Source organism: Aurantibacter crassamenti, from assembly GCF_016811105.1.
Lineage (GTDB): Bacteria > Bacteroidota > Bacteroidia > Flavobacteriales > Flavobacteriaceae > Aurantibacter_A > Aurantibacter_A crassamenti.
This window is the reverse complement of record NZ_JAFBGM010000002.1, coordinates 519,043-1,441,788: the sequence shown is the minus strand read 5'-3', so window position 1 is coordinate 1,441,788 and position 922,746 is coordinate 519,043. Positions and strand designations below refer to the sequence as shown.

The 922,746-nt window shown below is 34.3% G+C and carries 777 protein-coding genes, 9 tRNA genes, 2 other RNA genes and 3 riboswitches (1 of these 791 only partly in view); of the genes, 400 read left to right on the top strand and 388 right to left on the bottom strand.

Going from position 1 to position 922,746, the window contains the following annotated elements; translation table 11 throughout:
* Positions 1-221: 221 nt before the first annotated feature.
* The 11 genes from JQC67_RS18775 to JQC67_RS18725 form a co-directional block, all read right to left on the bottom strand.
* Entirely contained in the window at positions 222-644 is a 423-nt protein-coding gene (locus tag JQC67_RS18775) for a lipocalin family protein (protein ID WP_203254436.1), read from the bottom strand.
* A gap of 635 nt (positions 645-1,279) precedes the next feature.
* On the bottom strand, positions 1,280-1,519 hold the full coding sequence (locus tag JQC67_RS18770; RefSeq protein ID WP_203254435.1) for a ribbon-helix-helix domain-containing protein: 240 nt from the start codon (positions 1,517-1,519) through the stop codon (positions 1,280-1,282).
* Between the two features lie 278 nt (positions 1,520-1,797).
* A complete protein-coding gene (locus JQC67_RS18765) occupies positions 1,798-2,481 on the bottom strand; it encodes a helix-turn-helix domain-containing protein (protein WP_203254434.1) in 684 nt (227 codons plus the stop codon).
* A gap of 349 nt (positions 2,482-2,830) precedes the next feature.
* On the bottom strand, positions 2,831-4,168 hold the full coding sequence (locus tag JQC67_RS18760; RefSeq protein ID WP_203254433.1) for an SIR2 family protein: 1,338 nt from the start codon (positions 4,166-4,168) through the stop codon (positions 2,831-2,833).
* The gene (locus JQC67_RS18755; protein ID WP_203254432.1) at positions 4,169-5,152 is read right to left on the bottom strand and encodes a putative phage abortive infection protein; all 984 of its coding nucleotides are present in this window, start codon (positions 5,150-5,152) and stop codon (positions 4,169-4,171) included.
* Positions 5,142-6,173: a hypothetical protein gene (locus JQC67_RS18750; RefSeq protein ID WP_203254431.1), complete on the bottom strand. Its 1,032-nt coding sequence runs from the start codon at positions 6,171-6,173 to the stop codon at positions 5,142-5,144. Before JQC67_RS18750 ends, JQC67_RS18755 begins: the two co-directional genes overlap by 11 nt.
* A 671-nt stretch (positions 6,174-6,844) precedes the next feature.
* Entirely contained in the window at positions 6,845-7,387 is a 543-nt protein-coding gene (locus tag JQC67_RS18745; protein WP_203254430.1) for a GrpB family protein, read from the bottom strand.
* A gap of 222 nt (positions 7,388-7,609) precedes the next feature.
* On the bottom strand, positions 7,610-8,608 hold the full coding sequence (locus JQC67_RS18740; protein WP_203254429.1) for a hypothetical protein: 999 nt from the start codon (positions 8,606-8,608) through the stop codon (positions 7,610-7,612).
* Positions 8,609-8,861: 253 nt separating this feature from the next.
* On the bottom strand, positions 8,862-9,149 hold the full coding sequence (locus JQC67_RS18735) for a type II toxin-antitoxin system RelE/ParE family toxin (RefSeq protein WP_203254428.1): 288 nt from the start codon (positions 9,147-9,149) through the stop codon (positions 8,862-8,864).
* Positions 9,142-9,381 carry a ribbon-helix-helix domain-containing protein gene (locus JQC67_RS18730; RefSeq protein WP_203254427.1) on the bottom strand — a complete coding sequence of 80 codons (240 nt, stop codon included), beginning with the start codon at positions 9,379-9,381 and terminating at the stop codon, positions 9,142-9,144. Before JQC67_RS18730 ends, JQC67_RS18735 begins: the two co-directional genes overlap by 8 nt.
* A gap of 215 nt (positions 9,382-9,596) precedes the next feature.
* The gene (locus JQC67_RS18725) at positions 9,597-9,995 is read right to left on the bottom strand and encodes a hypothetical protein (protein WP_203254426.1); all 399 of its coding nucleotides are present in this window, start codon (positions 9,993-9,995) and stop codon (positions 9,597-9,599) included.
* A gap of 342 nt (positions 9,996-10,337) precedes the next feature.
* On the opposite strand from JQC67_RS18725, the gene JQC67_RS18720 reads away from it, so the two are divergent.
* Both JQC67_RS18720 and JQC67_RS18715 read left to right on the top strand, forming a co-directional pair.
* A complete protein-coding gene (locus tag JQC67_RS18720; protein WP_203254425.1) occupies positions 10,338-10,694 on the top strand; it encodes a type II toxin-antitoxin system MqsR family toxin in 357 nt (118 codons plus the stop codon).
* A 15-nt stretch (positions 10,695-10,709) separates the two neighbouring features.
* Positions 10,710-11,720 carry a type II TA system antitoxin MqsA family protein gene (locus tag JQC67_RS18715; protein WP_203254424.1) on the top strand — a complete coding sequence of 337 codons (1,011 nt, stop codon included), beginning with the start codon at positions 10,710-10,712 and terminating at the stop codon, positions 11,718-11,720.
* Between the two features lie 268 nt (positions 11,721-11,988).
* Here the strand turns inward: JQC67_RS18715 and JQC67_RS18710 are convergent, their stop codons facing one another.
* The 8 genes from JQC67_RS18710 to JQC67_RS18675 form a co-directional block, all read right to left on the bottom strand.
* Complete coding sequence (locus JQC67_RS18710) at positions 11,989-13,080, bottom strand: amidohydrolase family protein (RefSeq protein WP_203254423.1); 1,092 nt, start codon at positions 13,078-13,080, stop codon at positions 11,989-11,991.
* Between the two features lie 146 nt (positions 13,081-13,226).
* Positions 13,227-15,275, bottom strand: a complete 2,049-nt coding sequence (locus JQC67_RS18705; RefSeq protein ID WP_203254422.1) for a DUF349 domain-containing protein — start codon at positions 15,273-15,275, stop codon at positions 13,227-13,229.
* 149 nt (positions 15,276-15,424) lie between these two features.
* The gene (locus JQC67_RS18700) at positions 15,425-16,162 is read right to left on the bottom strand and encodes a shikimate dehydrogenase family protein (RefSeq protein WP_203254421.1); all 738 of its coding nucleotides are present in this window, start codon (positions 16,160-16,162) and stop codon (positions 15,425-15,427) included.
* 71 nt (positions 16,163-16,233) lie between these two features.
* A complete protein-coding gene (locus tag JQC67_RS18695; RefSeq protein WP_203254420.1) occupies positions 16,234-17,253 on the bottom strand; it encodes a DUF368 domain-containing protein in 1,020 nt (339 codons plus the stop codon).
* Between the two features lie 5 nt (positions 17,254-17,258).
* Positions 17,259-18,179, bottom strand: coding sequence for a DUF368 domain-containing protein (locus JQC67_RS18690; RefSeq protein ID WP_203254419.1), 921 nt, complete (start codon positions 18,177-18,179; stop codon positions 17,259-17,261).
* Positions 18,180-18,221: 42 nt separating this feature from the next.
* Complete coding sequence (locus JQC67_RS18685; RefSeq protein ID WP_203254530.1) at positions 18,222-19,622, bottom strand: tetratricopeptide repeat protein; 1,401 nt, start codon at positions 19,620-19,622, stop codon at positions 18,222-18,224.
* Positions 19,623-19,720: 98 nt separating this feature from the next.
* Positions 19,721-20,899 (bottom strand): aspartate aminotransferase family protein, encoded by a 1,179-nt coding sequence (locus JQC67_RS18680; protein WP_203254418.1) that lies wholly within the window; start codon positions 20,897-20,899, stop codon positions 19,721-19,723.
* Positions 20,896-22,641, bottom strand: coding sequence for an OstA-like protein (locus tag JQC67_RS18675; protein WP_203254417.1), 1,746 nt, complete (start codon positions 22,639-22,641; stop codon positions 20,896-20,898). The genes JQC67_RS18680 and JQC67_RS18675 overlap by 4 nt, the downstream gene beginning before the upstream one ends.
* 118 nt (positions 22,642-22,759) lie before the next feature.
* Here JQC67_RS18675 and JQC67_RS18670 point away from each other — a divergent pair, with 118 nt between their 5' ends.
* Genes JQC67_RS18670 through JQC67_RS18660 form a run of 3 tightly spaced genes read left to right on the top strand, consistent with a single transcriptional unit; the run spans position 22,760 to position 26,006 of the window.
* Positions 22,760-23,362, top strand: a complete 603-nt coding sequence (locus JQC67_RS18670; protein WP_203254416.1) for a SprT-like domain-containing protein — start codon at positions 22,760-22,762, stop codon at positions 23,360-23,362.
* 44 nt (positions 23,363-23,406) lie between these two features.
* Positions 23,407-24,486, top strand: a complete 1,080-nt coding sequence (locus tag JQC67_RS18665) for a mannose-1-phosphate guanylyltransferase (RefSeq protein WP_203254415.1) — start codon at positions 23,407-23,409, stop codon at positions 24,484-24,486.
* A 14-nt stretch (positions 24,487-24,500) separates the two neighbouring features.
* Positions 24,501-26,006 carry a DUF389 domain-containing protein gene (locus tag JQC67_RS18660; RefSeq protein ID WP_203254414.1) on the top strand — a complete coding sequence of 502 codons (1,506 nt, stop codon included), beginning with the start codon at positions 24,501-24,503 and terminating at the stop codon, positions 26,004-26,006.
* Between the two features lie 39 nt (positions 26,007-26,045).
* Here JQC67_RS18660 and JQC67_RS18655 read toward each other — a convergent pair whose 3' ends face one another.
* Positions 26,046-26,813, bottom strand: a complete 768-nt coding sequence (locus tag JQC67_RS18655) for an ABC transporter ATP-binding protein (RefSeq protein ID WP_203254413.1) — start codon at positions 26,811-26,813, stop codon at positions 26,046-26,048.
* A complete protein-coding gene (locus JQC67_RS18650) occupies positions 26,813-27,550 on the bottom strand; it encodes an MlaE family ABC transporter permease (RefSeq protein ID WP_203254412.1) in 738 nt (245 codons plus the stop codon). The genes JQC67_RS18655 and JQC67_RS18650 overlap by 1 nt, the downstream gene beginning before the upstream one ends.
* A gap of 351 nt (positions 27,551-27,901) precedes the next feature.
* On the opposite strand from JQC67_RS18650, the gene pafA reads away from it, so the two are divergent.
* Entirely contained in the window at positions 27,902-29,584 is a 1,683-nt protein-coding gene (gene pafA / locus JQC67_RS18645) for an alkaline phosphatase PafA (protein ID WP_203254411.1), read from the top strand.
* 9 nt (positions 29,585-29,593) lie between these two features.
* On the top strand, positions 29,594-30,376 hold the full coding sequence (murI, locus tag JQC67_RS18640; RefSeq protein ID WP_203254410.1) for a glutamate racemase: 783 nt from the start codon (positions 29,594-29,596) through the stop codon (positions 30,374-30,376).
* A gap of 1 nt (position 30,377) precedes the next feature.
* Here the strand turns inward: murI and JQC67_RS18635 are convergent, their stop codons facing one another.
* Both JQC67_RS18635 and JQC67_RS18630 read right to left on the bottom strand, forming a co-directional pair.
* Entirely contained in the window at positions 30,378-30,881 is a 504-nt protein-coding gene (locus JQC67_RS18635; protein ID WP_238934915.1) for a dihydrofolate reductase, read from the bottom strand.
* Positions 30,878-31,267 carry a 2TM domain-containing protein gene (locus JQC67_RS18630; protein WP_203254409.1) on the bottom strand — a complete coding sequence of 130 codons (390 nt, stop codon included), beginning with the start codon at positions 31,265-31,267 and terminating at the stop codon, positions 30,878-30,880. The genes JQC67_RS18635 and JQC67_RS18630 overlap by 4 nt, the downstream gene beginning before the upstream one ends.
* A gap of 75 nt (positions 31,268-31,342) precedes the next feature.
* On the opposite strand from JQC67_RS18630, the gene JQC67_RS18625 reads away from it, so the two are divergent.
* Together JQC67_RS18625 and JQC67_RS18620 are read left to right on the top strand one after the other, a co-directional pair.
* Complete coding sequence (locus JQC67_RS18625) at positions 31,343-32,428, top strand: aminotransferase class V-fold PLP-dependent enzyme (protein WP_203254408.1); 1,086 nt, start codon at positions 31,343-31,345, stop codon at positions 32,426-32,428.
* A 149-nt stretch (positions 32,429-32,577) separates the two neighbouring features.
* Entirely contained in the window at positions 32,578-32,877 is a 300-nt protein-coding gene (locus JQC67_RS18620; RefSeq protein WP_203254407.1) for an isoamylase early set domain-containing protein, read from the top strand.
* A 71-nt stretch (positions 32,878-32,948) separates the two neighbouring features.
* On the opposite strand, the gene JQC67_RS18615 is transcribed toward JQC67_RS18620, so the two are convergent.
* The 5 genes from JQC67_RS18615 to JQC67_RS18595 all read right to left on the bottom strand — a co-directional run bounded on the left by JQC67_RS18615 (position 32,949) and on the right by JQC67_RS18595 (position 37,820).
* Positions 32,949-33,773 (bottom strand): thymidylate synthase, encoded by an 825-nt coding sequence (locus tag JQC67_RS18615; RefSeq protein WP_203254406.1) that lies wholly within the window; start codon positions 33,771-33,773, stop codon positions 32,949-32,951.
* A gap of 68 nt (positions 33,774-33,841) precedes the next feature.
* Positions 33,842-35,293, bottom strand: coding sequence for a NupC/NupG family nucleoside CNT transporter (locus tag JQC67_RS18610; protein WP_203254405.1), 1,452 nt, complete (start codon positions 35,291-35,293; stop codon positions 33,842-33,844).
* A 21-nt stretch (positions 35,294-35,314) separates the two neighbouring features.
* Entirely contained in the window at positions 35,315-35,944 is a 630-nt protein-coding gene (locus JQC67_RS18605; RefSeq protein WP_203254404.1) for a bifunctional nuclease family protein, read from the bottom strand.
* Positions 35,945-36,032: 88 nt separating this feature from the next.
* Positions 36,033-37,001, bottom strand: coding sequence for an electron transfer flavoprotein subunit alpha/FixB family protein (locus JQC67_RS18600; RefSeq protein WP_203254403.1), 969 nt, complete (start codon positions 36,999-37,001; stop codon positions 36,033-36,035).
* A gap of 78 nt (positions 37,002-37,079) precedes the next feature.
* Positions 37,080-37,820 carry an electron transfer flavoprotein subunit beta/FixA family protein gene (locus JQC67_RS18595; protein ID WP_203254402.1) on the bottom strand — a complete coding sequence of 247 codons (741 nt, stop codon included), beginning with the start codon at positions 37,818-37,820 and terminating at the stop codon, positions 37,080-37,082.
* 177 nt (positions 37,821-37,997) lie between these two features.
* Here JQC67_RS18595 and JQC67_RS18590 point away from each other — a divergent pair, with 177 nt between their 5' ends.
* The 4 genes from JQC67_RS18590 (at position 37,998) to JQC67_RS18575 (ending at position 44,949) form a co-directional block, all read left to right on the top strand.
* On the top strand, positions 37,998-38,984 hold the full coding sequence (locus JQC67_RS18590; protein ID WP_317198385.1) for a pyruvate dehydrogenase complex E1 component subunit beta: 987 nt from the start codon (positions 37,998-38,000) through the stop codon (positions 38,982-38,984).
* Between the two features lie 258 nt (positions 38,985-39,242).
* The gene (locus JQC67_RS18585; protein WP_203254400.1) at positions 39,243-41,744 is read left to right on the top strand and encodes a DUF5686 family protein; all 2,502 of its coding nucleotides are present in this window, start codon (positions 39,243-39,245) and stop codon (positions 41,742-41,744) included.
* 180 nt (positions 41,745-41,924) lie between these two features.
* Positions 41,925-42,452 (top strand): inorganic diphosphatase, encoded by a 528-nt coding sequence (locus tag JQC67_RS18580; protein WP_203254399.1) that lies wholly within the window; start codon positions 41,925-41,927, stop codon positions 42,450-42,452.
* A gap of 121 nt (positions 42,453-42,573) precedes the next feature.
* The gene (locus JQC67_RS18575) at positions 42,574-44,949 is read left to right on the top strand and encodes a sodium-translocating pyrophosphatase (protein ID WP_203254398.1); all 2,376 of its coding nucleotides are present in this window, start codon (positions 42,574-42,576) and stop codon (positions 44,947-44,949) included.
* Positions 44,950-45,009: 60 nt separating this feature from the next.
* Here JQC67_RS18575 and JQC67_RS18570 read toward each other — a convergent pair whose 3' ends face one another.
* Positions 45,010-45,714 (bottom strand): energy transducer TonB, encoded by a 705-nt coding sequence (locus tag JQC67_RS18570; RefSeq protein WP_203254397.1) that lies wholly within the window; start codon positions 45,712-45,714, stop codon positions 45,010-45,012.
* A gap of 192 nt (positions 45,715-45,906) precedes the next feature.
* On the opposite strand from JQC67_RS18570, the gene JQC67_RS18565 reads away from it, so the two are divergent.
* A complete protein-coding gene (locus JQC67_RS18565; RefSeq protein ID WP_203254396.1) occupies positions 45,907-46,902 on the top strand; it encodes an App1 family protein in 996 nt (331 codons plus the stop codon).
* Positions 46,903-46,912: 10 nt separating this feature from the next.
* Here JQC67_RS18565 and JQC67_RS18560 read toward each other — a convergent pair whose 3' ends face one another.
* Positions 46,913-47,527: a deoxynucleoside kinase gene (locus JQC67_RS18560; RefSeq protein ID WP_203254395.1), complete on the bottom strand. Its 615-nt coding sequence runs from the start codon at positions 47,525-47,527 to the stop codon at positions 46,913-46,915.
* A 428-nt stretch (positions 47,528-47,955) separates the two neighbouring features.
* Between JQC67_RS18560 and JQC67_RS18555 the strand changes: the two genes are divergently transcribed.
* The 5 genes from JQC67_RS18555 (at position 47,956) to JQC67_RS18535 (ending at position 57,763) form a co-directional block, all read left to right on the top strand.
* Positions 47,956-50,007, top strand: a complete 2,052-nt coding sequence (locus tag JQC67_RS18555) for an HAD family hydrolase (protein WP_203254394.1) — start codon at positions 47,956-47,958, stop codon at positions 50,005-50,007.
* Between the two features lie 212 nt (positions 50,008-50,219).
* On the top strand, positions 50,220-51,476 hold the full coding sequence (metK, locus tag JQC67_RS18550) for a methionine adenosyltransferase (RefSeq protein ID WP_203254393.1): 1,257 nt from the start codon (positions 50,220-50,222) through the stop codon (positions 51,474-51,476).
* Between the two features lie 75 nt (positions 51,477-51,551).
* Positions 51,552-51,675, top strand: a riboswitch (SAM riboswitch).
* Between the two features lie 124 nt (positions 51,676-51,799).
* The gene (locus tag JQC67_RS18545; RefSeq protein WP_203254392.1) at positions 51,800-53,074 is read left to right on the top strand and encodes an O-acetylhomoserine aminocarboxypropyltransferase/cysteine synthase family protein; all 1,275 of its coding nucleotides are present in this window, start codon (positions 51,800-51,802) and stop codon (positions 53,072-53,074) included.
* A gap of 110 nt (positions 53,075-53,184) precedes the next feature.
* Positions 53,185-56,571 carry a bifunctional aspartate kinase/homoserine dehydrogenase I gene (gene thrA, locus JQC67_RS18540; protein ID WP_203254391.1) on the top strand — a complete coding sequence of 1,129 codons (3,387 nt, stop codon included), beginning with the start codon at positions 53,185-53,187 and terminating at the stop codon, positions 56,569-56,571.
* 28 nt (positions 56,572-56,599) lie between these two features.
* Positions 56,600-57,763, top strand: coding sequence for a trans-sulfuration enzyme family protein (locus JQC67_RS18535; protein ID WP_203254390.1), 1,164 nt, complete (start codon positions 56,600-56,602; stop codon positions 57,761-57,763).
* 78 nt (positions 57,764-57,841) lie between these two features.
* Here the strand turns inward: JQC67_RS18535 and JQC67_RS18530 are convergent, their stop codons facing one another.
* Positions 57,842-58,996 carry a serine hydrolase domain-containing protein gene (locus JQC67_RS18530; protein ID WP_203254389.1) on the bottom strand — a complete coding sequence of 385 codons (1,155 nt, stop codon included), beginning with the start codon at positions 58,994-58,996 and terminating at the stop codon, positions 57,842-57,844.
* A 6-nt stretch (positions 58,997-59,002) separates the two neighbouring features.
* On the bottom strand, positions 59,003-59,449 hold the full coding sequence (locus JQC67_RS18525; protein ID WP_203254388.1) for a hypothetical protein: 447 nt from the start codon (positions 59,447-59,449) through the stop codon (positions 59,003-59,005).
* A gap of 522 nt (positions 59,450-59,971) precedes the next feature.
* Between JQC67_RS18525 and JQC67_RS18520 the strand changes: the two genes are divergently transcribed.
* From JQC67_RS18520 to JQC67_RS18425, 20 genes are all read left to right on the top strand, one after another.
* A complete protein-coding gene (locus tag JQC67_RS18520; protein WP_203254387.1) occupies positions 59,972-60,385 on the top strand; it encodes an RrF2 family transcriptional regulator in 414 nt (137 codons plus the stop codon).
* A gap of 190 nt (positions 60,386-60,575) precedes the next feature.
* Positions 60,576-60,839: a DUF2061 domain-containing protein gene (locus JQC67_RS18515; protein ID WP_153756682.1), complete on the top strand. Its 264-nt coding sequence runs from the start codon at positions 60,576-60,578 to the stop codon at positions 60,837-60,839.
* An 11-nt stretch (positions 60,840-60,850) separates the two neighbouring features.
* Positions 60,851-61,474, top strand: a complete 624-nt coding sequence (locus JQC67_RS18510) for a phosphoadenosine phosphosulfate reductase domain-containing protein (RefSeq protein WP_203254386.1) — start codon at positions 60,851-60,853, stop codon at positions 61,472-61,474.
* A 37-nt stretch (positions 61,475-61,511) separates the two neighbouring features.
* Positions 61,512-62,411, top strand: coding sequence for a sulfate adenylyltransferase subunit CysD (cysD, locus tag JQC67_RS18505; protein WP_203254385.1), 900 nt, complete (start codon positions 61,512-61,514; stop codon positions 62,409-62,411).
* Between the two features lie 101 nt (positions 62,412-62,512).
* Complete coding sequence (locus JQC67_RS18500; RefSeq protein WP_203254384.1) at positions 62,513-63,760, top strand: sulfate adenylyltransferase subunit 1; 1,248 nt, start codon at positions 62,513-62,515, stop codon at positions 63,758-63,760.
* Between the two features lie 87 nt (positions 63,761-63,847).
* Positions 63,848-65,938, top strand: a complete 2,091-nt coding sequence (locus JQC67_RS18495; RefSeq protein WP_203254383.1) for a HEPN domain-containing protein — start codon at positions 63,848-63,850, stop codon at positions 65,936-65,938.
* A gap of 4 nt (positions 65,939-65,942) precedes the next feature.
* The gene (gene cobA / locus JQC67_RS18490) at positions 65,943-66,746 is read left to right on the top strand and encodes a uroporphyrinogen-III C-methyltransferase (protein ID WP_203254382.1); all 804 of its coding nucleotides are present in this window, start codon (positions 65,943-65,945) and stop codon (positions 66,744-66,746) included.
* A gap of 15 nt (positions 66,747-66,761) precedes the next feature.
* Positions 66,762-67,823 (top strand): NAD(P)/FAD-dependent oxidoreductase, encoded by a 1,062-nt coding sequence (locus tag JQC67_RS18485; protein ID WP_203254381.1) that lies wholly within the window; start codon positions 66,762-66,764, stop codon positions 67,821-67,823.
* Positions 67,824-67,965: 142 nt separating this feature from the next.
* Positions 67,966-68,101, top strand: a riboswitch (SAM riboswitch).
* 96 nt (positions 68,102-68,197) lie between these two features.
* Positions 68,198-69,205 (top strand): homocysteine S-methyltransferase family protein, encoded by a 1,008-nt coding sequence (locus tag JQC67_RS18480; RefSeq protein ID WP_203254380.1) that lies wholly within the window; start codon positions 68,198-68,200, stop codon positions 69,203-69,205.
* Entirely contained in the window at positions 69,202-71,916 is a 2,715-nt protein-coding gene (gene metH / locus JQC67_RS18475) for a methionine synthase (protein WP_203254379.1), read from the top strand. The genes JQC67_RS18480 and metH overlap by 4 nt, the downstream gene beginning before the upstream one ends.
* Positions 71,916-72,158, top strand: a complete 243-nt coding sequence (locus JQC67_RS18470) for a hypothetical protein (protein WP_203254378.1) — start codon at positions 71,916-71,918, stop codon at positions 72,156-72,158. The genes metH and JQC67_RS18470 overlap by 1 nt, the downstream gene beginning before the upstream one ends.
* Complete coding sequence (gene metF, locus JQC67_RS18465; RefSeq protein ID WP_203254377.1) at positions 72,158-73,111, top strand: methylenetetrahydrofolate reductase [NAD(P)H]; 954 nt, start codon at positions 72,158-72,160, stop codon at positions 73,109-73,111. Before JQC67_RS18470 ends, metF begins: the two co-directional genes overlap by 1 nt.
* Positions 73,112-73,178: 67 nt before the next feature.
* Positions 73,179-74,279 (top strand): acyloxyacyl hydrolase, encoded by a 1,101-nt coding sequence (locus tag JQC67_RS18460; protein WP_203254376.1) that lies wholly within the window; start codon positions 73,179-73,181, stop codon positions 74,277-74,279.
* 11 nt (positions 74,280-74,290) lie between these two features.
* Positions 74,291-75,112, top strand: coding sequence for a head GIN domain-containing protein (locus JQC67_RS18455; protein ID WP_238934913.1), 822 nt, complete (start codon positions 74,291-74,293; stop codon positions 75,110-75,112).
* 17 nt (positions 75,113-75,129) lie between these two features.
* The gene (locus JQC67_RS18450; protein ID WP_203254375.1) at positions 75,130-76,230 is read left to right on the top strand and encodes a serine hydrolase domain-containing protein; all 1,101 of its coding nucleotides are present in this window, start codon (positions 75,130-75,132) and stop codon (positions 76,228-76,230) included.
* A 110-nt stretch (positions 76,231-76,340) separates the two neighbouring features.
* Positions 76,341-77,459 carry a hypothetical protein gene (locus tag JQC67_RS18445; RefSeq protein WP_203254374.1) on the top strand — a complete coding sequence of 373 codons (1,119 nt, stop codon included), beginning with the start codon at positions 76,341-76,343 and terminating at the stop codon, positions 77,457-77,459.
* A 339-nt stretch (positions 77,460-77,798) separates the two neighbouring features.
* Complete coding sequence (locus tag JQC67_RS18440; protein WP_203254373.1) at positions 77,799-78,626, top strand: prephenate dehydratase; 828 nt, start codon at positions 77,799-77,801, stop codon at positions 78,624-78,626.
* Entirely contained in the window at positions 78,623-79,768 is a 1,146-nt protein-coding gene (locus tag JQC67_RS18435; RefSeq protein WP_203254372.1) for a pyridoxal phosphate-dependent aminotransferase, read from the top strand. The genes JQC67_RS18440 and JQC67_RS18435 overlap by 4 nt, the downstream gene beginning before the upstream one ends.
* 43 nt (positions 79,769-79,811) lie before the next feature.
* Positions 79,812-80,672, top strand: coding sequence for a prephenate dehydrogenase (locus JQC67_RS18430; RefSeq protein WP_203254371.1), 861 nt, complete (start codon positions 79,812-79,814; stop codon positions 80,670-80,672).
* A gap of 1 nt (position 80,673) precedes the next feature.
* Positions 80,674-81,756, top strand: coding sequence for a bifunctional 3-deoxy-7-phosphoheptulonate synthase/chorismate mutase type II (locus JQC67_RS18425; protein WP_203254370.1), 1,083 nt, complete (start codon positions 80,674-80,676; stop codon positions 81,754-81,756).
* A gap of 102 nt (positions 81,757-81,858) precedes the next feature.
* On the opposite strand, the gene JQC67_RS18420 is transcribed toward JQC67_RS18425, so the two are convergent.
* Positions 81,859-82,305, bottom strand: a complete 447-nt coding sequence (locus JQC67_RS18420) for a hypothetical protein (RefSeq protein WP_203254369.1) — start codon at positions 82,303-82,305, stop codon at positions 81,859-81,861.
* 152 nt (positions 82,306-82,457) lie between these two features.
* Between JQC67_RS18420 and rsgA the strand changes: the two genes are divergently transcribed.
* The 9 genes from rsgA to JQC67_RS18375 all read left to right on the top strand — a co-directional run bounded on the left by rsgA (position 82,458) and on the right by JQC67_RS18375 (position 92,822).
* The gene (gene rsgA, locus JQC67_RS18415; RefSeq protein ID WP_203254368.1) at positions 82,458-83,408 is read left to right on the top strand and encodes a ribosome small subunit-dependent GTPase A; all 951 of its coding nucleotides are present in this window, start codon (positions 82,458-82,460) and stop codon (positions 83,406-83,408) included.
* Complete coding sequence (dtd, locus tag JQC67_RS18410; protein WP_203254367.1) at positions 83,409-83,861, top strand: D-aminoacyl-tRNA deacylase; 453 nt, start codon at positions 83,409-83,411, stop codon at positions 83,859-83,861.
* Between the two features lie 100 nt (positions 83,862-83,961).
* Positions 83,962-85,869 (top strand): DUF3857 domain-containing protein, encoded by a 1,908-nt coding sequence (locus JQC67_RS18405; RefSeq protein ID WP_203254366.1) that lies wholly within the window; start codon positions 83,962-83,964, stop codon positions 85,867-85,869.
* A gap of 4 nt (positions 85,870-85,873) precedes the next feature.
* Positions 85,874-87,859, top strand: coding sequence for a DUF3857 domain-containing protein (locus tag JQC67_RS18400; RefSeq protein WP_203254365.1), 1,986 nt, complete (start codon positions 85,874-85,876; stop codon positions 87,857-87,859).
* Positions 87,825-88,151, top strand: coding sequence for a nucleotide pyrophosphohydrolase (locus JQC67_RS18395; protein WP_203254364.1), 327 nt, complete (start codon positions 87,825-87,827; stop codon positions 88,149-88,151). The genes JQC67_RS18400 and JQC67_RS18395 overlap by 35 nt, the downstream gene beginning before the upstream one ends.
* A gap of 119 nt (positions 88,152-88,270) precedes the next feature.
* Positions 88,271-89,500: a 3-phosphoshikimate 1-carboxyvinyltransferase gene (locus tag JQC67_RS18390; RefSeq protein ID WP_203254363.1), complete on the top strand. Its 1,230-nt coding sequence runs from the start codon at positions 88,271-88,273 to the stop codon at positions 89,498-89,500.
* An 87-nt stretch (positions 89,501-89,587) separates the two neighbouring features.
* Entirely contained in the window at positions 89,588-90,637 is a 1,050-nt protein-coding gene (gene queA / locus JQC67_RS18385) for a tRNA preQ1(34) S-adenosylmethionine ribosyltransferase-isomerase QueA (protein ID WP_203254362.1), read from the top strand.
* A 74-nt stretch (positions 90,638-90,711) separates the two neighbouring features.
* A complete protein-coding gene (rlmN, locus tag JQC67_RS18380) occupies positions 90,712-91,752 on the top strand; it encodes a 23S rRNA (adenine(2503)-C(2))-methyltransferase RlmN (RefSeq protein WP_203254361.1) in 1,041 nt (346 codons plus the stop codon).
* A gap of 92 nt (positions 91,753-91,844) precedes the next feature.
* Positions 91,845-92,822, top strand: a complete 978-nt coding sequence (locus tag JQC67_RS18375; protein ID WP_203254360.1) for a polyprenyl synthetase family protein — start codon at positions 91,845-91,847, stop codon at positions 92,820-92,822.
* 3 nt (positions 92,823-92,825) lie between these two features.
* Here the strand turns inward: JQC67_RS18375 and JQC67_RS18370 are convergent, their stop codons facing one another.
* A complete protein-coding gene (locus JQC67_RS18370; RefSeq protein ID WP_203254359.1) occupies positions 92,826-93,062 on the bottom strand; it encodes a zinc-ribbon domain-containing protein in 237 nt (78 codons plus the stop codon).
* Between the two features lie 132 nt (positions 93,063-93,194).
* Here JQC67_RS18370 and dnaG point away from each other — a divergent pair, with 132 nt between their 5' ends.
* Positions 93,195-95,174: a DNA primase gene (gene dnaG, locus JQC67_RS18365; RefSeq protein ID WP_203254358.1), complete on the top strand. Its 1,980-nt coding sequence runs from the start codon at positions 93,195-93,197 to the stop codon at positions 95,172-95,174.
* Between the two features lie 57 nt (positions 95,175-95,231).
* Here dnaG and JQC67_RS18360 read toward each other — a convergent pair whose 3' ends face one another.
* Both JQC67_RS18360 and nadE read right to left on the bottom strand, forming a co-directional pair.
* Positions 95,232-95,861 (bottom strand): response regulator, encoded by a 630-nt coding sequence (locus JQC67_RS18360; protein WP_203254357.1) that lies wholly within the window; start codon positions 95,859-95,861, stop codon positions 95,232-95,234.
* Between the two features lie 169 nt (positions 95,862-96,030).
* Positions 96,031-96,816 carry an NAD(+) synthase gene (gene nadE / locus JQC67_RS18355; RefSeq protein ID WP_203254356.1) on the bottom strand — a complete coding sequence of 262 codons (786 nt, stop codon included), beginning with the start codon at positions 96,814-96,816 and terminating at the stop codon, positions 96,031-96,033.
* 77 nt (positions 96,817-96,893) lie between these two features.
* On the opposite strand from nadE, the gene gldB reads away from it, so the two are divergent.
* Both gldB and gldC read left to right on the top strand, forming a co-directional pair.
* The gene (gene gldB / locus JQC67_RS18350; protein WP_203254527.1) at positions 96,894-97,856 is read left to right on the top strand and encodes a gliding motility lipoprotein GldB; all 963 of its coding nucleotides are present in this window, start codon (positions 96,894-96,896) and stop codon (positions 97,854-97,856) included.
* On the top strand, positions 97,856-98,188 hold the full coding sequence (gene gldC, locus JQC67_RS18345; RefSeq protein ID WP_203254355.1) for a gliding motility protein GldC: 333 nt from the start codon (positions 97,856-97,858) through the stop codon (positions 98,186-98,188). Before gldB ends, gldC begins: the two co-directional genes overlap by 1 nt.
* A gap of 45 nt (positions 98,189-98,233) precedes the next feature.
* Here gldC and JQC67_RS18340 read toward each other — a convergent pair whose 3' ends face one another.
* The 3 genes from JQC67_RS18340 to bla form a co-directional block, all read right to left on the bottom strand.
* Positions 98,234-99,706 carry a nucleoside hydrolase-like domain-containing protein gene (locus JQC67_RS18340; RefSeq protein WP_203254354.1) on the bottom strand — a complete coding sequence of 491 codons (1,473 nt, stop codon included), beginning with the start codon at positions 99,704-99,706 and terminating at the stop codon, positions 98,234-98,236.
* Between the two features lie 112 nt (positions 99,707-99,818).
* The gene (locus tag JQC67_RS18335; protein WP_238934910.1) at positions 99,819-101,444 is read right to left on the bottom strand and encodes an alkaline phosphatase D family protein; all 1,626 of its coding nucleotides are present in this window, start codon (positions 101,442-101,444) and stop codon (positions 99,819-99,821) included.
* A gap of 1 nt (position 101,445) precedes the next feature.
* Entirely contained in the window at positions 101,446-102,189 is a 744-nt protein-coding gene (bla, locus tag JQC67_RS18330; protein ID WP_203254353.1) for a subclass B1 metallo-beta-lactamase, read from the bottom strand.
* 47 nt (positions 102,190-102,236) lie between these two features.
* On the opposite strand from bla, the gene JQC67_RS18325 reads away from it, so the two are divergent.
* Complete coding sequence (locus tag JQC67_RS18325) at positions 102,237-102,611, top strand: GTPase (protein WP_203254352.1); 375 nt, start codon at positions 102,237-102,239, stop codon at positions 102,609-102,611.
* Here JQC67_RS18325 and yihA read toward each other — a convergent pair.
* Positions 102,608-103,231, bottom strand: coding sequence for a ribosome biogenesis GTP-binding protein YihA/YsxC (yihA, locus tag JQC67_RS18320; protein WP_203254351.1), 624 nt, complete (start codon positions 103,229-103,231; stop codon positions 102,608-102,610). The genes JQC67_RS18325 and yihA overlap by 4 nt on opposite strands.
* A gap of 11 nt (positions 103,232-103,242) precedes the next feature.
* Positions 103,243-104,007: an alpha/beta fold hydrolase gene (locus JQC67_RS18315; protein ID WP_203254350.1), complete on the bottom strand. Its 765-nt coding sequence runs from the start codon at positions 104,005-104,007 to the stop codon at positions 103,243-103,245.
* A gap of 411 nt (positions 104,008-104,418) precedes the next feature.
* Between JQC67_RS18315 and JQC67_RS18310 the strand changes: the two genes are divergently transcribed.
* The 15 genes from JQC67_RS18310 (at position 104,419) to JQC67_RS18240 (ending at position 120,534) form a co-directional block, all read left to right on the top strand.
* Complete coding sequence (locus JQC67_RS18310) at positions 104,419-104,895, top strand: division/cell wall cluster transcriptional repressor MraZ (protein WP_203254349.1); 477 nt, start codon at positions 104,419-104,421, stop codon at positions 104,893-104,895.
* The gene (gene rsmH / locus JQC67_RS18305) at positions 104,882-105,778 is read left to right on the top strand and encodes a 16S rRNA (cytosine(1402)-N(4))-methyltransferase RsmH (protein ID WP_203254525.1); all 897 of its coding nucleotides are present in this window, start codon (positions 104,882-104,884) and stop codon (positions 105,776-105,778) included. The genes JQC67_RS18310 and rsmH overlap by 14 nt, the downstream gene beginning before the upstream one ends.
* A 17-nt stretch (positions 105,779-105,795) precedes the next feature.
* Positions 105,796-106,137 carry an FtsL-like putative cell division protein gene (locus JQC67_RS18300; protein WP_203254348.1) on the top strand — a complete coding sequence of 114 codons (342 nt, stop codon included), beginning with the start codon at positions 105,796-105,798 and terminating at the stop codon, positions 106,135-106,137.
* Positions 106,124-108,130 (top strand): penicillin-binding protein, encoded by a 2,007-nt coding sequence (locus JQC67_RS18295; protein ID WP_203254347.1) that lies wholly within the window; start codon positions 106,124-106,126, stop codon positions 108,128-108,130. Before JQC67_RS18300 ends, JQC67_RS18295 begins: the two co-directional genes overlap by 14 nt.
* Positions 108,127-109,590, top strand: a complete 1,464-nt coding sequence (locus JQC67_RS18290; protein ID WP_203254346.1) for a UDP-N-acetylmuramoyl-L-alanyl-D-glutamate--2,6-diaminopimelate ligase — start codon at positions 108,127-108,129, stop codon at positions 109,588-109,590. Before JQC67_RS18295 ends, JQC67_RS18290 begins: the two co-directional genes overlap by 4 nt.
* Before the next feature lie 14 nt (positions 109,591-109,604).
* Positions 109,605-110,825 (top strand): phospho-N-acetylmuramoyl-pentapeptide-transferase, encoded by a 1,221-nt coding sequence (mraY, locus tag JQC67_RS18285; protein ID WP_203254345.1) that lies wholly within the window; start codon positions 109,605-109,607, stop codon positions 110,823-110,825.
* Entirely contained in the window at positions 110,826-112,160 is a 1,335-nt protein-coding gene (murD, locus tag JQC67_RS18280) for a UDP-N-acetylmuramoyl-L-alanine--D-glutamate ligase (RefSeq protein WP_203254344.1), read from the top strand.
* A gap of 10 nt (positions 112,161-112,170) precedes the next feature.
* Positions 112,171-113,382: an FtsW/RodA/SpoVE family cell cycle protein gene (locus JQC67_RS18275; RefSeq protein ID WP_203254343.1), complete on the top strand. Its 1,212-nt coding sequence runs from the start codon at positions 112,171-112,173 to the stop codon at positions 113,380-113,382.
* Entirely contained in the window at positions 113,369-114,460 is a 1,092-nt protein-coding gene (gene murG / locus JQC67_RS18270; protein WP_203254342.1) for an undecaprenyldiphospho-muramoylpentapeptide beta-N-acetylglucosaminyltransferase, read from the top strand. The genes JQC67_RS18275 and murG overlap by 14 nt, the downstream gene beginning before the upstream one ends.
* A 29-nt stretch (positions 114,461-114,489) precedes the next feature.
* The gene (gene murC / locus JQC67_RS18265; RefSeq protein ID WP_203254341.1) at positions 114,490-115,842 is read left to right on the top strand and encodes a UDP-N-acetylmuramate--L-alanine ligase; all 1,353 of its coding nucleotides are present in this window, start codon (positions 114,490-114,492) and stop codon (positions 115,840-115,842) included.
* Positions 115,832-116,551 carry a cell division protein FtsQ/DivIB gene (locus JQC67_RS18260; protein WP_203254340.1) on the top strand — a complete coding sequence of 240 codons (720 nt, stop codon included), beginning with the start codon at positions 115,832-115,834 and terminating at the stop codon, positions 116,549-116,551. Before murC ends, JQC67_RS18260 begins: the two co-directional genes overlap by 11 nt.
* A 4-nt stretch (positions 116,552-116,555) precedes the next feature.
* Positions 116,556-117,914: a cell division protein FtsA gene (ftsA, locus tag JQC67_RS18255; RefSeq protein ID WP_203254339.1), complete on the top strand. Its 1,359-nt coding sequence runs from the start codon at positions 116,556-116,558 to the stop codon at positions 117,912-117,914.
* Between the two features lie 44 nt (positions 117,915-117,958).
* Positions 117,959-119,905, top strand: coding sequence for a cell division protein FtsZ (ftsZ, locus tag JQC67_RS18250; RefSeq protein ID WP_203254338.1), 1,947 nt, complete (start codon positions 117,959-117,961; stop codon positions 119,903-119,905).
* 90 nt (positions 119,906-119,995) lie between these two features.
* On the top strand, positions 119,996-120,442 hold the full coding sequence (locus JQC67_RS18245) for a GatB/YqeY domain-containing protein (RefSeq protein WP_203254337.1): 447 nt from the start codon (positions 119,996-119,998) through the stop codon (positions 120,440-120,442).
* An 18-nt stretch (positions 120,443-120,460) separates the two neighbouring features.
* Positions 120,461-120,534, top strand: a tRNA-Arg gene (locus JQC67_RS18240).
* Between the two features lie 105 nt (positions 120,535-120,639).
* Here JQC67_RS18240 and JQC67_RS18235 read toward each other — a convergent pair.
* The 11 genes from JQC67_RS18235 to tamL form a co-directional block, all read right to left on the bottom strand.
* Positions 120,640-121,602 carry a YpdA family putative bacillithiol disulfide reductase gene (locus JQC67_RS18235; protein WP_203254336.1) on the bottom strand — a complete coding sequence of 321 codons (963 nt, stop codon included), beginning with the start codon at positions 121,600-121,602 and terminating at the stop codon, positions 120,640-120,642.
* Positions 121,602-122,261 carry a ribulose-phosphate 3-epimerase gene (gene rpe / locus JQC67_RS18230; RefSeq protein ID WP_203254335.1) on the bottom strand — a complete coding sequence of 220 codons (660 nt, stop codon included), beginning with the start codon at positions 122,259-122,261 and terminating at the stop codon, positions 121,602-121,604. Before rpe ends, JQC67_RS18235 begins: the two co-directional genes overlap by 1 nt.
* A gap of 284 nt (positions 122,262-122,545) precedes the next feature.
* Complete coding sequence (locus JQC67_RS18225) at positions 122,546-125,191, bottom strand: c-type cytochrome (RefSeq protein WP_203254334.1); 2,646 nt, start codon at positions 125,189-125,191, stop codon at positions 122,546-122,548.
* 192 nt (positions 125,192-125,383) lie between these two features.
* On the bottom strand, positions 125,384-125,839 hold the full coding sequence (locus JQC67_RS18220) for a tRNA (cytidine(34)-2'-O)-methyltransferase (protein WP_203254333.1): 456 nt from the start codon (positions 125,837-125,839) through the stop codon (positions 125,384-125,386).
* A complete protein-coding gene (locus tag JQC67_RS18215; protein ID WP_203254332.1) occupies positions 125,839-126,066 on the bottom strand; it encodes a VF530 family protein in 228 nt (75 codons plus the stop codon). Before JQC67_RS18215 ends, JQC67_RS18220 begins: the two co-directional genes overlap by 1 nt.
* 215 nt (positions 126,067-126,281) lie before the next feature.
* Positions 126,282-127,145: a sigma-70 family RNA polymerase sigma factor gene (locus JQC67_RS18210; protein WP_027067982.1), complete on the bottom strand. Its 864-nt coding sequence runs from the start codon at positions 127,143-127,145 to the stop codon at positions 126,282-126,284.
* Positions 127,146-127,310: 165 nt separating this feature from the next.
* Positions 127,311-129,533 carry a polyribonucleotide nucleotidyltransferase gene (locus JQC67_RS18205; RefSeq protein WP_203254331.1) on the bottom strand — a complete coding sequence of 741 codons (2,223 nt, stop codon included), beginning with the start codon at positions 129,531-129,533 and terminating at the stop codon, positions 127,311-127,313.
* 200 nt (positions 129,534-129,733) lie between these two features.
* Complete coding sequence (rpsO, locus tag JQC67_RS18200) at positions 129,734-130,003, bottom strand: 30S ribosomal protein S15 (RefSeq protein ID WP_203254330.1); 270 nt, start codon at positions 130,001-130,003, stop codon at positions 129,734-129,736.
* Between the two features lie 163 nt (positions 130,004-130,166).
* Complete coding sequence (gene accD, locus JQC67_RS18195; RefSeq protein ID WP_203254329.1) at positions 130,167-131,027, bottom strand: acetyl-CoA carboxylase, carboxyltransferase subunit beta; 861 nt, start codon at positions 131,025-131,027, stop codon at positions 130,167-130,169.
* 44 nt (positions 131,028-131,071) lie between these two features.
* The gene (gene fbaA, locus JQC67_RS18190; protein ID WP_203254328.1) at positions 131,072-132,139 is read right to left on the bottom strand and encodes a class II fructose-bisphosphate aldolase; all 1,068 of its coding nucleotides are present in this window, start codon (positions 132,137-132,139) and stop codon (positions 131,072-131,074) included.
* A gap of 64 nt (positions 132,140-132,203) precedes the next feature.
* Complete coding sequence (gene tamL / locus JQC67_RS18185) at positions 132,204-134,807, bottom strand: translocation and assembly module lipoprotein TamL (RefSeq protein WP_203254327.1); 2,604 nt, start codon at positions 134,805-134,807, stop codon at positions 132,204-132,206.
* A 27-nt stretch (positions 134,808-134,834) separates the two neighbouring features.
* Between tamL and JQC67_RS18180 the strand changes: the two genes are divergently transcribed.
* On the top strand, positions 134,835-135,557 hold the full coding sequence (locus tag JQC67_RS18180; RefSeq protein WP_203254326.1) for a TrmH family RNA methyltransferase: 723 nt from the start codon (positions 134,835-134,837) through the stop codon (positions 135,555-135,557).
* A 1-nt stretch (position 135,558) separates the two neighbouring features.
* Here JQC67_RS18180 and porT read toward each other — a convergent pair whose 3' ends face one another.
* Complete coding sequence (gene porT / locus JQC67_RS18175) at positions 135,559-136,278, bottom strand: type IX secretion/gliding motility protein PorT/SprT (protein ID WP_203254325.1); 720 nt, start codon at positions 136,276-136,278, stop codon at positions 135,559-135,561.
* Positions 136,279-136,282: 4 nt separating this feature from the next.
* Positions 136,283-137,011, bottom strand: a complete 729-nt coding sequence (ubiE, locus tag JQC67_RS18170) for a bifunctional demethylmenaquinone methyltransferase/2-methoxy-6-polyprenyl-1,4-benzoquinol methylase UbiE (RefSeq protein ID WP_203254324.1) — start codon at positions 137,009-137,011, stop codon at positions 136,283-136,285.
* 227 nt (positions 137,012-137,238) lie between these two features.
* On the opposite strand from ubiE, the gene trkA reads away from it, so the two are divergent.
* On the top strand, positions 137,239-138,588 hold the full coding sequence (gene trkA, locus JQC67_RS18165; RefSeq protein WP_203254323.1) for a Trk system potassium transporter TrkA: 1,350 nt from the start codon (positions 137,239-137,241) through the stop codon (positions 138,586-138,588).
* Between the two features lie 2 nt (positions 138,589-138,590).
* Positions 138,591-140,084, top strand: a complete 1,494-nt coding sequence (locus JQC67_RS18160) for a TrkH family potassium uptake protein (RefSeq protein ID WP_203254322.1) — start codon at positions 138,591-138,593, stop codon at positions 140,082-140,084.
* Positions 140,085-140,086: 2 nt separating this feature from the next.
* On the opposite strand, the gene JQC67_RS18155 is transcribed toward JQC67_RS18160, so the two are convergent.
* Positions 140,087-141,277 carry a pyridoxal phosphate-dependent aminotransferase gene (locus JQC67_RS18155; RefSeq protein ID WP_203254321.1) on the bottom strand — a complete coding sequence of 397 codons (1,191 nt, stop codon included), beginning with the start codon at positions 141,275-141,277 and terminating at the stop codon, positions 140,087-140,089.
* A gap of 163 nt (positions 141,278-141,440) precedes the next feature.
* A complete protein-coding gene (locus tag JQC67_RS18150; RefSeq protein WP_203254320.1) occupies positions 141,441-142,541 on the bottom strand; it encodes a fatty acid desaturase family protein in 1,101 nt (366 codons plus the stop codon).
* A gap of 125 nt (positions 142,542-142,666) precedes the next feature.
* Between JQC67_RS18150 and rsmG the strand changes: the two genes are divergently transcribed.
* Positions 142,667-143,302: a 16S rRNA (guanine(527)-N(7))-methyltransferase RsmG gene (gene rsmG, locus JQC67_RS18145; RefSeq protein ID WP_203254319.1), complete on the top strand. Its 636-nt coding sequence runs from the start codon at positions 142,667-142,669 to the stop codon at positions 143,300-143,302.
* 383 nt (positions 143,303-143,685) lie between these two features.
* Here the strand turns inward: rsmG and JQC67_RS18140 are convergent, their stop codons facing one another.
* The 5 genes from JQC67_RS18140 to JQC67_RS18120 form a co-directional block, all read right to left on the bottom strand.
* Positions 143,686-144,201, bottom strand: coding sequence for a DinB family protein (locus JQC67_RS18140; RefSeq protein ID WP_203254318.1), 516 nt, complete (start codon positions 144,199-144,201; stop codon positions 143,686-143,688).
* 114 nt (positions 144,202-144,315) lie between these two features.
* Entirely contained in the window at positions 144,316-145,944 is a 1,629-nt protein-coding gene (gene pruA, locus JQC67_RS18135; protein ID WP_203254317.1) for an L-glutamate gamma-semialdehyde dehydrogenase, read from the bottom strand.
* A 266-nt stretch (positions 145,945-146,210) separates the two neighbouring features.
* Entirely contained in the window at positions 146,211-146,597 is a 387-nt protein-coding gene (gene apaG, locus JQC67_RS18130) for a Co2+/Mg2+ efflux protein ApaG (protein ID WP_203254316.1), read from the bottom strand.
* 12 nt (positions 146,598-146,609) lie between these two features.
* Positions 146,610-147,737 (bottom strand): DUF3667 domain-containing protein, encoded by a 1,128-nt coding sequence (locus JQC67_RS18125; RefSeq protein ID WP_203254315.1) that lies wholly within the window; start codon positions 147,735-147,737, stop codon positions 146,610-146,612.
* Positions 147,738-147,811: 74 nt separating this feature from the next.
* On the bottom strand, positions 147,812-149,059 hold the full coding sequence (locus tag JQC67_RS18120; protein ID WP_203254314.1) for a type IX secretion system plug protein: 1,248 nt from the start codon (positions 149,057-149,059) through the stop codon (positions 147,812-147,814).
* Between the two features lie 147 nt (positions 149,060-149,206).
* On the opposite strand from JQC67_RS18120, the gene JQC67_RS18115 reads away from it, so the two are divergent.
* The 8 genes from JQC67_RS18115 to JQC67_RS18080 all read left to right on the top strand — a co-directional run bounded on the left by JQC67_RS18115 (position 149,207) and on the right by JQC67_RS18080 (position 156,930).
* Positions 149,207-150,559 (top strand): Na(+)-translocating NADH-quinone reductase subunit A, encoded by a 1,353-nt coding sequence (locus tag JQC67_RS18115; protein ID WP_203254313.1) that lies wholly within the window; start codon positions 149,207-149,209, stop codon positions 150,557-150,559.
* Positions 150,560-150,563: 4 nt separating this feature from the next.
* On the top strand, positions 150,564-151,865 hold the full coding sequence (locus JQC67_RS18110; protein ID WP_203254312.1) for an NADH:ubiquinone reductase (Na(+)-transporting) subunit B: 1,302 nt from the start codon (positions 150,564-150,566) through the stop codon (positions 151,863-151,865).
* Positions 151,866-151,867: 2 nt separating this feature from the next.
* Positions 151,868-152,614, top strand: coding sequence for a Na(+)-translocating NADH-quinone reductase subunit C (locus JQC67_RS18105; protein ID WP_203254311.1), 747 nt, complete (start codon positions 151,868-151,870; stop codon positions 152,612-152,614).
* 1 nt (position 152,615) lies between these two features.
* On the top strand, positions 152,616-153,263 hold the full coding sequence (locus JQC67_RS18100) for an NADH:ubiquinone reductase (Na(+)-transporting) subunit D (RefSeq protein ID WP_203254310.1): 648 nt from the start codon (positions 152,616-152,618) through the stop codon (positions 153,261-153,263).
* A 12-nt stretch (positions 153,264-153,275) separates the two neighbouring features.
* Positions 153,276-154,037, top strand: coding sequence for an NADH:ubiquinone reductase (Na(+)-transporting) subunit E (gene nqrE / locus JQC67_RS18095; protein WP_203254309.1), 762 nt, complete (start codon positions 153,276-153,278; stop codon positions 154,035-154,037).
* Between the two features lie 5 nt (positions 154,038-154,042).
* Complete coding sequence (nqrF, locus tag JQC67_RS18090; RefSeq protein WP_203254308.1) at positions 154,043-155,350, top strand: NADH:ubiquinone reductase (Na(+)-transporting) subunit F; 1,308 nt, start codon at positions 154,043-154,045, stop codon at positions 155,348-155,350.
* 118 nt (positions 155,351-155,468) lie between these two features.
* Positions 155,469-155,828, top strand: a complete 360-nt coding sequence (locus JQC67_RS18085) for a Na(+)-translocating NADH-quinone reductase subunit F (RefSeq protein ID WP_203254307.1) — start codon at positions 155,469-155,471, stop codon at positions 155,826-155,828.
* Positions 155,829-155,850: 22 nt separating this feature from the next.
* The gene (locus JQC67_RS18080; RefSeq protein WP_238934909.1) at positions 155,851-156,930 is read left to right on the top strand and encodes an FAD:protein FMN transferase; all 1,080 of its coding nucleotides are present in this window, start codon (positions 155,851-155,853) and stop codon (positions 156,928-156,930) included.
* On the opposite strand, the gene JQC67_RS18075 is transcribed toward JQC67_RS18080, so the two are convergent.
* The 11 genes from JQC67_RS18075 to JQC67_RS18030 form a co-directional block, all read right to left on the bottom strand.
* The gene (locus JQC67_RS18075; protein ID WP_203254306.1) at positions 156,931-157,695 is read right to left on the bottom strand and encodes a class I SAM-dependent methyltransferase; all 765 of its coding nucleotides are present in this window, start codon (positions 157,693-157,695) and stop codon (positions 156,931-156,933) included.
* 12 nt (positions 157,696-157,707) lie between these two features.
* Complete coding sequence (gene map / locus JQC67_RS18070; protein WP_203254305.1) at positions 157,708-158,526, bottom strand: type I methionyl aminopeptidase; 819 nt, start codon at positions 158,524-158,526, stop codon at positions 157,708-157,710.
* Between the two features lie 25 nt (positions 158,527-158,551).
* A complete protein-coding gene (gene gpmI, locus JQC67_RS18065; protein ID WP_203254304.1) occupies positions 158,552-160,054 on the bottom strand; it encodes a 2,3-bisphosphoglycerate-independent phosphoglycerate mutase in 1,503 nt (500 codons plus the stop codon).
* Between the two features lie 318 nt (positions 160,055-160,372).
* The gene (locus tag JQC67_RS19210; protein WP_317198384.1) at positions 160,373-160,540 is read right to left on the bottom strand and encodes a DUF6747 family protein; all 168 of its coding nucleotides are present in this window, start codon (positions 160,538-160,540) and stop codon (positions 160,373-160,375) included.
* Positions 160,541-160,700: 160 nt separating this feature from the next.
* A complete protein-coding gene (locus tag JQC67_RS18060) occupies positions 160,701-161,468 on the bottom strand; it encodes a M48 family metalloprotease (RefSeq protein ID WP_203254303.1) in 768 nt (255 codons plus the stop codon).
* 42 nt (positions 161,469-161,510) lie between these two features.
* The gene (locus tag JQC67_RS18055) at positions 161,511-162,251 is read right to left on the bottom strand and encodes a M15 family metallopeptidase (RefSeq protein ID WP_203254302.1); all 741 of its coding nucleotides are present in this window, start codon (positions 162,249-162,251) and stop codon (positions 161,511-161,513) included.
* A 114-nt stretch (positions 162,252-162,365) separates the two neighbouring features.
* A complete protein-coding gene (locus JQC67_RS18050; RefSeq protein ID WP_203254301.1) occupies positions 162,366-163,532 on the bottom strand; it encodes a gliding motility-associated C-terminal domain-containing protein in 1,167 nt (388 codons plus the stop codon).
* A 9-nt stretch (positions 163,533-163,541) separates the two neighbouring features.
* The gene (locus JQC67_RS18045; RefSeq protein WP_203254300.1) at positions 163,542-164,993 is read right to left on the bottom strand and encodes a hypothetical protein; all 1,452 of its coding nucleotides are present in this window, start codon (positions 164,991-164,993) and stop codon (positions 163,542-163,544) included.
* A 15-nt stretch (positions 164,994-165,008) separates the two neighbouring features.
* Positions 165,009-174,782, bottom strand: coding sequence for a midas domain-containing protein (locus JQC67_RS18040; RefSeq protein WP_203254299.1), 9,774 nt, complete (start codon positions 174,780-174,782; stop codon positions 165,009-165,011).
* Positions 174,783-175,223: 441 nt separating this feature from the next.
* Positions 175,224-176,384 (bottom strand): gliding motility-associated C-terminal domain-containing protein, encoded by a 1,161-nt coding sequence (locus JQC67_RS18035; protein WP_203254298.1) that lies wholly within the window; start codon positions 176,382-176,384, stop codon positions 175,224-175,226.
* A 1-nt stretch (position 176,385) separates the two neighbouring features.
* Complete coding sequence (locus tag JQC67_RS18030; protein WP_203254297.1) at positions 176,386-179,166, bottom strand: hypothetical protein; 2,781 nt, start codon at positions 179,164-179,166, stop codon at positions 176,386-176,388.
* A gap of 223 nt (positions 179,167-179,389) precedes the next feature.
* Here JQC67_RS18030 and JQC67_RS18025 point away from each other — a divergent pair, with 223 nt between their 5' ends.
* The 6 genes from JQC67_RS18025 (at position 179,390) to JQC67_RS18000 (ending at position 184,874) form a co-directional block, all read left to right on the top strand.
* On the top strand, positions 179,390-180,136 hold the full coding sequence (locus JQC67_RS18025) for a peptidase associated/transthyretin-like domain-containing protein (RefSeq protein ID WP_203254296.1): 747 nt from the start codon (positions 179,390-179,392) through the stop codon (positions 180,134-180,136).
* Entirely contained in the window at positions 180,123-180,902 is a 780-nt protein-coding gene (locus JQC67_RS18020; protein ID WP_238934905.1) for a hypothetical protein, read from the top strand. The genes JQC67_RS18025 and JQC67_RS18020 overlap by 14 nt, the downstream gene beginning before the upstream one ends.
* Positions 180,903-180,976: 74 nt before the next feature.
* A complete protein-coding gene (locus JQC67_RS18015) occupies positions 180,977-181,483 on the top strand; it encodes a DUF6702 family protein (protein ID WP_203254295.1) in 507 nt (168 codons plus the stop codon).
* Positions 181,484-181,545: 62 nt separating this feature from the next.
* Positions 181,546-183,852, top strand: coding sequence for a M1 family metallopeptidase (locus JQC67_RS18010; protein ID WP_203254294.1), 2,307 nt, complete (start codon positions 181,546-181,548; stop codon positions 183,850-183,852).
* A gap of 123 nt (positions 183,853-183,975) precedes the next feature.
* Entirely contained in the window at positions 183,976-184,305 is a 330-nt protein-coding gene (locus tag JQC67_RS18005; RefSeq protein ID WP_394369468.1) for a Sec-independent protein translocase subunit TatA/TatB, read from the top strand.
* Positions 184,306-184,313: 8 nt separating this feature from the next.
* Entirely contained in the window at positions 184,314-184,874 is a 561-nt protein-coding gene (locus JQC67_RS18000) for a phosphatase PAP2 family protein (protein ID WP_203254292.1), read from the top strand.
* Here the strand turns inward: JQC67_RS18000 and JQC67_RS17995 are convergent.
* Positions 184,852-185,493, bottom strand: a complete 642-nt coding sequence (locus JQC67_RS17995; protein WP_203254291.1) for an O-methyltransferase — start codon at positions 185,491-185,493, stop codon at positions 184,852-184,854. The two genes, JQC67_RS18000 and JQC67_RS17995, sit on opposite strands and share 23 nt — an antisense overlap.
* Before the next feature lie 45 nt (positions 185,494-185,538).
* On the opposite strand from JQC67_RS17995, the gene JQC67_RS17990 reads away from it, so the two are divergent.
* The 4 genes from JQC67_RS17990 to JQC67_RS17975 are packed head-to-tail and all read left to right on the top strand — an operon-like array spanning position 185,539 to position 189,678.
* On the top strand, positions 185,539-186,021 hold the full coding sequence (locus JQC67_RS17990) for a GNAT family N-acetyltransferase (RefSeq protein ID WP_317198383.1): 483 nt from the start codon (positions 185,539-185,541) through the stop codon (positions 186,019-186,021).
* A 53-nt stretch (positions 186,022-186,074) separates the two neighbouring features.
* Positions 186,075-187,346, top strand: a complete 1,272-nt coding sequence (kynU, locus tag JQC67_RS17985) for a kynureninase (RefSeq protein WP_203254290.1) — start codon at positions 186,075-186,077, stop codon at positions 187,344-187,346.
* 15 nt (positions 187,347-187,361) lie between these two features.
* Positions 187,362-188,480 carry an MBL fold metallo-hydrolase gene (locus tag JQC67_RS17980; protein WP_238934903.1) on the top strand — a complete coding sequence of 373 codons (1,119 nt, stop codon included), beginning with the start codon at positions 187,362-187,364 and terminating at the stop codon, positions 188,478-188,480.
* Between the two features lie 46 nt (positions 188,481-188,526).
* Positions 188,527-189,678, top strand: a complete 1,152-nt coding sequence (locus tag JQC67_RS17975) for an MFS transporter (protein WP_203254289.1) — start codon at positions 188,527-188,529, stop codon at positions 189,676-189,678.
* Here JQC67_RS17975 and JQC67_RS17970 read toward each other — a convergent pair.
* On the bottom strand, positions 189,675-190,325 hold the full coding sequence (locus JQC67_RS17970) for a hypothetical protein (RefSeq protein WP_203254288.1): 651 nt from the start codon (positions 190,323-190,325) through the stop codon (positions 189,675-189,677). The genes JQC67_RS17975 and JQC67_RS17970 overlap by 4 nt on opposite strands.
* A 319-nt stretch (positions 190,326-190,644) precedes the next feature.
* Here JQC67_RS17970 and JQC67_RS17965 point away from each other — a divergent pair, with 319 nt between their 5' ends.
* A complete protein-coding gene (locus JQC67_RS17965; RefSeq protein WP_203254287.1) occupies positions 190,645-191,193 on the top strand; it encodes a ClpP family protease in 549 nt (182 codons plus the stop codon).
* A 198-nt stretch (positions 191,194-191,391) separates the two neighbouring features.
* Complete coding sequence (locus tag JQC67_RS17960) at positions 191,392-192,735, top strand: FAD-dependent oxidoreductase (RefSeq protein WP_203254286.1); 1,344 nt, start codon at positions 191,392-191,394, stop codon at positions 192,733-192,735.
* Between the two features lie 87 nt (positions 192,736-192,822).
* On the opposite strand, the gene JQC67_RS17955 is transcribed toward JQC67_RS17960, so the two are convergent.
* Complete coding sequence (locus tag JQC67_RS17955) at positions 192,823-193,605, bottom strand: zinc ribbon domain-containing protein (RefSeq protein WP_203254285.1); 783 nt, start codon at positions 193,603-193,605, stop codon at positions 192,823-192,825.
* Positions 193,606-193,607: 2 nt separating this feature from the next.
* Positions 193,608-194,702 (bottom strand): Nif3-like dinuclear metal center hexameric protein, encoded by a 1,095-nt coding sequence (locus JQC67_RS17950; protein WP_203254284.1) that lies wholly within the window; start codon positions 194,700-194,702, stop codon positions 193,608-193,610.
* 46 nt (positions 194,703-194,748) lie between these two features.
* Here JQC67_RS17950 and lpxK point away from each other — a divergent pair, with 46 nt between their 5' ends.
* A complete protein-coding gene (gene lpxK, locus JQC67_RS17945) occupies positions 194,749-195,756 on the top strand; it encodes a tetraacyldisaccharide 4'-kinase (RefSeq protein WP_203254283.1) in 1,008 nt (335 codons plus the stop codon).
* Here lpxK and JQC67_RS17940 read toward each other — a convergent pair.
* The 9 genes from JQC67_RS17940 to JQC67_RS17900 form a co-directional block, all read right to left on the bottom strand.
* The gene (locus JQC67_RS17940; protein WP_317198382.1) at positions 195,737-197,953 is read right to left on the bottom strand and encodes an ATP-binding protein; all 2,217 of its coding nucleotides are present in this window, start codon (positions 197,951-197,953) and stop codon (positions 195,737-195,739) included. The genes lpxK and JQC67_RS17940 overlap by 20 nt on opposite strands.
* Positions 197,950-198,960, bottom strand: a complete 1,011-nt coding sequence (gap, locus tag JQC67_RS17935; RefSeq protein ID WP_203254282.1) for a type I glyceraldehyde-3-phosphate dehydrogenase — start codon at positions 198,958-198,960, stop codon at positions 197,950-197,952. The genes JQC67_RS17940 and gap overlap by 4 nt, the downstream gene beginning before the upstream one ends.
* A 47-nt stretch (positions 198,961-199,007) precedes the next feature.
* Positions 199,008-199,883 carry a lipoyl synthase gene (gene lipA, locus JQC67_RS17930; RefSeq protein ID WP_203254281.1) on the bottom strand — a complete coding sequence of 292 codons (876 nt, stop codon included), beginning with the start codon at positions 199,881-199,883 and terminating at the stop codon, positions 199,008-199,010.
* Positions 199,884-200,065: 182 nt separating this feature from the next.
* Complete coding sequence (locus JQC67_RS17925) at positions 200,066-200,611, bottom strand: RNA polymerase sigma factor (RefSeq protein ID WP_394369473.1); 546 nt, start codon at positions 200,609-200,611, stop codon at positions 200,066-200,068.
* Between the two features lie 67 nt (positions 200,612-200,678).
* The gene (locus tag JQC67_RS17920; RefSeq protein ID WP_203254279.1) at positions 200,679-200,879 is read right to left on the bottom strand and encodes a membrane or secreted protein; all 201 of its coding nucleotides are present in this window, start codon (positions 200,877-200,879) and stop codon (positions 200,679-200,681) included.
* A gap of 77 nt (positions 200,880-200,956) precedes the next feature.
* Complete coding sequence (locus JQC67_RS17915) at positions 200,957-201,715, bottom strand: anti-sigma factor (protein WP_203254278.1); 759 nt, start codon at positions 201,713-201,715, stop codon at positions 200,957-200,959.
* Between the two features lie 100 nt (positions 201,716-201,815).
* Entirely contained in the window at positions 201,816-202,388 is a 573-nt protein-coding gene (locus tag JQC67_RS17910) for an RNA polymerase sigma factor (protein WP_203254277.1), read from the bottom strand.
* Between the two features lie 206 nt (positions 202,389-202,594).
* Entirely contained in the window at positions 202,595-203,611 is a 1,017-nt protein-coding gene (gene murB / locus JQC67_RS17905) for a UDP-N-acetylmuramate dehydrogenase (protein WP_203254276.1), read from the bottom strand.
* Positions 203,611-204,801 carry a pyridoxal phosphate-dependent aminotransferase gene (locus JQC67_RS17900; RefSeq protein ID WP_203254275.1) on the bottom strand — a complete coding sequence of 397 codons (1,191 nt, stop codon included), beginning with the start codon at positions 204,799-204,801 and terminating at the stop codon, positions 203,611-203,613. The genes murB and JQC67_RS17900 overlap by 1 nt, the downstream gene beginning before the upstream one ends.
* A 143-nt stretch (positions 204,802-204,944) precedes the next feature.
* Between JQC67_RS17900 and JQC67_RS17895 the strand changes: the two genes are divergently transcribed.
* The gene (locus JQC67_RS17895) at positions 204,945-206,282 is read left to right on the top strand and encodes an aspartyl protease family protein (protein ID WP_203254274.1); all 1,338 of its coding nucleotides are present in this window, start codon (positions 204,945-204,947) and stop codon (positions 206,280-206,282) included.
* Between the two features lie 72 nt (positions 206,283-206,354).
* Here the strand turns inward: JQC67_RS17895 and JQC67_RS17890 are convergent, their stop codons facing one another.
* The gene (locus JQC67_RS17890; protein WP_394369467.1) at positions 206,355-206,744 is read right to left on the bottom strand and encodes a DUF1573 domain-containing protein; all 390 of its coding nucleotides are present in this window, start codon (positions 206,742-206,744) and stop codon (positions 206,355-206,357) included.
* Positions 206,745-206,943: 199 nt separating this feature from the next.
* Between JQC67_RS17890 and JQC67_RS17885 the strand changes: the two genes are divergently transcribed.
* From JQC67_RS17885 to JQC67_RS17865, 5 genes are all read left to right on the top strand, one after another.
* Positions 206,944-209,574 carry a valine--tRNA ligase gene (locus JQC67_RS17885; RefSeq protein WP_203254273.1) on the top strand — a complete coding sequence of 877 codons (2,631 nt, stop codon included), beginning with the start codon at positions 206,944-206,946 and terminating at the stop codon, positions 209,572-209,574.
* A gap of 513 nt (positions 209,575-210,087) precedes the next feature.
* Positions 210,088-210,681, top strand: coding sequence for a hypothetical protein (locus tag JQC67_RS17880; RefSeq protein ID WP_203254272.1), 594 nt, complete (start codon positions 210,088-210,090; stop codon positions 210,679-210,681).
* A gap of 16 nt (positions 210,682-210,697) precedes the next feature.
* Positions 210,698-211,963, top strand: a complete 1,266-nt coding sequence (locus JQC67_RS17875; RefSeq protein ID WP_203254271.1) for a sterol desaturase family protein — start codon at positions 210,698-210,700, stop codon at positions 211,961-211,963.
* Positions 211,964-212,060: 97 nt separating this feature from the next.
* Positions 212,061-212,672 (top strand): RDD family protein, encoded by a 612-nt coding sequence (locus JQC67_RS17870; RefSeq protein WP_203254270.1) that lies wholly within the window; start codon positions 212,061-212,063, stop codon positions 212,670-212,672.
* Between the two features lie 190 nt (positions 212,673-212,862).
* Positions 212,863-213,624 carry a creatininase family protein gene (locus JQC67_RS17865; RefSeq protein WP_203254269.1) on the top strand — a complete coding sequence of 254 codons (762 nt, stop codon included), beginning with the start codon at positions 212,863-212,865 and terminating at the stop codon, positions 213,622-213,624.
* Positions 213,625-213,655: 31 nt separating this feature from the next.
* Here JQC67_RS17865 and JQC67_RS17860 read toward each other — a convergent pair whose 3' ends face one another.
* From JQC67_RS17860 to rsfS, 6 genes are read right to left on the bottom strand one after another with little or no spacing between them, the layout of a single operon-like run.
* Complete coding sequence (locus tag JQC67_RS17860; RefSeq protein ID WP_203254268.1) at positions 213,656-213,916, bottom strand: acyl-CoA-binding protein; 261 nt, start codon at positions 213,914-213,916, stop codon at positions 213,656-213,658.
* The gene (locus tag JQC67_RS17855; protein WP_203254267.1) at positions 213,891-214,574 is read right to left on the bottom strand and encodes a phosphatidylserine decarboxylase family protein; all 684 of its coding nucleotides are present in this window, start codon (positions 214,572-214,574) and stop codon (positions 213,891-213,893) included. Before JQC67_RS17855 ends, JQC67_RS17860 begins: the two co-directional genes overlap by 26 nt.
* Positions 214,564-215,373, bottom strand: coding sequence for a phosphatidate cytidylyltransferase (locus tag JQC67_RS17850; protein WP_203254266.1), 810 nt, complete (start codon positions 215,371-215,373; stop codon positions 214,564-214,566). Before JQC67_RS17850 ends, JQC67_RS17855 begins: the two co-directional genes overlap by 11 nt.
* 1 nt (position 215,374) lies before the next feature.
* A complete protein-coding gene (locus tag JQC67_RS17845; protein WP_203254265.1) occupies positions 215,375-215,983 on the bottom strand; it encodes an LUD domain-containing protein in 609 nt (202 codons plus the stop codon).
* Between the two features lie 60 nt (positions 215,984-216,043).
* Positions 216,044-218,059 carry an ATP-dependent zinc metalloprotease FtsH gene (gene ftsH / locus JQC67_RS17840; protein WP_203254264.1) on the bottom strand — a complete coding sequence of 672 codons (2,016 nt, stop codon included), beginning with the start codon at positions 218,057-218,059 and terminating at the stop codon, positions 216,044-216,046.
* A gap of 17 nt (positions 218,060-218,076) precedes the next feature.
* Positions 218,077-218,448 carry a ribosome silencing factor gene (rsfS, locus tag JQC67_RS17835; RefSeq protein WP_203254263.1) on the bottom strand — a complete coding sequence of 124 codons (372 nt, stop codon included), beginning with the start codon at positions 218,446-218,448 and terminating at the stop codon, positions 218,077-218,079.
* Between the two features lie 95 nt (positions 218,449-218,543).
* Between rsfS and JQC67_RS17830 the strand changes: the two genes are divergently transcribed.
* Positions 218,544-219,275 (top strand): biotin--[acetyl-CoA-carboxylase] ligase, encoded by a 732-nt coding sequence (locus JQC67_RS17830; RefSeq protein ID WP_203254262.1) that lies wholly within the window; start codon positions 218,544-218,546, stop codon positions 219,273-219,275.
* A 7-nt stretch (positions 219,276-219,282) separates the two neighbouring features.
* Here the strand turns inward: JQC67_RS17830 and JQC67_RS17825 are convergent, their stop codons facing one another.
* Positions 219,283-219,675 (bottom strand): SRPBCC family protein, encoded by a 393-nt coding sequence (locus JQC67_RS17825; protein ID WP_203254261.1) that lies wholly within the window; start codon positions 219,673-219,675, stop codon positions 219,283-219,285.
* A gap of 1 nt (position 219,676) precedes the next feature.
* Positions 219,677-220,321 carry an orotate phosphoribosyltransferase gene (gene pyrE / locus JQC67_RS17820; RefSeq protein WP_203254260.1) on the bottom strand — a complete coding sequence of 215 codons (645 nt, stop codon included), beginning with the start codon at positions 220,319-220,321 and terminating at the stop codon, positions 219,677-219,679.
* Positions 220,322-220,328: 7 nt separating this feature from the next.
* Between pyrE and JQC67_RS17815 the strand changes: the two genes are divergently transcribed.
* On the top strand, positions 220,329-220,916 hold the full coding sequence (locus tag JQC67_RS17815) for an NUDIX hydrolase (protein WP_203254259.1): 588 nt from the start codon (positions 220,329-220,331) through the stop codon (positions 220,914-220,916).
* Here the strand turns inward: JQC67_RS17815 and JQC67_RS17810 are convergent.
* The 5 genes from JQC67_RS17810 to JQC67_RS17790 form a co-directional block, all read right to left on the bottom strand.
* A complete protein-coding gene (locus JQC67_RS17810) occupies positions 220,913-222,679 on the bottom strand; it encodes a M14 family metallopeptidase (RefSeq protein WP_203254258.1) in 1,767 nt (588 codons plus the stop codon). The two genes, JQC67_RS17815 and JQC67_RS17810, sit on opposite strands and share 4 nt — an antisense overlap.
* Before the next feature lie 47 nt (positions 222,680-222,726).
* Positions 222,727-223,131, bottom strand: a complete 405-nt coding sequence (locus tag JQC67_RS17805) for a response regulator transcription factor (protein WP_203254257.1) — start codon at positions 223,129-223,131, stop codon at positions 222,727-222,729.
* Positions 223,118-225,007 carry a PAS domain-containing sensor histidine kinase gene (locus tag JQC67_RS17800; RefSeq protein ID WP_238934901.1) on the bottom strand — a complete coding sequence of 630 codons (1,890 nt, stop codon included), beginning with the start codon at positions 225,005-225,007 and terminating at the stop codon, positions 223,118-223,120. Before JQC67_RS17800 ends, JQC67_RS17805 begins: the two co-directional genes overlap by 14 nt.
* 158 nt (positions 225,008-225,165) lie before the next feature.
* Positions 225,166-225,621 (bottom strand): pantetheine-phosphate adenylyltransferase, encoded by a 456-nt coding sequence (coaD, locus tag JQC67_RS17795; protein ID WP_203254256.1) that lies wholly within the window; start codon positions 225,619-225,621, stop codon positions 225,166-225,168.
* A 23-nt stretch (positions 225,622-225,644) separates the two neighbouring features.
* Positions 225,645-226,628 carry a D-alanine--D-alanine ligase gene (locus tag JQC67_RS17790; RefSeq protein ID WP_203254255.1) on the bottom strand — a complete coding sequence of 328 codons (984 nt, stop codon included), beginning with the start codon at positions 226,626-226,628 and terminating at the stop codon, positions 225,645-225,647.
* Positions 226,629-226,868: 240 nt separating this feature from the next.
* Between JQC67_RS17790 and JQC67_RS17785 the strand changes: the two genes are divergently transcribed.
* The 6 genes from JQC67_RS17785 (at position 226,869) to JQC67_RS17760 (ending at position 233,784) form a co-directional block, all read left to right on the top strand.
* Positions 226,869-227,456 (top strand): PASTA domain-containing protein, encoded by a 588-nt coding sequence (locus JQC67_RS17785; RefSeq protein ID WP_203254254.1) that lies wholly within the window; start codon positions 226,869-226,871, stop codon positions 227,454-227,456.
* Positions 227,456-228,481, top strand: coding sequence for an RluA family pseudouridine synthase (locus tag JQC67_RS17780; RefSeq protein WP_203254253.1), 1,026 nt, complete (start codon positions 227,456-227,458; stop codon positions 228,479-228,481). Before JQC67_RS17785 ends, JQC67_RS17780 begins: the two co-directional genes overlap by 1 nt.
* Before the next feature lie 93 nt (positions 228,482-228,574).
* Positions 228,575-229,336: a peroxide stress protein YaaA gene (gene yaaA / locus JQC67_RS17775; RefSeq protein ID WP_203254252.1), complete on the top strand. Its 762-nt coding sequence runs from the start codon at positions 228,575-228,577 to the stop codon at positions 229,334-229,336.
* Between the two features lie 57 nt (positions 229,337-229,393).
* Positions 229,394-229,759, top strand: coding sequence for a hypothetical protein (locus JQC67_RS17770; protein ID WP_203254251.1), 366 nt, complete (start codon positions 229,394-229,396; stop codon positions 229,757-229,759).
* A 618-nt stretch (positions 229,760-230,377) separates the two neighbouring features.
* Entirely contained in the window at positions 230,378-231,052 is a 675-nt protein-coding gene (locus JQC67_RS17765) for a uracil-DNA glycosylase family protein (protein WP_203254250.1), read from the top strand.
* Positions 231,053-231,237: 185 nt separating this feature from the next.
* A complete protein-coding gene (locus tag JQC67_RS17760) occupies positions 231,238-233,784 on the top strand; it encodes a phosphoenolpyruvate carboxylase (protein WP_203254249.1) in 2,547 nt (848 codons plus the stop codon).
* Here the strand turns inward: JQC67_RS17760 and JQC67_RS17755 are convergent, their stop codons facing one another.
* The 14 genes from JQC67_RS17755 to JQC67_RS17690 all read right to left on the bottom strand — a co-directional run bounded on the left by JQC67_RS17755 (position 233,785) and on the right by JQC67_RS17690 (position 250,378).
* Positions 233,785-234,213: a hypothetical protein gene (locus JQC67_RS17755; RefSeq protein WP_203254248.1), complete on the bottom strand. Its 429-nt coding sequence runs from the start codon at positions 234,211-234,213 to the stop codon at positions 233,785-233,787.
* An 81-nt stretch (positions 234,214-234,294) separates the two neighbouring features.
* Complete coding sequence (locus JQC67_RS17750; RefSeq protein ID WP_203254247.1) at positions 234,295-235,251, bottom strand: carboxypeptidase-like regulatory domain-containing protein; 957 nt, start codon at positions 235,249-235,251, stop codon at positions 234,295-234,297.
* A gap of 45 nt (positions 235,252-235,296) precedes the next feature.
* A complete protein-coding gene (locus tag JQC67_RS17745; RefSeq protein WP_203254246.1) occupies positions 235,297-241,251 on the bottom strand; it encodes an Ig-like domain-containing protein in 5,955 nt (1,984 codons plus the stop codon).
* Between the two features lie 359 nt (positions 241,252-241,610).
* The gene (locus JQC67_RS17740; protein ID WP_238934892.1) at positions 241,611-241,835 is read right to left on the bottom strand and encodes a hypothetical protein; all 225 of its coding nucleotides are present in this window, start codon (positions 241,833-241,835) and stop codon (positions 241,611-241,613) included.
* 1 nt (position 241,836) lies between these two features.
* The gene (gene trpA, locus JQC67_RS17735; RefSeq protein ID WP_203254244.1) at positions 241,837-242,601 is read right to left on the bottom strand and encodes a tryptophan synthase subunit alpha; all 765 of its coding nucleotides are present in this window, start codon (positions 242,599-242,601) and stop codon (positions 241,837-241,839) included.
* Positions 242,602-242,605: 4 nt separating this feature from the next.
* Positions 242,606-243,790 carry a tryptophan synthase subunit beta gene (gene trpB, locus JQC67_RS17730; RefSeq protein ID WP_203254243.1) on the bottom strand — a complete coding sequence of 395 codons (1,185 nt, stop codon included), beginning with the start codon at positions 243,788-243,790 and terminating at the stop codon, positions 242,606-242,608.
* The gene (locus tag JQC67_RS17725; protein WP_203254242.1) at positions 243,791-244,393 is read right to left on the bottom strand and encodes a phosphoribosylanthranilate isomerase; all 603 of its coding nucleotides are present in this window, start codon (positions 244,391-244,393) and stop codon (positions 243,791-243,793) included. It abuts the gene before it with no gap.
* 81 nt (positions 244,394-244,474) lie between these two features.
* Entirely contained in the window at positions 244,475-245,257 is a 783-nt protein-coding gene (trpC, locus tag JQC67_RS17720) for an indole-3-glycerol phosphate synthase TrpC (RefSeq protein ID WP_203254241.1), read from the bottom strand.
* Positions 245,258-245,309: 52 nt separating this feature from the next.
* A complete protein-coding gene (trpD, locus tag JQC67_RS17715) occupies positions 245,310-246,302 on the bottom strand; it encodes an anthranilate phosphoribosyltransferase (RefSeq protein ID WP_203254240.1) in 993 nt (330 codons plus the stop codon).
* Positions 246,303-246,378: 76 nt separating this feature from the next.
* Positions 246,379-246,996 (bottom strand): anthranilate synthase component II, encoded by a 618-nt coding sequence (locus JQC67_RS17710; protein WP_203254239.1) that lies wholly within the window; start codon positions 246,994-246,996, stop codon positions 246,379-246,381.
* A 46-nt stretch (positions 246,997-247,042) separates the two neighbouring features.
* Positions 247,043-248,440, bottom strand: a complete 1,398-nt coding sequence (locus JQC67_RS17705; RefSeq protein WP_203254238.1) for an anthranilate synthase component I family protein — start codon at positions 248,438-248,440, stop codon at positions 247,043-247,045.
* A gap of 229 nt (positions 248,441-248,669) precedes the next feature.
* Positions 248,670-249,248: a YceI family protein gene (locus tag JQC67_RS17700; RefSeq protein WP_203254237.1), complete on the bottom strand. Its 579-nt coding sequence runs from the start codon at positions 249,246-249,248 to the stop codon at positions 248,670-248,672.
* 35 nt (positions 249,249-249,283) lie between these two features.
* The gene (locus tag JQC67_RS17695; protein ID WP_203254236.1) at positions 249,284-249,913 is read right to left on the bottom strand and encodes an NAD(P)H-dependent oxidoreductase; all 630 of its coding nucleotides are present in this window, start codon (positions 249,911-249,913) and stop codon (positions 249,284-249,286) included.
* An 18-nt stretch (positions 249,914-249,931) separates the two neighbouring features.
* Positions 249,932-250,378, bottom strand: a complete 447-nt coding sequence (locus JQC67_RS17690; protein WP_203254235.1) for a MarR family winged helix-turn-helix transcriptional regulator — start codon at positions 250,376-250,378, stop codon at positions 249,932-249,934.
* Between the two features lie 146 nt (positions 250,379-250,524).
* Here JQC67_RS17690 and JQC67_RS17685 point away from each other — a divergent pair, with 146 nt between their 5' ends.
* The 25 genes from JQC67_RS17685 (at position 250,525) to JQC67_RS17570 (ending at position 272,801) form a co-directional block, all read left to right on the top strand.
* Positions 250,525-250,836 (top strand): rhodanese-like domain-containing protein, encoded by a 312-nt coding sequence (locus JQC67_RS17685; RefSeq protein ID WP_203254234.1) that lies wholly within the window; start codon positions 250,525-250,527, stop codon positions 250,834-250,836.
* Between the two features lie 102 nt (positions 250,837-250,938).
* Positions 250,939-252,222 (top strand): DUF2851 family protein, encoded by a 1,284-nt coding sequence (locus tag JQC67_RS17680; protein WP_203254233.1) that lies wholly within the window; start codon positions 250,939-250,941, stop codon positions 252,220-252,222.
* Positions 252,223-252,231: 9 nt separating this feature from the next.
* Positions 252,232-252,459 carry a PspC domain-containing protein gene (locus tag JQC67_RS19100; RefSeq protein WP_238934890.1) on the top strand — a complete coding sequence of 76 codons (228 nt, stop codon included), beginning with the start codon at positions 252,232-252,234 and terminating at the stop codon, positions 252,457-252,459.
* 1 nt (position 252,460) lies between these two features.
* Positions 252,461-253,468, top strand: a complete 1,008-nt coding sequence (locus JQC67_RS17675) for a potassium channel family protein (RefSeq protein ID WP_203254232.1) — start codon at positions 252,461-252,463, stop codon at positions 253,466-253,468.
* Positions 253,469-253,570: 102 nt separating this feature from the next.
* A complete protein-coding gene (locus tag JQC67_RS17670) occupies positions 253,571-255,271 on the top strand; it encodes an alanine/glycine:cation symporter family protein (RefSeq protein ID WP_203254231.1) in 1,701 nt (566 codons plus the stop codon).
* Positions 255,272-255,286: 15 nt separating this feature from the next.
* Positions 255,287-256,189 (top strand): ComEA family DNA-binding protein, encoded by a 903-nt coding sequence (locus JQC67_RS17665; protein ID WP_203254230.1) that lies wholly within the window; start codon positions 255,287-255,289, stop codon positions 256,187-256,189.
* A gap of 36 nt (positions 256,190-256,225) precedes the next feature.
* Positions 256,226-257,365 (top strand): acyl-CoA dehydrogenase family protein, encoded by a 1,140-nt coding sequence (locus tag JQC67_RS17660; protein ID WP_203254517.1) that lies wholly within the window; start codon positions 256,226-256,228, stop codon positions 257,363-257,365.
* Between the two features lie 85 nt (positions 257,366-257,450).
* Positions 257,451-257,645, top strand: coding sequence for a 30S ribosomal protein S21 (gene rpsU / locus JQC67_RS17655; RefSeq protein ID WP_203254229.1), 195 nt, complete (start codon positions 257,451-257,453; stop codon positions 257,643-257,645).
* 110 nt (positions 257,646-257,755) lie between these two features.
* Complete coding sequence (locus JQC67_RS17650; protein ID WP_203254228.1) at positions 257,756-258,646, top strand: tyrosine-type recombinase/integrase; 891 nt, start codon at positions 257,756-257,758, stop codon at positions 258,644-258,646.
* A 127-nt stretch (positions 258,647-258,773) separates the two neighbouring features.
* A complete protein-coding gene (gene hpf, locus JQC67_RS17645; protein ID WP_203254227.1) occupies positions 258,774-259,076 on the top strand; it encodes a ribosome hibernation-promoting factor, HPF/YfiA family in 303 nt (100 codons plus the stop codon).
* Positions 259,077-259,177: 101 nt separating this feature from the next.
* Positions 259,178-259,251, top strand: a tRNA-Thr gene (locus JQC67_RS17640).
* Positions 259,252-259,277: 26 nt separating this feature from the next.
* Positions 259,278-259,359 (top strand) — tRNA-Tyr (locus JQC67_RS17635).
* Between the two features lie 104 nt (positions 259,360-259,463).
* A tRNA-Gly gene (locus JQC67_RS17630) sits at positions 259,464-259,536 on the top strand.
* Between the two features lie 79 nt (positions 259,537-259,615).
* Positions 259,616-259,687: transfer RNA gene (locus tag JQC67_RS17625), tRNA-Thr, on the top strand.
* Between the two features lie 61 nt (positions 259,688-259,748).
* The gene (gene tuf / locus JQC67_RS17620) at positions 259,749-260,936 is read left to right on the top strand and encodes an elongation factor Tu (protein WP_203254226.1); all 1,188 of its coding nucleotides are present in this window, start codon (positions 259,749-259,751) and stop codon (positions 260,934-260,936) included.
* Between the two features lie 67 nt (positions 260,937-261,003).
* Positions 261,004-261,079 (top strand) — tRNA-Trp (locus tag JQC67_RS17615).
* 89 nt (positions 261,080-261,168) lie between these two features.
* Positions 261,169-261,357, top strand: a complete 189-nt coding sequence (secE, locus tag JQC67_RS17610; RefSeq protein ID WP_203254225.1) for a preprotein translocase subunit SecE — start codon at positions 261,169-261,171, stop codon at positions 261,355-261,357.
* Between the two features lie 9 nt (positions 261,358-261,366).
* Positions 261,367-261,918 carry a transcription termination/antitermination protein NusG gene (gene nusG / locus JQC67_RS17605; RefSeq protein ID WP_153755498.1) on the top strand — a complete coding sequence of 184 codons (552 nt, stop codon included), beginning with the start codon at positions 261,367-261,369 and terminating at the stop codon, positions 261,916-261,918.
* Between the two features lie 92 nt (positions 261,919-262,010).
* On the top strand, positions 262,011-262,448 hold the full coding sequence (gene rplK / locus JQC67_RS17600; protein WP_203254224.1) for a 50S ribosomal protein L11: 438 nt from the start codon (positions 262,011-262,013) through the stop codon (positions 262,446-262,448).
* Between the two features lie 18 nt (positions 262,449-262,466).
* Positions 262,467-263,159, top strand: coding sequence for a 50S ribosomal protein L1 (gene rplA / locus JQC67_RS17595; RefSeq protein WP_203254223.1), 693 nt, complete (start codon positions 262,467-262,469; stop codon positions 263,157-263,159).
* 23 nt (positions 263,160-263,182) lie between these two features.
* Entirely contained in the window at positions 263,183-263,698 is a 516-nt protein-coding gene (gene rplJ / locus JQC67_RS17590) for a 50S ribosomal protein L10 (protein ID WP_203254222.1), read from the top strand.
* A 52-nt stretch (positions 263,699-263,750) separates the two neighbouring features.
* On the top strand, positions 263,751-264,128 hold the full coding sequence (gene rplL, locus JQC67_RS17585) for a 50S ribosomal protein L7/L12 (protein ID WP_203254221.1): 378 nt from the start codon (positions 263,751-263,753) through the stop codon (positions 264,126-264,128).
* Positions 264,129-264,261: 133 nt separating this feature from the next.
* Positions 264,262-268,071 carry a DNA-directed RNA polymerase subunit beta gene (rpoB, locus tag JQC67_RS17580; RefSeq protein ID WP_203254220.1) on the top strand — a complete coding sequence of 1,270 codons (3,810 nt, stop codon included), beginning with the start codon at positions 264,262-264,264 and terminating at the stop codon, positions 268,069-268,071.
* A gap of 39 nt (positions 268,072-268,110) precedes the next feature.
* Complete coding sequence (gene rpoC, locus JQC67_RS17575; RefSeq protein WP_203254219.1) at positions 268,111-272,409, top strand: DNA-directed RNA polymerase subunit beta'; 4,299 nt, start codon at positions 268,111-268,113, stop codon at positions 272,407-272,409.
* Positions 272,410-272,486: 77 nt separating this feature from the next.
* Positions 272,487-272,801 (top strand): DUF3467 domain-containing protein, encoded by a 315-nt coding sequence (locus tag JQC67_RS17570; protein ID WP_203254218.1) that lies wholly within the window; start codon positions 272,487-272,489, stop codon positions 272,799-272,801.
* Between the two features lie 32 nt (positions 272,802-272,833).
* Here JQC67_RS17570 and JQC67_RS17565 read toward each other — a convergent pair whose 3' ends face one another.
* Entirely contained in the window at positions 272,834-274,423 is a 1,590-nt protein-coding gene (locus tag JQC67_RS17565; RefSeq protein WP_203254217.1) for a peptide chain release factor 3, read from the bottom strand.
* A 409-nt stretch (positions 274,424-274,832) separates the two neighbouring features.
* Between JQC67_RS17565 and JQC67_RS17560 the strand changes: the two genes are divergently transcribed.
* The 14 genes from JQC67_RS17560 to JQC67_RS17495 all read left to right on the top strand — a co-directional run bounded on the left by JQC67_RS17560 (position 274,833) and on the right by JQC67_RS17495 (position 321,334).
* Positions 274,833-277,850 (top strand): gliding motility-associated C-terminal domain-containing protein, encoded by a 3,018-nt coding sequence (locus JQC67_RS17560; protein WP_203254216.1) that lies wholly within the window; start codon positions 274,833-274,835, stop codon positions 277,848-277,850.
* A gap of 17 nt (positions 277,851-277,867) precedes the next feature.
* Positions 277,868-278,830, top strand: coding sequence for a PorP/SprF family type IX secretion system membrane protein (locus JQC67_RS17555; RefSeq protein WP_449500878.1), 963 nt, complete (start codon positions 277,868-277,870; stop codon positions 278,828-278,830).
* Positions 278,831-278,841: 11 nt separating this feature from the next.
* Positions 278,842-280,782 carry an OmpA family protein gene (locus tag JQC67_RS19205; protein WP_203254214.1) on the top strand — a complete coding sequence of 647 codons (1,941 nt, stop codon included), beginning with the start codon at positions 278,842-278,844 and terminating at the stop codon, positions 280,780-280,782.
* Between the two features lie 214 nt (positions 280,783-280,996).
* Positions 280,997-286,207 carry a beta strand repeat-containing protein gene (locus JQC67_RS17545; protein ID WP_203254213.1) on the top strand — a complete coding sequence of 1,737 codons (5,211 nt, stop codon included), beginning with the start codon at positions 280,997-280,999 and terminating at the stop codon, positions 286,205-286,207.
* 399 nt (positions 286,208-286,606) lie between these two features.
* Positions 286,607-292,105 (top strand): FG-GAP-like repeat-containing protein, encoded by a 5,499-nt coding sequence (locus tag JQC67_RS17540; protein ID WP_203254212.1) that lies wholly within the window; start codon positions 286,607-286,609, stop codon positions 292,103-292,105.
* A gap of 437 nt (positions 292,106-292,542) precedes the next feature.
* Positions 292,543-299,145 carry a hypothetical protein gene (locus JQC67_RS17535; RefSeq protein ID WP_238934888.1) on the top strand — a complete coding sequence of 2,201 codons (6,603 nt, stop codon included), beginning with the start codon at positions 292,543-292,545 and terminating at the stop codon, positions 299,143-299,145.
* A gap of 26 nt (positions 299,146-299,171) precedes the next feature.
* Positions 299,172-301,193 carry a T9SS type B sorting domain-containing protein gene (locus tag JQC67_RS17530; protein WP_203254211.1) on the top strand — a complete coding sequence of 674 codons (2,022 nt, stop codon included), beginning with the start codon at positions 299,172-299,174 and terminating at the stop codon, positions 301,191-301,193.
* Positions 301,194-301,200: 7 nt separating this feature from the next.
* A complete protein-coding gene (locus JQC67_RS17525; RefSeq protein WP_203254210.1) occupies positions 301,201-302,154 on the top strand; it encodes a PorP/SprF family type IX secretion system membrane protein in 954 nt (317 codons plus the stop codon).
* 53 nt (positions 302,155-302,207) lie between these two features.
* A complete protein-coding gene (locus tag JQC67_RS17520) occupies positions 302,208-315,695 on the top strand; it encodes a Calx-beta domain-containing protein (protein ID WP_203254209.1) in 13,488 nt (4,495 codons plus the stop codon).
* A gap of 421 nt (positions 315,696-316,116) precedes the next feature.
* Positions 316,117-318,969, top strand: coding sequence for a T9SS type B sorting domain-containing protein (locus JQC67_RS17515; protein WP_203254208.1), 2,853 nt, complete (start codon positions 316,117-316,119; stop codon positions 318,967-318,969).
* Positions 318,970-319,058: 89 nt separating this feature from the next.
* Positions 319,059-319,574, top strand: coding sequence for an isopentenyl-diphosphate Delta-isomerase (idi, locus tag JQC67_RS17510; RefSeq protein ID WP_203254207.1), 516 nt, complete (start codon positions 319,059-319,061; stop codon positions 319,572-319,574).
* Between the two features lie 11 nt (positions 319,575-319,585).
* Positions 319,586-319,996, top strand: a complete 411-nt coding sequence (locus tag JQC67_RS17505) for a 6-pyruvoyl trahydropterin synthase family protein (RefSeq protein ID WP_203254206.1) — start codon at positions 319,586-319,588, stop codon at positions 319,994-319,996.
* A gap of 56 nt (positions 319,997-320,052) precedes the next feature.
* Positions 320,053-321,021, top strand: a complete 969-nt coding sequence (locus JQC67_RS17500; RefSeq protein ID WP_203254205.1) for a type I phosphomannose isomerase catalytic subunit — start codon at positions 320,053-320,055, stop codon at positions 321,019-321,021.
* A gap of 43 nt (positions 321,022-321,064) precedes the next feature.
* Positions 321,065-321,334 carry a hypothetical protein gene (locus JQC67_RS17495; RefSeq protein ID WP_203254204.1) on the top strand — a complete coding sequence of 90 codons (270 nt, stop codon included), beginning with the start codon at positions 321,065-321,067 and terminating at the stop codon, positions 321,332-321,334.
* A gap of 42 nt (positions 321,335-321,376) precedes the next feature.
* On the opposite strand, the gene JQC67_RS17490 is transcribed toward JQC67_RS17495, so the two are convergent.
* The 8 genes from JQC67_RS17490 to JQC67_RS17455 form a co-directional block, all read right to left on the bottom strand.
* A complete protein-coding gene (locus tag JQC67_RS17490; protein WP_203254203.1) occupies positions 321,377-322,084 on the bottom strand; it encodes a DUF4369 domain-containing protein in 708 nt (235 codons plus the stop codon).
* 66 nt (positions 322,085-322,150) lie between these two features.
* Complete coding sequence (locus JQC67_RS17485) at positions 322,151-323,428, bottom strand: DUF819 family protein (protein ID WP_203254202.1); 1,278 nt, start codon at positions 323,426-323,428, stop codon at positions 322,151-322,153.
* A gap of 31 nt (positions 323,429-323,459) precedes the next feature.
* A complete protein-coding gene (locus tag JQC67_RS17480) occupies positions 323,460-324,260 on the bottom strand; it encodes a Cof-type HAD-IIB family hydrolase (protein ID WP_203254201.1) in 801 nt (266 codons plus the stop codon).
* 11 nt (positions 324,261-324,271) lie between these two features.
* Positions 324,272-326,473 carry a DUF5916 domain-containing protein gene (locus tag JQC67_RS17475; protein ID WP_203254200.1) on the bottom strand — a complete coding sequence of 734 codons (2,202 nt, stop codon included), beginning with the start codon at positions 326,471-326,473 and terminating at the stop codon, positions 324,272-324,274.
* A 237-nt stretch (positions 326,474-326,710) separates the two neighbouring features.
* A complete protein-coding gene (locus JQC67_RS17470) occupies positions 326,711-326,881 on the bottom strand; it encodes an Arc family DNA-binding protein (protein WP_203254199.1) in 171 nt (56 codons plus the stop codon).
* Positions 326,874-327,356, bottom strand: a complete 483-nt coding sequence (locus JQC67_RS17465) for a hypothetical protein (RefSeq protein WP_203254198.1) — start codon at positions 327,354-327,356, stop codon at positions 326,874-326,876. Before JQC67_RS17465 ends, JQC67_RS17470 begins: the two co-directional genes overlap by 8 nt.
* A 3-nt stretch (positions 327,357-327,359) precedes the next feature.
* Positions 327,360-328,220, bottom strand: a complete 861-nt coding sequence (locus JQC67_RS17460; RefSeq protein WP_203254197.1) for an SPFH domain-containing protein — start codon at positions 328,218-328,220, stop codon at positions 327,360-327,362.
* Positions 328,221-328,313: 93 nt separating this feature from the next.
* Entirely contained in the window at positions 328,314-330,569 is a 2,256-nt protein-coding gene (locus tag JQC67_RS17455; protein ID WP_203254196.1) for a penicillin-binding protein 1A, read from the bottom strand.
* A gap of 218 nt (positions 330,570-330,787) precedes the next feature.
* On the opposite strand from JQC67_RS17455, the gene JQC67_RS17450 reads away from it, so the two are divergent.
* Positions 330,788-331,561: a S1/P1 nuclease gene (locus JQC67_RS17450; RefSeq protein WP_203254195.1), complete on the top strand. Its 774-nt coding sequence runs from the start codon at positions 330,788-330,790 to the stop codon at positions 331,559-331,561.
* 160 nt (positions 331,562-331,721) lie between these two features.
* Here the strand turns inward: JQC67_RS17450 and JQC67_RS17445 are convergent, their stop codons facing one another.
* Positions 331,722-332,318 carry an alpha-ketoglutarate-dependent dioxygenase AlkB family protein gene (locus tag JQC67_RS17445; RefSeq protein WP_238934886.1) on the bottom strand — a complete coding sequence of 199 codons (597 nt, stop codon included), beginning with the start codon at positions 332,316-332,318 and terminating at the stop codon, positions 331,722-331,724.
* A gap of 5 nt (positions 332,319-332,323) precedes the next feature.
* Entirely contained in the window at positions 332,324-333,196 is an 873-nt protein-coding gene (locus tag JQC67_RS17440; RefSeq protein ID WP_203254194.1) for an AraC family transcriptional regulator, read from the bottom strand.
* Between the two features lie 233 nt (positions 333,197-333,429).
* Here JQC67_RS17440 and JQC67_RS17435 point away from each other — a divergent pair, with 233 nt between their 5' ends.
* Positions 333,430-334,011 carry a hypothetical protein gene (locus tag JQC67_RS17435; protein WP_203254193.1) on the top strand — a complete coding sequence of 194 codons (582 nt, stop codon included), beginning with the start codon at positions 333,430-333,432 and terminating at the stop codon, positions 334,009-334,011.
* A 71-nt stretch (positions 334,012-334,082) separates the two neighbouring features.
* Here JQC67_RS17435 and JQC67_RS17430 read toward each other — a convergent pair whose 3' ends face one another.
* The 4 genes from JQC67_RS17430 to JQC67_RS17415 all read right to left on the bottom strand — a co-directional run bounded on the left by JQC67_RS17430 (position 334,083) and on the right by JQC67_RS17415 (position 337,383).
* Positions 334,083-334,442, bottom strand: a complete 360-nt coding sequence (locus tag JQC67_RS17430; RefSeq protein WP_203254192.1) for a DoxX family protein — start codon at positions 334,440-334,442, stop codon at positions 334,083-334,085.
* A 27-nt stretch (positions 334,443-334,469) separates the two neighbouring features.
* A complete protein-coding gene (locus tag JQC67_RS17425; protein WP_203254191.1) occupies positions 334,470-335,102 on the bottom strand; it encodes an MOSC domain-containing protein in 633 nt (210 codons plus the stop codon).
* Positions 335,103-335,755: 653 nt separating this feature from the next.
* Positions 335,756-336,868: a helix-turn-helix domain-containing protein gene (locus JQC67_RS17420; protein ID WP_203254190.1), complete on the bottom strand. Its 1,113-nt coding sequence runs from the start codon at positions 336,866-336,868 to the stop codon at positions 335,756-335,758.
* 164 nt (positions 336,869-337,032) lie between these two features.
* Complete coding sequence (locus JQC67_RS17415; RefSeq protein WP_203254189.1) at positions 337,033-337,383, bottom strand: DUF6249 domain-containing protein; 351 nt, start codon at positions 337,381-337,383, stop codon at positions 337,033-337,035.
* Between the two features lie 137 nt (positions 337,384-337,520).
* Between JQC67_RS17415 and JQC67_RS17410 the strand changes: the two genes are divergently transcribed.
* Positions 337,521-338,111, top strand: a complete 591-nt coding sequence (locus tag JQC67_RS17410) for an RNA polymerase sigma factor (protein WP_203254515.1) — start codon at positions 337,521-337,523, stop codon at positions 338,109-338,111.
* On the top strand, positions 338,092-338,499 hold the full coding sequence (locus tag JQC67_RS17405; RefSeq protein ID WP_203254188.1) for a hypothetical protein: 408 nt from the start codon (positions 338,092-338,094) through the stop codon (positions 338,497-338,499). The genes JQC67_RS17410 and JQC67_RS17405 overlap by 20 nt, the downstream gene beginning before the upstream one ends.
* A 2-nt stretch (positions 338,500-338,501) precedes the next feature.
* On the opposite strand, the gene JQC67_RS17400 is transcribed toward JQC67_RS17405, so the two are convergent.
* Both JQC67_RS17400 and JQC67_RS17395 read right to left on the bottom strand, forming a co-directional pair.
* Complete coding sequence (locus JQC67_RS17400; RefSeq protein WP_203254187.1) at positions 338,502-339,320, bottom strand: hypothetical protein; 819 nt, start codon at positions 339,318-339,320, stop codon at positions 338,502-338,504.
* A 97-nt stretch (positions 339,321-339,417) separates the two neighbouring features.
* Positions 339,418-340,152, bottom strand: coding sequence for a hypothetical protein (locus JQC67_RS17395; RefSeq protein ID WP_203254186.1), 735 nt, complete (start codon positions 340,150-340,152; stop codon positions 339,418-339,420).
* A 152-nt stretch (positions 340,153-340,304) separates the two neighbouring features.
* Between JQC67_RS17395 and JQC67_RS17390 the strand changes: the two genes are divergently transcribed.
* On the top strand, positions 340,305-341,903 hold the full coding sequence (locus JQC67_RS17390; RefSeq protein ID WP_203254185.1) for a solute:sodium symporter family transporter: 1,599 nt from the start codon (positions 340,305-340,307) through the stop codon (positions 341,901-341,903).
* Positions 341,904-342,002: 99 nt separating this feature from the next.
* Positions 342,003-342,815: an inositol oxygenase family protein gene (locus tag JQC67_RS17385; protein WP_203254184.1), complete on the top strand. Its 813-nt coding sequence runs from the start codon at positions 342,003-342,005 to the stop codon at positions 342,813-342,815.
* A 406-nt stretch (positions 342,816-343,221) separates the two neighbouring features.
* Here the strand turns inward: JQC67_RS17385 and htpG are convergent, their stop codons facing one another.
* The gene (gene htpG, locus JQC67_RS17380; RefSeq protein ID WP_203254183.1) at positions 343,222-345,111 is read right to left on the bottom strand and encodes a molecular chaperone HtpG; all 1,890 of its coding nucleotides are present in this window, start codon (positions 345,109-345,111) and stop codon (positions 343,222-343,224) included.
* Positions 345,112-345,396: 285 nt separating this feature from the next.
* On the opposite strand from htpG, the gene JQC67_RS17375 reads away from it, so the two are divergent.
* Together JQC67_RS17375 and JQC67_RS17370 are read left to right on the top strand one after the other, a co-directional pair.
* A complete protein-coding gene (locus JQC67_RS17375) occupies positions 345,397-346,404 on the top strand; it encodes a 3-oxoacyl-ACP synthase III family protein (RefSeq protein WP_203254182.1) in 1,008 nt (335 codons plus the stop codon).
* Between the two features lie 70 nt (positions 346,405-346,474).
* Complete coding sequence (locus JQC67_RS17370) at positions 346,475-347,524, top strand: sugar phosphate isomerase/epimerase family protein (protein WP_203254181.1); 1,050 nt, start codon at positions 346,475-346,477, stop codon at positions 347,522-347,524.
* A gap of 15 nt (positions 347,525-347,539) precedes the next feature.
* Here the strand turns inward: JQC67_RS17370 and JQC67_RS17365 are convergent, their stop codons facing one another.
* Positions 347,540-349,996 carry a M14 family metallopeptidase gene (locus JQC67_RS17365; protein WP_203254180.1) on the bottom strand — a complete coding sequence of 819 codons (2,457 nt, stop codon included), beginning with the start codon at positions 349,994-349,996 and terminating at the stop codon, positions 347,540-347,542.
* Between the two features lie 181 nt (positions 349,997-350,177).
* Here JQC67_RS17365 and bshC point away from each other — a divergent pair, with 181 nt between their 5' ends.
* From bshC to JQC67_RS17340, 5 genes are all read left to right on the top strand, one after another.
* On the top strand, positions 350,178-351,782 hold the full coding sequence (gene bshC / locus JQC67_RS17360) for a bacillithiol biosynthesis cysteine-adding enzyme BshC (RefSeq protein WP_203254514.1): 1,605 nt from the start codon (positions 350,178-350,180) through the stop codon (positions 351,780-351,782).
* A 532-nt stretch (positions 351,783-352,314) separates the two neighbouring features.
* Positions 352,315-353,847 (top strand): glutamine-hydrolyzing GMP synthase, encoded by a 1,533-nt coding sequence (gene guaA / locus JQC67_RS17355; RefSeq protein ID WP_203254179.1) that lies wholly within the window; start codon positions 352,315-352,317, stop codon positions 353,845-353,847.
* Between the two features lie 12 nt (positions 353,848-353,859).
* Positions 353,860-356,052, top strand: a complete 2,193-nt coding sequence (locus tag JQC67_RS17350; protein WP_203254178.1) for a LysM peptidoglycan-binding domain-containing protein — start codon at positions 353,860-353,862, stop codon at positions 356,050-356,052.
* Positions 356,049-356,453 (top strand): OsmC family protein, encoded by a 405-nt coding sequence (locus tag JQC67_RS17345; protein ID WP_203254177.1) that lies wholly within the window; start codon positions 356,049-356,051, stop codon positions 356,451-356,453. Before JQC67_RS17350 ends, JQC67_RS17345 begins: the two co-directional genes overlap by 4 nt.
* Before the next feature lie 14 nt (positions 356,454-356,467).
* Complete coding sequence (locus JQC67_RS17340; protein WP_203254176.1) at positions 356,468-356,971, top strand: DUF922 domain-containing protein; 504 nt, start codon at positions 356,468-356,470, stop codon at positions 356,969-356,971.
* A gap of 54 nt (positions 356,972-357,025) precedes the next feature.
* On the opposite strand, the gene JQC67_RS17335 is transcribed toward JQC67_RS17340, so the two are convergent.
* Genes JQC67_RS17335 through JQC67_RS17320 form a run of 4 tightly spaced genes read right to left on the bottom strand, consistent with a single transcriptional unit; the run spans position 357,026 to position 360,471 of the window.
* Positions 357,026-357,550 carry a hypothetical protein gene (locus JQC67_RS17335; RefSeq protein WP_203254175.1) on the bottom strand — a complete coding sequence of 175 codons (525 nt, stop codon included), beginning with the start codon at positions 357,548-357,550 and terminating at the stop codon, positions 357,026-357,028.
* Between the two features lie 48 nt (positions 357,551-357,598).
* Positions 357,599-359,527, bottom strand: a complete 1,929-nt coding sequence (locus tag JQC67_RS17330; protein ID WP_203254174.1) for a kelch repeat-containing protein — start codon at positions 359,525-359,527, stop codon at positions 357,599-357,601.
* Between the two features lie 8 nt (positions 359,528-359,535).
* Complete coding sequence (locus JQC67_RS17325; protein WP_203254173.1) at positions 359,536-359,790, bottom strand: hypothetical protein; 255 nt, start codon at positions 359,788-359,790, stop codon at positions 359,536-359,538.
* A gap of 39 nt (positions 359,791-359,829) precedes the next feature.
* A complete protein-coding gene (locus JQC67_RS17320) occupies positions 359,830-360,471 on the bottom strand; it encodes a DUF6252 family protein (protein ID WP_203254172.1) in 642 nt (213 codons plus the stop codon).
* A gap of 282 nt (positions 360,472-360,753) precedes the next feature.
* On the opposite strand from JQC67_RS17320, the gene JQC67_RS17315 reads away from it, so the two are divergent.
* Positions 360,754-362,835: a tetratricopeptide repeat-containing sensor histidine kinase gene (locus JQC67_RS17315; RefSeq protein WP_203254171.1), complete on the top strand. Its 2,082-nt coding sequence runs from the start codon at positions 360,754-360,756 to the stop codon at positions 362,833-362,835.
* Between the two features lie 10 nt (positions 362,836-362,845).
* A complete protein-coding gene (locus JQC67_RS17310; RefSeq protein WP_203254170.1) occupies positions 362,846-363,592 on the top strand; it encodes a LytR/AlgR family response regulator transcription factor in 747 nt (248 codons plus the stop codon).
* Between the two features lie 68 nt (positions 363,593-363,660).
* Here the strand turns inward: JQC67_RS17310 and JQC67_RS17305 are convergent, their stop codons facing one another.
* Positions 363,661-363,921 (bottom strand): hypothetical protein, encoded by a 261-nt coding sequence (locus JQC67_RS17305; protein WP_203254169.1) that lies wholly within the window; start codon positions 363,919-363,921, stop codon positions 363,661-363,663.
* A 137-nt stretch (positions 363,922-364,058) separates the two neighbouring features.
* Positions 364,059-364,928 carry a hydroxypyruvate isomerase family protein gene (locus JQC67_RS17300; RefSeq protein WP_203254168.1) on the bottom strand — a complete coding sequence of 290 codons (870 nt, stop codon included), beginning with the start codon at positions 364,926-364,928 and terminating at the stop codon, positions 364,059-364,061.
* A gap of 126 nt (positions 364,929-365,054) precedes the next feature.
* Between JQC67_RS17300 and JQC67_RS17295 the strand changes: the two genes are divergently transcribed.
* The 3 genes from JQC67_RS17295 (at position 365,055) to yidC (ending at position 368,929) form a co-directional block, all read left to right on the top strand.
* Complete coding sequence (locus JQC67_RS17295; protein WP_203254167.1) at positions 365,055-365,291, top strand: DUF3820 family protein; 237 nt, start codon at positions 365,055-365,057, stop codon at positions 365,289-365,291.
* 54 nt (positions 365,292-365,345) lie between these two features.
* The gene (locus tag JQC67_RS17290) at positions 365,346-366,983 is read left to right on the top strand and encodes a CTP synthase (RefSeq protein WP_203254166.1); all 1,638 of its coding nucleotides are present in this window, start codon (positions 365,346-365,348) and stop codon (positions 366,981-366,983) included.
* Between the two features lie 77 nt (positions 366,984-367,060).
* A complete protein-coding gene (gene yidC / locus JQC67_RS17285; protein ID WP_203254165.1) occupies positions 367,061-368,929 on the top strand; it encodes a membrane protein insertase YidC in 1,869 nt (622 codons plus the stop codon).
* A gap of 286 nt (positions 368,930-369,215) precedes the next feature.
* On the opposite strand, the gene JQC67_RS17280 is transcribed toward yidC, so the two are convergent.
* On the bottom strand, positions 369,216-370,751 hold the full coding sequence (locus JQC67_RS17280) for a fasciclin domain-containing protein (RefSeq protein WP_203254164.1): 1,536 nt from the start codon (positions 370,749-370,751) through the stop codon (positions 369,216-369,218).
* A 516-nt stretch (positions 370,752-371,267) separates the two neighbouring features.
* Here JQC67_RS17280 and mnmA point away from each other — a divergent pair.
* Both mnmA and JQC67_RS17270 read left to right on the top strand, forming a co-directional pair.
* Positions 371,268-372,461, top strand: a complete 1,194-nt coding sequence (gene mnmA / locus JQC67_RS17275; RefSeq protein ID WP_203254163.1) for a tRNA 2-thiouridine(34) synthase MnmA — start codon at positions 371,268-371,270, stop codon at positions 372,459-372,461.
* Between the two features lie 79 nt (positions 372,462-372,540).
* On the top strand, positions 372,541-373,482 hold the full coding sequence (locus tag JQC67_RS17270) for an NAD(P)H-dependent flavin oxidoreductase (RefSeq protein WP_203254162.1): 942 nt from the start codon (positions 372,541-372,543) through the stop codon (positions 373,480-373,482).
* Between the two features lie 331 nt (positions 373,483-373,813).
* On the opposite strand, the gene JQC67_RS17265 is transcribed toward JQC67_RS17270, so the two are convergent.
* From JQC67_RS17265 to JQC67_RS17185, 17 genes are all read right to left on the bottom strand, one after another.
* Positions 373,814-374,461 (bottom strand): hypothetical protein, encoded by a 648-nt coding sequence (locus JQC67_RS17265; RefSeq protein ID WP_203254161.1) that lies wholly within the window; start codon positions 374,459-374,461, stop codon positions 373,814-373,816.
* 331 nt (positions 374,462-374,792) lie between these two features.
* Entirely contained in the window at positions 374,793-375,314 is a 522-nt protein-coding gene (locus tag JQC67_RS17260; RefSeq protein WP_203254160.1) for a hypothetical protein, read from the bottom strand.
* Between the two features lie 456 nt (positions 375,315-375,770).
* Entirely contained in the window at positions 375,771-377,720 is a 1,950-nt protein-coding gene (locus JQC67_RS17255) for a helix-turn-helix domain-containing protein (RefSeq protein WP_203254159.1), read from the bottom strand.
* A gap of 112 nt (positions 377,721-377,832) precedes the next feature.
* A complete protein-coding gene (locus JQC67_RS17250; RefSeq protein WP_203254158.1) occupies positions 377,833-379,563 on the bottom strand; it encodes a tetratricopeptide repeat protein in 1,731 nt (576 codons plus the stop codon).
* Between the two features lie 126 nt (positions 379,564-379,689).
* The gene (locus JQC67_RS17245) at positions 379,690-379,908 is read right to left on the bottom strand and encodes a putative signal transducing protein (protein WP_203254157.1); all 219 of its coding nucleotides are present in this window, start codon (positions 379,906-379,908) and stop codon (positions 379,690-379,692) included.
* 172 nt (positions 379,909-380,080) lie between these two features.
* Complete coding sequence (locus tag JQC67_RS17240; RefSeq protein WP_203254156.1) at positions 380,081-380,731, bottom strand: hypothetical protein; 651 nt, start codon at positions 380,729-380,731, stop codon at positions 380,081-380,083.
* Between the two features lie 75 nt (positions 380,732-380,806).
* Complete coding sequence (locus tag JQC67_RS17235) at positions 380,807-381,520, bottom strand: helix-turn-helix transcriptional regulator (RefSeq protein ID WP_203254155.1); 714 nt, start codon at positions 381,518-381,520, stop codon at positions 380,807-380,809.
* A gap of 53 nt (positions 381,521-381,573) precedes the next feature.
* Positions 381,574-381,945 carry a VOC family protein gene (locus JQC67_RS17230; protein ID WP_203254154.1) on the bottom strand — a complete coding sequence of 124 codons (372 nt, stop codon included), beginning with the start codon at positions 381,943-381,945 and terminating at the stop codon, positions 381,574-381,576.
* An 80-nt stretch (positions 381,946-382,025) separates the two neighbouring features.
* Positions 382,026-382,319: a putative quinol monooxygenase gene (locus tag JQC67_RS17225; protein WP_203254153.1), complete on the bottom strand. Its 294-nt coding sequence runs from the start codon at positions 382,317-382,319 to the stop codon at positions 382,026-382,028.
* Between the two features lie 3 nt (positions 382,320-382,322).
* A complete protein-coding gene (locus JQC67_RS17220) occupies positions 382,323-383,333 on the bottom strand; it encodes a 3-keto-disaccharide hydrolase (RefSeq protein ID WP_203254152.1) in 1,011 nt (336 codons plus the stop codon).
* A 365-nt stretch (positions 383,334-383,698) separates the two neighbouring features.
* Positions 383,699-384,130 (bottom strand): response regulator, encoded by a 432-nt coding sequence (locus JQC67_RS17215; protein ID WP_203254151.1) that lies wholly within the window; start codon positions 384,128-384,130, stop codon positions 383,699-383,701.
* A 229-nt stretch (positions 384,131-384,359) separates the two neighbouring features.
* Positions 384,360-385,694 (bottom strand): DUF58 domain-containing protein, encoded by a 1,335-nt coding sequence (locus tag JQC67_RS17210; protein ID WP_203254150.1) that lies wholly within the window; start codon positions 385,692-385,694, stop codon positions 384,360-384,362.
* Between the two features lie 44 nt (positions 385,695-385,738).
* On the bottom strand, positions 385,739-386,776 hold the full coding sequence (locus JQC67_RS17205) for an AAA family ATPase (RefSeq protein WP_203254149.1): 1,038 nt from the start codon (positions 386,774-386,776) through the stop codon (positions 385,739-385,741).
* A 2-nt stretch (positions 386,777-386,778) separates the two neighbouring features.
* Positions 386,779-387,990 carry a DUF4350 domain-containing protein gene (locus JQC67_RS17200; RefSeq protein ID WP_203254148.1) on the bottom strand — a complete coding sequence of 404 codons (1,212 nt, stop codon included), beginning with the start codon at positions 387,988-387,990 and terminating at the stop codon, positions 386,779-386,781.
* Positions 387,990-388,736 carry a DUF4129 domain-containing protein gene (locus tag JQC67_RS17195; RefSeq protein ID WP_203254147.1) on the bottom strand — a complete coding sequence of 249 codons (747 nt, stop codon included), beginning with the start codon at positions 388,734-388,736 and terminating at the stop codon, positions 387,990-387,992. The genes JQC67_RS17200 and JQC67_RS17195 overlap by 1 nt, the downstream gene beginning before the upstream one ends.
* Complete coding sequence (locus JQC67_RS17190) at positions 388,733-389,689, bottom strand: hypothetical protein (RefSeq protein WP_203254146.1); 957 nt, start codon at positions 389,687-389,689, stop codon at positions 388,733-388,735. The genes JQC67_RS17195 and JQC67_RS17190 overlap by 4 nt, the downstream gene beginning before the upstream one ends.
* On the bottom strand, positions 389,676-390,638 hold the full coding sequence (locus JQC67_RS17185) for a stage II sporulation protein M (RefSeq protein ID WP_203254145.1): 963 nt from the start codon (positions 390,636-390,638) through the stop codon (positions 389,676-389,678). Before JQC67_RS17185 ends, JQC67_RS17190 begins: the two co-directional genes overlap by 14 nt.
* Positions 390,639-390,717: 79 nt before the next feature.
* Here JQC67_RS17185 and JQC67_RS17180 point away from each other — a divergent pair, with 79 nt between their 5' ends.
* Together JQC67_RS17180 and JQC67_RS17175 are read left to right on the top strand one after the other, a co-directional pair.
* The gene (locus JQC67_RS17180) at positions 390,718-391,443 is read left to right on the top strand and encodes an RDD family protein (RefSeq protein ID WP_203254144.1); all 726 of its coding nucleotides are present in this window, start codon (positions 390,718-390,720) and stop codon (positions 391,441-391,443) included.
* Positions 391,444-391,539: 96 nt separating this feature from the next.
* Positions 391,540-392,151, top strand: coding sequence for a trimeric intracellular cation channel family protein (locus JQC67_RS17175; RefSeq protein ID WP_203254143.1), 612 nt, complete (start codon positions 391,540-391,542; stop codon positions 392,149-392,151).
* A 34-nt stretch (positions 392,152-392,185) separates the two neighbouring features.
* Here the strand turns inward: JQC67_RS17175 and JQC67_RS17170 are convergent, their stop codons facing one another.
* A complete protein-coding gene (locus JQC67_RS17170; protein WP_203254142.1) occupies positions 392,186-392,896 on the bottom strand; it encodes a peptidylprolyl isomerase in 711 nt (236 codons plus the stop codon).
* Between JQC67_RS17170 and JQC67_RS17165 the strand changes: the two genes are divergently transcribed.
* Positions 392,895-393,536 (top strand): NUDIX hydrolase, encoded by a 642-nt coding sequence (locus tag JQC67_RS17165; protein WP_203254141.1) that lies wholly within the window; start codon positions 392,895-392,897, stop codon positions 393,534-393,536. The two genes, JQC67_RS17170 and JQC67_RS17165, sit on opposite strands and share 2 nt — an antisense overlap.
* Before the next feature lie 43 nt (positions 393,537-393,579).
* Positions 393,580-394,386, top strand: a complete 807-nt coding sequence (locus tag JQC67_RS17160) for a lysophospholipid acyltransferase family protein (RefSeq protein WP_203254140.1) — start codon at positions 393,580-393,582, stop codon at positions 394,384-394,386.
* On the opposite strand, the gene JQC67_RS17155 is transcribed toward JQC67_RS17160, so the two are convergent.
* Together JQC67_RS17155 and JQC67_RS17150 are read right to left on the bottom strand one after the other, a co-directional pair.
* Positions 394,383-395,036 (bottom strand): hypothetical protein, encoded by a 654-nt coding sequence (locus JQC67_RS17155; protein ID WP_203254139.1) that lies wholly within the window; start codon positions 395,034-395,036, stop codon positions 394,383-394,385. The genes JQC67_RS17160 and JQC67_RS17155 overlap by 4 nt on opposite strands.
* 4 nt (positions 395,037-395,040) lie before the next feature.
* On the bottom strand, positions 395,041-395,535 hold the full coding sequence (locus JQC67_RS17150; RefSeq protein WP_203254138.1) for an RNA polymerase sigma factor: 495 nt from the start codon (positions 395,533-395,535) through the stop codon (positions 395,041-395,043).
* Positions 395,536-395,773: 238 nt separating this feature from the next.
* On the opposite strand from JQC67_RS17150, the gene JQC67_RS17145 reads away from it, so the two are divergent.
* Positions 395,774-397,060, top strand: coding sequence for an NAD(P)/FAD-dependent oxidoreductase (locus JQC67_RS17145; protein ID WP_203254137.1), 1,287 nt, complete (start codon positions 395,774-395,776; stop codon positions 397,058-397,060).
* Here JQC67_RS17145 and JQC67_RS17140 read toward each other — a convergent pair.
* The 3 genes from JQC67_RS17140 to xerD form a co-directional block, all read right to left on the bottom strand.
* Positions 397,053-397,736, bottom strand: coding sequence for a lysoplasmalogenase (locus tag JQC67_RS17140; protein ID WP_203254136.1), 684 nt, complete (start codon positions 397,734-397,736; stop codon positions 397,053-397,055). The genes JQC67_RS17145 and JQC67_RS17140 overlap by 8 nt on opposite strands.
* A 157-nt stretch (positions 397,737-397,893) precedes the next feature.
* On the bottom strand, positions 397,894-398,583 hold the full coding sequence (locus tag JQC67_RS17135) for a lysoplasmalogenase (RefSeq protein WP_203254135.1): 690 nt from the start codon (positions 398,581-398,583) through the stop codon (positions 397,894-397,896).
* Positions 398,584-398,620: 37 nt separating this feature from the next.
* Entirely contained in the window at positions 398,621-399,523 is a 903-nt protein-coding gene (gene xerD, locus JQC67_RS17130; protein WP_203254134.1) for a site-specific tyrosine recombinase XerD, read from the bottom strand.
* A 222-nt stretch (positions 399,524-399,745) separates the two neighbouring features.
* Between xerD and JQC67_RS17125 the strand changes: the two genes are divergently transcribed.
* The 3 genes from JQC67_RS17125 (at position 399,746) to aroQ (ending at position 401,519) form a co-directional block, all read left to right on the top strand.
* The gene (locus tag JQC67_RS17125) at positions 399,746-400,345 is read left to right on the top strand and encodes a porin family protein (protein ID WP_203254133.1); all 600 of its coding nucleotides are present in this window, start codon (positions 399,746-399,748) and stop codon (positions 400,343-400,345) included.
* A gap of 170 nt (positions 400,346-400,515) precedes the next feature.
* A complete protein-coding gene (locus tag JQC67_RS17120; protein WP_203254132.1) occupies positions 400,516-401,028 on the top strand; it encodes a hypothetical protein in 513 nt (170 codons plus the stop codon).
* A gap of 74 nt (positions 401,029-401,102) precedes the next feature.
* Entirely contained in the window at positions 401,103-401,519 is a 417-nt protein-coding gene (gene aroQ, locus JQC67_RS17115) for a type II 3-dehydroquinate dehydratase (RefSeq protein WP_203254131.1), read from the top strand.
* On the opposite strand, the gene JQC67_RS17110 is transcribed toward aroQ, so the two are convergent.
* The 4 genes from JQC67_RS17110 to JQC67_RS17095 all read right to left on the bottom strand — a co-directional run bounded on the left by JQC67_RS17110 (position 401,511) and on the right by JQC67_RS17095 (position 404,751).
* Positions 401,511-401,792 (bottom strand): DUF3817 domain-containing protein, encoded by a 282-nt coding sequence (locus tag JQC67_RS17110; protein ID WP_203254130.1) that lies wholly within the window; start codon positions 401,790-401,792, stop codon positions 401,511-401,513. The two genes, aroQ and JQC67_RS17110, sit on opposite strands and share 9 nt — an antisense overlap.
* Positions 401,793-401,865: 73 nt before the next feature.
* Positions 401,866-403,257, bottom strand: a complete 1,392-nt coding sequence (gene lpdA, locus JQC67_RS17105) for a dihydrolipoyl dehydrogenase (RefSeq protein WP_203254129.1) — start codon at positions 403,255-403,257, stop codon at positions 401,866-401,868.
* Positions 403,258-403,543: 286 nt separating this feature from the next.
* Complete coding sequence (gene msrB, locus JQC67_RS17100) at positions 403,544-404,047, bottom strand: peptide-methionine (R)-S-oxide reductase MsrB (RefSeq protein WP_203254128.1); 504 nt, start codon at positions 404,045-404,047, stop codon at positions 403,544-403,546.
* A 125-nt stretch (positions 404,048-404,172) separates the two neighbouring features.
* Entirely contained in the window at positions 404,173-404,751 is a 579-nt protein-coding gene (locus tag JQC67_RS17095) for a collagen-like triple helix repeat-containing protein (protein WP_203254127.1), read from the bottom strand.
* Between the two features lie 254 nt (positions 404,752-405,005).
* Here JQC67_RS17095 and JQC67_RS17090 point away from each other — a divergent pair, with 254 nt between their 5' ends.
* Positions 405,006-405,815, top strand: a complete 810-nt coding sequence (locus tag JQC67_RS17090; RefSeq protein ID WP_203254126.1) for a M48 family metallopeptidase — start codon at positions 405,006-405,008, stop codon at positions 405,813-405,815.
* Between the two features lie 71 nt (positions 405,816-405,886).
* Positions 405,887-407,230, top strand: coding sequence for an MFS transporter (locus JQC67_RS17085; protein WP_203254125.1), 1,344 nt, complete (start codon positions 405,887-405,889; stop codon positions 407,228-407,230).
* A 28-nt stretch (positions 407,231-407,258) separates the two neighbouring features.
* Here JQC67_RS17085 and JQC67_RS17080 read toward each other — a convergent pair whose 3' ends face one another.
* From JQC67_RS17080 to JQC67_RS17065, 4 genes are read right to left on the bottom strand one after another with little or no spacing between them, the layout of a single operon-like run.
* Positions 407,259-407,984 (bottom strand): head GIN domain-containing protein, encoded by a 726-nt coding sequence (locus JQC67_RS17080; protein ID WP_203254124.1) that lies wholly within the window; start codon positions 407,982-407,984, stop codon positions 407,259-407,261.
* Positions 407,985-408,017: 33 nt separating this feature from the next.
* A complete protein-coding gene (locus JQC67_RS17075) occupies positions 408,018-409,106 on the bottom strand; it encodes a hypothetical protein (protein WP_203254123.1) in 1,089 nt (362 codons plus the stop codon).
* 55 nt (positions 409,107-409,161) lie between these two features.
* Positions 409,162-409,728, bottom strand: coding sequence for a hypothetical protein (locus JQC67_RS17070; RefSeq protein WP_203254122.1), 567 nt, complete (start codon positions 409,726-409,728; stop codon positions 409,162-409,164).
* A 2-nt stretch (positions 409,729-409,730) separates the two neighbouring features.
* The gene (locus tag JQC67_RS17065) at positions 409,731-410,282 is read right to left on the bottom strand and encodes an RNA polymerase sigma factor (protein WP_203254121.1); all 552 of its coding nucleotides are present in this window, start codon (positions 410,280-410,282) and stop codon (positions 409,731-409,733) included.
* Positions 410,283-410,579: 297 nt separating this feature from the next.
* On the opposite strand from JQC67_RS17065, the gene lon reads away from it, so the two are divergent.
* A complete protein-coding gene (gene lon, locus JQC67_RS17060) occupies positions 410,580-413,030 on the top strand; it encodes an endopeptidase La (RefSeq protein ID WP_203254120.1) in 2,451 nt (816 codons plus the stop codon).
* A gap of 63 nt (positions 413,031-413,093) precedes the next feature.
* Complete coding sequence (cmk, locus tag JQC67_RS17055; protein WP_203254119.1) at positions 413,094-413,786, top strand: (d)CMP kinase; 693 nt, start codon at positions 413,094-413,096, stop codon at positions 413,784-413,786.
* A gap of 59 nt (positions 413,787-413,845) precedes the next feature.
* On the opposite strand, the gene JQC67_RS17050 is transcribed toward cmk, so the two are convergent.
* Positions 413,846-414,226 (bottom strand): LysM peptidoglycan-binding domain-containing protein, encoded by a 381-nt coding sequence (locus JQC67_RS17050; RefSeq protein ID WP_203254118.1) that lies wholly within the window; start codon positions 414,224-414,226, stop codon positions 413,846-413,848.
* 264 nt (positions 414,227-414,490) lie between these two features.
* On the opposite strand from JQC67_RS17050, the gene rpsA reads away from it, so the two are divergent.
* From rpsA to ppk1, 8 genes are all read left to right on the top strand, one after another.
* A complete protein-coding gene (gene rpsA, locus JQC67_RS17045; protein WP_203254117.1) occupies positions 414,491-416,323 on the top strand; it encodes a 30S ribosomal protein S1 in 1,833 nt (610 codons plus the stop codon).
* 128 nt (positions 416,324-416,451) lie between these two features.
* Entirely contained in the window at positions 416,452-416,991 is a 540-nt protein-coding gene (pyrR, locus tag JQC67_RS17040; RefSeq protein ID WP_203254116.1) for a bifunctional pyr operon transcriptional regulator/uracil phosphoribosyltransferase PyrR, read from the top strand.
* 2 nt (positions 416,992-416,993) lie between these two features.
* Positions 416,994-417,920, top strand: coding sequence for an aspartate carbamoyltransferase catalytic subunit (locus tag JQC67_RS17035; protein ID WP_203254115.1), 927 nt, complete (start codon positions 416,994-416,996; stop codon positions 417,918-417,920).
* A gap of 6 nt (positions 417,921-417,926) precedes the next feature.
* Positions 417,927-418,259: a ribonuclease Z gene (locus tag JQC67_RS17030; RefSeq protein ID WP_203254114.1), complete on the top strand. Its 333-nt coding sequence runs from the start codon at positions 417,927-417,929 to the stop codon at positions 418,257-418,259.
* Positions 418,256-419,161, top strand: coding sequence for a ribonuclease Z (locus JQC67_RS17025; RefSeq protein WP_203254113.1), 906 nt, complete (start codon positions 418,256-418,258; stop codon positions 419,159-419,161). The genes JQC67_RS17030 and JQC67_RS17025 overlap by 4 nt, the downstream gene beginning before the upstream one ends.
* Before the next feature lie 86 nt (positions 419,162-419,247).
* Complete coding sequence (gene pdxH / locus JQC67_RS17020; protein WP_203254112.1) at positions 419,248-419,898, top strand: pyridoxamine 5'-phosphate oxidase; 651 nt, start codon at positions 419,248-419,250, stop codon at positions 419,896-419,898.
* 57 nt (positions 419,899-419,955) lie between these two features.
* Positions 419,956-420,444 (top strand): SixA phosphatase family protein, encoded by a 489-nt coding sequence (locus tag JQC67_RS17015; protein WP_203254111.1) that lies wholly within the window; start codon positions 419,956-419,958, stop codon positions 420,442-420,444.
* The gene (ppk1, locus tag JQC67_RS17010; protein ID WP_203254110.1) at positions 420,441-422,516 is read left to right on the top strand and encodes a polyphosphate kinase 1; all 2,076 of its coding nucleotides are present in this window, start codon (positions 420,441-420,443) and stop codon (positions 422,514-422,516) included. Before JQC67_RS17015 ends, ppk1 begins: the two co-directional genes overlap by 4 nt.
* Before the next feature lie 9 nt (positions 422,517-422,525).
* On the opposite strand, the gene miaE is transcribed toward ppk1, so the two are convergent.
* The gene (miaE, locus tag JQC67_RS17005) at positions 422,526-423,107 is read right to left on the bottom strand and encodes a tRNA-(ms[2]io[6]A)-hydroxylase (protein ID WP_203254109.1); all 582 of its coding nucleotides are present in this window, start codon (positions 423,105-423,107) and stop codon (positions 422,526-422,528) included.
* Positions 423,108-423,312: 205 nt separating this feature from the next.
* Between miaE and JQC67_RS17000 the strand changes: the two genes are divergently transcribed.
* The 7 genes from JQC67_RS17000 to JQC67_RS16970 are packed head-to-tail and all read left to right on the top strand — an operon-like array spanning position 423,313 to position 430,127.
* On the top strand, positions 423,313-424,173 hold the full coding sequence (locus JQC67_RS17000) for an EboA domain-containing protein (protein ID WP_203254108.1): 861 nt from the start codon (positions 423,313-423,315) through the stop codon (positions 424,171-424,173).
* Positions 424,173-425,084, top strand: coding sequence for a TatD family hydrolase (locus JQC67_RS16995; protein ID WP_203254107.1), 912 nt, complete (start codon positions 424,173-424,175; stop codon positions 425,082-425,084). The genes JQC67_RS17000 and JQC67_RS16995 overlap by 1 nt, the downstream gene beginning before the upstream one ends.
* Positions 425,084-425,974, top strand: coding sequence for a UbiA-like protein EboC (eboC, locus tag JQC67_RS16990; RefSeq protein WP_203254106.1), 891 nt, complete (start codon positions 425,084-425,086; stop codon positions 425,972-425,974). The genes JQC67_RS16995 and eboC overlap by 1 nt, the downstream gene beginning before the upstream one ends.
* Positions 425,975-425,996: 22 nt before the next feature.
* The gene (locus JQC67_RS16985; protein ID WP_238934883.1) at positions 425,997-427,169 is read left to right on the top strand and encodes a 3-dehydroquinate synthase; all 1,173 of its coding nucleotides are present in this window, start codon (positions 425,997-425,999) and stop codon (positions 427,167-427,169) included.
* Positions 427,170-428,363 carry a metabolite traffic protein EboE gene (gene eboE, locus JQC67_RS16980; protein ID WP_203254105.1) on the top strand — a complete coding sequence of 398 codons (1,194 nt, stop codon included), beginning with the start codon at positions 427,170-427,172 and terminating at the stop codon, positions 428,361-428,363.
* A 6-nt stretch (positions 428,364-428,369) separates the two neighbouring features.
* On the top strand, positions 428,370-429,746 hold the full coding sequence (locus tag JQC67_RS16975) for an alkaline phosphatase family protein (RefSeq protein WP_203254104.1): 1,377 nt from the start codon (positions 428,370-428,372) through the stop codon (positions 429,744-429,746).
* A gap of 21 nt (positions 429,747-429,767) precedes the next feature.
* Positions 429,768-430,127 carry a transmembrane 220 family protein gene (locus JQC67_RS16970; protein WP_203254103.1) on the top strand — a complete coding sequence of 120 codons (360 nt, stop codon included), beginning with the start codon at positions 429,768-429,770 and terminating at the stop codon, positions 430,125-430,127.
* Here the strand turns inward: JQC67_RS16970 and JQC67_RS16965 are convergent.
* On the bottom strand, positions 430,116-431,912 hold the full coding sequence (locus tag JQC67_RS16965) for a DNA polymerase III subunit gamma/tau (RefSeq protein ID WP_203254102.1): 1,797 nt from the start codon (positions 431,910-431,912) through the stop codon (positions 430,116-430,118). The two genes, JQC67_RS16970 and JQC67_RS16965, sit on opposite strands and share 12 nt — an antisense overlap.
* Positions 431,913-432,021: 109 nt before the next feature.
* Here JQC67_RS16965 and rnpB point away from each other — a divergent pair.
* Positions 432,022-432,337, top strand: an RNA gene (gene rnpB, locus JQC67_RS16960) — RNase P RNA component class A.
* 8 nt (positions 432,338-432,345) lie between these two features.
* Here the strand turns inward: rnpB and JQC67_RS16955 are convergent.
* From JQC67_RS16955 to JQC67_RS16945, 3 genes are read right to left on the bottom strand one after another with little or no spacing between them, the layout of a single operon-like run.
* Positions 432,346-432,882 carry an RsmD family RNA methyltransferase gene (locus JQC67_RS16955; RefSeq protein ID WP_203254101.1) on the bottom strand — a complete coding sequence of 179 codons (537 nt, stop codon included), beginning with the start codon at positions 432,880-432,882 and terminating at the stop codon, positions 432,346-432,348.
* Positions 432,882-433,709, bottom strand: a complete 828-nt coding sequence (locus tag JQC67_RS16950; RefSeq protein WP_203254100.1) for a DUF3822 family protein — start codon at positions 433,707-433,709, stop codon at positions 432,882-432,884. Before JQC67_RS16950 ends, JQC67_RS16955 begins: the two co-directional genes overlap by 1 nt.
* Positions 433,687-434,337, bottom strand: coding sequence for a hypothetical protein (locus tag JQC67_RS16945; RefSeq protein ID WP_203254099.1), 651 nt, complete (start codon positions 434,335-434,337; stop codon positions 433,687-433,689). The genes JQC67_RS16950 and JQC67_RS16945 overlap by 23 nt, the downstream gene beginning before the upstream one ends.
* Before the next feature lie 192 nt (positions 434,338-434,529).
* On the opposite strand from JQC67_RS16945, the gene JQC67_RS16940 reads away from it, so the two are divergent.
* The 7 genes from JQC67_RS16940 (at position 434,530) to JQC67_RS16910 (ending at position 448,019) form a co-directional block, all read left to right on the top strand.
* Complete coding sequence (locus JQC67_RS16940) at positions 434,530-435,969, top strand: ATP-dependent DNA helicase (RefSeq protein ID WP_203254512.1); 1,440 nt, start codon at positions 434,530-434,532, stop codon at positions 435,967-435,969.
* An 84-nt stretch (positions 435,970-436,053) separates the two neighbouring features.
* The gene (locus tag JQC67_RS16935) at positions 436,054-436,620 is read left to right on the top strand and encodes a DUF4126 domain-containing protein (protein ID WP_203254098.1); all 567 of its coding nucleotides are present in this window, start codon (positions 436,054-436,056) and stop codon (positions 436,618-436,620) included.
* Between the two features lie 40 nt (positions 436,621-436,660).
* Positions 436,661-437,374: a 3-deoxy-manno-octulosonate cytidylyltransferase gene (kdsB, locus tag JQC67_RS16930; protein WP_203254511.1), complete on the top strand. Its 714-nt coding sequence runs from the start codon at positions 436,661-436,663 to the stop codon at positions 437,372-437,374.
* Complete coding sequence (locus JQC67_RS16925; RefSeq protein ID WP_203254097.1) at positions 437,365-438,066, top strand: HAD family hydrolase; 702 nt, start codon at positions 437,365-437,367, stop codon at positions 438,064-438,066. Before kdsB ends, JQC67_RS16925 begins: the two co-directional genes overlap by 10 nt.
* Before the next feature lie 4 nt (positions 438,067-438,070).
* A complete protein-coding gene (locus JQC67_RS16920; protein ID WP_203254096.1) occupies positions 438,071-439,198 on the top strand; it encodes an iron-containing alcohol dehydrogenase family protein in 1,128 nt (375 codons plus the stop codon).
* Positions 439,128-439,808: a 1-acyl-sn-glycerol-3-phosphate acyltransferase gene (locus JQC67_RS16915; RefSeq protein ID WP_317198381.1), complete on the top strand. Its 681-nt coding sequence runs from the start codon at positions 439,128-439,130 to the stop codon at positions 439,806-439,808. The genes JQC67_RS16920 and JQC67_RS16915 overlap by 71 nt, the downstream gene beginning before the upstream one ends.
* A gap of 351 nt (positions 439,809-440,159) precedes the next feature.
* The gene (locus tag JQC67_RS16910) at positions 440,160-448,019 is read left to right on the top strand and encodes a BspA family leucine-rich repeat surface protein (protein ID WP_203254094.1); all 7,860 of its coding nucleotides are present in this window, start codon (positions 440,160-440,162) and stop codon (positions 448,017-448,019) included.
* 70 nt (positions 448,020-448,089) lie between these two features.
* Here the strand turns inward: JQC67_RS16910 and JQC67_RS16905 are convergent, their stop codons facing one another.
* The 5 genes from JQC67_RS16905 to gcvT form a co-directional block, all read right to left on the bottom strand.
* Entirely contained in the window at positions 448,090-448,800 is a 711-nt protein-coding gene (locus tag JQC67_RS16905; protein ID WP_203254093.1) for a YebC/PmpR family DNA-binding transcriptional regulator, read from the bottom strand.
* A gap of 140 nt (positions 448,801-448,940) precedes the next feature.
* Positions 448,941-449,231, bottom strand: a complete 291-nt coding sequence (locus JQC67_RS16900; protein WP_203254092.1) for a 4a-hydroxytetrahydrobiopterin dehydratase — start codon at positions 449,229-449,231, stop codon at positions 448,941-448,943.
* A gap of 15 nt (positions 449,232-449,246) precedes the next feature.
* Positions 449,247-450,071 carry a sugar nucleotide-binding protein gene (locus JQC67_RS16895; protein WP_203254091.1) on the bottom strand — a complete coding sequence of 275 codons (825 nt, stop codon included), beginning with the start codon at positions 450,069-450,071 and terminating at the stop codon, positions 449,247-449,249.
* Positions 450,072-450,986 carry a glutaminase gene (locus JQC67_RS16890; RefSeq protein ID WP_203254090.1) on the bottom strand — a complete coding sequence of 305 codons (915 nt, stop codon included), beginning with the start codon at positions 450,984-450,986 and terminating at the stop codon, positions 450,072-450,074. It lies immediately after the preceding gene.
* Positions 450,986-452,071, bottom strand: coding sequence for a glycine cleavage system aminomethyltransferase GcvT (gene gcvT / locus JQC67_RS16885; protein ID WP_203254089.1), 1,086 nt, complete (start codon positions 452,069-452,071; stop codon positions 450,986-450,988). Before gcvT ends, JQC67_RS16890 begins: the two co-directional genes overlap by 1 nt.
* A 113-nt stretch (positions 452,072-452,184) precedes the next feature.
* On the opposite strand from gcvT, the gene JQC67_RS16880 reads away from it, so the two are divergent.
* On the top strand, positions 452,185-453,795 hold the full coding sequence (locus JQC67_RS16880) for an aminopeptidase P N-terminal domain-containing protein (protein ID WP_203254088.1): 1,611 nt from the start codon (positions 452,185-452,187) through the stop codon (positions 453,793-453,795).
* Positions 453,796-453,895: 100 nt separating this feature from the next.
* Here JQC67_RS16880 and thrC read toward each other — a convergent pair whose 3' ends face one another.
* From thrC to thrA (JQC67_RS16865), 3 genes are all read right to left on the bottom strand, one after another.
* A complete protein-coding gene (thrC, locus tag JQC67_RS16875; RefSeq protein WP_203254087.1) occupies positions 453,896-455,197 on the bottom strand; it encodes a threonine synthase in 1,302 nt (433 codons plus the stop codon).
* A 100-nt stretch (positions 455,198-455,297) separates the two neighbouring features.
* Positions 455,298-456,218: a homoserine kinase gene (locus JQC67_RS16870; RefSeq protein ID WP_203254086.1), complete on the bottom strand. Its 921-nt coding sequence runs from the start codon at positions 456,216-456,218 to the stop codon at positions 455,298-455,300.
* Position 456,219: 1 nt separating this feature from the next.
* Positions 456,220-458,664 (bottom strand): bifunctional aspartate kinase/homoserine dehydrogenase I, encoded by a 2,445-nt coding sequence (thrA, locus tag JQC67_RS16865; RefSeq protein WP_203254085.1) that lies wholly within the window; start codon positions 458,662-458,664, stop codon positions 456,220-456,222.
* A 254-nt stretch (positions 458,665-458,918) separates the two neighbouring features.
* Here thrA (JQC67_RS16865) and JQC67_RS16860 point away from each other — a divergent pair, with 254 nt between their 5' ends.
* From JQC67_RS16860 to JQC67_RS16775, 18 genes are all read left to right on the top strand, one after another.
* Complete coding sequence (locus JQC67_RS16860) at positions 458,919-460,478, top strand: NAD(P)H-hydrate dehydratase (RefSeq protein ID WP_203254084.1); 1,560 nt, start codon at positions 458,919-458,921, stop codon at positions 460,476-460,478.
* Between the two features lie 61 nt (positions 460,479-460,539).
* Positions 460,540-461,403 carry a helix-turn-helix transcriptional regulator gene (locus tag JQC67_RS16855; protein ID WP_203254083.1) on the top strand — a complete coding sequence of 288 codons (864 nt, stop codon included), beginning with the start codon at positions 460,540-460,542 and terminating at the stop codon, positions 461,401-461,403.
* A 102-nt stretch (positions 461,404-461,505) separates the two neighbouring features.
* A complete protein-coding gene (locus JQC67_RS16850; RefSeq protein ID WP_203254082.1) occupies positions 461,506-461,898 on the top strand; it encodes an ester cyclase in 393 nt (130 codons plus the stop codon).
* A 10-nt stretch (positions 461,899-461,908) separates the two neighbouring features.
* Positions 461,909-462,301: an ester cyclase gene (locus JQC67_RS16845; protein ID WP_203254081.1), complete on the top strand. Its 393-nt coding sequence runs from the start codon at positions 461,909-461,911 to the stop codon at positions 462,299-462,301.
* Between the two features lie 15 nt (positions 462,302-462,316).
* Entirely contained in the window at positions 462,317-462,850 is a 534-nt protein-coding gene (locus tag JQC67_RS16840) for a hypothetical protein (RefSeq protein ID WP_203254080.1), read from the top strand.
* 111 nt (positions 462,851-462,961) lie between these two features.
* Positions 462,962-463,804 carry an AraC family transcriptional regulator gene (locus JQC67_RS16835; protein WP_203254079.1) on the top strand — a complete coding sequence of 281 codons (843 nt, stop codon included), beginning with the start codon at positions 462,962-462,964 and terminating at the stop codon, positions 463,802-463,804.
* Positions 463,805-463,900: 96 nt separating this feature from the next.
* On the top strand, positions 463,901-464,761 hold the full coding sequence (locus JQC67_RS16830; protein WP_203254078.1) for a nuclear transport factor 2-like protein: 861 nt from the start codon (positions 463,901-463,903) through the stop codon (positions 464,759-464,761).
* Between the two features lie 162 nt (positions 464,762-464,923).
* Positions 464,924-466,981 (top strand): helix-turn-helix domain-containing protein, encoded by a 2,058-nt coding sequence (locus JQC67_RS16825; RefSeq protein WP_203254077.1) that lies wholly within the window; start codon positions 464,924-464,926, stop codon positions 466,979-466,981.
* Between the two features lie 72 nt (positions 466,982-467,053).
* Positions 467,054-468,988, top strand: a complete 1,935-nt coding sequence (locus tag JQC67_RS16820; RefSeq protein WP_203254076.1) for a helix-turn-helix domain-containing protein — start codon at positions 467,054-467,056, stop codon at positions 468,986-468,988.
* A gap of 509 nt (positions 468,989-469,497) precedes the next feature.
* Positions 469,498-470,688, top strand: coding sequence for a hypothetical protein (locus JQC67_RS16815; RefSeq protein ID WP_203254075.1), 1,191 nt, complete (start codon positions 469,498-469,500; stop codon positions 470,686-470,688).
* A 6-nt stretch (positions 470,689-470,694) separates the two neighbouring features.
* Positions 470,695-472,347: a hypothetical protein gene (locus tag JQC67_RS16810; protein ID WP_203254074.1), complete on the top strand. Its 1,653-nt coding sequence runs from the start codon at positions 470,695-470,697 to the stop codon at positions 472,345-472,347.
* A 5-nt stretch (positions 472,348-472,352) separates the two neighbouring features.
* Entirely contained in the window at positions 472,353-474,077 is a 1,725-nt protein-coding gene (locus tag JQC67_RS16805; RefSeq protein WP_203254073.1) for a hypothetical protein, read from the top strand.
* Between the two features lie 16 nt (positions 474,078-474,093).
* Positions 474,094-476,085 (top strand): hypothetical protein, encoded by a 1,992-nt coding sequence (locus JQC67_RS16800; RefSeq protein WP_203254072.1) that lies wholly within the window; start codon positions 474,094-474,096, stop codon positions 476,083-476,085.
* Positions 476,086-476,098: 13 nt separating this feature from the next.
* On the top strand, positions 476,099-479,542 hold the full coding sequence (locus tag JQC67_RS16795; protein ID WP_203254071.1) for a hypothetical protein: 3,444 nt from the start codon (positions 476,099-476,101) through the stop codon (positions 479,540-479,542).
* 5 nt (positions 479,543-479,547) lie between these two features.
* Positions 479,548-480,888 carry a hypothetical protein gene (locus JQC67_RS16790; RefSeq protein WP_203254070.1) on the top strand — a complete coding sequence of 447 codons (1,341 nt, stop codon included), beginning with the start codon at positions 479,548-479,550 and terminating at the stop codon, positions 480,886-480,888.
* A 2-nt stretch (positions 480,889-480,890) separates the two neighbouring features.
* Complete coding sequence (locus JQC67_RS16785; RefSeq protein ID WP_203254069.1) at positions 480,891-482,804, top strand: hypothetical protein; 1,914 nt, start codon at positions 480,891-480,893, stop codon at positions 482,802-482,804.
* A 39-nt stretch (positions 482,805-482,843) separates the two neighbouring features.
* Entirely contained in the window at positions 482,844-483,644 is an 801-nt protein-coding gene (locus tag JQC67_RS16780; RefSeq protein ID WP_203254068.1) for an SDR family NAD(P)-dependent oxidoreductase, read from the top strand.
* A gap of 140 nt (positions 483,645-483,784) precedes the next feature.
* On the top strand, positions 483,785-484,111 hold the full coding sequence (locus tag JQC67_RS16775; RefSeq protein ID WP_203254067.1) for a hypothetical protein: 327 nt from the start codon (positions 483,785-483,787) through the stop codon (positions 484,109-484,111).
* Positions 484,112-484,188: 77 nt separating this feature from the next.
* On the opposite strand, the gene JQC67_RS16770 is transcribed toward JQC67_RS16775, so the two are convergent.
* Together JQC67_RS16770 and JQC67_RS16765 are read right to left on the bottom strand one after the other, a co-directional pair.
* On the bottom strand, positions 484,189-484,590 hold the full coding sequence (locus JQC67_RS16770) for an STAS/SEC14 domain-containing protein (protein ID WP_203254066.1): 402 nt from the start codon (positions 484,588-484,590) through the stop codon (positions 484,189-484,191).
* Between the two features lie 206 nt (positions 484,591-484,796).
* Positions 484,797-487,352 (bottom strand): ATP-dependent Clp protease ATP-binding subunit, encoded by a 2,556-nt coding sequence (locus JQC67_RS16765; RefSeq protein ID WP_203254065.1) that lies wholly within the window; start codon positions 487,350-487,352, stop codon positions 484,797-484,799.
* A gap of 261 nt (positions 487,353-487,613) precedes the next feature.
* Between JQC67_RS16765 and gyrA the strand changes: the two genes are divergently transcribed.
* Together gyrA and JQC67_RS16755 are read left to right on the top strand one after the other, a co-directional pair.
* Complete coding sequence (gene gyrA, locus JQC67_RS16760) at positions 487,614-490,151, top strand: DNA gyrase subunit A (RefSeq protein ID WP_203254064.1); 2,538 nt, start codon at positions 487,614-487,616, stop codon at positions 490,149-490,151.
* A 33-nt stretch (positions 490,152-490,184) separates the two neighbouring features.
* Entirely contained in the window at positions 490,185-491,438 is a 1,254-nt protein-coding gene (locus JQC67_RS16755; protein ID WP_203254063.1) for a tetratricopeptide repeat protein, read from the top strand.
* Positions 491,439-491,515: 77 nt separating this feature from the next.
* On the opposite strand, the gene JQC67_RS16750 is transcribed toward JQC67_RS16755, so the two are convergent.
* Together JQC67_RS16750 and JQC67_RS16745 are read right to left on the bottom strand one after the other, a co-directional pair.
* Complete coding sequence (locus JQC67_RS16750) at positions 491,516-492,277, bottom strand: C40 family peptidase (protein WP_203254062.1); 762 nt, start codon at positions 492,275-492,277, stop codon at positions 491,516-491,518.
* Between the two features lie 17 nt (positions 492,278-492,294).
* Positions 492,295-493,470 carry an acetyl-CoA C-acyltransferase gene (locus JQC67_RS16745; protein WP_203254061.1) on the bottom strand — a complete coding sequence of 392 codons (1,176 nt, stop codon included), beginning with the start codon at positions 493,468-493,470 and terminating at the stop codon, positions 492,295-492,297.
* A 142-nt stretch (positions 493,471-493,612) separates the two neighbouring features.
* Between JQC67_RS16745 and JQC67_RS16740 the strand changes: the two genes are divergently transcribed.
* The 3 genes from JQC67_RS16740 to JQC67_RS16730 all read left to right on the top strand — a co-directional run bounded on the left by JQC67_RS16740 (position 493,613) and on the right by JQC67_RS16730 (position 496,019).
* Positions 493,613-495,661: an HD family phosphohydrolase gene (locus JQC67_RS16740; protein ID WP_203254060.1), complete on the top strand. Its 2,049-nt coding sequence runs from the start codon at positions 493,613-493,615 to the stop codon at positions 495,659-495,661.
* Positions 495,662-495,757: 96 nt separating this feature from the next.
* A tRNA-Ser gene (locus JQC67_RS16735) sits at positions 495,758-495,845 on the top strand.
* 99 nt (positions 495,846-495,944) lie between these two features.
* Positions 495,945-496,019: transfer RNA gene (locus tag JQC67_RS16730), tRNA-Pro, on the top strand.
* A 545-nt stretch (positions 496,020-496,564) separates the two neighbouring features.
* Here JQC67_RS16730 and JQC67_RS16725 read toward each other — a convergent pair.
* The 5 genes from JQC67_RS16725 to JQC67_RS16705 form a co-directional block, all read right to left on the bottom strand.
* Complete coding sequence (locus JQC67_RS16725) at positions 496,565-497,671, bottom strand: adenylate/guanylate cyclase domain-containing protein (RefSeq protein WP_203254059.1); 1,107 nt, start codon at positions 497,669-497,671, stop codon at positions 496,565-496,567.
* A gap of 21 nt (positions 497,672-497,692) precedes the next feature.
* A complete protein-coding gene (locus tag JQC67_RS16720; RefSeq protein ID WP_203254058.1) occupies positions 497,693-497,851 on the bottom strand; it encodes a hypothetical protein in 159 nt (52 codons plus the stop codon).
* Positions 497,852-497,936: 85 nt separating this feature from the next.
* The gene (locus tag JQC67_RS16715; protein ID WP_203254057.1) at positions 497,937-498,968 is read right to left on the bottom strand and encodes a S1C family serine protease; all 1,032 of its coding nucleotides are present in this window, start codon (positions 498,966-498,968) and stop codon (positions 497,937-497,939) included.
* 21 nt (positions 498,969-498,989) lie between these two features.
* Positions 498,990-499,688 carry a hypothetical protein gene (locus JQC67_RS16710; protein WP_203254056.1) on the bottom strand — a complete coding sequence of 233 codons (699 nt, stop codon included), beginning with the start codon at positions 499,686-499,688 and terminating at the stop codon, positions 498,990-498,992.
* A gap of 56 nt (positions 499,689-499,744) precedes the next feature.
* Positions 499,745-500,113 (bottom strand): hypothetical protein, encoded by a 369-nt coding sequence (locus JQC67_RS16705; protein WP_089891035.1) that lies wholly within the window; start codon positions 500,111-500,113, stop codon positions 499,745-499,747.
* Positions 500,114-500,256: 143 nt separating this feature from the next.
* Here JQC67_RS16705 and JQC67_RS16700 point away from each other — a divergent pair, with 143 nt between their 5' ends.
* The 8 genes from JQC67_RS16700 to JQC67_RS16665 all read left to right on the top strand — a co-directional run bounded on the left by JQC67_RS16700 (position 500,257) and on the right by JQC67_RS16665 (position 506,317).
* Positions 500,257-501,363, top strand: a complete 1,107-nt coding sequence (locus JQC67_RS16700; RefSeq protein WP_203254055.1) for a sensor histidine kinase — start codon at positions 500,257-500,259, stop codon at positions 501,361-501,363.
* A complete protein-coding gene (locus JQC67_RS16695; RefSeq protein WP_089259853.1) occupies positions 501,360-502,091 on the top strand; it encodes a LytR/AlgR family response regulator transcription factor in 732 nt (243 codons plus the stop codon). The genes JQC67_RS16700 and JQC67_RS16695 overlap by 4 nt, the downstream gene beginning before the upstream one ends.
* A gap of 509 nt (positions 502,092-502,600) precedes the next feature.
* On the top strand, positions 502,601-503,239 hold the full coding sequence (locus JQC67_RS16690; protein ID WP_203254054.1) for a Crp/Fnr family transcriptional regulator: 639 nt from the start codon (positions 502,601-502,603) through the stop codon (positions 503,237-503,239).
* Between the two features lie 80 nt (positions 503,240-503,319).
* Positions 503,320-503,937, top strand: a complete 618-nt coding sequence (locus tag JQC67_RS16685; protein ID WP_203254053.1) for an NADPH-dependent FMN reductase — start codon at positions 503,320-503,322, stop codon at positions 503,935-503,937.
* A 77-nt stretch (positions 503,938-504,014) separates the two neighbouring features.
* The gene (locus JQC67_RS16680; RefSeq protein WP_203254052.1) at positions 504,015-504,743 is read left to right on the top strand and encodes a GNAT family N-acetyltransferase; all 729 of its coding nucleotides are present in this window, start codon (positions 504,015-504,017) and stop codon (positions 504,741-504,743) included.
* A gap of 189 nt (positions 504,744-504,932) precedes the next feature.
* On the top strand, positions 504,933-505,553 hold the full coding sequence (locus JQC67_RS16675; protein WP_203254051.1) for a hypothetical protein: 621 nt from the start codon (positions 504,933-504,935) through the stop codon (positions 505,551-505,553).
* An 18-nt stretch (positions 505,554-505,571) separates the two neighbouring features.
* Positions 505,572-505,973, top strand: a complete 402-nt coding sequence (locus JQC67_RS16670; protein ID WP_203254050.1) for a DoxX family protein — start codon at positions 505,572-505,574, stop codon at positions 505,971-505,973.
* 41 nt (positions 505,974-506,014) lie between these two features.
* Complete coding sequence (locus tag JQC67_RS16665) at positions 506,015-506,317, top strand: antibiotic biosynthesis monooxygenase family protein (RefSeq protein ID WP_203254049.1); 303 nt, start codon at positions 506,015-506,017, stop codon at positions 506,315-506,317.
* 298 nt (positions 506,318-506,615) lie between these two features.
* Here the strand turns inward: JQC67_RS16665 and JQC67_RS16660 are convergent, their stop codons facing one another.
* The 3 genes from JQC67_RS16660 to JQC67_RS16650 all read right to left on the bottom strand — a co-directional run bounded on the left by JQC67_RS16660 (position 506,616) and on the right by JQC67_RS16650 (position 511,450).
* Positions 506,616-509,786, bottom strand: coding sequence for a M1 family aminopeptidase (locus JQC67_RS16660; RefSeq protein ID WP_203254048.1), 3,171 nt, complete (start codon positions 509,784-509,786; stop codon positions 506,616-506,618).
* Positions 509,786-510,661 carry an ABC transporter ATP-binding protein gene (locus JQC67_RS16655; protein ID WP_203254047.1) on the bottom strand — a complete coding sequence of 292 codons (876 nt, stop codon included), beginning with the start codon at positions 510,659-510,661 and terminating at the stop codon, positions 509,786-509,788. The genes JQC67_RS16660 and JQC67_RS16655 overlap by 1 nt, the downstream gene beginning before the upstream one ends.
* Positions 510,662-510,730: 69 nt before the next feature.
* Complete coding sequence (locus JQC67_RS16650) at positions 510,731-511,450, bottom strand: DUF4386 domain-containing protein (protein WP_203254046.1); 720 nt, start codon at positions 511,448-511,450, stop codon at positions 510,731-510,733.
* Positions 511,451-511,633: 183 nt separating this feature from the next.
* On the opposite strand from JQC67_RS16650, the gene JQC67_RS16645 reads away from it, so the two are divergent.
* The 30 genes from JQC67_RS16645 (at position 511,634) to JQC67_RS16500 (ending at position 544,494) form a co-directional block, all read left to right on the top strand.
* Positions 511,634-512,083, top strand: coding sequence for a DMT family transporter (locus tag JQC67_RS16645; RefSeq protein ID WP_203254045.1), 450 nt, complete (start codon positions 511,634-511,636; stop codon positions 512,081-512,083).
* A 43-nt stretch (positions 512,084-512,126) separates the two neighbouring features.
* Complete coding sequence (locus tag JQC67_RS16640) at positions 512,127-512,756, top strand: NAD(P)H-dependent oxidoreductase (protein WP_203254044.1); 630 nt, start codon at positions 512,127-512,129, stop codon at positions 512,754-512,756.
* A gap of 163 nt (positions 512,757-512,919) precedes the next feature.
* Positions 512,920-513,393: a VOC family protein gene (locus JQC67_RS16635; protein ID WP_317198380.1), complete on the top strand. Its 474-nt coding sequence runs from the start codon at positions 512,920-512,922 to the stop codon at positions 513,391-513,393.
* 1,216 nt (positions 513,394-514,609) lie between these two features.
* On the top strand, positions 514,610-515,623 hold the full coding sequence (locus JQC67_RS16630) for a nucleoside hydrolase (protein ID WP_238934881.1): 1,014 nt from the start codon (positions 514,610-514,612) through the stop codon (positions 515,621-515,623).
* A 7-nt stretch (positions 515,624-515,630) separates the two neighbouring features.
* Complete coding sequence (rbsK, locus tag JQC67_RS16625) at positions 515,631-516,530, top strand: ribokinase (protein ID WP_203254042.1); 900 nt, start codon at positions 515,631-515,633, stop codon at positions 516,528-516,530.
* Positions 516,531-516,540: 10 nt separating this feature from the next.
* Complete coding sequence (locus tag JQC67_RS16620) at positions 516,541-517,536, top strand: GRP family sugar transporter (protein WP_238934879.1); 996 nt, start codon at positions 516,541-516,543, stop codon at positions 517,534-517,536.
* Positions 517,537-517,581: 45 nt separating this feature from the next.
* Positions 517,582-518,721 (top strand): M20 family metallopeptidase, encoded by a 1,140-nt coding sequence (locus tag JQC67_RS16615; RefSeq protein WP_203254041.1) that lies wholly within the window; start codon positions 517,582-517,584, stop codon positions 518,719-518,721.
* Positions 518,722-518,723: 2 nt separating this feature from the next.
* Positions 518,724-519,761: an NAD-dependent epimerase/dehydratase family protein gene (locus JQC67_RS16610; protein ID WP_203254040.1), complete on the top strand. Its 1,038-nt coding sequence runs from the start codon at positions 518,724-518,726 to the stop codon at positions 519,759-519,761.
* Between the two features lie 19 nt (positions 519,762-519,780).
* Positions 519,781-520,836, top strand: a complete 1,056-nt coding sequence (locus JQC67_RS16605) for a dihydrodipicolinate synthase family protein (RefSeq protein WP_203254039.1) — start codon at positions 519,781-519,783, stop codon at positions 520,834-520,836.
* A gap of 38 nt (positions 520,837-520,874) precedes the next feature.
* Positions 520,875-522,113, top strand: a complete 1,239-nt coding sequence (locus JQC67_RS16600) for an Nramp family divalent metal transporter (protein ID WP_203254038.1) — start codon at positions 520,875-520,877, stop codon at positions 522,111-522,113.
* A 42-nt stretch (positions 522,114-522,155) separates the two neighbouring features.
* A complete protein-coding gene (locus JQC67_RS16595) occupies positions 522,156-523,181 on the top strand; it encodes a Gfo/Idh/MocA family protein (protein WP_203254037.1) in 1,026 nt (341 codons plus the stop codon).
* Between the two features lie 8 nt (positions 523,182-523,189).
* On the top strand, positions 523,190-526,294 hold the full coding sequence (locus tag JQC67_RS16590; RefSeq protein WP_203254036.1) for a PVC-type heme-binding CxxCH protein: 3,105 nt from the start codon (positions 523,190-523,192) through the stop codon (positions 526,292-526,294).
* Positions 526,295-526,304: 10 nt separating this feature from the next.
* A complete protein-coding gene (locus tag JQC67_RS16585) occupies positions 526,305-527,819 on the top strand; it encodes a DUF1593 domain-containing protein (RefSeq protein WP_203254035.1) in 1,515 nt (504 codons plus the stop codon).
* A gap of 12 nt (positions 527,820-527,831) precedes the next feature.
* A complete protein-coding gene (locus JQC67_RS16580; protein ID WP_203254034.1) occupies positions 527,832-528,206 on the top strand; it encodes a c-type cytochrome in 375 nt (124 codons plus the stop codon).
* A gap of 166 nt (positions 528,207-528,372) precedes the next feature.
* Positions 528,373-528,738 (top strand): hypothetical protein, encoded by a 366-nt coding sequence (locus tag JQC67_RS16575; protein ID WP_203254033.1) that lies wholly within the window; start codon positions 528,373-528,375, stop codon positions 528,736-528,738.
* Positions 528,731-528,970 (top strand): PQQ-dependent sugar dehydrogenase, encoded by a 240-nt coding sequence (locus JQC67_RS16570; protein WP_203254032.1) that lies wholly within the window; start codon positions 528,731-528,733, stop codon positions 528,968-528,970. Before JQC67_RS16575 ends, JQC67_RS16570 begins: the two co-directional genes overlap by 8 nt.
* 14 nt (positions 528,971-528,984) lie before the next feature.
* A complete protein-coding gene (locus tag JQC67_RS16565) occupies positions 528,985-529,344 on the top strand; it encodes a hypothetical protein (protein WP_203254031.1) in 360 nt (119 codons plus the stop codon).
* Between the two features lie 186 nt (positions 529,345-529,530).
* On the top strand, positions 529,531-533,715 hold the full coding sequence (locus tag JQC67_RS16560) for a hybrid sensor histidine kinase/response regulator transcription factor (RefSeq protein ID WP_203254030.1): 4,185 nt from the start codon (positions 529,531-529,533) through the stop codon (positions 533,713-533,715).
* Between the two features lie 230 nt (positions 533,716-533,945).
* On the top strand, positions 533,946-535,073 hold the full coding sequence (locus JQC67_RS16555) for an endo-1,4-beta-xylanase (protein ID WP_238934878.1): 1,128 nt from the start codon (positions 533,946-533,948) through the stop codon (positions 535,071-535,073).
* Positions 535,074-535,108: 35 nt separating this feature from the next.
* Complete coding sequence (locus tag JQC67_RS16550; RefSeq protein WP_203254029.1) at positions 535,109-536,569, top strand: MFS transporter; 1,461 nt, start codon at positions 535,109-535,111, stop codon at positions 536,567-536,569.
* A 10-nt stretch (positions 536,570-536,579) separates the two neighbouring features.
* Positions 536,580-537,617, top strand: a complete 1,038-nt coding sequence (locus JQC67_RS16545; protein WP_203254028.1) for a glycoside hydrolase family 43 protein — start codon at positions 536,580-536,582, stop codon at positions 537,615-537,617.
* Between the two features lie 288 nt (positions 537,618-537,905).
* The gene (locus JQC67_RS16540; RefSeq protein WP_203254027.1) at positions 537,906-538,487 is read left to right on the top strand and encodes an RNA polymerase sigma factor; all 582 of its coding nucleotides are present in this window, start codon (positions 537,906-537,908) and stop codon (positions 538,485-538,487) included.
* 67 nt (positions 538,488-538,554) lie between these two features.
* Positions 538,555-538,863, top strand: a complete 309-nt coding sequence (locus JQC67_RS16535) for a hypothetical protein (RefSeq protein WP_203254026.1) — start codon at positions 538,555-538,557, stop codon at positions 538,861-538,863.
* A 9-nt stretch (positions 538,864-538,872) separates the two neighbouring features.
* Positions 538,873-539,379, top strand: coding sequence for a hypothetical protein (locus tag JQC67_RS16530; protein WP_203254025.1), 507 nt, complete (start codon positions 538,873-538,875; stop codon positions 539,377-539,379).
* Positions 539,380-539,555: 176 nt separating this feature from the next.
* On the top strand, positions 539,556-539,834 hold the full coding sequence (locus JQC67_RS16525) for an EF-hand domain-containing protein (RefSeq protein WP_203254024.1): 279 nt from the start codon (positions 539,556-539,558) through the stop codon (positions 539,832-539,834).
* 40 nt (positions 539,835-539,874) lie between these two features.
* Positions 539,875-541,362 (top strand): CotH kinase family protein, encoded by a 1,488-nt coding sequence (locus JQC67_RS16520; protein WP_203254023.1) that lies wholly within the window; start codon positions 539,875-539,877, stop codon positions 541,360-541,362.
* 102 nt (positions 541,363-541,464) lie between these two features.
* Entirely contained in the window at positions 541,465-542,217 is a 753-nt protein-coding gene (locus JQC67_RS16515; RefSeq protein WP_203254022.1) for a hypothetical protein, read from the top strand.
* Between the two features lie 224 nt (positions 542,218-542,441).
* Positions 542,442-543,215, top strand: a complete 774-nt coding sequence (locus JQC67_RS16510; RefSeq protein ID WP_238934875.1) for a YHYH protein — start codon at positions 542,442-542,444, stop codon at positions 543,213-543,215.
* Entirely contained in the window at positions 543,216-543,824 is a 609-nt protein-coding gene (locus tag JQC67_RS16505; protein ID WP_203254021.1) for a toxin-antitoxin system YwqK family antitoxin, read from the top strand.
* Positions 543,799-544,494, top strand: coding sequence for an SCO family protein (locus tag JQC67_RS16500; RefSeq protein ID WP_203254020.1), 696 nt, complete (start codon positions 543,799-543,801; stop codon positions 544,492-544,494). Before JQC67_RS16505 ends, JQC67_RS16500 begins: the two co-directional genes overlap by 26 nt.
* Before the next feature lie 101 nt (positions 544,495-544,595).
* Here the strand turns inward: JQC67_RS16500 and JQC67_RS16495 are convergent, their stop codons facing one another.
* Positions 544,596-546,035, bottom strand: a complete 1,440-nt coding sequence (locus JQC67_RS16495) for a rubredoxin (protein WP_203254019.1) — start codon at positions 546,033-546,035, stop codon at positions 544,596-544,598.
* 45 nt (positions 546,036-546,080) lie between these two features.
* The gene (locus tag JQC67_RS16490; RefSeq protein ID WP_203254018.1) at positions 546,081-549,608 is read right to left on the bottom strand and encodes a nitrate reductase; all 3,528 of its coding nucleotides are present in this window, start codon (positions 549,606-549,608) and stop codon (positions 546,081-546,083) included.
* 309 nt (positions 549,609-549,917) lie between these two features.
* On the opposite strand from JQC67_RS16490, the gene JQC67_RS16485 reads away from it, so the two are divergent.
* Entirely contained in the window at positions 549,918-551,936 is a 2,019-nt protein-coding gene (locus JQC67_RS16485; RefSeq protein WP_203254017.1) for an NHL repeat-containing protein, read from the top strand.
* Positions 551,937-552,027: 91 nt separating this feature from the next.
* On the opposite strand, the gene JQC67_RS16480 is transcribed toward JQC67_RS16485, so the two are convergent.
* The 10 genes from JQC67_RS16480 to cobA (JQC67_RS16435) form a co-directional block, all read right to left on the bottom strand.
* The gene (locus JQC67_RS16480) at positions 552,028-552,696 is read right to left on the bottom strand and encodes a response regulator transcription factor (protein WP_203254016.1); all 669 of its coding nucleotides are present in this window, start codon (positions 552,694-552,696) and stop codon (positions 552,028-552,030) included.
* A gap of 185 nt (positions 552,697-552,881) precedes the next feature.
* Positions 552,882-554,183: an alginate export family protein gene (locus JQC67_RS16475; RefSeq protein WP_203254015.1), complete on the bottom strand. Its 1,302-nt coding sequence runs from the start codon at positions 554,181-554,183 to the stop codon at positions 552,882-552,884.
* Positions 554,184-554,221: 38 nt separating this feature from the next.
* On the bottom strand, positions 554,222-555,046 hold the full coding sequence (locus JQC67_RS16470; protein WP_203254014.1) for an ABC transporter ATP-binding protein: 825 nt from the start codon (positions 555,044-555,046) through the stop codon (positions 554,222-554,224).
* Between the two features lie 16 nt (positions 555,047-555,062).
* The gene (locus JQC67_RS16465; protein WP_203254013.1) at positions 555,063-555,902 is read right to left on the bottom strand and encodes an ABC transporter ATP-binding protein; all 840 of its coding nucleotides are present in this window, start codon (positions 555,900-555,902) and stop codon (positions 555,063-555,065) included.
* Positions 555,903-555,947: 45 nt separating this feature from the next.
* Positions 555,948-557,048 (bottom strand): ABC transporter permease, encoded by a 1,101-nt coding sequence (locus tag JQC67_RS16460; protein WP_203254012.1) that lies wholly within the window; start codon positions 557,046-557,048, stop codon positions 555,948-555,950.
* A gap of 37 nt (positions 557,049-557,085) precedes the next feature.
* Complete coding sequence (locus tag JQC67_RS16455) at positions 557,086-558,468, bottom strand: CmpA/NrtA family ABC transporter substrate-binding protein (protein ID WP_203254011.1); 1,383 nt, start codon at positions 558,466-558,468, stop codon at positions 557,086-557,088.
* 284 nt (positions 558,469-558,752) lie between these two features.
* Entirely contained in the window at positions 558,753-559,508 is a 756-nt protein-coding gene (locus tag JQC67_RS16450; RefSeq protein WP_238934873.1) for a Crp/Fnr family transcriptional regulator, read from the bottom strand.
* A gap of 14 nt (positions 559,509-559,522) precedes the next feature.
* Positions 559,523-560,941, bottom strand: coding sequence for an MFS transporter (locus JQC67_RS16445; protein WP_203254010.1), 1,419 nt, complete (start codon positions 560,939-560,941; stop codon positions 559,523-559,525).
* A gap of 273 nt (positions 560,942-561,214) precedes the next feature.
* On the bottom strand, positions 561,215-561,583 hold the full coding sequence (locus tag JQC67_RS16440; protein ID WP_203254009.1) for a group I truncated hemoglobin: 369 nt from the start codon (positions 561,581-561,583) through the stop codon (positions 561,215-561,217).
* 250 nt (positions 561,584-561,833) lie between these two features.
* Positions 561,834-562,607, bottom strand: coding sequence for a uroporphyrinogen-III C-methyltransferase (cobA, locus tag JQC67_RS16435; RefSeq protein WP_203254008.1), 774 nt, complete (start codon positions 562,605-562,607; stop codon positions 561,834-561,836).
* Between the two features lie 123 nt (positions 562,608-562,730).
* Here cobA (JQC67_RS16435) and nirB point away from each other — a divergent pair, with 123 nt between their 5' ends.
* From nirB to JQC67_RS16405, 6 genes are all read left to right on the top strand, one after another.
* Positions 562,731-565,235 (top strand): nitrite reductase large subunit NirB, encoded by a 2,505-nt coding sequence (nirB, locus tag JQC67_RS16430; RefSeq protein ID WP_203254007.1) that lies wholly within the window; start codon positions 562,731-562,733, stop codon positions 565,233-565,235.
* A 72-nt stretch (positions 565,236-565,307) separates the two neighbouring features.
* On the top strand, positions 565,308-565,685 hold the full coding sequence (gene nirD / locus JQC67_RS16425; protein WP_203254006.1) for a nitrite reductase small subunit NirD: 378 nt from the start codon (positions 565,308-565,310) through the stop codon (positions 565,683-565,685).
* A gap of 21 nt (positions 565,686-565,706) precedes the next feature.
* Complete coding sequence (locus JQC67_RS16420; protein ID WP_203254005.1) at positions 565,707-566,297, top strand: DUF4202 domain-containing protein; 591 nt, start codon at positions 565,707-565,709, stop codon at positions 566,295-566,297.
* 28 nt (positions 566,298-566,325) lie between these two features.
* Positions 566,326-568,152: a PAS domain-containing sensor histidine kinase gene (locus tag JQC67_RS16415; RefSeq protein ID WP_203254004.1), complete on the top strand. Its 1,827-nt coding sequence runs from the start codon at positions 566,326-566,328 to the stop codon at positions 568,150-568,152.
* A 4-nt stretch (positions 568,153-568,156) separates the two neighbouring features.
* Entirely contained in the window at positions 568,157-568,750 is a 594-nt protein-coding gene (locus tag JQC67_RS16410; RefSeq protein WP_203254003.1) for a precorrin-2 dehydrogenase/sirohydrochlorin ferrochelatase family protein, read from the top strand.
* Positions 568,740-569,105 carry a DUF7009 family protein gene (locus tag JQC67_RS16405; protein WP_203254002.1) on the top strand — a complete coding sequence of 122 codons (366 nt, stop codon included), beginning with the start codon at positions 568,740-568,742 and terminating at the stop codon, positions 569,103-569,105. Before JQC67_RS16410 ends, JQC67_RS16405 begins: the two co-directional genes overlap by 11 nt.
* A gap of 14 nt (positions 569,106-569,119) precedes the next feature.
* Here JQC67_RS16405 and JQC67_RS16400 read toward each other — a convergent pair whose 3' ends face one another.
* From JQC67_RS16400 to JQC67_RS16370, 7 genes are all read right to left on the bottom strand, one after another.
* The gene (locus JQC67_RS16400) at positions 569,120-570,760 is read right to left on the bottom strand and encodes a carboxypeptidase regulatory-like domain-containing protein (protein ID WP_203254001.1); all 1,641 of its coding nucleotides are present in this window, start codon (positions 570,758-570,760) and stop codon (positions 569,120-569,122) included.
* A gap of 442 nt (positions 570,761-571,202) precedes the next feature.
* The gene (locus JQC67_RS16395) at positions 571,203-573,158 is read right to left on the bottom strand and encodes an OmpA family protein (RefSeq protein ID WP_203254000.1); all 1,956 of its coding nucleotides are present in this window, start codon (positions 573,156-573,158) and stop codon (positions 571,203-571,205) included.
* A 10-nt stretch (positions 573,159-573,168) separates the two neighbouring features.
* Positions 573,169-574,095: a PorP/SprF family type IX secretion system membrane protein gene (locus tag JQC67_RS16390; RefSeq protein WP_203253999.1), complete on the bottom strand. Its 927-nt coding sequence runs from the start codon at positions 574,093-574,095 to the stop codon at positions 573,169-573,171.
* Positions 574,096-574,145: 50 nt separating this feature from the next.
* Entirely contained in the window at positions 574,146-577,166 is a 3,021-nt protein-coding gene (locus JQC67_RS16385) for a gliding motility-associated C-terminal domain-containing protein (RefSeq protein ID WP_203253998.1), read from the bottom strand.
* 324 nt (positions 577,167-577,490) lie between these two features.
* On the bottom strand, positions 577,491-577,985 hold the full coding sequence (locus tag JQC67_RS16380; RefSeq protein WP_203253997.1) for a CAP domain-containing protein: 495 nt from the start codon (positions 577,983-577,985) through the stop codon (positions 577,491-577,493).
* A 520-nt stretch (positions 577,986-578,505) separates the two neighbouring features.
* Positions 578,506-579,000, bottom strand: a complete 495-nt coding sequence (locus JQC67_RS16375; RefSeq protein ID WP_203253996.1) for a CAP domain-containing protein — start codon at positions 578,998-579,000, stop codon at positions 578,506-578,508.
* Between the two features lie 468 nt (positions 579,001-579,468).
* Positions 579,469-580,350 carry a phytanoyl-CoA dioxygenase family protein gene (locus tag JQC67_RS16370; RefSeq protein ID WP_203253995.1) on the bottom strand — a complete coding sequence of 294 codons (882 nt, stop codon included), beginning with the start codon at positions 580,348-580,350 and terminating at the stop codon, positions 579,469-579,471.
* 148 nt (positions 580,351-580,498) lie between these two features.
* Here JQC67_RS16370 and JQC67_RS16365 point away from each other — a divergent pair, with 148 nt between their 5' ends.
* The 3 genes from JQC67_RS16365 to JQC67_RS16355 all read left to right on the top strand — a co-directional run bounded on the left by JQC67_RS16365 (position 580,499) and on the right by JQC67_RS16355 (position 584,525).
* Positions 580,499-582,151 carry a UxaA family hydrolase gene (locus JQC67_RS16365; RefSeq protein ID WP_203253994.1) on the top strand — a complete coding sequence of 551 codons (1,653 nt, stop codon included), beginning with the start codon at positions 580,499-580,501 and terminating at the stop codon, positions 582,149-582,151.
* 79 nt (positions 582,152-582,230) lie between these two features.
* A complete protein-coding gene (locus JQC67_RS16360) occupies positions 582,231-583,679 on the top strand; it encodes a tagaturonate reductase (protein WP_203253993.1) in 1,449 nt (482 codons plus the stop codon).
* Between the two features lie 18 nt (positions 583,680-583,697).
* Positions 583,698-584,525 carry an amidohydrolase family protein gene (locus JQC67_RS16355; protein WP_203253992.1) on the top strand — a complete coding sequence of 276 codons (828 nt, stop codon included), beginning with the start codon at positions 583,698-583,700 and terminating at the stop codon, positions 584,523-584,525.
* Positions 584,526-584,530: 5 nt separating this feature from the next.
* Here the strand turns inward: JQC67_RS16355 and JQC67_RS16350 are convergent, their stop codons facing one another.
* Genes JQC67_RS16350 through JQC67_RS16335 form a run of 4 tightly spaced genes read right to left on the bottom strand, consistent with a single transcriptional unit; the run spans position 584,531 to position 592,213 of the window.
* Positions 584,531-586,054: a DUF1501 domain-containing protein gene (locus JQC67_RS16350; RefSeq protein WP_203253991.1), complete on the bottom strand. Its 1,524-nt coding sequence runs from the start codon at positions 586,052-586,054 to the stop codon at positions 584,531-584,533.
* 16 nt (positions 586,055-586,070) lie between these two features.
* Positions 586,071-589,313 (bottom strand): DUF1553 domain-containing protein, encoded by a 3,243-nt coding sequence (locus tag JQC67_RS16345; RefSeq protein ID WP_203253990.1) that lies wholly within the window; start codon positions 589,311-589,313, stop codon positions 586,071-586,073.
* A 29-nt stretch (positions 589,314-589,342) separates the two neighbouring features.
* Entirely contained in the window at positions 589,343-590,647 is a 1,305-nt protein-coding gene (locus JQC67_RS16340) for a Gfo/Idh/MocA family protein (protein WP_203253989.1), read from the bottom strand.
* Positions 590,648-590,686: 39 nt separating this feature from the next.
* Positions 590,687-592,213 carry a sulfatase-like hydrolase/transferase gene (locus JQC67_RS16335; protein ID WP_203253988.1) on the bottom strand — a complete coding sequence of 509 codons (1,527 nt, stop codon included), beginning with the start codon at positions 592,211-592,213 and terminating at the stop codon, positions 590,687-590,689.
* A gap of 192 nt (positions 592,214-592,405) precedes the next feature.
* On the opposite strand from JQC67_RS16335, the gene JQC67_RS19200 reads away from it, so the two are divergent.
* Complete coding sequence (locus tag JQC67_RS19200) at positions 592,406-593,929, top strand: S41 family peptidase (RefSeq protein WP_203253987.1); 1,524 nt, start codon at positions 592,406-592,408, stop codon at positions 593,927-593,929.
* 55 nt (positions 593,930-593,984) lie between these two features.
* On the opposite strand, the gene JQC67_RS16325 is transcribed toward JQC67_RS19200, so the two are convergent.
* On the bottom strand, positions 593,985-594,923 hold the full coding sequence (locus JQC67_RS16325) for a pyridoxal-phosphate dependent enzyme (RefSeq protein WP_203253986.1): 939 nt from the start codon (positions 594,921-594,923) through the stop codon (positions 593,985-593,987).
* Positions 594,924-594,925: 2 nt separating this feature from the next.
* Positions 594,926-596,290, bottom strand: coding sequence for a Gfo/Idh/MocA family protein (locus JQC67_RS16320; protein ID WP_203253985.1), 1,365 nt, complete (start codon positions 596,288-596,290; stop codon positions 594,926-594,928).
* A gap of 136 nt (positions 596,291-596,426) precedes the next feature.
* Here JQC67_RS16320 and JQC67_RS16315 point away from each other — a divergent pair, with 136 nt between their 5' ends.
* The 5 genes from JQC67_RS16315 to JQC67_RS16295 all read left to right on the top strand — a co-directional run bounded on the left by JQC67_RS16315 (position 596,427) and on the right by JQC67_RS16295 (position 604,602).
* A complete protein-coding gene (locus JQC67_RS16315) occupies positions 596,427-598,547 on the top strand; it encodes a thioredoxin domain-containing protein (protein WP_203253984.1) in 2,121 nt (706 codons plus the stop codon).
* Between the two features lie 135 nt (positions 598,548-598,682).
* Positions 598,683-600,404: a GMC family oxidoreductase gene (locus tag JQC67_RS16310; RefSeq protein ID WP_203253983.1), complete on the top strand. Its 1,722-nt coding sequence runs from the start codon at positions 598,683-598,685 to the stop codon at positions 600,402-600,404.
* Between the two features lie 3 nt (positions 600,405-600,407).
* The gene (locus JQC67_RS16305; RefSeq protein ID WP_203253982.1) at positions 600,408-601,130 is read left to right on the top strand and encodes a gluconate 2-dehydrogenase subunit 3 family protein; all 723 of its coding nucleotides are present in this window, start codon (positions 600,408-600,410) and stop codon (positions 601,128-601,130) included.
* A 127-nt stretch (positions 601,131-601,257) separates the two neighbouring features.
* A complete protein-coding gene (locus tag JQC67_RS19080) occupies positions 601,258-602,844 on the top strand; it encodes a sugar phosphate isomerase/epimerase family protein (RefSeq protein WP_238934871.1) in 1,587 nt (528 codons plus the stop codon).
* 132 nt (positions 602,845-602,976) lie between these two features.
* Positions 602,977-604,602 (top strand): sulfatase family protein, encoded by a 1,626-nt coding sequence (locus tag JQC67_RS16295; RefSeq protein WP_203253981.1) that lies wholly within the window; start codon positions 602,977-602,979, stop codon positions 604,600-604,602.
* 1 nt (position 604,603) lies between these two features.
* Here JQC67_RS16295 and JQC67_RS16290 read toward each other — a convergent pair whose 3' ends face one another.
* Positions 604,604-606,385, bottom strand: coding sequence for an arylsulfatase (locus tag JQC67_RS16290; RefSeq protein WP_203253980.1), 1,782 nt, complete (start codon positions 606,383-606,385; stop codon positions 604,604-604,606).
* A 135-nt stretch (positions 606,386-606,520) separates the two neighbouring features.
* On the opposite strand from JQC67_RS16290, the gene JQC67_RS16285 reads away from it, so the two are divergent.
* Both JQC67_RS16285 and JQC67_RS16280 read left to right on the top strand, forming a co-directional pair.
* Complete coding sequence (locus JQC67_RS16285; protein WP_203253979.1) at positions 606,521-607,267, top strand: M15 family metallopeptidase; 747 nt, start codon at positions 606,521-606,523, stop codon at positions 607,265-607,267.
* A 16-nt stretch (positions 607,268-607,283) separates the two neighbouring features.
* Entirely contained in the window at positions 607,284-608,204 is a 921-nt protein-coding gene (locus tag JQC67_RS16280; protein WP_203253978.1) for an alpha/beta hydrolase, read from the top strand.
* Positions 608,205-608,304: 100 nt separating this feature from the next.
* Here JQC67_RS16280 and JQC67_RS16275 read toward each other — a convergent pair whose 3' ends face one another.
* The 6 genes from JQC67_RS16275 to JQC67_RS16250 all read right to left on the bottom strand — a co-directional run bounded on the left by JQC67_RS16275 (position 608,305) and on the right by JQC67_RS16250 (position 611,029).
* Complete coding sequence (locus tag JQC67_RS16275; protein WP_203253977.1) at positions 608,305-608,487, bottom strand: hypothetical protein; 183 nt, start codon at positions 608,485-608,487, stop codon at positions 608,305-608,307.
* 30 nt (positions 608,488-608,517) lie between these two features.
* On the bottom strand, positions 608,518-608,682 hold the full coding sequence (locus JQC67_RS16270) for a DUF1328 family protein (protein WP_203253976.1): 165 nt from the start codon (positions 608,680-608,682) through the stop codon (positions 608,518-608,520).
* 461 nt (positions 608,683-609,143) lie between these two features.
* The gene (locus JQC67_RS16265) at positions 609,144-609,350 is read right to left on the bottom strand and encodes a hypothetical protein (RefSeq protein WP_203253975.1); all 207 of its coding nucleotides are present in this window, start codon (positions 609,348-609,350) and stop codon (positions 609,144-609,146) included.
* Between the two features lie 2 nt (positions 609,351-609,352).
* The gene (locus JQC67_RS16260) at positions 609,353-609,703 is read right to left on the bottom strand and encodes a hypothetical protein (RefSeq protein ID WP_203253974.1); all 351 of its coding nucleotides are present in this window, start codon (positions 609,701-609,703) and stop codon (positions 609,353-609,355) included.
* Positions 609,703-610,032, bottom strand: a complete 330-nt coding sequence (locus JQC67_RS16255) for a YtxH domain-containing protein (RefSeq protein ID WP_203253973.1) — start codon at positions 610,030-610,032, stop codon at positions 609,703-609,705. The genes JQC67_RS16260 and JQC67_RS16255 overlap by 1 nt, the downstream gene beginning before the upstream one ends.
* A gap of 211 nt (positions 610,033-610,243) precedes the next feature.
* The gene (locus tag JQC67_RS16250; RefSeq protein ID WP_203253972.1) at positions 610,244-611,029 is read right to left on the bottom strand and encodes an SDR family NAD(P)-dependent oxidoreductase; all 786 of its coding nucleotides are present in this window, start codon (positions 611,027-611,029) and stop codon (positions 610,244-610,246) included.
* 197 nt (positions 611,030-611,226) lie between these two features.
* On the opposite strand from JQC67_RS16250, the gene JQC67_RS16245 reads away from it, so the two are divergent.
* From JQC67_RS16245 to JQC67_RS16210, 8 genes are all read left to right on the top strand, one after another.
* Entirely contained in the window at positions 611,227-612,564 is a 1,338-nt protein-coding gene (locus JQC67_RS16245; RefSeq protein WP_203253971.1) for a GntP family permease, read from the top strand.
* Between the two features lie 117 nt (positions 612,565-612,681).
* The gene (locus tag JQC67_RS16240) at positions 612,682-614,337 is read left to right on the top strand and encodes a sulfatase family protein (RefSeq protein ID WP_203253970.1); all 1,656 of its coding nucleotides are present in this window, start codon (positions 612,682-612,684) and stop codon (positions 614,335-614,337) included.
* Complete coding sequence (locus JQC67_RS16235) at positions 614,324-615,151, top strand: SGNH/GDSL hydrolase family protein (RefSeq protein ID WP_203253969.1); 828 nt, start codon at positions 614,324-614,326, stop codon at positions 615,149-615,151. The genes JQC67_RS16240 and JQC67_RS16235 overlap by 14 nt, the downstream gene beginning before the upstream one ends.
* A 26-nt stretch (positions 615,152-615,177) precedes the next feature.
* Positions 615,178-616,356 (top strand): DUF6786 family protein, encoded by a 1,179-nt coding sequence (locus tag JQC67_RS16230; RefSeq protein ID WP_203253968.1) that lies wholly within the window; start codon positions 615,178-615,180, stop codon positions 616,354-616,356.
* 46 nt (positions 616,357-616,402) lie between these two features.
* On the top strand, positions 616,403-617,074 hold the full coding sequence (locus tag JQC67_RS16225; protein ID WP_203253967.1) for a bifunctional 4-hydroxy-2-oxoglutarate aldolase/2-dehydro-3-deoxy-phosphogluconate aldolase: 672 nt from the start codon (positions 616,403-616,405) through the stop codon (positions 617,072-617,074).
* A gap of 41 nt (positions 617,075-617,115) precedes the next feature.
* The gene (locus JQC67_RS16220; protein WP_203253966.1) at positions 617,116-618,675 is read left to right on the top strand and encodes a sulfatase family protein; all 1,560 of its coding nucleotides are present in this window, start codon (positions 617,116-617,118) and stop codon (positions 618,673-618,675) included.
* Positions 618,676-618,776: 101 nt separating this feature from the next.
* On the top strand, positions 618,777-619,793 hold the full coding sequence (locus tag JQC67_RS16215; protein ID WP_203253965.1) for a zinc-dependent alcohol dehydrogenase: 1,017 nt from the start codon (positions 618,777-618,779) through the stop codon (positions 619,791-619,793).
* 136 nt (positions 619,794-619,929) lie between these two features.
* Positions 619,930-620,694, top strand: coding sequence for an SDR family oxidoreductase (locus JQC67_RS16210; RefSeq protein ID WP_203254505.1), 765 nt, complete (start codon positions 619,930-619,932; stop codon positions 620,692-620,694).
* A gap of 27 nt (positions 620,695-620,721) precedes the next feature.
* Here JQC67_RS16210 and JQC67_RS16205 read toward each other — a convergent pair whose 3' ends face one another.
* The 5 genes from JQC67_RS16205 to JQC67_RS16185 form a co-directional block, all read right to left on the bottom strand.
* Positions 620,722-621,651: a PorP/SprF family type IX secretion system membrane protein gene (locus tag JQC67_RS16205; RefSeq protein WP_203253964.1), complete on the bottom strand. Its 930-nt coding sequence runs from the start codon at positions 621,649-621,651 to the stop codon at positions 620,722-620,724.
* Between the two features lie 6 nt (positions 621,652-621,657).
* Positions 621,658-627,462 carry a T9SS type B sorting domain-containing protein gene (locus JQC67_RS16200; RefSeq protein WP_203253963.1) on the bottom strand — a complete coding sequence of 1,935 codons (5,805 nt, stop codon included), beginning with the start codon at positions 627,460-627,462 and terminating at the stop codon, positions 621,658-621,660.
* 232 nt (positions 627,463-627,694) lie between these two features.
* Positions 627,695-629,131 (bottom strand): sulfatase family protein, encoded by a 1,437-nt coding sequence (locus JQC67_RS16195; protein WP_203253962.1) that lies wholly within the window; start codon positions 629,129-629,131, stop codon positions 627,695-627,697.
* A 366-nt stretch (positions 629,132-629,497) separates the two neighbouring features.
* Positions 629,498-629,571, bottom strand: a tRNA-Pro gene (locus JQC67_RS16190).
* A gap of 71 nt (positions 629,572-629,642) precedes the next feature.
* Positions 629,643-631,268, bottom strand: coding sequence for a sodium:solute symporter (locus tag JQC67_RS16185; protein WP_203253961.1), 1,626 nt, complete (start codon positions 631,266-631,268; stop codon positions 629,643-629,645).
* 219 nt (positions 631,269-631,487) lie between these two features.
* On the opposite strand from JQC67_RS16185, the gene JQC67_RS16180 reads away from it, so the two are divergent.
* From JQC67_RS16180 to galK, 4 genes are all read left to right on the top strand, one after another.
* Positions 631,488-632,825, top strand: coding sequence for a Gfo/Idh/MocA family protein (locus JQC67_RS16180; RefSeq protein ID WP_203253960.1), 1,338 nt, complete (start codon positions 631,488-631,490; stop codon positions 632,823-632,825).
* Positions 632,826-632,843: 18 nt separating this feature from the next.
* Entirely contained in the window at positions 632,844-634,424 is a 1,581-nt protein-coding gene (locus JQC67_RS16175; protein ID WP_203253959.1) for an arylsulfatase, read from the top strand.
* 70 nt (positions 634,425-634,494) lie between these two features.
* Positions 634,495-635,634: a formylglycine-generating enzyme family protein gene (locus JQC67_RS16170; RefSeq protein WP_203253958.1), complete on the top strand. Its 1,140-nt coding sequence runs from the start codon at positions 634,495-634,497 to the stop codon at positions 635,632-635,634.
* 9 nt (positions 635,635-635,643) lie between these two features.
* On the top strand, positions 635,644-636,777 hold the full coding sequence (galK, locus tag JQC67_RS16165; protein ID WP_203253957.1) for a galactokinase: 1,134 nt from the start codon (positions 635,644-635,646) through the stop codon (positions 636,775-636,777).
* Positions 636,778-636,781: 4 nt separating this feature from the next.
* Here the strand turns inward: galK and JQC67_RS16160 are convergent, their stop codons facing one another.
* Positions 636,782-637,486, bottom strand: a complete 705-nt coding sequence (locus JQC67_RS16160) for a LytR/AlgR family response regulator transcription factor (RefSeq protein WP_203253956.1) — start codon at positions 637,484-637,486, stop codon at positions 636,782-636,784.
* A 309-nt stretch (positions 637,487-637,795) separates the two neighbouring features.
* Between JQC67_RS16160 and trxB the strand changes: the two genes are divergently transcribed.
* Positions 637,796-638,767, top strand: a complete 972-nt coding sequence (gene trxB, locus JQC67_RS16155; RefSeq protein ID WP_203253955.1) for a thioredoxin-disulfide reductase — start codon at positions 637,796-637,798, stop codon at positions 638,765-638,767.
* A gap of 59 nt (positions 638,768-638,826) precedes the next feature.
* Here the strand turns inward: trxB and JQC67_RS16150 are convergent, their stop codons facing one another.
* The 3 genes from JQC67_RS16150 to JQC67_RS16140 form a co-directional block, all read right to left on the bottom strand.
* A complete protein-coding gene (locus tag JQC67_RS16150; protein WP_203253954.1) occupies positions 638,827-639,276 on the bottom strand; it encodes a hypothetical protein in 450 nt (149 codons plus the stop codon).
* A gap of 119 nt (positions 639,277-639,395) precedes the next feature.
* A complete protein-coding gene (locus tag JQC67_RS16145) occupies positions 639,396-640,439 on the bottom strand; it encodes an aminotransferase class I/II-fold pyridoxal phosphate-dependent enzyme (RefSeq protein ID WP_203253953.1) in 1,044 nt (347 codons plus the stop codon).
* Positions 640,439-641,449: a dipeptide epimerase gene (locus JQC67_RS16140; RefSeq protein WP_203253952.1), complete on the bottom strand. Its 1,011-nt coding sequence runs from the start codon at positions 641,447-641,449 to the stop codon at positions 640,439-640,441. The genes JQC67_RS16145 and JQC67_RS16140 overlap by 1 nt, the downstream gene beginning before the upstream one ends.
* A gap of 373 nt (positions 641,450-641,822) precedes the next feature.
* Here JQC67_RS16140 and JQC67_RS16135 point away from each other — a divergent pair, with 373 nt between their 5' ends.
* Positions 641,823-643,142 carry a hypothetical protein gene (locus JQC67_RS16135; protein WP_203253951.1) on the top strand — a complete coding sequence of 440 codons (1,320 nt, stop codon included), beginning with the start codon at positions 641,823-641,825 and terminating at the stop codon, positions 643,140-643,142.
* 49 nt (positions 643,143-643,191) lie between these two features.
* Here JQC67_RS16135 and JQC67_RS16130 read toward each other — a convergent pair whose 3' ends face one another.
* From JQC67_RS16130 to JQC67_RS16115, 4 genes are all read right to left on the bottom strand, one after another.
* On the bottom strand, positions 643,192-643,923 hold the full coding sequence (locus JQC67_RS16130; protein WP_203253950.1) for a head GIN domain-containing protein: 732 nt from the start codon (positions 643,921-643,923) through the stop codon (positions 643,192-643,194).
* Between the two features lie 103 nt (positions 643,924-644,026).
* A complete protein-coding gene (locus JQC67_RS16125) occupies positions 644,027-645,793 on the bottom strand; it encodes a PspC domain-containing protein (protein ID WP_203253949.1) in 1,767 nt (588 codons plus the stop codon).
* Between the two features lie 2 nt (positions 645,794-645,795).
* Positions 645,796-646,131, bottom strand: coding sequence for a PadR family transcriptional regulator (locus tag JQC67_RS16120; protein ID WP_153755618.1), 336 nt, complete (start codon positions 646,129-646,131; stop codon positions 645,796-645,798).
* Between the two features lie 173 nt (positions 646,132-646,304).
* Complete coding sequence (locus JQC67_RS16115; RefSeq protein WP_203253948.1) at positions 646,305-646,787, bottom strand: DUF4870 domain-containing protein; 483 nt, start codon at positions 646,785-646,787, stop codon at positions 646,305-646,307.
* Positions 646,788-646,958: 171 nt separating this feature from the next.
* On the opposite strand from JQC67_RS16115, the gene JQC67_RS16110 reads away from it, so the two are divergent.
* Positions 646,959-647,414: a DUF4442 domain-containing protein gene (locus tag JQC67_RS16110; protein WP_203253947.1), complete on the top strand. Its 456-nt coding sequence runs from the start codon at positions 646,959-646,961 to the stop codon at positions 647,412-647,414.
* A 99-nt stretch (positions 647,415-647,513) separates the two neighbouring features.
* Here JQC67_RS16110 and JQC67_RS16105 read toward each other — a convergent pair whose 3' ends face one another.
* Positions 647,514-649,370, bottom strand: coding sequence for an erythromycin esterase family protein (locus JQC67_RS16105; RefSeq protein WP_203253946.1), 1,857 nt, complete (start codon positions 649,368-649,370; stop codon positions 647,514-647,516).
* A gap of 204 nt (positions 649,371-649,574) precedes the next feature.
* Here JQC67_RS16105 and JQC67_RS16100 point away from each other — a divergent pair, with 204 nt between their 5' ends.
* Together JQC67_RS16100 and JQC67_RS16095 are read left to right on the top strand one after the other, a co-directional pair.
* Entirely contained in the window at positions 649,575-650,372 is a 798-nt protein-coding gene (locus JQC67_RS16100) for a TIGR00266 family protein (RefSeq protein WP_203253945.1), read from the top strand.
* A gap of 50 nt (positions 650,373-650,422) precedes the next feature.
* A complete protein-coding gene (locus JQC67_RS16095) occupies positions 650,423-651,076 on the top strand; it encodes a DUF2461 domain-containing protein (RefSeq protein ID WP_203253944.1) in 654 nt (217 codons plus the stop codon).
* Between the two features lie 109 nt (positions 651,077-651,185).
* Here JQC67_RS16095 and JQC67_RS16090 read toward each other — a convergent pair whose 3' ends face one another.
* The gene (locus JQC67_RS16090; protein WP_203253943.1) at positions 651,186-652,172 is read right to left on the bottom strand and encodes a sugar phosphate isomerase/epimerase family protein; all 987 of its coding nucleotides are present in this window, start codon (positions 652,170-652,172) and stop codon (positions 651,186-651,188) included.
* Between the two features lie 114 nt (positions 652,173-652,286).
* Here JQC67_RS16090 and JQC67_RS16085 point away from each other — a divergent pair, with 114 nt between their 5' ends.
* Positions 652,287-653,987, top strand: coding sequence for a GMC oxidoreductase (locus JQC67_RS16085; protein WP_203253942.1), 1,701 nt, complete (start codon positions 652,287-652,289; stop codon positions 653,985-653,987).
* Between the two features lie 3 nt (positions 653,988-653,990).
* Positions 653,991-654,587 carry a gluconate 2-dehydrogenase subunit 3 family protein gene (locus tag JQC67_RS16080; protein ID WP_203253941.1) on the top strand — a complete coding sequence of 199 codons (597 nt, stop codon included), beginning with the start codon at positions 653,991-653,993 and terminating at the stop codon, positions 654,585-654,587.
* A 9-nt stretch (positions 654,588-654,596) separates the two neighbouring features.
* Here JQC67_RS16080 and JQC67_RS16075 read toward each other — a convergent pair whose 3' ends face one another.
* Positions 654,597-656,330 (bottom strand): amidohydrolase, encoded by a 1,734-nt coding sequence (locus JQC67_RS16075; protein WP_203253940.1) that lies wholly within the window; start codon positions 656,328-656,330, stop codon positions 654,597-654,599.
* 136 nt (positions 656,331-656,466) lie between these two features.
* Between JQC67_RS16075 and nudK the strand changes: the two genes are divergently transcribed.
* On the top strand, positions 656,467-657,054 hold the full coding sequence (gene nudK, locus JQC67_RS16070; protein WP_203253939.1) for a GDP-mannose pyrophosphatase NudK: 588 nt from the start codon (positions 656,467-656,469) through the stop codon (positions 657,052-657,054).
* On the opposite strand, the gene JQC67_RS16065 is transcribed toward nudK, so the two are convergent.
* A complete protein-coding gene (locus JQC67_RS16065) occupies positions 657,051-658,376 on the bottom strand; it encodes a D-alanyl-D-alanine carboxypeptidase/D-alanyl-D-alanine-endopeptidase (protein ID WP_203253938.1) in 1,326 nt (441 codons plus the stop codon). The two genes, nudK and JQC67_RS16065, sit on opposite strands and share 4 nt — an antisense overlap.
* Positions 658,377-658,466: 90 nt before the next feature.
* Between JQC67_RS16065 and JQC67_RS16060 the strand changes: the two genes are divergently transcribed.
* Entirely contained in the window at positions 658,467-658,664 is a 198-nt protein-coding gene (locus JQC67_RS16060; RefSeq protein WP_203253937.1) for a hypothetical protein, read from the top strand.
* A 33-nt stretch (positions 658,665-658,697) separates the two neighbouring features.
* Here the strand turns inward: JQC67_RS16060 and JQC67_RS16055 are convergent, their stop codons facing one another.
* Positions 658,698-659,639 (bottom strand): hydrogen peroxide-inducible genes activator, encoded by a 942-nt coding sequence (locus tag JQC67_RS16055; RefSeq protein WP_203253936.1) that lies wholly within the window; start codon positions 659,637-659,639, stop codon positions 658,698-658,700.
* Positions 659,640-659,743: 104 nt separating this feature from the next.
* Here JQC67_RS16055 and JQC67_RS16050 point away from each other — a divergent pair, with 104 nt between their 5' ends.
* Positions 659,744-660,223, top strand: a complete 480-nt coding sequence (locus tag JQC67_RS16050; RefSeq protein ID WP_203253935.1) for a Dps family protein — start codon at positions 659,744-659,746, stop codon at positions 660,221-660,223.
* A gap of 113 nt (positions 660,224-660,336) precedes the next feature.
* On the opposite strand, the gene JQC67_RS16045 is transcribed toward JQC67_RS16050, so the two are convergent.
* From JQC67_RS16045 to JQC67_RS16025, 5 genes are all read right to left on the bottom strand, one after another.
* Entirely contained in the window at positions 660,337-660,711 is a 375-nt protein-coding gene (locus tag JQC67_RS16045) for a TfoX/Sxy family protein (protein WP_203253934.1), read from the bottom strand.
* Positions 660,712-660,813: 102 nt separating this feature from the next.
* The gene (locus JQC67_RS16040; RefSeq protein ID WP_203253933.1) at positions 660,814-661,734 is read right to left on the bottom strand and encodes a metallophosphoesterase; all 921 of its coding nucleotides are present in this window, start codon (positions 661,732-661,734) and stop codon (positions 660,814-660,816) included.
* A 280-nt stretch (positions 661,735-662,014) separates the two neighbouring features.
* On the bottom strand, positions 662,015-662,584 hold the full coding sequence (locus JQC67_RS16035; protein WP_203253932.1) for a hypothetical protein: 570 nt from the start codon (positions 662,582-662,584) through the stop codon (positions 662,015-662,017).
* A 79-nt stretch (positions 662,585-662,663) separates the two neighbouring features.
* Positions 662,664-663,230: a Crp/Fnr family transcriptional regulator gene (locus tag JQC67_RS16030; RefSeq protein WP_203253931.1), complete on the bottom strand. Its 567-nt coding sequence runs from the start codon at positions 663,228-663,230 to the stop codon at positions 662,664-662,666.
* Positions 663,231-663,630: 400 nt separating this feature from the next.
* Positions 663,631-664,455 (bottom strand): endonuclease/exonuclease/phosphatase family protein, encoded by an 825-nt coding sequence (locus tag JQC67_RS16025; protein WP_238934866.1) that lies wholly within the window; start codon positions 664,453-664,455, stop codon positions 663,631-663,633.
* Between the two features lie 260 nt (positions 664,456-664,715).
* Between JQC67_RS16025 and JQC67_RS16020 the strand changes: the two genes are divergently transcribed.
* Entirely contained in the window at positions 664,716-665,819 is a 1,104-nt protein-coding gene (locus JQC67_RS16020) for a glycoside hydrolase family 10 protein (RefSeq protein ID WP_203253930.1), read from the top strand.
* 225 nt (positions 665,820-666,044) lie between these two features.
* Here the strand turns inward: JQC67_RS16020 and JQC67_RS16015 are convergent, their stop codons facing one another.
* The 5 genes from JQC67_RS16015 to JQC67_RS15995 all read right to left on the bottom strand — a co-directional run bounded on the left by JQC67_RS16015 (position 666,045) and on the right by JQC67_RS15995 (position 673,033).
* Positions 666,045-667,763, bottom strand: a complete 1,719-nt coding sequence (locus JQC67_RS16015; protein ID WP_203253929.1) for a hypothetical protein — start codon at positions 667,761-667,763, stop codon at positions 666,045-666,047.
* 140 nt (positions 667,764-667,903) lie between these two features.
* Positions 667,904-668,848, bottom strand: a complete 945-nt coding sequence (locus JQC67_RS16010; RefSeq protein WP_203253928.1) for a nuclear transport factor 2 family protein — start codon at positions 668,846-668,848, stop codon at positions 667,904-667,906.
* A gap of 515 nt (positions 668,849-669,363) precedes the next feature.
* Entirely contained in the window at positions 669,364-670,056 is a 693-nt protein-coding gene (locus tag JQC67_RS16005; RefSeq protein WP_203253927.1) for a Type 1 glutamine amidotransferase-like domain-containing protein, read from the bottom strand.
* A 40-nt stretch (positions 670,057-670,096) separates the two neighbouring features.
* Positions 670,097-671,401, bottom strand: coding sequence for a DEAD/DEAH box helicase (locus JQC67_RS16000; protein ID WP_203253926.1), 1,305 nt, complete (start codon positions 671,399-671,401; stop codon positions 670,097-670,099).
* An 81-nt stretch (positions 671,402-671,482) separates the two neighbouring features.
* A complete protein-coding gene (locus JQC67_RS15995; protein WP_203253925.1) occupies positions 671,483-673,033 on the bottom strand; it encodes an NAD(P)/FAD-dependent oxidoreductase in 1,551 nt (516 codons plus the stop codon).
* Between the two features lie 210 nt (positions 673,034-673,243).
* Between JQC67_RS15995 and JQC67_RS15990 the strand changes: the two genes are divergently transcribed.
* From JQC67_RS15990 to JQC67_RS15970, 5 genes are all read left to right on the top strand, one after another.
* Positions 673,244-674,581, top strand: a complete 1,338-nt coding sequence (locus JQC67_RS15990; RefSeq protein ID WP_203253924.1) for a 2TM domain-containing protein — start codon at positions 673,244-673,246, stop codon at positions 674,579-674,581.
* A 135-nt stretch (positions 674,582-674,716) separates the two neighbouring features.
* Complete coding sequence (locus tag JQC67_RS15985) at positions 674,717-675,019, top strand: 2TM domain-containing protein (RefSeq protein WP_203253923.1); 303 nt, start codon at positions 674,717-674,719, stop codon at positions 675,017-675,019.
* Positions 675,010-675,348: a 2TM domain-containing protein gene (locus tag JQC67_RS15980; RefSeq protein WP_203253922.1), complete on the top strand. Its 339-nt coding sequence runs from the start codon at positions 675,010-675,012 to the stop codon at positions 675,346-675,348. The genes JQC67_RS15985 and JQC67_RS15980 overlap by 10 nt, the downstream gene beginning before the upstream one ends.
* An 11-nt stretch (positions 675,349-675,359) precedes the next feature.
* On the top strand, positions 675,360-675,719 hold the full coding sequence (locus JQC67_RS15975) for a 2TM domain-containing protein (RefSeq protein ID WP_203253921.1): 360 nt from the start codon (positions 675,360-675,362) through the stop codon (positions 675,717-675,719).
* 19 nt (positions 675,720-675,738) lie between these two features.
* Positions 675,739-676,494 (top strand): LytR/AlgR family response regulator transcription factor, encoded by a 756-nt coding sequence (locus JQC67_RS15970; RefSeq protein ID WP_203253920.1) that lies wholly within the window; start codon positions 675,739-675,741, stop codon positions 676,492-676,494.
* 70 nt (positions 676,495-676,564) lie between these two features.
* Here JQC67_RS15970 and JQC67_RS15965 read toward each other — a convergent pair whose 3' ends face one another.
* On the bottom strand, positions 676,565-677,764 hold the full coding sequence (locus tag JQC67_RS15965) for an LETM1-related biofilm-associated protein (protein ID WP_203253919.1): 1,200 nt from the start codon (positions 677,762-677,764) through the stop codon (positions 676,565-676,567).
* Between the two features lie 169 nt (positions 677,765-677,933).
* Here JQC67_RS15965 and JQC67_RS15960 point away from each other — a divergent pair, with 169 nt between their 5' ends.
* The 3 genes from JQC67_RS15960 to JQC67_RS15950 all read left to right on the top strand — a co-directional run bounded on the left by JQC67_RS15960 (position 677,934) and on the right by JQC67_RS15950 (position 680,767).
* The gene (locus tag JQC67_RS15960) at positions 677,934-678,614 is read left to right on the top strand and encodes a DUF4331 family protein (RefSeq protein ID WP_203253918.1); all 681 of its coding nucleotides are present in this window, start codon (positions 677,934-677,936) and stop codon (positions 678,612-678,614) included.
* 24 nt (positions 678,615-678,638) lie between these two features.
* Complete coding sequence (locus JQC67_RS15955) at positions 678,639-679,406, top strand: DUF4331 family protein (RefSeq protein WP_203253917.1); 768 nt, start codon at positions 678,639-678,641, stop codon at positions 679,404-679,406.
* Positions 679,407-679,489: 83 nt separating this feature from the next.
* Positions 679,490-680,767 carry a tetratricopeptide repeat protein gene (locus JQC67_RS15950; RefSeq protein ID WP_203253916.1) on the top strand — a complete coding sequence of 426 codons (1,278 nt, stop codon included), beginning with the start codon at positions 679,490-679,492 and terminating at the stop codon, positions 680,765-680,767.
* Between the two features lie 100 nt (positions 680,768-680,867).
* On the opposite strand, the gene JQC67_RS15945 is transcribed toward JQC67_RS15950, so the two are convergent.
* Positions 680,868-683,108 (bottom strand): efflux RND transporter permease subunit, encoded by a 2,241-nt coding sequence (locus JQC67_RS15945; RefSeq protein ID WP_203253915.1) that lies wholly within the window; start codon positions 683,106-683,108, stop codon positions 680,868-680,870.
* A 117-nt stretch (positions 683,109-683,225) separates the two neighbouring features.
* Positions 683,226-683,999, bottom strand: coding sequence for a DUF547 domain-containing protein (locus JQC67_RS15940; protein WP_203253914.1), 774 nt, complete (start codon positions 683,997-683,999; stop codon positions 683,226-683,228).
* A gap of 163 nt (positions 684,000-684,162) precedes the next feature.
* Here JQC67_RS15940 and JQC67_RS15935 point away from each other — a divergent pair, with 163 nt between their 5' ends.
* Complete coding sequence (locus tag JQC67_RS15935; protein ID WP_203253913.1) at positions 684,163-684,876, top strand: TIGR04283 family arsenosugar biosynthesis glycosyltransferase; 714 nt, start codon at positions 684,163-684,165, stop codon at positions 684,874-684,876.
* 82 nt (positions 684,877-684,958) lie between these two features.
* On the opposite strand, the gene JQC67_RS15930 is transcribed toward JQC67_RS15935, so the two are convergent.
* The 14 genes from JQC67_RS15930 to JQC67_RS15865 form a co-directional block, all read right to left on the bottom strand.
* Positions 684,959-686,206 (bottom strand): mechanosensitive ion channel family protein, encoded by a 1,248-nt coding sequence (locus JQC67_RS15930; protein WP_203253912.1) that lies wholly within the window; start codon positions 686,204-686,206, stop codon positions 684,959-684,961.
* 113 nt (positions 686,207-686,319) lie between these two features.
* Positions 686,320-687,162 carry a universal stress protein gene (locus tag JQC67_RS15925; RefSeq protein ID WP_203253911.1) on the bottom strand — a complete coding sequence of 281 codons (843 nt, stop codon included), beginning with the start codon at positions 687,160-687,162 and terminating at the stop codon, positions 686,320-686,322.
* Positions 687,163-687,230: 68 nt separating this feature from the next.
* Positions 687,231-687,623 (bottom strand): hypothetical protein, encoded by a 393-nt coding sequence (locus tag JQC67_RS15920; RefSeq protein ID WP_203253910.1) that lies wholly within the window; start codon positions 687,621-687,623, stop codon positions 687,231-687,233.
* Entirely contained in the window at positions 687,620-688,039 is a 420-nt protein-coding gene (locus JQC67_RS15915; RefSeq protein WP_203253909.1) for a GreA/GreB family elongation factor, read from the bottom strand. The genes JQC67_RS15920 and JQC67_RS15915 overlap by 4 nt, the downstream gene beginning before the upstream one ends.
* Before the next feature lie 292 nt (positions 688,040-688,331).
* Entirely contained in the window at positions 688,332-688,697 is a 366-nt protein-coding gene (locus tag JQC67_RS15910) for a hypothetical protein (RefSeq protein WP_203253908.1), read from the bottom strand.
* Between the two features lie 2 nt (positions 688,698-688,699).
* Positions 688,700-689,176 (bottom strand): GreA/GreB family elongation factor, encoded by a 477-nt coding sequence (locus JQC67_RS15905; protein ID WP_203253907.1) that lies wholly within the window; start codon positions 689,174-689,176, stop codon positions 688,700-688,702.
* Positions 689,177-689,406: 230 nt separating this feature from the next.
* The gene (locus tag JQC67_RS15900; RefSeq protein WP_203253906.1) at positions 689,407-690,732 is read right to left on the bottom strand and encodes a sigma-54-dependent transcriptional regulator; all 1,326 of its coding nucleotides are present in this window, start codon (positions 690,730-690,732) and stop codon (positions 689,407-689,409) included.
* A gap of 2 nt (positions 690,733-690,734) precedes the next feature.
* Complete coding sequence (locus JQC67_RS15895) at positions 690,735-691,823, bottom strand: sensor histidine kinase (RefSeq protein ID WP_203253905.1); 1,089 nt, start codon at positions 691,821-691,823, stop codon at positions 690,735-690,737.
* A 210-nt stretch (positions 691,824-692,033) separates the two neighbouring features.
* On the bottom strand, positions 692,034-692,837 hold the full coding sequence (locus JQC67_RS15890) for an anti-sigma factor (protein ID WP_203253904.1): 804 nt from the start codon (positions 692,835-692,837) through the stop codon (positions 692,034-692,036).
* Position 692,838: 1 nt separating this feature from the next.
* Positions 692,839-693,369, bottom strand: coding sequence for an RNA polymerase sigma factor (locus JQC67_RS15885; protein ID WP_203253903.1), 531 nt, complete (start codon positions 693,367-693,369; stop codon positions 692,839-692,841).
* A gap of 282 nt (positions 693,370-693,651) precedes the next feature.
* The gene (locus JQC67_RS15880) at positions 693,652-694,278 is read right to left on the bottom strand and encodes a hypothetical protein (protein ID WP_203253902.1); all 627 of its coding nucleotides are present in this window, start codon (positions 694,276-694,278) and stop codon (positions 693,652-693,654) included.
* Positions 694,279-694,374: 96 nt separating this feature from the next.
* Entirely contained in the window at positions 694,375-694,860 is a 486-nt protein-coding gene (locus tag JQC67_RS15875; RefSeq protein WP_203253901.1) for a YdeI/OmpD-associated family protein, read from the bottom strand.
* Positions 694,857-696,074 carry a bifunctional alpha/beta hydrolase/OsmC family protein gene (locus JQC67_RS15870; RefSeq protein ID WP_203253900.1) on the bottom strand — a complete coding sequence of 406 codons (1,218 nt, stop codon included), beginning with the start codon at positions 696,072-696,074 and terminating at the stop codon, positions 694,857-694,859. Before JQC67_RS15870 ends, JQC67_RS15875 begins: the two co-directional genes overlap by 4 nt.
* Entirely contained in the window at positions 696,055-696,759 is a 705-nt protein-coding gene (locus tag JQC67_RS15865) for a DUF2490 domain-containing protein (protein WP_203253899.1), read from the bottom strand. The genes JQC67_RS15870 and JQC67_RS15865 overlap by 20 nt, the downstream gene beginning before the upstream one ends.
* A 143-nt stretch (positions 696,760-696,902) precedes the next feature.
* Between JQC67_RS15865 and JQC67_RS15860 the strand changes: the two genes are divergently transcribed.
* Positions 696,903-698,204 (top strand): MFS transporter, encoded by a 1,302-nt coding sequence (locus tag JQC67_RS15860; RefSeq protein ID WP_203253898.1) that lies wholly within the window; start codon positions 696,903-696,905, stop codon positions 698,202-698,204.
* On the opposite strand, the gene JQC67_RS15855 is transcribed toward JQC67_RS15860, so the two are convergent.
* A complete protein-coding gene (locus JQC67_RS15855; protein WP_203253897.1) occupies positions 698,157-698,924 on the bottom strand; it encodes a CDP-alcohol phosphatidyltransferase family protein in 768 nt (255 codons plus the stop codon). The two genes, JQC67_RS15860 and JQC67_RS15855, sit on opposite strands and share 48 nt — an antisense overlap.
* Positions 698,925-699,036: 112 nt before the next feature.
* A complete protein-coding gene (locus JQC67_RS15850) occupies positions 699,037-699,612 on the bottom strand; it encodes a YdeI/OmpD-associated family protein (protein ID WP_203253896.1) in 576 nt (191 codons plus the stop codon).
* A 119-nt stretch (positions 699,613-699,731) separates the two neighbouring features.
* Here JQC67_RS15850 and JQC67_RS15845 point away from each other — a divergent pair, with 119 nt between their 5' ends.
* Positions 699,732-702,740, top strand: a complete 3,009-nt coding sequence (locus JQC67_RS15845) for a ThuA domain-containing protein (RefSeq protein ID WP_203253895.1) — start codon at positions 699,732-699,734, stop codon at positions 702,738-702,740.
* Between the two features lie 83 nt (positions 702,741-702,823).
* Here JQC67_RS15845 and JQC67_RS15840 read toward each other — a convergent pair whose 3' ends face one another.
* The 5 genes from JQC67_RS15840 to JQC67_RS15820 all read right to left on the bottom strand — a co-directional run bounded on the left by JQC67_RS15840 (position 702,824) and on the right by JQC67_RS15820 (position 709,650).
* Positions 702,824-703,423 carry an aminotransferase class IV gene (locus JQC67_RS15840; protein WP_203253894.1) on the bottom strand — a complete coding sequence of 200 codons (600 nt, stop codon included), beginning with the start codon at positions 703,421-703,423 and terminating at the stop codon, positions 702,824-702,826.
* Positions 703,407-704,339, bottom strand: coding sequence for an aminodeoxychorismate synthase component I (locus tag JQC67_RS15835; RefSeq protein ID WP_203253893.1), 933 nt, complete (start codon positions 704,337-704,339; stop codon positions 703,407-703,409). The genes JQC67_RS15840 and JQC67_RS15835 overlap by 17 nt, the downstream gene beginning before the upstream one ends.
* Before the next feature lie 66 nt (positions 704,340-704,405).
* Entirely contained in the window at positions 704,406-706,040 is a 1,635-nt protein-coding gene (locus tag JQC67_RS15830; RefSeq protein ID WP_203253892.1) for a M1 family metallopeptidase, read from the bottom strand.
* A 151-nt stretch (positions 706,041-706,191) separates the two neighbouring features.
* On the bottom strand, positions 706,192-707,382 hold the full coding sequence (gene fabV, locus JQC67_RS15825) for an enoyl-ACP reductase FabV (protein ID WP_203253891.1): 1,191 nt from the start codon (positions 707,380-707,382) through the stop codon (positions 706,192-706,194).
* A 57-nt stretch (positions 707,383-707,439) separates the two neighbouring features.
* Positions 707,440-709,650 (bottom strand): bifunctional alpha,alpha-trehalose-phosphate synthase (UDP-forming)/trehalose-phosphatase, encoded by a 2,211-nt coding sequence (locus JQC67_RS15820; RefSeq protein ID WP_203253890.1) that lies wholly within the window; start codon positions 709,648-709,650, stop codon positions 707,440-707,442.
* Positions 709,651-709,753: 103 nt separating this feature from the next.
* On the opposite strand from JQC67_RS15820, the gene JQC67_RS15815 reads away from it, so the two are divergent.
* Positions 709,754-711,556: a glycoside hydrolase family 15 protein gene (locus JQC67_RS15815; protein WP_203253889.1), complete on the top strand. Its 1,803-nt coding sequence runs from the start codon at positions 709,754-709,756 to the stop codon at positions 711,554-711,556.
* Positions 711,557-711,716: 160 nt separating this feature from the next.
* Here JQC67_RS15815 and JQC67_RS15810 read toward each other — a convergent pair whose 3' ends face one another.
* The 5 genes from JQC67_RS15810 to JQC67_RS15790 all read right to left on the bottom strand — a co-directional run bounded on the left by JQC67_RS15810 (position 711,717) and on the right by JQC67_RS15790 (position 719,671).
* On the bottom strand, positions 711,717-713,525 hold the full coding sequence (locus JQC67_RS15810) for an acyl-CoA dehydrogenase family protein (protein ID WP_203253888.1): 1,809 nt from the start codon (positions 713,523-713,525) through the stop codon (positions 711,717-711,719).
* A gap of 98 nt (positions 713,526-713,623) precedes the next feature.
* A complete protein-coding gene (locus JQC67_RS15805) occupies positions 713,624-714,814 on the bottom strand; it encodes an acetyl-CoA C-acyltransferase (RefSeq protein WP_203253887.1) in 1,191 nt (396 codons plus the stop codon).
* A 97-nt stretch (positions 714,815-714,911) separates the two neighbouring features.
* A complete protein-coding gene (locus JQC67_RS15800; RefSeq protein WP_203253886.1) occupies positions 714,912-717,317 on the bottom strand; it encodes a 3-hydroxyacyl-CoA dehydrogenase/enoyl-CoA hydratase family protein in 2,406 nt (801 codons plus the stop codon).
* A gap of 11 nt (positions 717,318-717,328) precedes the next feature.
* Positions 717,329-717,781 (bottom strand): MarR family winged helix-turn-helix transcriptional regulator, encoded by a 453-nt coding sequence (locus tag JQC67_RS15795; protein WP_203253885.1) that lies wholly within the window; start codon positions 717,779-717,781, stop codon positions 717,329-717,331.
* Positions 717,782-717,895: 114 nt separating this feature from the next.
* Positions 717,896-719,671 carry an AMP-dependent synthetase/ligase gene (locus JQC67_RS15790; RefSeq protein WP_203253884.1) on the bottom strand — a complete coding sequence of 592 codons (1,776 nt, stop codon included), beginning with the start codon at positions 719,669-719,671 and terminating at the stop codon, positions 717,896-717,898.
* Between the two features lie 238 nt (positions 719,672-719,909).
* Here JQC67_RS15790 and JQC67_RS15785 point away from each other — a divergent pair, with 238 nt between their 5' ends.
* Positions 719,910-722,510, top strand: a complete 2,601-nt coding sequence (locus JQC67_RS15785) for a DUF6923 family protein (RefSeq protein ID WP_203253883.1) — start codon at positions 719,910-719,912, stop codon at positions 722,508-722,510.
* 112 nt (positions 722,511-722,622) lie between these two features.
* Here JQC67_RS15785 and purL read toward each other — a convergent pair whose 3' ends face one another.
* A complete protein-coding gene (gene purL, locus JQC67_RS15780) occupies positions 722,623-726,306 on the bottom strand; it encodes a phosphoribosylformylglycinamidine synthase (RefSeq protein WP_203253882.1) in 3,684 nt (1,227 codons plus the stop codon).
* A 256-nt stretch (positions 726,307-726,562) separates the two neighbouring features.
* Here purL and JQC67_RS15775 point away from each other — a divergent pair, with 256 nt between their 5' ends.
* Positions 726,563-727,030: a winged helix-turn-helix transcriptional regulator gene (locus JQC67_RS15775; protein WP_203253881.1), complete on the top strand. Its 468-nt coding sequence runs from the start codon at positions 726,563-726,565 to the stop codon at positions 727,028-727,030.
* 44 nt (positions 727,031-727,074) lie between these two features.
* Here JQC67_RS15775 and JQC67_RS15770 read toward each other — a convergent pair whose 3' ends face one another.
* Positions 727,075-728,292: an RsmB/NOP family class I SAM-dependent RNA methyltransferase gene (locus tag JQC67_RS15770; protein WP_203253880.1), complete on the bottom strand. Its 1,218-nt coding sequence runs from the start codon at positions 728,290-728,292 to the stop codon at positions 727,075-727,077.
* A gap of 70 nt (positions 728,293-728,362) precedes the next feature.
* On the opposite strand from JQC67_RS15770, the gene JQC67_RS15765 reads away from it, so the two are divergent.
* Entirely contained in the window at positions 728,363-729,391 is a 1,029-nt protein-coding gene (locus JQC67_RS15765; RefSeq protein ID WP_203253879.1) for a WD40/YVTN/BNR-like repeat-containing protein, read from the top strand.
* Positions 729,392-729,405: 14 nt separating this feature from the next.
* Here the strand turns inward: JQC67_RS15765 and JQC67_RS15760 are convergent, their stop codons facing one another.
* The 7 genes from JQC67_RS15760 to JQC67_RS15730 form a co-directional block, all read right to left on the bottom strand.
* Complete coding sequence (locus JQC67_RS15760; RefSeq protein ID WP_203253878.1) at positions 729,406-729,864, bottom strand: hypothetical protein; 459 nt, start codon at positions 729,862-729,864, stop codon at positions 729,406-729,408.
* The gene (locus JQC67_RS15755; protein ID WP_203253877.1) at positions 729,857-730,369 is read right to left on the bottom strand and encodes a hypothetical protein; all 513 of its coding nucleotides are present in this window, start codon (positions 730,367-730,369) and stop codon (positions 729,857-729,859) included. Before JQC67_RS15755 ends, JQC67_RS15760 begins: the two co-directional genes overlap by 8 nt.
* A gap of 32 nt (positions 730,370-730,401) precedes the next feature.
* Complete coding sequence (locus JQC67_RS15750; RefSeq protein WP_203253876.1) at positions 730,402-730,944, bottom strand: RNA polymerase sigma factor; 543 nt, start codon at positions 730,942-730,944, stop codon at positions 730,402-730,404.
* A 105-nt stretch (positions 730,945-731,049) separates the two neighbouring features.
* Positions 731,050-732,873 (bottom strand): ABC transporter ATP-binding protein, encoded by a 1,824-nt coding sequence (locus JQC67_RS15745; protein WP_203253875.1) that lies wholly within the window; start codon positions 732,871-732,873, stop codon positions 731,050-731,052.
* Positions 732,873-734,582 carry a phospho-sugar mutase gene (locus tag JQC67_RS15740; RefSeq protein ID WP_203253874.1) on the bottom strand — a complete coding sequence of 570 codons (1,710 nt, stop codon included), beginning with the start codon at positions 734,580-734,582 and terminating at the stop codon, positions 732,873-732,875. Before JQC67_RS15740 ends, JQC67_RS15745 begins: the two co-directional genes overlap by 1 nt.
* Before the next feature lie 37 nt (positions 734,583-734,619).
* Positions 734,620-735,585 carry a glycosyltransferase family 2 protein gene (locus tag JQC67_RS15735; RefSeq protein WP_203253873.1) on the bottom strand — a complete coding sequence of 322 codons (966 nt, stop codon included), beginning with the start codon at positions 735,583-735,585 and terminating at the stop codon, positions 734,620-734,622.
* A 36-nt stretch (positions 735,586-735,621) separates the two neighbouring features.
* Positions 735,622-736,143, bottom strand: a complete 522-nt coding sequence (locus JQC67_RS15730; RefSeq protein ID WP_203253872.1) for a DUF4199 domain-containing protein — start codon at positions 736,141-736,143, stop codon at positions 735,622-735,624.
* 194 nt (positions 736,144-736,337) lie between these two features.
* Between JQC67_RS15730 and JQC67_RS15725 the strand changes: the two genes are divergently transcribed.
* The 3 genes from JQC67_RS15725 to mtaB all read left to right on the top strand — a co-directional run bounded on the left by JQC67_RS15725 (position 736,338) and on the right by mtaB (position 739,287).
* Positions 736,338-736,667 (top strand): type B 50S ribosomal protein L31, encoded by a 330-nt coding sequence (locus tag JQC67_RS15725; RefSeq protein ID WP_203253871.1) that lies wholly within the window; start codon positions 736,338-736,340, stop codon positions 736,665-736,667.
* A gap of 87 nt (positions 736,668-736,754) precedes the next feature.
* The gene (locus JQC67_RS15720; protein WP_203253870.1) at positions 736,755-737,930 is read left to right on the top strand and encodes a GlmU family protein; all 1,176 of its coding nucleotides are present in this window, start codon (positions 736,755-736,757) and stop codon (positions 737,928-737,930) included.
* 22 nt (positions 737,931-737,952) lie between these two features.
* Entirely contained in the window at positions 737,953-739,287 is a 1,335-nt protein-coding gene (gene mtaB / locus JQC67_RS15715; RefSeq protein WP_203253869.1) for a tRNA (N(6)-L-threonylcarbamoyladenosine(37)-C(2))-methylthiotransferase MtaB, read from the top strand.
* Between the two features lie 115 nt (positions 739,288-739,402).
* Here mtaB and JQC67_RS15710 read toward each other — a convergent pair whose 3' ends face one another.
* Positions 739,403-739,696, bottom strand: a complete 294-nt coding sequence (locus tag JQC67_RS15710) for a GNAT family N-acetyltransferase (RefSeq protein WP_203253868.1) — start codon at positions 739,694-739,696, stop codon at positions 739,403-739,405.
* A gap of 159 nt (positions 739,697-739,855) precedes the next feature.
* Between JQC67_RS15710 and JQC67_RS15705 the strand changes: the two genes are divergently transcribed.
* Together JQC67_RS15705 and JQC67_RS15700 are read left to right on the top strand one after the other, a co-directional pair.
* A complete protein-coding gene (locus JQC67_RS15705) occupies positions 739,856-740,524 on the top strand; it encodes an alpha/beta fold hydrolase (protein ID WP_203253867.1) in 669 nt (222 codons plus the stop codon).
* A gap of 45 nt (positions 740,525-740,569) precedes the next feature.
* Positions 740,570-741,517 (top strand): lytic transglycosylase domain-containing protein, encoded by a 948-nt coding sequence (locus JQC67_RS15700; protein WP_203253866.1) that lies wholly within the window; start codon positions 740,570-740,572, stop codon positions 741,515-741,517.
* A gap of 114 nt (positions 741,518-741,631) precedes the next feature.
* Here the strand turns inward: JQC67_RS15700 and JQC67_RS15695 are convergent, their stop codons facing one another.
* Positions 741,632-742,147: a DUF2892 domain-containing protein gene (locus tag JQC67_RS15695; protein ID WP_203253865.1), complete on the bottom strand. Its 516-nt coding sequence runs from the start codon at positions 742,145-742,147 to the stop codon at positions 741,632-741,634.
* A 1-nt stretch (position 742,148) separates the two neighbouring features.
* Entirely contained in the window at positions 742,149-743,033 is an 885-nt protein-coding gene (locus JQC67_RS15690; protein ID WP_203253864.1) for a DUF6263 family protein, read from the bottom strand.
* A gap of 181 nt (positions 743,034-743,214) precedes the next feature.
* On the opposite strand from JQC67_RS15690, the gene rpmH reads away from it, so the two are divergent.
* Together rpmH and carB are read left to right on the top strand one after the other, a co-directional pair.
* Positions 743,215-743,382, top strand: a complete 168-nt coding sequence (gene rpmH / locus JQC67_RS15685) for a 50S ribosomal protein L34 (protein ID WP_203253863.1) — start codon at positions 743,215-743,217, stop codon at positions 743,380-743,382.
* Between the two features lie 119 nt (positions 743,383-743,501).
* Entirely contained in the window at positions 743,502-746,354 is a 2,853-nt protein-coding gene (gene carB, locus JQC67_RS15680) for a carbamoyl-phosphate synthase large subunit (protein WP_203253862.1), read from the top strand.
* Between the two features lie 123 nt (positions 746,355-746,477).
* On the opposite strand, the gene JQC67_RS15675 is transcribed toward carB, so the two are convergent.
* The 6 genes from JQC67_RS15675 to JQC67_RS15650 form a co-directional block, all read right to left on the bottom strand.
* Positions 746,478-747,926 (bottom strand): pyridoxal phosphate-dependent decarboxylase family protein, encoded by a 1,449-nt coding sequence (locus JQC67_RS15675; RefSeq protein ID WP_203253861.1) that lies wholly within the window; start codon positions 747,924-747,926, stop codon positions 746,478-746,480.
* A 109-nt stretch (positions 747,927-748,035) separates the two neighbouring features.
* Complete coding sequence (locus JQC67_RS15670) at positions 748,036-748,386, bottom strand: ribose-5-phosphate isomerase (RefSeq protein ID WP_203253860.1); 351 nt, start codon at positions 748,384-748,386, stop codon at positions 748,036-748,038.
* 3 nt (positions 748,387-748,389) lie between these two features.
* Positions 748,390-749,445: a bestrophin family protein gene (locus JQC67_RS15665; RefSeq protein WP_203253859.1), complete on the bottom strand. Its 1,056-nt coding sequence runs from the start codon at positions 749,443-749,445 to the stop codon at positions 748,390-748,392.
* A 29-nt stretch (positions 749,446-749,474) separates the two neighbouring features.
* Positions 749,475-750,266 (bottom strand): alpha/beta hydrolase family protein, encoded by a 792-nt coding sequence (locus JQC67_RS15660; RefSeq protein ID WP_238934864.1) that lies wholly within the window; start codon positions 750,264-750,266, stop codon positions 749,475-749,477.
* 7 nt (positions 750,267-750,273) lie between these two features.
* Positions 750,274-752,235 carry a type I pullulanase gene (pulA, locus tag JQC67_RS15655; protein WP_203253857.1) on the bottom strand — a complete coding sequence of 654 codons (1,962 nt, stop codon included), beginning with the start codon at positions 752,233-752,235 and terminating at the stop codon, positions 750,274-750,276.
* Between the two features lie 33 nt (positions 752,236-752,268).
* The gene (locus tag JQC67_RS15650; protein ID WP_203253856.1) at positions 752,269-753,126 is read right to left on the bottom strand and encodes a Nif3-like dinuclear metal center hexameric protein; all 858 of its coding nucleotides are present in this window, start codon (positions 753,124-753,126) and stop codon (positions 752,269-752,271) included.
* A 112-nt stretch (positions 753,127-753,238) separates the two neighbouring features.
* On the opposite strand from JQC67_RS15650, the gene JQC67_RS15645 reads away from it, so the two are divergent.
* Positions 753,239-754,546 carry a serine hydrolase domain-containing protein gene (locus tag JQC67_RS15645; protein ID WP_203253855.1) on the top strand — a complete coding sequence of 436 codons (1,308 nt, stop codon included), beginning with the start codon at positions 753,239-753,241 and terminating at the stop codon, positions 754,544-754,546.
* A 10-nt stretch (positions 754,547-754,556) separates the two neighbouring features.
* Here the strand turns inward: JQC67_RS15645 and gndA are convergent, their stop codons facing one another.
* Positions 754,557-755,960, bottom strand: coding sequence for an NADP-dependent phosphogluconate dehydrogenase (gndA, locus tag JQC67_RS15640; RefSeq protein WP_203253854.1), 1,404 nt, complete (start codon positions 755,958-755,960; stop codon positions 754,557-754,559).
* A 139-nt stretch (positions 755,961-756,099) separates the two neighbouring features.
* On the opposite strand from gndA, the gene zwf reads away from it, so the two are divergent.
* Both zwf and pgl read left to right on the top strand, forming a co-directional pair.
* The gene (zwf, locus tag JQC67_RS15635) at positions 756,100-757,629 is read left to right on the top strand and encodes a glucose-6-phosphate dehydrogenase (RefSeq protein ID WP_203253853.1); all 1,530 of its coding nucleotides are present in this window, start codon (positions 756,100-756,102) and stop codon (positions 757,627-757,629) included.
* 37 nt (positions 757,630-757,666) lie between these two features.
* Entirely contained in the window at positions 757,667-758,392 is a 726-nt protein-coding gene (gene pgl / locus JQC67_RS15630; RefSeq protein ID WP_203253852.1) for a 6-phosphogluconolactonase, read from the top strand.
* Here the strand turns inward: pgl and JQC67_RS15625 are convergent.
* From JQC67_RS15625 to JQC67_RS15600, 6 genes are all read right to left on the bottom strand, one after another.
* Positions 758,373-758,918, bottom strand: coding sequence for an acyl-CoA thioesterase (locus JQC67_RS15625; protein ID WP_203253851.1), 546 nt, complete (start codon positions 758,916-758,918; stop codon positions 758,373-758,375). The genes pgl and JQC67_RS15625 overlap by 20 nt on opposite strands.
* 2 nt (positions 758,919-758,920) lie before the next feature.
* The gene (locus tag JQC67_RS15620; RefSeq protein WP_203253850.1) at positions 758,921-759,286 is read right to left on the bottom strand and encodes a 6-phosphogluconate dehydrogenase; all 366 of its coding nucleotides are present in this window, start codon (positions 759,284-759,286) and stop codon (positions 758,921-758,923) included.
* A 96-nt stretch (positions 759,287-759,382) separates the two neighbouring features.
* Entirely contained in the window at positions 759,383-760,723 is a 1,341-nt protein-coding gene (locus JQC67_RS15615) for a DNA recombination protein RmuC (protein ID WP_203253849.1), read from the bottom strand.
* A gap of 121 nt (positions 760,724-760,844) precedes the next feature.
* Positions 760,845-761,639 (bottom strand): ABC transporter ATP-binding protein, encoded by a 795-nt coding sequence (locus JQC67_RS15610; RefSeq protein WP_203253848.1) that lies wholly within the window; start codon positions 761,637-761,639, stop codon positions 760,845-760,847.
* The gene (locus tag JQC67_RS15605; protein WP_203253847.1) at positions 761,639-762,670 is read right to left on the bottom strand and encodes a FecCD family ABC transporter permease; all 1,032 of its coding nucleotides are present in this window, start codon (positions 762,668-762,670) and stop codon (positions 761,639-761,641) included. Before JQC67_RS15605 ends, JQC67_RS15610 begins: the two co-directional genes overlap by 1 nt.
* A 3-nt stretch (positions 762,671-762,673) precedes the next feature.
* Positions 762,674-763,819: an ABC transporter substrate-binding protein gene (locus JQC67_RS15600; protein ID WP_238934857.1), complete on the bottom strand. Its 1,146-nt coding sequence runs from the start codon at positions 763,817-763,819 to the stop codon at positions 762,674-762,676.
* Between the two features lie 142 nt (positions 763,820-763,961).
* A riboswitch (cobalamin riboswitch) is annotated at positions 763,962-764,171 on the top strand.
* Between the two features lie 46 nt (positions 764,172-764,217).
* Here JQC67_RS15600 and JQC67_RS15595 point away from each other — a divergent pair.
* Positions 764,218-766,047, top strand: coding sequence for a TonB-dependent receptor plug domain-containing protein (locus JQC67_RS15595; protein ID WP_203253846.1), 1,830 nt, complete (start codon positions 764,218-764,220; stop codon positions 766,045-766,047).
* 4 nt (positions 766,048-766,051) lie between these two features.
* Positions 766,052-767,473 carry a DUF5074 domain-containing protein gene (locus JQC67_RS15590; RefSeq protein WP_203253845.1) on the top strand — a complete coding sequence of 474 codons (1,422 nt, stop codon included), beginning with the start codon at positions 766,052-766,054 and terminating at the stop codon, positions 767,471-767,473.
* Between the two features lie 113 nt (positions 767,474-767,586).
* On the opposite strand, the gene JQC67_RS15585 is transcribed toward JQC67_RS15590, so the two are convergent.
* Both JQC67_RS15585 and JQC67_RS15580 read right to left on the bottom strand, forming a co-directional pair.
* Positions 767,587-769,065 carry a S41 family peptidase gene (locus JQC67_RS15585; protein ID WP_238934855.1) on the bottom strand — a complete coding sequence of 493 codons (1,479 nt, stop codon included), beginning with the start codon at positions 769,063-769,065 and terminating at the stop codon, positions 767,587-767,589.
* A 253-nt stretch (positions 769,066-769,318) separates the two neighbouring features.
* Positions 769,319-770,848 carry a S41 family peptidase gene (locus JQC67_RS15580; protein ID WP_203253844.1) on the bottom strand — a complete coding sequence of 510 codons (1,530 nt, stop codon included), beginning with the start codon at positions 770,846-770,848 and terminating at the stop codon, positions 769,319-769,321.
* A 229-nt stretch (positions 770,849-771,077) separates the two neighbouring features.
* On the opposite strand from JQC67_RS15580, the gene JQC67_RS15575 reads away from it, so the two are divergent.
* From JQC67_RS15575 to JQC67_RS15555, 5 genes are all read left to right on the top strand, one after another.
* Complete coding sequence (locus tag JQC67_RS15575) at positions 771,078-771,587, top strand: RNA polymerase sigma factor (RefSeq protein WP_203253843.1); 510 nt, start codon at positions 771,078-771,080, stop codon at positions 771,585-771,587.
* Entirely contained in the window at positions 771,574-772,011 is a 438-nt protein-coding gene (locus tag JQC67_RS15570) for a hypothetical protein (RefSeq protein ID WP_203253842.1), read from the top strand. The genes JQC67_RS15575 and JQC67_RS15570 overlap by 14 nt, the downstream gene beginning before the upstream one ends.
* A 43-nt stretch (positions 772,012-772,054) precedes the next feature.
* Positions 772,055-772,612 (top strand): DUF4252 domain-containing protein, encoded by a 558-nt coding sequence (locus JQC67_RS15565; RefSeq protein WP_203253841.1) that lies wholly within the window; start codon positions 772,055-772,057, stop codon positions 772,610-772,612.
* Between the two features lie 71 nt (positions 772,613-772,683).
* The gene (locus JQC67_RS15560; RefSeq protein ID WP_203253840.1) at positions 772,684-773,220 is read left to right on the top strand and encodes a DUF4252 domain-containing protein; all 537 of its coding nucleotides are present in this window, start codon (positions 772,684-772,686) and stop codon (positions 773,218-773,220) included.
* A gap of 161 nt (positions 773,221-773,381) precedes the next feature.
* Positions 773,382-774,191 carry a mechanosensitive ion channel family protein gene (locus JQC67_RS15555; protein ID WP_203253839.1) on the top strand — a complete coding sequence of 270 codons (810 nt, stop codon included), beginning with the start codon at positions 773,382-773,384 and terminating at the stop codon, positions 774,189-774,191.
* A 67-nt stretch (positions 774,192-774,258) separates the two neighbouring features.
* Here JQC67_RS15555 and purB read toward each other — a convergent pair whose 3' ends face one another.
* Both purB and JQC67_RS15545 read right to left on the bottom strand, forming a co-directional pair.
* Positions 774,259-775,602 (bottom strand): adenylosuccinate lyase, encoded by a 1,344-nt coding sequence (gene purB / locus JQC67_RS15550; protein WP_203253838.1) that lies wholly within the window; start codon positions 775,600-775,602, stop codon positions 774,259-774,261.
* A gap of 126 nt (positions 775,603-775,728) precedes the next feature.
* Positions 775,729-776,292, bottom strand: coding sequence for an adenylosuccinate lyase (locus tag JQC67_RS15545; RefSeq protein WP_203253837.1), 564 nt, complete (start codon positions 776,290-776,292; stop codon positions 775,729-775,731).
* A gap of 49 nt (positions 776,293-776,341) precedes the next feature.
* Here JQC67_RS15545 and JQC67_RS15540 point away from each other — a divergent pair, with 49 nt between their 5' ends.
* Complete coding sequence (locus tag JQC67_RS15540) at positions 776,342-776,815, top strand: heme-binding domain-containing protein (protein WP_203253836.1); 474 nt, start codon at positions 776,342-776,344, stop codon at positions 776,813-776,815.
* On the opposite strand, the gene JQC67_RS15535 is transcribed toward JQC67_RS15540, so the two are convergent.
* Entirely contained in the window at positions 776,778-777,473 is a 696-nt protein-coding gene (locus tag JQC67_RS15535) for an SIR2 family NAD-dependent protein deacylase (RefSeq protein WP_203253835.1), read from the bottom strand. The two genes, JQC67_RS15540 and JQC67_RS15535, sit on opposite strands and share 38 nt — an antisense overlap.
* 54 nt (positions 777,474-777,527) lie before the next feature.
* On the opposite strand from JQC67_RS15535, the gene JQC67_RS15530 reads away from it, so the two are divergent.
* Positions 777,528-778,184 carry a TrmH family RNA methyltransferase gene (locus JQC67_RS15530; protein WP_203253834.1) on the top strand — a complete coding sequence of 219 codons (657 nt, stop codon included), beginning with the start codon at positions 777,528-777,530 and terminating at the stop codon, positions 778,182-778,184.
* A gap of 44 nt (positions 778,185-778,228) precedes the next feature.
* Positions 778,229-778,756 carry an SRPBCC family protein gene (locus JQC67_RS15525; protein ID WP_203253833.1) on the top strand — a complete coding sequence of 176 codons (528 nt, stop codon included), beginning with the start codon at positions 778,229-778,231 and terminating at the stop codon, positions 778,754-778,756.
* Positions 778,757-778,824: 68 nt separating this feature from the next.
* On the opposite strand, the gene JQC67_RS15520 is transcribed toward JQC67_RS15525, so the two are convergent.
* From JQC67_RS15520 to JQC67_RS15500, 5 genes are all read right to left on the bottom strand, one after another.
* Positions 778,825-780,516 carry an alpha-amylase family glycosyl hydrolase gene (locus JQC67_RS15520; protein WP_203253832.1) on the bottom strand — a complete coding sequence of 564 codons (1,692 nt, stop codon included), beginning with the start codon at positions 780,514-780,516 and terminating at the stop codon, positions 778,825-778,827.
* 49 nt (positions 780,517-780,565) lie between these two features.
* The gene (locus JQC67_RS15515; protein WP_203254501.1) at positions 780,566-781,342 is read right to left on the bottom strand and encodes a carboxypeptidase-like regulatory domain-containing protein; all 777 of its coding nucleotides are present in this window, start codon (positions 781,340-781,342) and stop codon (positions 780,566-780,568) included.
* A gap of 128 nt (positions 781,343-781,470) precedes the next feature.
* Entirely contained in the window at positions 781,471-783,315 is a 1,845-nt protein-coding gene (locus JQC67_RS15510) for a DEAD/DEAH box helicase (RefSeq protein ID WP_203253831.1), read from the bottom strand.
* Positions 783,316-783,454: 139 nt separating this feature from the next.
* On the bottom strand, positions 783,455-784,099 hold the full coding sequence (locus JQC67_RS15505; protein ID WP_203253830.1) for a DUF4337 domain-containing protein: 645 nt from the start codon (positions 784,097-784,099) through the stop codon (positions 783,455-783,457).
* The gene (locus JQC67_RS15500) at positions 784,099-784,677 is read right to left on the bottom strand and encodes a non-canonical purine NTP diphosphatase (RefSeq protein WP_203253829.1); all 579 of its coding nucleotides are present in this window, start codon (positions 784,675-784,677) and stop codon (positions 784,099-784,101) included. Before JQC67_RS15500 ends, JQC67_RS15505 begins: the two co-directional genes overlap by 1 nt.
* 41 nt (positions 784,678-784,718) lie before the next feature.
* Between JQC67_RS15500 and JQC67_RS15495 the strand changes: the two genes are divergently transcribed.
* The 4 genes from JQC67_RS15495 to serA all read left to right on the top strand — a co-directional run bounded on the left by JQC67_RS15495 (position 784,719) and on the right by serA (position 788,679).
* Positions 784,719-785,171, top strand: coding sequence for a methyltransferase family protein (locus tag JQC67_RS15495; RefSeq protein WP_203253828.1), 453 nt, complete (start codon positions 784,719-784,721; stop codon positions 785,169-785,171).
* 99 nt (positions 785,172-785,270) lie between these two features.
* A complete protein-coding gene (locus tag JQC67_RS15490) occupies positions 785,271-785,882 on the top strand; it encodes a SatD family protein (protein WP_203253827.1) in 612 nt (203 codons plus the stop codon).
* Positions 785,879-786,577 (top strand): DUF3307 domain-containing protein, encoded by a 699-nt coding sequence (locus JQC67_RS15485; RefSeq protein WP_203253826.1) that lies wholly within the window; start codon positions 785,879-785,881, stop codon positions 786,575-786,577. Before JQC67_RS15490 ends, JQC67_RS15485 begins: the two co-directional genes overlap by 4 nt.
* A 209-nt stretch (positions 786,578-786,786) precedes the next feature.
* Positions 786,787-788,679 carry a phosphoglycerate dehydrogenase gene (serA, locus tag JQC67_RS15480; RefSeq protein WP_203253825.1) on the top strand — a complete coding sequence of 631 codons (1,893 nt, stop codon included), beginning with the start codon at positions 786,787-786,789 and terminating at the stop codon, positions 788,677-788,679.
* 59 nt (positions 788,680-788,738) lie between these two features.
* Here the strand turns inward: serA and rlmH are convergent, their stop codons facing one another.
* The gene (rlmH, locus tag JQC67_RS15475; RefSeq protein ID WP_203253824.1) at positions 788,739-789,212 is read right to left on the bottom strand and encodes a 23S rRNA (pseudouridine(1915)-N(3))-methyltransferase RlmH; all 474 of its coding nucleotides are present in this window, start codon (positions 789,210-789,212) and stop codon (positions 788,739-788,741) included.
* A gap of 68 nt (positions 789,213-789,280) precedes the next feature.
* On the opposite strand from rlmH, the gene nadC reads away from it, so the two are divergent.
* The 4 genes from nadC to priA are packed head-to-tail and all read left to right on the top strand — an operon-like array spanning position 789,281 to position 794,018.
* Positions 789,281-790,138, top strand: coding sequence for a carboxylating nicotinate-nucleotide diphosphorylase (gene nadC / locus JQC67_RS15470; protein ID WP_203253823.1), 858 nt, complete (start codon positions 789,281-789,283; stop codon positions 790,136-790,138).
* Positions 790,138-791,103: a YihY/virulence factor BrkB family protein gene (locus JQC67_RS15465; RefSeq protein ID WP_203253822.1), complete on the top strand. Its 966-nt coding sequence runs from the start codon at positions 790,138-790,140 to the stop codon at positions 791,101-791,103. The genes nadC and JQC67_RS15465 overlap by 1 nt, the downstream gene beginning before the upstream one ends.
* Positions 791,100-791,540, top strand: a complete 441-nt coding sequence (locus tag JQC67_RS15460) for a DUF2147 domain-containing protein (protein WP_203253821.1) — start codon at positions 791,100-791,102, stop codon at positions 791,538-791,540. The genes JQC67_RS15465 and JQC67_RS15460 overlap by 4 nt, the downstream gene beginning before the upstream one ends.
* A 21-nt stretch (positions 791,541-791,561) precedes the next feature.
* On the top strand, positions 791,562-794,018 hold the full coding sequence (gene priA / locus JQC67_RS15455; RefSeq protein WP_203253820.1) for a replication restart helicase PriA: 2,457 nt from the start codon (positions 791,562-791,564) through the stop codon (positions 794,016-794,018).
* Between the two features lie 63 nt (positions 794,019-794,081).
* Here priA and JQC67_RS15450 read toward each other — a convergent pair whose 3' ends face one another.
* Entirely contained in the window at positions 794,082-794,774 is a 693-nt protein-coding gene (locus JQC67_RS15450; protein WP_203253819.1) for a LytR/AlgR family response regulator transcription factor, read from the bottom strand.
* A 231-nt stretch (positions 794,775-795,005) separates the two neighbouring features.
* Here JQC67_RS15450 and rpsF point away from each other — a divergent pair, with 231 nt between their 5' ends.
* The 5 genes from rpsF to hisS all read left to right on the top strand — a co-directional run bounded on the left by rpsF (position 795,006) and on the right by hisS (position 798,224).
* Positions 795,006-795,347: a 30S ribosomal protein S6 gene (gene rpsF / locus JQC67_RS15445; protein ID WP_203253818.1), complete on the top strand. Its 342-nt coding sequence runs from the start codon at positions 795,006-795,008 to the stop codon at positions 795,345-795,347.
* A 5-nt stretch (positions 795,348-795,352) separates the two neighbouring features.
* Positions 795,353-795,649 carry a 30S ribosomal protein S18 gene (gene rpsR / locus JQC67_RS15440; RefSeq protein WP_153755009.1) on the top strand — a complete coding sequence of 99 codons (297 nt, stop codon included), beginning with the start codon at positions 795,353-795,355 and terminating at the stop codon, positions 795,647-795,649.
* Positions 795,650-795,661: 12 nt separating this feature from the next.
* Entirely contained in the window at positions 795,662-796,120 is a 459-nt protein-coding gene (gene rplI, locus JQC67_RS15435; protein ID WP_203253817.1) for a 50S ribosomal protein L9, read from the top strand.
* Positions 796,121-796,218: 98 nt separating this feature from the next.
* Entirely contained in the window at positions 796,219-796,695 is a 477-nt protein-coding gene (locus JQC67_RS15430; RefSeq protein ID WP_203253816.1) for a DUF6495 family protein, read from the top strand.
* 152 nt (positions 796,696-796,847) lie between these two features.
* A complete protein-coding gene (hisS, locus tag JQC67_RS15425; RefSeq protein WP_203253815.1) occupies positions 796,848-798,224 on the top strand; it encodes a histidine--tRNA ligase in 1,377 nt (458 codons plus the stop codon).
* Here hisS and JQC67_RS15420 read toward each other — a convergent pair.
* Both JQC67_RS15420 and JQC67_RS15415 read right to left on the bottom strand, forming a co-directional pair.
* The gene (locus JQC67_RS15420) at positions 798,216-798,767 is read right to left on the bottom strand and encodes an NUDIX hydrolase (protein ID WP_203253814.1); all 552 of its coding nucleotides are present in this window, start codon (positions 798,765-798,767) and stop codon (positions 798,216-798,218) included. The genes hisS and JQC67_RS15420 overlap by 9 nt on opposite strands.
* Positions 798,768-798,875: 108 nt before the next feature.
* A complete protein-coding gene (locus JQC67_RS15415) occupies positions 798,876-799,964 on the bottom strand; it encodes a M42 family metallopeptidase (protein WP_203253813.1) in 1,089 nt (362 codons plus the stop codon).
* A gap of 103 nt (positions 799,965-800,067) precedes the next feature.
* On the opposite strand from JQC67_RS15415, the gene JQC67_RS15410 reads away from it, so the two are divergent.
* On the top strand, positions 800,068-800,754 hold the full coding sequence (locus JQC67_RS15410) for a DUF4294 domain-containing protein (RefSeq protein WP_203253812.1): 687 nt from the start codon (positions 800,068-800,070) through the stop codon (positions 800,752-800,754).
* Positions 800,755-800,757: 3 nt separating this feature from the next.
* On the opposite strand, the gene JQC67_RS15405 is transcribed toward JQC67_RS15410, so the two are convergent.
* From JQC67_RS15405 to JQC67_RS15330, 16 genes are all read right to left on the bottom strand, one after another.
* Entirely contained in the window at positions 800,758-802,524 is a 1,767-nt protein-coding gene (locus tag JQC67_RS15405) for an SGNH/GDSL hydrolase family protein (RefSeq protein WP_203253811.1), read from the bottom strand.
* 78 nt (positions 802,525-802,602) lie between these two features.
* Entirely contained in the window at positions 802,603-803,442 is an 840-nt protein-coding gene (locus JQC67_RS15400; RefSeq protein ID WP_203253810.1) for a sugar phosphate isomerase/epimerase family protein, read from the bottom strand.
* Positions 803,443-803,465: 23 nt separating this feature from the next.
* The gene (locus JQC67_RS15395; protein ID WP_203253809.1) at positions 803,466-804,929 is read right to left on the bottom strand and encodes a Gfo/Idh/MocA family protein; all 1,464 of its coding nucleotides are present in this window, start codon (positions 804,927-804,929) and stop codon (positions 803,466-803,468) included.
* Positions 804,930-804,944: 15 nt separating this feature from the next.
* Positions 804,945-805,625 (bottom strand): 3-keto-disaccharide hydrolase, encoded by a 681-nt coding sequence (locus tag JQC67_RS15390; RefSeq protein WP_203253808.1) that lies wholly within the window; start codon positions 805,623-805,625, stop codon positions 804,945-804,947.
* 8 nt (positions 805,626-805,633) lie between these two features.
* Positions 805,634-806,446, bottom strand: coding sequence for a 3-keto-disaccharide hydrolase (locus tag JQC67_RS15385; protein WP_203253807.1), 813 nt, complete (start codon positions 806,444-806,446; stop codon positions 805,634-805,636).
* A 19-nt stretch (positions 806,447-806,465) separates the two neighbouring features.
* Positions 806,466-807,863, bottom strand: a complete 1,398-nt coding sequence (locus tag JQC67_RS15380; RefSeq protein WP_203253806.1) for a Gfo/Idh/MocA family protein — start codon at positions 807,861-807,863, stop codon at positions 806,466-806,468.
* Positions 807,864-808,174: 311 nt separating this feature from the next.
* The gene (locus JQC67_RS15375) at positions 808,175-808,402 is read right to left on the bottom strand and encodes a DUF6095 family protein (RefSeq protein WP_203253805.1); all 228 of its coding nucleotides are present in this window, start codon (positions 808,400-808,402) and stop codon (positions 808,175-808,177) included.
* Positions 808,403-808,495: 93 nt separating this feature from the next.
* Positions 808,496-809,332 (bottom strand): DUF4249 family protein, encoded by an 837-nt coding sequence (locus JQC67_RS15370; protein ID WP_203253804.1) that lies wholly within the window; start codon positions 809,330-809,332, stop codon positions 808,496-808,498.
* 3 nt (positions 809,333-809,335) lie between these two features.
* Entirely contained in the window at positions 809,336-811,735 is a 2,400-nt protein-coding gene (locus JQC67_RS15365; protein WP_203253803.1) for a TonB-dependent receptor, read from the bottom strand.
* A gap of 119 nt (positions 811,736-811,854) precedes the next feature.
* Entirely contained in the window at positions 811,855-814,074 is a 2,220-nt protein-coding gene (locus JQC67_RS15360) for an NADP-dependent isocitrate dehydrogenase (RefSeq protein WP_203253802.1), read from the bottom strand.
* 709 nt (positions 814,075-814,783) lie between these two features.
* A complete protein-coding gene (gene rplS / locus JQC67_RS15355) occupies positions 814,784-815,134 on the bottom strand; it encodes a 50S ribosomal protein L19 (RefSeq protein ID WP_203253801.1) in 351 nt (116 codons plus the stop codon).
* 144 nt (positions 815,135-815,278) lie between these two features.
* On the bottom strand, positions 815,279-815,953 hold the full coding sequence (gene trmD / locus JQC67_RS15350; protein ID WP_203253800.1) for a tRNA (guanosine(37)-N1)-methyltransferase TrmD: 675 nt from the start codon (positions 815,951-815,953) through the stop codon (positions 815,279-815,281).
* Between the two features lie 12 nt (positions 815,954-815,965).
* Positions 815,966-816,559: a GNAT family N-acetyltransferase gene (locus tag JQC67_RS15345; RefSeq protein ID WP_203253799.1), complete on the bottom strand. Its 594-nt coding sequence runs from the start codon at positions 816,557-816,559 to the stop codon at positions 815,966-815,968.
* A gap of 26 nt (positions 816,560-816,585) precedes the next feature.
* Positions 816,586-817,029: a GNAT family N-acetyltransferase gene (locus JQC67_RS15340; protein WP_203253798.1), complete on the bottom strand. Its 444-nt coding sequence runs from the start codon at positions 817,027-817,029 to the stop codon at positions 816,586-816,588.
* 35 nt (positions 817,030-817,064) lie between these two features.
* Positions 817,065-817,685: a tRNA (guanine-N1)-methyltransferase gene (locus JQC67_RS15335; RefSeq protein ID WP_203253797.1), complete on the bottom strand. Its 621-nt coding sequence runs from the start codon at positions 817,683-817,685 to the stop codon at positions 817,065-817,067.
* Positions 817,686-817,984: 299 nt separating this feature from the next.
* The gene (locus tag JQC67_RS15330; RefSeq protein ID WP_203253796.1) at positions 817,985-819,385 is read right to left on the bottom strand and encodes a S1C family serine protease; all 1,401 of its coding nucleotides are present in this window, start codon (positions 819,383-819,385) and stop codon (positions 817,985-817,987) included.
* 249 nt (positions 819,386-819,634) lie between these two features.
* On the opposite strand from JQC67_RS15330, the gene dapF reads away from it, so the two are divergent.
* From dapF to JQC67_RS15310, 4 genes are all read left to right on the top strand, one after another.
* Entirely contained in the window at positions 819,635-820,411 is a 777-nt protein-coding gene (gene dapF, locus JQC67_RS15325) for a diaminopimelate epimerase (protein ID WP_203253795.1), read from the top strand.
* Entirely contained in the window at positions 820,408-820,929 is a 522-nt protein-coding gene (locus JQC67_RS15320; protein ID WP_203253794.1) for a GNAT family N-acetyltransferase, read from the top strand. The genes dapF and JQC67_RS15320 overlap by 4 nt, the downstream gene beginning before the upstream one ends.
* Entirely contained in the window at positions 820,929-821,972 is a 1,044-nt protein-coding gene (mltG, locus tag JQC67_RS15315; RefSeq protein ID WP_203253793.1) for an endolytic transglycosylase MltG, read from the top strand. Before JQC67_RS15320 ends, mltG begins: the two co-directional genes overlap by 1 nt.
* Before the next feature lie 143 nt (positions 821,973-822,115).
* A complete protein-coding gene (locus JQC67_RS15310) occupies positions 822,116-822,757 on the top strand; it encodes a hypothetical protein (protein WP_203253792.1) in 642 nt (213 codons plus the stop codon).
* Between the two features lie 58 nt (positions 822,758-822,815).
* On the opposite strand, the gene JQC67_RS15305 is transcribed toward JQC67_RS15310, so the two are convergent.
* From JQC67_RS15305 to dnaA, 3 genes are read right to left on the bottom strand one after another with little or no spacing between them, the layout of a single operon-like run.
* A complete protein-coding gene (locus JQC67_RS15305) occupies positions 822,816-823,538 on the bottom strand; it encodes an SAM-dependent methyltransferase (RefSeq protein ID WP_203253791.1) in 723 nt (240 codons plus the stop codon).
* Between the two features lie 4 nt (positions 823,539-823,542).
* Positions 823,543-823,986, bottom strand: coding sequence for a low molecular weight protein-tyrosine-phosphatase (locus JQC67_RS15300; protein WP_203254500.1), 444 nt, complete (start codon positions 823,984-823,986; stop codon positions 823,543-823,545).
* Between the two features lie 27 nt (positions 823,987-824,013).
* On the bottom strand, positions 824,014-825,438 hold the full coding sequence (dnaA, locus tag JQC67_RS15295; RefSeq protein ID WP_203253790.1) for a chromosomal replication initiator protein DnaA: 1,425 nt from the start codon (positions 825,436-825,438) through the stop codon (positions 824,014-824,016).
* 205 nt (positions 825,439-825,643) lie between these two features.
* Between dnaA and JQC67_RS15290 the strand changes: the two genes are divergently transcribed.
* Entirely contained in the window at positions 825,644-826,057 is a 414-nt protein-coding gene (locus JQC67_RS15290; RefSeq protein ID WP_203253789.1) for an acyl-CoA thioesterase, read from the top strand.
* Here the strand turns inward: JQC67_RS15290 and JQC67_RS15285 are convergent.
* From JQC67_RS15285 to ribD, 4 genes are read right to left on the bottom strand one after another with little or no spacing between them, the layout of a single operon-like run.
* A complete protein-coding gene (locus tag JQC67_RS15285) occupies positions 826,043-826,657 on the bottom strand; it encodes an IMPACT family protein (protein WP_203253788.1) in 615 nt (204 codons plus the stop codon). The genes JQC67_RS15290 and JQC67_RS15285 overlap by 15 nt on opposite strands.
* A complete protein-coding gene (locus JQC67_RS15280; RefSeq protein WP_203253787.1) occupies positions 826,657-827,520 on the bottom strand; it encodes a GRP family sugar transporter in 864 nt (287 codons plus the stop codon). The genes JQC67_RS15285 and JQC67_RS15280 overlap by 1 nt, the downstream gene beginning before the upstream one ends.
* Position 827,521: 1 nt before the next feature.
* Positions 827,522-828,127, bottom strand: coding sequence for an HAD family hydrolase (locus JQC67_RS15275; protein ID WP_203253786.1), 606 nt, complete (start codon positions 828,125-828,127; stop codon positions 827,522-827,524).
* Entirely contained in the window at positions 828,120-829,151 is a 1,032-nt protein-coding gene (gene ribD, locus JQC67_RS15270) for a bifunctional diaminohydroxyphosphoribosylaminopyrimidine deaminase/5-amino-6-(5-phosphoribosylamino)uracil reductase RibD (protein ID WP_238934844.1), read from the bottom strand. The genes JQC67_RS15275 and ribD overlap by 8 nt, the downstream gene beginning before the upstream one ends.
* 124 nt (positions 829,152-829,275) lie before the next feature.
* Between ribD and prmC the strand changes: the two genes are divergently transcribed.
* Complete coding sequence (gene prmC, locus JQC67_RS15265) at positions 829,276-830,124, top strand: peptide chain release factor N(5)-glutamine methyltransferase (RefSeq protein ID WP_203253784.1); 849 nt, start codon at positions 829,276-829,278, stop codon at positions 830,122-830,124.
* 86 nt (positions 830,125-830,210) lie between these two features.
* A complete protein-coding gene (gene ligA, locus JQC67_RS15260; protein WP_203253783.1) occupies positions 830,211-832,205 on the top strand; it encodes an NAD-dependent DNA ligase LigA in 1,995 nt (664 codons plus the stop codon).
* A 10-nt stretch (positions 832,206-832,215) separates the two neighbouring features.
* On the opposite strand, the gene JQC67_RS15255 is transcribed toward ligA, so the two are convergent.
* The gene (locus JQC67_RS15255) at positions 832,216-833,949 is read right to left on the bottom strand and encodes an ATP-dependent nuclease (RefSeq protein ID WP_203253782.1); all 1,734 of its coding nucleotides are present in this window, start codon (positions 833,947-833,949) and stop codon (positions 832,216-832,218) included.
* 187 nt (positions 833,950-834,136) lie between these two features.
* On the opposite strand from JQC67_RS15255, the gene JQC67_RS15250 reads away from it, so the two are divergent.
* Both JQC67_RS15250 and JQC67_RS15245 read left to right on the top strand, forming a co-directional pair.
* Complete coding sequence (locus JQC67_RS15250) at positions 834,137-834,721, top strand: M23 family metallopeptidase (protein WP_203253781.1); 585 nt, start codon at positions 834,137-834,139, stop codon at positions 834,719-834,721.
* Positions 834,722-834,829: 108 nt separating this feature from the next.
* Complete coding sequence (locus tag JQC67_RS15245) at positions 834,830-835,327, top strand: shikimate kinase (protein ID WP_203253780.1); 498 nt, start codon at positions 834,830-834,832, stop codon at positions 835,325-835,327.
* A 25-nt stretch (positions 835,328-835,352) separates the two neighbouring features.
* Here the strand turns inward: JQC67_RS15245 and JQC67_RS15240 are convergent, their stop codons facing one another.
* From JQC67_RS15240 to JQC67_RS15230, 3 genes are all read right to left on the bottom strand, one after another.
* Positions 835,353-836,486 (bottom strand): glycerate kinase, encoded by a 1,134-nt coding sequence (locus JQC67_RS15240; protein WP_203253779.1) that lies wholly within the window; start codon positions 836,484-836,486, stop codon positions 835,353-835,355.
* Positions 836,487-836,671: 185 nt separating this feature from the next.
* Positions 836,672-837,382: a hypothetical protein gene (locus JQC67_RS15235; protein WP_203253778.1), complete on the bottom strand. Its 711-nt coding sequence runs from the start codon at positions 837,380-837,382 to the stop codon at positions 836,672-836,674.
* Complete coding sequence (locus JQC67_RS15230) at positions 837,382-841,773, bottom strand: DUF7619 domain-containing protein (protein ID WP_203253777.1); 4,392 nt, start codon at positions 841,771-841,773, stop codon at positions 837,382-837,384. Before JQC67_RS15230 ends, JQC67_RS15235 begins: the two co-directional genes overlap by 1 nt.
* A 126-nt stretch (positions 841,774-841,899) precedes the next feature.
* On the opposite strand from JQC67_RS15230, the gene JQC67_RS15225 reads away from it, so the two are divergent.
* Complete coding sequence (locus tag JQC67_RS15225; protein WP_203253776.1) at positions 841,900-842,202, top strand: hypothetical protein; 303 nt, start codon at positions 841,900-841,902, stop codon at positions 842,200-842,202.
* On the opposite strand, the gene JQC67_RS15220 is transcribed toward JQC67_RS15225, so the two are convergent.
* Both JQC67_RS15220 and JQC67_RS15215 read right to left on the bottom strand, forming a co-directional pair.
* Positions 842,199-843,110 (bottom strand): bifunctional metallophosphatase/5'-nucleotidase, encoded by a 912-nt coding sequence (locus tag JQC67_RS15220; protein WP_203253775.1) that lies wholly within the window; start codon positions 843,108-843,110, stop codon positions 842,199-842,201. The two genes, JQC67_RS15225 and JQC67_RS15220, sit on opposite strands and share 4 nt — an antisense overlap.
* Positions 843,111-843,115: 5 nt before the next feature.
* Positions 843,116-843,907 carry a 5'-nucleotidase C-terminal domain-containing protein gene (locus tag JQC67_RS15215; protein ID WP_238934842.1) on the bottom strand — a complete coding sequence of 264 codons (792 nt, stop codon included), beginning with the start codon at positions 843,905-843,907 and terminating at the stop codon, positions 843,116-843,118.
* A 47-nt stretch (positions 843,908-843,954) separates the two neighbouring features.
* Between JQC67_RS15215 and JQC67_RS15210 the strand changes: the two genes are divergently transcribed.
* The 13 genes from JQC67_RS15210 to JQC67_RS15150 all read left to right on the top strand — a co-directional run bounded on the left by JQC67_RS15210 (position 843,955) and on the right by JQC67_RS15150 (position 856,466).
* Entirely contained in the window at positions 843,955-844,485 is a 531-nt protein-coding gene (locus JQC67_RS15210; RefSeq protein WP_203253774.1) for a DUF6913 domain-containing protein, read from the top strand.
* A complete protein-coding gene (gene dapA / locus JQC67_RS15205; protein WP_203253773.1) occupies positions 844,485-845,375 on the top strand; it encodes a 4-hydroxy-tetrahydrodipicolinate synthase in 891 nt (296 codons plus the stop codon). Before JQC67_RS15210 ends, dapA begins: the two co-directional genes overlap by 1 nt.
* Positions 845,376-845,496: 121 nt before the next feature.
* Entirely contained in the window at positions 845,497-846,339 is an 843-nt protein-coding gene (locus tag JQC67_RS15200; RefSeq protein WP_203253772.1) for an outer membrane protein assembly factor BamD, read from the top strand.
* A gap of 12 nt (positions 846,340-846,351) precedes the next feature.
* Positions 846,352-846,684, top strand: a complete 333-nt coding sequence (locus JQC67_RS15195; RefSeq protein ID WP_203253771.1) for a DNA-directed RNA polymerase subunit omega — start codon at positions 846,352-846,354, stop codon at positions 846,682-846,684.
* A 22-nt stretch (positions 846,685-846,706) separates the two neighbouring features.
* The gene (gene coaBC, locus JQC67_RS15190; protein ID WP_203253770.1) at positions 846,707-847,912 is read left to right on the top strand and encodes a bifunctional phosphopantothenoylcysteine decarboxylase/phosphopantothenate--cysteine ligase CoaBC; all 1,206 of its coding nucleotides are present in this window, start codon (positions 846,707-846,709) and stop codon (positions 847,910-847,912) included.
* Complete coding sequence (gene porD, locus JQC67_RS15185; RefSeq protein ID WP_203253769.1) at positions 847,905-848,792, top strand: type IX secretion system protein PorD; 888 nt, start codon at positions 847,905-847,907, stop codon at positions 848,790-848,792. Before coaBC ends, porD begins: the two co-directional genes overlap by 8 nt.
* 64 nt (positions 848,793-848,856) lie before the next feature.
* Complete coding sequence (gene recN / locus JQC67_RS15180; protein WP_203253768.1) at positions 848,857-850,509, top strand: DNA repair protein RecN; 1,653 nt, start codon at positions 848,857-848,859, stop codon at positions 850,507-850,509.
* Positions 850,510-850,624: 115 nt separating this feature from the next.
* Positions 850,625-851,434, top strand: a complete 810-nt coding sequence (locus tag JQC67_RS15175) for an enoyl-ACP reductase FabI (RefSeq protein WP_203253767.1) — start codon at positions 850,625-850,627, stop codon at positions 851,432-851,434.
* A gap of 101 nt (positions 851,435-851,535) precedes the next feature.
* Positions 851,536-852,537: a glycosyltransferase gene (locus JQC67_RS15170; protein WP_203253766.1), complete on the top strand. Its 1,002-nt coding sequence runs from the start codon at positions 851,536-851,538 to the stop codon at positions 852,535-852,537.
* Positions 852,538-852,564: 27 nt separating this feature from the next.
* Entirely contained in the window at positions 852,565-853,500 is a 936-nt protein-coding gene (locus tag JQC67_RS15165; RefSeq protein ID WP_203253765.1) for a CdaR family protein, read from the top strand.
* Positions 853,500-854,084, top strand: a complete 585-nt coding sequence (coaE, locus tag JQC67_RS15160) for a dephospho-CoA kinase (RefSeq protein WP_238934831.1) — start codon at positions 853,500-853,502, stop codon at positions 854,082-854,084. Before JQC67_RS15165 ends, coaE begins: the two co-directional genes overlap by 1 nt.
* An 81-nt stretch (positions 854,085-854,165) precedes the next feature.
* Positions 854,166-855,746 carry a sensor histidine kinase gene (locus tag JQC67_RS15155; RefSeq protein ID WP_203253764.1) on the top strand — a complete coding sequence of 527 codons (1,581 nt, stop codon included), beginning with the start codon at positions 854,166-854,168 and terminating at the stop codon, positions 855,744-855,746.
* Positions 855,747-855,752: 6 nt separating this feature from the next.
* On the top strand, positions 855,753-856,466 hold the full coding sequence (locus tag JQC67_RS15150; RefSeq protein ID WP_203253763.1) for a response regulator transcription factor: 714 nt from the start codon (positions 855,753-855,755) through the stop codon (positions 856,464-856,466).
* 52 nt (positions 856,467-856,518) lie between these two features.
* On the opposite strand, the gene JQC67_RS15145 is transcribed toward JQC67_RS15150, so the two are convergent.
* Genes JQC67_RS15145 through JQC67_RS15115 form a run of 7 tightly spaced genes read right to left on the bottom strand, consistent with a single transcriptional unit; the run spans position 856,519 to position 862,598 of the window.
* Positions 856,519-857,010: a gluconokinase gene (locus JQC67_RS15145; protein WP_238934823.1), complete on the bottom strand. Its 492-nt coding sequence runs from the start codon at positions 857,008-857,010 to the stop codon at positions 856,519-856,521.
* A complete protein-coding gene (miaA, locus tag JQC67_RS15140; protein ID WP_203253762.1) occupies positions 857,003-857,917 on the bottom strand; it encodes a tRNA (adenosine(37)-N6)-dimethylallyltransferase MiaA in 915 nt (304 codons plus the stop codon). Before miaA ends, JQC67_RS15145 begins: the two co-directional genes overlap by 8 nt.
* Positions 857,917-858,750, bottom strand: a complete 834-nt coding sequence (locus tag JQC67_RS15135; RefSeq protein ID WP_203253761.1) for an ion transporter — start codon at positions 858,748-858,750, stop codon at positions 857,917-857,919. The genes miaA and JQC67_RS15135 overlap by 1 nt, the downstream gene beginning before the upstream one ends.
* Before the next feature lie 2 nt (positions 858,751-858,752).
* On the bottom strand, positions 858,753-860,036 hold the full coding sequence (locus tag JQC67_RS15130) for an exonuclease domain-containing protein (protein ID WP_203253760.1): 1,284 nt from the start codon (positions 860,034-860,036) through the stop codon (positions 858,753-858,755).
* A gap of 41 nt (positions 860,037-860,077) precedes the next feature.
* Positions 860,078-860,737, bottom strand: a complete 660-nt coding sequence (locus JQC67_RS15125) for a YggS family pyridoxal phosphate-dependent enzyme (protein WP_203253759.1) — start codon at positions 860,735-860,737, stop codon at positions 860,078-860,080.
* 7 nt (positions 860,738-860,744) lie between these two features.
* Positions 860,745-861,629: a 3-hydroxyacyl-CoA dehydrogenase family protein gene (locus JQC67_RS15120; protein ID WP_203253758.1), complete on the bottom strand. Its 885-nt coding sequence runs from the start codon at positions 861,627-861,629 to the stop codon at positions 860,745-860,747.
* Positions 861,630-861,632: 3 nt separating this feature from the next.
* Positions 861,633-862,598, bottom strand: coding sequence for a Gfo/Idh/MocA family protein (locus JQC67_RS15115; RefSeq protein WP_203253757.1), 966 nt, complete (start codon positions 862,596-862,598; stop codon positions 861,633-861,635).
* A gap of 203 nt (positions 862,599-862,801) precedes the next feature.
* Here JQC67_RS15115 and JQC67_RS15110 point away from each other — a divergent pair, with 203 nt between their 5' ends.
* On the top strand, positions 862,802-863,443 hold the full coding sequence (locus JQC67_RS15110; RefSeq protein ID WP_203253756.1) for a protein-L-isoaspartate(D-aspartate) O-methyltransferase: 642 nt from the start codon (positions 862,802-862,804) through the stop codon (positions 863,441-863,443).
* 29 nt (positions 863,444-863,472) lie between these two features.
* On the opposite strand, the gene JQC67_RS15105 is transcribed toward JQC67_RS15110, so the two are convergent.
* A complete protein-coding gene (locus JQC67_RS15105) occupies positions 863,473-863,991 on the bottom strand; it encodes a hypothetical protein (RefSeq protein ID WP_203253755.1) in 519 nt (172 codons plus the stop codon).
* A 298-nt stretch (positions 863,992-864,289) separates the two neighbouring features.
* On the opposite strand from JQC67_RS15105, the gene JQC67_RS15100 reads away from it, so the two are divergent.
* The 7 genes from JQC67_RS15100 (at position 864,290) to JQC67_RS15070 (ending at position 870,125) form a co-directional block, all read left to right on the top strand.
* A complete protein-coding gene (locus tag JQC67_RS15100) occupies positions 864,290-864,691 on the top strand; it encodes a response regulator (RefSeq protein ID WP_203253754.1) in 402 nt (133 codons plus the stop codon).
* A 77-nt stretch (positions 864,692-864,768) separates the two neighbouring features.
* Entirely contained in the window at positions 864,769-865,311 is a 543-nt protein-coding gene (locus tag JQC67_RS15095) for a heme NO-binding domain-containing protein (protein WP_203253753.1), read from the top strand.
* Positions 865,304-866,902, top strand: coding sequence for a PAS domain-containing sensor histidine kinase (locus tag JQC67_RS15090; RefSeq protein WP_203253752.1), 1,599 nt, complete (start codon positions 865,304-865,306; stop codon positions 866,900-866,902). Before JQC67_RS15095 ends, JQC67_RS15090 begins: the two co-directional genes overlap by 8 nt.
* On the top strand, positions 866,899-868,032 hold the full coding sequence (locus JQC67_RS15085) for an FIST signal transduction protein (RefSeq protein ID WP_203253751.1): 1,134 nt from the start codon (positions 866,899-866,901) through the stop codon (positions 868,030-868,032). Before JQC67_RS15090 ends, JQC67_RS15085 begins: the two co-directional genes overlap by 4 nt.
* A complete protein-coding gene (locus JQC67_RS15080) occupies positions 868,032-869,090 on the top strand; it encodes a sensor histidine kinase (RefSeq protein WP_203253750.1) in 1,059 nt (352 codons plus the stop codon). Before JQC67_RS15085 ends, JQC67_RS15080 begins: the two co-directional genes overlap by 1 nt.
* Before the next feature lies 1 nt (position 869,091).
* Positions 869,092-869,412, top strand: a complete 321-nt coding sequence (locus tag JQC67_RS15075; protein WP_203253749.1) for an Hpt domain-containing protein — start codon at positions 869,092-869,094, stop codon at positions 869,410-869,412.
* Between the two features lie 2 nt (positions 869,413-869,414).
* Positions 869,415-870,125, top strand: coding sequence for a LytR/AlgR family response regulator transcription factor (locus JQC67_RS15070; RefSeq protein WP_203253748.1), 711 nt, complete (start codon positions 869,415-869,417; stop codon positions 870,123-870,125).
* 418 nt (positions 870,126-870,543) lie between these two features.
* Here JQC67_RS15070 and JQC67_RS15065 read toward each other — a convergent pair whose 3' ends face one another.
* Entirely contained in the window at positions 870,544-872,571 is a 2,028-nt protein-coding gene (locus tag JQC67_RS15065; protein ID WP_238934821.1) for a tetratricopeptide repeat protein, read from the bottom strand.
* A gap of 594 nt (positions 872,572-873,165) precedes the next feature.
* Here JQC67_RS15065 and JQC67_RS15060 point away from each other — a divergent pair.
* The 4 genes from JQC67_RS15060 to JQC67_RS15045 all read left to right on the top strand — a co-directional run bounded on the left by JQC67_RS15060 (position 873,166) and on the right by JQC67_RS15045 (position 877,314).
* Positions 873,166-874,305, top strand: a complete 1,140-nt coding sequence (locus JQC67_RS15060; protein ID WP_203253747.1) for a response regulator — start codon at positions 873,166-873,168, stop codon at positions 874,303-874,305.
* A gap of 201 nt (positions 874,306-874,506) precedes the next feature.
* Complete coding sequence (locus JQC67_RS15055; protein ID WP_203253746.1) at positions 874,507-874,809, top strand: hypothetical protein; 303 nt, start codon at positions 874,507-874,509, stop codon at positions 874,807-874,809.
* Positions 874,796-876,055 carry an MATE family efflux transporter gene (locus JQC67_RS15050; RefSeq protein WP_203253745.1) on the top strand — a complete coding sequence of 420 codons (1,260 nt, stop codon included), beginning with the start codon at positions 874,796-874,798 and terminating at the stop codon, positions 876,053-876,055. Before JQC67_RS15055 ends, JQC67_RS15050 begins: the two co-directional genes overlap by 14 nt.
* 20 nt (positions 876,056-876,075) lie before the next feature.
* Positions 876,076-877,314, top strand: a complete 1,239-nt coding sequence (locus tag JQC67_RS15045) for a glycosyltransferase (RefSeq protein ID WP_203253744.1) — start codon at positions 876,076-876,078, stop codon at positions 877,312-877,314.
* 54 nt (positions 877,315-877,368) lie between these two features.
* Here the strand turns inward: JQC67_RS15045 and JQC67_RS15040 are convergent, their stop codons facing one another.
* The 5 genes from JQC67_RS15040 to smpB all read right to left on the bottom strand — a co-directional run bounded on the left by JQC67_RS15040 (position 877,369) and on the right by smpB (position 885,571).
* A complete protein-coding gene (locus tag JQC67_RS15040) occupies positions 877,369-878,901 on the bottom strand; it encodes a glycoside hydrolase family 2 TIM barrel-domain containing protein (RefSeq protein ID WP_203253743.1) in 1,533 nt (510 codons plus the stop codon).
* Positions 878,894-880,120, bottom strand: coding sequence for a hypothetical protein (locus JQC67_RS15035; RefSeq protein ID WP_203253742.1), 1,227 nt, complete (start codon positions 880,118-880,120; stop codon positions 878,894-878,896). Before JQC67_RS15035 ends, JQC67_RS15040 begins: the two co-directional genes overlap by 8 nt.
* 1 nt (position 880,121) lies before the next feature.
* A complete protein-coding gene (locus tag JQC67_RS15030) occupies positions 880,122-883,217 on the bottom strand; it encodes a hypothetical protein (protein WP_203253741.1) in 3,096 nt (1,031 codons plus the stop codon).
* Between the two features lie 265 nt (positions 883,218-883,482).
* On the bottom strand, positions 883,483-884,949 hold the full coding sequence (locus tag JQC67_RS15025; protein WP_203253740.1) for a Gfo/Idh/MocA family protein: 1,467 nt from the start codon (positions 884,947-884,949) through the stop codon (positions 883,483-883,485).
* Positions 884,950-885,106: 157 nt separating this feature from the next.
* On the bottom strand, positions 885,107-885,571 hold the full coding sequence (smpB, locus tag JQC67_RS15020) for an SsrA-binding protein SmpB (RefSeq protein WP_203253739.1): 465 nt from the start codon (positions 885,569-885,571) through the stop codon (positions 885,107-885,109).
* Positions 885,572-885,657: 86 nt separating this feature from the next.
* On the opposite strand from smpB, the gene JQC67_RS15015 reads away from it, so the two are divergent.
* Positions 885,658-886,410 carry a DUF6503 family protein gene (locus tag JQC67_RS15015; RefSeq protein ID WP_203253738.1) on the top strand — a complete coding sequence of 251 codons (753 nt, stop codon included), beginning with the start codon at positions 885,658-885,660 and terminating at the stop codon, positions 886,408-886,410.
* On the opposite strand, the gene JQC67_RS15010 is transcribed toward JQC67_RS15015, so the two are convergent.
* Positions 886,388-886,939, bottom strand: a complete 552-nt coding sequence (locus tag JQC67_RS15010; protein ID WP_203253737.1) for a phosphoglycerate mutase family protein — start codon at positions 886,937-886,939, stop codon at positions 886,388-886,390. The genes JQC67_RS15015 and JQC67_RS15010 overlap by 23 nt on opposite strands.
* Positions 886,940-887,131: 192 nt before the next feature.
* On the opposite strand from JQC67_RS15010, the gene JQC67_RS15005 reads away from it, so the two are divergent.
* The gene (locus JQC67_RS15005; protein ID WP_203253736.1) at positions 887,132-889,027 is read left to right on the top strand and encodes a PorP/SprF family type IX secretion system membrane protein; all 1,896 of its coding nucleotides are present in this window, start codon (positions 887,132-887,134) and stop codon (positions 889,025-889,027) included.
* A 198-nt stretch (positions 889,028-889,225) separates the two neighbouring features.
* Here JQC67_RS15005 and JQC67_RS15000 read toward each other — a convergent pair whose 3' ends face one another.
* Together JQC67_RS15000 and clpB are read right to left on the bottom strand one after the other, a co-directional pair.
* A complete protein-coding gene (locus JQC67_RS15000; protein ID WP_203253735.1) occupies positions 889,226-889,822 on the bottom strand; it encodes a TetR/AcrR family transcriptional regulator in 597 nt (198 codons plus the stop codon).
* Between the two features lie 117 nt (positions 889,823-889,939).
* On the bottom strand, positions 889,940-892,540 hold the full coding sequence (gene clpB, locus JQC67_RS14995; protein WP_203253734.1) for an ATP-dependent chaperone ClpB: 2,601 nt from the start codon (positions 892,538-892,540) through the stop codon (positions 889,940-889,942).
* Between the two features lie 163 nt (positions 892,541-892,703).
* On the opposite strand from clpB, the gene ytxJ reads away from it, so the two are divergent.
* Complete coding sequence (ytxJ, locus tag JQC67_RS14990; protein ID WP_203253733.1) at positions 892,704-893,096, top strand: bacillithiol system redox-active protein YtxJ; 393 nt, start codon at positions 892,704-892,706, stop codon at positions 893,094-893,096.
* 58 nt (positions 893,097-893,154) lie between these two features.
* Here the strand turns inward: ytxJ and JQC67_RS14985 are convergent, their stop codons facing one another.
* A complete protein-coding gene (locus JQC67_RS14985; RefSeq protein ID WP_203253732.1) occupies positions 893,155-894,366 on the bottom strand; it encodes a hypothetical protein in 1,212 nt (403 codons plus the stop codon).
* Positions 894,367-894,715: 349 nt separating this feature from the next.
* Between JQC67_RS14985 and glyA the strand changes: the two genes are divergently transcribed.
* Positions 894,716-895,990 carry a serine hydroxymethyltransferase gene (glyA, locus tag JQC67_RS14980; protein WP_203253731.1) on the top strand — a complete coding sequence of 425 codons (1,275 nt, stop codon included), beginning with the start codon at positions 894,716-894,718 and terminating at the stop codon, positions 895,988-895,990.
* On the opposite strand, the gene JQC67_RS14975 is transcribed toward glyA, so the two are convergent.
* The 8 genes from JQC67_RS14975 to JQC67_RS14940 form a co-directional block, all read right to left on the bottom strand.
* Entirely contained in the window at positions 895,987-896,643 is a 657-nt protein-coding gene (locus JQC67_RS14975; protein WP_203253730.1) for a hypothetical protein, read from the bottom strand. The two genes, glyA and JQC67_RS14975, sit on opposite strands and share 4 nt — an antisense overlap.
* A gap of 128 nt (positions 896,644-896,771) precedes the next feature.
* On the bottom strand, positions 896,772-897,440 hold the full coding sequence (locus JQC67_RS14970) for a response regulator transcription factor (protein WP_203253729.1): 669 nt from the start codon (positions 897,438-897,440) through the stop codon (positions 896,772-896,774).
* Positions 897,441-897,462: 22 nt separating this feature from the next.
* Entirely contained in the window at positions 897,463-899,508 is a 2,046-nt protein-coding gene (locus JQC67_RS14965) for a sensor histidine kinase (RefSeq protein ID WP_203253728.1), read from the bottom strand.
* 124 nt (positions 899,509-899,632) lie between these two features.
* On the bottom strand, positions 899,633-899,791 hold the full coding sequence (locus tag JQC67_RS14960; RefSeq protein WP_203253727.1) for a hypothetical protein: 159 nt from the start codon (positions 899,789-899,791) through the stop codon (positions 899,633-899,635).
* A 141-nt stretch (positions 899,792-899,932) separates the two neighbouring features.
* Positions 899,933-900,664: a LytR/AlgR family response regulator transcription factor gene (locus tag JQC67_RS14955; protein ID WP_203253726.1), complete on the bottom strand. Its 732-nt coding sequence runs from the start codon at positions 900,662-900,664 to the stop codon at positions 899,933-899,935.
* A gap of 145 nt (positions 900,665-900,809) precedes the next feature.
* The gene (locus JQC67_RS14950; protein ID WP_203253725.1) at positions 900,810-902,336 is read right to left on the bottom strand and encodes a hypothetical protein; all 1,527 of its coding nucleotides are present in this window, start codon (positions 902,334-902,336) and stop codon (positions 900,810-900,812) included.
* 26 nt (positions 902,337-902,362) lie between these two features.
* Positions 902,363-902,764 carry an acyl-CoA thioesterase gene (locus JQC67_RS14945; protein WP_203253724.1) on the bottom strand — a complete coding sequence of 134 codons (402 nt, stop codon included), beginning with the start codon at positions 902,762-902,764 and terminating at the stop codon, positions 902,363-902,365.
* A gap of 25 nt (positions 902,765-902,789) precedes the next feature.
* A complete protein-coding gene (locus JQC67_RS14940; protein WP_203253723.1) occupies positions 902,790-903,836 on the bottom strand; it encodes a glutaminyl-peptide cyclotransferase in 1,047 nt (348 codons plus the stop codon).
* Positions 903,837-903,989: 153 nt separating this feature from the next.
* Between JQC67_RS14940 and ffs the strand changes: the two genes are divergently transcribed.
* The 3 genes from ffs to fsa all read left to right on the top strand — a co-directional run bounded on the left by ffs (position 903,990) and on the right by fsa (position 905,687).
* An RNA gene (gene ffs, locus JQC67_RS14935) (signal recognition particle sRNA small type) lies at positions 903,990-904,088 on the top strand.
* A 77-nt stretch (positions 904,089-904,165) separates the two neighbouring features.
* Positions 904,166-904,972 (top strand): SDR family oxidoreductase, encoded by an 807-nt coding sequence (locus JQC67_RS14930; RefSeq protein WP_203253722.1) that lies wholly within the window; start codon positions 904,166-904,168, stop codon positions 904,970-904,972.
* Between the two features lie 61 nt (positions 904,973-905,033).
* A complete protein-coding gene (gene fsa, locus JQC67_RS14925; RefSeq protein ID WP_203253721.1) occupies positions 905,034-905,687 on the top strand; it encodes a fructose-6-phosphate aldolase in 654 nt (217 codons plus the stop codon).
* Between the two features lie 53 nt (positions 905,688-905,740).
* Here the strand turns inward: fsa and JQC67_RS14920 are convergent, their stop codons facing one another.
* The gene (locus JQC67_RS14920; protein ID WP_203253720.1) at positions 905,741-907,171 is read right to left on the bottom strand and encodes a redoxin domain-containing protein; all 1,431 of its coding nucleotides are present in this window, start codon (positions 907,169-907,171) and stop codon (positions 905,741-905,743) included.
* 198 nt (positions 907,172-907,369) lie between these two features.
* Between JQC67_RS14920 and JQC67_RS14915 the strand changes: the two genes are divergently transcribed.
* The 3 genes from JQC67_RS14915 (at position 907,370) to JQC67_RS14905 (ending at position 911,058) form a co-directional block, all read left to right on the top strand.
* Positions 907,370-908,998, top strand: coding sequence for an ABC-F family ATP-binding cassette domain-containing protein (locus JQC67_RS14915; RefSeq protein WP_203253719.1), 1,629 nt, complete (start codon positions 907,370-907,372; stop codon positions 908,996-908,998).
* A 28-nt stretch (positions 908,999-909,026) separates the two neighbouring features.
* Positions 909,027-910,181 (top strand): hypothetical protein, encoded by a 1,155-nt coding sequence (locus JQC67_RS14910; RefSeq protein ID WP_203253718.1) that lies wholly within the window; start codon positions 909,027-909,029, stop codon positions 910,179-910,181.
* Positions 910,182-910,596: 415 nt separating this feature from the next.
* A complete protein-coding gene (locus tag JQC67_RS14905) occupies positions 910,597-911,058 on the top strand; it encodes a fasciclin domain-containing protein (RefSeq protein WP_238934813.1) in 462 nt (153 codons plus the stop codon).
* A 7-nt stretch (positions 911,059-911,065) separates the two neighbouring features.
* Here the strand turns inward: JQC67_RS14905 and pheT are convergent, their stop codons facing one another.
* From pheT to JQC67_RS14890, 3 genes are all read right to left on the bottom strand, one after another.
* Positions 911,066-913,492, bottom strand: coding sequence for a phenylalanine--tRNA ligase subunit beta (gene pheT, locus JQC67_RS14900; protein ID WP_203253716.1), 2,427 nt, complete (start codon positions 913,490-913,492; stop codon positions 911,066-911,068).
* Positions 913,493-913,620: 128 nt separating this feature from the next.
* Positions 913,621-914,739 (bottom strand): 3-isopropylmalate dehydrogenase, encoded by a 1,119-nt coding sequence (gene leuB / locus JQC67_RS14895; RefSeq protein ID WP_203253715.1) that lies wholly within the window; start codon positions 914,737-914,739, stop codon positions 913,621-913,623.
* Positions 914,739-915,911, bottom strand: a complete 1,173-nt coding sequence (locus JQC67_RS14890; RefSeq protein WP_203253714.1) for a 2-isopropylmalate synthase — start codon at positions 915,909-915,911, stop codon at positions 914,739-914,741. Before JQC67_RS14890 ends, leuB begins: the two co-directional genes overlap by 1 nt.
* Positions 915,912-916,057: 146 nt before the next feature.
* Between JQC67_RS14890 and JQC67_RS14885 the strand changes: the two genes are divergently transcribed.
* On the top strand, positions 916,058-917,602 hold the full coding sequence (locus JQC67_RS14885) for a hypothetical protein (RefSeq protein ID WP_203253713.1): 1,545 nt from the start codon (positions 916,058-916,060) through the stop codon (positions 917,600-917,602).
* A 6-nt stretch (positions 917,603-917,608) separates the two neighbouring features.
* Positions 917,609-918,469, top strand: coding sequence for a DMT family transporter (locus JQC67_RS14880; RefSeq protein WP_317198379.1), 861 nt, complete (start codon positions 917,609-917,611; stop codon positions 918,467-918,469).
* A gap of 7 nt (positions 918,470-918,476) precedes the next feature.
* Here the strand turns inward: JQC67_RS14880 and JQC67_RS14875 are convergent, their stop codons facing one another.
* From JQC67_RS14875 to panB, 4 genes are all read right to left on the bottom strand, one after another.
* Positions 918,477-919,016 (bottom strand): DUF4252 domain-containing protein, encoded by a 540-nt coding sequence (locus tag JQC67_RS14875; RefSeq protein WP_203253712.1) that lies wholly within the window; start codon positions 919,014-919,016, stop codon positions 918,477-918,479.
* A 50-nt stretch (positions 919,017-919,066) separates the two neighbouring features.
* On the bottom strand, positions 919,067-919,765 hold the full coding sequence (locus JQC67_RS14870; RefSeq protein WP_203253711.1) for an RluA family pseudouridine synthase: 699 nt from the start codon (positions 919,763-919,765) through the stop codon (positions 919,067-919,069).
* A complete protein-coding gene (gene lspA / locus JQC67_RS14865; protein WP_203253710.1) occupies positions 919,765-920,262 on the bottom strand; it encodes a signal peptidase II in 498 nt (165 codons plus the stop codon). Before lspA ends, JQC67_RS14870 begins: the two co-directional genes overlap by 1 nt.
* Before the next feature lie 80 nt (positions 920,263-920,342).
* The gene (panB, locus tag JQC67_RS14860) at positions 920,343-921,161 is read right to left on the bottom strand and encodes a 3-methyl-2-oxobutanoate hydroxymethyltransferase (protein WP_203253709.1); all 819 of its coding nucleotides are present in this window, start codon (positions 921,159-921,161) and stop codon (positions 920,343-920,345) included.
* 97 nt (positions 921,162-921,258) lie between these two features.
* Between panB and JQC67_RS14855 the strand changes: the two genes are divergently transcribed.
* On the top strand, positions 921,259-921,714 hold the full coding sequence (locus JQC67_RS14855) for a nuclear transport factor 2 family protein (RefSeq protein WP_203253708.1): 456 nt from the start codon (positions 921,259-921,261) through the stop codon (positions 921,712-921,714).
* A gap of 42 nt (positions 921,715-921,756) precedes the next feature.
* Here the strand turns inward: JQC67_RS14855 and JQC67_RS14850 are convergent, their stop codons facing one another.
* Positions 921,757-922,746 carry the 3' portion of a sensor histidine kinase gene (locus tag JQC67_RS14850; RefSeq protein WP_203253707.1) on the bottom strand. The gene runs 213 nt beyond the window's last position, so the window shows 990 of its 1,203 coding nt (coding positions 214-1,203); its start codon lies beyond the right edge, outside the window — the gene reads right to left on this strand; the stop codon is at positions 921,757-921,759.

The following is a 922,746-nucleotide window of genomic DNA, read 5'->3' as shown; positions in this document are numbered from 1 at the left end:
TAAAACTCCAGATTGCGTTTAGGTTTTGTTAGCAAAAGTATTTTCCACCAATATTGCGTTCGAGGCGATTCAATTCCGTCTGCGAACAGTTTTTCAAATCCGACTGCATTAACTTTCGCAGTTTCATTTGCATTCTACTCCGTTCAGTTTTTATTGTTTACAATATTTAGGTATAAGTAGGGGTATTTACAACTAGGAAGAGCAATTTTATATTTTAATTATTAATTTTTCTTGAGTGTTATATAATTGTTGGAAGAGGATAGTATCAATGTCCCATCCTTAAAAGCTCTTATTTGATAAACTATTTTACCGGAGTTAGTTGTAATGTTAAGTATATTATTTGCCGAAAGACTCCAAGTGCCAGAAGTTATTTTCTTATTCTTCACAAATGAAATAGAAAAGTCTTTTTTAAAAGAATACCTGTCTTTAAATCTAGGGTAGGGATTTGATCTATATTTTGAATGAGTTACTGCCGTTGTGAACCAAACTCCTATTAAATCCTCTTCATTGATTCTATTTTGGAAAGTTGAATCTAATTCTTGAATACTTTTAAAATTTTCTCGATTTGATTTAGAAATTTTATTTTCCTGACCAAAACTTAATAAACCAAAAAAGATGATAAACAAAGCTATTAATTCTCTCATAAAATGATTGAAACAAGAATCATTCCAATTTAAGAACCGCAATTAACATTGTAACAGGTTTATATATTTATTACGGATTAATAGTAAATATTATATTTAGGGTCATTTAATATTTTTGCTAACGGTTGAGCTATGAACAATACGGGAGCAAACTAGTGTTTGCTTTCCGCCATGCACATAGCAAAATCTTTTTGTTTTGTTTTTTCTTGTTTAAAGCAACCCCGACACTTCGGGGCATAAGATTTTGTGGACTTTATATAAATACACAAACCTTTCAATTAAGCCCGAAGCCCTTATTGTTTATAGGTTTCTTTGGCAACAGTATTTTCCCGCAAAAGTTTAAAGTATATTTTTAAAATCCTGTCTTCCTACAATTGCCATTATTTCTACTATGTTTCCATTAATTTTATAATAAATACTATCGGAACCACATACGCACCTCTTATATCCTTTTTTTATAAAATCAACTTTTTATAAAATCAACTGATTCGAATGAATAGGGACTTTTAGCAATGATGTCGAAGTACTCAAAAAAAGAATCAAAGTATTTGTCAGCTTGAGCCATTCCAAACTTTTTCACTCCGTATCGATGAATCCTTATCAAGTCATCTTTTACGGCATTACTTAGCTTATAATCAGTCATTAATTTTAGACTTGGCTTGCGCTAAAATTTGTTTCTTGCTATCATTGGAGAATCCGCTATTCTCAGCTTTATCTAATTTAGCTTTAATCCAGTCAATTTCGATTTGCTGGTTTCTTGCTTGTCTGATTAAGTCATTTACGAGTTCGCTTTTACTCGAGTATTCTTGATTATCAACTTGTGCCTTTAACCATTCATCATTTGGTCGCGTAAAGGATATGCTTTGTCTAGCCATAAAAAACGTATTTTGATGCTAATTTACACCAAAACCGAACCAAATCCAAATTTTTGTAATATTGCTGCTAATGGTTGAGCTATGATTAGTGCGGCGCAGAAATCCGACGGATTTCCAGCTAAGCGCTAAGCAAAATCTTTTTGTTTTGATTTATTTTTTCCTATCAAGAGCAAAATCCATAAGATTTAGCGACATTATAAATATAAATAGACTTTTCGGTTTAGCCCTGAAGTCAGCATTACGTTTAGGTTTTGTTGTACGCTGGCTTTTCTATTCAGTTAGTCAACCACTTTTAAAAATGGAATTGAAGGGAAATATTTCAGTTTTTTCCCATCGTGAATTCGAAATGTGTTGAGCAAAATATAAGTAATATTTACTATGCCCATAACAGCCATGGTAAATCGGACGTTTGTAAAACCGTCTCCTATCAGATTAATGTTGGTGTTTAAAATTTCAAAGAGAATTTCTAATAACCTCAATAGAATTGGAGGAAGGAAGAATGATATGATAAAGGAGAGAATTAACCATGTTATTTGGAAATTAATTAGTTTTTTAGCTACTCTATCAATGTCTTTAATCTTGTCTTTTTTTGAAATCCACATTAAGGCTGGTACTAATATACCAAACAGTGGAAAAAAAACGAATGACAAATTGGAATGCCACATTGAGACTGGTAATAATATTGCTAGTAGTGGTAAAAAAACAAATGGTAATGCGGATAAATTTAATTTCTTCAGAAAATCGATGTCCTCAATTAAAGTCCAATCCATCAATTCATTTGGGCTAACCTTTAATGCGTCAGACAGTTTTCGACATGTATCGCCATTTGGTGTTGTTTCACCTTTTTCTATTCTTTGAATTGTCCGTATACTCAAACCTGATTCGTCAGCTAGAAATTCCTGAGATATTCCCTGAGTATTTCTTAGTTTTTTTACCCTCTTACCTAAATTTTGCTCCTGCATAATAATTAAGTTAATAATTTTAAAACAAAATTATGCAGTCCTAGTCTTTTTGGTAATGTCATAATACCGACATCTTTACGACATTTTTGTCAATGTCCATTTTGCTTTGGTTGTAATAGGTTTTATTCAATTTCAAGGATTTTCAAGCTTGCGTACAACGGTTAGTATATGAAAAGTAGGGCAGTTGACAAGCACTTACTTTCGGATTTACACTTAGCCATATTTTTCATTTTATTTTTATCTTTTCACTAAAATACATATTAAAAATATGGCGGACTTTGCAAAAAAGCACAAGCCTTTATTTAAGCAATTATCGCCCTATTTTTTATATACATTGTTGGCAACAGTATTATATGAAAGGTCTATGATGTAGAACTAATTCCGAATCATCCTTAAGGTATTCTTTAAAGAATTTTCTTCCGTATTTTTCAGAAGCTTTATGCCTTATGGTGTCTTTTTGAAAAGTATCATATGCAAGTTCAATATCATTTGTTGGACCAATTCCATATATATAGAATAGTGGAAACTCTTCTATGTCTTCGTAAAATAACGGAATTGCCAATCCTTCTATATAACCATCTATATACGCCAAGTCCATATAATTCCTAGCTTTTGACATTTTTTTTCTTATGTCCTCAGTATAAAGGATTAATTGGTTCATTAAATCATTATGATTGTAAGATTCTCCGCTTTTTGATTTAAAATCTAAATAATCCGTAGCGTGAGAGACTCCATCTTGATATAACATTGTATAAATTAAAGAACAAGACTTCTTTTTATCTAAGAAGAAGTCTGATAAATCGGAATGTACAGAGCTTAATAAATATTTTATTTCATAAATTCTATTTAACTTTTTCTCGGGTACAATAATTTTTTTATTTTCTAAATGTTCCCTAATTTTTTTAAAGAAAAATGTTCCAGAAGTATTAATCATTGTGACTTTTGAACTATCTAAAGAATCAGGAATTTTATCATCTAAGGTTACTATATAAAAGTGAGGAAATACTTGCCCCATTTCTAATTTAAGTAACTCAATAACTTTGTTGAAATCGAAATCTCTAAAAGAGTATCCAACAAAAAGTATTGTTTTGGTAGCCAAGAGAGTTTTAAGATTCGCTCCTATGAGTCCAGTACTTAGTTCCTTGTAACATAAATCATAGTCTTCTTTAGTAGCTATCACGCTACCATAATTACTGATAGAACCGTGAATTTTAAAAACCTTTCTTTGGTCAATATTGTAAAAAGCAAAATCTTTTGGTGTAACTATTGGAATTGCCGAACATTCTCTTTCAAAATAATCATCCCAATTAGTAGTAATAATATCTTTGAGCATCCAAAATTTTGATATTTCAATATGAAATTCAGAAGCCATTCGATATAATTCTTTGAATTGGTGAACATAATCGAATCGTTTTTTAATTTTCTCCAATAATTTTTGCCTTCCATTAGGCGATGAATTACAAAATTTGGACATTAAATCTGGAAACGAAATATCAGTGTTTTTTTCATCTAAATCGTAAAGGACATCATCATATAACGTTTCTTTAAATATGCGTTTAGTTTCTGTACTGATGCCTGCACCTGCAAATAAGACTAGATTGTTATTTAGAAGCGAATCAATTATATCGTTAGGGATTTCAAACGGTAAATCATTTTCACATATTTGACATTTGCATTTATCTTCCATTTATTTTGTTATAATTTTAGCTACAGTACTTTCTTCATATTCAAATATCATTTCTGGATATAATTCTTTGATGTCAATTTCTTTTTTAGGGTCAAAAAAATCTTCTGGGATATTTTTAATCAGACGATATGTTTTAATCAAATTCTCGTCTTTCCAAGGTTTTCCGAGTTTAGAAATTGAATTTAAAAATAAAAGAGCCTGTTCGTGATTTGAAAGTTGAGCTCGAATTAATTTAATATACTCGTATTTATCAATATCAATTTTCTTATTGTGACAATAAGCAATTGATTGAAACAAATGTCGATAATAATGACCCAATCTTGATTGATGTCCTTCAAAAGGTACATAATTAAAATTTCGTTCTTTTTTTACTTCCTGTTTTTGTGATTGTAGTTCTTCAGTCAATTTTTTCACTTTGGTTTTATTATAATCGGAAAGTGAATTTTTTAATATTCTTGTAGAATTTGGTCCAATACCGTAAAAAAATGCCAAATATGAAATTTCAATAATTTGCTTTTTTTCTAGCTTATCATTTTTAAAAACGTCTTTGACAATTTTCATTATTTCTCTAAACTCTCGAATAAATAGCACAAAAATCTTTTTTCCATTTTGTGTTTTTAAAGTTATTTCTTGAACATTATCCCTATGAAGTCTAATCAATTCAAAAAAGCGTGTTTCAAACTTCTCAATTTCGGAAGTTCTCCTTTGGTCTCTCAAAGTTGTATATAGAAAAATAACACTTACTAGAGCAAATAAAGTTCCCATATATCCACCGATGAAGCTTCCAAATTCGCTTGCATTCGTTGAATTTAACTCATTACCATTAAAAGCTTTAAAAAGTAAAAAAATATGAATGATAATTACACCGACTGCTATTGTAAGCAACTCAATCCAATTACGTTGCCACCAATTTTTAGGTTTATAATCTGGCCTTAAATAAGGCTTTTTAGGTTGTTTTATTTCCGTTGACTCTTTATTCACCATAGAATCTTTTTTCAGCTTCAATTAGAGGTTTGTGCCATTCCCACAATTCTTCAAGGGTTTTAAAATCCTTTGGTATTTGATTTCCATCTTGGAAGGCTTCATTAGGTGTCATTGGCATTGCCCAATGATGATAACTTTCTACCGTTCTTCTTGGATGTAAAGCCAATGAAGAATCGAAATAGTCATTGCAGTAGTTATAATGATGAGTATGAATAAATGTATCCCACGATTTCAATAATTTTTTCTCCTCTTGAATATCTATCAATTCAAATTCTTCCATTGCCCTATCTTCTACATTTCCCCAAGATTTTTGAAGTAAATCGATTGCTTCAACATCACTAACTGGTGCAGAATATCCAAATACAGTTACTCTCTCTGCTATTTTAAGTTTATTACCAAGCACGTCCCATTGTCCATTTATAAAAGGGTCAGAATTGTAATCTTTTTTATCAACAGGATATAATAATTTAGTTGGTTTAAACTCTTGTTTTGTTTCTTTTGAGAACCAACCAGCAGGTCCAGAAGAACCATTTGATTTGTCATAGCCTAAAGAAACACAACCGTGTAAAAATAAAATCCCAGGACTATCTGTGAATTCTCCATTTCTCACATATGCTTTATAAAGAAACGGATCCCAATTAAAAGTTGCAATTATATCTTTTCGGTGTCTCAAAGAAAGAACGAGATAGTCATAAATTGTTGGTTCATCAGGTAACTCTAATTCATTAAAGTATTGGTAAACCACCTTTTCAATATGTTCTCTTTCTGCTTTAAATTTATCATCTTTTGCTAATAAACTATAAAGCTTTTCAAAGTCCTCTTTAAGTGTTTGGTATTCTCTTGGCAATCCTTTTACAACATCACTTAATCCAACAATATCAATAACATTCCACATCAAAGGAAGTGTTTTTCCATTCTTTTCAGGATTTTTGAGGGTAGAAGCATAAGTTGCACCAGCTCCAAGAATAACAACGTGTGTTCCTTTTCCGTGTACTCTTTCTATTTCTTCTTCTTTGGTCATATTGTTGCCAACGGCTGGGCTATGATTAGTGCGGCGCAGAAATCCGTAGGATTTCCAGCTACGCACAAAGCAAAAGCTTATGGTTTTGTGTTTTCTTTTTTGTCTTAAATGCAAAATCCATAAGATTTTGCGACATACTAAAAATACACAGACTTTGGCAGATAAACCCCAAGTCCGGATTAATTATAGGCTTTGTTAGCATTAGTAGCGAACCATATGAGTAAGCACAGGCTCTTTACGCAGATTACATAACGATTGGTTAGCGATTAGAATTTGCTTGCGTTACGATTGCACAGATTGGCACATTCTTTAGCGAGTAGGAGTGAGGTCCATTTGCGTAAACAAGCTAAGAAGTCCATCGTCGCAACAGTTGCGTTTGAGTAAGGTCCATTTGCGCAAAAAAAATCGAGGACTTACGTCCCTAAGTTGACAAAATATTTACCGCTGAATTCCGCGAGAAGATTTAATTTTCGAGCTATTAATGCTAACGGCGCGGCTAAGCGTAGTGCGGAGGCAAGGAAACTTTTCGTTTCCGTCTGCCGACGTAGCTAAAGCTTTTGGTTTTGCTTTTACTTTTTTTGTCCAAAGCTAACCCGAAACGTCGGGGCATAATATTTAGCGACTTCATAAAAATACACAAACCTTTCGATTATGCCTGAAGCCCGTATTGTTTATAGGTTTTGTTGTGCGTTCGTTTTTTCTATTTCTATTATTTCGTCAATAAATGCATTGACGTTCAATTCTTTTAATTCTGCATACAGTTTTTTATTCTGACTTGCTTTTTCTGCTAATCGGTATTTCATTTCCTGATATTTTATTCTAGCTGAATCATTTTTTCTTAAGTAATTCCGCATAAGAATATGTCTTTCCAACGATTTACTGTTAGATGGACAAACATAAAGATGATGAGGAATTGAGTCTAAAATGTTATTGATTAGGCTCCCATCTCGCTTAAACACTTCTCGATTTTCAATTCCTTGATTTCCGTTATGATAATAGCCGATTTTGATTAGATGAGATTTTATTTTTTCAAATTCCTTTATTGTTTTATAAACAATGTCGACATCGATAATCGGTTTTGAGTCCAATTTTGGGATTGACGTACTTCCAACGTGCTCAATTTGGTATTCAATTCCATTTAAACCCTTGTCAATTTCACGCTTTAATTCCGCAAATTGTTGAACCCAATCTGATGTATATTTTTTGATTAACATTCGTGTCTTAAATGACGCACAACGGTTGAGCTATGAACAATACGGGAGCAAACTAGTGTTTGCTTTCCGCCACGCACATAGCAAAATCTTTTTGTTTTGTTTTTTCTTGTTTAAAGCAACCCCGACGCTTCGGGGCATAATATTTTGCGGACTTCATAAAAATACGCAAACCCAGCGATTAAACCCGAAGCCAGTATTGTTTATCGGTTTTGTTGTGCCACGTTATATTTCGATGTCCCAACTCCAAGTTTTAATTCCTTTATCTGTTAACTTTTTTGTCGTCTCTTCATCGGTCCAATGCATAATATTCGTGTACTCAATTGATTTCGATTTCATCAAGATGTCTATGGATTGGTCAATTAGATTTTTTCGTTCAGCAGTTTTCGAATTTTCTGCAAATGATAATTGAAGAAGTTTTAAATTTGGAATTTTACCAACCGATTTTATGTCTTGAAGTCTTAAGTTATTGTGAATTTGAATTCTTTTTAGTTTACCCAATTTCGATAAGTTTGGTATTTGTTCCATTTTAGACATTCCTTCAAATTCTATTTTCTCTAAATTTTCCAATGAATTTAAAAAGTCAAAATTTGGAATTTGTCTTACTCTACTAAATTCAATAGATTTTAATTTCTTTAAATTAGAAACAGATTCAAGGTTTTTATAACTGCCAAAAAGTAAATTGAGTTCTTCGAGATTATTTAAGTCTGATAAGAAATTCAAATCATCCATTTTCACACCTCTAAAAGTCAGAATTTTTAACTTTTTCAAGTATTGAACATTCTCTAATCCTTTCTTCATTCCATCGACGTAAAGCGATTCTAATTCATTAAATTCTTTAATGAAGGAAAGGTTAACGGCGTTTGATTTAGTTTCTTCAATTCCGAAATGTTTGAGTTTGGTATTAGACAGAAGTTTTGAATAGTCCTTTGTATTGTAGGATGCAATTTGGAATTTCCTAACGTATGGTATTTCTTTATAAAAGGATAAATCTTGAGCGTTATACCAAACCACTCGAAGTCCAATGTTTGGATATTGTTTGTAAAACTCATTTAGTGTTTCCCAAGTTTGTTTTTTTGGGTTTTCAAATGTGTATAATTGAAGTGAATGAATGTTTTCTTCGGATATTATTTTGGAGATATCAGATTTTTTCAGGTCAGAATGAATATTAATATTTCCACTATGATTTGTCCATTTTTCTTTATTACTTCCAAATATTCCCATTCAATTCTATGGTTTTTTAATGTGGCACAACGTTTCAGCTATGAGTAGTGCGGAGGCAAGGAAACTTTTCGTTTCCGCCTGCCGACGTAGCTAAAGCTTATTGTTTTGCTTTTTCTTTTTTTGTTTAATGCAACCCCGACGCTTCGGGGCATAAGATTTTGTGGACTTTATATAAATACACAAACCTTTCAATTAAGCCCGAAGCCCTTATTGTTTATAGGTTTCTTTGGCAACAGTATTTTCCCGCAAAAGTTTAAAGTATATTTTTAAAATCCTGTCTTCCTACAATTGCCATTATTTCTACTATGTTTCCATTAATTTTATAATAAATACTATCGGAACCACATACGCACCTCTTATATCCTTTTTTTATAAAATCAACTGATTCGAATGAATAGGGACTTTTAGCTATGATGTCGAAGTACTCAAAAAAAGAATCAAAGTATTTGTCAGCTTGAGCCATTCCAAACTTTTTCACTCCGAATCGATGAATCCTTATCAAGTCATCTTTTGCGGCATTACTTAGCTTATAATCAGTCATTAATTTTAGACTTGGCTTGCGCTAAAATTTGTTTCTTGCTATCATTGTTGAATCCGCTATTCTCAGCTTTATCTAATTTAGCTTTAATCCAGTCAATTTCGATTTGCTGGTTTCTTGCTTGTCTGATTAAGTCATTTACGAGTTCGCTTTTACTCGAGTATTCTTGATTATCAACTTGTGCCTTTAACCATTCATCATTTGGTCGCGTAAAGGATATGCTCTGTCTAGCCATAAAAAACGTATTTTGATGCTAATTTACACCAAAAACGAACCAAATCCAAATTTTTGTAATATTGTTGCTAACGGCGCGGCTAAGATTAGTTGCGTTGTGAAATCCGCCAGGATTTCCCAATGCGAACTAAAGTTAGCAAAATTGCGCTAGATTTTCCAACGGAAAATCCAAAGCAATTAATTTTAGGCATTGTTGTAAGTAGTTCTTTTTATCCGTTACTGGTTTTTAATTTCCGCTATTGCTTCTTCCATTTTTTTCCGTACATACTCCAACTGATAAGCAGTAATATTTTCCGTATATCCGTTCCTCCAATAGAAACTGACATCCTTATTTTCCTTATGTACTAAAACTTCTATTGGTATTCCTTTGTCCATGTCCATGAAGGAAAAATCTTCTGAGCCTTCTAAAATCAAGGAATCATTTATAAAGTATTTATATTTAATTTCTTTCATGAAAGGGTCGTCCAAAATCGAACTGGTCAACTTCGCAGAAACTATAACTCCTTGAACTTTGTAAAACTCGTTCTCACTATATTCTGAAAATGATTTTTCCTTACATGACATCACTAAGAAGATATAGCTAAGAAATCCTAAATAAAATGTTTTTCTAATCATTCGGAGTTTAGGTGATTGGAATTACTTACAACGGCGCGGCTAAGCGTAGTGCGGAAGTAAGGAAACTTTTTGTTTCCGTCTTAGCACGAAGCTAAAGCTTATTGTTTAGTTTTCTTTTTTTCTTTGTCCCTCTAAAAAGCAAAATCCAAAAGATTTTGCGGACATCATAAAAATACACAAACCCTGCGACTAAGCCCGAAGCCCGTATTGTTTATAGGTTTTGTTGGCAAACGTTTTATTCACTTTAAAGTGGCTTAATTGTTGATATAATGTTAATAATTATACTTTATAGTGTATATATTCGTTATGTTTTTATATTTGCAAAGAATTTAACACGTTAATATGGCGGATAAATCAATTATAAAATCTTTTTTGCAAGAACTTAAGGCGGTTATAAAGTCTTTGGGCATAATCTTCTCCAATCGTCCTAAAAATAGTATTCAGAATCTTGCAGATTTAAGTATTACCGCTAAAATGCGTGAAGAAATAATATTAAATCTAGAAGTAGAGGATTACAGCGAAGGTCCTTTAGAAGAAACTCAACAAGGAGGAACTGAAATGTGGGTTTTCGGAAAGGTAATTAAAGGTCAGCAAGTCTATATTAAATTGACTATTTCAAAAATGACTGGAGGAGCAGTTTGCATCTCTTTTCATAAAGCGGAATATCTAATGGAATTTCCTCTTAAGAAATTAAACTAAAAAAAACAAACAATTATGAAAAGTCCAATCACAGGTAAGGAAATGACCTTACAAAATGAGAAGAGTATTTTGGTTTTTCGAAAAGAAGAATTTGAGTATAATCACAAAAGTTATTTTTGTGAAGATAGTGGTGAGTCATTTACAACCACAGAGTTAGATGAATTTAATTTAAATCAAGTTTATAATAAATATAGAGATAAACATAATGTTCCATTTACAGAAGAAATAAGAGAATTTAGAGAAAAATACTCTTTTAGCTATACAGATATATCCAAAATATTAGGTTTAGGCGTTAATAGTTACAGTAATTATGAAAAAGGAGAAGTGCCTAGTTTGGCAAATGCTGCGTTATTAAAAGCAATAATTAATAGTTTAGGAACATTAAAAGGGTTAATAAAAAGTAATAATGAAATTTCAGAATCTCAAAGAGAGAAGTTTTTGAAAAATATAGCCAAAGTAAAAAAGGAAGAAGAACTTAATAAAAGAAAACAAGAATTGATTGACTATGTTTTTGATTATAATTTTTTGCCTGATAATTTTTCAGGATATAAAAAACCTAATTTTAACAAACTAGTTGAAATGGTAGTATATTTTACTGAAAATGTAAGTGTAACACCTACTAAAATGAATAAGCTACTGTTTTATTCAGATTTTTTGCATTATAAATTAACTGGTGTTTCAATAAGTGGGACACGTTATTTTGCGCATACACACGGTCCTGTGCCGAAGAAATTTAGAACGTTATTCGATTATCTTTCAGACCAGCAAATTGTAGATTTAATTTCGGTTCAATATCCAAGTGGTTTAGTTGGAGAAGAGTTTATTAAAATCCCATCTAGAGCATTTAATAGTGTATTATTTGATAAAGTTGAGATTGGTATTTTAGATGAAATTATTTTAAAATTCAAAAAGTACAATGCGAAGGAAATAAGAGAATTAAGTCACGAAGAAAAAGCGTGGATTGACAATGAGAAAAGTAAAGGATTAATAGATTATAATTATTCGTTTGAACTAATTCACGTTTAATTTTCAAATGTTTGCCAACAATTGGCTAAACGTACCTAGGTACGTTTATTCCTTTTTTAGTAACACTAAACTAATGAATTTTTTGTAGGAAATTTAGGCGAACATACCAATGGTAGTTCAGAAGAACGAATGGTTATGAATTATTTTCAGCCAGTTAATTTTATGGCGATACGCAAACATGCAACCAACCGGCAACATCGTATTAAAAGAAACCAAAATGTAATCTACAATTCTGCATCTAATTTTTAATAACCAAATTGTTTCAGTTTTATTCTACATTTAAAAAATCTGCAAAGTTCTGGTAGTATACCTTTTGTAGTATTTCTTCAGAAAGACCCAAGCCTACTGATTTTTGACTTCTAATTTCTACAGTATCTGTACTGCTTAGATATTGCCAGCGTAACGCATATTCGCGTTCTAGTTCAGCTAATTCTTTTTCAAGTTCAGTTGTACTTAATGAGTCTTGTTGAATGTGATTTCCGAAATCGGTGCCGAACATTATTCTGTCTTCATATTTCGTAAAAAAGGCTCGTATCTTTTCTTCATCTTGCCCTACTAGATCTCCAAACCGAGCTGCTGGTTCAACATAAATATTATCATATTTATCAAGATGTTTAGCAATCATGTCAACATCATGTGACATGCTACCCATATGTGCACATAATATTTTTAATTCGGGGTTCTGTGAAATCCAATTATCTCTAGCGGCAATTATAGTTTCATACGTAGGTATTTCAGAATGCTTGAAGGCATGGTACTCTGGGTGTTCTGTATAATACCCATAATGTGGATTTTTTTTATCATCTAAAGGGCGCCATGCTTGAATGGGCTCACCTATATGGGCCATTACGGCTATATCTCGTTCTTGTAGAAAATTCCAAATGGGTTGCAAACGCTCATCATCTATCTGAATAAATTTTCCACTTTTATCTTTAGTAATCATGCCAAAATTCTTCCAAACTTTAACCATTTTTGCACCTTGTTCTATTTCTTTCGTTAAGCGTGCTATTTCTTTTTCTGCATAATTGGGTTCATCAATTCCTGCGCCAATTAGTGAAGAGCACAACCAAAATAAATTGGGGCGTAATTTTTCTAATGCCACATATTCATCCCAACTTCTGCCCACCCCAATTGAATCATGGTAGGCAACATCTACCAGAACAGCTTGCATATTCCATTCCTCAAAAAAATCAGAGAAATAATCACGGTCAAATTCGTAGTGCGCATGTACATCTACTTTTTTAATCGCTTTTTTATCCAAAGAAATAACCGTCTCTTTATTAGTTGTTTCTTTATCAGATTTGGGTTTACAGCCCATAATAGTTAGAAAGGCCAATACTAAATAGGTGAGGTTCTTCATAATAGTGTGTGATAAAAATTTTTGTTTCGAAAATTTTCAGAACAGAAATTAAACAGCAGTAATCAATTATTCAAATGTGATTATTGATTGCTATTTATAAAAATTGCCCTTTGTATTAAACTATAAACGTACTAATTAGAGTGCTACTACTCTTCTTCTTCTGCCGCCCTAATTAATTGGTTTTCCATAATATTCAACTTTTTTAACTTGGCTTTCCAAGTTTCAATAGCCTCTTTATGGGTTTCAATATTCTTAATTACATTTTTAACTAACGGACTATCTTCTGAAGCATTTGAGAAGAATTGCATGTTATTTTCTAATTGACGCAGTTCCGTTTTACTTTCAGATATTTTGCGTCTGATAAATGTGCGTTCATTTGAAATGGCAGCATCGTTATCAGCATTGGCTAATTCTTTAATTTTATTGCCATACTTTAAAAGTTCTGACTCTTGACGGCTAACGTCTAATTTTTTAAAGAGTGCATCTAATATAATATTGAACTTTTGATTGATGTTCTTCTTTTTGAACGGAACACGGCCGTACGATTTCCACTCTTCAATAAAAGCTTTTATTTGCGCCAGGTCTTTATCTCTTGCACCGGTTAATTGAAAGGCTTTAAGCTTATCTAAACAAGCTATTTTTTTATCAAAATTACCTGTTTCTTCTTTGCGTTCGCTATTTTTTGATGCGTGCAATCGATCAAAATAGTGGTTACATGCCGATTTAAATTCATTCCATAATTTATCAGAATACCTACGGGGTACATGACCAATTTTTTTCCATTGGCCTTGAATTCGTTTCATTTCTTGCGTGGCAACATCCCAATCTTCACTTTCTTTTAATGAAACAGCAATATTTAATAGCTCTCTTTTCTTATTTAAATTGTCTTGTTGTTCCTTTTTTAAATTTTTGTAGAAAGAATTCTTGTTTTTATTAAAAGAACGAACCGCATCTTTAAACGCTGCCCATGTTTGTTCATTTACTTTTTGCGGAACTTTACCGGCCTTAAAAAATGCATCACGTAAGGCTTCTATTTGTTTTATTTGCTGCTGTAATGTTTTATGGCTGTCAGCAACATTTGTGCTCACTTTAGTTATGTCAGCAATTATCGCCTTCTTCTTTTCTAGATTTTGTTCGTAAACAAGATCTAACTCTTTGTAATGGTCTTGACGTCTTTGGTGCATTGCTTTGGTAGCATTGCTAAAGCGTTCCCAAATTTCTTCTCGTTGGTCTTTGGCAACAGGTCCAATTTCTTCTTTCCAGAGCTTGTGAAGCATTTGAAGTTCACGAAACGCTTGCCCCAAATCTTTCACATTAACTAAATCTTCGGCCTGCGCAACAAGTTTTTGCTTCTCCTCTAAATTGTGTTTAAAATCTAAATCTCGTAGCTCTCTGTTAAGGTGCAGAAAATCATAAAAAATTTCAATGTGATGATGATAGGTGCGCCAAACATCATTGTAATTATTACGCGGTATAGGGCCGGCATTACTCCAGTTTTGCTGTAATTGTCTAAAATTCTTATAGGTGGTATTTATGTCTTCTTCAACATTAATTAAACCCTTTAACTCTTCAATAATTGCGAGGCGAGTTGCAAGGTTTTCTTTGAGGTTTTTTTCTAGACCCTTGTGGTAGGCATTGCGCTTCTCTCTATAATCTTGATAGACTTCATTGAATTGTCTTTTTGTTACAGAGTTGTATTTAAAATCTACTTCATTGCCACCCGTTTCAATGAATTCTTCTTTTTTTTGCTCTAAAAATTCTTGAAACTTTAGATCAAACTCATATTTTATTCCTTCAATATGTTTTTTAATGGCTTGCACCTTTTCATTACGTACCAAACGTTGTAATTCACCTACCAAATTTTCCATAGACATGGAATGGTAGTCTAAAATCGGAATTTCATGACGCTGGTGATTGTCAGTGTCTTCAGCATCTTCAGCAACAGATTCGTCTATTTCTTCAAGTACATTTTCTGAAGTTTCTGTAGTGGGTTCTTCAGCTACATCGGTGGCCTCATTTTTTTCTGTTGATTCAGTAACTGTTTCATCTACTGACTCTTCAGTGGTTTCAGCTACTTTTTCTTCTTCTGAAATAGGCGTGTTGTTTACTTCAACAGCATCTTGTTTCACTTGAGATTCTGAACCTGTAGATTCAGTAATCTTCTCTTCTTTATTCTCTTCGTTTGCTTCAAGCATTGCCCCTATATGTATATTACGCTTAGATCCTTAATGTAATATACTAACTCAAGGTTGAACCACAAAAATTATACCTGCTCTTTTTATTAAGCAGATTAATTTCAACAAATAAATATGTAGGGTTTTTCTTCGGATGGAAAATATGCTGGCTATGAATTCCAGATTTCCCAAGATGCTTCGGCTTGTAATTCTAACATTTTCAATCCGTTTACTATGGTTGCACCTTTTGCTTCTCCGGCTTCTAAAAAGGATGTTTTAGGGGGATTGTAAATTAAATCGAAAAGTAGATGTTTGTCACTTAAAAAATCATACAAAATGTCAGGTCTCTTGTCAATTTCAGGATGCGTGCCAAGCGGAGTGCAATTAATTATGACCGTATGGTCTTCCATAATTTTTGGATTTAAATCAGCATAACTTATCTGATTTTTACCTGGTTTTCTAGACACAAAAAGAAAGTCAATTTCAAGTGATTCAAAAACATAAGCCACTGCTTTTGATGCACCACCTGTACCTAATATTAAAGCACGTTTGTGATGTGGTTTTAAATAGGTTTCTATTGATTTTTGAAAACCGATTACGTCTGTGTTATATCCTATTAAGTTGTTTTTTGTAATCTTAATAGTATTAACAGCTCCAATTTGTAATGCAGTTTCATCAATTTTGTTTAAATATGGTATTATTTCTTGTTTGTAGGGTATGGTTACATTAAAACCTTTTATAGCCGAATTAGCATCTAATAATCCGTTGAATTCTTCAATTGATTGTAAGTCAAAATTCTCATAAGAATGATTTTCTAGATTTAGTTTTTCAAACTTTTCAGCAAAATATCCGCGTGAAAATGAATACGATATATTTTTTCCTATTAGTCCGAATCTACTTTTTTCCATTCTCTTTTTTTATACTGTTTACTTTTTTCAAGCAACAAAACTAATAATTATACCTTGTTGCAATTCAATTATTATACCGCAGTTTTATTTTGTTTCGCATACCAATCCAATCCGAAAAAAATGGAAATGCCTATGACAACAAAAAATAGAGCCCACCATGTTTCTGAATTTGAAAAATCAGGAAAGTACCGCTGGTAATTTGCAATAATTTCTTTTCCGTTAGAATCTACTAATGCATTGCCATTTTCATCTATTTGTAACAGTGTTTTTTTCCATGGCCAAACAACACCAAGTGAGCCGGTAATGAACCCTATAATTACTGCATTGGTGATATGTCTGTAATGCTTAAGTACAAAACCCAATACATGTGATAAGGTAACAAGCCCAGTGGCAGATCCTAAAGTGAAAACGGCCAATATTTTTAAGGTTGCCATGCGAGCCGTATTTTTAATGAAACTAAAATCACCGCGTAGCATTTCTGACATGGTATCATACAGTGCATTTACTGAGTCAACTAAGAGTAACACATAATTGCCTAGCAGAATTAATATGAACGACCCTGAAAGGCCAGGTAAGGTCATGCCAGAGACGCTAATCATTCCGCAGAAAAAAATAAAAATAAGATTGTCATTTTCTTTAGCTGGATTTAAAAAACTGATTGATATGCCAACTATTAAGCCAATGATTCCGGCGGGTATGGTACGCTTGTTCCAATGTTCAAAATCTTTTGAGATGTAATAAATTGACCCCAATATCATACCAAAAAAGGTAGCCCAAACGTATAATTCTTTTTGTTCTAAAAAATAATCGAGAAGTCTAGAAACGCTAAAATAACTTACGAGCATTCCGAAGATTAATAGCGATAAAAAGCCACCATTAATGTAGCGGTAAAAGCTCTTTATTCTTCCGCTAAAAAGTAGTTTAAAGGCTTTTAGATTTACTTTTTGAAGTGAATAGATAAACTCTTCATAAAAACCGCCCACATAAGCGACTATACCACCAGAAACTCCAGGTACTTTATTTGCGGCACCCATACACAGACCTTTGATGATCAAAAAGAATCGATCGAGTAAAGTGCGAGGTTCTTGCATGTATGTTAATTGCTTTTTGAGGCGGTTCTTTCTAAAATAAAAATAAGAGAAAAACCGATGATAGCAGCAATTATTGCAGACATTAATTGTGAATCACCTTCAAAAGCAAAAGGAGAAATACTTTGTTCGGCTATGATTTTTTCTTTGTCGCCGTACATACGCGTTTCTAATACTAGTTTCCAAGGCCATATTTTGTTTAATGAGCCTAAAATAAATCCGGTTAGTACGGCCAAAGTAATGTCTTTATAATTATTGAACATCCACTTTAAAACCTTAGCAAAACTTAATAGTCCGAAAATCACACCAAGGCCTACTGTTAAAATTATTTTGAAATCTCGCTCGTGAACAGCATCTAAAACTGTTTTATAGGATCCCAAAAGCACCAAGATAAAAGACCCAGAAATGCCTGGTAAAATCATAGCACAGATTGCAAGTGCCCCTGAGAAAAATAGATAGATTAGGCTGTCACTGTTTTCTGATGGCGGTAGTTTTGTAATGTAAAAAGCAACTACAGCACCTATGACTAATAATGCTGCAGAGAAAATGGTCCATTTTTTTATCGCCTTACCTACAAAAAATACACTTGCTAAAACCAGTCCGAAAAAGAATGCCCATAACGGAATAGGGTGTGCATCAAGCAGCCAACTTATCAATTTAGAAAACGAAAAAATGCTTATTAGCATTCCTGCAAATAAAGTAACCAGAAATTTACCGTTGAGGGTTTTCCAGAAACTTTGAAAACCTTCTGTACGCCATAAACTCAATGTTTTGAGATTGAGATTATTTAATGAGGTTATAAACTCTTCATAAATACCAGCAACAAATGCAATGGTGCCACCAGAAACACCTGGCACTAGTTCAGCAATGCCCATTGCCATTCCTTTCAGTATAATAACTATTGTTTGGAAAAGATTTCTTTGCTCCATGTAGTAAAGGTCTGTGAAATATGAAACGACAAAAGTAGCCTTTTATTTGGATGCTTTAATTGCGCTTTCAATTAGTGCATGTACCCATTCAGCATCACTATATTGCGGAAATTCTTTTAGAAAAATTGACTTTTGACCAAAGTTCGTTTTTAAGGCATCAAAAAGACTAATTCGAGCATTTATTTTATCGCTATTTAGCATAAAAAATCCTGCTTTTCTGTATGCAATTTTAGGACTCTCTGGGTAGTATTCTTGCCCTTGGTTTAGTACATGTATTGCACTTTCAAAGTCCTTATTTTTTGATAATACATTGGCCCATTTTAACCAAGTATCTAAATCAGTATTGCCTAATTCAATGGTTTGTTTAAAGGCAAAATCAGCCTCATGGTAATTTTTGAGTGCGTTATTTATTTGCGCACACTTTTTCCAATAATCAGCATTTTCACCATCAATATTTATAGCTTTATTGATATAGTGTAATGCCTTTTTATAATTTCTTTTCTTGAAATAAAAATCAGTAATGGCCAACCAACCTTTGTCTAGCAATGGGTCTTCATGTACGGTATGATAGAAATAGTATTTTGCCATTTCATCATTGCGTAATCGCTCATAGCATTTACCAATTCTAAGATAAGCATGTGAAGTAGGATCCTCCATTTTTATGGTGGCTTCATAGTTTTCAATAGCATCTTTGAATTTGCCTAATTTTTCAAGCATCTTGCCTTTTTCAAAATATGCACCCATAAAGGTGTCATCTGAAATAATGGCAAATTCAAAAGCAGTTAATGCTTCAGCATATAATTTTTTAGCGGCATATTGCTTACCTAATTGATGCCATGCAACTTCACAATATGGATTTTTATCTAAATAATCATTCAGATAAAAAATAGCACCATCAAAATCTTCTAAAAATTCAAAACAATAGATAACATTATATAAGGCAGTGTAGTCTTGTTTGTCAAATTCTAAACATTTAATAAAACAATCTTTGGCCTTTTTAAAATCATCCATAAATAGATATTCCATACCCATCATCGACTGAATTTCAAAACCATTTGTTGCGAGCGATAGTGCTTTTTGTAATAATTCTATGGCGCCCTCATGGTTGTCTTGCTTTGAATAAATATTGGCACGTTGAATATAAATTTCTTCGTTTTGCGAATCTAACAATTGCAATTCGTCTAATATTTTTTCAGCAAGATCCAGATTGTTTTCAAAGACTAAAACTTCTACATCTAGTAGCTTAAGCTCAATGCAACCGGGGTGCTGCTGTAAACCAATTTTAATAGCTTTTTTAGCTAAAGAGATTTTACCATTGTTCATATAATGCTGCACAATATCTTCAAAATCTTCGGCATCGAAGAAATAGATATCATCGGTTTTCAGCATAGATTCGAACTTGATAACAGGCTCGTCAGGTCGCTCATTTGACTCTGGGGTCATCATACTTTTCTTGGTTGAACTTTCGATTTAAAAGTAATTGTTTGAGGGTGTTTATCTCGTGAACTCGGACGATATTATCAACAAATTAGTTAACACCGTTATTTTATTCCATCTAAAATGCGAAGAATTATGGCGCATCCTTTTTCTATTTCGTCAATAGATATGGTCAATGGGGGCGATATGCGTACAGCCTTTGGTTCAAATAAAAGCCAGAATAAAAGTAGACCTTCATCCATACTTTTTAAGATGATTTGGTTGGCAATTTCAGATTCTTCTACTATTAAAGCCAACATTAAGCCTTTACCTCGTATTTCTTTAATTGCCGCGTGCTGCAATAATTTTCTAAATAGTTTTTCTTTTTCAAGGGTTTCAGCCATTAATTGACTTTCTGTTACTTCACGAAGTGTTGCTAAACTTGCGGCTGCAATTACCGGATTACCACCAAATGTAGTTATATGACCCAATTTAGGATTGTCTTGCAAACTAGCCATCATGTTTTTTGATGCTGTAAAAGCGCCAACAGGTAAACCAGAGGCCATACCTTTGCCCATAACCAATATATCAGGCACACAATTGTAATGTTGAAAAGCAAATAACTTTCCGGTTCTACCAAAACCAGGTTGAATCTCATCAAGAATTAGAAGGCTTCCTGTTTCTGTGCAACGTTTTCTTACTTTTTCTAAATAACCATCTTTAGGAAGAATAAATCCCGCTCCGCCTTGAATGGTTTCTAAAATAACTGCTGCAGTTTTAGTAGTAATTTTTTTTAAATCGGCTTCAGCATTAAAATCAATGAATTTCACATCGGGTATTAATGGTCGAAATGGACTTTTTCGTTCTTCACGCCCTAAAAGGCTTAAGCTGCCCATTGTGTTACCGTGATAGGCATTCTTTGCTGAAATAAGTTCACTTCTACCCGTATATCTTCTGGCTAGTTTAATGGCGCCTTCAATGGCTTCTGTGCCAGAATTTACCATATAAGTTGTATCTAATGATTTAGGTAATTGTGCTGCCAATAGCTTACAAAATGTAGTGGCTGGTGCTAGAGCAAATTCACCATAAACCATCACATGCATATATTTTTCTGCTTGATTTTTAACGGCATCAACAATTTTAGGGTGGCAATGCCCTAAGGTGCAGGCTGAAACACCTGCAACAAAGTCTAAATAAACTTTGTCTTTGTGATCGTAAATATAGCTACCAGATGCTCGTGAAATTTCTAAACCCAACGGGTGCGGACTGGTTTGCGCTTGGTATGTTAAAAAATCTTCTTTCACGGCGTGCTACCAGACTTCAGGTTTTGAACCTTTGCCGGTTCTTTAGGTTTTTGAGCAGAATCGTTTTTAGGGTCTATTTTGTTTATGGGATCTGTAGAGTTTTTTGAACGTTCCGTTTCCTCGGCATCAATGTCAATTGGATTTTCTATTCCTTGAATAATTGCCAACTCAACGTTGTTGTCGTCCTCATCAAAAATATCCTCTTTTGTTAAAAGTCGCTCATCGCCTCGCCAAATAAATCCTTTTAAAATCCTGCTATTGGGCGGTAATTCTACCTCAGGGAAAATATCACCATCAGGATCCGTAACGAAAGTTAAATCCTCAACATCATTATTGGCCAATGTGATATGAATTTTGCTGCAAATTGTTTTATCAATTCCAATAAGTTCATTATCGTCATTGTACATGTAATAGATGACTTCTGTATTCTTTACCAAGTCAATTATTTTCATCTCATTGTCTATGAACTTACCAAATAGATTTACCCCTTTAGCCTGATTAAAACCTACTTTACTAATACTATCTTGCGACACAAGAAATGCATTTTCGATTACCTTTAACGAATCTAATTTTTCGGTTTTTAAATCAGAAATGATGTGAATACTATCACCCGTCATTTGGTTTGCGCCATTCCACACCACCGGATTTTTAATTAACTGGGTTAAGCCTGTATGTTGTTCTGAATGAATAGAATCGCATTTGCCGCTCATGTCAGTTTTAAAAATTTTAGCATTTCTAAAGGCTCGTAATACTCTTTTGTCAGGTTTGCCGGTTGCCATAAGGGTGTCACCATGAATGAAAATAGAATCGTTTTCCATAAGGCCAATAGAAACAGCGCGTTTAGTAGCAAAAACTGAATCTTTGGCTTTAAATACTTCAGCGTAATGTGCTTTGATGATGCCCTTGTTTATAGTATCTAAAACCGTAATGTTATTGGTGGCAGAAGCAAATTCTGAAGCTCTATCAAAATAGACGCTATCGCCCATCATAATTCTATTGTTGTAATGTATAGTGGTGTTTTTTATACCATATCCATTTTCAATTTTAGTGTCGTAAAACCCTCTTTCACAATACATTTTATAATCAGCACCGGTAATAGTAGACGGGCCATACATGTATGCATTTTTAGAGGTGGTATAGTAATCTAACTGTTCAGAATCTAATTTGTATTTAGCGTTATCAATGTGTACACTATCTAGAAACTGATATTTTTTTGTTTCTAAAAAGTATTTACCAATTTCACTGGTAAGGGTATTGGCAGAATCGATTACCGTACCAAAACTATCATAATACGATTCTTGTTTTTCACGATCAAAATATAGCGTGTCAGTTTTCAAGGTCATATTTCCATTAGCATTGGTTTCACTTTTTAAAAGTACATTGCCCCATGCTTTTGCCATTTTAAGGTTTCCATCATAATCTACCGTGCTACTAGTCATTAATACGGAGTCACCTTGCTGAACTCGAACATTACCTATGGCTTTTATCTTGTTTTCTTTGATGTAGTAAATTGCGATGTCACACCACATATCAGCACCTTCATGTTCGAATTGTACTTGTAGATCGTCTTTCTGAAAAATAGCCGCGTCAGGAAACTTAGCTTCATCTTTTGTGAAGTTTGCACCGTGAACAATATTAATTTGTGCAGGCTCTTTCTCAGCATCTTGGGCAAAGAGCTGTAATGTTGTACAAAGAAAAATAAGTAATGAAATAGCTTTGTTCAAGGCTAAAATTTTGCCCAAAAATAGGTTTTTTTTAAAGGAGGATAGTGCAGATTAGCATAGTTTTAGGAATCGCTATTTTTATAAAGTAATTTGAGTATTGAAATTCTGCAATTTCAAAAATCTTATTTTTGTTATAATGGATGACATCCTTAAAAAATATTTGCCTGAAAGTGCTATTGCACCTTGCCTTGATTTGATTCAATATTCCGGTGTGCACCTGAAAATAGTCAATGATCGCGTCACTCGTCATGGTGATTATCAAAAATTGCCCAATGGAAAGCATAAAATTACCGTCAATGCATCATTGAACAAATACCGATTTTTAATAACGCTTATACATGAAATTGCACATTTAATTGCTTTTGAAAAATTTGGGCGCAATATTAAACCACACGGAGTAGAATGGAAGCGTACTTTTCAACATTTGATGCTGCCTTTTATTAGGCCAGAAGTGTTTCCACCCCAATTATTACCGTTATTAGCACGACATTTTAGAAATCCGAAAGCGAGTAGTAGTACGGATGCACGATTATCAATAGCATTAAAACATTTTGATACACAACAATCAGAAAATTCCTACGTTTTTGAAATACCTACAGGTAGCATTTTTCGTTTATATAATGGTAAAATATTCAAAAAGGGCAATAAACGTGTAAAACGATACGAGTGTATTGAAATGTCAACTGGAAATATGTATTTGTTTCAACCAAATGCAGAGGTTGAATTAATAAAAACTTAAAAGTGCTACAAACAAATTGTTAGGGCCTTTTTAAAATAAATAAAATGAATAAAAATTATTATGCCGTATTAATGGCTGGGGGAGTAGGTTCGCGTTTTTGGCCAATGAGTACAACAGATAATCCGAAACAGTTTCATGATATGTTGGGTACAGGTGATTCGTTGATACAAAAAACCTTCAAACGCCTTAATAAATTTGTGCCTACAGAGAATATTTTAATATTGACCAATGAACGATATAATGATTTGGTGCTTCAACAATTGCCACTAGTTACGCAAGAGCAAGTTGTTTTAGAGCCTGCAATGCGTAATACGGCTCCATGTATTTTATATGCTGCCTTAAAAATTAAAAAAATGAATCCGAATGGTGTGATGATTGTTGCTCCAAGTGATCATTGGATCGAAGATGAAGATGCTTTTGCAAAAGATGTAACTACTTGTTTTGAAAAATGTGAAAATGAAGAAGTGCTGTGCACCTTAGGTATTAAACCTTCATTTCCGAATACCGGATTTGGATATATAGAGTTTGATAAGGAAAGTAAAACGCCAATAAAACAAGTAAGTCAGTTTAGAGAAAAACCTGATTACGAAACTGCTAAAGAATTTTTAGCACAGGGTAATTTTCTGTGGAACGCAGGTATATTTATGTGGAGTGTGAAAACCATAGTAAATGCTTTTAAAATTTTTCAGCCAACCCAGTATGCACTCTTCGAATCGGGAATGTCTGTTTATAATACTGCGGATGAAAGTAGTTTTATTAAAGAAAATTATCCGAAAGCAGAAAATATTTCGATTGATTATGCCATCTTAGAGAATTCGAAGTCCATTTATGTGTTGCCAGCAACTTTTGATTGGAATGATTTGGGTACTTGGGGTTCTCTTTATGATAAATTAGATAAAGACGAAAATAAAAATGCGATCGTTAATAGTAAAGTAATCGCAGAAGATGCTCATGGGAATATGATTCGCTCGCCAAAAGGTAAAATTGTTGTTGTTGACGGACTCGAAGATTATATTATAATTGATAAGGAAGATGTATTAATGATTTATCCGAAGTCAAAAGAACAAGATATCAAACAAGTTGTGGCGAAAGTCAAAGAGAAATTTGGAGATAAGTATGCTTAACTAAATTAATCAGTATGAGTGAAGACCTTAACCAAGAAGACAAGATAGCTGTTGAAGAAGAGCCGATTCAAAGTAAAGAAGATGTCAAAAAAGATTTTGAAGGTCTTTTAGGAAGTATTAAAAAGTTTCTGTCAGAGCTTTTAGATATCAGAACGAATACAGATCAAGAAGCTACAAAGGCAGCAATTATTGCTGACATTCCTTTTAAAGGACATACCTCATGGATTCTTGTCTGCTCTATTTTTATTGCCTCAATTGGTTTGAATGCAAATTCTACGGCTGTAGTTATTGGTGCCATGTTAATTTCACCGTTAATGGGGCCAATTTTAGGTATGGGCATGTCTTTAGCTATTAATGATATTGATACGCTTAGAAGGTCGTTAAAGAACTTAGCGGTGATGGTTGTTTTGAGTGTGTTAACTGCCTATTTATTTTTCCTGTTTTTCCCTCTTCAAGCCGAATCTTCAGAGCTTTTAGCACGAACAAAACCAGATATTCGTGATGTTTTAATTGCCTTTTTTGGTGGATTAGCTTTGGTAATTGCTAGGGCAAAAAAAGGAACAATTGCCAGTGTTATTTTTGGTGTTGCTATTGCCACTGCTTTAATGCCACCCTTATGTACCGTAGGTTTTGGTTTGGCTATTGGTAATTTTAGTTACGCCAGTGGAGCACTCTTGCTTTTTGGTATCAATACTATTTTTATAGCATTAGCCACATTTTTGGTATTAAAGCTATTGCGTTTTCCAATGGTGCGTTATGCAAACTCTAAAAGACGTCGCTTAATTGCGCGTTTGGTTTCGCTTACGGCTCTAGCAGTAATGATTCCTGCGGGACTTATTTTTTGGGGCGTTTATAAAGAATTTGAATTTAAAAGTGAAGCAAATCAGTTTATTATTGAAAATGTATTACCGTATCAGTTCACAAAAGATGGGCGATTTTTAAAAGATTTATCGGTTTTACATTATAACAGTAATGATGAGTCAGGTACAGATTTACTTTTTAAAAGAAATATTAATTCAACTATTGAATTAATATTTATGGGTAATGAAGGAGTTCCGGAGGGAGTTCTCGCTACATGGGAATCTAAATTAAAAACATATAGTCATTTAGAGAATGTAGAATTAAAAGTAATTCAAGGTTCACAAGGTAATGATGCCAATCAGTTGAAGTATGTTAGTGAATTATATGAATCGCAAAAAGATCAATTGTCTAGTAAAGATGATAAAATTAAGTTATTAGAATCAGAGGTATATCGATTAGAAAAGTCTGCAGGTATTCAAATACCGTTTACTGAAATAAGCGCAGAAGCTAGAACAAATTACGAGAATTTAGTATCCATGAGTTATGCTCCAACAATAGTTACTGATTTTACTAAAACGGATACTATTCCCGTTTTTGAAGTAAAATGGAATGCAAATACAAAAAAGGATATTACTGAAAAAGATGCTAAAAAACTTACGGAATGGCTGAAATTGAGACTGAAAAACAATAAAATACAATTGAAGGAAGTGTTAGAGTAGCTTTGTAGATAAGGTAGAATTACTTTTTTAAACTACTGTTTAGTTTCTTTCTTCAATATACATTTGTCTTACTTTTTTGAAAAGCTCAGAAGAATAAACGAAGTCTGTTACCGCTTCATTATCAGTTTTAAAAATTTCTTTATTGGTGCCTTCCCATTCTTTGAGGCCATTTTTTAAGAAAAGAATCTTCTCACCGATTTCCATAACTGAATTCATATCATGAGTATTGATAACTGTTGTAATATCATACTCTTCCGTAATTTCTTTGATGAGGTTATCAATGAGAATTGCAGTTTTTGGATCTAATCCTGAATTGGGCTCATCACAAAAAAGATATTTTGGATTCATTACTATTGCTCTAGCAATGGCAACTCGCTTCTGCATACCACCAGAAATTTCTGAAGGAAATTTGTGATGTGCATCAATCAAGTTTACACGTTTTAAAACGAAATCAACACGATCTTGCATTTCAGAAGGTGATTGTTTTGTAAACATCTCTAAAGGAAATTTTACATTGCCTTCAACCGTCATAGAATCAAAGAGCGCACTTCCCTGAAAAACCATACCCATTTCTTGACGTAAATTTCGTTTATCGTCTGCTGATAAATCATCATAGACTTTGCCGTCATAGCTAATAGAACCTTCTTCTGGGGTAAATAATCCTAAAAGACATTTTAAGAAAACAGTTTTACCTGACCCACTTTGACCAATTACTAAATTGGTTTTTCCGGTTTCAAAAGTAGCTGTAACCCCTTTTAATACTTCGGTTTCACCGAAAGATTTGCGAATGTCTTCTACGTGTATCATTATCCGAGAAACAATTGGGTTAATATTAGGTTTAAAAAGATGATGGCAACACTTGTCCAAACAAAAGAAGTTGTACTCGCCTTACCTACTTCTAATGCTCCGCCTTTCATGTAAAAACCATGATATGATGGAATAGTCGCTAATATAAATGCGAAAACTAATGTTTTGATAAATGCATAGGTAACGTGAAATGGTATAAAATCTAATTGTATGCCTTCTATAAAATCAGCACTTGTACCGTGACCACCAGAAACAGTAGCAAGCCATCCGCCAAATACCCCAATATACATGCCTATTGCAATTATAAAAGGATATAACATTAATGCTACAATCTTTGGAAATACAAGATAATTCAAAGCATTGATACCCATCACTTCAAGCGCATCTATCTGCTCTGTTACTCGCATGGTACCTATACTTGAGGTAATATATGAACCTACTTTACCTGCCATAATTATGGAACAGAAAGTTGGGGCAAATTCAAGAATAATAGATTGTCTTGTTGCAAACCCAATAAGATACCCAGGTAATAATGGGTTGGTAAGGTTTAGGGCAGTTTGAATTGCCACAACACCCCCAATAAAGAAAGAAATGAAAATTATGATACCTAATGAACCAAACATGAGTTCGTCAATTTCTTTTAAAATTAACGTCTTCATTATTTTCCATTTGGTTGGTTTTTTAAAAACCTCCCGTATCATAATGGCATAGCTGCCAATTGATTCAAAATAATTCATGTATTGCTTATAGACTTAAGATGTAAAAATAAGAATATAAAGTATCAGAAGGCTTTGAATAGCTGTAAAATTTCCTACAATTAAATGCTATGGTTAACACAATGCTTTTAAATAAAATAATAAAACACTTATTCGTAAAAGGTAGTGCTTAAGATTTATCACCGGTAACGGTAATATTAAATGTTGTTGAATTTTAGATATTATGAAACCAATTTTAGACAATTCTAATCGATTTTACTTCAGCTAAAAAAAGAAGGTAATATTTGAGATAATTCCACAATTTTATGACAAAATCTTACATAGTTTTGAGATTAGAATTCTTTACTTTTACTGAAACAAATAACTTAAAATATGTATCAAAGAATATTTAAGGCGTTCATTTTAATTTTTGCCTTGGTAATTACTTCAGGCAATGCTACGGCACAAAGAAAATCTAAAAAAAATAACGCTGTAGAAACTAAAGATCCTATTAATACAACACCAAAATTAGTAGTTGGTATTGTTGTAGATCAAATGCGTTATGATTATTTGACACGTTTCTGGAATCATTATGAGAATGGTGGTTTTAAGCGAATGGTGAACGAAGGTTTTAACTGTAAAAACAACCACTACAATTACGCTCCAACAAATACAGGCCCAGGGCACACTTCAGTGTACACTGGTACTACACCAGCTACCCATGGTGTAATAAGTAATAATTGGTATGATAAAGCTACTGGCACCTCTGTTTATTGCGCTAGTGATGATAGCTACAATTCGGTGGGTACTACTTCTGATGCTGGCAAAATGTCTCCACATAGAATGCAAACAACTACAATTACTGATGAATTAAGATTGCATACACAAATGCGTGGCAAAACTATTGCAATTGCTATAAAGGATAGGGGAGCTGTGTTGCCTGGTGGTCATACTGCAAACGCTGCATATTGGTTTGATGGTAATACTGCAGGTAATTGGATCACAAGTACTTACTATATGAATGAGTTGCCAAAATGGGTAGCTGATTTTAACAGTGAGAAATCGGTAGCAAAATATAAAAAACCTTGGACTACCTTAAAACCAATAAATACATATGTTGAAAGTGTTATGGATAATAATGCGTATGAAGGGTTGTTTAAAGGTGAAACAGCACCAACCTTTCCGCATGACTTTCCAAAATTGTGGGAAGAAAATGGGTCATACGATATTTTAAAAAGTTCGCCATACGGTAACAGCTTAACTACTGATTTTGCTTTAGCGGCTGTTGATGGTGAAGGTTTGGGTGCTGATGCTATTCCTGATTTCTTAGCGGTTAGTTATTCAAGTACCGATTATGCTGGCCATAAATTTGGTGTTGACTCTAAAGAAATACAAGATACCTACATACAACTAGATAGAGATTTAGCGCGTTTATTTAGTGCTTTGGATAAGAAAGTTGGCGTTGGTGAATACACAGTGTTTTTATCTGCTGATCATGCTGCTAATCCTGTTCCTGCATATTTGAAAGATAAAAAAGTTCTTACTACTATCTTTGATAGAAAAGTAATGCTCGAAGAATTAAATGAATATGTGAAATTTACGTATGGCACTACAGATTTGATTAAAAATATATCTAATAATCAGATTTTTTTAGATCATGATGTTGTTAAGAATTTAGATATGAATCTTAAAGATGTTCAAGAGAATTTGGCTGCTGAAATACTTGGTTATAAAGCTATTGATCACGTTTATACTGCGTATCAAATGTGGCAAAATGATTATACTCGTGGGATACCTCATTTAATTCAAAATGGATATAATGAAAAACGTTCTGGAGATGTGATATATGTTCAAAAACCCAATACTATGAGTTATTCTAGTACAGGTTCGTCACACGGTTCGCCGTATATTTACGATACGCATACGCCTTTATTGTTCTTTGGAAAAGGAATTAAAAATGGTAGTACTGTCGCTAGAACAGAGATTCCGGATATTGCAGCAACAATGGCAGCCTTATTAGGAATATCTTTCCCAAGCGGAACTACAGGTAAACCAATTGTTGAAGTATTAGATTAATTAGTTTTTATGAGTAAACAACCCATTGGTGTATTTGATTCTGGAGTAGGGGGAACCTCTATCTGGAAGGAAATTCATGGGCTTTTACCAAATGAAAATACGGTTTATTTAGCGGATAGTAAGAATGCACCTTATGGCGAAAAGTCAGCGCAAGAAATTCTAGAGCTTAGCATAAAGAATACTGAATATCTGTTAAGCGTAAATTGTAAAATGATTGTTGTTGCCTGTAATACGGCAACAACAAACGCCATTGATTATTTGCGCGAAAATTACAATGTTCCGTTTATTGGGATTGAACCGGCTATAAAACCAGCAGCTTTAGGCTCTAAATCTAAAACTGTTGGTATTTTAGCTACTAAAGGTACCTTGTCAAGCAGTCTTTTTCATAGTACCGCTGAGAACCATGCTAGGGGAATTAAAATTATAGAACGTGAAGGAAAAGGTTTAGTTCATTTGGTTGAAACGGGGCATGCGAAAAGTACAGCTGCAAAAAAACTACTTGAAGATTATTTAAAACCAATGTTAGCTTCCGGAATAGATTATTTGGTTTTAGGTTGTACACATTACCCGTATTTAATTCCTGTTTTAAAAGAATTACTTCCTGATGGTGTAAAAATAATTGACTCGGGTGAGGCTGTTGCTCGGCAGACTAAAGTGGTATTAGAGAAAAATAATTTACTTAATCCATCTAAAGAAAAAGCAACTATGCAATTTCATACCAATGCTGATGTTATGGTGCTTCGAGATTTAATTGCAAATGAACAAGCCAATGTATCTTACTTAGATTTCTAAACTATACATCAATTCTAGAATAGGTTAAATAAGTGAAAGCATATTTATGCCGTGCGTCAGCCGGGTGGTGGTGTTCAAAAATTAAATTCCATTTCTTATAATCTATATCCGGAAAATAGGTGTCCGCATCTTCAAAGGTGCTATGAACTCGTGTTAGTTCAATTTTATTTGAAAATTTTTCAGCCTGAGAATATATTTCACCGCCACCAATAATATAGCTTAGTGATTCTAATTTACATAATTCTAATGCCTCTAAAAGTGAATTAACTACTACGCACTCGTCAAAATCAACTTTGTAATTTTCATCACGAGTAATAATTATATGTCGCCTGTTGGGTAAAGGTTTTGGAAAACTTTCATAGGTTTTACGCCCCATAATAATGGAGTGACCCGTAGTCAATTTTTTAAAACGTTTAAAATCATCTGGCAAATGCCAAAGCAGGTCGTTGTCTTTGCCTAAAGCATTGTTTTCTGCTGCAGCTGCTATCATACAAAAGGTACTCATAGCTCTTTTTTTTTATTGATTTGTGTAAGCGGAAAATCAGTTTCAATTTCTTTTTGTAATGCAGCTATTCGCTCTTTTTGTTTAGCTACTAACTTTTCACGTTGGCTTCTTTCCCAATCTTTGCCCATAAATTGTTGGGTGATAAAAACATTAAAAGCATGAATTACAAAAAGAAAAGCCCAAAAGGTTATTGCCCAAATAAACCAATCATATTCGGCACCGTATTTTAAAATTTTATTTAGTAGAATTAAAAAAACGCTACCTATCAGAAAAATCACAAAATGAGAAAATAGCCTTTTCTTTTGTTTTATTCTTGACTGTGCATTTTCTAACAATTCATGCTGTTCAAGATCTACTTCTGATTTTTTCTTGTTCTTTGAAAACATGGCAATGATTATCTTTATAACAAATATAAGCCATAGTGATGGCTATGTAGAATTTAGGTTTTTAATTTTATAAATATGGATGATATACGAAGCAAGTTTCCTGTTTTAGAAAAGTACATTTATGCGAATACGGCTTCTTCTGGTCTGCCATATACTGCTTTAATGGAATGGCGGAAAAAACATGACCAAGATTTTTTAAATGGAGGAAGTATTATGCGTGATAAAGCACGTGATATTTTAGATGAAACTCGCGAAACAGTCGGCAGGTTTTTTAATTGTGATTATGAAAATGTAGCGCTGGTACAAAATTTTTCTATCGGACTTAATATGTTTTTAGAAGGATTAGATACAAAAGAAAAAGTGCTTTTAATTGAAAATGATTATCCTTCTGTTGCATGGCCTTTTGAACGGCGAGGATTTCATGTTTCTTTTGCGAAGTTAGATGAGAATCTTGAAGAAAATATTAGAAATAAAATTTTAGAAGATAAAATTACAATACTAGCCATTAGTATTGTTCAATGGCTAAATGGAATAAAAATAGATCTTGATTTTCTTAAAAAATTAAAAGCAGAATACCCACAATTATTAATAATTGCTGATGGTACACAGTTTTGTGGAACTTCTGAATTTGATTTTAATAATTCAGGTGTTGATGTACTTGGTGCTAGTAGTTATAAATGGTTGCTGAGTGGTTATGGAAATGGATTTATGCTTTTCAAAGACAATATTAAAGAACGTTCAAAATTAAAGACCACAGGCTTTAATGCAGCAAACGCTGATGCTTTACGTAAAGATTCAATTCCTTTTGCAAAATTTTTTGAACCGGGACATTTAGACACATTAAATTTTGGCAGCTTAAAATTCTCTTTAGAGTTTTTTGAAAAAATTGGTAAGAATAATATTGAGTTAAAAATTCAAGAATTATCTGATTATGCTAAAATGAAATTATCCGATTTAAACCTTTTGCAAAAAGCTGTAATTCAAAGAAAAGTACACAGTTCTATTTTTAATATAAAAGGTGATGCTAGCCTGTTTGAAAAATTGAAAGAAGAAAATATTATTTGTTCGCTAAGAGGTGACGGAATTCGTTTGAGTTTTCATTTGTATAATACAAAAAATGATATAGATGCAATTGTAAAAATCTTAAAAACAGTTATTTAACATTTGCTTAATGCGATGATTAGGCCCTTAAAATTGAATAAACTATTTAATTGTATTCGTTATATTAAGAAAATGATAAAAATGATTATAGTATTGTGTATGAAGCTTTTACTGTAGTAGATTTGCGGCGAATTTTAAAATCAGTTATTATGTCTATCGCTAAACAATATTTGAAAACAAAGCCGGTGTGTAAAGTTACTTTTACAGTACCTGCTGAAGAGGCTAAAAAAGTTGCGGTTGTAGGTGACTTCAACAATTGGAAAGCAAACAAAGCAAGCTCTTTGAAAAAATTAAAAAATGGCACATTCAAAGGAACTATTGAATTGCCAAAAGAGAATTCTTTTGAATTCAAGTACATTATTGACGGAAACTACGTAAACGAAAGTGAAGCTGATCGTTACCAATGGAACGATTACGCAGGTGGTGAAAATGCTGTTATAGAAATATAATACGTATTTAGATAAAAAATTGAAAGCCGAAATGTTCTAAACATTTCGGCTTTTTTATGTCTTCTATTTTTTTATATAGCTACAGCTCCTTTTATGTGGGGATGCGGATTGTAATCTGTTAACGTAAAATCTTCAAATTTAAAATCGAAAATATCTTTTACTTCTGGGTTTAAAATCATTTTTGGTAAAGGTCTGGTTTCGCGACTTAATTGAAGTTCAACCTGATCCATATGATTATTGTAAATATGCGCATCACCAAAGGTGTGAATGAAATCACCAGCTTCATAACCGCAAACTTGCGCCATCATCATTGTGAATAAAGCATATGATGCTATATTGAAAGGCACTCCTAAAAATATATCTGCGCTTCTTTGATACAGTTGGCATGATAATTTTCCGTCAGCTACATAAAATTGGAAAAAAGCATGGCAAGGTGGTAAAGCTGCTTTACCGTTTGCTACATTTTCTGAAAATGATTTTGAAGTGTCAGGCAATACGCTTGGGTTCCATGCAGAAACTAACATTCTTCTACTATTCGGATTGTTTTTTAACGACGCAACTACTTCTTTAATCTGGTCAATTTCATCGTTATTCCAGTTGCGCCATTGATGACCATATACAGGGCCCAAATCACCATTCTCATCAGCCCATTCATTCCAGATTCGAACTCCATTTTCTTGAAGATATTTGATATTAGTATCTCCGTTTAAAAACCATAAAAGTTCGTAAACGATGGATTTTAAATGTAGTTTTTTTGTGGTCACCATGGGGAAACCTTCACTTAGGTTAAACCGCATTTGATAACCGAAAACACTTTTAGTACCTGTGCCAGTGCGATCCCCTTTTTGGTTGCCACTTTCAAGTACATGTTTTAATAAATCGTGGTATTGTTTCATATTGCGATAAAGGTAATAGGTAAAATGTAAAAGCTCAAAAAGTTAATGGGCTTGTTTATTAGATTTTATTAACCGAGTATCATACCAGCAATTGTTGCTGAAAGTAAAGATGCAATTGATCCACCTAATACAGCACGCATGCCAAATTCAGAAAGTACTTTGCGCTGGCCTGGGGCTAGCGAACCTATGCCACCAATTTGTATGCCTATAGATGCAAAGTTTGCAAAGCCACATAGCATATAGGTAGCCATAATTACTGATTTGTTATAGGTGAAATGGGCAGAACTGGCCATATTTTTTAATTCGGATAATTGAATATATCCAATAAATTCGCTGGCTGCTAATTTGATGCCTAAGAGTTGGCCCATAAGTGTGATGTCTTCATTTGCTACCCCTATTACCCACATTAACGGAGCGAAAACAGTTCCTAAAATAGCTTCTAATGAAAGTTTGTCATACATGCTGTTTTCAGCAATCCATGAGTTTAGGGTGGTCCATTCACCAATCCACCCAAAAATACCGTTGAACATGGCAATGAAAGCAACAAAAACTAAGAGCATTGCACCTACGTTTACTGCTAGTTTTAACCCTTCTGTAGTTCCGTTTGCAATAGCATCTAGAAAGTTTGTGCCAATTTTTTCTGAAGATACTTGAACATCAGTGTTTACAGCTTCAGTTTGTGGATATAATATTTTAGAAACTACAATTGCACCGGGTGCTGCCATTACTGATGCCGCTAATAAATGTTTAGCAAATTGCAGGCGAAGTACAGGGTCGTCACCACCTAAAAATCCTATATATGCAGCTAAAACAGCACCTGCAACGGTAGCCATTCCGCCTACCATAACAAGTAGCATTTCAGACCTATTCATTTTTTCTAAATAGGGTTTAATTAATAGGGGTGCTTCCGTTTGCCCTAGAAATATATTTCCTGCAATACTCAAACTTTCAGCTCCTGAAATACCTAAGGCTTTTGATAATAACCAAGCGAGACCTTTTACCACTTTTTGAATTATCCCCAGATAAAATAAAACTGAAGTTAATGCGGAGAAAAATATAATTGTTGGTAGTACTTGAAATGCAAAAATATATCCGAAGGTATTCATGTCAGCCACTAACCCTTCAAAGAGAAATTGGCTGCCAGCTCTTGTAAAATCTAATATACTTACAAAGACTTGACCTATTTTCTCAAAAATTATTTTGATAAAAGGCACTTTCAAAACACCAATTGCTATTAGTAATTGAATAGCTAAGCCTATACCAACCGTTTTCCAATTTATTGCTTTGCGATTAGCACTAAAGAGAAAGGAAATTAGAATTAAAACAGCCATGCCTAGTATGCCGCGCCAAAGACTGTTAAATGTAAAACCTTCATTCGGAATAAGTTCAGTGGTAGCTACATCTGCAAGGGTGCTAGACTGAATTGTAGTTTGTAAATTATCAGCAATTTGTGTTTCTTGAGCTGTAACCGGAAGTGCAACAAAAAAAGCAATCAGGAAAAACCAGGAGATAGGTTTCATAAAATGCTTTTTAGTGGTGGGTTAGTTTCTTTTGGAAATTTCATCTCGCAATTTGGCAGCTTTTTCATAATCTTCATTTGCTACCGCTTTGTCTAATTCTTTATTAAGATCATCAACCGTTAGTTCTGAATACCCACTTGTGGCATTAGAATCAATTTCAATTGTTTCACTTTCTTGTAATATTTCATCAACTACAATACTATCATCATCTTCTTCATTCTCTTTATCTTTTGAAGAAAATTTGAGATAGATGCCTGCTTTGTCTAAGATGGTCTTGTAAGTGAAAATAGGAGCATCAAAACGTAATGCTAAAGCAATAGCGTCACTAGTACGGGCATCAATAATTTCTTCAATTTTTTCTCTCTCACAAATGATGCTAGAGTAAAATACACCATCAACTAATTTGTGAATGATTACTTGCTTTACAACGATGTCAAAACGATCTGAGAAATTCTTGAAGAGGTCATGAGTTAAAGGTCTTGGTGGCTTAATTTCTTTCTCAAGAGCTATGGCAATTGATTGAGCTTCAAAAGCACCAATTACTATGGGTAATTTACGGTCGCCATCAACCTCGTTTAAAATAAGGGCATATGCGCCATTCTGCGTTTGACTGTATGATATTCCTTTAATTTTTAACCGAACTAAACTCATATTATATTTAAAAATAAAAAAAGCTGTTTAAATATAGGGCTTACCATGTATTTAAACAGCCTATATATTGGCCGCAAATTAATAAAAATTAGGCGTTCTGAGCTTTAAATTCTTTTAATTTTTGAACTAGCTGAGGTACCACCTCAAAAGCGTCGCCAACAATACCGTAATCTGCAGCCTTGAAAAATGGTGCTTCTTCATCTGTATTAATGACCACTTTTACTTTAGATGCGCTTACACCTGCTAAGTGTTGAATGGCACCTGAGATACCAATTGCAATGTATAAATTACTGGCCACAGGCTTTCCTGTTTGGCCAACATGTTCACCATGTGGTCGCCAGCCCATATCTGAAACTGGTTTAGAACAAGCAGTTGCTGCACCTAAAACTTCAGCTAATTCTTCAATCATTCCCCAATTTTCAGGGCCTTTTAGTCCTCTTCCGCCAGAAACAACAATATCTGCATCGGCAATAGTTACCTTACCAACAGCTTTGTCAATCTCTATCGATTTTACGTTGTAATCTGCTTCGCTTAAAGTTGGACTAAAATTTTCAATAGTTGCAGTAGTATTATTTTCATGTGCACCAAACGAATTGTTTGAAACGCCAATAATTTTTACATCTGTATTAATTTGTGTTTGACCAAAACCCTTATTACTAAAGGCTGTGCGTTTTACAACAAAAGGACTTGTACTTTCTGGAGCTGCTACAACATTGGGCACATAACCAGCCTTTAATTTAGCGGTTAATATCGGAGCCAAGAATTTTGAATCTGTACTTGAACTCACAATAATAACCGTTGCATCTTCTGATTTAGCTGCTTCAACAAGTGCATGTGCGTAAGCCTTTGCACTAAAGGTCTTTAATTTTTCATCAGCAATATTTAAGACTTTGGTAATTCCATAAGCGCCTAAACTTTCAGCTTCTGAACAGTTAAAACTAACTGCCGTAGCTGCTGTTCCCATTTGTGAGGCAACAGCGTTTGCATAAGATGCCACTTCAAAAGCATTCTTTTTAAATGCTCCGTTTTCTGATTCTGTATATACTAGTACTGACATAAATTTTAATATTTCAAATTTGTAAATCCAAATACCACAAGAATAAGTAGATATTTGATACTAAGTATTTGTTGTTTTTTAAATTACTTTGGCTTCATTGTGTAATAAGTTGACTAAATCATCAACATTATCAACCAATTTAACAGCTCCTTTTGGTGCTGGCTTTTCAAATTTAATGTCTTCAGTAGCCATATTCGCTTCAACTGGGTCTACTACTGATAACGTTTTTTTACGTGCCAACATAATACCTCGCATGTTAGGTATGCGCAAATCACTTTCAGCTACCAAGCCTTTTTGACCACCAACAACAAGAGGTAGTGTAGTACTTAATTTTTCTTTACCACCATCAATTTCACGAATGGCAGTTACATTATTTCCTTCTATTTCTAGGTTGATGCAAGCATTTACAAAGTTCATATCAAGAAGACTTGACATAATACCTGGTACCATACCACCATTATAATCAATAGACTCTCTTCCACCTATGACCAAATCATAACCGCCATTCTTTGCTACTTCAGCTAATTGTCTTGCAACATAATAGCCGTCCGTAGGTATAGCATTTATACGAATTGCTTCGTCAGCACCAATTGCTAATGCTTTTCGCATAGTTGGCTCTACTGATGCATCGCCAACTGTTGCTACGTGAACGATAGCTTGTTGTTTTTCTTTAAACCACATTGCGCGTGTAAGACCAAATTCATCATTCGGATTTATAACAAATTGTACTCCGTTCGTATCAAATTTTGTATCGTTTTCTGTAAAATTGATTTTTGAAGTGGTATCAGGCACATTGCTTATGCAGACTAATATTTTCATAGGTATTTATTATGTATGAGACACTAAATTGGAAGGCTAAGATAAGTATTAAAATCCGAAATTACTATGCGTGCATAATAAAATTCAATAATAATTTTGATTTAAATCCGTCATTTTCTGAAACATATTTTGCTATTTTTGTTTCCGCTTTGCAGTAATTGCAATTCTGATAGCAAAATTAATATGAAGACACTACAATTTAGACAGGCCATAGCTGAAGCAATGAGCGAAGAGATGCGCCAAGATGAGACTATATATTTAATGGGTGAAGAAGTAGCCGAATACAACGGTGCTTACAAAGCCTCTAAAGGTATGTTAGATGAGTTCGGACCTGAACGTGTACTTGATACACCAATTTCTGAATTAGGTTTTGCAGGAATCGGTGTTGGTTCAACAATGACAGGTAACCGACCTATTATTGAATTCATGACTTTTAATTTTGCTTTGGTTGGTATTGATCAAATTATCAATAATGCAGCAAAAATTCGCCAAATGTCTGGTGGACAATTTCCTTGCCCTATTGTGTTTCGTGGGCCAACAGGTTCTGCAGGTCAATTAGGAGCTACGCATTCACAAGCTTTTGAAAGTTGGTATGCTAACTGCCCTGGATTAAAGGTGGTTGTGCCTTCAAACCCTGCCGATGCAAAAGGATTATTAAAAGCTTCAATACGTGATGACGATCCAGTTATTTTTATGGAGTCTGAACAAATGTATGGTGATAAAGGAGAAGTGCCTGAAGGTGATGATTTTATCATTCCACTTGGTGTTGCTGACATTAAAAGAGCAGGTACAGATGTAACTATTGTTTCTTTCGGAAAAATTATTAAAGAAGCTTATAAGGCTGCTGATGAATTAGAAAAAGAAGGAATTAGCTGTGAAATCATAGATTTACGAACTGTCAAACCTTTGGATTACGAAGCTATTTTGACATCAGTGAAAAAAACGAATCGTTTGGTTATTCTTGAAGAAGCTTGGCCTTTTGGTAATGTTGCTACTGAAATTACTTTTCATGTACAAGCACATGCTTTTGATTATTTAGATGCGCCCATACAGAAAATTAATACTGCTGATACGCCAGCACCTTATTCACCAGTTCTTTTAAAAGAATGGATGCCTAATAGTGATGATGTTGTAAATGCGGTAAAAAAAGTACTATATAAATAAAGTAAACAAATTTGTAAGGTTACATTTGCTTCGCTGACAGAAAAGTCTGCGAAGCAATTTTTTTTTATACTGTATTTTTCAATTGTTTGGTCACCATTGAATTAGATAAAGCAACATTAAAGTGGTTCTGTTTTTGTTTTGAAAATTTTCAATTTAATTAGGTTTGAAAAAAAATGTAATGCATATGCAACATTCAAAAATTAAAATTGTCTTTTTTGGTATGTTATTTGTTTACACCAGTTAGAGAATACTTCTACTATGAAAAAAATACTTTTTCCACTATTATTACTTTTTTCTCTGTTTGCATTTTCGCAAAGCAAAGTTGGTGGTATTGTTGTAGATGATTTTGGAGAACCTGTTGCTTTTGCTAATGTGCTCTTCAAAAATTCTACGGAAGGTACTATTAGTAATGATAATGGTCGTTTTTATATGGAGTCAGATAATACTTATGAAACATTAATTGTTTCATTTATAGGTTTTGAAACTCAAGAAATTTCGCTTACTCAGAAGGTGACTTATGAGATGGAGATTAAAATGAAAGAATCTACAGAACAACTTAATGAAGTTATCTTAATCTCAGGTAAACAATCGAAAAAGAATAACCCTGCGGTTGAAATATTAAAGAAAATTTGGGCTAAAAAACGTGAGAATGGAGTGCGAAAGTTCAAGCAATACGCATTTAGTAAGTACGAGAAAATAGAATTTGATTTGAATACTATTGATAGTGCTTTGATGAATAAAAAAATCTTCAAAGGGCTTGAATTTGTATTTGATGATTTAGATACCTCACGTATTACAGGTAAAACATACTTGCCGATCTTCTTGAATGAAACTTTTTCTAAAGTCAATGGAGACAATATATTAAATGAAGAAAAAGAGAAAATTCTTGGTAATAAAAATTCCGGATTTGATAATAACCAAGCTATAATTGCTTTTGTATCAGATCTTTATCAAGATTATGATATTTATGATAATTACTTAAAATTCTTTGATAAGAGTTTTACAAGTCCTCTATCACGAACTGGGGTTGATACCTATAATTATGCCTTACGTGATAGTGCTTTTGTAGATAATAAGTGGTGCTATAATATTGTTTATTACCCAAGAAGAAAGAATGAATTGACCTTTAAAGGTGATTTTTGGGTAAATGATTCAACATTTGCTATCAAGAATATTAACCTAGAAGTAACTAAAAGTGCCAATATTAACTGGGTTAAAGAAATATATATTGAGCAAGAGTTTGATGTAGTAAATGATTCAGTATTTCTATTGAAAAGAGATTATATGCTGAGTGATTTCAGTTTTCAAAAGAAGGAGAAATCACGGGGAGTTTATGGTAAGCGTACTACTGTTTTTGATAATTATGAGTTTGATAAAGAGTTGCCCAAGGATTACTATAAGGCAGATAAAAATCCATTTGATCCAGCGACAATAGTACAAGATGACTCATTTTGGCAGAAAAATAGACTTGAAAGTTTAAATAAAGATGAGACGGGTATTTATAAGTTACTTGATACCTTAAAGACTGTTCCTAAATTCAAATCTTACTATAATATTGTCAGTATTTTAGGTTCAGGCTATGTTGAAATTGATAAATGGAATTTAGATATAGGTTCAGTTTATGATGTTTTTGGCTATAATGATGCTGAAGGTGCTAGAGTTAGAGCAGGTTTACGTACCTATTTTGGGGAAAATGATCCATGGCGTGTAGAAGGGTATATGGCTTATGGTTTTGCAGACCAAAAATTTAAACATGGTCTTGCCGGAAAGTTCTTATTAGATAAAAAAAGCAGGCTTATAGTCTCTGGAGGCAATAGACGTGATATTGAACAATTAGGCGTCAGCCTTACTGCTACCAATGATGTTTTAGGAAGAAGTATTGCATCCTCCTCATTATTAACAGTTGGTGCCAATAATAGACTCACAAACATTAATTTGAGCGCATTTAATATTGAAATGGAACCCATGACTAATTTTAGAATTGGTGTGGGGGGAACCTTTAGAACATTGAGCTCGGCATTACCTCAAGATTTTAGTTTAGATTATGTTAATCCGAATACGTCTGGTGGAATTGCTTCTGAAATTGAGCAGTTTGATTTTCAGACTGTAATGATATTTACACCGGGTAAACGAACTATTGGTTACGGTGTTGAAAGAAGAGATATCAATGAGAATTACAGTACACTTTTACTAAAATATACAAAAGGTATAGATGGGTTATGGGGTAGTGATTTTGATTATGATAAGTTGCAATTTTCGTATAGCCAACCCTGGCAGGTAGGTGGTTTTGGTAGATTGTTGAGTACTGTTGAAATTGGTAAAACATTTGGTGAAGTACCATTAGGTCTTCTTAGCGTAGTGCCTGGTAATCAGACTTTTTTCTCTAATTATGGTACTTTTCCGAACCTTGATTTTTATGAATTTGTTACCGATACGTATGCAGCTGTTCATTTAGAACACAATTTTAACGGCCGTCTCTTTTCAAGAATTCCGTTTCTAAGAAAATTGAACTTAAGAGAAATTGTTGGTTTACGTGGGGTTTGGGGCGAATTGTCAGATGCTAATTTAGTGTTGAATGCGCCGGCTGTGGGAACAACACCGTTACAAGCACCTTCAGATAAAATCTATTATGAATATTCATTTGGAATAGGTAATATCTTTAAGATTTTTAGAATAGATTTCAACTTTAGAGGTAATTATTTAGATCGGCCAGATGCCAGACCTTTTGGAGTTACAGGTACTTTCGGATTTAACTTCTAGTAGTCACTTTTATTTATTAATTCTGAAATATTATAAGTTTATAGAATTATTATATTCTTCATCAAAAATCTTGAGACTCAAATAAATCATTTTTTGCCGACTTTAGGGTTCTTTTTATCGTTTCAACAGACCCAAACCTCTATTTTTTAGTAACTTCGCCACTTTAAAAAAATTAAAGAAATGGCTAAAAATAAAACTATAGTTTTTGATGTTTTGATTGAAATTCCTAAAGGAAGTCGAAATAAATATGAGTACGATTTTACATTAAATAAAATTCGATTTGATCGAATGCTTTTTTCATCAATGATGTACCCAGGTGATTATGGTTTTATTCCTGAAACATTAGCATTAGATCAAGATCCATTAGATGTTTTGGTTATGGGTACAGAGCCTACCTATCCTATGGTGGTTATGGAAGTTAAGCCCATTGGTGTTTTTCATATGACAGACGAAAAAGGTCCGGATGAAAAAATTATTTGTGTGCCGGTTTCTGATCCAATATGGAGTAATAACAATGATATTAGTGATTTAAACCCACATCGTCTTAAAGAAATTGAACACTTTTTTCAGGTATATAAAGATTTAGAAAAAAAGAAAGTAGATACTGGTGGATGGGGTAATGCAGAAGAAGCGGTTAAAATTTACCACGAATGTGTAAAAAGGTATAATGATAGTGAGCACAAAGACAAGCGCACTTTTATGATATAGGTAGTAATACTCTTAAAAAAAAGCCATCCTTTTAATTAGGGATGGCTTTTTTTTTATTCTCGTCAATTTTACTACTTTAGGCCATCGTTATATAAATATAAATCCAAACCACTTAAAACTAATGGAATTAATCGTTGACTTTTTACCAGTATTCGGGGTTGTTGCCCTGTTGTTCGTTTTTATTAAAAATATGTGGGTGACCAAACAAGAAGTTGGTGACGCAAAAATGGCGAGAATTGCCAAAAATATTGCTGACGGAGCAATGTCTTTCTTAAAAGCGGAATATAAAATTCTAGCAATCTTTGTTTTGGCTGTTGCTATTCTACTGTTCTTTAAAGGTAGCAATGAAGAAGGCTCTAACGGAATGGTAGCTTTATCATTTGTTGTTGGTGCCATTTGTTCTGCTTTAGCAGGATTTATAGGTATGAAGGTTGCAACAAAAGCCAATGTTAGAACAACGCAAGCTGCTAAAACTTCATTAGGAAAAGCATTAGAAGTTGCTTTTGCTGGTGGTGCAGTAATGGGATTAGGTGTTGTTGGATTGGGTGTTTTAGGTCTTAGCGGACTTTTTATGATTTACCAATCAATGTGGCCAGGTGCTGAGAATTTAGGCTTGGTATTGAATGTATTATCAGGTTTTTCTCTTGGGGCATCGTCTATCGCACTTTTTGCAAGAGTAGGTGGTGGTATTTATACGAAAGCCGCCGATGTTGGTGCTGATTTAGTAGGAAAGGTTGAAGCGGGTATTCCTGAAGATCACCCATTGAACCCTGCTACAATTGCAGATAATGTTGGTGATAACGTAGGTGATGTTGCTGGTATGGGTGCTGATTTATTTGAATCATATGTTGGTTCTATTATTGGTACAATGGTATTAGGGGCGTTTATTATTACTCCTGATTTTGCAGGCTTAGGTGCTGTGTATCTGCCATTAGTATTAGCTGCTGTAGGTATTTTGATGTCTATCATCGGAACGTTTTTTGTAAAAGTAAAAGATGGCGGAAATCCACAGACTGCTTTGAATATTGGTGAATTTGGTTCTGCTGCTTTAATGGTTGTAGCATCTTATTTTATTATTACGGCATTAATTCCAGAATCTGTTGAAGGTTTGCCAATGGGTGCTATGGGTATATTCTACGCAACTTTAGCTGGTTTAATTGCCGGTTTAGGTGTCGGTAAGATTACTGAATACTATACAGGTACAGGTATGAAACCAGTTAATGATATAGTTAAACAATCTGAAACAGGTGCTGCAACAAATATTATTGCAGGTTTAGGTGTGGGTATGATGTCTACCATGATTCCTATTTTACTTATTGCAGCTGCAATTTTAGTATCACACTATTGCGCAGGTTTGTATGGAATTGCAATCGCTGCTGTAGGTATGTTAGCAAACACAGGTATTCAATTGGCAGTTGATGCATACGGTCCTATTTCTGATAATGCTGGTGGTATTGCAGAAATGGCAGAATTAGATCCAGAAGTACGTGAGCGTACTGATAAATTAGATGCTGTAGGTAATACAACGGCTGCAATCGGCAAAGGTTTTGCAATTGCTTCTGCTGCTTTAACAGCTTTGGCTTTATTCTCAGCTTTTATGAAAGTTGCAAACGTTACATCAATAGACGTTTCACAACCAAAAATTATGGCAGGTCTTTTAGTAGGTGGTATGCTTCCTTTTGTATTCTCAGCCTTGTCAATGAATGCTGTAGGTCGTGCTGCAATGGCAATGATTGAAGAAGTTCGCCGTCAGTTTAGAGATATTCCACAATTGAAAGCAGCGCTTGAAGTGATGCGGGCTGTAGACTCAGATATGTCAAAAGCGACTCCAGAACAACGTGCTATTTTTGACGCTGCTGACGGATATGCTGAATATGACAAATGTGTTGATATTTCTACTAAAGCCTCTATTAAGGAAATGGTATTACCAGGTTTGTTAGCAATTGCTGTGCCTGTTGCTGTTGGCTTTATAGGAGGAGCAGAAATGTTAGGTGGTTTACTTGCGGGTGTTACAACTTGTGGTGTATTAATGGCGATTTTTCAGTCAAATGCAGGTGGAGCTTGGGATAACGCTAAGAAAATGATTGAATCTGACGGACGTAAAGGTTCTGACGCACATAAAGCTGCTGTTGTTGGTGATACTGTGGGTGATCCATTTAAAGATACATCAGGTCCTTCATTGAATATTTTATTGAAATTGATGTCAGTTGTAGCCTTGGTTATTGCGCCAAGTATTGCAATGGATGTTACTGGAATGGCTTCAGATGAGTCAAACAACGAGATTCAAATAGAAATGAATGTCGAAAATGCTGATTTAGCACATGCTACTATTGCTTATTCTACTGTTATCAACGGAGTTAAAGTGATGGATGAAAAAGTTTTTGAAGGTACTCATGCCGAAGTGAAAACACAATTAGAAGAATTTGAAAACACTTCAATTGAATCTAAGGGCAATGAAACTGAGATAACAATTGAGAAAGTTGATATTCGAAAATAGATTTAAATTTTTTAAAAATATGAAGAGGCAAGCTGATAAGGCTTGCCTCTTTTTTGTGTTCTATTGTAGTTGAAAATTTATAGGTATTGTAAAAGCTACTTTCACATTTTTTTCCCGTTGTTTACCGGGTTTCATTTTGGGCAGTTTTTCTATAATACGGTTTGCTTCTTTTTCTAAAATTTTGTCTGGACCTCGAAGTAAAATATTTCCAATAGTTCCATCTGCTTCTATAGTGAATTGAGTGTATACCTTTCCTTCAATGCCTATTTCTTGTGCTGGCTCAGGATATCTAAAAACTTTAGAGATATGTTTGTTAATCATTTTTTGAAAACAAGCTCGTTTGTCTTTTTCTTTCTCGCAACCTGGAAAAACAGGAACTTCTTCTATTGATACCCAATCAACCTTAATTTCCGGCTCCACTTCTTCATAAATAACATGGGTTACTTCTAAAATCTCTTTATCAGTATCACTTTCTGTTGATTCCAATATTGTTTCAATAATTTCTTTTTCATCTTCTACAATCTTTATTTCTATTGGCGCAACTGGTGGCGGAGGCGGAGGGGGTGGTGTAAGTTGAATTATAAGAGGAACTTCTTCAATTAGTTCGTCCACAGGATTCATGTTTGCAGAAACATAATCTATTTTGTCATAAAATTTCCACTCCAAAGCAACATAGGTTAATAGCATAATTAAGGCTAAACCAGATACAAAATAGAGTCCTCTATTTTTATTCAAGTCTTTTTGCGGATTTTTTTTTGGTTTCATAATCTGAAGTTTTGAATTCAAAGCATGTATTGATCTGCTTTTGAATTTGGTTAAACAATACTTCAAACCTAGCTTATAATACCACCTAATAAAATGAGTAATGAGTGAACTGGTCTTTTCAATTAGTTAACGTTCCAATTTTTATTAATGAATATCTAAAATTGACAGTTTACCTTTTATATATTTGATGCTATGGCATTATTCGGAAAAAAGGACAAGCTTCAAATTATCTCATTTCAAACTTATGGAACAAAATCACATCTGTATTTAAGAGGAAGAGCTTTAGAGGACGAAGAAATTGACCTTCAAGAAAAGGGTTTTTTAAAGTTGTTGCAAAATACATGGAAACGTTTTGAAACCGATGAAATAAAGAATACGCCCATTAAAATCACCTTAAGTGATACTGTAAAAGTTTCAGGTAAAACTGATAACGATGGTTATTATTTGATTGACGAGACAAATGATGAATTAGCCAACCTTACTAATTCAGAAGGGTGGTTGCCTTTTGAAATATCTTATACTGATACTTCATTGAAGCGTGAAATTTTGCATCAAAATCGGTTTCCAGGTGAAATGTTGATTCCATCAGATAGAGCTGATTACGGTGTTATTAGTGATATTGATGATACCATTTTACATACAGGTGTAGTTTCATCATTGAAATGGCGGGTGTTTATTAATACTGTTTTTAAGCGAGCTAGTGCTAGAAAACCGCTTGAAGGCTCGGCTGAATTGTATCATTTGTTACACCGTGGTGCTTCAGGTGAAAATGCGAATCCTATTTTCTACGTAAGTCATAGTCCATGGAATTTATATCGTTATCTAGAGCTTTTTCTGCAAACGAACAATTTCCCCAAAGGCCCTATTTTATTACGAGATATGGCCAGTTTTGCTTCAAAATCTGAAAAACCACACAAACAGCATGAAATAGAAAATATCCTTAAGACTTATCCGAATTTGTCATTTATTTTATTTGGAGATAGTGGTGAAAAAGATGCAGATATTTATATTGATATAGCGAATCAGTATCCGAAGCAAGTAAAAGCAATTTATTTACGCAGCGTTGCTGATAAAAAACGTATGGATAGAATTCATGACTTAGTGCTGAATTTTAAACTAACACCTATTTTAGTTGTTAATAGCAGTGATGAAGTTATTACACATGCAAAAACACATGGTTATATTTAATGCTTAAGCCTTAAAAAAGTCCGTTAATTTCAGCATCAATCTTGTTAATTATAACACCTAAATCTTCAGGGTTTTCAACAATATCAAGATTGTCAACATCAATTACAAGTAGATTGCCTTTTTCGTAACTGTGAACCCAAGCTTCATATCTTTCATTTAACCTACTTAGGTAGTCTATAGAAATAGAATTTTCGTAATCACGGCCACGTTTGTGAATTTGACTTACCAAATTTGGAATAGAACTTCTTAGATAAATCATTAAATCTGGTGGCTGAACTAAACTCTCCATTAATTCAAATAAACTCGAATAATTTTGAAAATCTCTATTTGTCATTAAACCCATAGCGTGCAAGTTTGGCGCAAAAATATAGGCGTCTTCGTAAATTGTTCGATCTTGAATTACATCTTTACCGCTTTCTCTTATTTCTAAAATTTGACGGTACCGATGATTTAGAAAATAAATCTGTAAGTTAAAACTCCAACGTTCCATTTGATTATAGAAATCATCTAGATACGGATTGTCAACCACATCTTCAAAGTGTGCTTCCCATTTATAATGTTTTGCGAGTAACTTGGTAAGTGTAGTCTTACCTGCTCCAATGTTTCCGGCAACAGCAATGTGCATGTGTTATTCTAGTTTATGGTTAGATTTAGAATAAAAAATTTAAAGGTACAATATACAAGTTATCATGACGAAGTGAAAATGTTTAGCAGTTAATTAAGTTCTCATTAAATGCGAATCTTTAATTTCTAAGAACAGAGAAAATGACAAAATAGAAATAAAGAAAGTATTATGTCTTAGTTAGCTGTAATTGAGGTTCTTAATTTTGATTATTTTTTTTATCGCGTTTTGTGGCTACTCAATTATTCAAAATATATGAGAACTAAGTAACTTTGTGTGAAAAATTACGTTATCTGTGATCGAAAAGTCGATAAAATGCGTATATAATATAAATATCTTGTTCAATTGTTTTTTTATGAAATAATACAAAGGTCTGATTAACAGTCAAAAGTGTTGTAAAATTATTGAGTAAGTACTGAATACTGCCCCAAATGAACAAAATACTTAACGCTGTGGATAGCTCTGCAGATTGTACTACAGTTTTTTGCGATCTGTATGATACATTGCTTCACCGAACGGTGCATCCACATTATGTAATAAAATTGTGGTCAAAAGCAATGGTCAGAGAACTTGGCCTTGAAATAGAGATTGATAATTTATTCTTTATAAGAAGAGCGTCCATAGAACATTTATGTGAAAAGCTTGAGAAAAAAGCTTCTGAAATACCCTACCGCATACAAATTAAAGAGATTTATCAAAGATTAATGAACCAAGACCTTATAAAACATTGGTCTTTTGATGAATTTTTGGCTTATTCATCTGCGGCTGATATTCGCTCTGAATTTGATGTGCAATTTGTTAATACGAAAGTAAAAACTCAATTATATAAGCTAAAAGAAAAAGGGTATAAACTTTATTGTGTTTCTGATTTTTATTTATCAAAAGCACACATTGTTGAATTACTTAAGCTTCATGGTATAGGTGATTTATTTAATGACGTTTTTGTGTCTTCTACTCGAGAGGCTAGTAAAGAGAATAAAGGGTCTTTGTATTTAAACGTTTTAAGTGAATTAAATTTAGAGGCCAAACAAGTTATAATGTTTGGTGATAATAAGCGGAGTGATTGTATTAATGCTTCAAAGCATGGCATACAAGCTGTTCGAATTGCTAATAGACAACGGAAACTTTCTAGTAAATTTAAATTATTTGGCAGCGATCAAAATAATTATGAAAGTGTTAATCGTGAACTAGAAGAGCGCAGCAGCAGCAGTAGTTTTGCATACAGCGAATATATTATTCTTTTTCATACGTTTATGGAACGACTCTATAAAGAGTCTAAGAAGAAACAGATTAAGAATTTGTTTTTTATTTCACGTGAAGGTTATTTTTTAAAACGACTTTTTGATTATTATCAGTCAACAGTTCAGTTAAATACTGAAGACCATATTAATGCACATTACTTTAAGGCTTCCAGAGCGTCTACAATGCAAGTCGCTCACAAAGAATTAGATTTAGAATATTTTGAACATCTACAAAGAAAGGATGCTGATATTTCAGTTGAGAATTTTTTAAAATCTCTATTGTTTGAAGATAAATTGATTTCTGAAATAGCAAATGAGGTGGATTATGATCAAAGTATAATGATTCAAGATTTTTATAATTCTGAAGTTTTTAGAAAAATAAAAATCAATGAAAAATTCAAAAATTATTACGAGGAAAGTAGAATAAGTCAAAAAGAAGCATTTAGAAGTTATATTGATACATATAATATTGACTTTGAAAAAGAAGGAATGGCAGTTGTAGACGTCGGTTGGCGAGGTACAATGCAAGAATGTATTCATACCTTCTTTGAAGAAAAAGTAGATGTTCAAGGATATTATTTAGGATTAAAGGAAGGATATAAAATTACTGAGTCAACAAAAAGATACGGTTTAAATTTTTCGGTTTACCCAACATCTAGTCCTTCTGATAATGTTTTAATGGCGAATAGGCAATTGTACGAACAATTGCTGGCAGCACCACATGGCAGTACTATAGGTTATAGAGACAAGCCTGGTGATTATTCTATTGAACGATATGAGAAAAGAGAGCGAGAGGTTTACTTTGAGCATATTGCACCTTTGCAAGAATTTATGTTTAGCGAATTCTGCCAACTCATTGATGATTTAAAACCTATTTGTTACGAGCAAGATGTAGTTCAGAAATATATGACAGACCTTGCACTACGGCTGGGATTATTTGCAGATCGAAAGAAAATAAAATTCATGCATGAAATTTCAAAAGGATTTTATCAAAATGTTGGCAATAATGAAGTAGGCGTAAGTTATGAACACTCACAATTAAGAGAAAGTAAATTGGGACTAATAAAACGGTTTTTATTTTTTCCGGAAAAAACGTTTCGATTTTTAGTAAAAATTAAGCCAATGCTGTATTCTAAAGGGCTTTACCGTATGTCATACCCCGTGAACTTAATTTATTATTATATTAAGTTTGTCAATAGGGTTAAAGGTTTGGTGTTTAAGAAAAAACTACTTGAATATTAGTCGATAGCTGAATTCTTTGTATTAGTTAACAAACTACAATTTTTATTTTCAAAAGGAAGTCGTAATTTTGACCTCAATAATAATTGAGGAAGGATTTGACTGATTGCAACCTCTATAAAAATGCTAAAGCAGTTGATATTGATTTATTTCAAATCAAACTTCTTTTGTGGTTATAGTTTTTTAAATCCTTTACTTTATAAAAATAGAAGTTTATGTCGTATTTATTTACTTCAGAATCAGTTAGTGAAGGACACCCAGATAAAGTTGCTGACCAAATAAGTGATGCACTTTTAGATCATTTTTTGGCTTTTGATCCTGAAAGTAAAGTAGCATGTGAAACATTGGTTACTACAGGTCAAGTTGTTCTTGCTGGTGAAGTGAAAAGTAATACTTATTTAGACGTTCAAAATATTGCTAGAGATGTAATTAATAAAATTGGCTACACCAAAGGTGAATATCAATTTAGTGGTGATTCTTGTGGAGTTATCTCATTAATACATGAACAATCGCAAGATATTAATCAAGGTGTTGATCGTGGTGATAAAGAGCAACAAGGAGCAGGAGATCAAGGTATGATGTTTGGGTATGCTACTAAAGAAACCTCAAATTATATGCCTTTGGCATTAGATATTTCGCATAAAATTTTACAGGTTCTTGCTGAATTAAGAAGAGAAAACAAGCAAATTAGTTACTTGAGACCAGATGCAAAATCACAGGTTACAATTGAGTATTCTGATGACAATGTACCGCAAAGAATAGATACTATAGTTGTGTCTACACAGCATGATGCTTTTGATGCTAGTGATGATATAATGTTGACTAAAATCAAAAAAGATATAATTGAAATCTTAATTCCAAAAGTAAAAGAGAGACTTCCTGAGAATATTCAGAATCTTTTTGATAATCAAATCGAATATCATATCAACCCTACCGGTAAATTTGTTATTGGTGGACCCCATGGTGACACGGGTTTAACGGGTAGAAAGATTATTGTTGATACATATGGTGGTAAGGGGGCCCATGGTGGTGGTGCTTTTAGTGGAAAAGATCCTAGCAAAGTAGATAGAAGTGCGGCCTATGCTGCGAGACATATTGCCAAAAATTTAGTTGCTGCGGGAGTGGCAGATGAAATTTTGGTACAGGTTAGCTATGCAATTGGTGTTGTAAAGCCAACTTCAATCTATATTGATTCTTACGGTACTTCAAATGTTGATTTTACTGATGGACAAGTAGCCAAGATTGTAGAGAAATTATTCGATATGCGTCCTTTTGCTATAGAAGAAAGGTTAAAATTGCGTAATCCTATTTATTTAGAATCTGCGGCATATGGTCATATGGGTAAGGAGCCTAAAGTTGTGAAAAAAGTCTTTGAATCCCCTTATAATGGACGTGTTGAGAAAGAGGTTGAACTTTTTACCTGGGAGAAATTAGATATGGTTGACAAGGTTAAAGAAGCCTTCAAATTATAAATTTTTCAAAAAAAGTAGGGGATTTCAAATTCCTGAACATATATTTGTTTTTTCAAAGTTCAAACACTTATTGAAATGTTATCAAGAAAGGCGGAGGGAATAGACCCTTTGAAGCCTTAGCAACCCTTTGTTCCTCCGATAACTTATCGGATTCAAAGAAGGTGCTACATTCTATCCGCCTTTGGCGGACAGATAACGAAAACGAATTACCTTAGTAATTCTTACTTTCTTAATAACTTTTTGATTTTATACGACTGCCATAATTTGTGGTTCGTGGTTTGGATTTTTTAATCGAAGTAATAACATTTAAAAAATCAAAAGTCATGAGTGATCTTAAATTTTCTACAAACGCCTTGCATGCTGGGCATGACACAACGCAAACTTCAGGTACAAGAGCTGTGCCTATTTATCAAACGTCATCATATGTTTTTAATGATACTGATCACGCAGCAAACTTGTTTTCACTTGGTGAATTAGGTTTTATTTACACGCGTTTAAATAATCCAACGAACCAAATTTTACAAGAAAGATTGGCTGCGTTAGAAGGTGGAATTGGAGCAGTGGTATTCGCTTCAGGTGCAGCAGCTATATCAGGTGGACTAATGACACTTTTAAAAGCTGGTGATCACATTGTTGCGTCAAGTAGTTTGTACGGTGGTACTTTTAATTTGTTAAATGTTACTTTGCCAAGATTGGGTATTACAACCACATTTGTTGATGCTTCTGATGCAGATAATTTTACAGGCGCTATTCAAGAAAATACGCGAGCAATATTTGTTGAATCTTTAGGTAATCCTAAATTAGATGTACTTGATTTAAAAGCAATAGCAAAAGTTGCCAAAGAGGCTCAGGTGCCATTTATAGTTGATAATACAGTAGCTACACCAAGTTTGTTAAACCCAATTGAGTACGGAGCGAACATAGTTATACATTCATTAACAAAATATATTGGTGGACAAGGAACTTCTTTAGGGGGTGCTATAATTGATGCTGGAACTTTTGATTGGACAAACGGAAAGTTTCCTGAATTCACTGAACCTTCCGCTGGTTACCACGGTTTAGTTTATAGTGAGGCATTGGGTGCTGCAGCGTTTACCTTCAAATTGATTTTAGAAGGATTGAGAGATTTTGGAGGTGCATTAAGTCCATTTAACGCTTTTCAAATTATTCAAGGTTTAGAGACACTTTCAGTTAGAATAAAGCAGCATAGTACTAATGCTTTAGAATTAGCTACATGGCTTGAAGCTAGAGATGAAGTTACTTGGGTAAATTATCCAGGTTTAAAAAGTAGTAAGTATAATGAATTAGCAAAAGAATATTTACCAAAAGGACAAAGTGGTTTGGTAACATTTGGAATAAAAGGTGGTTTTGAAGCTGCCAAAAAATTCACCGATGCAACCAAAATATTCTCTTTATTGGCAAATATTGGTGATACTAAATCATTAATTATTCACCCAGCTAGTACTACGCATCAGCAACTGAATGAAGACCAACAAGCGGCTGCTGGTGTAACGCAAGATTTAATTCGTCTTTCTGTAGGTTTAGAGGATATATCAGATTTGAAAAATGACTTAGAAAATGCTTTTAAAGCAATCTAAATATTCAGTATTATTTTATAATTAACTTTTCTATTTATCGGAATCAAGATTTAATTATTTTTTTCTTGGTTCCGTTTGAACAGATTATAACCTTTTAGGTAGGCTAAAACATGCTACACGAAATAGATCTTAACAAGTTTACCACGCTGAGCGGTGTTTCGCAAAACATTAAGCTTTCGTATCAATTATTTGGTAAAGAATTGCATACTGCTCCAATAATTTTGGTCAATCATGCTTTAACTGGTAACTCAAATGTTACGGGTGATGAAGGCTGGTGGTCTGCTTTAATTGGTGATGGTAAATGTATAGATACGCAGAAGTATACAGTGTTGTCATTCAATATTCCGGGTAATGGGTATGATGGTTTTATAATTGATAATTATAAGGATTTTGTTGCCGCTGATGTTGCAAGAATATTTTTGTTAGGTCTTGAGTATTTAAAAATAAATAAAGTATTTGCAATTATTGGTGGATCATTAGGCGGTGGTATTGCCTGGGAAATGGTGGCTTTGAATGCAACAATTACTGAGAATTTAATTCCGGTAGCCTCTGATTGGAAATCAACTGATTGGTTAATTGCAAATTGTCAGATTCAAGAGCAGTTTTTAATTAATTCAAAACAGCCCGTACATGATGCGCGTATGCATGCTATGCTTTGTTATCGTACTCCAGAATCTTTTAAAGAAAGATTTAAAAGAAGTACGAACGAAGAACTCAAAGTATTTAATGTAGAAAGCTGGTTGATGCATCATGGCGAAAAATTGCAAGAGCGTTTTCAGCTTTCTGCATATAAGTTGATGAATCAATTACTTAGAACTATAGACATTACTAGAGATGGTGATGTGCTTTTTAATAGCATACAGAATAGTGAAATCAACATACATATTATTGGGGTTGATTCAGATTTGTTTTTTACTGCAAAAGAGAATAAAGATACTTTTCGGCAGTTAGCACAAGCCAATAGTAATGTTACCTATGGTGAGGTACATTCTTTGCATGGTCATGACGCGTTTCTAATTGAGTTTGAGCAGATGCAGAATTTACTTACTGGAGTTTTCAATCAAAATGGAAAATCTGGTAATGTTAAGGTGCTTAAGTTTGGAGGTAAATCACTAAGCAATGGTGAAGGTATTGGCAATGTGTTAGAAATTGTAAAATCTAAAGTTGACAATGGTGAGAATATTGCACTTGTTGTTTCTGCAAGAGAGAAAGCTACAGACCAATTGGAAAGTATGCTTGATAAAGCCGCAAACGGACTTGACTTTGCCAAAGATTTTTCAAGCTTTGAAAAATATCAAAGTCAAGCATATAAAAATGTAAATCTATCAAAAGAATTTGCAAGCTTATTTAAACTTCTAGAAGGGGTTTCTTTCTTGGGTGATTATAGCTTGAAAATTAAGGATCAGGTGATGGCTTATGGTGAATTAATTTCAGCAAAGCTTTTAACAAAGTTACTTATCGGTAAGGGCATAAAAGCAAAATTTATTGATTCAAGAAAACTGATAAAAACTGATGCTACATTTGGCGATGCTCAAGTTATTGAGGCGGTTACTAAAGAAAATATGTTGCGAGAGTTTGCTAATTTTGGGGATGATATAGTACCCGTAATAACAGGTTTTATTGCGTCAACTTTAGAAGATGAAACAACTACTTTAGGTAGAAATGGAAGTAATTATTCTGCAGCATTAATTGCTAATTTTTTAGATGCTTCAGAGTTACAGAATTATACCCATGTTGACGGAATTTATACGGCGAATCCTGATTATGTGAGTGATGCTAAGCGCATTTCACAATTGTCATATGCTGAAGCTAATGAGTTGGCTAGTTTTGGAGCAAATATTCTTCATGCAAAAACGATTATCCCATTAATTGAAAAAAATATTCCGTTACGTATTCTCAATACCTTTAACAAAGACAATGAGGGTACTCTTATAAGTGCAAAGACCAATAAAGAGGGAATTAAATCGCTATCGGTAATAGAGAATGTGGCTTTAGTAAATCTTGAGGGTAGAGGTCTTCTTGGTAAAGTTGGTGTTGATGCTAGAATTTTTAGAGCGCTTAGTGAAAACAATATTAGTGTTAGTATTGTTTCGCAAGGTTCTTCTGAAAGGGGAATCGGTTTGGTGGTGAATGCAGTAAATGCACAGCGTGCTAAAATTGTATTGAAAAGAGAGTTTGAAAATGATTTTCAAGCAAAGGATATCAATTTGATTAAGGTGGTAACTGATGTGTCAGTTATTTCAATAGTCGGTCAAGATTTGAGTTCTTTTCATAGACCATATAATGCGTTGATTAAAAATCAAATCATTCCACTTTTATTTAACAATACTGTAACTGGAAAAAATGTGAGTCTTGTTGTTCGTAAATCTGATTTACATAAGGCATTAAATGTAATGCATGGTCAAATTTTCGGAATTAGTAAAAAGATAAATATTGTTGTTTTTGGTCATGGTAATGTAGGTGGAACTTTAATTGATCAAATTTTAAAGTCGGCTAAAACAATTGAAAAAAGAAAAGGAATTGACTTGAATGTATTTGCAATAGCAAATTCTAAGAAGTTATTATTAGCAGCAAAAGGTATAACAAGAACATGGAAATCCGCATTAAAAGAAAAGGGTGTATCATATACTGTTAAAGACATATTTGACTTTGCAAAAAAGCATCATTTAGAAAATTTAATAGTTGTTGATAATACAGCAAGTGAAGATTTTGTAGCCAACTATTTTGAGTTTGTTGAAAACGGATTTGATGTAGTATCATCTAACAAAATAGCGAATACATTGGGTTACGATTATTATCAATTACTTCGCGAAGAATTGGTGAAAAATCAAAAGCAATATTTGTATGAAACTAATGTAGGAGCAGGACTTCCATTGATTGATACCATAAAATTATTACACCTTTCTGGTGAAAATATTACTCAAATAAAAGGTGTTTTTTCAGGAAGTTTGAGCTACATTTTTAATACGTTTTCTGAAGTTGATGCTCCATTTTCTTCCATATTAAAAGATGCGATGCGAAGTGGTTTTACAGAGCCCGATGCAAGAGAAGATTTGTCGGGTAATGATGTTGGTAGAAAATTATTAATTCTTGCACGTGAGTTAGAATTGAGCAATGAATTTTCAGATATCGAAATTCAAAATTTAATACCATCTGCGTTACGCAAGGGTGAAGTTGATTTCTTTTTGAAAAACCTTGATCTATTAGATGATAAGTTTAATGAAATAAAAAAGAACCAAAAACCAGGACATGTTCTGCGTTATGTAGGTGATTTGCACGGTGATCTTCAAAAAGAAAAAGGAATTCTTGAAGTAAAACTAATTTCTGTACCCAAAGAAAGTGCTTTAGGTCAGGTAAAAGGTTCGGACTCAATAATAGAGATTTATACAGAATCATATGGTAAGAATCCTTTGGTAATACAAGGTGCTGGAGCCGGAGCTGCGGTAACTGCTAGAGGTGTTTTTGGTGATATTTTACGTATTGCGGAAAAAGGATAGTTTTGATTAAAGAGATTTAATAAGTAAGATGGAAAAGAAATTTGAAACAAATGCGATACGAACGCAACTAGAACGTTCGCAATTTTTAGAGCATTCAACCCCAATGTATTTGACCTCAAGTTTTGTTTTTGAGGATGCGGAAGATATGCGGGCTTCATTTGCTGAAGAGAAAGATCGAAATGTCTATTCACGTTATTCGAATCCGAATTCTTCAGAATTTATTGAAAAGGTTTGCCAAATGGAAGGCGCAGCAGCAGGCTTTGCTTTTTCTTCAGGTATGGCGGCGGTATTCTCAACGCTTGCTGCACTATTAAATAGTGGTGATCATATTTTATCAGCACGCAGTATTTTTGGTTCTACGCATTCGCTTTTCACAAATTTTTTTCCAAAATGGAATATAGACCATTCTTATTTTAAAATTGATGAACTTGAATTAATTGAAAGTCTGATTACACCAAAGACTAAATTAATTTATGCGGAGTCACCCACCAATCCTGGGGTAGATATTTTAGATTTAGAGGCACTAGGAAAGATTGCAAAGAAGCATAATTTGATTCTAGTAATTGATAATTGTTTTGCATCACCATATTTACAACAGCCTATAAAATTTGGAGCCGATTTGGTCATACACTCTGGCACCAAATTAATGGACGGTCAAGGTCGTGTACTTGCGGGAATAACCGTTGGTAGTAAAGAATTAATTGAAAAGGTATATCGTTTTTCAAGAATTACAGGTCCGGCGCTTTCGCCTTTTAATGCCTGGGTTTTATCAAAAAGTTTAGAAACCTTAGCCGTTCGTGTTGACCGCCATTGTGATAATGCTTTAAAATTGGCGACGTTTTTAGAAAGTCATGAGAAAGTAAATTGGGTAAAATATCCATTTTTAAAATCACACCCGAAGTATGAAATTGCTAAAAAACAAATGAAAGCTGGTGGTTGTGTAGTTGCTTTTGAAGTTAAAGGAGGTTTAGAAGCTGGGCAGAAATTTTTCGATTCAATCAAACTATTATCGCTTTCAGCAAACCTTGGCGACTCAAGAAGTATCGTTACGCACCCAGCATCAACAACACATAGTAAATTATCGGTTGAAGAACGCGCGCAAACAGGTATCACAGACGGTATGGTTCGTGTATCAGTTGGTTTAGAACATGTTGATGATATTATTGCTGATGTGAAGCAGGCATTGGCGTAGAAACGGTTTAGTTTAAAAGTGTAGGTGAACTAAGCATTATTGAAACTCTTATATTAGATTTAACCAGTTGCGATAAAGCTATTCTGAAAGAAGGTGCAATAATTCTGTGATTAAAGCTTGTCTTCCGTCAACTCCTGCTACATTTTTATTAAAAAGTAATATTAAGGCTGTTTGATTCTCTAGATTGATAAAGAAATCTGAGTTGAAACCGCCAGTTGCACCATTATGGTGTCTAAAGGTTTCATTGGGTACATTGTCATTTATATATTCAAACCAACCCAAACAGTTTCGTGTTTTTGTATGGTCATTTGTTTCATATTCTTTGAAATAAACCTTGTGAGTTAATCGAATAGCTTCGCCGAGCATTGTTTCTGGCGGATTTATGTTTGCTTCGGCATATTTTATTAAATCTCCAGCGGTTGATTTAATAACACCAGCACCATCTAGAGCATTTAATGTTTTCCAGTAATCTGATTCTTTACCTTTCAAATTATAACCCATTGCCCAATTTTCAATAGCTGTTTCTGCAAAATTTGCAGTGGTATTGTTTAGTCCTAACGGATTGGTGAGTTTTTGTTGAAGTACTTTACTATAGCCTATATCGTAGTTTCGTTTTAAAATGGTGCCAACTAATCCCATACCAAGATTTGAATAAGCATATTGCGTGAAAGGGTCTGCATGAATTCTTGCGTTTTCTAAAAATGCGTACAAATGTCGTTCATCATAATCTGCAAATTCTTTTCCAGCATCTCTTGACAAATTAAAGTTATTAGGCATTCTAGACAGACCTGATGTGTGAGTCAACAAATGTTTAAAATTCAATTCTATACCATTCCTATTTAGTTTAGGAAGATTATTAGGTAAGTAAGGTTTTATGGTTTGTTCAATATCTAAGCCTTGTTCTAATAGCATGTTGGTTGCCAGAATTGAAGTAAACGTTTTTGTTATAGAGCCAATCTCAAAAAAGGTGTCTTTGGTAGGTGTTAGCCCACTTCCTTTTTTAGTTTCACCGTAGCCATAAAAATGAGTTTCTCCATTCTTTAGCATTCCAATAGAAATACCCACAGTGTTCAGATTGTCTTTATGAGTAATATAGATTTCATCAACTGCAATGTCCATTTCAGAAGACAAAGTATTGTTTGTAAGTTCAACAGGTATATCCTCCTTTAAAGAACAAGCGCTCACAGTGATATAGGCGAAAGTTAGGAATATGACTTTTTTGATTCTATTCATACTTGCTTAAAATTTACATATGATGCCCAATGAGATGCTTGATGAAAAGCCTTCTGTAAGTCTTGTGTAATTTCCATCTTCTAATTTTATCCTTTTATATCCTAGAGAAAGTGCAAAAGAGGTCTGTTTTATACGGAAAATATCATAGCTGTAATGTAGACCAAAGGAAGGGCCAAAATTACTTTTTGTGTTTTTTTGCTTTACTAATTCGCTTTGAGCGTTGTATTCATGGCGGTCATATAAATAGTGGGTTAGAATGTAGTTTCCAGAAATATTTACTCTGATATTACTACGTCTAGTGGGTTCAAAACGATATTGTACCCCTAAGCCTAGTATATATCTATTTTCAGTTCCTTCTGAATTTAAAAACCCCAAAGAGGGCATATATGCAAAAGAATGCTTTCGCTTTTTATAAAAATCTTTGGCGTAAAAAATAGAGCTTCCAACATCCAATCCATCGTAAAGATCAATAATATAAGTGTCTAAAAAGACGCCTATTGAAGTTGTCTTTTCGTTTTGAACAATATCATTTGTTTGTCCGCTTACTTCTGTTGTTATCCAAAGTAAAAGTAAGGTGCTTAAAATTTTATAGTAGTTATTGATTATGTTCTGATTTTAAATTAAAAGTGAGAAAATACTTAAACTGGTATTTATTGTTTTTATCTATGAATTAAGTCAATACTTATGCTCTAACATTCTTAAAATGAGATTTTTAATATTTTTTTATATCACGGTTCAGTGCTAAAATTTAAAATGAAAGTACTTTGAAATCACTAGATTAAACTTGGAATTAGGAAAAGTATAACAAAATAGTTGCCATCGAATTATTGTAAATATAAATTGAATATAGAGTTAGCGTAGGTATCAAATAGGTGAAGGTTTTATTTTTGTAGGTCTAGTATATTTAGATGATGTGAAGAAGTTACCAGTATAGATACTTCATAGCAGAATGCTAATTTTCGCTATATTCGCTTCATGCTCTCAAAAAAGACAAAATACGGTTTAAAAGCATTGACGTACTTAGCTGCGCAAAAGGATAAACAACCGGTGCAGATTGCTGAAATTTCTAAAAAAGAGAATATTTCACAAAAATTTCTGGAGAGTATATTGTTGTCTCTTAGAAAGACAGGCATTCTAGGCTCTAAAAAAGGAAAGGGTGGGGGCTACTACCTCATTAAAGAACCCAAAGAGATTTTAATGACTGACGTTATGCGCATATTAGAAGGCCCAATTGCTTTGGTACCTTGTGTTAGCCTTAATTTTTACGAAAAATGTGAAGATTGCCCGGACGAAAAAACATGTTCTGTAAATAAGTTAATGCTAAAGGTTAGAGATGCAAATCTGGCAGTTTACCGTAACAATACCTTGGCTGATTTGGTATCTACTTAATCTTCTTCTTTAGAATTTTCTAAAAATTGATGAATTATCTTCAGTTTTCGCCACCATTTGTTAATAATCTATTAAATCTATAGAGTAATGGAATATTTTTTTCAATTTATGGGTTTGTAACAATAATTTTGTTTTATTTTTGTTTACTCTATTAAATAGATAGGGTAATTAGATTAATAATATTTTTTCGATGATAGTAGATCAGATAGTTTTAAATAAAAAAGAATCTAAGGGTAAATATTCTGAAGATTCAAAATCAGAAAAACCTATTAGAAGCGTAGCTAAGGCTATTAGTTGGCGTATAATTGGTACGTTAGATACGTTGTTAGTTTCATATTTGTTAACTGGCGAAATTGCTATTGCAGCTTCTATTGCATCAATTGATTTTGTTACTAAAATGTTTCTCTACTTTTTTCATGAACGTATTTGGAATAAAATTAAATGGGGAAAATAAAATAATTTATCATGGCCTTTACACAAGAACAAATAGAAAAATTAAATATTCAATTCAAGGATGTTTCTCCTAAAGAAATAATTTCATGGGCTATTGATAATGCTCAAAACCCTGTCATAACCACTAATTTCAGACCCTATGAGGTTGCAATATTGAATGCTGTTGTAGATGTGAAAAGTGATATTAAAGTTGTTTGGTGTGATACAGGTTATAATACCCCAAATACATATAAACATGCTGTAGATTTGATCGAACGATTACATCTTAATATTGATTTATATGTACCCAAACAAACATCTTCTCATAGAGATGTAGTTATGGGGATTCCTAATATAGATGACCCAAGGCATGCTGTTTTTACTGAACAAGTAAAGTTAGAGCCGTTTAAAAGAGCAATGGCTGAACATAAACCAGATTTGTGGTTTACAAATTTACGTAAGGGTCAGACAGCACTAAGAGATAGTTTGGATATTCTAAGTCTTAGTAAAGACGGAGTTTTAAAAGTAAGTCCGTTTTATCATTGGGACGATGTTCAATTAGATGCTTATTTGACAGAAAGAAATTTACCTAACGAACATAAATATTTTGACCCTACCAAGGTGTTAGAAAATAGAGAATGTGGTTTGCATACGTAATTAGCTAAACCGTTTAATAGAACTTGAAGTTATTTTTATGAAAGATACATCACATATAAATCCATTAGAAAACGAAGCTATCTATATTTTTAGAGAGGTAGCTGCTCAGTTTGAAAAGCCTGTACTGTTATTTTCAGGTGGAAAAGATTCCATTACCTTGGTTCGATTGGCTCAAAAAGCATTTTGGCCAGCGAAAATTCCGTTTCCTTTAATGCATATTGATACAGGGCATAATTTTCCTGAGACAATAGAATTTAGAGATCGTTTGGTTAAAGAACTTGGTTTAGAGTTAATCGTAAGAAACGTCCAAGATTCTATTGATGCTGGAAAGGTGAAAGAAGAATCTGGAAAATATTCAAGCAGAAACTCACTTCAAACCACGACACTTTTAGATGCGATAGAAGAGTTCAAATTTGATGCATGTATTGGTGGTGCTCGTAGAGATGAAGAAAAAGCTAGAGCAAAAGAACGTATTTTTTCAGTGCGTGATGATTTTGGTCAATGGGATGAAAGAAACCAACGACCTGAGCTTTTTGATATGCTAAACGGTCAAATAGAATTGGGACAAAACGTACGTGTTTTTCCAATTTCTAACTGGACAGAATTAGATGTTTGGTCTTATATAGAAAAGGAAGAGATTGAAATACCTTCTATCTATTTTGCACACAAAAGAAAAGTCTTTTTAAGAGATGGATTGATATGGTCGCATTCTGATTATGTTTTTCAAGAAGATGATGAAGAAGTACTAGAGAAAATGGTGCGATTTAGAACTGTCGGAGATATGAGTTGTACTGCAGCTGTATTTTCAGAAGCGGCTGATATAGCATCTGTAGTTCAAGAAATTAGAGATTCTACAATTTCAGAACGTGGTGCGCGTATTGATGATAAAAGATCAGAAGCAGCCATGGAAAAAAGAAAACAACAGGGGTATTTTTAAAATACTTCGACTTTTCTAAAGGGGAAATGCTAAAAAATTTACAATAATTAAAATATAACCCAATAAACTATCTCTTAAATGAGTGAGTTAGGGCAACTAAAATGGAAGTACTAAAAATAGCAACAGCGGGTAGTGTAGATGATGGTAAAAGCACCTTAATAGGTAGGCTTTTATATGATACAAAATCATTGACTACAGATAAGTTAGAGGCCATTGAAAAGACCAGTAAACAGAAGGGATATGATTATTTAGATTTCTCTCTAGCAACAGATGGTTTGGTAGCTGAGCGTGAGCAAGGAATTACAATTGATGTTGCTCATATTTATTTTTCTACCGCTAAGAAGAGTTATATCATTGCCGATACACCAGGTCATGTAGAATATACTAGAAACATGGTTACGGGTGCTTCTACTTCTCAAACTGCAATAATTTTAATTGATGCACGTAAGGGAGTGATTGAGCAAACCAATCGTCATTTTTTCATCAATAATCTACTTCGAATTAAAGAAGTGATTGTTGCGGTTAATAAAATGGATTTGGTTGATTTTTCAGAAGAAAAATACAATGCTATTAAGGAAGACTTTGAAACCTTAATGGGAAAAAGAGATTATCAAGATCAACGAATTACTTTTATTCCTGTAAGTGCTTTGAAGGGTGATAATGTTGTAAATAAATCTGAAAACACACCTTGGTATAAAGGTGAAACCTTATTAGAGCATTTAGAAGCTTTAGACATGGCTGCTGTTTCAAATGTGGGTACACCACGTTTTCCCGTACAATATGTAGTTCGTCCAAAAACGGAAGAGTTTCATGATTTTAGAGGTTTTGCAGGTAAAGTATATGGTGGTGAATTGAGTGTAGGTGATGAGGTAGTTGCTTTACCATCACAAACTAAATCTCGAATTAAGGATATTTACTTTTATGACAAAAAGTATCAGACAGCTTCAAGACGTTCTTCAGTAACCATTACATTAGAAGATGAGATTAATGTAAGTCGTGGCGATATGCTAGTAAAAGTTGGTGATTTACCAACTATAGAAAAAGAGTTTACAGCAACAATTTCTTGGATGGACTCTCAACAATTAACCGCAGGTAGTAAATATGTAGTGCAGCATGGTGTCAATAAGGTGCTTGCTAAAGTTGAAAAAATTCATCATAAAATTCACCCTGATTATTCAGGTATTGATGAAAGTGCATCTGCTTTAGGAATGAATGATATTGCGCAGGTAACTTTTAAACTTAATAAACCTATTTTTTACGATAAATTCAAAAACCATCGTACTAATGGGTCTTTCATACTGCTTGATACACAATCAAATAATACAGTAGGAGCTGGTTTTATTAGTTAATAAGGAATTAGTAAAAGCAACTATAATTATGGTTGCACAATTAATTCTTAATGAGTAACCAGTTTTAATGCCAAATCAGAATAAGAAATGCAAAGTTTTAGAACAGAAATAGAGAATCCGATTGTACAGAAAGATATTATCGATTTAGCGGATAAAATCGAAATGTTTCACAATGGAAAAATAGATGAAGAAAAATTTCGAAGTCTACGTTTAGCTCGTGGAGTTTACGGTCAGCGCCAAGAAGGTGTGCAAATGATTCGTATAAAATTGCCCTATGGTAAAGTTTCTTCTAAGCAATTAAGAAGAATTTCTGATGTTTCTGAAGAATATTCTATTGGACGTTTGCATATTACTACGCGTCAAGATATTCAAATTCATTATGTCGATTTAAATAGAACTCCTGAGTTATGGGCAGAGCTAGAGAAATCTGATGTAACCATTCGTGAAGCTTGTGGTAACACAGTTCGGAATGTAACGGCAAGTGAAACGGCTGGTATTGATGTTGATGAACCTTTTGATGTTTCACCTTATGCACAGGCATTATTTGAGTATTTTTTAAGAAACCCGATAAGTCAAGAATTAGGAAGAAAATTCAAAGTTTCTTTCTCTTCTAGTGATGCAGATACGGGACTTTCTTACATGCATGATTTAGGTTTTATCGCTAAAGTTGAAAATGGCGAAAGAGGTTTTAAAGTAATGCTTGGTGGTGGTTTAGGTTCGCAGCCACGTCATGCTGATGAGTTGTACTCATTTTTAGCTACAGATAAAATTATTCCTTTAATGGAAGGTGTTGTTCGTGTTTTTGACAGATACGGAGAACGAAAAAGTAGAGCAAAAGCACGATTGAAATTCTTGTTGAAAGACGTAGGTTTAGATGGATTTAAAACGCTACTGGAGGAAGAGCAATTGGCTATTCCTGTTAAAACGTTTCCTATAGATGCAGATGCTTATCCTGAAGTAAAAATTGCAGAAGTTGAAGTGCCTAATGTTGTTGTTGAAGATCAACAAGAATTTGAAGCTTGGAAATCAACAAATATCATCCCTCAGAAACAAGAAGGATACGTTGCCATAGGTATAAAAGTGTTGTTGGGTGATTTCTACTTGAAAGAAGCGCGAGCCTTAGCAGATTTAGTTGAAAAATATGCTGCTGATGAAATTCGATTAAGCTTGCGTCAGAATATAGTTGTGCCGTATGTAAAAGAAGAATTAATTCCTTTTTTCTACACAGAACTTAAGAAACTAGGTTTTACGGAGGCGGGTTATGATAAGGCAGTTGACATTACAGCTTGCCCTGGTACAGATACTTGTAATTTAGGAATTGCAAGTAGTACAGGTATTGCTGAGGAGTTAGAAAGAGTAATGAAAATAGAATACCCTGACTACATTAATAATCCAGATGTAGTTATTAAAATTAGTGGATGTATGAACGCTTGTGGTCAACACAATATGGCGAACATCGGTTTTCAAGGAATGTCTGTTCGAACTAAAGATAAATTAGTTGCACCAGCACTTCAAGTATTGTTAGGCGGTGGAAATATTGGTAATGGAGAAGGTAGATTTGCAGATAAAGTTGTGAAAATACCAAGTAAGAGAGGTCCAGAAGCTTTACGTTTAATCTTGAACGATTTTGATGCTAACGGCGGTGAATTATCATTCCCAGATTACTATGCAGAAAAAGGTGAGCATTACTTCTATGATTTCTTAAAAGATTTAACCAGTGTAGATAATTTAACTGCTGATGATTTTATCGATTGGGGAAATTCAGAAGAATATGTAAAAGCTATTGGTATAGGCGAGTGTGCAGGTGTAGTAATTGACTTGATTGCGACGCTATTATATGAAAGTGAAGAGAAAATACAAACAGCAGAAACAACCTTTAATGATGGTAAATTTGCAGCTAGTATTTATCATTCGTATTCATCAATGGTGAATACGGCGAAAGCTATACTTACTTCAGAGAATCAGAAAACAAATACACATGCAGGTATCATCAAAGATTTTGATGAAAAATTCGTTGCCAATAAAAGAATCGTTTTAGATAGAGGTTTTGAAGAATTTATCCTTCAGATTAACAAAAACGAACCTACTGCTGAATTTGCAAAAAGCTATTTAACTGATGCTAAAAGCTTTTTAGAAGCTGTAGCTCAATTTAGAAAACAAGAATTAGCTGAAGCATAAGTTCATGAAAGCAGCAAACAACAAACAAAACTTGAATACAGAGCAAACTTTCGGTCTTTTGACTGTGGTAGGCGCTGGTCCGGGAGATGTTGAATTGATAACGCTAAAGGCGATAAAAGCACTACAAAATGCAGATGTGGTTTTGTATGATGCTCTTGTTGATGTTGCGTTATTGAAGTATGCCGAAAAAGCAGAACTTATTTTTGTTGGAAAGCGCAAAGGGTGTTATTCGTATCAACAAGAACAAATCAATGAACTTATTGTAGAGCGTGCAAAAAGTGGAGGTCATGTGGTTCGGTTAAAAGGGGGAGACCCTTTTGTGTTTGGGCGCGGAGCTGAAGAAATGGAATATGCCGCTAAACATGGTCTAGCAGTTGCAATGGTGCCAGGTGTTTCATCAGCGTTATCTGTTCCTGCTGCTCAAAATATTCCAGTTACAAAAAGAGGTGCTACAGAGAGTTTTTGGGTGATTACAGGTACTACCAAAGAACATAAACTATCAAGTGATGTGCAATTGGCTGCCAAATCGAACGCCACAATTGTCATTCTAATGGGTATGTCTAAACTTTCGCAGATAGTTGATCTTTTTAGAAGTGAAGGAAAATCAGAAATGCCTATTGCTATTATTCAAAACGGCACTAGAGAATCTGAAAAAATAGGAATTGCTACAATTGATTCAATCGAAAAGGAAGTTGAAAAACTAGCACTAACTAATCCGGCAATAATTATTATTGGTGAAGTAGTAAAGCATAGAGAAAATATTTTAAAGATTCAAGAAAAGCATAAGACTCAAGAGTTTATTTATTAAGTATAGATTTATAAGATGATTAAGACAGATTTAATTATAATTGGCGCTGGGCCAACAGGTTTATTTACGGTTTTTGAAGCAGGTTTACTGAAGCTAAAATGCCATTTAATTGATGCTTTACCACAACAAGGGGGGCAGTGTTCTGAAATTTATCCGAAGAAACCTATATATGATATACCAGCTTTTCCTGAAATATTAGCAGGTGAATTGGTAGATAATCTAATGGAGCAAATTAAACCTTTTGAACCTGGATTTACACTTGGTGAACGTGCTGAGACTTTAGATAAACAAGAAGACGGTTCTTATATTGTTACAACTAATAAAGGCACAAAACATCATGCGCCTGTAGTTGTAATAGCAGGTGGATTGGGTTCTTTTGAACCACGAAAACCACCTATTGAAAATATTGTTGATTTTGAAGATAAAGGTGTTGCATATATAATTAAAGACCCTGAAGTATATAGAGATAAGAAAGTGGTTATTGCTGGTGGTGGAGATTCTGCCTTAGACTGGGCAATTTTCTTAGCAGATGTTGCTTCTGAAGTTTCTTTAGTACATAGAAGAAATGAGTTTCGAGGTGCACTAGATTCAGTTGAAAAAGCTGCCGAATTAGCTAAAATTCGAAAGATAAAACTCTTTACAGAGGCCGAAGTGAAAAAACTTTTTGGAGATGAGAAGTTAGAAGCAGTTGGCATTAAACATAAAGATGAGTCAAAGGGTGAAACCTATTTAGAGGTTGATAATTTTATTCCTTTATTTGGGTTGTCTCCAAAACTTGGTCCTATTGGTGATTGGGGCTTAGAGATTGAAAAAAATGCCATTAAAGTTAATAATGCAAAAGATTATCAGACGAATTTACCCGGTGTATTTGCCATAGGTGATGTAAATACCTATGAAGGTAAATTAAAACTGATTTTATCTGGTTTTCATGAGGCTGCCGTTATGTGTCAATATGCCTACCAAATGATTAATCCTGGTAAACGTTATGTCATGAAATATACTACAGTAGGTGGTGTAGAAGGATTTGACGGTAGTAAAAAAGAAGCAAAAAAAGAGGTGGTTCAAAGTATATCGTAAATACGATTATCCTCAAAATTATAAATTTAGGTTTGCAAAATCCCTCCCTTTTTAGTGGAGGGATATTAAAAACCAAACACTTTACTTGTTTTTAAAAAAGTAGAGGTGTTACTTTGTATTCAGTTCTTTACAAAATTGTATTAAGTTATCAAGAAAGGCGGAGGGATTAGACCCTATGAAACCTTGGCAACCCTTTGGTTTATTCCTGTTATAGAGCGACCTAAGAAGGTGCTACATTCTACTGAAAGGCGCTATTTTAGTTATTCAGCAGATAACAATTAAGTCTCTGGTTTGTACCAAATCCTTTTTTGATAAATAGTAATAGTTGTTGGCACTTATTTGGTGTTTGCAATCTAAAAAACGAAAATCTTCAAATGAGGAATATTAAAGAAATACTTGCTGAACGAATTTTAGTGCTTGATGGCGCTATGGGTACTATGCTGCAGCGTTATAAATTTCAAGAAGAAGATTTTAGAGGCGAGCGATTTAAAGATTGGGAGCATCCACTACAAGGTAATAATGATTTATTGTCGTTAACACAGCCAGAAGCTATTGCTGAAGTACATAGAAAGTATTTTGCAGCTGGTGCTGATATTGTTGAGACCAATACGTTTTCAGGAACTACGATCGCGATGGCCGATTATTACATGGAAGATTTGGTTTATGAATTGAATTATGAGTCAGCTAGAATTGCCAAAATGGTGGCTGACGAGTTTACTAAAAATGAACCTGATAAACCCAGGTTTGTGGCAGGTAGTATGGGCCCTACGAATAAGACCGCCAGTATGTCGCCTGATGTAAATGATCCCGGATTTAGGGCTGTTTCATTTGAAGAACTACGTGTTGCCTACAAGCAACAAGCCGAGGCACTATTAGATGGTGGCTCTGATATATTATTGGTTGAAACAATTTTTGATACACTAAATGCAAAAGCCGCACTTTTTGCAATTGAAGAAGTAAAAGAGGAAAGAAATATTGATGTGCCTATTATGGTGAGCGGTACAATAACCGATGCATCCGGAAGAACCTTATCTGGACAAACTGCTGAGGCTTTTTTAATTTCAATATCTCATATTCCAATTTTGTCAGTTGGATTTAACTGTGCTCTTGGAGCAAATCAATTGGTGCCGCATCTTGAGGTTCTATCGACTAAAACAGATTACGCAGTTTCTGCACATCCAAATGCAGGCCTACCAAATGCATTTGGCGAGTACGATGAAACTCCCGAACAAATGGCGGGTCAAATAAAGGAATATGTTGAAAAGGGTTTGGTGAATATTGTTGGCGGATGCTGTGGTACAACACCTGAACACATTATGGCTATAGCTGATTTAGTAAAGCAATATGATCCTCGAGGTTTACCGATAGAAGAAAATAAATGAAAGAGATGACACCTAAATACTTAAAATTAAGTGGACTTGAACCACTTATCGTCACTCCTGAAAGTAATTTCGTTAATGTTGGAGAGCGGACAAATGTTGCTGGTTCAAAAAAGTTTCTGAGGTTAATCAAAGAAGAAAAATATGAAGAGGCTTTAGATGTTGCGCGTGATCAAGTTGAAGGCGGAGCTCAAGTCATTGATATTAATATGGATGATGGACTTCTTGATGGTAAATACGCCATGGTTAAGTTCTTAAATCTTGTCATTGCAGAACCCGATATTGCTCGTGTGCCTATCATGATTGATAGCTCAAAATGGGAAATTATAGAGGCAGGTTTACAAGTTGTACAAGGTAAATGTGTGGTGAATTCTATTAGCCTAAAAGAAGGAGAAGAAGAATTTATACAGCGTGCCAAGTTAATCAAGAGATACGGTGCAGCTGTGATTGTAATGGCCTTTGATGAGGTTGGCCAGGCAGATGATTATCAGAAGCGTATTGATATTTCAAAACGCTCGTATGATATTTTGGTTAATGAAGTAAATTTTCCTCCAGAAGACATCATATTCGATTTAAATATTTTCCCAGTCGCAACAGGAATGGATGAGCATAAACTCAATGCTTTAGATTTTATACGTGCTACAAAATGGGTGAAAGAAAATCTTCCACATTGTAGTGTGAGTGGGGGTGTTAGTAATGTGTCTTTTTCGTTTCGAGGAAATAATCCCGTGCGGGAAGCTATGCACTCTGTCTTTTTATATCATGCTATAAAAGCAGGTATGAATATGGGTATTGTTAACCCAACAATGTTGGAGATTTATGATGATATTCCTAAAGATTTATTAGAGCGAGTTGAAGATGTGATGCTCAACCGTAGAGATGATGCAACTGAAAGATTACTAGATTTTGCTGAATCAGTTGTAGGTAAGGCCAAAGAAAGTAAAGTTGATTTGTCATGGCGTGAAGAGCCGTTGCAGAATAGAATAACTAGAGCATTAGTTAAAGGTATTGACCAATATATTGTTGAAGATGTTGAAGAAGCTCGATTAGCAGCATCAAAACCAATTCAGGTTATTGAAGGTAATTTGATGGCAGGTATGAATGTTGTTGGTGACCTTTTTGGGAGCGGAAAAATGTTTTTGCCACAGGTGGTGAAATCTGCTAGGGTTATGAAAAAAGCTGTGGCGTATCTACTTCCATATATAGAAGAAGAAAAGTTATTGAACCCGCAAGAGGGTGATTCTGAGGGTGCAGGTAAAATATTAATGGCCACTGTAAAAGGTGATGTGCATGATATTGGTAAAAATATTGTCAGCGTTGTATTAGCTTGTAATAATTATGAAATTGTTGATTTAGGTGTGATGGTACCACCTGAAAAAATTATTGCAGCTGCTATTGAGCATAATGTTGATATTATTGGACTAAGCGGACTTATTACTCCATCGCTTGATGAAATGGTTCATTTGGCAAAAGAGATGGAGCGTAAAAATTTTAAAGTGCCATTACTAATTGGAGGTGCAACAACTAGTAAAGCACATACGGCTGTAAAAATAGATCCAAAATATAGTCAGGCTGTTGTGCATGTAAATGACGCATCAAGAGCTGTAACTGTTGTTGGTGACTTATTACAGAAAGAAACTTCTGATAGTTATAAAAGGGCTATCAAAGATGACTATGAGGTGTTTCGAGAAAAATTTATGAATCGTTCACAACACAAAGAGTATAAATCTATTGAGGCGGCACGAAAGAATAAGTTTCAAATTGATTGGAATACATCAGAAATAGTTAAGCCCAATGAATTGGGTGTTCAGATTATTGAAGATATGGACCTAAATAAATTGGTTCCTTTTATCGATTGGACACCATTTTTTAGAAGTTGGGAGCTTCATGGTAAATATCCTGCGATCTTAACTGATAACGTGGTGGGTGAACAGGCAACTGAATTGTTTGCCGATGCTCAAGATATGCTGAAAAAAGTTTTGGAAGAAAAACAATTGACGGCGAAAGCTATATTTTCACTATTTCCTGCAAATACAATTAATGATGATGATATTGAAGTTGATATTCTTGCAGAAGAAGGTCAAGACGCTTCTGAAAATAAAAAATTCATCTTCAGAACATTGCGTCAACAACTACAACGTAGAGAAGGTGTTGCTGATAATGCCTTAGCTGATTTTATCGCTCCAAAGGAAAGTGGTAGAAAAGATTATATGGGTTGTTTTTGTGTGAGTACTGGGTTTGGTACTGATGAAATTTCTGATCAATATCGAAAAGATTTAGATGACTATAATTCTATAATGATTAAAGCTTTGTCTGATCGTTTAGCAGAGGCGTTTGCTGAATATTTACATAAAGAAGTCAGAATAAAGCACTGGGGTTATGCTGCAAATGAAGAATTAAGTAATGACGACTTAATCAATGAATCATATAAGGGTATTAGACCTGCACCCGGTTATCCGGCGTGCCCTGATCATTTAGAGAAAAAAACCATTTGGAAAATTCTTCAAGTTGAAGAAAAAATAGGAGTGAAATTAACTGAAAGTTTAGCTATGTGGCCGGCAGCATCGGTATCAGGTTATTATTTTGGAAATCCGGAAGCAAAGTATTTCGGACTAGGAAAAATAAAAGAAGATCAAGTAGAAGATTTTGCTAAACGTAAAGGTATTCCGTTAGAAGAAGCAAGTAGATGGCTAGCGCCTAATATGGTAGATTGATGAGTGAAAAATTTATAGAGTTAAGGTTAGGTAGCCACATGATTTCTCATGGTTATGATGCTAAGAATAAAGAAATTTTAGAGGAAGTTGCATCGCCATTTTCTCGTAAATTAGTAGCCGTATCACGAATAAAATCTGTTAGTGAAAAGTATATATTAACGGATTATTTGGATGGAAGATGGGTATATTGGGAGTATGAAGGGGATTTTAAAATTTTAAAGAAAAAATTAACCAAGATATAATGAAGGTTACTGAGCATATAGAAAAGGCAAAAGGAAAAACGCTTTTTTCATTTGAAATTGTTCCCCCTGTAAAAGGGAGAAATATACAAGAGTTGTACAATAACATTAATCCATTGATGGAATTTAACCCTCCTTTTATTGATGTTACAACCTCTCGTGAAGAAACTATATATGTGCAGAAAGAAGGTCTTTTAGATAAAAAAACAACTCGTATGCGACCTGGTACGGTTGGTATTTGTGCTTCCATTCAACATAAATATAATGTAGACACAGTACCGCATGTGATTTGTGGTGGTTTCACAAAAGAAGAAACGGAGTACATGTTGGTTGATTGTCATTATTTAGGCATTCAAAACGTAATGGCTTTACGTGGTGATGCCATGCGTGAACAATCGTATTTTGAGCCAGCAGTAGGGGGGCATGCTTATGCAAAAGGACTTGTAGAGCAAATACAAAACTTAAACTGTGGAAAATATTTGCACGAGGTAATTGAGTCGGATGATTGTGCTGACTTCTGTATTGGTGTTGCTGGATATCCTGAAAAACATTTAGAGGCTCCTTCTTTAAAATCCGATTTAAAACGACTTAAAGAGAAAGTAGATGCTGGTGCTGATTATGTAGTGACGCAAATGTTTTTTGACAATCAAAAGTATTTTGAGTTTGTAGCAGCGGCCAAAGAAATGGGAATAAACATACCTATTATTCCAGGGATAAAACCGTTAGCAGTAAAACGACATTTACAGTTGTTACCACAGGTGTTTCGTATTGATCTTCCTCAAGATTTAATTGATGCTGTTGATACTTGTGAAAATAATAAAGCAGTTCGTCAAGTGGGTATTGAATGGGCAATTCAACAGTCAAAGGAATTAAAGGAAGCTGGGGTTCCTGTATTGCATTACTATTCTATGGGAAAATCAGATAATATTCAAGCGATAGCAGAGGCATTGTTTTAATTTTTTATTCTTTGAAAAGAAGCCTTTAGCTTTAATAATTATCCCTATAGTTTTACCTTTACTTTTTATGAGGTTAAAGTTCTTACTTATTGCATTGCTTTTTGGTTGCCTGTCGTTTGCTCAAGAAAGTGCAGTTGCAAAACGTTATGTGATTGATGCTAATCTATTCTACGGCTCAATACTATTACACAACCCTGATATTACCCATTTAATTGAAGAACATCCTTCAGGATTAATTCTCGCACTCAATAGAAAAACATATGGGTCTGAAGAGTGGCAAGAATTATACAATTACCCTGATGTAGGTTATTCATTTATCTATCAAGATATGCATACTGAAACATTGGGTAAGCACTATGGCCTTTATGCGCACTATAATTTTTATTTCTTAAAACGCAATTTGCAATTGAGGTTTGGCCAGGGTGTTTCATATGCTACTAATGCTTACGATAAGTATACCAATTTTCGTAATAATGCCTACGGTTCAGATTTCTTAAGTTCAACATATTTAATGTTGAATTTTCATAAAGAAAATTTATTTAAAGGTTTGGGCTTTAAAGCGGGTGTTAATATTATTCACTATTCTAATGCCAATGTTAAATCGCCAAATACTTCAACAAATACTATTGCGTTCAATGCCGGCTTAACGTATGATTTAGATGGGGGTAAAGAAGTTAGTTATGCTGTAAATCCTGAAAAAGTTAAAGTTGCTGAACCGATAAAATTTAATCTTGCTTTGAGAACTGGTGTAAATTCAAGTGATGTTATTGGTTTGGGGCAACATGCCTTCTATATTATTTCAGGATATGCTGATAAACGTCTCGGCAGAAAAAGCGCAATTCAAGTGGGGGGTGATATCTTCTTTTCACATTTTTTAAAGGAATTAATTCGCTTTCAAGCTATTTCGTTTCCGGAGTACGGAGTTCAAGAGAATGATGATTTTAAACGAGTAGGATTATTTATTGGCCATGAATTATTTGTCAATAAAATAAGCTTTATTACCCAACTGGGATACTATGTGTATTATCCTTTTGATTTTGAAGGCAGGGTATACAACAGAATTGGTTTTAAGCGTTATTTCGGCAAAAATATGTATGGTGCTGTAACCTTAAAGGCGCATGGTGCAGCTGCAGAAGCAATAGAATTTGGAATTGGAATTCGATTTTGAAATTAATGTTTATGAATGATATAGAAACATTTGGTAATACTAACAACCCTATTAAAAAAGTAGGAGTGCTTGTGTTACCTATATTTAGAATGTTTTTTTTAGCATTTCTAATTATATCAATAAGTTCATGTAATTCAGAATCTAGTTCAGATTGTTTTCAGAATTCAGGTGATATGATACGTCAAGAAATTTCGGTACCCGAATTCTCTAAAATTACAGTCTATGAAAAAGTAGCATTGGTTTTAAAGCAGGGAGTTGCACAAAAAGTAGAAATTGAAACAGGTGAATTTCTGTTAAATGAAATATCTGCTGAAGTAGAAGATGACCGATTGCTTCTAAGAAATGAAAATGGCTGTAATCTTTTTCGCGATTATGGTATAACCACGGTGTATATTACTTCGCCAAATATTACTCAAATTAGAAGCAGTAGTGGACTGCCAATTCAAAGTGATGGTGTTTTAAATTATCCAACTTTAGAATTGTTAACTGAAAGTTTTTTAGAACCTGATGCGCTTACAACTGATAGTGAATTTGATTTAGAACTTAATTCAAATTCGGTTAGCATTGTGGTTAATGGTATTGCTTATTTTAAATTGAAAGGGGTTGCCGAAAATCTTAGTTTGTATGTCGCTTCAGGTGATTCTAGAATAGAAGCGGCTACTCTATTGGCGCAACACGTTACATTAAATCATAGGGGAAGTAATGATTTATTTATAAACCCTCAAGAATCAATAAATGGAACTATTCGTGGTAATGGTGATGTTATAAGTAGTAATAAACCTTCGTTGGTTGAGGTTGATGAAATTTACAAAGGGAAGCTGATTTTTAAATAGCAAAAACCTTTCAATAGATGAATCCTATTTTAAAATATATTCGAAATTTGTCTGCTTTTCAACGAGTTATAGGTGATTCTACAGAATTAACAGAAATAGCAAAAGCAGATGTATTGCTTTCTGATTTAGTTGATAAAAAAAAGGTTCCGGGTATTGCAATTTCGGTATTTAAGGAGGGTAAAACAATTCTACAAAAAGGTTATGGTTATGCTGATTTGGAATCTAAAACACCAATCAATCCAGAGAAAACTATATTCAGAATAGCCAGTGTTTCTAAAAATATTGCTGCAACTGCGCTAGCCTATTTGGTAGAAGAAGGTAAAATTAATTTAGATGCTTCTTTTTATGATTATGTGCCATATTTCCCAAAGAAAGAATATGATTTCACCATTCGTCAATTGGCAAGTCATACAGCAGGGATTCGAAGTTATCGCGGAATAGAATACGGATTAAATATACCATATTCAATAAAGGAAGGTATTGATCTTTTTAAAAATGATCCGTTAGTTTTTAAACCAGGTACTCAATATTTATATACTAGTTTCGATTGGGTTTTATTATCATTAGCAATGCAAGAGTTAACTGGTAAGCCGTTTGAAAATCTTGTGCAAGAATTGGTATTAAATCCGCTGGGTCTAACAAGTACGTTTGCTGCAACTAATAATTCTAAGAAAGATTTGAATCAAATAGTAGCAGAAAATTTAAATCAAGATGAATTCGCAACTTTTTATTCAAAAAATAAATTAGGTTTTAGAAAAGCTATTACTGTAGACAATTATTACAAGTTAGCTGGTGGTGGGTATCTTTCAACAGTAACAGATATTTCAAAATTTGGACAGTCTATTCTAAATGGTGAGGTTTTTAACGAAACCACAAAAGCTACATTTTTGACATCCGAAGAAATAAATGGAGTTAAAACGTATTACGGTCTTGGTTGGCAGGTAAGTGAAGATGCCAGTGGTCGTACTTTTTATGGTCATGTTGGTAATGGTGTAGGCGGCTATTCTAATTTTTTCGTCTACCCCAATGAACAATTGGTATTTGCACTTCTTACGAATTGTACCGATCCTAAAATTCAAGAATATTTAGATCAGGTTGTTTCATTGCTGTTAGATTAAGCACCTGTATTAAATAGCTACACATTAATTTCTCTTCAATTTAACAATAAAGTAAGTTGGTTTTTCGTTTTCGCTGGGGATTAAACCTAAATAACTAAAACCAATAAATTATGAGAAAAGTAAACGTATTCTTAACGAGCTGTTTAGCAATTGCTGCTTTATCCTGTTCTAAAGATGATGCAAAAGAACTTGCAAGTGATCCTGATCCTGACGGAGTAAATGCGCAAGAAGAAGTTTTATTAGATGTTAATGCTGTTAGTAATGGCGTTACTATTGATGGAGCTACAAAAAAACAAGGAAGCCCTGTTCCAAATGGTGATATAGAATTCAGCTTAGATTATAAGAAACAAACTGCTTTTCAAAAAAATGGTTTTAACATTGAATTTAAGGCTCCTGAAGGATTCGCTGGAGCATATGTTCAGTTGAAAGACGAAAACGGAATGGCAGATACTTATTTTGATATTCCGGCCAGTGCTACTACTGGAGTTAGTAATAAAGCACCAAAAACAATAGAAAGAGGATTTTTTGCCAATAAAAATGCTGCTAAAGGAAGTTTAGCAAGTAAAGGGGAAGATACTTCTATTGATGTGAACTTTGAAGCAGCAGTCTCTGCAGGAACTTTCTGTTATATAATTTGTGTATATGATGGGCAGGGCTTTGTAAGCCAGCCTTCAGAAGTCTGTGTAACAGTAGAATCTTGGGGAGGAAATGTTAATCTTGTTGCTGATTGGGAATTTACTAAAGAAGTTGATAATGGTGAAACAATAAATGTAGGTGAAGAATATTGTGATGATTATGATTATACACGTAATTTAGATTGCAATAGTGGGGTAACTAAAGAGGTTACCGTAGATTATTGTTATACTACCGATGGATTAGAAATTACTTTTAAAAGTGATGGTTCATACTCATATGTTTCTGATGACACGGATAAAGATGTTGATTGGGACGCTTCGGAAGCATCTTGTGAATTAGTTTATGTTGAAGAAAATTCAAGTTATTCTTCTAAAGGTAATTGGGCTTATGACGAAGAACAAAGCAGACTTACGTTAGTAGAATTTGAGTATACGGATACCTACGATGGACAAACTGAGAACGGTGTCGAAGAAGATGGATATTTAATTTTTGATGGAAAAATAACACTTACTGCTGATAATTTAGTAATTACTGAAACTGATACCTATGAAGGTGAAGAAGAAGTGTACCAATATCATTTCAATAAAAAATAAGATAAAATTATATCTTTAATATAAAGGCTTTCAAATTTGGAAGCCTTTTTTTGTTTTTAATTATTCTTAGCAATTACATTTAAATGTAAAATTATTGTTATTTTTTTAGTTCAAATGTCTGTAAATAAGTAAAAATTTGGAGTAAAGCTTTTATTTTAAATTAAATTCATACATTAGCGGCAAGTTTAAGTTTTATGAATACGCAATTCTTTTTTAACGGTTTCTTTTTTTACTTCTTTTTTAAGAGAAGAACGGGGCTGTTGTGAAGTATTGAATATATAAGCAAATTGAAGTCCCGTTAAATACGGGACTTTTTTGTTTATTAGAATTATTAAAATAATGTCAATTAAAATAGCCATACAAGGTATCAAAGGTTCAAATCACCATCAGGTGGTTCGTGAACGCTGTAGCGATGTTACCGAACTTATTGAATGCATGTCTTTTGATTATTTGGTCGATAGATTATTAGACGGTACGGCTGATAAGGGTATAATGGCTATTGAAAATTCAATTGCCGGTTCTATTATTCCAAATTATGCATTGGTGAACGACCACAACTTGCATATTATTGGTGAACATTATTTGAATATACATCATAATTTAATGGTGCTTAACGGGCAATCAATAGAAGACATTGTTGAAGTACGCTCTCACCCTATGGCATTACTACAGTGCAAAGATTTTTTTAGACAATATCCTAAAATTAGATTGATTGAAGATGTTGATACAGCCGAGACTGCAAAGCAGATTCAAGAAAATCAATTAATGGGTGTAGCGGCCATTGCTCCTAAAGTGGCGGCTGAGTTATATGGTTTGAACATCATAGCATCTGATATTCAAACGATCAAAAATAACTCTACTCGTTTTATTATTGTAAAAACAAAAAATAGAGAGTTACCTAAGGAAGAAATCAACAAGGCCTCTATTCGTTTTATAACCGACCATAAACGCGGTAGTTTAGCGACAGTATTGAATGTAATGAGTGATTGTAATTTGAGTCTTACTAAGATTCAGTCTTTACCCGTGATTGAAAAACCTTGGAAGTATGCATTCTTTGTAGATGTCACATTTGATGATTATGCACATTTTGATAAAGCAAAATCATTGTTGAACATCATGTTAGATGATATTAAAGTACTTGGTGAATATAAAAATGCAATGCTATGATTCGCACCGCTGATCGATTACATACGGTTGAAGAATACTACTTCTCTAAGAAATTGAGAGAGGTTAGGGGGCTTATGGCTGAAGGCCGACCAATAATCAATATGGGTATTGGTAGTCCTGATTTACAACCTTCAGCTGACATAGTAGCAAGTATTCAAAATGCTGTTTTAGAAGAGGGAGCACATCAGTATCAAAGTTATCAAGGATTACCTGAATTGCGTGAGGCATTTGCTGCTTTTTATAATTCAAAATTCGGAGTGACTGCTGATCCAGTAACTGAAATTCTTCCATTAATGGGTTCTAAAGAAGGCATTATGCATATTAGCATGGCTTTTTTAAATCCGGGAGATGAGGTTTTAATTCCAAATCCGGGATACCCAACGTATAGCTCCGTAACCAAACTGGTGGGGGCTGTTCCAAAATATTATGGTTTAAAGCAAGAAAATGGGTGGTTACCTGATTTAGATGCTTTGGAAGATGAGAATCTTGACAAAGTGAAAATTATGTGGGTGAATTATCCGCATATGCCAACTGGTGCACGTATAGCAAAAATTGAGCTTGAGAAATTGGTTTCTTTTGCGAAGCGGAATGATATTCTGTTAGTTAATGATAACCCGTATAGTTTTGTTTTAAATGATGAGCCTACGAGTATTTTAGCAGTAAATGGCGCTAAAGATGTAGCCTTAGAATTAAATTCTTTGAGTAAAACTTTTAACATGGCCGGATGGCGTGTTGGCATGGTACTCGGAAATTCTGATCATATAAACGCTGTATTGAAAGTAAAAAGTAATATGGACTCTGGCATGTTCTACGGCATACAAAAAGGGGCTATAGAAGCGCTAAAGAGTAGTCAAAGTTGGTATGATGATTTGAATGAAGTATACCGAAAGAGAAGAGCTTTGATATTCAAGTTAGCTGATTTGCTAAATTGTACGTATGACACAGATGCCGTTGGTATGTTTGTGTGGGCAAAATTGCCTTTGGGCAGTAAAAGTTCAGAAGCTTTTATAGATGAGATTCTGTATGATAAAAACATATTTTTGGTGCCAGGTACCATTTTTGGTAGTAATGGTGAAGGCTATATTCGGTTTTCATTATGTGTAACAGAAGATAAAATAGAAGAAGCGATAAGCAGATTTTAAGAAATATAAGGGTGCTCTAAGTTGGGTGCTAATAAGTAATATAATGAATGTATTTATAATCGGTATTGGTTTAATTGGTGGTTCTTTCGCAAAAGACATCAAAAGAATTCATCCAGAAACTAAGGTTTTTGGTGTCGATAATAATCCGTCACATCTTGATGAGGCAATTGATTTAAAAATTATTGATGCAAAGGCAAGTTATGCCGATTTGACTATAGCTGATATGGTAGTTGTTAGTATTCCGGTGGATGTTTTGGTAGCAGAACTTCCTAAAATCTTGGATGCTGTAAATGACGATTGTGTGGTAATAGACGGTGGTTCAACCAAAAATTTAATTTGCGAAACGCTGAAAGATCATCCAAAGAGAAGAAACTACTTAGCATGTCACCCAATTGCTGGTACAGAATTTTCTGGCCCATCGGCGGCAATTGAGAATTTGTATAATGGCAAAGCAAATATTATTTGTGAAGTTGAAAAAACTGCTTTTAAATTACAAGAAAGAGCATTGGCAATTTTTCAACAAATGGGTATGCGAATTCGATATATGAATCCTGAGGCACACGACAAGCATATTGCATATGTGTCTCATCTGTCACATATCAGCTCTTTTATGTTGGGAAAGACCGTTATTGAGAAGGAGAAAAATGAACGTGATATTTTTGACATGGCGGGCAGTGGATTTGAAAGCACTGTGCGTTTGGCAAAAAGTTCACCTGCAATGTGGACACCAATTTTTGAGCAGAATAAAGAGAATGTAGTTGAGACATTAAATGAGTACATACAAAACCTTCAAGACTTTAAAGAACTTCTTGAAAAAGATGATTTTGAAGGAATTTACAATGAAATGAACGACACAAATAAAATAAAGGAAATACTAAAAGGAATACCGCTTAACAAACAATAAAATGGAAAATAAAAAAGAGATGAGAGGTTGGTTAGATAACATGAAGTTAGACCATCCATTAGTGATTGCAGGGCCTTGTAGCGCTGAAACAGAAGAGCAAGTTTTGGGCATTGCCCATAGCTTGAAAGATACTGATGTGAACTATTACCGTGCAGGTATCTGGAAACCACGTACTCGTCCTGGAAACTTTGAAGGCGTAGGTGCTTTAGGCTTAAAATGGTTGCAAAAGGTTAAGGAAGAAACCGGAATGAAAACTACTACTGAAGTAGCAAATGCAGCACACGTGAAATTAGCATTAGAATATGATGTTGATATGTTATGGATTGGTGCACGTTCAACGGTGAGTCCGTTTATCATGCAAGAGATTGCTGATGCACTTGCCGGTACTGATAAAACAGTTTTGGTAAAAAACCCAGTTAATCCTGATTTATCATTATGGTTAGGTGGTATTGAGCGTTTATATACAGCGGGTATTAAAAACTTAGGTGCTATACACCGTGGTTTTTCTACATACGAAAAAACAAAGTATAGAAATATTCCTGAATGGCAATTGGCTATTGAGTTCCAAAATAAGTTTCCTGATTTACCATTAATATGTGATCCTTCGCATATTACAGGTAAGCGTGATATGATTTTTGATGTTTCTCAAACAGCTCTTGATCTTAATTTTGATGGTTTGATGATTGAGACACATCACGATCCTGATAATGCATGGAGTGATGCTGCACAACAAGTTACACCTGCCGCATTAGTGCAGATAATGAAAGATCTTAAAATTAGAAAAGAAACTGATTCGGAAGCTGAATACAATTCTAAATTGAGTAATCTAAGAGCACAGATTGATATTTTTGATCATCAATTAATCGATACAATGGGGAAACGTATGAAAGTTTCTGACAGTATTGGAGCTCTTAAAAAGCAGAAAAATGTTGCTGTTTTACAATCTAATAGATGGAACCAAATTCTTGGTGCTATGATCTTAGAAGGTGAAGCAAATGGTTTGAGTGAAGAATTTGTTTTGAAAATGTTCAAAGCAATTCACCAAGAATCAATTAATCATCAAGAGAAAATTGTTAATGCATAATAATTGCTATTAGCTTTAAAATTGGCTTGATATAAAAACAGCGTATTGATGTACATCAAAACGCTGTTTTTTGTTTATGCATTTTTTTAATCAAAATGAAATTTACTCATCTCTTTTAAATATGTAACGTGTAATAAAAATTCCTTGGCCATCTTTATCACCGGCATCAGCTTCTACTGCACTTGTAACAAATGCAAGTTCCCAACCGTCGGCTGTCATGGCACTTAACTTAGAAGAAATTACAGCGTCGTTTGCCGCAATATTCTGAAAACGAATTCCCGTAATATTGTAAAAATTTAAAAGTTTTGTTTCTTCAAAATTCTTAACTCTAATATCTCCACGCTTAGATTTGTTTCTAGTATTATCTTCATCCGTCTGTTCAGTGGTATAGCTTTCAAAATCTTTTTCTTCTTGTGCGTCTATTATTCTAGACCGTCCAATGCCACTTGGTACTATAGATTCTACACTAGTAATTACTTTAAACTGTTGGGCATTAGCATCCAAATAAGTTAAAAAGACTAAGCAAGCTAGGAATGTAATTTTCTTCATGATCAATTTATTATGGTTTATAAATAAAGACAAACAATTTATTGGATGGTTGCATATTAATAGACAGATAATTTTATTTCGATAACTCCAAGAATATTTAATATCAGTGTATTATAAAAGTATTGCTTTTCTTTGTATCCTAAATAGAATGAATGCGAGGTGTTGTCTATAAATCTACAGGAAGTTGGTATACCGTTAAAACGGATGATGGTGATTTTTACGAATGCCGTATCAAAGGAAAATTCCGAATTAAAGGAATTAAAAGTACCAATCCAGTAGCTGTAGGTGATCATGTGAAGTTTGAGATTGATAATAATGGAGATGTTACTGTTGGTGTAATTTTTGAAATTGAAGACCGTAAAAATTATATTGTTCGTAAATCTGTCAACCTCTCAAAGCAGACACATATAATTGCAGCGAATTTAGATCAGGTCTTTTTAATGATTACTTTAAATAACCCAAAGACCTACACCATATTCATTGATCGTTTTTTAGCAACAGCAGAGGCGTATGATGTGCCTGCTGTATTGCTTTTTAATAAAGTTGATTCGTATAGTTCTGAAGAATTGGGTGAAGTAAAGTACTTGGCTGAACTGTATAGAAATATTGGATACACTTGTATTGGAATTTCAGCTACTACCGGTAAAAATATAGATAAAGTCAAAGAGCTAATGCTTGATAAAATCAGCATGTTTGCAGGCCATTCTGGTGTTGGTAAATCTACTCTTGTGAATATTCTTGAGCCGCGACTAAATATAAAAACTACCGAAATATCAATACAACATTTACAAGGGCAACATACTACTACTTTTGCTGAAATGTTTGATCTTGATTTTGGTGCGCGAATAATTGATACACCCGGCATCAAAGGTTTCGGTATTGTAAATATGGAGAAAGAAGAGATTGGTGACTATTTTCGAGATATCTTCAAGCTAAAGGGTAATTGTAAATTCAATAATTGTCTGCATTTAGATGAACCAAATTGTGCGATAAAAGAAGCACTAGAAAATGATGAATTGGCATGGAGTCGCTATCGAAGCTATGTGCAAATGGTTGCGGGTGATGATGATAATTATAGAATTGATGATTACGCAGAAAAGTAAATGAGAGCAATTATACAAAGGGTTTCTAGAGCGAGTGTCACAGTAGACGCAAAATTAATTTCAGAAATAAATACTGGTCTTTTGGTTTTATTAGGTGTTGAAACAGCTGATGCCAATGAAGATGTTGAATGGCTTTCTCGTAAAATTGTAAATCTTAGAATTTTTGGTGACGATAGTCAGGTAATGAACAAATCACTAATAGACGTTGATGGAGAGGTAATTGTGGTGAGCCAATTTACTTTACATGCCTCCACAAAAAAAGGAAACCGCCCTAGTTACTTGAAAGTAGCACGACCAGAAATTGCCATTCCACTATATGAGAATTTTGTCAGTCAAATCGAAAAAGATTTAGGGAAAAAGGTTGGTACTGGTGTGTTCGGTGCTGATATGAAAGTAGAATTATTGAATGATGGGCCTGTTACTATATCGATTGATACAAAGAATAGAGAATAATTAAATTCATCAAGTAAATTACCATTTTGGTCGTTTTTATTGGTAAAAAGTAAGAAAAGTATCTAGTTTTCGTTTTTGTAAAAACCTTGAATCTAGATTAATGCGCTTATTTGTACCACTTATTAGTTGCCTAATGCTGTGTTTTATTGGCACTGGCCAAGAGAATGAATACCAATCACTTACATTAGATAAAAGTCTTACTAATAATGCCAACGCAGTTGTTCGGTTAGATGAAACAATTGTTGAGATTTCATCTAAGAAAAGAATGACTGTTTCTAAAAGACGTGTCATAACAATTCTTAAAAAAACTGGGCAATCTGCAATTAACCCCTATGCTTTTTATGACCCAGTTACCAGAATTAATAATTTGAGTGTCATAGTATATGATAAAAAAGGTAAAGAAATTGAAGAACTAAAAAAGAAAGATTTTAAAGATGTAAGTGCTGTTGATGGAGGTACATTATACGGTGATTCACGTGTTAAATATTTTGAATATACACCAATCGAATATCCATATACAATTGATTTCACTTATAGCTATGATACATCTAATACAGTCTTTTTGCCAAAGTGGTCACCGGTAGATGAATATTTAGTAAGCACTGAGAAGAGTACCTATAAATTAACGTTGCCTACTGATTTTGAAATTCGTAAAAAAGAAAAAAATTTTGAGAATTACCCGATAGAGAATAGGTCTACCAATTCAATGCTCTCATACAGTCTTAAAAACATACCTGCTTCAAAAAGGGAAATGTTGAGCCCTGCATTTTATGAAATTGAACCACAATTATTGGTGAGTTTATCTGATTTTCATTTAGAAGGTGTTGACGGTCAAGGTAACGACTGGGCTTCAATGGGTAAATGGCAATTTGAGAATTTATTAATAGAAAAAGATATAATACCAGAAAGTACTAAAAATACAGTGGGTAAACTGGTTTCAGGTATTGATAATACTCTTGAGAAAACCAAGAAAATTTATCAATATGTACAAGATAATACGCGTTACATAAGTGTGCAATTAGGTATTGGTGGTTGGATGCCGATTGAAGCTGCTGAAGTAGACCGTGTTAAATATGGTGATTGTAAGGGCTTAACTAATTATACAAAAGCACTTTTAAAGTCTCAGGGTATTGAATCTTACTACAGTGTTGTTTGGGCAGGGAATTACAAACGAAGTATTGAACCTGACTTTGCTTCTATGGAAGGTAACCACGTTATTTTAAATGTGCCTAATGAAGAAAACGATATTTGGTTAGAGTGTACAAGTCAAAGTATGCCATTCGGTTTCTTAAGTTCTTTTACAGATGATCGTGATGTACTGGTAATAACGCCAAATGGAGGTGTCGTCAAACGAACTGATGCATATTTGAATGAACATAATTCTAAAATTACTACAGCGAACTTTGCCTTAATGGCAGATGGTAGTATTAAAGGATCAGTTAAAATAAAGACTAGTGGAATTCAGTATGACAGGCATTCTCGTGTTTATAGTCTTGAAGAGAAAAAGAAAGATGAATATTATAAAGAGTATTGGGATAACATAAACGGTCTAAAAGTCGATGATATCTCTTTAGAAAATAATAAAAGTGACGTTCAATTTGTTGAGAAAATAAAGTTAGAGGCAAGTGGATTTGCAAGTTTGGTAGGTAATGAGCTCCTATTCAACCCTAACCCTTTTGATCAAGATGATTTTGTGCCAGATAGGTATAGAAATAGAAAGTTTCCATTTCAAATATCACGAGGCTATTTGAATGAAAGTGAGTTCACTATCTCCCTTCCAGAAGGTTTTGATTTGTCTGAAATTCCAACACCAATTGAAATAGAAGGTAAGTTCGGATCATATAAAGTAACTATTGGATCAATAGATGCTACTACCTTGATCTACAAAAGAAAACTTTTGATATTAAGTGGTAAATATTCCAAAGAAGATTATACCAGTTTTAGAGATTTTAAAAGGGCTATTGCTAAAGGTGATAATCTTAAAATGATTTTAAAAAGTAAAATATAATACCATGATTAAGTCTAAATTTTTATTGCTATTAGTTTTTGTTTTTTGTCTTGAATTACAAGCTCAAGAAATAAAATTTGGAAAGGTTTCTAAAGCTGAATTGCTTGAAAAATCATATGCTAAAGACTCTTCAGCAAATGCTGCATATTTATATCGCTATCGTAGTTCTTATTATAATTATAATAAGGGTTTAGGATTGGAATTGGTTACTGAAGTTCATGAGCGAATTAAGATTTATAATAATGATGGATTTGACTATGCAACCAAAATAATTAACCTCTACCAAAGCGGAAGTACCGATGAAGAAATTGGTGGCCTGAAAGGATACTCTTATGCTTTGGTTGATGATAAAATTGTTGAGACTAAACTTGAAAAAGAGAATATTTTTAAATCAGAATATTCCAAAAATATTAAGCAAGTTAAATTAACAATGCCAAATTTAAAGGAAGGTTCTGTTGTTGAATATAAATATAGAATTACTTCACCTTTTATTCAGAGTATTGATGAATTTAGATTTCAAGAAGAAATACCCATTAAAAAGATAGAAGCTTCAATGAGAATCTTTGATTACTTTAAATTCAATCAAAGGCAGAAAGGTTTTCTACCGTTAAAACCAATAACTACAAGTGTTTTAAATAATTCTTTAGATGTTCAAGCTATAAAAACAGAATATAATTTAACAGATGTACCTGCACTAAAAGAAGAACATTTTGTAACCAATATTGATAACTACCGTTCAGCAGTGAAATTTGAAATTGTATCACTTGAAATACCAGGTGTACGACAAGAAAATTTTTCTAAATCTTGGGATGATGTGGTTGAGACAATATATAACAGTAGCTCATTTGGTAAAGAATTGAAAAAGAAAAAATACTTTGAAGACGAATTAGATGCTGAATTAGCTAAAATAAGTGATCAGAAAAAAAGGCTTGAGATAGTTGTGAATTTCGTTAAGAACAAAGTAAAATGGAATGAACATAAAGGCGTTGGTTGTGATGAAGGTGTAAAAAATGCCTATGATGAAAAGGTAGGTAATAGTGGTGATATTAATTTAATGATTGTTGCAATGTTGAAACATGCGGGGATCAAAGCGTATCCGGTATTATTGAGTACAAGAGATAATGGTATTCCACTTTTTCCAACAATACAAGGTTTTAATTATGTAATTGCATCTGCAAAAATTGAAGGTAAAGTTTACTTAGTTGATGGTACTGATCCTTATAGTTCAATTGATATTTTGCCATTACGAGCAATAAATTGGTGGGGAAGAATGATTTCAGATGGCGGTACTTCTACTATGGTTGAATTAACACCGAAAAAGAAATCAGTTGACATATCTGTTCTTGAAGTAAGTCTTAATGAAGACGGGTCTATCGAAGGTAATTGTAAGCAACGTTATACAGAGCATAATGCTATGCTTTTTAGAACTTTATATAACAAGGGCACGCAAGATAGTTTTCTTGAAAATTTAGAAAAAGAAAATGATGATATTGAAATATCTAATTATGAAATTAAAAATAATGAAGATATATCAAAACCAGTTGTTCAGTCATATGATGTTTACAAAGAAGATGTGGTTGATGAAGCAGGAGGGAAGCTTTATTTTTCACCCCTGTTCTATAAGGGTCTAAATGAGAATCCATTTAAATCTGAAATTCGAGAGTTCCCTGTAGAATATGGTTTTCCATGGGAAGATACGTTTGTTGTTAAAATTAAAATTCCAGAAGGTTATCAAGTAGAGTCTATCCCAGAAGCTGCAATACTTTCATTACCTGAAAGAATGGGAGTTTTTAAATATGAAATTGTTGAGCGTGACGGCTTTTTAGTTTTAAATTCTAATGTTGCGATGAACACAAGTATTGTTCCATCTCAAGATTATTTGTTATTAAAAGAATTTTACAACCAATTAGTCGAAAAACAATCAGAAAAGGTAGTTTTGTCTAAAATTACTGGAAATGGGTTTGAAGACAGCGCAGCAGGAAGTAGATAAGTGGATAAATGACCATGGGGTTCGTTATTTTAATGAATTGACCAATATGGCCCAACTTACAGAAGAAGTTGGCGAGGTTGCTCGTATAATTGCCAGACGGTATGGTGAGCAAAGTGAGAAAGAATCTGATAAGAATAAAGATTTAGGTGAAGAATTGGCAGATGTGCTCTTTGTAGTTTTATGTCTGGCAAATCAAACAGGTGTTGATATTGAAGAAGCTTTTTATAAAAAACTTGATATAAAAACAAAACGAGATCATAACCGGCATCAAAACAATGAAAAACTGAAATAGCTTATCTTTGTTGCATATACTGTCTCTCATAAAAAGACAGTAGCAGTAACCTAAAAAGAATTGTTTTTAGGTTATTCAAAAAATGATTCTACCATTCAATTGAAAAAGAGAAAACAGCATTGAAATTACAACTCGGCCCACCACCTCAAGACCTTCTTAAAAATAATATTAGAATTACAGGTTCAAAAAGTGAATCAAATAGATTGCTTTTATTAAAAGCCTTGTATCCCAATATTTCAATAGAAAATATTTCAAATTCTGATGATGCTCAAGTAATGGCTAAAGGCCTAGCCGTAGAAAACGGTACGGTAGATATTCATCATGCCGGTACTGCTATGCGCTTTTTAACAAGTTATTTCGCGTCGCAGTCGGGTAAAAGTGTCTTACTTACGGGTTCACAACGAATGACTGAAAGACCAATTGGGGTTCTGGTAGATGCTTTACGTTCACTTGGTGCTAAAATTGAATATGCCAAAAATGAAGGCTATCCACCCTTAAATATTCAGGGCTCGTCTTTAATAAAAAATAAAGTGAGTATTCCTGCCAACATAAGCAGTCAATATATTTCATCATTGTTGATGGTGGGTGCAAGTCTTCCGAATGGTTTAGAACTTGAATTAGTTGGTAAAATTACGTCAGTGCCGTATATTAAAATGACCTTGGCTTTGTTGGACCAAATTGGCGTTGCTAATTCTTTTGAGGGTAATTTAATTAAAGTTAGTTATAAAGCTGAAGTGAATGATGGTGTTTTAGTTGTAGAGTCCGATTGGAGCTCGGCATCGTATTTTTACAGCATTATTGCCTTAAGTGCTATTGGTAGCGAAATAAAACTATCGGCATATAAAAAAGATAGTCTTCAGGGTGACAGTGTACTTTCTGAGATTTATAAAGAATTTGGGGTAACTACTACTTTTGAAGCGAATGAAATCACTTTAAAAAAGGTTTTAGAAATTGAACAAGCTACAATTTCTTGTGATTTGTCAAATGCCCCCGATATAGCGCAAACCATTGCTGTAACATGCTTCGGTTTAGGTGTTGGTTGTCATTTAACAGGTTTGCATACCTTGAAGATTAAAGAAACGGATCGGCTTGAAGCATTACATACAGAACTTTCTAAATTAGGTTGTGCTATTTCTGTAACTGATAAAAGTTTAACTATAAATGCTACTTCAGAAATAAAAAGTGGAATTGCAATTGACACATACAAAGATCATAGAATGGCTATGGCATTTGCTCCTTTGGCAATGAAAACAGTGCTTTTTATCAATGAGGCTGAGGTGGTTTCTAAATCATATCCTGATTATTGGAGTGACTTAAAAGGTCTAGATTTTGACATCAATGAGATATAGATGTAATTAAACATCAATTTACTTGACAACCCCTATCTCCACATTGTATATTTGCAGCCGCAAAAATTGCTAATCTAAATACGATAAATGAAATTATCAAACTTCAGTTTCGAACTGCCTGACAACCTTTTGGCAGAATATCCCGCAGAAAACAGGGACGAATCAAAATTAATGGTCATCCATAGAGAAACAGGTAAAATTGAACACAAGATGTTCAAAGACATGATTGACTATTTTGATGAAGACGATGTGATGGTCTTGAACAATACAAAGGTTTTTCCTGCAAGATTATATGGTAATAAAGAGAAAACGGGTGCTAGAATTGAAGTGTTTTTGTTGAGAGAACTTAATGAAGAGCAACGTCTTTGGGATGTTTTAGTTGATCCTGCTAGAAAAATAAGAATTGGTAACAAATTGTATTTTGGTGATGATGATACGCTTGTTGCTGAAGTTATAGATAATACGACCTCTAGAGGTAGAACACTTCGTTTTCTTTATGATGGGTCTTATATTGATTTCAGAAGAAAACTTAGAGATTTAGGTCAAACACCTTTACCAAAATACATTAAACGTGATGTTGAGGCTGATGATGAAGATCGCTATCAGACAATTTACGCCAAACATGAGGGCGCTGTTGCAGCTCCGACAGCTGGACTTCACTTTTCTAAACATTTATTGAAACGTTTAGAAATTAAAGGAATAAAATTTGCTGAGCTAACACTTCACGTAGGTTTAGGTACTTTTAACCCAGTTGAAGTTGAAGATTTGTCTAAGCATAAAATGGATAGTGAAGAGCTAATCATTGATGAGAAAGCTACTGAAATAGTTAATGGTGCTAAAGAAAGAAAACGAAGAATTTGTGCCGTTGGTACAACTGCAATGCGCGGACTAGAGAGTGCCGTTTCTTCACAGCATACTTTAAATACTTTTGATGGATGGACAAATAAATTTGTTTTTCCACCGTATGAGTTTAGTATTGCTAATGCGATGGTAACCAATTTTCACCTTCCAAAGTCTACATTATTAATGATGGTTTCAGCGTTTATGGGACACGATTTAATGAAAAAGTCGTACAAAGAGGCGATACTAGAACAATATAAATTCTACTCGTACGGTGATGCGATGTTGATTATATAAATTAAAATTCAATATAAGAATCCCGCTTTGCTAGTTGCATTAGCGGGATTTTTTATTGCACTATCTTTAGCACAATGAAATCGGTTAAGAAAGATATTAGGGCTTTAACAAAAGAGCAACTACGTGATTTTTTTGTTTCTCAAGGCGATAAGTCGTTTAGAGGTAATCAAGTCTATGAATGGTTGTGGCAAAAATCTGCTCATTCTTTTGAAGCAATGACTAGTCTTTCGAAAGAAACCCGAAAAATGCTTGAAGACAATTTTGTTATCAATCATATAAAAGTTGACTTAATGCAACGCAGTAGCGATGGCACAATTAAAAATGCTGTTCGTTTGCATGATGACTTGGTAGTTGAATCGGTATTAATTCCTACTAAAAGCAGAACCACAGCATGCGTTTCTAGTCAAGTTGGTTGTAGTTTGGACTGTAAATTCTGTGCAACATCGCGTTTGAAAAGAATGCGAAATTTGAATCCTGATGAAATTTATGATCAAGTTGTAGCTATTGATAATGAAAGTAGACTCTATTTTGGCCGCAGGTTGAGTAATATTGTTTTTATGGGTATGGGAGAGCCTTTAATGAACTATAATAATGTTTTAAAGGCAATTGATAAGATTACTTCTGAAGAAGGTTTGGGCATGTCACCAAAGCGAATAACCGTTTCTACGTCGGGGGTGCCTAAAATGATACGTAAAATGGCCGATGATGAGGTGAAATTTAAGTTAGCTGTATCGTTACATTCGGCTATTGAAGATGTGCGAACGTCCATTATGCCATTTAATGCAAAATTTACACTTACTGACTTACGTGCGTCGTTAGTATATTGGTATGAAAAGACCAAAAGCAGAATTACATATGAGTATATAGTTTGGAAAGGTATTAATGATACCCAAGAGGCTGCTAATGCCCTAGTTGAATTTTGTCGCTTTGCGCCTTCAAAAGTCAATTTAATAGAATATAATCCTATTGATGATGGTGAATTTAAACAAGCGCAAGACACTGCCATTCAAACATATGTAAACACCTTAGAGCGAAATGGTATTACAGTAACTGTGCGTCGTTCAAGAGGTAAAGATATTGATGCTGCTTGTGGACAATTGGCTAATAAGCAATAATTTAGATTTCATCAGCGTAAATAGTACATATCAGCCTATTTTAAGTACTTTTATGGAAACACTTTAGCCTTTCTTTAAAACTGCAATAGTTGTTGAAAATAGTATCCCAAATAAAAGAACCGATTGAAAAAGAAATGGAGCTTTTTGAAGCTAAATTTCTTGAATCAATGACGTCTAAGGTTGCGCTCTTAAATCGTATTACATATTACATTGTAAATCGTAAGGGTAAACAAATGCGGCCAATGTTTGTATTTCTCACGGCTAAATTATTGAACAATGGCTCTGTTAATGACCGTACCTATCGGGGTGCTTCAGTAATTGAATTGATTCATACTGCTTCACTGGTACATGATGACGTTGTTGATGACAGTAATAAACGCCGAGGCTTCTTCTCTATTAATGCACTTTGGAAAAATAAAATTGCCGTTTTAGTGGGTGATTTTTTATTAGCTAGGGGAATGTTGCTATCGGTTGATAATGATGATTTTGACCTTTTGAAAATCATTTCAGTTGCTATGCGTGAAATTAGCGAAGGCGAACTTTTGCAATTAGAAAAGGCACGTAGATTAGATATCACTGAAGATGTTTATTATGAGATTATTCGGCAAAAAACGGCAACACTAATAGCCGCTTGCTGTGCTTTAGGGGCTTGTTCTGTAAAACCAGAAAGTCCTGAAGTTGAAATTTTCAGAAAGTTCGGTGAACTCTGTGGAATGGCATTTCAGATTAAAGATGACCTTTTTGACTACGGAGAAGACAAAATAGGAAAGCCCATTGGTATTGATATCAAAGAACAGAAAATGACGCTTCCGCTGATTTTTGTGCTTAATAATTGCTCAAAAAAGGAGAAAAGCTGGTTGATTAACTCAATTAAGAATCATAATCGAGATAAAAAACGAGTAAAAGAAGTTATTGCTTTTGTACAGGCTAATGGCGGATTAGATTATGCCGTTAAAAAAATGCTAGAGTTTAAAGATGAGGCACTTAAAATATTGAGAAATTACCCAGAATCATCATATAGAAATTCACTAGAGCTTATGGTGAATTATGTTGTGGATCGTAAAAAGTAATTTTTATAATTCGTTTCGCATTTCGTTAGTAAATTCTTCTTCAAAATATAATCGTTTGCAATGTGAACATTCTATGATATTATTGCTTGATATTTTAAAGATTTTAAGCCAGAAAATATGAAACCAATTATTTGTTTTTGATAAGGTGAGCGTTTGCATTTGTTCGCAATAACTGCAAATAACGTTTTTAAGCGGTTTAATTTCTGTTTTTCCTGGACGCGTTCCGAAAAAGAATATCATTTTAATGAAATTTGAATAAAAATAATCAATTTATTACCACTAACTAAAGAGCAGAGAACTCTTAAATTGCTTTTTAGATAGGTTGATTTTAGCTTATATTTACCTTCACAATTATTTTTAGAAAATTAAGTTTTGATTTCAAAATCTACCATAGATCAAGTTTATGAAACCGCCCGTGTTGAGGAGGTTATTGGCGATTTTGTACAGTTAAAAAAATCTGGAACCAACTTTAAAGGTTTGAGTCCGTTTACTGATGAACGTTCACCAAGTTTTATGGTGTCGCCGGTTAAGCAAATATGGAAAGATTTTAGTAGCGGTAAAGGTGGTAATATTGTTGCCTTTTTAATGGAACATGAGCACTTCACGTATCCTGAAGCAATAAAATATCTTGCAAAGAAGTATAATATTGAAGTTGAAGAGACTGAACGTACTGATGAAGAAAAGGCGGTAGCCGATGAGCGTGAGAGCATGTATTTAGTTTCTGAATATGCTAGTAAATACTTTCAAGAAACACTTTATGATACAGAACCAGGTAAGGCCATAGCTTTAACTTATTTTAAAGAAAGAGGCTTCACCGATGAAACTATTAAGAAGTTTAGTCTTGGGTATTGTTTAGATCAATGGGATAGTTTTACAAATACTGCCCTCGATAAAGGTTATCAACTAAATTATCTTCAGAAAACTGGATTGACGATTGTCAAAGAAGATTCTTTTGAGCCAAGTAAAACTAGAAAATTTGACCGTTTTAAAGGTCGCGTAATGTTTCCTATTCATTCAATGAGTGGCCGGGTTTTGGGTTTCGGAGGTCGAATACTAACCAATGATAAAAAGGCTGCTAAGTACCTTAATTCGCCTGAAAGCGATATCTATCATAAGAGTAAAGTATTGTATGGTATTTATTATGCTAAACAAGCAATTGCCAAAGAAGATAATTGTTATCTGGTTGAAGGGTATACTGATGTTATACAGTTCAATCAGCGTGGTATTGAGAATGTAGTGGCTTCAAGTGGTACTGCATTAACACCTGAGCAAATTCGATTAATTAATCGTTTAACAAAAAATATTACCGTGCTTTTTGATGGTGATGCGGCTGGTTTACGTGCTTCATTACGTGGTATAGATTTGATTCTTGAACAGGGTATGAATGTCAAGGTTTGTACTTTTCCGGAAGGTGAAGACCCTGATAGTTTTTCTAAGAATAATACGTATGATGACGTTGTTCTTTATTTACAAGAAAACGCAAAAGATTTTATTCAATTTAAGGCTTCACTTCTTATGCAAGAAGCCTCTGATGATCCTATAAAAAGAGCTGATACGGTTCGTGATATTGTGAATAGCATTGCTAAGATTCCTGATCGAATTCAAAAGGAAATCTACATTCAAGAATGTGCGCGAATCATGAATGTTTCAGAATCCGTACTATTCAACACCTTAGCGCAAATTGGCAAAAAGGATCAGTCTGATCAGAATAAAAAGGATCGTCAAGAGCAAAAGGCTTTTGAGGTAGTTAAAACTGAACCTGTTGCTGAAAAAGTTGATGTTCAATATGAATTAGAACGTAAAATTATTGAGATGCTCTTGCTTTATGGTAATGAAGAGCAGAAGTTTGAAGATTTAATTCTTAAAGAAAATGAAGATGGTAATCTAGAATTAGAACCTGAATCATCAGAAGTAAAGGTATATGAGAAAATTTTTCTTGATTTACAAGAAGATGAAATTGAATTGACCAATGAGCGGTTTAGAGATATCTACTACAAATTAATTGCGGAGTTGAATGAAAAAGAAGATTTTTCAATTAACACGTTTATGGCTGAAATGGATCAAAGTCTAGTTGCTGAAATCTCTTCTATTTTAATGGAGGAAGAAAAGTATAGTTTGCACAATTGGGAAAGCAAACAAATTTACCCGAAAGATAAGAAGATAGGGGTATCTCAATTAGTTAGTGAGACTATTTTAACTTTGCGCTGTTTTCTGATTAAAAAGCGAATGGAAGCATTACAAAAAAATACAGAAAACAAGAATGATGACAATAGTGAGACCTTAGAAGAAATAGTAAATTATTTACAGTTGAATATGTTACTCAATAAAAAGCTTAATCGGGTTTTGTCATAAAAAAAAGCCCCGCCTACCAAAGGTAGACAGGGACTTTTAACCTTTTTGGTAAGGTATTTAGTATAACTCTAAAGCTTTTGCTTGTTGTAAAAGGTCAACCATATTGTCAACATTTAACTTTTTCATCAAACGTGCTTTATATGTGCTTACAGTCTTTTCATTTAAGTTAAGACCTAAGGCTACATCTTTATTTCGTTTTCCACTAGCCAATAATTTCAATACTTCTACCTCTCTAGTTGAAAGTTTTCTGAAAAATCTTCTTGGCTTTTGTGTGCCTTCATCAAAGGCTAAACGTTGTGCAAGTTCATTGGTGATAAACATATTACCTTCAGCTACTTTTCTCACTGCTGAAATTATGTAATCAACTTCTGAAGTCTTTGCTAAGTATCCGAAGGCACCAGCTCTAATTGAACTCAAGGCGTACACATCTTCAGATTGTCCGCTGTACATAAGTACTTTTACATCAGGAAACGATTTTTTAATTTTGCGTAGTGCCGCAATTCCATTAATTTCTGGAATGTCCATTTCTAACATCACTACGTCAGGTGTTACCTCTTCTAATTTCTCAAAAAGTTCACCAGTCGTTGATACATCTCCTACTACTTGAAATCCATTAGCGGTTTCTAAAACACTTCTTACTCCCATTCTTACAATAGGGTGATTGTCCGCAATTAAAATTTTAATCATTATTGATATTTTTTGGATAAGTATAAACCTCGGAGCATGTCTATAATTACTGACATGCTAATGTAAGACTTAATTATCTGATTTGGTAAACAAAACTCCAATATTTTTGCGAATTCGCATTATTTACGAGGTTTTTTTCGTTTTATGTGCCTGAAATTCAGTTGAATGGTCATTTTATGCTAATGGGTATGCTACAAATTGGTATGGGAAGCATCTTGTGACGGTTGGCTGAATTTAATTTTATAAATATAAGAAAAACCTCTTTTTCTCGTCCAGAAAAATCATTTTTTGTTTTTCCTGCTTCCTGCATTTTCATTGCCCATTCTAATTCTGGATAGGATGCACCCATCTGATCCTCATCTGATCTATTATCAGCCCAAAGCCCATCTGTAGGGGCTGCATTTATTATTTCGGCATTAATTCCTAAGAATTCAGCTATTTCGTACACTTCGCTTTTAACAAGATCTGCAATTGGGCTTAAATCAACACCTCCATCACCGTATTTTGTGAAAAATCCTACACCAAAATCTTCAACTTTGTTTCCAGTGCCTGCAACTAGATAACGTTCTAAACCAGCAAAATAATATAAAGTTGTCATTCGAAGTCGAGCTCTTGCGTTCGCTAAAGTTAAAAAACGACTTTCTTCATCAACTTTAGGTAAAGCAGAAACAAAACTGTCAAAAACTGGAGTTAAGTCTATTTCTTGCCTAGAAACCTTATCAAAATTGTTTTGTAACCATTCAATATGGTTTGCAGCTCTACCCACCTGATGTGCATGTTGGTGTATTGGCATTTCAAGACATAGTAGGTCAAGGCCAGTTCTAGCGCATAATGTTGAGGTTACAGCAGAATCTATTCCACCAGAAATACCAATAGTAAAACCTTTCATTCCCGCTTTATTGGCATAATCTTGTAGCCAATTTACAATATGGTCAACAACTTTTTCGGTCTTCATGAAGAATTCATTTAACTTTGTTCGATAAAAATAACGTGTAGCAACCAAAAAATATAATGAACTTACAATTACTTTACATGCTTAGACGAATTTTTGCTTTATTCTCAATATCAATAGTACTTTTTTCATGTGGTGATGAAAAAAAGGTTAGTGATGAGATTCAAAATATTCCGATGGATATAGAAATACTGCGTTTTGATCGTGAATTGGCTGAAACAACTGAAGAAACTTTACAGGAAACGAAAAATGAATTTCCTTATTTGTTTCCAGCACAGTATTCAGATAGCGTGTGGATTCAAAAGTTACATGATACTATAGAAATTGAGCTTTTAGAAGAAGTAGATAAGGCTTTTCCTGATTTTAATAGTGAAAAACAAGAATTAGAATTACTCTATAAACATATTAAGCACTTTTTTCCTCGGATAAATAAACCGAAGGTTTTAACAATTACAACTAATGTAGATTATCCGAATAGAATTATTTTAACTGATAGTTTACTATTAATAGGGTTGGACAACTACCTAGGCCCTGATCATAAATTTTATCAAGGCATGCAAAAATATATTGCTGCTATTTTAGATAAACAATTTCTTACTAGTGATGTTGCTTCAGCTTTTGCGACCAAAGTTCTGAATTACCCAACTGAACGCACATTTTTGTCTAAAATGATTTATTATGGTAAAATACTCTACTTAAAAGATAAATTATTGCCCTTAGAAACGGATGCTCAAAAAATAGGTTACTCACAAGAACAGTATGATTGGGCTTTAGTAAATGAAGAACCAATTTGGCGCTATTTTATTGAACGAGAACTACTTTATAGTACTGACATTAAGCTTGAACCAAGATTTTTAGATCTTGCACCTTTCTCTAAATTTGGACTTGAACTTGATAATGAATCACCTTCTAGATTAGGTAGATATTTAGGCTGGCAAATAGTTAGGTCTTATATGGATAAAAATGATTTAACCCCGCAACAACTTTTGCCTTTGTCAGCAGAAGAAATATTTAGGGAAGCAAACTATAAACCAAGAAAATAATGGCTGATTTACACGAATCTAAAATAACACTAACTGTAGGACTTGATGAAAATCGAGTTCCAGAAAAATTAAATTGGTCGGCTCAAGATGGTGGTGTTGACAATGAAGAAGCTAAAGCAATGCTACTATCAGTTTGGGATAGTAAAAATAGGGAGTCATTAAAAATTGATCTTTGGACAAAAGATATGCCTGTTGATGATATGAAAATATTTTTTCATCAAACTCTAGTTTCGCTTTCTGATACTTTCATGAAGGCTACCCAAGACGAAAAAATGACGGCCACAATGAAAGATTTTTGTGAATATTTCGCAGAGAAGCTTGAGTTGAAATAATAGATTTTGAAGTAATATAATAATAATTGGATATTTTTTAGGACTTTAATTATGTCTTAAAACAACTCTACGATATCTGGTGAGATTTGGAACACCGTCGTCTTTAACCGTAAGGATTATGTGAATAGTTTCACCTAAGCCTAGGTCGTTTGGTGTTTTAAACTTTATTCTGTTGTTTTTAGAATTTTTTAAAACTACTTCGCCTTTATAAGTGCCAGCTTCAGGATACACCCACCATTGATAATTTAAAGCATTGCCATCTGGGTCAAAAGATTTTCTCGCAGAAAATGATAAAACGCTTCCAGGCTTTACATCAATGTAAGTAACTTTATTGGTGAAGTCATTATTAATTACAACAATAGGAGGATGGTTAACTGAATTATAAGGTTGAACACACCAGTCCATTCTTGCAGCAAAATCATTTTGAAAATCGGTACGCCACCGAAAAATTGGTGCCCATACATTTTTGTAGTTTTGATTTTCAAATGTCCATGAATCTTCAGCATCTGCATATAGCCAATAGTCTTTATATTGGTTTTCGTTAATAAAACAGCCTTTTGAGCAATCTGCGCCAGCATATTCTTGTGCAATTATATTTACATTTTTTTGCTTTTCTTTAGTAAATCGACCTCCCCAACTGCCTTGCCATTGCTGTTCTGGATCATTTAGTCCATTAGGCATTTGATAAAAATAAGTTGGTGTATCGCCTTCCCATAAATGCAAAGCAGTCGGATATAACTTTCCTAATGGACCATGATTTTCTTGAATATTATTTTTGACCCATTCTTTTGTCACCACAGATTCATCGCCACCACGAGTATGTGACCAATCATTCCCACTAAAACGAAACGACATCCCTTTATACGCCACAACATTTCGTATTAAGAAAATTTGCGGGTAATTTTTAGCTATCCAAGCACCTGCATCATCTTGACCAGCAAGGTCGTAAATTCGTAGTTTACTCAAGAATTTATTTAATTCAATCTCTGATCTTGTTTGGCTAACTGTCCATATTGCTTGTGCAATGGTATTTGCGCCTCCCCAGGCTAATAACCAAATAGGTCTAGAGTCTTCCTTGTCAACTGCTTTAATTATTAGTCTAGCTCCGTCTGAACCTCTTCCGCTTACATGGCTCATTCCATAACCAATATTACCTGTAGTGGTAATTTTATGTAAATATTGAGCACTTGGATATTCCTTGTCGTGTAATTTAAGATTATCAACTACTTTGCTATAAGCATCTATACACTCATGTATCACATTTGTTGCAGGGTTTGAAAGTTTCCAAACCCCAGTAGAGCCTATCAAACCTTCAATATCAATATCATTTGAATATAATAGAAGTCTAATAAGTGATTCTTGGTCATCGGGTTCGTTAGTAATATCGGTGGTGACAATAATTCTAGGCTTTACCAAATCATTTTTTATCCGTTGCGAGTAGGATATTTGAATCATTAATGTATTAATAAGGACTATTATAAATCCTTTAAACATATTGTGTTTTGCAATATTCATCATCTTAACAATTGAATTAATTCATTGTAAATTAACGATTTGGATGAAATCTTATTAATTAATATAATTGTGATAGTCTATTAAGAATAGTCTCTTGTTAAAAAGATAGATTTATCTACTTTATGGAGACGGTCATGGGCCAACCCTCAAATTGCTGTGCGCTTTCTTTGGTTACGTCCGCGTATCTTGGCCAGCATTCAAAAGTTGCTGTTTGTTCATTTTTATTGAATCGAATAAGTCCATAACCACCGCCTTTTGAATTGCTTTCAGGGTTAACATAAGCCATCATGCTAATTTTGTTATTAAAACCATCTAGGTAATCTCCGGTCCATGGTAATGTTGTGTTTTTATTAGGATTTTCGCCTGCTTTTTCATCCTCTGGCCACCACCAACGACTGTAATAATCATTTACTATAGCCGGAACTATAAAAGACCATGGGCCATCGCCATATTCATTAATACCTTGTTTTATAATTGTAGCTAAATGTTGGTCGCCGGCAATATGTACAGCGTTTGCTTTTTTAATTTTTTCTAAAGCTTTATTGCGCCCAGTTTGTGGCCATCCATTAGAATCTAAATCCGCATGTAAACGATTTTCTTTTTGGCCATGAATATGAGCTCCGCCACAGAAACCGGTTTGCGATAAAACTACCTTAATGGCATTTGAATTTGTTCCACCCCAATCATCTAAAAATTTAAGTTGTCGATCACCCAATAATTTAAGACCGGGAATATCTATAGAATTTGGATCATAATCAGGATTACGAATATGGTCAGGTCTTGGACCTTGCTGTGGAATTTTGCCATTAGGTCCAGATTTGAATTTTCGATCTTCAAGTATTGCAAAATCAACATCTCCCCAATATAAACTGGTATAATACACTCCAATTCCTTGTTCAATGAGTGTAGAGTCATAAGGGTCTGGTAAATGTGAAGTTTGGCAGCGTTCAACCATTTTCACATATTCTGGATGGTAAGTATAACCACCGTCATTCGATCCTTTTTCTATAGATTTTTTGCCGTTTTCGCCCCAAAGATTTCCTTGCCCTATGTCATGATCATCAGGTATGCTTATTGCCGGTCTATTACGAAATGTTTCGCGAAACTGAAGTCCGAATTTTAACCAAGCTGCAGTATGTTCTGTATGGTCATACGATTGATCACCAGCAAAAAAGATTAAGTCAGGATTCTGGTGATTTATATTTCGCACATAGTTTTCACGCGATCCACGGTCTTGGTTTGAATTACAGGAAAGTGCAGCTAAAGAAATTTGATCTTTACCTTTTGGATTTTTTCTTATTAAACCCTCGTATAATGAGTTTTCACCATGTCGAATTCGATATTTCCAATCTTTGGTGTCATTCCAATTTTTAATTTTGAAAGTAGCTGACCATCCTAAGTCGTTTACATTTTGTGTTTGAATTTCTTTCCATACAAACCCTTCCTGTATTTCTAATCGAACTTCTCTTGTTTCTTCAGGATATAGCGGATATAATTGGGCACTAAGTTTTAAAGTTTTGTTTGACACAGTGTAAATACCAAATGCAACAACACTATCACGACTTACTTTTAAATTGATAATCGGGTTTTCTTCACGATTCCACCAATCATTTATTGCTAAAGTGTCAACATTTGAAAAAGGCGCAATAACGGGTGGTATTCTTTCTGCTGGAGTTTCATTCTTCGATTTGCATCCGAAAATAATTACCATTAAAAGGCAAGTGAGTGACAGGTTTTTCATTTTATTTTGCATTAAAAAGTGCGATGGTGTAATCAAGTAATTCGGAATCTCCAATAGCACCATGGCCTGGTACAATGGTTTTTAGGTTAGGGTAGTGGTCTTTTATTTTTTGAACCGTGATGCTCCATTCATTTGTATTGGCATCTTCAAGATTCCCTTTTGAAGCGTTTAACGATTTTATCATGCATCCGCCATAAATCAATTCTTCACTAGCAATGTAGTGAATGATATTATCTTTTGTGTGGGCTTCTCCGAAATAACTATTCACTATTTTCTCACCACCTATTTCTAATTCATTTTTTACTTCAAAACCTATTTGAGGTAAAGTATATTTATTTGCTCTCGCTAAATCAATTGTTAAGTTATTAGCGTACGATGGAATTTTAGCCTTATGAAATGCGTCTAGACCACCCAAACAATCATAATGAAAGTGATTTACTACTATAGCTTTTACATCAGCATTTTTAACTTCAGTTATCCATTTTAATAATTCATCTGATACCTCATTACTGGTGGGTGTGTCAAATACAATAGCTTCATTATTTTTAATGTATAGTAATCCGTTGCATGCTACTTTACCAAAATCATTTGTATTTAAGTATGAGATATGCACAAAGCTATTCTCAGAAATTGGCATTATTTTCAGAGTTTCAGAAGTGTAAGCTTCAGCTGCTTTTTGAGACTTACATTGAATATGAAGAAGTAGCGCAAATAAAAAAAGTAGTTTAATTTTTTTGATGAACATTGATTGAATTAATTAGACGTATAAATATATAGTTTTCGGTATCAATTATGAAATTCAATAAAATACAAAGGCTGATTTTTGTCTATAATGCTGATACAGGTCTGCGAAATCAATTGATTGATGGTGCGCACAAAATATTAAGTCCAAGTACTTATGAATGTAAATTATGCGCAATAACTTTTGGAGCTTTTACTGAAAATACAACTTGGAAAAATTTCAGAAAAGCTTCTGCGACCGAAATGGAATTTTTACACAAAAATGAATTTGGCAAACAATATGCCTCTAAATTTAAACATAATTTCACCTTCCCAATTGTACTTGCTGAAACTGATAACGGACTAGAAGTTATTATTCAATCGGAAGAGTTGAATACTTTAGTAGATGCTAATTCTTTGATTAATCTTTTAAGTAAGCGTATCTAAAAAGGTTTTTTTTGACGTTCATAAAAATCCGCATTTATTGATCCAATAAATGGTAGAATATCATCGCGACCAATATTTTTAGATGATGAAGTAATAAAATATTGAGGTGCTTCTTCCCAAACACCGGTTAACAATTCTTTAATATAAGCATCAACATTTCTTTCAATAACTTTTGGTTTTAATTTGTCTGCTTTAGTGAAAATGATGCAAAACGGAATCTGATTTTCACCCAACCATTGCATAAATTCCATATCTATTTTCTGTGGCTCATGCCTAATATCTACTAATACAAATGAACAAACCAATTGCTCGCGTTGTAAAAAATAATTGGTGATATATTTTTGAAAAGTTCTTTTATCCTTTTTAGAAACCTTAGCGTAACCGTAGCCGGGTAAATCTACCAAAAACCAATTGTCATTAATTTTAAAGTGATTAATAAGTTGAGTTTTTCCGGGTCTGCCTGAAGTTTTGGCTAAACTCTTTCTTTGAGTGAGCATATTAATTAAAGAAGACTTACCGACATTAGAACGACCAATAAATGCGTATTCTGGTATTGATTCATTGGGGCATTTTGCCACCTCAGAATTACTGATGATAAATTTTGCCGATTTAATTAACATGAATGTGGGTCTTAAAAGCCTCTACTTGTGAGCCAATTTTCTAAAATTGTATTGAATTCTGTGGGATGTTCCATCATTGGTGCGTGGCCACATTTCTCAATCCAATAGAGGTCAGAATCTGGTAGTAATTCATTAAATAAATTAGCTACATCTGGTGGTGTTACCGTATCATTTTCACCCCAAATGATACATGTTGGTGTTTTCATGTCGGGTAAATCGTCTGACATATTATGGCGTATAGCACTTTTTGCAATTGCTAGTGTCTTCAATATTTTATTACGATCATTAACGGTTGCGAAAACTTCGTCAACAATTTCTTTGGTGGCTATTTTTGGGTCGTAAAAAACTATTTCAGCTTTCGCTTTTATAAATTCGTAATCACCACGACGCGGATATCCATCACCCATAGCACTTTCATAAAGACCTGAACTTCCTGTTATTACAAGTGCTTTAACTGTTTCAGGAAATAATCTTGTGTGTAAAAGGCCAATGTGACCACCCAGGGAATTTCCCAAAAGAATAACGTCAGATAATCCCTTAAATTTAATAAAACTTTCAAGAAATTTTGCGAATTGCTTGACGTTGGTCTTCAACATCGGCATATCGTAAATTGGTAATTCCGGAATAAGTACTCTATATCCTTTTTTCGGAAAATGTTCTAATACACCTTCAAAATTACTCAACCCGCCCATAAGGCCATGTAAAATAATAAGCGGGGTACCTTCCCCAATTTCAATGTATTTAAATTTTCCTTCTGAAATTAAGTTTTCATTCATTCAAGATCGAATCAAGTCTGCTGACAAATATAGGCAATTACCCATTACAAGTATTGAGCTGAAATATAACACTTTTCTGAAAATTGCAACAGCCAATTGAATGAATCTATTAATTAACAATTTTGAATTGTTGAAATGGGTTAAAAATCAGAGGCTATTTTCTAATCGATAATCGTGATTCTAAATGTAGCTAGTTATTTTGGTGCAAACCCTAATTAGAATGGGTTATACACTGTTGTAAATCATCTATTGTTGAATCAGAAATTCTTCAAGTTGAATCGAATTGGTGGTGTTTGCACATAAATAAATACAAAGATTCACTTCGTTTTATCAACAAAGTGGTAGAAAGTGGTAAAAAGTGGTAATAATATTTATATATTTGACATAGTAAATAAAAAATCAACCACTTAGGTGATACATTTTAATAACTCTTACGATTGTAAAGTTGATGCCAAAGGTAGGCTAATGCTACCTTCTGGCCTAAAGAATCAGCTGTTGCCATTGTTGAAAGACGGGTTTATTATAAAAAGATCAGTTAATGGTAAATGTTTAGAGTTGTGGCCTAGAATTGAGTGGGACGTTGAAATGGTTAAGATTAAGAAGCTTAACCGATATGTGAAAAAGAACAATGATTTCATTAGAATTTTCATGGCAGGTGTCAAAGAAATTGAAATTGATAATGCAGGAAGGTTGTTGATACCTAAAAAATTATTGCCATTTGCTGCTATTAAGAAAGAAATAGCATTGAGCTCAGCGGTGAACTATATTGAGATATGGGATAAGGATCGCTATGAAGATGAAATTAAAATTGATGCTTTAGATTTTGAAGCTATGGCTGAAGAAGTGATGGGTGGTGATCATATCGATAACAATGCTGATGTATCATAATCCGGTATTGTTAGCAGAGTCTGTTGCAGGACTCAATATTAAAGAGAGTGGAATATATGTGGATGTAACCTTCGGTGGTGGAGGACATTCAAATGAAATATTGAAATACTTGGGTGCTGAAGGTAAATTGATTGCTTTTGATCAAGATACTGAAGCACTTGAAAATTCTATTGATGATGAACGTTTCACATTGATAAATGAAAATTTTCGATATCTCAAACAGTTTTTAAAGTTCTATGGCATTCGGAAAGTAGATGGAATCTTGGCAGATTTTGGGGTGTCATCGCATCAATTTGATAAAGCAGAACGTGGTTTTTCAACTCGTTTTGAGGCTGATCTTGATATGCGAATGAATAAAAAGAGTGAGTTGTCTGCCTTTGAAGTGGTTAATACATATGAGCAAGACAATTTGCGAAAAGTGCTTTTTCAATATGGTGAGTTAAGAAATGCCGATGCAATGGCAAAAACGATAGTTGAAGAAAGAGCAATTGAACCAATAAAAACCACTTTAAGATTAAAAGAAGTTTTAAGACGGTTTTTGCCGCAGCGTAAAGAGCATAAAATAATTGCACAGGTTTACCAGGCTATTAGAATAGAGGTGAATCAAGAATTAATTGCAATTGAAGAGTTGTTGCAGCAGAGTGTTGATTTATTAGAAGTTGGCGGCAGATTAAGTTTAATAAGCTACCACTCATTAGAAGATCGACTAGCAAAGAACTTTATAAGAGCAGGAAAGTTTGAAGGTGAAGCTGAAAAAGATTTTTACGGAAACGTAGATGTCCCTTTTAAAAAAGTAGGCAAACTAATAGTTCCATCAAAAGAAGAAATAGCAAAGAACAACAGAGCACGTAGTGCTAAACTCAGAATAGCTGAGCGCATTTAAAAGAATAAATAATAGTGATGAAAAACGGAATACTCGACATATTGAGAGGTAAATTTTTAGTGAGCGGAGATGCTCCTAAAAATTGGTTGTTTATCATCTTCACTTCTTTTTTAGCAACTATTATGATAGGTAGCTCGCACAGTGCAGATACGCAAGTACACAGGCTTGCTGCATTGAATGAAGAAGTAAAAGAATTACGAAGCGAATTTGTTGATATACGTTCTGACGTACAGCGATTGAAATTAGAATCTAATTTATCTCAAATACTCTTAGAAACAGGTTTATATCCTTCTGAGATACCACCAAGAAAAATACAAGTCAAATCTCAAAACACCGAAAGAGCCAATGCCGGTTTCTGAAAAGAAAATACTGAAACGCCTATACGTGGTATCGGCAGGACTTTTCCTGTTTGCGATGGCTGTTATCGTGAAATTGGTAAGCATTCAAATGGTTGATGGTGATAAGTACCGTGATCTTGCTGAAAAGCGTACTGAAAAAATGTTCACTATAGAGCCTAACCGAGGCAACTTGTACTCTGATGATGGCAGTCTTTTGGCAACATCGGTGTCGAGGTACACAGTGCGTTTTGATGCGGTTACTGTTGATAACGATGATTTTCAAGAAAATGTAAAACCCTTAGCGAATGAGTTGTCGAAACTTTTGGGTAAAACTTCTTCGCATTACCAACAGATACTTCGTAAAGCAAAAGCTCATAAAAATAGGTACGCACTTATTGCTAGAAATTTAGACTATTCTGATTACACGGCATTGAAGCAATTTCCACTTTTTAAGAAAGGCCCATATAAAGGTGGTTTGATTATCGAGCAGAAAACGGTTCGTGAACATCCTTTAGGAAAAATTGCAGAACGTAGTGTTGGTTATGAGCGTTTTGATGAAAATGGCTATTCAACAAGAGTAGGACTTGAAGGTGCTTTTGGTCAGTACTTAAGAGGTATAGAAGGAAAACGCCTAAAACAAAAAATTGCCAAAGGTCAATGGAAACCAATTGGGCTAGATAATATAGTTGAACCTAAAGATGGTTATGATGTTGTTTCAACTATTGATATTAATATTCAAGATATAGCACATCATGGGTTATTGGGTCAATTAGAAAAATATAATGCAGATCATGGTTGTGTTATTGTAATGGAAACTGCCACTGGCGAAATAAAAGCAATTTCAAATTTAGGCATCACTAAAGAAGGTAAGTACTATGAGCGTTTGAATTATGCGATTGGTGAATCTAGTGAACCTGGGTCTACATTCAAATTAATGAATATGGTTGCTGCACTAGAAGATAAAGTGATTGATACTAGCACTATTATTGATACAGAAAATGGGCGATGGAAAATTTACAGGCATTGGGTAGAAGATTCTAATCATCGGGGTTATGGTGAAATTTCTATGGCGAAAGCATTTGAAGTGTCATCTAATACAGCTTTTGCTAAAATGGTGCATACCAAATATAAAGACAACCCTGAGATGTATGTTGATCGTTTACGTAAAATGAAATTGCATCAACAGCTAGGCTTGCCTATAAAAGGAGAAGGTAAACCAGTGTTACGATATCCCGGTGAAAAAGGATGGTCAGGTCTTTCGTTAGCACAAATGGCTTATGGTTATGAAGTTTCAATGACACCTTTGCAAATTCTTACATTTTATAATGCCATTGCAAATGATGGTGAAATGGTTAAGCCTCGCTTAATTAAAGAAGTGAAGGAATGGAATACCACAATTCAAAAATTTGAAAAGGAAATTATTGACCCTTCAATTTGCTCTAAGGAAACAGCAAAAAAAGTTCAGCAATTAATGGCTAACGTAGTATCTGAAAAATTTGGAACGGCACATAAATTGTATTCGCCTAATTTTTCAATGGCAGGCAAAACAGGTACGGCACAAAAAGACTACGCTTCTAAAGATGCTTCTAAACTGGGTTATATCTCAAGTTTCTCAGGTTACTTTCCTGCTGATAATCCGAAGTATTCGTGTATTGTAGTTATTCATAATCCGGATAAAAAAGTTGGTATATATGGTGCTGATGTTGCGGGTCCTGTATTTAAATCAATAGCTCAAAAAATATATGCCAACAACCCATTGATAAATGAAGTGGAATTGATGACTGCTGAAAATAAGAAGCTCGATGATGCGTATCAGGAGTACTATACCGAGGTTCAAAAAAATCAAAGTAATGTGCCTAATGTAAAGGGTATGAGTGGTATGGATGCTGTAGCAATTCTTGAAAATTTAGGAATTCAAGTCGAAGTAAGAGGCAATGGTAAAGTGAAAAAACAATCTATTTCACACGGAACCGCAATTAGTAAGGTTGAAAAAATAATACTCGAACTTTCATGATGGTATTGAAAGACATATTATATGGAGTAAGCCTAACTGCTGTTAATGGCAGTACTGCGGTTGAAATAAATTCCATTTGTTTTGATTCAAGACGAGTTGGTCTTGATGATGTTTTTGTTGCGGTACGCGGAACAATTACTGATGGTCACGAGTATATTGAAAAGGCTATCGCTTTAGGTGCTAAGGCTATTGTGTGTGAAGAGCTTCCAGAGAATATGACTAGTGAAGTCACTTTTGTAGAAGTTAAAAGTGGAAATGAAGCTTTGGCTATTATGGCTTCAAATTTTTATGGAAATCCTTCTAAGAATTTAAAATTGGTAGGCGTTACAGGTACAAATGGTAAGACTACCGTTAGCAGTCTTTTGTATCAACTATTTAAGAAGGCAGGATTTAAAGTAGGATTGATATCAACAATAAAAATTATGGTTGATGATACAGTATATCCTACAAAACATACTACCCCAGATGCTTTAACAATCAATCAGCATCTTGATTTAATGACAAAAGCTGGTGTTGAATTTTGTTTTATGGAAGTGAGTTCTCACGGCATACATCAAAAAAGAACGAAAGGACTTGTATTTGAAGGTGCCATTTTCACCAACTTATCACACGATCATTTAGACTACCATAAAACATTTGCAGAATATAGAGATACCAAAAAAGTATTGTTTGATGAACTAGATAAACATGCTTTTGCATTGATCAATATTGATGATAAAAATGGTGCGGTAATGTTGCAGAATACAAAAGCTAAAAAGTATACCTATGCTTTGAAAACTTTTGCTGACTACAGAGCACAAATTCTCGAGAATCAATTTGATGGTCAATTGTTGAAAATCAATGATAATGAATTATGGTCTCAACTTATTGGTGATTTCAATGCATACAATATGTTGGCTATTTATGCTACTGCTGAATTATTAGGATTAGAAAAACTCGAAACACTTCGACTACAAAGCGAATTAGAAAATGTAGATGGAAGGTTTCAATACTTTATATCAAAAGAAAAAATTACGGCTATTGTTGATTATGCCCATACTCCGGATGCTCTAAAAAACGTGCTTGAAACTATCAACACGTTGAGAACTGGAAATGAAAACGTCATCACCGTTGTGGGGTGTGGTGGCGATAGAGACAGATCTAAGCGTCCGGTTATGGGTTATATCGCATCAGAAATGAGTAACAAAGCCATTTTTACATCTGACAATCCACGATCAGAATCTCCTTCTTCAATTATTGAAGAAATGGAAGCTGGTGTTGAGATGCAAAACAAACAGAAAGTCTTGTCTATTGAAAATCGTGATCAGGCAATAAAAGCAGCATGTCAATTTGCTTCGGCTAAAGACATCATTTTAGTTGCGGGTAAAGGGCATGAGACGTATCAAGAAACAAACGGAAAACGAATTGATTTTGATGATTTTAAAATTATCAAAAGTCATTTAGCTAGTCTTAATAAATAGTACAATAAAAAAGTATGCTGTATTATCTATTTGAATATTTAGAAAAACATTACCAAGTGCCTGGCGCTAGTCTGTTCCAATTTCAGACTTTTAGAGCTGCATTGGCGGTTTTGCTTTCTTTAATATTAGCTACAACATACGGTAAGAGAATCATACTTTTTCTACAACGTAAACAAATAGGTGAAACGGTTCGTGATTTAGGGTTAGACGGACAAAAACAAAAATCAGGTACGCCTACAATGGGTGGTTTAATTATCATCATGTCAACCTTAATACCGGTTTTACTTTTTGCAGACATTTTGAATATTTACATCATTCTTTTGATTATTACAATTATTTGGATGGGTGTAATTGGCTTTATAGATGATTACATAAAGATATTTAAGAAGGATAAAAAGGGCCTAAAAGGTAGATTTAAAGTTATGGGCCAAGTTGGTTTAGGACTTTTTGTGGGTACGGTTTTGTACTTCCATCCAGAGGTCACCATGCGCGAGAATAATCAAACGATTATTACAGAGCAATTTACAGTTGAAGAGGTAAAAGGTAAAGATGTAAAGTCTACCATGACTACCGTGCCTTTTCTTAAACATAATGAGTTAGAGTATAGCAGTCTTATATCTTGGGCTGGTGAAGGTGCTAAAGATTATGGGTGGTTATTGTTTATCCCCATAGTAATATTAATTGTTACCGCAGTTTCTAATGGTGCAAATCTAACGGATGGTATTGATGGCTTGGCTGCAGGGTCTTCGGCTATAATAGTTTTTACGCTAGGTATTTTCGCATGGGTTTCAGGTAACATTATATTTTCTGAATATCTAGATATAATGTACATCGTTGGTGCAGGTGAACTACTTGTATTTATTACAGCATTTGCAGGAGCTCTTATTGGATTCTTATGGTATAATGCATATCCAGCACAAGTATTTATGGGTGATACGGGTAGTCTAACTATTGGTGGTGTTATAGCTGTAATTGCAATCATCGTAAGAAAAGAATTATTGCTTGTTATTCTATGCGGATTGTTTCTTGCCGAATCTGTTTCGGTTATGATGCAAGTAGGATATTTCAAATACACTAAGAAAAGATTTGGTGAAGGAAAACGCATTTTTTTAATGGCGCCTATACATCACCACTACCAAAAGAAGGGATATCACGAAAGTAAAATTGTAACCCGATTTTGGATTATCAGTATTGTACTGGCAATTTTGTCAGTCGTGACCTTAAAAGTCAGATAAATGGTAAGGTTAGTTGCTTTAGGTGCAGGAGAAAGTGGGGTGGGTACGGCAATTTTAGGATTAAAAAAAGGCTTTGAAGTCTTTGTTTCTGACAAAGGTTTAATCAAAGAAAAATATAAAAAAGTTCTTATACATTTTGGGATTGATTGGGAAGAAGGTAAACATACCGAAGCCAAAATTTTGAATGCTGATATAGTAATGAAGAGTCCTGGTATACCTGAAAAGGTGGCCCTAGTGCAGACTCTAATTGCGAAAGAAATACCGGTTATTTCAGAAATAGAATTTGCGACTAGATATACTGATGCAACAGTTGTTGGAATAACAGGTAGCAATGGTAAGACTACGACCACTATGCTAACAAATTACATTTTTAAATCAGCAGATTTGAATGTAGCAATGGCAGGCAATATTGGTGATAGTTATGCAAAAATGGTGGCCGAGAACAATTTTGATTTTTATGTATTAGAAATCAGCAGTTTTCAGCTAGACGGTATTAAAACTTTTAAACCACATATAGCCATTATTACAAACATTACACCGGATCATTTAGATCGGTATAATTATAAGTTTGAAAACTATATCGCTTCTAAATTTCTTATCACTAAGAATCAGACAAAAGATGATTATCTGATTTATGATGCTGATGATGAAGTGTTAGTGAGCTGGTTAAAAGAACATCCTGTTAAGTCCCAATTATTGCCGTTTTCAATCCAAAGAAAAATGGAAGAAGGCGCATATCTCGAGAACAATAAAATAGTAATAACAATTAATAATAATACCATACACATGACCAGCGACTCTTTAGCACTTGAAGGCAAACACAACCTTAAAAATACCATGGCAGCATCATTAGCTGCTAGATTGGTCAAAATTAGAAAAGAGACCATTAGAGAAAGCATAACAAGCTTTCAAGGTGCGCCTCATCGCCTAGAAAAAGTGTTAAAGATTCATCATGTACAATACATTAATGATTCAAAAGCAACGAATGTTAATGCCACCTTTTTTGCCCTAGATAGTATGAGCACCCCGACCGTCTGGATTGTCGGCGGGGTTGACAAGGGCAATGACTATAGAGAATTGATGCCGTTGGTGCGTGAAAAGGTAAAAGCTATTGTTTGTTTAGGTGAAGATAATACCAAGATTAAAGAATTCTTTGGCAATGTAGTTGACCTTGTGGTTGAAACTTATGCAATGTCAGAAGCGGTTAAAGTGGCATATAAAATTGCAGAAAGAGGCGATACTGTTTTGCTTTCACCAGCATGTGCGAGTTTTGATCTTTTTGAAAACTATGAAGATCGCGGTAATCAATTTAAAGAGGCGATTAAAAATTTATAACTCGATATAAGTGAAAACATTATTCCAAAATATTAAAGGAGATAAAACCATTTGGGCCGTTGTGGCACTCTTGGCTTTGTTTTCATTTTTACCGGTGTATAGTGCCAGTAGTAATTTGGTTTATGTTGTAGGTAGTGGTACTACTATGGGGTATTTGGTAAAGCATGCAATGTTATTAATTCTTGGATTCGGAATTATTTTTGGCATTCACCGCATACCTAGTCACTATTTTAAAGGTTTGTCACTTATTGCAATGCCCATTGTTTTAGTGCTTTTAATTTTTACAATAGCACAAGGAACTACTATTGATGGTGCTAATGCTAGCCGATGGATTCAATTACCACTTGTAGGTATTACGTTTCAAACATCAAATTTAGCGTCGGTTGTATTAATGATATACGTAGCGCGATACTTGTCTAAAATTAAAGATCAAGAAATCACTTTTAAAGAAAGTATACTTCCGTTATGGGTGCCTGTTTTTCTGGTGATTATTTTAATATTGCCGGCGAATTTTTCTACAGCAGGTATCATCTTTTCAATGGTTTTATTGCTTTGTTTTTTAGGAGGATATCCTGCTAAATACTTGCTAAGTATCGTAGGTACTGGTTTGTTGTGTCTTACACTTTTTATACTTACAGCTAAAGCTTTTCCTGATGCATTTAGTAATAGAGTAAGTACTTGGGAACATCGAATTACAAATTTCAACAATGATGAAGTTGATAGTGATGCAAGTTACCAAATTGAAAGAGCAAAAATTGCAATTGCAACCGGAGGTATTGTTGGTAAAGGTGCCGGTAAAAGTGTACAAAAGAATTTCTTGCCACAGAGTTCATCAGATTTTATCTATGCAATTATTGTTGAAGAATACGGACTTGTCGGTGGTATTGTAGTAATGTTTTTTTATCTGTTGTTGCTGTTTAGAATTGCTGTTGTTGCAAATGCAAATTCATCAATTTTTACAAAATTATTGGTTTTAGGGGTTGGCTTGCCAATTGTATTTCAAGCTTTAATTAATATGGCGGTAGCTGTTGAATTATTTCCGGTAACGGGGCAAACATTACCCTTAATTAGTAGTGGTGGTACCTCAAGTTGGATGACCTGTTTAGCAATAGGCATCATTTTAAGTGCTAGCGTAAAAGATAAAGACAGAAAGAAAAGTGATAGTGAGAGTTCAGATATACAAATAACAAACCCTTTAGAAGTACTAAGTGGGCAGTTATAAATTTATTTTATCTGGAGGAGGTACAGGCGGACATATTTATCCGGCCATAGCCATAGCTAATGAGTTGAAAAGAAGATATTCTGATGCTGAGTTTTTGTTTGTTGGAGCAAAAGATCGCATGGAAATGGAAAAAGTACCAAATGCCGGATATAAAATAGAAGGTCTTTGGATAACAGGATTGCAACGGAAATTGACATTTAAAAATTTGATGTTTCCATTTAAATTGATAAGTAGTTTGTTGAAAGCACGTAAAATAGTATCACAATTTAAACCTGACGTTGTCATTGGCACCGGTGGTTTTGCTAGTGGGCCACTTTTAAAAGTAGCTTCTGGTCGTGGTATTCCTTGTGTTTTACAAGAACAAAATTCATATGCAGGTATGACCAATAAGTTGCTAAAAGATAAAGTTGCTAAAATTTGTGTGGCTTATGACGGCATGGAAAAGTTTTTTCCTGCTGATAAAATTATTAAAACAGGTAATCCTGTTCGTGGTGACTTAGTTGCATTGAATGTCAATAAAAATGAAGCAATTAATTCTTTTAAATTGAATGTCGAAAAGAAAACCATTTTTATACTAGGTGGTAGTCTTGGTGCAAGAAGAGTTAATCAACTTATTGAAAAGGAGCTTGATTTTTTTAAGTCTAAAAATCTACAAGTGATATGGCAATGTGGTAAGCTTTACATAGATGAGTATAAAAAGTATGATTCAGATACAGTAAAGGTTCTTGATTTTATAAATAATATGGATTATGCATATGCAGCTGCTGATTTTATTATTTCTAGAGCAGGGGCGGGGTCAGTTTCTGAACTGTGTATTGTTGGTAAGCCTACACTTTTTATTCCTTCACCAAATGTAGCGGAAGATCATCAGACAAAAAATGCGCAGGCATTGGTTTCTGAGAATGCGGCATTAATGTTACGTGAAAAAGATTTAGATGAAAACTTTGAAGCAACGTTTTCAGAATTGTTTCAATCCGTAGAAAAACAAATAGAGCTAAGCGCGAATATTAAAAAATTAGCGCTACCAAATGCCACCAAAAATATAGTGAACGAAATAGAGAAACTGTTGCAGAATTAATAGTTGTAAATAAAATATATAGTCTGATTTTGAACTTAAATAATATACATAGCGTCTACTTTATAGGTATTGGTGGCATTGGTATGTCAGCACTTGCGCGTTATTTTAAGTTCATTAATAAAAATGTTGCTGGTTATGATAAAACTGCAACACCGCTTACTGAAGAATTAGAAAATTTGGGTATTGCAATTCATTATGATGATTCAATTGAACTGATATCACAAAATTTTAAAAATCCTGAAAATACACTTGTGGTTTATACCCCTGCTGTTGCAACAGTTCATTCAGAGTATCAATTCTTTTTAAACAATAATTTTCAGATTAAAAAACGATCTGAGGTATTGGGTTTAATTACAAAAGATACTTTTTGTCTTGCTGTTGCAGGTACTCACGGTAAAACTACTACAAGTAGTATTCTTGCACATTTGCTAAAAGAAACCGGTACACCGTTTACAGCTTTTTTAGGTGGTATTTCTGAAGATTTCAATAGTAACTTTTATTTTCAAGGAAATGAAGTTTCTGTAGTTGAGGCTGATGAATTTGATCGTTCTTTTTTACGGCTTTTTCCTGATGTAGCATGCATTACTTCAATGGATGCGGATCATCTTGATATTTATGGTGATGCAGAAACTTTACATCAATCATTTAAAGATTTTGTGGGTTGCATGAAGCCTAACGGAAAATTATTTGTTAGAAACGGACTTCCTATAGACGGAGTCACATATGGAATAGAAGACAATTCGGATTTTTGTATCCGAAATTTAAAAATAGTACATGGCACCTACGTTTTTGATTTGGGCACTCCTGAAATTAATTTAACAGGGGTTAAGTTCAACAAACCAGGAAGGCATAATTTGCTTAATGGTTTGGTTGCTTTTGCGATGGCGGTACAAGCTGGTTCCCCACCAGACCGCCTTGCTAAAGCGCTTGAAACATTTAAAGGTGTGCAACGTAGATTTTCATATAAAATCAAAGAAAAAGATTTTGTTTTTATTGATGATTACGCACATCATCCAACAGAGATTAATGCTATTTATGATGCTATCTGTGAAATGCATCCGAATAAAAAAGTGTTAGTTGTTTTTCAGCCACATCTATTTTCAAGAACAAAAGATTTTGCTGATGATTTTGCAGAAAGCCTGTCAAAATTTGATAGTATTCTATTGTTAGATATTTATCCTGCAAGAGAAAAGCCAATAGAAGGTGTTAGTTCTGAGTGGCTTATGGAAAAAATAAAAAATCCGAATAAAAAAGTAATTAAAAAAGACGAGATAATTGGTGAAATAAGAAGTCAAAATCCTGAAGTTCTGGTAACTATGGGAGCTGGTGATATCGGATTAGAAGTGGTAAAAATTACAAAAGAATTTGAATATGCGAATTAATATGAACTTTATTAAACTATCTGGCTTATTGCTATTAGTTACAGGGCTTTACGCATTTTCTAATCATAGAAATATGCAAAAAAAGGTTAACGGAATCAATATTGAATTCGTTGGTGATCAAAATTTGTATATCACTCAAGGAGCGGTTAATAAATTGTTAATACAAAATTACGGACCGCTTACTAATGTGCCTAAAGAAAAATTAGTTTTGAATACTATTGAAGATGTCATCGAGGCCAATGAAATGGTTAAAAGTGCCGAAGTTTATCTAACGGTAAGTGGTGAGCTCACGTCGAAAATTATTCAACGACAACCAATTGGGCGTGTAGAAGGTGAAACCAAATTTTATTTGGATGATGAGGGAAAACACATGCCTTTTTCGAGCAGTCATTCGGCAAGAGTGCCAATTATTACTGGTGACATTACAGGTAAAGGTCTTGAAGATGCATATGAAATATTGAAATTTATAAATACTGATGAATTTTTACGTAAAAATGTAATAGGTATTCACATTGAAAGTGTAGAAAATTATCAACTAAAATTCCGAATGGAGCAGTTTGTGGTGAATTTGGGAAATATAGAGGACCTTGAAGTGAAGTTTAAAAAATTCAAGGCATTTTACAGCAAAGCTGATAAAGATGAAACTTTGAACGAATACGCAATGGTCAATTTAGAATTCAATAACCAAGTAGTGTGCACCAAAATTTAAAAGAATGGAAACAACAAAATATTCAGTAGGTCTCGATATCGGTACAACCAAGATTGTTGCAATCATAGGTAAAGAAAATGAATACGGCAAAATAGAAGTGCTAGGTATCGGCAAGTCTAAAAGTCTTGGTGTGCACAGAGGGGTGGTAAATAATATTACCCAAACTATCAAGTCAATTCAACAAGCTGTTGAAGAAGCTGAAGCTAATTCAGGACTTAAAATTGGTTCTGTTGTTGTTGGCATTGCTGGGCAACACATTCGAAGTTTACAGCATAGTGATTATATCACAAGATCGGATTCTGAAGAGGTTATCAATGATGATGATTTAGATAGGTTGGTGAATCAAGTTTATACTTTGGTAATGCTACCTGGTGAAGAGATTATTCATGTGCTACCACAAGAGTATAAAATTGATGGGCAGGCCGAAATCAAAGAACCAATAGGCATGTATGGTGGTCGTTTAGAGGCTAATTTTCATGTTGTAGTTGGTCAAATTTCTTCAATTAGAAATGTAGGACGATGTATTAAAAGCGCTGGTCTAGATTTAGGTAACATAACTTTAGAGCCTTTAGCTTCTTCTGATGCGGTTTTAAGTAAAGAAGAAAAAGAAGCTGGTGTAGCATTAATTGATATAGGTGGTGGTACAACTGATTTGGCAGTTTTTAAAGACGGTATCATTCGTCATACAGCGGTAATACCATTTGGTGGTGGTGTTATTACTGAAGACATAAAAGAAGGGTGTTCAATTATTGAAAAGCAGGCTGAGTTATTGAAATTGAAGTTTGGTTCTGCATGGCCTGGTGAAAATAAAGACAATGAGATAGTTTCAATACCTGGATTAAGAGGTCGTGAACCAAAAGAAATTACACTTAAAAATCTTTCTAAAATTATTCATGCAAGGGTAGTTGAGATTATTGAACAAGTATATGTTGAAATCAAGAATTACGGCCATGAAGAGCAAAAGAAAAAATTAATAGCAGGTATAGTTCTTACAGGTGGTGGAAGCCAGTTGAAGCACCTTAAGCAATTGGTGGAATATATTACTGGTATGGATACCAGAATTGGTTATCCGAATGAACATTTAGCCGGTAACTCTGATGAAGAAATTGCTAGTCCTTTATATGCTACAGCTGTTGGTCTACTTATGAATGCTATTAAGAATGACCATAAAGGATTTGATGATGGTTTAGAACCTGAAATGGTAGAGCCTGAGCCGGTTAAGGCCGGAAAAGAAGACGATAACACAGAAGAAGATAAAGAAGAGGATATTAACGCTGCTTCAGATAAAACTATGAAACATCGAAAATCTGTTTTTGATAAATGGTCTGAAAAGTTGAAAGAATTTTTAGATAACGCAGAGTAAGCCCCCTAATAAAAAATAGAACATAAACCAGTAATATAAGTACTATGAGCAATAATAACGATTTTGATAATATCTCATTTGACCTCCCAAAGAACCAGAGTAATGTAATTAAAGTGATTGGAGTCGGTGGTGGCGGAAGCAACGCTATCAACCATATGTTCCAATCAGGAATTAATGGAGTCGATTTCATTATCTGTAATACCGATTCTCAAGCACTAAATAGTAGTTCCGTTCCAAATAAAATTCAATTGGGCGTTTCATTAACTGAAGGTTTGGGTGCTGGTGCCAATCCTGAAGTAGGTGAACAGGCTGCTCTTGAAAGTATGGAGGAAATTAAACAAATGTTATCTCCAACAACTAAAATGATTTTCATTACTGCAGGCATGGGCGGGGGCACAGGTACTGGTGCTGCTCCGGTTATTGCTAGACAGGCAAAAGATTTAGATGTTCTTACTGTTGGTATAGTTACAATGCCTTTTGAATTTGAAGGTAAAACACGTTGCGAACAAGCTCAAATAGGTATTGAAAAATTACGTGCTAACGTAGATTCATTAATTGTTATAAACAATAATAAACTTCGTGAAGTTTACGGAAATTTAGGATTCAAAGCAGGTTTCTCAAAAGCCGATGAAGTATTATCTACTGCAGCAAGAGGTATTGCTGAAGTAATTACGCATCATTACACTCAAAATATTGACCTTAGAGATGCTAAAACGGTATTATCTAATAGTGGAACTGCCATTATGGGTTCTGCGATTGCATCAGGTTCATCAAGAGCTAATGAAGCAATCATGAAAGCCTTAGATTCTCCATTATTGAATGATAATAAAATCGCAGGTGCTAAAAACGTTTTACTATTAATTGTTTCTGGATCACAAGAAATCACCATTGATGAAATAGGTGAAATTAATGACCATATTCAAGTGCAGGCTGGCCATGGTGCTAATATCATTATGGGTGTTGGCGAAGATGAAGATTTAGGAGAAGCTATTGCGGTTACTGTAATTGCTACAGGATTTAACATCGATCAGCAAAATGAAATAGTCAATACTGAGGCTAAGAAAATCATTCACACATTAGAAGAAGAACAACGTGCAGAACGTGATTTAACAGCTCAAAATGTAGTGCATCGTTTAGAGGAAGAAGTTGCTCCTGAGCCTGAACCTATTGTAAAACATACTTTGATTGATGATTCTGAAACCGAATTAGGTATGGATTTAATACCTACTACCAATTACATCAAAAATTTCAATGTTTTTTACGATGAAGTAATTGAAGAAGTTGCAAAAGGTGAAGTAAGCGAAGATGATTTTGTTATTATAGATACATCAGAAGCTGCTAAGAATATTGAAGTAGTAGACCCACAAGAACTTACTTCTGATGAAGAAGAAGATCAATTTGCTATGAGTTTTGATTTGCCTTTGGTTACTGAAAATGAAAATTTTCAAGAAGAGAAAGACGACATGGTTAGTTTTAACTTAGATGAGGAAGTAAATGAACTTGATGTGAAAGATCACATAGAGGTTATTCCTGTTCTTGAGTACAATAAACAAGGAGAAACACGCTATAGTCTTGATGATTATATGGAGCTTGAAAACAAGTTAACTGGTGCTAAATCAAAAGCTGAGGAGTTTGAGCCAAAGATTGTTGAAGACGAGTTGATATTTGAAAAAAAAATTCTAAAGGAAACTAAACAAGTTGAAACTGAAGAAGAGGTTGATCCTATTGATAGTCCATTTGAAGTTCTTTTAAAACAAAGAGCTGATGAACGAAGAAAAAAGTTGAAAGATTTCAATTACAAGTTTCAAAGAAATGTGAATAGCATTGAGATTGATGATATAGAAAAGGAACCTGCTTTTAGAAGACAAGGCATCAATTTGACAGAAAGATCGTCTGAAAGTAAAATTTCAAGAACCTCTTTAGGTGAAGATAGTAATGGTGAAATACAACTACGTACTAATAATTCATTCTTAGAAGATAATGTAGATTAAATTTTAAGATATACTTTATATACAACCCGAAAGTGAACAACGCTTTCGGGTTTATTTTTTATCTTCGCAATCCTTTAGAAATTGAAAGTTATGGGTTTACAACAAGAGGTGATGGAACAAATGAAGGCAGCTATGAAGGCTAAAGATAGCGTCGCCTTACAATCATTGCGAGCAATAAAATCAGCTTTGTTAATGGCAAGTACTGAAAGTGGGGCTGGGGAGTTGTCAGAAGATGATGAGATAAAAATGATTCAGAAGTTGGTCAAACAACGAAAAGATAGCGCTGCTATCTTTACTGAACAAGGTCGTGCTGATTTAGCTGAACCTGAGCTAGCTGAAGTAGCTATAATTGAAAAGTTTTTGCCAGCGCAATTGACAGAAGAAGAAGTTGAAAAGGTTGTTATAAGTGTCATAGAATCAACTGGTGCTGCTGGTATGAAAGATATGGGAAAAGTAATGGGCTTAGTTTCAAAAGAGTTGGCTGGTCAGGCTGATGGAAAAACTATTTCTACCATTGTAAAGAATAAATTATCTTAGCAGTCGCATAAAATTAAAGGCCGCGTGGCGCAACTGAATAGCGCATCAGATTTCGGCTCTGAGGGTTGGGGGTTTGAATCCCTTCGCGGTCACTTTTATTACAAAACCGTACAACATTTCAAGCTTGCTTGAAATTGTAAGTACGGTTTTTTTGATTTTATAAAATGGTAGGAATTTGTAATAAATCGCGGTGCTATTTAGCTTTGCACTATATCTTTCATTATAAGCTTAGCATGTATTCTTGAGTTCTCAATAAACCATTTGTGTGTTTCCATTCCACCACATACAACTCCTGCTAAATACAATCCTTCAATATTGGTCTCCATCGTTTCAGGATTATACTGCGGTAACCGTTTTTCATCCTCAGAAAGTGTAATGCCCATATTGATTAAGAAATCAAAATTTGGTTTATAACCGGTTAGTGCTAAAACAAAATCATTTTCAAGTGTTGTTTTACCTTTTGATGTATTTATTATAATACTGGTTTCATTAATCTCTTGTACAGTTGAATTATAATATGCTGTAATACTTCCTTCTTCTATTCTATTTATAATATCTGGTCGTACCCAGTATTTGACCCGGTGACCTATTTCAGGTCCACGAATTATAAGAGATACTTCAGCCCCTTTTCGCCAACATTCTAAAGCTGCATCTATTGCTGAATTACTAGCGCCTAAAATGGCCACCTTTTGATTTGCATAGTAATGAGGGTCATTATAATAATGTGATACTTTTGGCAAATCTTCACCAGTGACATTTAGCGTATTCGGCAGGTCATAAAAACCTGTAGCAACAACCACATGATTGGCCGTATAACTATTTATATCAGTAGTGATGTCAAAATTAGTATTAACTTTTACTACGGATTTTACTTTTTCAAAAAGGTGGATTGCGATTTCATTTGAACTGACTATTCTTCTATAGTATTCTAAGGCTTCACTTTTTTTTGGCTTTGCCTCTATACTAATGAATGGAATGTTATCTAATTCTAATCGTTCAGATGTTGAAAAGAATTGCATGTTCTTTGGGTAGTTGTAAAGTGAATTTACAATTGGACCTTTCTCAATAATAAGATAAGTTAATCCCTTTTTTTTAGCTTCTAATCCGCAGGCAATACCAATGGGACCTCCTCCAATAATAACAACATCATAATGACTCATTATGCCGTAATTTCTTTTAATTCCTTTATCGTTTCTGTCGGATTTTCACTTTTGAAAACAAAGCTTCCGGCCACAAGAATATCTGCACCAGCGTCTGCTAAAGTTTTCGCATTTTTTGAAGTAACACCGCCATCTATTTCAATTAGTGTATTTGAACCTTTTCTTGTAATAAGTTCTTTTAAAGTCTTGATCTTAGTATAGGTGTTTTCAATAAATGATTGTCCGCCAAAACCTGGGTTGACACTCATTAAGCAAACCAAGTCAATGTCATTTATAACATCTTCTAATAACGAAACATTGGTGTGCGGATTCATAGCAACACCTGCTTTCATACCCGCTGACTTAATAGCTTGTAGCGTTCTATGTAAATGGGTGCAAGCTTCATAATGTACTGTAAGATTAGTTGCTCCCAATTTTGCGAAAGTTTCAATATACCGATCAGGGTCAACAATCATCAAATGCACATCTAACGGCTTTGTAGCGTGTTGAGCAATCGATTTAACAACAGGCATACCATATGAGATATTGGGTACGAATACACCGTCCATCACATCAATATGATGCCAGTCAGCTGTGCTATTGTTAACCATTTCAACATCACGTTGTAAGTTGCCAAAATCTGCGGCTAGTAATGAAGGTGCTATTTTAGTTTTGCTCATTATGTAAATAAAAACGGTTTAAAGCAAAGGTAAGCAAATGTGTTTTCCTAGCATTGTCGTTTAGGTGAGTTAGGCATGAATTTATTTTTGTGGTTTTTTAATGTGAAGTAGCATATGGTTCGTTAATTATTACTGTAGAAATAATTCCAATTTATATTCATGTCATTAGTTGTTTTAGACCTTAAAATTGAATAGAAATTTTGACTGTATATAAAAAAAACTAGCGTCAGTTTTATTAAAACCGACGCTAGTTTGATAATATAATTTTCTATAAAAATCAACTGCTAATTTTCACCAGTATAAATTTTATGATTTTTGTCTCCACCAGAAAGTAAATAGGCGAAAAGGTCTGTAATTTCCTTTTCATTTAATCGGTTAAGTAGTCCTGGAGGCATTGGAGAAACAGATGATAATTCTTGTTTCTCTACATCAGTTTTGGCTAATTTTAAAGTATAAGCAGGATTGTATGCATTTGGCATAATGCTTAATGAATCACCTTCTTCAGATATTAAACGACCAATCACTTGCTTACCATCTTTTGTATGGAAAATTGAATTCGAATATTGATCCGATATCTCTTCACTAGGACTAACCAAAGCAAAGGTCAAATCATAACTACTAAATTTAGTATGCATCTGTGTTAAATCAGGCCCTGTAGCACCACCTTCACCTTTCATTCTGTGACAAGTAATACATAATGCTGCTTTATAAGCGCGTTCACCATCAGCTACCGTGCCTTTGTAATTCTTAATGTTATCATTATAAATTCCTCTTGCTTCAGGCATTGTATATGCCTTGCCAGGACCTATTGGCTCGGGCAAATCTGCTAAATCATCTGCAGGTGAATAAATACCAGAAATTTCTTCAAAATATTCTTTTTCAGAAATAGGTACTTTTGCCATTGCTTCTTGACGCACATTTTCAATATATGCCTTAAAACTCATTCCACCTTTAGAGCTCATTACATCAAAGAACCATTTGAAATATTTCTCACGTAACTCTTTTGTCCATCCTTTATCTGCGTGACTTAAAAGCATACCGTAGTAAATAGATTCGCTTGGAGGCATTTTAGCAATAACATCTCTAATTAACTGACCATATTGCTCACTACGTAAAGACGCTTCTTCTGAAAGCATTTCAACACCCTCCGTTACAGTTTTTTCTTTGGCATGTTTTTCAAGAAGATTAACTAATCCTTCTGTTGCTCCATCAGCTTTTAGATACAATAATAGTTGTCCGAGTTCTCTATTTATTGCATTATTAGCATGCGGAAAATAACTATTCAGTTTTTTACCCGTAGCAGCTCCAATTGCTGATGCAGGCTCACCCATTCTAATAAAAATAACTTGATACGTACGTAATAAGTCAAGTTGTGCGCCTTGCGTTAATGTCTCTAAGTTTATTTTATTTAATTTTTCTAGAATTTTTGATTCTAAATTTTTATTGCCCTGATGTGCCAAAGCAAGACCAGCCTCTATTGTTTTTACTGGGTCTTTTTCATCAAAGAATTTCTGTTGCCAGCTAGATGTTGGTTGATGCTCTAAGGCTACTCTTGATGCGTAACGTATGAATCTATCTTCACTATTTAGATTATCCCACGCAAGTGTAACACCTTCTTCTGATTGAACTGAATGAAATTTCTCAATACTTCTTCTTAGTTGTCGAGCATCCTTACCTTCTGTATTTTCAGTTAACGCTGCTTTCTCAGCATCTGCACCTGTATAGGTAAGTCTGTAAAAATGTGAATCTATTCTTCTACCACCAGTTGCAAAATATAAGTTTCCGTCTGCGCCAGCAATCATATCTGTTAAAGGTAGGGGAGTACCTGATAAAAATTCTTCACGTTCCCCTTTATAAGAACTTCCTTCTGGAGTTAAATCGATAAAATAAATTGTACCAAAACTCCAGTCCATTATTAAAATTCCGTCATCATATTTAGCTGGAAAGTTTAAACGATTTCCTGCCAAAACAGCGGTAGGTGAGCCTTGTTCTAAATTATGAACTGCAGGTAGTCCGTCAGGGTAATAAGCTGGCCATTTACCTGAGCCAGTACGCCACCCGAATTCACTACCACTAGTAACGTGACAGATTCTAGTTGGTCTGTACCAAGGCATTCCTATGTCCCATTCCATATCAGCATCATAGGCGAAAAGTTCACCATCTTTATTAAATGCCATATCAAACGGATTTCTAAATCCGGCTGAAATTAATTCCCAATCAGTACCGTCAGGACTAAATTTTGCAATCCACCCACCTGGTGCTTTAATGTCATTAGCATGACCACGTGCATCAAGATAAGGAGTAAAAAGATTGTCTTCTCCCCAATTGGTTGGTAGTCGACTGTTTGTTTTTAAAGCATCAGGAACCAATACATGGTTACCTGCGATAAAATATAATTCTTTTCCATCAGGTGAGGTTACAAAACTATGTGGGCCATGTTCACCTGCTCCATCTAACTTTAATAGTGAATCAATTTTATCTAACTCACCATCATTATTACTGTCAGTTAGTCGGTAAATACCGCTACCATATTCTTCACCTTCTTGCCATCTTTTGTTAACAGCTACATATAGGCTGTTAAATGCCCAATGCAAACCATGGGCTTCACCAATTGGTAAATCAAGTGCTTTAATATCTGCGGCATTTATGGTGCCACCTTTTGCAGGAGCATTAAATTGATATATTTTACCATATTGATCACAAGCGAACATCTTTTGATCTGGTCCTTGAGCTAAGGCTACCCATGAACCTTGTTCATGGTCACTAGGACTATATAATTCTTCGAGTTCAAAACCTGTTGGTAGGTTAATAGATATACTGTCTAAGACAACAGTATTTAGTGCTGCCGAATCATCGGCTGTTTTTGTATTATCTTCTTTACAAGAGAATACAATAATTAGTAATAAAAAGAGGAGTTTGGTCTGTTTCATTTTGTAGTTTGTTTTCTAAAAATGAAGATACCAAAAATATTTTGACCTAATGCTTAGAAACAAGAGTAAAACTCAGGGATTGTCAAACTTATAACCAATTCTAAAATGAAAGTTATAAATATGGTAGTTGGTCTTTTATTTAGAAGTTTACAGATTATAATTATGAACTTATCTTTTGACGAAAAAATAGAATTAAATTTCTATTTGTCTTAGACCTTCGTAAACTGCAATGCCAACAGAGTTTGCTAAATTTAAACTGCGAATGTGTTTACTGTACAATGGAATTTTATAGAGCTTGTCAGCATTGTTTTCTGTAATTTTTTCAGATAATCCGACTGATTCTTTTCCGAAAACTAAAAACAAGTCATCTTCATACGGTATTGTCCAATGATTTTGAGTACCATGACTTGAAAAATAGACCATTTTTTTATTGGTATTGATAGTATAAAATTCATCAATATTTTCGTAGATGAAAAGTGAAATATGTTTCCAGTAGTCTAAACCTGCCCGTTTTAATCGTGCGTCATTTATTTCAAATCCGAAGGGTTTTATCAAGTGTAAAGTTGATCCCGTTGCCAAAGCTAAACGCCCGATATTGCCCGTATTATTTGGTATTTCTGGTTCAATTAAAACAATATTAAAACCCATTATTTACGAATTGATTTTAAATATAATTGTTCGACTTTTTCTCTAGCCCAAGGTGTTCTTCGTAAAAATTTCAATGAAGATTTTATTGTTGGATTACTTTTAAAGCAGTTTATATTAATTTTTTCTGCTAATTCTTCCCAAGTGTATATTTTGGTTAACTTTTCTAAGATATCAGATAATTTGATACCGTGAAGGGGGTTGTTTGGTTGCTCCGATTTTATATCCATGGAAATGAAAATACTAAAATTGTATTACTATTTAAACAAATTATCTTTTAACAAAATGCTAAAATATTTAAATGAAAAAACTCCGGTAATCAGCCGGAGTTTATTCATCAATCAAAAAACGAACAGTCATGATAAACTGTTGTTACGTTGTACAAAATACAATTAATATGCCAAAAATACAATCTTCATACTTTTAACATTTTGTATCTTGTTTTCTATCCAAGATAGGTCTTCAAGATTTTACTTCTTGATGTATGTTTTAATCTACGAATTGCTTTTTCTTTAATTTGACGAACTCTTTCTCTTGTAAGATCAAAAGTTTCACCAATTTCTTCTAAAGTCATAGAATGTTGACCAGCCAAACCAAAGTATAAACGAATTACGTCTGCTTCTCTTGGTGTCAATGTTTCTAATGCGCGCTCAATTTCAGTACGCAATGATTCGTGTAACAATTCTCTGTCTGGGTTTGGAGATTCACCACTACGAAGTACATCGTAAAGATTAGAATCTTCACCATCAATTAAAGGTGCATCCATAGATACATGACGACCTGAATTTTTCAAAGATTGTTTTACATCTTCAACAGTCATGTCCAATTCTTTTGCAATTTCTTCTGGAGAAGGCATACGTTCATGCGCTTGCTCTAAGAAAGCAAAAGTTTTGTTGATTTTGTTGATAGATCCAATTTTGTTTAACGGTAAACGAACAATACGTGATTGTTCTGCTAACGCTTGTAAGATAGATTGACGAATCCACCATACGGCGTAAGAGATAAATTTAAAACCCCTTGTTTCATCAAATCGTTGTGCAGCTTTGATCAGACCAAGGTTGCCCTCGTTAATCAAATCCGGTAAAGTAAGTCCCTGGTTTTGGTACTGCTTGGCTACTGATACAACGAATCGAAGATTGGCCTTTGTTAGTTTTTCAAGAGCGATCTGGTCGCCTGCCTTGATACGTTGTGCCAATTCTACTTCTTCATCTGCTGTAATCAAGTCAACTTTGCCTATTTCTTGCAAGTACTTGTCCAAAGATGCGGTCTCCCTATTGGTGACCTGTTTTGTAATCTTAAGCTGTCTCATGTAAGTTTATTAAGTTCAATTTGCATAGACTGCATATACTTATACGTAGAAAAGTTAGAAATGTTACAAAATGGGTGAAAAAACTTTATATAATGGTTAAACGGTACAAAAAACCCCATTTACCAACTGGTAAATGGGGTTTTTAATATTTGAAAAGAGATAAACTTAATCTCTTCTTGGCTTACGATCTCTATTGTCTCTGCTTCCGCCGCGACGATCATCTCTACGATCACTAGGTTTACGTGGTGCTCTTTCAACATAGCCTTCTGGCTTTTCTAATAAAGCTTTACGAGAAACCTTTTCTTTACGTGTTCTTGGATCTGTACCTAAATACTTCACTTCAAACTCATCACCCATGTTTACAACATCAGTTACATTTTCAGTACGTTCCCATGCTAATTCAGATACGTGTAATAAAGTCTCATTGCCAGGAGCATCAAGATATTCTACTACAGCACCGAAATCAAGCATCTTGATTACTTTAACTTTATACGACTCATTCATTTGAGGTTTAAACATCAATGAATCAATCTTAGTTAATACAGCATCAATACCGTTTTGATCCGTACCTAATATTTCAACAATACCTTCTTCAGTTACTGGATCTTCGTTAATTACGATAGTAGTACCCGTTTCTTTTTGAAGTTCTTGAATTACTTTTCCACCAGGACCAATAAGAGCACCAATGAATTCATTAGGAATTGTACGTGTTACCATTTTCGGAGAATGTGGTTTCACATCTGCAGCTGGTGCAGCAATGGTATCTGTCAATTTCGTAAGAATATGTAAACGACCAGCTCTAGCTTGCTGTAAGGCATTTACTAAAATCTCGTATGACAATCCTTTTACTTTGATGTCCATTTGGCAAGCAGTAATACCATCAGCGGTACCAGTTACTTTAAAGTCCATATCACCTAAGTGATCTTCATCACCTAAAATATCAGAAAGAACAGCATATTTTCCAGATTCAGCATCAGAAATTAATCCCATTGCGATACCAGAAACTGGTTTTGTTAATTGAACACCAGCATCCATCATTGCCATTGTACCAGCACAAACTGTAGCCATAGAAGAAGAACCGTTAGATTCTAATACTTCAGATACTACACGTACTGTATAAGGACAATCAGCAGGAACCATTCCTTTTAATGCACGTTGCGCTAAGTTACCATGACCAACTTCTCTACGAGATGTTCCACGGATAGGTCTTGCTTCACCAGTACAAAAAGGAGGGAAGTTATAGTGTAAATAGAAATTCTCTTCACCTTCAAAAGATGGCATGTCAATTTTATTTGCATCTCTAGAGGTACCTAAAGTTACCGTAGCTAATGCCTGAGTTTCTCCACGCGTAAAGATTGCAGAACCATGTGTAGAAGGTAAATAATCTACCTCACACCAGATTGGACGAATCTCATCAGTCTTACGACCATCTAAACGTAAACCTTCATTTAAGGTTAAGTCACGTATTGCAGCTTTTTCAGCCTGACGGTAATATTTAGAAACTAAACCTCCAAAGTCTTCTAATTCTTCTTCAGAAAAAGTTGCTTTTATTTCATCTTTAATTGCTGAGAATGCAGCACTTCTTTCATGCTTTGCAGAACCAGCTTTAGCAATTGCATATACTTTGTCATATGCCATATCGTGAACCTTCTTAGCAAGATCTTCATCTGATCTCTCTTCAGGATACTCACGAGCTTCTTTTTTACCGAAAGCTTCTGCTAAACGTAATTGAGCGGCACATTGTACTTTAATTGCTTCGTGTGCGAATTTGATAGCGTCTGCCATTTCTTCTTCGGAAATTTCATCCATCTCACCTTCAACCATCATCACAGAATCAGCTGATGCACCAATCATCATATCGATGTCAGATTCAGCCAATTGCGCTCTTGTTGGGTTGATAATGAATTCACCATTTACACGACCAACTCTTGCTTCTGAAATTGCACATTCAAATGGAAAATCAGATAATTGAATAGCTGCAGATGCTGCCAAACCGGCCATAGCCTCTGGCATAACATCATCATCATGAGACATTAATTGAATCATCACCTGAGTTTCAGAATGATAATCTTTTGGGAATAACGGACGTAAAACACGATCCACTAAACGCATAGTCAATACTTCACCGTCACTTGGTCTTGCTTCTCTTTTGAAGAAACCACCAGGGTAACGACCTGCTGCTGCGAATTTCTCGCGATAATCTACCGTAAGAGGAAGAAAATCTAAATCTTTTTGTTCGTAGTTAGAAACTACTGTACATAATAACATACATTTTCCGGATTGGACAACAACAGAGCCATGGGCTTGTTTTGCCAATTTTCCGGTTTCGATGGAAATTTCTCTTCCATCACCGAGGTCAATAACCTCTCTAAATACTTTTGGAATCATAAAATTGATTTGTATCCGCCAATTGGCGGACTGTTAAACAATGGTCATTCGGATGTTGAGGCCGAAAAGTTGTGTTGTTGTACGTGCCCGTGGCACTTGACCAATGAAAAACTGTGTGCAGCTTTTAGTTTTGCCTTGAAACTAATTCAAGGTCTTTTAAATATAAAAATAGGGGTTGAAAATTTCAACCCCTACGAATATTACTTTCTAATACCTAATTCTTTGATTAACTCACGATATTTTACAATATCGTTCTTTATCATATAATCAAGTAAACTTCTTCTTTTACCTACCAACTTTACCAAAGATCGCTCTGTGTTATAGTCTTTATGGTTTTTCTTCAAATGCCCAGTCAAATGATTGATACGATGTGTAAATAAAGCAATCTGCCCTTCGGTAGATCCAGTATTCTGTGCTTTTCCGCCGTGTTTCTTAAAGATTTCGGCTTTTACTTCTTTTGTTAAGTACATGCAAATATTATTGTAAATGATTATTATGTATCTGACTGATTTTCAATCAGCGTGCAAATATAGTATTATTATACGTTTTTTTTACTGGGATGGCTCTTTTTTTATATATCAAGATTATATATGCTAAAAAGCCTCCAATACATCTAACTTAAAAATAATAGGATTATTTACGAATAGGATTGTTTTGAATTAAATCAATATATTGATTAACCTTCGTTTTAAGGTCTTTACGATGAACGATAAAATCAAGAAAACCGTGTTCCTTTACGAATTCTGCCGATTGAAACCCTGGAGGTAAATCTTTACCAGTTGTATCTTTCACAACTCTTGGCCCAGCAAAACCTATCAAAGCACCAGGTTCGGCAATATTAATATCACCTAGCATGGCATATGACGCGGTTGTACCACCCGTTGTTGGGTCTGTACATAGTGAAATGTATGGAATACCAGCTTCAGATAACTGTGCTAATTTAGCTGATGTTTTAGCTAATTGCATTAGTGATAATGCAGCCTCCATCATTCTTGCACCGCCTGATTTTGAAATTAGCAGAAAAGGAATCTTCTTTTTAATTGAATAATCAATGGCTCGTGCAATTTTTTCTCCAACCACACTTCCCATAGATCCACCAATAAAAGCAAAGTCCATACAAGAGATAACTATATCTTTACCTAATGACTTGCCAACACCAGTTCTAATGGCATCTTTTAAGCCAGTTTTTTTCTCGGCAGCTTTTAAACGCTCAGAATATTTCTTAGTATCCACAAATTTTAATGGATCTTTAGATGTTAACTTAGCGTCTAGCTCTTTGAATTTATTATCATCAAAAAGTATTTCAAAGTATTCTTTACTACCGATTCTGACATGGTAATCATCTTCAGGACTAACATAAAAATTTTGAGCTAATACTTCAGATTCAACAATTTTTCCGGTAGGTGATTTGTACCACAAACCTTTGGGAGTGTCTTTCTTTTCTTCAGTAGCAGTCTGTATTCCTTTTTCCTTCCTTTTAAACCACGACGACATATTATCCATATTTAGGGTTATATTGTTTGGGAAATCCTATGTGATTATAATGTATCGATATTGTTAAGATCTTCAAAGGCCTTTTTTAAGCGCGCAACAAAAGTTTTTTCTCCTTCGCGTAACCAAACACGTGGATCATAATATTTTTTGTTAGGCTCATCTGCACCATTAGGGTTCCCTATTTGACCTTGAAGATAATCTTTTTTGTCTTGAACATAATCTCTTACACCTGCAAGAAATGCATATTGTAAGTCTGTGTCAATATTCATTTTAATTACGCCGTAGCTGATACCTTCTCTAATTTCTTCAACTGTTGATCCTGATCCACCGTGAAAAACAAAATCAATATGATTGTGCTCAACGCCATATTTTTCTGAAATAAATTCTTGAGAATTTTTCAATATTTTCGGAGTCAATTTCACGTTACCTGGCTTGTACACCCCATGAACATTTCCGAAAGCTGCTGCAATTGTGAACTTAGGACTTACTTTAGAAAGTTCTTCATAAGCGTAAGCAACTTCTTCTGGTTGAGTATATAATTTAGAATCATCTACATCTGAGTTGTCAACACCATCTTCTTCACCACCTGTAATACCAAGTTCAATTTCAAGAGTCATTCCCATTTTGCTCATGCGCTCAAGGTAGGTCTTGCAGATTTCAATATTCTCTTCAATTGGCTCTTCAGAAAGGTCAATCATATGAGAACTGAATAAAGACTTGCCAGTTGCAGCAAAATGTTTTTCACTAGCATCTAAAAGTCCATCTATCCAAGGTAATAATTTTTTAGCGCAATGGTCTGTATGTAAAATCACAGTAGCACCATAGGCTTCTGCCAATTCATGTACATGTTTTGCACCTGCAACAGCACCTGCAACAGCTGCTTTTTGGCCTTCGTTTGAAAGTCCTTTACCAGCATTAAATTGAGCTCCACCATTTGAGAACTGAATAATTACTGGCGCATTTAAACTAGCAGCCGTTTCTAAAACACCATTAATAGTGTCTGATCCGATTACATTTACTGCAGGAAGGGCAAATCCCTTTTCTTTAGCATAATTGAAAATTGCTTGTACTTCATCTCCTGTGGCTACACCCGCCTTAATATTGTGGGACATATGTTTTTTATCTTTTTTGTTAAGCGACAAATGTAATAAAATATTTAGCTTTAGACACGAATAGCTAAAAAGGATAATTGATACCGATCTGAAGTACGGAATTCGCAAAATTGTAGTCTCTAAACCAACGTTTTGATACCTCTTCGGCTGGATTATAAGTTTTGAAACCAAGGTCTAATCGAAATAAGAAGTAGGTGAAATCATACCGAACTCCAAAACCTGTGCCTAGTGCTATGTCAGCTAAAGAGCTAATTCCATTAAATGTCGCATCAGGATCTTCTACATTATCAAAAACATTCCAAATATTACCTGCATCAGCAAAAAGGGCTCCATTAATATCTCCAACTATAGGAAATCGATATTCTAGACTTGCTGCTATTTTTAAATTAGCTTCATTAAAGTCATTTATAGCATCGACGCGTCCTGGCCCAAGAGAATAAGGGGTCCAAGCTCTAATATCATTTGAGCCACCTGCAAAATAACTACGTACAAAAGGTATGTTGTCTGCATTGCCATAGGGTACAGCGATACCAAAGAAAGTTCTAAGAGCTATTACTTGCGATTTTGTAAGATCCCAATACTTTACATAATCAAATTCTGTTTTTATGTATTGCGAATAGGGTACATTGAAAACCAATAAATTACCATTGTCATCTTCATTAAATGGAAATAAATAGGATAGGCCAGACAGTAAATTTCCGGCACTTTCAACCTTAAAACGAAACGAATAAAACTGATTGTCAGTAACATCAGATCTGTTGGTTAAATTAAATGTGTAATTGCTTGCAAAAATCAGGTTGTTTTGTGTAAGTCGGTCTCGTCTTTCTTTGATTCTATTAACATCAATAAAATCTTCTGTAGTGCTATTTAAGGTTCCATTTTCGATTTGAGAAATAAATTCATTTGCGCCATCTGGAATTAATAAATTCGGATCATTTGTTCCGTCAGGAGATTCAAAAAGTTCTGGTGCTACAGCCCTATAATCAAATGAGCTATCATCTGTAGCTATATCATTTAATGTGGAAAATGAATTGGTGTACACATTAAAGAATCGTTCTTGGTTGACATTGCGTACAAATTGAACATTCAATAGTTCAAGGTTGTGTTTTTTTAAGTCAGAAGGGGTCCAGTTATACCCCAAAACGGTGTTGAAAGTTTGTTTGTCTAAACCAATATTTTGTTGAGCGGTAGCACCAATTGACATCCTAGTTCGTGGTAGTGTATAGCTTGGTATTATTTTATCCGTATTAATAAATGGTAGCCATATTCTAGGAAAATTTAAATTGAGATCGGCACCAAATTCTAAAATATTAAAAAATTGCTTGTCACTGATAGACTCATCACGTGAATTACCAATACTTAAACGGCCCGTTAAACTCAGGTTTTCAGCGCCTTTAAAAATATTTCTTGCTTGTAAAGACGGACTATACGCTAAACCTACTCTTTGAATGTTTGAGTGATTGATGTCAAAATCAGAACCTAAAGAATATTTTGGTCTAGCCTGTAAATAAATATTTGCAGTTAGGTCGGTTGGTTTATTCGGATCTTGGGCATAAGAAATTGTTGGGTATCGAAATACATTGAGATTCGCAATTTGTCTGTAGGTACGAACACGGTCAATATCTCTATAGATGCTATCTGTTTTAAAAAATATTGCGTTAGCTAAGGTTTTTGGTTTGAATCGTAATTTGCCTCTATAATATATGGTGTAATCTTCATAGCGTATAAATTTTTCGGTAGCTGTGCTATTAAAATCATAATCAGTATGAATGTTGATGTCTTTAAAACGGTGTACCTCATATTTTGAGGTGGTAGTTGCGCCTTCTCCTCTTCTTCGTAAATCATCAATGTTTAATTGAATCTCCATTCCTTGATCGTCTTTTGCAACCGCTGTATCACGTTCAATGGTATATGAAATAGAGCTTTCTTGAAAATTATAAATACCCGTATTTCTGAATAAGGTAGTTAATCGTTCTCGTTCATTGTTGAAATTGTCTATGTCGAATTTTTCACCCGGTACTACATAAGAATTAGATGTATGTAAACGATAAATTGAATCTAATGCTGGTGAACTAATCTTTTGAGATAAGGTATCAATCATATAGGGTTTACCTAAATTGATATTATAGTTTACCCCAATTCGTTTCTTTTTTGGTAAGCTATCAATGGTGAAGTTACCTGTATTATTGAAATAGCCTTTACTGTGATAATAAGCGTTTAGTCTAGTTAATGATCTTTGGGATTGCGTAGTGTCTAGAATTGCCGGTGGCTCTCCTATTTTTTTCAGCCAATCATTTACGCCTTTTACTAAAAAAGATTCGCCTAGTCTACGAACTTGCTTTTTAGAGAGTAGTTTATTTAAACGCTGTTCTCTTTTATCATTTTTATGCAACCATGTCTGAAATGAAGAATCAGGATTTTTTTTTGCAAGATTGTATAAGTTAAGTCGTAGAGGATAACCTAGTAAAGCACTATTTGGTTTTTGAACTAGTAAGCTATTAATGTCTTCATTACCAATTTTAAGGCTGTCAACGTAGATTGTGTTTTTGGTAATTAAAAGTTCATTATCATCAACACGTTTTAAGGTATTACATGAAGCCAAGACTATAGCTAAAAATAATAGACTTATTTTAGCAATGTTATCTCTAGAACATAAGGGGTGCCACATATTAGAAATCAAAAATACATTATTTGCATGGTTGTTAAAAGCCAAATAAAACTTATAAAAAGTCTACTACAAAAAAAGTACCGAAATCAACATTCACTTTTTGTAGTTGAAGGTGTAAAGACTGTAAAAGAATTATTGAAATCTGATATACAATGTTATCAAGTTTATTCAACTGATCCATCTCTTTTTTCTGCGGATGAATCAACGGTTCAACAAATTACTGAAAAAGAGTTAAACCAAATGAGTAATTTGAAAACGCCTAATAAAGTTTTAGGTATTTTTAGAATTCCTGAAACTAAAACAATTGATTTTTCAAATTGGGTTATTGCGCTTGACGGTGTTTCTGACCCTGGTAATTTAGGCACTATAATAAGACTTTGTGATTGGTTTGGGATACGTAATTTACTTTGTTCACCAAATACTGTTGATTGTTACAACCCAAAAGTTTTACAAGCAACTATGGGTTCTATTTCAAGAATCAATATTGTTTATGATAATTTACCTAAAATTTTAAAAGATGCGAAAGTGCTTATATGTGGAACTTTTATGGATGGCGAAAGCTGCTATCAGCAAAAATTCAACAACACAGGTATTCTTGTAATGGGCAATGAAGCAAATGGTGTTTCAAAAGAAATAGAAGCATTATGCAGCCAAAGAATTAGCATTCCACATTTCGGAAATTCAACTACAGAAAGTTTAAATGTAGCTACTGCAGCTGCAATATTTTTAAGTGAAATTAGAAGAGGGTAGACTATTCAAAAGTAAAGTTGATAAATAAACCACGAGAACGCATTGCGTCAACGTTGCCTGTCCATGGACTATTAGCGTCTTTATCACGAACCAATTCATCATTTATTGCAAACACACCACGTATTGATGGGGTAAATTTGAAGTATTCTAAATAGAAATCTATGCCGAAGCCCATTTCATAATTATTCACCCATTTTTTCATTCTAAAAGTACCAGCAAGATTATCATCTAAACTAGTTTCGTTACTTCCTAAATTTAAGGTTCTTGAAAAACCACCGATTAAAAATGGTTTCCAGTTGCCAAAACGTCTGGTGCTTAATTTAAGTAAAATAGGAAAATTAATATAGGTAGACTTAACTTCTCTAAATGCATTTCTTCTTCCTTCGTCTGTATTGTCAAATCCTGGGAAACCTAAAGTTCTAGATGTATAATGTAATCCTGGTTCAAAACGTATATCAACAAACTCATTGATGTTCATTTCACCAATCAAACCTACATTAAAACCCATTGACTTGTCTACTAAAATATCGGTTAAATTAGTACCTCTATCGTTGGTGTAATCGAATTTAAAATCATATTGATTAAATCCTAAGAAATACCCGTAGTTTAAGAACTTTTTGTCTTTGTTCTCTAAATTAATAATTGGGTTTTCTTTAAACTGGGCTGTTAAAGGTTGGCACATTAACAAAGCGCCAAATAATATAAAAACAAAGTATTTCATTGATCTATTTTGTGGCAACATAAATTGACGCAACCCCAAATGTTTGAGGCTTATTCTCTACACCTATAAACCCTGTTTTTCTTAAAATATTGTTGAAATCTTCACCATGTGGAAAAATTGAAGCAGATTCACATAGGTACGCATAGGCTGATGTATCTTTTGAAAAGATTCTACCTATGGTTGGTAGTATGTATTTTGTATAGAATTTATACCCTTGTTTAAACGGAAACTTAGTGGGTACAGAGGTTTCAAGAACTATAAATGTTCCGTTAGGTTTTAGAACGCGTAATATTTCTTGCAATCCTTTTTCTAAATTCTCAAAATTTCTAACTCCAAAAGCAACTGTGATTGCATCAAATGTATTTTCTTCAAAAGGTAGGTTTTCACTATCTCCTAAAATCATTTCAACTTTTTTGTCAAGATTTTTTGCTGATATTTTTTCTTTTCCAACTTCAAGCATACCTGGCGAAATATCAAGACCAATTATTTTTTCAGCACCTGTCTGAACTAAATTAATGGCCAAATCTCCTGTACCTGTTGCAATGTCTAATATGGTAGACGGATTTTTCATTTTTAAAATAGCAACTACGCGTTTACGCCATTTTATATCAATGCCAAAAGATATTACTCGGTTTAACCCATCATAATTTTTTGAGATGGTATCGAACATTTGTGTTACTTGTTCTTTTTTACCTAAATCTGAATCTTTATAAGGAATTACTTTATCCGCCATTTAGAAATTTTGGTTCAAAGATACGATATAAGCTCAATTTCACGTTTGTTATACATTGAATATAGGAGAATTAACACAAGTTATTATAGTTAGGTTTTTACAATGACAACCGAATAAATGCGTAATTTTGGCCTTCGAAATTTATTATATGAAATGCTTTATACTGTATTCTATAATAAACACACGTAGTAATTACATTCTATGATATTAATAAACAATCTTAAAAGATGAAAATCTTAATAGCAGGTGCTGGTGAAGTAGGTTTTCATTTGGCGAAGTTACTATCATATGAGTCACAGAATATTACCTTAATTGATACTGATAAGGAGAGTCTTGCATATGCAGACACACATTTAGATATTAGGGTTTTAAGAGGCGATGCTACTTCTATTTCTCTGTTATTAGATGCTGAGGTTTCAAAATCTGATTTGGTTATTGGGGTAACGGCGTCTGAAACTACAAACATTACGCTTTGTATGTTGGCCAAACAATTGGGTTGTAAAAGAACAATTGCTAGAATTTCAAATACCGAATTTGTTGATAAGAAAGAGCTAATTAAGTTCGAAGAATTGGGCATTGATGAATTAATTTCACCAGAAGAATTAGCAGCAACTGAAATTCAAATGCTTTTGAATAAATCAGGCTTTAATGATACCTATGAGTTTGAAGAAGGCAAATTGATTATGGTAGGCGTGTCTTTACCCAAATCAGCGCCATTTGTAGGTAAAAGTGTAAAAGAAGCTGCGCAGATTTTTCCGGAGCTAAATTTTATGCCAATAGCTCTTAAGAGAACCGGTACACAACGTACATTAATACCACGTGGTGATACTAATTTCAAACCAGGAGATCAAGTTTATTTTATTACTACTAAAGAAGGGGTAGATGAACTTTATAAGCTTACTGGTAAAAGAAATGAAGAAATTAAGAATGTCATGATTCTTGGTGGAAGTAAAGTGGGTTTTAAAACTGCTAGAGACCTTTGTGCCAATAAGTTTAATGTTAAATTGGTTGAAAAGAGCAAAGAAAAGTCAATTGATCTTGCCGACTTATTGCCAAATGCTTTAATTATTAATGGTGATGGTAGAAATGTTGAATTATTAGATGAAGAAAGTTTAGAATCAATGGATGCCTTTATTGCGGTTACCGGAAATTCTGAAACTAATATAATGTCATGCTTGGTCGCAAAGTCTAAAAACATTAAGAAGACAATCGCTTTAGTTGAAAATATGGATTATTTTCAACTGTCACACTCTATAGGTATTGATACTTTAATCAATAAAAAATTACTTGCTGCCAATAATATCTTTAGACATATTCGTAAGGGTGAAGTTGTCGCTTTAATGCGTTTAAACAATTTGAATGCTGAGATTTTAGAATTTGTTGTAAAACCGAAATCTAAAGTGACAGGACGAATTATTCGGGAACTTAATTTTCCGAGAACTGCAACTATTGGTGGCGTGGTACGTGGAGATACAGGAAAAATTGCTTTAGGTGATTTTCTTATTCAAGCTGGTGATAGGGTAGTGGTTTGTTGCTTGCCTGAAGCCATACCAAAAATTGAAAAACTCTTTCTGTAAACATGGGATTGAACGTAAAAATTATTGTTCACCTTATGGGGCTATTGCTACTTTGCAATGGTTTTTTTATGCTTTTGGCCACGCTAGTTAGTGGCATTTATAAAGACGGAGTAACGTTAAGTATTTTTATTGCTGCAGTAACAACCTTGTTTATCGGATTTCTAGCAATGATTTATACTAGAGATCACAGAAAAGAAGTCAAGAAAAAAGAGGGTTATATTATTGTAACCTGTGGTTGGCTTGTTATGGCGCTTTCCGGAGTTACACCTTATTTGTTTTCTGGTGCAATACCTGATGTAACAAATGCTTTTTTTGAGACTATGTCTGGCTATACAACTACCGGTGCATCTATTTTAGATGATATTGAATCGATGCCAGAAGGAATATTGTTTTGGAGAAGTCTTACACACTGGATTGGTGGAATGGGTATCATTGTACTGGCTATTGCAATTTTACCGCTTCTAGGTATTGGCGGCATGCAACTTTTTGCAGCTGAAGCTCCCGGGCCTAGTGCAGATAAATTGCATCCAAGAATTACTGACACCGCAAAACGCCTTTGGTTAATTTATGTGGGCTATACCTTAGCTGAAACATTATTACTCAAAATGGCAGGTATGAGCTTTTTTGATGCTATTAATCACTCGCTAGCAACTTTGTCAACAGGTGGATTTTCTACAAAAAATGCCAGTGTTGCATATTGGAATGATCAGCCGGTTATTCAATACATTATTATTGTTTTTATGTTTTTAGCAGGAAGCAATTTTGTATTGAGTTATTTTGCTTTTAAAGGAAAAGTGCAACGTGTTTTAAATGATGAAGAATTTCGTTACTACGGCGGACTTATTTTAGTTTTTACTATTGTTACGGCAATGGTTATCTACTTTAACGCGCATATTACTACTGATATTCCAGGTTATTATATGGTTTGGGGTAAAACTGAAAGCTCATTTAGACATGCTTTATTTCAGATTATAGCTGTAGTAACTACCACAGGTTTTGTCACCGCTGATTTTACTAGTTGGTCACCATTTTTGACAATATTTTTCTTTGGTTTGATGTTTGCTGGTGGATCCGCAGGGTCAACTGCAGGTGGAATTAAAGTGATGAGACACCTGTTAATTATTAAAAACGGAATTCTTGAATTCAAACGAACACTACATGCTAATGCAATAATTCCGGTGCGGTATAATAATAAATCAGTAGGTCAGGATATCGTTTACAATATCATTGCATTTTTTGTATTGTATATGCTGCTTTTTATAATAGGAGCAATGGTGCTGGGAATGATGGGTGTTGATTTTGTAACCGCAATTGGTGGTGCCGCTACCTCTTTAGGTAATGTTGGCCCTGGTTTGGGTGATTTAAATCCCGTAAGTAATTTTAATGGATTACCCGCACCAGCCAAATGGTGGTGCGGATTTTTAATGTTATTAGGGCGATTAGAACTTTTTACGGTTCTAATTATATTGACCCCATATTTCTGGAAGAAAACTTAGCACTATTTAAGAGCTGCTTCAATTCTTTTTATTGCTTCTCTAATATTCTCTACTGAAGCTGCATACGAAATACGAATGCAATTGCCATTACCAAATGCATCACCTGTTACTGTAGCTACATTGGCATACTCTAATAAATACAACGCAAAATCTGAAGCATTGTTAATTGTTACACCGTTTAAAGTTTTTCCAAAATAAGCTGTTACATCTGGATATACATAAAAAGCGCCTTCTGGTTCATTGCAGTTGAAACCATCAATATTATTTAAAAGACCCAAAATTATCTTTCTACGTTCTTTGAATTGGTCAACCATATATTGTATGCGATCTGGTGATTCAACCAATGCTGTTATTACAGCGCGCTGAGCAATACAATTTGCGCCACTTGTAACTTGACCTTGTAATTTGTTACAGGCTCTAGCAATGTAACTTGGTGCACCAATATAACCTATACGCCATCCGGTCATAGCAAATGCTTTTGCAACACCATTTACCGTAACGGTTCGGTCATACATGTCATCGAAAGCTGCCATAGATGCGTGCGCCGTAACACCGTAATTAATATGCTCGTAAATTTCATCGCTTACCACAATAATCTGAGGGTGTTTTTGCAGTACATCAGCTAAAGCTCTTAATTCTGCTTCGCTATATATTGAACCACTTGGGTTGCAAGGTGAGCTATACCATAACATTTTTGTTTTAGGTGTAATTGCAGCTTCCAATTGTTCGGCAGTCATTTTGAAATCACTTTCAATAGAAGTTGGTACTTCTACAGGAACACCGTCAGCCAATTCTACAATATCACTATAACTAACCCAATATGGGCAAGGAAGAATAACTTCATCACCTTTGTTAAGCGCTACTTGAGCGATATTATAAAGTGCCTGTTTTGCGCCTGTCGATACTACAATTTGAGAAGGCTCATAAGCGATGTTATTATCTCTTTTGAACTTTGTAATTATTGCCTCTTTAAGTTCTACATAACCGTCTACAGGGGTGTATGAATTATAATCATCATTTACGGCCTGTATTGCAGCTTCTTTGATGTAATCTGGGGTGTTGAAATCAGGTTCCCCTAAACTCAATCCAATTATATCTTTGCCAGCGGCTCTTAATTCACGGGCTTTAGCAGCCATTTCAAGAGTTGCTGATGGTTTTAGACTGTTAATTCTGTCTGATAGCTTGTTGCTCATTTGTTCTTAGTTAGTTGATACATTAAACCAAACACAAAATTAGGATTTTTGTAAGTCTTTAATGCAAAAAAAATAAGGATTGTACAATATTGATCATTCCTGTGCAAAAAATCAATTTACAACCAAGAAAAACTCTAGTAGAAATAAAATTATTAATAGCTGATTAATATTGCAATGTTGGCTGTTTACCCAATTCTTTTAAATGTTGAAAATGAGATAAAATCGCCTTTCTTGTAGTCTTGTATTCATTATAAGGCAAATTAAACTCTTTGGCCGTCTGCTTTACAATTTTCGATATTTTAGTATAATGAACATGGCTAATATGCGGAAATATATGATGTTCTACTTGATGATTTAAACCACCTGTAAACCAGTTTACAATTTTATTTTTTGTACCAAAATTCACTGTGGTAAATAGTTGATGAATTGCCCACGTGTTTTTCATGTTTCCGCTGTCATCAGGTAATGGAGTCTGCGCTTCATTAACAATATGCGCCAACTGAAATACAACACTTAGTATAACGCCTGCAACATAATGCATTATGAAAAACCCGAGCAAAATTTTCCACCAAGCCATTTCTACGAAAATTAACGGTAGTACTATCCAAATGGTAATATAAAGTATTTTAGTAATGACTAAAGTACTCCAGTTCACCGCAGGGCTTGGTAATTTACCATATGAAAGTTTGCGTTTCATATATCGATACATTTGCTGAAAATCAGTGGTAATCGCCCAGTTGAACGTCAATAATCCGTAAAGAAGAATTGAATAGAAGTGCTGAAACTTATGATGCTTACGCCATTCTGTATGCTTTGAGAATCTAAGAATTCTGCCTGCTTCCATATCTTCGTCATGATCCTGAATATTGGTATAAGTATGGTGCAAAACATTATGCTGTACTTGCCAATTATAAACATTACCAGCAAGTATATAAATGCTACTGCCCATTAGCTTATTAACCCATTTCTTATTTGAATATGAACCGTGATTGCCATCATGCATAACATTCATGCCAACACCAGCCATGCCAACGCCCATTACTATGGTCAAAAGTAAATTAGCCCAATTTGGTAGTCCTAATGTGAGTATTAGAAAATAGGGAGTTAAGAACATTGCAAACATGATTACCGTTTTAACGTGTAAACGCCAGTTGCCTGTTTTCTTTATCTTATTCTCTTTAAAATAATCGTTCACCCTAGTATTTAGGATTTTGAAAAAATTGGTTGCGTCTTTTCGGGGGAATTTAATAGTAGTCTTGTCCATTTTTTACAAATCTGTGGTAAAGATAACGCAATTGTTAAGCACCATTGCGTGAGTTAACTAAAATTGGGAAAACAATTTATTGCCGAAGTGAATATACTATTTTTGTAGAAATAATTAAAACTTGAATGAAGACAGATCTTATTTGTAAATATTTTTCAGATTTATCAGAAGAGCAGAAGCATCAATTTGAGCTTCTTGAGACCTTGTATAAAGATTGGAATCAGAAAATAAATGTTGTTAGTAGAAAAGATATTGATGAGTTATATCTTCGTCATGTACTGCATTCATTAGGTATTGCTAAATTTCAAAGATTTAATGAGAACGCTTCAATTTTAGATGTTGGTACCGGCGGCGGATTTCCTGGTGTACCATTAGCAATTCTATTTCCTCAGGTAAAATTTACTTTAGTAGATTCTATTGGGAAGAAAATTAAAGTTGTTGATGAAGTTGTTGAAGGACTTCAGTTAACCAACGTTACGACTGTAAATTCAAGGGTTGAAGAAATAAAAGGCCGATTTGATTTTATTGTTAGTAGGGCAGTTGCGGCCATGCCTACTTTTACACATTGGGTAAAAGGTAAAATTAAAAAAGAGTCATCTCATGAAAGGCGAAATGGTATTCTTTATTTGAAGGGTGGCGATTTAGCCGATGAATTAAAAGACTTTAAAACAGCTCAGGTTATTGATTTAACCGATTTTTTTGAGGAAGAATTTTATGAGACTAAAAAACTAGTTTATTTACCACAGAAATTTAAGGGTTGATAAACTATACTTAATTATGTTCAGCTTTTTTTTGCTTATGTGTTTAGCATTCTATTGAACGAGTAGCGGCAATTTTTTGCATAGTTTTTAACAAATGTAAATATATTAAGTATGCTGAAACTGTCGTTTTTAGGCTTGCTAATAATGGTCTCTTGCTTTTTCATAACGTTTATTTAAAACTAAAATAAAAGTAAAATTAAATTCATTTACAATTACTTAACGTTAAATTTACATTGAAATTGTTTAAAAATCAACTTTTTTGAACATAAATGGTTGATTTACAGTTTTTGAGCCTTAATTATAGCTGAGAATGAACTGGTTAAGGTGTAAGAATAAAAAAAAGGGTGCCTAGAGCACCCTTTTTTTTATTGAATTGTCAATGACTACTTGCTCCATGGCGGAACTACATCATTTGATCTGGCATATGCAATGAGTTGTCCTTTGTGCTCGCCATTGTGTTCCATAATAACAAGTAAACCTGCTAACTTGTTCATTTTAGCAAAGCCAAAGTCAACTTCTTCATTGAGTGTGGCGTTCTCTACTAATGTTATTTTATCAAGTACAAATGCATTAGACTTTTTTAAAGTTGCAATAACATTGTCTTTACCTGTAATTTCACCCAGTTTCATCATGTCAACATCTGCTGGTGGCGCGAATCCTAATTTAGACGCTAAATAATAATTTGCTCCAGCAACATGTAAAAGTGCTTCCCGAACTGAATTCACTCCCTCCATTGGTCGCCAATCATATTGTTCTTCTGAAAAGGCTTCAGCAAGTTGAACAACTTGACTTTGATTTCCTGTTAAAACACCTTGAATTGTGTTTTGTGTAAGTTTGTCTTGCGCATAACTAAAGACTGTTGCCATTAGTGCTAATGCTACTACTATTCGATTTTTCATTTTATAATTATTTAGGTTCCTAAATTTCAAATCCTTATTTTTTTTAGAAATAAGGATTTGAAAGATAATAAATATATGATATAAAACTCTTAAATACAGAGTTTTATGGTTTTTTTATCCCAAGAATGGATAGCGATAGTCTTCTGGGGTTACTAATGTTTCTTTGATTAGCCTAGGTGAAACCCAACGTAATAAGTTCTGTGCTGATCCTGCTTTGTCATTTGTGCCTGATGATCTTGCCCCACCAAATGGTTGTTGACCAACAACAGCACCTGTAGGTTTGTCATTGATATAGAAATTTCCGGCACAATTTTGCAATGCTTTTGTTGCTTCATCAATTGCGTATCGATCTGTAGAAAGAACTGCTCCTGTTAGTGCATACTCTGAAGTAGAATCAACTATTTGAAGGGTTTTCGACCAGTCTTTATCTTCATAAATATATACGGTTACAACGGGCCCGAAAAGCTCAGTCTCCATGGTTGTATATTTAGGGTCGGTAGTTAGAATAACCGTTGGTTCAATAAAATAACCTTTCGATTTATCATAATTTCCACCAATAATAACTTCTGCCTTTTTATCTTTTTTAGCTTGATCAATATATTTAGCCAATTTATCAAAAGAGCCTTCATGAATTACAGCTGTAATAAAGTTTGACATATCTTCTGGCGAACCTGGAACATTGAATGATGCTACATCTTTTTTAACCAGTTCTAAAATTTTATTTGCTTTTGATTTTGGAAGATACACACGTGAGGCAGCGCTACACTTTTGACCTTGAAACTCAAAAGCACCACGAACTATTGCAGTTGCAACTTGTGCTGGTTTGGCTGAAGGATGAGCTATTATAAAGTCTTTTCCGCCAGTCTCGCCAACAATTTTAGGGTATGTTTTATACGTATGAATATTGTTTCCGATTTGTTTCCATAGTTCTTTGAAAACATAAGTTGAACCTGTAAAATGGATTCCTGCAAAATCAGGGCTATCTAGAACTGTTTTAGTGATCATTACTGGATCACCATAAATGACATTAATTACGCCGTCAGGTAGGCCTGCTTCTTTAAAAATGTCAACGATAACTTTTGCTGAAAATATTTGACTGTCACTTGGTTTCCAAACTACAACATTACCCATCATTGCTGCACTAGCCGGAAGATTTCCTGCAATTGCAGTGAAGTTAAATGGTGTGATTGCGTAAACGAAACCTTCAAGAGGTCTATATTCTACACGATTCCAGATACCTTCGGCAGAATCAGGTTGCTCTGCATAAATCTGTGACATGTATTCTACATTGAAACGCAAGAAATCAATAAACTCACAAGCAGCATCAATTTCAGCCTGATGTATGTTTTTAGATTGCGCTATCATTGTAGCAGCATTTATTTTTGCTCGGTATGGACCTGCTATTAACTCAGCAGCTTTTAAGAAAATTGCGGCACGTTGTTCCCAAGTTAGATTTGCCCATGCATCACGTGCTTTTAAGGCAGAATCTATCGCTTCAGAAACATGTGATTTTTCAGCTATATGATAACTACCTACTTTATGTTTGTGATCATGAGGTGGTGACATTGGTTTTGTCTTACCAGATTTCACTTTTTTCTTTCCAATATACATCGGTACTTCAACGGTACCATTATAATATGCTTTGTATTGTTTGAGAACTTCTTCGCGCTCAGATGAACCTGGAGCATAGCTCAGAATTGGTTCGTTTATAGCGGTTGGTACTTGAAAAAAACCTTTACCCATAACATTGTTTTTTAAGAATTAAAAACTTCTGTAAAGGTACTGGATGTGTGTGAGAATAAAAAAATGACCATAGTATAATACTAGGCCAATTTATAAGAAAATATACTTGATTTTGATAGCGTAATGTTAGCTTTTATGTTAAAATAATATGATTTAAAATTATGAATAAATCATAGCTTCAGAATATATTAAAATAAACTACTCTTTGATAAACATTGTTTTATTTTAAAAGAAATGTAAAAGTTATATAAACTTGTACTTTAATTCTAATTCAAAGCGAAAGGTGCGTGAAATTTAAAGGTAGGTATGTAGACTCTGAACTTTTCAGACGAACTTAAGTTTACCATATTATAATGTCCTTTCATGGCGCCTATAGGAGATGCTAAAAGACAACCTGAATTATAGGTGTGTGACTCTCCAGGTTCAATTACGGGTTTCTTACCAATTACACCCTCACCATCTAAAACCTCCATATCGTTTAAAGAATCATAGATTTGCCAGTGACGACCTGTAAGTTGTACAGAATCTTTGCTTTGATTTTCTATGGTAATAGTATAGCCAAATGCAAAATGCATTTTGTAGTTCTTGAAGAAAGTGCCTTCAAAAGTGGTGCGTACTGAAATTTTTATGCCTTTGGTTACTAATGTTGTCATAGTCTTCTTAATCTAGAATGTAAAAACGTTTCCTGTTAATAGTATCAGCATTGAAAACATTGCCAATATAAAAAAAATCGTATTTAAAAACACGTATTTAACACTTGTTTTGAAAAAGCCCTGCTGATAGAACCGTTTCATAGCTATAAATAGATAGATGCAAAAAAGAATTAGAAAAACCCAATTCACACTTTTGTTTATAAGCCATTCAAACAAATAGCTAATAATCAGCAAGATAAAAAACAATGATGTACTATGAAAGCTAAAGATTAAATGATCGGTATAACTGTATTTTTTTCTGATATACGCCAGCCAAATGAAGATTGTAAACACTGGTAAAAAGAAAAATATGGCAAAAGGGAGTTTTGAAATTAATGAACTTATAAATGTGCCAGGTTGTTTATTGAATTTAAGAAGGCCACTTGCGGCATTAAAAGCAATGCTATTTGCACTAGTATTGGGAATGTCATATTTTCTTTGAGCATCTTCAAAATCAAAGACTGAATCTTTTCTGATTACAGTGTTAAAAAAGCTATTCTTTTTAGAATGTCTATTTAAAAATGAGGCGTCTGTTATAGAGTTGAAGTATTTTTTAGGATTTGAAAGTATTATAGAATCTTTCTGTAGCTCTGCACTTAAGTATTCTTTAAAATCAGTGTCTTGTGCAACCGATGCTATTTCTTCCTTAACCTGCTTTTGTTTCAATCCATCAAAAGAATTAACCCAATTACTGAGTCTAATTAAAAAAGGTTCATTGCTATTGGATCCATATTTATCCCAATTCGAATAATTTCCACCAAAATTTATCATTAAAAAATAAATGATAGTAAGGCTTAATAGAAATCGAAATGGGTTAGTATATGAAGCGCGCTTGCCGGCAATGAAATCTGCCGTGATTTTACCCGGTTTAGTAAGTAATGCTGAGAGGGTTCTAAGTAGCTTAGAATCATAGGAAATCATACTAGCAAAAAACTCGTCAAAAAAATCATTTAGTGAAAGTTTTTTGGTATTGTTGGCTTGTGAGCAATTTGGGCAGAATTTATCAGTAAGCCGTAAAGAATGTCCACAATTAAGGCATTCTGAACCACGGTGTTCAATCTTGAAATTGCCCTTTTTGGGTAGTGTTGGTTTGTTGCTCATATGAAATGAGCAAGATATAAAAACTTTTTACAAGTAGTTTGTAACCTTAATTTCTCAATCGAGATGAATGAAGATTAATTTGTTATGTTTCTAGAATTAGCAGAGCCAACACCTATAATGCTGTCATAGAGGTCGCCAAAATTGCGATAATAGACTAAGATTAAATAGTTGTTTTCTGAAAAGTGAAAATTTCCTGATACCGTATTTAGGTCAATAAGGCCGTCTTCTTTTTGTACAATATATTTATAATTGTAAAAACCTTGCTTAAGCTCAATAGAGCCTTCCATCATGCCATTATCTTCATTGTATGTTAGCTTGTTTTCTTCGGTAAGGGCGTAATTGTTAAATTTCCCAAAAACGTAAACATTATCTAGTCTTAACACTTCATTATAAGGTAGACTAAAATGGATATTTGTGTATTCTGCTTCTCTTGAATCGTCATCACCCTGTAAAGTTCTGATTATATAGTCGCCGTTAATGTCAGGAAAATACGTGTAGGGAATATCATAACGCAAGCGATCTGAGAATAAATAATGTTGGTAAAGATCCTCAATTTCAATGCGCGCAATTTCAGAACTTGGTGCGCGTAAATCTTTTGTATCAAAGTATAAGAATTCATTACCTCCAAAAAAACTAGTCTCATAATCGTACTTGTATACCAGTTCACTACCAATGGTGAATTGAGGGGGTACATCATAAAGTGCTGTAGGCCAATGATAATTTTGAACAATGGCTATTTTTACTTCCTTCTTTGGATTTATTAATTGCGTATTGCCTGCATTGATTGTGAATTGGACTACTTGTTTTTCATTTAAAAAGTCAAAATCTCTTGATCTTTTAACTGTTCCGCCAACATTTACCATGTCTTTGTACACTACAAATCTTCTTGAAAATTGAAGTTCGTCGCTAGAATTATAAATTTCTAGTATATAATTGCCGCTTACTTTTAGGCTAACCGCGTTATTAGGAATCGTAAGTTTATAATTAGAATAGGGCTGCAATGTATTGTAACTGTTACCGTAGTTAATAATTCGTTGATTGTCTACACCTCGTAAATATTGTGATTTCAGAAGACTTGAGCTTTGCCAATCATAATTGCAATGCACTATTTTATAATAAAAATCTTGTTCACTTGCTGTTAAGTCATCAAATTCAAGATTTATTGATTCTCCAATTTGTACTACAGGAAATTGATCCTCTGTAGGTCCTTTAAAAACAATTGACTTGATATAGTCAGGAGGAGATACTTCTTCATGCACCTGACTACAAACAGGGTAGCTGATGAAAAATAGAAATATAATTTTAAGGGCATTAATTCTCATTCGCCGGTAAATTTCGCGTAAAGTTAAGCAAAAAGCATACCTAAAAAATTAACCTCGTTATAATGTCTAAATTAATAGGCAATAATTATGAAAAGAATCGTTTTAGTACTAAATTTGCTCGAATTTTAATATAAGGTCTACAATAATATGTCTAAAGACATCCGAATTAAAAAGGGTTTAAATATTAACCTTGTCGGCGCCGCTGAACAGACTACTTCAAAAGCCGTATTAAGCAAGGTTTATGCGCTTAATCTTGGCGATTTTCATGGTGTGACACCAAAAATGTTGGTGAAACAAGGTGCTGAAATAAAAGCTGGTGAGGCAATTTTCTTCAATAAAGACAACGAAAGCATGCTTTTTGTGTCGCCTGTAAGTGGTGAATTGATAGAAATTGAACGAGGCGCAAGAAGAAGAATACTTTCGCTTAGAATTTTACCAGACAAAGAGCAAGAGGTTTTAGAGCATCCTATTTTTGATGTACAATCAGCTTCTAAAGATAGTATAAAGGCGTTTTTGTTGAAATCTGGTTGTTGGCCATTTATTAAGCAACGACCTTATGATATTATTGCTAATCCTGATGTAAATCCGAAAGCAATTTTTATTTCGGCATTTACAACTGCCCCTTTAGCGGCTGATGCTGATTATGTTTTACAAGGCAAAGAAAAGGAGTTGCAAGCAGCAATTACTGCTTTAGCTAAACTGACGCCTGGTAAAGTTCATCTTTCTGTTGGTGCATCTTCAAGTTCAACTCTATCTGGTTTAACAGGTGTTGAATTGCATAAGGTATCTGGCCCACATCCTGCTGGATTAGTAGGTACTCAGATTAATAAAATTGACCCAATAAATAAAGGTGAAGTTGTATGGACAGTTACACCGCAAGATCTTGTTATAATAGGTGAAACTTTGTTGACTGGTAAATTCAATGCAGAGCGAGTTGTCGCTTTAGTTGGTTCATCAGTTAAAAATCCCAAGTATTATACAACAAAAATAGGAGCTGAGGTTTCTACTTTTCTATATGGTAGTGGGGTTAATGAAGATAATATAAGAGTTATTAATGGTGATGTGCTTACAGGTTCTAAGAGTAGGCCTGACGGACATTTAGGTTTTTATAATAACACAGTTACGGTTATACCAGAGGGAGATGATTATGAGTTCTTTGGATGGAATAAACCGATTTTCAATAAAATTTCTGCAACAAGAGCTTTGACTTTTTCTTGGATGCAGCCTAATAAGAAATACAAGTTAGATACCAATACCAACGGTGAGCATAGAGCGTTTGTTGTTACGGGTCAATATGAAAAAGTATTTCCTTTAGATATCTTTCCGATGCAGCTTTTAAAGGCTTGTTTGGTGAAAGATCTTGATGAAATGGAACAATTGGGACTCTATGAAGTTGCACCTGAAGATTTCTCTTTAACTGAATTTATCTGCATATCAAAACAACCACACCAACAAATTATTCGTGAGGGACTTGATTTGCTTTATAAAGAAATAGGATAAGAAGATGAGTGATAAAAGACTGACCTTTAAGAAAAGACTACACATCTTAAAGCACCATTACAGAGGTAAAAAGATGGCACCTGCATTTAATGCAATCCATACTTTTTTATTCGCGCCAGATGAAACTACCCATTCTGGGTCGCATGTTAGATCAGCTGATGATTTAAAGCGTACCATGAATACAGTTATCATGGCATTGGTTCCTGTTTTGATATTTTCAATGTTTAACGCAGGCTACCAACATTTTTCAGCTCTAAATGGTTTTCCAGAGAACTTCTCTGTTATGGACCATTTTTTGACTTGGGATAATTTTTGGATTGGTATTATTAAAGTACTTCCATTGGTTGTAGTATCATATGGTGTTGGACTTCTAATCGAATTTATTTTTGCTGTGATAAAAGGGCATGAAGTAGAAGAAGGTTATTTGGTTACCGGTATGTTAGTGCCTTTAATTGTGCCAATTGATACCCCACTTTGGATGCTGGCTGTAGCTGTTGTTTTTGGTGTTGTAATAGGTAAAGAGGTTTTCGGTGGTACCGGAATGAATATATTAAACCCAGCATTAACAATACGTGCTTTTCTATTTTTTGCATATCCTACATGGATGAGCGGTGATAAAGTTTGGGTGTATGAAGCACGTGAAAGAGCTGAACAAATTGCAGATGGTGCAACCAATGTGGATGCTATTTCAGGTGAAACTGTACTTGGGTTTTTGGCACAAGGTAAAGGTGCTGAAATGGATGCTATCTACAGTACTTGGGATATGTTCTGGGGCTTTATTCCCGGTTCAGTTGGTGAAACACCAACTTTCTTAATCCTTTTAGGTGGCCTGTTCTTAGTCTTTTCAAAAATAGCCAGTTGGCGAATTATGTTGAGTGCTATTCTTGGTTCTTTGGTTATGGGCTTAATTTTTAACGGAGTAGTAGATCAAGGTTGGATTTCTCAATCAAGTCCGTTTTACGGCTTAATGAGTTTTGATTTTTGGAAACATTTAATCGTTGGTGGTCTTGCATTTGGTATTGTTTACATGGCAACAGATCCAGTAACCGGTTCACAAACTAATAGAGGTAAATGGATATACGGTTTTCTAATAGGCTTTATGTCTGTTATGATTCGCGTTTTCAACCCAGCTTACCCAGAAGGTGTATTCTTAGCGATTTTATTGATGAATGTTTTTGCTCCTACAATTGATCATTATGTAGTTCAAGGCAACATTAAAAAACGTTTGAAACGATTAAATAATGCAACGATTTTTCCTAAAGATTCAGAAGGTGAAGCAAAGGAACTAAAAGCAGAAACCGTATAAAAATGGCAATCAATACTGATAAAAATAGTTATACCATAATTTTTGCGACCATTATGGTAGTGGTAGTAGGATCAATTTTGGCTTTTTTAGCCTCAGCCTTGCGTCCTAATATCCAAGAAAACGAAAGGTTCGAAAAGCAACAGAACATTCTTTACGCTATGGGTGTAAATGAAAATGACGAATCTAGTGTGAATTTCATACCTACTGATAAGGTTGAAGGTGAATTTCATACCTATATTAAAGAGCAATTGGTCATTGAAGGTGATAAGATTACCGAGAATGACGAGGCGTATTTGATTGATTTGAAAAAGCAATTAAGCGCTAAGAAAAAAGGTGAGCCATTTAAGTTGCCACTATTCATCGGCGAAAAAGATAGTAAGAAGTTTTATATTATTCCGATGTATGGTAAAGGTTTATGGGATGCCATCTCGGGTTTTATTGCCTTAGACGATACCATGACGGTTCAGGGGGTATATTTTGACCATAAAGGTGAAACCCCAGGCTTAGGTGCGAATATAAAGCAACGTTATTTCATGGATGATTTTACTGGTGAAACTATCTTGAAAGGCCAAAATTATGCTGGTGTAGCAGTGGTTAAAGGAAATAACGATCCTTTGAATAATACTAAGGATGACAACGAAGTTGATGCCTTGGCAGGGGCAACAATTACCGGTAACGGTGTTTCTGCAATGATAAAAGAGAGTGTTAATTTATATAAAGGTTATTTAGAAACCATTAGAGTTAAATAATATGGGATTACTTTCAAAAAAAGACACGAATTTAATATTGGATCCTCTTGCGGATAATAACCCAATAACCATTCAGGTGCTAGGTATATGTTCTGCATTGGCTATTACTGCCGAGCTTAAGGCTTCTATTGTGATGGCTATTGCGGTGCTGTTTGTTTTAGGCCTTGGTAACGTGGTTATTTCATTGATGCGTAACATCATACCTTCTAAAATACGTATTATCGTTCAACTGATAGTAGTTGCTACCTTGGTGATTATTGTTGATCAGGTGCTTAAAGCGTTTGCTTATGAATTGAGTAAAACCTTATCTGTGTTTGTTGGGTTGATTATAACCAACTGTATTATCATGGGGCGTTTTGAAGCTTTTGCTCTAGCAAACGGACCTTGGAAATCTTTCCTTGATGGAATTGGTAACTCATTAGGGTATGGAGTTATCTTAATAATTGTAGGATTTTTTAGAGAGTTGTTCGGATCGGGTACTTTATTAGGATATCCTGTATTAGGAGATCCAATAACGAAAACAGGAGTGTACGCCACAGGCTATGAGAATAATGGATTTATGATTATTCCGCCAGCTGCGCTTATTGTTGTGGGTATTATTATTTGGGTTCAACGTTCGCGTAACCCTGCATTAGTTGAAGACAATTAATAGAAGAGTATTATGTTAGAGCATGTAGAATTATTTTTTAAGTCCATTTTCATTGATAACATGGTATTTGCCGTGTTTTTAGGAATGTGTTCTTATTTGGCTGTTTCAAAGAAAGTAGCCACAGCAGTAGGTTTAGGTGCCGCCGTGATTTTTGTATTGGCGGTTACCGTTCCATTGAACTGGTTATTAGATAAATATCTTTTGCAAGATGGTGCTTTAGCTTGGTTAGGCCCTGAATATGCAGATTATAATTTGAGCTTTTTATCGTTCATCTTATTTATTGCAACTATTGCAACTATGGTTCAATTGGTAGAAATAGTGGTGGAGAAATTTTCGCCATCATTATATAACTCACTTGGTATATTCTTGCCTTTAATTGCTGTAAACTGTGCCATTTTAGGTGGTTCATTATTCATGCAAGCAAGAGAAATTGAAACTTTAGGCTTGGCATTTAATTATGGTGTTAGTTCAGGTATCGGCTGGTTTCTAGCGATTTTAGCAATTGCAGCTATACGTGAAAAAATTAGATACTCAAATGTACCAGCGCCGTTACGTGGCCTAGGTATTACTTTTATCATTACTGGTTTAATGGGAATTGGTTTTCAGAGTTTCGGTGGAATGTTAACAGGTGGAGGCGATGCTGAAGAACCCGTTAAAACTGAAACAGCCGTTGATAAAATTGAAACGGAAGATTTAGGCATTTTAGATACAGATAAAAAGAAAAAAGAAGAAATTGACGAAAATGATATTTCTTATAACGAAGCTATAAAATAGTAGAAATGATTTTAGCTACAAGTACCGGAGGAACCATATTAATTACAGTTGTTGCGTTCCTTATTCTTTTATTATTATTGGTTACATTATTGTTGTTTACCAAAGAAAAGCTTTCTCCATCTGGTCCGGTGACCATTACAATAAACGGAGAAAAGAAAATTGAAGTGGGCTCAGGTAGCTCATTGCTGACTACATTAGGTAATCAAAAAGTGTTTTTGCCTTCTGCTTGTGGTGGAGGTGGAACCTGTATTCAGTGTGAATGCCATGTACTTTCTGGTGGTGGCGAAGCATTACCAACTGAAACTCCGCATTTCTCAAAGAAAGAATTAAACCACGGTGCTCGTTTGGCCTGTCAGGTTAAAGTAAAACAGGATATGGAGATTACCATTCCTGAAGAAGTATTTGGTATCAAAAAATGGGCAGGTAAAGTAGTGCGTAACTATAATGTTGCTTCATTTATTAAGGAATTTGTTGTAGAAATTCCTGAAGATATGGGCTATAAAGCTGGTGGATATATTCAAATTGAAATTCCAGAATGTGAAGTAAAATTTGCAGATATGGATATTACAGCGCACCCTGAAGAACATGAAACTCCAGATAAGTTTCAAGCCGAATGGGATAAGTTTAATCTTTGGCCTTTGGTAATGAAAAATCCTGAAACAGTAGAAAGAGCATATTCAATGGCTTCTTTTCCTGCAGAAGGGCGTGAAATTATGTTGAATGTTCGTATAGCTACCCCGCCATGGGATCGTGCTAAAAACGGGTGGATGGATGTAAATCCTGGAGTAGCTTCTTCATATATATTCGGATTAAAACCTGGTGATGATGTAGTTATTTCTGGCCCTTATGGTGAATTCTTCATCAATGAGTCAGATTCTGAAATGTTATATGTAGGTGGTGGTGCAGGTATGGCACCAATGCGCTCACATTTATATCACTTATTCAAAACATTAAAAACAGGTCGTAAGGTTACTTACTGGTATGGTGGGCGTTCTAAAAGAGAATTATTCTACTTAGAGCATTTCTATGCCTTAGAAAAAGAATTTCCAAACTTCAAGTTTTATTTGGCACTATCTGAGCCAGCTGAAGAAGATAACTGGAAAGTAAAAGAAAATATTGAAGCCCCAGGAGATGGTTTTGTAGGTTTTATTCATAATTGTGTTATAGATAATTACTTAAGCTTACATGATTCACCAGAAGATATTGAATTGTATTTCTGTGGACCACCTTTGATGAACAAAGCCGTTCAAAAGATGGGTGAAGATTTTGGAATTCCTGATGAGCATATTCGTTTTGATGATTTTGGAGGGTAAAACTTCAATTTGTATTCAAATTTATTTGCCTATAATCAAGAGTCTAAATAAAAAATCAAACCTGACAGGTTTTAAATCTGTCAGGTTTTTTACTTAAAATTTAATTCTAACTCACATTATGAGTAAGCCGTTAACAGAACAAGAACTTCATAATCTAGCAATGAACATTGTGGGTAGAAAGCTAGAAGAAGATGGTTTTGAATTTATGGGTGTAAACAGTAAGCTCAAAAAGAATCCGCAATTTGTTTGTTTAAAGGATAAGAAATTACATTTTATCATAGTTAGAAATGTACCTTTTCCTGAAGATCCTACGAATTATGATCAAGATTTGATGGCTAAAATGAAAGATCATGCCAATAAGCAGAAAGCACAATCATACTACGCAGGTGTAGGTTTGTCAAATGCCCAAGACAGAAATCTTCCTGTTTATCTGAATGAAGAATATATTGTTGATTATTATGGACTAATCGAAGTTTAGTTTTTCTTTTATTTCTAAAAATATGAAATCTTGTAAATCTATTAGCTGTATGTCTCTAAAACGCTTTATTTCTCGTACTGTAATGGCCAGTCAAAGTTTTTCATTGCTTTCCATTATGCTTTTAGCATTTGTAATTACTTCATGTTCAAGTCAACCTACTTTAGTTAAAAATCAAAATGTTGGTGGTGCTCTGGGCACAAGTTATAGTATCATTTATATTTCAAAAGGAGAATTAGATTTTCAGACACAAATTGACTCGGTATTTGCTGCTGTAAATCAATCAATGTCAACTTATATACCAACTTCTGATATTTCAAAAATCAATGTTGGAGATTCAACTGTGGTGGTTGATGAAATGTTTAAAGAAGTATTTGAACTTTCTAAGGAGGTGTATCAGGCTACAAATGGCTTTTTTGACCCCACAGTGGGCACTTTGGTTAATGCTTGGGGATTTGGACCTGGAAAACAAATAGAGCTTGATAGCGCTAAAGTGGATAGTCTTTTAGATTATGTAGGTTTTGAGAAAGTGCAATTGCTTGCAAATAATACTATTAAGAAGCAATCATCACGAATTAAATTTGATTTTAATGCTATAGCAAAAGGATACTCAATTGACCGATTAGCATTGATGCTTGATAAAAAAGGAATTGAAAATTATTTGGTTGAAGTTGGGGGAGAGGTTGTAGCGAAAGGAATCAATAGTATTAAACAAAAAGAGTGGGTAATTGGTATTGATGACCCTGAGGCTGAATCTAGAAATCCGAAGAAATTAATCTATTTGAAAGATAGAGCTATGGCTTCTTCAGGTAACTATATTAAGTTTCGAATAAATGAAGAAACAGGTGAAAAGTATGTACATACTGTTAACCCTAAAACGGGTTTCACACAAAATTCTTCAACATTAGGGGCTACTGTGTTCGCAAATAATTGTGCTACTGCAGATGGCTATGCTACCTCTTTTATGGCTATGAATTTAAGTGATGTGAAAATTGTTTTATCAAAACATCAAGAACTTGACGCATATCTGGTGTATTCTGATGAAAACGGTGGTATTAAAGAATTTATGACAGAAGGTTTTAGAAATCGTATTATTTCTGAATAACTATTTTCTAACTAAAGGTATTAATTCACCTTTTGCTAGTCGGTATCTTTCAATTTCTTCTGCGGAAAAATTAGCTGTGTAATCAACTTCTTCCACTGAAAAACCAATACTGCGAAGTTTTTTAAAATAGTCTCGCCCATAAACACGTACATGATCGTATTGACCAAAGATTTTAGCGCGCTCTTTTTTATCGGTTATACTATTGTCTTCAAAAGTTTCCATGCGGTTTAAATCTTGAGGAATTTGAAAAATACCCCAACCACCTGGCTTTAGTACTCGATACAATTCTTCCATAGCTTTGGTGTCATCGGGTATGTGTTCTAGAACATGATTACATAGAATTACATCAAAAGATTTATCATTAAAGGGTAAGGCACAGATATCTGCTTCAATATCAGCTAGGGGTGAATTTAAATCTGTAGTGGTATAGTCAATATTTTTTAGTGTTTTGAATCGCTTGTAAAAGGCTTGTTCAGGCGCAAAATGTAAGAGGCGTATATTATCGGTAAAGAAATTAGTTTCATTTTTAAGATACAGCCAGAGCAAACGATGTCTTTCTAATGATAATGTAGCTGGTGCTAGTACATTTTCTCTAGGATTTTCGTATCCGTAGGGAAGAAAACTTTTAAAGCTTTTGCCATCAATAGGATCAACAAAATTATCACCTCGCATAAAAAAAGCAAGAATGGGTCGAACCCAATAACTCATTTTAATGAGAATGGGCCGCGGTATAATATTCAGAATTAGCTTGAATATTTTTTTCATGAAATGCCTGTTCTAAGCTTGAAATTTCTCTTTTCTGAAAGCTACTTCTTCATCGCTTTTTATTCCGAGGGCTTCATAAATATATTGGAATGTTGAGAGCAATTCTGGTTTGCCATCCACAAGAGCCACATCATGTTCAAAATGTGCACTAGGTTTACCATCCGCAGTAAGAATTGTCCAACCGTCTTTTAGTTGCTTAATACGATGTGTGCCTAGATTGGTCATTGGTTCAATGGCTACTACCATGCCGTTGATGAATTTTTTTCCTCGACCTCGTTTGCCATAATTAGGCATTTCTGGATCTTCGTGCATTTTTCTACCTAAGCCATGGCCTACCAATTCGCGTACTACGCCGTAACCATGGTCTTCAGTGTATTTTTGTATGGCATAGCCAACATCACCAACGCGGTTGCCTAATTTAAATTCTTTAATACCAATATAGAGTGATTCTTTAGTAACCTGTAGCAATTTTTTAGTTTCAGAACTTACTTCGCCAACTTCAAAAGTATAGGCGTGATCACCATAAAAATCATTTTTTAATGCACCACAATCAATTGAAATTATATCACCGTCTACTAATGGCGTGTCATTAGGTATACCATGAACGACCTGCGCATTTGGACTCATACATAACGAGTTAGGAAAATTATAAAGGCCTAGAAAACCTGGTATTGCACCGTGATCCCTAATGAAGGCTTCAGCTAACTTGTCTAATTGTAATGAAGTAACCCCTGGTTTTATTTCAGCGGCTAACATTCCTAATGTTTTTGAAACAATCAATGCGCTCTCGCGCATTAATTCAATTTCTTCTGAGGTTTTAATCTTAATCATAAGCAACAAAGGTAAGTAAGACTTTTTAAACTAATGATTTGCATGTCATGGCTGCTGGTTGCGGAACACCAATCATTTTTAAAATTGTAGGTGCAATATCTCCCAAGACTCCATTATGAATTGTTTTAATGTCTTTGTCTATTAAAATAATTGGCACAGGATTGGTAGTATGCGCGGTGTGAGGTGAACCATCTGGGTTTATCATGGTCTCGCAATTGCCATGATCTGCGATTAAAATGGTAGAATAACCATTCTCTAGTCCGGTTTCAATTACTTTTTTAACACAAATATCTACTGCTTCACAAGCTTTTATTGCGGCTTCCATAATACCTGTGTGCCCTACCATATCTCCGTTGGCAAAATTTAGACAAACAAAATCAGCTTCTTGTTTCTTTAAATCTTCAACCAAAGCATCGGTTAATTCGAAGGCACTCATTTCCGGTTTTAAATCATAGGTGGCTACTTTTGGAGAATTTCTAAGGATTCTACTTTCGCCTTTAAATGGTGCTTCTTGACCTCCTGAGAAAAAGAATGTTACATGAGGGTATTTTTCTGTTTCGGCAATTCTTATTTGATTTTTACCTGCATTTGCTAATACTTCACCAAGAGTTTCGGTGATATTATCTTTGTTAAAAACTACGTTTATTCCTTTAAAACTATCGTCATAGTTTGTCATTGTAACATAGTACAGCGGTATTTTTTTTGTACCGTATTCAGGAAAATCATTTTGAGAAAGCATATTGGTTAATTCTCTGCCACGATCTGTTCTAAAATTGAAAAATATCACGACATCATCTGGATCAATTTGACCAGTACTATCAGCAACCAAAGGCTTAATGAATTCATCAGTAACATCATTTTGGTAGTTTGCTTGTAGTGTTTCAATAATATTGTCAGTAGGTTCTCCAACATTATTTATCATTACATCATAAGCTAGTTTTACACGTTCCCATCGATTATCACGATCCATCGCATAATACCTACCTGTTACGGTTGCAATTGAACCTACAGTTTTGCTCATGTGATCCTGCAAACTTTTTACGTAACTGGCTCCTGCCTTTGGATCTACATCTCTACCATCAGTAAATGCGTGTACGTATACTTTTTCTAAGCCATTATCATTTGCAGCGGTTAATAATCCTTTTAAATGATTAATGTGAGAATGAACGCCACCATCACTTAGCAGACCCAAAAAGTGAACTTTTTTATCATTTGCTTTTGCATAATTAAAAGCATCTAAAAGAACTTTTTCATCTTTTAGTGTATTATTCTGAACAGCTAAATTAATTCTTGTAAGTTCTTGATATACTATTCTGCCAGCACCTAAGTTCATATGGCCAACTTCACTATTACCCATTTGGCCCTCTGGTAGGCCAACATTTAAGCCGTCTGTACGCAGCGCAGCATTTGGATATTTCTTGTATAATGAATCTATATATGGTGTTTGGGCATTATCAATTGCTGACACTTTTGGGTCTGGAGAAGTTCCCCAACCGTCTAAAATCATCAAAATAACTTTCTTGTTCATGTGTGAGTTTTATTGCTTTTTCAAAAGTAGAACGATCAAAGTAGTAATGCCAATTTTTTGAATCTTGTTTTCTAATTTTTACAAATAATTAGGGAAAGAGCTAAGTATTTAGTGAATTAATTAATTGAATTGCTTAAAGTGGATCTCGAAACTAAACTATCTGAAGATCTGAGTCTTAAATCAATAGCTTAATTTAATTTTGTGAAGTATGGAATAAGATTCTACAAAGGTGTCTAAAAAATAAAAACCCTAACATATTGTGTTAGGGTTTTTTAACTCTTAATAGTGTTCATGTAAAAGAGTTTCTAAACAATACTTTTAAAAATCAAATCCGGTAAAGGCTTTATAAAAAAACACATAAAATGCCAAGAGAATCATGGCAGCACAAAATACCGAATAAACTTTTAATAGTAATACTAAGGCAAGTGGCTTGCAGTTTGTAAATGCATTTAAATACAGACTTTTGAAATGTAGAATTGTTCCCATATAGTTTCATTTATTGCTGAAACACACAATGTTTTGTGCCTAGCATGATTAATAAAATCAAAGCTATAAGGAGTTAAATCTGAGGCGAAAATAGATTTATGGGAATATCAAATATAAATAAAAGTCTTTAGAAATCAGATGTTTAGCAATATTTAACATATTACTTGTTGCTATATCTTTGAATAGCTTCTTTAATTTTTTCTATACGATTTTCGGGATCTGGGTGTGTGCTTTGCATTTCAGGAACTCTGTTTGGGCCTGCAGCAGCCTTTAAAATTTTCATTACTTCAATCATTTCATGCGGATTATAACCTGCTTGAATCATAAAAAGAACACCAAGATCATCACTTTCTAATTCGTCGTCACGGCCATTGGTTAAAAGTGTGTTTTGGCCAATTCCGCCAACAAGACCACCCATATCACCAACTCCAACGGTTGCACCCATAGTAGCTGTTTTCCAGAAATTACTATCTGCAATTCTTTCTGCAGAATGTCTACCAACAACATGACCAATTTCATGGCCTAAAACACCAGCCAATTGAGCTTCATTTAATTGAGAGAATAGGGCATAGGTGATAAAACATTGTCCGCCGGGTAGCGCAAAAGCATTAATTGTTTGATCATCAGCTAATAAATGAAAATCATATTTATAGGGAGTTTCTCGTGCAATACTATTTTGAACAAGTTTGTTGCCCACAGCATCTACAAAAGCTTGTAAACGTTCATCAGGATAAAGTCCGCCATGTTGTTGTGCCATTTCTGGTGCACTTTGAAGACCAATAGCTATTTCTTGATCCGTTGACATGGCAATATGTTGTGATCTGCCAGTATACGGATTCTCTTCTGTATTACTACATTTTTGAATAAAAGCAAAAGCTACGATGGCTAAACCTATGAAGATACGTATCTTCCAACTACTTCTTCTCATTTTTATAATTTCGTTCTGTACCGTTTCAAGGTACAAAAAGTGTTATAAAAGGGAAGGATTTATATCTAAAATATTGTTTTTTATGTAATTTCTAAGAAAACCAGTAGTGAATTCAGAACTACCTTCAAATTCTTCATTTTTTAAAATTTGCATCAAATTTTTACTTCTGAATTCTGTTAACATTGGTACTGATAATGGAGCATAACTAAAATGCCATGGCTCATATTTAAAACCATTTCTTTTTTCAATATCGGTGTAAACTAAATGAAAATCATACTTCTCTGAATTTTCATCCATCCATTTTTTGAAGTTTTCGAACGGACCACCTCCATAAAATTTATTTGGTATTAAAACATCTCCATCAACTTTAGGATATCCATCGATAACATCAATTTCGGTACCCCAATGGTGTCTGCTAGTACCAGGAATAGTTGAATATTCAATTATTTTGTCAATTGCCTCTAATGGTAACATTCCATCTACATCAGTGTAGCGTATATACTTTCGCTCAAATATCGCAGTTTGCCTATCAAAATTTCTATAGCTAGAAACAATTTTAATATCAATACCGTCACTATAAGCAGCTTTCTTCATCTCAAGAAATGCATCATGTGCCTCTTTTCTCAGATTGATTCCTTCACCGTAAAGCTCAATGTCAACTTTTCCCATAAGTTCAAGAATGCCATACTCAAAATCTTTTGTTTTCGCCGATACAATGCTTGGTAACATTGTTAGGGCCAAACCAGATAAACTACTGTTTTTTATGAATTTTCTTCGTTGCATAGGTTTTATGTTGATTTCTATAGTAAATGTTGTTTAGAACATTACAAGAATGTTGCCAATTATATTTTTTTAGTGGTTTAAATATTAAATTTAATATTTAAATTCTATTAATTATTATTCAGTTACCGATAAATACAGGTAACCTTGGTGTCTTTGTCTAATATCTAGCATGGTAATTATATAAAAGTATACCCCAGATGCAAGGCCAGACCCACGGCTAACAACTGTATTTCTATTTGAAATTCCATTAAAATTATTTTGATAATTCAATTCAGAATATACCAATACACCATAACGATTAAATATTTTAAGCTCATTATTTGGTGATTTTTCAAGTCCATCTAAAACTAAATAATCATTTCTTCCATCACCATTTGGTGTAATAAAATAATTATCTAACTCAATGGTTATAAACTCATTCAACCTTTTGTCGCTCCCGCCAATAGTTAAAAGTTCATAGTCATTTGGAATGAATACATCCGAAGTAATAGATCCACTATTCATTGAACCTTGAGCAGTGGTATTACCAAGATTTACCCACTCGTTATCTTCTTTATGCCAACCTACCACTTTTAAATCTTCAATAGTTTGCCCTAATGTTCTAACATCACTTCTTTCATTCCAAGTTAAGGTAACAGATGAAAGTACATTTCCTTGCAAATGCCAAAATTCTTTATCACTTACTGAAAGATACTCAGATTCTTTTTTGTCTGTTTGATAACTTTTACCAAAGGTTGACGGAGCATTTGGACTTTCAAAGAAGTATGCACATTTTGCATTTAGATTAACAATTGTTGATGCTATTGATAATGGTCGAAGGTATTTTTGATCACCTACTGGAAATGTAAAGTTGTCTTTATTAGTTAAACTTGCATAACCATCTACTGATGATGCATCTTTTTCACCTACATAAAAAGCATTGTCAATAAAGTTAGTATAGACATCTAAATTATTTCTTGGTGTGACTATATTGCCTGTTATTAAATTGCCATTATTTATTATTTCGATTGGAGTTTCTAAGTATAAATTATAGTCCACCATTACCTCTGAATCATAGAAAACGGGTGCATTTGTCCCAGAAACAGTGAGTTCTTTATCATAGCCGTAAAAACCTACTAAACCAAGGTTATTATCAAATACCCCATCATTTATTAAGTCAATATGAAAGCCTACAGTCGTGCCATCATGCACTTGTAGACTGCCAAAATTATGCACAGCATCTTGTGCTACAACAATATTTTGAAGTAGTAACAAAGCCATTAAAATTTTGAGCAGTTTCATGTTTTTAAATTAGTATGTAAATTCAAAGGTTAATGAGGTGTAATTTACTCTACTCCCTGAAGTGGTTTTTGTGGCCCATAACAATAAATCGCCCTCTAATAACATAAATCCAACATCGTTAGTTTGAATATTTACTGAAGTGGATGGACTGGTTAAAATATATGTTCCAATATTAATTATTGAACCATTTCTAAGTACTGATAAGTTAATAGATGGTAGAACAAGACCATTAGTGGAGTTGAAATCATTTTTCATCGAAAATTTAGCCAATGTCGCGTTTGAAGTAATCGGAACTCCAAATTGATTGGCAGTAGAGTAAGAAGGTGTAACACCTGTACCTTTAGCCGCGTTCCAATTTTGATAGCCCATGCCATATTGGTCATGAGGCGAATACCAAGTTGTATAAAAATAAGCCCGACCACTAAAATTCATAAAAAATTTATTATTCGTTTTTCCTGGTGTAATGGAATGCCAAACTGTGCCATTACTCTGTATTTGTAAAATGCTGCTTGCACCAATTGAAGTGCTACTATTTCCTTCGTTATCTAAATATCCTGTTATGGTAATAGCACTATTGTTTTGATTTTTTATAATATAGGTTCGACCATTGCAAGTAGTTGCAGCTGGTAAAACAATGTTACTGTTGTTAGTTATAATTACAGTGTGGTGCGTTTCATTTAGTGATATATTTGAAGTTGCCGTATTAATTGCGGTAGCTATAGATCCTTCTACCTGCAAGGTTGAGTTCGCTAATTGACCTGTATTTATACCTATTCTTGGAAGTGCAGCTTGGCTATCAGAAGCACCTTGTATTCTAAATAATTCTTTTTTTAATGCATCTCGATAATCATATCGTTTAAAAATGAAGGGTTCGGCGCCGTCATCACCAATAACAAATTCTAATTCTCCTGCATTAGAAACGCCATTGGATCCAATTTCAAAAAAATCGGTATTTGCGGCGCTGCCTTTTAATCTAAAATTGCCATCTGATGTGGTATAAAACATAGGTTTATAAAAACTCGCTGCATCTGCTTGAAATTGAAGTGCAGCAACTCCATTGCTTCCTTTCAAATAAGTAAGGTATTGGTCGTTGTTATCGTAATTAGTATATCCTTGGGTAAGACCTAATGTTTGTCTCCTACCAAATTGTAAAATACTAGTTGAATTTGATCTTAAATCCAGAATTGCGTCATTGTTTGTTCCTAGATAGGATCCATTTGTTACTGTGTTTCCGGTAGCTAACCAGTTACTATTAGAAGTGTTTGTCCATAGAGTCCCATTAAAAATCATGACCTGTTTCGTTTCTTCATTGTACAGCATTTGACCTTCACTAGCGCCGGTTAAAGCGTTAATCTCTGAGGTAGTCGCATTCGTTAGGCCAAGTAAAAGCTGACTATCAATTTGGCCGTATATGCTGCCCGTGGTCACGAACAATAGAATTATTAGTAGTTTCTTAATCACGTTTTTGTTGTTTGGTTATAGGTCTAATATTGTAAACATAAATTCAGAATCAAATCTGGCTCTATCTGTTGCGCCATTGTCATTATCGCCAATTATGACTTGAAATCCAGTTGTTGTTTGATTTGAATAGGATATACCTGGGTCGTCATTTCCTGAACCATTTCTACCAGGTTGGGTTAATTGAATGATGTAATTTGCATCTGATACCATACCGGATGGTAAGGTAACTTGGTATCTACCCGTGCTAATTCTTGAAGTAGTAACACCTGTTGTTGCCTTGATAATACTTCCACCACCAGCTATTTTTCCAATTGCTTTTACTGGACTCATAGAATTTACCCATGCGGTTCCTGTTCCGGTAGAGCTAAGAACTTGTCCCGCAGTACCAGGTGAGTTACTTGTGTCTAAAACATCACCTTCTAACTCTAAAGTTTCATTTACAATAACTGTCGTATTATTTGATGTTTCATCAATTCTTAAAGCTTGAATTCCACCAACAGTAAAGCCGATTTCGTCAGCTGCTGGTCTATACATACCTGTATTGGTATCTGCCTGAAATCTATAGGATGGCTCATTAACCGTTCCATTAGAATTTAGCAATCCCTGAGAACGAATAGCCCCGGTAACATGTAGTTTGTTTGTTGGGCTAGCTGTACCAATACCAAAACTATTACTACTATTATCCCAGAATAATTGAGAATTGTTTTCTGATGGATTGCCCAATGCATCTGCAAAAAAGACAGAGCCTGTTGTACCTGAATGTGCTAAATCAGAAAGCGGAACATCTAAATCTCCATTAGAATCTGATATTCTTAAGTAATCTGTGCCGGAGACAGTTACAGTAGTAAAACCTGTGTTTGTTTCGTTTGTGATACTTCCGTCAACTTCGGTAAAATTATTATATATTCCATAAGGTAAGGTTGAGGAACCATCGCCTGTTACAATTATATTGGAATCTCCTGCAACAATTTTTGTTTCAGTACCATCAGCATGTAATGATGATAAATTTGCTGTCCTAGTGGTTGCATCATTTTCAATGCCTAACATTAATTCAAAAGTGGAGCCATTAAAAGCGAATAATTCAATTTTTTGATTATCCGAAGAAACAAATCCTGATAAATCAACGCCAGTCGCACCAGCTTCAGCATTAGTTAAAGTAAGAATATTGGAGGCATCTAAGTTTAAATCAGAAAGTTCATTTGTTTCGTCTGTATCAGTATCCGCAGCAATGTGCGAATCTAAATTTGTTTGCACTGCAGCGATTGCGTTATCGGCATCTAATTCGTTTTGATCGACATCGATTTGAACCGCAGCGATATCACTAGATTCTTCCAAAGTAGAAAGATCTACGGTAACATCATTACCCCCTTCAATATTAATACCTAATTCGCTAGTCGCAGAAAGTGTAGCAGACTCTAAGTTTTGATCATCGGTAGACACAAAACCAGAAAGATCTACTCCAGTTGCACCAGCTTGAGCATTCGTAAGCGTAAGAATATTGGAGGCATCTAAATTTAAATCCGAAAGTTCGTTTGTTTCATCGGTATCGGTATCAGCAGCAACATGCGTATCTAAATTTGTTTGTACTGCAGCTATATCATTAGATTCTTCTAAAGCAGAAAGGTCAACAGTCACATCATTACCACCTTCAATATTAATTCCTAGTTCACTAGTCGCAGAAAGCGTAGCGGATTCCAAGTTTTGATCATCGGTAGAAACGAATCCAGAAAGATCAACGCCAGTTGCACCTGCTTCCGCATTGGTAAGCGTAAGTATATTTGAAGCATCTAAGTTTAAATCAGAAAGTTCGTTTGTTTCATCAGTATCGGTATCAGCAGCAATATGCGTATCTAAGTTTGTTTGCACAGCAGCGATTGCGTTATCGGCATCTAATTCGTTTTGGTCGACATCGGTTTGAACCGCTGCGATATCACTAGACTCTTCCAAAGCAGATAAATCAACAGTAACATCATTACCACCTTCAATATTAATTCCTAATTCGCTAGTCGCAGAAAGCGTAGCCGATTCTAAGTTTTGATCATCAGAAGAAACGAATCCAGAAAGATCAACTCCAGTTGCACCAGCTTCCGCATTCGTAAGCGTAAGTATATTTGAAGCGTCTAAGTTTAAATCAGAAAGTTCGTTTGTTTCGTCTGTATCCGTATCCGCAGCTACATGTGCATCTAAATTTGATTGAACCGCAGCGATATCACTAGACTCTTCTAAAGCAGAAAGGTCAACAGTCACATCATTACCCCCTTCAATATTAATACCCAATTCGCTAGTGGCAGAAAGTGTAGCGGACTCTAAGTTTTGATCATCCGAAGAAACAAATCCTGATAAATCAACACCAGTTGCACCTGCTTCTGCATTCGTAAGCGTAAGAATATTGGAAGCGTCTAAGTTTAAATCAGAAAGTTCGTTTGTTTCATCCGTATCCGTATCAGCCGCAACATGTGCATCTAAATTTGTTTGTACAGTAGCAATATCACTAGATTCTTCTAAGGCGGAAAGGTCAACAGTCACATCATTACCGCCTTCAATATTAATACCTAATTCGCTAGTGGCAGAAAGTGTAGCCGATTCTAAGTTTTGATCATCCGAAGAAACAAATCCTGATAAATCAACGCCAGTTGCACCAGCTTCGGCATTCGTAAGCGTAAGAATATTGGAAGCGTCTAAGTTTAAATCAGAAAGTTCGTTTGTTTCATCTGTATCGGTATCAGCAGCAACATGAGTATCTAAGTTTGTTTGCACAGCAGCGATGGCGTTATCCGCATCCGATTCATTTTGATTAACATCATTTTGTATAGCTGTTTCAGCAGCAGTTGCTCGCGCTACTTCAGCAGCAATCGCATTTGTGTTCGCAGTAATGTCAGCAGATTCTTCTAAAGCAGAAAGGTCAACAGTCACATCATTACCGCCTTCAATATTAATTCCTAATTCACTAGTTGCAGATAGCGTAGCCGATTCTAAGTTTTGATCATCTGAAGAAACGAATCCAGAAAGATCTACTCCAGTTGCACCAGCTTCCGCATTCGTAAGCGTAAGTATATTTGAAGCGTCTAAGTTTAAATCAGAAAGTTCGTTTGTTTCATCAGTATCAGTATCTGCAGCAACATGCGTATCTAAATTTGTTTGTACTGCTGCAATTGCGTTATCTGCATCGGTTTCATTTTGGTCTACATCAGCCTGTACCGCTACAATAGAAGAATCGGCATCAGCCTCATTTTGATCAACATCAGCTTGTACAGCAGCGATATCACTAGACTCTTCTAAAGCAGATAGGTCAACCGTTACATCATTACCACCTTCAATATTTACAGCTAATTCGCTAGTAGCAGAAAGTGTAGCTGATTCTAAGTTTTGGTCATCGGTAGAAACAAAACCAGAAAGATCAACACCTGTTGCACCTGCTTCCGCATTTGTTAGGGTAAGAATATTTGAAGCATCTAAGTTTAAATCAGAAAGTTCGTTTGTTTCGTCTGTATCGGTATCTGCAGCTAAATGTGCATCTAAATTTGTTTGCACAGCAGCGATTGCGTTATCCGCATCGGTTTCATTTAGATCAACATCAGCTTGTACAGCAGCTATATCACTAGATTCCTCTAAAGCAGAGAGGTCAACAGTTACATCATTACCGCCTTCAATATTAATTCCTAGTTCACTAGTTGCAGAAAGCGTAGCGGATTCTAAGTTTTGATCGTCCGAAGAAACGAATCCTGATAAATCAACACCAGTTGCACCTGCTTCCGCATTTGTTAGGGTAAGAATATTTGAAGCATCTAAGTTTAAATCAGAAAGTTCGTTTGTTTCGTCTGTATCGGTATCTGCAGCAATATGCGTATCTAAGTTTGTTTGCACAGCAGCGATTGCGTTATCCGCATCGGTTTCATTTTGATTAACATCATTTTGTATAGCTGTTTCAGCAGCAGTTGCTCGCGCTACTTCAGCAGCAATCGCATTTGTGTTCGTTGTAATGTCAGCAGATTCTTCTAAAGCAGATAAATCAACAGTCACATCATTACCCCCTTCAATATTAATACCTAATTCGCTAGTAGCAGAAAGTGTAGCCGATTCTAAGTTTTGATCATCGGTAGACACAAAACCAGAAAGATCAACACCAGTAGCACCAGCCTCAGCATTCGTAAGTGTAAGTATATTTGAAGCGTCCAAGTTTAAATCAGAAAGTTCGTTTGTTTCATCTGTATCAGTATCGGCAGCAATGTGCGAATCTAAATTTGTTTGCACAGCAGCGATATCACTAGACTCTTCCAAAGCAGATAAATCAACAGTAACATCATTACCCCCTTCAATATTAATTCCTAATTCGCTAGTCGCAGAAAGCGTAGCCGATTCTAAATTTTGATCATCTGAAGAAACAAATCCTGATAAATCAACACCAGTTGCACCTGCTTCCGCATTGGTAAGCGTAAGAATATTGGAAGCATCTAAGTTTAAATCAGAAAGTTCATTTGTTTCATCTGTATCAGTATCGGCAGCAATGTGCGAATCTAAATTTGTTTGCACAGCAGCGATATCATTAGACTCTTCCAAAGCAGAAAGATCAACAGTAACATCGTTACCACCTTCAATATTAATACCTAATTCGCTAGTCGCAGAAAGTGTAGCAGACTCTAAGTTTTGATCATCAGAAGAAACGAATCCTGATAAATCAACACCAGTTGCACCTGCTTCCGCATTTGTTAGGGTAAGAATATTGGAGGCATCTAAATTTAAATCAGAAAGTTCATTTGTTTCATCTGTATCGGTATCAGCAGCAACATGCGTATCTAAATTTGTTTGTACCGCAGCGATTGCGTTATCCGCATCGGTTTCATTTTGGTCTACATCAGCTTGTACAGCTGCGATATCACTAGATTCTTCCAAAGTAGAAAGGTCAACAGTCACATCATTACCGCCTTCAATATTAATACCTAATTCGCTAGTGGCAGAAAGTGTAGCGGACTCTAAGTTTTGATCATCGGTAGAAACGAATCCTGATAAATCAACACCAGTTGCACCTGCTTCCGCATTCGTAAGCGTAAGTATATTGGAAGCGTCTAAGTTTAAATCAGAAAGTTCATTTGTTTCATCTGTATCGGTATCAGCAGCAACATGCGTATCTAAATTTGTTTGTACAGCAGCGATTGCGTTATCCGCATCCGATTCATTTTGATTAACATCATTTTGTATAGCTGTTTCAGCAGCAGTTGCTCGCGCTACTTCAGCAGCAATCGCATTTGTGTTCGCAGTAATGTCAGCAGATTCTTCCAAAGCAGAAAGGTCAACAGTCACATCATTACCGCCTTCAATATTAATACCCAATTCGCTAGTGGCAGACAGTGTAGCCGATTCTAAGTTTTGATCATCAGTAGAAACAAATCCAGAAAGATCAACACCAGTTGCACCTGCTTCCGCATTCGTAAGCGTAAGAATATTGGAAGCATCTAAGTTTAAATCAGAAAGTTCGTTTGTTTCATCGGTATCTGTATCTGCAGCAACATGCGTATCTAAATTTGTTTGTACTGCAGCGATTGCGTTATCTGCATCAGTCTCATTTTGATCAACATCAGCTTGCACAGCTGCGATATCACTAGATTCTTCCAAAGTAGAAAGATCAACAGTAACATCATTACCACCTTCAATATTAATACCCAATTCGCTAGTCGCAGAAAGCGTAGCCGATTCTAAGTTTTGATCGTCCGAAGAAACGAATCCTGATAAATCAACACCAGTTGCACCAGCTTCAGCATTAGTTAAAGTAAGAACATTCGAAGCGTCTAAGTTTAAATCAGAAAGTTCGTTTGTTTCATCCGTATCGGTATCCGCAGCAACATGTGTATCTAAATTTGTTTGCACTGCAGCGATATCACTAGATTCCTCTAAAGCAGATAAATCAACAGTCACATCATTACCGCCTTCAATATTAATTCCTAATTCGCTAGTCGCAGAAAGTGTAGCCGATTCTAAGTTTTGATCATCCGAAGAAACAAATCCTGATAAATCAACGCCAGTTGCACCAGCTTCGGCATTCGTAAGCGTAAGAATATTAGAGGCATCTAAGTTTAAATCAGAAAGCTCGTTGGTTGCATCTTTATCCAAATCCAAAGCTTCAGAAGCAATTATAGCATTAGATAGTTCTGTGTCTGTAGCGAAGGTTGTATTTAAATCAACACCAGTTGCTCCTGCAGCTGCATTAGTTAATTGTACTGTTGTACCTGAAATAGATAAATCAGAAAGTTCGTTAGTTGGGTCGCCATCTAAATCAGGACTGGCGTTTCCACCAACTGCTTCCCAGGTAGTACCATTATATACATATAATTGCCCAGCGGTTTCATCTACATATGTAGTACCAGGATTGCTTGGGGTAACTGTGGGAGCACCGTTTCCTAATAATGAAAGTTCGTTTGTTTCGTCTGTATCAGAATCCGCAGCAACATGCGTATCTAAATTTGTTTGTACTGCAGCAATTGCGTTATCCGCATCGGTTTCATTTTGATTGACATCATCTTGAATTGCTGTTTCAGCAGCAGTTGCTCGCGCTACTTCCGCCGTAATCGCATTTGTGTTTGTAGTAATGTCTGCAGATTCTTCCAAAGCAGATAAATCAACAGTAACATCGTTACCACCTTCAATATTTACAGCTAATTCACTAGTGGCAGAAAGTGTAGCCGATTCTAAGTTTTGATCATCTGAAGAAACAAATCCTGATAAATCAACACCAGTTGCACCAGCTTCGGCATTTGTAAGCGTAAGAATATTGGAAGCGTCTAAGTTTAAATCAGAAAGTTCGTTTGTTTCATCTGTATCAGAATCAGCCGCTACATGTGCATCTAAATTTGTTTGTACAGCAGCTATATCACTAGACTCCTCTAAAGCAGATAGGTCAACCGTTACATCATTACCACCTTCAATATTTACAGCTAATTCACTAGTTGCAGAAAGCGTAGCGGATTCCAAGTTTTGATCATCCGAAGAAACAAAACCAGATAAATCAACGCCAGTCGCACCTGCTTCCGCATTCGTAAGCGTAAGTATATTTGAAGCATCTAAGTTTAAATCCGAAAGTTCATTTGTTTCATCCGTATCGGTATCGGCAGCAACATGAGTATCTAAGTTTGTTTGCACAGCAGCGATTGCGTTATCCGCATCGGTTTCATTTTGGTCTACATCAGCCTGTACCGTTGCAATAGCAGAATCAGCATCAGTCTCATTTTGGTCAACATCGGTTTGAACCGCAGCGATATCGCTAGATTCTTCCAGCGCAGAAAGATCAACGGTAACATCATTACCACCTTCAATATTAATACCTAATTCGCTAGTCGCAGAAAGCGTAGCGGATTCCAAGTTTTGATCATCGGTAGACACAAAACCGGATAAATCAACGCCAGTCGCACCAGCTTCGGCATTCGTAAGCGTAAGTATATTTGAAGCATCTAAGTTTAAATCAGAAAGTTCGTTTGTTTCATCAGTATCAGTATCAGCAGCAACATGCATATCTAAGTTTGTTTGCACAGCTGCAATTGCGTTATCCGCATCCAATTCATTTTGATTAACATCATTTTGTATAGCTGTTTCAGCAGCAGTTGCTCGCGCTACTTCAGCAGCAATCGCATTTGTGTTCGCAGTAATGTCAGCAGATTCTTCCAAAGCAGAAAGGTCAACAGTCACATCATTACCGCCTTCAATATTAATTCCTAGTTCACTAGTCGCAGAAAGCGTAGCCGATTCTAAGTTTTGATCGTCCGAAGAAACGAATCCTGATAAATCAACACCAGTTGCACCTGCTTCCGCATTCGTAAGCGTAAGTATATTTGAAGCGTCTAAGTTTAAATCAGAAAGTTCGTTGGTTTCATCGGTATCAGTATCCGCAGTAACATGTGTATCTAAATTTGTTTGCACAGCAGCGATTGCGTTATCTGCATCGGTTTCATTTTGGTCTACATCAGCCTGTACCGTTGCAATAGCAGAATCGGCATCAGTCTCATTTTGGTCTACATCAGCTTGCACTGCAGCGATATCACTAGACTCCTCTAAAGCAGAAAGATCAACAGTAACATCGTTACCACCTTCAATATTAATTCCTAATTCGCTAGTCGCAGAAAGTGTAGCAGACTCTAAGTTTTGATCATCAGAAGAAACGAATCCTGATAAATCAACACCAGTTGCACCTGCTTCCGCATTTGTTAGGGTAAGAATATTGGAGGCATCTAAATTTAAATCAGAAAGTTCATTTGTTTCATCTGTATCGGTATCAGCAGCTACATGTGTATCTAAATTTGTTTGCACAGCAGCGATTGCGTTATCCGCATCGGTTTCATTTTGGTCTACATCAGCCTGTACCGTTGCAATAGCAGAATCAGCATCAGTCTCATTTTGATCAACATCGGCTTGCACAGCAGCGATATCGCTAGATTCTTCCAAAGCGGATAAATCAACAGTAACATCATTACCCCCTTCAATATTAATACCCAATTCGCTAGTGGCAGAAAGTGTAGCCGATTCTAAGTTTTGATCATCGGTAGAAACGAATCCAGAAAGATCTACTCCAGACGCACCTGCTTCTGCATTCGTAAGCGTAAGTATATTTGAAGCATCTAAGTTTAAATCAGAAAGTTCGTTTGTTTCATCAGTATCAGTATCTGCAGCAACATGCGTATCTAAATTTGTTTGTACTGCTGCAATTGCGTTATCTGCATCGGTTTCATTTTGGTCTACATCAGCCTGTACCGCTGCAATAGAAGAATCGGCATCAGCCTCATTTTGATCAACATCAGCTTGTACAGCAGCGATATCACTAGACTCTTCTAAAGCAGATAGGTCAACCGTCACATCATTTCCCCCTTCAATATTAATTCCTAATTCGCTAGTGGCAGAAAGCGTAGCCGATTCTAAGTTTTGATCATCCGAAGAAATAAATCCAGAAAGATCAACTCCAGTCGCACCAGCTTCAGCATTCGTAAGCGTAAGTATATTCGAAGCATCTAAGTTTAAATCCGAAAGTTCATTTGTTTCATCTGTATCGGTATCAGTAGCTACATGTGAATCTAAATTTGTTTGCACAGCAGCGATTGCGTTATCAGCATCTGATTCGTTTTGGTCAACATCGGTTTGAACCGCAGCGATATCACTAGATTCTTCTAAAGCAGATAAATCCGCTCCAAAAGATGTAGTTCCTTCTTCGACTGTTAAATTGGTACCATCAAAAACTACAGCGGTAATATCATCGTCAGTATTAAGATTTGCTAAGCCAGCAATTGCGGTTTGTACATTGTTTTCATTTGTACCGTCTCCATCTACATCAATAGGCGTAGAGAGCAGAACCTCATTAGCATCTTGATTATCAGTACCCGAAAAAGTTATTGGGTTGCCATCATTGTTGTTAAAAGTAAAATTACCGTTACCGTCGTTTGTTAAAGTTGATTTACTAATTAATATCTCTTGATTGTTTTCATTGGTGTACGATAGTGTACCATCTTTATTGTCTAGTAAGACAGTTGTTGTTTCATTGAAGGTCGTAGAATTACATAGCGATGACCATGTAGTACCGTTGTATTGAAATACGCATCCTTGTTCGGTATTATAAACCATAGCACCAGCTAGTGGTCTAATGCGACTCATTTGAGTATCATCAACTCTGGTTAATATAAATACTTTGGAATCACTTTCCAATTCAAGTATGGAAGATTGATGTATCGTATTCGGATTTTCACCTACTTTGACCTGTGAGTAGCTAAAAGTGAATACAAATAATGTGAAAATAAAAAGAAGTCTCTTAATGTGCATAACAATGGGACTGTGTGTTAACTTACTAGTTACCACCAAATTTAGTCGTGATGCCCACCATTTTTAAATATATGTTGTGTACCGTGTCAATTATGTTGTAAAAAGGCATAGAAATAATTTGTCTATTTTATTCTTGCTAACAAAATTGAAATTGTAATAGGTTAAAAAGCAGATAAAATCGATGAATATTTCTGTTTTAAAATGCTGTTTAGTAAGTCTTTATGTGAATTTAAAACCCTTTTGATGATTTCAAGAAATTTAGAAGCGTGCTAACGTGTTTTTTACCATTTAATTGACAAATAAAATGGAAAACAACATTGTACTAAAAAGTAACTGAGCACTAAGTGAAATTATAAATAAAGCAAGAATTTATTGGTTGCTTGAATTAGAAAATTAAATTTTCAAGATAATTTGGAATCCGTATAATGGATTGAATACTACCTAATTTGCATTTTGAGATGCTAAATATAAAAACCCTTGAAAGTCGAGTCCCAAATCATCCATAGAAATGATATAAAAATAGACACCTGCCGGAAGGCCTTCATCTTTATTTAAAACCAGGCTATTGCCATTTGCAAATCCACCAAACTCATTGACATAATTGCGCTGATCAAATACTTTTAAACCATAACGGTCGAATATTCGCATGTGATTGTTTGGTGAGAGGGCCAATTCAGGGAATTCAAGCACATCATTGATGCCATCACCATTGGGCGTCACTAAATAGTTGTCTAAGTTTATTATATCAGAAGGCTCACCCGCACCACTAAACGTAATTATCTCATAATCATCAGGAACAAAACTTGCAGATACCGCAAATCCTTGTGTAAGGTCACCTGTTGATGTACCGCCTAAACTTACCCATTGGTTAATTGCTTTGCTCCAACCAACGGCTACCACATTATTAGGGTCATCAGTTAAGGCACCAATATTACTGCGCGCGTTCCAACTAATGCTAATTGTAGAAGGTACGCTACCCTCTAAATGCCAAAACTCTACGGTGCTTACTTCACCAATAGTTTCAGATTTTATATTGGTATTAAAACCTGTTGCAAATGTAGCTGCAGTATTAGGGTCTTCAAAAAAATAAGCGCATTTTGCAACTGCATTGGTCGCATTAGAATTTAAAATTAAAGGTCTTAATTGTACCACATCACCAATAGGGAATGTAAAATTCTGCAGATTATTAATACTCGCGTAACCATCTACTTTTGAAATGTCAGCTTCGCCTGTAGAAAAACTGGTGGCTAAGAAGTTTAGCGTATTTGACGGTTGATTGCGAAAAGTAAGTACATCACCTGTAATAAAATTGGCATTGTTTTCCACATTCATGGTTGTATTTAATAATACGCCATTTTGTGTCATGAACTCTGTATCATAAAAGGTGGCCGGAAAAGCACCACTCACTTCTATGATATTCGCTGCACTATAAAAACCTGCTAAACCTTCAGCATCATCAATTACCCCGTCATTAATTAAATGGGTATGAAAACCAATTTTACCTTCTTGATGAATACCTAAGTTACCTTGATTGTACAACCCAGTTTGAGCATTACCCAGGGCAAACATCATAAGTATGAATATGTAGGATAGGTGCTTCATATTAATTTATTTGTTGCCAATCAGCACCATCACTTTGTATTTGTAACACAGCACTAGCTGGAATTACATTTGTACTTACGGTACTGGTTGATGGGACATAATCAAAGCCTGAAAAATTGGCAGGACTTGCTGATGGGTTTTTAATTATATATATTCTACCTTTCGAAGTAGCAGGGTCTGGAAGAGCTATGTCTGTTGGACCTGCACCTGAATTTAAAATTAATGTATAATCGTCATCAGTTAGACTTGTATCACCGGGTGGGTTTCGTATTGCAGTAGCAAAAGTACCATTTACGTGTAAGGTTGATGTGGGGTTTTGAATGCTAACACCAACTTGTTGGTCAGGGTCTATTCGAATAGCCTCTGTGCCAACAGTAGAAAAACCTAGTTCGTCTTCTACGGGTAAAAACATTCCAGAGTTAACATCATCAGTAAATCGATAGGAAGGTAGTGCAGCAGATCCTTGTGAGTTTTTAATACCTTGCGTGCGTGCAGTACCACCTATGTTCAATTTCACATTATTATCTGCATCTATAAACTGTGGGCCTACATATAATTTATTATCTGTGTTATCCCAAAAAAGTTGTGCATTATTCTCTGTAGGCGCAAAAGGAGTTGTTGCTGCAGCAAAGAAAATTGAGCCGGCAGCTGTGCCGTTGTGCCCACCACTTGCAAGTGCTGTATTGATTCCAACTAAATGGGCTTCGACATCTGCGGTAGCGGCAGTATAGTTGGTAGCTGTTGCGGCAACAGATACATCAGCCGCGGTTTGGTCGTCAAGAAAGGGAGTAAGGTTAATTGCAGTGCCACCGTCTTCCAAAGTTAAAAGGTTTCCTGTTTCAAGAGTTAACTGTTGATTGTCAGTTCCACTTCCGCCGGCACCCCAAAGAATTCCACCAGCCCCATCGGAAGTTAATACTTGGTTTGTACCTCCTGTGCCAATACCATCGATATCAATTCCACCATACAGAACAATATCACCATTGTTTTTAATGGTGAAGGCTTTATCGTTTAAATCAGTGCTTACAGTACTTGTAGTTGAATTTTGAAGAAAATGAAAATCTCCTCGAGCAAAACCGCCAGTTCTTTCATATACTAAACCACCCTTACCATATGTTGTGGAGCCTTCAGTTGAGAATAGAATTCCTGTTGTAGTACCTGTTCCATTATTTCGATTTTGTAACTCTAAGGCATAAGCAAATCCTGGTTTACTTTCTGCAATGTGAACCTTTACTTCATCTGATTGCGGATTACCATCTAAACCAACATAAAGTGCTCCGTAACCTGTTGTACCAACTTTCCTTCCTTCAGGATCCCAATAAAAACCACCATCATCATTTGCGTAACTATTATCATCGGTAGTTGTTGGTTTGCCAAGATTGGCAGGGTCTTTATCTGCAAAAAATATGGCATTCGCCGTGCCAGAATGCTCACCAGCTTGGGTATCAATTTTCCATTCAAGGTTATCATTATCCCATACCATTATATCGCCATTGGCTGGTGGAATAGTAGCTGCAGGATCCGGGTGTGCCAGCATATTTAGTTCTACAGCATCATCTTCAATTGTTAAAGCACCATCATTTGCTAAAGTCGCATCACCACTCACCGCTAATTGTTGCGCTACATCACCTGCACCTCCAATTAAAATACTTCCATCCGTTATTGCTCCACCACTGGCAACAGCAGCTAAAACATAAGCTCTGGTAGCAGCATCTTGTGGGTCTACTGGATCTAAAATATTCTTTATTAAAGCTGCTCCGCCATCCGTTCCTTGTGTTAATACTTGAGCTAAATTCTGATTTCCACCTACGTTTGCATCAACATACGCTTTAGTAGCTGCATCATTTGGGTTTGTAGGTGCCCCTAATCCAATTATTTTGTTTGTACCAGCATCATTACCTTGAGTCAAAACATTTGTTAAATTTTGACCACCACCACCAGCTAAACTACTTAAGTCTATAGTAGTATTTAAGCCTCCTTCTGTAATAACCAATTCATTAGAAGCATTTAATATTGCTGCTGTAATTAACTCATCTGTTGTATTTCCTGCACCACCAGCTAAACTTGATAAATTTGCAGTGGTATTACCACTTGGGTGTTCAAGCGTAAGAATATTAGTTCCATTGTCAAATGTTATGGTTTGTATTTCATTATTTGGGTTGATATCCTGATCTGCAGTAATATGTCCATTGATAAACGTTGTATTCGCATCAATTAAATCTAAAACGGGTTGATTATCATAAAAAGCACCATTTCCCGTAGGGTTTGTAATATCATTTGCCGCATCTGGATCTATAGTCAGCAGATTTAAATCATTATCAAAATAACTAAGTGGTAAGCTATCCCTATTTATAGCATACGGCCCTACCGCATTTTGACTTAATTTATCTACGGTAACCGATCCATTTTGTAGTTTTCCAAGACCTATTGCCCCATCTTGTATATCATTACCTTGTATACTAAAATCATCAATATGATTACTTTTAATACTATTATCAGCTACTTCAAAACCTGCTGAATCACAAAGGTTTACCCATTGTGTGCCATCATAATAATGAATACATTGCGTATCGGTATTATAAATCATTGCACCTTGGTTGGGCACAATGGCATCCATTTGAGCCGTGGTGATTCTAGTGATGACTAAAACTCTGTCATTACTTTCTAGCTCTAAAACCGAAGTCGGTGAAATTGCTTGTGGGTTATCGCCAATTTTTATTTGCCCAAAAATTGCAGGCATAGCAAATAATGCGATAAGTAGGATTAATCGTGATTTTCTCATAGGGAAGGAGATTTATTTTCCTTTTTTATAATAGCACTACCAAAAATACAATTATGCACTAACATAATGAATAATTAACGACAAAATGGATAATCAAAGGGCTTAAACGTCATATGACCGCGCATCATGCAAAAGTGTACTTTTGTATGTACGTCAACAAATTAACAAAAGTTTAGTTGCTTACTTTTTTTTAAGAACCAAACTTGTTTTTTCTTTAATGCATATGAAAAAGATTTACATTTTTTTAATTCTTATTGGTTTTACTAGTATTTCTGCACAAGATGATACTAGAACATTATTACGTGGGCAGGTACTGTACAGAAATGTAAATGTACCCAATGAAAACGTAATTAATGTTACTTCAGAAATGGCAACAATCACTAATGATAACGGGCAATTTGCTATAAATGTGAAGGTGGGTGATGAGCTTGCTTTTACAGCGGTAAATTATGAGTTAGAGGTTATTACTATTACTGCTGATATGATAGCAAATAACAGATTGGTTGTTGAAGTCAATGAAAAAGTAACTGAGTTAGATGAGGTTGTTATTTCGCCTGAAGACAAAGAGAAGTTCTTAGAAGCACAAAGTGAAAAATTTAAAGAAGTTGAATATGAAATTGACCGTGCTACCGAGGTAGAGAATATATCGCTATCTCAGGCTGAAAGAGGTATGAAAGACGGAATTAATTTTGTAAATATATTTAAAGCTTTAATGGCTATTGGTAAAGATAAGGATCAAGAAAATGTACCAAAATTAAAGCCTAGTGAAATTTTACGACAAGTTTATAATGATGAGTTTTTTGTGCTCGATTTAAAATTACCACAAGAAAAAATTGAAGATTTTTTATATTATGTGGATGCCACTATGGATGAAAAAACATTGTTGAAAAAAGACAATGAATTTCAATTGTTAGATTTTCTTGTAAATCAAAGTAGGGAATACCGAACCCAAATGGATGAGGATAAATAACCTTCTTTTTGCCATCTTTTTAGCAATGACCACTATTGTAAGTGCTCAAAATCAATTTCATACTGATTTGCAAGGTCGTGTTTATAGTGACGATGGTGATGTGGCTGCTACGCATGTTTTAAACATTTCAAGCAATAGATTTACCATTACTGATATTGATGGTTTTTTTGAGATTCCTGTTAAACTGTTTGATACACTAGTTATTTCTGCCGTTCAATTTAAGCAAAAGCAAATACTAGTAACGCTAGATATTCTTGAACAAGAATTATTTCAAATTCATATGGATGACGCGCTCACGCAATTATCAGAAGTAGTTGTGCGCCCCTATAATCTTTCAGGTGATTTATCTCGTGATGCGGGTAATCTAAATACTGGTAAAATTATTACGGCTTCTACCTTAAATTTACCCAATGCTTATGTGAAATTACCAAGCAAGGCAGAACGTGTACTTTTTGCTGCTACAGCCAACCCACTTATGAGTATCGATCCCTTGATAAATGCCATAACCGGACGGACTAAAATGTTGAAAAAAAGGGTGAAGCGAAATTCGGTATATAGCCGTACACAAAGGGTTAGGGCGTTTTACGTTGATTCACTTTTTGTTTCAGATTTAAAAATTCCTGAGGATCAAATCAGTGCATTTATGTACTATTGTGAGGTAGATGCGTATTTTCAGGCCGTGGTTGATACGCATGACCATTTAAAAATTTGGGAATATTTGCGTAAAAAAAGTGTGGTCTATCGTAAAAACAACGAATTAGATTAAAGTTTAAATCCGCAAAGTACATTAATTATTGGCATAAAATTTGTCATTTATAGTCAGGTTAAATTGAAAAATATATGAAAGTCTTTAAGCGTGGTTTAATTATTTTATTACTGCCACTTTTTTCTTTTACAGTTATTCATAAGTTTTACGTGAGTGTCACAAATGTTACTTATTCTGAAAAATATAGTTCCATACAAATCACTTCAAGAATATTTATTGATGACCTTGAGGCTTTACTCAAAGAGCGTTATGGTCTTGATGCTAAATTAGCAACTGAAAATGAATCAGATGCGGCTGCCGCTTATATTCAAAAGTATTTCAGAGAAAAGTTTATAGTAGAAATTAATGGGGATCTCAATGAATATCAATTTCTTGGTAAAAAATACGACAACGATGTTGCTATCCTTTATATAGAAGTAACTAATATCGAATTGACAAAATTACAGTCAATTTCAATACAAAATAAACTGCTTACAGACCTCTTTGATGAGCAACAGAATATTCTTCATTTCAAGATAAATGATAAAAAAAAGAGCTTTGTACTGATGAAGGATAATGATAAAGGAATGTTAAAATTGTAACGCAATATTAACAAATCCTTAGAAATCCATTAATTTTCCAAGATTAATAATTAAAGACAGAAATGAATAAGATAAAATACTGTTTAACCACACTATTGTTTCTTATCAGTGCAGTGAATTTTGCACAGGATCAAGAAGCACCAAAAGTAAAAGAACCTGGTCATGTAAACCAGAGTAGATTCAAACAACTTTATGAAGAGTTCGCAACGCCCAATAGCTATCGTTCGGCTTCAGGTGCTCCAGGACATGAGTATTATCAACAACAAGCAAATTATGTTATAAATGTTGAGCTTGATGATAAGAATCATAGAATTAGTGGTAATGAAACCATTACCTATATTAATAATTCTCCTGACGATTTAGAATTTCTTTGGGTACAATTGGATCAAAACATAAGAACCAAAGATTCTAAAGCAAAACTGAAAAATGGTGGGGGAGTGCCAATTGCAGAAAAAGCAAGCACCTTTGCCAGCAATTATTTAACTGAACCGTTTGATGGTGGTTTTGTAATTCAAGAAGTGAAAGATGCCTCAGGTAAACCTTTATCGCATACAATCAACTTTACAATGATGCGTATAAACTTACCAGAACCATTAAAAAGTAAAGAAAAAATATCCTTCTCAATAAAGTGGAATTATAATATACCTGATCATACCGTAAATCGCGCTAGATCTGGCTACGAAGAATTTGCTGATGGTAATCGTGCGTATGTAATTGCTCAGTTTTTTCCTAGAATGGCGGTTTACAATGATGTAGAAGGATGGCAAAATCATCAGTTTTGGGGTAATGGCGAGTTTGCATTAAATTTTGGTGATTATGAAGTCAATATAACGGTGCCAGCGGATCATATTCTTGATGCTACCGGTACGCTTCAAAACCGAAAAGAGGTGTTTTCTAAGGAAATGATGAAACGTTACGAGCAAGCTAAAAAGTCATATGACAAGCCTGTGCTTATAGTGACACAAGAGGAAGCAATTGAAGCTTCGAAAGGTTTTTCAGAGAAGAAAAAGACTTGGAGATTTAAAGCAGAAAACGTTCGTGATTATGGTTTTGCAACCTCAAGAAGATTTATTTGGGATATGCAGAACGTTAAATTGGGTAGCCGTGATGTAATGGCAGTTTCATTATATCCGAAAGAAGGAAATCCGTTATGGGAAGAATATTCTACTAAAGCTGTAGCACTTACTTTAAAGTCATATTCGTCACATACATTTGATTATCCATATCCAAAAGCAATTTCAGTACATGCTAAAAATCAAGGTATGGAATACCCAATGATTTGCTGGAATTACGGTAGACCAAATGAAGATGGTTCATATTCTGATCGTGTTAAATACGGAATGATTAGTGTTATTATTCATGAAGTAGGTCACAATTTCTTTCCAATGATTGTGAACTCTGATGAACGCCAATGGGGTTGGATGGATGAAGGTTTAGATACTTTTATGCAATATATGGCTGAACAAGAGTTTGGTGAATTGTATCCTGAAGCTATAGCGCCAAATACGGCTTATCCTTCAAGAAGAGGTGCGCCAGAGAAAATAGTGCCTTATATGGCTGGGGACCAAAGCAACCTTGCGCCTATTATGTCAAACCCTGAGAATGTATATCAATTAGGTCCGAATGCATACGGTAAGCCCGCAACTGCACTTAATATACTTCGAGAAACTGTTATGGGGCGCGAGCTTTTTGATCATGCTTTCAAAACCTATGCGCAACGTTGGAAATTTAAACATCCAACACCAGAAGATTTCTTTAGAACTATGGAAGACGCTTCAGCTGTTGATTTAGATTATTATTGGAGAGGTTGGTTCTATACTACAGATTATGTAGATATAGGTGTCAAAGGAATCAAAAAGTATTTTGTAAGTGATAGGCCAAATAAAAAAATGCAGGAATATATGGCTGCTAATAACTTAAAGGAATCTGATTTATTACCACTCGTATACTTGGTTGATGAGGAGGCTGATAATTTTGATCCAGCTCTTAAAGGTAAAGCACCATCAGAATCATCACAAAATTTGAAAGAATTTATGATGGATAATATGACCGAAGCTGAAAGAAATGCGGTTAAAGAACCAAAGTATTTTTATGAAATAACCTTTGATAAACCAGGTGGTATTCCAATGCCAATTATTGTGGAGTACACCTATGCTGATGGTACTAAGAAAAATATAACGTATCCGGCTGAGATTTGGAGAAAAAATGACAAAGAAGTGAATTTGGTAATTTCATCACAATCAGAACTTACTAATATTGTTATTGATCCAAAATTGGAAACTGCTGATATTGATACCACCAATAATTCGTGGCCAAAAAAGGAGCAAGAGACTGATTTTGACCAGTTCAAAGAAAAAGTGAAAGGATAATTTTAAATTCCCTTTTCGTTCGAGAAACCTGTTAGATTTATTTCACTACAATTTTTTTGTTAAGGTGAGAGTTTGACAGGTTTTTTCTATTTAAACTTCATTATATTTGTCTCTATGTTTTTAATGCATTTTTTATTCATAAGTGGCGGCGAGATATTCTTTATCATGTTTATTGTGGTAATGGTTTTTGGTGCTGATAAAATTCCTGGTATTGCCAAGGGATTAGGCAAGGGTATGCGTCAACTTAAAGATGCTACAGAAGATATTAAGCAAGAGATTCAAAAGAGTGCCGATAAGCAAGGTATTGATACCAGTTTTATTGGTGATATCAAGAAAGATATCACTGATGTGAAAGACAATTTAACTTCGGGAATTTCTGACGACCTTAAAAAGGGCTTTGATGGCGTTAAGAAAAGCGTTGATGATGTTACGGGTACAATAAAACGCAAGTAAACTTCACTATGCTAGAGAAACTACTCGATTGGGATCGAGAGATTTTCATATTTCTCAATAATCTTGGTACAGATTCGCATGATGTTTTCTGGCAAACCATAACAAAATTCCCGCCGTGGATTCCATTATATTTAATTCTCATAGCATTACTTTTTTGGAAGAGCTCATTTAAAGAAGGGGTATGGATGCTTCTCTCTTATGTATCAATGCTGGTAATTTTACAGCCTACAATTTATACGACTAAGCATTTTGTTGGGCGCCTAAGACCTAATAATAATGAAAGTATCAACCAATTGATTCGCATTGTGCATGAACCTTCTAATTTTAGTTTCTTTTCTGGGCATGCAGCTTTTTCTTTTAGTATAGCAACTTTGGCCGTTTTGTTTTTGCGAAAAAAAACAAGATTCATACATTTTGTATGGCTTTACCCAATACTCTTTTCGTCAAGTCGTATTTATCTCGGTGTGCATTACCCAAGTGATATTTTAGTTGGTGCTCTAGTTGGTGTCTTATTTGCATTTGTATTTTACAGAATGCATCAAAAATTTAAAGCACCCTACATACCGTAAGGCCATCTCTAATTGGCAGTAATACTGTTTCAAAACGAGGGTCTTCCTTTAGGTTTTTATTGTAATCTAGAAGTATTTTTGTCGCTTTGTCTTTGGGGTTTAATGGCTCAACTACCTTGCCTGACCACAACACATTGTCAGATAAAATTATGCTTCCTTTTTTTACTTTCTTTAAAACAACTTCTAAGTAATTTGGATAATCTTTTTTTTCAGCATCAATAAAAACAAGATCAAAAACCAAATCCAATTTTGGTATTATCTCTAATGCATTGCCTGTATGTTGAATTATTTGACTTCCATAATTGCTTTTGTCAAAATACCGACGTTGCATTTCATTCAATTCTTCGTTTACATCAATAGTATGCAATGTACCGTCCTCTTGTAATCCTTCAGCTAAACAAAGTGCTGAATAGCCTGTGTAGGTACCTATTTCTAATATGTTTTTTGCATTGATAATCTTTGAAAGCATACTCAAAACTCTGCCTTGAAAATGCCCAGTTATCATTCTGGGCTGAATGACTTTTAAATGTGTTTCGCGCGTGAGTTCTTGCAAAAGTTTAGGTTCATTCTCAGAATGATTTTGTATGTAATTTTCAAGTAAAGGTGATAAGAAATGCATCTGCAAATTTTTGTAAAAATATAGATTTATAAACTACCTTGAAATTTGAAAAATGAACTAGTGGTTATGGAAGAAGTTTTAATAAGAAAAGCAACAGTAGCAGACTTACCTGCACTTTTAAATTTTGAGCAAGGAGTTATAGCCTTTGAAAGACCTTTTGATCCAACTTTAGCTGAAGATCCTATTAGTTATTATGATTTACGTGAAATGATTATTTCTGAGGATGCTGAAGTTTTGGTTGGTGAATATTTAGGAGAGTTGATTGCTTCGGGCTATGCGCAAATTAAAACAGCAAAGGCTTATCTGAATTTTGAAAAGTATGCTTATTTGGGTTTTATGTTTACTGCGCCAGAAAGTAGAGGTAAAGGGGTGAATAAAAAAATAATTGATGGTTTAAAAGCTTGGTCTATTGCAAAGAATTTAAAAGAAATCAGGCTTACAGTTTATGAAGAAAATGAAAATGCGATAAAGGCTTATGAAAAAGTTGGATTTAAAAAACACATAATTGAAATGCGTTTGGAGGACTAATAAACGGTGATATTTTCTATGCCATTATGCGTATTTTTACACAAATTTAGTACATGACTTTTCAAAATTCTATAGAATTTGCTCGTGGCCTTGATGCCCAAGATTCACTTTCAAAATACCGTGATGAATTTCATTTTCCGCAAGTTGCTGGTAAAGATGTGATTTATTTTACAGGTAACTCTCTTGGTTTGCAACCAAAGCGAACTCGGAAATATATTGATGAAGTTATGACCGACTGGCAACAATTGGGTGTTGAAGGTCATTTTCATGCAGAAAAACCTTGGTGGGATTATCATGAAAGACTTGCTGAGCCTCTAGCTAATATAGTTGGGGCAAGTCCTGAAGAGATTTGTGTCATGAATACTTTGACGGTCAATTTACATTTTTTAATGGTCTCGTTTTATCGTCCTACAAAAAAGCGATTCAAAATTATATGTGAAGAAAAAGCCTTTCCATCTGATCAATATATGTTGCACAGTCAGGTGAAATTTCATGGTCTTGACCCTGATGAGGTTCTAGTAGAAGTGAAAAAGCGAGAGGGTGAAAACATTTGGCATACAGAAGATGTACTTGAGAAGATTAATGAAGTAGGTGATGAATTAGCATTGGTTTTAATAGGTGGAGTTAATTATTACAATGGTCAAGTTTTTGACATGAAAAGTATAACCAATGCTGGTAAAGCTGTTGGTGCAAATGTTGGTTGGGATTTAGCACATGCAGCTGGTAATATTGAATTGAAACTAAATGAGTGGAATGTTGATTTTGCCTCTTGGTGTAGTTATAAATATATGAATAGTGGGCCTGGTAATGCATCAGGAATTTTCGTGAATAAAAAGCACTTAAGCGATAAAAATATTCCGCGATTTGAAGGTTGGTGGGGTACCAATAAGAAAACACGTTTTTTAATGAAACCTGAATTTGAACCAACAGAAAGTGCTGATTCGTGGCAAGTGAGTAATCCGCCAATTTTGTCACTTGCGCCCTATTTAGCTTCGCTAGAAATGTTTTCAGAAATAGGAATGCCTGCTTTAATAGAAAAGCGGAATAAAATTACTGGATATTTAGAATTTATTCTACAAGAAATTGCCAAAGAGGTAAACGGTTCTTTTGAAATTATTACGCCTAATGACAGAGGTTGTCAACTATCTGTTTTTCTTCATGGGCATGATAAAACCTTATTTAATTATTTAATGGAAAATGGTGTAATACCTGATTGGCGAGAGCCTAATGTTATCCGTTTGGCACCCGTGCCACTTTATTGTTCGTATGAAGATATGTATCGTTTCGGGCAAATTCTAAAAGCCGGAATACTTGCAGAAAAATAGGTTTATAAAATTTCAATGAAAAAATTTCTAAAAATGATACTATCTGTTATTGCTACAATTATTGGTATTGTGGTGCTTGTTGCAATTATATTTATTTATACTTCACCTGAATTTGGTGCTAAAAGTAAAGGGACCGTTAAAGAAATAATTGAAAAGTCAGAAAATTTTAAGGGTGGTAAATTTCAAAATGTATATGAAACTGCCGTAGCTACAAAAACAGATTGGGGTGCTATGCTTGGTTTTTTTACTAATGGTAATAAAGTGCCAGATTGGTCAATACCTGTTGAGAAATTACCAAAAGATTATTTTAAAAATGTACCAGATTCACTCACTAGGTTGACTTGGTTTGGGCATTCAGCATTACTTTTAGAAATAGATGGTAAAAAAATATTTTTGGATCCTATGTTGGGATCTGTGCCTTCTCCGCACCCAATGCTGGGGTCAAAGCGATTTAATGATACTTTACCAATGGCAATAGATGATTTGCCAAATATTGATGCTGTTTTAATTTCTCATGATCATTACGATCATCTTGATTATGGTTCTATTAAAAATTTAGATTCTAAAGTTGCTCATTTTTATGTGCCGTTAGGTCTTGGTGCGCATTTGACGTCATGGGGTGTTGCAGCTGAAAAAATCACTGAAATGGATTGGTGGCAGCAAGTTGACTTCTTTGGAATTACTTTAGTGTCTACTCCAGCACGGCATTTTTCAGGTAGGGGACTAACGGATCGATTTAGTACTTTGTGGTGTTCTTGGGTGATAAAAGGAAGTACTAATAATATTTTCTTTGGAGGCGATTCTGGTTATGATGCCAGTTTTTCTGAAATAGGGAATAAATATGGTCCTTTTGATTTTGCTATGCTCGAATGTGGTCAATATGATGAACAATGGGCAGAAATTCATATGATGCCTGAAGAAACAGTACAAGCAAGTATAGATCTTAAAAGTGAAATATTAATGCCTATTCATTGGGGAGCCTTTAAATTAGGACTCCACCCATGGCAAGAGCCCGCTGAGCGTGTGTCAAAAAAAGCTGCTGAGTTAAATGTACAATTGGCAACGCCAAAAATTGGTGAACCTATTGTTTTAGGAGAAACTATACCAGCCTCAAGTTGGTGGATTAAAAAGTGATTTATACTTAAATCAATTGTTTTAAGCGTACCGTAATCAATTTCAAATGAAGTCCCTTCTTCTTATACTTTCAAATCCTCGGTATTTTGCACCTGCATGGGTTTTTACTAGCTTAAATATACTATTCGGCACGTGGGCTATTTATATTCCAATGGTGAAAGAAAAACTAGCTATTGACAAATCTGAACTTGGTATCGCTATTTTCTTTTTGTCTTTAGGTGTATTTGCTATTTTTCCCGTGGCAGCAAAAATCATTAATAAAATAGGAGTAGGTAAGGCTACCTGGTATGGAGTTCTTTTAATTTGCTTTTCAGGTGTTTTGCCGCTGCTTGCACCAAATTACTATACCTTAATGGCTGCCTTATTTGTTTTTGGTGCTACTCATGGTTTTGTTGATATTGCTATGAATACATTGGTGACAGAAATAGAAAAAGAAGACAAACAAAATTTTATGTCCGCAGCCCACGGTTTTTTTAGTTTGGGGGGAGTTCTGGCTGGACTAGGAATTTTCTTGATTGCTTTGATAGGGAATCCAGTTTTACACATGATTATTGCCATATCATTAGTGTTCATCGTCAATTTTGTGTTTTATAAAAAGTATGTTCATATAATAGCTGCACCTGTAGAAAAAGAGGCTTTTAGCTTAAAATTGTTCAAACCACTTTTGGTAATTGGGCTTGTTTCATTCATGGTAATGGGTGGTGAAGGTGCAATTGTAGATTGGAGTGGTTTGTATTTAAAAGAAGTTAGCATTGCCCCAGAAAAATTATGGGGAGCAGGATTCTTAGTTTTTTCAATTACAATGACTACCGGTCGATTTTTGGGTGATAGTATCAGTCAAAAAATAGGTTCTATTAAAATAGTAGCTTTTGGATCTTGTATTGCTATTGTTGGTTATTTCGCAGTGTTAAGCACACAAACGTATTTAGCTATTTTAGGCTTCGGATTAATTGGTTTAGGCTTCTCGGTAATTATTCCAGAGTTGTTTAGAATCGGAGGTAATGTAAAAGGTATTGATTCTTCACAAGGTGTTGCCTTTATTGCTGGTTCTGGATATTTAGGTTTTTTAACTGCTCCGCCGATATTAGGTTTTTTAGCCGATAGCGCTTCGCTTACACTTAGTTTTGTGGTGCTCTTGGGGTGTTCAGTTTTAGTACTGTTGTCAACTTTTATTCTCGGGAAAAAGAAAGCACACTAGTTTACAGAAAGTCCAGTGAAATTTAAATTGAAATCAGCATCTGCTTTTTTGTGAGATTTTGCAATTTTCAATCCATTGATATTCTCATAGTCTTCAAATGTTGTTATCATAGAAGGTTCAGGTTGATTAGCTCTTCTAAATACCCATTCTTTAATAACATAGTCATCCTCAAAATAGAAATCATAGGCATCACCTGGTGTATAACCTCCTTCATTACCGTAAACAATAGTTAATTTTTGCATCGGTTTTTTTGCAATAGGGGCAGTAGATTTTACGGTATGTTTATGTGTAATGTTATTGCGGTCCCATACCAGTTGAAAAGGGGCTAATAACCAAAATTTGTCATTTATAAAACGTCCATTAACTTTATAAGCTGTGCTATCCATGCTAGCTCTATTGTAGTCTAATGTCTCACCATCAATAGTTGCCGTTACGTCATTGGTTTTAGTTAACCAGACCCATGTGCGTTCAGAATGCGTGCCATCACTGTCGACATTAAAAGTAAATTTGATTTCTTTTACCTTGCTCCAATTTTCAAATCCATGTGCATTAGCAACTTTTTCAAGAATGTTTTGATCTTGAGCTACTATGTTTTGACTATAAAGTACAATTGTTGCTAATAAAAAATAAGAAACTAATTTTCGCATGACACTGTTTTTTTCAAAAATAAGAATTTAGATTATATGAAGAATAAAAACTTGATAGAGAACGTCTTATATTTTTAGTGAATTAAATTGATAGGGCATTTTAATAATAAAGAATGCTATTCGAATTATTTAAATAGATGCCTTGTGTTTAAACCTTTTAATTTAACTCAAAAAATGGCGTAATCGAGGTTAAACCATTTTAAAACTATAGATGTATTGCAAATAAACAGGCTAATTGTACTCTTTTTTATAGATTGAAAGTCTCCTCTTTATACCTATCGATTATTTACGTAATTTTGATGCTTATCAAAAAATAAATATGAGTACAAAAAAAGGAAAAGTACAGCAAGCCATTGAAGAGAAGCTTTTAGAAGAACGTAAAGTTTTTTTATGGGGAATGGTTGACGATGATTCTGCAAAACATGTGATTGATCGACTGCTTTATCTTGATATGTTGAATAATAAAGAGATTCAGCTAATTATTAATAGTCCTGGTGGTTATGTAACATCTGGCTTTGCAATGTACGATACAATAAAATCATTGAAGAGTCCGGTTTCTACAGTTTGTTCTGGTCTTGCTGCTTCAATGGGGTCTATTTTACTTTCTGTAGGTAAAAAAGGAAGACGATTTATACAGCCTCATGCACAAGTTATGATTCATCAGCCAAGCGGTGGTGCAAGAGGGCAAGCTTCAAATATTGAAATTCAAGCACAAGAGATTATAAAAACTAAAGAATTAAGCGCACAAATTTTGGCCGATAATTGCGGACAGAAATTTGAAAAGGTGCTTAAAGATTTTGATCGTGACTACTGGATGAATGCAGAAGAATCGATTAAATACGGTATAGTAGACGGTATCTTAGAATAATTTAAATGCCTAATAAATCTAAAAGTCCTTCGCAATTTATATGTGAAGGACTTTTTTTTGAATATATATAGGCGCTCTCGCGGAATGTTCATTAGTATATACGTTTTAAATGTCGCTAACAGATGTTAGTAATCTGTTAAGTAGACGTGAAGAAATTCATTACTTTTACTTCACTTATTTTCCACATTTGATTAAAAAATGACCCAAACTTCAAAGAATATTGCAATTATTGGCTCAGGTCTAGTGGGTTCGTTATTGGCTATTTATCTCAAAAAAGCAGGGCATCAGGTTACAGTTTTTGATCGTAGGCCTGATATCAGAACCATCGAATTTTCTGGGCGCTCAATTAATTTAGCAATGAGCAATAGAGGTTGGAAAACCTTGCGTGAGGTTGGCCTTGAAGATGAAATTAAACAAATAGCGATTCCCTTAGATAAACGTGCAATGCATGTTGTTGGTAAGCCAATGTATTTTCAACCATATGGTAAAGAAGGTGAGGCTATTTGGTCTATTTCTAGAGGTGTGTTAAACCGAAGAATGATAGACCTTGCTGAACAGGCTGGAGCTGTATTTAAGTTTAATGAAAAAGTATGGGATGTAGACCTTCCTGAAGCTAAACTGTTTACTGGTGAAACCGAAAAAGGGGAGTGGAAGACCTATAATTATGATATTATATTTGGTTGTGATGGCGCTTTCTCAAGAGTTCGTCATAAAATGCAACGTAGAAGCCGATTTGATTATTCGCAAGATTTTATTGACGTTGGCTACAAAGAATTAACGATACCGGCAAACGCAGATGGTACGCATAAACTCGATAAGAATTCTTTTCATATTTGGCCAAGAGGTAGATTCATGTTTATTGCTATGCCAAACCTAGATGGTAGTTTTACGTGTACGTTGTTTATGCCTTTTGAAGGAGAGGTTTCTTTTGAAAGCATTCAAACCAAAAGTGATGCAAAGACCTTTTTTACCGAATATTTCCCGAACGTGATGCAGGTAATTGAAGATTTAGCTGATGATTTTTTTGAAAATCCAACGAGTGCTTTAGTGACTATGAAATGCTATCCTTGGACGTATTGGGATAAAATAGCTCTTGTAGGTGATTCAGCGCATGCTGTGGTCCCTTTTTATGGTCAAGGTATGAATGCAGGTTTTGAAGATATTTCGGTCTTAAACGAGATGATGTTAACGCACGGTGATGATTGGAATAGCGTTTTTAGTAATTATCAAGAAGCTCGTAAGCCAAATGCTGATGCTATTGCAGAACTTAGTTATCGCAATTTTATTGAAATGAGTAGTAAAACAAGTAACCCCAAGTTTTTACTACAAAAGAAAATTGAAAAACGGTTTGCTAAAAAGTATCCTGATAAATGGATACCCGCTTATTCAAGAGTGACATTCTCTGAAAGACCTTATGTAGAAGCTTTAGCTATTGGCGATGCGCAAGAGAAAATTATGATGCAAGTGATGCAAATGCCTGATATTGAATCAAAATGGGATAGTGAAGAAGTGGAGCAAAATATTTTAAGTTTATTAAAATAACTTCGTTTCTATTTTCAGATACCTTTAAATTATAGCAAAAAAAAAGCCATCCGTAAAGATGGCTTTTTTTTGAGTTAGTTAATTTACTTATAGCTTAGCGAACATTTTTTCCATTTTTGCTTGCTCTTCTTCAGCTAAAACGGGATCCACTAATATACGACCACTGTGTTCGTCTGTAATAATTTTCTTTCTAGAAGCTATTTCAACTTGTACTTGTGGAGGAATAGTAAAGAAAGAACCACCAGAAGCACCTCTTTCAATTGGCACAACTGCTAAACCATTCTTTACATTTTCACGAATTCTTACATATGCTGTAACAAGACGCTCTTCTATATCTTTTTGAAACTTAGCTGATTTAGCTAATAATGCTGCTTCTTCTTTTTCAGTTTCAGCTAAAATTGCATCAAGTTCACTTTTCTTATGCTTAAGATGTGCCTCACGCTCAGAAAGTTTTTCTTTTGTTCCAGAAATAACTACTTTCTTTTGCTCAATCTGTGCTTTGAATTCTTTGATGTTTTTCTCAGCCAATTGAATTTCTAATTCTTGAAATTCTAATTCTTTTGAAATTGAATTGAATTCACGGCTATTTCTAACATTCTTTTGCTGCTCAGTATACTTCTTAATCAAAGTTTTGGCTTCTTCAATTAGATTCTTCTTAGCGCCGATTTCAAAATTTATTGTTTCTACATCAGTTTTAAGCTTGTCCATACGAGTTTTAAGACCAAGTACTTCATCTTCAAGATCTTCAACTTCTAAAGGAAGTTCACCTCTGACATTTCTAATTTCATCTACTCTTGAATCGATCAATTGAAGATCATATAATGCTCTAAGCTTATCTTCTACTGTAGCTTCTGCCTTTTTTGTTGCCATATTTATAAATACTTGATGGGATTGGTGTTACTGTCCGATAAACGGATTGCAAAATTAGGAATTTTTTCCGTAAGATAGTCAACTAAAAGGTTTTTTGTAAACTGCTCACTTTCATAATGTCCGATGTCAGCAATTACCATTTCATTTTCTGCCTCATAGAACTGGTGATACTTTAGGTCAGAAGTGATGAAAACATCGGCCCCGTTTGACTTAGCGGCTGAAATGGCAAATGCACCACTACCGCCTAAAACTGCTACTTTTTTGACTTCTCGCCCTAATAATTGTGAGTGCTTAATCACAGAAACATTCATTTTTTGCTTTACAAATGAAAGAAAATCACTTTCATTCATAGGTTTTACAAGCTCACCTAGCATTCCCATGCCAATGTTTTGGTTCTTGTTTTCTAGTGAAAACACCTCATAAGCTACCTCTTCATAGGGATGATTTTGAAAAAGTGCCTGTAAAATTTTCGGTTGATTACTTGATGAAAAAGTGACGTTGATTTGAGTTTCTTCTTCAAAATGTAATTTACCACTTTCACCCTTTACTGGTTTACTGTTTTCTCCACCCTTATAACTACCTGTTCCATCAACTGTAAAACTACAATTGCTATAGTTGCCAATGTTGCCAGCACCTGCATTGAATAATGCATTTTTGAGTTTATTGGCATCATCTTTTGGAACATATGTTGTCAACTTTTTAATGCTTCCTTTTTGCGGCATTAATATTTGAGTGTTCACTAGCTCTAGCGTCTCACAGATTTTTGCATTTACACCTTTAGAACTATTATCTAAGGCGGTGTGCATACTATAGATAGCAATATTATTTTGAATGGCTTTTATAACTACTCGTTCTACATAACTAGATCCAGTAATTTTCTTTAAGCCTGAAAAAATTATTGGATGAAAACTAATTACAAGGTTACAATTATGTGCTATGGCTTCGTCAATCACATTTTCTAGTGTGTCTAAGGTGACTAGTATACCAGTAACCTTTTGTGATGAATTGCCAACTAAAAGACCAACGTTGTCAAAATCTTCTGCTTGCGCCAATGGCGCTAATTCTTCTAAAATATTAGTAACTTCTTTAACTATCATATCGAAAAAATATCATTCCAAAGTTAAATATTATATTTTCGTCATAATGATACTGCTTAGAATTATTAGTTTACCTATCGCTTTTGTCTACGGATTGATTATTCATGTACGTAATTATTTTTACGATACAGGTCTTTTCAAATCAAAATCATTTGAAACACCAACGATTTGTGTAGGTAATTTAAGCCTTGGGGGCACAGGTAAGACGCCAATGGTTGAGTTTTTAATTGCTGCTTTACAAGATGATTTTAAGGTTGCTGTATTGAGTAGGGGATATAAACGTACCTCAAAAGGATATGTGTTGGCAGAAAGCAATAGTACAGTTGAATCATTAGGTGATGAACCGTACCAAATTCATAAAAAGTTTAAGCAAATTACTTTAGCGGTTGATGCCGATCGTAAGAATGGTATTAGAAACCTTCAAAGTGAGATAAAACCAGATGTAATAATTTTAGATGATGCCTTTCAACATAGAAAGGTAGAACCAACTTTTTCGGTTTTATTGACGGCGTTTGATAAACTTTATTCTGAAGATTATTTTATTCCGTTTGGCACATTAAGAGATGGCAGAAATCAGGCAAAAAGAGCCCAAATAATTGTAGTTACAAAGTGCCCTATTGACCTATCAGAGCAAGAAAGAAATAAGGTGGTAAAAAGTCTTAATCCTAATAAGAATCAGAAAGTATTATTTTCACACTTGGATTATGGAAACATACTTAAAGGTGGGGTTGTTGATGCAACGCTTGAATCAATTAGCGCTATTAATTTTACGCTTGTAACTGGTATTGCCAACCCAGTGCCATTGGTTCATTATTTAAAAGAAAAGCAATTAAATTTTGAGCACCTAAGCTTTAAAGACCATCATGCATTTAGCACCAATGAAATAGAAAATCTAAATTCTAAAGAGTTTGTTTTAACTACAGAAAAAGATTTTGTTCGTCTTCAAGGCAAGGTTCAAAAATTGGCATATGTTGAAATCACACACAAATTTATTGATGGTGGTAAAGCACTATTATTAGGAGAATTGAAAAATATTACGAAGCTGAATTCTTGATTTTATTGTCAAAAATATTTTCACCAATTTTCTGGTAAAAAACTTCAGGTTTAAAAGGTTTGGTAACAACATCGTTACATCCGGCTGCGTAGAATACTTCTAGACTATCATCTAAAGAAATCGCAGTTAAGGCTATTATAGGTGTTGAAGGGTCAAATTTTCGAATTCTAATCGTTGCCTCATCACCACTTATGCCTGGCATGTGAATATCCATCAAAATAGCATCATATGTATTGGCTCCGGCCAAGTCAACAGCTTCAAACCCATTGCTAGCTATGTCGCTGGTTATTCCTTTTTTGGTGAGCATTTTTTTGGTAATGACCTGGTTTATTTTATTGTCTTCTACAATTAAAATATGTAAACCTTCAAACTCGTAGTCTTTAGGGGTCATTTCAAACGGAATATCATCAATAATGCTATCCTTACTTTTAATATTTAACTCAAAAAAGAATGCACTACCAACGTCAAGTTCACTGCGCAGTTCAATTTTACTATTAAATAAACCTAAAAGACTTTTTACAATTGTTAAGCCTAAACCGGTACCTCCATATTCACGGTTGATTTGAATAGAACCTTGTTCAAATCCTTCGAAAATACTTTCTTGTTTTTCTTTTGAAATACCAATTCCATTATCTGAAACTTCAAAATAAATAGAAACGTCTTCTTCAACTTTCTTCAGCAATTTCACAATTACTTTAACTTCACCATTCTTAGTGAATTTTAAAGCATTGCCTACTAAATTCATAATGATTTGCGACAATTTTAAAGGGTCACTCATTAAATGAGAAGGTATACTTTCATCATAATCAAGTACGATTTTAGTATGGTTTTCATTCGCACTTTGCTTCAAAGAGTCAATTACCTCTTTTAAAACCTTTTTTAGATTAAACTCAATGTTTAATGGTTCTAATTTATCAGCATCAATTTTATTAATATGTAAAATGTCATTAATAAAGTTCAAAAGATAATCGCCAGAAAATTTTAAGGCTTTTAGATGCTCTTTTTGTTCAGCGTTCGGATTTTCTTCTAACAACAGGTGCGTTAGACCGGTAACAGCATACAATGGGGTTCGCAATTCATGACTTACGGTTGATAAGAAATTACTTTTGGCTTCCATAGCCTGTACAGCTTCATCACGAGCTACTTGTAATTCGTTATTCTTGGTTTGTAATAGGTCGTTCGTTTTAAGTTTAATCTGATTGTTTCGATACAATGAAATTGCTAGTAATGAAATAATCATTAAAAAAGCAGTGGTCGCAATTGCTGTTAATTCGGACCTGTTTTGCGACTCCGTTAATTCTTCTATTTTTTGATCCTGAAGTTTAATTTGATCGCCCATAAAATCAAACTGAACCTTATCTGCAACCTTCATTTCAGTTTTAATTTTATCAATATTAAATATTGAATCGCGTAAGCCTAGTAGGTTTTTGTTACTAATTAAGGCTTTATCAAATAGTTCAAGATTTTCATAGGTTATACCTAACAATTGATTGGCTTCAAAAATTTCTTTAAAGAAACCATGTTTTTGGGCCATTGCTAAGGCCTTTTCTGCATTGTCTGAAGCTTCTTTGTGCTTTTCTGTTTTGATAAATACTTTAGATAGGCCTATATGCGCTTTAGTGGCTAAATACTCTTTTTCATAGATATCGGTATTGATAACCAAAGAGTTGAAGTTTTTTTGAGCATCATCATATTTCTCTTGATTTAGAAAAATATTGCCTTCAACCAATAGTATGTTGTTAAACATATTACGGTCGTTATTCAGTTGTTTTGCCTCATCTAATAAATATCGAGCTTGAAAACTTTTTTCATTTTTGAATTCAATAACCCCCTCAATATATTTGTGTATAGCGTTACCATACGGGTATTCAATATCTTTTAGCAACGCTTTTGCGCGGTCCCAATAAAATAGTGTAGTGTCTTCTTTGTCAAGTCTAAGGTAAACAATGGCAAACTTGTGGTAGCAATCGATCAGCGCTTTTACATCTTCATTTTTCTCTGCAACTTTGGCTGCATTTTGAAGCGAAAGAATTGCCAAATCAATTTTATCTTGATTGCTGTATAAACGAGCTTCATCAAGATATACGTCTAAAGGTTTTTCAGGAATTGAATCTTGAGCAAAAAACATTTGCCCAATAAAAAGACAGGCCATAATTAATGGCAACCGAAATTGAATATGTAATGAATTAATTTTCAAACGTAATTTTTCAAGACCATCATATTAATCAAATCTATTAATCTACTGCTATAACCGGTTTCATTATCATACCAACCGATTATTTTGACCATTTTACCGATAACTGATGTCATCTGTGAATCAAACGTACAAGAATGACAACTATTGTTTATGTCGACAGATACTATTGGATCCTCTGTATATAAAAGTATGGTTTTTAGTTCATTAAGCGAATATTTTTTAAAAGTTCGATTAATTTCTTCAATAGATGTCTCTCGTTTTACATTAAAAGTGATATCAGTCAATGATCCGTTCGGTACTGGTACTCGAATGCCACAACCGCCAATAGATTCAGCTAGATTTGGAAATATTTTTGTCAAAGCCTTGGCAGCTCCTGTTGTAGTCGGAACTATTGATTGTCCGGCTGCTCTGGCGCGCCGTAAATCTTTGTGAGGTTGGTCGTGCAAGCTTTGATCCGATGTGTATGAATGAATAGTTGTAATGTATGCTTGTTCTACACCACATAAATCATCAATGATTTTAATCATTGGTGCCGCGTTATTTGTTGTACATGAAGCACATGACACAATATTATCTTCTATGGAAATAATGTTTTCATTGATTCCAAAAACTACCATTTTTATATCATCTTCTACCGGAGGTACTGATAAGATTACCTTTTTTGCGCCATTGGTAATATGATGTTCTAAAACAGCCTTAGTTTTAAATTTACCGGTACACTCTACAACAATGTCAACGTCACTTGTTGACCAATCAATTTTATCTGGACTATTATGATTTGTAAGTGCAATTGGCCGCTTGTTGAAAATTATTTGATTTTCTATATGAGTGATATCATGGTCAAAAACCCCATGAATACTGTCGTATTTAAGCAAATGCGCTAATGTTCTAGCATCGGCTAAGTCATTAATCGCAACTACTTTTAAGTGCTCATGCTTTTGAAGTAGTCTAAATAAGGTACGGCCAATTCTTCCGAAACCATTGATACCAATTTTAATTTCGCTCATTTGGAATGGATTCGATTGAAGTTTCTAAAATAATTTTACGCTAAGGTCTAATTGATATGCTTATGTGCTTTGTAAGATGAACGCACCAAGGCACCACTTTCAACATGACGGAATCCCATTTCAAGTCCTATTTCTTCATATTTCTTGAATTGTTCTGGTAGTATAAATTCCTTAACTGGAAGATGCTTTTTAGATGGTTGTAAGTATTGGCCAATAGTTACTACATCTACATTCGCATTTCTAAGATCTTCAAGCGTTTGAATTACCTCGCCTTCTTGTTCGCCTAAGCCCAACATAATACCTGATTTGGTTCTGCTTGCGCCGTTGGCTCGTAAATATCGAAGTACTTCAAGGCTTCTTTCGTATTTAGCTTGAATTCGAACTTCTCTTGTCAACCTTTTTACAGTTTCCATATTATGCGAAATCACTTCAGGTGCTACGTCAAGAATGCGATCTAAATGACGTTCAATTCCTTGAAAATCAGGAATTAAAGTTTCAAGTGTGGTGGTAGTATTCATTCTTCGGATAGCCTTAACTGTTTCCGCCCAAATAATGGATCCCATATCTTTTAAATCATCTCTATCAACAGAAGTAATTACAGCATGCTTGATGCTCATAATTTTAATTGAGCGCGCCACTTTTTCAGGTTCAGACCAATCTACATTCTCTGGTCTACCGGTTTGAACACCGCAAAAACCACATGATCTTGTGCAAACGTTACCTAAAATCATAAATGTAGCTGTGCCTTCTCCCCAACATTCACCCATATTAGGGCAGCTGCCAGAAGTGCAAATGGTGTTTAAGTCATATTTTTCAACCAAACCACGTAACTGCGTGTATTTTTTACCAGTTGGTAATTTAACACGTAGCCATTTCGGTTTTCCTTTAGGTGGTTGAACGCTTTCTGTAGTGTCTGTACTCATTTTATTGCACAAATTAAATAGAACAACAAATATACGATTTCAGTTAGCAGCAGCCGTATCGTGTTGCCAGTTTTTGCCTTGAATTGAAAAGGGCGAAAATTGTATGTGAATGTGGGTAAATATGCGTTGGATTGAAATGAAAATGAAGAAAGAAAGCTAAAACTAATTCTTGAAGGATGAATTTAGTTCTTGTGTTTTAAAGATTCTGCCAATAATTTTTTTGCACGTAATAACTTAACCTTTACGTTATTCATGGGCTCATTCAGCTCTTTAGCAATATCAGCATAGCTAAGTTCATTAAAGTATCTCAAATTGATGACCGCTTGATAGTGAGGCTTTAATTTTTTAATATGTAACAGTAGCGTAGCTAAGTTTTGTTCAATGATTAGCTGATCTTCAACTGATGGTGCATCATCTAATATTTTCTTTATAACATCATTACTGCCAGATGTTTCAAGTATATTACGCTTTCGTTTACGTATTAAATCAATATGAATATTTTTTGAAATGGTTATTAGCCAAGTCTTGAATTCATAATCATCATTATAGGTGTTGATCTTGTCAAAAGCTTTGGAAAAGGTTTGAACGGTGATATCTTCAGCGTCATTCTCGTTTTGAGTACGAATTAGTTGAAACCCGTATACATCATTCCAAAAATAATCTAATAGCTTACTATATGCTATCTGACTGCCAGACTTGGCATTTTTTAAGGTTTCCGGAAGATTGATTTTATCCAATAGGATAAGAAAAAATATGAGGGTTAATTAACTTTCGGTTTTAACCGATTTAGCAATTCTAAGTTGCAGATTCCATTTGACAATCTTGCTCTTCTGGCATTTTACCACACATGCCACATGCTTGACCATCTTGATTTAAGAAGGGGCTTTGACTAGCACAAGTGCCTGCAAATTTTCCATCTTTTTTAGACCAAATTTTTATAGCGATACCAGCTACAGCTAAAGCTAAAAGACCAATTGTCAACAATAATAGTTTCATACGACAAAGATATAAAAAAATAAGCCCTGACATAGAAGGTCAGGGCTTAGAAATTATTCTTTTGTATTGCTTAATTGCTAATATGCAATGTTAGCTACTATATTTTCTACTGTTGGTGTGTCATTGCCACCTTGGCGTTCAATTGTTATATAACCAACTGCATGATCACTATAAGGCATAGCCAATAGTTTTTCTTGATTGGTAGCTTGTTTTATTACACCTAGGTTTACCATTTTACCGTTAACTTCTGTCCACATTTGAAAACATTGATCTTCAGGTAAGTTGGGTAAGTTACTTACATTGATGTATGAAAGTTTTTTAACTGGATTAATATAGGCTACGGCTTTTAATTCTTTTGCCTTCTTATTGCCTTTTACGGTGTATTTTTTAGTTTCAGGATTTTGAAGAACAATAAACTGGTTGCGAACATCTTCTAATTGCTCGCGCATGTTTTCTTCTAAATCTTTGATTTTGTTGCTTACAATCGTATTTTCTTCTTGAAGACTTTGATTTTGGTCATAAAAGAAATAAGACGACCCAGCAAAAACTAAAATAGCAATACTAGCTGCAATACCGTATCTGAAATAATTTCTTCTACCCTTATTTTCAGCCTTTATAAGTGCTATGATGTTCTCTTTTAAGCCTTCTGGTGTTTTGATGGCATGTAACTTTGCAAATGCCTCCAAGTTGTCTTGAAGTTCATCATACGTTTTTCTTACTTCTGGGTACATTGCTATATAGCGCTCTACCTGAAGCGTTTCTTGATTGTTCGTAGTACCTAAAAGGTGCTTTTCGAGTAAATCAGAGTCTAAGAATATTTTAATTTTATCTTTCATCTGTTAAATTTGTTTCTGTTGTTCGGTCAATCCCGTTTATTAGCGGGTGTAATTTGCCTTTTTAAATTCAACATTTTTTAAGCTGAATGGGCGCGTTACGTTATATCAGTTCATTTATATTTAAAATGAGTGCAAATAATATTATGCTGACATAAATTTTCTTGAGTTCTCTTAGTCCGATTTTTAATCTAGATTTAATTGTTCCCAACGGAATGTCTAATTCATCACTAGCTTCTTGTTGGGTCATTCCTTGAAAAAACAGCGCCTCTAAAACAATTTGGTACTTTTCTTCAATTTTTTCTAAATTCTCTCGTACATCAATCAACTCAGGTCTTATGCTATTCACACCTAAATTATATACGTCAGAAACATCGATTTGGATTTCTTTATCAGATTTGGTGTTTACACTTCTTAGTTTGTCAATAGCTGTATTGCGTGTTATACGGAACAGCCAAGTAAAGAGTTTTGCTTTTGAAGGATCATAAGAATCAGATTTCTTCCAGATTTTAACAAAACTTTCTTGTAAAACATCTTGGGCAAGATTTTCATCACGCACCACTTTGTTGGCTACACCAAATAACGTATCTCCATAATGCTCATAGAGTAGTGAAATTGCTTTCTCATCTCTATCTTGTAGCAGTTCTACAATATGTTTTTCAAGTAGTGCGCTCATAAAACTTTTATGGGTTCTATAAAAAGTGGCTTAAGCATCCAAAGCCATAGTTTTATCCGTATATAGCTAAACGCTAATTTATAAAATTGATTGTTATAGTAGCGTTTCTTAATTTTTTAATTTGATTAATGTACAACTTGGTAATTGTACATTAGGTTTTGGTTAGTTTGGTTTGGTATAACCCTCGGATGCTATGCGTGCGAGGGTTATTTTATTATGTTTACTTCTGGTGCTATTGCAATGCCAAACCGCTTCTGAACGGCCTCAATAATTTGATATGCAAGGTCTAACAATTCTTTTCCGGTTGCATTTCCATAATTTACTAATACTAAAGCTTGATTTTTGTGAACACCTGCATCACCAAAACGTTTGCCTTTGTAGCCACATTGTTCTATTAACCAACCTGCCGGAATTTTATAAGCATCATCAGAAACCTTATAAAAAGGTGCTTCAGGATGCTTTTTTGAAAAGGTACCAAATTCAGACTTTGAAACCACAGGATTTTTAAAAAAACTTCCACTATTTCCTAATACTTTGGGGTCTGGTAATTTACTTTGTCTAATTGCAATAACTGCATTGGATATATCTTTTAAAGTGGGATTGGAAATATTATTTCGCTCAAGTTCTGTTTCAATTGCCCCGTAAGAGGTGTTTAAGCAATGATTTTTTTTGGTTAGTTCTAGTGTAACTGATGTAATCACATAAAGACCTTTTCCTTCATTTTTAAAAAAAGAATCGCGATAACCAAACTTGCATTCAGATTTTGAAAAACTTTTGATTTCTTGCGTTTGCATATGCATAGCTTCGCAGCTTACAAAGGTATCTTTCAACTCAACACCATATGCGCCAATGTTTTGAATAGGAGCAGTGCCTACATTACCCGGAATCAACGACATGTTTTCTAACCCACCGTAATTCTGTTCAAGCGTCCATAAAACCAATTCATGCCAGTTCTCACCTGCATTAATTTTTAAAGTGACGTTATTCTCAGTCTCTTTTACTATAGAAATCCCTTTTATATTAATATGTAAAACAAAGGCATTAACGGCACCTGTTAGAAGCATATTACTGCCACCACTAATTATAAATTTTTTTGGATAATCATTTAAACTTAGCGCAGTTCTAAGGTCTTCTTCAGAATTGATTTCTGCAAAGTATTTGGCTTGTGAATTGATGCCAAATGTGTTGTAGTTTTTAAGGGATATATCTTGCTGTACCTCCATTAACCTATATAACTCTTTAGGGCTTCCTTTAGTATGTTTACAGCACGTTTTAAGCTATCCTTTTCAAGAACATAAGCAATTCTTATCTGATTTTTACCTAAACCTGGTGTTGCATAAAATCCTGCTGCTGGAGCCACCATAACGGTTTCATTGTTAACTCTAAAATCTTCTAAAAGCCATTGAGCAAAATCATCGGTATCTTTTATTGGTAATTCAGCAATACAATAAAAAGCACCTTTTGGATGCGCTACCTTTACACCTTCTATTTTTTCTAACTCTTCAATAAGAATATTTCTTCGAACCACGTATTCCTTAATAACATCATCAAAATACTGCTGTGGCGTCTCTAACGCAGCTTCTGCAGCTATTTGCGCATAAGTTGGGGGTGACAGCCGTGCTTGTGCAAATTTTATTGCTGTACTAATAACTTCTTCATTCTTTGTTACCATGCATCCTATGCGCGCGCCGCACATACTATATCGTTTTGAGACAGAATCGATAACAATTGCATTTGAATCTATTCCATCTTCTTGTAATATTGAATAATGTTCAATTCCATCATATGTAAATTCGCGATAAACCTCATCAGAAATTAAGTAAATGTCATGCTTTTTGACAAGCAAAGCCAATTTTTGAATCTCTTCTTTGCTATACAAATATCCCGTTGGATTACCAGGATTGCAGATGAGTATTGCTTTGGTTTTTGATGTAATTAATTTCTCAAAATCTTCTATTGGTGGTAATGCAAAATTAGTTTCGAAATCTGAAACCACTGGCACAACATTAACGCCATGTGCTGTTGAGAACCCATTATAATTCGCATAAAAGGGTTCAGGAATAATTATTTCATCAGCTACATCGGCGATACTGCCAATTGCAAAAGACAAGGCTTCTGATCCACCTGTAGTTACAATAATATCTTTCGCCGTTACATGTATGTCATTTTTGGCATAGTAAGCAGCTAGTTTTTCACGATAGGTATCTGAACCTTCGGTTCTACTGTATTCTAATACCTTAATGGTGTTATTTTTTACAGCATCTAGCGCTATTTGTGGTGTTTTGATATCGGGTTGGCCAATATTAAGATGTAATACATTAATTCCATTCTTTTTAGCTTCCTCTGCAAAAGGAACTAATTTTCGAATAGGAGATTGGGGCATGGTAAGCCCTTTTTGTGAAATCGTAGGCATTTTCTAGTAATTTATCACAAAAGTGGTAAATCATATGGTGGAAAGCAATAAACATCAAGTTTATTAATTACCTGAAATCATGATTGTTAATAAAGTTTTGCGTTTATTTTTTGACTATCTTTAAGAGGATAAGTAGTTTGATAATGAAACGTTTAGGGTCATATATAGCGATTTTGGTTTTCTTCATACCATTTTTTGGTGTTGCGCAATCATTTTCATTGCCAAAAGGCCAAAAGCATCAAAAAATTAAATTTCAGCTAATTAATAACTTAATTGTGCTGCCCATAGAAGTCAATGGAACTGAACTTACTTTTATTTTAGATTCAGGAGTTAGAAAGCCTATTTTGTTTAGCCTTAATGATCAAGATCCTGTGCAACTTAATAGTGTGTCAGAGATTTCAATTAGGGGCTTAGGCGAGGGTGATCCAATCAAAGCACTTAGTTCAAAGGGTAATTCTTTTAAATTGAAGAATATTGAAAATGAAAATCAACTATTATACGTGGTTCTTGATCGAAATATGAATTTTTCACCAAGTTTAGGTATACCAATTCATGGAATCATTGGATATGACTTGTTCAAAAATTTTGTTGTAGCAATAAATTATGCTTCTAAGACCATTAAATTTCATTCTCCAGAGACGTACAAATATAGAAAGGATAGAAAAGCGGAAAGTCTACCGTTAACTGTTCGTAATAGTAAAGCTTATGTTGAAGGGCAACTTGCATTGAATAGCAAAACTAAAATGCCTGTACGATTATTGGTTGATACTGGAAGTAGTGATGCCATATGGCTTTTTGAAGATGAACTAATTGATGTGCCTGAGAAACATTATGATGATTTTTTAGGAGAAGGCTTAAACGGAAGTATTTTTGGCAAACGGACCAAAGTGAGTCAAATTAATTTGGGCTCATTTGCTTTAAAAGATGCAAAAGCGGCTTTTCCCGATAAGCAATCCTATAGTTCTATTGTTAATTTAGGTAACCGAAATGGATCCATTGGAGGTGAGGTGCTTAAAAGGTTCAATATTATTTTTGATTATCCGAATGAGAAAATGACTTTTAAGAAGAATAGCAATTTTAGTATACCATTTCATTATAATTTGAGTGGAATAACTCTACAGCATAATGGCCTTCGATATGTTGCTGAAAGCATAGGAAATGGAAGGGGAGTTGTTAATACAGAAGGTCGAAAATTTGGTGATGTTGAAATTATACTAGAGAATAGAACTAAAATGAGCTTGGTGCCCGAAATTGTAGTTTCTGGAATCAGAGTTGGCAGTCCGGCGCATGATGCGGGCTTGCGTGAAGGAGATGTGGTGCTTTCTGTAAACGGTAAAAAAATACATCACTACAAACTGCAAGAGGTAATGCAGATGCTTGATAGAAAAGAAGGTAAGAAGGTTAAGGTAATGATTGAACGCGCAAATAACGATTTGAAATTCTCGTTTACCTTAAAAAAAATGTTTCAGCCTGCACCTTAATATTCAATGGCACATAAAAATAAAAGCCCCGACCAATGGTCGGGGCTTTTTTATAGTATTGAAAAATAAATTTTATTTTCCTTCAGAAGCTTTAATTTCTCCTTTAATCTTTAAAACCTTAGTTGGTGTATCAGCATTCGAAATAACTGTTATGGCTTTTCGAATAGGGCCAACTCTATTAGTGTCATATTTTACTTGAATTTCACCAGTTTTTCCTGGTAAAATAGGATCTTCCGGTTTTTTCGGTATTGTACATCCGCAGCTAGAGCTCACTTTGCTGATTATCAATGGTGCATTACCAGTATTTGTAAATTCAAAAACACGAATGCCATCGGCACCCTTAGTGATTTCGCCATAATCTACAGTTTCGGTTTTGAAATCAATTTTAGCTTTCGCTTCTTGAGCTGTAAGGGTTAATCCCATTAGGCTCACAAATAATACAAGTACTATTTTTTTCATCATTTTTCAGTTTTGGGTGAATTTCAAATGTAAATCTTTCACGATGAACGTCCAAAATTCTTTTGTTATATACTAACGTTACTTATTTTTGTTTCGTATTTATATTTCGGCCAATCGCCCGTATACTCCGATATTTTAACATATCGTTCAAAACGGGTTTTTTTAATGCCGTTTATCATTAACCAATAATCGTTCCAAAAAAATGGAGATTCCGTCAAAATACATCCCAAATCAGGTAGAAAACCGTTGGTATGAATATTGGATGCAAAATGGCTACTTTCATTCTGAGCCAGACAATCGTGAACCTTTCACCATTGTTATTCCACCACCAAATGTCACCGGCGTATTGCATATGGGGCACATGCTTAATAATACCTTGCAAGATGTCTTGACGCGTAGAGCCCGTTTAATGGGTAAAAACGCCTGTTGGGTACCTGGTACGGATCATGCTTCTATTGCAACTGAGGCTAAAGTTGTAGCTCGTTTAAAAGAACAGGGTATCAATAAAGCCGATATTTCTAGAGATGACTTTTTAAAGCATGCATGGGAGTGGAAAAATGAATATGGAGGTGTCATTTTAGAACAATTAAAGAAATTAGGTTGTTCATGTGATTGGGATCGTACCGCCTTTACTATGGATGACAATATGTCAAAATCTGTCACAAAGGTTTTTATTGATTTGTTTGATAAAGGTTTGATATATAGGGGCTATCGTATGGTGAATTGGGATCCTGAGGCTCAAACTACTTTGTCTGACGAAGAAGTTATTTATGAAGAGAGACAAGGCCTTTTGTATTATGTAGCTTATCAAATTGAAGGTTCTGCTGAAAAAGTCACAATTGCTACAACAAGACCTGAAACTATTTTAGGTGATACCGCTATTTGTATTAATCCGAATGATGAGCGGTTTAAGCATTTGAAAGGTAAAAATGTTATTGTTCCTATTTGTAATAGGGTTATACCAATTATAGAAGACGAATATGTTGATATTGAATTTGGTACTGGTTGTTTGAAAATCACGCCAGCGCATGATATGAATGATAAGGCCTTAGGTGAAAAGCATAACCTTGAGACTATTGATATTTTTAATGCTGATGCTACTTTAAATTCTTTCGGTTTGCATTATGAGGGTCAAGATCGATTTGTAGTCCGTAAAGCTATTTCTAAAGAACTTGAAGAAAAAGGGAGCTTAGTTAAGACTGAAAACTATATTAATAAAGTAGGTACTTCTGAACGTACAAAGGCAGTAATTGAACCGAGACTTTCAGATCAGTGGTTCTTGAAAATGGAAAATCTAGTAAAACCCGCAATTGCAGGTGTTTTAGATTCAGATGATATACAGTTCTTTCCTAAGAAATTTGAGAATATGTATCGCCATTGGATGTCTAATGTGAGGGATTGGAATATTTCGCGCCAATTATGGTGGGGACAAAGAATTCCAGCTTTTTATTATGGTGATGGTCAAGATGATTTTGTAGTTGCAGAAACTATAGAAGACGCACTGAAGTTAGCACAGGAAAAATCTTATAATGATAAACTGACACTTGAAAACTTGCGTCAAGATGAAGATGTAGTTGATACTTGGTTTTCTTCATGGTTATGGCCAATGACCGTTTTTAATGGAATATTAGAACCTGATAATAAAGACATTAATTATTATTATCCAACGAGTGATTTGGTTACAGCGCCAGATATTATCTTCTTTTGGGTAGCACGAATGATAATTTCAGGTTATGAATATAGAGATGAACGACCATTTAAAAATGTTTATTTCACTGGAATTGTTCGGGACAAACAACGCAGAAAAATGTCGAAATCATTGGGCAACTCGCCTGATGCCTTGAAATTAATTGATGATTATGGCGCAGATGGTGTTCGAGTTGGTCTTCTGTTAAGTTCTGCTGCTGGAAATGATTTAATGTTTGATGAAGATTTATGTCAACAGGGTAAGAATTTTTCAAATAAGATATGGAATGGTTTCCGATTAGTAGAAGGGTGGGAGGTAGCAGATATTCCGCAACCAGAATCTGCAAAACTTGGCATTGAATGGTATCATGCTAAATTCAATCAAACTTTAGTTGAGATTGAAGATCATTTTGGCAAGTTTAGAATTTCTGACGCATTGATGGCAACGTATAAGTTGGTTTGGGATGATTATAGTTCTTGGCTTTTAGAAATAGTAAAGCCAGCTTATCAACAGCCAATTGATAAAACTACCTATGCCGCAGTTATTGCTATTTTAGAACAGAATCTTAAGGTGTTGCATCCGTTTATGCCTTTCTTAACTGAAGAAATTTGGCAGCACATAGCTAAACGTTCTCCTGAAGAAGCTCTGATAGTTGCTGAATGGCCAAAAATTGAAACAGTAAATGATGTTCTTGTAAAAGAATTTGAATTTGCTTCGGAGGTTGTTTCAGGGATAAGAAATATCCGAAAGGAGAAAAATATTCCAATGAAAGAAGCACTAGAGGTTTCAGTTTTAAATGAAGAACAAGTTGCTGAAAAATGGGATGATTTAATTTGTAAATTAACCAATGTGTCCGCTATTTCTTATGTTGATGCTGCCGTGGAAGGTGCTTTAACCTTTAGGGTTAAAAGTAATGAGTACTTTATTCCAGTGGGTGGTGCAATTGATGTTGCAGCTGAAATTCAAAAGATTCAAGAAGAATTAAAATACACCAAAGGTTTTTTGCAATCGGTTCAGAAGAAACTCTCTAACGAACGATTTGTTAATAATGCACCAGAACAAGTTGTTGCCATTGAGAAACAAAAAGCTGCTGATGCTGAAGCAAAAATTGAAACTTTAGAGAAAAGTTTGGCAAGTATGTCATAAAACTTTTTTCGTTAATACGGCATCTGGCGTACAATTATTCAAAAGATGAATACTAAATATTCATTGTTTAATACTATTACGTCAAATCCAAAACGATTGTTTTTGGTTGATGCATTAGGTGCCGTAGTTTCTGCATTTTTCTTGGGAGTTTTACTTGTAGGCATTCATACTTCTATAGGTATGCCCATTGAAATACTTCATGCTTTGGCCGTTTTGCCTTGTTTTTTTGCGTTGTACTCTTTTAGTTGTTATTTTTTCTTGAAATATAATTGGCGATTTTTTCTGAAGTTTATTGCTATAGTTAATTTACTTTATTGTTGTTTGACTATTTTTTTAATGTACTTCTATTATACTAGACTTACCCTTTTAGGGCTGAGTTATTTTATTATTGAGATATTAGTTTTGTTGGTTCTAATAAGGATTGAGTTCAGAAGTGCATTTAATAAAAGATAGACTGCTTTAGGTTTATAAACATATGCTGAAAGTTTTTATCTTTAAAGAAAACGAAGCATTATGAAAAAGTTACTCACACTATTGATAGTATTAATTGCATTGAACGTAAGAGCTCAACAAGAAAAAGTTGAAATATTACCTGCGGATATACAAATAAAAACAGCAGTACTTCCTGCGCCTGAAGCAGATAAATCTGCTGCTATGGTATACGGCTATAATGATAATGGTGAAATGGTAGTGTTACGAGAAGGTACCAATAACTTGGTATGTATTGCGGATGACCCAACAAAAGAAGGAATAAGTGTTTCTTGTTATTCAGCTGCATTAGAGCCTTTTATGAAAAGGGGTAGAGAACTTACATTAGAGGGTAAAAACACTAAAGAAAAACGCGAAATTCAAGGTGCTGAAGTGGCGGCAGGTAAATGGCAGATGCCTATTGTTCCCAGCATGCTTTATGTGTATTATGGTAGTGATGAAGCATATAATAAAGCAACAGGTGAGTTAAGTGATGCGCAATATAGGTATGTTATCTATACTCCGTTTGCTACTGTCGCGTCAACAGGTTTACCTTCAAAACCACATGAAAAAGGAATGCCTTGGTTGATGGATCCAGGTACTTTTAGAGCCCATATTATGGTTGGTCCGTTTAATTAGAAACTATATAAAATCAATGGAAACTTATGCCAAAGCATTATTGTATGCAATTCCTTTTTTCTCCATTTTATTGATTATTGAAATAGCGTATGGCTATTTTAAAAAGGATCAGAAGCATAAAGTTATGGATACTGTTTCGAGCATTAGTTCGGGCTTTACTAATATTATTAAAGACACCATTGGTTTGGGGTTGGTATTAGTGTCATACCCATTTTTGCTTCAGCATTTGGCTATCACTGAAATAAAAGCAACCTGGCTAGTTTGGGTCATAGCTTTTATTGTAATTGACTTCGCTGGGTATTGGAATCACAGACTCAGCCATAAAATCAATTTTTTTTGGAACCAACATGTAATTCATCATAGTAGTGAAGAATTCAATTTGGCCTGTGCGCTTCGTCAACCCGTATCTAATTTGTTGGGGTATTTTGCTATTCTCTTAATTCCTGCAGCAATTTTTGGTGTACCAAATGAAGTGATATTAATATTAGCCCCAATTCATTTGTTCGCACAATTCTGGTATCATACAAGACATATCAAAACCATGGGTTGGTTAGAATATATAATTGTAACACCATCTCAACATCGCGTGCACCATGCTATTAATCCGGAGTATATTGATAAAAATTTGGGTCAGGTACTTTGTATTTGGGATCGCTGGTTTGGTACATTTCAAGAAGAGTTAGCTGATGTACCACCTCAGTATGGTGTTTTAAAACCAGCCGGCACATGGAATCCTGTTTTGATTAATTTTCAACACATTTGGCGACTTCTAAAAGATGCGTGGCGCACCGATAATTATTGGGACAAATTTAGAATTTGGTTTATGCCAACCGGTTGGCGACCTAAAGATGTAGCGGTTAAGTATCCAATTCAAATCATTGAAGATGTTTATAATTTTGAACGTTATAAATCACCCACATCTAAGGCAATGAACGTTTACGCAATATTTCAACTACTTAGCACCATGTTTTTTTTGCTTTTCATGTTTTATAACTATGCTAATATTGAATTTGAAAACTTAGTGCTTTTTAGCGCTATTATTTTTATTGGTGTATACGGCTATACCAGTTTAATGGATAGAACCAGTTACGCGGTGTGGATTGAAATTGTGCGCAGTATTGCGGGTGTAACAAATATAATTTTACAGGCTGATTGGTTTGGTTTAAATAGCTATTTGTCATGGGGTAGTACTTTAGTTGTATTATATTTTATAGTGACCATTTGCGCCAGTATATACTTCACGTTTATCGAACGAGACACAGATGCTAAAATGACTATATAGCTCATAAAAGCTGATTTTTATTATCATTGGTCGAAAAATTATATGATACTTTATTCGAATGCGTTTTTAACTAAATCACAGTTAAAGCCATTTAAATATGACACGTCAAGCCCAATTGCAATTCTGTAAAGTATGTGTAAATCAAGAGAAAGACCTTAGTTTTGGTATTGTCTGTAGTTTAAACGGACAAGCTGCTAACTTTGAGTCTAATTGTGATTCTTATCGTGAAGATAGTAGTAGAAAAGCTCGTATTTCAGCAAATACTGCGGCCAAAGAAATAAATAGCCAATTGGCATCTTCTGGGCAACGATTTGCAAATTATATTATTGATTTTATTTGCATGCTACTTTTTATAGTGGTTTTTAGTTTTATGCTTGGCGTTATACTAGCTTTAGTATCACCTGAGTCTCTATCTTTTTTTGAAGGAGAAAATAAACTCTTAGAGTATGCTATTGGAATAATTGCGGGTATTATATATTATTCATTACTTGAAGGAATATCTGGTCAATCAATAGGTAAAGTGATAACCAAAACAAAGGTGGGTACTGAAACTGGTGAAAAACCTAATTTTAGCACTATTTTATTGCGTTCGGTTTGTAGATATATACCTTTTGAAGCTTTTTCTTTTTTTGGTTCTGATTCAATAGGATGGCATGATTCTATTTCTAAAACTAGAGTTGTAGTTCTATCTAATAAAGCTCAATTATAGAAAAAAACTTACTATCTAATGCCATATATAATTTATAGTATTCAAATAATGTTATTGGTAGGGGTAGTAGGGTAAAGTTTGAATTTAAACCGCACAGTTAAATTAGCTGTATTAAGTTCGTAGTTGTTATTATTCATATTTCTTTACTCATGTTTCAGAACTGATTATTAAGTTTGTCTAAAGACTTAATATGAGACCTTATATTCTTGCAGAAACTAATTGGGAAGCTTTAAAAGATGCTAAATTTGATTTAGCAGTATTACCTTGGGGTGCCACTGAAGCACATAATTATCATTTACCATATGCCACTGATAATATTCAAGCTGACCATTTAACTGCGGAGTCGGCAAAATTGGCTTGGGAAAAAGATGCTAAAGTTATTGTATTACCTACATTACCTTTTGGTGTAAACACAGGGCAGTCCGATATTTATTTAGACATTAATTTAAATCCTAGTACGCAACTAGCAATTTTAACTGATATTGTAGAAGTACTGAACAGACAAGGTATTTATAAACTGCTACTATTTAACGGACACGGTGGAAATAATTTTAAACCGATAGTTAGAGAATTGGGACTGAAGTTTCCTAAAATGTTTATCAGCTTTTGCTTTTTTCCACAGATGTTAGATAAAGATTTATATTTTGAGGAAAAAGGTGATCATGCTGATGAAATGGAAACTAGTCTGATGTTATACTTACGGCCAGATTTAATTTTGTCGAAAGATAAATGGGGTGATGGGGCCTCTAAAAAGTATAAAATTAATGCCTATTCAGAAGGGTGGGTATGGGCCGAACGTAAATGGTCAGAAATTAGTGAAGATACTGGTGTTGGAAATCCGCATAAAGCTACTGCTGAAAAAGGGGAACAATTTTTTAATGCGATTGCTGAAAAACTAGGGAGCTTTATAGTAGAATTGTGTGAGGCTGATCTCGAAGATATGTATGAGTAAATTGTAATATAAAAAGAAGGCTAATTGTAAATCAACTTTTTAGTTCTTTTTGAACAATAGCTATGTAGGCTTTCATAGCTTCTTCTTTGCTCATATCTTTTGCTTGAATAAGAGCATTGACCTTAAAGGCATTAATTAATGGAGTTTTACCATTGGGGTTGTCTGAATTATCAGTAGCTATTTTAAAGTAAGCATATAGCTTTAGCATTAAATCAGGTGGTAATGCATCAGTATATTCATTTGCAAATTCTACCGCATTCGAGAAGTTAGTATGTAAGTTCTTCTTTGTCATCCTTTTGAATAGTACTGGCAATACATGTTTTGGCTCCGACTACTGTTTGATTTAATTTGACAGTAATACCACAATCTAAAGGTAAGAACAAATCTACTCGAGAACCAAACTTTATAAAACCTGCGTCTTCTCCTTGTTGCGCATTATCTCCTTCTTCTGCATAGTTTACAATTCTGCGTGCCATTGCACCAGCTATTTGGCGATATAATATATCTCCAAATTTTGGAGTGTTAATGACTACAGTAGTGCGTTCATTTTCAGTACTAGATTTTGGATGCCAAGCCACAAGATATTTACCAGGATGGTATTTAGAATACTTTATTGAACCACTTGCCGGGTACCGCGTGACATGCACATTTACTGGTGACATGAAGATTGATACTTGTTTGCGTTTGTCATTGAAATATTCGGTTTCTACAACTTCTTCAATAACGACAACCTTACCGTCAACTGGGGCTAAAATGTCATCAAAATTCTTAATTACGGTTCTTTTGGGGTTTCTAAAGAATTGTAAAATGAGAATCAAAACAACTAATGCTAAAATCTGAAGGCCCATTTTAAGCCAAGGTATTGCGATGTAAAATTGCGCTAGTAAAACAGTTACAGCAACTAAGAAAAAGGTAATTAAGATTATTTTTTGTCCCTCTCTATGAAACATTTGCAAAGATATTTAAGGTTAAGTAGGCAAAAGGTGCCGCAAATATTAAACTGTCTAATCGGTCAAGCATACCGCCATGACCAGGCATAATTGCTCCGCTGTCTTTAACACCAGCTGAACGTTTTAGCTTTGATTCTACTAAATCACCTAAACTGCCCATGATTACAATCACTATGGCTAAGGTAACCCATTGCGCTGGATTTACTATTGGTTCATAACTTGCCATAAGGTAAGCCGCAGCTACAGCGAATAGCATGCCGCCAATAGTGCCTTCCCACGTTTTCTTAGGCGATACTCGCGGAAATAATTTTGTTCTACCAATTGATTTGCCAACAATATAAGCAAAACTGTCATTCACCCATATCAAGATAAAAATACCAATGATTAAAAATTTTGCAAAATCATCATTTTTATAAGGTATCATGGTTAGAAAAATACATCCTCCACCAATATAAAAAAGGCCAGCAAGAAATTTTTCTGCAGTACTAAAAATTCTTTCCTTTTTTGAAAATAAATATATGAGCATTGCAATGTTTACAGCGATTGTGGTAAACATTAATATGTTAATAGGTAGTTTGTTGTTTTCTTTTACAAGATATATGAATATCCACCAGAGAACTAAATAGGCTAAAAATATATAATAGCCTTTTAGGCCAACTAGTCGTTTGTATTCATATATACAAGCAAGACCAAAAATCATAAACAAAAAATCAAAGGCATCTGAACTTAAAAAGACTGCAGACAACAAGAGTAAAATGTATATGACCCCGGTAATTGACCGTCGAAGAATTTCCTTCATATTATAAATCCTCCAGAAGTAAAAGGTATAAATTTTTTGAAGTGCTACCGTAGGTTAGGAAGTCATGATCGTTTTCTTCGTTCGCTTGAAAATGCTTTAGCGTAGTAATATTGGTTGGAATATTACGACCGTATTTTTTCTTAATCACTTTTAGTCCACCACCAATATTTTCAACTAATTGGCTTGTAGTTGCAAAGACGATTACATTATCTGGTAAATCATGAAGCTTACTTTCTAATAGTTGATTAGAACATACTAAAATAGATCCATCTTGAGCAATCAAGTGCTCACAAGTGGTAAAGAAAACTTCACTTTGACCAGCTTTATCAGTAAATGTTATATTGTTATTCGAGAATTTTTTTGAAAGACGATTATCAAGAACTAAGAAGGGTTGTTGTTTCCAATTGTTCTCACCAATAATATTTGATAGTGCTTGTGAGATTTCTTTTAATGAATCACAGTATAAAAATTTACCGCCGTTTTTCTTAAAGTGGATGGTGAATTTTTCATCAACAGGAATATTTAAGTCGGGCATGTGCGCACCTCTGGTCTGAACAGCTTCCTTAGAAACCTTTTTTCCGCCCCCAAACAATTTATCAAACAGCCCCATTGATGTTAAGAAATTTCAATTTGCTTATTGGTTAGTATACTATGATAGCTATAAAAGTAATTAATTATTTTCTTTTCCTAGCTCTTCAGTAGGTATATCGTCTACTATTTCTTCTTCTTTATTAGTTGAAATATCTTTGGCTAACGGATCTTCCATTTCTTCTTTAATGAATGTTCTTTTGCCAAATATTTTTTCTAAATCCTCTTTAAATATAACCTCTTTTTCAAGTAAGCGTTCTGCCAATACAGTAAGCTTATCTTCATTGTCAATTAATACTTGTATTGCTCTTTGATATTGAGCTTCAATGATTTTAGAAATTTCAGCATCAATTTTTCTAGCAGTATCTTCACTATATGGTTTTGAAAAACCGTATGAATCTTGCCCTGATGAATCATAATAAGTAAGGTTACCTATTTCTTCATTTAGGCCATATACTGTCACCATAGCACGGGCTTGTTTAGTTACTTTTTCAAGATCACTTAAAGCACCAGTTGAAATTTTATCAAAAATAACTCGCTCGGCTGCTCTACCACCCATTGTGGCACACATTTCATCAAGCATTTGCTCTGGTCTAACGATTAATCTTTCTTCAGGTAAGTACCAAGCAGCCCCTAATGATTGCCCTCTAGGTACAATTGTTACCTTAACAAGTGGTGCTGCATGTTCAAGCATCCAACTTACCGTTGCGTGACCTGCCTCATGATAAGCGATAGTTTTCTTTTCACCAGGAGTGATTATTTTATTTTTCTTTTCAAGTCCACCAACAATACGGTCAACAGCATCTAAAAAGTCTTGTTTTGTAACTGCCTTTTTCTCTTTTCTTGCGGCAATTAAGGCGGCTTCATTACAAACATTTGCAATATCAGCACCAGAGAAACCTGGAGTTTGACGTGCTAAGAAATCTAAATCAAGCGTTTCAGCAGTTTTAATAGGTCTTAGGTGTACATCAAAAATTTCTTTACGCTCACGAATATCTGGTAGGTCAACATAAATCTGTCTATCAAATCGACCAGCACGCATTAAGGCTTTATCCAATACATCTGCACGGTTGGTAGCAGCTAATACAATTACATTAGTATTTGTGCCAAAACCATCCATCTCGGTTAATAATTGATTCAGTGTATTTTCTCTTTCATCATTAGAACCTGTGAAATTATTTTTTCCTCTAGCTCTACCAATAGCATCAATTTCATCAATAAATATAATTGCTGGAGATTTATCTTTAGCTTGTTTAAAAAGATCACGAACACGTGAAGCACCAACACCTACGAACATTTCAACAAAATCAGAACCTGATAATGAAAAGAAAGGGACTTTAGCTTCACCTGCAACTGCTTTGGCTAAAAGTGTTTTACCAGTTCCTGGAGGGCCTACAAGTAGTGCGCCTTTCGGAATTTTACCTCCTAAAGAAGTATATTTATCTGGATTTCTTAAGAACTCTACAATCTCTTCTACCTCTTCTTTGGCACCTTCTAAACCTGCAACATCTTTAAATGATGTTCTAGTGTCAGTTTTTTCATCAAATAGTTTTGCTTTTGATTTACCAATATTAAATATTTGTCCGCCGGCACCGCCACCGCCACCACCTGACATACGACGCATTAGGTAAATCCATATTCCTATGATTAAGACAAATGGTAAAATGCCAACTAATAAATCAATTAAATAACTTGATTCTTTGTCGAATTCAACTATGGTATCTAGATTGTTTTCTTTTTTGATTTCGGTAATTTCATTCTGAAAAATTTGAAGATCTCCGTAATCTAGCACATATTGAGGTACTACCGCTGTACCCACTGAAAAAGGTTTGTCACGTACATCTTTATGTACATCTTTTTCTAAAGCTTCTTCAGATAAGAAAACTTTTGCCTGATTGGTATTGGTGATTATCGTAATCTTATCGATATCGCCATTTCTCAAGTATTCTTGAAGCTCAGAAGTTGTTGTTGTACGGGTGCCAGAAAAGTTGCCACTATTGAGAATCTGAAATCCAATAAGAAGTATAGCGATTAAGCCATAAATCCACCATGAATTAAACTTAGGTTTCTTCGGATTCGAATTATTATCTTTTGCCATTATATTTTTTTACCTAATTATAGATTGCCTTCCAGTACAGTGATTTTTGCATCACCCCAAAGACCTTCAATATCATAAAATTCACGAATATGCTTTTGGAAGACATGAACTACTACGTTTACATAATCCATTAAAATCCATTCGGCATTTTCACTGCCTTCAACATGCCAAGGCTTATCTTGTATAGCCTTACTTACTGTTTTTTGAACGGATCCAACGATAGCATTCACCTGAGTATTAGAAGTACCATTGCAGATAACAAAGTAATCACAAACTGTGTTTTCTAATTCTCTGAGGTCTAGCAATCTTATATCTTGCCCTTTTACCTCTTCTATACCTTGTAAAATTAAGGCGATCAACTCGTCTGCGCTAGCTTTACCTTTCTGCATTCAAATTATTTAGTTTACGCAAAGTTATTATTTTTTTGTTCTTTTGACCCTAGTTTTCTAACATAAGATATCAAAATCTAATTACAGGGTTGCTCATGCATATAATCAAACTTGATGCCACGGAGTCTACAAACCTATATCTTAAAAATCGATTGCTTTCTACACCTGTTGATGACTTTACAGTTATTGTTGCTAATGAACAATTAAAAGCAAGAGGTCAAATGGGTGCTGTTTGGCAATCTTCACCGGGTAAAAACCTAACTTTTAGCGTATTAAAACGATTTGAAGGGTTTTCCGTTCAAAACCAATTTTATATAAATATAGCTGTTTCTTTGGCCGTTTATGCTATGTTAAAGGCATTAAAAACTCCAAATTTAAAAATTAAATGGCCTAACGACATTCTGTCAGGCTCAGGAAAAATATGTGGTATTCTTATTGAAAACATCTTACAAGGCCAACAAATAAAAGCCTCGGTTATTGGTATTGGACTAAATGTTAATCAAACTACCTTTCATAACCTTTTTAACGCTACCTCTTTAAAATTGTTGTTAGACAAAAATTTTAATTTAGAAGATTTACTAAATGAACTTCTTGAGAAATTGGTTCACTATTTTGACCTTCTAATTTTGGGTAAATTCAAAGAATTGGAAGAAGCCTATCTTGATGTTCTTTTTATGAAAGGAAAAATCACTCAATTTCAAGATAAAAATGAAAAATCCTTTTATGGTACCATTTCTGGAATATCGTCCACAGGAAAGCTTGAGGTTCTCTTGAAAGATGGGCCTTTAAAAGAGTTTAATTTGAAAGAAATTAAACTGATTTATTAGAATTAGTTTAAATCTGGTCCATATTTTGAGACAATGTGCCAATAAAATTTGTTATTGGGTTCTTTATCATCATCGCCATCATTGCATTGAATTCACCTTTGAAATGTAATGTGACATCTGTAGCATTATCTGAGCGTTCTTCAATATCAGATGTTAAAGTGAAATTTAATTTACCTTCTGCTGAACCAAGCACAATTTTTTCAAAAGGTACTTTCTCTTTTACTTTCAAGGTAATTTCAGGCATACCTTTTAAAGCGAAAATAAAAGTGTCTTCATTTAAAACTTCAAACTTGCTGATATTTGATGGCATTAATTTTTCAAAATTCTTTATATCACAAAGAAATTCGAAAACTTCTTGTTTGCTTTTTGAAACTGTTTTTTTTGGAGATTCTAAGTGCATATTATTCTTGTTTCCATTCTGACGGATTTTTTCTCCACTCAGATAATGTGTTTAACTGTTCTTCTTTTATATAATTTGTGTCAGCTGCCTGTTCAATTAAATTTGAATAGTCGCTTAGTGTATGAAGGTCAATTTTCTTTTCTTGAAAGTTCTTTACAGAAACATCAAAGCCATATGTGAAAATTGCTAACATGCCTTTAATATTTGCTCCGGCAGCATTTAATGCATCTACGGCCAGTAGACTGCTTTTTCCTGTACTAATTAAATCTTCAATAATTACTACTTTTTGGCCCGATTCAAATTGGCCTTCAATTTGATTTTGACGCCCATGTGCTTTGGCTTGAGGTCTAATGTAAATGAAAGGCAACCCTAAATAGTCAGCAACTAACATGCCAATGCCAATAGCACCAGTTGCTACACCTGCAATTACATCTGGTTTACCATAAAGGTCTTCAACTTGTTTGGCCATTTCTTGGCGAATAAAATTACGAATTGTTGGATATGAGAGCACAATTCTATTATCACAATAGATTGGTGATCGCCAACCTGAAGCCCATGTAAATGGATTTTCCGGTTTCAACTTTATTGCATTAATTTGCAGTAGAAGTTCTGCGGTTTTTTTTGCAGTGTCTTTGTCTAAAATCATGCAGCAAATGTATAAAGTTTTTGTCAATGAACGGCCTCTTGTTTTAACGAACAATCTTTCTGATACCGGAGACCATAAATATTTCTTGCTAAACGAAGAATCTATTCAAGAAGCCATTACTTCTTTGCGAAAAGGAAAGTTAAGTGAGGCCTATATTTATCATCCAAATCAAGAAGAAATATTAAAAAAATTTACCAAGAGAATTCCGCTTGTTGTTGCAGCTGGGGGAGTGGTTACCAATAAAGAAGGTAAAGTGCTTTTTATTTATAGAAATGATAAATGGGATCTGCCGAAAGGTAAACTTGATAAAGGTGAATCTATAGAAACTTGTGCCATTAGAGAGGTAATGGAAGAAACAGGAGTTAAAGATTTACGAATAGAGAATTTTCTAAGAACTACATATCATGTTTTTAAAAACAATGGTGTTGATACATTAAAGGAAGTACATTGGTTTGCGATGAAAACCTATTATGAGGGCAAATTAAAAGGTGAGAAGAAAGAAGGTATACATAAAGTGAAATGGAAAGGGCCTGTTAAAATTAAAGAAGCTCTTGAGAATTCTTTCGCTAATATTCGTATTTTATTTGGGTATTAGTTAACTGATTTTGCATTATTTTTTAGAATTCTGTATACTGGGTATTGTAAATGAGCGGCTTCATAATGATTTGATTTTTTATACAACCATGTTAGTTGTGCATGCCAATTGGATTTAAATTCAAGGTCTTCTTCTTTTTTCAGATTAAAATCTTGATTTAATTGCGTGTCATTTTTCAACATTTCTTCTGCTTCATCTTCAAAAACATAAGGTGAAAAATCTTCTTTTTGCTGTAAAATAGCATCGAAAAAATTCCAGTTAAAAAAAGAATCTACAGCTGCGGGCTCTAGCGTTTCCATGAGATATCTAAATCCTGGTTGGTCTGTGATTATTAAATAATCGCCCTTAGAAAAATGGACAGACTTGTTTTGAGCTGCTACCTTTGTGTCATAATGAAGATAATGCCCTTCATAGGCATTTATTCTACTTTTATATTCTTGAATTTTATAAGATTCTACTTCTAGTATAGTATCTGCTTTTATAGTTTTATACACAATTTGATTCAGGTCTAATAAATTGATGATTTTATCATATCCTTTTTTAATAATATAGGCTTCAGGAATAACTACAGAATCGATAGCTTTAAAATAATTCTGATATTTAATTTCTTTTGTGAAGGGTTTGTTTCTGTTGTATTTTAATCTAGAAAAACCAGTGACTTTGCTTATGATTGTGTCTCCTTGGTACCCTTTGAAATTTAAAGTAGTATGTTGTGTGGAGTCTACCGCCCATTGTATTGGGTAAGTAGACCAATTCTGATGTCTAGTCAAAGCATCATTACGCAGTTCTTTTATTTTTGCACCGTCAGTTTCTGCAATATTTATAACTTGTTTCATTAACTCATAAGTGCCTTCAACTCTTTGTTTATATGGCTTTAACATATGGGTTTCTACCATTAAGCCAAAAGTGTTCCATAAAGTGGTGTAGCCGGTTGAATATCTTGGGTGATCTATAAATTGAGAAAACCCGGTTTCAGGAACTTGATTGAATACATTTACATATGGGGTTATTTCCCAATTATTCGCCATTAAAGATTTCTCTAAAGATGGCATCATTTCAGAATTTAAATAGGTTCCTAATTGGCCGCCTAATTTATTGTGTTGCGTAAACAAATGTGTTAAAGTGTATTGATAATCTGCACCATTGCTTACATGGTTATCTATAAAAATATCTGGATTTACTAAATGGAATATTTTAGCGAAACTGCGGGCGTTTTTAGAATCGGATTTTATAAAATCTCTGTTAAGATCATAATTCTTAGTGTTTCCGCGAAAGCCGTAAGATTTTGGTCCGTTTTGATTTGCTCTTGTTCCAGTATTTCTATTTAATGCACCGCCAATATTATAAATGGGAATGGTTACTAGAACGGTTTTCTCTGGAGCGTCTATTTTATTTGTAGCTAAATCTCTAAATAATAACATGGTAGCGTCTATGCCATCAGATTCACCGGGGTGTATGCCATTGTTAATTAACAACACTAATTTTTCTTTGCTAAGCTTGCGAAAATTAAAATCACCTTCTACGTTATAGGTGACAATATGAAGTGGTTCTCCACTATCTGTAAGACCAATAGTTTGAATGTTTATTTCAGAAAATTCTTTGGCTAATTGAATGTAAAATTCAATAGTCTGTGCGTAAGTGGCAGTTTCTGTGCCCTGAGTTTGCTCAAAATGAGTTGGGAAATTGACTATAGATTGCTTCTCTTTTTCCGTGCAAGAAAAGGTCAGGATAAGTATAAAAAATAAAAGAAATCGAATTAACATCTGTAACTAATTCAGATGTCAAAATTAAGTAAAAAATTATCAGCTAATTAGGCTGGTTTAGTGATTTTTGTAATCTCTGAACGCTTAACTGGTTTATTGGCGTAGTCAACTATATGATGTGTTTTTTTTCTATAATTTTCCCAATTGTCAAGGTCAGCCGTTGCAATAGAAGAAGTAATTACGTTTATACGCACTCGCATCTCAATTGGTAGATTTATAAATTCTTCCATGAACTGCCAACCGTCCATTATTGGCATGTTGATGTCAAGAAAAATTATCTCTGGTATTTCTCCGTTATTTTCTAAAATGTTTTTGATAGCATCAATGGCTAATTTGCCATTACCAAAGGTCTCTATTTGATTGCAATCAACAATACTATTTAGAATTTTTCGTATGCCGAAAACCGTTATAGGGTCATCATCGACAATGAAAATTGAATTAACTTTTGTCATTAAAATATATCTTGAAAGTAGTGCCTACGCCAACTTCGCTATAAACTTCTACCTTACCGTTCATGGCTTCTATTTGTTTTTTGGTGAAAAACAAGCCTATTCCTTTAGCATCTTCATTATGATGAAAGGTTTTATACATGCCAAACATTTTGTCGCCATGCTTTTTTAAATCGATACCAATTCCATTATCTTCAATAGATAGAACCGTGTAATTTTCCTCTTTTGTAGTTTTGAATTTAACGAAAGAATCTCTTGTAGACTCTCTATATTTTACGCCGTTTGTAATAAAATTATTTAAAATATTCTCTAGATATTCCGGAATTGCTTTTACCACAACGCTTTCAGTAACGTTGTTTATAAAAGTAACATTATTTTTAAGTAGCAAATCAGATAATTGATTTGCAGTTTTATTAATTGACTTGCTTAAATTAATTTGTTTTTTGTCAATATTTATATTTGTGCTTATCGCAACAACGCCGTTAAGATTATCAAGACTTTCTAAAAGTCCATCTGATGCCTTTACAAGCATTTGAGTTATGTTCTGTTTTTCATCTTTATCTTTTTCAGTAACTAAAAATTCTAGTAACATTGAAAAATTGGCTGCATGAGATCTTAGATTGTGTGAAATAATGTGCGCAAAATCTACTAATTTCTTGTTTTGTAATGATGTTACATTAATTAATCTTCTAAGTTCTTCCTCTTTTACTTTTTGGTCAGAAATGTCAAGACTAATACCAACAAGGCCAATAACATTTTTGTCCTCGTCAAGTAGAGGTATTTTTGAAGTTGAAAAGGTTACTTCTTTACCATTATTTAAAACAACTGTATTCTCTTTTTTTAATATGGCTTTTCCCTTTTCTATTACATAGAAATCATCTGCTAGGCAAGCTTTCAAAGATTCACCGGTTATAAAATGTGAATCATCTTTACCTAAAATTTGATTCTCATGTTGCAGGCCAAAAAACTCAAGTTCGTGTTTATTTGCTAGTATTTTTCTAGCCTTAGTATCTTTTATGAATACATTTATAGGTAAATGGTCTATCAATGTTTGTAATAAATGCTCTTTTTCTTTGGATTTAGCATCTTGATTAACTTTTTCGGTAATATCTCTAAAAGTACCTATTAAACCTGTTGTTTCTCCATTTTGATAGAGCGGATTTCCTGTACATATTACCCATTTCTCTTCGCCATTTTTAGTGATTATTTGAAATTTATCACTCCAAGGTTTGCCTTTTTCAAGAGCTAGTTTGGTGACCTTAATCATTTTTTGTTGACTTTCACCTTCTTTAAAGAACGATAATATTGATTCTTGCGAAGGAATATAAGATTCAGGAACACCTAGAATCTCTTTGGTCATAGAGCACCACCAAATATTTCGGTTGATGTCTAATTCCCAACTGCCAATTTTGGCGGTTTTCGATTTTTCATCTAAAAAAGCGCCTAATTTTACTAATTTCTGTTCATTTACTATTCTTTGGGTAACATCTTGGTTTTGAATAATAGCACCAACGATATTTTCATTTTCATCATACCAGGGCAAGTTTCGCCATTGAATATGAACTTCTTCTCCGCTGTCGTTAAAATATGAATCAATGTTTTGTTTACTGCAAGTGCCTTTAAAACAACTTTCTAAGATAGGTCTCCAGCGCTCACCAGTTTCTCCGAATAGCTCAAATATAGTCGCACCGAATACTTCGGGGGCTGAAAATTCGAAGGAATCTATCCATTGGTCTGAAGCGTGTACAACTTCAAACCTAGTATTGATAAAAGCAGTAGCTGTTGGCAACTGTTTTATTAGATAGTCCCTTACAGACGATTTGGTACTATTGAGCATTGTAAGGAAATTTCCTACTAAATTATGTTGATTTTTTAACATAAGTCACTTATTGTTGTGAATGCACCAAAACTAGTGGTGTGGTAGCATAAATAGGAAGTAAGGGGTTAATGCAATATGCGTATTGATGTATTTTCCTACAAATTTAATAAATTTAAAGGAACTTACTAGGTAAATTGCTGATTTACAAAAACTAATGCTTATTTAACTTGCACTGATTCTGGAACTAAAACAGTGTAGTCGCCTCCGTTTCTTATAACATCACGCACAATAGAAGAGCTTATATATGACGTACGTGCAGCTGTGAGTAAAAAAACGGTTTCAATTTTGGCAAGTTTTCTGTTGGTGTGTGCTATAGCTTTTTCAAATTCAAAATCAGCTGGGTTACGTAGACCTCTGAGTATAAAATCAGCATCTACATCCTGACAAAAATTCACTGTCAAACCCTTGTAGGTCATAACTTTGATCTTAGGTTCGTTTTCAAATGTTTTCGCTACAAAGGCTTTTCTTTCTTCTAGTGAGAACATATAATTCTTATCTGAATTAACGCCAATTGCTATAATTAACTCATCAAATAAGGTTACAGCGCGAGTTATTATATCTGTATGCCCTAAAGTTATAGGGTCAAATGATCCAGGAAATATTGCACGTCTCATATGGGTTGATTATAATTTCAAAGTTAACCTTTTATCTGTAAGGCCTCTTCAACGGCACTTTCAAAGAGTTCACTTAAAGAAATGCCAGCTGCTTGTGCTTGTTGGGGTAGAAGACTAGCTGTGGTTAGACCTGGTGTGGTATTCATCTCTAGCATATATGGTTCATCACCAATAAATATAAACTCACTGCGAGAATATCCGCTCATTTTAAGAACCTTATAGGCTAGCTTAGCTGCAGAGGTAACATTGTTAGTCTTAATTTCAGTCAAACGTGCAGGAGTGATTTCTGTTGATTGATTTTCATATTTTGCTTTATAGTCGAAAAAATCGTTATCAGTGACTATTTCAGTTATAGGTAAAACTTTTATTTCGCCCTTATATGTAATTACACCAACAGATACTTCTGTGCCATCAAGAAATGATTCTATGATAATCTCATCATCATGTTCATATGCCGTTTCAATTGCTGCTTTTAAGAGTGATTTTTCATAAACTTTTGATATTCCAAAACTGCTTCCGGCCTTGTTGGCTTTGACAAAACATGGTAATCCTACTTTTTCAACTATTGAATCTTCATCTATATGGTCACCGAGATTTAAATAATAAGACGAAGCAGATTTTATTCCATAAGGCCTTAATACACTAAGTAAGTCACGCTTATTAAAGGTTAAGGCTGATTGGTAATAATCACAAGAAGTTTGTGGTATGCCCATTAATTCAAAATATGCTGGCAAAAGCCCATCTTCACCTGGTGAGCCATGTATAGCATTAAAAACGCAGTCAAATGTTACTTTCACACCTTTATACTCAACACTAAAATCATGTTTGTTTACGGGGTATTCCTCATTATTTTCATCAACAAAGACCCATTTATCGGAAAAAATATGAATGCGATAACTGTTAAATTTCTCTTTGTTAAGATTATTGTAAACGACGTTTCCACCTGTTAAAGATATTTCCCATTCTTTTGAATAGCCCCCCATGATGATGGCAATATTTTTCTTCATGCTCTCGATAGATTTGAAAGTACTTGTTTTATTGTTAAGTCTATACCTTGGTGGTATAAAACTAATATGTTTATTTTTAATTGTATGGCTAGGTTTATCTAAACAAAAAAATGGATCAACCAATGCAACTTGACCAATATTCTAATATTCAAAGAAAATTTGATTCTAGTGCATATTGGCTAATTCAAAGTAAAGAAAAAAGCTATCCGTTTCCTATATTTGTCAGGTCAATTCTAGTCAATGAAAAACTTTTTCAATTTTTTAATAAGCCGAACCCTTCTAATTCAATTGGTAATTGCATTAGTTGTTTTTGTATTGTTAGCCTTTTTAGTATTGAGATGGCTTGGCAGTACTACGAATCATGGTGAATTTGTTGAGGTGCCTGATTTGGCTAAAATGTCTGTAATGGACATGCGGGCAACTATTGAAGAAAATGGATTGCGATATGAGGTTTTAGATTCGGCTAATTATAACCCTGACTATCCTAGATTTTCAATAATCGATCAGGATCCTAAAGCTGGTAATAAAGTAAAGGAGAATCGTAAAATCTATCTAACGGTTAATCCTTCAGGATATAAAAAAGTAACGGTACCGAATATAATACAGGTGACACAGCGTAATGCTACATCAATGTTAAAGGCAGTAGGTCTAGATGTACAACGTGTGACTTATATTGATGAGTTGGGTGAAAATATGGTTTATCAGATAAAGTATAAGAGCAAATACATAAAACCTGGTGATAAGCTTCCGAAAACTTCTAAAATAGAATTGGTTTGTGGTAATGGTAAAATACCAGACCAAGCGCGCATTAAGGCTGATTCAAAATAATGGAACCGCAAAACGATCCTGATTTACAGGAAAACGAACTCTTTGAACATTTTAATACCATAGCCTCTAAAGGTCAAGAGCCACTTAGAGTAGATAAATTTTTGATGAATTTCATTGAAAATGCTACACGAAATAAGATACAACAGGCTGCCAAATCTGGTCATATTTGGGTGAATGACGTTATTGTAAAGCAAAATTATAAGGTAAAAGCCGGTGATGAGGTGAAAGTGCTGTTTGAGCATCCGCCACATGAAAATTTATTAGTTCCAGAAGATATTCCTATTGATATTGTTTATGAGGATGATGTTTTGCTTGTGGTGAACAAACCAGCAGGTATGGTTGTGCATCCTGGTCACGGAAATTATTCAGGTACTTTAATAAATGCGCTTTTGCATCATATTGAAAATCTTCCAGTAAATAGCAATGAACGCCCAGGATTAGTTCATCGTATTGATAAAGATACTTCAGGACTTTTAGTTGTGGCGAAAACTGAAGCTGCAATGACTCATTTGTCTAAACAATTCTTTGATAAAACCTCAGAGAGAGAGTATGTGGCAATTGTTTGGGGTAATATGGAAGAAGATGAAGGTACTGTTGAAGGACATATTGCAAGACACCCAAAGAACAGATTGCAAATGCATGTTTTTCCTGAAGGTGATCAAGGTAAAGAAGCAGTTACGCATTATAAGGTTATAGAGCGACTCGGATATTTGACACTAGTTTCTTGTAAATTAGAAACGGGTAGAACCCATCAAATTAGAGTGCATATGAAGTATATTGGTCATACTTTATTTAATGATGAGCGCTATGGTGGTGAAAAAATTCTAAAAGGTACCACGTTTACAAAGTATAAGCAGTTTGTTGAAAATGCTTTTAAAATTCTACCAAGACAAGCTTTGCATGCCAAAACCTTAGGTTTTATACATCCTGTGACTAAAAAGAAAATGCAATTCGATTCTGAAATTCCGAAAGATATGGCAGAATGTATTGAGAAATGGCGCGACTACACAAAGCACAGTCAATAGCATAAATTTCATTGATGGCATTATTTAAAACTCTTCTTAGAAATGTATTTATTTTTAAGTTGAGCTTATTATTTTTATAGAAAATTAAAAGAAATGAAAGTAGTATTGTCTCCAGCTAAATCGCTTGATTTTGAACGCGAATTACCCACCTCATTGCATACTGAGGCCCTTTTTCTTGATGATGCTGAACGATTGAATAAGTTGTTGAAGAAAAAATCAGCCAAAAGTCTTTCAAAGTTGATGCGAATTTCTGATAATTTAGGGCAATTGAATTATGAACGTAATCAAGAATGGAGTTTACCATTTTCAACTGAGGATGCTCGCCCTGCTGCTTATGCATTTAGCGGTGATGTATATAGGGGCATGGACGTTTATACTTTACCAGAATCTAAAATAGAAACACTTCAAAATACGGTGCGTATTATATCGGGTTTGTATGGAATTTTGAAACCTTTAGATTTACTGAAAGCCTATCGATTAGAAATGGGAACGAAATTTCCGGTCGGAAAAAGTAAAAACCTATATGAGTTTTGGAAGCCTAAGATTGTTAAATCTTTAAATGAAGAACTAGATGCTGATGAACTTTTTGTCAATTTAGCGAGCAATGAATATTTTAAAGCAATTGATAAAAAAGCCTTGAAAGTGCCTGTTGTAGATATCGTTTTTAAAGATTTGAAAAACGGGGAGTACAAGACAATCATGACTTTTGTAAAACTGGCGCGTGGTTATATGACGAGATATATTGTTGATACAAATGCGAAAACTATTGATGATTTAAAAGGTTTCGATTATCAAGGATATGGATATAGTGAAGCGCTTTCAGAAAAAGAGAATGAACTCGTTTTTGTGCGATAGAATATTTTTTATTCAAAAACGTTTATATAAGTATACCATATTTTAAATTGGGTACTTATGAGAAAGTTTTTGTTACTTCTTTTTGCCACTACCTTAGTTATAGGCGCTTGTACTGATCGTGATGATGTTATTGGCGATGTTAATATTAGGATAAAAAATCAATCGAATCTTAATTTTGTTAAAGTTGAGGTTAGCGGTACTGAAGAATCTTATGAAAATGTGGCTTCAGGTGATTATTCTGAATATTTAGAATTTGAAACCGCATATAAGTACGCTTCTATTGTAATTGAAGCAGATAGTACAAACTATTCATATCAACCTATAGATTTTGTGGGTGAAGATTCTCTGAGTTTTGGTTTTTATACCTACGAACTGAATATTACCGAAGAGGGTGAAGTTCTTCTAAATTTTAAGGTAGATTAAGTTTTAAATGTGCCCGCCTGTAATGGTGTTATTCTATTATTTTTTTAAATAATTTCTGAATTCTTTGTTGGTTGAGCTTATGTGGATCTTTAGGTGATCTTAATAAGTGTTTGATGTTTAATTAGTTGTGCGATTGATGTGCTGTTAACCATGATTTTAACCATTATTTAGTGCTTTTTCATGGTGTTAAAGATAATCTTGATCTTTAAGTGTTCATGGTAATTTGTTGCTAGTTAGCTAACTGTGGTCCACTATTATATGATTAAACTTGCTATTGAAATGTTTATTGAAAGAATTTCTCTGTTGTGCTTTTTATGTCTAAAGAGTAGCTGATGTTTAACATGATCTTCAAGTGATCGTTGTGAATAATTGATCTTTAATAAGTTATGTTGATTTAAGGTTTCTGTAGAATTTACAGCCAATTTTTTTGTTAGAATAACTCCCAAAATGTAGATTTTAGTGCCTATTTATTGATGGTGTTTATGTAGATCTTTAGGTGATCTTGGTGAGTTGTTGATCTTTAAATAGTTGTGTTGTGTTTTTTCTTCTAAAGAATGTGTTGTGTTTTAAGATTTAAAAGAATATTTTGTCTCAAGTATAAAATTCGCAGCTATCAAATTGTTTAAGCATACCCATCCATACAAACCGTTTTTGTTTAAAGAAGCTACAAAATTAATAGTAGGCACTCTGCCGCCACCAAGGTTTACAACAGGTATTTTAAAAGAAGGCGATGTTGATTTTTGTTATGGAAGTAGAGATGGGCAGCTTTGGCCAATTTTAAACACAATTTTTAAACTCAATTTGAAATTTGAAACAACCAATACGGCAATAGAACAGCGAAAGGCTTTTTTAAAACTTCGTAAAATCGGAATTTGTGATATTGTTGCTAGTGCGGAAAGGTCTAAAATTGATGCTTCTGATTTGGGTATGCAGAATATTGAACTGCGTAACATTCTTGGTTACTTGCAAGAATATGAAAATGTTGATACTTTAATTTTTACCGGCGGTAATAGCAAAAATGGTCCTGAATACTTCTTTAGAAAGCATTTGAAGGCTAATAACCTGCGTTTACAAGTGGTTTCAAATGAAGTGCCACGTATTCACGAATTTAAATTACTAAATTCTAAGAATTTGCTAAAACAGAGAACTATTAAAACCATTTCTTTAACTGCACCCTCAGGTGCTGCCAATAGGGCGGTAGGTGGTTTGGCAGCTTATAAAAAGTTGAAAAGTGAAGATGCTAATTTTAGTACTTTAGATTTCAGAGTTTTGCAGTATCGGCCATTCTTTTAAATTGCATTTTTAATAATGCAGTAATTTTTCGTAATTGTGTTGAGAATAACAGTTACTTGTTTTATTTTGTTATTTCATATATCATAGGGGTTGCAATGCTAATTTTATGTCGATATTTGTAAATTAACATTGTAGTTTTTGTAATGTTTAAGAAGGAACTATTTTAGAAAATTTCAAGAAATTTTATGCCACAAATAGAAAGATTAAAAGAGTTTAAAAAATCGGTAAATAACAAGTTCAATGTTTATAACAGCTTGTTCTTAAATTTACCCTATCAGAATACTGAAAACGTAGGAATTCTTATTCCACTTTTATTGCATCAATGCCAAGAAGGATTAAAGGCAGGGAAAAACCCGCAAGATATTCTAGAAGCCTTCTTTCAAAATTTTGCTAGTCTAGATTCTGAGAAAACGAGAATTGATTTCATGTTTCGCATAATTCAGTATGTAGAACGTCAAGTTGTTCTTTTTGATAGTGTAGAGGATGCGGCTTTTCCGAAAATGCATGAGCATAGTCTTTCCCTTTCAATTAAAGATTATTTTGAGCTTGTTGATAAAAATAAAAGTTGGGATAAGGTTGCTGATAAACTATCCAATTTTAGTGCGCGAATCGTTTTAACTGCACACCCAACACAATTTTATACTCCAGCCGTGTTGGATATTATTGATGAACTAAGATCTTTAATTCTTGAAGATCGTATTGATGATATTGATATTGTTTTACAGCAATTAGGTTTAACTTCTTTAATTAATTTGAAGAAACCAACGCCGTTGGATGAAGCAAAGAATATTATTTACACCCTAAGAAATGTGTATTATGATGCGGTTGGTAGTCTGTATGCCTATATAAAAGAGAATATTAAAAATAATGAATTTGATAACCATAAGATTATGCAACTAGGCTTTTGGCCTGGTGGCGATCGTGATGGAAATCCATTTGTTACTGCAAAAATCACAAAAGAAGTAGCAGACGAATTACGCGTCAATTTAATGAAATGCTATTATAATGATTTAAAAGCATTGCAGAAAAAGTTGACTTTTAAAGAATTGTATCCACATATTAAACAATTGAAAGGCAATTTATATTCGGCTATGTTTGACGCTACCAAACATGTCGGTTATGAGGATATTATTGAGCCTTTAGAAGCAATTAGAGTGCTTTTAATTGAGAAATATCACAACTTATATTTAAAAGATCTTGATAATTTGATTGATAAGGTCAAGATTTTTAAAACACACTTCGCAATTCTTGATATTAGACAGGATCATAGTGTGCATACTAGTGCAATTGAAGCTATACTTATTAAAAATAAGATAATTAAAGAAAGCCTTAGTGAACTTTCTACTGCTAAATTGAGAGATATTCTTTTAAAAGAAAATTTGAAAGTTTCAGTAAAAGATTATGATGATCCTCTAATAAAAGATACGATTAGAAATATATCACAGCTTAAAGAAATTCAACTTAAAAATGGTGAAGAAGGCTGTAATAGATATATAATTAGTAATTCAGAAGATATTTTTTCAGTTCTTTTTGTATATGGACTTTTTCGCTGGTGCGGATGGGCTGATGACGCAATAACCTTTGATATAGTGCCACTTTTTGAAACTATGAATGGTATGGCAACTTCAGAGGATACCATGCAGGCTTTATTGAAGATACCTCAATATAGAGCGCATTTAGAAAGACGTGATAATAAGCATAGTATAATGCTTGGTTTTTCTGATGGTACAAAAGATGGTGGGTATGTGAAAGCTAATTGGTCTATTTTTAAGACTAAAGAGAATCTTTCTAAAGTTTGTAAAAAGAATGGCATCAAAGCTATTTTCTTTGATGGTAGGGGAGGACCGCCAGCAAGAGGTGGTGGCAAAACCCATCGTTTTTATGCTGCGCAAACCAAAGACATTGCTAATCATGAAATTCAATTGACAATTCAAGGGCAGACTATTACAAGTACTTATGGTACCAAAGAACAGTTTATGCATAACAGCGAACAATTGTTAACTGCTGGTTTGTCAAATAATATTTTTGGAAAAGAGAATGTGATTTCAAAAGAATCAAGAAAATTACTTGAACAACTTTCTGATCTTAGTTTTGAGAAATACGATGCTTTAAAACATCATGATAAATTCATGCCATATCTTGAAGATATGAGCACGCTTAAATATTACACAAAAGCGAATATTGGCAGTCGCCCAGGAAAACGTGGTAATAAAAAGAAATTGGAGCTTTCTGATTTAAGAGCAATCTCATTTGTTGGTTCATGGAGTCAATTAAAACAAAATGTACCTGGTTACTTCGGAATTGGTACTGCAATTCAAACACTTAAAGATCAAGGAAAATTACGTGATGTAAAGAAGCTTTACAATGAGGTTCCTTTGTTTAAGGCGTTGATGCTTAATAGTATGATGTCGCTTTCAAAGTGTTATTTTGAATTGACTTCTTACATGAAAGATAATGAAGAGTACGGCGAATTTTGGAATATTCTTCATGAAGAGTATTTGCTTTCTAAGAAAATGTTGTTGCAAATTTCAGGTTCTAAAATTCTTATGGAAAACGAATCTGTATCGCGCGAATCAATAAAAATTAGAGAGAACATAGTGTTACCTCTTTTAGTTATTCAACAAAATGCATTGCAGAAAATTGGACAAAAATCTGAATATCTAGAGTTGTACGAAAAGATTGTTACACGCTCTCTTTATGGTAATATTAATGCCAGTAGAAATTCAGCTTAATTAGTTTGAAAAACCTAGTTTTTGAAGAAGTGATTTTGCATAAAAATTAGAACACGAAGCATCACGGTATGTTGATGATTTATTTCTGTATTTTAAAATATAAGTGTCAATGGTTGAACAACCTGCGACACTTATTTTTTTTAAGTCTATCTCAAAATTTCTGAGTGCTTCTTTTTTTGAAGGATTTAGGTTTATTGTTGTATCATTCAAAGTAGCAATTAAATCATGCTCGTTTCTATAAATAGTTAGCGTTTTGGCGGTATTGTTAAAGCATCCGACTGAACGAATGGTAATGTTGTATGACTCGTTTAATTCTAATCGGTCAATTAGCGGAATATAATTATGTTCTTCCTCTTGAGAAATCTGAGCATTCGTCACAGATAGAAATCCGAAGATAAAAATTATTATTAGTGTAATTGTAGCCTTCATATGTAGTATTTATATATCAAAAGGCCTGCCATAAAATGAAATGTTTGAATGAGCTATAGTATAGAAAGTAATGTATTATGATTATTCATAGACTTTAAACTCAGCGCCCATAGCATAATATTTATTTCCGGACTGGATAAGTTTTGAATTCTTGTTGTAATTACGGTCAAATACTTGCCACTTTTTCTTGTTGAAGAAAATACGTCGAACAAAAGTAGTTTGGTTTGGGGCACCTTTTACAAAAGGAAGTAGTGGTCTAAAGGAAGTTGAAATCTTTTGAATTCCGCGCGCTGTTTTTATTTCACGATATTTTTTAGAATCCACAAGCTTTCCATTTGTATCAGCATAACCTAGAACTTGTATTGAAATGAAAATTCCGTTTTCAGGTATGAAAATTGATTTATTGGTCACATCTAACTCAAATACCTTATCTACCTTTTCACTAATTGAAAAAATTACGTTTTCATAACCAATTGGTGCCCCAGGTGAACCAGCATTGTTTGCATAATATTGTAATCTAAATATGGTTGCGAATTTTCCTTTTCCTTTTGATTTGTATTCGCGCTCTGCATTTATTGGTAAAAGTAATGTGGTAATTTGAGTAGTCTTATTTTCATACTTTTTGAATAAAATAGCAATTTCACTTTCAACAGTAGGAAGCCAACAAGCAAATACGTCAGTATGTGTTTCTGCTTTTAGTTTTCGCATTTTAAATTTTCCCTCTTTTGGGGCAGAAACAATAACTTCAGATAATTGCGAAACCTCAGATTTTAGAGATACGCTTTGTATTGTGGAATCTATTTTAATACCTTTTTCAGTATAACCTATTGCAGAAATAAATAACGAATCTATATCAGCATATTTTTTCCTGGAAAAGGAAAATCGACCATCTTCATCAGCAAATGTGCCTAAGCCGTCACCAAAAGATATAGTAGCAAAGGGTATTGGTTCATTATTCATACCGTCAATTATTACTATATCTTGAGCGTAATTGTTAATACAAACAATAAAAAATAAAAGGCTTAATAAATATTTCATAATAGGCGGAATGCTAGTTGCCTATTAAACGAATTTGAACCGTATTTATTTGACAATGATTTGTTTCGATAAGTATTTGTCTTCAATGTGAGCCACCAATGTATATATGCCACTTGGTAATGAACTTGTATCTAGGTCTTCTTCTGATCCACCAATTTTGTATACTACTTGCACGCCTGACTGAGAAAATAAATGATATGAAATAGTTCTATCTTCTACATTCGTAACATGAACATTCAAAATATCAACAACTGGGTTAATACTTACTTTCAAGGCGACAGCTTGTTTGTTTGACTGAGTAGCGTTTAATGCTTCATTATAGCCATCTGGTAGTGACAAGTATGTGCCCGGAATAATTTCGCTAGGTTCATTTCCATTACCATCACTAGGTTTTCTCCAGCCTACAGTTAAATGATCACCGCCATCACCTTCTTTAACTAAGGCTTCAATAAAATACTTTTGTCCAGCATATAATTGAATTCCTATTGATTTTTGGGAGTTAAAAATATTCCATTCTTTATACTCTGTATATTCATTGTGATAGGCAATTCTTATTTTATTTTTTTCTTCACTATTTGATGAAAGATTTAATTCTACATGATCATCACCAGCAACCCAAAAATAATATGTCCCTGATTCTGGTGCACACAAATAACCATGTACTCTAGCACCGTAATTGTCGACATTGTTTTTAGGAATATCAAATTCTGTTAATTCGATAGCTACAGATGGATTATCAGGATAGTTGCTTGAATTTTTTAATATATTTAAATCTTCGCCGTAGATGTCATCATATCGATGCATCAAAATCATACCATCAGCTGAACACTCAGTTTTATTTTCTACTGTTATTTCAGTTGTTGCAGTATAGCCGCCATCATTTGTGGTTACCGTTATTGTCGCATTTCCTTGTGCAACACCTTGTACATATCCATTAGAAGTAACTGTAGCTATCGCCGGATTACTTGAACTCCAGTTTACTGAAGTATCTGTAGCATTTGCGGGTGATACTTGTTCGTCTAATTTTACGCTACTGAATGCTGAAATAGTCTGTGTACTTTGCGAAATTGTAACGCCAGTTACTGCGGTTGCCTCAAAACTTGCAGGAGATAAATAAGTGCCTGGAATAACTTGTGAAGGTGAATTTCCATTACCATCACTGGGTTTTCTCCAGCCAACAGTCAAATGATCGCCACCATCACCTTCTTTCATTAATCCTTCAATAAAATAAGATTCACCGGCCAGTAATTGAACTCCTACAGACTTTTGAGAACTAAAAACATTCCATTCTTTGTAGCTCGTATATTCATTGTGATAAGCTATTCTGATTTTGTTTGCTTCTTTAGAATCAGAAGAAAGATTTAATTGTACGTGATCATCACCGGCTATCCAAAAGTAGTATGTACCTGTTTCTGGTGCGCATAAATATCCATGTACACGAGCACCATAGTTTTCGGCAGCATTTCTAGGGATGTCAAAACTTGATAATAGTTGTGATTGAGATGGATTATTTGGATAATTGCTAGCATTTAGTAGTTGGCTTAAAGGTTCTCCAACAATTCCATCAAAACGATCCATTAGAATAACACCTTGAGCACTACAAACTATGCTGTTGGTTATTGTAAAATTTGTAGATGCTGAAAAATTACCGTCGGTTGTTGTTGCTGTTATGGTCGCATCTCCTGCGTTAATTCCACGGACTACTCCACTTGCGTTTACAGTTGCAATATTTGTATCGCTAGATGTCCATGTTACTGAAGCATCACTTGCATTTTCTGGTGCTACAATTGCTTCTATTATTGTTGTTTCATCAACTTGAATTGAAGTTGTAGTTGGATCTAGCGTGATTCCAGTTACTGCAATTGGCTTAGCCGTAATTGTAATTTGAGCACTTGCGCTAAAATTGCCATCTGTGGTTGTTGTTGTAATTGATACGTCACCTGACGTAATACCGCTAACTAATCCACTTGTATTTACGGTTGCGATATTTGTATCACTAGATGTCCATGTTACAGTAGCATCACTTGCATTAGCTGGAGCTACAATCGCTTCAATTATTACGGTTTCATCAACTTGAATTGAAATTGTAGTTGGATCTAAGGTGATTCCAGTAACTGCAATTGGCTTAGCTGTAATTGTAATTTGAGCATTTGCGCTATAACTGCCATCTGTGGTTGTTGCTGTAATCGATACATCACCTGCAGTAATTCCAAGGACTAATCCATTAGTATTTACGGTTGCAATATTAGAGTCACTTGTTGTCCAAGTAACATTTGTATTACTTGCATTAGCTGGAGCTACAATCGCTTCAATTATTGTTGTTTCATCAACTTGAATTGAAGTTGTAGTTGGATCTAGCGTGATTCCAGTTACTGCAATTGGCTTAGCCGTAATTGTAATTTGAGCACTTGCGCTAAAACTACCATCAGTCGTTGTTGCTGTAATTGTTACATCACCTGCAGTAATTCCACGGACTAATCCATTAGTATTTACAGTTGCGATATTTGGGTCACTTGTTGTCCAAGTAACATTAGTATTACTTGCATTAGCTGGAGCTACAATCGCTTCAATTAATGTGGTTTCATCAACTTGAATTGAAGTTGTAGTTGGATCAACTGTGATTCCAGTAACTGCAATTGGCTTTGCTGTAATCGTTACTTGGGCACTTGCGCTAAAATTGCCATCTGTGGTTGTTGCTGTAATTGTTACATCACCGGTAGTTATTCCACGGACTAATCCATTAGTATTTACGGTTGCAATATTAGAGTCACTTGTTGTCCAAGTAACATTAGTATTACTTGCATTAGCTGGAGCTACAATCGCTTCAATTATTGTGGTTTCATCAACTTGAATTGAAGTTGTAGTTGGATTAACTGTGATTCCAGTTACAGGTAAAGTCACCGTTATATTTGCTTCAGCAGTAAAGCCTCCGTCATTAGTTGTGACAATGATTTTTGTCGTTCCCTTAGCTATTGCTGTTACTAATCCATTTGTGTCTACTGTTGCAATATTTGGATTCAAAGAGCTCCAAATAATAGTGGTGTCTTCAGCGTCTGTTGGATTAACCGTTGCTGTTAATTGTTGAGTTTCATTAATTGCAAGAGTTGCGGAATCAATATCTAAAGTTACATCTGTTACTTTTACAACGGGGCTTGTATTGAATACATCAAAAGCCGTACAAGGTATAACTTGAAAAGGCGTGTCTCCGTTACCGTTACTTGGTTTTCTCCAGCCAACTGATAAATTATCTCCGCCTCCACGTTCATTCATCAATCCTTCAATATAGTAGTTTTGACCTGCTACTAAATTAATGCCAGCTGATTTTTGCGTTGCATATTTGTCCCATTCAGAATCAAGAGACCAGTTATTGTGATATGCTATTCTTGTCTTATTGGCTTCAGTAGCATCAGTGCTTAAATTTAATTCGACATTATCATCGCCCGTAATCCAGAAATAATATGTGCCTGTTTCAGGAGCTTTTAAAAGCCCTTTTACACGTACCCCGTAATCATCATCAACATTTATTGGAATACGAAATTCATTTAATTCAGTAACAGAACTTGGGGTGTCAGGATAATTAGCATTACCCTTTAACTCTGCTATTGAAGTACCCGGTACGTTATTAAATCTTTCAAAAATTATACGGTCTTTACATAAGTCCGGATTAAGTTGGTTAATCCAATCATTAATTAAGGCAACCGCCTTTACATCAATTTTATTTTTTGAAATGGGAGGCATTTTTATTGACGGATCCGTGCTGTTCACTCTATGATATAGAATTGAAGTAGCAACATTACCAGGATCAACAATTTTTTCATCAGGAATGCCTAATGGAATATAAGGGGAAGCCGTTAATACACCAGTTTGCACCAAATCTAAGTTAAGTCTAAGATCAAAATCACCACGATTGCCTGTTCCTGGTCTATGACAATATGCACAGTTTAAATCTAAATATGATCTCGCTTTATCATCGATACTTGCTGTAGGGTCATCAATAGATTTTGAAGTTAAAATGCTATTTGTATCTCCATCAGAAATAGCCTGATCTAATATGCCTAAATGACTTAATGTTACCAATTGATTACCAGTACTTCCTGTTTTAGGATACGTATAATCTTTGTTTAAGTATCTCGATTTTGCACCAATAACACCTCCTGTTGCAGGATTGTGGCAGCTTACGCAGTCGATGGTACTTGGGTAACTCCACGTTTGTGTTTCTGCACTTCCATTTTCATTAACAACATTTATGTTTTCTTCTAAGCCACTTGTTAGTAAAGTTGCATCGGTTTGTTGGTCGTTCCATTTATAGGTTACAAAATAAAAATTTCCATCATTTGCTTTAATTGAAAACCGCGTTTCTAAACGTTTTGTTACGGATGGGTTTCTTTTGTCGATAGGTAATTCAAAGTGCTTTACCAATACAGAGCCAATAGGAAAGTCCCATTCATCAACATCAGTATATTTTATTTTTTCTTCTATAGTATTGTGGCTACCGTCGTTGGGTATAGCCATCCAGCGTTTTTTAACTGCACCATCAGACCAGAAAGATTCTACTAGGTCATAGGGTATTAAGCCGTCGGTAGGGGTAAGGTTTGTTAAGTTTGAAAAAGCACCTGTTTCTGATAGTAATTGTGGTGTGTTACCAAAGCCAGTATTTTTAGAAGACACTTTATAAAGTGATGAAACTCCTTGTTTCATTATATACAGTTCACCTTCTTTATCTTCTCCAAAGGAAATAATATTGGTGGACGTAAAATTACCATATTGCTCATATGCCCCTGTATTAATATCAACGGTGAAAATTTCTTCACCACTTCCATAATCGGCGCAGATATACTTTCCTACTAATTCAGGTATTTCACTTCCTCTATAAACGTATCCGCCAATAATTGCATTTGCCTCTGATCTTGGAAATGCTACCAGCGGTTGTTCATGCGACATATTATTATATAAATTTTGCACACAAAATGTGCTACGATATAAGCCTTCATACAGCGGCCATCCAAAATTTTTACCTTTTTTTATAATGTTTATTTCTTCATGTCTATTGCCACCTATTTCACCAACATACAATTCACCAGTTGCTCGGTCTTTTGTCATTCGATGGGGATTTCTATGACCCATACTATAATATTCTTCAAAATTTTGTCCGCTTGGACTTAAAAACGGATTGTCGTTTGGAATCCAATATCCGTTTCCAGTTAATTCATCTGAATATCCATGGTCATCAGGCATGGTTCTTACTGGAGGGTGACTTTTGGTATTGTCTTTATCTACATCTAAGCGTAAAACACCACCATCAAGATTATTTACAATGTCTTGCGATTTTTTAAACGCAGTTTGATCACCTGTGGTTAAATATAAAAATCCATCATCACCAAATAACAAACCACCGCCTCTATGCGTAGTGCCATACATTCTTAATTTCAACATAATTTGTTCAGAAGAGGGCTGAACAGTTAACGTATTTGGGTTTGCTTCATATCTTGCAAGCACTAAAAAATTACCCCAATATTCTTCACTATTACAACTTTGCGTAGTATAGCTGTTTGGAAAATCGTTACTATTTGCATCTTCGGTTGAGTACCAAACATAGAAATAATTTTTACCATTTGTGCCGAATTGTGGATGCAGTGCAAGTCCTAAAAAACCACCATCCCAAACAACTCCAACTTTTTCAGATAAATCTATCATTGAATTTTTGGTAGATACACTAGGGTTCTTGTCAAACCAGAATATTTTACCATCGCGTTGCCCAACAATAATTTTATTGTCATTTGGCACCTCATTAAATGTCAAAGGTGAATCAAAAGTGATGTTCGGAAAAACGGGTTGATACGGCAGACCTTGAGGTAGGGCGCCAGGAAAATTACCATTTAAATATTTACCTATTGGTTCTGCTTTTGTTAGTCCCGGCCCGAAAATAAAAGGTACAGCGGACATTAAAATTACGGACAATAGCAATAGTGCTACCGAACGAAAATTGTAGTTTTTTTTCATTTTGATTGGTTAATCTAAGGGCAAGCACAGAAAGATGGGGAGGTAAATAAAGAAAATTTTAACTTATTTCTAATCTGATTCATGTTCAATCGTTACATATTTACGATTAACTGCATGACATTTTAAATAAGTAGAATTTGAGGGGATTCTTCTCTTGATTTAACCTAAACAATATAATAACTTTTTTATTAAAAAAGCTAAACTTTCGAAGATGTTTGAAACGGTTATTATTTGTTTTTATATAAAGCAAAAACCACGGATTTTAGTCAATGGAAGCTATATAAATTATCAGTGTTATTGAAAGAATATTTCCTTCTTTGGTTTGATCTTGATGCGGTTGCGGTGCTTTCTTTTAAGGATCACTTTAGTTTATTAGTGAACTTCAGAAATGCAAAACGCAGTAATAAAATAAATGGAGAACCATGTAAAAGAACATCAAACCAATCTTGAAATTGCATACCGGTTGCTCCGCCAGCAAGCCATTTTAATTTTCCCCAAATATGCGGTTCAGGCAAAAATGGAGCCATGCCTAAAGTTAGACATAGGAGAATTAGAATTTTCCAATCGTTAAAAATCTTCGTCAAATTAGCGAATGGTTTTCGTGAAATCTGAAATAGTATTGATACCTTTTTCTGTCAAATGTTTTATAAATGCAGATCCAATTATAGCACCTTTAGCGGTTTTTGTTGCTTGCTGAAAAGTTTCTGAATCTTTAATTCCAAAACCAACTATTTGTGGGTTTTTTAAATTCATTGCTGCTATGCGTTCGAAATAATGGGTTTGTTCATTTCCAAATCCTGATTTTGAACCTGTTACACTTGCTGAGCTTACCATATAAATAAAACCGTTTGAAACGGAATCTATAAATCGAATACGCTCTTCAGAGGTTTGCGGAGTAATTAAGAAAACATTCAGTAAACCATACTTTTCAAATATTGCTCGGTAGTCTTCATTGTAAACGTCTACAGGTAAATCGGGAATTATTAATCCGTCAATTCCGATTTCTTGACATTTTTTGCAAAATTCTTCTACACCATATTGCATCATTGGGTTGAAATACCCCATAATAATTAAGGGTATTGAAACACTTTTTCTTATGTCTGCTAATTGATTAAATAGTACTTCGGAGGTCATGCCGTTTTGCAAGGCAGTTGTTGAACTTGCTTGTATTGTTGGGCCATCAGCTAATGGGTCACTAAAAGGCAAGCCAATTTCAATCATATCAACACCATTTTTTTCTAAATCTTGAATGATTTGAACGGTGTTTTCTATTTCTGGATACCCTGCTGTAAAGTATATGGATAGAAGTTTTTTATCCTCCTCTAATTTTTTAATTATTCTATTGCTCATCGTATTATGCTAGCTTGAAATAGTCAATATAGGTGTTTAAATCTTTGTCGCCTCTACCAGATAAATTCACAACGACAATATCATTTTCTTTAAATTTTCGAGTCTCAAAAATTGCAAAAGCATGTGAGGATTCAATTGCAGGAATAATACCTTCTAATTTTGATAACAGTAAACCTGCCGTCATAGCTTCGTCATCGGTTATTGAGATAAATTCACCGCGCCCAGATGCAAATAAATTTGCGTGCATTGGTCCAACTCCAGGGTAATCTAATCCTGCAGAAATAGAATATGGTTCTGTTATCTGTCCATCAGGAGTCTGCATTAATAAGGTTTTACTGCCATGTATAATTCCTATTTTTCCTAATGCTGAGGTCGCAGCACTTTCCCCTGAATGAATACCGTGTCCTGCCGCTTCAACCGCTATTATGCCAACTTCTTCATTATCTAAATAATGATAATACGCACCTGCAGCATTGCTTCCGCCACCTACACAAGCAACAACAAAATCTGGATTTTCACGTCCTTCTTTTTCTTGTAATTGCCATTTTATTTCTTCAGAAATTACCGATTGAAAACGAGCAACCATATCAGGGTAGGGGTGTGGACCTACTACTGAACCAATTATATAATGTGTGTCTACTGGGTTGTTAATCCAATCGCGAATTGCTTCGTTTGTAGCATCTTTAAGGGTACGACTTCCAGAAAGTGCTGGCCGAACTTCTGCCCCCAACATTTTCATACGTGCCACGTTTGGCGCTTGACGGGCAATATCAATTTCACCCATATAAACCACACACTCAATACCCATTAATGCACAAACCGTAGCGGTTGCAACACCGTGTTGCCCAGCACCAGTTTCAGCAATAATTCTATTTTTACCTAATTTTTTAGCCATCAAAATCTGGCCAATAGTATTGTTGACTTTATGGGCGCCTGTATGACATAAATCTTCTCTTTTGAGATAAATTTTAGTTTTGTATTTTTTTGATAAACGTTCAGCGAAATATAAAGGTGTAGGGCGGCCTACATAATCTTTTAATAATGAATCAAACTCCTTTTTAAAGGATTCTTCTTGCATTATTCTAACGTAATTTTGCCGTAATTCTTCACAGTTTGGATACAGCATTTCAGGAATAAATGCTCCTCCAAATTCGCCGTAATATCCTTTTTCGTTTGCTTGGTAACTCATTTAGTTGTCAGTTATCAATTTTTTAAATTCGCTCAATTTTTCAATATTCTTCAGTCCTGGTGCATCTTCAAACTTACTGTTCACATCAATGACTTGACAATATTTTGATTCGGGCCTTTTTGAAAATTCAAGTATGGTTTCAGTTTCTTCTAATCCGATGCCTCCACTCAAAAAGTAAGGTTTTGTAGATGGGTATTTTTTTAAAACCGCCCAATTAAATGTATACCCATTTCCACCAGGTAACTTTCCTTTGGTGTCAAACAAATAGTAATCGCATACATCTTCAAAATGCCTTAATTGACTAAAGTCAAAATTGTCTTTTATCGAAAATACTTTTATAATTTTTAGTTGCGGTACTTGTTTTTTTAGCTCATCACAAAATGCGGGACTTTCTTTACCATGCAATTGCGCTAGCAGTAAACCATATTTTTTTGTCAATGATTTAATTTCAGCAATACTTGCATCAACAAAAACGCCTACTTTTTTTACACTATGTGGTATGTGCGGCATGTCACCTTCAAAATACCGTTTAGAAGGTTCCCAAAAAATAAAACCCAAATAGTCTGGTTTTAATATTGCAACCTCTAAGGTGTTTTTATTCATACCACAGACTTTTAACTTAAAGTTTTTCGACTTTAAGTCAGTTTCATTTTCGTCCTTTTTGGTATATTTATAATCCACCGTTTAGCTTAGTTTTTGTATAAATTCTTTAGCGCTTTTTCCTGGGTTATCAGTCTTCATGAAATTCTCACCAATTAAAAATCCTTGATAGCCATAGTGTTTAAGGTCTTGAATGGCTTCAATTGAACTGATGCCACTTTCTGAAACCTTTACAAAATCATCAGGAATAATTTTCGACAATTCTTTGCTGGTATTCAAATCTACTTCAAAGGTTTTTAAGTTTCGGTTATTAACGCCCAACATATCTAGACTGGGCATAACTGATTTGTGCAGCTCCTCTTCATTATGTACTTCAAGTAAAACATCTAGATTCAGGCTCTTTGCTAATTCAGAAAATGCTTTAATTTCTTCTTTGGATAAAATAGCAGCTATCAGTAAAATAACATCTGCGCCATGTGCTTTTGCTTCAAGAATTTGATATTCATCAATGATGAATTCTTTTCGTAATAAAGGCATTTTTACACAAGCTCTGGCTAGAATTAAATCTTCAAGTGAACCGCCAAAATATTTGATATCGGTTAGTACGCTCATACCACATACACCTGCATTTTCGTATCCTTTTGCAACTTGACCAACATTTGTGTTTTGGTTGATTGTCAACTTTGACGGTGATCGCCTTTTGTGCTCTGCAATAATTCCTGTATTACTCTTTCTTAATGCAGATGCTAGCGAATTAGAATCTCGTTCAAACAATGCAGATTGTTCAAATTGAGTAATTGAAATCAAAGACTTTTTTAGGTCGACTTCTTTGCGTTTATCTGCTGTAATTTTATCTAGAATATTCATAAAATATTATCTATTGATAGAAATACTAATTTAAAATATCACCTATTTAGTATCACTTACTCAATTCTTGTAATTTTTTTAAAGCTTTTAATCCGTTGCCATTTGCCAATGATTCTTTAGCTTGTTCAAAACCAGCTTTCGGGCTTAGGTTTTTAACTGTAGCAATAGCAATTCCAGCGTTAGCGCAAACAACATTGTTTTGTGCTTCGGTACCTTTTCCTTGTAACACATTTAAAAATATTTGGGCAGAATCTTCAATGCCTTCGCCGCCAAGAATTTGAGATTGTTTTATTTTTTTTACGCCAAAATCTTCAGGCTTTAGCATGCCTTCTGAATTGTTAGAAATAGTTTTTGTGTTACCCGTTAAAGAAATTTCATCATAACCATCAAGCGCATGTAAAACTGTGAAATTTTTATCTGTGTTCTGATACAGATAGCCATACATTCTAGCTAATTCTAAATTGAATACGCCAACCATTTGATTTTTTGGAAATGCCGGATTCACCATTGGTCCTAACATATTAAAGAAGGTTTTTACACCTAATTCTCTACGAATTGGTGCTACATTTTTCATAGCTGGGTGGAATAGGGGTGCATGCAAAACACAAATGCCCGCTTCATCAATCGATTTTTTTAGGAAGTCAGCCTCATTACTAAATTTGATGCCTAAAAACTCCATTACATTACTACTACCACATTTTGAAGATACGCCGTAATTACCATGTTTGGTTACTTTAACACCTGCGCCAGCCGTAACAAAAGATGCTAATGTTGAAATATTGAAAGTGTCTTTACCATCACCACCTGTACCACAAAGGTCAATAGGGTTATACTCTGATAAATCTATAGCCACACAAAGTTCTAAAAGTGCATCTCTAAAACCTTCTAGTTCTTCAATGGTAATGCTACGCATCATGTACACGGTTAAAAAAGCTGCAATTTGACTCGTATTATAGTCGCCTTTAGCAATATTTACTAAAATCTGCTTTGCATCTTCTTTAGTGAGAATGTCGTGGTTAATGAGTTTGTTTAGTGTCTCTTTCATGTTTTAATAGTGTTAATGCTGAGGTGAAAAATATAGAATAGTTTTTATAGGTATTACTCTAATTCAATATTGAATTTTAGCTATTTAACCAGTTTTCTAATATTTTTTTTCCTTCAGGTGTTAAAACCGATTCTGGGTGAAATTGAACAGCGCAGACGTCGTATTCTGTATGACGAAGCGACATTATTTGTCCGTTTTCATCAACTGATGTTGCTTCTAAAACTTCAGGTAAATCTTTATTTACAACCCATGAATGATAGCGCCCAACTTCAATTTCTTTTGACATGCCTATAAAAAGAATATCATCTTTAATGATTTTTATTTTAGTAGCAATGCCATGATAAACCTGTTCTAAGTTTATAAGTGACCCACCAAAAACTTCGGCAATTGCTTGCTGACCTAGACAGACCCCAAAGATGCTTTTTGTTGCTGCATATTCTGATATGATTGCCTTTAATAATCCCGCTTCATCAGGTATTCCCGGACCTGGTGATAAAACTATTTTGTCAAAAGCATCAACTTCTTGAAGCGTTAATTGGTCGTTTCTTTTTACAGTAACCGTACAACCTAAATCTTCTAAATAATGTACTAAATTATAAGTGAAACTATCGTAGTTGTCAATTACTAAGACATTATTACCTGCTCTTCTAGAAGAAGAAGAATTGGTGATTTTGTCTGCGTTTTTATTATTCATTTTTATTTTTTTTAATCCCCTCCATATATAAAGTTAGGGGAGGACTTTAAATGTTTTCAGCAATTTCCATGGCCTTTGTAAGTGCGCCTAATTTGCTATATGTTTCTTGTAATTCAGTTTCAGGGTCTGATGCTGCAACTAAACCTGCACCAGCTTGATAATGCAATTGATGATTCTTACTCAAAAAAGTTCTGATCATAATAGCATGATTAAAGTTTCCGGTGAAATCCATAAAACCAATTGCACCACCATAATAACCACGACTTGTTTTTTCATATTTTTCAATCAACTGCATGGCCATATGTTTTGGCGCTCCACTTAATGTGCCGGCCGGAAAAGTGTCTGCCACAACTTTCATTGTTGGAATATCTTTTTTCTTTTGCCCAATTACTTTTGAAACCAAATGAATAACATGTGAGAAAAATTGCACCTCTCTATAATTTGCAACTTTAACCATGTTGCCATTTCGGCTTAAGTCATTTCTTGCGAGATCCACGAGCATTACATGTTCGCTATTTTCTTTTGTGTCTTCAGTTAATTCTTTAGCCAATATTGCGTCTTGTTCGTCATTACCTGTTCTTTTGAAAGTACCTGCTATTGGGTGAATTTCAGCACTTCCGTCTTTGACAATTATTTGTGCTTCTGGCGAACTACCAAAGATTTTAAAATCTCCATAATCAAAATAAAACAAGTACGGAGAAGGATTTACAGAACGTAATGCACGATAAACATTAAACTCATCGCCTTTAAAACCTTGTGAAAACCTTCGTGAAAGTACAAGTTGAAAAACATCGCCACGTTGACAGTGTTTTTTAGCCAATCGCACATGTTCTCTGTATTCTTCATCTTTTAGATTTGATTCAACTTTTCCTTCCATAGAAAAATTATAGGAAGCAAAATTTCGAACATTTAAGATTTGTTCAATTTCAGCTATATTCGCTTCATTCTCATAACAATGCGCAAAAATATAGGCTTCATTTTTAAAGTGATTTATAGCGATAATATTTTGATAAACTGCATAGTAAATATCTGGTATGGTTAATGAATTTTCTTTATGTGAAATTGTCACATCTTCATAGTACCGAACAGCATTGTATGCCATATAACCAAAAAGACCGTTGTTGATAAACTTAAAATCATTGCTTTCAGAAGTGAAATTTTTACTGAACGCTTCAATGATTTCTACAACATTGGTTTGCTGGTCTATTTTAGTTTCTTTTACGCTGCCATCAGGATAATTTTCTTCAATAACTTCATTTTCAACCTTTATAGAAGCTATAGGGTTGCAGCAGATATATGAGAAACTATTGTCATTTGCATGGTAGTCGCTACTTTCTAATAGTATGCTGTTCGGAAAACGATCTCTAATTTTCAGATACACACTAACCGGAGTAATGGTGTCAGCAAGTATTTTTTTATAAGATGTTTTTAGTTGGTATTTCATAAATCGCATTAATTAAAAAAGGCCTGTCGTGAAGACAGGCCTTATATAGTTTGACTATAATGATGCTCAGCTCACGATTTTTTTCGAGAGTTGCTCCACCACCATATTTTTGTCATGTAAATATTCATTGCTTCAAATATATAAATCATTTTTAAACTTGCAAATTAATTCAAATAAAAAACCCCGTCTCAATAAAGAAACGGGGTTAAACTTGTGAGGTCAAGTTTACTTAATATGCTAAATCGACAACAAGGTCGAATTCATCGTAAATTGTTTTATCACCAAGGTTTTCAAAGAAATTACCAGATCTGTATTTAATATCATATTTGGTACGATCTACTTTTAAAGTAGCCATCGCCTTGTTTTCATAAAGTGAAATTACAAAAGTTATAGGTTTTGTAATACCTTTTATAGTTAAATCTCCAGTTACTGTATAAGATTTATCATTAAAAGGTTTAACACTTGTGATAATTAATTTTGAAGTTTTATGATTTTCAACTCCGAAAAAGTCATCTGATTTTAAGTGACCTTCTAATTTACCTTTCATTTCACCTTGAACATCAGTTGATACTAATGTTGGCATATCTACAACAAATTCACCGCCTGTTAGTTTTTTGCCATCAAATAATAAATGACCAGATTTAAGCGCTACTGTGCCTTCATGGCCACCAGCTACTTTATAGGCTTTCCAAGTGATAGAACTTGCTTCAGTTTTTATTTCTTTTTTTTCGCCGTCAATTGGCTCAGTAGCAGTTGCAGTTAATCCGAAAACCATAGCGAATGCTAAACTTAATATTCCTTTTTTCATAATTTTAAATGTTTACTAGTTAATGATTTTATTAATTATAGTTGTATAAATAGTTCTTCGTTCGATTTACGAACTTTTTTATAGTGTTGTGTTTCGTCTTCTTCAGATCGATACCCTAATGTTATTACCACTGATGCGTTCAAATTTTTCTTGTCTAAATCTAATATTTTATTATATTCTTTGGCATCAAAACCTTCCATTGGGCATGAATCAATTTTTAACGTTGCCGCTGCAGATAATAAGTTTCCTAGTGCAATATAGGTTTGTTTTGCTGTCCAATTCTTTTTGTCTACTTCAGAAAGCATGCCAAGTTTCGATTTCATAAATTCACCATACTGATTTAGAGAATCAAGTTTTAAGTTTCGAGTTTCAGCAACATTTTCTAAATAATCATCTACCAATTCATTACCGAAATCTGCCTTATTAGCAAATATAATAAGATGTGAGGCATCAGTAATTTGTGATTGCCCCCATGAAGCAGATTTTAATTTTTCGCGCAATTCATCATTGGTGATTACCAAAACTTGATACGGTTGTAAACCGTATGAAGATGCGCTCAATCTTACTGTCTCTAGTAAGGTGTCTATATCGTCATTTGATATTTTTTTCGAATCATCAAATTTCTTCGTGGCATAACGCCAGTTAAGGTCTTCTATAATATTCATATTAGTTAAAATTCAAGGTTAAAATTTATTCAATAAATTATTTAATTGTTTAAGATCTTGTTCGGTCAAATCTTGTACAATAAAGTCATTTGCTTTTTCCATTTCGGCATCCATAAATTTAAGGGCCTTTAATCCATCTTTAGTAATATTAATTTCAACTTTTCGGCGATTTGAGGGGCATACTATTCTGTCTACATAGCCTTTTGATAAAAGCTTATCAACCAGTCTAGTTGTATTACTCATTTTTGTCACCATTCGCTCGTTCAGCGTTGAAAGGTTTGAGGGCTTACCCTTTTGTCCTCTTAATATTCTAAGTACATTAAACTGTTGAATTGATATATCATGCGGCTTTAAGGCTGATGCAAAAATTTCAGTAATCTTCGCATTAACCAATGTTAAATGAATCAATGTTCTCGGAATTAATGGAATTTCCGTTTCGGTTTTTATGATTTTCTCTACATTCATGTATCTACAACAATTGTATATACAAATGTATAACTGTATTTGGTTTATTTTAGAATAGTTTCGCTAAATGTTTGTTAAATAATTTTTCAAACACCTTTTGCTACAAATACCGTATTTTTGAATTTTAAAATTCAACAGTAAAAGTTATGTCAGATTTATCACAAAACGAGTGGGAAGACCAATTGAATGAGGATCAAAACGCTATTATACTGGATGTTCGTACACCAGAGGAAGTAGAAGATGGGTATATTCCGAATTCAATAAATATTGATATTTATCTGGGTCAAGAATTCATGGATAAAGTTGAAAAACTAGATAAAAGTAAAAACTACTATGTTTACTGCAGAAGCGGTAATAGAAGTGGCCAAGCTTGTGCCATTTTAAATAGCCTTGGTATTGAAAACGCCTATAATCTAGAAGGTGGGTTTATGAATTGGGAAGGGGAAGTAGCTGAATAGAGCTGTGTAAATAATTAAGGTTGGTAGTTTTAAAAATTACGGTCAGTTTTATTGACTGTTTGATTTTTGAAATAAAACTATTGTATACCAAACCAATGTACATTGCGCGAAGACCTCTTACATTTTATATGGAAGTATAAAAAACTGCAATTAGCAGATTTGATAACTTCAGATAATGAAACAGTCACTATTATTGATGTAGGGCTTCATAATCATCAATCAGGTCCTGATTTTTTCAATTCTAAAATTAAAATTGGTAATCAATTATGGGCTGGTAATGTAGAAATGCATTTGAAGTCTTCTGATTGGTATGTTCACAATCATCAACAAGATTCTAACTACAATAATGTAATATTACATGTTGTTTGGCAAGATGATTCGGAGATATTTAGAAGTGATGGAACAAAAATTCCCACGGTAGCGCTCAAAAATTATATTTCACAAGATTTATTAAATAACTATCAGAATCTACTTAACCAAAGTGGTAAATCATTTATAAATTGTGAAAATGAGATAGCCTCTGTAGATGATTTCTTATTGAATAATTGGAAAGAACGTTTGTTTTTTGAGCGTTTAGAAGCTAAATCGGACTTGGTATATGTCTTATTGAAAGAATCAAATAATGATTGGGAGCAGGTGCTTTTTAAAATGTTACTTAAAAACTTTGGACTCAAAATAAACGGTCAAGCCTTTATGAGTTTAGCAAATGCCTTAGATTTTTCAATACTTAAAAAACTTCGAAACGACACCTTTGCTCTTGAAAGTGTTTTTTTCGGAATGTCAAGTTTGTTAGAAAAGAATACAATTGTAGATGATTATTACATTCAGTTGAAAAAAGAATATCAGTTTCAAAAGAAGAAATTTGAATTACAAGAAGCTGCGGTTCAAAAACCTGAATTCTTTAAATTAAGACCTTCAAATTTCCCAACAATTCGACTTTCTCAATTGGCGAGTCTGTATTCTAAGCATCAAAACCTTTTTAGTGTTCTAATTAATTGTAATGACTTGTCTGAGATGTATCGTTTGTTCAATATAAAAGCCAGTGAATACTGGACTAACCATTACACATTTGGTAAATTGTCAAAAAAGAACCCCAAAAGATTAACCAAGAAATTTATTGATCTTTTGATTGTGAATACCATTTTACCTATAAAATTTAGTCATGCTAAGTATCTAGGTAAGGTTGTTGATGAGGAAATTCAACAGCTAATATCGCATTTAAAATCAGAAGAAAATACTATAGTTTCAAACTATAAAATGTTGAAAGTAAATATTAAAAATGCGGGTGATAGTCAAGCTATCATACAATTGTATAATGAGTATTGTTCAAAAAATAGGTGTTTGCAATGTGCGGTAGGTGCTGAATTATTAAAAGGAAATAGTTAGCTTTAAAGAATGAATTTTTTCTATAATATACTTTATTACTTTCAAAAACGAGGCTTCGAGGTGTGTCGGCGAATCGCTGATCGCATGGGAATCAGAGCAAGAGTGGTTAGAACATCATTCATTTATCTGACCTTTGCAACTTTGGGTTTTGGTTTTGCTCTTTATCTATTTCTTACATTTTTGCTTAAAATTAAAGATTTGATTTATACCAAAAGAACCTCAGTTTTTGACCTATAATATGTTTAAACTATTTCGTTCTAAAATATACTTGGCGATTTTTTTACTGGTTTCAGTAATGTTTATTGGTTTATTTGGTTATCATTTTATTTATGATTTCGATTGGCTTGATGCCTTTTATATGACAATCATAACTATAACAACGGTAGGTTTTAATGAAGTTCATCCTTTAGGCGATTCTGCAAAAATATTTACAGTTTTATTAATTATAACTAGTGTTTTTATTATAGGATTTGCTATTGCGGTAATTACCGAATATATTCTTGGAAAAAACACTTTACAAATACTTAAGAAAAAAAGAGTGAAGAATAAAATTAAAGCATTAACTGGTCATACAATAATCTGTGGTTTTGGAAGAAATGGTTCGCAGGCTGCAATTAGCCTTGCAAATTATGAGCGTTCGTTTGTTGTAATTGAACAAGATAAAAGTGTAATAGAAAAATTTGAAGAGGATTTTCTTTTCGTGGAGGGAGATGCAAATGATGATATGGTTTTAATGCAAGCTGGTATCGAAAAAGCAAATTACCTTATTGCAGCTTTACCCGAAGATACAGATAATCTATTTGTTGTATTATCCGCTAAACAGTTGAATCAAAAATTATTTATTATTAGTAGAGCCTCTCAAATTAACTCGCAAAAAAAATTACGTTTGGCAGGTGCAGATAAGGTGATAATGCCAGACAAAGTTGGCGGTGATCATATGGCTGCATTGGTTGTAAATCCCGATTTAATTGATTTTATGGATCGAATTTCAAATGTTACTGATGGCACAGCTAATTTAGAAGTAGTGGAGATTGAAGAACTTATTGGTAATATGGACTGCAGTTCTATTAACGACTTAGACTTAAGAAAAAGAACGGGTTGTACAATAATTGGTTATATTTCTCCAAATGGAAAATATGTTATTAACCCTGGGCCAGACTTAAAATTAGAATCTAAAAGTAAGGTAATTGTATTGGGTAATCCTGAGCAGATAAAAAATCTCAACCAAATGTTTAAAATTGAATAAAATCTATAATTAGTTAATACTTGAAGTAATACTTGATTCTGATGCTTATTTTTAGGATATTGTCGCCCAACAAACTTTTAAATTAAACCAAATAAATATACTATGAAGTATAAACTTCTTACAATTTTCACTCTTTTATTTCCTGTTTTAACATTTGCTCAGGAACAAGGATTGGATGAAAAAATCGATGAGGCTTTTAAGCCAGTTTCCGATTTCTTTTCTGCTGTTATCTTCTTTAATATTTGGCAAGATCCTGATATTCCTTTTGTTTTAGTGTTGTTGGTTGCTAGTGCTTTGTTTTTTACAATATATTTTGGTTTTCCGAATGTTCGATTTTTTGGTAAAGCGATAAATACGGTTCGAGGTAAGTATGAAGATATTGAAAAGCATGGTGCAAAAGAATTGTATGGGGAAGATGGTATCGCACAAGGGCAAGATTTATCAAATGTAGATATAGAAGAGCATCTCGTAAAAATGGAAGATAATCTCGCTGTTGATGGTGATATTGTCGATACTATTCGAGATGAAAGTTCTGATGGCGAAGTGAGTCACTTTCAGGCTTTGGCAACTGCTGTTTCTGGTACCGTAGGTAACGGTAATATAGCAGGTGTTGCTTTAGCAATTGCTCTAGGTGGGCCAGGTGCTACTTTTTGGATGATTATTTGTGGTCTTTTGGGTATGTCTACCAAATTTGTTGAATGTACGTTAGGCGTACAATACAGAGATGTTGGTGAAGATGGTACTGTTTATGGTGGGCCCATGTACTATATCAGTAAAGGATTAAAAGCTAAAGGCTTTAAGAAAGTTGGTAAAGTTGCTGCTGTTATATTCGCAATTTTCTGTATTGGTGGTTCATTCGGTGGCGGAAACGCAGCCCAATCTAATCAGGCAACTATTGTTTTAAAAGAATTGTTTAACTGGCAAAGTACTGCAGCTGGTGCAATAGTCGGAATAGTGTTAGCAATATTGGTTGGTATTATTATTATCGGTGGTATTAAACGTATTGCCCAAGTAACGGAAAAAGTGGTCCCATTTATGGCAGTAATGTATGTTGTGGCTTGTTTGTATATCATTCTAAGCAATTTTACATTAATTGATGATGCGGTTTCTTTAATTATAACAGAAGCATTTAACCCTAAGGCAATTGGAGTAGGGGGTATAATTGGTGTTCTATTAGTAGGATTCAAAAGAGCAGCTTTTTCTAACGAAGCTGGTGCTGGTTCTGCTTCCATAGCACACTCTGCAGTACGTACAAAGTATTCTGCTAGTGAAGGGCTTGTGGCATTACTTGAACCTTTTATTGATACGGTACTTATCTGTACAATGACTGCGCTAGTTATTGTAATTTTTAATTTCGGTGGCTACTTTGAATATGGTGCTGATGTAAGTACTGATGGTAGTGGAGCTGTTATGATTGGTAATGAAGTTGTACAGGGAGCTGGTATAACAGCAAAGGCATTTGCAGAATACATACCTTATTCTAATATATTCTTGACAATTGCTGTGGTGTTATTCGCTGTTTCTACCATGATTTCATGGTCGTATTACGGACTACAATCTTGGAAGTTTCTTTTCGGACGAGGTAAAGTTGCAGATTTAACCTATAAGTTTTTGTTTCTAATTTTCGTTGTTATTGGCGCTGCAGCAAGTATGGGCTCCATTTGGGCATTTTCAGATGCTATGATTTTTGCAATGGTATTTCCAAATATGATAGGGCTTTTCTTCCTTTATCCTGTGGTGAAAAAACAGCTGAATCGATATCTAGATGCTATCAAATTAAAAACTGATGCAATAGAAGACTAATTATTATTTGATTTCGTGGAAAAAATAAAATCTCACTTCAAGTTCAATAAGCAAGAACGAAGTGGGATTTTCTTTTTACTACTTTTCATTGTTTTGCTTCAATTAGGTTATTTTCTTTGGATGCGTTTTTCTTCGGATAATGTTGTAAAAGCCCTTCATATAGACCCTCTAATGCAAGCGCAAATAGATTCGCTAAAGAAAAATGCTGTACAGCAAGATTCCATTAAAATTTTTCCATTCAATCCTAATTTTATTACAGACTATAAAGGATATACTTTAGGAATGTCAATTGAAGAAATTGATAGATTACATAACTTTCGGAAGACAAATAGTTATGTGAATTCTAAAGAAGAATTTCAGCAAGTCACTAAAATATCAGACAGTCTACTACAAACAATAGCCCCTTATTTCAAGTTTCCAGAATGGACCCAGAATAAGAAACAGAATTCTAAGAATTATAATAAGTCGTCCTTAAAAAAGGAAGTTGTCAAAGTTTCTGTAACAAAGAAGCACGTAAAATTAACTGACCTTAATACAGCAACGGCTGAAGATTTAAAATTAATTAATGGAATAGGGGAAAAGTTGTCTGCACGAATTGTGAAATTTCGTGATCGCTTAGGTGGTTTTGTGGTAAAAGAACAATTGAGTCATGTTTATGGTCTTGAATCAGAAGTTGTAGAGAATGTCTTTAAACAGTTCGAGATTAAGTCAATACCAACTATTAATAAAATTAATATTAATGAAGCTTCTGTTGATGATTTAACACAACTGGTGTATTTTAATTATGATATGGCTCGTAAAATTATTAATTATAGAGATACTAGCGGGGGAATTGTAGCGTTTAATGAATTGGCAACTATAGAAGGATTTCCTAGTGAAAAATTGGTAATAATTCAGCTATATTTGTCCCTCAATTAGAAATCCCAAAGAATGAAAGTTGATATTGAATCGCAAATGAATTTTGAGTATTCTGAAACGCAGCAAATGGTAGCCGTTTCAGCGAAAGAGTTTGCTGAACAACATATACGGCCAAATGTGATGATTTGGGACGAAGCACAAACATTTCCTGTTGAGCTTTTTAAGAAAGCGGGTGAAATGGGTTTCATGGGTGTTTTAGTGCCTGAAATTTATGGTGGATCCGGTCTGGGTTATCATGAGTATATTGCTATCATAGAAGAAATTTCAAAAGTGGATCCTTCAATTGGTTTATCTGTTGCTGCACATAATTCATTATGTACCAATCATATTCTTAGTTTTGGTAATGAAGAACAGAAGCAAAGGTGGCTTCCGAAATTGGCAACTGCTGAATTTATTGGAGCCTGGGGTTTAACCGAACATAACACTGGTTCTGATGCTGGCGGAATGAATACCACAGCTGTAAAGGATGGTGATAATTGGATTTTAAACGGAGCAAAAAATTTCATTACACATGGTAAAAGTGGTGATGTTGCAGTAGTTATTACTAGAACAGGAGAAAAAGGAGATAGTCACGGTATGACAGCTTTTGTGGTTGAAATGGGTATGCCGGGTTTTACAAGTGGTAAAAAAGAAGATAAATTAGGCATGCGTGCAAGTGAAACTGCAGAAATGATTTTTGATAATTGTAAAGTGTCTGATGCTAATAGATTGGGTGAAGTTGGTGATGGTTTTATTCAAAGTATGAAGGTCTTAGATGGCGGTAGAATTTCTATTGGGGCATTATCATTAGGCACTGCTAAAGGCGCGTATGAAGCAGCGCTTAAGTATTCTAAAGAGCGGGTGCAATTTGGTAAGCCAATTTGTGAATTTCAAGGAATTTCTTTTAAACTAGCTGATATGGCAACTGAAATTGAAGCTGCTGAGCTATTGCTACATAAAGCAGCATTCATGAAAAATAAAGGTGAAAAAGTAACCAAGATAGGGGCTATGGCTAAAATGTATGCCTCAGAACTTTGTGTTCGTGCAGCAAATGAAGCTGTACAGATTCATGGTGGTTACGGGTTTACAAAAGATTTTCCGGTTGAGAAATTCTATAGAGATGCTAAGCTTTGTACAATAGGTGAGGGCACTACTGAAATTCAAAAAATAGTGATTGCTAAAAATATTTTAAAGTAATATTTAGCTAATCCATTTATTAAATATATATTTGCACTCCCGTTTTCAAAACGGAGTTAATCATAATGAAAGGAGGTTGTAGCCTATGTTAATAATACCAATTAAAGAAGGAGAGAATATCGATAGAGCTTTGAAACGTTTCAAGCGTAAATTCGATAAAACAGGTACAATGCGTCAATTGCGCAAACGCCAACAATTTGCAAAACCATCTGTAGTTCGTAGAGCACAGATTCAAAAAGCACAGTACATTCAAGGATTGCGAGATCAAGAGGATATCTAGAAATCGTTTATCTTTTAATCATATTAAATCTCATTCGTCACAAGGCGGGTGAGATTTTTTTGTTTCCATACTTCTGCGCAGCCTCCCTTAAAATGACATAACTTTGTGTTATGTCTATTCAAGCCTTTGTCGATTATCTTTTGCATGAAAAGAATTATTCTTTACATACAGTTACTGCGTATCAAAAAGATATTCAAGCTTTTTCAGACTTCTGTTTAATTAAATATGAAATTTCAAACATTGATAGTGTAGACTATGCTATAGTAAGAGGTTGGATTGTAATGCTGGTTGATGATGAAATTTCTAATAGAACTGTTAATAGAAAGATTGCATCTTTAAAGGCGTATTATAAATTTCTGCAGCGTATTGGTTTAATTGATTCAAATCCTTTAGCAAAACATAAGGCGCTTAAAACTGCAAAAAAGATTGAAGTGCCTTTTTCTGAAGAAGAAATGGCTCAGGTGTTATCTCAAATCGATTTTGAAGATGATTTTGAGGGTATTCGCAATAAATTAATTATTGAGCTTCTTTACACTACGGGTATGCGTAGGGCAGAGCTGGTTGGTCTTACTGTTGAAAATGTGGACTTAAAGAATAGGGTGCTCAAAGTTTTAGGAAAAAGAAATAAAGAACGCTTGGTGCCATTATTGCCAAATACAATAGAATTGTTTAATTTATACCTGGAACGAAGAGAAACATTAGAGAATATTTTTGATAAATCGTTTATTTTTCTGTCAAAATCAGGTAAGAAAGTTTACGGAACTCTTGTCTATAGAGTTATAAATCATTATCTTAGTTTGGTCTCGAGCAAGGTGAAAAGAAGTCCGCATATATTAAGACATACTTTTGCAACCCACTTACTCAATAAAGGGGCAGATTTGAACTCGGTAAAAGAATTATTAGGTCATTCAAGCCTAGCATCAACACAAGTATATACACATAATAGTATAGCTGAATTGAAAAAAATACATTCTATGAGTCATCCTCGAAGTAAAAATTAACGTTTTTTAATAATTTTAAAATATGGCCTATGAAATAAATTCAAGCAAAATTTGTTCTTAGTAAACTTAATTATCCGTGCTAGAAATACGGACTCTACCACTTTTATTAACATAAAAAATAAAAAAGATGAAAGTAAATGCGCAATCAGTAAATTTTAACGCAGATCGTAATTTGATTGATTTTGTACAAAATCGATTAAATAAGTTAGAGGTTTTTTATGATAAAATCGTAAGCTCTGACATTTATATGAAGGTAGAGAACACTAGTTCTAAAGAGAATAAGATAGTGGAAATCAGTATACATATACCCAAAGATAAGTTTGTGGTGAAAAAACAATGTAGAACATTTGAAGAAGCTATTGATTCTGCTTGCAGTTCATTAGAACGCACTTTAGTCAAAAAGAAAGAAAAAATGAGGGCATATGCTTAAAGAAAATTTTCCTTGTTTTATTTTGATTAAAGAAATAAATATATACATTTGCAGTCCGTTAGAAATAGCGGGCTTTTTTTTTGCTAAAAAGCATGAAAATTGCCGATGTAGCTCAGCTGGCTAGAGCAGCTGATTTGTAATCAGCAGGTCGTGGGTTCGAGTCCCTCCATCGGCTCTAAAGGTCTTTAAAATAGTGGGTTTGGGGAGATACTCAAGCGGCCAACGAGGGCAGACTGTAAATCTGCTGACTACGTCTTCGCAGGTTCGAATCCTGCTCTCCCCACAATTTTATGAGACACATGAGCTAAATGTGGAATTTTAATTTTTCAAGAAATTAAAGTTTGTGTTTAGGGTTTTTATGTGAATTGTGAAAAAATAATAAGTATTGCGGGAGTAGCTCAGTTGGTAGAGCGTCAGCCTTCCAAGCTGAATGTCGCCGGTTCGAACCCGGTCTCCCGCTCAAAATGACAATATATTGTCATTCCTGCGAAGGCAGGAATCTTTTCCTTTTAAAAGGAGGAAGATGTTAAACACTTTACGCCGGCGTAGCTCAGGGGTAGAGCGTTTCCTTGGTAAGGAAGAGGTCACGAGTTCAAATCTCGTCGTTGGCTCAAATAGAAGAAGCATTAATTATTGTACACTAATATAAACTTAGATTAAAATTCATTTAAAATGGCAAAGGAAACTTTTGATCGTTCCAAACCGCACTTAAATATTGGTACTATTGGACACGTAGATCACGGTAAAACAACATTAACTGCTGCTATTACTACGGTATTAGCAAATGCAGGGCTTTCTGAATTGAGAAGCTTCGAGTCAATCGACAACGCTCCTGAAGAAAAAGAAAGAGGTATTACAATTAACACATCGCATGTAGAGTATTCTACTGCTAACCGTCACTACGCACACGTTGACTGTCCTGGTCACGCGGATTACGTAAAGAACATGGTAACTGGTGCTGCTCAAATGGACGGTGCTATTCTTGTTGTTGCTGCAACTGATGGTCCAATGCCACAAACTCGTGAGCACATACTTTTAGGTCGCCAGGTTGGTATTCCTAGAATTGTTGTTTTCATGAATAAAGTTGACATGGTTGACGATGAAGAGCTTTTAGAGCTTGTTGAAATGGAAATTAGAGAATTACTTTCTTTCTATGAGTATGATGGTGATAACGGACCTGTTGTTGCTGGATCTGCTCTTGGTGCACTTAACGGTGAGCAAAAGTGGGTTGATACTGTAATGAAATTAATGGAAGAAGTTGATGCTTGGATCGAGCTTCCTAAAAGAGATGTTGAAAAAGATTTCTTAATGCCTGTTGAAGATGTATTTACGATTACTGGTCGTGGTACTGTTGCAACTGGTCGTATTGAAACTGGTGTTGCTAATACAGGTGATGCAGTTGATATCATCGGTATGGGTGCTGAGAAATTATCTTCTACCGTAACTGGTGTTGAGATGTTCCGTAAGATTTTGGATAGAGGTGAAGCTGGAGATAACGTTGGTATCTTGTTAAGAGGTATTGAAAAATCTCAAATTTCTAGAGGAATGGTAATCTGTAAGCCAGGTTCTGTTAAGCCACATGCTAAATTTGAAGCTGAGGTTTATATCCTTAAGAAAGAAGAAGGTGGTCGTCACACACCATTCCATAACAACTACCGTCCTCAGTTCTACGTAAGAACTACAGATGTTACAGGTACTATTAATCTTCCTAGTGGAGTTGAAATGGTTATGCCTGGTGATAACCTTACTATAATTGTTGAATTACTTTCTCCTATCGCATTAAGTGAAGGACTTCGTTTTGCAATTCGTGAAGGTGGTAGAACAGTTGGTGCTGGTCAAGTTACCAAGATTTTAGATTAAGATTATTTAAGATAGTTTATATTAAGGGTGTCCGCCATTTGGCGGATACCTTTCAATGTAAATAAATACGGGTGTAGCTCAGTTGGTAGAGCACTGGTCTCCAAAACCAGGTGTCGGGAGTTCGAGTCTCTCCTCCCGTGCCAAAAAGGGCTAAGAGGTAAATAAATATTTATCCTTAGGATAACAAAAAATATATTTCTTATTTAAGTAAGAGATACTAAAAGCACTAGATATGTTGACCTATATTAAAGAGTCCATAGACGAACTTAGAAACAATGTTACATTGCCACCCAAGGCTGAATCATACAATCTAATGGTTGTGGTAGCTGTTTTTTCAATAATATTCGCTTTGGCGACTTGGGGAGTCGATTCGCTTTTTGGTAAATTGGTGAAATTGTATTTTAATAACATATTAAATTAATAGATCACTATGTCTGAGGTGTTAGAGAAAAAATGGTATGTTGTAAGAGCGGTCAGTGGTCAAGAGAATAAAATCAAAGGCTATATTGAAAGCGAAGTTGAGCGTCATGGTTTTTCTGATTATTTAGAAGATGTATTGGTGCCAACTGAAAAGGTTGTTCAAATAAGAAATGGTAAGAAAATAAATAAAGAACGTGTTTATTTTCCTGGTTATATTATGATAAAGGCCAATTTGGCTGGTGAAATGATTCATATCATAAGATCAATTACTAATGTTATCGGATTTTTAGGGGAAACTAAAGGGGGTGATCCTGTTCCACTTAGAAAGAGTGAAGTAAATAGAATGCTAGGTAAGGTTGATGAGTTGGCGGTTAATACTGATGCTGTTGCAATACCATTTGTTTTTGGTGAAACAGTAAAAGTAATTGATGGTCCGTTTAATGGCTTTAATGGTACTGTTGAAAAAATCAACGAAGAAAAGCGTAAGCTAGAGGTGATGGTGAAAATTTTCGGAAGAAAAACACCATTAGAACTTAGTTATATGCAAGTAGAAAAAATATAGAATCATCTTATTTAGATGATTAGAAAATAATTGTTACGTAGTAATAAGTTGTGTTGCTTCTAATTGACACAATTTGAATTTAATATTAAACAATGGCAAAAGAAGTAGGTAAAGTAGTTAAACTACAAGTTAGGGGAGGTGCAGCGAATCCATCGCCACCGGTCGGACCCGCCTTAGGTGCTGCCGGTGTTAACATCATGGAGTTCTGTAAGCAGTTTAATGCTCGTACGCAGGATAAACCAGGTAAAGTTTTACCAGTTGTTATCACGGTATACAAAGACAAGTCTTTCGACTTTATTGTAAAGACACCGCCAGCGGCAGTTCAACTTTTGGAAGCAGCTAAGATTAAAAAAGGATCTGGCGAACCTAACCGAGTTAAAACTGGGAGTGTTTCCTGGGATCAGGTTAAGACAATAGCAGAAGATAAAATGGTAGACTTAAATGCGTTTACTGTTGAATCAGCTATGAGTATGATTGCAGGTACTGCAAGGTCAATGGGCCTTAAAGTAGCTGGAAAGAGACCTTTTTAAATCTTATAAAGCAATTAAATGGCAAAGTTGACAAAAAAGCAAAAAGAGGCACATGCTAAAATCGAAAAAGATAAGCTTTATTCGATTGAGGAAGCTTCAGCTTTGGTAAAAGAAATTACCAATGCGAAGTTTGATGCTTCTGTTGATATTGCAGTTCGTTTGGGCGTAGACCCTAGAAAAGCAGATCAAATGGTTCGTGGTGTTGTTACACTACCGAATGGTACTGGTAAAGATGTTAAAGTTTTAGCATTGGTTACCCCTGATAAAGAAGCCGAAGCTACAGAAGCTGGTGCTGATTATGTAGGTTTAGATGAGTATTTGGATAAAATAAAAGGCGGTTGGACAGATGTTGATGTTATAATCACCATGCCAAGTGTTATGGGTAAATTAGGCCCTTTAGGACGAGTATTAGGTCCAAGAGGTTTAATGCCGAATCCAAAAACAGGAACGGTTACTATGGATGTTGCTAAGGCAGTATCTGAAGTTAAAGCCGGTAAAATAGATTTTAAAGTTGATAAAACAGGTATCGTGCATGCAGCTATAGGAAAGTCTTCTTTCTCTGCTGATAAAATTGCAGGTAATGCCATAGAGCTTTTAGAAACTTTGAACAAATTGAAGCCATCTTCGTCTAAAGGTATTTACATGAAAAGTATTTTCATGTCAAGTACTATGAGCCCAAGTATTCAATTAGATCCAAAGACAGTAAAATAACTGATAGTCAAACAATTTTAATCATGACAAAACAAGAAAAAGGAGTCGTAATAGAAGATTTGACGAAACAGTTAGCTGAAAGTTCGATTATTTATTTAGCCGATATTTCAGGATTAGATGCACAAACAACTTCTGATTTAAGAAGAGCTTGTTATAAATCTAATATTCAACTGGCAGTAGTCAAAAATACTTTATTGGCGAAAGCCATGGAGGCAGCTGATAAAGAATTCGGTGAGCTTCCTGAAGTATTAAAAGGAAATACTTCTTTGATGTTCTCTGAGGTTGGTAATGGTCCAGCTAAAGTAATAAAGAGCTTCAGGAAAAAATCTGATAAACCCTTATTAAAAGGTGCTTTCATTGAGGAAGCAATCTACGTAGGGGATGATAAACTAGATGCACTAGTGAGTATCAAGTCTAAAGAAGAAATGATTGGAGAAATCATCGGGTTGTTGCAATCGCCAGCCAAGAATGTTATCTCTGGTCTTAAATCTGGTGGTGGTAAACTGGCAGGTATTCTTAAGACATTATCAGAACGTTAATTTGCGCACTATAAACAATTATATTTTAAAATTTTATTAAACGATAGAAAGAATGGCAGAATTAAAAGATTTCGCAGAACAGTTGGTTAACTTAACCGTAAAAGAGGTTAATGAATTAGCTGCTATATTAAAAGATGAGTATGGTATTGAGCCTGCAGCTGCGGCTGTAGCAGTTGCTGCTGGTGGTGGCGGAGGTAGCGAAGAAGCTGCTGAAGAAAAATCAGAATTTGACGTAATTTTGAAAGCAGCTGGTGCTTCTAAATTGGCCGTTGTTAAATTGGTAAAAGAATTGACAGGTCTTGGATTAAAAGATGCTAAAGACATCGTAGATAGCGCACCAAAAGCCGTGAAGGAAGGTGTATCTAAAGACGAAGCTGAAGGTATCAAAAAATCTTTAGAAGAAGCAGGAGCAGAAGTTGAGCTTAAGTAATAGCTACAACAAATAGCACATTTGGGGTTTAGGTCTTTCCATATTATATGGATAGACCTAAACCTATTTATAAGTATTATGTCTGCCTAGAGCAGTCAACCAATTAATATTCACGATCAAAATTTTATCATAGATGTTGACAAAACAGACTGAAAGAATAAATTTTGCATCCGCCAAGAATACGCCGGAATATCCGGATTTCTTGGACATTCAGATTAAATCGTTTCAAGACTTCTTTCAACTTGAAACTAAATCTGACGAAAGGGGCAATGAAGGATTATACAATACCTTCATGGAAAACTTCCCGATTACGGACACTAGAAATCAGTTCGTTCTCGAATTTTTGGACTACTTCATAGATCCGCCAAGATATTCTATTCAAGAATGTATTGAGCGTGGTTTGACTCATAGCGTTCCATTGAAGGCTAGATTGAAGTTGTACTGTACTGATGAAGAACATGAAGATTTTGAAACAATCGTTCAAGATGTTTATTTAGGTACTATACCTTATATGACACCGAGCGGTACTTTTGTTATCAATGGTGCTGAGCGTGTAGTTGTTTCACAATTGCACAGATCACCAGGTGTTTTCTTCGGACAATCTTTCCATGCTAATGGAACAAAATTATACTCTGCCAGGGTAATACCTTTTAAAGGTTCTTGGATAGAATTTGCTACGGATATCAATGGCGTTATGTACGCTTATATTGATCGTAAGAAAAAATTACCAGTTACTACACTGTTCAGAGCTATAGGTTTTGAACGTGATAAGGATATCTTAGAAATTTTTGATTTATCTGAAGAAATTAAAGTTTCTAATGCTGGATTAAAAAAAGTTTTAGGTCGCAAGTTGGCGGCACGTGTCTTGAATACTTGGCATGAAGATTTTGTAGATGAAGATACTGGCGAAGTGGTCTCTATTGAAAGAAATGAAATCGTACTTGATCGTGATACGGTTTTAGAAAAAGAGCACATTGAGCAAATAATGGAAGCGGATGTTAAGTCTATTCTTTTACATAAAGAGAGTAATGGACAATCTGACTATTCAATTATTCATAACACACTCCAGAAGGATCCAACAAATTCTGAAAAAGAAGCTGTTGAACATATTTATCGTCAATTACGTAATGCTGAGCCGCCCGATGAAGAGACTGCTCGTGGTATTATTGATAAATTATTCTTCTCTGATCAGCGTTATAACTTAGGTGAAGTTGGACGTTACAGAATGAATAAAAAATTGCAATTGGATATTGGAATGGATAAGCAAGTCTTGACCAAAGAAGATATCATTACAATTATAAAATATTTGATTGAGCTTATCAATTCTAAAGCAGAAATTGATGATATCGATCACCTTTCTAACCGTCGTGTTCGTACCGTTGGAGAGCAACTTTCATCTCAGTTTGGTGTGGGTCTTGCACGTATGGCAAGAACTATACGTGAACGTATGAATGTTCGTGATAATGAGGTATTTACACCTATAGATTTAATTAATGCGAAGACCTTGTCTTCTGTGATTAATTCATTCTTTGGTACAAACCAATTATCTCAGTTTATGGATCAAACAAATCCATTAGCAGAGATTACGCACAAGCGAAGATTATCAGCCCTTGGGCCAGGTGGTCTTTCACGTGAAAGAGCTGGTTTTGAAGTACGTGATGTTCACTACACGCACTACGGAAGATTATGTCCGATAGAAACTCCTGAAGGTCCGAACATTGGTCTTATCTCTTCTTTGGCAGTATTTGCTAAAGTGAATCCAATGGGCTTTTTAGAAACACCTTATCGTACGGTAACTAAAGGAAAAGTAGATACTCAAAACTTTAGATATTTAAGTGCTGAAGAAGAAGAGGGAATGAAAATTGCGCAAGCAAATATTCCTCTTAATGAAGATGATAGCATTAAAAATGATAAAGTAATTGCCCGTGAAGAGGGTGATTTCCCGGTAGTTGATCCATTAGAGATTAACTATACCGATGTTGCTCCTAATCAAATTGCATCTATTTCAGCTTCTTTGATTCCCTTCTTAGAGCATGATGATGCCAACCGTGCATTGATGGGCTCTAACATGATGCGTCAGGCTGTTCCTTTATTACGTCCACAAGCTCCGATTGTTGGTACTGGTTTAGAAAGACAGGTTGCTTCAGATTCAAGAGTTTTAATAAATGCTGAAGGTGATGGTACAATTGAGTATGTTGATGCTCAAAAAATTACTATTAAGTACAAAAGGTCAGAAGCTGAACGTTTGATTAGCTTTGAAGATGATTCTAAGACTTATCAATTGGTGAAGTTTAGAAAAACCAACCAAGGTACTAGTATCAACTTAAAGCCTATTGTAAAAAGAGGAGATAAAGTTAAAAAAGGTCAGGTTCTTTGTGAAGGCTATGCAACTGAAAAAGGTGAATTAGCATTAGGAAGAAACCTAACTGTAGCATTTATGCCTTGGAAAGGGTATAACTTTGAAGATGCAATTGTAATTTCTGAAAAAGTTGTTCGTGAAGATATCTTTACTTCTATTCACGTAGATGAATATTCTTTAGAAGTTAGGGATACTAAGTTGGGTGCTGAAGAATTAACTCATGATATTCCTAATGTTTCAGAAGAGGCTACAAAAGACCTTGATGAGAATGGAATGATTCGTATTGGTGCTGAAGTAAAACCTGGTGATATTTTAATTGGTAAGATTACTCCGAAAGGGGAGTCAGATCCAACACCTGAAGAAAAATTACTTCGCGCAATTTTTGGTGACAAAGCTGGTGATGTAAAAGATGCTTCTTTAAAAGCTTCTCCATCACTTAGAGGTGTAGTTATTGAAAAGAAATTGTTCTCAAGATCTGTAAAAGATAAGCGTAGACGTTCTGAAGATAAAGAAGAATTGAACAAATTGGAACTTGAATATGAAGTGAAGTTCCAAGAGCTTAAAGATGTGTTGATTGAAAAGTTGTTCACTTTAGTAGGTGGTAAAACATCACAAGGTGTAATGAATGATTTGGGTGAAGAAGTTCTTCCGAAAGGAAAGAAATACACGCAAAAAATGCTTAATTCAGTTGATGATTATGCGCATTTAGTAGGTGGAAGTTGGACTGCAGATAAAGCTAATAATTCGGCTGTTGCAGATTTACTTCACAACTATAAAATTAAATTGAACGATCTTCAAGGTAACTTGAGAAGAGATAAATTTACAATTTCAGTAGGTGATGAATTGCCTGCAGGAATTATGAAATTAGCTAAGGTCTATGTCGCTAAAAAGCGTAAGCTTAAAGTTGGTGATAAGATGGCTGGTCGTCACGGTAATAAAGGTATTGTATCTAGAATAGTACGTCATGAAGACATGCCATTCTTAGAAGACGGTACTCCTGTTGATATCGTATTAAATCCACTTGGTGTACCATCTCGTATGAACATTGGGCAGATTTATGAAACCGTATTGGGTTGGGCAGGCTTAAAGCTTGGTAAGAAATTTGGTACTCCAATTTTTGATGGTGCTACTTTAGATCAAATCAACGGTTATACTGATGAAGCGGGTATTCCAAGATTCGGACATACTTATCTTTTTGATGGTGGTACAGGTCAGCGTTTTGATCAACCTGCAACAGTGGGTGTGATTTACATGTTGAAATTAGGCCATATGGTTGATGACAAGATGCACGCAAGATCAATTGGACCGTACTCATTGATTACGCAGCAGCCACTTGGTGGTAAAGCACAATTTGGTGGTCAACGTTTCGGAGAAATGGAAGTTTGGGCGCTTGAAGCATATGGTGCATCAGCTACTTTACGTGAAATTTTGACAGTTAAGTCTGATGATGTAATTGGTAGAGCTAAGACCTACGAGTCAATCGTAAAAGGTGAAACAATGCCAGAACCCGGACTACCGGAATCTTTCAACGTATTGATGCATGAACTTAAAGGTTTAGGTTTAGATATTAGATTGGAAGAATAGTTTTAGAACACACAATATAATTTAGTAGCATAGTATATTATGGCTAGAATAAACGATAATACACCACAAAAAAGGTTTGATAAAATCTCCATCGGTTTGGCATCTCCAGAAGCAATTTTGGCAGAGTCAAGAGGTGAGGTGCTTAAGCCTGAGACCATTAACTATAGAACGCATAAGCCTGAGCGTGACGGTTTATTTTGCGAGCGAATTTTCGGCCCTGTAAAGGATTATGAATGTGCTTGTGGAAAATATAAGCGTATCAGATATCGCGGAATTGTTTGTGATCGTTGTGGGGTAGAGGTAACTGAAAAGAAAGTAAGACGTGATAGAGTAGGGCATATCAATTTGGTTGTGCCTGTTGCTCATATTTGGTACTTCCGTTCATTACCTAATAAAATTGGATATCTACTTGGTTTACCTTCCAAGAAATTAGATATGATTATCTATTATGAAAGGTATGTAGTTATTCAACCTGGTATTGCAAAAGGACCAGAGGGTGAAGAAGTTCAGAAAATGGATTTCCTTACTGAAGAAGAGTACTTAAATATTTTGGAAACTATTCCACCTGAAAATCAATATCTTGATGATGCTGATCCAAACAAATTCATCGCTAAGATGGGTGCTGAATGTTTGATTGATCTTTTAGCTCGTATTGATTTAAAGGAATTATCTTATCAATTGCGTCACAAAGCGAATACTGAAACGTCGAAACAACGTAAAACAGAAGCACTTAAAAGGCTTCAAGTTGTAGGTGCTTTACGTGAATCTCAAGAGAATAGAGACAATAGACCAGAGTGGATGATTATGAAAGTGGTGCCAGTTATACCACCAGAGTTACGTCCGTTAGTACCATTAGATGGTGGTCGTTTCGCTACTTCTGATTTAAATGATTTGTATAGAAGGGTAATTATCCGAAATAATCGTTTGAAAAGATTAGTTGAAATTAAAGCACCAGAAGTAATCCTTAGAAATGAAAAAAGGATGCTTCAAGAAGCGGTTGATTCTTTATTTGATAATACGCGTAAAGCGTCGGCAGTTAAAACCGAATCAAATAGACCTTTAAAGTCACTTTCAGATTCATTGAAAGGTAAGCAAGGTCGTTTCCGTCAAAACTTATTAGGTAAACGTGTTGATTATTCTGCACGTTCGGTAATTGTTGTTGGACCGGAATTGAAGTTGTTTGAATGTGGTCTTCCAAAAGATATGGCTGCAGAACTTTACAAGCCTTTTGTAATCCGTAAATTGATTGAAAGAGGTATTGTTAAGACGGTAAAATCAGCTAAAAAAATAATAGATAAGAAGGAGCCTGTAGTTTGGGATATTCTTGAAAATGTATTGAAAGGACACCCTGTAATGTTAAACAGGGCCCCTACATTGCACCGTTTAGGTATTCAAGCATTCCAACCAAAACTTATTGAAGGTAAGGCTATTCGTCTTCACCCATTGGTATGTACTGCATTTAATGCGGATTTTGATGGTGACCAGATGGCGGTGCACCTTCCATTAGGACCAGAAGCAATTCTAGAATGCCAATTGTTAATGTTGGCTTCACATAACATTTTGAACCCAGCTAACGGTTCACCTATTACTGTACCATCACAGGATATGGTCTTGGGTCTGTATTATATGACCAAAGAGCGTAAGTCTACACCAGAAGTGCCTATTAAAGGAGAAGGTTTAACTTTCTATTCTTATGAAGAGGTAGAGATTGCTTTCAACGAAGGAATGGTAAATCTTAATGCAGGTATCAAGGTGCGTGCAAAAGATTTTAATGAAGAAGGAGCGCTTGTAAATAAAATTATCCCAACTACTGTTGGTCGTGTACTTTTCAATATGGAAGTGCCAGAACAAGCAGGATATGTAAATGATGTTTTAAATAAAAAATCTTTACGTGATATTATCGGTCAAATTTTGGCTGTTACTGATGTTCCTACAACTGCGGCTTTCTTGGATAAGATTAAAACAATGGGTTATGAGTTTGCCTTTAAAGGTGGACTTTCCTTTAGTCTTGGTGATATTATTATACCGCAAGAGAAGCATGAAATGATTGCTGAAGCTAACGGGCAAGTTGATGGTATTATGGCCAATTATAATATGGGTCTTATTACAAACAACGAACGTTACAATCAGGTTATTGATGTTTGGACTTCTACAAATGCTCAACTTACTGAATTAGCTATGAAGCGAATTCGTGAGGATCAGCAAGGATTCAACTCAGTGTATATGATGCTTGATTCTGGTGCAAGGGGTTCTAAAGAACAAATTCGTCAGTTGACTGGTATGCGTGGTTTGATGGCTAAGCCTAAAAAATCAACTGCTGGTGGTGGTGAGATTATTGAAAACCCAATTTTATCGAACTTTAAAGAAGGTCTTTCAATTCTTGAATACTTTATCTCTACTCACGGTGCACGTAAAGGTCTTGCAGATACGGCGTTAAAAACTGCTGATGCTGGATATTTAACCCGTCGTTTAGTTGATGTTTCACAAGATGTAATTGTGAATGTAGAAGACTGTGGTACTTTAAGAGGTATTGAGGTGTCACCATTAAAGAAAAATGAAGAAGTTGTTGAAACTCTTGGTGAAAGAATATTAGGTAGAGTTTCACTACATGATGTATACAATCCGTTGAATGAAGAATTACTTTTAAAAGCGGGTGAACAAATATTAGAAGCAGATGCTAAACGTGTTGAAGCATCTCCAGTAGATAAAGTTGAAGTACGTTCTGCGCTTACTTGTGAAGCAACAAAAGGAATTTGTGCAAGATGTTATGGTAGAAACCTTTCAACCAATAAAATGGTTCAAAGAGGTGAAGCTGTTGGTGTTGTTGCAGCACAGTCAATTGGTGAGCCGGGTACGCAGTTAACATTACGTACGTTCCACGTTGGTGGTATTGCTGGTAACATTTCTGAGGAAAACAAACTAGTTGCTAAATTCGAAGGTATTGCTGAAATTGAAGACCTTAGAATTGTAAACAGTGTTGATGCCGAAGGTAAAACTGCTGAAATTGTTATTTCAAGAACATCTGAGATTAAAGTTGTTGATGCTAAAACGGGTATAACCCTTAGTACTAACAATATTCCTTATGGTTCTCAGATATTTGTTAAGAACGGAGCTAAGGTTAAAGCTGATGATGTAATTTGTCAATGGGATCCATATAACGGTGTTATTGTTTCTGAATTCCCAGGTAAAATTGCTTATGAGAATATTGATCAAGGTGTTACTTATCAGGTAGAAATTGATGAACAGACAGGTTTCCAAGAAAAAGTAATTTCTGAATCTAGAAACAAGAAGTTGATACCAACGCTATTGATTAAAGATAGTAAAGGAGAAACTTTAAGATCTTATAACTTACCTGTTGGATCGCATATCATGGTTGATGACGGTGATAAGATTAAAGAAGGTAAAGTACTAGTTAAGATTCCACGTAAATCTGCTAAGGCGGGTGATATTACAGGTGGTCTTCCTAGAGTTACAGAGTTATTTGAAGCTCGTAACCCTTCTAACCCAGCTGTTGTTTCTGAAATTGATGGTGTAGTTTCTTTTGGTAAAATTAAAAGAGGTAACCGTGAGATTATCATAGAATCTAAATTGGGTGAGATTAAGAAATATTTGGTTAAACTTTCAAATCAAATCTTGGTACAAGAGAATGATTATGTTCGTGCCGGTATGCCTTTATCAGATGGTTCTATTACGCCAGAAGATATCTTAGCTATTAAAGGACCATCTGCTGTTCAGCAGTATTTGGTAAATGAAGTTCAAGAAGTATATCGTCTTCAGGGTGTGAAAATTAATGACAAACACTTTGAGGTTGTTGTTAGACAAATGATGCGTAAGGTTCGAATTCAAGATTCAGGCGATACCATATTCTTAGAAAATCAACTTGTACATAAATCAGATTTCATTGTTGAAAATGATGAAATTTATGGCAAGAAGGTAGTTGAAGATGCTGGTGAGTCAGATACTCTTAAGGCGGGACAAATAATTACGCCTAGAGAGCTTCGTGATGAAAATTCTATTCTAAAAAGAGCTGATAAAACTATAGTTTCTGCAAGAGACGTTGTTGCTGCCACTGCAACACCTATCTTACAAGGAATTACTAGAGCATCGCTACAGACGAAATCATTTATTTCGGCTGCATCTTTCCAAGAAACGACTAAGGTGTTGAATGAAGCTGCTGTTAGCGGTAAGATTGATACTTTAGAAGGATTGAAAGAGAATGTAATTGTTGGACATAAAATTCCTGCAGGTACTGGTATGCGAGATTATGATAATATCATTGTAGGTTCTAAAGAAGAATATGATGAAATTATGGCGCGCAAAGAAGCTTTAAAATTCTAAATATAATAAGAGCCCTCGATTATTAAATCGAGGGTTTCTTTTTTTAATTTAATATTTCTTTTCAATAAATAGTTACTATGAGTGATAACGATAAAAAAGCACAGAAACAGATAAATATTGAACTTGATGAAAAGATAGCTGAAGGTATTTATTCAAACCTTGCAATTATTAATCATTCGGTATCTGAATTTGTTGTTGACTTTATTAGTATGATGCCAGGTGCACCAAAGGCTAAGGTTAAAAGCAGAATTGTTTTGACACCACAACATGCCAAGAAATTTTTAAAGGCGCTTAACGATAATGTGAATCGTTTTGAGAAAGCTCATGGTACTATCAAAGATTATGAGCAACCAACAATTCCTCTGAATTTTGGTCCTACAGGAGAAGCATAAAAAAAAGCCCAATTTTAAAATTGGGCTTTTTTTTATTCAAATTCTGATGTAGAATGTAATTTAACAGTAGGATATTTTTGTTGGGTCATTTGTAATGAAAACTGTGAGTCAGCTAAAAAAACCATTTTACCACGTTTATCTTTTGCCAAGAATTTCTGTTTTACTCTAACGAATTCTGAATACTCAGTATTCTTTTTATCTTCTGGATCAACCCAGCAAGCTTTATGTACTGGGAAGTTTTCGTAAGTACATTTTGCACCATATTCATGTTCTAATCTGTATTGAATTACTTCAAATTGTAAAGCACCAACAGTACCTACAACCTTTCGGCCATTCATTTCTAAGGTAAATAATTGTGCAACACCTTCATCCATTAATTGGTCAATGCCCTTATAAAGCTGTTTAGACTTCATTGGATCGGCATTATTTATGTACCTAAAATGTTCAGGTGAAAAACTAGGAATTCCTTTATAGTTCAGTTGCTCGCCTTCAGTTAACGTGTCGCCAATTTTAAAGTTTCCGGTATCATGTAGGCCTACAATATCACCTGGGAATGAGATATCTACAATTTCTTTCTTTTCTGCAAAGAAAGCATTCGGACTTGAAAACTTTAGCTTTTTGTCATGACGAACATGTAAATACGGCTTGTTTCGTTCAAAAGTACCTGAAACTATTTTTATAAATGCAAGTCTATCACGGTGTTTAGGATCCATATTAGCATGAATCTTAAAAACAAAACCGGTCATTTCTTTTTCATTAGCCATTACAAGCCTTTCCTCTGCCTTTTTCGCTCGTGGTGATGGCGCAATATCTATAAAACAATCAAGTAATTCACGAACCCCGAAATTATTTAGCGCTGAACCAAAGAAAACGGGTTGTTGCGTGCCATTTAAATAATCTTCTTTATTAAATGGCGGATATACTCCATTTACTAACTCAAGGTTTTCACGTAATTCTTCTGCAGCTTTTGTGCCTATTATTTTCTCTAATTCAGGGCTGTCAAGGTTGTCAAAACCAATTGTTTCTTCAATGTTTTTCTTACTGTCTCCGCTAAATAGATTTATGTTTTTTTCATAAAGGTTATAAATGCCTTTAAAGTCATATCCCATTCCGATAGGAAAACTTAGAGGAGTTACACTGAGACCTAGTTTTTGTTCTACCTCATCTAATAAATCAAATGCATCTTTACCTTCTCGATCTAATTTATTAATGAAAACAATTATTGGTATGTTACGCATTCTGCAAACCTCTACCAATTTCTCTGTTTGAGCTTCTACACCTTTGGCAACATCAATAACAACAATAACACTATCTACAGCAGTTAGCGTTCTAAACGTGTCTTCTGCAAAATCTTTATGACCAGGTGTATCAAGAATGTTTATTTTCTTATCCTTATAGATAAATGCTAAAACAGAAGTAGCTACCGAAATACCACGTTGTCTTTCAATTTCCATGAAATCACTTGTAGCCGTTTTTTTGATTTTATTGTTTTTGACTGCGCCAGCTTCCTGTATGGCACCTCCAAATAATAATAATTTTTCGGTTAATGTAGTCTTACCGGCATCGGGGTGTGATATAATGCCAAAAGTTCTCCTTTTCTCTATTTCTGCTTTAAAATCCATAGTCGAAATTTCGGCAAAAGTAGTTTAAATTAAGCTTTTTTGCCTAGTTTATTATTACCTTCTTATTTCTATTTATATTATTTAATATTTAGACAATATGATGTAAATACCTTCGTTTTTAACACCAACAAAGTAATGAGTTCGATTAACTGCGTATATTATCGATATGTAATAATTGAAATAATCAATATTGTGTAGTTTATCAGAACTATTCTTTGTTAAGTAGTTGAAAGATTGTCGTTTATCGAATATTAGCGTTTTTGAAAGATAATTAGTATTATCTAATGAAAAAGTATTTGTTGATAGAATATTTCGCTATATCTTGCATACTCTTATAGGTCGTCCCAACGTCTTACTTTATTGATTTTCCTGCATTGCCATGGGATAAGTTTAATAGAAAACTATCTTTATGGACAAGAATACTACCCCTCTTTTTAGCAAAAAAGCGTACTCATTTTTCACTTTTATCGTGGCTTTTGTTTTGCTTGGACTTTCTTCATCTTTTGGAGTGTCTAGTACATTTGAAAAAGTAGAACCTATGTTATTTCAGTCGCCAACAGATACTGATGGTGATGGAGTGCCGGATTCAGTTGATATTGATGATGACAATGATGGTATATTAGATACTGATGAATGCACCACATTAGAGTTAAAAGAAGTTTTTTCTTCTGATTTTGGATTTTCAAATGGTGTGTCTAATGGCAACCTTTCGTATTCTGACTTAGATATTAGTTCTAAATGGGGACTACCGGCAGGTAGTATTATTGTTAGTGTTACAGGGGCTAGTACTAGTTCAACAGGGCCTTTCTTTTCCGTGGGAAATAATTTACCAGCAACATTTACTTTTTCAGGCACAACTCCTGTTCATGTTGTTGCAAGACACTCACCAAATTTGGCTGCATTAAGTAGAGATGGTATTGTAGCTTTAGACGGTACAATTTATAACCAGACTACAACCTTACCAGATGGTATCGTAGAAGGTAGTTCAGGTAATGATTATTATGTAGAGAACATTACTAATAGTGGTATAGATGAACCAGAAAGAGCAACATGGGTTTCCCAATCTACTGTTTCGGAAATTCAATTTTATACAAATTCGGATCATGTACAGAACGGTATTAGATTATACTTACAACCAACTGCATGCCCAGATACTGATGGGGACGGAACACCAGATAATTTAGATATTGATGCTGATGATGATGGAATTCCTGATAACGTAGAGGCACAACCAACTGATGGTTATATTCCACCATCTGGAAACGATTCAGACAATGATGGTCTTGATGATGCTTATGAAGGTGCTGGTGATGAAGGCCTCACTCCAATAAATACGGATGGTACTGATACGCCTGATTACATTGATTTAGATAGTGATAATGATTTAGTGCCTGACAATAATGAAGGCAACGATTTCAATTATGATGGTATTCCTGATCAAGTGTATACTGGTATTGATACTGACGGTGATGGTTTAGATGACGGTTATGAAGGTAGTGATGTTAATGATGGCTATGATGTAAACGATGAAATTGATGATCCCGCAAATGATCTTCCGGATACCGATGGTACTGAAGACGTAAATTACAGAGACATTGATGATGATGGCGATAATATAAACACTATTGATGAAGATGCTAATAATGACGGTGATCCAACTAATGATGATACTGATGGTGATGGTACTCCCGATTATTTAGATCCAATTGATGATAATACTCCTGAGACAGATACTGACGGTGATGGTGTTCCAGATTCTACAGACCTTGATGATGATAACGATGGTATTTTAGATACCGTTGAGGATGCTAATTTAGACAGTGACAATGACCCATTGACCAACCCAACAGATACCGATGGTGATGGTTATCCTAATCATTTAGATATTGATGCGGATAATGATGGTATTCCTGATAATGTTGAAGCACAAACAACAGTAGGGTATATTGCACCGAATGAAGACGATGCGGCTACATATGAGGCTAATAATGGTTTAAATAGCGCATATCTACCAGACGGACTCACACCTGTCAATCATGATAAAATTGATACTCCTGATTATATAGATCTAGATAGTGATAATGATTTAGTGCCTGATAACAATGAAGGTAATGATTTCAACTATGATGGAATTCCTGATCAAGTGTATTTAGGTACTGATACTGATGGTGACGGTCTTGATGATGGTTATGAGGGTAGTGATTTAAATGATGGATTTGATGTGAATGATGAGATTGATGATCCAGCAAACGATCTTCCGGATACTGATGGAACTGAAGATGTAAATTATAGAGATTTTGATGACGATGGTGATGGTATTGATACACCAGATGAAGATGCAAATAATGATGGTGACCCAACCAATGATGATACTGATGGTGATGGCACCCCAGATTATCTTGACCCAATTGATGATAGTACTCCTGACACAGATACTGATGGTGATGGTGTTCCAGATTCTACAGATTTGGATGATGACAATGATGGAATTTTAGATACTGTTGAAGATCCTAATACTGATGGTGATAACGATCCTTTAACAAATCCGTTAGATTCTGATGGTGATGGATATCCGAATCACTTAGATATTGATGCTGATAATGACGGTATACCTGATAATGTAGAGGCTCAGACAACTGATGGTTATATAGCGCCAAATGAAGATGATGCAGCAACTTATGAGGCCAATAATGGTTTAAATAGCGCATATCTACCAGATGGTCTTGTACCTAATAATCATGATGGGGCAGATACACCAGATTATATTGATTTAGATAGTGATAATGATTTAGTGCCTGATAATAATGAAGGTAATGATTTCAATTATGATGGAATTCCTGATCAGACTTATTTAGGAACTGACACTGATGGTGATGGTCTTGATGATGGTTATGAGGGTAGCAACCTAAATGATGGTTTTGATGTAAATGATGAGATTAATGATCCAGCGAATGATTTGCCTGATACAGATGGTACAGAAGATGTAAACTATAGAGATATAGACGATGATGGTGATGGTATTGATACACCAGATGAAGATGCAAATAATGATGGCGACCCTACCAATGATGATTCAAATGGTGATGGTATTCCTGATTATTTAGATCCAAAACCTTTAAATACTGATATCGTAGTAATGCAAATGGTTACACCAAACGGTGATGGTAAAAATGAATTTTTATGGATTGAGAATGTACACCTTGCATTAAACAATAATCTTAGAATTTTCAATAGATGGGGAATTGCAGTATATGAGGGAGAAAATTATAACAATCAGAACAATGTTTTTGATGGTAGGTCTAAAGGTAGATCTACGTTGAGTGCAGGTGATTATTTACCGGCAGGGGTATATTTTTATATCTTTGAGTATAATACAGCAAATGAAAATGATATAACTAATAGTGGTTATATTTATATAAGCGAATAATTTATTACTGACTTATGATAGTTAAAAAGAGTTTCCTCGCATCATTGTTTTTAATGTTGATTTTTTGGGAGACAGCCAGTGCGCAACAAGACGCACAGTATACCCAATATATGTTCAATACTATGAGTGTGAACCCCGCTTACGCTGGGTCTAGAGGGCAATTAAGTGCAGCTGCATTATATAGGTCTCAATGGGTCGGTTTAGAAGGTGGCCCTGTAACGCAAACACTTAATTTACATTCTCCTATTAGAAATAGTAATTTAGGTTATGGTATTTCAATAGTGAATGATAAAATTGGAGAAGGAGTAGTTCAAGAGACTTATTTTGATGCTGTTTTATCCTATACCATTGATGTTTCTTTAGATGGTAAACTTTCATTTGGCTTAAAGGCTGGTGGAAATTTATTGAACCTAGATTTTGAAGGTTTAAGGCAGCGAGATGATGAACAATTTCGCGAAACTGTAAATACAGATGATATACAAAATAAGTTTTCACCTAATTTCGGTTTAGGTGTGTATTATCATACAGATAAGTTCTATGCAGGTCTTTCAGCTCCAAATTTACTTGAGACCGAACATTTTGATCGTTCAGGAACAGATGATGATGCTGTTGATTTCCTTGCTAAAGAGCGTATGAATTTTTATCTTATAACAGGTTACGTATTTGATTTGAATAATAATTTTAAATTTAAACCTGCTATTTTAACCAAAGTTGTTAGCGGTGCTCCACTTCAAATAGATTTTTCAGCGAATTTCCTTTTCAATGATAAATTTAATTTTGGTGCCGCTTATAGATGGGATGCTGCAGTAAGTGCTATAGTCGGTTTTCAATTATCAGACCAGTTAATGTTAGGTTTAGCGTATGACCGTGAAACTACAGAGTTAGGTGGTACCCAATTTAATGATGGGTCATTTGAAGTGTTTTTACGATTTGAATTACTTAAATCATTCCAAAAATTAGTATCACCACGATTCTTCTAAAATCGGGAACAATGACAAAAAGAATAACAGTATTAGTTACGTTTTTAGCACTTGTGATTAATTTCACAGGTAATGCGCAAGAACGATTAGTAAATAAGGCTGATTTAGATTATGATCAATATTCTTTTCGCCCTGCCATAGATATCTATAAAAGGGTGATGGATAAGGGGTTTGTTTCTGCTGACTTGTTGAAAAAATTAAGTAATTCTTATTATTTTAATGCGGATTATGATGAAGCAGCTAAAACCTATAAGAAGTTAATTGAGACCTATACTACAGATGCAGGTCCTGAACATTATTTTAGATATGCACAGTGTTTGAAATCAATCGGAAATTACGACGAGTCAAATAAAATGATGTCTAAATTTACCGAACTTACTTCTGATGATATAAGAGCTGACGTATATAAAAATGATAAAGATTATATGGCCGAAATCAAGAGAAATTCTGGTCGATATGACGTAGGTCCTTTTCAATACAATTCACCATATTCTGAGTTTGCTCCTGCTTTTTATAAAGAAGGATTAATATTCTCTTCGGATAGAGATACTGGTAATTTAGCACGTTATAGACACACATGGAACTCTAAAGATTTTTTAGATTTATATAAAGTCAATGCTGATAGTGTTTCTGATAATTTAGTGACTAAGCTTAGTAAAGATGTAAATACAAGATTGCATGAATCTACTTCTGTTACCACAAAAGATGGTAACACGATGTACTTTACTAGAAACAATTTTAAAGGAGGTAAGTACATAAAAGACGAGAATGGAGTAATTCGATTAAAGATTTTTAAGTCAACCTTAAAAGATGGTATATGGCAAAATATAGAAGAACTTTCTTTTAATAGCGATTCATATTCTGTGGCACATCCAGTATTGGGGCCAGATGAAAAGACCATGTATTTTGCATCTGATATGACCGGAAGTTTGGGGGAATCTGATATTTTCAAAGTAGAAATTAAAGAAGATGGTAGTTTTGGAGAACCTGTTAATCTAGGTAATACGATTAATACTGAGGCTAGAGAAACATTTCCGTTTGTAACTAGTGAAGAGATATTGTATTTCTCTTCAGATGGGCACCCTGGATTAGGTGGTTTAGACGTTTTTGGTACTAAGATAGCCAATAGTAAATATGATGGTGCTATTTTAAATGTAGGAGAGCCTATCAATAGTAAAATGGATGATTTTACTTTTATAATGGATGAAGCATCTAGAAAAGGGTATTTTGCTTCAAACAGACCAGAAGGTCAAGGTGCTGATGATATCTATAGTTTTACGGAGAATAAACCACTCATGTTTGACTGCAAGCAAGAGATTACAGGAACGGTTAGAGATAAAATATCAAATGAAGTTTTGGTCGGTGCTACGGTAAAGGTCATTGATGAAAACAATGAAGAGATAATGTCTACAATCACAGATTCTGAAGGAAAATATTCTCTTTCATTAGATTGTAATCAAGGTAATTTTGTGCGAGCTCAAATTGAGGGATATGTACCTTCTGAAGAATATATTGGTAAATCTGATGGCAAACCAAAAATCATAGATTTTTATCTAGAACGAGATACTGTAACCGCTGGATTTGGAGACGATTTGTCTAAATTACTTCAATTAAGTACCATTTATTTCGATTTTGATAAGTACAATATTCGAAAGGATTCTGAAATTGAAGTTGAAAAAGTAATAGCGGCGATGGAAAAGTATCCTAGCTTAAGAATTAAAGTAAATTCACATACCGATAGTAGAGGTAAAGATTCTTATAACTTGTGGTTATCACAGAAAAGGGCTGAAGCTACCGTTAATTATATGATTTCTAAAGGTATTGAGAAAGCGAGACTTCAAGGTGAAGGTTATGGTGAAACCAAGTTGTTTAATGAATGTGCAAACGGCGTAAAATGTTCGGCCGCTCAACATGAACTAAATCGTCGGTCTGAGTTCATAATCATGGAATAACGCTTTAATAAAGTATGTACAAAAAGCAACTAATAAAACTAGTTGCTTTTTTGTTAAGTTCAATTCCAATACTGCCAAATTAATTTGGGCAATAATATAATGCTTACACTACTTTTTATTAGGTTGGTGACGCTATTCAGGCAGTATACAACAAATATTATGTTTGAGGGGTTATTGATTCTATTTTTGAAAATGATATGTGTTTACCCCCCAAATGATACTTTTAAAATCGAATAAATTTAATTTTTTTCTTCCATTTGTTACGTGGCTTTTGGTTTCTATAACTTTTGCTTATAGTCAAGAAACATACAACGATAATTTCAATAACGTTTCATATTCAAATAATAATGGATCTTCTAATTTTTCATCAGGTTGGGATGAAGATAACGATGGAGATAGTCCTTCAGGTGGTAATATTCGCATAAGAAATCATGAATCGAGTAATCAATTAAGGTTTGATGAACTTGATAGCAATGACAGAATAGGCCGAACTTTAAACCTAAATGGCGCTAATTCGGTAATTCTTACTTTTGATTATGATGCCGATGACAGGGGAAACGAAGGTTTAAATGTGGAACTATGGAATGATACCAGTTCATCTTGGGAAACAATTGCATCTATAAATATTACTAATTCTAGTACTATTACGCATACATTAACGACGAATCAAATTTCCACTAATTCAGAGATTCGTTTTGTCTCGAATAGCGGTGGCTGGGGAAATAATGAACGTATTTATATTGATAATGTATTGTTTACAGCGACTTATGGTCCTTCCATTAGTATAGGTGATGAAGTTGTAGATGAAGGTTCAGGTTCTGCTGTGTTTACTGTAACACATTCTGGGCCAAATACTTTAGGTCCATATGTGGTGAATTATTCGATAATTGCAGGTACTGCAACCCAAGGATTGGATTATTCGACTGCATCAGGATTTTACACAGGAACAATTACATTTAATGGAACATCAGGTGATACGGAGCAAATTACTGTTTTAATAACAGATGATTCGGATACCGAATCTTCTGAAACATTTTTTATTGAGTTTGTTTCTGCTACAAATAATGCTGTAGATATTTCAGACACGGCCATAGGTTCAATCAACGACAATGATTCGTTCATAATCACTAATGGTATTACTGATAATACATGTAGCGGAACTTTTTTTGATAATGGTGGTTTTGGAAATTATTCAAATAATCAAGATAGAACATATACGCTTTGTCCTGATTCTGTAAATTCGGACCTGAGCATTAGCTTTTCAACATTCGATGTTGAATCGGGCTATGATTATTTGTATATATATGATGGATCAAATACTGGTGGCGCTTTAATTGGTCAGTTTGACAGTGCAAATCCCCCTCCAACCACCATAACTTCAACTAATGCGGCAGGATGTCTAACATTCAGATTTACATCTGATGGTAGTGTTACTAGAGCTGGATGGGAAGCGGCTATTACTTGTATTGATAGAGTACCTCAATTGACTATTTCTGATATTGTTGTTAATGAAGATGACGGAAATGCTGTTTTCACAGTAACTCATATAGGTACGAACACTACTGGACCCTTTTCAGCAAGTTACCAGACTGTCGATGGTACGGCAATTGCAGGTAGTGATTATACCTCGATTTCGGGTGGTACTTTGACTTTTAGTGGGATAGCCGGTGATACAGAAACTATAACCGTGTCAATTTTGGATGATGGTTCATTTGAGAACCCTGAAACATATTCTATTGAATTTACTAGTGTTTCAGATGCTTCGGTTATTATTTCAGATACAGCTTTAGGCACTATAAATGACGATGATGTCTTGATAATGACGAATGGAGTTACAGTTAACACGTGTAGTGATGCTTTTTTAGATCCAGGTGGTACTTCAAATTATGCCAATAATCTAGATGTTGTTTATACTATTTGTCCAGATACAGCAAATCATTACTTAAGTACTGATTTCTCAAATTTTGATGTCATTAGTGGTGATATGCTGTACGTCTATGACGGTAATTCTACAAGTGCTACCTTAATTGGTCAATATGATAATAACAATATTCCAACAAATATTTCTTCTTCTGGTGGCTCAGGTTGTTTAACCTTTAGATTTACTTCTAATAACAATAATACTGGAACGGGTTTTCAGGCTGTAGTTAAATGTTATCAAGAAGGTCCACGATTGGTAATTGATGATGTCACAGTAGACGAGGATGCAGGTACTGCAGTTTTTACGGTTACTTCAACACGAGCTGCACATGGTCGTAATGTGTTTTTACTTGGTTTTGTAAATACACAGTTTACAGTAGATTATACAACAACAAATGGCTCTGCTTTAGCAGGTAGCGATTATACTACAACGACCGGAACATTAACTTTTAGCGGGGAAATAGGAAATCAACGTACAATTTCCGTTCCCATTATTAACGATGGAGTTCCGGAATTTGATGAAAATTTTACTATTGAGTTTACAGGAGCTAATGCTCCAGATGTACCTGTAAATTTTGATGATACCGGGGTTGGTACAATTAATTCTCAAATTTTAGCAAATGTACCCTTAACCTTGTTTAAACAGTTCGATGGAGATTTTGACTACACTACTACTGGTGGTAGTTTGCGTACACAAAGTAATGGAGCCAACGCTTGTGCAATTCAAACTACTTCAACTAATAGGTTGGTAGCCCCAATAACAAATACAGGAAACATAGCAGCAGCATACTTATATTGGGCACATTCTAGTTACATTCGTGACGAGCAGATAACTTTTGAGGGGCAAACAGTTGACGCCGGTTTTGTTTATCAAACTACATTTAATGCGAGTGGTACTAATCTAAGTTTTTTCGGCTATGTAAGTGATGTGACTTCATTGGTAAGTGGTATTACGAATATAAATACCAATGACTTTGATTTTTCTGGATTGACAGTTGATACTTCTAATAATTTTTGCTCAACAGCTACTGTTTTAGGTGGGTGGTCATTAATAGTTTTTTACGAAGATTCTAATTTACCTGCGGTTAACATTAACTTATATCAAGGTTTTGATGGTTTACAAAATGCAGGTACATCCTTTACTCTAGATTCATTCTTTGCGATTGCAGGAGCAGGAGCTAAAGCAACATTTTTATCTTGGGAAGGTGATGAGACCTTAGATGGTAATACAGGTACTAACCCTGAAGCACTTTCTATTACAAATCAAGCAAATACCAATTTTAACTTAACAGGTGACGGTGGTAACCCTGGTAATAATGCATACAATTCGTCTATTTTTGATAATTCAGTACCGCCAGTATACAATACACCCAATATTTATGGTCTTGACCTTGATACCTATGATATTTCAACTTTTATTACACCAGGTGATAGTCAGGTAACCGCAAATGTAGATGTAGGCCAAGATTATGTAATCAATAATGCGGTTGTCATTAAAGTACCTTCTAACCTTATTACAGGTACCGTTTTTGAAGATGTAAATTATCCAGGAGGTAATGGACGAGATCAACTCACTTCAGGTGGAGTACCGGTTACTGCGGCTATTGTTGAATTATATGAGTCCGATGGAACTTTTATTGAACGAAAAAATACTAATGTAAATGGCGATTATACTTTTGCAGGTATGCAAGATGGTGATTATTTGGTAAAGGTGGTAAACTCTTCTGTTCGTTCAAGCAGAGGAAATGGATTGAATTGTACAGCTTGTTTTGCAGTGCAAACCTATAGAAATTATGGAGATGCTACGCTTCTCAACGATGTTACCACAGAAATAGGAGGTGCAAATCCGGCTGCAACGCAAGATGCAGCATTAGGAATTCTGACAGATGCGCAGTCGGTTTCATTAATTTCAGTTGCCAGTAATGGAGTAGTAGGTGTAGATTTTGGTTTTAATTTCAACACCATCGTAAATACAAATGAAAATGGTCAGGGTTCATTGGAGCAATTTATTATTAATTCTAATAATCTAGATGAAACTGGACTTGATATAGAGGCGAATGGTATTTTTGACCCTGCACCTGGCGATGATACTTCTGTATTTATGATACCTCCTACAAGTGATGCACTAGGCAGAACAGCAGATGTAAATTTTATTAATGGTTATTTTGATATCGTCATTTCCAATGGAAATCCATTGAGTATTATAGCAGGTACAAATACAAATATTGATGGAAGAACGCAAACGGCATATTCAGGAAATTCAAATACTGGTACAGTAGGTTCTGGTGGAACAAGTGTTGGTACTTCAAGCAATATATTGCCAGATTTTAATCGTCCTGAAATTCAAGTTTATCGAGCTGGAGGTGATGTTTTGAAACTTACGGGAACGAATACAACTATTAGAAGTATTGCTGTAAATGCGAATAATAATGCTGGTGTTAGAATCCAAAATGGTTCTGCAATTATAAGTAATAACTTATTGGGGGTAAATGCCTTAGGTAGTGCAATTGGAAATATTGATTCAGGTGTAGAAATTACTGGAGGAACCGCAATTATAGAAGCAAATTATATAAGTGATAATACAGATCAAGGGGTATGGATAAATGGAGGTACATCAACTTTAGTTAGAAATAATGAAATAACCATAAATGGTAATGGCGCCTGTAATGACAATATTCTTATTGAAAGTGGCACAGGTATTTCAATTACTCAAAATCTAATCAGTAGTGCTGCTTCTTTTGGAATTGAAATTGAGACAGGTTCTGGTGGCATTACCATTTCTGAAAATACTATTATTAATTCTGGTCAAAATGGTGGGAATTGTGGAGGTTCTATAAATAATGCTGGAGTTTCATTATTTGGTGATGATTCAGCTATAACAAACAACATTGTTGCTTCAAATGGAGGTGCAGGTATTGTTTTAATGGGTGGTAACTCAACAGGAAACTTGATTTCACAAAATTCTATTTATGCGAATGGAACGGTATCACCAGCGCTAGGTATTGATATTTTAAATGATGGTGTAACACTAAATGATTCAGGAGATTCTGATAATGGGCCTAATGGAGTTCTTAATTTTCCGCTAATCTCAGGTGCTTATCTATCAGGTGGTAATATAGTAATTGAAGGTTGGTCACGACCCGGTTCAACCATTGAATTATTTTTAACTGATATTAACGAAGGTTCAGCAATATCAGGTGATAACGCAATGGGATTGTCAAAAGATTATGGAGAGGGGCAATTGTATATCGGTACCGTAATTGAAGGGGGTGTTAATGACGCGGATTCTAGAATAGACACCTATACTGATATTGATGGTAATACAGACAATACAAATAGATATAAGGTGGTTTTTCCTGCACCTCTAGGTGCAGTAGTAGGTAGTTTATTAACTTCAACCGCTACAATTGCAAATAGTACTTCAGAATTTTCGCCTGAAAGTATATTAAAGACCTATACGATTATTACAAATCGTAGAATTACCTATAGAGTGAAAAAGAACTAGTATTAGTGATTATTATATTGATAATAAGATGCTTTTTAACTATTATCATCAATAAATCTATGTAGCTAAATAGCTGTTTTCTTCCATATTGTAACTCATTTTATTAGTAAATTATTATTGCTAATTTATTTGAATAAGTATTATAAAAGTAAGTTAAATCTCTACTATTTGTAGTCTAATAATATTTATTTGGCCATATAAATAGTTTATTTTTTTAGTGTAAATACGAGTATCACTTCTATAATTAATTAGAAACCTTCACTTTTATCTATGTAGACATTTATTATTTGCACTTACACAACATTTATTTAACAGTCAATTGGTTACAGATTAAATTTGAATAAAAGGTATTAAATGCTTTTTGGTTCTCCCATTAAAAAATAACCAACTAACGATTAAATGAAAAAGAGAAACCAATCCAATTCTCATAGATATTTATATTTAGCGCTACTGTGCTTTTTCAGTCTTACTAGTAGTGTTATTGCACAAACTACTTTCACGGAAGTGGCTGCTTCCTATAATCTTAACTTAACAGGTAATAAGGATGGAGGACATGCTTGGGCTGATTACGATTTGGATGGTGATTTTGATTTGGTTGTAAATAGACAGGGTAGTGGGTATTTAATGCGTAATGATGGGGGAAGTTTTACCGACATGACAGCTACACTAGCACCTAATTTTTCAAGTGGAAACCTTGAAAGAACTGCTCTTTTTGTTGATTTTAATAATGATGGGTATCCCGATATTTTTAGAAATAGCACCAGTGAGGTTAGAATATATCTTCAAGATCCGAATACTAATCGTTTCGGTAATGGAACAGGAGGTACTACTCCAAACCAAACTTTCAACTCTGGGAATGTAGCAGATGGCTTTAATGCAGAAGGGGCTGGAGCTCTAGATTTTGATGGAGATGGTGATCTTGATATATTTATTGATAATCATGATTTCGGTATAGATATATTAGAAAATGATGGCAATGGTAATTTTACTCATGCAACTCCAAAATCAGCAAGTCCAAATCCCCCTTATGATGTTAACGATCCAACCACATGGCCTTTGGGGCTTGTGCAAGACGCTGTAGATGGCGATTATGGCTCTGCAACAGATTTTAATAATGATGGTTGGGTGGATATTGTTGTTAGAAAGCGGAGTCAAGTAGATTTATTTACCAATATTGGTGGATCATTTACAGATGGAGTCGATATTGATGATGCCTTAAATGCTAATAAAGGTGCAGTAGGATTTTATGATTTTGATAATGATGGCGATTTCGATTTGTTTTGGACTGAAAATGGAGATAATCAAATACATAGAAATAATGGAGACGGCACCTGGACGGGTCTTGGTGCAGCTACTGGTATTCCTGTTAGTTTTTCAGGGCAAATCGAAGGTCTCGCATGTGGCGATGTTGATAATGACGGAGATATTGACATTTTTTTGGCAAACAGTGGTAACGGAAATCCTCAAACAAGTAAATTATACTTAAATCAAATCAATAATGGAGGAGGTGCGATGTCTTTTATTGATTCTGGCTTAACTTTTGGCAATAGAAGTGAAGGGTCCACATTTATTGATATTGATACTGATGGTGATTTAGATTTATATGTAAACAGAAACGGTAATAATTATTTATACAGAAATAATTTAAACGCAACTGATAGAGCGGATCATTTATATATAGATGTTGCTGAAGATAGAGATGAATTTGGCCTTATTAATACAGAACGAAGATTTGGTATTGGTGCAACGGCTAAAATTTTAGATTGCGATGGAAACGTTATTTCTGGAATTCGCGAAGTAAATGGAGGTTCGGGTCATGGTACTCAAGAACCAGGATTAATTCATTTTGGTTTACCAAGTGGTCCAGACACACCAATTGTAGTTGAGGTTGCCTATCCTAGAACTACTACCGGTAGGGTGATTGTTAGGCAACAATTAACACCTTCAGATTATTATAATGGTAGCGTAAATCTTCTTGATGTTTTTACAGATTTAGCGAATGAGCCTCCCACCGCAAATAACGATTATACATCAGTCATCGAAAATGGAACAGTTAGTCTTGATCCCTTAATAGATAATGGCACAGGAGTAGATTCGGACCCTGAAAGCCAGCCCTTAGAAGTTTTTGCAATTACTCAGCCAACCAATGGAGTTGCCGTTTTAAATGGTGATGGCACAGTTACTTATACTCCAAATACTGATTTTTATGGTTCTGATACTTTTACGTATACTTTGAGAGACAATGCAAATTGTACTTTTACTTCTGAACAAGATATTGGCACTATCTACATCAATGTAATAGCAGATACAGATGATGATGGAGTCAATGATGATGTTGATTTAGATGATGATAATGATGGAATTTTAGATATAGTCGAAAACCCAAAAACTGTACTTTGGGTTACAAATGGTGCACTTTCTTCAGATCAACAAAATACAATAGACAAATTAACTGCTTTAGGTTATACGGTTACAATTCGTGATGATAATGACTCAGATGATGCCGTGAATTATGCTGTTACATACATCCATCCATCGGTAAACAGCGGAACTACATTTGGTAATTTTGCCAACTTGGCAACAACCAATACAGGTGTAATTACCAGTGAGAATGCCTTATATGATGAAATTATAGGCTCTACAGGTGCTACCGGAAGTACAAATACCAATAATATAAATATCCTTGACAATACCCACCCTATTACAGCGGGTATGGAACTTGGTAATTTTGATATAGGTGATGGTGCTTTTTATGTGAACAATGTTGTGTCAGGCACGCAACTCGGGCGGCATCCTAATGGTCAAGTAAATATGGCAGTATGGAAACCGGGTGAAGCATTAGATACTGGAATTGCTCCTGGTAGGCGTACAATCGTACCTCATACAAGTGCAAATGGTGGTTACAATATTAATGGAGAAGATCTTTTGGTAAGAGCTATTGTCTGGACTTCAAGAATTGATTCTGACAATGATAATATTGATGATATTTTTGATTTAGATAGTGATAATGACGGAATACCAGACAATGTAGAGGCACAAACGACTACTGGGTATGTACCTCCAAATAATGATAGCTTGGCTACTTATAGCGCAAACAATGGTGTAAATTCTGCCTATTTAGGAGGCTTAACGCCAACCAATACAGATGGTACAGATGAACCAGATTACTTAGACTTAAATTCTGATAACGAAGGTCATGTAGATACTACTGAAGCAGGTATTACACTTGCAGGTGTTGATACAGATAATGATGGACTTGATGATTATATGGATTCAACCGTTGGTTATGCTGATCCAGGCGGAACTATAGATGATCCGCTGTCTGCTCCGGTTTTGTTATTAGATTCTGATAATGATGCAAATTCAGGTGGAGATGTGGATTTTAGAGATGCTACTGATGATAGACCAGATAACGATAACGACGGAATTGTAGATGCAGATGATAGTGATGATGATAACGATGGAATTTTAGATAGAGACGAAGGTTGTGGAAACTTAGTAGTCAACGGAAATTTTGAAGCTCAAGACTTTTCAGATGCAGCTGAATTCCCAAATGGATACACAGAACCAGCAGGTACTTTTATTGGAACCTCACCAAATAATAATCCGTTGACAGGTTGGACATACACCCAAAATATGGATGGATGGGTAGGTGGAGAACGAATGTCTTGGTCTTCAAATGATTTTGCAGAAGCCCATACAGGCAATCAATATATAGATGTAATAGGTAACAATGCAGCATCTGGAGGGTTGAACAATGTACTTTCTCAAGTAATAGCAACTGAAATTGGTGAAACCTATACCTTTTCATTCTTTTGGGGTGAAGACGTAGGTCATAGAGCGGGTGCCCCAGTTATACTTGATGTCGATGTTCTTGATTCGGGCAGTAATTCGCTTTTAAGTCAAACCTTAAACACTACTGCGCAAGGTATAGTAGATAATATTGTTGGACCACAGAGATGGTTTTATTTTGAACAAACGTTTATTGCAACAACTACTGCTACAACGATACAATTTGCTGCAACTCCCGATGGTACAGCAAATGGAGCCACTTTAGATTATGTTTATGTCTCTAAAAATGGTGCATGTATTGATACAGATCTTGATGGTGTAATCGATGCTTTTGATTTAGATAGTGATAATGACGGAATTTATGATGCTGTTGAGGCTGGGCATAATCAGGCACATACAAATGGCGAAGTTAATGGGAATGTTGGTACAGACGGAGTACCTGACGCTGTTCAGGCTACGCCTAATGGTGAATTGGTAAATTATTCGATATTAGATTCTGATAGTGACTTAAATATGGACTTTCAGGAGTTTGATTCTGATAATGATGGTTGTAATGATGCAGATGAAGCTTATGGTGCTGTAGGTACTGATGTCGATTCAAATGGTAAGTTTGGTAGTGGTTTACCGGCCGTTGATGGAAAAGGAAGGGTAAGTGCTGCAACATATCCAGTGCCATTTAACGGCAATGGAAATAGTGTTTTTGATTACATAGAAGCCACAACCGAACCTCTAATAATTGATCAGCCGATAGATCGTGAAATATGTCCGACTGGTAATACTACTTTTGTAGTAAACGCATCAAATTCAAACACCTATCAGTGGCAATTGTTTAATGGCACTACTTGGGATGATCTTTCCGATGGTGGAATTCATTCTGATACGGATGCTGCGACCCTTGTTATTACTAATGCTAGTTTAAGTGATAATGGTAATGAATATCGTGTAATAGTCTCACATTCAGCATATATCTGTTCTGAATTGACATCTGATGAGGTTACTTTAACGGTGGCTCAGCCAAGTGTTGACGCTGGTTCAAATCAAACAATATGTAATGGTGAATCTGCAACCTTAACCGCAACCCCAAGTGGTGGAAGCGGAAGCGGTTATACCTATTTATGGAGTACAGGTGCGACCACTCAAAGTATTGTAGTTTCCCCAGCAGGTAATTCTAGTAGTAATGTAAATGTTGATTATACGGTTACCATAACTGATAGTAATAATTGTACAAACAATGATACTGTGCGGGTTATTGTTGAGCCGACACCAACTATAAGTGTTTCTAATGCTCCGAGTTGTAATTTCGCATTATTTCAACCTACAACCTATACCGTTGAAGTGACTGTTAGTTCAGGTACAGTTACATCTACAGCGGGTGCTGTAACAAATACTTCTGGTAATGTTTGGCAAATAGCTGATGTACCAGACGGTACAGATATTATTGTTACTGTTACAGAAGGTAACTGTAGCACAGATTTACCTATTGCAGCACCAAATTGTGCATGTCCTTCAGTAGATGCACCTATTAGTGGAGGTGATGAGGTGTATTGTCAAGGTAGCACAATACCAACATTAACGGCTTCGGTAGATACAGGTGAAACTGTTGACTGGTTTGCAGCAGCAACAGGAGGAACAGCATTGGCTACTGGTACAACGTCTTATACTCCAACTAGTGCAGCTACATATTATGCTGAAGCCAGAAGTACAACTTTTGCAGGATGTAGAAGTGCTTCTCGTACTCCAATTACTTTAACCGAGGAGTCACCTGCTGTTGCAAATATTGGACCGGGTCAAACTGTTTTCGTTGGGCAAAATGCGACTTTTACAGTTGCAACTGCGAATGCTGATACCTACCAATGGCAAGTAAGTACAAATGGTGGGGCAACCTATTCTGATATTTCTGATGGATTGGAATATTCTGGGACGCAAACAACCACTTTGACCGTTAGTTCTGTTGCAATTGAGAAAAACGGATTCCTATATAGAATTAATGCATCGTTAACAGGATCTACTTGTAGTCAGACAACTTCGAGTCAGGCCGTATTAAATGTTCGGGTACGTACAGTTATCACCAATAGAAGAATAACACACAGAGTTAAAAAGGAGTGATTTTTCTATGTATTTTCCTTTCATATAGAACGAGATATTTCTTACATATTATCAGCTGGAATGCATTGATACACAATGTCTAATCGATGAAATAAACTATTTGAAACCTCAGTTTTTACGTCCTATACAATGCATTTTTATGCTTACACAACAATTATTTTCAGATGATGTGTATAGGGTTAATTTTGTAAGGTGTATTAATATCTAATAGAAAATATTGGCGTAATACAACCCAAATTATGAATGACTTAACCGAAACCTGTCTTGACTTTTTCAAGAAAGTCCACCTACGAAGTAAGGCTGTAATTATGCCATATTTTCGATTGTAGTAGCAGCTATTTTCGGCTTAAATAAATTTGGTTTTCTAAGCGAACATTAAGCTTATTGAAAATCATAGAAAAAAGAAAATGTTGAATAAGATTATTGAAAACGAAGCAATGGCACTGAGAAAAATAATTTTTCTATTATCCTTTCTGTTTACCGGACTAGCATTTGGGCAGACTACAGTTACCTTGGAAGATCAATGTAATTGTGAAGTCTTGAGCGGACCTGATGTTACGGCACCTGGTTTGAGTTCTCCAGCGGGGGCTGATTTAGGTGATTTATATGTCAATACCAATACTGGAACTATTTATTTCTGGGATGGCGACTCTTGGGAATTAACTTCCACAGATGCAAATACTACAAATGCTTCTTTATCAGAAGATGGAGTTAATTTGATTTTAACTGATAGCGATACAAATCAAGTATTAATTCCTTTAGCAGATATCGCTGCTGCAGTCAATACAAATACTACGAATGTAACTTTCACGGTAAATACTACGAATGGAACATTAGATATTATTGATTCTGATAACAATACTGTATTTGTTGATATAGCAGATCTTGTTGCTGCAATAAACACAGATAACCAGAACGCTTCAGAAGTAGCAGTTACCCCAGCAGGAAATATAACAAGTACCGATGTACAAGCTGCATTAGAGGAATTGGATGCTGATATTACAGGTAGTGAACTAACGACTACCGTAGTAGAAGGATCAGGAACTGATGTTAGCAGTACAGTAGTAGGAAACAATACGGAATATACGGTATCAACAGAAGTAAGTGCAGCCGCAGGCAATGCTTTATCTGTAGTTGGCGATGGATTATTTTCAACTGATGACCAGAATGCTTCAGAAGTAGCAGTTACCCCTGCAGGAAATATAACAAGTACTGATGTACAAGCTGCATTAGAGGAATTAGATGCTGATATTACAGGTAGCGAACTAACGACTACCGTAGTAGAAGGTTCAGGAACTGATGTTAGCACTTCAGTAGTAGGAAACAATACTGAATATACAGTATCAACAGAAGTAAGTGCTGCAGCAGGCAATGCTTTATCTGTAGTTGGTGACGGATTATTTTCAACTGATACTGATGACCAGAATGCTTCAGAAGTAGCAGTTACCCCTGCAGGAAATATAACAAGTACCGATGTACAAGCTGCATTAGAGGAATTGGATGCTGATATTACAGGTAGTGAATTAACGACTACCGTAGTAGAAGGATCAGGAACTGATGTTAGCAGTACGGTAGTAGGAAACAATACTGAATATACGGTATCAACAGAAGTAAGTGCTGCAGCAGGCAATGCTTTATCTGTAGTTGGTGACGGATTATTTGCAACTGATACTGATGACCAGAATGCTTCAGAAGTAGCAGTTACTCCAGCAGGAAATATAACAAGTACTGATGTGCAAGCTGCATTAGAGGAATTGGATGCTGATATTACAGGTAGTGAACTAACAACTACCGTAGTAGAAGGATCAGGAACTGATGTTAGCAGTACAGTAGTAGGAAACAATACTGAATATACGGTATCAACAGAAGTAAGTGCTGCAGTAGGCAATGCTTTATCTGTAGTTGGTGACGGATTATTTGCAACTGATACTGATGATCAAGATGGTGAAGAAGTAGCATTAGATGATACTGCGAACAATTTTACTACGGACAATGTTGAAGCTGCATTAGCAGAGTTAGCGGGTCGTACTGATAACGATACACAATACACTGCAGGGGATGGTTTAAATTTAACAGGAACAGAGTTTACTGCAGCTATTAGTACTACAGCAGGAAATGCCCTTAGTATAGATGCGAATGGACTTTTTGTTTCAAATGTAGATAATGTTGATGATGCCGATGCAGACCCAACTAATGAATTATCACAAGTAGATTCTGGTACACCAACAGCAACTGGCGCAACGGCCACTAATACAGGTGAGACTTATGTAGACTCTAGTACAGGTCAATTATATGTTTGGGATGGTAGTTCATGGACTCAAGTGGGTGGTAGTTCATCTCCAGTTCCTGATACGGTTACTACATTATCCACAGCAGATAATATTACCTATACTTATACATCAGAGGATAATACTACTACTTCTTTTGATGGTACTGATAATCAAGATGGTGAAGAAGTAGCATTAGATGATATTGCGAACAATTTTACAACAGACAATGTTGAAGCTGCATTAGCAGAGTTAGCAGGTCGTACAGACAACGACACACAATACACCGCAGGTGATGGTTTAAATTTAACAGGAACAGAGTTTACTGCAGATATTAGTGGAAATGCAGGTAATGCATTATCAATAGTAGGAGGAGAGCTTTTCGCAACTGATACTGATAATCAAGATGGAGAAGAAGTGGCTCTAGATGATACTGCAAACAATTTTACTACGGACAATGTTGAAGCTGCTTTAGCAGAGTTAGCAGGTCGTACAGATAACGACACACAATACACCGCAGGTGATGGTTTAAATTTAACAGGAACAGAGTTTACTGCAGATATTAGTGCAAATGCTGGCAATGCATTATCAATAGTAGGTGGAGAGCTTTTTGCTACGGATACAAATACACAATACACTGCAGGTGCTGGACTTGACTTAACAGGAACAGAATTTACTGCAGATATTAGTACAACAGCAGGAAATGCCCTTAGTATAGATGCGAATGGACTTTTTGTTTCAAATGTGGACAATGACACGCAATACACTGCGGGTGACGGATTAAACTTAACAGGAACAGAATTCACAGCAGATATTAGTGCAAATGCAGGTAATGCATTATCAATAGTAGGAGGCGAACTTTTTGCAACTGATACTGATAATCAAGATGGTGAAGAAGTAGCATTAGATGATACAGCAAATAATTTTACTACAGATAATGTAGAGGCTGCATTAGCAGAGTTAGCTGGTCGTACCGATAACGATACACAATACACCGCAGGCGATGGTTTAAATTTAACAGGAACAGAGTTTACTGCAGATATTAGTGCAAATGCAGGTAATGCATTATCAATAATAGGAGGCGAGCTTTTCGCTACGGATACTAATACACAATATACTGCAGGTGCTGGTCTTGACTTAACAGGAACGGAGTTCACAGCAGATATCAGTACAACAGCAGGAAATGCCCTTAGTATTGATGCAAATGGACTTTTTGTTTCAAATGTGGACAATGATACACAATACACGGCAGGTGATGGTTTAAACTTAACAGGAACGGAGTTTACTGCAGATATTAGTGGAAATGCGGGTAATGCATTATCAATAGTAGGAGGCGAACTTTTTGCAACTGATACTGATACCGATGATCAAGATGGTGAAGAAGTATTATTAGATGATACAGCAAACAATTTCACAACAGATAATGTAGAGGCTGCTTTAGCAGAGTTAGCAGGTCGTACCGACAACGATACCCAATACACTGCGGGTGACGGATTAAACTTAACAGGAACAGAGTTTACTGCAGATATTAGTGCAAATGCAGGTAATGCATTATCAATAGTAGGTGGAGAACTTTTTGCAACTGATACAAATACAGAATATACAGCAGGGGATGGTTTAAATTTAACAGGAACAGAGTTTACTGCAGCTATTAGTACTACAGCAGGAAATGCCCTTAGTATAGATGCTAATGGACTTTTTGTTTCAAATGTAGATAATGTTGATGATGCTGACGCGGACCCAACGAATGAATTATCTCAAGTAGATTCAGGTACACCAACAGCAACTGGCGCAACGGCCACAAATACAGGTGAGACTTATGTTGATTCTAGTACAGGTCAATTATATGTTTGGGATGGTAGTTCATGGACTCAGGTTGGTGGTAGTGCATCTCCAGTTCCTGATACGGTTACGACATTATCCACAGCAGATAATATTACCTATACTTATACATCAGAGAATAATACTACTACTTCTTTTGATGGTACTGACGATCAAGATGGTGAAGAAGTAGCATTAGATGATACTGCAAATAATTTTACTACAGACAATGTAGAGGCTGCATTAGCAGAGTTAGCGGGTCGTACCGATAACGACACGCAATATACCGCCGGTGACGGATTAAACTTAACAGGAACTGAATTCACAGCAGATATTAGTGGAAATGCAGGTAATGCATTATCAATAGTAGGTGGAGAGCTTTTTGCAACTGATACTGATAATCAAGATGGTGAAGAAGTGGCATTAGATGATACTGCCAACAATTTTACTACAGACAATGTAGAGGCTGCTTTAGCAGAGTTAGCAGGTCGTACCGATAACGATACACAATATACCGCCGGTGACGGATTAAACTTAACAGGAACAGAGTTTACTGCAGATATTAGTGCTGCAGCAGGTAATGCATTATCAATAGTAGGTGGAGAGCTATTTGCGACCGATACTGATACCGATGATCAAGATGGTGAAGAAGTATTATTAGATGATACAGCAAACAATTTTACAACAGACAATGTAGAGGCCGCATTAGCTGAGTTAGCGGGTCGTACCGATAACGATACACAATACACCGCCGGTGATGGTTTAAATCTTACAGGAACGGAGTTTACTGCAGATATTAGTGCAAATGCAGGCAATGCATTATCAATTGTAGGTGGAGAGCTTTTCGCGACTGATACTGATAATCAAGATGGTGAAGAAGTAGCATTAGATGATACTGCGAACAATTTTACTACGGACAATGTTGAAGCTGCTTTAGCAGAGTTAGCAGGTCGTACAGATAACGACACACAATACACCGCTGGTGATGGTTTAAATTTAACAGGAACAGAGTTTACTGCAGATATTAGTGGAAATGCGGGTAATGCATTATCAATAGTAGGAGGTGAACTTTTCGCAACTGATACGAATACGCAATACACTGCAGGCGCTGGTCTTGACTTAACGGGAACAGAGTTTACTGCAGATATTAGTGCAAATGCAGGTAATGCATTATCCATTGTAGGTGGAGAGCTTTTTGCTACTGATACTGATAATCAAGATGGTGAAGAAGTAGCATTAGATGATACTGCAAATAATTTTACAACAGATAATGTTGAAGCTGCATTAGCAGAGTTAGCTGGTCGTACCGATAACGATACACAATATACCGCCGGTGATGGTTTAAATCTTACAGGAACAGAATTCACAGCAGATATTAGTGGAAATGCTGGCAATGCATTATCAATAGTAGGAGGCGAACTTTTTGCTACGGATACAAATACACAATACACCGCCGGTGATGGTTTAAATCTTACAGGAACAGAGTTTACTGCAGATATTAGTGGAAATGCAGGTAATGCATTATCAATAGTAGGTGGAGAGCTTTTTGCAACTGATACGAATACGCAATACACTGCCGGTGACGGATTAAACTTAACAGGAACAGAGTTCACTGCAGATATTAGCGCAAATGCAGGTAATGCATTATCAATAGTAGGTGGAGAGCTTTTCGCAACTGATACTGATAATCAAGATGGTGAAGAAGTAGCATTAGATGATACTGCAAACAATTTTACTACGGACAATGTTGAAGCTGCATTAGCAGAGTTAGCGGGTCGTACCGATAACGATACACAATACACCGCCGGCGATGGTTTAAACTTAACAGGAACAGAGTTTACTGCAGATATTAGTGGAAATGCAGGTAATGCATTATCAATAGTAGGAGGCGAACTTTTTGCAACAGATACAAATACACAATACACCGCCGGCGATGGTTTAAACTTAACAGGAACAGAATTCACTGCAGATATTAGTGGAAATGCAGGCAATGCATTATCCATAGTAGGTGGAGAGCTTTTTGCTACTGATACTGATAATCAAGATGGTGAAGAAGTAGCATTAGATGATACTGCGAACAATTTTACAACAGACAATGTTGAAGCTGCATTAGCAGAGTTAGCTGGTCGTACCGATAACGATACACAATATACCGCCGGTGATGGTTTAAATCTTACAGGAACAGAATTCACAGCAGATATTAGTGGAAATGCTGGCAATGCATTATCAATAGTAGGAGGCGAACTTTTTGCTACGGATACGAATACGCAATACACTGCAGGCGCTGGTCTTGACTTAACGGGAACAGAGTTTACTGCAGATATTAGTACAACAGCAGGAAATGCCCTTAGTATTGATGCAAATGGACTTTTTGTTTCAAATGTGGACAATGACACGCAATACACTGCGGGTGACGGTTTAAATTTAACAGGAACGGAATTCACTGCAGATATTAGTGGGAATGCAGGTAATGCATTATCAATAGTAGGAGGCGAACTTTTTGCTACGGATGACCAGACAGCCTCTGAAGTAAATTCAGATGCGCCGGTAGATGTAGACGGAGATGGTACAACAGAAACAACCGTAGAAGATGTAATACAAGATATTGCCCCAATTACTTCAAAAGCGGCACGAATATTTTATCCACCTTCTATTGCGGTAGATGCTTCAACGAATGGAACTTTTACAATAGACTTGTATGCTGAGTATTTTGCGCAATATGGTTCGCCCGTTGTCGGAAGTACAGGTGCACCAGGTGCCGTTCCTACCTATACTCCAACAGAGTTATACTATTATGTGACTTATGCGGATCCAACAGTTTTTGATACAACAGCTACTGATCCAGCTCCAACAGCTATGACAATTGATGATAATGGAGAGCTAACTTATACTGTTATTGGACAGCCATCAGATTATAATTCGCTAATCAATGTAGTTTTTGTTGTTAAATAGGAAAGCTTAAACCCACCCAAATCGAATTGAAAATTATACCTACATATAAAAACATTGTCCTCAGTATTGTATTTACATTACTGGGGATTTCAGTATCTAGTGGTCAATATCGGTTGGAGGCACCTGCAGACACTGCAGATGAAACCAGAACCAATTTTCGTTGGTATGAGGCTTCAGATACCAGTACCGTTTTAAGTACAGCTACTTTCTTAGAAGTAAATCAACAAGGCGTTTATTTTGCCACATATGATGGTACTTTGTGTGGTAAAAACGCGACAAGTTATTTCATTGTTACCAATTGCAATTCACCATTTAATGAAGTGACTCTTGATATTTCTGATACTCCTGTTCCTCCCGGGGCAACATTAACTTGGAGTCCTCCTTTAAGTGGAAATCAGTCGAGTCCGACAGTTATTGCAACGCAAACACCACAACGTTATATAGCAACAATTACTAAAGCAGGAAACAGCAAAAACCTACCTAGTTTTAGAGTAGTTTGTTTAGATGAATCTGCAGCATTGGTAGATGATACAGTAATTACGGATGAAGACGTTTCTGTTATAATAGATATTTTCTCTAATGATTCTGATTTACCTAATACTGGTAATTTGACTACCACGAATCCCTCAAATGGAACGGTAACGATTGACAATAATGGTACGCCGAATAATCCTATTGATGATATCGTAACATATATTCCGAATCCTGATTATAATGGTCCTGATTCATTTGAATATACACTGTGTAATACTTTCGGAGATTGTAGTACAGCAACTGTAACATTAGATGTGCTTCCTATTGTTGATGCTATTGACGATGCAGTTGTAACAAATGAAAACACGCCTATAACTATAGATATTTTAGATAATGATAATGACATCCCAATAACCGGAAACATTATTACTTCCAACCCACCTAATGGTGCTGTTATATTAAATAATGGAGGTACACCAAATGATCCTTCGGATGATAGTGTAACCTATACGCCAACAATTGGTTCGGTAGGTACTGATTCGTTCACTTACACTATATGCGATTCCATAGGCAATTGCAGTACTGCAACGGTATCAATAGTTGTTACAAATGCAGTTGATTTAGATGGAGATAATGACGGAATTGTAGATAGTTTCGAAGATCTTAATCTTGATGGTGATGGTGACCCATCAACTGACCCAACAGATTCTGACAATGATGGTATACCTGATTATTTAGATATAGATAGTGATAACGATGGAATTCCAGATAATGTAGAGGCTCAAACTACAGCTGATTATATGGCACCAAGTGGTCAAGATTTAAACGGAAATGGTTTAGATGATGTTTATGAATCTAATGGTAACCTAGGAATATTCCCAGTTGATACTGATGGTGATTCATTACCAGATTATTTAGATGAGGACAGTGACAATGATAATGTACCTGATTTTATTGAAGCACATGATAAAAACCAAGATGGTATTCCAGATGTAACATTGATAGGTGCTGACAGTGACGGTGACGGATTAGATGATGCTTTTGAAGGTGCTGTCCAAATTGATGTTGATGTAAATGACGAAATCGATGCTCCTTTTGATGATTTACCAAATACTGACGGTGATAGTGAATCTAATTATAGAGATACTGATGACGATAATGATGGTATTGAAACTATAGATGAAGATATTAATTCAGATGGTAATTATGCTAATGATGACAGTAATAGCAATGGAATACCAGATTATTTAGAAGTTAGAGAACAAAGAGACGAAATTGAAGTATTTAACGTTATAACACCCAATGGTGACGGATCACATGATGTATTAACCATTTCAGGGTTGGAAAACTACCCTGTAAATACAATTAGAATTTATAACAGATGGGGAGTTTTAGTCTATACTACGAACGCCTACAATACTGAAGGAAATGTTTTTGATGGAACTTCAGAAGGTAGAGTAACAATCGCACAAGGAAAAGACCTTCCTGTGGGTACCTACTTCTATATTCTGGATTATGAAGACGCAACAGGTAATATGCTATCGATGTCTGGTTACCTGTATATAAATAGATAAATAAACTATGGCCTTTTTAAAACGATATAATCAAATTATTAAATCGAATAGCATAAAGCTGTTTTATATAATATTGCTTGCTAGCGCACCGCTATATGCCCAACAAGATGCTCAGTATACTCAATATATGTATAATACTGTAAGTGTTAACCCAGGTTATGCAGGTTCGCGAGGACATATGAGTATAGCGGCTTTGCATCGATCACAATGGTTGGGTCTTGAAGGTGCGCCAATTACACAAACTCTAAATCTTCATACGCCCATTGGTTATAGAGGGGTTGGTTTGGGTTTTTCTATCGTAAATGATAAAATAGGACCTACCTCTGAAACTAATTTTGATATTGATTTTTCGTATACTATTTATACATCTAGAGAAGGGCGATTAAGTTTTGGATTTAAAGCTGGTGCTAATTTGCTAGATATTCGTTTTTCAGAATTGAACCAATATGCACCCGATCAAGCTTTAGAAAATGATATAAATAATCGCTTTTCACCAAATTTTGGTGCCGGTGTATATTACCACAATGAACATTTTTATGCCGGGTTATCCGTGCCAAGATTCTTGCAAACTTCTCATTTTGATGAGAGTTCATTGTCTACCGCAAAAGAGCGAATGAATTTTTATTTCATTACAGGATATGTATGGGATTTAAATCGGTTTTTGAAGTTTAAGCCCACACTGTTGACTAAAGTTGTGCAAGGTGCTCCATTACAAGTAGACTTATCAGCGAACTTTATGTTGAATGATAAATTTATTCTTGGTGCAGCCTATAGATGGGATGCTGCTGTAAGTGGAATAATCGGGTTTAATGTGTCGGAAGGCTTATTAATAGGAATGGCATACGACCGTGAAATAACAGAATTAGGTAGTGCGGCCTTTAATGATGGCTCTTTCGAAATTATTTTTCGATATGATTTTATCAAAACAAGAGGCCAGCTTAAGTCCCCAAGATTTTTCTAGTAAAAATGAAGTAAAATTTAAATATCTTATAGTTAACCCCCCCATAAAAATATATGCTTCCCAAAAGCGTTAACCTACTACAACTAAGTTTCCGAAGGCACGCAAAAATTTTAATTTTTGCCATCGCTTTTTGCTGCGCACAATTTTCTTATGCCCAGCCCGCTAACGACAATATAGCTAATGCTACACCGCTTACACTTAACAGTTGTTCTGCAGATGGCGCTTATAATACATTGAATGCCACACCTGATGGAGCTATTGGCTCTTGTTGGCCTGCAGGCCCGAATGCTAATGTTTGGTTCAGTTTTGTAGCAAATGCTACGGGTACCATTCAAATCAATTTAGATAATGGCAGTATAACTGGTGATATGACCGGTGATATGCGATATGCAATGATGGCATTGTGGGATGCATCAGGTACTATAGAAATTGCTTGTAGTAGCTATTCAGATGTTGATGATGATATTTCTATTTTAACAAACGGACTTACTAATGGCGCAACCTATTTAATCTCAGTTGACCGCCATTATGATACGCCATCATCCGCTGAAAGCTTTAAACTTTGTTTAAACGATACACCTACCAATGATTATTTTGAGGGTGCTATAAATATTGATGGCTTCATGAATAGTTGCTCTTCAGATGCAGCCTTTTCAACGTTAGGAGCTACAGCCGATAGAAATGGTGCGTCTTGTTGGCCAAATGTTCTTGGTCCTGGCCCTTATCGAAATGTTTGGTTTGAAGTTACTGTACCCGCAACCGGTACTATTGAAGTTAAATTAGATCGTGGTGACACAAAAGGAGGTTTACAAACGGCTATGCTTGCTTTATGGGAAGATGATGGTACAACTGAAGTATCTTGTAATAGTTATCGATTAGGAAACGATTATGATGATGTTTCATTATTAGCGACAGGTTTGCCAGTTGGCGCAACCTACTATGTATCAGTTGATAACACCTATATTCATGAGTTTGATACGTTCACACTTTGTTTAAGTGATCAACCAACCAATGATTATTATGAGGGAGCAACAGATATTACAAGTCTTATAGGTACTTGTTCAGCTGATGAGGCTTATTCTACTTTAGGGAATACTTTTGATAGAAATACCGGTTCTTGTTGGCCAGCAATCGTAAATCATAATACTTGGTTTCGTTTTGATGCTCCATCCTCTGGTAGAATTCAAATTGATTTAGACCGTGGAGGTGCCCAAGGAACGTTACGTCATGCATATATGTCATTATGGGCAACCGATGGTACTACCGAATTGGCATGTACTGCCTATTCTGACCCTGAAGATGATTTACGTTTACAGTATTGGAATCTTACTCCAGGTACTTCGTATTATGTTTCAGTAGACAATAGATACATAACAACAACCGATACATTTGCCTTATGCCTAGATGCTATGAATGGTCCTGATACTGATAATGATGGGGTGGCCGATTTAATGGATCTTGATGATGATAATGACGGTATACTTGATGCTGATGAGTGTATTGTATTAAACCCAGAATTAGTTGGTATTTCAGGTGCGAATCAATTAAGCCCTGGTGATTCTGCTTTTGTAACAGATGTTGCTGTGAATGGTACTAATTTGCCAGCAGAAATGACAATCAATGCGCCTTCAGCAATTGGCAGTGCAACAGATATTAATATTGAAGGTGAACAATTTGGAGGAAGTTTTCAAGTACTTCGATTTGAAGATGATAATGGGGTAGTCGCTGGTGAAGGTCTGGAAACTAATGTTCAATTAAATTCACCCGAGATAGTTAATATTATTGCTTCAAATGGTTATGGGAATACTAATTTTAATCAAACAGATACTTTTGTCTTTACAGCAACAGGCGCGCCTATTGGTTTTACTTGGTTCGTTAAGTCTGTTGTAGACGCTGATATTTCCGTTGATGGAAATACCATAACCATTACAGGCAATTCAAATTCAGGAACACTGGGCAATGCTCCATTTGCTGAGTTTGATATTGAAGGCTCCTTGCCAATTAGTAATGTGAATGTACAGCTAATTAATAATGCGACTTACGGACCTGCATTGAACTCTGCGCGAATTCTTTTTACATTTTGTGAAGACCATGATAACGACGGTATAAAAGGAAGCTTAGACTTAGATAGCGACGGTGATGGAATTCCTGATAATGTAGAAGCACAGACTTCCACTGGGTATCTGCCTCCAAGTGCTGATAGTGCCGCAGACTATTTATCTAATAATGGTGTGAATTCTGCTTATTTATTAGGATTAACTCCTGTAAATACAGATGGAACTGATACCCCAGATTTTATTGATTTAGATTCAGATAACGAAGGTGGAAATGATATTGCAGAAGCAATGATAACATTATCAGGTGATGATGTTGATAGTGATGGTCTTGATGATAATATGGATGCGTTTACATCTGGTTATGATGACCCTGCAGGAACCATTGACGACCCAACTAGTAACCCAATAGCACTTCCTGATACAGATAACGATTTAGGTAGTGGTGGAGATTTAGATTTTAGAGATGCCAGTGATGATCGACTCGATACAGATAATGATGGTGTAGTTGATGCAGTAGATTTAGATGATGATAATGATGGTATTCCAGATATTCATGAACAGGGTACAATGTATGAGTGTTCAGAAACTTTCATCGTCGACGGTGCACATACAGTTAATACACATACAACAAGTCAAATAAATTCTGTTTCATCTGGTGTTACGTGGGATTTGCAGACCACCAATGGAATTACATTAGATACTACGGATGATCCTAATTTTAATAATGTTGTTGCTTATCCTGTAAATCCTGAATTTCAAAATGCGCAGACCCATTTCTTGATGGATATGAATACGGATAGCAATGTAGGTCAACATGCAACTTTGACCATTACATTTCCGAATCCGGTTAAAAACCCAACAATGTATTTTGGTAATCTGAAATCTTCTCCTGGAGTTGGAAGACGAAGTGTGTATTACGAGCTGAACAACGTTGGTGTTGATATGGATATTTTATTTACAGATGGTGACTTTCACATAATTGACAATAGAATAGGAACCACCTTTAATGATACTAGTGTTCGTGGAACAGGTCTTGTTCGTTTTAATGGCGTATTTAACACCTTAACTTTTACAATTGGGCATTTTTCAAATATCAATGAAGATGGACCTATACGAACCAACCTCAATTTAGGATATTATGATTGTGTGACTACTGGTTTTGCTTCGAATGCAGATACTGATAATGATGGAATAGTTAATTCACTCGATTTAGATAGTGATAATGATGGAATTTATGATGCCGTTGAAGCGGGTCATGCCCAACCACATACCAATGGGCGGTTAGACGGTTCGGTAGGCACAGACGGATTACCAGATGCTGTACGTTTGACACCTGATTATTCATCTATCAATTACGACATAGCTGAAAGTACAGACGATGCAGATTTAAACCCTAATTTCTTAGATTTAGATAGCGACGGTGATGGAATTCCTGATAATGTAGAAGCACAAACAACCACAGGGTATATTCTTCCTAACGCAACTGTAGATGCTAATGGAGTTGATTTGGCTTACACTTCAGGACTAATACCAACAAATACAGATGGTACTGACTTACCGGATTATTTAGATCTTGATTCTGATAATGAAGGAGGTAGTGATACTACGGAAGCACGGATAGTATTAGATGGTGTAGACTCTGATAATGATGGTCTTGACGACGAAACGGATGCCAATACTTCAGGATATTTAGATCCAGGTGGTACTATTGATAATCCGTTAACAGCTCCTTTACAATTATCAGATATTGATGGTGATGCAAATTCAGGTGGCGATGTTGATTTCAGAGACGCTACAGATGATAGTCCAGATAACGATAATGACGGCATAGTTGATAGTGTAGATTTAGATGATGATAATGATGGTATTCTTGATACAGATGAGGGCTGCGGTAATTTCATTATAAACGGTTCTTTTGAGCATGATAATTTCACAGATGCAACCGCATATCCTAATGGTTTCACTAGTGCTAACGGAACATTCATTGGTACTACTTATAACACCAATACCTTAACTGCATGGAATTATACACAAAACTTAGATGGGTGGTTAAATAGTGGTTCTTTTGGTGGAGGTACTTTTGCTCCAGCTGTAGATGGTTCACAATATATTGATATTGTAGGTAATAATAATGTTACGGGCGGGGTATCGAATGAGCTAACACAAGATGTAACCCTCGTTCAAGGAGAAAGCTATACATTCTCGTTTTATTGGGGTGAAGATATTGGGCATCAAAGCGGTGAGACAGTGACGATAGAATTTGATATTATTGACTCAAATAATGTAGCTATTTTAGATGAAACTTTGACCACGATCGCAACTGGTGAAGTAGGTGGTTTTGTAGGTCCTAAAAATTGGTTTTATGAAGAACGCACATTTGTGGCGACAACCGATGACATTACAGTGCGTTTTTCTGCTCAAACTCCCGCTTCAAATGAATCTTCTGGTGCTGTATTAGACCTTGTTAGTCTTAGATACAGTGCATCAACAGTATGTGCGGATACAGATAATGATGGTGTACCCGATGCTTTTGATTTAGATAGTGATAATGATGGAATTTATGATGCTGTTGAAAGCGGTCATAATCAAGCACATACGAATGGGCAGGTTGATGGTTTAGTGGGTGCTGACGGTATACCTGATGCAGTTCAAGACAATCCAGATGCGAGAAGTGTAAATTATAGTGTTGCAGAGAGTGGTGATGATTCGGATACTATTGCTAACTTTTTAGATTTGGATGCTGACGGTGATGGAATACCTGATAATGTAGAGGCGCAAACAACTACAGGATATACTCCTCTAAATACCGACAATGCAGCCACTTATTTGACAAACAATGGGGTGAATACAGCCTATTTAGGCGGATTGACACCAACTAATACTGATGGTACAGACTCACCTGATTATTTAGATACAGATTCAGATAATGAAGGAGGTAACGATACCGTTGAAGCGGGAATTACATTAGCAAACGCTGACGCTGATAATGATGGTCTCGATGATGCTACAGATGCCACAGCAGATTACTCTGATGTTGGTGGAACTATAGATAATCCGCTTACAGGTCCAGTACAATTACCAGATATGGATAGTGATGCTGGCTCTGGTGGTGATGTTGATTTTAGAGATGCAATTGATGATATAACAGATTCTGACAATGACACATATCCTGATTCTGTTGATTTAGATGATGATAATGATGGTATTTTAGATACCGATGAATGTGGGCCAGATTACAATGTAATTGCAGCTACTAATCTTTCGTTTTTTACAAATGTTGCAAATGCAGAAGGAGATCCAGGAACTACTTATGCTGATAATGGTATTACCTATCAAGGGCAATCAGAACTATTATTGCAATTTCCTGAGGAGGCAAAAATAGGAGAAACAGTACGCATATACTTAGGCGCAGATCCATCGGTGACATCTACCAACTTTCAAATAATGCGATCAAATGCCAATGGAGATAATATAAACTTTGTTGCAGACGGTAGTAATACAACACCAGGCGCTATTAGAGAAGTGTCTTTTACGCTAACTGAAAGACTAGAATATTTTAAGATAATAAGTTACAACGAAGGAGCAAGAGTTTATGGAGCTAGTTATGGTGTTGCAGGCTGTAGAGATACAGATAATGATGGTATTATAAACTCATTAGATCTTGACAGCGATAATGATGGTTGCCCAGATGCCTTAGAAGGTGCTGCGCCAGAAAGTGAAATTGGGTATGCAGAATTAAACCCTGACGGTTCAATTAATGACGGCGTAGATGCTAACGGAGTTCCCAATATGGCAACTGGTGGTCAAGGTATTGGTACTAGTAAAAATGCTGCAGTACAAGCTGCAGAATGTAGTTCTTGTGATGTTAATAACCCAGAATATGTAGATACTGATGGTGATTTAATAGGCGATTATTGTGATCAAGATGATGATAATGATGGTATTTTAGATAGTCAAGAAGCTCTGTGCTCTGATGCTTCATTAACTATGAATCCTTCAACAAATACATGGCAGACAACTGGTGTTTTAGTTACAGCTAATACCTATTATGAATTTGTTGCAACAAGTTCAAGTGAAGGCTCTGCTGTGGTTTCTGGAGGTCCTCGCGATGGTCAAACATTATTAAAAGCAGCCATTTACGAAACTGGCCCTGGCAGGTGGGTTGACTTGGATGGCAATCGCTATTTCGGCGATAACACTTTTGACGGGCCGCCAAGAGATCCATTTGATATTCCTACTGCGAATTTACAGATTGATGATTATCGTTATACCTATACATATCTGGCGATGGTAGATACCAATGGTAATGGTCAATATGATGAAGGTATTGATGAGTTATTGGATCCGATATTTTCAATTTCTCAAAATCCTAAGTTTTCGCCTAGTGTTGGTGGTGAAATATATGTTATTTTTTCTGATGATTTGTATGGCGATAATAGCGGTATTTTATCTTATGATTTGACAACTTGTACAAATTTAGATTCAGATAATGATGGCGTTATTGATTCATTAGATTTGGATAGTGATGACGATGGTTGTTTTGATGCCTTAGAAGGTGATGCACCAGGTACCCAGATTGGTTACGCTGAATTGAATCCAGATGGTTCAATTGCCGGTGGTGTTGATGGAAACGGAATTCCTAATGCTGCATTGGGCGGTCAAGGATTCGGTACAGCCCAAGACGATACTCAGCAAGCAACGGAATGTGACGCTTGTTCTCCTAGTCATCCAGATTATGTAGATACTGATGGTGATTTAATTGGTGATTTTTGTGATTTAGATGATGATAATGATGGTATTTTAGATACGGAAGAAAATGATTGCGCAACTATTTCAACTGGGCAAAATATTAGTTCCGATCAAAATACATTACAAAGTGCTGGAGCGACTGTTGAATCTGGTATTAAATATATTTTCGATATACAAAATGTGGCTGCATCTGGTATTCAAACTGGAGTGGCAGTAGACGGTCCATTCATTGGCGAAACGATTAATATCTATCTTACAAATACAACCCAAGGTGGTGCAACTCTTAACGGATTGACGGCGGTATATAATACTGACTTCACCCATGATGCGGCAGCTTCTTCAACGAATGGTGGAGCTGTAAATAGCGGACTTTATCTGTTCTATGCTATTGTTGATTCGAATTCAAATGGTACGTATGAAGATGGTGTAGATGAGTTATTAGGTCCTGTTGATCCTTTAATTACAAACAGTATTCCTGTATCAACAACTACAGGTCCTTTATACTTCTATTTTAATGATGGAATTTATGGAGATAATTTAGCGAGTATAGATTATGGAATAAGGGTAGAAAATTGTGATGCAGATAACGATGGTATTCCTAATCATTTAGATCCAGATTCAGATAATGATGGATGTTTTGATGCTGTTGAAGCAGGGCACACAGATCCAGATGCCGATGGATATCTAGGAAATTCTCCAGTTACAGTTGATTCTGATGGATTAGTAACAGGCCAAGGTGGTTATACAGGAACAAATTATTGGGTTACAAGAAATAATCCAACACTTGCTTTTACAACACAACCAGTAGATCAAACTGCTGATGTTGGAGACAATGTAATATTTGACACTGAATCTTCTGTTACGTTTACTCCAATATCGAGTGCTACTGCCTTTACAATTTTATATCAGTGGCAAGAAAGCACAGATAATGGTGTTATCTGGGCAGATGTTACAGATACAGGAATTTATTCTGGTTCAAATACAGAAGACTTGACATTGACTTCTGTTACTGGTGCTGAGTCAGGTAATTTGTACCGATTAATTACTAGTATTGAAGAAGATAATTGTAATCCTCCAGTAATTTCTGATGAAGCTCAATTATACATTGAACCAACGATTACTATTGATGATTCTTCAACTGTAGAAGGCACAAATAATGTATTTACAATTACCGCTTCTCATAGTGTTAATCAAGATGTTGTTTTTAATATTGCTTATAACAATGTTACTACAATTGCTGCTGATTATAGCGGTCCTAGTACGGTTACACTTTTGGCTAATTCAACAACAGTAACATTTAATGTTGCTGCGGTAGATGATGCTTTCATTGAGTCAACTGAAACACACGAAACAGTTATTTCTTATGTATCTGGTGGAACTGTTATAATTACCGATGATACAGGAATAGGAACTATAACAGACAATGATACAGCAGGTGCTGGCGATGGTATTTCTGTAGCAGATTTTTCAGTAGCAGAAACTGTTGCTGTGGGTACTGCGGATTTTGTTATAACGTATACTGGACCGACAGTACCAGATGCCTTTACGGTAGATTTTACTGTAGCAGATGACTCAGCGATTTCTCCTGATGATTATACAGTAGCTACGGCAGGTACTTCAGTTACTTTTCCAGCGGGAACAGTTTCTGGAAGCACTCAGAATGTAACTATTAATATTGTTAACGATGATCTTTTAGAAGGTGATGAGCAGTTAATCATAACATTGGGTACTATTTCTAATCCGCTTATCAGCATGGTAGATGCAGACGGTATTGGAACTATAGTAGATAATGAGGTGTCAACTATTACAGATGGAATTGCAGTATCTGACTTTTCAGTAGCCGAAGATATTGCTTCTGGAACTGCGGACTTTGTAATCACATACACAGGTCCAACCGTTCAAGATGCCTTTACGGTAGATTTTACAGTAGCAGATGACACAGCGATTTCACCTGATGATTATACGGTAGCTACGGCAGGCACTTCAGTGACTTTCCCAGCGGGAACAGTTTCTGGAAGCACTCAGAATGTTACTATTAATATTGTTAACGATGCACTTTTAGAAAGTGATGAGCAGATAACAATTACGCTCGGAACTATTTCGAACACGCTTATCAATAGATTGGATTCTGATGGAATAGGAACCATTACAAACGATGATACAGCAGGTGCTGGCGATGGTATTTCTGTAGCAGATTTTTCAGTAGCAGAAACTGTTGCTGTGGGTACTGCAGACTTTGTAATCACATACACAGGTCCTACAATACCAGATGCCTTTACAGTTGATTATGTTATTGCCGATGGAACAGCGATTTTACCTGATGATTATACCGTTGCAACAGCAGGTACTTCAGTTACTTTCCCAGCGGGAACAGTTTCTGGAAGCACTCAGAATGTAACTATTAATATTGTTAACGACGACCTTTTAGAAGGTGATGAGCAGTTAACCATAACATTGGGTACTATTTCCAATCCGCTTATCAGTATGGTAGATGCAGATGGTGTCGGAACTATAGTAGATAATGAGGTGTCAACCATTACTGACGGAATTGCAGTATCTGACTTTTCAGTGGCTGAGGATATTGCTTCTGGAACTGCTGATTTTGTAATTACATACACCGGACCAACGGTTCAAGATGAATTTACAGTAGATTTCACAGTAGCAGATGACTCAGCAATTTCACCTGATGATTATACAGTAGCTACGGCAGGAACTTCAGTTACTTTCCCAGCGGGAACAGTTTCTGGAAGCACTCAGAATGTAACTATTAATATTGTTAACGATGCACTTTTAGAAGGTGACGAACAGTTAACAATTACGCTCGGAACTATTTCGAACACGCTTATCAATAGGTTGGATTCTGATGGAGTAGGAACCATTACAAATGATGATGCAGCAGGTGCTGGTGATGGTATTTCGGTTTCAGATTTTTCAGTAGCCGAGGATATTGCTTCTGGTACTGCGGACTTTGTAATTACATACACAGGACCTACAATACCAGATGCCTTTACAGTAGATTTCACAGTAGCAGATGACTCAGCGATTTCTCCTGATGATTATACGGTAGCTACGGCAGGTACTTCAGTTACTTTCCCAGCGGGAACAGTTTCTGGAAGCACTCAGAATGTAACTATTAATATTGTTAACGATGACCTTTTAGAAGGTGATGAGCAGTTAACCATCACATTGGGTACTATTTCCAATCCGCTTATCAGTATGGTAGATGCAGATGGAATTGGAACTATAGTAGATAATGAGGTATCAACTATTACTGACGGAATTGCTGTATCTGATTTTTCGGTAGCCGAAGATATTGCTTCTGGAACTGCGGACTTTGTAATCACATACACCGGACCAACGGTTCAAGATGAATTTACAGTAGATTTCACAGTAGCAGATGACTCAGCGATTTCTCCTGATGATTATACGGTAGCTACAGCAGGAACCTCAGTGACTTTCCCAGCGGGAACAGTTTCTGGAAGCACTCAGAATGTAACTATTAATATTGTTAACGATGACCTTTTAGAAGGTGATGAGCAGTTAACCATAACATTGGGTACTATTTCCAATCCGCTTATCAGCATGGTAGATGCAGATGGAGTCGGAACTATAGTAGATAATGAGGTGTCAACTATTATTGATGGAATTGCAGTATCTGATTTTTCAGTAGCCGAAGATATTGCTTCTGGAACTGCTGATTTTGTAATCACTTACACCGGACCAACGGTTCAAGATGAATTTACAGTAGATTTCACAGTTGCAGATGACTCAGCGATTTCACCTGATGATTATACGGTAGCTACAGCAGGCACTTCAGTGACTTTCCCAGCGGGCACAGTTTCTGGAAGCACTCAGAATGTGACTATTAATATTGTTAATGATGCTCTTTTAGAAAGTGATGAGCAGTTAACCATAACGCTTGGAACTATTTCGAACACGCTTATCAATAGATTGGATTCTGATGGAGTAGGAACCATTACCAACGATGATGCAGCGGGTGCTGGCGATGGTATTTCGGTTTCAGATTTCTCAGTTGACGAAGCAGTCAATACAGTTGATTTCGTAATCACGTATACAGGACCAACAGTACCAGATGCCTTTACAGTTGATTATGTAATCGCCGATGGAACAGCTATTTCTCCAGATGATTATTCGGTAGCGTTAGCAACAGGTAATGTAAGCTTCCCTGCAAATACAACAACAGGTGTGACCCAAACTGTAACCGTAACCATTGCTGATGATGATGTTATTGAAGCAGATGAAAATTTAACTATTACCCTTTCTAATATCTCCAATGTACTGGTTGCAATGGTTGATGATACTGGTATCGGTACAATCACAGATAATGATGGGGGTGCTGGAACTGGATTGTCAATATCTGATATTATTATTGATGAAAGTATAGGTTCAGTGATTGTAGAAGTACAATTATCGGGCAATGTACAAGGTGGTTTTACAGTAGATTTTGCAACTGCTGATGGAAGTACAATTAGTGATGCTTCAGGAATCAGATCATTACCAGCTAATGAGCCTAATGATTATACAGAAACTTTAGGCACATTAACTTTCACAGGTACAAATAATGAAATACAAACCATATCTATTCCAATTATAGATGACACTATGGTTGAATCTAACGAGAATTTCGTTGTGGACTTATCTAACCTTTCAACTACATTAATTAGTATTACCGATAATCAAGGTCTTGTAACAATTCAAGATAATGAAACAGCTCGTTTTACGGGTGGGTCTATTCAAGTTAATGAGGATGTAGGTACTGCACAAATACCTGTAACCTTTACAGGTGGTACGATGGCATTTCCGTATGAAATAAACTATCGATTACAAGCGCATGAAGCACTTACGCCAGAAGATTTTGTTGATATTACTGGAACCTTAACTTTTTCAGGAACAGACGGCGAAGTATTATACATTCCTGTAGCTATAGAAGATGATTTAATCATTGAGAACGATGAGGTTTTCTATTTCTTTATTGAATCGGATGCTATGAGAAGACCGAGTCCTACTCGTGTAAGTACTAGCGGTAGGGGACTTGTGACTATTTTAGATAATGATTCAGGTAGTATTACATTCCAAAATGATGATATTACTGTTGATGAGGCTGCAGGCACTGCTACCGTAAATGTATTATTGACTGGAGGAAACATACCTGGAGGATTTACCTTAGATTATGTATCAACCGATGATACAGCAGTAGCTCCAGATGATTATACAGCGAATACAGGTCAGTTAACTTTTGTTGGAACTGATGGAGAAATTCAACCAGTAACGATTACTATTATAGATGATAATATAATTGAAGCTGTAGAGCGCTTGTTTATAGATCTATCAAATTTATCAACCACATTAGTTAATATTGATGATAATCAGGCGAATATCAATATCACCGATAATGATGGTATGGCGGGTACTGGTATTAGTTTTGAGAATGATGATATTACTGTTGATGAAAGCGTAGGTACAGTAACCGTAAATGTTTTATTAACAGGAAATGTACCAGGAGGGTTTACATTGGATTATACAACTACAGATGATACAGCAGTAGCCCCAGATGATTATACAACAAATACAGGTCAATTGACTTTTGTTGGAACCGATGGAGAAACTCAACCAATCACTATTTCTATACTAGATGATGATATAGTTGAGACCCTAGAGCGTTTATTTATTGATTTGTCAAATCTATCTACCGCATTAATTCCAATTACCGATAATCAGGCAACAATTAGCATTATTGACAATGATGTTAATCCTGATATGGATAGTGATAATGATGGTATTATTGATAGTTTTGAAGATTTAAATTTGGATGGTGATAATGATCCCACCACAGATCCTACTAATTCTGACAATGATGCTTTGCCAGATTATTTAGATATCGATAGTGATAATGATGGTATTCCTGATAATGTAGAAGCACAAACAACAGCTGATTATATTCCACCTAGTTTAATTGATGCCAATAACAATGGAGTTGATGACGCTTATGAGAATGGAACAGAAATAGGATTAATTCCAGTAAATACTGATGGTTTAGATTTACCTGATTATTTAGATGATGATAGTGATAATGATGGAGTGCCAGATAGTATAGAAGCTCATGATCACAATCATGACGGTATAGCAGACGTAGTTTATTCGGGAGTTGATACTGATAATGACGGACTTGATGATAGTTATGAAGGTTCAGAACTTATTGATATGGATGTCAATGATGAAATTGACGACCCAATTAATAATTTGCCAAATACAGATAGTGATGATGAATCTGATTATAGGGATATAGATGATGATGGTGATGGCATACCTACCATGGATGAAGATACCGATGGAGATATGAATTACGCCAATGATGATTGGGATAATGACGGTATTCCAGATTATTTAGATTCAGATATTCAAGAAGAAATTGAAGAACTAGAGGTGTTTAATGTAATCACACCAAATAATGATGGAGTCCATGATGTACTCACAATAAGAAGTATAGAAAACTACCCTAATAATAATATTCGAATTTATAATCGATGGGGAGTAATTGTGTTTGAAACCGTCGAATATAATAATGACATCAATAATTTTGATGGGTATTCGAGAGCTCGAGCAACCATAAGTGAGAGTATAAAATTACCAGTCGGTACTTATTATTATATCTTAAATTATGAAGACCATGATGGTACTATGAAGCAACTTGCGAGTTATCTGTATATAAATTAAATCTTTTTATATATAAGGAAAAGGTCTAATTTGCATGGGCTTAGTGCTATTTTTCTGTCTTTTAGGACTGAAACATTTCGTGGTACAGCAAATTTTAGAAACAGATAACAATAATCTTTTTTTACCAATTTAAGATGCAAAATGTTGGTGCTATAATTAATTTTAAACACTGAACTTTTAGTCTTTTTTATCCTAAATTCATTAATATTTTATCGTATTATTCTGCATTTTATGTAAGTGATAATTGCTAAATATGTTTATTGTACACTATAGATAATACACCCGAAATTTACGTTTTCATGTAAGTAAATTCACCAAAACGACTATTATACTATCAACGTCGTAGAATTTTTGACTAAGGCTTTTTTGAGGTTAACTTTGCATACGAGCATTAACCCAAATCTGTTCTAAACCTTAGTTTATGAAGAAAACCTACTCTTCAATCTTAGTTGCTTTTATTACACCTATATGTGTTGTGGTACTTCTTTGTTTTACGCAAACATTGAGTGCTCAAGCCAATTCAATTAGAACTGGTGTAACCTTTAACTGGGCTGACAGCCAGACTACAGTTAACGATCCAGCAAATTTGCAATCAATAAATATTGATGGCGTAGATTATACAACGTTCGTTGTTCCATCTACGTATGAAATGACACGACTAGGGCCTGGCGGTAATAGTCAAAATAACATTTGGCTAAATGGTTCTCAAGTGGTTAGCGGTAGTGATGATCCAAATTGGGTTTCAGGTGCCATAAGCGCTTATCAATCTTTGAACTTAAACCATTATTTTCAATCCCAAGATAATGGAGCAGATTTTTGTAATGATTACACGTCAATTGCAACTACAAACGCACAAATACAAACTATTAGATATAATCCCGGTATACCTTCAAATCCTGATGGTGTTATAGCAATTACCGAAAGAGGGGGTAATAACTGTATGTATATAGAACTATACGGTATTCCTGCTGGAGGAGGTGTAGAACAGTTACTAGGTAGGACATTTATCAGAAACGAAGGAAATTTGACAGGTGTTTTACCACAAGCAGCGCCAACCGCAAATAGTGATTATTGGAGTAGTGGTAGAAATAATGAGAATAATCAAATAATAGGTATAGCATTATATGAACTTTCTGAGCTAGCTCCAGTCGGTTCAACTATTACAGCTATTCGCTATATGGGAGCTACAAATGATCACGGTGATGGAAAGTTTTTTTTAATGCAGACCTATGCCGAAGATGATAGCCTTAGAATAAAATTAGATCGTGAGGGAAATGGTGATATTGCAGCAAATGACCTCGTACCACCTGGTAGTACGTATACACAGACTTCATCTCCAACAAACGGTGTTTTGACTTTTAACCCAGATGGTACTTTTAATTATTTGCCAAACCCAGGTTTTACTGGTAATGATTCTTTTGATTATGAAGTTTGTCTTCCTGCTCCAAATACTGGGGTATGCGATACCGGAACTGCAATTATAATAATCAAACTAGAAGCAATTTTTGACAATATTAATGTTTCACAGAATTCTTTAGATAACGTAATTCATGTTCTTGATAACGATAATTTTGGTAGTTCTGGCCCTCGAATAAATGGTGCAATAACAAATTATACCACACCTTCTAATGGTAGTGTTACATTGAATAATAATAATACTCCAGCAGATTCATATGATGACTTCTTTGAATACACTCCAAATGCAGATTTTATAGGAACCGATTTTTTTAACTATGAAATTACCGATGCTGTTGGTAGTGTTGATATGGCATCAGTTTATATAACCACCGCCTATGATACAGATGCTGATTTAATTAATGATAGAACTGATTTAGACGATGATAATGACGGTATTCTTGATAGTACTGAAGGTTTAGAATGTATTGATGATGATTATTTTGCATGGGAATTTAATGCCCCTGTTGGCACGCGTACAAATGACTTTGTACAAAACCCAGCAATTACTAACTGGTTAATTGCAAGCACAACAAATGTAGTTACTGGTGCAGGTCTTACTGGTAACTCTCCGGCTTCTGAATTACAGTTAACCGGTTTAGATGCAACTACTTATGCAGATGCAATTGTAGCAAATGAATATATAGAAGTAAGTTTTACAACAGCTGTTGGTTTAATAAATCCAATGATTGAGCGAATTGGTATGAACTGGTATCAAAATTCTAATGGAACGATAATTGGTAATTCGTATGATGTAGCCATGGAAATTTCTAAAGATAATTTTGCAACATCAATGTTATTGTATTCAGATATAAGAATACATTATCCTACAAATGGAGTTTCAGAGTTCTTCGATTTAACTCCTGCTGGATCCAGTTTTAATTTAGAAGAGAACACGACATATACTATTCGATTATATACCTATAATCAACAAAATGACGGTAATGTCGCGTATTCTGTTTTTGATGATTTTACCATTCGAGTATCAGCTTGTCAAGAGCAAAATAGTGATAATGATGGTATTCCAGATCATTTAGATTCCGATAGTGATAACGATTTTTGTTATGATGTTTCTGAAGCTGGGCATGCTGACCCTGATGGTGACGGAATTTTAGGGAACTCACCAGTTATTGTTGATGCAGACGGATTAATTACAGGTCAAGGTGGATATTCAGGTACAACACCTGAAGTTACCACTCCACATCAAACAGTGACTATAAGTACCTCGCCAAATGATCAAAGTGTGAGCCAAGGTGAGAATACTAGTTTCTCGGTTACCGCAAGTGGAACTTCACTTAGCTTTCAATGGGAAGAAAGTACTGATGGTGGTGTAAACTGGAATCCAATTACAGATGGCGGAATTTACACAGGTGCAACTACAACAACGTTAACATTGTCGAATATACCTTTTTCTATAAATTCATATGAATATCAATTGGTAGTAACGGACCCAAATAATCCATGTATTTCTGATTATTTCACGGATCGTGCAATACTTACGGTAATTCAGCAGGTTGATGAATTAGAAGTATTTAATGTTGTTACCCCAAATAGTGATGGTGTACATGATGTGTTAACCATAAGAAATATCGAAAATTATCCAAATAACGATATTAAAATATATAATCGCTGGGGTATTTTGGTATTTGAAACCGAAGGATATACTAATCAAAGCAATTACTTTGATGGTTATTCTAGAGGAAGAACGACGGTAAGTCAGAATGAAAAATTACCAGTAGGTACTTATTTTTACATTTTAAATTATGAAAGTGTAGATGGTGCTATGAAAAAGCTTTCTAGCTACTTGTATCTCAATTAATCCTATTTACATATTATTAAAAAAAGCAATCTAGTTTACAGTTAACTAGGTTGCTTTTTTTAATGGTATAAACGCGCTATTTTTGTGGTATGGATGAGGAAAAAGTTATTCTGGTCAATGAGAACGATGAAGAGTTGGGCACTATGCCAAAAATGGAAGCTCATGAAAAAGCGGTCTTACATAGAGCGTTTTCAGTTTTTATTATGAATGAAAAAGGGGAGACCATGTTACAACAGCGTGCTGCTGATAAGTACCATTCTCCGCTTTTATGGACAAACACTTGTTGTAGTCATCAAAGATTGGGTGAGTCTAATTTGCAAGCAGGTAAAAGAAGACTTTTTGAAGAAATGGGTTTTGAAACTGAATTGAAAGAGCTATTTTCATTTGTATATAAAGCCCCTTTTGATAATGGTTTAACGGAACATGAACTTGATCATGTTATGATAGGTTATTTTGAAAATGAGCCAACTATAAATACTGATGAGGTAGCGAATTGGAAATGGCAAAAACCCGATGCAATTAAGGCAGATATTGCTAGTTCACCTGAGAAGTATACTGAATGGTTCAAGATAATTTTTGAACGTTTTTATGACCATATTAATTAAATTTTGAAATAATGTCAAAGGTTAAAGTTAGTAGAAAGGCCCATTTTAATGCAGCGCATCGACTTTATCGGAAAGATTGGAGTGCTGAAAAAAATTCCGAAATTTTTGGCAAATGCAGTAACCCAAATTTTCACGGCCACAATTATGAATTAATTGTTAGCGTAACTGGGCAAATTGATCAAAAAACTGGCTTTGTGATGGACATGAAGGTGCTTAAAGATTTAATAAAAATTGAGGTTGAAGAAGAATTAGATCATAAGAATTTAAATATAGAAGTAGCTGAATTCAAGAATTTGAATCCGACGGCTGAGAATATTGCTGTATTTATTTACAATAAATTAAGACCACATATTACAACTGAAAAAGAATTAGAAGTGACGCTATATGAAACGCCTAGAAATTTCGTAAGCTATTCTGGTTAAAATAATACGTAGGAAAATACGTTATAATTAGAAATATTTTCATTTAACAAAGTAATATGAATATATATCCGTTAAAGTTTAATCCTATTTTAAAGGAGCGTTTATGGGGTGGTCAAAAATTGAAAACTGTTTTAAATAAAAGTATTGAATCAGATATCACCGGAGAAAGTTGGGAGGTATCAACAGTTGAAGGTGATATATCAACAGTCTCTAACGGAAATTTAGCGGGTACTACATTACAAGAACTGATTGAAAGTAACCCAGAAGAGTTGTTAGGTAAAAGTGTGTTTGAAAGGTTTGGTAAAGAATTTCCTATTCTAATTAAATTTATTGACGCTAAGCTAGATTTATCCATCCAATTGCATCCTAATGACGCACTTGCAAAAGAACGCCATAATTCTTTCGGTAAAACAGAAATGTGGTATATCATGAACGCGGATGATGACGCGAGTTTAATTGTTGGCTTTAATAAGGATGTAACAAAACAAGAATATGCTGATAGTTTAGAGAAGGATAAACTTCTTGAACTCTTGAATTATGAAAAAGTAAAAGAAGGTGATACGTTCTTTATTAATACGGGTAAAATTCATGCTATTGGGTCAGGGGTAATGCTCGCTGAAATTCAGCAGACTTCTGACATTACCTATAGAGTCTTTGATTTTAATAGACGAGATAAAGAAGGTAATCTTCGCGAACTTCATACAGAGCAAGCATTAGATGCAATTGATTACCAACAGAAAGACGATTTTAAAGTTGACTATGCACAAGATTTGAATCGTGTAAATGAAATGGTTGATTGTCCTTATTTTAATACCAAGTTTTTAAATCTTTCTCAAAATTTTGAACAAGATATTACGCAAAGAGATTCGTTCACAATATACATGTGTGTTGATGGATTAGCATCAATTGAAAACGAAGAAGGCTCGGAATCTATAAAAAAAGGAGAAACTATTTTGATACCTGCTAAGAGTTCTACCATTAAAATTAATACAACGGGAGCTAAACTTTTGGAGATTACCATTTAAGGAGTCCGTATTTAGCTGTACTTTTGACAAAATTTATGTAATTATGGCAAGTGTTAAAGGATTAAAAAAAGATATCAATAATGTTTTAGGTGATATCATTGAGGCGGTTTATATCGTAGAAGCTAGTAATAGCAATAATGTCTCTAAAGAAGGTGAGGAAGTTATAGAGAGTGTAATTAGCACTTTTGAAGAATTAATAGCCAAAGTAAATCAACGTAAAGTTGAAAATAGAAAAAAGCATCTAAATTCTGTAAAAGATGAACTTGAAACTAAAGCACGTGCATTAGTTGAGCAAGTAAATAAATTAGCATAATAGTATATTACAAAATTAAGAGACTGTTAGAATAACGGTCTCTTAATTTTTCTTCTGTTTATCAAGATGTGCTAATAAGGCTTTGCCATATTTTGAATCGGCAACTTCAGGGGTCATTGTATTAGCTATTGAATCAAGATATATTTTATTTGCATCTGCAACTTCATTGAGCGCTATATAGGGTGCTATGTATGAATCTGAGTTGGTCAAGGCAAAATTAATTGCATATAAATAACTTCTTAATACGTTCTTTTCACTAAGATTTATTAAAGAATCTACTTGAAGTTCATTTAAATTTAATTCAGTATTTCTTGCAGTCTGAATAATTTCTAAATCTTTTAAATTGAACTGCGACATAGTTTCTTGGTACTCTTCCCATTTTTTTTGTGTAGCTGAACCATCGATTTTAGAGTTGGTATCAAAAGTATTCCAAGAAGTGTTTATTGTTATGGTACCAGGTTCACCAAAAAATGTAATGCGATCATTGATATCATTGTTGTCCTTTTTATTTAAATATAAATAAAAGATTTCCGGACTCTCTAATTGTGCTTGCAACGAAAAATTTCCATCACCCGAAATTTCTAATGAATCTACAGTTGTTAAACTGGTGTCTTTAATATGTTGAAGATATAGGGTGCCTTTTTTAAGGCCTTTAATATTCCCAGTAACCATCATTGTTTCTTTTGTATTTTCTTCCTGACAAGAAACACTAATTATTGCGATAAGTAATAGAACTAAAAATTTTCTCATTTCTCCTTTTTAATAAGCCGCAAATATCATGAAATAATTTTGATAAATAATTGTTCTAGTCAATTTCTAGACCTGCGACGCAACTTCCATGAGCAATGCACATATATAGGCGCCTGCTGTACCAACAACATAACCGAAGACTGCCAAAAGAATACCAACCGAAGTTAATGATGGATGAAACTCAGCAGCAACTACAGGAGCTGATGCTGCACCGCCTACATTGGCTTGACTACCAACAGCTAAAAAGAAATAAGGTGCTTTAATTAGTTTGGCTACTAAAATTAAAAGACCCGCATGAATTGAAATCCAAATTAAACCAATGACAATTAAACCTGGGTTTTCAAGAACTTTTCCTAAATCCATCTGCATGCCTATTGTGGCGACCAAAATGTAAATGAACATACCACCAATTTTACTAGCACCAGCACCTTCATAATTTTTAGCTTTGGTGAAAGATAGTCCTATTCCCACAGCAGTAGCAAATACTACCATCCAAAGAAATTTAGAACTAAGCGAAGAGAAAAAGTTGTCTTTATCGCGAATAACTTCAAATGTATATTCTAAAAAACTTGAAAAATGACCACTTAAAAAATGCGCTAAACCTACTGCAGTAAATGATAAAGAAAGCATTATTATATAATCGGGTAGGGTAGCTACACGCGTAATTTTGGCTGTATGCGCGGCAACTTTTATTTTCAAAGTTTCAATAGAAGAGTTATCCGCTTTTAACCATTTATCTATTTTTTCAGTTTTACCTACACCTAATAAAATAATGGCCATCCATAAATTGGCTACTACGATATCAACGAGTACCATACCGCCAAATTTATCAGGATTATACTTAAAAATCTCAAACATGGCAGCTTGATTTGCACTTCCGCCAATCCAACTTCCAGCAATAGTAGAAAGTCCTCTCCATATAGCATCTGGTCCGCTGCCACCTACAGTTTCCGGAGAAAAAATAGAAACAATTAAAATTGCTAAAGGGCCACCAATCATTATTCCGATAGAGCCTGTAAAAAACATTATTAGCGCTTTAGGGCCAAGATTGACTATACCTTTTAAGTCAATGCTTAAAGTCATTAAAACTAATGCAGCAGGCAGCAGATACCTGCTTGCCATAAAATAAAGATTTGACGTTTCATCCGAAATTAAACCGATACTAGTCAAAATTCCGGGAAGTAAATAACACATTAAAACAGTGGGTACGATACTGTAGAATTTTTTCCAGAAACCAGTTTTTATTGCTGAGGTGTAAAAAACGAATCCGAGACAAAGTGCTAATAGTCCAAATACTACAGTATCATCAGAAATAATAGGTTGGGATAAAATTGCTTCGGTCATTTAAATGTATTTGTGTCAATCTCAAATATACTCAAATTAGATGTTGCTTAATAAAATGCGCAACACCGTCTTCCGTGTTTTTTAATGTAATATGATTGGCGATAGATTTAACTTCTTCTCTAGCATTTGCGACTGCGACCCCGCAACCAGTATGTAGTAGCATTTCGGTGTCATTGTAATTATCACCAAAAGAAATTACATCAGAAAGTGATTCATCAGCAGAAAGTAAAAGTTTTATGGCTGACAGTTTTGAAACCGCCTTTGGCGCTAGTTCTATTAGTGTATCGTTAGACCGATATATGTTCATTTGCTCACTTAATTGTTCAGTAAGCAATGGATATATTTTATCTGCTGATTCTTTGGTACCCATCAACATAATTTTGTGCGCGCTAATGTTTCGTGATTTCCAATCAGCTATAGTTTCATTTGTATCTCTAAAAATAGGCTCAGCACAGGTGTATTTAATTTCTTTCTCAACACGTTCTGATGTTTCTTCAACATACCATTCGCTATTATAATATAAGCCTAGCTTTATATGTTCCACTTTTGCCAATTCGTATACTTTTTCAACCGCCTCAATTTTGATCGAGATTGATAAAATTTCATTTGTACCATCAAGAACTAACGCACCGTTATAACATATTATGGGCTGGTTTTCAATACCAAGTCTTTTTTGTAAATAGGTCATTGACTGAGGCATGCGAGCAGAAACCAAGAAAATCTTTAATTGTTCTTTTATTCGGGCTATTTCTGAAATGGTAAAATCAGATACGTCGCTTTTAGTGGTAAGTAGTGTGCCATCTAAATCAGAACAAAAAATTTTATACTTCATTTACTTCAATATTATATATTCAACCAATAGGTGAATTTAAGATTTATTGAACTAAATCTTGGTGCAAATGCATTGACAAAATAATTGTTGTTGTAGACTAGGTATAAATCTGACAACGGTGCAAAACGCCACTGTAAACGAGAATTGAAACCAAGATTATCTTTCTGGTTACTGTATTGCACTAGTGTAGACCAAAAAAGTGATTTACTAAAGGTGACATCAATTTTAGGACTTACCAACCAAATATCTGCACTAGGGTAGGGTTTTGGTAAGTTTACTTTATCGTAATTTAATTGTAGCGAAAGAAAAACTTTTGGTTGAAACCGCAATGACATTTCGCTTATGATTGAAAATCTTTTTCCATTATAAAATCTACCTATTGTTGATTCAAACTCATATCCAAAAATTTTACGCTTATCAGATTCGTAAGTGAGTGTAAAATAATTATAATGATAACCATGATTTTTTGGTAATTCTATAGCATCATCAGTATTGGTTGGATCAAAATCTTCAAAAAGATAAGTGAAGCTGTTTGTCAATTCAACTCCGAACTTTACTTGATTTTTTAATGCTGTTTCCCAAGTGGATTTAAAATCATAATCCGTATTGCTGAAATTATCACTTGGCTTCCAAAAAGTAATCGGTCTAACTCGCAATGAATGACTTTGAAATGGTCCAGTTACTGGCCAGAAAACGCGCTCTAGACTAATTATATTTTTGAAAACATCAGTTCTTCTAATAAAACCTAAATCTGATCTAAAATCTTCATCAACAAAAATACCTTTTAAAAAAAGATTGAATTTTCTACTATTATACCGTAATGTAGATCCAGCTGCTACGTTGCCTTCATTATCATTTGGATTAAATGATTTGTGCAGAAATAGTTTGCCATTCCAGGTATTGTCTTGAGATGCTAAGTTAAAATCCATCCCCAGAACTCGATTATACTCATCTTCAGGTGCGATAAAATCATACTCTTTAAAGGACTGTTTATTTATGAAAAAAACACCAATATTGGATCTCGAGAAAACCCGTTGTTGAAATGCCAACATGGTATTATTGTTAGAAGCTATTTCATTTTCTAAGTCTTCGGCGGTCTGAATATTAAGCATACCAACGCGAAGATTTTTTGTCAATTTGCCACTAAGCCGTACTCCTGCGTTAATTTTATTTTCTATTGTCTCACCTAATGAGTCTTCAGCAATACCAATTCTTCTTGAGAAAAATGGACTTACATCAAAACCATCTCCGAAGCTCGCGAATAGGTCATTATTATCAATAAAGAATTGTCGTTTTTCAGGTAAATTAACTTCGAAACGCGTAAGATTAGTGACTTGATCATCAACTTCAACTTGAGAGAAATCTGGGTTTACAGTGATATCTAAATTTAAATTATTGCCTATCGATACTTTTGCGTCACCACCAATTTTTATACTGTTTAGACCTTTATCTATTTCAAAATCTTTTTGTGAAATAGCATTTATATACGGAATGACCGCTAACGGTGTTTTTGATTTTCCCAATGGTTTTTCAAAAACCATGTCGCCCATAAAAGCTGTACTAAATATCAATTGATTTTGAGGAATTCTTGCCCAAGAACTGCGCTCATTTGATTGGGTATCTATTCGATAACTATTAAACCGCCACTGTGTGGCACCTTCTTTAAATTTTAATGATGTTAAAGGAATTACCATTTCTGCAGTAAAATATCCGTCGTACATTTTTGCATCGCCTTTCCACTTAACATCCCATGAAAGACTATAGTCTCGTTCTTGATTACTACCACCACCTGAAATTAACCCTTCTCTGCGAACCCCATGCGGATTTATACCAAACAAAAAGGCATTTTGCCCATCACTATAGGTGTCGAACAAAACTGAAAAACTATCGTTTCCTGATCCTCTGAAATCTCTTTTTAGCGAAGTAAGCGCATAATTTTTTCCAACAGATTGTGCCTTAATCCCTATATATAGATTGAGATCATCGTACAATATTTTGACTTCAGATTGTTGTTTGGCTCGAACAGAATCGGTGGGAAAATACTGCCAGTAATTTGAAACACTTTCGGCTGTTTGCCAAATAGTTTCATCTAAAATTCCATCTGGCACTATGGTCTCAGAAATAAATTTTACTGTAAATGAATCATTTTGCGCTTGTGAATAGGTTAAAAACGAGAATAGCAAGAACAATAAAGCGCTATAAAATCGTGGCATTGATAATTGGTTTGGCTGGTAACTCAAATTTAATTGAATATTGAGTTAAATAAATCCCAATTTTTTTATGCCATTTTAAGAATTATTTAGTTCTAAAATTTTCTATTTAAATTTTTAAAAAGGTGCTTAATATACTTTTTCGTTTTAATGGTAGACGATTCAACTTTGTTCAGCTGAAATTGGTTTTTGAAAACGTATTAAAAAGTTAGTAATCGGCTAATTGCCATTTAATAGTTACTATTCTTTATTGGTATTTTTTTTAGGATCTCTCTTTGCTTCTTTTAAACTCTTCATAAGCATCCACTCAATTTGGCCATTGGTACTGCGGAATTCATCTGCAGCCCATTTTTCAATTGCTTTAAGCATTTCTTCATTTAAACGTAGCGCGAAAGCCTTTTTTTTACTCATTCCCTTTATTAAAATAACGGTGAATTATTTGTTGGGCATCCTTTTCTTTCTGAGTACCAACAAGTATTTTATCTTTTGTTTTTAATACAATTTGTATGCCTTTATTTCCACTTACATTATATGCTTTGTTATTGCGAGATGTACCGCGCAATCCCCACCCACCATATTCACTTATGGGTTTGTATGTGCGAAGGTAACATTCTTCAATTTCTGACCACCGGATAGTTCTATTTGAAAATTGAAATGGTTTAAATTGATAGTGTACGCCAATCTCATTAATCGTAGTTTTTAACTTCATTGTAACAAACAATAGTACAACGGGTATTATAGTGAATATACCAATAAATAGGGCTATTGAATTTTCTTCAGATTTTTCAACAGTGAAAAAATCATATAATAGAAAACTTAAGATAGCCAGTAACATTAGCCATAACCACCATTGCTTAAAACGTTGTACTTCATTAAAAACTCGCATTGCTTAATGATTTAGGGTTCCCGCATTTACTATTGGCGCTGCGTCTTTATCTGAGCATAAAACCACCATTAAATTACTTACCATTGCTGCTTTACGTTCTTCGTCAAGGTCAACAACATTCTTTTTGTTAAGCTCATCAAGTGCCATTTCTACCATACTAACCGCACCTTCTACAATCTTATGTCTTGCGGCAACTATTGCTGTTGCTTGTTGTCTTTTCAGCATAGCATTTGCTATTTCTTGTGCATAGGCTAAATAACCAATTCTAGCTTCTAGAACTTCAATACCAGCCATTGACAAGCGTTCTTGAAGTTCTTTTTCTAAGGCTATACTAACTTCATTTAAACTCGACCGTAAGGTAATATCTTCATCAAGACCTTCGTCTGCAAAATTATCATACGGATACATGCTTGCCAATTTACGAACAGCGGCATCAGTTTGAACGCGTACAAAATTTTGATAGTCATCAACATCAAAAGCGGCTTTATAGGTGTCGGTTACCCGCCATACTAATATTGTACTAATCATTATGGGGTTCCCCAACTTATCATTCACTTTTAAACGTTCACTATCAAAATTACTGGCACGCAATGATATTTTCTTTTTTGTATATAAAGGATTAACCCAAAACAAGCCATTTTTCTTTATTGTGCCTACATAACTACCGAATAATAACAAAACTCTTGAACTATTAGGGTTTACTAAAACAAAACCAGGTACAATGAGTATTGCACATAGTATTGCAATTACTGGTAACGCTGGATGAAACCGTAATAACATGAATGCACCACCAAATAGTAGTAGTACAAGAAGTAAAATCATAATGTAACCATTCATTGGGCTAATTTCTTTCTCGTTTGTCATGATCATAAATTTTTGGTTGATATTAAAATGATATCATAAAGATATCAAAATAAACAATACAACATCATTTTATTGACTAAAAAAAATTGACCTTTATGTATTGGTGTTTTTAGAGCGAAACTTTTTTACTTTCTTTTTATTCGGATTTTTAAAAAGTCGCTTGAAAAAACCGTCTCGCTTTATGGGCTCACAATCTAAACTTCTTAATACTGAATTACTAGGTCTAGGAAAGCGCGCCTGTGTTATATAATTGAAATCTGATTCTTGATTCATTTTTTGCATCCAAAGTGCAAATAGGGGAAGGGCAGCATTGGCACCTTGACCCAAGCTGGTGTTCTTAAAACCAATTTCATGATTATCTAAACCCACCCAAGTAACATGAACAATTTTTGGAGTTAAAGCAACAAACCAAGCATCTTTATTGTTTTGTGTTGTCCCCGTTTTTCCAGCAATATCATTACGTAATTTATACGTTGAACGCAGTCGAGATGCCGTACCTTGATTTATTGTAGATTTCATCATTTCAAGCATAATTTCACCAGTTTCTTTAGAAAAAGCACTTTTTACGGCTCTTTTTGGCTCAAAATTGGTTAAAACGGAATCTTTTTGATTTGTTATTTTTTCTATTAAATACGGTAATACGGCCCTGCCATTATTTACAAAACTGGCATAAGCACCAGCCAATTCATTAGCATAAATTTCACCTGTACCCAAAGCTAAAGAGGGCTGTTTGGGTAACTTAGAAAATATGCCCATGTTTTTGGCTTGTACTAAAACATTATCAATGCCCGTTTTCTCTAGAATTTTTACAGCAACTGTATTCACAGAATTACTAAGTGCCATTTCCATAGAATAATTGAGGTATTGCTCATCTGTATCACCTGAATTGCTGGGTGACCATCCTTTTAAATTATCATATTCAACTTCTTCGGCTGAAAAATATGTACATGGTGAAATACCAACTTCTAATGCAGCGGTATATACTATGGGTTTAAAAGTAGAACCGACTTGGCGTTTACTTTGTGCCACATGATCAAATTTAAAATGTTTAAAGTTCACCCCGCCAATCCATGTTTTTACCGCACCTGTTTTTGAATCTATTGCTAATGAACCTGTGTTCAAAAACTTCATATAGTGTTTTACACTGTCAATAACGCTAGCTTCTACAGTTTTTTCACCTGACCAATCCGTCAAATTCATAGTCCTCTTTTTTCGAAGTGAATCCATGATTTGTGAATCTTTTAAACCTGTCTCCTTTAAATTTTTATAAGCATTAGTTCGTTTTACTAATTTGGTAATTAGATTTTTATCGGTGAGCCAGGGTGCATTTTTACCATAACTTTTCTCAAATTTATTTTGCAAAGAAGACATGTGCTTTATCATGGCTTCTTCTGCAAAGCGTTGCATTTTTGAATCTAGCGTGGTATAAATTTTCAGGCCTGAGGTATAGATATTATAATCGTTGCCCTCTTCTTTTTGTTTGCTCACCCATTGTAACATTTTCTTGCGAACTTCTTCCCGAAAATATGGAGCAAGTCCGTCAGAATAATCAAAATCTCTGTAGTTTAATTTCAATGGTATTTCTGAAATACTATCTTTTTCATTCTCAGAAATAAAATTGTTTTTAGCCATTGACTGTATGACCAAATTGCGTCGTTCTAAACTTTTCTTCGGATATATTCTCGGATTATAACCATAAGTTGCTTTCAACATGCCCACTAAAACGGCAGCTTCTTCAATAGTTAATTCTTGTGCTTTTTTATTAAAGAATTTTAAAGAAGAACTTTCAATACCAAAGGTGTTGTCACCAAAAGAAACGGTATTGAGGTAGTGGGTAATTATTTCTTCTTTAGAAAATAAATCTTCAAGTCGAGCTGCGATAAACATCTCTTTGATTTTATCTACGGCAATATTCGTTTTTTTTCGTTCTCTTCTAGGGTATAAGTTTTTTGCTAATTGTTGTGTAAGTGTACTACCGCCCCCTGAAGATTGGTCTTGTAATAAAATAGTTTTTAAGGCCACACGCAAAAGACTAGGATAATCTATACCCTTATGTTCATAAAAACGCTCATCTTCAATAGCAACGAGTGCCTCAATTAAATGTTCCGGAATTTTTTCAAAAGCAATAGGCTGGCGGTCAAAAAGATAATACTTACCTATTAACACACTGTCTGCAGTATAAACCTCAGATGCTCTTTGGTACTGAAAATTTGAAAGCTCTTCGTTATCTGGCAATTGGCCCCATAACCCTAATCGAACACTAAAAATTAATAGCGTAGCACCTACTATACCTATAAAACAGATAATAGTAAAATATTTAAAAAACTTAGATTTTATTTTTTTCAACATGGATGTAAAATAGTAAGCTTGCAAGATCAAATTAAATTTTCAATCTGCGCAATTTCTTAACAATAGATTAGAGTTCGTTTTTTTACTTTTAACCTATGTTCTCATCTTTTCTTTCGATTTAAAAAAGGAATATGAAATCATAAAAATGGATGAGCTGGAAATAAAATGAATTATTTTCGCATAAAGCAAGAGGTTACTCCAGTTTAAATATAACTGAAATGAAAAAAATAATTGTACTGTTTTTGTTATCAATTCAATTCGCTTTTGCTGACGGTCCTATTTGGTCTAAAACTGGCCATAGAACTATAGGAGAAGTTGCACAACAACAGTTAAACCAGAAAACTAAAAAGACATTAAACCAATTATTGAATGGACAAAGTTTAGCGGCTGTTTCAAATTTTGCAGATGAAATAAAAGCTGATTCTATTTATAGAAAATTTAATGCATGGCATTATGCAAACATTGCTGAAGGAAAAGATTATGGTGATGATGCACCAAATAAATATGGCGATTTAATAACAGCTATTAATGAGTGCAAGCGCATCATAAAAGATGAGAATAGTTCTAAAGCAGATAAAGTATTTTACTTAAAAATGTTGGTGCATTTTATTGGCGACTTACACCAACCTATGCATATTGGTAGATTAGAAGATAAAGGCGGTAATGATATTCAACTACAATGGTTTAATAAAGGCACCAATTTACATAAGGTTTGGGATAGTAATATGATCAATGATTATGGTATGAGTTACACTGAACTTGCTGCTAAATTACCAGCTTTGAATAAAGGCCAAGTAAAAGCTATTCAAAAAGGTGATGTTTTAGATTGGATTGAAGAATCTCAAGAAGTTGCAGATCGAATTTATGACTCTGTTGAAGTTGGTGATAAACTGTACTATCGTTATAGTTATGTTTGGTGGGATACTGTTGAAGCGCAATTGCAAAAGGGTGGACTTCGTTTAGCTAAGGTGCTAAATGATTTATTCTCATAATAACTATTGCTGAATTTTGGCATGCCATTTGCATAGTATTAATCGGAGTTGGGTGTGAGCAAATTAATGTGATTTACCAGCAGATTAAAGACAGTATGCAACTTCTCATCATAGGTTAAAAAAAGACGTCCGATTGCATTGAGCATACGGACGTCTTTTTTTATTTTATTATTCTAAAAGTTGCGTTTATTCTTTCTGAAATTGGTTTTGCTGTTTTAGCAATCTGATGTTGCCAATAATGTTGTGTTTTGCCTTTCATCAGTAATAAACTTCCGTGTTGCAAAAGAATTTTATGTTTAAGGCTTTTGTCTTTTTTATGGCGCAAGTGAAAAAAACGTTCTTGCCCCAAAGTTACAGAAGCAATTATTGGATTTTCACCCAATTCTTTTTCATTATCAGCATGCCAGCCATTGCTGTCTTTTCCATCACGATAAAGATTGAGTAAGCATGTTGTGAATTCAACCTTAGACACGACGTGTTCAACTTTTTGTTTTATAGCCAATAACTCTTTTGAAAATTCATGCGGATGCATGGTGATATTAGAATAGGAGTAAGGCTTACTGTTATTTGAATATAGAGCCGTTAGTCTTGGTTGCGCGTATACTTTACCATAAACCTTAATGTTATCTTGTTGCCAAGGTACATTCGTTTTCAAACTTTCAAAATAGAACTCCGCTTCACTTTTATTTAGAAAATCTTTAAAATAAAGAATTTCACTATCCGGTAAGTTTAAATTAAAGGGTTTTGAAAAATTCAAAATTTCTATGAGATTACTTGCCTCAATTGGTTTCTATATTGCGATGGATTTTGACCTGTAAAAGCTTTAAATGATTTATTGAAATGTGAAAAGTTATTAAATCCGCATTCAAAACAAACCTCAGTTATACTCAATGGTTGTTCTGCTAATAACTTAGACGCATGTACCAAACGATATTCATTAACAAACTGTGTAAAGGTCTTATTTGTAATTTTCTTGAAATAACGACAAAATGAAGGAATGGTCATGCTTACCAAATTTGAGATTTCATCTAAAGTTATCTCTTCTTTAAAGTTAGACTTCACATGATTAAATACTATATTAATTCGGTCATTATCTTTAATATCAGCTGCCATTGAAAAACCTTCTGCATTTAATATTCTATGCTCATCTGTGGTACTTAAACAGTTTAGTATTTTTAAAATGGCTAATAATCTGTCAAAATTAGTTTTGTCTACAAGCTCTTCCATCATAGCACCGAGCCTTGTTTTGGTTTCTCCGTAGAAAACGACTCCAGCTTTAGCTATTTCAAAAAGTTTTTGAATATTCTCCATTTCTGGAATACTGAAGAATTCATTTCCTAAAAAATCTTTCTTCATTTGAATTACAGTCTCATTTCTATTGCCTGTAAGTTTATCAGTAAATCCACAATGCGGTAAATTACTACCTATTAATATAAGGGTACCATTTGTATAATAGGAAAGGTTACTACCAATCTGCCGTTTACCAGCACCACCGTTTACATATACTAACTCTATTTCTGGGTGATAATGCCATACATTATTCTTGTTGAGTCTGTTTTTATCAAATCTCTGAAAGGTAAAGGAATTACCAAAGTTGGGTTCTATTGCCTCGTAGGTTGGCTTTAGATTAATCATAAGTTACAATTTTTATACAAAATTAGATACACCTATTGACGTGCATCTCTATACAATTACCTCAAATATGTGCTAAATTACCTCTTTACATTTAATTAACCTAACATTGTGTTAATATAGAACATAAATTGGGAAAAACTGTGGTAGTACAGGGTTGATACCTGTGGTAGATTTGTAGTGTAAATAATTCATTAACCCACTTGCTTTTTAAGCAGGTCTTAAAACAGTAAATTATGAAAAAGGTAATCAGAACAATTGCAGCAGTAGCTTTATTATTCGTAAGCACTTCGATTTCGGCTAAAGAGCCTAAATTAATTACCGAAAAATCTTCTAAGAGTGTTGTTTTCGAATGGGATGATAAAATGGACAACACTTCACTTAGTTTTATTGATAACGATGGTAACGTTATTTATTCAGATTATGTTGAAGGTGTTGAAGACTATGTAAAGAAATTCAATTTAGAAACTTTAGCAATAGGTAACTATTTTTTAATTGTTGAAAATTCAATTAAAGAAATTACATATTCATTAAGTGTTTCTAAAAATGAAATTGTTATTCTAGATACAGTTGAAGAGTTTAAGCCTGTATATAGAAAAATAGACGGAGTTGTTTATTTAAACTACTTGAACCTTACAAAAGAACCAGTTGATGTAGTTGTTTACGATGCTACAGGTAGAAAGCTTTTCAAAGAAACTTTTGTAGAAGAAATGTCAGTTTCAAAAATATTTAATTTCACAGACGCTATAGAAGGAGAGTATTCTATCGTTCTTAAGAGCGATTCAGAAACTTTCTATGAAGCTGTCTCGGTAAAATAGTTGATTAAGTTAAGTTAAGTTGAGTTGAACAATAAAACCGAAGGCCTGAGAATCTTCGGTTTTTTGTTGTTTTAATATTTCAAGTAGAAATACGCCCAAAGCATCAAAATAAATTGTAGTGGTATGCGACTAATAAGCATCCATTTTGAAAGTCCCATTGCTGCCTTTTTATTATACAGCATATGAATATGAACGGGTAGAAAAAATACTAACATTACAATTATAAGGTACAAAGCCAAATTTTTAGTAGCTGCAAAACAAATAGCGACTCCCAAGATAATTTCAGCAACACCACTAAACATTACTAAAAATTTATGCCCCGGTAAATAACTTGGTAAAATTCGGCTGTACATTTTGGGTTTTACAAAATGCATGATACCTGCAACTATATAAATAACAGCCATAAGGTATAAATGCCAAGGATAATTCATATGTTGAATTTTAAGGTGTATAGTGTCTCACAAAAACTTTTTCAAGCGCTCACGCTTGTACGCCGGAAAAGAAAGATTCTGGAGTGCTGTACGAAGAATTTCTGGATCCTTTTTTCTTGATAAAATAAGTTCAAAGCTTTGCTTTACCGTCAGTGTGTTTTCTGATTGGGCGACCAATTCAATTTCATCACCTGACAATACTTCGCCTTCTTCTAAGATACGAACATAAGTGCCAGGGTATGCATGATCAATATATTGTTTTACAATTTTTTGGTCATTGAATCTAATTCCTAATTTATAACAAGGTTCTCTCGGTTGTGAAACTTGTACCAGTGCAGTACCAATTTTATAAACATCACCAATTCTAATTATCGACTCATCAAAATTAGAAATTGTAAGATTTTCACCAAACATTCCCCAGTTCCATTCTAGATTTGGGTACAATTCTTTCCAGTATGAATATTGTTCTGCGGAAAATAAAAAGCAAGCCTTGTGTTCACCTGCATGATGTTTTCTATCGATAACAGTATCTTTTTCAACATCCGTTTTTCCTAAGTTTAATGCCTCAGTAACCGGGTATTTAAAGATTCCTGTTTGTTCTTCTTTGCCGTTCCATTCAAAGGTTGTAGGCTTTCCTATATTGGTTGCTAAAACTTTCATCTATTAAAGATAACAAATGAATATGAAGCATAGAGCTATATGTGCCCAAATTAAAAGGCCCTATCATTTGTCTGACATTTGATGAGCAACAGTTACGAAGGAGTAATAAGCTGATTAATCTTTTGATTACCACTTATTTTGTGTCAACAAAAAAATAATATAGCATCAGCCTAATACAATTAGGCTTCGGCATATAGGAATTTTTGATTTCTGAAGGTATGATGTGTTAGATGACTTGCTATCTGCGAAATTTTGATTTTCAGAAGCTAACTCTATTTTCATATTTTTTTGACTGTCTAACTAGTATTGATATTATATAAATTGAAATAGCGAGGTATCCTGGTAATAGATATAAATCATAACGAACTAGAGATTCTCTAATTTCGGGACTTAAGTTTTGTATGTGCATTTCCCAATAGAAAAATACGCCCCAAATGAAAGATAGAATTAGTAAAAGATGCCAATTTTTTGTCATAGCTTAATAAGTGTAGTGTGTAATTTTTTATAAAGATGGAGGAATTTTACTACACATAAAAGAGAAATGTAAATATGTTAGTCTTGATTTCAGAAATTAAAACACACTAATTAAAACTGGATTTATGAATGCAAAATTCAGGAATCAGTACTATAACGTTGTATTTGAATATGAAAGTTTAGGCAATATGTTTTTGTAAATACCGAGTTGGTGTTGTGCCTGTTTCTTTTTTAAAGGCAGCATAAAATGCACTTTTGCTGTGAAAACCAACTTCACTACCAATACCTTCTATGCTATAATTTTCTAGATTTTTATTTTGAATTAGCGCTAGCGCCTTTTCTACTCTAAACCGATTTACGTAGTTATTAAAATTTTGTTTGGGTATTGAATTGATTGCTGTAGATATGCGTCTCGGGTGCACCTTTAGTTGTTTGGCTACATCAACAATGGTTAACTCCGTTTTAGTATATGCTTGTGAGCTTATCATATAGGTTTCAATTTCTTCAAATAATTCTTCAAGATCCTTATTTACAATAAATTGTTTATCCGAAGATTCTACTATTGGTTGTTCTTTTGGTATTTCTAGATTTGCTATAATTGAATGTACATTTAACTGCTTGATACCATAAAATGATAACCAATAAATGGTGAGCAAATCAAAAAGCAGAAATGAAATTCTTGAGTATATGTTTTCAGGTAATAGAAACCATTGTAAAGCATATAGTACGGATCCAACTGTGCTATAGATCAGAAAATATTTTGCCCACTTTAATTCTTTAAATTGGGTCATTGAATATTGGTTGAAAACCTCTTTTTGGTGGTCTGATATAAACTTGATATTCCAAAGAGCTACGCCCAAACCAAATAAAATTGCTGGAACTTTACTAAACTCATACCAAGATTGTTCTACTAAAACTAGTTTTTCTTGATAAGGCAAGAAAAAAATATACAATTGAATCATAGAATAGATAATGCCGGGGTAAAGCAGCCAAATTTTAAGTTTCTTCTTTGAAAAGATGGACACTTTTTGTGTGTAGATGAAAAATACAGGGTAAATAATGGCAAAAGAAAAGGTTGGTAAGAGATAGAGCCACGGGTAATATTCATAGACATTTAATTCTGAAAACACTACATCTAAGCGTTGTAGGGCAAATAAAATTAGAAAAATAGCTAAGAGATAGGTATTGTTTTTCTTCCATTTATTAATAACTAAAAGCACTAAGCCAAATCCAATTCCTTGAATAACACCAGCTGAATCTAATACAGAAATTAAGTTTAAATCTAGTACCATTTACCTTATATACCACTCAATTTGAGTAGGTGGTATGTATTGAAGATACTTAAAAATATGCGTAGTAATGTTAATTTAACGTAACATATTCTACTCAACATTTAAGGGTTCTTTAATTTCGAGTACTTATTTTTATGTTTTTAGTTAACACTAGAATACTAATTTTAGACCTCTTCATCCATTTTTTTAGTTAAAAAGAAACCAACTAAAAGTCCTGTTCCGGCCATCAAGAAAATTGAACCAGGCATGGCAATATCTCTTATTACACCAGCTTGGTTTAAAAGTCCACCTATAATAATTCCCAAACCGATTCCCATTAATAAAAGGGCTAAATTTAAAATAATTACTTTCCATATCGGAGCGGTTTTTTCTTTTTTGGCTATTCCGAAAATACTTGCTTCGGCACCTTTCTCAATTAGGGCCAATCTTTCTTTGTTTCGGGTTGAATAGTGTAAATAGGTAATACCAAAAACCGTAATAAATAAGCTTATGAAAATAAATACTGATGCTACCATAGTGAAAAATTTTATTTATTAAATTTATATGTTTCAAAGCTTATGACGATTAAAAAGATGGCATGGTTACAGCTTTTTCAAATTATTTTTTAAAGTTTTCTGTAACCCAGGGGCTTTTACAATCGTCCAATAGCCACATGTCTATTGAAACCGACCAATTTTATATTGATGCTGTACTCAACGGCGATACCAAAGCGTTTGCTGTATTGGTTAATCGATATCGGAATATGGTTTTTACTTTGACCGTACAATTACTTAAAAATAGGGAAGAGGCAGAAGAAATAGCGCAAGATACTTTTGTTAAAATCTATAAGAATCTTAATACTTTTAATGGCGATTCTAAATTCTCAACCTGGGTATATCGAATTGCGTACAATGCATGTCTAGATCGAATTAAAAAAAACAAAAAGCATGAAACAACAATTAGTATAAATGAATATAATGAAAGTCAAATAAATTCATTAGAAACAGCATTTGATATAATGGATCGCACAGATCGTGAGCAAGCGATAAAATCATGTTTGCAAAAATTACCTGAAGACGATAGTGTTTTGATTACGCTATTTTATTTTGAGGAACTATCTTTAACTGAGATTTCAAAAGTTATTGGCATAAGTGCCAATAATGTAAAAATCAAATTGTATAGAGCTAGAAAACGGTTGGCAACAATTCTTGAAAAATCATTAGAACCCACAATTCTAGAAAATTATGGACCAAAGAGCAGATGAAAAATTAGAAGAATTCACTGAGAAATTAATGCAAGATTTTTCAAATGAAACTCCATCTATAGACTTTACCACAAAAGTGATGTCAAACGTAACGGCTTTGTATGATTTACGGGTGACAACCTATGAGCCATTAATTTCAAAAAAAATATGGATTCTATTGGGTGTCTTTATTTTTAGTGTTTTCGCCTACTTAATTTACAATAACAAACGCGTTGAAAACTCGTGGTTGTCATCGTACGATATTAAACCAATACAAGATTTAAACGTCTTTAATTTACCTGAATTTGAAATTTCATCGGTTGGTATGTTAGCAATTATGGGTTTTACTTTTTTTATGAGTATTCAAATATTTCTATTGAAAAATCACTTTGCTAAAAGGTTGGCTTAATTTTATTTTTGATAATACGGTGTGCGTTTCATCAAATAATTTAAAGCAGTAACATAGTGGTCTTTTGTACTTGCTAAAAATGGTCTTCTTGTTTGATCAATTATTTTATTTCCGTTTTTATCATAAATACGGAAAATCACTTTTGTGTCAAACTCATCCATTGAAGTATTGTAATCGCTTGAATAGGTTTTAATTTTTTTCTTTTTCGTATCTACTTTAGTGGTGCTAGAACCTGAGGTACTAGATGTTGTACTTCGGTAGTCAACTATAATTTTTCCGGTTATGATAATGCCAGCACCTACAATCTTTGCTATCTCTTTCATATCTATGTCTTGCATATCTTCCCAGTCTTTTAAACCAGCTTTTCGAAGCCTTTTTCTTGTGATTTCTACATCTTGATAATTGATAGTATTTCGCTCTGGTTTCCGCATCACGTTGTCATAATAGAATTTTTGAGCTTCTTTACCCTCTTCATTGTTATGTGAACCATCTAAAACAAACTCAAAAGGTAAAACGGCTCCTTCATTTTCTAGCATATTAGGGTATTCAAAATTTGCATCTCTTGCATTATTAGCTAATAATTGAGTGAACATTTGCTCACGGCCACTTTTAAAAATAATTTTAAGTATTTCACTTTTATCAACTATATTTTCTAGGTTTTCACCTATATAGCTATATGTAACCGTATTTGGTTCTACTTTTTTAACTGTTGCAGCAATGGTTTCACCATTGCTCATAAAAATCTGATCTGAGGCGTTTTGTGCATTTGATTTGAAAATCAATCCAATAATAAATGTCAGAATTAATAAAGTAAGTCTCATTCTATTCCTGTTTTGGTTACTGGACGAAAGTATAGATTGGCAATACAATATAAAATACCTGTTTTCCAGTATTTTTATTGAAGCCGTGTAATTTTCACTACAGTTTGTGGTAGTAAGGCGTTTGTTTCATAAAATGGCTTAACATTACTTGATAGCTATTTTTAGTGGTAGTAATAATTGGAGCATCACTTTTTGTAAAAATCAGGCTACCTACTTGATTGTATATGTTAAAAGTGCTCTCAATATTATATTCCTCGGTTGCTGAAATAGTATTACTCTGAGGTGAATCTTTTCTTTTCTCGTTGACTTTTATTTTGGCGGTTATCAGAACTCCCGCTCCAACTATTTTTGCGATGAGTGGCATATCAAAATAATTCAAATCTTGCGCATCAAATATTCCAGCATTGTTTAATCGTGTTCGTGTAGTCTCCAAATCTTGATAGATGATTTTATTGAGTTCTGGTTTTTCCATTAGGCTGTTGAAATAATATTCTTCAGCTTCAATACCATCTTTAGTGCTTTTCGAATCGTTCATGGTAAATTCAAAAGGTAAAACGGCTCCTTGATCAGCTCTCATAATAGGATATTCAAAAACGACATTATTTACATTAGAATCTATTTCAGATTCTTTAAAAGCTTGTGGATTTTCAATTTTTCTTTTTTCATTTTTGTGGCGATAACTATAAACAACTGTATTTGGGCTTATATTTTTTGCAATTACCTCAGGTTGTTCGTTCATTGTAAGTTGCATTTTGTTTGTATTATCATGCTGTGCTTGAGCTACATAAAACATCCCTAAAAAAGAAACTATAAGAATTTTGAAATTGTGCATATCCTTGATTATTTATATTGAATGACCAAAGTACTAATTGAAATAGGCTTATAAAATACCTGTTTTCCAGTATTTTTTGCAGTTATAAATTATGGTCATGTACAAAGAAATTCTTGCTTTTATTTATCCAAATTATTCTTACATTTAACGCCATGGCATTACTCACATTTTTATTATTTACCGGTTTCGTGGCTTTTTACGCCACTTATAAATTAAGAAAAGATAAGTTAGATACCCGCGATGGTTATTTTTTAGGCGGGCGTTCATTAACCGGAATTGTAATTGCTGGTTCTCTTTTATTGACTAATATTTCTACAGAACATTTAGTAGGTATGAATGGGTCATCATACCGTAACGGAGCTATAATTGTCGCCTGGGAAGTTACTTCTGCATTGGCCTTGGTTATTGGAGCACTTTATTTTGCGCCGAAATATCTAAAAATGGGATTAACAACTATTCCTGAATTTTTAGAAAAACGATTTGATGGGCTCACAAGAACCATGGTGGCCTTGCTACTGATTATTTCATTTGTAGCAACATTATTACCCATTGTTTTATACACAGGTGCTTTAAATATTGAAGCCATTTTTGAAATCTCAACGTTACTAGATGTTTCGCAAAAAGAAGGAATTCTAGTTACCATTTTAATTGTTGGTGTTATCGGTGCTGTTTATGCGATTTTCGGAGGATTGAAAATGGTTGCTTACACTGATACTATTAATGGTTTTGGTCTGCTTGTCGCAGGATTGTTAGTGCCTACACTAGCTTTATTAAGTATAGGCGATGGTAATTTGTTTGAAGGTATGGGTATGGTTTTTAATAACAGCCCTGAAAAATTCAACGTAGTAAGTACTGAATCTGGGGTAGGGGAAGGCGCTCGTTCAGCAATTTTGCCTTTTGAAGTGCTATTTACCGGTCTTATGGTAAATCAGATTTATTTCTGGACAATGCATCAATCAATTATTCAACGTGTTTTAGGTGCTGTAAGTTTAAAAGAGGCACAAAAAGGATTGCTCTATACAGGTTTTTTGAAAATTCTGGTGCCATTAATTATTGTTCTACCAGGTTTAATCGGATTCTATTATTTCGGTGAAAGTCTGTATGATAATCCTGATAGTGTTTATCCATTATTAGTTAAAAAAGTATTGCCACTGTGGTTGACAGGCTTTTTTGTAGCTGTTATGATGGGGGCAATACTAAGTACTTTCAATAGTGCATTAAATAGTGCAGCTACAGTATTTAGTTTGGGTATTTTTAAACGATATATCTCAAAAAATGCAAGCGAAAATAAATTAGTTAAGATAGGAAAATGGACATCTGCCATTTTAGCTGTTTTTGCAATCAGTATTGCACCTTTTGTTGCAAATGCACCTGACGGACTTTACCAATTATTGCAACAGTTAAATGGTATATTTTTCATACCAATAGCTAGTGTTGTTATTGCCGGCTTCCTTTTTCCGAAAGTAACATCGATAGGAGCAAAAGCTGGTTTGGTATTCGGACTCTTTTTCTACGTTATCATGTACTATGTAATAGAGGTAAATCTGCACTTTGTACACATATGGGGAATTGAATTTGTATTGAATATTGCTGTGATGCATTTGGTGTCGATTTTAATACCGAAAGACGAAAAATTTGAAATGCAAGATGCGGGTGTGCTAGATTTGAATCCTTGGAAGTATGCGAAGCCTTTTAGCCTGTTTTTGGTGGTATTTACAGTAATTTTGTACCTTGTCTTAGGAAATGTGTAGTTATAAATTAATCCAACTATATATTACCCTATTTAACGGTCTTGAAATAAGACTTACTTAAAGAAACTCATTAGCATAAGTAGCAATAAATAAATCACAATGGAAGAAAAGACTTTTAGAAATTATGAAGCTCCAGATGTATCGGTAGCTGTTAAAGAGCATTATCGAAAAATGCGAACAAATCAAACTTTAGAATATGTGCAAAACATGCATAAAAAATATTTGAAGTTTGATAAACCGATGGATTTGTGGGAAGCCATGCGTCATTTAAACAAACTTATTGATGTTAGTGATCCTGATTTAGATTTGCCTAATATTCAACATTTAATTCAAAGCGCAGAAGGTTTAAGAGCTGATGGTCGCCCAGATTGGATGCAATTAACAGGGCTTATTCATGACTTAGGAAAGATTATGTACATGTGGGGTGCTGATGAAGATGGTACAAGTCAAGCTGAGCAATGGGGCTTAGTTGGTGATGTTTTTATAGTAGGTTGTAAGTTGCCTGATTCATGTGTGTATCCTGAATTTAATGCACTTAATGCTGATATGTCTAACCCAAAATATAATACGACTTTAGGCATTTATGAAAAAGGTTGTGGTATTGATAATGTAGATTTAGCATGGGGTCATGATGAATATTTATACCAAGTATTAAACAATCACAAAGAAAACACATTACCTGAAGAGGCAATGGTTATGATTCGTTACCATTCTTTCTACCCTTGGCATACTGGTGGTAGTTATACTGAGTTGTTGAATGAAAAAGATGCTAAGTATCTAGAAATAATTAGAGATTTTAATAAGTATGATTTATATACTAAAAGTCCAAAATTATATAATTTAGATGATGTTCTTGAGTATTACCAGCCTATAGCAGAAAAGTACTTAGGTAAAGGTCCAATTTATTGGTAGTCAATTTGATTGGTTAGAATAGATATAGTGCTAGCCATTTTGAAATAATATAAAGGGTGAATGTTTTTAAATAAACGTTCATCTTTTTTCTTTTAATGTTTAAATAAACAGGACATGAATTTTCTGGCTTGTATGTTTAATCTTCTTGATCACATTTCTAATCACGATTAACTTTCTTATCTAAAATGCCATAAAAAAACCGCCCAAAGTAATTCTCTGGACGGCTACTATAGCTATAGTTAATGGTGTGTCTTGTGAAATACAAGAGCATCAAATTTACCACCAGTATATTTCTTGAACAATACCGGAAAACCAGTAGTTTTTGATTAAATCGCAAAAAAACCGCTTTGTAATTAATTACAAAGCGGTTTTAATAGAATTCTAATATTTCAGCAATAAAAAAGGTTTATTTCACCATCTCATAGCTGCGTTTGATGAACTCTGTCAATTCTTCACCTTTTAACAATCCTTTTGAAAGTCGTGCTAAATCAAGAGATTGATTAATTAAACGTTCTTTCTTTTTGGCCGTTTTAGTACTTAGAATTTCACCGACTAGTTCATGATTAGTATTTACAATTAAATTGTACATTTCTGGCATACTACCCATGCCAAACATACCACCGCCACCGGTTTGTTGCATCTCTTTCATACGACGCATAAACTCTGGCTCTGTGATAATGAATGGAGAAGCATCACTATCCATCGCTTCAAGTTGCACCGTATAACTTTTATTAGATATTGTTTCTTCTAAAGTCGTTTTTAATGTTTCTTTTTCTTCATCAGAAAGTTTAGAAATCTGAGTTTCTTCTTTCTTGATAAGATTATCTAAATGATCTGCATCAACACGAGCAAAAGAAACTTTTTCATTAGAAGTTTCTAGTTTTTGCATTAAATGACTAATGATAGGTGAATCCATCAAAAGAACTTCATATCCTTTTGCTTTTGCAGCTTGAATATAACTGTGTTGCGCTACTTTATCAGAAGTGTAAAGCACAACCAATTTGTCATCTTTATCAGTTTGATTCGCAGCAATTTTCTCTTTTAATTCTTCAAAGGTGAAGAAGGTACCATCTACAGTTGGGTAAAGTGCAAATTTCTCAGCTTTCTCAAAAAACTTATCCTCAGAAAGCATTCCGTATTCAATAACAATTTTAATATCGTTCCATTTGGCTTCAAACTCTTCTCTATTGTTTTTGAAAAGTGAATTTAGTTTGTCACCAACTTTTCTAGTGATATACGATGAAATCTTTTTTACGGCGCCATCTGCTTGTAAATAAGAACGTGAAACATTTAATGGAATATCTGGTGAATCAATTACACCCCTTAACATTGTTAAAAATTCAGGAACAATTCCTTCGACATTATCCGTTACAAATACTTGATTTTGATACAACTGAATCCTATCTTTTTGAGGATTCATATCGTTTGTCATTTTCGGGAAATATAAAATTCCTGTCAAATTAAACGGATAATCAACATTTAAATGAATATTGAATAATGGCTCTTCAAACTGCATTGGGTACAATTCTCGATAAAAAGATTTGTAATCATCATCAGCTAACTCATTTGGTTGTTTCGTCCAAGCCGGATTTGGATTATTGATAATATTGTCAACTTCTTGAGTTGGCGCAGGATCTTCTTCTTTAGCATCTTCTGGCTTTGGAAGTGTTTCTGTGCGCATTCCGAATTTAATTGGAATAGGCATAAATTTATTATACTTCTGAAGTAAGCCAGTGATTTTAGAATCTTCTAAAAACTCTTTTGAGTCATCAGCAATTGAAAGAATAATCTCAGTACCGCGATCTTCTTTTTTAGCTTTCTTAATAGTAAAGTTTGGTGAACCATCACAAGACCAATGTACTGCCGGTTCATCTTTAAAACTCTTAGTTATGATTTCAACTTTTTCAGCAACCATAAAAGCGGAGTAGAAACCAAGACCAAAATGACCAATAATGCCAGAATCTTTGGCAGTGTCATCATATTTGTTCAAGAATTCTTCTGCACCTGAAAAAGCTAATTCATTGATGTATTTTTTAACTTCTTCTTCTGTCATACCAATACCTTGGTCAATGACATGAATTTTATTATTCTCTTTATCTACTTTTATTTCTATTTGCGGATTACCATATTCAACACCTTTTGCTTCACCAATAGAAGTCATGTGTTTTAGTTTAAGTGTTGCATCCGTTGCATTGGAAATCAATTCACGAAGAAATATTTCGTGATCGCTGTATAGAAACTTTTTAATAAGCGGAAAAATGTTCTCTACCGAAACATTGATTTTACCTTTAGCCATAATAATTAATTTTTGATATTATTTCCTCAATAGAAGAAACCTTTGTTAACTTTTTGTTTTTGTCCGAAGCAGAAAGCCTACTTCAATTTATACTTTTAATAGCTGAACTTAAGTAGTCAAATAAAATACCATTCTAGTATAAAATGACAAAGTGACACATTAATAGTTCAATAAATTTGACTTATGTAGTAATGAGATGCCATATTGTTGCTTATTTCGATAGAAGTTTTTGGTTTTATCATTAGATTTATATTTCTCAAACTCGATTTTAACGAAAATTATAGCATGTACAATTCAAAAATAACTGGTCTTGGACATTATGTGCCAGATAATGTGGTCACTAATGATGACCTTTCAAAAATAATGGATACCAATGATGAATGGATTCAAGAACGCACGGGCATAAAAGAACGTCGTCATGTTTCTGGTCCTGATGATACTACAACTAGTATGGGTGTCAAGGCTGCAAAAATTGCAATTGAGCGAGCTGGCATTGATAAAGATGATATTGATTTTATAGTATTCGCTACTTTGAGTCCAGATTATTATTTTCCTGGTCCTGGTGTTTTAGTACAACGTGATTTAGGTATTAAAACTGTTGGTGCTCTTGATGTGCGTAACCAATGTTCAGGTTTTGTTTATGGTATTTCAGTTGCTGACCAATATATCAAAAGCGGTATGTATAAAAACGTACTTGTTATTGGTTCTGAAGTACATTCAAAAGGACTAGACATGACGACCCGTGGTAGAGGTGTTTCGGTTATTTTTGGTGATGGTGCAGGAGCTGCTATTTTGAGTAGAGAAGAGGATACTTCTAAAGGAATACTTTCAACTCATTTACATTCTGAAGGACAGCATGCAGAAGAACTGGCTTTATTGGCTCCGGGAATGGGTGGCCGTTGGGTTACTGATATAGTTGCTGACGCCAACCCTGATGATGAGTCTTATTTACCAGTTATGAATGGGCAGTTTGTATTTAAAAATGCAGTAGTTCGATTTAGTGAAGTTATCATGGAAGGCTTGAAGGCTAATAACTTGCAACCAGATGCAATTGATATGTTGATTCCGCATCAAGCAAATCTTCGTATTTCACAATTTATTCAGAAGAAATTCGGCCTATCTGATGATCAGGTATTCAATAATATTATGAAGTATGGTAATACTACTGCTGCATCAATACCTATTGCACTAACTGAAGCCTGGGAAGGAGGTAAAGTTAAAGAAGGCGATTTGGTTGTTTTAGCAGCTTTTGGTAGTGGCTTTACTTGGGGTAGTGTTATCATAAGATGGTAGTTTTATCATCATACAGATAAAGAAGAAATTTTAATAGGGTTAATTGAATAGTAAATAAAGTTATAAGAAAATGAAAGATTTGAAAAATGGGCAATCACGTAGAACGTTTATCACCAAAACTGCTGCCATAGCAACAGGTGTTGTTTTAGGTGGACCAAAACTTTTTGGAGCTCCGTCAATTATAACTTCTTATAACAAGCCAAATTCAAAATTTAAAGGAGTACAATTGGGTTGTATTACCTATTCATTTAGAGATATGGCAGACCAAAGTGCTGAAGCTACTTTGCAGTATGTTTTAGATTCAGGTATTAGTGCTATTGAATTGATGGGTGGCCCGGCTGAGAGTTTTGCAGGTATTCCTTCAAACCCTGTTGATATGCGAAAAATGAGAACTTTAAACCGTTTGAAAAAGAGCGGTGATGAGATTTCAGAAGATCAACTAAAAGAAATCGCAGATTTGAATGCGCAGTTTGAATCTTATACAAAACAGATCACAGATTGGCGTGCAAATGCTCCTTTTGAAAAATTTGAAAAATTTAAGAAAATGTATGCTGATAAGGGTGTCAGTATTTATGCGTTTAAACCGAACGCTTTTGGGAAAGATAGTAGTGATATCGATATAAATTATGGATTTAAAGCTGCAAAAGCATTAGGTGCAAGTCATGTGACTTTGGAGTTGCCTGGTGATGATGCACATACTCTGAAATTAGGAAGCATGGCCGCCAAACACAATATGTTGGTTGGGTATCATGGACATACGCAACAAACGCCAACTTGGTGGGATACAGCTTTAAAACAGTCGCCTGCTAACATGATGAATATTGATATAGGGCATTACGTTGCTGCGGGTAATACCGATGCTTTGAATATTATAAAATCGAAAAATAAGCGTATTAGTAGCATGCACATTAAGGATCGAAAAAATCTAATTAACGGACAAGAAAATCAAGTTTTTGGTGAAGGTGACACACCAATTGTTGAAATAATGCAATTAATGCGAGATAATAAGTATTCGTTTCCAGGAACTATAGAATTAGAATATAAGATTCCCGAAGGTTCTACTTCAGTAAAAGAAGTTGCTAGATGTGTGGCGTATTGCAAAAAAGCATTGGAAGCTTAAAACAAGTTTTTGTATTTATTGAACCATAAACAAGGCATTCGCAAAGAAAAGTTTACCATTTTCCCAGAAGCCCCTGAATAATGGGTTGTCAACCATATAAATAACATTTCCCGACCCATATTTTTCAACACCAAAAATGAGACTTTTATCAATCTTATCTTTGGCTTCATAACCTGCAAATCCGGCTACGGGTTCATTTTGCCCCGCCTCTAAATAAACAACTGATCCGCCGTCTAAATACTCATAGGCAGTTTTGCCTAATTTTATGGTGAAATAGCTATCACCATAACCATATGCTAGTGGGTGCGTTCGATCAACTTTAGTCTTAAATATTGCACCTGTAATTTCGTTTGAAATACGTTGGCGTTGTGTTATTCCATAAGCACTCATATTTATGATGCTATCTTTTAAGGTTTTTTTGGTTTTAATCTTAAATCCATTTTTTCCTTCTAAAGCTCCAATTGATTCACCCATTGCAATTAGCTTTCCACCATTTTTCACCCAATATTTTAACTTGGTCAAACTAGACTGGCTCAATAGTTTAGTATAACCAGGCCCACTTGGTAGTACTAATACATCATAAGCAGCGAGATTTATTCTATTAAAATATTCCGCATCAATTACAGTTAACGGATGGTTTAATTGTTGCTCCATAAAATGCCATATTTCACCAAAGCGAAGGGTAGAGGTGGGGCCACCAGATAATACAGCTATTTTTACATCATCAATTAGTTTTACATAACGCGAACCAAAATCTTTACCGTCATCTACAAATCCGGTTTTGGTAGCGGTTAGTGATTTATTATGCTCAACTGCTAACTTTTTAAGTGTTGAAATAAAATTTTTATTGTGCTTGTTGTCAGCTCTAGCGATAATTAAGCTACCATGCTGATATTTTTTTCCATCAGAAACATAAGGTTTGTGTGCTACCCGTACACGAATTTTGGCTTGGTGTAATGCAGCTAAAAAACGCGCATCATTCATAGAATTCCAATCTGTTAAATACGCGTACGCATTTTCATTAAAATTGCTATTGTTTGTCGCTTTTTCTATTTGGTATGGCGAGTCAGAAACAGTTGAAGTTGTAGCTATCGCATCTAAGCCATAGGCATAAGGCAATGACCATGCGGTAATATCATACGTTAGTGAATCACTCAATTTTGCATTGGGTTCAAAAAGCACCTTTACTAAAGTACCTTTTGTTTGATTGGTTGATACCACTAAACTCTTGTCAGAAACACGTAAACTTCCTGTTTTGCCAGTATCGTATTTAAAACCTTTAAGTGTACCATTGTCAGCTTTACCATAGGTAATATTATGTTGGTCTAGTAATTTGGTAAGTGCTTCAATTTTATCAGTGTCACCATTCATTACATAGCTCTTGTATTTAAATTTCTTTTTACTGTAGAATTTTTTGAATTCAGTGTTCAATCGTTCTGTATTCTTACTAGAGACTTCAACTGTAGAAATTCCTGTTGTATAATGGTGCGCTATACGTTCACTTAAAGTTAGGGTGTCACCTTTTGCTGTTTTTATTGCGAGCCCTGCGCGTCCGCTTCCTCCTTGTTCATAGGTCATTCCAATTCCGCCATTATACATAGGGTATGTGTCTCCATAGCTTGGATATAGTAGATCAAAAACCTCTTGAGTAAAGTAAAACCATCCGTTTTTATCAAAATACTTAGCATGATTTTTACCGATGGTTATTTGAAATTCTCTTTGAAAATCAGTGATGACTTCATGAAAAGGTTCTGCTGCTGTTGCAAAATAATACGGGCTATCAACACCTTGTTCATGAAAATCTACATGAACATGAGGCAACCATTTATTGTACATTTTTAAGCGCTGTTGACTCTCTTTCTGAGTAAGCCACGCCCAATCTCTATTTAAATCAAACATATAATGATTTGGGCGCCCGTTCAGCCAACCTTCATGATGTTCTTTACTGTTAGGATCCGCTGTACTGAGTAAGTTCTTATTTTCATTAAACCAATTTACATAGCGATCACGCCCATCAGGGTTGCTGCATGGATCCATGATTACAACCGTGTTCTCAAGGTATTCAGATTTCTTAGTCAACAAATCATAAATTGTTTGCATGGCAGCCTCGGTACTCACACTTTCATTTCCATGAACATTATAACTTAACCAAACAATTACTTTTTTAGATGTACTTGTGCCTGAAGTGCTTTCTAAATGCTCTTTTCTTATGGCTTCAATGTTTTTTATGTTTTCTTTGGATGAAAAATAGGTCAATAAAAGCGGGCGCCCTTCGTTAGTTTGACCATACTCAATTAACTGCATTCGTTCAGATTCAGCTTGTGCTAAATATTGAAAATAATCTACTACTTTATGATGGCGTGTAAATTGAGAACCTAACGAATAACCTAAAAATTCAGAGGGAGACTTTAACTCTTGGGTATGACCGATATAGCTAACACATAAAGTAATTAAGAGTAGAAATCTTGTCATATGTATTTCAAATTACAATAGCCTATACAGCAAAGCACAATCTATGAAAATTGTGGGTTGTTTCTTTTATAGAGCAGTCATAAGTAAGGTTTTTTCGTTAAATGGACTATTAAGGCTTTTAACGTATTTTTAGCAGCAGTTTTTAATGATAAGTTTAACTTTATCGCGATTTTTACGCTCTATGGATGTTGACTGTATTAACTATAAGCAAACCGGTTACTTTTCGAAGTTAATTTGTGATTACCTCAATGAAGATGAAGCGGTAAAACCGTTTTATACTAATTTTCCAACTTTAAAGAATTTTGAGGCGCAAATTGAAGAAAAGCAACGTAGTTTTCCTGATGCAAATCGCAATATATTATACGATAGCTTAATAAACCAATATGTTGATGTATCGATTAGCAAAAAAACGAAAGAGCATCTAATTCAATTAAAAGAACCGATAACGTTTACCGTAGTTACTGGGCATCAATTGAATTTGTTTACTGGTCCGCTCTATTTTTTATATAAAATTATTTCTACTATAAATCTTACCAAAACACTAAAAAAAGAATATCCAAAATATAATTTTGTGCCCGTTTATTGGATGGCCACAGAAGATCATGATTTTGAAGAAATTAATTATTTTAATTTCAAAGGGAAAAAGTTACATTGGAATCCGGAAGGCCATGTTGGTGGTGCAGTTGGCCCTATGTCTACAGAAGGTTTACAGGAAGTTTTTGAAGCTTTCGCTAGTGAACTAGGTAGTGGTGAAAATGCAGATTTTTTAAAGAATCTTTTTGAGAAGGCGTATGTAAAGCATCAGAATCTAACAGATGCTACTCGTTTTTTAGCGAATGAGCTTTTCGGTGAATATGGACTTGTTATTATTGATGGGCATGATACTGATTTGAAAAAATTATTGATGCCATATGCGAAGAAAGATATCTTTGAAAATATAGCGCATAATGAAGTTTCAGCAAGTATTGATTTATTGCAAAAGGCATCAGATGATTATAAAGTACAAGTTAACCCAAGAGAAATTAATTATTTCTACCTCAAAGATGGGTTGCGTGAACGCATAGTTGCTAAGGCTAATGGCTATGGTGTTGTAGGAACAGATATTAATTGGACTAAAACTGAATTATTACAGGAGATTGATGAACATCCATCGCGATTTTCGCCCAATGTTATTGCTAGACCATTGTATCAAGAAGTGATTTTACCCAATCTTTGCTATATCGGTGGAGGGGGAGAACTTGCCTATTGGCTTGAATTAAAATCAATGTTTGGGGCAATGAGTGTGCCTTTTCCAGCACTTTTACTTCGTAATTCAGCATTAATAGTTTCTGAAAAAGCAAAAGCAAAAACAGCAAAACTTGACCTTTCTGTAAAAGACTTATTTCTTGATCAAAATAGTTTAATCAATAAGAAGATTAGAGCCATTTCTAATATTGATATTGATTTTACACCACAAAAAGAACTTTTAGAAAAGCAATTTGCTGATTTATATATCTTGGCAGAACAAACAGATAAATCTTTCTTAGGTGCAGTAAAAGCACAAGAAATTAAGCAAAAAAAGGGGTTAGATAATCTTGAAAATCGTTTAATGCAAGCGCAAAAACGAAAATTAAAAGACCAAGTACTGCGTGTGACTGAATTACAAAACGAATTATTTCCAAATCATTCATTGCAAGAGCGAATAATGAACTTCTCTGAACTTTATCTTGAATATGGTGAAGATTTGATACCTCAATTAATTGATTCCTTAAAGCCTTTAGATCTTGAATTCACAGTATTGAGCTGAAAAAACTATGAATTTTAGTTTAAGAACTGCTTTTTAATCCAAAAAAGGGCAAAATCGGTATTTCTTCAATTCTAAGATTTCTTCGCGATTTCATAATTTATAGATTTTTTTAATAAGTCAATTACAGCACATTGCTATTAAATTCAGTCCTAAACTACTGTATTTTACGTATCGCCTAGTATCTCCGAGAGTAATAATATGGAGTTTCTAAAAATAATTTTTAAAAAATCAATATTTACGGTAGGGTAAAATATAAGTTAGTTGTTATATAATAAATTGCTATGAAAAAGAAAGTTTGAACTTAATTAGTTCATGTGTTTAGGTTGGTTTTGATTTTGATTAAAAGCCCTGTTTATCGAATGGTAGACAGGGTTTTTTAATTCTTCTTAATTTGGTGTATTTAGCTAAAATGGAATAGCTACAGGCTAATAGTTCAAGACATAAAAAATTATAATTTCATGGCTTGTTAAAAATTATTACAAATATCCACTAAGAACGCTATCTCAAAATTTCGATTTTCCTATTTTTGCGCATGCAAAACAAAGTCCTAATTCTAGATTTTGGCTCTCAGTATACCCAACTTATTGGTAGACGTGTAAGAGAGTTGAATATTTTCTCTGAGATTAAACCATTTAACAACCCACCTAAAGACCTTTCTGAATATAAGGCCGTTATACTTTCGGGTTCGCCATATTCAGTACGTGCAGAAGATGCACCGCATCCTGATTTATCTGAAATAAAGGGTAAAAAACCTTTATTGGGTGTTTGTTATGGTGCTCAATATTTGGCACATTTTAAAGGTGGTAATGTTGAAAAATCAAATACTAGAGAATATGGTAGAGCAAACCTATCTCATGTAGATTCTAGTAGTCCATTTTTAGACAATATTAGTACAGGTAGTCAAGTCTGGATGAGTCATGCAGATACGATAAAGCAACTTCCTGAAAATTCGAAACTTCTGGCTAGTACCCATGATGTTGAAAATGCAGCTTTTAAATTTGATGGTGAGGATACTTATGGAATTCAATTTCATCCTGAGGTTTATCACTCTTCAGATGGTAAGCAATTATTAGAAAATTTCTTGGTGAAAATAGCGGGTATTGCTCAAACTTGGACACCAGATGCCTTTGTTGAAACTGCAGTTGCTGAACTCAAAGAAAAAATTGGCGATGAAAAAGTAATTTTAGGACTTTCAGGAGGCGTAGATTCTTCTGTAGCGGCCGTTTTACTTCATAAAGCAATTGGTGAAAATTTACATTGCATTTTTGTCAATAACGGATTGCTTCGGAAGAATGAGTTTGATGGCGTTCTTAAGCAATATGAAGGCATGGGACTTAATGTGAAAGGCGTAGATGCTTCGGCACGCTTTTTGGATGAATTGGCTGGTGAGAGTGACCCAGAGACAAAAAGAAAAATTATAGGCCGTGTATTTGTTGAAGTTTTTGATGATGAATCGCATTTAGTAGATAATGCTAAATGGTTGGCGCAAGGCACAATATATCCTGATGTTATTGAATCGGTTTCAGCAACTGGTGGTCCTTCAGCAACAATTAAAAGTCATCATAATGTAGGTGGATTGCCTGATTATATGAAATTGAAAGTTGTAGAACCTCTGAAAATGTTATTTAAAGATGAGGTGAGAAGGGTTGGTGCAAGTATGGGATTGGATAAAGATTTATTAGGAAGACATCCTTTTCCAGGACCAGGTTTGGCAATTAGAATATTAGGAGATATTACACCTGAGAAAGTAACTATTCTGCAAGAAGTTGACCATATTTTTATTAGTGGTTTACGTGAATGGGAACTTTATGATAAGGTATGGCAGGCCGGAGCGATGCTTTTACCCGTAAATAGTGTAGGAGTAATGGGTGATGAACGAACTTATGAAAAATGTGTAGCTTTAAGAGCCGTAGAAAGTACAGATGGTATGACGGCAGATTGGGTTAATCTGCCTTATGAGTTTTTGCAGAAAATATCAAATGAGATAATTAATAAAGTACCTGGTGTGAACCGGGTTGTATACGATATCAGTTCGAAACCCCCAGCAACCATTGAATGGGAATAATCATACAATAATATGAATCAAGTATTAAAAAATATACTCGTACTTTTTATAATAGTACTTTCTGGTTGTAAGTCTACAGCACAGAAATTTACTACACATGCGGTTAAAAAAGGGGAAACATTAGAGGGTATTGCAAAACAATACAGTGTCTCAACTGATAATATTCTTATTTATAATAAAGAGATTAAAAAAGGACAAGCATTAAGAACCAATACTATTTTGGTAATACCTGCTTCGTCGGCTTCAGGTGTTTCAACAAAACCAGTAGTTGTAAGTGATGAGAATTCTTCAGTGAAATCTAAAGTTGAACCACCAAAACCAATAGGGTTTACTTCTCATAAAGTTAGAAGAAAAGAAACGCTGTATGGTATTGCAAAACGCTATAATATAACTGAAGAAGATGTTAAGCGCTATAATAGAGATTTGTATTCTGCACCGTTGAAAAAAAATATGGAATTGCGTATTCCTAAATATAAAAGGGTGAGAGAAGATGATATTAACGCGGCAGATTATATTACGTACAAGGTGGCGCCAAAAGAAACTCGTTGGAGTATAGCGCATAAACATAGTATTACAATAGATAGTTTGTTAGTGCTGAATCCTGAGCTTTCAAAAACGTCTGATTACCTAAGAATGGGGCAAGAATTAAAACTGCCAAAAATTCCGGGAAGTACTATTGAGGATCAAGAAACACAAATTTATAAATCATACACGGTTCCTCCTAAAATGAACTTCTATAGGTTAGAACAAGAGTTTAATGTGAAATCTGATGAAATTGTTAGACTTAATCCAGAGATAACTGAAAAAGGAGGCTTGAAAGAGGGTATGGTTATTCGAATTCCGGAGCAAAAGTTGGATGCGGGTGAAGTGAATACTGATAATTTTAATTTCTATGAAGTCAAACCCAAACAGACCGAGTTTTCGTTAACACGTAAATTAGGAATTTCATACAAAGATTTGTTGGCTTTAAACCCTGATTTATCAGAAGGATTAAAAGCGGGTATGATATTGAAATTGCCCAAAGATCAAATGGGTGATTTTGAAGTTCGCAATGCCCTTGTGCTAGATAAGTTAAACCTTGTAGACAGTATCAATTTAGCTATTCGACCTAAAGTAATGTTTATGTTACCGTTTCGAATAAACAAATTAGATTTAAGTGATAAGGCTGAAATTGATAGGCAATTAGACAAACCTAGTTTATTAAAATATAGTTTAGGGTTTTATTCAGGAGCACTAGTGGCAATGGATTCAATAGCGAAATTGGGTGTTTCAATTGATGTGAAAACTTTTGACAATCAGTTGGACCTCTCAAAGACAAAAGAGATTTTGATGCGCGAAAACTTGTCTGATTATAATGCAATTGTTGGTCCGTTTGATCTTGCTTCGGTTAGAGAAGTTGCAGTAAGAGCTGCTGATAAAAGAGTTCCGGTAATTACGCCAATCAGACCAAACAAAGATGTTAGTTTAAAAAATGTTTTCTTTTCGTATACAGCTGATCCGTTATTAAGAAAGAAAATGATATCCTATATCAAAGAAATATATACTGACGAGAATATTGTTGTTATAGCAGATTCTACGCATGTTGTGGTTCGTGATTCTTTAAAATTGAATTTCCCTGAAGCCAAAATTGCTGAAGTAATTGAAGAAGAAAAGAATATTGGCGTTGATATTGAGAAACTGAAATTACTACTTTCTAAAGAAAAAGAAAATTGGATTTTTGTTGAAAGCGATAATTTTAAATTAGTGACTAGTGTAACGTCAATTCTTAATTCATTACAGAATTCTCTATTAGATCCTGAAAATGATAAAGAAAAAATTAAGCTACGTTTGTTTACTACATTTAAAGAAAGAGCATTTGAAAGTGAAGTGATTTCTAGCGTACACTTGTCTAATCTTAATTTTACATATCCTTCAGTATTTAGAGAGCCTGCCAACAATAGCTTTGAAAAAGCGTATCGTAAACGTTTTAGTGGTGAGCCGGATCGGTATGCAGTAAGAGGTTTTGATACTACTTTTGATCTTTTGTTGAAATTGGCTTATAAAAATGACTTGTTTAATATTTCACAGCTTGTAGGCGAGACTGAATACACTGGTAATAAGTTTTCATATGAAAAAGATTTTGCATCGGGTTATTTTAATCAAGCATCTTATATAATGAGTTATGAAGATTTGCGTTTAAAGGAATTAAAAACGATAAAGCCATGACCTCAAAAGTAACCTACAAAGGTGGTTTACGAACTACATGTGAGCATTTACAATCAGGAGATATTTTTAATACAGATGCCCCAGTTGATAATAATGGTTTGGGTCAGGCATTTTCGCCTACTGATACGGTAGCAACAGGTTTAGCAAGTTGTATATTAACCATGATGGGTATTAAGGCCAAACAGCTTGATGTTGATTTAAATGATACAACAGCAGAGGTTACAAAACATATGGCTTCAAATCCTAGACGGATTTCAAAAATTGAAATTGATTTGAAATTGCCAAGCGCTGTAAGCGAAAAGGATAGAAAAATATTAATTCATACTGCAAATACCTGCCCAGTGCATTATAGTTTGCATCCTGATATTGATAAAAAAATTCAATTCAATTGGGTAAACTAAAAGTACTACTGTTAATGTGCATTTTGACTTTTAGTCAAATTGAAGCGCAAGATGAAGACCGCGTACTACTATGGTCTAAAGAAAGAAAATTAACTTGGGCAGATTATCAGGGTAGTCCTCTAAAAACCGAATGGGCTGCAGCAACCACAGCTAGTGGCATAACATATTCTTTAAGTAGTATTATTGCAAATGGTGAATCAAGTCTTGAGATTATTGTAAACTCGCTTTTTTATCCTGATAAATCATGGTACAAACCAGAATTATGTAATGATGTAGTACTAAGCCATGAACAGTTGCATTTTGATATTACTGAGCTTTTTGCCAAGAAATTTCGAACACGTTTAAAAACCGTTAGGAACGATACCAATATCAAGAAAAAGGTACGTGCTATTTTTGTTGAAATTAATGCAGACTTACATGCTTTTCAGAACAAGTATGATCGCGAAACCAACTATTCTAGAGATTTAGAGCAACAATCTATTTGGAATGAAAAGATTGCGAAATCACTTGAAGAATAAAAGCCCCTTTTTTATCTAAAGGAGCTTTTATATTTTGTATTACAGAAGTGATTGTTAAAACCTAAACGATGCTCCTACGGATAATAACGCTACTCCATAACCTCCTTCAGCAAAGACAGCAAAATTTTCGGCAAAATAATACCGACCTCCTATAAAGGCGGTTCCACCCGGGCTGCTACCAAAGTTGTTGGCTCTATCACCACTATATATGCGATACGATGCCATTGCACCTGCATAAACGTCAAGATTCTCAACTTCTAAGCCTAAGTAGTGGTATGCTCCACGAACTCCGATTACGTTGTATGACCAACTATAATCGCTTCCTATAGAATTATATTTAAAGGTTTTTCTTCCGAAGTAGCCACCAAGACTTACTACTCCAGGTCCAGGAACATCCCAAACACCTCTTTCATAGCTGACACTTAAAACTGGGCTTTGCGATGAGGTTGAGTACCCTCCGTAATAGCCACCTAAGCCAATACCTGCATTTATAACATTGGTTCCTACGCTAAATTCTTGTGCGTAAGTAAAAGTTACACTTAATAAGGCAAAGACAAAGTAGATAATGTTTTTTTTCATTTGTTTTTAAATTTTATGGATATAGTGGTTAAATGTTTGAATTTATAATTAATCGAACGACCAAACGTCATTAAGGTAGCCAGAAGCATTTTTACCAGCAATCATATAAATCTTGCCTTGAAAAAGTACTGATGTATGTTTGTATCTTTCAAAATAGGGGGCTTGCGTTGCACCTTCAGACCAATTCTCACCGTCTACACTATACCAAATTGTCTGTCGGTAACCTGATGATGTGGTATATGAGGTGTTTGCTGTGAGGCCTCCAAAATACAATAAGTTTCCATTATAATTATGAAATGATGGTGCTATTCTTGCAAAAAAATCTAAATTATCTTTGACTAATGACCAATTTTCTAAATCACTACTTTTCCAGATTTCATCATAACTAAGTCTATATCCTCCTACTAAATAGAAATTTCCGTTTAATTGTGCTATTTTGTGGTTATGTCTGCTGAAATTGTCAAAAACCAAATTGTCTTTTTCTAGAGTCCAAACGAGTCCATTAGTTGTGCTCCATATTTCTTCTGTTCCAAAAGAACTATAACCTCCACTTACTAAATATAATTTATTATTAAGAACCTCTAAAGCATGGCCACCCCTGCGCGAAAACGGGGCATTATCAGTTACTTGAGTCCAATTGATTCCATCGCTTGAATTCCATACATCTTGCATATCTCTGGAGGAGGCATTAACTGCTCTTCCCGGTACATCAAATGCTTTTCCACCAATAACCCAAATTTTATTGTCGTAGACGATAGAAGCATGATCATGTCTTCCAGCAAAACCAGGATTTGAAGTTTCTAAAACCCAGTTAATACCATCTGTACTAGACCATATGTCATTAAAGAAATCAACTCCACCATTAATAGAGCCATCGCCATTGTAGCCGCCTATGACCCATATTTTATTGTCGAATACCACCGAGGTATGCCCAGCTCTAGTAGAAAAAGGAGCGGATGTTGTGAGCGCAGCGGAAGGTAAATTCACTTCTTTTGTGGTAAAATTATAGATTTCACTTTCAGTTTCATTGTTATTGGTATCTTTTGCTACAACCTTCCAATAATAAGTTTGATTTAAGTGTAATTCGGTGGTTATTTCAAAAGTAGTCTCCGTAATGTCAGACTCAAATAGTTCAGGATTTTCATTTAAGCCAAAGTATAAATCATAGGTTACGACTCCATCGTCGGTTGCTGCTACCCAAATTAAAGTAGGCAATAATTCGATATTTGTTGCACCATTTTCTATTCCCGTAAGTTCAAAATTTGAAGGTGGTGGATTGTTCATAGTGGTGAAACTATAAGTACCGCTTTCTATGCTGTTCTCGTTTTCATCTATTGCAACAACTTTCCAATAATAGGTAGTATTAAAGGCTAGGGCAGTAGTAACATCATAACTTGTTTCATTTAAGTTAGTGCCAATTTTAGTTTCCGGATTTTCAGCGGTATCTAAATAAACTTCATAGGTCACTGCTTCTCCTTCGGGATCTACCGAAGCTTCCCAAGTGAAAGAAGGAGTTAAAGAAACATTTTCACTTTCATTTGTTAAAGTCAATAAATTAAAATTAGCAGGTGCATTATTTGCAACTGTGGTAAAGCTAAAAACAGATGATGAAGTCGTATTGCCCTTAGAATCTTTTGCCGTAACTGACCAGTAGTATTTGGTGTCTGAATCTAGTGTGCTTGCTATTGTATGCGACGTGGCAGTTAAATTTGAACCAATTTTGGTGGTAGGTGAGCTATTGGTATCTAGATAAAAATCATAGGTTACTGTATCTCCATCAGCATCGCTTGCTTTTTGCCAAGAAAATGATGGCATAAGAGAAACTTCGGTAGCTTCATTTGCTATTGTCGTTAGATTAAATGCATTGGGGGCTACATTTTGTTTGGTTGGTTCTGAACTCTCGTTGTTGCTATCTTTAGAACAAGTCAAAAAGAATAATGCAGCGCATATTACGCTGAAATTTTTAATTGTTTTCATTGTATTGGTTAATTATCTGTACAGTTTGCTCGTAACGTGGCTATTAATTCTTTAGATTCGTCAGAGAGAAACTCGCTACAATGCCTCTCAATTTTTTCAATATCGGCAAGTGCTTCTGCACAGCTATCACTGTCGTCCTGGCTTAATTTACCTAGCAGTGTAGCACATTCTATGCTGTCAATTGTTTCTTTTACCTCTTTTACGCAACTTGAAACTATTAAAAATAATAAGGTAATAGAAGCTAAGGTTTTTACTTTGTTCATAATATTGGCGGTTTTTAGTTGAAAAATATTGAATTACGTTTATTGAATTTCGTAGGTTAAATCAGTAAATACACCTTCGGTAATCTTATATTTTTGAGAAGTATCATCATTAACAGCTATAAAATTAAATTCGCCTGAAATGAGCATCTTTTCTCTATCAATACCAGTAATTTTAATTGAAATTTCTTCTACGGTGCTTGTGCCATAATTGTCATCTTCAATATCACTATTTGGGTCTTCACCGTAAATAGCGTAGGCCCCTGGGGATTGTGGTAAAATGATACTGGTTACGTTGTTGAACTCCGAGCCTGCTTTTAATTCGTTAAAATCAGTTCCGTAAGCAAATAACCATATTAGTTTGCTACTTTTTAAATCTTGAGCAACATATTGCCCGGTTATAGCTAATGCATAACCGAAAGAATGATTGCTAATTCTGGCTCCAGTTAAACTTTGAGAAATTAATAGGGTGGCTTCAAATTCAGAATCATTTATTTGGGCTGTAAAGCTGGGTATAATTTGCTCTTCAGTATCCTCGTTGCTTTCACCTTCGTTATCCTCGTCTGCATCAGCTATATCTTCTAGAGCATTCTCAATTGTACTTTTACCGCAATTATTTATAACTAAGAAAGAAATACTAAATAGAAAAATTAAAGCAATTGATTTTAGATGTTTCTGTCTCATAAAAATTTTTTGGTCTCGGTTTGGTAATTCATAACAATCGTTCTATACAAGATATGTGCTAGGTTTTTAATTTAGAATCGCTATTTTTTTAAAGCCGACATTTCAGCTTTTACCGTTGTCAAAAAATCTTTAATCGTATTTTAATTTTTTAAGTTTTGTGGCTAATTGTATATAAAACATCAGTAATTCAACACATTTGGTAATTTTTGTTTGCGTTGTTTTCTAGCGAAAGGTTTATTTTTAACTACTAAACAAATCCCCCGATTAATTTGAGTTATTTAAATGAGGTTTTTCTTTATTATTATAGTGTGTTTAATCTCGAGTAATGGTTTAGCACAACAACAAAAAATTGATTCTTTAAACCAAGTTCTTAGTAGTCAAACAACTTCAGATACACTTCGCCTAAAAACTTTGAATGAGTTGGTTTATACTTATTACTCTATTGACCCCATAAAAGGTATTCAAATTGGTGAAGAGGCCATTCTGTTAGGGAAAAAACTCAAAACTCCTTTAATTCTCGCTTCAGCTTACGCTAATAAAGGGCATAACCATAGTGCCGTGGGTGAAGATTCATTAGCATTATTAATGTATGATTTAGCACTAAATATCAGACAGAAAAATAATGATAAAAAAGGTGCTGCTCGTCTGATTTACAATAAGGGTTTGGTTTACTTTAACGAATCTGATTATAATAGGGCTAATGATAATAACATTAGAGCTTATGAGGTTTTCAAAGTTGAAAAAGATAGCTTTTTAATGGCTAAAATGTTAAACAGTATTGGTGTTAACCATATGTATCTTTCACAATACCCTCAAGCTATTGAAAGCTATTTGGAAGCTAAATTAATTTATGAAGATTTAAACTTAAGAGGTGATTTACAATATGCGAGTATTCATTCTAATTTAGGATTACTTTATGCACGATTAGAAAAATTTAATCTTGCTCGAGAATATCAAGAAAATGCATTGCAGCTTTTTAAGAAGGTAGATTTTCAGCAGGGTGTGGCAAACAGTTTGATGAATTTAGGGCGTATAGAGACTTCTAGTGGACAGCCAAAAGAAGCGTTGGTGTATTACCAAAAGGGTTATGATATCATGAAGAACAATGGCGATGAAAGAGGTATGGCCAGTGCAATGACGAATACTGGTATTGCCCTTATTGATATGGAATCATATCAAGAGGCTATTTCATATTTTGAGCAAACTAAACTAATTTATGAAAAGCTAAAAAACGCCAATAATTTGGCTATAGTACATCAAAATCTTGGTAAATGTTATTTAAACTTAGCAAACGATTCTTCACGAAATAAAAATTTAAAATATGCAGTTCAAAATTATCAAACTTCTTTATCCTATGCGGAGGAGGCGAAAAGTCTAAATCTACAGTTTGAAGCATTAGAAAATATTGCATTTATACAATCTATAATCGGTGACTATCAATCCGCATATGTTAACAGAACACAGGCAGTTGCTTTAAAAGATAGTTTTAGTTCGGTAGATAAAAAGGAAGAAATTGCTCGGTTAGAATCTAAATATGAATACGAAGGTGAAAAAGCCCTCTTACAATCGCAATTCGAAAAGGAACAAGCACTTTCTGAAGCAGCAATTTCGCAACAGCGTTTTATCAATAGAGCTACTATTATTGGAGCCATTGGTTTTTTAATAGCATTGGCAATTGTTTTTTTACTGTATAAGAAAAGAAGCGAAGCGATTACAGATAAAAAGCTAGCCGATTTTAATAGTAAAGTAGCTGAGACCGAATTGAAGGCTTTGCGCTCTCAAATGAACCCACATTTTATATTTAATTCTTTAAACTCAATTGGTGATTACATGGCTAAAAACAATGTAGAATCAGCAAATGAGTATCTAATTAAATTTGCTCGATTGACACGTTCAATTCTTGAGAATTCAGAAAAAAAACTTATTACACTTGAAGAAGATCTTGAACTTATGCACTTGTATATTGAGATTGAAGCATTACGCTTGAAGAATAAACTTTTGCATACTATTTCAGTTGATTCTACTATTGACGCTGAAAACACTTTGGTGCCACCAATGCTGTTGCAACCTTTTATTGAAAATAGTATTTGGCATGGTATTGACAAAAAAAATGGTTCAGGTAGTATCACTATTCATATAAAGAAGGAAAATAAATTAGTTGTTTGTAGCGTTGATGATGATGGTGTCGGAAGAAAAAAAGAATTGAATGGGCAGGTTGGAAAGACCTCAATGGGCATTAATATCACAGCAAGTAGATTAGAAATTATGGGGCGTTTGAAGCAGATAAAAGGTAGTATTGAAATGTTCGATAAAGAAGAAGGTCTTCGAGTTGAGTTAAAACTACCCTTAGAACTCCGATTTTAATAAATTATTTATGCTTAAAGCTATTATTGTAGATGATGAACAACATTGCATTGATCGTGTGGTGAAACTTCTAAGTGATTATTCTGAAACAATTAACCTGTTGGCTTGTTGCAATTCAGTTGATTCAGCAATTAAAGAAATTGAAGCTATTAATCCTGATGTGGTTTTCTTAGATGTTCATTTGCAAAATCAAACTGGTTTTGATCTTTTAGCAAAGCTATCTAAAGTAGATTTTGAAGTTGTGTTTACAACGGCTTACGATTCTTATGCTGTAGAAGCGTTTCGATTCTCTGCACTAGATTATCTCTTAAAACCTATTGATAGTGTTGAATTTGAGCGTGCGATTGAGAAAATAGAAAAAACAGTGGGGTTAAAGGATACTTCGAAAAAACTTGAAGTACTCTTTCACAATTTTGAGAATAATTTGAATCGTGCTAAAAAAGTTGCAATTCCCGCATTAGATGGATTGAAATTTATTAATACAAATGAAATTGTTCGATGCCAATCAGATGCTAGCTATACCCATATTTTTTTGAGTACAGGAAAAAAATTCACGGCTACAAAAACGCTTAAATTCTTGGAAGAATTATTGGGAAGTAATGATTTTTTTAGAGTACACAAATCACATTATATAAACCTTTCTTATGTAGATAAATACATAAAAGGCAAAGGTGGTTATTTGCTTATGAAAGATGGTGCTACCGTTGAGGTTGCTATGCGTAGAAAAGAAGAATTTCTAAAGAAAATTACGAATTGAATGCTTAGCATTTCAATTCGTAATTGCTGCTCTTTAGGTTAAAATAGATTTTTTAGAAAATCAAATAATTAGTTGCCTTGACATGTAGCTCTAAGTTCTCTTAAATCATCTTTATCAGAATCTGACAAATAGGCTGAACAGTTGCTTAATATGGCATCAATGTTTTCAATTTGAATTGCACATTCATCATCCGAATCTTCATTTGCTAGCGAAGCATAACTTTCTAGACATTTAACACTGTTAAATGGGTCTAATGCTTTCTTAACGCAACTAGAGAGTAATACCGCTACGGTAAAAATAAGTGTGAATTTTACTAATTTAGTTTTCATGTTGGTTGGTTTTTATACCAAGCTATAACAAAAAACATATTGAAATATTGTGAATTTACATCGTAAACAGTAATGCATTTAAAAGTTTAGCATAATTATTTACGATGTATTATTCTTATTTATAGAAGTTTAAAATTCTATACGTCACAAATAGTAACACCTTCTTCTAAAGCGGCTATTGGGTTTTTCCAAGTTGGTACAAACTCTTGAGCAACATAACCTGTGTAACCTGTAGCGAGAATCGCTTTCATTATTGCAGGATAATAAAGCTCTTGTGTATCATTGATTTCATGTCGCCCTGGGTTGCCACCAGTATGGTAGTGACCAAAATATTGATGATAATCTTGAATGTTGCGAATAATATCACCTTCCATAATTTGCATGTGGTAAATATCATATAATAGCTTAAAGTTGTCAGAGCCTATTTCTTTGCATAGTTCAACACCCCATGCTGAGGTATCACACATATAATCTTTATGGTCAACTTTAGAATTAAGGAGTTCCATTTGTATAATAACTCCATGTTTTTCTGCAATTGGCATAAGTTTTTTTAAACCTTTTGCACAGTTTTTTAGACCTACCTGGTCATCCATTCCATTTCTATTTCCGCTAAAGCAGATGAGGTTTTTATAACCAGCTTCAGCTACTTTCGGTATCATTTGTTCATAATCAGCAATTAATTCAGCATGAAGTTTGGGGTCGTTCCATCCTTCTAAAATACCTTTGCCAGCACCCCAACACATAGAAGCATCAATGCCGTATTTTTTCATTAAAGGCCAGTCTTCAGGTCCGGTAAGGTCTAGTGCTTTTATGCCAAGTCTATTAAAATGTTGTAATAATTCCTCAAGTGGTATTTTACTATAACACCATCTACAAGCACTATGATTAATATTCCCTTTAAGTTCTTTTGGGCTGTTTTCATTTGAAGACATTGCAGTAGCAGATGTACTTGCTAAAATACCAACAGATGCCGCCGCTGAGGTGCCTATAAAATTTCTTCTTTTCATTTTTGAATTCGGTTCAATTAGTTAATAGCAATATACGGAATGTATAGCTCTGTTAAATCAATAAATTGTTACAAACATAAATAGACTTATTTTTATGAATTATAAATTGGGAAATTATAGAAGTTGATGAATGTAAAACCAGATGCTAAGAAACTTATAGAATTAGCACATTATCGAATGCCATTCGGTAAGTTTAAAGGGCGATTATTGGTTGATATTCCTGAACCTTATTATGTTTGGTTCAAACAAAAAGGATTTCCTACAGGTAAACTAGGAACATTATTAGAAAGTATGTATGAAATCAAAGTTAATGGTCTAGAGTCAATAATTTATAGAATTCAAAAAGATTTTCCTAAAGAATAACTGCGTAGTTACGGCTCATGTTGTATCTTTGAGCCCCGTAATCAAGACGCTATAATGCCAGCAACAAAATACATTTTCGTTACGGGGGGAGTAACCTCTTCATTAGGTAAAGGCATCATTGCCGCCTCACTTGCTAAATTGCTTCAGGCAAGGGGGTATAAGACCACGATTCAAAAACTAGATCCATATATAAACGTTGATCCAGGTACATTAAACCCGTATGAACATGGTGAATGCTATGTGACTGATGATGGTGCTGAGACCGATTTAGATTTGGGTCATTATGAGCGTTTTTTGAACGTGAGAACCTCACAAGCGAATAATGTAACTACTGGTAGAATATATCAGAGTGTTATTGAAAAAGAACGCAGAGGTGAATTTTTGGGTAAAACAGTTCAAGTAGTACCGCACATTACCAATGAAATTAAACAACGTGTTCAGCTTTTAGGCGATAGTGGTGATTATGATATTGTAATTACTGAAATTGGTGGTACTGTAGGTGATATTGAATCATTACCTTATATAGAAGCTGTACGCCAATTACTATGGGAGTTAGGTGATACTAACGGTATTGTTATTCATTTGACATTAGTACCTTTTCTATCGGCAGCAGGCGAACTTAAAACAAAACCGACACAACACTCTGTAAAAACTTTAATGGAAAGCGGTATTAAAGCGGATATTCTTGTTTGCCGTACCGAACACCATATTTCAGAAGAAATTAAAGACAAATTGGCGCTTTTTTGTAATGTAAAGAGAGAAGCTGTTATACAGTCTATTGATGCATCAACTATTTACGATGTGCCAATTTTAATGCAAGCTGAAGGGTTAGATAAAGTGACGCTGAAAAAATTGGACTTGTCAGATTCTAAAAAACCAGATTTAGACAATTGGAATGAGTTTCTACATCGTCATAAAAACCCAAATCACGAGGTAACTATTGGTTTGGTTGGTAAATATGTAGAATTACAAGATTCGTATAAATCAATATTAGAATCGTTCATACATGCAGGGGCTGTCAATGAAGTTAAAGTTAATGTTAGATCCGTACATTCTGAATATTTGACTGAAAATAACTTAAAAGATAAGCTGAGAGGATTAAATGGAATTCTTGTAGCCCCAGGTTTCGGTGAACGTGGTATTGAAGGTAAAATTGAAGCTGTTAAATATGCTAGAGAAAATAATATTCCGTTTTTAGGAATCTGTTTAGGGATGCAAATGGCTGTTATTGAGTTCTCTAGAAATGTATTAGGTTTAACCGATGCCAATTCTACTGAAATGCTAGAAAGCACTTCTAATCCTGTGATTAACTTGATGGAAGAACAAAAAAGTGTTGTTGATAAAGGCGGTACAATGCGTTTAGGAGCTTGGGATTGTAAAATTACACCCGGTAGTTTAGTGGCTGAAGTTTACGATAATCAAACTAGTATTTCAGAAAGACACCGTCATCGCTATGAGTTCAATAGTAATTATCTTGAGCAAATAGAAGCTGCTGGTTTAAAAGCTACAGGTATAAATGAAAAAACAAGTTTAGTTGAAATTGTGGAGTTAAAAGACCATCCGTGGTTTATTGGTGTACAATATCACCCTGAATATAAAAGTACTGTAGCTAATCCACACCCACTTTTTGTTGGGTTTGTAAAAGCAGCTCTAAATCAAAAATTAAAACAAACCAATGTCACTTTGACATAAAATGCGCATTTGGGCATATATTTGCTCTTTAAACCAAAACCAGCCAAACCCATCCGTTTGGTGAATCAAAATTTTAGATGGAAGAAAAGAAACTTGACATAAATTCAATCATTGGTTTTGTGCTCATTTTTGGGATACTTATTTTTATGTTCTACCAAAATAGGCCAACACCAGAAGAATTAGAGGCCGAAAAGGTAAAGCAAGAACAGGTTGAGTCACAAAATACTACCGAACAAAGAACACAAAATTCAACACCAGTTACAGTTCCAGTTGTTAATCTACAAGATTCGACCGCGGTAGCGAATTATCAGAATTCACTTGGTGCTTTTGGTTTTACAAAGCCTTCTGATGGTAACACTACTTTAGAGAATGGTATTCTTCAATTGATTATAAGTAATAAAGGTGGTCAGATTGTTGAAGCAAAAATGATGCAATTCAATACGTATGATTCTGTACCAGTTTATTTAATTAAAGATGGTAATGCTTCATTCGGATTAACTTTTTCAACTTCTGATAACAGAACATTAAATACTAATGATCTTTATTTCGAACCAAGTTTATCAAAAAACGGTGATAACCAAGTGTTATCAATGAAGGCCAAAATTGCCCCTAATGAATTTTTAGAATATCGATATGAAATGAAGCCCGATGAATATATGGTGGATTTTACATTGCGTTCACAAGGATTAAATGGGGTAATTAAAGGTGATAAACCCATTAATCTAGAATGGTTTTTAAAAGGTATTCGACATAGTAAAAGTGTTAAATATGAAAACCGTTATACGGAAATGATGTATAACTATGAGGATGGTAAAATAGATTACTTGTCTGCAAATGGTGATGACGATGATATTGAAGAAGATGTGAAATGGCTTTCATTAAAACAACATTTTTTCACTTCAATTTTAGCAACAAAGAAAAATTTTAAGACTGCTAATATTAGTACGACTAATTTGGTGGAAGAAGAAAGCAAAGATGTGAAATTTACTAAGGATTTTAATGCTTCTATTCCATTAGCATTAGAAGGGGGTGAGATTTCTGAAAATTTAAATTGGTACTATGGACCAACCGATATTACTGAATTAAAAAAATATGATCAGTATGAGTTAGAAGATACTATTTATTGGGGATGGGGAATCTTTGGATGGATAAACCGCTATGTATTTACACCGTTTTATACTTTTTTAAGTAACTTTTTACCTGCTGGTATTGCAATAATATTGATGACAATAATAGTGCGTTTAGCCATGTCACCAGTTACGTATAAATCTTATTTATCACAGGCTAAGATGAAAGTTCTAAAACCTGAGATTACAGAACTTAGCGAAAAATATAAGGATAATGCGATGAAAAAGCAGCAAGAAACCATGAAGCTTTATGGAAAAGCTGGCGTGAGTCCAATGAGTGGTTGTGTGCCAGCTTTATTGCAAATGCCAATTTTTTATGCGTTGTTCATGTTTTTCCCAACATCTTTTGCATTACGACAAAAATCCTTCTTATGGGCAGATGATCTTTCGTCTTACGATGCCATTTTTGAATGGACGACACATATTCCTGTGATTTCTACATTTTATGGTAATCACATGAGTTTATTCCCGATTTTGGCATCTATTGCAATATTCTTTTATATGATGATGACTACAGGACAAAATATGCCGCAGCAACCGGGTATGCCTAATATGAAGTTTATTATGTATTTAATGCCATTTATGATGTTGATTTTCTTCAACAACTATGCTAGTGGTTTAAGTTTGTATTATTTCATTTCTAACTTGATTACAATTGGTATTATGCTGGTTATCAAGAATGTAATTATTGATAACGATAAAATACATGCCCAAATTCAAGAAAATAAGAAAAAGCCTAAAAAGGAAAATAAGTTTCAGAAAAAGATGCGTGAAATGATGGAACAGGCTGAGGAGCAGAAAAAATTAGGTAAAAAATAAGCTCTGGATTGCAATAAAAATAAAAAGCCCCGATATTTCTATCGGGGCTTTTTGTTACTAAGTTGGTTATGTTTGGTAAGATTTGGGACCACAATATGCAACTAATAAGAGCTTTGATAAATTAATAGTTGTAAAGCCTTCATTTTTGTATGCTAACCTATGTTAAAATGATGTTTTAATAATCGTGTTATTGTTATTTAGTTCACTTATTTAAATAACGAAACTTCCAAGTACCGTCGGGGAACAAGTACAAGGAAGTTTGCCAAACACTACTGTAATAATTTAATTAGTGATTTAAATCGTCCAGTACTGCCTGTGGTAATAAAACTTTGTTTATAACATGTACAACACCATTACTGGCTTCTACGTCTGCTGTTGTTACAGTAGCGTTGTCATCCGTTGCGTCCCCTACAAATACTCCATCATGAATGGAAATAGTTATAACTTCACTTTGAACGGTTTCTATTGCTTGACCATCAGTTAAGTCACTTGCCAACACTTTTGCACCAGAAACCACATGATATGTTAGTATTTTAGCCAACAATGCTTTTTCATCTTCTGTGTCAAAATCTGCCAAGCTATTATATTCATTACCTAATGTTTCAAGCAATGCTGCGAAGGCAGCGTTGGTAGGAGCAAAAACAGTAAAAGGTCCCGTTCCACTTAAAACATCAACCAAACCAGCATCAGCTTGAATTAATGCCTCAACTAATACGCTTAAATCATCCACGCTTTGCGCGAGATTTACAATATTTGGTTTCAAGGCATCAACAACTTCTTGAGGTAAAAGTACCTTATCAATTACATGTACTACACCATTAATGGCTTCTACATCAGCAGTTATTACGGCAGCCTTCATATCGGTAGCATCTTCTATAAAAACTCCGCCTTCAAGGTTAATAGTAATTTCTTCACCTTGTACTGTTTCTATCATTTGTCCCGCTGAAAGGTCTGTAGAAAAGGCTGCAACATTTCCAACAACGTGATAGGTTAATATTTTAACTAATAAGGCTTTTTCCTCCTCGGTATCAAAATCCGCTAGACTATTGTACTCATCACCTAATGAATCAAGTAAATCAGCAAATGCTGCGTTCGTAGGTGCAAATACCGTAAATGGACCTGTTCCGCTTAAAACATCAACCAAACCTGCATTGGCTTGTTGTAATGCCCCTACCAAAAGACTTAAATCGTCAGTAGCCACAGCAATTTCAACAATGTTGTCGAGCTCTGTTTCAACTTCTAACGCATCTAAAACTGCTTGTGGAATTAGCACTTTATTTATAACGTGTACTACACCATTACTAGTTTCGATATCGGCACTAGTTACTTGAGCGTTAGCATCGGTGGCATCCGAAATATATACACCACCATCTAAAATAATGTTTAAGTTTTCGCCCTGTACAGTGCCTATTATTTGGCCATCGCTGAGATCAGTAGATTTTGCACTAACACCTGAGACAACATGGTACGTTAAAATAGTAGTTAGTAATTCTCTTTTTTCTACAGTATCAAAATCTTCTAATGAATCATAACCGTCTAAGCTACTTAGTAAGTTAGTAAATGCTTCATTTGTAGGAGCAAATACGGTAAAGGGTCCCTGACTACTTAAGGTACCAACTAAGTCAGTGCCTTCATTTTCATCAGCTTTTAATAAGGCGGCAACCAGACTCGATAGAACTTCAGTATCCTGTGCAGTTTCAACTATATTCTTATCATCCATAGTTAAAATGACTTCGTCGTCGTCACTGTTATTGCATGATGATAAAATCAAAAATAAAAATGTAAAGAGATAAATACTTTTTAGAAAAACAATCTTTTTCATAGCAATAGTTTTTAAGTTATTAAAATCAATTCAGAGCTGATTTAATTTATTTTGCTACGGTACAAGGCAATTTTTTTTAGCAACTTTTTTGTATTTGTACCGTAACAAAATTTTTAAAAGAGCAATTTTCTTTAAATGTTAGTACGAATATATAAAAAAATTCTATTTGTCTAAGTTTTTTATTAAAAAATTAGACAAAAATGAAATTGGCTTGTTTTTTAATTATAAAATCATTTTGGAATGACAAAAGCAAATAGCTAACAAACTCAGTACCTAATGCTAGGTGTTTTGTATTTTAGTTTTAAGGTTAGGTTGATATTTTTTGGATAAATTATTTTTTATGATTTTCACCATAAAGTTTCTAAAACATTGAATTGTAGAGAGTTTAGCATGTCATGGAATAGTATATTCTCAGATATAAAACATTCGTTGGTGCTAATTTTAAGATAAAGCATGCAAAAACGGCTTACAGAGTTTCTTCCCTAATTTTGTACTTTTGTATGCTATTTTAAAGTAATGAAGAAAAAAGTTGTTGTCGGACTTTCAGGTGGAGTAGATTCTAGCGTTGCAGCCTATCTTTTAAAAGAAGAAGGCTATGATGTTATTGGCCTCTTCATGAAGAATTGGCATGATGATTCGGTTACCATTTCAGAAGAATGTCCGTGGTTAGAAGATAGTAATGATGCGCTAATTGTTGCTGAAAAACTTGGTATTCCTTTTCAAACAGTAGATTTAAGCAAAGAGTATAAAGAACGTATTGTTGATTATATGTTCAAGGAATACGAAATGGGGCGTACCCCAAACCCAGATGTGTTGTGCAATAGGGAAATCAAGTTTGATGTTTTTATGAAAATTGCCTTGCAATTAGGAGCTGATTATGTTGCAACGGGACATTATTGTAGAAAGGGAATACTAAAAAATGCAGATGGTAGTGAGACGTATCAGTTGCTTTCTGGTGCTGATGGTAATAAAGATCAATCGTATTTTCTATGCCAACTATCTCAAGAACAATTGGCAAAAACTTTATTTCCTATTGGTGAAATCATAAAACCAGAAGTGAGACGGATTGCTGCTGAAAACCAATTAATTACTGCAGATAAAAAGGATTCTCAAGGATTATGTTTTATTGGCAAAGTTCGTTTACCTGAGTTTCTGCAACAAAAGCTGAAACCAAAAAAAGGTGTGATTGTTGAAGTGCCTTCAGATGTTGCTTTATATAATAAATCGGTACCCAGTTTTGAAAGTAAACAAGAAGAGTTGGCTTTTAACTCGGAAAAACCTATTTATCATAAAGAAGATGGTAGGGTAGTAGGGGAGCATCAAGGCGCACATTATTTTACAAAAGGTCAGCGTAAAGGTTTAGCTGTTGGCGGTACTAAAGAACCACTTTTTGTAATAGATACTGACGTTGATGAGAATGTTATTTATACAGGTCAAGGTAAAATGCACCCTGGTTTATATCGAAAAACGTTGTTTGTTAATGAGGATGAAATACATTGGGTACGGCCTGATTTAGCATTAAAAGTAGATGAAACAATGCAAGTGATGGCTAGAATTCGATATAGACAAGCCTTAGAAAAGGCAACTTTATATAAAATTGAAGGTGGCCTCTATGTTGACTTTGAGAATAAGCAATCGGCCATTACTGAAGGGCAATTTGTTGCTTGGTATGTTGATGAGGAGTTATTAGGCTCTGGAGTTATAGCATAAGTATTGGTATACCATTGAGCATTTTTCAGGAATAGTATACTTTATTAAAGAATGACTGCGCAAGACATAATAGTAATTCATGCAAAACCGAATCACCGCACTTTTTAAAATTAAATACCCAATTATTCAAGCGGGTATGGTTTGGGCTAGTGGTTGGAAATTAGCCTCAGCTGTTTCAAATGCAGGTGGCCTCGGAGTTATAGGGGCGGGTTCTATGTACCCTGAAGTTTTACGTGAACATATTCTTAAATGTCAGCAAGCAACAACAAAACCTTTTGGTGTTAATGTGCCAATGCTCTACCCTGAGCTAGATAAGATTATGAATGTCATTGTTGAATTGGGTGTGAAAATTGTTTTTACATCCGCAGGAAATCCTAAGACATGGACAACCTATTTAAAGGAGAAAGGAATTATAGTAGTACATGTAGTTAGTAGTGTAAAGTTTGCATTGAAAGCGCAAGAAGCTGGTGTTGATGCAATAGTAGCTGAAGGTTTTGAAGCTGGTGGCCATAATGGACGCGATGAAACTACCACCTTAGTCTTGATACCTGCGGTTAAAGAAAAGATAACTATTCCGATGCTAGCTGCAGGGGGAATAGCTAATGGACGTTCAATGTTGGCTGCTATGGTTTTAGGTGCTGATGGGGTACAGGTTGGTAGTCGTTTTGTTGCGAGTAATGAAGCTTCATCTCATCTACTTTTTAAGCAAGCTGTTGTAAATGCGAAAGAAGGGGATACACAATTAACATTGAAAGAATTAGCACCTGTTCGTTTGCTTAAAAATAAATTTTACTCAGATATTCAAACTGCTTATACTAAATGTGCTTCAACTGAAGAATTAAAAGAATTATTGGGTCGTGCAAGAGCTAAAAAAGGAATGTTCGAGGGTGATCTAAAAGAAGGTGAACTAGAGATCGGACAAGTCTCAGCTTTATTGCATGACATCAAACCTGCGGCTCAGATAGTTGCTGATTTTGTACATGAATTTAAGGTGGCTAAATCAAAGGCTTCAACTTTATAATACAGAAGTTTCAATTAATTTGCCTCGTTTTCTATTTATAATTTCTTCAAGTGTTGGTGCGTAATCTTTGCAGTTAGTTAAACCAGTTATTAAGACAAATAGAATAATAAGGCTTGGGTTTAAGTTTACGGCCAAAAGGGTTTGTATATCTGAATAACATTTTTTTTCAAATGAATTTTCAATTGAAATAGACTAGGCTAGTTAAAACAAATCTAGTACCCTAGAATTATTTTAAAATAATTCTAGGGTACTAGTGCTTTAAACCAGATACTTTTAGTCAATAGTATGCTCCGGTTTTCTATAGTATCTTGATGATCTGTATGGTATACGATTAATTTACGGGAGGATGCATGCCAACTTGTACATTAGCGCAATACCCAACTACCTCAGAATCTGGATGTAGTGATGGACCCGAGTCAAATCCAGATGTGCAACCACCATCCATAGTTTGTATCTGGGTAGGTATCATGCCTGGCTGGGCCGGTCCGTGAGTACGTAATGCAAGATGGATTTCAGCCGTTAACGGATTATTAAAATCCGCATCAACACTTTTATATCCAGAAAAAATAGCTGTCCCGTCTTCTCCGGCAATAAGACCAGTAACATAAGTAGACGTTGGCGGTCCTGGTTCTTCTCCGAAGATTACATACCACAAAGTGTAGACATTATTGGGTATTAATTCTGTTGTTTTAAAATGTACAGTAATACCATCTTTATCTCGATGTAGGGTTGATGAGGCTCCCAAAAGCACATTGTCATTATAGTCCATAATAGCTATTCCATCTACGCCAGAAGCGTTAATGCCATCAACACCATCGGTGCCGTCAGTACCATCTGCACCGTCAGCACCATTAATTCCAGCAGTACCTTGAGTTCCTGCTGGGCCCATAGGGCCAACATCTCCTTCTTTTGTACACGAATTAAATACTAAAGTGAAGATTAATAGTACATAGGTAAAAAGTTTCATTGTAGTTTTCATAATATTTGTTTTTATAATTATTTTGTAGGATAGTTCCCTTAACCCTTGATTGCATTCATTTTTTGTTCCATAATCGTCTGTTCTTTCCAAGGCAATACATCTGAATTTTGGTTCCAAATGCAACTTAAAAAGTGTAAACGATGTTTCTATAACTTTGTAAAGGATGTTTGTATATCATAGCTTTTACGCTGCAACAAGACTGGTAGCATAAGTAATAGTTGGCAGCCCCGTGTTTTTACCTTAGACAACCGACCATAATGTATAGGCATTATTCGGTATTAAATTTGTTATTTTCAGATGGGAAGGATTCTTGAGTATAATTAAAAGCGGTTTACAACAGATTACCTTCAACATCGATTCTTAGTCTCTTTTGAAGTTCGCCTTTACCTATCTTCACTCTATATATATTTTCTACGCCCGCTTCTATTGAATAGGAAGTCTTATAAGTACTAGTGAGTACAAACCATCCTGGGTGAGTTTTGTAGATAGTATTTCTAACAGGCATGTGTAAGATAACATCCTTAAATTTTCCCATAGAATACAGTATTATACCGCGGTCATTGAAAGTGGCTAATATTTCACCGTTGGTCTTCTTAAAAGACACGACGTAGTTACTGCCTTTACCTTTATAAATTGATGATTTAGATAGGTTAAAGTGAGCAGCAATATGTTGTAATTCTAAAACTCTGGGTGATACTGTTTCTTCATTTATTTTGCTTAGGTAATTGGTGTTTATAAGAGTCGTCTTATTGTTCTCTAATTTTATTTCTAGATTTGGCACACTGTTGTTGCCTTGAGCATGACTTATTGTAACGAAGGCCAAAATAATTAAACTAATTAAAAACGTTTTCATAATATTTGTTTTTATAATTAATAATCTATTTATATTGAATGCGATTTTTTTGTCAAAATGCGCAAAAGAAATCGACAACTTTCATCAATGAAGAATAACCGGTTAGTCTTTATAGTTGATGAATTTGTCAACTAGATTTGGTGTTATTTTTTTTGCTTTTATAGCCGTGATGAATAACCACAATCTAGTTACCCAAAACTAAGACAGTATAGCGTTTTGATTATTGTATTTTTTACGTAAGTACTTGTATGTTAGAGGGTAATCATTGTGTTTTAAACGCACGTGATTGTAATTTTCAAGCATTAAGAAGTTTTTAATGCTTGTGTACGTAACAGAGAGGATAAAATAAGTGGTTAGTTTTATACTGTAAAAGTCGAGCCTAAAAAAGTAAAATTACTTTACTAGTTCTTACGAATATGAGCTACTTTTAAATGACATCAAATAGTGAGATGAAGATTAATCGGTAACCTGGTAATCATTAAAACCCATTTTTTTAATAATGTTTTTGAATCTAGGCTCTAATCTAAAGTTTTTGAAATAAGGATCTCTATTGATAGTGGTTAGTGGCGATACTCTCATTTCAAAAGATTTTTCTATTTGTTCTAAGGCTTTCTCATGTTCTCCAATAAACGCATAATTTTGCGCTAAATAGTAAGGGGCATTGTAATTTTTGCTTTTAGAATTCATCTTAATAAGCCAACTATAAACACCCTTTATTCCAAATTGTTTGTATGCAGTATCTATTTCATTGGCCTCATTCTCACTCCTTAATTTTTTAAGATTTGTAACAGCCTTATCATATTGTTTTTGAGCAATATAAATATCAAAATTTAACCAATTGGTTTCTTTAGGTTTAAGGATCATTTCTAATCCTTTTTTGTTTTCAGAAAGCGCTTTTTTATAATCACCAGAATAATAATAATAATAACCACTAGTTATATAATTACTAGGATAAACTGGATTAAGTGACTGCGCTATTTTAATTCGTTCTTTTGATTCCTCTATACGACCAGTATAATTTAAAAATTTAGAATATAATAAGTGTGTGAAACCATTTTTTGGATCTGATTTAAGTGCAATTAAAAATTGGTTTTCAGCAGCTTTCCAATTCCAATCATAACGAAAAAGCAATAATGCCAGGGTATGATGCGCTTGTCCAATACTTGAATCTAGTGCAACAGCCTTTTGCGCTAATTCCTTACTTTTTTTTATAAAACTATCATGGTTAGAACTTCCTCTGGTTACTAGAATCGCATACGCCATTGCTAATTCTGAATACGCAAATGCAAACTCAGTGTCTTTCTCTATCGCTTGTTCTAGATAGGGTATACTTTTATTAGTCGAACCATTGCGTAAAAAATGCACTCCTTGTAGATATAAATTATATGCTTCAAGATTATTCGTTGGTTTTTTCTCAATCTGATGACGCTCTTCATCAGAAAGCTTAGCATTTAATTCTCTCGAAATTTCTTGAGCTATGTTACTCTGCAACTCAAAAACGTCTTTGTAATCTTTTTTTATATCTGTTGACGAAATATGTTTATCATTTTTTGCGTCTATCAATTGAGTAATAATTCTAATTTCATCATTGTCTTTTTGTACGCTTCCTTCTAATATATATGATACGCCCAATTCTTTTGCAATCTCAGGAATAGTTTTTGTGGTCCCACGATATTGCTCCATTGATGTTCTCGAAATAACTTTTAGCTCTTTAATACGTGTAAGATGGTTTAAAATAACTTCCATGACACCATCAGCAAAAAATTCATTTTCTTTATTGCTGCTCAAGTTTTTAAAGGGGAGCACGGCAATAGATTTATCATTAATTACAGTTTCAGAAGTTCCAATAGTTGTTTCATTATTAGGTTTTTGATAAAAGTAAAATGTCATAGTCGCTAGTAGAAATGCTATGATAGAACCAGTAATAATTAAGCGTTGCTTTGTTGGTTTTTTATGAATTGGAGCTTTAGTAGGTATCTCATTAACATCTTTTATGACATCATCATTTTTTTGAATTGATTCTTGTGTTTTATAACCTCCAGGGGTTATGCCATAATGTTTTCGAAATGTTTTATTAAAATAAGACGGACTGCTAAACCCTACTTTATAAGAAATTTCAGCAGAAGTAAAATCGGTTTCCTTAATTAATTTAGCAGCCTCAGCCAATTTAACTTCGTTAATATATTGGTTAACAGATTTACCTGTAGCTGCTTTTACCTTTCTTAATGTTTGAGATGTACTTAAGTCTAATAGCGTAGCAAGTTGGCCTGCACCGAAATTTTCATCGGCAATATGATTTAGTACTAAAGTATGTAGGTTATCTGTGAAATTATTATCCATACGATGCAATACAACTGGTTCAATAAAGATAATGCATTCCTTTAATTTTTCATTTTTAGCGTTCACAACGCTGTTGTTAGATAATCTTATGCAATATTTTTTCTAGAATAATTCTATTAAAAAACGTACAACAACAAACATTAAAAAAACTGCTAAAAGGAAAGTAATAATTAATAGATTATAATACAGAAGTTTCAATTGCAATATCTGCATGCTCCCAAGCTTTATCAAATTCTGCTTTTATTGTTTTCGATTCTTCTATTTTACCTTGTGCTTCTAGAGCTTTGTGTAGGCCCATTAAAGACCAGCCGTTTTGGCGAAGAATATCTAAATCTTCTTTATATATCATTTCAGCTTTTTTGAACTTTTTTGTTTTTAATAATATGGCTCCTAAATTTTGTCGTGTTGGTATGTGCCATGCAGCGGGTTCAGTATACGTCAATTGATCTTCGAATTCAACTGCTTTTTCAAGATGCTTAATGGCTTTCTCATTTTCACCTTTTAACGCCGCTAATTCACCAGCAACAACTTCATAAGCAATATTTGCTGCATGAATAGATGCGTTATTGGCTGTTGCTATAATATCTTTTAATTCTGGATCATTTTTGAGCGAAAGAATAGCATCTAATTCTTCTTGTGCTTCATTAATATTTCCTTTTCTAATAAATGCAATTCCCCGTGCATAATGACGAATTAGGTTTAGATGTTTAATATTCGAACTAGGTGCAGGGATGGTTAAAATTTCGTTCCATTTACCAAAACGCGTATAAGCTAATAAGGGTGTTGCTGCAAAATCTTGTAAAAATGGCAGTGCTATCAATTCACCTGTTGGTACTTTTTCTGCTGTCTTTTTTGCTGCATCAATAGCAATTTTACTATCACCTAATAAACTTGCTGAAGACCAAAGAAAGTGTATGTTATGCGGATAATAGGCTAACGGATATAACCCTTGCGCAAAACATTGTGAGATATAATCTTCATCAGCTTGTATTGCTTTCTGATTTACTTTAACGGCATCTAAATATCTGCCAACTCTAATATATATGTGTGAAGGCATATGCACAATGTGACCAGCACCCGGCATAAGTGATGCCAATTTATCAGCACTTTTTATTCCTATATCAGGATACGGTAATTCAACCATGTGAATATAGTAATGATGACCACCTGGGTTTTCAGGTTCAAGCTCCATGGCATTTTCAAGCGCTATTTTGGCTTCTTTAATGTTTGGTGATGGCTTACCTTCTTTGTCCCAATAATTCCACGGAACCGTATTCATAACCGCCGCCGCATATAATATTTGTATGTTGGCATCCTTCGGATATTTTTTGACAACCTTGGCCATTGCTATCATATATGCCATGTTCAATTCCGCAACATCTTTAGTTAAATCTGTACTGTATCTAGCTGATAATGCTTCTATCAATGCTTGTTCTTTTTTTGTAGCATTTTTTGCTAATATTTTTGCTTTCGCAAGGGCTTCATTGATTTTGTTCTTACGTTCTTCATCTGGTAAAGGGTCATTAATATTTGGGCCTAAAGTAAAAGCTTGACCCCAATATGACATAGCAGAGGTAGGGTCTAGACGAGTGGCCTCCATAAAAGAACGATGACCCTCTGCATGATTAAATGCATAAGATAGTTTTACGCCTTGATTAAAAAAGGATTGTGCTCTTTCATTTTTGGTTGAAATAGTAAAATGCAGATTGCCCAAGTTGTTGAATAGCGGCGATATCTGCTGTGTTGTATCAATATTATTTAATACATATTTAGCAACTGTACATTTGATAAAGTTAAGCCCGGCTTTTTGCCGTTGGTCATTCTGATTGGTAGTGATATTATCAATTAGAATATCACCGAGTAGAACAAATGTAATGGCAAGTAACCCAAAGCTGATTTTCTTTTTCATCGTTGACCTATTAATATTCTAAGAATTAATTCTTGGGGAACTCTGAGCGGGAGAATCTTTTTATTTATTCTTTGAGGGTAAATAAATTTAGTCTTTTGTAAATATAAACACTTTAAAACTAACCTATTAAGATATTTCGCTTATAGCTTTTTGCGCTTTTTTAAATTCATCATTATGCACATAAATATCAACATCACCATTCATACTAGAAGCAAAACCAGCCATTCTTGCCGATTTAGATTCGTCTTTTAATACGGGTTCTATACCGATTTTCTTAAGCTCGTCAACAATTTTCTTTACTATAAATTGATTTCCTGAAAATACTTTCGAATAATTGGAATGCATAATATATTTTTAAGTGAATACTATGATTTAATTATTTTACAATAAATACTATCCTTTAATTTAGGAATTATATTTGAGAATAGTAATGATTCCACTTTACATTGTTGATTTTAATTACACAATGCGAATATTAATCACAATTTTTGAAAGTTTGAACAAACAAAATTGACAATTATGAAGCTATTTTAGCTTTCATTTTTCGTCTCCAATAAATAATATAAATGGTGCCAATAATAGAAGGTGTTACCCAAGCAACTATATTCCACATATGAAGGCCGGCCACGATAAAAGCAGTAAATGATGCTATTAATGCCGCAATCATAAAAGTAAGATGGCTTAATAACCATGCTATCTTTTTTTCTTTAAAATTTTTGTAAAACTGAAAATTTCGAAATGTCAAGAAAAGCCCTAATCCACCAAAAACAAGGAATAACGCATTGTCTTGTACCGTATTAAATAATCCGTAGATACCATAAACAAGCATAAAAATTGAAAAAATTGCCATACCTATTGAAAGTCCTTTATCAATAGAATCTGCTTTAAGTTTATCACGTTTTTTAAAAGTTAGTGATAGATTACCGACAAGCACTAAATAAATGGTAAATAGGGAAATTAAAAAGAGAAAGGGACTTATGTGCCCTGGTACCCAAGTAATGGGTAGAATTAAAATGCAGCTTGCTATCATACTGATAGAGAAAATTTTTCCCATTTTTTTATGGATGCCACTACCTTTTTTAACGGCCATACTTCCAACGCCGGTAATGAGTCCTAATCCTCCCAAAAAAGCATGTATATAAATACTGGTAGTAATTAAGAGCTCCATAATTTAAATCAGTTAGCTTATTAGCTACCTAAAATCGTAATAATAATGGGATTTCTGCACTTATTTTCAGGAAATCTATGTTTTATTCATACGACTCCGATATGCTTTCTCACATTCAGAATTAAAATAATCTTGAATTGTGAACTTGCGGTCTTCAAATTGCGCTGAAAGTATTTTGAAATGTTGAATACGATCTATTCGGAATGAACGATAATCTTTTCTTAGATGGCACCAAGCTATTAACAGCCATTTGTTCTCTGTAGAAAAAATAAAACATGGCTCTATTTTACGAAATGAAATATTTGGGTCATCCGCTTTGCGATAATTAATTTCTACATAATTAAAGTTGGTAATGGCCAATTGAATTTCTGAGAGTGCATTGCTTGAAATATTTTCACGCTTAGGGTTGAAGAAGTGAATCTTATTATCAAGTAATTCACTTTTTTCTAAAACATAGGATCGAAATACGGATTTTATTTTTGTGAGGGCATCTTCAAAATCTTTTACAAATGAAGAATCGTTAGATTGGCTCACTAAATGTTCAGCTGTAATTAATGCATTCGCTTGTTTTTCAGTGAATTGTACGGGTGCGACTGTGTAGCCATCCATTAAAGTATAACCTCGGCCTTCAAGTGTAATTATGGGTACACCAGCTTCAATTAATTTTTGAATATCACGATATATCGTACGAACGCTCACCGAATACTTTTCTGAAAGTTCAGTTGCCGTTAAAACCCTTCGTGATTTTAAAAGCGTTAATATTGATATGAGTCTTGAAAGCTGGGTCATAAAAACAAAGGTAGCAAACCCATTAATGAGCTACTACCTTAAGTTGTTAGCTGTTAATTCCAAGAATGTAGTGCAACCTTGTTTCCTTCAGTATCAATAAATTGGGCCATAAACCCGTTTTCACCAATATCTGTTTTTGGCATTACAATTTTGCCACCTGCAGTTGCAATTCGTTCTAAAGGTGAACTTAAATCATTTCCGCCATTCAAATAAACGGTTACGCCTTCGGTAGACGGACTATACCCTGGCATTTCAACAAGGCCACCGCCTACACCATTATTGTCATCGTCGTACGGAAACATTCCATAATTGCCTTCGGGCATTGGTGAATCTTTAATTTCGATTGCCAATACGGTGTTGTAGAATTTTTTTGCTCTTTCGTAATTTGATACTGGTATTTCAAACCAGCTGATTGCATTTGACATTGTTTTTAGATTTAGTGATTAAACATACCGCAAATTTAGCGGGGTGAATGTCAGATGATGTCAGGGGTTGAAAAAAATAATCAATTAACAGGAGTGAGTTGGCCGATAATAACTTCAGCGACCGCACCTTCAGTGGCTTTTCTATGTGCTGCAATATGCGCACTGTCATTATGGTTTAACCAATGTTGACGTGTTTCCCAATTCTCGTAAAAGAAAAAGCGGTCTGGGTTCTCTAAATCTTCATGAAGATCATAATTTAAACAACCTTCTTCTGCAAGGGTAGGAGGTATTAATTTTAAAAGTGCTTGTTTTACTTCTTCTCGTTTTCCGGGGTTGGCAGTTATGCTTGCCGTAATTGTTAGTTGTTGATTCATCTGTTATAAAATAGGAGTTAATACAATATTCTTATACGAAACTTTACCATGGTCACCTTGTAAATATATGGGTCCGGGTGCTAAAACATCTGAACTAATAGCCCCACCTGTTGGGCCATACACAGGTTTATTATCAATTATTTTTTTACCATTGAAAATTACTGTTACATGTCGGTCAACTAAAGTAATATTTAAGGTTTGCCATTCACCTGCTGGTTTTTCAGCGGCTTCACTTGGAGTAATTCTGCTATATAATGCACCCATATTATGTGAATCTAATTCGTTACCATACGTGTCAGCTACCTGAATTTCATATAGACCACGTAAATAGACTCCACTATTGTCACCTTTAGGTACGTTAACATCAAGTTTTAAATTGAAATCTTCGAACTCTTGATCCGTTCTGATGTTACCGTATGAAATGTGTTTGCCATCTTTTGGTTGTTCTGGGTTGTTTGTTAATAAGCCATCAACTACTTTAAAACCAAGAGCTTTACTTTCAGGATTCATAAGTGTCCACCCTTTCATGTTCTTCCCGTTAAATAATTTGATTTCTTTTCCGAACTTGATTTTCGATAAATCGGGCGTACTTGGCATTTCAGGCATTCTTTTACCTTTAAACGGTATGATTTTTTCGCCGGAAGCTAACCAGTCAGGGGCTGTCATTACTCCTTCAATTGTTTCGCCAATTTTGTTAATACGCATGGTGTAGGTCATTATATGCGTGCGTTGGTCACTTTTTTTAACGGCTTCAGTTCTAGTAACTACCAAAGTATTCTCATCTACAACGTAAACACTTGAAACTGGTACTACACTACCACCTATCCACATTAGTTCTGCGTCTAAGAATCCTTGTTCTTGATGCACATTTAGCCAAGCAACGCCACCACCTTCAATATCAATACCCCACATACCATCAAAAGTAGTTGCATTGGTAGGGGTAATAGTTGAATTTGAATAGGTTGCGGGTATAAAGCAAAGTATAAATGCAAGTGAAAGAAATAATTTTTTCATTTTAATGTAGTTTTTCATCAGTAGTTTATGTTCTAAATTTCTAATCTTAATTAAGATTTCAATTTAGGGAATAATTTGAGAATAGTATTGAATTTGCAAGGTTGATGTACAAACTAAATAAACATAAACAAGGCTTGTAGCATTGAACTACTAAATTGTTTTAAGTATAAATAGTAGTTAATTATGACTTTTTTAAATCAACATATTTAATGAAAGCTTGGTAGTAATGTTGATTTTTTAGTTTAAAAATCGGAAAGTACAGAACGGTAGGTTTTTTGAAAAAAATAATCCCCAGAATAGTTGTGGGGATTTTTTTATAAAATGTATCTTTAAAAGAAGCTCATTATTAAATGACCAGAAGATGACTAAATACTTTTTAATCTATTTTGTTCGGCAAAATGTTGTACTAAAACCTTTTCTACTAGTTCAGAAGTTAGTGGTTTTGACATAAAGCCTGAGATTCCATTAACTTGACCTGCTTTATCTTTATCATCAGGGTTTAATGAGGTGGTAAGCATAACTATGACAGTTTGTGCTAACTGATTTTTATCAAGTTTTTTGTATTCTTCTAAGAATTCCCAACCATCCATTGCTGGCATGTTTATATCTAAAAAAATAAGATCGGGTTGTGGAAATTTACCTTCTAATGATGTGGTTAAATATTCTAAAGCTTCTATACCATTTTCTTTAATAACAATATTCTCAGTACAGTTCATTTGTTTAATGACCATATTGTGAATGAAATTAGTAGCCTCATCATCATCTACAAGCAAAACAGTCTTTAACATTGGTCTCATATAGTATATTTTTATAATGAAAACGCCCCCCTTTCATCAAAATATTTAATTCAGTAATAGTAAATAAACGAACTATAGTAATAATTATTATGATAAATTCCTACAATCAATCAGAAAATTCTGATAAAAAATTTAATTTGACATAAATATATTTGTAAAACTCTGAATATTAGATTTTTATATTTGGTGTATTTGTCAAAATAATTAATCTGAGATAATGATTTTATACTTAAAATAACCCTCTAGCCTTAATTTCAAGGTACTTATTGATTGTGTTTATTGTAAGATTCTCTGGTTTTGTAAGAATGGTTTGAATACCATATTTACGTAATTCGTTTACAATCAATTTCTTTTCGTAGATAAATTTTTCAGCAATTGTTTGTTCAAATATTTGATGTGTGGTACTCGATTTTTGCTTTGCAAACTCAGTGAGTTCCGTATTTTCAAAGAAGATGACAACTAATAAATGTTGTTTAGAAATTGCTTGTAAATAGGGGAGTTGTCGATGCAAAGCATCTAAAGTTTCAAAATTAGTATACAATAAAAGTAGGCTGCGATGGTTTAAATTGCGTTTAACATCAATATACAATCTACTAAAATCACTTTCAACAAAATCAGTTTTAAAATTGTACAGTGTTTCTAAAATTAAGTTCATTTGAGAACTACGACGTTCAGCAACCACACGATTTTCAATTGTTTTACTAAAAGAAAACATACCTGCCTTATCTTGTTTTTTAAGGGCAATATTTGAAATAACCAATGTTGCATTGATGGCATAATCTAATAAACTCAATCCATCAAAAGGCATTTTCATAACGCGGCCTTTATCAATTACAGAGTATACCGGTTGCGATTTTTCATCTTGAAACTGATTTACCATCAGTTGATTTTTTTTCGCAGTAGCTTTCCAATTGATATTTCTAATATCATCGCCCATCACGTAGTCTTTAATCTGTTCAAACTCCATAGTATGACCAATTCTACGTATTTTCTTGAGTCCGTATTCGAATAAACGGTTGGTAAAAGCCATTAAATCATATTTACGCAATTGTAAAAATGACGGATAAACAGGTACTTCTTGTGCTCTGTTAAAATTAAATCGACGCGAAAGTAATCCTAATGGTGAAGCTGTAAAGACATTTAGACTCCCGAAGGAATATACACCTCTTTCAGTGGGCCTTAATTCGTAATTAAACGTTTTACTATCTCCCTTTGTAATAATGGTGCTAAGTCCAAAATCACGTTTTTGAAATTGAAATGGAATTTCATCAATTATTTTGGTCTTGACATTAAATAAATAGGAATTTGTGATGCTGATTTTAATCGGATTTTGATCTCCGTTTGATAATTTATCAGGTAAAATACGCTCGCCAGAAATTTTACCTTTTGAACCAAAAAGTAAAATACCATCTACAATAATTGCCAAAAGAAATAAATAGAAAAGTAATTTAAATACGCCAAGGACATCGTCAAAAATATAGGAAACCAAGAAACCAATGATTATCACCACTAGAATGGCAAAAAATCTTTTTTCTAAGTTTATATTTTTAAAGAGTTTCTTCATAATTTTTACACGAAGTATAATTTGAGTCTGTTAACTTTTACTAATTACCTAGGCACTTCAATACTTTCAATAATTTGTTGTACTACTTTGGCTGCGGTAAAACCTTCCATTTCGCGTTCTGGGGTTAAAATTATTCGATGCCCCATTACTGGCCCAGCTACTTTTTTAATATCATCTGGAGTAACAAAATCTCGACCGCTTATTGCTGCCAAGGCCTTTGAGGCATCCATTATAGCAATAGAAGCTCTTGGTGACGCCCCTAAGTACAGATTCGCATTTGTTCGCGTATTATTAACTATTGCGGCGATATATTGAATTAGATTGTCTTCAATAATCACTTCTTTTATCGTATTCTGATATTCAGCAATTTGTGCGGCTGTAAGCACTGAGGTAATCAGAGTTTCAACATTTTTGTTTTTTTGATGGTGTTTGCTTTCTAATATTTTAACTTCATCTTCAAGATTGGGGTAGCCAACATTAATTTTAAATAAGAAACGGTCTAATTGTGCTTCTGGTAATCTATAGGTTCCTTCTTGTTCAATCGGATTTTGAGTGGCAAAAACCAAAAATGGCGGTTGCATATCAAATTCTTTTCCATCAATGGTAATTTGACGTTCAGCCATGGCCTCAAAAAGTGCAGCTTGGGTTTTTGCAGGTGCACGATTTATTTCATCTATTAAAATGATATTAGAAAAAATTGGACCTTTTTTAAACTCAAATTCTGAGGTTTTTACATTGAAAATAGAAGTGCCCAATATATCACTCGGCATTAAGTCAGGTGTAAATTGAATACGACTAAAGTCAACGTTCATAGTTTTTGCTAGTAATTTTGCAGTGACCGTTTTAGCTACACCAGGCACACCTTCAATTAGTGTATGACCGTCAGCTAAAATTGAAATAATTAATAATTCAATCATTTCTTTTTGACCAATTATAACCTTACCTAATTCAGCTTTAATTTGCTCAACTGACTGTCTCAATTTTGTTAAATCAATTCGATTGCTAAATTCTAAACTATCATTTTCTAATGGTTGAGAATGGTTTTGTGATTCTTGTTCTTGTCCTTCTTGTTGCTCTTGCATAATTATTTTTTAAAGGATGATATTTTTTTATTTAGGTCAATTAAATTTTGCTCAGTGTGTTCATTCTGTCCTTTTAAATACACAATGAAGTCAATGAGTTCTTTTGTTTCTGTTACTGATTTTCCAGATTTCGCTGCTAATTCTTCTGCAGTATTTTTTGTAATTGTACTTGTGTTGATATAAAACGTACTTCGAATGTATTCTAGAAAATAATTTAATTTTTTTGCGATTAGGTCACTAAAATCTTTATGTTGATGGTATAAAGTTCCAATTGTTTTAGCAAATTCTATTGATGAGTTTTCTAATGGTTCAATTACCGGAATTATACGTTGCTCTCTTTTTGCCTTAAAGAATACAAAAATGAGCAATGCTGTTATGGCAATGTAATAGGCCCACTTTAATGCAGGCTGATTTAATACGAAACGCATTGGCGATTCAATATATACCCGACCAGATTTTTTATAATTGTCCCAATATAATATTTGTTCATTATCTAGGTATGAAAATGCATTGGCCACATATTCTTGATTATTATTGAGCATGTAATAATTGCTAAATGCTTCAGGAGTTGAATTCAAATAGAAATTTCCGTTACCAAAGGCAACTTTTATAAAATTTGGTTTGGTACGTATTTCTTTACCTTTTTCTAAGAACTCTTCACCTTCAGTAAAAGTAAGAGTGCCTAGAATAGTGGTATTTAATGAGTCAACAGATGTGAAATGTTGATTACGAATTGCCCTTTTATAAGTGAATTTGTTAGTCTTAAATGCTGGGTTACTTAGCTCTGAATAAATAGAGTCTTCGCTTATTGTATAGGCATACGATGTGCTTAAGTTTAGGGTGTCTGAAAGCTTTTGGCCAAACCAACTTGATGCTATAAAAACAGTATTACCATCTGCAACATAATCAAGTAATTCATTACTTTCTTGTTCATCTAAATCTATGCCATTATTAATAAGCATGTAATTTGAAGCTACTGTTGAATCTCGATCTGAAAGAAGATTATAAAGACTTTCATTTACATTAATTATGTCATTGTTAGGAAAAAGTGTACCCAATTCATTAAAAAGAACATAACAACCAAAAGGAATTTTATCGGTAGCTGTGTAAGAGGGTTTCCAGTTTAATGGTTTTGGACGCACAATTTCAGACACAATAATAGCGACTAGAACGGCAGCAAAAAGCCCAATGATTATTTTAGATCGTTTATCCATTAAGTATGTATCAATTTCTTTAATGAACTAAAACGTGTTTCTATAGTCTCATATTTATTGGCATCAATTTCTTGTTCGCCATACCAGATGTAATCATAGAGATATGAAACCTTTTTAAAACCTGTTTTTAATTGAACTCCTTCTTTGCTAGAGTTTTGTGATTCAATTTCATTTTGATAATCAGAATTGGTTTTTTCATAATGCCAATCTATTATATCTTTTTCTGAAAGTGATTTTAATATTCTCAAATATTGATACCGAACAGCTAATCTATAGTCTTTATTGTCGATTGCAGTTTTAATTAAAGTATCTAAATCAACATTTTCTATATGATCTTCAGAGAGATTAATATCAATTATTGATGTAGCTTTTTTTGTGAATAATGATGAGAAGTTTTCACCTAATAGAAAACGAACTAGAAGATAAATGACAAGACATCCCATCAAAATGTAGATGATATATTCTACAATCTCTAATGCGTATGGCGGAATATTAATTCCGAATGATTCATCAATCCAATTAAATAGCCATTGCAGAAAACGTGCGATAAGGTTTTGTGCTTTGCCTTCTTGTGAGGTGTAATCAAATTCACTACCAATGTATTTATCCTGTAAGTTGCTTTCAAAACCACGTGCGGTAACTGCCTGATTTTTATCCACAGGTATAGCAATGCTATCCTTATCCTGTTGGGTATATCCAAAGAAAGAGCTTATTAAAAAGTGTATGATGATGAGGTTTTTAATCACTCTTCTATATTTCCGATTTGTTCAATTTTTGACCGCGTATTTGTGTTGTAGGTTTCTTCGTGTAAAGAATAGAAAAGAAAACCATTTACAAACTGTGATAGGCATTGGCCGTATACCAGAATAATTAGATAAAGAGCGAAACCAATAGTATAAACAATTGTTGCAACGACTGATTCTGCAACGTTGACTTCATTTGATACTACATGAAAGGTATAAAGACCAATGATTACACCAGGTATTATTAAAGCTACCATTGACAGTAAGCCGTTCAGTAACCCTAAAATAAAATTGACACCTATCGACTTCCAGAATTTAGAGCGAACTAATTTCCAACCTTCACCAAAAGCATCCATTACTTCATTGTCATCATGCAGTAAAGAAAAAAAGGAAACTCCAAACCAGGCCAAAGCACCAAACATTATTATGTAATACGCAATAAAACCTAATAACGGAATAAACATTAAAACAACGCCAAAAACGTAGACAGCAACGAACATTATCATCATTAATATTGAAAATAAAAATATTTTGCCAAAACGCTTTTTAAAGAAATTCCATACATCTTCCTTTTCAAAATTAGTGCCTTTATTTTCTTCATACTTCAACATATATGATCCGGCGAGGCTATAATTCATTATGGCTACTGCAATGAAAATTAAAAAGAAAAGTATGCCGCCTATTGCCAGATATATTATATATGTTTCTTCAGCATCGGCTGCACCAGCGCCAAAATATTGAGAATTACTACTTTCTGTAATTAAGCCAATAAAACCGGAGACCAAAAAATAGCTAACAACCAACAGACCAATTAAAAAAAGGCCGTTATAGTTTAGAAAAATGTTTGTGAATTTCTTTAAGTTTTGTTTTAAGAAAGTAAAATAATCAGAAATAATGACGCCTAAGTCTCTGCTTATTTTAAGTTCAATATATTCACTTGTGTTATGGTCTTGCATGTCTTTTGTTCAATAAAATTGGGTAAATGATATAGTAATACACGATTAGTATCAATGAGCTGCCAATAATTAGAAATGCGAGCCAATTGGGCATGTTTGAATATCGGGTAATAAAACCTTCTATAAAACCTGCAATGATGAAAAATGGTATAGTACTGATTACAACTTTGAGTCCGTCTTTGGCACCTTTCATAAAAGAAACACGACGTGAAAAAGTCTTCGGAAAAAGAATACTGTTTCCCATTATTAAACCAGCACATCCAGCAATAATAATTACAGATATTTCAATAGTACCGTGCAGCCAAATTTGCTTGTTTGCTTCAAAGAACACCCCTTTGGTGTAGAAAAAAGTTATAAATGCGCCTAGCATTACACCGTTGCTAAATAGTATGTAAATTGTACCGATACTGGTCATAACACCAAAGGCAAAAGCCAAAAAGGCGACTCTTATATTGTTAATTGTTATACCTAAAAAAGTACCAATTTCACTACCACTTTTATAAATGGCAGTAGGGTCGCCCTCAGCTATATTATTCAGCGTTTGATTGACATAACCATCGCCTAAAATTAGTCGAACAAAAGTATCGTCTTTTATAGCAGAGAGACTACCAATAGCACTTGCAATGGCAAAAATTAAGAATGCAAAGCCTAAAGTTTGATGGTATTGTTTGAAAAATAACGGAAATTCAGTCGTCCAGAAGGTGATAATTCTGTTTTTACTTTCCTTTTTATTCTTGTAAATTTTTTGATGTGCCTGAGAGGCTAATGAGTTTAGATACAATAAAGTCTTACTTTCTGCGTAATAAGTTTGTGCGTAGGCAAGATCGTTAGTTAAATGAATATAACCATTGGCAAGTTCATCTGGATCTAGTTGTGAACTAAGGGTGAGGGCTTTTTCAAATGCCATCCATTTTTCCTTATTTTGCTTTACAAAAGCAGCTTCACGCATTATTTTAGTTCGTTTGTTAGAGTTTTGATTGAATCAAATAATACAATCTTACACTCTATATTTTAAAATTAGTGGTTCTATGATTAACCTTCAAATAAATACAACGCAAAATGTTAACTTAGATTATACCATTGTTAGTATTGGAGAGCGAATTCTTGCTTTTTTAATTGATGGATTTATTCTATATCTATATTTTACCCTGGTAAGCCTTATAGGAACGGCTCTGGGTTATGTTTTTGAAGATGCATGGACACAGTTCGGACTTCAAAGTTTAATTCTCTTACCTGCTCTATTTTACAGTTTAATAATGCACAGCTTATTTAATGGGAGAACTGTCGGTAAAATGCTCATGAAAATGCGCGTTGTTCGTTATGATGGTTCACCAGTTCATTGGTCTAATTATTTGGTTCGATGGATGCTACGCCTCGTTGATATTTGGATATTTTTTGGAAGTATTGGTGTGCTAACCATTCTTTTTTCTGATAGAAGACAACGACTTGGTGATTCTGCTGCTGGTACAGTAGTCATAAGTACAAAGAATAGAACTAAGGTTTCACATACAATATTAGAGGATGTTGAAGAGGCATATCAACCTACTTTTACTAATGTCACCATATTGAGTGATAAAGATGTGCGTTTGATAAAAGATACTTATAGAATAGCAAAACAGAGTACAGATCATAAAACAATGAAAGTTTTAAGAGATAAGGTAGAGAGTATACTAGCTACAAATTCAGAACTTTATGATGTTCAGTATTTAGATACTGTTTTGAAAGATTATAGTTTTTACACGCAGCAGCTTTAAGTTCAATTTCAGGTTTGAAGATTAATAGATAGTTTGATCATTAATTGATACGTTTATCTGAAATTTGCATTTATTCTCAAATAACTATTTTCACTAATGTTTTACTTTACAATTGACATTTTAGGTACTATCGCCTTCGCTATTTCTGGGGTATTGGTGGCTATGGATAAAAAACTCGATTTATTTGGAGTTTTTATAATAGCTTTTGTAACAGCAGTTGGTGGTGGTACCCTTCGGGATATGTTAATTGGTAGTACTCCCGTTGGTTGGATGCAAAATTCAACCTATGTTTTTGTCATTACGGGTACGGTGGCATTTGCTATTCTCTTCAGAAATTATCTGAAGTACTTCAGAAAATCACTTTTCTTGTTTGATACTATTGGTATTGGTCTATATACTATGGTGGGTATTGAAAAAGGACTTGGTGTGGGATTGAATCCGCTTGTGTGCATAGCATTAGGCACCATGACCGCAAGTTTTGGAGGTGTGATACGCGATATTCTGTGTAATGAAATTCCTGTAATATTTAGAAAAGAAATTTATGCTACTGCATGCATTTTTGGGGGTGTGTCTTATTTTCTACTTCGTAAGTTACCTATAGAAAATACGTATGCATATATCGCAGCGATTATAATTGTGATTGTCATTCGAATTTTGGCGGTACTATTTAAAATAGCATTGCCCAATATTTATCGTAGTAAAGCTTAAAGTTGATCTTTAATGTTTTGTAATCAAAGATCAGTTAATCAATTACTTCTGCCTTTTCTATGTACACGTTTACTGAAGGCCAATCACCTTTGCCAGTTTCTACGGCGTTAATTTTATCTACTACATCCATACCTGAAATTACTTTTCCGAATGGGGTGTAATTTCCGTCTAAATGATATGAGCCTGGTTTTGTTACAACAATAAAAAATTCATAGGGTGAAGCTAATTTATGTGGATTGTCATTTTCACTACTTGGCATTGATAATGTGCCACGGTGATGTTTATGTCCTTTTTTTGTGTCAGGTGGTAATAGGTAACGGCCAATTTCTCTTCGTTTTTTAGGTGTGGCTTCATCATCTGCATTGCCACCTTGAATTATAAAGTTCTTTACAATTCTATGAAACTGTGTGTTATTAAAATATCCTTTTTTAGTTAGATAAATAAAATTGGCTTTATGATATGGTACATTATCAAATAATTGTACAATAAAACTTCCTAAGCTAGTAGTGATTTTTACTTTATTAGCTTTTAAGTTCTTCTGATATTCGAAAAAAAACTCAATTGAATTTTCTTCTGTTAATATAAACTCTTCTTCAATTTCTGTAATTACAGAATCTTTTTGAATCGCCTTCTTTTCAGTACTACTAGGTTCTGTAGTTGATTTTTTATTCGCGGGTTGGTCTTTACATCCAACTAAAAAAAATAGTGTTATTATTGTGGATAATGCAATTTGTTTTAAGCTCATGGACTTTAATTTGTTTTCAAAACAAGTATCAAAAATAAAAAATCTTCCATTACCGGGGGTTGAAGCTCATTATAAAATGGTGCCAGCCTTTAGACAAGAGTTAATGAAAAAGAATACGGAATTGAAAAAGATTCCGAAAAAAGCGGGCGTGATGGCCCTTTTTTACCCAGATGCACAAAACAATACAAATTTCTTGTTGATTTTGAGAAAAACCTATGAGGGTATTCATTCAAATCAAATAGCTTTTCCTGGAGGTAAAGCTGAGAAATCAGACACTGATATCATGAATACAGCCCTTCGAGAAACCGAAGAAGAAGTTGGCGTACCAGTTGCTAGTATTGATGTTTTAAAAGAATTGACGCAAGTTTATATACCACCAAGTAATTTTATGGTGTCACCATTTATTGGTTTGGCTACTGGCGAAATATCTTTTATATTACAAGAAGAAGAAGTTGAAAATATTGTAGAGGTTTCAATGCTCGATTTATTGGATGATAAAAAAATATTCGCAAAAAAAATAACAACATCTTATGCCGTAGATGTTGATGTACCTGCCTTTAAATTAAATGGTTACACTGTGTGGGGAGCAACAGCAATGATGCTAAGCGAAGTCAAAGACCTGATAAAACAAGTATTGTGAGCTTCTTATTTTGTAAATTCGACGGTTCTAATAAAACGCCCTCATGAGCATATTCAAGGAAAATCCTTTTGGCCATATTCTTTTTGTAAAGAAGTTTTTAATCCGATTACTAGGGTTAATAACGCACCATCGCTATAAAAGATTTAATACTTTAGAGATTGAAGGGTCTGAAATAATCAGAAACCTACCTGAGCGTAATGTGCTTTTTGTTAGTAATCATCAAACATATTTTGCCGATGTGGTAGCAATGTTTCATGTGTTTAATGCTAGTCTAAAAGGGCGAGATGATAATATTAAACGCATTTCTTATATCATGCAGCCAAAGCTTAATGTCTATTATATTGCGGCAGCTGAGACTATGAGAAAAAGTTTGTTTACCAAAGCATTAGCGTATGCTGGGGCTATTAGTGTTGAGCGAACTTGGCGATCTCACGGCCAAGATGTTAAGCGTCAAGTAAAAATGACTGATATTTCTAAAATAGGTATGGCCTTAGAAGATGGTTGGGTAATTACCTTTCCGCAAGGCACAACTACACCTTGGAAACCTTTACGAAAAGGTACTGCGCACATTATTAAAAAATACAAACCTGTGGTCGTACCTGTTGTAATAGATGGCTTTCGTAGATCTTTTGATAAAAAAGGACTGCGTATAAAGAAAAAAGGTATTCTTCAATCTCTGGTTATTAAAGAACCTTTAGATATTGACTACGAAAATGAGAGTAGTGCTGAAATTATTGAAAAATTAGAATACGCAATAGAGCAACACCCATCTTTTTTAAAAGTAATACCAAAAGAAGAAATTGCTGCGTACGAAGAGTTACATCAAAAAAGACGTTTTAGTAAGCACTAGATTTCAAGTCTTTTTAATTCTTTGTGGTTCTTTTTAAGTTTTCTAAGTAATAGGCCGTAAAGTAGAAAATAGATTGCTCCAATAATTAAAGGCATTATAATTGCCATTGCTAAATACACTCCTATTAATAATTTTTTTAATTTTTCTGGCTCCATTTTTTTAAATTCCTCATACTCAAATGCCTCTGTAAGAGGTGTTAAATCTGAGGTGAGGTGAATGCCAAAAGCAAAAGAGGCCATGGTAATGAATATTAATGAAAGGGAGAATATTACATAGGATTTTACTGTCTTTCTAGTTTTTATGATTTTATCCATTAAGTTTTTAGCACTATCAAGCACTGAAATTTCTTTGTAGCGCTTGTAGAATTCAAAAATAAAATAGGCTACAACAGCATATTGTATTATGGTTAAGCCAATAATCCAAAACCTTAATCCAACACTGTCATATATAGCCATTTGGTTACGTGCCTGAGGAAGAAAATATAATAAATGGGGGAGTAAAAATTCTATAATGCTAATAATCATTATCCATTTAACAATGGAAGACGATTTTTTCCACAGCATAGTATGAATTTCACCATATGACAATTTAGGAAGGTTAACTTCCTTTTTCTGCCAGTCTTTTTTAAGTAGTTCCAATTCGTCCGACATGCTATTATGGATTTAATATGGTTCTAAGTTTATTCTTGATTCGGTTCATCTTTACTCGTGCATTAACTTCTGTTATACCTAATGTTTCACTTATTTCACTGTAATTTTTATCCTCTAGATATAAAAAAACTAAAGCTTTATCTATATCACCTAATTGTTTTACTGCTTTGTACATCAACTTCAATTGTTCTTCTTCAGTTGCATCATACTCGTTAGCTTTTATCTTGAAAATTACCGATTCATAATCTTGCGTCTTTATACTGCGTTTCGATTTTCGATATAAAGTGATTGCCGTATTTAGTGCTACCCGATACATCCAAGTACTAAATTTTGATTCCCCTCTAAATTTTGGATATGCTTTCCAGAGTTGAATTGTTATTTCTTGAAAAAGATCGTTGTGTGAATCTCGGTCATTGGTATACAAAGTGCACACCTTATGAACAATATTTTGATTGGTCTCAAGGTCTGTCACAAATTGATGTTCCAGTTCTTTATTCACGAATGAGTTGGTCGGTTGTTGCTAGTTAGTAGAAGAAAGTTTCATTTTGTTACAAAAGAATTTAATAGTTGTTAAAATAATCTATATACGATTATCAATTTTCATTCTAATCAAGTTATTCTTAGTTGTTATAGTCTTAATTCATTTGAAGAAATTAGGTTTTTAAAGATAGTAAAAACAATGATTTTTAGATTTCAAACGAAGTGTATAACGTATTTTTGTACTACAATATCTAAATATGAATATTCCAAAGTGTGACTTGCCACGTGTAGTAATTATCGGTGGCGGTTTTGGCGGTGTTGCTTTAGCTAAGAAACTGCGAAATCAAGAGGTGCAAGTGGTCTTAATTGATCGTCATAATTACCATACCTTTCAACCCTTACTTTATCAAGTGTCTACTGGCGGCCTGGAGCCGGATTCTATAGCTTATCCTTTACGGAAAATATTACAAGATTCACCCAACAATTATTTTCGATTGGCAGAAGTTTTAGAAATTCAAGCTGATAAGAATACAATTTTTACTGATATTGGTCCACTTGATTATGATTATCTGGTATTAGCAACAGGTTCGATAACTAATTTCTTTGGCAATACTAATATTGAAAGCAATGCTATGGCGATGAAGACCATTCCGCAATGTCTCAATCTTCGTAGTTTAATATTAGAAAATTTTGAAGATGCGCTTTTAACTGATGATTTAAACCAGCGTGAAGCACTCATGAATTTCATTATTGTTGGAGGTGGCCCAACAGGTGTAGAATTGGCGGGTGCATTGGCAGAAATTAAAAAGGGAATTTTACCTAAAGATTATCCTGATTTAGATACCAGAATTGCACAGATAAACCTAATACAAGGTGGTGATAGATTATTGCCAACCATGAGTTCGCAAGCATCTGAAAAAGCCGAGAAATTTCTAAGAAAATTAGGAGTTAATGTATACAAAAATATGCGTGTTACTGACTATGATGGTCACTTGGTTAGCACAAATACAGATGATACCTTTGAAGCTGAAACAATGATATGGGCTGCTGGTGTGCAAGGAGCAATGATACACGGGTTAAATGCGAACGATATAGTTGCAAGAGGTAATCGTTTGAAAGTAGATGAATTTAATAGGGTAGCGGGTTTTGAGAATATTTTTGCAATTGGCGATATTGCGATGATGCAGACAGAGTCTAATCCTTTTGGGCATCCAATGGTAGCACAGCCGGCAATTCAACAAGGTAATAGTTTGGGTGCTAATTTTTTAAGAATGCTTAAGAATGAATCTCTGGTGCCTTTTGAGTATGTTGACAAAGGGTCAATGGCAACCGTTGGCAGAAACAAAGCCGTTGTTGATATGAAATCATTTAAATTTCAAGGTGTATTTGCTTGGTTTGTTTGGATGTTTGTACACTTGTTTTTTCTAATAGGTTTCAGAAACCGAGCTATTGTTTTTGTTAATTGGGTGTACAATTATATACGGTTTGATCGTGAAGCTCGATTAATAATTCGACCTTATAAAAAGAATAAAAAAGTTAATTAGAGTTGATTGAAGGGGAGTTAACAGAATTTTTTAGAATCCCTATGATCATTAATAATTGGGCTATGCCATAAATTCCCATTACCAGAATTTTTGAAAATGGAATATCAATTTTAAACTTGGTTATAGCTAAAATACTGTCTGAAAGCATAAACAAAAGTGCACCTGCAAGCACATAAATATAACTATTGTTTGTAGTAGAGTCTTCGCGTAAATAAGCAAATAATATCATTATTAATAGTACAACAACGTAAATGCCAACTGGTATTGCCATATTGTATAAGGCATTGCTTAAATAATAGAACAAAGGAATAGCATATCCTAATAACACTGCTAAGGGTGCTAATACACCCACATTTTTATTTCGTATTCTTGAAAACTGAATAGCATAAAAGATATGACCTATCATAAATGCTGAGACTCCAGCAATAAAAAATTCTGTAGAATTTCTAGCATATATTAAAAGGATATCACCAATTATACATAGAATTAAGGCAGCAGAAACAAGTTTTTTCGTCATCTGATTTACCTGCTGCATTAGAAAAAAAACTAAAAGCGAGCCAACAACTAAAGGTTTGGTAAATATTCGGTATGACCACCAGTCTGGTGTTGAGATAAGAATTAACTCAATCAATAAAATAATACTAAAAATCCTTAAAAAGGGTTTTAAATGTTTCATATATGGTTTTTGCCAAACATTCAAATATAAGGGTAGAATTTATAAACTATTTCATTTTGAATCAATTTATAATCAACTGTTTATAGTACTAGCTAAAATTAATCTGATGAAAATACTGCAAATTAGTGTAGTTGAATAATCTAGTTTTACGGTATTTTTAATACGCTTTTATGCCTTTTTTTAAGTGTACTTTTGAGCCCTTTATTATGCCTATTATAACTAAAAGTTGAGCGATACTATAAAAGCCCATGACCATAATACGTGAATATTGAATATCACTTTTAAATCGTGTGATGGCAAGAATACTATCTGCAAACATAAATATAAAAGAGCCTGCAAGAACATATATGTAACTGTTGTTAATCATAGAATCATCTCTTAAATAAGCAAAAAGAATCATTACTAAATGAACAGTGATATATATGCCAACCGGTATTACAAAGTCACCTAAAGAATCATACAAATACAAATAAATTGCGATTGCATAACCTGATAAAACGAATAATGGTGCCAGTATACCTAATTCTTTGTTTCTATTTCGTGAAAATTGAAGGGTGTGCAATATATGGGCCATGAAAAATGCGAATAACCCGCCATAAAATAAATTCTCATATATTTCATCATAGATTAATAATAAGTCGCCAATTAATGAAAATAACAATGCGCCAAATACAATTATTCTGGTCTTTTTATCTACCTCTTGGAATAGAAAAAAAACAATAATTGATAATACAATAAGTGGTTTAGAAATTATTCTGAAAGGCCAAAAATCAGGATTACCAACTACAATTAATTCTAATAGTACAATAAATGCATAACACCAAAGAAATGGTTTTAAATGCTTCATTCAAGTTTTATTTAAATTGCGGGGGGCGGCAAATATATTAATCTTTTTTTCTTGGATGAAAATTGTTTAAAACGTCTTCTAAATGAGTGCGGTCAACATGCATATAAACTTCTGTAGTAGTAATGCTTTCGTGACCCAGCATTTGCTGTATGGCACGTAAATCAGCTCCGTTCTGTAATAAATGCGTTGCAAATGAATGTCGAAAGGTATGTGGACTGATACTTTTTTGTAAACCAATTTTTTCTGCTAATTGCTTTATGATGGTAAAGACCATAGCGCGTGTTAATTGTCTACCTCTGCGATTCAAGAAAAGTATATCCTCAAAATCTTTTTTTATGTTTTGATGAACGCGAACTTCTTCTAAATAGATTGTAATATATTTTTTATTGATAGTACTAATAGGTACAAATCTTTGCTTATCTCCTTTGCCTGTTACTTTTATAAAATCTTCATCAAAATATAAATCTGAAATTCGCAAGCTTATAAGTTCTGAAACACGCAACCCGCAGCCATAAAGTGTTTCTAGCATGGCTCTATTTCTTTCCCCTTCTGGTTTTGAGAGATCTATATTTTCAATTAGTTCGTTTATCTCTTCTTCAGAAAGTGTGTATGGTAATTTGCGTCCGATTTTAGGGGACTCAATTAAATCCATGGGGTTGTCAACTCTATAATCTTCAAAAATTAAATAGTTAAAAAAACTTTTTAATCCAGAAATAATACGGGCCTGAGATCTCGGATTTACATTTTTGGCAACATCATAAATAAAACGTTGTACAGTTTCTTTTAAAATTTTATCAGGTGATTCATTTAGATTTTTTTCGTCAAGATAGCCTATCAATTTTTCTATATCCATAGCGTAATTCTTTATTGAATTACTGGCTAAACCACGTTCAATTTTTAAATAGTGTTTATAGTCTTGCAATGCAGATATCCATTTCATTTTGTAAAGGTAGCGAATGAAGCATTTATTCTTATTTTGTTTTGAAGGGTTGTTTATTAATACAATATTATCAATGCTCTACCTAATTGGAAAACGTTATTAGTAAGAGAAGAATACCGCTTTAAATATTGTTGTGATCTAATTAATTTTAAGAACTACTAATTAAATTATTGTAATTTTGATATGAATTTAGCCACGTAATACAACCTTAAATTTTACTTTATGAAAAAAGCTCTCCTATTAGCGATTGTAACATTTGCTATTGCAGCGCAGCAAATGAATGCCCAAGTATTTGTTCAAGATAAGACTACTTCTAGTAATAGCGGGTCAAGTGGTGATATAAGATTTGGAGCAAAAGCAGGTCTGAATATTTCTACTTTTATCAATAAAGATTATTTTGATGTAACGCCAAAAGCAGGTGGTTTTGTGGGGGGATTGGTTGAGATTCCTATAACTGATGAAATTTATGCACAACCAGAATTGCTTGTGTCAATTCAAGGTGCAAACATAGGCCCTGGAGATCTTAATTTGGTTTATGTGCATGTTCCACTAATGGGAAAATACCATATTACAGATGAAATTGCTGCTGAATTTGGTCCTCAATTAAGTTTTGTGTTGAATGATAATGCTAGTGATTATGTGAATAATGGTGCAGAATTAAAAACAAATACCTTGCAAGTAGCCTTGAATTTTGGTGGGGGATATCGTTTAAATGATAATATTTATTTTCAAGCTCGTTTCAGTTTAGGTATGACTAAAACGGTTGTAGATTCTACTGTGAAAAATGGAATTTTGCAAATTGGGGCGGCCTATATATTCTAAAATTTTCATCATTTTTAATTGAAAGACTGGTTAAACCAGTCTTTTTTTATGCCTTTTTTTTCCTATTAATATATTCAATGTAGGTTTATGCGTACAATTTTTGGTAAAATGTTGAGTTAAGGTTTAATCATTGATAAACTAATCTTTGACTAAAAAAAAATAGGGGTGTCATGAAAAATAACATTTTATTAATAGCATTTATATTATTTTCAATAACGATTACTGCTCAAAAAGGGTTCAAATTAGGTATTCATGGTTCTTTACCATTGGGTGAAAATAAAAAGGTTGTTAGCTTGGGAGCTGGTATAGATGTTGGCTATATGTACCCATTGGGTGAAGTTGTTGATTTAGGTGTAATGACGGGCTTTATAAATGGTTTTCCTGAAACTTTTCACGAAGAAGTAGTGCTTAGAGATTTGCCTAATGTGCAATTTGTACCCGTAGCTTTAGGTTTACGAATTTGGCCTTCTAATTCATTTTCATTTGGTGGCGAAATAGGTAACGCATTTGGTATGAATGATGGCAATGAAGGTGGAATTTACTATAAGCCAATAATTGGTTTGCTGTTCGGAGCGCAAGTTGAGGTCAACCTGTCATATACTAATGTTGTATTAGATGGTGAAGACTGGTCCACTGCAAATTTGGGTGTGCTTTATACTTTTCCTCCTAAAAATCCATATTAAACAATTTTCTAGATATTTATTATGTAGCGATATAAGCACTTTTTTTATCGCTCTGTATTTGATACTTTTACCTTATGAAGTTGATAATAATAAATGGCCCCAATTTAAACCTTCTTGGTAAGCGTGAACCCGAAGTCTATGGTAACAGGACTTTTGAGGATTACTTTACAGAATTACAATTTAAATTTAAAGATGTTCAATTAGAATATTTTCAATCTAATATTGAAGGTGAGATTATTGGTAAAATTCAAGAAGTTGGATTTTCTCATGATGGCGTAATACTTAATGCGGCAGCCTATACACATACTTCGGTGGGCATAGGTGATGCAATAAAAGCTGTGGAAACACCTGTGGTTGAAGTGCATATTTCAAATACGCATCAACGTGAAGATTTTAGGCATGTCTCTTATATTTCTCCGGTAGCTAAAGGTGTTATTTTAGGCTTCGGACTTCAAAGTTATGACTTAGCAATACAAAGTTTTTTAGACTGATTTAGTCAAATACTTTTTTTCTACATAAAAAGTAGCAAATGGTAACAATGAGGCAATTAAAAGGATGAAGAGCCTTTTAATTGACCACTTTTTTTGAAACCAGTAAAGTACAGCAAGTAGTATATAGGCAATAAATAAAATGCCATGTGCGTAACCAACATATTTGTTTGGCATCAGCATGCCTGCCATATATTTTAACGGCATGGTTACAGCAAAAAGTGCCAGATATGAGATACCTTCTAATATGGCCGTAATACGAAAAGCTGTGCGCATGTTTCTAAAAATTAAGAGGTAAGTAAAATAGGAGTAGCTAGATTAGAATGTTCTAGCTACTCAATACTATATTTTATAAATGAATTACTTCATCATATGCATCAGCAACAGCTTCCATAACAGCTTCACTCATAGTAGGGTGGGGGTGTACTGCTTTTAATACTTCATGACCTGTTGTTTCTAACTTTCTTGCAACAACCGCTTCAGCAATCATATCTGTAACGCCAACACCTATCATATGGCATCCTAACCATTCTCCATATTTAGCATCAAAAATTACTTTTACAAATCCGTCAGATGCTCCTGAAGCTTTTGCTTTTCCACTTGCAGAAAAAGGAAATTTTCCAACCTTAATGTCTAAACCTTTTTCTCGGGCTTGTTTTTCAGTTAAGCCAACTGAAGCAATTTCTGGCATACAATACGTACAACCTGGTATATTTCCATAATCTAATGCTTCAACGTGCATTCCGGCAATGTTTTCAACACATAAAATACCTTCTGCAGATGCAACGTGTGCTAAAGCTTGGCCTGGCGTAACATCACCAATTGCGTAGTAGCCTTCAACATTAGTTTTGTAATTAGCATCTACTAATATTTTATCTCGATCTGTTTTGATACCTACATTTTCAAGTCCAATATTTTCAATATTTGATTTAATACCTACAGCAGAAAGAACAATGTCAGCAGGAATTATTTCAGCACCTTTTGAAGTTTTTACATTTACTTTTACGCCGTCACCGGAAGTATCAACATGAGTAACTTCTGAAGAGGTCATCACTTTAATTCCGGCCTTTTTTAAGCTACGTTCCAATTGCTTTGAAATGTCTTCATCTTCAACAGGTACAATATGGGGTAGATATTCAACAACAACAACTTCAGTACCCATGGTTTGATAGAAATAAGCAAATTCTACACCAATAGCTCCACTACCAACAACAACCATTTTTTTAGGCTGTTCTTTTAAGCTCATTGCCTCACGGTAACCAATTATCTTTTTACCATCTTGTGGTAAACTAGGTAATTCTCTACTACGTGCACCAGTAGCAATTATAATATGTTTGCCACTATATTCGGTTTCTTTTCCGTCATCACCTTTAACAGAAACCTTTTTACCTGGTTTTAATGTTCCGTAACCTTTTATGACTTCAATTTTGTTTTTCTTCATCAAAAATTGAACACCCTTGCTCATACCATCAGCAACACTACGGCTACGTTTAACAACAGCATCAAAATCTTTATCAACACCTTCAGCTATAAGTCCGTAATCTGAGGCATGTTTTAAATAGTCAAAAACTTGCGCTGATTTTAAAAGAGCTTTTGTTGGAATACAACCCCAGTTAAGACAAACACCACCAAGACTTTCTTTTTCTATGATTGCAGTTTTTAATCCTAATTGTGACGCTCTGATAGCGGTTACATATCCTCCGGGCCCACTGCCCAAAACAATAACATCGAAGTTGCTCATTTCTGTAGTTTTTATAGCTGAATTAACAAGATGCAAAGGTACAAAAGCAAAATCATTTTTGAACAGCATTTGTGGCAAATCACAAATTACGATTGATAAGTGAAGGAGTTGTATTAAAGAAGAGAATCAAATGTCTGTTTTGACCTTATATTTATTTTTAAGACAATACATACTTATGTTGTTTTTAGTAGTAAACAACAACTTTAGAACCATGATTGGTTTCTTAGTTTTACAGTGATTAAGATGTTTTGAATTCTTTAAAGCTTATTAACTAGTCAATAACTAATTACTTTGTAGTTGGCACAAACTTTAATGCAGCACCATTAATACAATGTCTTTTTCCGGTGGTTTTTTTTGGTCCATCATCAAAAACATGTCCTAAATGACCACCACAGGTTGCGCAATGTTCTTCAGTGCGTTTGTATCCAATTTTATAATCTACATCATAAGAAACATTCCCTTTTATCTCTCTATCAAAACTAGGCCAACCCGTGCCAGAAATAAATTTGTGTTTGCTTTTAAATAGTTCGGTTCCACATCCTGCACAGACATAAACACCCTTTTCTTTGTTTTCTAACAATTCACTAGTAAATGCATTTTCTGTACCAGCTTGTCTCAATACATAATACTGCATGTCATCTAAAGAGCTTCGCCATTCTGCATCAGTTTTAGTGACAGCGAAAGTTTCTTTTTTTTCATCAACTTTATTAGAGTCTTTTTTTTCTTGAGAAACACCGTTACAACCAATAAAGGCTAAGGCAATAATTAGAGTTAACTTATTAATTATCATAGTATTTTATTTTAAATGTCTGTCGCAAACCTATAGGTTTCCTTTCAAAAGTATGAATAATGGACAAATTTAAGCCCCGTTTGCAAAATTGCATTCAGGGCTTATATATACGAAAGTAAGTAGTATTAGTTCACTTTTATTCTCGGAATGTTATTTTCTTCAACTCCCAATGTCTGCAAAACATTTGCAATATTCGACTTGTCTAATTTTGACCCTGCCACCAAATTAGCAGGTAAAACGGCGATTCTAAATATTTGCTCGTCTGTATCTGCTGAAGGTAATGTTGAAAGATCAAAATCTGCTTCTAAAAAGATATTTGCATCTAAAAATGTATGGTCATAATTGTATTGAAGTAATCCTTGGTTAAGAATTAATGTTTGGGGCATTAAGCGCCAGATATCAACATTTTCACCATTATTATCTACGGTCTGATCCCAAAGTATATAAATAAGAACTACATCATTTTCAAATACTTCCAAAGTGGGTGCAGATTCATTGAAATCAACTAAAATTTGATAATCATTTTCAGCTGTAAAATCGCCAACAACGTCAAAAACGTTCCCAATTTCAGCATCTAATCCGTCTTGACCTGGGGGACCCTGTGGGCCATCAAAACCATCAAAACCCGGAGGGCCTTCAGGACCTGTACATGAAATAAATAACAAAGTAATAAGTGATGTGAAAAGTAGTGTAGCCTTTTTCATAATATATAATTTTAATTCGTATTGTTTTTCAAACTTAACTAGACCATTTCAAAAAGCGTTCCACTTTTCTAGAGCAAATGAGCTGTAGTTTGTGATTTCGTATTTATTTAATTGATAATCAATGTTTTAATAAATTTTTAAAATATGGTATAAAATTTGATTTTACACAAGCTAAATAGAAAAAAGGTTTTGTAATCTAACTTTCTTAAACCACAAATTTTTGTATATTGGAATTTAAATTAAACACTATCACCATGAAAAAAATAGTATTGGTATTGGTCATTTTCTTGACCGTTGCCGCATGTAAAGTTAATCCGTTTACGGGTAAGAAGGTTTTGAATTTCTACCCTAATAGTCAAGTTTTCCCGATGGCATTTGCTCAATATGATCAGTTTTTAACTGAGAATAATGTGATTGAAAACTCAGCAGATTCAAAAATGATTACTAAAGTTGGGCAACGAATATCATCGGCTGCTGAACGTTGGTTAGTTGCAAATGGTTATCCAGGGTATCTTAAAGATTATAAATGGGAGTACAATCTTGTTAAAGATGAAACTGTTAATGCTTGGTGCATGCCAGGTGGTAAAATTGTTTTTTACACAGGTATTTTGCCAATTACACAAACTGAAAGAGGTGTTGCTGTAGTTATGGGTCATGAAGTTGCCCATGCACTTGCAGATCATGGTGCTCAGCGAATGAGTGCTGGTACACTTCAGCAAATAGGTGCAGTAGCGGGTAATGTTGCAATTCAAGATCCAAATAAAAGAAATATGTTTAATCAGGCTTACGGGTTAGGTTCTAATGTTTTAGGTATGTTACCTTTTAGTAGAAGTCATGAAACAGAGGCGGATCGTATTGGTTTGCAAATTATGGCAATTGCTGGCTATAACCCTGATGAAGCTGCCCAACTCTGGAAAAGAATGAAAGCAAATAGTGGTGGACAAGCACCACCAGAATTTATGAGTACACACCCTTCTAATGATACTAGAATTAATAATTTAACAGAATGGGCGCCTGCAGCAAAACAGGAAGCAGCTAAATTTGGAGTCACTAAATTTCAGTAGCAATAAAGTTTAAATCGTATATTTAGAGCCGTCTGCCAATTATTGGTAGACGGTTTTTTATTTAACCAACAATGACCAAACCAATCAAGGGAAGTAAGAAATTGCTCAATGCATGGGCATTTTATGATTGGGCCAATTCGGTCTATAACTTAGTTATTTCCTCTGCTATATTTCCTATTTTTTATGGTGCGCTTTTTCGAGCGGCCAATGTGGAAAAAGTAACAATATTCGGTGGTGAGATTGCTAGAGCTCCTTTAATAAGTTACGTAACTTCTGCAGCTTTTCTTTTTATAGCGATAATCACTCCACTCTTATCAGGTATTGCTGATTACCTAGGTAATAAAAAGAGATTTATGCAATTCTTTTGCTACTTAGGGGCGTTTTCTTGTATCGGTCTCAATTGGTTCTCTTTGGAAAATATTTACTTCGGATTGATTTGTTATTTCTTCGGATTAGTGGGGTTTTGGGTCAGTTTGGCATTTAATAATTCTTATTTGCCAGATGTTGCTTACCCAGAACAACAAGATGCCATTAGTGCTAAAGCCTATTCTATAGGATATATCGGTAGTGTGTTATTATTGCTTGTGAATTTGGCAATGGTCATGAAACCAGACTTATTCGGAATTGTAAGTGATGAAGGTGGATTAGCTGAGTTAAAGGCAATGCAATATTCGTTTGTAACTGTTGGTATTTGGTGGATAGTTTTTAGTCAGGTTAGTTTCTATTTTCTTCCTTTAGGAAATAAAACCGAATCTGATGGAAAGAACATTATTCTAAATGGTTTTAAAGAGTTAAAAGGGGTATGGCACCAAATGGGTGAACTCGTAAAACTGAAACGTTATTTGGGTGCATTTTTCGTTTACAGTATGGCAGTGCAAACCGTGATGCTCATTGCTACTTTTTTTGGTGAAGAAGAAATTGCTTGGGGTTCTGATAATGAAAGAACCATGGGGCTTATCATTAGTATTTTAGTTATTCAATTAGTTGCAATTCTTGGAGCAACAGTAACGGCTAAAGCATCGCAGGTTTTCGGAAACATTAAAACTTTGGTGGTAATAAATATTTTGTGGGTAGCCTTATGCATATACGCTTATTATGTAATTACCCCAATAGATTTTTATATTGCTGCTGGTTGTGTGGGTCTTGTTATGGGCGGTATACAAGCGTTGTCAAGATCAACATATTCTAAATTTTTACCTGATACCACTGATACTACCTCGTTTTTTAGCTTTTTTGATGTAGCTGAAAAAATAGGTATTGTTATCGGAACATTTTTATATGGTTATGTAGCACAGGTTACTGGCAATATGCGAAATGCAATTATTTTTTTAGGTGTTTTCTTTCTTATAGGGGCAGTAATGTTGCTACGAGTAAATAAAAAACCCCATCCACAATTAAAAGTGGACGGGGAATGATTGCGTCGTTTTTTGATTTTGATTGCTTTTATCTTTTGGTAATGTCACCCGATCCAGCTGACTTTGTATCTACCTTTTCTGGGTTGCCTTTGTAATCGATATCACCTGATCCTGAAACTCTAGCTTTTAGCGATTTGTTTGCCGTAACTTCAATATTTGCTGAGCCAGAAACTGTTGCTTCAACATTATCAGCTTCTAGGGCATAAGCTGCAATATCTCCGCTACCTGATATAGTGGCATCAAAGTTTGTTGCTCTACCACTTAGTTTAATATCTCCTGATCCAGACATTGCTGATGAAACGTTATCTGCATCAATTTCTAAGGTGATATCACCAGACCCTGACATACTTGTTTTAAAGTTTTTTGACTTGATCTTAGTTTTGCCTACAATATCACCAGAACCAGAAAGTGCCACGGCATCAATACTTTCAATAGGTACAGTGATGTGAATACCGTCTTTCCATGAAGAGGGACTTAAATTATATCCTTTTTCAACTTTAATATTTAGTTGGCCGTTTTTCACTTCTGTAACTATGTGTTCTAGTAAATTAGATTCACCATTTAAGGTAATTTCTCCTTCTTGGCCTGATACAAAGTCTACATCAAAGAAGCCTGAAATACCTATTCTATCATAGTCACCGACTGATCTTTCTATGGTGGTATTATCACCATTACCTTTCACCTTTTTTCCCCATTGTGCAGTACATGAAATGCTGCAAAGTACTATTAAACTTAAAATTGCTAATTTTTTCATTTTTCTGTTTGTTTTATTTAAATTGATTGATGTTTAATTTTTATGGAATGTTACACTGCCATAGTCGCTACTAATTGATACCGAATTGCCACTATTTTGATTACCGTGATAACCTTTGTAATATTTTGAAGTTGATTTAATATTACTAACATTTATCTCGAGTTCTTCTTTGCCGTTAAAACCCCCGTATTCTATATCTATTTCAAAATTAAAATGATATGCAGCGTTGTATCCCATTTTAACTCCGGTGTAATCACTAACAACGTTAAGGTTTCCGGCATCTGCAGCCATTTCTTCTATTTTTAATTGTCCATAATCTGCATTAATTTCAACATTGCCGTGAATTGTACCAAGTCTAACATTTAAATAGTCGCCATCGCCCGATATATTATTAGCCATGTCTACTTCTAGTTTACCATAATCGCAGTCGTATTTTAAATTCTCCATCTGCTTTATGGTAGAGTTTGTGTAATCGGCATCAAGGGTAATATCTTTTGTTTTGCCTAATGTGAATCCTGAATAATCAGCTTCAATGGTGCCACTATTCATATATTCTATACTTGAATTTGATGTATAGTCAAACTTTAACTCGTTATTTCTTCCTCTTAATTCACCAATTTCAAGGCGGCCATAATCACAACTGATTTTTGCATGCCCATCTATTCGATCAAGAATAATGCTTCCATAGTCATTATTTAAGTGAACACTATTTTTTACAGGTAGTTTTATGGTGTAATTTACTTGCATGTTTACGTTGTTATTACTCCAGTTCCAGCCCCAACTACTGCTTTTACTGCCAAAAAATGTTCTAGCAGAAACTACGCTACTGCTATTTTCAAAGTCAACATTAATTTCATCTAACTTTCGCTGAACCTTATCTTCATTGTTGCCATTGGTTATAATATGTACTTCAATGAGTATTCGGTTCTCATTCCAAGAAGTAATGTTAAGGTTGCCATAGCTGTTTTTAACCTTTAGTAGCGCGTCAGAATTCACATTAAATTCTTTTTTAATTGTTTTTTCTTTGGTGTGCTTGCCTTTTAATTCTGTAGAATTGGCTGACATTACCAAAGGCATTGTGAGAATTAACAGTGCTGTGTATTTAAGTAAAAATGTTTTCATTTATATTGGGATTATTTTTTTATGTGATATGCTATTTTGTCTCTATTCTTAACTTTTAAAGGACAGATTGACTCAAATTATCATTGAATTTGTTTAGTGTTTTAATCGATTCAATTTGGTTCATAACCTCTTCTAAGAGATCAATTCTTGTTTGAAAATTAGTAATCATAGCACTCAGTATGAGTTTACTATTACCACCTTTTAATAGTTCGTTTTCTAGATTTTTATAGTTTAACTCTAGTTTTTTAAGCTGAGACATGGTGTCTGAGATTATTTGTTGAGTTTCAGGGGTGCTTTCATTTTCTAACTGCTTTACTTGTTCTTCAATAATATTGGCAAAATAGAATTGTGTATTTGCCGCTTCAGGCGAAATTTCAGCAACTTGTTCTTCAACCGTTAAAGTATTGCTGAAAATGCCAAAACCTACTGCTATTAGTACTGCGATTGATGCAGCTATTGATAGTGTTTTCCACCAGTTGAACTTAGTTTTATTCAAATCAACCACTTTTGACTCCTTGTTTAGTTTCTCGAGAAACCTAAACTCATGACCTGTAGCAGGCTCTTCGGTGTCAAAGTGGCCCTCTAGTTCTTTGAATATATTTTCTAATTTGTTGTCTTGCATCGTTATGCGCTTAAAATTTTCTTTCTTAGACTTTCTTTTGCTCTTGAAATAGTAGTTCTGCAATTTGCATTACTCATGTTCATTATTTCACTAATTTCTTCATAATCATAGCCTTCTATTAAATGTAAGGTCAAAGAAATTCTGTAATTGTCTTTTAATTGTTTCATGGTTTCCATCACTTTTTGAGCCTTTTGTTCTGAAAACACATGATCCGAAACAATTCCATCATTATCTTCAACCTTGTACATTACATTTTCAAGATCTACTTCATTCTTTTTCTGCTGTTTTCTATACTGGTATATGCTATTGTTGACTACAATTCGCTTTAACCAGGCTCCGAAAGCAACTTCACCCTTAAATGTGTGCAATTTTGTAAATGCACTCAAGAATGACTCTTGCATGATATCTTCGGCTTCAGCCGTGTCTTTTACGATGCGCAAAGCCGCATTATACATTGCTTTATAATAGCGATTGTATATTTCTAATTGTGCGGTTTGGCTCCCTTTAAGACATAACTGTAACAGCTTGTCAATATGTTCAATATGTTGGCTCAAAAAGGTTGTTGTTTGATATAAAGATTACCCAATTTAGTGATTGTTACACTTATCGAAATATTTTTTGGGTGGATGCCGAAAATACAAGCACATTTATCGATTTTGGCAATTTTAATTACGGAGTATGGCATTTTTTCACTTCCTTGGCTTATGGCACAACAATTGTCTTAATTAAGAGAATTTGAAGCTTTAAATTGTGGCAATCTTATGTCATATTGAAGTTTAGCAAGTTTTACGAGAAGAGAACAGATAATAACCACGTTGGTCTAAATGACAGATTGGCGCACTATATTGATTATGGGAAGAACAAAATTCATAAATATTGACAATGTGTCTTTACAGCATATCGAAAGCGAAGCTGAATTAATTCCGTTATTAACTCCTGAAGACGAAGAGGAGATGAATAATGAATCTTTGCCGGAAACCCTTCCAATATTGCCTTTACGTAATACTGTATTGTTTCCGGGGGTAGTTATACCTATCACTGCTGGTAGAGATAAATCAATTAATTTGATTAAAGATGCTAATAGTGGGTCTAAAGTAATTGGAGTAGTTTCTCAGAAAGATGAGGATACTGAAAATCCAAAGATAAAAGATATCAATACTTTAGGTACTGTTGCTCAAATTCTAAGAGTACTCAAGATGCCTGATGGTAATACAACTGTTATTATACAGGGTAAAAAACGCTTTGAAGTTGCTGAAGTCTTAACTGAAGACCCTTATATCACGGCAACTATTCGCGAAACTACCGAAGAAAGAACAGGTCAAGATAGTCAAGAATTTCTCGCAATCATTGACTCTATTAAAGAGCTAGCATTGCGTATCATCAAGGATAACCCGAATATACCAAGTGAGGCGTCTTTTGCTATTAAGAATATTCAGAGCAACTCGTTTTTGATAAATTTTGTGTCCTCTAACTTAAACCTGGCAGTTAAAGAGAAGCAAGAGTTGTTGGAAATAGGGAATTTAAAAGATCGGGCGTTGGCTACCTTAAAATATATGAATGTTGAAATGCAGCGATTAGAGCTGCGTAATGACATTCAATTGAAGGTACGCAATGATTTGGATCAACAGCAACGAGAGTATTTTCTTCATCAGCAAATGAAAACTATTCAAGAAGAATTGGGTGGTGTTTCTAATGATGAGGAGATTGATGAAATGCGTGAACTTGCTAAGGCCAAAAAGTGGACGAAGGAAGTAGGTGAGCACTTTAATAAAGAGCTTGCGAAAATGCAACGTATGAATCCGCAGGTTGCAGAATATTCTATTCAAAGAAATTATTTAGATCTTTTTATAGGTTTACCTTGGAATGAATTTTCAAAAGATAAGTTTGATTTAAAGCGGGCTCAAAAAATATTAGATCGCGATCATTATGGTTTAGAAGATGTAAAACGCCGTATTATTGAATATTTGGCTGTACTTAAACTTCGTAATGATATGAAATCACCGATTTTATGCCTTTATGGACCTCCTGGAGTTGGTAAAACCTCATTGGGCAAGTCAGTAGCTGAAGCGCTTGGTAGAGAGTACGTGCGCATGTCTTTGGGTGGTTTACGAGATGAAGCTGAAATACGTGGACATAGAAAAACATATATTGGTGCTATGCCTGGGCGTATCATTCAAAGCTTGAAGAAAGCCGGTACCTCAAACCCAGTGTTTATTTTAGATGAAATCGATAAGCTTTCGAATAGTCATCAAGGTGATCCTTCATCAGCAATGTTAGAGGTTTTAGACCCTGAGCAAAACAGCGAGTTCTATGATAACTTCTTAGAAATGGGTTATGATTTATCTAAAATCATGTTCATTGCAACAGCCAATAACCTTTCTTCTATTCAGCCAGCATTACGTGACCGTATGGAAATCATCAATGTTTCTGGTTATACTATTGAAGAAAAAGTAGAAATAGCAAAAAGACATTTATTGCCAAAACAGTTGGCCGAGCACGGTATGACTGCCAAAGATTTGAAAATAGGTAAGCCACAATTAGAGAAAATTGTTGAAGGCTATACAAGAGAATCAGGCGTACGTAATTTGGAAAAGCAGATTGCGAAAACGGTACGGTATGCAGCAAAATCAATTGCAACTGATGAAAAGTATGATATTAAAGTTTCGAGTGCTGACATAGAAAAAGTGCTTGGCCCTGCTCGTCTTGAAAGAGATAAGTATGAAAATAATGATGTTGCCGGCGTTGTAACAGGCTTAGCATGGACCAGTGTTGGTGGTGATATTTTATTTATTGAATCAATTTTATCAGAAGGAAAGGGCACACTAAATATTACAGGTAACCTTGGTAAGGTGATGAAAGAGTCGGCTACCATTGCAATGGAATATATAAAGTCTAACTGCGATAGATTCGGAATAAATTCAGAAGTCTTTGGTAAATACAATGTTCATATTCACGTGCCAGAGGGTGCTACCCCTAAAGATGGACCAAGCGCAGGTATAACTATGCTAACTTCTTTGGTGTCACTTTTTACTCAAAAACGCATAAAGAGTAGTTTAGCTATGACTGGTGAAATAACCTTACGTGGTAAAGTGCTTCCGGTTGGAGGTATCAAAGAAAAAATTCTGGCGGCTAAAAGAGCGAGAATCAAGGAAATTATTCTTTGTAAGGACAATGAGAAAGATATCCTAGAAATAAAGAAGGATTATTTAAAAGGATTGAAATTTCATTATGTTACTAATATGCATGAGGTTATTGATATTGCTATCATTGATAAAAAAGTGGTTAATCCGAAGAAATTGTAAAAATTTTACATTGAGTTTATATTCGGAAGCTATGGTCTAATCATTTCTGACTATTTTTGAAGTATGCGCAAAATTACCATCGCAATTGACGGCTATTCTTCCACCGGTAAAAGTACTGTTGCAAAGCATTTAGCTAAAGATTTAGGCTATGTATATGTTGATACAGGTGCTATGTATAGGGCTGTAACGTTGTATGCAATTCGAAAAGGCTATTTTGGAAGTGCTGATAAAAACGTTGAGGCATTAGTAAATGATTTACCTAAAATAAATCTCAAATTCGTATTTAATGAAGGTCTTGGCTTTTCAGAAATTTATCTGAATGGCGAAAATGTTGAAAAGGAAATACGAACCTTAAATGTTTCTGCTTTTGTTAGTCCAGTTGCCGAAATTCAGGCTGTTCGCGTCAAATTAGTAGAAATGCAGCAAGAAATGGGTAAAGAGAAGGGGATTGTAATGGATGGCCGTGATATTGGCACTGTCGTCTTTCCGCAGGCAGAGCTCAAAGTTTTTATGACTGCTTCGCCCAAAGCTCGGGCTACACGTCGTTATAAAGAATTGTTAGATAGGGGAGAGCAGGTGACCTATCAAGAAGTTTTAGAAAATGTAGAATCCAGAGATTTTATTGATTCAAATCGAGAATTTTCTCCTTTGCGAAAAGCCGAAGATGCTATTGAATTTGATAATAGTGATATCGGACTTCAAGATCAATTTGAAAGGCTGCATGGTTATGCGTTGCGACTTATAAACAAAAAATAAATAAGTAATAAAAAAAGGGATGCAAGTGCATCCCTTTTTAATTTCAATGTTGTTACTGCCTATAAGTTAGGAATAACTAAAACTTGATCCGGATGAATTACATCTGGGTTCTTTAATATTCCAGTATTTGCAGAAAAAATCTCTTTGTATTTCATTGCGTCACCGTAGTAATGCTTAGCAATTTTACTTAAAGATTCACCACCTTTAACAGTATGTCTTGCATAAACTGAAGTATCTTCAACAGTAATGTTTGCTTTGATATCAGCAGGACTATCGCCACCAAGTTCTTTGATTTTATCCCACATAAGGTTTTTCTCATATTGAGTGTTTGCAACACCCTTTATTTTTAGAACTCCACCTTCTTCAGAAACAGCACCATCTTTTACTCCTAATTGCTCTCCAAGGGTCAAAACCTCTTGATATTTTGCTTTAACGCTCATTTTTTTTGTTTAAATGGTTAATATTTATACAGTAAAAATAGTGATTATTATAGAAAAAATGGGATGCAGAGTGAAAATAGCTGCTTTAATAGGCTACAAATAGGCATATTGTTGGTTAAAACAATAATTAAATTGTATTTTTGCACTCCTTTTTTAAGCGGCAGCATAAAGAGTGAAAAAGGATATTTAAAAAACAAACGTATAACAACTTCTGTGATAGTCGTTTAACTCTTTAAAAACACAGAATACAAATTTAATCTTCAAATGGCTGAAGAAAAAGAAACTACCCCGGTAGAAGAAACCGAAGTGGTAAAACAAGAAGAAAAAGTGGCAGTTCCTGTCCAAGATCCAAAAGAATTTTTAGAGAGTTTTGATTGGGATAAATACGAGCAAGGTATTGAGCGTGTTGATGACTCAAAACTAAAAGAATTTGAAAAGTTAGTCGAAGAGAATTTTGTTGACACGGCTGATGAAGAAGTAGTTACAGGTACAGTGGTGTATTTGACTGACCGTGAGGCTATTATTGATATTAATGCCAAATCTGAAGGTGTAATATCATTAAATGAATTTCGTTACAATCCTGATTTAAAGGTTGGTGACAAAGTTGAGGTTCTTATAGATATACGAGAAGATAAGAGTGGACAATTAGTATTGTCTCACAGAAAAGCACGTACCATCATGGCATGGGATCGTGTGAATAAAGCACATGACAATGAAGAAATTGTTAGTGGTTTTGTTAAATGTCGTACTAAAGGAGGTATGATTGTCGATGTATTTGGAATTGAAGCATTCTTGCCAGGTTCTCAAATCGATGTTAAACCAATACGTGATTACGATCAGTATGTTGGTAAGAACATGGAATTCAAAGTGGTTAAAATTAATCACGAATTCAAAAACGTTGTTGTTTCGCATAAAGCACTTATTGAGGCTGATATCGAAGAACAGAAGAAAGAAATCATTAGCCAGTTAGAAAAAGGACAAGTATTAGAAGGTGTTGTTAAGAACATTACTTCTTATGGTGTGTTTATTGATCTTGGTGGTGTTGATGGCTTAGTTCACATTACTGACCTTTCTTGGTCTAGAATTAATCACCCGAACGAGGTGGTAGAATTAGATCAGAAACTTAATGTGGTTATCTTGGATTTTGACGAAAACAAGTCAAGAATTCAATTGGGTATGAAGCAATTAGAGAAGCATCCTTGGGAAGCATTGTCTGACGAAATTAAAATTGGAGACAAAGTTAAAGGTAAGGTTGTTGTTATTGCTGATTACGGTGCTTTCATTGAAGTAGTTGAAGGTGTTGAAGGTTTAATTCACGTTTCTGAAATGTCATGGTCTACGCACTTAAGATCTGCACAAGATTTTGTAAAAGTAGGTGATGAGGTTGAAGCGGTTGTATTAACCTTAGATAGAGAAGATAGAAAAATGTCTCTTGGTATCAAGCAATTGACTCCAGATCCATGGACTGATATCACTACTAAATACCCAGTTGGCTCACGTCATAAAGGTATTGTTAGAAACTTCACCAACTTCGGCGTATTTGTTGAAATGGAAGAAGGTATTGATGGTTTGATTTATATCTCTGATCTTTCTTGGACTAAGAAAATCAAGCATCCATCAGAATTCGTAAACGTAGGTGATACTATCGAAATTGAGGTATTAGAATTAGATGTTGACGGTCGTAAGTTAAGCTTAGGTCACAAACAGACTACTGAAAATCCTTGGGATAAATACGAAACTGAATTCGCTTTAGGTACTGTACATAAAGCAACAATATCTGATATTGTTGATAAAGGTGCTACTATTGAGTTTAATGAAGACATCACAGCCTTTATACCTCAACGCCATTTAGAAAAAGAAGATGGTAAGAAATTAAATAAAGGTGAAGAAGCTGAGTTTAAAATCATTGAATTCAATAAAGATTTCAAGAGAGTTGTTGCAAGTCATACCGCAATCTTCAAAGAAGAAGAAGTGCGTAATGTAAAAGCAGCTCAGAAACGTGCTAGTAAATCAGCTGATGAAGCTAAACCTACTTTAGGTGATGCCAATGATGCATTACAAGCATTGAAAGATAAAATGGAAGCAAACGATAAATAATCTTATTGCTATATTTTATAGAAAAGCCCTAGCAGAAATGTTAGGGCTTTTTTGTTTTTAATTCACAAAGGTGATTCGCTGATAATTCCCTATTTTTGTTATGCTAAAAGCATTGGCCAATAAAAGATATGAGTCAAAAAGTACTGCTCTCTTCTAAAGAAATACAAATCATACTTCACCGTTTGGCCTGTCAATTGCTTGAAAGTCACCTAGATTTTAGTAATACTGTATTGATTGGTTTGCAACCGAGAGGCATTTTTTTAGCCGAAAGATTAACTAAATTGTTGAAAGAAGAGTATAAAGTAAAGCATATAGATCTTGGTTCATTAGACATTACTTTTTATCGCGATGATTTTCGACGAGGTGAAAAACCTTTAGAAGCGAATAAAACAAATATCAATTTTTTGGTAGAAGATAAAAAGGTTGTACTTATAGATGATGTATTGTATACAGGGAGAAGTATTAGAGCTGCTTTGACTGCGATACAATCATTTGGTAGACCAGCTGAAATTGAATTGCTGACGCTTATTGATAGAAGGTTTAGTAGACATTTGCCTATACAACCTAATTATAGAGGTAGACAAGTTGATGCAATTAACAATGAAAAGGTAAAAGTACTTTGGAAAGAGAACGATGGTAAAGACATCATTTATTTGATAAATAAATAAGAATGAGCGAATTAAGTGTAAAACACTTACTAGGTATTAAATATCTCAACAAAAGTGATATTCAACTCATTTTTGAAACTGCTGATCATTTTAAAGAGGTTATCAATCGATCCATAAAAAAGGTGCCTTCTTTAAGAGATATTACTATTGCTAATATCTTTTTTGAAAATAGTACACGTACAAAACTTTCTTTTGAATTGGCAGAAAAACGATTATCTGCAGATGTTATTAATTTTTCTGCAGGACAGTCTTCGGTTAAAAAAGGAGAAACGCTTATAGATACGGTCAACAATATTCTTTCAATGAAAGTTGATATGGTTGTAATGCGTCACCCTAATCCAGGAGCAGGAATTTTCTTGTCAAAACATGTAAATGCTTCAATTGTCAATGCTGGTGATGGAGCGCATGAACACCCTACGCAAGCATTGCTCGATTCCTATTCAATACGTGAACGTTTCGGTCAGGTTGCAGGGAAAAATATAGTTATTGTTGGTGATATTCTGCACTCGCGCGTTGCTTTGTCAAATATTTTTGCATTAAAATTGCAAGGAGCAAATGTGAAAGTGTGTGGACCAAAAACATTGATGCCCAAGCATATTGAAAGTTTAGGTGTTACCGTAGAAACTAATTTAAGAAAAGCGCTTGAGTGGTGTGATGTGGCCAATATGTTACGGGTACAAAATGAACGTATGGATATGAGCTATTTTCCAACCACTAGAGAATACGCGCAACAATTTGGTGTAAACAAGGCTTTATTGAATAGTTTGGACAAGGAAATTACAATAATGCATCCCGGCCCTATAAATAGAGGGGTAGAGATTACTAGTGATGTAGCGGATTCGGATCAAAGTATTATTCTGAATCAAGTTGAAAATGGTGTGGCCATTCGCATGGCGGTAATTTATTTATTGGCTTCCAAAATAAAATAAAACGAAATGATTTTTGATAAAAAAGGTAACACAACTACGGTGTTTCAAGAGAATATTTCTTTGGTTGAATTTCTAAAGAATTTAAATGCAGCATATCCAAAAATAAAAGACGACCATTTAATTGTTAACCTCTTTTCTTTCTCGAAATTAACAGCAGATGATATTTTAGAATTTTTACAAATTTCTAATCAGCATCGTTTAAAGAATAAATCATTTGTTTTAGTTACTTCAAAGGTAAATTACAATGAAACCCCAGAAGAAATATGCTTGGTACCAACTATTAGAGAGGCGCATGATTTTATAGAAATGGAAGAAATTGAAAGAGATCTTGATTTATGAAGTTGACCATACTCGGTTGTTATGCAGCTACGCCAAGAACATTAACCAACCCAACTTCACAGCTTCTTGAAATAAAAAACCACATGTTTTTAATTGATTGTGGTGAGGGTACTCAAGTACAACTTCGTAAGCATAAAATTAAGTTTTCACGCGTAAATCATATTTTTATTTCACATTTACACGGTGATCATTTCTTCGGTTTACCGGGATTAATATCAACTTTTCGCCTTTTGGGTAGGGATAAAGAAATGCATATTTATGGTCCAAAAGGAATCAAAGAAGCGATTACATTGCTTTTGAAACTGGGTGATTCTTGGACAAATTATCCCCTTATATTTCATGAGTTAACATCTAAAGAGAGCGAACTTATATATGAAGATGATAAAGTAACAGTTGAAACTATACCACTGGATCACAGAGTTTACACAAATGGTTTTCTATTTCGAGAAAAATTGGGAGAGCGTAAATTAAATATAGAAGCAGTAGCAAAATATAAAATTGACAAAGCTTATTTTCAAAATATAAAAAATGGCAGAAATGTCACATTAGATAATGGTAGTGAAATAAATAATGCGCTTTTAACTTTTGATCCTCCTGCAACTAAAAGTTATGCTTTTTGTAGTGATACGGCCTATAAGCCTGATATTTTACCAATAATCAACAATGTTGATGCATTGTACCATGAAGCTACTTTTTTAGAATCAGAAGAACATCTTGCGAAAAAAACAAAACATTCTACAGCAAAACAAGCAGCTACAATCGCAAAGGCAGCTTTTGCAAAGAAGTTGATTTTAGGTCATTATTCTACCAGGTATAAGTCGATTAATTTATTTAAAGAAGAATCAATAAGTATATTTCAAAATGTAGAACTAGCGGATGATGGCAAGGTTATAGAAATATAAAATTTAACTTCAATTTTAACATATTCGGTTCTCGTTTAACTAACTTTTTCTGAACTTTACTTATCTTGTTTAAAGATAGAAACGTAATGGAAAAAGATCTAAGTAGTTATAGAAAATCATATGAAAAAAGTGCATTAACCGAAGGTGTTATTTCTGATAACCCGATGCAGCTTTTTCAAACTTGGTTTTATGAAGTAGAGAATTCAGATAGTGCTGAAGAACCTAATGCAATGACAATAGCTACTGTTGGTATTGATGGTTACCCGAAAAATAGAGTAGTGCTTTTAAAAAAGTATACTGAAGAGGGTTTTATATTTTATACTAACTATGAAAGTGAAAAAGGTAAAGCGATAGCCCAAAACCCAAATGTTTGTGTTTCTTTTTTCTGGCCTGTTTTAGAGCGCCAAATAATTATCAAAGGTAAGGCTGAGAAAATTTCGGAGAACTTATCAGATGGTTATTTTGAATCACGACCTGAAGGAAGCAAGTTGGGTGCTATTGTATCTAATCAGAGTCAAGTTATTCCTTCTCGAGAGTTTTTAGAAGAAAAACTAAAAGAATTGGAAAAAGAAGTTAGTGGTACAGCAATAAATAGACCAGAAAATTGGGGCGGATATATTGTTAAGCCTGTTTCTATGGAGTTTTGGCAAGGTAGACCCAATAGACTACACGATCGAATACGGTACACTTTGTTAGAAGATAATTTTGATTGGAAAATTGAAAGGTTAGCACCATAATGCATAATTTGTAAATTTTATTTAAGAAGTATTAGAATACAGTTTATTGATTTGTAAATGAAAAAAATATTACTTGTTCGTCATGGAAAATCATCATGGGAATATTCGGTTAGTGATCGAGATAGGCCACTTTCCGAAAGGGGAATAAATGATGCCTTATTAGTAAGTACAGAAGTGCTTTCTAATAATCTTGAAATTGATGCAGTGTATTCAAGTCCGGCGAATAGAGCATTACATACATGTACCATTTTTTTGAGACAATTAAATTTTCCTTTTGAAAAATTAGAAGTTGTAAATGAGCTCTATGATTTTTCAGGTGATGATGTGCTTCAATTTATAAGAAATATTAAAAAAGATATCAATACGGTAATGATTTTTGGGCATAATCATGCCTTTACACATATTGCCAATTCATTAGGAAATACCTATATTGACAATGTTCCTACGAGCGGTTATGTTGCATTAGAATTCAAGGTTGAAGACTGGTCAAAGATTTCAAAAGGAACAACCCTACAAACTATTTTTCCAAAACATTTAAGAGCATGATTAAGTCAAAGAACCAATATATAAATAGAGAAATAAGCTGGTTGAAATTTAATGAGCGCGTACTTCAAGAGAGTGCAGATAAAGATGTGCCGCTAATTGAGAGACTCCGGTTTTTAGGTATTTTTTCTAATAATCTTGATGAATTTTTTAAAGTGCGGTATGCAACTGTCAAGCGTATTTTTGATGCGGGTAAAACTGGTAAGAGTGTGCTGGGTGGTGATATTGCAAAAGATCTTTTAGAAGAGATTACTGATATTGTGATTCGGCAGCAATCTGAAAGTCTTGAAATTCTAAAAGATATTGAAGAAGAATTAGAGCAGCAAGATATTTTCATTTTGCAAGAAGATGAATTAAACGAAAGTCAAAAAAGCTTTATAAAAGAGTATTTTATAAAAAAGGTGAGTCCACGTTTGATGACTATTATCTTAGATGAGCTGACTCAGTTTCCGATGCTAAAAGATACTGCAGCCTATTTAGCGGTGAAAATGGTTTTAGTTGAATCAGATACTACTCAAACTAAAAAAGAAGCTCAATATGCTTTAATAGAAATTCCAAAAGGTATTGAACGTTTTGTGGAGCTTCCTAAAGAAAACGGAAAGAGTTTTATCATTATGCTTGATGACTTAATTCGATATTGCCTTAGAAACATTTTCAACATGTTTAATTATGAATCTATTTCAGCGCATATGATTAAGATTACAAGAGATGCTGAATTAGATATTGACAATGACCTTAGTAAGAGTTTTATCGAGAAAATTTCATCTAGTGTTGAGCATAGAAAAATCAGTGATCCTGTTCGTTTCGTTTATGATAAACAAATAGGAAAAGATACCCTCAAGTTATTGAAGGAAAAAATGATGATTGAAGATGCCGATAGTGTAATACCTGGTGGTCGTTATCATAATAGACGTGATTATATGGGATTTCCTAGTTTAGGAAGAAAAGATTTACTGTATGATAAAATTAAAGCCTTACCTGTAGTTGGACTTAGTTGGGAGGGTAGCTTATTAGAAAAGATTGCCGTTAAAGATTATTTGCAGTATACGCCTTATCATACATTTGCTTATGTTTTAAAATTTTTACGCGAGGCAGCTCTTGATCCTAAAGTGCGCACTATTAAATTAACAGTTTACCGTTTAGCAAATAATTCTCAAGTTGCTTCTGCTTTAATTAATGCGGCCAAGAACGGTAAAAAAGTTACAGTGCAGATAGAACTTCAAGCGCGTTTTGATGAACAAGCAAATATTGAATATGCAGAACAGTTACAAGCGGAAGGCGTAAAGCTAATTTTTGGTGTTCCTGGCTTAAAAGTGCACAGTAAAATCTGTGTAATTGAGCGTGAAGAAAGTGAAGGTATAAAACGTTATGCGTTTATAAGTACAGGCAATTTTAATGAATCAACCGCTAAAATTTATACGGATTATACTTTGTTTACGGCTCATCCGCCAATTGTAAAAGAATTAAATAAGGTTTTTGAATTCTTTGAGACAACCTATAAAATTAAAAAATTCAAGCATTTAATTGTTTCTCCACATTACACAGAAAGTAAGTTTAAGAAGTTAATTAATGAGGAAATTGCAAATGCTATTACGGGTAAAGAAGCATTCATAAAAATTAGAATGAACAGTTTTACCTCTTATAAAATGATTGATAAATTGTATGAAGCAAGTCAGGCTGGGGTTAAAATACAATTGATTGTAAGAGGGGTATGTTGTTTGATTCCGGGTATAAAAGGACTTAGTGAAAACATTGAAGCAATTAGTATTGTAGATAAATTCTTAGAACACCCTAGAATGTTCATATTCTGTAATGATGGCGATACTAAAGTGTACATTTCATCAGCGGACTTTATGACTAGAAATATTGAAAATAGGGTAGAAGTAGGTTGCCCAATTTATGATGAAGATATTAAGAATGAGCTTTTAGATACATTTGAAATTGCATGGAGTGACAATGTAAAAGCTCGTGTTTTCAATGAAGAGCAAGATAATGCGTATCGAAAAAATGATAAGCCAAAAGTTAGATCACAATTTGCTATGTATGACTATTACCTAAATAAATTAGAAAATTAAAATTAACAGTTATCCATGAATGCTTTCTTGGGTGCCTAAGTTTTTCATGATTTCTGCCTCGTAAATAAGAAGGTCTTGCCATTTTCGGTCAACTTCTTCTTTGTTTCCATATTGGCGGGCGAATTTTAAAAACATCGTATAATGGCTTGCTTCGCTTACCATCAATTTGTGGTAGAAATCTGCTAATTCTTTATCTTCTAGTTCTTCAGAAAGCAAACGAAATCGTTCACAGCTTCTGGCTTCAATTAAGCCTGCATATAAAAGCCTGTGAACAAGTTGGGTTGTTCTGCTGCCTCCTTTAGGAAAGAATTTTATCAGCTTTAAAACATATTCATCTTTTCGGTCACGGCCTAAGGTTTTTCCACGCGAAAGAATTCGATCATGTACCATTTTAAAATGTCCCATTTCTTCTCGCGATAATGCAATCATTTCCTCAATTAATTCTGGGTATTCTGGGAAACTCACAATCAGCGAAATAGCTGTACTTGCTGCTTTTTGCTCACAATACGCGTGATCAGTCAATATTTCATCAATATTTTTCTCAACAATATTAACCCATCTAGGGTCGGTAGGTAGCTTCAGGCCTAACATAAATTCTTCATTTTAAAACAAAAGTAAAAAGAATAACAAGAAAGCGATTTGAAAGTATCATGTTTCATTTGAAAATAGCAGTAAATACTATGATAGTTCATATTTTTTCTTCGGATAAATAGCTTTATTTTTGGAAAACACTTAGCAAAAAAAGTTTTCAACCTCTTTGCACTGGGTACAATTGCCAAACTTAACTAGTATTTTGATGTATTTTAAAGACACAATTTCTCAACTTGAAAATATTATAAAAGCTAATGTTGCGTCTGATACCAAAAACTGGATAGATGGCAAAATAGTAACTATAGTTAACGAGAAGTCTACCAAAGATCTTTATCTAACATATAGTTTAATAGCTTCAAAGGTTACCATAAATGATAATTTCGATACATCGGAGCTACATCAAGATTTTAAAGATTATATCGAAATACAAAATGGAAATATTCGACAGTTAACCAGAATGTATTTACTGGTGAACATTTTGAATGCAGATGAAGATTTTTTTAGTTCGAAAGTGGCTAATATTATTGAGGTAGCTGACACTGGTGAACTAGAAACATTTTTAAAATTTTTGATTTTACTGCCAAATGCTGAAAAGTATAAAATGGTTGCAGTTGATGCCTTACGCACAAATATTTCAACGGTTTTTAATGCGTTGGCGTATAATAATCCGTACCCGGGAATCTATTTTGATGACCAACAATGGAATCAGATGTTCTTGAAAACCGCTTTCATGCAGGGTGATTTAAGTGCTATTTCTGATATAGATAAAAGAGCAAATAAAGACTTAGCTAGAATAATCTCCGATTATGCACATGAACGATGGGCGGCAGGTAGAGATATCGACCCTGATTTTTGGCGGCCTGTAACTAAATTTCTAAGTGCTGAACTTTTAGAAGATATGAAACGATTGCTAAGCAGCGAAAGTAAAATTGAAAATAGAGCAGGAGCTTTGTGTTGTTATCATTCAGACAATCAAGATGCCAAAAACTTATTAAATGGGCATCAAAATTTGATTCAACAAATAGAAAACGCAGCACTTAGCTGGGAAACCATAAAAGAAGAATAATGGAAGATAAAATGATGTTTATTGATCCTCATGTACACATGAGTTCAAGAACAACTGATGATTATGAGGCAATGGCAAAAGCTGGAATTGTTGCACTTATTGAGCCTTCATTTTGGTTAGGTCAACCACGAACTAAGGTGGGGTCTTTTCAAGACTATTACAGTAGTTTGGTCGGTTGGGAGCCTTTTCGTGCAAGCCAATTTGGTATTCAGCATTACTGTACTATTGGATTAAATTCTAAAGAGGCAAATAACGAAGCCTTGGCTGAACAGGTTATTGAGTTATTACCACTTTACGTACATAAAGAGAATGTTGTTGCTATTGGTGAAATCGGATATGACGATCAAACTGCCGCTGAAGACAAGTATTTTAGAATTCAGTTGGAATTAGCTAAGGAGTTAAATATGGTTGTTCAAGTTCATACACCACATAGAGATAAAAAAGCTGGTACCATTAAAAGTATGGAAGTATGCTTAGAACATGGTTTAGATCCTTCAAGAGTTATTATTGATCACAATAATGAAGAAACTGTAGAAGAAGTATTGAATAGAGGTTTCATTGCTGCTTTTACCATTTACCCAAATACTAAAATGGGTAATGAACGAATGGTTGAAGTGGTTAAAAAATATGGAAGTAAAGATATTATAGTTGATAGTTCTGCAGATTGGGGAGTCAGTGATCCGCTAGCTGTTCCAAAAACTGCGGCACTAATGCTCAAGAGTGGTATTGCCAAAGAACATGTGATTAAAACCTGCTATCAAAATGCATTAGACGCTTTCGGTGAAAACGGAAAAATGAAAGAATCGGATTGGATGAATGCTAAAGGCGTCAACCAAACAGAGCTTTTTAATAATAATAGTGTTTTAAGGGGGCAAGACCCAAAAATTGAAAATACTGATAAAATTCACTAATGAGTAGTGTTCTAAAGGGCTATTTACAATTAATGCGGCCTGCAAACCTACCTACAGCAGCAGCAGATATTTTTGCAGGGGTAGCCATTGGGGGTTTATTGGTGAATTTTGAAATAGCATCATTTTCATCTCAATCCTTATTTTTATTGGTTTTTGCTTCAGTTTTTCTGTACGCTGGTGGCGTTGTTCTAAACGATGTTTTTGACTACGAACTAGATGCTGTTGAAAGACCTGAACGGCCTATTCCAAGTGGGTTAATTCCATTAAAAAAGGCCACTGTCTTCGGTACTATTTTATTGTTGATTGGTGTGTTCTTGGCTTTTTTAGTGAATGAATTAAGTGGTTATATTTCTATAGCATTGGCATTAGCTATTGTGCTGTATGATGCTGCATCTAAAAAACATGGTTTTTTCGGACCTTTCAATATGGGACTTTGCAGAAGTTTAAATTTACTCTTGGGCATGTCCGTTTTAGGAGAGCTAACAAACGTATGGTTCGCGATTATTCCGTTGGTATATATTTTTGCAATTACCTTAATAAGTAGAGGAGAGGTTCATGGGGATAATAAAAAACATATTATTTGGGCATCAATTTTGTACGTACTCGTGATTATAGGCGTTATTAGTATAGTGCTGTATAAAACAGATCAAATTATGCATGTAATACCGTTTTTAGGTCTATTTGCGTTTTTGGTTTTTAAGCCATTAATGAATGCCTACCGATTAAATTCGCCCAATAATATTAAAAAGGCTGTTATTGCTGGTGTGCTTTCGCTCATTGTGTTAGATGCAGCATTAGCCGTTGGTTTTTCGTATTGGTGGTATGGTCTGTTAATTTTATTATTATTGCCATTATCAATGCTGCTGTCAAAGATTTTTGCAGTTACTTAAATAAATAAAACATCTTATAAAGTTGATACAATTGAAACCTATAGCGCAATCTTTTTCTGTAGCTTACGAGTATAAATTATACTTTACGGAGTATTTGTTTAATATTCAGAACCCCCAATTTCATACTGTTTTAGAGGGATATAAAAAGAATGAAAAAGTTAAGTTGCTTTTCGTAATTGATGATGGTGTTGCTAAGCATCATCCAAAGTTAGTCGATGATATTAAAGCCTATTGTGACCATTTTCAAAATAACATAGCGCATACAGCAAACATTTTAGTGACTGGCGGTGAGGAATGTAAAAATGATTATGATCAAGTAGAAAAGGTTTTAAGAGGAATTAATGATTTTCATATTGATAGACATTCATTTGTTGTAGCTATAGGAGGTGGTGCTGTAATTGATATGGTAGGTTATGCGGCTGCTGTGGCGCATAGAGGTGTGAAGTTGATACGTATTCCTACCACAGTTTTGTCACAGAATGATTCTGCCGTTGGTGTAAAAAATAGTTTTAATAGCTTCGGTAAAAAGAATTTCTTGGGCACGTTTGCTCCTCCATATGCAATAATTAACGATAGCCATTTTCTAACAACGCTCGAACAACGCGATTGGATTTCCGGTGTTGCGGAAGCGATAAAAGTTGCGCTTATAAAAGACAAAGCATTTTTTGAATACATTGAAACTAATGCCATAAAATTGCAAGAACGTGATATGGAGTCGATGCAATATGTGATTTATAAATGTGCAGAAATGCACATGCATCATATTGCGCAAGGTGGTGATCCTTTTGAAAGTGGGTCTTCAAGACCATTAGATTTTGGTCATTGGGCAGCACATAAGATGGAGCAAATAACCAATTATGAATTAAGACATGGTGAGGCTGTTGCTAAGGGTATTGCCCTAGATGTTACATATACTCAATTATTAGGATTGATAACAGAGTCTGATTTGAATAGGATTATAACCGTGATGGAGCAAATTGGATTTGATTTAGCTATTCCTGTAGAAACCCCAAGTGAAACTGATAATCTTTTAAAAGGACTTCAAGAATTTCAAGAGCATTTGGGAGGTGATCTATGTATTACCTTAATTAACGGAATAGGAGTCAAGCATGATGTTAATGTAATTGATATTGATAAAATGAAAAAGGCAATAGTTCAACTCAATAAAAATTGCGAAATAAAAATTCAAAAATAGATGAAGGTTAATAATACATTTCATTTAAGTTATTGCACTAATATTCATCCTGGTTCTAATTGGGAAAGTACTTTTACAAGTCTGAAAGAATATGTGCCAGGAATTAAAAGTAAGGTGTCGCCAAACGAATCTTTTGGATTGGGACTGCGATTGTCTAACAAAGCAAGTGAAGAATTGAATGAAGGAAATAATTTCACTCAGTTCACAGATTGGCTTTCGCAAAATGATTTATATGTTTTTACAATGAATGGTTTCCCATATGGTAACTTTCATGATGAACGTGTAAAAGATGATGTACATACTCCGGATTGGACTACTCCTGAAAGGTTAATATATACAAAGCGACTTTTTAATCAACTTTCTAAATTGCTTCCTGAAGGTATGTCTGGTGGTATTTCAACCTCACCGATAAGCTATAAATACTGGCATAAATCCGAAGAAGAAACTAAGAAGGCTTTTAAAGTAGGAGCGGAACAACTTGCGGAAATTATTTTACAATTATTAGATATTGAGAATAATACAGGGAAGTATTTACATTTAGATATGGAGCCTGAACCTGATGGTCTTCTTGAAAATAGCGATGAGGTTCTTGATTTTTTTGACACTTATTTAGTGCCAATAGCATCAGAAATCCTTAGAGCACGAACCGATATTGAAGACCAAAAGTTGGAAGAGGTTATAAAACGATATATAACAGTTTGTTATGACATATGCCATTTTTCATTGGCTTTTGAAGAACCTGAAGAAACGTTTAAGAAATTTGCAGATGCCGGTTTAAATATCGGTAAGATTCAAGTAAGTGCAGCTTTGAAGATTTTGTACACAGAAGCTGATGCTGATGAAATATGGAATTCTTTAGCTCGTTTTGATGAGCCTACCTATTTACATCAAGTAACAGAACAAATTGATGGTAAGGTAAAAACCTATAATGATTTGCCAATCGTTTTAGAAAGCAGAAAAGAATTTACTGAAATGCGTGCCCATTTTCATGTGCCCATTTTTTTAGAGCAGTTCGGAAAGTTATTTTCAACGCAAGACCACATTTTAAAAGTTGTAGAGCATTTAAAAACAAACCCAGTTTCTGACCATTTAGAAATTGAAACGTATACTTGGGATGTGCTTCCTAAAGAATTAAAAAGAGATCTATCTGAGTCTATTATTCGAGAGATTGAATGGCTTAAAGAAAGACTATAAGACGAAATGCAGAAAACAGTAGTCATTAATGTTGTTGGGTTAACCAAGCGCCTCATCGGTGAATATACTCCTTTTATAAAATCTTTTCTGGAACAAGGTAAATCTACATTCGTTACACCCGTTTTACCTGCTGTCACATGTTCTGCTCAGTCTACTTATTTAACAGGAAAGTATCCCAATGAGCATGGTGTTGTGGGTAATGGATGGTATTTCAAAGATGAATGTGAAGTTAAATTTTGGCGGCAATCGAACAAGTTAGTTCAGCGTGATAAAATTTGGGATGAGCTCAAAAAAGCAAATCCCGATTTTACCTGTGCAAATCATTTCTGGTGGTATAATATGTATTCTTCTGCGGATTATAGTACCACCCCAAGGCCTAATTATTTGGCTGATGGTCGTAAAACTCCTGATTTTTATTCACATCCAGCGGAATTAAGAGATACGTTGAAAGCGGAATTAGGCGAGTTTCCATTATTTCAATTTTGGGGACCAAAAACATCAATAAAATCATCACAGTGGATTGCTGATGCGACTATTAAAACAGATAAGCTTCATAATCCCACATTAACTTTTGTGTATTTACCCCACTTAGATTATAATTTACAGCGTCACGGACTCAATTTTGATATAATTTCAAAAGACCTTAACGAGATTGATGCGGTAGTGAAGCAATTGGTAACTTATTATCAAGAACAAAATACAAGTATTGTTTTACTTTCGGAGTACGGTATTACTAATGTGAATAATCCTATTCATTTAAACCGTATTCTGCGCAATGAGGGTTTAATTAGCATCCGAATTGAAAAGGGTTTAGAGCTGTTAGATGCTGGTGCTAGCAAAGCTTTTGCTGTAGCTGATCATCAAATTGCACATATTTATTTAAATGATAAATCATTAAAAGGTAAGGTGAAATCTTTGTTGGAAAAGGTTAAGGGTGTTGAAAAAGTTTTATCTGATGAAGAATTACAAGCTTCTCATTTAGCGCATGAGCGTTGTGGCGATTTGGTTGTTGTTGCAGACGCAGATTCGTGGTTTACGTATTATTTTTGGTTAAATGATGCCGTTGCTCCTGATTATGCACGTATGGTTGACATTCATAAGAAACCAGGCTATGATCCTGTTGAAATGCTTACTGATCCAAAAGATAAATTTGTAATGGCCAAGGTTATTTTCAAGTTGTTGAAAAAGAAGTTAGGCTTTCGAACGGTACTTGATATCATTCCATTGAAGGCGGAGCTAGTTAAAGGTTCTCACGGAAGAATACCAGAAGATACAGATGATTATCCAATTTTAATTTCAAATAATTCGGACCTGATTTCAGAAAAAATGGTAGCTTCAACTGATGTTTATCATATTTTAAAACAACACGTTAACCTAAATTAGTCTAACTAAAATTATAGCATCATGAAGAGTATGTTTAAATTATTAGGATTCATATTCGCGGTCTTATTTATAATTTCAGCTGTACTTCAATATAACGATCCAGATTCGCTTATATGGATAATTATTTGGGCAATTGCAGGGCTAATTTCGTTAGCTTTTGCTTTAAACAAAGTTTCTTTTCTGCCACTATTAATTTCTGGTTTAGCTGCGTTAGTAGGTTTCTTTTATTGCTATCCCGAAAAATTTGAAGGTTTTGAAATAGGAGGAGGAGATATTAAAAATGTAGAAGAAGGTAGAGAAGCCTTTGGCCTTTTGATAATTGCAATTGTTTTACTCGTATTTGCCTTACGAGCGTATAAGGTTAGAAAATTAAAGATCTAAATCAAAAGTTTTGCGCAGCAAGTCAATTGCTGGATTTTTTTCACGCAGTTTCTCATATTTTTCTTCAGGAGTGAAAGCATATTTCTTTGCAACAGCTTCATTCACTGTAATGTTTAGCGAGATTTCGTAATTGTTGAGCTTCTGCTTTAAATACTCCATCAACTCAAACTGTTCGCGCTCAATTTCAGTTTTCATAGTTGCGTTCGGCATCTCAATGCAGAGCTTACTATTTTCTTTTAAAGTTGGAATATCAGAATTCAGATTTGAAGCCAATATTTTTTGACCTTTTGCTTCTATTTTATTTACAAAATCTGCCCAATGCTGTTGCATTTCAGCCTCCGTGAAAGGGTCTTTAGGAAGATCAGCTGGATCTAGGCGAACTTCTTTTTTGTTGAGTGCGTGTTCTTTTTTTGCCTTTAAACTAGAAATAGACAGCCCCGAAACCTTTTTGGTTGGCATTTTAATATTGATTTTTTTGACACTTGGTTTAGTCAAAACATCAGTATTAGTAGGGGGTAGAGGTTCAGAGATAGTTGTAATTTCTTCAACTAATTCTTCGGTAGGTACTGCTTTATTTTCAGCTACTTTTATTTCTTCAGCAACTTTTTCAACCGGCTTTTCAGGTTGTGTTTTTACAATCGGACTTTTTGTTTGTCGGAAATAGGAAGCAGGTACTAATTCAATAGTTTTATTAGCAAGGGCTATTGATTCAGGATTTTTTTTTTCACCCATATATTCTATGGATGCTAATTTCATTAATGCTAGTTCCACTAGCAATCTTTGATTTTTACTTGTGCGATACTTGAGATCACAGTCGTTAGCTACCTCTATTGCTTTTAGTAGAAATTGACTTGAAGTTTTTTTAGATTGTTCTTTGTACTGTTCTTTAGCGTTTTCACCAACTTCTAAAAGTTCAATTGTTTGTTGATGTTGACACACCATTAAATCTCTAAAATGTGATGCAAGACCAGAAATAAAGTGATGGCCATCAAAGCCCAATGCTAAGGTTTTGTTGAATTGTACTAATAAATCAGGAATATTATTTTCTAAGATTAAGTTAGTAGCTTCAAAATACGTATCGTAATCTAATACGTTTAAATTTTCTGTAACTGCTTTTCTAGTCAATTGTTTCCCTGAAAAGCTTACAACACGATCAAATATAGAAAGTGCATCACGCATGGCACCATCCGCTTTTTGAGCGATTATATGTAACGCATCATCTTCAGCTTCAATACCCTGGTTTTCTGCTATATACTTTAAGTATTCCGTAGCATCCTTTACTGTAATTCTCTTAAAATCAAATATTTGACACCTTGAGAGTATTGTGGGTATTATTTTGTGCTTCTCGGTAGTTGCTAATATAAATATGGCATGCTTTGGTGGTTCTTCTAAAGTCTTTAAAAAAGCATTAAAAGCTGCCTGTGAGAGCATGTGAACCTCATCTATGATATAAACCTTGTACTTGCCAACTTGTGGCGGAATACGCACCTGATCGGTTAAATTACGAATGTCATCAACAGAGTTGTTTGAGGCGGCATCTAATTCAAAAATATTAAAAGCAAAATCTTCGTCTTCACTGACCTGTCCATCTTGATTAATGTTCTTAGCCAATATTCTAGCACACGAAGTTTTACCTACACCTCTAGGCCCTGTAAATAATAAAGCCTGTGCCAAGTGATTATTCTCAATGGCATTGGTTAGCGTATTTGTAATAGCTTTCTGGCCCACAACATCTTTAAATGTCTGGGGACGGTATTTACGAGCCGATACTACAAAAGGTTCCAAATTCTAACTTTATTTGATAAGTATACAAATATAAAAATCGCATTGTTTTTATGGATTCTATTTACCATTATTCGATGTTTACTTATCAACAATTGCCCTACCTTTGCTCACAGCAGGCCACCTTATCGCTATTCGCCATTGGCGGATAGAGGAAAGTCCGGACACCATAGTGCAGTATAGCGGGTAACACCCGTCATCCGCCAAAGGCGGAGAGGACCAGTGCAACAGAAAGCAAGTACAGTTCGGCTGTAGTGAAACCAGGTAAACTCTATGCGGTGCAACGTCATGTAAATCAGTGTTTGAGGGCTGCACGCCCAAACTGAAGGGTAGGCGGATTGAGTCTTAGAGTAATTTAAGACCGAGATAAATGATAAGGGCTACACCTCAGGTGTGGAACAGAATCCGGCTTATGGCCTGCTTTTTTTAAAAAAAATTAAATCTGAAAGAAGCTAAAAACACTTCCACCGTATTTTCGCTTATTACTAAAATGCTGCACTTCAGATAAATCAGTATGTGGCGAATGTTCAATAATCAATTGACCTTCTTCAAGAAGCAAATCGTTTTTGAAAACCAACATTACAATTTTTTCAAATTCTTCAGTTGTTAAAGCATATGGTGGGTCAGCAAAAATGATATCTGTTTTACTTTTAACTCTTGATAAATATTTGAAAACATCACTTTTAATCGCTTCAATAGAAAAATCAAGTTCTTTGGTTGTTTTATCTATAAATTTTATGCAGTTAGCATTTGCATCTACCGCCGTAATTTGAGTAGTGCCTCGTGAAGCAAATTCATAACTAATGTTTCCGGTACCTGAAAATAAATCTAACACTGAACAATCTTCAAAATAATAGTGATTGTTTAGTATGTTAAACAGACCTTCCTTGGCCATATCGGTTGTTGGGCGGGTAGGTAGTTTTTTCGGGGCGGTGATTCGCTTGCCTTTATAAGTGCCTGATATTATTCTCATTATAGTGAGCTTAAAACAGTAAAGTCAATAGTTTCAAGTTCGCTATCATCTAACTCGAAATCATAAGTAGAAAGGGTAGGTGTGAAAAGGGATACATCTTTTATGTATTGATAACAAAGATTATATAGGTCATCACCTTTTGCAATGGTACCGAACAATTTTAATGCAACCTGTTCTGTATCCATTTTCAATTGTTCTAAAGTGAATAAAAGGTAATACATAAAATCTTCCTTGGTAACATAGTCATAACTGTTATACAGTAGCAACTTCTTGTTTGAGATTACTGTAAGTTCCATTTGAGACTCAGTTATATGGGCGTAACATGTAGTTTTATTTCCGCCAGAATGATTATTCATTAATGACTCTACCATTACTGTGGTATTATGTTTATAAATAAACTCGCCAAAGAGCTCAAATATATAGTTGTTAATGTTAACAAAAGGCACGTAAACATTACACATGTCAAAATTTTCTAATTCATCAAAGACCACATGGTCATTTGCTAATATCTTTGTGTTGAATTTTAAATAATTGGCAAGTTCGTTCTCGTCAAAAAGTGATTTGGGTACTAAGCTGAAAAGATTATTTCTGTGAATTACTATAATATCTGAAAATTCATTGTCAACTACATTATGTTTTTCACAAATTGCTTTTAATTCTTTTTGAACACCATATGGCGTAAGCTCTTTTTGAAAAATAAGACTTTCAGAAACAAGCATGCTATTGGCAATACTGTCCCATATGCAAAAAGAAAGTCCATTCAAGCTAACTTGAATGGACAGTTTATGAAATTTTTCTATTGACTTATTTATTGATTTTACTGTCATAAATAGGAGGCCAGTTACCGGTATTACTAACTTCGGTTAATGATCCGACTTTGATTTCGCTACCATTTATTTCTTCAACACTCACTTGAGCATTTTCTCTTGCTAATAATTCAGCGGGTTGATCAGCCAAGATAACTTTTTTGGCAACTTTAGCTTCAAATACAGGTGCTTTAAAACCACCTTTATCAACAATGGCTGCTTTCATTTCAAATTTTTCTCCATTAGGAGCACCCGGTACATTCATCATTGTCTTGTAACGATTATCATTTCTAAACAATGAATCTTTAACGGCTACAGAACCTAAAGTGTCAATAAGAATTGTATCAACAGGCATATCAATTTGAAAAGCCTTATTGTATCTTAAAAAAGAAGAATCTCTTTGTTGTGTAATGGTGTAATTGCCAGTATCAACAAAGCTAATTAATGCATTAAAGTCTTTAGCGTATTTCTTGTTTACTGTCTTGTAGGCCTCTTGTGAATCTCGAATATCTTTAAGCTTCGAAACAACTTTGGCAAAACGCTCTTGTTTAACTTTTTTAAATTCAATTGGTCCAGTAACTGAATTGTAAATCATGTAGCCAAAAAAGATACAAGCAATCCAAAGTACAATTTGTATTATAGTCTTCATTTCTATAAGTATTATTTCATTTAGTGGTTAACACAAATCTACAATTTTTTTGCAAACCGCCTAATTTTTTACGATCGATTTTAAACCTACTTTTTTTGCATAAAAACCTATTGTTATCTACGTCTTACTTTATATATGTTCTAAATTCATTTGATATTGAAAAGCGTATTAAATCACCTTATCTTTGATTTTATGGAATCTTTGGCCGACAGTTCTTTACATAAATTAATGATTAAAAGTTTTCCGCATGAGCCTACACCAATTCAAATGTTGGCCTTACAAGAACTTTCTTCTTTCTTAATTTCTAAAGAACGTAGACACATATTCTTACTTAAAGGCTTCGCCGGAACCGGTAAAACAACAATAATAGGTACACTCGTAAATAGTTTATGGGCCTATAAGTTAAAGTCTGTTTTAATGGCACCCACAGGGCGGGCGGCAAAAGTGATGTCTAATTATTCTAAAACAAGAGCATATACAATCCACAGAAAAATTTATGTGCCTAAGAAGGATAATGGTGGAAGTGTCAAATTTGTGTTAGCACCAAACAAACATAGAAATACTGTGTTTTTAGTGGATGAGGCTTCAATGATTCCGGATAGGTCGACAGATTCTAAATTTGGAGAAAATGCATCTTTACTTGATGATTTGATACAATTCGTACACTCAGGACTCAATTGTAAATTAATTTTAATAGGTGACACCGCGCAATTACCACCAGTTAAGTTAGAGTTGAGTCCGGCTCTTGATGCGGATCAAATTCATAGAAATTACGATTTAGAAGTAGTAGGCCTAGAGTTAACCGAAGTGGTGCGACAAGCAGAAGATTCTGGAATTTTAACTAATGCCACACAAATACGAAAACAATTACAAGATGAACTTTATACGTCATTTAAATTTGATGTAGCTGGTTATAAGGATATTGTCCGGTTAGTTGATGGTTATGAAATTCAAGATGCTATAGAACAATCGTATTCTCAAAATGGTAAAGAAGAAACGGCTTTTATTGTTCGCTCTAATAAAAGAGCTAACCTATATAATGGCAATATTCGCAATCAAATTTTATTTCTTGAGAGTGAATTGGCTGTAAGTGACTATATGATGGTCGTAAAGAATAACTATTTCTGGTTAGAACCTACGTCAGAGGCTGGTTTTATTGCTAATGGAGATATTTTAGAAGTTCTTGAAATATTTGCCATTAAAGAACTTTACGGATTCAAATTTGCCGAGGTAAAAGTGCAATTAGTTGATTATCCGAACCAAGGGTCTTTTGAAACAGTTTTAATGCTTGATACTATACAATCTACTACACCGTCACTTTCTTATGAAGATGGAAATTTATTGTATCAAGAGGTGATGAAAGATTACGAAAATGAAACATCTAAGTATAAAAAATTCTTAAAAGTCAAGAATAATAAATACTTCAATGCCTTACAGGTAAAGTTTTCTTATGCAATCACTTGTCATAAATCTCAAGGCGGTCAATGGAATACTGTTTTTGTAGAACAGCCTTATTTACCAGAAGGGCCAGGAAAAGAATATCTGCGTTGGCTTTATACTGCGGTTACACGTGCTAAAAAACAACTATATCTTATAGGTTTTCAGAACGATTTTTTTGTTGAGAATGAATAGATTAAATTCGTAAAGGTTCATTTTATGCACTTTTTTGGAATGAAGTTTGCATCTTATCAATAGAATTTAGAACACTATATTAAAATGACATCAGAAACAATAATAAGTATTTTCTTAGGGATAGGCCTAGCGGCATCTGTAGGTTTTCGAGTTTTTCTTCCCTTGTTTGCGTTAAGCTTAGCATCTTATTTTAATATTTGGGATTTAAATGAAAGCTGGCAGTGGGTCGGCAGCTTGGCTGCAGTACTTACCTTAGGTGCAGCTACAATTTTTGAAATATTTGCATACTTTATTCCTTGGGTTGATAACCTGTTAGATGGTTTTGCGGTACCGTTGGCAGCAATAGCAGGTACTGCAGTAATGGTTTCAACCGTTGCCAATTTAGATCCCGTTGTTACCTGGGCTTTAGCTATTATAGCTGGTGGTGGAACAGCAACAGCCATAAAAGGGGCTGGTGCAACCAGCAGATTGACTTCAACCGCCACAACTGGTGGTATAGGAAACCCCATTGTATCTACCGTAGAAACTGGTGCTGCGGCTGTTGTTACCGTTGCATCTATATTCGTGCCCGTGGTGGCTGTTATTTTAGTAATCATTATATTGGTTATTATTTTCAGCATATACCGTAAATTGCGCCCGAAAAAGGGATAAGTTTATCCTACTAAAAAATTGTGTATTGAAAATTATTGCAATGATACCGGCTCGTTATGCCGCTTCCAGATTTCCTGCTAAGTTGATGCAAGATCTTTCTGGTAAGCCGGTTATCCTAAGAACTTATGAAGCTGCCGTTCAAACAAACTTGTTTGATGACGTTTTTGTAGTAACTGATAGCGATGCTATTTTTGATGTTATTACGAAATCAGGAGGGAAGGCCTTAATGAGTGTTAAAGAGCACGAATGTGGTAGTGATAGAATTGCTGAAGCAGTTGAAAACATGGATGTTGATATAATTGTCAACGTACAAGGTGATGAGCCTTTTACTGATCGTGAGAGTTTAGTAGGTGTTCTTGAAGTGTTTAAAGATGACCCTAAAAAAGAAATTGATCTTGCTTCTTTGATGGTTAAAATAACCGATCAAGAAGAGATTGAAAACCCCAATACTGTAAAGGTTATTGTAGATAATAGAAATTTTGCTTTGTATTTTTCTCGTTCGGTAATACCGCATCCGAGAGCTGTTTCTGATCGTACTGTATACTATAAGCACAAAGGTATTTATGCATTTAGAAAAAATGCCTTGATGGATTTTCAACGCTTGCCTATGCTGTCACTTGAAGCGACTGAAAAAATTGAAGCTATCCGTTATTTGGAATACGGAAAAAAAATTAAAATGGTTGAAACCACAGCTAGTGGAATAGAAATAGATACCCCCGAAGATTTAAAAAAGGCCAAAGCAGCATGGAGGTAGATTACAGTAAAATCAAAACCATTGGTTTTGATGCGGATGATACCTTATGGGTTAATGAGACCTATTTTAGAGAAGCCGAAGATAAATTTGCTGACTTATTAACGGGTTATGAAACCAAGAATAAAATAGATCAAGAGCTTTTTAAAACAGAAATCAAGAATTTAGAACTGTATGGTTATGGTATAAAGGGTTTTATGCTTTCTATGGTTGAATCGGCCCTCGAGTTGTCGAATAATCAAATTTCGCAAGCAACGATTCTTGAAATATTGAATCTTGGTAAAGAAATGATTAATCAAGAAGTTGAACTTTTAGAGGGTGTTGAAGAAGTTTTAGCTAAATTAAAAGATAAATATCGCCTGATTGTTTTGACAAAAGGCGATTTGTTGGATCAAGAACGTAAGTTAGAGCGTTCTAATTTGTTGCATTATTTTCATCATGTTGAAGTATTGAGTGATAAGAAGGAGGTGAATTATATGAATTTGCTTGAACATTTAGAAATTGATACTAAAGAGTTTTTGATGATTGGTAACTCATTGAAATCAGATGTATTACCGCTTATAAATATTGGCGCTGAAGCTATTCACATACCTTTTCATACTACTTGGCAACATGAGGAAGTATCTGTTGATAAAAATGATTATAAATATCTGAAGATAAATAAGTTGACAGATATTTTGAAATATTTGAAATAAGTCTATGAAGGTCAGAAATGATATCGATATAAAAGAAGTAACTAATATAAATGCGGTTAAGCATAGAAATTTTCCGCAAGTACCTAAAGTGATATTTGGTAAAGGTTGTTTTAATCAGCTCGGCGAAATATTGCTTCCACAGAGAAAACATGCTGATGCACCATTTATCTTTTTAGTTGATGACGTATTTAAAAATACAGAATTAGCAAAAAAAATTCCGTTGCTTTTCAATGATGAATTGATTTTTGTTTCTTCCGCAGAAGAACCTAAAACGAATCAAGTTGATCAATTGGTTCATGATATTTTGCAAAAGTACACGAGTCTGCCATCTGGAATTGTGGGAATTGGTGGTGGAACATTGCTAGATTTAGCAAAAGCAGTTTCATTACTATTAACAAATAAAGGTAGTGCAGCAGATTACCAAGGGTGGGATTTAATTCAGAAACCTTCAATTTATAAAATTGGTGTACCAACTATCAGTGGTACTGGCGCAGAGGTTTCAAGAACTACTGTTTTACTAGGTCCTGAGAAAAAATTGGGTATTAATTCTGATTTTACAGTTTTTGATCAAGTTGTTTTGGATCCAGAAGTAACAGTTGGTGTTCCAAAAGATCAATGGTTTTATACCGGTATGGATTGTTACATTCACTGTATAGAATCCTTAAATGGTACATATTTAAACGCTTTCAGTAAAAGTTATGGTGAAATGGCACTTGAACTTTGTAAGGAAGTTTATTTAGAAAATTTAGAAGCATTAGAATCAAGAGAAAAATTGATGATGGCCTCTTGGCATGGCGGTATGAGTATTGCTTATTCACAGGTTGGTGTTGCACATGCCATGAGTTACGGACTTTCATATTTACTAGGCATTAAACATGGTATTGGTAATTGTTTGGTATTTCAACATTTAGAAGAGTTTTACGGTGAGGGTGTCGCACTTTTTAATGAGATGAAACAAAAGCATCAAATTGAGTTACCAACAGGTATTTGCAAAGATTTAACCGAAGATGATTTTGATACACTTTGTAGTGTTGCTCTAAAAATGGAACCTTTATGGGAAAATGCAATTGGCAAAAACTGGAAAGAAACCATTACTCCTGAAAAGCTTAAATCTATTTATAGAAAGATTTAAGCTTATTATCGCTGAATACCAGCGTTACACAAAGTTAATTTTACTAGAGCCATTCAATATGCATCAAATAGCAAAGTTTATATACTACAAGCTAATGGGGTGGAAGCTAGTGGGTACATTTCCTAAAATCGATAAATGTGTAGTGATCGTTGCTCCACATACTAGTAACTTAGATTTTTTCTTAGGCCTTTTAATTAGAAGGGTTATGAATGAAGAATTCAATTTTGTTGGTAAGAGAAGTCTTTTTAAATGGCCCTACGGATGGTATTTTCGATGGATGGGTGGTATGCCAGTTGATAGAACCAAGAATAATAATTTTGTTACAGCATGTGCAGATTTAATTCAGAAAGTTGATAAAATACATTTGACATTAGCCCCTGAAGGAACGCGTAAAAAAGTTACCCAATGGAAAACAGGATTTTATTATATCGCCAAAGAAGCAGATGTGCCTATTGTTCTTGTAGCCTTTGATTATGGTAATAAGCAAGTTAAAGTTTCTGAAGCGCATAGTACATCTGAAAGTATTGAAAATGACTTCCAAAAATATAAAGCTTTCTATGAAGGTACTTCTGGTAGAATAAAAAATAATTTTACTACGCCTTCCCTTTAATTTTTTTGATAAAGCAAAATTTTTATTCGTGTACTGATCTGTGTATTAAACCATTACGGGTTTGCGTAATTTTTATTGTAGTAAATTTCTTCCACAACAGTTCTTCCTATTCTTCGCAACAATTTTTATAATGTTCACAACAATTATTTAGAATTTCAAACACTTGGTTTTAGTTTAATGGCGCGAATGAAAATGCGCACTTCCCAAATTTTAGTACAATTTTCCTACTTATCAAATGGTGACGGTATGCCATAAGAATCGGTGTATCCATAAATTTTGAGTACTAATTTATTGGTCCGAATATTCTTCCCCTCTAAGACCAACAACTGTTTTAACTAAAACCTAACCATTATGAAGAATTTTACTTTTTCAATGCTAGTAGTATTTTTATTTTCTTTTTTGAATGTTCATGCGCAAAACGAGTTCATAACTACTTGGCGCACTACTACAACCAATGAAAGCATAACAATACCCTCCTTTATAGGTGAAACTTATGATTATTCTGTTGATTGGGGGGATGGAAGTACTACTGTTAATGAAAAGGGCGATGCTATTCACACTTATACTTCGGCTGGAACATACACAGTAAGTATTACAGGCCTTTTTCCAAGAATTTATTTTGAGTTTCCCGACGATCGATTAAAGATATTAACAGTTGAACAATGGGGTGATAATCCTTGGTCTTCAATGAATCGTGCTTTTTTCTCTTGTGAAAACATCGAAGTAAATGCCACTGATATTCCTGATTTTTCCAATATGAATGACACTTCAGATATGTTCTATCAGTGTTTTAATATGCAAGGTAATCCCTCATTTGAAAATTGGGATGTGAGCACCATAACTAATATGAGCGGTATGTTCCAAACATCTGCGTTTAATCAACCTATCGGGTCTTGGGATGTAGGCAATGTCACGGATATGTCAGCCACATTATTTCAGGCACAAAGTTTTAATCAGCCATTAAACAATTGGGATGTTAGCAACGTTTTGAATATGAACAACATGTTCAGAACAACTCGGTCTTTTAATCAAGATTTAAGTTCATGGGATGTGAGTAATGTAACCAATATGGACCTAATGTTTGCGGAGACAGATATTTTCAATCAACCTTTGAATAGTTGGAACGTTTCCAACGTTACCAGCATGAATGCAATGTTCAGAAATGCATTTCAATTTAACCAAGATTTGTCCTCTTGGGATGTTAGTAATGTTACTACCATGCAGGTAATGTTCTGGAATGCCGTTTCCTTTAACCAACCCTTAAATTCTTGGAATGTTGGCAATGTGACCAACATGTTGGGCATGTTTCAAAATGCACAATCTTTCAGTCAAGATTTAAGTGGCTGGAATACAGTCAATAATACTGTTTTCAGCCGTATGTTCCAAGATGCGTTACAATTTGATCAAGATTTGGGAGCTTGGAATATAGAAAGATTAACAACCGCTGAAGATATGTTCACAAATGCCGGACTCTCTACGGCTAATTATGATGCCACACTTACCGGTTGGGCAACCTTGGAAACCGGCGAAACCCAGGTACCGACCAATATTACTTTCAATGGTGGAAACAGCCAATATTGTAATAGCGTAACCCAACGCCAAAACCTAATCGATAGTTTCAATTGGATTATTACCGATGGGGGTAAATTATGTGAAGAAACCCAAGCAACATTAAACCCTGATGGTTCCCTTACTGTTGAAGATTCAATAGGCGAGCCTAATGATGATAACTTTACACTTTCACTAAATGGTGTTAATTTGGTATTGAGTAATACGGTTCCTATAGCCGTTTCTGGAGATGGGGTAATACAAATAGATGCCAACACTGTTGAAGTACCATTGGTGACTATTACCAAAGGAATTGAAATTGATGGTGCAGCTGGTCTGAACACATTGTCGATTGATTCAAGTCTCAGTCTTACTGGCGACGGTAATAATCTAACTGTACGAAATACTGATGTACGAGTATTTAACACTGGATCGAGCGTTTTAGTATTAAATGCCCTTATTATTAATGGTGATAGTGAATACGACACAAATGGTTTAACTACCGAAGTGATTACTGAAGCCAATTTCTTTGACGGATCGGCCATTGTGGGTACAGGCACCCTTTTGGGAACCTTGAATATGAGCGACTTCTCGACCATTGCTCCCGGTACCAGTCCGGGTATATTGAATACCGGCAATCTGACCCTAGGGGCCGACGCTGCCTTTGATGTCGAGGTTAACGGACCCGTAGCAGGAGCATTAGATGGTCATGACCAGATAAAGGTAACAGGTACCGTTGAATTAGGGGGTGCTTTGCTTGATATCAATAGAGAAATTGGATTTAACTACATGGGTAACCCTGGTGATGAATTAATCATAATCGATAATGATGGTACAGATGCAGTAAATGGCACATTTGCTGATCTTGCCGAAGGTGCGGCCATAAACGATGATTTTATAGGTACTATAAGCTATAAAGGTGGAGATGGAAATGATGTAGTATTACTTAGTACTAGTACCATCGATTTTTCGGGTGCTTTTATAACCACTTGGAAAACCGAGAACAATGCACCTTTTGGGTCAGGTCCAAATAGTCTAGAGTTAGCTATTAATGGGACTCCCTTTGATATCGATTGGGGTGACGGAACCGTTGAAACTATTATCAATGGAGCTCCAATACATACCTATGATAACCCAGGGACTTATGTAGTAAAAGTAAAAGGAGAGCTAAATTCAATAAATTTTGACCTAGAGAAGGAGAAATTAATTGAGATAAATCAGTGGGGTAGTGAGAAATGGAAATTAATGACAAGTACTTTTAAAGGATTTGTAAACCTTGATGTGGTAGCTAATGACGCTCCTGATTTGTCAGAATTAGAAGAACTTGATTTAGAAAGTCTCTTTGAGGGTTGTGAATCCCTAGTTGGTAATGATAATTTTAATAAATGGGATGTCTCTTCTATTGAATTAATGGGAGATATGTTTAATGGGGCGTCTTCTTTTAATGCTGATATTTCAGATTGGCAGGTTTCTAATGTAACTAATATGGATGGCATGTTTGATGGAGCGTTATTATTTAATGTAGATATATCAGGTTGGAATGTTTCAAATGTAAAAGATATGTCTTTGATGTTTAGAAATGCTTTTAATTTTAATCAGAATTTAAATTCATGGTTAGTTTCAAATGTCAAAAATATGACCTCAATGTTTAATAGAGCTTCTTCTTTTAATGGTGATATAAGTAGTTGGGACACGTCTAACTTATTGTATACATCAAGAATGTTTTTCGGTGCAAAAGACTTTAATAGAAATATTGGCAATTGGGATGTAAGTAAAGTTAAATCAATGAGTTTTATGTTCACCGATGCCCTAAGCTTTAATCAAAATATTGGCAATTGGGATGTCAGTTCCGTTAGTCAGATGCAGGGTATGTTTTGGAACGCCCAAGCCTTTGATCAAGATTTAAGTGTATGGGATATCAGTAATATAAGACAAGATTTTCCAACCTCAGGAATGATTAATATGTTTGATCAATCAAAATTATCATTACAAAATTATGATAATACCCTTATTGGGTGGGTTACTTTAGATATTGAATCTGGAGAAACAAAAATACCTGAAAACATATATTTTGATGGCGGAAACAGTCAATATTGTCTAAGTGAAGATGCAAGAGAAAGTCTTATAAGTGATTTCGGTTGGGTTATTAATGATAGTGGGTTAAAGTGTAATGAGGCCTCTCTTTTAATTACCGAAATAATGTACGATCCAACCTCTAACTCAGATGGTGAATGGATTGAAATTTATAATAGTGGATCCGAAGCTATTGATTTAGATGGGTATGTACTAGATGATAATACAGCTGCTGGGATTAGTGCAGCAAATATTCCTTCATTCTTATTAATGCCGAATAAATCGGTAATTCTTTATGATGATGATTTGCCTGAGGGTCAATTTGAACATGATTGGGGAACGGCGGATGCTATTGGAGTAGCTAATTGGCCACCCTTAAACAATGATGGTGATTCCATAGGAATATGGGATAGTTTTGAAGCATATTCGGGCGATAATGAAGATCAATTGAATACTATTGAACAAGTGGTTTATGATGTTGGAAGTGGATGGCCCAATGGTGCAGATGGTAAATCAATTTTTCTAATTGCACTTGAATTTGATAATACTGAAGGTGGCAGTTGGTCTTTAAGCAGTTCAGAACTTGGAGAAGAAGAAACTCCATTATTTAATAGCTATGAAAGTGCACAAGGTGACATAGGTTCGCCAGGAAATCCAAATGAGATTGAAGATAATGAAGCTCCAACAATTACTTGTCCTGAGCCAGTAACTATAAATACGCAAGAAAATAGCTGTGAAGCCAGTTTTCCGTTATTAGAACCTACAGCTACCGACAATGTTTCCGAAATCATTGAATTTGAAGGTGTTAGAAGTGATAATCTAAATCTAACGGATCCTTTTCAAAAAGGTTCCACTACAATAACATGGACAGCAATAGACGAAGCTGGGAATAGATCAGAACCTTGTGAGCAAATTATAACGGTTATCGACGAAGAAAATCCTGAGATTACTTGTTCGGGCGATATTAGTATAATTGGTACGGGTGCACAATTTGTAGATATTGAATCGCCAGTTGTTTCTGACAATTGTTCGGACCCTTTAATTTTAACTTTTGAAAGATTAGATGACAATACTTTAGGTCTTGAAGATGAATTTCCAATTGGTAATACAATTATTACTTGGACAGTGGTTGATGCGAGTAATAATATTGCGGTATGTACTCAAACTGTTACCATTACTTCGGGTCAAACTGCAGCAAACGATATAACTGCTTTTTCTATTCCAAATCAAATTGGAGATACAGAAATAGATTTAGAAGCGAATACGGTTACGTTGAAAGTGCCTTTTGGTACGAATCTATCAGCACTGACTCCTACTATAATGGTTTCTGAAGGATCAACTGTAAACCCAGCCTCTGGTGAAGAAAACGATTTTAGTACTCCTGTAATCTACTTTATTACAACTTCTAATGACTTAGAGGCAGAATGGACTGTGATAGTTGAAGTTGAGGAAGATCTTGAACCGCCAGTAATTGAATGTCCTGCTAATATAATTGTAGATAATGATCTTGGAGTGTGCGGGGCTATAGTAGAATTTACACCAACTGCCACCGATAATAGTGGTGAAGTGACCATTAGTGCTGATTTTATGTCAGAAACTGAGTTTCAAGAAGGTGATACAGTCGTAACTGTAACTGCTACCGATTCTAGTGGAAATTCATCAACCTGTTCATTTACGGTTACGGTAAAAGATAATGAAGAGCCAACGCTCGTTTGTTCAGAAAATATTGAAAAAGTATCCGTGAATAATGAACCTGTAATTATTGATATTCCTACGCCAGAACATGATGATAATTGTGGACTGCAACCAGATCTAACAGCGGTTAGAGATGATAATATAGATTTTGGGCAACCTTATCCTGTAGGAACAACAACTATTACATGGTCAATTACAGATATTGCTGGTAATATAGGTACTTGTACTCAAACGGTAACTATTCTACCCGATGTCGCCAGTTTAAGCATCACTGGTTTTACACTTATTAATGCAGATACTGATTTGCCAATTTTTGACCTAACCGAGGGCCAAAAGATTGATATCAATACTTTGCCAACGACACATTTAGATATTCGTGCCAATACAACCGATGATGTCGAAAGTGTTCGGATTTCTTTAAATGGTGCATTAACAACAGCAAGAACAGAAAGCCTAACACCATTCGCACTATATAGAGATCTTCCAATTGGTGATTATATTGGGGCAGATTTTATTGTAGGAAATTATACGGTTGCGGCAATACCTTATGCTGAAGATGGACTAGGTGGTGATATGGGTAATCTATTTGCAATCAATTTTGAATTAGTCGATGGCGACCCTGCTTGTTCAAGTTTAACAGCTAGTTATACTACAGAAAATCCGACAACTTGTGGTGGAGGAGGTAATGTTACTATTATTCCTTCCGGTGGTACACCACCGTATCTGGTTGCATGGAGTTCATTTTCTTTTGAAGGGGAAACTGCAATAGGACTTAGTGCAGGTATTTATTCGGCAAATGTTTATGATTCAAATGGTTGTTCTATCAGAATTGATGTTGAAATTTTAGACCCTGAGCAACCAGAAGTAACTCTAAATCCATTTTCAGATATAACGGAGAATGAACTTCCTTTCCTATTATCAGGGGGAATGCCTGAAGGAGGAGCATATTCTGGTGAAGGAGTATCAGCAGGAATATTCGAGCCAAGTGGGCCAGGTATCTATGAAATTAGCTATACATATGAAAATCCGGTGACGAAATGTATCAATACCGCAACTCAAGAAATTACAGTGGTTCCAGAAAGTACAAATAGAGTAACAAGTTTTACTTTAATTAATGCAGATACGAATTTGCCGCTTTTTGATTTGACCGAAGATCAACAAATTGATATTAATTCTTTGCCAACAATGCATTTAGATATTCGCGCTAATACCGCTGAAGGTGTTGAAAGTGTGCGTATTTCTTTGGCCGGTGCCTTGACTACGGCAAGAACTGAAAGTCTACAGCCTTTTGCTTTATATAGAGATCTACCAATAGGTGATTATATTGGTGAAGATTTTATTGTAGGAGCGTATACTGTAGCTGCTATACCATATTCTGAAAATGGTTTGGGTGGAGAAATGGGAAATTCGTTTGCAATTAACTTTGAGTTAGTTGATGGCGACCCAGTATGTGCTAGTTTGACTGCGGTTTATACTTCAGAAGATCCGACAACTTGTGGTGGAGGTGGTAATGTAACCATAATACCTTCAGGGGGTACACCACCGTATGTGGTTGCATGGAGCTCATTTTCTTTTGAAGGGGAAACCGCAACAGGACTGAGTGCTGGAAATTATTCGGCTAATGTTTATGATTCAAATGGTTGTTCTATCAGAATTGATGTCCAAATTTTAGATCCTGAACCACCAGAAGTAACATTGAATCCATTTTTAGATGTTTTAGATACAGATACTGCTTTTGACCTTTCGGGAGGATTGCCAGAAGGAGGGGAGTATAGTGTCAATGGTATTGCCAATGCAATGTTCAATCCATCAGAAGGTATAGGTACATATGAGATTACATATAAATATACCGATCCAATAACAGAATGCAGCAACACCGCAACTCAAGAGATTGTTGTAAAAGCTGAAAGCCAGAATACCATTATTGCATTTTGGTTGGTTAATGCTGATAATGAGCAAGATTTGTTCCCAATTACAGATGGTTTACAAATCGATATTTCGTCGTTACCAACTCAGAACTTAGATATTCGTGCTGAAACAGGAACAGATACGGAAAGTGTCGGTTTTGAATTATTAGGAACTCAAAGTATAACACGAAGCGAAAGTGTACCACCGTATGCATTATATCAAGATTTACCAATAGGAGATTATATTGGGCATAATTTTGACTTAGGAGAATATACCTTATCAGGGACTCCCTATACTGAAAATAGCTTAAATGGTGATTCAGGTGAAACAGTTACTATCGATTTTGAATTTATCGATTCTACACCGACTTTGGCAGTATTAGGTTTCACCTTAATGGATGCAGAAAATGAGTCGGAGCACTTTGATTTGGTTGATGGTATGGAAATTAGACTTAGCGAGATTGGTTCTTTGTTTTTAGATATACGAGCGAATACTACTAATGATGTTGAAAGTGTTAGATTAGAATTATCAGGTGAACAAAGTACCGTTCGTACCGAAAGCCTTGAGCCTTTTGCTTTATTCAGAGATTTACCTATTGGCGATTATATTGGTAATAATTTTGACTATGGAGAATATACCGTAACGGCCACGCCCTATGCTGAAGATAATTTAGGAGGTGATATGGGAATTCCATTGTCAATTACATTCACTATTGTAGAAGAATTGGCAGAGAATGCCTTAAAAATCAGTCCGAATCAGGTTTCTAACCTAGCCCGAGCGAGTTTTGAAAGACCGATTGATATCCAACAAATTTTAATATTTGACATGTCCGGAAGAATTATAGAGTCCTACAATCCGCAGTATATTAAAAGCGGTAATGATTATGTACTTGATGTAAATTTTTACCAACAAGGGGCATATATTGTTAAAATGGTGGACAATAAAGGAGTGCCGTACCAAAAACAAATGGTAGTAAAACGACAATAAATTAATAGTTCTTCTTTGAAAGATTAAAAGCGACCTATTTAGGTCGCTTTTTTATTAATCAATGTATTATTTATTCCTGCATTGTATGATACACATTTTGTACATCATCATCTTCTTCAATTTTTTCGAGCAGTTTTTCAACATCCGCCACTTGTTCTTCAGTAAGTTGTTTTACAACTTGTGGTATACGTTCAAAACCTGAGGATAATATTTCAAGATTTCTATTTTCTAATTCTTTTTGAATATCTCCAAAACTTTCAAATGGCGCATAAATTAAAATTCCGTCTTCGTCAACAAAAACTTCTTCTGCACCAAAATCGATTAATTCTAATTCTAGTTCTTCAGGATCAATGCCTTCTGCGGGAATTCTAAAATTACAAGTATGATCAAACATAAACTCAACTGAACCAGAGGTGCCTAAACTTCCATCGCATTTATTAAAATAGCTTCTAACATTTGCAACGGTTCGGGTATTATTATCAGTTGCAGTTTCAACTAAAATTGCAATTCCGTGTGGTGCGTAGCCTTCAAAAAGTACTTCTTTGTAATCACCTTGATTTTTATCAGTCGCTCTTTTTATAGCCCTTTCAATATTGTCTTTTGGCATATTGACCGACTTGGCATTCTGAATTACTGCACGTAAACGCGAATTTGAATCAGGATCCGGACCGCCTTCTTTAACGGCCATAACAATATCCTTACCAATTCTTGTGAATGCTTTAGACATTGCTGCCCAACGTTTCATTTTTCTTGCTTTTCTAAATTCAAAAGCTCTTCCCATTATTACTCTATTTGATTGATAGCAAATTTAAGAAATTCAAGTTCAAGTTCAAGTCTTACTTAAAATTCAAAAATATAAGAACAAAAAGTTAGATTTTTGCTCTACTGTATTATTAGTTAGACGTATTATATTTAAACAAATCACTTGTTCTCAGTAACTATCTTCTCAATTGCATTCGCTAGTGAAAAGTCCTTTTCCGTTACACCGCCTGCATCATGTGTATTTAGTGCTATATGTACCGTTTTATACACATTACTCCAATCCGGATGATGGTTTTGCGCTTCACATTCAAATGCAATTCTTGTCATCATTGCAAATGCTTCCTTAAAGTTTGTAAAAGTAAAAGTCTTTTCAATTAAATTATCAGTATACTTCCACCCTGGAATATTTACTAATCTTTGTTCTATTTCCGTGGTTGTAAGCTTTTCCATTTTTTTAAATTAAGTTTAACTTGTATAATGGTGTTCAATTATTTCTTGACTATTGATTTGTAAATTTTTTGGTAGTTTGTAATCCTTTGGAAGTACTGCTAAATAACGTTCTTCATTGGTAGTAAATACTCTTTTGTAAATAGGATTAAAATTACCAATTCGATTAACTATTTCTTTAATAAAATCTTCGTGATGTACAAGATCATTGCTACCCAAATGAAAAACCCCTCTTTTATTTCTATTGATAAGATAATGAATTTGTTGCGTTAATTTATCATCATTGGTAACGTTCATTATTAGATTAGGAAAAACTTCAATAGGTTCATTATCTAAAATGAACTTTTTCATTTGTTTAATACGTGGCGATCCATTTCCAAAAACCATTGGAACACGTAAAATGGCCATTTTCTTTTTAGGAAGGCGCAATAACATGTTCTCTATTTTAATTTTCAATCTTCCATATACACTTTCAGAAAGTGTTTTATCATTTTCATACGATGGATATTTGCTATAAGCATCAAAAACATTTGCTGACGATAAAAAGAATAAAGCACAATCATTTTTAGAAATGTACTCTACAATGTGCTGGTGTGCTTGTACTTGGGCTGCAAAGTTTCCGCGAAGTGCCGAAATAATTATTTGCGGTTGTACCTTTTCTAATATTTGAAAAATGTCATCTTCTTGAAGGTCATACCGCGAAAATTGTTTATTATCTTCAAAGGATTTTCTAGCTGAAAAATAAGTGCCATACGTGTCAAAATATTTACATAGTTCTTTGTAAATAGATTGGCCAAGAAAACCACTACCGCCCAAAATAAGAACCTTTTTTGTATTTAACATTTAAAATATTGATTGCGCTGTTGCTGTGGTCAATTTCTCTAAAGCTTCCATCCCTAATTTTGAATTTCCTTTTGCGTTTAAGCCAGGTGCCCAAGTAGCTACACAATATTTGCCCGGTAATAGGGCTACAATTCCACCGCCAACACCACTTTTTCCTGGTAATCCGACTTCAAATGCAAACTCACCAGCTTCATCATAAAATCCGCAGGTTAGCATTAAGGCATTAATTCGTTTTTCTTGTCTGACAGTCAAAAAAGTTTTGCCTTGCTGGCATACACCCTTATTCATAAATGGATAAAAGGCTTTTGTCAATTGACTGCAAGACATCTTAAGTGAACATTGATGAAAATAAAAATCTAATACAGTTTCAACGTCATTTTTTAGATTGCCGTACGATTTCAATAAATTGGCAGCAGCGTAATTTCTATACCCTGTTTCTTTTTCAGATTTAGCAACTTCAATATCAAAATTGATGCTGTTATCATTGGTTAATTCTCTAACATAATTCAGAAATTCTAATTTAGGATTTTCTAAATTTGAAATTAGAATATCAGCTACTACAATAGCACCAGCATTGATTAATGGATTTCTTGGAATACCATTTTCCATTTCTAAAAGTGACAAATGATTGAATGGGTCGCCTGATGGTTCAACATCAACTCTTTTCCATAAGTCTTCACCAACAAGACTCATCGCTTGCCCAAGTGAAAGTACTTTTGAAATACTCTGAATTGAAAATAGTTCATCAGAGTCGCCAGCACTGTAATTATTTTTCGAGTTGTCCACTAAATGTATTCCGAATTTTGAATCATCTACTTTTGATAATTCTGGAATATAAGTGGCAATCTTACCTTTCTCCGTAGCTGTTAAACAATTACTAGCAATACCATCTAAAATCTCTTGATAATCAATCATTAATTGGTATAAAATGGAAGTTTTACAACCGTTGCTGGAATGGCTTTTTTACGTATCTGAATATATATTTTGCTACCAACCTCCGTGAAAATATTAGGCACATATCCTAAACCAATACCTTTGCTTAATGAAGGTGACATAGTACCAGAAGTGACTATTCCTATTTTATTACCTTGACTATCTACAATGTCATAATCATGGCGAGGTATGCCTCTTTCATCTAATTCAAAAGCAACAAGTTTACGTTCTGCTCCATGTTTTTTTTCTTTTTCTAGGGCATCTGCATTGACAAAATCTTTTGTAAATTTTGTAATCCAGCCTAAACCAGCTTCAAATGGTGAAGTGTTGTCATTAATATCATTTCCATATAAACAATAACCCATTTCTAAGCGTAATGTATCACGAGCAGCTAAACCAATTGGTTTGATACCAAATTCAGCACCGGCTTCAAAAACTTTATCCCAAATTTGTTTTACCTCGTCATTTTTACAATAGATTTCAAACCCTCCTGACCCTGTATAACCAGTTGCAGAAATAATAACATGTTCGATTCCTGCAAAATCAGCAACTTCAAAATTATAAAATTTGATTGCTGCTAAATCAATTGAAGTTAAAGATTGCATAGCCTCAACTGCCTTCGGACCCTGTATTGCTAATAACGAATAGTTTTCTGAAAGGTCGCGCATTTCTGCATTGAACTCCGTATTATATTTGCTAATATGAGCCCAGTCTTTTTCAATATTAGATGCATTAACCACTAACAAATATTGATTTTCTTTGATTCGATAAACAATTAAATCATCTACAATACCTCCAGTTTCATTAGGTAAGCAGCTATATTGTGCTTTGCCAATTGTCAATTTAGAGGCATCATTAGATGTAACCTTTTGAATAAGAGGCAGGGCGTTCTCACCGGATATCAAAAACTCACCCATGTGCGAAACATCAAAGACACCAACACCGTTTCTAATGGTCTCATGTTCAGCATTCACGCCTTCATAAGAAACAGGCATATTATATCCTGCAAACGGAACCATTTTGGCACCTAGCGCTTCGTGAGTTTTTGTTAAGGCAGTATTCTTCATGGATTATTTTAATTTTTGAAAGGTAAATTTATCGAAAATTAATGACAGCGATTCTCATTCCATCCTTAAACAATGTGAGAAATTCGTATTTTGCGGGGCTAAAGAAAATAATAATGAAACATATTGTACTTGTCTTTTTTATGCTAAATCTTTTAATTGGGCATGCTCAAGATACACCAACTGATTTTCTAACTGCTGATTTTCATAAAGAACGCAGAGCTTTGGTTCGTAAAATGATGCCTGCTAATAGTGTAGCGGTCTTGTTTGCAAATGCTGTACGAAACCGCGCAAATGATGTAGATTATATCTATCATCAAGACCCTGATTTTTATTATTTGACGGGCTATAATGAACCAAATGCAGTTTTACTAATTTTCTCTGAAAACCAGAAAAATACTGATGGAGAGTCATATAATGAAATGATATATGTACAAGAAAGAGATCCTGCTGCAGAACAGTGGAATGGAAAACGTTTAGGCGTAGAAGGGGTAAAAAGTAAGTTAGGGTTTGAATTGGCTTATAATGGGAGTGAATTTTCAAGTAATTCTATAGCCTTCGAATCGTTTGATAAAATTTTATTTTTTGATTTTAAGAATGATTATCGAGACACAAGTGATAAAGCTGACTTATACGATATGATAATGAGCTTTAAGGATAAAGTAAATTATCCTGTAGATTATTCTGCTACTAAACAGCAGATTTATACCATGATTAAATCTACCGAAATTGAAAATAGTGCTAACGTGGCGCAACGATTAGGACGCTATTTAACCAGAGATGAAAGTTTAAAAAACGATGAACTTTTAAATGGATATATAAATGCAACTGATGACAATCTTAGAAATGAAATAAAAGGGAAGATTTCACTAGAACTTGAGAAGAATAATTTGAACTCAGCTATCATTTCAGAAATAATGAATACGCTACGAGAAACCAAAACAAAAGAGGAAATGGTGCTTTTAAAAAAGGCCATTGAAATTTCATGTGTGGGTCAGATTGAAGTTATGAAAGCAATGCACCCCAATATGTCTGAGACAGAAATTCAAGGTGTACATGAATATGTATATAAAAAATATGGTGCGGAATATGAAGGTTATCCGTCAATTGTTGGTGGTGGAAATAATGGTTGTATTCTTCATTATATTGAAAACAATAAAACAAAAGTCGGTGACGATTTGGTTTTAATGGATTTGGGTGCAGAATACCATGGGTATACTGCTGATGTTACACGTACCATTCCTGCAAACGGAAAGTTTTCTGCTGAACAAAAGCAAATTTATGATATTGTTTATAAAGCACAAGAAGCGGGAATTAAAGCGAGTGTTGTTGGTGCTCCTTTTCAAGCGCCTGGTCAGGCTGCTTCAGAAATTGTTGCACAAGGTTTAGTTGATCTTGGTATTATAAAAACAGTTGAAGAGGCACGTACTTATTTTCCACATGGTACTTCGCATTATTTGGGTCTTGATGTGCATGATAAAGGTACTTATGGGCCTTTTAAGGCGAACACAGTTATAACGGTGGAGCCCGGAATTTATATACCTGAAGGTAGTGATTGTGATAAAAAATGGTGGGGTATAGCAGTTCGTATTGAAGATGATATCTTGATTACAGAAAATGGACCTATTAATCTTTCTGAAATGGCACCAAGAACAACTGAGGCCATTGAGGCGATGATGAAAAAAGCGAGCCCGTTAGATAAATTTGTACTGCCAAGTTTAGATTAGACTACTTAGTAGCCGGATAAAAAAAATCCTCAAGTACAACCATATAAAAATGATTGAATTTGAGGATTTTTTCTGTTCAGGTGAAATAATTATAAGGTGTTTACCGCTGTAATAAATACTCTTTTAGTTCAGCGTATTTTGAAATTCGAATCGATTTTTTCTCTTTATCCATAACGCTTTTTATTTGGGCAGGAATGGTTATTTGCTCACCAATGGTCTCTTCAACTACATCTAGAAACTTGACAGGATGTGCTGTTTCCAAGAAAATGCCATAAGTATTCGGATGGCTTTCTTGATATTTCTTTAATCCTAAATAGCCAACAGCTCCGTGTGGATCAGCTATATATTTCGAGTTTTTGTAAATTGAGCCAAGCGCTATTTTGGTTTCCTCATCAGTGAATGAATAGGAAGATAAATTGGTTTTCAAAAGTTCAAAATCATCTTGAAATAAATGACGAATTCGAATAAAGTTACTTGGGTCCCCAACATCCATAGCATTAGAAATTGTTGCTGTTGAAGGTTTGGGGTCGTACTTATTTGTACGCATAAATTCTGGTACTGTATCATTCACATTTGTTGCAGCCACAAAATGTTTTACTGGCATACCTAAACGTTGTGCAACGAGTCCAGCACAAATATTTCCGAAATTTCCTGAAGGAACAGAAAAAACAATTTCCTTTCCTTCCGATTTCGCTTGTTTATATGCAAATAAAAAGTAAAATAATTGCGGAAGCCATCTTGCTACATTTATAGAATTTGCAGATGTTAATTGCATTTTAGTTAGTAATGCTTCATCTAAAAATGCTGTCTTCACCATTTTTTGACAATCATCAAAAGTACCATCTACTTCAAGCGCAGTTATATTTTGACCTAAAGTAGTTAGTTGTCGCTCCTGTATATCACTAACTTTGCCACTAGGGTAGAGGATAACTACTTTTACGCCTTCAACGCCTAAAAACCCATTAGCTACCGCTCCTCCGGTATCACCAGATGTAGCGACCAAAACGGTTACATCATTTTTAGAATTTTCTGAATCTGAAAAATAGCCCAAACAATTTGCCATGAATCGTGCGCCCACATCTTTGAAAGCCATTGTAGGGCCATGAAAAAGTTCTAACGTAGCTACATTATCTTCTATGGGAACAACAGGAAAATTAAAGTCTAAAACCTTAGCAAGAATTTCTTTTAATTTTTCATTTGGTATATCAGCGGAAACGAATTGATGAATTGCATTAAAAGCAATTTCAAGGTTTGATAATTCTTCTATTCGCTCAAAAAAGCTATTCGGTAAAGGTTCAATAGTTTCAGGAAAATATAAGCCTTTGTCTGGCGCAATACCTGCCACGACTGCTGTTTTAAAAGATACTTGTGGAGCTTGTTTATTTAGACTGTAAAAATTCATATTTAATTTTAATTAACAGATGACCGATGACAAAGGTCGATTCATTGAAAATTTGAACGATTAATTATTTAATATTCTTTCTAAAAACGCTATGGTTAATTCATATTTCCTTAATTCCTGCTGCATTAATTTTCGAAACATGTACATCGTAATCAATACCAATATTTTGATATACTTCTTTCATACTAGTTGCAACTTTTTTAGCAGTTGCTTCGCCTTTACTAAATGCAAAAATAGATGGTCCTGAACCTGATATTCCACATCCTAGTGCACCTGATTTTATGGCCTCAGTTTTTACATTTTCAAACCCAGGAATTAAAATTGAACGTATGGGTTCAATAATATGATCCACCAAGGAACGTCCGATTAAATCATAATCACTTGTGAAAAGTCCGGCAACTAATCCGCCAACATTTCCCCATTGTTTAATACCCTGTGCTAAGGTAATATTGGTTTTTAAAACACTTCTAGAATCAGAAGTTTTAACTTCTATCTGCGGATGAATTACTGTTGCAAATAATTCATCTGGACTAGGAATTGGTATTACATCAAGTGGGTCATAACTTCGTACTAAAGTAAAACCACCAAATAGGGCAGGGGCTACATTATCAGCATGGGCTACACCACTTGCAAGGCGTTCACCTTCCATAGCAAATTTCACTAATTCTAATGTTGAGAAAGGTTCGCCTAATAATTTATTCATTGCCCAAACGGCACCAGTAGAACTTGCAGCACTGCTTCCAATACCACTACCAGCCTTGATTTTTTTATAGATTTCTATTTCAAAGCCCCCTTTATAATCACTATTTTCTAATAGCGCTAAACCAGCAACGCCAGCAACATTTTTTTCTGTTTCTAAGGGTAAATCTTGTCCGGTTAATTTTGTAATCTTAATTCCTTTATCAGAAGTTTTACGAACAACCATTTCATCACCAACGGCATCTAAGGCCACACCCAACACATCAAATCCGCAGGATATATTAGCAATAGTTGCTGGGCAAAAAATTCTTATTTCGTTCATCTTAATAATTTCCTATTCGTATAATATCTGCAAATATACCCGATGCTGTAACATCTGCACCAGCGCCTGCTCCTTTAATAATCATAGGTTGATTTGGATATCGTTCTGTGTAAAATAAAACGATGTTATCACTTCCTTCTAAATTATAAAAATCATGACCTTTCGGAATTTGTTGTAATCCAACGCTAGCCATTCCATCTTCATATTGCGCTACATATTTCAACTTACTTTCTTTTTCAGTAGCTTCTTGATATAGCTTTTGAAAATCACCTTCATACTTTATTAAAGATGCGAAAAAGTCTTCGTTATTTTTAGTATCTAGACTTTCTTTAGGTAAAAATGATTTGTTTTCAATATCGTCAATTTCTAATTGGTTACCGCTCTCACGAGCTAAAATTAGAATCTTACGCATCACATCAATTCCACTTAAATCAATTTTAGGATCGGGTTCGGTATAACCTTCTTCTTGCGCTTCCTTCACAATATCATGAAAGGTAGTTTTATCATTAAAATTATTGAAAACAAAATTTAGACTTCCTGAAAGTACCGCTTGTATTTTAAGAATTTTATCACCTGAAGCTATTAAATGTTTAAGCGTATCAATTATTGGTAGACCTGCCCCAACATTAGTTTCAAAAAGAAATGGTGCATTGTAAATTCTTGCTAGATCTTTAAGGTTACGGTAATTTTGATATGCTGATGAACACGCAATTTTATTACAGGTTACTACTGAAATACTATTGCCTAAATACGAACCATAGGTTGATGCAACTTCAGCACTGGCAGTATTATCTACTAAAATGCTATTTCGATAATTGAGACTTTGCACGGTTTCGTAAAACTTAGCTTTGTCTGCTTTTTGTCCGGCTGCTAAAGTAGACTCCCAATTCTTTAATGAAATGCCACCATCTTCAAAAACCATGGTTCTCGAATTTGAGATTCCGATAACCCGTATATTGAGTTTTAAATTTTCTTTTAAATATTTGCGCTGTTGTTTTACCTGCTCTAAAAATTTAGAACCTACGTTACCAACGCCCATTACAAATAAATTCAGCTGTTTTACATTTTCTTCAAAAAACTCTTCATGCAAAGCATTCAATGCTTTTTTTACATCATCTGAACTTATAACAGCTGAAATATTACGTTCAGAGGCGCCTTGAGCAATAGCCCTAATATTTACATTATTCTTACCGAGAGTGCTAAACATTTTACCGCTTAGGCCTTGGTGGCTTTTCATTTGATCACCAATAAGCGCAATAATTGCCAAGTTAGTCTCTGCCTTAACCGGATTTATTTTTCCTTGAGCAATTTCAAAAGCGAAAGCTGTATTTATTTTTTGTACGGCTTTTGATACATCTTTTTCTGATACACCAATACAAATAGAATGCTCTGAAGAAGCTTGAGTAATTAAGATAACATTTACTTCCGCTCTAGAAAGTTCGTCAAAAAAACGTGCAGAAATACCTGGTATACCAACCATCCCTGGACCTTCTAAAGATAAAAGTCCAACATTAACCACCGAACTAATACCACTAACAACTTTTTTATTTTCAGATTTTCCTTTGTTAATTAAAGTCCCGGGCGTTTCTGGTTCAAAAGTGTTTTTTATTAGGATAGGAACATTTCTAGAGAGAACAGGTTGAATTGTTGGTGGGTATAAAACCGATGCCCCAAAATGTGAAAGCTCCATTGCTTCTTCATAAGAAAGCTCAGGAATTGCTTTGGCTTGCTTTACAATACTAGGGTTAGCAGTATACATGCCGCTAACGTCTGTCCAGATTTCTAAAATTTCTGCATTGGTTGCTGCTGCAATAATTGCGGCCGAATAATCAGATCCACCTCGTCCTAATGTAGTGGTGTCACCGTTTTCTGCGGACGCAATAAATCCACCGAATACAGTAATCTTATGTTTATTTCCTTTGAAAAAATCATAACAATTTTTATAGGTCGTATCAAAATCAACTATCGCACCACCAAATTGTTGATTGGTTTTAATGAGCTCTCTTGTGTCTTTAAAAGCAACATCTAATCCTTCCGAAGAAAAATATTGTGCAATAATATAAGAGGATAAAAGCTCACCATGACTCACAATTTTATCGGAAAGTTTAGGAGTTAATTCCCCAATTGAGAAGGCACCTTCTAAAAGACTTTCTAGGGTGTTAATATCAGACTTAGCCTTACTAAGTACCGCGCTTTGGGCATTAATAGGTAACAAGTCTTTGATTCCGGTTAAATGTCGGGTCTCAATTTCTTTAACCAAACTGGTATAGGTTGGATCTTGTATTGAAGCTTTTTCAGCTGCCTGTAACAAAAGGTCGGTTACCCCACCAAATGCAGAAACTACCACTGCTATTTTATCGCTTTCATTTTTTGAAACGATTTCTTTTACCTGTTTTATGTTTTTTGCGTTAGCTACAGATGAGCCACCGAATTTGAGAACTTTCATGCTATAAAAGTTAAATTGAAAAATTGTATGAATATATAAGTACGAACGAGAAAATATTGCAGTTTACCCCAATGGGGTGATAGTAGATGTGCACGTGCCACCATTATTTGTTTGGAAAAAAAGAGTTCCTATGTTTGACTTGTTGCGTTCCATACTTCTGATAATGTATCAAAAGTAGTACATTTAACAACCCTAACAAACGATGGCTGTATTTTTTTACAGAATCCGCAAAAAATGATAAATACCATTAAGGAATGAGGATTTTCTCTGCAGATCAGATATACCAAGCTGACAAATTCACAATTGAAAAACACGGAATTAACAGTGATGACCTTATGGAAAGGGCTTCAATGCAAATTTTTAACTGGTTTCATTTGCGTATGCAAGGTGCGCCAGTAAAGATTCATTTATTCTGTGGTATCGGAAATAATGGCGGTGATGGCATTGCTCTAGCTCGCCATTTAATTGAGCACGGATATAATATTGAGGTCAATGTTGTCAATTATAGTGATAAACGATCTAAAGATTTTCTTATAAATCTAGACCGGTTAAAAGAAAGAAAATTGTGGCCGAACTTTATTGATAGCAATACTCCTTTCCCTAAAATTGGCCCTGATGATATAATTGTTGATGCCATTTTTGGTATCGGTTTGAACCGAGAACCAGATCGTTGGGTGAAAAATTTAATTGAATACCTCAATCATTCTGAAGCGTTTATAGTTTCGGTAGATTTGCCGTCGGGTATTTTCATGAATAGTATTTCTAAAAGTGATGAAGGTATTGTTCGATCGAATTATATATTAAGTTTTCAGGCACCTAAACTTATTTTCTTTCTTCCTGAGAATGCGCCATACATTGATAATTGGCAGGTTTTAGATATTGGTCTTGATCAAGAGTTTTTAACTAGTACTGAAACGGATTATGAGTTAATTGCGAAGCACGAGCTCTTAGCTTGGTATATTCCTAGAAAAAAATATTCACATAAGGGTGCTTATGGACATTCACTAATAATTGGGGGCACACATGGTAAAATTGGTGCTATGATTTTAACAGCAAAAGCTTGTTTACATGCGGGTACAGGCTTATTGACGGCTATGGTTCCTAATTGTGGTTTTATACCCATGCAAACATCGGTGCCTGAAGCCATGGTATTGACGGATGCTGATGAAAAAATAATATCTAAAATTAGTTATGATATTACTCCAACGGTCATAGGAATAGGTACTGGTATGGGGCAAGATCCTAAAACCAAAAAGGCTTTTAGTGATTTATTAAAGAATAATAACATTTCTTTGGTTATAGATGCCGATGCAATAAATCTATTGTCATCGAGCAAGACATTATTAAAAAAGTTACCGCCACAATCTATTCTAACTCCGCATGATAAAGAATTGGAGCGTCTAATTGGTGCTTGGGAAGACGATTTTGATAAATTAGCGATGGCTAAAGCGTTTTCTAAAAAATACGATTGTATTTTGGTTTTAAAAGGAGCTCATACCATTACCATATATAAAGATAAGGGCTATATAAATACGACAGGAAACCCCGGTATGGCTACAGCAGGTAGCGGTGATGTTTTAACTGGCGTAATTACGGCATTGGTAGCACAAGGTTATGCACCTCTGCGCGCTGCTGTATTTGGCGTATATCTTCATGGTAGTGCTGGTGATATTGGTGCTGAAGCTAGAGGATATTTAGCTTTGACGGCTAGTGACATTAGTGAGTATTTGGGCGATGCATTGTTAGATTTGTTTAAGTTACCTGAAGAGCCACAACCTATTGAACATGAAGCTGATAATCAAGATGATGATTAGTGTGAGTTTGTAATCTAATTCTAGATTACTTATTTTAAAGGTGTATTTATAAGCACCAACCATGTCTTTTAGAATTAACGCAGACCTTGTACCACTTTTTCGAGGACTCGTAACGGGTCTACAACCTTTTGCAGCAGCGCAAGATGTGCAGTTATTGTTTGAATCGACTGTTAAAAATTTATATGCTTCTTATAATCCTGAAGAAGCACTTTCTGAAATTACTGTTCTTTTGAGCCGTGTGGTTAGTTTTACTCCGCAGTCATATACTGTGAAAGTTTTTGTGGGTGAGTGTGAACAAAATAATGATCGATGTCTACTTGTAATTGAAAACACTGGTGTTGATTTGTCAAAGCTTGGTGAAATATTATCGGCTGTTAAAAGCGGTTTACAAGTTGAAAAATTTCCGAAAGGCACGCGATTTACAGTTTCAATTCCCACAAAGAAAAATGGAAATGCTGTTGTACAAGTAAATAGCAATGGCACGCTTCTTCCGAAGAAATATCCTATGTATTTTTCCGCCGTGAAAAATAGACTCGCTACACATTTTTCGAATACCGAAAATTTAGAAAAAGCGGCAGCATCTAAAAGTAATAATGAGGGTGTTTTCCTTAAAAAGGTGAATGCCGTAATTAATTCTCATATGTCTGATGCTGAGTTTAAGGTAGATGCCTTAGCAAATGCGATGGCTTTAAGTAGAACACAATTGTTTCGAAAGATAAAAAGCCTAACTCAAATGTCTCCTCAACAATATTTACGATATGTGCGGTTAGAAAAGGCGAAGAAATTGTTGCAGTCAAAAAATGAAAACTTAAATGTTAGCGAAGTATGTTATCAGGTTGGTTTTGCAAGCAAAAGTCATTTTACCAGAACTTTTCAAAAAGAATTTGGTTTTAACCCTTCCGATTTTACGAAGGCTAAAATGTAACCTAAGTTCAATTTTTTGCAACATAGGGTCAATTCAAAGTTTGAAAGTCATCCTAACTTTGAGGAAAACTAAAAAGTATATATCACCTTTAAACATAACCTTATGGATCAACTAAAAAAAAACCGTGAGTTCATTATTAATTATTTCAATGCAATGTCAGGTGCAGATAAGACCAGAGAACTTTGCGAAAAATATACCAATGATCAAGAATTAATCGCCCATATTGAATTTTTTGAAGCAGCCTTTCCGAAGTATGAACTTTTTATCGAAGAAATCATGACGGAAGGAAACAAAGTACTTATTCAAGCACGATTGAACGGTACACACTCTGGAGAGTTTAATGGAATACCCGCAACAGGTAGAAATATAGATTTACCCTTTGCCATTCGATATACTATGGAAGATGGCCTTATTACGGATCATTGGCTGATAGCTGACCAAATGTTACTTATGGAACAATTGGGGGTGATGGAACCACAGACTACTCATAACTAAAATCACTAATATGGATGCCCTGAAGAAAAATCGGGAATTCATTATCAAGTATTTTAATGCGATATCAGGTGTTGCAAAGACTCGTGAGCTTTGTGCAAAATATATGCGTGATGAAAAACTATTTGAGCATATTGAGTTTTTTGAAAGTGCTTTTCCTAAATACGAACTCTTTATTGAAGAGATGGTAACTGAACGAAACAAAGTAATAGTTCAGGGACGAGCTACAGGAATTCATAAAGGAGAGTTTAATGGAATTCCGCCCACCGGCAGAAAAATGGATTTGCCATTTGTAATTCGGTATACCATAGAAAACCTAATGATAGTAGATATGTGGCTCATTGCGGATCAAATGATTTTGATGGAGCAACTTGGTGTTATACAAACAGATGAAATTGATAATTAGTAAAAAGAAATAATAATGAAAAAAACAACCATTATAGTAATCGCATTTTTCATTCTTTCATCATGTCAAGAAAAAAAAGAAATTCATATTAGTGAAGCAGCATTAGCTGAATTAAAGGCTTATGATGATTCACAAAAGATTGAAAAAAATACGAAGGAGTTCATTAAAAATTATGTGAATGATGCAAATTCAATTGATTGGAAAACAAAACTGCCACAGTATTTATCATCAAACATTAACGAATTTGTAGAAGAGCATTCGGCTTATAGAAATTCATTCCATAATTATAAATCAACTATAAAACATTTAACGGTATCGGGTAATGAGGGTACGGTGTGGCTGAGTATTACCGCAACTTATGCTGAAAATTATGATTTTGAAAATAGTGGTTATGGCGATGAACTGTTTAATGGCATTGATGCAAAAAATCAAAATCTTACATGGGACGAAATCTGGTATTTTAATGTAGTTGACGGCAAATTTGGCGATAAATGGGATTTTATGAAGGACAACTACAAAATTATGAAAGACCTAAAAGCAGCTGAATAACCTTAATATTAAGTTCAAACTATACTTTGTATATTTAAATACACTAATCAAGCATTTTAGAATTTTACTTTTTGCATTTTATTGTAGAATTCTTAAATGCGTATTTTAAATATGCAATACAAGAAATTTAAACCTGATAAGGCACTTTCTGAATTTGTAGAGTGTTATTTTTCTTGGGAAGGAACCACCGATGGGCCAAGGGATTTAGAGAGCCCACCAAGCGCACTTTGTTCTTTGGTGTTCAATTTAGGTGATGCCTACGAAATATCCAATTACAAGTATGAACGAAATTCAGTGCCCAAAACCTTTATTGGAGGACAAGCTATAAAAAATTATACACTTCATTTAGAAGGCAATATTTCAATGATTGGGGCTGTTTTAAAGCCATCTGCGCTTTTCAATTTTTATAATATTCCTATGTACGGGTTTACGGGCGAACGCATTGACTTTCTTGAAGTAGAAAAAGAAATGGGTGCGGATATTCAATGTAGAATGAAAAAGGCCGTAAATACGCAAAAAAGAATTGCCATCATTGAAGAGTATTTTTTGGGACGTTTGGCTTCGACCAATTTTGCAACAAAAGAAATAGTGAAGGCGGCAAACGAAATTTATGATAAAAAAGGACACTTGAATGTTTTGGAGTTCTTGGAAAGTGTGCCTATGAGTCGTAGAAATTTTGAACGGAAATTTTTAAACGAAGTTGGGGTTAGCCCAAAGACATATGCCAAGATTAGAAGATTTGGCAATACTTGCCTGCTCATGTCCGGTAAACGGGAGGTCAATTTAATGGACGTGCTTCATGAAGGCGGTTATTACGACCAAAGTCATTTTATAAAAGACTTTAAATACTTTTCTGGCCGTACACCAAAAAAGTATGCCAAGACCAATGTTGAATTGGCCAACTACATTGATCAGGTAAGTATTGTCGAGCGACGGCTTTTTGACGAAAATTGACTTTAATAATTTCTCGACTGATTGAATTTGGCGCATTCTTACAATTTATAAAATGATTGGTCTTATAAATTTGGAGGAACTAAAAAATAAAAAATCATGGAAGCATTAAAAAAAGCAACGCATTTGGATCCGCTTTTCCTTTTATGGAAAAATCGTACGGTAGATTTTATGAACGCCTATCAAGAACAAGATGTAGCCCGTATGTTGGTTAATTGTACCGAAGATTGTACGGTAGCTTTTCTGCCTCTGGGTTCTGATGGAGCGGGAAATATTCATGAAGTAGGCAAAGCAATATGGAGTAATATTATTGAATGTTTTCCGACCATAGACAATACGGTGCATTCCATAGTTATGGATAACGGTGATGTACGTTGCGAGGCAAGTATTACGGGTAGGCAAGAGAAAGATTTTGCGGGTTTGGCTTCCAAGGGAAACACATTTGAAGAAGAACATATTTTTATTTTTAAGATGAATGAGCCCGGTTATATAGAAGCGGTTTCTGTGAATTGGAATCACGATAGTTTGGTAAAACAATTGACCGAAGATCAAGGTGCTATGAGCGATGAAGATCGAGCCAATTTGTTACATCAAATCGCCGCGGACTATGTTGTTAAAGGTCTTGGCGGAAAGAATTTCGATGTAATTCCTTATCATGAAGAAGTAGAGCTTCGCGCTCCCATACATCCCGAAGGTTCCGAAACTGCTATGAACGGGCGAGCCTTTATAAAGGAAAACTGGTGGGCACCCTTGCCCGATTTGGTATCCGCTACAGAACTTTTAGAGACGTATATCAACAAAGATTTGAGTGCCGTAACAGTTGAATTTTATTGTCATATCGCCGAACCGAAATGTACACTTAGAATCGTTGATCGATTTGTAATTGACAAGGATGGTAAAATTTTAAAACAAGAAAATTTCTTTGACCCGAGGGATATTACAAACCGCGGTTGGCGTTAAGAACACGCTCCCATCAATTTATTTTAAAAAGGTAACCTGGTAGCAATTCTTTGCATCGCAGAGGCAATTTTTCATGGGATAAATCTGATAATTTTAGTGCAATTGTTCAAGTGGGGCCATCAAAGTTGAGGTCCGAATTTTCTGGACAAATAAAACTATGGCATGAAGCTATTCAAGAATAATATCAAAAATTCGAAAAAAAGGATCGGTAATGGGCCGAAGTTTAGAATCTTATTCAGCACGCCAAGATTTATGCTGCATTTTAGTACATTTGAGAGTAACGAGCGGCTAATTCCGTTTCAACAACCAAGTGCTATTTTGCAAGAAAACACTACCAAAAAGAACGATAAACATCCATTAATTGCAAAGCTGGAAACCTTTGTTAATGCCAATCTGCACAACGAACAATTTGGTGTGGAACAGTTGGCTGAAATGATGGGCATGAGCCGTTCGCACCTGCATCGCAAACTGCATAAGATAAAGGGGAAGTCCATCAGTAGGTTTATTCGCGAGTATCGCTTGGAAGCCGCGCGAAAAATGCTCATTGAAAAAGAGATGACCGCTTCCGAGGTTTCCCATGCGGTGGGTTTTGGCAGTCCGTCGTATTTCAATAAATGTTTTGCAGAGTATTTCGGGTATTCCCCAGGTAAGGCGCGGTTAAAGGTCGGCCAAGAGATAATTAGAAATACTCAATCAAAATCTTCCAAAAACAAAATATTCTTGTGGTTAAGCGGACTGGCTGCCGCGATTTTAGTAGGATTCTTGATTTTTTCTCTGAATAAAAAGGAAGAGGTTGTAGCTGAAACGACTCCCGAGGAAAAATCGATAATTGTACTTCCTTTTAAAAATCTGAGCTCAGATGAGGAGAATCAATATTTGGCCGATGGTATGGTGGACGCTATTAGTCTGCATTTGTCGGAAATTGGAGAGTTAAAAGTACTCTCGTCATCTGCATCGGGAGAATTGACTTCTGTGAAAGAAATCGGAGAAAAACTTGAAGTAGTTAATGTACTTCAAGGCAGCATACAAAGACAAGATTCCCTACTACGTGTCGAAATAAAATTGATAAACACCTCGGATGAAAAACAGTTATGGGCTGAGAGCTATGATCGGAAGATCTTCGATGCTTTACTTGTGCAAAGTGAAATTGCACAGCGTGTAGCAAAAATTATGAAAGTCAAATTGTCATCAAAAGAAAAAAGTAATATTGAAAAGAGGACTTCTTATTCGCCAGAGGCCTATGATAATTTTTTAAAGGGTTGGTACAACTTTAATCAGTTCAGCCAAGAGGGACAGCAAAAGGCGTTCAAGTATTTCGAGGAAGCTATATCTATCGATTCTACGATGGCATCCGCATATTTGGGAATGGCTATGTATTATCAAGTAAAAGCATCCGTTTGGGGAGCGGAATTTACCGTCGAAGAAGCTTTTTCCAAAGCAAAACCATATTTGGACAAAACTCTTGAACTTGATCCAGAATTAAAAGAAGGTTATGGTTGGAAGGCCTTTGAAAGACTTTTTGGTAGTTGGGACTTTGGAGGAAGTGAAGAGAATTATAAGATAAGTATTGAATCAAAGTTTCCAGTTTTTTTAGCACTTTACGCTAATTTTTTACATTATGAAAACAGGCACGCTGAAGGTTTTGAGATTGCAGATAGATTGAATAGAGAGTATCCCTATTATCCCAATAACCAAATGTTATTATCTTATTATTATAATAAAAAGTACGAGGAAGGCCTTGAATTTATGGAAACAAGGTTGAAACTATATTCTAATTATTATACTTATGACACCGCTGGATTTTTTAGTTTGAACACGGGCGATTACGATAGTGCCATTTCTCTTTTTCAGAAGGCTATTGATCTGGAGGGTAATCGTTTTCCGCGAATGCTTAGTTGGATGGGAGCAGCCAACGCCCATAAAGGCGAAACAAAAAAAGCACTTAAACTTCTAAACGAACTCAAAGCATTAAAGAAAAAAACCGATGCCGGCTCCCCAGCTTTTTTTGTCGCAATAATCCATTCCGCCCTCGGCGAAAAAGAAGAAGCTTTAAAATGGCTCAAAATTGCCGTCGATGACCATGAAATGGAAATCCCATGGCTGGTCAGCGAACCCCAATTATACCCTTTACACGGCATGCCAGAATTTGATGCCTTGGTAAAACAAGTTGGGTTTCGCGAGCATGCTTATCCGGTGGAGTTGCCGAATTTAGTAGATTAGTATTTTAAGAGCCAAGAGCCAAGAGCTTCCGTCATCCGTCAAAAACTTTTCCCTAAACTTTTTGTATTTTTAATGGGAAATAGCTTTCCCCCAAGATTGAACAAACACAAACCATTAAACATTCCCATGACCGATTCGGGCCAATCTCTTTTGGATAAACTGGAAGTGCATATCACGGCCAATCTTGAGAACGAACAATTCGGAGTAGAACAATTGGCGGATATGATGGGCATGAACCGTTCGCACCTGCATCGCAAACTACATAAGGTAAAAGGGAAATCCATCAGCAGGTTTATTCGTGAATTTCGTCTGGAAAAGGCACGGGAAATGCTCATCGAAAAAGAAATGACCGCATCTGAAGTTTCTCATGCCGTTGGTTTTGGTAGTCCCTCGTATTTCAATAAATGTTTTACCGAATATTTTGGGTATTCTCCCGGTAAGGCGAGATTAAAAGTCGGGCAAGAAATTACTGGGAAAGCGGAATCTTCTAATAATAAAAGTTTGTTATGGGTTGGTGGACTTGCAGCTACAATATTGCTTGGATTCCTGATTTTTTCTCAGGATAAAAAGGAAGTTGTAATTGCAGAACCAGCTCCCAAAGAAAAATCAATAATTGTACTTCCCTTTAAAAATCTGAGTTCAGATGAAGAGAATCAATATTTGGCCGATGGGATGGTTGAGGCGATTAGTCGGCATTTATCCAGTATCGAATCTTTAGAAATAATTAATTCTACAGCTATTGGTCCCATGAACTCTATAAAGGAAATTGGGAAGACTCTAAATATTTCAACTGTTCTACAAGGTAGTATTCAAAAGCAAGATAGTATTATTAGAATAGAAGTAAAGTTGGTGAATACTTCTGATGAATCTCAAATTTGGGCAGAACACTATGATAGAAAATTGAAAGATATTTTGACTATCAATAGTAATATTGCACAACATGTCGCCCTTGCTTTACAAACGACTTTGACCTCAAAGGAAGAAGCGATTATTGAAAAGAGAAGTTCATATAATCCAATCGCTTATGATTATTATATGCAAGGAGAGTACCACTTTAGCCAACTGACCCCTGCGGGACAGGTCGAAGCACTAAAATTTTATAAAAAAGCCATGAAAATTGATTCAACATTGGCGTTGGCTTATAACGGTATTGCTGGCACTTATTTATGGAAAGCTTCTTCCTTTGGTCACGAATTGGAACCAGAGGAAGCAGTTGAAAAAGCAAAATACTACATTGAAAGAGCACGGCACTATGACCCTGATATTTGGGAAATAAATGCGCAAGAAGCTTATATAAGTTTGTATATCGATTGGGATTTTGAAAAATCCGAAAAATTGTTTTTGGCATGTCTGGATAAAAGCACGCCAATTTACCAAGTTATTTATGTCAATTTTTTAATGTATGAACATAGATACCAAGAGGCATTGAAATACTATACGACTTTTACCAAAAGATTCCCTTATTTTCCAAATTCGGCTATTCCATGGCTATCTTACTATAGCGGGGATTACGAAAAAGGCACCGAGTTTATTGATAGTAGGGCGAATTCTGGTGCAATCAGTTTGTTCAACTATGGCGCATTTGGATTTTTTTACCTGAATTATGGTGAATATGATAAAGCAATTAACTGGTTGGAAAAGGAAGAGGAAATGTATGGTGTTCGATTACCTCGTACAATAAGTTTGTTGGGTGCAGCTTACGCCAAAAAAGGCGATATACAAAAGGCAGTTACTTTGCAAAATGAGCTGAAAGAGTTAAAATCAAAAAACAGTGCTGGCTCCCTAGCATGGAGTATTGCAATTATCTCCTGCGCCCTGGGTGAGAAAGACGAAGCCCTTAAATGGATAAAGACAGCAATCGAAGAACATGAGCAAGAGATTGTGTGGCTCGTCAGCGAACCACAGCTATACCCGCTACACGGTATGCCCGAATTCGATGCTTTGGTCAAACAAGTCGGGTTTCGTGAGCATGCGTACCCGGTGGAGTTGCCTGCGCATTTTCAATAGACTTTGTCTTCAAACCCAAACTCAAAAATCAAATACAAAAGTTTTCTGCCGTTGCAGACAAATGTGCGAACTGCTACTGCCTACTGCCAACTTTTTTAAGGTCTGTATTTTCAAAATGATCCCCGTATTATTTTAGTGCACAATTGACACTTTTCCCTTTTTCCACAACATAATTACCACAATCCGCAACATAGTTACAAGACTTGTAAAAAAGCTTACAGGCTTTCGCAACATAAGTGTTTATTGGTGTTCTGTGTTTTTTGTGAGATTTGAAACAAGAAAATGAAAGAGCATTACTCGTGAAAATAAATCTGACATACTACTTGATTTTTTTATTTGTGGCGATACATAATACAATCTATTCGCAACCAGTATATGAATCAAAAATCAATATAAATGGTAATTCTGTATATCTAGACTTGGTGGACTCTTCAATTTACTATTATGAACCAAGTACGATTTATTTATCTAAAAGTAAAGAAGGGAAGCCTGGATTAAAATATCTAAAAATGTCTAGATCAAAGGCCAAAGGGCAGGGCGATGTTGTGATTGATAACTTTAGTATCATTCAGTTAAACCTTAAGGCTTCAAGAATTACTCAAAGCAAAATTAAAGGGCTTGCAGCAGATTTAAATATAAGCGAAGCTAATCTACTACCAATACCGATTCAAAAATTTGAATTTAATCTTTTGTCGGGAATTGAATCTATTGGTAAAAAGGTGGTCTTGGCATCTCATCTAAATTCATCTTATGACAATGAAGGTTCTGATTTGTGGGAGGAAAAAAATATTACAATACAACTATCGAAAGAAGCTGCTCAACTAGTAGACGATAATTTAGAGAAGTTTAATGAATTGGGTCTTGTTTTCGCCTTTAGTTATTTTACAAATTTTAGTAGCCTTATTGAGGAAGATTTATTGAAGAACCCCGAAGAAAACCATGATACCAAAGAAAATGAGACCGAACTGATACAATTTAAATCAGGACTAGTCGACCTTAGTTTTGATGTAGATAGATGGAAAGATTCATGTATAAAAGAGCTCGTATTGAATGAAGAAGTATTGCCGCGGTATCACCCAATTCAACTGATATGTTATGATTTTAGTGATAGACTTCGACCTGATCTTTTGGCAAAAAAAGTAATTATTTGTGGAGCGGGTTTAGGTAATAGGCAAACCTGTACCAAAGAACTGGAATTCAGTGCGACAGAACCTGATTTGAATGCAATTAGTCTAAAGTTCAAGTTTCCTATTCTATTTAATAAGCCTTTAAGATACAGAGTAACAGAAATTGATTTGACCGGTAATGTTTCAGTCAAACAATGGATCAATGTTGATTTAGGTCATGTAGTAGATATAAGCACCCCTAATGAAGAAATGAAATTTGACACTCAATCAATCGAGGTTCAAACTGATATTTTAAAACTGAAGTCAGATGGCTTTAGAGAGGTTTCGCTGACTTTGAAGTATTTGCTTGAAGGTTATGAAAAGACTAAACGAATAGTTTTTGATACCCATACATCTAACGAAATAGTTTCAACAAACATATACTACGATAAAGGCAGCGCTCTCTCTTATGATATAAACTGGATGCATACCAATGGTAATATGCTGGCAGGTGATAATTCAATGGATATTTCTACAGGATTTGTATTTCTGGCACCCCCTAAAAATGAAGTTATTCAACAAACTAAAGGATAAAATTTAATGATAAAACTTATATCAAATATAAAACTCCTTTTTTCATTTACCAGCTGTTTGTTAGTATTGACTTTGCCGTTTAAATCAAATGGGCAAGTGCAATATGGTGCCAAAATAGAATCTTATAATGGTATTAAACTATTTCAGGATAGTACAGACTCAAATGCTTACTACTATTTACCTGAACAACCAAGGGTTGTTTTCAAAGATGATGTTTACAAACTCCATTTGTGGAAATACCTAAGTGTAAATGATCAAATATCTGGAGGTGTTTTTAGCGCATTAGTCGAGTTTTCAATTTCACAAAATGAGAAAAATGAAATTGAAAAAGTACTTAAAAAAAAGAATCATAATGCTTTCTTGAAAGCACAAATTCCACTTCTAACCTTCAAAGAAGACCATAATTATGGAAACGCGAGTTTCACTTTGCTTACGAGTGTATTTGACAAACAAAATAAAACAACCACTGATCGAATTATAACCTCAGGTAACGCACCAATACAAGATGGTTCAAAGGCATCACTAATGCTAAACTTAACTAGAGAAGAGGCTTCTTTGTTGGAACAATCGCTTAAAATGGGCACCAGCGATTTATCAATAGTAATACGTGCCTACTATCCCGCAAAATATCCAGCTTTTAGTGCGAGAATTAGCATTCCGTCAAAAAAAGTAATTGATATGGTAAAAAAGAAATATGGTAATGTGCCTATTTCGAAATCAGAACTTGAAAATACCGCTAGAGAATTAAGGTTGAATAGTGCATTAAAAATTGAGTTATATGAAGGTGAAGAAAGTGACGAAATAGGCGCTTCTATAGTTAAGATGGTTTCCGATAAGATAGCCTCTGAAATGTTTTTACCCAATTTGAATTGTAATGGTATGCTTAGAAGTGATCCATATTGCTTGAAGCAAATAAACAGGCAATATAGACCTACCGATAGTCTTTATATTGCTGTGCAAAAATCAGCTTTCAAGCAAGTTCCTGTAATATCTGTAGGTAATTTGAATGTTTTCAAAGATTCAATTGCCCAATTAAATGATTACGTAAGTACAGTTCCGTTAAATGATAGATCGGGCTCTCAGCGTCGAATTGATTTTAAGATAAATGAAGACTATTTAGGGGCGTTTAAACATTATATAAATGGGGTTTCGGTCCAAGTTCGAAATGACTCTACCTCTAAGATTCATGAGTTTTCCTTTTCATGGTCAGATATTTTGGCCGGCCATTACCAAAAACAAATAAACCTTAAAGGTCAGGAGCAACTAGATTCTTTGATACAGTATAAGGTTCTCTGGAGTATCGCTAAAGCCGATACGCTATTGAGTTCATCTTGGAGGAGTACTTCAAAACCCTTCATTTCTTTGACCCCACCTTTGGAAAAACGAACTATTAGTCTTGGCTTTGATGGTGCCTCAATGGCAGATACAACTTCCATTTTGATCGATTTTGCGGCCAAACTTGGAGGCAAGAAAAGAGCAATGGTTTTAGAAAACCTCAAAATTGAGAATAAGCAAGAATATTTTTTGACCACACTGACTCTTTTCACAGATTTCGAATCTGATATTGTTTATAGAACAAGCAGAGTTAGAAAATCAAAAGGTGTCATCTCAGATAAGCCACGTTTTCTAAATCAAAATGATTTTATCTCTATAAAGTAAAAGCCATGAAGAAGTTCATATATCTAATAATGTTTTTGACCATAACGCAAGTCAATGCGCAAATGATACTATTGGATCAAGGGGTAAGAACTAATGACCTTTGGTTATTTCCATCTTCTACCGATTCAAGTGCTTATTTTTATCTTCCAAACTCTGCAGCGCTGGGTAAAACCCCTGATGGTTTACCGCAATTCTCTTTTCTGAGATATGTAGCACTAAAAAAAGGTGGTGAAGATCAAAATTCCCCTATCAACGAAGCCGACGGTGGGGCTTTGCTACACTTTCTACTTCAATATGGCACATCGGAAAATAAAGTAAATAAGGCTCAAGAACTCTTGAGGGAAAAGCTAAAGCGTCAAGACGTGGTAATCAAAGGCCCGGTAATTTTTGATGAAGCAAGTTTTGCCTTAGTATCTTCAATTGTCAAAAATGGGGAGGAAGAAAAAGAAATTTTAACGGTAAGTTCAGCCCCGGTTCTCGAAGGAAGTAAACTTGCCTTTTCTTTTAAATTGAACCCAAGAGATTCTAAAATCTTAATGGAAAGTTTTAAAATGGATACTCCTGATGTATCAATCATCTTTCAACTTAAATTTTCAGGATATTCCGACACTTTTAAAGCTGAAATCACAGCTGACTGGGAGCAGATCTATAAGCATACACAAACAAAAAAATCCAACAATTTCCTTTTTGTAAAGGAAGAGGCTTTTACCGACATAAAGGAACTTGTTTCTAACGGTGGTGTTGAACTTAAGATTATGGGTGAGGATCCGCGCAATGAAAAACTGATAGCCAATGCCTATGAGAAAGTGTTGGATTTGGTATATAAGCCAGTAGACATAAACAAATTCAAGGAAGATGGAACTATAGATGATTTAGAACGTGCATGGGAAGGTGCCGTTGAAGGTATAAAAGACATTTCGACATTTGGTCTATCAAGTGTAGGTTCTACTAATGGTTACCAATATCGCGAGATAAAGCAGTCTGGTACCACACATCTTTCCTTGATAAAGGCAAGTAAGATAGAAAGACATCACTTTATAACATTCAACATGGGCAATTTGTTCAAGAATTATGGAGATGATGAGGGAGTTTTTAAAACAGTTAACATTCTTGACCCCAATTATATGCAACGCGACGTATTCATAAGTCTAGATGGTAGTCTTCGCAATGCATTTACCGAAATGGTGAACTCAGTAAATGTTACCGTCAAGAAAAAACATAATAATGGTAAGGAGGAATTAAAAAAAATACGGATTGATCAAAACAGTTTTGATAAACCGCAAGCGGTAGCCTATGCCAATTTAAAAGATTTTGATGAAAGCTTCAATCCATCGGATATGGATAATTGGATGGAATATCAATATCAGGTCATATGGGATTTTAAGGGAGGAGAGCAGTTAACTACCAAATGGAATACTACCAAAGGTGATGTAAATCTCTACATTCCGTATGAGGCTCGTGATATCATTTTTATAGGTGACCTAGATAGTATATGGTTATCGGGTGTCAAGGCATTGGTGGTAAATATCCGCTATGATTTTTTTGGAAAAAAAAGGAACCTACCAGTTGAAAAGATAACCCCAGGCAAGACCATTGAGGATGTGATAAAATCTTATTTGGCTCCTCTAGGTAATTATGAATATGAGTATAGAATTATACCAGTTACTGATAATGAAGAAGTAGTTGTCGAATGGAGAAATGATAGTGACGGAATAATAGTATTGGAATAACTATAAAATCAAAATTATGAAAATATTTAAGTTAACATTTTTATTGGTCTTTAGCACTGCCTTTGCATTAGCGCAAAATATAGATTTTGAAACCCGAACCACTGTGCTTTTGAATGATGGAACAGAGGTAATCTTATTCGGAAAAATCAAGAAGGCCACAGAACATAAGGATGAAACAAAAAGATTCTGGGAATTATGGAATACCGATAAATCTCTAGATCCAATACAATTACCTGTTGTAAACAACGAATACTATTATTTACCACCAGAATCTTCGTTAAAACTCTCTCCAACAAAAGATGGTAACAAGCGATTTGTACTCTATAAGTATGCAGGAAATACCAAAGAAACCGCTGTCGGCGGCACCCTTTATTTTAATATGGAATTTGGGCTTACCAAGGCACAAGAGCAGGAGGTTTTGGAAAAGTTAAGAAGATTAAGGCCAAATGCTAACGTTAAGGTAAAAGGATCGGTAATGCTTTTTCCTCAGGTCGGTAAAAGTGCAGGTGAGCTTGAGGTTTTACTGGTGCAAGGTGATGATCAAACTGTATTAACTACAAGTGCAGCACCCATAGGTCAAGGAGGTAAACTGGCAGTCATGGCCAATTTGGGTACTATAAATACACAAATTGTAGAGAAAATATTGAAAGGCGATGCCAGTCTAGGAGGAATCTATGTAGGGTTGCGATATACCTTTCCGGCGACGGTTGAAGGTTTTTCAGCTAACATCACTTTCGATGAAAAAAAATTCAGTTCAGTTAGAGACCGCCTCAATAAAAGTACTGTTCTGCGCCAAGATAATTTTTTAGGAATCTTTTGGGGTACCAAAAGTTATACCCGTACTGAAATTAGAGACTTCTATAATTTTTTGCGTGAAGAAGAAGTCATAAAGGCCAGTTCGGTCACAAGTCAATATTTAGACAAAGAACGCGCTGCGGAGTTGGAAGGCGCATTTTTCGATTTTTTCTTTAGCAGTTTTGCCAAGCCAACAGATTTAGGCACCCCTAATAATCGTGCAGCTATCATTGATTCTATTCAACTAAATGGATTGGGTAATGAGGTGACTTATGATATGGAGGTGGATAACCGTTCAATCAGTGACATGCAAAAGCATAGCGAGTTTAATCTAGAACATCGCGTTGCTTATCGATTTCCATGTGGTTTTGGCAATGACATTAAAGATGTTTTGAAAGGAATCGATTTAGACGAGCATATTGTTAAAATAGACTTAGATGATCCATTTTTCGAATTTAGAGTTATAACAGTAGGTCTCGATGGCGCATTGCCTGATTTGATAGGAGGAATTATTAATGGTGTTGAGGTACGATTAAGAAAAGAGAAAGCCGATGGGAGTTACTACTATTTTGAAGATCAAGACCCGATTCTTTTTAATCAAAAAGGGCAAGCGGCTCAAACAAGAACCTACAATAGGTCTCATGATGCTAATATCGAAAATGCTGACTATGAATACAAAACCATTATTAGTTACAAAGGAGGAGCGAAGGAAGAATCACCAAGATGGCTGCCCATTGCCAATGATCAAATATTTGTTTCTACAAAATTGGAACAAAAAGAAATCAGCTTTCAAGCCGACCCCGACGAACTTAAGGAAAACCGTATTGCGCGGGCTTCTTTGCAAATTGCATATCGTCAAAAAGGAAAACAAAAAATAGATGAGATGTATGTGACACCAAGCGAATCTAATGACAGCAAGACCAAAATTTTCTTTATGGATTCTGCAAAGGCCTATGCCACCCGTGTTGTTTTTTTTCACAAAGATCAGTCAAAGCCTGTTATACTTGATTGGCAAGAAAAAGACTTTACTTTTCCTTTTATCTATGCCGTTATCCCCGAATCATTAAGGGGTATGTCTGAAGAGGTACTTAATGACTATAACGAAAAATACAGCTTTGAATATAAAGAGACACGTGAAGTTCAAAATGAGGACGGGACTTTAAAGACTGAAATTAAAAAAGAGGGCTATGATATTTTTGAAAGCAACAATTAAACAATCTGTGATTATGAAAAAGTTATTTCCATTACTAGTGCTATGCATGTTGTATTCAACCATCAATGCACAAAAAGTATTTATTGATCAACCAATTCGAGTTGGGGAATTCATAGTTTTTCCCTCGGTCGACGATCCAAACGCTTTTTATTACTCTCCAAATAAACCAAGGGTAGCCAAATCAAAGGATGGTAAACCACAATTTTCGTTTTTATTGTTTAAAGAAAAAAACAGGTCCGATGTTACAAAAAAAAATATCGAAGACCAGATTGGGGGAGGAGTGGTGCACGCTTTGGTGGAGTATGGTTTGACAGATTCACAAGTTGAAAGATTAAGATCTATGCTTAAAGAAATTAAAAATGATGCGGTTTTGAAAGGGCCGATTGTTTATAAATCAGGAAACATAGCCTTGGTTTCTGCCATTGCAGATAAAAATAATGGGCATGTTAATAATGTTATTGGTGTGGGGAAAGCTCCAATATTGGAAAATCAGAAAGCCTCTATTGCATTTATGTTAGACACAAAAGGCGCAAAATTATTGTGGTCTTCGTTCCAGACTGAAACCCCTGATATTGATTTCAAGTTTGAAATGGAAATGTCGGGCTATCTGTCTCCAATTAACGGCTATTTAAAAGGCACTTTTGATCAGATTTACGAATCACATGACATGAGTTTGGCTGCGAGTGGCAGCCTAGGCCCAATAACTTTAGGAGCTGAAATTGGGGCGACCTTTGATAAGCTCAGACGTGAAGGGAAAATAAAGGTATATACTGAGGGTGATGATAAAGAGATGCAACGGCTTATTATGGCAGGCTATAAAAAGTTAGCAGATATGATATTTGAGCCTCTAAACGCAAGTTATAGTCAAATGGCAAACAACGACCCCAGCAAAAATAATGCTTCGGCTTTTGATCAATTGTCTAAACTAAAAGTACTCGAAGATGAAGAAATTGACCCTTTGAGCAAAGCTCAGGCGATGGAAGATTGGAAATCTGGAAACGGAGTTGAAGAAAATTCTGTTGAAAAAAAACCAAAAATTAATAGAGTTAAACCTAAGGAAAGCGACAAACTAAAGAAAGCTGCCAAAGAAAGCAAAGTACTTGGAGATTCAAATAAAGGAATTGGTTTTTATGGTAGCGGAACTAAAAGCTCACTATTTAAACCAATACATACGGCAGGCGGTTCGCGTTTAAACTATGTTTTGAACCTCAAAGCTCTAAGCTTGCCAAAAGCTGTAAAAAATGACAATAACCTTATTCTTAATACAAACTTTAAGAAGACCAAAGAAGAGTATTTCATTAACCTGTCAAAAGTAGATGTTTTTCAGGATAGTAGATTAAAATATGAAAATAAGCATAAAGATTTGGTGGAATTACATTATCGAAAAAAATGGGTGAAGTCGAGCGGAAATCAATCAGTATTGGTTTCGTTAAGGCATGCCAATATAGTTGTGGAGAATTGGAAGGAGGCCTTTAAAGAGTCTAGAAACAATAGTGCCAAAGGCAGAAAATGGATTACGTTCAACCCTTCTGGTAATGATGAGGATGAAGTTTCAATGGAAGCATGGCGATTTAGGGGCCTGGTTGATATTTGTACTATTTCGTATAATTCGCGGAATGAGTTAAAAGATTATTTAGAAGAACATGAAGGTGAAATAATGGAAGTAATAGAAGCTGACACAATAGATGAGCATTTAGCGGATGGGGTCGAAGAAATTGTCCGTGATTATGCAAATGAAGAGGATGAAGATGAAAATTTGAATTTACCGGATATGCCCTTGAATTCTGGAACCCAACATTTAGCAAGAGATGTTGATGAGGCCTTTGAATATTTGGAAAACAATGACTCAAATAAAAACAATAAGATATCCGGTATTGCAACTATGGATGATTGGAACGCGGAAACTGCAGATGAATATTACAATGAAAATCATGATTTGGTTCTTATCAGGGTAAATGAAGAATTCGTCAAAAATAAGAAACTGCTTTTGGATGGTAAGTATATACACGTGTCAAAAAAACATTTGATTACTATCCTTGAGGACTGTTCTAATGCGGTAATTGAAGCAGAAGTCAATGAGGGCGATCTTTATGAAACTTTTAGTTATAAATCTTCTGAATATGGGGCTATTAAAATTGATTTATGGAGGCTTCAAGCCTTAGTAAAAACCTATTGTGCAGATAAAGAAAAAAGAAAAGATGTATTAGGGGCAATTGATGAAAGATCCACATGGCTTAGTTATCCAGGTCAAAAAATCGGAAGGTTTTTGGTAATGAATGATGAGGTTTTAATGAATATTTTTGATAATTATCAAGAGGCTTTAAATGAGTGGATCACGTATGATTCCAACGTGAAAAGAGGTATTTATAATGAAAAACTGATTCATGAATTTGAAAACTTCGGTATGATGGAACCCAGCCAATTTAAAAAGGCACTTGATTTATGTAAAGATGAAAAAGCAAAAAATGGAATAATCAATAAACTCAATTTTGGAAGTAAAGGCGGGCGTAGTCAAGATGATTACTTTGACTATAACCTTTTTTTGCACGCTTATAATAGAGTACTTTTCATAAATTCAATTAGAGCACTTAAGTTGAATGAACCCCAACAGAGTTCTCCAGCACCATTTTCAATTTATGCAACCTATAAGTTTAGACAAACAAAGATTGAGGGTGATTTTAATTTAGAGTTTAACAAAGTTTCTGCAGGAACACAACCTATGTATTTTTCTGAAAACATAGGCAACATCAAAGAAAAATGCGAGAGCTGCTTTAAAATAGTCAGTTTAGATGAAATGGAAATGTTCAAACAACGAGAGGTTTTGGTCATTTTAGATGGCTCAATCTTGAGCAATTTTAAAAAGTTCATCAATAGCGCATCGATTACTTTACGAAAAGAACATCCTGACAATAAATTCGAAAATGAGTATGCGAACATTACCTACACCAATTTTAAAGATACCGGTAATGTGCATAAAATGGTTTATGGTTGGCAAGGTGATGATTCCGAAACTTGGGGTGATTATCAATATAAAGTAGATTGGAACTTCTTTCAAAATTATGAAGTGAAAGGTGAGTTTCAAGACTATGATGGTGATGTTCTTTCCATATCGCCTCCTGTTAGTCTTAAAACTGTTAGTATTGAAGCGGACCCAGACTTCGTTGCCGATAACAATATCAAATACATTACTATAAAGTTATCCTACGGCTATGGTACGCGAAAACAAAGTGGCTATGTAGATTTAGATGCGGGGGGTCAATTCGTTTCGAAGCCTATTCGATTACGTGCAGATGGTATTTTAAGTAAACAGGTGGGGCTTATTTTACCCAATGAAGTGGATGAATTCAGTTATACCTACAAAGTAACTACAATCGACGGAAAGAATTATCAATCGGGTGAACTGAAATCCACAGGACTCTTGATTGATGAGATTCATGAAATTCCCACAAAAGATTAAGTATCGTGAGGGAGCTAACAATATATCGTTTGTGGGTTGTAGTATTGCTTCAATGCGCAACCTTATTTGGTCAACCGGCTTCTAAGAATTTCGATTCTAAGGCCAAGGGTCCGAATTTGGCCAAGACCTTAAATTTGCGTGCAGAGTTACGAGATAAAGATTTATTAAGCCTAATTAAAGGCCCGGGCAATGAGTTTGCACCTATCGACATTCTGAATGGTGAATTGTACTATGATAAAAATGAGTATTCAAATATTTTCTATTATTTGCCAGGTAGCTTCGGTCTTCTTTATAACAAGAAAAAGGGCACCTACAAAATAGAACTGACATATCCCGAAGATGATACTGGTAATCGAAAAGTAAGTTTCAAAGCACAGTTCGGATCCAGTATCGACGAAAATACCGAGTTTCTTTTAGAGCGTCTTCTGTATCAAATAGCAAAAAAACCGACGGTTAAAGCAGTGCCATTTAAGATGGAAAGTACACCGAAAATTGAATTCCCTTTTTCTGAATTCAACATTCCCACCGAATCCATACTCATTATCGCCAACACCGATTACACAAAACCGATGACTGTTAGCTGGGCGGTAAACCAAGATGAGGTGCAGGCTTTTCAGGCTTCAATGGCTCAAGACATGAATTTTAATGGAAAAATATGGTGGGAAAATGGAGAGGACAAGAGGCTTGAGCTGGATATTGACCTTTCCTTACAGACTCCAAAAACGCTAGGACAATTCTATTTCAAGAAACCTAGCGATTTACTATTACGTGGGTTTAAAAATTCAACTTCTTTCCCATTAAAGCTAAATAGTATAAAGGTTTTGAACAAAGAAAAATCTGGTAATCTGCTTTTTGATGAGATTAAATTGATTAACACGGTAGTCGAACCGAGAAGTACATATAAAGATTTACCCTCTGAAATTAAAAGCAAAATCAGAAATTTTCCACCCTCAGACCTCCTTGTGGAGTATGAGGTACTTGATTGCGAAGAGTGCAAAACCGATGCCATTTATAGTATGCAAAATAATAAAGCAAGTAGTCTAAGTGATTGGGTTCAAGTTTGGGAAATTGGGGCGTACGAGTTTACAGGGGCCAGCGGCATCGAAGTATTTGTGGATAAGATATACAAACGACTTGAAATCAAGGAAGGAGAGAAATTAAACGAGGCCTTTAAAGCCCCAAAATTGGTTAACGGACAGTTCAGCTTTAAGTATCGAATTTCTATAGTCCTTCCAGATAAAGTTTTGAAGAGCAGACTCATAAAGAACGATCCTCATACACCATCTATCATGATAAACAAGGAGTTTATTAAAAAACATTTTAGAGAATTTAGAAAAGCAAATTGATTATGAAAAGAAAAAATATCAAGTACACGTTACTAGCATTATTTTTAGGTATCGCATCACAAAATTTCATTAGTGCGCAGTGCAATAAAACAGATAGAGAATGTTGGTTTACAGAAGCTATCAGCAGTATTGAAAATGAAGATTTTGACAATGCTAAAAAGTATCTCAGGAAAGCAAAAAATACTAAGAATGGTATTGCCGAAGCAAAAAAAATGTGGGATTCGAAGCGATTGTCAAAGTATTATGAACCGCTTGCAGACTTCAAAAATCAATTTAAGACCAAGCATAGTGCACACTATTTTAGGGAATCTTTGAGTGCTCTGAATCGTGGCCTTGAGCTGGGAGAGCGAAATAAAAAAATTGGTACGGAAAGTACCCAGGGATTAGATGAGAATATTCACGCTTTTTTTGAAGCAACAATTCCGGTAGTTGAAGAAGAACGTGTCAAGGCAGTAGAAGAAGCATCAGCCAATGCCAACGCCAATTTTGAAGAAAATAACTATCAATCGGCACTTTCAAAGTACGAATTTGTTTTTAGGGAGGCAGATGATTCGAACCCAATGAAATTAGAAGCCTCAAAGCGTATCAACGAATGCAAGTACAATATCGCCATTACCAGTGCAGAAGAAATGTACGATAATAAGAAATGTGAAAAGGCCTTTGACTTCGCTATAGAGGCTCTACAATACGATTCTACTAGTAACAATGCAATGATAATAAGGGATGACGCTGCAGATTGTGCTTATGAGAAGATTATAATTACGGCAGAGGATCAGATATCTAGTGATAAATGTGAAAAGGCAATTAAGACCTACGAAAGGGGTAGAAAGTATTATGAAATCGTGCAAAATGAAACAGGCTTAGGAAGCCCTGAAGATGGCATCAGTTCTGCTAAAGATTGTGCCGCTGTAGCATATTTGCAAAAGGCAAAAGATTTTTATATCACAAACAATCACAAAAGCGCAATTGCTGCTCTTAAAAAGGCAAAATATTTTTCACCTGAACGGGATATCCTATTCGAGGGGGTTGATTATAATGCCCTAACACTTGAAGAAAAGTTTTTTGAGAACCTTATTTCAAAAGGAGAGAATGCCTACAAAGAAGGAAATAGTGATTTGTCAAGATACAATAGTGCCATTAAAAGCTTTAAAGGTGCTGCTGTTTATAAAGATAGCACTGCAATGTATGATAAAGTGGCCTATGTTCAGGCTGTTAAGAAAGCACAAACTTTAGAAAATAACAAGGAACATCTTAATACTGCTGCAGAACAACAAGAATTAGTTGATGCATGGTATAGGGCAAAAAGACTTGCCCCCGCAGCAGATTTAAATGGCGGTATAGATGCTAGATCTAAATATGAAGAAGTAAATGATAATCATACAGCTACTCTAAGAGATGAAAGACAAAAAGCAGACTTAAAGAGCTCCAACTCTGCTGTATTGGAATCTTATTTTTTTGAATCCAACAATATTAACATTCCGAAGATTAAAGATGACAGTGATTTTGGGGACGAAGTTAACGTTACTGCAACTGTAAAATGGCGGGTAAAAACAGTTGAACAGAATAATGTAATCCAACTAAGATTCCATATAAGGTTTAAGGAAAAGGGTGGGCACTGTTGCGATAAAACAGATTCGACATATGACATAACTACTGATGTTATTACTATTCTTAGATTACCAAAAAAATACCTTGATCACTTTAAAATTTACGGCAACTCTGAGTTTGGTGCTGAACAACATTTTAGATATGATGGTAGAGCACTAGATAAATTGTACGTTAAGGGCCCACCAAGGAGAATGGATTTGGAAAGCCCAATAGGCTATATTACCGATTCTTTCCTTACCATAGAAAACGGTAAAATTACCTTTAATTATGAACCGAATCCAATTAGGGTAGGGCTAGTACGACAGTAGTTTCAGTTGAAGACCTTAAGTTATATAAAACAATTTACCATGAAAAAAACAATCCTAATCACAGGCGCCTCCTCAGGCTTTGGCCTTTTGTCTGCAAATCTCTTGTACGAAAAGGGACATAAAGTTTATGGTACGAGTCGAAGCCCAGCTCGGTATCAAACACCTTTTGAACTGCTCGAAATGGATGTTCAAGATTTGGGCTCCATTCAAAATGTGGTTTCGCATATTATAACAGAGCAGGGGCAAATAGATGTGTTGATTAACAATGCTGGGATGCTTTTATATGGTGCCTTGGAAGAAGCCTCAGAAAAAGAGGTGCAACGCATTTATGATGTGAATGTTTTTGGGGCGATGCGGGTAGCGAATGAAGTCTTACCCCAAATGCGTAAAAGCAGAAAGGGAAAAATTATCAATGTGACCTCATTGGCTGGCCTGGTAGAAACCCCAACCTTTGGTCATTACTGTGCAACCAAACATGCTTTGGAAGGCTACACCAAAACCCTATCGCACGAAGTTGCCCCGTTTGGCATTCAAGTGGCCTTGGTAAAACCTGGGGAGTATTATACCAATATTTTCGAGAATGCCGTTTTCTCTGAAAATAAAATAGCCGATTATGAATTTTTACGGGAAATTCTGAACGAACAAGTGGAAGCCCGTATATCGGCCGAGGACAATAATTCGCAAGAGGTTGCCCAATTGATTACCAAACTGGTTGAGGTGAAGCAGATGAAATTGCATAACCGCATCGGCAAGTTTTCAGGTATGATTCCGATGCTAAATCTTTTCCCCGGCATGCTCAAAAAAGTGGTCAAGAAAACCTACGGCCTTGATAAAGTTTAATACAGAATAGAATAAATAATTAATCTAAATTTTTGAAAATGAAAACAACACTTTAAATTTTAACCGTACTGCTTGTTGCAGCGAATTTTTCATTCGGTCAATCAACTGAGCCGAATAGAAGAACCTATGCCGTCAGATCCATGACACTTAAACAGGGAGTAGATGTCATGGCATTTGAAAAATATGCAAAAGAACAATTAGATTCTGCGTTTCGAAATGTACCCGGTGCGGAAGCTAAAATAGCAAAGGCTGATCGCGGTAAAGACAAGGGTATTTATTTGCTAATTTATTTCTATGATAGCAAAGCAATAAGAGATCATTATTATCCCGAAGAAAAGGCAACAGAGTATTCAAAGGCTGCATTGGAAATGACATGCCATATTGAAAAAGCTATTCGGGAGCTTTATGAATTTGTAGAAGAAGAACCCGAAACTTCAGAATACACAGATTACGTTTTTATCGAATAGAATGTGATACATGAAAAAACCCCCAAGGTTTTGAAGCCTTGAGGATTTTTACTTGTTCGCCATTCACAACTTAAATATTATTTAAGCCTTACGCGTTGTTTTACCCAAGCTAAGGCATTGTCGTATTCAATAAAGAATTTCATTGGTTTTTTGTAGAACATCTTTTCAATTTTGAAGTTGTGCATGTCAATTTCTTTAATTGAAACAATAGCAAATGCCTTCAAATTATCAAGTTCTCTTAAGTAACTGTAAACCGTTGGATCAACAGCATACGGATTTCTTCTTAAACTTATATAACCAAAATTACGATCTCTAAAATGAATTTCTGATATGCCTATTATTTGATAGGCTCTTTCTAAGGTTAGTGTAGCACCTTCATCAAAGATGACTACCATGTAATTTTCAAATACTTGTACCAAGGCCGTATCTAGTCGGTACTCTTGTACAATGATCGTTTTTTTAGGTCTTTCTAAATTCATGTGTATCGTTTTCTATAATGTCCTGAGACGAAAGTAGACCTAAGGTGAAGTTTTTAGAAAATTTTTAGATAAAAGGCGCAAATATCGTTTATCCTGCTTTTTATTAGTGTTTTGCAGCGATTTCATTCTTACCTTTTAAATAGTACCCATAAAAAAAGAGGGTTGTTATACAACCCTCTTATACTTAAATTCTTACTAAAATTTAATTATTTTTCAGTCTCTGAAGACTTTCTTGCTTTTTTTATCTTAATAGTAAGCTCTTCTTTTTTCTTATCAAGATCCATAAAAATACTATCGCCTTCTTGTAATTTTGAATTTACAATTTCTTCAGCTAGGGCATCTTCAATATATTTTTGAATTGCTCTTTTAAGTGGTCTAGCTCCGTATTGCTTATCAAAACCTTTATCTGCGATATAATCTTTTGCTTCATCTGTTAAACTCAAATCATAACCGATGTCTTTAATTCTAGCAAAAAGTTTACGCAATTCAATATCAATAATCTTATGAATATCTTCTCTTTCTAGTGCATTGAAAACAATTACATCATCAATTCTATTTAAGAATTCAGGAGCAAATGCTTTTTTAAGCGCATTTTCAATAACACTTTTCTGATGAGATACTTCTTGTGATTTTTTAGCGGAAGTTCCAAAGCCAACACCTTGTCCGAAATCTTTTAATTGTCGTGCACCAATGTTAGATGTCATAATGATAATCGAATTTCTAAAATCGATTTTACGACCAAGACTATCCGTAAGATAACCATCATCTAAAACTTGTAACAACATATTAAACACATCTGGGTGTGCTTTTTCTACTTCATCTAATAAGATAACAGAATACGGTTTGCGACGTACTTTTTCAGTTAATTGTCCACCTTCTTCATAACCAACATATCCCGGAGGTGCTCCAACCAATCTTGAAATGGCGAATTTTTCCATGTATTCGCTCATGTCAATACGAATTAACGCATCTTCAGAATCAAACATTTCTTTTGCCAATACTTTAGCTAACTGCGTTTTGCCAACTCCTGTTTGTCCTAAGAAAATAAACGAACCAATAGGCTTGTTTGGATCTTTAAGTCCGGCTCTATTTCGTTGTATAGCTTTAGCAACTTTAGCAACTGCTTCATCTTGTCCGATTACATTAGACTTAATAAGTTCAGGTAATTCTGCTAATTTGTTACTTTCTGTTTGTGCTATTCTATTTACAGGTATACCACTCATCATTGAAACCACATCAGCAACATTATCTTCAGATACTGTTTCTTTATGTAGTTTGCTATCTTCTTCCCATCGTTCTTGAGCAGCGGCTAAATCTTTTTCAATGCGTTTTTCGTCATCACGTAGTTTAGCAGCTTCTTCATATTTCTGCTTTTTAACAACACTGTTTTTTAGCTCACGAACATCCTCTAGTTGTTTTTCAAAATCTAGAATTTGTTTAGGAACATCCATATTAACAATATGAACACGCGAACCAGCTTCATCTAAAGCATCAATAGCTTTGTCTGGTAAAAAGCGATCTGTCATATATCTATTAGTTAACTTAACACAAGCAACAATAGCTTCGTCAGTATAAGATACATTGTGGTGATCTTCGTATTTACCTTTTATATTTTGAAGTATTTCAATTGTTTCATCTACCGTAGTTGGTTCAACAATAACCTTTTGAAAACGACGCTCTAAGGCACCATCTTTTTCTATGTATTGTCTGTATTCATCTAATGTAGTAGCACCTATACATTGAATTTCACCTCTTGCAAGAGCAGGCTTAAACATGTTTGAAGCATCTAAGCTTCCGGTAGCGCCACCAGCACCTACAATAGTATGAATTTCATCTATGAATAAAATAACATCGTCATTTTTTTCAAGCTCGTTCATAACGGCTTTCATTCGTTCTTCAAATTGACCACGATATTTTGTGCCTGCAACCAATGAAGCAAGATCTAAAGTGACAACTCGTTTGTTGTATAGAATTCGAGATACCTTTTTATTGATAATTCGCAAAGCTAAACCTTCTGCAATGGCACTTTTACCAACACCTGGTTCACCTATTAATAACGGATTGTTCTTTTTTCTTCTACTTAATATTTGTGAAACACGTTCAATTTCTTTTTCACGACCAACCACAGGATCCAGTTTGTTGTCTTCGGCCATTTGAGTTAAGTCTCTACCGAAGTTATCTAATACTGGAGTCTTTGATTTTTTATTTCCCTTTTGTGTTGATGAAGTGCCAAAAGAACCTTCTTTACCTTCATTGGGTTCATCATTCTCACTAGGAAAAGATTCAGAGGTTGGTGCATCTACAATATCATCATCACTTGTAATCATGAATTTGAATTGTTCTTTTACACCATCATAGTCTACTTTCAATTTGTGTAATAATTTTGTTGTTGGATCATTCTCATTTCTAAGAATACATAATAATAGGTGCGCTGTATTAATAGATGAACTTTGAAATAATTTAGCTTCTAAGAAGGTTGTTTTTAATGCACGCTCTGCTTGACGCGTTAAATGCAAGTTTTTCTTGTCTTTTTGAATACCACTTGGGTTGGGATTAGACGGACTCAATATTTCAACTTTTCTGCGCAAGTGATCTAAGTCAACCTCTAATGCATCAAGAATACTTATGGCTTTGCCATTGCCATCGCGTAGCAGACCTAACATTAAATGTTCGGTTCCTATAAAATCATGTCCTAGCCTTAAGGCCTCTTCCTTACTATATGCTATTACATCTTTAACCCTGGGTGAGAAATTATCGTCCATAAACTATCCTTATTTCATCGATAAAATTAATAAAACTATGCTTATCTAACGCAAATAGTGTACCTATATTCCAAAAAGTCCTCTGAAAACATAAAAAAATAGAATATATAAGTAGAATGTGCATTAAATTAATCAATTAGTACGGTGTATTCGAGTGTTAATAAATTGTTGAATAAAGTAATGTTAAAATGCCCTGAAGGGTCGTATTTTATGTAAATTGGCATGCTATTTTTAACACTAACAAAAATATAGGATTTAAGCATGGCTGAAGGCGAAAAATTAATCTCGATCAATATTGAAGATGAAATGAAATCTGCTTACATCGATTATTCGATGTCGGTCATTGTGTCACGTGCGCTGCCAGATGTGCGTGATGGATTGAAACCTGTGCATCGCAGGGTACTTTATGGAATGCATGAACTAGGTGTGAGATCTAATAGTTCGCATAAAAAATCAGCACGTATTGTTGGTGAGGTTTTAGGTAAGTATCACCCACATGGCGATACGTCAGTTTATGACTCTATGGTGCGTATGGCACAAGAATGGAGTTTGCGTTATATGCTGGTTGATGGTCAAGGAAACTTTGGTTCTGTTGATGGTGATAGCCCTGCAGCAATGCGTTATACTGAAGCAAAAATGCGAAAGATTGCTGACGATATGTTGGCAGATATAGATAAGGATACTGTTGATCATCAATTGAATTTTGATGATTCTCTTGAAGAACCTACGGTATTACCAACAAGAGTTCCTAACCTATTAGTTAATGGTGCTTCTGGTATTGCTGTTGGTATGGCCACTAATATGCCACCACATAACCTTACGGAAGTTGTTGACGGTACGGTTGCATATATAGAGAACAACGATATTGAAATTGATGAGATAATTACTCATATAAAAGCTCCTGATTTTCCTACTGGAGGAACAATTTATGGTTATGACGGAGTAAAAGAAGCTTTTCACACTGGTAGAGGTCGTGTAAAGATTCGTGCAAAAAGTGAAATTGAAGAAGTTCAAGGAAGAGAGTGTATCGTAGTTACTGAAATTCCATATCAAGTTAATAAGGCCGACATGATCAAGAAGACGGCTGATCTTGTTAATGAAAAGAAAATTGAAGGTATTTCAAGTATTCGTGATGAATCAGATAGAAATGGTATGCGTATCGTATACATTCTTAAAAGAGATGCAATTCCGAATATTGTTTTAAATACACTTTATAAACATACAGCGCTACAATCTTCTTTTAGTGTCAATAATATTGCATTGGTTAATGGCAGACCAAGATTGTTGAATGTCAAAGAAATGATTCACTATTTCGTTGAACATAGACATGAAGTAGTTGTACGCCGTACCAAATTTGAACTGAAGAAAGCTGAAGATCGCGCTCATATCTTAGAAGGATTGATTATTGCTTCGGATAATATTGATGAGGTTATTAAGATTATACGTGCTTCTTCAAATGCAGATGAGGCTCGTAATAATTTAATTGAGCGTTTTAAATTATCTGAAATTCAAGCGAAGGCAATTGTTGAAATGAGATTGCGTCAACTTACCGGTTTAGAGCAAGATAAATTGCGCGCTGAGTATGATGAAATTTTAGAAACAATAGCTGATCTTAAAGATATATTAGATCGTAAAGAGCGTAGAATGCAAATCATTAAAGATGAGTTGCTAGAGGTTAAAGAAAAGTATGGTGATGCCAGACGTTCAGAAATTAATTTTGCGGGTGGTGATTTGAGTATGGAAGATATGATACCAGATGAGCAAGTTGTAATTACAATTTCTCATGCGGGTTATATTAAACGTACACCAGTATCAGAATACAAAACACAAAATAGAGGTGGAGTAGGGCAAAAGGCTTCGTCTACAAGAAATGAAGATTTCTTAGAACATTTATTTGTAGGTACAAACCACCAATACATGTTGTTCTTTACACAAAAAGGAAAATGTTTCTGGATGCGTGTTTATGAAATTCCTGAAGGAAGTAAAACCTCAAAAGGTAGAGCAATTCAAAATCTAATAAATATTGAACAAGATGATATGGTTAAAGCCTTTATCTGTACACAAGATTTAAAAGATGAAGAATATGTCAATAGTCATTATGTGATTATGGCTACTAAACAAGGTACAGTTAAGAAAACTTCATTAGAACAATATTCTCGACCACGACAAAACGGAATTAATGCAATTGGTGTTCGTGATGGAGATGAATTGTTAGAAGCTAAATTGACTACAGGTACCAGTGAGATATTCTTAGGCTTGAAATCAGGTAAAGCAATTCGATTTGAAGAAAGTAAAACACGACCAATGGGTAGAAATGCTTCTGGTGTTCGTGGAATTCGCCTTGCAGATGAAAAAGACGAAGTAATTGGTATGGTTTCGGTGCATAATTTTGACGATGAAATATTGGTTGTTTCAGAAAATGGCTATGGTAAAAGATCCAGCATAGAGGATTATCGCGTAACTAATCGTGGAGGTAAAGGTGTGAAGACAATTTCTATCACCGAAAAAACAGGAGGCCTCGTTGCCATTAAGAATGTTTGCGACTCTGATGATTTAATGATAATTAACAAATCAGGAATTGCAATTCGAATGAGCGTAGAAGATTTACGAGTTATGGGTAGAGCCACTCAAGGGGTTAAGCTCATAAATATAAAAGGTAATGATTCTATAGCTGCTGTGGCTAAGGTGATGAAAGATGAAGATGATATAGAAGAAGTAGCTGATATTTTAGACATTGAGGTGAAAACTGAAGATGGCACGGCTCTTGATAATATTGAATCAGATGATTCAGAAGAATAATTTTAAACACAAATAACTATTAATTTAATGATGATGAAAACAAAAATTTTAATAATTGCGGCTATGTCTTTCGCTATGGTCGGATTTGCACAAAAATCTGAACTTAAAGCTGCTGATAAAGCTTTAAAAGGCGGTGACTCTCAGACTGCTAAAACTGCATTAGAGAGTATTGCAGGTTCTATCTCTGGAGCAGATGAAAAGTATCAAGCGCAATATCAATTTTTAACAGGTAAGACCTATGCTGATTTAGCAAAAAAAGGTGATGCCACTGCATTTCAAAAAGCTGTTGATGCTTTTAAAAAGGTAAAAGAAATGCCTGCTGGTAAGAAATATGTTGCTGAAACTGATCAACATATGAGTGCTATTACGGCAGATTTAGTAAATTCTGCTGTTGCAGATAACGGAAATAAGAACTTTAAAGAAGCGGCTGAAAAGTTGTATTTAAGTTATAAACTTAGCCCTAGAGATACTTCATATCTTTATTTTGCTGCAGGAAGTGCCGTAAACGGACAAGAATTTGAGCAAGCGCTTCAGTATTATAATGAGCTTCAAGAATTGGGTTATGATGGTGGTGGAGTTGTTTATAAAGCGACAAATGTTGCTTCAGGTCAAGTTGAAGAAATGGACAAAACTCAAAGAGATTTGATGGTGAAGTCAGGTACTTACAAAGACCCTCAAGATGAAAAATTACCTTCTAAGTCTGCTGAAATTGTAAAGAATACAGCATTGATTTACACGCAACTTGGCCAAGATGAAAAAGCAATTGAAGCGTATAAAGCGGCTCGAGCTAATGAGCCAAATGATGTGAACCTTATATTAAATGAGGCTAACTTATACTACAAATTGGGTGATAAAGATAAGTTCAAAGAACTTATGGCTGAGGCTGCTTCTGTTGCTCCTGAAAATGCTGATCTTCAATATAATATTGGCGTTATTAATATGGAACAGGGTAATATACAAGAAGCCCGTGTTGCTTATAGAAAAGCTCTTGAAATTAAACCTGACTATACAAACGCTCAGTTAAATCTTTCTACAACTTATGTAAATGAAGGTAACGGTTTAATTGATGAAATGAATACTTTGGGTAATTCAAAAAAGGATATTGCAAGATATGACGAATTGAAAGCTCAAAAAGATCAATTGTTTGGTGAAGGTGCTAAAGTTCTTGAAGATGCCTTAAAAGGTAACCCAGAGAACCAAGGTTTACTAGAGCAATTAAAGAATATTTACGGTGCAATGGGTGACAATGAAAATTTCATGCGCATTAAAAAATTATTAGGTGAATAATTAGATTGACCTAAATATAGAATACTAAAAAACCTCCTGAACTCAGGAGGTTTTTTTATGCTTTTCAAATTATAGATTTATCGAACTATTTGTTTAATGACCCTTAGTTTGTGGGTGTATTTGCGTAATTCGTTATCGAAAATTCCAGTATGATCTATGCGGTCTACTTTTACTTTTCCATTAACATGAACCACATAATTATCACGCATTATAATACCAACATGATTTATTTTACCGTCTGAATCATCAAAAAATGCTAAATCCCCAGGTTCGCTTTCTTCAATAAAACTTAACGAATCTCCTTGCAAGGCTTGTTGGTCTGCAGTACGTTTTAGTACAACACCATTCATTTTGTAAACCATTTGAGAAAAACCTGCAGAGTCGATGCCAAATGGGGATCTTCCTCCTGATAATGATGGAGAATTTAAATAATAGAGCGCTGTATTTACAAGATTTTCTTTTCCTAGTTTCTTTTCAGTCTTAATCACTTCACCCTCTAAAGTATGCTCTAATATATTGATTTTTGGAATGGTAGAGCCAAGAAGTATTGGTATGAATTGACTGTTTTTACCCTCCATATACGAAACCAATTGTGCAGCATGGTTTGGGTGTTTATCCGTATCCAAATCAGTATATGATTCTTTTTCAATATTGGTGATTTGGTTATTTTGAATCCACCCTTCACTGCCATCAAATGCCAGCCGGACTTTGCTCCAATGTTTGCGTTGTTCAAGAATTTTGTAATGTTCGCCATATAGCATTTGTGTTATCATTTCTGATACTTCATCTGCTGTTAAACGAATGGGAATAATTGAAAGATGACAAATGCCGTATTGCATGTGTTACTACAGGTAGATTAATTTCTTTCTAATACTATAGCTGAAGCTCCACCGCCACCGTTACAAATTGCAGCTGCTCCTAATTTAGAATTTTTCTGCTCTAGTACATTGAGTAGCGTGACTATGATTCGTGCTCCTGAACACCCTAAAGGGTGACCTAAAGAAACGGCACCGCCATTTATATTAACTTTAGTATCATTCAGCCCTAGTAATTTCATGTTGGCCAATCCTACTACCGAAAATGCTTCATTAAATTCAAAATAATCAATGGCATCAATTTGCACACCTGCTTTGTCTAATGCCTTTGGCAATGCTTTGGCTGGGGCAGTAGTAAACCATTTTGGTTCATGGGCAGCATCGGCATAACCTTTTATTGTCGCCAATGGTTTTAGATTTAATTCTTTAGCTTTTTTAGCACTCATCAGCACTAATGCAGCTGCTCCGTCATTAATTGTAGATGCATTAGCCGCAGTTACGGTACCATCTTTTGTAAAGGCTGGACGCAAATTTGGAATTTTATCAAGCTTTACATTTCTATATTCCTCATCCTCAGAAACAAGTATAGGTTCGCCTCTTCGCTGTGGTACTTCAACAGGTACTATTTCATTTTTAAATCTACCCTCTTTCCAAGCTTCGGCAGATCGAGAATATGATTGAACGGCAAAAGCATCTTGATCTTCTCTACTAAATTCATATTTTTCTGCACAGGCATCGGCACAGACCCCCATAGCATTTTCATCATAAACATCTACAAGACCATCACGTTGCATTCCATCAATTAATGATGCAGGTCCAAATTTTTGTCCTGTTCGCATATAAACATAATGCGGAATCAAACTCATATTTTCCATTCCACCTGCAACAACTATTGAAGTGTCACCTAAGGCAATTGATTGTGCTGCCTGCATTACTGCTTTCATACCAGATGCACAGACTTTATTAATTGTAGTACAAGGCACGGTATCAGGTAGGCCTGCAAATATTGCAGCTTGGCGTGCTGGCGCTTGACCTGTGTCCGCTTGAATTACGTTACCCATAATTACCTCTTCAACTAAACTTGCATCTAAATTAATGCGCTCAAGAGCACCTTTAATTGCAATAGCTCCTAACTGGGGAGCAGGGATGGTTGAAAGTTGGCCCATAAAGCTGCCAATTGGGGTGCGTACCGCTGAAACAATAACTACTTCGTTCATTTTATGCTAATATATGAATTGCGAAAATAAGAAATAATCGACCAATCAAATCGTTAAAGAATATGGAAATACTGAGTAAAGCTATGCGATAAATCATTCTTAAGCTTTTTATTTTCTATTTTTGAAAGTAGATACCTTCCTCATGCGAAATTTTTTGGACAAGATTTTTAAAAATCAATCCCTTATTTATAAATCACTATTGTACATAGCGGCAGTGTGCTTTATTGTATTCTTCTTTCCGAAGGGAGGACAATTTAAATATGAATTTCAAAAAGGGAAAACCTGGCAGTATGATAATTTATATGCTCCTTTTGATTTTTCGATCAGTAAAAGTCAAAGTGAAATATTGAATGAACAAAAGCAAATTAAAGAAGAAAAGCTAGATTATTATAAGTGTGATTTGCAAGTGTTTAAAGATGTAAGCGATGCTTTTGAGAAACGATTTCCAGTAATTTTTTCTGAGGATAAATACACAGAGCAACAACTTATTACCCTAAAAGAAGCAGCGAATGAGATACTCAACGATTTATATGAAAATGGAGTTGTGCGCACCAAAGCGAAGGGTAGTGTTTTTAAAGATATTTACATAGTAAAGAATCAAGAAGCAACTAGAATAGAATATAATAGTCTTAGAAGTATTGGATATTTAAATACCTCTATTGCGGCTTATTTAAAGAGAAAAGGCTTGAGTTCGTTCTCTACTAGTTATCAAAAATTATTTGCCGGTTTAATAAAACCAAATGTTTCTTTTGATAAGGATTTAACCAGTAAAGCCATTGAAAGTGAGCTTTCTAAAATTTCACATACTAGGGGGGCTTTAACTGAAGGTGATTTAATTATTGCAAGAGGAGAGGTGATTGAGGCTGAAAATTTAAATGTATTGAATTCCTTGAAAAAGGAATTTGCTTCAGAACTTTGGGCAAATAATAATTTTTATTACATCATTAGTGGTTATACTGTTTTGGTGGCTTTGGTTTTGATGATGCTCTTTCTTTTTCTTAAAAAGTATAGAATTGAAATTTTTGACAATAATACCAAAGTAACATTTATATTTTTTAATATAGTATTGATGGTGTTCATTACCACTTTAGTGGTGAAATATAATGAAGCTTATATTTTTGTGGTACCACTATGTATATTGCCACTTATCATTAAAACGTTTTTTGATGCCCGTTTGGCTCTCTTTGTACATGTGCTGGCAGTTTTGATTTTAGGCTTTGTGGTGCCCAATAGTTACGAGTATATTTTTCTTCAAATTATTGCAGGTATCATTACCATTTTAACGGTTTCTCAGCTTTATAAAAGAGCTAACTTATTTATTTCAGTAGGTCAAATTACTTTGATTTATATCGTGGGATATCTCGCATTTCATACAATTCATGAAGGCAGTTTGAAAAATATAGAATGGTTTACAATCGGTTTGTTTCTGCTAAATGGAATGATAACCTTATTTGTACAGCCGCTTATTTATATTTATGAGAAGGTTTTTGGTTTAGTATCAGACGTTTCTTTACTTGAGCTTTCAGATACCAATTCTAAACTTTTAAAAGAATTATCTAATAAAGCGCCAGGTACTTTTCATCATTCTTTACAAGTGTCGAATTTAGCAGAAGCTGCGGCTAATGAAATTGGCGCAAATGCGATGTTGGTTAGGGTAGGGGCATTGTATCATGATATAGGTAAAATGGAAAATCCTACTTTTTTTACCGAGAATCAAATCACAAATGTAAATCCGCATGATGAGGTTACGGCGAAGGAAAGTGCAAAAATAATTATCAATCATGTTATAAATGGAATTGAATTAGCCAGAAAGAACAATTTACCAGATCGAGTTATTGATTTTATTCGATCGCATCATGGTACAAATACGGTCTATTATTTTTATAAAAAGCAACAAGAGCTTGAAAAGAATGTAAATATTGAGGATTTTAAATATCCTGGGCCATTACCATTCTCTAAAGAGACTGCTATTCTAATGATGGCTGATTCTGTTGAGGCTGCCTCCAAAAGCCTTAAAAACCCTACCTTTTTGGTAATTGATGCATTTGTTGACAAGATAATTGCAGGGCAAATGGATGCTGGCCAATTTATCAATGCAAATATTACTTTTCGAGAGATTGAAACGGTCAAAAAGGTTATGAAACAGAAGCTTACGAACATATATCATTTGCGAGTAGAATATCCTGAATAAAAAAAGTAAAAAATAGTTGCGTTAGTTCAAACGAAAAAGTACATTTGCAACCGCAATTTCCCGATAGGGTTTTGTGAAAGTTCTTTAAAAGAAATAGGAGAGGTGCCTGAGTGGCCGAAAGGAACGGTTTGCTAAATCGTCGTACCCCAAAAGGGTACCCAGGGTTCGAATCCCTGTCTCTCCGCAATTTTCTGCGAGAGTAGGCAGTTGAAAATATATACAATGAATGTTAACACCGGTTGATTCATTGTTTTCTATGAAAAATAGAAAAAACACTCATTATCGGGGTGTAGCGTAGCCCGGTTATCGCGCCGCGTTTGGGACGCGGAGGTCGCAGGTTCGAATCCTGTCACCCCGACTTTAACATTTTGTTAACATTTAGAACCTGATAATCAATTGATTATCAGGTTTTTGCGTTTTAGGAATTTGTCGAAAACCGCTATTTTTGTATTAAAACCCAAGAAAAAGGTCAGCAAATCGGATAACAAATTACTTCAGTACGCCAAACGTATCGAAAATAAGGAGACTTTGAAAAGGTTCATCGGGGAAATGGGATTAGAACCTATATATTTTGATCTCCATCACTTGATTTTTGCTATTCGTATATTTAATGTTGAGAATTGGAATATATCTTAAATCGAGGTTTTGACTTTTCGATTAAAAGCGGACTTGATTAATGATTTTGACCAGAGAATGAAGCATTCATTCCCTACACAATATGATGAGGTAGGGAAGAGGATAGCCAAAATCTGGGATTGGGTCCAAGTCTTATTATATAGAAATTCTTTATTAAAAATAGAATGAAAAGAAACCACGAAGGGACATGATGAGAATAGGTCGTGATTTTACGAGGTATTCCTATAAAACGGTCGTTTAATAGTTGGTCATTAAAAAAAAAGTAGTTTACGAAACTAAATCTCCAACTTTTTGAACTCCGAATAGCGTAAGTGTTTCATCTTTTCCTTTTAAGAAAGTATCCACGTATAGCTGACTATCATATTGTTTCTTACTATTGATTACATTCCATATCGTTTCAGAAACCAACAGTTCCTGTTGGTATTTGTTGCAAAGTGATTGAATTCTTGATGAAGTATTGATCACATCTCCATGGTACGCCAGCTCTTTTTTTATTGTTCCGATTTCGGTAAATACGATAGTTCCACCGTGGACACTAGCCTTAAATTCGGGATAAAACCCATACTTGTTCTGGTAATAGTCTTTCTTACTTTTTAATTGTTCTTTGAACTTGAAAAAAACTTCCACACAATTATTAAACTGTAATCCGCCTTTATAGGTCCATACAAGTACTGCTTCGTCACCTACATATTGGTATATGGTAGCATCGTGTTTTGATACGACTTCGTTTAGCTCAACGAATGTCTCTTGAATAAACTGGCTGTATCTGTAATCACCTAATTTTTCAGCAATAGCAGTCGATGATTTTAGGTCTAAAAACATAAATATACGGGCTAGTTTTTGTGGTTTTTTGTAGACACCCAAGAGCATTTTAGCAAAAATACCTTTGCCGAAATTATCTTTTGCCATCTGTAAAAATGAAAACACAAAGAGTGCGACTAGAAAGTATACTAAAGAAGTTCTGAAGAATTTATTTTGGATCCACCACCATCGTTCACTGGAAAAAGATTCATTACCATCATCTAAAATAAGCGTTCTGGCCGCGGTGAGTAGCGCAACAAGGATAACAAAATATGCCAAGGACTTGATCAGGAGCTGTAACCAAAGCACCAACTTTTTTAGGAATGTTTTTTGAAAAACAAATTCAATTAAAGTAAAAAAGACACCTAGCAAAGCACCTGTATAGACTGCGGGCAAAAGAAGGTCTTTAAAGATAATATGTTGGGTTGGAAGCAACCCAAGGTTGTCGATACCATAGAATTTCAGAAATACATAAAACAGAAAAGCCAGTGTCCAATAAAGTACGGATTCAAGTATAAAGGGCACGTGTTTCATTGGAAACATCATCTTGAGTTTTCTTGGGATTTTTTTCATGAAAAATTTAATCGGCATCTCCTAAATTAAATTTTCATGCATATCATTCAAAGCTTCAATTATCGTACTACCATACCCTTTTGTTATTTCAAATTCTTCATTGTCTACTAAAGAAACACCGTATGATTCACTAGATCGGTAAATTTTTAAAAATTTCAATTGATTTGTATTTAATTCCATTGTTTGTACAATTTAAATTGTTGAATGTTTTCGATTATATGTAGCTGTTGTCTAATTAATGAAGATGTATCCTAAATCAAAGCTCCTAGCCTTTAAAGCTAATTGTAAGCTCTTCTACCTTACCACCTCTCAATACTTTTAGCACGAATTCTTTCATTTTGTAGAAATCCGATCTATTAGCCATTGCATTATCCACTTTTTCAAAAGCTTCTTTGGTCAATGGAAATCCGTTTACCGATAGTATAATATCCCCTCCTAAAATCAAATGCTCATCTTCAATGGTAATAGTTTCAAATCCGCCTTTGATTCCGGCGAAATATGCAGGTGAAAACCGAACTACGGATTCAACCAGCAAGCCGCCATTAATGGGGACATTTAACATCCATGCCAATTCTTTATCCAGAATAAAACCATTAATACCGTTCCATCTTCTATTGCCGTTCACAACCAATTTCTTGGCTAAATTGGAAGTAGCTGCAAAACCCAACCCCTGAAAACCTCCAGATTCTGAAATGATGTAGCTTGAAATTCCGATGACCTCTCCTTGCAAGTTAAACATTGGACCACCGGAATTTCCCTGATTTATCGATGCATCCGTTTGAAAGTACTCATTGATTACAAAGCCAGAGGTCCTGGTTTTTTGCTTTTGTCTGCCACTAATGTAGCCGGAAGAAAGTGAATGTTCCAAACCATACGGAGCTCCTAAAATAATAATCTGCTCTCCTACCGAGACCTTATCCGAATCTCCCATTTTTGCCACTTTATATACCTTGGGCATCCACGATAATTTCAATAACCCTATGTCCGCAACTGGGGCCGACCTAATCACTTTAGCGGGAATTTCTTCCCCATTTAAAAATTTGACGACGACTTTTTCAGCATCATTGACGACATGGGCGGCCGTTAAGATTTCTCCATCCTCTGAAATAAGAACACCTGAACCGATACCTTCATCGACAATCATTTGATGGCTTTCTTCAAATAATCTTGATTCGGTCAGAATAGTAACAACGGATGTATTTACTTGTTTGTAAAGGGATGCTATATCTTGGGCATTGGCGATGCCTAATGTAAAAGAGAATACCACAAGAAAGATGGGCATTTTAATTGTAATCATTGACTTCATTTTATTGTTAGTTTAAAATTTATAGGCTAGTGAAAGTCCTAAATTGAATGTGATGATTTTGGGCTTGTAATTTGAAGTGATGCGCCCATTGTCAATTGTTGTGTCAACACCGGAAATTGTTACAAAACCACCGCTGAAAGTAAAAGTGGGCATTAGACAAAAGTAGTTTCCTAAGTCACGTTTAAGCCCAATACCAAATTCGTAGCCTAAACCCAAACCGGTCTCACTAGAGCGATTTACTTCAGTATTGGTGTTTTCATTCGTAGCCGTTATTGACATCTGTGGGTTAGAAACAAGCATAGGGCCCAATCCGATACGGGGATAGAGACTGAATTTTCTGCCCAAATTTATTTTGTATTCAATTCCTGTAAGAAGGGAATAGGTTTTCCAAACATCGGAACTACTAACAAAATTTGCTGCTTTATTTGTTGTTTCCAATTCTTTTACCAATGTGGTGACATCGGTATCAAATTTCTGATAACGAAAAGTTAATGTTAAATTCAGCTTTTCGCTTAAAGCACTTCCTGCATATAAATCCAACTTGTTTCCGCTTTCTGCGAAACCTGCATTGGAATTGTTGATAGCGTCATCCTTAAAATCTACTAATGGAAAACTTTTTCCATAAGAAATTCCAAAATAATAGTTGCTTTCTTGAGCAAAAACAACGGTTGTGGTTATGTGAAAAACGATTATAAAAATATATTTTTTCATTTTAAATTAGTTTTGAAAACTTGATAAAGAAAAACTCAGATCTGGAACAAGCTTTATTATCTCGCTCGGCTCCACTGTAGATCAGCGGATATGAAGCGTGCAGTTACCTTAAGGTTAAGTTTATCCCCTTCCATCTGACATTCTACATCCAATAGCCTTTCTCTCTTTTTGGAGTATATCTTGCCTACCCATTTACCTTCTTGATACTTCAAATTGAGTACTTCGATGTCTGTGTTTCGCTCTCCCTCTGCGTTTATAGGGTTTCCAAGGTATATATTACCTTCTTTATAGATTTCTACTTTTGTTTCATCTGCTGTAGTCCAAACAGCAACTATCTCATTTTGTTCATCTTGCTTATCTTGTGCAAAGAAGTTAATCGATAGGACAAAAAAGGAAATTGTGATTAAGTGATTCATATTTCTCATGATTATATTTTTTGATTACGGGGCGAAACTATTTTGATAGCGGGCCAGTGGCAAAAAAAATTTACGAAATTGCTGTATAAATGAACCAAATGGATGTTGAGGGCAACTAAGCCTTTTAATTATCAAAACGAACAATTCGTACCATGAAATCATCATTTCATTCATTTGATTATGAAAAATTAGAAGATGACGCTAATATTGTTCCTATGAGCAGCGCATTGTCTAAAACGGAGCGATTTTTTAAAGTCGGCCCCTACATCCTATGGTTTGGGATACATATCTCCATCAGTTTGGTACTTGCATATCAAAGAAGTCTCGCAGATACTATTTACTATTTGGTAACCTATATATTTTTAGGTTCCTTGATTATTTGGCTTTTTGGGTATAAACTCTTTCCCGAATACTTGGCTAGGGAAGGGAACATCAATCGAAGATTGGGACTGTTGATCACCACGAATATCATTCTTTTTGTTATCGGAATCTATGCGCATACCATTATGGCGGAAATATTGGGGTTAAACCAGATCAGTGACCAATACGCCCCTAAATCGGTTCGTATCGCTTTGTGGCTTTTAATGGTTTTATTAGGAATAATTTTTGTGGCCAGTATTCGAGTAGCACATGTTTATTACCTTAATGCAGTTCAAAAAGTTGAACATAAAGTGGAAAGAGCCGAGGCCGAACTGAGATTGTTAAAAAGTCAAATAAGCCCTCATTTTCTGTTCAATACGTTGAATAACATCTACGGGCTTGCATACTTGAGAGATGAAAGAGCTGCTGAAATGATTTCAAAACTATCCAAGCTGTTGCGTTATTTACTGTATGACTGCGATCGGCCCAAGGTACCTTTGGCCAAAGAAAAGGAACTGATAGAACACTATTTGAGTATACAGTTGCTTAAGCATGAAGATTCCCGCAATGTTGATTTCTATCATGCAGGAATTACGGATAACAATAAAATTGCGCCTATGATCCTTATCAATTTTATTGAAAACTGTTTTAAACACTCCGATTTGGAAACCAATCCCCGAGGTTGGATCAAGATTGGTTTGGAAGTGGAAAAAAACGAACTTAGTTTTAAGACAGAAAATACCTTCAAGGATGAAGTTAAGGAAGTTGAAAGGGATCAAATGGGAATAGGGCTTAGAAATTCATTAAAACTTTTAGAGGCCAATTACCCAGAGAAGCACGAAGTTGATATCACCAAGGAAAATAACGTCTATCAACTAGACCTAAAGATTACGTTATGAAAATGAAATGTCTAATTGTCGATGATGAACATATTGCCCGAAAGATTCTTTCGGATTATGTTGGCAAAGTCCCTGAGTTGGAACTTGTGGCTTCCTGCAGTTCTGCACTGCAAGCGCTCAACCATATTAAAAATGATCGTATAGATGTTTTGTTTCTCGATATACAAATGCCCGATCTTACGGGGCTGGACTTTCTGAAAATCTTACCGAACAGGCCAGCTACCATACTTACCACGGCCTATTCCGAGTTTGCAGTTCAGAGTTATGAACTCGATGTTGTAGACTATTTGTTAAAACCGATAGATTTCGACCGATTTTATAAAGCGGTCACCAAAGCTATTTCACTTAAAGATTCAAAAGCTGATTATCCCGTAACTGCATCACCCTCAATCTCTCCGCCTACGGACAAACTATTTATTAAAGCAGACAGTAAAATCATCAGCGTCGCATTTCAGGACATCATTGTCATTAATGGCCAAGGTCCCTATGTACAGTTAATTACCGTTCATGATCGTAAAATTATGACGTTGCAGTCAATGAGTAAATTAGAAGAAATGCTTCCTGCCAATTTTCACAGGATACATCGTTCTCACATTGTCAATATCAATCATATAGACAGTATTGATGGTTATATGGTTAGATTAAAAAATCATACGGCCATAGTGAGTAAAAACAAACGAGACGAATTTCTTAAGCTAATTGATCAGCACAATTTATTGGGGGACTGATTTAGGGATTACTTAAAAAGATAAGTGTCCCATTAAAAGAAGGTTTTCTATAACTGATATTTATTGGTAAATATCGATGTAGATAAAATTTGTTCGCCTTTAATATTATTTTTAATCAGACAAATGATATATTTACAGCATCAGAAAGTTAAGCATTTTGCTATAAGTTCATTTATCATTGTGTCAACAAATCGGTTAACAGTAAGGTTTTTAAATCCGTAACTGATTGATATATAATATATTGAGTGGTATAGTTCTAATCCTGCCACCCCGACGAATTGAATATAAAACCCTGAAATTCAGGTTTTTATTTTTTATAAAAATCCAAAATCCTATAAAAATCAAGTTTCAGGGAGACCTATTCGGTTACTTGTTTTACCTATCACTTTGCCAAACCCCCGTCTTTTTTGATGTTGCTGGTTTAGGTTCTCGGGGAACACGGATTCGAACCGTAACTTTTTATCTTCTAATCAATTACTTATCAATAGTTTATTAATTTTGTAAAACCAATGAACAATGTTCTAAATGAAATAGTTAATTTTTCTAGCTTAAAACTCTATTTTTCGATTTTGGAGGCAAAAGATAAACTCATAAAACATCTACGACAAACAATTACACTTACAAATGAAGAGGCAGTAATTGTTAGTAACAGCTTTAAAGAAAACCGTTTACAGAAAAAGGAAGTTTTATTATTTGCAGGAGAAATTTCTTCGCATATGCAATTCATTGCTGAGGGATGTTTAAGGGCATATTATATGGATGAAGAGGCCAAAGAACATATCGTTCAATTTGGTATCGAAGAATGGTGGGTGAATGACCTATATAGCTATCTTACCAAAACTCCTTCTAAACAATTTGTCCAAGCTTTGGAAAAAAGCACAATTCTGCAAATACAACGAGACACTTTGAATAACCTTTATGATGCGGTTCCTGCAATTGAGCGATTCTTTAGGATAAAATTTGAAAATGCCTATGTCGCTTTTCAATATCGCACAATTGATGCGATGGCAAAATCAGCTGAAGTACGATATTTAGAATTCCGCACAAAATACAGGGAAATTGAACAAAGGGTCCCTCAATATATGATCGCTTCTTATTTGGGTATCACTCCCGAATTTCTAAGTACCCTTCGCAAAAATTTGAGATAAACTCATTTATTAATCCAGATTAAGATTATTCATTTTTACTTCTAATAGGTTTGTACTGCAATCATTGAACTCAGTATAAAATGAAAAGAATAGTCGCATTTACGGGCAGCAACAATCCAGCTTCTATAAACGAAAAGTTGATAAAATACATTAGTAAGGAATTCCCTAACAGCGGGATTGAGTTTGTAGACCTTAAAAAATATAACCTACCAATTTACAGTCAGGAAATAGAACAAAGAGGTATCCCAGACCTTGCCAAAAAACTATTTCAATTATTTGCCTCGGCAGAAAGATTTATTCTAGCTTCTCCAGAACATAATGGTCTTCCTACGGCTTTTTTAAAAAATACCATTGACTGGCTATCAAGAATAGACCAACGTTTCTTAGGCGACAAACCCATTCTTCTTTTAAGTACATCACCAGGAGCAACGGGAGGTAGTACCCATTTGGAAATATTGGCCAATCTGATACCACGATGGGGAGGGCAGCTCGTAGGCCGTTTTTCGTTGGGCAGCTTTCAACAGAATTATAATGAGGACACTAAAAGTCTGAATAATATAAAGGAATCATACCTACTTAAAAGTCTGGTTATAAGCTTCTTAAAAGACAAACCACTTCCGGAAAAAGATGGTTCATTCGAAATTGATGAACTAATGACTAAGATTACCAAACAGTTTAAATCAAAAGGATTTTTATAGATATATACTAATTACTTGGAATGATTAAACAATATTTTGCAGTTCCTTCTTTATCGGTTTAACAAAAACAGAAAATCATGAACAAAAAAATAATTGAACATTTATTCGCGTTTTGGAAACAAATAGGGCATAATGGTGGTTTCATTAAAAAAGAAAAAGGTTTTAACAGCACCCATCCATCTGAAAACTCATGGCCCAGTAAGATTTTCAATATAAACGTTGATGCGCTTGACCTAAAGGATCTCCAACAAAAAATACGATCAAAAAAGTTACCTAATTCAGTCGAGGTGTATGAACAGGCGTCCGTTGAAAAAATACTGACATCTAATGGGTACAGTTTAACTTCTACATTAAAGGCCATGGCTTTGACAACTAATGGATCTTTATATGGTAACATTACGGATTCTGATTTTCTACAGGTTCATTCGGAATACGAAGCTAGGCTATTTGCAGAAGTAGCATCCGAGTCCTTTGGATACCCTGTTAAAACGTCCACAGTAATTCCGCTATACAAGGACCCCGCGTTTAAACTCTTTCTGGGGACATACCAGAATTCTTTTCCCAGTTGTGGCATGGTTTATTTGGACAAAAATGGCGTTTCCGGTATCCATATGATTGGCACAATAGCTGATTACAGGGGATTGGGACTTGGAAAAAAGATGACACAACTTTTAGTTAATGAAGCTATAAAGAACCAAAGCAAAAAAGTGTTTTTGGTTGCTTCACAAGCGGGAGAAAGGATCTATACCAAAATGGGGTTTGAAACTTATGGGGTTTTGGAAAGTTACTCCTTGCCCATGAATTGAACACGAGATGTAAATTTAATATGAAAGGGTAATTGTTTGTTTCAATAAATGGAAAACAGCTGCCCCTTTTTTATGCAATCATCCGAATCGACCCGATAGTTTTCTTTCGGTCCACTTGATTTCTTAAGCTACCTTAATCAACCCCCAATTGCTTGACTATAAATTTGTTGTGAATCAAAAATAGCAGCAATGTCTAGAAAAATATCTTTACTTATTTTGATTTATTTGACCGTTTTAAGCGTTGCGGGTCAAGAATTGAACTTCTCACCAGATTTAGTATTAGGCAACCGTTCTGTAACCTATAAACATCTAATTAAATATTCGATCAATCCAAGACTATCTGTTGATAATTTGACACTATTTGATACCGAATATGAAGAGGATGCCAACAATATCTACTTTGTCAGGAATAATTTCTCTTATCATTTCAATGAAAAAGTTAAGCTCAACACTGCAATAGGGATTAAGAATCCAGGGGCATTCTGCACAGTGTCTTTAGGTTTTTCATTTAGAACGGCCAATTTTTCCTTTGCCTATACTGCTGGCAGTACATATCAAAAAGGGTTTTCATTTGAGCAATCCTTGGTATTAAGTTATACCCCGGATTTAAGTAATGACTATAAAGGCTATATAAATCTTCTTGCGACGGCAAACATAAATGCCAACGGATATATCAGAGGATTGCAACAGTTTAAAATCGGAATGCTAAAAAAACAGTTGATAACTGGGTTGGCATTAAACCTGGATCAGTTCAACAACGCTCGAAAAAAGTTACAGAACATGGGCATATTTCTAAAGTATAATTTTTAACCTTAAATATTTAATACAATGAAAAGAAACAAGAACCTAGGAATTTTAATTCTAAGATTGGCGATACCCTTTACCATGTTGATTTATGGTATCAACAAAGTAATCGAAGGCACGGGATTTATTGGAAGCCTTTTTGAACAATATGGTTTGCCAAAGTTTATAGCAAATGGCATTTTTATTGGCGAGATAGTAGCCCCTTTAATGCTGATGATGGGATTTAGAACCAGATTGGCCGGATTGATTTTCTCCTTTAATTGCCTAGTGGCTATTGTAATGGCGCAAACCCAAAATATATTTAAATTGAACCAATTTGGAGGATGGTCTTTGGATTTATTATTTATTTATCTAATGGCAGGAATCGTATTTTACGTGAGTGGTGCTGGCAAATACGCCTTGTCAACTTCCAATCATTGGGATTAACCCTTTTTTTTATCATCTATGTTAACTATTAAAATAAAATAATGCACGTTGTAATCTATAAGTTCAATGTTATCAATGGTTTTGAAAATGACTTTGAAATTGTATGGGAAAAATTGACAGAAGCATTTATGAACTATTCAGGTGGTCTAGGCTCTCGTCTTCATAAAGATGAAGAAGGTAATTATATGGCTTACGCCCAATGGCCTAATAAGGAAACATGGGAGCAGGCAGGAAGCAAGCTTCCCGAAACCACTAATGAACTGATTCAAGCAATGAAGAGAAGTTGTGAAAGTACAGATGTGCTTTTCCATTTGGATATTACAAATGATTTGCTGCAACCTTAGCAATTGACTTCACGTGAGGAGCTCCTATATAAATTTATAGTAATCATCAGGGGTCCGAGCTACTTCAACACATACCAAAAAAGAACAATTCGCTAATTACCTAGCTGTTGAACCTGAATTTTCGAACCTTTAACAATAAAAGAAGTCTTCGGATTTATTTAGACTAGCATGGATGTTTAAGACAGGTATTTAAAAAAATAACTAGACCCCTTCTTTCAAAAGGGATGTGTAAGCCTAATGAATGCTTTCCATACATATACATTTTCTTATCAATCTGTTTTACCTCCGTTATTTATTTTTAAATTCGGTTAAATAGTTTGTCTATTTCGTTTTTAATCTGTTGATTGGGCGCAACTTTATAAAATTCCTCAAGTAGATCTAACGATGTTGGTTTTTTAGGGTTTTGATTATTTAAAAGGAAATTTTTAAGTGCCAAATTTACTTTATGCTCTCCCAATACTTCAGATAGCTCTACCATGACAATTGCTCCTTTAGAATAAGCAATATGAGAGTTTCCGTTAGTCACTTTATAGAGTGGTTGGTTTTCATATAATCCTTTTTCACTATCATAGATTTGTTGATGAATTTGTAAACGTTCCATCATTTTTTCTTTGCCATACATCTTTTTATACAGCATCATTTCAGTGTACATTGCCAATGTTTCGGTGAGCATTGAAGCACCTTCTCTATCGTCTGGGTTTATTTGGCTATTTCCCCACCAAAGATGGGAAAGCTCGTGTCCGGCCAACTCATTGATGACATCTTGTTTTTTATCGCTTTGAAGATTCGTATGAAAAATCATATCCTCTGTCATAAAGATGGCTGAAGGATACGCGGTCGCTGCAAATCCTTTGGTAAAAGAAGAAATTTCGGCAAAATTGATGCTTTTAAAAGGATATGCTCCAAAATGAGTTATGCAATAATCCAATGCAAGTTTAGCATTATCAAGTAAGTGGGCTACATTTTCAAAATGGTTTTTGGTGTAAAACACATTGACATCTATGTTTTTGTGCTGAATCGTTTTATGTTCGTATACAGCGGATGACACCGCAAATCGAAAAGGAATATTTTTAGCTTTATAGTTGAAATAATTTCTATTAGCATCAGACCATTGTTTTACTAAATCGCCCGTTGCTATGGCAGTTTGTGAAGTTTCTGTAGAAACGGTCATATTCAAATTGATAAAATCGTTCTTGAAAACTTCTGGCGCTTCCAACTTCTTTACTTCTAAAGCTTTCCCTAATTGAAATTCTTTGCGCGTTTGTTCGTCTTCAATTGCGCGATCCTTCTGATAACCAATAGATGGAAAATAATTGCTAATTCGCATAAACGATCCATTTTCTACAATGGCATTAAAAGATTGATGGCCATTTACAGCAAACCATTTGTATGTTATAGTGAAGTTTAAACTTGATTTTTCATTAGATTGTAATGGGTATTTCAATTTTACTTCAGTTTCCTGCACATCTATTTTCAAACGCTCATTCGTGCCTCTAAACAAAGCGGATTCAATTTGTAAATCGGGATGAAAATTGACCAATATTTTATCAATAGGTTTTTCGGTTTGATTCTCTAGAATATATTCCCCTTGAATTTGATATGCATTCTCGGAGGGATATAGTTGAACTTCAGTAGTCACATCGGTAATGGTGGGTTGTGGCATCATTTCGTAGCCACGTAAATCTTTTTCATAATTCACAGCATTTACAATTAACTTTTCGTCATCTTTAGGCACATACCCTTTCATGAATTGAATTCCGCTAACAACACCCAAAACCACTAAAACAGAGACGAAAATAGACTTTCTAATATGCCACATTTTTGTCCTTAAAAAATCATTAAGTAACCATAATAAAGAGATGAAGCCGAGCCCGAATAAAAGCCGTTGAGAGAAAGCAGAACTATAAACTCCATAACCGTTAAAATCGCTGAAATTACCTTTAAAGCCTGAAAAAATTTGTAATAATGGATAAGGAAGAATTGTTTTGGATAATGGAGTTGCTAACGCAAAAACCGCTACCGTTGAAACGCCTAAAGCAACGTATCGATTACTGATAGAATCGTTTATCAACAACAAAAAGGCAGTAAAAAGAAGTAAAGGTGCTGTATTAAAGATAATTACCCCTAAATACGCATTCCAATCAATATGAAGGTAATTGTAGCTGAATTGAAATATCAATCCTTCGGAAATTAGCAGTACAGTAAAAAAGCACGCTAAAACGCTGACTGAAACTAAATGCCCCTTCATCTTACTTTTGGAAAAATAAGAGCTTTTTTCAATCAAATTGAAGCCAGAAGAATGACTTCTCCAATACACATCATTAATGAAATAGACCAAAATCAATAACCCGAATAAATGAAAGTTTTCAGAAATCGATGTAGCCAAAAGTCCAGAACTCGCATATTTTCCTGGTAATCGAATGCCTTTATCTATTTCGGCGTACATTTCCATTCCTATATAAAACATTAGAAGTATGGAGACGGCAACAATAGTGACACTTTTAAAGAGATAAATTAAATCTATTTTCGCAAAAGACAGCACCGATTTAAAACTTGCAAAATCTCCAAAATAAAGTTGAGGATTTTTGACTTTTTTGGGTGTTGTTATGAAATTTGTCGCATCTATCCCTATTTTTTTAGGGGCTCTTTTACCCTTCTTTCTGGAAAAAGAAAATAATCGATAACTCATCCATAGAAAGAATCCTGATATGAGAACGATTACAAATCTGTTTATTAATAGCAATCCGAACAACGGAACAATAAATTCATTCTTTTGTTGTACTGAAAATGTTCTTGCTTCAAAAAAATAAGCTGACAAACCAAAGGGGTCCAATAGGGCTGAAATTTGTTGTGTTTCTATGGATTGGGGTAAACTACCGGACATAAATGGGGAGTTTGAAAACACTAAAAGCACCATATAAAGGACATAAAGCAATAGGCCGCCTACAACTACCAATAGCTTCTTACGAGTTGCATAGGCTATAAAAAATAAAAAGCTGCAAACTAAGAAACAATTGAGCAATCCGAATAAAAGCAGTGGGTACAAATAGTGCACCGTATTAAAGCCATCTTGCATTTCACTTCCAATCCGCAAATTTTGACCTATGACAAAACCTAAAATAAGCAGTCCAAAACATATAAATGTTTTTAGGAATAGAAGCCCGAATTTCCCATTTAAAAATGACATCTTAGAGACTGGTAGCGCAAAAAAAACACTGTCGAATTTTGCATCCCATTCTTTAAAAAGGAGTTGGTTTGAAAATAAAATGGCAAAAAATATAATCGACAGACTTAACATTCCCATCATAAAACCAATGGTGTACGGGGAATTGAGGTAAATTCCCTCTCCAGCAGTTAGATTAAACCTATTACCGGAAAAGAAACCTAGAAACATTAGAATTAGAGCAGTAAGATAAGTAACCCAATGCCCTGAACCATGCTTTAATTCGAATTGAATTATGGAGTTCATTATTCGTTATTTTGAGAAAGTGCATGAAAATAAACGTGCTCCAACAAAGGTGTTGTGGCTTCAAAATTCTTTGGCCGTTCCATTGAAAATACAGTAAGCTGTAATTGTCTTTCTATTAATTGCTGACTGATAATGTTGAAATTTGATTGATAGAATTCCAATTCATCCTTTTTGATTGACTTTGACCAGATTTTGTTTTCCAGTTTTGAAATCAATTCTTTCGGTTTACCGGATTTTAAAATCTGACCTTTATTCATAATCGTCATTTCCGAACATAAATTCCTTACATCCTCTACCAGGTGTGTGGAGAGAATGACAATTACTTTGGTACTAATGTCATTTAACAAGGTATTGAAGCGGTTACGCTCTTCTGGGTCCAGTCCTGCCGTTGGCTCATCTACAATAATGATTTTTGGTTTTCCCAGTAAGGCTTGCGCCACGCCGAAACGCTGTTTCATCCCGCCGGAAAACGTATGAACCTCCTTATCTTTAAAGTCCCAAAGATTCACCTTCTGCAATAGATATTTAATTTGAGTTGAACGTTCATCATTATTTTTTATGCCCTTCAAAATGGCGATATGGTTTAGAAGGTCATTGGCACTTACTTTTGGATACACCCCAAAGTCTTGAGGTAGAAACCCCAAATTTTTTTTGATATAATTGGGATTCCCAACGATATCAACCTCATTGAATATTATGCTTCCTGACGAGGGGTTTTGAAGCCCTACTATAGTTTTCATCAAAGAAGACTTTCCGGCACCGTTTGGACCTAACAATCCAAACATCCCGTTATTAATCTCCAAAGAAAAATTTTGTATGGCTTGATGTCCATTTTTATAAGTAAGACTAAGATTATTGATTTTTAATGTATTCATTATATTAAACTTCTTTTAAGACATTAATTGACTATTTTCAATGTTGTACCACAATATTTCTTTACCATTTTATGCCCGATTCAGGTTACTTAAATAGGGCAGCTCTGCAAACTTGTTGCTTCGAAACAATAACCAGAATGTTAAAGTCAATTCTCCGATTACCCCAGGAACTATTACCGCCAGTGCAAAAAACGATTCATAATCGGGGTAGTTGAGCAAGAACAATTGGGCAAAGCTATCAACGACATATCCTATGGCCGCAATCATAAGCAGTACTCCGAGCCATTTGGGAACAGCACTTGATCTCCAAACCAAATACGCCAAAAGTGCGAGATGAAAAGCAAAAAATAACAATCCGATTAACCATATATTGTTGAAATCGTTGAGCAGGTTTATAACCTTGGTTTCCAAAAATTGGTTATGTACAGTTATGGAATCAATTGATGTTACGATATGAAATACTGCTATAAGATGGTATAGTGCAACGCCAAAAATTAGAACATTTATCAACCTAAGGGTCGAGGCCATTAACGTAAATTCCCAGCTTACCGACCGAAACAATTTGTACAATCCCCAAACTAATACCAAATCAAAAATCAACATAATTACGAATCCGAAAATTGCCAGTTCGAAAGCTGATTTTTCTGTTGATAAATTAATAACTGTCAATGTTGGATTTTCGAGCTCAACCAATCGTACCAATACAAAAAAGTTTGCGTAAATCCCTGTAATGAAAATGATGAGGTAGGCAATCCCCGATAGTTTTGATATTCGCTTTAGATCTTTCATAAACTCTCTCTAATTTTGATTAATCCATTCTACGGATAATTGATTATGGTTATAAAATGAATTAACTCATATCATTTTGATAACCAGACACAAATCTACCTTCAACTCCTAATTTATTTCTTAATCTACCTTAAGTTTTTAAAGAAACCTTCCCAATAATTTTGAGTCATCAATAAATAGAACATGAACCAAAACATCAACATAATACTGGCTATTGTAGGGGGAATATTTTTGGCCATGCAAGGTGGATTCAATGCACAGCTAGGTGTTCAACTTAGAAATCCATTAATGGCGTCATTGGTAGCTTTCTTTTTCAGTATGGTTTTCGCTTTACTCATGGTAATATTGAGCCTCAAAAGCTTACCCAAAGTATCGGTACTGTTCGGTATACCCAAATATTTATGGTTTACTGGGGCACTTTTTAGTGTAATTGGTATTTGCCTTTATTATTACACAATTCCAAAACTGGGCATATCAACTATGATATCACTCGGTTTGTTTGGTCAACTTCTATTTTCGGCGATCGCGGGTCATTATGGTTGGTTTGGGATGCCTCAAGAACCAATGGAATTTAAAAAGATTCTTGGTGTGGTGACCATGTGTATTGGCATATTTCTAATCAAAGAGAGCTAAACTATAAGGAGTAATTGAAAATAAGAATCTTAAAACAAATATTATGCGACTATTAGAAAATCTAAAATGGCGTTACGCCACTAAAAAATTTGATCCGTCTAAAAACATAAGCGATAAAGACCTTGAAAGGCTGAAGGAAGCTATACAATTGTCGGTTTCATCGTACGGCCTGCAATTGTATAAGGTACTGGTCATTGAAAATAAAAAAATAAGAAAGCTACTTAAAAAGGCTTCTTGGAATCAGTCACAGATAACGGATGCTTCACATTTATTTATTTTCTGTAATTATACTAAAAGAAGTGAAAGGCATATTGATGATTATATTCAAGCAACAGCCAAAATCCAAGGAGCACCTTTGGATAAGCTTTCTGTCTATGGCGATTTTATCAAAGAAAGCTTATCGCAAAAAACTGATTCGGAATGGACTAGTTGGTCAGAAAAACAGACCTATTTGGCTTTGTCAAACCTTCTAATGGCCTGTGCGGAATTAAAAATTGATGCATGTCCCATGGAAGGGTTTGAATCAGACAAGTACAATGAAATTTTAGAACTAAAAGAGAAAGGCCTGAATGCAGCTGTGATAGCCCCAGTCGGTTTTAGATCAGAAGAAGATTATACTCAATTTAGGGAAAAAGTCAGAAAGTCTAAAGAGCTGCTTTTCCAATCTTTATAAACAATCTTGATCTTTCAAAGGACCAAGTTGAAAAATTCGATTTCCTTTGTATTGGGTAGCGGAATAGAATTTTGGATTTGTAATCTTTAACCTTATGGATTTTGAAAAACCAGAATTATAATATTGAATTTATAAATTTTTAAGTACAACTAAATTTCGCGAAGTGAAATTACCAAAAATACATAGTGTCATTATTTTTCTATTCCTTCTCATTACTATTTTTAGTTTTATGAAATATTCTCAAGATAGAAATGCATCCCTTCGTTTGGAGCTTTTCAGTTCTAACGTAGAACAATCAGTTAACTTTTATAGTAAAATTCTAAATTTTTCCATAGTAGGAGATTCAATAAGTCAATCCTACCAACAAGTGATAAATGGTTCTGTGATTTTAGGAATAGGACCAGATGTTAAATTGCCGGTAGACCATTTTTTAAAATTAAAAGAAAGTGATTCACGCCGTGGAATAGGAGTGGAAATTGTATTAGAAGTTGATAATGTATTGTCTATTTATCAGCGAGTGAAAGGAAGCGGTTACCCAATACGTACCAAATTACAAGAAAGGCCTTGGGGGCTTACCGATTTTAGATTGATTGATCCCGATGGTTATTACATTAGGGTTACCTCGAGAAAGGATTAAAGCAATAGTAGATTAGTCATTAGCATTCAACTTAAAGTTTAAATAATTCATTAGTCTTTTGATGCTTATAGTTTTATAAAAGAATTACTATTTAGTTAGCGATAAGTTTATTGAGTTAAATATTCAAAGGCTAATGCTTTGCTATTATTTAAATATTTTTTTCTCATCAGGATTAAATATGAATCGTTCTGAATCGTTTTACTATCTTTATTATATGAAAGCGTCAAAACGCTGAGAGACATGTCCTTACACGTGTCCTGTTTTAGAAGAAATATTGTAATAATCTGATTTTCAAATGAATGTTGTTAGAGTTCTAACTCTGCAACCCCGACTTAACTAGTTCGTCTAGTTGCATAACGTTGTAGATCTTATGATTTGCAACGTTTTTTGTTTTTAAGTTGTTTAGTCTTGCAAAAGTTAAAAAGTTCATTTAGGTTATTATTTTATATGTGGCACGTCAATACTATTTGAGGTTAGGTCTTTCTGCGTTACATATTTTGGTGATTCATGGTTATAATAATTGTAGAAAACAATAAGGCTTGAATTAAATTTGAAGGTAATTCTACATTTAGTTTTTGTTTGATTTTAGTTAATTATCTGTTTTTCAAACAACTATAGATTTGCCGAAATTATTTCAGTTTTATAATATGATTATTTCATGGAAGTTTTGAATCTAAGATTCATATTCTATTGATTTTTAGTTGCAGCTGACAAGAATTAATTGTGAAACATTTTCTTATATTAGTGGTTTTGATATTATATTGCTGACGATAAATGTGTTCGTACACGCAAACATTTTGATAAACGTTTTGAATTCTGTTATTGTTCAATAGTTGTTAAATCAATAACCAAAACATTGAGTGAAATTTCTATAGTTATTCTACTTGATTGAACTAAACGTATGTCAGTTTGCTTTAACGAGATAGTAGGATTAACTGTTAATTTTTTAGAAAATAATGGTCATCAATACAGTGAAAATTGGGATGAAAATCAAGAATATTTCCGAAAATGATGCTTGAAGGACAAAGATTAAGAACAGAATAGTTGAAATTGTCTAATCATTATAGGATAATGGCAGTGGTATTTTTATACCCTCAAATTAGAAAAGTAGTTTTACAATAGAATGTTTTAACAATTAAATGCGACCAAAATTAATTTAAGAATTATGCTAAATAGACCGTATAATACATCATTTTTTACTTTTATAGTTTGTTTCTTGTTTATACTTTGTATTGGATGTGGTGAGAAAAAGAACTCAAATTATGATGCTATTTCAGAATCTCAAGTAACGCTCACGACTGATAAAAATTCACCAAAAAGGATAAAAGTAATATTCGATACAGATGCCAACAATGAACTTGATGATCAACATGCTTTAGCATATTTACTTTTTAATGAGCATGCTTTTGAAACCATTGGGGTAACTGTTAATGCAACTATTAATGGGGGTGAGCTTAAAAATCATTATGATGAAGCTCAACGAATTTTAAAGTTATGTAATAAAGAAGACATTCCTTTAATAAACGGGGCTGATAAAAGTTATTCAGAAATTGAAAATACAATTGATAAATCAGATTATGATGGTCGCGAAGCTGTTGATTTTATTTTAAATGAAACTAAGAAAGATTCGGTTACCATAATAGCAGTTGGTAAATTAACAAACATAGCTCTTGCGCTAAAAAAGGATTCAACTTTTGCAAATCGTACTAAAATTGTTTGGTTAGGATCTAATTACCCCCATCCTGGTGAATACAATCAAGAGAATGATACAGTTGCAATGAACTACGTGCTTAATAGTTCAATTCCCTTTGAAATGGTAACCGTACGGTATGGTGAACCTTCAGGTACTGATGCGGTGGGAGTAAGTGTGCATGAAATTAATAGTCGAATGCCAGGAAAGGGGCCTATAGCTAAAGAAGCGGTTATCGGAAGGCATGATGGCGTGTTTAATACTTTTGGTGATTATTCTGTTAGTTTGTTTAAAAATATTGAAGCACATGACAATGAAAGTTACACCCGAGCATTATTTGATATGGTTGCTGTGGCTGTTCTGAAAAATCAGAGCTGGGGGAAAACTAGAACTATAGCAACGCCAATTTTAATTGATGGTAAATGGGTGGAACGTCCAAACAATTCCCGTAAAATAGTTTTGTGGGAAGATTTTAATAAAGAGGCACTATTAGCTGATTTTTTTGAAACGATGCAAAAAGCAACTCCAAAAACAAAATAAATGTAATATGTCTAAAATAGTTGTAGTCGGAAGTTCAAATACTGATATGGTTGTAAAAACTGAACGATTTCCTAAACCGGGTGAAACGATTATTGGTGGTGATTTTTATATGTTTTCTGGTGGAAAAGGAGCCAATCAGGCTGTTGCAGCTGCAAGATTAGGAGGCGATGTAAGTTTTATATGTTGTGTTGGTGATGATGTTTTTGGGAAAAATGCCCTTGTTCAATATAAAAATGAAGGCATCGATGTTGATGCCGCGCTAATTAAAAAGGATACAGCATCAGGTGTAGCTTTAATCACTGTAAATGCTTCGGGTGAAAATGAAATTGTTGTCGCTTCCGGCGCAAATGCTCAGTTAAATGCTGCTCACTTAGATGCGGTAGAATCGATATTTTCAACTGCTAAAATAGTACTTACGCAATTGGAAGTGCCAATGGAAACTGTTGAAGCTCTCGCTGAAAAATGTAAAACCAATAAATTGCCATTAATTATTAATCCTGCACCAGCGGCAAAATTATCAGCTGCTATTTTAAAAGGGTTATACTTAATTACCCCCAATGAAACAGAGACTTTTATTTTAACAGGTATTGAAGTTACTGATGTGAAAAGTGCCAAGGTTGCAGGGAATTATTTTTTAGAACAAGGTGTTCAGAATGTTATCATAACAATGGGTAGTCAAGGTGCGTTTTTCATGAATGCTGAAACCAACTTTTTAATGATGCCTCCTAAAGTGAATGCTGTTGATACAACTGCTGCAGGTGATGTTTTTAATGGGGCATTAACTACTGCTTTGGCGCAAGGAGATAATTGGGAAGATAGTATCAAACTTGCAAATAAAGCAGCGGCTTTATCGGTAACAAAATTGGGAGCACAGATATCTGCACCTACACTAGAAGAAATTAAATAAGACTGAACTTATGTTTATAGTAGATTCATATTCCATCGCAGTAATATTTTGTGTCCTAACAATGTTAGCATGGGGTTCTTGGGCGAATACTCAAAAAATGGCGTCATCTAGTTGGCGCTTCGAATTATTTTATTGGGATTATGTTATCGGTATCCTTATTTTTTCAGGTTTACTCGGATTAACATTAGGTAGTTTTGGAGAAGGTGGTCGACCCTTTATAGAAGATATAGGACAAGCAGAAGAGCAGTACATACAACTTGCCTTTATAGGTGGTGTACTTTTTAATTTAGCAAACATTTTACTAGTGGCTTCAATTACCATTGCCGGTATGTCTGTTGCTTTTCCTGTTGGTATTGGTTTGGCATTGGTAATAGGGGTTGTCGTAAATTATATAGATTCACCAGTTGGTAATTCTACATTATTATTTGGCGGTGTAGCTTTAATTGTTATTGCCATGCTACTAAATGCAAAGGCTTATTCTAAACTTTCTAGTAGTAAAGGTAGTTTGCCAACAAAAGGACTTGTACTTGCTGTAGTTGCTGGATTATTGATGGGCTTCTTTTACAAATATGTAGCTAATTCGATGTTTTTAAATTTTGATATTCCTGAACCCGGAAAATTAAGTCCGTACACAGCAGTTTTTATTTTTTCAATAGGTGTTTTGGCAAGTAACTTTATTTTTAATTCAGTATTAATGAAAAAGCCATTTGAAGGACAGCCCATTCAGATATCTCAATATTTCAAAGGCAGTAGTAGAAATCATGCTATTGGAATTCTTGGAGGAATGATTTGGTGTTTGGGGATGTCTTTTAGCATATTGGCGTCTGATAAAGCTGGGCCAGCAATTTCTTATGGCTTAGGGCAAGGAGCTACTGTAGTAGCCGCATTATGGGGAATTTACATTTGGAAAGAGTTTAAAGGAGCTCCAAAAGGCGTTTCATCAATGCTCAATATAATGCTTGTGCTGTATGTAATTGGACTAGCATTAATTATAATGGCCCGATAAATTAAGAGCTACTTAATGAAACTAACATATTAAAGAAATTAAAATTTGAGTGAGATAGTTGAACAATTAAATGTTATTGAATTAACACAAAAGCTTATTAGTTTTAATACTATTAACCCCCCAGGTAACGAAGGAGGATTAGCAGTATATATTGGTGAACTATTATTGAAAAATGGTTTTGAAGTAGATTATCCTATTTATGCAAAAGACCGTTTACAATTAGTTGCAACTAAAGGTCTATCCATAGATAAACCTCCAATACTATTTACAGGTCATTTAGATGTGGTTCCTTTAGGTGCAAATGAATGGACAAAAGATCCTTTTGCAGGAGAGATTATTGATAATAAACTTTATGGTAGAGGTTCTACAGATATGAAAGCTGGTGTTGCTGCTATGATTGTTGCGGCAATAGAAACTTACCGATATGATTCTCCTAAAGGTGGTATAAAGCTTGTTTTTACAGCAGATGAAGAATTGGGTTGTAATGGTGCTCAGCATTTGTGCCAAAGTGGTTATGATTTAGGAGAGGCTAGTGCAATGGTTGTTGGTGAACCTACCGGAAATCTTCCATTTATTGGTCATAAAGGAGGATTATACTTAAACGCATACACCAAAGGTATAACCGCGCATTCATCTATGCCTGAATTAGGTGATAATGCTATTTATAAAGCCTCGCGGGCTATTGTTAAAATCGAAGACTTAAAATTTGAAGCTCCAAAAGATGAGTTATTAGGATATCCGACCATTAATGTTGGCAGAATTGAAGGTGGATTAAACTTAAATTCAGTACCTGATAAGGCTGCATTTACAATTGATGTAAGAACAACTACAGCTTATAAAAATGATAAAGTTTGGATTCGATTAAAAGAATTGTTTGGTGAAGAAGTTTCACTCGAAAAAATTACAGATTTAAACGCTATTTCAACTTCAGAAAAGAATGATTTTATTAAAATCATTTTTGATATTCTCGAGATAGATAGTGCAGATAAGTCCGTTAAAAAGTCTGCTAATTTCTTGACAGATGCTTCGGTATTTATGCCACATTTAAATAACATACCTACAATTATTCTTGGCCCTGGTGAGCCTGAAATGGCGCATCAAACTGATGAGTTTTGCTATGTAGATAAAATAGAAAAAGCCGTTGAAATTTATAACGCAATTATTATTAAAAATAGTACAAAGTAATTATGATAGAATATCCTGAAATTATTGAAAATGAACAGCATTTAGAAGAAATGCTTTCGCAACCTAGTGATGAATTGGTTGAAATGATGAGAACCATTGAAGGTGATTTTATCTTTCTGGGTGTTGCTGGTAAAATAGGTGTTTCAATGGCTCGCATGGCAAAAAAAGCTTGCGACATAGCACAAGTAAATAAAAGATTAGTTGGTGTTGCACGCTTTAGTGACGCTACACAACGTGATCTTTTAGAAGAAAGTGGAATAGAAACTATTAAAGGTGATTTATTGGATATTGATTTTGTAAAAAGTCTTCCTGAAATTAAAAATGTGGTTTTTCTTGCTGGGATGAAATTTGGTACCGATGGTAATGAATCGTTTACATGGGCAATGAATTCATATTTACCGGGCCTGATCGTTGAACGGTTTAAGAACTCTAAAATAGTTGCTTTTTCAACAGGATGCGTTTATCCTTTGGCAACCATAACATCTGGTGGATGTAAAGAAATTGATGCTGCTGGACCAGTTGGAGAATATGCACAATCATGTTTAGGTAGGGAACGACTTTTTGAATTTGGCAGTATTAAAAATAACACTCCGGTAGTAATTATTCGCTTAAATTATGCGGTTGAACCTCGTTATGGTGTGCTTGTAGATATTGCTAGAAAAATATACAATGAAGAAACTATTGATTTAACAATGGGCTATGCTAATGTTATTTGGCAAGGTGATGCTAATGATATGATTCTTAGAAGTATTCAATTTTGTGAAAGTCCTGCGAAACATTTAAATATAAGCGGGCCGGAAATTATATCCGTTGAAGAAGTTGCGAATCGATTAGGTGAGTTACTTGATAAGCCCGTGAAACTTCAAGGTAAACAAGCAGATACCGCTTTATTAATTAATGTAACAGAAAGTCAAAAGATATTAGGCACTAGGAAGGTATCGGTAGACCAGGTTTTGAAATGGACTGCAAGTTGGATAGAAAATGATAATAGACTTTTAGGTAAGCCAACTCATTTTGAAGTTAGAGATGGTAAATATTAGATTCAAATAGTAAATAAATATGGGTGTTATACTTTCAAACGAATTAAAACAAATATTAAATACAGGTACTGTTATTCCAGCAAATCCTACAGCATTAACTAAGGATTTAAAGTTGGATGAACGACGTCTAAGAGCATTAATGCGATACTATCTTGATGCGGGTTCAGGTGGTTTAGCCATTGGTGTTCATACCAGTCAATTCGAGATTCGTGAAGCTGGACTTTATCAGCCCATTCTTGAATTAGGAAAAGAAGAATTAGATGCACATTTTAATAGTTCACAAAAACCAATTATTAGAATTGCTGGTGCCATGGGTAGAACTGAGCAGGCAGTTGCTGAGGCTTCATTGGCTGCAGATTTAGGCTATCATGCTGTATTACTTAATCTATCCGCTTTTAAAGAAGATTCAAACCAAGTATTAATAAATCACTGTAAAAATATAGCTGACATTATACCTGTGATTGGTTTTTACCTGCAACCAACAATTGGCGGAAGATCTTACGATACAGATTTCTGGCGTCAATTTGCGCAGATAGAAAACGTGGTAGCAATTAAAGTTGCTGCTTTTGATCGATATGATACAATTGATGTGATTAGAGGTGTCGCAGCGTCGGGTAGGGCAGACCAAGTTGCTTTATATACTGGTAATGATGATACAATAGTAAATGATTTACTTTCTGAATATAAATTTCCAGTTAATGATAGTATTGTAAAAAAGAGGTTTGTAGGTGGGCTTTTAGGGCATTGGGCAGTTTGGAATAATAAGGCGGTTGAATTATTTAATCGAATTAAAAGTGCCAAGCCAGAAGAAATCTCGGACTTAATTTCTTTGGGAATAAAAATTACTGATGCAAATGCAGCGTTTTTTGATTCTAGAAATAAATTTAAAGGTTCAATTGCTGGTATTCATGAGGTTTTAATTAGACAAGGATTTCTCGAAGCTAATTATACAATAAGTTCACACGAGGTATTGAGTCCGGGTCAAAAAGAAGAAATTGATCGTGTTTATGCTATTTATCCTGAACTTAATGATGATGAATTTGTAGCTGAGAATATTGATCGATGGATGCGTTAGTGCATTAAAACAACGAGTAAAAAACTAAACTAAAACTAATGCACTTATTAAATAAGATTAAATCAGGTCTTGGAGCTATTGGCCCAGGATTTATTATTGCGGCGGTGGCATTGGGCCCCGGAAGTATTACTGCTGCATCAAAAATAGGTGCTACTCAAGGCTATAATTTTTTGTGGGCTATTTTACTGGCGGGTATTTCAATGGCTGTATATACAGGTATGAGTACAAGATTTGCGGTCTTGAACAAACAATCAATTTTAAGTGTTATTGCAGATAAATATGGCAGATGGTTCTCCTATGCTATCGGTATAAGTTCATTTCTTGCTTCATTGAGTTTTCAATTCGGAAACAATTTAGGTGTAGGTATGGGTATGGAATCTATAACTGGAATTGATGTGAGAATTTGGCCAATCATTTTTACAATTTTGGCAATTGTTTTAATTTTCTATGCGCAAAACCTGTATGCAACTTTAGAGAAGTTGATGATGTACATTGTAATGCTTATTATCATAGCGTTTATGGTGAATTTGGTTTTTGTAAAACCTGATTTGTCACAAACAGTTTCAGGCTTTATTCCGAGCGGATTTTCAATGGAATACATCAGTGAACTTGCAGCAATAGTAGGAACAACTTTTGTTTTGAGCAGTGCCTTATATCAATCTTATTTAATTCAGAAAAAAGATTGGAAAGTTGTTGATATGAAAAAAGCGATTCGAGCATCTAATTCTGGAGTGTTTTTACTGGCTTTGATGTCTGTGCTAATTATAATGACCGCCGCGGCAAGTTTAAAACCTATGGGTATTCAAATTAATTCAGCTGCTGACATGGCTTTGCAATTAGAATTACTATTGGGCAATTACGCAAAATATATTTTTGCTATTGGTTTTTTAGCGGCTTCTTTTTCTTCACTATTAGTAAATGCTGTAATTGGTGGGGGTTTACTAGCAGATGGTTTAGGTATGGGGCAAACTATGGATAAAAAAATGCCAAAGGTTTTTACTATCGTCATTCTAATTGCAGGTATGGTTATAGCAACTTTTGTTGCAAGCGGATTAAGTAGCCCCGTATATTCTTTGATTTTAGCACAATCTTCATCTATGATTGCTGTACCATTAATTGGAATTGGTCTTTTGTTGATTGTGAACAGAAAAGATGTTATGGGTAAATTTAAAAACACAATCACACAAAATATCATGGCGGTTATTGGCTTGTTTTTATTGTGCGTTTTAGTCTATATCATGTACGGGAAACTGATAAGCTATTTTGCAAACATATAAATAGATTTTGAGAACAAATTCATCAATAATAGGGTATAAGTTATGGAGAAGACAAGGATTATAAATTACAATAGACGCAATTTTATCCAAAATGTAACTATAGCAAGTGCAGGTTTGAGTATAATTCCCAGTAGTATTTATGCAAATATTTCTTCATCTAAAAAAATAATAAAAGTAGGAATGATTGGACTCGATACTTCGCACAGTATTGAGTATACAAAATTATTAAATGATCCAAATGCACCTGAAGAAATTGCAGGTTTTCCTGTTGTAGCTGCGTATCCTTTAGGTAGCTCAACAATTGAATCTAGTTTTAGTCGTATTCCAAAATATACCAAAGAGATGGAGGAAATGGGCGTGAAAATAGTTGATTCTCTATCAGAACTCTTGAACCAAGTTGATGTTATTCTACTTGAAAGCAATGATGGCGGTGTTCGTCTTGAACAAACATTAGAAGTGCTTAAGAAAGGTAAACCTATGTTTGTTGATAAACCTGTAGCAGCAACTTTTGCTGATGTAAGCAAAATATATAAAGCTGCTGAAAAATATAAGGTACCCATGTTTTCTTCTTCGTCTTTACGATTTTTAAAAAATGCAGATGCCATTAGAAACAAAAATAGTATTGGCAAAGTAATGGGAGCAACAACATATAGTCCGTGTTATATTGAACCCAGTCATACCGATTTATTTTGGTACGGTGTGCATGGTGTAGAATTATTGTTTACGGTAATGGGCACTGGTTGTAAAAGTATCCGAAGAGATTATACAGAAGACAGCGATATTGTTTATGGTACTTGGCAAGATGGTCGAGTGGGAGTATATCGAGGACGGCCACATTGGGAAATTGGTTTTGGAGGCATTGCTTTCGGTGAAAAAGGAAATTTAACCATGGGTCCGCATAATGGATATACTACTATTGTTAAAGAAATTGTAAGTTTTTTTAAAACGCATGAAGCGCCAGTATTACCACAAGAAACTTTAGAAATATATGCTTTTATGGAAGCTGCTGATGAGAGCAAGCGAAATAATGGTGCAACAATTTTATTAGACCAGTATTTTCACGTGTAGAACTTCATATGATTAAGATTAAAACTAGCTTAAAAGATATTACATTGAACAAACCAAATTTCATACTAGGACTTCTTATAATAGGTACATTTTTATTAATAACGGCTTGTAAAAATGACATCAAAAAAATCGAAGTAAATGAAGGAGTAGCCGTCGACGAGTCATTGGTTGAGTATATGAAAAATTTTGAAGGTGTAGGTGCACTCTCTGATGATTCAGATCCTACACCGCCGCTAACAGCATTGAATAATTTTAAACTTTTATCAGATCTAAAGCTAGACTTAGTTTTGTCGGAACCACAAATTAATCAACCTGTAGAATTAAACTTTGATCATAGAGGTAGACTCTGGGTAGTGCAATACACGCAATATCCATATCCAAAAGGTTTAAAAGTTATGGGAATGGATAACTATTTAAGAGTTAAATATGATACCGTGCCATTACCACCACCAACTGGTGTAGCAGGTGCTGATAAAATTTCCTTTTTCGAAGATACAGATGGAGATGGTTTTTATGATAAAGAGACAAATGCTATTTCAGATTTGAATATAGCAACTAGTGTAACCTTTGGTAGAGGGAAAATTTGGGTTTTAAATCCACCTTATTTGTTAGCGTATCCAGATGCAGAAGGTGATGGTTTACCTGACGGAAATCCGAAAGTTCATTTAGATGGTTTCGGACTAGAAGATACACATGCTGTTGCGAATAGTCTACGTTGGGGTCCTGATGGATGGCTATATGGTGCAACGGGTAGTACTGTAACAAACAATATTAATTCTAAAAATTCTAAGAATGTGTTTTTTCAAGGACAGGCCATTTGGCGTTATCACCCTGAAACAGAAGTGTTTGAGGTTTTTGCGGAAGGTGGGGGAAATACGTGGCATGTCGAAATGGATGAAAAAGGACGAATTTTCTCTGGTCATAATGGTGTAACTCGTGGTATGTATTTTAAACAAGGTGCCTATTATGGAAAAAATTGGGGTAAACACGGAGATTTAACAAATCCCTATGCTTTTGGTACTTTGAGTGACATGAAAATGACCGGAGAAGAAATTCGGTTTACCCATGCTTGGATAAAATATGAAGGTGGCTCGCTACCAGAAAAGTATAATGACAAAGTATTTTCACTTAACTCACTTCAAAATTATGTACAATTAAGTAGTATTGAGCATGATGGGTCAACCTTTATGACCCATGATATAGAAAGAGTTTTAGAAACAGAAGATCAATGGTTTAGACCAGTAGATATTAAAACTGGGCCTGATGGTGGCGTTTATATGGCTGATTGGTATGACAGCAGATTGTCCCATGTTGATCCAAGAGATACTTGGGATAAGTCAACTGGCCGAGTATACCGTATTCAAGGAGAAAACAAAAAAGGCCTTCAAAGTTTTGATATAAGTACCTATTCTAATGAGCAGCTTATTGAACTCTTATCAAATAAAAATAAGTGGTTTAGGCAACAAGCACAACGGCAATTTGGTGATCGTAAAAATGCTTCGGTAGTTTCTAAACTTAAATCTTTATTAGATTCTACTAATCCACAGACTGCTCTTGAGGCACTATGGGCCATAAATGTGAGTGGTTATTTTGATGAACAAGTAGCAAGTACTTGTCTTGCTCATAAAGATCCTTTTGTGAGAATGTGGGCGGTTAGATTGATTGGCGATTCTAAAAATACTTCAGATGTAATCGGAAAACAAATGCTGCAAATGGCTAAAAATGAGCCAAATGTTGAGGTAAGAAGTCAATTGGCCACTTCTGCTAAAAGACTTCCTGTTATGATATCCCTTCCTATTATTAAAGAATTGTTAGGTAATCAAAAAGATAACTTGGATCCAGATATTCCTATGTTATTATGGTGGGCACTTGAGTCTAAATTTGAAAACAATCAAAAAGATATTATTGAGCTTTTTAGTGATTCACGCCTATGGTCTAAGCCAATTGTTCAAAATTATATTCTAGAGCGCTTAATGCGAAGATTAATTTTAGAGGGTACTAATGAAGATTTAGAAGCTGCTACTTTTTTATTTAAAAATTTACCCTCAAAAAAACAAGCTAAACCTTTATGGACGGGTCTACAAGAGGGCATGTTGGGTAAAGATATGTCTTCGTTGCCCGAACATTTAATAAACGCAATTCAGCCCTATGTTGGTATGTTTGGCAATGCTCCCTTGAGTTTCGATATAAGTCAAAAGAAGCAAATAGCTATTGACAATGCATTAAAAATAATAGCTAATAAAAATGAAGATGTTGAGAATAGATTAGCATACATAAAACTTATTGGTGATTCAAAAATTGAAAAATCAGTTTCTGTATTTTTAAATACCATGCGCGATAGAAGCTATCGTGTTTCAATTAGAGCGGCATGTTTAAAAGCATTAACGAATTTTAATGACCCTGAAATTAGCGCGCAAGTACTTGATATTTACCCCATAGATTTAAGAAGTGATGAATCATTAAAAACTGAGGCTTTATATTTATTCGCTAGTCGCGCTTCGTGGGCTAAAAACTTTCTGCACTTAATAGAGGTGAAAAAGAAGGTGCCTGTTGAAGACGTACCCGAACAATTAGTACGTCAAATGTTACTTTTAAATGATACAACAATTGCAAAAACTATTAAGAGTTTATGGCCAAATGTAGGTCCTGCATCTTCAGAGGATAAAAATAAACGTATGGCGGAAATACTTACTATTCTCAATAATGGCCAAGGAAATGAAATTAATGGTAAAGCCCTTTATACTAATACATGTGCAATGTGTCATAAACTATTTGATGAAGGTGGTGAAATAGGCCCAGATTTAACAGGCTATGATAGAAACAATAAAAAATATATGGTTTTCAATGTTGTAGATCCTAGTGCGGATATTAGAGAAGGTTATGTAAATTATCAGATTAAATTAAAAGATGGCCGAACGGTCACAGGTACGTTGGTTGAAAAAAGTAATAAGGCAATAACTTTAAAATCATTTGGTGGTGAATTATCGACTTTTGCAACCAATCAAATTGAAGAAATGAGTCCTAATGAATTATCAATAATGCCAGAGCGCCTAGTTGATAATATGACTGATCAAGAGCTACGAGACTTGTTCGCATATATTTCAAAGAATTAAAGTGCCATTTATGAAAAGAAATGCCTTTACTATACTTTTTATGATTTTTTTGATGTCTACTAATTTATCACGGGCACAAGATAATTTTAGTAAACCAAGAACCATAATAACAACAGATGGTGAAATTGATGATGTAGATTCTTTTATTCGCATGCTTTTATATGCTAATGAATTGCAAATTGAAGGCTTGGTTATTAGTAGTTCTATGTGGCATTGGAAAGGTGATGGTAAGGGTACAACGTTTATTTCAGAAATGGAAATGACTAAAGAAATGTACGGTGAACGAACAAATTTAAGGTGGGTTGGTACCGAATGGATGTTTCCTCTTTTAGATGCTTATGATAAAGTCTATCCGAAGTTATCTGAGAATGCGGAAGGCTATCCTACTGCTGAGTATTTGAAGAGTATTGTGAAAGTTGGTAATATCGATTTTGAAGGTGAAATGTCAAAAGATACTGAAGGTTCTGATTTTATTAAATCTATACTTTTAAATAATAATAATGAGCCAATTTATTTGCAAGCTTGGGGTGGGAATAATACAATTGCAAGGGCTTTGTTTTCAATTGAAGAAGAATTTTCAGATTCGCCTTCCTGGCAAAAAATCCATAAAAGTGTTAGTGAGAAAACTATTATTTATAATATTTTGGATCAAGACATTACTTTAGAAAAGTATATTAGTAAAAAATGGCCTAACATTAAAATACTTAATAATCTCAATCAATTTTGGTCGGTTGCCTATAATTGGAAAAAAGAGGTGCCTAAAGATTTTCATCCTTTCTTAGAAGGTGATTTTATGGATGAACATATTATTAATAATCATGGGCCGTTGACTAAAATGTATTATGCATATGGTGATGGACAAAAACTTGAAGGAGATGAAACTCATACCCATGGTGATACTACTAAAATGAAAAATACTTTTTGGGGTGATTTTGAAAAATATGATTTTATCTCAGAAGGTGATTCTCCTGCATTTTTACACTTAATAGAGGTAGGGTTAGATAATTTGAAAAACCCTAGTAATGGTGGGTGGGGAGGAAGATTAGAACAGTCTAAAATACATCCGAATCGTTGGGAAGACAATAATAAGGTTTTTGACTATAATCCATATACTAAAAAATTAGATTTGGCTTATCCGCAAAGTCGTTGGATGAAAGCATTACAATTAGATTTTGCAGCAAGAGCTGATTGGTGTATTAAAAATTATGCAGATGCAAATCACCCACCAGAAGTAAAAATAGAGCAGGGGAATCAATTAATTGTTCCTTCAGGAAAAACTATAAAATTAAAAAGTTTGGCTTCTGATCCAGATGGCGATAAAATTACTTATAAGTGGTGGCAATATCTAGAACCTGGCACTTATTCAGGTTTAGTTAAAATATCAAAACCTAATAAATCAAAGACCAAAATCACTTTTGGTGAAGATTTGAAAAAAGGAGAAACTGTGCATGTAATCTTGGAGGTAACTGATTCTCAATTTCCAAATTTAACAAGATATCAAAGAGTGATACTTACAGGAGAATAACTGAATTTAAGAATGAAAATAATTATCAGTATCATTATTATTGATAATTATTATGGATTGCCAATCAAAAAACCTACTAATTACGGCAACGACATAATTACAAATGTAGATAACATAACTAATGGTTTTAAGATATTTAATAGTCATTGTAGTAGTTGTCATTCTTTTAAAAGTAAAGTTATTGGCCCTAATTTAAGTGGGGTATCAAGAACGGTAACAACTAAATGGTTAAAAAGTTTTATTACCGACTCTGCAAACGGTCTTAAAAACCCAATTCCCGAAAAAATTACTGCTTCAGGAATGTCAATGAATTTAGAGTTTATAACACAAGTACCAGCAACTAGTACAGACTTCCCCCTAACCCGTATCAATAAAATGGGCTATTAAAATAGCTCTGGCAGATTTTTTATGAATGACCTTAGGGGATACATGTATGAAATTACAAATGGTAGGATTACATTATATATGAATCTCGAAGAAAAGTATCCTATATTTTTATCAAAAAGTAGGCATAGGTTCTGGTTTCTGAAGTTCCGCCTTTCATCCTGATTATATGAATAATGGACTATTTTATGCAACACATACCGAATTGCCAGCAGAGAAAATCGCTGATTTTCAATTGCCAGAAGATATAAAAGCCAAAGTGCAATATGTTTTAACAGAATGGCACGTTTCTGATAAAAATGCATTAGTTTTTGTAGGTAGTAGTAGAGAAATAATGCGGATTGATTTTGTAACTGAAGGTCATGGAGTTCAAGAAATCGCTTTTAATCCAAGAGTGGAAATGGGCGATATTGATTTTGGTAAGCTTTATATGTGTATTGGCGATGGTGCTGCAGTTCAGTTAGGCTACCCACAAGTTGTTGACCAACCTGGAATTTTTTTGGAGTACTATAATACGCGTAGATCCATTGGGTAATAATAGTGAAAACACTAAATATGGTATTCCTGTTGATAATCCTTTTATTAATTCCCCAAATAAAATGGGCGAAATATGGGCGTATGGTTTTAGAAATCCAAACAGACTGGCATGGGATTATTATGGGAGACTTTTATCTTCTGATTTGGGGCAAACGAATATTGCAGAGATAAACTTGGTAGAAACTGGCGGTTTTATGGCTGGCCGATTTGTGAAGGTAGTTTTGTTCTAGAACCGGCGGCGAATTTGGATGTAGTTTATCCATTACCTGAGAATGATACTGATTTTGGAATCACCTATCCTATAATCGAGTATGATTACGATGAAGGATCAGCAATTTTCGGTGGGTATATAGCAAACAATAAAGAGTTGAAGGATAAGTATATTTTTGGTGATATTCCTGCAGGTCGAATAATTATTGCTGATATTAATAACCCTTTAAATTCTAGTATTCAAGAATTGGATGTTATGGTTATTAATAAAATTACAGATTTATATATATTAACTAAAAGTAATCGTGTTGATTTGAAATTCAGTTTGGATTCGAAAGGTATATTATATGTTTTTACTAAAGCTGATGGTCAATTTAAAGGGTTAAAAGCATAGTGTCACAATCTCTTTAACGCCAGTACTTATTTAATAAGTATTTCATTAAAATTTAAGACTCGTTTTGTTAACTAGTGCAGTATTTTTTTGTTTTTTCAAAAATAGCATTTAGGCTATATCTTCTAAAGTTGTACTTTATGGTTTAAATAAAGGGTTTATATTAGCTCAAAGTAATTTGAAATATAAATGAAATTTAGAGCGCTTTTTAAGATATCCATTCTTCTCATTTTCTTCTATACAAACTATGTAGCATCGCAAAGCAACGATGAGAAATATACTTTTGTAAATATCGAAAATGCAGCTACACAGCGTGCTGTTACTAGTATTGTTCAAGACAAAAAAGGTTTGATTTGGATGGGTACTAATGGTGGTGGTTTATATAAATACAACGGAATAGAGAACGAGGTTTATAAACAAATAGGAAATGATTCAACCTCTATAAATAGTTCATTAATTTATTCAATGTACCTAGATAGTTCAAACAGATTATGGGTAGGTACTGAAACAGGATTGAATTTATTTGACGAAGAACATAATCGGTTTATAGAAATAAATCTTGTTGAAGAAACTTTGGTAAAAGACGTTTTATTACCAGTATATGCTATTACTGAAAATGATAATGGCCAGTTGTTAATAGGTACTCACAATTATGGACTTTTCAAATTAGATACTCAAAACTTACAGAGCAAACGAATTGCCTTCGAAACACCTTTTAAGTATTCTGATTTGTTAATCAATACGATAATCAAAGACAAAGAAGGTCATTTATTAATTGGTACAAGTGGGGGCCTTTTTACGTATGAAAATGACAACTTACCAATTAAATTAGCAAATTTTATTACTGTTGAAGGTCCTCGTAATATCTCAGAAGGTGTTCAATCATTAATAAAAGATAAAGATGATAATATTTGGGCTGGCACGTTTTATAATGGCATGATTAAAATAGTCGAACAGAATAATGGTTACAGTACATTACACAAGTTTGAGCTGTCAGATAAAAGGGTGTTGTCTTTGATTCAAGCACCCGACGGAAACATTTTGTGCGGAACTGAAAACGATGGACTTTTTGTGCTTAATTCTGACGGAGATCTTATTCATAATTATAGACAAGACAATCAAGATAAACTCGGTATTAAATCAAATTCAGTATGGTCACTTTTTATAGATGACAAAGAACGAATTTGGATGGGCTCTTATAATAAGGGCGTTGCAATTTATGATAAGTATTATGACAAATTTAAAGATATAGCAAGTTTGTCAAACATGAAAAATTCCCTAAAATATTCTTCTGTAATGGGAATTGCGCAAAATAATGAGGACGAATTATGGCTGGGCATTGACGGTGGTGGTGTAGATATTTATAATATTAAAACAAAAAAAGTCACGCATCTAGTAGATTCTAATAATAATGTGATTTCAGGACTAAGTAATATTATTGATGTAGTCGATGTTTTTACAGATAGTAAAGAAAATCTTTGGGTGGGCACATGGAATTCAGGAATTTTCTTTTTACCCAAGAACGGAAAATCTTTTTTATCAATTAAACAGTTAAAAGCAAATTCTAAATTCCCTTTAAATAGGATCACAAGTTTTGCTGAAGATTTTAATGGAACAATTTGGATTGGCACTTATTTCAATGGCTTATATTCCGTTGATCCTAACACCATAGAGGTTACGCATCATAAGAGCTCGCCTTTCACAGAAGTTGGTTTAGATACAGGAAATATACGTGATATACATGCAGTCAACAAAGATGTTGTTTGGCTTGGAACAACAAAAGGCCTGTTTGAAATGAACACTAAAAATGGTACTTATCATTTAAAATCGCTTAATGATGATATGTTCAAACCATTAGGTGATAATATAAGTTCGATTAATATTATTTCATTGTTTGAAGATGAAAAACACAATATTTGGTTGGGAACAGATGGTGGCGGACTTTGTAAGCATGACCCAATTGAGAATTCATATACTTGGTTTAATAAATCAAACGGTTTGGTTCAAGAAACCGTTGCTTCAATAATAGAAGACAACAACGGTGACATATGGTTAGGGGGTGATCATGGTATTTCAAAACTTGATATAGTCACCGGTGGTTTTTCTCATTTTAATACATCTGACGGATTACTAGCTAATAATTTTAATTACAATTCAGTTTTTAAGGCAAAAGATGGTGTTTTATATTTTGGCAATTATGAGGGCATTAATTATTTTAATCCTAATGAAATACTATTTAATAAAAGCGAACCCTCACTTTATTTTACAGATTTAAAAATTTTCAATAAATCTGTTGCTTTAGATACAAAAGACTCTCCTTTAGAAAAAGTTATTTCTGAGACTGAACATGTTACATTTAAACATTTTGAATCTGTATTTACATTAGAATTTGCAGGTATTAATTATACAAGACCTCAGAATAATCAATACGCTTATTATCTTGAAGGTTTCGAAAATTCATGGAACTACGTCGGTAATACAAGAAGCGCAACGTATACCAATCTTTCTCCAGGTGATTATATTTTTAAAGTCAAAGCCGCTAACAATGATGGGGTATGGAATGAATCGCCAATTTCGATGAAGATTACAGTGCTTGCTCCTTGGTGGAGTACCAATGGTGCTATTTTCACGTACGTACTTTTAATTCTATTGTTAACTTATATTATCGCTCGGTATTTAAGTCAACGAGCTCATGAGAAAAGATTAATAAAATTTGAGAGAGATCAGCGTGTTCAAGAAGAAATTCTAAATGAAAGAAAAATACAATTTTTTACAAATATTTCACATGAGTTCAGAACACCGCTAACGTTAATATTAAATCCATTGCGTGATATAATTGAAAATAATCGTATTCAATTAAACGACAGCGTTAAAGAAAAGCATCGTATTATTCTAAAGAATGCGAATCGACTTACTCGATTAATTGATGAGTTGATGGATTTTAGAAAACTGCACCTAAATAAAATGACATTAAATGCCTCCGAAATAAATGTCATTTCTTTCGTACAAGAAATTTCAGCTTATTTTGAAGAGGAAGCAGCTGAAAAAAACATATTATTCTCTGTTGAAACAGATGGTACACCCTTGCATATATGGGGTGACCCGGGAATGTTAGAAAAAATCATATTCAATATATTATCAAATGCCTTTAAAGCCACTCCTGAAAATGGTGTGATTACTATTGGAGTATATAATTGCAAAGATTCGGTACTACTTCCGATGATAGACGAAAAAAATAAAGTGCCTACGCTTGAAATTGTGATAGAAGATTCTGGTTCAGGTATTAACAAAGCAGATTTAGAACATATTTTTGAACGATTTTACAGATCAGCAGATAGAAACCAGCAATACTATGGGGGATCAGGAACAGGTATAGGTCTAGAAGTTGTTCAAAGTTTCGTTAGTCTACATAAGGGTAAAATTGAGGTGGAAAGTAAGGTAGATGAAGGTACTAAGTTCAGGGTGTTTTTACCTTTTGGAAATGAACATCTTAAAGAATCAGAGTTGATTTTAACTAGTAAAACGGAATTAATTGAAGATAAGACGGTTGAGAATAAAATCACATTAAATGAAACTGAGGTTGTAATAACCGAAATTGTTGAAAATGAAGTAACAAATGACGTTAAAAAGACACTGCTAATTGTTGAAGATAATGTAGGGTTAAGAACTTATTTAAAAGGTGAACTTGAAAATGACTATAGAATTATTGAGGCTGAAAATGGAAAAAAGGGTATACAATTAGCTAATAGCGGAATACCTGATCTTATCATTTCTGATGTAATCATGCCCGAAATGGATGGCTTTGAGTTTTGTACCCTTATTAAACAAGATATTAAAACAAGTCATATTCCTGTTTTGATGCTCACTGCGAAAGCTATGAGTGATGATCGTGTACGTGGTATTGACTCTGGTGCAGATGCTTACCTCGTTAAGCCTTTTGAAATGAAAGTTTTACGGTCATATTTGAAACGACTTATAGCAACGCGGCAGCTGATGTTGTCCCGGTTTTTTAAGGACGTTAATAATTTTTCTCTACCAGAAAAGATTAATGCCCTAGATAAATCATTTGTCAAAAAAGTGCTTGATTATATCAATAAAAATATTGGTGACGCTGATTTAAATGTAGAATTGTTAGCCGATGATATGCATTTAAGTAGAAGCCAACTCTATCGTAAAATTAAAGCGATGACGGGTATGACGGCAAACGAATTCATACGAAAGATTCGGCTAGAAAAGGCGAAACAAATGATTGAAAGTAGTGATGAATCAATTAGTGAAATCGGTTATAAGGTTGGTTTTTCTTCACCTTCCTATTTTACGAAATGTTTCAAATCACATTTTGGAATTCTCCCAACCGAGGTTAAATCAAATTAGTGTTTTTCCAATTAACAGGATTTGCTTGCCACTTTTAGTTTTACTAAATAATTGAATGATTTATGCAACAACTGTAATAGATATTGCTTCAATTCTTTCATTCTTCTCAGTTACTTTAAAGTACTTTTAATTCCCTTTTAAGGGTAAAGAAACTGTATTGAATTGAACGATTTTTATGTATAATAAAGATGGCTATGCAATGGCCATTTATTTTTTAAAACTAACTAGATATGATGAATAAAATTGCCAAACTAAGTTTGATAACTTTTAGTGTTTGTTGTTTTTTAAGCTGTAATGAAAATAAAGCTAAACAAGAAACTACCAAAGAAACAACAACCTTAAAAGATGCTTTTAAAGACAATTTTCAAATAGGGGTTGCAATTAATCAGCATCAGATTAATGAATCTGACACTACATCTGCTAAATTAATAGCTAATGAGTTCAGTAGTTTATCACCAGAAAATAATTTAAAATGGATGTATATTCATCCACAACCTGATGTTTTTAATTTTGAACAACCTGATAAATATGTTGCGCTAGGCAACAAACATAATATGCAAGTTGTTGGGCATACTTTGGTTTGGCATAGCCAACTAGGAGAGTGGGTGAATCAGATTAAAGATAGTACTGAAATGATTGCTCATTTAGAAAACCATATTAACACTATTGTGAGTCGTTATAAAGGAAAGATAGATGACTGGGATGTTGTAAATGAAGCATTAAATGAAGATGGAACACTTCGAGAATCTATTTTTTTAGAAATATTAGGTGAAGGTTACTTAGAACGTGCATATAAACTAGCAGCGAAAGCAGACCCTGATGCAGCATTAGCTTACAATGATTACAACCTAACAAAACCTGAAAAACGTGAAGGTGCAATAAGATTAGTAAAGCAGTTACAGGCTGCTGGTGCTAAAATTGATGGTATTGGTATGCAAGGCCATTGGAGCTTAAACGGACCTTCAATTGAAGAAATTGAGGAGAGTATTATAGCATATTCAGAATTAGGAATTAAAGTAATGATTACTGAATTAGATATAACAGTCCTACCAAATCCGTGGGATTTAGAAGGGGCAGAAGTAAGCCAAAATTTTGAAGGAAGCGAAAAAATGAACCCATACCCAGAAGGCCTTCCTGATTCTGTTCAAGTGCAGTTGGCTGAGCGTTATGAAGAAATTTTCAAATTATTCTTGAAACATGAAGATAAAATTGACCGTGTAACATTTTGGGGTTTAAATGATGGTAATTCATGGCTCAATAATTGGCCTATAGACGGCAGAACTAATTACCCACTACTTTTCGATAGAAATCAAAATGCTAAAATGGCTTATGATCGAATTGTTGCACTAAAGAAATAACTAACCCTTTTTAACCTTCAAGTTATAAAACCAATATGAGTGCAAATTCACAAAAATTATCGATAAAAGAGAAGATTGGTTACAGTTTGGGTGACCTCTCTGCCAACTTAGTCTTTCAAACCTTAATGACCTATCTCGCGTATTTCTATACCGATATTTACGGTCTTGAAGCCAATCATGCTTCAGCAATTATGTTAACTGTAGGTCTAATAGCGGCTTTCGGTTTTAACCCTATTATTGGTGCATTGGCTGATCGAACAAAATCTAAATATGGAAAATTTAGACCTTGGATTATTTGGACGGCCATCCCTTTAGGTATTACAGCATTATTGGCTTTCAGTACGCCCGATTTCGAATATAAAGGCAAAGTGATTTATGCGGTGATAACCTATACCTTGCTTTTACTTTTATATGCGGCCAATAATTTACCATATTCAGCACTTAGTGGTGTAATAACAGGTGATATGGCTGAACGAAATAGCTTGTCATCTTACCGCTTTGTGGCTGTAATGTTCGCTCAGTTTTTTGTACAAGTTTTTATGCTACCAATTATTCAATCAGCGGGTGACGGTGATAAGGCTGTTGGTATTGAAATTGTAATGACTTGGTTAGCCATAATTGGTACTGTAATGCTTGTCATAACTTTTTTCACTACCAAAGAGCGTATTGTTCCAACAATAGAACAAAAGTCAAGTCTTAAAGAAGACTTAGGTGATTTATTTAAAAATAGACCATGGGTTCTTATGCTAGTTCTAACAACTTTGGTATTCATTACACTCGCCATGAAAGGTGGTTCTTATGTTTATTATTTTGAAAATTATGTAGATAAAGAGCGATTAACTCAATTTATACAACCTATTTTAGATGCTTTATCGGGTATTGGCGTTAACTTCTTTGGCGAGAATCCTGTATCGGCCGGCTTTGGTCTATTTAATGCTGGCGGTATTATTTTTATGATTATAGGTATTTTATTTTCTAAAAACCTGGCTGACAAATATGGAAAACGAGATGTATTTGGAGCTGCGCTTTTTGCATCCACAATATTTATTGCAATTTTCTATTTCTTTTCAGCTTTATCAGTTGAGTTAATGTTTGTTTCGCAAATACTACATGGTTTTTTCTACGGACTTACAATACCCTTACTATGGGCGATGATTGCAGATGTAGCTGATTATTCTGAATGGAAAAATAACAGAAGAGCAACCGCCATTATTTTTTCAGCCATGTTGGTAGGGTTAAAGCTAGGGCTTACGATTGGTGGAGCTCTAGTCACATGGATATTAGGAATACATAATTATATTACCAAAGAGGCTGCCGTTGTGGGTCAAGCTATAATACAACCTGAAAGCGCTATTCAAGGAACAAAAATGTTGGTTAGTATTTATCCGGCAATTCCATTTTTAATTGGCATTGGCCTGTTGTTTTTCTATGAGATTAATAAGAAAATGGAAGTTGAAATTGAAGCCGATTTATTAAAACGTAGAAGTATCAACTAAAAAATAAAAGATGCCGGAAGATTCTATAGAACACATAGATTTTGATGAGTTAAATAAAAAAGCAATTTCTCAACCATTAGTAAAACATATTTATACCGCTGACCCATCAGCTCATGTTTTTAATGGGAAAATATACATTTATCCCTCACATGATATTGATGCTGGCGAAGCATTTGATGATTTAGGAAGTCATTTTGCCATGGAAGACTATCATGTGCTTTCTATGGATAGTATAGATAGTGAAACGGTAGATAACGGAGTAGCTTTACATGTTGATAATGTGCCATGGGCTGAAAAGCAAATGTGGGCACCAGATGCAAACGAAAAAGACGGCACATATTATCTGTTTTTTCCTGCGAAAGCATATGATGGTGTATTTCGAATAGGGGTTGCTACAAGTAATTCACCTATAGGGCCTTTTACGCCTCAACCTGAAGCTATTAAAAATAGCTTTTCAATTGACCCTGCAGTTTATAAAGATGATGATGGCAGCTATTACATGTATTTTGGTGGTCTATGGGGGGGGCAACTGCAACGTTGGCGTACAGGTAGCTTTAATGCTGAACAGCCTAATAGTCCAACAGCGCATGTGCCTGAAAACCATGAGCCTGCTTTATTACCTATAGTAGCAAAAATGACTGATGATCTTTTAGAATTCTCTGAAAAGCCAAAAGAGGTTCTGATACTAGATGAAAATGGTCAATTACTTTTAGCAGGCGATACCGACAGACGGTTTTTTGAAGCTTCGTGGGTTCATAAATATAAGGGCAAATACTATTTTTCTTATTCTACAGGAGATACACATTTTATTTGTTATGCGATAGGTGAGAGTCCTTATGGTCCATTTACATATGCTGGTAAAATTCTAAACCCTGTTGTTGGTTGGACCTCTCATCACTCAATCTGTGAAGTTCAGGGTAAGTGGTATCTATTTTATCATGATTCTAGTCTGTCAAAAGGTGTTACTCATTTACGTTCTGTAAAAGTTGCAGAAATTAAATATAACTCTGATGGCACAATTGTAACTCTCGACCCTTACACAGCGTAGTACTTGTTATTGTTGTAAAGAAAGGTAGTAAATCTTACTAGAGATTTTAATTTAGAAATAAAAAAAACAGCGTATCACCCAACACGCTGTTTTCTAACTAACTCAAACTAACTTATTGATATTTAAAATATCATTTAAATTTACTCATTCAAATACTTGTTCAATGAAAATTCTGAAGCTAATACTATAAATCTTGCAGCATTAACAAGAATAAAGCGATTATACTTGTATTTAAATTAGAGTCTACACTCTTAGTTTTTATGTAATTTGCAGACCAAATCTCCCCATTTGGAAGAACAAGACTTTATTTTAGCTTTACAGAAAGGTACCAATCAGGCTTATAGTCAGCTGCTTGATGAATATCAGCAAAAGGTATTTAGTACTTGTATTTCTTTTGTGCCCAATTCAGAAGATGCTGAAGATATTGCTCAAGATGTTTTTGTTGAAGTCTTTAATTCAATAGGTAAATTTAAAGGCGATTCAAAATTATCAACTTGGATTTACCGCATTAGTACCAATAAGTGTTTAGAATTTATTAGAAAGAAGAACACGAAAAAACGATTCGGTTTTATGCAATCATTATTAGGAAATGATGTGCCAATAGATAAAAGCTCCTATTTTACTGAGTTTAATCATCCGGGTGTTCAATTAGAGAATAAAGAGCAGAGTGAGATACTTTTTGCTGCTATAAATAAGTTGCCAGAAGCACAGCGAATAGTATATACTTTAAACAAAATTGATGACTTGAGCTATCAAGAAGTTGCAGAAATTACAGAAAAATCAATTTCTTCAATAGAGTCGTTATTGTTTAGAGCTAAAAAGAATTTACAGGAACTTTTACATGATTATTATAAAAAAGATGAAACTTAACGCAAGTTTTTTTTGTTAATGGCATCTTAAATAATGTAGATATAAACTATTTAAAATGAAGGGTAAAATGAATATAGATGAATTGGTTGATGAAACATTAGAAAGTGTTTCAAAGATTGATAAGGTTAAAGCACCACCTTTTTTTAAAGATAAAGTGCTTAATCGTATGGCACAGCAGACGGAGAAATCTAATGAGGGTATTCATTATTTAGATTGGTTTACACCCAAATACCAAGCTGCTGCACTTATTTGCTTTGTGCTCTTAAACACTGCCGTATTATTGTCAAATACAGATGATAGTTATAGTGAAAATGTTTCTGATTTTGCTGATGTTTACGGTATCACTAAAAGTGATTCTGATACTTATTTATACTAATTTGAAATTATGAAGAAGAATTTACTCTTATATATTTTGTTAGGATTCTTAATACTTATGAATGGGTTTTTCCTGTTCAAGCATTTTGGCAGTATAGGCGAGCGTGGTCCAAAAAATCAAGGGCCTTCAAATTTTATTGCTACCGAATTACAATTTGATGAAAATCAAATGCAACAATTTGAGCAGTTAAATATTGCACATAGAAAAGAAATCAGAACTATTTTAGATGATGTTAAATTATCAAAAGATGCTATGTTTAGTTTGATACCTGACAATACTGTTAATGACTTTACAATCGATTCAATCATAACAGTTATCGCAAACAAAGAAAAAAAGAGAGAGTTAGCAACGTTTAATTTCTTTAGGTCTGTAAATGAATTATGTAATGAAGAACAAGCGGCACGCTTAGCATTGATATTAAAGGATGCTTTACATCATCCAGGATCAGAAAATCGCGAAGGACCTCCACCTGGTGGTAGAGGGCCGGAGAACAGGCCACCTCCTCCCGGACACTAAAAGTATTATGGAGTATACATGTCTCCTGATATTTTCTGTAGTAAAGATTAAAATGTATTTAATTCTATACGACCCTCATTTTTGAGGGTCTTTTTTTTTGCATTTTTTTAACACAAGTAGCCGCAAGTTTAAAAATACTATCACATCTAAATTATCAAATACATAAAATTATAGATATGAAATTAAACACAATTAAAACAGCAGTAATCGTTTTCGGAATGGCCATTTTAGGCTCAACAAGTGCTTTTGCACAAAAAGGTGAACGAAGAGAGCCGCCTACTTTCGAAAAATTAGTAAAAGAAATGGATGCTAACGAAGATGGAAAATTAGCAAAAGACGAAGTAAAGGGACCTTTGTCTGAAAATTTTGACACAATCGATGCGAATGAAGATGGCTTTATTTCTGAAGAAGAGTTTGAAAAAGCTCCAAAACCAAAAAGACCATCTAAGAGATAATAATCGTGAAATTTTCAATTAATTAAAACACATTACAATAATGATTAAGAATATAAATTTCCTTTTTACAGCAATCTTCTTTAGCACAACATTCTTCATAATTTCTTCATGTAGTAATGATGATACCATTGAAGCAGTTACTGAAGACGAAGTTGCTATGGATGATTCTGAAGATGAAGCTACTGACGATGAGGTAACAATTGACGATGCAGATTTTGAAGCTACCGATTGGACAACGGAAACACATAGCAATGATGTTGATCCTGATTTTGATGAGGTTTTCGAAGATAATACTGTAAAGAGAATCGATATTGTTATTACTGAAGATCGTTGGCAAAGTATGTTAGACGATATGACAAGCTTGTATGGCACATTTGGTGCCACTGGTCAAGGCGGCGGACCTGGTGGTGGACCAGGAGGTGGTGGCGGTGCTTCATTTTCAGATGAAGACCCCATTTTTGTGCCAGCTGAAGTTCATTATGATGATAAAGAATGGTATCGCGTAGGGGTGCGATTTAAAGGAAATTCAAGTCTACAAAGTAGTTGGCAAGCGGGTATACTTAAATTATCATTCAAATTAGATTTTGATGAATTTGAAGATGATTATCCACAGATAAAAAACCAACGTTTTTACGGATTTAAAAAGCTAAGTCTTAAAAACAACTTCAATGATAAATCTATGTTACGCGAGAAAGTAGCTGCAGATGTATTTAAAAATGCAGGGTTAGCTGTTTCACATACTGCCTTTTATACCGTTTATGTTGATTTTGGTGAAGGTCCCCAATATTTTGGAGTTTATACTATGGTAGAAGAAGTTGACGATACTGTTTTAGAGGACCAATTTGGAGATGACGATGGTAACCTGTACAAACCAGATGGTGATGCAGCAAGTTTTGCAACAGGCACTTATGATGAAGATGAATTTGTAAAGAAAAATAATGAAGATGAAGCTGATTTTACAGATGTTGAAGCTTTGTTCGATATTCTAAATGATGGATTAAGAACTACCGATGCAGCTGCATGGCGTACGAATTTAGAATCTGTTTTCGATACCGATGTATTTTTAAATTATTTGGCTGTAAATACAGTAATACAAAACTGGGATACGTATGGTAGAATGACTCATAATTATTTCTTGTATAATAATTCTGATAATAGCAAATTAACATGGATTCCGTGGGATAATAACGAAGCATTGCAAGAAGGAAATCAAGGTGGTTCCCCCGAACTTGATTTCTCTGATGTTACCGCAGCCCAATGGCCATTAATATCATATCTATATGAAGATCCTGAGTACAAAGCGATTTATGATGACTATGTACAAGATGTTGTAGATGGACCTTTTAATGTGAGTACCATACAGTCATTATATAGTTCGTACTCAAGTTTGGTTGAACCTTACGCAACTGTAGAAGAACCGGGTTATACATTTTTAAATAGTAGTTCAGACTTTCAAGCGGCTATAAGTGAATTGAATTCTCATGTTTCACAAAGAGCATCAGCTGTAAATAGTTATTTGAATAATTAGAAAAATTAGAGTTGAGTTGAGTGGTGTGATTAAAAGCTTCGTAAGAGATTGCGAAGCTTTTATTATTTAAAAAAATCAAACGTTTAATTCGGAACAATAAAAATGAAAGTTTTTAGAAAGTTAAGAAGAAAGTTGTTGCTTTCAGGAAAAATTAAAAGTTACCTCATATATGCACTTGGGGAAATTTTATTAATTGTAATAGGTATACTAATTGCATGGAAGATTAATAGTTTAAATGAAATTAGAAAAAATAGAATTGTAGAATTAAAAATATACAAGAGTTTAAGTCAAGAGTTAGATACTAACTTACTCGTATTAGATAGCGCCATCATTAGATATTCAGATAGTATCGAAAAGCTTAAAAATACCCTCAACTATTTAGGTGAGCAACCAAATGAGTTGACCGTTGAAGCAAAAGACTTAATTGTAAATTTAAATTACACAAAGGTTATTATACGAAATGAATCAATAAACTCTATCAACATAACCAACAAATTTGAGTTTATCGAAAGTGATTCTCTAAAAGAATTAATAGCTATTTACCCAAATGAGTTGGATAAATTTGATGAACAGGAAAATAGAATTTCTGATATTATAACTTATCGATTGAAACCGGTTATAGAAAAACATGTTTCACTAATCGATTTACTACCAGAAGATAGTTTCAACTATAAACGAATAAAAAGATCTAGCAAAGAATCAAATTATTCAGATTTATTAGACAGTAAAGAATATCAGAATAGTGTTATCGATAGATTATTGCAAACAAAAACACAATTGGCTATTACTGAGAATTTAAAACATAAAACTAAATCTATTGCGATTAAATTAAATCAAGAATTAAAAGGGTCATAGATGGTAATAAGATTTCGAAAATTAACTTTATTTCTGAGTTTGAATAAATATTGAAGTGTGAAAATTTCTGGTTTACTTCTTTGTTTTACCATTTAAAGTAAAGTATTAATTGTTGATTTTCAATGCTTAGTGCTTAATTGTAAGTTTTTTTTAATAATAATCACGTTATAACGCAAGTTTTTGAAAAAGACTGCATCTAAATAGTAAATAATAAAATTCTCAAAATGATTAAGAAGTATAAAAGTTTAGCAATAATACCTACAATTGCAATTTTTGCAATGGCGAGTATTGTGTCTTGTAGTACAGATAGTACTGATGATTCCGTTATAATTGATGAAGGTTCAGATGATGATGAAATTGTAACGGAACTTCATGCAGCTTATGCAGAATTTAATACCGATGCTACAACCATTTATTTAGATGGTTCAAATGTTGTTATTGAAACAACTGGTTTGCCAAACCATGAAACGGTGTACTGGGGCGAGGGTAATGATTTGTATCTTGAAGAAGATAATGTTGCAACAACCCCTAGTATTATGTCTAGTAATAATAATGCAACAACTATAACTGTTGATGCCACTCCAAATTTAACAGGAAGCACAGTTTCTACAGATTTTAATACAATAGGTATAGCAGTAAGTGGGGCATCTATTTTTAATGACCAAGAGGGTGGTGGTGCACTGGATCAAGCAGCGGCAAGTTTAGATTGGACTGGAGCACATATTGGCCCTGGAGTGTATCACTATCATTTAGAGCCAAAGGCATTTACAAACGATGACGAAAATTTAGTCGGTGTTTTATTAGATGGTGTATTTCTTTATGGAAGAAAATGTAATTCAACAGGTGACTATCCAACAGACTTAGATGCTTCCGGCGGGCATACAACTACAACTCAATTTACAGGTGAAGATGCTGAATATCACTACCACATTATTAATGAACTATATTCTACAACCGGATCTTACATTGCTTTCGCGGGTCCATATCAAGGCTACTAAATGAAATTTGTTTCTCAAATATTTTTAATTTTTCTTGCGGTTATTACTTTAACAAACTGCAAGAAAGCTATTGCCAAAAAAGAAGTTAGTGAAACCATTACTATAGATACTTTTGAAGTAGATAAAAAGGAACTTGAGCTTAATCAAATTCAAGGTATTTGGTATTATAAAGGGCAACCTTTTAATGGATATTCTTTAAAATTCTATTCGAACGGTGCTGTTGAAGAACGTCTTGGTTTTTACAATGGAAAGCGAGAGGGCATAGCAAAGAGATGGTCTGAAAACGGAGTGCTCCGAGTAGAATCTAATTACAAACAAAATCGGTTGGTAGGAAAATATAGAAGCTGGTGGGAGAATGGCGTTTTAGGTTCAAATGCTACTTATGAGAATGGAAAAATGAATGGAGTAGAAAAAAAGTGGTACCCATCGGGCCTTCTTGCTAAAGAACGACAACTTGTAAATGGTAAAGAAGATGGACTTCAAAAAGCATGGCTTGAAAACGGTAAGCTGTACGTAAATTATGAAGCAAAAAATGGACGTATTTTCGGAATGAAAAGAGCTAATTCATGTTATCAATTAAAAGATGAAATTGTTGTTAGAAGTAAATAAAATAAAACTATTATCAATTTGTTTCATTACACTTTTTGTGAGTTGTAAAGAAGCTGTGGTAAATAAAACAAAACAGGTTGAAGAAACTAGTAGGGTAGCATATTTACCCTATTATTCAGATGAAAGTTTTACGCCCAAATGGATAACACCGAATAGTGAGGAAGAAAAACAATTTCATAAAATAAAAGATTTTAAACTTGTAGATCAACTGGGTGACACCATTACCCAAAAAACTTTTGCTGATAAAATCTATATTACTGATTTCTTTTTTACAACCTGCCCAGGTATTTGTTTAAAGATGACAGGTAGCATGCAAAAAGTGCAAGAAGAATTTAAAGATGATTCTGATATTTTTTTGCTTTCACATTCTGTAACACCTTCAATAGACTCTGTTGCCGTACTTAAAGCATATGCTGAAAAAAATAATATTATCGACAGCAAATGGCATTTAGTTACAGGCGATAAAACAGAAATCTATAACCTAGCTAGAAACCAATATTTTGTTGAGAACGATTTGGGAGTGCCGAAAGATATTAATGACTTTTTGCATACCGAAAATTTTCTCTTAATTGATAAGAATAAGCATATTCGAGGTATTTATAATGGTTTAAATAGAGCGTCTATTGCGCAATTAATTACCGATGTAAAAGCACTTAAAAAAGAAGGCTGAATTTACATTTTTTTTAATGTTAATTCTAATATTAAAAAAAGCATTTTTGAACAACACATCAAGTATTGTCACGACACAAAATTTTGAATATAAAGTTTGAATTATTGCAACTGCATTTCAATACTTTTAAATGCCTCTTTTGAGGACTGACAAACAGAACAACAATAACTTTCAGGTAAATTTTCAAAAGTAGTACCCGCTTTAATAGCTGCAGATTCGTCTCCATAAGTAGCATCGTATACTGAAAGACAAGAGGTGCATTGGTAAACTAGTTGTGTGTTTTTCTTAATTGTTTTTTTTACGCTTTCCTCTTTAATTTTTACCGTGCCTAATTGTTCAAAGTATTTTTTACTTAATTCCATGAGAAGCCCAGGTAATTCTATTTTATCTACATCTTGAGCATACGCCTGATAAGTTTGCGAATTTGGGTCAAAATTTTCAAAATGTAAGACATTATAAGAAGGTCTCACTTCAAAATTTTGAACTAGAGTAGGGGCATTGTTTTTTTCAATTATTATGGAAGAAAAATGAGAGCGTTTACCCACATCATTACTAATGCCAAATGTTAGACCATAGGTGCTAATATCATTTTGGTCAAAACTACGGACTAAGAATTTTTTAAGCTCTAGTGCTTCTACATCATCAACGGGCAAATGCCAATTCATTTCCAATTGTGAATGCCGAACATTGATTCCTCTTTGACCTAGAAAACGTTCTAGTTCTGGTCTGCTCTTTTGTTTTATTCCTTTGATAATGAATGATTTCCATGGGGTAATACAAATTTTTCCAATGCTGTTGTCAAGACAAAAACCGCAGAATTCTTTTAAGAAAGACAGGTCATATTTATTATTACGCCAATACAAGCCTAACCAGTATTGATCCATACCCATTCTATTCATTCCTTCATAATATGGAAAAGTTAAAAAGGGTACTTTAAGATCTTTTTCAATGGCTTTATTATTGGTATCTATTTTTTTGTTGACTACATAAAATAGTTCAGCTACATCTGTGATGTCTTCATGAATTTCTTCAATAGTTTTTGAAACTGTAGTAATATCCCAACTGTAAATTAATACAGGATAATAAGCTGAGGTTTTCCAATGCGGTAGCTTGACATTTAAATACCAATAGTCTTCACTTTCAGAGGCAACAAAATTTAAATTTCCACTAAAAAGTGGCACCAACCGTTGCTTAGGGTCCGTTACGTTAATTTTTAATTGCGGCAAATAATCAAACCCTTCTAAAATGTAGAGATAGGTAGATCCTTTTAACCAATAGGTCATTTCAAAAACATCGGCTGAAACATATGAAGTAACAATGTTTTGATAATTTCTATTAGTTACAATATCGGTATTGAATTTCGAAAGCTGTTCTAACTGTTCTTCTTCTTTTTTATCCTTTAAAGGAAACAATAAATCTTGTCTACTTCCGAAAAACACTTCTTTTAATCCAGCAGTTTCAAGCATTAAAATAATGTCTTTTAATTCACCAGGTGAAGTAACTCCGCCTTTTAATAAAATACGATATAAGTCGTCGTTCATTTTTTAATTGTTTTTTTCGAGATACATTCAGATAAAATTACTTGTTTACGCCAATTGCAATTGATTAACTAATAAGGCTTTGATTTCTGGTTTACAACTACCACAGCCTAATCCGGCTCCTGTTTGTGAACATAGTTCTTTAAATTCAGTACAACCACCAGTGATAGCGTCTGTTATATTTCCTTCACCAACTTGACTACATGAGCAAATTAATTTTCCTTTCAAAGGGGCAATATTTGACGCACCACGCAGCAATTCATTTCGCTTTTCTGAAAGTTCAATTTCTTCTTCAATCAGGCGCTTAAATTCAGCAAACTCATTTTTATCGCCCATTAAAATAGCACCTTTTAATGTATCGTCTTTTACAATGCATTTTTTATAAAATCGCTTGCTAACATCCATCAAAATAATTTCTTCATAGCTGTTATCATCACTAGGTGTATTTACCATACCAATGCTACACAAGTCAAGGTTTTCAAACTTTAATATATTCATTAACACTGATCCATTGTACATACTACTATAATCACCGAGTATATAATTTGCGGCTATATCGGCTTGCTGTTCTGCAGCAGAAGTAATTCCGAAAAGTGAATTGTTATATTCTGCAATTTCTCCTAATCCAAAAATATTTGGATCACTTGATTGCAGATACGAATTGACTACCAAACCTCTTCGAGTTTTTAAATTAGCACGCTTAGCGAGTTCAATATTTGGTCTTGTACCTATAGCATAAACAATCGCGTTGCATTGCAACGTTCTACCGGTTTTTAAATTTACCAATAGGGTGTGTGCATTCTCTTTTTCTTCGAAAACGGTACTTACCTCATTGTCAAAATAGATATCAATATTTCTTTCTGTTACATCTTCAGCGAGTAGTCTACTGGCAACATTATCTAATTGACGTTCCATCAATCGATGTGCTCGTTGTACAATGCTAATGTTAATATTGATGTTTTTTAAGGCGGCTGCCAATTCTAATCCGAGTAGGCCGCCACCAACAATTACCACATGTTGTTTTTCTGCTGGTAGTTCGGTTTTTTGTAAGTACTGACGTAATCGATCCGCATCACCGCGTTCACGCATTGTAAATCTTCCCGGTTGATTAATTTGTACTTCACTAGGTACAAAAGCACGACTACCAGTCGCCATTATCAAAAGGTCATAAGAATGTTCAATTCCGTTAGAATCGGTTACTGTTTTGTTTGTAGCGTCAATTGAATCTATACCAATACCCGAGTGTAAATGCACTCCTAATTTTTCTATTTCGCCTTTTTTTAATTTTTCTAAAGATTCCCAAGAAAGTACTTCACTTACATATTCTGGGAGTAAAACTCGGTTATAGAAAGGGTCTTTTTCTTTAGAAAAAACATGCAATGCATCTTTTTTATTTTTTTCACGATACGATTGAATAAATCGGTAAGCCGCTGCACCTGCACCAACAACTATAATTTTTTGATCTGCCTTTACATATTTTTCTACCTGTACTGCGCAGTACTTAAAATCAGGCTCTTTAGAAACTGGATCTATTAAATCATTTGTAATATTATTAGCTCGGCCAAAATCATTATTTAGAACTTTACCCCAGTGCATTGGTAGAAATACCACACCCTCACGAATATCAAGATTTACCTTTACCTTAACTTGTACTTGACCTCTTCTACTTTTTATAACAGCAACATCACCATCTTTGATTTTTTTTAAGTACGCATCTACCTTGTTCATTTCTAGGTAGGGTTGTGGTATATGCGTCAATAGACGCTTTACTTTTCCTGTCTTGGTTCTGGTATGCCACTGATCTCTTACTCTACCCGTATTTAATATTAACGGATAATCACTACTTGTTTCTTCGGATGAATTATAAAGACTTTGTGGTGCATTAAAATGAGCTTTCTTATCGGGAGTGTGAAATTGTAAATCCGAGAATAAGCGTGGGGTACCCGGATGTGTATTATAGGGTACCGGCCATTGAAAACTACCCTCATTTTGCAAACGTTCATACGACAAACCAGAAATATCAATATTAGTGCCTTTGGTTAATAAACAATGTTCGTCATACACCTCGCTTGCATTTTTATAATCAAAACCTTTAAAGCCCATGGCTTGTGCAAAGCGCCAAAGAATTTCAACATCGGGTAATGCTTCGGCAGGTGGGTCAATTACTTTGGGTAAGTAACTAATTCTTCGTTCAGAATTTGTCATGGTGCCTTCTTTTTCTAACCAACCTGCAGCTGGTAAAAGTAAATCGGCATATTTTGTGGTTTCTGAATTATGAGAAATATCTTGTACAACAACAAAGGCTGCTTTTTTTAGCGCTCGTTCAACTTTGTGTACATTGGGCATGCTAACGGCAGGGTTGGTGCAAATAATCCAAATTGCTTTTAGTTTTCCGCTTTCTAAAGCATCGAACATTTCAGTAGCCGTATACCCCGATTTTTCTTTAATTTCTTTTCCTCCCCAAAATTCGGCAACTTCTTTTCTATGCGTGGGGTTACTTAAATCTTTATGTGCAGCTAATAAATTCGCCATTCCGCCAACTTCACGACCGCCCATTGCATTTGGTTGTCCGGTTAATGAAAACGGACCACAACCAGGTTTACCAATTTGACCTGTGAGCAAGGATAAATTTAATAAGGAAACATTTTTTGAAACACCTATAACACTTTGATTAAGACCCATGGTCCACATGGTAAGAAACTTACTTGCTTCACCAATATACTGTGCAGCTTTGCGTATTTCTGAAGCTGAAATTCCACATTTTTCAGCGGCCTGTCGAATTGATAAAGAGAAAGCAGTTTCTTTTACTTCATCAAAATTTACAGTATGCTTTTTGATAAAGCTTTTATCTATTTTTCGTTTTTCAATTAGCCATCGGGCAATAGCATTGAATAATATTACATCAGTACCGGGTAAAATTTGTAAATGTAAATCAGCTGCAGCCGCGGTTTGTGTTTTTCTAGGATCAATAACTATTACTTTGACTTCAGGGTAATCTGCTTTTCGTTGTTCTAAACGTCTATATAATATCGGATGACACCACGCCGGGTTTGCACCAGCAATTAAAAAACAATCAGCCAATTCAATATCTTCATAAGAAATTGGTACTGAATCTTCACCAATAGTTTTTTTGTATCCTACTACGGCAGAACTCATACATAAGCGCGAATTGGTGTCTATGTTATTTGTGCCAATAAAACCTTTAGTAATTTTGTTGGCTAAATAATATTCTTCAGTTAAACATTGGCCAGAAACATAGAAGCCAACACTATCAGGACCATGCTTTGCAATGATACTCTTAAAAACAGCTGCTGCGCGCTCAAAAGCAGTATCCCAAGTAACTTTTTGTAACGGGTGATTTCTGTTCCATCGCATTTCAGGATATAAAATACGGTCGCTAGTATCTTGAGCAACATAGTTTAAGTTTCTGCCTTTAGAGCATAACATGCCTTTGTTGGAAGGGTAGTCTGGGTCGCCTTCAACATTAATTGTTCCTTTAGAATCAACATCAACTAATATTCCACATCCTACACCGCAATACGAGCAAATGGTCTTTTCTGTTTTCTTTTTCTGCATGGTTTGCCCTTTTTAATTTCGGCGTAACATTTACTTATGCAAGTTAGAAAATTACGTATTAATACGTAGTTAAAATATGATAATACTTACCTGTTATTTTAGGCAATTGATAATTTATGGGGATTACAATTGTCATTTATGGAATTGATAAATCAGATTTACTTGCAATAAAATGGGGCAAATTTTTGTGGAAACATGGGTTTTGGATTGTATTTATTATTAGGAAAATTTTAACATCCTTTACCAAACCCTCCTTTATTTCCGCCGTAAATACTTATTGATTAATAACCTTAAAAAAAATATGTAATTATGAAAAAATCAATCTTATATGCTTGTGCATATGCTGGTATTTTAATTTTTATTCTGTTACTTACTTCATGTAGCGATGATGATACTGAAGTAGTTGTACAAATGCCTACTTGTACAGATGGGATAATGAACGGAGACGAAACAGGAATTGATTGCGGTGGAACTTCATGTCAACCTTGTACTGAAGATCCTATGATGTTAGGTAGAAGAGCTGAGCTTTATGTAACAAATAATGCTGATGGTAATATTTCTAAGTATAGTATAACGGGTGATTCTTTGGTTACTTTGGTGACGCCATCAACTGCGGCAGAAGGTATTTATTATGATGCAACCGCTGATGTCGTAATTCAAGCATCGCGATCTTCACTACAATTAGAAGCATATAGTCCGGTTAAAAGCATTACAACGGGTACTTCTGTTGCACCTGCATTTATGGGAGCTGCAGATTTAGTAAGTCCTCGTGAATTAGCAGTCAATGGTTCTTCTTATGTAGTGGCTGACAATGACGCAAATACTTTTTTCGTTTATGAAAAAGGGGATACTAATTTTACGCTTACCTACACGGTTCAAATACCATTTGCTGTTTGGGGAATAACTTTTAAAGGAGATGATTTGTACGCCGTTGTTGATAAAACAGGTGACTTAGCTGTTTTTAATAACTTCTTAGCAAATGCAACTAATGGTTTGATGAGACCATCGAAACAAGTAACAATTGAAGGAATCGTAAGAACACATGGTCTAACATATAGTGGCTCTGATGATACAATGATTTTAACAGATATAGGCGATGCTGCTAATACGGCTGATGATGGTGGTTTTCATGTAATTTCTGAATTCTCAACTAAATTTGATGCACTTTCTGATGGTGATTTATTGCCATTAAGTGAGCAAGTTCGTGTAGCAGGATCTTCTACCTTAATGGGTAACCCAATTGATGTTGCTTATGATTCTGAAACAGATGCAATTTACGTTTCTGAAGTTGGAAATGGTAAAGTTCTTGGATTTACTGCAGTTGGTAGTGGAGGTGATTTAACACCAAGTTTTAATATGGATTTGCCTAGCGCTTCTTCACTTGTGTTTAGTAGTGATGAGACCGATGGTGATATCGGAACTTCTTCGTCTAATATGTCTTCTAGACTATACACCACAAATAATGCTAACGGAAATATTAATGTTTATGATAATATGGGTCTTTTGACGAAGACAATTACTTCTAATAGTTCGGCGACAGAAGGAATATATTATGATGGACTAAATGATGCTATAATTCAGGCTTCTAGATCTGAGTTAATGGCTCAGTATTATAGTGGTTTTTCGCTTATCACAGATTTAGCAACTGTTTCTGCGGATTTCTCTGGAAGTGCAGAATTAATGAGCCCAAGAGAAATTGCTGTTTTTGGAAACAAGGTAGTAGTTTCTGATAATGGAGAAAATGAATTTTATGTATACACCTATGATGGGTCTAATCTAACTTTATTAAATACATTGCAAGTCGGATTTAATGTTTGGGGCATAACCTTTATGGGTAATGATTTATTAGCCGTTGTAGATAATTCAAGTGATTTAGCGGTTTTTCCAAATTTCTTAAGTTCATACACTGCTGATGGAATGATAACTGCTGAAAAGAAAATTACAATTGAAGGTATCGTTAGAACGCACGGTATTGACTATAGTGAATCTGATGATGTTTTAGTAATGACTGATATAGGTGATGCTGCAGATGCCAACACTGATGGTGGTTTTCATATTATTGAAAACTTCACAGCTAAACTTGCTGATTTAAGTACAGGTGGTACATTAGCTTCTATGAATCAAATTCGCATTGCAGGTCCGTCTACACAAATGGGGAACCCTATTGATGTAGCCTACGATCATAAAACAAAAAGTGTTTTCATTGCTGAAGTTGGTAATGGTAAAATCTTAGGATTTAGTAATGTATTGAATAGTTCTGGTGATATTGCTCCTAGTTTTAGCAATGACTTAATGTCAGCATCATCTTTGTATTTATACAACAACTAGTTAAAATTAGTTAATAGATTTAATGATAAAAGCCACCTAACTAAGTTAGGTGGCTTTTTATTTTATGCCTTTTTTTAAGAATGGAATCGGGCTAAACTAAATTATATTCTTGCGCCTTTTTAGATAAGTCCATAAGGTTGTTGACTTCCATTTTTCGCATTAAATTAAAACGGTGTGTTTCAACAGTGCGCTTACTATTTTGTAGTTTTTCTGAAATTTGCTTGTTCGTCAGTCCAGACAATACCAATTCTAAAACCTTTATTTCTTTATTGGTAAGATCAAATTGATTAGTAGTACGTACTGTGCTTTTTGAGTTCTCTATAATATGAGCACCTGGGTTCAATAAATTATTGACTAATACATTTGAAATGTCACCACTATAATATTTACCACCTTCACGAACCGTATGTATTGCTTTAATAAACTCAGATTTATCAGTGTCTTTAAGAAGATAACCTTTGGCACCTGCCGCAACAGATTGTAGAATATATTCTTCTGAATCATGCATTGAGAGTATGATACACTTTACATCAGAATTTAAAGCACTTAATTTTTCAACAGCCTCAATACCTGTCATTTTTGGCATGCGAATGTCAATGATTAGTACATCTGGTTTTTTCTCATCGATTAAACTGAGGGCTTCAGTTCCGTCTGCACCCTCACCAATAACTTTAAGATCTTTTTCACTTTCTAAAAGTGCTCTTATACCATCTCGTACCAAAGCATGGTCGTCTACTAATACTATAGTTGTTTGATTCAATGTATGCGTATTTATACGTACAAAGATATGATTCTAAGTACGAAGTACAAACTATGCCATATTTAGTTGGCTACGGTAGATACTGAATTATATATGGGACACATTATAACAAAAAAATAATGCTTCAATGGCTACCACAAACATAAAGGGTTATGATAGCCGATCGAAGCAAAGCATTCAGATTTTTAATTTGTTACCCCCGTGTTTAAGAACTTTGGTTTCATAGTTAACTGAACCCAGGCCCAGTTTTGACTACTCGCAGCAGCTGATTCTGATATTCCTTTTAATTCGTACATACCATTACTAGCAAACATTTGTGAGTAGCCAATTGCCAAACCATATCCTTTAAACTTTTTGGCAAAAACTAAATCTAATTCTGTTCCTAATGATTTTTCACCACTGGCCAATTCTTGTGCTCCACTAAAGTTCAATACTTTGACTAAAAGGCTTGAACTTTTGCCAATAGCGAATTTGGCGCTAGCATGAATGTCTGTAAGGCCAACCGAATTTGCATGGTTGCCTACGTAGAAATAATCCATAAATCCATTAAACTTGTGGTTGGTTCCGTAGAGTGGGAAAAAAGCTTCGGTTTTGTCTGTAGTCGCGGTATCATTCCCGCTAATTATTTCAGCACCTAAACCTAATGAAACCCCTTTTGAAACTTTGTAACTTAGATCTAATCCTAACAAATAAGCGCCACTAACATCCACACTATTTTGGCGTTCACCTGATTGTAAATAACCATTGAAAACTGCTCCAAAACTACCTTGTTTATAATTTAAATGAGTACCTAAGGTTAGTAAATTACTAACGCCATCGGCAACTGCAGGATCACCAGTAAAGTTTTGGAAACCGTTATTCATAATTAATGCACTAGCAGAAAATGTATCCCAATTTTGTTTTAAATACAAGAATTGCATGGTTTTATACGAAAAGAAACCGGTGGTATTGTATGTGGTTCCCACAGATTGAAATCCGCCTGGGTTACCCGTAGTAGTACTAAAATCTTGATTGAAAGCAAGAGCTAAATCCAACATAAATTTTCCCTTTTTGTATTTTAATAATGCAGCATCATGATTGCGTGCCTGCATTGCCCAATCAACACCGCCAAGAATACGTTGATCATCATAAACCAACATTTGGCGACCTATTTTTGTTGAGAAACCTTCACCTAATTTAATATCGGCCCAAGCTTGAAAAACAGAAAATGAATTGTTACTATCTTCTGGTTTTAATTGGCGGTTTTCTCCCCAAACCATAACATCTTGCAAGCTCATATAAAACTTAAAAGATTCATATTGATATCCTGCATTTAAGCGCAAGCGTGTTGCTATTGCAAAACCTGAATCGGCAGCATCAGGTATAATACTACCAAAGCCACTTCTAAATTCGGTTCGTGGTTTAAATTCTCCATCAAGCGTGAATTGTGCGGTAACGATTTGAAATGATAGAAGTAATAAGAGTAAAATTATATATTGATTTTTCATAATCTAGGTTATTTAAAGATGTTTCTATTTTATAAAGTTTAATGTTCTAAAAAGTCAATTAAGTGTTTTCTATAGGTGTAATAATCGTTATGTTCCAAAACAGATTTTCGCGTACGAGGTCTTTCAAAATCAATATTTAAAATGTCTCCGATTTTAGCGCTAGGTCCACTAGTCATCATTACAACACGGTCTGCTAAGAAAATAGCTTCATCAACATCGTGCGTGATCATTACTGCGGTTATTTTTTCCTTGTTCCAGATTTCAATTAGAATATCTTGAAGTTCTCCTCTTGTTAGCGAATCTAGCATTCCGAATGGCTCATCTAACAGTAATACCTTTGGTTTTATAGCAAATGCTCTTGCAATACCTACACGTTGTTGCATTCCTTGTGAAAGTTCAGACGCTTTTTTGTCAAAGGCACCTTCTAAACCTACCTTTTGTAAATAATATTTGGCGATGTCTTTTCGTTGCAATTTCGTAGCATGAGAAAATACTTTGTTTACACCTAACATTACATTTTGTAATGCAGTCATCCATGGCATAAGGCTAGGAGATTGAAATATTACACCCCTATCTGGACCTGGTCCTTTTACAGGGTTACCTAATACCGCAATATTGCCTCCAGAGATTGGATTTAAACCTGCAATCATTGAAAGCATAGTTGTTTTTCCACAACCTGAATGGCCGATAATGGTTACGAATTCCTCTTTCATTATTTGCAAATCCAAATCTTCAAGTACAACATAATCTCCTTTAGGTGTTGGATATACTTTCTTTAATTTGGAGAGGTCTAACATCACTTTTGAAGGATAAAAGATTCCATTCTCCGTCATCGATTTATCTATTGTCGTTTCAGTGCTCATCTTCTTTAATTTTAAATTAGGCTACAAAACTTTTTGGACTTATCTCTGGAAGAACATATTTGGTATGTGATACAGATTTTCGTTCTTCTCCAATATCCATCAAGTATTCTATGATGGCATTTCTAGTTTTCTTGTAATTCAGATTGTCATTCAAGGCTGTTTTGTCTCTTGGCCTTTCAATCTCTATTTTAAATTCAGGACCTAAAGTCGCATTTGGCCCTGGTTTTAAAGGAATAATTCTATCTGCCATATAAATTCCTTCATCGACATCGTTGGTAATTAACAAGGCAGTTCGTTTGTCTTGGCTCCATATGTTCAATATTTCGTCTTGAAGATTTCCTCTGGTTAGTGCATCTAGCGCACCTAATGGTTCGTCCATAATTATCATCTCAGGATTCATTGCAAGGGCTCTTGCAACGGCAACACGTTGGCGCATACCTCCTGATAATTCTTTTGGACGTTTATTAATTGCTGGGGTCAGACTTACCATTGATACATAGTCTTTTACTCGTTCATGTAAAACACTTTTGCTTTCTTTAGGAAAGGCTTCTTTTACGGCCATATAAATATTCTGTCCTACCGTTAACCAGGGAAGTAATGAGTAGTTTTGAAAAATGACCCCTCTTTCGTGGCTCGTATCAACTACTGGTTCACCTTTAAATAAAACTTCGCCACTGGTCGGTTTTAAAAGTCCGTTAATTAGATTTACTAAAGTCGTTTTGCCACTACCCGTGAAACCTACAATGGCTACAAATTCTCCTTCTTCAATAGAAAGGTTGATATCTGAAAGTACTTCGGTGACGTTTTCATCTTCACCGTAGGTTTTGTATATATTTTTTAATTCTAAATATGCCATTTTTTTGAGTTTTGAATTATTAATTCAGTTTGAAAGAAACTTACTTTAGACTCCTTCATTCTTATTAAATGACACCATGTTCTGAACCGTCAGCATCAGCCTATCCAATAAAAACCCGATAATACCAATCACGAACATTGCTACTATTATTTTGGAGTTAGAATCGTTGGCGCCATTTTGAAATTCTTCCCAAACAAATAAACCTAATCCTTGACTTTGAGCCAATAATTCAATTGCTATTAGTACCATCCAAGCTACCGAAAGGGTTATTCGCAATCCTGTGAAAATTAAAGGTAATGAGGACGGAAGTATCACTTTAAATACTTTTTGAAATGTTCCTAGTTTTAGAACTTTTGCAACATTGATATAATCTTTATCTACAGAGGAAACACCCATTGCAGTGTTAACTAAGGTGGCCCACATAGCACATAAACCAACACTTATAAAAGAAATGACAAATGCGTTATCAGAATTATCACCGATGTACAAAGTTTTTACAATCATAAAAACAAGTAAGTACCAAACTACCGGAGAAACGGGTTTAAAAATTTGTATGAACCAATTAAAAGCGCTTCGCAAAGTAGGACTCAACCCTATGATGATTCCGATTGGAACGGCGATTAAAAGTGCCAAAAGAAAACCAGCGAAAACGGTTTTTATACTCGTTAGTACGATATCAATAAAGGAAGCTCTACCAGTATAAACTATCGCATTTTTTCCTTGTGCTATTAATTTTTCATTTGTGGCAGCCATCTTTTCGGCAAATGCCGCTTTATCTGCTGTAATTACTTTGTGGTCAGCAATTAGAGATTGTAAAGAAGCCCAAACTTGAGTGGGAGCTGGTAGTGTATTGGGTTGGCAACTACTTTCTCCAGATTCAATACAAGCTCGTTCTGCATCAGCAGCAGCTTGACCTTGCTCAGTCAACGCTTTTTCAATCTTAAAATCAGCTTCTTTATTGTAAAGTGCTTTAGAACCCATGTGCCATAATCCCAGAAATAGTGTAATGGATAGTATAGTAATCCCTGTTTTTTTGAGCCATGCTAAAAGATCTCCTTTTTGAAACTTAGGTGTTATCTTGGCTAACAAAGGCTTCAAAAAGGCTAAACTTTGTCCTTCTTTTTTTAATGTGATGTCTTGTTCCATATTGCTTTCTTTTGCTTCGATTCGTTACTAAATCTTCTTAGTCTTTATTTCCAATAGAAAAACTATTGATGTATCCGATTGGATCTTTTGCATCATATGAGGTTCCATCTATAAAGTCAGCTGTTACAGTTTTATAACCATCAGTTTCAGGAACGTCTGATGCTGGTATTTGTCCTTCTGCAACTAGCAGATCTGCTGCTTTTTTCCAGATGTCTGGTCTATAAATTTCTTTGATGGTTTCACCATACCATTCTGCTGGCTTTGTTTCAGGAATTTGACCCCATCTACGCATCTGCGTTAAGAACCAAATACCATCTGAGTAGAACGGATATGTCGCATTGTATTTATAGAATACATTAAAATCTGGCATTTCGCGTTTGTCTCCTTTTTCGAATTCGAAAGTACCCGTCATAGAATTTGCTAGTACTTCTTCAGGAGCACCTACGTATTGTGACATCGATAATATTTTTACTGCTTCAGCTCGGTTAGATGGTTCGTCTAACCATTTACCTGCACGAATTAGGGCTTTGGTAACTGCAATTGTTGTATTCGGATTATCTTCTACAAACTTTTTAGTCATCACAAATACTTTTTCTGGATTGTTTTTCCAGATATCGTAGTTCGTAGTTACAGGAACGCCGATACCTTTAAAAACTGCTTGTTGATTCCAAGGTTCGCCAACACAGTAGCCATAAATAGTTCCAGATTCTAAAGTTGCTGGCATTTGTGGTGGAGGGGTTACAGATAATAATACCTCTGCGTCAATTTGGCCTTGAACATTATCCGATGTATACATACCTGGATGAATTCCGGCTGCAGCCAACCAATAACGTATTTCATAATTGTGTGTAGATACTGGAAAAACCATACCCATTTTAAAAGGTTTGCCACTATTCTTGTATTCAGTAATTACAGGTTTTAAGGCATCTGCTTTAATAGGGTGTATTGGTTTACCTTCATCATCCTTAGGTACATTTGGCTTCATTTTTGACCAAACGTCGTTTGATACTGTTATTCCGTTTCCATTTAAATCCATTGAAAATGGAGTTACCAATTGAGCCTGTCGTCCAAATCCTGCTCCAGCAGCAATTGGTTGACCTGCTAACATGTGCGAACCGTCCAATTGACCGTCAATAACACGGTCTAAAACATTCTTCCAGTTTGATTGGGCTTCAACAGAAACGAAAAGGCCTTCTTCTTCAAAAAACCCTTTTTCTTTTGCAATAGCTAATGGAGCCATATCTGTTAGCTTAATAAAACCAAAAGTCAATTGGGGTTTTTCAATATCAAGTTGTTTGGTCTTAGATGCTACTGCCTCTTTTGTTGAGGTGGCTGCTTTTTTTGCTTCTTTTCCTCCACAAGCTAAAACTAGTACTGATAGAACAGTTAGTAGCGTTGCTTTTGTAATTATACTTTTCATACTTGTGTTGTTTTTAATTAACTACGTATTTATACTTATTTTAGACAAATATATACGTATTGTAGTTTTTGATGTATGTTATTGCGCATGTGAATACATCTTTTTACACCATGTTAAAAGCATTAAAATCACAGTTTTAAACCTGCTAAATAGCAGGTTTTTGTTATAATTAATTATTTATTAGGGTTTTATGAAGTGGAGTTATTGTGGTTTGGTAATGAGTACTAATACGTACTAATATTAAACTTTGAAGACCTAAAATTTAATTTTGGTATACTTAAATGTTAACTATCTAAATAGAAGTTGTGCTCAGATATTTCTTTCTGTAGAAGTGAAATGTCAACTATACCAATACGCTTGCCTTTGGTAGTGATGAGTTTTTCTTTTTTAAGTGCCGAGAGTACTCGAATTACTTGTTCTTCAGTAGTACCTGCATAATCAGCATATTCTCTTCGGCTTAAAAGAATTGATATGAAACTAGACTTCCGTCCGAACTTTCGATTGACATATAATAAGGTATCAATTACCCTTTCGCGCACAGTCATCTGAGAAAGTGATTTAACTTTGTCTTCACTTTTATTGAGTTCATTTGCATAAAATAACATGAAGTCATAAGTAAAAATAGGCTCAACACGTAATAATTCTTGAATATTTTCTATGGAAAAATAGCAGAGTATACAGTCTTCAATGGCAACTGCGCTAATGGAGTAGGTTTCTTTTGTGCCAAAACCTCTGTGCCCAATTATTTCACCTTCTTTTGCAAAACGAACTATCTGTTCTTTACCATGTAATCCTGTTCGTAATACTTTTACTTTTCCATGAAGGAGAAAAAAAAGACCTGTAACAGGAGCACCTTCCATAATAAATTGTTGCCCTTTTTTACATCGAATTTGTTTACGTTGTTTGGTAAATTCAGATACTACAGGGGATTTTAGATTTTTTTTTATTAAGCAATGCTCATTGGTACAAGCCATACATGCAGTATTAACTAAGCTGATGTTTTTAGTTGATGTACTTGTTATGTTTGAGGTTGAAATCATACTTAAATATTATTTTATTTGTCACCTAAAACCAAATTTGGCTGAATTTTTTTCATATCAATAGCAGAGGCTTTTTCATCAGCAGTTGAGAATTTTATTGCTAACGTGGTTAGTGCACTTACAACTACAAAGCCACCAATTATAAAATATCCACTAGATACTGCACTAGCAGCCGCCGCAGATTGCGCTGCTTTCATTGCTGTCTCCCCTAAATCAACATTGGATGTTAACGCTGTGGTTTCAGCCATTGCTGATTTGGATTTTAAAAACATTGCTGCTAAAAATGCTCCAACATTTCCACCAGCACCTACAATACCAGATATTGATCCAATGGCTTTTTTGTTAATAAATGGAACTACTGAAAAGGTTGCACCTTCTGCCATTTGAACAGTAAGACTAAAAGCGATTAAGAAAATCATACCAACGGCTAAACTTGTAGTAACAGAAAAAATTGAAAGCATTAAGCCTTCCGCCGCAAGTATTACGGTAAGAAATATAACTCGACCTCTAAGGCCCTTTAATTTTCCAAACTTATCACCAAAAAATCCACCAAGAGTTCGTGCAAAAATATTCATTAGTGCAAACGATAATACTAAGTTTCCTGCTATAGAACGTGTAAGACCAAATCTGTTTTGAAGGTAATCATCCATCGTGCCGTATACTGTTAGTTCCATGCCAAAACTTGCAGCATAAACAATAAAAAGAATCCATACACGGTAATCTTTAAGAACGCTCACAAAAGACTCTTCATCTTTTTTGAAATTCGGCATTTTGCCTTCTTTTTTAAGTTGTGCAAAGTTACCTTCAGGAGTATCTTGAGTGAAGAAATAGTATATAACTCCCATTAACATTGCAATTACCCCAGCAATTATCATTGAATAGCGCCATGCAATTTCATCAGCAACGCCGAAACTTACAACTGCAGCAGCTATTAATGGCATGCCTAGGCGGTTAGCACCACCACCCAAATTACCCCAACCTGCAGAAGTTGCGTTTGCGGTGCCTACAATATTTGGTGCGAACATTATAGAAGTATGAAATTGAGTTATTACAAATGATGCTCCTATAAAACCTATGAATAATCTGCAAATTAAAAATTGCATCGGCGTTTGAACAAAACCTATAAGTATTACCGGTATGGCGCCTAAGATTAATAAATAGGTATAACACAAGCGCGGACCATATTTATCACATAGCTTGCCAATTAATAATCGTGCAAATACAGTTCCGGTTACAGCTAAAATGATTGAATTCCATTTTTGGTCTGGGGTTAATCCGAGGTCTTTAACAACATCTGGCATAAAAGGTACAATTCCGAACCAGGCGAAAAAGCAAATAAAGAATGCTATTGATGTTATCCAAAACGTGCGGATAGGCATCGATTTAAAATCTGTGAGTTTTAAAGTAGTAGCTTTTTTAGATTGTGTTTCCATAATACGCAGTTTTAATGTTTATTGATAAACAAAACTACGTATACAAATACGTATTAATACGTATTTATGAATTGAATTTAATTTGAGTATGTATTTTTATGAAGATGATTATTATGCTATGCAGAAAATAAACAATTCTAAAAATGAGGTATTTGTTTTTATGAAATCTATTGAATGGAGTTAATTGGATTTAATGGGAAAGGTAAAAAACGGAATGCAATTGGAAAAATAGATTGTATACTATTAACTAAATTAAAAACTACAAAGGCTATTTCAGTCGTTATTGATTACATCTTTTTTGACGTTTAATGTAAAGGCGATAACTTCATCTATTAGATTTCCGGGTACATTTAATTCCTCTAAAGAATATATTAGGTGTTCTGTAAAAGTCTCAAAATCAGCATCTTTTAGGTCAATTGAAGAATGAGCCTTGCGTATGTTCTTTGCGGAGTAGTTGGTAGGGTCACTAAAAGAATAGGATAGAAAAATTTTAAGTTTGTCTTTTTGTTTAGACATGTCAGTATTTAAAAAAAATGCATTTATTCTTTCGTCTGCTAACACTTTAGAGTAAAAAATGTCTATAGCTGAATTTACTGTATCAACTCCACCTAGTCTTACTAATAAGCTATCTTCTGATTCCATATTTTTTTTGATTTTGAGTATGTTATTGAACCGTCATACCTTTACTAAAAATAACATAATTATAATATGAATACGTATTTATGCTAGCGGATACCTCTATTTTTATGAGCATTACGGAATACTTCATCTAAAATTGTAGAATCAGAAAAATGACCGATGATTTTTAAAGAATTCAATTTTTAATATTATAAGTGTCTAGCTATATTTTTGCTTTTAGTGAGTGTAATTACTTTACTTTTAGAATCAGTTGCTATAAATAAGAATGTATAACGCGCTGTATTTCTTCTTCATAAAATGATGGATGGTCTGTTATAACTTCACCTATTACTATAATGCCAGGTTGTGAAATATCTATTTCAGATAATGAATTTTGAATAGTATTTAAAGTGGAAATAATACAGCTTTCATTTTTCATTGTACCATTTTGTATTATTGCTATAGGAGTAATAGAACTTCGGTATTTGCTGACTTCGTTGATGATTTCTGCTATTTTTCTTATTCCCATTAATAATACCATTGTTGCTGATGATTGGGCTGCAAATTTTAAATCTTCAGAAAAAGAACCATTGTGCTTGGTGGCGGTCATTACCCAAAAACTACTGCTAACACCACGTTTGGTCATGGGTATGCCTTGACTTGATGGTACGGCTAATGCACTTGATACTCCCGGTACTATAGAAACAGGGATACCAAATGATTCTACATATTCAATTTCTTCATGTGCCCGTCCAAAGACAAAAGGATCACCTCCTTTTAAACGTACAACATGACCATATTTATACGCGTTTTGTACCAATAGTAAGTTGATGTCATCTTGCGTAAATGAATGTTGATTACAACGTTTGCCTACGTATATTCTTGGAATGTTGCTGTTAGCTTGCGAAAGTAACTCATCGCTAATTAAGGCATCATAAAGAATAATGTCTGCATTTTGTAAAGTCTTTAATCCCCTTACAGTTATAAGGTCTTCGCTTCCGGGTCCTGCGCCAACTAAACTTACTTTGGGTGTTTTTACTTCGCTCATTTTAATAATTTTTAGCGGTTAGATTATCAAATTCACAACAATAGTACGTATTTATTTTTAAATAAATACGCATAAACTACGTATTAATACTTAATTTTGACTCGAAGATTAAAATCGAAGCACATGAAAACTATTATTGTAATCGGAAATGGAATGGTAGGGTATAAGTTTTGTGAAAAATTTATAGCTCAAGCCGATGGTGCAAAATATAAACTAGTTGTATTTGGCGAAGAACCACGGGTAGCCTATGATAGAGTTCACTTAAGTGAATTCTTTGAAGATGGTGATGCAGAGCGTTTGAGTTTGGCTCCAAGAAATTGGTATACTGAGAATGGAATTGACCTTTATACCAGTGAATTGGTAAGTGAAATACAAAAAGATAAAAAGACAATTACAACTTCAAAGGGTACCACTATGGTATATGATCAATTGGTCATTGCAACTGGTTCTGTTCCTTTTGTGCCACCTATTCGAGGTGTAGAAAAAAATGGGGTATTTGTTTACAGAACAATTGAAGATTTAGAAGAAACCTTGGCTTATGCTAAAACTATTAAAGGTGGTAAGGCGGCAATTCTAGGTGGGGGACTTTTAGGACTAGAGGCTGCCAAAGCAGTTATGGATATGGGGCTTGAACCACATGTAATTGAGTTTGCTCCTAAACTTATGCCGCGTCAATTAGATACTAGAAGTAGTAAGGTATTGCAAGTGAAGTTAGAATCTATGGGTATTCATATACATCTTAGTAAAGCTACCAATCAAATTCTTGGGAACGGTAAAATTACAGGGATGGAATTTGGCGAAGATGATATGCTTGAAGTTGACATGCTGGTTATTTCAGCAGGTATTCGGCCGAGAGATGAACTAGGTAAAAGTTCAGGTCTTTTAATGGGAACCCGAGGTGGAATTATCGTAAATAATAAAATGCAAACTTCTGATCCAGATATTTTAGCAATTGGTGAAGTTGCGCTTTATAACCAAATGATATATGGTTTAGTAGCGCCTGGTTATGAGATGGCACAAGTAGCTGTTGATCAAATTCTAGGAAAAACTGATTCATTAATGGCTGCCGAAATTGATATGTCAACCAAATTAAAACTCATAGGTGTTGATGTTGCAAGTTTTGGAACACCTTTTATGCCTTCTGATAGAGGACATTCAATCATATTTGAAAACAAAACTGAAAGCTTATATAAACGAATAAATGTGAGCCACGATGGTAAAAAATTACTGGGTGGTATTTTGGTAGGTGATGCAGATGATTACAATATGTTGTTGCAGATGTATCAAAATGAAATGCCGCTACCAGAAAACCCTGAAGCTTTAATTATTGGAGGTAGAAATGAGGGGGGAAGTTCTTTTGGAAGTGTAATGGATTTGCCTGATACTGCCGTAGTTTGCTCTTGTGAAGCCGTTACAAAAGGTGCGATTTGTTGTTCTGTACTTGAAGATGGAAATGAGAGTTTAAAAGCAGTAGCGAAAGCAACAAAGGCTGCCACAGGTTGTGGTGGTTGTAAACCAATGGTAAACGATTTAATAACTGAAAGTTTGAAGTCATTGGGTAAAACTGTTAAAATACAGATTTGCGAACATTTTGATTATTCGCGTCAAGAGCTATTCGATATTGTAAAACTTAGAGGTATTCAAGATTTTGATGAGCTAATTGATACCGTTGGCAAAGGTCATGGTTGTGAAATTTGTAAACCTGCTGTTGCAGCAATTTTTGCTAGTATCTATAATGAAACTGCAAATAAACAAGAGACAATTCAAGATACAAATGATCGATATTTAGCAAACATTCAGCGTAATGGAACTTACTCAGTAGTGCCTAGAGTTGCAGGTGGTGAAATTACTCCGAAACAACTTATGGCCATGGGTAGAATTGCCCAGAAATATGATTTGTATACCAAAATTACAGGTGGTCAACGTATTGACATGTTTGGAGCAAAGTTACATGAGCTTCCATTAATATGGGAAGAACTTATTCTTGAAGGATTTGAAACAGGGCAGGCATACGGAAAGTCTTTACGAACAGTAAAAAGTTGTGTAGGTTCAACTTGGTGCAGATATGGTATGGATGAAAGTGTGAGTTTTGCAATTGAAATTGAACATAGATATAAAGGAATTCGATCTCCGCATAAATTTAAAGGTGGGGTTTCAGGATGTATTCGTGAATGTGCAGAGGCTAGAGGAAAAGATTTTGGTTTTATAGCCGTTGAAGGTGGTTGGAATGTTTATGTAGGTGGCAATGGAGGGGCCAACCCAAAGCATGCAGAATTATTGGCTGAAAAAGTTGATAAAGAATCGGCAATAAATTATGTTGACCGATTTATCATGTATTATATAAAAACAGCAATGCCTTTGCAACGCACAGCCGCTTGGTTAGATAAACTTGAAGGTGGAATTACCTATTTGCAAAACGTAGTTATAAATGATTCTTTAGGCATTGTAGATGAATTAGATGCAGAAATGCAAGCTTTAGTAGATTCATACAAATGCGAATGGAAAGAAGCAGTCGAAACTCCTGAAATAAGAGAGCGTTATACCCATTTTGTGAATTCAGAAGAAAGTGATGATTCTATAGAATTTGTATCGTTACGAGACCAAAAAATGCCGAAAGAATGGGCTTAATGAAATACTTGGAACGAAAAAAATAACTAATGTCTTTATAGAACGGGCATAACCTATTAAAAACGTATAATTATGATGGCACAACTAAACACCTACGAAACAGTAAAGTCAGAAAATGTTATTTTCTGGTTCAAAGCGGCACCAGTTGCTAGATTTCCTAAAAATGGCGGAGCATGTATAAAATATAAAGACAAGCAAATTGCAGTTTTTAATTTTACCCGTGAAGGTACTTGGTATGCCTGTCAAAATTTATGTCCGCATAAGATGGAAATGGTTTTATCACGTGGAATGATTGGAGAAGAAAATATGGAGCCAAAAGTAGCTTGCCCATTACATAAGAACAATTTTTCATTGAAAACTGGCAACCATTTAAACGGTGACTTAGACAGTATTGCAACTTATCCAGTAAAAATTGAAGATGACTTTGTGTATGTAGGCTTTTCTGAATAGTTTTGGTTAAAATAGAAGACCATGATAAATTCTGTAAAATTGCAAAAGGCATTCAAACTTTTTGATGCTGCTAATGCACAAGATCCCAATACTGAAGTCTTTCAAGAAAAAGCATATCCGAAAGAATTATTGTATGCAGTTCGAATGACGGAACAGCTAAGTGCTTTTTTACCTGATGCTTCTGAAGCCTTGCAATTAACAGCAAGGTGTCAGCATATTTGTAGATGGGAAATTCCGAGAGAGTCTTATGATATGAATAGGGAGGGCTATTTACGATGGCGACAAGAATTGAAAAAGTTTCATGCCCATAAAGCAGAAGGCATTTTAAAAGAAGTGGGTTACTCTGAAGAACTTATTGAAAGAGTGAAATTTCTTTTAGAGAAGAAACAATTAAAGAAAAACGAAGAAACACAAGTTTTAGAAGATGTGGTTTGCCTCGTTTTTCTTGAACATTATTTTGAGCCTTTTGCAGCAAAACATCCTGAAGAAAAAACTATTGATATCTTGCAAAAGACTTGGCGTAAAATGTCTGAAGATGGGCATGAGGCTGCATTAAAATTACCACTTTCAAAAAGTGCAGTTGCTTTAGTTACAAAGGCAATAAGTGCATGAAAATTTCACTGCTTTCAAAAGAAAATAAATGCCAAATAATCAAGAGCAAAAGCCATTAGATACTTCCACTTTTTTACGCATTAGAAAGTGGTACATTATTGCACTTGCGGGTATTGCTTTGACTATTATTATCGCTCAATTATTAATTCAAACACATTTAAATTCACAACTAAATGATTCGCGTGTTATAAATGTAGCGGGTCGTCAGCGTGCATTAAGTCAAAAACTAGTAAAAGAGGTTTTGCTTTTAAAAGAATCAGATGCACCAGCAAAAAGCAATGAAATTTTATTAGACATAAAAGAAACATTGGGGGTGTGGGTAGCATCGCATAATGGGTTGCAATCTGGTAATGGTGAAATGAATCTTCCTGCAGAAAAAGATGCTGAAATACTATCATTGTTTCAAGCAATTGATACCCACCATAAAGCTATGGTTGTAGCTACCGAAACTATTTTATCCAAAGAAAATATTACAACTTCAAACCTCACAGATGAGGTGAATGTTTTATTAACCAATGAAGGGCCATTTTTACGCTTGATGGACGAAATGGTTAACAAGTATGATGAACACAGTAAATCAAAACTAGAAAACCTTAAAAAGAAAGAATATTTATTATTGGCTTTTTCGCTTTTGATTTTGTTGCTAGAAATGCTCTTTATCTTTAAACCTTTATCTTTTCAAATTAGAAAAACAATTTCTAATTTGATGCAGAGTCGATTTGAATCTGAAACGAATGCAAAAAAAATAGAGACACTTTTATCTGAAAAAGAAAAATCGCTGAAAGAGTTGCAAGAACTCAATTTTGTAATTGATAATGCTGCTCTCTTTGCTAGTGCTAGAAAAGATGGCAATATTGTTTTTATCAGTAAGAAATTTTTAAACCTTTTAGGTATTGAAAAAGAACAACTTAATAAGCCGTTATCTGAATTATTGACTACTGATGAAGGACAGCAACGCTACCTAAAAGAGGTGCTAAAAAGCAATCGAAAAAATAAGATTAGAAATGAGGAAATAGAAATAACTACAGCAAGTAATGAGCATATTTGGTTAGATATTTCTATAATACCCATGCACCAAGCAAGCAAGCAACAGAGTATTTTAATATTATGTTCTGATATTACTGAGCGTAAACAAAATCAATTAAAAGTTGAACAACTGACTCAGCAAAATTTTGAAGAGCGCATGTTGCAGAAAAGGGTGCAAGCTAGTCAGATTGTTGAAGGGCAAGAAGAAGAGCGTAAGCGAATTGCTAAAGATATTCATGATGGTATTGGGCAAATGTTGACTGCTTTACGATTTAATATAGAATCAATTGATGTTACTAATACGGCTAAAACAACAGAAAAAATAACATATTTAAAAGACCTTACTTCAGACCTAATTAAAGGTGTGCGAACAGCAACATTTAATTTAACCCCACCAGAATTGGGTGATCATGGTATTTTTCCAGCCTTGCATAAAATGACAGTTGAACTGGCCAAGCTTACAGGAAAATCAATTCTGTTTGACAATAAAGTTGATGAAAATATTCGTTTTGATTCTTTAGCTGAAACCAATATGTATCGTGTTACGCAAGAAGCAGTAAATAATGCGATAAAGTATGCACAAGCAAATTATATTTTAGTAAGTATTAATTTTAGTAATGATATATTGAGTGTGGTTATTGAAGATGATGGTAAAGGTTTTGACACAGCAATTTTAAATGAGATGCCAAAAAATAATAGCGATGGTGGTATGGGGCTTTTCTTTATGAAAGAGCGAATAAGCTATATTAACGGGCGTTTATTTATTAATTCAGAACCAGGAAAAGGTACACGAATTACTATAAATTATAAAATTGAAAAAACAGCATAGTTAGATGGAGAAGAATGAATTGTATCCAGTTTTTTTGAAGGTATCACAGTTGAATATTTTAATTGTTGGTGGTGGTAATGTGGCGCATGAGAAATTGACATTTCTTTTAAAATCTAGCCCGAATGCAAATGTGGTAATGGTTTCTCCAATGTTTCGAGAAGTGACTATTGAGTTGGCAAATAAATTTGGAGTACACATGCAGCATAATAGTTATGATGCCGAATTTTTGGAAGGAAAACATATGGTGATTGCAACAACTGATAATGTTACAGTAAATGAACAGGTTTATCATGACTGTAGAGCAAAGAATATTTTGGTGAATGTTGCTGACAATCCTCCTTTTTGTGATTTTTATATGGGTGGTATTGTTACAAAAGGAAATGTGAAAGTTGCCATATCTACTAATGGAAAATCACCAACTACCGCGAAACGTTTACGTCAGTTTTTTGAAGATGTGATACCAGAAAATATTGATGATTTGGTGAAAAACTTAAACGAATATAGAAAGACTATAAAAGGAGATTTTGAACAAAAGGTTGAAACACTAAACGAGTTCACAAAAGGATTAGTGAATAAAAAAGAAGGTGATGAAAATTAGAATAAAAGGTAACTCAATTCGGTATCGACTAACAAAATCGGATGTTGCTGTTTTTTGTGAAACGGGATATTTTGAAGAGCAGACTAGTTTTTCTGAGAATGTTTTTGTGTATGCTCTAAAAGCCAGCAAAACAATTCAAAACATGGAAGCCAAATTTGAATTGAATAAAATTGAAGTTACAATATCAGAAGACTTAATAGGGGAGTGGGCAACCAACAACAAAGTTGGTTATCATCATAATCTTCAATTGCATGATGGTACAGTGCTTTCAATTTTAATTGAAAAAGACTTTACCTGTTTAGATGATACAATTGAAGATCAGTCTGATAATTATCCGAATCCAAGATTTCAATAAAATTTCGTGAAATATCATTTCTTATAATTGTTTGTATAAACTTCAATAGTTGCACTTTTATTAGCAAAAGTCTCGGCTACATTTGAAGGGTTTAGATAAATCATGTTATTAATTGAAGGTAAAGTTGGATTACGACCGGTTTCAACCCCAACCTGATTTTTTGTGTAATTTTCTTTGTGGAAAATCATTTTGATTTGTTTGTTACTTGGTAATTTTAAGTTGTAGTAACCATTTGCATCCGTTTGAAAAGTAAAGTTAACATTAGATGAATTTGAACTTAATTCAATTTGAGCATTTGCTATAGGTGCTTTGGTATTTTGGTCAAGTACATACCCTGAGTATTCTTGAAAAGTTTCAGTTTCATTTTTAACTAAATGGTAAATATCAGTTTCACCTTTTCCACCAGGTCTGTTTGAAGAAAAGTAAGCATTGTTTCTACTTCTTTCGGCAATGAAAGAAAAATCATCCATTGAGCTATTTACTGGTGTTCCTAAATTTAATGGAATAGAATAGTTTGAATCTGAAATTATTTGCGAACTGAAAATATCAAGTCCACCCATACCATAATGCGCATCCGAAGAAAAGTAAATTTGTTGACCTTCTACAAACGGATATTCTTCTCTACCCGGTGTATTTATTTTTGAACCTAAGTTGATAGGCTCTGATAACACTGTTCCGTTATTTTTTAAAGCTACTTTATATAAATCACTCTCACCATATCCGCCAGGCATGTCTGAAGAAAAGTATAAATATTTTCCATCAGCACTTAATGCCGGTTGTTTGCATGTATAATTTTTACTGTTGAAATTTAAAACCTTAATATTAGATAAACGGTTGTTATTAATAGATGCGCTTAATATTTGTAAATTAGATGAACCCTTGTAATTATTTCTAGTAAAATAAACAGTTTTACTGTCTCTAGAAAAGGTTAAGTTTTGTGCATAATTTGAAGCTTCAAAAATAGCTGAGTAATTCTCAACATCAGCTGCAGAGCCTTCTGGCCAAGTTTTAAATAATTCAAACTGAGCTTCAGAATTTGAAATTTCTTTTTCTCTTGAAGATATAAATATCAAACCATCTTTAGATAACGCAGGACCAAAATCAGATGCTTCACTATTAAATTCTAAATTTGAAATAGTATATTTTTCGTTTTTTCTTCTTTGATTATTAAGGTCCTTTTTTTGTGCAAGAATCAATTTTAATTGTTCTTTATTTTTATAATACTCAATAAGTATTTCGTCAGCTTTTCTAATTTGTCGGTTTGCTTTTAAGCATTCAATTAATTTAATAATATACTTTTCATTGAGTGCTCCGTTTTGCATTTCATAAAGTTTTGTATACCAAACCCCCGCTTCTGAATATTTACTTAAATTGAAATAGCTGTCAGCTAAATTCTGAATAACATGAATTGTAGGTTTGTTATTTTTCTTAAGTATTTCGTCATACAACTCAATTGCTTTTTTATATTGAAATGCATTAAATTGTATATCAGCCGCAGTCACTAAATCATCAACTGACTTTGTTAAGTCATTTGAATTTGCGATTTCATTATTTATAAAATAGGGTGTATTTATAATGTTTGCGCAAACCGAACTACTAGCAAGAAGACTAAAAATAAATACTAAACGGATATTCAAAAATTTAGGAATCGACATTGTTTAAGTATTACAAGATTGGGTTTTAATTTAACAATAATTAACCTCTTTTTATTTGATTTGGCAGCTAGTGTATTCGATGAAATACCCGAATAGTTCGTTGAATTACAATTGACTTTTTACATAAACCGATGAATTACAGCTTTCTAATTTCCAATAAATATTACAAATGACAATGGAAGGAGTATAATTGTAAGAATGGTAATATACTTATGCGATTAAACTTCGTAATTGGGTTAAGAAGATAAATTAGCTCATATATACGCCTATATGCTAGAAGAACCAACTGTATTGCGCTATTATAAAAGAGCGCCTATAAGAATGGTTTTGGTAAACCATATATATTAAAAATAAAACAGGCATTTCTTTAGAGAAATGCCTGTTTTAAGTTGAAACTATGAGTTTCTATGAATTTAAAAAATTGAGTTTAATCTGTTACCATTTATCTGGCTGAATCTTCTATTACAGTATCGCCTTCTTTTGAAACTATTATAAAATTTGAACGTCTATTTAATAAATGCTCTTGTTCACTACATCTAACACCATTCTTACATTTATTTTTAAGAAGGGTTTCTCCGTAACCATTTGCACTTTCAATACGGTTACTAGCAATGCCTTGTGCTTTAAGATACTTACTTGTTGATTTGGCTCTATCATCTGACAACTTTAAATTATAACTGTCAGTACCTCTAGAATCAGTATGAGATTCGATTTTTATTTTTAAATCAGGAAATTCTCTCATTGCAAAAAGTACCTTTTCCAATTCAATTTCTGCTCTAGCAGTTATATCAGATTTATCATAATCAAAATATATTGGATCTACTTTTATCTTCTCAACATTATCTTCTTTTACAATTAAACTTTCAAATGCTGTTAAGTATACCATATTGTTCAATGAGGGTTCTTCAACAGCCTCGCCAGTAACAATTTTTACCGTTTCTTTTGTGAAGCCAGCTTTGTAGAAAACCATATTATTTTCTTTGTTGCATGGTAATATTACATTGTAATATCCGTTTTCATCGGTTCGCACAATATGTACAAGTTCATCAGTAGTATTCGTCAATTCTAAACTTGCTTGGGCAATGGGTTCATTTGTTTGTTTATTTAATACATACCCTGAATATTCTAAACACTTTACAGGTTTTACTTTTTCAAATCTGTAAATATCATCATCACCTTTTCCACCAGGTCTATTTGATGCTACAAATCCATTACCTTTTTCTTTTTCACGTATGAATGAAAAATCATCCATATTACTGTTGATAGGTGTGCCCATATTCATTGGCATTGAATAATCTGTTTTTGAGAAAATTACCGAACCAAAAACATCTAAGCCTCCGTAACCATAATGGCCATCAGATGAAAAATACATTCTTTCATCACGTACAAACGGAAACATTTCTCGTCCACGTGTATTAATTGATGGACCTAAATTCATTGGATCTGAAAGTACATCACCACTAGGATTCAATTCAACCAAATAGATGTCGCTTTCACCATAACCACCTGGCATGTTAGATGTAAAGTAAAGAAACCTACCATCTGGGCTAAGTGCCGGATGACCGCAAGAATACTTTTTGCTATTGAAACTAAGAGATGTAACATTCATCAACTCATTGTTAACAATTGTACCGCGTAAAATTTCCATGTTTGAAAGACCATCTTCATTTGTACTGAGTTTGTTTTTCTTTTTAAGATAGTTTCTTGTAAAGAATACTGTAGAACCATCCCATGAGAATGTTAGGGTAGCATCATGATAGTCTGATTCTAAATTATTCAAGAATTTCTCAGGAATATAATTAGCGTCATTTGGGTTTGTTACATAAAGATCTAAATAGGGCTGTTTATTCCAAGGATATAATTTACCATTCGATTTAATTGAATCACGAGCAGAAGCAAAAATCAATCTGTCATTAAAATACACTGGTGCGAAATCAGACTTTTTACCGTTTAAGGCTAAGTTAGACACCTCATACTTTTCTTTTTCTTGTTCTAAGCTATCGAGATACTTCTTTTGTGTCATGATAATTTTCAAACGATCTTTATCAGTATAAAATTCTTTTAATAAATTATCTGCATGATCATTTTGCTTATTTGCTTTTAGGCATTGCACAAGCTTGATAATATTACCTTCTCCAAATTCTTTACCTTGAATGCCATATAGCTTTTCATACCATGGCTTTGCTGAAATGTAGTCGTTAATATTGAAATAGCTATCTGCCAAGTTCTTCATCACATGAATAGATGGTCTACTCTTTTTTGCTGCTAATTCTTTATATAGAACTATAGCTTTGTCAAACTTAAAATCATTGAAATGATTGTCAGCTCGTTCTTCTTTTGTTTGGGCAGATCCAATTAAACAAGATCCAATGAATATATATAGTAATAGTTTTTTCATGATTTTTGATTTAGAAGAAACGAGGAGATAACGCTCGCTTTTTTTGGTTGAAAAGATTGTATTTTAGAATTATTTCATGTGAACCATCATTGTAACTTTGAAGGCCATTTATTGAATAATCATACGCATAACCTAGAAAGAAACTTTTTGAGACATGTACTCCGGCCATGGCACTAAAGGCATCATCAAAACGATATGCTGCACCCAAAACTAGAAATTCTTTAATCATAAAGTTCGCTGAAATATCAAAGGATATTGGAGTAGCTGATACGTACTTGGCAAGTACAGTAGGTTTGAATTTCAAATTTTGAGACAAATCGAAAACATAACCAGCCATAAAATGGTATTGACTAGCTCGGTCAGTTACTGTTTCATCATTATCACTATAAACTTTTGAATTCAGAAAGTTATTTGTTGAAACTCCCATATACCATTTGTCGCTATAGAAAAATGCACCAGCCCCAAATATTGGTCTAACTGCGTTGAGGTTTTCCATAAAAACTGGATCCATAGAATCTTCAAAAGTACCTTTTGACCAGTCAATTTTTAAGACATCAAGACCGGCATTAATACCTAAACCTAATTTGGTATTGTAGCCTGTTTGAATATGATAAGCGAAATTTGCGTTTATATCAACATTATTTGAAGCGCCAATATTGTCATTGACGATACTTAGGCCTACACCAATTCGCTCTTTTAGCATGCCATTTACGGTGAATGATTGAACTTCTGGTGCACCATCTAAGTTCACCCATTGTGAACGATGCAATAACAACGCTTCTAATTGTCCTACAGATCCAGTATATCCTGGATTAAGAACACTAGTGTTATACATATATTGAGTGTACTGTGGTGCCTGTTGTGCAAAAACAGTATTTATTTGCATGGCAACTGTACAGAACAGAAAAAGCTTAATTGTTTTATATATTGATTTCATTTTATGCTGTGATTTGGGTTGATGTTTATTTTTGATAAATATTCGGTAGGTTATCTTGCAAGCTGTAACCAACCAACTAGCGTTCGGTCAAGTTCTGGTATGTTAATCTTGTAGAAGTATGTACCAGAAGGCAAATATTTACCTTTATCACCACTAAAATTTGCAATGCCATTCCAGTCGTTTTGATAGTTTATTGCGCTAAAGACTAAACCACCATTACGGTTATAGATATCGACTGAGTTTGAATATGCTTCAAGTCCTTCAACTTTAAAAAAGTCATTGAATCCATCATTGTTTGGTGTAAACTCATTGTATACAATTAGTGCAAATTCTTCACCAAGTACTTCACCACAAGAGATAGTTGCAATGGCTAGTGTAATGCCCATATCAGAAGCACAATTTGTTGCATCAGTATAAGAAAGACTTACTTCTGTATCCTGTAAATCTGTCCATCGTACACTAACAAAGTTATCTGTTAAAGTGCCTCCATCTGTAATTGTACCTCCAGTAACCACCCAAACATAATTTTCTTTATTGTTTGCTGTTTCGTACGTATAATCTCGGTTAAGACACACATTTTCAAATTGGCCTGATAATAAGATTGGTTCAGCATCACTTAAAGAGACTGTTATAGCCAATCTTGAAACACTTTCACAACCTGATGCTACATTTGCTACGTAGTATGTGCGGCCATCTTCTAAAGGAGTAGAAGGATCTAGTTCATTGCCTCCGGCTGCACTATCATAAAATTTCACATCGGGTTCATTTACTTGTATATCACCTATTACAGCATTACTGTCATTACAGAAATTTTGGTTTGTTGAATTTGTAGTTGGTGGCGTTACACTTAATATTTCTACTGTAATTTCTACTCTACTTAAAATTGAAATTGGAATATCTAATATACCAGCAAAGTAAACTTGACCGTCAACTAATGGTGTATTGGCATCAACTAATACATCACTTGTTAAACTTTCAAAGAACAATACATCATCTCTTGATACATCTAAGTCTGCTACTACCGCAAGCTCAGTTTCACAGAAAATTTGTAAAATATTATCTACAGGTAATTCAGGTATATCGATAGGAATTAAGTTTGTTATTGTACATATACCGTTTGAAACTGTTGATTCTATTCCAGTTCCAACCGCGGCAAGTAAGTCATTGCCATCAATATCAATATTGAAATTTAAGTTGCTGTCAATAGCACCACCACTTGTAACATCGTTTAATGATAGTGATAATAAATCTCCTTCACTTACGTCACCTGTAACATTACCAGTTAGTGCTATATTGGCATCACCTTGAAAAATATTTACAAGGTCATCAATGTCAATAATAGAATTTACCGCCACCACAGCATCGAAATTAGAGTCAACTATTTCTACTATGACTTCTTTATAATCACCTGGTGCATTTTCACAAACCGCTGTATCTTCTGTGATTTTCACATAGTAGGTATACGGACTGTTTACTTCATCTAAGCCACTAATTCTTAAAGTACCATTAGAATCTATTGAATATGTAGTTGCACCGGATACTAGACCATTAGTAATTTCATTGATACCATTGGCATCAAAATACCATGAAAAGTCTCCGTCTATTGTGCTAGAAGGAATTAATATGGCATCGTTAGATGAGCAAATAGGAAATTCATTTCCTGATACATTAATATCAGTAGCTTCAGGTATATCAACAACGTTAACGGTTACTGCTACCCGTGCAGATTCTTGTGGACAAGTCGTGTTTCCGGCAGCCACATAATAGGTTGTATCAGTAGTTAGATTTGGAGTTGTAAAAGCTTCACCTGAATTAACTGTGGCCAATAAGTTGCCATTCTCAGCAGCATCATACCATCTAATTTCTCGATTTGAACTACCCGAAGTAGTTGCTACTAAATCCGCAGAAGTATTGAAACAAATACTTGGGTTTTCTGAATCTTCCGAAATCGTTGGAGTACTAGGGGCAACAAAAACCTCAAATATTTCAATTTCTTGGGCTAAGGCTACATTAAGTAGTGAAGATAGTTTAACTGTTAACCTATCTGCATTTGTTCCCGGACGAACCTCTATTGTTGTAATTGAATTGTTTTGTAATAGTGTTAATACATCTAAGTTTATTAAACTAGATAAGTTATTCGATGATACTATATTATTAGGCCCATCTTTTGCTTCAAATTGAATATTGTTTAAAATGCCCAACTCCAATAACGCTGGATTCATTCTTAATTGAACAAAAAAGCTTTCGTCTTCATGAGACGGGGTATCAAAATATATAGTCTGCTCAATGTCAGCTGCAACGCCTAAAATTCCCAAGCCAAGCTCAGAAAAAGTGCTGGCGTCACCATCTATTGCGTTACCTGGGTTTGTAACTCCAGCTCCACCAATATTCAAAAGGTCTAGGGTTAAACCATTTCCATTAAAAGAAGTATAACTGGGTGAGCCACAATCATTAGTACCATTACTAGTATATGCGCCAGCTACATCAAGAGCTTTTGTGTTGCCTAAGCCAACTAATGATCCAATTCTGTTCGTAATTTTTATTCTGTCGTACGTATTAGAGGGTGCAACGGCTAAAAAATAATCATTGTTAGCATCGGTAACTACTCGCAAATCATCATTGGAAAAACCAATGGAGGAATTAGATGCTCTACTTAGAACGGTAGTTCCTCCGTTCTTCGCTTCAACCGTGAATTCTTGATTGCCGATTAGTAGCGTACCTGCAATATCCGCCAAAAGACCACCAATATTACCACCGAGTAAGCTAGTTAAAATATCATCTTCAGTATCAATTTTCACAAAGCTGGTTGTATTGGGGGCTAAGGCTTCGGGGAATTCGACTTCTAAAACACCTGAATATGCACCAATACCTAAGGCGAGTCCTGAATTTGCCATTATCTGGGCATCTGTGGTAAGGTCACTATCTACTGCATTGGCGGCAGAGTTTACGTTTTGCGAATCAACTATACTGTTCGCAAATACCTTACTTTGTGCTAGTGCGGGGGAAGTACTTAAAAGTAACATCCCTATTACTATTGCATAGCGAATCTTTAAAGTAATTGTAAGAATCATACGTATTTATTTGTAGGTTAAGTCATCATTTAACCAAAGAATGCTTCTTATATTTCAAAATGAAGAATATGCATTCGATGAAATGCATATTTTAATCGATGAAATGCATATTTTGATATGTTATTATCGGTGAACTGTTAATTTTGGTTTTCAAGTATTCTTACACAAACCACAAAATAGTATGAATGTGGGGGTGGGTTGATTTATAGCATAAGAACTAAAGAATAGAATATGGGATATAAAAAAAGCCCCCTTTTGTTTCAAGAAAGGGGACTCAAAAATAAATAAGCTAATCGTTTACTATGTTTTGTGTTGGTTGGTTTCTTATTTGATAAACAACTGAGTAAAATAAAGTACTCCGTTTTGATCAGCAGTAACGCTTACCGCAGTATAGTTTACATCACCTTCCATTACTTTCTTATGTGTTGGACTATTGATCCAAGCTTCAAGAATTTGTTCAGCACTATAAAAGTCTTTACCTAAGTTTTCAGATACATACTCAGAATTAGCAGCTAAAGAAAGTTTTGAAGATCTTTTACCAAAATTGTCATGGCTAATTTTACCAGCTTCAATCATATAAGTGTTATGCTCGTTTGCAAATTCATAAGCTACAGCGCTAAACTTTAAAGTAGAAAGACCTTTAGAAGCTCTGTAACCGTTTACAGCATCAATTACTTCTTGCTCAATTTCAGAAATTTCTGCTTTACTATTAGTAGCAGCAATCTCAGTATATAATTCTGCTTCTTCAGTATTAGAAGAAGAACAAGAAACAGTTAAAGTTAAAAGAGCGATAAGAATTAAAAGGTTGAAACGAAACATAGCTTATATTTTTGTTGTTATTACTGATGTAAAAGTAGGTGGAGTACTACATCAGAAGACAATAAACTATGTGTATGGTTCTATTTGTCAGATTAAGTGTAAAATACTGATAGTCATGTTGTTGAAATCAAAAATTGATAAAATTTTCATCTGATAAATGATGTATTTCACCCATGATTTGACACTTAATCGGTGATAAAATGAACTTAAACGGAGGTGAAAAAATGGGGCTATCGGTAAGCGGGTAAAAATGATAGATGAGTGACATTAAAACCTTCAAATTGCATCAAATTTGAATGATTTACTGTAGAAGGGATGAAGGAGGTAAGTAATATGTATTCTTGTTTTATAGATTTCTTTGAATTTATGTTTGGTATTTTAAATGGTCTCAACTAGTTAATACTATATATAAGTAAATTACTGGGTATTAAGTTGAAAAAAAAGCCCCCTTTTGTTTCAAGAAAGGGGACTTAAAAATAAATAAGCTAATCGTTTACTATGTTTTGTGTTGGTTGGTATCTTATTTAATAAACAACTGCGTAAAGTAAAGTACTCCGTTTTGATCAGCAGTAACACTTACAGCAGTATAGTTTACATCACCTTCCATTACTTTCTTATGTGTTGGGCTATTGATCCAAGCTTCAAGAATTTGTTCAGCACTATAAAAGTCTTTACCTAAATTTTCAGATACATACTCAGAATTAGCAGCTACAGAAAGTTTTGAAGATCTTTTACCAAAATTGTCATGGCTAATTTTACCAGCTTCTATCATATAAGTGTTATGCTCGTTTGCAAATTCATAAGCTACAGCGCTAAACTTTAAAGTAGAAAGACCTTTAGAAGCTCTGTAACCGTTTACAGCATCAATTACTTCTTGCTCAATTTCAGAAATTTCTGCTTTACTATTAGTAGCAGCAATCTCAGTATATAATTCTGCTTCTTCAGTATTAGAAGAAGAACAAGAAACAGTTAAAGTTAAAAGAGCGATAAGAATTAAAAGGTTGAAACGAAACATAGCTTATATTTTTGTTGTTATTACTGATGTAAAAGTAGGTGGAGTACTACATCAGAAGACAATAAACTATGTGTATGGTTCTATTTGTCAGATTAAGTGTAAAATACTGATAGTCATGTTGTTGAAATCAAAAATTGATAAAATTTTCATCTGATAAATGATGTATTTCACCCATGATTTGACACTTAATCGGTGATAAAATGAACTTAAACGGAGGTGAAAAAATGGGGCTATCGGTAAGGGGATAAAAATGATAGATGAGTGACATTGAAATCTTCAAATTGTATCAAATTTCAATGATTTGATGTATGAAGTCATATCCCATAATAAAGTCCTTTAGCATTCATCGAACGCTAAAGGACTAATTTAAAGGTAATGATGAACCTGATGTCTATGGGAACAACAGGTCTATATATAAGGTAGAGACTATTTATTTGTATGGGAATTTAAAACATGATTCTTCTGAGCTTATTCCTTTTCATATATAAGAGGGAAAAATTTGCCTTCCATTTTTCTGCCTTTTCCTATTTTCGGTACATTTTGAAGTAATTCATCATCTGTATTACTAATTGTACCATCCGCAAATACGTTTAAAACAAAAGCACGGCGACTCATTTCTGATTTGTTTTCATAAGAACCGTGAACCATTAAGGGGTGATGAAAAGTAGCGTATCCTTTTTTCATCTCAATGGGTTCTGGTTTAAATTCTGCTTTTTGCGCTTCCGTAAGCGACTTCATTAAACCATTCATATCGCCCGCTAATTCTGGCGCATTCAATAAGCCCCATTTGTGACTCTTAGGTATATAGTGCAAACAACCGTTTTCAACTGAGGCGTCATCAAGACCCGTCCAGCACGTTAAATGCTGCATTGCAATAGTCCGTGTCCAATATGAATAATCTTGATGCCAAGCGACAACTCCTCCGTGTTTGGCTGGTTTACAAAACAATTGATCATGCCAAAAACGAACCGATTTATTTTCTAACAATTGATGCGCTGCCATTACGAATGCTGGGTTCCAGATTACATCATGAAATCCTGGAGAAAGTCTCCAATGTCCTAAAGAATGAAACAATACGGTGTTAGGATCTTCAGATTCATTGCTGTGAAATTCATAAAATAAATGGTGGCCCGGGTGTTTCGGGTCATTAATTTCATCTAGTTCATTTCGTAGAATTGCTACTTGTTCATCATTTAAGAGTTTTATATTTGATACATACCCTAACTCATGAAATTGTGTTATCTGGTCTTCGCTTAGGCGATATTGTTCCCATTCCTCTTTTGACGTGGGCCAACTAAACATTTTCGATACTAAACGGTGCTTATCTGCTAAATCTCTAACGGTGTTCATTGTATTTGTTTTAATTGTGATTCTCTAATCAAATTTATACTTCAAAATTGTATTTTTAGCTGCTCAAAGTAGAATTTATTCATATTTCGCTTTTTGGTGCATTTCCAACACAACTAATATTAAAGAAGATTTATATTTTTAAAACAGCATGATAAAACAATTTTTACAAATTCACCCTAAAGATAATGTACTAGCAGCACTTAAAGATTTAAATGCGGGTACAACTATTGAACATAATGGAGTTCCGTTAACGTTAACGACTAATACGCAAGCGAAACATAAGTTTACGATTAATGATTTAAATGTTGGTGATGACATAACAATGTATGGTACTTTGGTAGGTAAAGCTACCAAACCCATTGCTAAAGGGGAAACCATTACAACAGAGAATGTAGTGCATGCATCATTAGAATATGGTGTTGGTGGTGAGAAAACCGACTGGCAGGCACCTGATGTTTCTCGTTGGGAAAATAAAACCTTTAATGGTTATCATAGAGCTGACGGAAATGTTGGTACCGGAAACTACTGGCTTGTTATACCAATGGTTTTCTGTGAGAATAGAAATGTTGAGGTTATGAAATCAGCGTTATTGAAAGCGCTTGGTTATGATATGACTACAGATTTTGAAGTAGATACTGAAACTTTAGTCAAGAATTATAAGAATGGTGCCTCTGCTGAAGATTTAATTAATGCAGACATTATTAAAACACCCGAAGAAATTAAGCAAAATAGAACATTTCCGAATGTTGATGGTATTAAATTCTTAACACACGAAGGTGGTTGTGGCGGTTTCCGTTTAGATTCTGAAACGCTTTGTAATTTATTTGCAGGGTATATTACGAATCCGAATGTTGCTGGTGCCACTATATTAAGTCTGGGTTGCCAAAATGCGGAAGTCAAAATATTAGAGGCCGGTATTAAAGAACGCGACCCTAATTTCTCAAAACCACTTTATATTTTAGAACAACAAAAAAGTAAAAGTGAGCGGCATTTTATTGAAGAGGCTGTAAAGAAAACATTTATTGGGCTAATTGAGGCAAATAAGGTTGAACGTATGCCAGCCCCTTTGAGCAAGTTGGTTTTAGGTCTTGAATGTGGTGGTTCTGATGGTTTTTCAGGAATATCTGCCAATCCTGCTTTAGGGCATGCATCGGATTTATTGGTTGCTCTAGGTGCAACTACAGTATTATCTGAGTTTCCTGAATTAAATGGGGTTGAGCAAGAATTAATAAATAGATGTGAAACAGAACAAAGTGCACAGAAGTTTACTTCTTTAATGGATACATATTCGGCTAGAGCAGTAGCCCTTGGATCAGCTTTTGCGAATAATCCTTCGCCAGGAAATATTAAAGACGGACTTATAACTGATGCTATAAAATCAGCTGGAGCAGCAAAAAAAGGTGGTACTTCACCAATAACTGATGTTTTAGATTATACTGAGCCAGTTAACAAAAAAGGCTTAAATCTATTATGTACACCTGGTAATGATGTTGAAAGTACAACTGGCCTAGCTGGGTCAGGGTGTAATGTCATAGCTTTTACTACAGGTTTAGGTACTCCAACAGGTAATCCGATTACTCCTGTAATCAAAATGTCAAGTAATCATGCACTCGCTGAGCGTATGAAAGATCTTATTGATTTTAATACAGGCAGTATTATTTCTGGAGAAGACACTATTGAAACTAAAGGCGAAGAATTATTAGAATACATTATTAAAGTTGCTAGTGGCGAAGAAGTAACAGCCGCTGTAAGATTAGGACAGGAAGACTTTATTCCTTGGAAAAGAGGATTGTCATTATAGTATGCTTAGGGCAATAGTTCAATTATATTCACTAAAATTATAAAGTAGGCCTTTGTTTAATGGCCATATAAATTATAGGATGCAAAAATTAAATAGACAAACAGTTGAAGGTTTAAATACATTACCGTTAAAAATCATGCAATTTGGTGGTGGTAATTTTCTTCGTGCTTTCGTTGATTGGATGGTGCAAGTTTTAAATGATGAAACGGATTTTAATGCCGGAGTCGTTGTTGTTAAACCAACAGAGAGAGGTGATTATCAAGAATTGAAAGCTCAAGATGGTCTTTTTACAGTTGTATTAGACGGAATTAAGAATGGGGAGTTAGTTGCTGAGAAAACCATTGTTGATTGCGTTCAAAAAGTTGTGCATTCGTATAATGAGTGGGATACTTATTTGGCTTTAGCGGAAAATAAAGACCTGCGATTTGTGGTTTCAAATACGACTGAAGCAGGTATTAAATTTAATTCTGATGATACTTTTGATGCTAATCCACCTAAAGAATTCCCTGCAAAATTAACCCGTTGGCTTTTACAAAGATTTGAATATTTTAATGGTGATGCTACCAAAGGATGTATTTTATTACCATGTGAACTAAATGAAAATAATGGGGTAAAATTAAAAAATGCGGTTCTGGAATATGCAGATTATTGGAATTTGAATGATGATTTTATAAAGTGGATCAATACTTCAAATTATTTCTGTAGTACCTTGGTAGACAGAATAGTATCGGGATATCCAAAAGAGCGTGCAGCGGAAATTTTAAGTGAAACAAAATATGCAGATGACCTTTTAGTCGCAGGTGAATATTATCATAGTTGGGTAATAGCAGGCGATGATATAGTGCAAAAAGAAATGCCGTTTGCTCAGACAGATTTAAATGTTGAATTTGTTAATGACCTTGCTCCATATCGTGAAATGAAAGTGCGTATTCTTAATGGTGCACATACCTCTATGGTGCCCGTTGGTTATTTAGCTGGAATTCGATTTGTTAAAGAGGCCATGGATGATGTTACGGTTTCTAACTTTGTAGAATCACTTTTAGAAGAAGAGGCTGCAAAAACATTAGATTTTCCTACTGAAGTAAAACAAAAATTCATTTCAGCTGTTTTGGATCGCTTTAGAAATCCACTATTGAAGCATCAACTCATTAGTATTTCATTGAATAGCACTTCCAAGTTTGTAGCTCGTTTGCTTCCGACTTTAAAAGATTATAATGAAAGTGAAGGAAAACTTCCCAAACGAATAGTATTTGGTCTTTCCGCGTTGATTCGTTTTTATAAGGGTGAATTCAATGGGGAAAAGATAGAATTGAACGATGATAAAGTTGTGCTTGATTTCTTTAATACTATCTATTCTAAAGTAGATGCCAATGAAATCTCATTAGCAGATGCCATTACAACTATACTTAGTAATACTAGTATTTGGGGGGAAGATTTAACGGAGTTAAAAGGACTAACAAATGCTGTGTTGAATAATATTGAAAATATAGAAAATAAAGGGGTTTCGGCTTCAATTCAACTCTTATAGTTAAAAAATAATTGAGTCATGATAGTAGATTCACATCAACATTTTTGGAAATATGATGCCATAAAGCATTCGTGGATTGACGATGAAATGGCGAACATTCGGCGCGATTTCTTACCTGCTGATTTAAAAGAAGTTTTTGCTGAAAACGGAGTTGATGCCTGTGTTGCAGTGCAAGCGGATCAAACTCTAAGTGAAACGGATTTCTTATTAGAGTTAGCCAATAAAAATGATTTTATAAAAGGAGTAGTAGGATGGGCAGATTTACGCTCAGCAGAAGTTGATACTGTTTTAGAAAAATATCATGCAGAAAAGAAATTAAAAGGATGGCGTCACATTGTTCAAGGTGAAGCTGACCATAATTTTTTAATGCGTAAAGACTTTTTAAGAGGTGTATCTTTTCTAGAAAAGTATGATTACGTTTATGATATTTTGGTTTTTCCGCATCAATTAGGGGCTACACTAGAGTTTGTAAAACAATTTCCGCATCTAAAGTTTGTCATAGATCATATCGCTAAACCGTACATAAAAGATGGCTTTTTTGATGGATGGGCAACTTTAATGAAAGCGATTGCCAAACATGAGAATGTACATTGTAAAGTTTCAGGAATGATAACAGAAGCAGATTATAAAACCTGGAAACCAAAGCAAATACAACCTTATATGAACTTGGTGTTGCAGGCGTTTGGTCCTGAAAGACTTATGTATGGTTCTGATTGGCCAGTTTGTCTGGTTGCCGGTAATTACAGTGATGCGAAAAAATTGGTAACTGATTTTATCGGGATCCTTAGTGATTCAGAACAACAAGCCATTATGGGTGATAATGCAATAAAATTCTATAATTTATAATTCGCCTAGGTCAACAAATCTTTCACCACATGCCCATGTACATCCGTTAGGCGATACCTGCGACCTTGATGTTTGAAAGTTAAACGTTCATGGTCAACACCAAATAAGTGCATTAAGGTTGCATGAAAATCGTGCACATGTACGGGGTCTTTTACCACATTGTAACTAAAATCATCCGTTTCACCGTGGGTATAACCTGATTTAACTCCGGCTCCGGCCATCCACATGGTAAAAGCTTTTGGATGATGATCTCGACCATAATCTTCAGGAGTTAATTGCCCTTGTGAATACACTGTTCTTCCAAATTCACCACCCCAAACGACTAAGGTATCCTCTAGCATTCCACGTTGTTTTAAATCCTTAATTAGCGCAGCATTTGCTTGATCGGTGCGTTTGTTTTGTGCTTTTACGCCACCAGGGCAGCCAATATGTTGATCCCAGCCTTGGTGGTATAATTGTACAAACTTCACATTTTTCTCTAGTAATTTACGAGCCATCAGGCAATTGGCGGCATATGTGCCTGGGTCTCTACTGTCTTCACCATACATTTCAAAAATATAGTCAGGTTCATCTGACATATCGGTAACCTCAGGTACTGAAGTTTGCATTCTAAATGCCATTTCATATTGGGCCATTCGCGCATTTATCTCTGGATCACCATAGACATCATTTTGCACATCATTAAGTTGACCTAAGTAATCTAACATTTGCCTACGATCTTGCCCGTCATAATTCTCTGGATTACTCAAGTATAAAACGGGGTCTTTGCCGGATCTAAATTGTACACCTTGATGTTCAGTGGGTAAAAAACCATTTCCCCAAAGACGCGAATACAGAGGCTGCCCGCCCATATTTTTGGTAATAAGGGTAATGAAGGTTGGTAAATTTTCATTTTCTGAGCCTAAACCATAGCTTAACCAAGATCCAATTGAAGGCCTACCTGCAAGTTGATTTCCGGTTTGCATGAATGTTATGGCCGGGTCATGATTTATTTGATCCGTTTGCATTGACTTGATAAAACATAAGTCATCAACCACTTCTGAGGTATAGGGTAATACCTCACTTGCCCATTTACCAGACTTACCGTGTTGCTTAAAATTAAAAATTGACGGTGCCATCGGAAAGCTTGTTTGATCGGCACTCATACCTGTTAGTCGTTGGCCTTGGCGGACAGAATCAGGAAGGTCTTGACCAAACATATCTTTTAACTTGGGTTTATAATCCCACATATCTATTTGTGAGGGACCACCACTTTGAAATAAGTAAACTATTCGCTTCGCTTTTGGGAGGTGATGTGGTAAACCAAGTCGATTTTTATTATAAGATTTTAAGATAGCATCTGCATTTGAAGCATTCAAATCAGTGCCTTTAACAGATGCCCAAGCTTTATCAGCATTTAAAAGGGATCCCAACGCTATTGCACCAAGTCCCATTGAAGTTTTTGTCAAGAAATTTCTTCTATCTAATTGCTTTTCAATTTTTTGAAGGTCTTTATTGTTGGACCTTAAAATGTCATGATTATCGCACATACATTAGTTCTTTTTGTTATCGCTTCGTAATTGTTGCATCAGAATTCATTATGGTGCTAGCTACTACAGCATTTGCAGCCACCATTGCTGCGTCATTTTTATTCGAAATTCGAAATTCACCTGTATTAAGCCATCCATCTGTTTTTGATTTATTAGACTTAAAATTTTCGTATTCTTTTAACTGTAAATCGGCCAATAGGTTTAGTTCTTTATCCTGTGCATTTCGACCTGTCAATTTTTTAAATATAGCTGCTATGCCTTCTTTTACGTTTGAATAGGATAACATAGTATACCCTAAAACACGAGAAGTTTCAACATACGTAGGGTCATTTAACATAACCAAAGCTTGTAAAGGCGTATTTGTTTCTTGTCTTCTTACCGTACACAGGGATCGGTCAGGGGTGTCAAAAGTTGCAATTGTAGGATGAGGTACAGACCTTTTCCAAATGGTGTACATGCTTTTTCGATATAATTTTTCACCCGTATCTTCCTGATATGCCGAACCATTAATTTTCCAAAGGCCTTTGGGTTGATACGGACTAACACTAGGTCCGCCAATAGTTTTATTCATTAATCCAGAGGCAACCAATGCATTATTTCGTAGCATTTCACCTGTGAGTCTTTTTGAAGGTCCTCGCGCTAATAATCGATTTGGCTTGTCAACTGACAGTTGCGCAGAACTTGCCACAGAAGATTGGCGATACGTATTTGACATGACCATTAATTTGTGTAATTTTTTGACATCCCAACCAGAATTCATAAACTCAATTGCCAACCAATCGAGTAGGGCAGGGTGACTTGGTAATTCTCCTTGATTACCAAAGTCTTCAACTGTACGAACTAAGCCTGTGCCAAAAATATTTTTCCAATATCTATTTACGGCAACCCTTGCTGTTAATGGGTTTGCTTTATCGGTAACCCATTTGGCTAAGCCCAAACGATTCTTTTCAAGACTGTCTGGAAATGCAAATATTTTCTCTGGAGTATTCGGATAAACTTGTTCACCATGTACATCATATTGACCACGTTCAAGAATAAATGATGGACGAGGTGATTTCATTTCTTTCATCACCATAATATCTTGTATTCGATCAACACTATCAACATAAGTTTTTCGAGTCTGCTTTAGTGATTTTGAAGCATCGGTATAGGTTTTAGAATTGGTTTTAATATAGTACTTCAATAAATCATTTTTTTCGTTTGTCGATAACTGATTTATAGGTTTCTTAATTAAATTCTCAATTGTAGTTTTATTGGCTATTTGTAAAATTTCTAAAGCATTTAATTCTCTTTCAAATACGGTAATATCATCTACCACAGCACCACCAATACCTTTGCCTCGCCAACGTGCACCAATTTGTAAGCCCGGATCGTCTGGGACCCCTTTCATTCCATGTGCTTTTTTATTGAATACAATGTCTTTGTACAGGTTGTCAATTTCAGTTTCGGTAGTTAATATTTTTCCATCTAAATAAATATGTAAGCCATTGGCAGTACTTGAACCATCATACGTCATGGTCAATTGTATCCATTTTTCTTTAGGAATATCATCTAATGAATATTTTACAATTGCATTGCCAGGATGTAAGTGAGCTAAAAGTGCTTCTATCTTATTATCTTTTATTGCAAGATGATACCCTCTGAAATTGAATAATTTGGCACCAATTCCTTTATGGAATATAACACCAGTTTCTAAATCTTTCGGCACATAAATTCGGATACCAACGCTAAAAGGTTCATGGCGTTGAAAAATACCAACTTTACCTAAATTTAGCCAGGCATCGCCATCTAACTGCAAACCTTTACCATCAAAACCTTTTGTATAACTTGGAGTTTGATTAGTAGAATATTGTCGTTCCATTTTACCTTTCTGAAACGGTTTGATTTTATTTACCAATTGTCCATTGTTAAAATCAACTTTGGCAATTAACCCCTTCGGTGTTTGGTTCGGATTTATTTTTTGATAACCCTCATTATTTATCCATTTTTGAGCTTCTTGTTCTGCAGCTGTTGATGCTACTTTAACATTTTGTTCTTTATCATTTATAAGTTTTTCTATATAACTTAAAAATTGTTCTTGCTCCTTATTAGGCAATAATAATGTTGGTGCGGGCATAGACCAATCATAAGATATTTGACCTGATTCTTGTTGATTGTTAAAGAAACTATACATTTCAAAATAGTTCTTTTGCGAAATAGGATCGTATTTGTGATCATGACATTTTGCGCAAGCCATAGTTAAGCCCATTAACCCTTCACTTACAACATTGGTTCTGTCAGACACATATTCTGAACGAAACTCTTCATCAATAATTCCACCTTCACCATTTTGTGGATGCAAACGGTTAAATGTGGTTGCCAAAATTTGCTCTTTGGTTGCATTCGGCATCATATCACCCGCTAGTTGCCATCTGATAAATTGATCATAGGGTACATTAGTATTGAACGACTTTATGACCCAGTCTCTATAAGGCGAAACATCACGATAACGATCTACTGTGTAACCGTTTGTATCCGCGTAGCGCGATAAATCCATCCAATCTAAAGCCATTTGTTCACCATAATGCTGTGAAGAAAGTAATCTATCTACTTGTATTTCAAAAGCATTGGGTGAGTCGTCATTAATGAAAGTATTGATTTCATCAAGAGTAGGCGGTAAGCCTGTTAAATCAAATGTTAGACGTCTAAGAATTGTTTCTTTGTTAGCACGCTCATTGGTTTCTAAATTTTCTAATTCTAATTTTGCCAAAATAAAATTATCAATAGGGTTGACAATTTTATCTTCTAATTTTACTTTAGGAGGATTTTGCTCCTTAGGAGAAATAAAGGCCCAATGATCTTTATATTCGGCACCATCTTCTATCCACCGAACAAGCACAGCTTTTTCATATTCGGTTAGCGTTAAGTGCGATTCGGGAACTGGCATAACCAACTCTGGGTCATCCGATAGAATACGGTCAATCATAAGACTGCTGCCAGCATTACCTGGTACAATTGCATATTTACCCGGATTATTTTCCGATTCTTTAAAAGCTAAATCAGGTAAATGTAGTTGCAGCCCAGCCGAAATTTTAGCTTCATCAGGGCCATGACATAAAAAACATTTGTCTGATAAAATAGGTTTTACGTGCTGATTGAAATCTAATTGCTTCGGTAGTTTTTCATAAGCTAATGCAACATCATCTGGTAATTCAGGTCCGCCACATGAAACAGTAACTATCAGAATTAATAGAGAAAGGTAATTAAAAATTTTAGCCATTAAGAATAATTGTGTTTTGTGAAATTCGCTTAGAATTTTCTGTATTTTCTTTTTTTCATTTTATTGGCTTCTTTATCACCAATAAATTTCTCTATCTCAGGATTCCAATCTAATGGTCTGCCAAGTTGATATGCGATGTTACAGATATTGCCAACACTAGCAGAGCGATGTCCTATTTCTACGTCACATATTGGTTGACTTCTATTTTTAATAGCATCAATCCAATTCTGATAATGATTACCTCTAGATTCATCAAGTATAGTTTTTGAAGCTTCTAGTTCTGCAGTTAAAATTGTTGGCGGATCAGTTTCTAAATAACTACGGCTGATATCTAAATTTCCTTCACTACCAATAAAACGAACTCCCCAACCACGGCCAAAATCTTCATGAATCATTTCAATTCCGTTTTCATAAATCATTTTCATACCTCGAACTGCATTCTTATCGGTAGGTGGTTCAAAACGTACTGGTCCAGAACGATCCATACCCAATGCCCATTGTGCAATGTCAAACATATGTGCCCCCCAATCTGTTAAAATGCCCCCACCAGTTTCATTAAACTTACGCCAATCAGGAAAAAAACCATCGCTGGTTGGTGGTGATAGTCGATTATTATAGGGTAGAAGTGGAGCTGGACCACACCATGTATTCCAATCTACTTCTTTAGGTGTTGGTTCGGTTTCCATATTAAAAGGAATAGCAGGGTCTCCAACATTTACCAATACTTTTGACACTTCGCCTATATAACCTTTACTTACGAGTTCAATTGCTTTTTGAAATTTTTGCCAAGAACGTTGCATACTACCGACTTGCAAAACGGCTCCTGTTTTTTTAGTAGTTGAAACCATATCAATACCTTCCTTGATGGTTAAGGTCATAGGTTTTTCGCAATACACATCTTTACCAGATTTCATTGCCGCAATTGCTTGAATTGCATGCCAATGGTCTGGCGTTGCAATAATTACTGCATCAATATCTGGTCGTGCTAATAGTGCCTTGTAATCACCAGTAGTTGATACGCCATTATATCCGCTTTGTTTTCTTTTATCCGCATATATTTTTTCTACGTGACCCTTAAACCATTCATTCTTTGTAGACCACACATCTGAACCAGCAACTATTTGCGCATTGGTATTTTCAGTAAAAGCTCTTGCTAAGCCTGATGTTTGTTTTCCCAAGCCAATAAATCCTAAATTTATTTTATCACTTGGAGCAACAAATCCTTTTCCAAGTACAAATCTGGGTACTATTGTAATAGCTCCGGCCGTTAGTGCTGTTCGTTTTATAAATTTTCTACGGGATAATTCATTTTTTGCTTTTTTAGGATCTTTCATATCATTGGTCTTTGTGGTCTAACGACAAGGTACTTAATTTTATATTTTTGGCATCACAAATGAAATGTCAAGTGTATCATTCATTTGTTTTTGCAGCGCTAAAAGGTCTGTAAATAACTGCTCAACATTTTCTTTTTGCTCTGGTAACTCGGCTATATTATTGACTTCTTCTGGGTCGTTGTTCATATCAAACAACAATACTTTTTTAATTTTTGGATATACGATTAATTTATAACCGTCTTTTCTTATCATTCGTTGATAATCTACGTATCCATTATAAATAGCATCATAATGACTAGTAGTTCTACTACCATGAACAAGATCTAAAATACTGTTGAAAAATACATAGTCTGGTTTTTGTACTTCAGCTAAATCTAAGCTAGTGGCCATGGCATCTTGTAAATAGATGTCTGCACTTATTTTTTTATCTGCTGGCACGTCAGGGCCAACAATGATAAATGGCGATCGAATACTATGATCAAATTGTGTTTGTTTGCCAAGAAGCCCATGCTTGCCCATTGCTAACCCATGATCAGAAGTGAAAATGATATAGGTGTTATCCATTTTTCCAGTTGATTTAAGTCCATCAATAATACCTCCAATTTGGGCATCTAAATGACTAATTAAAGCATAGTATTCTTTGGTATGTGTTTTAATTGCAAGCTCTGTTCTTGGAAAAGGAGCTAATGCCTCATCACGTAACCAAGTACCATTACCTATACCATCTTTATGCGGATACATGGGTAAAAAACTTTTAGGAATACTGATATTATCAATATCATACATATCTAAAAATTCTTGTGGAGCTTGCCGAGGATCATGTGGCGCATTAAATGCTAGATACATGAAAAATGGATTTTCACTTTTCTTAGTTTGCGCAATAAAACCTAAAGCATCATCTTTTACTACTTCGCTCCAATGTTTACCGCCTTCCCAAAAACCACCAAAGTCTTTATTTGTTGGCGACCATAGTGTATCATTCTCGTCTATGGGTCTATTGTAGCCTGCAGCGCGAATTTCTTCTGCTGATTTACCATCTTCAATCATTTTGTTAATAAATGGAATGGTACCTTGATGGCTCCATGCATCTCTGGGCATTCCGGGTCTGATATGAACAACATTTTGAAAGACAGAATCGGCAGGAGCATCAACATGCCATTTGCCAGTCATGTAGGTTTCATAACCAGCACCTTCCATAAGTTTACCCCATGTTTTATCGAAATTCTTATTTTCTTTCCAACTTTGTCTAAAATCATTAACATCCCAGACACTACGCCCTGAAATAATCATCGCCCTTGAAGCAGCACATACCGCGCCACCCCATGCTCCCATGTTATATGCATGCGTAAAAGTTGTGCCTTGATGAACTAAACGGTCAAGGTTTGGCGTTTTTATTTCAGAATTACCCAGTGCATTGATTGCGGTATAGGTAAGATCATCTGCAAACACAAAAACAATATTAGGTTTCTGTGGCGTTTGTTTTTGTTCTTCTTTGCATGAAAAGAATAGCATTGATGAGCAAAATAAGAACACAATTTTTGAAAAGAAATGTTTGGTTTTAAGCATAGTGAAATAAGTTAGTTTAGTCGTGTTCTTCAAATATAATAAAGCATTATAATTTCGAGAGCCAAATTTTACAATGTTCAACATTAAAAGGTATAACAGGTGTTATTAAATAACAGAAATAGTAGTTTTGATTTTATGAAATATATTATTTCGGCTTGCATTGTATATCTCTGTTTCACATCTTGCGTTGGTGTGAAACAATATAATGCCCAAATTTCTTCATTGCATTCGGTTGAAGAATTGCATCAAGATGTAGATAAGGCCTATTCACAATTGCAAAAATTTCACCCCAGGCTAAATCAATACATTTCAAGGGCTGCGCTTGATTCAAAAATTAATGCTCTTAAAAATGAAATAAATCACCCAATGCCTAGTAATGAATTTTACGAACGTTTGGCCTTAGTTTTAAAAGAAATTAGACAAGGGCATTTGATGTTGAGACCGCCTACACAAAGATTTTCAAGAGCTCAACTTAAAGTTTTACGTAAGATGAAATTTGAATTTAATGATTTAGATTTTGAAGTCCTTGATAAGAAGCTATGGATAAAATCAACCATGGGACACGACTCCACAATTGTTGGAGACCAGGTATTGACAGTAGGTAAAGAAACAGCTGGTAAATTGGTGAATAAATACAAAGCGCTATCTACTTCAGATGGTTTTAATTCTACATATTATGACCGTTATGTAGGTCGTAATTTCACTAATTTTTATTATTCAGATAAAGGCTATAGAGATAGTTTAATGTTGCTTTTGAAGAAGGGAGATTCTGTTTATTTTCAGAAATTTAAATGGATAAAAAAAGGTAGGATTATCCAAAGAGATAGCGCAACAATTGGTGAATCTAAAACACCAACTAAGGCTGAAAAACTTGCTTATAAAGCAAAACAAAAATCGAAAAAGAAAGCAGGAAGAAGTAGAGGCTATGTACCATCAAGAGATTATTATCTGCGAAATTTTGAATTTATTGGTGAGAATAATTCTGTTGCCTATTTAAAAATTAGAGCTTTTGGTGATGGTAATCAAAGAAAATTTTATCGAGAAACTTTTGCCAAAATTGATTCAGCAAAATCTGCTAATTTAATAATTGATATACGCGATAATGGTGGTGGTAGCATTGATGAAATAGAAAACCTATATGCTTATTTGGCTTTAAAACCCTTCAACTTTGTAAATGATGCCGAAGCACTTACAAAAACACCGGCAACAAAAGCAACAACCTCATTAGAATATTCAGGATTTATAGATGCAACCATTCGTTTGTTCTCAATACCTGGTTTATTAATTTATGATTTATTTCATGTAAAAAAGAAAGGCGAAAAAAGGTATTACAAATTGAGCAACTCAAAATTAAAAAAGCCCAAAGAGAATAATTTCAATGGAAAAATATATGTTTTGATAAACGGATATTCCTTTTCTGCTTCTTCAATTTTATCAACCAATTTGCAAGCTACAAATAGAGCAATTTTTGTGGGTGAAGAAACAGGTGGTGGTTATAATGGTACTGTTGCTGGTCAGTCTAAATATGTTACCTTACCGAATTCAAAGGTGCGCATGAAATTTGGACTATTGCATATAGAATCGCCGTTTCATACAGATCCAATTGGTTATGGAATTAAACCAGATGTTCAAATAATACCAACCCAAAAGGATCGACTACAAAAAAGAGACCCTGAACTTGAATGGGTTTTAAACAACATTAGAGAGGGAAATTAAAAAAGTTGTTTGACTGCAGATTTACCTTAAAAAGTATTTTTTAAACTGAGTATATTTAGAATGGTAAATTCTTTAAATCTACATTACCACCTGAAATAATAATGCCTAGTTTTTTGTTTTGAAACGTAGCTTTATTAGCAATAATTGCTGCTAACGCTACGGCACTTGAAGGTTCAACAATGATTTTCATTCGTTCCCAAATTAATTTCATGGCTGCAATTATTTGTTCTTCAGTAACAGTAATAATATGGTCAACATAGTTTTGAATAATGGGAAAGTTAATTGTACCTAAGGTAGTTCTCAAACCATCGGCAATGGTATTAGCACTTTTATTCTGTTCTATTTTTCCACTTTGTAATGAACGATAGGCATCATTTACTTCTTCGGGTTCTGCACCAATAACACTACAATTTTTACCAAAAAAATGAGCTGCAAGTGCTGTGCCTGCAATTAGTCCACCTCCGCCAATTGGCGCAAATAGTATTTCAAGTTCTGACTGATCCTCCAACAACTCCATTGCAGCAGTGGCATTACCGTATATAACATCAATGTCATTTGAAGGATGAATAAAAGTAGCTCCCTTATCAGCAACTATTTTTTGAGCGGCATTTTCCCGTGCTTCTAAAGTTGGTTCACAAAGTGTTATTTTTCCCTCATAGCCAATCACTGCATTTTGTTTAACTGCGGGGGCATTTGAAGGCATTACAATTTCTGCTGAGATACCTAAATTTTTAGCCGCTAAAGAAACGGCTTGTGCAAAATTTCCTGAAGAGTGTGTCACTACTCCTCGTTGTTTTTGAGCATCACTTAATTGCATAATAGCATTAGTTGCGCCTCGCATTTTGAATGCACCCATGCGTTGAAAATTTTCGCATTTAAAAAATAGAGATGCACCAACTAAATCATTAATTGCTGTAGAAGTTAAAACAGGAGTTCTATGAATATAGGGTGTAATGCGATTTTGGCATGCTTCTAAAATTTCCTTTTTGCTCATTTTTAAACACTATCAGGGTGCGGATGTTTCCAGGGTGCTCTATAGTTTCGTTGTAGAAGCTGTGTAGCTTCTGGGTCATCAATTATAGTCATACTTTTTGGATCATATACTAACGGTCTACCTAATTCCATTGACATATTGGCTAGTATGCAACTTGCTGCTGAAATATGGCCTTGTTCTATGTCAGCAACTGGCTTAGTATTGTTTTCAATGGCTTTTAAAAAATCTATCATATGGCCTCGTGATGCTGGTGCTACATGAAGTTCCATATCCTTTTCAGTTAAATCTTCAGGGAATTTTTCTCGTTCATAAATAACATCTTTATGAATTTCTTCACCATCACCGACTGGTATAAAATCATACTTTTGAACACTACCCTTAAGTGTGCCTTTATCGCCATAAATCTTAAATGCCCAAGGATAATCCGGATCACTAGCTGTGCCCCATGAACGGTGTTCCCAAATGCAATTAAGTTCATCAAATTCAAAAATGGCAGTTTGTGTATCAGAAATATTTGCCTTGGCATCCTTTTGAACATAAATTCCACCATGAGAACTAACTCGTTTTGGCCATCCTAAATCTAACATCCATCGTACCGTATCAAACATATGTACACACATATCACCAACAATTCCGTTACCATACTCCATAAAGGCTCGCCATCTTCTATGGGGCACGCCATCAAATTCTCTTATTGGTGCTGGCCCTGTCCATAAATCATAATCAAAAAAATCAGGAATTTCTACTACTGGCCGGTTTCCTTTGTCACGCATGTGATAATAACAGCAAATCTCAATGTGTGAAATTTTGCCAAGAAGTCCGGCGTCAACTATATTCTTTTTGGCATCAATTAAATGCGGGGTACTTCTACGTTGCATACCCACTTGAACAACTTTATTATATTTTTTAGCGGCTGCAACTAAAGCTTCACCTTCAATTATATCAACGCTAATAGGTTTTTGTAGATAAACATGTGCTCCTGATTTCATTGCCTCAATGCCTTGTAATGCATGCCAATGATCTGGTGACCCGATTAGAACTATGTCTAGTTTTTTATCAGCCAACATTTTTCGATAATCACTAAACATTTTTGGTTTTTTTCCAGAACGTTGCCTTTTTTGAACCAAATCAGCAGCATCAGAAAGCATGTTTTTATCTGGGTCACATAATGCAACTACATCAACATTTGCAACTTGTATTAATCGAAATAAATCGCTTTTACCGTACCACCCTGAGCCAATTAATCCAACTTTCCATGGTTTGTCTTTTGGGCCATATTCAAAAGCATAGGCGCCTAACGAAGTAAAAGCAAATGCTGCCGTTGTGCCTTTAATAAAGTTTCTTCGACCGAGGTTTTTATTTTCCATAATTGGTTGATAATTTCTTTAGTTGAGTTTTTCAGCTTATCAAAGTACAATTTTTCGTTTAATTATTGATTTTATTATTTAGGCGGAAGTTAAAATGAATTCATTGTACTATTTTAGTCATTCTATAAAACTGTTAATGAATATTTTGATTTCTAGAAAAAAAGTTAGTCTCGCATTACCTTGTTTGTTTTTGTTTGTATTTGCTACTTGTCAAGAAAAAAAGTCAGATACTAATTCAGGTGAACAACATCAGTATACGAATGCGTTGATTGATGAAACCAGTCCGTATTTACTGCAGCATGCGCATAATCCTGTTAATTGGCAATCATGGAGTACTAATGCACTAGAAGATGCAAAAAAGGAAAATAAATTGGTTTTGGTTAGTATTGGTTATTCTTCATGCCATTGGTGTCATGTTATGGAAGACGAGACTTTTGAAGACGAGGAGGTTGCCAAAATAATGAATGAAAATTTTATCAATATAAAGGTAGACCGTGAAGAGCGCCCTGATGTTGATCAAGTTTATATGACCGCAGTACAATTGATTAATGGCAATGGTGGATGGCCATTAAATGTTATTACATTACCCAACGGAAAGCCTTTATACGGTGGCACTTATCACACAAAGGAACAATGGATGCAGGTGCTTACAAAGATAAGTGGGTTATATAAAGATGACCCTGAAAAGGCCGCAGAATATGCTGATATGGTTGCTTCTGGTATTGCGGAAGTGAATTTAATTCAACCGGCAACTGATTTTAAATTATTGACCAAAGAGACTTTAAAATCAAGCGTTGATAAGTGGAAATTGAATTGGGATTCTGATTTTGGAGGAGACTTAGGTAGCCAAAAATTTATGATACCTGTAAATCTTGAGTTTCTACTAGATTATGCAGAATTGTCAGATGATATTGAAACAAAAAATCATGTTGAAAAAACTTTAGATAAAATTTTACTTGGTGGAATTTATGATCATATCGCTGGTGGTTTTTTTAGATATAGTACAGACAATAAATGGAAAGTACCCCATTTTGAAAAAATGCTTTATGACAATGCTCAAGCAATCGAACTCTATTCAAAAGCGTATAAAGTTTTCAAAAAACCAGCCTATAAAGATGCAGTTTTGCAGACTATTTCATTTGTACAGCGCGAAATGAAAAATGATCAAGGTGGTTATCATGCAGCTATTGACGCCGATAGTGAAGGGGAAGAGGGTAAGTTTTATGTTTGGAAATTGGACGAATTAAAATCTGTTTTAGATACAGATTTTCAACTTTTTGCTTCATATTACAATATTAATAATTCATCAGTTTGGGAAGATGGAAATTATGTATTACATAAAGTAGTGAACGATGATGAATTTTTAGAAACGAATAAACTTTCTGAGACTGAATTACAGACTGCAAAATTAAATTGGAATAAAAAGTTGATGCAAGCTCGTAATAAAAGAGTGAGACCCAGAAGTGATGATAAAATAATAACTTCTTGGAATGCTCTTTTAATAAAGGGACTAATAAAGTCTTATGAAGCTTTTGGCGAAAAAGACCATTTGGCCATGGCAGAATCTATTTTAGATTTTATTAAAGCTAAAAGTTATTCTAATGCTAATTTGGTGCATACTTATAAAGAAGGCAGTCAACGTAAAGAAGGCTTTTTAGAAGATTATTCTTTTATGATTGAGGCGCTGTTGAATTTGTATAGCGCAACTATGAAAACAGAATATCTTGAATTGGCCCAAGAATTAAATACTTCGGCTAACAATAAATATTCTGATGCTACTACCGGAATGTACAAGTATAATGAAGGAGAAGAATTAATTGCTAAAATTATAAAAACTGATGACGGTGTTTTACCATCACCAAATGCAGTTATGGCTCACAATTTATTTAAACTCGGACATATTGTTTATGATACTGAAATGATGAAGGAGTCAAAACAAATGTTATCTGCTATGGTACCTTTAATTACTGAAAGTGCAACAAGTTATTCTAAATGGAATTCATTACTATTAAATACAGCATATCCTTATTTTGAAATAGCGGTTGTAGGCAAAAACGCTGAGCCTTTGTTACATGAACTTCAAGCTACTGATATTACGAATGTTTTATTGGTTGGTAGTACTTCAAAAAGTAATCTTCCATTATTTGAAGGTAGATTTTCAAATGATGATACGGTAATTTATGTTTGCCAAAACACCACTTGTAAACTACCGGTGAGCACCGTAGAAGAGGCATTGCAGCAATTGGCAAATTTTTAAATTACTATTAAATCCAATATTTAGAATATTGTACGTTATCAAATAGTATGAAATTTTGCTTTTTAATGTTCATAGAAAAAAGTAACTTATCCCTTGAAAACAAACTATACTAAAACAAACAACAAAATTTAAATTATGCAGATAAAAGAATCCGCTGAGGTTTATGATGTAATTATCGTAGGTTCAGGCGCAGGTGGTGGTATGGCAACTAAGCAATTGGCAGATGCAGGCTTGAATGTTGCAGTTATTGAAGCTGGGCCATTTTTCGATCCTGCTGACCCTAAAACTCAAACTCAATTGAAATGGCCTTATGAGTCTCCTAGAAGAGGAGCTGGTACGGATCGTGCATTTGGTGAATGGGATATGTCATGGGGTGACTGGGAAGTTGAGGGTGAACCTTATACCCAAGAAGAAGGATCGGATTTTAGATGGTGGCGTGCGAGAATGTTAGGTGGACGTACAAATCACTGGGGACGAATTTCATTACGTTTCGGCCCAAAAGATTTTAAAGGTAAATCTCAAGATGGTCATGGTGAAGATTGGCCAATAGGGTATGATGATATAAAACCATATTATGATAAGGTTGATAAGCTGATTGGTCTTTATGGTACAAAAGAAGGTATAGATAATAACCCTGATGGTTTTTTTCTTCCTCCACCAAAACCAAGATTACATGAGCTTTTTTACATTAAAGGAGCTAAGAAAAGTGGGATTCCTGTTATTCCAGGACGTCTTTCTATGCTAACTAAAAAAATAAACAACGATCGTGGTGTTTGTTTTTATTGTGGTCAATGTAATAGGTCTTGCTCTGTATATGCTGATTTTTCGGCGGGTAGTTGTTTAATTTTTCCAGCGCAGAAGAGTGGTGGTAGAGTGAAGATTTTTGTAAACTCAATGGTTCGCGAAGTAACTACCAATGAAGAAGGTAAAGCAACAGGCGTATCTTATATAAGTAAAGACGATAGAAAAGAGTATAAGCTTAAAGCAAAAGTTGTGGTATTGGCTGCTTCAGCATGTAGTTCAGCTCGTATTTTGCTAAATTCTAAAAGTAAGCAACACCCTAATGGTTTAGGCAATAGTAGCGATGCTGTTGGTAGATACCTTCATGATTCTACCGGTTCTAGTGCTGCTGGTTTTATTCCTGATTTAATGAATAGAAAGACTTCATATAATGAAGATGGTACCGGCGGTATGCATGTGTATTCACCTTGGTGGGGCGATCATTCTAAGCTTGATTTTCCTCGTGGTTATCATATTGAAGTATGGGGTGGTATGGGTCAACCGAATTATGGATTTGGTTGGAACCCTAATGATTTCAATAAATTTTTTAATTTAAAAGTGGGTGGATATGGTAATTCACTTCGCGAAGATGTTAAAAAGTATTACGGTTCTGTCATTGGCTTTGGTGGAAGAGGTGAAAGTATTGCTCGAAAAGATAATTACTGTACAATTGACCCAACTACCGTTGATAAATTTGGTATTCCTGTTTTAAAATTCAATTATTCGCATTCGGATAATGAGGTTAAACAAGCTAAGCATATGCAGGATACTTTCGAAGAGTTGATTCACAATATGGGCGGTAAACCGTTAGGAGAAAAACCAGGAAAGGATAAAGATTATGGTCTGTTGGCCGGTGGTCAAATTATACATGAAGTAGGTACTACAAGAATGGGTAATGATCCCAAAACAAGTGTTACCAACAAATTTAGTCAGCTGCATGAAGTAGACAATGTGTTTGTAGTAGATGCTGGTACTTTTACTTCACAGCCAGACAAGAATACTACTTGGACTATTTTAGCGCTTTCATGGAGAGCATCTGATTATATTATCGAACAATTAAAAGCACAAAACATATAAGTTATGGATAGAAGAAAAAGTATACAGACTTTAATTTTAGGTGCTGGGGCTGCCACTTCTGGCATTGCGTTAAACAGTTGTAAAAATGAAAGTGAAGTTGCTGTTGATGAGGCTATTTCTGCAAGTAGTGAAAAATACTTTGGTAGAACACCAGCAGAACTTAAGCGTATTGAAGAACTAAATGCGGAGCAATTATTTAATGAGCATGAAATGGAAACAATTGCCGCGTTAAGCGTTGTTATACTTCCTCCGAAAGAACCACATGGTGGTCCGATTGAAGCGGGTGTTCCAGAACTTGTTGAGTTTATGGGTAAAGATATCCCATCTATGGCACCAACTTTATTAGGTGGTTTGATGTGGTTAGACCATAAGAGTAATACCGAATATGGTACTGAGTTTAAATCTGTTACGCTTGAACAGAAAAAAGAAATTTGTGATCAAATTTGTTGGCATGATATTGAAAAGCCACTTGATGAACAAGCATTAGAAATTCAGTTTTTCTATATGATGCGTGGACTTACCGTAACTGGCTATTACACTTCAAAAGTAGGTATAGCTGATTTAGGATATAAAGGAAATACGCCAAATGTTTGGGATGGAGTACCGCAAGATGTTTTAGATCAACATGGCGTAGCTTATGACCCCGAATGGATTGCCAAATGCATTGATCAAAGTACAAGAGGTACCATTGCAACTTGGGATGATGAAGGTAATTTGCTTACATAGAAAATAGGTAAAAATTTAAAACACCTCTCGATGGCTGAATTCTTTTCAGAAATAGAGAGGTGTTTTTTAGTTATATGATTTAACATATAACACCATATAATTAAGAACACTAATTAAACTAGATACAATGAAAAAAATTACAACGCTTTTATTACTCGTTGCTTTCACAGTTTCTTTGAGCGCTCAAGAAATTGGATTGCAACTGTATAGCTTACGAAATCAGTTTAAGAAAGATTTGCCGAGTACCTTGCAACAAATTCAAGATTGGGGAATCACCAAAATTGAAGGTGGAGGTACATATGGTCTAGAAATGGATGCCTACAAACAAATGCTAGAAGATTATAATTTGCATATGGTTAGTATTGGGGCTGGTTTTGATGATTTAGAAAATAATCCAGAAAAAGTTATTGCAGAGGCAAAGGCTTTTGGTGCCAAGTACGTAATGTGCGCTTGGGTACCTCACAAAGGAAATGAGTGGGCCTTAAAAGAAACAAAGCATGCCACCAAGGTATTTAATACAGCTGGAAAACTTTTAAAAGAAAACGGAATCACTTTAGCATATCATCCTCATGGTTATGAATTTCGGCCATATAAAAAAGGGACTTTGTTCGATTATATGGCTCAAAATGCTACAGATTTTACTTTTGAATTAGATGTGTTTTGGGCTCATCATGGAGGTGCAGACCCATTAGCTTTATTAAAAAAGTACCCAACTAAATTTACCCTAATGCACTTAAAGGATATGGAGCATGGGGTTAAAGGAAATAATACAGGTAGTGAAGAAGATGACACAAATGTGGTATTGGGTACTGGCCAGGTAGATATTGCAGGTACTGTTGCCGAGGCTAAAGCCTTGGGAATTGAATATCTTTTTATAGAAGATGAGTCTACAGATGTGGTGAATCAAATACCAAAAAGTCTTACCTACTTAAATGAATTAAAAGAACCACAATTAGGTATACAGTTATATAGTTTACGAAATGATTTACCTAAAGATGTGCCGGGTACCTTTGCTAAGATTAAAGAATGGGGCATTCATAATTTAGAGGATGGTAACGATGGCACCTATGATTATTCAATGGACGAGTATAAAGCAATGCTGGCAGAAAATGACCTTAAAATGGTTAGCGTTAGTGGTTCCTTTGATGATTATAGAGATGCTCCAGAAACTATATTGGCAAGAGCCAAAGCGTATGGTGCAAAATATGCAGTATGCTTTTGGATACCACATAATGGTAATGAATTTACACTAGCAGATACAGAAAACGCAATCGCAGTGTTTAATAAGGCGGGTAAAATGTTTGCAAAAGAAGGTGTTACGTTAGCATACCATCCACACGGATATGAGTTTAGACCGTATAAAGATGAGTTGCTAATTGACCATTTAATAAAAAATTCTACATATTTCGATTTTGAAATGGATGTATATTGGTTTGCCCATCCTGGTCAAGATCCTGTTGCGTGGTTAAAAAAATACCCTAAAGAATTTAAGTTGATGCATCTTAAAGATTGTAAAAAAGGTACGCAGGGCAATCAAAACGGAAGTGCAGATGTAGAAACGAATGTAGTTTTAGGTACGGGACAAATCGATATTAAAGCTATTGTTGCTGAGGCAAAAAAAATGGATATTGATTTTCTTTTTATTGAAGATGAATCTTCAAAAGTAAAAGAACAAGCACCAAAAAGTGTGGAGTTTGTTAAAGGATTAAAGTAAAGAGATTTGATTTTTATTTTGCAGTTATAAAACTGTGGGTTAATTATAATAGGGCTTCTGAAATTAATTTTAGAAGCCCTTACTGCTTGCCTTCTAATTTCGTATTTTAGTGGTATTACCAAATCACTTTTTATGAGATTGAGTATTCTTATTATAGCATTTTTATTAGTAAGCTGTGCAGATAAAAAAACAAATGAGATTGTAGATGCAAAAAAGCCTCCTAATATTGTTTGGTTGGTGGCTGAAGATCAATCTCCCGATTGGTTTCCGATGTATGGCGATACAACTATTTCATTACCGAATTTAGAATCATTAGCAGTTGATGGTGTGAAATTCACTAATGCGGTAGCACCTGTACCTGTATGTGCACCGGCGCGTTCTGCATTAATTACAGGTATGTACCCGTCAACTCTGGGTACACATAATATGCGTACACATGCGCCGTGGCGTGGTGAAGGTGACAAACCATACCCAAATTTAGATATTCCAAGTTACTCGCCTGTGGTACCTGAAGGTGTTAAAATGTTTACTGAGTATTTACGAAAGAAAGGATATTATACAGCTAACGGCCCCAAAGAAGATTACAATTTTGAAAAAACCGATGCCGCTTGGAACGAGAGTAGTCGCAAAAGACATTGGAGAAATAGAAAAGAAGGACAACCATTTTTTACAGTTTTTAATTATGCGGTTTGTCATGAATCGCAAATTTGGAAAAGAGGTAAAGATTCACTTTTCGTCAACCCGAAAGATGTTCCAGTGCCGCCATATTTTCCTGATAATGATACTATTCGTCATGACTTGGCTGTAAATTATAGTAACCTAAAAAGATTAGATGATCAAATAGGTGAGGTTATAGCAGATTTGAAAGAAGATGGTTTATATGAAAATAGTATTATTTTCTTCTATGGAGATCACGGAGGTCCTTTTCCCAGACATAAACGTGCACTTTATGATAGCGGGGTTTTGGTGCCCTTACTTATAAAATTTCCTGAAAATAAAAATGCTGGTAGCGTTGATGACCGCATGATTAGTTTTATTGATTATGCGCCAACGGTACTTTCTCTTGCCGGAATTTCGCCTCCTAAGGTAATGCAAGGAAAAGCACAATTTGGAGAATTTAAATCGAAGGTTAAATCAAAATATACGTTTCATACTTCGGATCGATTTGATGGTGTTTATGATAGATTACGAGCGGTACGTTCAAAGCGATATAAATATATTAAAAGTTATGATGTAAATCTTTCGCATGCACTTCCGGTTGCGTATCGTGAACAAATGCCAATGATGCGCGAATTAAGAAAAATGTACAAAGAAGGTTCATTAAATAAACAACAGGCAAGTTGGTTACATAAAACCAAACCTGAAGAAGAATTATACGATTTGAAAAATGACCCTTTTGAATTACATAATCTTGCTAAATTGCCAGAGCTTAAAGATACGCTTATGCATTTTAGAGGTGTGTTGAATAAGTGGATCATTGATACACATGATCTTGGTGAATACGCTGAACAACAGTTAATTGACAAGTGGCGTCCTAAAGGAAAACAACCGGCTTTACAACATTTGAAAATTGAAAAAACAATTGATGGAATAGCGTTGTTTCCATCTAGAAAAGATGCTACAATTGTGTGGAAACAACCAAAAGATTCAATCTGGAATATCTATGACAAACCACTACCAAAAGATATTCCTTTTGAAGCAAAAGCAGAAAGAATAGGATATACAGATAGTGAAATATTAAAGTATGCTCCAGAATAATTTATTCTATTCTTTTAAACATTAACAGCCGTACATCGATACCATCTTTTTCTTTTAGTAGGGGGGATTTTAATGTGAGTAAACTTCGGCCTTTTTTTAGATTTATTGTACCTAATATTTTAGGTTTAAAATCTTTTACATATGATTCTATTCTTGGATCACGATCATTTTCCATACCAGTTAAGGGCGGGTCATGTGCTTCTGTAATTTGAGAAACTAGTTTGTTATGTGCATGTGATAATTCAATGGCGATACCTGCGTTTTCAGGTTTCATTGTATAGTATAATTCAACTTCAAAATTTCCATCAGCTAAAACTTCAACATCCCAAGTGATTGAATCTTTTGCACTTTGCCAATTCGTGAAAAATGTATTGTTTGGGTGTATGTTACTTCTTTTAATATTGCCGTGCGGAATACCATCTCTAGCAGGTACTTGTGTATATTTATAATCAGGATGCCCTAAGGTAATTGCTCTGTCATCTGTTTCTTTAGTTAATTGAATTGTTTCAGAAAGCCAATTGTTTTTAGCATTAATTAGGGAGTCTGTTATTTGTTGGTTTTGTGCTGCAACGTCGGTGGTTTGTCCATGATCATTAACCATGTCATACAGCTTATTATCAGCATCTAAACGATAATTTTGTGTTCTCAGACTTGTTTTTCCTCGCCAGTTATTAACGATTATTCGATCATCCCATTTTTGATTATCATTGAATATTAGCGTTGAAAGATTTCTACCATCTAAAGGTTTTTTAGTTTCAAACGCAGTGTTCGTTAAATTAACTAGAGTAGGTAAGAGGTCAATTGCAGCAGCAATTTGATTTATTTTTTTTCCGGCAGGTATAACATCTTTCCATTGGATAAAAAATGGAGATCGAACACCGCCTTCATCAGTAGAACCTTTTTTACCACGCATACCACCATTCCAGCGATAACCGTTTGGTCCGTTATCTGAAAGATAAATTACTATTGTATTTTCTTCAAGTTCTAGCTCTTTCAGTTTACTAGTAACTCTACCCACATTATAATCTATATTTTCAACCATGGCTAACGCTGCTCGAGAGAAGTTTTCGTTTTCTTCTTCGGTGCCATGATATTTCATATTCAAGTTTTTATCCTTAAAATTATTCCAGTAAGCATCAGGTACCTGCATAGGACTGTGTGGCGTATTATAAGGCAAGTATAAAAAGAATGGCTTTTCTTTATTCTTTTCAATAAAGTCAATTCCATGATTGGTGAGGTCATCAACTAAGAACCCTTCACCTTTTACAATCTTACCATTATGTTCAAGCATAGGGCTGAAATAATTGCCCCAATGGCCAGAAGTAAAACCATAGTAATCATCAAATCCCCTCGAATTAGGGTGATAAGGTGGTTGCATTCCGTTATGCCATTTACCATAAGCTGCAGTTTGATAACCTGCTTCTTTTAAAATTTGTGCAATTGTAGTTTCATTTAGACTCATGCGTTCTCCACCCGCTGATGTGCCATAAACACCTGATCTAGTTGCATATCTGCCAGTAAGTAATTCTGCTCTAGTGGGTGAACAAACCGGTTGAACAAAAAAGTTCTCAAAGGTTACGCCGTTTTTTGCTAATGCATCAATATGTGGAGTATTTAAATTACTATTTCCACTAATACTTAGATCACCCCAGCCTTGATCATCACTCATTATTAAAATGATGTTGGGTTTTTTGACTTCAGTTACGGTTTTGGTTTTAACTGCTTCATTACAAGAAGTAAAAATAAAAAGCAAAGCAATTAGAGTAAGTAAGGTTCTTTTCATATCATATATGTTGTTTATAAAAATAGTGTAAAAGTGAATATATAATGCGCTATTTAGTTTTTGATTTCAAAGGATTCAAATTTTATGGGATAAAAAATATAGCTATCTTCATCTTCCTAAAATTAAAGTCAAGTAATGCTTAAAATTATTAGGTCTAACGCTCTTTTTATTTTCAAATTTTTGGTGATTGTTGTACTTACAGCTAGTGCTTGTAAAGAAAAACCAAAGTCAGAATCTCAAAATACAAATGAATCAGAGGTAATTGTGGATGAAGCAATTCTTCCGAAGAAAAAAGAGAAAGCGAAAAAGGTTTTTCGAACTTTTGAAAACCTTGCAGATACAACCTTTGTTAGATTAGCTGATTTTAGCGATGGTTTTGCATTTGATATGCGCTATGCTACTTCTAATAATTTTTTAAAGGAAAAAGTTTATGATTGTGCCGAATGTTATACCCGTGTAAAAACGGTGAAGGCTTTGCTAAAGGCAAATGCAGCGTTTAAGAAATCTGGAGTTAAAATAAAATTCTACGATTGCTATAGACCAAATTCAGTACAATATAAAATGTGGGCGATTGTTCCTAATCCTCAGTATGTAGCAAACCCGAAAAAAGGCTCAATTCATAATAAAGGTGGTGCAGTTGATATTACACTAGTTACATTAGACGGTGAAGAACTTAATATGGGTACTGATTTTGATTTCTTCGGAAAAAGGGCGTACCTAGATAATTTTGATTTGCCAAAAGAAATACTTGACAATAGAAAATTATTAAAAGAAACTATGGAGAAACATGGCTTTTGGTCTACAAGAACTGAATGGTGGCATTACAATCTACAAGGTTCTCATAAAGATAAAATTGCCAATTTTAAATGGGATTGTAACTAACAAAAAATAAACTTAAATGAAATACTTTGCAGCACTTCTAATTATTACACTAATGATAACTTCAAATGCGTTTTCGCAAGACACAATTATGCCATTGTGGCCAAAAGATAAAATTCCAAATCGGATTGATTCTGATGAAAAAGAGGTTCATGTTTATAATGATATTCTAAGAATACAAACCGTTCAAGAACCGACTATTGAAGTGTATTTGCCTTCAAAAAAAACCGCTAACGGTCAAGCGATGCTAATCTTTCCAGGTGGGGGCTATGGCATTTTAGCTTATGATTGGGAGGGTACTGATATGGCCAAATTTTTAAACAGCAAGGGTATTGCTGGTATTGTAGTAAAATATCGTTTACCCTCAGAAATTTCGCAAAAAGATAAACATAATGTGCCGCTTATTGATGTGCAACGTGCTATTAGAATGGTTCGTAGTAATGCTTCAGCTTATAACGTAGATCCAAATAAAATTGGAATAATGGGCTTTTCTGCTGGCGGGCATTTGGCATCAACCCTAGGAACTCATTTTAATGAAAAAGTATACCAACCTATAGATGCAATTGATAATTTAAGTGCGAGACCAGATTTTATGGCTTTGATTTATCCAGTAATTACATTCACACAAAGCACGAAACATTCTGGTTCTGAGAAAAACTTGTTGGGCGAAAAAATTGACCCTAAATTGGAAAAGCATTTTTCAAATGAATTGCAAGTAACTTCTGATACGCCTACAACATTATTGATTCACGCTGCTGATGATACTTCGGTGCCAGTTGCCAACAGTATTTTATTTTTTGAAGCTACTCAGGAAAAAGGAGTGGAAGCAACGATGCATATTTACCCAAAGGGGGGGCATGGTTTTGGTTTGGCTAGAGATAATGTTTATTTAAGAGGGTGGACAGAACGTATGTTTGAATGGTTAGAAAATCTTGATTAAATTTTATTGTTTAGTTCTTCAAACTGTTCAATGCAAAATAATTAAAACAAAAAAAGAACACCAGTTATGGTGTTCTTTTAATTTGAAGGTTTGATCAATACTAATTGTCATCAACTGCATCGTCAATTTCATCTTTAACTTCTTCAGCGCCTTCTTCTATATCATCGCCGACCTCTTCAATTGAATCTTCGATTTTTTCGCTGTTTGACTTTGTCTCACGACAGCCCGTAAAAGTTAGAGCCATTGATGCGAGTAGTATAAATGTATATGCTATTTTTTTCATTTTTAGAATTTTAGGTTGTGAATAATTTATTTACGATATTTTTTTTCGTCCTGTAATTAAGGAAACGAGAAAAAGAACTATAAATAGGAAAAATAAGAATTTTGCAATACTAGCGGCTCCAGCGGCGATTCCACCAAATCCAAAGATTCCAGCAATAATTGCAAGTATAATGAAAGTGACTGTCCAACGTAACATAATATTAGTTTTAGGTTCATACTAATTGTGTACCTCTTATTTGGTACTACTGCAATATCATTAAAAGAGGGGATAACCTTTAACTTAGATGATTTCATTTTTGACTCATATTCAGAAACAATAAGTTATTCTGAAAAACTACTTTCATTAAAACGATATATTGGCTGTAATAAATCAATAAAGAATATAGTGGTGTATCGAATAATTTATAAGCATCATCTTGCTAAGTCTAAATCTTGACTAAAATAAAAATGGCCCTAACATGAGTATTGTTAGAGCCATTTAAAAACAACCAACCAAAAAACGTTTTTCTTTTTCTATTCTAATTTTTAATCTTTTTTAGCAATATCTTTCCCATCATTTTATTGGTCGTAATTAACTACAAAACTTACGTATTAAGTTGTTGTAAATTTTTATTAAAACACTATTTATTTTTCATATGAATTCCTTTCCAGATAAAATCATTTTTTAAAAATCGAACGAATAATATATAGTATTCCAAATTTTTTAAAAGCATCAAATGCAGTGTGCATCCAATTGTCTGAACTAAAATCTTCTTGTACTTCTTGTTTTAATCCTTTTATTTCCTCGAATGCAATCTGACGTTGCAAACTAAGTTTTCTTAGGTCTTTTCGTATTTCCTCAAATGAACTGTAAGTTGTTCTCATAATTAATGTTCAAAAAATTCTGAAGCCATATTCTTAATCACTTTTCTGTCTATTTTTTTACGGAGTGCATATCCTATTAATGCTAAAATGATTAGACCTAAAGAAATTAATAAGGTGCTTAGCACCATACTCTTTAAATAATTGCCAAGGGCTATAGTTGCTCCAACCAACATAAAAACAAGTGCTAAAAAGAGTAGTCCACCAATTAGTGCTGTCTTTACTGCAAAGCTCATAGCAAGCGTTAATTGTTGAAAAACCTTTAATTCAAAATAGCGCTTAGAGGTCTCTAGATAATTTTCGCCTTGAATTGAAGCTTTAGCAGTCGTTTGTTTTATTGATTGAATAATGTTCATTACGATTTCTGTAATTTTTTATTCTTTACTTTAAGCTCTGACAATTTTTTCTCTAAGGTTGAGATTACGTCGTCAGCCTTATAACTCACATTAGTTACAATTGATTCAAGTTGCGAATCTAAATTTTCCTTTTTTACTGAAGCTGTTTCAGCAACTTGGTTTCTTAAATCAATAGCCGTTTCAGCTAATGAGTCTTTTGCATCTATTGCTTGTGTTTTTATTTTTCTTCTAGTATTCACCCCAGAATCCGGAGCGAAAAGTATACCAACAGCTGCACCAATGGCAGTTCCTGTTATAATTCCCAAAAGGGTGTTTGTGCTATTGCTCATGATTATATGTATTTTATTGTTCACTACAAATTTGCCCATATTTATGAGTGTAGCTTAGCTCTAATCAATTAAAAATTGATCGAAATGATTAATTAAGGAAAGGTTAACAGATCTAGCTTATTAGATATGTCAAAGTGCAGAAAAAAAAATATTTATTGCAGAACTAAAGTAGGCTGACAATAGCGAACTTGGTATTCATTTAATTGGACTTTTATTTGGCTGTCCAACCACCATCAACAGTCAGTAGCGATCCAACCATGTAATTACTGGCTTTACTAGCTAGAAAAATTGCTGCTCCTTGAATTTCGTTGAGTTCGCCCCATCGCCCTAAAGCAGTTGCTCCGACTATGTGTTTCTTGGCTTCTTCTGTACCTGCAATAGGAATATTCATTTCGGTTAAAAATGGTCCTGGGCATATTGCATTTACATTGATGTTAAATGGGGCCAGTTCAAGACCTAGTGCGCGTGTCATATTTACTACAGCACCTTTACTGGTTGCATAAGGCGTTCTATTTGCTAAACCAACTATGCCCAAAGTACTAGCCATATTAATGATTTTTCCCCAGCCGTTCTTTTTCATGTTTGGTGTGACAGCTCTAGAAACATTCCAGGTACCATCAACATTTACTTTCATTACTTTCTCAAAATCATCAGCTGTTATTTCATCAATAGGCCCCCTAATATTTATTCCAGCGCTATTAATTAGAATATCAACACTACCGAACTCCTTTATGATGTTATCAACTACGTCTTCTACTTGTTTCAAATTTGTTACGTCAGCAGTATACGCTTTTGATTGAACGCCAAAATCATTTTGTAATTTTTCTGCAGCTGAGTTTCCTTCTTCAAAATTTCTATTTAGCAGAAAAACATTTGCCCCAGCAGATGCTAACCCCGCAGCCATTGCGTAACCCAATCCTTTAGAACCACCTGTTATTAGGGCGTTACACCCTGCCATTTGAAAAAGATTTATTCCAGGTAATTTTTCTTCAGCCATAACTTTTCTGTTTTTTCGCTACTAATTCCAATTATTTTAGGACTATAAATTATACTATTTTTTTCAATTCTGTGATTTGTTCCAAAAATTTGTAGACTGCATTTTGCAAAACGCATTAAAGATGATAACTTGTTAGGCATTCTTTTAGTAAAAAAAAGTGCGATACATAAATGCCAACCAACTAAACAACCATCAATATGATTTCTATTCTGCTGCTTATTTTAAGTGTTCTAATTATAATAGTACTCACTGCTAAATATAATGTGCATCCTTTTTTAGCATTACTCGGTGCTGCCATATTTTTTGCTTTATTTTCAGAAATGTCATTGGCTACTTTGGTGGAGTCTATAAATGATGGATTTGGTTCTACATTAGGTAAAATTGGAATTGTAATTATTCTTGGTGTTATTATTGGTGCTTTTCTTGAACAAACAGGAGGTGCCTTTAAATTAGCTGAAGTTGTTCTCAAAATTATTGGTAAAAAACGTGTTCATGAGGCAATGGGTATTGTTGGCTTTATAGTTTCTATACCGGTATTTGCAGATAGTGGTTTCGTAATTCTTAATCCGTTAAATAAAAGTTTAACCAAAAAAGCGGGTTTATCAATTGTAGGAACAGCAACTGCTTTATTATTGGGATTAATGATTACACATGTTTTGGTTCCGCCAACGCCGGGGCCAATTGCTGCAGCCGGTATCATTGGGGCTGATATTGGTTTAGTAATGTTGGTAGGACTTATTATTGGAATATTATCATTAATAGTGGCAATTATCTATTGTAAAAAGGTTGGTCAAAAAACATACATTGACCCTAATCCTGCTTTGTCTGACGAAGAAATAAAAGAGAAAGTAAGACAAGCGCCAAGTGCTTTCAAATCATTTTTACCAATTTTAATTCCTATTCTATTAATTGTTGGTAAATCATTGATGGACTTCAGTATTACCGATGCTGAACAAGAATTGGGTTGGGTGAAGTTTATTTCATTTATTGGTTCACCGGTGGTAGCTTTAATAATAGGTATGTTCTTCGCATTTTTATTGCCTAAAAAGTTTGATAAAGAAATGCTTTCAACATCAGGCTGGGTTGGTAAGGCTCTTATGGATGCTTCAAATATTATTTTAATAACTGGTGCTGGTGGCATTTTCGGAACAATTTTACAAAAAAGTGGTATAGCAACAGTAATGGCCGATGCATTATCAGGTGCTAATTTGGGTATCTGGTTACCATTTATTCTGTGTGCAGCAATTAAAACAGCGCAGGGTTCTTCTACCGTAGCGTTAATCACAACAGCTTCAATTGTAGCACCAATTTTAGGAACTTTAGGTTTTGTAACTGAAATTGATAAAGCCTTAGTTGTAGCAGCAATAGGTGCTGGTGCAATGGTTGTTTCACATGCTAATGATAGTGGGTTTTGGTTATTGACTCAATTCTCAGGTATTGATGTTAAAACGGGTTACCGAGTTTATACCTTAGGTACTTTAGTTGTTGGTTGTTCAGCGGCCTTAATGGTATTTGCAGCTAGTTTTATTTTTTAAATAAGAGCATCTAAATATTTGACTTCACTAGGGCTTGACCTAATATTTGTACATGCAATATAGAACCAGTTTGTTATGAATTTTGTTAGTAGTTTACAGGTATTGAGATATTGCGGAATGATTTCATTTTTTGCACTTGTGTCATGTGCGGAAAAAAAGGTTGCATCAAAAAACCAGAAGCCAAATATCATCTATATAATGTCAGATGATCATACCACACAAGGTTTCGGAATATACGGAAGTCGGCTAGCTAGTTTAAACCCAACACCTAACCTAGATCAATTAGCGAGAGAAGGAATGATTTTCGATAATGCATTTGTAAATAATGCAATTTGCGTTCCTAGTAGAGCGGCAATTATTACAGGTCAAAGAGCACAAACAAATGGTGTTATAGATTTGGAAGGTTCAATTGCTCCTGAAAAACAATTCCTTCCTAAGGAAATGAAAAAATTAGGATATCAAACAGCAATAATTGGTAAATGGCATTTGCATCATGAACCCGCCGCATTTGATTATTATCAGGTATTACCGGCCCAAGGCAAATATTTTGACCCAGAGTTTAGAGTTCAAGGTGAAAAACCATGGCCTGAAAATATAATTCATACAAAAGGTCATTCTTCTGATATGATTACGGATGCTACTTTAGATTATTTAAAGCATAAGCGCAATCCGAACAAACCATTTTTCTTAATGCATCATTTTAAAGCGCCACATGATGATTTTGAGTTTGCTCCTCGATATGAAGAATACTTAGCAGATACTTTTATTCCAGAACCTGAGAGTTTGTATGAAATTGGGAATCATGGTTCAGAAGCAACAAGAGGTAAAAATGATTCATTGACTAGAATTATAGGATCTTCTGTTTCACATAGAAACGTAATTCGAAATCAAGCAATGAATATTTATTGGAATGATTCAACCATTTACAAAAAGTATCGAAATGCAAAAGACATTAGCCAAGAAGAATTGGTTAAATGGAAAATGGATGCAGTTGAAAAAGATTATACTAGTAAAGTCTATCAAGATTATTTGAAAAAATACTTACGTTGTGTAAAAGGTGTAGATGATAATGTAAAACGATTATTAGATTATTTGGAGGAAGAAAACCTATTAGATAATACAATTATCGTGTATACCGGTGATCAAGGTTTTATGCTGGGCGAACATGATTATATTGACAAAAGATGGATGTATGACGAAGCAATGCGAATGCCGTTTTTTGTGCGTTATCCAGAAAAAATAAAAGCAGGCAGTAGAACTGATGCAATAATTAATAATACTGATTTTGCACCTACTTTAATTGAAATGGCTGGCGGTACAACTCCTGAATACATGCAAGGTAAAAGTTTTAAAACCATTTTAGAAACAGGTGTTGAGCCCGCAGATTGGCAAAAATCTACCTATTATAGGTATTGGATGCATTTAGCGCATAGACATCAAAACCCTGCTCATTTTGGAATACGAACCAAAGCGTATAAGTTGATTTTTTATTATGGAAAATATTGGGTTGATACTGATGATCCAAAATCGGAATGGAATAAAAAAAGTTGGGGAAATGACTTTGCGAATCATACGCCGCCAGCGTGGGAATTTTATGATTTGACAAAAGATCCAAAGGAAATGAATAATGCTTATTCAGACCCAGAATACAAAGAAATAATTGCTGATCTTAAATTGCAATTGCTAAAGCAGCGTGAAGAATTAAACGAGACGGATGCCAACTATCCACATATACAAAAAGTAATTGATGCACATTGGAATGAAATCAATTAAGTATGTTTTTTTGGTATGGCTATTAACTGCTTGTGTTCAATCTGAAAATAAAGTTCTCAATGTACTTTTAGTAGGCAATAGTAGTATCTATTTTAATAACATGCCTAAAATGTTAGAACAAATTGCTACTGAAAATGGGGTTGAATTAAGAACAAGACTAATTGCTTATGGTGGATATACATTACAAAATCATTTAGACAATGGTGAGGTTGATATTATTTTGGATTCATTAAAATGGGATTATGTTGTTCTTAATGAACAAAGTACTCTTGGAGAAAATTATATAGTTAATGGCCGTCCCAGTGTTAGAGAAAGCACTTCATTTTATAAAACGGTAAGGGAGCTTGATTCGAAAATAAAACAAAGTAAAGCTAAAACGGTAATAATTTCTTTATACGCCAGAAAAAATGCACCAATTCAAGACGGAGAAATGCTTGATTATTCTTATATGAAAATAGCCAAAGAATTAAAGATGAGTGTTGCTCCTGTAAGTACAGTTTGGAGAGAGATACAAGAACAAAATAGTGATTGGCAACTATATTGTCCCGATAATTTGCATCCTACAGCCTTAGGTTCTTTTGTAACAGCGAGTGTTCTTTATTCAACTATTACCGGCAACATTAGCAAGCCAATCGAAAAGAATTTATATGGAACATATATAGAAAAAATTGATGGTTATGAACACAAAGATTCTATTGTAAGTTTGATTAAAATTGATACGGATAAATCTAAAATTATTTCTGACTTTGCTTATAAACAAGTATATAAACTCCATGAAGCAGGGGGATATTTGCCACATCAAAAACCGAATTAGAAATTTGGATATTTAATTGCATATTGATGAAAAAAAACCTTAATATTTTAATAGTAATATTTATGAGCATTGTGACATCAAATGGTTTTAGTCAAAATTCAGCGGGTAATTTTGAAAATGATTTTCAGTTTCTAAAAAAGCATCAAGAGGTTGTTTTATTAAAATCAAAGAATAATAAAAGTCAATTAATTGTTTTGCCCAAATTACAAGGTAGGGTTATGACAAGTACAGCAAATGGGTTAAAAGGCAATAGCTATGGATGGATGCATTATGAATTACTAGCATCCGGACAATTTGAAGAACACATGAATGCATTTGGTGGCGAAGATCGCTTTTGGATGGGGCCGGAGGGAGGTCAATATTCAATATTCTTTAAAAAGGGAACAGACTTTACTTTTGATAATTGGTACACGCCAAAAGAGATTGATACAGAAACCTATGAAATAGTTAATCAAACAGATACCTCGGTTTCTTTTCGTAAAAAAATGATATTAGATAATTATAATGGTTATAGGTTTGATATTGAAGTGAACCGAATAGTTACCATTTTTGATAATTCTCAAATAGCAGAAGAATTAGCTATTGATCTAACTAATGTTGAAACTGTTGGTTTTCAATCTGCCAATGAAATTGTAAATACGGGCAAAGAGAAATGGTCAAAGAACACTGGTTTGCTTTCTATTTGGATTTTAGGAATGTTTAATCCTTCAGAAAAGACGACTGTAATTTTGCCTTACAAAAATGAATTAGCATTAAATACTTCTTATTTTGGAGAGATTCCTCCTGAAAGATTAACCATAACAGACAAGCACGTTTTATTTAAAGGGAATGGTACAAAGCGCTTTAAAATGGGTGTTCCACCACAAAACGTTATGCCTTATATTGGTAGTTATGATGCGGATAAAAATGTATTAACTATTGTTAGCTATTCTTTTGAAAATGATACTACCTACGTAAATTCTGAATGGAAAATTCAAGATAATCCCTATGCCGGAGATGTCATTAATAGCTATAATGATGGCCCATTAGAAAATGGCGAGCAATTGGGACCTTTTTACGAGATGGAATCTTCTTCAAGTACCCGTGAATTACTTCCAAAAGAAAGTATTAAACACATTCATAAAACTTATCATTTTGAGGGAGATAAAGAAGCACTAAACGACATTTCCAAAAAGTTATTGAAACTAGACTTGAGTGATTTATAATTACCCTTCGTTAGTTTAAATTTACACTAGAATTATTAAACCATTTATGAAAAAGTTTGAGCCTAAAGCTATGTCACCTGAGATTGCAAAAAAAATTGATGATGCAGGTATAATTGCAGTTTTGGTGATTGATGAAGTAAAACATGCAATACCACTTGCAAATGCTTTATTAGAAGGTGGTATTGATACTATCGAACTAACATTACGTACGCCAGTTGCAATTGAAGCAGCTAAAATAATTAGAAAAGAAGTGCCTGAAATAACCCTAGGCTTTGGTACTGTTTTAAACGTTGATCAAGTAAAACAAGTTGTAGATGTTGGTGCTGATTTTGCTGTGTCACCAGGTTGTAATCCAAAAATTATTTCTGAGGCAATTAAACATGGACTTTCATTTGCTCCTGGTATTATGACTCCAACAGATATTGAAATTGCTGTACAAGAAGGTTGTCGTATTCTTAAGTTTTTTCCGGCAGAATCTTCTGGTGGTATGAAACATTTAGAAAGCATGTCTGCTCCTTATAATTATTTAGACTTGAAGTTTATACCTTTAGGTGGTTGTAATATTAATAACGCATCAACTTATTTACAATCTAATTTAATTACTGCTATTGGAGGGTCTTGGGTAGCTAATAGGTCTTTAATACAAACCGAAGATTGGGGCACAATAACTAATAATGCAAAAGAAATTAAAAGCCTAATCACTTCATTAAGATTCTAACACATTCACTGATATATTATGAAGTTAATACCATTTAGAATATGAGAATTCAGAAAGTAACCTACCTAATTTTGATTAGTTTCTTATTAGTTATATCATCTTGTAAAGAAGATAAAAAGGTAGTTGATAGCACTGATGAACAATTAAAACCGAATATAATTATCATTTATGCTGATGATTTGGGCTACGGTGAAATGGGCGCATATGGCGCTACTGAATTAAAAACTCCGAATCTTGATAAGCTTGCCAATGGTGGTATGCGTTTTACCAATGGGTTTGCTTCTTCGGCAACTTGTACACCAAGTCGATATGCATTGATGACTGGTGTATATCCTTGGCGAAATAAAAATGCCAAAATACTTCCAGGAACTGCACCACTAATTATCGATACGGCACAGCCAACGATTCCTAAAATGTTGAAAAAACAGGGTTATTATACGGGAATTGTTGGAAAATGGCACTTAGGTTTAGGTTCTGGCAATGTTAATTGGAATGAGCGAATTGCACCAGGGCCAAACGAAGTTGGCTTCGATTATAGTCACATTTTAGCAGCAACCCAGGATCGAGTTCCAACAGTTTACATTGAAAATGGAAAGGTGGTTAACCTTGATCCTAATGACCCAATAGAGGTTAGTTATGAAAAGAATTTTGATGGAGAACCTACTGGTTTGGATAATCCAGAACTATTAAAAATGAAATGGCATCACGGTCATAATAATAGTATTGTAAACGGAATACCGCGCATAGGTTTCATGAAAGGTGGTGAGGCTGCTAAATGGGTTGATGAAGATATGGCTGATTACTTTCTAGCGGATGCGCAAGCATATGTGAAAAAGCACAAATCTGAACCTTTTTTCTTGTACTATGCTTTACAACAACCCCATGTTCCTAGAACACCAAATGCACGTTTTGTTGGTTCATCAGGTATGGGGCCAAGAGGGGATGTAATTGTTGAAGCCGACTGGATGATTGGTGAATTTGTAAAAACTTTAGAAGCTGAAGGTTTACTAGAGAATACGTTAATTATTTTTTCGAGTGATAATGGCCCGGTTGTAAATGATGGCTACTATGATGACTCGGAAGAAAAATTGGGTAATCATACACCTGCAGGTATTTTACGTGGAGGAAAATATAGTTTGTTTGAAGCAGGTACAAGAGTACCATTTTTCACCTACTGGAAAGGGAAAATTAATCCAGGTGTTTCAGATGCTATGGTTTCTCAAATAGATTTATTTACATCTTTAGCATCGTTAGTTGGTAGTGATGAAAGTACTACTGATAGCCAAGAATTATTAGATGCTTTTTTAGGAAAAAACGATGTCGGACGGTCTGAATTGGTTGTTGAAGCAACCTCAAGAACAGCATTTCGCAAAGGCGATTGGGCAATGATTCCTCCGTACAATGGACCTGCTATTAACAAGTATGTAAATATTGAATTAGGTAATGATAAGGAGTATCAGTTGTACAATTTAAAAGAAGATATTGAGCAACAAAAAAATCTCGCTCAAAGCAATCCGGATAAACTGCAAGAAATGATAACATCCTATGAAAAAATTAGAGGTGTAGGTGATGAAAAAATTGCACCTTTAGAATTGAAATAAGAATTCTTTATTTTAGAGAAATCTAAGCAGATTTAGTTTATTTAAGAAAAACTGTAGTGCCATTATTTTACTACTTAATAGTATACATTAAAATATAAATTTTGAAAGCAACACTTTACGAAGGAAATAAGACATTCACTGTTATAGAAAGAGCAATTGAAGAACCAAAACAAGGAGAAGTAAGAATTAAAGTTGCCTACTCAGGTGTTTGCGGTACTGATGTTCATATATATCATGGCATGATGGATAAACGTGTGAACAAACCCTTGACTATTGGTCATGAAATGTCAGGCACAATTGATGCTATTGGTGAAGGTGTTACGGGTTATTCTATTGATGAAAAAGTAGTAGTAAGACCACTTGATGATAGAGGTGTTAAGCCTTCTGATAAAGGGTTTAATCATATTTGTGAAGATTTGAAATTCATTGGTATTGACAGCCCAGGTTCAATGCAACAGTATTGGAATATTCCTGCATTTACGCTACATAAGCTGAAAGCTGAAACTGATTTAAAATTAGCAGCACTAATCGAACCCTTATCTGTTGCCGTTCATGATGTGCGGTTGAGTGAGTTAAAACCAAATGAAACTGCCGTGGTTTTAGGTGGTGGCCCAATAGGTTTATTGGTTGCGATGGTTGCGAAAGAAAAAGGTGCTACTGTGATTGTTTCTGAAGTAAATGAAAATCGTATAGCGAAAGCAAAAGAACTAGGGTTAAATGCAGTGAATCCAACAAAAATTGATTTAGTAAAGTATGTGCGTGAACAGACAGATGGTCGTTTAGCTGATGTTGTTTTTGAGGTCGCCGGTGTACAACCTGCCTTAGATGTGATGACTGAAGTAGCAGGAATTAGAGGTCGCATTCTTATGGTAGCAATTCACGGACAGAAAAAAGAAGTTGATCTTTTCAAATTCTTTTGGAAAGAATTAAAGTTGATTGGTGCTCGTGTTTATGAAAAAGAAGATTATGAAAAATCAATTGAGCTGATTACTAAAAACGAATTGCCTTTTGAGCAAATGATAACGGATGTTCAACCTTTGAGCTCCATTCAAAAAGTATTTGAAAATATTGATAATAATCCTGATGGCATGAAAGTACTAATGGATTGTCAATTGTGAAAAGAAATGTCTGGTTAAAAGTTGTGGACATATTTTAATTAGAAATACAAAAAGGAAGTAAATTTAGAAGTCAATTATTTATTGTTTCAGAAGAATTAAAACGTAATTGAAATAAAAGAATATAGTAGAAATGAACATATTAAATCAATTTAGTTTAAAAGGAAAAACAGCATTAGTTACTGGCTGTAAAAGAGGAATAGGAAAAGCAATGGCTATTGGTCTTGCAGAGGCTGGCGCTGATATTATTGGAGTGAGCGCTTCTTTAGAAGATTATGGTAGTATGGTTGAGCAAGAGGTTGAAGGACTTGGAAGAAAATTTAAAGCCTATAGTTGTGATTTCAGCAACCGAGAATCATTATATGAATTTATTCATAAAGTAAAAGATGATTTTCCTAAAATTGATATTCTTGTAAATAATGCAGGTACTATTTTAAGAGCTCCGGCCGTAGAACATTCTGATGAATATTGGGATAAGGTTATTGAAGTTAATCAAACGGCACAATTTATATTATCGCGTGAGATTGGAAAAGAAATGGTAAAAAGGGGAGAAGGTAAAATTGTTTTTACTGCTTCTTTATTGACTTTTCAAGGGGGAATAACAGTACCTGGTTATGCTGCGAGTAAGGGTGCTATTGGTCAGGTGACTATGGCTTTAGCAAATGAATGGGCAGGTAAAGGTGTGAATGTAAATGCTATTGCACCTGGATACATAAATACAGATAATACAGAAGCACTAAGAAATAATCCTGAGCGAAATGAAGCTATTTTGGGTAGAATACCAGCGGGCAGATGGGGGCAACCAGATGATTTTAAAGGTCCGGTTGTATTTCTTTGTTCAGAAGCCTCAGCGTATATGAATGGTGTAACAATGTTAGTAGACGGTGGCTGGATGGGACGTTAAATTATAATAATTCTATAGCCTTAATTTTTAGAAGAATCGAGGAGATCGAATTTTTGTGAGTCTAGAAATGAAATTATACTTGATGAAAATTTCATGACTGCCAGCATTATAATTGGTTAAATTAGTAATGTTATAGTCATAAGAATAGCCAACTTGTATATTAGGTGAAATATTGAAACCTAAGAGTGCACTCACAGAATCATCCCAACGGTAACTGGCACCCAAATGAATACTTTTATTAATTAAAAAGTTCGCAGAAACATCAAATATCAGCGGAGCACCATTTACATATTTTACAAATGTTGATGGCTTAAAACTTAAGGAAGGATTCAATTCGAACACATATCCACCAATAAAATATAAGTGTATACGGTCTGTATCAACAGTTTCTTGAATATCATCATATCGTTGACCTTGAAGTACATTTGGTGTAGAAAGACCCAAATATGCGTTGTCCGTATAAAAGTAAATACCAGCACCTACTGAAGGTAGAAATTTACCTGTTATGTTTTCTTGAAAAGCAGTATCGGGATCTTTAAAAGTACCCTTTGACCAATCAACAGAAAGATATTTTCCACCACCCTTTAATCCAAAAGCTAGACGATGTCCTTTTCTATTAAGAATAAGACTATGTGAGTAATTTGCGTTAAAATATGTTTCATCTGAAGGCCCTAGTTCATCTCTTGCGATAGAAAGTCCAAGTCCACTAAAAAGCTTAAATGGGGTGTCAACTCCTAGACTAATTGTTCTTGGTGATCCTTGAATATTTACCCATTGATTTCTATATACTGCAATTATAGATGCATAACCTTGTGAGCCAGCATATGCAGGATTCACAGACATAGTATTATACTGATATTGGGTATACTGTGGTTCTTGCTGCGCATTACCATAATAACATGCAACGAAAGCCAATATGAAATATATTCTTCTAATATGTTTGAATTTTATATTCATTGCTAATTATCTAGTAATATATAACCAGCCTGATGTTGGTTGGGTTTGATTATCACCTAAATCTAAAATATAGTAATAGGTCCCCACTGGTAGTTGATCTTCTTTATTAAAAGTTGATCTTCCTTGTGAAGTTCCGTTCCAATCATTCTGATAGCCTATGGTTTCGAAAACTTTAGTTCCCCACCTGTTGTACACCTCAAGATGATTATTCGGATAATCTTCAATACAATCTATATGAAAATGCTCATTGCTTAAATCACCATTTGGTGAGAATTCATTATAAACTTTAAGGCAGTCATCAGTAACAAGGTCAATTGTTGCCTCATCTCGATCATTATTTTCGTTTTGATCGAGCTGATCCATTGTAATTAATTCAGCAATATTTGTGTATTGCTCACCTTCTATAACAATAGCTTCAATGGTTAATTCTGCAGATTCTTGAGCAGGTAGTGAATTAATTACCCATAAACTGGTTTGATTATCATATGTACCATTATCAGTGGTTCCTAAAACATAATCGTAACCAGCAGGAAGTTCATCTACTATTTCAATATTAGTGATTTCAGAACTCCCTAAATTAATTGCCATTATTGTAAAAATAACCGTATCACCAATTGCTGCAGAGCTTGGACTTACATTTTTAGTGATGCCAAGATCAACTGAATCTACCATAACATCAGTTACGCTGTCTTCATCATCTTCAGACTGATCACCGTCATCATTATTAGGAGTTGAATCTGGATCTAACTGATCTGATGCTGTTATTTGTGCTATGTTGGTATATTCGTTGGAAGCACCTGTAGGTTCATTTATGGTTACTGTATAACTTACTATAACTGAAGTTGTATTAATACTTGCAATTGTCCAGTTAATAATGTTCCCTGTTAATATACCACCGTCAGAAATACTAGCAGTATCAACAGTATATCCGACAGGAATAATATCTTCTAGCGAAACATTTGTTGCTGTGCCATCTGAAGATATTTCAATTTCAAATGTAATAGTATCACCTACATTGGGTGTATTACTTGAACCAGTTGCCAAACGTTTATCAATACTTAAATCAGTTAAATCTGTAGAAGACATACTTGATATAACAATGGAAAGTGGATTACAAAAGCAATCCGTATTTGATGGTGTAAACTCTACAACTAAATTACTGTTATCACCACAGAATGTTGAACTCGCAAATGAGATAGTTTCTTCTATTGTATTTCCTGTAGGAATACTTTGAGAAAGCGTACCCGTGTACAATGAAGAACCAGTTATTACTCCAGCACCATCTGCACAAAATACATTATAAGTAATGCCTGAGTCTAAATTTTCTGTACCGGTATTCTCTAATCCGATAGTTAAAGCGTAATTGGTATTAGAACCAACTTGGGCATATTCAGCAGTAGCAACATAAGTTGAGGCAGTTAAGTTTCCTTTTGTTACCACAGCGGTGGTACTAGCATTACCAGTGTTCACTTCTGTTGTACCACAAGAAACTCCTGAACAAGACAAGCCAGAAACTGTAACAAACGTACTCAAGTCAATATCATAAGTGCCTTCGCAAATATCTCCGATTCCTTGTACGCCAATATTATATGCAATAATATCTGAGCTATCTGCACCAGCAGGTAAGGCAATGGTAATTTCTTCATGGTCGCCAACTGTATCTTTTGAAACAAATGTGACCGCCTGAGTTCCTGTTGAAGTAAGTGAACCGTCAACATAAATTAAACCTGAAGGCAACACTATTCTTGAAAAATCATTAGAACCGGTTAGACCATCTTCAATATTAGTTTCTATAGAAATTGTTTCTATTACACAACCTGTAAAAGTCGGAGAATCTAATACTATAGTGTTTGTACTATAGGGTGGTTCTGCTCCTGTAATTATAATTGGATTGGCAGATATTCTACTACCGCTACCAATTGCGTCAGTACCAGAAGGATTGTTACCTATTATTGTATACGCCGTTCCAGTATTCGATTGGTAATTACATTGTGGACTTAAATTTAAATTTATTATTGCGATTTGATCTGCTACCATTGGAGCATTCAAAGAGCCTAAAAGCCCATTATTTGCTGCAATACCTGTATGCTCTAATAGATTTATAGCAACATTATTTCCAGAAATTATAGGTGTGATAAATTCAATATTCCCAGAGTTTTGAGGATATTCAATTGTTATGTCATTAATTGTTAAAGACGAAATATCTCCGGGGATATCAAAATTAATTATTGGAGCTATTAAATCAGCTTCACCAGCGTTTCTAGCTTCTAATTCAATATCAAAATCAGAACAAGTTGTCACACTTGAAGTTGGTTGTTGAAGAATTAGTAATTGTATAGCAGCCGCTACTGGTTCTAATGTGAGTGATATTTCATTAAAAAATACGGTGCTGTCATAATTCGTTGGATAGGCGACACAATCATAATTATGTGAAACTCTTATTTCTTGAGTGCTATCTTCGGTATATGTACCTTCAAATCTTATTTTTTTACAAACCCAAGAACTTGATTCCATTGTCCCAAACTCAATAAAAGTAAGATTACCTGATGTCGTAAAATTTAATAAAGATTCAGTACCACCTTCAACTAGATAAGCATTTGTTATTGTATAACCAGTACCGGTGTCAACGCGCAGCCAATTATTATTTATTTCATCATCATTATCGGTGCATATGTCAACGGTGAAACTTTCAACCTGCTCATTTCCAATTTCTGTAGATGAATCTGAACTTAAATAATAGTTAGGAATTTCATACTCGAAATCTTTTGTGTCATTTTCAGTGATTAAAATAGGATCATCTGAGTAGGCATATTTTTGATACGTTGTAGACACATCATGCACGCTCATATTTGGTGTTTCACTAGTAGCTGTTACTGAAATTCGTATAGATGGATAATTATTTCCTTGTTGATCTAATTGTAAAAATCGAGGTCCGGGTGTAATGGTCACTATATTCCCAGATACCGTAAAATTTAATCCATTATTGGCGTTAGAAGCAGGTTCTCCTTCGGGTTGAAGGTAGGGGTAGCCTGAACTTGTCACTTCGCCATTAAATACCATTCCCGCTGGTATTTCAATACTTGTTGATTCCCAAATAACAGGAGGTCTAAATTCATTTGGAAATTTATCACTTACTCCAGATGCTTGTTCTATCCCAACAGACAGCCATTTATTATCACAGCCAGTTACTGAATCATTATTATTAAAAAACATTTTAACTTCATCTTGAAAGAAATAGGCGCGATCATTATAGGTGTCACATGAAATTTCATTGCTAGAAGTGTCTAAACTAAAAAAACGACCATGAAAGGAGTAAAATTCATAAAGGTGTGCCGTTTGCGGAAAATCATCTTTAAATTGAAAATGCAATTCTAACGTTATTTCATCTGCTTCAAGACCCTCACCATATGCATAGGTTGGTGATATAAGTGATTGATAGCTTGAGAGGTCTAAGGTGAAAAAATTATCATTTGTGCCTTGTGTTGTAACTACTGGCGCATTTGTTATTGGAAAAGTTTGCGGACTTCCTGTGGATAAATCATTTATTGTAATGGTACCTGTTGTAAATGAAATAATATCTGCCATACTTTCACCATTATCAGTTACATATCGCATTTCAAAATGAAGATTGTCTTTTGAATCATTTTGCATAAAAGCACTAGTAGTAACTACCATTTCATCTTTAGGCATGTAAAACTTAGTAGCATGAACATTTGGATCAAGAGTTACCTTGGTGGCCATTGTTTCATCTGTCCAACCTGCTGTAATTCTATTTGCATCAAAACTAGTTGTGGTAGGACCGACGCAAGAATTAGGACAATGTGTGGTAATATCAAATTGACCACAATGTAAATCTGTAGAATAACATGAACTTTCATAGGAAGTTGTATAGTCAAGTTCCACTTCTACAGGACCTGTATACGTGCTACAATCAATATTTAAAGGAAAGTTTATTGGTATTTGTAAAAGATAACTGTTATATACAAAGTCAGCCAAGTTTGTTTCTGTGAAAATAATTTGATTTCCAACTTGAGTATATCTTGGATCTGCACTTGAATCTAACGTAATGCCTGTTGGTACGTCAATTACTGCAAGGTATCTAGTACTGGCATCGTTCGAAAACATTTCGGTTGAACCACACATGGGTGAGCCACTTGAAGCTACAAAATTTCCGGTAAAACTAAGGTTGAAGGTAGAACCGTCTTCAGCATCTAAATCATAATTCTCAGGAGCCCCCCAATTGAATAGGGATTCTCTCCTTACATAATGGCGATCAACTTCTTCACGATCTCTTCGATTATAATTTCCACATGTATTTTCATTCCATATATCAATATTTAGGCTTTCACTAGAAACGTAGTCAGCTGAATATGGGCTACATGATGGGGTTTCTGGATCCATGACCATATCAAAGTTAATCTCTGTGGATTCGCCTGGTAATAAATCATCATAAAAACCATCACCATCTAAATCATCTAAACCACCTGGCCCATCTGGGTCAGATGCGAAAAAGTCATGTGGTAAATGAAAAGATCCAGGGCCAGATCCGCCTGTTGTTGAAGGCCATCTTTGAGGTGTAACTGATGAACCTCCTGTAAAATTGAAATTTGATAAAATACGATTGGTGTCTTCATCCCCACGTAAAGGATTAAAACCGGGCCTTGAATAACTCCCGTTCCACGTAAAACCAATATTTATATTCACATCATATGCATTCTCAGCATTATTATCATTGTCAATCGCATATGTATAGGTGACGGGTGCATCCCACCTTGCGTTTGGATCGGCTATTGTTGTTAATGAAATATCACCCCATTCTTGGTCGAAATTGATAAAACCTGGAATTGGCGCTCCAATTTGACATAAAGTACCGGCTGTACATCCCCATCTCGGACTATGCGTTATCACAGTATTCGAACTACAATCTAGCAATACAATTTGTTCGACTAGGGTTATTGTTTCATTTTCAAATGCATTATCTGAATCACCTACATTACCTAAAAAGGGAGCATTGTTTAAATCAATTTCGTATGTATAAATGTCACCAGAAATATTAGGAGTTAGCGTTGTACCATTAAAAGATAATTGATAATTAGCTTGTAAGTTTGATGGCACATTTACTTCATGTGCGAATGCTTGAATACTACCATTTCCTGAATTGGTAATTATGATGTCTCTATTGTAGGTTTGACCTACAAATGCCTCTTGTATATCAATATCTTCTACAGCTAAATATGCCTTTAGTAATGAATATGAGTTGACCGTATTGTCGTTATCTGTATTTGTGCGTGAATTTGAGCCATCTGTATAAGTTATGCTATGGGTGTCTTTAAATAAACCACCATCATATGAGTATTGTACCGCTTCACATGCTGCTGTTTTTTCAAAAGTAAATTCAATAAAATCATCTATTTGCCAATTCGAATTACTAGGTCTTTCAATTTGAAAAATTGGTGCATTTAGGTTTGAGATGTCAAATTCAGAAAGAACTAAATCGCCAGAACCAATCTGAGAATTAATTACAAATGATCCCGTTTCGTAGAAAATTCCATCAGGTAAGTCAAAAGCTATTTTGAAAGTGTTTAATGATGCTTTTTTGCCACGTATACCAACAGTGCTTAAACCATTATTTGCTCCGCCACATGGTCGCATATCCGTAGAACTTAAATCTACCCGATATGACGCATTGTTTATCTGACCAGAAACTGATACAACGGCTATAAACGATATAATGAAAGTGACAAAAGCATTTGCTTTTCGAGTACTGACATTTGTTCGGGACAATAAATTTTTTAAAAATTCTAAAGTCATAGCATAGATAGGTCTATGCACAAATTTATACCTAGCCTAAGTATATGAGAATTTTTTGTTGTCAATAAGGCATAAAACGGTATAGCAAGGCCAAATCATGTAGTAAGGAATAAGTGATATTTCTTTTTTATATGTAAATTCTTACAAATACTGAAATAAACTGTAGCAAATTTGATAATATAATCTTCAACTACCTTATTAAACATTAGGTTTTACACGATAAAAACAAGTTTTATTTGCCTTTTTCTTCCCTAACTTTTTTTAACCACTCTTTATGCAAATTTAAGAGCTCAGCTAGCCTTTTTGGATTAGATTCAGCCAAGTTATTTTGTTCTGTAATATCATCATCTAAATTCACAAGAAATAGTTGAGGTAAATCATTTTTTTTAGCTTGCCCCATAGGTTCTTTAACATTGCCTATAAGCTTCCAGGGCCCTTTACGAACTACCCATTGCGCAGTATTGTCATCATAGCCTCCTAACTGCCAATGAACAACTTTATGTTGCGATTTTTCATTTTCGTTCATGATAATTGGTAAAAGGCTTTTGCCATCTACTTTCTCTTTTACTTTAGAACCTGTAAGCTCAGCAACTGTACTAAACCAATCCATTTCAGTTGTGAGTTGATCACGAACTTGATTGGCAGGAATTAATTTGGGATAACGTATTATGGCAGGTACGCGAATACCACCCTCGAACATACTAAATTTACTCCCTCTATATGGACCAGCATTTCCGCCTCCCCAGAAGGCTCGTTGCTCTAAAGAATGTCCGTGATCTGATTGAAAAATAACGATGGTATTTTCAGCAATACCTTGTTCATCGAGGTAGTCTAAAATGTCTCCAATTTTCTCATCAGTGTTTGATAAAAATGCAGCATATTCTTTTCTTGGTGTTGGTAAATCTTTATAATATTCTAACCATTTTGGTGTTCCTTGATATGGATAATGTGGCGCATTAAAGGCCCAATATATAAAGAAAGGTTCTTCCTTTTTTTGATCTATTACTCCTTTGACTTCATCAACCATCAAATCAGAAAAATGTTGACCTTGGTAATACACTTCTTCTGAATTTCGATATAGGTCATGTTTGTTCGGACCGTCCCAAAAGAAGAAATGTGAATAATTGTCTATGCAACCGCGTTGATGTCCAAAGAAATAATCAAATCCTTGACCATTTGGTAGGTTTTGTGGTCGATGTCCTAGGTGCCACTTTCCAATTAACGCTGTATGATATCCATTTTCTTTGAGCATTTCTGCCATGGTAATTTCTTCAGTTGGTAATCCATATTGTCCACTTTGTTCAGCACGTTCAGGAATTGGAACATTATTTGGTAAGCCGGCCCTTAAATTGGTTTTTCCGGTAAGAAGAGCAGCGCGAGAAGGTGAACAAACCGGAGCACCAGCATAAAACTGGGTAAAACGTACGCCCTCTTTTGCAAGCCTATCCATATTTGGTGTATACAAGTCTTTTGCGCCATATGAATTAAGGTCGATTGAACCCTGGTCGTCGGTCAAAATAACAATAACATTAGGTTTCTTAGATTGTTTTTCTTGTGGAAAAACTAGTAGCGGAAGAAAAAAGAAGGCATAACTTAAATTCGTTAAAAATGTTTTCTTAATTGTATTCATTTGTTTTGTTTGATTTACTGAATTTATATTGGCCTTCATGAAATTCAAATTTAAAACTCTTCTATGAAAGTATGGAGTCTTGTTTCACGTTTATTACAAAAAACGTTTCTAGAATTTCTAAGTTAAATTATTTAAGATGGAAATGTGTTTTCGATTTATATCTTCTAATAAAAACGTAGTTGTACATTCATTAAAAAACAAAAAAGTGAACTGCTCTCACAGTTCACTTTACAATTCAGTCGGGATGACAGGATTTTCATAATCCTAATAAACACTCGTTGTAAATTTAAAAGTGAAGGCTAACGCCTGCTCACTTTTTGTTCTCAATAGCTTTTATAAAACATGATTATAGCGCTCTTGAAAACAAAAAAGTGAACTGCTCTCACAGTTCACTTTACGATTCAGTCGGGATGACAGGATTTGAACCTGCGACCACTCGACCCCCAGCCGAGTGCGCTACCGAACTGCGCTACATCCCGAAATTGGATTGCAAAAATAGAAAAGTCAAGTAGAATTTGCTCTCTTTTTATTAGAAATTAAATAGGAATCTTTACAAGCTTAAAGTGCTGAATGAAACCATAATATATAAGACCAATAGTATTACAGCTATTGAGACAAGTATATCCCAGATATTATAACTTGATTTGTTATTGGCTTTTTGCTCGTCTGTTATATTTCCGAAGGTTAATCCTTGTAATTGTGCTTCTGTTGGCGCAGGATAGAACATACTTGTTATTACTGCAATTGCAATACACATAGCAAAGAAGTATGCGCCAAATACTAACCAGTTGATATCAGCAATGTTAAACAAAAAACTTCCTTCAGAAAAACTAGATTTCAGAATCTCTAAGGTTAATTTACCAAAACCGATAATAAATCCTCCTACTAAAGTTGCAATGGCACCATTTGCATTAATTCTCTTGTAGAAAATTCCTAATAAAAATACGGCAGCAATTGGTGGTGAAATGTAGGCTTGAACATTTTGTAGATATTCATAAAGTCCGTCAGATAGTCGTGAAATTATTGGTATCCAAAGTAAGCCTAATCCAACGACAAAGAAGGTCGCTATTTGTCCAGTTTTTACTAATTCGGCTTCCGGTTTGTTTGGTTTTATCTTTTTGTAAATATCTAATGTAAATAGGGTAGAGCAGGAGTTAAATACCGATGCCAATGAACTCATTAATGCAGCTAAAAGTCCGGCTGCTACTAAACCCCTTAATCCTGAAGGTAAAATTTGACTCATTAAAACAGGAAAAGCTTCATCGGGACTATCCCAATTTAATTTACCTTGCATTTTCAGGCCCAAAGCAACAACACCCGGAATTAGAAATAGAAAAACAGGAAGTAATTTTAACAGTGCTCCAAAAATACTACCACGTCTACCTTCTTTAATGTTTTTTGCAGTTAATACACGTTGCACTATAACTTGATCTGTACACCAATACCAAATACCAACAATGGTACTGGTAATGAATAAAGGTAGCCACGGGTAATCTGGATCTGAATTAGGGCGCCACATATTAAAATAATCATCACCAATAGTAGCTTTTAATTCACCCCATCCGCCAACAGCGTCAAGCCCCATGACTGTTAATACTCCGGCTCCTACAACAAGTACAATAGCTTGTATGGTTTCAGTATAAACTACAGCTCTCATTCCACCTAATATGGTGTAGATTCCCGTTAGAACTACCGTTGCAACAGCGCCAATCCAAAATGGTATTCCCATTAAAGCTGAAACAACGATGCCTCCTGCATAAATAGTTACGGATACTTTGGTTAAAATATAGGCAACCAGAGAAACTACTGACAGCACCCATCTTGACCTTGAGTCAAAGCGTTTTTCTAAAAATTCAGGCATTGTGAAAACGCCGCTACGGGCATAAAAAGGTAGAAAGACCCAACCCAGCATTAAAACAATCCATGCATGAAGTTCATAAATAAGTAACGGCATTTTATCACCAGCACCATTACCCGCCAAACCTACAACATGCTCAGAACCAATGTTTGATGCAAAAATTGATGCACCTACCATGAACCAGCCTATATTTCGGCCAGCTAAAAAATAGTCTTCGGTATTCTTTTGTTTTTGCTTGATTACCCACCAGGCTACACCAAGTAATAGAGCAAAATATATTACGATTACAATCCAGTCGAGTGTGTCAAGGCCTTTCATAAAATGTTGTTAATTGGACATGGAAGATAGTTTATTTTTGGAAAAACTGAAGAGGCGTATGTCAAATTATTAGTTAGCGTAATAAAATACATTCCTTTTTTATGAATATTTAAGGGAAATAGTAACATCCTCAAAAACTAAGGCACTTTTTTTACTTTTTATCGTATATTGATGGCTCACTTCCTATATTTATTTAAAACTTTAAGAAACCATACTAAGATGAATGAACAAAATTCAAATGCCCATAAGGGTGCTAACTCACGTAGAACTTTTGTGAAAAAATCAGCATTGCTTTCCGGAGCAGTAATAATGCCGTCTATGGAGTTTACTTCAATTTTCAATACAGCTAATAACAAAAAATTAAAGATTGCACTTGTTGGGTGCGGTGGTAGAGGTACTGGTGCTGCTATTCAGGCATTAAATGCTGATGATAATGTAGAATTGGTTGCGATGGCTGATGCTTTTGAAGATAGGCTACAAAGTAGTCTTGCGAATATCACTAAAGAAATGGGTGAAAGCAAGAAGGTTAAAGTCAAAAAGGAGAACCAATTTGTTGGTTTTGATGCTGCGCAAAAAGCAATGGATTTAGGAGATGTTGTAATTTTGGCAACACCACCAGGCTTTCGTCCGCAACATTTTGAGTATGCTGTGAATAACGGTAAGCATGTATTTATGGAAAAACCAGTTGCTACAGATGTGCCTGGTGTTCGTAAAGTGTTAGCAGCTGCCAAAAAGGCCAAAGAAAATAAATTGAATGTGGTTGTTGGTTTACAGCGGCATTATCAAGACAGTTATTTGGCTGCTATTGATCAATTGAAACAAGACAAAATAGGAAAAATAGTTTCTGGTCAGGTCTACTGGAATAGTGCAGGTGTTTGGGTTCGTGAAAGACAACCTAGTCAATCAGAACTTGAATATCAAATGCGTAACTGGTACTATTTTAATTGGTTATGTGGTGATCATATTCTTGAACAACATATTCACAATATTGATGTAGCCAATTGGTTTATAGGGGAGTATCCTATATCAGCTCAAGGAATGGGTGGTAGAGAGGTACGTAACGGTAAAGATACTGGTGAAATTTTTGATCATCATTTTGTAGAATATACGTACCCTAGTGGTGCGGTTATTGCTAGTCAGTGTAGACATCAACCAGATACCATGCGACGTGTTTCTGAATTCTTTCAGGGTACAAAAGGTACTGTTTCAACAGCTGGTGATCGAGCTGAGTTGAAAGATTATAGCGGTAATATGATTTTTGAACATAGAGGTAAAGATGATCCAAACCCGTATCAAGTAGAACATGTTAAATTGTTTGAATCAATTCGTAATGGTGGAGTAATTGCCAATGCTGAAAATGGGGCTAAGAGTACTATGAGTGCAATTATTGGACGTATGGCTACGTATTCTGGTAAAGTTATAACCTGGGAAGAAGCGATGAAATCTGAACTGAAATTAGTTCCTGATGCTTTAACTTGGGATTCACCTGCGCCAGTTCAGCCTAATGCTGACGGATGGTATGAAATACCAACTCCAGGAAAATCTATAGTAATGTAAATTATTTTTGATTTGAATATGAATTTATCGAAATCAATTTTGTCCCTGCTTTTAGCGGGGACATTTCTTTTATCCTGTAAGGAAGGCCAAAAGAATGATGTGCCTAAATCTGAAGAACAAAAACCAAATATCATTTATATTTTGGCTGATGATTTGGGGTATGCTGAAATAGGTGCTTATGGCCAAGAGAAAATAGAAACTCCTAACATTGATGCACTTGCCAAAACAGGAATGCTTTTTACACAACATTATACTAGTGCTCCAGTTTGTGCACCAGCAAGGCATATGCTTTTGACTGGAAAACATGCAGGGCATGCATATATTCGAAGTAATTCTGAATGGAAAGAACGTGGTGATGTATGGAATTACATTGCTATGGCCAAAGATTCTACACTTGAAGGGCAAGGACCAATGCCAGAATCGACCATTACAATTGCTGATCGATTAAAAGAGGTAGGTTATGCTACAGGTATGGTTGGTAAATGGGGATTAGGTGCTCCGCAAACGCATTCGATTCCGAATGAAATGGGTTTTGACTTCTTCTACGGATTTAATTGCCAACGTCAGGCACATACCTATTACCCTTTACATTTATATAAAAATAGAAATAGAGTTCATTTAGCAAATGATACAATTCCGCCGAATAAAGCATTTCCGAAAGGTGCAGATCCCACAGACTCGAAAAGTTATGCTGACTATACCTTAAATGAGTACGCGCCAGATTTAATGTTTGCTGAAATGACTCAATTTATTGATTCAAACAAAGAACGCCCGTTTTTTATGTATTGGGCAACACCAATTCCACATGTTGCATTACAAGCACCACAACGTTGGGTTGATTATTACATTGAAAAGTTTGGTGATGAAGAACCTTATTTAGCTAATAAACCAAGAGGTGGTTATTTTCCGCATAAAAATCCACATGCTGCTTATGCCGCTATGGTTTCATATTTAGATGAGAATATTGGTAAGCTTGTACAGCAACTAAAAGATGAAGGAATTTATGATAATACACTAATTATTTTCACTTCGGATAATGGACCTAGCTATGCTGGTGGAGCAGACCCAGAATATTTTGAGAGTGCTAAACCATTTGAAGGACAATACGGTAGGGGTAAAGGGTTTTTGTATGAAGGTGGAATACGTGTACCTATGATTGCTTCTTGGCCAGATAAAATAAGTCCAGGTTCAAAGAGTGATGTGGTTTCTGCTCATTATGATATGCTTGCAACTTTTGCAGATATTGCAGATTATAAGGTAACTACAGAAACAGATGGTATTAGCTTATTACCTACTTTTTTATCCGAAGAAAATCAAAAAAAACATGAGTTTTTGTATTGGGAGTTTCCAAGTTATGGGGGGCAAGTTGCTATGCGAATGGGTGACTGGAAAGTAGTTCGCCAAAATTTAAATTCTAAAGACAAAGCTACCATTGAGCTTTATAATTTAAAAGATGACCCAACTGAGCAGCAGAATATTGCTGAGGCACACCCAGAAATATTAGAGAAGGCAGCAAAAATATTCAATAACGAACGTGATATACCCGAGTTAGAGAGTTTTAATATTCCTTTAATTGATACTGGTTTATTAAACGAATGAATCTTGACTTTTTGATTGTTCAGCAAGGAATAATAATTAAATTGCCGATTCAAAATAGAACAAAAATAGAATGCAATTATATAAAAATATTACGCTAGTTTTTTTACTCGGACTTTTTTTTCAATGTAAAGATGTTAAGAAATCTGATGCTGTAAAAATTGAAAATACTACAACTGAAACTAAAAGTGTTTCTAAAAAAGTCCCAGTAAATCTAATCACAGAGCAACCGGTAGATATAGAGACTCCTGAAGGGATGGTTTGGGTTGCAGGATCTAAATTTTCTCAAGGTGCAGTTGCACAAGATAAAATGGTAATGGGGCATGAAAGTCCTAATGTTGAAGTTGCCGTAGATGGGTTTTTTATCGATGTGACCGAGGTGACAAATGCACAGTTTTCAAAATTTGTAAAAGAAACGGGATATATAACGGTAGCTGAACGAGAATTAGATTGGGAAGAAATGAAAAAGCAACTACCAGCTGGTACGCCAAAACCACATGACAGTATCATGCAACCTGGATCTTTGACTTTTAAAAAAGCCAAAAGCGCTGTTGCTAATCTTTATGATTTTTCGCAATGGTGGAATTGGACTATTGGTGCAAGTTGGAAACACCCAAACGGACCTGGAAGTTCAATTAAAGGCTTAGATAACAATCCAGTTGTTCATATTGCCTATGAAGATGCGATGGCTTATTGTGAATGGAGTGGACATCGATTGCCAACTGAGGCTGAATGGGAGTTAGCCGCTGGTGGTGCTAATCCTGACAATATATTTACTTGGGGTGATGATACTAGTGTTTTAGCAAAAAATGCTAATTCTTGGGAAGGTGAATTTCCTGTAACCAATACTATGGCCGATGGGTTTGAATCTCGAGCTCCGGTGAAATCATATCCACCAAATGAAAATGGAATATATGATATGGCGGGTAATGTTTGGGAATGGACAAGCGATTGGTACAATACAAATTACTATAAAGAAGCTGCGGCTCAAGGTACTGAATTGCATAATCCGCAAGGAGCATCAAGTGCGTTTAATGATCGAGATCCTTATGCAAAAGAAAAAGTAATGAAAGGTGGTTCGTTTTTATGTAATGCTTCTTATTGCGCTAGTTATCGTATTTCGGCTAGAATGGCAACAAGTCTTGATTCTTCACTAGAACATTTGGGATTTAGAACTGTTGTAACTCCTTCCATGTTAGCAAATAAAAAATAATCTAAGTAGATGCAGTTTTTAGAAAGTTTTAAACCCGAATTGACGGTTGAATCTCCAGGTCGTATTAATTTAATTGGTGAACATACTGATTATAATATGGGTTTTGTGCTACCAACAGCAATTGAAAAAAAAATCATTTTTGAGTTCAAAAAAAATGGTACACAAAATAATTGCAATGTTTATAGTAAGACTTTTGATACCGGATTTGAATTAAACTTAAATGCTTTAGATAAAAGTGCCATTGAATGGGAAAATTATATTCTAGGTGTACTTAATGAAATATCGAAACGTACCGACAAGCTTCGTGGTTTTGATTGTACAATAGTTAGCAACCTACCAACAGGATCAGGGTTAAGTTCATCAGCTGCATTAGAATGTGGACTAGCATATGGGCTAAATGAACTTTTTGAATTAGGGCTTTCCAAAATGGAAATGGTGAAATTGTCTCAAATAGCTGAACACACCTATGCAGGTACGCAATGTGGTATAATGGATCAATTTGCTTCTGTAATGAGTGTAGAAGGGCATGTGCTATTATTAGATTGTAGATCATTAGAGTATAAACCAATCCCCATAAATTTACATCCGTATAAACTCATTTTATTAAATACAAAAGTTTCGCACAATTTGGCGTCTAGTGAATATAACACCCGTAAAAAAGAGTGTGAAGAAGGTGTAGCTGTATTAAAAAAAGATTTTTCTGAAGTTAATTCACTACGAGATGTTTCTATTGAAATGTTGGAAAGTGTGAAGGAACGAATTTCTGAAACTGTTTTTAATCGATGTTCTTATATAATCGCAGAAAATAAAAGGGTTCATAATTTGGCGGAAGCACTTACTGAGAATAATTTAGAATTGGTTGGTCAAATTTTATACGAAGCACATGATGGAATTAGCCGACTTTATAAAGTGAGTTGTCCGGAATCTGATTTTTTGGTTGATTTTTCAAAATGGAATTCGAATGTATTAGGAGCAAGACAAACCGGAGGTGGGTTTGGTGGTTGTACGCTTAATATTGTTCATGAAAATGGTGTTGATGATTTTATTAAAACAGCAACAGAAGCTTACAAAGAAAAATTTAATATTTGTTTAGAGGCATTTGAAGTGAAGCCAAGTGCTGGTACAACTTGTTATGTTAACTAGGATTTTAAGCTTCCCCTAAGGCTTCTTTTAATTCCATTTTTCGTTTTCTACTTAATGGAAGTATTTCACCGCAGAGTTCTACAGAATTACTATTGAACTTTTCAACCTTATTCAGATTGATAATGTATGATTTATGGATTCTAAGAAATTCGTTAGCGGGTAATTTTTCCGAAAATGATTTCATTGAAGTCAACACTAAGATTGTAGCATCTTCTAAAAAAAGTTTAACGTAATCACCTAAGGCCTCAACCCATTTAATATCTGTAAGCTTTACTTTAATTCGTTGTAGATTGCTTTTTACAAAAATATGTCGGTCATCATCTATAACATTATTTTTCCGATAGGAAGAAGCAACTAATGCCTTTTTTACGGCAGTATTAAAACGAGGTGGCGTAATTGGTTTAAGTAGATAATCAGTAACATTGAAATCAAATGCTTTTAATGCATGACTTGGGTCAGAACTAATTAGCACAACTTGTGGTGTGTGCTTCATTGATTTTAACAAATCAAAACCATTAACTAGCGGCATTTCAACATCTAAAAAAATTACATCAATCTCGTTACTTTTTACGTTTTGTAATACTTCAACGCCATTACGATACTCAGCAACCAATTCAAGATTTTGATGATCTTTTATTAATTTGGCCACTGAAGTTCTTTGCATTTCAGAATCGTCAACAACAATACTTTTCAATTTTTTTTCAGACATGATTGGTAATGTTCGTTATTTTTTTGGTCTTCGTTCGCAATTATATCGTTTTCAATAATCCTGCCAAACAAATCATTTTTTAAAAATAAAGGGGGATACAACTTTAAAATAAATTCAAAAATTAATTGAATATCAACATTTAAAGTAGTTTAAAGAGAATTCGGATTTTAATTCCAATCAACAAAAAAAAGTCCTACAACTTTAGTAATCCAAATTCAAAGACAAATGTATCAAAACTTTTGATAACTTTAAATGTAAGGTTTTTTACAAATCAACTACTTTTGTATAAGTAATTAATTATACAATGATATGGCGGATAATATAGAGAAAGTGAAGTGTTTGATTATAGGTTCTGGACCTGCGGGATACACTGCAGCAATATATGCGGCAAGGGCTAATATGGCTCCAATATTGTATCAAGGAATGCAACCTGGCGGACAATTGACCACTACAAATGAAGTTGAGAATTACCCAGGATACCCTGATGGAATTACTGGACCAGAAATGATGATTGAGTTACAAAAACAATCAGAGCGTTTTGGTACCGATGTACGTGATGGGTGGGTGACTAAAGTTGATTTTTCAGGACCTGTTCACAAGGTTTGGGTAAATGAGACAACTGAAATACATTGTGACACTGTAATAATTTCTACAGGAGCCACAGCTAAATATTTAGGGTTGCCATCTGAGCAAAAATATTTAAACCTTGGCGGTGGAGTTTCTGCTTGTGCTGTTTGTGATGGATTCTTCTATAGAAATCAAGAAGTGGTGCTAGTTGGTGCAGGTGATTCTGCTGCTGAAGAAGCACATTACCTTTCTAAACTTTGTAAAAAAGTTACAATGTTAGTTAGGCGTGATGCGTTTAGAGCATCAAAAATAATGGAGGCTAGAGTTCGTAACACTGAAAATATTGAAATTTTATTCAATACTGAAACTGATGAGGTTTTAGGAGATGGACAAGTAGTAACCGGGGTACGTGCTAAAAACAAAGTGACTGGTGAGAAATTTGATATTCCGGCAACAGGATTTTTTGTAGCTATTGGGCATAAACCTAATACAGATATCTTTAAAGATTACCTTGAACTTGATGAAACAGGGTATATCATAAAAACACCAGGTACTGCAAAAACTAATGTAGAAGGGGTTTTTGTTTCTGGTGATGCTGCTGATCATGTTTATCGTCAGGCAATTACTGCTGCGGGTACAGGTTGTATGGCTGCTTTAGATGCTGAACGATATTTAGCTTCAAAAGAAGTTCATGAAGAAAATGAAGTCGCTTAAATGCTCTATAGTTTATAAAAAAAATGCCCAGTTTTAACTGGGCATTTTTTTTGAAGATTTTAATTGAGGCGTTTGTAATTTTCAGAGTTTATTCTGTTGCCTTCTTCATCAAGAAAAATTTGACTATAGCTGTTATTTTTCAAATCAAGTTCCATTGTCCAAATCATTTCATTGTTGGCTACTTTTCGCATTGAAGCAGACATGTATTCTAATTTTTCAACTAATTGATTATCCTCAACTTGATATGAACCATAACCAAACCATTCTATAGAATCATTTGGCACATATCTTGTCCACATAACCTTACTGTCATAGTACATTTTTATTTGCCTATATCCATCGGTCGCTGGTAAAGTATCAGAGACATTTACGCCATCTACATAATTATAAAAGCTTACTAATTCCCAAGTTCCTTCAATTGAAGGGTGTAACGCAGGTTTTGGAGACACCATTTCCGTAGCGGAAATGAGGAATAGCATCAAAAAAACCAATACAAGTAATTTTTTCATGATCGTATCCTTTAAAGTTAAACTATAAGTTTTCCTAAAAAGTTACGATAAAATTTAATAAAATGTTAGGTTTTTGTTAAAAATATCACAGATGTGATACTGATGCTATTAAAGTAAACTTAGAAATAATGATTAATCGCGTCAGCCAACTTTTTAATATCACTTTTTTTGTGATGAGCACTTATGACGATACGTTGTACTAAATTGTCTTTTTCCGTTGGATAATAAAAGTTTGTTACAATGATTTTATTTGCTTTTAAATATTCGCTCAGACGTTCATTATTAAATGAAAAACAAGGATAGTCAGGAAGATAATTGAATAAACTGATATGCTCTAAATTGGAAATGAAATATTTATTATTTTTAAATAACAAATCTCTTTTTGCAGTGATAATTTCATGAGATTCAACAAGAGTGGCCATTGCTGCAGCCGACGCGGGACTAGCAGCTGCATACATATTTGTTAACCGTAGTTTATTAATCAATTTATTACTGCCTGCTATAAAACCTGCTTGTACTCCAAAGCCTTTGCCAAGAGAACCACAAACAATAAGTTCTTTCGGTTTTAATTTTATTAAGGTCTCATATATGCCATTACCTTTTTTCCCAACAATACCAAAACCGTGTGAGTCATCAACAACCAAGGTGATTTTTTCAAGATTAATTTTATTAAGCCAATTAAATTCAGGATGATTTTTTCCGTTCATTAATACGGAATCTAAAAATAGAATGGGATTTATATTTTCATTCTCCAGAGCAGTATTTAAATCAGATATTAAATTCTTGAAGTCCGTGTGGTTTTTTGTGCCCAGTAGGTGTAAAGCCTCATGCGTACCTGGTGCATAATAGCAGTGCTTATTTTGTGAATGAAAATGTTTAGCAATTAATTGCCCTGTTAAAAAGCCAGAAGATAATGTTAAGCATGCCTCACTGCTTATTTGTTCAGCTAAATACTTTTCTGCTTTTTCATAAATTGTTAAGCGAACATTGGCATTTCTAGAAGCCCCGTAATTGGTCCCAAATTTTCTAACGTTTTTTATAAAAATTTCTTGAAATGAGGAATCAGTTTGTAAACCCAAATATGCGGTGCCACCAAAATATAAATATTCTTCCCCATCAATTATAATTATTCTATCCGGAAATTCTGCTACTTCGTGAATCATTAGTGTAGGGTAATTCCGCTTCCAAATTCAGTAGGAAATACTACTTCTGCATTAGCTGTTATGCGTACACCATTTGCAATGTCAGCGCTCAACAACATAGCGCCATCCATATCAACATAATCAAGTTGGGGTAGTAATTGAGCAATGGCAGAAATGCCAACTGTAGATTCTGTCATGCAACCAATCATAACTTTTAATCCTAAATCTTTTCCTTTTTGAATCATGCGAAGAGCAGGAGTGAGGCCACCACATTTCGTTAGTTTAATATTAATGCCCGAAAAATGTAGCCCACATTTTTCAACATCAGTTTCTACAATACAACTCTCATCTGCAATTACGGGCAGAACACTGTGGTGCATTACTTTTTCCATTCCTTCCCAATCATCAGCTTTTAGTGGTTGTTCTAAAAATTCAACCCCTAAATCTTTTAAAATTGGAGCATTGAAAATTGTTTCTTTAGCTGACCACGCACAGTTTGCATCAATCCTAAATATGGCGTCAGAGTGCTTTCTAAGTTCTTTAACTATAGCAACGTCATCATCAGTGCCTAATTTGATTTTATAAATTGGCCAAGGTGTCTCTTTCATTTTAGATACCATTTTTTCAATAGTATCAAGACCGATAGTATAATTTGTAGTGGGATAGCTGTCTATAGAAGTACCCCAAATTTCATATAATGGTTTTTCTTTTAGTTTTCCGTAAAGATCATGTGCGGCCAGATCTAAAGCACAGATGGCAAAATTGCTTAAATTTTTATCAACTAAAAACTTGTGAAATAATTCAGGTAATGTAAACTCAAAATCTACAATTTCACTTTTAATGGCTTCAATTTCAGCAATCATACTTTCTACTGAAATTTTGTAATACGGATTTGAAGTTGCCTCTCCGTATCCTGTTTTTCCGTTTAAAGAAAGTGATGCAATTAGCGTATTTTGAAAATCATGTGATTCTCTAGAAATACTAAACGTATGTTTTAAAGGGAGCGTAAATTTCTTAAGTTCTAACTGCATAAAATTCGTTTGTACTAAAATATGAAATCCCTAGGTAAAAAGGTAAATCTCTACACGAATTCAATGCGATTTTAATAGAATTATTTATTGAATAATATTTTGTGCTTTAATCTGCTTTTTTGTGTGTAAACACATCATGAATTTGTCATGGTTTAGTTAATACCGTTAAATTGATAATCTCTTCAAAAACTTATCGGAACAATTTTTGATATAATTATTGTGGTAGATTCTTCAGAATGCAAGCGATGATTGGGTATGTATAACCGATATTTGCTAGCCATTGAACGAGTTTTAAAGTACTTTACTGATAAACAATTTAAAGAATGCTGAAAAAACAGAATTTTACTGTAGTAAAAAGGATGAACAACTATCTATGATGAAAAAAGTAATTATTCTGAGTTTTTTATTCATGACCCTTATTGCTCATTCGCAAACTAAGCCGTTTTCACCGTTAGTTACTTTAAATGAAGTTAATGGTGATACCGTAGTTGTAAAATGGGCCTCAGAATTTAATCTTTTACCAACAAATATTCCTTCTAAAAATACCACCGCGTTTAGGGCTATATTTAGCGCAAATGAAAATGGTAATTTAAAAGTTGTTCATATTAAAAAGGGAGTGTATAATTTAGATGATTCTGTATATCCAAATGGAATTAAGGACTTCAAAATAGTAGCAGAAAAAGGTGTTGTTCTAAATATAACTACAGATGAACCTATTGTAGATTCTAGATTAAATTCTGGTGGTATTTCAAATTTATACATTGAAAATTTAACTTTTAGTTCATCCTATTCTGGTACAACAAATGAAAATAATAATCCAGCTTTGTTTTTTGTAGGTGCAACGCCTATTAAGAATATAACTTTTAAAGATGTTAGTTGGACAGCCCCTAGTGGTTGTATTACTGGTTTTAAATCTGCAAATGAAACTATTTATAAAAGTGAATCGATACATTTTATAAATAATAAATGGTTTGATATAAGTCAAATGGCTATTGAATTCATAAACCATGTAGAACCTACAGTTTCTAGATATAATGATATTAAAGTTTTAGGAGGTTCTATAAACAACATAGGCCTCCATGGAACAAATGGTATTGGCATTAGCTTTTCTGGTAGAGGAGAAAATAACGCTGTTAAAAATGTTATTTTCAACAATATACCCGTAACGGCTATAGAAAACATAGGTTCTTGGAATACGACATATAGCGGTAATGTTTTTCAGACCAATGTTGAGCGGCCTATTCTTATTACGAATACCAACCAAAAACGAAATATAAGAATTGAAAATAATATTGACGTTGAACAGGAGTTAGATGGTAACGGAATGGAATTTACCAACATAGATGGTTTAATTATGTCAGGCAATACCTTTTATACAGGTATCTATTTTAATAATGTGGTTAATGTTACTGTTACAGATGACATTTGGGTTTCAGATGTATATGGCACCTTATTTATTGATGGAAAATCTGGAGAATTTGATTTTAATAATGTCACAATCGAAAATAATTCAGAAGGTAATCCTGCAATTATTACGAATAATGATTCAATTGGAAGGGTTGATTTTAAAAACGGCTACATTAAATATAATGGGCCTAAATTTACCCATACAGGAAAGGGGACAGGCACAATAAATATAAAAAATTCAGTAACTAAAGAGGGTGAAAATACTGCTGTTGTTGAAAACCCCTAAAGGTAAAAGCAGCGTCTTTAGATACTGAATCTGTTGTTTGTTGGTGCTGTTAATATTGATGAACGCTACCCGAAACTGATTTGTTCTTTTTAACTGTTGGGTCACCTGCATAAGCAATATTACCACCACTTGATGCATCAGCGGTAAGTCTATCTGAAACATTTACAGCAATATTGGATCCACTACTAGCATCTGCATCGCAAATTTTAGATTGTAAACCCTTTGTGTTAATATTTGCTCCGCTACTACCATCAACATTAAGCATATTTGTTTTACCGGATATGTTAAGATTAGCACCACTACTTGCATCTATATCAAGTTCATCAACTACGACTTCAATTTCAATTCCTGAACCACTGCTGGAATCTATTTTTAATTTATCAGTGTGTATCGTTCCTTCTGCGTCTAAATGCGAACCACTAGAACTTTTAAGTGCTGTTATTGCCGGCAGCGTGACATATACTTTTTTAGTAGCTCTACCGATATTTTCAATTGCATGAATACGAAGTTTACCATCTTTTATATCCGTACCAATTAAATCTATGATGTTGGAATCTGCTTCCACTTTAATTTTGAAATCTTTAGACTGTGTTATATAAACCTGAATTCCTTCAGACGTTGAAATTTCTGTGAAATCATCAGTCACTTTTCTGGTGTCAGTTACTATGTCACCGGACCCTTTAACTCCGGTTCCAAAATCTGCTATGTTAATGTCAAAGCCGCATGAAGTGGCTAAAAATGCTAAAATAAATCCGATTGCGATTCTTGATAATGTTGTCATGATTGTTGTTTTATTGATTGATGTAAAATTGCCACTTCTACTTGGTCTTTATTAATTCAATTTTCTGAATTGTAGAATTATGATGATGAATTGTTTTTTTTAATTAGTTATCGTCGGTGTTTATTTTTACACCTTCGCTGTTAATATTAATATCCACATTGTCACTATTGTCTTTGGCTTTTATGTTGACACCGTCTTCGTTTACTTTCATTTTAAATGATTCTCCGTCTTCATTAATATTAATGTCAACGCCGTTTTCATTTATTCGAATTCGATTTTTATCATCCTCGTCATCTTCTTTTTCCTCAGGACAGTCTTGACATTTTAATTCATTATCTGAACCCATTTTCCAATAAAAATCTTCTAGATCATCAGAAGAGCGGTCTGTTTCCGCATTCATAACCCAGTTACGATCACTCTCTGAATTATACTTAATTGTAGTGCCAACTGGTAAATATAAATTAACCCGTACCTCTTGATCTTTAAACTTACTCTCGCTATTTGTAGTTAAAAAATCATTTAGAATTAATGTGTTGCCAATAACATTGTAACTGTAGTTTATTTCTTCAGCAACGGATCTAGCTTCCACTACAGAAGGACCGTTTGCTTCTCTTTTTACTTCAATTCTAATAATGGTGTCATTAGATTTCTTAATACGAAAACGAACATCGTCTGAAAGCAAAATTGGTTGTCCGTCATCATCATAAGTCATTACCATATCATCCATACGAACGTTAGAACCATTATCCCATAAATCTGTGCGTACCAACTCAATGTTTAATGTATCTGTACTGTTCTCTAAATACAATTCTTTTTCAGTTGTGATTCCACCACTATATGCATGTGCTGCAGCTTCTTTTATACCCATTACAATTAGGCAGATAATTGAAATTAACCATAAACCAAGTAGTGAGAATTTTGCGATGCTTCCTATTGATTTAAGATTGTTTACCAATATTTTTAACCCTAAATACAGTAGAAAGAAAAACGGAATACCCACCGCAAAGAAAATTAGCAAAGACCAAACCCAAACTGATGTACCAGTAATATTGTCAAGTATATTTTCTAAGCCTGGTAAATGAATCCAATCTAATGTACCAACCGTTAGCATGCCAATGAACATACCAATTATTGCAGAAGCACCAATTACAATTAAAATTATGCCAATAAATTTGCCGAAAATTTTAAATAAGAACATGATGATATCGCCTACAGTATCAAAAAATGTTTTTCCACTATTTTTAACTTTACTGTAGTCGGCGTTTTTTACTTTAGCTGCAACATCATCAAAGCCTTCCTTTACTTTTCGCTCTATATTACTGATATTAATTGCCTCACCACGCATATCTAATTTTTGCGATGTTGTTGAAGCTTCAGGAATCAGTATCCATAATAAACCATATATTAAAATAAAACCACCTGTTGAACCAATGGTTAGAATGATCCATAGTAAACGAATCCACAGTGGGTCAATATTAAAATAATGCGCTAAACCTGATGATACGCCCGCTACGTATTTATGCTCAGTATCTCTATAGAATTTTTTAGTACGTTTACCATTAGTGTTTGTATTAGAAGTTTTTGGCTCATCTTCAAAAATGTCTTCATCAACCATATAATCTTCAGGTTGACCCATAATGGCGATAACTTCATCAACTTCTTTTTCTGTAATTACCTGTCTTTCATTTTCTAATTTCTCATGAAAGAGTTCGGCAATACGTGCTTCAATATCTGCTAATATTTCATCGCTACCCGCTGTATTTGCAAATGAGCGTTTTATCGACTCTAGATAGCGTCGCATTTTATTGTACGCCTCTTCATCAATATGAAAGAGTACGTTTGCTAAATTTATATTTACTGTCTTGTTCATCGTTAGCTGTTTTTTGTGTTGGTAACCAAGTTGGTGGCATTTCTTAATTCGTCCCAAGTGGTATCTAATTCTTTTAAGAAAAGTTTACCTGTTTCGGTTAGGGTATAATATTTACGTGGTGGGCCTGAAGTGGATTCTTCCCAACGATAATTGAGAAGGCCAGCGTTCTTTAGCCGTGTTAATAGTGGGTAAATTGTACCCTCTACCACCAGCATTTTGGCATCTTTAAGGGTTCCTAGAATTTCAGATGCATATTTGTCTTTTCCATTGAGAATAGACAGAATGCAATATTCTAGAACTCCTTTGCGCATTTGCGCTTTTGTATTTTCTACATTCATAGTTTCTTTTTGCTTTTTATGCCGAGCAAGCCTGCCGTCTGGCAGGTCTTGTAATGTGTTGCTTGTCTGCATAGATTAACTGTTCGTTTTTTGAATGATAAATAAACATCCTGATTGATTTGATTAATGAATTACTACTTTACTAGTTTGGGTGTGATTAAGACCCAGGTAACTTACTTTATAAAATTAATTGTGATGGGGTATTCAAATTCTTGTCCTTCATTAGTTCTTATGGTTGCCAATATGGTGTACACTATATTGACTACAAATAGAGCGCCTTGAACTAATCCTGCGACACCTAACGGAAATAGCCATTTGCCAAATCTAAAATTGTCGCTATTAAAACTAATATTTAAGTTGTTGAAATTATTTAAACCATCAAAACCGAAATGACCGAAATCAAAAATATTAGGAAAAAAACCAATTAAAAAAGGTACACTAACGATTCCTAAAATGATAGAGTAGAGTAGCATGCTTATTTGAAAATTTAATGCCTGCTTGCCATTGTGATCTACAAAGCTGTATTCGTTTTTGTTGGCAGTCCATAATACTAATGGAATGATGAAATTTCCGAACGGAAAAAAAAACTTTGAAAATGTTGAGGCATGTATCAAAGCCGATAAATTTTTCTCATGTTTTGTTAATGCGCTTTCCATGGTCTATTTGTATTACTTTTTATTTCAATTATGTTGATTACCTAATAACTTACTATGCAAATATATGTCTAAAAAAAGGTACTATGCAAAACAAAGTACTGAAATTTAAGATAACATTAACAATTACATATCTAGATAATTTTCTATACTTTTACCTAAAACATAATAAAAATGGGCGCTTCAGCTAGTAAATTCAATAAATTCACTTTTTTTAAATTACCTGCAGCTTGGTGGACAGGAGTTCGTGTAAAATCGATAAATGAGCAAAAATGCGTGGTAACAGTTAAGCATGGTTGGCGAAATCAGAACCCATTTAAGTCGATGTTTTGGGCCGTACAGGGTATGGCAGCAGAACTTAGTACGGGTGCCATGGTAATTAATCAGATTCAAGAAAGTGGTAAGCGAATATCAATGTTGGTTCAAAATAACAATGCTAATTTTTCAAAAAAAGCAACTGGTGTAGTAACATTTACTTGTGAAGATGGGCATCTAATAGGGGAGGCCATTAAAAGAACTATTGCCACGGGCGAAGGTGAAACTTTTTGGATGAAGTCTGTTGGAGTTAATGAAGATGGAGTAGTGGTGTCTACTTTTAATTTTGAATGGACGGTTCGAATTAAGAAATAGAGATGATTAATGGTAATTACAATTACCAATAACGAGCTATATTTTAAAATATCCGCCTATAAAAATTCTCTGCTAAAATAAATGATTTAAAAAAATGTTTTAGTTTGTAGCACTAACCAAAGGCGTTGTGGCTAACGTCCTTTTTATAAAAATAAGGGTATCAAACATATCCAATGGAGACAAAAAGTAGTAATCTGATTCTTTTTCTTCTCCGTATCCTATTAATTTTAAGCTTCCAAAAAGAGCATCGTTATTCAATTCCTTTTTTACAGTTGCCATATTCATATAATAAGCATCGGTTTCTATTTGATTAAAAATACTTTCCCATGAATTTTTTGGTTGATGTTTTAGGGTTGTATTTAATAGCCTATCGCTATAATCATGGTCGTCGTTTATAAACTTGTTTTCCATATAAGAATAACTACCATTTAAAGAGCTTAGACCAATGGCATGATACTTATCACCAAATTCTTGTTTTAAGTCATGCCCCATAATACCTATCTCATTATCAATGATAACCGTATTTGAAATATGAGCGTTGTGTGCCCAAACAATTATTTTTGCTTGTGGGTCGTTTGCTAAATAAGATATCCTATCAGACATAATTTCATCTCTGCTTTGCAATGCTTTTTCTTGAACTACATTGACATAATTGATATAACTGTTTTTAGCATTAAACAAATATTCCTTTCTTTTATCTGAAAGCATATTCTCAGTACCTAATTGTTTTTCAATAGCCAAGATAGACTCGTAAGCCATTTTTCTTAACTCATTTTCGTTTTTTGGTTTTGTATTTTCTCGTTTGTGTTTTTTCGAGTATTCTTTATAAGTTAAAGATGATTTTTCATTAAAATCATCTAATAGTATTCTTATACTTTCAGATGCATTTTCCTTTAAGTCATCATTTAATAAATTGGACATTTCCCAATAAGAGTCATCGCAACCTTTAAATTTCACCTTATTTGAAACACCAGAAGTTTTATACCATTCTAAAAAATGTTTCATTTCTTGGGTTTGATATATGGAAAAGAGATGCTTTTGCATAAGCGTATCTAGGCCTACGGTTTGTAAATTTTGATTTAAGACTTCTATGTCATCATACGGACTCTCCAAAACGATAGTATTAAAACCTTGTTCTAAAATTAGCTTCTTAGTAATCGCCTCTCGCAGTTTATAAAACTCTGAGGTACCATGTGTATCTTCTCCAACTGAAATTATTTTTTTAGTGCCAATGCTTTTAATTAATGAATTCAAGCTTTCATCCAATGTTTCATCATTTGTAATATCTAATGCTGAATAATTCTTCTCAATTGATTCTTTTACTTCATTTTTATTATTTTCATTTAATATGGATTTTTGGACCTCCTCTAGGTTTTGAATGTTTTTTCCATCAATGGTTACTACAAAGTCATCGAACCAAGCAGTTCCTTTTCCTGATAAAATACCACCAATAAAAATGGTTCGGGCTCGATTTGAAAAGGGTAGTTTTATGGAATATTTTTTCCAGTCGGCAGTTCCGTTCACATTTTGTTTACTCATATTAGCAAAAGCTAACATTTCGTGTTTGCCGTAACCATCAATTCGCATTAACAAACCGGCATTACCTTTTTTTACATTTTCGACTTTAATATAGCCTGTTAACTGAATTGAGTCGCCCACGTAGTTGGCGGGAATTCGATAAGTGATACAGCCAAATTTTCCTTTTTTATCCGAAACTACTTTGCCCGCGAAATTTTCAAAACCTTGTTTTTTTTCTGCGGCAAGATCATAATACCCCCATTTAAACCAACCTTTAGGAAGGTTTTTTGTTGAATCAATTACATTGAAATTTAAATTGAATTTATCTTGAGCAGAAGTTTTTGTTTTGTTTAAATTAACTTGATCCTGAGCGCTGAGAAATGTGTTTAGAAATAAAAGAAAAACAAAAAATGAAAGGTTGGTGCATAATGATTTCATTGTAAGTTTATTTAGGTCGTCGTAAATTGTGTCAACAAGATTGCCAATTAATTGTCTTGTTTCTGTTAATGATGTTTTAATTGGGAAAAATTTAAGGTATAGTGAAGACAAGAATGTAACAAAAGTTAACTTATGACAACTAACTACCATCAATCAATATAAATCAGATTCCCTGCCAGATGGGAATGTTAAAAATAATTACTTATGAACGCACACGAAATAGATTATCAAATATTTGGAGAAGAAATGCAATACGTCGAAATAGAACTCGATCCGCAAGAAGCTGTTGTGGCAGAAGCCGGTAGTTTTATGATGATGGATTCTGATATTAAAATGGATACCATTTTTGGTGATGGTTCTAACCAAGATAAAGGTATTCTTGGAAAAATGTTTTCTGCAGGTAAACGAATGCTTACTGGAGAAAGTCTTTTTATGACCGCATTTTTAAATATTGGACAAGGCAAAAAGAAGGTGAGTTTTGCTTCGCCATATCCTGGAAAAATTCTACCTATAGATTTATCTGAAAAACAGGGAAAGTTTATTTGCCAAAAAGATGCGTTTTTGTGCGCAGCTAAAGGTGTTTCTGTTGGAATTGAATTTTCAAAAAAGTTGGGTCGTGGCCTTTTTGGGGGTGAAGGGTTTATCATGCAAAAGCTTGAAGGAGACGGAATGGCTTTTGTTCACGCAGGTGGAACCATGGCCAAAAAGGTATTGGCACCTGGCGAAGTTTTAAAAGTTGATACCGGTTGTATTGTTGGTTTTTCGCAAACCGTAGATTATGATATTGAGTTTGTTGGCGGTATCAAAAACACAGTTTTTGGTGGAGAAGGATTATTTTTTGCGACACTACGCGGACCGGGTACAGTATATATTCAGTCGCTCCCTTTTAGTCGCTTGGCAGGTCGTGTTTTAGCTTCTATCCCTCGCGGGGGAAAAGATAAAGGGGAAGGAAGTATTCTAGGTACAATTGGCGATATTGTTGGGGGAGATAATCGATTTTAATTAAGGCATTGCTAAAAGGAGCTTGCATTTTATAAAGTAATAATCTATTAATGGATTTCAAAAATCAAATAAACTTTCTCAAAGAACTTCAAAAAAATAATAATAAAGAATGGATGGATTTAAACCGCAAATGGTACAAAGAAGTCCGAAATGATTTTATTGAATGGTTAGACGGTCTGAATACTAGACTTTCAGCTCTTGATGATGAATACTATGATACGCCAGGAAAGAAGGGAATAAATCGTATCAATAATAATTTAATGTTTCACCCGAATAAGCCTATTTATAAAGATCATTTTGGTGCTGGTTTGGATAAGCGGCCGAACACGGGTGATTTTTATATTGAAATAGGTATCGAACGATGCATTTTTGCTGGTGGACTATGGAGACCAGACCCAAAAAGATTGAAAAGTATTCGTGAAGCTATCGATTACGATGGAGAGGAATTAAAGAAAATTATAGACAAAAAGTCGTTTAAACAAACCTTTGGCGATTTGTATGAAGATGTTAAATTAACGAAAGCGCCCAAAGGTTTTTCAAACGACCATAAACATATTGATTTACTTCGAAACAAAACTTTTGCAGTCGTAACGGAGTTTTCTACAGAAGAAATTTTTAAACCTGATTTTGAAAAAAAAGTGATAACGGTATATAAAGAAATGCTTCCTTTTAGAAGATATTTAAATCGAGCGGTTTCGGTTTAATAAATCATTTCTCAATATTTATTTACAATCCTATTTTGTTGGTTCTATATGGTTTATAACATTAGTACATATTGTCAATAGAACTAACACCATATATTTGACGTCGTAATTAATTTGTTTTTGATTTAGAAAGTGCCTGCTTAACCGTTGTATGCGTTTTATCATAACAAGTTTGTAACAATGTTTCTGCATCCATAGTATTCCAATATTCTTTATTGAAAAGCTCAACGGAAAAACCGCCTCTAAAACCTGCATCGTATAGTTTCGGAATTACGTTGTCAAAAGGGCAAATACCATCACCTGGAAATATCCGATCAGAATCTTTTAATTTATCATAAGATGGACTAGATGGATAATCATTAATATGGATGACAGGCAGTCTTTTTCCATTAAGAATGTCTATCGTATCCCAATCATTACCGCCTCGGTAAACATGATAAAAATCTAAAAGCATAGTGGCTTTGGGGTGCCCAGTAGCAATCGCAATTTGTGCACAATCAGAAATTTTGTGTAAAGCTCCCATGCCCCAAAGTTCTATTATTGGTGTAACTCCGGTTTCATCTCCTAATTCTAAAATTGCAGTATATCGTTGTGCATATTCGTCATATTTATTGCTGTTTATGGTGCTAATGCCTTGAACGGGTGCTGCTATGAAATTACCTCCTAAAGCAGCGGTAATGTTCATTTCTTCGCGTAATTGTACTAGTGCTTGTTTCCGTTCTTCTGCATCATCACTGCACCATTTAGAGAACCCAATAATGTTTTCAAGAACGAGATTGTTTTTTTCTAATTTTGCCTTCAAATCTGAAGTTTTACCGCCTGCATCTAGATATTTTTTAATATCACTCATCCAAAGTTCAATACCATCAAATCCGGCTTTGGCTACCATATCAATTTGAAGATCAACAGCAATTTTGTAATGTAAAAGTGTTGAGGTATTTAAGCTTATGCGAATGGGCAATTTTGCTATATTCTTTGCTTTCAAGTTCATATTCTCTGAAGCTGTGCTTGATGAAAAAGCAAATCCACTCATAGCAGCAAGTGATACTTTAAGGCCTGATCCAATAGCTTTTCTTCTAGATATTTTACTATTCATTTTCGGTTGGTTTTATTTTTGAATAAAGATAATACCTATTTAATTTTTGATCACTCATCATTTTGCGGGGTCGTTTCTAAATTCTTAACTTCGAAGTTCAACAATTAACATAAGATGGCCAATTTTAATATAGACGCAAAAAAGGAAGTAACATATGATGCCATAGTCATTGGGTCAGGTATTAGTGGCGGATGGGCCGCCAAAGAACTCTGTGAAAAAGGATTAAAAACTTTAGTGCTCGAACGAGGTAGAATTGTTGAGCATGTTGTTGATTATCCCACAATGAATTTGGATCCATGGGATACTGAACTGAGAGGCGGACTAACCCCAGAGCAAAAAAAGAAGCATTATAAAGCTTCGCGATCTGGTTGGATAGGTACTGATACTGAACATTTTTGGGCGGATGATAAGGCGAATCCGTACACTGAAGAGAAACCATTTCTTTGGTTGCGAGGTCATCAAATGGGTGGAAAATCACTGTTATGGGGTAAACAAACTTATCGATGGAGTGATCTTGATTTTGAGGCTAATGCAAAAGACGGGCATGGTGTTGATTGGCCTATTCGTTATAAAGATATTGAACCTTGGTATTCGTATGTTGAAAAATTTGCTGGCATAAGTGGTGAAGCTTTAGGTTTGCCTCAATTACCTGATAGTCATTTTCTGCCACCAATGGAGCTTAATTGTGTAGAGAAGCATGTTAAAGCTCGTTTAGAAAAAGATTTTCCGGGTAGAAATTTGATTATTGGACGATGTGCCCATTTAACTGTTCCACATAATGGAAGAGGGCAATGCCAGAATAGAAATAGATGTAGTAGAGGATGTCCGTTCGGAGCTTATTTTAGCTCTAATGCTGTAACATTGCCACCAGCAAATGCGACAGGTAATTTAACTATAAGACCTTTTTCAATTGTGCAATCGCTTATTTATGATGAGAAAAAAGGAAAAGCAACTGGTGTTCGTATTATTGATTCAGAAACTAATGAAGCAATTGAATATTCTGCAAAAATAATTTTCGTTAACGCGTCTACTTTAAGTACTACGCAAATTCTTATGAATTCTAAATCTAATCGATTTGAAAATGGATTAGGCAACGATAGTGGAGAATTGGGACACAATTTAATGGACCATACCTACAGAGTAGGAGCAATGGGCAAGATAGATGGATTTGAAGATAAGTATTATAAGGGTAGACGACCAAATGGAATTTATATTCCGCGGTATTGGAATATAGATGAAAAGTCGAAATCTGATAAATTTCTTCGTGGTTTTGGATATCAAGGCGGAGCGTATAGAGGAGGTAATGCTGCAAATATAGAAGGTTTTGGAGCAGCTTATAAAGACAGTATTTTAAAACCTGGTGAATGGGAAATGTTCATTACTGGCTTTGCAGAATGTCTTCCGTACCATGATAACAAAATAAGTTTGAACAATGATGTTCTTGATAAATGGGGGCAGCCTACCTTAACTATTGATGCGGAATTCAAGAAAAATGAAAAAGCATTGAACAAGCAAATTCAAGAAGATGCAGTTGAAATGCTTGAAAAATCAGGATTGAAAGATGTTTTAGGTTTTGATAATGAGCACCCGCCAGGATATGGTGTTCATGAAATGGGTACAGCTCGTATGGGCCGCAATCCCAAGACTTCAGTCTTGAATGAATTCAATCAAGTACATGCAGCCAAAAATGTGTTTGTAACAGATGGTGCGTGTATGACATCATCGTCTTGTGTAAATCCATCCTTAACATACATGGCTTTAACTGCTAGAGCTGCTAACCATGCAGTAACTGAATTAAAAAAGCAAAATATCTAAAACATGGATAGAAGAAAAGCACTTAAGAAAACAGGTCTGTTTGCAGGAGCAGCACTAGCCATGCCCTCAATTTTTTCACTACTACAAGCTTGTAAAGATGAGCCAAGATTAAATTGGCAACCACTTTTTTTCAATGAAAACGAAGCGAAAACAATCGCAACTTTAGTTGATATGATTCTTCCTAAAACAGAAACACCAGGAGCTTTAGATATGAATGTTGATGTATTTATTGATACGGTTATAGCTAAAGGTTACGATGAAAACGCACAGCAAGAAATGCGTGATAATATTGCAAAGTTTAATGAAGATTGTAAAGCTGATTTTGGCGCAGATTTTGCAAACTTAAATGAAACGGATAGAGTAAAAGTGCTAGAAAATGCTGAGATAACCTCGGGTAAGTTTAATCCTGGTGTTTGGGGATCTTCGGTAGGTAAACAAGAGCCCATTGGTTTTTATAGATCTCTAAAAGCAATGGCCATTGGCGCTTATTTTACTTCAGAAGAGATTGGAAAAAATGTTTTGAATTATGATCCAATCCCTGGTAAATATGAACCATGCAAACCTGTGTCTGAAGTTGGAAATAAATGGAGTTTGGGATAGCGCTTAAAACTATTCACTTTTAGAATACACCACCTCACCATTAAAAATGGTCATCGCAATTTCGGTTTTTAAGAATTCGTCTTCAGGTACGGTCATAATATCTTGATTATATATGGTAAAGTCCGCAAGTTTACCAGCGGTAATTGAACCTTTGATGTTTTCTTCAAAAGCACCATAGGCTGCATCTAAAGTATATGATCTTAAAGCCTGTGTTCTAGTCATTTTTTGTGCTGGTTCATATCCACCTTCGGGAGTACCTTTTAATGTTTTACGGCTTATACTGGCATATAAACTTGCTATCGGATTCAATGGTTCTACTGGTACGTCTGTGCCGTTGATAATTGGAATACCACTTTTTAAAAGATCTTGCCACATGTAAGCACCTTCTTCGATTCGTTTTTGGCCCAAACGATCAATTGCCCAAGGTCTATCAGAAGACATATGTATGGCTTGCATTGCTGGTATAACACCTAGTTCTGCAAAACGAGGAATATCATCTGGATGCAAATGTTGCGCATGTTCTATCCGGAATCGATGATCTTTGGTTGCTTCAGGTAGATCTTTAAATGCCGATTCGTAACGATCTAGTATTTCGCGGTTTGCGCGATCACCAATAGCATGAGAGCAAACTTGAAAACCATTTTTTAATCCTTTTATGGCAGTTTCTTTTACGACTTCCATGGGTAGTGTTTCATGACCAAAATGGCCGGGTTGGTCCGTATACTCTTCTAATAACCATGCACCTCGTGAACCTAATGCTCCATCACAATTTAATTTTATCGAACGTATAGTTAACCGATTGTCAGGATCTATCAAAGGCCCCTTGTCACCCCATTCATCTACCAAATCCATGTCCCCACCAGTAAGCATAGCATACATACGTACGGTCATTTTACCAGCTGATTTCATAGCTTCATAAAATTCGATATTTTCTCTACCAATTCCAGCGTCATGAAAACCAACGATTCCATTTTCATGGCATGCAGCAATAGCAAGATCAAAAGCTTCGATGTATTTTTCAGGGGTGTACATATCGGTTGGAACATGCTTCCAAATTATATCTGTGGCTGTCTCATTAAAAATACCGGTAGGTCTTCCTAATGCATCTCTTATAATTTCACCGCCCTCTACTGAAGATTTGTCGATACCTTCTTTTGTTAAAGCATGAATTCCTGCAATATCCATGGCCGCGGCGTTTGCAAAAACCGCATGTCCACTTACATGACCTAAAACAACAGGGTTGTTTGGTGAAACCGCACTTAATAAATCATGCGTTTGAAAACCTTTTACCATTATCTCCGGTTTTACATTCCATTTACTTTGGTGCCAACCGGTACCAATTATCCATTCACCTGGTTTAACCGTTTTTACTTTTTCTGCAACAGCAGCAACAATTTCTTCATAGCTGTTGGTATTCGTTAAATCGAGTTCTAGAGCACTAATACCCAATCCCATAAAGTGACCATGTCCTTCAATTAAACCCGGCGTCATTGTATTGCCCTCTAAATCTAGTATTTGTGTTTGTTCGTTTTTATATTTTTCGGCTTCTTCAAGACTGCCTGCGAAAAGTATAATACTGTCTTTTGTAACTACAGCTTCTACTTTTGTTTGGGTTGAATCTACAGTATAGATGGGGCCACCATGAATAAGTAGTGTTCCTGTTTCTTGTGCGGGGTTTGAACAAGAAGTTAGTATTACAATAAGTAAGACTAAATAACTGTGAAGAGATTTTGGTATGTACATTTGGAAGGTTTTGAATGTATGAATTTACAATTTTGAATTCATTTTGAATACCAATTTTATTTCAAAATAAACTGGATCAATAAAAACATAGCCGTTTGCTGTTGAATTCTAATAAGGCACTTTGTAACTTGGCATAATGAAAAATAATCGTATTAGAAATATTAAGAAGAAGCTGTTATCTGACAATTGGTATACACTCAATAAATTTAGTTTTGAATATCAAAAGGATGATGGCTCTTGGGAAGAACAGCATAGAGAGGCTTATGATCGTGGTAATGGTGCGGCCATATTACTATATAATAAGAAAAAGGGAACTGTGATTTTAACCCGACAATTTCGAATGCCGACTTATGTAAATGGGAATGAAGACGGAATGATGATTGAAGTATGTGCGGGACTTTTAGACGGCGATAAACCAGAAGATTGTATACGTAAAGAAACTGAAGAAGAAACTGGATATAAAATAGATAATGTAGAAAAAGTAATAGAGACTTACATGAGCCCTGGCTCGGTAACCGAAATTTTATATCTATTTATTGGTGCGTATGAAGATCAAATGAAAATAGGCGAGGGTGGAGGTGCTGAAGATGAAACTGAAAATATTGAAGTGTTAGAATATCCTATAGAAAAAGCACTTCAAATGATTGTCACCGGAGAAATTAAAGATGCTAAGACCATTCTTTTATTGCAATATGCTGAGATACATAATTTGGTTGGTAACTAATAATTATCTCTAATTTCTTCAAAAATGTGTTGCATTCTTTTTTTGATTTCTGAAGATGATTGCTTGAAGTGATTGTTCATAAAACTAAATATTAGGGTTTTTCCAGATTTGGTAATTAGATACCCACTCAAGCAATGATTGTTGCTTAAACTTCCTGTTTTAGCAAAAATATAGGGTTCTGTGTTTCCTGGATACCAATCTTCCAAAGTTCCGGAAACTCCTCCCTTAGGAAAAAAGTCAAAAAGGCGTTCTCTTGGAATCTCGATATACATTTTTTGTAATACCTGAACTATTGATTCTGGTGTGAATAAATTATAACGTGATAATCCGGATCCATCTACCCAACGCGGTTCTTGTTTTAAATCAGCTAATAGTTTCTCTAGTACATAGTTTCTTGTTGTGCTGCTATTTAAAGTGTCTGATAACGTTGATGATCCCAATATCAATAACTGTTCTGCCAAAAAGTTATCGCTTTCATGCATCATTCTTTTCAAGACTGTGTCAGTGGGTACACTATAAATGAGTTGCTTTTCACCCTTGGGCATCTCGTTAACTAATTTAATTTTTTTGTTAAGAACTTGCTCTAATAATTTTCGAGTTAAGGTTGAATCTGTTCGAAAAGGAATTTCTATTGTGTCTCTTCTTTTGGTTGAATAGTAAAATAGATTCTTTTCGGCTTCACGGTTCTTGTTGAAATGAATATTGACAATACTATCTGTAAAAAATTGAGGAGAAATAGTTTTTTGCGGCATGTTGTAGAGTGTAACTACATTACCATAAAGTGGTAGACTTCCTCTTTCAGGCTGATAATAATATTGATAATCATCCCAAGACCATCCTGGGCCATATTTTGCATCATCAAAATTGTTTAATGAAAGTGAGATTTCCTTTTTATCCTTTAGAAAATTAACAACATTGTCATTCTGAAAATAGGAATGAAATAAAGTTGGATCACCTGTTCCTTCAATATACGTGGTGTTATTTGTTGTAATGTATTTTAGGGCAGGTATTTCTTTTGGTAAAAGTTTTAAAGCGGAATAAAGAGTGAAAATTTTAGTGTTACTAGCGGGTGTGAAATATTTCTGTGAATTTAGATTGTAAATAGTATCATTGATTTGGGGGTCGATTATCAAAATTCCAGTAAAATGATTTGCCGATTGTTCTGAATGTATAGTAGCCGATATATTTTTTGATATTATTTTTTTTGAGCTAGAGCAACTAGTTAATAACAAAAGAACAATTATTGTAATAATTGTATTTCTACTGCACGAATTTAATTTTATGTTATCTCTCGAATGTACTGTTTTTATTGACTTTAACATGAATTTACCTTAACTTTAACGTGGTACTAGCAATATATTTAGAACGAAAGTAGTTATTTTTGATAAACAACTAATTTTAATCTTTTTCATATGGCAAGAGCAATGCTTGAGTACACTAAAACGGTACTTAAAAAGGTTAGTTTTGATGCAAGTTTGTTTTGCAAAGAACTACAGAAAGCGATTTCACGATTACTCCCCCAAGAAATTGAAGAATTAAAAGAATGGCTAGAGGGTTTTATTAATGATAAACCTGAATTGCACGAAAGTTTAATTTATTTAAAAGCTTAGATATACATCCCCCATTAACAATGGGGGATTTTTTTATTTCCCCCCTAACGGACTGATAATCTTCACGTCTTGAAAAGCTATAGCGCCTCTAACCACGCCTGATATTACATCAATTAAGGCGTTGGTAATTTGCATTTTTAGCTCATTCTTATGGTATATTATACTAACCTCACGTGCCGGTGGTGGTTCATTGAAATATCGCAGTTGTTTTTTCTTTACCTCATCTAATTCAAGACTATTCAAATAGGGTAATAAAGTCATGCCAAGACCTTCATTAGCCAAATTAACAAGTGTTTCAAAACTACCACTTTGTAACTGAAAATGTTCATTTACATTATTGCCTGCAGTTTTGCATAAATTAATTACACCTTCTCTAAAGCAATGTCCGTCTTGTAATAATAATATATCAGCAATGTCTAAATCAGCTGGAGAAATTTTAGACGCCGAAAATAAACGGTGTCCGTTGGGTACGTAGCCTACGAAAGGCTCATAGTATAGGGGTCGCTCTTTGATAAACTCTATTTCAAGTGGCGTGGCTGCAATTGCTGCGTCTAAATGACCATCGGCAATATTTTTTATTAGCGTTTCTGTTGGCTGTTCTTTAATATTTAAGTTTACTCTGGGATATTTATTAATAAAACTCTTAAGAAACATTGGTAATAGAGTAGGCATAATCGTAGGTATGATGCCTAATGTAAATTCACCCCCAATAAACCCTTTGTCTTGATCAACTATATCTTTAATTCGGTCGGCTTCAGCAACAATATTTTTGGCCTGTGATACTATTTTTTCACCTACTTCTGTAATTCCAATAGGTTTTTTACTTCGGTCAAATATTTGCACATCTAGCTGATCTTCTAGCTTTTGAACTTGCATGCTTAAAGTAGGTTGCGTAACAAAACTGTGTTTTGCAGCTATAGTAAAGTTTCGATATTCAGCGACCGCCAAAACGTATTGTAATTGTGTTATTGTCATGAGCTATAATTCTAAACAATAAAGGTATAAAATCCATCAATAAAACTTATGGTTTTGTGGTATAATCATTTTGTAAATTTATAGTAATTTAAAAATGAAATCATATGAAAATCAATAGTATAGGTCTAGACATCAAGAAATCGGAAGAATTAGGAAAGGAATTAAATACTTTATTAGCTAATTTTCAAACCTATTATCAGAATTTAAGAGGTATTCATTGGAATATAAAAGGAAAGCGTTTTTTCGATCTTCATGTTAAATTTGAAGAGTTGTATACTGATGCCAACATGAAGGTAGATATGATTGCGGAGCGTATTCTTACTTTGGGTGTTGTGCCAGAACACACTTTTGAAGATTATATAAAAATTTCGAAAGTACCAGTGGGTAAAAATATTACTCGAGATGAGGAAGCGATTCGTTTAATTGTTGATTCATTATCACAGTTATTGGTTATTGAAAGAGGTATTTTAGATGCTTCTGATGAAGCAGGAGATGAGGGTACAAATAGTATGATGAGTGATTTTATTTCTGAACAAGAAAAAACAGTTTGGATGATGAAAGCTTGGTTGGCTGAGGATATTTAAAAGATAGTAGAGTTCAAAAAAAAAGGCGTGTTTATTGACACGCTTTTTTTGGTTCAAATCGCAACCCTATTTTTAAATCTCGATGACTCTGAAATAGTTTTAATTATTTTCTTCTATTTCTTTTTAGAAGTCCGCTTCTTGCTGCTTTTGGCGAAAGGATTGAAATCTATGCATAATTGTAGCCAAAATTCTAAATCTACATCGGTGTCAATACCTTCTTCAGTAACAAAGACATAACCTTTCATAGTACGACCCGTAAAATTCATTTCTGTACAATGTGGCTTTGAAAGTGCATTCTCATATTGATCCGTACCAACCCTAGCCATTAATAATGATGTTTGAGAGTTTTTATCAATGTGCATGCCAAAACACATTTTTTCATCGACCATAAAACAGAGGCCTCCCATCATTTTTTTTTCTTCAAAATGAACTGATTTGTGCTTTAAATAATTTCGAGCTCTATCTGCTAAATACTCATCGTAGGCCATAATAATATAATGATTTAGCTATATTTATTCCTGCTATTGATCCTAGTATCAGTTGAATAATTAGCTTTAATTCAATTAAAAATCAAGATCGATTTTGAAAGGTTATTCTAAAAATTTTCGATCAAAAGAGAAAGGTTTTTCATTATCTGGATGCACTGTAATTTGAACTGCCGTTGCACCACCTTCTACTTGAACTCTAAGAATATTCATTTCATCATAAGGTCTGTTTAATAGCCAAAAATGACCATCACCTTGTACATATAAGATGGGTTTTTCAAACTCAGTTGCTACAGATTTTAAAATATCAGTAAAGGGTTCAAATTTGTCCGGACCGAGCTCAACCATATTTGCGTGACCAAAGATGACTAAAGCTTTTAAATCGTCAGCATTTGCAGTTACATAATCTTGTAAAAACCTACCATTATCTTCTAATCGTGTATCCCATTCTTCTTGGTCATGAGCCGAACTTCCTACTAGATTTAGCCCCATAAACATTACTTGTTTTTGTGACCATACAAAATTTTCAGTACGATTTTCTTGGTAAGTAACTGTGGGTTCAAATGTCCAATTTTTATGAAAGTCTAAAAAATATTTATTCCAAAGTTCTAATGCAGAAATGGGATCATCACAGTCATTATATTCATTATCGCCAAGTAGCATAAATGTTGGGATTGAAAATTCACTAAGAATCTCACTTACATCTTTATATACAGGTTCTGTGCAGGGGTCAGCCCCAGGTTTTATATCGCCAACATGCACGACGAATTCTGATTTTGATTTCGTGTTATGTGTGTTAATCATTGCTATTAAATCTGTACGCTGACCTTCATTATATGGTACATCGCCAATGGCAGTAAAAATGATACTGTCTAAAGGAGTTGGCTCTGGTGTAGTGATCACAGAATCAATTGGATCAGTAGGGTCATCGGAATCTTTAGGTGGATCATTTTTTGAATTGCACGAAAATGCAATTACTAAAGAAAAGGTCAAAAATGCCCATGTTATCCTTTTAAAAAATATCATACTTTACTATTTTTTGTGGGGAAGTATTAAAACTGGATACTAATTTAGTGAATTTGTATCGCTTTCTTATTGGTTTACTTAAGCTAGATGCCTTATTAAAACATCATTTTCATCTACACCTAGTTCTTTCATAATATGTCTAGCCAAGGGTTTGCTGTCGATAACATTCAGTAAAATACCAAAGCTATTATGATTTAAAAAGTCTTTAACCGCCTCAATATTTTCATTTATTTATTGATGTTGATTATTCATTTAATTATTGCCACTTGCTTGAAGTATTCTAAATATTTTTAAATTTTCGTTTTGAAAATAACAGGTTATAGATTACAGCTATTATTAAGATTATCAAAATAATTATAGCAATGCTCCAACATAAAAACTTTAAACTAGCAAAACCTGAATAAAGATAAACCAGATTATCATTAAAAGATGTTGGACTTGCTAACATTATAAAAGAAACTAAATTTTCTAAAATATCAAAAAGTCCGGCAAGAGGTAAAAAGATGCTTAATTGATATTTGTTTTTGTATAACATTGTGTTTTTTGAAAGCATTGAGCCAAATAAGAACCAAACAAAGTACCCCATTGCTATTACAGTTGCAATAAATAAAAAATCGAAATATTGAGTTTGGTAATATGTATCTATGGTACCAAAATCAATTAATTCTTGGTACCAAACTTTAATCTTTTTCGCATCAAAACTAGTTTGTGCTTCAAAATATGGAACTGAGAATTTAGATTTTAGATATAGTATATCAAGAAAATAACTAGCAATGAAATAGCATGTAGTACTAATTAAAGATCCGATTAACAATTGTTTTTTTGACAATTTTTCTAATAAACATTTCATAACTCTATTGTTTTAATATTGAGTTACAAAGTTGCCATAAGGTAATATAGCATCCTTTAACATATGTTAAAAAGAAAAATTATTGTATTTTTTTTCGAATTCGGCTAAGATGTACTTGAGTGATTCCTAGGTAAGAAGCTACATAATGTAGCGGAATACGTTGAATAATCATCGGCTTTTCTTGAAGCATGCCAGTATATCGCTCTTCAGGACTATCAGATTTCAACATTGAATTGTTACTAAGGAGATTGGTAAATAAGCTTTCTGTCATTTTTGTACCCCATTCACGCAGTTCGGGGTGCTTTTGGGTTAATTTAAATAATTTCTCAGCAGATATTAAATGTACTTCAGATGTTTCGATTGCTGCAAAATTCTGCTTAGCCCTTTTATTGTGTACGAAAGCCTCAAAGTCGGTTACAAAAGTATTTTCAAAGAAAAAATCGTTGGTAACGTCTTTGTCATTTTTAAGATTGAAGCAACGGAGTATTCCTTTTTTGACGAATGCTAACGGAACATTGTATTGCCCTTCACGAACTAGTTTTTCATTTTTTTTAAGATGGTGAATGGTAAAGTTCTCGTGCAAATCTAATTTTAGTACATTACTTACGGTGATAAATTTTTCTATTTCTTGAAATAACGAATCCATTTTTAAAAGTGTCTCATAAAAACTAAAGATATTGAAATTATTAAGTGTCTCGGTTTTTATTTTTAATAAAAAAAAGTTTAGCAAGGACTCATAAATCTGATAGTCAATTGTTTCTTTCAGTCAATTCTTTCATATGCATAATATCTGAATTGGCATTTCTTATTTTTCGGTGTTTATCTGTTGTCTATAAATATATGTTTTCAATTATTGTGACAGCATCGATAAGGTTTTCGTTTACTATTAAATTGTTTAATAAATGAAATAATACAGCATATCACAACAGTGACATATGTTTTCATTAGGGCATAATTAAAGGTTATAGCCGAAACAATAAATGTGCTATTTTTTTATGTGTAAGATGCTCTTAATAAGGTTTTTTCGTTGAAATTCAGTGCTTTTTTTACCAATACAATTTTGCCAATATTGGTAAGTGATCTGAAATATGTTGATTGTTTTCCATTCGATCATCAATGTGAATATATTCCTTAACCTCTAGGTCGTTAACGAATATGTAATCAATGCGTTTTTTTAATACTCTATTATGATCAAATCCGCTAGATGTGCCGGTTGGACCATAAAATGCTTTCTGTGTAATTTTTTGTCCGTCTGAAAGTTTGCTTTGTAAAAATTGTATCGGTTTAGATTCTGGTGGTAAATTTAAATCGCCCATAAAAACAACAGGAAGGTTCTCTTTATTAATTTCATTAATTTTTTGAACTATAAGGTTTGCTGATTCTGCACGTGCTTTTACGCCTCTATGGTCAAAATGCGTATTGAAAATATAAATCTTTTTACCCGTTTCTTTTTCCTCAAAAAGACCATAAGTACAGATACGCTCTAAAGAGGCATCCCAACCTTTTGAAACTTTATCAGGTGTTTCAGAAAGCCAAAAAGTGTTTTGTTGCAATACTTTAAATCTCGACGTGTCATACAAAATAGGGGAGTATTCGCCTTTTTCTTTACCATCATCGCGACCAACTCCTATATATGAAAATCCTTCTAGCGAATTATCTAAATACGTCAATTGATGGTTTAATACTTCTTGAGTTCCAATAAATGAGGCTTGGTAATGCTTAATTAGTTTGACCATATTTTCTTTTCGGTCATTCCAATTATTTACGGTGTCATCTACATTATCATATTTAATATTGTAGCTCATTACTTTTACGTCTTGCGCGTAACTAGAAAAGGTGATTAGTACTAATAGAAGTGTTATTTTTCTCATTTTTTAGGATGTTAGTTGTGCATTGCCAATTTAACAAATAAGACTAACATTTCTGCTATTAAACATTGCTGATCTCAATGTTAAATTCAAACTATTTAGGAAAAACAATCGCATTTATAATCTTTTGTTATTCAGTAATTTAAGGGTTATAACTCTCGCAATTTTAATTAGTATGATATTTAGACTATTATTTGTAAGATTAAAATAGCATGATGATGAACATTCATTTAACTAAATTTGAGGCATAAATAATTTAAGTGATGAAAAATATTTGTGTTGCCGTTGTTTTTTTATTCTCTGTATTAGTAGTTGCTCAAGAATCGAAGATACCTGTATTTGCCTGGATGGGCGGACCAGGAGAAGCTACTGATCTAGAACTAGAGGCACAATTTACCGATTTAAAGAAAAAAGGAATAGATGGTTTGTTGTATAGTGGTGGTCATGATCCAGAGACGTATAAAAGAGTAGGTAAGTTTGTTAAAGCTGCTGGAATGGAATTTCATACGTGGATACCAACCATGATTCAAAGTGACCCAAAATTAAAACCAGAATGGTATGGGGTTAGTGGTAAAGGCGAATCGGCCTATGAAATACAGCCATATGCTGGGTATTATAAATTTCTATGTCCAAATAAAAAAGAGGTTTATAAGTATCTAAAGGATATGTATTCTAAGGTAGCTGATGTAGAAGAAGTTGATGGAATTCATTTGGATTATATTCGATACCCTGATGTGATTTTAGCTCGTGGTTTATGGGAAAAGTACGATTTAATTCAAGATCAAGAATTTCCGGAATATGATTTTTGCTATTGTGATACTTGTACTTCTGATTTTAAGAAGAAAAGCGGAATTGATATCAAAGCAGCGGAAGATCCTTCAACGGTTCAAGAATGGAAACAATATCGATATGATGTCATTACTAGTTTAGTGAATCGATTAAGTGAAGTAGTGCATAAGAAGGGAAAACAAATAAATGCTGCAGTTTTTCCAGGTCCATCAATATCTAAAAAGTTGGTACGTCAAGAGTGGAATAAATGGGATGTGGATGCATATTTTCCTATGAACTACAATGATTTTTATATGGCCAATACGTTATGGGTGGGCAGTGTGGTAAAAGAAGAGGTACATGCGGCAAAAGAAAAACCTGTATATAGTGGATTGTTTATTAGTCCTAGACCATGGAATAAAGCGAATGAAGAAGACCCTGAAGGTCATGGCTTGCTACCTGAAGAATTAGAAGATGCAATACGTGAATCAATGGAAAATGGCGCTAAAGGTATTTGTCTTTTTACGCCTGGTAGAATGACAGATGCACATTGGGCTGCTTTTGAAAAGGCAATTCATATTGATTATACGAAAGACTAAAATATAGACGTAATCAAATTTTAGTTGTTTTAAAAGAATTAATAGCTACGATAAACGATATTTAAAACTTTCTTGAATGTCTGATAACTAGGCAGGTTTTATTTTTTCTTTTTACTATAAAAAACACTGGGGATTAATAGCCAAAGACTTTTCTATAACATCGTAAGAATAGTTGAAATTCCTAGTCCTAACTACATTTTAGAAGCTATGTTATGAGCATTTTATTTATTTTCTATAAATTTTCATTGAACCATTGCATACGTCATTTTCAACACATGGGTAACTTGGAATTTCATACTGGAAGGCTGAATAATTACCAATAAATTCATTGGTATTATTTTTATAACTACCGTTAAATTTTAAGTTAAAATCAACTGAGAAATCGTAACTAATTCCATTACAAATATCTGAGCTATAACCACTTTCTAAAGATTTAAAGTTGATCGATAAAGTAGTATTGACTAACAGGTATTCATTTATAGATATCACTCCATCATTGTCCGAAGAAGAATTACCAACAAAGGTAATTGTATTATTCGAATTGAAAATAAAAGTGGATGTAAATGGAATTTCAATGTTATCTCCACCAATGCTACAACTTGCCGTGGTATATTTCATTATCCAAACACCTGATAAGTCGATTTCTTTTTCTTTGTATACAATTGCTATAACAGTAGAAATCTCAACGAAACCTTCTTTAAAGACCTCATGTGTATATGAAAAAGTCTCATCTTCGCCTGATATGGATTTGAATTTAATAAATTGACCATTTTGGGAAACCAATTCTACATTAGGATTTGATATTTTTGAAATTATTATTTTGTCATTTTTATTAAATGGAATAATCTCTGAAGAACCTTGATAATCGGGTAGTTCTCCAAATAAAGATTTTAATTTGTCCCAGGATTCATTTAACGTACTTAAAGAATTAATAAATAAACCTGTTTCATTAGATACTATTTTGTCTGTGTTATTAACACTCCTAAATTTAGGTTCTAGATCCAAACTTGTATCTGTATTACTTGAAAACTCGTCTATGATTGTTAGAAATGTTGCTTTAACTGGCACCCAATTAGCATAAAGAAATGCTCGCAAATCATTTTTAAATTTAATTGTTGCAGGTAAAATTTCAGCAAATAAAATATAGGCAGACGCGGCTACTGCTAAGCCTGCTGCCGCAATACCAACACCTAAGGTAGCAGGCGAGATTGAAACGGAAATACCTGCCAAAGTCAAAAACGTAATAAAGTGAACTGCACTACGTGCCAACTCTTTAGAAGACCCACCTAAGTTTTTAGCTGTACAACTATAAAATGCTTTCCATCCCTCGTTTTTAGGACAATTTGATTGTATAGTTTTGGAAAATACTGTTGTAGCATCCAAATTTGTGTACAGATTATCTTTAAAAGTTTTAAAAACCTCTTTATTGGCTGTATAGAATAATGCTACTTGTCGTTTTTCTTCATTACTTAAAGAACTATAAAGGTTCTGTACTTCAAGTCGATAATCTTGAGCATTCTGAATTTCTTTAGCAATGAGTGGGCTAGTATTATTTAGATTTGAAATTTCTGTATCAAAATTCTCAAATACATTTGATATTAGCTCTTCGGTGTTCAGTACAGTAGTCTCCGTTACAGTAAATTCAATAGTGCCTAAATCAAATTGTAAGTTGTATTTTCCATTGCCAATGTCGGGTACAGCAAAAGCTAATGTGTTTTCATCTGTTTTTACTATTGAAACAGCTGTTTCCGCAAAAAGTCCGCTGTAAGATTCTAATAATTGGGTGTTAGTGACTGAAATTGTAATTACCTGAAAACTTTTAACATTTGTGCTTTCAACATTTATTTTTTCAGAATTTACTGGTGAATCCAAAGAATCATTGCTATCTGGGATACACCCATAAAAAGCGAGTACTATGATAAATAAAAAAATTAGATTTTTCATATTAAAAATTATTTTTCAATATAATTTTTAATTTTAATAATTAAAATACCTAATAGTGGGTATTTTGCAAAAGGCAATTCACAAAAAATATTAAAAAACGTGCTTTAGTATTTGATAGTACCAAAGCACGTTTGTAAATGCTATTCTGTTAGTAATTTACTACCGTAATAGATTACCTCTGAAATTATTTTACCATCTTCATCAAAACCCTGACTGATATGCATCATCAAAGTGATTGCTTTTTTGTCTGACTTTCTAATTAGTTGTAGTTTCCACCATGAAAGTACTTCGCGACCGTTACCCATTTCATATTCTAAGTAATCTGGGTAACCAAAGATTTCAACATTTTTTATTTCAAAGGCCTTTAAAAACTCTTCTCTAATTGGTTTTATTTCCTCTGTGTTTCGTGAAATTTCAATGTCGTCATTTATGTCATAAAATGTTGCCTCATCGCCATAAAAACTTAAGTATTTATCTAAATCTCCTTTTTCAAAAGCATACATAGCTTTTCGAACTGTATTAATATTATCATGGTGGTTATAAATGGTGCCGTTTGTTCTATTTGAAAAACTGCTAATTATTTCATCAATAACACGAGTATTACTATAATCAATAATTCTTTTTATTTTATTGTCTTTGGTAATGGTGTATAAACTATGTGATGGAGCATCAATTTTAACGCCGGTGGTTTTATGTACCCCTTTTATCAAATCCCAGGTTTGTACATCAACCTCTTTTTCTTTATTGTCTTTTTTATACTCTACTGCGTCAGGATATGATCCTGGGTAGGCCTCTGCTGAAAAATAGTCTAACTCATCATAATAGCGCATTGAACTTGCTAAATACCGCTCGCTGTCCCATTCATTAGTACTAGGTTTGTGTGATGTGCCATTATATGATTTAAAGTCTTCTGTTAAGTAACTTGCCATTTTTTCTTTGTCTCCGCTTAGCCAAGCTTTATTAAACTCTTCTACAACTTGAATGGCAGGATGTTCACTGTAAACAGTTCCATTGGCTTTTTTTTGTGCAAAGGCAGTTAAACTAATTGATAATGTGAGCGCGAATAATAGTACTTTGTTTTTCATATTGGTGGTTTTTATTTGTTGTTTTGGTTATTAAAATTGTTAGTGTTTATACATTGATAGACCTCTATTTTTTAAGCTAAAACCTAACAGGATCCAACTATTGTTCCCCCGAAAATTGGCTGGATTGCCCCATTAGGTTTGGTCTTGGTTTTATGCTACTTCTATTTCTTTGTTAATTCTTATTTTCTTGAAAAATTATTACATTAAAAGATATTCAAAACCACAAGTACATGCATTGAATCTTGAACTGATTGAAATTTTTAATTTATTTAATTATCAATGTTTTTGGCGTAGGAGGAATTACCCAAAATATAAATTACGATTAGGGGGAGTTAAATCGTTTGTAAGCGTTTCAAAAATTAAATAGAGACCTGTTTTTTATTGGCTTTATAAAAGGAGGGAACAAATTTTAATCCTGTTAAAGTACGTTAAATTTTAACACAAATGATATAAAAAAACAATAGGTTTTGGAGGAATTTAAATTCAATAAGAAAAAACTTACGAAATCAATTTGATTATGAAATAATTGTATTTTCTAATTGCTTTTCTTCAATAATACCATTCTTTAAATGAACGTAATAAGAATGGTTTTCTTCATTTAAAGAGACTGATGTTTGAACTTGCTCATTTATAAAATGAATAGCAGAACGGTCATCACAAGCATAACCATCACTTAATTTACCTGAAAGAATATTGTTTTGATATAGTGGTCTACGTGACTTCTCAGAATTGTAATGCGGACAATGACTTTTGTTTATAAAACTCATACCGTGAACTATGCTTAACTCTTTAGGTCTTGAGTCAGTTGTACCTGCATTGAACCAACAAAGTGAACCTGCGCTACCACCGCCCATAACAACGCCGTTATCATAAGCTGATTTAAGTGCACTATCAATACCTTGTGCTTTCCAAATGGCTAACATATTAAGGGTGTTTCCTCCACCAACTACAATTGCGTCCATTTTATGAATGATTTCTTCAAATGATTCTTTTTGGTCATATGAATTTATCCAAACGCTTAACACATGAGGTGTCACATTAATTTGAGTACAGACTTCGTAAAAAGAATCTATATAAGATTGGTCTTCACCACTTGCAGTGGGTATAAAACAGAGGTTTGGCTTTTGCTTGCCTGTTGCTTCTGCCATATATTTTAAAAAAGGTACTGTATGTCGTCCGCTACCGTAAATAAATAATTGTCTTTTCATAAGTGCTTTAAATATAAAAAAACTTCAGATTTAGTAGACTTTAGTTGTCCGCGTTTCTGTTTCTATTACTATTGTTTCGGTTTGTATTTCGTCCCCTTGAATTAGAATTCCTAGATCGATTTTGGTTTTGGTTGCCACTTCTATTTCTAGATTGACTTTGATTTCTAGGTCGTCTGGGTTGTGGCGCAGTTTCCGGTTCATCATCATCACCATCAATAAATTGATGTTCTGGCATTCTCGGCACTTCTTGCTTAATTAACTTTTCAATATCACGTAAGTATGGTCGTTCTTCTTTGTCGCAAAAAGAAAGTGCAATACCACTTGCGCTAGCTCGGCCAGTTCTACCAATTCTATGTACATAGGTTTCTGAAACATTAGGAAGATCAAAATTTATAACCAGGGCTAAATCTTCAACGTCTATACCTCTTGCAGCTATATCTGTAGCAACTAACACTTTTAATTTGCCATCTTTAAAATCACCTAATGCTTTTTGACGAGCAGTTTGTGATTTATTTCCGTGGATGGCAGCCGAACGAATGTCAGCTTGTGCCAGTTTTTTCACAATTTTGTTGGCGCCGTGCTTGGTTCGCGAGAATACTAAAACAGAATCACTTGAACGCTCTTGCAATAAATGCACTAAAAGTTTTGGCTTATTCTTTTTACTAACAAAGTATACACCTTGTTCTACTTTTTCTGCTGTTGCCTGTTCTGGTTTAATGGTAACTCTTTCAAAATCACCTAATATCTTTCTAGAGAGTTCAACAATATCTTTTGGCATAGTAGCCGAAAAGAAAAGCGATTGACGTTTTGGAGGTAGTTTGGCAATTATCTTCTTGATATCATGAATAAAACCCATGTCTAGCATTTGGTCTGCTTCATCAAGTACGGCAAATTCAATATCTCTAAAGTTGATAATGCCTTGATTCATTAAATCTAAAAGTCTACCTGGTGTAGCTACAAGAATGTCAACGCCATTTCTGAGAGCGTTCACTTGCTTGCCTTGTTTTACACCACCAAAGATTACTGTATTTCGTAAGCCGGTATATTTACCATAGTTGGTTAAACTGTCACCAATTTGTATCGCTAATTCTCGTGTTGGCGTTACAATTAAGGCGCGAACCTTTTTTTTGCCCGCTTGCTGGTTTTTTGAGTTATACAGATGATGTAGTATAGGTATACCAAATGCTGCAGTTTTTCCAGTACCTGTCTGAGCAACGCCCAATAGGTCTTTTCCCTTTAATAATATAGGAATGGCTTGTTCTTGAATAGGGGTTGGGTTTGTATAACCTTGAGCCTCAAGGGCATCTAATATTGGCTCTGCAAGGCCTAATTCTTTGAATGTCATAAAAATAAATAAGCGGCGAAGGTAAGTCTAAAAAGGCACTTTAATGCCTAAAGTTTAAGGTTTTATACGTTCAAATTGAACTTATAGTCCGGCAATTGCAGCTTCAGCACAGCGTTCACCATCCATAGCTGCTGAAACAATTCCGCCAGCATATCCGCCACCTTCTCCACAAGGGAATAAACCTTTGATTTCTGGGTGCTCTAACTTTTCATTTCTTGGAATGGTAACTGGTGATGAGGTTCTAGATTCTACGCCAATAATATTTGCCTGCGATGTATAATAACCTTTCATTTTCTTTCCGAATTCAGTAAAACCAGCACGTAAACGACTGCCAATTAATTTTGGGAGTAATGAATGTAATGGTGCTGATTTTAAACCAGGTTGGTATGAAGTAGGGTTGAGGTCTTCTGAAAGTTTTCCTTCAACAAAATCAGTAAGCCGTTGTGAAGGTGCTGTTTGGGATCTTCCGCCTGAAGTGAATGCCAAACGTTCCAAATCTTTTTGATATTCCAATCCTCTTAGTTCGCCAAACTTTTCATACTTGTATAAATCTTCATCTACATTGATTTCTACAACGATACCTGAGTTTGCATAAATATTATTTCTTTTTGAAGGTGACATTCCGTTTACAACTACCTCACCTGGCGCTGTTGCAGCAGGAACAATAAAACCACCCGGACACATACAAAAAGAATAAACGCCTCTCCCTTTTGATTGATGTACTAGGCTATATGCGGCAGCTGGTAATAAGGTATTTCGATTGCCATGACAGTGGTATTGAATAGAATCTATTATTTGCTGCGGATGTTCTACGCGAACACCCATGGCAAACGATTTTGCTTTTAAGGCTATTTTCTTTTTTTCTAACAGATAAAAAATATCACGTGCAGAATGCCCTGTGGCGAGAATCACTCGATTAACCTCAATTTCATCAGAGTCGTTAAGAACAATAGATTTTATTTGATTTTCATCAATTATAAAGTCCGTCACTTTAGTGTCAAAATGTACTTCACCACCTTTTTCAATGATGGTTTCACGAATGTCTTGTACAATTTTTGGTAATTTATTTGTACCAATATGTGGGTGGGCGTCAACCAAAATTTCTTCTGTTGCTCCATGAAAAACCAAACTTTCAAAAATACGTCGTACGTCACCTCGTTTTAAACTTCTCGTATAAAGTTTACCATCTGAATAAGTGCCGGCACCACCTTCGCCAAAACAATAATTGGAGTTTTCATTTACTTTGTGGTCTTGGTTTATTGCTTTTAAATCGCGTCGACGGTTTTGAACATTTTTGCCACGTTCAAGAACAATTGGTTTAAACCCCAATTCTAAACACCGTAGTGCTGCCCACATCCCCGCAGGGCCAAAACCAATAATATGAACTGCTTTTGCCTTTGAAACATCTTTGTAGATAAAAGAATAATCAGTAGAAGTCGGCATTGGTTCATTGATAAAGACTTCTAATTTGTAATTAAAGTAGATGCTTGGTTTACGAGCATCAATTGATTTTCTCAGTACTTTAATTTCAATCTCATTCTCTGAAACGCCTAGGTATTTAGCTGTTTTAGTTTTCAGACCTAGCTTTTCTTCTTCCTTTAAACTTACCCGTAGTTGGATGTTTCTAACCATAATGGCAAAATTACTGTTATTTCACTATCAACGGCTGACTTCAGGCTTGCTTTTTAATTTTTTACAATCTATCCTTAAAAATCTACGACTGGGTAATTATTTCTTTAAGATTGCTAACTTGTTCTCCATATTTGTTTCAAAGACTAAATTCATCAATAACCATACTTGGTGCGGTGCTATATTAATCATAGGTATATTGAAATTATTTATATGCAAAAATTTATAAAAGACATACTCGCTTCGATTGCAATAGGGACCGTCATTTTTTTTGTTATTCATATAGTTTTGTTTTCAACCGGCGCATTGAATGGTGATTTTACACCAGCAAATGTTTGGAAAGAGTATTATGAAAACATGATAATGTCAATGCTTATTTATTTGGCTAATATATATGCTTGGCGTTTTTTTAGATTCAAATACGGTAACTTATTAAACTCAGGTAAAAATTTATTTTTTGGCTTTTTATTAAACTTGACAGCTTCATTTGCTGCAATTTTTGTGTCTAAAATAATCTTACAAGTTGTAATAGCCAGAATCCCTTTTGTTGAATTTATTTCGAATCATCAATTTAATTCATACCTCATTCCAATGTTTATTGCAGTAGTAATAATATTGGCTTTTTATGCCTTTTATTTTTACAAGCATTGGCAAGAAAATAGAGTCAAAGAACAGAAGATAATTGCAGGTACTGCTTCGGCTAAATTTGATGCTTTAAAGAATCAATTAGATCCTCATTTTTTATTTAATAGCCTTAATGTTTTAACCAGTTTAATTGAAGAAGATCCAAATCAAGCTCAAAAGTTTACAACTTCATTATCAAAGGTTTACAGGTATGTTCTTGAGCAAAAAAATAAAGATTTAATTTCTGTGGATGAAGAGTTTCGATTTGCTAGAACTTATGTTCGGCTTTTGAAAATGAGATTTGAAGATAGCATTGTTTTTGACATACCTGAGAAGAGTACAAACCCAGAGGCTAAAATTGTGCCATTGTCGTTACAACTGCTATTAGAAAATGCAGTAAAACATAATGTGGTTACTTCAGATAGGCCATTGCATATTAGCGTTTATGAAGAGGATAATATGTTGGTGGTGCGTAATAATCTTCAAGAAAAGCAGGTGGTTCGTAAGAGTAGCGGAGTTGGTTTGCAGAATATTAAACAACGCTATGAAATCTTAACTGAGCGAAAGGTATTAATTCAGAAGGGTGATGTAAACTTTAGTGTTCAATTACCAATGCTAACAAAACAAGTTTCTGTGATGGAGAAACAGCGTGTTTATATTGATGATAAATACTATAAAAAAGCAAAAGAAAAGGTTGAAAAAATAAAGAAGTTTTATGGCAATCTGTTATCCTATTGTATAATTATCCCGTTTTTGGCATTTTTAAACTATCAGTCCACAGGATTTCCATGGGTGCTATTTCCTATGGTTGGATGGGGTATTGGAGTGATTGCTCACGGAATGGAAGCTTATGGCTATAATCCGTTATGGGGTAAGGGCTGGGAAGATCGTAGAATTAAAAAGTATATGGATGATGATCGTTTTTAGCCTTATTCTTCCTGTCATTTTATATAGATAATAAGAGTTATTACAATCCATCCTACAGAATCTACAATTCAGTATTATTAATTTAGGAAAGGGACTAATTAACCAGAAATTTGAATAAATAATAAATCATTACAGATGGAATATTCAGATAAAGAAAGCAAGTATTTTAGAGCACAAGAGAAAGTTAATGAACTAAAGAAATTTTATACAAGCCTAATTTCTTATGTGTTTGTAATAGCAATGCTAGCCGGTATAAATTATTATACAGATCAATGGAATTACCCTTGGTTTTTATGGGCGGCGTTCGGTTGGGGAATTGGTCTTATTTTTAATGCAATAAAGGTTTTTGGTGCGAACCCCTTTCTTGGTAAAGGTTGGGAAGAACGCAAAATAAATGAAATTATGAACGAGGACAAAGATCAGAACCGATGGAAGTAGAAACTAGAACTGAACGAAAAAAATTAAATAGAGCTAAAAAGCGCATTGCTGAACTTAAAGGGTTTTATTGGCATTTAGCTTCATACTTAGGTGTTAATTTGTTTATAACCATTGTTAAATTAACCCAAAATATGAGTTCAGGAGAGAGTTTTTCAGACGCTTTTTTGGACTTTGGAACCTTTGCCATATGGATTTTTTGGGGTATTGGTTTGGCCGCACACGCCATTAAAGTTTTTTCCCTGATTTCAATTTTCGGAAAAGATTGGGAAGAAAAGCAAATACAGAAGTTTATTCAAGAAGAACAAGAAAGAGCTGAAAAATTTAGATAAATTATCAAATTATGGAAACCAATCAAGCAAAAAAATTGAAAAGAGCGCAACGCAGAGTTGGGCAGATTAAAAAGTTTTACAAGCACCTTAGAATTTTCATTGTAGTTAATATATTGTTGCTGGTGTTTAAATTCAAGGCTTATGAGTTTTTTACCGAAAAAGGCATTTCTGATGAAGGTTTTTTAAACTGGTTTGAATGGAATATTATTGGAACGCCTGTAATATGGGGTATTGGTCTAGGCTGTCATGCGATTTATGTTTTTATTCTAAAATCAAAACCTTTAAAAGAATTAAGGCCACAGTTTCTAAAAGATTGGGAAGAGCGCCAGATAGAGAAGATAATGCGTGAAGATAAAAATAGTAATGATTAATATTTAAGTGTTACAATATATGAATGTTATTATAATAGAAGATGAAAAGCCAGCCGCTCGTAGACTATCAAGACTATTAGCTGAATTAAATATTAATGTATCAGTACTATTATATTCTGTTGAAGAATCAATTGCCTGGTTTGAAGGTAATGAGCATCCGGATCTTATTTTTTTAGATATTCAATTATCAGACGGACTCTCATTTGAGATTTTTGATGCAATTGAAATAAAGAGTTCAATAATTTTTACCACAGCGTATGACGAGTATGCTTTGCAAGCATTTAAATTAAACAGCATAGATTATTTATTGAAACCAATTGATGATGAAGATTTAGAACATGCGGTAAAAAAATATCAAGAGATGCGACCGAGTACACAAAAGTTGAGTATAGATTTTGAGGATATAAAAAAGTTGTTGGTTAACCCAATCGAAAGAGAATACAAAAAAAGATTTACGGCAAGAGTAGGGCAACACTTGAAAATTATAAATGCTGATGAGGTTGAAAGTTTTTACAGTGAAAACAAAGGTACCTATGCCGCTACGATTGATGGTAGAAATTATTTAATGGATACTACTTTAGAAAGTCTTGAAAATGAACTTTCACCAAAAAAATTCTTCAGAGTAAGTCGTAAGTTTTACATTAACGTTGATCATATAAAAGATATCATAGCATACTCAAATTCAAGGCTAAAAATCAAGTTAAATCACTTTGATGAACAAGAAATTATTGTGAGTAGAGAACGTGTTAAGGACTTCAAGCTTTGGTTGGAGTAAAGTTATTTAAAAGATTGGATCACAATTGTCTGAATTGTGCTATAGATATTTCTTATAGTACTCAAAACCCCTATTTTTCCTTAGATTTTTCTACTCTGTTGTCATCGAACGAAGAAGGTAAAAGTTTTGGTATCAATTTTATGAAAATTGGTAATAAAACAGCGCCACCTGGTAGAATAAATATAGCCAACGAAGGTATGCTTTTAAAAATATCTATGAGCTGATTTTGCACCTTTTTTTTCTCTTCTTCGTCAAGGTCTTTTATGGTAGATTTTGTTAGAAGTGCAACAAGTTCTTTACTTTCTAAAAGCTCTTTTTTAAGTCGTTTGCTGTTTCTTGAGATGAGCTTGTCAACAACTTTTGCCATGCTTTCATAAAATTGAACAGCTAAATTGTTGTCTTTTAAAAAGGGCACAACCTCAGAATTTTTTGCAAAAAAAGCAGTAATTTCTTCTAATGCGCGTACAATTGATTTTTCTTCAATACCTAAATCTCTTCCTATACCATGAATAAATTCTGATTCTTGATATTCAAATGTTTTGTCCTCCCAAACAGTTAAACAGGCAATATCCAGAAAATATCGGTTTTCCCATTCAGAGTTATTTGCAATCAGCTTTTTACGGAATGATCCATCAAAGGCATTCTTTTCAAAATCAACAAATGTGAGCGAAGCCTCAAAAAGTTGGGCTAGACGTTCATCTTTTTTATTAATTTCTTTTGAGTTTAAAGCATGAAAAGTGGTGTTAATCGTCAAATATTCTAATAATTGCGCATGCTGCCTTGTGCCACTTTCATGGGTTAAATGATACTTATAAGTTAACACATCAATGAATAGCAGTGAATTTGTAATTATACTATTAAAGGTCTTACTTAACATATTATCTTCTAGATAGACTCTAGAATCAATAAGCTTCTCTAGTTTAGCTGAAGTTTTATTGCCAGCAAAAAGCTTGCTTAAAAAAGTAAGTCCGCTTACTTCAAGTAATTCATAAAACTTTAAGATGCTCTCTAGAAAGGCATCAAAATCTGAATTCTCTGTTTCTTGTTTAAAAGTGAAATATAAAGAGGTCAGTAAATTTATTTTGGCAATTTCATCTTCAGATAACCGATGCTCGGGTGTGATAAACCTAGGCACCTTTACATTAATGCCATATACAAACCCCGTTTTCTTAAGGCCACCATATAGGTCTCTAAAATCAGAATATGTTTCAAGGTTGTCTTTGACCAAGTGTCCGAACTTGTCTATCCATCCTGAGGCCGAAGGGTTCATGCTTAATAATTTGGAGTTACAAAATAAAGCTATTTACGGCAGTTTGACCTTATAATTATCCTTCGTAAGCATTCTGAATAAAATAAATTTTCATTTTTAACACTAAAAAATGAACCCTCGAATAATATCTGCGTAGGTAAGGCAAATATTTAATCTAAAAATTGTTATTATGAAAAAAAGTAAGCTTTTAATAAAACTGTCGATTGTGGCTGTTTTAGGTATAGTATTGGTCGCAGCTGACCATATTGATGCACCTTCAACAACAGGTACTACTGCTGATATTGCAGATTTCTACGCATTTGAACCAACAGAAGGTTCTGACAACACTGTTTTTGCAGTTGATTTGCAATCAAACATACTTCCAGATTTGGCGTATGGTACATTTGATGAAGATGTTTTAACTGAGATTAATATCGATACCAATAATGATTTGGTTGAAGATTTGGTTATTCAAGCAATACCTAGGGATGGTATGATGTACTTCTTCGGACCTTATGCGCCTTCTTCAACTGGTATTTCTGGTACTGTTCTTACAGATTACCCATTAGGTGCTGTTGAAATTTCAGCTGCTACCGCTATTGTTGAAACTACTGCTGACGGTGTTTCATTATTTGCTGGACCAAGACAAGATGCTTTTTTCTTTGACTTCTTTCAGTTCAATAAAGTAATAGGTGGTGAAGCTCCTGAAGGTTTTTTAGCTCCTGAAGATGCTATGGATCCTTTTGACGGAACTAATACCATGTCTATTGTAGTTGAAATACCAAACAGCATGTTAGGTGAAACAACAGGACAAAATGCACTAGGTGTAACGGTTTATAAGACTTGGGTAACTACAAACAGCAAACAATAATTGTAATTATAAAAAATAAAAAAGATGAGAATTCATAAATATAAATTTATCATGCCATTAGTTTTGGCAACGTTAGTCTTTACTTCTTGTTCAAGCGATGACAATTCAATTGAACCAATGCAACAGGCTACTTGTAACGACGGAATAATGAACGGTACAGAAACTGCAATTGATTGTGGTGGATCTTGTACACCTTGCGACGTTGCGATGATGGAGCCGGATTTTTCTGGAACTTACTCGCAAGTTGATTTTATGGGACGCCCAGGTATTAATACTGTATTGAGTGTTGATATGGACGGACAACCTAGTGTAAAGGATGCCTATAATGTTTCTATTCCTTCAGAAATGGCTGCTACTTTTCAAGCTGGTTTTGAAGCAAGATTAGAGCAGTACCATGATGTGTATGCAGGTTTATTAGGTTTTCAACCGGAAGATGTTGATTACGAAAACAATATTTTAGGATTAGATGCTGCTACGCTTACAGGTTATTTGGCTGCTGATGTTCTTGAAGTAGCACCAGATGCACAAACTACTTATTTTTTACCTGGTCCTGATGTTGATATGGATGGTAATGTATTGAATGATCCGGCTATTATCGGATTAACTGGTAGAACTCCACAAGATGATGTTATTGATGTTTCATTAATTCTTCTTTTTGGAGGAATGGATGGCGTCCGATTCAGCGGTCAAGATGATGGTAACGGCGGTAATTTACCACGTTTAACATCTGATGGTGTTGGTCTATCAGCAGATATATCTACAAGTTTCCCTTATTTGGGGGCTCCTGAATAAGTCTATGAAAAAGGGAGCATTGGGAGGGTAGTAAAATATCCTCCCTTTATTTTAATTGTTTAACTGTACGTAAAATTAAGAACATGAGATTTATATTATTTTCACTTTCATTACTCTTCTTTATTTCCTGCAAAACAGAAACGGCACAAAAATTAACCAATATTAGTGACTATGATGAATATCTGGCGGTAAGCAAAATAGATACTACATCAAAGTACTTTGAAATTTGGAATAAAAAAATAGAAGCAGATAGTTCGCAATTTTTAAGTTTCGGAATAGTTGCTGGCGAGTATAATAGATACTTCAAAAATACTGGTGATATCAAGTTTTTAAAGAAAGCTGAAAAATCACTAAAAAAAGCTGTAGATGTAGCCAATATTGGTAAATCAGGTTATTTAAGAGCATTAGCTAGAAATTATATTTCACAACATCGATTTAGAGAGGCACTTGTTTTAGCAGATTCTGCCCGATACATTGGTAGCGGAGTTAAAGAATCTCAGGCATTGTTATTTGATATTCATATTGAACTTGGTAATTATGATGTTGCTAAAAAATATTTAGATAGTACAGAAAACCTTTCCAGTTTTGGATACTTGATTCGTGTTGCAAAATGGAATGATTATAAAGGTGATCTAGATACTACTATTCGCTTTATGGAAAAAGCAATGGCTAAGGCTGAGAGTTCAAAAAACAAGAATCTTCTAATATGGTCGTATACAAACTTAGCTGACTATTATGGTCACGCAGGTAGAATTGAAGATTCGTACAATCATTATTTAAAGACTTTGCAATTAGACCCGAAAAATGCATATGCTAAAAAGGGTATTGCTTGGATTGTATTTTCTCATGAAAAGAATCCACAAGAGGCCTTGCGTATTCTTGATGCGGTAACTAAAAATAATAAAGCTCCAGATTATTTGCTTTTAAAATCAGAAATAGCAGAATATATGGGCAATGAGTTAGCCAGTATAGAGTATATGGAAGAGTATTTTAAAGTCATAAAAGATAACTCTCTTTACCATATGTACAGCGCATATACTATTCCGTTGTATCTAGATATTACAGAACAATATAACAAGGCGCTAGTGTTGGCTAAACAAGAAGTAGCAAATAGGGCAACCCCTGAAGCATATAGTCTTTTGGCTAATACTTATTTGAAATTAGGTGAAATAGATATGGCTTTGCAAATTACTGATGAACACATTGCAGATAAAACGTTTGAACCAGCTATACTATATAGGGCTGCAGAGGTTTATAGAGCAGCGGGTGAAACAGGTAAAGTTGCAACAATAAAAAAAGAATTAGTAGGTGCGTTTTACGAATTGGGACCAATTATGGAAAACAAAATTGTCAGCCTCTAGCCAGTGTAAAATTCCCCCACAGTATTTTATTGTAATTCCAGTTTTTTTAGGTTAGGTTGATTTTTGTAGATGTCGTATCGTTAGGGTACGACATCTTTTTTTATAGCATTTTACGAATCAATACTGGAAGCAATAATAAGTCTATAATTAATGCTGTTAATAGTGTTACACTTATTAATAAACCAATAGTGAAACTTGGTGTGTGTACTGATATTAAGAGCACTAAAAAGCCGAAAAATAATATTAAGGTTGTAATTACTAAGGCACGTCCGGTTTCCAAAAATGTGACTTTTAAGGCTTCCTCTTTCGTTAATCCTTTTGATATACCAATTTTATAGCGCCCAAGAAAGTGTATTGTGTCATCTACAGCTATACCGAATACAATGGCAAATACCACTGAGATAGTAGCTTCTAATGGTATTCCTAAAAATCCTAAAAGTGCAGCTGCAAATAAAAGTGGTAACATATTCGGTAGCAATGAAATCAGTAATAATTTCAGATTTTTAAAAAGTAAAGCCATTAGCAATGCAACAATGAGCAAGCCTAAAAGTAGGCCTTGAATGAGACTGTCTTTTACGTAAAACGCGTTTTTATCTAATAAGATTCCTGTGCCAGTTAATTTGAACTTAACCATGGTGGTATCTGTATTCATTGCCGTGAAGTCGTAGAATTTTTTATACACTGTATTTAAAGTGTCAAGACCTACATCTAATACTTTTGCAGAAATTCTTGATTTTGTTTCCTCTGCATTTACATATTTACTAAAGGGCTTTCTAGCTAGTTTTTTGATTTCATTTTTATATTTTTCAAAAGTTTCTGCTTTTTCAGGCAGTACAAAAAACTCTGATTTATTAAGATTGTTTGCCTTATGTAAACCCTTGTAAAATATGTTTACTGATTGTACATTTTTAATTGGGGCTACTGATTTTAAATACTGCGCTACTTTTTCAATTTCTTGGGTTACTTTAAAGTCAGTAATCTTAAATTGACCTTCTGTGGTTATTGCTACTTCTAAAGGCCTAAATCCCCCATAATTGCTTTGAAAAAAGTCGAAATCATTGGCAATAGCACTTCCTTTAGGTAGGCTTTCTTTTATTTGATAATTCGTATTGACTTTTGTAATGCCCCAGATACAAATTATAGTAAACACAGCACTTAACGTAAGTATTTTATTCGGATATTTTTTTGTGAAATTATTTACTTGTGATAGGCCTGTAGTCCATTTTATAGAAACACCATTCTTTGGTAATACCTTTTCTTTTTTGACTAATAATAGAAGTGGACATGTAAAAAAGATAATTGTTATAAAAGCGATTAATACGCCAATTGCTGAATTGACTCCAAATCCGCTCACTACACTCGATTTTGATGTTAAGAGCGAGGCAAAGCCAATGGCTGTTGTTACAGAAGTGAGTAGCGTTGAAATACCTACTTCTTTGAGTGTGCGAAGCATGGCATCATGTTTCTCAAGACAGTTTCGTAGTTTGGATAAATAATCGTCTAAAATATGAATGACATCAGATGTGCCGACAATTAAAATTAGAATAGGGTAAAAAGATGCAAGACTATTTAATTCTTTACCGAGTAGCGAGAGCAGACCCAAAAATAAAACTAATGCAAGAATTATTGATATCATGGTGATTGTAACGACTAACGTACGCCGATATACCAAGAAAAGTATGAATAACACAAGAAGCGTTGCGGCAATACTCGTTTTAATTAACTCCTCTTTTTGCATAGCAATAAGAGCCTCATAAAAGTATGCTCGACCTAGTAAGTGATATTCTTCAAAACCATGTTCTTTTAAGAGTTGACGTAGTGAGGTGAGTAGTTCAATGCTTTGAGCATAATCTAGTTTGTCAATAGTTTCAAGTGAGAGTACCAAAGAACTTTTTTCTTCATCAATCAAAGTATTTACAAATAGGTCATCTTCTTGAATTTTTTCCCAATCGGCAGCATATTTAGTTGAATCATTTAGCCGTATGATGGGTAGTTTAGTATATCCGAAAGCTGTTTTTAAAGGATAGGATAAAGTTGTTAATGATTGATTTTCAATTACATATGGTATGTTTTTTGAAGCTTGAGTTAGATCATTGAATCTGGAGAGGAAATCTTTTTCAAAAACAGAACCTTCATTTTCAACGGCTACCAAAAGGAAACTATCATCAACACCAAATTCTTTTATAAACTCTTGGTAAAAAATAAGATCTTCATCCCCTTCAGGGAAAAATTGACTAAAATCAAAAGAGAATTTAAGATTGGGTAAGAGAAAACCTGAGCCAATTGCGAGCACCAAAAAAATGGCAAGAATGGTTCTTTTGAACGCCAATATTTTTCGCATAGAAATGTAGTTACGCTATAAAACCGTTGTGATTTGAAACAAAGATACTACTGGGTAATTTAATTCACGCAAAATTGTGCCTTATCTATATATTTATTTGTGGAAGGGGCATTATTTTTAGAGCTCAATCCAATTGTCAAGATCAAGCGTCCAATCGTAATTCTTATAGGTAACATTTACATCTGTATTCTGTATTATTTCTAACTCTTTCAGAATGTTTTTCACACCTTTTTTTGAGCCAAAATCACCACGAAACCAACTGAATAAGGAGGTTACAGCTACTTCATTTTTTTCTTTGCTGTATTCTGATGTTTTTTTCAAATACATTTCAGTGCCTTTACTCAATTGTTCCTCCAAACGTTTGGCATCATAAATAGCGACTGGCGGACAATCTTTAGCGCCGCAATTCAAGGCGAAATGAATACGATAATCGCGATTGTCTACTCTTAATTTTCGTTCAAACTTATTCGGAAACCATTTTCTTATTTTTCCAAGTCCTAATTCCCATTGAGATTTTCTGATGATGCCATGCTCTATTTTCGAAAAGGCAATCAATCTACCGGCAATCGGAATTTGATCGGCTTTAAAAAATTCACTTCTATTATCATATTTTTCAGGGTGTTCAGAAAGAATTACCTGTATATAACCATTGTAAATATTAATCCAAAAGGCCAGCTTTTCTGCATCAGTTTTTAAACCTTGCTCTAAATCTTCTAATGAAAGGGCATAAAGTTTTGCCCTAAGGTCATTTGTGTCATTTCCATTTTTAATGTTTGTAAGAAATTCTATAGCAAGTGAATTTAAGTCAGCACTATCTGTATTGTTGGTTTGTGCTTGCGCAGCGCCCAAAAATATTAGTGTGAAAAGTAGAGCAAGCTTAATTTTTCGCATGATTGATTTCTTGAATGTAAATTAAAAACGTATTATAGTTACTTACGAAAAAAGTAAGTAAAGGTTTGGTCGTAATTATTAGAAAACCTTTCTTGAAAAATTACGTAGATGTATTAACATAGTATTGCTGTTTAATATAAACCATTGTACACTGGCTATTTAAATGATATCAATAATAATCCCCGCTCATAACGAACAAAAAAACCTGCAAAGTCTTTTACCACATTTGGTAATGCTAACTGAAGGTAATACTGTTGAAGTTATTGTGGCTTTGTCTTCAGAAAATTCAGATAATTCTGCAACTATTTTGAAACATGATGCGGTTAGTTATTTTAAATGTATAGAAAAGGGTAGGGCGGTACAGATGAATAAAGCAGCAGAGCTTTCAAAAGGAGATGTTTTGGTTTTTCTTCATGCTGACGTCATACCACCAACCTCTTTTTTAAATGATATTCGTACAACTTTAAATGATGGTTATGAAGCTGGATTTTTTTCATACCGATTTGATAATGAGAGCTTTTTATTAAAAATCAATGCTTCGTTTACAGCTAAAGAAAGTATTTTCACTGGTGGTGGTGATCAATGTCTTTTTATAAAGAAGACCGTATTTAATAGCTTGGGTGGTTTTGATGAAAGTCAGGTGGTAATGGAAGATTTTGAATTCTTTGAACGGATGAAAAAAAGTGAAGTACGATTTAAAATCATTAAAAATGACTTGATAGTTTCATCACGTAAATACCAATGCAATTCGTACTTGCGTGTTAATTTATCAAACCTGTTATTAGTAACATTATTTAAACTAGGTTATTCGGCTAAGAAGTTGAAATCACTGCACAACAAGTTAATTCGTACACCATATCAAAATTCTTCTCAATAGAAAAACTGAACAATCGAATTATTTAAATTTCACAAACGAATTTATTTTTCTTCAGCAACTGCAATGATTGAATGTTCTGCGTTTACGTATTTAGTTGAAAAGAAGCTGGCAGTTCATAAACTTCAAGCTCAAAATAGGGGAGTGCAGCCAAAAGATGATCAAAAATGTCGGCCATTACATATTCATAATTCTCCCATCGTTTATCACTGCTAAAGGCATAAATTTCTAATGGAATACCCTGTGCAGTTGGCGCTAATTGGCGCACCATTAATGTCATATTCTTATTTACCGCAGAATGATTTTGTAGATAATCATTCACATATTTTCTAAAAACACCAATATTAGTCAAGTTTCTGCCATTTATTGGCAGTTCTTTATTTATTTCGTTTGTAGTATTATAAGAGGTAATCTGTTCGTTTTTAGAAATAAGATAAGGTTGAATTAGTTCTATTTTTTGTAAAGATTTCATAGCATCATCTGTTAAAAAACGAATGCTTTTTTGACTGATGATTAAAGCACGTTTGATACGTCTTCCGCCAGAATCTTGCATGCCCCGCCAGTTTTTAAAAGAATCTGAAATCAAAGCATAGGTGGGTATGGTGGTAATTGTCATATCAAAATTCTGCACTTTTACTGTAGCAAGAGTGATCTCACTTACATCACCATCTGCTCCGTATTTTTCAAAAGTAATCCAGTCGCCAATGCGAACCATATCATTTATGCTGACCTGTATACTGGCAACAAGACCAAGTATTGAATCTTTAAATAATAATAAGATAACAGCAGAACCTGCACCAAGAGCCGTGAAAAATTTCCAAATATATACATCGGTAATTATGGCGAATATGGTTAGTATACCAAGCGCCCATGCAAAAATCATGAATACCTGAATATAGCTATCCATAGGTTTATCACGAAACCTTGGTTTAGTTTTTAGGTAATCGTTAGTACTCCTGAATATACTTTTAACCACAAAAAGAGTCAATACTACAATCAGAATTCGTAGTATTTTCAAAGCTATATTGCCTCCGTATTCAAAACCGATAAATGCAAAGGGAACAAATTCAAATAGCAAGAATAAAGGAATAGTGTGCGCTATATAGCGTGGAACCTTATTGGCAACAAGAAAATTGTCATAATTTGTTTTTGATTTTCGTGCTAGTCGTGAAGTTACATTCCGTAGCACTCTCCAAATAATCAAATCTAAAAGCCAGGCGAATATCAAAGCGCAAACCAAAAGAATAATTAAATTAAGGTAAGATGAAATGGTTTCGCTCAGGCCTAGTTCTAAAAGGTGATTGTACAGTATTCGGGATAGCCCATTGTTCATTATGGTTTGTCTTCAATGTTTGGCTACAAAATTACACCTTGAAAAAGTATTAACGTTTATTTACAGAAGTTATATGGCATAAATTTTAAAAAATTATATGTGCCTTAACATTTCTACTCATGTAAAGCCAAAACGGGCACATCTTTAAAATAACCTAACTTGCCTAGATTTCGTTTGCCAAAACCTAATAGCTCCCATAGCGAAGGTTTTTTATTAATATAACTAATCATATTGCTATGCCTAATGTCTACAAAACAGCTTAATGCTGTCGACAATTTCACATTGTGAAGTATGTTGAAACTGTAGTCAACACCTTTTAGGTGTTCTTTTAAAAGCGACTTATTCTTCTTTTGTTGTTTTGATTGTTTCTTATTATTTGACAAGCTTAAAACTTGCACACTAGCATTATTAATTTTGGCTATTTCTACCAAATATTTGATTTTACATTCATTAAAATCAACATTGAAATTGGTGGCTAAAACAATTTCTTTTAACCGTTCTAAGGTTACATTTTTAGGAACGACCATTATCGGACATTTTCTAATATTTTCAATAACATCTAAAGTATTTTTGCCATATTTACCTTCTTTGTCATTAAACCCTTTGGCACCCATAACAATCATGTCTATCTTCATAGTATTTACTAGGTTTTTAATCGTTTCTACTAATGGTACGGACCTCGATAAAACATGAAAGCGATGGTTGTTTTCTGTATCTAATAATGATAATTTTATTAAGATGTCACCTAGGTTACTTTTTGATCGTTTTTCTGATAATTTATTAAATGCTTCATCGGGGTCTAATAGAGTGTAACTATTTAGGCCATGCGTGTCTTTCATGTAAGTATTTAAAATGTAAAAATCACAATCACGCCCTTCAAAAAGTTTTATAGCATATTGTATGGCGTTCCATGAACTTTTTGAAAAATCGGTAGGTAATAGAATCTTTTTTCCCATGATGTTTTGTGTTTTAAAACATAAAACATGAGACCTTTTTTTAAGTCTAAGTTTTATATCATTATGAATTATCTTGTAGCATGCAATAAAATATTAGAAAGTACTTTTGATTTAATGTTTCTGTATTTTTTTAAATGTTCTAGATACGAGCTCCGATTTTTTTCATGATTGTTTAGGTAGTATGTGTCACAATGCACAGTGTCACATTCAAGAGCATTTTTCATGGAGCCTTCATACCGATACAATGATCCGAGTCTCAAAGTATTATCCCTGCGCATTGAATGTAATTGTTGATATAGCTCAGAATTATTTAACATGCGGTCTTCAATATCTAAAAGATACTCAAGCTCTTCATTTATATATTCCAAATCATTAGTCCAATTATCTATTTCAGCTTTATCTTTTTTAATCATAATTCTACTATCTATTTCATCTGAAAAGAATGGTTTTGATGCATTCATAATACCATGTTTAAATCTATATGCTCGTTCTCTTGACTCACCTTTTTTATGGTCAATTTTTGTTCGCCTGAAGGAAATTCCCAGGTAACAGTATCGCCTTCACTATAGCCTATTACAGCAGCGCCCATAGGTGTAAGAATTGATATTTTATTATTTTTTATATCACTATCAGTTGGCATTACTAATTTGAATTCTTTTTGCCATCCATTATCTGAAACTATGGTAATATTGGTATTGAATCGAATGACGTCATTGGGCATTTCAATTTCATCATATATCTTAGCAAACTCCATTTCACCAACCAATTTTTCAACTGATTTGCGCAATGTATTATCCTTATAGTAACCAGAAAGATTCATCATTCGTTTTAAGAGAACATATTCTTTTTTCTCTATAACTAAATTTTCGTATTTCATAATTCTTTTATTTATGTGGACACTTCAATTACACACAAGTGTTTAATTGAACAAACAAATAATAAATGCAACTTTTTACTATGCTATGACCTAGTGAAGCATTTTATTCAAAAGAGAAGATGCGATATATGCTATTCCTTTCTTAGGTCAATTGTGTTTTTATACTGTGAATGACTTTAACACAATAAATTTTTATAATTAATTAGAGAAAACCTACCTGAACTATTTCATTTATTTGAACGAACTAGAATTGCGATAGTTAGACAGGTAGGTAACTCAAAAAGCCGAGTTTTTATTTAGCGTGTAATTCCCCCGAATTTACAGCTTCATAAATATCAGCCTCAACAGCCGTATGACTACCAAAAAAGCGACTGCCATCTTTACGTTTTAATGTAACCTCAGTAGTGCCGTCCTTTTTTTCTTTGATAGCTGTTACTTCAACTAAGTTGCCGGTAACTGATTTGTAATTAGCGATGCCCCCTCGTTTGATGATGAAATTGGCACGTGGAAAATTTATGTGTTTAAATGTTTGGGTTTGCGGACTACCAATTTTAAATACATCTCCAACACGTACTTCATCAGCAGGTTTTTGATTCAAGGCATCTTGCGTAAATAACATTCCCATTGAGAATAAAATAGTAATTGCGTATTTAATCATAGTTATATATTTAGAGTTAATAAATTTTTATATTGTTTTGGCAGCACTTTTTTGAAAACAGCCTCAGGAATATCCTCTTTAATTTGGTCTTCACTGTGTAACACTTTTTCAATCTTTAAAACCACAAAATCTCCAGGAATTCCATGTTTGATAGTGTCTCCTTCAGAAAGTCCAATGACTGAAGCCCCTAACTTACTTTGTACCGAAATTTTATTATTGTCATCATCATTTTCAAATGGAAGAACCACTTGAAAAGTATCACTCCAGTCCGATGGACCAGAAACAGTTACTGTAGAATACATTCTAATTATGTCGTCAGGCATATCTTCCAAATTAAAAATTAAGGCATTTGACATATTTTCATCTAAAGTTTCAAGTAGATCTTTATGAGTGTAATCTTCTATAAAATGATTCAGATGTTCATACCGCTTTATCATAACAAAATCCCTTTTTTCTAATACTAGGCTACCGTATTTCATGAATCTCTTTTTAAAGCATTATTTTTTTCATTATTGATTGTGCTAAACGTATAATTTTGCAGTCAATAATTATTGGTACAGAATAAGCAAATGCCATGCCTATACACATAGTTGTTGCAGTAAATTTCTGTAAGATGCTGTAAATCAGCTATTAATCAGCTGATATTTAAAAGAGAAGATATTTGTTAGTGGTGAAAAATTACCCGGTTGAGTAATTTTTCACCGGTACATTACTTAAGTTTTTCGCGCAATGTTTTTCTGTCAATTTGAAGAATTTCAGCGGCTTTGGTTTTGTTGCCATTAGTAGAAATAAGTACTTTTTGAACATATTCTTTTTCCATTTTTCTCAAAGGAAGGAAGCCCGAATCTGGAAAATCTATTTGAAATTTAAGATGCTCAGGTAGATCTTTTACACCAACAGTACCATCACTCATAATAATGGCACGTTGCATAATATTTTCTAATTCACGAATATTTCCTGGCCAATCATAATTGTTTAAAATTCGAAGCGCGTCAGGTGAAATTTGTAATAGACGGTCTTTGTATTCTATTCCGTATTTGCGCAAGAATTTCTCTACTAAAAGAGGTATGTCTGATTTTCGTTCTCTTAAAGGTGGTACGTTTATTTCAACTACTGTTAAACGATAATAGAGGTCTTCACGAAATTTTTTGTTTTTAATATCATCTTGCAAATTTGAATTGGTGGCAGCAATAATTCTAATATCTACTTTCTCTACTTTACGCGAACCAACTTTTGTTATTTCCTTTTCTTGTAATGCCCGTAGCATTTTAGTTTGAACGGCTAAAGAGGCATTTCCGATTTCATCTAAAAACAAAGTACCACCTTGAGCTGCTTGAAAGAATCCGTTTCTATTTTCATCGGCACCAGTAAATGCACCTTTTAGATAGCCGAAAAGTTCTGCTTCTTGTAAGTTTTCAGGAATTGCACCACAATTGACAGTTATAAACGGAGCACGCGAATACTTACCAGAATAATGAATAGCCCTGGCAACAAGTTCTTTTCCAGTACCACTTTCACCTTTAATTAATACTGTTGCTTTGTTATTTTTTACACGTTCAACAATATTTAGTACTTTATGAAAACCCTCAGATATACCAACCATATCAGCATGTATATTGTTATCAATAACAGCTGTTTTAGGTTTAATAGTTTTTCTTTTTTTACCATGAACTAAGGCTTTTTGCACTGATAATTTCAGCTCTTCTTTGGTAAATGGTTTGGTAAGATAATCTGTAGCTCCTGATTTAATAACCTCTAAGGCTCCTTTAGCAGATGGATAACCCGTTACCACAAGTTTGGGCATTTCTGGGTAATGTTCGTCAGCAAATTTAAGTAATTGAAGCCCGTCTACTTCTGGCATTTGAATATCAGTAATCAGTAAATCGATAAATGTATCTTTCAAAATATAGAGAGCTTCTTTTACAGAAACCGCTTTATAGGTATGATATTCCATTGCATGTAAATGCCTTTGCAATAGTTCTAGAATATTAATATCATCATCAACTAGTAAAATATTCTCTTTATGTAAAGCCATAGTTACAATTTAGGAAAATCAACCGTAAAAATAGTTCCTTTCGGATTATTCGATTTGTGCATGATTACGCCTTTGTGGCTGTTTATAATTCCATGAACTACACTTAAACCTAAACCTGAACCTTCGCCAAGTGGTTTTGTGGTGAAAAATGGTTCAAAAACTTTGTCTTCATTTTTTTTAGGAATTCCTAAACCTTCATCAGAAATGAGAATTTGAATTTTTTTAGATTTTTCTGTTACCTGTACGGCAATTTGACCGTTTTCTGGAGAATAATACACTGCATTCATTATTAAATTGAATAGTACTTGTGTTAGTTGTACGGTGTCAGCTTTTAATTTTATGTTTTCCTTATTAAACGATTTTATTAATTTAATTTTTTTCTCTTGTAAAGATGGTTGTAGTAGTTTTAAAACATTTTCAACAACTGCATTTAATTCTACAATCTTCATTTCTTGCGGCATCTCACAGGCGAAAAACATTAATTTTTTTACAATTTCTCGACTGAAAATGGTGTTGTCAATTATTTTTTCTAAATCACGAATGGCTTGATTATCCGTCATTTTATCTGCTAATAATTCAGCAAAACCAAGAATATTTGCAAGGGGTGTATTTAATTCGTGCGCAATGCCAGCTGTTATTTCACCCAATATATATAACCTATCTGTGCGTTCCATTTGACGTTTTACTGAGGCTTCACTATCGCGTATTTGTTTTCTTTCTAATAGATTGCCTACAGCTAAACTTACATTGTCAAGCAATGTTTGCTCTTCAATTAAAAAATCAGATATCGAATATTTATCTGCGGGATAACCAACTTTTATATGGCCATCAATTTTATTGAAGACTTTAATGTTTGATGATAATTCAACCATTTTGGCATTATACTTTTTTGTTCTAACTGTATAATTTCCGCAAGTGAAAAAAACCTCTGAATCATTTTCAAATTGCCAAGCTTTTTTAAGGCAATAGGCTATGGCTTCTAATGAAGTCTCCAGTTCGTCATAATCGGAGTTGACAATTATAGAAGTGACATCATAAAGACAAGTCAATTCTTTAATTCGCTCTTTAAGTTTAGCTTCTGCTGTTGTCATTGAAAATCAGTTATCTATTTTCAAAGATGTATAATATTTGAGAAGAACAAAACCTAATTTATGTTAAAAAGGGTTTTGCTAAAAAAAAGAGTTTGAATATAATATTCAAAAAAGAAACCAGACTATACAATGAAAATTGTTTAGTCTGGTTTTTTATAAGCACTCTAGTAAAGAGTTTAGCGCATGAATTTTCAATAAAATAACTACTCGTTATGAAGCTGCAACTACTCCTAATGCATATAGTTGCTCTAAGTTTGGTGATTCACTACCACCCGCAGGTTCAAGTGTAATACCGAAAGCTTCAGAACCATTATCATTCGGATTATTTAGTGCGAATACTTTATTCTCATCGTCTACAAAATCTTCTAAAAGACCAACACTTGTTGGAGTCAAAGGATTAAGTTTTAATGACCAAACTTGGTATACAAAACCATCAGGTGGTTCTGGTAAACCTTGGGCATCTATAAATAATTTTTGTTGATCTGTATTCCAATATGCTTTTGCATATGAAGTAGGGGAGACTTCTTGACCACCAAGTGGCACAACTGAAATGTTCTTATCTCTAATGGTCGCTAATAATTCATTTGATTTTTCAAGCGATAAATTAGCATCTGAAATTTGTTGTTCTAACTGCAAATTTTCTTGCACAACAACTTCAAGTTCTGATTTTAAATTTTCATTTTGAGTATACATATAGAAAAGACCAGCTGCAAATAAAACTGATGCTGCCCACCCAACATATTGTGACCAATTCGATTCTTTTTTGGCAATGTCTATTACCTTAACGTCTGCAGATTTTAAAATTCTTTCTTTAATGCTGTCAAAACTATAAGTACGTTTTGGTGAAGCAGTTTTTGAGAGTTCGAGAATCGCATTTTCAATACTTACAATTTCAGCAAGTACTTCAGTATTTTCTAGCGCATGTTTATGTACCTCCAGATTTTCATTATCTGAAAGCTGTCCGGCCACATAAAGCTCGAGAATTCCTGAATCTATATATTTTTTTACATCCATTTTAGCTACTCATATTTTCGCGCAATTGCGAGATGCAACTTCTATTTCTTGTTTTGACAGTGCCTACCGGAATATCAAGTTCTTCTGAAGCTTCCTTTTGTGTATAGCCTTTAAAATATAAAAGGTCTATAATTTGAGTGCACTTCTCTTTCAGGTTCATTATCAGCCTTTTAAGCTGTTTTTTGTCTACTGTAAACTCTTGATCATCACTGTCATCTGCAATACCTACGAAGTAATCTACGGGTAGGTTCTTTTTTTGCTGTTTATGGGATTTAGAGCGCAGTTCATCGATCGCAGCATTTCTGGCTATGTTCAACATCCAAGTAAAAAATCTTCCTTTAGAAGTGTTGTACTTTTCAGCGTTATGCCATGCTTTAACGAATACATCTTGACAGATTTCTTCTGCGATTACATCATTTTTTACAATGGTATTGATGACTCCGCAAATATTCTCGGAATACATATTGTGAAGTTTCTCAAAAGCCCCGGGGTCTTTTGTTTGAAATCGTTCAACTAATTGTTCTAATTGCATATTTCTTTTTCTAGCTATGTCGAAAGTAGCTAAAGTTCATGAATTCACAATTTTATATTATATTTTTTATCAACAATTATAAATGGTAATTCGTTGATTGAGTTTGGTTCAAATTAAAACAGTAGAGAAATTATACAGTAATTCACTTTTCTTAAAATATATTATTCAACAAAAATATTGGTTTGCGGTGTTACTTTTAGAGCATAAAAAAAGCTGCCAAAGGGCAGCTTTTAATATTATGAAATTTGGCCTAGCCTAAAACCAGACAAAAAGTTTTAAATTTTATTGGAATAAAACTTCTGCTTGTACAGCTACTTCGCTCCATGTTTTACTAACTCCATCTTTACCTGTATGTAAAGCTTCACACGCCTTGTTAATTGAAGCAACAGCGCCAAGTGCGTCCCAGTTTTCAAGATCCATTACTCCTTTTAAAGTAAAACTATTATCACCAGTCTTTTCAATTTCTAAAGGAATGTTACCAGTTTTGCCATTCAATGTAACATCAATAGAACATTTTTCATCAGCAGCTACTTTAACTACACCTGAAATAAGTGTTGTGTTTTCCATTACGCCAAAAAAGAATTCAAGAAGTTTTGGATCTCTTGTGCCTGTAGCGTCATTTGTAAATAGACTGCTTACCGGAATAGTAAATGTTGTACCATTCATTGCTTCTAGCGCTGTAGCACCAGAACCGCTTTTGGTAATATTGATTTTTGTAAATTTTCCACCTACGGGTAATTTTTCGGTGGTTTTATATGCTGTGAAGCTCACTTTAGTTGAATCTTGAACTAGGCTTACTTGCTCAACTGCTGCGGCCTCTAAATTTTCTTTAGTCTCTTTTTTTGTTTCTTTACAGTTGTATGAGGCTATTAGAACGAGTCCGAGAAAAGCCAATTTTATTGTTTTCATACCTATTAATTTGTTTTTATAAGCACCATAAGTGCATATTGTTAGATGATTTATACCTCAAAGTTAAGTATTATTAAAAGGCATTTCAAGCTTGGGCTAAAATGATTTTAGTAATTCCGGATTCTTACGAATTCCTCTTTTTAAGTTCTCGCAGATTAAGAGTGACTTATCAATTCTTGTTTGTGAATTTTTGTAGCTGAGAACTGCATAAATAATACCGCGCTTTTTTCCGGCTGTGAAGCTTTCAAAAATTTCATTTGCCTCAAAATCACTATGAAGAACAGCTTTCAGTTCTTCAGGCATATCCACTCCATATTTAGAAGTGTCTTCAAAAAGTTGCAGTTGAAAATAGTCATTAGGAAAAACGCCTAATTCTTTTTGATATCGTTTACCAAACATCATAAAGTAATTGCCATTTCTTTTTTGAATGGCACCGTGAAAAGCAAATATATTTTGTTTAAAAGTTGCAATTACTTTTACTCTTTTTAAGTTCTTTTCAAGAAATGGAAGTACTATTTTTTCAGGTAGTTGAAGACCAAAATATTTTCCAGTAATTGTTATCTCAAAAACTTCACTTTTCATGATTCAATTAAATTGGTAATCACTTGCGTTTCGCTGTGTAAAGTTTTATGAACAGGACATTTGTCAGCAATCTGAAGTATTCGCTTTTTTTGTTTATCGTCTAGATTTCCAGTCAATTTAATTTCTCTATTAAATGTATCTATTTTAGCGTTTTCAGATTCACAATTTTCGCAATCTTGTAGATGCGATTTACCATAAGAGGTATGCACTTCAATATTCTTCAAGGGCCAGCCTTTTCGCTTAACATACATTTGAACGGTCATGGCAGTACAAGCAGATAGACCTGCTGAAACTAATTCGTACGGCGATGGACCATAATCATTACCTCCAAAAGAAACTGGTTCGTCAGCTACCATATTGTGGTTGCCTACTTTCATGAGAGTAGTAAATCCGTCTGTGTCATCAAGACTTGCAACTACTTGATGTTTAGTTTTTAATTGACTATTGTCAGGTAATTCAACATATCTCGTTGCCCAGCCTGCAATTACTTCACCAGCGTACATTGAATCTTTTTTATCCATTAACAAATGGTCGGCACCATCTAATGATACAAAACTTTTCGGATGCCTTGCTGCTTGATAAATCTCTTCTGCATTAATAATCCCTACTGTATTGTCTTGCGGAGAATGCATTATTAACAAAGCCTTGCGCAAATTTTTTGCTATTTCAGGTAAAGAATTAGATTCTAAATCTTCTATAAATTGTTTTTTAATAGTGAAACCTCTACCACCTAAATTTACATTTGCTAAGCCTGTTGAATTTATCTCATCCAAATCACTTTTAAATAAGTGTTTGACATGCACAGGGTTTGAGGGTGCGCCAATTGTAGCTACAGCTTTTATACTGTCAATTTGAGCAGCAGCAAAAAGTACAGCTGCACCGCCTAATGAATGGCCAACTAAGAGGGTAGGTGCTTCGTAATTTGTTGCGAGATAATTGGACGCTGCAATTAAATCTTCAATATTTCCTGAGAAATTGGTGTTTTCAAATTCACCTTCACTTTCTCCTAGTCCAGTGAAATCAAATCGAAGAACGCCAAAACCTTTTGCAGTCAATGATCTACTTATATTTTTTACTGCTGAAAGGTTTTTATTGCACGTAAAACAATGTGCGAAAATTGCAAAGTTATGTGGTTGTTGGTCTAAGGGTAATTCTAATCGCCCATTTAAAATTTGGTCTTCTTTATTCTTAAATTCAATTTTTTGTAGATTCATCGTCTTTATTTTTGTCGCTTTTTCTTAAGTCGGTATTTATTACGACACCTATCTGTAAACGATCATAATGAGCAGATTTGAAATGATTCTTCAAATAACCGACCTGAAGTGAAACGTTTTTAAATACATTAAATCCTATTGCGCCATACAATCTATTTTGCGAGAAAATTTCATTTTGAAGATTTAAAAATATTTCATCATAAAAATTTAAGAAAACAATTTTTGTCAAAGGTACAGTGACTTGTAGTCGATAACGAGCACGGTGTTGCGTGTCTGAATTGTTGCCAGAATTAAGAAAACGTTGTTCTAATCGATAGCGGTGCTCAAATGCAACATTACTAACCTTATTTTTTAAAATGAATTGTTCGAAAATACGATGCTCTTTGGCATTTTCTTCGTTCGAAAATTCTTCAAAAGTTCCGTCAGTGGTAATATAACCATAACCTATTGTAGCAATAGCGTTAGCGTTAATATGATAATTTAACCCAGTTCGTAAAAGTAATTGGTTGAAATTTTTAGCTTGTTCAAAATAACGAAGTTGTGCTTCAGAATGAATACTTAATTTATCAGAAACTTTAGTGGTGCCAAAATACATGTGCCAAGAACCTAATTTGTTTTCACCATTTTCTTGGGCAAAACTTTGAATAGCAATAAGTAATGTGAAAACTAAAATAAATTTTTTCATAGAGAAGGAAAATACGGGAGATTCGTTTGAATTAATTAAGAATTTAAAGATATTAAAAACTTTAAGTTTGGTAAAATATAGTTATGAATATTGGTTTTTAGTATAATTAGCATACCCGCTTATTTTAAGTATTTTTAGCACATATGAAACAAAAAGCCAGTTGGTATTATCTTACGTTATTGATTTTAGCTGGTGAAGCAGTTTTCATACTTCCTTTTGTACTTCCAAGAATATTTAGAGCTACTGTTTTAGAAGTATTTCAATTAGAAAATGTTGAGCTGGGTTTCTGTTTTTCCATTTATGGCGTTGTTGCTTTGGTTTCTTATCTGTTGGGTGGCCCCATAGCGGATCGTTATCCTCCTAGAAAATTAATGGCTATTGCTTTATGGATGACAGCATTTGGTGGTTTACTTTTTGCAACGTTTCCTTCTTATAGGATGCTTAAAGTTTTATATGGATTTTGGGGCTTTACAACCATATTTTTATTCTGGGCACCAATGATAAAAGCCGCTCGAATATGGGGTGGTTCAAGTTCGCAAGGAAAAGCATTCGGACTATTAGATGGTGGTAGAGGAATGACCGGTGCACTTTTTGGATTGATGGGTGTTTTTGTTTTTTCAATTTTCGTTTCAGAAAATATAGAAACCGCACTATTGTCTAATCGAAAACTTGCTTTTCAAAATGTGATTTACTGTACTGTTGCCATCATTACTACTATAGGTTTTTTAACCTGGTTCTTTATGAAGTCTGATGTTGATGAGATAGAAATTCGTTCTGAATCGATAACCTATAAACAAATAGGTCTAGTAATTAATTTACCCGCTGTAAAATTATTGATGGTAATTATTTTATGTGCTTATGTTGGTTACAAAATAACTGATATTTTGTCGCAATATGCAAATGAGGTTCTACATTATAATCAAGTGAAATCTGCTAAAATTGGCACCTTTCTTCAATTTTTAAGACCAGTTATAGGCGTTATGGTTGGTTTGGTTGTGGATCGATTTAAAATTTCACTTTGTTTGGTTTATAGCTTTTTGATGTCAATAATAGGCGGACTACTTTTTGCTTCCGGATTAATTGAACCTTCGGCAACAGCATTATTTTTTCTTTCAGTAGTGGTAATTGCCATTGGTGTTTATGCGGCTCGTTCACTTTATTTTGCGCTTATGGAAGAAGGTAGAATTCCCTTAATTTATACTGGCACAGCGGTTGGATTAATTTCTTTAGTTGGATTTACGCCAGATATTTTTGCAGGATTAGCTTACGGTTATTTATTAGATAAATTTCCGGGAGAGCTTGGCTATCAATATATTTTTTTAATGTTGGTTGGGTTTTCTGTAGTCGGTGGTATTGCGGCTTTTAGATATTATCGAACTTTTAATGGTAGCGAGAAATTAACTATTAATAAATTTTCGAATAGCAATAAAAACAAAAATAAGTAGTGAGTACCCTATAAAAAATGGGATAATATATTGAGCGTGCCCTACAACCAACATAAAACCGATAATTAAAAGTTGAAAACCTAAGCCAAAAGTTGAAACTGCGGTCATAAACCAATTGGGTAGCTTTTCACTTTCAACGGCATTACGATCTAAGCGATAAATGATACGGTCAAAAAGACCATATAACAGGGTATAAGTTTTAAAGAGATAGTTTACATGTTTTTGTGTTTCACCCATCATGGCAGTGGGTGTGCCTTCTTCAATTATTCGACTTGTGGTGTCTCCAGCATATTTGTTTCGGAGTATTACATAGTAATAGTTGTATAATGTACCTTGTAATTGAAGACCGAAGAAAGCGAGTAATGCATATACTAATGAGCCGTTAGTAACATGCCATATTGAAATCAGTATTAAAAGATTCAAAATAATATCAGAAACCGAATCTAAATACCTACCCGTATAGCTGGGTGTATTTTTTACTCGAGCAAGTTCTCCATCAGCTGCATCAAGTATAGATTTTAAAATTAGAAAAAAAGCAGTTGCCCAATAGTTATGGTTTAAAATACAGACTATTGCAATAAAACCTGATATTATGAACCAAATTGTGACATGTATGGGAGTGATTGAAGTGTTCTTCAAATGTTCTGCGATGTAACGTGCAAGAGGTCTTCCGTAATCAGAAAAATCTAAGAATTGGTGCTCTTTCGGCAATTTGGACATGGAAGGGGCTCAAGTATAGAAAATCGAAAACGAAAACACGCTAGCTCGATACACTTTTCAAAAGCTTGTATAAAGATAAGATTTAATTAACAATTCGGTATAATCTAAGATATTACCATGTATCTCGTGACTTGATATTTTCGGAACAAAGTCTTATAATTTCGGTAATTCGTTTTTCTTTGGTTGCTTCTCGTTTCGCCTGATTTAGCCAATATAAATAACTCTTTTGCTGACTTCGAGAAAAATTATTATAGTTCGAAAATGCAACAGGGTTTTTATCAAACGCATTTTGAAGCTCTTTAGGTATCACGCCGTTTTCAACATCATCTAAAGCAGTCCAAGAACCATTTTCTTTTGCAATTTTTATTGTTGCTAATCCGCTTTTATGCATTAACTTTTTAGCTTTAAGATCCTTAATATGTTCTTTATTTAATTTGCTCCAAACACTTTTTGCCTTTCTTTGACAGAAATATTGCCGACGTTTACCATCGCCCAGACTTTTCACTGTGCTGTCAATCCACCCGTAGCAAAGTGCAACTCTGACAGCTTCTTCCCAGCGCATGCTTTCATTTTCATGATCAATTTTATAAAAGATCAAATAAATACCTTCTGTTTGAGTGTGATTTTCATGAAGCCACACTTGAAATTCAGATGAATTTTTAAAATAGTATTCTTGTGAATTACCCATTAATCGGTAGAATTTTATCCATAAACTCTAAAAATAGTATATATTTTTCTGCTAATTTGGTAAAAAAGGTGAAGATGCCTTACTTTTAAAAATTATACAAAAACAAATCAACTTAAATTATGCGAAAAATACTTTTAGTACTTATACTAGTATTTGGTTTATTCATTTCATCATGTGGAAATAAACGTGATGGTAATCCCAAAATATTGGTTTTCTCAAAAACTATGGGATATAAACATGCTTCTATACCAACCGGTGTAGCTGCAGTTCAAAAATTAGGTCTAGAAAATGGAATTGAAGTAGATACAACCAAAAATGCAGACTTATTTACTGAAGAAAATTTAAAGCAATATTCTGCGATAGTTTTTTTGAGTACCACATTAAATGTGCTTGATCATAAACAAGAAGCTGCCTTTGAACGCTATATTCAAGCAGGCGGTGGTTATGTAGGTATTCATGCTGCTACTGATACTGAGTATGATTGGGGTTGGTATAATAAGTTAGTTGGCGCCCAATTTTTAAGTCACCCTGCTGGCACACCTGAAGCTGATTTTATAATTAAAGACAATAGCTTTATTGCGACCAAACATTTTACTGATTCAGTTTGGCATCGTGCAGATGAAATTTATAATTATAAAAATATAAATCCGGATGTAAATGTGCTGATGACGGTAGATGAATCTACCTATGAAGGTGGCAAAAATGGTGATAATCATCCTTTTGCTTGGTACCATGACTTTGATGGTGGTAGAGCTTTTTATACGGGTGCTGGTCATACCGAAGAAACTTATTCTGAAGAACTATTCTTGAAGCATATTTTAGGTGGTATACAATATGCAATAGGTGATAATCTTATTTTAGATTATAGTAAAGCTACATCGCAGCTACCACCAGATATTGATCGTTTTTCTAAGGTTGTACTAGCCGAAGGTGATTTTTTTGAACCTATTGAAATGACAGTGCTTGCGAATAATGATGTATTAATTGGTCAACGAAGAGGGGAAATTGTTAGATACAATGCTGAAACCAAAGAAGTAACTGAAATTGCAAAATTAGATGTGTACCATAAAACCTTAAATACCCCTGGCGTAAATGCAGAAGAAGGGCTACTAGGCTTACAAAAGGACCCAAATTTTGCGACAAATAATTGGATATATGTGTATTATGCACCTGCAGGCGATTTGTGGGTTAATAGACTTTCGAGATTTAAATATATTGATGGTGCTATTGATTTAGCTTCAGAACAGAAAATTTTAGATGTAAAATCAGATCGTGAAATTTGCTGTCATACCGGTGGTTCAATAGCTTTTGGAGGCGATGGTTTATTATATCTTTCTACTGGTGATAATGCCACTCCATTTAATGAGAAAGGAGAAAAGTATATTAATAATGGTTATGCACCATTAAATGATATTCCTGGTCATGAGCAATATGATGCGCGGCGTTCTTCAGCTAACACGAATGACTTAAGAGGTAAAATTCTTCGGATAAAAATTAATGAAGATGGTAGTTATGATATTCCGGAAGGAAATCTTTTTGCTTTAGGAACCGATAAAACTAGACCAGAAATTTATACTATGGGACATAGAAATCCATACAGAATTTCTGTTGACCCTAAAAATAATCATTTGTTTTGGGGTGAAGTAGGGCCTGATGCTAGAGGTGATTCGTTAGACACTAGAGGGCCTAAAGGATATGATGAAATGAACCTTGCATTAAAAGCAGGTAATTTTGGTTGGCCGTTATTTATTGGTGACAACTATCCATATCGCGCTTATGATTATGGAACAGGAGAATCTGGTGAGGCCTTTGATCCACTAAAACCTATTAACGATTCAAAAAACAATACGGGTTTACGTGAGTTGCCACCAGCTAAGCCTGCTTATATATACTATCCGTATGATGAAAGTAAATTGTTTCCACAGACGGGAACAGGCGGTAGAAATGCCATGGCCGGCCCAACCTATTATTCCGATATGTATGAAAATGGCGGTGGATTACCTTCATATTACGATGGCAAAACTATAATTTATGAGTGGATTCGTGGGTGGATGATGGCGGTTACGCTTTTTGACGATGGCACCTTTAATAAAATGGAACCATTTGCTTCAGACATCAAGGTTAATAGCTTAATAGATGTTGAAATGTCACCTGATGGACGTATGTATTTATTAGAATATGGTAGTGGTTGGTTTTCTGCAAATGAAAACGCTGCATTAAGTTTTATTGATTATAACGCAGGCAATCGTCCTCCAGTAATAAATAAAGTAGCTGTAGACCATACTTCAGGTAAACTTCCATTAACAGTCAATGCAAGTGTTGAAGCAATGGACAAAGAGGGAGATGCAATTACATATCTATGGGATTTAGGAAATGGCGAAACCAAAGAAACAAATGAACCTAATATTCAGTACACATTTAAGGAAGCCGGAGATTTTAAAATTTCTGTTGAAGCTAAAGACGATAAAGGGGAAGTTGCAAAAAGTGCATTGACTTCAGTTGTAGCAGGTAATTCAAGACCTGTTGTAAGTATTGAAATTGAAGGTGACGCTTCATTTTATGAGCCCGGCCAAAAAATAAAATATGAGGTTACCGTTACGGACGCTGAGGGTAATGCTATTAATAAAGACAATATTTTTGTATCCGTTGATTATTTAGAAGGATTGGATAAAGCAACAATGTCGCTTGGACACCAACAAGTGTCTGCTGCTGTAACTGGTAAAGCGCTTACCCAAGCTATGGACTGCAAAACTTGTCATAAAGAGGCTGAAGCATCTATCGGACCTAAATATTTAGATATTGCAAAAAAGTATAAAGATGTGAAAAGAGCTATGACTTATTTGCAAAATAAAATTAAAAAAGGTGGTTCTGGCGTATGGGGTGAGGTTTCGATGCCAGCGCATCCAAATATTACTTCTGATGAAACGAGACAGATAGGAACCTATATAATGTCATTAAATGGTACTTCGAATAGAAAACCATCATTGCCAGCAAAAGGCGCTATAACGGCAGAAGCTAATGATTCAGGGGAATTAATGGTAATAACCGCAAGTTATACTGATAATGGAACAGAAGGTACTATACCGTTAACGGGCTCTAAATCGGTAGCTTTATCTAGAAAAAAATAGTACTATTATTATACTTAGTTTAAAAACTAAGCCGAATTAAAAAAGCATCCGTCAATTGACGGATGCTTTTTTTTATAAGATTGTTACTGAATTATATTCTCAATTTTCACATAACTACTAGTGTTTAAATCATTCATTGCATTGATAAGGTTGAAACCCAAATATTTTGATAAATCGTGAAGGCCAATGTCAATTGCTATTATTTTTTTTTCTTTTAATAGTCGAGCTCTACAGGTGCCTTTTAAAAGTGGAGTAGAAGGGGTAAACCATTTTTCTCCATCGGTGAAAACTATATTTGCATAGGATGCATCCGTAACTTTTTCATTTTTTAAAATGAGTATGTCATCACAATCAGCTTTGTGTTGTACAAGTTGGTTTAAGGGTTCTCGATCGGCATACTTAAGTTCATAATCTAGACTATTAGCTCGTACTAGTTTAAGCGTGTTAATTTGCCGTGAACTATATTTTTCCAACTCATATTTTTTGTTTCTATCACTATACGAAACCCGTAATTTATAACAACCCGACGAATATTTTTCTAATAACTTAAAACCTTCAATAACACTATCGGTTGGTTTTAGGCCATACAGTTCGTTAAATGAATATTCGTAACGTTCTTGATGCCATTCGAGGTTTTGAATTGCTCCGTCTAATACGCATATGGTTTCAATTAGTGGGTACATGAATTTTATTTATAAGTTCTTGATATTCTTCATCTGCATTACTCAATGCAGTTATACCTCCACCACTTCTATACCACAACGTATTATCATCTTTCTCAATGAAACGAATGCTTACAGCGCTATCAATATTTTTCCCATCAAATATGCCGAATACGCCTGTGTAATAACCACGGTTATTCATTTCTACGGAATTGATGATTTCTATTGTTTTCGTTTTTGGCGCTCCACAAATTGATCCGGCCGGTAGTAATTTCAACAAAAGGTCACTGAAATTGTTCTCCCAATTATCTGGTAATTTTCCTCTAATCTCAGAACTTGTTTGTAGAATTTCATTTTGATGCGATTTTATTTTTTCTACATATCTGAATTTAGTTACTGTAACTTCTGTTGCTACCATAGATAAATCATTTCTGATTAAATCTACAATGGTATTGTGTTCTCTAATTTCTTTCTGACTGTTTAATAAAATACATTCTGCATCTGGTAGGTTTGCATCTATTGTGCCTTTCATGGGGTATGAATAAATATAACCGTCTTTGATTTTAACAAAACACTCAGGTGAATACACTACAAATTTATCTTTACGAAACAGTTTGTAAGGTGCTCTTGCAGAATAAAAAATATCTTCTAATGTAGCTGGAGTTTCTATTTCAGAAGGAAAGGTAAGGTTCAATAAAAATGAGTTGCCTTTGTTGATGTTTACTTGTACTTCATCAAATGCTTTATCATATATTTTTTGGGATAATGGATTTATTTTTAATTGAATATCATTCAATTGAATCGATTTTTTTGAACCATTTGTTTTTCCTTTTATGTCAAACAAAAAACCTTCTTTTTCAAGCGTATCAATAGAATAAACTAATGGATTTTGCATGTCAAAATCGATGATAAAAACAAAAGGCGTGGCTGACGACATATAGTCGCTAATACGTTCTCTAAATTTATTTACGTTATTTTGGGAGGTATTGATGATGATTACATTTTAGTTTACCAATTTCGATTCAATATAGAAATTAGGATCAATTTTTAAATTTGATACATCACCATTTATTTCTTCAGAACTCCATTTTGTGGTTGGGTGAATCCATTGTGAAGTGCCTTCTGAAAGTATTCTTATAGGCATATTAAAACCTTCTACAACATTCGAATATTTAGTTTGAATTGTATTACCTTCTATTTTATATTCCAGTAATGGTAATTTATTGGTGCGTAAATATTGATCAAAGAATTTTGATAAATCGATACCCGACTTTTCACTGATATAATTTTCAATTTGTGCCGTAGTTACCGTTTGATGATAAAAATCCTTATTCATACCACGTAGTATCTCACGCCATTTTTCATCATCATCTACCAATTGCCGAATGGTATGAATTAAATTTGCGCCTTTAGGGTACATGTCATTACTACCACGCATATTCACATTGTACTTTCCAATAATTGGGGCGTCATTTTTTATATTACCGCGAATACCAATAACATATTCTTCGGCAGCTTTTTTACCAAAATGATAGTCTACATAGAGGCTTTCAGAATAGGTTGTAAAACTCTCATGAATCCACATATCAGCAATATCTTTATAGGTGATATTATTAGCAAACCATTCGTGGCCTGCCTCATGTATAAGTATATAATCAAATTCTAACCCCCAACCTGTACCAGATAAATCGCGCCCTAAATAACCGTTATTATATTTGTTTCCATAAGTTACCGAGCTTTGATGCTCCATACCTAAATATGGGACTTCAACTAACTTAAAACTGTCTTCATAAAAAGGGTAGGGGCCAAACCAATATTCAAAAGCTGCCATTAACATTGGCGACTGTTTAAATTGTTTCTTCGCTTTTTCTAAATTGTCACGAAGTACATAATAGTCCATATCTAAAGTGCCTTTTTCGCCGTAAAATTGTTCTCCAAAATGAACATAATCTCCAATATTTACATTGACGCCATAGTTGTTAATAGGATTGTCGACGAACCAATGATAAGTTTTGGTGCTACCATTATCATCAACTTTTCGCAAACGCCCATTTGAAACATTCATCAAATTTTTAGGAACCGTAACACTAATTAGCATGCTATCAACTTCGTCATACATATGGTCTTTATTAGGCCACCAGACACTAGCACCCAAACCTTGACAAGATGTAGCGACAAAATGTTTTCCATTCTCGTCTTTTTTCCAAGAAAAACCACCATCCCAAGGAGCCCTAACAGCCACTTTCGGTTTACCAGAATAATGAACAATTACTTCATTAAACATGTCCTTATTCTGTTTCTTTTTTAAATGAACGAAATGCGCATTACCCTTTGAAGTTACCTTTAAAACTTTACCATCTTGTGTAACTTTATCAATTTTTAGCGGTGGCTGTAAATCGAATTGAAGAAGATTTTTTTTATTTTCTAAAACCTTATAACGGATTGTATTGGATCCAGAGATAAATTTCTTATCTGGGTTTACCTCAAGATTTAAATGATAATAATTTAAATCCCACCAAGCACGTTCTGGAGTGATACTACCTCGTAATGTATCTTGCTCTGTAAATTCTTGTGCCGTACAAATTGTAGACATAATTAAAGCGAGAACTGTAAATAATAAATGTGAGTTTTTTTTCATTTAATTTTGATATAAATCACACGTAATTTTAATATTTTTAATTGGTATTAAAAACAGACTAAAGTAATGAAATATGGTGTTATTGGTGTGTATGACATTTTGTTGTCACTTACTATATTCTATACTTTATAAGCAATAACGATGCCAATATTTATGCATTTATACTCGGAATATTTACTATTTCATTGGTGTCGGCACTGTAATCAATCTCATCAAAATTAAACCCAAAGAGATTAAAAAATTCAGTTCTATATCCCTCTAAATCTCCAATTGATGAAAGTGATTCGGTAGTAGCTTGTTCCCATAACTTAGTAACTTTTTCTTGAATGTCAGATCGCATTTCCCAATCGTCAATTCGAATTCTACCCTCAGAATCTGTTGGTGTTTTATCAATAAATAATCGTTCTGAATAGAGTCTGTGTATTTGCTCAATACATCCTTCTTGAACTCCATTTTCCTTCATGACCTTGTACAATAAAGAAATGTATAATGGTATCACTGGTATAGCTGAACTTGATTGTGTCACGAGCGCTTTATTAACAGAAACATATGCTTGTCCGTTTAAATCTTTGAGTGAATCAGTGATGGTGAATGCTGTTTGTTCTAGATGGTCTTTTGCTTTGCCAATGGTTCCTTTTCTGTAGACTGGTTCTGTAAGTTTTGGACCAATATATGAGTAGGCAATAGTCTTAAAATTTGGCGAAAGCAGATTGTTTTTCTTCAATTCATTTATCCACATTTCCCAATCTTCACCACCCATTACGGCCACTGTATTTGAGATATCATCTTCGGTGCTCGGCTCTATACTTATCTCTTTTATTTCACCAGTATGAAAATCTACTGTTTTGTTGGTATATGTTTTGCCTATTGGCTTTAATGTTGATTTATAACGAATACCTGTGTCAGGATGCGTTCTAACAGGTGAAGCCAAACTGTAAACAACCATATCAATTTGACCTAGGTCTTTTTTGATAAGTTCTATTGTTTCGTTCTTTATTTCATGTGAAAATGCATCTCCATTTATACTTTTAGCATATAAACCTTCATTATGGGCAGCCTTTTCAAAAGCTGCAGTATTATACCAACCCGATGATGCAGTTCTACCCGCTGCTGGTGGTTTTTCAAAAAATACGCCAATAGTGGAGGCGTCTGAACCAAAAGCACTTGTGATTCTTGAAGCCAAACCAAACCCTGTTGATGCACCTATGATCAGAACATTTTTTGCTCCATCAATTTTATCTTTTGATTTTATATAGTCAATTTGATTTGCCACACCCTTGGCACAACCATCAGGATGTGAAGTGATACAGATAAATCCGCGAGTTCTAGGTTCTATTATCATTTAGTAGTCTTAATTTATAATTTAAAAGGTCAAAGCTAAAAGTTTAATTGCATCTATTTATACTTTCGCAAAAGCTTTTAACAATACACGAACTTTTTCAGTATTCTCTACAAAATATTTTGCTGAAGTTTTTTGTCGGCCAACTTTTACGGTTACCGTACTTTCTGGCAGTTCTTGAAACATAAATTCATCTGTCCAATCATCACCAATTGCAAAAACAAAATCATAGTCGGCCTCACCTAACATGCGCATTGATGCACGGCCTTTATTGACATTACTGCTTTTAACTTCCATAACTTTATTACCGTTAAGTACGCTGAGATCATCTGTGCCAATTAAACTTGTAAGTACTGTAGTAAGTTCAGTAGCACGTAAACTACCAAAATCAGGATCTGTCTTACGGTAGTGCCAAGCTAGTGAATAGTTTTTTTCTTCTATAAAACTGCCTGGCGTACGATCAACAAAAGATTCAAGTACGGGACGTATTTTTTCCATCCAATCATTTTTCACATTTTCTAGAAGTTTAAATTCTTCGCCTTTTCTCGAAATCCATACACCATGCTCAACAATCATATTGTATTTTTTATGTAAAAACCATTTGGTAAAAGTGTCTTTATCACGACCGCTGATAAGAAAAAGTTCTGTGCCTTCTTGATTATGCAAGGTGTCTAATAATTCATATAATTCTTCATCAGGGCTTGCCTTTTGCGGGTCATTATGAAAGCCAGCTAACGTACCATCATAATCTAAAAATAATAGGCGTTTTTTCGATTTTGAATAATTCTCTACAATTGATGTTAATCGTAAATCAGTAATTCGGGCAGAAACATTTGCTGCTTCTCTATCACGTTGAGCTTCTAATGAAGTCATAAAATCATTAGCCCATCTTTCTACATTATATCGTTCAAGACGTTCTTGCAATTGTCCGTTTCGCGCTTGCTGTTCTTCTATAGGCATATTAATTGCCTCATTAATGGCATCGGCAATTTGTTCAAAATTATTCGGATTTATCAATAATGATTCATTCATTTCATTTGCAGAACCAGCCATTTCACTTAAAATAAGTACGCCTGTTTTATCTGTTCGTGTTGCTATATATTCTTTGGCAACTAAATTCATACCATCACGTAGTGGGGTTAACCAAGCTATATCACTAGAGGTGTAAAGGTCGATGAGGTTTTCAAAAGGCATTGATCTATAGAAATACCAAATTGGTGTCCAACTTACTGTTGAGAATTCACCATTAATACGGCCAACTAACTCATCTATTTCACGTTTTAAAAGTTGGTATTGAGGTACATTTGAGCGAGACGGTACTGCCAAAATTATCAAACGTACCTTTTCTTTGTACTGCGGATATTTATTTAAGAAATATTCAAAAGCATTCAAGCGTTTTGCAATTCCTTTCGAATAATCTAAACGGTCAATTGATAGTAAAAATTTACTATCAGGATCTGATGTCTTATGTGAATTAAGCCTTTTTTGTAATTCAGAAAGTTCATCAGGACTACGATTTTCATGCTCTTCAGCAGCACCTCTAAACTTCTTATAATCGATTCCCATCGGAAATGAATCAACCTTGATGATTCTATTATCCAAATAAATATCATTAAAACTTACCTCAAGTCCGAGTAACCTTCTTACCGAACTTAGAAAATGCCTTTCGTAATCATAAATATGGAATCCAATTAAATCTGAGCCTAATAATCCACGTAAAACTTCTTCACGCCAAGGCATTGTTCTAAATATTTCAAACGAAGGAAACGGAATGTGTAAAAAGAAACCAATTGAAATGTTCGGTCTTTTTTCACGAACCATTTGCGGTACTAACATTAATTGATAATCATGAATCCAAATGGTATCATCATCACCGGCTTTTTCTAATATTGCATCTGCAAATTTTTGATTTACTGCTTTATAGGTGTTCCAGCTATCGAGTTCAAATTCGGAATACTCTAAAAAATAATGAAATAATGGCCAAATGGTTCTGTTACTAAATCCGTAATAAAAGCCATCAACTTCTTGGGCTGTTAGTCTCACTTTTGATGAGCCATGTTTTGCAAGTGCTACGTCAATATCATCAGAAAGTTCTTCCGGAATTTCTTCATCTGTCAATCCACTCCAACCAATCCAAAGACTATCTCCACTTGAATGTACAGATTTCATTCCAGTAGCCAATCCGCCAACACTTGGCACTGCAGTGATGCCACCATTGCTAATTTGTAGTTGAACTGGTAGTCTATTTGAGATTATGATAGTTTTACTCATATTTTAGAAGATTTTGACTGCTATTAAATTCTTTGTCTTTAAATTTCGACAAATTGAAGCGCAAAAGCAATTGTTAAACAGATTGAATCAATATTTTTATTGAATGGATAATTTAGACTACGGAATTATAGGAAATTGTAGAAGTGCGGCCTTAGTGTCGAAAACAGGAAGTATCGATTGGTGTTGTTTGCCAGAATTTGATTCTTCTTCAGTTTTAGCAAAATTGTTAGATGAAGAAATTGGCGGAAGCTTTGAAATTTTAGTTGATGAAAGCTATACGATTACACAACGATATAAAAAGCATACAGCTTTATTAATAACGCGATTTTCTGATGGAGAAAATGCATTTGAGATTCGTGATTTTATGCCACGTTACCATAATGAAGATGGTAGTTATCATTCTCCACCTGAATTAGTTAGATATGTGCGACTTGTTTCAGGTAGACCTAAATTTAGAGTAAAGTATGATCCTAAATTAGAGTATGCAGCAGGTGTAACCGAAACATTTATAAAACATAACTTCATTGCCAGTTTAACTCATGGCGATAAGTTTGATACTGTTTTTCTGTACACATCATTTAATAAAAATGCAGTTGTAGAAGGCCGAGAAATTGAAATTAAGAAAGATGGCTATTTCTTAATGGGCTACAATGAGAAAATATTTTTACCAAATACAAAACGTATGTATCTTGAATTAGAACGTACGAAAGTATATTGGTTGAATTGGAGCAGTACTACACCTACCTATAAAAAATATAATGCTGAAATAAGTAGAAGTGCCATCACACTTAAATTGTTAAGTTATGATAAATCAGGAGCTATATTAGCAGCTGCTACAACATCATTACCAGAAACAATTGGAGAAGTTCGAAACTGGGATTATCGTTTTTGCTGGATTCGTGATGCATCAATGGTGGTGAAAGTTGTTTCAGAATTAGGACATAAAAATGTAGCGCGAAGATATTTGCAATTTATTATTGATTTGATTCCGGATAAGGATGAAAAATTGCAAATCATGTACGGTATTAATAAGGAAAAGAAGTTAACCGAAGTAACTCTTGATCACTTGTCTGGTTACAAAGGTTCAAAGCCGGTTCGAGTTGGTAATGCTGCTTATGCGCAAAAACAAAATGATATCTATGGTATTTTGATGGATGTTATTTATACGCAATTGATGCAATTTAATACTGATATTGAAAATGGAGAAGAACTATGGAGTATTACTAAAGGTATTGTTTGGATAGTTTCGAAACACTGGCAAGAGGCAGATAAAGGTATTTGGGAGTTTCGAACAGAAGACCGCCATTTCACCTTTTCAAAAGTTTTATGTTGGGTGGCTGTAGATAGAGCTATTAAAGTAGCTCGTATCTTTAAGAAGACTAGAAAATTAGAAAAGTGGCAAGCCCTTGAGCAACAGATTAGAGAAGACATTCATGAAAATGCATGGAACCCGAAAGTAAATGCTTTTGTACAATCATACGGGTCAGACCATCTTGATGCCTCAGTTTTATTAATGCAATCATATGGATTTATACCCGCAAAAGATCCAAAATTTGTTAGTACCGTAAAGGCTATTGAAAAAGATTTAAATAATAACGGACTGCTATATAGATATAAAAATGAAGATGATTTTGGGTTGCCTTCCTCATCCTTTACAATTTGTACATTTTGGTTTATAAATAGTTTATTTAAAATTGGTGAAGAGGAAAAAGCTCGAAAGTACTTTGATCAATTATTAAGTTATAGTAATCATTTAGGGCTTTTTAGTGAAGATGTAGATTTTAAAACGAAAAGACTTTTAGGGAATTTTCCACAAGCGTATTCTCACTTAGCATTAATAGAGTGTGCAATAAATTTCTCTAATAAAGATTCTGAAGAATCAATTTTGGAGTCAATGCGTGAATAAAGATATTCTTAAATTGCTGATTTTTAGATTATTAATTGTTTGTAATTGGAGTTGATCTTTAAGGCGAATTTCATCTAGAATTGAAGAAATATTTCAAATAAAAAGAGCCGTCTACAAAAGTAAACGGCTCTTAACTTTAGGGGAAATTTAATAATCTGAATTAGTCAAAAGTGTAACCGTTATCAGCAGCTACCTTGTCAGCAATTTGTGTACGCAAGGCTACCACGTTAGGGTTATTGGTGTATTTTGTAAATCGTTTCAAGCCCATTAGCATCATACGTTGCTCATCACCTTCAGCAAAAGAAATAATTGCTTCTTTACCTTTTTGAATGATGGTTTCAGTTGCACTATATAAATATAATTTAGACATCGCTATTTGCGTAGCCTGTGCATCTTCACCAAAACGTTTTGCATTTTTTTCTGTTCTTAACAAAGTACTTTCAGCCATGTATACTTCTATAAGTATATCTGATGCAGCCAACATTAACTGTTGATGATTTTCAAGTTCTGGCCCATATTTTTGAACGGCACTACCTGCTACCATTAAAAATACTTTTTTCAATCGTACAAGTAAATCTTTTTCTTCGCCAAATAATTCAGAAAAATCAGGAGTGTCAAAAGACGGAATTCCCATTAATTCTTCTCCAACTGATGTTGCTGGTCCAAGCAAATCAACGTGACCTTTCATTGCTTTTTTAACTAACATGCCAACGGCAAGCATTCTATTTATTTCATTTGTGCCTTCGTAAATTCGAGCAATTCTAGCATCTCGCCAAGCTTTTTCCATAGGTGCATCTGCGCTAAAGCCCATTCCTCCAAAAATCTGAACACCTTCATCTGTTGTATTTTGTACATCTTCAGAAACTGCAACTTTTAAAATAGAACATTCTATAGCGTATTCTTCAACACCTTTTAATTCAGCTTCTTGATGAGAATTGCCAGCAGCTTCACGTAATGCTATGCGATCTTCAATATTTTTAGCTGCTCTATAACAAGCGGAATCGCCAGCATAAGAGTTGGTGGCCATATTTGCAATCTTTGCCTTAATTGCCCCAAAATTCATTATTGGTGTCTTGAACTGAATTCTTTCGTTTGCATAATTTACAGCCTCATTAATAACTCTTCTTTGTGCTTCTAAACAAGCGGCCGCTAATTTAATACGCCCAATGTTTAAAGCATTCATCGCTATTTTAAAACCATTTCCACGCTCTGAAAGCATGTTTTCAACGGGTACTTTGGTATCACTAAAGAAGACCTGACGAGTAGAGGAGGAGTGAATTCCTAGTTTTTTCTCTTCATCACCTAAAGTTATTCCGTTTTCTGGATTGTTCTCAACTATAAATCCTGTGATATTTTTGTCGTCTTCAATTCTAGCAAATACAATAAACATACTACAAAAGCCTGCATTGGAAATCCACATTTTTTGTCCAGTAATGCTGTAATGTTTTCCGTCTTCAGATAAAACTGCTTTAGTTTTTCCTGAATTTGCATCTGATCCAGCACCTGGTTCAGTTAAGCAGTAGGCGCCAAACCATTCGCCAGAAGCCAATTTAGGTACATACTTTTGTTTTTGCTCTTCCGATCCATAAAGTGTAATTGGCATAGTGCCAATTCCGGTATGTGCACCAAAGGCAGTACTAAATGATCCTGTTGCACCCGAGATATAATCACAAACCAACATGGTAGAAACGAATCCCATGCCCATACCACCATAAGATTCAGGTACAGCAACACTTAATAGTCCAAGTTCACCTGCTTTTCGCATACACTCTTCAGTATAAGCGTAATCTTTTTTCTCAAAACGCTCCCAATGAGCCCAAAGTTCGCGATCAACAAATTCTTTGGTGCTATCACGCATCATTTTTTGCTCTTCAGACAAATCTTCTAAAGTGAAGACATCTTCACATTTGGTTTCTTTAACGAGGAATTGACCTCCACGAAGTAAATTATCTTTATTTGCTGTTTCCATGCTTTAAGTTCCTTTACTGCTAATTGAAAAGCAGGTTTGTAGGGATATTTTAATAGTTAAACAATTTTTTTAATTTCTGATTTTTAGTCTTTGCTATTCTAGTTCAAAAACTCAAATATGCCGCAAGCACCTTGACCTGTACCAACGCACATTGTTACTGCACCATATTTGCCTTTCATGTCTCGCTTACGCATTTCATCAAATAGTTGTACTGAAAGTTTAGCACCTGTACAGCCCAGAGGGTGACCTAGGGCAATAGCCCCACCATTTACATTTACGATATCAGCGTTTAGATTTAATTCTCGAATAACCGCCAATGATTGAGATGCAAATGCTTCATTTAATTCAATTAGTTCTAAGTCAGATTGTTTTAGACCTGCTTGTTTTAATGCTTTTGGAATTGCAACTACAGGTCCGATACCCATAATACGTGGCGGTACACCAGCGGCGGCATAATTTACTAATCGGGCAATAGGTTCTATATTTAGTTCCTTTACCATGTCTTCGCTCATAATTAAAACGAAAGCAGCACCATCACTCATTTGTGATGAATTACCAGCAGTAACACTTCCACCTGCAGCAAAAACTGCTCGAAGTTTATTTAAAACTTCAATGCTTGTCCCTTTTCTTGGACCTTCATCTTTGGTTACTGTATACTTTTTGGTTGCTTTTTTACCATTTGCATCAATATACGTTTGCTCTACTTCAATAGGTACAATCTGATCTTGAAAGCGATCTTCAGCTTGCGCTTTTAATGCCTTCATATGTGAATTGTATGCAAACTCATCTTGGTCTTTTCTAGAGACCTTGTATTCATTCGCTACAGCTTCAGCCGTATTACCCATTCCCCAATAATAGTCTTCGTGACCTTCAGCAACTAAATCATAATTCAATTCAGTTTTATAACCTGTCATGGGTACAGAACTCATACTTTCAGCTCCACCAGCAATAATACAATCAGCCATGCCAGCTTGTATTTTTGCAGTGGCAATACCAATAGTTTCAATACCTGAAGAACAAAAACGATTCACTGTCACACCAGGTACATCAACAATATCTAATCCCATTAATGAGATTAGCCTTGCCATGTTTAAGCCTTGTGAACCTTCAGGCATAGCGTTACCCACAATAACATCGTCTATTCTTTTCTTATCAAAATCAGGCAACTCATTCATCATGTATGAGATGGTTTCAGCTGCCAATTCATCTGTTCGCTTAAATCGGAAAACTCCCTTTGGTGCTTTTCCGACAGCGGTTCTATATGCTTTAACTATATATGCTGTTTTCATTTTTTATGCTTTTGGCTATTAGCTTTTGGCTTTTAGCATTTAATTGATTTCTTATTTTGCCAAAAGCCAGTAGCTAAGGGCAAATAACTTGGTAATATTAATTACGTAATGGTTTCCCTGTTTTCAACATATGCTGAATTCGCTCTAAGGTTTTCTTCTCTGTACAAAGTGATAAAAACGCTTCGCGCTCTAAGTCTAGTAAATATTGTTCACTAACAAGAGTTGGCTCTGATAAATCGCCACCAGCCATTACGTAGGCTAATTTATTGGCAATCTTTTTATCATGTTCGCTAATGTAATGGCTTGCTTCCATTGAATCGGTTCCCACTAAAAACATACCTAAAGCTTGTTTACCAAGTACTTTAATGTCTTTTCGTTTCGGTGGCATCGTGTAGCCCGCTTCCGCCATTAATTTTGCATGCGCTTTTGCAGTGGCAATTTGTCTGTCTTTGTTTACTACCACAATATCTTTTCCTTTTTGAAGAATGCCTAAATCAAAAGCTTCATAAGCAGAAGTTGAAACCTTAGCCATACCAATAGTTAGAAAGTATTCTTGTAATACATTCAATTCAACATCATTTTTCTTAAAGGTGTCTTGTGCGCGAACTGCAAATTCTTTTGAACCACCGCCACCAGGAATAAACCCGACTCCGAATTCAACTAAACCTATATAAGTCTCAGCTGCTGCAACTACTTTGTCAGCATGCAATGAAAGTTCGCATCCACCGCCTAAACACATACCATGAGGGGCTGATACGGTTGGAATTGAAGAATAGCGCATGCGCATCATTGTATCTTGAAACATTTTTACAGCTGCGTTTAGCTCATCATATTCCTGTTCAACGGCCAACATGAAAATCATTCCGATATTAGCTCCTACTGAGAAATTCGCTGCTTGATTACCAATTACCAATCCTTGAAAGTCTTTTTCAGCTAAATCAACTGCTTTATTTAAACCGGCCAATACATCGCCACCAATGGTGTTCATTTTAGATTGGAATTCGCAATTAAGTATGCCATCACCTAAATCTTCAATAACAACGCCACTATTTTTAAATACTTCTTTAGATTTTCTAATGTTATCTAAAATGATGAAGGCATCCTGACCTGGAATTTTCTCCATCGATTTTTTCGGAATGTCATATGCATAAGTCGCTCCATCTTTTACACTGTAAAAGGAGTTGTTTCCTGAATCTTTTAATTCGTTAACCCATGCGGCAGCTTCTTGCCCTTCAGCTTTTATAAGTTCTAAGCCTTTATCTAATCCGATTGCATCCCAAATTTGAAAGGGGCCATGTTCCCAACCGAAACCAGCTTTCATTGCATCATCAATCTTATAAAGTTCATCGGTAATTTCAGGAATTCTTTGCGATACGTATGCAAATAGTTGTCCAAAACTTTTTCTGTAGAATTTACCAGCTTTATCCTTTCCATCTACTAAAACAGAAAAACGATCAACTACTTTATCAATGGTTTTTGTCAATTCTAATGTGGCAAATTTTGCACTCTTTTTAGAACGATAATCCATCGTATCTAAATCTAAAGTCAAAATTTCAGTTTTACCCTTATCATCTTTTGATTTCTTGTAAAAGCCTTGTCCGGTTTTGCTTCCGAGCCATTTGTTTTCCATCATTGTGGAAATAAAATCTGGTAAAGAGAAAAGTTCAAGACGCTCATCTTCTTTGCAATTGTCAGAAATACCATTTGCTACGTGAACCAAAGTATCTAAGCCAACTACATCAACCGTTCTAAAAGTTGCTGATTTTGGACGACCAATTACTGGCCCAGTCAATTTATCTACTTCTTCAACAGTCATGCCCATTTCTTTGACCATGTGAAAGAGGCTCTGAATACTGAAAATTCCAATTCGATTTCCTATAAATGCTGGGGTGTCTTTAGCGATAACAGATGTTTTTCCTAAAAACTGCTCACCATAACCATTTAAGAACTCAAGAACTTCTGGTGAAGTTTTTGGTCCAGGAATTATCTCAAATAATTTTAAATATCTAGCTGGATTGAAAAAGTGAGTTCCGCAGAAATGTTTCTGAAAATCATCACTTCTACCTTCGCTCATAAACTTTATAGGAATACCAGATGTATTTGAAGTAATTAATGTACCTGGTGTTCTATGCTTTTCGAGGTTTTCAAAGACCTTCTTTTTAATGTCTAATCGTTCAACAACCACTTCAATTATCCAGTCTACATTAGCCACTTTTGAAATATCATCATCTAAATTACCCGTTGTAATTCTAGAAGCAAATTTTTGGTGGTAAATAGGTGAAGGCTTCGATTTTAAAGCCGTTGTAAGTGAATCATTCACCAACCTATTACGAACCACCTTATCTGTAAGTGTTAAGCCTTTGGCTTTTTCTTTGTCAGTAAGTTCTCTGGGTACTATGTCAAGTAGAAGTACTTCAACCCCAATATTTGCAAAATGGCAAGCAATACCACTTCCCATTATTCCGGATCCGATAACTGCAACCTTATTAATATGTTTTCGCATTGCTGTTTTTGTTATTTGTTTGTAGTGTTATCTGAAAAAATATTCTTTTCTAAAATTAATTTATTAATGGTCTCGGTAACTTCAAAAAATGCTTTCATTTTTTCTTCGGATACATTTTCGCGAACCATTTCATTAAAACATAAAACGGCATTTTTTGATAAGTTTCTTTTCTCTAGACCTGTGGTTGTTAGATGAATTAAAACACCTCTACCGTCTTTAGGATTTGGCTTGCGCCGAATAAATCCTTTTTTCTCAAGACTTTTTAAAATTCTTGAAAGACTTGTCGCTTCCATTCCCATTTTTGGCCCTAAAGCCGTTGATGGAGTGCCTGTTTTTGGATCTATACTTAAAAGGGTAAATCCCATGGCCATGGTACTGCCATAGTTTTTAGCCTCTTCGTTGTACATTTTGGCTACTGATAACCATGTGTCTCGAAGTGCATAATCAATGGTAATATCTGGCATAATAGGTTTTATAGTATACCCAAATATACATAAATATATTATGCACGCATAATATATTTATCAAAAACCGATGAAAAACTCTAACTGTTTATTTAGAATTCAGATGTTAATTGATTATGAGCGCCCATACATATCATTATAAAGGTCAATGTACATTTCTTTTATAATTGCTCTTTTCATCTTCATAGTTGGCGTGAGGTGACCAGCTTCTGGAGTCCAAGCTTCTTTTGTTAAACGGAATACTTTTATTCGTTCCCATTTTCCAAAATGCTCGTTGCATTTATCTAATTCTTGTTGTATACGTTCTATAACTTCTTGAGAAGAAGCAATTTCGCTTGGTGTTGCACCAATAACATTATTCTTTTTGGCAAGCCATTCTTGAACAAATTCAAAATTTGGTTGAATAAAAGCGGCTGGCATTTTTTCACCTTCACCAACAACCATAACCTGTTCAATGAACCGAGATTGTTTCAATTCATTTTCTAATAAAGTGGGTATTACATATTTTCCGCCAGAAGTTTTAAACATTTCTTTCTTGCGACCTGTTATCTTAAGGAAGCCGTCATTATCGACTTCACCTTTATCACCAGTATGAAAATAATCACCAGTCATAACTTGATTGGTTTTTTCTGGATCTTTATAATAACCCAGCATTACGTTAGGGCCTTTAACTAATACTTCACCGTCTTCAGCAATTTTTATTTCTACATGTTCAATTGCTTTACCAACCGCACCTACCTGATACATATTATTTGCATACATACCTACAGAGACAATTGGTGATGTTTCTGTTAGGCCATAACCCTCCATAACATGCATACCCGCTGCGCCAAATATTCTACCTAATCTTGGTTGCAATGCAGCACTACCTGAAACCATAGTAGATAGTTCGCCACCCAATGCTTCTCGCCATTTGCTAAATATTAGTTTGTCAACAATTGAAAGTTTGAATCCATACCACCAACCGTTTTTACCATACGGTTCCCATTGTTCACCAATTTCTACAGCCCAATAAAATAATTTTTTCTTTAAACCTGTCAATTCTGCGCCTTTGGCAAAAATCTTATCAAACAACTTCTCAAGTAATCGCGGTACAACTGACATTAAATGCGGATGCACTTCTTTTAGATTGTCACCAATCTTATCAAGTCCTTCTGCATAATAAACTGAGGTGCCAGAATATTGATATATATATATGAGTACCCGTTCGAAAATATGACATATTGGTAAAAAGCTAAGTATTCGAGTGCCACTACCGGTAATTGGTAATCTTTTTGCTCCAGCTAATGCATTACTGGTGATATTTTTATGAGATAACATTACGCCTTTTGGCTTACCTGTTGTCCCCGACGTATATATAATGGTTGCCAAATCAGTTGGCTGTACATCATCCATTCTTTTTTGGACTTCATTTTGATTACTATCATCTTTGCCCAATTCAAACAATTCAGAATAATGTTTGCAACCATCAATTTGATCAAAGCTGTAGACTTCTTTTAATTGGGTTGTTGATTGTACCTTTTTTACTTTTTCAAGGACCTCGACATCAGATACAAAACAGTATATTGATTCGCTGTGGTTTAGTACATAAGCGTAATCTTCAGCACAAATTGTTGGATAAATGGGAATGTTTTGAGCTCCTAATTGAAGAATGCCAATATCCATAATGTTCCACTCCGTTCTATTGGTAGAGGATATAATGGCTATTTTATCATCTTTTTTAACTCCCAAACGAAGTAATGCACGGCTCACTTCGTTTGCTCTATCAATATAATCTTTGGTAGAGGTAGCTAGCCATTCTCCGTTATACTTGGTGATAAGTGATTTTTCAAGATTATACTTTTCCAGTTGATAATACGGAAAATCAAAAAGTCGGGTTACGTTTTGCATATTAAGTTTCGAATGAGTTACTGCAAATTAGCGAAAGAACACGGGATTTTAAAATTGTATTAATAAATATACATCACAAAAATTATAAATTTCTTAATTATGGTAATTTAAAAATTCACCATTTGTCTACAATAAATTGCTACTGAACGGGTTATATAAACAGTTTAGTTGTTTGTAGGAAAATTCCTAGAAACTTTTATTTAGGTTTGCTAAAGAATTTACCCAAATCTTTAACGTTATGAAGACAATTTACACTTTAAATTATTTATTAAAGTACATAAGTACTATTACACTTATATTATTTTTTAATGTAAAATTAATTGCGCAAGCTGAACCTTTTAATTGCGATTTTAATGCTTATTTATTTCAATATAATGACATTTATGCGCTCGACTTAGCTTCAGGCAGTTCTTATTTAGTATCAGAAAATGTTACAAGTGGTAATATTAATGCAGCAGCGTATAACTCTGCTGATGGTTATCTGTGGGGCTACTTGTCTAGTCCAAGTAAGTCAATTGTAAGAATAGGTAAGGATTTTACACCTGAAGTTTTTAGTATTTCTGAGCTGCCAGATACAAGTAATAAATATGTGGGTGATATTTCCATTGATGGCATTTATTATTTGAAGTCTGGTTCTTCTACGTATTATAGTATAGATTTAAACCCTTCTTCTGCAAATTATCTTAAATATCTTGGATCAATAACGTTAACCCAAAGTTTAAAAATTCACGATTGGGCTTTTAATGCTCAAGATGGTAAACTATACACCGTTGAAAAGAGTACTAATATATTATACAGAATAACCGCCGAAACAGGTATAGTTGAACCTTTAGGTGTGGTTCCAATTTTATCTGGATTAAATTATACTTTTGGTGCTGTTTATTTTGATGTGGATGGTAATTTTTATGTATCAGCTAATCAAACCGGTTCTGTTTACAAAATTAAAACAGCCCAAAATATTATTTCAGGCATTATAGATTCAAATATTTTTGCATTTGGACCTGCAGCTGCTAGTAACGATGGAGCTCGTTGTCCAACTGCACCAGTACCACAAGAAGATTGTATTAATGGTATTGATGATGATGGGGATGGTTTAGTAGATTGCGATGATCCAGCTTGTTCAGGTGTTGCAACCTGTCCGGTTATTAAAACAACTTCAAGTGCCAATAATGGGGGACTTGAAAGTAATGACAGGTTATCCAATTTAATTAGCAATAGAAACTACCAACGTGTAAAAAAGAATTATAAATTCGATAAGAAAACTGCAAGTAAAGTTTTGAAAACAGTCCATTACGGAAAAAGTGCCAAAACTAGTGTTGACAATATTTCATTAAATAGTTTAATACCTATTGGTGTTATAGGGGAAACAAGTACTATTGAATCCTCTCCAGATGATTTATTAGACTTAACTAATGCTTCTGATATTTATTCAGTAGATTATTTAAATGAATCTACGAATCTGGCTTCGGTTATGGTTATTAAAACTGATAATCAAGTTTATGAACATAGTAAATTTATTTGCGATCGTTTTCTAGGGGCACAATTACTATCTGTTTCTAATATACAATTACGTGAGAAAGATTTTATAAAATCAATTATAAAACAGCCAGATGGAAGTTTAGAATTTGCGCTTACGTTTTCAGCAAGGGTTAATGAAGAAAATAATCTTACTGTTGAATCACATTGGAATATTGATGCCTATGCCAAAGATACTGCGTATTATAATTTTCAAATATGGTCTAATTCTATTGATGATCTAATTGCTCTTGCAGATGAGATTTTAAATTTATTGGAGGCGAATGCTATAATAAGCAATTATAATGGTTCTACCCCGCCACCAGTTTTTGTAAAATCGGCGAGTTATAAAAACGGAGAGGTAATTTTAAATCTCGTAAATAATAACAATACGGAGTCTATAAAACTAGAAGGTGGATTAAAATTAACTGAAACAAGTGATACCGAGGTAATAGGTGTCTCTGCTAATATTGATGGGTATCTCGATACAGTGGCTTTAAAAACAGGTACTTTGTTCGACTTAGGATTTCGTATAAGTGCTGGTTCTTCGGATACACCAGATGATTTGTTCGTGGCAGATGCTCCATGGGGATTAGATGAATCAGCTGAAGATACATCGGTTGAGGTATATGAAATATTACCTACTGAAAGTCCGTACACGGGAGAAGGTTATTCAATAGAAAGAAATGTTTTGCTTAAAGGAGCTACTAGTAATTATTTAGGTGTCTATAGAGCTTTGAGTCCGCGATTTTCTCCTGTTGATTTGAGCGCGTATCAAAAGTTAAGTTTTGATGCTAAAGGTACTGGTACTTTAGAAGTGCAATTAATTAAAGGTGATGGTTCAGTTTTTAAGACAGCTGTAACTTTAGAAAATGACTTAAACACCTATATTTTAATTGATTCGGATTTCAAAAATGAGGAAGTAAGCACAGATTTCTCAGATTTAAAAGTCATTTCTTTTAATCTTATTGCAACCAACGAGCAGAACGAAGCTAAATCAATGGAATTAAGTAATATCGATTTTAATAATCGCGTGTCGGGGCAACAATTTATTGATACCGATATTAATAAATCTGTAGTGTACCCTAATCCTATGGTTACGTCAGCTACACTGTATTTTTATGAAGAACAAGCTTCTGAATATCAGTTCGATTTGTTTACGCTAGGAGGTAGTTTAATCGCAAATCAACATATGGAAGGAAATAGTGTTGAAGGACAAAATGAAATAGTTGTTGGGAGAAAAAATCTTGGTCCTGGTCTATATTTATATAAAATTACCAATACAAATAACAAGATATGGAGCGGTAGGTTATTAGTGCGATAATATTAATCAAAATAGAATAAAAGGCATCTAGCTATTTGATAGATGCCTTTTCATTTTTATATACTTCAAAAACTAAAATAACAATTCTATTGTTATTTTATAATGAACAGTTTTATCCTTTATTTACTTCTACCCACAATCTTGCATTAACAAATGCTTCTAACCATGGTGAAACTTCATCATTTCTATCAGTAGGGTAGTAGGCCCAATTCCAAGGAAAAGTCGATCGTTCTATATGTGGCATTGTTACTAAATGCCGACCAGTTGTATCGCAAAGCATTGCTGTGTTAAAGTCACTGCCATTCGGATTCGCTGGGTATCCTTCATATCCATATTTGGCAACAATATCATAATTTTCCTCAGCAAGTGGAAGCTTGAATTTACCTTCGCCATGAGAAATCCAAACCCCTAATGAAGTGCCTTCTAGTGTTGAAAGCATCACTGAATTATTCTTTTGAATTTTCACTGAAGTAAAATTACTCTCGTGTTTATGCGAATCATTATAGGTCATCTTTCCATGTTTTTCATGCTCTGGATTTATTAAATCTAGTTCCATAAACAATTGACAACCGTTACAAATGCCTATTGAAAGTGTATCTGGCCTTGAAAAGAAATTTTTAATTACAGTATTTGCCTTTTCATTGTATTTAATAGCTCCTGCCCATCCTTTGGCACTTCCTAAAACATCAGAATTAGAGAATCCACCAACAGCACCTAAAAATTGAATATCTTGTAGGTTTTCTCGTCCCGATATTAAATCGGTCATGTGAACATCTTTTACATCAAAGCCTGCCAAATACATGGCATTCGCCATTTCACGTTCTGAATTACTACCTTTTTCTCTTAAGATGGCGGCTTTAGGTCTAGTTTTACTTATTGTAGGTAATGAGCCCGTAAAGTTCTTTGGAAAAGAATAATTTAAAGGCTGTGTTTTATAATTATCAAATCGAGCTTTTGCTAAATTATTTGATGTTTGTTTATTATCTAGTAGATAAGATGTTTTAAACCATGTGTCACGTAGTGAATTAACATTAAGTCCCATTTCCATACCACCATTTTTGATGGTTAAATTAGACTCAGTAATTACCTCACCTATCTTTTTAAATTCAATATTTGCGGCAGCTAATTCAGTTTCAATTGAGGCATCTTTAGTTTGAAAAACAATTCCTGAATTTTCAGAAAATAATAATTTTATTGTATCCGATTCACCTAAATCAGAAAGGTCTAATGCTGCTCCTAAATTAATATCAGCAAAACATAACTCTAACAAAGTAGTTATTAGCCCACCAGATGCAACATCATGACCTGCAATAATTTTACCTTTTTTGATTAGTGATTGAATAGTATTGAATGTAGTCTTAAAATAGGCATCATCTTTAATGGTCGGCGTCTCAGTTCCGACAGCATTTAATACTTGCCCGAAAGACGAACCACCTAATTTAAAATCATCTTTTGAAAGGTTAATATAGTAGATTGAACCACCAGCTTTTTGAAAAACTGGTTCAACAATATTGGTAATATCATCACAATGACCAGCGGCAGAAATTACAACGGTACCGGGTGCTAGAACATCACCATCTTTGTATTTCTGTTTCATGGAAAGTGAATCTTTTCCCGTTGGTACATTAATACCCAATGCTATTGAAAACTCAGAAACCGCTTCTACTGCTTTATAAAGTCTAGCATCTTCTCCTTCGTTTTTACAGGGCCACATCCAATTGGCAGAAAGTGATATAGATTTTAATCCTTTGTTTAAAGGTGCCCAAATAATATTGGTTAATGCCTCAGCAATACTGTTTTTGCTTCCTGCTGCAGGATCAATTAATGCTGAAATAGGCGAGTGGCCAATACTTGTTGCAATGCCTTCTTTTCCTTTAAAATCCAAAGCCATAACGCCGACATTGTTTAATGGAAGTTGTAATGGGCCAGCACATTGTTGTTTTGCCACGCGACCACCAACACAACGGTCTACTTTATTTGTTAGCCAGTCTTTACAGGCTACAGCTTCTAACTGTAAAACTTGGTCTAAATAATCATGAAAAAGTTCTAGTGAATAATTGGCGTTTTCGTAAGTTCTTGTTACCGTTGAATCTGTTAATATTGTTTTTGGTGAACTCCCGAAAATATCATTCAAATGAACATCCATAGGTTTTTCGCCCGTAGTTTTCGATTCAAACGTAAATCGGTCATCATTGGTAACATCACCAACTTCGTACATTGGGGAACGTTCACGTTCAGCAATTCGTGCCAATAAATCTATATCATTTTTACCGATGACAAGACCCATACGTTCTTGTGATTCGTTACCAATAATTTCTTTTGCAGATAGGGTAGGGTCACCAATTGGTAATTTGTCTAAATCAATTTTACCACCAGTATCTTCAACCAACTCAGAAAGACAATTTAAATGCCCACCAGCACCATGATCGTGAATTGAAACAATGGAGTTTACATCATTTTCAACCATACCACGAATGGCATTGGCCGCTCTTTTTTGCATTTCAGGATTTGAACGTTGAATAGCATTTAATTCTATAGAAGAACTGAAAGCGCCTGTATCTGCACTAGAAACTGCGGCACCGCCCATACCAATGCGGTAGTTGTCACCACCAAGAATTACTATTTTATCACCTTTATTAGGCGTGTCTTTTAAAGCTTGTTCTGATTTTCCATAACCGATACCACCAGCTTGCATGATAACTTTATCAAAACCTAATCTTCTTCCATCGATGTCTTCGGATGATGCGCTTTCTTGGTGCTCAAAAGTTAATACAGATCCTGAAATTAAAGGTTGACCAAACTTATTACCAAAATCAGATGCACCATTAGAGGCTTTTATTAAAATGTCCATTGGAGTTTGATATAGCCATGGACGTGCGGGCATCGCATTTTCCCAAGGTCTATTTTCTTCCAAACGCGAATATGCGGTCATATAAACAGCTGTTCCAGCTAAAGGTAAAGAACCTTTGCCACCAGCTAGTCGATCACGAATTTCACCTCCTGAACCTGTTGCTGCACCATTGAAAGGTTCAACTGTGGTGGGAAAATTATGTGTTTCTGCCTTTAATGAAATTACTGACTCATATTCTTTTTCTTCGTAATAATCAGGCTTATCGGCTGTTTTTGGTGCAAATTGTAACACTTTTGGGCCTTTTACAAAGGCCACATTGTCTTTGTATGCCGATACAATGTCATTTGGATGCTCTTGTGAAGTCTTCTTTATTAATTTGAATAAAGAGCTTGGCATTTCTTTACCATCAATGATAAAAGTACCATTGAATATTTTATGACGACAATGTTCTGAATTCACTTGACTAAATCCGAAAACTTCTGAGTCTGTTAATGGACGCTCTAATTTCTTAGCTAGATTCTCTAAATACGTAACTTCTTCGTCACTCAGGGCTAAACCTTCTTGTTGATTATATTGTGCAATGTCATCAATTTGCTTTACCGATTCTGGCGTGACATCAATCTTGAAAATATCTTGATGCAATGCAGAAAATTTTTGAGAAAGCATTGGGTCAAAATCAGAATATTCACTTGAAACGCTGTGAAACTCTTCAATTCTGATAATACCTGAAACACCCATATTTTGAGTGATTTCTGTAGCATTTGTACTCCATGGAGTAATCATGGCCGCTCGTGGTCCAACAAAAAAGGCGTCAATTGACGCCGCGTTAATTTTAGGTTGATTGCCAAACAACCAATTTAATTTGTTTGAATCTTCTTGTGTAAGTTCTTTAGCAGTTTGAACCGCAAAAACCGTGGTACTTGCATCCCCGAAAAAGTGAATCATGAACAGCGTAAATTGTTAGGTTTAAGAAAGCACAAATTTAAGATTTTACTAGTTATGTATTGCGCATTTTTTAAACACTTGTAAACAGCAATTGTTAATGATGTGACAACAATTTGTTGATAAAAAATATCTTACCAATCTCACTGGTTATTAGTGGCTTATGCTAAGTATGCTTTTTGAACTAATATTTATTTTAATTAAACAGTATGAATTTTGAATAAAGTATGTTAATTTGTTCTTCCCTAAACTAATTGATATGGCAATTACTAAGAGTAACACAAAAAGAGCAACATTAAACACAGATTCATGCAGTATTACATTTTGTATGAAATATATTGGAGGCAAATGGAAACCAATATTATTGGATAGAATTTCAAAAGGACAAAACCGATTTGGTTTGCTAATCGCATGTGTTGAAGGTATAAATAGACAAATGCTAAGTAAGCAATTAAAAGAGTTAGAGCGTGATGGTTTGTTAGAACGCAAAGTATATGGTGAAATACCACCACGTGTAGAATATAATTTAACAGTGAAAGGGCAGTCGCTTTTACCCCTTGTTCAGGCTATGAATAGATGGGGTCAAAAAGAACAACATGGTACAGTGATAGAAGAGGAAAAACTGGTAGAAATAACTAAAGTTGTTAAACCAACTAAGGCTGTTAAAACTACAAAACCTGTTAAAAAGGCACCACCGTCTGATTCAGCACAAATAACGTTGTTCTGATAAATTCCAGAACTTAAATAAAAATATAGAAAGGCGAATAAATATTATTTATTCGCCTTTTCTAATAATGCCATATAAAAACCATCAAAACCATCTTTTGAGGCGTATATTTTCTTTTCTTTTACAAGGGTAAAGTCGCTACCTTCTTCCGAAGCTAAGAAAGAAGCAACTTGATCATTATTCTCTTTTGGTAAAATAGAGCAAGTAGCATAAACCATTTTACCTCCTGGTTTTACTATTTTACTATAACTGCGAATGATATCATGTTGAACCTTAACAATTTTATCTACAAATTCAGGTTGTAACTTCCATTTAGTATCAGGGTTTCTTCTAATTACGCCTAAACCTGTACAAGGAGCATCAATCAGAACGCGATCTGCACTACCGTAGAGTTTTTTGAATACTTTGGTTGAGTCAATCTCGCGAGGGTCAATATTATGAGCGCCGTCTCTTCTAGCACGTCGTTTAAGCTCTTTCAATTTACTGCCATAAATATCCATAGCAATTAATTGCCCTTTGTTTTCCATCAAAGCTGCTAGATGCAGTGATTTACCGCCAGCACCAGCACATGTGTCAACAACCCGTTGCCCAGGTTTTACATCAAGGAATTCAGCAACTAGTTGCGAAGATGCATCTTGAACTTCAAAATAACCTTTCTTAAAACTATCGGTAACAAAAACATTAGCACGTTCTGGTAATCGTAGTGCTAATGGGTATCCCTTTATTGGTTCAGTGACAATACCTTCGTCTAAAAGTGCTTTTCGTAGTTTTTCTTTTGTCGTTTTTAATGTGTTGGTTCGCAGAATAACTTCGGCCTGTTTGTTTAACGCAGTAATCTCTGCTGACCATAACTTTTCGCCAAGTGCTTTTACGCAAAGTTCATCTATCCAGTCTGGCACTGCTTCTTTGAATTTTCTAATTTTTGAAAGTTCATCGAATTTTCCTTTTATTCTACGTTCTGGTGTAGGTTCAATTTGTTTCCAGTCTGGTAATTTAATTCCTTTTAAAACTGCCCAAACAGCCCACATTCTAAATAAATCTTGTCTGTTATATGGGGCTTTAATTTCTGCAATTTCTGCATACAACCTTTTGTATCGGACCATTTCATAGGTAGTTTCAGCAATAAATCCGCGATCACGGGCACCCCAACGCTTGTCAATTTTCAGAACCTTCTGAATGACTTTATCGGCATATTCTCCTTCATTAAATGTTAAATTCAAGGCGTCGATGACGGCAAAAACTAAATTTCTGTGCAGTTTCATTCTTGTGAATTAAGTTTGCAAAGGTATTGTATTCGCATCTATTCCTTTTATTTTTGATAAACTTTACTTCATGACGCGTTTTTTTATTTTAATGATTTTGGTTTTAGGCAGTTCATGCGCCAAAAAGAATCAGAAAGCTCCTTTTACATCTGTAGCAATTGAAAATTTGTATGAAGATTCTTTGAGTATAAGAGCTATTGATTTAATGGGTAATAACTTGGTATTTGCTGCGAACAAAGGTGTTTTTGGTACAATAGGATTATCAAGTGGAAAAGTACGCGCTAGTGTTCAAACGTTTGGTTCAATTGTTCCTGAATATAGAGCTGTAGCTCATAATGCTACTGACTTTTTTATGCTTTCTGTCGCTAATCCAGCTTTGCTCTACAAAACCGGTGAAGATGACGTGATGGATTTAGTCTATGATGAGACGGGTGAAAAAGTGTTTTATGATGCAATGACATTTTGGAATAATAGAGAAGGGATTGCTGTAGGCGATTTTATGTACGGATGTTTGTCAATAATTATAACTCGTGATGGCGGCCATCATTGGGCTAAACTTACATGTGATGAACTGCCTCAAGCATTAGAAGGTGAAGGTGCTTTTGCTGCGAGTAATACAAATATTGTGGTTAAAGGAAATAAAACTTGGATTGCAACTACTAGTAGTCGTGTTTATTTTTCTCCGGATAAAGGAAAAACTTGGGAGATTCAAGAAACTCCAATAGTGAAAGAAGAACCAACTCAGGGTATTTATTCGATGGACTTTTATAACGAAAATATAGGAATTGTTGTCGGTGGTGATTACACTAAACCAAATGAGAATAAACAGAATAAAGCAATTACTAAAAATGGCGGTAAAACCTGGAAATTGATTGCCGACGGTCAAGCTCCTAATTATAAAAGCTGTGTTCAATTTGTGCCAAATTCAAAAGGAAATGGGATAGTTGCCTTAGGTTTCACTGGAATTTCATATTCAAATGATATGGGTGAACATTGGAAAACGCTCTCAGATGAATCATTTTACACGCTGAGATTTTTAAATGATTCTGTAGCATATGCAGCTGGTCAGAATCGAATTTCTAAACTTATTTTCAGATAATTTAAATAGCCTACCTAACGATTTCCTTTGTCGTCTTGGTGCTTTTTACGGTATTGACGAATTAGTTTGTGTTTGAAATCTTGCTCAGCACGTATTAGTTTCAAAGTCTTTTTGGCCGTAATAATTTTACTTATTTTGACGAAGAAATTCTTATCTAATTCTTCTTCATTTTCTTCGTAATCTAAGTATTCATCTAATAATTTGTCGGCTTCTTTTTCATTAAAACTATCAGCCTCTTTCATTCTATTTCTTAGCTCGTCATATCCGTTTTTTCTGAGTAGATAACGTTCTTTTTCATACTTGTTATATACTGGCCAAAACGCCTCTGCTTCATTACTGGTAAGTTCTAATTGCTCAGTAAAATAAGCAACTTTGAGCGACTTTATTTTATCCCAATCTTGCTTGTTTTGCGAATAAAAAGCAGTTGTGGTGAGTAGAAATATAATTACGGTTAAGTTTTTTAAGCTATTCATCGGTTTCAAGATTTAATTCATCTAAATCGTCAATATTATCGTCAAGATAATCAATAATGTGGTCGTCAATAAGCTGGTTGTCTAGTATATCATTAATGTCTAATTCGTCAAATGAAATCACTTCTGCAAGCTCATATGATGATAATTCCATCGTATTATTTTCAAAGTAATTTTCTATATCTGAGTCTGCCAAGCCTTCAAAAGTGGGACTTTCAGTTGAGTTGAAATTAATTCCGAAAATCACTAAAGCTACAGCAGCAACTGCGGCCGCTGCAAAATAATATTTACGGTACGGATTTAACTGTATAACCTTAGGTTCTGCCGTATCAATTTTTTGCAGTATGTTTTGTTGTAAAGTATCAAAATAACCCTCAGGAGCTTTAAAACCGGCTTCTTTTGGTAAAACAGACTGCTCTTCAGCTATTTTGCTGAGCAATTTATCCGTTAGGCCTTCAAAGTAGCCCTCAGGTGTTTTAAATCCGTTATTTTTATTTGATGCTTTCATCTTATTCTTTGACTATCAATTTGTTAAAAGGTTTAATCTTCTTTTAAATAATTTTCTAATTTTTTTATGGCTAAGTGATACGAGGCTTTTAACCCACCTACCGAAGTGTCTAAAATTTTAGATATTTCTTCGTATTTCAATTCGTCAAAATACTTCATATTAAACACCAGTTTTTGTTTTTCTGGCAGCTTAGCTATTGCCTGTTGTAATTTGAGTTGAATTTCATTTCCATCAAAATAAACATCGGCTTGCAAGTTATTTGCTAAACGATCATGAAGTTCTTCATTATTTACGCCTAATTTCCTTGCTTTGGATTTCATAAAACTCAAAGATTCATTCGTAGCAATACGATACATCCATGAATATAGTTGGCTGTCACCCTTAAAACCATTTATATTTTTAAAAACCTTAATGAAAGTGTTTTGCAACACATCATCAGCATCATCATGATCTAACACAATTCTACGTATATGCCAATACAAACGCTCTTTATAGGTGTTTATAAGCACTTCGAAAGCTTTTGATTGGGTGTCAGCTTGTTTTAACTGATCTACTAAGTCGTCTTCTGCAACCAATATTTAGTTCTTGTGTTTAATGATTAGACTCTAGATATAGAAAAAGGTTTAATTCGCTATACGAATATGGTGATAATTCGCTATTAATGAGTAGTTTGAGTGGTGTTATCCTAAAGATTGCATTTCAACCAATTTCTTATATGTGCCATTTTTGGCAAGAAGTGTTTCATGTGATCCTTGTTCTACTATTTCACCTTTTTGTAAAACAACAATTGTATTTGCATTTTGTATAGTAGAAAGGCGATGCGCAATAACTATAGAAGTACGATTACGCATCATTTTCTCTAACGCATCTTGTACCAGACGTTCACTTTCGGTATCTAATGCTGAAGTGGCTTCATCTAAAATCATGATTGGTGGATTTTTCAAAACCGCTCGTGCAATTGATAATCGTTGTTTCTGTCCGCCACTTAATTTATTTCCACTATCACCAATATTCGTATGGTAACCTTCCGGCAACTCAGCAATAAACTCATGGGCATTGGCAATTTTTGCTGCTTCTGTAATTTCTTCAATTGTAGCATTTTCATTGCCTAAAGAAATATTCTTAGCCACCGTATCATTAAAAAGTATAGAATCTTGTGTAACAAGTCCCATTAGACTTCTAAGTGACTTTTTAGTCATATCTTTTATATCGATACCATCAATTTTAATTTCGCCTTCATTTACATCATAAAAGCGAGTTACTAAGTTGGCAATAGTACTTTTACCGCTACCTGACTGACCAACAAGAGCAACAGTTTCACCTTTAGGTACAATAAGATTGAATTGTTTTAGTACATATTCATCTTCATATTTAAAGGAAATATTTTTTAATTCTATGCCTGAATCAAAACTTGTTTTTTCAACCGCATCTGGTTTATCACTTATAGGATTCTCAGTTTCAAGAATTTCTAAAACTCGTTCTGCGGCTGCATTACCTCTTTTAACTCCGTATGACGCTTTACTTATTGATTTTGCAGGTGTTAAGATGTTATAAGCTAAGCCCATGTATGCAATAAAGGAAGATGCATCTAAAGTTTTATCAACTAAAACCATTTTGCCACCAAACCATAATAATACACCAATAACTAAGATGCCCAAGAATTCTCCTGTTGGTGATGCCAAATTCTGCCGATTGAGTAGTTTGTTGCTGTAATCAAAAAAGCGTTGTGTTGAATTTGAAAAAGTTTTATAAAAACGTGATTCCGAATTAAAGGCTTTTACAACTCGCAGTCCCGCAAGGGTTTCTTCAACGATAGACAAAAATTGACCTTGCTCTTCTTGAACCTTATCAGATTGTTTTTTTAATGATTTACCAATTCTTGAAATAATTGCTCCGGCAACTGGAATAAAGATGAAAACAAATAAAGTTAGTTTGGCGCTTATTCCAAACATTATTATGATGGTAAATAATATAGTCAGGGGCTCACGAACTATTAGTTCTAAAACTGATAAAAATGAATGTTGAATCTCTAAAACATCTGAAGTTATACGTGCAATTACATCACCTTTTCTTTTTTCAGAGTAATAAGAAATGGGCAATTCAGTGATTTTATGAAACATTTTATTTCTAATATCTTTCAAAACCCCATTGCGTAAAAAGGTAATGAAATACATTGCCAAATAATTGAAAAAATTCTTAAGTAAGAACAGTATTAAAACTAGACCAATTACGAGAACTAGGCCTTTCATGTCGTCATCACCAGAATAAGCGGTAACTCTATAATTAATATATTCTTGTAAATAATCTTTAATGTTCGCCATGCCCTCGTAAATGGGTTCTTTAAACACCTTTTTTTCAGGTGTAAAAAGCACATCAAGCATTGGTATTAGGGCAGCAAAAGATAATGCGCTAAAAAGTGCGTAAAGTACATTAAAGAAAATATTGAGATAGCCGTAGCTACTATAAGGCTTCGCAAAGCGAAGAATCTTTTTAAAATAGTCCATTAACCAAGGTTAAGTTCACTCAAAATGCGCTCAATTTTGTCATTGAGTTCATTTGTAACTTTTTTGAAATTTTCCGCTTTATCTAAAACAGTATTGGTGCTAATGTAAAATTTCACTTTTGGTTCTGTTCCGCTTGGTCTAGCTGCTACACGCGTGCCATCTTCTGTTTCATAAATTAAAACATTTGATTTTGGAATGTCTATAGCTTTTTCTTCACCAGTTATCACGTTGGTGGCAATTGAAGTGTTGTAATCTTCAATCCATTTTACTTTTGAGCCAGCAACAGATTTAACCGGATTCTCTTTGAAATCAATTAACATTTGTTTGATTTCTTCAGCGCCAGAAATTCCCTTTTTAGTCAATGAAACCAGGTGTTCTTTGTAATAGCCATAATCAACATAACAATATATAAGGTCTTTGTAGAAAGAACTTCCATTTGCTTTTGCCTGAGTTGCAATTTCACAAGCTAATAGGGTAGCCGTTACTGCATCTTTATCACGTACAAAATCACCTACCATATAGCCGAAACTTTCTTCACCACCCCCTAAGAAGTTCGATTGTGGAAAGTCTTTTATCATTTTTCCTATCCATTTAAAACCAGTAAGTGCCGTTTTAAATTCAACGCCATAAGCTTTTGCCATTGCTTCCATCATTGGCGTAGAAACTATTGTTGTTGCAACAAACTCATTGCCTTTAAAACCTTTTTGTTTTTGCTTTTCTAAAAGGAACTTAGTCATTAAAATCATTGCCTGATTACCGTTGACAATTTCCATTATACCTTCTAGGTTTCTAACCGCAATACCTAAACGATCACTATCAGGGTCGGTACCTACTACCATGTCAGCGCCAATTTCTTCTGCTTTGGCAATTGCCATTGAAAGTGCTTCTGGTTCTTCAGGGTTTGGTGATTTTACCGTGGGGAAGTTCCCGTCAGGTTTAGCCTGTTCTTCAATTATAGTAACATTCTTATATCCGGCACGTTTTAATACTTCAGGTATTGCAGTTATTGAAGTTCCGTGTAATGAGGTGAATACAATTTTAAAATCATCTTTTCCAGCTGCATTAAAATTTCCGTTGGCTACAGATGCTTCCATAAAAGATTCATCAACTTCTTTATCTATTAGTTCAATAAGGCTATCATCCCCATTAAAATTAATATCCTCAAAATTAAGTCCGTTTATTTCTGAAATAATTTCACCGTCTTGTGGTGGTACTATTTGTCCGCCATCTGTCCAGTAAACTTTATAGCCATTATATTCTGGCGGATTATGTGATGCGGTTAAAACAATACCGGCATGACAATCTAAATGACGAACTGCAAATGAAAGTTCAGGAGTGGTGCGTAATTCAGAAAAGAGAAAAACTTTTATTCCGTTTGCTGAAAAAACTTCCGCAACCGTTCTTGCTAGTGTATCGCTATTGTGACGACAATCGAAGGCAATAACCACTTTAATATCTTCGTCTTTATAAGAAGCATTAAGATAATTACTTAAGCCTTGAGTACTTTTTCCTAAAGTATATTTATTAATTCTATTGGTGCCAACACCCATCATACCGCGCATACCACCTGTACCGAACTCCATATTTTTATAAAAACGATCCTTTAATTCTTCAGTATCGTTGTCAATTAGGTGTTGTACCTGCGATCTTACATCGGCGTCAAAAAAATCAGTAAGCCAAGTTTTGGCAATAGTTATAATGTTATCCATAGTAGTTTGCTAAAAATCTATTTTAAAAATACGAAGATTACTCTTCTTTTTGGGTGCTTTGGTTCAACATTTCAGAAATATTGTAGCGGCTTTCGTTTTTACGAGATCGAATGATGATTTCTCCGAGAAACCCCGCCAAAAATAATTGTGAACCTATTAGCATGGCTGTGAGTGCGATATAAAATTGAGGTCTGTCAGTAATTAAACGTCCAGTTTGGTTGATAAATGCTTTGTCAATACCAAGATATGCGGCAAAACCAAAACCAATTAGAAACATCAAAACGCCTATGGCCCCGAAGAGGTGCATAGGGCGTTTTCCGAATTTTGAAACAAACCAGATGGTTATTAAATCAAGAAAGCCATTGATAAATCTACTCATACCAAATTTTGTATTACCATATTTTCTGGCTTGGTGTTGTACCACCTTTTCGCCAATATTTGAATAGCCAGCATTTTTTGCTAAAACTGGAATATAACGGTGCATTTCACCAGATACTTCTATGTTTTTTACAACAGCTTTTTTATAAGCTTTTAATCCACAATTAAAATCATGAAGTTTTACACCCGAAGTTTTACCAGCTGCCCAATTGAATAATTTTGAGGGTAGGTTTTTGGCAATTACAGAATCATATCTTTTTTTCTTCCAACCAGAAACTAAATCAAAATTTTCGGTTTCAATCATGGCATATAATTCAGGAATTTCTTCAGGATTATCTTGCAAGTCAGCATCCATAGTAATAATTACATCACCATTGGCTGCAGCAAAACCAGCATGTAACGCCTGCGATTTACCAAAATTTCTTAAAAAACGAATGCCTTTTACATTTGTATTGTGGGTAGATAGTGATTCAATTATTCTCCAAGAATCATCAGTACTACCATCATCAATGAAAAGAATTTCATATGAAAAATGATTCGACTGCATCACTTGAACAATCCAATCATGTAATTCTTTGAGAGATTCCTCTTCGTTGAGTAAGGGAATTACTATCGATAAATTCATAGAGTACCTTTGATAAGCATTTCAAAAGTACGAATATTAATTATTTGGGTCAGTGTTTTTCATTATTGCGCCAACAATTGCCCCAATTATTAATCCGAAAATAACATTAACCACAATACCGATGGGGTATGCTAACCAAGCAAAACTCTTTTGAATTTCTACCCCTTGTTGCCATTGTTCATCTGTCATTTGCGGATTTTGAGCCATGGCTTGAACTTTTGCCAGTTCCATAGCTTTGTCCATAAAATCTGGTTCTATCACATTTGTTAAAAGGGCATACCAAATAAGACTAATAATTGCAGAAACTACACCTATTCCGGCACCGAGCTTGACTGCATCAACAATTTTAAGAAAACCTGAATTGGCTTTTTTATATTGCATAACGGCTAATACTACCGCTGCAACCATTAATACAATGCCAACAATACGTACAGCCCATCCTTGTTCATAATGCATTTCCATTGTATACAACATGAAACCAAAGATTACACTTGCGACACCTAATAATAGACCATAAGTCCAAGAAAATTTTCCGATTTTTGGTTGATTATCATTCATTTTAATATAGTTTTTAGGTTTATTTGGTTAGTAACATGATTGTTCATAATGTTACATTTAAATATACATTAATTTTTAAAGGTATATTACATGTTGTTTTTTTGTATAATATAATTGTGAAATAATAAAAAAACAGTAAATTTGCAGCCTTAAAATGAGTGCCTGTCGGAATGGGTGCGTTAAATTTTATTATAATGAAAAAAGATATACACCCAGAAAGTTATAGAGTAGTAGCATTTAAAGACATGTCTAATGAAGATGTATTCTTAACAAAATCTACTGCAGATACTAAAGAAACTTTAGAGGTTGATGGTGTTGAATACCCATTGGTAAAATTAGAAATCTCTAGAACTTCACATCCTTTTTATACTGGTAAAGCTAAATTGGTTGATACCGCTGGTAGAATTGATAAGTTCAAAAATAAATACAACAAATTCAAAAAAGCTCCTGCTGCTGAAGCTCCTGCCGAAAAGGAAGCTCCAAAAGCTGAGGCGAAAGCCAAAGAAGGTTCAGATGAAAAATAATATGATTCAATTCATATTAAGATAATACAGACGCCTCCGGTAATTCGGGGGCGTTATTTTTTTTACTTTTGTTGAAATTCGCTAGCCATGAACTACATTCTCTTTGATGGTACCGTTCGCAATAATCTACTACCATTCACTTTTACTAGGCCCGTAGCGGATATTCGTGTCGGCATTTTGACCATTCGTGAGAAATGGGAAAAATATCTAGGCAGTACTACAACCACAATTACTGAAGAATACCTTTCTGAGAAGTACCCTATGGTTGAAATGCCAGAAAATGTATTGATTAATGCATCATTTTTGCCAAATAAGGCGCTAGCAGCTATAATTGAGGACTTACAAGAAAATGAGGCTGTTTTTTATGAGGATGAGGTCATTGCTTTTTTTACGAAAGACGAACAAGAAGAAGTAGACTTTGAAAATTACAAGCAAATTGAGTTTCAAGGTGAAGTACTGCGGATAGAATATACATGGGACATTTTTTCTAAAAATCAGGAAGCGATACAAGCTGATTTTGATTTCTTAACAGAAGGAAGAAAGAGTGCTGCTATTTCAAATACAAATACCTTAATTAATCCTGATAATATCTTTGCTGAAGAAGGTGCTTCAGTAGAATATAGTATCTTAAATGCAACTGACGGCCCGATTTATTTGGGTAAAGATTCAGAAATTTGGGAAGGTAACCTAATTCGAGGTGCTTTTGCATTATGCAATAATGCCGTAGTGAAAATGGGGGCGAAGATTTATGGAGCCACAACTATAGGGCCTTTTAGTAAGGTATGTGGTGAAATTAGCAATTCTGTAATTTTTGGCTATTCAAGTAAAGGCCATGAAGGTTATTTGGGAAATGCTGTTTTAGGTGAATGGTGTAATATTGGTGCAGACAGCAATAATTCCAATTTAAAGAATAATTACGCTCAAGTTCGATTGTGGAATTATGCCACTGAAAAATTTGAACATACAGGTTTGCAGTTTTGCGGCCTAATGATGGGTGATCACAGTAAAACTGCCATAAACACCATGCTAAATACGGGCACTGTAGTGGGTGTTAATGTAAATCTTTATGTGCCAGGATTTCCAAGAAACTTTATTCCTAGTTTTAGTTGGGGTGGGGCAACAGGCTTTTCTACGTATTTACCAAAAAAAGCTTTTGAGGCGGCTACTGTAATGATGGCAAGAAGAGGCGTACAGTTTGATGACAAAGAAGCTCGCATATTAGAGCATGTTTTTGAATTGACAAAAAAGTGGAGAAAATATTAGAAGCTAATCAGTTTTCAATTTTATGAAAAAGAAGGTCGCATTTTATACTTTAGGATGTAAACTTAACTTTTCTGAAACTTCTACCATTGCTAGAGGGTTTCAAGAAGACGGGTATGAGCGAGTTGAATTTACCGAGCAGGCTGATATGTATGTAATAAATACGTGTTCAGTTACTGAAAATGCAGATAAGCGCTTTAAAACGATTGTAAAACAGGCGCAGAAAGTAAATCCAGACGCTTTTGTAGCGGCAATTGGTTGCTATGCACAATTAAAGCCAGAAGCCCTAGCTGCAGTAGATGGAGTTGATTTAGTGTTGGGTGCTAGTGAGAAGTTTAAGATTGCAGATTATGTGAATGACCTTTCAAAAAACGCACAAGGTGAAATACATTCATGTGAAATTGAGGAGGCTGATTTTTATGTAGGTAGTTACGCGATTGGAGATCGTACACGAGCATTTTTAAAAGTACAAGATGGTTGTGATTATAAATGTACTTATTGTACAATTCCTTTAGCTAGAGGTATTTCTCGTAGTGATACACTTGAAAATGTGCTAAAAAATGCGGCTGAGATTTCCTCAAAAGGAATAAAGGAAATTGTTCTTACGGGCGTAAATATTGGTGATTACGGTAAGGGTGAGTTTGGAAATAAAAAACACGAACATACTTTTCTTGATTTGGTTCAAGCTTTAGATAGGGTAGAGGGTATTCATAGATTACGTATTTCTTCAATTGAACCGAACCTTCTAAAAAATGAAACCATTGATTTTGTTGCGCAGAGCGATGCTTTCGTGCCACATTTTCATATTCCCCTTCAAAGTGGTAGTGATGACTTATTAAAGCTAATGAAACGGCGTTATATGAGTGGTTTATATGTTGATCGGGTGAATCGTATAAAACAAACAATGCCGAATGCTTGTATTGGAGTTGATGTTATTGTTGGCTTTCCAGGAGAAACCGAAGAGCATTTTTTAGAAACCTATCATTTTCTAAATGAGCTTGATATTTCTTATTTGCATGTTTTTACCTATTCTGAAAGAGATAATACGCCTGCAGCTACTATGGCTGGGGAGGTTCCTAAAAATGTACGAAACAAACGGAGTAAAATGTTAAGAGGGCTTTCGGTTAAAAAGAGACGTGCTTTTTATGAAAGTCAATTGGGCAGTCAACGAACTGTACTTTTTGAAGGTGAAAACAAAGAAGGCTATATTCATGGTTTTACTGAAAACTATGTGAAAGTAAAATCAACTTGGAATCCTGAACTCGTGAATACCTTACATCAAATTATACTTAAAGAAATTGATGTTGATGGTTTAGTTCGGTTTGATTTTGTTGATACGGCTGTTTTTACTAATTATTAAAAATTCAGAAAAGTGTATTGTAGCGCGGAGACAGCTTATGAATCTCAAGGTAATCCATAAAAAAATCCCGTTTAGATAGCTAAACGGGATTTTTTTAATATTGTCATACAAAGAATTAGATTCTTATGCCTACGGGCAACATTTCTTTGTACTGTCTGTGTTTTCTAACAAATCCTGCAATTTGAGGGCTTGTTGGTACTACTCTCAAATTTTTATCCTGAATTTGATGTAATACAGCTTTAATGAAATTTTCTTTGAAACCTTCTGTAGTGATTTCCTCAGGAATGACCAATTTGGTCAAAAATACTTTTCGTTCTTGAGAAGAATACTCGATCTTTGCTAGATGACCATCCATCTTGGTTTCAAATTGGCGCAAGAAACTGTTGTCATTGATTTCCATTTCATTCATATAGTTTGATTTTAATTGGTCTCTTTAGAATAAAAAATTACGGTGTTCTGATGACGTAATTCCAATAAATCGGCAAACGTCTTAAATTAAGAGTTTAAATATGGCCGAAAGACAAAAGTAAGAAAAAAAAGGCGATTTTCCTATTAAAACAGACAATTGATGATTGAAGAAAATGAAAAACAGCATATTTATTGCGTACCTGGTTTGGCTGCAAGCACTTCCATTTTCGAATATATTAAATTGCCAATTGAAAAATTTGAAATTCATTTACTCAAATGGTTTGTGCCTACACCAAATATGACTTTAGCGGCATATGCACAAGAATTGAATAAGAGTATTATTCATGAAAATGTAGTGTTAATTGGGGTTTCTTTTGGAGGCATTTTGGTGCAAGAAATGGCGAAATATAAAAAAGTCAAAAAAGTTATAATTATATCTAGCGTGAAGACTAGTGATGAGTTGCCAAAGAAAATGCGATTTGCAAGTTTGATCAGTGCCCACAAATTACTACCTACTAGTTTAGTAAATAATGTTGAGTTTATGGCAAAATATGCCTTTGGTGACGCAGTAACTAAGCGTTTACACTTATATGAAAAGTATCTTGATGTTCGTGATACTACTTACCTTAATTGGGCCATAGATCAAATGGTTAATTGGCGACAAAAAGAACCGCCCGAAAACATTGTACATATTCATGGTGATAAGGATCCTGTTTTTCCAATAGAGCGGATAAAGAATTGTATTTCAGTAGAGAATGGTACACATACTATGATTATTCATAGAGCTAAATGGTTTAATGAACACTTAGCTACAATTATTTTGCAATAAGTGAGTTCTAATATTACCTTTGAGTTAACTCCAAAAATTATCAAAATGAAGCTTTTAAAGAATATATTAATGGGATTGGGTGTTGTTTTTGTAATAAGCACCTTAATTTTTGCAATTCAAGACAAAACAATTGTCTCAGAATCAACTGACACTGATATAACCGATAAAAGTGTTGCGAAAGAATATAGGATAACCTCAATTGAAATTCCTGAAGATTTAAACTTTGCTGGTGAAAAAGTACCGCAAGACGACCCTGAAATAATGGAGCGTATTGATCGTGAATTTTTGGTGAATACGTATTGGCAGTCAAATGCCGTGCTTTTGATAAAAAGAGCACATAAATATTTTCCGATTATAGAGCCAATTTTGGCTAAAAACGGAATTCCTGATGATTTTAAGTACTTAGCGGTTGCTGAAAGCGGATTGACAAATGTGGTTTCACATGCTGGCGCTACTGGTTTTTGGCAGATTATGAAAGGTACAGGTCGCGAATACGGACTAGAAGTGAATGCTAATGTAGATGAACGTTACAATTTAGTGAAGTCAACTGAGGTAGCTTGTAAGTATTTAAACAAATGGAAGAGTAAGTATGGAAATTGGACTTTAACTACTGCGGCGTATAATGCAGGGCCAGGTGCGATAAATAAGTATTTAGGTGCACAACAAGTTGATGATTATTATGACTTATTATTAGGGCAAGAAACGGGAAGATATGTATTCAGAATAATGGCTATTAAAGAAATTCTTTCAAATCCTGAGAAGTATGGTTTTGACATTCCTAAAGAGGATTTATATACTGCAGTTCCTACTTTTGAGGTCGAAGTTGATGAGCCTATCTTTAGTATTACAGATTTCGCGAAACAATATGAAATCAACTATAAGATACTTAAGCGTCATAACCCATGGTTGCGTGAGCCACATTTGAATAACCAGTCTGGTAAAAAATATACAATTCAGATTCCAAATAAAGGGTATTATCGCGGTTCTAAATAAAATCGAATATTTTAGATTTTATCGGTAGTACTTTTCGTTAGCGAAATAATATGCTAACAATGAAATCATGTATTTCAGGCTATTTATAGACTTTAATTGTCTACAATGTATAAGCTAGATTTTCTTCATTTGCTGCTGCATCATCTTAATTTGCTCAGTCAACATATTGTTTTTATCTAATTTTTTAGCTTCTTGAAGTAGGGTAGTAGCTTCACGTTTTCTACGTTTTTGCATTGCAATGCCTGCAAGACTTAATTTAGCCATTGCTATGTCATAATCCATTGTTAAGCCTAGTTTTAGGGCTTTTCTGAAATATTTTTCAGCCGTAGTTAAGTTTTTCTGTGAATAAATGATTCCGTGTAGGTAATTATAGTAGCCTTGTTGTTTTGTTATTAACGCTGCTTCAGGATTTTTGATTTTAGTAAGCCATTTTTCAGTACCTGCTAAATCTTGCTTTCTCATCCGAAGAAAAGATAAAAGAATAATTTCATTTCTGAAATATAGAAAAATGAATATTCCTGCAAGTAGAATTAAGGCTATTCCATTGCCAATTCCTCCTTCTATAAATTGATAAACTGCGTATGCTATTATTAAGGCTGCTATAACAAGCTTTATGTTTTTATTGAACATTTTATGGTGTGATTAATTCGTAAGTTACTGTTGATTTTATAGTTGTTGGTATTTTTTGATCCGCCAATTGTACCATAGTAGAACTGCCTTCAGCTAATCCTTCTACGGTCATTTTTTTAATGAAACCCGTTGTGCTATTTGTGATAACTTCACTGTTTTGATTACCTGAAAGGTTCATAGTTAGTGCAGGTTCTTCTATATTCATGATGACTTCAGCAACACCGGTTATGCTGGTTGTTTCGTCTGTTAAGGCAGTTAGTGTCCATGTGTTTTTTGCATTTAACTTGCCAGAAAACTCATTATTCCATGTATCTCCGACCTTTACTTGCTCTTTAGAATAAATAAAGGTCATTTGCTCATAACTATCTGAAAGTGCCTCAGAACCAAATTCTTTATCTAAAGATGTTTTCATCATATTTAGCGTGAATTCGTCTTCAATGCCTGCTTTTGCTACCATATTATTTACAAGCTTGTCGCCACCAATAACCTCAATTATTTCGCCTGTTTGCGAAAGAATCATGTTAACAGGGTTTCCTAAGAGGCTATTAAACATCATAGATTGCATATCTCCTTCAACTACCTCTTTGGCGCGAACATTCATAATATCGCCTTGTATACTTGAATTCATCTTCATATTAAGGTCTTCAAATGAAAGCTCAATTTTATAATCGCTTTCATTTACTTCAATAACCTTAAATTGTAAAATACCATCAATAGAGTTAGTTAAAACATGGCTAGCGCCGTCAAGTTCTTGCGTAATTACCTGTTCAGCTTGTTGTTTTACCAAAAACACCTGATCTTTTTTCAGATTATATTGCAAGGTAGTCTGCGCAAAAGTGGTGGCAAATGCTAAAAAAAAGAAGAAAATGGAGAACTTATGTTTCATGTCTATATTTATAGCGTAAAATAGATTCTTGCAAAAGTAATAAAAAGCAATCCGTAGGAACGATTGAACAATTAAAAAATATTTTTTTATATAGGCTTGCTGAAGAAAAAAGTCTTTGTATATTTGCGCCCAGTTTTGCAGGTCGTACTGTAGAACATTCAACAACGAAAAGTATTTAACAATGCCAGGTCAAAAAAGAACATATCAGCCATCAAAGAGAAAAAGGAAGAATAAACATGGGTTCAGAGAACGTATGGCTTCTGTTAATGGTAGAAAGGTAATAGCAAGAAGAAGAGCTAAAGGAAGAAAGAAACTTACTGTATCATCTGAGCTACGACATAAAAAATAATGATTGAATTATTTTATAATATTGAAGTGTTACTTTTTTAGAAGTAGCACTTTTTTTTTACCCAAGTTTTGTGAAACGGGTTTTAATCTAAATGTAAGTACCTTAAAAGAAGTATTAGAATGCCAAAAAGAGAAGATTTAAAATGTATATTAATTATTGGTTCAGGCCCTATTGTTATTGGTCAAGCATGTGAATTTGATTATTCAGGTTCACAATCTTTACGGTCATTAACTGAAGATGGAATCAAAACTGTATTAATTAATAACAACCCTGCAACTATTATGACGGATCCGTCTATGGCGGACCATATTTATCTGAAGCCACTCACTACTAAATCAATAATTGAGATATTAAAAGATCATCCGGAAATTGATGCGGTTTTACCAACTATGGGAGGGCAGACGGCACTTAACCTTTGTATAGAGGCTGATGAAAAAGGTATTTGGGAAGATTTTGGGGTTGATATGATCGGTGTTGATATTAATGCCATTAATATTACTGAAGATAGAGAGAAATTTCGTGAGTTGATGCTTGAAATTGGTGTGCCCATGGCACCGCAAGCTACTGCTACATCTTTCTTAAAAGGAAAAGAAATTGCACAAGAGTTTGGCTTTCCACTTGTAATTAGAGCATCATATACTTTAGGTGGGGCGGGAGCTTCAATTGTATATAAACCAGAAGATTTTGATGAACTGCTAAGCCGTGGATTAGAAATTTCACCTATTCATGAGGTCATGATTGATAAGGCTATGATGGGGTGGAAAGAGTATGAACTTGAACTTCTTAGAGATAGAAATGACAACGTAGTCATCATTTGTGCTATTGAGAATATGGATCCAATGGGTATTCATACAGGTGATTCAATTACCGTAGCACCTGCCATGACGCTTTCTGATAGAACGTATCAAAGAATGCGTGATATGGCAATACATATGATGCGTAGTATTGGTGATTTTGAAGGTGGATGTAATGTGCAATTTGCCGTTAGTCCCGATGAAAAAGAAGATATTATTGCCATTGAGATTAACCCAAGGGTATCTCGTTCATCAGCATTGGCATCTAAAGCAACCGGATATCCTATCGCAAAAATCGCAACAAAACTTGCAATTGGCTATTCTCTTGATGAATTAGATAATCAAATTACGAAGTCTACTTCAGCTTTATTTGAGCCAACTTTGGATTATGTGATTGTAAAAATTCCGCGATGGAATTTTGATAAATTTGAAGGTTCTGATAGAACTTTAGGCCTACAAATGAAGGCTGTTGGTGAAGTAATGGGTATTGGTCGTTCGTTTCAAGAAGCATTGCATAAAGCAACACAATCGCTTGAAATTAAAAGAAATGGACTGGGTGCAGACGGAAAAGGCTATACAAACTATGATGAAATCATTAGCAAATTAACGATACCTAGTTGGGATCGTGTGTTTGTTATATATGATGCTATTCAAATGGGCATTCCATTAAGTCGTATTCATGAGATCACAAAAATTGATATGTGGTTCTTACGACAGTATGAAGAATTACACTATTTAGAAAAAGAAATTTCCAACTATAGTGTAGATACCTTATCGAAAGAGTTGATGCTTGAAGCCAAACAAAAAGGTTTTGCGGATCGACAAATAGCGCACATGCTTGATTGTTACGAAAGTGAAGTGCACGAAAAACGCGTACAAATGAACATCAACCGTGTATTCAAATTGGTTGATACTTGTGCTGCTGAGTTTAAAGCTATGACGCCTTATTATTATTCAACTTTTGAGGCTGAAATAGAAACGCCAGATGGTAAGCGTTATGTTGAAAATGATAGTATTGTTACTGATCGCAAGAAAATAGTTGTTTTAGGATCTGGCCCTAATCGTATTGGTCAAGGTATCGAATTTGATTATTGTTGTGTTCATGGGGTGTTAGCGGCTGCTGAGTGTGGTTATGAAACCATAATGATTAATTGTAACCCTGAAACGGTTTCAACAGATTTTGATACTGCTGATAAACTTTATTTTGAGCCTGTTTTTTGGGAACATATCTACGATATTATTAAACACGAAAAACCAGAAGGTGTTATTGTGCAGTTGGGTGGCCAAACGGCATTAAAGCTGGCTGAAAAATTATCGAAATACGGAATTAAAATACTTGGTACCAGTTTTGAGTCGCTTGACCTTGCGGAAGATCGCGGTAGTTTTTCTGAACTTTTACAAGCTAACAATATTCCTTTTCCACAATTTGGTGTTGCTGAATCTGCTGATGAGGCGTTGGTTTTAGCTGATGAATTGGATTTTCCATTATTGGTAAGACCTTCATATGTTTTGGGTGGTCAGGGAATGAAAATTGTAATCAATAAAGAAGAATTAGAAGAACATGTAGTTGATTTGCTTCGTAAAATTCCGAATAACAAATTATTGTTGGATCATTACTTAGATGGTGCAATTGAGGCTGAAGCTGATGCTATTTGTGATGGGGAAGATGTTTATATCATAGGAATTATGGAGCATATTGAACCCTGTGGTATTCATTCAGGGGATTCAAATGCGACTTTACCACCGTTTAATTTAGGTGAATTTGTTATGCAACAAATTAAGGATCATACTAAGAAAATTGCTTTGGCACTTAATACAGTTGGATTAATAAATATTCAATTCGCAATTAAAGATGATACGGTTTATATTATTGAAGCCAACCCGCGTGCTTCACGTACGGTACCATTTATAGCTAAGGCTTATAAAGAGCCCTATGTAAATTATGCCACAAAAGTGATGTTGGGTGAGAAAAAGGTGAAAGATTTCAAATTCAATCCGCAATTAGAAGGATTTGCAATTAAGCAACCGGTATTTTCTTTCAATAAGTTTCCTAACGTGAACAAAAACTTAGGACCCGAAATGAAGAGTACGGGTGAAAGTATTTTGTTTATTGATAGTTTGAAAGATGATGCTTTCTATAATTTATACGCTAGACGCAAAATGTATCTATCAAAATAGAACTCATTCTTATAAAGTAAAAGCCCCAAATTAGAACTACTAATTTGGGGCTTTTTTAATCAATATAATTTAAGTCTCATTATCATACTTATATAAGTTGTATGATATGTTCAGAGATTTAAATTAGGCGGTCGAATTCTTATTACCTAAAATTGCGTTGGCAAAATGAATGCACAAATCAAGTGTTTCATCTATGTCTTTCATTGTTGTTCTTGGGTTGATTAGGCACATTCTTAAAACAACTTGACCATGTAATTCAGTTGTAACCAAAACAGCTTTTTTTGATATCATAACACGTTTAGAAATTTCACGGTTGAGCGTATTCAGTTTTGATTCGTTGAAACCTAGCCCGATAGGATTATATCTAAAATTAATAATTGCCAATTTCGCTGGTGATACAATCTCCCAATTTTTACTTTTTCGAATAGAATGTTCTAATTCTTCTGCGAGCTCAATATTATAAGTAATGGCTTCTCTAAAAGCAGATAAGCCATAGGTCTTTATTGACATGTAAAATTTTAAAGCCCTAAATCTTCTAGTTAATTGAATACCATGGTCATAAAAGTTTATTTCTGACTCATTGCCTTCAACATCTTTTAAGTATTCTGGTTTTTCACTAAACGTTGAGCTCAGCCATTTATGGTTTCGTACTAATAAACAGCCCATTTCATAGGGTTGAAAAAACCATTTATGCGGATCTATAGTTATAGAATGCGCTTTCTCAATACCACGTAATTCTTTAGCGCCTTTTTTAGAAAGTATTCCGGCTCCACCATAGGCAGCATCAACATGCATCCACATACTTTCTTCCTTACATATACTTGATATTTCTGATAACGGGTCTACCGTGCCTGTGTTGGTAGCACCTGCAGTAGCAATGATACAAAAAGGTTGCAGGCCTTCTAATTTATCTTTTGCAATGGCGTTTTTTAATTTATTTATATAAATTTTAAACTCCATATCTGTCGGAATGATTCGTACTTGGTCTTTTTTGAAACCAATTGTTCTAATTGCCTTGATATTAGAAGAATGTGTTTGATCTGAAATATAAATGACTGCTTTTGAATAATCATCACCTAAAAGCTGCTTTCTTGCGGTAACTAAAGCTGTCAAGTTTGCCATTGACCCACCGCTTGTAAAAATACCGCCCCCTTTTTTTGTGGGAAATTTAAATATTTTCAAGAGCCAGTTAATGGTAACTATTTCAAGCTCTGCCGCAGTTGCTGATGCCGCCCAGCCTCCAGAAAAAACATTAAAACCAGTTGCCAAACTATCTGACATTGCACTTATATAATTGCTAGGCCCTGGTACAAAAGAGAAAAATTTTGAATGTGAAGGAATTCCGGCTTGTGCCAGTACATTTTTTTTTACAAATTCTAATACCTCAAGTGGGTCTGAACTTTGTTCAGGAGCTTCCTCTAAAAAAAGTTTATCCATTTCTTGACGCGTTGCTATAGCTATCGGATTTTTCTCATCTTGAGTGAGAAAGTGTTCAACAATAGTGTCTACAATTTTATAGCCATACTCCTGCATCGCGTTTTTGGATAAGGTAAGCGTGTTTTTTTTTGTCATAGGTTTTAGCTAAAAAACATTTTAACTTTAAAACGAAATATTTTGTTCAAAGGTATTGGTTTTCGTCTCGATTTAATCAAACTCATCAAGACGCTACAGATTAGCTTAATTAGTTGAACCAAACGGCATATTTCTTTCTACGAAGTTCAAGTGCAAGTATTTTTTCCATTTTTAAGGCTTGAGCTCGTGTGGGCATTGGGTCAATGTGATTATAGAGACTGGGGCGTAAGTACGCACCATATTTACGAACAATGCTGGAAGATAAATTATGACCTTTTTTACTCAAGGTCCCTTTTTTGTGTTGTTCAAAACGTTCTTTAGGAGCCTTACTAGTCATACCTACATAAAGGCATTCAAGCACACCGTTGAATTGTGGATTCGCCTCTCTGAATTTTCTATTTTCAGAAAACACCTTTTTAGAAAGCTCCACCACATAAACGCGATATTCTGTTTTTGGCATGAATTAAAACTGAGTGTTGAATTTTTCAGGAAATTGTAACGGAATATCTTCACTATTTTCACCTAAATTCTGCCTAAGGTCAATCTCTATTCCTCTTGAAATGGTCGAAATGGGCACATCATTCGCGGTTCCTTCAAACGGATTTTCACCTGTTCTTCCTATTCTTTCCATGGTGTGAAAAACCCAGGCAACTATTATATAAAACGGAACGGATAACCACACAAATAAATTACCAATTATTGGGTATGTAGCTTTAAGTTCAAGGCCAATTTCTGCAAATTGTGGCACTAATGCCAACGGAAGTAATAGTACAAATACCCACATGAAAAAGTGATTCATTGTTGCAAATTGTCGTGGATACGGAAAATTCTTGATGCGTTCACTTTGACCTTGAAGTGTAAACAGTTCTTGAAGAATTGCCTCCAACTCTAAAAATGAAAATTCCCATAGAATACCGTGTTCTTTTAGTTTTTTAAGGTGATGTGATTGTTGATACAATAGGGCAGTGGGTTTATTGTTTTTGCCCATTATTGCATCTAAATCAGCTTGTGAAATATAGGGTTTCAAATCGTCACTTAAATTAGAATTCATTTCTGGTGGCCGTATACCAAATTCTTGATTTGTTTTGTGTGCTGAAGTGGTTTCCCATGGTTTTGGTAATCGCATTGCATGTCGTAGTGCGGTCATCCATGCAATATGTCGGTATGTAATAATTTTAATCTCAGATTTTAGCTGTTCTTCAGAGACTGGGCTTTCAGCATATTCATTGGTAATCATGTCTTGAAGAAACATGCCTAAGGTTCTAGATGTATTTACTATACCACCCCAAATTTTTCGCGCTTCCCAAATTCTTCCGTAGGCCGAATTATTTTGAAAACCAATCACAAAAGCTACCGCAGTACCAATAAGTGCCAAAGGTGTCCAAGGAATTTTTACCCAAACTAAATCTAGAAAGTAATAAGCCGATACGAATGCAATTATAATACATAGAAAAACAAGTGTTTCATACCTTGTCCATTTTACTAATTGCCGTACAGTGAATATTTTTTTCGTATACATAAGTATTATTTATAGGATAATGAACTATGTTAGTTCGCGTGCTCTAAAATAAAATCTACAATAGGCTTCGGATTTTTTAAACTGTGCGGATGATGACCAACTTCATCTTTTACTATAATTTTTATGTCACCGCCTGCCGCTTTAAATTTTTCCTCTAGTTTAGCCGTATTTTCTTCATACGGTACTACTCTGTCGGCACCCCCACATACATGTAAAACTGGAATTTTTGCTTCTGCAACCTTTACAGCATTATTTATTGGAATACCTTCAAACGTTAAAACCGACTTCTCATTTAAGCTATAAGCTTTTAAACATTCTTTCCAATCTTTGGCAGCGCCTACGTTACCATTATACAATCCGCCTGGCCAACTTTTTATATCGCATACAGGGGCATCAGCATAAATACAAAATACTTTATCTGTATTAACAGCTGCCCAATTATAAATAATTAATCCTCCACGGCTCATACCTTCTAAAACTGTTTTGGTATTTAAATTATACACTTTTAAAAGATAGTCATAAAAACTATTCCATATTTCAACGGCTTCATTGTTACCAAATAGCCCTGCCACATCAACATAAACTACATGAAAGCCTTTTTCTAATAATGCAAGATCTGTTTGCGGTTCATGGCCCCAAAATCGTGCACGCCAAATCCATAAACGCTCATCATTTGCTTTTTTAGGAATTACAATTTTTGCACTTCTACCTTTAAACTCAAACGCCTTGATTTCGTAATCGCTAAATGCATTTTCTTGAGCTATTACATTTGTAGTTATAAAAAATAGGAATAGTATTGTTATACTAGTGAGGGCTTTCATTAACATATTAATTTTGAAAAAGTACTGCCATAGCAATGGGTTTGACTTCAATTTTCGTTCTACAAGTTATGTAATTTTCCGTGAAGAAGTGGTCATCATTTAAGGCAATTTTCCAAGCTTCATTTAGTTTATAATTTATAGATATTTTATGTGCATTGTATATCACTAAAATTGATTTCCAGCTGTCACCATTGGCATGATTATTAATTTTATAACTTATTAAACCTGCTTCAGTTTTTATAAATTCTAAATTATTTCTAACCGCATTTGCCGATGTCATTCGGAAGGCAGGATGTTTTTTTCGCAAAGCGATGAGATTTTTATAAAATTTATAAACAGCTGCATTTTTACTTTTTAGTCTCCAATCTATTTGATTGATTGTATCTGGTAAATTATAAGAATTGTGTTCTCCATTTTTACTACGCAATAGTTCAGACCCAGCATGTATAAAGGGTGTGCCTTGAGAAGTTAGCACGATACCAATTGCTAATTTGTGTATGGCTATGATTTCTTTTTCTGAGGCTTTTGGTTTGGATAATTTTAATTTATCATAGAGGGTGTGATTATCATGACACGAAACATAAGATATTGCTTGCCAGGGTTGATTTGCCCATGGAGCATCAGAATAATTTACAAGCTTATAATTAATTTGAGGATGTGCTATTGAACCTATAATTCCAAATTTTACGGATTCTTCAACACCCGTTTTACCGCTAACAAAGCCAGTATCCGATTCATCAAATACTGAACCTTTGAGACCGTCGCGAAAGTCATCGCTGAAAGCGGCAATTAACGGCAGTTGTTGCATGTGTTTTTTTAATGCTCTTTTTTCTTCAGGTAAAACTGAATTAGCTGCAGTCCATCCTTCGCCAAATATAATGCAGTTTTTATTCGCTTTTTTAAGCGCTGTACTAACTGCATTCATGGTATCTATATCATGAATGCCCATGAGATCAAACCGGAAACCGTCTATATGATATTCCTGTGTCCAATAGGTGACAGATTCAATCATGAATTTAAGCATCATTGAGCGCTCAGAAGCCGTTTCGTTACCACAAGCGGAGGCGTCTGAATACGATCCGTCTTTGTTAAATCGATAATAATAACCAGGAACTTCTTGATTAAAATTAGATGTAGATGTTTTACCAGTATGATTGTAAACGACATCTAAAATCACACCAATTCCATTGTCATGAAACGCTTGTATCATTTTCTTAAATTCTTTAATACGGACTTTAGCATCAAATGGATTTATAGAAAATGAGCCTTCTGGTACATTGTAATTTTGCGGATCATAACCCCAGTTATATTGAGGGCTATCTAGTTTTGTTTCATCAATAGCATAGTGGTCAAATGTGGGCAGTAGATGTACATGTGTTATGCCTAATTCTTTTAAGTGACCTATACCTGTTTTAATTCCTTCAAGGCTTTTAGTATTTTCTTCAATTAGGCCTAAATATTTTCCTGGATTAGTGGACCCTGAGCTTTCACTAATGGTCATATCTCTAATATGTAATTCATAGATTATTGATTCATTGGCGTAATTTATTTCTGGACCTCTATCAGTTGCCCACCCAACCGGATTTGTATTTTTGAAATTTAAAACCATAGCGCGTTCACCATTCACCCCAACAGCTTTAGCATAAATACCTGGTGTTTCATTTAACCAATTGCCTTTAATTTTTACCTGATAGGTGTAATAAATACCATTTAAATCTTTTGAAATTGATACAGACCAAATTCCATCTTTTTCAATTATAAGCGGATGCGTTTCAAAGGATGCACCGCCATTTCCGTTTTCATATAAGTGCAACCTTACTTCGTCTGCTGTAGGTGACCAAATCGTGAACTTTGAAGTTTTTTCAGAATATTCTAACCATAGATTAGCATTAATGGGAGTAGGGTAGTCTTCAAAAGTCTTCAACTTTTTTTTATCCAAAGAACTAGAATTATTGAGTGAACTTATCATAAAATAAATCAATAGTTAAGTACAAATCTTTTTTCAATAACTCCAATATGATGAACCACATGCTATAAAATGAATGGGAATATCATTGATAAATTCACTTAACCAATCAGCACAAAAATTCATTCCGCTTTCTTCTGAGTTGATATGTCCGATGAATAGTATTGCTTTTTTTCGACCTTGTAAATTTGCATCTCGTACGTACTCATAGGTTTCCCATTGTGGCACTTCTCCTGCGATTACAACATCAACATCACTTTTTCTTAGTTGACCTATTTGCGCCATACTACCTGATGCGCCAGGTACCAATACTACATTTGTAAGATTCATTGTTGAATCACCTACTACTTGAAAAGCGTTTTCAGGAAAAACTTTTTTTATACTTTTTAAAAATGCACTTAAAGTAGTTTCTTGAAAACTAAATTTATAAGGGTTCTTACTTGATTGGTTTGTTTGCCATCCTAATTTATTGACCATACCAGACATAATACCGTCGGGTTGAATGCGATGTATGTAATCATGAAATCGCCAGACGACTAAATTATTGTCATCAATAAATTTCTTCTTCGCTAAATAAACTACATCATCTTCAAATTTTTCTGAACTATCTATATGATTATAAAACAGCGGCTCATGAGTGATAATAAGATTGCATTTTTTTTCAGCTGCTTTTTTTAAAACATCCATAGTAGCAAACATACATGTAACAATACCAGTTACTTTAGTGTCAGCATTACCTGCTTTAATAACATCAACTGTATTTGATATCTTTTTGGCACCGGTTTGTTCAATTATGGTTTCAATTAGTTGCTCGGCAGTGATTGATGATGTATTTTGCCCTACGGCGAGCATTGGTAAAATACAGCTTAGAATTAATAAGAATCTGACGTACATAATTTCATGGTTTTTATATGCCAATAATTTAATGAAATATTAAGTAAAATCAGGCGTTTATAAAGTTATATAGTCCTATTTTTAAGATAACAACCAAATCAAAACTTAACCTATGCGACGATTTAAAATTCTGGTCGTATTTACTTTTTTATCAATGATGCTACTAGTAGTATTGATATTGAGTGGGCATAAACCAGCAGATAAAGTAGCGTCAGAATCAATAACTTCATCCACGACGGAAAAAATCACATTCGATTTAGAAGCTTATAAAGTTCACAAAAAACAACAGCAAGAATTAGAAATTGCGGTAGCTTCATACTTCAAAAAAGCAGTAAAAGAAGGCCTTATAATTGGTGCAGGCGTTAGCATTGTTAAGGGTGACTCAATTTTACTTTCAAACGGTTTTGGTAAAAGAAGTGTTGAAACTACAACTAAAGTTGATGGTGAAACCGTATTTAGACTTGGGTCTTTATCGAAAGGATTTACAGCAGTTTTAACAGCAGAACTTAAAGATGAAGGTAAACTAAACTGGCAAGATAAAGTGAGTGATTATTTGCCTCAGTTTCATTTGGGCGATAAAGAAAATACGGATCAGGTTAAATTGTCACATATTTTATCGCATACTTCAGGCACACCATATCATAGTTTTACAAACCTTGTTGAAGCAGGTATAACGTTAGAAAAAATTGCCGCTCGTTTCAGCGAAGTAAAACCAATTAGTGAACCTGGTGCAATGTATAGTTATCAAAATGCAATGTTTGCACTTACAAGTGAGATAACAAAAAAAGTTACAGGAAATGATATTGGAGTTTCATTATCGAAACGGTTTTTTAAACCATTAGGAATGTATACTGCAAGTACTAATTATGAAACTTTAATTCAAAATAAAAATGTAGCCATACCGCATTCAAAAAGTAGAAGGGGATGGAGAAGTAGAAAACTTAATGATCATTACGACAATGCAGTGGCTGCTGGAGGTATTAATGCAAGTGCATTAGATATGGCAAAATGGATGCGATTTTTGCTAGGTCATAATCCAGAGGTGTTGAATAAATCGGCTTTATCTGAAGTTTTTGAACCACGTGTAGACATTAAAATTGGTCGTAAGTATTATAAAAAATGGCCAGGTCATTTGGCATCTTATTATGGTTTTGGTTGGCGTATTCATAAATTTATGGATGAGACCACTAACAAGCAACAGACCATGTGGCATCATGGAGGTAGCGTGAATAGTTTCAGAAATGAAATTGCAGTTTACCCAGATACTGACTTTGGAATTTGCGTATTGTTAAATAGTAATTCTCCAATAGCTAGAAATGTAATTCCAGATTTGCATAAAATTGTAGAAAGCATATATAATAAACCAGTTCAAAAATTAGCTGAACCTCAGTTAGAAACGGCAGTTAATTCTTTTGAGTAGATTATTTTGCCTACCATTCCGTATGAAAAGTTCCTTCACGATCTATGCGTTCATAGGTATGTGATCCAAAATAATCGCGCTGTGCTTGAATTAAGTTCAAGGGTAGGCGAGAAGAGGTATACGAATCAAAATATGTAAGTGAATTTGATAGCCCTGGTACAGGAATTCCATTTTGAGCAGCATAACTTACTAGCTCACGTGCGGCATCTACGGTGTCTTGAATTTTTTCTACAAAACGAGGTGAAAGTAATAGATTTGTTAAAGAACTGTCTTCTTGAAAAGCTTGCATAATATCACCCAATAATCCGGCTCTAATAATACAACCCGCACGCCAAATTTTTGCAATTTCAGCCAATTCTAATTCGTAACCATATTCTTTTGAAGCGTCAGATAACTGATGTAAACCTTGGGCATAGGTAATTATAAATGAGAAGAATAAAGATTTTTCTGCTAAACCACCCAATGTAGCTTTATTCATTAAAGTTACTTCGGGTCTATTATATAAGGCATCAGCTTTAATACGCTCTTCTTTCAAAGCTGAAATTTCACGCATGCTAACTGCAATATCAATTGAAGGTACAGGTATACCAAGGTCCATTGCGTTTTGACTTGTCCATTTACCAGTACCTTTTTGTTTGGCTTTGTCTAATATCATATCTATTAGATTGCCATCACTTAAATCATCTTTTTGTTCAAAGATTTCAGCAGTAATTTCCACTAGAAAAGATTGTAAGCGTCCTGAATTCCATTTGGCATAGGTTTGATGCAATAATTCATTTGAAAAATCACCACCTTTTTTAAGGAGGTCATATATTTCAGAGGTCAATTGCATAAGACCATATTCAATACCGTTGTGAACCATTTTTACGTAGTTACCAGCCGATTTTGGTCCGAGGTATGCAACACAAGGTTCGCCATGTGATTTAGCAGCTACGGCTTCAAAAATGGGTTTAACATGTTGGTAGGCATCTCTATTTCCTCCAGGCATAATACTAGGGCCAAAACGAGCACCTTTCGCGCCACCAGAAACTCCTGCGCCAAAAAAATGAATTCCTTTTTCTTGTAAATAGGCTTCCCGACGGTCTGTATCTGTAAAAAAAGAATTTCCACCGTCAATGATAATATCATCATGATCTAAATGTGGCAAAAGACTTTCAATTACAATATCTACAACTTTTCCGGCAGGTACCAGCAACATAATTTTTCTCGGTCTAACTAATGCATTAACAAAGGTATTTAAGTCTGTGGATGCATTAACTCGATTGGTATCACCACCTTCCTCAATTAGAGCATTTACTTTTTCTGTGTCTAAATCATTGCCAAAAGCTTTAAAGCCATTATCAGCAACATTTAAAATAAAATTGCGCCCCATGACTCCTAATCCTACTAATCCAAAATCGTAAGTATGCTCCATAATCTATAATTTGAAGGTTTCAATGAATTCAAAATTAAATGAAAATATCCGGTTTTAGTTCTTTTAGTTCTTGTAAACTCATAAAGGTTGGTTATATTTAAATGAATCTTGTATTAGAAAAATCATAACGAAGATATATATGGATAAAACCGCGAATCAGATGCTTATTATTTTTGGTGCATCAGGTGACTTAACCGCAAGAAAATTAATACCTGCAATATATAATTTGTACAAAGGGAAGCACTTGCCTGAAAATTTTGTGGTTTTAGGAGCGAGTCGGAGTAATTGGACAGATGATGATTTTCGGAAGAATGTTGTAAAAGAAAGCACTTACCTTAAAGATGAATTGGCGACAGTTGATAAGGATTTTATAACTGATTTTTGTGATAAAATTTTCTATCATGTTTTAGATAAAGACCAAGATGCTGATTTTGGTTCTTTGAATGAACGCATTACTCAGCTGAATAAAAACTACGCTACGGATAATAATTACATTTTCTATTTTTCATTGCCACCTGCTGCCTACGAACCAACGGCCAAGAATATTTATGATCAAGGTTTACACAAAGAAGATGATGGTTGGAAAAGAGTGATTGTAGAAAAACCTTTTGGTTACAATCTTGAAACCGCTAAGAATTTGAATAATGCATTACATCGTTATTTTAAAGAGCCACAAATTTTTAGAATTGATCATTATTTAGGTAAAGAAACTGTTCAGAATTTGTTGGTTACTCGTTTTGCAAATAGCATTTTTGAACCATTATGGAATCGTAACTACATACATCATGTAGAAATTACGAATGCAGAAAGTGTAGGTGTTGAAAAGCGTGGTGGATACTATGATAAATCTGGTGCCTTGCGCGATATGTTTCAAAACCACTTGCTTCAAATTGTTTCTTTGATAATTATGGAACCACCAATTGGGGCTAATGCAGAAGAGATTAGAAATGAAAAAGTGAAAGCTTTAAAATCGTTACGTGTTATGACTACTGATAAAGAGTTGCATGACAATACAATAAGAGCACAATATGTTTCTTCTGTAATTGATGGGGAAAATGTAAAAGGGTATAGAGAAGAAGATGGTGTTGATCCTGATTCTACCACAGAAACATATGCCGCAATTAAATTTTTTGTTGATAATTGGCGTTGGGCTGATGTGCCATTTTATGTGCGAACAGCTAAGCGTATGCCTACTAAAGTAACGGAAGTGGTTATTCATTTTAAATCACCACATCATCAAATTTTTAAGGAATCTAGCTTGAATAATAAAGACAATAAACTTGTAATACGAATTCAACCTGATGAAGGTATTTTAATAAAATTTGGTGTTAAAGTTCCAGGACAAGGGTTTGAGGTAGAACGTGCAAATTTGGATTTTTACTATTCTAGTTTGGTTGATACTTATGTGATGACGGCCTACGAGCGTTTATTATTGGATGCAATGCAGGGTGATGCTACTCTCTATGCACGAGCTGATGAAGTTGAGGCAGCATGGGCATTTGTTGATCCAATATTAAACTTCTGGAAAAATTCTGATGCTAAAGTTTATGGTTATTCTGCCGGTGTTTGGGGTCCTAAAAATGCCGATGAACTTATTGATGGTGTAAGTATGTGGCGTAACCCCTGTGAAAACTTAGCTGATGATCCCGGTTATTGTGTTATTAGCTAAACTCTAAAAGTAGATTGAAATAAAACCCCAAATTACTATGAATTTAAATGTGTCAAGTACTAAAAACGAAGTTGCTAAAGACTTTGCAAATTATTTTGCCAAAGTTTGTGCTTCTAAACCTGAGGTGCATATTGCGCTTTCTGGCGGTAGTACACCTAAGGTTGTTTTTGATGAATTAGCTGCTAATTATCAAGAAACAATTGATTGGTCAAAAGTGCATTTATATTGGGGTGATGAACGTTGCGTGTGGCCTGATGATGATGAAAGCAATTATAAAATGACCAACGAACATTTGTTGTCTAAAATTAAAATACCTGAATTAAATATTCATAGAATAAAAGGTGAAAACGGTCCAAAATATGAGGCAGCACATTATAGTGAATTCTTAAATGTTGTTTTACCAAAAACAAATGCGTTGCCAACTTTTGACTTGGTGATTTTAGGTATTGGTGATGATGGTCATACCGCATCAATTTTTCCGAATCAAATTAAATTATGGCATTCAAAAAAATATTGTGAGGTTGCCAAACATCCGGTAAGCGGTCAAAAGAGAATCACGATAACAGGTCAAATAATCAATAATGCAAAAATCGTCGCCTTTTTAGTTACAGGTGCAGGTAAAGCTGACAGGATTTCTGAAATTATAAAAGGAGAAGAGATAGCAAAAAAATATCCTGTTAGTTTAGTGAAGCCAACAGATGGTAAAGTTGTTTGGTATTTAGATGAAGCCGCAGCTGCAGGAATTACTTCAACTCAATCTTAACATTTTCTTCGTTTAGTAATTTCACATGTTCATCTGCATTAAAATTGCTAGCATCAAACTTGCTATCACGATCAAAGGCCGATTCTTTTCTAAATTTACTTCGTGTAAATCTTCTAATCCCTTGATTGTCATTTACGAGTAAACCAGGAATAGGTATGTTTTTGCCATCTGTGTCTTTAGCGACCATGGTGAAATAAGACGAATTACAATGTCTTTTTTTGCCAGTCGTAATATTTTCAGATTCTACTCGAACGCCAACAACCATTGAGGTTCTACCTGTATAATTGATGGATGCTTTTAAGGTAATTAATTCACCAACTTCTACAGGTGATAAAAAATCAACTCTATTGACCGATGCTGTAACACAATAACATTGCGAATGTTTTGAAGCACAAGCAAAGGCTATTTGATCCATTAAATTTAATATATGGCCACCGTGAACTTTACCACCGAAATTGGAATGGGAGGGAAGCATTAACTCTGTAATTGAAACTTTAGATTCTCTTGCTGATTTATAATTCTGCATTGCTATTTATTAAAATGGGGTGATTTTTCTTCAACTACCTCGGTAATGAAATAGTTGCTATCTCCTAACCAAAAGAAAGTGGCGTAACGTTCAACATAAGTTACTTTGACATACTTACCTTGGTAGTCTTTCAATTTTTGTATTACTTCTTTTTCTTTGTCTAAAACCGAAAATGAGAATATTTGAGCACCAGAAATTCCTTGGCTAATTTCACCTTCCCAAGTTTTTGTTAGTACCCCTCTACTAGAAAATTTTATCAATTCACCTGAGCGGTATCCTTGACTATATGGCACAAAATAAATAAATGCATAAAATGCGGCTATCGCAATTAATAAAAACGTTAAGCCAAGAACTAGTGCTTTTTTCATCAATAAGTTATTATAGTCATACCTGTATATACAGGAGTTTTTTAATTAAGGGCATTAATTTGTAGCCCCATCTATTTAAATGTAAATCGTTGTATTCTACATTTCAATTTCTTCAAAATCACTTTCTTCAGCTCTTTTTATAAAAGCATCAGGTATTGACTTTTTAGCTTTGGCACCCATTTTTTTCAACTTCTCAATACTTGTAATAATATTACCGCGGCCATCAACTAATTTATTCATTGCGCCTTTGTATTCGCCCTTGGCATCATCTAATCGTTTACCGACTTTGGTAAGGTCACCAACAAAACCTTCGAATTTATCATAAAGTGCACCAGCTTGTCTGGCAATTTCAATAGCGTTTCGCTGTTGTTTTTCGTTATTCCACATACTATCTATTGTGCGTAACGTCGCCAATAAAGTAGAAGGAGTAACAATTACAATGTTTTGTTCAAATGCTTTATTATAAAGGGTGTTGTCATTATTTATAGCTATGGCAAATGCTGGTTCTATAGGAATGAAAAGCAGTACAAAATCTGGACTTTCCATTTGGTATAAGTCTTCATATTTTTTAGCGGATAACTGATCTACATGTCTTCGAAGCGAATTTATATGATCTTTTAAATGTTTGGCTTGTGCATCATCGTCATCCGCATTAACATAACGTTCATAATCAGTTAAAGAGACCTTTGAATCAACAATCATCTTTTTACCATCAGGCAGATTGATAATCACATCTGGTAAAACACGAGAACCATCTTCTAATGTAAAACTTTGTTGCACCGTATACTCGCGATCTTTTTCTAGTCCTGATTTTTCTAGAACCCGTTCTAAAACAAGTTCTCCCCAATTGCCTTGCATTTTACTATCGCCTTTAAGCGCTTTTGTAAGGTTCTCAGCTTCTTGGGTAATCTTTAGGTTTTGAGTTTGAAGATTAAGTAATTGTTCTTTTAAGGCAGAATGAATACTGATGTTTTCTTTTTGACTTTCTTCTACTTTCTTTTCAAACAATTGTATTTTTTCATTGAGTGGGGTAAGAATGTCTTTGATATTTTTCTCGTTACGCTCTGTGAATTTTAGACTCTTCTCTTCTAATATTTTATTCGCGAGATTTTCAAATTCTTTAGTGAATTTTTCTTGAAGCTTTTCTACTTCTTCTTTTTGCTCAGTATTCTTTAATTGTAAATTTTCTAGGTCTGCTTCATATCTCGTAATCTGATAGCCCAGCCGTTCTTTTTCTAATCGAAGTTCGTTTTTTTCTGCCTCAGAATTTATTAATTTTTCGTTTAGATTGTTGAGATTATTGCCTAACTGTTGTTCGCGTTCAAGTAAAGCACTTTGCTCTGATTTTGTTTTTAGTGCATTAATATAATTGCCTATAAAGTAACCAATTGCAAGGCAGATTATACCAATTATAAGATATATTAAGTATTCGTTCATTGTCAAATAATGTATTCGAAGTAAAGATAAGTGATTTTAAAAAAGAAGAAAGGAGAACTTTAGGTTTGAATATGTATTGAAGCCAAAAAATAGCCTTTTAGTATTGCATTCAAATATATTTCTATTCTTTAATTTTAAAAGAACCGTTCTGAGCATCAAAGAAAACTGTATCTGAAGGAAATAAGGTGTCGAAAGCTTTTTGCTCTATAAGTTTATTGGGTTTGTCAAAGGCATTTACTGTGCCATCTAACACCAAAATTTTATCGCATATTTGAATTGCTATTTCAATTTCATGCGTTGTAAACACAATTGTTTTGTTGGTTCTATGTGCTATGGATTTTAATAATTTTAATATTTGAACTTTATGGTATAAGTCTAAATGTGTTGTAGGTTCATCTAATAATATTACAGCAGTGTCTTGTACCAAAGCTCGTGCAATCATAACACGTTGCAATTGTCCATCACTTAATTCATAACATTTTTTATGCTGTATTTTAGCGAGTTCCATTTGTTGAATAGCGTCTTCAACTTTTAATACATCTTCTTTAGATAAAGCACCAAGCCAATTGGTATAAGGAGACCTACCTAAAGCAAGTAGTTCAGCTACTGTCATGTTTTTTGATGCAATTGGTTCAGTTAAAACAAGACTAAGGTCTGCAGCTAATTCTATTGGTTTATAGTTGTCTAATGATTTACCATTTAGTTCAACTACACCCGAAAGTTTTGGTTGTACCTTACCTAAAGTTCTTAATAATGTTGATTTACCAATTCCGTTTATTCCAATAATAGCAGTAAGCTCACCTTTGATTGTATCAAAATTAATGTTGCTTGCAATTAGTGCTTTTTCCTTTTTTAAGGAATAACCTATTGCTAAGTCTCTTACACTAAAAGTAATGTTATCGTGATTTGCCGCCATTAAAACATCATTTTTCGTTTTCGAATTAGTAGCCAAATTACAACGGGTGCTCCTATAATACTTGTTACTGCATTAATGGGTAATACGTTAGCTGAGGTTGGTAATTGCGCAATAGTATCACAAATCAACATCAATATAGCACCATAAATTAATACTGCTGGCATTAATATTCTATGGTCTGTGGTATTGAATATTTGCCGTGTTAAATGCGGAACCGCTAGACCTACAAAAGCAATCGGACCCGCGAAGGCCGTAATACTCCCTGCTAAAATACCTGTAGCAATAATAATCAGATAGCGCGATGTTTTCATATTCACGCCCAAACTACGCGCATAATTCTCACCTAAAAGCATTGCATTTAATGATTTTATAGAAAGTATACTTAAGAATATACCAGCTAAAACGAGCGCAAATAATAATCCTAATTGTCGCCAAGAAAGGTTACCTAAACTTCCATATGACCAATAGATATATTGCTGTAATTTTTCGGCATTCGTAAAATAGGAGAGTACGCTTACAATTGCAGAAGTAATGCTACCAAACATCAATCCTATAATCAATAAAGCCATGGTATCTTTCACTTTTGTAGCCACTGATATCACAACCATTAAAACTAAAAAGCTGCCGATACTAGCGGCAATTGCTAATGAAATATCATTTATTAATCCGAAGGAAAAAAAGCTAGCCAAAACCGATGATCCCATTATAAGTAGTGCAGCTCCTAAACTTGCACCTGAACTTATACCGAGTACAAAAGGCCCTGCTAAGGGATTACGAAATAAGGTTTGCATTAAGAGTCCGCTCAAGGCTAATCCTGCACCCACTAAAATTGCGGTAAGTGCTTTCGGAATTCGATAATCCCAAATAATATAACTCCAAGATTCATTTTGTAAAGTGCCGCCAAAAAGGGCATTTATAGTTTCATTTATGGGAATTGAGACCGAACCTGAACTAATGTTTAAAGTAAAAACAAGCACGAGTATTAAAAGTAAAAACAGAAAAGAAAAACGATATGTTTTTGACTCTAACATTGTTTAATCAAGGGGTTTAAAAAAGAACGGATTATGGTTTGGTAATAAATCTGGGTGGAAGATATGCACCAAGTCTTTTAAAACCAAATCAGGTCTGTTGGGGGCTAATTCAAAGTACAATAGCCCATCAGTTTCACCTTTTGTTTTAGCAAATGTGTATAAGTTTTTAGATTGAAAGGCATCAAATTGGCTGTAATGACGTCCTGCCTTTTCCATTTCATTATAAGCCGTGAATTGAGATGGCGATATCCAGAATTCAGCATTTTTAGCTTTGGTTAAAATGGCTTCAATACCCAAAGAAAGGCTCCCTGTTTCTGTGGTTTCTTTATACAAGTAATCTGCGTTTGCATCTTCAATAAATTGTGCTGCCCAACTACCACCACCAGGTAAATACCAAACATCTTTATAAAGGGCACCACTTAAAACAGTAGGTTTTGTTTTTGCTTTTTTAGCTAGTTCTTTTACGGCTAAATACGAACTTTCAATTTCATTAAAAAGCGAATTTGCCTTATCATCTAATTCGAAAAAAGGTGCAAAAAATTTAATCCACTCAGCTTTTCCTAGTGGAGTTTGCTCCGTCCAATCACCATTATATACTACCAGAATTTTAGCATGACTTAAGGTTTCATACGCTTTATTTTCACTGCTGATTGAAAAACCAATTACAACTTCAGGCTTCAATTCAATAACCATTTCAGTATTTAAAGAATGATTGCTGCCCAATTCTTTTATTTTTCCATCAGCAATGAGTTTTCGAGTTTTTACAGAAGAAATATATTGTGTGTCAGGAAAACCTCTTAATTTGTCTAACACACCGAGGGCTTCTAATGCAGGAATATGAGTTGTTGAAGTAACTACTATATTGTCTACCGGTGTACCAATAATTGCGTCATAGGCATCAACATTTAATGTCATTGCTGCCATTTTTGCTTTCGGAATTAAGGCATAGGTAAATGCACTTTCTGAATTAGGCCATGGTGAAGAAATACTAAGAATTGTAATATCTCCTGATTTTTCTATGCTAAATCCATTTGCATACTTAACTGCAATTTGTTCAACCTTTGGCAATTCAATTGATTGCTCTGATTTCTTATTTTCAGATTTACAAGAAAGTAGTAGTAAGGCAAAAAGTAAAAGTAAATTTCTCAATTCTATGAATTTTAATTGCGGCCAAATGTACAGTTAATCTTATTATTTTTTTGATAACCTAAGTGGGATTATTGGTTTCATCATTTTATGTTGGTCAATTATATTTTTAATTTTTGCCAATACTTTGAAAAAAGATTGCCTACTTTCGCGCTGAATTTTTGGTTTGACATGGCTCTATTGGCTGTGTTAATTAAAAGGGAATCTAGTTAAAATCTAGAACTGTTCCCGCAACTGTAAGCTTTGCCGATTTATCGGATTTTGCTACAAACTTCAACCACTGTTTGCCTAAAGCAAATGGGAAGGTAAGTAGTAAAAAGCAAGTCAGGAGACCTGCCTTTAATTTGTCTGCCTTTGGCAGCAACAAACATTAGTAAACTTTCGGGATAAAGGTTTAGGTTATGAAGAACTATGTATTCTCTTTAGTATTGGTATTGCCTTTTTGTTGGCAGCTATCCGCTCAGAAAACACCTATCTGGGAATTGGATGAGGTTGTTATATCTGATACTCGGGTAAAAAGGTATGCAGAAGGTCACAAAGTATCTATTCTAACAGATAGTACCATACAGCGCAACGCATCATCACTTACTGGGCTTTTATCATTCAATTCAAATATTTATTTTAAAGAAAATGGTTACGGCATGGTCTCTTCACCTGCTTTTAGAGGAACCAATGCTTCGCATACGGCTGTGGTTTGGAATGGAATTAATATTAATTCTCAAATGAATGGTCAGGTAGACTTCAATACAATTAACCCATTGAATTATAGTTCTGTCGGAATTCGAAGTGGTGGTGGCAGTGTGCAATTTGGTACTGGTGCAATTGGTGGCAGTGTTCATTTAAACAATGAATTAAACTTTGAAAAGCATTTTGGGCACCGTCTCATTTTAGGTTACGGTAGTTTTAATACTAAAAACGCCAACTACAATCAAAGTTTCGGAAATGGTAAGTGGTCATCCACTTTTGGTATAAATTATAAAGGGTCTACTAATGATTACGAATACCTAGAAACCGATCAGAAAAATACGAATGGTGAATTTGAAAACTTGAGTTTAAATTTTAATTCAGGATATATAATTTCTGATAAGCATGTTTTGCGATTATACCATCAAAGCATCATTGGTGACCGTAATCTCTCAGGAAATTTAGCAACTATTGGTAGAAGTCGTTACAAGGATAATCAATACCGTACACAAATTGAGTGGACACATTATAGTGAAAAATCAGTTTCAAAATTAAAGCTTGCACACTTAGATGAAGCCTTTAAATATTTTGAAAATAAGGATTCTGATATTTTTTCTGAAGGAAGGGTTATCACGTTTTTAGCACGGTATTCTTTAGATATAGAGCTTTCTGAATTATTTAAATTGCTCTCTTTTATAGAATATAATAATTATAAGGGTGAGGGGAGTAGCTTCGGTAGTCCCCAACGAAATGATGTTTCTGTAACGTCAATTTTAAAGTATAATTTATCGAAGCAATCAGTTGTAAATTTCAGTTTACGACAAGATTTCTCATCTGATTTTTCAAGTCCTTTGATTTTTGCCATTGACGGTAGCCATGAATTTAGCAACCAATACACGCTACAACTTAATGCTTCTCGAAATTTTCGAGCACCTACTTTCAATGACCTTTATTGGCAGCCAGGTGGTAATTTAGATTTGCTTTCTGAGCGCTCTTACCAAATCGATCTTGGGCATCAACTAAAATTTGGTTCTGTATATGTAAATCTAAACAGTTTTTATATCGCCACTGAAGATATGATTCGATGGCTGCCACAGAATAATGGGCCTTGGTCACCAACTAATGTTGACAAAGTACAAATTTACGGTCTTGAAAGTGAGGTTGGTATAAAATATCCTATCGGTAAAAATCAGAATGTCGATTTTAAATTGAATTATGCCTATACCGTATCACAAGATAATGAAACCAAAGAGCAACTTATTTATGTTCCTTTTCATCGGGGTAACGCTTCCTTGGCATATGCAATTTCTGATGTAAGTCTATTTTATCAGCACTTATACAATGGACCTGTTTCCATTATCGGTGGTGAATTAGAAGGCTATCAAGTGTCTAATATGGGAATTAATTATTCTCTGAATTCGAACAAAAAATTGAACTATAATTTAGGAGTTACAGTAAACAATCTTTTCAATAACTATTACGAGAACGTAGCATTGCGACCAATGCCTAATAGAAATTTTCAAATTCAATTAATCTTAAATTTTTAAACTAATGAAAATTAGAAGCTTTATTTTAACTGTAGCCATGGCTGCAATAGTATTTGTAGGATGTAAAAATGACGACGATGTTCAACCACAACTTGGCGCCGTTTCAATATCGGTAACTGATAATTCGTATGCGGAGGGCGATGGCGTTATTGCACTTACTTTTACTGCGACTACGGCATTTAACTCTGATATAGTAATAGCCTATGAAGTTTCTGGTACAGCTACTGCTGCAGAAGATTTTGAGGCACTTTCAGGTTCTGCAACATTAGCAGCAGGGGAAACTACTTTCATTCAAAACATTACATTATTAGATGACGATGATGTTGAGACTTCTGAAGAACTAGTTATAACCATTACGAGTATTGATGGCGCTCAAGAGCTTATTGGGTCTAGTAATGCGGTAACTTTAACAATTACTGATAACGATTCTTTTGCTTATGAAAACGGAATTCTAGTTTTACATGAAGGAAATTTTGGCGCAGGAAACGCTTCTGTCTCTTTTGTGTCGGATGATTTGACATCAACAGAAAATGGAATTTTTAAATCTGTGAATGAAGTTGATAGTTGGGGTGATACTGCGCAAAGTATAGCCTTTGAAGGTGATTTGGCCTATATTGTTCTTAATAATTCTCAAAAAATAGAAGTGGTTAACCGCTTTACTTTTGAGTCGGTCGCTACAATTGGAGGGCCTGATAAAACCGATTTTTTAAATCCTCGTTTCATGGTTATTGTAAATGGGAAAGGTTATGTAACCAATTGGGGTGACGGAAGTAATCCTGATGATGATTTTATTGCAGTAATCAACTTAGAAAATAATACAGTTGAATCTCCTATTTCGGTTGCAGAAGGTCCTGAAATGATTGTAGCCAATGAAAGTACAATCTATGTTGCTCATAAAGGTGGATTTAACCAAAACAATATTGTTTCTGTAATTGATGCAACTACGAATGCTGTGACTACTTCAATTACTGTTGCAGATCGACCTAATTCGCTGCAATTTGATGCTGATGGTAATCTTTGGGCGCTTTCAGGTGGTAACCCTTCATGGACAGGTATTGAAAGCCCTGGTCAATTAGATAAAATTGATATTACAGATAATACAGTTACGGAAACCTTAACTTTTGAAACGACTGAACATCCTGGAGCATTATCTTTAGTAGACGGTAGTTTATATTATTATCTTTCTGGATCAGTTTTTAAATTAGACGCTACTAGCACAACACTGCCTACAACAGCTGAAATTACAGGACTAAGTTTTGTTAATATGTCAGTGAATGCTGGAAAACTTTACGGTGTAGATGCTAAAGATTATTCAAGTAATGGATCATTAGAAGTGTATGACTTAAGTAATAACACGCTTTTAACTTCTGAAGAGGTTTCAATTATTCCTACTGCGATTTACTTTAATGGTGCATTTGAATTTTAGTAAGTTTATGTAATTCTAGACTTTTTTTATTTTTAGTCGAATTAAAAATAGTCATATAAAAAAAGCGACCATGAAATTCATGGTCGCTTTTATATTGTACTACTAATTCGTTTTTACTCAAAAGGATTAGAAACAAACATTCGATCTTCTAACGGAGCGAACATTTTAGAATCTGTAATTAAATTAGCGGGCATTTTTACTTCAAAGCTTCGCTTGCCAGTAGTGCCAGTAATATCTTCAATTGCCTTTGCCAGTAATGGCTCAAATTGATCACCTAGAACATCGTAATTGGCTAAATCTTCTTGTAATAGTTCATCTGGTATTAAACCTGATGTGTAATCAGAAAAACCATCTGCGTTTTCATTACGTCCGCACAAAGGTTGAATTGCCCATTTATTACTTGGGTTAATTTTATCTTCTCTACCTCGTGAAAAAAGGTATGGGTATGAAGGGCTTTGTGGGTCATCTACAAACGTAAGCGAAAACTCATTTTTACCTCTAGTCTTTTCGCCGATATGAATAACTTCCATATGCGGTCTAAGACTATTAATAACTAATTCACTTGCTGACGCTGAACCGTATGTTGCTATAATATAAACTTTACTCAAATTAAGCGTATTCAATTGGGTGCCTGCTTTTGTTTTATCAGCAAAATTATCGGTGAGTTCTTCTCCGAAAAAAGCTTGCCATTTGGCATTCCAACGTTGCGTTAAAAAGACTTTGTCAGTATGAAGTCCGTGAATCATACTAGAAAGTAAACGTGCAGAGTTTACATCACCACCAGAGTTATATCTTAAGTCTAAAACTAATTCATCAACTTGGCCAGCAACGAATCGCCCGAAAACTTGATTTAATTCTTCATCGTACTCATCAGTGAACGCATTGTAAACTAAATACCCAATTTTTTTTCCGCCTATTTCAAAAATCTTATCTAAAAATATCGGATTTTCAGCAAGACCTTCTTCCTTGGTTAAACTAACCTCAATATCATTAGCAGTTAATTTATTATCTTCAATATCAGCCATATTTAGTGTATAGGTATCTGAATCTCCAAAAAGTAGATTGATATAATTATCATCTGTTAAAACCTGACCATTGACACCCATAAAAATATCACCTCTTTTTATGCTTTTAGTACTTGCATTTGAATTCGGAATGATATAACGTACAATTCCGAAGATACTGTCTGATTGGTTTAATCGAACCAAACCAAATTCTAATCCATTACTCTTAGAAATACCAGCTAAAGCATTGGTCCAAGTTTTATAATCATCACTTGAACGGCTAAAACGGTCTTCACTAACTTTTAATTTTTCGAAAAAAGCACTTGGGTCGGTTTCTGAAGCTAAAAAAGTGGTGTAATCTTCAGTATTTGAAAAGCGATCATCAGCGAGATCAGCTTTATCTTTTTGCCAAAAATACCACGTATTCATTGCTCTGTACATAAAGTCTTGTACAACAACATTAGCACTTGGATCAGGGCTAGGTATGTTAGGGTTAATCATAATGGCATCATCATTTTTACAGCCACCTAGCATTATACCTGATAGTATAAATAATAATACATATTTATTCATATTCTTACCTTTCATAGATTTCTTCTTTTTTACAGCAAAGTATCAATTTTCGTTCCAAGTGTTTTATTACCCATATTGTGCTATCACTTTAATCTTAACGTATTTACGAGTCTATTTAGTTTATGGTTTTGCATTTTCTCATATTAACATAAAAAGTTATCCTAATAAACTTCACTAAGACCGGTATTATCATGGAAAATGATACTTTAACCTAGTAGTATTTGTTGCATGTTAATTCATTCGATTAGTTAATACTATTTGAAAAGAACTAATTTATTCCAATAAAACCTTTGTGAATTGTACCACCATATGGCTTCATTCTAGTTGAACTACTTATGGTCTTTATTTTCATGTTATCAGGTACATACGATTTTGAGGCCTTTGAAGTTACACCTGTAATTTTTTCGATTGCTAAATCTAATAAGGGCTCACCTTGTTCACCTAGTTGCCCTAAGTTGCCCAAACTTTCTTGTAGCAGAAAGTCTGGTTGTAAACCATCTGTAAATTCTCCAAAGCCATCAGCGTTTTGTGCTTGCCCTACTATGGGCTGTAAGGCATATTTATGTTTGGAATTTGAGTTTTCAACAGTTTTGTATTCTCCGCCTAAAACAATATAAGGCAAAGGTAAATCTTGCCGCCCTTCCTCTTTATATACTTGACCCGGATTGTCAACTAAGGAAACCGATAGTTGATTTTTACCTACAGTGACATCTCCAATATGTATTACATCTATATATGGTGCAAGATTGTTTAGTACATATTCACTCGCAGAGGCAGTATCATCAGTTGCAATAATATATACTTTATCAAGATTTAGATGATTAATAGGTGTTTCATCTATGGTATCAACAAAAAAGTCTTGAGACCCTAGAATATTGTTCCATTTGGCATTCCACATATCTCTACCTAAAAGCTCGTTTGTGAATTGACCAGTTATCATACTACAAAGTCTTTGAGCAGTTTGTCCGCTGCCTCCACCGTTATATCGTAAATCTAAAACCAATTCGTCAATATTCTCACTCTTCAAGACACCAATGGCCTCATTAAGGGCGATATCAGAATCAAAAGGAAAGCTATTGTACATGATATAACCGATTTTTATGCCGCTAACTTCAAGTGTTTTAGAAACCAATATTGGGTCTTCTGTTATTTCAGCTTTAGTAAGCTCTATGTTTACATCGTTTGGTACGGTTTCGTTATTTTCTGAAATCTCAGCGAAGTTTAATGTAAAAGTCTCTGGATCTAATAAATCTAGGTTACTTGAAGTGATGTTGCCGTCTATATCTGTTTCGGCAAATAATTCAACACCATTAACGGCATAAAACACATCACCTCTGTTTACATTTTTTGTGGCAGCATCAGAGTCATTTATTACATATCGAACCACTCCGACAACTTTATTTCCGCCTTCAGGTGGTCGGGTTAGTACAAAATCAATACCATTGGTAGTATATACACCAGATAATACATTGAATAATAGGTCATAATCATCAACTATGGCACTAAAGCGATCTTTTGGTGATTTCAATGTTTGAAATAATGCGATTGGAGAATTAAAACCGTTTAAAAATTTATGATAATCATTCTTATCAGCAAAACGATCATCACCAAGTTCAATTACTTCATCTTGCCATAGATAATAAGAATTCATGGCTTTCCAAGTAAAATCATTGGCCTCATTTCCGAGCACAACATCTTTTACTTCTTCAGTTTCTTCGTCAATAACTACATCATCATTTTTTTTACAACTTGAGATAAAAAGAATAATTGTAAAAAGAAAGAATAGGGAATTTTTCATGCTTTTGGGTTTACTTTTGCAGGTAATAGTGCAATTAATAGTATAACAACCGAGTTCTGGTAATCCCTACTTAATGTATAGAGAATGCTATAATATTTGCTTTATTAGTGCCAAAAAGTGGTGAAATTACTTACTTCTGAGGTATTAAAAAATATTTTGTAACAATTTTAAGTATGATTCGTCTTCAATTTGTAACCCCATAATAAGGATTGCAAAACAACAACCAATAATGCAACAAGCAGAATTTCTGAATATTGTAACGCCCTTTAAAGACAAGCTTTTTCGTATGGCTAAGCGATTGTTAGTCTCAACTGAAGAAGCAGAAGACGCAACACAAGAAATATTATTAAAGCTATGGACGAAAAGCAATGCTATCAGTAGCTATAAAAATGTAGAAGCTTTTGCGATGACTATGACTAAAAACTTTTGTCTTGACCGTTTAAAATCGAAACAGGCATCAAATTTGAAGTTAGTACACAGTAATTATACTGATGATAATAGTTCATTACAAAAGCAAGTAGAAGCATCAGACAGTGTTTTATGGGTGCAAAGGATAATGGAAGAGTTACCTGAACAGCAAAAAATGGTATTACAATTGAGAGATGTAGAACAGTATGATTTAGATGAAATATCTGAAATGTTAGAAATGAAACCTACCGCAGTACGCGTAGCGTTATCACGAGCACGAAAAATTGTTAGAGAAAAATTATTGGAAAAACACAGTTATGGAATTAGATAACATAGAAAAGTTAATAGAAAAGTATTTCGAGGCTGCCACTACGGTTGCTGAAGAAGAGACATTAAAAGAGTACTTCTCACAAGAAAGTGTAGCACCACATCTTGAACAGTACGCCCCCATGTTTCAATACTTTGCAAGTGCAAAAAAAGAACGCTTTACAAAACAGGTTCCTTTAACCTCAGAAGTAACTAAGGTGAAAAAGAACCGTTACGGATGGTATTCTGCCGCGGCTGCAGTCGCAATTTGTGCAGGGTTGTATTTTAATCAACCAACAGCTATTGAAGATGAGTACTCACCTGAAGAAATTGCCGCAGCGCAAGAGGCCTTAGCATTGCTTGGTGATAATTTTAATAAGGGTACCCATCAATTTTCTCACTTAAATGAATTTGAGAAAAACACAACTAGATTTATACAAAAAAATTAATCAGATTACTTCAATTAAATTACGAACAATAAAAATTAATACAATGAAAAAGCAAATAATTATAGTACTACTGGCAATATTGCCAACCTTCATTTACAGTCAAGATATTTTTGAAAAATATGAAGACAATAGCGATGTAACTTTTGTGGCAATGCAACCAAAGATGTTTCAAATGCTAGCCAATATTAGCGTTGATTCAGATGATCCAGAAGCACAAGATTTTTTTAGCTTGGTAAAATCCATTACTAGCTTTAGGGTAATTACTACCGCAAATGCTTCTATTTCTAATGATATGAATGGTTGGGTTACAACAAGGCTAAAAGGTTCAACTTATGAAGAGTTGATGCGTGTTCGTGATGGAGATTCTAATGTGAAATTTTATGTAAAAGAAGGAAAAGATGATGATCACGTTAAAGAACTCTTGATGTTTGTTACCGGAATGGCTGATAAAAACATCGAAATAGAAGGTAAGAAAATGGAAACGGTATTACTTTCTTTAACGGGTGATATTGATTTGCGTAAAATAGGAAAGCTTACCGAGAAAATGGACTTGCCAGGTGGTAAGCAATTGAGTAAAGCTGCTGAAAAAAAGCAAAAGTAAAAACTAATTGTAGGCCGTAGAAATTTATCTTCTACGGCTTATTTTAATTCATCAATCAAAATTATTACATCATGAAAATTATAACAAAACTATCATTATTGATGTGCATGGTATTAATCACTGCCTGTTCATCTACCCAAAGTTTGCAAGAATATTATATCGACAATTCTGAAAATCCAAATTTTTTAAAATTAGATGTTCCAACAAGTGTCTTGAATTTGGCTGATGTTGATTTAAGTGAAAGTGAACGTGAAGCCATGCAGTCGTTAAAAAAACTGAATATTTTGGCCTTTAAAAAAACGAATGAAAATAACGTTGAATATAATGCAGAGAAAGAGGTAGTAAAACGTATTTTAAAAAATGATAAATTCAATGAATTGATGAAGTTTAATTTTGGTGGTGGTAATGCAAGTGTACAATATCTTGGTGATGATGATGCAATTGATGAGGTTGTGATATATGGTAATAGTGAAGAAAAAGGTTTTGCACTTATTCGAGTTTTAGGAGATAATATGAAGCCGCAACATATGATGCAATTAATTAAAGCGATTCAAAAGTCTAATTATAAAGGTGAAGGTCTTGAGCAACTTGGAAGCTTCTTAAAATAAAATTTTATGCTTAATTGTAAGCCCTGTTCAGCATAAGCTGAACAGGGCTTTTTTTATGTTAGTAAATAATAACGCTTCATAAAAATAATGGCAAATTGTGACTTGTTGCTTATTTTGGTGTCGTAATAGCATAAGAATAACCTAAAAAATAAAAGAACATTATGGAAGATGCACAAGTATGGATTGACAAGGGAATAGATTTCATTGTTGAATTTGGACCAAAACTAGTAGGCGCAATATTGATTTATATAATTGGTGCATGGGTAATTAAAAAACTCATGAAACTGCTTACAAAAGGAATGACTGTTCAAGAATACGATAAGTCACTTCAGAAGTTTCTTTTGAGTTTGGCAAAATGGGCTTTGACCATTTTCTTAATTATAACGGTTATTTCAACACTTGGAGTAGAGACTACTAGTTTTGCGGCATTAATAGCAGCAGCAGGTCTTGCTATTGGTTTAGCATTACAAGGTTCACTTTCTAATTTTGCGGGTGGCGTGCTTTTAATAATTTTCAAGCCGTATAAGATTGGTGATTTAATTGAAGCACAAGGTACTTTAGGTGTCGTTAAAGAAATTGAAATCTTCACAACAAAATTAATAACGCCTGATAATAAATTAGCGATTGTACCCAATGGCGCAATGGCAAACGGAAATATCATCAATTATACTGCGGAAGGTAAAATGAGGGTTGATACCGTTATTGGTGTTGGTTATGATGAGGATATCAAAAAAACAAAAGAAGTTTTATTAGAGGTTCTTACTTCTAACCCTAAGGTTTTAAAAGATCCAGCACCTTCAGTAAATGTTATGGAACTTGCGGATAGTTCAGTGAATTTTGCAGTAAGACCATATTGTGCTCCTGAACATTATTGGGATGTATACTTTGCTACTTATGAAAATTCTAAAATAGCATTAGACAAAGCTGGTATCGAAATTCCTTACCCACATGAAGTACAAATCAATAAATAGAAATTTGATTTTTAATAGCATAAAAAAGACCGCAATTGCGGTCTTTTTTTATGCTTATATGTTCGGTTTAAATACCTGTGTAATTACTTGGAGTAATTGCCTTTAATTCTGTTTTAATAGCGTCAGAAACTTCTAATGTATCAATGAACCCTGAAATAGATTGCTGATTTATTTTCTCATTGGTTCGCGTTAGACCTTTTAAAGCTTCATACGGATTTGGATATGCTTCTCTTCGTAAAATAGTTTGAATAGCTTCTGCGACAACCGCCCAATTATTTTCTAAATCTTGTTCAAATTTCACTTTGTTTAAAAGCAATTTATTCAAGCCCTTCATTGTAGATTGAAATGCTATCATAGTATGTGCAAAAGGCACACCAATATTACGAAGTACGGTACTATCTGTTAAATCACGCTGTAATCTTGAAATTGGTAATTTGGCAGATAAGTGTTCAAAGATTGCATTTGCGATGCCCAAGTTTCCTTCAGAGTTCTCAAAATCTATTGGGTTTACTTTGTGTGGCATAGCCGAAGATCCAATTTCACCTTTCTTAATTTTCTGTTTGAAATAATCCATAGAAACATACGTCCAGAAATCTCGGTCTAAGTCGATAACTATCGTATTGATACGTTTCATGCAATCAAACAATGCAGCAATATGATCGTAATGTTCAATTTGTGTTGTTGGAAAAGAATGATGCAGCCCTAATTTTTCTTGAACGAATTTTTGACCAAAGGCTTTCCAATCAATATTTGGGTAGGCCACTTTATGTGCATTATAATTTCCGGTAGCACCACCAAATTTTGCTGCGCTTGGTATATCATTTAACAAGTTGAATTGTTCTTTTAAACGAACAACAAAAACTTCAATTTCTTTTCCTAAGCGGGTAGGGGATGCCGGTTGACCATGTGTTCTTGCTAGCATTGAAATTTCTGCCCACTCGGTTACTAATCCCTCTAATTTCTCAAGTAATTGAAAATATTGTGGCACATAAACAGCATTCATGGCTTCCTTCATTGAAAGTGGAATAGCTGTATTATTAATATCTTGAGATGTTAATCCGAAATGAATAAATTCTTTAAAAGTATTTAATCCTAAGACATCAAACTTCTTTTTTATAAAGTATTCAACGGCTTTAACATCATGATTAGTAGTTTTCTCTAAATCTTTTATTTCCTGCGCATCAGCGGTATCAAAACTGGTATAAATTTCTCTAAGCGTATCAAATTTACTATTGTCAAAATCAGCCAATTGCGGTAATGGTATTTCACACAATGCTATGAAATATTCGATTTCTACTTGAACTCGATATTTAATGAGTGCCTCTTCTGAAAAGAAAGGTGCTAGATTATCTACTTTGTTTCTATAACGCCCATCAATAGGCGAAATAGCATTCAATTGGTTTAATGACATAGATGCTATATTAAAAGCTGCAAAGATACCTAATACAATGAGAGTTTGAAAGTTTGCTATTATAGTTTTATAGTCAAATTAGCCTTTTATGAACTGTCTATTAGTTTTCTGGTTGATTTTGAGATTTTAACGCTTTAGTTTTGATAAAACTCTTCTTGCTCTTGCTTTATACGCTGCACTTCCTGTTACATAATTTTGTTCTAATATCATTTTTAATTCAGGATGTATCCAATCAAAATCATTACCCAATAAATATAGACAAGTCATTGCATGAGCTTTTGGCGCAACATTGTGCTCACCAATTAACCAGTCAAAACATGCAGTTGTAATATGTTCTAGATGTACTTTTTTTACGGAATCTTTTGAAGCAGTTTCTTTTTTTGAATAGTAATCTATAAGCAGTAGTTCACACATTTTTGCAATTGGCCTAATGCCTTGTTCTTGCTTTACGTTTTGTATGTTATTTGTAAAAAAATCTAAATATGGTAATAATAGTGATACATTTTGCTTGATAGTATATTCAGTAACCCAAATAGCTTTATTAGAAATATTATTGTTTTTTTCAAAAGCTATTTCTAATAATTGCGGAATCATTTTCGGCGTACTTAAAGCCAATTCGGCCATTTTCCCTCTTTTTTCACGGGTATGATTTATGTATTCTAGTTTTTGAATAAGATCTGTCTTAGTCATTATTATCGTACTTTAGTTGTACCTCAAATTTTGAACTTAAAGTATAGGCATGAAATTACTCAAAAAATTATTTTTGGGCCTACTGCTAGTGTTGGTTATCATGCAGTTTTTTAGACCTGAAAAAAATAGTGCTCAAGGTGATCATTTAAAAGTGTTTATCGAAGAGACAAATCCGTCGGTTGATATTAAGTTGATTTTAGAACAGTCATGTTATGATTGTCATAGTAACAATACGCAGTACCCATGGTATAATGATGTAGCCCCCATATCTTTTTGGTTGGCGCATCATATTAAAGATGGAAAAAAAGACCTCAATTTTTCAGAATGGGATTCTTATGATGCTAAAAAGAAGGACCATAAATTAGAAGAAGTTGTAGAAATGGTAACCGATGGTGAAATGCCATTAAATGAATATACTTGGACGCATAGTAGTGCGCGATTAACTGAAAAACAAAGAAATGATCTTGTGGTTTGGGCAAAAACAACTAGGTTGTTGTACCAAGCAAAGTTGTTACAAGAGTAGGAACGCCTACTGTAGCAGATTCAGCAATAATTTTAAGATTATTAAAATCATTTTGATTTACACTTGGTTTGGGGTCAATAAAATAGATGGGCATATGTGCTACTACTTCATGAATTAATCCTGCAGCCGGATATACTTGCATTGAAGTACCAATAATAATTAAAATATCGGCTTTTGAAGTAATAGAAATGGCTTTCTCTAATACAGGAACTTGCTCACCAAACCATACAATATGGGGCCGTAATTGATGCCCAGTATCGCTTAAGTCTCCTAAAACAAGATCTTTTTTCCAATCTAGAACTATATCTTCGTTATAGGTACACCTTGCTTTAAGTAGTTCACCATGTATATGATAAATTTGAGAACTACCTGCTCGTTCATGTAAATCATCAACATTTTGCGTGATTATTGTAACGTCAAAATTTTCTTCTAAGTCAACAAGTGCATGATGCGCCGCGTTAGGAAAAACCGATAATAGCTGTCTTCTTCTTTGATTATAAAAATCTAAAACCAATTCAGGGTTGTTGGCAAAACCTTGTGGTGAGGCTACTTCCATAACATCATGGCCTTCCCATAAACCATCTGCATCTCTAAAAGTGTTTATGCCACTTTCAGCACTTATACCAGCTCCTGTAAGTACAACTATGTTCTTCTTCATATTTCAAAATTATGATTTCAAAATGAAATAGCGGTTTTTTATTATTTTCGAATTATGATTGATCATCAACTTTTAAAATATTTAGAAGAAATTATTACTCCAGAACGAAAAGAACGTTTTGCTGAAATTCTAGCAAATAGAACTAAGTTCATTACTGTAGCTATAGAAGATGTTTTTCAATTACATAATACAAGTGCTGTGATACGTAGTTGTGAGGTTTTTGGTATTCAAGAGGCTCATGTTATTGAAGACCGTTTTGGAAAACGATTAGACAAAAATATTGCAATGGGAGCCGAACAATGGGTTGATGTTATACGATATGCCAATACTAAAAATTGCATTTCACAACTAAGAAATAGAGGGTATCAGATAATTGCTACCACGCCTCATAATGATTCGTGCGTACTACATGATTTTAAACTTGACAAAAAAACAGCTCTATTTTTCGGTACCGAACGAGAAGGTTTAAGTGCTGAGGTATTAGATAATGCTGACGGTTTTTTAAAAATACCAATGGTTGGTTTTACAGAAAGTTTAAATATATCGGTTTCTGCCGCTATTATTTTACAACATTTGAGAACACAGTTAGAGTCTTCTGAAATTGATTGGCATTTAACAGATGATGAAAAACTTGAAAAACATTTAGATTGGACAAAGAAAACAATCAAAAGCATAGATAATATTTTAGAAAGATATCATCAGAACAACTAACATTTTTACTATATTTAAAGGTTAACTAACTAATATTTAGTGTTATGTATATAGCAATGTATATTATTATAGCGATTGTAGCAATTGTTATTTTATTAGCCTTAGCTGCACCAAAAACCTATAATGTTTCAAGGTCAATTGAAGTTAAAAGGCCGAAACAAGAAGTATTTGACTATTTGTTGTCTTTGAAAAATATGGATGATTGGTCACCATGGGCAAAGAAAGATCCTAATATGGTAAAGACTTTTACGGGTACTGATGGTGAAGTAGGTTGTATTAGTCATTGGGTAGGTAACAAGGATGTAGGTGAAGGAGAACAGGAAATTAAAAGGATTACTAATGGTGAACAAATTGATTCTGAATTACGTTTTTTAAAACCATGGAAATCTACTTCTGATTGTTATTTAAAGGTTGTTGAAACTGCTGCAGCAGCAACCAAAGTTACATGGGGTTTTTCTGGAAAAAATAAGTTTCCTATGAGTATAATGACTTTGTTTATGAGTATGGATAAAATGGTTGGTAAAGATTTTGAAGAGGGACTAGCTTCTCTGAAATCCGTTTTAGAAAAGTAATCTGAACTGTAAAAGGTTTAATTAAGGTTTCTCTTTTAAAAAGGAAGAATTGAGCATCTGAACAATAATTATTGATGTAATTCTAATAAGGCCAAAGTGAAATTATTATCTAAAATGACTTTACCATTTTCAACAACAACAACGGTGTTTGAATACGTGTCTAAAAGTGTTGTACCATCACCAAAAAAACCTTTTACCCAAAGTGATTTTTTTCCTTGAGGCAAATCTAAACCAACGACAACTTTATCTTTATAATCACCATCAATATAGGTGCGACTAAATACATAAGGTTTTTTTGCTAGTCGTTGATGACGGCCTGCACCAATTGCCGGGTGATTGTCTCTAAACTTTCCTAATTTCTGCCAGTGTTCTAGAATATTTTTTGTTTCCTCAGAATTTTCTACATCTTCCCAATTCATAAAAGAGCGAAGTGTAGCATCGCCTTGAGTACCTTCTATAGTTAGCTTTCTCGATGTTTCATCACCATAATATACTTGTGAAGCCCCTGGTGTCAATAATAAATAATTTGCAGTTTGGTAAGGTTTTGTACGGGCTATATCAAAAGGTTCATCGTCATCATGAGATGTCATGTAATTCAAAACAGATTTGCCATTCAACTCACTGGTCAAAAGCTTATTGTATTTTTGAAAAACCTTTTCATAGGCGTTTTTGGCATCAGTTTTTAATTCAAAATTGATTAAACTATTAAAGCCATAATTAAAATAATCTACTTTTTTATCTCCAAAATTAAATTCCTTACCATTTGAAATATTGTATCCATACACTTCACCGGTCATGAAAAATGGATTGTCATCTAAAACTTCATCAGGGTTTCTTTTTTTCCATGTTGAAAAAGCATAAGAAGCTTCTTTGTAAAGTTCAGCCCATGAATCTTCATCGGCATGTTTTACAGTATCTACTCTATAACCATCAATGCCAAATTCATTGACATAATCTGTGAGCCATTTTATAATATAAAATCGTGGTGCACGAGGGTAACCTGTGCGATCAAAAAATAATTGTAATTCATCAAGCTCTTGACTTAAACGACCTTCTGATTTCCATTTAGCAAGTAAATGATCTGGTAGCTCTACATCTTCATTAGTTGCTGTAAGAATATCTGGTAAGCCTTCAACAAGCGTACAACTGGTTGTATTTTCATACGTGGTAAATTCACAAACTGGTGAATTTCTAATCCAATCTTCGGGCCATAGTGGGTCTAGCTCAGTTGTAGGCCCGGTATGGTTTAAAACGACATCCATAAGTATTCGAATACCGAATTTATGTGCAGTTTTTACTAGCGTTTCTAACTCTTTTCGTGTTCCAAAATTTGCATCTATTGCTGTCCAATCCTTTGTCCAATAGCCATGGTAACCATAAGTTACTCCGGTTCCTTCATCAACTGATCCATGAATATTTTCTACAACTGGGGTAAACCAAATTGCGTTTATACCTAAATTATTGAAATACCCTTCTTTTATTTTTTTAGTAATACCGGTAATATCTCCGCCCATGAATCCACGTAAAACTGCCGTTGAATCTTTACGTTCATAATTTAAATCATTTGTGGTATCACCATTATTAAAACGGTCTGTAAGTAGAAAATAAATATTGGCAGCATCCCAAATAAAGGGTGCTTTTCGCTCAGGATAGATAATTGAATCTTTTACTACTGATGTTTCTGATACTGGTTCTTTCTTTTCTTGCTTACAGCTAAATAGTAAAGAGAACATTGCTAGGGCAATCAGAAGTTTCTTCATTTACATCTATTTTGCCTAAAGCTATAAAATGATGCTGTGAATAGAAAATTTATTTTTTACGATTTAAAACTTTAAAATCTTCATAACAACTACTAATTGCATCTAAGATTTGAAGATCATTGGCTGTACGAATGAACGACTTGGAGTAATTACAATTATTGAGAATATCTTCAATATCTAGCTTATCCATATTTAATAACTCGGTAAGTGCTTCACGATCGAACTTTGTTGCCAAAAGATCTCGAATATGATCATCTGCTTTTACTTTTCTGAGCTTACGCATGTTATTCGGTTTTCGGCCAAATAAATTTCGGAGTTGATCTGCAGGATTTAATATTGCACCAAGTACTTTAGTGACAGCGCTTGGACTTTTATTTCCAGCTTCATAACTTACATTTAAGCCTGAAATACTATACTGAAACCCATTGTTTATAGGAATGTTTTTAACATCAATTTCAAGATAACCGGTAAGTTGATACGGTTTCACAATGACTTCCTCTAGGGCATAAGCAAGTTCTGTTAGTGATATCTTGGTACCTTTAAATTTGAACATGTCATTTGTGATTCGAATCTTTTGAGATTTAAATCCTAAGAAAGAAAAATAGAGCGTATCATTAACTGCAGCGTCTATTGAGAATTCACCTTTTTCATTGGTAATTGTACCAATTACTTGATTTAAATTGACAATGTGAACGGACTCCATTACCGACTCATCTTGCGCATTTACTACTATTGCATTGAATTCTTTGAGTTGTGGCTCTTCTAAATCTTGCGAAAAAGTTGATATTCCGGATAGTAAGCAAAAGAGAAGTAAGTATCTATGTATTGACAAATCAGTTGTTTTGAAGTGCTAAACAAATGAAAAAAAAGTATATCTGCATACTTTTAATAAACAATTAACTAAGAACTCGTTTAAATCAACAGTGTTTAAACGAGTTCTTAGCATATATTAAATTAGTAGAAACCGCTTTTTTTCTTGCTGCTATTACCGCTGCTGCTACTGCCACCACTACTTCTTCTTCTACCTGAATTGGAAGCACCAGATTTAGAGAAATTTCTATCTCCGCGTCTTGCACCACCTCCTGATGATCGACCAGATCGGCCAGAACCGCCACCAGAACCACTACGTTCTCTTCTACGACCTCGGTTTCCACCACCTCGGCCACCTTCTGGACTCTTAGAAACTTCAACATTGATAAATCTTCCGTCTTCTTTGTAATCTGAAAAGAATGCTAAAATTGCATCGGTATGTTCAGCTTCAGTATTGAAAAAAGAAAATGCATCTTTGGTGTCAACTTTGAAAACATCATCACGGCCTAAGCTCAATTTATCCTTTAAGAAATCTTTCAAAGTCATCCAATCATAACCATCTTTCTCACCGATATTAATAAAATATCGTATTGAACCATCAGAAGAAGCTCCTCTGCTGTTTCCGCCTCTATCATCTCTGTCACCACCGCGTTCGCGATCAGGACCAGAGCTGTTTAGGTCTTTTGATTTGTTGTAATAATTAGAGAATCTTGTAAATTCTACAGAGACTATTTTTTTGATAAGTTCATCACGATCAATACCTTCAAGAACTTCGTTTATTGCTGGTAGATAGTTTTCAACATCTTTGTTGATTTCAGTATCCTTGATTTTATTAGCTAAATGATACAGTTGAGTTTCACAAATTTCGATACCTGTTGGAATCTTTTTACTAATGAAATCTCGCTTTATTTTTTTCTCAATAGCATGTATTTTTCGCATTTCACTGCGAGTTACAATAACCATTGATATTCCTGATTTACCAGCTCTACCTGTACGACCACTTCGGTGCGTATACGTTTCAATTTCATCAGGTAATTGATAATTAATTACGTGTGTAATATCATCTACATCAATTCCACGAGCTGCTACATCAGTAGCAACTAACATTTGAATTTGTTTCTTTCTAAAAGAACCCATTACCAAATCTCTTTGGTTTTGACTTAAATCTCCGTGTAATGCGCCTGCATTATATCCGTCTTCTATCAGCTTTTCTGCTACACGTTGCGTATCACGTTTTGTTCTACAGAATACTACTGAAAATATATCAGGATTAGCATCTGCTAATCTTTTTAATGCAGGGTAACGATCGCGACCACCTACAACATAATATTCATGTTGTACAGTATCTGTTCCTGAATTTTTAGCACCTACCGTAATTTCTTGCGGATTGTGCATAAATCTCTTAGCAATTACCGAAACCTCTTTAGGCATGGTAGCAGAGAATAACCAAGTTGACTTTTCATCAGGGGTATTTGAAAGAATATCTTTTATATCTTCAAAAAAGCCCATGTTCAGCATTTCATCGGCTTCATCTAAAATACAAAAGTCGATTTTAGAAATGTCTACTAAACGTCTGCCAATCATGTCTTTCATTCGACCCGGCGTAGCTACTACAATTTGAGCGCCACGTTTTATTTGCTTTGCTTGTTCAGTAATGCTTGCACCACCGTAAATTGCAACTACATTGACGCCTTTCTCATATTTTGAGTAAAGCTTCAGTTCATTTGTGATTTGCAAACAAAGTTCACGAGTAGGAGAGAGGATCAACCCTTGAGTTGTTCTACTTTCAGCTTGTAATTTTTGAATTAATGGAAAACCAAAAGCGGCGGTTTTTCCGGTTCCTGTTTGTGCAAGTGCGACTAAGTCAGTCTCACCTTCCAATAAAATTGGGATTGCTTTTTCTTGTACTTCTGATGGGTTTTCAAAACCCAAGTCAGCAACTGCGTCTAATAGGGTTTGTTTTAGCCCTAGCGCTTCAAATTTGTTCATTATATGTTATACTTATTCGCAAATATGTGTGTTGCATAGAGCGATTATCGCGTATAACCTACTGAACTCAGCGCAACACCTGCCATACCGGCGGCGATTAATAAAGTTGCAAAGGTACTATTAATTATTCAAATGAATACTATGGTGCTATTAGGTAGCCATAAGTGGCTATTATGGTGCCTAATACACCGAAGATTATCATAAGTACAATAAACGTTTTTTGTAGTCTAGGACTATCATATATAATTATACAAACGGCTCCGAGTACTATACTTATTTGAAAAAATAACATTGCAATGTCGAATTTTTTGGTGGCACTATCGTATTCTGTTGCAAGTACTTCCCATTCTTTTACCCCAATGATTTTACCCATTTCACCATCAAGATCTTGAGCCCAATCTTCTTTGGCAATATTTGCAGACCCTAATAATATTTCGGTTTTTTCTGCATCATATTTTTGTATTTTTTCTTTTGATGATTTTATAGTTGCCAATACTGTAGTTTCTTTACCTTCTGCAACTAAGCCTGTATTAAGTAAGGCTTCTAGATAATCTAATTCACTTTCTTTTAAACTCTCTTTAATACTTTTTGATTGGTACCAGCTTGAATAATTGACTACCCGATTGTGTGCAATCATCATTTCTTCTTCAAATTCACCATTAATCATTTGTGAAATGGCCATTAAGGCTGCGAAAAAGGCTATCAAAACACCACCTACTGCTTCTGCTTTTTCAGAGGCGACTGATACTTCAACGGTTTTCACATTTGCATTTTTCTGTGACATTAGTTTAGAGTTTTTAAATAATTTATCAATTTTTGAAGGGCTTTACCGCGGTGGCTGATTTTGTTTTTTATTGCTATTGATAGTTGCGCAAATGTTTGGTCGTAATCGTTTGGTACAAATATAGGATCATAGCCAAAGCCACCGTCACCATGCTTTACTTTACTTATTGAGCCCTCTACCTTGCCTTTAAAAAAAATACTTTGATTGTTAAGGTTTAAGGCTATGACAGTTTTAAAGTATGCAGATCTATTGTCTGTCGTTATTAAAGCTTCTAAAAGCTTATTCATATTATCATCACTGTTTTTCTGTTCGCCAGCATACCTAGCAGAATATACACCAGGCGCTCCGTTTAATGCATCTACTAAAAGACCGGTGTCATCTGCAAAACAAGGCATTCCATAATTTTTTGTTACATGGTCTGCTTTTATTTGTGCATTACCTTCAAGGGTTTTAGCTGTTTCGGCGATTTCTTCTGTACAACCAATATCATTTAGAGAAAGAATGGTAACATTTTTAGGCATGAGTAATTGTACTTCATGCAATTTATTCAAATTATGGGTTGCAAAAACAAGCTTCATATTAAATGATATAATAGTATCGAAAATAGTAATTTTATCAGATGGAATTAAAATTACCACCCGTTGTTGTCTTTTTTATTTTTGCTTTACTGATGTATTTGTTAGCATATTTTCTGCCTTTTGGTGAATTTCAATTTTTTGGCAGGTATTATTTAAGTTATGTTTTGGTTGGTATTGCCATTTTAATCGGTTTATTTTCTGTGGGTAATTTTTTCAAAAATAAAACAACCGTTGATCCAACAAAACCTAATAAAGCTTCTTCTTTAGTTACTGGTGGTATTTTCGCTTATAGCCGAAACCCAATGTACCTTGCGTTGTTACTTGTACTCGTTGCATTTGCGATTCGATTGGGTAATGCCTTTAATATATTACTCGCTGCCTTGTTCGTATCATATATGAATCGGTTTCAGATTTCTCCTGAAGAAGAAGCACTTTCTAAACTTTTTGGAAAACAATATCAATTGTATAAAAAAAGTGTAAGACGATGGTTTTGAGTCCTAATTGTCATTTTAATATTAGCTAATTAACTTATAATTGTATTTTATTAGCATTTTAGCTTATATTTTAATATATTAGCACTTTAGCTTATACATATGGAAGCAATTATAACTGGTGATATTGTTAATTCTGAAGAGTATCAGGTCTCTGAATGGCTTGATGTTTTAAAGAATTATTTTGAAAAACTTGGTAAGTCTCCCCATGATTGGGAAATATACCGTGGCGATGAATTTCAGCTTAAAATACCTGTTGAAAAGGCTCTTGAAGTAGCATTACACATAAAAGCACTGATAAAATCTATTAAGGGGCTTGATGTTCGAATGGGTATTGGTATAGGTGCTATTACTTTTGTTGGTGATGGTGTTAGTGAATCTAATGGGCCAGCATACAGGCTCTCGGGTAGAAGTTTAGATACACTTAAAACAAAAAAGTTAAGTTTGACTTTTGCTGCTGATAATCAATTTCACAACCGTACACTAAATTTAATGCTTAAGTTGGCACTTGATTTTATTGATGATTGGTCTCCGGTTTCAGCAGAAATAGTTGCTTTGGCTCTTGAATATCCTGATGCTTCGCAACAAGAAATAGCAGCGCAATTAAATATTCAACAATCTGCTGTAAGTCAGCGCCAAAAAAGGGCAAGATTAGATTTAGTGCAAGAACTGCTAACCTACTACAGAGAAACTATTAAAGAATTTGCCTCATGATTTTATTCGTAAAACTTTTATTAGCACATCTAATAGCTGATTTTCTTTTACAGCCAAATAGATGGGTAATTCACAAAGAGGCAAACAAAGCCGCTTCAAAATATTTATATTTTCATGTATTGCTGCATTTCGCGATAACAATGCTATTGCTGTGGGATTTGAATGCATGGAAAATAGTTCTTGTAATTACAATTTCACATTATATTATCGATTTGGCAAAATTGTATGCTAATCCGCTATTCAAGCTAAAAAGCATTCCGTTTTTTGTAGATCAACTGCTGCATATAATAGTCTTGTATTGTTGTGCATACTATGGTAATCTATTAGAGAATACCATATCAATATTTACTCAAATGGACTGGCCTTTGGTCACTGCAATTGTATTTGTTAGTTTTCCTTCCGCAATAATTATGAGTAAATTATTGGAAGGAATGTCAAGCCAAATTAATTTTGACCATAAGTCTTTACCCAATGCAGGCAAGTATATTGGTATTATAGAGCGCCTTTTTGTGTTGGTTTTTATTATTTTAGGTAGATGGGAGGCAATTGGCCTATTAATTACTGCAAAATCTGTATTTCGATTTAATGACTTGAAAGAAAGTAATAGCCGTAAATTGACAGAATATATTCTTATAGGAACTTTAATTAGCTTCGGATTGGCAATTATAACGGGCATTCTCTACACTCAGCTGTAAAATTATTAGTAGTATTCTATAAAATCAAGTTTATATCAAAATAAGGACTATTGGTTATACCAATAACTTTTGATAACATTAGGCCTATATAAATCGGATTAATCTTTATTTTTACATCTTTATTAATTGTCATTCTCGTAATGCATATAAGGCTTCGGGAAACTATTTTTAATTAAAAATTTTCACAGTCACAGCAGGAAATATAAATTATGGTAGAAGTGGGTAGAAAATACGTATTCGATTTTGATAGCACATTAACAAGGGTAGAAGCATTAGATGTTTTGGCCGAAATGACGCTACAAGGCAAATCAAATAAAGATGAGGTTATAGAAGAAATTCAAAAAATCACCAATCTGGGTATTGATGGTGATATCTCATTTACAGAGTCTCTTGAACGTAGAATCAAATTGCTAAAAGCAAATAAATCTGATTTAGATGGTTTAGTGGCTGAATTGCGCCAGAAAATTTCAAAGTCAATAGAATCTAATAAAGAGTTTTTTGAAAAATTCTCTGATGATATTTATGTCATTTCTTGTGGATTTAAAGAGTTTATCGATCCTATTGTAAAGGAGTATAATATTCCGTCTGATCGTGTATATGCCAATACGTTTAAATTTGATGATGCTGGTAATATTGTTGGTTTTGATGAAGAGAATCCACTTTCACAGCATAATGGCAAAATTGAATGCCTAAAGCAGATGGATTTAGATGGAGAAGTGCAGGTAATAGGTGATGGATATAGTGATTATGTAATGCGAGAAGCTGGTATTGCTGACAAGTTTTTTGCGTATACCGAAAATGTGCATAGAGATAAGGCTGCAAAAAATGCTGATCATGTGACACCTAATTTAGATGAGTTTCTTTTTGTAAATGATTTACCTAGAAATATATCATACCCGAAAAATAGAATTAAAATCTTGTTGCTAGAGAATGTGCATCCGGCAGCGTTTGATAAATTTTCAGGAGATGGTTTTTCCGTAGAACTTGTTGATAAGGCTATTCCGGAAGAAGAATTAATCGAAAAAATTAAAGGTGTTCATGTTTTAGGTATTCGTTCAAAAACGCAAGTGACTAAAGATGTTTTAGCCGCCGCTGATAAACTTTTAGTTGTTGGTGCATTTTGTATTGGAACTACACAAATTGATTTAGATACCTGTAGAAATAAAGGTATTGTTGTTTTTAATGCTCCGTATAGTAATACTCGTTCAGTAGTTGAATTGGCAATTGGGCAGATAATTATGCTCATGCGAAATGTGTTTCCTAGAAGCACAGAAATTCATAACGGTCAGTGGAATAAAACTGCAATCAATTCTCGCGAAGTTCGAGGTAAAAACCTTGGTATTGTTGGTTACGGAAATATTGGTAAGCAATTATCTGTTTTAGCTGAAGCGCTTGGTATGCGTGTGTATTATTATGATGTTGATGACAAGTTAGCATTGGGTAATGCGGTTAAATGTAATACTTTAGAAGATTTATTAAATGTTTCAGATGTAGTTACCTTGCATATTGATGATAACAAAGCAAATAAGAATTTTATTGGTGCTAGAGAAATCGGGCAGATGAAAAAAGGTGCTATTCTTATTAACCTTTCTAGAGGTTTTGTTGTTGATATTCAAGAATTGGTAAGTGCACTTAAATCTGGTAAGTTAGGTGGTGCAGCAGTAGATGTTTATCCAGAAGAACCAAGAAGTAATGGTGAATTTATAACAGAATTACAAGGTTTATCTAATGTGATTTTAACGCCTCATGTAGGTGGTAGTACTGAAGAAGCGCAACGTGATATTGCTGATTTTGTGCCTAATAAAATTATGGATTACATTAATTCAGGAAATACTGTTGATGCGGTTAATTTCCCGAATATAAGATTACCGAAACAAAATAAATCACATCGTTTCTTACATATTCATAAGAACGTACCAGGTATAATGGCTAAAATAAATAAGGTTTTAGCGAAATATGAAATGAATATTTCTGGTCAGTATCTTTCTACGGATAGTGAAGTTGGCTATGTTATTTCTGATTTAGATAAAGAATACAATAAAGAGGTAATCAATGCTTTGAAAAAAGTTGAGAATACCATTAAGTTTAGAGTTCTTTACTAGATTCTATATTTTAAAATGATTTAAAAAGTGATAAGCAGAAATGTTTATCACTTTTTTGTTTATCGGTGATGGTACGGTTCGTTTTTTAGAATAGTAAATGCTCTGTATAATTGTTCGACTATAAAAAGACGTACCATTTGATGTGAAAAGGTCATTGCTGAAAGACTAATTTTTCCTTGTGCCTTTTGATAGACTTCTTTGCTGAACCCATACGGACCGCCAATAACAAAAACCAATTGTTTTAAACCAGAATTCATTTTCTTTTGTAGATATTCAGAAAATACAACCGAAGAGAATTGCTTTCCGTTTTCATCTAATAAAATAAGTGCATCTGTACTGCTTAATTTCTTGAGAATTAATTCGCCTTCCTTTTCTTTTTGCTGATTCTCAGAAAGATTTTTTGAATTTTTTATATCAGGTATTATTTCTAATTCAAACTTAATATAATGCTGTAATCGATTTTCATAAGCAGTAATTAATGTTTGCAATTCTGTATTGTCGGTTTTGCCAACCGCTAGAAGTTTAATCGTCATATTTCAAAGTTAATTGATTTTCTTTTTTGGAGTATGTTTTTGTTAATTTAGCCTAAAGTAAAATTTATATGATTTCAGAAAAGCAATTTCAACAAGAACTAGATATCATTATTTCAAATGCTATACGCGAAGATGTAGGTGATGGTGATCACAGCTCATTATCATGTATTCCAGAAACCGCAACTGGCAAAGCTAAATTATTGGTAAAGGAGGATGGAATATTGGCAGGTGTCGAATTTGCGAAACAAGTTTTTGCTTATGTTGATAATTCACTTGAAATTGAAGTTTTAATTGAAGATGGTCAAAAAGTAGTCTATGGTGATATTGCGTTTTACGTTTCCGGTAGTTCGCAAAGTATTTTAAAAGCAGAACGGCTTGTTTTAAATGCGATGCAACGCATGAGTGCTATTGCTACCAAAACTAAATTTTTCGTGAATTTATTAGAAGGTACAGACACAAAAATTTTAGACACTCGTAAAACTACACCTGGTATTAGAGCTATTGAAAAATGGGCAGTGAAAATAGGTGGGGGAGAGAATCATCGTTTTGCACTCTATGATATGATTATGCTTAAAGACAATCATATTGATTTTGCAGGTGGCATTACAAATGCAATTAAGAAAACACAAGAGTATTTGCAGAAAACAAATCGTGATTTAAAAATAATTGTAGAAGCAAGAAACTTAACTGAGATTGAAGAAATTTTGAAATCAGATGGCGTATATCGCATTCTTATCGATAATTTCAATTATGAAGATACACGAACTGCTGTCAAAATGATTGGTGATAAATGCCTAACTGAGTCATCTGGTGGTATTAACGAAAAAACCATTAGAAAGTATGCCGAATGTGGGGTTAATTATATTTCATCAGGAGCCTTGACGCACTCAGTCTACAATTTAGACCTTAGCCTAAAAGCGGTATAATGTCAAAAGAAATCGAAGAAAAACTTGAGAAGATTCCAATTGTTAATTGGGCGGTAAAGCTCTTAAAACAGATTAAGCTTCCTGGTTTTGAAGGCCTATCGATTTACGATCTTATTGAAATGTATATTGGCGGTATAATAAATGGTGCATTAAGCACCCGTGCCAGTTCAATCGCCTTTAGTTTATTTATGGCCTTGTTTCCGTTGTTGATATTTTTAATCACGCTTATACCGGTTATTAAGTTTGTTTTTGATTTGGGAAATGATTTTGATGGACAATTTTTATCATTTTTAGAATCATTCCTACCAAATGCTACGGGAGTTTATTTTGAAGATATATACCAACAAATAAAGGATCAACCGAGAACCGGACTCTTATCTTCGACCTTTGTTATCTCTATATTTTTGGTTGCAAATGGTGTGAATGCCATTTTTGGTGGCTTTGAAAACTCATACCATGTGAACCTTACCCGAAATTTTTATAGACAATATTTGTATGCCTTAATGGTTGGGCTAGTATTAGCAATACTTATGATAGCTGGTGCTGTTACCTTTGTTTATTTTGAATTTTATATACTTAACGGAATTAGTGATATTGCCGCAAGAACTGGTGGGTATGTGCGTGATGAAGGCGATGTTATGGGCTTGCAAATAGCTAGAATTTTATTTTTCTTATTGCTTTCGTATTTAACAATTGCCATTCTATATTATTTTGGAACAGCAGAAGGTAAGCAGGCAAAATTCTTTTCAGCTGGTGCATTAATGACAACTTTGTTATTTGTTCTGACTTCGTATCTATTTGGAGTTTATGTAGAAAAGTTTGCTCGTTATAATGAATTATATGGTGCTTTAGGAGGTTTGTTGATTTTGATGGTCTTTATTTGGCTAAATTCCAATATCTTGCTACTCGGTTTTGAGCTAAATGCATCATTAAATTCACTAAGAAATAGATTTAAAAAAGAATGAAATTCACTACTAAAGTTGCCTTGTTATATATTTTGTTCTTTACCGCAAACTTTGCAAATTCACAATCAATTTTTGGTAAGTGGAAAACAATAGATGATCGTACTGGTAACCCGAAGGCTGTTATCAATATTTATCAAAAAGATGGATTAATGTATGGTGTAGTTGAAAAAATTGTAGAACCTGGCAAAGAGAATGCATTATGCGTTAAATGTGATGGTGATTTGAAGGATAAACCAGTTTTGGGCATGACCATTATTGAAGGTTTGAAAGAAAATGAAAATGGTGTATGGAAAGGTGATACCTTATTTGACCCAGAACAAGCTATGACCTTTCGTTGTAAAATTTGGTTGAATCCTGATAATTCTGATGAACTTAAAGTTCGGGGTTATTTAGCTTTTATATACCGAACCCAGACTTGGGTACGTGCTGATGGATAGCCAAGTGCCATAAATAACCCTATGCAGTATTTTGTCAACGTCATATTACCAATTCCTTTAGAGAAACAATTTACCTACGCTATAACTGTAGAAGAAGCGCAAGTACTTTCAATTGGTATGCGGGTTGCGGTACCGTTTGGCAAATCAAAGGTTTATACAGGTTTGGTGCTGAAAGTTCATAATGACCCGCCCGAAATTTATGAAGCCAAACCAATTCATCAAATTTTAGATGATACCTTTTTAGTCAATGAAACGCAGCTAAAACATTGGCAATGGATTGCGGAGTATTATATGTGTACGTTAGGTGAGGTTTTTAGAAGTGCCGTGCCTAGTGCTTTTTTATTAGAAAGTGAAACATTGGTTTTGCTAAATAAAGAAAGTGAAGTTGATGAAAATGACCTAAAGGATGATGAGTTTTTGGTCTATGAAGCCTTGCAGCATCAATCAATGTTGCGTGTTCATGAAGTTGCAGCAATTATTGATAGAAAGAATGCATTACCTATTTTAAACCAATTAATTACTAAAGGTGTTGTTATTCTAAAGGAAGAAATTTACGAGCAATATCGTCCTAAATTAGTGCGCTATGTCAAATTAGGAAAATCATACCAATCAGAATCTGCATTAGAAGCGCTTTTGAATGACCTACAACGTGCGCCGAAGCAAAGCCAAGTAATATTATCACTTTTTCAATTAGAAGCTACCTCAAAAAAACCAATAAAAGTTGCGGAACTAGAGAAGAATAGTGGAGCATCTAGGGCAATTATCAAGACTTTAGTTGATAAAGAAATTTTAGAAGAATATTTCATTCGTACGGATCGGGTTAGTTATGACGGAGAAGGCGATACTTCAAACTTAAAAAGACTAAACGAATATCAAGAAGAAGCTTTGTTGGCTATACGACAGAGTTTTGAAAAAAATAAGGTTGCATTATTGCATGGGGTAACATCCTCAGGAAAAACAGAGGTATACGTTGAACTGATTGAAGAATGCATCAATGCAGGCAAGCAGGCATTGTATTTGCTGCCTGAAATTGCTTTAACAACTCAATTAATTGGGCGATTACAAGATTATTTTGGAGAGAAAGTATCCGTGTTTCATTCCAAATATAATATTCAAGAAAGAGTAGAGGTATATAATAATGTTTTAGCAAGTAAGCCTAAAGCGCAAATAGTTATTGGTGCGCGTTCAGCCCTATTTTTGCCTTTTGCTAATTTAGGTTTAATTGTAGTTGATGAAGAACATGAGAGTTCTTTCAAACAATTTGATCCAGCACCAAGATATCATGCTCGAGATAGTGCTATTGTTTTAGGTAACCTGCATAAAGCGAACATTGTGTTGGGTTCTGCAACGCCAAGTATTGAGAGTTATCATAATGCATTGTCAAATAAATATGGGTACGCTCAAATTACTAGGCGCTTTGGTAATGTGTTAATGCCGGAGATGGAGTTGGTAGATATCAAAGAACAACACCGCAAAAAAAGAATGAAAGGACACTTTTCTGAGCGGTTGTTGTTAGAAATTACTGAGACATTAGAATTGGGTGAGCAAGTTATTTTATTTCAAAATAGAAGAGGCTTTGCGCCAATTCTTGAATGTGATACTTGTGGTCATTCACCGCAATGTCCTAATTGTGATGTAAGCTTAACATATCATCAATATAAAAAACAGCTACGGTGTCATTATTGTAGTCATCATATTGCTTTGCCTGAGAGTTGTCAGGCCTGTGGTAGTCCTACACTTGATACTAAAGGATTTGGTACAGAGCAGGTTGAACAAGAGTTGAAAATGCTTTTTCCGGAAGTAAAGGTGGCTAGAATGGACTTAGACACTACACGTGGAAAACATGCGTATGCTAAGATAATTACCTCTTTTGAGCAGCAAGAAGTAGATGTTTTGGTGGGTACACAAATGGTAACCAAAGGTCTCGATTTTAGAAATGTAAGTTTAGTGGGGATAATGAATGCAGATTCTTTGTTGAATTTTCCTGATTACAGAGCTCATGAACGTAGTTTTCAACTATTGACACAAGTTGCAGGTAGGGCAGGGCGAACCCAAAAAAGAGGTAAAGTTATTATTCAAACGTATAATCCGTATCATCAAATACTGCGTCAGGTAACAGATGGTAATTTTGAAGGGATGTTTAAAGAACAATTGTATGAACGTGAGCAGTATAAATATCCACCTCATAATAAGGTAATACAGATTACTTTTAAACATAAAGATTACAATCGGTTAAATGAAGCAACAGAATGGTTTGCAAAAGGACTGCGTAATATTTTCGCTTCAAATGTATTGGGGCCAGAATATCCGCCGGTAGCCCGTATACGAAATCAGTATTTAAAACATGTGTTATTGAAAATACCAGCTGGGCAATCTCTTGCTAAAACAAAAATTAGTATCAAACGGATTGAAAAATCATTTAATGCAATAGGAAGTTTTAGATCCGTACGGGTAATTTATAATGTGGATCATATCTAAATAAAAAAATCGCCAGTCATTAAAGACCAGCGATTTTTTATTGTTGATAAATTGTCAAAAAAACTAAAAGTTGTTCAGCGCTTCTGCAAGCTCAGTCTTTTTGTTTCTACTTAACGGAATTGATCTTCCGCTAACTTCTACATTCTTACTGTTGAATTTCTCAATCTTTTCTAAATTGACAATGTACGATTTGTGTATTCTTAAGAATTTATCTTCTGGCAATTGCTTTTCAAAAGACTTCATGGTAGAAAGAATAACGATGTTTGCTTCGTCAGTAACTAATTTAATATAGTCACCAAGTGCTTCTATCCACTTAATATCATTAAGAATTACTTTTCTTTTCTTTAGATTACTTTTTACAAAAATATGCTCTTCGTCTTCATTGACTCTGTGCATTTGCTCAAATTTGGCTACAGCTCTTTTTACAGAGGCATCAAAACGAGTCATTGTAATTGGCTTATGAAGGTAATCTGTTACATCATAATCAAAAGCCTTAAGTGCGTAATCTGGTTTTCCAGTAATTAAAATTACTTGAGGTGGGTTCTCTAATGACTCCAATAAATCGAATCCGTTGATAATAGGCATTTCAACATCTAAAAAGATTATATCAATCTGATTATTTTTGATTCCATTTTTGGCCTCAATAGCATTACTGTACTCTGCCACCATAGCAAGATTGGGATGGTTGTTCACCAATTTCGCCACAGCCATTCGTTGCATAGACGAATCATCGACAATTATACTTCTTAATTTCATAAAAGGTTTGATTTGTGGGGTTAAATCATCGACAAATTACATAATAATGACGTTGAAATGCAACAAAAGTTGTAAACATTGTACGGTATTCTGTGTAGTTTTCAATGACGATAGGTTAAGATTTAGGTTAAGTTCAAATTTTATGATTCCTGTTTATAACGAAGAAAAAACGGTTTTCGTGTGAATTAGTCTTAAAATATTCATATTTTTGCGCTCCTAAAATTAATTTATATGAATAATTACGAAACTGTTTTCATCTTGAATCCCGTTCTGTCTGATACTCAGATAGAGGAAACAGTAAAGAAATTTGAAGATTTCGTCAAAAAGAACGGAGGCAAGATGGTCTCTAAAGAGAATTGGGGCCTAAAAAAATTGGCCTATGCGATCCAACACAAGAAAAGTGGTTTTTACCATTTGTTCGAGTTTACTGCTCCTGGTGAGGTGATTTTACCTTATGAGCAAGAATTTCGCCGTGATGAGCGTGTTATGCGCTTTTTAACAGTGAAATTAGACAAACATGCAGTTGCATGGGCGGAGAAAAGAAGAACAAGGTTAAAAACAGCTAAAGCGTAAGTGATATGGCATCTATAGAACAACAAGCAAAAAGTAAAAAAGATGGAGAAATCAGATATCTGACTCCATTGAACATTGAAACCAATACTAAAAAGAAGTATTGTAGATTTAAAAAGTCGGGTATCAAGTATATCGACTACAAAGATGCTGATTTCTTAATGAAATTGGTAAACGAACAAGGTAAACTTCTTCCTAGAAGACTTACTGGAACTTCGTTGAAATATCAAAGAAAAGTGGCTCAAGCTGTAAAACGCGCACGTCACATTGCATTAATGCCTTATGTTGGCGATTTGTTAAAATAAAAGAAACGTACGATGGAACTTATATTAAAACAAGACGTTGAGCATTTAGGCTTTAAAGATGATGTAGTAACTGTTAAGAATGGTTACGGTAGAAATTACCTTATTCCTAGAGGTTTAGCTCATATGGCTACTACTTCTGCTAAAAAGGTTTTGGCTGAGAATTTAAAGCAACGTGCTCATAAAGAAAAAGAAGTTGTAGATAGCGCTAATAAAACCGCTGAAGCACTTAAAGGTTTAGAATTGAAGATTCCTGCTAAAACAGGTGCTGGTGATAAATTGTTTGGATCAATAACAAATATTGATTTAGCCGCCGCACTTGAAAAGCAAGGTCACAAAATTGATAAGAAATTTGTCAAAATACAAGGTGGTTCAGTAAAACGTACTGGTACTGCAAATGCACAAATTAGATTGCATAGAGATGTATTGGTAGATTTCGCATTTGATGTGGTTGCTGACGCTAAGGCTAAGTAAATCTTTCAGATTTCTTTAATAGATTATAAGAGCCGTGTTCGCATGGCTCTTTTTTTGTTTAAATGGATTAAATAATACATTAAAAAGCACTACTGATTGTGAAATACACGAGACTTACAAAACAACAATTAGAAGAATTACATCCAGAATTTATCAACTTTTTAGCTACGCAATCGATTACTGGTGATGATTGGAAGCAATTGAAAGAAGATAAACCCGAAGTTGCTGAAGACGAGATTGATGTGTTTAGTGATTTAATTTGGGAAGGAGTACTCAGTAAAGTTGCTTATCTAGAAAATATATCAGCACTACAAATGCATTTGTTTCATTGTACTGAAAAAGAAATGAAATTAATTTCTGTAAAAGTCATGAATCCAGACGTTGACTTAACAACTTCTCTTGGTTTTTCATGGTTTAAGAAGAATTGGCAGTCTGATTTTGTTGAATATTTAACAGCTGCAAAAGCCTATACAGATGACAGAAATCTTGATAAGTTTAATTTAATTAAACAAGGTGCTGTTATTACAAAAGGTGAACTTTATCAATGGTTTGAAAAGGTGATTGTTACTTCTTAATACGTCAATCAGTTTAGTTTAACTTGCATGAAATTATGAATGAAACTTCCGCTATTTTGGAATGGTAAAGGGGAGGAGTATATTTGTCAGTATTATCTAAATTTATAGGTGCCTGAATTAAGAAGTGGGCATATGTTATAAGAATCTATTCAATGGCTCAAAAACCAAGCATACCAAAAGGAACCCGTGATTTTTCTCCCAGTGAAGTTGCAAAACGTAATTATATTTTTGACACAATAAAAAGGCATTTTCAAACTTTTGGTTTTCAGCCTATAGAAACTCCTTCGTTTGAAAATTCAAGCACTTTATTAGGTAAATATGGTGAAGAGGGTGACCGCTTAATTTTTAAAATATTAAATTCTGGTGACTTTATAAGCAAAGTAGATGATTTTACGTATAGTTCTAAGAATTCTAGCAGCATTGCACCTAAAATTACTGAAAAGGCCTTACGATATGACCTAACAGTGCCCTTCGCTCGGTATGTAGTAATGCATCAGAATGAAATTGATTTTCCGTTCAAGCGCTATCAAATTCAACCGGTATGGCGTGCTGATCGACCACAAAAAGGACGATTCAGAGAATTCTATCAATGTGATGCTGATGTTGTTGGATCTAATTCACTTATACAAGAAATTGAATTTATTCAATTGTATGATGCTGTGTTTACCGATTTAAAATTAGATGGTGCTACCATAAAACTAAATAATAGAAAAATTCTATCGGGTATTGCTGAAACTATTGGTGCTAAAGACCTTTTGATTGATTTTACCATCGCATTAGATAAATTAGATAAAATTGGTGAAGATGGAGTGATAAAAGAAATGCTTGAAAAGGGTATTTCAGAAAAATCTATTGAAAAACTATCACCGCTTTTTACATTAAAAGGAAATAATAAAGAACAGTTAGCTGTATTAAAACAGTTATTATCGAATTCAGATGAAGGTAGTACAGGTGTTGAAGAGCTTTCATTTATTGTTGAAACTATTGAATCAATGGGGCTTCAATCAGCAAATCTTACGATTGATGTAACCCTGGCAAGAGGTTTAAATTATTATACAGGTGCTATTTTTGAAGTTGCTGCACCAGATGGCGTAAAAATGGGCTCAATTGGTGGGGGAGGACGTTACGATGACCTTACCGGAATATTTGGACTAAAAGATGTTAGTGGCGTTGGAATTTCATTTGGCCTTGATCGTATCTACCTTGTTTTAGAAGAGTTGGAATTATTTCCTGAATCGGTAGATCAATCACTTCAAGTGCTTTGTTTGAATTTTGGGGACACTGAAGCGCTTTCTGCTTTACGATTGGTCAATAGTCTGAGAAAAGTTGGTGTAAAAGCTGATTTGTATCCTTCTAATAGTAAAATTCAAAAGCAATTTAAGTTTGCAAACAATAAGAACGTACCGTTTGTAATCTTGCTTGGTGAAGAAGAACTTAAAAATAGTACGTTTATCGTAAAGAATATGTCTTCTGGTACCCAAGAAACTTATGATTTAAAAAATCCAGAGAAGTTTATTCAATCACTTTAATAGTGCATTTATTTCATTAATTATTGTTGTGAAATAAGTATAAGTATGAGATACATACTTTTTCTGTAAAATAGGGTCTTTAAGCTCTTTTTTAAATTCACTTATGCGAATAAGTGCTAACGATTCTACTTCACTTTCTTGTTTTGTTAAACTATCTAACGAATGATTTAATTCGCATAAAAAAGTGTGATGAAATTCGTTGTCTTTCAAATCTTGATTATGTTTAAATTCAGACTTGAAAATACCAATCTTTTTTAGTTCATTTTGGGTAATAGATATACCAATTTCTTCTTGCACCTCTCTAAGTGCTGCGATTTCAATTTGCTCGCCCGCACCTATATGGCCTGCTACGGAAACATCAAAAAGCAAGGGGTGTGTGTCTTTATATTTGCCTCTCTGTTGTAAAAGAATTTTTCCATCTGAAGTATAAAACCAAACATGTACTGTTTGATGATATAAACCATTGCGATGCGCTTCTGACTTCAACGCTGTTCTGCCAGTGAGTTTTCCGTTGCTATCTAGAATATCTATAAGTTCATCCATCGGAATAAAATAATTAAAAAAAGCGCAGTAAAGAAAACTGTATCAATAAGACAAGGTCTCTAAACTGCGCAAAGTATGCCAGTGAATTAAGTAACTATTGGATTAAGATTAATCGAAATAGCTAAAAGTTTCACCTGATTTTATTGATAACAATGTCTCATAATACAATTTAATTACATTTTCAACATCATCTTGATGAACAGTTTCAACCGTAGTATGCATATAACGCAACGGCAATGATATCAGGGCTGAAGCTACACCACCATTGCTGTAAGCAAAAGCATCTGTATCAGTACCCGTAGATCTTGAAGCTGCTAAACGCTGAAAAGGAATTTTATTTTTCTCGGCTGTTTCAATAAGACGTTCACGTAATTTATTTTGTACTGCTGGGGCATACGAAATTACTGGACCTAATCCCATTTCAATATGACCTTCTTTTTTCTTGTCAATCATTGGTGTGGTAGTATCATGACAGACATCAGTGATAATAGCAACATCAGGATTTAAAGTATGGCTAATCATTTCAGCACCTCGCAAACCTATCTCTTCTTGTACCGCGTTTGTAATGTACAAGCCAAAAGGTAATTTTTGCTTGTTTTCATGTAATAGTCGAGCTACTTCGGCAATCATGAACCCACCAACTCTATTATCTAAGGCACGACATACAAATTTGTTCTTATTGAGAATTTTAAATTCATCAGGGTATGTAATTACACAACCAACATGAACACCCATTTTCAATACTTCTTCTTTGTCTTTTGCACCTATATCTATGAAAATATTATCTGGCTTTGGCGGTTCTTCTTTTACACGGCTGCGCGTGTGAATTGCTGGCCATCCGAAAATACCCTTAACTATACCACCTTTTGTATGAATATTAACCCATTTTGATGGTGCTATTTGATGGTCACTGCCACCATTTCTAATCACATAAATTAAGCCATCATCCGTAATATAATTAACGTACCAGGCAATTTCATCGGAATGACCTTCAATAACAACTTTGTATTTCGCATCCGGATTAATAACTCCAACTACTGAACCATATGTGTCTGTAATAAAAGTATCTACATAAGGTTTTAAATATTCCATCCAAAGTTTTTGCCCTTCCCATTCATAACCAGTTGGTGCTGCATTATTTAGGTATTTCTCTAGAAATTCAAGAGATTTTTTTGTCAATATTTTCTTTGTACTCATTTACATTGATTTTGAATACAAACTTAATCATATTCGCGTTTAATTAATAATTACATTCTTCCATAATCGTTAACTTTGGCAGGTGAATTGCACTAAGTAGTATATGATACGTAATATTTTTTTGATTTTATTTTTAGGAACAGCGTCTGCATTGCTCGCACAGATTGAGGATAAGCCCTTAGATTCTATTGCTGAGAAGCTAATCATGGTAGAAGGCGATTCTATTTTTCGAACATCGGTTTCTTTAGATGAAGTGTATGTTTTTGGCAAATTGAAATTCGAAAATTATGATGAAAAGTTACATTATTATATTTTACGTAGAAAAACACTGAAAGTATATCCGTATGCCAAAATGGCTGCAGATAGACTGGTAGAACTTAATGACAGTTTGACCAAAATAAAACGAACGAGAAAGAAAAAGAAATACACAAAAAAAATACAGAAATATATAGAAGGTGAGTTTTCAGATGAGCTTAAAAAATTGACCCGTACAGAAGGTCAAATATTAGTGAAATTAGTTCATCGCCAAACAGGAATAACGGCTTTTGATTTGGTAAAAGAACTACGTAGCGGTTGGCGTGCTTTTTGGTATCAAACTACTGCTAAGATGTTTAAAATTAGTATTAAAGAAGAATTTCATCCTGATGTAGTACATGATGATTATTTGATTGAAGATATACTACAACGTGCTTTTGCCAAGTTTAAACTTGAACGGCAAGAATCTGCATTAGAATATGATTTTTCTGCATTGAGTAATAAATGGAATAGTTATGCTGCCGAAAAAAAGTAGCTACTATTCTTTCAAATAAGGCATCAAGGCTTTTCGCATCTTTTTATAGCCAGCTTTATTAGGATGGAGTCCATCCGAAAATAGTGATTCATCTATGGTATTGTCTTCCTTTAAAAAGATTGCACCAACATCTGCATATTTAACCTTAAAATTCAGAGCTGTTTCTTTAATTTTAGTATTTAACTGAACTACACGTTCTTCGTTATCCCTTCTAGGTAATATTCCGAACCATATAATATCTGCTTGAGGCTGTCTATTTTGTATTGCCTGAAGTATGAGTTTATGACCCTCAATAATTTCTTCATTAGTATTTAAATGAAGATTATTCGTGCTTATCATACCTAAAACTTGTTCCGCTTTAAAGCCATCAAGTTCACCATGGTAAATGCGCCATAGAACGTTTTCTAGTCTATCCCATCCATAGGCATAATTACCAAGGCCAAGTGGCGTAAAATAGTTATCCCATGATTTTTCTTCTGTTGCGTGTTCTGATTTTGGTAAACCGCCCCAAAAATGAATAATTGAATTGGCCAATATCACTTTTTTAGGAGGATTGGTTTTATTCATTTCTAAAATTTGTCGATGCCTTTTTTCCCAATCGTACTTATAAGGTTCTCTTAATTGCGTAACGGGTAGGGTAGTGGTTGATTTACCTAAAGGTTCCTGCAAGATTTCACGCAGTTTGGTTTCATACGCCTCTGCGTAATGCATCATACCTAAATCATTTGGGTGGGTTCCGTCTACAGTGTCATCAAGTTGCAAGCCTAATTCATCATAGCTCAAATAATGCAGATTTGTAATTCCTTTATTAATAAGCTTGTCAAAAGTGTTTTTTTGAATGGTATTCACACGAGTATATGATTTCATTCGCTCAGGATTGATATATCCGTCAGAATAACCGGCATGTTCAGTTAATAGAATTGGTGTATCAGGTCTTTCTTGGCGTAGTTGGTTTACGGAGTTAATTATTCTATTTTCTATCTCAATATCACTAAATTGTTTTTCACGGGTTAAATTAGGAAGACAATCAAGAATATAAATCTTAGCTTCAATTTCAACCAATAAATCAATTAGCTCTTTTTCTAATCTGCCATTACCAGAAAAAGCTAGGTTAAGAACAGGTCTATCTAAATTTCTACCTAAAATACTGGTCCATGCCATACCTGGTCTACTTGCACAAGCTCCGTGAGCAATTGAGGTTCCATAAACAACTATCGGTTTTTCTTTTCGGACTGGTAACGCTTCAAATCGGGTGTTTGTCGGTACACCGATTTCCATCCATTCTACGCTATTGTATAAGGGTAAGTCTAGTCTATACTCTCTGCCTAATTCATGATAGCGGTCGTTGGGCTGCAACCCACCAAAACGATATGTAATGGTGTCTGAGAATTCTCTTTTACCATTAGCCCATAAAGTGGCTCCATCACTTGTTATAGCATATAAATCTACCCCGCTCACACCTGTTGCTGGCATGTGATCCATTGCTTTTTTCTGCCGGACTTTATAACGGACTATAATTTCTTCAGCATTAGAACGGAATCTGATTTTTAAACCGGCTGAATGTTTTGAAAGATTCCATACCGCTTTTCGAACTGTTTTTTCAGCTCTTGCTGGAAGTCTGTCATATGGTGTTTCAACTTCGTTTGGCCATGCTTGACCTTCAATAACTGGAAATTCATTGGTAACAGGATTCCACCATTTAATAATAGAATCTTGTGCTGTAAGTATGCTCAGCTGAAAACAGAAGAGTAAAGCTAAGATTGTTCTCATGCTTATATTTTGTAATAATTAAATAAAAAACCCTCTAAAATTAATCAAGTAAATAATAGAGGGTTAAAATTTGAGATTTTAAATCACATCTAAAACGGCACGCACGTAGCCTACAGATTCGGCAAGTCCGAATTTGGCATGCTCACCATCTTTTTCATATTCAATGCCCACTATGCCACTGTATTTTACTTCTTTGAGTGCAGCTAAGAGACTTGGAATATTCATTTTACCGCGTCCTATTTCTACTGGCTTACCTTCAGCATTTTGTTCATTAATATCTTTAATGTGTACATCTAGTAAACGATCCTTGTACTTTTTGATTTCTTCTGCTGGGTCTAGATTTAATCTAAATGTATGCCCCATGTCCATGCAAAGACCAATACGTTTATCAAGATTTTTGATTTTATCATAAACGCTTTTGGGTGAAGGAAAAATTTCATCCTCAGGACCATGGTTATGTATTGCTAACTTAATATCGGTTTCCTTAACCTTTTTCTCAATTTGAGGTAACAATTCATGTGTGGTTACTCCAATAATCATTTTAAGACCTGCAGCCTTAGCATAATTAAAATATTTTTCAATATCCTCTGGAGTTTTCATATAAATAACACCTCCGCCATAAAGATTTAGGCCACGAGCTTTTACTTTAGCACTTATTAGTCGTAATTCTTCATCTGTTGATTCATAGGGCAGATGAAAACTTTTAAAAGCTACATCCGTTAGGTTTAAACCTAATGCAATATCAATAACCTCATCTAAGCTATACTTGCGAAGTGTATAAGACGCAAGGCCAACAGTCAACTTATGGTCTTCTGGTTGAGTGGTATTGTTTTTAGAAGCTACGGCAAATGATGATGTAGTTGCACCGACGGTGCCAAGCGCTACTGTTCTAATAAAATTCTTTCTAGATACTTTCATAATTAAGTGTGTTTAATTAATAATTAAAACGCTCTGTATTCCCCTTCTAAATATTGATTGGCTTCACTTTCTGAAAATTGAGCAGAAGAGCTGTCCCAATGCAATGTTTGATTTGGAAAACGACCAGCAATTACACCTAAAAGAATTGTTTCTGTTAGTTTGGATGCATATGAAAATGGAGCTGTAGTTTCGCCATTACCTAAACAAGCATCAACAAATTGATGGTAGTGTTTTGGACCTTCAGACTCATAATTGCGCACAATTTCACCAATATTATTAGCTTTACTTACAGCTTCAATTTCTGCAGAAATGTCGACATATTTACCATTAACTATTTTTGTTGGTAACTGCATAAAGTGTGGTAATAATAAACGGCCTTTATCACCAACAAACATTGCACCTTGATCTGGTAGTTTACCTGCGCCAGCTATTTTTGCGTCAAGTGAAATCTTATCTTTTACAGATTCCTTTTTCTTCTTAGATTTTTTACTCTTTTTAGAATTCTCTTTTTCAGCACCTGGTAAAACTAGGTCTTCATGATCATTAGGTGCACCAGGGCCATCATACCAAATCCATGTTAATGTTTCGGCGGTATGCGGAGTTTCCGGAAATTCATAAGTAACTACGTTATTCTCTGGGTAACCAAAACCAGTTGTTGGTCTACATTCATTTTTAATAGTTCTAGGTACATCTAATTCAAGAGCATTATATGGAGTATCAAAAATATGAACTCCCATATCACCTAAAGTGCCACAACCATAGTCCATTAGTTTACGCCAATTTCCTGGGTGATACACATCTTTTTTATAAGGTCTCTTTGCAGAAGTACCTAACCAAAGATTCCAATCTAAGGTATCAGGTACTGGGTCTTCGCCAACTGGTGCAGGTCCGTCATAACCCCAAGTTTTAGGTGACCAAGCATGCACTGTATGAACTTTTCCAATAATTCCTGATTGAATTAAAAGAGTAGCTAATTTATAATCGTAAAATGAATGTACTTGAATACCCATCTGGGTTACCAAGTTTTTCTCTGCGGCTAATTTATTCATTGCCCTAGCTTCAGAAACATAATGTGTTAATGGCTTCTGACAATACACAGGTTTATTTAAATTCATAGCCATCATTGAAGCAGGTGCATGTGTATGGTCAGGTGTTGAAACAATAACCGCATCTATTTCATTTTCCATTTCTTTCAACATTATTCTATAATCTGAATACGTTTTTGCGTTTGGATGTAATTTTTTAGCAGCAGCTAAATTGTTTGCATCTACATCGCAAAGTACTGTTACATCAACCGAGGCATGTGAAGAAATTGCTTTTAAATCTTCACCTCCCATATTACCAACACCAATATGTGCAGTTCTTAGTCTACCATGTGGGCCAGCATTTTTCATTATAAATGAAGGCGTTAATGCAAGTGCGATACCTGCTAAACCACTCTTCTTTATAAAGTCTCTTCTATCGTTATTATGTTTGTGTTTCTTCATTTTGTTTGGTGTAAATTATATTTCGGTATTCAATTCTTTAATTCTAATATTTTTAAAACGGACAACATCTCCATGACCTAAAAAACCGATATGACCTTTGTTTTTATTTAGCCCCGGATGATCTTTGTGGTCTAATGTTCCGTTTTTGCCTGCTTCTTTATAATCGCCATCAACAATAGTGGTTCCGTTAAGTACAATTGTAATTTTTGAACCTTTAACGGTTACAGTTTGTTGGTTCCATTCACCTACCGGTTTTAGGGATCCTCTTTTTGCGGGAATTACGCCATAAACAGAACCATGATATTGGTATACTTCAAGTTCTGCATATTTCTCAGCCGTGTCATCAAGTATTTGAAGTTCCATGGCATCATAAGCTGCATGGTCATTTGGAGCCATGTGAATCCCTATACCATTATTTGCGCCGGGTGTCAATTGAAACTCAAACGTAAAGACATAATCGCTATACTCTTTTGCAGTATATAGATTTCCACCACTTCCACCGCCGTTTGGGTCAATAATAATTAATCCGTTTTCAACCTTATACGATTCTTTGTTGCCTTCCCAACCATCTAAGTTTTCACCATTAAAAAGGCTCGTGAAACTTGATTCGCTTAGAAGATTTTTTTTTGAACCACAAGATGATAATGTAAGTATCATGAAACTTAGCGCTAGAAAACTATTTTTTTTGATTTTCATAAACGACGCTATAATTTTTTAATTTTTATGTTTCTAAACCAAATAGGGCTTGAATGGTCTTGTAAACCGATATAGCCAGTTTTGTATTTGCCATAGTCTTCAGAATTTTTCCATTTATCAGAATTCTTTTGCTCAGTCCAAGCTTCATCCCAAGGAACAAAAGAAAATAACATTTGTCCGTTCAACCAATGTTCTACTCTTTCGGGTGTGAATACAATTTTTGAGGAATTCCATTCACCTACTGGATGTAGAATTTTATCGGCGGGAGCTGGATGCATTGCATAATCTGCTCCTGTTGATTGTAATGGTTTCAATTCTTCTGGTTTGTCTGTATACCCAAGGCTTATATTGTAGGCAGTCAGTTCTTTAGGATGCATTTTGGCATACCCAAGGTCATCAATAAGTTGATATTCCGGTGAAACCTTAGGAGGGCTATCATACCCTTCTTTTAAATGATAAAAAATACCACTATTAGCGCCAGCAGGTATTTTCCATTCTAAATAAAGTTCGAAATTATCAAATTCTTCGGCAGCATAAATAATGTCTTTTCCACCTTCATAATCCTCTTCTGAACCATTCGATTTCTTCAAATCTAAATCAGATTTAAAGGTTAAAGTGCTGTCTTCTATCACCCATCCTGGAGGTAAGGTTTTGCCATTATAGCCTCGCCAACCTTCAGTTGAAGTTCCATCAAAAAGGTATATCCATTCATCTGCTTTATTTTCGGTAGCTACTGTTGCTTCCGATTTTTCTTCCTTTTTTGCTTCTTTACAAGAAAATAGAATTAAAGTTATTGTAAGTATTGTAATTAGTTTTTTCATTCTTCAGTCTCTTTTTATTTTAGCTAATAATATCTAATGGTTTCGTGTTTTTCCAATTTCCTCTGGTAAAATCAGGAAAAGCCTGTGGCATTCCATCACTTGCAACTGAAGCCGCACTTAAAGGTGTTACAGCACTCCAAAAGGCACCTTCATAAACATTTTGATCTAAAGGAAGTCCTTTTTGCAAGCATTCAACTATGCGGTACATCATTATTCCATCCATACCACCGTGACCACTATTTTTAGCTTTCTCATTTAATCGTTTGTAAAGTGGATGGTCGTACTTTTCATAAACCGCTGCTAACTTGTCACCCTGAACCCATTCATGATGGTCTTTGGTTATTCCTAAAACACCGCCTTCAAGTGCAACTCTATTGGGGAAACCAGCGAGAGTACCTTTGGTACCTTGAATTAAATTATGACGTGTATAAGGTCTTGGACTTGTTTCATCCCATTGAATCATTACAGTTCTACCTGCCTGGGTCTTAACAATTGATGTGTTCATATCGCCACCTTTAAATTCAAGGTCTTTCCATTTATTATCCCGTTCCATATGATTTTGCTCGTATAATTTTCTACCTCGTGATGGAGATGAATAAGAAACTAAACTTTTGAAATTATCATCTGTTCGACAGAGATTCATGTATTGTGCTACGGGACCTAGACCATGAGTGGGATATAGGTTACCATTGTTATGTGCTATTTGCGGTGTACGCCATGAACCTGTATTTCGTACTTGTTCTTTCATTTGAAAACGTAACTCATGAATATAAGCAGCTTCACCATGTAATAATTCACCAATAACGCCTTGTCTACACATATTAAGGTACATCAATTCATCACGGTTGTAATTTACATTTTCCATCATCATACAATGCTTTCCGGTTGCCTCAGACGTATCAATAATGTCCCACATTTCTTTGATGGTCAACGCCATAGGCACTTCAGTAAAGGCGTGAGCTCCTTTTTTCATGGCTTCAATAACCATCGGTGCATGATTGGCCCAATTGGTTACTACAAATACCACATCGGGTTTTACTTCATCAAGCATGGTACGCCATTTATTCTCTTCACCGTAATATAGTTTGATGTTTTGATGTTGTTTGCCCTTACCAATTTCCTTGGCTTTTTCGCCCCATTTTTTCGCAAAATCTTCGTACAAATCACATATTGCTACAATCTCAGTGCCTTCTAATCCTGCAAAGAATTGTAAATGAGAAGGCCCTCTGTGACCTACGCCTATGAAAGCAGCTCTAACTTTTTCTAGTTTTGGAGCCGCAAAATCGCCCATATATTTGTGCATAAATGGTCGTTCTGTAAAAGAATTAGCAGCACTTCCCATTGTAGGAGCCATTGTTATTGCTGCCCCGGCCAATGAGGTTTTTCTAATAAAATTTCTTCTGTCTAATTTGCTCATTTATATTGCTTTATGTTAGTTTGTTTTTTGTGATATTTAGGTCTTAGTAGAAATATACATTTCGCTTTGTAGAAAAATCAAGGCATATTGTGATTGTTTAAGGTGTATGATTGTGGTATATGAAACTTCGATATGTTGGTTAACAGAATTCTTAATTGTAACACTAAATTTTCTGGTAATTTCAATTCTGTATTTCTAGAAGAAAAGATAGACAATACACAGGTGTGTAAGAAGACATCAAAGAAGCCCAAATTTTTCATGCCCTAATTTAATAAATAGCTAGGGATTTGGCCTTGTGAGCTTAGGTAATTTTATTTTTTTTTCGAGAAGAGCGCGTCCATTATAACCTTTATGCCATAGAATCCGCCAGCAATTGCTCCAATGGCTAATAAACCACCGATTATTACTATTGGCCAAAAAAATGGATGACCAACATTTTTAAAGGCTTGTGATAGAATTACGGGGGCTGTGAACATTAAGGCTATAGTAATGCCCATGTATTTTAAGCCTTTTACAAGTAGAAATCTATCCGTTTTCATAATCATTCAAAAATACAGATTTATTATATTAAATGCAGAAGTGAAATTTGAACTAAACATGCATTTTGTTAATTAGAATGCGAATACAAAATATTATTCGAGTATAATTGATTTTTTATATTCTTCTGAAACAGCAAAATACCCTAAAATGTATGCGTTAGTTTGATTTTCATACTCCGTGGAATTGTTGTCTGAAATTTTTATAATATTACCTCGTACTGTAGCTGCTGGACTTTGAAATGGACCTTGGTCACCGCCTGCTTGAACTATTAATTGGTTCATGTAATTATAAAATTGTTCGTCTATACCAAGAATACTTATTTCTAATTCATAACCTGATTTTAAGCCGCCTTCATAAAAATATGAAAATTGAAATTTTTGACCTGGATAAAATGTGTCTTCCGAAACTAAATATTCATCAAAGGAGAAATCAAAAAGATAAAAGTCAGTTCGGTTTGGGGCGTCAGTAACCGTAACCAATATTTCTGTTTCATCACCTGTAAAAAGTGTTTGGCTTCCTTCTTCTAATTTATCAATAGGAACAGCTGGGGCATAAGTAGTTTCAGCCTGATATTGTACGTTTTCATATTCAATATTTAAAACAAGACGACCGCTAGTAAAAAAAGCGGTTTCTCTTGTTCCAGAATAATGCCCTAATTGGTTTTTATTTAAGACTAAAATATTCTCATTAGTTGAATAGTCTAAATTACTTATGGTAATTAAATCAACATCTGTAGGTTCAATTTGTTCAAAAAATGAACTTGTTAATGCAGTGTTGATTACTGCAGTTGTAAATGGTTCACTTTTATCAATACGAATTAAAGCATCAACAGACAATCTTGGTGCTTCAGTAGGCGGGTCAACGGTGATAACATCTTGACATGAAATTTGTATAAAAAACAACATAAAAGCTAAGGGCCAGTTTTTCATGTTTTAGAATTTAAAATTATAGGTTACTGCTGGTACTATGCCAAATATAGAAGTACGTACTGCCTCATTGACCCCAGTGTCTTGGTTATTACTAAAGTTTATTGATGCAGCGTTCCTTCTATTATAAACGTTATAAATGCTAAAAACCCATTCAGCTTTCCATTTTCTATTTAAATTTTTTCTGGGTGTTAAAGTGGCCGAAATATCCATTCGGTTATAATCTGGAAGGCGCTCACTGTTTCTCAAACCATAATAAGGTATTGACAAACCTTGAAATTCAAACTGGCCAATTGGGTAATTCGTTGGTTGCCCAGTTTGATATACGAAAGTTGAATTAATACTCCATTTTTCATTTAACTCATAGCTGCCAAATATTGAAAAATCATGTGTTTTGTCAAAAGGTGTATTATACCATTCACTATTGTTAATTCCAGTTTCAAAATTTGACCTTTCTAATTCAGGAGTTGATTTTCGTCCTGGTGTTTTTTGTTCTGATTTGGAGAGTGTATACGCTAACCAACCTTGTAATGCGCCCTCATTTTTTCGTAATAACAATTCTAGACCATATGCTCGGGCTTTGCCATTAAGTATAACTTGTTCAATTGCATTGTTGGCAATTAGATTTGCCCCATCAATATAGTCAATACGGTTTTTTATATTCTTATAAAAAACTTCTGTTTCTAATGAATAATCACCATTTTTTATATTTCTAAAATAACCGGCTGTATATTGGTCAAGAATTTGGGGTTTGACAAATGGACCACTGGGTGTCCATACGTCCAAAGGAGTAGGGGAGCTGGTGTTTGATAGTAAATGCAAGTATTGGGCTAACCGTGTATAGCTCGCTTTTACAGAGGCTTTATCGTTAATTACGTATGAAGCAGATATACGCGGCTCAAAATTATTATAAGTTGCTAAGCTTGCATTTCTATCTGGTTGCGCAACGGATTCCGGTATTGCTTTACTATAAACAAGCGTTTGCGGATCAAAAATAATTGGATTGTTGTTGCTATAGACGTTTATTTCATCTTGCCCAAGGCGCATAAAATTACTGAAACGAAGCCCATATTCTAAACTTAAATTTTTTGTAAGGTCATGTTCTATGTCTATATAGGCTGCAAATTCATTAGCATATTTTTGAATTAATTGTTCGGCGACTATACCAGATTCTTCATTGCTAGGTTCAATTTTACCGGGGTTAAACCTATAATATATGTTATTGATACCATAATTGATTTGTAACTTATCGTTAACATAATGCTTTAAGTCATATTTTAAATTGAAATTTTGGATGCCTGAGTTCCAATTAAATCCTACAAAATCTAATTTAAGACCATAATAGTAATCCGAATAAATTAAAGATAAATTGGAGAATAACTTATCTGAAAATAAATGGTTCCACCTGAAATTACCTACCATATTACCATAAGTATTTACAAAGCTTTCAGATATACTAAAAACATCTCTACCAAAATATCCTGAAAGAAAAATGCTATTCTTGTCATTAATATTGTAGTTCAACTTGGTGTTTAAATCATAGAAATAAGCAGAATTGTCAACATCAAATAGTGGAAGAAATAGGTGTGCGTATGATGCCCTACCACCAACCAAAAATGCAGCTTTGTCTTTTTTAATTGGTCCTTCTATTAATAGTCTACTGGCCACAGCACCAATACCTCCGTTGACCTTAATTTGTTTACTATTTCCTTCTTTTTGGAAAATATCTAAAACTGAAGATACTCTTCCTCCATAACGCGCAGGAATACCGCCTTTATAGAGTTTAATATCCTTTATAGCATCTGGATTAAAAACTGAAAAGAATCCGAATAAATGTGATGAATTAAAAATGACGGCTTCATCTAAAAGAATTAAGTTTTGATCTACAGACCCACCGCGAACATTAAACCCTGAAGCTCCTTCACCAGCGTTGGTAACACCTGGCAGCAATAAAATAGCCTTTATTACATCGGCCTCTCCTAGAATAACGGGTATTTTTTTTATGGTTTCAACCTTTAATGAATTTACACTCATCTGAGGTTTTCGAATGTCAAGTTTTTCTACATTTTGGGTGACAACAACTTCATCCAGTTCTTCTGCTGTCTCTATTAATTGATAGTTTAATTTGATGTTTTCAGTTAATGATATGGTATGATTGATTTCTTCGAACCCTAGATAACTTATATAAATTTGATAGTCTCCTTCAGGAACTGTAATTGAATAAAATCCATATTGATTGGTAGTCACGCCTGTTGCTAATTCAGGAATTAGTATTGTGACTCCAATTAGTGTTTCATTACTAGAAGCTTCGGTAATAGTACCACTGATGGTAAATTTCTGTTGGCCATAACTGAGTATCGAGCACAAGAAAATAATTGTGAAGCTAGCTATGGTCAATCTTTTCATAGAAGGAGCAATTTTATATAAAACTACTTATAATTACGGCTTTATGAAAGTTTATATGAGGTATATAAAAAGACCCTCACCGGTTAGGTGAAGGTCTTAGTAATAATTTATCGCATAGACTATATGCTACTTAAAATAGCATTTAATGTTGCGCTTGGTCTCATTGATGAAGATCTTAAACTATCAGATGGCTTATAATACCCATCAATATTTTGTTCTTTACCTTGAGCATCAATTAATTCTGCAACTATCTTGCTTTCGTTATTTTTTAGTTCTTCAGCAACTTTAGTAAAGGTCTTTCTTAAGTCAGCGTCTTCACTTTGATTCGCAACAGCTTCAGCCCAATACATGGCTAAATAAAAATGACTTCCTCTGGTGTCAAGCTCATTTACTTTTCTAGAAGGAGATTTGTCATTTAGTAGAAACTTTTCAGTTCCGGCATCTAAGGCTTCACCTAAAATTCGAGCTTTTTGATTGTTATACTTTTCACCATAAAAATCAAGTGCTACGCCTAGTGCTAAAAATTCTCCCAAAGAATCCCATCGTAGATGGCCTTCTTCTAAAAACTGTTGCACATGTTTTGGTGCTGATCCACCTGCACCTGTTTCAAATAAACCTCCACCATTCATTAAAGGTACAATAGACAACATTTTTGCACTTGTACCTAATTCAAGAATAGGAAAAAGATCAGTTAGATAATCACGAAGCACATTTCCTGAAACAGAAATGGTATCCTGGCCTTCTTTAATTCTTGCTAATGTAAAATGAGTTGCCTCAATAGGTGATAAAATACGAAGATCAAGTCCTGAAGTATCGTGATCAGGTAAATACGCATTAACTTTTTTAATTAATTCAGCATCATGAGCACGATTTTCATCTAACCAAAAAACTGCTGGTGTGTCTGAAGCTCTTGCTCTGCTAACTGCCAATTTAACCCAATCTTCAATTGGACCATCTTTCACTTGGCACATTCTCCAGATATCACCTTCTTCAACTTCGTGTGAAATTAAAACGATACCTGAATTTTTATCGATAACATTTACGGTACCTGATTCTGAAATTTCGAAAGTTTTATCATGTGAACCATATTCTTCAGCTTTTTGAGCCATTAGTCCAACATTTGGTACGGTACCCATAGTTGTAGGGTCAAACGCACCATGCTTTTTACAGAAATCAATAGTTGCAGTATATATGCCTGCATAACTACTATCAGGTATAACGGCTTTTGTGTCTTGTGCTTGACCAGCAGCATTCCACATTTGACCAGAATTTCTAATCATTGCTGGCATTGAAGCATCAATAATAATATCACTTGGCACATGTAAATTTGTAATTCCCTTTTCAGAATTCACCATTGCTAAGTCAGGTCCGTTTTCAATAGCGGTAGCAATGTCATTTTTTATTTCATTCTTTTTATCTGAAGGAAGGCTTTCTAATTTTCCAAGAAGTGTTTCTAGACCATTATTTGCATTTACGCCTAAAGATTCAAAAGTTTCACTGTGTTTTTTGAAAACATCAGCAAAGTAAACTTCAACTGCATGACCAAAAATGATAGGGTCTGAAACCTTCATCATTGTTGCTTTCATGTGTAAAGAAAACAGCACACCTTTGTCAGCTGCATCTTTTACTTGTTCTTGTAAAAATGCTATTAACGCCTTTTTGCTTAACACAGTGGCATCAATAATTTCACCATCTAGTAATTTAATACTGTCTTTTAAAATTTGTTTACTGCCATTGTTAGCATCTAAAACAATTTCGATATCAGTAGCAGCGGTGATTGTTACTGACTTTTCATTTGCTTGAAAATCCCCAGCGCCCATAGTGGCAACATGAGTTTTAGAGTCTGCGCTCCAAGCCCCCATTGAATGCGGATTTTTCTTCGCATAATTCTTAACCGCTCTCGGTGCTCGTCTATCAGAGTTACCTTCACGAAGAACAGGGTTTACGGCACTTCCTTTAATTTTGTCATACCTAATTTTGATTTCTTTTTCAGAATCGTTTTTAGGTTCGTCAGGATAATCGGGTAGGGCATACCCTTTTTGTTGTAATTCTTCAATTGCTTCTTTTAATTGAGGCACTGAAGCACTAATATTTGGTAGCTTGATGATTGTTGCATCTGGCGTTTTTGCCGCAGCCCCTAATACAGCAAGGTCATCTGTGAGCTTTTGATTTTCTTTAAGAAAATCATTAAAAGTTGCGATTATTCTACCGGCTAAAGAAATATCTTTTGTTTCTACTTCAATGCCTGATGTTTTGGTAAAGGCTTTTACAATGGGTAGAAAAGATTGAGTTGCCAAAGCGGGTGCTTCGTCAGTTTGTGTGTAAAGAATTTTTGGCATTCGAAAATGTAGTTTAATTTAAGCGGAGCAAATATACAATTTTAAATGTGTGGAATAATAGGACTGTATGGCAATATCAAACACTTTTGTGCTAAAATGTACAATTAATAAAAGAGCACTAGTTTTTGTACGGTATTTCGCTAAAAAACAAAACCCAAAACATTGTACAAGTACATTGTTTTGGGTTTTTGAGATAGTAGGTAAACTTTCTGCTTCGTACGTATACGATAGGCAACCAATGATTGCATTCACCAGACTATGTCATGTTAACGTTTGAAATACTATAAGTTCTTAATTAACAAACCAAGCAACTTAATCATGTATTTCTTCTTGAAGTCTTTACACCTGAACTCTTTATAATTAACTACTGTTAATTACAGTTTATTCAATTTGTTCACATCTATCGATAAAAAACCACAGCTTTTTAAATAAATGCTCATTTTTAATGAATATACCTAAATATATCCGCTTAAAAATTAGACAACAATATAAAGAACGTAAACTTTACAACGGTTCGCTGAGTAGCCATCGACAGGCATATCTTTATAACCGCATTCTAAATGTAGTAAATTTCTCTCTAATATCCAAAATCTTCAATGAATTAAAGATCAACAGGTTATGAACTTCTGTTATTAACAAATGTTGATAACAGAAAAGTCCCGTTACGTATGTACGTAACGGGACTTTCAATATGATTTCAGAGAAGTTATTAAGAACGAACTTCTTTAATTCTTGCTTTTTTACCAGTAAGACCTCTGAAGTAGAAAATACGTGATCTACGTACTTTACCTTTCTTGTTAACTTCTACCTTTTGTAAAGCAGGCATGTTAACAGGAAAAATACGTTCAACACCTACAGTACCAGACATTTTACGAATAGTGAAAGTTTCAGTAGCTCCTGAGCCACGTCTTTGTATTACAGTACCTTTAAAGAACTGCGTACGTTTCTTTTCACCTTCTTTAATTTCGTAATAAACAGTGATTGTATCACCAGAAGAGAATTCAGCAAATTCCTTTCTTGGAACAAACTCTTCTTCTACAAATTTTATTAATGAATCCATTGCTTTTATTTAGCATTTTACCTCAATCAACATTCACGTATTTCGTCAGAGGTTGATTAAACAGGATGCAAAAATAGTTCTAAAATTAGAACCTGCAAGTAATTTTTAATGAATTTTATTCTCCCAGGATGGTGTAATGCTCACTTACTGCAGTAAATCAGGTCTAAGCTTTTCAGTTCTTTTAAGTGCTTGCTCTTCTCGCCAAGCCTCTATTTTAGGAAAATTTCCACTTAAAAGTACTTCTGGAACGGCCATACCTTTATATTCTGCAGGACGCGTAAATACAGGAGGTGCCAATAAATCATCTTGAAAAGTATCAGTTAAAGCAGATGTTTCATTACTCAAAACCCCTGGTATTAATCGAATTACGGCATCTGCTAGTATGGCAGCGCCCAATTCACCGCCTGAAAGAACATAATCACCAACAGATATTTCTTTGGTGATAAATGCATCTCTAACGCGGTGGTCAACTCCTTTATAATGTCCGCAGAGTATTATTATATTACCCAATAATGATATGCTATTGGCCATTTTCTGATTTAAGGTTTCACCATCTGGAGTCATATAAATAATCTCATCATAATCTCTTTCTGATTTTAATGATGTGATACATTTATCTATTGGCTCTATCATTAAAACCATACCAGCACCACCACCAAATTGATAATCATCAACTTGATTGTAACTCTTATCAGTATAATCACGTAAATTATGAAAATGTACTTCTACCAAACCCTTATCAATTGACCGCTTTAAAATAGAAGCTTCAAACGGACTCTTTAGTAGTTCAGGTAATACTGTTATAATATCAATTCTCATTTGGTCTATCTGCTAGTGTTTGTCTATTTCATACTTCAATGACTTCTTAATCACTGGCCATTCCATTGAAATTATTGAAAATACTACCGTATCTCGCAAAATTCCATTTGAATCAATTCTATGGTTTCTTAGTACTCCATCTTGTTTTGCTCCAAGCCTTAAAATAGCATTTCTTGAGCGATAGTTAAACCAGTTGGTTCTAAACTCAATAGCTATACAATTTAATTTTTCAAATGCATGTTGCAGTAGTAGATATTTGCATTCTGTATTAATACCTGTGCGTTGTGAGCTTGCAGCATACCAAGTAGATCCAATTTCTAATCTTCGGTTTTCGCTATCTGCATTCATAAAACGTGTTGTACCAATCACCTTGTCTGATTTTAAATCAATAACTACAAAAGGTAACGCAGTTTGATTTTCTTTTTGAGCAAGCGCAATTTCGATAAACGAGTCAATATCATTTTTTGACGGAACCCACGTGTACCATAAATTCCACAATTCGCCATCACTTGCCGCTGCCAATAGCTGTTGTTTGTGAGAAGCTTTCAAAGGTGTTAATTTAACAACTTCACCAATTAATTCTACTTCTTTAAGCCAAGCACTCATTGTAAATTCTGTTAAAAATTGAATATTTATTTAGCAGTCCAAAAGTAGTGAAAATAGCCTGAATCTTTTTGCCAATTTAGCTTCTCATACAACTGTTGCGCTGGGTTGTCTATTGCGGTAGATAGTGCTAAACCTTTGAAATTATTAACTTTACATAATTCTTTGGCTTTATTTAAAAGTGCTTCGCCTATTCCTTTTTTTCTATGGGAATCTAAAACATATAGGTCATTGAGAATATAGGTAGATTGTAAAGAAACAGATGAAAAAGAAGTATATAGTTGCGTAAATCCTACTGCTTTATTATCAATTACGGCTATCAATATGATTGATTCATTCTTAGTTAATCTTTCATGAAGAAAATCTTTAGCAGCTTCTAAATTTGATTCTTGTTTATAAAAAATGCGGTACTTGTCAAATAATGATGCTACTTCTTGAATATCCTCAATGGTAGCTTGGTGAATGTTAATCATAGGATATAAAAAAAGCTCCGAACGGAGCTTTTAAATTATTTTGTTTTTTTGTACTTATTAATCTCGTCTTGTAGTTGTCTACTTATTTTTTGCTCTCGTTCTAGAGCTCTTCGCCTGTGGTCTTCATACTCAGTCTCCAATTCAGATAAATTTGATTTGGCTTCTTGTGTAAGAATATTACTGCTTCTAAATTTGTACATAAAGAATAACATGAAACCAAGTAAACCTGCTATAATAGACCACAAAATGGTATTATATGTTATTTTGGAAACCATGATTCCTAAAAAAGACATTGAATCTTTTTCTTCAGTTACTGAAGTAAGATTGGTTGTTGTCTCATCTAATTTTTTATTTAGAGACTCAATTGTAGACTCATGTCCCGAAATTGTTGCTTGTAGTGCAGATGCATTGGTATATTGAGCCTTTAAAGTATCTATTACATTTTTGCGTAATTTATCTAAAGACAAGGTTCGAACAGCTTCATAACGAGCACCGTTCACACCTTTAAAGTTACCTGATTTTTTAGATATATAATCAAATTGGCTGTCAATTGTACCTTTGTCTAATGACAAATCTGAATCATCTGTATCTTGCGCAAATTGTAGGTTAAATGCTAGAAGCGCAATTACGATAGTAAGTATTTTATTACCTTTCATTTTCAAAATAGGTCTTAAAAATTAATTATTTGATTTAGAGAAGGACTAAAGTAATTGAATATTATCAATTAAGAAAAAAAATTGATCATAAGCTTCGTTCAAACTCATTATGCATTTGCAAAAATACAGAATAATATTTAGGTGTATTTACAAATTTAAGTAATGAATTTTACTTACTGTTTAACTAAATACAAGATGGAGTGAGTTATCTTTTGTATTAAAATATATTCACAAATATAGTAATGAATTAAAAAAGGCGTTCTAAATTTTAGAACGCCTTTTTTATTCTAGTTGTGCTCTTATTGAAATATTAATCGCTCACGTTCACCATCTTTATTTAATAGAGTGATACTTGTTCTACCATATTTAGAAATAGCACCAAATAAATCACGTGCTTCTTGAATATCATCAATTTCTTCATCATCAACAGCAATCATTACTTTATCTTCAAGGCCGTAACCTCTGTAAGTTTCAGGCACTCCTGTAATTAAAACCCCTTTTTCTGTTCTATATTTTTTCTTGGTTCTTTCATTGAGATTTTTAACTTCAATGTTCATTACAGGTAAAATTGTTGTTTGCCGTTTTATGATTTTTACAGGTACAGTAACTAAGTCACCATCTCTTTCGTATGTGATTTCTACTTCATCACCAGGCCTTTTAGTTGAAAGGTAGCCCGTTAAATCAGGATATTTGGTCACTTTAATATTATCTATCTTTTTGATGATATCACCTCGTTCTAAACCAGCCTCTGCTGCACCAGTTTCTTCTTCAACACCGTCAATGTACACGCCATCAATATCACTAATGCCTTTTTCTATAGCATATGGGGTGTTGATGGGAACCGATTTAATTCCAATTATACCTTTTTGTACATTGCCAAACTCCATAATATCTTCAACTACTTTCTTAGCAATATTACTAGGTACTGCAAATGAATAACCAACATAAGATCCCGTTTGTGAACTTATAGCAGTATTAATACCTACAAGATCTCCGTTTGTATTTACCAATGCACCACCACTGTTTCCAGGATTTACAGCGGCATCTGTTTGTATAAATGACTGATTATTCCTTCTTGTGTCTAAATTTCTTGCTTTGGCACTAACTATTCCTGCAGTAACTGTAGAGGTTAAGTTAAACGGGTTGCCTACAGCTAAAACCCATTCGCCAATTTTTGTATTATCAGAATCACCAAAAGCTAAATAAGGTAACTTTATGTCTGATTCAATTTTAATTAAAGCGATATCTGAATTTGGATCGGCACCAATTAATTCAGCATCATATGTTTTATTATTATTTAAGGTAACCTGCAGTTTGCTGGCATTCTTAATAACATGATTATTAGTTACAATATATCCGTCAGGTGCAATGATAACCCCAGATCCAGTGCCTACTTGTGCTCGTTGTGACCCACCTGATCCATAGAAAAAGTCTCTAATACTACTCGGGCCTGCACTTACAGTTACGTTTTTAACGTGTACTACAGCATTAACTGTGTTTTCAGCGGCAATGGTAAAATCAACATCATTAATTCCTGATCCTTTCGCAGAGGTAGGAGTGTAGCTAGTGTTAAAGGTGCTAAAGCCATCATTTTCAGTAACTACAGAAAAGTTAGGTTGTTCAAAAAACAGTTTATAAGCTCCTAATGTTATGGCTCCTGCACAAAGCGAAACCAAGAACATGCTTCCAATTTTTTTCATAGTATGTATCTTATTATTTTATTTGGTACATACAAACTTACCAATTTTATATATGGACTGATTTTGCTTTAACTACTTTTTAACTGCTAAAAAAACCTTAATAAATTTTGAATGGGGCTTTGTAGAATATGACTTTGGCATAATTTTGTTCTTTATAAAAAGAATATAATAATACACATTTGTCAAAAAACATTATCACTATCAAAAACTCAAAAGGAGTTCTATATCTTTGTTCTACAATTAAAGCTCATGCAATTTCAATTTTCTAAATACCAAGGAACCGGAAATGATTTTATCATGTTCGATAATCGAGATGAAAAATTTCCGAAGAACGACAAACAATTAGTTGCACGTTTGTGCGATCGAAAGTTTGGTATTGGTGCTGATGGTCTCATTTTATTAGAAAACGATGCTGCCTTAGATTTTAAAATGGTTTATTTTAATGCCGATGGAGCAGAGGGTAGTATGTGTGGCAATGGAGGCCGGTGCATCGTTGCATTTGCTAAATTTTTAGAGCTTATTGAAAATGAAACTACATTTATTGCCACTGACGGAAAACATCATGCCACTATACAAGATAGTCAGGTGAGTCTGCAAATGGGTGATGTAAATCAAATTCGACAAAAACCAGATTATTATTTCTTAAACACTGGCTCACCTCATCATGTGCAGTTGGTTTCTGATTTAGATGGATATAATGTATTTGCAGAAGGAAAAAAATTACGGTACGGACTTTATGGACAAAAAGGAAGTAATATCAACTTTGTAGAACAAAAAGGAGATGCCGTTTTCGCTGTTAGAACCTATGAAAGGGGAGTAGAAGATGAAACTTTAGCATGCGGAACAGGTGTTACTGCAGTGGTATTAGCAATGCATCAATCAGATAAACTCAAAGGTAATGTGGCTAAAATTGAAGTTTTAGGAGGCAATCTTGAAGTTCGATTTGAGGTTGAAAATGAAGGATATAAAAATATATGGTTAATTGGCCCTGCAGAACAAGTTTTTAAAGGCTTTGTTGAAATATGACTTTAAAAGGAGAGAATATTTACTTAAGGGCTCTAGAACCAATGGATCTTGATTTTCTATATGAGTTAGAAAATAATACAGATTTATGGGAGGTTAGTGGTACAGTTACTCCGTATTCAAGGCACGTGCTTCAGCTTTATTTAGAAAATTCACATCGCGATATTTATGATGTGAAACAATTGCGCTTATGTATTTGCGAAAACTCGGGTAAATTATTAGGCCTTATTGATCTTTTTGATTTTGACCCAAAAAACAAAAGGGCTGGTGTGGGTATTGTTATATTGCAAACTGAAAACAGGAATAGAGGTATTGGTACTGAAGCCATTCAATTGATGACTAATTACGCATATGAAACATTAAATTTGCATCAATTGTACGCCAATGTCACAAGTGATAATGTTCCTAGTATACAGCTTTTTAAGAAAATGGGATTTGAAGAAGTGGGCGTTAAAAAAGATTGGAATTTTTCATTAGGTAGTTTTAAAAACGAAATATTACTTCAAAAGATTAATAGATAATGTATATCAGAAAAATTTTACTTTTTATTGTTTTAGCTGGCTTGGTTGGTGGTGGGCTATTTGCATATAAGGTTTATAGTGCCTTTTTTAACCCGAATACGAAGTTCAACAATGATGAAGCTTATGTATTTATAAAGTCAGATGATACTTTTAATGATGTGAAAGAAGTGCTCACTCCACTAATTGAGGATTTAGAAACTTTTGAACAAGCTGCTGACCGTAAGGGTTACGCAACAAATATTAAAGGCGGAAAGTATGCTATTAAAAAAGGAATGAACAATAATGAAATTATTGGAGCGCTGCGTAGTGGTAATATTCCAGTTAAAGTTGCTTTTAACAATCAAGAAACATTAGAATCGCTTGCAGGACGAATCGCAGTTCAGATTGAAGCAGATAGTGTTTCGCTGCTTAATGCTTTTAAAGATGCTAGTTTTCTTAGGAATAAAGGTTTTGATAATGGAAACGAGATAGTACCGTATATTCCTAATAGTTATGAATTTTTTTGGAATACTTCCGCTGAAAAATTTAGGGATCGAATGGTGGTAGAATTCAATCGTTTTTGGAATGATGATCGAAAAGCTAAAGCAAAAAAGTTAGGCTTAACGCCAAAAGAAGTAGTGGCTTTGGCTTCAATTGTACACAAAGAGACAGCGAAAGTTGATGAAAGACCTCGTGTGGCAGGTTTGTACCTTAATAGATTGCGTAGAAAAATGCTATTACAAGCTGATCCAACAGTAATTTATGCGATTAAAAAACATGCTAATGACTTTAGTATCGTCATTAAAAGAGTTCTTTATAAAGATTTGGAATTAGATTCACCTTATAATACATATAAATATGCAGGGGTTCCGCCAGGACCCATAGCAATGCCTGATATTTCAGCTATAGATGCTGTTTTGTCATCTGAAAAACATGATTATCTTTATATGGTAGCAAATGTTGAAGATTTCGGTTATCATAAATTTGCGAAAAGTATGGCACAGCACAACCGAAATAAGGAGCAATATATCCGTTGGATAAATGCACAAAAAATCAATAGATAGGCAAATTGACGGATTTTAACCGCTTCTTAACTAAAATTAGGTGATTTTAACAAAGCCTTCAACTTGATCATGGCTTGGAGGAGTATCTTTGTAAGTTCATAGTTAAGCAAGATTTTATTCTTGTTTAACAAAAGAAAAGAACTATGAAAAAGTGGATTAATTGGGTTATTCCTCTGGTAGTAGTATTAGTTTTAGTGAGTTACGGGTTTACACCAAAGGAAGTAAAAGTACCAGAATCACTTAAGGTTACAGAACCTATGGTGGTCGATTACCCTAAGAGGGAAGAGGTGAATCTTGATTTATTTATGATTGCACCACCTTTTTTAGGAACTTCTTTTATTGGTTTTCGTGAGGCTTTAGCTTTTAAAGAATCACAAGGAAATTACTTTACAACCAATACATTAGGTTATTTAGGTAAGTACCAATTTGGTATTGGTACCTTACAATTAATGGGTGTCTATAATGCAACTCGCTTTTTGAATAATCCAAAATTGCAAGAAGAGGCTTTTCAGACCAATATTGCTCGAAACAAATGGATTCTTAGAAGAGATATTGCACGTTTTGAAGGTAAGTACGTTGCAGGTGTAGAAGTTACTGAATCAGGTATTTTAGCTGCAGCACATTTAGCAGGACCTGGAAATGTGAAAAAATATCTAAGATCTTACGGAGCCATTGATTTTGAAGATACGTATGGTACATCAATGAGTCATTATATGCGTAAGTTTTCTGGGTATGATGTTTCACATGTATCACCAGTACGTAACCCGAAAGTGCCAAAAATATAAATTACTCATATTTAATTGAATGTCCCCTGATTCTACTGCCATGTAATCAGGGGATTTTTTATGCGTGAATTATAAAAATGGCGGGCCTTTTATGAAGTTCCCATTTCGCATGTTTCCAGTTTGCAATGGTTTTTGTTGCAATTTGCTCAGTGGGTAATGTAATGTCACAAGCAATACACAATTTAGTGTTGGATGCTAAGGTTTTTATTAATTCTTGTAGCAACTTGTCATTTCTATAAGGTGTTTCAATAAATATCTGTGATTGTTGCAATTCTTTGGAGTTGCGTTCAAAAGTCTTAATTGCTTTTTTACGGTCAGCACTTTCAATAGGTAAGTAGCCATTAAAGGCGAAGTTTTGACCATTAAATCCGCTTGCCATCATGGCTAGTAAAATAGATGAAGGGCCAACCATCGGCACTACTTGAATATTATTTTCATGCGCAATATTGACAACTGCAGCACCTGGATCTGCTATTCCTGGGCAACCTGCATCAGAAATGATTCCTACATCATAACCATCATAACAAGGCTGTAAAAAAGTAGGTATTGCCGCTGCTTCTGTAAATTTGTTAAGCGATTCAATTTTTAATTTATCTTGAGATTTTCTGGGACTTATCTTTTTGATAAATCGTCGTGCAGACTTTTCGTTTTCTACTATATAGTAGTCGATGGCCTCAATCGCTCCTTTAATTGAGATTGGTAGTACTTCTAGAGGTTCATTATCTCCTAAAATACTTGGAATTAAATATAATTTACCTGGGTGATCCTTTGGTTTAGCCATCTATTTATTCCTGTGTATTCAAATCATTTGCGATACTAGTGCACGCTTCATCAATCATATGAAAAACTTTTTCAAAACCATCAGCCTTATCGTGATAAGGATCGGGTACTTCTTTTGATCCTTCACCTAAAACTTCTAAAAGTAATTGTACTTTCTGTTTGTCAGCTTCAGTATATGCTAAATTGATTATATTCTGATAATTACTTTTGTCCATGACATAAATCATGTCAAATTCTTCAAAATCAGCGATTGAAAATTTACGACAACGTTGATCCTTTATGTCAATGCCATATTTTTGAGCAACATCAATTGATCGGCTGTCTGGCTTTAAACCAATGTGGTAGCCACCAGTACCAGCTGAATCAACAAATACTTTTTCTGGGGCTACCTTGTTTTTCAAAATACCCTCGGCCAAAGGTGACCGACAGATATTTCCTAAACACACCATTAAAATTTTAGTGCGCTTCAAAATGGTTTAAGACAGTTTTTTAGTAAGGTCTTCAATATATTTTCTGAATTGTTTATCAGTCTCAGCAAGATTGTCAACTGTTTTACATGCATGTAGAACAGTGGCGTGATCTCGTTTACCTATTTGTGATCCAATACTTGCCAACGATGCTTTTGTATATTTTTTTGCAAAAAACATAGCTAACTGACGAGCTTGAACAATATGTCTTTTTCTAGTTTTTGATTGCAAAGTAGCAACGTCCATTTCGAAATAATCAGAAACCACTTTTTGTATGTAATCTATAGAAACTTCACGTTTCGTATTCTTAACAAATTTCTCTACTACTTGCTGAGCAAGTTCTAAAGTGACTTCTTTTTTATTGAAAGATGATTGTGCAATTAAAGAAATTATAGCACCCTCTAGTTCTCGAATATTGGTTTTAATGTGCTTAGCAACATATTCAATAATATCATCTGGCATTTCAACACCGTCACGATATAATTTATTCTTAAGGATAGAAATTCTTGTTTCGTAATCAGGTGTTTGTAATTCTGCAGATAAGCCCCATTTAAAACGAGATAATAAGCGTTGCTCAATATCTTGCATATCAACAGGTGCTTTGTCTGAAGTTAGAATTACTTGTTTGCCATTCTGGTGCAAATGATTGAAGATGTGAAAAAATACATCTTGTGTACCTGACTTGCCAGAAAGAAACTGTACATCATCAATTATCAAAACATCAATTAATTGATAGAAATGAATAAAATCATTACGAGTATTCTTTTTAACAGACTCAATATATTGTTGTGTAAATTTCTCAGCTGAAATATAAAGAACCGTACGTTCAGGATATTTATCTTTTATCTCTACACCAATAGCATGAGCCAAGTGAGTTTTACCTAAGCCAACTCCACCAAAAACGAGTAACGGATTAAATGATGTGCCACCAGGTTTATTGGCAACTGCCATACCTGCTGAACGTGCTAATCGGTTTGAATCACCTTCTAAGAAATTATCAAAGTTGTAATTCGGATTGAGTTGCGATTCAATCTTAATATTTCGTATGCCAGGAATAACAAACGGATTTTTTAATTCCGGGTTTTTCGATTTAATTGGCACATCCATTTCTTGCGGACTCATAGTGGCCCTGTTTGAACTTGGAATTTTTTCAGTAAATGGTTCTCGATTCCCATAAGTGTTTTCCATCTTTATGATGTACACTAATTTGGCGGTTTCACCCAACTCTTTGGTTAAGGCAACTTTTAGAAGTTTTACATAATGCTCTTCAAGCCATTCGTAAAAAAATTTACTAGGTACTTGAATACTAAGTGCGTTATCTGAAAGCTTGACCGGCTTAATAGGTTCGAACCACGTCTTGAATGCTTGTGGTTGTATGTTGTCTTGTATAAACGTCAAACAATTGGCCCACACCGATTTTGCAGTTACATTCATGTGATAGTGTTCTCTCTTTTCTCTGGTTAGTGATTAAGTTTTGCTGGTCTAAGTTCGGTAAGTTCCTTGCTTATTTAGGGTTGACAAATATGTGAACAAATAAATTAAAAAAAAAATGAAAGGGGGGTTGATTTTTCGCTTTTTTTTTTGCAAGTTCAGGAGCCACATTTTGTTACTTCTTAAATATAAAGTATTTACCCCTATAATGACAAATTTTAAAGAAATTTCTTTTCATGTTCGTTACGCTGAAACGGACCAAATGAAGTACGTTTATTACGGAAATTATGCACAATATCTAGAAATGGGTAGGGTAGCATGGCTGCGAGACCTGGGCGTATCATATAGAACTATGGAAGAAAACGGTGTAATGTTACCCGTTGTCTCAATGCAAATTGATTTTAAAAAACCAGCCCTCTATGATGACTTGCTAACTGTACAGACCACTCTTAAAAAAGTGCCGTTTGTTAAGATAGAATTTGACTATAAAATTTTCAATGAACAAAAAGAATTATTGGTCACTGCGAACACGGTACTGGCATTTGTTGACATGAAGACAAATAGACCTACTGCTTGCCCTGATTATGTGCTTGAAAAAATAAAGGAGTTAGTCCAGTTTTGACACTTTTATTTTATGTAACGAAGCAATCTGTTTGAGCATTTGATTTTCATTTTCTCTTTCTATTGAAAAACAGATTTCACATTTGTTATCCATTTTTTGAGAACTAATTTCTAGTTGTAATTTTTTTATGAACGCCATTACTTGATTCATTTCAGAATATTCAAATTGTATTTTATAATGATTTAGTAATTTTCTTTCTACAATTTTTGATTCTTGTATAGCAATTTTTGCGGTTTCTCTATAGGCACTTATTAAACCACCTACACCTAGTTTTGTACCTCCAAAGATTCGTGCAACCGCCACTAAAATATTTGTGACTTCAAAAGATTGTATTTGCCCATAAATTGGCATGCCAGCTGAATTGTTAGGTTCACCATCATCATTAGCCCTATATCGAATATCATCAATACCAAGTTGCCATGCATAGCAAACATGATTTGCTGTATGATGCTTTTTTCTAAGGGATTCGATTATTGGTTTTACTTCATCTTCTGATTGTATCGGAAAGGTATAACCGTAAAACTTACTTTTCTTATCCTTATAAAGAATCTCTTCTGAAGGTTTTAGTATGGTTTTATATTTAGTTGTGGTAGTACTCATTAAAATAGTGCAACTAATAGAATGCTAATTATAGCTAAAACAATACCACCCCAGTTTTTTATACTCAAGTGTTCTTTAAATAATAGAATGCCTAGTAAAGTTGAAAACATTACTATAGCAACATTATTTATTGTGAAAATAGATGCGCTGTTTAAAGTGTCATTTTGTAAGGCACGCATAAGAAAGAATATAGAATAATAGTTTATTACACCCAAAGCAATGCCGCCAATTGTATTTCTATAATTTACTTTTAACGGTGTTTTGAAGGTCTTGATTGCAATAAATACAATTCCGGTTGTTGCGGCAAATGCAAAAATGGTTGCTGAAAATAAAGGTAACTCTGCTTCCTGAATATGTTTTTCTTGCATGAAATTTAGTGTGGTATCAATTATGCCAGAACCTAGAAAAACAAGAAACGGTAATAGCAAACTTGTACGCTTAACATTTAAAGACTGTTCTTTAAATGAAGTAAAATATACGGATGCTAATGCAAGAATAATTCCTAAAATTTTAAGTCCTCCGAGTTCTTCATTATAAACAAGTACGCCAAAAATTACTGGTATTACCAAAGACATTTTAGTGGAAACAGAGGCGACAGATACTCCAACTTTTTGTGCAGTGGCCGCCATTAACTTAAAGACCACGATAAATAATACCCCTAAAATTAAAGTGCCTAAGAACCATTTTTTTTCTGGAATTTCTATAGGTGTAACTGTACCTTTGTAAAGTGTAAAACCATAAATGCTGGCCACAATATAGTTGGTAATAATTGCATAAAGTGTTTCAACTTTATAAATACTAAATAGCTTAAAAATCACAAAAATTAGACTTGCAAAAAATACGCTAAGTGCTAAATCAAGCATGTTATAATTTCGATTTTAAATCTATTATATCTTCTTTTCCAACTTGAAGATTCCAGCAGTGAATTCCAAGTTTTTCAGCTGCATCTGTATTTTCTTTGGTATCATCAATAAAGAAAGTTTCTTCTGCGATTAATCCATTTTCATTAAGTACAAATTCAAAAATTTCTGCATTCGGTTTGCGCATGCCAATCTCTTGAGATAGATAGAATTTTTCAAAACAATTTTTGAATTCATTATACTTTTCATAACCCCATTTTTTAGCTAAATATGGAATATGCATTGCATTAGTATTGCTCAGTAAAAACAATCGATATTTTTTCTCACCTGCTAATTTGGTTATGAACTCAAGTCGGTAATCTGGAAAATCTAATAACATACCATTCCAGATATTTTCAATTTCTAATGTGCTTGCTTTTGGATAGACCTCTTGCAAAGCAGAAACAAATTCGGTTGGTGATATTGCGCCCACTTCAAATTCATTATTAATTTTTTGCAATTGAGGCATTCGTTCTGCAGTGCCCCCAAACCGTTCAGCTTCTCGAAAAACTATTTGCTTATCTAGATTGATAAATATATCACCAAAATCAAAGATGATGTTTTTAATCATTTCGGTATGTGGTTAAAGTGTCATGTACTATTTTTTGTTCACTATGTTTATTTCCATTTAAAGTGGGAGCTTTTAATCCTTTTTCAAAATTGTTACTTCCTTTAAATATTCTGGCTTCATCCCAGATGTTAGCATCAATAAAGGTTTGTAAAGTTTTTGCACCTCCTTCTACAATTAGGCTAACTATATTTTTACGATAAAGTGCTGTGCAAATTTCTTGAGTAAGATTATTTGCAAAATTAATTTTCAAGTACTCAATCATCTCGTTTGAGGATGAAGTTTCTAAATTAGAATTTAAAACTAATGTTTTAACACTACCATCAAGAACATTAAAGTCTTTTGCAATTTTTAAGTCTTTATCAATAACAATTCTAATAGGTGAATTACCTTCCCAATCTCGCACATTTAATTTCGGATTATCTTCTGTTACCGTATTAGTGCCAACTAAAATTGCGTGTTCTTCAGCACGCCATTGATGTACTAGTTGTCTCGATTTTTTATTAGTAATCCAAAAGGGTTCTGAATTCTTATTTCGCAAATTTTTATCTGGCGCAATAAAACTATCTAAAGTTTCTGCCCATTTTAAAATGATGTAAGGGCGTTTCTTTTCATGAAAAGTTAAAAATCGTCTGTGGTGCTCGCGGCATTCTTTTTCTAAAATTTTCACTTCAACTTCGCAACCAGCATCACGCAATTTTTGTATTCCTTTTCCGGCTACTTTTTCATGTGGGTCAAGACAACCAATTACTACCTTTTTAATTTTATTTTTAATTATTAAATCAGCACATGGTGGTGTTTTACCATAATGCGAACAAGGCTCAAGACTTACATAGATAGTAGCACTTTCAAAAAGTGATTTATCTCTTACTGAATTGATTGCGTTTACTTCTGCATGATTACCACCATATGCGCTAGTGAAGCCTTCACCAATAATAGTGTTGTTAGTAACAATTACACTACCAACCATTGGGTTAGGGTAGGTACTTCCTAATCCGTTTTTGCCCAATTCAATGCAGCGCAACATGTATTTTGTGTGTATATTCACTTCGCAAAAATAGAATATTAAATTTTGCGATTTATAAATACAAATTAGAAGGTTGGTTGAATACTGTTTTAGGAGTAATTGCCAACAGAAAATAGAATAAAATATGCTACTTCGCGAAATAAAAAATATCTTCCATCTAGAATTAGATGCACTGTATGGAAAAGAAGAGGTAGCTAGTTTTTTTTACATACTTATTGAGCATCACCTAAATTTCGAACGTTTTGTTTTGGCTTTGCAACCTGATATTGTAATTTCAAAGGCAGATGAACAACCACTTTTTGAAGGTTTGGCAAAGTTAAAATTGAATCATCCTATTCAATATATTATTGGGCAGACAAATTTTATGGAGATGGATTTTCTTGTGGATGAAAATGTACTCATACCAAGACCAGAAACAGAAGAATTGGTGCGGTGGATTATTGATGGATCAGTAAATAATAAAGAAGAATTAAATATACTTGATATTGGTACAGGTAGCGGATGTATTGCAATTGTATTGGCGAAGAATCTTCCTAAATCAAAAATTTATGGTTTAGATATTTCTGATGCCGCTTTAGCTGTTGCAAAAAGTAATGCGACCTTGAACGAAGTTGAAGTAACTTTTATATTGGCTGATATTTTAAATAAAGTGGCTATCGATGAAAAGTTTGATATTATTGTTTCTAATCCACCTTATGTGCGAGAATTAGAGAAAAAAGAAATGGCTCAAAATGTATTAGCGCATGAGCCTGATTTGGCTCTGTTCGTTGCAGATGAAAAACCATTAATTTTTTATGAAAATATTGTTTCCTTCGCCACCCAAAATTTAAAAGATAGTGGTGAATTGTATTTTGAAATTAACCAATACTTAGCGAAAGAAACACAACAACTTTTAGAAGCAAATAATTTTCAAGATATTGAACTGCGAAAAGATATTTTTGGAAATGACCGGATGATGAAATCGATAAAGTGAGAATATTAGTAGCTTTCATCTTAATTTAATTGGAGTTATTACTATAAAATAAATTCTTGATGTAACACGCGAGAATAATAAATGGAATGAATATAGAAGAGCAAATAAATTCGCTTAGAGCACAATTGCGAGAGCATAATTACAATTACTATGTGCTTGATAATCCTACAATATCGGATTATAATTTTGATATGCAATTAAAAGAGCTTCAGGCATTAGAAGAAAAGAATCCTGAGTTTTATGATGCGTCATCACCAACGCTACGTGTTGGGGGAGAGGTGACGAAAAATTTTAAAACTGTTGCTCATGAGCAACGTATGTATTCGCTTGAAAATTCCTATTCAAAAGAAGATCTAACAGATTGGGAAAAGCGTGTGCAAAAAATTTTAGGAGACATCGAGGTTGAGTTTACTTGTGAATTAAAATATGATGGTGCCAGTATTAATTTAACCTATGAAGATGGGCGACTAATTAAAGCTGTTACCCGAGGTGATGGTTTTCAAGGGGATGATGTGACGACCAATATTAAAACTATTCGTTCGGTGCCATTACAACTGAAAGGAGATTATCCTTCAAAATTTGATATTAGAGGAGAAATTGTTTTACCGTTTGAGGGTTTTGTGAAAATGAATCAAGAACGTATTGAAAACGGTGAAGAGCCCTATATGAATCCGCGAAATACAGCATCGGGGAGTTTAAAATTACAAGACAGTGCGCAGGTTGCACAACGTCCGTTAGATTGTTTGCTTTATGGAATAGTGGGTCAAAATACCGGAATTGAATCGCAATGGCAAATGCTTGAAAAAGCTAGGCAATGGGGTTTTAAAGTACCTTCAATAGCAAAACTATGCAAGTCAACAGATGATGTTCTAGACTTTGTAGAACAGTGGGACATTGATCGTCACAAGTTGCCTTATGAAACTGATGGGGTGGTGATAAAAGTGAATAGTTTGCAACAACAAGAAGAATTGGGGTATACTGCTAAAGCTCCGCGTTGGGCGATGGCGTACAAATTTAGGGCAGAACAGGTTTCTACTATTCTAAATGAAATCACTTATCAAGTAGGGCGTACAGGTGCTATTACGCCCGTAGCAAATTTACAGCCTGTGTTGTTAGCAGGTACAACGGTAAAACGTGCATCATTACACAATGCCGATCAAATTGAAAAATTAGATATCAGAGTAGGGGATACAGTTTTTGTTGAAAAAGGTGGTGAAATTATTCCAAAAATTGTCGGAGTCGATTTTACCCAGCGAAATGTAAATTCAAATCCCACTAAATATATTTCAGAATGCCCTGAATGCGAAACCGAATTGGTAAGACAAGATGGCGATGCGAAACACTATTGCCCTAATGAATATGGATGCCCAACCCAAATTACAGGTCGCATCCAACATTTTATTTCGCGTAAGGCTATGGATATTGAAGGCTTGGGAAGTGAAACGGTTGAATTGCTTTTTAAAGGTGGATTGATTACCAATTATGCTGATTTATACACCTTAAGCAAGGAGCAGGTATTGCCCTTAGAACGAATGGCAGAAAAATCAGCAGAGAATTTAGTAGCCGGTGTAGCGGCATCTAAAAATATTCCTTTTGAACGCGTTTTATTTGCATTGGGTATTCGGTATGTAGGCGAAACCGTGGCAAAGAAATTGGCAAAAGCATATAAAAATATTGATGCCTTAATGGTGGCAAATATTCTTGATCTAACTGCGGTTGATGAAATAGGAGAGCGCATTGCTCAAAGTGTGGTTGAGTTTTTTGAAAACCCTAAAAATATTGAAATCGTAAATCGATTAAAATCATACGGACTTCAATTTTCACTTTCTGATGAACAGTTACAAAATCAGACTGATGCATTAAAAGGTAAGTCTTTCGTGGTTTCGGGGGTATTTGAAAAAGTGAGCCGTAACGAACTTAAAAAGTTAATTGAAGATAACGGAGGTAAAGTTTCTTCATCAATTTCATCAAAGACTTCGTATGTAGTTGCAGGTGATAAAATGGGACCGAGTAAAAGAACTAAAGCCGAAGATTTAGGTATTGCTATTATTACAGAGGATGACTTTTTAGCAATGGTTTAGTAATAATTTTTTAATTCTTCCAAAAGCTATTAAAAATACCTTTGAACTCACTTTTGGTTTCATTAGAAATAATTTTATTTGCACGATTTATTAAGCCTTTTTTAGTATTTAGGATTGAAAAAACCACAGCGAATTCTTTTTTATTAACCTTGTCTTTATTTTTATCAAATACTAATTTATATAGCTCACTTTTTTCAGTTTTCGAAAACATTGTTTCGATTTTTTTATTTTTTATGGGTAAAATTTGTACCTGTTTTTCAGTTAAATTATAATCTTCTATATATCTTTTTTGAGCTTTAACACCTTCTTTGTCAGAGTCAAGTAGAACAAAAAAATCTGTACCCCAACCAAGGTTTAATGATATTAAAGACTTTAAATTTTGTGCAGAAGTTCCGGGATAAATAACAAAATCTTTTTCTTTATTATTAAAGCAAACAGAGTACATAACGTTAAGAACTTTTAAATCGGATGGTCCTTCAGTAAGAATTGCTTTTTTCCAAGGAATATCAAAATTGTTAGGGATTATATTTAATAGGTTTAGTAATGGTTGATAATAACTTTGATTGGACTTATCTTGAATAATATAATCACTCCAAATTGAAGAAGTTATTATACCAGAATCACGTTTTATAACGTAAGTATTTTTAATATTATCAAGCGAAATAAGATATTGACTATGAGTGGAATAAATAACCGAAGTGTCCTCAACTAACTTTTCGAAGTCTTCTATCATATTTTGTTGTGCGGTTGAATGTAGATTTGATGCTGGTTCATCTATTAAAAATATAGGTCGACCATGGTTTTTTCTTAGTTTTTTTCTGCGAAATTCTGTTTTCATTAAAAAAGATAAATACCACAGAGCACCTTTACTCCTTTCTTCTACCTTATAAGTTGTACCGTCTTTATCTGTAATTCTTATTTCAAAGTATTTGCTAGATGTGTGATTAAAAGTTAATTCTGTTTCATGAATATCTTTAACCCCTGAAAGATCTTTCCATTTATCTGAAAAGGCTTTGTTTAGAGCCATATTTACTCTTTTTAAAACGGTTTTGGCATCTTCATGACGAGGATTTTTAGTTGAATAATACGTGTTAAATTCTTTTATACTATAATCTGGATTAGTGTTATAAAATAAACCATCGATAATATCATACCAATCAGAATTGAAAGCATCATTAGTTCGTATGATGTGAATTTTATCGGGTATTCTATCTTTAAAATCTTCAAAATAGATAATAAAAGGACAACGATTAACTATTAATTTAGCCAAATTTTTTGAGTATTTGTTTTTGGCAAATGGATGATCAGTTATGAATTCATAATATGGTGGTTTTGGGTTACCATTTTTGAATGGGAATACTCTTGATATAGTAACTGTTTTTAGTGAATTAATTTCTCTAAGAAAAGCTTCAATATTTTGTTCTACTGAGGATTCAATTTTTAATGACTTTAATATTGATTTAAACCATTCTATTTTTATTGGGTTATCTATTTCAATATTCGCGGTAATTTTGGCACTTTTATTTGAACCAACATCCGATTTGTTTCTTATTGTCCGTTGAAAATCATTCATGTATTCGGAAAAAGGATCATTGACATAATCAAAAGCTTCTATCGCTTTCAGAATTGTCGTTTTCCCAGATTCGTTTAAACCAAGTAAAAGAACCAAATCATTCTTCCTTAAGCTTAAGGATACCTTTTTAATTCCCTTAAAATTTTCAATTGTAAAATTCTTATAAATCATTCGATATTATTAATTTGTACCTGTAAAATTGTTTATGGGGGAAATAATAGTAAGGGCAAAATTTTTAGGCTGGGTACTATCAAAAATATTATTATTTCTTATTAGTATTGTAAGAGACTTATTATAAGTTTTTAACATATTGTAGGAAGTAGTGTGCTAATACTTAGCTTAATAATCCATTTCTTAAATGATAACCAACACAACTAATCGATTTTGGTTTGTGCTTTTATCGGCTTTCGCATTTATTATTCGAAATAGGTCGATGCGTAAGTGGTTTTGGGTACCATTAGTGTTTATTGCAGTTGGTTTTTTATTGCCGCAAAACATGATAATCCCAGTAGAAAATGCAACTATAAAAAATTGGGATGAAAAATCGTTTTGGGCCTATCCCTGGGGTACATCCATCACACATAAAGGCATTGATATTTTTGCAGCTAAAGGCACAGCTGTAATTTCTTCAACAAATGGAATTGTAATCTATACCTACGAAGGTGGCAAAGGAGGAAAGTCCGTCATGATGCTCGGTCCTAAATGGCGTTTTCATTATTATGCACATCTGAATGAAATAAAAACCTTCCCATTAAAACCTATAAAAAGAGGTAGTACAATTGGTACAGTTGGTGATACTGGTAATGCAATAGGTAAACCACCTCATTTACATTATGCCATAACATCACCTTTTCCATACCCAAAATTATATGATTCTGTTGCCGTTCAAGGATGGAAAAAAATGTTTCATTTAAACCCTGATATTTGGTTGCGCGACCAATAGCTATTCGGATTTAGAAGTAATAAGGAATTGTTTTTGATTGATTTTTAGTTTGGATAGTGCAAAATACTTATATTTGGTAAACCAATCTGGTAAACCAATTATTTGAGTATGAAAAATCATAATTACGTTGTTGTTCTAGTAGGAGTGTGCGGTACAGGAAAAAGTGCCATAGGGCAGAAAATTGCTAAGGTTTTAGAAACACCTTTTTTTGATGCAGATAAACTTTTTGCTGACCAATTACCTGATGGTAATTTGGGGAAAGATACTAGTATAAATAAATGGTTGAATTCTATTCAAGAATTAATCAGTAAACATTCAAAACTAAAAGGCTGTGTTGTTTCTTGTTCGGTTTTAAAAAAGGAAAATCGTGTACAATTAGATACTAATATAGACCATCAATTGGATTGGATTTTTATGAAAGGTTCTTACGAATTTGTTGCAGAGCGTATAGAACAGATTGAAGATCATGACCGACCTGTATCGGAATTAAAAGCGGATTTTGAGATTTTGGAAACACCCAAACGCGCTTTAACTGTTGATATGACAACCTCAGAGGAAGAGATTCTAAATACCATTTTAAAATATATGGTTCGTAAATATGAATAATAGCGTATTTTTTTAAAAATTGCCGCTACGATTTATTTTTTAATAGACTAGCAAAATTATAGCTTGCTTTAACCAGGTTCTCATAACTAGAATCCATTGCCTCTTGTAAGTTTGAAATACCTTGAACTATAGAAGTTACATAGGTTAAGTTTAATTTCTTTTGTTCTTCAAGTGATAAGTTTACAGAACCACAAAACGCAGCAACTGGAATGTTTTTTTTTGCAGCAGAAGTGATAACTCCCGAAATTGTTTTTCCTGCCAATGTCTGCATATCTATCATGCCTTCTCCGGTAATTATCCAATCGGCATCAGAAATTTTATGGTCAAAGTCTGCTAATTCTTTAATAAGTTCAATACCAGAAGTTAATTGTCCATTGAGAAAAACAACTGCTCCGCCACCAATACCGCCGGCAGCACCAGCTCCCGAAATTGTTTGAAGATTTATATTATATTTTTCGGTAATTACTTTTGCGAAATATTGGAGTCCGGAATCTAGCTCTTTAATTTCTTTATCATTTGCACCTTTTTGTTTTGCATATACATGCGCCGCACCATTTTCACCGTAAAATGGATTAGAAACATCACAGGCAACTTTAATTTTTACTTCGTTTAATCTATGGTGTTTATTTGTGTCATCTATTCGTGCAACTAAATTAAGATTGTTTCCAATTGGTTGTAATTCTTTGTCATTTTCGTCTAAAAATCGAAAACCCAAAGCATTCGCCATACCCATGCCGCCATCGTTTGTTGCACTTCCGCCAATACCTAAAATTATCTCTTTTGCGCCTTTGTCTAAAGCATCTGCTATTAATTGACCCGTGCCATATGTTGTTGCGTTGATGCAATTGAATTCTGATGGTTGCAACAATTTAAGTCCTGAAGCTTCTGCCATTTCAATGAATGCAATTTTACGTTGGTCGGCGTAGAGATAATGCGCTTGAATTGGTCTAAAAAACGGACTGTTAACTTCTAAAGAAATTTTATTACCATTGAGGTAATGATTGACAACATCAATGGTGCCGTCACCACCATCTGCTAGTGGAATTTTTACAATCTCAAAGTCACTAGAGACTTTTTGTAAACCTTCTGCTACGGCATCGCAAAATTCGAACCCGCTTAAGGATCCTTTGAATTTATCAGGAGCGATTATAAATTTCATAGTTGATTTTTAATTGTAGATAACAAAAGATTTGAAGATACTTAAATGCTTTGTTTCTGCAAAGAAGTGAAAAAGTAAGGAAGCGTACTAATGAACACCGCTTTGTTACCTAACAAAAATCCTAAAAATTCATTTCTATTTGATAAACTAGAACGAATGTTGGCTTAGTTAAAATTAACATTTAACTAATTAACCATAAAGTTAAATACATCTGAAGTCGATGAATTTCCAACTTCGTCTATTGTTTTTATCATCCAAAAATATTTTGTTCCTGATGCTACATTAACCTCAAATTTATTTTTGTTTACGATACCTAGACTTTCTTTTGATGTATTTTCACTTCCAAAGAAAACCTCATATTCCTTTATATCGTTATCGATATCAACGGTATTCCATTCCAGGATTATTTTATCATCTATTTGAGAAATTGTATTACCATTTTCGGGAGCAACTATATCAGCTGGAAAAGGAGCGTAGTTTACTTTTCCTTTACCCGCATTATAAAATTTCCATATGTCACTCTGAGTCGTTTCATTGTTAATTTCTGATTTTGAAATTACATGCCATTGGTACGAGGCACTTCTATCAATAATTATTTCGACAGTACTCGTTTTACTTTCAGTTTCGAGGGTAATATTTGTAGTTAAATTTTTAAGGACAACAGTATAGTTATCTGTGAATTCTGAAGCTTTCCATTGAAAATTGACCCTACTTTTATTATCGTTAATAATCACTCCTTCATTACACTCCGTATTGTTTTCTGGAAAAGATAGTATAGCAGCCGTTGGGTTATTTATTACCTCTTCTGGTATAGTATCGTTCGAACGACTACAAGACAAGAAAATAAACAATATCACTATGCTTAAAAGATAATTTTTAAATGTTCTTCTCTCCATTATTTTTTAATAATTTTAACTACTTCGTTTGATGATTCCGTAGTTATGATAAGGGTATATATACCTGCTGGTATTCCATCTATATTCAATTTAATAAATCCATTGTCAGATTTTCCCATTTTATCTATTACCCTTTGTCCACTTGGTGAAAATATGGTTAGAAGAATTTCGTTTTCGGTTATATTGGGCAAGTGGATACTTACATCGCCCTTTTCAATAGGATTTGGATATACTAAGACTTTGTTATTCGTTGAAATGATGGTTTCAGTATGCATCCCTTGACAATCAATATCAGTTTTAACCGAAACTAAATTATTTTCTAATGAAATCGGGACCGTTATATTATTTTCCGTAGTACTATATTTCTTGCCGTTTATATTGATGTTGTATTTGTTTCCACCTTTCATTTTTAATGTTACCAATTTACCTGAGGGGTCTAAGTCAGTTTCAACTATAAGTTTTTCAGGTTCGCTAATTTGTACCGAAAAACATTTTTTATATTCAACTTCACTTGTAACAGTTATGCATATATCGTAGTTGCCGGCTTCTAGGTTTTCGAAACTTGTAAAAGTGCTAAATGCTTTATTAATTGTGTTGCTCTCGTCTTTTAATGTGACTGAATAATTGTGGTTTTCAGCAGCAGTAATTAGTATTGAACCGTTATTGCTTGAAGCACAGGTTTCTCCGGTTAGTTGTATCTTGAAATTATCAGTAGGTAAGGAAAAATCAGTACAATCATCGAAATTTGAAACTGTGATGATACGTGTGATTTGACAACCATTGCTATGCAAAATGTTAATTTCGTATGAACCTGTAGCAAGATTGTTAAACTGGTTTTGAGAAGTGAATTCTCCATTATTAATTCGATATTGATACGCTTCAGGGTTTTGAAGTTCTGCAATTGTTATGCTACCATCATCAGTATTACAAGAAGCTTTAGTTGTAGTTATTTGTGGGTCTATTTGAAGTCCTTGAGTTATTTCAAAAATAACATCAACTTGGCAGCCATTTGCATCACGAATAATTCCGGAGTAAGAACCTGCATCTAAATTTTCGAAAGTAGCGCCTGTTTGGAAAGTAGTTTCTGAGTTTATAGAAAACTCATAAGGAGCTGTGCCGCCAAAAGCCATTAACGTTACTTGGCCATCATTACTATTAAAACAAGTTAAACCATTGGCTGTGAAAGTCGCAGTCAATATTTCAGGTTCAGTAATAACAATGGAACTACTTTGTTCTTGAGTTAAATTGGCATCAGTAACTTTAACTGAATATTGACCTGGAGGAAGATTCACAAATTCACTATTTGTACTACTATCAATGAGTAGATTATTACTATCTAACAGCTCAAAACTATAGGGTTGTAGGCCACCAATAGTATTTACTTGTATTATTCCGTTATTCTCACCATTACATTTGACATTAGAATAACTTGAAAGTTGTATTTGTAAGGGTAGGTCTGCTTTTTGAACAATTTCTGTTGTTACTGTATTGGTAATTATTGCAGGATTAAAATCAAAATATATTTCAGCAATTCCTGAAATTATATCTCCAAGTTGAATATCAGATTTTGGTTTTATTTTAAACGCTATATAACCATGACTTTCTGGCTCGTTAGAATTGCTATCAGGTAAATTGATATCGTCAAATGTGAACTCTATCTCATTACCGTTTGTTGTCGATGTTGTATTGCTATGACTTGAAGATGTAAAAGTAAATGTAGACCAATCTAAATTCGAATCTAAATCATGTGTTACCCTCACATTAATTGCTGATGCGGTACCCGTGTTTTGAAACCTGATTATATAATTAAGAAAGTTGTCTTTATTTTCAATTGAAATTGAATCTCCTTCTACAACTAAAATGTCATTGGGATCATAAGAGCCAATTAAAGTTTGTTCTAAGTGAAAAATATTATCCTCAGGTAAGTAATCATTGTTTATTTGATTAATTGTGCCAGTAAATTCTATAATGTCATCAATATTCGCGGTTGGTGGCGCAAGGATATTGAAGTCAGCTTGGATTGTTCTAGATTCAAATGGTTTTAAATCTATATAGTTAAATGATATTGAATTTTGCGTTTGTGACGATGTGGTTTCACTAGCTTCTAGAAAAGTAAGTTTGCTATCATCGAATTGCATTGTAATATCTCCTGAAATTGTTTCGGTGCCTTTGTTGTCAAAATTTATGATGTAACTTGTATTAAAACCGGGCCTTGACTCTGTGATTGGTAGAATGGTAAGTTGAACATCATTAGCTTCAATTAATTTTGTTACACAAAAATCTACTGTGTCTTTGGCAACTAAATTCTCAAAGGTGGAATAGTTATTCGGTGGCGAAACGTTAAAAACAGCTTCATTCAGAAAACTTGTTGTAGTGTAACTCCCTTCGGAAACATATATGTTGAATACACCCGTACTATCGGTAACACTAGAAAACACTTTTGTACCATTGGTAGCTTCTACAACGCGGTTTTTAACAGGAAAATCAGATGGGTCGCATCCGTCCTCGATTTGGTCGTAAAGAAATTGTCCGGTAATAAGGTTTAAAGCACCATCGCATCGGTTTAGAATTTCTATTTCAGTGTCACATCCAATTTTATTGTCAAGAATGTTTCTTGGACTACTGCTGCCTAAATAATTGCAAATGCTTAGCGCTTCACAAATTGCTAAAGCGGGATTATTTTCTATAACTAAGTTAGCAATTGATTCGTTGTCTATATTTTGAATTCCAGATAAGCTTTCTAATTTTTCATTATCTTTTATTGAAAGCGTTCCTTCGATATAATTTAAGGACTCAAGACCTGAAAAATCAACTAAAGAATCATTGTTTTGCAGTATAAGATCACCTTTAATTTGCGATAGATTTTCAAGTGCATTGATATTGGTGAGTTCAGTATTATTTGATAATTCAAACTCAAATGCATTTACACTTTTTAGCGAAGAAAGACCATCTAATGATTTTAGTGTTGTATTATTATTAATATTTGAACTTGAAAGAATGGATTCTAAGTTGTCCAATCCATTGAGATTAATTAACGAAGTGTTAAAACCGATATACATATGACGACCGATTTCTGTAATTTTCTCTAAGCCCAATAGATTTAATAATAATGGGTTTTGATTTACACTTAAATCACCACTGATTGTTTCAAGATTTTTTAATGCTTTTATTTCTGTTAAAGTAGCATTTTGTGAAATTTCTAAATGACGCGTAACTGTTTTAAGATTATCTAGCCCATTTAAATTTTGAAGACTTGGGTTGATGTTTATTTGAAGGTCTAGTCCTATAAATTCCAAGGATTCTAAACCAATTAAATTTTCTAATGAAGGGTTGTCACCAATCTGTAATTCTTGACTTATTGTACCTAACGAAGAAAGGCCTGAAAAATCTTGAAGTAATTCATTGGACCTTATTTCAACATTTCCGTTAATTGCGGCTAAATTACCAAGTCCAGTAAAATCGTCTAGTTTTTCATTGTTAAAAACGGTAAAGTCACCATCAATTAAAGATAAATTTTGGCAACCATCAAAATTTAGCATTTCACCATTATGAGCGATTCTAACATTGCCTGCAATACTGTTCAAAGCTTCAAGACCCTGTAAATTAAGCAAGGAAGAATTAGTTTCTAATTGAAAATCTGAGCCTATACTTTGTAATGAATTTAATCCTTGTAAATTTAATAATGAATCACAATTTGTGATAGTTAATCTAGTGGTTATAGAATTTAAATTATCTAATCCTGTTAAATTAATGAGACTATTGCCGCTTATGGCTAAACCTCCGCTGATCATTGTCAAACCTTCAAGGCCAGTTAAACTTGCTAAAGCATTATTACCCTGAATGGTTAATGAAAGAAAATTACCCAGAAGTAATGTGTTAAGATTTGATAATGCCTCAATATTAAGTAATGAAGCGTTGTTAAGAATATTAAAACTATTGTTAACTCTATTTAAGTTATTTAGACCATTTAAATTCAACAAAGACGGATTTAAACTTATAGAAATACCACTCCCAATTTGGGTACTACCTACAACGGTTAGCTTAGAAAGACCTGTTAGTGTTTCTAAATTTGCATTTCTATTAATATCGAGTTTACCTGTAACGGTTTCAAGGTTATCAAGGCCAATTAGATTAATTAACGATGTGCCTACATTAAAACCTCCGATAACTAGATTACCCGTAATTTCAGTAATTTGTGAAAGACCATTTAAATTAGTTATTCCTGGGCCTTGTAGTACTAGATTGTTTGTTAATTCGGTGCAATTTGGGTAGTTGGCTGCAAATGAATCAATGTCTTGCTGATTATTTATAAAAATCTCCGTTGTTGGGCATTGTCCAAAAACATAAGTGCTTGAAAAAATTAAAAATAATGAGATTATAAAATTCTTCATTTATTGGTTGATAGTGTTATAGGCCTGAAAGTATTATTGACTTGGTTTTTTTTAACGACAAATTCTATAATATATTTTTATCAAGACTATCTATATTTGTAGCTGTCAACAGTAATTTCTTTAATAATGAGCATGCCAACTGACTATTCTGAATTTCAAGATTCACTTTTAAAGCAAAACCCACCTAGTGATTGGCCCGAAGGTTTACAGGCTTTATGGTTTGATGCCAAGGATGATTGGGAATCTTCGCATAACATTGCTCAGGATATGCATAATAGACTCGGAAGTTGGATTCATGCCTATTTACACCGTAAAGAGGGCGACGAATTTAATGCAGGCTATTGGTACAGACAAGCGGGTAAGCCTTTTTCTAAATTAACTTTAGCGGACGAACTCCAAGAAATAGTAGAATTCGTTTTATTGAGTTAAACTGCGATACTTACACCGCTGGCACTTGCATTTTTAGCGCTATCAAAATAAAAGTCAATTCGACCTAAATTTAGGCCATAACAACCGGCTTGGTTTACGAGAATATCTTTTCCAAGTTTATTTTTTATTACGGTAGGTTTGTCCAAAAAAGTGTGGGTATGTCCACCAATAATTAAATCAGTGTATTCTGTTTTTGTAGCTAAACCCAAATCTGATGGGCGTTTTTTATTTTTATAGTCGTAGCCAAGATGTGAAAGACAAATTACCAAATCGCAATGGTATTCGTTTTTTAATTTGCGCTCCATATCTTGGGCAATTTCATACGGATTTAAATATTGAGTTTCTTTATATAATTTTTTGGTAACCAATCCATCTAAATGGACACCCATGCCATAAACTCCTATTTTTATATTGTCTATTTCATAAATATGGTATGGTTTGGTATGCCCATCCATAATCGTATTTGAAAAATCATAATTAGCAGAAAGCATTTTAAACGTGGCATGTGGCATTTGAGCAAGTAATCCTTCAAGACCATTATCAAAATCATGATTACCAATTGTGGCCGCATCATATTTTAATTTGCTCATTAATTTGAATTCAAGTTCACCTCCATAGAAATTAAAATAGGGGGTACCCTGAAAAATATCACCTGCATCAAAAAGTAATGTATTTTTATTTTCTTGGCGTATTTGTTCAACTAAAGTTGCGCGTCTGGCCAATCCACCAAGATTAGCGTATTGACTATGACTTTTTGGAAAAATATCAATATGACTATGCACATCATTGGTATGCAGAATGGTCAAATGCTTTTTACTACTCAACTTACACGCATTCAAAGAAAGTGCACCAATGCCTACTAAAGCACTGGCAGCAGTTGAGGTTTTTATAAATTTTCTTCTTTCCATTAAGCTTATAACTTAAGTATTCTATTATCTACCTCTGCGTAAATGGTATCTTTCTTGTTGAAATAATCAATCATAGCATTACGAATTGAATAGTCAATGTCAGTAACGGTTATGGCATTTTTAAAGAATACCATATTATCGCCGCCTGTAACCAAATAACTACTGGTCGCAATAAAATAATTTCTATTTGCATCAAATGGTTTGCCTTGAATTTTCAATTCTTTAATGTGATTATTTCTATGGATGGTTAACTGAATACCTGATACTGGGTGCGGATTACTATTTTTAATAACGAAATTGACTAATTCAATTATAGATTTACCACTCAATTCAACAATAGATATTGAATTTTCAAAGGGCATAACCTCAAAGGCTGTACGTGCAGAAATGTTGCCTTTTGAAATTATAGAGCGCATTCCGCCATGGTTGAACAATACAAAATCAACATCATGACCCGTTCTCGACTTAAAAATTGGATTCGACTGTTCAAGAATCATATCAGCCATTAAATTTCCGATTGAGGTATTAAGGCTGCCATCGCTTTTAGTGAGCGTTTTTGGAGCATAAGCCAAAGTACTATCTAAAATGCTATTTATTCTATTGAAATACGGTTGAATAAAACTGTCTATTTCAATGTTTTTAGATAGCGAACTGTCTATAGAAATTTCCGTTCCGGTAACTGACTTAAGCGTCGTTTTTTCTTGTACGCAGGAGGTTAATAAACAAATTGTTATAAATACAACAATTTGTTTTATTTTAAAAAGCAGGGACTCTTTATCTTCGTACTCGAAATGCATGTATAATTCTTTACATTTGTGCAGTTATTTCAAAAATGTAAAAGTACATGTTTAAAGGAATAAAAGATAAATTTAAGCATAAATCAGCTCAGAAATTCTTGAAAGAAGAGCTGAAAAAGCCTATGCCTACTGTACAACGTTCAAAAGGTATAACATCTTTGGCGTGTATAGTTGATTTAGATAATTTTGATGATGCTAATTTGTTTTATGAGTTTGTTGAAGATTATAAATTGCGCCCAAATGCTGTTAAAATAATTGGTTACAAGAGTTTTTATGATAAAAACTCGCCATATTCAACTCCGGTTTTTTCTGATAAAGATCTTGGTTGGAATGGTGATATTGAAAATAGTTACGTTCATGAATTTTTAAGTAGAGAGTACGATCTTCTGGTAAATTATTATAACAGAGAAAGTCTTTTAATTCAATTAATGAGTGTAAAAACAAAAGCCAGGGTTAGAGTTGGTTTTAAAGAAGTAGATCAAATTTATAATGATATTATTTTGGACTCTCCAATGAAGGAATTCAAAATATTTAAGTCAGAACTAAAAAAGTACCTCGGGGTACTAAATGAAATATAATGAAAGAATTGATTGGAACTGGAGTAGCATTGGTTACACCTTTTAATGAAGATTTGTCAATTGATACAAATGCATTAACGCGCATTGTTAATTTTTGTATTGATGGAGGTGTAGATTATCTAGTTGTTTTAGGAACAACTGGTGAGTCTGTTACCTTGAATAAGGCAGAAAAAATACAGGTGATGGATACTGTAGTTGCTGCAAATGCAGGGCGATTACCTTTAGTTTTAGGTATAGGCGGTAACAGCACCTATAGAATTGTTGATGAAATAAAGTCTTTTGAGTCAGAACATTTTGCAGCAATACTTTCTGTTTCTCCATATTATAACAGGCCTACACAAGAAGGAATATATCAACACTTTAAGGCTATTTCTGAGGTTACCAATAAACCGATAATATTATATAATGTGCCAGGTAGAACAGGTAGTAATATGTTGCCTGCAACCAGTTTAAGATTGGCGCATGATTTTGATAATATTATAGGTATTAAAGAGGCTTCAGGTAGCATGGTGCAAGTACAACAGATATTGCAACATAAACCTGAAGATTTTATGGTGATATCAGGTGATGATATTACTGCTTTACCAACGGTTCTTGCTGGTGGTTCAGGTGTTATTTCAGTGTTGGGTCAAGGTGTTCCAATGGAGTTTTCAAGAATGATAAAATTGGCTTTGCAAGGAAATGCCGCTGAAGCTTATAAATTGCACTATGAACTTCAAGATGGTATGGATTTAATTTTTAAGGAAGGAAATCCTGCTGGTATAAAAGCAATTTTCGAACTATTAGGGCTTTCAAATGCAGTGCTAAGACTACCATTAATTGAAGCTACAGAAGGTTTGAAAGCTGAACTTTCAACATTTATTAAGCCTTTTGCTAAGATTACTGCCTAAGCATACTTTTAATTTCTGAAAGTTAAAGTTTGCTTAAATACTGATTTCATTGCCAAAATGAGCCTAAATTCGGATAGCGAAAATGTTTTTTAAACCCAACTATAATACCTAATTTTGCAAAATGTTTTTAAAAATGAGGCAGTTACTTCTTTTTATGTTTGCTTTGGTTGCTTTGTCTTCATGTAATGAATACCAAAAGGTGCTCAAGAATGAAGATGTTAAGGCTAAATATGACTTGGCACAAAAGTATTATGATGCTGAAGATTATAAACGAGCCAATCGCTTGTTTGAGCAAATAGCACCTAAATATGCAGGTAAACCACAAGGTGAGCGTGTAATGTTCTTTTTGGCTGATACTTATTTTCAGAGAAAAGATTATAACATGGCAGGGTATCAATTTGAAAGGTTTTTAAAGCAATACCCTAAGAGTGAGAAGGTACCAGAAGCCGCATTTATGGGAGCCAAGAGTTATTATGAGCTTTCCCCTAATTATTCTTTAGATCAAGCCGATACTGATAAAGCGCTTACCAAACTTCAAACCTTTATCAATACCTACGGTGAATCAGAATATTTTGAAGAAGCCAATAATATGGCAATTGAATTGACCACCAAGAAAGAAAAGAAAGCTTTTGAGATTGCGAAGCAATATAATAAATTAGGTGAGTTTCAATACGATTTATTGAAAACGGCCGTTGCTGCACTAGATAATTTTATCTCAGATAATCCGGGATCAGTATTTAGAGAAGAAGCCCTTTATTATAAAGTTGAAGCAAGTACCAATCTAGCTTTAAATAGTTTTGACTTTGTAAAGAAAGAACGAATAGAAACAGCAAAGACAGCCTATGCTGTTCTTTTTAAGAATTTTCCGGAAACGCAATTCGCTAAAAAAGCGAATGATTTACTTGAAGATTTAGATAAAGAATTAGGTAGTATTGAGAAACCCGCAGATACAAGTGCGAAATAAACTTATTTAATCATGAATATGAACGACTTAAAGAATTCGAATGCATCGGTTAGTACAACCACCATCAACAAAAATGAGTTTGATGCGAAAACCGACAACATTTACGAAGCAATTTCAATAACAGCTAAAAGAGCTATTCAGATTAATTCTGAAATCAAGAAAGAGTTATTAGAAAAACTTGAAGAATTTGCTACTTATAGCGATAGCCTTGAAGAGGTTTTTGAAAATAAAGAGCAGATTGAAGTTTCAAAATTCTACGAAAAATTACCAAAACCGCATGCTCTTGCAGTAGAAGAGTGGTTGACTGATAAAATATACTTTAGAAATACAGAGAAAGATAATTAATCGAGTTTTAAATTAAACTCTCATGTTAAGCGGAAAAAATATCCTTTTAGGCATTACTGGAGGTATTGCTGCTTACAAAACTACCTTTCTTGTACGTTTACTAATAAAAGCTGGTGCTCAGGTTAAAATTGTTTTAACTGAAAGTGCCAGCTCTTTTGTTTCCCCACTTACCTTAGCTACGCTTTCTAAGAATCCGGTGTTGACCAATTTTGTGCATGAAGATGCAAACAGTGTTGATTGGAACAATCATGTGGAATTAGGATTATGGGCTGATGTAATGCTAATTGCTCCTGCCACCGCCAATACGCTTTCTAAAATGGCTAATGGTACATGTGACAACCTTTTACTTGCAACATATCTTTCTGCCAAGTGCCCAGTGTATTTTGCGCCAGCGATGGATTTAGACATGTATAAGCACCCGTCAACAAAACATTCTTTTGATCGATTAACATCTTTCGGAAATGTAATGATACCTGCAACATCAGGTGAATTGGCAAGCGGTTTACATGGTGAAGGTCGTATGGCTGAACCTGAAGACATAGTTGCTTTTATGCAAAATCATTTGGCCACGGGCTTGCCACTTAGCGGTAAAAAGGTATTAATTACTGCAGGGCCTACTTATGAGGCTATTGATCCTGTGCGATTTGTTGGTAATCATTCTTCCGGAAAAATGGGGTACGAACTTGCCAATGTTGCAGCTGCCCTAGGTGCTGAGGTTATATTGATATCAGGCCCTTCGCATTTAACAATGAATACCACCGGTGTAAAACTAATAAAAGTAGTTTCAGCGGATGAAATGTATGATGCGGCTCATGCTCATTTTGATGCTGTTGCAGTTGCTATAGCCGCTGCCGCAGTAGCTGATTATCGTCCGAAAACTATTGCAGACCAAAAAATAAAGAAGTCTGAGAACGACTTGAATATTTCATTCATCAAGAATAAAGACATTCTTTTATCCCTCGGAGAAATAAAGAAAAATCAGTTTTTAGTTGGCTTTGCATTAGAAACCGAAAATGAAGTAGAATACGCCAAGAAGAAGCTGATAAAGAAGAATCTTGATGCTATTGTATTAAATTCTTTGAATGATGCTGGTGCAGGCTTTGGCAAGCCAACAAACAAAATTACCTTTATAGATAAGAATTTGACTATTAAAGCGTTTGAATTAAAGACGAAGGCTGAAGTTGCAGCTGATATTTGGGGAGAAATAGTAAATCGAATTCATGCGTAAATTAATTTTCACTATTCTTATTATGTGCATAGCGTTTGTTGCTAAGGCACAAGAACTTAATTGTACGGTCACCATCAATTCTGATCAGGTATCGCAAACCAATCAACAAATTTTCAAAACTTTAGAGCGTTCATTAAACGATTTTGTGAATAAGACCAAATGGTCAAACAGAATCTACAAAGAGAATGAGCGTATCAATGCGCAAATGTTTATTACAATTACTGATTATGAATCAAACCGATTTAAAGGTAATATTCAAATTCAGTCATCACGCCCGGTTTACAATACTTCATACGAGAGTCCTATTTTTAATTATAAAGACAATCAATTCAATTTTGAATACATTGAATTTCAACCATTGATTTTCAATGAAAATTCTTTTGAATCTAACTTAACTAGCGTTGTAGCCTATTATGCCTATATTATTTTAGGGTTAGATGCGGATACTTTTTCTTTAGAAGGAGGGACTGAAAGTTATAGAACTGCACAAAAAATTGTTACCCAAGCACAAGGAAGTAATTCTGCTGGATGGAGCCAAACCAGTGATCGCGGTCGTTTTGAATTGATTGATAACTTGTTGTCGAACACCTATCGTGAATACCGAATTGCTATGTATAACTATCACCGTAAAGGTTTAGATATATTGGGTGATAATAATAGTACGGGTAAACAAGTAATAGCAGGCACCATGAAATTGTTTGAAACAATGACTAAAAGAAGACCGAATGCTTTTTTGGTAACTACTTTTTTTGATGCAAAATCTGAAGAAATTCAGAGTATATTTTCAGACGGACCCAAGGTTGATATTGTCAGTTTGAAAGAAACTTTAAATTCTATTGCACCTCTTTATTCCAGTACTTGGAATGATATCAAATTCTGATACTTTTAGAATCTAAAAATTCGTTTCGCTTTGTATATCTTTGTTTGTAATAAAGAGAACAAAAGTGTTAAGCAACCTATCCATAAAAAATTACGCCTTAATTGATAAGTTAAACGTTTCGTTTGACTCAGGTTTTACTTGTATCACTGGTGAAACCGGTGCTGGTAAGTCCATATTATTGGGTGGTCTTTCGCTAGTATTGGGCAAAAGAGCGGATCTTTCTACTTTGAGAAATAAGGATCTAAAATGTGTGATAGAGGCTGAATTCGGAATTGATAAGTATAATTTGAAGCCTTTTTTTAAAACGAATGATCTAGATTTTGAAAAGCAAACCATCATAAGAAGAGAGATTCACCCCAGTGGTAAATCACGGGCTTTTATTAATGATACTCCAGTAACGTTAGATGTGCTTTCACAATTAGGCAATAAGTTAATTGATGTGCACTCGCAACATCAAACACTTCAACTTGCAGATAATGATTTTCAATTGAAAATGTTAGATGCACTTGCTGAAAATCAAAACCTATTAACTGATTATTCTAAGGCTCTAGTTGATTACAATAAAACTTCAGTAGATCTTAACGAACTTGTTGATATTCAGAACAATGCGAATAAAGAATTAGATTACAATAGCTTTTTGCTAACTGAGTTACAGGCACTTACTTTAGAAGATGGTATTCAAGAAGAACTTGAATCGCAATATGAGCAACTAAATAATGTTGAAACTATTACCGAAGAACTTTCTAAAAGCCATCATTTATTAAATGATGAGCAAATGGGTGTAGTGACTGTACTAAGTCAATTAAAACAGATTGCTGGTAAGTTAACAGAATTTGGTAGTGGCTACACAGAATTATATGAGCGTATTAATTCGGCTTTCATTGAGTTAGATGATATATCTTCAGAACTTGAAGGGCTGCAAGAAAATATTGAAGCAAACCCGCAATTACTTGAAGAAGTTAATGGTAAGTTGCAACGATTGTATGATTTGCAGAAAAAGCATAGTGTTTCAGAGATTTCAGAGCTGATTGCTATTCGTGAAGAATTAGCTGGGAAAGTAGGCATTACAGAAAATATTGAAGAACAAATTAGAGAAAAGGAAAACCTTCTAGCTATTCAAGAGAAAGAATTAGAAAATAGAGCGGGTAAAATTAGAGATAGACGTAGAAAGATAATTCCTAGTTTAAAGAAACAGCTTGAAGAAAAACTAAGCATTTTAGGTATGCCTAGTGTTTCCTTTAAAATTGAAGTTAATCCATCTGACACCTTTAAATCAAAAGGAAAAGACGATTTGATATTTCTTTTCTCAGCGAATAAAGGCAGTAATTTTGGAGAACTTAAAAAGGTTGCCTCTGGTGGTGAACTATCACGAATTATGTTGACTATTAAGTCAATATTAGCCAAATATGAGCAATTACCAACCATGATGTTTGACGAAATTGATAGTGGTGTGTCTGGTGAAATTTCTAATAAAATGGGTGATATTATGTTAGAAATGAGTAAAACCATGCAGGTATTTTCAATTACACATTTGCCTCAAGTTGCTTCTAAAGGTCATCAACATTTTAAAGTTTTTAAAGAAGAAAATGGTCAAACTACCAATACGCAAATGCGTAAACTAAATACTGATGAAAGGGTAGTAGAGCTTGCAGAAATGCTTGGTGGAAAAGACCTTTCCGATTCCGCATTAGCTCACGCCAAACAGTTATTGAACTAATTGTTATTTGTAAAAAGGTACCTCGAATTTAGAAAGCATCACTTCACTTTTTTGAAATTACTGCCAACTTTTTTAAATATCTTTGGCAAACGAAAAATACTAGAAAACAAACCGTATGTCTTACAATCTTCTTAAAGGAAAAAAAGGAATTATTTTTGGAGCACTTGATGAAAATTCAATTGCATGGAAAACTGCTGAACGTGTACATGAAGAAGGTGGTACTTTTGTATTGACTAATGCGCCAATAGCCATGCGAATGGGGCAAATCAATAAACTAGCTGAAAAAACAGGTTCTCAAATAGTACCTGCTGATGCAACACTTGAAGAAGATTTAAATAACCTAGTTTCTAAGTCGATGGAAATTTTAGGTGGTAAAATTGATTTTGTACTTCATGCAATAGGTATGTCAGTTAATGTTAGAAAAGGTCGTGCCTATACTGATGAGAAATATGATTTCACCCAAAAAGGATGGGATGTTTCTGCGCTGTCTTTTCACAAGATGATGCAAAGTTTATATAAAGCTGATGCTATGAATGAGTGGGGTAGTATAGTTGCCTTAACTTATATGGCCGCACAAAGAACTTTTCCAGATTATAATGATATGGCTGATAATAAAGCTTATTTAGAATCTGTAGCTCGTAGTTTTGGATATTTCTTTGGAAAGGAAAAGAAAGTACGTGTGAATACTATTTCACAATCACCTACAGCAACAACTGCTGGGCAGGGAATAAAAGGTTTTGACGGATTTATTGGCTATGCTGAGAAAATGTCACCTTTAGGAAATGCTACGGCTTTAGATTGTGCTGATTACACACTAACATTGTTTTCTGATTTAACACGAAAAGTAACGATGCAAAATTTATTTCATGATGGTGGATTCTCTAATACAGGTGTCAGCCAAGAAGTAATAGATAAGTTTTCTTAGGTTATAAGCCTGAAAAGGCTATTGCCTCACGGTTGTATGATTAGCAATACATGTTTAATCAAATCGGAATAATCATTGAATTTTTACAAGTCATTTAGTTTATGAACCTTTCATTCTCTTTTGTAATTCCCGTTTACAATAGGCCCGATGAGATTCGTGAGCTGCTTGAAAGTATGGTTTCTCAAACCTATGTGAATTCATTTGAAGTTGTTTTGGTAGAAGATGGTTCAACACATAGTTCTAAAGAAGTCGTTGCTGAATTTTCACATCAATTAGATATATCCTATTATGTAAAAGAAAATTCAGGTCCAGGTCCATCAAGAAACTATGGAATGGAGCGGGCGAAAGGTAATTACTTTATCATTTTAGATTCTGATTGTATTTTGCCACCTGATTATTTAATTGAAGTTACAAAGTCTCTTGAGAAAGAGTTTGTGCATTGCTATGGAGGGCCTGACGCTGCACACCAGTCATTTACTACGCTGCAGAAGGCAATTAACTATGCAATGACTTCCGTTTTGACCACTGGCGGTATACGCGGTAATAAAGTAGCTGTTGGTAAATTTCAACCTAGGAGTTTTAATATGGGGCTTTCAAAAGAGGTTTTTGATACCGTAGGTGGTTTTGGTAAAATTCACCCAGGTGAAGATCCTGATTTAACCTTCCGAATTTGGAAAGCAGGTTTTGCAACTAAACTGATTCCTGAGGCTTTTGTGTATCACAAGCGCAGGGTTGATTGGAGCAAATTTTATACACAAGTGAATAAGTTTGGTATGGTTAGGCCTATTTTGAACAAATGGCATCCTGAAACTATAAAAATGACTTATTGGTTTCCAACTTTTTTCTGTTTAGGGCTTATGGTGTCGGTAGTGTTTTATTTTTTAGGTATTCAATTGCCTTTATGGTTTTTTGGTATTTATTTTATTTTGATTTTTATTGATTCCTTTCTAAAGAATAAAAGCATTGTTATTGCTATATTGTCATTATTCACAGTATTAGTGCAGTTTGCAGGTTATGGTTTGGGTTTTTTAAAATCAACCTTCTTGATTAACTTTAGCAAACGAAAGCCACAAGAAATATTTCCAAATTTATTTTTTAAATAAAATCAATTGCTAGAGATCATTAAAAAATTGATTAATAAAAGAAAGGCAAAAGTATTTATACTGTTTGTACTGGCTTCTGGGTTGATTTGGTTTTTGAATACCTTATCTCAGACTTATATAGCGAATACTACTATTAAAATAGACTATTCGAATACAAATAGTAATTTAAAACTCACTAAGGCATATACGAACAAGTTAGATGTAAAATTGCAAACAAAAGGGTTTCAGTTTTTGGGTTTCAACTTGAAAAAGAAATCGATTGTATTAGATTTATCAGAAGTTGAGACCATTAATGATAGGTATTATTTAGCGCCGAACATCTATAAAAGTCAAATTGAAAAGCAATTACCAAATTCATTGGTGCTTATAGCTATCACATCAGACACTTTGTTTTTTGATTTTTTAAAGTTGATTTCTAAAGAAGTACCAGTACAATCTGAAATAAAACCAAACCTGGCCCATAATTACTTGTTAGACGGTGCTCTAAAAATAGAACCCGAAACAATAACTATAACAGGCCCAGAAGCAGAAATTGATAGTGTTAAAAGTGTTCATATAGAAAGCTTAGGTTCCTCTGAAATTGAAGCAAATTTCACAAAGCAAGTGGCACTTTACAAATCACCAAAATTGGTTAACACTACGTTTTCTGAAGATTTTGTTCAAGTAACAGGTACTGTTTCTAAATTTTCGGAAAAAATGATTACCGTTGCTGTTGAAGTTATAAACCTTCCATCGGGCACACAAATACGTACATTTCCTGATGAAGTATCTATTTTATGTAAGGCTAAAATTGACCAACTTAAAGCGCTAAAAGCTGCTGATTTTAAGGTAACAGCGGACTATTCTAAGTTGAGTAGTAATCGTTCAAACGAAATGCAGTTGAAGTTAGCTAAGAAACCTGAAGGTATTTTTGATGCTTCTTTGATGGAGGTGAAAGTGGAATATATTTTGAACAAAGAATAATGATTGTTGGTCTAACAGGTGGAATAGGTAGCGGTAAAACTACAGTTGCAAAGCTTTTTAAAGCATTGGGCGTGCCTGTTTATAATTCTGATAAAGAGGCAAAAAAGTTGATGAATTCATCAAAAGAATTACGAAAATCAATAAAAGACTTATTTGGAAAGGATGCTTACAAGAAAAAAAAGCTAAACCGTGCATTTATTGCAGAGCAGGTGTTTGCGGATAAAGAAATGCTCAAAAAATTGAATGCCATAGTGCATCCTGCCGTTCGTAATCATTTTAAATCATGGGTAAATGAGCAAGACGCTCCTTATGTAATACAAGAAGCCGCTATAATTTTTGAGCAAAATAATCAAGATTTCTATGATAAAATTGTTTTGGTAACGGCTCCTAAAGAAATTAGAATTGAGCGTGTATTACAACGAGATACCCATCAAAACAGAGCAAAAATTGAACAGCGAATGGCAAATCAACTGCCTGATAGCGAAAAAATTAGACTATCAGATTATATTATTGAGAACATAGTCCTAGAAAGTACTGAGAATAGGGTTAAAGAATTGCATCAAACCTTTTTAGATTGTTGCTAAGGCTCTGAGGTTTAGTATTATTGTTAAGGTTAGGTTAAACAAAAGAATTGCTAATTGTTAAATTTCTAAATTTACCACCAGATGAATAAGAGGTTGTTTGTGCTTTTGGTGATTTTGATGAGCCTCTCGTTAATTGGAATAATTTTTGTTCAAGGTTTTTGGATTAAAAAATCTGTTGAAGACAAAGAAGATCAATTTTCCAATACCGTTTCAGAAGTGCTCAACCGAGTCACCGATAAGATTGAAAAAAGAGAACAGAAAGATTACTCTGATCGTTACCTTAGTTTAAAGGATAGCGTGGGTGAATTAAAAAGTTCTCAATTAAGCAATATCTTAATTATTGATCAAGATTTAAATTCCAATGAAATACGATTGTATTCACATGGTATTTTAGAGGAAGATTACAATATAGCATCTACGTTCTTTGACTTTGGAAATAATAATGATAGTAGTACTATTAAGAATTTTACGAGCAAACGTACCACCACAATTCTAAAAGAAAATTATGATATTGATGGTAATCGAATGCGATTGGATCCGGTTCAGACTTTGACGAAAATTGGAGGAATGTCTTCAATTGAGAAGGCTCAATGGGAAGATGTATTTAGTGAATATGCGAAAAAAGTGCCGTTGCACCAACGTGTATCAACTCAAGAAATTGAACTATTGCTAGCTCGTGAATTAGAGAACCATAATTTAGATGTTGCTTTTGAGTACGGGGTTTATAGTAAAGGTTTGCCAACAAAAGTAAAATCTAAAAAGTTTAAGCCTTCGGAATCAACATCGTATAAAGCACCAATCTTTAGAGATAGTGAAGGTGATACTGATTTTTCATTATTAATTAATTTTCCTAAAAAGGAACGATTTTTATTTAGTTCAATACTAGGAATGGCATTTTTGTCATTCTTATTTACATTGGTAATTCTTGTTGCATATGCAGGTGCTATTTATCAGTTAATCAGACAAAAGCAGATTTCTGAAATCAAATCTGATTTCATAAATAATATGACACATGAGTTCAAAACGCCTATTGCTACTATAAACTTAGCGGTTGAAGCAATTAGAAACCCAAAAATAATGGGTGATAAAGAAAAAATCTTGCGTTATTTATCAATGATTAAAGATGAGAATAAACGTATGCATGCTCAAGTTGAAAATGTGTTACGTATATCACGACTTGAGAAAAAGGAGCTAGATATTAGTAAGGATAGGGTAGATGTGCACGACATAGTAACAGATGCCATCGCACATGTAGAATTAATAGTTGAAGATCGAGGAGGTTATATTAAAACTCATTTTGATGCAACTAGAACAGACATTCTGGCAAACGAAATGCATTTTACCAATGTAATTGTCAATATACTAGATAATGCGGTGAAGTATTCGCCTCAGGCTCCTAAAATTGATGTTTATACAGAAGTCGTTAAAAATAATATTATAATACAAGTGAAAGATCAAGGTGCTGGTATGAGTAAAGCAGTATTAAAAAAGGTCTTTGAGAAATTTTATAGAGAACATACAGGTAATATACATAATGTAAAAGGTCATGGATTAGGGCTTTCTTATGTAAAACAAATAATAGACGATCACCAAGGAGAAGTTTACGCAGAAAGCGAAAAGGATAAAGGAAGTGCTTTCTACATAAAATTGCCTTTAATTTAAAATACTATGGAAACAGTTAACAAGAAGATACTATTAGTTGAAGATGATCCAAATTTTGGAATTGTGCTTAAGGACTATCTATCAATGAATGATTTTGACGTCACTTTGGCGAAAAATGGAATGGAAGGCTTTGAGAAATTCAAGAAAGATAGCTATGATATTTGTATTCTTGATGTAATGATGCCTTACAAAGACGGATTTACTTTGGCTAAAGAGATTAGAGAGAAGAATGAAGATGTACCTATAGTTTTCTTGACGGCTAAAACCATGAAAGAAGATGTTTTAAAAGGATATAAGGCTGGTGCTGATGACTACCTGAACAAACCTTTTGACTCTGAGGTGTTGTTAGTGAAATTGCGTGCTATATTGCAGCGTAAAGCTTCAAATACACTTGCAGATAGTAAAAAGTTTGAATTTGAAGTAGGTAATTTCCATTTAAATTCAAAACTTAGATTTTTAAAGTATAAGGATGAGGAAACAATTAAATTGTCTCCGAAAGAAAATGATTTATTACGTCTTCTAGCTTTACATGAGAATGATTTGATGCCTAGAGAATTGGCTTTGACCAAAATATGGCGTGATGATAATTATTTCACCTCTAGAAGTATGGACGTTTATATTGCCAAATTGCGTAAATATTTAAAACGTGATGATACCGTTGAAATCTTAAACATTCATGGTGAAGGATTTCGTTTGGTGGTAAAGACAGAATCAGAGTAAAATAAAATAGGATATTATTCAAAGGCATTCTTTAACTAGAATGCCTTTTTTTTTATGCAAGTTGTTTTAATATCGTTGCTAACATCTCAGCAGGTGTGTCATTAATTGAAACGGTAATCGCATTTTTTGGCGGTTCTAATGTTTCAAATTGAGATTTTAAAAGTCCAGCTGGCATAAAGTGTCCTTTACGGGCTTGCATTCGCTTATTAATTTCTTCAAAAGTCCCTTTTAAATACACAAAAGTAAGATTGTCTTCAACCGAATTTTGTAAGGTATTTCGATATACTTCTTTCAAAGCCGAGCATGCAATTACAGCACCTTTTTTAGCATTCTCAATTGCTAAGGTATTCAATGCGATTAACCAGGCTTTGCGGTCATCATCAGTAAGCGGATGCCCTTTAGACATTTTTAATACATTTTCTTCAGGGTGAAAGTCATCACCATCAAAATAGGGTAATTCAAGTTTGTCAGCCAATAACTGACTAATTGTAGACTTGCCACAACCTGACACGCCCATTACAATAAAAACAGTTGCTTTATTCAATGTTACTTTTAGCTTTAAGTTTTTTTAATACTTCGTTTATTTCATATTGATAATCAATCCAAAGTGTATCTTCATTTTTTTTAAACCAAGTCATCTGTCTTTTGGCAAATCTTCGTGTATTCTTTTTAATTTCAGAAACTGCAAAATCTAATTCCCATTTATCATCTAAAAATTTAAACAACTCTTTGTAACCTACTGTTTGTAAGGCATTTAGATTTTTATTTTTATGTAGTGTTTTGCATTCGTTTAATAACCCTTCTTTCATCATAATATCAACCCGCTGGTTGATACGTTCATAAACAACTTCACGATCAGCTTTTAAGCCAATTGTGATGGTATTAAATGGTCTTGCCTTCTTTTTTCTATTTAAAAAAGAAGAATATGGTTGGCCTGTGCCAATACAAATTTCTAAAGCTCGAATCAAACGATGCGGATTATTCAAATCAATAGTATTGTAATGAACTGGATCTTTTTGCTTCAATTCATCTTGCAGTGCTTCAATACCTTTGTTTTTTAATCTACTATTTAATTGGTCACGAATTTCGGTAGCCACTGTTGGAAAATCATCTAATCCTTTTGTAATTGCATCAATATAAAGTCCGCTGCCACCCACAAGCACTATAGTGTCTTTAATTTTAAATAGTTGCTCTAAACAACCTAACGCCTCTTTTTCAAAATCACCAACAGAATAATTTTCAAAAATACTTTTGTGTTGAATAAAATGATGTGGAGCTGCAGCTAATTCTTCAGATGAAGGTACGGCGGTGCCAATTGTCATTTCTTTGTAAAATTGTCTTGAATCCGCAGAAAGTATTTCGGTTTTAAAATACTGAGCAAGGGCAATAGCTAATTTTGTTTTACCAATTGCAGTTTGACCAACAACAACTATTAGAGTTTTAGCCGTCATTAATCTTCTTCTAATTTGCAACCACATTTTCTACAATATGCAGCGTCCATGCTTGTGATGTATGTGCCACAATCTGGGCAAGAACTGCCCTTAATTTCTTCATCTTTGCCATCTTTAGCTACATATTCTGCAGAAACAATTCCGGTAGGCACAGCAATAATTCCATATCCAATAATCATAATGAATGTTGCAATAAATTGACCCAGTGAAGTTTCAGGTGAAATATCACCATAACCTACTGTGGTCAGTGTAACAATGGTCCAATAGATACTATGTGGAATACTTTCAAAACCATGTTCAGGGCCTTCTACTAAATACATTATTGTTCCTAACAATACCGCAACAATTAGTACAAAAAATACGAAGACAAATATTTTTGTTCGACTTGCTTTTAGTGCGCGTAGTAAATTATTAGACTCACCCACAAAACGAACCAGTTTTAATATTCTAAATACTCTCAATAGTCGTAAGGCTCTAAACGCTGTGATATATTGGGATCCTACAACAAAATAGGATAGATACTTTGGTATGGTTGACAGTAAATCAATTATACCGAAAAAACTAAAAACATACTTTTTTGGTTTATTGATGCAGATAATTCGTACTATGTATTCTATGGTAAAAAGTATGGTTACTACCCATTCTGAAATGTCTAAGAATTTATGATACTTTACATCAAACCTAGGTAGACTCTCTAGCATAACAATAATTACGCTATAGAGAATTAGCACTAATAAAACTATATCAAAAAGCTTACCTGCCGGAGTGTGGGTTCCGTAGATAATCTCATGTAGCTTTGCGCGCCAACCATGTTTTCTTGCACTTGTTTCCATAATTATGGATTTATTTCTTCAATCAAATGGCTGCCCTTTTTACGAAGGTGTGTTGTGATAAAATGATTGGTATTTGCATCGCCCTTTGCTGGTGTAATAATTGATTCTAAGATATGAATATTATTTATTTGATGGTTTAATTCGCAATAACCATAACCTTTATAAATTCCATTTTTTATATAAATTACACTCTGCTCACCAATTTCACGGCCTTTATCTTTTATTATTAATGTCCGTTTAACAATCCTATATTTTAAAAGTAGCTTTTCTATTTCTGCATTGTAAGTTACAATATCTGATTTGTCAGCGCATATTTCGTTACTAATTTTCTGTAAGAAACTGGCTCCGGATTCAGCGCCATTAAAAGTTATAATCGCCTTTTCACCTTTGATAAGTGGTACAACCTTTAATTTAATTAAACCTTTACTATCCTTTTCAGAATATAAACCATAATTAAATAATTTTCCTTTTGCTTGATTATAACGCGGTCGAATACGTTTCAATTCTTCGTATTCTTTTAATTGCGCGATTAAGTCGCTACCAGTTTTTTCAAAAGTTACTTTACGGGTTTCTTTTTGAAGTTTTCGAGCTCTTGATCCAGGTTTTATAAATTGTTGGTTTACCCTTTTTTTTATATTACTAGACTTTGATAAGTAGATAATTTCACTATCCTTATTATGCATGTAAAATACGCCCGTGGCAATGGGTAAGGTTTCAACAATATCTAAAAGTCTATCAGAAAGTTCACCAGTACTAGCCTCTCTGAGTACCGTTTTTATAATGGCTTTTTCTGAATCTTTAGCTAATAAAAGTTTGAATAATTTTAAGGTAGCTAAGGCATCGCCATTTGCACGGTGCCGGTCACTTACCGCAATACCCAATGAACGTACTAGTTTACCTAAACTGTGTGACTCCGCATCTGGTAGTAACTTTTTTGATAAATCTACTGTACAAATTGTTTGTCGCTCAAAATCATACCCTAAGCGTCTAAATTCGGTTCGTAGTATGCGATAATCAAATTGTGCATTGTGAGCAACAAGTACAGTACCTTCTGTAATTTCAACAATGCGCTTGGCTACTTCATGAAATTTAGGTGCTGAATGTAGCATATTATTATTTATGCCAGTGAGCTTTACTACAAAGGGCTGTATTTCTTTTTCAGGATTTACAAGACTTATAAATTTATCAACTACTTCATGGCCGTCAAACTTATGAATAGCAATTTCAGTTATGCCTTCTTCATTGTATTTTCCGCCGGTTGTCTCAATATCAAGAACTGTGTACATATATTTTTTTAAGACTATCAGGATTATAGTCCTGCTTAAATCTAGTGGTAATTTCTAGAACCAAAGATACTACTTCCCACGCGGACCATAGTACTACCTTCTTTAATCGCTATTTTATAGTCACCGCTCATACCTGTAGATAGAATAGAAATATTGGGTAAACTATTCGTTAGATTATCAAAAATAGCTTTCAATTGTTTAAATTCTTTTTCAATTTGTATTTGGTCAGAAGTAAATGTTGCCATGCCCATCAAACCTACAATTCTAATATGTTTTAGCTTTTTAAATTCTTCGGATGATGTAATTTCGAGAAGCTCTTTTTCATCAAGACCGAACTTTGTATCTTCTTCTGCAATGTGAATTTGAAAAAGACAATCTATAACACGATTATGTTTTGCAGCTTGTTTATTGATTTCTTGCAACAACCGGAAGCTATCTACACCATGAATTAATGACACAAATTCTGCCATGTATTTCACTTTGTTCCGTTGCAAATGCCCAATCATATGCCATTCAATATCTTTAGGTAGTGTTTCCCATTTCTGCACCATTTCCTGAACCTTATTTTCGCCAAAGATTCGTTGGCCACTTTCATAAGCTTCTTCAATAGCCTCGTTTGGTTTTGTCTTTGATACAGCAACCAAAGTGACGTGTTCAGGTAAACTGTTTTTTATTTCAGCTAGATTTTTTTTGATAGTCATTTAAATACTATTTGAATTGAGAAGAAACGGTTTCTGCTTTTCGTGATGTAGAATAATCGTAAAAGCCTTCACTAGATTTTACACCTAATTTTCCGGCCATTACCATGTTTACAAGTAAAGGGCAAGGGGCGTACTTCGGATTTTTAAAACCGTCATACATCACATTCATTATTGAAAGACAAACATCGAGCCCTATAAAATCAGCTAACTGCAGTGGCCCCATTGGGTGGCCCATGCCTAATTTCATTACGGTATCAATTTCAGAAACACCGGCAATTCCATTGTATAAAGTTTCAATCGCTTCATTAATCATGGGCATTAAAATACGGTTGGCAACAAAACCAGGATAATCATGTACTTCAGTTGGTGTTTTACCAAGTTGTTCTGAAAGCTGCATAATCGTTTTAGTTGTTGATTCTGAAGTATTATAACCTCGAATTATTTCAACCAATTGCATAATTGGCACCGGATTCATAAAATGCATACCGATTATCTTATCTGCTCTTTCAGTAACCGAAGCAATTTGGGTAATTGAAATTGACGACGTATTTGATGCTAAAATGGTTTTAGCATCACAATACAAATCAAGGTCTTTAAAAATTTTTAGTTTTAATTCTAAATTTTCAGTTGCTGCCTCAACAACTAAATCAACGTCTTTTACACCTTCGGCTAAATCAGAATGTTTTGATATTTTTTCTAAAGTTGATTGCTTATCACTTTTAGTTATTTTTTCTTTAGCAATCAATCGATCTAAGTTTTTTGAAATGGTAGCCAAACCATTGTTCAATGCCTCATCTGAGATATCAATCAAACGAACTTCAAAACCGTTTTGTGCAAATACATGAGCTATTCCGTTGCCCATTGTGCCTGCACCAATGACTGCTATTTTCATAAATTATTTTTTAAATGAATCAATTATACGTAACGCTACTTCAAGAGCTTTTGCGCCTTGCTTTAATGAAACAACTGGCGTGGTGTTATTTACAATGGCATCAGCAAAGGCTTCTAATTCATCTTTAATTGCATTATTAGATTCTATTTCAGGGTTTTCAAAATAAATCTGTTTCTTTTGGCCTTCTGCATTCTGTAAAACCATATCAAAGTCGCCTACTTCATCAGGTGCATCTTTCATTTTAACGACCTCAACTTTCTTCTCTAGAAAATCAACAGCGATGTACGCATCTTTTTGAAAGAAACGTGATTTACGCATGTTCTTTAATGAAATTCTGCTTGCGGTTAAATTTGCTACACAACCATTTTCAAATTCAATACGTGCATTTGCAATATCTGGCGAATTGCTAATTACAGAAACTCCACTTGCATTAATTTGGGTTACCTCAGAATCTACTACGCTTAAAATAGCATCAATATCATGAATCATTAAATCTAAAACCACAGGTACATCTGTGCCACGCGGATTAAATTCTGCAAGTCGATGCGACTCAATAAACATTGGGTTTTTGATATTATCTTTTACTGCACTAAATGCAGGATTGAATCGCTCAACATGGCCCACTTGACCTTTTATATTATACTCTTTTTCCAATTCAAGCAGTTCGCTTGCTTCTTCATAAGTATTAGTGATTGGTTTTTCTATAAAAATATGTTTGCCTTTTTTTATTGATTTTTGAGCACAATCAAAGTGAGAAAGGGTAGGGGTTACTATGTCAACTACATCAACAGCATCAATTAAATTATTGATGTTATCAAAATACGTATATCCGAATTCATCAGAGACCTTTTTTCCATTTATAGCGTCGGCATCAAAGAAACCTACTAACTCATATTTATCAGATTCATTTAGTAATCGTAAATGAATTTTACCTAAATGACCAGCGCCTAAAACACCAACTTTTAACATGTTTGTAATTTTTAACTCAAAAATAGTGAATAGTTAGGGATAAGAAATTAGACTAAGCATCTTAGCCTTAATTATTAATGAATTTATCAAATTGGCATGACATATTTTATGTTTAAAAAATTCAGTTTTATGTGTTATTTCCCATTTTTAAGTAATTGAAAATTTGATTTTCTTCGCTAACTTTACAATCCAAAACCAAACCTTTGAAGGATACTTTAAAACACAGTGGCATGCGCAACAAATTAGCAGAAGTGCTAATTGAAAAGGGCATATCAGACAAAAAAATTCTTGATGCAATTCGTTTAATACCTCGACACTTTTTTATGGATAGTAGTTTTGAAGGCCATGCTTATCAAGACAAAGCTTTTCCTATTGCAGCTGGTCAAACTATTTCTCAACCTTATACTGTTGCTTTTCAATCTGAACTTCTTCAGGTGAAACCCGGACAAAAAATTCTTGAAATAGGCACAGGTAGTGGTTATCAGACAGCGGTATTATTGTTATTGAGAGCACAGGTATATTCTATAGAACGACAATTAGAACTTTTTAAAAAGACAAAACTCTTTTTTAAAAAAATGGGGTATCGTCCTAAGAAAATGATTTTTGGTGATGGTTATAAAGGGATGCCTGAAGAGGCACCTTTTGATAGTATTGTTGTTACTGCTGGCGCTCCAGAAACTCCGAAAGCTTTATTAGGCCAATTAAAAGTTGGTGGGCGACTTGTTATTCCTGTTGGTGATGAAGATCAGATTATGACCTTATATGTGCGCACTTCGGCCACCGAATTTGAAAAAAAGGAGTTTGGTAATTTTAGATTTGTTCCGCTTTTGGAAGATAAAAATTGAGGAAATTTTTGAAAATTCTAAGAATACTTTTAAACTTCAATCTCGTCCTTGCTATCTTTAAAATTTAAAGGGATACTTTTATATGTGTTATAATTGTTAAAAATATCAGTGTAGATTAATGTGATTATTTTTTCATGTAATTCGTTCTTAATTTCTTGTAATGCTATTTCATATTCTTCTGGTGTTTTAGACTCATCATATCGAATTTTAAATTCAATCATATTTAAATAATCATTTGATGAGATTGCTCTTTCTCTAAAATCATTGATGTACTCAACAAATACGAATGTCTTAATATTTAAGGACAAGGAATCTACAAGGTTCTGAAATTTATCAACTTCAACTGATTTTATTATTAATGGACCGGTTCCTTTGTTCCATAATTTTACTGAAATATGGCTGCTGTAATTGTATTTGACAATAACTGGAATAGGTTTATAGGATAAAGTATTGTGCTTTCTTTGCAACAAAATGGAATATATACTTATTGCAATAGCTAAAATTGCTAAAATAAATTCCCAGTTTATATTATCTAAAAACGTATTCATTTTTTCTATTTTATTGCATATTAAATGTTAAAAACTCATAAATCAAATAAATTTTTATTAAAGGAGCCATAAAAAGCGTTCTTTTTTATTTATTACCCCTAATAATAAAGAGGGTGATTTTATTTTTAAATGTACAAATTAGGGCTTAATATCATAATTATATTAAAAATTAGGACTCAACTTTTTCTTTAATCGAGCTACGTTTACCATTCGTCTACAGTAATTTTCCATTCGTCTACACAGCTAAATGCATTTCGATGTTATTTCTGACTTTTGTCTCAAATAAAAACAACGTGCTATGAAAGTATTATTTATTGAAGACGATAAAATTGAAACAATGAAGCTTTTGCGAACGGTTTCTAAATTAGATACAAAACACACTATTACCGAAGCTAAAAATGGGGAAGAAGCATTAAATATTTTAAAATCAGATGCAGATTTACCTGATATCATACTTTTAGACTTAAACATGCCTAAAATGAGTGGTATAGAATTCTTACAGATTCTTAAAGCAGATAGCGTAATGAAATATCTGCCAACAATTGTATTGACAACATCTGAAAATAGAGCCGATCTTTTAGAATGTTATAAAATTGGAATTGCAGGATACGTCTTAAAGCCTTTAAAATATGAGGACTATGAAGCTAAGATTAAAAAAGTTTTTGAGTACTGGGAAGTAAATGAGCTAGTTAAAGCCTAACAAAATCCTTCATTTCACAACAAAATATTTTATACTGTAATACATTTCTTACTTTTATACTCTTATAAATTAGAGTTATGAAGGGCATTGTTTTTACTGAATTTTTAGAAATGGTTGAATCTTCCTTTGGTTTGGAGATTACGGATAATATCATTGAAAATTCAGATTTAGTTTCAGAGGGCATTTATACTTCAGTTGGTACCTACGATTTTAATGAAATGGTAAGCTTAATTACCAATCTCAGTAAAGAAGTAGCTATTCCGGCTAATGACCTAATATATACTTTTGGATTATATTTATTTAATAGCCTGGGCAAAGCACATCCAGAGGTTATTGAAAACTACAATTCACCAATTCCTTTACTCAATTCCATTGAAGACCATATACATGTTCATGTAAAAAAATTATATCCAGATGCGGAATTGCCCACATTTAAGATTTTAGAAAAGACTGAAACTTCCATATCAATGATATATAGTTCTTCAAGAGGATTATATCGATTAGCTCACGGATTAATGCAAAGGTGCTTTGAACATTATAATGGTAGTGCCACAATTGTTTATGAGTTGTTAAAAGAAGACGGTACCGAAGTAAAATTTGATGTTACGCAAAATGGATAATAAGGAAGTATTGCTGCTAAAAAAAGCACTAGAACGTCAAAAAAAGGCACGGGCGCAAGCAGAAAAAATTTTAGAAGAAAAATCTAAAGAATTATACGATACTGCTTTTCATTTAAAAGAATCAAATGCCAGGTTAGAAAACCTTTTAAGTGAAAAAACAAATAAACTCGAGGGAGTTTTTACTAATATTTTAGACCCTTATGTAGTTGTAGACTTGCATATGAATATTATAGAAATGAATTCTGCTGCAAAAGAATTTTTGGGCTATGATATTGAAAAGGAGAAGATAAATTTATCGGCCCTAATTCCTTCTGAATATTTGGATTATAATTTAGAAGCAATGCAAACGCTACGTGAATTAGGGGTGCTCAAAAATTATAGATCAAAAATTATACTAAAAGATAAATCAGAAAGATTTGTACATATTAATGGAAGTTTAGTTTATGATAAAAATAATGTTCCGATTGCTGCACAAGGCATAATTAGAGATATTACAAAAGATACAGAAATTAAAAATTTATTAGCTGAGCAAAAAAAGGAGCTTGATATAATTGTAGAGAATTCACCTTTAGGTATTGTTCTAAAACAATCGGGAATAATCATCACTGCTAATAAAACTTTTAAAAATCTTTTGGGATATTCAGAAAATGAATTAAAAAATAGGCCTGTTGATGAAATTTCGATTCCTGAAGACAGCGATAAACTGAATGAACTTAACAACCAAATGGAGGCGGGTTTAATTGATAACTTCACCGTGGTTAAAAAGTATTTTCGTAAAGATGGCACAAATATTTGGGCTAAAACATCGGTAAATGCTTTTAAAGATACTTGTGGAAAAGTAAAATATCAAGTTGCAATGATTGAAGATATTTCAGCTCAACATAATCTTGAGAAGGAACGAGAAATATTATTAAAAGAACTTGAAGAGAGCAATAAAGGTTTGCAAGAATATGCACATATAGTATCTCACGATTTAAAATCACCCTTGCGTAGTATTAGTGCACTTTCGACATGGCTGTATGAAGATTATAAAAATGTATTAGATGAAAATGGTGTAAGCCAATTAAATATGATGCAAGAAAAAGTGGAGGCCATGGATAAACTTATCGATGGAATCTTAAAATATTCCACAGTAAGTAGTGATGTAGTAGATAATACACAAGTTGATGTAAATGAGGTGATTAAGGAAATTACTGATATCATTTATATTCCTGATCATGTACAAGTTAAAATTGTAAAGAAATTACCAACACTTTATGCTGATAAAACCAAAATCCATCAATTATTTCAAAACTTTTTGAGTAATGCGGTGGTGCATATTGAAAGAGAGGTTGGATTAGTAAATATCGATTATAAAGAAACCGCAACACATTGGCAGTTTAGCATAGAAGATAATGGTGTTGGAATTCCTAAAGAATATCATGAAAAAATATTTAAAATTTTTGAATCAGTAGGGAATAAAGAAAGATCAACGGGTATAGGTTTATCCATTGTAAAGAAAATTATTGACTTATATGAAGGTTTGGTTTGGTTGGAAAGTGACCCAAATACAGGCACTACATTTTATTTTACATTAAAAAAGCAATCATGAAGTTAGAACAAGGGGTTAGAGAGAAAAATAATGGTTGGACATTTACGGAGTCTCGTAAGGACTTAAAAGAACCATTAGTTATGGTTTTTGGTAATAGATATGCCTTGGAATCGGCAGATATATATCAAGAATTAAAAGAAATGTATCCAAATGGTCATGTTGTATTTGGAAGTACTTCTGGTGAAATACTTGAAAGTAAAGTCTTTGATGAAAGTATTGTGCTAACTGCAATTGAATTTGAAAAAAGCAGCTTTAAAGTAGTGCGAGAAAATATGGCCTCACATAGCATGAATGTGGAAAATTTAGGTCAGAGTCTAGTGAACAGTTTACCTCAAAAAGATTTAAAACATGTTTTTATAATATCGGAAGGTACTAATGTAAATGGTAGTGGTTTAATAAATGGCTTAGAAGCAAATTTGCAACCTGGTGTTTCCATTTCTGGTGGATTGTGTGGTGATGATGCACGTTTTGAGCGCACTTTGGCTTCTTACAATGAAAACCCAAAAGAAGGAGAAGTTGTTTGCATTGGTTTCTATGGTAGTTCTTTAGAAATTACATGTGCAAATTATGGAGGATGGACAGGTTTCGGACCGCAACGAACAATAACAAAATCAAAAAATAATATTTTACATGAGTTAGATGGAAAACCAGCACTGGATTTATATAAATTATATTTAGGCGATAAGGCCGATGATTTGCCGGAGGCAGCTTTACTTTATCCATTAAGTGTACACATGCCAGATAGTAAGGAGGTAATAGTAAGAACTATTTTAAATATTGACGAAACTAATAATACTATGATTTTAGCAGGAGATGTTCCGGTAGGATCAAAAGTACAATTAATGATGTCAACCGTAGATGATATTGCAGAAGGTGCCGCAGTTGCGGGCGAATATGCCATGCGAGATCGAAAATCAGATCCTGAATTGGCATTATTGGTAAGCTGTGTAGGAAGAAAATTAGTATTAGATCAACGAACCGAAGAAGAAATAGAAGAAGTTATTAGTACAATAGGTGCTAAGGCTTCGGTTATGGGATTTTATTCTTATGGTGAATTGGCGCCATTTGCGGGCCAGAAAGAATGTAAATTGCATAATCAAACAATGACTTTAACACTATTTAGTGAATAATGCATAAATTATTAGCCAGACAAATTAGAAAATACTTACCTACTAACTGGGCTGAGCAGGAATCATTTGCCAATTTTTTAGAGGCAATCAATAAATCTTATGCTGACAATGATTCAAAATTAGAAATGGTGCAGCGTTCTACCATAATAAGTTCTCAAGAACTCTCCGAAGCGAACGAAAGATTAATCGAGCGTGCAGATTCTCAAAAAAAGATTATTGAGTCGCTTGAACGCTCTATAGCTAGTTTAGAAACAAATACTGGTACAAAGTTAAATCCAAATTCTAAAGGTAATACAGTATTTGATCCTTTGGCATTGGCCAAAAAAATAGAAGAACAATCATCTGAAATTAATCGAATTTCAGCAGAAAAAGATTTATTACTTAAGAATTTAGAAGAACGAAATGAGGCTTTAAACAATTATGCTCATATGGTTTCTCACGATTTAAAATCACCCATGCGCAACATTAATTTTTTAATTGGTTGTATTACGGATCAAGAGGTGACAAATTTTTCTGAAGAAACTATAGATAATTATAAACTTATAAGTGAGAACTTAGAAAAAATGGACGCCTTAGTTGACGGGATTTTAAAGCATGCTACAATTACTGATTTAGAAGAGAAAAAGGTAATGGTAGATGTAAAGGTTTTAATTACAGATTTATTGAAAACTATCTATGTGCCAAATAATGTGGAAATCGAATGTGTAAACACTTTGCCTTCATTATTAATCGGTAAATACAAACTAGAGCTTTTGTTTAAAAATCTTTTACTCAATGCAATAAGCGCTACAGAACATAATTCAAATGGTAAAATCCAAATAACAGCTAAGGAAAAAACAGATTCTTGGCAATTTAGTATTTCAGATAACGGTAAGGGTATAGCTAAAAAATATCAAGACGACATATTTAAAATGTTCAAAAAGCTTGAAGATGATTTTAAAGCAACAGGAATTGGGCTAGCATTGGTTAAAAAAATAGTTAATTCTTACAGTGGTAAAATATGGCTAGAATCTGAAGAAGGAAAAGGAGCGACCTTTTTTTTCACTATTAAAAAATAAGATGATGGAAACCCCAAATATAAAATACATTGATGAAATAGCTGGTGATGATGTGCAGTTTAGAAATAAATTCATTGAAATATTAAAAATGGAATTTCCTATTGAAAAATTGGAGTATAGCAATAGTATTCATAACAATAGAACCGACGAAGGTTCGCAAATTGTACATAAATTAAAGCATAAATTTAGTGTGTTAGGGCTAGAAGAAAGTTATAGATTAGCAGTAACTTTTGAGGAAGAATTACGTTTAGGTAATGACAGATTAAAAAATGAGTTTCAAAAAGTACTTGATACTATTGAAACATACCTAAAAACAATTTAATTATGAATTGTATCATCATTGATGACGAGGCTGCGGCTAGAGCAGTTGTAAGTCACCTTTGTACTCAAATACCTGAACTAGATGTTATTCAGGAGTTTGATAATGCTATTGAGGCAATAAAATTTTTAAATCAGCAAGATGTTGACGTAATATTTCTCGATATTCATATGCCGGGTTTTACAGGTATTGATTTGGTTCAGACCCTAAAAAATCCACCTAAAATTGTTTTAATAACCTCGGATACAGATTTTGCAATAGCGGCTTATGAATATGAGGCAATAGTCGATTATTTATTAAAACCAATAACCTTTGATCGTTTCGAAAAGTGTGTTCAGAAGTTAACAAAGGCAATTGCAAGTCAATCTAGCAAGATAAATAAAGACGAGAGTACTACCGATTTAACCGAAGATTTATACATAAATATCGACCGCCGATTGATAAAACTTAAGTATAACGAAATACTAGTTGTTGAAGCGCAAGGTGATTATATTGAAGTAAAGACTGAAAAAAAGAATTACAAGGTACACACCACTTTAAAGAAAATAAAAGATAAATTACCAGAACATATCTTTTTCCATATACATAGATCTTATATTATAAATTTTAAGAAAATTATTGATATTGAAGATAATAGTGTTTTAATAGAAAAAAATGTAATTCCTATAAGTCGTTCAAATCGTCCTGAACTTATGCGACGATTAAATTTACTATAATTTTATTCCTCTATTATTTGTAACCATCGGACTATAGAAATTGGGTTTTGAGCGGGCCATGACCTATAAAATTATCTTCATAGTGTAAATTTGGGGTATACAAAAGAAAAAGTTTAACCTAAATCTTTACATTATGAAAACTTTCCTACTTGTTCTAACATTAAAAGCTTTAGTAACTGGTCTTAAAACAGTAATCAGCACAGTAGTTGTTGGCGTGGCTTTAGCCATGGCTGGTATGCTATAATTAAAGTATAAAATTAAACGGGCTCAAACCCCATACTTCTCTTTATATATTTGGGTTCGGGAGAAGTGATATATAAACAACCATAAATACGTTTGTGGTTGTTTTTTTATGACATCATTTTAAATTGTATTCAACTCAAAATCTTAGTGGAGTCCTACAAATACGTTTTAATTATTATTGTATTGAATTAAAAAATAATGGCTTGTCAAGAAATAACCACTTAATTTTTAAACCAATTTCAGTAAATTCAAAACCTGCTGCAGTTGCTGAAGCAATATTACTGTACTTGCCATAAATATTGCCACTCAAGCGTTTTGAAAATTGATGTTGTACTGCCATTTCGGCTCTAAATATAGCTGTATATGGGTCATCTTCTACTTTCTGAAAACCCGTTGCAGCGCTACCCATGTATGTTGTTTTATCAGAAATTTTGCCTCTTATGTCTGCAAAAATTTCGAAAGCTTGGTATTGTTCAGGACTAAAATATATTGTAGGTACTTGATCCTTAAATGTTATGTGCTGATAGTTTAAACCCATTTTTAAAGCAGGTTTCTGTGAAAGTGTATAATATAATGAGGTGAATAAAAGATTTCTTATGTTAGCATCACTCTGTTGCGTATGCATCAATTGGGTATACCAGCCAAAATTTACATTTGTACCAAGGTTATAATTGAGCCCATAATGGTGCTGAACAATTTCACGTTCGATTAGATCTGCATTAAAGTTTTGAATTTCTCGCTGATAACCTATTGAAAGATTTTGCATTTTAAACGGTTGCATTTCTAATTTGGCATCAAATACAGGTTGCGTATAGGCATCATTAGTAAACCTTGAATTATTTGCCCCAATAATAGTTTTTAGTAGTGTTTTTGGAAATAATTTGTAATGTAATCCGGCAAGAATTACATGTGCATTTGCCTTGTTACCTGAAACTGTATTTTCCGTGGTGCGATAAAAATAGGATAGTGTTGTTCTAAATTTAGTTGAGAAAGGTACATCTGCAGTTGTATTGGTGAAAAATGCGACATTTTTACCATTGTCAAATGTGTATGCTGCATGTTCTTCAACACTAGGTGTGTGCATTAAATTTAGCTTTTCAATAAAACCAAGTGCATCTTTTTGATTGTCATAATACTTTAGCGTATTATAAGCAGATTTATAGGCTGGTATGATACGGTCCGCTGCAAACAAAGCATTTGCTTTACCAAGGTTACCATCAAAAGAAGAACTATCATTTACTAAAATTTTATCGTAGCTTTTTATACTTTTTTTTGAATCACCCGTGTATAAACCTAAAGTTGCTTTAAGAGCGTGTATCCAATTTCTATTGGGGTAAATATTCTCTAGACTATCAATTTTCTTTTTTGCAGATATAAATTTTCTATTCCATATTAATGCTTGTATATACCTATCATAAGTACGTTCAGTAAGCTCAAAATCTTCAAATTTAGAAACTTTTAATTTCGAAATCTCAGCGAAGGCTAAAGCCTTTTTATCAGATTCACCTATATGTTCGGCAAGTGCTATTCCGTTTAATGCGGTTATGGAGTCTTTAGCCGTTGTAGCGTATCTAACATAGCTGTTTTTAGCACTTGTTACATCCTTAGTAATTAGGTAAAGGTTTGCTAAATTTAAAAGTGCGTCTTTATCTTCGGGAAAATCTGTAAAAATTTCTTTTAAAATCATTTCTCCAGCTACATACTCTTGCTTATTTACGTATTCATTTGCATATCCTAAACGCATATATTTTCGAGAGACTTTTGCGTTACTATTATCAGGATCTAATTGCAAGGCATCTTCAACTAACTTTAAAGCTTCTTTATATTCTTTTAAATTACTTAAAGTATTAGCATAGCCTAGGACAGCAGCAAACTTTTTTGGATGTTCTTGTACCATTTGGGCATACAGCGGTTTAGCTTCTTTATATTTTTTTGCCCATAAAAATGATTCATTATAATTAATCGCTACTTCAAAATCGGAGGGATAAGTTTTTAATAGTTCAGCGAATAATTTAGTAGCCTTGTTGGGTTCACCACTTAAACCTACTGCACGTCCATAGCATAGTTTAGCTGTTTTGTTTGTTGAATCCTTTTTTAAATAGTCATAAAAAAAGGATTCTGCTTGTTCAAATTCGCCATTTTCTAATAGGGTAAACCCTTCCTGCATTTCACTTTGTGCATTTGCCATAAAAAACGAGAGCATCGTAATAATTATAAGGTAATATCGAAGCATATAACAGTGAGAATTTTACTACAAATATGATAACGTCAAATGTGGCTATTTATTAGTACTAATATGTTTTATTTGAGGTAATTATGATGAAAAAGTGTTCGTAGTCAGTTATTTGCAATTGAACTATACTAATTGGTGGTTTAACGCGATGGAGCTATTTCTACATTTAAACATTCAGATATTTGCTGTGTAAATGTTTGAAACTGAATTTTTAATTGAAGTTTAGTTCCCCCGATTAGTTGTTGTAGGGTAATTAGTATTGTGATGTTGATGTTGAGGATGAATTACTAATTGCCCGGGCAACTATTTTATAATCAATTCATTATTTAAAATAGGACGCTCTATTTTACCCTTTTAATTTGAAATATAAAATTGTGATGTATTTCACCGAATATTAAGGATTTACAGCAATATTTAGATTTAGCTACGTTATAGGTAAGAATATACTTACATATGTGCTTTATGCGCATGTTTTCCTAAATAGGTTACAATAAGATATTCTCATATGAAATTTTAGATTACTTATTTTTTTCCCATTCTTATTAAACAAAAACTAATTAACCTATGAAAATTTTAACTATTGATGACCAAGAATTAATCTTACTATCTGTAGAAAAAAGATTAAAAGAATTAGGATACGATGTAAAAACAGCTAATTCAGGAGAACTAGGAATTAACCTTTATAATTCTTTTAAACCTGATTTAGTTCTTGTCGATATTAATATGCCAGATATGACAGGACTAGATGTGGTTAGGCATATTCGTGCTGACAAGGATAAAAAAATTCCAATTTTAGTAATGTCTGGTAATACCGAAGAAAGCGTAATTATGGATGGGTTTACGCTTGGTATTGATGATTATATGAAAAAACCTGTTAGTCTTGACGAAATGGCTGCAAGAATAAAAAGACTAATAGGCGTACCTGAAACAACAAAGAGTATAGAAAGTTCTACGGATACTCAAATGTTACAAAAGAATTGTGTTGGCGTAGTTATACCGTGTTATAATGAAGAAGAACGCTTATCAAGTGATGAATTTAAGGAATTTGCAAACAAAAATTTAGGATATCATTTATGCTTTGTAAATGATGGAAGTACTGATAATACTCTTCGAGTTTTAGAAGACCTTAAAAAGGGTAATGAAAACAATATAAGCGTTTATAATTGCGAAAAGAATGGGGGTAAAGCAGAAGCCGTGAGACAAGGTATGCTACATCTGTATAAAGATGCTCAATTTGATTATTTGGGCTTTTTAGATGCTGATTTATCAACAGATTTTAGAGATTTCGATGATTTGGTTCAGACCATTGAGAAATCAGATTTTAAAATCGTAAGTGGTTCTAGAATGAGCAGAATGGGTGCTAATATTACTAAAGAATCAGCCCGTAAAATCATCAGTATGACCATTAACCTTATAATCAGGTCTATATTAAAAATGCCATTTAATGATACGCAATGTGGTGCAAAAATATTAGAGCGTGATATTATTCCGATGCTATTTACAAAACCATTTATTACAAAATGGATTTTTGATGTAGAGATTTTTATGCGTATGCGAAAACATTACGGAAAAGCAAAGGTTCAACAATTAATTTGTGAACAACCATTAAAGCGATGGATTCATGCAGATGGATCTAAACTTTCAATGAAAGATTCCGTAAAAATTGTTGGTCAACTAGCTAAAATAGCTATTTCATATAGGTAATTACACTACCTGGTTTTATTTAATGAAATTATCATTAGGGGCCTAATTATTTGCTAATCTTTGGGTAAGTCACTTAATTAAAAATAGATAATATTCATAAAAAATTATTAAGTAAACTGTATCGGTTTGCTGATGCGTTTTTGGATTAAATGAATTTCGAAAATTAGTAATATAAGTGTACTTAATCTTAATAAAATAATTATGGCATTACAGTTAAAATTAGACAACCAAATGTTAAAGGTTTTAGGAGAGCTTACTTCTGAAAATACATTGACTTTAAAAAATCACCTTGAAAGCTTTTTAAATGATTTTGATAATGTGATTCTCAACTTAGAGAATGTAACCTTATTAGAGTCGGATAGTGCTTTAGCTATAGAACGCTTTTATCTAGATTTTCTTGAAAAGAATAAAGGAATTCAAATTATAGGAAGACAGAATCAAAACATTTCGGGTATTATGAAGCAAACCAAGACCTCATATATATTAAGCAATGATCGCGTTTAGACTAGCTTTAAAAAAAATTTCCCCGCAACAATTGTTTATGGGTAGTGCCCTCATTGTTAATGGGGGTAACTACTTGTATAATTTATTATTAGGTAGATTATTAGGACCTGAAGCATTTGCCGATGCTGCATTACTCGTAACACTACTTTTAGTTTTGTCGTTTGTAGGTATGACTTTTCAGTTGGCTACAACCAGGTTTGCTGTACTTTTTTCAGGTGATAATTGGTCTGCATTTAAAAATACGATGTATAAATATGCATTAATTTTTGGTGTAATATCGGGATCAGTTATTCTCTTTTTTTCAAAATATTTACAGCAAATTTTTCATACACAAAATCATTGGATGTTTGTAATATTCGCTATTGGAACACCACTATATTTTGTTATGAGTGTTAACCGAGGCAGATTTCAAGGTAAACAAGAATTTACCAAACTAGCGGGTACCTATCAGACCGAAATGTGGAGTAGATTAATTCTGACTTTTGCATTTTTATGGTTTTTACCCCTAGAACCAGGTATATTAATTGCTATAGGTATTGGATTATCATTTGTTTTCGGTTTAATACCATCTAATTTAAATTCCATTCAAATCTTTTCAAAAAATCAACTTAAAGGAGATGAACTTAAAAAGGTTTGGATTTTTATCGGCTTAACTGCTGGTTATGAGTTAACCCAAATAATTATTAACAATAGTGATGTTCTACTTGTAAAACATTTTTTCAATTCAATTGATGCTGGTTTATATGCCTCTTTAGCTTTAATTGGCCGTGTGGTTTATTTTGTAGCTTGGATGTTCGTGATGCTTTTAATGCCAACTGTTATGCAAAAACATAAAGATGGCGAATCTACAGCACCAGTACTTTTTAAGTATGTATTTTTCATTGGAAGCTTATCTACATTAATTGTAATTGCCTGTTATCTTATGCCTGAAACGATTATTAATATGATGTTTGGCAGTGCATATATTTCTGTAGCCCACTTATTGTGGCAATATGCTTTGGCAACCTCATTATTCGCAATTTCTAATATTTTCGCTTACTATTTTCTTTCATTAAATCAATACGCGCCCGTTGTGCTTTCTGGTTTATTAGGGATGTCACAAGTTGTATTAATTACATTTTTTCATAGCAGTTTAACTATGGTAGTTCAGGTTCAAATAATAGCTATGGTGGTATTATTAATTGCTCAAGTTTTATTCTTTTTATTTAAAAATACTAAACGTGATAATAAAAGTATTTCCTTATAACAATATAAAAATCAACCCAAATGAAATTAGCATTAGTTACTGCCTATCCGCCAAGTAAAGTTACTCTAACAGAGTATGCGTATTATTTAGTTAAACATTTTCGACTTCAAGATGAAGTAACAGAATTAGTCTTAATAACTGACTATACTGAAGAACCAAAAGATCTAGAATTTGAGGAAGAAGGATGTAAGATTACTGTTGAGCAAAGTTGGAGGTTTAATAGTTACACAAATTTGCTAAGTATTAGTAGAACTATTTCCAAAACAAAACCTGATGCCGTTTTATTTAATTTACAATTTTTAAAGTTTGGGGATAAAAAGATTCCCGCTGCATTAGGATTAATGTTACCAATGTATTGCAAATTTAAAGGCATACCAACCATTTCATTACTTCATAATATACTTGAGCAAGTTGATCTTGAAAATGCAGGATTTACAAAAAATAGACTATTGCAAAAAGCATACAACTTTATAGGTACTACCTTAACACGTTTTGTTTTAGCTTCGGATATACTTGCAGTAACTATTAGTAAGTATGTTACAATTTTAGAAAAAAAATATAAAGCTCGTAATATTGCATTAATTCCACATGGTTCTTTTGAAACACCACCAGAGCCTAGTTATCAATTGCCAGAAGGCCCTAAACAAGTCATGGCTTTTGGCAAGTTTGGCACCTATAAGAAAGTAGAAATTTTAATAGAGGCTGTAGAATTAATAAGAGCAAGATCTTCTGAAGATATTGAAATTGTTATTGCGGGTACAGATAGTCCGAATACTCCGGGTTATTTAGAATCGATGAAAGAAAAATACAGTCATGTATCTCAAATTAGATTTACCGGATATGTTGCCGAAGAAGATGTACCAAGTTTATTTGGAGAAAGTGCTGTAACAGTATTTCCATATACATCAACAACCGGAAGTTCTGGTGTTTTACATCAAGCTGGTAGTTATGGAAATGCAGTAGTTTTACCAGACTTAGGCGACCTAAGTATTCTTGTTAGGGAAGAAGGGTATATCGGAGAATTTTTTAACCCAATTGATACTACTTCTTTAGCCGATGCTATTGAAAAAATTATAACAAATGATAGCTATAGAATAGAATTAGGTAAAACGAATTACAGAGCTGCATGCTCTTTACCAATGTCTGAAATCACAAGAATGTATGTGGAGTATTTTAAGGCAATTAAACTTTCAAAGTCTGAAGGGTTTGAACTTGAATTACCTAAGAATATAAAAGAATTAGAATCGCAATATATTTAAAATTAAGGTTAGTGTTAAAAAAGGGGAGTAGCTATAGAGTTACTCCCTTTTTGTTTAAGGTTGTTTAAGAATTTCGTAAACTGATTTTTTATTTCCATTTAAATCTATACAACCAAAGAAATGTTGCTTTCTAGTTCTCCAGGGTAAACTTCCTGCGACGTCAGTAGGCACTTTTTCAAAATCATAAAGTGTCCAAAAAACAAAGGGAACTTTTTCATCTACTAATTGTTGTTGCATGGTAGTATAATACTGAATCTGTTTTTTATCGCTACCCAAATACATATTCCAAAAGCCATCGTAAGAAGAATAACCATATTCTTGTAGCACTACAGGTTTGTCTGTTACAACTGACTTTAGTTGATTGTGCGCAATTATAAAATTATGTGGTTCCCTATAGTAGTGGTACGAAACATAATCAACCTCATTTGCCAAATTTATAGCTGCTTCAGGGCTCGACCAACCAATAGTAATAGGATGATTGGGGTCCCATTGCTTAATTTTAGTATTCATTTCATTAAGCCAGGAAAGTACACTTTGGCGACCTCTTGAATTAAAATCTAAGTCAGGTTCATTTTTTATGTCCCAGCCCAAAAGTGCAGGATGATTTTTAACTGCAGTAACAATGGTTTCGGCATGTCTTTGTGTGAGAGTCCAATTTGTTACATCATAATCACCGTAGAAATCAAAAAGCGTAATAATTACTTTTAATTTATGTCTTGATGCTGCATCCAACACTTTTTTTAATTTCTCTAATTTATTAGATTTTACATTTGCTTTACCAAAATCTTCATACTGAATAAAAATACGTATGGTATTTAGCCCCATTTCGTTAATGATATTAAAATCATTACTTATGATACTATCATTAAAACTTTTACCAAAAGTGTCCCAGGGTGATTTTTGTGGGTAATAATTAATCCCTTTGATTTTATCAATACTTGATAAAATAGGTTTGATATTTCGGTTAATACTTGGTTTAATAATTTTACTATTTTCAATTTGATTGAAATGTCTTATTCTCCAGAATCCATCTTCTAACAACATCATTACCTTGTAATTGGTGGTATCTTTTTGTTGATATAGTAATGAATCGTTTTGATAGGTTTCTTGATAACGTTCAACATTCTTATCAGTAAAAACTACAAGAGTACCATCCTCACTATAAAAGTTTAGCTCTGGAAAATGTTCTAATGTTGTTGACTTAAACCAATTTTTATTTTTTTTATTTAGTTCTATATGTTCAAAAACTCTTTGTTTGGCACTATCCGTATAAAAGTCGGAAACACCATATCTGTCATTTTTTTTGAAAGCAATATTTCGAACATGCCAGGCATTTAAATAATCACCTTCAATTTCAGCTAAAGTTTGTTTTTCCATTGTTCGTCCTGGGTTATTGGAAATTTTCCAAGTTACTTTTGGTGAATAAACCTTGTCCATTGGTACTTCCAGATGCAGCATAGAAGACTTATCGGCACCTGTGTTTAAATATGACAATACTGCACTTATACCTGATAGTATTAGCGCATTGATTGCTAAAAATGAAGCAATTAATAATACCCTGTATATAGTTTTTGTAAGCTTATTCATCTAGTGTTAAATCAAATTCTTTATGTATACCAGCTGCTTTTAATTTTAAATGATAATCTCCATTAGGATGATATTCTTTCTCTAGATTTATATGGCCAAACCCTTTTATAGAACTAACCTTTTTTGTTTCTAAATGTTTACCAGATTTATTATAAATTTCTAATTGAATTAAAATTCCATCGGGTATCAATTGCTGCATAAAACTTGTTAATGGTCCAATTGTGATAGATCGATTTGATTCTGAAAAAATTACTTCGTAATCTTTTATTGCAGTTTTAAATTTTGCAGTTATAGTATTACTTTTTGCAGCTCCTGTTACATAAGCCGTTATTTTCCAATCATCTTTTTCTGATGGATGTAGTATAGACGCACTTGCAATACCACGAATGGTTGGTGCAACAGTATTTAATAAAGCACCATGCGTATTTTCAACAATAAAGTTTACCATAGTACCGTCGCTTACAATATTTTTATACTTGTCGAGTATTACATCCGTTTGAAATTTAATAATCTGATTGCCATCGGCATAGTTATGATTACGGTCTGCTTTTATCATGAACTTTACAGCATTTGAAGGAAAAACAATAGAGGTTAATTCGGAGGATGTTACTTCTTTAAACGAAGTATTTACTAATATTCTACCTGCTTTTTTGGTTGTAGGAATATTTTTCCATGAAATTAAATCTTTGGACGTAATCGTATTTTCAGAAATTGTATTTAAAAACTGAGACCTAAATAATACATCTGTACCTTCTGGAAAAACATTGTCGTAAATATCCGTTGTTACGCAAACTAACATAGAATAATCACTAATACCGGCAGTAATACTTCTTGGGCCAAAGTAGGTTTCTAATGTTGGTTTTGCTTTAGACTTGGGCAAAATTTGTAATTCACCTTTGGTTACGGATTTTCCATTAACAATTAATACCCAATTACATATACCTGCTTTTTTTCTATAGTTTACAGGTACTTTAAAAACAATATTGTTATTATTTAATTCAGGAGCAATTAAAGAACTTCCGTAGGCATTTTTTAGTAGTATCTTGGCATCCACCTCACCATTTGTTTTAAATTCAAGTGATATTGTTTCTCCTGCTTCATAAATTGTTTTGTTTGAAATAATCTGGGGCCTAAAATTTTCAGCATGGGTTATGCTTACCTGTTCCCGTGAACAAGAAAGTTGGAATAGAATTATGAGTATAAAATATTTTAGGTTCATTCTATTTCGGGTTACCTATATAGGAGTTGATATCAAATTTTATAAATGAAAATCCCGTACCGTTATATTGCTGCTCTTGTGCATGGCTATGTTCATATTCTCTATTGGGGAAGACCTTTTTTGTAATTGAAGCATTTGGAAGTCCATTTACATAGCAATTTTCTAAACTGCTTTCAATTACCTTTATACAATCAATTTCTAATGGTAAATAGGTGAAAAATTGCTTCCGTTGTACTCGAATACCTTCGGTCATAAACTGGTGATCAACCCAAAGTAATTCATGTTCTTCATTATAATAAGAAATTAGAAGCTGTGGAATTGTTACTTCTTGTATTCCACTATTATAAAGAACACCGTTTATTCCATAATTAGTAAATTCTAAATTTTGAAGGGCCACACGCTTATATAAATCGGTATTTGCAACATTTCCTGCTGTTTGAAGGTTAAATTTTATGGGTTGTTCATCTAAAGCAATGGGGGTAAACTCATCAGGGTTAAAAGTTGGTGGCATGGTGTCTTTAGTTGATGACCAAGCAATGCCCTCAAAATTTACCTTAAATGGTGTTGTTTCTTTTGGCATTAATTTGTGCTTCACATGAAACTTAGCATTGTAAACTGCGAGCTCTTTATTTAAATCATTATATAATGTTGCCTTAATAACAACATCGGCCGGTACATCGTCTACATTCTGCAATTCGCCTATTATACTATATTGTCCATTATATTTTACCAATTTTGCACTTAATATTTCGAGTACTGGTTGTTTTAAGACATCTTCATGGTGTGTTTGTTGTGTGGTAATTTTACGTCGTCCGTGATTGTAAAAAGTTGTTGTGTTTTCAGTAAATAATTGATCAGGAGGAATATCACTATCCTTTTTCTTAGTTTTTATGTACCACTTGTTTGCTATTTTTACTAACTCATGAAAATAATTCTTGCTTATTTTTTCTAATGGTGTTATCCATTGTGTTGATACCTTTGCTTTTGCACTTAAGTTAGTAACATCACTTAACTCAATACCAATTGAATCTAGTTTTGCATATGAACTCAATATGCCATCGGTAACTGAAACTTCCAGCATATATTGATCTATTGATAAATTCGCGTTAGGGTCAAGGTAGGAGTGAGCTCTTTCAAACTCTTTAAAGTCTATTGCATCGTAATAGGATTGCACAACATTATTAGGTGAAAGTTGTGCAGTATTCTTTACATAAAATGTGTATAAACCAAAGAAGAGACTGCACAAAACTATAATTGCCCATACATGGTTTATTATAATTAAATTTTTTGGAAAATGAGAGTAGGAAACAGATAGCTTCATGAAATTTGGAAGCTCTCCCTTTCGTAATTTTAGCTTTTTTAACCATAGCATCATAATGTTAATGGCAAAAGCAAATACTACTGTAGATAGCGGTATAAATCCCCATAAAATATTTAAAAATAAAGGAGTTTGTTCTTTAGGTAGTATTTCTGGTAAGGGTGGTACGTTCAGTTTTTCCCAAACCATTATACCATTTTCTAATTGTTGTAATCGTTGCCAACCACAGAAATATAGAATTGGGTCGTAGAATTTATCATTTGAAAATATATATTTAAGATTATATTTTTCTGGTACTGTTAAAAATTGTTGTAACGAACCTATACCTTCAACTCCTCTAAATTTAGAATTTTCTATACGTTCTATTGCTCTCGTTGTAAGTTCTGGTAATCTTCTTGCTGAATGGTAATTACCATCTACAGTCATGGCCATTGTTTGAGCAGATAACCAAGCCATCTGGTCGCCAAAGCCTAAAGGTAAATAGCGCCATGAATCATGTGAATCTTGACTTAGAAAATTTACAATGGGTAACATTTTTATTTGGGCGGGCTGAGAGGGTCTAAAGTACCCGAGCGTAATTGTAAATCCGACCATTAATAATAGACCTCCTGCTATTGTGCCGCCTAAAATTCTGTGATACAGACGACCAAACATGCCATGAATTCTTTCTTTTAAATCGCCTTCAACTAATCTGTATGCAAATTCACCAAATATTGGAAGTGCCATAATGGTAGCCCACAGTGTAAACCTATCTAACGTAAGAATATTAAAAGCAGTCTCACCCAAAAGTTTTAAAGGTATTGGCGTAGTTCCTCCAGTTCCTAAAATTGTTAGCATTGTAAATGACATACCAAAAAACATATACCTTTTACTATAGAAACGATAAAATAGGTATGGCAAAATAAAAAGTAAGATGCCCCATGGAATTACAAAAAATACCAGACCAGAAGAGGTAACTTCTAAAAAATTATCTCGAGAACCATGTGGAATAGGAACTTGTGTTATTGGGTTTTTTTTGGAGTTATACCAATATGGTAAAATACAGGTGATAATAAGAACTAAAGATGCTCCTCCAAAAATAACTATACGCCAAAAACACTTTTTAAAGGCCTTATAAAAAGTTTTAAATCTAACGTCTTTAATATTATTCACTTGCTCAGCAGCAGAATCCATAACGGCCATACCTAACAATGGAAAAATAAAAAAGACCATACCAAAAATTGGTGTTACATGGTGCGAAGTAACCGTAACCGCAATTAGTGAAAGCGATGATACCAGAAATTTATATTTACCTGTTTTTGTCCATAGGTATATTTCGGGCATTACATGTAATAGAATAGATAACGCGCAAATACTAGGTAATTGACCAAAAATATGAAGGGTTTCAATAAAAGTTGATGAAAATACTGCTAATAATGCAGTATAGCCGGCAACTCTTCTGTTGCCCGTCATAAATGCAGCAAATCTATATACTCCGGTTATAAATAATAGAATACCGACAATAGCTACCGTAAACATTCCAAATTTAAGACCACCAACTTTTGAAAGCAAACCTATTGTTTGGTGAATTAATGGTGGATAAGATTGCACTGTAAAACCGGTATACCAGTGATAGTCCCATGGTTCAAACCAGTCTATGGCATAGTGACTAGCAAAAAAAAGGTGTATTAATGCATCATAAGTATACTCAAGTGTAAAGAATATACTTGTACCATGGAATGCAAGGCCAATTATAAGCGCTAGAATTAATAAAGTATTTGTATTTTGTATTGTTTTCATTGTAGGAAATTATAACAAAATAAAGAAGTTATTATTGCATAAATAGCTTCTAAATTCAAGTATATAGAAAACAATAATTATCTAATTAACAGCTGTTTAAGTGCTTTTTAAATCTATAATTGATTGTGCCAACAAATTATTTAATAATGCAATGTATAATTTGATATAATAATACCGCATTTTGTCAAATAAAAACGTACCATTAAACAACCTTATTTTGTTGTCGAATGGTACGCTAAATAAATTCTAATTTTAATAAAATACTTTACACTTCGAAACCTTTTCTATAGGTTCTGCCAACGAATTGGTTGGCTTCTTCAAAGTTGGTAATACGCATATTTTCACCATCCCAAAGTAATTTTTTACGACCAAAAAATTCCATTTTCTTTTCTTCGTTTTCACGTCGTAAAAGATAGGATCGAATTGCTAAATTACCCATGAGTACAGTTTCTGTCATAGGACCCGCGTAATCAAAAGATGACGTAAGGCCTAAATGTTCTTCGCTTCCAAAACCGGCTTTACAGGCATCAACCCACAAGCGTTGATGTCCGTATTCTGGTTCATCAAAATTCTCAACTTCCGGACCAAAATCAGTAGTTCCATCATTCAAATATAGTTTTGGCATTAGTGGCGAGCTATCATTAATGTTCGTAGATATAATCCCTTTTTCACCAATAATTAAAACACCATTTGCACTATCTTTTCCGCCTATATCATGATCTGCAGGAATAATATCTGGGTGTGATGGGCGAATACCGCCATCACTCCAAGTCAATTCAATCTTAGACTTACTTTTCTCAGTAGCATCAAAATGTAAAGTGATAAATGAAGAAGCAGGGCAACCATCGGGGTTGTAATCTGCATTCCACATATCAGAATAAACTGCACCTACACTACATTCAGCATCTGTTGGATATTTAAGACCTAATGTTCTAAATGGTATGTCTATTAAATGGCAACCAACATCACCAAGTGCACCAGTACCATAATCCCACCAACCGCGCCAGCTAAATGGGTGTAAGTTTGGAGTGTATGGAATATTAGGTGAAGGGCCGAGCCAAAGATCCCAATTCAGTGCATCTGGTTTTGAACTTGGGTCTGATGATGGAAATGGTCCGCCTTGTGGCCATACTGGTCTATTAGTCCATACTTGAACTTTTGATACAGCACCAATTTTATCATCGTCAATCCATTTTTGAACAATATCTAAATATGGGTTAGAACCACCTTGATTACCCATTTGAGTAACAATTTGTTTTTCGCGTGCCATTTCTGTAAGTATACGAGCTTCACGAATATTGTGCGTCATCGGTTTTTGAACGTAAACATGAATACCTCTTTCCATTGCATATTTTGCAGCAGGACCATGTACATGATCTGGAGTAGAAATTGTTACTGCATCAATATTCTTTTTCTTGTCGAGCATTCTACGGTAATCTGCAAATAGTTTTGCTTTTGGAAATCGTTCAACCGATCTTTTAGCTGAACCTGAAAAGTCAACATCACATAAGGCCACTATTTTTTCGCGACCATTTACAGATGCATTTTTAATGTCACTAGCACCTTTTCCGCCAGCACCAATTGCAGCTATTGCCAATCGATCACTGGGTGAAACGAATCCAGGACCGCCTAAAACGTGTCTGGGGACTATAAAAATTGATGAGGCCAAGGCGCCTTGTTTAATAAATTTTCTTCGAGAGTTTGTTAATTTGTTAGTTTGCTTTTTATTCATTGGTGGTCTAATTTTAATTGAACTACAAATTAGAGAAGTTTTACCACAAAAAAAAACCTTGTAATTTTATATTTTGCAATGCTATTTATAAGCAAAATTAAACCCGACTTTTTTAGAGGAAGATTAAAATGGATAACGGAAAAAACGAAGAATAAAATTAGTTATTAAAATTCTTTTTAATGCGAGCTAACTCTCGTTTGTTGTCACGATCTTTCATGGTTTCACGTTTGTCGTAAAGTTTTTTTCCTTTCGCTAATGCAATGTTCAGTTTTGCAAATCCACGATCATTTACAAAAAGATTTAAAGGCACAATTGTATTACCTGAAGTATTTACTTCTTTGAGAAGTTTTTTAAGCTCTTGTCTGTTGAGTAATAATTTGCGTTCCGCTTTAGGTCGGTGGTTAAAATGTGACGCATGTGAATACTCATCAACTTGCATATTTATAATAAAGAGTTCACCTCTTTCATTGAACTCACAAAAGCTTTCAGTAATTGAAGCTTTACCAAGACGAATAGATTTTATTTCTGTGCCTGATAAAACAATACCCGCAGTATATTTGTCAAGTAGTTCATACTCAAATCGGGCTTTCTTATTTTTTATATTGATATTCTTCTGTACCACGCTGTAAAAATAACAATTATAGAAAGCTTCCTAGTATTTTAATGTAATGAATGCATACTTTTTCCGAATAACTGTTTAAAAAATATATGAATCGTTTTTTTATTTTTCTAAGCATAATAATAGTATCGGCTTGTAAGTCAAAGACTAATGAGGTTATAACTGCGCAATCTGTTGTAGATAAAAGTATTGAAGTGAGTGGGGGAGCGCTGTATAAAACAACTACGCGGTCTTTTGTATTTAGAGATATAGAATATATTTCAGAAAATAAAGATGGTAAACAAATATTAAAGCGCATCATAGATAATGATACTTCAATTATTGTTGATATTCTAAACAATCAAAAGTTTGAAAGATATATCAATGATAAAATTGTTCAGGTGGCTGATAGTATGGCTGTTAAATACTCAAATTCTATAAATTCAGTGCATTATTTTGCAAACTTACCTTTCGGATTAAATGATCCAGCAGTAAAAAAAGAACTATTGGGTGAAGTGCAATTAAATGGTAAAAATTACCATAAAGTTAAAGTGACTTTTGAACAAAAAGATGGTGGTGTTGATTATGATGATACCTACGTATATTGGTTTAATAGCACAACTTTTAAACCTGAATACTTAGCGTATGAATATCATACCGATGAAGGTGGAATGCGATTTCGTGAGGCATTTAATGAACGTAATGTAAACGGAATTCGTTTTGTAGATTATAACAATTACAAAACAAAAGATATGAATGTTTCTATCTTAAAAATAGATAGTCTATTTGAATCAGGAAGTTTGGAATTACTTTCTAAAATTGAATTGAAAAATATTGAAGTTAATCTGGACAGTTACAATTAAAGTTCAACTTTTGAGAAGTTGCAACCCCGTTTGTAATTTGAACAATGAAAAGACTTCCGTTATCGCTGTCGTCTAGCTCATAGTATTTATCTACTCCTAATAGTTGATTTGTAAGTTCAGGTGTAGTATTACTGTGACCTACAACTAGAACACTTTTGTTTAAGTTGTCAGATTTGAATTGGTTAATATCAAAACTGCTTGGATCGTAATAAATTACATCAACGTCTTTTTTTACAGATGTAGGGGCAGCTGTCATTGCTGTACGTTGAAAATCTGTAGCATAAATTACATCAATTGGAACCTCAGAAAGTATCTCAGCCCAATGCATTGCGCGCCCTAATCCTTTTTGAGATAATTCAGGATCTAAATTATCAACATTTGAACGGTCTTTTTCTGCGTGGCGAATTAAGTAAAATGTAGATGTACCAGCATCAATATATTGGTTTGTTGAATCAGCTTTAGCATCATCTTTACAACCTAAAAAACCAATTGTTAGAGACAACAGTATTAAAAGTCGAATAGTTTTCATTGTTGTATAATTTTTTAATCGATTAAATCGAAACCGTTTTACCACTTATTTTAGTAAATAAATAATGGCTTAACGCAGTATTTTGTTTGGTATTATTGATGCCAATTTAAATTGTTGACAACTTTTCACATAATCAAACTAAAATAATCGTAAAATAGTATGCAAAACTCGTTGTTTTTTGTTTTTTTGCATATGCTCAGAATCACACTACCATTTTTAATTTTCTTAACTGTTTTTAAGATTTCGGCTCAAGACGATGTGCGTCTTCCTGCTGACCTTAGACAGCATAATCTTACAACCTATAACGCAAGTCTTTTTAATCCAACTTTATCATTAGATAAAAACGATCCAGAGTCCGTAGCGGTATGGACGCGTTGGCAGTGGCAGAGCATAGATTCAGACCCAACTACTTTGTATGTAAACTACACAAGAAAATTGAATGAGAAATCTTCGGTAGGAGCAGCATTTTTTCAACATAATACCGGTATTTTCTTTAATACTGGCGGTGTTTTAAATTATGCACGTCAGATACAATTTAGTGAGAGTGTGCGATTAGCATATGGCTTTAACCTGTTTGGTTTTTCGCAAGAATTAGCAGATACACGTTTTCAAAATAATACACAACTACCAATACCTGTTGCTGGTACAACCAATGATTTTATTTTACAATGGGCGCCGGGTGCTTCAATTTCTGTTGAGCGATTGACTTTGAGCATGGCTTCAGAGAATTTGTTAGATTATAATTTCAGAGCAAAAGAGTCAAATACACCAGCTGCGGATAAGATTTTTATGGGCATGATGTCTTATGATTTTCCGTTGAGTATTGGTAATCAAAAAGCCTTATTGCGACCTTCACTTTATTTAAGAACTATACCACAGCAAGAGAATCAAATTGGGGTTCTTTCGTTATTGCGTACAGCAAAATATTGGGCGCAAGTTGGATATAATAATTTCTATGGAATTGGTATTGGCGGCGGCGGTACTTTTTTGAAAAAAATTAATTTGGGTGCTGTATTCGAATTTGGTACTAGTGCCTCAATAAATTCTAAAGACCCGTCATTCGAAATTATTGCTTCTTATTTCTTAGGAAGTCCAGAAGAGCGAGACGTTACTGAAGTTTATGGTGAGGATATTGAAGAAGATGTTGTTTTGGGTGATGCACTTGAGGAAGCCGAAATTAAAGAAGAACTCAAAAAGGCAGAAGAGCTAGCTAATGATGAAAAGGAATCTGATATTGAAGAAGAAGATTCTATAGTCGAAGAGAAAAATACCTATGAAGTAGAAACTTCAGAAAATGATGAAGTTGTTGAAATAGATAACAAAAAAGAACAACGTAAGGCTGAAAAAGAAGCTGCTGCTGAAGCGAAACGTTTGAAGAAGGAACAAGAACAATTAGCTAAGGAAGAGAAAAATATATTAGAAGAAGCGGCGAAAGAGAAAGCTCGTTTGGCAAAAGAAGAACAGGCTGCAATTGAGCGTGAACTAAAAGAAACAAAGGCTAGAGAAGAAGCTGAAGCCAAAGAGATTTCATTAGCTGAAAGACAGCGTGAAGAATTGCGCAAGGCAGAAGAACAAGCTACGGCAATTAAAGAAAAAGCTGCATCTGAAAAGGCAGAACTCGAACGCTTAGCGAATGAGAAAGCTGCAGCAGAAAAGATGGTTGCTCAAAAACGCTTAGACTCAATTGCCGAAGCGAAAAAAGCAGAAACTGATGCAAGAGCTAAAGAGCTTCAACGTGTACAAGATTCGATTGAGCAGGCAAAACCAGTTATTGCGGAGGTTGCACCTGAAGAAGTAAAACCAGAAGCAGGTGAGAAATATGAAGAGGTTGAAACTGAAGGTGGACTTGAACCTGGATTCTACTTGATTGCGAATGTATTTGGTACAAAGAAATACTTTGATGCCTTTATGGCGGATTTAACCAAAAAAGGACTTGCACCTAAATCATTCTTGCGAGACTTAAATAATTATAATTATGTGTACTTAGCGCGTTTTAATACTATGAGCGAAGCACGAAAAGCACGTGATAGTAATTTTGACGGTCGATATGCTGAGAAAACTTGGGTATTTAGAGTTGTTGGTCAGTAAGTTTTTAAATAATAATTCATAAAAAACAAGCAGCCTTAGTGAAAGCTAAGGCTGTTTTTTTGTGCAAATTTTATTTCTATGTAAATGGCTTTTAGAAATTATATCGCTCTAGTAGATGCAGCTTGTGCACGTTGATATTGAGTAATGCTTTGGTAGGAAAACTGAAGAGAAATGTAACCTTGTTATTATTGAGAAAACCTATTTTTTTAACTCATTCTTAATGAGCAAATCAAGATAGGTTACCGTATTTATCAAGTACTTTCGATCTTGTGAAATGGTAAACATCGTTACAGCACCTTGTAACATTGTGAATAATTGCTTCGCAAATTGTAGTGGAGTAACAGGCAAACTGAGTTCGTTTTTATTTGCGCCATTTTCTAAAACTAAGGCAATTTTACCTTCAATTTCACGTAGTATTTCACGATTTGCTACTGACAATAACTTGTTATTATTAAAAGCATCAACTCCAGTATTTAGAACTGGGCAACCACCCATTTCAAATGTGAAAACATCATACTGTTTGTAAAATTTAGTCAAGTTGTAAATCTTGTCTAAAGCCGTTCCGGGTATTTCTAGTAGTTCATCAATCTTAGATAGTAAACGTTTACTATTGTATTCATATGCCGAAAGTGCCAGGGCTTCTTTGTTTTCAAAATTTCCATAAATAGCACCTTTTGTTAAACCGGTTGCTTCCGTTAGGTCGCTCATGCTTGTACCAACATAACCATGTTTATTAAAAACAGGTGCGACGGTTTCAATAATAAATTGTGAAGTTCTTTCCGCCTTGCTTGACATTTTTGAGAATTTTATACGAATATAAAAAAACTATATACTGTATGGTATTTATTTTTTAAAAAAAACACCTTTTAAGTTTTTGCTTAAAAGGTGTTTGCACTTTAAATTATAATTTTTCTATTTTACTAACTCATCTTGATTTCTAAATACTAATTCATTATTGAAACTATCTATTAAGACAATGCTATCCGTTTTTATAGTACCCTGTAAGAGTTTTTTCGAAAGGTTGTTTAAAACTTCTTTCTGAATTACTCTTTTAATTGGTCGTGCTCCGTATTGAGGATCATAGCCTTTATTAGCTAAATAGCTAACGGCATCATCAGTTGCATCAATTGTAATGTGTTGCTTGTCTAAGACCTTTTTTAATTGATTTAGTTGTAAGCGTACAATCTCTGCAATGTTCTCTTTATTTAATGGTGTGAACATTATGATGTCATCAATTCTGTTTAAGAATTCAGGTCTAATACTTTGACGAAGTAACGCTAGAACTTCTATTCGAGCGGCTTCAGCAGCGTTGTCAAGATCTTTAGAATTTTCAAACTTTTCTTGAATGATATGGCTGCCCATATTACTTGTCATGATGATAATGGTATTCTTAAAGTCTGCAACTCTACCTTTATTATCAGTTAATCTACCTTCGTCTAAAACCTGCAACAATACATTGAAAGTATCAGGATGCGCCTTTTCAATTTCGTCTAGTAATACTACAGAGTAGGGGCGACGGCGTACAGCTTCTGTCAATTGACCACCTTCATCATAACCTACATAACCAGGAGGTGCACCAACCAATCTACTTACTGAATGACGCTCTTGGTATTCACTCATGTCAATACGTGTCATTGCATTTTCGTCATCAAATAAATACGAAGCTAAAGTTTTAGCAAGCTCTGTTTTACCTACACCGGTTGTTCCTAAAAATAAGAATGATCCAATTGGTTTTTTTGTGTCTTGTAAACCAGCTCTGCTTCTTCGAATTGCATCTGAAACTGCCTCAATGGCCTCTTCTTGGCCAACAACGCGCTTGTGTAAAACATCTTCAAGTTGTAATAACTTTTCGCGTTCACTTTGCAACATTTTGGTTACCGGAATTCCAGTCCATTTAGCAACTACTTCAGCAATATCTTCATTGGTAACTTCTTCTTTAATAAGCGTGTTTCCATTTTGCTGTTCTTGCATTTCAAGATTTAACTGTTCGAGTTTTTCTTGTGCCTCTTTTATTTTTCCATACCGTAACTCAGCTACTTTTCCGTAGTCACCATTTCGCTCAGCACGATCTGCTTCAAGTTTGAAATGTTCAATATTCTCTTTTGTTTGTTGAATATTATCAACTACAGTTTTTTCACTTTCCCATTTTGCAAAAATCTCATTGCGGTCTTCTTTTATATTTGCCAAATCTGCATTTAGAGATTTTAATTTTGCCTTATCGTTCTCACGTTTTATGGCTTCAATCTCAATTTCTAGCTGCATGATTTTGCGATCTAGTACATCAAGCTCTTCGGGTTTTGAGTTGATTTCCATGCGCAATTTTGCAGCCGCTTCATCCATTAAATCAATGGCCTTATCTGGTAGAAATCGATTGGTAATATACCGTTGTGATAATTCAACAGCGGCAATTACTGCTTCATCTTTAATACGGACTTTATGATGCGCTTCATATTTCTCTTTAATGCCTCTCAGAATTGAAATTGCGCTTTCGGTATCTGGTTCATTAACCACTACTTTTTGAAAACGACGTTCAAGCGCTTTATCTTTTTCAAAATATTTTTGGTATTCATCTAAAGTTGTAGCGCCAATTGCACGAAGTTCTCCTCTTGCCAAAGCGGGTTTTAGAATGTTAGCTGCATCCATTGCACCTTGTCCGCCACCTGCACCAACTAAAGTGTGAATTTCATCAATGAATAAAACTATATCGCCATCCGAGCTTGTTACTTCTTTAATGACAGATTTTAAGCGCTCTTCAAATTCGCCTTTGTATTTTGCCCCGGCAATTAGTGCACCCATATCTAAAGAATAAATAATTTTATCTTTTAGATTTTCAGGCACATCACCTTGAATTATTCTATGTGCTAAACCTTCGGCTATTGCCGTTTTACCTGTACCTGGTTCACCGACCAATATTGGGTTGTTCTTGGTGCGTCTTGAAAGTATTTGAAGTATACGACGTATTTCTTCATCACGACCAATAACAGGATCTAATTTACCGCTATCAGCTAATTCATTTAAATTCCGAGCATACTTGTCTAAAGAATTATAGGTGTCTTCAGCACTTTGTGATGTAACTTTTCCTCCTTTTCGTAATTCATCAATAGCTGCTTTTAAGTCTTTTTCGCTAACTGCTTGATCTTTTAATATTTGTGCAATCTTACTTTTAGATTTGAAAATAGCCAACAAAAAATGTTCAATGGAAACAAATTCGTCGTCCATCTTTTTTGCAATTATACTAGCTTCAGTAACCGTTTTGCCTGCTTCTCTAGATAGCATGAGTTCGCCACCTGAAACTTTAGGGTAACTTTCAAGTTCTTTTTCTAAGATTTGTTTGAGCATAGAAACATTAACATTAAGTTTCTTTAGTAAAAACGGTAATACATTTTCATCGACCTGCATTATGGCCTTAAAAATGTGTTCGTTTTCTATTTGTTGATGCCCAAGTTCTTGTCCAAGTTGCTGTGCTAATTGTAAAGCCTCTTGAGATTTTGTTGTAAAATTATTTGGGTTCATATATATAAATTTTGTTGTTTTACCTTTGTTCAAAATAAAGTAGGCAACAACCCTACCAACACTTTTAATCAGACAAAATGTCTTGTAAAGTCAATAAAAACAAGACATTTAGTCAGTTTGAAAGCTTTTAACTAAGTTACGACTTACTGTACAAAATTATACTATGGGATTATTTTCAGGATTGTTCGGAAATTCAACAAATGAAAATAAGGAAGAAGAAGCTTTTCCTTGGATTGAATTGACCGAACTTGATCAACTTGAACAAATTAAAGAAAAGTCAAAGACCAAAACGCAACTAATTTTTAAACATTCAACTTCTTGCGGTATAAGTAGAATGGTAATTAGAAGTTTTAAGGATTCATTTGATTTACCAATAGAAGATGCTGATGTTTACTATTTAGACCTTCTACGATATAGAGAAGTCTCAAATGAGGTAGGTTATAAATTTCAAGTAATGCATCAATCGCCACAATTGCTTATTATTAAAAATGGTAATGCGGTTGCAAATGCATCTCATGGTAGTATAAATGATATGAATATTTCAGAGTTCATATAATTAAAAAGGTCTTCTTAAAAAATAAGAAGACCTTTTTTTGTTCAATGAATTTTGTTTTTTATCGTGACATAAGATTTCTGTTAGGATCAAACTTTTGTCGTGCAATAATGTTTTTAATTCGTGCTTTAAGATCTTCTCCGGCATCGTAAATCATTTCTTCAGTATTCGGAAAAGGTACTTCTGCTAAATCAAGTAAGGCAACTAAATCATTATCTAAGGCTCGTTTGTCACCATCATAATTTGCATATGCATGCTCAAAAATGAAAGTACTTGCTAACGGATAGGTGTTTACCTGTTGTTTGGTACGTAGGTCTATATAGCTAACGTTTCCTGTTAACTGAGCTGATTTTTGCTGCGTAAATTGATAAAAATCACAACGAACCGTTTTAAACTTATCAACTTTAATCTTTTTGCCAAGGCTGTCTTTTACAATGGCTCCATCTTTATCATAAAGATATTTGTAACCATCTTTGATTTGTCTTTCTTTTATGATTTGCTTTTCATTAATTCGTTCAGGTGATATTGAAATACCTCTGAAAGCTACTTGCATTTCATAATCATATTCAATAGTGCCAATAGCATTTGTGTGGTAACTCGTCCACAAATCATTTAAACCATAGGTGTTGAAATTTAAAAGCTCATCTTCAAGTCTAGTAGGAATTATTTTATCTGTTTCATTAATCATATTTACCAACACAAAATCGAGACCTTTTTGATGTGCTTCTTCAATCTTTAGTTTAACATCATCATAACCCGGATTGATTTCTTCTAAATATGTAAAATCAGCATAGGCCTTTCTGTAATCATATTTACTTGTCGCATTTTGAATTAAATCAGAAGCGTTATCATATAAATACTCAGACAAATCATCTTTTGAATCTATAATATCATTTTGATAATTTTTAAATGAAAACCTAGCATCTCTATTTTCATCATATATACGTAATGGAAGTAAAGGTTTTATGCGTTCTTGAATTGACCTAAGATTTGCGTACGAATTATAAATAGCTTCATAATTTGCTGGATTCTCATCATCGGCTAAAAAATTGATTTGATCTAATTCTCTTTTCGTATTCTTTTTAAAAGCTTCTTCAAGTAAAATGATATACGGTTGATTACTTTTTTTGGCTTTGTTATTTGCCAAATTGGTAATTGCCTGATTCATGGCATTGTAATAATCACCAGTATTTATTGCCTTTTGCGTTTTTTTGACGCCTCCACAAGCAATCATTACAATTGAAACTGTTATTAATAGTAATGCTTTTTTCATGATATTAGACTTTATGATTTGGCTTATAATTTCAATTGCTATGCCAAAACGGGTCTAGACCATAACGAAAAACGTTGAATGTTAGTACAAATCAGGTGTACGACTTGATATCATATGCATTTAGAACTTTTTACAACGTAGTTATATTAACTAAATTTTGAAATAATTGATAATGAAATCAATATTTTAGAAAAAGATTCTGGACTTATTTTAAGAGGATTGTTGAAATTCAATAATATGCAATACCGGTCAAATGCTATTTGATAAATATCAAATCAAAGCTATTATTTTCTTGGTTTTAAAGCTTTTCAATTTGTATTTTTGCATCCTTAAATAAAGCACAGTAATTATGGAACGCGACAAGCAGATTTTCGATTTGATAAAAGAGGAAGAACAACGCCAGATTAATGGTATTGAACTTATTGCTTCTGAAAACTTTACAAGTCCGTCAGTTATGGAAGCTGCAGGGTCTGTTTTAACCAATAAATATGCTGAAGGTTACCCTGGTAAACGATATTATGGAGGTTGTGAGGTTGTTGATGTTGTAGAACAATTAGCTATTGATCGTGCTAAAGAACTATTTGGTGCCGCTTATGCTAACGTACAACCGCATTCTGGTTCTCAGGCAAATGCCTCTGTATATCATGCTTGTCTTAAACCTGGTGATACAATACTTGGTTTTGACCTCTCGCATGGTGGTCATTTAACTCATGGATCACCTGTAAACTTTTCTGGTCGATTATATAATCCTGTTTTTTATGGAGTAGATAAAGAAACTGGGGTTTTAGACTATGATAAGATTCAAGAAATTGCAGAGCGTGAAAAACCAAAAATGATAATTGCTGGTGCTTCTGCATATTCTAGAGATATGGATTTTAAACGCTTTCGTGAAATTGCAGATAGTGTGAATGCATTGTTGTTGGCAGATATTTCACATCCAGCAGGTTTAATAGCAAAAGGTATTTTATCAGATCCAATTCCACATTGTCATATTGTTACCACAACTACGCATAAAACCTTACGTGGTCCAAGAGGTGGATTAATATTGATGGGTGAAGATTTTGATAATCCTTTCGGAATCACTTTGAAAAATGGTAAGCTTAGAAAAATGTCAGCTTTATTGAATTTAGCTGTTTTTCCAGGAAATCAAGGTGGACCTTTAGAGCATATTATCGCGGCTAAAGCAATTGCATTTGGTGAAGCGCTTTCTGACGAATTTTTACATTATATGATTAATGTAAAGAAAAACGCTGCTGCTATGGCTGCTGCTTTTGTTGCCAAAGGTTATAACCTAATTTCAGGGAGTACAGACAATCATATGATGTTGATTGATTTGCGGAATAAAAATATTACTGGTAAAGATGCTGAAGCTGTATTAGTTAAAGCTGACATTACTGCTAATAAAAATATGGTGCCTTTTGATACGCAGTCGCCATTTATCACCTCAGGTATACGTTTTGGTACTGCTGCTATTACTACTAGAGGATTAAATGAAAATGATATGCAAACTGTGGTTGATCTTGTTGATGAAGTTCTAACCAACGCTGAAGATGAAGCTGTAATTACAAGTGTTAAAGCACGTGTAAATAAGTTAATGTCAGGTAAGCAGTTATTTAATTATTAATGGGAGAATAATACGTCTTCAAAAATAAATTTTGAGTTCTCAACATCATAAATAATGGTGTCAAGGTCTGAATCATAACATAGACCCCAATAGGCAAAATAGTCTTGATCAGATGTTTTAGTTTTAAACTCATTTAGTAAATTTTCGGTACCACTTTGATAGACATTATCCATTAGAACAGGAATATGTATCTCGTTTGGTACTTCTCTAATTTGAGAAACAATATGATTGTAGGTACTTAACACTAATCTCAAGATATTGTCAAATTGTCTAGCTACACTCAAAGAGTCAATTTTTTGCACAATAATGGTGGTGTCTTCCATTGTAAGTGAAAATTCTTCAATGTCTATTAAAATGTTATTGACTTCTTGTAGTTCAGAAAGAATTTTTAATAAACGACTTGAATTGTAACCAGTGTCACTTACTGTCGCTGCTCTAAAATATTCTACATTTTTTGAAAATGTTAGTGGGCAAATAACGTCAATTACAAGTTTTACTTCTGAAGTATTACTTGTAAGACATTCACGAACAAATACCTGAGAGAAAAAATACCTCTCAAGTTTTTTGACAAAATTATCAAGACCATTTAAGTCAAGATTATTTGAAAAACCACTAAATGTACTATCGTCGTAATGTTCCCCTTGTGTAGACATTTAAAGCTATATATATTATTTAGGCATATATATAGTAAAGTTAAATCTTAATTAAATTGATGTGGTACACGAAAACCTTAAAAAAACTAGGGTTTTCATGTTTTTTGCTTCAAAAGGTAAGTAAAGTATTACAAAAATCCTTTATTTCTAGCAATATTTATAAGGGCAAGGTCATTTTCATCTTTAATTCCGAAATTTAATTTAAGCTGCCGTTTCCGGTTTTCAATTGATGCTTGCGAAAGTGGAACTATGTTTGCTATATCTTTGGTCTTAGTACCTTTTGCCAGCTCTTGAAGTATCATTTTGTCATTGTCATCTACCGTAAATTGCCTAGACATTGTTTTACGCATTGCTAAAAGGGCAGAAGGAGAATAATAAAGAATACCCATTTTTACTGTATTCACCATTTCAATTAAGGTACTCTCATCTATTTCAGATTTCACCATATAGCCGTCAGGGGTAACCGATTTGAAAATGGATTGAATTCGTAAACTATCACTAAACGAAGACATAAAGACAATTCTGGTTTCTCTGATGATTTTTCTTGCTAAAACACCTAAATCTTCGCCCGTTCGGGTATCACCTGAATCTAAAGAAAAAAGCTGAATATCTAGAAGTAAAATATCATACTTCATTAACTTGGCAGAGTGTTCAATTTTCTGCTTTGCAAGGTCAAAAGTGGTTGCAATATCCATTTCAACTTTAAAACCATCAAACTTGGCATCTTCAAGAATATATTTGTAGCCCATGACCGTCATTTTATGGTCATCTACCGCAAGTATTTTTATCGTTTCCATCTATTTCAGGTGTGTTATACTTTTACTTTTTCTCTAATGTATCAAAATTTTCAGAATCATCTGAAAAGTATTCTACTGGAATTGATAATTTTACAGCTGTTCCTTGACCTAATGAGCTATCAATTTTCCAATTGCCATTCAGCTTATCAATTCGAGATTGTAGATTCAACCTACCAATACCTTTCTTTTTGGTTTTATCTGTATTGAAGCCGATTCCATCATCTTCAATAATTACAAGTAGTTTATCATTCTCGACTGTAAAATCTAGCGTAATATTTTTACACTCCGAATGTTTGACTGCATTATGAATACATTCTTGAATTATTCGATACAAGTTAATCTTAATATCACCATTTAGGTTGTCCCATGCAATCTCACTATCAAAGTTAAAGATATGATTTATGTTAGCGGCAGAAGCACTATTTTCTAATAAATCACTTATTGAACGCGTAAAGTTATGTAGTTGAAGATATGCTGCATGGCTTAGTTCATGTGATATTGATCGTACCTCACTTTCAATATCTTTTAAAGCTATAAGGGCATCTGCTTTGATGTTAATAGCTTCATCATCTGATTTTTTATTAAGGCCAGTAAGTACCATTCTTGCGCCTAACATTTTACCAAGAATGCCATCATGCAATTCTTCTGAAATTCGTTTTTGCTCCATTTTTTTACCTTCTTCAAATTTTTGCTTTTCAGAAAGCATTAGATCAACTATTTTTTTATCGCTTGCTTGTTGCGCCTGTTGAAATCGTAATCGTTGATTTTTAACCCGTTGATCAATAATCACATAGCCTGCTGTGCCCAATAGTAATATTGAAACTGCAATACCCGCCCATAATTGTTTTTGACTCTCTAGTTGCTTATTTTCTGCAACTACTTGATCGGTTTCAAATCGAATGCGGGCAAATTTATTTCGTAAAATAGCCTCTTCATGTATTAGACTATCATTTAATGTAATATATTGTTTGCTATAAATTGCTGCGTTTTTAGGGTCTATTTGGGTCAAAAGCTCTAATGACTCTAACAGGCGACTATTATTTTGACTTAGCTCCGCATTTTCTTTTGACTTTAAAAGGTTTAGTAGAGCAACTGCAGAATCTTTTTTAAATAAATTATATTCTGCTAAAGAAAGATACCCTCCCGCTAAACCTGCTATATCGCCAATACTATCTCTAATCTTAAGTGATTTTTGAAATAGTTTTGTCACTTCTGTATTTGCATTGGCCTTGTACCGACTGCGTGCTAAATTATTTAATGTTTTGGCATATAAATCTGGATATTTATAAAATAAACTGTCTTGGTAAAGTATTTTATTAAAATATGTAGTGGCATTTTTAGTATCGCCTTTTTCAAGAAAATTTACCCCTATATTATTATTTATTTGACTTTCAAGTAAATAATTTGCACCAGCTTTTAGCAAATATTCTTCTGCACTTCGATAATGTAGAGTTGCTCTATCAAATTCTTCTAGATCTTTCGCGACAATTCCTAACAAATTATAGCATTGGGCTAAAATATAATTTTCATCTAAAGGACTTAAAAGCTCAATTGCTTTAATTGTATTTATTTCACTACCCGTATAATCTTTGATATCCTCCTGTATTTTTGCCATGTGATAGGTGATTGATCCAGCACGTTTATATTGATTAATATTAATAAATATTTCTTGCGCTTGAGAAAGATTATAGTAGGCACTATCTTTTATTCCTAAGTTATCCAAATAAGTTCCTAAATCCCAATATGAAATACCTAATCTTAAAGAATCATTAAGTTGTATTGCAAGCTTATTTGTTTTCTTATTTATTTTTCTAAATTGTAGCGAATCTTCAGCATATGCATAAGCCCATTGAATTTTTGTAAAGTGTTTTAGACGTAAGGTATCTTCTTTAATTTTTGTAGCTGTAATAAAAGCTTTTTTTAATGCATTTTGTCTTTCTATAATAGATATAGATCTATTGGTACCTTGTGAAATATTGTATTGTAAACTATCTGATTGGGCTTGATCTTTTATGTTTTTTTTTTGCGTTGCCTCATTACTACAAGAAAAAAATAATGTTATTAGCAAAAAATGAATGATTACATTGTGAAAAATATTATAAAGGGGGCAGTTATTAACTTTCATTATATACAAGATAGAAAAAAAGCCTTAAATAAAACATTTAAGGCTTAACACTTATATTTTTGAATAATTATTCTCCACCGCTACCGCCACTTCCACTAGCAGCATCATCATCATTTCCTGCGTTTATTTGGTGATAAACATCATCATTGTCTGCTGTATCATTATCACAAGAGAACATACCCATTGTCATTACTACTACTGCGATAATACTTGCTACTTTTTTCATGGTTTCTATTTTAAATGATTAATTAGTTTTTTAGTACACGACTAAACTACCATCAATGCTTGCTGAGCGCCAGAATAGAAAAATTCTAAAAGTATTTGATATGATTCTAAGGGTATTTATACCCTTTCTGAGAGTATTCAGTTAATTAACCGAATGAATTGAAGTTTTTGAAAGAGCTTTTTTTAATTGATCAACATTTTCTAGATAAGATTTAGAAAATGGTAGTTGTAATTTTCTGAGCTTTAACGTACAGATTGATTTACCATAATTGATACGTGACACATAGTTCGTATTTAAAATATAGCTCTGATGTATACGAACGAAATTTTTTGGTAATTGTTGTTGATAGGTTTTAAGAGTTTTGTAAGCACTAATGATGTTGCCATCTTTCATTACAAAATCTGTTGAGTTATTATCAGCCTTTAAATAAAGAATATCACTTGTATCTACGTAATGATAGTCGCGATAAGATTTCAAGCATAAGGTTTGTAAATCACTCTCTTTAGGCATCAATTTTTTAAGTTTCAAAATTGATTTACGAATGTTGAATTCATTATATGGCAGTAACCAGTAATCGAAAAAATTATTCTTTATTGCTTCATAAGCATGGTCTTTAGATTTTGAGATACCGATAAAAATAGGGAGGTCTGTTGCGTACTGATATAATTCAGTAACCATTTGAAAATATTCATAGGCCTTTTCACTTAGGTCTACAAAAACTACATCCGGAGAATGTTTTAGAATAACATTAATTCCTTCCATAGCACTTCTTGCTTGAGCAATAAGGCAAAAGTCACCATACTCTTCCAAGTAATGCTGTAATTGCAAATTGGAGGTTGCATCAGAATTTATGATAACATATGAGTATTCCATTGACTAATTTTACCATATGCAAATTAGTAATAGATGTTTAATGTTGATTATAGATTTCCCTTAGAAATTCTATGGGTTTTATATGCAATATGCTGAAAATGAACACATTTGAAGGAAAAAACTCTCAAATATGACTTGATGTAGGTTAATTCTGTACATTGATTTCAAAAGCTCCAATATCAGGTTGCTGTGTTCTGTCTTTTCCTAAAATGTCAACGGGCACCAAAATAGCAGTTTCTTGTTGTGCACTTGCGTTGGCTGCAGAAGATTCGTTAATTCTAAAATCGCCTCCGAAAGAATCAAAAAAGTCAACAGGTTCGTTATAAATATTGTTTTGATATAAGTTCTGATTGTCTAAATCATATAATTCAGAATTCTCAAGTTGTGCAGAAGTACCGAGCTTGATTAAACAATTAATGAAAGAGAAATTAAAGGTATTTGTTTCATTAGAAGCCAAGGTTAGTTCTTGTGATGTACTGCCATAAATGATGCAATTTGTAAAAGTTGCATTGATTAAATCTGCACGCTCTTCTGCAAAGAAATTATCAATATATACAGCAGTTATTTGTCTGAAACTATTCGACCAATAGTTAGCAATGGTACAATGTTTAAAATCATACTTTCCGCCTAAATTACAGTGCAATGATTGACCACCAGCAGATCCTAAAACAAGATTTTCCGCTTCAATTGATGCTGATTTAGCCCATAGGTTTATGTTAGAACTGTTCTGAATTTGTGAATTTTTCATGGTCAAGGTTGGCTTGTTCAAGTCGCCATTACCATGCAATTTAATACCAACTGTAGCATTGTTTAGGGTTAGGTGGTTGATTGTGTTTTCAGTGCTTCCGGTCGCAATTATTAGTGCTCCCCATTGACCTGGTATTGAATTGAATTGTGGTTCAAGGCGGTCACCTTCAAAAATAACTTCATTTTCAAGTAGTTTGGAATCGGTACTAAGACTTCCATTTATTTCTATTTTTCCTCCACTTTTAACAAAAATGCCAGAATCTTTATGAAAATGGACTCTCGTGCCAGGATCCATAGTTAAGGTTTTTCCTTCCGGTACAGCGGCATATCCATAGATAACATACGGTTTTTCATTTGTGAACTGCAATTGATTATCGTTGAGCGTAAAACCTTCAATAACAATACCGTTTTCTGATGGCTCTGAATCGAGTGAAATAGTTTCTTTTATTCCTTCTGAATTCTTATTCGGATATAAGAAAACTGCGTTTTTAACCAAAGTGACAAGTTCAACTACTTGCTCATCAGGGTCTACATCAAAGAGTAATTTATCTGTATACAGTATTTCATTTTCAATACGTGATGAGGCATCAAAAGTGGTTTCAATATTAATAAACATACTGTCTTGTGCTAAAATGGGTATGTTTTCAAATGATTTACCGGCAACACCATCAACATTTAATCGATACCCACTTTGAGCACCTTGTTGCAAGCGTATTGACGGAATTTCAATATCATCGCGAGTAGGGTTATAGACCTTTAAACTATAGGTGCTACTGCCAATATTGCTAAAAACAGTGTCAAGAAAAACAGTGTCTTTTGAGAACTCTAAATTACCTGCGCTGGGGGCGTATTCAAAATTTTTTCGACAAGAATTGCCAATTATCAATAGTACTAAAACCAAAATGGAGTAGAGGTATAGGCGCATTTGCTAGTACATATTAAATTGTAATCTTAAAGCGTTTCATTAGCAAAAATCGCCTTAATATCTTCCGAAATTCGAGTAGGCTTAAATGTCTTGGCATTTAATAAACACCATTCAGTACTTGAACGTACTAAAAGCGCATTTGTTTTAGCATCAAACATCTCAACTACACGTATTGACACTGCACCACGACTTTTTTCAATAAAGGTTCTTACAAGTATGGTATCATTTAATTTGGCTGCATTTTTATAAGTAATATTATGGTTCATTACTACCCATACTACTTCTTCTAATATTTCTTTGGATGCTTTTTTTTGCCAATGTTCTTTAGAAATGTCTTGAATCCATTGCACATAACGAACATTGTTTACATGGTAAAGGTCGTCAAGATCATCTTGTTCAACTACTATAGTTTTTTCGTAGTATTTCATATTGACAAACTTTTTTTGAAGGCTATTATTTCTTTGCTATGGTTACTTCAAAAAGTTTATCCCAATCTTTTCCGGTTACAAAGAAAGTTTTTCTAGTAGGGTGGTAGGCAATACCGTTTAAAACATTGTCTGTTGGGTTCCAATTTTCGCCTTTAGTAACATGCTTATCTAGGCCACCAAAATTGATTACACCTTCTATGGCTCCACTAGAGGCATCAATAATCATTACACTAGGTCTTTGATATACGTTAGCGTATATTTTGCCATCTACATATTCTAGTTCATTCGCTTTATTGAAAACAGATTTGTTTGTTACAATTTCAATATGTCCTTCTTCAACCAAAGTATCCGGATTTAAAAACCAAATCTTTTCGGTACCATCACTTTTAAATATTTTTTCACCATCATTACATAAACCCCATCCTTCAGTACTTTCTCCATATTGAAAGCTGTCTATTTTTTCAAATTTGTTTAAATCGTAAACAAATCCAGTTTTACCTCGCCATGTCAATTGATAAATTTTGTCTTTCATTATGGTTATGCCTTCACCAAAAAATGACTTATCAAGATCAATTTGATTTATAACCTTACCGGTCTTATAATCAAACTTTCTCAAGAATGAACGTCCTTTTTTTCCGGTGCCCTCATACAATGTATCGTTGTGAAATTCTAATCCTTGGGTATACGCACCAGTGTCATGCGGATACGTATTTACAATCTCATAGGTATATACCTCTGGTGCGTTTTCAGCCAAAACACGAATGTCTTTTGAAATTTCAATTGTACCATCTTCATAGGTAATAGCAGCGCTCAAAGTTCTATTGCCTAAAAAAGGTACATTCATGTTGATTTTATTTCCGTTTACTGGTAACACTGTGCCATCAATTGAGTAGACTACTTTGCTAATAGATTTTTCGTTTTTATTGTTAATTGAAATGCCAATGCTCTGATTGTGTTGAAAAATATTTTTTCCACCTTCTAAATCAATTTGAAACAAATCAGATTTTGAACCGCGGTCACCGCAGGCCATAAATATGAGCGAAATAAATAAGGAAACGAATACTTTAACCATAACAGGGTATACTTTAATTTAAGATTGTAAAGTTAATCGATTCTATGCAAAGGTTCAATAGTTGGGTATTGTTGTTAAACTTGTAAAATATTTTGTGGAATTAAGACATTACTCTTTTGGATATTGGGTTTTCTTGGTTGTATATTTGCAGTTCGGCAAGTCCTACACGACCAGCTCCTGTAGAATCCCCCAGGGTGGGAACGCAGCAAGGGTATATGGTTGTAGCGGTGCGATGTAGGTAGCTTGCCGTTTTTTTATGCCCTATTTTTAGCTCTTAATTAATTTGGAAACTAAAAATCGTTTATAAAATTCATTAATTTGCCAACGTTATGTCACAGAAAGTAGTTCTTGTTACGGGCGGTTCTTCAGGTATCGGAAAATCTATCGGTACATTTTTAGTATCAAAAGGGTATATCGTTTATGGTACTACTAGAAATAAAGCAAAATATCCTGATTTCAATGCTTTCCAACTTTTAGAGATGGATGTTAGAAAAGTTGAGACTATTCAATATGTTGTTGATGAAATAATTTCTAGGGAAGGTAAACTAGATGTATTGATCAATAATGCTGGGGTAGGTATTACAGGCCCAATTGAAGAAACACCTCATGCAGAAATTTTAGGAGCATTTGACACTAATTTTCATGGTCCTTTACATGTAGCAAAAAAAGTATTGCCCCAAATGCGAAAGCAGGGTGGGGGGTATATCATCAATATTACATCAATTGCAGGATATATGGGTTTACCCTTTAGGGGAATTTATTCGGCAACAAAAGGTGCGTTAGAATTGGCGACAGAAGCAATTCGGATGGAAGTAAAAGATTTCGGAATTAAAGTATGTAGTCTTGCACCTGGTGATTTTGCTACCAATATAGCTAGTGGGCGCTATCATGCACCAGTTCATGAGCAATCTGATTATAAAAAGTATGGTGAAAGTGTAGCGATGATGAATACACATGTAGATGCTGGGCAAGATCCAATATTAGTAGCAAAAACGATTTTAAATATTCTTAATACGACCAACCCTAAAGTACATTATAGGGTTGGTGCATTTATGCAAAAATTTTCATTGTTCTTAAAAAGTGTGTTGTCAGACAAACTATACGAGAAATTATTGATGAATCATTATAAATTGTAATTTTGCGGATTACAATATCCCTTGAAATTCAGGGAAACTTTAACCTTTAAAAACGAAATAAATGAAATTTTTTATTGACACAGCCAATTTAGATGATATTCGTGAAGCCCAAGCATTAGGTGTACTTGATGGGGTTACTACAAATCCTTCATTGATGGCTAAAGAAGGTATTAGCGGTAAGAACAACATTTTAAAACACTATGTTGATATTTGTAATATTGTTGATGGTGATGTTTCTGCCGAAGTTATTTCTACCGAATTCAGTGAAATGGTTAAAGAAGGTGAAGCATTAGCAGAATTACATGACCAGATTGTAGTTAAGATACCGATGATTAAGGATGGTGTTAAGGCTTTAAAATATTTTTCTGATAGAGGAATTAGAACCAATTGTACTTTAGTTTTCTCTCCGGGTCAAGCACTTTTGGCTGCAAAAGCTGGTGCAACTTATGTTTCTCCTTTTATTGGTCGTTTAGATGATATTTCAACAGATGGTTTGAATCTTATTGCAGAGATAAGACTTATCTATGATAATTACGGATTTGATACACAAATTCTTGCTGCATCAGTTAGACATACAATGCATGTAATTGATTGTGCTAAATTAGGGTCAGATGTAATGACGGGACCTTTATCTGCAATTGAAGGCTTATTAAAGCACCCTTTAACTGATAGTGGTTTGGCTAAATTTTTAGCAGATTACAATAAGGGTAACTAATTAAAAAATTTAGTGGTGGTTGTAGTTAAAAGTACTCGTTAATACGAATAGAATTAGTTTTTAGCGATTTGATTATGATTATAACCACTCACTTGTTTCTCTAACGAGTTTGAGAATATATTACTAAAGGCATTTATTATTTTACCATTTTCAGCAATTATACATTTGTTAATTGGGTAAATAATAAGTGCCTTTGTTAGTTCTTCAAAATTCTCAGAACGGAATTGTGTGTCTGGGTCAAGTTTTGCCGTTTGTACAATTCCCTTCCAGCTAGTTTCTTCTGTTCTTATATTAATTCCAATAAATTGATACTTTGATTTTTTGTTATCTAGCGATGCAATTCGTTTGTTCACTTCTTTAAAATGTCGCTTGTCTTCGCCAGACCAAAAATAGAATACAGTTTTTTTGCCTTTAGAAATATCACGTAATGAAACGCTCTCTCCTTCACTATTATTCACATAGACCTCAGGTATTGTTTTTTTAGGTTGTATGTTTCTAATGCCCTCATAGAGTTCATCAATTTCTTCATTGTGTCTATTATTATTTGACAATTCATGAAATTGCTCAATAAATATTTCATTATTTTCTTCAGAATCATGTGCTTTTAATAAATAGTCAAAAGCCACCTTTCGTAATAAATTGTCTTTTAATTCTTTATCAATTACAATGCTGTCAATTAAGTGCAATTTGTGTCTATTAAAATGAAAATGGTTTTTGACTTTCTTATTTTCTAAATCACAATCAGAAGCACAACTCATATAGGTCACATTGCCAAAATGGTTGTTCATGAAATTATAATAAGGTCTTAGATAGGTGAGATCATTATCATTAAAATCTAAATTTTTACGGTAATCATAAAAACTGGCAGGTAACTCTTTTATTTTTTTGTCTTGGGTATATTTTCGATGAACAAAAGGGTATTTTTCTTTGAATGAATCATATTCATACAGAATACTAGCTTTTGCAATTTTCACCTCTTTATCAGTTAAATTGCCTTCTACAGTTAGTGCGTTTAACAACGATAATTTCTGATCAGCTAAGGAGTCTAATTTTTCAATAAAAACATCGGGTTCTAATCTAAATGTAGAATAGATTGCAGGTCGTTCTTCTTCATTTGCCAAGAAAAGGTCTAAAAGAAAATTATTAATTTCTTCACCAACACCTGAAAATATAAGTGATTCATCAAATGCTACCGTATTTAAACGAATAGTTAGACTATCACCTTTTTTTAGATAAACATATTGCAATTCAGGCGCATGATTGAAATGATATAGACCATCATCAATAGAATCAAAACGAAATGAAAATCTATTTTCAGCGTCTAGTTTGGTAGAATCAATGATGTTGTCGCCCTTGTATAATACAACATAGCTAGAGGTGGGGTTTACAATTTCCCCTGCAAAATATACATCGGGGGACGTTTTTTCACCTTTACCACAACTGGCCAAAATAATAAGTAACAGATAAAGTAATTTTTTATTCATACAAAAAATTGCTAGTTCTATAACAGTCAAAAATAGTAAACCGCTATAGGCTACCGTGTTAAATGGTAGTTAAAAAAGGTCACAGTTAGTTAATGTATTGTGTTTGAACTAATAAATTTGAAGCAATTTTGGCTCTAATTTGGGGGGCTTAAGCGATTATATTACGTATTTTTGCGCCGATTTTTAAAACAGAAAACTATGTTGGCGGTTTCAAATTTATCGGTACAATTTGGGAAAAGAGTACTTTTTGATGAAGTAAATGTGTCTTTTACTCAAGGTAATTGTTATGGTATTATCGGTGCAAATGGCGCAGGTAAATCTACTTTTTTAAAGATTCTTTCAGGGGAAAATGATCCAACTTCGGGTCACGTGATATTAGAACCGGGTAAGCGAATGTCAATATTAGAACAAAACCACAATGCTTATGATGAGCATGGAGCTTTAGATGCTGTGGTTATGGGTAATAAGCCCTTGTTTGCGATAAAGACGCAAATTGATGCCTTGTACGCTGATTATACTGATGAAAATGCAGATAAAATTGGAGAGCTTCAAGTGCGTTTTGAAGAGTTGGATGGATGGAATGCTGAGAGTGCAGCAGCTGCTTTATTATCAAATTTGGGAATATCTGAAGAATTGCACCATACTGCAATGGCTGATATTGACCCAAAATTAAAAGTACGTGTTCTTTTGGCACAAGCTTTATTTGGTAGTCCAGATGTATTAATAATGGATGAACCTACCAATGATTTAGATTATGAAACTATTAATTGGCTAGAGAACTTTTTAGCTGATTATGAAAATACCGTAATTGTTGTATCACACGATAGACACTTTTTAGATACCGTATGTACTCATATTGCAGATATTGACTATAGCAAAATGAATCTGTACTCAGGTAATTATACGTTTTGGTATGAGAGTAGTCAATTAGCCTCTAGACAAAGGGCTCAACAAAATAAAAAGGCTGAAGAAAAAGCTAAAGAATTACAAGAGTTTATTTCACGTTTTAGTGCGAACGTTGCAAAAAGTAAACAGGCTACTTCTCGTAAAAAAATGCTTGATAAATTAAATGTTGAAGATATTAAGCCATCAAGTAGAAGGTATCCGGCTTTAATTTTTGAACGAGAACGAGAAGCGGGGGATCAAATTTTAAATATTGAGGGACTTTCAGCAACATCTGAAGATGGTGAATTGTTGTTTGATAAGGTAAATATTAATCTATCAAAAGGAGATAAAGTTGCGATTATCTCTAGAGATTCTAGAGCAACTACAGCTTTCTATGAAATATTAAATGGTAAGCGAAAAGCTGATGCAGGCACATTTCAATGGGGTGTAACTACCAATCAATCTTATTTACCAGCTGATAATTCAAGTTATTTTAAATCTGATGATAGCTTGGTAGATTGGTTACGAGAATGGGCAAAAACAGAAGAAGAACGCGAAGAAGTGTTTATTCGAGGGTTTTTAGGGAAAATGTTATTCAGTGGAGAAGAGGCACTTAAAAAATGTTCGGTTTTATCAGGTGGTGAAAAAGTACGTTGCATGCTAAGCCGTATGATGATGCTTAGAGCTAATGTTTTAATGCTTGATGAACCTACCAATCACTTAGACCTTGAAAGTATTACTGCTTTTAATAATTCACTGAAGAATTTCAAGGGTACAGTGCTCTTTACGACGCATGATCATGAATTTGCACAAACTTTGGCCGATCGTATCATAGAATTAACCCCTAAAGGCAACATTGACAGATATTTAACGTTTGATGCTTATATGTCTGATAAGGCATTAAAAGAGCAGCGTAATAAAATGTACACTATGCCTGCTTAATTTTTTGTGAAACCCAAATTTTGCAATTATGAAAACCTACAACCTGCTTTACCTACTTTTGGCATGCGTTATTTTTAGCTGCAGCAAATCTGATTCTGGTTCTAATTCGGACCCAGATAAAAAAGAAGAAAATACTGGCGCAGATGCTAGTTATAATTTATTGGTGAAAGATGAGGGGCTACTTTCAAGTACCCTAATTAATGCGACTGCGGAAACTACAATTTTGAATCCGGCGAAAAGTACCTTTGAAGACATGCCGGTGCCCAATATAATTTATAATGATGGCTCAGTTTTAACCGCTTACCATCAAGTAACAGATTGTAGCGGTACTATTTCTCAGTTTGATTTCTCAACAAATACATTAACAGAGTTAGAAGTATTTACTGAAATGTCTGATTGTGAATTAAACGTAAGCGCTATTGCACATTCTGATGCTAAGTTTTATTTGACCTATGAATCGGATGACAGTAATGAATATTTTGTTCGTGTCATTGATTCGAATGGCGCAGAATCAAATTTTATAGATGTTCCTTTAAGGGATGATGTTTTCGATCCAACCTATGTTCCTAAGGAGTTGGTTTTTGCCAACAACAGGCTTTTTATCCTTGGTCATGATGAAGATGCAACAGATGAGTACCATATTATTACAATGGATGGGACTAATAACACTTTGATTCATGATTTGAATCTTGGTTTTAAAGTAAAGCAAATATTTAAGAATCCTGATGATAATATCATCGTAAGTTATAGTAATCTTCACTCTTTACTTAATAGTAGTTCTATGGTAGTAAAGTATACGAATTACGGTGAAGGCACTCAGCCAAATTTTACAAATTCAAAGTATAATTACTTTGATAAAGAAGGTAGAATGTACTATGAAACGCCACCTGGTGCTATAAGTACTTATGCTACAATACCTGCGGTATATGATTTTGATGAGCAATTAGCGATTTTATATGCTTATGAGAACTTTTTAACCGAAGCACAATACAGTTTTGAATTTGAAATAGAAAACACCTCAATGGTAGCCTATGATGATAAAAACGATTACATCATTATAGGATATAAAAAGAAAGGTAGTGTTAACAAGGGAGGATTATTACGTATTAAGCCTGCGCCAGACCCTGCACTTATTGATAATTTGAATGTAGAAGGAATACCTTATAAACTTTTTGTGAAATAGAAGATTAAATGCATAGTTACATGTGGTCTGGGCTGTATTTTAAAAGGCAGTAAAGTTTCGTTACAATAGAAATGTTTTAACTTAATTATGAAAGCTTGTCACCTTAGCTTTAATTATTAGTAAACTTATTCTTTCAGAAAATAAGTTTTATCATAATAATCTTAGTTGTCGTAATGATTAACGTGTTAATGTTGTGTTAATTTAGATGTCTAGTAAACTTGTCTATTGCATTCATAGTGCATTTCATTGTAACTTGGCTTTGAAAAATTAAAGTTCAGCGAGTTTAGCCCCTTACAAGAACCTTGACCACTATTAAGAACCTATGAAATCTCTGGTGTCCCTACTAACCGTTTGCCTACTTTTTATCTCATTTATTTCCTTAGCGCAAAACAATATTACTTCACTAACATCTGAAATGGATCCTAATAAATCTATTTTGACAAATACTTCAGATTCAGAAAATTACCAGACATTATCAACAGTTATGCGGGCATCTGAATTAAAAGATCTATTAGGTCATGATGGCCCATTTACAGTTTTTGCCCCGTCAGATAGTGCTTTCGAAAAATTACCAAGACATAAAGTAGCAGAATTGTTGAAACCTGAAAACAAAAAAGAATTGCAAGATTTAATGGCTTTTCATGTTGTAGCGGGTAATCTTACTGCTTCAAAAATTTTAAGAGCAATGTGTCGCGGAAATGGTGTCGCATCATTTACTACTGTTCAAGGAAATGAAATTACGGCCACCCTGCAAGGTATTGATATTGTATTAAGTGATAGTGTTGGTAATTCTGCAAAAATTACCGCTGCAGATGCAAATCAATGTAATGGTGTTATGCACGAAATTGATCGAGTGATTCTTGCCGGTAAATTTTAAACCCTTTTTATCTCAACTCAGCACCGAGTTCTTTCTTATATCGTGACTGAAGTTTGTCCATTACCTTATCTATTTGTTTATCAGTTAAGGTGCTTTTGTCATCTTGTAAAGTGAAACTAACGGCGTACGACTTTTTACCTTTTGGTAGTTTTGAACCTTTATAAACATCAAAAAGGCTAATGTTTTTAATCAGTTTTTTATTGCTATTAATACCTAAATCATAAACTTCTTGAAAAGCTACAGAGTCATCTAAAAGCAACGCAAAATCTCTCTTTACTTCAGGATATTTAGGTATCGCCTTAAAAACAATTTGATTTTCTTTTACAAGTTCAATAAGATTATTCCAGTTGAAATCAGCATAAAGAACTTCTTGTTTAATATCAATTGATTTTAGAATACTATTTGATACGATGCCAAGTGTAACTATATTTTTCTTTTTATGAGTAATAGTTAGCCCTTCAGATAATAAATCGCTTTCGTTCGGTATGCTAGTATCTGAACTTACACCTAATCTACTTAAGATATTTTCTACTGCTGTTTTTAGATAGAAAAAGTCATTCTTTTTTTGAGGAGTGGCCCAACTGTCTTCAGAGCGATTTCCGGTTAGATATAAGGCTAAATGTTTATTTTCTATTGTATCTTTTTTTCCTTGGATATACGTTTTACCAAATTCAAAAAACTTGAGGTTCGATTTTTTACGATTAATATTATAAGAAATTGCCTCTAAACCTGTAAACAACATTGAACTTCGCAAAACAGATAAATCACCGCTTAACGGATTCAAAATTTGAACTGATTCTTTTTCAGCAAGTTGTTTTGAAAGATTCTTATGCGATGGAGAAGTTAGACTGTTTGTCATTATTTCATAAAAACCTTGAGCGGTTAAATGATCTCCTATTTTTTGTTCTAACTTATAATCGTCGAACCTAGAATTCTGCGCGATTGATGCGTTTAATTTCTGGCCAAATTTTATATTATTATAGCCATAAACTCTTAATATTTCTTCAATTACATCAACCTCTCGCTGTACATCTACTCGAAAAGAGGGGATAGCTAATCCTAAACCACTTTCGGTTACACTTTTTACTTTTATATATAAAGACGCAAGAATCGATTTGATTGTATCTTTCGGAATTTCTTCACCTATAAGTTTATTTATTTTTTCAAACGAAAGAAATACTTGGTGGTCTTCAAATTGTTTTGGATAAAAATCAACAATATCAGATGTTATTTCACCATTTGTAAGTTCTTTAATTAAAAGTGCGGCACGTTTTAGCGCATATTCTACATTTTCAATATCAATACCACGTTCAAACCTAAATGATGCATCTGTACTTAAGCCATGTCTTTTTGCTGTTTTTCTTATGGTTACAGGGTCAAAATATGCGCTTTCTAAAAATATTGAGGTAGTCTTTTCAGTTACCCCTGTATTAATACCACCAAAAACACCAGCAATACACATGGGTTTTTCAGCATCACATATCATTAAATCATCTTCATGAAGTATATGTTCTACACCATCTAAGGTCATGAACTTAGTTCCTTTCTCAACAGTTTTAACTACAATGTTTTTATCATATACACGGTCAGCATCAAAGGCATGCAAAGGTTGACCAAGTTCATGTAAAACATAATTTGTAACATCAACAACATTATTTATGGGTGATACGCCTATAGAATTCAATCTGTTTTTCAACCAGTCTGGTGATTGCTGTACCGTTAAATTACTTAATGTAATGCCACAATATCTTGGTGCTAATTTACTGTTCTCAACAGTTACTTGTAGTTTTCTAGAACGAACGTCAACATGAAACTTGCCAACTGAGGGGGTAATTAACTTTTTGCTTATTTTTTGACGCTCAAGGCCTGCTTGTAAATCACGGGCAACACCTAAATGACTCATGGCATCAGCTCTATTGGGCGTAAGGTCTATTTCAAAAATTTCATCATTTTCTATTTCAAAAATTTCTGAGCAAGGCGTACCGGGTTTTAATTTAGAATCTAAAACCATTATGCCATCATGATCAGTGCCTAAGCCTAATTCATCAGCGGCACAAATCATACCCATACTTACTTCGCCTCTAATTTTACCTTTCTTAATCTGCCAAGATTCACCTTTTTCATCATAAAGAATTGTACCTAAGGTGGCTACTGGTACTTTTTGTCCTTTTGCTACATTAGGTGCTCCACATACTATTTGTACGGGCTCATCTAAACCAATGTCTACTGTAGTAAGGTTGAGTCTATCGGCGTTCGGATGTTTTTCACAACTTAGTACATGACCAACTAAAACTCCTTTTAATCCTCCTTTTACTGATTCGTAGTTTTCTATTCCACCTACTTCAAGACCTAAATTGGTCAACATTTCAGAAGTTTGATCTGCATCAAATTCAATAGGAATAAACTGTTTAAGCCAGTTGTATGAAATTTTCATTGGTCAGGTTTGTAGCGGGCAAAGATAATTCAATATATCAGAAATTAAAACGACTTGATTTTAATTCTATTGATATTTTTGATTTTTAGAAATAACTTATGATTGACTAGTGAATTAAAATGTTACTGTTAAATAATAGTAGATTTTCCTAGGCCAATATTTTCATCATTGATGTTTCCTAAGTCATCAGAGTCTACAATATTATTTGCAATAAAGTTGCCGACGTAATCGGTGCCATATTTACTGCTTCCCATAATATCAGTGGTAACTATTTTTTTATGAAAAGATTTTCGAACAGCAGATACAACCGCATTTGATTCTTCTTTTAAATCAAAATGACTTAGTAACATTGCTGTACTTAAAATTGAAGCAACGGGGTTAGCGATGTTTTTTCCTTTTGCTTGCGGGTATGAACCATGAAAAGGCTCAAACATTGCATTGTCTCGTCCTACAGAGGCTGATGGTAATAAGCCAACGGAGCCTATGATAACACTACCTTGGTCAGAGAGTATATCGCCAAACATATTATCCGTAAGAATAACATCAAACTGTGCTGGGTTTTGCATCATTTGAACAGTTGCATTGTCAATGTACATGCATTCTAATTTTACATCAGCATAGCTTTTCGCTATTTCAGTAACAACTCTGCGCCAAAGACGTGAGGTTGCAAGTACATTGGCTTTGTCAACTAATGTTACTTTTCTTTTTCTATTTTTTGCTGCTTTAAAAGCTAAATGTGCAACACGACTAATTTCTTTCTCTGTATATGTGCAGAGGTCTGTGGCAGTGGTGCCATCTTCTGATATTTGCTTTTCACCAAAATAGATACCGCCTGTTAATTCACGATAAATCACTAAGTCAGTACCAGCAATAGATTTATTGTTTAAAATACCATTTCTCGTAATTGAAGGAAAAACTTTTACCGGTCGAATACATGCAAAAAGTTCAAGGTCTTTACGCAATTGAAAAAGCCCTTGTTCAGGCCTAATTAAGGCTGAAGGATTATTGTCATATTCAATAGCACCAATTGCGCCACACAATATTGCATCGGCTTTTCTACAAATGTCTAATGTAGATGCTGGTAAAGGCTTTCCTGTATTAGAAATAGCTACTGCACCAAAGTTTGCTTCTTTATATGTGAAATTATGATTGAAAGTTTCTTCTACCGCTTTTAGGCATTTCACTGACTGCTCTAGTACCTCTGGTCCAATGCCGTCTCCGCCTAAAAGTGCAATTTCTAATTCCATTAGGTAAGGCTTTCAATATTTACCTTAGAAGAGGCAATTATTTCATGAATATCATTATCTACTACTTCTTTTTTGCGATCTGCATACTTCAAGAACTCTTGATATACCTCGTCTAATTGAAGTTTGGTTAATTCATAACCCACTTTTTTAGCTCTATAGGCCAAAGCAGCTCTACCACTTCTTGCAGTAAGTACTATTGAAGATTCATTGACTCCAACATCCTCAGGGTTAATTATTTCATAGGTTTCTCTGTTCTTAATAACACCATCTTGATGTATACCTGAACTATGTGCAAAAGCATTTGAACCAACTATTGCTTTGTTGGGTTGTACTGGCATTCCCATTTTTTGTGAAACCATTTGGCTTGTACTGTAAAGTAATTTGCTATTTATGTTTGTGTCAAGGTTTAAATTAGGATGCTGACGCATCACCATGACTACTTCTTCTAATGAGGTGTTGCCAGCGCGTTCACCTATACCATTTATGGTACATTCTATTTGCCTTGCACCGTTAATAACACCAGCTATAGAGTTAGCCGTAGCCAAACCTAAATCATTATGACAGTGGCAAGACAATATTGCCTTTTCAATGCCTTTTACGTTTTCTTTTAGGAATTTTATTTTTTCACCGTATTCGTATGGTAAACAATACCCCGTGGTGTCAGGAATATTTAATACAGTTGCGCCCGCTTTAATTACTGCTTCACATACTTGTGCTAAGAATTCATTATTTGTTCGACCTGCATCTTCAGCATAAAATTCAACATCATCTACAAAGTTTTTTGCATGACTGACGGCGGCTACCGCACGTTCAATTATTTTACTTCTGTCTGAATTGAATTTATGCTTTATATGTGAATCAGAAGTGCCAATACCTGTATGAATTCTGGGTCTTGCAGCAGGTTTAAGTGCTTCAGCAGCAACTTCTATATCTTTTTTTACAGCTCTTGTTAAACCACAAACAGTTGCATTCTTTACCAATTTGGCTATTTCATTGACAGAATTAAAGTCACCAGGGCTTGAAATAGGGAAACCGGCTTCAATAATATCGACCCCCATAACCTCTAACCTTTCGGCAATAACCAGCTTTTGTGTAGTGTCAAGTTTACATCCTGGTACTTGTTCTCCGTCACGCAATGTGGTATCAAAAATTTGTACTATATCTTTGCTCATTATATTTGTGTAGTTTAGCGGCACTATACGAATATATGGCCCTTAGGCGAATAGTACATTAATAAAACAACGCTATTACAATGCCGATGTACTTTTGGTGTTGTTTAAAAACCTTATAATCAATTGTTTAACCCTTATTTTTTACGATGACAAATACGCATAAAGATGCATTATTTGTTCTGGTGAAATCGCTTTCTAAATCAGAAAAGCGACAGTTCAAGCTTTACGTTGGTCGATTGGGTGTTAATACTGACGCCAAATTTTTATCGCTTTTTATCCTTTTAGATAAATTAAGAAACTACAATGAAAAGACCATTTTAGAAAGTGGTATTGTTAAAAAAGCACAGCTTTCTAATCTCAAAGCGCATTTATATAAACAAATCTTGGTTAGTCTTCGTTTGAACCCTGTTAATCAAAATATAAGAGTTCAAATACGTGAACAACTGGATTTTGCAACTATTTTGTATCAAAAAGGTTTGTATAAGCAGAGTTTAAAAATTCTAGAAAAAGCTAAAAATATTGCTGTTGACAATGAAGAGAAAAATATAGCTTATGAAATTGTAGAATTAGAGAAAATTATTGAAACTCAGTTTATTACACGTAGTATTCCTGATCGAGCAGACGAATTAGCTATCCAGGCAAAAGAATTATCTGCTCAAAATGTAATGACCAGTAAGCTATCTAATCTTTCGTTACAGCTCTATGGATGGATGTTAAAAGTAGGCTATGTTCGGGGTGATGATGATTATCAAAGGGTGAAAATGTATTTTGAAAAACAATTGCCCTCATACAATATAGATCGACTTGGTTTTCGTGAAAAGTTATGGCTCTATAAATCATATTTATGGTATAGTTTCTTAACACAAGACTTTCTTTCGTGTTACAAATATGCCAGTAAATGGGTTGACCTTTTTGATGAAAGACCTGATATGATTGAAATGCATCCGGTTTTCTTTTTAAAAGGAAATAATTATTTACTAGAATCTCTTTTTAATGTAAAGTATAGTTCTCAATTTAATGAGACACTAGAAAAATTAGAGAAAAAAGTTTCTGAAAAAGACTTTCCTAAAAATGATAATATTGCTTCACTAATTTTTCTATATGTTAATTCTCATAAACTGAATTTACATTTTATGGAGGGCTCGTTTAAAAAAGGGCTTTATTTGGTGCGTATTATAGAATACGGCATAAACAAACATAAAGACCGAATTGATGCGCATCACATTATGGTACTTTATTATAAAATAGCATCACTTTATTTTGGTAACGCAGATAATAAAAATTGTATTCTTTACCTGAATAAAATCATCAAAAATAAAAATCTTAGAATGCGCGAAGATTTAATGTGTTTCGCTAGGGTTTTAAGTCTTGTTGCGCATTATGAGGCGGGTATGGATTATCATTTAGAGGTACAATTAAAAAGCACCTATAAGTTTCTTTTAAAAATGAATGACATGCATGCGGTGCAAAAAGAAATGTTGAACTTTTTACGTAACCTGAGAAATATTTATCCGCATGAGTTACGCAATGAATTTGAAAAGCTACATAAAGAATTGAAAAAGTATGAAGACCATCCGTACGAAAAAAGACCTTTTTTATATTTAGATATTATCTCTTGGCTTGAAAGTCATTTACAAAATAAACCAGTTGCCCAAATTATTCAACAGAAGGCAAAACAACTGACTCGATAATTTTTTTTGAAAGACTCAAAACTTCATACTAGACATTTAATTGAAATGAACGTGGCCATGCTTTTTGGCAGCACCTCGGGAGTTTTAGGTAGATATATTGAGTTACCAGTTACCGTGACTATTTGTCTACGTGCATCTCTTGCTTTTTTACTTTTATTCCTTTATTGTAAATGGCGCAAATTCTCCTTTAAAATTTTTAAAGAAGATCGTTTTTTACTTTTTGTAAGTGCGGTTTTAATGGGCGTACACTTTGTAAGCTATTTCTATGCTTTACAGTATTCTAATGTAGCAATTGCAATGCTTTCATTATTTACATATCCGGTAATTACCTCTTTTTTAGAGCCACTAATTTTAAAAACTAAGTTTCAAAAAGTTCACTTGCTTTTGGCAGGTATGTTACTCTGTGGAATATATTTTTTGGTACCTGATTTTAGTTTAGAAAATTCATATTCAATAGCCGTGTTTTTTGGTGTTTTTTCAGCAGTTTGTTACGCACTTAGAAATATTCTAATGAAATCTAAAGTTACCAGATACAACGGGTCTTTTTTAATGTGTTATCAAATGGGGGTAACGGGTGTATTACTGCTTCCTGCATTGTATTTTATAGATTTTGACTCAGTAATTTCACAGTGGAAAGCATTAGCAGCTTTGGCGCTACTTACTACAACTATTGGTCATACATTATTTTTGAATAGCTTCAAACATTTTTCAATTACTACGGCAAGTATTTTGAGCAGTATTCAACCGGTTTATGGTATTATATTAGGCGCCTTGTTTTTATCTGAAATACCTGCTTTGCCAACTGTTTTTGGTGGTGCTTTGATATTAGCTTCCGTATTGATTGAAAGTTTAAGATCTAGAAAATAATACTGAATTAATTATCAGATTTTTCTTGATTGATGCCTGGGTTTCCCATTCCGAATTGACTAATTAGGCCATCACCTAACTTAATAAACTCTTCATTTTTTGCCATTTCTCGCACCTTTACAGGATCAAAATTTCCATTGAAATACAGAAAAGAACCGGTTGCGGTATTGTTGTTATAAATCAAAATTTCTTTGACCGCATCACGTTTCTCGCGGATTGAAACTACATTTCTTTTTAGTTCATCATTCTTTCTATACACTTCAATAAATGAACTGCCTGTAATGCCATTCATTTGTTTATTTAAGAATTCAGTTCGTTCTGCTGTGGCGCTTGGGAACTGCATATAGCGTAAATCTTTAGTACTGCCAATTAGCGAATTCATTTCAGGTGAAATGTTGCTAATCATTGATAACATAAAATGAGGAACCCGTACCGCAGTAACATGATTGTCATTTTTATGTGCTTCGTAAAAAGTGTCAATAGAATTGTAAGTTCCGCAAGAAGAAAATGCAATTATACTCAATAGTAAAAGTGTTCGCTTAATCATGGTTAGTGTTTTAAGTTCATTAAATATATGAAAATGTGTCTACTAAATACTTAGCAACAAGCATTCCAAACTGAATCTTCTGGTGGTGGGGCTAAAATTTGCAGCGGTTCTTTTTTTACAGGATGCATAAAAGATAGGGCACGCGCATGTAAATGAATACTACCATCTTTATTACTGCGATCAGCACCGTATTTTAAATCACCTTTTATAGTACAACCAATTGCTGCTAACTGAGCTCTAATTTGATGATGTCTACCTGTATGTAAATCTATTTCTAAAAGGTAAAAATTATCTAATCTTTTGAGGAGGCTATAATCTAATATTGCCTTTTTACTTTCGTCAACTTCTTTTATGTGAGCGTACGATTTATTTTGTTTTGGATTTCTTTTTAACCAATGTACAAGGCTGTCTTTTTCTTTAGGAGGATTATTTTTTACAACGGCCCAGTAGGTTTTTTTAGCAGATTTTTCTGCAAAGAGTTTGTTCATTCTTGTCAAGGCCTTTGAGGTTCTGGCAAAAACCACAATTCCGGAAGTAGGTCGGTCTAAACGATGCACAACACCAAGGTAAACAGCTCCGGGTTTGTTGTATTTTATTTTAATATACTCTTTAACTACATCGCTCAACGGTGTGTCACCGGTTTTGTCACCTTGAACAATATCACCTGGTCTTTTATTAACGACAATCAAATGATTATCTTCATAAAGCACTTGTAAATTAGAAGCGGAAGAAATAATTTTTTGTGACACTAAATCATTTGTTTTTTACTATATATTGTCAATAGTAAAATTAGTATTACGCCCATAGTTACTGAGACATCTGCCATATTAAATATACCGGTTTTAAAGAAGCCAATTTCAACAAATAAGAAATCAGTTACTGATCCATACATTATACGGTCAATTAAATTACCAATACCACCACCAATTACGCAAGCAAAGGCTAAGACCATAAATTTGTCTAAGTCTTTTTTTCTGAGGATTCTGGTAAGTAAAATAAGCAAGACCAGAACAGGAAGCGCTTGTAATACTATTATTTTTATAATAGGGGGTAGGTTCTTACCAAAACCTAACATCGCACCAGTATTTTCAACATTGGTAACTATAAAATTGTCTCCAACTACCTGAATGTATTCACTGGGCTCAACTTTTTTTCTGATTACTTCTTTTGAAATTTGATCACATCCAATATTAAGTAGCACTAGTGCAATTATTATTATATTTCGTAAAACAGTATTTTCACGCATTGCGCTATTTTTAAAAATAAGATTACAGGTAATTGACTCTTTTAAAAATTCAATATATTTTGGATGAGAAAATTTACGCTCTAATACTGTTCTTCGTCGTTCGGGAAATCTTTACTTTTTACATCACCTACATATTGCGAAATGGCATTACCCATATCTTCATATAGGTTCATGTAACGTCTTAAAAAACGCGGATTAAATTCATGGGTCATTCCTAATAAATCATGAATAACTAGCACTTGGCCATCGGCATGTTTACCACCACCAATACCAATTGTTGGTATTGAAATGCTTTCTGAAACGTTCTTTGTTAACTCAGCAGGTATCTTTTCTAATACGATACCGAAACAACCTAACTTTTCAAGTAGTTTGGCGTCTTCCATCAATTTTTCAGCTTCACCTTTTTCTTTAGCACGTACAGCGTATGTGCCAAATTTATAGATGGCTTGGGGTGTTAAACCTAAATGCCCCATAACCGGAATTCCTGCATTTAAAATTCGCTTTACCGATTCTTTAATTTCAATACCACCTTCTAATTTTACAGCATGAGCGCCACTCTCTTTCATAATTCTAATCGCAGAACGTAAGGCTTCTTTAGGGTCACTTTGATAACTTCCGAAAGGAATATCAACAACAACTAAAGCTCTCTTAACCGCTCTAATAACTGAAGAGGCATGATAAATCATTTGATCTAAAGTAATAGGCAGAGTAGTTTCGTGGCCGGCCATGACATTACTGGCAGAATCACCAACTAAAATCACATCGACTCCTGCAGAATCTACAATTTTAGCCATAGAATAATCATATGAAGTTAACATGGAGATTTTTTCACCCCGTTGCTTCATTTCAACCAAAGTTTTTACTGTGATTCTTTTGTATTCTTTTTTTGCAGTAGACATTGTGTTTTTCTTTTGAAGGATAAAAATAGGTAAAAAGTTAAAGAATATAGGGCAAGTATTTTTCAGTTAATTTTATAGGGTATTCAAATTCTGTAGAATGAAAAATCATTTATTAATTATTAGCCTATTTATCTGTTTTCAAATTTCTGCTCAAACGGATGAAAAATTGGAAGTACAACGCATAATTGATAACTTTTTTATTGGTTTTCATGCGCAAGATTCTATAAAAATGAGGAGTGTGGTTGCTGATGAAATGGTGTTGCAGACTATTATAAATTCACCTGATGGTAGTTATAAAGTAAAAACTGATGAATTCAGTAGTTTTCTTGTTAGCATTTCAAAAATACCTTCAACCTTGAAATTTGAAGAAAATTTAATTGATTACAATATTCAAATTGATGGGCCAATGGCGAATGTGTGGACCAAGTATGAATTTAAGATTAACGGTGAATTACATCATTGCGGAGTTAATTCATTTCAATTACTTAATGATGGAAGTGGTTGGAAAATTATTTATTTAATTGATACGAGACGTGAAGACAATTGCAATTAATCATGTTTCGAAAATTTAATATTCTAAATGGTTATGTCGCAATTACTTCTTTAACGTAAATATAAATTTGGCACCATTACCTTTTTCTGATTCTACATTAATTTCACCACCACTTTTTTCAACAATCTTTTTTACGGTTGCTAGCCCAATACCATTGCCTGTAATTCCGAATTTATCTTTGATTGTCATGATTTTAAAGATTTGAAATATTTTATCATGATGAGCTGAAGAAATACCAGGACCATTGTCTTTTACATAAAACTTATAATGTGTTTCTGATTCGGACACGCCTAACTCAATTGCAACTTTTTCCTTATCACTATATTTAATGGCATTTGTCACAAGATTAATTAAAATTTGATCAAGAGCCGTCTTATTTGTATGAACCGCATCTATTGATGAGCTTAACTTAAGGTTCATTTCATTCTCAAAAGAGAATAGGCCAGAAATATCATTAACTAAATCGTTAAGGTTTATTTGAGATTTTTCTTCTAATAAAACAGTATCACTTCTGCTGTAATCTAGTAGTCCTGTTATAAGAATTTTTAATTTCTCAGAAGATTGAGAAATCATGTTGAGCATTTTACTGCCATCTTCATCAAACTGATGTGCATAATTTTTAATAAGAAGTTTTGAAAACCCGCTAATATGCTCTAATGGTGATTTAAGGTCATGTGCTGCAAGAAATGCAAAACGTTCTAGTTCTTGATTTTTTTCTTCTAAGTTTCGTTGTGTTTTTTCTAAAGCAATCTTAGTTTTTCTAAGATTTAAAATGATCATAACTTGATTTGCTAAGGCAGTCAATGACCGTATTTGGCTTTGACTTAATAACTTTGGCTTGCTATCAATTACGCACAAAGTACCTAGCGGTAGCCCATTGTCACTTATTAAAGGAACACCAGCATAGAAAATTACATTGGGCTCACCTATTACCAATGGGTTGTCATGAAAACGTTCATCAAGCCTTGCGTCTTGAACTACAAGAACATTATCTTGGTCGTTTATAGCATGTGCACAAAATGCTAAATCTTT

Coding starts and splice junctions, on each gene's coding strand:
- JQC67_RS18775 (WP_203254436.1), bottom strand. CDS start 644: ATGAGAGAATTAATAGCTTTGTTTATCATCTTTTTTGGTTTATTAAGT.
- JQC67_RS18770 (WP_203254435.1), bottom strand. CDS start 1,519: ATGGCTAGACAAAGCATATCCTTTACGCGACCAAATGATGAATGGTTA.
- JQC67_RS18765 (WP_203254434.1), bottom strand. CDS start 2,481: ATGCAGGAGCAAAATTTAGGTAAGAGGGTAAAAAAACTAAGAAATACT.
- JQC67_RS18760 (WP_203254433.1), bottom strand. CDS start 4,168: ATGGAAGATAAATGCAAATGTCAAATATGTGAAAATGATTTACCGTTT.
- JQC67_RS18755 (WP_203254432.1), bottom strand. CDS start 5,152: ATGGTGAATAAAGAGTCAACGGAAATAAAACAACCTAAAAAGCCTTAT.
- JQC67_RS18750 (WP_203254431.1), bottom strand. CDS start 6,173: ATGACCAAAGAAGAAGAAATAGAAAGAGTACACGGAAAAGGAACACAC.
- JQC67_RS18745 (WP_203254430.1), bottom strand. CDS start 7,387: ATGTTAATCAAAAAATATACATCAGATTGGGTTCAACAATTTGCGGAA.
- JQC67_RS18740 (WP_203254429.1), bottom strand. CDS start 8,608: ATGGGAATATTTGGAAGTAATAAAGAAAAATGGACAAATCATAGTGGA.
- JQC67_RS18735 (WP_203254428.1), bottom strand. CDS start 9,149: ATGACTGATTATAAGCTAAGTAATGCCGCAAAAGATGACTTGATAAGG.
- JQC67_RS18730 (WP_203254427.1), bottom strand. CDS start 9,381: ATGGCTAGACAGAGCATATCCTTTACGCGACCAAATGATGAATGGTTA.
- JQC67_RS18725 (WP_203254426.1), bottom strand. CDS start 9,995: ATGATTAGAAAAACATTTTATTTAGGATTTCTTAGCTATATCTTCTTA.
- JQC67_RS18720 (WP_203254425.1), top strand. CDS start 10,338: ATGGCGGATAAATCAATTATAAAATCTTTTTTGCAAGAACTTAAGGCG.
- JQC67_RS18715 (WP_203254424.1), top strand. CDS start 10,710: ATGAAAAGTCCAATCACAGGTAAGGAAATGACCTTACAAAATGAGAAG.
- JQC67_RS18710 (WP_203254423.1), bottom strand. CDS start 13,080: ATGAAGAACCTCACCTATTTAGTATTGGCCTTTCTAACTATTATGGGC.
- JQC67_RS18705 (WP_203254422.1), bottom strand. CDS start 15,275: ATGCTTGAAGCAAACGAAGAGAATAAAGAAGAGAAGATTACTGAATCT.
- JQC67_RS18700 (WP_203254421.1), bottom strand. CDS start 16,162: ATGGAAAAAAGTAGATTCGGACTAATAGGAAAAAATATATCGTATTCA.
- JQC67_RS18695 (WP_203254420.1), bottom strand. CDS start 17,253: ATGCAAGAACCTCGCACTTTACTCGATCGATTCTTTTTGATCATCAAA.
- JQC67_RS18690 (WP_203254419.1), bottom strand. CDS start 18,179: ATGGAGCAAAGAAATCTTTTCCAAACAATAGTTATTATACTGAAAGGA.
- JQC67_RS18685 (WP_203254530.1), bottom strand. CDS start 19,622: ATGACCCCAGAGTCAAATGAGCGACCTGACGAGCCTGTTATCAAGTTC.
- JQC67_RS18670 (WP_203254416.1), top strand. CDS start 22,760: ATGGATGACATCCTTAAAAAATATTTGCCTGAAAGTGCTATTGCACCT.
- JQC67_RS18665 (WP_203254415.1), top strand. CDS start 23,407: ATGAATAAAAATTATTATGCCGTATTAATGGCTGGGGGAGTAGGTTCG.
- JQC67_RS18660 (WP_203254414.1), top strand. CDS start 24,501: ATGAGTGAAGACCTTAACCAAGAAGACAAGATAGCTGTTGAAGAAGAG.
- JQC67_RS18655 (WP_203254413.1), bottom strand. CDS start 26,813: ATGATACACGTAGAAGACATTCGCAAATCTTTCGGTGAAACCGAAGTA.
- JQC67_RS18650 (WP_203254412.1), bottom strand. CDS start 27,550: ATGAATTATTTTGAATCAATTGGCAGCTATGCCATTATGATACGGGAG.
- pafA (WP_203254411.1), top strand. CDS start 27,902: ATGTATCAAAGAATATTTAAGGCGTTCATTTTAATTTTTGCCTTGGTA.
- murI (WP_203254410.1), top strand. CDS start 29,594: ATGAGTAAACAACCCATTGGTGTATTTGATTCTGGAGTAGGGGGAACC.
- JQC67_RS18635 (WP_238934915.1), bottom strand. CDS start 30,881: ATGAGTACCTTTTGTATGATAGCAGCTGCAGCAGAAAACAATGCTTTA.
- JQC67_RS18630 (WP_203254409.1), bottom strand. CDS start 31,267: ATGTTTTCAAAGAACAAGAAAAAATCAGAAGTAGATCTTGAACAGCAT.
- JQC67_RS18625 (WP_203254408.1), top strand. CDS start 31,343: ATGGATGATATACGAAGCAAGTTTCCTGTTTTAGAAAAGTACATTTAT.
- JQC67_RS18620 (WP_203254407.1), top strand. CDS start 32,578: ATGTCTATCGCTAAACAATATTTGAAAACAAAGCCGGTGTGTAAAGTT.
- JQC67_RS18615 (WP_203254406.1), bottom strand. CDS start 33,773: ATGAAACAATACCACGATTTATTAAAACATGTACTTGAAAGTGGCAAC.
- JQC67_RS18610 (WP_203254405.1), bottom strand. CDS start 35,293: ATGAAACCTATCTCCTGGTTTTTCCTGATTGCTTTTTTTGTTGCACTT.
- JQC67_RS18605 (WP_203254404.1), bottom strand. CDS start 35,944: ATGAGTTTAGTTCGGTTAAAAATTAAAGGAATATCATACAGTCAAACG.
- JQC67_RS18600 (WP_203254403.1), bottom strand. CDS start 37,001: ATGTCAGTACTAGTATATACAGAATCAGAAAACGGAGCATTTAAAAAG.
- JQC67_RS18595 (WP_203254402.1), bottom strand. CDS start 37,820: ATGAAAATATTAGTCTGCATAAGCAATGTGCCTGATACCACTTCAAAA.
- JQC67_RS18585 (WP_203254400.1), top strand. CDS start 39,243: ATGAAAAAAATACTTTTTCCACTATTATTACTTTTTTCTCTGTTTGCA.
- JQC67_RS18580 (WP_203254399.1), top strand. CDS start 41,925: ATGGCTAAAAATAAAACTATAGTTTTTGATGTTTTGATTGAAATTCCT.
- JQC67_RS18575 (WP_203254398.1), top strand. CDS start 42,574: ATGGAATTAATCGTTGACTTTTTACCAGTATTCGGGGTTGTTGCCCTG.
- JQC67_RS18570 (WP_203254397.1), bottom strand. CDS start 45,714: ATGAAACCAAAAAAAAATCCGCAAAAAGACTTGAATAAAAATAGAGGA.
- JQC67_RS18565 (WP_203254396.1), top strand. CDS start 45,907: ATGGCATTATTCGGAAAAAAGGACAAGCTTCAAATTATCTCATTTCAA.
- JQC67_RS18560 (WP_203254395.1), bottom strand. CDS start 47,527: ATGCACATTGCTGTTGCCGGAAACATTGGAGCAGGTAAGACTACACTT.
- JQC67_RS18555 (WP_203254394.1), top strand. CDS start 47,956: ATGAACAAAATACTTAACGCTGTGGATAGCTCTGCAGATTGTACTACA.
- metK (WP_203254393.1), top strand. CDS start 50,220: ATGTCGTATTTATTTACTTCAGAATCAGTTAGTGAAGGACACCCAGAT.
- JQC67_RS18545 (WP_203254392.1), top strand. CDS start 51,800: ATGAGTGATCTTAAATTTTCTACAAACGCCTTGCATGCTGGGCATGAC.
- thrA (WP_203254391.1), top strand. CDS start 53,185: ATGCTACACGAAATAGATCTTAACAAGTTTACCACGCTGAGCGGTGTT.
- JQC67_RS18535 (WP_203254390.1), top strand. CDS start 56,600: ATGGAAAAGAAATTTGAAACAAATGCGATACGAACGCAACTAGAACGT.
- JQC67_RS18530 (WP_203254389.1), bottom strand. CDS start 58,996: ATGAATAGAATCAAAAAAGTCATATTCCTAACTTTCGCCTATATCACT.
- JQC67_RS18520 (WP_203254387.1), top strand. CDS start 59,972: ATGCTCTCAAAAAAGACAAAATACGGTTTAAAAGCATTGACGTACTTA.
- JQC67_RS18515 (WP_153756682.1), top strand. CDS start 60,576: ATGATAGTAGATCAGATAGTTTTAAATAAAAAAGAATCTAAGGGTAAA.
- JQC67_RS18510 (WP_203254386.1), top strand. CDS start 60,851: ATGGCCTTTACACAAGAACAAATAGAAAAATTAAATATTCAATTCAAG.
- cysD (WP_203254385.1), top strand. CDS start 61,512: ATGAAAGATACATCACATATAAATCCATTAGAAAACGAAGCTATCTAT.
- JQC67_RS18500 (WP_203254384.1), top strand. CDS start 62,513: ATGGAAGTACTAAAAATAGCAACAGCGGGTAGTGTAGATGATGGTAAA.
- JQC67_RS18495 (WP_203254383.1), top strand. CDS start 63,848: ATGCAAAGTTTTAGAACAGAAATAGAGAATCCGATTGTACAGAAAGAT.
- cobA (WP_203254382.1), top strand. CDS start 65,943: ATGAAAGCAGCAAACAACAAACAAAACTTGAATACAGAGCAAACTTTC.
- JQC67_RS18485 (WP_203254381.1), top strand. CDS start 66,762: ATGATTAAGACAGATTTAATTATAATTGGCGCTGGGCCAACAGGTTTA.
- JQC67_RS18480 (WP_203254380.1), top strand. CDS start 68,198: ATGAGGAATATTAAAGAAATACTTGCTGAACGAATTTTAGTGCTTGAT.
- metH (WP_203254379.1), top strand. CDS start 69,202: ATGAAAGAGATGACACCTAAATACTTAAAATTAAGTGGACTTGAACCA.
- JQC67_RS18470 (WP_203254378.1), top strand. CDS start 71,916: ATGAGTGAAAAATTTATAGAGTTAAGGTTAGGTAGCCACATGATTTCT.
- metF (WP_203254377.1), top strand. CDS start 72,158: ATGAAGGTTACTGAGCATATAGAAAAGGCAAAAGGAAAAACGCTTTTT.
- JQC67_RS18460 (WP_203254376.1), top strand. CDS start 73,179: ATGAGGTTAAAGTTCTTACTTATTGCATTGCTTTTTGGTTGCCTGTCG.
- JQC67_RS18455 (WP_238934913.1), top strand. CDS start 74,291: ATGAATGATATAGAAACATTTGGTAATACTAACAACCCTATTAAAAAA.
- JQC67_RS18450 (WP_203254375.1), top strand. CDS start 75,130: ATGAATCCTATTTTAAAATATATTCGAAATTTGTCTGCTTTTCAACGA.
- JQC67_RS18445 (WP_203254374.1), top strand. CDS start 76,341: ATGAGAAAAGTAAACGTATTCTTAACGAGCTGTTTAGCAATTGCTGCT.
- JQC67_RS18440 (WP_203254373.1), top strand. CDS start 77,799: ATGTCAATTAAAATAGCCATACAAGGTATCAAAGGTTCAAATCACCAT.
- JQC67_RS18435 (WP_203254372.1), top strand. CDS start 78,623: ATGATTCGCACCGCTGATCGATTACATACGGTTGAAGAATACTACTTC.
- JQC67_RS18430 (WP_203254371.1), top strand. CDS start 79,812: ATGAATGTATTTATAATCGGTATTGGTTTAATTGGTGGTTCTTTCGCA.
- JQC67_RS18425 (WP_203254370.1), top strand. CDS start 80,674: ATGGAAAATAAAAAAGAGATGAGAGGTTGGTTAGATAACATGAAGTTA.
- JQC67_RS18420 (WP_203254369.1), bottom strand. CDS start 82,305: ATGAAGAAAATTACATTCCTAGCTTGCTTAGTCTTTTTAACTTATTTG.
- rsgA (WP_203254368.1), top strand. CDS start 82,458: ATGCGAGGTGTTGTCTATAAATCTACAGGAAGTTGGTATACCGTTAAA.
- dtd (WP_203254367.1), top strand. CDS start 83,409: ATGAGAGCAATTATACAAAGGGTTTCTAGAGCGAGTGTCACAGTAGAC.
- JQC67_RS18405 (WP_203254366.1), top strand. CDS start 83,962: ATGCGCTTATTTGTACCACTTATTAGTTGCCTAATGCTGTGTTTTATT.
- JQC67_RS18400 (WP_203254365.1), top strand. CDS start 85,874: ATGATTAAGTCTAAATTTTTATTGCTATTAGTTTTTGTTTTTTGTCTT.
- JQC67_RS18395 (WP_203254364.1), top strand. CDS start 87,825: ATGGGTTTGAAGACAGCGCAGCAGGAAGTAGATAAGTGGATAAATGAC.
- queA (WP_203254362.1), top strand. CDS start 89,588: ATGAAATTATCAAACTTCAGTTTCGAACTGCCTGACAACCTTTTGGCA.
- rlmN (WP_203254361.1), top strand. CDS start 90,712: ATGAAATCGGTTAAGAAAGATATTAGGGCTTTAACAAAAGAGCAACTA.
- JQC67_RS18370 (WP_203254359.1), bottom strand. CDS start 93,062: ATGATATTCTTTTTCGGAACGCGTCCAGGAAAAACAGAAATTAAACCG.
- JQC67_RS18360 (WP_203254357.1), bottom strand. CDS start 95,861: ATGATTAAAATTTTAATTGCGGACAATCACCCTATTGTAAGAATGGGA.
- nadE (WP_203254356.1), bottom strand. CDS start 96,816: ATGAAGACCGAAAAAGTTGTTGACCATATTGTAAATTGGCTACAAGAT.
- gldB (WP_203254527.1), top strand. CDS start 96,894: ATGCTTAGACGAATTTTTGCTTTATTCTCAATATCAATAGTACTTTTT.
- gldC (WP_203254355.1), top strand. CDS start 97,856: ATGGCTGATTTACACGAATCTAAAATAACACTAACTGTAGGACTTGAT.
- JQC67_RS18340 (WP_203254354.1), bottom strand. CDS start 99,706: ATGATGAATATTGCAAAACACAATATGTTTAAAGGATTTATAATAGTC.
- JQC67_RS18335 (WP_238934910.1), bottom strand. CDS start 101,444: ATGAAAAACCTGTCACTCACTTGCCTTTTAATGGTAATTATTTTCGGA.
- bla (WP_203254353.1), bottom strand. CDS start 102,189: ATGTTCATCAAAAAAATTAAACTACTTTTTTTATTTGCGCTACTTCTT.
- JQC67_RS18325 (WP_203254352.1), top strand. CDS start 102,237: ATGAAATTCAATAAAATACAAAGGCTGATTTTTGTCTATAATGCTGAT.
- yihA (WP_203254351.1), bottom strand. CDS start 103,231: ATGTTAATTAAATCGGCAAAATTTATCATCAGTAATTCTGAGGTGGCA.
- JQC67_RS18315 (WP_203254350.1), bottom strand. CDS start 104,007: ATGAATGAAAACTTAATTTCAGAAGGAAAATTTAAATACATTGAAATT.
- JQC67_RS18300 (WP_203254348.1), top strand. CDS start 105,796: ATGAAAAACGGAATACTCGACATATTGAGAGGTAAATTTTTAGTGAGC.
- JQC67_RS18295 (WP_203254347.1), top strand. CDS start 106,124: ATGCCGGTTTCTGAAAAGAAAATACTGAAACGCCTATACGTGGTATCG.
- JQC67_RS18290 (WP_203254346.1), top strand. CDS start 108,127: ATGATGGTATTGAAAGACATATTATATGGAGTAAGCCTAACTGCTGTT.
- mraY (WP_203254345.1), top strand. CDS start 109,605: ATGCTGTATTATCTATTTGAATATTTAGAAAAACATTACCAAGTGCCT.
- murD (WP_203254344.1), top strand. CDS start 110,826: ATGGTAAGGTTAGTTGCTTTAGGTGCAGGAGAAAGTGGGGTGGGTACG.
- JQC67_RS18260 (WP_203254340.1), top strand. CDS start 115,832: ATGCGAATTAATATGAACTTTATTAAACTATCTGGCTTATTGCTATTA.
- ftsA (WP_203254339.1), top strand. CDS start 116,556: ATGGAAACAACAAAATATTCAGTAGGTCTCGATATCGGTACAACCAAG.
- ftsZ (WP_203254338.1), top strand. CDS start 117,959: ATGAGCAATAATAACGATTTTGATAATATCTCATTTGACCTCCCAAAG.
- JQC67_RS18245 (WP_203254337.1), top strand. CDS start 119,996: ATGGGTTTACAACAAGAGGTGATGGAACAAATGAAGGCAGCTATGAAG.
- JQC67_RS18235 (WP_203254336.1), bottom strand. CDS start 121,602: ATGAGTCATTATGATGTTGTTATTATTGGAGGAGGTCCCATTGGTATT.
- rpe (WP_203254335.1), bottom strand. CDS start 122,261: ATGAGCAAAACTAAAATAGCACCTTCATTACTAGCCGCAGATTTTGGC.
- JQC67_RS18225 (WP_203254334.1), bottom strand. CDS start 125,191: ATGAAACAGACCAAACTCCTCTTTTTATTACTAATTATTGTATTCTCT.
- JQC67_RS18220 (WP_203254333.1), bottom strand. CDS start 125,839: ATGGGTTTTAATATTGTTTTAATTGAACCAGAAATACCAAATAATACG.
- JQC67_RS18215 (WP_203254332.1), bottom strand. CDS start 126,066: ATGGATATAAAATCGGAGCAACCAAACAACCCCCTTCACGGTATCAAA.
- JQC67_RS18210 (WP_027067982.1), bottom strand. CDS start 127,145: ATGAGACAGCTTAAGATTACAAAACAGGTCACCAATAGGGAGACCGCA.
- JQC67_RS18205 (WP_203254331.1), bottom strand. CDS start 129,533: ATGATTCCAAAAGTATTTAGAGAGGTTATTGACCTCGGTGATGGAAGA.
- rpsO (WP_203254330.1), bottom strand. CDS start 130,003: ATGTACTTAACAAAAGAAGTAAAAGCCGAAATCTTTAAGAAACACGGC.
- accD (WP_203254329.1), bottom strand. CDS start 131,027: ATGTCGTCGTGGTTTAAAAGGAAGGAAAAAGGAATACAGACTGCTACT.
- fbaA (WP_203254328.1), bottom strand. CDS start 132,139: ATGTCCCACAATATTAAGGCGGGTGTAGCCACAGGAGATGAAGTACAA.
- tamL (WP_203254327.1), bottom strand. CDS start 134,807: ATGTGGCACCCCTTATGTTCTAGAGATAACATTGCTAAAATAAGTCTA.
- JQC67_RS18180 (WP_203254326.1), top strand. CDS start 134,835: ATGGTTGTTAAAAGCCAAATAAAACTTATAAAAAGTCTACTACAAAAA.
- porT (WP_203254325.1), bottom strand. CDS start 136,278: ATGAAATACTTTGTTTTTATATTATTTGGCGCTTTGTTAATGTGCCAA.
- ubiE (WP_203254324.1), bottom strand. CDS start 137,011: ATGGCGGATAAAGTAATTCCTTATAAAGATTCAGATTTAGGTAAAAAA.
- trkA (WP_203254323.1), top strand. CDS start 137,239: ATGAAAATCTTAATAGCAGGTGCTGGTGAAGTAGGTTTTCATTTGGCG.
- JQC67_RS18160 (WP_203254322.1), top strand. CDS start 138,591: ATGGGATTGAACGTAAAAATTATTGTTCACCTTATGGGGCTATTGCTA.
- JQC67_RS18155 (WP_203254321.1), bottom strand. CDS start 141,277: ATGAGCAACAAGCTATCAGACAGAATTAACAGTCTAAAACCATCAGCA.
- JQC67_RS18150 (WP_203254320.1), bottom strand. CDS start 142,541: ATGGACAAGACTACTATTAAATTCCCCCGAAAAGACGCAACCAATTTT.
- rsmG (WP_203254319.1), top strand. CDS start 142,667: ATGAAGACAGATCTTATTTGTAAATATTTTTCAGATTTATCAGAAGAG.
- JQC67_RS18140 (WP_203254318.1), bottom strand. CDS start 144,201: ATGAAAAATCGAATAGTAGTAGCATTAGCACTAATGGCAACAGTCTTT.
- pruA (WP_203254317.1), bottom strand. CDS start 145,944: ATGGGTAAAGGTTTTTTTCAAGTACCAACCGCTATAAACGAACCAATT.
- apaG (WP_203254316.1), bottom strand. CDS start 146,597: ATGACAACATTAGTAACCAAAGGCATAAAAATTTCAGTACGCACCACT.
- JQC67_RS18125 (WP_203254315.1), bottom strand. CDS start 147,737: ATGAGCAACAAACCAACACTACCCAAAAAGGGCAATTTCAAGATTGAA.
- JQC67_RS18120 (WP_203254314.1), bottom strand. CDS start 149,059: ATGAGAATTAATGCCCTTAAAATTATATTTCTATTTTTCATCAGCTAC.
- JQC67_RS18115 (WP_203254313.1), top strand. CDS start 149,207: ATGTCTAAAGACATCCGAATTAAAAAGGGTTTAAATATTAACCTTGTC.
- JQC67_RS18110 (WP_203254312.1), top strand. CDS start 150,564: ATGAGTGATAAAAGACTGACCTTTAAGAAAAGACTACACATCTTAAAG.
- JQC67_RS18105 (WP_203254311.1), top strand. CDS start 151,868: ATGGCAATCAATACTGATAAAAATAGTTATACCATAATTTTTGCGACC.
- JQC67_RS18100 (WP_203254310.1), top strand. CDS start 152,616: ATGGGATTACTTTCAAAAAAAGACACGAATTTAATATTGGATCCTCTT.
- nqrE (WP_203254309.1), top strand. CDS start 153,276: ATGTTAGAGCATGTAGAATTATTTTTTAAGTCCATTTTCATTGATAAC.
- nqrF (WP_203254308.1), top strand. CDS start 154,043: ATGATTTTAGCTACAAGTACCGGAGGAACCATATTAATTACAGTTGTT.
- JQC67_RS18085 (WP_203254307.1), top strand. CDS start 155,469: ATGAGTAAGCCGTTAACAGAACAAGAACTTCATAATCTAGCAATGAAC.
- JQC67_RS18080 (WP_238934909.1), top strand. CDS start 155,851: ATGAAATCTTGTAAATCTATTAGCTGTATGTCTCTAAAACGCTTTATT.
- JQC67_RS18075 (WP_203254306.1), bottom strand. CDS start 157,695: ATGAAAAAAATATTCAAGCTAATTCTGAATATTATACCGCGGCCCATT.
- map (WP_203254305.1), bottom strand. CDS start 158,526: ATGATTAAGATTAAAACCTCAGAAGAAATTGAATTAATGCGCGAGAGC.
- gpmI (WP_203254304.1), bottom strand. CDS start 160,054: ATGAACAAGAAAGTTATTTTGATGATTTTAGACGGTTGGGGAACTTCT.
- JQC67_RS19210 (WP_317198384.1), bottom strand. CDS start 160,540: ATGGGAACAATTCTACATTTCAAAAGTCTGTATTTAAATGCATTTACA.
- JQC67_RS18060 (WP_203254303.1), bottom strand. CDS start 161,468: ATGAGAAGAAGTAGTTGGAAGATACGTATCTTCATAGGTTTAGCCATC.
- JQC67_RS18055 (WP_203254302.1), bottom strand. CDS start 162,251: ATGCAACGAAGAAAATTCATAAAAAACAGTAGTTTATCTGGTTTGGCC.
- JQC67_RS18050 (WP_203254301.1), bottom strand. CDS start 163,532: ATGAAACTGCTCAAAATTTTAATGGCTTTGTTACTACTTCAAAATATT.
- JQC67_RS18040 (WP_203254299.1), bottom strand. CDS start 174,782: ATGCACATTAAGAGACTTCTTTTTATTTTCACATTATTTGTATTCACT.
- JQC67_RS18035 (WP_203254298.1), bottom strand. CDS start 176,384: ATGAAGCACCTATCCTACATATTCATACTTATGATGTTTGCCCTGGGT.
- JQC67_RS18030 (WP_203254297.1), bottom strand. CDS start 179,166: ATGAGAAAATCACGATTAATCCTACTTATCGCATTATTTGCTATGCCT.
- JQC67_RS18025 (WP_203254296.1), top strand. CDS start 179,390: ATGAAAAAGATTTACATTTTTTTAATTCTTATTGGTTTTACTAGTATT.
- JQC67_RS18020 (WP_238934905.1), top strand. CDS start 180,123: ATGAGGATAAATAACCTTCTTTTTGCCATCTTTTTAGCAATGACCACT.
- JQC67_RS18015 (WP_203254295.1), top strand. CDS start 180,977: ATGAAAGTCTTTAAGCGTGGTTTAATTATTTTATTACTGCCACTTTTT.
- JQC67_RS18010 (WP_203254294.1), top strand. CDS start 181,546: ATGAATAAGATAAAATACTGTTTAACCACACTATTGTTTCTTATCAGT.
- JQC67_RS18005 (WP_394369468.1), top strand. CDS start 183,976: ATGCATTTTTTATTCATAAGTGGCGGCGAGATATTCTTTATCATGTTT.
- JQC67_RS18000 (WP_203254292.1), top strand. CDS start 184,314: ATGCTAGAGAAACTACTCGATTGGGATCGAGAGATTTTCATATTTCTC.
- JQC67_RS17995 (WP_203254291.1), bottom strand. CDS start 185,493: ATGCATTTCTTATCACCTTTACTTGAAAATTACATACAAAATCATTCT.
- kynU (WP_203254290.1), top strand. CDS start 186,075: ATGACTTTTCAAAATTCTATAGAATTTGCTCGTGGCCTTGATGCCCAA.
- JQC67_RS17980 (WP_238934903.1), top strand. CDS start 187,362: ATGAAAAAATTTCTAAAAATGATACTATCTGTTATTGCTACAATTATT.
- JQC67_RS17975 (WP_203254289.1), top strand. CDS start 188,527: ATGAAGTCCCTTCTTCTTATACTTTCAAATCCTCGGTATTTTGCACCT.
- JQC67_RS17970 (WP_203254288.1), bottom strand. CDS start 190,325: ATGCGAAAATTAGTTTCTTATTTTTTATTAGCAACAATTGTACTTTAT.
- JQC67_RS17965 (WP_203254287.1), top strand. CDS start 190,645: ATGAGTACAAAAAAAGGAAAAGTACAGCAAGCCATTGAAGAGAAGCTT.
- JQC67_RS17960 (WP_203254286.1), top strand. CDS start 191,392: ATGACCCAAACTTCAAAGAATATTGCAATTATTGGCTCAGGTCTAGTG.
- JQC67_RS17955 (WP_203254285.1), bottom strand. CDS start 193,605: ATGGCAACAAAAAAGGCAGAAGCTACAGTAGAAGATAAGCTTAGAGCA.
- JQC67_RS17950 (WP_203254284.1), bottom strand. CDS start 194,702: ATGATAGTTAAAGAAGTTACTAATATTTTAGAAGAATTAGCGCCATTG.
- lpxK (WP_203254283.1), top strand. CDS start 194,749: ATGATACTGCTTAGAATTATTAGTTTACCTATCGCTTTTGTCTACGGA.
- gap (WP_203254282.1), bottom strand. CDS start 198,960: ATGAGCGAAATTAAAATTGGTATCAATGGTTTCGGAAGAATTGGCCGT.
- lipA (WP_203254281.1), bottom strand. CDS start 199,883: ATGAGTACAGACACTACAGAAAGCGTTCAACCACCTAAAGGAAAACCG.
- JQC67_RS17920 (WP_203254279.1), bottom strand. CDS start 200,879: ATGAAACTATTATTGTTGACAATTGGTCTTTTAGCTTTAGCTGTAGCT.
- JQC67_RS17915 (WP_203254278.1), bottom strand. CDS start 201,715: ATGAAAGATAAAATTAAAATATTCTTAGACTCTGATTTACTCGAAAAG.
- JQC67_RS17910 (WP_203254277.1), bottom strand. CDS start 202,388: ATGAGCGCACTACTTGAAAAACATATTGTAGAACTGCTACAAGATAGA.
- murB (WP_203254276.1), bottom strand. CDS start 203,611: ATGGAGGTACAGCAAGATATATCCCTTAAAAACTACAACACATTTGGC.
- JQC67_RS17900 (WP_203254275.1), bottom strand. CDS start 204,801: ATGCCTACGATTTCACAAAAAGGGCTTACCATGCCCCAATCTCCTATT.
- JQC67_RS17895 (WP_203254274.1), top strand. CDS start 204,945: ATGAAACGTTTAGGGTCATATATAGCGATTTTGGTTTTCTTCATACCA.
- JQC67_RS17890 (WP_394369467.1), bottom strand. CDS start 206,744: ATGATGAAAAAAATAGTACTTGTATTATTTGTGAGCCTAATGGGATTA.
- JQC67_RS17885 (WP_203254273.1), top strand. CDS start 206,944: ATGGAGATTCCGTCAAAATACATCCCAAATCAGGTAGAAAACCGTTGG.
- JQC67_RS17880 (WP_203254272.1), top strand. CDS start 210,088: ATGAAAAAGTTACTCACACTATTGATAGTATTAATTGCATTGAACGTA.
- JQC67_RS17875 (WP_203254271.1), top strand. CDS start 210,698: ATGGAAACTTATGCCAAAGCATTATTGTATGCAATTCCTTTTTTCTCC.
- JQC67_RS17870 (WP_203254270.1), top strand. CDS start 212,061: ATGACACGTCAAGCCCAATTGCAATTCTGTAAAGTATGTGTAAATCAA.
- JQC67_RS17865 (WP_203254269.1), top strand. CDS start 212,863: ATGAGACCTTATATTCTTGCAGAAACTAATTGGGAAGCTTTAAAAGAT.
- JQC67_RS17860 (WP_203254268.1), bottom strand. CDS start 213,916: ATGACAAAGAAGAACTTACATACTAACTTCTCGAATGCGGTAGAATTT.
- JQC67_RS17855 (WP_203254267.1), bottom strand. CDS start 214,574: ATGTTTCATAGAGAGGGACAAAAAATAATCTTAATTACCTTTTTCTTA.
- JQC67_RS17850 (WP_203254266.1), bottom strand. CDS start 215,373: ATGAAGGAAATTCTTCGACGGTCAATTACCGGGGTCATATACATTTTA.
- JQC67_RS17845 (WP_203254265.1), bottom strand. CDS start 215,983: ATGGGGCTGTTTGATAAATTGTTTGGGGGCGGAAAAAAGGTTTCTAAG.
- ftsH (WP_203254264.1), bottom strand. CDS start 218,059: ATGGCAAAAGATAATAATTCGAATCCGAAGAAACCTAAGTTTAATTCA.
- rsfS (WP_203254263.1), bottom strand. CDS start 218,448: ATGCAGAAAGGTAAAGCTAGCGCAGACGAGTTGATCGCCTTAATTTTA.
- JQC67_RS17830 (WP_203254262.1), top strand. CDS start 218,544: ATGCATATAATCAAACTTGATGCCACGGAGTCTACAAACCTATATCTT.
- JQC67_RS17825 (WP_203254261.1), bottom strand. CDS start 219,675: ATGCACTTAGAATCTCCAAAAAAAACAGTTTCAAAAAGCAAACAAGAA.
- pyrE (WP_203254260.1), bottom strand. CDS start 220,321: ATGATTTTAGACAAAGACACTGCAAAAAAAACCGCAGAACTTCTACTG.
- JQC67_RS17815 (WP_203254259.1), top strand. CDS start 220,329: ATGTATAAAGTTTTTGTCAATGAACGGCCTCTTGTTTTAACGAACAAT.
- JQC67_RS17810 (WP_203254258.1), bottom strand. CDS start 222,679: ATGTTAATTCGATTTCTTTTATTTTTTATACTTATCCTGACCTTTTCT.
- JQC67_RS17805 (WP_203254257.1), bottom strand. CDS start 223,131: ATGACAAAAGTTAATTCAATTTTCATTGTCGATGATGACCCTATAACG.
- JQC67_RS17800 (WP_238934901.1), bottom strand. CDS start 225,007: ATGTTAAAAAATCAACATAATTTAGTAGGAAATTTCCTTACAATGCTC.
- coaD (WP_203254256.1), bottom strand. CDS start 225,621: ATGAGACGTGCAATATTTCCTGGATCATTTGACCCTATAACTTTAGGG.
- JQC67_RS17790 (WP_203254255.1), bottom strand. CDS start 226,628: ATGAAGAAAAATATTGCCATCATCATGGGGGGCTATTCAAAAGAATGG.
- JQC67_RS17785 (WP_203254254.1), top strand. CDS start 226,869: ATGAAAAACTTTTTCAATTTTTTAATAAGCCGAACCCTTCTAATTCAA.
- JQC67_RS17780 (WP_203254253.1), top strand. CDS start 227,456: ATGGAACCGCAAAACGATCCTGATTTACAGGAAAACGAACTCTTTGAA.
- yaaA (WP_203254252.1), top strand. CDS start 228,575: ATGAAAGTAGTATTGTCTCCAGCTAAATCGCTTGATTTTGAACGCGAA.
- JQC67_RS17770 (WP_203254251.1), top strand. CDS start 229,394: ATGAGAAAGTTTTTGTTACTTCTTTTTGCCACTACCTTAGTTATAGGC.
- JQC67_RS17760 (WP_203254249.1), top strand. CDS start 231,238: ATGCCACAAATAGAAAGATTAAAAGAGTTTAAAAAATCGGTAAATAAC.
- JQC67_RS17755 (WP_203254248.1), bottom strand. CDS start 234,213: ATGAAGGCTACAATTACACTAATAATAATTTTTATCTTCGGATTTCTA.
- JQC67_RS17750 (WP_203254247.1), bottom strand. CDS start 235,251: ATGAAATATTTATTAAGCCTTTTATTTTTTATTGTTTGTATTAACAAT.
- JQC67_RS17745 (WP_203254246.1), bottom strand. CDS start 241,251: ATGAAAAAAAACTACAATTTTCGTTCGGTAGCACTATTGCTATTGTCC.
- trpA (WP_203254244.1), bottom strand. CDS start 242,601: ATGAGCAATAGAATAATTAAAAAATTAGAGGAGGATAAAAAACTTCTA.
- trpB (WP_203254243.1), bottom strand. CDS start 243,790: ATGAGTTACCAAGCAAACGAAAAAGGATATTACGGCGAATTTGGAGGA.
- JQC67_RS17725 (WP_203254242.1), bottom strand. CDS start 244,393: ATGAATAAAAACACCTTAGAGGTTGCAATATTAAAACCAGACTATTTG.
- trpC (WP_203254241.1), bottom strand. CDS start 245,257: ATGAATATTCTAGATAAAATTACAGCAGATAAACGCAAAGAAGTCGAC.
- trpD (WP_203254240.1), bottom strand. CDS start 246,302: ATGAAAGAGACACTAAACAAACTCATTAACCACGACATTCTCACTAAA.
- JQC67_RS17710 (WP_203254239.1), bottom strand. CDS start 246,996: ATGAATAATAAAAACGCAGACAAAATCACCAATTCTTCTTCTTCTAGA.
- JQC67_RS17705 (WP_203254238.1), bottom strand. CDS start 248,440: ATGAAATACCAACTAAAAACATCTTATAAAAAAATACTTGCTGACACC.
- JQC67_RS17700 (WP_203254237.1), bottom strand. CDS start 249,248: ATGAAAAAAGGAATATTAAGTTTAGCATTCGCTATGGTTTTCGGATTA.
- JQC67_RS17695 (WP_203254236.1), bottom strand. CDS start 249,913: ATGAATATTATAGAAGACCTTAACTGGCGTTATGCCACGAAGAAATTT.
- JQC67_RS17690 (WP_203254235.1), bottom strand. CDS start 250,378: ATGAATGTAGAGAAAATCATAAAAACCGAAACGGAAATTCCATTAATT.
- JQC67_RS17685 (WP_203254234.1), top strand. CDS start 250,525: ATGTCAGATTTATCACAAAACGAGTGGGAAGACCAATTGAATGAGGAT.
- JQC67_RS19100 (WP_238934890.1), top strand. CDS start 252,232: ATGAATTTTTTCTATAATATACTTTATTACTTTCAAAAACGAGGCTTC.
- JQC67_RS17675 (WP_203254232.1), top strand. CDS start 252,461: ATGTTTAAACTATTTCGTTCTAAAATATACTTGGCGATTTTTTTACTG.
- JQC67_RS17670 (WP_203254231.1), top strand. CDS start 253,571: ATGAAGTATAAACTTCTTACAATTTTCACTCTTTTATTTCCTGTTTTA.
- JQC67_RS17660 (WP_203254517.1), top strand. CDS start 256,226: ATGAATTTTGAGTATTCTGAAACGCAGCAAATGGTAGCCGTTTCAGCG.
- rpsU (WP_203254229.1), top strand. CDS start 257,451: ATGTTAATAATACCAATTAAAGAAGGAGAGAATATCGATAGAGCTTTG.
- JQC67_RS17650 (WP_203254228.1), top strand. CDS start 257,756: ATGTCTATTCAAGCCTTTGTCGATTATCTTTTGCATGAAAAGAATTAT.
- hpf (WP_203254227.1), top strand. CDS start 258,774: ATGAAAGTAAATGCGCAATCAGTAAATTTTAACGCAGATCGTAATTTG.
- tuf (WP_203254226.1), top strand. CDS start 259,749: ATGGCAAAGGAAACTTTTGATCGTTCCAAACCGCACTTAAATATTGGT.
- secE (WP_203254225.1), top strand. CDS start 261,169: ATGTTGACCTATATTAAAGAGTCCATAGACGAACTTAGAAACAATGTT.
- nusG (WP_153755498.1), top strand. CDS start 261,367: ATGTCTGAGGTGTTAGAGAAAAAATGGTATGTTGTAAGAGCGGTCAGT.
- rplK (WP_203254224.1), top strand. CDS start 262,011: ATGGCAAAAGAAGTAGGTAAAGTAGTTAAACTACAAGTTAGGGGAGGT.
- rplA (WP_203254223.1), top strand. CDS start 262,467: ATGGCAAAGTTGACAAAAAAGCAAAAAGAGGCACATGCTAAAATCGAA.
- rplJ (WP_203254222.1), top strand. CDS start 263,183: ATGACAAAACAAGAAAAAGGAGTCGTAATAGAAGATTTGACGAAACAG.
- rplL (WP_203254221.1), top strand. CDS start 263,751: ATGGCAGAATTAAAAGATTTCGCAGAACAGTTGGTTAACTTAACCGTA.
- rpoB (WP_203254220.1), top strand. CDS start 264,262: ATGTTGACAAAACAGACTGAAAGAATAAATTTTGCATCCGCCAAGAAT.
- rpoC (WP_203254219.1), top strand. CDS start 268,111: ATGGCTAGAATAAACGATAATACACCACAAAAAAGGTTTGATAAAATC.
- JQC67_RS17570 (WP_203254218.1), top strand. CDS start 272,487: ATGAGTGATAACGATAAAAAAGCACAGAAACAGATAAATATTGAACTT.
- JQC67_RS17565 (WP_203254217.1), bottom strand. CDS start 274,423: ATGGATTTTAAAGCAGAAATAGAGAAAAGGAGAACTTTTGGCATTATA.
- JQC67_RS17560 (WP_203254216.1), top strand. CDS start 274,833: ATGGACAAGAATACTACCCCTCTTTTTAGCAAAAAAGCGTACTCATTT.
- JQC67_RS19205 (WP_203254214.1), top strand. CDS start 278,842: ATGACAAAAAGAATAACAGTATTAGTTACGTTTTTAGCACTTGTGATT.
- JQC67_RS17545 (WP_203254213.1), top strand. CDS start 280,997: ATGATACTTTTAAAATCGAATAAATTTAATTTTTTTCTTCCATTTGTT.
- JQC67_RS17540 (WP_203254212.1), top strand. CDS start 286,607: ATGAAAAAGAGAAACCAATCCAATTCTCATAGATATTTATATTTAGCG.
- JQC67_RS17535 (WP_238934888.1), top strand. CDS start 292,543: ATGGCACTGAGAAAAATAATTTTTCTATTATCCTTTCTGTTTACCGGA.
- JQC67_RS17525 (WP_203254210.1), top strand. CDS start 301,201: ATGGCCTTTTTAAAACGATATAATCAAATTATTAAATCGAATAGCATA.
- JQC67_RS17520 (WP_203254209.1), top strand. CDS start 302,208: ATGCTTCCCAAAAGCGTTAACCTACTACAACTAAGTTTCCGAAGGCAC.
- JQC67_RS17515 (WP_203254208.1), top strand. CDS start 316,117: ATGAAGAAAACCTACTCTTCAATCTTAGTTGCTTTTATTACACCTATA.
- idi (WP_203254207.1), top strand. CDS start 319,059: ATGGATGAGGAAAAAGTTATTCTGGTCAATGAGAACGATGAAGAGTTG.
- JQC67_RS17505 (WP_203254206.1), top strand. CDS start 319,586: ATGTCAAAGGTTAAAGTTAGTAGAAAGGCCCATTTTAATGCAGCGCAT.
- JQC67_RS17500 (WP_203254205.1), top strand. CDS start 320,053: ATGAATATATATCCGTTAAAGTTTAATCCTATTTTAAAGGAGCGTTTA.
- JQC67_RS17495 (WP_203254204.1), top strand. CDS start 321,065: ATGGCAAGTGTTAAAGGATTAAAAAAAGATATCAATAATGTTTTAGGT.
- JQC67_RS17490 (WP_203254203.1), bottom strand. CDS start 322,084: ATGAGAAAATTTTTAGTTCTATTACTTATCGCAATAATTAGTGTTTCT.
- JQC67_RS17485 (WP_203254202.1), bottom strand. CDS start 323,428: ATGACCGAAGCAATTTTATCCCAACCTATTATTTCTGATGATACTGTA.
- JQC67_RS17480 (WP_203254201.1), bottom strand. CDS start 324,260: ATGAAGTATAAAATTTTTTGTTCTGATTTAGATGGCACACTACTTACC.
- JQC67_RS17475 (WP_203254200.1), bottom strand. CDS start 326,473: ATGCCACGATTTTATAGCGCTTTATTGTTCTTGCTATTCTCGTTTTTA.
- JQC67_RS17470 (WP_203254199.1), bottom strand. CDS start 326,881: ATGAGTAAAAAAAAGGCTTTCGCGCTACGTTTAAATGAAGAAATGCTT.
- JQC67_RS17465 (WP_203254198.1), bottom strand. CDS start 327,356: ATGCGAGTTTTTAATGAAGTACAACGTTTTAAGCAATGGTGGTTATGG.
- JQC67_RS17460 (WP_203254197.1), bottom strand. CDS start 328,220: ATGACAAACGAGAAAGAAATTAGCCCAATGAATGGTTACATTATGATT.
- JQC67_RS17455 (WP_203254196.1), bottom strand. CDS start 330,569: ATGTTGAAAAAAATAAAATCTAAGTTTTTTAAATATTTTACTATTATC.
- JQC67_RS17450 (WP_203254195.1), top strand. CDS start 330,788: ATGAAAAAAATAATTGTACTGTTTTTGTTATCAATTCAATTCGCTTTT.
- JQC67_RS17440 (WP_203254194.1), bottom strand. CDS start 333,196: ATGATTAATCTAAAGCCAACCTACGAGGCAATAGAACCCAACTTTGGT.
- JQC67_RS17435 (WP_203254193.1), top strand. CDS start 333,430: ATGAAAAAGGTAATCAGAACAATTGCAGCAGTAGCTTTATTATTCGTA.
- JQC67_RS17430 (WP_203254192.1), bottom strand. CDS start 334,442: ATGAATTATCCTTGGCATTTATACCTTATGGCTGTTATTTATATAGTT.
- JQC67_RS17425 (WP_203254191.1), bottom strand. CDS start 335,102: ATGAAAGTTTTAGCAACCAATATAGGAAAGCCTACAACCTTTGAATGG.
- JQC67_RS17420 (WP_203254190.1), bottom strand. CDS start 336,868: ATGGTACTAGATTTAAACTTAATTTCTGTATTAGATTCAGCTGGTGTT.
- JQC67_RS17415 (WP_203254189.1), bottom strand. CDS start 337,383: ATGGTAGCATCAGTATTTATTTTCATAAGCTTATTTATTACGGTTTTT.
- JQC67_RS17410 (WP_203254515.1), top strand. CDS start 337,521: ATGTCTATTGAAACCGACCAATTTTATATTGATGCTGTACTCAACGGC.
- JQC67_RS17405 (WP_203254188.1), top strand. CDS start 338,092: ATGGACCAAAGAGCAGATGAAAAATTAGAAGAATTCACTGAGAAATTA.
- JQC67_RS17400 (WP_203254187.1), bottom strand. CDS start 339,320: ATGAGACTTACTTTATTAATTCTGACATTTATTATTGGATTGATTTTC.
- JQC67_RS17395 (WP_203254186.1), bottom strand. CDS start 340,152: ATGCACAATTTCAAAATTCTTATAGTTTCTTTTTTAGGGATGTTTTAT.
- JQC67_RS17390 (WP_203254185.1), top strand. CDS start 340,305: ATGGCATTACTCACATTTTTATTATTTACCGGTTTCGTGGCTTTTTAC.
- JQC67_RS17385 (WP_203254184.1), top strand. CDS start 342,003: ATGGAAGAAAAGACTTTTAGAAATTATGAAGCTCCAGATGTATCGGTA.
- htpG (WP_203254183.1), bottom strand. CDS start 345,111: ATGGCTAAAGGTAAAATCAATGTTTCGGTAGAGAACATTTTTCCGCTT.
- JQC67_RS17375 (WP_203254182.1), top strand. CDS start 345,397: ATGTACAATTCAAAAATAACTGGTCTTGGACATTATGTGCCAGATAAT.
- JQC67_RS17370 (WP_203254181.1), top strand. CDS start 346,475: ATGAAAGATTTGAAAAATGGGCAATCACGTAGAACGTTTATCACCAAA.
- JQC67_RS17365 (WP_203254180.1), bottom strand. CDS start 349,996: ATGACAAGATTTCTACTCTTAATTACTTTATGTGTTAGCTATATCGGT.
- bshC (WP_203254514.1), top strand. CDS start 350,178: ATGGATGTTGACTGTATTAACTATAAGCAAACCGGTTACTTTTCGAAG.
- guaA (WP_203254179.1), top strand. CDS start 352,315: ATGCAAAACAAAGTCCTAATTCTAGATTTTGGCTCTCAGTATACCCAA.
- JQC67_RS17350 (WP_203254178.1), top strand. CDS start 353,860: ATGAATCAAGTATTAAAAAATATACTCGTACTTTTTATAATAGTACTT.
- JQC67_RS17345 (WP_203254177.1), top strand. CDS start 356,049: ATGACCTCAAAAGTAACCTACAAAGGTGGTTTACGAACTACATGTGAG.
- JQC67_RS17340 (WP_203254176.1), top strand. CDS start 356,468: ATGTGCATTTTGACTTTTAGTCAAATTGAAGCGCAAGATGAAGACCGC.
- JQC67_RS17335 (WP_203254175.1), bottom strand. CDS start 357,550: ATGAAAAAAAACATTATCTACTTTGTCTTTGCCTTATTAAGTGTAACT.
- JQC67_RS17330 (WP_203254174.1), bottom strand. CDS start 359,527: ATGAAAACAATTAAAAATTTCAGCGTAATATGCGCTGCATTATTCTTT.
- JQC67_RS17325 (WP_203254173.1), bottom strand. CDS start 359,790: ATGAACAAAGTAAAAACCTTAGCTTCTATTACCTTATTATTTTTAATA.
- JQC67_RS17320 (WP_203254172.1), bottom strand. CDS start 360,471: ATGAGACAGAAACATCTAAAATCAATTGCTTTAATTTTTCTATTTAGT.
- JQC67_RS17315 (WP_203254171.1), top strand. CDS start 360,754: ATGAGGTTTTTCTTTATTATTATAGTGTGTTTAATCTCGAGTAATGGT.
- JQC67_RS17310 (WP_203254170.1), top strand. CDS start 362,846: ATGCTTAAAGCTATTATTGTAGATGATGAACAACATTGCATTGATCGT.
- JQC67_RS17305 (WP_203254169.1), bottom strand. CDS start 363,921: ATGAAAACTAAATTAGTAAAATTCACACTTATTTTTACCGTAGCGGTA.
- JQC67_RS17300 (WP_203254168.1), bottom strand. CDS start 364,928: ATGAAAAGAAGAAATTTTATAGGCACCTCAGCGGCGGCATCTGTTGGT.
- JQC67_RS17295 (WP_203254167.1), top strand. CDS start 365,055: ATGAATGTAAAACCAGATGCTAAGAAACTTATAGAATTAGCACATTAT.
- JQC67_RS17290 (WP_203254166.1), top strand. CDS start 365,346: ATGCCAGCAACAAAATACATTTTCGTTACGGGGGGAGTAACCTCTTCA.
- yidC (WP_203254165.1), top strand. CDS start 367,061: ATGGAAGAAAAGAAACTTGACATAAATTCAATCATTGGTTTTGTGCTC.
- JQC67_RS17280 (WP_203254164.1), bottom strand. CDS start 370,751: ATGAAAAAGATTGTTTTTCTAAAAAGTATTTATCTCTTTACATTTTTA.
- mnmA (WP_203254163.1), top strand. CDS start 371,268: ATGAAGAAAAAAGTTGTTGTCGGACTTTCAGGTGGAGTAGATTCTAGC.
- JQC67_RS17270 (WP_203254162.1), top strand. CDS start 372,541: ATGCAAAACCGAATCACCGCACTTTTTAAAATTAAATACCCAATTATT.
- JQC67_RS17265 (WP_203254161.1), bottom strand. CDS start 374,461: ATGAAAACTACAATGAAACTTTTTACCTATGTACTATTAATCTTCACT.
- JQC67_RS17260 (WP_203254160.1), bottom strand. CDS start 375,314: ATGAAAACGTTTTTAATTAGTTTAATTATTTTGGCCTTCGTTACAATA.
- JQC67_RS17250 (WP_203254158.1), bottom strand. CDS start 379,563: ATGAAAAAGAAAATCAGCTTTGGGTTACTTGCCATTACATTTGTTCTA.
- JQC67_RS17245 (WP_203254157.1), bottom strand. CDS start 379,908: ATGCATTCCAATTATTCGAAAGTATTTTCAGGAAATCAATTTATAGTA.
- JQC67_RS17240 (WP_203254156.1), bottom strand. CDS start 380,731: ATGGAGCTCTTAATTACTACCAGTATTTATATACATGCTTTTTTGGGA.
- JQC67_RS17235 (WP_203254155.1), bottom strand. CDS start 381,520: ATGACCCAGCTTTCAAGACTCATATCAATATTAACGCTTTTAAAATCA.
- JQC67_RS17230 (WP_203254154.1), bottom strand. CDS start 381,945: ATGTCAAATGCAATCAGCTGGTTTGAAATACCAGTATCAAATTACGAA.
- JQC67_RS17225 (WP_203254153.1), bottom strand. CDS start 382,319: ATGAATCAACAACTAACAATTACGGCAAGCATAACTGCCAACCCCGGA.
- JQC67_RS17220 (WP_203254152.1), bottom strand. CDS start 383,333: ATGAAAAAATTATTTCTTTCACTTGCATTTATACTTTGCTTTATACCC.
- JQC67_RS17215 (WP_203254151.1), bottom strand. CDS start 384,130: ATGAGACCAATGTTAAAGACTGTTTTGCTTGTAGATGATGATGAGGCT.
- JQC67_RS17210 (WP_203254150.1), bottom strand. CDS start 385,694: ATGAAGAAACTCTTTAAAAATATAAACTTAGAAAAAAGATTTTTTGCC.
- JQC67_RS17205 (WP_203254149.1), bottom strand. CDS start 386,776: ATGCAAGAGCAACAAGAAGGACAAGAACAAGAATCACAAAACCATTCT.
- JQC67_RS17200 (WP_203254148.1), bottom strand. CDS start 387,990: ATGGATAAACGATCTAAAATAATCATTGGGCTTTTTGCTGCCGTTCTA.
- JQC67_RS17190 (WP_203254146.1), bottom strand. CDS start 389,689: ATGCAAGACCATAACACAAGTGAATATATTGAACTTAAAATAAGCAGA.
- JQC67_RS17185 (WP_203254145.1), bottom strand. CDS start 390,638: ATGCGTGAAGCTGCTTTTGTAAAGCAAAATAAGGAAAAATGGATGGCA.
- JQC67_RS17180 (WP_203254144.1), top strand. CDS start 390,718: ATGATTAACCTTCAAATAAATACAACGCAAAATGTTAACTTAGATTAT.
- JQC67_RS17175 (WP_203254143.1), top strand. CDS start 391,540: ATGTTTTACTTTACAATTGACATTTTAGGTACTATCGCCTTCGCTATT.
- JQC67_RS17165 (WP_203254141.1), top strand. CDS start 392,895: ATGGACTTTAATTTGTTTTCAAAACAAGTATCAAAAATAAAAAATCTT.
- JQC67_RS17170 (WP_203254142.1), bottom strand. CDS start 392,896: ATGAGCTTAAAACAAATTGCATTATCCACAATAATAACACTATTTTTT.
- JQC67_RS17160 (WP_203254140.1), top strand. CDS start 393,580: ATGAGCATATTCAAGGAAAATCCTTTTGGCCATATTCTTTTTGTAAAG.
- JQC67_RS17155 (WP_203254139.1), bottom strand. CDS start 395,036: ATGTCGGACGAATTGGAACTACTTAAAAAAGACTGGCAGAAAAAGGAA.
- JQC67_RS17145 (WP_203254137.1), top strand. CDS start 395,774: ATGAATATTCCAAAGTGTGACTTGCCACGTGTAGTAATTATCGGTGGC.
- JQC67_RS17140 (WP_203254136.1), bottom strand. CDS start 397,736: ATGAAACATTTAAAACCCTTTTTAAGGATTTTTAGTATTATTTTATTG.
- JQC67_RS17135 (WP_203254135.1), bottom strand. CDS start 398,583: ATGAAGCATTTAAAACCATTTCTTTGGTGTTATGCATTTATTGTACTA.
- xerD (WP_203254134.1), bottom strand. CDS start 399,523: ATGAAATGGATATCTGCATTGCAAGACTATAAACACTATTTAAAAATT.
- JQC67_RS17125 (WP_203254133.1), top strand. CDS start 399,746: ATGAAAAAAGCTCTCCTATTAGCGATTGTAACATTTGCTATTGCAGCG.
- JQC67_RS17120 (WP_203254132.1), top strand. CDS start 400,516: ATGAAAAATAACATTTTATTAATAGCATTTATATTATTTTCAATAACG.
- aroQ (WP_203254131.1), top strand. CDS start 401,103: ATGAAGTTGATAATAATAAATGGCCCCAATTTAAACCTTCTTGGTAAG.
- JQC67_RS17110 (WP_203254130.1), bottom strand. CDS start 401,792: ATGCGCACAGCTTTTCGTATTACGGCCATATTAGAAGGTATCTCATAT.
- lpdA (WP_203254129.1), bottom strand. CDS start 403,257: ATGAGCAACTTCGATGTTATTGTTTTGGGCAGTGGGCCCGGAGGATAT.
- msrB (WP_203254128.1), bottom strand. CDS start 404,047: ATGATAATTAATAAGTTAACTCTAATTATTGCCTTAGCCTTTATTGGT.
- JQC67_RS17095 (WP_203254127.1), bottom strand. CDS start 404,751: ATGAAAAAGGCTACACTACTTTTCACATCACTTATTACTTTGTTATTT.
- JQC67_RS17090 (WP_203254126.1), top strand. CDS start 405,006: ATGAAAAAAATAGTATTGGTATTGGTCATTTTCTTGACCGTTGCCGCA.
- JQC67_RS17085 (WP_203254125.1), top strand. CDS start 405,887: ATGACCAAACCAATCAAGGGAAGTAAGAAATTGCTCAATGCATGGGCA.
- JQC67_RS17080 (WP_203254124.1), bottom strand. CDS start 407,984: ATGAAAAAATTAGCAATTTTAAGTTTAATAGTACTTTGCAGCATTTCA.
- JQC67_RS17075 (WP_203254123.1), bottom strand. CDS start 409,106: ATGAAAACATTTTTACTTAAATACACAGCACTGTTAATTCTCACAATG.
- JQC67_RS17070 (WP_203254122.1), bottom strand. CDS start 409,728: ATGCAAGACAACAAATTAGAAAATATATTCAAAGAACTAGAGGGCCAC.
- lon (WP_203254120.1), top strand. CDS start 410,580: ATGGGAAGAACAAAATTCATAAATATTGACAATGTGTCTTTACAGCAT.
- cmk (WP_203254119.1), top strand. CDS start 413,094: ATGCGCAAAATTACCATCGCAATTGACGGCTATTCTTCCACCGGTAAA.
- JQC67_RS17050 (WP_203254118.1), bottom strand. CDS start 414,226: ATGAGCGTTAAAGCAAAATATCAAGAGGTTTTGACCCTTGGAGAGCAA.
- rpsA (WP_203254117.1), top strand. CDS start 414,491: ATGGCTGAAGAAAAAGAAACTACCCCGGTAGAAGAAACCGAAGTGGTA.
- pyrR (WP_203254116.1), top strand. CDS start 416,452: ATGAGTCAAAAAGTACTGCTCTCTTCTAAAGAAATACAAATCATACTT.
- JQC67_RS17035 (WP_203254115.1), top strand. CDS start 416,994: ATGAGCGAATTAAGTGTAAAACACTTACTAGGTATTAAATATCTCAAC.
- JQC67_RS17030 (WP_203254114.1), top strand. CDS start 417,927: ATGATTTTTGATAAAAAAGGTAACACAACTACGGTGTTTCAAGAGAAT.
- JQC67_RS17025 (WP_203254113.1), top strand. CDS start 418,256: ATGAAGTTGACCATACTCGGTTGTTATGCAGCTACGCCAAGAACATTA.
- pdxH (WP_203254112.1), top strand. CDS start 419,248: ATGGAAAAAGATCTAAGTAGTTATAGAAAATCATATGAAAAAAGTGCA.
- JQC67_RS17015 (WP_203254111.1), top strand. CDS start 419,956: ATGAAAAAAATATTACTTGTTCGTCATGGAAAATCATCATGGGAATAT.
- ppk1 (WP_203254110.1), top strand. CDS start 420,441: ATGATTAAGTCAAAGAACCAATATATAAATAGAGAAATAAGCTGGTTG.
- miaE (WP_203254109.1), bottom strand. CDS start 423,107: ATGTTAGGCCTGAAGCTACCTACCGACCCTAGATGGGTTAATATTGTT.
- JQC67_RS17000 (WP_203254108.1), top strand. CDS start 423,313: ATGTATTTTAAAGACACAATTTCTCAACTTGAAAATATTATAAAAGCT.
- JQC67_RS16995 (WP_203254107.1), top strand. CDS start 424,173: ATGGAAGATAAAATGATGTTTATTGATCCTCATGTACACATGAGTTCA.
- eboC (WP_203254106.1), top strand. CDS start 425,084: ATGAGTAGTGTTCTAAAGGGCTATTTACAATTAATGCGGCCTGCAAAC.
- eboE (WP_203254105.1), top strand. CDS start 427,170: ATGAAGGTTAATAATACATTTCATTTAAGTTATTGCACTAATATTCAT.
- JQC67_RS16975 (WP_203254104.1), top strand. CDS start 428,370: ATGCAGAAAACAGTAGTCATTAATGTTGTTGGGTTAACCAAGCGCCTC.
- JQC67_RS16970 (WP_203254103.1), top strand. CDS start 429,768: ATGAAGAGTATGTTTAAATTATTAGGATTCATATTCGCGGTCTTATTT.
- JQC67_RS16955 (WP_203254101.1), bottom strand. CDS start 432,882: ATGAGAATAATATCAGGCACTTATAAAGGCAAGCGAATCACCGCCCCG.
- JQC67_RS16950 (WP_203254100.1), bottom strand. CDS start 433,709: ATGACAGTAAAATCAATAAATAAGTCAATAGAAAAATTTCATAAACTG.
- JQC67_RS16945 (WP_203254099.1), bottom strand. CDS start 434,337: ATGAAGACTATAATACAAATTGTACTTTGGATTGCTTGTATCTTTTTT.
- JQC67_RS16940 (WP_203254512.1), top strand. CDS start 434,530: ATGGAATCTTTGGCCGACAGTTCTTTACATAAATTAATGATTAAAAGT.
- JQC67_RS16935 (WP_203254098.1), top strand. CDS start 436,054: ATGACATCAGAAACAATAATAAGTATTTTCTTAGGGATAGGCCTAGCG.
- kdsB (WP_203254511.1), top strand. CDS start 436,661: ATGATACCGGCTCGTTATGCCGCTTCCAGATTTCCTGCTAAGTTGATG.
- JQC67_RS16925 (WP_203254097.1), top strand. CDS start 437,365: ATGGAGGTAGATTACAGTAAAATCAAAACCATTGGTTTTGATGCGGAT.
- JQC67_RS16920 (WP_203254096.1), top strand. CDS start 438,071: ATGAAGGTCAGAAATGATATCGATATAAAAGAAGTAACTAATATAAAT.
- JQC67_RS16915 (WP_317198381.1), top strand. CDS start 439,128: ATGCAATTGGCAAAAACTGGAAAGAAACCATTACTCCTGAAAAGCTTA.
- JQC67_RS16910 (WP_203254094.1), top strand. CDS start 440,160: ATGAAGAATTTTACTTTTTCAATGCTAGTAGTATTTTTATTTTCTTTT.
- JQC67_RS16905 (WP_203254093.1), bottom strand. CDS start 448,800: ATGGGAAGAGCTTTTGAATTTAGAAAAGCAAGAAAAATGAAACGTTGG.
- JQC67_RS16900 (WP_203254092.1), bottom strand. CDS start 449,231: ATGGAAAAGCTTACAACCACGGAAATAGAACAAAGATTAGTAAATATT.
- JQC67_RS16895 (WP_203254091.1), bottom strand. CDS start 450,071: ATGTTAAATACAAAAAAGGTTCTTATTTTGGGCGGTAGTGGTTTTCTT.
- JQC67_RS16890 (WP_203254090.1), bottom strand. CDS start 450,986: ATGATTGATTATCAAGAGATTTTAGATGGTATTGCTAGTAATTGTTTA.
- gcvT (WP_203254089.1), bottom strand. CDS start 452,071: ATGAAGAATACTGCCTTAACAAAAACTCACGAAGCGCTAGGTGCCAAA.
- JQC67_RS16880 (WP_203254088.1), top strand. CDS start 452,185: ATGAAACATATTGTACTTGTCTTTTTTATGCTAAATCTTTTAATTGGG.
- thrC (WP_203254087.1), bottom strand. CDS start 455,197: ATGAATTTTTACAGTCTAAATAAACAAGCTCCACAAGTATCTTTTAAA.
- JQC67_RS16870 (WP_203254086.1), bottom strand. CDS start 456,218: ATGAACGAAATAAGAATTTTTTGCCCAGCAACTATTGCTAATATATCC.
- thrA (WP_203254085.1), bottom strand. CDS start 458,664: ATGAAAGTTCTCAAATTCGGTGGCTCATCTGTAGCTAACGCAAAAAAC.
- JQC67_RS16860 (WP_203254084.1), top strand. CDS start 458,919: ATGAGGATTTTCTCTGCAGATCAGATATACCAAGCTGACAAATTCACA.
- JQC67_RS16855 (WP_203254083.1), top strand. CDS start 460,540: ATGTCTTTTAGAATTAACGCAGACCTTGTACCACTTTTTCGAGGACTC.
- JQC67_RS16850 (WP_203254082.1), top strand. CDS start 461,506: ATGGATCAACTAAAAAAAAACCGTGAGTTCATTATTAATTATTTCAAT.
- JQC67_RS16845 (WP_203254081.1), top strand. CDS start 461,909: ATGGATGCCCTGAAGAAAAATCGGGAATTCATTATCAAGTATTTTAAT.
- JQC67_RS16840 (WP_203254080.1), top strand. CDS start 462,317: ATGAAAAAAACAACCATTATAGTAATCGCATTTTTCATTCTTTCATCA.
- JQC67_RS16835 (WP_203254079.1), top strand. CDS start 462,962: ATGCAATACAAGAAATTTAAACCTGATAAGGCACTTTCTGAATTTGTA.
- JQC67_RS16830 (WP_203254078.1), top strand. CDS start 463,901: ATGGAAGCATTAAAAAAAGCAACGCATTTGGATCCGCTTTTCCTTTTA.
- JQC67_RS16825 (WP_203254077.1), top strand. CDS start 464,924: ATGAAGCTATTCAAGAATAATATCAAAAATTCGAAAAAAAGGATCGGT.
- JQC67_RS16820 (WP_203254076.1), top strand. CDS start 467,054: ATGGGAAATAGCTTTCCCCCAAGATTGAACAAACACAAACCATTAAAC.
- JQC67_RS16815 (WP_203254075.1), top strand. CDS start 469,498: ATGTCTAGATCAAAGGCCAAAGGGCAGGGCGATGTTGTGATTGATAAC.
- JQC67_RS16810 (WP_203254074.1), top strand. CDS start 470,695: ATGATAAAACTTATATCAAATATAAAACTCCTTTTTTCATTTACCAGC.
- JQC67_RS16805 (WP_203254073.1), top strand. CDS start 472,353: ATGAAGAAGTTCATATATCTAATAATGTTTTTGACCATAACGCAAGTC.
- JQC67_RS16800 (WP_203254072.1), top strand. CDS start 474,094: ATGAAAATATTTAAGTTAACATTTTTATTGGTCTTTAGCACTGCCTTT.
- JQC67_RS16795 (WP_203254071.1), top strand. CDS start 476,099: ATGAAAAAGTTATTTCCATTACTAGTGCTATGCATGTTGTATTCAACC.
- JQC67_RS16785 (WP_203254069.1), top strand. CDS start 480,891: ATGAAAAGAAAAAATATCAAGTACACGTTACTAGCATTATTTTTAGGT.
- JQC67_RS16780 (WP_203254068.1), top strand. CDS start 482,844: ATGAAAAAAACAATCCTAATCACAGGCGCCTCCTCAGGCTTTGGCCTT.
- JQC67_RS16775 (WP_203254067.1), top strand. CDS start 483,785: ATGACACTTAAACAGGGAGTAGATGTCATGGCATTTGAAAAATATGCA.
- JQC67_RS16770 (WP_203254066.1), bottom strand. CDS start 484,590: ATGAATTTAGAAAGACCTAAAAAAACGATCATTGTACAAGAGTACCGA.
- JQC67_RS16765 (WP_203254065.1), bottom strand. CDS start 487,352: ATGGACGATAATTTCTCACCCAGGGTTAAAGATGTAATAGCATATAGT.
- gyrA (WP_203254064.1), top strand. CDS start 487,614: ATGGCTGAAGGCGAAAAATTAATCTCGATCAATATTGAAGATGAAATG.
- JQC67_RS16755 (WP_203254063.1), top strand. CDS start 490,185: ATGAAAACAAAAATTTTAATAATTGCGGCTATGTCTTTCGCTATGGTC.
- JQC67_RS16750 (WP_203254062.1), bottom strand. CDS start 492,277: ATGCAATACGGCATTTGTCATCTTTCAATTATTCCCATTCGTTTAACA.
- JQC67_RS16745 (WP_203254061.1), bottom strand. CDS start 493,470: ATGAACGAAGTAGTTATTGTTTCAGCGGTACGCACCCCAATTGGCAGC.
- JQC67_RS16740 (WP_203254060.1), top strand. CDS start 493,613: ATGCGAAATTTTTTGGACAAGATTTTTAAAAATCAATCCCTTATTTAT.
- JQC67_RS16725 (WP_203254059.1), bottom strand. CDS start 497,671: ATGAAAAAAATCCCAAGAAAACTCAAGATGATGTTTCCAATGAAACAC.
- JQC67_RS16720 (WP_203254058.1), bottom strand. CDS start 497,851: ATGGAATTAAATACAAATCAATTGAAATTTTTAAAAATTTACCGATCT.
- JQC67_RS16715 (WP_203254057.1), bottom strand. CDS start 498,968: ATGATTACAATTAAAATGCCCATCTTTCTTGTGGTATTCTCTTTTACA.
- JQC67_RS16710 (WP_203254056.1), bottom strand. CDS start 499,688: ATGAAAAAATATATTTTTATAATCGTTTTTCACATAACCACAACCGTT.
- JQC67_RS16705 (WP_089891035.1), bottom strand. CDS start 500,113: ATGAGAAATATGAATCACTTAATCACAATTTCCTTTTTTGTCCTATCG.
- JQC67_RS16700 (WP_203254055.1), top strand. CDS start 500,257: ATGAAATCATCATTTCATTCATTTGATTATGAAAAATTAGAAGATGAC.
- JQC67_RS16695 (WP_089259853.1), top strand. CDS start 501,360: ATGAAAATGAAATGTCTAATTGTCGATGATGAACATATTGCCCGAAAG.
- JQC67_RS16690 (WP_203254054.1), top strand. CDS start 502,601: ATGAACAATGTTCTAAATGAAATAGTTAATTTTTCTAGCTTAAAACTC.
- JQC67_RS16685 (WP_203254053.1), top strand. CDS start 503,320: ATGAAAAGAATAGTCGCATTTACGGGCAGCAACAATCCAGCTTCTATA.
- JQC67_RS16680 (WP_203254052.1), top strand. CDS start 504,015: ATGAACAAAAAAATAATTGAACATTTATTCGCGTTTTGGAAACAAATA.
- JQC67_RS16675 (WP_203254051.1), top strand. CDS start 504,933: ATGTCTAGAAAAATATCTTTACTTATTTTGATTTATTTGACCGTTTTA.
- JQC67_RS16670 (WP_203254050.1), top strand. CDS start 505,572: ATGAAAAGAAACAAGAACCTAGGAATTTTAATTCTAAGATTGGCGATA.
- JQC67_RS16665 (WP_203254049.1), top strand. CDS start 506,015: ATGCACGTTGTAATCTATAAGTTCAATGTTATCAATGGTTTTGAAAAT.
- JQC67_RS16660 (WP_203254048.1), bottom strand. CDS start 509,786: ATGAACTCCATAATTCAATTCGAATTAAAGCATGGTTCAGGGCATTGG.
- JQC67_RS16655 (WP_203254047.1), bottom strand. CDS start 510,661: ATGAATACATTAAAAATCAATAATCTTAGTCTTACTTATAAAAATGGA.
- JQC67_RS16650 (WP_203254046.1), bottom strand. CDS start 511,450: ATGAAAGATCTAAAGCGAATATCAAAACTATCGGGGATTGCCTACCTC.
- JQC67_RS16645 (WP_203254045.1), top strand. CDS start 511,634: ATGAACCAAAACATCAACATAATACTGGCTATTGTAGGGGGAATATTT.
- JQC67_RS16640 (WP_203254044.1), top strand. CDS start 512,127: ATGCGACTATTAGAAAATCTAAAATGGCGTTACGCCACTAAAAAATTT.
- rbsK (WP_203254042.1), top strand. CDS start 515,631: ATGTCTAAAATAGTTGTAGTCGGAAGTTCAAATACTGATATGGTTGTA.
- JQC67_RS16620 (WP_238934879.1), top strand. CDS start 516,541: ATGTTTATAGTAGATTCATATTCCATCGCAGTAATATTTTGTGTCCTA.
- JQC67_RS16610 (WP_203254040.1), top strand. CDS start 518,724: ATGATAGAATATCCTGAAATTATTGAAAATGAACAGCATTTAGAAGAA.
- JQC67_RS16605 (WP_203254039.1), top strand. CDS start 519,781: ATGGGTGTTATACTTTCAAACGAATTAAAACAAATATTAAATACAGGT.
- JQC67_RS16600 (WP_203254038.1), top strand. CDS start 520,875: ATGCACTTATTAAATAAGATTAAATCAGGTCTTGGAGCTATTGGCCCA.
- JQC67_RS16595 (WP_203254037.1), top strand. CDS start 522,156: ATGGAGAAGACAAGGATTATAAATTACAATAGACGCAATTTTATCCAA.
- JQC67_RS16590 (WP_203254036.1), top strand. CDS start 523,190: ATGATTAAGATTAAAACTAGCTTAAAAGATATTACATTGAACAAACCA.
- JQC67_RS16585 (WP_203254035.1), top strand. CDS start 526,305: ATGAAAAGAAATGCCTTTACTATACTTTTTATGATTTTTTTGATGTCT.
- JQC67_RS16580 (WP_203254034.1), top strand. CDS start 527,832: ATGAAAATAATTATCAGTATCATTATTATTGATAATTATTATGGATTG.
- JQC67_RS16575 (WP_203254033.1), top strand. CDS start 528,373: ATGAATAATGGACTATTTTATGCAACACATACCGAATTGCCAGCAGAG.
- JQC67_RS16560 (WP_203254030.1), top strand. CDS start 529,531: ATGAAATTTAGAGCGCTTTTTAAGATATCCATTCTTCTCATTTTCTTC.
- JQC67_RS16555 (WP_238934878.1), top strand. CDS start 533,946: ATGATGAATAAAATTGCCAAACTAAGTTTGATAACTTTTAGTGTTTGT.
- JQC67_RS16550 (WP_203254029.1), top strand. CDS start 535,109: ATGAGTGCAAATTCACAAAAATTATCGATAAAAGAGAAGATTGGTTAC.
- JQC67_RS16545 (WP_203254028.1), top strand. CDS start 536,580: ATGCCGGAAGATTCTATAGAACACATAGATTTTGATGAGTTAAATAAA.
- JQC67_RS16535 (WP_203254026.1), top strand. CDS start 538,555: ATGAATATAGATGAATTGGTTGATGAAACATTAGAAAGTGTTTCAAAG.
- JQC67_RS16530 (WP_203254025.1), top strand. CDS start 538,873: ATGAAGAAGAATTTACTCTTATATATTTTGTTAGGATTCTTAATACTT.
- JQC67_RS16525 (WP_203254024.1), top strand. CDS start 539,556: ATGAAATTAAACACAATTAAAACAGCAGTAATCGTTTTCGGAATGGCC.
- JQC67_RS16520 (WP_203254023.1), top strand. CDS start 539,875: ATGATTAAGAATATAAATTTCCTTTTTACAGCAATCTTCTTTAGCACA.
- JQC67_RS16515 (WP_203254022.1), top strand. CDS start 541,465: ATGAAAGTTTTTAGAAAGTTAAGAAGAAAGTTGTTGCTTTCAGGAAAA.
- JQC67_RS16510 (WP_238934875.1), top strand. CDS start 542,442: ATGATTAAGAAGTATAAAAGTTTAGCAATAATACCTACAATTGCAATT.
- JQC67_RS16505 (WP_203254021.1), top strand. CDS start 543,216: ATGAAATTTGTTTCTCAAATATTTTTAATTTTTCTTGCGGTTATTACT.
- JQC67_RS16500 (WP_203254020.1), top strand. CDS start 543,799: ATGAAATTGTTGTTAGAAGTAAATAAAATAAAACTATTATCAATTTGT.
- JQC67_RS16495 (WP_203254019.1), bottom strand. CDS start 546,035: ATGAACGACGACTTATATCGTATTTTATTAAAAGGCGGAGTTACTTCA.
- JQC67_RS16490 (WP_203254018.1), bottom strand. CDS start 549,608: ATGCAGAAAAAGAAAACAGAAAAGACCATTTGCTCGTATTGCGGTGTA.
- JQC67_RS16485 (WP_203254017.1), top strand. CDS start 549,918: ATGAAAAAATCAATCTTATATGCTTGTGCATATGCTGGTATTTTAATT.
- JQC67_RS16475 (WP_203254015.1), bottom strand. CDS start 554,183: ATGAAAAATCAATATATAATTTTACTCTTATTACTTCTATCATTTCAA.
- JQC67_RS16470 (WP_203254014.1), bottom strand. CDS start 555,046: ATGAGCACTGAAACGACAATAGATAAATCGATGACGGAGAATGGAATC.
- JQC67_RS16465 (WP_203254013.1), bottom strand. CDS start 555,902: ATGGCATATTTAGAATTAAAAAATATATACAAAACCTACGGTGAAGAT.
- JQC67_RS16460 (WP_203254012.1), bottom strand. CDS start 557,048: ATGGAACAAGACATCACATTAAAAAAAGAAGGACAAAGTTTAGCCTTT.
- JQC67_RS16455 (WP_203254011.1), bottom strand. CDS start 558,468: ATGAAAAGTATAATTACAAAAGCAACGCTACTAACTGTTCTATCAGTA.
- JQC67_RS16450 (WP_238934873.1), bottom strand. CDS start 559,508: ATGATTTCAACCTCAAACATAACAAGTACATCAACTAAAAACATCAGC.
- JQC67_RS16445 (WP_203254010.1), bottom strand. CDS start 560,941: ATGGAAACACAATCTAAAAAAGCTACTACTTTAAAACTCACAGATTTT.
- JQC67_RS16440 (WP_203254009.1), bottom strand. CDS start 561,583: ATGGAATCAGAAGATAGCTTATTAGTAAGACTAGGTGGAGTTGATACA.
- cobA (WP_203254008.1), bottom strand. CDS start 562,607: ATGAGCGAAGTAAAAACACCCAAAGTAAGTTTAGTTGGCGCAGGACCC.
- nirB (WP_203254007.1), top strand. CDS start 562,731: ATGAAAACTATTATTGTAATCGGAAATGGAATGGTAGGGTATAAGTTT.
- nirD (WP_203254006.1), top strand. CDS start 565,308: ATGATGGCACAACTAAACACCTACGAAACAGTAAAGTCAGAAAATGTT.
- JQC67_RS16420 (WP_203254005.1), top strand. CDS start 565,707: ATGATAAATTCTGTAAAATTGCAAAAGGCATTCAAACTTTTTGATGCT.
- JQC67_RS16415 (WP_203254004.1), top strand. CDS start 566,326: ATGCCAAATAATCAAGAGCAAAAGCCATTAGATACTTCCACTTTTTTA.
- JQC67_RS16410 (WP_203254003.1), top strand. CDS start 568,157: ATGGAGAAGAATGAATTGTATCCAGTTTTTTTGAAGGTATCACAGTTG.
- JQC67_RS16405 (WP_203254002.1), top strand. CDS start 568,740: ATGAAAATTAGAATAAAAGGTAACTCAATTCGGTATCGACTAACAAAA.
- JQC67_RS16400 (WP_203254001.1), bottom strand. CDS start 570,760: ATGTCGATTCCTAAATTTTTGAATATCCGTTTAGTATTTATTTTTAGT.
- JQC67_RS16395 (WP_203254000.1), bottom strand. CDS start 573,158: ATGAAAAAACTATTACTATATATATTCATTGGATCTTGTTTAATTGGA.
- JQC67_RS16390 (WP_203253999.1), bottom strand. CDS start 574,095: ATGAAATCAATATATAAAACAATTAAGCTTTTTCTGTTCTGTACAGTT.
- JQC67_RS16385 (WP_203253998.1), bottom strand. CDS start 577,166: ATGATTCTTACAATTACTTTAAAGATTCGCTATGCAATAGTAATAGGG.
- JQC67_RS16380 (WP_203253997.1), bottom strand. CDS start 577,985: ATGTTTCGTTTCAACCTTTTAATTCTTATCGCTCTTTTAACTTTAACT.
- JQC67_RS16375 (WP_203253996.1), bottom strand. CDS start 579,000: ATGTTTCGTTTCAACCTTTTAATTCTTATCGCTCTTTTAACTTTAACT.
- JQC67_RS16370 (WP_203253995.1), bottom strand. CDS start 580,350: ATGAACACCGTTAGAGATTTAGCAGATAAGCACCGTTTAGTATCGAAA.
- JQC67_RS16365 (WP_203253994.1), top strand. CDS start 580,499: ATGATAAAACAATTTTTACAAATTCACCCTAAAGATAATGTACTAGCA.
- JQC67_RS16360 (WP_203253993.1), top strand. CDS start 582,231: ATGCAAAAATTAAATAGACAAACAGTTGAAGGTTTAAATACATTACCG.
- JQC67_RS16355 (WP_203253992.1), top strand. CDS start 583,698: ATGATAGTAGATTCACATCAACATTTTTGGAAATATGATGCCATAAAG.
- JQC67_RS16350 (WP_203253991.1), bottom strand. CDS start 586,054: ATGTGCGATAATCATGACATTTTAAGGTCCAACAATAAAGACCTTCAA.
- JQC67_RS16345 (WP_203253990.1), bottom strand. CDS start 589,313: ATGGCTAAAATTTTTAATTACCTTTCTCTATTAATTCTGATAGTTACT.
- JQC67_RS16340 (WP_203253989.1), bottom strand. CDS start 590,647: ATGAAAGATCCTAAAAAAGCAAAAAATGAATTATCCCGTAGAAAATTT.
- JQC67_RS16335 (WP_203253988.1), bottom strand. CDS start 592,213: ATGCTTAAAACCAAACATTTCTTTTCAAAAATTGTGTTCTTATTTTGC.
- JQC67_RS16325 (WP_203253986.1), bottom strand. CDS start 594,923: ATGAGCAAAAAGGAAATTTTAGAAGCATGCCAAAATCGCATTACACCC.
- JQC67_RS16320 (WP_203253985.1), bottom strand. CDS start 596,290: ATGGAAAATAAAAACCTCGGTCGAAGAAACTTTATTAAAGGCACAACG.
- JQC67_RS16315 (WP_203253984.1), top strand. CDS start 596,427: ATGAATATTTTGATTTCTAGAAAAAAAGTTAGTCTCGCATTACCTTGT.
- JQC67_RS16310 (WP_203253983.1), top strand. CDS start 598,683: ATGCAGATAAAAGAATCCGCTGAGGTTTATGATGTAATTATCGTAGGT.
- JQC67_RS16305 (WP_203253982.1), top strand. CDS start 600,408: ATGGATAGAAGAAAAAGTATACAGACTTTAATTTTAGGTGCTGGGGCT.
- JQC67_RS19080 (WP_238934871.1), top strand. CDS start 601,258: ATGAAAAAAATTACAACGCTTTTATTACTCGTTGCTTTCACAGTTTCT.
- JQC67_RS16295 (WP_203253981.1), top strand. CDS start 602,977: ATGAGATTGAGTATTCTTATTATAGCATTTTTATTAGTAAGCTGTGCA.
- JQC67_RS16290 (WP_203253980.1), bottom strand. CDS start 606,385: ATGAAAAGAACCTTACTTACTCTAATTGCTTTGCTTTTTATTTTTACT.
- JQC67_RS16285 (WP_203253979.1), top strand. CDS start 606,521: ATGCTTAAAATTATTAGGTCTAACGCTCTTTTTATTTTCAAATTTTTG.
- JQC67_RS16280 (WP_203253978.1), top strand. CDS start 607,284: ATGAAATACTTTGCAGCACTTCTAATTATTACACTAATGATAACTTCA.
- JQC67_RS16275 (WP_203253977.1), bottom strand. CDS start 608,487: ATGAAAAAAATAGCATATACATTTATACTACTCGCATCAATGGCTCTA.
- JQC67_RS16270 (WP_203253976.1), bottom strand. CDS start 608,682: ATGTTACGTTGGACAGTCACTTTCATTATACTTGCAATTATTGCTGGA.
- JQC67_RS16265 (WP_203253975.1), bottom strand. CDS start 609,350: ATGAGAACAACTTACAGTTCATTTGAGGAAATACGAAAAGACCTAAGA.
- JQC67_RS16260 (WP_203253974.1), bottom strand. CDS start 609,703: ATGAACATTATTCAATCAATAAAACAAACGACTGCTAAAGCTTCAATT.
- JQC67_RS16255 (WP_203253973.1), bottom strand. CDS start 610,032: ATGAGCAATAGCACAAACACCCTTTTGGGAATTATAACAGGAACTGCC.
- JQC67_RS16250 (WP_203253972.1), bottom strand. CDS start 611,029: ATGGCTGAAGAAAAATTACCTGGAATAAATCTTTTTCAAATGGCAGGG.
- JQC67_RS16245 (WP_203253971.1), top strand. CDS start 611,227: ATGATTTCTATTCTGCTGCTTATTTTAAGTGTTCTAATTATAATAGTA.
- JQC67_RS16240 (WP_203253970.1), top strand. CDS start 612,682: ATGATTTCATTTTTTGCACTTGTGTCATGTGCGGAAAAAAAGGTTGCA.
- JQC67_RS16235 (WP_203253969.1), top strand. CDS start 614,324: ATGAAATCAATTAAGTATGTTTTTTTGGTATGGCTATTAACTGCTTGT.
- JQC67_RS16230 (WP_203253968.1), top strand. CDS start 615,178: ATGAAAAAAAACCTTAATATTTTAATAGTAATATTTATGAGCATTGTG.
- JQC67_RS16225 (WP_203253967.1), top strand. CDS start 616,403: ATGAAAAAGTTTGAGCCTAAAGCTATGTCACCTGAGATTGCAAAAAAA.
- JQC67_RS16220 (WP_203253966.1), top strand. CDS start 617,116: ATGAGAATTCAGAAAGTAACCTACCTAATTTTGATTAGTTTCTTATTA.
- JQC67_RS16205 (WP_203253964.1), bottom strand. CDS start 621,651: ATGAATATAAAATTCAAACATATTAGAAGAATATATTTCATATTGGCT.
- JQC67_RS16200 (WP_203253963.1), bottom strand. CDS start 627,462: ATGACTTTAGAATTTTTAAAAAATTTATTGTCCCGAACAAATGTCAGT.
- JQC67_RS16195 (WP_203253962.1), bottom strand. CDS start 629,131: ATGAAGGCCAATATAAATTCAGTAAATCAAACAAAACAAATGAATACA.
- JQC67_RS16185 (WP_203253961.1), bottom strand. CDS start 631,268: ATGAAAGGCCTTGACACACTCGACTGGATTGTAATCGTAATATATTTT.
- JQC67_RS16180 (WP_203253960.1), top strand. CDS start 631,488: ATGAATGAACAAAATTCAAATGCCCATAAGGGTGCTAACTCACGTAGA.
- JQC67_RS16175 (WP_203253959.1), top strand. CDS start 632,844: ATGAATTTATCGAAATCAATTTTGTCCCTGCTTTTAGCGGGGACATTT.
- JQC67_RS16170 (WP_203253958.1), top strand. CDS start 634,495: ATGCAATTATATAAAAATATTACGCTAGTTTTTTTACTCGGACTTTTT.
- galK (WP_203253957.1), top strand. CDS start 635,644: ATGCAGTTTTTAGAAAGTTTTAAACCCGAATTGACGGTTGAATCTCCA.
- JQC67_RS16160 (WP_203253956.1), bottom strand. CDS start 637,486: ATGTCTGAAAAAAAATTGAAAAGTATTGTTGTTGACGATTCTGAAATG.
- trxB (WP_203253955.1), top strand. CDS start 637,796: ATGGCGGATAATATAGAGAAAGTGAAGTGTTTGATTATAGGTTCTGGA.
- JQC67_RS16150 (WP_203253954.1), bottom strand. CDS start 639,276: ATGAAAAAATTACTTGTATTGGTTTTTTTGATGCTATTCCTCATTTCC.
- JQC67_RS16145 (WP_203253953.1), bottom strand. CDS start 640,439: ATGATTCACGAAGTAGCAGAATTTCCGGATAGAATAATTATAATTGAT.
- JQC67_RS16140 (WP_203253952.1), bottom strand. CDS start 641,449: ATGCAGTTAGAACTTAAGAAATTTACGCTCCCTTTAAAACATACGTTT.
- JQC67_RS16135 (WP_203253951.1), top strand. CDS start 641,823: ATGATGAAAAAAGTAATTATTCTGAGTTTTTTATTCATGACCCTTATT.
- JQC67_RS16130 (WP_203253950.1), bottom strand. CDS start 643,923: ATGACAACATTATCAAGAATCGCAATCGGATTTATTTTAGCATTTTTA.
- JQC67_RS16125 (WP_203253949.1), bottom strand. CDS start 645,793: ATGAACAAGACAGTAAATATAAATTTAGCAAACGTACTCTTTCATATT.
- JQC67_RS16120 (WP_153755618.1), bottom strand. CDS start 646,131: ATGAATGTAGAAAATACAAAAGCGCAAATGCGCAAAGGAGTTCTAGAA.
- JQC67_RS16115 (WP_203253948.1), bottom strand. CDS start 646,787: ATGGAAAGCGCATTAACAAAACATGAGAAAAATTTATCGGCTTTGATA.
- JQC67_RS16110 (WP_203253947.1), top strand. CDS start 646,959: ATGGGCGCTTCAGCTAGTAAATTCAATAAATTCACTTTTTTTAAATTA.
- JQC67_RS16105 (WP_203253946.1), bottom strand. CDS start 649,370: ATGAAATCATTATGCACCAACCTTTCATTTTTTGTTTTTCTTTTATTT.
- JQC67_RS16100 (WP_203253945.1), top strand. CDS start 649,575: ATGAACGCACACGAAATAGATTATCAAATATTTGGAGAAGAAATGCAA.
- JQC67_RS16095 (WP_203253944.1), top strand. CDS start 650,423: ATGGATTTCAAAAATCAAATAAACTTTCTCAAAGAACTTCAAAAAAAT.
- JQC67_RS16090 (WP_203253943.1), bottom strand. CDS start 652,172: ATGAATAGTAAAATATCTAGAAGAAAAGCTATTGGATCAGGCCTTAAA.
- JQC67_RS16085 (WP_203253942.1), top strand. CDS start 652,287: ATGGCCAATTTTAATATAGACGCAAAAAAGGAAGTAACATATGATGCC.
- JQC67_RS16080 (WP_203253941.1), top strand. CDS start 653,991: ATGGATAGAAGAAAAGCACTTAAGAAAACAGGTCTGTTTGCAGGAGCA.
- JQC67_RS16075 (WP_203253940.1), bottom strand. CDS start 656,330: ATGTACATACCAAAATCTCTTCACAGTTATTTAGTCTTACTTATTGTA.
- nudK (WP_203253939.1), top strand. CDS start 656,467: ATGAAAAATAATCGTATTAGAAATATTAAGAAGAAGCTGTTATCTGAC.
- JQC67_RS16065 (WP_203253938.1), bottom strand. CDS start 658,376: ATGTTAAAGTCAATAAAAACAGTACATTCGAGAGATAACATAAAATTA.
- JQC67_RS16060 (WP_203253937.1), top strand. CDS start 658,467: ATGGCAAGAGCAATGCTTGAGTACACTAAAACGGTACTTAAAAAGGTT.
- JQC67_RS16055 (WP_203253936.1), bottom strand. CDS start 659,639: ATGACAATAACACAATTACAATACGTTTTGGCGGTCGCTGAATATCGA.
- JQC67_RS16050 (WP_203253935.1), top strand. CDS start 659,744: ATGAAAATCAATAGTATAGGTCTAGACATCAAGAAATCGGAAGAATTA.
- JQC67_RS16045 (WP_203253934.1), bottom strand. CDS start 660,711: ATGGCCTACGATGAGTATTTAGCAGATAGAGCTCGAAATTATTTAAAG.
- JQC67_RS16040 (WP_203253933.1), bottom strand. CDS start 661,734: ATGATATTTTTTAAAAGGATAACATGGGCATTTTTGACCTTTTCTTTA.
- JQC67_RS16035 (WP_203253932.1), bottom strand. CDS start 662,584: ATGAAATGTTTATTAGAAAAATTGTCAAAAAAACAATTGTTAATCGGA.
- JQC67_RS16030 (WP_203253931.1), bottom strand. CDS start 663,230: ATGGATTCGTTATTTCAAGAAATAGAAAAATTTATCACCGTAAGTAAT.
- JQC67_RS16025 (WP_238934866.1), bottom strand. CDS start 664,455: ATGAGAAAAATAACACTTCTATTAGTACTAATCACCTTTTCTAGTTAC.
- JQC67_RS16020 (WP_203253930.1), top strand. CDS start 664,716: ATGAAAAATATTTGTGTTGCCGTTGTTTTTTTATTCTCTGTATTAGTA.
- JQC67_RS16015 (WP_203253929.1), bottom strand. CDS start 667,763: ATGAAAAATCTAATTTTTTTATTTATCATAGTACTCGCTTTTTATGGG.
- JQC67_RS16010 (WP_203253928.1), bottom strand. CDS start 668,848: ATGAAAAACAAAGTACTATTATTCGCGCTCACATTATCAATTAGTTTA.
- JQC67_RS16005 (WP_203253927.1), bottom strand. CDS start 670,056: ATGAAAAGACAATTATTTATTTACGGTAGCGGACGACATACAGTACCT.
- JQC67_RS16000 (WP_203253926.1), bottom strand. CDS start 671,401: ATGACATTCAAAGAATTAGGCCTTGCAGAGCCAATATTAGATGCCCTT.
- JQC67_RS15995 (WP_203253925.1), bottom strand. CDS start 673,033: ATGGTTAGAAACATCCAACTACGGGTAAGTTTAAAGGAAGAAGAAAAG.
- JQC67_RS15990 (WP_203253924.1), top strand. CDS start 673,244: ATGCAAAAATTTATAAAAGACATACTCGCTTCGATTGCAATAGGGACC.
- JQC67_RS15985 (WP_203253923.1), top strand. CDS start 674,717: ATGGAATATTCAGATAAAGAAAGCAAGTATTTTAGAGCACAAGAGAAA.
- JQC67_RS15980 (WP_203253922.1), top strand. CDS start 675,010: ATGGAAGTAGAAACTAGAACTGAACGAAAAAAATTAAATAGAGCTAAA.
- JQC67_RS15975 (WP_203253921.1), top strand. CDS start 675,360: ATGGAAACCAATCAAGCAAAAAAATTGAAAAGAGCGCAACGCAGAGTT.
- JQC67_RS15970 (WP_203253920.1), top strand. CDS start 675,739: ATGAATGTTATTATAATAGAAGATGAAAAGCCAGCCGCTCGTAGACTA.
- JQC67_RS15965 (WP_203253919.1), bottom strand. CDS start 677,764: ATGAACCCTTCGGCCTCAGGATGGATAGACAAGTTCGGACACTTGGTC.
- JQC67_RS15960 (WP_203253918.1), top strand. CDS start 677,934: ATGAAAAAAAGTAAGCTTTTAATAAAACTGTCGATTGTGGCTGTTTTA.
- JQC67_RS15955 (WP_203253917.1), top strand. CDS start 678,639: ATGAGAATTCATAAATATAAATTTATCATGCCATTAGTTTTGGCAACG.
- JQC67_RS15950 (WP_203253916.1), top strand. CDS start 679,490: ATGAGATTTATATTATTTTCACTTTCATTACTCTTCTTTATTTCCTGC.
- JQC67_RS15945 (WP_203253915.1), bottom strand. CDS start 683,108: ATGCGAAAAATATTGGCGTTCAAAAGAACCATTCTTGCCATTTTTTTG.
- JQC67_RS15940 (WP_203253914.1), bottom strand. CDS start 683,999: ATGCGAAAAATTAAGCTTGCTCTACTTTTCACACTAATATTTTTGGGC.
- JQC67_RS15935 (WP_203253913.1), top strand. CDS start 684,163: ATGATATCAATAATAATCCCCGCTCATAACGAACAAAAAAACCTGCAA.
- JQC67_RS15930 (WP_203253912.1), bottom strand. CDS start 686,206: ATGAACAATGGGCTATCCCGAATACTGTACAATCACCTTTTAGAACTA.
- JQC67_RS15925 (WP_203253911.1), bottom strand. CDS start 687,162: ATGGGAAAAAAGATTCTATTACCTACCGATTTTTCAAAAAGTTCATGG.
- JQC67_RS15920 (WP_203253910.1), bottom strand. CDS start 687,623: ATGAATGCATCAAAACCATTCTTTTCAGATGAAATAGATAGTAGAATT.
- JQC67_RS15915 (WP_203253909.1), bottom strand. CDS start 688,039: ATGAAATACGAAAATTTAGTTATAGAGAAAAAAGAATATGTTCTCTTA.
- JQC67_RS15910 (WP_203253908.1), bottom strand. CDS start 688,697: ATGATTAAATACGCAATTACTATTTTATTCTCAATGGGAATGTTATTT.
- JQC67_RS15905 (WP_203253907.1), bottom strand. CDS start 689,176: ATGAAATACGGTAGCCTAGTATTAGAAAAAAGGGATTTTGTTATGATA.
- JQC67_RS15900 (WP_203253906.1), bottom strand. CDS start 690,732: ATGGCTTTACATAAAGAGAATATTTTACTAGTTGATGATGATATTAAT.
- JQC67_RS15895 (WP_203253905.1), bottom strand. CDS start 691,823: ATGACAACAGCAGAAGCTAAACTTAAAGAGCGAATTAAAGAATTGACT.
- JQC67_RS15890 (WP_203253904.1), bottom strand. CDS start 692,837: ATGGATGTAAAAAAATATATAGATTCAGGAATTCTCGAGCTTTATGTG.
- JQC67_RS15885 (WP_203253903.1), bottom strand. CDS start 693,369: ATGCAATTAGAACAATTAGTTGAACGATTTCAAACAAAAGACCCCGGG.
- JQC67_RS15880 (WP_203253902.1), bottom strand. CDS start 694,278: ATGAAAACAATAAAATTGGCTTTTCTCGGACTCGTTCTAATAGCCTCA.
- JQC67_RS15875 (WP_203253901.1), bottom strand. CDS start 694,860: ATGAAAAGTGAAGTTTTTGAGATAACAATTACTGGAAAATATTTTGGT.
- JQC67_RS15870 (WP_203253900.1), bottom strand. CDS start 696,074: ATGAATCTACAAAAAATTGAATTTAAGAATAAAGAAGACCAAATTTTA.
- JQC67_RS15865 (WP_203253899.1), bottom strand. CDS start 696,759: ATGAAAAAATTTATTTTAGTTTTCACATTACTTATTGCTATTCAAAGT.
- JQC67_RS15860 (WP_203253898.1), top strand. CDS start 696,903: ATGAAACAAAAAGCCAGTTGGTATTATCTTACGTTATTGATTTTAGCT.
- JQC67_RS15855 (WP_203253897.1), bottom strand. CDS start 698,924: ATGTCCAAATTGCCGAAAGAGCACCAATTCTTAGATTTTTCTGATTAC.
- JQC67_RS15850 (WP_203253896.1), bottom strand. CDS start 699,612: ATGGGTAATTCACAAGAATACTATTTTAAAAATTCATCTGAATTTCAA.
- JQC67_RS15845 (WP_203253895.1), top strand. CDS start 699,732: ATGCGAAAAATACTTTTAGTACTTATACTAGTATTTGGTTTATTCATT.
- JQC67_RS15840 (WP_203253894.1), bottom strand. CDS start 703,423: ATGTACCCACTAATTGAAACCATATGCGTATTAGACGGAGCAATTCAA.
- JQC67_RS15835 (WP_203253893.1), bottom strand. CDS start 704,339: ATGTCGTCAGCCACGCCTTTTGTTTTTATCATCGATTTTGACATGCAA.
- JQC67_RS15830 (WP_203253892.1), bottom strand. CDS start 706,040: ATGAAAAAAAACTCACATTTATTATTTACAGTTCTCGCTTTAATTATG.
- fabV (WP_203253891.1), bottom strand. CDS start 707,382: ATGATAATAGAACCTAGAACTCGCGGATTTATCTGTATCACTTCACAT.
- JQC67_RS15820 (WP_203253890.1), bottom strand. CDS start 709,650: ATGAGTAAAACTATCATAATCTCAAATAGACTACCAGTTCAACTACAA.
- JQC67_RS15815 (WP_203253889.1), top strand. CDS start 709,754: ATGGATAATTTAGACTACGGAATTATAGGAAATTGTAGAAGTGCGGCC.
- JQC67_RS15810 (WP_203253888.1), bottom strand. CDS start 713,525: ATGGAAACAGCAAATAAAGATAATTTACTTCGTGGAGGTCAATTCCTC.
- JQC67_RS15805 (WP_203253887.1), bottom strand. CDS start 714,814: ATGAAAACAGCATATATAGTTAAAGCATATAGAACCGCTGTCGGAAAA.
- JQC67_RS15800 (WP_203253886.1), bottom strand. CDS start 717,317: ATGCGAAAACATATTAATAAGGTTGCAGTTATCGGATCCGGAATAATG.
- JQC67_RS15795 (WP_203253885.1), bottom strand. CDS start 717,781: ATGCCAGATATTACCATTGATTATGCACTTCGAGACACATGGTTATCA.
- JQC67_RS15790 (WP_203253884.1), bottom strand. CDS start 719,671: ATGCAAAACGTAACCCGACTTTTTGATTTTCCGTATTATCAACTGGAA.
- JQC67_RS15785 (WP_203253883.1), top strand. CDS start 719,910: ATGAAGACAATTTACACTTTAAATTATTTATTAAAGTACATAAGTACT.
- purL (WP_203253882.1), bottom strand. CDS start 726,306: ATGATTCACTTTTTCGGGGATGCAAGTACCACGGTTTTTGCGGTTCAA.
- JQC67_RS15775 (WP_203253881.1), top strand. CDS start 726,563: ATGGCAATTACTAAGAGTAACACAAAAAGAGCAACATTAAACACAGAT.
- JQC67_RS15770 (WP_203253880.1), bottom strand. CDS start 728,292: ATGAAACTGCACAGAAATTTAGTTTTTGCCGTCATCGACGCCTTGAAT.
- JQC67_RS15765 (WP_203253879.1), top strand. CDS start 728,363: ATGACGCGTTTTTTTATTTTAATGATTTTGGTTTTAGGCAGTTCATGC.
- JQC67_RS15760 (WP_203253878.1), bottom strand. CDS start 729,864: ATGAATAGCTTAAAAAACTTAACCGTAATTATATTTCTACTCACCACA.
- JQC67_RS15755 (WP_203253877.1), bottom strand. CDS start 730,369: ATGAAAGCATCAAATAAAAATAACGGATTTAAAACACCTGAGGGCTAC.
- JQC67_RS15745 (WP_203253875.1), bottom strand. CDS start 732,873: ATGGACTATTTTAAAAAGATTCTTCGCTTTGCGAAGCCTTATAGTAGC.
- JQC67_RS15740 (WP_203253874.1), bottom strand. CDS start 734,582: ATGGATAACATTATAACTATTGCCAAAACTTGGCTTACTGATTTTTTT.
- JQC67_RS15735 (WP_203253873.1), bottom strand. CDS start 735,585: ATGAATTTATCGATAGTAATTCCCTTACTCAACGAAGAGGAATCTCTC.
- JQC67_RS15730 (WP_203253872.1), bottom strand. CDS start 736,143: ATGAATGATAATCAACCAAAAATCGGAAAATTTTCTTGGACTTATGGT.
- JQC67_RS15725 (WP_203253871.1), top strand. CDS start 736,338: ATGAAAAAAGATATACACCCAGAAAGTTATAGAGTAGTAGCATTTAAA.
- JQC67_RS15720 (WP_203253870.1), top strand. CDS start 736,755: ATGAACTACATTCTCTTTGATGGTACCGTTCGCAATAATCTACTACCA.
- mtaB (WP_203253869.1), top strand. CDS start 737,953: ATGAAAAAGAAGGTCGCATTTTATACTTTAGGATGTAAACTTAACTTT.
- JQC67_RS15710 (WP_203253868.1), bottom strand. CDS start 739,696: ATGAATGAAATGGAAATCAATGACAACAGTTTCTTGCGCCAATTTGAA.
- JQC67_RS15705 (WP_203253867.1), top strand. CDS start 739,856: ATGATTGAAGAAAATGAAAAACAGCATATTTATTGCGTACCTGGTTTG.
- JQC67_RS15700 (WP_203253866.1), top strand. CDS start 740,570: ATGAAGCTTTTAAAGAATATATTAATGGGATTGGGTGTTGTTTTTGTA.
- JQC67_RS15695 (WP_203253865.1), bottom strand. CDS start 742,147: ATGTTCAATAAAAACATAAAGCTTGTTATAGCAGCCTTAATAATAGCA.
- JQC67_RS15690 (WP_203253864.1), bottom strand. CDS start 743,033: ATGAAACATAAGTTCTCCATTTTCTTCTTTTTTTTAGCATTTGCCACC.
- rpmH (WP_203253863.1), top strand. CDS start 743,215: ATGCCAGGTCAAAAAAGAACATATCAGCCATCAAAGAGAAAAAGGAAG.
- carB (WP_203253862.1), top strand. CDS start 743,502: ATGCCAAAAAGAGAAGATTTAAAATGTATATTAATTATTGGTTCAGGC.
- JQC67_RS15675 (WP_203253861.1), bottom strand. CDS start 747,926: ATGACAAAAAAAAACACGCTTACCTTATCCAAAAACGCGATGCAGGAG.
- JQC67_RS15670 (WP_203253860.1), bottom strand. CDS start 748,386: ATGCCAAAAACAGAATATCGCGTTTATGTGGTGGAGCTTTCTAAAAAG.
- JQC67_RS15665 (WP_203253859.1), bottom strand. CDS start 749,445: ATGTATACGAAAAAAATATTCACTGTACGGCAATTAGTAAAATGGACA.
- JQC67_RS15660 (WP_238934864.1), bottom strand. CDS start 750,266: ATGAAAGCCCTCACTAGTATAACAATACTATTCCTATTTTTTATAACT.
- pulA (WP_203253857.1), bottom strand. CDS start 752,235: ATGATAAGTTCACTCAATAATTCTAGTTCTTTGGATAAAAAAAAGTTG.
- JQC67_RS15650 (WP_203253856.1), bottom strand. CDS start 753,126: ATGTACGTCAGATTCTTATTAATTCTAAGCTGTATTTTACCAATGCTC.
- JQC67_RS15645 (WP_203253855.1), top strand. CDS start 753,239: ATGCGACGATTTAAAATTCTGGTCGTATTTACTTTTTTATCAATGATG.
- gndA (WP_203253854.1), bottom strand. CDS start 755,960: ATGGAGCATACTTACGATTTTGGATTAGTAGGATTAGGAGTCATGGGG.
- zwf (WP_203253853.1), top strand. CDS start 756,100: ATGGATAAAACCGCGAATCAGATGCTTATTATTTTTGGTGCATCAGGT.
- pgl (WP_203253852.1), top strand. CDS start 757,667: ATGAATTTAAATGTGTCAAGTACTAAAAACGAAGTTGCTAAAGACTTT.
- JQC67_RS15625 (WP_203253851.1), bottom strand. CDS start 758,918: ATGCAGAATTATAAATCAGCAAGAGAATCTAAAGTTTCAATTACAGAG.
- JQC67_RS15620 (WP_203253850.1), bottom strand. CDS start 759,286: ATGAAAAAAGCACTAGTTCTTGGCTTAACGTTTTTATTAATTGCGATA.
- JQC67_RS15615 (WP_203253849.1), bottom strand. CDS start 760,723: ATGAACGAATACTTAATATATCTTATAATTGGTATAATCTGCCTTGCA.
- JQC67_RS15610 (WP_203253848.1), bottom strand. CDS start 761,639: ATGGCGGCAAATCACGATAACATTACTTTTAGTGTAAGAGACTTAGCA.
- JQC67_RS15605 (WP_203253847.1), bottom strand. CDS start 762,670: ATGTTAGAGTCAAAAACATATCGTTTTTCTTTTCTGTTTTTACTTTTA.
- JQC67_RS15595 (WP_203253846.1), top strand. CDS start 764,218: ATGAAGAACTATGTATTCTCTTTAGTATTGGTATTGCCTTTTTGTTGG.
- JQC67_RS15590 (WP_203253845.1), top strand. CDS start 766,052: ATGAAAATTAGAAGCTTTATTTTAACTGTAGCCATGGCTGCAATAGTA.
- JQC67_RS15585 (WP_238934855.1), bottom strand. CDS start 769,065: ATGAAAGGTAAGAATATGAATAAATATGTATTATTATTTATACTATCA.
- JQC67_RS15580 (WP_203253844.1), bottom strand. CDS start 770,848: ATGAAAAATTCCCTATTCTTTCTTTTTACAATTATTCTTTTTATCTCA.
- JQC67_RS15575 (WP_203253843.1), top strand. CDS start 771,078: ATGCAACAAGCAGAATTTCTGAATATTGTAACGCCCTTTAAAGACAAG.
- JQC67_RS15570 (WP_203253842.1), top strand. CDS start 771,574: ATGGAATTAGATAACATAGAAAAGTTAATAGAAAAGTATTTCGAGGCT.
- JQC67_RS15565 (WP_203253841.1), top strand. CDS start 772,055: ATGAAAAAGCAAATAATTATAGTACTACTGGCAATATTGCCAACCTTC.
- JQC67_RS15560 (WP_203253840.1), top strand. CDS start 772,684: ATGAAAATTATAACAAAACTATCATTATTGATGTGCATGGTATTAATC.
- JQC67_RS15555 (WP_203253839.1), top strand. CDS start 773,382: ATGGAAGATGCACAAGTATGGATTGACAAGGGAATAGATTTCATTGTT.
- purB (WP_203253838.1), bottom strand. CDS start 775,602: ATGTCATTAAACCAATTGAATGCTATTTCGCCTATTGATGGGCGTTAT.
- JQC67_RS15545 (WP_203253837.1), bottom strand. CDS start 776,292: ATGACTAAGACAGATCTTATTCAAAAACTAGAATACATAAATCATACC.
- JQC67_RS15540 (WP_203253836.1), top strand. CDS start 776,342: ATGAAATTACTCAAAAAATTATTTTTGGGCCTACTGCTAGTGTTGGTT.
- JQC67_RS15535 (WP_203253835.1), bottom strand. CDS start 777,473: ATGAAGAAGAACATAGTTGTACTTACAGGAGCTGGTATAAGTGCTGAA.
- JQC67_RS15530 (WP_203253834.1), top strand. CDS start 777,528: ATGATTGATCATCAACTTTTAAAATATTTAGAAGAAATTATTACTCCA.
- JQC67_RS15525 (WP_203253833.1), top strand. CDS start 778,229: ATGTATATAGCAATGTATATTATTATAGCGATTGTAGCAATTGTTATT.
- JQC67_RS15520 (WP_203253832.1), bottom strand. CDS start 780,516: ATGAAGAAACTTCTGATTGCCCTAGCAATGTTCTCTTTACTATTTAGC.
- JQC67_RS15510 (WP_203253831.1), bottom strand. CDS start 783,315: ATGAACAAATTTGAAGCGCTAGGGCTAAAACAAACCCTATTAGACGCA.
- JQC67_RS15505 (WP_203253830.1), bottom strand. CDS start 784,099: ATGTCACAGAAAAATGCAAATGTGAAAACCGTTGAAGTATCAGTCGCC.
- JQC67_RS15500 (WP_203253829.1), bottom strand. CDS start 784,677: ATGAAGCTTGTTTTTGCAACCCATAATTTGAATAAATTGCATGAAGTA.
- JQC67_RS15495 (WP_203253828.1), top strand. CDS start 784,719: ATGGAATTAAAATTACCACCCGTTGTTGTCTTTTTTATTTTTGCTTTA.
- JQC67_RS15490 (WP_203253827.1), top strand. CDS start 785,271: ATGGAAGCAATTATAACTGGTGATATTGTTAATTCTGAAGAGTATCAG.
- JQC67_RS15485 (WP_203253826.1), top strand. CDS start 785,879: ATGATTTTATTCGTAAAACTTTTATTAGCACATCTAATAGCTGATTTT.
- serA (WP_203253825.1), top strand. CDS start 786,787: ATGGTAGAAGTGGGTAGAAAATACGTATTCGATTTTGATAGCACATTA.
- rlmH (WP_203253824.1), bottom strand. CDS start 789,212: ATGACGATTAAACTTCTAGCGGTTGGCAAAACCGACAATACAGAATTG.
- nadC (WP_203253823.1), top strand. CDS start 789,281: ATGATTTCAGAAAAGCAATTTCAACAAGAACTAGATATCATTATTTCA.
- JQC67_RS15465 (WP_203253822.1), top strand. CDS start 790,138: ATGTCAAAAGAAATCGAAGAAAAACTTGAGAAGATTCCAATTGTTAAT.
- JQC67_RS15460 (WP_203253821.1), top strand. CDS start 791,100: ATGAAATTCACTACTAAAGTTGCCTTGTTATATATTTTGTTCTTTACC.
- priA (WP_203253820.1), top strand. CDS start 791,562: ATGCAGTATTTTGTCAACGTCATATTACCAATTCCTTTAGAGAAACAA.
- JQC67_RS15450 (WP_203253819.1), bottom strand. CDS start 794,774: ATGAAATTAAGAAGTATAATTGTCGATGATTCGTCTATGCAACGAATG.
- rpsF (WP_203253818.1), top strand. CDS start 795,006: ATGAATAATTACGAAACTGTTTTCATCTTGAATCCCGTTCTGTCTGAT.
- rpsR (WP_153755009.1), top strand. CDS start 795,353: ATGGCATCTATAGAACAACAAGCAAAAAGTAAAAAAGATGGAGAAATC.
- rplI (WP_203253817.1), top strand. CDS start 795,662: ATGGAACTTATATTAAAACAAGACGTTGAGCATTTAGGCTTTAAAGAT.
- hisS (WP_203253815.1), top strand. CDS start 796,848: ATGGCTCAAAAACCAAGCATACCAAAAGGAACCCGTGATTTTTCTCCC.
- JQC67_RS15420 (WP_203253814.1), bottom strand. CDS start 798,767: ATGGATGAACTTATAGATATTCTAGATAGCAACGGAAAACTCACTGGC.
- JQC67_RS15415 (WP_203253813.1), bottom strand. CDS start 799,964: ATGAGTACAAAGAAAATATTGACAAAAAAATCTCTTGAATTTCTAGAG.
- JQC67_RS15410 (WP_203253812.1), top strand. CDS start 800,068: ATGATACGTAATATTTTTTTGATTTTATTTTTAGGAACAGCGTCTGCA.
- JQC67_RS15405 (WP_203253811.1), bottom strand. CDS start 802,524: ATGAGAACAATCTTAGCTTTACTCTTCTGTTTTCAGCTGAGCATACTT.
- JQC67_RS15400 (WP_203253810.1), bottom strand. CDS start 803,442: ATGAAAGTATCTAGAAAGAATTTTATTAGAACAGTAGCGCTTGGCACC.
- JQC67_RS15395 (WP_203253809.1), bottom strand. CDS start 804,929: ATGAAGAAACACAAACATAATAACGATAGAAGAGACTTTATAAAGAAG.
- JQC67_RS15390 (WP_203253808.1), bottom strand. CDS start 805,625: ATGAAAATCAAAAAAAATAGTTTTCTAGCGCTAAGTTTCATGATACTT.
- JQC67_RS15385 (WP_203253807.1), bottom strand. CDS start 806,446: ATGAAAAAACTAATTACAATACTTACAATAACTTTAATTCTATTTTCT.
- JQC67_RS15380 (WP_203253806.1), bottom strand. CDS start 807,863: ATGAGCAAATTAGACAGAAGAAATTTTATTAGAAAAACCTCATTGGCC.
- JQC67_RS15375 (WP_203253805.1), bottom strand. CDS start 808,402: ATGAAAACGGATAGATTTCTACTTGTAAAAGGCTTAAAATACATGGGC.
- JQC67_RS15370 (WP_203253804.1), bottom strand. CDS start 809,332: ATGAAAAACTGGCCCTTAGCTTTTATGTTGTTTTTTATACAAATTTCA.
- JQC67_RS15365 (WP_203253803.1), bottom strand. CDS start 811,735: ATGAAAAGATTGACCATAGCTAGCTTCACAATTATTTTCTTGTGCTCG.
- JQC67_RS15360 (WP_203253802.1), bottom strand. CDS start 814,074: ATGCCAAAAATTCTTTACACACAAACTGACGAAGCACCCGCTTTGGCA.
- rplS (WP_203253801.1), bottom strand. CDS start 815,134: ATGGATTCATTAATAAAATTTGTAGAAGAAGAGTTTGTTCCAAGAAAG.
- trmD (WP_203253800.1), bottom strand. CDS start 815,953: ATGAGAATTGATATTATAACAGTATTACCTGAACTACTAAAGAGTCCG.
- JQC67_RS15345 (WP_203253799.1), bottom strand. CDS start 816,559: ATGAGTGCTTGGCTTAAAGAAGTAGAATTAATTGGTGAAGTTGTTAAA.
- JQC67_RS15340 (WP_203253798.1), bottom strand. CDS start 817,029: ATGATTAACATTCACCAAGCTACCATTGAGGATATTCAAGAAGTAGCA.
- JQC67_RS15335 (WP_203253797.1), bottom strand. CDS start 817,685: ATGAAAGGTAATAAAATACTTACTATCGTAATTGCGCTTCTAGCATTT.
- JQC67_RS15330 (WP_203253796.1), bottom strand. CDS start 819,385: ATGAAAAAAATTGGAAGCATGTTCTTGGTTTCGCTTTGTGCAGGAGCC.
- dapF (WP_203253795.1), top strand. CDS start 819,635: ATGCAATTTCAATTTTCTAAATACCAAGGAACCGGAAATGATTTTATC.
- JQC67_RS15320 (WP_203253794.1), top strand. CDS start 820,408: ATGACTTTAAAAGGAGAGAATATTTACTTAAGGGCTCTAGAACCAATG.
- mltG (WP_203253793.1), top strand. CDS start 820,929: ATGTATATCAGAAAAATTTTACTTTTTATTGTTTTAGCTGGCTTGGTT.
- JQC67_RS15310 (WP_203253792.1), top strand. CDS start 822,116: ATGAAAAAGTGGATTAATTGGGTTATTCCTCTGGTAGTAGTATTAGTT.
- JQC67_RS15305 (WP_203253791.1), bottom strand. CDS start 823,538: ATGGCTAAACCAAAGGATCACCCAGGTAAATTATATTTAATTCCAAGT.
- JQC67_RS15300 (WP_203254500.1), bottom strand. CDS start 823,986: ATGGTGTGTTTAGGAAATATCTGTCGGTCACCTTTGGCCGAGGGTATT.
- dnaA (WP_203253790.1), bottom strand. CDS start 825,438: ATGAATGTAACTGCAAAATCGGTGTGGGCCAATTGTTTGACGTTTATA.
- JQC67_RS15290 (WP_203253789.1), top strand. CDS start 825,644: ATGACAAATTTTAAAGAAATTTCTTTTCATGTTCGTTACGCTGAAACG.
- JQC67_RS15285 (WP_203253788.1), bottom strand. CDS start 826,657: ATGAGTACTACCACAACTAAATATAAAACCATACTAAAACCTTCAGAA.
- JQC67_RS15280 (WP_203253787.1), bottom strand. CDS start 827,520: ATGCTTGATTTAGCACTTAGCGTATTTTTTGCAAGTCTAATTTTTGTG.
- JQC67_RS15275 (WP_203253786.1), bottom strand. CDS start 828,127: ATGATTAAAAACATCATCTTTGATTTTGGTGATATATTTATCAATCTA.
- ribD (WP_238934844.1), bottom strand. CDS start 829,151: ATGTTGCGCTGCATTGAATTGGGCAAAAACGGATTAGGAAGTACCTAC.
- prmC (WP_203253784.1), top strand. CDS start 829,276: ATGCTACTTCGCGAAATAAAAAATATCTTCCATCTAGAATTAGATGCA.
- ligA (WP_203253783.1), top strand. CDS start 830,211: ATGAATATAGAAGAGCAAATAAATTCGCTTAGAGCACAATTGCGAGAG.
- JQC67_RS15255 (WP_203253782.1), bottom strand. CDS start 833,949: ATGATTTATAAGAATTTTACAATTGAAAATTTTAAGGGAATTAAAAAG.
- JQC67_RS15250 (WP_203253781.1), top strand. CDS start 834,137: ATGATAACCAACACAACTAATCGATTTTGGTTTGTGCTTTTATCGGCT.
- JQC67_RS15245 (WP_203253780.1), top strand. CDS start 834,830: ATGAAAAATCATAATTACGTTGTTGTTCTAGTAGGAGTGTGCGGTACA.
- JQC67_RS15240 (WP_203253779.1), bottom strand. CDS start 836,486: ATGAAATTTATAATCGCTCCTGATAAATTCAAAGGATCCTTAAGCGGG.
- JQC67_RS15235 (WP_203253778.1), bottom strand. CDS start 837,382: ATGGAGAGAAGAACATTTAAAAATTATCTTTTAAGCATAGTGATATTG.
- JQC67_RS15230 (WP_203253777.1), bottom strand. CDS start 841,773: ATGAAGAATTTTATAATCTCATTATTTTTAATTTTTTCAAGCACTTAT.
- JQC67_RS15225 (WP_203253776.1), top strand. CDS start 841,900: ATGAGCATGCCAACTGACTATTCTGAATTTCAAGATTCACTTTTAAAG.
- JQC67_RS15220 (WP_203253775.1), bottom strand. CDS start 843,110: ATGGAAAGAAGAAAATTTATAAAAACCTCAACTGCTGCCAGTGCTTTA.
- JQC67_RS15215 (WP_238934842.1), bottom strand. CDS start 843,907: ATGCATTTCGAGTACGAAGATAAAGAGTCCCTGCTTTTTAAAATAAAA.
- JQC67_RS15210 (WP_203253774.1), top strand. CDS start 843,955: ATGTTTAAAGGAATAAAAGATAAATTTAAGCATAAATCAGCTCAGAAA.
- dapA (WP_203253773.1), top strand. CDS start 844,485: ATGAAAGAATTGATTGGAACTGGAGTAGCATTGGTTACACCTTTTAAT.
- JQC67_RS15200 (WP_203253772.1), top strand. CDS start 845,497: ATGTTTTTAAAAATGAGGCAGTTACTTCTTTTTATGTTTGCTTTGGTT.
- JQC67_RS15195 (WP_203253771.1), top strand. CDS start 846,352: ATGAATATGAACGACTTAAAGAATTCGAATGCATCGGTTAGTACAACC.
- coaBC (WP_203253770.1), top strand. CDS start 846,707: ATGTTAAGCGGAAAAAATATCCTTTTAGGCATTACTGGAGGTATTGCT.
- porD (WP_203253769.1), top strand. CDS start 847,905: ATGCGTAAATTAATTTTCACTATTCTTATTATGTGCATAGCGTTTGTT.
- JQC67_RS15175 (WP_203253767.1), top strand. CDS start 850,625: ATGTCTTACAATCTTCTTAAAGGAAAAAAAGGAATTATTTTTGGAGCA.
- JQC67_RS15170 (WP_203253766.1), top strand. CDS start 851,536: ATGAACCTTTCATTCTCTTTTGTAATTCCCGTTTACAATAGGCCCGAT.
- coaE (WP_238934831.1), top strand. CDS start 853,500: ATGATTGTTGGTCTAACAGGTGGAATAGGTAGCGGTAAAACTACAGTT.
- JQC67_RS15155 (WP_203253764.1), top strand. CDS start 854,166: ATGAATAAGAGGTTGTTTGTGCTTTTGGTGATTTTGATGAGCCTCTCG.
- JQC67_RS15150 (WP_203253763.1), top strand. CDS start 855,753: ATGGAAACAGTTAACAAGAAGATACTATTAGTTGAAGATGATCCAAAT.
- miaA (WP_203253762.1), bottom strand. CDS start 857,917: ATGACGGCTAAAACTCTAATAGTTGTTGTTGGTCAAACTGCAATTGGT.
- JQC67_RS15135 (WP_203253761.1), bottom strand. CDS start 858,750: ATGGAAACAAGTGCAAGAAAACATGGTTGGCGCGCAAAGCTACATGAG.
- JQC67_RS15130 (WP_203253760.1), bottom strand. CDS start 860,036: ATGTACACAGTTCTTGATATTGAGACAACCGGCGGAAAATACAATGAA.
- JQC67_RS15125 (WP_203253759.1), bottom strand. CDS start 860,737: ATGACTATCAAAAAAAATCTAGCTGAAATAAAAAACAGTTTACCTGAA.
- JQC67_RS15120 (WP_203253758.1), bottom strand. CDS start 861,629: ATGAAAATAGCAGTCATTGGTGCAGGCACAATGGGCAACGGAATAGCT.
- JQC67_RS15115 (WP_203253757.1), bottom strand. CDS start 862,598: ATGTTAAAAGTTGGTGTTTTAGGCGCTGGTCATTTAGGTAAAATTCAT.
- JQC67_RS15105 (WP_203253755.1), bottom strand. CDS start 863,991: ATGAATACGTTTTTAGATAATATAAACTGGGAATTTATTTTAGCAATT.
- JQC67_RS15100 (WP_203253754.1), top strand. CDS start 864,290: ATGAAAGTATTATTTATTGAAGACGATAAAATTGAAACAATGAAGCTT.
- JQC67_RS15095 (WP_203253753.1), top strand. CDS start 864,769: ATGAAGGGCATTGTTTTTACTGAATTTTTAGAAATGGTTGAATCTTCC.
- JQC67_RS15090 (WP_203253752.1), top strand. CDS start 865,304: ATGGATAATAAGGAAGTATTGCTGCTAAAAAAAGCACTAGAACGTCAA.
- JQC67_RS15085 (WP_203253751.1), top strand. CDS start 866,899: ATGAAGTTAGAACAAGGGGTTAGAGAGAAAAATAATGGTTGGACATTT.
- JQC67_RS15080 (WP_203253750.1), top strand. CDS start 868,032: ATGCATAAATTATTAGCCAGACAAATTAGAAAATACTTACCTACTAAC.
- JQC67_RS15075 (WP_203253749.1), top strand. CDS start 869,092: ATGATGGAAACCCCAAATATAAAATACATTGATGAAATAGCTGGTGAT.
- JQC67_RS15070 (WP_203253748.1), top strand. CDS start 869,415: ATGAATTGTATCATCATTGATGACGAGGCTGCGGCTAGAGCAGTTGTA.
- JQC67_RS15065 (WP_238934821.1), bottom strand. CDS start 872,571: ATGCTCTCGTTTTTTATGGCAAATGCACAAAGTGAAATGCAGGAAGGG.
- JQC67_RS15060 (WP_203253747.1), top strand. CDS start 873,166: ATGAAAATTTTAACTATTGATGACCAAGAATTAATCTTACTATCTGTA.
- JQC67_RS15055 (WP_203253746.1), top strand. CDS start 874,507: ATGGCATTACAGTTAAAATTAGACAACCAAATGTTAAAGGTTTTAGGA.
- JQC67_RS15050 (WP_203253745.1), top strand. CDS start 874,796: ATGATCGCGTTTAGACTAGCTTTAAAAAAAATTTCCCCGCAACAATTG.
- JQC67_RS15045 (WP_203253744.1), top strand. CDS start 876,076: ATGAAATTAGCATTAGTTACTGCCTATCCGCCAAGTAAAGTTACTCTA.
- JQC67_RS15040 (WP_203253743.1), bottom strand. CDS start 878,901: ATGAATAAGCTTACAAAAACTATATACAGGGTATTATTAATTGCTTCA.
- JQC67_RS15035 (WP_203253742.1), bottom strand. CDS start 880,120: ATGAACCTAAAATATTTTATACTCATAATTCTATTCCAACTTTCTTGT.
- JQC67_RS15030 (WP_203253741.1), bottom strand. CDS start 883,217: ATGAAAACAATACAAAATACAAATACTTTATTAATTCTAGCGCTTATA.
- JQC67_RS15025 (WP_203253740.1), bottom strand. CDS start 884,949: ATGAATAAAAAGCAAACTAACAAATTAACAAACTCTCGAAGAAAATTT.
- JQC67_RS15015 (WP_203253738.1), top strand. CDS start 885,658: ATGAATCGTTTTTTTATTTTTCTAAGCATAATAATAGTATCGGCTTGT.
- JQC67_RS15010 (WP_203253737.1), bottom strand. CDS start 886,939: ATGAAAACTATTCGACTTTTAATACTGTTGTCTCTAACAATTGGTTTT.
- JQC67_RS15005 (WP_203253736.1), top strand. CDS start 887,132: ATGCTCAGAATCACACTACCATTTTTAATTTTCTTAACTGTTTTTAAG.
- JQC67_RS15000 (WP_203253735.1), bottom strand. CDS start 889,822: ATGTCAAGCAAGGCGGAAAGAACTTCACAATTTATTATTGAAACCGTC.
- clpB (WP_203253734.1), bottom strand. CDS start 892,540: ATGAACCCAAATAATTTTACAACAAAATCTCAAGAGGCTTTACAATTA.
- ytxJ (WP_203253733.1), top strand. CDS start 892,704: ATGGGATTATTTTCAGGATTGTTCGGAAATTCAACAAATGAAAATAAG.
- JQC67_RS14985 (WP_203253732.1), bottom strand. CDS start 894,366: ATGAAAAAAGCATTACTATTAATAACAGTTTCAATTGTAATGATTGCT.
- glyA (WP_203253731.1), top strand. CDS start 894,716: ATGGAACGCGACAAGCAGATTTTCGATTTGATAAAAGAGGAAGAACAA.
- JQC67_RS14975 (WP_203253730.1), bottom strand. CDS start 896,643: ATGTCTACACAAGGGGAACATTACGACGATAGTACATTTAGTGGTTTT.
- JQC67_RS14970 (WP_203253729.1), bottom strand. CDS start 897,440: ATGGAAACGATAAAAATACTTGCGGTAGATGACCATAAAATGACGGTC.
- JQC67_RS14960 (WP_203253727.1), bottom strand. CDS start 899,791: ATGAAAAAAGTAGCAAGTATTATCGCAGTAGTAGTAATGACAATGGGT.
- JQC67_RS14955 (WP_203253726.1), bottom strand. CDS start 900,664: ATGGAATACTCATATGTTATCATAAATTCTGATGCAACCTCCAATTTG.
- JQC67_RS14950 (WP_203253725.1), bottom strand. CDS start 902,336: ATGCGCCTATACCTCTACTCCATTTTGGTTTTAGTACTATTGATAATT.
- JQC67_RS14945 (WP_203253724.1), bottom strand. CDS start 902,764: ATGAAATACTACGAAAAAACTATAGTAGTTGAACAAGATGATCTTGAC.
- JQC67_RS14940 (WP_203253723.1), bottom strand. CDS start 903,836: ATGGTTAAAGTATTCGTTTCCTTATTTATTTCGCTCATATTTATGGCC.
- JQC67_RS14930 (WP_203253722.1), top strand. CDS start 904,166: ATGTCACAGAAAGTAGTTCTTGTTACGGGCGGTTCTTCAGGTATCGGA.
- fsa (WP_203253721.1), top strand. CDS start 905,034: ATGAAATTTTTTATTGACACAGCCAATTTAGATGATATTCGTGAAGCC.
- JQC67_RS14920 (WP_203253720.1), bottom strand. CDS start 907,171: ATGAATAAAAAATTACTTTATCTGTTACTTATTATTTTGGCCAGTTGT.
- JQC67_RS14915 (WP_203253719.1), top strand. CDS start 907,370: ATGTTGGCGGTTTCAAATTTATCGGTACAATTTGGGAAAAGAGTACTT.
- JQC67_RS14910 (WP_203253718.1), top strand. CDS start 909,027: ATGAAAACCTACAACCTGCTTTACCTACTTTTGGCATGCGTTATTTTT.
- JQC67_RS14905 (WP_238934813.1), top strand. CDS start 910,597: ATGGATCCTAATAAATCTATTTTGACAAATACTTCAGATTCAGAAAAT.
- pheT (WP_203253716.1), bottom strand. CDS start 913,492: ATGAAAATTTCATACAACTGGCTTAAACAGTTTATTCCTATTGAATTT.
- leuB (WP_203253715.1), bottom strand. CDS start 914,739: ATGGAATTAGAAATTGCACTTTTAGGCGGAGACGGCATTGGACCAGAG.
- JQC67_RS14890 (WP_203253714.1), bottom strand. CDS start 915,911: ATGAGCAAAGATATAGTACAAATTTTTGATACCACATTGCGTGACGGA.
- JQC67_RS14885 (WP_203253713.1), top strand. CDS start 916,058: ATGACAAATACGCATAAAGATGCATTATTTGTTCTGGTGAAATCGCTT.
- JQC67_RS14875 (WP_203253712.1), bottom strand. CDS start 919,016: ATGATTAAGCGAACACTTTTACTATTGAGTATAATTGCATTTTCTTCT.
- lspA (WP_203253710.1), bottom strand. CDS start 920,262: ATGCGTGAAAATACTGTTTTACGAAATATAATAATAATTGCACTAGTG.
- panB (WP_203253709.1), bottom strand. CDS start 921,161: ATGTCTACTGCAAAAAAAGAATACAAAAGAATCACAGTAAAAACTTTG.
- JQC67_RS14855 (WP_203253708.1), top strand. CDS start 921,259: ATGAAAAATCATTTATTAATTATTAGCCTATTTATCTGTTTTCAAATT.